Genomic DNA, 920,719 nt, shown 5'->3' with positions numbered 1-920,719 from the left:
TAGCGTGCTGACAGTACCGGTGCGCACGATGTCATTTTCCTTCATCTCACAGGAGTGACTCATGTCTGAATATCCCGCGATCCCCTCATCGTTTTTCGTCCAACGCACCCCAGGCAAAGCGAGGTTATTCCGTGGGGAAGTTGGTGCAGGTTCCAACTTGCTTGTTCCAGTAACTACGGTGAGCGGCGTGACCGATGCCGACGTCGATCGCCTGGTCTCGGCGCTGACGGGCGCGGCGTGGAAAGGTGATCGCAGTCAGTGGGACGCCGTCGCAGCCTCGCTTCCGGAGGCGGTCGTGTTGGCCTGTAATCAAGCACTCCGGCTGTTGCCGGCGCCTGATTCTGTGGCACTCGATGCTGACGGCGAGCCGATGACGGTATTGCGTACGTCGTTCGGGTTCACGCCGGGTGCTGACGACTTTGAGGCACAAGCCGCCGCAGCGTACGACCTAGGACTCCAGGTCCTTCTGGACAATTATCTGGATGATACGGGACGTGCTCAGTGCCGGTTCCGCTTACTCTCTGGCGAAGCTGAGATTGCCCCGGGAACTGAAACTTCTGTATGGCCAAAACACGAAAAGTCTGTTCTTTCGGAGCAGCGAGTCTTTTCTCCGTCGGAACTTCACGACGTTCTAAACGATCGTCGTTGGAAGACCTGTCGGGCGCGGGCTCATTGGGTGTGGATCGCGGACCGCGGTCCGGACCAGACGGCCGACGATTACACTTCCGATGCGGTCTGGGTGGTCGAGTACTTCGACGAAGGGGTCCCTGACAATCCTGCCCCTGGTGGCCCGGAAGAATGGGAATCGTTTGTTGTTGGTGGCTGGAATCCTTGGCCGATGACGGCACGGACTCGCTTCGTCCTCTGGCAGGCATTGGCCGAACTCCAGACCACGCTGGATTTAGGTCTCGACGGTTGGCAACACGACTCTGTCGTTCCTGACGACAATGACTTCATGCACGACTTTCCTCCACTGGTGAGGTTCGAGCCGCGTGCATGGTGGGAGGCACTGCAGGAGTCCTGCAGCCGTCTCGTCGAGGCCATGCGCACAGGTGAGCGATGGAATCCCCGCACCCCAGGAGAAGAGGCTGTGATTTACGTCGCATGCCGTGCAGGCTGGGTCGAATCGGCCCAGGACTATATCGAGGACCGCCCCTCGTTGCGCCGCCAATTCGCGGACCTGCCAGAAGGCAAAGACCGCGGTCCAGAAGACGTGCACGACGACTCCGAGGGCGGCGCAGACTATGCCTGGAACGAAGTGCCAGCGGCACTCGCGGGTGACCTGGACATAGCCCTCCTCTGGATGCCTGCCGCCGACGGCATCGGCGCCCCAGACGACCTGGTCAACCGAGAGCAAGGCATCGGTGACTACCGAGCCGAATCCTGGCACCAGCCCTTTGCGCGGTATGAAGACAATCCGGATGCGCCGTCTGCGCTTCACTGACCCGCGGTCACCGACGAGGACGAGCCGGTCGCTGCAGGACTTCCGCTTTCCCCTGCGAGTGACGGCCCCTCGAACAACTGTCCACCCCTCTGCCGTGAACAGTTGAAGGAAATCAAGATTGAGCTTCTCTTCGGGCGAAAGCGGGGTGAGATAACTTTAACCATCAATCGTGTCGAACACTTGCCTAGCGACTCTCATTGCAGACAAAGCGGCAGGCGCGCCGCAATATCCCACCGTGTGGATGATCGCCTCGACAATCTCTTCCTTGCTGAGTCCGTTGTTTAAGGCGCCTCTGATGTGACCGGCGAGTTCCTCGTGGGCTCGCATCGCAATTAGCCCCGCAGCTCTGGACCCGTTCATCCAGTTTTGCTCGCTCACTGGAACTCAACGGCGGCCAGTGGTAGGAGCTAAGCCGACCTGAAGATAAAAGGCCAACCAGATTGGAACAAGACCGATTTTCCGTGATGGCAAGTGCGCGGAAACAGTGGGGTCAACTTACGCGGAATGGACAAAGTAGATCGAATCTCACAATAAAGCTGATGGCCCACGGGATACTCCGGGGGCCATCTGCTTTTATCCGACGACGGGCGCAGGTCCGAGACGATGACCTGATTACCTGATCCGGCGCGCTCTTTTGGATGGGCTTGTGAGTAGTCGGAGCCAGATAGGCTTCAGTCCATGAGCCACGCGAGTTTTCATTCGTTCCATGTCGCGATGGCACGGACGGTAGACGGTGCATGGAATCGGGCTGACGTGGTGAGCGGTGTCAGTCCGGGCGGTCCATGAAACGCCGCGAGATCTGGGGTGTTGCCTTGCTGCTGGCTGCCGCCGTTATCACCGGAGGTAGCCTGGGGCTGCACATGGCGGACCGCGCTGCTGCTGACCAGGACTTGTTCCTGTATATCGGAGTGCGGGCTTCCAACGTTGTCTATGGGTTGATGATTCTGGCTTCCTTTGTGGCCGCCGCTGGTCTGATCTTCCTGGTCCCATCGTTGATCGGCCGAATCCCAAAAAGGGGCCTGCGGCGCAGCGTTGGCTGGGCGACGGGACTGGCGGCGGCCGCTGCGCTGCCGTTCTTCGCCGTCCTCCTCATCTTCGCGAGCATCGGCGGCATAGGAACCAGCGATATTGTGAAAGTCGAGGGTGGTGACGGCGAGTCCGTTCTCCTGGTCCAGGACGGCTTCGACGGGGACACTGTCGATATCTACACACAGCACGACGATCTCCATTACAGGTGGGCACGCCGCGCTGGCGAGCTGGGTGGCTGGCCCCGGGTGAAAGACTAGGACTGCCAGCTGCACGATGCCGCCGCTGGCCTGCAACTTACCTGTGGGGCCAGGAAGGTGGCCACTGGCCAGTAAACGCTACTTGAACATCGCGGATGGTGGGAGCCCGAAAGGATTACCGCAGCCGATCTATGGCCCCAACAGCCTGGCTAACCAACCTTCTTCGACGTCTCCAGCCCGGGCGGGGCGTTCGACGGGACCTTGTGGTCCTCGGCGGGGTCTACGTCAAACCTGCCCACGACTGCGAGGTGGATATGGATACCGGTCAGGTTGCCTCCAGCATCCCTGGATTGCTGGATATATCGCCCTAGAACAGCGGCCACGGGACGGCAGGCATCCCGCCAGCCGGAGCCGGGAACCGGGCCGCCGAGCGCAACCGTGCACAGCGCACGGCAAGCGATGCGATCTCATCGACGCTAAGCAGGTCAGCGAGGTCCCGGCCCAGCTTCCCGTCCAGGCCCTCGCTCACACGCTCAATGCCCTGCAGCTCCTCGCTGCCCAGGTCTTCGCCCAGCCACCCCCACAGCACCGTGCGCAATTTGTGGTCAGTGTGGAAGGTCAGCCCGTGGTCCACACCGTGCCGGTGACCGCCGGCCATGGCGAGGATGTGGCCGCCCTTGCGGTCGGCGTTATTCACCACGACGTCGAACACGGCCATGCGCCTCAGCGCCACAGAGTCCTCGTGAAGGAGGGCAACTGTCCGGCCGGTCTCGTCCTCGCCTTCGAGGACGTGGCGCCAACCGGACTCGGGCGCCTCTTCCGGCGAGAAAATGTCCACCGCCTTCTGGCCGGGGTCCGGCTCCTGCCACAGCTGCACCATGCCTTCGCCCAGTGGACCGTCCCGCAGCCAGGTCCGTGGCACGATGTTCCAGCCGAGTGCCTCCGAGACCAGGTAGGCGGCGACCTCCCGGTGGGCGAGGAAACCGTCGGGAAAATCCCATAACGGTTTCTCGCCGGCAATCGGCTTGTAGACAACGGTCGTCTCGCCGACGGTTCCCACGAAGGTGGCATTCGACGCCGTCGTGATCCGCCCGGTGAGGGTCAGGCCGCCGGCCGGCAGGTCGGCGGGCATCAGGCCTCGGGCAGGGTGCAGACGTGCCCTTCGGGGTCTACGGGGTAGCCGCACAGCGGGCATGCCGGACGCCCGGCGCCCACGATCTCACGCGTGCGCTTGGCGAAGGCGCGCGCGGTACCCACCGGCATCCGTACCAGCAGCATTTCGGGGACTTCGGCGTCGTCGACATCGGGAATGTCGCCGGCATCAGCATCGATCTCGACGATGGGGTAGGCCTCAATGACGATCTGCGCCGTTGCCGGGTCCCAGCCCAGGCTCATGGCACCCGTCCGGAACTGCTCCTCGACTGTCTCGAGCTGGTCATTGTCCACCAGTTCGACGGGTGTGCCCGCAGGAACGCTGAACGGATTTCCCTCGATGGTGCCGAGCTGATCGAGGATGTCGTCGATCTTTTCCGCCAGCTCGGCTGACTGCTGCTTCTCCAACGCGATACTGACAATCTGCTTACCCGTGCGGACCTGCAGATAGAACGTGCGTGCCCCCGGAACTCCGATGGTGCCGATGACGACCCGGTCAGGCCAGGCAAATTCGTGAACAAGTGTGGGCATATCAGTATTTTAGGCACATGGGCCTAGGTGTCAGCCTGTCCCGCGCCGCCGCCCACCGGCGCATCGCCGGATGAGATGCCCTGTGCGAGCCACGCAAGATCCCCTGCGTCGGTGTTGGTGGCGTAGACGCTTGGCCGGGCCGGACCATAATGCACTATCGAGATGGAGGCTGGACCCACGTTGATGCGCTGGAAGAGGTCCAGATGCATGCCCAGCGCGTCGGCCAGGATTGATTTGATGACGTCGCCGTGGCTCACTGCCACCCATACGGCTCCCGGGCCGTGACCGGCTTCGAAGGCCGCGTCATGGCGCCGGATGGCCGCCACTGACCGCGCCTGCATCCCGGCCATTGATTCACCGCCCGGGAACACGACGGTGGACGGCTGCGACTGCACCGCACCCCACAGGTCTTCGGTGGCGAGGTCACTGAGCTTGCGGCCCTGCCACTGCCCGTAATCACATTCCGTGAGGTCGGCTTCCACGGGCGCGGCAGGGCTGCCTGCCTGCCGGTCGAGGATGAGCCGCGCGGTTTCCCGGCAACGCTCAAGGGGACTGGAGACCACGCCCGCCAGGGGCAGCACGGCAAGTCGGTCGCCGGCGAAAGCCGCCTGCTCAAGTCCGGTCTGGTCCAGGCCCACACCGGCTGCCCGGCCGGCCAGGATCCCGGACGCATTGGCGGTGGTGCGGCCGTGCCGCACAAGGATTACTGTTGCCATCCACCCAGCCTAACCAGACTGGCGCGCCCAACCCGGCGGCGCGTGCCTCAGAACTTCTGGGGCAGGCTGACTGACGGCGTCCGGGACGGGGCGACGTCGAACTTGCTCAGGACCCTGGTCATGATGTTGTTGAAGACCGGCGCAGTGGAAATTCCGTAGATGTTTCCGGCCGGCCGCTGGACATTGACCATGACGACGTACTGCGGGTCATCCATCGGTGCCATGCCCACGAACGAAGCGGTGTAGCCGTCCAGGCCCTTGCCCGAATCGGCCACCGCTTCGGCGGTGCCGGTCTTGCCGCCAACCCGGTATCCGGGGACCTTGATGTCTTTGGCGCCGCCCACGGTGACGACACTCTCGAGGATGTCGCGTGTTTGCCTTGCCGTCGATTCGCTGACCGCCCTGCTGCCGGGCTCCGCTTCTACCGGGTGTTCGGTGCCGTCCGGGTCGAGGTAGGACTCGATCAGCCGCGGCTTGAGCAGGACGCCGTCGTTGGCGATCGCCTGGAACGCCATGGTGGTCTGCAGGGGAGTCTGCGAGACGCCCTGGCCGAAGAGCACGGCGAATTCCTGCCGGCCGTCCCACTGGTCCGGCTGGGCCAGGAGGCCCGCGGATTCGCCTGGGAGGGGAATTCCGGTGCTGGAGCCGACGCCGAACTTTCGGAGGTAGTCATAGCGCTGTTCCCGGCTCAGGTCCTGGCCGACCATGACGGTGCCCGTATTCATGGAGGAACCGATCACGCCCGCGAAGGTCCGCTGCTCGGTGCCGTGCTCGAAAGAGTCCTTGAAGAACTGCCCGTTCACCGTGTACCCGGACGGAATGACGAGGCGCGAGCCGGGGCTGACGAGCCCTTCCTCGATGGCGGCCGCTGCGGTGATGGCCTTTTCGGTTGACCCTGGTTCAATGGCGGCCTGCACGGAACGCGCTCCGCGGTCCTCGGGTGCGGTGGCTCCGGGGTCGTTGGGGTCGACCGAATTGGTTTCCGCCATGGCCCGGATCTTGCCGGTCTTGGCTTCGACAACGATCAGGTTCGCCCAGTCGGCGCTGAGCTTGCCGGCCTGGGCTTCCAGCGCCTCTTGCGCCGCATATTGCAGATCGGTGTCGATGGTGAGCTTGACCGACTGGCCGTTGGTGGCCGGCACCACCTCCAGCGGAGCGGTGGGGATGATGATCCCGTCGGCGCCGGTCTGGTAGGTCCGTTCCCCGTCCCGGCCCGCGAGTTGTTCGTCCAGGGTCAGTTCGAGGCCTGCGGCGCCGCCCTGTTCATTGGTGAATCCAACAATGCTGCCGGCCACCGCCCCTTGGGGGTACGCCCGCTTTTTGACCGGCCTCGACTCCACTCCCGGAACGCCCAGGTCCATGACGGCACGTTCGACGCCGGGGTCCACGGCTTTGGCCAGATAGGTGAACAGGGCATCGCCGGTCATGAGCTCACGGACTTCGGGCTCAGGCATCTCCAGGAGGTTGGCGAGTTCCTGGAGGCCCTGGTCGCGGCTGACCGTCCGGACGGTGCCGGAATCGTCTACCTGGCGGAAAGTCTCGGTGGTGCTGTTCACCTTCGGTGTGCCCACGATGTCGTAACGCACGGTGCTCTGGGCCAGGACGGTGCCGTTCATGTCCAGGATGGCGCCACGCTCGGAGGCGAGTGCGGATACCTGGGTCCGCCGGTCTGCGGCCTTGGACGCGTAACTCTCGGGATCAAATCCCTGGACCACGAACACCCGGCCGGCCACCACCAGGAGCAGCGCCACCATGAAGCAGAATCCCAGGCGGACGCGGGCGGTGGATCGCGGGCTGGACACGTCATGGATTCGCACCCGTCCACGTTAGCCGCGGCCCCCGCACGGCGGTGCCCGGCGGCCCGGCGTGGCCGTGAATGTGAGATTTGGCACGCCGGGCTTCCGCGGAACCTTCCCCTAGGGGATCGGGGCGACGTCGATGAGCACCTTTCCGATGGCCCCTTGTTCGACGGCGTCGTGCGCCGATGCCGTTTCCGCAAGCGGGAAGCGGGTCAGCGGCAGCCCGTGGTCCTCACCGACGCGAAGCGCGCCTGCCGCGAGCGCCTCGGCTACCGACTCCACCGCGTGCTCCTTCTGGCCGTCAGTGACGGTGTAGGTCAGGATGAACTGGTACCGGATGTTCTTGCCCATGCTTTCCCGGACCGGGACGGTCACCGATTCCCCGGGGTTCGCCGCATAGATGGCGATGGTTCCGCCGGGCTTGAGGATCTGGACGTCGGAGTCCAGGTTGGCGGGTGCGTTGACGTCCACGATGGTGTCCACGCCCTCCGGGACTGCGGCGTTGACGGCGGCAACGACGTCTTCGGTGCGGTAGTTGAAGACCTGGTGTGCCCCTGCGAGGCGGGCGAGGCCGGCCTTCCGGTCGTCGCTGACGGTGGTGATGACGGTGGCTCCGGCCCAGCGGGCCAGTTGGATGGCGGCGTGGCTTACGGCTCCTGCACCGCCGGTGACGAGAACGGTCTGCCCGGTCAACGAACCGGGGGAGAGCCGGTCAGGTCCGTGTTCACGGGAGGTCAGGGCCCTGTGCGCCGTCAGGGCGGGGATGCCCAGGGAGGCCCCGGTATCAAAGGACTCATCATCGGGAAGGGCAACCACCTTGACCGATGGAACAACGGCATACTCCTGGGCCGTACCTTCGTCGCCGCCCCAGGCCACGTCCCAGAGCCAGACGCGGTCGCCGGGGGTGAAGCCCGACACCCCGGGGCCGACGGCATCGACAATGCCTGCGCCGTCCTGGTTCGGAACCTTTGGGGCCTTCAGCTTCGTGCTGCCCTGCCCGCTGCCGGCGCGGGACTTCCAGTCCGTGGGATTCACCCCGGAAACAGCCAGCCGGACGCGGACCTCGCCGGGACCCGGATCACTCTTTGCTTTGTCCTGCAGGTGCAATACCGACGACGCACCGGTCTCTTCGTACACGATCGCTTTCATGTGTTCTCCCATGCCTTCGACGAAAACTGGCCCTGACGTACGGCACCAACCTACCGAACGTCGCGGTGCCGCAGTGCCCCGTCATGGCGGAGCATGCTGACCGCCCCGCCGATGGCGCCAAGCCGTCGGGTCGAGGCAAGCCCCAGGTGGTAGACGTGGAGTTCGTCGGCTCCGGATTCCGCAAGGGCGTGCCATTCCGAAGCCAGCCCGCCGCCGTCGTACGTCTTCGGCGGTAAAGCCAGGACATAGGCTCCCGTGCGCAGGCCCGTATTAGCCATGGCTTCCAACCGTTCGGAGCTTTGCGCGGTTTCTCCCCAGCAGGGCACAACGGCGGTGACGCCACCGGCCGCCGGCCAGAGCCGGCTTCTGCGCAGCGCCTCTGCCGGCACGAAAGGGCCCGTGGCCCAGGGGTCCGGCGTGGCATGGATGGACAAGCGAAGGCTCAAACCGCAGGACTCCACTGCGTCGAGACACCCGTCCAGCAGGGCTGCAGCGGCGTCCCACCGGACCTGCAACAGCGGCACGAATTGCCCGGCTTCGCGGGTCCCCGCCGGTGTCGCGTCGGGATCTTCCGCGGCAAGGACCAGTTCCTGCACAAGGCTGCGGTACCCGGCCACGGGCAAGCGCCGCGACTCATAGGCATCGGTGCAGGCATCGCAGAAACAGAGGGACAGCAGAGCCTGTACCCAGGGTGAATACTCGGCTCCTTCGGTTTTCTCATGCCGGTTCTGATGGCTGAATCCCAAGGCGCCCACGGCTTCCAGGATCAGCCCGTCAGGCCTTCCTTCCGCCAGGACCTGTTTCACCAGCGATGAGGCGTAGCTGCGGACCCGTGGCTGGGACGGGCACAGCGCGTACGGATACACGTCACCGAAGGCATTCCGCACGCAGAGCCCGGGATTCCGGCTGCCGGCGGCACTTGAATGGGTCAGGACCGTCCACGCGTCCACGGGAAGGCCCGCCTTCCGCAGCTGCGCGGCGGCGGTCCCGAAGGAGTTCCCGCTCCCCGTCCAGCCGGCCGCACCGCCCGGAACGAGTACGTCGTCGGTAAAAGCCGCGCCCGCGGGAACGTACAGGGCTGCGGAACGGGCGTCCACCACCCGCCGGGTGGGGTGCCGTGGCGTTCCCGCCCGGACCGAATGGTAGGCGGCGGCCAGCGCCACGCGGTCCACGCCCGTATTTTTGACCCAGTCGGCCGCGTGCGGGTCGCCCAGCACGTCCCACGGATAGAGGTAGCCCGTGACGTGTGGAGTTTTGGCCGCTACCACCGGGGCAGATCCGCCGTGTATTCGGGAACGAACCGCTGCATGTACCCGGTGTCGTCCCTGGCCGTCATGCGGGCGTCCAAGTACTGCTGGTGCAGTTCGGCGAGCTTTGTCCGATCCAGTTCAATGCCAAGTCCGGTGCCGGTGGGGACGCGGACGCTGCCGTCCACGAAGCGCAACGTGCCGGGCTTGACCACGTCATTGTGCCCGTTCCACGGGTAGTGGGTGTCGCAGGCGTAGGTGAGGGCAGGGGTGGCGGCGGCCACGTGGACCATCGCTGCGAGGCTGATGCCCAGGTGGGAGTTTGAATGCATGGACAGTCCCAGGCCGAACGTTTCGCAAATGGCGCCCAGTTCCCGGGTGTGGCGGAGGCCGCCCCAGTAATGGTGGTCACCGAGGATGACCTGGACGGAGCCAAGCTCGACGCTGCGGCGGATATGTTCGAAGGCCACCACGCACATGTTGGTGGCTAGGGGCATTGCTGCCGTGGCAGCTACCTCGCCCATCCCTTCGAGGCCCGGGGTGGGATCCTCCAGGTACTCGAGCAGGCCATCCGTTTCGCGGGCCACCCACCGGGATGTCTCCACTGTCCAGGCGGTGTTCGGATCGAGGCGCAGCGGCATCTCGGGGAACGCCTCCCGCAGTGCCCGGATCGCTTCGATTTCCTGCGCGGGCGGGAAAACTCCGCCCTTGAGCTTGATGGATTTGAAACCGTACTCGGCTATCATTTTCTGCGCCTGCCGGACGATGCCTTCCGGGTCCATGGCTTCGCCCCAGTCATCGGTGATGGCGGGCTTGCCGTCCAGCGCGGGGTGCTCTGCCCATTTGTAAAAGAGGTAGGCGCTGAAGGGGACCTCGTCCCGAACGGTGCCGCCGAGCAGCTCACTGACGGTACGGCCCGTGGCGTGCCCCTGGATGTCCAGTGCAGCCACCTCGAAGGCGGAGAAGACCGCGGCGCGTTCAAATGCGCCGAGCCCCGGGTCCAGGGCCTGGTTGATGAGTTGTTCCATCCTGGTGGTTTCAAAAATGCTGACACCCTTGATGGCGTTGGCTCCCACAGCCAGGTTCTCAAGCCGGCTGCTGCCTCCCGAGCATTCGCCCAGGCCGAGGAGGCCGTTGGCAGTCCGTACTTCGATGACCGCCCGGTGGACCAGGGGTTCGTGGACTCCGACGGCGTTCAGCAGCGGCGGATCGGAGAAGGCTATGGGGGTGATGGTGATATCTGTGATGGTGAGGTCGGTTGCCGTTGGCGTTGAGGGTGCCGGAACGGTGGTGCTGGCAGTCATGAGCTTCTTTCGTGGATGGGGCAGGGGAGGCTGTGCCGTCCCTAGCCCTTGGTTGCGCCCGAGGTGATGCCGCGGATCATGGAACGTTGCAGGAAGAGGTAGACCAGGAGGCTGGGGATCATGGCCATCAGCGCGCCGGCGAGCAGGACGCCCGGGCCCACGGTGGTGTCATTGCGGAGTACCGCGAGCGCCACGGTCAGGGTGTAGTCGCTGGGGTCGTTGGCTGCGATCAGGGGGAGGAGGTACTGGTCCCACACCATCATGAAGCCAAAGATTCCAATCACGCCGAGGGCAGGTTTGCACAGGGGCAGGATGATGGCGAACAACATCCGGAATTCGCCCACGCCGTCCAGGCGGGCTGCTTCCTCGATCTCGGCCGGGATGTCCTTCATGAACTCGCTCATGATGAATATGGAGAATCCCCAGATTCCGACGGGGAGGATGACAGCCAGCACTGTGCCGCGCAGGCTGATTCCGAGGAGCGGCAGATCGCCCAGCACGAGCGACAGCGGGATGCCGATGATTTCTTCCGGGAGCATCATCGTCAGGAGGACAAGGAGCAGTACCAGTGCCTGGCCCCGGAACTTCTTCCGGCTCAGGCTGTAGGCCGCGAAAACGGAGACGGTCATTTGCAGGAGGAGGCCGCCGCCTGCCACCACCAGGGAGTTGAGCAGGTAACCCCACAGGCCTTGTTGCCGGGCGGCTTCAAAGTTTTGCAGGGTAAAGGTCTTGGGGAGCAGGGAAATGTCTGTGGGGCTGGAATTGCGGTCGAAGGCGCCCGAGATGATGGCCACGAAGGGCAGGGCGAAGATGCAGAACACCAAGGCGCAAAGGAAGATCCGGAGGGCCATGTTTGGCCCGAAGCGTGGCGACCAGCCCAGTGCGGTATCGAAGCGGGCTCCGGCGGAGGGTTTTGGTGTGCGTTGTGTGGTTCGCACGGCAGTCTGGCTCATCGTGCTGCCTTCCTCTTGGCCAGGAGTTGGGTGCCGACGGTCAGCAGCAGCGTGACCACCAGCAGGAGCACCGCGGCGGCCGATGCCACACCGATGTCGTTGCGCTGGAAACCGAGCGAATACATGCGCGTCATCCAGACTTCCGTTGAGCCCGCGGGTCCGCCGCCCGTCAGCACGTAGACCTCGGTAAAGCTGCGGAGGCTGCGGATGGCCGCGAGGGTCAGGACGATGACCAGCGACGGGCGAAGCGCCGGGAGGGTGATGTACCGCAGCCGCTGCCAGATGGTGGCGCCATCCACTCCGGCTGACTCGTAGAGTGAGCGGTCGACGCCCGTGAGGCCGGCGAGGATGATCACCATGTTGTAGGGCGCACCGGACCAGATACCCACGACGGCGATGGACCAGAGTGCGGTGTCCGTTCCGTTGAGGAATTGGAGGGGTCCGAGTCCCAGCCAGCCGAGGATGCTGTTCAGCGGCCCGTCTGCGGTGGGGAAGTAGAGGATGCGCCAGATTTCGCCGACCACAGCCAGCGCGGTCACCACCGGAAGGAAGATGGTGGTGCGCAGGATCCACAGGGAGCGGGCCTGGCCCTCCAGGAGCAATGCCAGCACAAAGCCCACCACCAGCGCGCCCAGGGTTTGGGTGACGCCGAGGACCACAGTGTGTCCCAGTGCTTCCATGAACCGGGCATCGGTCAGCACGGCCAGGTAGTTGTCGAATCCTACGAACACGTCGCCCAGGAACGGCTGGACCTTGAAGAAGCTCAGCCTGATGCCTTCGGCCATGGGGATGAACTTGAAGTACAGCCCCAGCACGGCGGCGGGCACCAGGAAGAGCCAGATGGCCAGCGCCTGTTTACCGTTGCGGCGCGCCTTTCGTTGCGGAGCCTGGCCGTGACGCCGGGCCGGTGCCGGAAGGCTCGCCGGCCTTGTCGGTGTGGTGGTCATGACTTGGCGTTCTGGCTTTCGAGCTCGTTGTCGATGGCCGCATCAAGGTCCTTGAGTCCGGACGTAATGTTGTCCGCTCCGCAGTCTGAGGCGATCTTGTTCAGGGCCTCGGCGGCAGCCTGTTTGATGGGCACGAAGTTGATGGCGGAGGGGAATGCCTTGGATGAATTCTTGAGGGCGTCCTGGACAACGGCCCACCGCGGATCGTTGTAGACGGCGGCGGCGTCGACGCCGGAGTTCACCGGAACCCGGACCACCGGCTGCTTGCCGGCTGTCATGCCTGACTTTTGGCCGTCGGCCGAGACCAGGAAGTCGATGACCTTCTTGGTCTGGTCAGGCTTGCCGTTGCTGGCCGTGACGTAGATGTTTTCGCCTTCCGCGAGGACTGTGTTGTCCTCGGTGCCCTTGGGACTTTCGATGACTTCGTAGGCGTCTTTCCCAAGCGCGGTATCGAACGATGAGAAGTTGTAGGGCCCGGTGAGGATGATCCCGGTCTTGCCTGTCTGGAAGAAGGGGGAGGCGACGCTGGTGGCGGCGGTAAGTGCGCCGGGCTGGGTGTTGCCGGGTGTGCAGAACTGCTGCTTGATCCAGGTGACGCCGTCCTTGGCCGAGGATGCGGAGGCGGAGAACTTTCCGCTTCCCTCGTCCTTGAGGTAGGAGCCGCCGTCCTGCCATAGGTAGGACGAGGCCCACCAGCCGAGGTAGCCGCGTTCGGTGGAGCCGGGAACGGTCATGCCGTAGGTGTCTGCCTGGCCGTTGCCATCCGGGTCCTGCGTGGCGAAAGCGGTGGCGAGCTTTGCCAGTTCCTCCTGGGTGGTGGGGATGGGCAGGCCGAGCTTTTCGCGCCAGTCCTTGCGGATCATGGTCACCATGGTTTGGCGGGAGAACGGCACGCCGTAGGTGGCGCCGTCCAGGGCCGTGGTTTCGTTCCACAGGGAGTCGGCGATGGTGTCGTTGCCGGCAACGGAAGACTTGTCGATCTTCTGGAGGTAGCCCTGGGAGGTGTAGTTGCCGAGGGCCGCTGAGTCGTTGATGACGATGTCCGGCAACTTTTTGGAAGCGGCCCTGGTCTGCAGCTGCTGGTCGAGGTCGGGAACGCCCTGGAAGTTGACCTGGACGCCGGTCTTGGCGGTGAACTCCTTGAACATCGCGGAGTAGGTGGTGGCGGCGTCGGTTCCGGCGCGTGCCCAGACTTCGATGGGCTGCCCGTCATCCTTCGCCGCGGGCGCCGTGCTGCCACTGCCACAGCCGGTCAGCACGGCTGCGGAAGCCATGGTCAGGGCCACGGCGGCGCGGGAGCGGGTCATCATTTTCGAATCCACTCTGATTCTCCTTTTTACATATATAAATGCCTGTTACTATGTGAAACGTACTTCACGAGAGTATGATCAGGATCACAGGCTGTCAACAACTGGAGGAATCTTGTCCGCAGTATCGAAGGGCGCCCACATCGCCATCACCGGAGGGGCTGGAATGATGGCCACGCTGCTGCGGCCCTACCTCGCGGAAGCCGGCTATGCCGTCCGCCTCCTGGACCTCGCCGAAGCCCCCCAGCTGCTGGAGAACGAGTCGATGCACGTCGGCTCGGTAACGGACCCCACCTTCATGAACGCCGCGCTGGAGGGAACCGCGGCCGTGGTGCACCTGGGCGGACTGCACCGTGAAAAGACCTGGGAGGAGATCGTGTCGACGAACATCACCGGCACCCAGGTGACCCTTGAAGCGGCACGGCGCAACGGCGTCGAACGTGTCCTCCTTGCGAGCTCCACGCACGCCGTCGGGTTCCACCCGACGGCCGCCGCCGCACCGGACGTGGTGCTCACCCCGCGTCCGGACACCTACTACGGCGTCAGCAAGGCGGCGGTGGAGGCGCTGGGGAGCCTCTACGCGGACAAGTTCGGCATGAAAGTGGTCAGTGCCCGGATTGGTACCGGCGGTGAACGGCCGGGCAACGTGCGGACACTGGGCTCGTGGCTGTCCCCTGCGGATTCGTTCCGCCTGGTGCAGGCCACCCTCAGTGACAGGGGCGCGCCGGGCCATCATGTGGTCTGGGCGGTATCGGCGAACACGCGCGGATGGGCCAACCTGGAAGCCGGCCGCGCCATCGGTTTCGAGCCGCAGGACGATGCCGAGGTGTTCGCTGCCGGCATCGACACTGCCACGGAAGACGGGTTCGCCGCGCTTCTTGGCGGGGCATGGGCAGGCAGCGGCCATAAGGTAGGGATGGACAACTACCCGGCCCTGGCAGCCAAATGACGAGCGCCAGGCCCGGATCGCGGCGGAAGGGGGAGCGCTGATGGCGTCGCTCGATGTACAGGACGGCGCGCGGGCGGAGACTTCCGGCGGCGACGTGAAGCTGGTCAAGTCCGCCGAGCGGACCATAGCGATCCTCGAACTCGTGGCGGCAGCGCCACAGCCGCTGACCACGGCGGAGATCTTCAAGCTGACCGGGTACCCCCGCTCCAGCCTTCACTGGCTCCTGCTGACGCTGCTTGAACTGAACTGGATAGAGCAGACCCCGGAAGGGGCCTACCGGATCGGTACGCACGCGCTGCTCTGCGGCACGGCATATCTTGACCGGGATCCCGTCATGGAACACGTCTCCGGCATCCTCGAAAAAGTGCGCAACGCAACCACCTTCACCACCCACTATGCCCGGCTGGACCGCTCCGACGTTATCTACCTGGCAACGCGCCAGGCGGTGGACCGCCGCCGGCTCTCATCGCGCGTTGGCCGCAAGCTTCCTGCACAGGTGACGGCGCTGGGCAAGGCAATCCTCTCCGAGTACACCGACGATGAGGTGCGGCAGCGGCTTGGGCCGGGCCCCTACACACAGTTGACGCCCAAGACAGTCACCGGCTTCGACGCCCTGCAAACCGAACTGGCCGAATTCCGGAAGACGGGGCACGCGGTGGAATGGGAACAGAACACCGTGGGGCTCTGCTGCGTCAGTGTCGTGGTCCCGTACCGCATTCCGGGAACGGACGCCATGAGCTGTTCGATTCCGGTCGAACTGGCCACTGACGAAGTCCTCGCCGGGACGGTGGCGACGCTGCAATCTGCGGCTGCGGAACTGGCGCGCACCCTGCGTGCCGCCGGCATCCGCTAGCCCGCCCGCCGTCGTACGTCCTGGCCGGCAGTCTTGCAGCGGCGCCCTGGACCTGCCACCGCACCGGCAGGATTCCCGTGGCAGGCTTTGGCACGTAAAGTGACTGGAGAAATTCAACATGTGAATAAGGGGAGACATGATTATTGGGGGAACCATGGTGATCGTCCTGATCGCAGCAGCAGCAGTGGTGGTGCTGCTCATCGCGGGATTCATTTTTTATACCAAGAGCATCCGGTTCGCCAAGCCCAACGAGGCGATGCTGATTACCGGCAAGAGCGATCCAAACACGACGAACGAAACTTCCGATGACCAGTCGCGGGTCATCATCAACAACAGGGCATTCGTCAATCCAATCACCGAGCGCGTCAGCCACATCTCGCTGTCCTCGCGCCAGGTTGAGGTGACCATCGAGGCGATTTCCAACAACGGCATCCAGCTCAAGCTGACCGGTGTTGCCCAGGTCAAGGTCGGGGGCGACAAGGTTTCGGTCCGCAAAGCCGCCCAGCGGTTCCTGGACCAGCAGGACGCCATTGACCACTACACGCAGGAAACCCTGTCAGGCTCGCTGCGCTCGATCGTTGGCACGCTGAGTGTGGACGCGATCATCAAGGATCGCGCGCAGTTCGCGGCCTCGGTCAAGGAGGAAGCGGAACACTCCATGACCAACCAGGGCCTGGTGATCGACACGTTCCAGATCAAGTCTGTGGACGATACCGGCGGCTACCTGAAGAACCTGGGGCGCCCCGAAGCTGCGCTGGTGGCCAGGAATGCAAGCATCGCCGAGGCCAATTCGCAGCGCGAGGCCGCAGAGGCGAAAGCCCTTGCGGACCAGAAGACTGCTGAAGCGGAGCAGAAGCTGGCGTTGCGCCGCGCTGAACTCAAGCAGGAAACCGATGCCCGGCAGGCTGAGGCCGATGCTGCCGGTCCGCTGGCCCAGGCTGACCAGCAGGAAGCGATCATCCTGAAGAACCAGCAGGTGGTGGCCCGCCAGGCGGAACTCCGTGAAAAGGAACTCGACATCGAGGTCCGCAAGCCCGCCGATGCCGCCAAGTACAAGGTGGAAACGGAAGCTGCAGCGGACCTGTCCCGCCGTACCCGGATCTCAGAAGCAACCAAGGTGGAGGCAGCCGCCGAACTGGAGACCAGGAAACTGCGGGCTGCCGGCAACGAGGTGGAAGCCCAGGCGCTGGCTGCGGCCAACACGGCCAAGGGCAACGCGGAAACGGAGATCAACAAGATCCGCGGCCTGGCCGAGGCGGAAGTCACCAAGTCGCAGGGTATCGCCGAAGCCGATGTCATCGGGCTGCGGGGCAAGGCCGAGGCAGAGGCCATCGAGGCCCAGGCCAAGGCCTACAGCGAGTTCAACGAGGCAGCCATCCTGAACAAGCTGCTGGAAGTCCTGCCGTCCATCGCGAAGGAAATCGCGGCCCCGATGGGTGCCATCAGCAACATGACGGTCATCTCGAACGACGGCGCCGGGCAGGTGAGCAGGAACGTCTCCTCGGGTGTGCACGAAACGGCCCAGCTGCTCAAGGACACCACCGGATTTGACGTCATCCAGATGCTGAAGGGCTTCGGCCGGCCGGCGTCAGCCCCACCGGCCGGCACGCCCACAACGTCCGTTGGTTCAGCGGGCAACGGCAAGTCTCCGGACCAGGCCACGCCGCAGGGCCCCGGGCAGAAATAAGGCGTTTCCACCCTGAAACGCCGCGGTCCGTTCCCACGGACCGCGGCGTTTCCTGCGTGTACGACCCTCCGCGCGTCAACGCGCAATGACCACCTTCAGGGCCCGTGTCTCGGCCGCCCGGCTGAACGTGTCGTACGCGTCCATGAACTGGTCGAAACTGAAGTGGTGGGTGGCGAACTTCTCTGCCGGCAGCTTCTTCTGGGCCACCAGCCGCAGGAGCATGGGGGTGGTGTTGGCGTTGACGAGGCCCATGCTGATATTGATGTTCTGGATCCACAGCCGTTCCAGGTGCAGCTCCACCGGTTTGCCGTGCACGCCCACGTTGGCCACGTTGCCGCCCGGCCGGACAATCTCAGTGCACATGTCGAACGTTGCGGGAATGCCCACGGCCTCGATGGCCACGTCCACGCCCAGCCCGTCCGTGTGCGAGAGCACCTGGCTCTTCCAGTCGGCGTCCGAGGACACCACCACATGTGTTGCGCCGAAGCCGCGGGATTGCTCCAGCCGGTTCCGGTCCAGGTCCACCGCGATGATGCCTGCGGCCCCGTAGAGCCCGGCGGTGGCAATCGCTGCCAGGCCCACCGGCCCTGCCCCCACCACAGCCACGGTGTCGCCGGGCTTCACCCGGCCGTACTGGACGCCTATTTCGAAGCCCGTGGGGAAAATGTCAGAAAGCATGACGGCCTGCTCATCGCTGACTCCGGCCGGCAACAAATGCAGCGAATTCTCCGCATACGGCACCCGGACGTACTCCGCCTGCGTCCCGTCAATCAGGTGCCCGAAGATCCAGCCAATCCCGGCGGCGCCCTCGTCGCCGAGGCAGTGCGAGTACAGGCCGGTCCTGCAGTTGGCACAGTGGCCGCAGGATTTGATGCAGGAGATAATCACCCGGTCCCCGGGCTTGAGGCTCGTGACGGATGAACCAACCTCGGTGATGGTGCCGACACCCTCGTGCCCGAGGATCCGGCCCTCCTGCACGGCGGGCACATCACCCTTGAGGATGTGCAGGTCCGTCCCGCAGATGGTGGTGGTGTCCACCCTGACAATCGCGTCGCCGGGGTTCCGGATGGCAGGGTCCGGCACATCCGTCCAGGACTTCTTCCCGGGGCCGCCGTAAACAAGCGCTTTCATCTCTGGTCCTTGCTGTTGGGGGTGCGTTACCGAACCGCGTGCTGGTACGCCGATGCGCGGCCTGCCTGCGCCGCGCCCCTCCTTGCCTGCGGAACAGGACGCGTCCCGGGCATTAAGCATGGAAGACGGGCTCTCCCGCGGGAAAGGGTCTTAGGACCCGCACTTCCGGTCCGTATCAGGGACATGCGACGCCGCAGGACCAAGGACCCTGGAGCGCCGGACGGATCCGGGTGACGCTTGAACCGGCCCCCGGAGGTTCTCTTCCCGCTGGTCAGGAGTGTGGCCCGCTGATACGAATGGATCAGGACAACTTCGATGGGGGACACGGATGCAGCTGACAAAAGACGACACTTCCCGGCGCCGGGAAGCCGTGCCCAGGATGGCGGGCTTGCTGCTGTTCGTGGCCGCGCTGATGCTTGGCAACGCAGCCGCCGCGCTGGCGGTTCCGCCGTCATCCGTGGTGGTTGAGGACACCGCCGGTGTGCTTGACCGGAACACCCTGGTCCCGGCTGTTGAAGCGATGGACTTCCACGAGCCCACCACCGTGGCGGTGTACACCTACAACGGGCGGGCCGAAGACAACCTCAACGAGGAAGTGCTGCGGTTCGCCCGCTCCGAGCATCCTGAATGGATCAGCGCAGACGGGCAGAAGTGGGCGGACGGGCTGTTCATCTTTGCCCTTGACCCCGTGGGCCGCCACGTGGGGACGTACATGGGTGAAGACCGCAAGGTGTCGCTCGAGCAGCGCAGCGACATCCAGAACGCCACCAAGGAACTGTTCCGGGACGCCCAGTGGACGGACGGCACCATCACAGGGGTCCGGCGTGCCGCACAGCTGATCAACCAGCCGTGGTACCAGTCGGCTGCTTTCCTGGTCACAGCCTGGGTCACCGGCGGGATCGCCGCCCTCGGCGCCGGCGCCTGGCTGATTGTCCGCACCGTGACCAGGTCCGCCAGCCGGAAAGAGATTGAACGCGGCGACCGGAGCTACGCCAGTGTCAGCATGGACCTGGACGTCACGGAGCTCAACGCCGGCACCATCCCGGAGTCCTCCCGCTACGGCAGCCAGGTCCTGGAAAAGCACCGCACGTTCCTGAACCGGTACACCGCCGCCACCGATCTTTCCAACCGGGTGCACGCGCTCAGCCAACGCTCGCTGGGCCGCCGCGGGAACCTCAAAATCACCCGCGAATACGCCGATGCCGCCACCGAACTCGATGCACTCGATGACGTCATCGCGGACACAAACGCCTTCCTCAACCTGGCCGCCACATGGCCGGCCGCCTGGGACCGGCAACTCGCGCCCTTCCGCAGCGACCTGTCCGGGTTGGAGCAGCTGCTGACCAAGCACCACGGCCAGGGGGACTCGGCCACGGCCGCGGCACTGCGGTCCTTTCGGGACCATAGCCTGCGGGACATCGAGGGTTGGACCGCGGAACTGGCCGAGGAGCGGATCACCCCCGAAACAGCGCTGGACCGCCTCAACGAGGCACGCAGCAAGCTGGCCGGGCTCTTGGAGAACCACGCCGCAACGGTGATAGCCGGCTTCGCGAAGAACGAACGCGAAGCGAAACTGATGCGCCAGCAAATGGAGGCTGCCCAGGACGGCCTGGGGCGCAGCCAGCGCCGGACCTATGAGCCCAGCATCCTGGGAACCGTCTACCCCTCCTACCACTTCTTCAACGTCGCGGCCTTCAGCTCGGGCCTCAACACCGGCCTCAGCAGTGTCAGCTCCGCGCGGGGCGGCGGTAGCACCACCACCGGTTACGGAAGCAGCGGCGGCAGCTTCTCGGGCTCCGGAAGTTCGTCCGGTTTCTGACGCCAGGAAAGCGCCGCAGCGGCCGGCGTTCCGCACGCGATCTGTCGCCGCCCACCGCAGGGCTAAATGTTGCGCCGTCCGCATACCCTTGGCTCATGAGCGAGCGCAGAACTACGTGGCACGCCCGGCACAAAGAGGGTCTTAGCCGGGGCGAGCGGGCGGCTGACGTCCTCCGGAACGGGATGGGCAGCTGGACATTTGTGGGTCTCTTCATGGCCTTCATGGCGGCATGGGCCGCAGTAAATACCTATCTGCTGACGGCCACTGCCTGGGATCCGTACCCGTACATCCTCCTGAACCTCTTTCTCTCCATGCTGGCGGGCCTGCAGGGTGCCATCCTCCTCATTGCCGCCAAACGGCAGGATGCGATTGCAGCAGCCATGGCACGGCACGACCTTGAGACGGACATGCAGTCGAAGGGGGAAATCGACCGGCTGATGGCCATCAACAACCAGCAGCTTGAGTTGCTGGAGGAGCTGCGGACGCTCCTGAAGCAGCGGAGTACGACGCCGGAGGGCGGGGGCCACTCCTAGGGCTCCGCGGGTGCGCGGTGCTGTTCGGCGGGGACCGGCATCCGGATCAGCGCAATGCCGGTGGCAACAAACCACGCCCACAGCAGGACGCCGTAACCCCAATAGAATTCCGGCACGGCGTAGCGCAGGATTTCACTGGCGATGCCCAGCGCCCCGGTGGCCATGCCCAGCCACGCAACCCAGCGGGGGAACTGCCCGGACGGCGTGCGGCCCATCGCGATGGCCATGAGGAGGATGCCCACCGCCGAGAGTGCACCGACAAGTGCGGGGGTGTTGTTTTCGGCAATGATGGCTTCAGCGGCCGTGGCGAACATCTTTCGGCCCTCAGCTGTGGACGCGGCCATGTAGCGGTCGCTGAGGTAGACCAGGTTGAGTGAGCCGCGGCTGCTGACAGGAACGGCCAGGAACAGCGCCCACGGAAGGGCGCCGGCCACCAGCGCCACCACGCTGAGGCTTTTCTGCGTGGGCAGTACGGCCACGAAGAGCGCGGCGAAGACCAGTACGGCGAGGATGTTCGGCAGGATCCACAGGATCTGCTCGGCAACATAGGCCGCCTTGTTCCCGGCAATGAACTCCAGCGTTTCGGTGCCGCCATCCACCGGGGGAGGCGCGGCGAAGTCCAGGACCAGTGCCGTGATCAGCAGGACCACGAAGAGGATTGCCGCCACCCCCGCGCAGATGAACAGGGGTTTCCACTCCCGGCCTGTGCCTGCGGCGCGGTGGTTCACGGCAGCTGACGGGATGCGGGGCATGGCAGCTAGCCGGTCCGGTCGGCAACAGGCCAAATGATCCTGGTCTGCCACGTGGCCGGGTCCGGTTCCTTCTCCGGGTCGCTGAGGTAGTACTCCCACATGCTGTCGGACGGGGTGAGCCCGTCTGCCTGCATCTGCTGCTGGATGGCTCCGTAGGTTTGGCGGAGGGTGTCGTAGGGGCCGGTGTGGATTGCTTCCAGGGCATCGGTCTCCGGCAACGTTCCGGCCAGGACGCCATCGGCGGAGGTGAACGTGCCGGCAATGGGGAATCCGGCCTCCACGTCCACTGTTTCGCCGGGCATGCCGTGGTAGCGCGCGAACGGTGGCCCGGCCGGGGTGGCACCCTGGCGCTGCGCTGCCGCCATGACAGTGCCGAATACCCGGTCGAAAAAGTCCGGGAGCGCGTCCATGCGGACCTGTTCACGGACGACGGCGACCGGTTGCTCTGCGAGGTGCACTTGCCGGCCCGGCCGGCCGGCGTCGCCGTTAGTACTGGAGGTGTTCATGGCACCATCGTGCCGTTCGCGCGGCCGGGCCGGTCAGGGCCTTAGGCCCCTAAAGCTGTGAGCACGCAAGGGCCACCAGGCGCGTGCGGCTATTCGAGCCCTGCCCGGGTGGCGTCGTCCAGCGCGGTCCGCCAGGTACCTGTTGCGGACAGGGTGAACTTCCTGCCGGTCACCGACTGGGGAATGATGCGGATCAGGTGTTCCTGGCCCACGCCCTGCCAGGGAAACAGCCCGCGGCGGGTGTCGTTGAGCGAAGTCCCCGAGGCATCGTCCTGGACTGCTTTGCCCTTGACCACAACACTCCAGGCCAGCCCGAACTCGCCGCTGACGCTGTCAGCTTCGAGGGCAACCAGCGAGTTCGCTTCCATGGCATCGAGCTTGGTTCCGCTGCCGGTGCGGAACAGCAGGCCGCCGCCGTCGGGCTTGAAGCTCACCGGAAACACGTCCGGCTGGCCATCGACAACCACGGCGAGGCGTCCAACACTCGTGTTCTCAAGCAACCGCCAGCACTCATCGGTATCGAGGATTTCAGCTGCGGGCACCATGTTCTTGTCGGTCATGTCCAGATCCTAGAAGCCCTGCCGGGGTACCAACAGGGCCCAAAGACCGTAAGGTGCCGGTGCACCCCGGCAGCACACCGCGCCCGGGTCCTAATGCCCTAGTGCAGCTGCGCCGCGGCCACTACGTTCGGCTGTATGCACAACAGTTCAGCGGCTCCGGAGATGGAGGTCCTCAGCGCCGATGCCTGCTGGGACCTCCTGCGCGAAGTGTCGGTGGGCCATTTGGCAGTCCTGGTGGACGGGCATCCCGAAATTTTCCCGGTCAACTACAAAGTGGACAACGGGGCACTGGTGTTCCGCACCGGCGAGGGAACAAAACTGGCCGCCCTGGCCGGGGACGCCGCCGTCGCCCTTGAAGCTGACGGCACCGGCGGCGAACCGCGGCGGGCATGGAGCGTGGAGGTCAAGGGCCGCGCCGTGGTCCTCGAACCGTCCCCGGACCTGATGAAGGGCGTGGGGCTGGTTCTCTTTCCGTGGCAGGCGGGACCCAAAGACCACTTTGTGCGGGTCGTCCCCAGGTCCGTGACCGGCAGGCGGTTCGTGGTTACTTCCCCGCTGACGTGGTGGAACCATCCGGATGTTGCCCCGCGGGCGGACCTTGACTAATGAACAGCCGTCCCCGCCGGGCGTAATCGCAGGGCCCGGGACGGCCGCTAATGGTCCGACACCGGGCGATCCGCTGCTGGCCAGGATGCGGGCCCAGGTCCGCCTATACCCCCTCGTGTTCCTGACGTGCCTGGTGCTCGCCGCCACCCTGGGGCTGCTGCTCGCCGGGCGGGAAGAGCCTGCCCGGCTGGGTGCGTCCGCCTATGCAGCCCTCGTGGCCGTGTTCCGCGCGGTGGCGATGGTCCGGTCCCTCCGGGAGGGCCGCTGGGGGATCGACGTGCTGGCGCTCATGGCCATCGCGAGCACGGTGGCCGTGGGCGAGTACCTGGCCGCCCTGGTGGTCATCCTCATGCTTGCCGGCGGCGAGGCGCTGGAAACCTTCGCCCAGGGCCGCGCCGTCCGCGAACTGCGGTCCCTGTTGGACAGGGCTCCCCGCTTCGCCCACCTCGAAGCCAACGGATCCGTACTGGAGGACACGCCCATCGGCGAGGTGCTGCCGGGCGACATCCTGGTGGTGCGCCCCTCTGAACTGGTCCCAGTGGACGGTGAGCTCCTGTCCGGGGCGGCCAGCATGGACGAATCGTCCCTGACGGGCGAGAGCCTGCCGGTGGAAAGGGTACGGGGGGATCTCCTGCTCAGCGGCTCCGTCAACGGCGAGGCAGCCATCAGGGTGCGGGCGGCGGCCACGGCGGCCGACTCACAGTACAGCCGCATCATCGCCCTGGTGGAGGAGGCTTCCTCCAGCCGGGCGCCGGTGGTGCGCCTCGCGGACCGGTACGCCGTTCCCTTCACCGCGCTCGCGGTGGCTATGGCCGCCACCGCCTGGTTCCTTTCAGCAGACCCCGTCCGGTTTGCCCAGGTCCTGGTGGTGGCCACGCCATGCCCGCTCCTGATCGCCGCACCCGTGGCATTCCTCGCCGGCACCAGCCAGGCGGCCCACAAAGGCATCATCATCAAGAACACCGGCACGCTGGAACAGCTTGCCCGCGCCCGGACGGCGGTCTTCGACAAGACCGGAACACTGACTTCGGGACGCCCCGTCCTGGACACTGTGCAGGCGGCACCGGCCGCGGGGTCCGGCGCCGGGCCGGCCTTTGATCCTGCGCGTATCCTGCAGCTGGCTGCCTCCGCCGAACAGTACTCCTCCCACGTCCTGGCGGCCTCCGTCATCGAGGCAGCCGCCCAGCGCAACCTGGAGCTCCTGCCGGTGACAGAAGCCACCGAGCGTGCCACCCACGGTGTGCAGGCCGTCTGCGGGGAAGACACCGTAGTGGTGGGCAAGGCCGGCCTGGTGAAAACCGCGGCCGGGTTCCGTGAAGCGTCGATCCGCAGCGGCCAGCTGGCGGTGCACGTGGCCATCAACGGGACATACGCCGGGGCCCTGATCATGAAAGACCCGTTGCGGGCCAACGCGGTGGGAACCCTTGACCAGCTGCAGCGCCTGGGGGTCCGGCACACCGTGCTGCTGACCGGCGACGCCGGCGCCACCGCCGCACACATCGCCAGGGAAGCCGGGATCACCAGGGTGCAGGCGGACTGCCTGCCGGAGGACAAGGTCCAGGCCGTGGCGGCCATCCGGGAGCGGCCCGTGCTCATGGTGGGCGACGGCGTCAACGACGCGCCGGTGCTCGCGGCAGCGGACGTGGGCATCGCCATGGGCGCCAAGGGCGCCACAGCTGCCAGCGAATCCGCGGACGTGGTGGTGATGCTGGATGACCTGTCCAGGGTTGCCCTGGCGGTGGCAATCGGGCAACGCACCATGTCGGTGGCCCTCGTCAGCATCTGGACAGGCATCGGGCTAAGCGTCGGGCTGATGGCCGTGGCCATGACCGGCTACATTCCCGCCGTCACCGGCGCCCTCCTCCAGGAACTCGTTGACCTGGCCACCATCCTGAACGGGCTGCGGGCCCTGCACGGAGCCGCCGTTCGGCCAGCCCCACCGGCATGACCTTTGGCACTTCCGGGCCGCCCGCCGTCGTGGCGAATGTAGTGGATATGAACGAAGAATCAGCTTCCCGGCCCGTCATCGTGGGTGTTGACGGGTCCGAATTCTCCTCGGCTGCCCTCCGGTACGCCGGAACCCTCGCCGCCCGGTTCGGCGCCAGGCTGGAAGTCATCACCTGCATCGGCATGCCCGACTACCTGGTGGTATCCAGCCTTGAAAGCAGCGAGCACCCGCTGACGGCCGGGCTCGAGGACACCGCCAGGCGCCTGGTGGAGGACGCCCTCGGCCGGGCATTTACTGGCGACCGGCCCACGGCTATCGACGTGACTGTCAGGTTCGGAGCGCCGGGCAAAGTCCTGGTGGAAGAGAGCAAGCGGGCGCAGCTGCTGGTGGTGGGCAGGCATGGTGAAGGGGGCTTCCCCGGCACGTCCATGGGCTCGGTCAGCAAGGCCTGCGCCGCGCGGTCCGCGTGCCCTGTGGTCCTGGTGGGGCAGGAGCCGGACAGCGTGTGATGGCGGCTGCAGGCCTCACTGCTGAGCGGGCAGCGGAACTGCTCAAACGCTCCGGACCCAACGTCCTGCCGGGTGAGAAGCCCGTCCCGCAGTGGCGCAAGCTCTGGGCGGAACTGACCCACTTCTTCGCCCTCATGCTGTGGGTGGCCGCCGCCCTGGCCTTCGTTGCCGGGATGCCGCAACTGGGGGTGGCGATCATCGTCGTCGTGATCGTCAACGGCGTCTTCGCGCACATCCAGCAGGAACGCGCCCAGCACGCAGCAGCCAGGCTGCGCGGCCTGCTGCCGGCCGACGTCCGGGTGCGGCGGGACGGAGAGGTCCGTGCTGTCCATGCCAGTGACCTGGTCATGGATGACGTGGTGCTCCTGACCGCCGGCGACCGGATCCCCGCCGACGTCATCCTGCTCACGGCCGCGGCCTGTGCCGTTGATGAATCCATGCTGACCGGCGAAAGCGAGCCTGTTCCCAAAACGGGCGGTGACGCCGCCTGGGGCGGCACCTTCCTGGTCAACGGCGACGCCGAAGCCACCGTTACCGCCACCGGAGCCGCCACGCGCCTGGCCGGGATCGCTGCACTGACCAGCGCTGCCTTGCCGCCGCCCACGCCCTTGTCGCTCGAGCTGCGCAGGATTGTGCGGCTGGTGGTGATGGTGGCCCTGGGCATCGCCTGCCTGTTCTTCCTGGTCTCCCTGGTGGCGGGAATCGCCTGGCGCGACTCGTTCCTGTTCGCCATCGGAGTGGCCGTCGCACTCGTCCCGGAAGGCCTGCTGCCCACAGTCACCCTGTCCCTGGCGATGGGCGCCCAGCGGATGGCCGCCAAGAACGCACTGGTGCGCAACCTGGAGGCTGTTGAAACGCTGGGGTCCACCACCTTCATCTGCACCGACAAGACGGGGACCCTCACCCAGAACAGGATGAACGCCGTCCAGGTCCACACTCCTGCAGGAACCATCCAGATAGCGGGGGAGGGATACGAACCGGCCGGATCCGTGCAGGGTGACGGGCAGGAGGCGGCCGCGGAGGCGGCGCTCGCCGCCCGGGCAGCCTCGCAGGGCCGGGCGGTACTCCGCAACGGCGAGTGGCAGGCTTCGGGCGACCCGATGGAGGCGGCGATCGATGCGCTGGCGCAGCGCCTCGCGGGCGGACCGGTTTCCGGAACCCCGCCTGCGCGACGGCTGGCCTTTGACCCCGTACGACGCCGGGAGTCGGCCATGGTGGGCACGGACCTGTTCTGTAAGGGCGCACCGGAAGCGGTGCTGCCGTTATGCGCGGATGTCACCGCACGCACCGCCGGCGAGGTGGAGGCGATGGCGTCCGGCGGCCTGCGGGTGATTGCGGTGGCACGGCGGAACCTGGCGGGGGTGGCAGGTGACAGGATGACCATGACCCCGGAAGAGCTGGAACGCAGCATGGAGCTGCTGGGCCTGATCGGCCTGCACGACCCGCCACGGCCCGGCGTGGGTGAGGTCATCAGCACAGCCCGCAGGGCCGGGCTCAAGCTGGCCATGATCACCGGTGACCATCCGGCCACAGCGGCGGCAATCGCCCGCGAGATTGGCCTGTCCGGAACCCCGGAGACGGTGGTGGAAGGCTCTGGCCTGCCGGAGGACGAGCAGATGCTGGGAGCTTTGCTGGACCGGGACGGCATCGTGGTCAGCAGGGTGTCGCCCGAGCAGAAGCTCCGGGTGGCCAAGGCGCTGCAGGCACGCGGCCATGTGGTGGCGATGACCGGCGACGGCGTGAACGACGGGCCTGCCCTGCGGGAAGCTGACATCGGCGTCGCCATGGGCCTCGCCGGAACCGATGTGGCCAGGGAAGCCGCGGACCTGGTGTTGCTCGACGACCACTTTGCCACCATCGTTGCGGCCATCGAACAGGGCCGGGCAACCTACGCCAACATCCACCGGTTCCTGACTTACCACCTGACCGACAACGTCGCAGAGCTGACGCCCTTCGTGGTGTGGGCACTTTCTGGCGGCCAATTCCCGCTGGCGCTCGGGGTGCTGCAGATCCTGGCGCTGGACATCGGCACAGACCTGCTGCCGGCCCTGGCACTGGGTGCCGAAGCTCCGGGCAAGCGTGTCCTGTCCCGGCCGCCGGACCGGCGGCACCTGATGGACCGGCAACTCATGGTGCGTGTGTTTTGCGTGCTGGGCCCGGTCGAAGCCGCCGTCGAAATGGCCGCGTTCTCCGCTGTGCTGTTTGCCGGCGGCTGGACCCGCGGCGGGCCCCCTGAACCCGGGCTGCTCCTGGCGGCGTCGGGCACGGCTTTCGCGGCGGTGGTCCTTGGCCAGCTGGCCAACGCGTTTGCCTGCAGGAGCGCCACGATGCTGCCCTGGCAGCTTGGCTGGGGCACCAACAGGTTGCTGCTGTGGGCCGTGGCGGCCGAACTGGCGGTCCTGGCCGCATGCCTGTTCATCCCGCCGGCCGCGGGCCTGCTGGGACAGGCACCGCCCCCGGCGGCCGGAGTGCTGGCCGCGTCCCTGGCAATACCGGCTGTCCTGGCGGCTGACTGGATATACAAGGCGGCCAAAGCCCGCCGGGTCCGGCGGTGACGCCGGGGACCTAAGACCCTGCCCCGGGATGCCGGACCGGCCCAGAATCAAGGCATGACTGCTCCTTCCGCCACCCGTGTCCACGTCAAATGGTTCAGCGACACCGGGATAGGGGACATCGCCTCCGTGGGCGGCAAGAACGCCTCCCTCGGTGAGCTGAGCAGGTCGCTGCAATCAGCAGGGGTCAAGGTACCCGAAGGGTTCGCCACCACATCTGACGCCTACCGGGCCTTCCTGGAACACAACGGCCTGGAACCCCGGATCAGGGACTGCATCGCGGAATACGAGGAGGGCCGGGCCACACTCCGGCAGGCCGGTGCCGCCATCAGGGAACTGTTCCTGGCCGCCGGCTTCCCGGACGGTATCGCCGCGGAAATCCGTGAACACTACCGGGACCTTTCACAGCGGGCGGGCCAGGCGCAGGTGCCGGTGGCGGTTCGCAGCAGTGCCACCGCCGAAGACCTGCCGGATGCCAGTTTCGCCGGCCAGCAGGAGACCTTCCTCAATGTCTCCGGGGAACGGGCCGTCCTCGAGGCCTGCCGGCGCTGCTATGCCTCGCTGTTCACTGACCGCGCCATCAGCTACCGGGACATCAAAGGATACGGACACCTCGATGTCGCACTGTCGGTAGGGATCCAACGCATGGTGCGCTCCGACGTCGGGGCCTCAGGGGTCATGTTCTCCATCGATACGGAATCGGGCTTTCCACAGGCGGTGCTCATCAGCGCCGCCTGGGGGCTGGGGGAAACGGTGGTGCAGGGAACCATCAATCCGGACAAGTACCAGGTGTTCAAGCCGCTGCTTGCTGACAGCCGCCTCATCCCGGTCATCGCCCGGGAAACCGGTGCCAAGGAACGGAAGATGGTCTACAGCCACGGCGGCAGCGCACTCACCCGGATGGTGGACACCACCGAACGCGAGCGCGCCGCCCTGGTGCTGACGGATGCCGAAGCCGTCCTGCTGGCGCGGTGGGCCACCGCTGTGGAGCAGCACTACGGGCGCCCCATGGACATGGAATGGGCCAAGGACGGACTGACCGGCGAACTGTTCATGGTCCAGGCCCGGCCCGAAACGGTCCAGGCGCGCCGCAGCAGCTCCATGTTCCGGACCTACCACCTGCAGCAGCAGGGCCAGGTCCTGGCCACGGGAGCAGCCGTGGGGGACAGCATTGCCAAGGGCAACGTATGCGTCATCCGGGACGCGAAGGACATCGAATCATTCACCGACGGATCCGTCCTGGTCACCCGGATGACCGACCCGGATTGGGTTCCCGTCATGAAGCGTGCCGCCGGCATCGTCACCGACCATGGCGGACCAACCAGCCACGCAGCCATCGTCAGCCGTGAACTGGGCGTACCGGCCGTCGTCGGAACCGGCAACGCAACGGACACCCTGCCCCACGGCGCCCCCATCACCCTGTCCTGCGCCGAGGGGGAAGAAGGCCGCGTCTACGAGGGGCTGCTTGAGTACACGGTGGAGGACGTGGACATGGACCGGCTGCCCGCCACCCGGACGGATGTGATGGTCAATATCGGCAGCCCGGCCGCAGCTTTCAAATGGTGGCGGCTTCCCGCTGCCGGTGTGGGCCTTGCCCGGATGGAGTTCATCATCAGCAACCTCATCCGGATCCACCCGATGGCCCTGGTCCATCCCGAGCGGGTGGCCGACGACGAGGCCGCACTCATCAGCCAGCTCACCCGCGGCTACGACGACCCCCAGGAATACTTCGTTGACACGCTGGCCACCGGCATCGCCAAGATTGCCGCGCCGTTTTACCCCAAGCCCGTCATCGTCAGGCTCAGCGATTTCAAGTCCAACGAGTACAGCCACCTGATCGGCGGCGGGTCCTTCGAACATCCCGAGGAAAACCCCATGCTCGGGTTCCGCGGCGCCTCCCGCTACTACAGCGAGGACTACCGCGAAGGGTTCGCCCTCGAATGCCGCGCCCTCAGAAGGGTGCGGGAACAGATCGGCTTCGCCAACGTCGTCGTCATGGTCCCGTTCTGCCGCACCGTCCACGAAGCCGACCAGGTGATCGAGGCCATGGCCAGCCACGGCCTGGTCCGCGGGGAAGCGGGCCTGCAGCTGTACATGATGTGCGAAATCCCTTCGAACGTGATCCTGGCGGGGCAGTTCGCCCAGCGGTTCGACGGGTTCTCCATTGGCTCCAACGACCTCACCCAGCTGGTCCTGGGAGTGGACCGGGATTCCGAACAGCTGGCGGGGCTCTTCGACGAACGCGATCCTGCCGTCAGCGCCATGATCGCCGAGGCAATCTCCAAAGCCCACGCGGCCGGCATCCGGATCGGCATTTGCGGCCAGGGTCCAAGCAACCACCCGGAGTTCGCCGAATTCCTGGTGGGCCAGGGCATCGATTCGTTGTCCCTGAACCCGGATACCTACCTCCGAACGCTGCCCGTCATTGCCGCGGCCGAGCAGCGGCTGAGCCGACGGGCCTAACGGCACTGTCTGCTCCGGACCCACTGCTGATAGCACTGTCCCATGACCGGCTCTCCCACCGCAGCTGCCGCCAGGCCGCCGTTTGACGCGGTCGTCTTCGACCTCGACGGAGTCATCACCAACACCGCGCTGCTCCACCAGGCCGCCTGGAAAGCAGCGTTTGACCGTATCTTCCAGGACCCGCGGATCCCGGCAACGGCAGACCGCACGCCGATGTCCAAAGCCGATTACCGGACGTACATCGACGGGCTGCCCCGGGAGGAAGGCGTCATGAAGTTCCTGGCCGCCAGGGGAGTAGCGGTGGACCGGGGAACGGACCGCGACCAGGCCGGTGCCTGGACGGCCTTCGGACTGGGGGCCCTGAAGAACCGGCTGTTCCTCGAACACCTGCGCAGGGACGGTGTCCAAAGCTATCCGGGCACCATGCAGCTGCTGCGTCGGCTGGCTGATGCCGGGGTGCCCACGGGGGTGGTGACCTCAAGCCGAAACGCGTCCTTCGTCCTGGATGCGGCCGGGATCGCGGACCTCTTCAGTGTCATTCTCGACGGAACAGCCGCGGCCAAGCTTGGGCTGCGGGGCAAACCCGCGCCCGATGTCTTCCTGGCCGCCGCGTTCCGGCTTGGCGTTCCACCGTCCCACGCCGTGGTCATCGAGGACTCGGTGGCCGGTGTCCAGGCCGCACGGCGGGGCGGATTCGGCCTGGTGGTGGGCATTGACCGCAGCGGCACCCGGCGCGGCCTCGAAGCGGCAGGCGCCGGTGCGGTGCTGAACGACGTTGGGGAACTGGATCTCGGACTGGTGCTTGGCGATCCCTGGCACCTGGTCTTCGAAGGATTCGACGCCGACCACGAAGGCCACCGCGAGGCGCTCACCACACTGGGCAACGGCTACCTCGCAGTCCGGGGGGCAGCCGAAGAAGGCGGCCCGGCCAGCTACGCCGGCATGTACCTGGCCGGCGTGTACAACAGGGCTGAAGCCCAAGCAGGCGGGGAGACGGTAGTGGAAGAACACCTGGTCAACGCGCCGGACTGCCTTCCCCTCGACCTGAGGCTGGAAGGCGGCCGCTGGTGGTCCGCCGGCGGCATGTCCCTCCTGCACGAGCGGCGCTCGCTGGACCTGCGCAGGGCGGTGCTGGAGCGGCGCCTGCTGCTCGAAACTGCGGACGGTAAACGGTTGGAGGTGGTCCAGACCCGCTTCGCATCCATGGCCGAGCCGCATCTGCTGGTGTTGGACATGCAGGTGACCCCGCTGGGCTGGAGCGGCGCGGTGGAGGTGCGCAGTGGAGTGAACGCCGGGGTCAGGAACGCCAACATTCCCGGCCCGGCGGCCGGTCCCGGGGTCCACCTGGCGGATCGCACCGCACTCGACGACGTGCCCGGTGACGTCCAGGACGACGGCATCTCCGTCGTCGAGGCCGAAACGACGCAAAGCCTGGTGCGGATCGCCGTGGCCTTCCGCACCCGGGGAGCCGGCATCGCGGCCGGGGCAGCCGCGGGCCGGGACGGGGCGCTCCACTACCGGACCTTCCGGATGGCGCTCGCGGACGGGAATCCGTCAACAGTCACCAAGGTTGTGGCCGTGGTGACGTCCCGGGACCGCGCCATCTCGTCCCCGGCCTCCGCAGCGCGGTGGGTGCTGCGCCGCGCGGGCGATGACCCCGGTGCGCTGCTGGCTGCCCACCTCGACGCCTGGCGCCGGGAGTTGGCGCCCTACCTGGTGGAGATGGACGCCCCAGGGCAGGTGCGGCTGGTCCTGAACCTCCATATCTTCCATGTCCTGCAAACCCTGACCCGCCACACGGCTGAACTGGATTCCGGCGTCACTGCCCGCGGGCTCCACGGCGAGGGGTACCGCGGCCACGTTTTCTGGGATGAGTTGTTCGTGCTGCCACTGGTGACGCTGCGCACGCCCGACGTGGCACGCGCCCTGATCGACTACCGGTGGCGCCGGCTGCCGGCCGCACGGCACGCCGCCGCACTGGCGGGCTGCTCCGGGGCGATGTTTCCCTGGCAGAGCGGAAGCGACGGGACCGAGGAGACGCCCACCTGGCTCTACAACGACCGCTCGGGCCGGTGGGTCCGGGACTACTCGCACCTGCAACTGCACGCCGGCCTGGCAGTGGCCTTCAACGCCTGGCAGTACTACCAGGCCACCAACGACAAGCCGTGGCTGCTCAGGCGGGGCGCCGAACTGGTCATCGACGTTGCACGGTTCTTCGCCTCCCGTGCGGAGTTCAGCCAGGACACCTCCCGCTACCACCTCAGGGGCGTGGTGGGGCCGGACGAATACCACACCCGGTATCCCGGAAACCCTGAGCCGGGGCTGGACGACAACGCCTATACCAACGTGATGGCTGCCTGGGCCTGCCTGCGGGCGGCGGACATCGTTGCCATCTTCCAGGGTGAGGAGCGGGCTGAGCTGGCGGCGCGGCTGGGCATCAGCGCCGACGAGGCCGCCGGCTGGGAGCACGTGGGCCGGGCCTTCTTCGTGCCGTTCCATGCCGACGGCGTCATCAGCCAGTTCGCCGGCTACGGGCAGCTCAGCGAACTGGACTGGGACCGCTACCGGGAAACCTATGACAGCATCGAGCGGCTGGACCTCATCCTGGAAGCCGAGGGCGATGACACCAACCGGTACAAGCTCGCCAAGCAGGCCGATGTCCTGATGCTTCCCTACCTCCTGGGCCAGGAAGGACTGACCGCACTCCTGGCCGAGCTGGGCTACACGTTCACCGCGGAGCAGCTGAACCTGACCATCGAGTACTACCTCGGCCGCACAGCCCACGGCTCCACCCTGAGCCGCGTGGCGCATGCCTCAGTCCTCGCCGCGCTCGACGCTGACCGGGCCTGGGACAGCTTCCGTGAAGCGCTCGACGCCGACCTGGACGACACCCAGCACGGCACCACCCGGGCGGGAATCCACCTGGGCGCGATGGCCGGGACCGTGGACGTCATCCAGCGCAGCTTCGCCGGGTTGAGGCTGAGCGGGGAGACCATCATTTTCGCGCCCAGCATGCCCACGGGACTGCGGAGCGTCGCTTTCCACATCCGGTACCGGGGACACCACCTGAACATCAGGCTCAAGGGCGGGCACCTCCATGTCGTTTCGGCACCCGGGGACGCCGCGCCCATCAGCGTACGGGTCAACGGCAGGGATACAACCCTGATGCCGGGCCACGCCGGGAACTTCCGGCTCGGGGCTGCCGCGGATCCGTCCCTGCCATGAGGCGCATCGGCATCCTGACCAGTGGAGGCGACTGTCCCGGCGTGAATGCCGTGATCCGCGGGGCTGTCCTTGCCGGAGACATTGTCCACGGCTACGGGTTCGTCGGGTTCAGGGACGGCTGGCGGGGAATCCTGGAACAGGACGAGGTGCCCCTGCCGCGGCACAGCGTCCGCGGCATCTCGCGCCTGGGCGGCACAATCCTCGGAACGTCCCGGACCAACCCGCTGCGCGACGGCGGGGTGAACGCGGTCCGGGCAGGGTTCCGCCGCAACGGCCTGGACGGGCTCATTGCCATCGGCGGCGAGGGGACCCTGGCCGCCGCCAGGGAACTGTGCAGCCAGGGACTGCAGGTCATTGGCGTCCCCAAAACCATCGACAATGATCTCGGCGCAACCGACTATACCTTTGGCTTCGACTCGGCGGTGCAGACGGCAACGGAAGCCATCGACAGGCTGCGGACCACCGGGGAATCGCACCACCGGTGCATGGTGGCGGAGGTGATGGGACGCAACGCCGGGTGGATTGCCTTGCACGCGGGTATGGCTGCGGGCGCCCATGCCATCCTGGTTCCGGAGCATCCCGTGACCCTGGAGCAGGTTGCCGCCTGGGTTAACTCCGCAAGCGGCCGTGGGCGGGCACCGCTTGTGGTGGTGGCCGAGGCGTTCACCCCGACCGGACAGGCGGCACCGTACGCTCCCCGTGGCCTGGACACGTTCGGCCGGCCCCGGCTCGGCGGTATCGGGCGCCTGCTGGAAGAGAAGCTGCAGCTCATGACAGGTATCGAGACCCGGGCCACCATCCTTGGACACATCCAGCGCGGCGGTGAGCCGACCGCCTACGACCGGGTGCTCGCCACCAGGCTGGGCATTGCCGCCGTGGACGCTGCGGCCAACGGCAGGTGGGGGACCATGGTGGCCCTGCGGGGCACTGACATTGTGCCCGTGGGGCTGGAGGAGGCGCTCGGGACACTGAAGCTGGTACCCGAGGCACGGTACCTTGAGGCAGCGGTCCTGTTCGGCTGAACGCCGGTCACAAGGATTTTTTTGCCCCGGCCGGCCGGCGCGTCCGCTGCAGTGCAGCGATGGCCTGGACCGCCCCGCTTCCGGCCATGCCGGTGGCGGCCGATACTGCCAGGAGGTCCGGCGGCGGCCATTCAAGCCGGAGGAAGTCGGTGGCCACCGGCGCGGTGAACAGCAGGAAAAGGCCGGCGTACATACCCAGAAGGATCAATCCCTTGGTCCAAGTGAGCGGGCGCGACGCCGTGACGAGGATCCACGACGCCAGCAGGGCAAGGGTGATGATGGCAGCAGACTGGCCGGCAGCTGTTCCCGCCAGGCCGATGGTGCCCGCGTACCCGCTGACTCCAGCCACGCACAGGGCTGCGCATAGTCCTGCAGGCAGCGAAAAGGACAGGGACCGCCTCAGGAAGCCAGGCGTATACCGCTCGCCGCCGGGCTGCAACGCCAGGAAGAACCCGGGGAGGCCGATAGTCAGGCCATCGAGGATGGACAGCTGCCGCGGCAGGAACGGGAACGGCCACAGGAGCAGCGCGAAGACGAGGGAGATGGCGGTGATGTAGACCGCTTTGCTGAGGAAGACCACGGACACCCGACCCACGTTGCTGATGGCCCGCCGTCCCTCTGCAACAATCGCCGGCAATCTGTCGAAGCGGCCGTCCAGGAGCACCAGCCGGGCCACTGCCTTCGTCGCCGGCGATGCCGTGTCCATGGCGATCCCCAGATCCGCCTCCTTCAGCGCGAGGACGTCGTTGACGCCGTCCCCGGTCATCGCCACAGTGTGGCCGCGCCGCTGCAGTGCCTGCACCATGTCGCGTTTCTGTGCCGGGGTGACGCTGCCAAAGACGTCGTTGTCCTCCATGGCCTGCTCCAGGAGGGCAGGGTCTGTGGGAAGGCTGCGGGCATCGAAGGCTCCGGAACCACCCATCCCCACGGTGCGGGCCAGGACAGCCACAGTGCGGGGGTCGTCGCCGGAGATGATCTTGAGGGTGACTCCCTGGCCACGGAAGTAGTCGAGCGTGGCCGCCGCATCTTTCCGGATGTCTTCGCGGAAGGTCAGCAGCAATGCCGGTTCAAGGTTGTCAGGGAGGCCACCACCCTCTGCCGTGCCCGGCGGCAGGGAACCGGGCACGTGCGCCAAAGCGAGCGTCCGCAGCCCCTTGGCGGCCAGCGCACCGGCCTTCCGGTGCGCCTCACCCAGCCGGGTTGATGGTCCGAGGACGGCACTGGGAGCCCCCAGCACCCAACTGCCTCCGGCGCCGCCCACGGAGGGAAAAGTGACCGAACTCCATTTCCTGGTTGAGTCGAATGGCACGGACGAGGATTCGGCCAGCAGTCCGTACCCGTGGAAGGCAGCCCCGATGGCCGCTGCCGTGGTGCTGGCTTCGGGCCTGGCTCCAAACCACGCGAGGGCGTCCTTCCATCCTTCGGCGGGTGGCATTCCGGCATCGTGCAGCGCGTCAAAAGCGACGGCACCTGTGGACAGGGTCCCGGTCTTGTCCAGGCACAGGACATCAACCCGGGCCAGTACCTCCACGGCTGCCAGTTCCTGGACCAGGACCATCTGCCGGGAGAGCCGCAATCCGCCCACCGCGAAGGCGACGCTGGTCAGGAGGACCAGGCCGAGGGGAATCATGGCAATCAGGCTCGCCACCACGCCCACCGCAGCCGTTACCCATCGGCCGGAACTGAAGGCCCCGGCCCAGCCGCCCGCACCCTGGACCTGTGCGTTCGCGACGAGTACCGCCGTCGGGAGCAGCAGCCAGGTGATGACCTTGAGGACCCTGTCCAGGCCGGCGCGGATCTCGGAAGTGACGAGGGAGAAGCGTTTCGCTTCGGCGGCGAGCCGCGCGGCGAACGTTCCTGCCCCGACCCTGGTTACCACCGCCCGCGCACTGCCGGCGAGGATCAGCGACCCGGACAGCAGGTCCGCTCCGGCGGATTTGGGTACCGGCTCCGATTCGCCGGTCAGGAGCGACTCGTCTGCCTCGATGAAACCGTTGTCGAGGAGCCGCAGGTCCGCCGAAACCTGATCTCCGGCGCTGAGCAGGACGACGTCGTCGGGGACCAGGTCCTCTGCCGGGATCCACTGCGGGACCCCATCCCGGATGACCCTGCTGCGGGCGGCCTGGAGGATGGCCAGGCGGTCAAGGGATTTCTTGGCCCGGTACTCCTGGACGATGCCGATGAGGGCGTTGCCCAGGGCGGAAAAGCCAAAGAGCGCATCCCGCCACTGGCCAAGCACGAACAGCAAGATGAAGCTGCCTGCCACGACGCCGTTGAACAGGGTGAGCACATTGGCCCGAACAATTTCCCACAGGCTGCGGCTGGTGGCGGCAGGTACGGTGTTCGTTTCGCCCCTGGCGGTCCGTTCCGCGACCCCGGCCGAGCTCAGGCCAGTTTCTTCAGCCTGGTGATGACGGTGGGGCATGGCGGCTGGGCCAGGACGGCATGGGCTGTGGAGCCTAACAGGAGCCTGCTGAAGCTGCCGCGGCCACGGCTGCCCAGCACCAGCAGCCTCGCCGTGGCAGCGGCACGGACCAGCGCGTCGGCGGGTTCCATGACGGTTTCGAGGACATCGTGAACGGCCAGGCCGGGGTAGTCCTGGCGCAGTCCGGCAACGGTCTCGGAGAGGACCACCTGTTCCTCCTCGACGATGTGACGGGCGAAACTGCCGGACGGAAGCCCTGCCCTGATCCAGCGGTTGGGACCCGTGAAGGCGTAGAGGACCGTGAGTTCCTCGCCCAGCACATCGGCCTCGGAGGCTGCGAAAGCCACGGCCTGGGTGGCCTGCTCGGACCCGTCGACGCCAACCACGATGCCCCGGCCATCAGCTTTCCCTGGGCCGATGACGGCCACCGGGCAATCGGCGACCGCTGCCGCCTGCAGTGCCCGGTCCGTCATGGCACCGCGGGATTGCCCGCTGCTGCCCAAAACCAGCATGGCCGCTTTCCCGGAGTAGCGGCCCAGGGAGGCGCCGATGCTGCCCTCCAGCATTTCGTGCGAAACCTCCAGGCCCGGTTGCTGGCTGCGGACCCGGTCGGCGGAGTTCTTCAGCAGGTCCTCCCCGGAGGTGCGCAGCACATCGATGTAGGGGAGTGCTTCGAGCGCTTCGCCGGCCATCCAGTGGTCATCCAGGACGGAAAGGAGCACCAGCGGCAGACGGAGCCGGGCGGCGCGGGCAGCGGCCCACGCCAGGGCTGCCCGGGATGCTTCGGACTCGGTGACGCCGACGGCGATGGGCTTGGTGGTATCCATGGCTGACCTTCCTTGGGGGTACCTGGGCGGGGATGCGGGGGCGGGTATGCCTGCGAATGGTGGCCGGAAAAAGTCAGCGTTCGCCGCTGGGTTCCTGCGGGGCCCAGCGGGACGGGGGAGCGATGACGAATCGCCTCCCGGTGACTTCGGCGGGGTTGACGCGGATCAGGCGGTCCTTGGTCCCGGCTTGCCATGGGGACAGGCGGCTGTCGCTGGCCTCCCGGTGCGACGCGGCGTCGTCCGCCGCCTCGGCGTGGCCTTTGACCACCACGCTCCAGGCGATGGTGCCGTACTGGTTGAATCCGTCGGCCTCCAGGGATACGGCCTGGCCGTTTGGCAGCGAATCCAGTGTGGTTCCCTCGCCGGTGCGGATGAGCACCGTGCCGTTGCTCGGAACAAAGTTGACCGGGAGGATTTCGACCGTGTCCCTGTGCGGGAAGGCGATCCTGCACACCGGCGTCGACTGCAGGTATTTCCAGCAGTCATGAACGCCCAGAATTTCTGTTTCCGGTTCCACAGCACCTGTATCCATGGCCGTAGCTTAGGTCCCGGAATCCGGGCGGGGTAGGGAAGAAGGTCCCGGTGCGTGAATTATGCGGGCTGCGGGCATTCCCCGCCCCTTGATCCTCTCCTAGGATGGTGCCAAGCCCTCTGTTGCGTGCCCAGGCGCAGGCGGGTGCGCCCGGGGATGCACCACCCTGGACGCTGCACAGCTGCTGGAAGCCTGCAATGGCGCAGACCGCTTCAACAGGAGGTCCGATGTGAGTAGTGAGCCGTGGCGTTCGCCCATGCGGGAGCGCGCCGAAGACCTCCTCCGCGACTTTGTCTCCCGCGCCGACGAACTGCTGCAGACCCAGGACAGGATGAACGGCCTGCTGTCCGCCGTCATGGGCCTGGCCGAAGACCTCAGCCTCGAAACCGTGCTCGACAGGCTTGTGCGCTCGGCCTGCGAACTGGTGGGTGCGCGCTACGGCGCCCTGGGAGTCATTGCTGAGGACCGCAGCCTCAGCCACTTCATCACCGTGGGGATCGATGAGCAGGGCATCAGATCCATCGGGGACCTGCCCACCGGGCACGGCGTGCTGGGACTGCTGATCCGGGAGCCGCGGCCGCTGCGCCTCCACGACCTGGGCCAGCACCCCATCGCTTCCGGGTTCCCCCAGAACCATCCCCCCATGAAGACCTTCCTCGGCGTCCCGGTGCGGGTTCGCGACGTCGTATTCGGCAACCTTTACCTCACGGAAAAGAGCGGAGGTCTGGATTTCACGCCCGAGGATGAGGACCTGGCCGTCGCGTTGGCGGCCGCTGCCGGCGTGGCGATCCAGAATGCCCGCCATTTTGATGACAGCAGGCGCCGGCAGAAGTGGCTGGAAGCCGGGATGGAACTGAGCAGCCGGCTTATTGTCACGCCCAGGCCCGGGGACGCGGAGAACCTGGACCTGGTGTCGGAGACCGCATTGCGGGTTTCGGATTCAGCCCTCGCCGTGATTGCTGTGCCCGCCGGTGACGGCGCCCTGCGTTGCCGTTCCTCGCTGGGCGTCCAGAGCCTGCAGGCGGGCCGGGAGATCAAGGCTTCCGGCGTCGTCGACGACGTCATCAGGACGGGGAAGTCCGTAATGGTGAGGGATCCCCAGCAGGTCTTTGACGACGGTGTCGTCGAAAAGCTTGGGCCGGTACTGGTCTGCGCACTTGGTCACAGCGGAAGTGGCAACGGCGTGCTGATCCTTGCCCGGCAATCGGGTTCGGGCCCGTTCACGCAGGCAGAGGTGGAGTCCAGCGCGTTGTTTGGCAGCCGGATCGGGCTGGCGCTCGACCTTGCCCGGGTCCACGCCCTGCATGAACAGAACCTCCTGTTCACGGACAGGGAACGGATAGCCCGCGACTTGCACGACCTGGTCATCCAGCGCCTGTTCGCCGCAGGCCTGAGCATCCAGAGCCTCCGCCGCTACACACCGGATCCGGTGGCCCATGAACGGATTGCCGCCGTCACCACCGAGTTGGATGACACCATCCGGAAGCTCCGCGACACGATCTATTCGTTGCGGACCGGCGAGAACCAGGAACCGCTGACCGGCCGCATCCTCAAGGTGGCCGAAGAAACGTCCCGGGGTTACGCCGTCGTGCCCAACGTGGCCTTCAGCGGCCCTGTTGACGGCACCGTCCGCGAGGACGTGGCCGGCCACATGCTCTCCGTCCTGTCCGAAGGCCTGAGCAACGCCGCGCGGCACTCCGGGGCTGCGGACATCCGCGTAGCGGTGACCGCGTCCTCGGATGATGTGGAGCTGGTCATATCGGACAACGGCCGCGGCTTCGAAGAGCCTGCGCTGACCAGCGGGCTCGCCAACATGCGGCACAGGGCGGAGATGCTGGGCGGCAGCTGCAACATAGACAGCGAACCGGGCAAGGGGACCCGGGTCCGGTGGCGCGTCGGACTGACCTGACGGTGCCCGGCCCCGTCAGTGCGCTTCCTGGCTGTTCCTGGTGACGAACACGGCCGCCTGTGTCCTGCGTTCGAAGCCGAGTTTGGCCAGGATGGACGAAACATAGTTCTTGACGGTTTTCTCTGCCAGGAACAGCTCTTCGCCGATCTGGCGGTTCGTCAGCCCCTGCCCCACCAGCGCCAGCACCTTCTTCTCCTGTGCGCTGAGCCCTTCCATCCTCGGATCCGTCGGGGTCCTGGTCAGTCCGGAGACAATCCGTTCCCGCACCCCGGGCTCGAACAGGGAAGCGCCGGTGGCGGCCTTGCGGATACCGGCCAGGAGGTCATCGCTCCTGATCTGCTTGAGGATGTACCCCGAAGCTCCGGCGAGGACGGCTCCCCGGATGGCCTGTTCGTCGTCGTAGCTGGTCAGGATCAGGCAGTTCAGCCGCGGATCGAGCGAACGGACGTCGCGGCAGACCTCGATGCCGGTGCCGTCCGGCAGACGCCCGTCCAGGATGGAAATGTCCGGCCGAAGCGCCGGGATCCGGCGGGTGGCCTCGGCGGCCGATCCGCTTTCGCCCACCACCACGAACCCTTCACCTTCCAACAGGTCTTTCAACCCCTGCCGGACAAGTTCATGGTCGTCGAGGATGAAGACGCGAAGCGGTTCCTGCGGATTTGCAGCTTCCCCCGAGTCACTCTCAAGCCTTTGCACGTTACGCTCCCATTTTCATAAGGACCACGCCCGCTGCGCTGTGCGGGCAGCCCCGGGAGGGGCCAGTACCATTCTTGCTCCCGTTGTCCGTGGATGTAAGGGACCAAAGTCGGAAAGTACCGGATCTTGCGGCGGCCGGCCGGTGACCAAAGACCCTACCCGGCCGGCTGCTCCGTCATGAGGGTTGGAGCAGGCGTGCATCGGCAAAGGGAACGGAGCCCACCATGGAAGCCGGCGAAGGCCAGCCCAGGATCATTGTGGGCGTGGATGGATCGGGCGCTTCGGTCCAGGCCCTGCGGACTGCGCGCGCCCTGGCGGGGCCGCTGGACGCCGTTGTGGAGGCATGGACGTGCTGGGATGTTCCCGCCGGTTTCGGGCTATACCTGGCCGTTGGCATTGACGGATTCGAGTTCGCGGCGAAGCAGGCACTCCGGCAGGCGCTCGCTGATGCCTTCGGCACGCTGGTGCCGCCGGAAATCCGCGGGCGGCTCCTGCGGGGCAGCGCAGCGCACCTCCTGATTGACGGCAGCAGGGAAGCTGCGCTTCTGATTGTTGGCCGGCATGGGCGCGGCGGCTTCGTCCCGGGCTCCGTGAGTTCCGCCTGCGTGAGCCATGCCCACTGCCCGGTTTTGGTGGTGCCGGCCCCGGCAGGAGCGTCCGACGGCGGGCGCTGACCTGTGTCCTGTCCCGCGCCGTCCTGCCCCTCGCCTCTGTCAGGCCTCTGTCACGCCGTTTCCGCGGGCGCCTCCGGCGTGTGCACCACCAGCACCGGGCAATGTGCATGTGCCACGAGCGCCGAACTGACCGAGCCCAGGAGCAGGCCGCCGAAGCCGCCGTGCCCGCGTCGGCCCACCACCAGCAGGTCAGCGGCCCGGCTGGCTTCGATCAGTGAATCCCGGGGGTGTCCGCGGACCAGGCTGGCCACCACGTTCGACGGCGTTTCGTCACCATAGGCGGTCCTGACCGACTCATCGAGGATCTGGCCGGCCCGCTCTTCGAATCCCTCGATTCCCATCAGCATGTAGCCGGAGTAGGCCTGCGGGTAATCCCAATAGGCGCGGGCCTCGACCTTGGCGCCGAGCGGCACCGCCAGGTGCTGCGCCTGCCGCAGCGCCTCGATGGAGGCCTCCGAGCCGTCGACTCCCACGACAATCCGGCCGAACGGTGCTCCGGCAGAACCCATCTCAACTCCTTCTGGTGCAGTCATGTCCGTGTGTTGCCCTGCCCGGCGGCTAGGGCTGGGGCGTAGAGCCCGATCCGGGTACTTCCTGCCGGGCGGGTTGGCCCGCCGGCGGCGGCGCTTCGCCGGGCCCCTGGTCGAGCCGGAAGGGCGGATACTCGTCCCGCATCAGCGCCGTGTACGCCATGACGCGGTAAATCCAGCGGTTGATGCCCAGGATCAGGTCGAACAGCGGGCGCAGGTAGCGGCCGGTGAAGAGGAGCGCCACCACGGCCACCAGGACCAGGATCCCCAGCAGCGAAATACCGGTGCTGCGCTCATACGTGGTTCCCAGATCCGTGGTTTCCGCCCGCCACGTCCAGGCCGTGCCGGCGAGGGCAGCCACGATCAGCAGGTGTGGAATGGCCAGCAGCCACCACTTGACCAGCACCAGGCCCCGGGAAAGCCGCTCCGGGTAGTCCACGTCGAAGTCCGCCGGGTAGTCGGTGTGCGCCAGGGTGAAGGGCGGATAAAGGTCCGTGCCGGCGGCGGCATAGGCGTAGAACGCCACCCTCCAGTTCCAGCGCATCACCCCGACGTTGAAGTTGAAGAGTGTCCTCGGGTAGCGGCCGGTGAAGAGGATCGCGAACCCGGCCACGATGGTGGTCACTGCGAAGGCAAACCACAGGAAGACCAGCACAACGAAGTGGGGAATTGCCAGCAACCACTTGACCAGCCACAGGCCCCTGGACAGCCCGGGGTCCAGCTCACCGAAAAGCCGCGCCGGGTAGGGGGCCCGGTCCGCCAGTTCCGCCATATGCTGCGTGGGCTGCTGAACCTGCAGCGGAAGTCCCGGTGCACCCGGCCCCCGGGCCGGCGGGCCGCTATGGCGGCCCAGGCCCATCGCCCCGAAGACCAGCAGCGGAACACCGATCACCAGGGCAATGGCCCCGCCCACCAGCAGGCCCGTGGCAGCCGGCCGGATCAGTTCAGACCGGGCCCCGGCCTGCAGCGTTGCAGCCACACCCTGGCTCGCATCGGCATTCATCAGGACAATCGACCAGTTGCCGGCCGCAAGGTCCCACGTCAGCTCCTGTTCGCCGGGGCCGGTTGCGGACGCGGCCCAGAACGTCTGCTGGGCGGGTGCTGCAGGGACGGCGGTTCCCGGTATGTCACGATACTCGGCCCGGAACGGCTGCATCTCGACGTCGAGCAGTTCGGAATGGTAGACGCCGGACAGGTACTTCTCGACGTCGGACTGGGACGCGATCCCGATGAAGATGTCCTTGGCCGGGTCCACCGGGGCAGCCCGCAGCCGCAGGGTCCCCAGATCGAAGGGGAGGCGGGGCGGAACGCCCTCGCCGATGGCATCGAGCCGGGGCGAGGTCAGCGCGTGGGATGCGACTGACAGCCGGGCCGTGCCGGAGGTAAGGAAGCCGTCACCCTGCGCGGAACCCACCGCCATGGCTACGGCGCCACCGGCGAGCGCTGTGAGGCCCACCAGCGAAAGGACGATCCCCAGGATGAGCATGATGATTGCTGCGGTTTTTCTCATGGTGTCGTCCCCGGAACTGATGGTGCGGACAATGTGGATGGCGGAATCCGGACCCCGTGCCTGGCCGGTCTCCGGTCCCGGTCAGGCCTTGTTCTTGCCGGCCTGGATCCGGGTGATGACAGTGGGACAGGGAAGGTGCTTGAGCACCCCGTGGGCAGTGGAACCGAGCAGCAGCCGCTTGATGCCGCCGCGGCCGCGGCTTCCCACCACCAGCATCCGTGCTCCGTCTGCCGCGTGGACCAGCGCGTCAACGGGGTCCCGTTCGGTATCCAGCACCCGGTGCACCAACAGGTCAGGGTAGTCCTCCTCAAGGCCCGCCACCGTCTCAGAGAGGACCACGCGTTCTTCTTCGGAGACCATCCCGGCCAGGCTGGCCGGGGCCAGCCCCGCATCCGTCACGGGGTCGGGCATCCTGACTGCGTAGACAACGGTGAGCTCATCGCCCTCCCGGTCGGCCTCCGCAGCCGCAAAAGCGACTGCCTGCGTAGCCTCCCGGGAGCCGTCGACCCCCACCACCACGCCGGACCGTCCGGTAAGGTCCTGCGTTCCGACGACGGCCACCGGCACCTTGGCGGAGGCCGCGACCTGCAGGGCCCGGTCTGCCAGGGTTCCCCCCAGGTGTCCGGAGCCGGAACCGATCACCAGCATGGACGCCTTGCCCGAGTACTTCGCCAGCGACCCGCCCACGCTCCCGGTCAGGAGCCGTGTGGTGACCGTGGCCGGTGTTACTCCCCGGACGCGCCCTGCCGCAGTTTTCAGCAGTTGGTCGCCTGCCTCCTCCAGTACGCCGAACCAGGGGTAGGGCTCGGCCACCCAGCGGTCGTCCACGACGTGCAGGACCGCCAGAGGTACCCCGGACTTTTCGGCCCGGTGCGCAGCCCACAGCACCGCCGCCTGGCTCTGCGCCGAGTCGTTGGTGGCAACGGCAATCGGTTTACGTGATGTCATGGCCGGCTTCCTGGTCTTTCGTGTGGAGTTATGGGCGGACGCAGGAGGCGGTGGCCGCCCCCAGCGTGGCGCGCGACAGCATGTCTCCTTGCTTACAAGAGTGGCCGCCGGAGTCCTGCCATCTGTAGGGCCGAAAGTCACGGCTGTCGGGAAACAGTTCCCACCCGCAGGGGTGCTCAGTATGCTTACTATTGTTTGGCGGTACCGTTTTGCGCTGCATCAGACCGGTGCGGCCCCAAGGAAAGGCGTGACCATGAGTGAACAGAACCTCCCGGAGGATGGCCTGGAAATCGTTGACGAAAATGACGTGCTGCTCGACGAAACACCGGGAAGCGCAGCGTCTCAGGAGCTTGATCCCGTGCACGGCGAACCGGACAGCTATCCCGGTGCGGCCGAAAACAATCCGGACCACTGGCAGGAAGACCCGCTGCTCCAGGACGAAGCTGTCCCGGGCGGGGGCCAGGACTTCCTGAGCGACCAGGCCCTGCGCGAAGAATCCGCCGAGGCGCGCTACGAGGCGGGCGATGAACAGGTGCCGCCGGATTCACCCACCCTCGGCCAGGCAGCAGCGGACGTTGACTTCGGTGAGGATCCCACTGGCCTGGAGGCCGATGCCAGTGACGACGCCGAGAACTTCGGCGGGTCCCCGCTCAGCGAATTCGACCCCAACGATCTTGAGCGTTAGTGACGGCCACCGGCGCTGGTGCTGAAAGGCGGGGACATGAAAAGCAATGAACTCCTGCAGGATGCCTTCGTGCGCATCAGCGATGCCGTGGCGGAGACGCTCAATGGCCTGGATGACGAAGCACTGCACCATCGCCCGGCCGGCACCGGCAACCCCATCGCCTGGCTTCTCTGGCACCTGGCCCGGGTGGAGGACGCACAGGTTGCCTCCGCTGCAGGCCTGGAGCAGGTGTGGACGCATGCGGGTTTCGCTGCCCGCTTCGGCCTCCCGCTGACGGACCGGGACACCGGCTACGGGCATACCAGCGGGCAGGTGGACTCGGTCCGCGCCACGGCGAGCCTGCTGGGGGACTACTACGACGCCGTCCACCGGCAGACCATGCAGGTCCTCGGGGAACTGGCAGACCAGGACCTTGACCGGACCGTGGACACCAACTGGGACCCTCCGGTGACCCTCGGCGTCCGGCTTGTCAGCACCCTCGCCGACTGCCTGCAGCACGTGGGCCAGGCAGCCTACGCGAAAGGCCTGGCGGCCGCAGGCCACGGCAGCGGCCGTGCGTGAACTGGTGGTCCTGGGCACAGCCTCGCAGGTGCCCACCCGTACCCGGAACCACAACGGGTACCTGCTGCGCTGGGACGGGGAGGGGCTGCTCTTCGATCCCGGCGAAGGGACGCAGCGCCAGATGATCCACGCCGGAGTTTCGGCAACGCAGGTCACCAGGATCTGCCTCACCCACGTCCACGGCGACCACTGCTTCGGACTGCCCGGCGTGCTGTCCAGGATGGTGCTGGACGGGGTCAACCACCCGGTCCACCTGCACTACCCGGCCTCCGGGGATGCTGTGGTGCGGGCGCTGGTCTCTGTCAGCACGCCCGGCCTGGACCTGAGGCTCCATCCCCACGGCGCCGCCGGCGAGGTGGCGGAATGCCTCCACATCCGGCCGCTCAAGCACCGGATCGAAACATACGGGTACCGCCTCACCGAGCCCGAGGGCCGCACCTTCCTGCCCCACCGCCTTGCGGCAGCGGGCATCGCCGGACCGGACGTTGGCCGCCTCCGGCGCGAAGGTACCCTTGCCGGCGTCGGACTCGCGGATGTCAGCGTGCCGCGCCCCGGGCAGCGTTTCGCGTTCGTCATGGACACCGCCCCGTGCGACGGTGCCGAAGACCTTGCTGACGGCGCTGACCTCCTGGTGGCCGAGTCCACCTTCAGCGACGACGACGGCGGGCTGGCGGAGGAGTACCGGCACCTCACCGCCGGGCAGGCTGGCGATTTGGCGGGACATGGGAGCGCACGGACGCTGGTGCTCACGCACTTCTCGTCCCGGTACGGCAATGACGTCACCCTCCTGGCCCGGCAGGCGTCTGCCCGCGCCAAGGGCGCCACAGTCATCGCCGCCGACGACCTCCAGCGCATCCGCCTTCCGAACCGCCGCGGCGGGCCTGCAACGGCCGCCGCGGAGATAGGGTTTAAACCATGACTGCTGCTGCAGAATCGACTGTCGCCCTGGGTGGCCGCTTCGCCCGCGAACTCAACGAGCTGGCGGTGCCCTGGGAAGCGGAGGAAGCCCCGGACCCCAAACTCCTGGTACTCAACGGACCGCTCGCCGCGGAACTGGGGCTCGACCCGGCGTACCTGGGCTCGGAAGAGGGAGTGCGGTTCCTGCTGGGCAACCACGTCCCGGAAGGTGCCACGCCCGTGGCCCAGGCCTACGCCGGGCACCAGTTCGGCGGCTACTCGCCCCTCCTCGGTGACGGCCGCGCACTGCTGCTGGGTGAGCTGGAGGATGCCCGCGGACGGCTGAAGGACCTGCACCTGAAAGGCTCCGGCCGCACGCCGTTCGCCCGCGCCGGTGACGGCCGTGCCGTCGTCGGGCCCATGCTCCGCGAATACGTGGTCAGCGAGGCCATGCATGCCCTCGGCATCCCCACCACCCGCTCCCTCGCCGTGGTGGCGACCGGACGGCAGGTGCGCCGGGATGACATGCTGCCCGGCGCAGTGCTGGCCCGGGTGGCCGGCAGCCACCTTCGGGTGGGCAGCTTCCAGTATGCTCGGGCCACGGACAACACCGAACTCCTGCGCCGGCTGGCGGACCATGCCATCAGCCGCCACTATCCGGAAGCCGCTGCGGAGGAGAACCCCTACCTCGCCCTGTACCGGGCCGTGGTGGCGGCGCAGGCCTCGCTCGTGGCGCAGTGGATGCTGGTGGGGTTCGTCCACGGCGTGATGAATACAGACAACATGACCATCTCCGGCGAAACGATCGATTACGGCCCCTGTGCGTTCATCGACGCGTTCAACCCGGCCGCCGTGTACAGCTCCATCGACGTCGGTGGCCGGTATTCATACGCCAACCAGCCGGTCATGGCCGAATGGAACCTGGCCCGCCTCGCCGAAGCCATGCTGCCGCTCATCGACGAAGACCAGGAGGCGGCGGTTCCCGTGGCGGTGGAGGCGCTGGGCGGGTTCCGGCGGCATTACAGTGCGGCGTGGTTTGGCGGCATGGCCACCAAACTGGGCCTTGCTGCGGGGAAGCCGGATACGGCGGCAGCCGAGGAGGTCTCTGACCTGGTGGACGGCGTCACCGGCATCCTCAAGGACGGCCCGGTGGACTACACGCTCTTCTTCAGGAACCTGGCCAAGGCCGCCCGGGGTGACAGTCGGCCTGTCCGCGGGATGGTCATGGACCTGGCTGCGTACGATGCCTGGGCCGAACGCTGGCAGAAGCTGGGGCCGGATGCCGGGCTGATGGACCGCACCAATCCCGCGTACATTCCCCGGAACCACCTCGTCGAAGAGGCCCTGGCCGCGGCTACCGGCGGGGACCTGGATCCACTGCACCGGCTGCTGGAAGCGGTGACGGCGCCGTACAGCGAACGCCCTGGCCTGGAGCGGTACGCCGAAGGTGCCCCGGAGGACTTCGGGACGTACACGACCTTCTGCGGCACCTGAGCCTGCCAACACAGCAAAAGGGCGGTAGCCGGGACATCCCGGCTACCGCCCTTTTTGCAGCTCTATGCGCTGGAAGCTACGTGCTCAGCAGGCTATGCGACCCGTACGTAGGAGGCTGCACCAACCCAGCTGACGGAGTGCACCTGGGTCTGGCTGCCGTTGACGCCGCCGCTGACCATCTGGCCGTCACCGGCGTACACACCGACGTGGCCCGCGGAGATGACGAGGTCACCCGGGGCGGGGGCGCCCACCACGGTGCCGTACTGGAAGAACTGGCCGGGAGCCAGGTCTCCGACGGACTTGCCGACGGCGCGCAGGGCCTTCTCCACCATGGCGGTGCAGTCCTGGGTAACGCCAACCTGGCCGTAGGCGTTGGCGAGGATGGCAGCGCCCGTGCCCGAGCCGGTGGCCGCAGGCGTTGCGGAGGCGTAGCCGAGGTTCATGCCGGTGTTGGCGGGAGCGGTGCTTGCGGCCTGGACCGGTGCCGCTGCAGGAGCAACGGCCGGAGCGGCCGGTGCTGCGTAGCCGGCGCCGGGAATGGCAATCTGGTCACCGGGGTAGATGATCGAGGAAACGTCGAGGCCGTTGGCTGCCAGGACGTCGTTCAGGCCAACCCCGTAGGCGGACGCAATGGCGCCGAGGGTGTCACCGGAAGCAACCGTGTGGACGTTGCCGGCAGCGGCTGCAGGGGCAGCGGCTACGGGCGCGGCCGGAGCCGAGTATGCCTGGACGTTAGTGGTTTCGGTGCTGTCCGGGCCGGTCACGCCTGCATGTGCCGGAGCTCCGACGCCGAACGCAATGCCCGATGCTGCGGCTACTGCGAGTGCCGGGCGTCCAAATGTCCGGGCCTGGGCCTTGGCCGTCACGGCCAAACCCTGAAGCGCGATGGAGCCGGCCGGAGTAGCGCGGTGACGGGCGGTGGTGAAATTTTTTGACACGGTTGATCGCCTCTCCCATGCCTGCGGGGTGAGCTGTCGGGTTCGGGCTGGAGATGCCCGGCCGGTAGCGCACTTCGTCAGGGACGGAAGGCGCTATCGACTTAACCCCAAGGCTTCGGTGAAGCCGCGGAAACTTGGTTCCCCCGTCCCTGCCAGCTGGAAAGCGATTGAATCCCGGTTCAGCGGCAGGGCTCGGCAAGCTGAGGGGAATGTCCCGCTTGGGAGGGACACGTGTACGACCATAACCCGACGTTCACCCGATTGTCACATTTGGATAACATACGAGTCGGACCTCTCGGATGAAGCCACCGGCCGGAGGGCGCCCCGGAACGCCGCGGTGACCTCGGATGATGCCCGGGGCCTAGCCGGTCTGGCAGGCCTGCGTAACAAAGTCATAAAGTTGCGCACGCAACGGCCCGCCGGCGGCCACTTTCAGGACACCTTCCCGGGTCCCGACGGTGACGGTGAGGGGCAGCAGGGTGCCCACTTTATCTTCCGCCACGGCGTGTGGATCGCACCGGGCGGGGCGCACCCTCAGGGCCAGGACAGTGCCGGTTTCCCCCGTCCGGACCGTCAGGTTCCGCGGCCACGGCTCAGCCCCGGACTCGGGCCCGGCCTCCGCCAGCAGGGGAGTGCCGCCCACGCTGCGCAGCGTGAGGGGCGGAGTCCCTCCAGGGGCCGTCGGCTGGGGGCTGATGCGAAGGAGGACGACGGCGGTGCGGCCGTCCGCCGCCACCCCAAGGTGCGGGTCCAGGGCCAGTCCGGCCACTTTCGCGGCGTCGGCGGCCAGGCAGAGCTCGCTATTGTTGCGCGGCAGCACGCCGAAGGGATCCGGCGCCGGAAGGCTCAGCGCTGCCGGGTGCTGTCCTTCCGCAGCGAAGGATACCGTGGCGCTGGCCTGCGGCGATGCCGTTGCCAGGTCAGCGCAGGCCGGGGGTGGAAGCTGTGCGGGCACGCTTTTGGGCTGGTGCGGCGGAAGCTCCAGGCTGCCCGCTTGCGGGGTCCACTCGATGTCCCCGTCGAACAGCGGGGAACTGACGCGCGCCAGGTCCACTGTCAGGAGACCGTCCGTGGTGTTGGTGAGCTGGAGCAGGATGGCATGCTGCCCGTACTGGTCGCGGGACTGGTTTACCTCGATGGTCACCGGCCCGGGGGCGGTGGCAGCGGGGGACGCTGCAGGGGTGGGCTGCTGCGGGGTGCAGGCCGACACCGCCAGTACTGCCGCGGTCAGGAACGGCAACGGCAGCCTGGCGTTTGCCCGTCCTGCCGTCCGTGCGGAGGCCGGGCCGCGGCGGGCTGGTGTGGTGCTTGGTGTGATGGCGCCGGCCATGGGCACAGTCTAGGGCTGCGGCGCGGCTTCCGTCTCTGCTGGATAACAATCCACAGCTGTAAACCCTCAACCTGTGGTTGAGGCCGTAGGCTACGGGACTATGCCCCTGTTCGTTACCAAACTGAAGTCCCCGGTGCTCGGAGGACTTCTGGTGTTTGCCCTGCTGGGCGCAGCCCTTGTTCCGGCGTCGGCCGCGGAGCTCCCGCCGGAAAGATACCCCTCATGGGAGGACGTCCGGAAAGCCAGGGAGTCTGAAGCGGGCACAGCGGCCGAAATCACCCGGATCGGCAGCCTCCTCGCCGGTTTGCAGGCGGACGCAGGAACGCTTGGCGGCGCGGCCGTGACGGCTGCGGCGGAGTACGCCACTGCCGAAGCCGCACTCACCGCAGCCAACAGCCGGGTCGAAGCCCTGGCGGCGCAGTCGGCAGCAGCCAACGGGGAACTGCAGCAGCACCGCAGGGAGATCGGCGCCCTTGCCGTGCAGTCGTACAAGACCGGTGCAACCACGGCCGGATTCTTCATGGCCCTGGACGCCCTTGAGTCCGGCAGCGTCCACGGACTCAACATAGTGGAGCTGGTGGGCGCGAAGACGGCCGGCCTGGTGGACCGCGCGGCGTCCTCCGCGAAGGTGGCATCGTCCCTGGGTGAACAGGAGAAGGCCGCACGGTCCGAACGGGAAAACCTGGCCAAGGAGGCAGGAACCAGGCTTGCCGGGGCCAGGTCGGCGCAGGACGCCGTAGCCCGCCACATCAGCGAAGAGCAGCAGCACGGCGGGGAACTCACGGCACAGCTGGCCTCACTCAAGGGAACAACCGCGGCCGTTGAGGGGGAGTTCCGGCAGGGCCAGGCCGCCCTCGCCGCTTACGAAGCCTCGCAGGCAGCGAAGCGGGCCGCCGCCCGGGAACAAGCCCAACGGGACTCGGATCGGGCGGCGAAAGCCGCAGCGGACGCCCGCGTGGAGGTGCCACCGCCCGCGGCCGCGGCGCCGCCGGGTGCTGCCGGTCCCGCGCCGTTGAAGCCCGCGCCGTTGAAGCCCGCCCCGGCGGACCCTGCCCCGGCGCCCGGGCCCCCGGCCCAGCCGGGGCCGCCGCCCGTCGTCGTACCCTCCGTTCCCGGTGGTGCCGTGAACGATCCTGCCGGAGCGAAGAGCTACGCCGCCGGACGCCTGGGCGCCTACGGCTGGGGCCAGGATCAGTTCCTGTGCCTGGCGCAGCTGTGGACCAAGGAGTCGAACTGGCAGACCACGGCCACCAACCCCTACTCGGGCGCCTACGGGATCCCCCAGGCATTGCCGCCCGGGAAGTACGCGAGCGCCGGCAGTGACTGGCTGACCAGCTACCGGACCCAGGTTGAGTGGGGTCTGGGATACATCCGCGACAGGTACGGCTCGCCCTGCGGAGCCTGGAGCCACTCAATGGTGAACAACTGGTACTGACGCAGGACTAGGCTTTTCCCATGGCTGACTACGAACGCTTCCGGCTGCTGCTCGAAGAGGAGCGGCAGCTGAAACTGGCCTTGCTGCCGGCGTTGCGGGCGGACATCGCCGCCGCCAACTCCGCCCGCCAGGGAGCCAACGTGGACGACGAACACGATCCTGAGGGTGCCACCATCGCCTTCGAGCTGTCCCAGGCCTCGGCGCTGCTGAACCAGAGCTCAGCCAGCCTGGACCAGGTGGAAGCGGCCCTGGACCGGATCGCCGCCGGAACGTATGGCAGCTGCGCCGTATGCGGCCGGCCCATCGCCGAAGGCAGGCTTGAGGCCCGGCCCTGGACGCCGTACTGCATCGACCACTCAGCCGCAGGGCGCTCGTGAGCACCGGTCCGGACGCCGTCGCCGAGGCGGCCGGTTTCATCGACCGCACGCTGCAGAACGAGGGCGCCTGGTACCGCGCGGACGACGTCGGCAGCAGGTTTGGCGGCACCCTCGGCTCCTATGGTTCCTCCGTGGGCGCCGTGCGCGGGACCATCCGCGACGCCCTCCGCAAGTTCAAGGACCTGGACCACGATGCCGTGGTCCAGCTTGCCTCGGAACTGTGGGGCCAACCGAAACCGGGCGCCCGGCCGGTCTTCGAACGCCGCCAAGCAGCGGTGGTGCTGCTCCAGTCGCGGGTGGCCCTGCTGCGGCATTCGGATCTGACCCGCGTTGAGGGATTCCTCCGGTCCGCGCATGCACCCGAACTTGCCGATCCGCTCGTCACCGACGTTCTGCGGCCGCTCCTGGAGAGGCTGGAGCACCGCAACCGGCAACGCGCGGAAACCGTACTGGCCCGATGGGGTGCCGACCCGGACGCCCACCTGCGGGCGGCAGCAGCAACACTGTCCCACCACAAAGGAGAATGACTATGGACGATCCCTTTAACCTCGAGCGTTTCACTGCAGCCCAGGACGGCGGAACGTATGACCAGGCGCTGGCCGAGCTCCAGCTCGGGAACAAGACAGGCCACTGGATGTGGTTCATCTTTCCCCAGATTGCAGGCCTGGGGCAGAGCGCAACATCCCGCAAATACGCCATCGCCTCCCTGGCGGAAGCGCGGGCCTACCTGGAACATGACGTGCTGGGTCAGCGCCTGCTTGAGTCCGCACAGGCACTGACCCACCACGCCGGGCGCTCCGCAGAGGACATCCTGGGTGGCGTCGACGCCCGCAAGCTGCAGTCGTCCATGACCCTGTTCCTCCGCGCCGCGCCCGGCGAAACGGTGTTCAAGACGGTTCTCGCCCAGTTCTTCGACGGCCAACCGGACGGGTCCACCGACTCGCTGCTCGCCGACCAGGACGCGGAATAGCCGCTACGGCGTGGGGCTGCCGCCGTTGACGTTCAGCGTCTCGCCCACCACGTAGCTGGATTCCGGCGACGCGAGGAACACGTACGCCGGTGCCAGTTCGGCCGGCTGCCCGGCACGGCCCAGGGGAGTGGACTGGCCGAACTCCGGCAGTTCCTCCTTGGGCTGTCCGCTGCTCACCTGCAACGGCGTCCAGATGGGCCCCGGCGCCACGGCGTTGACCCTGATGCCCTTCGGCGCCAGCTGCTGGGCCAGGCCCTTGGTGAAGTTGTTGATGCTGGCCTTGGTGGTGGCGTAATCCACCAGCGTGGGCGAGGGGTTGTACGCCTGAATGGACGTGGTATTGATAATGGTTGACCCGGCCGGCATGTGCGCCAGGGCCGCTTTGGTCAGCCAGAACATGGCGTAGACGTTGGTCTTTACCGTGTGGTCGAACTGTTCGTCGGTGATGTCCGCCAGGTCCTCCTGGGCCACCTGCTTCCCGGCGTTGTTCACCAGGATGTCCACACTGCCCAGGACGGCCACGGCGGTCTCCACCACTTCGCGGCAGACTGCAGGATCCTTAAGGTCGCCCGGCACCTTGATGGCCTTGCGCCCGGCCGCCTCGATGATCCCCGCGATCCTGGCCGCGTCCTCTTCCTCCTGCGGCAGGTAGGACAAAACAACGTCGGCACCCTCCCGGGCGAAGGCGATGGCTGTTGCCGCCCCGATGCCGGAATCGGCGCCGGTCACGATCGCTTTACGGCCTTCCAGCCGCCCCGTGCCGCGGTAGGTTTCCTCGCCGAGATCGGCCTTGGGAGTCAGTTCGGCGTCCAGGCCGGGTTCTGGCTGGTGCTGCTTGGGAGGGGAGATGTGCTCGTAGGCGGTGACCGGATCGCGGAATGTGTACTGGTCTGTCATGGTTTCCTCCTGCTGGTACGGCTGGATTCCTCGAAGCTAAGCATGCTTACGTTTACAGCCTAGGCACCCGGGGGCCGGCTGCCAAGCCGGGCTACCGCCGCTGTACCTCCACCAGTTGCACCCCGGTGAGCCGGCCGCCGTCAACGATGGCCGTCATGTAGGTGCACGCGGGCTGCCGCCTGCGGTCCGTGGGGGATCCCGGGTTCAGCAGCCGCAGGCCCCGTGGCGACGTGGTGTCCCACGGGATGTGGCTGTGTCCGAAAACCAGGACATCCGCATCCGGATAGAGCGCCTCGCAGCGCAGCTCACGGCCCTTCGCCTGGCCGGTCTCGTGCACCATCGCAAAACGGACGCCGTCCAGGGTGACGGCTGCCGTTTCGGGCAGCCGGGCGCGGAGGTCCGCGCCGTCGTTGTTGCCGTAGACACCCACCAGTTGCCGCGCGCGCTGCTCGAATTCATCAAGCAGCGAGGCGTCCACCCAGTCTCCGGCGTGAAAGACCACGTCAGCACGTTCGACGGCGGACCACACCTGGGCGGGCAGTTCCCGGGCGCGCTTGGGGACGTGGGTATCGGCGATCAGGAGGATGTTCAGCGGCATGGGGAAATCCTGCCACGGGGACCTGTCCGGGCCCGCCCCGGAGTCGTAATCTGGGGGCTTGGAGGTGAGTGCCATGGAGGCTGCACAGGGCGACCGCATCATTGTGCACGGAAGGACTGTGGGTGCAACGGACCGTCACGGAGTGATCCTGGAAGTCCGGGGCGAAGGCGGCGCGCCGCCGTATGTGGTCCGCTTCGACGACGGCCACGAAACCGTCATGTACCCCGGCGGTGATTTCGCCGTCGACCACGGACACGCCAACTGACCTTCCGCCGGCCGCCCTCCGGCGCAGCGGACCTGTCAGACTGGGACGATGGACCACGCATCCGTCGCCGCATCGTCGATTCCGCCTGTCCGCACCGGCCCCCGCAACCCGGGCGATGCCTGGGTGGAAGGGGACCGGGGCCGCTTCTGGGGCCGGTTCGGTGCCGCCGGCGTCCTGGCCTGGGACCCGGCCAGGGGTGTATTGCTGCAGCACCGCGCCGTCTGGAGCCACAACGGGGGAACCTGGGGGTTGCCCGGCGGCGCCCTGCACGAAGGCGAGGACGCGGTGTCCGGGGCGCTCCGCGAAGCCCACGAGGAGGCCGCCGTCCCGGCCGGGCACGTGGACGTGCTGTTCACCTCGGTCCTGGACCTGGGCTACTGGTCCTACACCACGGTGGTGGTCAAGGTCCGCGAGCCTTTCGAGCCTGTGATCAGCGATCCCGAAAGCATAGAACTGCTGTGGGTGCCGCTGCCCGAGGTTGCGGACAAGGAGCTGCATCCCGGATTCGGCGCGGCGTGGCCCGGCCTCCGGGAACGGCTGGCCTAGTAGTCCTTGCCGTATTCGGCGTGGACCAGGATGGGCAGATGGTCCGACTTGCCCCGGGGCAGCGTTTCGACGCTGGTGATGTCCAGTCCCAGGGACGTGGCGAAATCGAAGTGGCCCTTGAAGACCTTGTAGCGCGTGTAGGTGCGCCGGTTGCTGAGCGACAGGGCGTAGCCGGAATTCTTCATGTGCAGATGCAGGTTCTTGGTGAAGAACGGGTAGTTGAAGTCTCCCACCATCAGCGTCATCAGGCCCTTGCCCATGCTCAGCAATTCGGCGTGGGCGGCGTGGATCTGCTTGCGCCGCAATGAATTTGACGCGGTGAGCGGGGCGGCGTGGAAGGACCCGATGACCAGTTCGTGCTGCGTTTCGTTGTCCATCACGCGCGTTCCGATCAGCCGCTCGTGGGCCGGCGCCAATACCCGGTCATGCATCGATTTCTGCAGCGCAAAGGACTGGGTGTCCAGGGCCGTGAAGCGGCTGGTCCGGTAGTAGATCGCCAGGCCCAGCCGGTTCCCCTTGGTGGCGTCCGCCAGATGGAGGGGGCCCAGCGTTTCCGGCAGGTCCGCCGCATCAACTTCCTGCAGGCACAGCGCATCGATGTCATGATTCCGGGCGAGGGCAAGCAGTTCGCCGCTCGCTGCGTGCTTGCGGAGGTTGTAGCTGATGACGCGCATGAAACACCTCTTCCGAGGGTTGCTGACAGGACCAGTTCCTGAGTCTAGTCCGCGGCCGGACCCTGCGCTCAAACATTTCGCCGCGACCCGCTGGCCACGATTCTGCGGCGTCCGGATAGAGTTAGTGGCAATTCACTGGGAATTCCTGAAAGGGCACTGTTGACTGACGAGCTCCCCGAACTGGCCGAAGGCAACGCCTACTACCAGGCCCTTGGCGGCGGTCATTTCCGCTCCACCATTCACGCCCAGGGCGCCTGGAACACGCACGAGCAGCACATGGCTCCGGCCTCCGGCCTGCTGGCGGATGCCCTGGAGCGGCTCCAGCCGCGGCACGGGATGCGGATGGCGCGGCTGAGCTACGAGATCCTGGGCCTGATTCCCGGCGGGGAATTCCACATCGAGGCCACTGTGCTACGGCCGGGCAGGACCATCGAGCTGCTCCAGGCCGAACTCGTGGCCCAGGGCAGGACTGCCATCCGGGCCACCGCCTGGCGGATGGTCACCAGCGACACCTCAGCGGTTGCCGCCACTGAAGACGCCGCCATCCCCGGCCCGGAAGACTGCAAGCCCTACGACGGGTCCGCCATCTGGCCCGGCGGCTACATCCGGTCCCTGGAGATGCGGGTGGCGGAAGGACACCGTCCCGGCGCAGGGAAAGTCTGGCTTCGCACGGCGCATCCGCTGACCGACCGCGAAGACAGTGGAGACCTTGCCCGCCTCATGGGGCTGGTGGACACAGCCAACGGCATTGCCGCACGGGTTCCGCCGGGACCGGACAGCTATGCCTTCCCCAACCTGGACCTGCAGATCCACATGTACCGCCGGCCCGAGGGGGAGTGGCTGGGCCTGGACAATGCTGTATCGTTCGGCCGCGACGGTATCGGCCTGACATCAACGGTCCTGCACGACCTGCAGGGCCCTTTCGGCAGGGCTGAACAGATCCTCACCCTGCGCCAAACCTAGGCGCCCGGACCCATGGCTGCCAGGCCCTTCCAGACGTATCGTTAACTGTGTCGTTGTATATCGTTCACGATCTCCAGAGGAGACCCTCATGCGTGGCTCAAACCCGGGATATGGATTCGGCAGCAACAACATCGATGGCCTCTGGCAGGCCATCGAGGACTTCCGTTCCCGTTTCGAAAAGCCGGAAGGCACCAGGGCCGGCAAAGGTGAGGTGCGGGCGGCGGTCCTTGCCCTGCTGGCGGAGCGGCCCATGCACGGCTACCAGATCATCCGCGAGATCGAGGAGCGCAGCGCCGGCAGCTGGAAACCCAGCGCGGGTTCTGTCTACCCCACCCTGCAGTTGCTCGCTGATGAGGGTGTGATCCGGGCCGAGGAATCCAACGGCCGCAAGATCTACTCCCTGACCGAAGCCGGCCGGGACGAGGCTGCCGGGAGCGCCGCATCAAATCCCTGGGCCGGGGCGGGCCCGCAATCCACCACCGGATTCGCTGCCCTTCCCAAGGCAGGGGTCGAGCTGGCGCAGGCCGCCGCGCAGGTGGGACGGACCGGCACCCCGGAGCAGGTGAAGCAGGCCGTGGCAGTGCTGGACGAGGCACGCCGGCGGCTGTACTCGATCCTCGCCCAGGACTGACGAGGGTGGCTTCGGGCCCTCGCCCGCAGGTGGGCCCGGCTGCACTCCCGGGCCACGTCCGTTCCCGCTACCGCCGCATCCTGCGATTTGCCGCGCGGCACCTGGCAGCGGTGTGGTGGTACGAGCTGCTGCTGCCCCGGATAGGGCTGGCCCGCGTTGCCGAGCGGACCCGTCCGGCCAGGATGCAGCGGTTCGCCCGCCGTTTCCATGCACTGGCCGTGGAGCTCGGCGGCCTCATGATCAAGGTGGGCCAGTTCCTGTCGTCCCGGCTTGATGTGCTCCCGCCCGAAATCACCGAGGAACTCCAGGGCCTGCAGGATGAGGTGCCGCCGGTTGGGTTTCCTGCCATCCGGGCTCTCGCCTCCTCCGAGCTGGGTTTTCCCCTTGACGAGGTGTTTGCCATGTTCGAGGAGGAGCCCCTGGCCGCAGCCTCCCTCGGCCAGGCGCACCGGTCGCGGCTGTTGCCGGCCGACGCGGAGGTGGCCGGGGTCAAGGACGTGGTGGTCAAGGTGCAGCGTCCGGGCATTGAGGCGATCGTCGCCGTCGACCTCGCGGCGCTGCGGAAGGTGGGCGGCTGGCTCAGCCACTTCCGGATCGTGGCCGACCGCGCCGACATGCCGTCCCTGGTGGAGGAATTTGCGCAGACCAGCCTGGAGGAGATCGACTACCTCCACGAGGCCGCCAGTGCCGAGCGGTTCGCAGCGGATTTCGCCGGCGATGTTCGGGTCCACGTGCCACGGCCCGCCTGGGAGCGGTGCACCCGCCGCGTGCTCACCCTGGAGGATGTCACAGCCATCAAGATCACGGACACAGACGCGCTCCGTGCGGCTGGCATCGACCCCGCAGAGGTGGCGCCGGTGTTCGCCTCGGTCATGTTTGACCAGCTGTTCACCAACGGCTTCTTCCACGCCGACCCGCACCCGGGCAACATTTTCGTCACGCCCACCCAGCCCGTTTCCGGTGGCCATCCTTGGAAACTGACCTTCATCGACTTCGGCATGATGGGTGAGGTAACCCCTTCCACCCGCAGCGGCCTGCGCAAGCTCCTGATCGCCGCCGCAGCCCGCGACGGCAAGGGACTGGTTGCCGCCATCCGCGACGTCGGCGTGCTGGTGCCATCAGCGGACACCGTGGAGCTGGAACGGGCCATGACGCACCTGTTCGCCCGGTTTGGCGGGATGGGCTTCGCCGAGCTCCGCGAGGTGGATCCACGCGAATTCCGCGACTTCGCCGAGGAATTCGGCGAAGTGGTCCGGTCCCTGCCCTTCCAGCTTCCGGAGAACTTCCTGCTGATCATCCGGGCGATGTCTCTCACTTCGGGGGTGTGCAGCTCGCTGGATGAGCGCTTCAACCTGTGGGACTCGGTAGAGCCCTACGCTGCCCGGCTGCTGCGGGAAGAGGGCGGGAACATCGTTCAGGACGCAGCCCGGCAGGTGGCCGGGGCTGCGGTACTTGGGCTGCGGCTGCCGCAGAGGGTGGATGATCTGATCACCCGGATCGGTGAAGGCAGCGTGTCTGTTGCCAACCCCCGGCTGGAGCGGCAGGTGGCCAGGCTGGACCGCACGGCCCGCCGGACGGCGTCGGCAGTGGTCTTCGCCGCGCTGCTCATCGCCGGGGCCGTGGTCCGGGCCGACGATTCCGTACTCGGCACCGTCCTGATGGCAGCGTCAGCGGTTCCGCTGCTCCACGGCGCCTGGGTGGGGCGGAGGGGGCGGTAGCCGGGCGCCCGGCCGGTGGGTCGGGCACCTGGCAGGGCGCACGACGGCGTACCCTAGGTTGGGCCCGTCCGGCACCGCCGCGGCAGGGTCAAGGAACAGCATCATGACGACCAAGGGAGCCCAGTGCCATGGCCCACCACCCTGACTCCGGAACCCTGACCGTGGTCCGGCAGGATGTCTCGCTCGGTGCCGCCCGGGACCTTGAGTTCGGCCTTGAGCTGCTCGCCAGGGCGCGCACCGGAAGCATGGGCCCCACCCTTCGGCTGTACCGCCCCGCACCTACGGTGGCCTTCGGCCAGCGTGACACCCGGCTGCCCGGGTTTGACGCCGCCGCCCAGGCATGCCGCGACAACGGCTTCGAACCCCTGGTCCGCCGTGCCGGCGGCCGCGCGGCCGCTTACCACCAAGGCACCCTGGTGGTGGACCACATTGAGCCTGACGACGATGCAATCGCCGGTTCCAAAAGCCGGTTCGGCTATTTCGGGGAGCTCTTCGCCGACGCCCTGCGCAGGGTGGGTGTGCACGCCGCCGTGGGGGAAATCCCGGGGGAATACTGCCCCGGCGAATTCAGCGTGCACGGCACGGCCGCGGCTGACGGGTCCCGCATTAAACTCGTAGGCACTGCGCAGCGGGTGGTGGCCGGCGGCTGGTTGTTCAGTTCGGTCATCGTGGTGGAGGACTCCGCACCGATCCGGAAGGTTCTGACCGACAGTTACGCCGCGCTCGGCCTCGACTGGGACCCCGCCACGGCCGGCGCCGCGGACGACCTTGTCCCCGGGCTGACGGTGGAAGCAGTAACGGATGCCCTGCTCGAAACGTACGCGGGCCATGCCACCCTGGCTTCGGCGCCGTTCGGCAGCCTGGGGGCATGACCCGCGTCTACTGGATCACCAGTGTCTGGGCGCGGCAACGGGTAAGTAGTGCCCGGCCGCCCGCATTGTCCTGTACTAGGCCGCCAAGCGGTTCTTGACCTCTGCAGCGGACGGGTTGGTGGCCGCCGTGCCGTCCGGGAACAGGACGGTGGGTACGGTGCGGTTGCCGCCGTTGATCTGCTCCACGAGCTCGGCGGTACCTTCCACTTCCTCGATGTTGATTTCGGTGTAACCGATGCCCTGCGCGTCGAGCTGCTTCTTCAGCCGGTTGCAGTAGCCGCACCAGGTGGTGGAAAACATGGTGATGGTGCCGGTTTCGGGAGTGAAATCCACAGGGTTCTCCTCTGGGTTGGGTGAAGGTTTCGTTCGGGTCAACGGTAGCGTGCCCGCCGGTATTCCCCGGCGTCCGGCCGCCGGCGCGCTGCCCGGATGACAGTATGTGGCGCCGATGGCATGCTGGAGCCATGTGTGGACGCTACGTAATGGCACGCGCCGTGGGGGACCTCCTGGCAGAATTCGACGCCGAGCTGGAGGACGAGGTGAGCATTCCGCCGTCGTGGAATGTAGCCCCCACCGATGCCGTCCCCATTGTCCTGGAGCGGCTGGTTGAGGACGGCCCGGACGCCCGGCAGGTCCGCCAGCTGCACGTCGCCCGCTGGGGCCTGGTTCCTTCCTGGGCCAAAGACCCCGGCATTGGGTCCAGAATGATCAACGCCCGCAGCGAGTCAGTTCTGGAGAAGCCTGCCTTCCGGAAGGCGATCAAGTCACGGCGCTGTGCCGTCCCCGCCGATGGCTACTACGAGTGGAAGCAAGGCCCCGGGAAGTCCAAGCAGCCGTACTACGTGCACCCCGGCGCAGGCAGGGGGCTGGCCTTCGCAGGCCTCTATGAATGGTGGCGCGATCCGTCCGTGCCGGCGGGCGAGCCCGGCCAGTGGTTGCTTTCCACGTCCATCCTGACGGCGGACACCCCGCCGCCGGGCTCCGAATCAACCGTGTTCGGGAAACTGACTGCACTCCATGACCGGGTGCCGCTGCCCATGGACAGGGACACCATGCAGGCCTGGCTTGATCCGCAGGCTGATGACGCCGCCGCCCTGGTGGACATGGTGCGGTCCGGGGTCAAGGATGTGGCCGCTGACTGGCACGTGGAGTCCGTGGGCAAAGAGGTGGGCAACGTCCGTAACAATGGTCCGGAGCTCATCCGGCCGGTGGAGGCCCTCTTCTAGCAGCCCGGACCGCCGACCGGAACTCAGACGGTGACCATCCCGTCGTCGTCCACTGCCCAGGTGGGGTTGTACGCAACTTCCCAGCGGAAGCCATCGGGATCGGAGAAGTACCCCGTGTAGCCGCCCCACGGCTGGGTGACCGGTTCGCCGGTAACTGTAGCCCCGGCGGCCTTCGCCTCGTCCAGGACCCGGTCCACCTCATCGGCGGCGTGCACGTTATGGCTCAAGGTGATGCAGGGAACCGGTCCGGGAGCGTCCACCCCGGCCTCGGCGTGCATCTGGCCTGCATCCCACAGGGAAAGCACCAGCCCGTGGTTGGCCTGGATGAAAACCACTTCGCCGGGGACCTCCCGGTGCACGGGCCACCCGAGACCGTCGACATAGAAGGCCCGGGAGGCCGGAACACTGCGGACACCTAGCGAGATGAAGTCGACTCTGGGTTGCATGCTTCGATACTGTCAGAAGATGGCAACAATTCAAGGAAACGACCGGGATGCACTGGCCGACAAGGAACAGCTCGCCGCAGTCCGAATTGCCGTGGATGAGGTGGACGACCAGATCGTCACCCTCATTGCGCGCCGCGAACGCCTGATCAGGATCGCCGGTACCCTCAAGGGTGACGACGCCGAGGTCCGCGCCCCGGACCGCGTGGAGAAAATCATCCAGCATGTCCGCTCGGCAGCTGAGCGGAAGGACATCGACCCGGACATCGTGGAGGCGACGTACCGGGCCATGATCTCCGGATTCATCGAACTGGAGCTCCGGGTCCACCATGAAGACAACGGCTGACCCGCCCGGGTCACCCCTCCCTACCCTGCAGCTGCAACGCTGCGGGGAACCCTAGAGGTTTTCGTCCACCTTCACGCCGGACTGGAAGTCCCTTCCGTCAGCCTCGCTGAAGCCTGTCATCACATGGCCTTTGCCGAGGCCATTGATTGCGGCCATGGGGAAGTTTCCTGTGATGGTGCTGCCTGAATGGCTGACGCCGCCCAGGTCATAGTTCTCCTCACAGTTCTGTTCGTGGTTAAACGAAAAGAAGGCTATGGCCTCCCCGTTCATGAATTCAATGCCCAGCCGGCGCTGGGATGAGTAGTCCGGACTCGCCGCCACAAGACCCACCACGTAGGCGCCGGAACCGGGGATGTTGCCGTCTATATCGAAAGTGGCCACCAGCGTGGAGTCCTGTGCCTTGATGCTGACTTGTTTGAGGAGTGCGTCAGAGGTGCTCATGCACCCATCCTGCTACCTGCCGAACTGTCAGTCCACCCCCTGAACCACGATTCTATGCATTGGGTGGAGCCGGGCGTAGACTGGAGTTATTCGAACACATATTCGAATATTTTCCCCAGTTTGCAGTACCAGCCAGTCCCGGAGGCGCCATGGGCATGTTCAGCGAATCAGTTGATGTCGCCTGCACCCCCGACGGCCTTCCCCAGAGCCTTGTATGGGCCGGGGGTACCTATGACATCTGCGCCGAACCCCTTCGATGGTACGAACGCCGCCAATGGTGGGCTGAGGAAAGCAGGGTTCCCTTGGGGAGCGGTCCCGGGATGGTGGATCACGAAATTTGGCGGATCCAGGTCCTGCCCCAGGCTTCGCCAGGACGTCGCCCCGGCATGGAAAGCCAGCCCATGGAACCACTCACGCTTGACCTCACCCGGCACATCCGCAGCGGCAGGTGGCGGCTGCTGCGCATCCACGACGCCCTTCGACCCAGAACAGCATGAGTTTTACGCACCTGCATGTCTCAACCGCCTTCAGCGCGCACTATGGAGTCTCCTGGCCGGAGGAATTGGCCCAGGCCGCAGCTGACGACGGCGCCTCCGCGCTGGCCTGTACAGACCGCGACGGGTTATACGGCACCATCAAGCACCTCAAGGCCTGCATGGCCGCGGGGATCGACCCCATCGTTGGGGTGGACCTTGCGGTGCTGGACGACGACGGTGATCGCCGTACCGAGGTCGCCGGACGGGTTGTGGTGCTCGCCAAGGGACACAACAACGGTACCGGCTACAGGGCGCTGTGCCGGCTGATCTCAGATGCCCATTCCCGGACGTCCGGCAAAGCCGGGGGTACCATCCCCGTGGCCGTTACCCGGGCAGAACTGGCCTCAAGGACCCTCGACCCCCAAACGCTCAAACCAGTCCTGGTGGTCCTCATCGGGCCAGACTCCGACGTGGGGCGTGCCATGGGCGGAAGGCGGTACCTGCGTCCGCGCACCCTGTTCAAGCAATGGCTCGATGCCATGCCCGCAGGGACAGTGGTGGCAGAGATAGTTTCCCAGCTCAGCGCTCCCGGGTCACCCCTGAGCACCGCCCACGCGGTAAGGATGCTTCGACTCGCCGAAGAACACCGTGTTCCTGCCGTCCTCACCAATGCCGTCAGGTATTGCGGAGCTGACGGAGCCCCCACCGCCGACGTCCTCGACTCCGCACGCACGCTCAAATCCCTTCCCGAACTGGCCGGCGAACCCCTCCTGCAGCCCACCGGCCAGGGATGGCTGAAAACCTCAGGCCACATGCGACGGCTTGCCCAGGAAGTCATTTCCGCGGCAGGCTACGGCACCGCAGACCTCACGCAGCTCCTTGCGCAGACCGAGGCACTCGCCGATGCCTGCCGGATCGATCCTGCCAGTGACATGGGGTGGAAGCAGCCGGTTGTTCCGGAAGCGTCCATCATCGGGATCAACCAGGACCCCGCCCTGGAACTGGTCCAGCGGTGCCATGCCGGAATCGCCAGGCGCTTCCCGGGGATTACCGGTACCGCTGAGCAAACCATGCTCACCAGGCTCGAGCATGAGCTGAGGATCATCCGCAACCTCAACTTCTCCTCCTACTTCCTGACGGTGGCTGAAGTCTCCAGGATGATCCAGGACATGGGAGTCCGCGCCGCAGCCAGGGGCTCGGGTGCATCCAGCCTGGTCAACTACCTGATTGACGTCAGCCAGGTAAATCCGCTGCAGCATGACCTGATCTTTGAGCGTTTCCTGTCCCAGGACAGGGCCACCCTGCCGGATATCGACATCGACGTCGAAAGTGCCGAACGCCACAACGTCTACCGCAAAATCTTCGAACGGTTCGGGGCTGAGCGGGTCACGTTGATGAGCATGCAAAACGGATACCGGGCCAGGGGAGCAGTACGCGACGCAGGCCTCGCCCTTGGCATGGACGGCGACGAGGTGGGGGAGATCGCCAAGCAGCTGTGGCGCTTTTCCGCAGGGAAATTCCGGGAAGCGCTTCAGGAAAAACCTGAACTGCGCGAATTCGCCGGCCGTGTGGAACAACGGGACACGGACGGCAACCAGCAACTGGATCTCCTGGTGGACCTGACTGAGCGCCTTGACCGGCTGCCCCGCCATATCTCCATGCACCCCTGTGGAGTGATCCTGGGTGACGCCACACTGCTGGACCGCACCCCGGTCCAGCCCAGCGGGTTGGGGTTGCCCATGAGCCAGTTCGACAAACATGACATGGATCCCATGGGCATGCTGAAGCTTGATGTCCTGGGCGTCCGGATGCAGAGCGCCATGGCGTTTGCCGTCCGTGAAATCATCCGGATCCATCCCTCCAAGAGTGACGTTGTGGCAGCCGGGCACCATGCTCCCGGCCCGAAAGGGGCCGGCCCTGACTACATTGCCGCCAACGGCCGGATCGATCTCAATGCTGTTCCGCTGGACGACGAAGCCACGTTCGAACTCATCAGGAGTACCCATACTCTCGGATGTTTTCAGATCGAGTCTCCCGGCCAGCGGGAACTGATCGGCAAAATGGCACCCCGGGAATTCAACGACCTCATCATCGACATCTCCCTGTTCCGGCCGGGGCCCATGAAATCAGACATGGTCCGGCCCTTCCTGGAGCACCGGCACGGGTTCGCACCCGAGGTATATCCCCACCCGGACCTCAAGCCAGTACTCGCCGAAACCCACGGGGTCACGGTGTTCCATGAACAGATCCTCAAGACCTTCGACGTCATGACCCACTGCGGGCTTGCCCGTGCCGACGAGTTCCGCCGGGCCCTGGGCAATGAAAACCGCGAACCCGCTGTGGAGGAGTTCTTCCGAAAGGCAGCCCGTGCCGAAGGGTACGCCCCTGAGGTGGTGGACAAAGTATGGGGAACCCTGAAGGCCTTTGGAAGCTTCGGGTTCTGCAAGGCCCACGGCGCCGCCTTTGCAGTTCCCACGTACCAGTCCGCCTGGCTCAAAACGCACCACCCGGAGGCGTTCCTGGCTGGGCTGTGGGAACACGACCCCGGCATGTACCCCAAACGGTTGCTGGTAGCTGAAGCGCGGCGCCTGGGCATCCCCATCCTTCCGCTGGACATCAACCGGAGTAAGGACGAATACCGGGTGGAGCGGATCCTGTCAGGAGCCGATTCCGGAAAGCTGGGGATACGGCTCAGCCTGAAAGGCATTTACGGGCTTTCGGGAACTGAACTGAAAAGGATCGTCGCAGGTCAGCCTTTTGACTCGCTCGCAGACCTTCGGTCGCGTTCCAGGATCAGCAAGCCCAGCATCAAGCGGCTTGCCCAGCTTGGTGCGTTCGATTCCCTCCACCGGGAGGCAGGAGGAACTGCCAACCGGGCCGACCTCGTCCAGCACCTGCAACAACTCCAGGTCACAGGAAGCCGGAAGGGCACCGACGTGCTCGAAGGGCAGCTGTCCTTCCCGCTGGGCGATATTGAGTTGCGCAACGTCAAACCCGGGCTGCCCCAACCCACCCTGGTGGAAACCGTCCGGGCTGAACTCGACCTGATGGCTGTGGATGTGAGCACCCACCTGATGGACAGCCACCGCCCAATCCTGGAAAGGCTGGGCGTCACCACGGCCAACAAGCTGTTGGGACTGCGGAACGGAACCGAAGTGCTGGTGGCCGGAGTCCGGGTAGCCACCCAGACGCCGCCGATGCGTGGGGGCCGGCGGGTGGTGTTCATCAGCATCGACGACGGTACCGGCTGCATCGATTCAGTGTTCTTCCACGAAGCCCAGGAAAGCGCCGGCCCGCTCCTGTTCGGTACCCGGATGCTGCTGATCCGGGGCACCACCCGCAGGACCGGCCCGCGGGGAATCAGCCTGAGCGCCAGCATGGCCTGGGACCTCGGCAAACCCGAAACGCTGCCGTTCCCGCCGTCGGAAACTTCCTTCCAGGACGTGGCGCACCCGCTGGACGGCATTGCCAGGAGCCTTGCCATCACCGGTTTCAACGGCTGACATCGGCTATCACGCTGCCGTGTGCCGCGTTGGTCGGCCCTCCGCCGAACCGATAGCATTGACGGTGGCTGGCTGTGGTCCCCGTACGCCACAAGCTATGAAGCCTCAACTTTGAATAGGAGACACCCGTGTCAGATGCCCAGCAGATCACCCTTCTCGTCGATGGCGAAGAGACAAAGGTGACTACCGGGACAACCGGTGCGGAACTCTTCTTTGAGCGCCGCGATGTTGTCGTGGCCCGCGTCAATGGCGAACTCAAGGACCTGGACCAGGAACTGCCCGAAGGTGCCGAGGTTGAAGGCGTCACCATCGAATCCCCGGACGGACTGAACGTCCTGCGCCACTCCACCGCCCACGTTATGGCCCAGGCCGTCCAGCAGCTGCGCCCCGACGCCAAGCTCGGCATCGGCCCCTACATCACCGATGGCTTCTACTTCGACTTCGACGTCGCTGAACCGTTCACCCCCGAGGACCTCAAAACCCTCGAGAAGATGATGCAGAAGATCATCAACCAGAACCAGAAGTTCGTCCGCCGCGTTGTTAGCGAGGACGAAGCCCGCGAAGCGATGAAGAACGAGCCCTACAAGCTTGAGCTGCTGGGCAAGAAGAACGAAGCCGCCGAGGCCGGCGAAGGCGTGAACGTCGAGGTCGGCGCCGGCGACATCACCATCTACGACAACGTTGAGCGCAAGGAGGGCACCACTGTCTGGTGCGACCTTTGCCGTGGCCCGCACCTTCCCAACACCAAGCTCATTTCCAACGCCTTCGCCCTGACGCGTTCCTCTTCCGCCTACTGGCTGGGCAACCAGAAGAACCAGCAGCTGCAGCGCATCTACGGCACCGCCTGGCCCACCAAGGACGCCCTCAAGGCTTACCAGGAACGTATCGCCGAGGCTGAACGCCGTGACCACCGCAAGCTCGGTTCCGAGCTGGACCTGTTCTCCTTCCCGGATGAGCTGGGCTCAGGCCTACCCGTGTTCCACCCCAAGGGCGGCATCATCCGCAAGGAGATGGAGGACTACTCCCGCCAGCGGCATGTGGAGGCCGGCTACGAGTTCGTCTACACCCCGCACATCACCAAGGGCCACCTGTACGAAGTTTCCGGGCACCTGGACTGGTACAAGGAGGGCATGTTCCCGGCGATGCACGTCGACGCCGAGCTCAACGAGGACGGCACTGTCCGCAAGCCCGGCCAGGACTATTACCTGAAGCCGATGAACTGCCCCATGCACAACCTGATCTTCCGTTCGCGGGGCCGCTCCTACCGCGAGCTTCCGCTGCGCCTGTTTGAGTTCGGGTCTGTCTACCGGTACGAGAAGTCCGGCGTGGTCCACGGCCTGACCCGCGTCCGTGGGATGACACAGGACGATGCCCACATCTACTGCACCCGCGAGCAGATGAAGGACGAGCTCACCAAGACGCTCACCTTCGTCCTGGACCTGCTCAAGGACTACGGCCTCAACGACTTCTACCTGGAGCTCTCCACAAAGGACCCGGAGAAGTATGTGGGCGAGGACGCTGCGTGGGAGGAAGCCACCCGCACCCTGGCCGAAGTGGCCCAGGAATCGGGATTGGAACTGGTGCCGGATCCGGGTGGAGCCGCGTTCTACGGCCCCAAGATCTCCGTGCAGGCCAAGGACGCCCTGGGCCGCACCTGGCAGATGTCCACCATCCAGCTGGACTTCAACCTGCCTGAACGCTTCGAACTCGAATTCCAGGCTGCGGACGGCAGCCGGCAGCGTCCCGTGATGATCCACCGTGCACTTTTCGGCTCGGTGGAGCGGTTCATGGGCGTCCTCACCGAACACTACGCCGGCGCCTTCCCGGCATGGCTGGCACCCGTCCAGGTGGTGGGCATCCCGGTGGCCGAAACCTTCAACGAGTACATGTTCGACGTCGTCGACCAGCTGAAGGCGGCCGGTATCCGTGCGGAGGTGGACACCTCCTCGGACCGTTTCCCGAAGAAGATCCGGACCGCCAGTAAGGACAAGATCCCGTTCGTGCTGATCGCCGGCGGAGACGACGCCGAAGCCGGCGCGGTTTCGTTCCGGTTCCGGGACGGCAGCCAGGACAACGGCGTGCCGGTGGCAGAGGCTGTCAAGCGGATCACCGAAGCCGTCCGTAACCGGACCAGCTAGCGAACGGAACAGCACCGTGGAGGAGAACACAGGTGCCGGGTATCCAGGGGATGCCGGTGTAACCGACGACTTTGCCCTGGCCGGTGTCCCGGACGCTTTCCAGCGCCTGTGGACTCCGCACCGGATGGCCTACATCAAGGGCGGGCAGCACCAGTTCAAGAATGAGAATGACTGCCCGTTCTGTGTGGGCCCGGGCCGAACCGACGAGGACGCCCTCATCGTGTACCGGGGGAAAACCTGCTACGTCGTGCTGAATCTTTTTCCGTACAACCCCGGGCACCTGCTGGTCTGCCCGTACCGGCATGTACCGGACTACACGGACCTGACGGTGGAGGAAACTGCCGAATTCGCCGACCTGACCCAGACGGCGATGCGCGTCCTGCGCAAGGTGTCCAACCCGGGCGGATTCAACCTGGGCATGAACCAGGGTGTGGTGGGCGGTGCCGGTATCGCCGCCCACCTGCACCAGCACATTGTTCCGCGCTGGGGCGGCGACGGGAACTTCTTCCCCATCATTGCCCAGACCAAGGCCATTACGCAGACCCTCGATGAGGTCCGGCAGATGGTGGCCGACGCCTGGCCCGGGGAGACTGATGCTGAATAGGCACGCCCGCGGTTTCTTTACCGCGCTTTTCACCCCGCTGGCCCGCTGGCTGCTGCGCCTGGGTGTCTCGCCCGACGCCGTGACAGTCATCGGAACCGCGGGCGTCGCGTTGGGCGCCCTGGTGTTCTATCCTCTCGGGCAACTGTTCTGGGGCACGGTCTTCATCACGGCCTTCATCTTTTCCGATGTCCTGGACGGCATCATGGCCCGCATGCAGGACGTCAAGAGCCGCTGGGGCAATTTCCTGGACTCCACCCTGGACCGCGTCGCGGACGGCGCGCTCTTCGCCGGGCTGGCGGTGTGGTTCTTCACGGGCGGGCAAAATGCTGCCATCGCCGTGGCGGCCATGGTCTGCCTGGTCCTGGGCATGGTGGTCTCCTATGCCCGGGCCAAAGCCGAGTCCCTGGGGTACACAGCAAATGTCGGCATCGCGGAGCGGGCCGAGCGGCTCGTCTCCGTCCTGGTGATCACTGGGCTCACCGGGCTGGGACTGCCGTCGGTGGTGCTCCTCGTGACACTGGTGCTGCTGGCGCTGGCGAGCTTCACGACGATCGTCCAGCGTGTTTCTTCGGTCCGCCGGCAGGCACTGGCACAACCGCTTCCCGCGGACGAAGCGTAATTGCCGCGGCTGGCCGCCGGGGGACTACTATAAGGATTGCCCGGTCAATGGACCCGGCAATCCGTGTGTGTACAGTCCGGCATCAGCATGCCCGCCTGCACACGCGGCGAAGATCGTCTATCTACCCATAGGGGTTTTTGTGTCTACACCAGATGTAAGCAACGAGGCCGGTTCGTCCGCGAACAGCGTCACGGGCAGCAACCGCGTGAAGCGCGGCATGGCTGAGATGCTCAAGGGCGGCGTCATCATGGACGTCGTCAACGTTGAACAGGCCCGCATCGCCGAAGACGCCGGTGCTGTTGCAGTCATGGCCCTGGAACGCGTTCCGGCCGATATCCGCGCCCAGGGCGGCGTGTCGCGCATGTCCGATCCGGACATGATCGACGCCATCATCGATGCCGTGTCCATTCCGGTCATGGCGAAGGCCCGCATCGGCCACTTCGTTGAGGCCCAGGTCCTGCAGTCCCTCGGTGTGGACTACATTGACGAGTCCGAGGTCCTGACCCCGGCCGACTACGTCAACCACATCGACAAGTGGAACTTCAAGGTTCCCTTCGTCTGTGGCGCCACCAACCTTGGTGAGGCGCTGCGCCGCATCAACGAGGGCGCGGCGATGATCCGGTCCAAGGGCGAGGCCGGCACCGGCGATGTTTCCAACGCCACCGGCCACATGCGCCAGATCCGCGCCGAGATCGCCAAGCTTGCCGCACTGCCCGAGGACGAGCTGTACGTCGCGGCCAAGGAACTGCAGGCACCGTACGAACTGGTCAAGGAAGTGGCCGCTGCCGGCAAGCTTCCCGTGGTGCTGTTCACCGCCGGCGGCATCGCCACCCCGGCCGACGCCGCCATGATGATGCAGCTCGGCGCCGACGGCGTGTTCGTTGGCTCCGGTATCTTCAAGTCCGGCAACCCCGCCCAGCGCGCGGCCGCCGTCGTGAAGGCCACCACCTTCTTCGATGACCCCGACGTCATCGCCAAGGCCTCCCGCGGCCTGGGCGAAGCCATGGTGGGCATCAACGTCGACGAGATCCCCCAGCCCCACCGCCTCGCCGAGCGTGGCTGGTAAGCAAAACCTTCGGCTCCGTCCCTGAAGTACGACGCCGGTTTCCCACCTTTCTCTGGTGGGGGACCGGCGTCGTACTTCTTTAAGAGGGGTGGGGCAGGGAGCCGCTATTCCAGGCCGCGGCGCTTCAGCAGGGGCTCGAGTTTGGCGTCCCGGCCGCGGAGGATCCGGAAGGACTCCAGGGGGTCGCGGCTGTTGCCGCGGGAGAGCAGTTCCTGCCGGAACCGGTCGCCGTTGGCCCTGGTGAGGCCGCCGTTCTCCGAGAACCAGTCCACCGTCTCGGCATCCAGGACCTCACTCCAGATGTAGGAGTAGTAGCCGGCGGCGTAGCCCGCGCCGGCAAAGATGTGCTGGAAGTAGCCGGTCCGGTACCGCGGCGGGATGAGCGCGTGCGTGATGCCCGCTGCGGCGAGGGACTTCGCCTCGAACGCGAGGGCGTCATCCGGGACGGCATCCTGCTCCAGCACGTGCCAGGCCAGGTCCAGCAGTGCGGCGCCAAGATACTCGGTGGTGGCAAACCCTTCGCCCCAGAGCCTGGACTCTTCCAGCCGGTCCACAACATGCTGCGGCAGCGGTTCACCGGTGGCGTGGTGGCGGGCGTAGTTCGCGAGGACCTCCGGCCACATGATCCACATTTCGTTGACCTGCGAAGGGAATTCCACGAAGTCGCGGGGGACAGCCGTCCCGGAGAACCGCGGGTAGGTGACGTCGGAAAAGAGCCCGTGCAGCGCGTGGCCGAACTCGTGGAACACGGTCCGCACCTCGTCAAGTGTCAGGAGGGTCGGTTCACCGGGCGCGGGTTTGGTGATGTTGAGCGTGTTCATCACCACCGGCCTGGTACCCAGCAAGGCGTTCTGTTCCACCAGCGAGTTCATCCATGCGCCGCCCCGCTTGGATTCGCGGGACCAGTAGTCACCGAGGAACAGCCCCAGCCCGCCGCCGTCGGAATCCCTGACCTCCCAGACCCGCACGTCCGGGTGGTAACCAGCCAAGTCTTCCCGCTCATGGAAGCTGATGCCGTACAGGGATCCGGCCGCGAAGAACACGCCGTCCCGCAGCACGCGCTCCAGCTCGAAGTAGGGGCGGAGGGCCTGCTCGTCCACGCTGTACTTTTCCCGGCGGACTTTCGCCGAGTAGTAGGCCCAGTCCCACGGTTCCAGGGCGTGCCCGGCGGACTCGGCAAGGGCGGACGCTTCACGGTCCGCGTTGCGGACGGCGGCGGGGGCCATGCGGTTCAGCATGGACTGCACCGCCCCGAAGTCAGGCGCCGTCTGGCGGTCTGCCACCAGTTCCGCGTAATTCGCAAAACCCAGCAGCGTGGCCTTCTCTGCACGCAGCCGGGCCATGGACCTGGCCAGGCCCAGGACATCCAGGGGGCCGCCGCTGCTGCCCCGTGCAACGGACGCTTCGAACAGCCGACGGCGGACGGCCCGGTCCGTGAGTGAGGCAAGGGCAGGCTGGTTGCTTGGCTGGATAAGCCCCAGCAGGAACTGCCCCTCATGTCCTGCTGCCCGGGCCGCTTCAGCTGCGGCGGCGACGTCGTCGGCGGGCAGGCCGTCAAGTTCTTCCACATCCTCGACGAGGAGCGCCGCGGCCTTCATCCCTTCCTTAACCCGCTGGCCGAACTCCGTGCCCAGACCGGCGAGCTCTGCGTTAACGGCCCTGAGCCGGTCCTGTCCGGCGGGATCGAGCTGGATACCCGTTTGCCGGAACTCCTTCAGGTACTCCTCCACCAGCCGGACCGACTCGGGATCACATGCAGAGGTATCGATGCCCCGGAAACGCTCATACAGGTCATGGTTCAGGAAGAGCTCATCCTGGTGGGCCGAAAACCGGGGCGAGAACTTCGTCTCGAGTTCCCTGATCTCCGGCGAAGCGTCCGCCGAGACCAGGGTAAAGAAGGAAGCGGCTGCGCGGTCCAGCAACCGCCCTGACTGCTCCATCGCCACCGCGGTGTTCCCGAAGGTGGGTACCTCCGGATTCTGCACAATGCGGTCAATTTCAGCGAGGTGTTCGGACAGGCCCGCTTCGATGGCCTCGGCGTAGTGGGCGGCCTCGATGCGGGCGAAGGGCGGGAGCCCGTACGGCAGCGAGCTGGGAGCCAGAAGGGGGTTAGTCATGATGAAAACCTTTCACATGAGGGCACGCTTCTCAATGCGGCCAAATGCCCGCGCCGAAGGCTGGCCATTCCTAGACTTGGCGGTATGGGGAAAAGTACCGGGAGGGCTCCTGCGCGCTCCCGCGCGGGTGCCGGGCTGCAGCGGTGGATGCGCGCTGTGTCGGTCGCAGGCCTGCTGCTCGTGGCTGGTCCGCTCGCCGGGTGCGGCCTTGTGGCGCAGGGGGCCGGCGCCGGTGAGTCCGCCTCCGGGTCCACCAAGAGCCCACACCCCGGAATGCCGTCCGGTACAGCCTCGGCTTCCAGTGCCCCGCCAACCCCCACACCTTCGCCCACGCCCGGCAAGGGCCCGCGGTGCCCGGTGCTGCGCTGCGCGTCGGTGGTGCTCACGGGCGGCATGCTGGTCCACAGCAGCATCTGGCAGGAGGCACAGCAGGATGCCGCTGCCACCGGGAAGCCGGGCCTGGATTTCCTGCCGATGCTGGAGGGGCAACGGCGCTACCTGGAAAGGAGCGACCTCGCCATCTGCCACCAGGGGGCCCCTGTGGCGAAACCGGACGGGCCGTTTGCCGGCCACCCCTCGTTCAACGTCCCGCCGCAGATCGTCACCGCTGCAAAGGACGCCGGTTACCAGGCCTGCACCACCGCAGGCGACCACATTCTTGACCGCAGTACCGACGGACTCCTGCGGACCGTGGATGCCCTGGATGCGGCCGGCCTGAAGCACACCGGTTCCTACCGCACCGCAACAGAGTCCCAACAGATCCTCATCCTGCCGACTCCTGCTGCGAAGGTGGCTGTCATCGAGGCAACTTCCGGACTCAACGGGAAGACTCCCGAATACCCGTGGCAGGTGGACGTGCTGGACTCCAGCACCATGATTGCCAAGGCCAGGAAGGCGCGGATGCTGGGCGCCGACGTCGTGATTGGTGCCATGCACGCAGGGGACGGCAACGGCGGGAACACCGGTACCCCGGGCGTCCAACAAACGGTGGCAGCCCGTGCGCTGGCGGACAGCGGTCAGTTCAACCTGGTCTACGGCCACTCCCCATCGGTGCTGCCCATCGAGAACTACAAGGGCACTTGGATCGCCTACGGACTGGGCAACGGGATCACGGACGTTTCCCCTGCGCATCCAGCCAAAAGTGAGGGCCTGCTGGTCCGCGCGCAGTTCGGCCAGGACGCTGCCGGAAAGTGGACCGTCACGGACCTGGCGTGGACGCCGACCGTTATGGTCGGGAATCCCTACCGGTGGTGTTCGGTGGCGGCAGATGCGCCGCAGGGGCACTGCGCCGGGGCACCGGCCGACGACGCCACGCGGCAGCGGACCATTGAAGTGGTGAACTCCATGGGCGCCGCAACTGCCGGCGCCCACGAACTCCTCATCACTCTCGAACCCTGACGGCCGTTATGAAGCTGCGACCGCCACGAAGCTAAGGGAAAAGCCCCTAAACCCGACGGATCAGCGCGGCCGGCGTGCCGCGTGGTCCCGAGCGAGTTCCGCGTACCGGTCATCCGGGAGGCCGGGCTCGAACGTTCCAAACTTGCGTTCAGCAGCTGTGCGGATCAGGAAGTCCGCGATGGCCGGGTTCTTCGGAAGCAGCGAGCCATGCAGGTAACTGGCCACAATGTTGCGGTAGCGGGCGCCCTCGTGGCCGTCGCTGCTGTTGTTGCCGGTGCCCTTCGCCACGGTGCCGAGCGGGCGGACCCCGCTTCCCAGGGTGGTCTGGCCGCTGTGGTTCTCGTAGCCCAGCACCTCGCCGAATTCGGACGTGGTTACCTTGACATTGCCGATCAGGCGCTCATCGGTGCCATGCGTTTCGACGTCGAGGATGCCGATCCCCGGAATCACCGAGCCGGTCCTGGTCTTGAAGAACCGGCCAAAGAGCTGGTACAGGCCGCAGATCACCAGCATCGGCGTGCCGTCTTCGGCGAGCTCCCTGAGGGAATCCGCCCGGGCCTGCAGGTCGTCCTGGATGACCAGCTGCCCGCTGTCCTGGCCGCCGCCGCCCACAATGATGTCCACGTCGTCAGGGAAGGGGTCACCCACATTGTATTCCAGCAGTTCGGGCGTGTATCCGTGCCACCGGATCCGCTGCTGCAGCACCAGGGCGTTGCCCCAGTCGCCGTAAATGTTCATGTCGCGCGGGTAGAGCTGGACCACCCTGAGGATGCCCTTGCCGTCCGCGGCTGACGGACCGGACGTGCCCGGAGTTTCCTGGCTCAAGAGACAACCTCCACAGTGGTGATCTTCGATAGTTCCCGGCGGATGGCGAGCATGGCCGTATAAGTACAGAAAATGCGCTTGGGCTGGCCTTTCGCCCCCCGGATGAACGCGGCGAGGGCCGGCGCGATGTCAGGATCCACGGCACCGATGCGGACGTCGTCATACTGCAGGCGCAATGCCATGTCGTAGGCACGGGAACCGGTCAGCTGGTCCACGCCTTCGGCCCGGAGCGAATCGAACTCCACGTCCCACAGCCAGGACATATCCCGGCCGTCGGCATAGTTGTCGTTGATGGCGATCATGGTGGCGTAACCGCCTGCAGGAAAGGACTTCAGGCCCAGGCGGAAACCGCTGGGGTTCTTCACCAGCACCAGGTCAAGGGGCTGGCCTTCCACTGTAAGGCTCTCACCGCGGCCGAAGGCGGGCGCCACCTGGGACAGCGCCTCCAGCAGGGTTTCGTGGTTGGTGTCCGTCGCGGCTCCGCCGCAAATCGCCCGCGCAAGGGTCAGCGCCGCGGCCGCGTTGAAGATGTTGTACACCCCGCGGAGCTTCATCGCGGTGCTGACGGTCCCGCCGTCGTACTCAAACTCGGCGGTGTCCGCGCCCACTTTGCGGAGCACGACGTCGGCCGCGGGCTTCTCCGGGAGGCCCGCCGGCGCGGGGCTGCCGGGAGCGGCGCGCATATCGTCGTCATTGGGGAACGTGCCCAGCAGCGAGTCGTCCAGGCCGAAATACCGGACCTCCTGGCCGGTGAGGGTTTCCGCGATCCTGGCCACCCTCGGGTCTTCACGGTTCAGCACCACGGTCCCGGTTGTCTTCGCGGCGATGTGCTGCAGGAGCTGGGCTGTCTTGTCGATCTCGCCGAACCGGTCCAGCTGGTCCCGGAGGACGTTCAGGAGCAGGCAGTACTTCGGCGGCACGCTGTTCACGAAGTGCACGGCGTGTGCCTCGTCGAGTTCCAGGACCGCGACGTCGGCGTCCAGCCGCCCGCGCCAGTCAACCTCGCCCAGCAGGGCAGCGGCGACGCCGCGGGTGAAATTGCTGCCGGTGCGGTTCGTGAAAACCTTCAGGCCCTGGCTTTCAAGCAGCTCCACCACCATCTTGGTGGTGGTGGTCTTCCCGTTCGTGCCGCTGACCACTGCCACGCCGTGCGGCAGGGTGGTGAGTGTCCGCCGCATGAAACCGGGGTCGATTTTTTCGACGACGAGCCCCGGAAGCGCGGACCCGCCGCCTCGAAGCCGGGATACCCGGCGCACCAGTTTGCCAAGCGGAACAGTGTAAAAGGGCATTGTCCGAATATATCCCAGCCGCGGCATGGAACCGCCGGAGTGTGACCCGCCCGGCCGGGCGGACATCAGCGGTGCCCGTATGCTGGGACGATGACAAATACCCTTTCCGCCGATCCCGCACGCGTGGGCTCGGGCCTTCGGATCGGCGTCCTGGCGCTCCAGGGCGACTTTCGCGAGCACCTCCGTGCCGCCGCGGAATCCGGTGCCGAGGGGGTCAGCGTCCGGCGTCCCCAGGAACTCGAGGGCCTGGACGGGCTCATCATTCCCGGCGGCGAGTCCACGGCCATTGACAAGCTCGCGAGGGCTTTCGGGCTGGACCAGCCGCTGCGTGAACGCATCGCCGGCGGACTGCCGGTCTACGGTTCCTGCGCGGGCATGATCCTGCTGGCCTCGGACATTGCCGACCCCGCCACGGACCTTTCGGGTGCCCCCCAGCAGACATTCGGCGGGCTGGACATGACGGTCCGCCGCAACGCTTTCGGACGCCAGCGCGAGTCCTTCGAGACGGACCTGGATTTCAAGGGCCTGGAGTTCAGCGCCACCGACGCCGGTGTGGCTCCGGTCCATGCCGTTTTTATTCGCGGACCGTGGGTGGAGCGCGTAGGCCCCGGCGTGGAAATCCTGGCCCAGGTTGAACCGGCCGATCCGGAACATGCGTCCCACACCGCCGGGCTGCCCGGGGCCGCTAGAATTGTCGCAGTGCGTTCCGGCCGGCTGCTGGCCACCTCCTTCCATCCGGAAGTGACCGGGGAGAAACGCGTACACGAACTTTTTATCCGCATGATCAGAGGAGAAGCGTAAAGCATGTCAGGCCACTCCAAATGGGCGACTACCAAGCACAAAAAGGCGATCATTGACAGCCGCCGTGCAAAGTCCTTCGCCAAGCTGATCAAGAACATCGAAGTTGCTGCCCGCATGGGCGGACCGGACCTGGCCGGTAACCCCGGCCTTGAACTGGCGGTCACCAAGGCGAAGAAGACTTCGGTCCCCAACGACAACATCGACCGCGCCATCAAGCGCGGCGCCGGGCTCACCGGCGAAGTGGTGGACTACACCGAAATCATGTACGAAGCCCGCGGCCCGCAGGGTTCCGCCCTGCTGATCGAGTGCCTCACCGACAACAAGAACCGGGCGGCATCCGAGGTCCGCCTCGCCATCTCCCGCAACGGCGGCACCATCGCCGATCCCGGTTCCGTCAGCTACCTGTTCAACCGCAAGGGCGTGGTGAACCTGCCCAAGAACGGCCTGGCCGAAGACGACGTCCTCATGGCCGTCCTGGACGCCGGCGCCGAAGAGGTCAAGGACAACGGCGAATCCTTCGAGATCCACTCCGAACCGGGCGACCTTCCGGCCATCCGCGAAGCCCTTAAGGACGCCGGCATCGAGTACGACACCGATGAAGTGGAGTTCGTTCCGTCCATGCAGGTGGGGCTGGACGTCGACGGAGCGCGGAAGTTCATGAAGCTGGCCGACGCCCTCGAGGAGCTCGACGACGTCCAGAACGTCTACAGCAACGCCGATTTCAGCGACGAGGTCCAGGCCGCCCTGGAATCAGAGTGACCGGCGGCTTTGCCTGCTGACCTGCGCCCGTCGCAGCACACCCTATCGCGACTCAATCCATCTCCATGACACTCCGTGTCCTGGGCGTGGACCCCGGGCTGACCCGCTGCGGCATCGGGGTGGTGGACGTCGAGCGGAACCGGCGGGCCACCATGGTGGCCGTCGGCGTCGTCGGAACCTCGCCCGACGAATCCCTGGACCAGCGTCTGCTCGTGATTGCGCTGGCCATCGACGAATGGCTGGACCGCTACGAGCCCCAGGTGCTCGCCGTCGAACGCGTCTTCTCGCAACTCAACGTCAGCACCGTGATGGGTGTGGCGCAGGCGTCCGGCGTGGTGATTGCGGCAGCTGCGCGGCGCGGGATCCCGGTGGCGCTCCATACGCCGTCGGAGGTCAAGGCCGCCGTTACGGGCAGCGGCACGTCGAACAAGGACGCTGTGACCAAGCTGGTCACCAAGATCCTCCGCCTCGACGCCCCGCCCCGTCCGGCCGATGCCGCGGACGCCCTGGCACTGGCCATCACGCACGCCTGGCGCGCCGGAAGCGGGGCCCCGGTTTCCACCACCGGTCCGGGCAGTTCGGCGCTGACACCGGCCCAGCAGGCCTGGGCCGAGGCCGAAGCGAAGGCGCGCCGCGCACGCTGAATGTCCCTGCAGCTTGCTAGGGTATTAGTAAATATGTTCGGATAACCGGGCTCCGCCTCTTGCCAGGCGGCAGGCCGGCAGCACAAGCAGGAGCCAGGCCTTGATCAGTTTCCTCCGCGGAACCGTAGCGCACGTAGGCCTGTCCACGGCCGTCATCGACTTGAACGGTGCGGGCATGAGCGTCTACGCCACCCCGCAGACCCTCAGCGGGCTTCACGTGGGCGAAGAGGGAAAGGTCTTCACCTCCCTGATCGTCCGCGAAGACTCGTTGACGCTGTTTGGTTTTGCGGACGACGACGAACGTGAAGTTTTCGACGTCCTGCTGAGTGTGAGCGGGGTGGGTCCGCGCCTCGCACTGGCCGTCTTGGCGGTCCACGATCCTGAGGCGATCCGCGTTGCCGCGCATACCGGCGACAACAAGACCTTCACCAAGGTTCCCGGGATCGGCCCGAAGGTGGCGGGGCGGATTGTCCTTGAACTGGCCGGCAAGCTCGTTCCGCACGGTACGGCTCCCGCTGCCGCCACCACCGCGGCGGAGGCCAACTGGAAGCCGCAGGTGGTCGCCGCCATGACCAGCCTGGGCTGGTCCGAAAAGGACGCGTCGTCGAGCATCGAGAAGGCACTGGCGGACGAGCCCGAAGTTTCCTTCCGCGGCAACGTCCCGGAGATCCTCCGGACCACCCTCCGCTGGCTCGGCCAGGACGGCGCGCGGGCGGGCAACCGCGTAGGCAGCCGTGGCTGAACCGTCACTGGTGGCAGCGGGGGAGGAGCCGGAGGAACGCGCCATCGAAGCCGCACTCCGCCCCAAGAACCTGGACGACTTCGTGGGCCAGCACCGCGTGCGGAAGCAGCTGTCCCTGGTCCTGAAGGCGTCCCGAATGCGCGGCCGCAGCGCCGACCATGTGCTCTTCTCGGGTCCTCCGGGTCTCGGTAAGACCACCCTTGCCATGATTGTGGCGGCGGAAATGAACGCCCCGTTGCGCATCAGCAGCGGCCCCGCCATCCAGCACGCCGGAGACCTCGCCGCCATCCTGTCCTCGCTGTCCGAGGGCGAAGTCCTCTTCCTCGACGAAATCCACCGCATGTCCAGGCCGGCTGAAGAGATGCTCTACATGGCTATGGAGGATTTCCGTGTGGACATCGTGGTGGGCAAGGGCGCGGGTGCCACTGCCATCCCGCTGGAACTTCCCCCCTTCACACTGGTGGGTGCCACTACCCGGGCCGGGCTGCTTCCCGGCCCGCTGCGGGACCGCTTCGGTTTCACCGGCCATCTGGAGTTTTACTCGGTTCCGGAACTCGAACTTGTGCTGCGGCGCTCTGCCGGCCTGCTGGACCTGAAGGTCAATTCTGCCGGCTTCAGCGAGATCGCCGGCCGGTCCCGCGGAACGCCCCGAATCGCCAACCGGCTGCTCCGCCGCGTGCGCGACTGGGCCCTGGTCCATGGTGTAGACCAGATCGATGCCCGCTCCGCGTCGGCGGCGCTCGACATGTATGAAGTGGACAAGAAGGGGCTCGACCGACTGGACCGTTCCGTCCTCGAGGCCCTCATCACCAAGTTCGGCGGAGGGCCAGTGGGGCTCTCCACGCTGGCGATCGCCGTCGGCGAAGAAACCGAAACAGTGGAGACTGTCGCGGAGCCTTTCCTCGTCCGCGAAGGGCTCCTGGGCCGCACCCCGCGGGGCCGCATCGCCATGGCGCCGGCCTGGACACACCTGGGCTACGCCATCCCTGCAGGCGTGTTCGGCCAGGAACAGCTGGATCTTTTTGACCGCGAAACGGGTGCCGAGGTCACGGGGGACTGGGCCCCGGAGAGCCAATAACAGGCTCCCTCCAGCTTTTCCCCTTAGACTGGTATGACGCTCGGCACGTTCGGGTCTTTGTTGTGCGCATGGCCTATCGGCCGCGCCGCCGGTGCAGGAGGTCCGTCAGGGATCGGCTTCCATGACTGTTCCGCCCGGCACAGACAAAGTCCGGCGCTGCCGGAAAACCAGCCAGGTACCACAAAGAACGGAATTCCCCTTGGATCCAATGTCAATTCTCCTGTTCGTCATGCTCGGCGTATTCATCTTCATGATGTTCCGCCGGAACAAGAAGACGCAGCAGCAGCAGGCGGAGCTCCAGTCGAAGTTCGGCCCCGGCGTCGACGTCATGACCAGCTTCGGCCTCTTCGGCCGGATCGTGGACATTGATGAGGCCGAAAACAAGGTCACCCTGGAACTCTCTCCGGGCAACCTGGCCACCGTGCATCGGCAGTCCGTCACCAAGGTGATGGAACCGGCGGTGGCGCCGGAAGCAGCTGCTCCCGCCGTACCGGACGATGCTTCGTCCCTGACCGCTCCGGAGGCGGCGGGCACCACGGCCGGCACCACGGCTGCGCCGGCCACTGCCGCTGAGACCACCGCGTTCCCGGCTGAGACCCCGGACGAGACCCTGAAGCGCCTCAACGATGAGGGCAAGAAGGACAGCTAGCCCTTCCGGCACCTTAACCCCTCTACCGCTGCGGACAACCGCCGGTGCACCTGCGCACCGGCGGTTCCTCCGTGAATAAGAGAAAGATCGACAATGGCACGAACTGGCCCCAAGAAACCCGGCCTCAGGGTCCTGGTCTGGCTGGGCGTAATCATCGCCGCGTTGACCGCCGTCCTGGCCGCCGGCACCGCCGCCGGACAGGCAAGCTGGTCGCCCAAGCTGGCACTTGACCTCGAAGGCGGTACCCAGATGATCCTGGCGCCGAAGGTCGAGGGCGGTTCTGACATCAACGAAGAACAGCTGAACCAGGCCGTGGCGATCATCCGCCAGCGCGTCGACGGTTCCGGCGTGGCCGAAGCCGAAATCAGCACGCAGTCGGGCCGCAACGTGGTGGTGAGCCTCCCGGGCACGCCGTCAACTGCCACCCGCGACCTGATCCAGGCATCCGCGGACATGAACTTCCGGCCCGTGCTCCTGAACGGAGCCGGAGCTGCTGTTCCCGAAGAGTCGCGGGCACCCGAAGATCAGCTGCCGAAGCCAACGGCAGCGCCCGCCAACAGCAGCGACATCAACTGGATCACGCCGGAAATCTACCGCGAGTTCGAAGCCTTGGACTGCGACAACGCTTCAGCCGAGAAGGCAGAGCGTTCTGATCCGACCAAGCCGCTGGTCACCTGTGAACCGGCGACGGACCAGAGCCCGGCCATCAAGTACATCCTCGGGCCGGTCGAGGTGAAGGGCAGCAACATCGTCACTTCCTCGTTCCAGCTGCAGCAGGGCGCCCAGGGAGCCGTCACCAACGACTGGGCCGTCAACATCCAGTTCAACGAGGAAGGCACCGCGAAGTTCAAGGAGGTCACCGAGCGCCTCAACCAGTTCTACGTGGCCGCCGGCGGCGAATCGGGCAACGATCCCAAGGCACAGTTCGCCATCGTCCTCGACGACCAGGTCATTTCCGCTCCCCGTTCACTGGCTGTCATCACGGACGGCCGTCCGCAGATCACGGGCGGCTTCACCGAGCAGACGGCGAAGGCACTGTCGGACCAGCTGCGCTTCGGTGCCCTGCCCATCAGCTTCGAAATCCAGAGTGAACAGCAGATCTCGGCCACCCTGGGCGGCGAGCAGTTGCGCATGGGACTGCTGGCCGGCCTCATTGGGCTGCTCCTGGTGGTGGTCTATTCGCTCTTCCAGTACCGGGCCCTGGGCTTCGTGACCATCGCGTCGCTGGTGGTGGCAGGCGTCCTGACGTACCTGGCCATCGCGATCCTGGGCTGGACGGAAAATTACCGGCTGTCCCTGGCCGGTGTTGCGGGCATCATCGTGGCCATCGGCCAGACGGCTGACTCGTTCATCGTCTACTTCGAACGTATCCGCGATGAGCTGCGCGAAGGACGCGGCCTGGTCTCCGCCGTCGAGAACGGCTGGAAGCGGGCCAAGCGCACCGTGCTTGCCTCCAAGGCCGTCAACCTGCTGGCGGCGCTGGTCCTCTACTTCGTCGCCGTAGGCAACGTGCGGGGCTTCGCCTTCACGCTCGGCCTGACCGCCATCGCCGACCTCATCGTGGTCTTCATGTTTACCCACCCGACGCTGCAGCTGCTGGCGCGGACGCGCTTCTTTGGCGAAGGCCACCGGTTCTCCGGGCTCGACCCCAAGCGCCTCGGCGCCGTACCGCTGTACCGCGGTGCGGGCAGTATCCGGACCCCCGAAGACCGTCCGGCCAACGTCCGTGCCAAGAACGCGGGAGCCGCCGCAGAAGCGGAACGCAGGATGACCATTGCCGAACGGCGGCTGGCGGAGAAGCAGGAACAGCTCGCCGGTTCCTCGAAGACCGCTGCGAAGGAGAACAAGTAATGTCAGGCTTCGCCAATTTCGGCAATGAGCTCTACACCGGGAAGCGCTCCTACGAATTCGTGGGATCCAAGAAGATCTGGTTCCTCATCGCGCTGGCGGGTGTGGCGCTGTCCATCATCATCCCGGTGGCCAAGGGCGGGTTCAACCTGGGCATCGAGTTCCGGGGCGGCTCGGAATTCACCGTCTCCAACGTCAAGACGACGGACGCCACAGTGGGGGAGAAGGCCGTCACGGACGTTGTGGCCGGCAGCATTCCGCGTGTGGCCAACGTGGCCGGAACTACCATGCGCATCCAGACGGACAAGCTCACGGACGACGAGACGCTGCGCATCAAGGAAGGCCTGCACACCGCATACGGCGTAACCGAGAACGAGGTTACCTCCACCTTCGTGGGACCCACCTGGGGGGCCGATGTCACCAAGCAGGCCCTGATCGGCCTGGTGGTGTTCGTCCTCCTGGCTGCGGTGCTGATGGCCTTGTACTTCCGCACGTGGAAGATGTCCGTTTCGGCTCTCGCCGGCATGCTAGTCACCATGTTCATCACCGCCGGGGTCTATGCCCTCAGCGACTTTGAAGTGACACCGTCCGCCATCATCGGGTTCCTGACGGTGCTCAGCTACTCCCTCTACGACACCGTGGTGGTCTTCGACAAGATCCGTGAGAACACGGCGGAGATTGACTCCTCAACCCGCCGCACGTTCGCTGAGGAAGTCAACCTGGCCGTGAACCAGACGCTGGTGCGTTCCATCAACACCATGATGGTGGCGATCCTCCCGGTGGGCGCCATCCTGTTCATCGGTGCCGGCCTGCTGGGCGCGGGAACCCTGCGTGACCTGTCGCTGGCACTGTTCGTGGGAATCCTGATCGGTACGGCCGCCACGATCTTCGTGGCGGCGCCGATGTACGCCTGGCTGCGGCAGAATGAACCGGACCTGGTCAAGCAGGCCCGGCGCGTGGAGCAGCGCCGCAGCAGCGCCGCCGAGCGCAATGCTTCAGCGGAGCCTGCCCAGGCCTGATTGATGCAACGTGCGCCGGTCCTGCCGGTGTTCCCGTCCAGGGGCCGGACAGTGTGGAAATCACGCTGTCCGGCCCGTGGTCGTTTAAGTGTCCCGGTTATAAATCTCTGCGTCCTGAGGAATAGACTGAGGTAATTAAGACGGTGGTGAGGGGTGCTTCATTGGAAGAACGTTCGGCGTCGGTGCCAACGGCTCAGGGAGAAAACAATTCCACCGGTGGCCATACCGGGGTGGCTGCATCGGCGCGCCCCGGTTCCTTGGTGCCGGTGGACAACTCCGGCACCCGCGCCACGTTCCCCGGCCGCAGGGAGCGCACCCGTTCGAGGCTGGCCCGCCTGACCGGCCGCGGCGCCGCCACCTACTCACCCATCCTTGAGCCGCTGCTGCGCACCGTCCGGGCCAACAACCCCAAAGAGGACTTCGACCTCATCCAGCGCGCGTTCGACGTTGCTGAGCGCAGCCACCGGGGCCAGAAACGCAAGAGTGGCGACCCCTACATCACGCACCCGGTGGCGGTGGCCACCATTCTTGCCGAACTCGGTTTGAGCGGGACCACCCTCGCCGCAGCACTCCTGCACGACACCGTTGAGGACACCCCTTACACCCTGGCGGACCTGAAGCGTGATTTCGGTCCCGAAGTGGCCATGCTGGTGGACGGCGTGACCAAACTGGACAAGGTCAGCTTCGGCGAAGCGGCACAGTCGGAGACCGTCCGCAAAATGGTGGTCGCCATGGCCAAGGACATCCGGGTGCTCATGATCAAGCTCGCGGACCGGTTGCACAACGCCAGGACCTGGCGGTTCGTCTCCGCCGAATCGTCCGCCCGCAAGGCCCGCGAAACACTCGAAATCTTCGCGCCGCTGGCACACCGCCTGGGCATGAACACCATCAAGTGGGAACTCGAAGACCTGTCCTTCGCAGCGCTGTATCCGAAGGTCTACGAGGAGATTGTCCGGATGGTGGGGGACAGGACCCCGGAGCGTGAGAAGAGCCTGGGCGTCATCCGCGACCAGATCACCGACGACCTCCGCACGGCCAAGATCAAGGCGACCATCACGGGCCGTCCGAAGCACTATTACTCGATCTACCAGAAGATGATTGTCCGGGACAAGGACTTCGACGACATCAACGACCTCATGGGCGTCCGGGTCCTCGTTGACTCCGTCCGGGACTGCTACGCCGCACTTGGCACCATGCACTCGCGCTGGAACCCGCTGCCCGGCAGGTTCAAGGACTACATTGCGATGCCCAAGTTCAACATGTACCAGTCCCTGCACACCACGGTCATCGGCCCCGGCGGCAAGCCCGTGGAAATCCAGATCCGCACCCATGAAATGCACCGCCGCGCAGAGTACGGCGTGGCGGCGCACTGGAAGTACAAGGACCAGCCCAACCGTACGGCGGTGGGCCCCGGGAGCCCCCGGGACGGCGACATGGGGTGGCTGCGTTCCCTGGTTGACTGGCAGCAGGAGACCTCCGATCCGGGCGAATTCCTCGATTCGCTCCGATTCGAGATCAACGCCCGCGAAGTCTTCGTCTTCACGCCCAAGGGCGAGGTCATGGCGCTGCCTGCCGGGTCCACACCGGTGGACTTCGCCTACGCGGTCCACACCGAGGTTGGGCACCGCACCATCGGTGCCCGCGTCAACGGAAAACTGGTTCCCCTCAACAGTGAACTCAACCACGGCGACTGGGTGGAAATCTTCACCTCCAAAGCTGAAGGCGCGGGGCCCAGCCAGGACTGGCAACACTTCGTCAAGAGCGCCAGGGCACGGAACAAGATCCGCCAGTGGTTCAGCAAGGAACGCCGCGAAGAAGCGATTGACCGCGGGAAGGAACTGCTGACCCGTGCCATGCGGAAGCAGAACCTTCCGCTGCAGCGGCTAATGACGCACGAGGCCCTGGCCGCCGTTGCCGAAGAATTCAAGTACGTGGACATTTCCGGCCTGTACGCCGGGGTGGGAGACGGCCACACGTCCGCGCAGTCCGTCATGGAGAAGCTCGTCGAAAGCCTCGGCGGCACCGAAAACGCTGACGACGACATCAGCGAAGTCAGCATTCCCACCCAGGTCACCAAGGCCCGCTTCTCCGATTCCGGTGTTGTGGTCCGCGGTGTGGGAGATGTGTGGGTCAAGCTGGCGCGTTGCTGTACACCCGTGCCGCCGGACCCCATCCTCGGCTTCGTCACACGTGGATCAGGGGTGTCTGTGCACCGCACAGACTGCACCAACATCTCGGACCTCAAGGACCAGCCGGACAGGATTGTTGACGTGGATTGGGCACCTACCCAGTCCAGCGTGTTCCTGGTGGAGATCCAGGTTGAGGCGCTCGACCGCAAGTCACTGCTCTCGGACGTGACACGGATCCTGTCGGAAAACCATGTGAACATCCTGGCCGCCAGCGTTCACACCTCCACCGACAGGGTGGCCATTTCAAAGTTTGCTTTCGAGATGGGGGACCCCAAGTACCTCAGCCACGTCCTCAGCGCCGTCCGCCGGATCGACGGGGTTTTTGACGTCTACCGCACCACCGGGAACAAGCGCCGGAGCTAGCCGGGAAAGCTTTTCCAGTGCCGCCTTTTTATGCGGGACGCGCGGGGTCGCCTCGATAGCGAGCACCAGCAGCCGCAACCGCACGTCCTTTTCGGGGCGGGCCAGGAGGTTTGCCAGCGTGGGTACGGCACGTTCTGCATCTACGTGCAGGGCGATATCCAGAGCCGTCCGCAGGGGGCTGGACACCATGAGTCCGCCCAGGCTGACCACATCGAAGGGACCCAGCTTCACCTCGTGCAGCGTGCAGCCCCGGGTATTCCGCAGGCTCGAAACGCGGCGCTTGGCGTCCACCAGGAGGGCAAGGCGGTCTGGCTCGTCAGCGCAGCCGTAGATCCAGGCTGCAGTCATCCGTCCCGCCACGACCCGCTGCCGGACCTGGGGCGGCACGGAACCGGCGGCAGCACGGGCGCGCAACTGGGCGTTGGCGGCAAATCCCGGGAGCGTGTAGCCATGCTGGTGGAAGCGGGCCAGGATCCCGTCGGCAGCCAGTGACTGCAGTTCCGGCCCGGCGAAAGGCCGCCCGGGTGCGTAGAGTTCCGGGAACCGCGCCGGAGCCGTGGGGTGCGGCGGCAGATGCTCCCTCCCCGCTCCGGCCGGCGTGGAATCAGATGGTGAGGCCATTCCTCCATCCTGCCAAGGAGGTCCGGATACACGCAGGCCCGGTTCGGGTTATGTGGATAACCGGAACCGGGCCTGCGGCGTCGTCAAACAGGAAGGAGGCGTCAGCTCAGTTCGCTGGCTGAACGCTGGATCTGGTCCAGCCACGCCTGGCGTGCCTCGAGGGCTTCCCTGGCTGCCTTGATCTTGCGCTCGTCGCCGCTCTGTTCCGCCTTGGCAAGGTCATCCTGCAGGCCGGCAATGGCGCTCTCGAGCTGTGACAGGGCGCTGTTGGTACGCGCCTTGCGTTCGGGGTTTGAACGCTGCCACTGCTCTTCTTCGGCCTGCCGGACGGCGTCTTCGACCTTGCGCAGGCCGGCTTCGATCCTGCCCATGTCCGCGCGCGGGACCTTTCCGGCCTCTTCCCACCGGTCCCGGACGGACTGCAGCGACTTCTTGGCAGCCGCCAGGTCCTTGATCGGGAGAATCGTGGTGGCTTCGGCCAGGAGGGCTTCCTTGACGGTCAGGTTTGCGGCGTACTCCTGGTCGATCTCGTCGTTGGCAGCCTGCCGTGACGTGAAGAAGACATCCTGCGCGGCGCGGAAACGTGCCCAGAGCGCGTCATCGTCCTTGCGGCTGGCGCGCGGAGATGCCTTCCACTGGTCCATGAGGCGGCGGTATTCGCCCGCGGCGTAGCCCCAGTCAGTGGAGCTCGAGAGCGCTTCTGCCTCGGAAATCAGCTTTTCCTTGGCGGTCTTCGCAGCGGAATTGTTGCTGTCCAGCTGGGAGAAGTAGGCCCGGCGGTGCCGGTCAAAAACGGTACGGGCGGCCCTGAAGCGCTTCCAGAGGGCGTCCTCGTTGCTGCGGCCCAGCCGGACGCCGCTCTTCTGTGCGGCCTTCCAGTTTTCGAACAGCTCGTTCATCCGGGCGCTGGAGGTCTTCCACTGGGTCTGAGCCGGGTCCTGCCCGGAGATCTCCTCTGCCTCGGCCACGATGGCTTCGCGGGCGGCAAGTTCGGCGGCCCGGACGGCGTCGTGCTCTGCCTTTTCCGTCTTTTCAAGCTCGGCGATGTGGGTTGCCAGGGTGTCCAAGCGGGCTTCTGCCGCCCGGAGGTCGCCCACCATGTTGCGTTCGGCAAGCTGTTCGTGCAGGTGGGTGACGGTCTTCTGCATGTCCGTGCTGGGGGCCTTGGAGCTTACGCGCTGTTCAAGGAGCACGATCTGGGCCACGACGTCGTCGTACTTCCGCGCGAAGTAAGCCAGCGCTTCGTCATCGCTGACGCCCGGGTACTGCCCGACGGCGTGTTCTCCGCCGTCGATCGTCAGGAAGACGTGGCCATCGCCTTCCACGCGTCCCCACTTGGCTGCTTCAGCGGGTGAGGTGGCGGGGGCGGCGGGTGCCACGGCAGCGGCCGGAGCGGCTGCCGCCGGCTTGGGGCGTGACGCGAAAGCTGCGGGGGACGGGGCCGAAGGCCGGGGTCCGGGCGCCGGAGACGGGGCAGGGGCTGCCGGTTCTGCATCCGGGGCAGGAGCCTCGGCATCCTGTTCTGGCTGAGCGCCGGGCTCCTCCGCGCCTTCGGTGGCGGCCTCCGGGGCCGTTGCGCTGGTTGCTGCAGGATCTGCGTCCGTGGCGGGAGCCGCCGTTTCGGTTACGTCTGCTGCTGTTTCGTCGGATTTCTGACTGTCTGTCACCGCTAAAAGTCTTTCGCTTGGAGGGAACTGCTCACGTCCTGCACCGCGGCCGCCATGGCCGGGCTTCCTACTTCAGAGAAAACGAGTCTATCGTGACTGCTTGAACGGGCGCGCCGTCTGTGTCGCTGCTGCCCGGGGTGATCCCTGCGGCAGCGATGCCGGTCACCACGTCCAGTCCCGATGTCACCTTGCCCACCACTGTGTAGCCGCCGGCGGAATCAGCCGGAATGTTCGTGTCTTTGTAGACGATGAAGAACTGCGTTCCGTTGCCGTAAGCGTTGTTGCCGCTCCGTGCCACGGCTATGGTTCCGGCCGGGTAGGAGTTGTCCGCCGGGGTGTTTTCCAGGGGGCCCCACGTGTAGTTGGGATCGCCCTGCCCGTCGCCGTTCGCGGAGCCGCACTGCAGTACCCCGAAGGCGTCCGAAGTGGTGAGACGGTGGCAGCTCTTGCCGTTGTAGAAGCCCTCGTCGCTGAGGGACTTGAAGACCGCCGCGGCCTGCGGTGCCGTGGTTCCGTTGAGTTCAACGCCCAGCGGCTTGCCGTTCAGCACGAGGTCCCCGGTGAACGTCTTTCCCGCCGCGGTGCCGGCGGCGGGAATGTTGGGCCCGTTCGTTGCCGGGGCTGACGGAGTGGCCGACTCCGACGGGTTGGTGAGGCCGGCCTCGGTGGCGGCAAACTCATCCTCGGTGGGGTTGCCGGCGAAGGCCGTCAGCTGAAGCACGACGGCGAGCACCACGGCGGCGGTTCCGGCGCCGGCGGCGATCAGGTTGTCGCGTTTGCGACGCTGTTCCTGGTCCCGCCTCAGCTCGCGTTTGGCCTCCATCTGGTGGATACGCCGTTTTGCTTCGCGGGCACTGCGTGAACTGGCCGCCAAGGCTCCTCCTCATGTGTGGCTGTGATGTCTCTGTACTGCCTGGTTGCGCCAGGGGCCTGGATGGCACCGGGTACAGTCCTCTGACTGCCAGGCCCTGCAGGTCCGGCGTATTAGAGATGCACACCGATGACGCATAAACTGACTGCCGCACATAGTTTATGCATGACTGGCTGGACAGCCGCCGCAGGGCGCCCCCGACGGGCGGGACGCGGCCGCCGTCCGGCACCCTTAAGAGGAGAGAACTTCCATGGCACGCACCGCCTCCCTGTCCGGATTCCCCGAGTGGCTTCCCGAGGAGCGGCTGGTGGAGCAACATGTCCTGGATACCCTGCGCCGCGTCTTTGAGCTGCACGGCTTCGCCTCGATTGAGACGCGGTCAGTGGAGACCGTGGGACAACTGCTGCGCAAGGGCGAGATCGACAAGGAAGTGTACGGGCTCAGCCGGCTCCAGGACGATGAGGGCGGGACCCCGGACCGGGGTGGAAAAGCCGACCAGCACGCGCTGGCGCTGCACTTTGACCTGACGGTGCCCTTCGCCCGCTACGTCGTCGAAAACGCCGGCTACCTGGCCTTCCCCTTCCGGCGGTACCAGATCCAGAAGGTCTGGCGCGGCGAACGCCCCCAGGAAGGCCGCGCCCGGGAATTCACCCAGGCGGACATCGACGTCGTGGGCGATGGCGAGCTGCCGTTCCGCTATGACGTTGAAATCGCCCTGGTGATCGCCGAGGCACTTAGTGCTCTTCCCATTCCGGACTTCCAGCTGCGGGTCAATAACCGCAAACTGGCGGAAGGCTTCTACCGCGGCATCGGCCTGACGGACACGGCCGGGGTCCTGCGCAGCATCGACAAGCTGGAAAAAATCGGTCCGGCCAAGGTTGCCGAACTCCTGAAATCCGAACTTGGCGCCACCGACGAGCAGGCGCAGAAGGCCCTGCAGCTTGCCGGCATCCGCACCGGGGACCTGTCCTTCGTGGCCCAGGTCCGTGCCCTCGGCGTCAGCAACGACCTGCTCGAAGAGGGCCTTAACGAGCTGGAGCAGGTCATCGACGCCGCGGTCCAGCGCGCACCCGGCAAGGTGCTGGCGGACCTCAGTATTGCCCGCGGCCTCGACTACTACACGGGCACCGTGGTGGAGACCGTCCTGGTGGGACACGAACAGCTGGGTTCCATCTGCTCCGGCGGCAGGTACGACGCCCTGGCCTCCAAGGGCAACCGGAAGTTCCCCGGCGTCGGCCTGTCCATCGGCGTGACCCGGCTGGTTTCGCGCATCCTCAGCCAGGACCTGGCCAAGGCTTCCCGTTCCGTTCCCACGGCGGTGCTGGTGGCCCTCGCGCACGACGACAGCTGGGGCGCTGCGCAGGACGTCGCCGCCCAGCTGCGCAGCCGGGGGATTCCCACCGAGGTTGCCGCCAAGGCGGAAAAGTTCGGCAAGCAGATCAAGTTCGCCGACCGCCGGGGCATCCCGTTCGTCTGGTTCACGGACGACGACGGCACTCACCAGGTCAAGGACATCCGGTCCGGTGAACAGGTAGTCGCCGCCCCGGAGACGTGGATGCCGCCGGCCGCCGACCTCGTGGTGCAGGTAGCCGCCGCCGGCGCCGTTCCTGCCCAGGCCTCCTGAACAGGTCTCCCCGCTGCTTCCGTTCTGTCGGAGCTTTGCCCGTGGACGCCGGCTTCCGTCCTGCGGGTAAACTCGGACGGGACCGGTCCCGGAGTCATCGGGACCTATTCCCTAAGTTTTCCCGCCGTTTCCTCTAGAAAGGTGTGCTGTGCTTCGCACACATGACCTCGGATCCCTTCGTTCCGAGCACATTGGACAAACCGTAACCCTGGCCGGCTGGGTAGGCCGCCGCCGTGACCACGGCGGTGTGGCCTTCGTGGACCTGCGTGATGCGTCCGGCGTGGCACAGATTGTGGTCCGCGAGGAGGAAGTGTTCCACGGGCTGCGCAACGAGTACGTCCTGCAGGTCACCGGCACCGTCTCCAAGCGCCCCGAGGGCAACGAAAACCCCGCGCTTGGCACGGGTGAGATCGAAGTCATCGCCGAGGACGTGACGGTGCTCAACACCTCCGATCCGTTGCCGTTCCAGATCGACGAGCACGTGGAAGTCGGCGAGGAAGCCCGACTCAAGCACCGCTACCTTGATCTCCGCCGCCCCGGCCCCAGCCGCAACATCCGGCTGCGCTCCGAAGCCAACCGGGTGGCCCGCGACCTGCTGCATGACGAAGGTTACGTGGAGATCGAGACGCCCACGCTGACCCGGTCCACGCCGGAAGGCGCCCGCGACTTCCTGGTTCCGGCCCGCCTGGCGCCGGGTTCCTGGTACGCCCTGCCGCAGTCCCCGCAGCTGTTCAAGCAGTTGCTGCAGGTGGGCGGTTTCGAGAAGTATTACCAGATCGCCCGCTGCTACCGCGACGAGGACTTCCGCGCCGACCGCCAGCCGGAATTCACCCAGCTGGACATTGAGGCCAGCTTCGTGGACCAGGACGACGTCATCCGCCTCGGCGAGAACATCGTCAAGGCTGTCTGGAAGCTCATCGACGTGGAGATCCCCACGCCCATCCAGCGCATCACCTACGCGGACGCCATGGCCCGCTACGGGTCGGACAAGCCCGATCTTCGCTTCGGCCAGGAACTGACGGAGCTCACGGAGTTCTTCAAGGACACCAACTTCGGCGTCTTCAAAGCGCCGTACGTTGGCGCCGTGGTCATGCCCGGGGGAGCGTCGCAGGCGCGCCGTGCCCTTGATGCCTGGCAGGAATGGGCCAAGCAGCGCGGCGCCAAGGGCCTGGCGTACGTCCTGTACAAGGAGGACGGCGAGCTCGCCGGTCCGGTCGCCAAGAACCTGACTGACACCGAACGCGCCGGCCTGGCCGACGCCGTCGGCGCCAAGCCCGGAGACTGCATTTTCTTTGCCGCCGGCGAAAAGTCCCCGTCCCGCGCCCTGCTGGGTGCCGCGCGTGTCGAAATCGGCCACCGCACCGGCCTGATCGATCCCATGGACTGGGCCTTCTGCTGGGTTGTCGACGCGCCGATGTTTGAACCGGCTGCCGCTGCTGTGGCTTCCGGCGACGTCGCCGTGGGTGCAGGCCAGTGGACCGCTGTGCACCACGCCTTCACCTCGCCCAAGCCGGAGTTCCTCGACACGTTCGACAAGGACCCCGAGTCCGCGCTGTCCTACGCCTACGACATCGTCTGCAACGGCAACGAGATCGGCGGCGGTTCCATCCGTATCCACCAGCGTGACGTGCAGGAACGCGTCTTCGAACTGATGGGGCTGGACAAGGAAGATGCCCAGACCAAGTTCGGCTTCCTCCTCGAGGGCTTCAAGTACGGAGCGCCCCCGCACGGCGGCATCGCGTTCGGCTGGGACCGCGTGGTTTCGCTGCTGGCCGGTGTCGAGTCCATCCGCGACGTCATCGCCTTCCCGAAGTCAGGCGGCGGTTTCGATCCGCTGACCGCTGCCCCGGCACCGATCACTGCCCAGCAGCGCAAGGAAGCCGGTGTCGATTTCAAGCCTGAGGCGGTCAAGCCCGTCGAGGCCAGGAAGGCCGAAGCGGTCAAGTAACGCACCGAGCTGAGCGGCAGGAGGCTCCCCGGATTCGTCGGGGTGCCTCCTGCTCCTGTTTGACCCACCTTGGAGGAGATCGGCGTGTCCAGCACTGCCTTTGACGACCGCGTCGCCGGATTCCCTGGCCTCGAAGCCGCCATGGACGCGGCGTGGCCCGCGCCGGAACGCCACGACCTTGGCCCCTGGGTTCTTCGTGCCGCCGGGGGAGTGACCCAGCGGGCTAATTCGATCTGGCCGAGGCGGGCCAGCGGTGCGGGGGAACCGGAGCTTGCCGGGCTGCTGCGGGACGCCCGGTCCTGGTACCGCAGCCGCCGGCTGCCCCTGATCTTCCAGGTCACCGCCACCGCCGAAGCGGCTGTCCTCAATTCCTTCCTGGACGCGGAGGGCTTCACCACGCAGTCCGAAACGCTGATCATGACCCGGGGGCCAGCTCGCCACGCCCGGGCTAAGGAGCCGCGTCCCGCCGTCGAGCTCGCATCTGTTCCCTCTGGCGAGTGGCTTGCCGTGTGGTGGGCGGTGGACGGACGCGGCGGTGACGACGCCCTGGCCATCGCCCGCACCATCCTCGAGGGCTGCCCCGCCGTGTATGCCATGGCCCGGGACAGCGCGGGCCGGCCCGCCGCCGTCGGACGCCTTGCCCTTCCGGACGCCGGGCCCGAGGTGAGGGGCGGACTGTACTCCATGGCGACGAGCCCTGAGGCGCGCCGACTTGGTTACGGGACCGCCGTCCTGGACTCGCTGCTCACGGCGGGGGCGGAGCGGGACCTTGCAGGCTACTGGCTGCTCGTCACCGCGGCGAACCACGGTGCCCAGGCGCTGTACGCCAACGCAGGATTCCGGGAAACCGGCCGCTACGCCTACCGCCAGGAACGGCCCAGGCGGCACCTGACCGGCTGCTGAGCAGGCACCAGCCGTCTCCCCGGCGGGCGACCGCCGGAGCGCAGGGTCTACGTCCCCGGCGCGTCGCTGACGGTGATCCGGATGGAGCAGGCGTCGGAGGCGGCTTTCTTCACGACGGTGGCCCGGGGCTCCGGCACGTCCAGGTATGCCAGGCGGTGCAGTCCGGCCCACTTGGCCAGTGCCGGGTGCCCCAGGACTGCTTCGGCGAGGGCCCTGTCCCCACCCGGGACGACATATTCGAAGGGTTCGGACGCAAACACCTGTGCTGCCTGCAACGCCACGGCATCCACCAGGGCGTCAGCCTGGTTGGAGCGGCGCCGGGCAAACCGCTGCTGTGACTGGCCGCCGGCGGCGGTGCGCGACTGGACGTACCGGGTGCCCGCTTTGGAAACCAGCAAGAGGCCCTCGGCAGCAATGCCGACACCATAGCCGCCGCGCCTCACCAGGAGCAGGCCGCACCGGCGTGGCTGGGCGGCCAGCGACGCGAGGCGTTCCAGCGGGTCGGCTCCCCGCCCGGGCCGCCCATGGGCGGGCCAGGGAGCTTCGAGGAGCGCTTCGGCTCCGTCGCCCGCCAGGAGCCGCACGCCGTCGTCGTCTTCCCGTATTGCGAAACCGTCGTGGCTGCCGGCGAACCGCCCTGTCCAGCCGGCCAGCCGGGAACCGGAAACAAACGCCGTCCTGACCGAGGGGGAGCGGCCGCTGCCGGCGTCATGGGTGGTCATGGCGGGTTCGGGTTCCTTCCGGATAGCTGTGGCGGGATCGCCGGGTGACTGGAAGTAGCCTATCTATGTGGATGATCTCTTTGGGCCGGGGCAGGGCAATGACGACGACGGCGATTCGGCCGCCGCGGGCAGCGCACCCGCCAGCTCCTCACCACGCAGTCCGCTGGCCGTCCGCATGCGGCCGCGCACCCTTGACGACGTTGTGGGCCAGCAGCACCTGCTGGGCCAGGGGTCGCCGCTGCGCCAGCTGGCGGCCGGAGCCGACGCCGCCGGTCCGGCGGGGCCAAGTTCGCTGATCCTGTGGGGGCCGCCCGGGACCGGCAAAACCACACTGGCACATGTGATCGCCCGGGGGCCGGGCCGGAAGTTCGTGGAGCTCTCAGCCATCACCGCCGGCGTCAAAGACGTCCGCCGCGTCATGGACGACGCCCTGACTGCGCGTGACCTGTATAAGACCACCACGGTGCTGTTCCTTGATGAGATCCACCGATTCAACAAGGCCCAGCAGGACGCACTCCTTCCCGGCGTCGAAAACCGCTGGGTGGTGCTGGTGGCCGCCACCACCGAAAACCCGTCCTTCTCGGTGGTCTCGCCGCTCCTTTCCCGTTCCCTGCTGCTGACCCTCAAGCCGCTCACGGACGCCGACATCGAAGGGCTGCTCAGCCGTGCCGTTTCCGACCCCCGCGGACTGGACGGCAAAGCGGAACTGGACCCCGAAGCCCTGGCCCACCTGGTCCGGCTGTCCGGCGGCGACGCCCGCCGTGCCCTCACCGCCCTGGAAGCCGCGGCCGGCGTGGCGTTCGGTGATGCCGACGACGCCGGAACCGGGCCGGCAACCGTGGAACTCAAGCACACCGAACGGGCCCTTGACGTCGCAGCCGTCCGCTACGACCGGGCGGGAGACCAGCACTACGACGTCGCCAGCGCGTTCATTAAGTCCATCCGCGGCTCCGACGTTGACGCCGCCCTGCACTACCTGGCGCGCATGCTCGAGGCCGGCGAGGACCCGCGGTTCGTGGCCCGCCGCATCGTCATCTCAGCCGCCGAGGACGTGGGCATGGCCGATCCCACGGCATTGCAGACTGCCGTGGCCGCCGCCCAGGCAGTGCAGCTCATCGGAATGCCGGAGGGCCGGATCATCCTGGCCGAGGCAGTGGTCCACCTTGCCACGGCGCCAAAATCGAACGCCGCCTACATGGGCATCAACAAGGCCATCGCCGATGTGCGCGCCGGCATGGGCAACGGCATCCCGCCCCACCTGAGGGACTCGCACTACCCGGGCTCCAAGCAACTGGGACACGGGAAAGGCTATAAATACGCCCACGACGCCCCGCACGCCGTGGCTGCACAACAGTATCCACCGGACGACCTGGTGGGACGGGACTACTACCAGCCCACCGGCAACGGAGCTGAACGCGACATCGCCGCCAGGCTGGAACGGCTGCGGAAGATTGTCAGGGGCAAGTAGCCGCCGTGCTAAGGTAGATGTTTGTCTGGCAAGGCACAGGCGCACAATCCACCGAATTTTTGTTTGATGGAGCTGTGCCCTTCGCCCAGTAGCAAAAGGCAGCGGTTGGCCGATGCTCTCCATCAAGGAGGCCAGTAACACTGACACACCGCAGATATTGGAAGGACACAAGTGGCTAACAACACTCGTGCTCGCCGTCAGGCCCGCCTCTCGCGGTCCCTCGGCATTGCTCTGACCCCCAAGGCCGCCAAGTACATGGAGCGCCGCCCGTACGGCCCCGGTGAGCATGGCCGTGCCCGTAAGAAGCAGGACTCCGACTACGCCGTACGTCTGCGCGAAAAGCAGCGCCTGCGCGCCCAGTACGGCATCCGCGAAGCACAGATGACCCGTGCCTTCGAGGAAGCCCGCCGCACCAAGGGCCTGACCGGTGAGAACCTCATCGAACTGCTCGAAATGCGTCTTGACGCCCTGGTCCTGCGTGCCGGCTTCGCCCGCACCATCGCCCAGGCCCGCCAGCTGGTTGTGCACCGCCACATCCTGGTTGACGGCATCCGCGTTGACCGTCCGTCGTTCCGCGTCGGCGAGGGCCAGCTGGTCCACGTCCACAGCCGCAGCGAGACCATGGTTCCGCTCCAGGTTGCAGCAGCCGGCGCGCACCGCGATGTCCTGCCTGCCGTCCCGGCCTACCTGGACGTCAAGCTTGAGGCACTGCAGGCCCGCTTGGTCCGCCGCCCCAAGCGCTCCGAAATCCCGGTGACCTGCGAAGAGCAGCTCGTCGTCGAATTCTACGCACGCTAAATCCCAGCAGCGTATCCAAAGAAGCCCGTGGCAAGCGCCACGGGCTTCTTTGTATGTAAGGTACTTGGGGGACATCTGCCCAACGCGGTTCGCGGGGTGCACAGGATGATTCCGGACCACAGAATTTCAAGGAGATGAACGTCTATGACTGGTGGCGATATCGCCGGCCTGGTCGCTGCCGGAGTGTTTGCACTCCTGGTACTGCTGCTCGCCGTGCCCATCCTCAAGCTGGGCAAGGTGCTGGACGAGGTGCGGACGTCCATCCGGTCACTGAGCGACGGCGCGACGCCCCTGATGGATGAGGTCACGGCCACCGTGACCACCACCAACCAGCAGCTGAAGAAGGTGGACGGCATTTCGTCCAACGTCTCTGATGCTTCGGCCAACCTTTCCGCTTTGTCGTCCCTGGTGGCCGCCACCGTCGGTTCACCGCTGATCAAGGTGGCCGCGTTCAGCTACGGCGTCCGCAGCGCGCTCTCCAACCGCAAGAAGCCCTCCACCGGCCGCCGCAGCCGCTAAGCCCCGAAAGAACACCATGAAACGACTTGTCTGGATGGGAATCGGCGTGGCCATCGGCGTTATCGCCTTCCGCAAGGTCACTGAGGCCCAGTCCGCCCTGGGTCCGGAAGGCCTCAACAGGGCAGTGGGCAGGCTTGCCGACGGCGTCTACGACTTCGCCGACGCCGTCCGAGCCGGGATGCAGGAACGCGAAACCGACCTGCGCAGTGCGCTCGGCGTCGAAACCGCGGACCTGGTCCGCAGCTGACGCCCCGGGCCATCAGCCCGCAACAACCCGGCAGGTAACCCAACCAGGCCCTGCCGCCTGAACGAACTTTCCGCGTCGTCAACCGCGGACCAAGAAGGGTATTAAACAGCTCATGAAATCGCAGGAGATCACCAAGCGCTGGGTGGACTTTTTTGTCAGCAAGGGCCACACGGCGGTTCCCTCCGCATCGCTGGTGTCCAGTGACCCGTCGCTGTTGTTCACTGTGGCCGGCATGGTGCCTTTCATCCCCTACCTCACAGCCCGCGAAGAGGCGCCCTACACGCGGGCCACAAGCGTCCAGAAGTGCATCCGCACCGGCGACATCGAGGAAGTGGGCAAGACCGCCCGACACGGCACCTTCTTCCAGATGTGCGGCAACTTCTCCTTTGGCGACTACTTCAAGGAAGACGCCATCAAGTTCGCCTGGGAGCTGCTCACCACCAGCGTTGACGACGGCGGGTACGGCCTGCCGCCCGAGCTCTTGTGGGTGACGGTGTACGAGGAAGACGATGAAGCCAAGGAACTGTGGCTGAAGAACACCGGCGTTCCCGCGGAGCGCATCCAGAAGATGGGCAAAGCCGACAACTACTGGAACACCGGCCAGCCCGGCCCGGCCGGCCCCTGCTCCGAGATCTACTATGACCGTGGACCCGCCTACGGGATCGAAGGCGGCCCGCTCGCTGACGAGACCCGGTACATCGAAATCTGGAACCTTGTGTTCATGCAGTACCAGATCGACAACGTCCGCTCCAAGGACGACTTCGATATCGTGGGTGAGCTGCCCAAGAAGAACATCGATACCGGCCTGGGCATGGAGCGCCTGGCCATGATCCTCCAGGGCGTCGAGAACATGTACGAGACGGACCAGGTCCGTCCCGTCATCGATAAGGCCGCTGAACTCTCCGGCAAGGAATACACCTCCGCGGAAACACCGGATGACCCCCACCACACGGACGATGTCCGGATGCGCGTTGTGGGTGACCACATCCGGTCCGCCCTGATGCTGATTTCCGACGGCGTGACCCCCTCGAACGAGGGACGTGGCTATGTCCTGCGCCGCCTCATCCGCCGTGCCGTGCGCTCCATGCGCCTCCTCGGCGTCGAGCAGGCCTGCCTCCCGGACCTGCTGCCGGCTTCGCGCGACGCCATGAAGGGCGTCTACCCCGTTGTCGACACTGACTTCGCAAGGATCAGCCGGATTGCCTACGCCGAAGAAAAGGCCTTCCTGCGGACCATTGCGTCCGGCACGGCGAGGCTCGAGGACGCGGTCAAGGAGTCCAAGGCCGCCAACAGGCAGCTTTCCGGTGAAGACGCCTTCGCCCTCCACGACACCTACGGTTTCCCCATTGACCTCACCCTGGAAATGGCCGAGGAAGCCGGGCTGAAGGTTGACGAAGCCGCCTTCCGCAGCCTGATGCAGGAGCAGCGCCAGCGTGCCCAGGCCGACGCCAAGGGCAAGAAGGGCGGCCATGCGGACCTCAGCGCCTTCCAGGAGATCCTGGCCCAGGGCGAGACGGTCTTCACGGGGTATACCGAGCTCGACGGCGAATCCCGCGTCCGCGGCCTGCTCACCGGCGGCCGTCCGGTCCAGCAGGCAGCCACCGGCGACGAGATCGAACTTGTCCTGTCGGAAACACCGTTCTACGCCGAGGCCGGCGGCCAGGCCGCCGATACCGGCCTCATCACCGGCGACGGCTTCGTGGTCGAGGTCCTGGATGTCCAGCGCCCCGTCAAGGGCCTGAGCGTGCACAAGGCGATTGTCCGCGAAGGTGAAATCGGCGCCGACTCCCTGGTGCGCGCCGCCGTCGACCGCGAACGGCGCCATGCCGCCGAGCAAGCACACACGGGCACGCACATCGTGCACGCCGCCCTGCACCAGATCCTCGGCCCGGAAGCCACCCAGCGCGGATCTTTCAACAAAGCCGGCTACCTGCGGTTCGACTTCGCCTGGGGCGAGGGCCTGAGCACCGCCACCCGGTCAGAAATCGAAGAGGTTTCAAACCTGGCCATCCGCAACAACTACGCGGTGGAAACGAAGGTCATGGGCCTTGCGGAAGCGAAGGCCCTGGGTGCCATGGCCCTGTTCGGCGAGAACTACGGCAGCGAAGTCCGCGTCGTCGAGATCGACGGCGCCTGGTCCCGCGAGCTGTGCGGCGGAACGCACGTAGCCAACACCTCGCTGATCGGCAGCCTTTCCCTGCTGGGCGAACAGTCCGTAGGCTCCGGAAACCGCCGTGTGGAAGCTTTCGTGGGCATGGAGGCCTTCCGCCACCTGGCGGCCGAGCGTGCGCTCGTCACCGAGCTGACCGATCTCCTGAAGGTGCCGTCGGGGCAGCTGGCCGACCGGATCTCCGCAACGCTTGCAAAGCTCAAGACCACGGAAAAGGAACTGGACCGGCTCCGCAAGGAACAGCTGGCAGCTTCGGCAGCCCAGCTGGTCAACAGCGCAAGGGACGCTGCGGGCGTCAGCCTCATCGCCCATGACGCCGGTACCGTCAGCGGCGCCGACGACATCCGCGGCCTGGCCCTTGACCTCCGTAACCGGCTGGGCTCGGCACCTGCCGCGGTGGCTGTTGCAGGCGTGGCCAACGACCGTCCGCTCGTTCTGGTGGCCACCAACGAAGCCGCCCGGAACGCCGGAGTGAAGGCCGGAGCCCTGGTTCGCCTGGCTGCCGGAGTCCTCGGCGGTGGCGGCGGCGGCAAGGACGATGTCGCCCAGGGTGGCGGCACCGATGCAGGCAAGGTGGGTGCCGCGCTGGCAGCCATCCTGGACGCCGTCGAGCGGCGCCAGTCCTGACATGGCCGATCCCGCAACCGCCGGCGGCTACCCCCAGGGCGTCAAACTGGGGGTAGACGTTGGCACGGTCCGGGTGGGGGTGGCCATCTGCGACCGTGACTCCATCCTGGCCACGCCGTACAAAACGCTGGACCGGAACACCAAAAAGAACTCCGACGTTCGCCTGATCGTGAAGCTGGCGGAAGAGCTGGGAGCTGTGCAGGTCATCGTGGGCATGCCCCGCACCATGAAAGGCGAGGAACACGCGTCGGCCAGGATGGCTTCCGACTATGCCGGTCTGCTGGCGGCCGAACTCGCAGCCCGCGGCCTGGACGTGCCGGTCAACATGGTTGACGAGCGGCTCAGCAGCGTCACGGCGCACCGCAACCTGCATGAAGCTGGCATGAGCAGCAGGAACCACCGTAAAGTAGTTGATCAGGTCGCGGCCGCAGGCATCCTGCAGCACGCCATCGACATGCAGAAAGCCCGGGGAGCGGATGTCGGCTCACGCGTGACAGCGCCATCCCCGTCCGTGGACCTGGGGGTCAGCGGGGCGGATGAGTCTGTCCGTGCCACCCCGGATACGGCCCGATTTTCAGATAATGGAAGGCAACAGTGAGCCCTGCCAACATTGACGACGCCTCAGGGCCCCTGAACGCCGGGGGAGGGAGGCCGCTGACGCGCAAGGAGATCCGGGCACGGGAGAAGAGCCTCGACACCGGTGGCCAGGGCGCTGTCCCTGAGCAGGCCTACGAGACCGGTGCCGACGTGCCCCCGCAGCCCGCAGATCCCCCCGCCGTCCCTGCCCAGCCGGCCACCGGCCGCACTGGTGCAGCGCCGTTGCCGGCTGCACCGGCCGCGCCCCCTTCCATCCAGGAGGCAGTCCCTGGCAACAGGGAGCCTGACAACGGGACCCTGGACAACGGAACGCACGACGACGGAGGTCACCATGGTGCCGCACCGCACGAGCCGGCCGCGCACGGTGCGCCGGAGCAACCTGAACCCGTCGCGGACGACGTGAGTGGCCCCCACGAACCCGACCACCGGCACGGCGAGGTATTCGCCGCCGACGACCACCAGGACCCGCATGCGGCCGGGGAACACCCGGCGACGGACGTTCATGAGTACGCGGGCGATCCCCACTACGCGGACCCGGCTCAGTACCCGGACGGTCACGAGTACCACGACAACGCCCATTACGGTCAGGTCCACGGCGACGCCGACTACCACCACGACCTGCACGCGGAGGAAGCCGGCCACCACGCCGGCCACTCTGAAGACGCACACCATGCCGATACCGCAGCGCACAGCCTCATCGCCGGTGCAGCGGCAACCCAGGTAGTGGGCAGGCCCTCCAAGAAGGTGCGCCGCCGCCGCAGGCTGCTGGCCCTCTTCCTCACCCTCGCTGTTTTCGTTACTGCCGTGGCCGTCGGCGCGCAGTTCCTCAAGCCTCTCCTCGGCAGCACCAAAGCCAGCGACTTCCCGGGTCCCGGCTCGGGCCAGGTCCAGGTGACGGTGGACAACGGGGAAGGCACCCGTTCCGTGGCCATGGACCTCGAAAACAAGGGCGTCGTAGCCAACGCTGACACGTTCCTGCAGGCGTTCAGCGCTTCGGGCGGCACGCTGGCCCCGGGTGACTACACCTTCAAGTCTCAAATGAAGAATAAGGACGCAGTAGACGTCCTCCTGGGCCAGGACAAGGGCAAGGTAATCTACTTCGCCCTCAGCGCTGGCCTGCGGGTCAACGAATCTCTCCAAGCCATCTCCGAAGGGTCCGGCGTATCGATCCAGCAACTCCAGGCGCTCAGCAACGATCCGGCGCAGTTCGGCTTGCCGGCAAACGCCAAGAACCTGGAGGGCTACCTTGCTCCGGGCGAGCACCGCTTCCCGCTGGGCACGTCCGCCAAGGACATCCTGCAAGCCCTGGTCAAGGTGACCGTGGACGAGCTCGTGTCCCAGGGCATCACCGATCCCGCCAAGCAGTACCAGTCCGTGATCGTGGCCAGCATCGTCCAGGCCGAAGGCGGCCAGGCCGAATACGGCGATGTCGCCGGAGCCATCTACAACCGGCTCAAACCCAACGACCAGACCGGCGGCTTCCTGCAGGTCGACTCGGCCGTGACGTACGGGCTCGGGACGAAGAGCTACAACTTCACGGACGAGCAGCGCCAGGACAAGTCCAACCCGTACAACACGTATGCGAACCCCGGGCTGCCTCCGGGACCCATTGGCTCGCCGGGCAAGACTGCCATCGATGCCGCGGCCAGGCCCAAGACCAACGACTACCTCTTCTGGGTAACGGTCAACCTGGACACCAAGGAGACCAAGTTCGCCAAAACCCTGGCCGAACACAACGTCTACGTTGAGCAGTACAACTCCTGGTGCCGGGCGAACGTGGGCCGCTGCACATGACCCTGCGGGCAGCAGTGCTGGGGCACCCGATCAGCCATTCAAAGTCCCCGGCCCTGCATCTTGCTGCCTACCGGCAGTTGGGTGCAGACATCAGCTACACAGCTATCGACGTCACCGAGCAGCTCCTCCCAGGCCTGATGGGGCAGGTCCGCCACCAGCCGGGATGGTGCGGACTTTCGGTCACCATGCCGTTGAAGACCGCCATGCTGGGCCACGTGGACGAGGTCCGCGGCATCGCCCGGACCCTCGGCGTGGTCAATACCGTCTCCTTTGAGGACGACGGACACGGACCGCGGGCCATCGGCTCCAACACCGACGTGGCTGGAATCGTCAACGCCCTCCGGCACGCGGGAGCGGATACCGCACCCTCCGCGGTCATCCTCGGCGGCGGCGGCACCGCGGCGTCCGCTGTCGCCGCACTGCGGGAACTCGGAACCCGCCGTGCGCAAATATTCGTACGGGACCCTGCCCGCACCGCTGACGTCCGTGCAGCAGCCGCAAGCGCCGGCATCGGCCTTGACGTGCTGACGCTGGCCGAAGCCGTGCTGCCCACGGCTGCTGCCGACGTCGTAATTTCCACGTTGCCGCCCCGGGCGGCGGACGGCCTGGCCGCAGAGATCGCCGCCCTGAAGACGGACACCCCGGGCGTCCTGCTGGACGTTGCCTACGACCCCTGGCCCAGCCTGATCGCCTCGGTGTGGCAGGCGGGTGGCGGTACCGTGGTCCCCGGACTGGAGATGCTGCTGTACCAGGCAGTGGAACAGGTGCGCCTTTTCACGGGGCGCGGGGATGACGTTAACGCAGCTGTCATAGATGTGATGTGCGCCTCAGTCGGCCTTCCCCGACGGGCTTTGTAACCGCCCTACGTGGCAGGATGGAAGATATGTTGCGTTGGTTGACTGCCGGTGAATCCCATGGTCCGGCTCTGATGGGAATTATTGAAGGCGTCCCCGCCGGTGTTGAAATCACCAGTGGGCACATCGCAGACTCCCTGGCCCGCCGCCGGCTCGGATACGGCCGCGGCGCCCGGATGAAGTTCGAACAGGACGTTGTCACCATCCTGGGCGGCGTCCGGCACGGTGTGACCCAGGGCGGTCCTGTGGCTGTCCAGGTGGGAAACACCGAATGGCCTAAATGGGAGCAGATCATGGCGCCGGATCCGGTGGATCCGGAACTCCTCGCCGACCAGGCGCGCAACGCGCCCCTGACCCGCCCGCGTCCCGGCCACGCGGACTTCACCGGCATGCAGAAGTACGGCTTTGATGAAGCCCGTCCCGTGCTGGAGCGTGCCAGCGCCCGCGAGACCGCCACCCGGGTGGCCATGGGAACCGTGGCAGCCCAGTTCCTCAAGCACCTCGGCATCGAGCTCGTCAGCCACACGGTGTCCATCGCCAGCGTTTCCGTACCGGATGGCCGGCCGCTCCCCGAACCCGCAGATGTCATCGCTTTGGACGCCGATCCGCTGCGCTGCTTTGACCGGGAAACCTCCGACGCCATGGTTGCCGAGGTTGACGCCGCCCACAAGGAAGGCGAAACCCTGGGCGGAGTGGTGGAGGTTTTGGCGTACGGCCTGCCGCCCGGACTGGGCAGCTACGTCCACTGGGACCGCCGGCTGGATTCCCGCCTGGCCGCTGCCCTCATGGGCATCCAGGCCATCAAGGGCGTCGAAGTGGGCGACGGATTCCGGACCGCTGCACGCCGCGGCTCTGCGGCGCACGATGAAATCGTGCGCGATGAAGACGGCCGGATCGTCCGTGCCAGCAACCGCGCAGGCGGCATCGAGGGCGGCATGAGCATCGGGGACGTCTTGCGTGTCCGCGCCGCGATGAAGCCGATCGCCACCGTGCCCCGCGCCCTGAAAACGATCGACGTCAGCACCGGCGAACCGGCCAAGGCCCATCACCAGCGCTCCGACGTTTGTGCCGTTCCGGCCGCCGGCGTGGTGGCCGAGGCCATGGTGGCTCTGGTCCTGGCTGAAGCCGTTACCGAGAAATTCGGCGGGGACTCCGTGGCGGAGACCGCCCGCAACATCAAGGGTTACCTGGACAACATTCCGGCGTCCCTGGACTCGATCGGCCAGTAGTGCCCGCCCAGAGCAGCACCGGGCCCGTCGGTATCCGGCCGGTCGTCCTGATCGGCCCCATGGCCGTAGGCAAATCCGCCATCGGACAGCAACTGGCCCAGCAACTCGGTGCACCGTTCGTCGACACGGATGCCGTGATCGTGGCGGGTCATGGCTCCATCGCCGACATTTTCGCGGGCCGGGGCGAACGCGCCTTCCGCGAGATCGAGGCCCGCGCCGTTGCCTCCGCCGTTGAAGCGGCCCAAGGCACGGCCACGGTGATCTCGCTCGGCGGGGGTGCTGTTTTGGACTCTGGAACGCAGCAACTGATCGGCCGCTGCACAGTGGTTTACCTCGAATGCGATGCGAACACCGTTGCTGCCCGCATTGCCCGCAACTCCGGACGCCCCCTGCTGGCAGGGGACGCCATGGGACGCTGGACAGAAATGTTCGCCACCCGCAAGCCGGTCTACGAGAGGCTTGCAGACATCACCCTGGACGTGCGCCAGGGCTCGATATCCGAGCTCGGCAACCGGCTGGAAGCAGCACTGCACAACTACGCAGCTGCCAAACAGGAAGTTGAAAAGTGAACACCTCATCAACAGTCATCAAGGTCACCGGTGAATCCGCCGCCAACAACTACGACGTTGTGGTGGGGCGGGGCCTGCTGGGAACCCTTCCGGAAATCCTGGGGGAGCGGGTGCGGCGCGTGCTGGTCATCCACCCCCGGGCCCTGCGGCTCACCGGCGACACCGTCCGTGATGACCTTGAATCCGCAGGCTTCACCGCGCTGACCGCGGAAATCCCCGACGCCGAAGAAGGCAAGCACATCCAGGTTGCCGCCTTCTGCTGGCAGGTCCTGGGCCAGAACGACTTCACCCGGTCTGACGCCATCGTCGCCGTTGGCGGGGGAGCGGTCACCGACCTGGCCGGCTTCGTTGCCGCCACGTGGCTACGCGGCGTCAAAGTCATCCACATGCCCACCAGCCTACTGGGGATGGTGGATGCCTCCGTGGGCGGCAAGACCGGCATCAACACCGCGGAAGGCAAGAACCTGGTGGGCGCGTTCCACCCGCCCGCAGCCGTTCTGGCGGACCTGGACACGCTGGACACCTTGCCAAAGAACGAACTCATTTCCGGCATGGCCGAAGTGGTCAAGTGCGGCTTCATCGCGGACCCCGCCATCCTCGAACTGGTGGAGAAGGACTTTAGCGCGGTCACCGATCCGCGGTCCGGGACGCTCCGCGAGCTCATCGAACGTGCCATCGCCGTCAAAGCCAAAGTGGTCTCCGAAGACCTCAAGGAATCCGGGCTGCGCGAAATCCTCAACTACGGCCACACCCTGGGCCACGCCATCGAACTGGTGGAACGCTACTCATGGCGGCACGGCGCAGCCGTCTCCGTCGGCATGATGTTCGCCGCGGAACTTGCCCGCAGCGTGGGCCGCCTGAGCGATGCCGACGCCGACAGGCACCGAAGCATTCTCGAAGGACTTGGGCTGCCGGTCACCTACCGGCGAGACCGGTGGCAGGGCCTGCTGGACGGTATGCGGCGGGACAAGAAGTCCCGTGGCGACCTGCTGCGGTTCGTGGTGCTGGACGGTGTGGCCAAGCCGGGCATCCTGGATGTCCCCGACACGTCCCTCCTGTTCGCCGCCTACCAGGAAGTCGCTTCCTGATGCACGGCGACATGGAAGGCACCGCCGAATGGCCCGAGGCCGGCTTCCCGGGAATCCGGATCAACCCTGAAACCCTGCTGCCGCAAATCGTCAACGAAGATGCGTGCAGGGAAGCGCTTGCAGCCTCCACCGATCCCGCCGACCGAGTTTTCGTGCTGCTGGTCGAGGGCCACGGGGCAGAAGCTGCCGAACTGCTGGCCGAAGCCCGGTTCAATGATCCTGAATCCTTCCGGTTGCGTGCGTTCGAAGCAGAGGTCCTGAGGGTGTCGAACCGGTTGGACAGGGCCGTGGAGCTCTTCCGCCAGCTGCTGCACGAGGTCCAGGGGACCCCCAAAGAAGCCCTGGCACTGCAGTTCCTTGGCAAAACCCAGTACACGGCCGGGCAGACCTCCGCTGCCGTTGAATCCTTTGCCCGCGCCTTGGACCTGCGCGTGGCACAGTCCGCTGATGCGGCGCTGATCTACTCGTCAACAGTGGCCCTGCAGCGCGCGCGGGACGTACTGGACCTGGCCTGCTGATACCCCGCTTTGGGCCGCCGGGGAAGTCCGCGTCCAATTGCCGGTAGAATAGTTTTTGAATTTTTTCCCAGCACCCCGGATCTTTGACAAAAACGTGCAGGTACGCCATGCGGCGGACTGCCCGGCATAGAACGTCTGACCACGCGCCAGACTGAGAAACCTAAGGAAACCCAGTGGCAACCACGAACGACATTAAGAACGGAACGGTCCTGAAGCTCGAGGGCCAGCTCTGGAACATCATCGAGTTCCAGCACGTCAAGCCCGGCAAGGGTGGCGCTTTCGTGCGTACGAAGATGCGCAACGTGATGTCCGGCAAGGTTGTGGACAAGACGTTCAACGCCGGCCTCAAGATCGAAACCGCCACGGTTGACCGCCGGGACTACCAGTACCTGTACCAGGACGGCGCCGACTTCGTGTTCATGGACACCTCGGATTACGACCAGATCACCGTCTCCGGCGCCACTGTGGGCGACGCCACCAACTTCATGCTCGAGAACCAGATGGTCAACATCGCCATCCACGAGGGCAACCCGCTGTACATCGAACTGCCGCCGAGCGTCGTCCTGGAAATCACCTACACCGAGCCCGGCCTGCAGGGCGACCGCTCCTCCGCGGGAACCAAGCCTGCCACGCTGGAAACCGGCTACGAGATCCATGTTCCGCTGTTCGTCGAAAACAACACCAAGGTCAAGGTGGACACCCGTGACGGCAGCTACCTCGGCCGGGTCTCTGAGTAGTGAGCGCACGCGGTAAAGCCCGCAGCAGGGCACTGGATGTTCTTTTCGAAGCGGAGCAGCGCTCCGTTTCCGCCTTCGACGTCCTGCGTGCACGGCGCGAGAAGACCGACCAGATCGTCAACCCGTACACCCTGGAAATCGTCGAGGGCGTGGTGTCCCGCCAGTCAGCCATCGACGAGTTCCTGGAGACCTATTCGCAGGGGTGGAGCCTGGAGCGCATGCCTTCGGTGGACCGGATCATCCTGCGGATCGGCACCTGGGAACTGCTTTACAACGACGACGTCCCCGATGGCGTTGCCGTCAGCGAGGCCGTGACCCTGGCCAAGACCCTGTCTACGGACGAGTCGCCCCAGTTCATCAACGGGCTCCTGGGACGCCTGCAGCAGCTGAAGCCGTCGCTGCTGGCCTGACCCACGAACAGCTATGAAGGCCGCAACCCCCAGGGGTGCGGCCTTCCGGCGTTAAGGCGGCCAGCCGCCGTCGAACCCTGTCCTGTTCGCGGGCCAGAACCCGCAGGTTTCGGTTCCGCGAACAAGCCAGGGACGGGACGAAGGAACCCAGCGCACCCGGTGGGGGGCTACGCGACGATTGCTGCCCGGAGCGCCAATACCCGCTGCAACTGCTTACGCTCTTCAGCCTGGTGGAGTTGCACATCGCGGCCGCTGAGGATCCGCTGGCGGATATTGGCCAGCAGCGTGGCCGCCCTGAGGAAATCCTTCATCTGTTGTTTCTTGCCGTAGCCGGCTGCCCAGTTCAACACAGTCCGCCGGCCGCCAATGGTGCCCAGCAACTCGACCTCCGCCGGGGTAAACCAGCCCGCGGCGGAGTATTCCAGCAGCCGCTGCCGGGTCAGCCGCTTTTCTGCCACCCGCAGCACAACGATCCCGGCTACAGCGAGGCAGAAAATAGGCACCTGCACCACGATGTAGTCCACCAGGAAGCCGCTGCCCATGCTGTTCCACCGGTTGTGCAGAAACATCGCCGGCAGCAGCCCCACGAAGAAGGCCAGGATGGAAGCTCCGGTGTGCCATCGCCGGGCCGCGAAGCCCATGATGAGCCCGGTGGTCCCGGTGAAGATGGCGTGGGCGAATGGGGACATCACGCCGCGGAGGAAGAACACCTGCGCAAAATCGCCGCCCGGGCCGGGCGCTTCGGCGATGGCGCGGCCGAAGTAGAGGATGTTTTCGGTGAACGCGAAGCCGCCGGCAATCGTGAAGGCGAAAACAACGCCGTCCACCGGACCGTCGAAATGTTTCCTGGCCAGCAGCAGGAGGACCAGCAGGCCAAGGGACTTCGCGAACTCTTCGACGATGGGTGCCTGCACCGTTGCCATGTAGGTCCGCAGGTCCGGTTCATCCGAGAACTGGTACGTCAGCACAAACAGTGGCTGCACCAGCAAAGTCACGGCAATCGACACCGCCGCGCCCCACGTGAAGGCGAAGAACAGCAGCCGCTTTGGCTCCGGCTCCCACCTATCGATGACGACAACAGCCAGCAGTACCAGGGACAGCGGTATCAGGGACGCGACGAAGCCACCCACGAAGCCGGCAGTCCCCGTGTTGGCCAGCAGGAACGGCACCACCAGGAACAGGCTGACGAACGCGAGGATCCCGCCCGCCACTGTGAGGCCGACCAGTCCGCCGTTGAGCCTTCCCGGCCTGCGTGACGCTCCCTGGTCCGGGGGAGGCAGGACGCTGCTGACGGGACGGCCGCGGTGGTCCGGGGCAGCGAGGTAATGCTGCGGTGCCACCTGGCCCATCCAGCTGGGATTCGCTGGGCCGGGCAGGGGACTGGAGGTGCCCGAGTGGGGACCGTAGGGCGGCCCCGACGGCGGCTGGTGGGGATGCATTGACATATCCGCAAGCCTAGGTGGCGGGTTGCCCCGGTCCAAGGACCGTCCGCACGCCGCGTTTCAATGTGACGATCAACGCGTTGATCCGGCGCCGCCGGGCCGCGGGCCTATGGTAATTTTGAAGCGCACATGATCCTTTTTTAATTCCGTCCTGAGAGGCGGGGAAAGGGGAGACGAGCGTTGACATCTGTCACCAGCGCACCGGTTCCAGCCAGGGTAGTACTCAGCCAGGCTGACATAGACCGTGCCCTCACTCGTATTGCCCATGAGATCCTCGAAGCCAACAAGGGATCCCGGGACCTGGTCCTGTTGGGCATTCCCCGCCGCGGGTATCCGCTTGCAGTCCGGCTGGCCGGGAAGATCGCCGCCGCGGACAACACCGTTGACGCCGCCGCCATCGTTGGCCAACTGGACGTCACCATGTTTCGGGATGACCTTTCGCACCAGGGAACACGCCCGCCGTACCCCACCAAACTGCCCCGTACCGGCATCGACAACAAAGTCGTGGTCCTGATCGACGACGTCCTGTACTCCGGCCGGACCATCCGGGCAGCGCTGGACGCCCTCGTGGACCTCGGCCGCCCGCGCATCGTCCGCCTCGCCGTCCTGATCGACCGCGGCCACCGCGAGCTGCCCATCCGCGCCGACCACGTGGGCAAGAACCTGCCCACGTCCTCCGTGGAAAAGGTCCGGGTCCGCCTCGAAGAGACCGACACCCCCGCCGGCGGAGCCCCCGTCAACGAAGTCGTGATTGAGGGTGGACTGTGAAGCACCTGCTCTCCACCCAGGACCTCAGCCTGCACAACGCCATCCGCATCCTCGATACCGCCGAGGAGATGTCGGCTGTAGGCGAGCGCGAAGTCAAGAAGCTCCCCGCCTTGCGCGGCCGCACGGTGGTGAACCTCTTCTTCGAAGATTCCACCCGCACCAGGATTTCCTTTGAAGCGGCGGCCAAGCGGTTGTCCGCGGACGTCATCAACTTCGCCGCCAAGGGATCATCGGTCTCTAAGGGCGAATCCCTCAAGGACACCGCCCAGACGCTGTCCGCGATGGGGGCGGACGCCGTCGTCATCCGCCACTGGGCATCCGGTGCACCGCACCGGCTCGCCGCGACGGACTGGATTGATGCCGGGGTGATCAACGCCGGCGACGGCACTCACGAACACCCCACCCAGGCACTGCTCGACGCCTTCACCATGCGCCGGCACTGGGCGAAACTGTCGGGTACTCCTTCCGAAGGCGCGGACCTGTTGGGCATGCGCGTGGCGATTGCCGGCGATGTCCTGCACTCACGCGTGGCCCGTTCAAATGTGTGGCTCCTGCGCACGCTGGGTGCGGAAGTCACCCTCGTAGCTCCCCCCACCCTGCTGCCCATCGGCGTTGGAAAGTGGCCCTGCAGCGTCAGCTACAACCTCGACGAGACACTCGCCCAGGGCGTTGACGCCATGATGATGCTCCGTGTCCAGGGCGAACGCATGAATGCTTCGTTCTTCCCCAGCACCCGCGAATACTCACGCCGGTGGGGCTTCGATGACAACCGCCTGCGCGCCCTCGACAGCCTGGGCATGAAGGACACGATCATCATGCACCCGGGCCCCATGAACCGGGGGCTCGAAATCAGCGCAGCCGCAGCAGACTCACCCCGTTCCACCGTCCTCGCGCAGGTCCGCAACGGCGTGTCCGTGCGGATGGCTGCGCTGTACCTGCTGCTCTCCGGGGACACCCGGGAAACAGCCGCAACCCCGGTCCTGGCCGCTGCCGGAACCGCCCATTCCACCAAGGAGAGCATCTGATGGCCGGCAACACCGGAACGTACTTGATCCAAGGCGCCTCCATCCTGGGCGGCGAGCCGGCGGACCTGCTGATCCGTGACGGCATCATCGCCGAAGTGGGCACGGGCCTTTCGCCGGAAGGGCAGGACGGGAATGTCACGGTTATCGACGCCGCGGGCCTGGTGGCGCTTCCCGGCATGGTGGATGTCCACACCCACCTCCGTGAGCCCGGCAGGGAGGACGCGGAAACCGTGGAAACCGGAACCCGAGCAGCTGCCCTCGGCGGTTACACGGCCGTCCACGCCATGGCCAACAGCACTCCCGTTGCCGATACCGCCGGTGTGGTAGAGCAGGTCTACAGCCTGGGACGAGCCGCAGGCTGGGTTGACGTCCGCCCGGTGGGCGCCGTCACGGTTGGCCTTGCGGGGGAGCAGTTGGCAGAACTGGGTGCCATGGCCGATTCCCGGGCCCGGGTCAGGATGTTCTCCGACGACGGCATCTGCGTCCACGACCCCGTCCTGATGCGCCGGGCGCTGGAGTACGTCAAGGCGTTCGACGGCGTGGTGGCCCAGCACGCGCAGGAACCGCGCCTGACCGCCGGGGCACAGATGAACGAAGGCGAAGTGTCCGCCGTCCTGGGCCTGACCGGCTGGCCCGCCGTTGCCGAGGAAAGCATTATCGCCCGCGACGTCCTCCTTGCCCAGCACGTCGGCTCCCGGCTGCATGTCTGCCACGTGTCCACCGCCGGTTCGGTTGAGATCATCCGCTGGGCGAAGGAACGCGGAATCAACGTCACCGCCGAGGTCACTCCGCACCACCTGCTGCTCACGGACGACCTGGTCCGCAGCTATGACCCCGTCTTCAAGGTCAACCCGCCGCTGCGCACCGACGCCGACGTCCAGGCATTGCGCGCCGGGCTGGCGGACGGCACCATCGACGTTGTGGGAACCGACCATGCGCCGCACCCCAGCGAGCACAAGGAATGCGAATGGGCGCAGGCGGCCATGGGCATGACCGGCCTTGAAACCGCGTTGTCCGTGGTCCAGCACACCATGATCGAGACCGGCCTGATGACCTGGGCCGACTTCGCCCGCGTCACATCCGCCGCGGCTGCGCAGATCGGCCGGCTGCAAGACCAGGGCCGTCCGCTCGAAGCCGGCGAACCCGCCAACGTCATCCTGGTGGACCCCGCCGCCCGCTGGACCGTGGACCCGTTCAAGATGGCCACCATGGGCCGGAACTCGCCCTTCAAGGGACGCGAGCTCCCGGGCAAGGTGGTGGCCACGTTCTTCAAGGGCCACCCCACCGTCCTGGACGGCGAACTCAACACTCCCTACCCGCACGCCGCAGTCGAGGCTGGCGCCGCCTGATGGAAAAAATACTTCCGGGACTGGCGATGCTGGCGATTATCGCCGTCGTCTTTGTCCTCCTCGGCATTGGCTGGCGCAACCGCCTGAAGCGCCAGTCCGACGTCGGGCCCCTGCCCCAGGCCCCCGCGGAACCGGGTGAGCCGTCCGCCCAAGCGGAGGGACAGTACGTTGCCACCACCACCGGCGGCGACTGGCTTGACCGCGTGGCCGTCCACAGCCTCGGCATCCGCACCAACGCGACCTTGGCCGTGTACCCGGACGGTGTGCTGTTTGACCGCGCCGGCGCCCCCGCCCTCTACATCCCCGCCGCATCGCTCACCGGCGTACGCCATGAAAGCGGGATGGCCGGCAAGTTCGTGGAGAAGGACGGCCTGCTCGTCCTCACCTGGCTCCATGGCACCCACGAACTGGACACCGGATTCCGGACCCGCCGCGCGGCGGACAAGGACACCCTGCACACAGCACTCCAGGAATTGATCTCTTCAGCCCCGGCGGCTGACGCCACCAGTGGAAAGTAAGACAGTGAAAGCGAATACAGTGACTTCAACCACCGCCACCCCGGCAGCCCCCGCTGCGCTCGTCCTCGAAGATGGACGCATCTTCCGCGGCACCAGCTACGGCGCCACCGGAACCGCTCTGGGCGAAGCCGTCTTCGCCACGGGCATGACCGGCTACCAGGAGACCATCACGGATCCCTCCTACGCCCGGCAGCTGGTGGTCCAGACCGCACCGCACATCGGCAACACCGGCGTCAACAGCGAAGACGCAGAATCGCGCCGCATCTGGGTGGCCGGTTACATCGTCCGCGACGCCGCCCGCCGTCCCTCCAACTGGCGCTCCGAACGGTCCCTGGACGAAGAACTCGTCGAGCAGGGCATCGTGGGTATCCAGGGCGTGGACACCCGCGCCATCACCCGCCACCTCCGCGAGCACAAGACCATGCGCGCCGGCATCTTCTCCGGCAACGCCGCCGATGCAACGGATAAGGAACTGGTGGACGCCGTCCTCGCCAGCGCCCCCATGGAAGGCGCCCGCCTGGCCGAGGAAGTCAGCGTTGACGAAGCCTACGTGGTGGAACCCAAGGACCACGGCTGGGACGCCGAACCCCGGTTCAGCATCGCCGCCATCGACCTCGGCATCAAGGCCATGACCCCTGTCCGGTTCGCCGAGCGCGGCGTTCGCGTCCACGTCCTGCCCGCCACCGCCACACTGGAGGACGTCAAGGCGGTCAACCCCGACGGCTTCTTCATGTCCAACGGACCCGGCGACCCCGCCACCGCCGACGCCCAGGTCAAGCTGCTCCGCTCCGTCTTGGACGAGAAGCTGCCGTACTTCGGCATCTGTTTCGGCAACCAGATCCTGGGCCGCGCCCTCGGATTCGGCACCTACAAGCTCCGCTACGGCCACCGCGGCATCAACCAGCCCGTCATGGACCGCCGCACCGGCAAGGTGGAAATCACCTCCCAGAACCACGGCTTTGCCGTGGACGCACCGCTCGACGGCGCCACCCAGGCCCCGGAGGAACGCTACGGACGGGTTGAGGTCAGCCACGTCAGCCTGAACGACGACGTCGTGGAAGGCCTCGCCTGCCTCGACATTCCGGCTTTCTCGGTGCAGTACCACCCCGAGGCCGCGGCCGGTCCGCACGACGCCGCGTACCTGTTCGACCGCTTCATCGACCTGATGGACGGCACCCGGGACGGGAAGACCGCCAACGAGTCCAAGGATCCCGTGGACTCCGCCCACCCCGCGGACGCCGACAACGCAGCAGCGGGCAGCGAAAAATCCGCCGCGCCGAAAAACTCCGACACCAAGACTGAGGACAAGAAGTAATGCCCAAGAGAACTGACCTTAAGAGCGTCCTGGTCATCGGTTCCGGCCCGATCGTCATCGGCCAGGCCGCCGAATTCGACTACTCCGGCACCCAGGCACTGCGTGTCCTCAAGGAGGAAGGCCTCCGCGTCATCCTCGTGAATTCCAACCCGGCCACCATCATGACCGACCCCGAGTTCGCCGACGCCACCTACATCGAGCCCATTACCCCCGAGGTAGTGGAGAAGATCATCGCCAAGGAACGCCCGGACGCTGTGCTGCCCACCCTTGGCGGCCAGACGGCGCTCAACACGGCCATTGCGCTGGACAAGAACGGTGTGCTCGAGAAGTACAACGTGGAACTGATCGGCGCGAACATCGCCGCCATTGAGCTCGGCGAAGACCGCGAAAAGTTCAAGGGCGTGGTTGAGCGCTGCGGCGCCGAATCCGCCCGCAGCCACATCATCCACTCCATGGACGAAGCCCTTGAGGCAGCCAAGGACCTTGGCTACCCGATGGTGGTCCGCCCCTCCTTCACCATGGGCGGCCTGGGTTCCGGCCTGGCCTACAACGAGGACGACCTCCGCCGCATCGTCGGCCAGGGCCTCCAGTACAGCCCCACCAGCGAGGTGCTGCTCGAAGAGAGCATCCTTGGCTGGAAGGAATACGAGCTCGAGATGATGCGGGACAAGAACGACAACGTGGTTGTCGTCTGCTCCATCGAGAACTTCGACCCCGTGGGCGTGCACACCGGCGACTCCATCACCGTGGCACCGGCCCTGACCCTGACTGACCGCGAGTACCAGAAGCTCCGTGACGTCTCCATCGCCGTGATCCGTGAGGTGGGCGTGGACACCGGCGGCTGCAACATCCAGTTCGCCATCGATCCCGCCACCGGCCGCGTGGTGGTCATCGAAATGAACCCCCGCGTCTCCCGTTCCTCGGCCCTGGCGTCGAAGGCCACCGGGTTCGCGATCGCCAAGATCGCCACCAAGCTGTCCCTGGGCTACACGCTGGACGAGATCCCCAACGACATCACCCAGAAGACCCCGGCGTCCTTCGAACCGACGCTCGACTACGTTGTGGTCAAGGTTCCCCGCTTCGCGTTCGAGAAGTTCCCGGCCGCGGACAACACCCTCACCACCACCATGAAGTCGGTGGGCGAAGCCATGGCCATGGGCCGCAACTTCACCGAAGCCCTGCAGAAGGCCCTCCGCTCCCTGGAGCAGAAGGGCTCGCAGCTGGACTTCAGCTCCGTCCCGGAGTACGAGGTCGCCGAGCTCATCGAAAAGGCCAAGCGCCCCACCACCGACCGCCTGTACCAGGTGCAGCGCGCCCTGCTGGGCGGCGCCACCGTGGAACAGCTCTTCGAGGCCACCAAGATCGATCCCTGGTTCCTGGATCAGCTCGAACTCCTCAATGAGGTTTCCCGGGAGATCCGCCAGGCCGGCGCTCTGACCACGGACATGCTGCAGCGCGCCAAGCGCCACGGTTTCTCCGACGAGCAGATCGGTGCGCTGACGCACAACTCCGAGGCCGTGGTCCGCGGTGTGCGCCAAGCCCTGGGCATCCGCCCCGTCTACAAGACCGTGGATACATGCGCCGCCGAGTTTGCCGCGTACACGCCGTACCACTACTCGGCCTACGACGAGGAGGATGAGGTTGCGCTGCACTCCAAGCCGTCCATCCTGATCCTCGGTTCCGGCCCGAACCGCATCGGCCAGGGCATCGAGTTCGACTACTCCTGCGTCCACGCGTCCATGGCGCTGCGCAAGGCCGGCTACGAGACCGTCATGGTGAACTGCAACCCGGAAACCGTCTCCACGGACTACGACGTCTCCACCCGCCTTTACTTCGAGCCGCTGACGCTCGAGGACGTGCTGGAGGTCATCGCGGCTGAGGAACGCACCGGCGGCGTCATGGGTGTATTCGTCCAGCTCGGCGGCCAGACCCCACTGAAGCTGGCCCAGCAGCTGGCCGATGCCGGGGTGCCCATCCTCGGCACCTCCCCGGAGGCCATCGACCTCGCCGAACACCGCGGCGCCTTCTCCCGCGTATTGGACAAGGCCGGCCTGGTATCCCCGAAGAACGGCACCGCCGTGTCCTTCGAGGACGCCAAGAAGATCGCCGACGAAATCGGCTACCCGGTGCTGGTCCGCCCGTCCTACGTCCTCGGCGGCCGCGGCATGGAGATCGTCTACGATGAGCCCAATCTGTCCCGCTACATCGCCAACGCCACGGAGATCACCCCGGACCACCCGGTCCTGATCGACCGCTTCCTGGAAGACGCCGTCGAAATCGACGTCGATGCCCTCTTCGACGGAACCGACATGTACCTGGGCGGCATCATGGAGCACATCGAGGAAGCCGGAATCCACTCCGGCGACTCCGCCTGTGTCCTGCCGCCGATCACGCTGGGGAGCAACGTCGTCGAGCGCGTCCGTACCGCTACCCGCGCCATCGCCGAGGGCGTGGGCGTCCGCGGACTGATCAACATCCAGTTCGCGCTGGCCTCCGACGTCCTGTACGTCCTGGAAGCCAACCCGCGGGCCTCGCGCACCGTGCCGTTCGTCTCCAAGGCCACCGGCGTCCAGATGGCCAAGGCGGCCGCCCTGATCGGTACCGGCGTCACCATCAACCAGCTCCGCACTGCCTACAAGATGCTGCCCGAAACCGGCGACGGGTCCACGCTGCCCCTTGACGCTCCCGTGGCCGTCAAGGAAGCGGTGCTGCCGTTCAGCCGCTTCCGCACCCTTGAAGGAAAAGTGGTGGACTCCCTGCTTGGCCCGGAAATGCGCTCCACCGGCGAAGTCATGGGCATCGACAAGCATTTCGACACGGCCTTTGCCAAGAGCCAGGCCGCCGCGAACAACGCCCTGCCCACCGAAGGAAAGATTTTTGTTTCGGTGGCCAACCGCGACAAGCGCTCGGTGATCATGGGAGTGAAGCGGCTCTCCGACCTCGGCTTCGAGATCGTGTCCACCGGCGGCACCGCCGACGTCCTGCGCCGTAACGGCATCCAGGCCACCCCCGTGCGCAAGGTCGCCGAAGGCTCCAGCGCCGAGGGCGAAGGCACCATCGCGGATCTGGTGATCGCCGGCGAGATCGACATGGTCTTCAACACCCCCTCAGGCGGCGAAGCCCGCAGCGACGGCTACGAACTCCGCGCGGCCGCAACGTCCATCGGCATTCCCTGCATCACCACGGTGGCCGAGTTCAACGCGGCCGTGCAGGCGATCGAGGCCATGCGCACGTACGAATGGTCCGTCACCAGCCTCCAGGAACACGCCGCAGCCCTGGGCGAAGCCCAGAAGGCCGCAGCCGCGAAGTCAGACCTGCAGCATGCCTGAGCAGGTACCAGCGCAAGCTGAAGCGCAGGGCCGGGAGTCGTTCGGCTCCCGGCTCGGCGCCGCCATGGCCTCCCGCGGCCCGCTGTGCGTGGGCATCGACCCGCACCCGGCACTGCTTAGGAGCTGGGGATTGGCCGACGACGTCGCGGGCCTGCGCCGCTTCTCGCTCACCGTGGTGGAAGCGGTGGCGTCGCTCGCTGCCGCAGTCAAGCCGCAGGTGGCGCTCTTCGAGCGCCACGGCTCCGCCGGCATGGCGGTGCTGGAGGAAGTCCTGGCCGAGGCGCGGGACCAGTCCGTCCTGACCATCGCAGACGCCAAGCGCGGCGATATCGGCTCCACCATGGCCGCCTACGCCGATGCCTGGCTTCGCGACGGGTCTCCGCTGGCTGCAGATTCTGTCACCCTCAGCCCCTACCTCGGCTTCGAGTCCCTGCGCCCGGCGCTGGACCTCGCGGCCGAGACCGGGCGCGGTGTCTTCGTCCTGGCGCTGACCTCCAATCCGGAGGGCGCCTCCGTGCAGCACGTCGGGGGAGCGGATTCGGTGGCACGCCGGATCACGTCCGCAGCAGCCCGCGAGAACGAGCGGTACCAAGGAAGCCTGGGCTCGGTGGGCCTGGTGGTGGGGGCCACCGTCGGCAGCGCCCTGGCGGACCTTGACCTTGACCTCGCAGCCGTCCGGGGCCCCATCCTGGCTCCCGGGCTGGGCGCCCAGGGGGCAACACCGGCCGACCTGCGGGCCACCTTCGGGGATGCCTATCCGCTGGTCCTGGGCACCTCCAGCCGGGACATCCTGGCTGCCGGCCCGGAACACCGCGGATTACGGGAAGCCGCGCAGCGGACCCTGGCAGGCCTGCGCCAGGGCTGAGCCGGGAATAGTTCCCGGTTTGCGCCCATCCATTGATTCATCCAGCACCAAAGGGTAGTTTCAGGACAGGTCCAAGGGCGGCCGCCCTTGGATAAATTCCGCCGATTCCGGGGGTATGCGCCATGGTACTGCGACCGTTATCCGCGTCGGAACGGGCCGAGGCCCTGGGCAAGGCGGCAGCCGCACGGGCAGCCCGGGCTGCCGCCAAGGAAAGCCTCAAGAACGGCAAACGGTCCGCATCCGACATCATCGACTCGGCTGCCGCCGACGACGCCCTGGCGAGGATGCGGGTGTCGGAACTCCTCGAAGCGCTGCCGGGCATTGGCAAGGTGCGGGCGGCCGCCATCATGGAACAACTGGGCATCGCCGCGTCCCGCCGCGTCCGGGGACTCGGCGTTCACCAACGGCGGGCGCTGGTAGATTTTATAGACGAACATTAGGGCCGGCCGGCGCCGGCCCACCCGAAACCCCCAAACCTCGGCAAAGGAATACGTGAGCAAGAAACCCGGACTGACAGTCCTCGCAGGTCCGACAGCTGTTGGCAAAGGCACCGTATCCACTTACATCCGCGACAACTACCCCGAGGTCTGGCTCTCCGTCTCAGCCACCACCCGTGCCCCCCGCCCGGGCGAGGTGGACGGCGTGCACTACTTCTTCAAGTCCACGGAGGAGTTTGAACGGCTCATCGCGGAGGGTGAACTCCTCGAGTGGGCAGTAGTGCACGGCCAAAACACCTACGGCACGTTGAAGAGCACCGTCAACGAGGCCATTGAGGATGGGCGTTCCGTCCTTCTGGAAATCGACCTCCAGGGTGCGCGCCAGGTCAAGGAAGCCGTTCCGGACGCCAAATTCGTGTTCCTCGCCCCGCCCACCTGGGACGAAATGGTGCGCCGGCTCGTGGGCCGCGGCACAGAAACCCCCGAAGAACAGCAGCGCCGACTGGAAACCGCTAAACTGGAACTTGCTGCTGAACCGGAGTTCGACCACACCGTCATCAATGACGACGTCCGCCGGGCAGCGGACGAGCTTGTTTCACTCATGGGGCTGACCCCTCATGCACACCTGCAGGAACCGTCAGCCCGCTAGAATTTTGGAGAATTCGTGTCCACGAACCTTGAAGGCATCATCAACCCGCCGATCGACTCGCTGCTCGAAGCAGCCGACTCCAAGTACGGCCTGGTGATCTTCGGTGCCAAGCGCGCTCGTCAGATCAACGCCTACTACGCCCAGCTGCACGAGGGACTCTTCGAGTACGTCGGCCCCCTGGTAGACACCAAGCTGAACGAGAAGTCCCTCTCGATCGCCCTGCGCGAGATCAACGAGGGCAAGCTGGTATCCACACCGATCGAAGCCGCAGAGTAACAATCTGCCGCATGACGTGCTGCTGACGGAGGTCACGTGCGCATAGTCCTCGGAGTCGGAGGAGGGATAGCCGCCTACAAGGTGGCATCGCTCCTCCGGCTTTTTACTGAAGCCGGCCACCATGTCACGGTCATCCCCACTGAGGCGGCAACCCGCTTCGTGGGGACTGCCACCTGGGAGGCCCTCTCCGGCAACCCCGTGAGCAACAGCGTCTTCGACGACGTCCACCAGGTCAACCACGTCCGGCTGGGCCACGAGGCAGACCTCGTGGTCATCGCCCCGGCCACGGCCGACCTCCTGGCCAAAGCAGCCACGGGCCAGGCAGGCGACCTCCTCACCAACACGCTGCTGATGGCCCACGGCCCTGTTCTTTTCGCGCCCGCCATGCACACCGAGATGTGGCAGCACCCCGCAACCCGGGCCAACGTGGAAACACTCCGCGCCCGCGGTGCTGCGGTACTGGAGCCGGCCTCCGGCAGGCTCACGGGCTCGGATTCCGGGCCGGGACGGCTGCCTGAACCTGACGCCATTTTCGACGCCGCCATGGCACTGGTCCACGGGCAAACCGATTTCCAGCTTCCGCTGGCCGGCAAGACCGTCACCATCAGCGCCGGTGGAACACGCGAACCACTGGATCCCGTCCGCTTCCTGGGCAACCGGTCCTCCGGCAAGCAGGGCGTCGCCCTGGCCGTCGCCGCCCGGAATGCCGGGGCAACCGTCCGGCTGCTGGCAGCGCACATGGAAGTTCCGCCGCCCCCCGGCGTCGAGGTGGTCAACGTCGAAACTGCCCTGCAGTTACGCGAGGCCGCGCTGGCTGCCGCCGCTGATTCCGACGTCGTCATCATGTCCGCCGCCGTGGCAGACTTCCGCCCCGCGGAAATCTCGGACACAAAAATCAAGAAACGCGACGACACCGCAGATCCCGTCATCACCCTGGTCCGCAACCCGGACATCCTGCAGGAGCTCGTCGAGCGGCGCAACCAGGGCGTCACCGGTCCTGCAACGGACGGCCAGCTCATTGTGGGCTTCGCTGCCGAAACGGGCGACCAGCACGGGGATGTCCGTGCCTACGCGGAGGCCAAACTCCAGCGCAAGGGCTGCGACCTGCTGGTGGTCAACCATGTCGGCTCGGACAAGGTCTTCGGCAAGGACACCAATTCGGTGGTCATCCTGGCCCGTTCCGGCTCCGAACCCCAAGAGGCGTCCGGCACCAAGGCAGACGTTTCCGCGGCCATCATCAGCCGCATCGGCTTCGAGCTGAACCAGGTGTCGCCCCGGGCGTGACGTGTTTAGTACCACGTTTGCTTAGTACCGTGACATCCAGCGACGTCTCCTGACGGCTGCGCGTGATCCAACCAGTAAGGTAGTTGAGTGACTTTACCGCTGCACCTTCACCAGACCTCCGGGGCTACGCCCTCGTCCCTTCGGCTCTTCACCTCGGAGTCCGTCACCGAAGGCCACCCGGACAAGATCTGCGACCAGATCAGTGACGCCATCCTGGATGCGCTCCTTGCGGCCGATCCGGAGTCCCGCGTAGCCGTGGAAACCATGGCCACCACCGGGCTGGTGCACGTCGCCGGCGAAGTCACCACCGACGCCTACGTGGAGATCCCGCAGATTGTCCGGGAGACCATCCTCGGCATCGGCTACGACTCGTCCGCCAACGGCTTCGACGGCGCACGCTGTGGAGTGTCGGTTTCCATCGGGCAGCAGTCCAATGACATCGCCGGGGGAGTGTTCAATTCCCTCGAGGCCCGTGAAGGACGCCAGGAGGACGACTACGACCTTCAGGGCGCCGGAGACCAGGGCCTGATGTTCGGGTATGCGAGCGACGAAACGCCGTCCTACATGCCCACCCCCATCTGGCTGGCGCACCGCCTGTCCGAACGCCTCACGGAAGTCCGCAAATCCGGCGAACTTGCCTACCTGCGCCCCGATGGCAAGACCCAGGTCACGGTAGGTTACGACCACGACAGGCCTGTGTCCGTTGAAACCGTGGTGATCTCGAGCCAGCACGCTGAGGGCGCCAGCCTGGAACAGCTCCGGGCCGACCTCGCCGCCGTCGTCATCAAACCAGTCCTCGCCGCCGCGAACCTCGACATTTCCCGGGCGGCCAACATCCTCAACCCCGCCGGCGAATTCGTCATCGGCGGTCCTGTGGGTGACGCCGGCCTGACCGGCCGAAAGATCATCGTCGACACCTATGGCGGCATGGCCCGCCACGGCGGCGGCGCATTCTCCGGCAAGGACCCGTCAAAGGTGGACCGTTCCGCCGCATACGCCATGCGGTGGGTCGCCAAGAACGTCGTGGCCGCCGGACTGGCAAAGCGTGCCGAGATCCAGATTGCGTACGCGATCGGCCAGGCCCGCCCCGTCGGCACCTACGTTGAAACGTTCGGCACCGAGACGGTTGACCCTGCACGGATCAGTGCCGCCATCGCCGAGATCTTCGACCTCCGCCCACGGGCCATCATCGATGCCCTGGACCTGAAGCGCCCCATCTACGCCAAGACGGCAGCGCACGGACACTTCGGCCGGGACGATCCCGACTTCACCTGGGAACGCCTTGACCGCGTTGACGACCTGAAGGCCTACTTCAACGCCTAGCCTCCAGGCTGCGGGGGACGCGCCGCCGTGCACAAGCCGCGCGGATGTCGGTGCCCCGTGGTTGGCTGGCCTTTTCCGCCCGGGAGCTGAACGGAGGTAGCCGCCATGGCCAACGACTCCGCACAGCCCTCTCTGGATCTTTCCGTCCCGGGCGGCGGGCCCGTCCAGCCCACGCTGTTGCAGGGCTTCCCTGCCAGCACCCATCCGGTGGGCATACCCCTCGCAGAACACCTGCCGGTGGCGCGGGTCATGGTCGAATCCTCCTTGCCGCACCTCGACCGCCCCTTCGACTACGCCGTCCCCGCGGCCATGGACGCCGACGCCAAGCCCGGGGTCCGCGTCAAAGTGCCCTTCAACGGTCAACAGCTCAACGGCTTCCTGATGGACAGGTTTTCCGTTTCTGACGCCGGCCACACACTGGTGCCGCTGGCGAAGGTGGTCTCCCCGGTAACTGTCCTCACCCCGGCCGTGGCAGAACTCGCCAGCGCCGTTGCAGCCCGGTATGCGGGAACCGTCAGCGACGTCCTTCGCCTCGCGGTGCCGCCACGCATGGCCAGGCTGGAAAAGGAATATCTTTCCGGTCCCGAAGAAGCAGTGCCTGTGCCGGCCGGCCGTGAAGGCGAGGGCAGCCCGTCCTTCGGCGCGTGGGCCGGCTACCGTACCGGCCTGGCCTTCCTCCGCCATCTCTCCGCCGGCGGATCCCCCCGCGCCGTCATCAATCCGCTTCAAGGATATGGCCCGTCCGGGTGGCCCCAACTGCTGGCCGAGGCGGTTGCCGCCACCTACGCCGCCGGGCGCGGAGCCGTGGTGGTGGTGCCGGACTACCGCGACCTTGACCGGCTGGAGCAGGCTCTCACGGCACTGATTCCGGCGGAGGCGGTGGCCAGGCTCACCGCCGACGACGGGCCCACACCGCGGTACCGCAGTTTCCTGCGGCTCCTGGCCGGCACTGCCCGGGTTGCCATCGGCACCAGGTCGGCAGCGTTCGCGCCAGTGGCCAACCTCGGCCTGGTGGCTTGCTGGGACGACGGTGACGATCTCCACATTGACCAGCGCGCCCCCTACGCCCACACCCGCGAGGTCCTGCTCCTGCGCGCCGAACAGGAAGGTACGGCCTGCCTCCTTGCCGGTCATGCCCGGAGTACCGAGGTGCAGAGGCTGGTTGACGCCGGCTGGGCCCTCCCCGTCGAACCGGACCGGCAGACCATCAGGCGCACGGTACCGCGGGTCCTTAATACCGCAGACAGCTTCGAGCAGGAACGCGACCCCCTCGCCCGGATCGCACGCCTGCCCGGTGCCGCGTGGCGGGCCGCCAAGGAAGGGCTCGAACGGGGGCCTGTCCTCATCCAGGTGGCGCGGGCAGGCTACGCGCCGTCACTGGTGTGCGAATCCTGCCGCGAACCTGCCCGGTGCGGCAACTGCCAGGGGCCGCTGGCCTTGGGCGGAAGCTCTGCCATACCCCAGTGCCGCTGGTGTTCGACGCCGGCACCGGACTGGCGGTGCGTGCACTGCACCGGGCGGCGGCTTCGCAAGGGCGCCACGGGCGTGCTGCGGACGGCGGAGGAACTGGGCCGCGCTTTCCCCGGCACCAGCGTGGTGACATCTTCCGGCGATCATGTGAAGGCCGCGGTAGGCCACGGCAAGGCACTCGTGGTGGCCACGGTGGGAGCTGAACCGGTGGCCGAGGGAGGCTACGCCGCAGCGCTGCTGCTGGACGGCGATTCGTTGCTGCGCCGCGAAACGCTTCGCGCCGGCGAGGACACCGTCCGGCGGTGGTTCAACGCTGCAGCCCTGGTGCGTCCCGCTTCCGAGGGCGGGCTGGCCGTCATTACTGCCGGGGATACAGCTGCCGTGGGTGCGTTGCTGCGCTGGGATCCGGCGGGCTACGCCCACCGGGAATTGTCGCTGCGGGTCGAACTGCAGCTTCCCCCCGCCGTCCGGATTGCCTCCGTTACAGGCCCGCGGGCCGCCGTCGAACACTTCACCGGCGCAGTTTCGGCAGACCTGGCCGGCTCCGGCATCCACCTGCGCCTGGCAGGTCCTGCACCGGTGCTGCTGGCCGGACCGCCGGCTGCCGGCCGCTCCGGCGAGGACGTCCGGACCCTGCTGTTCTTCCCCTACGGCCAGGCCGCCGTCGTCGTGCGCGTCCTGCGCGCTACCCGTTCAGCGGTGGCTGCCAAACGGGCCTTCGATCCCTTCCAGCTCCGCCTGGACGGCGTGGACGTCCTCTAATGGAGGCGGCTCCGCTGCGGAAGGTTGCTACCGGCGCCGTTTCGCCACGATTTCCCGGGCCGTGTCCATCAGCTGGCGTGCTGATTCATCCCAGGTGAATTCGTTGGCGCGGATAACGGACAGCCGGGAGATCTCCTGCCAGTGTTCGTCATCCTGCAACCGGGCCACGGCCTCCGAGAACTGGGAGGGTGAGGCGGGGTCGACGTAGGTGGCAGCGTCCCCGCCCACTTCCCGGAAGATGGGAATGTCGCTGGCGATCACAGGTGTGCCCAAGGCCATGGCTTCCACGAGGGGGAGGCCATAGCCTTCGGCGCGGGACAGGCTCACCAGGGCAGTGGCCGTCCGCAGGAACACATCGTACTCCGCGTCCGTCACCCCGTTGTGGAAGATCACTGAGGCTCCGGCCGGGACCAGCAGCTCCAGCTCTGCGCGCCGCTCGGGCGTGATCCGGCTCAGCAGGTGCAGGGTGTAGCCGGGCAGGCCTGCCATCCCGGCCAGCATCGTTTCCACGTTCTTGTAGGGCATGAACGAGCCCATGTAGACGATGGTCTTGTCGGCGCCGTTGCCAGGGTGGCGCGGTTCCTGCGCGGGCTGGGGTGCGTTGCTGATGATCCGCACCGGACGCCTGGTCAGGCGGTACTTGGCGATCAGGGCCTCAGTGGTACGGCTGATGGTGGCTACGGTGTCGGCCCGGTTGAGGAGCAGCCGCTGGGGCCAGTAGGCCTTGTGGTAGAGCCGCCACAGCAGCCGCACCGGCGCGGGGAGGAACCCCGGCGGGGCGGGGTGTTCGTAGTAGATCAGGTCGTGCAGCGTCAGCACCAACCCGTACTTGCGTCCCCAGGTTCCCATGGTCTGCATGGGACAGACCACCACATCGGCGTTCAGGGGATTCACCTTGCGCGCAACGAACAGTTCCAGCGGTGAGAGCGGACTGTTGATGAGGGTGTAGGGAACGTCCGGCAGCAGGGCCAGTTGCCGCTTGTCCGATATCAGCATGCTGACGTCCGCGATCTTCGCCGTGGCCGCGATCAGGCTGGCACCGTAGCGGCTGATGCCGTCGTGGTGGTCGGTCCGGGTAAAACGGGCGTCGATGACGATCTTCACGCGGGGTGGTCCTTCAGGAAGGTTCGGATATGGCGGGCGGCCGGTTTCGGCGTCTCGTAGTGGATCAGGTGCCCGACGCCGGGGATCACCTTGAGTTCGGCGTCCGGCAGGAGCGCCAGGAGTTTGTGCTGGTCCGGCAGGGTGGCGATTTCGTCTTTCTCCCCGGCGATCAGGAGCACGGGAATTTTGAGGCCGGCGGCCACTTCGCTGACGTGGTGGCTGACCGAGGCCGTGAAGGACTCCAGCAGGCTGTCCCTGTCCGCGAAGGAACTGAAGTAGGCGTGGTGCTGGCCGTGGATGAAGGCGCGGAGCTCCCTGTCTCCGGTCTTTGCCATGGTTTCACTCATGATCCGGACAATCAGCGGGTTGCGGAGCAGCGCGTGGCCTGCCTTGCCGGGGAGTCGGGCGGCGAGGCGGTAGTAGAGGACCGCCAGCCTGGTCATGATTCCCTTGGGGCCCTCAAGGGCCGGGGCGGCGATGGGATTGACCAGGATGAGCGGGTTCACGGCCCCAGGGTGGCGGGCCGCAAAGTGCGAGGCGACGATGGATCCGAACGAATGCCCGAGGAGAACCGTGTCCGGCCCCAGGGACAGGGCCTCCATGAACGCTGTGATGAACCGGCCGTACTGTTCCACCGAGTGGGCGCCGGACGGGAATGCCGCGGAACTTCCGAAGCCGGGCAGGTCCGGCATGATGATCCTCATATCGGGGAGCTCATCGGCAACCCGCAGGAGTCCGTGGTGGTCACCGCGGAATCCGTGAATGACCAGTATGGTCCGCGTTCCGGGCTGCACCTGCACCGGCTCGTAGGTCCAGTAGGCAACGGACGCGCCGTCGAGGTCCAGCGTCGAAGCGGTGGTGCGGGCGGCCAGGTCCGCGCTGAAGAAGCTGGGCGTGCCGGAGCCGCCCGGGTGTGTTGTGTTCATGCGGGGGTCCTAGTTGACGTTGTCCGGGTGGGAGCCGGTGCGGTGACCGCGGTCCAGGCCTGCGAGCGCCGCCATGTCCCGGGATGACAGCTCGAACCCGAAGACATCAAGGTTCTCGCGGATGCGTGCCTCTGAGCTGGCCTTCGGGATGGCGACGTGGCCCAGCTGCATGTGCCAGCGGAGAATGACCTGCGCGGGAGTCCGCCGGTGCTCGGCAGCGCAGGCCTGGATGACGGGGTCGGCCAGGACCTGGCCGCGCCCCAGGGGGCTCCACGCCTCGGTCAGGATGCCGAGTTCCTGGTGCCTGCGGCGGAGCTCCTCCTGCTGGAGCCAAGGGTGGAGTTCGATCTGGTTGACGGCCGGCACCACTTCGGCCGTCTGCAGGAGCCGGTCCAGGTGGGCCGGCTGGAAGTTGCTGACGCCAATGGCCCGCACCCTGCCCTCCCGGTACAGCGTTTCGAGGGCGCGGTAGGTTTCCGGGAACAGACCTTTGCGCGGGCAGGGCCAGTGGATGAGGTACAGGTCCACGTAGTCCAGCCCCAGGTTGACCATGGAGTCATCGAAGCCGCGCAGGGCTGCATCGTAGCCGTGGTGATCGTTCCAGAGTTTGGTGGTGACAAAGACATCTTCCCGGGAGATCCCCGGAAACAACTCCCCGGATCCTCCACTGCTGCCCGCGGACGGGGAGCCGAGCTGGGCACTGATGCCCCGTGCCACGCCCGTTTCGTTCCCGTACATGGCAGCTGTGTCAAAGTGGCGGTAGCCGGCGGCGAGCGCTGTCTGCACCAGCCCTGCGGCGTCGGCAGGCGGCACCTTGTAGAGCCCGAACCCGAGCTGGTTGATCAGCACGCCGTTGTTCAGGCTCAGCCGCGGTGAGGTTTTCATGGTTCCGACTCTACCCATTGCGTGGGGCCAGGCTTTCGAAATCCACCAGGCGGCGCGCGGTGGCCTCGTCCAGGATCAGGTCGGTGGCCAGGTTGGCTGCCAGGGCGCCGCGCAGGCCGTTGATCTTGGACACGCCTGACACCACGCAGATCCTTCTGCGGACCTGCTTGAGCTCGGCCAGGGCCGGGCCGGTGGAGCGTTCGTTCAGGATGATCCCGTCGGAGGAGCCGTCGCTGCGGAAGAACACCGTGGCAACGTCGCCCACCACATCGGAGGTGGCCAGGATGTTGAGGTCGGTTTCATCGAGGTAGCCGCCTGCATAGACGTGGCTGGGGTAGTCGGCGTTGACGGAGCCAACACCGAAGATGGCGATGCTCATCTTGGCCTGCAGCTCAAGGATGCGCTGCACGCTACGTTCATTCCACATGGCGGTTTTGGTTGCGGCATGGTCGAAGAAGGCAGGTACGGGGAACTGTTCCACGCGGGCACCGTAGGCGCTTCCGAACCTGCGCATAATGTCGCTGGCGTAGGTGATGCCTGTGGTGTGCATGTTGCCCGCGCCGTTCAGTTGCACGATGACGCTGTCGTGGGTGATCTTCCTGGTCAGGTGCCGGCTAACGGCGCTCAGGGTGGAGCCCCAGGCCACTCCGATGATGGCGTTGGAGTCCACCAGCGGCCCGATGGTGCGCGCAGCCTGCATGGCCACCCGGTCAAGGGTTTCCGCTTCATTCAGGGTCTCCAGGACAGGGACCACGTGAACGTCCACGTTAAAGCGCCGGCGGATCATGCCCTCAAGCTCAGGGCCGGTATCGAGCGGGTTACGGATCTGCACCTGCACCAGGCCGGAGTCACGGGCAGCCGAGAGCAGCCGCGAAACCGTGGAACGGGACGTCCGGAGTTCGCGCGCAATCGCATCCATGGTGAGGTCCTGCAGGTAATACATTTGTGCAGCGCGGAGCGCGTCTGCGTGCCGGGAGGCGGCCATTTCCCGTCCGATCTGCACATTTGTGCATAGTGCTTGACTCCATTTTCCATTACTCCAAAGAATGGTGCATACAGCGCCGCATCCACGGCGCGGACGCACCATGCACGCAAAGCCCAAGGGAGTCGTTTTGGGACCCAAGGAACCAACTGTCCAACCATCCGCAGCACCCGCGCCAAAGCCGGCAGCGGAACGCAATTCCGTCCACAACCTCAGGCTCCGGCCGCACGCGAAAGTGCTGGTGGTCGGCGGAGGCATCAACGGCGTCGGAACCTTCCGGGACCTTGCGCTGCAGGGCGTTGACGTTGCCCTCGTGGAACGCGGGGACTACTGCCAGGGCGCCAGCGGAGCGTCGTCCCACATGATCCACGGCGGCATCCGCTACCTGGAAAACGGCGAGTTCCGGCTGGTCCGCGAATCAGTAGTGGAACGCAACAGGCTGCTGCGGATCGCGCCCCACTACGTCAAGCCGCTGCAGACCACCATTCCCATCTTCAGCACGTTCTCCGGCATCCTTTCGGCGCCGTTGCGGTTCCTGACGCACAAGCAGCAGGGCCGGCCGAAAGAGCGCGGCGCCTTCCTCATCAAGCTGGGACTCAGCCTTTACGATTCCTTCTCCAGGGACGGCGGCAGTGTTCCGCGGCACCAGTTCCGCGGACACAAGCGCGCCCTCGCGGAACTGCCGGACCTTCGGCCCGACATCAAATACGCGGCCACCTACTTTGACGCTTCGGTGCACAACCCCGAGCGCCTCACGCTGGACGTCCTGCAGGACGGCGAGAAAGCCGGCCAGGGAAGCACCGCACGCGCCAGCAACTACCTTTCCCTGCAGTCCATGACCTCCCGCCCCAATCCCGGCACCGGCAAGGGCGGCACCGTCCGGCTGCGCGACGAACTGACAGGGGAGGAGTTCGACTTCACTGCCGACGTCATCGTGAACACCACCGGCGCCTGGGTGGACCTGACCAACGACGCCATGGGGACCACGTCGTCGTTCATGGGCGGCACCAAGGGCTCCCACATTGTGCTCGACTCTCCCGAGCTGCTCGCTGCATGCCGGGGCCGGGAGATCTTCTTCGAACACACTGACGGCCGGATCGTCCTCATCTACCCGATGGGGGACCGGGTCCTGGTCGGCACCACCGACGTCGACGCCGATATGTCACAGGACGCCGTCTGCACCGACGAGGAAATCGACTACTTCTTCGAGCTCGTGGGGCATGTGTTCCCGAACGTCCCGGTCACGCGTGACCAGATTGTCTACACCTTCTCAGGAGTCCGTCCGCTGCCCAGGCACGATGCCACCCAGCCGGGCTTCGTCTCCCGTGACTACCGCATCGAAACCCGCCGCCCGGCAGCCACGGGGACCGGCGCCGTCGTACTCAGCCTGGTAGGCGGCAAATGGACCACCTTCCGTGCCCTTGCCGAGCACCTCACCAACGATGTCCTGGCAGAGCTCGGCATGCACCGCAAAATCTCGACCGCGCAGCTGCCCATTGGCGGCGGCGCCGGGTTCCCGGCGGACGACGCCGGAGTACAGCGGTGGCTCAAGGCCCACATGGGCCACGGCCGGGACGCGGACCGCACCGCCGGTCTCCTGACCAGGTACGGCACCCGCGCCGAAGCGGTAATCGAGCACCTCGACGCCGGTCCGGACCGGCTCCTGCACTCGACCCGCGAACTGAGCGTCCGCGAACTGGAGTTCATGGCAGCCCACGAACAGGTGGGGCACCTGGTGGATGTGCTGATCCGGCGCACCTCCCTGGCTTTCCGGGGACTCGTGACCGGCGAACTGCTGAACGAGGTGGCAGACATCCTGTCCGCTCCGCTGCAGTGGGACGCTGCCGCCCGGAGCGCCGAGATCAGCCACGCCCAGGAAGTCCTGCAACGGCTGCACAGAGTGGAAACACACAGCCTGGTCGCTTAGGCCGGGCTGCCAGCCGGGACGAAACACCGTCCCGGCCCGACGGCCCTTCAACCCGCGAAGGGCCAACAACAAAATAAAGAGGAGTCAAAGATGTCTCTTGGAATTGTTTTCTTATCCGAGGTGTTCGGAACGGCGATGCTCACCCTGCTGGGCTGCGGCGTTGTTGCCAACGTCGCCCTGCGGGGAACGAAAGGCAACAGTGGCGGGTTCCTGATGGTCACCTGGGGATGGGGTATCGCCGTATTCTGCGGCGTGTTCGTCGCCGCAAAGTCGGGGGCGCACCTGAACCCGGCCGTGACCGTGGGCCTGCTCATCAACGGGAAGGCCGAGTACGCTCCCGGCGTCGCCGTGGACGTAGCGTCGACACTGACCTACTTCGCCGGTGAAATGCTGGGCGCCTTCCTTGGCGCTGTGGTCTGCTGGCTCGCCTACAAGCAGCACTTCGACACGGAAGAGGCCGCGGCCAGCAAGCTCGGCGTCTTCTCCACCGGCCCCGCCCTCCGCTCCACCCCCTGGAACCTGGTCACCGAGATCATCGGCACGTTCGTACTCGTGTTCGTCATCCTCACCCTGGGTGGCACCCCCTCGGGCCTCGGGCCGCTGGCAGTCGCACTGCTCGTCGTAGGCATCGGCGTCTCGCTGGGCGGCCCCACCGGCTACGCCATCAACCCCGCCCGAGACCTCGGTCCCCGCATCGCCCACGCCCTGCTTCCCATCCGGGGCAAGGGTTCCAGCGACTGGGGCTACTCCTGGATTCCGGTAGTCGGTCCCCTGGTGGGCGGTGCCCTCGGCGGCATCGTCGCACGGATCGTCCCCATCATCATCACTGCCGCTTCCTGAACAGCTGATTCAACCCATCCACCAACCAGACAAGGACGTCACCATGAACCAGTACGTAATCGCCATTGACCAGGGCACCACCAGTACGCGCGCCATCATTTTTGACCACAGCGGCGCCATTGTCTCCTCGGGCCAGATGGAACACGAGCAGATCTTCCCCAAAGCAGGATGGGTGGAACACAATGCCGCGGAAATCTGGAACAACACCCGCGAGGTCATCGCCTCTGCCCTGTCCAAGGCGAACCTGACACGGCACGATATCGCCGCAGTCGGCATCACCAACCAGCGCGAAACCGCTGTCGTGTGGGACAAGACCACCGGCGAGCCCGTGTACAACGCCATCGTGTGGCAGGACACCCGGACGCAGGACATCGTGGACGAGCTGTCCAGGGACGGCGGCGGTGACCGGTTCAAACAGAAGGTGGGCCTGCCGCTGGCCACCTACTTCTCCGGCACCAAGATCAAGTGGATCCTGGACAATGTGGACGGCGCCCGGGAAAAGGCGGAGGCCGGCAACCTGGTCTTCGGCAACACCGACTGCTGGGTCTTGTGGAACCTGACAGGCGGCGTGGACGGCGGAGTGCACGTCACCGACGTCACCAACGCATCCCGGACGCTGTTCATGGACCTGGAGACCCTGCAGTGGGATGACGAGATTCTTGGCATCTTCGGTGTTCCGCGCAGCATGATGCCCGAGATCAAGTCGTCCTCTGAGGTGTACGGCACCGTCCACACCTCGCAGCTGCTGCGTGAAACCCCGGTGGCGGGCATCCTCGGCGACCAGCAGGCGGCAACCTTCGGCCAGGCAGCCTTCGAAACCGGCGAAGCCAAGAACACATACGGCACCGGCTGCTTCCTGATCTTCAATACCGGTGAGGAAATCGTCCACTCCAAGAACGGGCTGCTCACGACGGTGGGCTACAAGCTGGGCGACGCCAAGCCCCACTACGCCCTGGAAGGCTCAATCGCTGTCACGGGTTCGCTCATTCAGTGGCTGCGGGACAACCTGGGCATGATCAGCAGCGCTCCCGAAGTCGAAACACTGGCGGCAACCGTCAAGGACAACGGCGGTGTGTACATTGTTCCGGCGTTCTCCGGCCTGTTCGCTCCGTACTGGCGCCCGGACGCACGCGGGGCGATCGTTGGCCTCACCAGGTTCGTCAACAAGAACCACATTGCCCGTGCCGCGTTGGAGGCAACAGCATTTCAGACCCGCGAGGTTCTGGACGCGGTCAACGCGGACTCCGGTGTTCCGCTGACCGAACTAAAGGTCGACGGCGGCATGGTTGCCAATGACGCGCTGATGCAGTTCCAGGCGGACATCCTTGGCGTGCCCGTGATCCGCCCGAAGGTCATCGAAACCACGGCGCTGGGTGCAGCTTACGCGGCGGGGCTGGCCGTCGGGTTCTGGAAGGACCTCGGCGAGCTTTCGTCCAACTGGTCCGAGGACAAGCGTTGGGAACCCCAGCTGGACCAGGCTGAGCAGGAGCGCCAGATGCGGCTCTGGCGCAAGGCGGTCACCAAGTCCATGGACTGGGTGGACGAAGACGTGCAGTAGGACCGTTGTCCACCAGGGGCTACCTTGCCATCCAGGCAGGGTGGCCCCTGGCGTTTCACGGCGCCGGTGCGGGCCCCTGGATGACGCGGCCGTCCCGCGGCATGGCATCCTGGGTGGACCACCGGTAAGCGACGGGGCCGGCGCCAAACCGGCTCTGCGCACAGTCCGCCAGATTGGCGAACCGCGACGACGGCTCAACAGTCCCAAAGGCCGGATGGCCTTCGCCGCCGGTCAGCAGACAGGACACGCCGTCAAGCCCGGTGGTCAGCAGGGACCTCATCGGGTCCTCGACGCTGATGAACGTGGCATCCAGCGGCGGGGAATCCACCGGGGCGGCAACAATATAGGACCGGTGCGGCCGGCACAGCTCGGCAAGGAGGCACCGGCCAGGGACCTGCCATGGGTCTGTTCGAGGGCCGTGTACGCGAGCCGGTGCAGGGACGTCACCTTCCCGGTGGTGTGGCCTGTGACGCCGGTACCGATTCTGCCCGCCTCCAGGGTGGCCGGCGGGAGCTGGATCAGACGTGGTGTGCCACCTTTCACCGTGTTGGCACGATCATGCTCGTTGGGTCAGGCTGATGCAACGACCGCTAGAACCCGCCCACCTTCCCCGCAGCTGCAGGACCGGACGGGGGACGGGCCGGGTGCGCTAAAGTAGGTCTATGCGTGCGATCCTTCTGCTTAGCCAGCCGCCAGGTGTCCGAAACAACGGATAGCTGAGCGGCAGCCCCTCCTTTGTCGAGGGGCTTTTGTATGTCCGGGTCAGACCGGGCCGGCAGCAGGGGGATCAGGCCGTTATGGCAGCACACGTGCCGTAACAGAACAGAAGAGGGCAGCAGTGGGCGTTCAGCCGGAGACAGACACCGGAACAGCAGCAGTGGCGGCAGATGGGCCCGAAGAGGGCACTTACAGTTTTGCCGCAATGGAGGCCAGATGGCCGCAGGTGTGGGAGGACCTCAAGGTCTTTACCCCGGCCGATGATGGCTCACGGGAACGGCGCTACGTGCTGGACATGTTCCCCTACCCTTCCGGCGACCTGCACATGGGCCACGCGGAAGCCTTCGCCATGGGCGACGTGGTGGCCCGCTACCTGCGGCAGCAGGGGTTCGACGTGCTGCACCCGATCGGCTGGGACTCCTTCGGCCTCCCGGCCGAAAATGCCGCCATCAAGCGCAACGCCCACCCCAGCGAGTGGACCTACGCCAACATCGACACCCAGGCCGCGTCCTTCAAGCGGTACGCCATCTCCGCCGACTGGTCCCGCCGGCTGCACACGTCCGATCCTGAGTACTACCGCTGGACCCAGTGGCTGTTCAAGCGCTTCTACGAGCGGGGCCTGGCCTACCGGAAGAACTCCCCGGTTAACTGGTGCCCCAAGGACCAGACAGTCCTGGCCAACGAACAGGTGGTCAATGGAGCCTGCGAGCGCTGCGGCACCGTCGTCACTAAAAAGTCCCTGAACCAGTGGTACTTCAAGATCACTGACTACGCCGACCGCCTGCTCGACGACATGGAACAGCTCCGCGGTCACTGGCCCGAACGGGTGCTGGCGATGCAGAAGAACTGGATCGGCCGCTCCGAAGGTGCGCACGTCAACTTCGTCATCGAGGCCGACGGCGGCAAGCCCGCCAAGGACGTCACGGTCTTCACCACGCGCCCGGACACCCTGTACGGCGCCACGTTCTTCGTCGTCGCCGCGGACGCGCCGATCGCCGTCGAACTCGTCACCGATGAGCACGCCGCAGCGCTGGACGAGTACCGGGAGACGGTCAAGGCCCTCACCGAGATTGAGCGTCAGTCCACCGAGCGGGAGAAGACCGGTGTGTTCACCGGCCGGTACGCCGTCAACCCGCTGAACGGCGAGAAGCTGCCCGTGTGGGCTGCAGACTACGTCCTCGCGGATTACGGCACTGGAGCCATCATGGCCGTGCCGGCCCACGACCAGCGCGACCTGGATTTCGCCAAAACGTTCGATCTGCCGGTCCGTGCTGTCCTGGACACCGGCGAAGAGGACCCTGCCGCCACGGGCACCGCCACCGCGGGCGAGGGCACCCTGATCAATTCGGGCGAACTGGACGGCCTGCCCAAGGCGGAAGCCATTCCGGCAGCCATCGCCATCCTGGAACGCCACGGCACCGGCGAGAAGTTCGTAAACTTCCGGCTTCGTGACTGGCTCCTCAGCCGCCAGCGGTTCTGGGGCACGCCCATCCCCATCATCCACTGCCCCTCCTGTGGAGAGGTTCCGGTGCCGGACGAGCAGCTGCCTGTCACCCTCCCCGCGGACCTGCGCGGCGAGGACCTGGCACCCAAGGGCACCTCCCCGCTGGCCGCGGCCGAGGAATGGGTCAACGTGGAATGCCCCAACTGCCACGGTGCCGCCAAGCGAGACACGGACACCATGGACACGTTCGTGGATTCGTCCTGGTACTTCCTGCGCTTTGTCTCACCGGACTACACCGAGGGGCCGTTCGATCCGGCCAAGATCAATGACTGGATGCCGGTGGGACAGTACGTGGGCGGCGTCGAGCACGCCATCCTCCACCTGCTGTACGCCCGCTTCTTCACCAAGGTCATCAACGATCTTGGCCTGATTGAAGCCAATGAGCCCTTCAGCGCCCTCCTCAACCAGGGGCAGGTGCTCAACGGCGGCAAAGCCATGAGCAAGTCCCTGGGCAACGGTGTGGACCTCGGCGAGCAGCTGGACAAGTATGGCGTGGATGCCGTCCGCCTGACCATGGTCTTCGCGTCCCCGCCTGAGGACGATGTGGACTGGGCAGACGTCTCCCCGTCCGGATCCGCGAAGTTCCTTGCCCGGGCATGGCGCCTGGCCCAGGACGTGTCCAGTGTCCCCGGTACCGAGGCCGGCACGGGGGACCGTGGACTGCGCTCCGTTACGCACCGCACCATCGCCGACGCTGCCGAACTGCTTGACGCCAACAAGTTCAACGTCGTTGTGGCCAAGCTGATGGAACTCGTCAATGCCACCCGCAAGGCCATCGACTCCGGAGCCGGCGGGGCCGACCCCGCAGTCCGCGAAGCGGCCGAAGCAGTGGCCGTGATCCTCAGCCTCTTCGCCCCGTACACGGCGGAGGACATGTGGAACGTTCTGGGCCACCCGGCGTCCGTGGCCAACGCAGGCTGGCCGGTGCACGATCCGTCCCTGCTGGTCCAGGACACGGTCACGGCTGTGGTCCAGGTCCAGGGCAAGGTCCGGGACCGGCTGGAAATCTCTCCGGACATTTCCGAGGACAGCCTGCGCGAACTGGCGCTGGCCTCCGAGAACGTGCAGCGTGCACTGGACGGCCGCGGCATCCGCACGGTCATTGTCCGGGCACCTAAACTGGTGAACATCGTTCCGGCCTAGCCGCTGCTGCACCCTCGCCGGAACCGGCCGCCCGTCAAACCGGGCGGCCGGTTCCGGCTTTTCCGGACTCTGCACGAGGACACCAGGAGGCAATGTGCCCGACAGTAAAGCCGCCCCCTGGCCATGGGTCCGGGCCCGTCTTTCCGCGCTGCGTCCGGCGGCCAGGCCCGGAGCAGCCGTTTCCGGTGCGGGCGTGCCAGTGGCGCGGACCGCCGTCGTCACCGATTCCGCGGCGGCGCTGCCGGTTGGCTATCTCCGCAGCCTGCCGGTGCACAGCCTCCTCACCATCACTCCGATGCCCGTCATGGTGGGTCCGGAGATTTACGGTGAGGGCGAGGACGACATCCTGGAAACCATTGCCCTGGCGTTGGCTGCGGGCACCCAGGTCAAAACTTCGCGCCCTTCGCCCGGGCAGTTTGAACAGGCTTACCGGTTGCTGCAGCAGCAGGGGTACGAATCGGTGGTTTCCGTGCACATCTCAGGGGACCTCTCCGGAACGGCAGACTCGGCCCGGCTGGCCGCCCAACGGGTGGGCATCCCCGTGCAGGTCATCGACTCACGGACCGTGGGCATGGCGCAGGGCATGGCGGTGCAGGCCGCTGTGAAGGCTGCCGCCGGGGGAGCCGGGCAGGCGGGCGTTGCCGCGGCGGCCCAGGCCCAGGCGGAGCGCACCAAGGTGTACTTCTATGTTCCCAGCCTGGAACAACTGCGCCGTGGCGGCCGCATCGGCGCCGCCGCTTCGCTGTGGGGAACCATGCTGGCCATCAAGCCCCTCCTCGCAGTGGACGAAGGCAAGATCATCCCGCTGGAAAAGGTACGGTCTGCGGCAAAGGCGGTGGCGCGGTTGGAGGAAATCGTGGCCGCTGATGCCCAGGCCCGTCCCGCCGGCAGTGTCCGGTTGGCGGTCCACCACTTCGGCAATCCGGAAGAGGCTGAAAGCCTTGCCGTTCGGCTTTCTGCCGCGTTGCCGGACTGCCCGCCGCCGCAGATCAGCTCGCTGCCTGCCGTCCTGGCTGCCCATGCCGGTCTGGGCGTCCTTGCGGTGATCGTCGGCCAGGAGGACGCTGCGAGCCTTTCCACATAGGCCCGGACATGGCTGTTGCCGGAACGGCACCCTTCGTAGCGTTGAGTTATGTCACGCCGGGATGCTCCAGCAGCAGGCCAGCGGGCTCGTCATGCCCGGGCCCGGCTGCAGGCAACCCTCGGTGGCGGAGCCAGCGGGATGCTGGCCGCTGACCATGCCCAGGGCGACGACGACGGCGGGGGCTTCGAGTACCGCGACGCCGCGGCCGGTGGTTTGGTCGCCGGAGACCCGCACGCGGCTGAGCGCGACGGGAACATGCTGGCTCCGGCCGGCACGGCACCTTCGCTGCGCTGGCGGCTGGGCCTGCGGGTAGCCATAGCGGTTGGCCTGCTGGCCGTCGCAGCCGGTGTCCTGTTCTGGTGGCAGACCGCCGGTGGACGGCCGGAGATCCTGCCGTTGAACACCGTCAGCCGCGAAAGTACCCCGGCAGCCGACACAGCAACGGACAGCCATGCCACCCCGGACGCGGGGAAAGGCCCCGGGGCGGGCGACGCCTCCAAGGCGCCGGGAGATGTCATGGTGGTCCATGTATCAGGAGCCGTCCTGGCCCCCGGCGTGGTGACCCTGCCTGCCGGAAGCCGTGTCCATCAAGCCATTTCAGCTGCCGGCGGTGCGGCCGCCGCCGCTGACCTGGACGTCCTCAACCTCGCCGCTGTGGCGGAAGACGGGCAGAAAATCCACATTCCCCGGCAGGGGGAACTCCCAGGCGGGGACGGCGCAGGATCCCAGGGTCAGGGAAGTACCGCTGCGCCCGCGGACGCCGGAGCGGGTGCCAAGGTCAACATCAATACTGCCGGCGTCGATGAGCTGGATGCCCTGCCGAAAGTCGGTCCCGTCCTGGCCCAGCGGATCGTCGACTGGCGAAAAGAGCACGGGCCCTTCATCGCGATCGAGGATCTGGACGCTGTGGACGGCGTTGGCCCCAAGATGCTTGAAACGCTGCTGCCCCTGGTGACGGTCTGACATGCCTGTTGCGGATAGCGGGAAAGGCCGGGCCCTGAGTCCCGGGCAAGGGCCGCCAAGCCCCTGGAACCGGTTTGTCGAGTCCGCGGTCCGTGGTGCAAAGGAAGGGCCATCTCCAGGCGACGCACGCCCGACCGCGGTTGCCGGCCAATTCGACTCAGGTGGCGGGAACAGCCCCGCACCGGCAGGCGGGAAGAATTCCACCCTGGCCGGCAAGAGCAAGGGCGCCCTGCGGTCGGCCCGTATGCGCGCCGTCAGTGATGCCCGCCGCCGACTCGGAATTGAAGACCGGGCTGCACCAGCGGGGGAGAGCAGCCCATCAGGCGAAGGCCCCGGCCCCCGGAGGCGTACCGATGTCCGGCTCGCCTTGCCGGCCGTCCTGGTCTGGGGTGCCGCCGTGGCCGGTCTCTGGCTGGCGCCGGCCGCGTTGCTGGGACTGTGCGTCGCCCTGCTTGTCCTGGCCGCTGTACTGCTGGTCCTGCTGCGGAGCGGCGGAACGCGCCGGACGAGGGCTGGCGACGGGGGTTCCTGGACGGGGCGCCGTCCGGAAAAGAGGAGTTTCCTGGCGACTACTGCGGTTGGTCTGCTGCTCGCGGTGACCGCGGCGGCGCACGCCTCGGTGGCTTCCGGCCAACGGTTTGAGGGTCCGCTTGCTGAGGCGGTGGCGGCGGGAAAATCCGTGGTGGCGGTGCTGGAGGTGGCCGGCGCGCCGCGGCCGCTTCCCACACCTGGCCAGTCCGGGGAATCCGCGCGGTGGTCCGTCGCCGTGTGGACGCGGGAAGTCAGCACCGGCGGCGTGGTGCTGCGGACCCGGGCGCAGCTCGTGGTGACCGGCGGCAAGGACTGGCAACGGTTGGTCCCGGGGCAGACGGTGCGTGCTGCCGGCAAGCTTCGGCCGCCGGATCCGGGCAGGCCGAAGGCGGGCGGCATGTCTGCGGCCACCGCCCCTGACCTGCGGGGCAGCGGGCGGGGGCTGGAAGCAGCCGCCAAGGACCTGCGTGCGCGGTTTGTGGCTGCTTCCGCGTTCTTGCCATCCGATGCTGCAGGGCTGTTGCCCGGCATGGTCACGGGGGACACCAGCGCGCTGGATGAGGGCCTGGCCAATGCGATGAAAACCGTCGGCATGACGCACCTGACAGCTGTCAGCGGGGCCAATTGCAGCCTTGTCCTCGGTGCAATATTGGCGGGCTGCCGCAGGCTCCGGCTCTCGCGGGTTCCTGCCGCCGGGACTGCGTTGGCCGGACTGGGACTGTTCGTGGTGCTGGTGGGCCCTGACGCCAGCGTGCTGCGCGCGGCCTTGATGGGGGCTGTGGGAATTGCTGCCCTCGCCGGTGGCCGGACCGGCCGCGGGCTCAGCTTTCTTTGCCTGGCAGTCATTGGCCTGCTGCTGCTGGACCCGGCCCTGGGCGGCAGTTTCGGGTTCCTGCTGTCCGTCCTGGCCACCCTGGGCATCATCCTGCTGGGCCGGCGCATCATGGACTGGACTCCTGCGGCCGTGCCCCGCTGGGCAGCCGCCGCTGTTGCGGTGCCGTTATCGGCTCAGATGCTGTGCGGCCCCGTCATCGTGCTTTTGCAGCCGCAGTTCTCCACCTATGCGCTGCTGGCCAATGTAGCCGCGGCGCCGCTGGTGGCTCCCGTGACCCTGCTGGGAACGGCCGCCGTTCCGCTGCTGGTGGCTGCCCCGTGGCTGGCTGTCGCGATGATCGCCGTGGCAGGAACCTGCAGCGCCGGTGTTGCCGCGACGGCCTGGTTCTTTGCCAAGCTTCCGGGTTCCACCTTGCCGTGGCCCGAGGGGGTTCCGGGCCTGGTGACAATGGCGGTCCTGTCAGCCCTCACCTTCGCCGCCGTCTGGGCAGCCGCACGGCCCCGCAGCGTCATTGCGCTCGTTCTCCGTTGCCATCGCCGGGTGCTCAGGCTTTTGTGGTTGTTGGAAAGACGCCCCGGGGCCGCACGGCAACCGCACCGCCCGGCCTCGTCTGCCAACGGCCCCTTCACCCACGGCTTTGCGGTTCGGCGCAGACGTGGCAGGCTTAATTTCCCCACACATCTTTCCGGAAGGAACCCACCATGGCTGCTGCGCAAAAGCGCGGAACCCGCCCGCCGGCGTCGAATCCGGCGGCCTGGCGGGACGTGACTCCCGCGGCCATCGTCCTGGTGAGCGGGCCGGAGGATTACCTGGGCATCAGGGCCATGGACAGCGTCCGTTCCCAGGTCCGCCAGGCAGCACCTGACGTTGAGGTAAGCCGGATCAACGCTGCCGGCTACGAACCCGGGTCCCTCCTGATGCAGGTCAGCCCGTCGCTGTTCGGTGAGAGCAAGCTCATCGAGGTCGAAGCGGTGGAAGCCATGAATGAGGCCTTCCTCACCGACGCCTTGTCCTACCTCGGCCAGCCAGCCGATGATGCCGTCCTGGTCCTCCGTCATGGCGGGGGTGCGCGTGGCAAGAAACTCCTGGACGCTGTCCGTAAGGGCGGCTGGCCTGTAGTTGACTGCCAGCCGCTGAAAAAGGACACGGATAAGATGGCGTTCGTGTCCGCCGAATTCAAGGAGGCCGGGCGCCGCATCGACCAGGAGGCCGTGCTGTCCCTCGTGAATGCGGTGGGCGCCAACCTCTCCGAGCTGGCAGCAGCGTGCAGCCAGCTCATTGCAGACTCAACAGGGACCGTCACACCGGATGTCGTAGACCGCTATTACGGCGGGCGTGTGGAAGCCACGGCGTTCAAGGTGGCCGATGCCGCAATGGCCGGAAACGGTCCGCTTGCCCTTTCCACCCTGCGCCATGCACTGGCCACCGGGGCGGACCCCGTACCGCTGGTAGCCGCGCTGGCTGCGAAGCTCAGGACCGTGGCCCGGGTTGCCGGGGCGTCCGGATCCGCGGCCCAGATTGCAGCCGAGCTGGGAATGCAGCCCTGGCTGGTGGAACAGGCCCAGCGGGACGTCCGCCGGTGGACCCCTGACGGACTGGTGCGGTCCATCCAGGCCACGGCTGAAGCCGACGCACAGGTGAAGGGGTTGTCACGCGACCCCGTCTACGCCGTGGAACATGCGGTGACCGTGATTTCCATGTCCGTCCAGGGCAGGTAGCGGCAAGGCCAGGAGCAACAGCACCGGACGGGCACCAGTGCGACGCTTCCGGGGCCGGCTCTCCACGGGCGAACCGAATTCACATCACGGAACTTAAAGGCGTGTGGCCGGTACCTGAGGGTACCGGCCACAACATCAGTTCAGGGAACTGGAAACCTTACAGTGCGTTGACCTTCTTGGAGATCGCTGACTTGCGGTTCGCTGCGTTGTTCTTGTGCAGAACACCCTTGCTGACAGCCTTGTCCAGCTTGCGGCTGGCAGAAACGAGCGCAGTAGCAGCAGCGTCCTTGTCGGAGGACTCAACGGCCGTGTTGACGGCGCGAATGGCCGTCCGCAGCTCAGACTTGACTGCGTTGTTACGCAGGCGGGCCTTTTCGTTGGTCAGGATGCGCTTCTTCTGGGACTTGATATTCGCCACGTGTGAACTCTCTATTGTAATGCGGAAATGGTCTAGAGGGCTTTCAAGCTGGCCTTGACTGAGCGGCGTGGGGATACCTATGGCGGCCAGCCATCAGTGACCGTCGACCTGCACGGACACACAGCTATAAATAATAGCAGGCCAGCGGCGTGACTGGCCATTTTCCGTACTACCGCCAGCCGTGTCGCGCCCTTAGTCCGGCGGCAACAGCGTCGAATCGGGCCCGGTCCAGCACGGCACCCTCCCTGCGGATGCTGTCCGGCCTGATCTGCAGCACCCGGTCCAGTTTCGCTTCGCTGGGCCGGCCCTGGCGGTCCCAGCCGCCGGCCCCCACGTCTACGTAGTCCCGGGAAGCGGATGCTGCCGGTACCCGGTCCTTGCTGGTGAGCATCAACCCCAGCAGGTACTTTCCATTGCGGCCCACGATGAGGACGGGCCGGTCCTTGCCCCGGGAATGGTCTTCCTCGTAGGGAACCCACGTCCATACGACTTCGCCCGGATCGGGCTCGCCGTCCGGCTGCGGCGAATAGCGGATTTCAGCCCGGCCGGTGAAGTCCCCGGGATAGCCTGCAGCTGGGACGCCGTCCATGGTGCCTTTGGTGTCCGGACGGGCAGGTCGCGGGGCGGGACGCCGATGCGCCGCCGGTTTGTCCACGTTCCGGAGAAGCCTCAGGCCGGCCCGGACAGCATTACCCAGCATGCGGAGGTTGATCGCCATGCCGCCACCCTATAGCCCGGGCCCGCAGACGGCGTGGGTCCCGTGCGGGTGATGCGGTGCGAGTGGCCAGGACGTGGGACACTGGTGGCTGAAGAAGTGCGGCTAATCCGCGGGCAGCATGTGGTGTGCCTGCCGGGCGGCCGCGGAAAAGCCAACAGTAAGGACCCTGCGTGTCTCCCATGGCCCGCACCGCACCGGTGCCCGCCGCGACAGATCCGGCTATTATTCGGAACTTTTGCATCATCGCGCACATTGACCACGGCAAGTCCACCCTGGCTGACCGGATGCTGCAGTCCACCGGAGTAGTCCAGGCGCGGGATATGAAGGCCCAGTACCTGGACCGGATGGACATTGAGCGCGAACGCGGCATCACCATCAAGTCGCAGGCTGTGCGCATGCCGTGGGAAGTGGAAGGCGTCAGCTACGCGCTGAACATGATCGACACCCCGGGCCACGTGGACTTCACTTACGAGGTGTCACGGTCCCTCGCCGCCTGCGAGGGCGCAGTCCTGCTGGTGGACGCGGCCCAGGGTATTGAGGCCCAGACGCTTGCCAACCTGTACCTGGCGATGGAAAACAACCTCGCCATCATCCCGGTGCTGAACAAGATCGACCTTCCGGCAGCGCAGCCGGAAAAATACGCAGCGGAGCTTGCAAGCCTTATCGGCGGCGATCCCGAGGACGTGCTGCGCGTGTCCGGCAAGACTGGTGTTGGCGTGGAAGCCCTCCTGGACAAGATTGTCCGCGACCTGCCGGCACCGGAGGGCAATCCCGACGCCCCGGCCCGTGCCATGATCTTCGACTCGGTCTACGACACCTACCGCGGCGTGGTGACCTATGTCCGCGTGGTGGACGGCATGCTCCACCCGCGTGAACGCATCCAGATGATGTCCACCAGGGCCTCCCACGAGCTCCTGGAAATTGGCGTCAGCTCCCCGGAACCCACACCCTCCAAGGGCCTGGGCGTCGGCGAAGTGGGATACCTGATCACCGGCGTGAAGGACGTCCGCCAGTCCAAGGTGGGCGACACCGTTACCAACCTGGCCAAGCCGGCGGCCCAGTCGCTCCCTGGCTACGCCGACGCGAAGCCGATGGTGTTCTCCGGCCTCTATCCGCTGGACGGTGCCGACTATCCGGTACTGCGTGACGCCCTTGAGAAGCTCATGCTGAATGATGCTGCGCTGGTGTACGAACCCGAAACCTCCGCAGCGCTGGGCTTCGGGTTCCGCGTGGGCTTCCTGGGCCTCCTCCACCTCGAGATCACCCGCGAACGCCTGGAGCGCGAATACAACCTCGACCTCATTTCCACCGCTCCGAACGTGGAGTACGAGGTGACGCTGGAGGACAAGAAGGTGGTCCGCGTGACCAACCCCAGCGAGTACCCCACCGGCAAGATCGCCGAGGTCCGCGAACCCATGGTTTCCGCCACCATCCTGGCCCCCAACGAGTTCGTCGGTGCCATCATGGAACTGTGCCAGTCACGCCGCGGCGTCATGGGCGGCATGGATTACCTTTCCGAGGACCGGGTGGAAATCCGTTACCGCCTGCCGCTGGCGGAAATCGTGTTTGATTTCTTCGACATCCTCAAGTCCAAAACCCGTGGCTACGGCTCCCTGGACTGGAAAGCCGACGGTGAGCAGGTTGCCGACCTCGTGAAGGTGGACATCATGCTCCAGGGCGAACAGGTGGATGCCTTCAGTGCCATCACGCACCGCGAAAAGGCCTATGCCTACGGCGTGATGATGACCGGAAAACTCCGCGAACTGATCCCGCGGCAGCAGTTCGAGGTGCCCATCCAGGCGGCCATCGGTTCGAGGATCATCGCGCGCGAAAGCATCCGGGCCATCCGCAAGGACGTCCTGGCCAAGTGCTACGGCGGTGACATCTCACGAAAGCGCAAGCTGCTGGAGAAGCAAAAAGAAGGCAAGAAGCGCATGAAGATGGTGGGCACCGTGGAGGTGCCGCAGGAAGCGTTCATCGCCGCCCTCACCACCGACGAATCGAAGGACAAGGCCAAGAAGAAGTGACCACCGCGCAGCGGGGTACCCGCTGATGCCCAGCGTACTTCCCCTTGGTGACCCGGCGCCGTCGGACGGCATCCTGCCTCCGCAGGCGGCCGTCGGCGCCCGCGACCGCGCGTTCGGGCTGTATGTCCACATCCCTTTCTGCGCCGTGCGCTGCGGGTACTGCGACTTCAACACCTACACTGCCACCGAACTCGGCGGCGGTGCCTCCCAGGATGCATATGCCGCTACGGCAGCATCCGAGGTGGCGTTTGCGGCCACGGCGCTCAAGGCGTCCGGTGTACCGGACCGAAAGCTCAGCACTGTCTTCTTCGGTGGCGGCACACCCACGCTGTTGCCCGCCGACGACCTCGCATTGATTCTTCGGACGGCCATCGACCAATGGGGGATCGAGGATGGCGCCGAGGTGACCACTGAGGCGAATCCGGATTCGGTGACACCGGAGTCCCTGGCTGTGCTCAGGGATGCCGGCTTTACGCGGGTCTCGTTCGGGATGCAGTCCGCCGTTCCGCACGTCCTTAAGGTCCTTGACCGCACTCACACCCCGAGCAGGGTTCCCCAGGTCGTGCAGTGGGCCCGTGACGCCGGCCTGGCAGTGAGCCTCGACCTGATCTATGGGACGCCGGGGGAGTCGCTGGCCGACTGGCAGTACTCCCTGGAAACCGCGTTGTCGTACGAGCCGGACCACATCAGCGCCTACGCGCTGATCGTTGAGGACGGCACGAAGTTGGCAGCGCAGATCAGGCGCGGCGAGGTCCCGGGCATTGACGACGACGATCACGCCGACAAGTACGAGCTCGCCGACCGCCTGATCACCTCTGCAGGCCTGGAGTGGTACGAGGTCAGCAACTGGGCGCGCACGCCCGAACAGGCCTGCCGGCACAACCTTGCCTACTGGCGTGGCGATGACTGGTGGGGGATTGGGCCTGGCGCGCACTCACATGTGGGCGGTGTGCGCTGGTGGAACGTCAAACACCCAAGCGCGTACGCCGGCCGGTTGGCGCAGGAAAACTCACCGGCTGCAGGACGCGAAACCCTGGACGCAGAGACCCGGAACGTAGAACGGGTCATGCTTGAGGCGCGCCTCCAGTCCGGGCTGGAAGTGGCAAGCCTGGACACTGTAGGGCGGAACCAGATCGCCGGTCTGATTGCCGAAGGGCTGGTGGAGCCGGGCGCAGCATTCCGGGGGACGTTGGTCCTGACATTGAAGGGCCGGCTCCTGGCCGACGCGGTGGTCCGCCGGATCCTGCCCGACTAACGAGGGAATGCTGCGGGTGGGCCCACGTCGGCGAGGGCCCCGGACCGAGCTTGCGAGAGACTGGGTTGCTGCGGGTGGGCCCACGTCGGCGAGGGCCCCGGACCGAGCTTGCGAGGGCTGGGAGCCGACGGGGACTACTTGATCCAGCGCAGGTTGAACTGGTAGCGGTGCGGTTGGCCGCGGTTAACGTGGATGCCTGCCGCCACCGAGAAGCACGTCAGTGCAATCCAGATCAATGTGGCGATCACGGCAAAAATGTTTCCGACCACGGGGATGAACACCAGGATGTTCGCCACTACCGCTGCGATGGTGGGCGGCAGGCTGAAGTTCAGTGCCTCCTTGGACTCCTGGGCCGTGAAGGGCCCTCGGTCGCGGAAAATAAGGAAGATCAGCAGGGCGGGAACGCATCCCAGGATCCCGCCGAAGTGCGCCAGGGTGGCCCACTGCCGGTCCTCGCTGGCCGTGAGCGGCAGCGCATTCGCGGGGACGCCGTGGTATTCGGAACGGCCGGTGCTGCTTTGGCCGTCCCTGTGCTCGCGTGCGTTTTCTGCCACAGTCTGTTCCTTCGAAAAGTGCAATTGATGCTGGGGATGCAGTTGATGCTTCGGGGCCCGCTGCGGATCGCGGGGGCCACCGCAGTATCAAGAATACTGGTGTTTGCCGGTCCGGCGTCCGTCAGGGTGCTGTGAGGAAGTCGATGACTTCCTCTACCCGGCCCAGCAGCGACGCCTCCAGGTCTGCGTAGGTGTGGACCGCGCCGAGCAGTTTCTGCCATCCGAGCCCGATGTCCTCCTTAGTGGAGTGCGGCCAGCCGAACGCCTTGAGGATCCCGGTTTTCCAGTCCTGGCCCCGCGGTACGGACGGCCACTGCGGAATGCCCAGCACGGAGGGCCGGATGGCCTGCCACACATCCACGTAGGGGTGGCCGACAATCAGGACGTTGCCCGCAGCGCCAGGGCCGGCCATGACAGCGTCAGCAATACGGGATTCTTTGGAGTCCGGGACCAGGTGGTCCACCAACACGCCCAGCCGGCGGCCCGGCCCTGGCCTGAATTCCTTCACGGCCCCGGCGAGGTCGTCGATGCCATGCAGGGGTTCGACGACGATGCCCTCCACCCGGAGGTCGTCTCCCCATACCTTCTCGACGAGTTCGGCGTCGTGCTTGCCTTCCACCCAGATGCGGCTCGCCTTGGCCACCTGTGCGCGCTGGCCTGCGACGCGTACGGAGCCCGAGGCGGTGCGCCCGGCGGCCGGACCGCCCGGTGCGGGCCGGGGCGCCGGTGGCATCAGCCTGATGGCACGGCCCTCAAGGAGGAACCCGAATCCCAGCCGGAAGGTCCGCGACTTTCCGCGCCGGTCCTCAAGGGCCACCACATGCATGCCGCCGGACTTTTCCACCCGGGTGACGGCCCCCACCCACCCGGACTGTACGTCTTCGAGCACCATGCCCCGTTCCACGGGCACTTCAGGCAGTTGCGTGCGCGCGGGAGCGGACATGTCCCGCGGGCCCCAGTTCCGGTAATCCATGGTCACTCCGCCTCGCCGTAGGTGCTGTCCCGGAATTTCGCCCGGAGCGGTACCAATGCTAACAACGGGCCAAGGCATAATAGACTGTTAGCACTTGGGCATGTCGAGTGCTAACAGTTCGAGTGCATGTTCGAGTGCGTGCAGACTGGCAGGAAGGAACGGGTGGCTTATCCACCCCGACTGGATGGAGGTGGAGTGTGAGTGAGCCGCGCAAGCTTGAAGTACTGCGGGCCATCGTGGAGGACTACGTCCACTCCCGCGAGCCGGTAGGCTCCAAGGCCCTGGTGGAACGGCATCACCTGGGGGTTTCCAGCGCCACGATCCGGAACGACATGGCGGCGCTTGAGGACGAGGGCCTCATCACGGCGCCGCATACCAGCGCCGGCCGGATTCCCACGGACAAGGGTTACCGGCTGTTCGTGGACCAGATTTCGGCCGTGAAGCCGCTCTCGCAAGCCGAACGGCGCGCCATCCAGTCCCTCCTGGAGGGATCCGACGACCTCGACGACGTCCTCGACCGCACCGTGCGGCTGTTGTCCCAGCTGACCAACCAGGTGGCGGTGGTCCAGTACCCCCACCTCAGCCGGGCACTGATCCGGCACATCGAGTTCGTCCTGCTGGCCCCGCGCAAGGTCCTGGTGGTCCTGATCGCGAACAGCGGCAATGTGGAGCAGCGTGTCATTGACGTCGGGCAGGACCTCGCGGACGAAGCGCTGTCCGCGCTGCGTACCCGGTTCCTGGGAACCCTGGCCGGAACACCGCTGGCCCGGCTGGCCCAGGCCCTTCCCGCCGTCGTCTCCTCTGTCAGTCCGGGGGAGCGGCAGGCGGCGCAGTCGCTGGCCCATGCCCTGGAGATCCTTGCGCACAGCAGCCGCGAGGACCGTATGGTCATGGCCGGAACGGCCAACCTGGCCCGGTCCAATGTCGACTTTCCGCTGAGCATCGGCCCCGTGCTGGAAGCTTTGGAAGAGCAGGTGGTGATGCTGCGGCTGCTGAGCGACATGGCGCAGGACCACCGTGGCGTGGCCGTCAGCATCGGCCGCGAAAACCCCTATGACGGCCTGGCCGAGGCGTCCGTCGTGGCCACCGGCTACGGCCCGGACAGCGTGGCCAAGATCGGCATCCTGGGTCCCACCCGGATGGACTATCCCAATACCATGGCGGCCGTCAGGGCAGTTGCCCGTTACCTTTCCCGCATCCTGGGTCCCTGACCGGCCCGCCCCGGCACCACAGCCGCCGGGCCCGCACGGCAGCCCAACCGCAGGCAGTACAACAAGGAAGAGATACGAACTTTGAGCAGCCACTATGACGTCCTTGGAGTCTCACCGGAAGCCACCGGAGAAGAAATCAAAAAGGCCTACCGCAAGCTGGCCCGCACACTCCACCCCGACGTCAACCCGGGCGAAGATGCGCAGGACCGCTTCAAGGCGGTGACCCACGCCTACGAAGTCCTCTCCGACCCGCAGAAACGCCGGGTCTATGACACCACAGGCAACGAGAACGGCACCGACAACGGATTTGGCGGCGGAAGCTACGCCGGCCAGGGCTTTGCCTTCCAGGACATCTTCGACACGTTCTTCGGCGCCGGCGGATCGTCCGGACCCGCCTCACGGGTCCGCCGCGGCCAGGATGCACTCATCAGCGTGCGCATCGAACTGCGCGACGCCGTCTTTGGCGTCAACAAAAAACTTGAGGTGGACACTGCAGTCACCTGCCCCACCTGTGAGGGGTCATGCTGCCGTCCGGGGACGCACCCCGAACGCTGCGACATCTGCGGCGGCAGCGGCCAGGTCCAGCGCGCTGTCCGTTCCATCCTTGGCCAAGTCATGACCGCTGCACCGTGCGGCACCTGCGAGGGGTTCGGCACGGTCATCAAAGATCCCTGCAATGAATGCAGCGGCCAGGGCCGCATCCGGAGCCGCCGCTCCCTGACCATCAAGGTTCCCGCCGGCGTTGCAACGGGAACACGCATTCAGCTGACCGGGCAGGGCGAAGCCGGCCCCGCGGGCGGCCCCTCCGGCGACCTCTACGTGGAGGTCCGCGTCAACAACGACGCCACGTATGTGCGGGACGGCGACGACCTGCACGCAACCCTGAACATCCCCATGACCGCCGCGGCGCTGGGCACCGACGTCAGCCTGGAGACCTTCGACGGAACCCAGGACATCGACGTGAAGCCGGGTACCCAGTCCGGTGAAATCATCACTCTTCGCGGACTGGGTGTCACCCACCTGCGCGGATACGGCCGCGGTGACCTGAAGGTGCACCTGCAGGTGGAAACGCCGGCCAAGCTCGACGCAGCCCAGGAGGAGCTCCTCCGGCAGCTTGCCAAGCTCCGCGGAGAACAGATCACCGAAGGCAAGCTCGCCGCCAGTGGCGGGATGTTCGCGAAGCTGCGGGACCGGCTGGGTAACCTGTAGCGGTGAGCAACCCCGTCTTTTTTACCTCCGCCGGATCCCTCGACGGGCTGGAGGAGGGCATGGAGTTTGTCCTGGAAGGGCCGGAGGCGCGCCACGCGGTTGCCGTAAAGCGTCTCGCGGCGGGTGAAGCCGTGGACATCGTCGATGGCGCCGGTACCCGTATGAGCGGGACGGTGGCCGAGGCCGCCGGCACCCGCCTCACCGTGCGGTGCGGTGCCCTGGTGGAGGAGGTCCGCCCCAGTATCCGGCTGGTGCTGGTGCAGGCCCTCGCCAAGGGTGACCGTGATGAGCTTGCCATCGAGACCGCCACTGAACTGGGCATCGACGCCGTCATCCCCTGGCAGTCCGAACGTTCCATCGTCCGGTGGAAGGGTGACCGGGCGGCCAAGGCGCACGCCAAGTGGCAGTCCGTGGTGGGGGCCGCGGCCAAACAGGCGCGGCGGGCCTGGATCCCTGAGGTACGTCCCGCCGTCGACACCGCGGCCCTTGCTGCCGCAGTGGAAGACGCGGACCTGGCGGTCATCCTCCACGAAGACGCAGTGCGGCCGCTCCGTTCTGTCCTGGAAGGCTGGGACGGTGCCAGCGGCACCGGAACCCGTGAAGTGCTCCTCATCGTGGGCCCCGAGGGTGGAATCAGCCCCCGGGAGGTGACGCGCCTCTGCGACCACGGAGCCGTCACGGCCCTCCTGGGCCACCACGTGCTGCGCTCATCCACGGCCGGTCCTGCCGCCGTCGTGCTCTCCAGCGACATTCTTGGGCGCTGGGACGCTACCTGACCTTGAAGGACCGGTTGTCTTCGAACTGGTCCGGCCCGCCGTCAGACCCGGCCTGTGCCACCCTCAGCTCGTAGTCTCCGGCGGGCAGGGTCAGGGCCAGCGTGAATACCCCTGCCTGCCCCTGTTCCGATGACGCCGTGGTTTCGCCGGTGAGGAAGGGCGCTTTGGCGCCGTTGTCCTGGGTTCGCAGGATCTGCCAGCGAAGCTTGCCGCCGGCCGATGTGCTGCGTCCGGTGATCTTGACGCTGCCGTCCGCGACTTCGGAGCCTTCCTGGGGATCGATGATCCAGACAGGAGCAACCAGGCCCGCCGTCCTGGTCATCAGGGCGCCAAGCTGGACCTGCCCGAAAGCCATGTAGTCGGTGTGGCCGTCCACCAGGATCCGTACCCGGATCTGCTGGCCGGAGTCGATCAACCCGGAACTGGCTGCGGCAGCTGTGGCCGTGTAGACGAGCTGCTGGACTGCCCGGGCTGCCATGTCCGCATCAAGGTTGCTGTTGAAAGCGTCCTCGGAGACGTCGACGGTGATGACGTCCTTGCCGGAAATCGAGGTGGCCAGCTTGCCGGGATTCTGCCACGGGGTGAAGAAGTCAGGGTCAAGGGGTTTATCGGACATCATGGCACGCAGTGCGCGCGTGACCGGGTTCTCCTGTTCGGGAACATCCCGGAACTCCCGGTACAGGAAGACGTTGCTGCTGCTGCGGCCGATCCAGTAGACGGGCGCCTTGTTGGAGGACTGCGTGGTTTCCAGCGGGGCGCTGGTGGAGGGCGGCTCCGGGCTTCCCGTGGTGGCAGGCCCGGTCAGAAGGGTGCCCGTGGGGGAGGGGCCAGGTTCTGCAACGCAACCGGCAAGGATCGGCACGACCGTCAGGACGCCTGCCAGCATGATCGCGCGGGCGCGGCCCACGTGTCGACCTGCCCGGCGGGGCGCAACGGTATCCGGCACTTGTGCCTTTCCTTTCCTGTCGTGAGGGCCGTTCCCCGGCTGGCCCGATGTCACAGCCGTGGCTGGATTTCCAGCATTGCACAGCCCGGCGAAGCGATTTGCCCTGTTCCGGCCGTGGGGCAGAACTGCAACGGGAACGATATGAGGACGATATGAAGTTGATACCTTATGACCGATCCTGCCGGGGCGTTTTTGCTGACTGCTCCGTGGTGCATGTGGATGCCGAGGGCCCGTGGATGTCCGGCTTTACCGGCAGGCGGGGTGCGCTGGCGTAAGATAAAAGGATCACGGAACGCAGAAACCAGGCACTGGTTTCCCGCACCGGGACGACAGCAGAATCTACCTCGAGGGGACCACAGGCCTGCGGGCCAGCACCATGACTGAATCAGCCAACGGAAAGCGCCGGCTCAACACGGGAGAGGGCACTGCCGGGGAATTTCCCCACACCCTTCCCGGCGTCCGGACCGAGGTAGTCCTTTTCGACAATTCCGATCAGATGGTCCAGTCACTCGGCAGCCACGATGAGGCGCTGCGGTACATCGAGGAGCAGTTTCCGGACGTCAACTTCCACGTCCGCGGCAACGAACTTTCCCTCAGCGGCCCGGCCGGCGACGTTCCCAGGATCATGCGGCTCCTCCAGGAAGTCCGTGGACTGGTGGCACGCGGCACCGTTATCACCCCTGCGGTCCTGCAGCAGCTGGTGGCACTGCTCCGGAGCCAGTCGCTCCAGAACCCTGTGGATGTGCTGACGCACGACATCCTCTCCAGCCGGGGCAGGACCATCCGGCCCAAGACGCTGAACCAGAAGAACTATGTCGACGCCATCGATGACAACACCGTCATTTTCGGCATCGGCCCCGCCGGAACCGGCAAGACGTACCTGGCCATGGCCAAGGCTGTGCAGGCCCTTCAGCAGAAGGAAGTCAGCCGCATCATCCTTACCCGCCCGGCCGTCGAAGCAGGCGAACGCCTCGGGTTCCTGCCCGGAACTTTGAGCGACAAGATCGATCCCTACCTGAGGCCGCTCTACGATGCCCTCCACGACATGATGGACCCCGAATCGATTCCACGGCTCATGGCAGCCGGAACCATTGAGGTGGCTCCGCTGGCCTATATGCGTGGCAGGACGCTCAATGACGCGTTCATCATCCTGGATGAGGCCCAGAACACCACCCCGGAACAGATGAAGATGTTCCTCACCCGCCTGGGCTTCGGGTCCAAGATGGTGGTCACCGGTGACGTCACCCAGGTGGACCTGCCCTTCGGGACCCGGTCCGGGCTGCGGATCGTGGAGGAGATCCTGCACGGCATCGAAGGCGTGAACTTCTCCGTCCTTGATGCCGCGGACGTGGTACGGCACCGCCTCGTGGGAGACATTGTCAATGCCTACAGCATCTGGGACGACAGGCAAAGGAACCGTGCCCGGCAAACGGCCGGCCGGGAGAAGCGGGGGGAGCACGCATGAGCATCGAGGTGAACAACGAATCCGGCGTCCAGGTGGATGAGGCGGGGCTGGTAGCCCTGTCCCGGTACATTTTTGAACAGCTTTACATTCATCCGCAGGCAGAACTTTCCATTCTGCTGGTGGATGAGCCTGCCATGGAGAAGCTCCACATCGAACTGATGGACGAGCCCGGGGCAACCGACGTGTTGTCGGTGCCCATGGATGAACTCACGCCCGGAACTCCGGACCGACCCACCCCGCAGGGGATGCTCGGCGACATCGCCATCTGCCCCCAGGTGGCGCAGGTCCAGGCCAAAAACGCCGGCCACGCCCTCCAGGATGAGATGCTGCTGCTGACCACGCACGGCATCCTGCACCTTTTGGGCTATGACCATGCCGAGCCCGAAGAGAAGGAAGAGATGTTCGAGCTCCAGCGCGAACTCCTGACCGGCTTCACCGGCAAGGAAGCGCCCGCCGAGACCACCCAGTGACGCCCCTCCTCCTGGTGGCGATGGCCCTGGTCTTCCTGGTCATCGCCGCCGTACTGACCGCGGCCGAGGCCGCCTTCAATTTCCTCCCGCGGCACGATGCGGAAGATGCGTTGCTCCGAAGCCGCGGAACAGCAATGCGCAGCATCCTCCGCGAGCCCGTTGCGCATATCCGGGCCCTGAGGTTCTGGCGGGTCTGGTTCGAAATGGCCTCCGCCGTCGCCGTCTCGGTGCTGCTTTACAGTCTCCTGGACAACATCTGGCTGGCCGGCCTTGCAGCGACCGGCATCATGGCGCTGCTGGGGTTCGTGATCGTGGGTGTCTCGCCCCGCCAGCTGGGCAGGCTCCACTCGGCCGCGGTGGTGCGCTTCACGGCGCCGATGATCCGCTTCCTGACGTGGGTCCTCGGGCCCATACCGGGATGGCTCGTCGCGGTGGGAAGCGCTGCCGCCCCGGGCGCACCTGGAGGGGACGAAGCCTTCTTCAGCGAACAGGAATTCCGTGAACTGGTGGACCGGGCCAGCGAATCCGACATGATCGAGGACACCGAAGCCGAGATGATCCAGTCGGTGTTCGACTTCGGGGACACGTTGGTCCGTGCCGTCATGGTGCCCAGGACGGACATTGTCGGCATCGACTCCGGTGCGAGCCTGCACGAGGCCATGTCCCTGTTCCTCCGCTCCGGATATTCCCGGGTCCCGGTCATCGGCGAGGACACCGACCACATCCTGGGGATCGTCTACCTCAAGGACGTGGCCGCCGTCGTGCATGAACTGGACGCAGGCGCAGAACCGCCCACAGTTGACTCCATGGCCCGTGAGGTCCGCTACGTGCCGGAATCAAAACCGGTGAGCGACCTGCTGCGGGAACTGCAGAAGGAGTCCACGCATGTGGCCATCGTCATCGACGAGTACGGCGGCACGGCCGGCCTGGTCACTCTTGAGGACCTGATTGAGGAAATCGTTGGCGAGATCGTTGACGAATACGACACCGAAAGCGCCGAGGCCGTAGGGCTCGGGGACGGTTCCTACCGGGTCAGCTCCAGGATGAGCATCGATGACCTCGGAGAACTCTTTGACATTGAGCTGGACGACGACGAAGTGGACACCGTGGGCGGACTGCTCGCCAAAGCGCTGGGGCGCGTTCCCATCGTGGGCAGCCGGGTTGAAGTCCAGGGCGTATCGCTGCGGGCCGAGCGGCTCGAGGGCCGCCGCAACCGCGTCAGCCATATCATTGCGGCACCCGTGCCAACAGTAGACACTGACCTTGAAGACCTCTTCCATGAGGCGGAAGCAACCCAGCAGGGAGTTCCACGTGAGCAAGAAAAGTAAGGCCCAGGCAGAGGACGATTTCGGCGGATTCCGGGCGGGGTTCTCGGTCCTCGTCGGCCGTCCCAACGCGGGCAAGTCCACTTTGACCAACGCCCTGGTGGGTAAGAAGATAGCCATCACCTCTGCCAAGCCGCAGACCACCCGGCACACCATCCGTGGGATCGTCCACCGCGATGACGCCCAGCTGATCCTGGTGGACACACCGGGGCTGCACCGCCCGCGGACCCTTCTCGGCAAGCGCCTGAACGACCTCGTGGCCGACACCCTCGCAGAGGTGGATGCCATCGGCTTCTGCCTGCCCGCCAACGAAAAGATCGGCCCCGGTGACAAGTTCATCGCGACCCAGCTTGCCGCCATTGGCGGGAAGCCCGTCATCGCCATCGTGACGAAGGCCGACCTTGTGGACAAGCAGGCGCTCACCGAACAGCTCCTTGCCGTCGATGCCCTCGGCCGTGAAGTGCTGGGCGAAGACGGGTGGCGGGACATCGTCCCCGTCTCCGCGAGCGACGGATTCCAGGTGGACACTGTGGCCGATGTCCTGATCAGCCACATGCCGCCGTCGCCCCCTCTGTACCCGGACGGCGAACTGACCGACGAGCCCGAAGCTGTCATGGTGGCCGAACTGATCCGCGAGGCGGCGCTGGAAGGCGTCCGGGATGAACTTCCGCACTCACTCGCCGTGGTGGTGGAAGAGATCGTTCCCCGTGAGGACCGGCCGGATGACAATCCGCTCCTTGACGTGCGGGTAAACCTCTACGTGGAACGTCCGTCCCAGAAAGCCATCATTATCGGCAAGGGCGGGAGCAGGCTGCGGGAGGTGGGGACCAACGCGCGCAAGGGCATCGAGGCGCTGCTCGGCACACGCATCTACCTGGATCTCCATGTGAAGGTGGCAAAAGACTGGCAGCGGGATCCAAAACAGCTGGTCAAGCTCGGTTTCTGACGTTCCGGGCGGGGTGTCGCAGGTCACCACCCGGCGTTTTCCCAGACTCGGCCACTAAAATGGACCGGATTTGTAATTAGAGGAAGGTTCAACACGTGGCGCGAGGCCGAGGCAAAAACGAGTTCGGCGCTGAGTCGCCACCCGGCTCTGGCCCCGTTTCCAGGCACGCCGACCAGGCCGGCCTGGGCGCTGCCCGGCACCTTGGATCCATCCGGGGGATGCCCGTCTGGCTGAAGATCATCACCGCCATCGTCGCTGTGGCGTTGGTGGGGGGCCTTGCCTTTGCCGGGTTCTGGTTCATCCGCCTCCAGAACAACATCTCCAAGGCGCCACTGAACGCTGGCGGATCGGGTACCGAGGGGCCTGTGAATAATGCCACCGGGCGGATGCAGATCCTGATCCTCGGGTCCGACACCCGCGACGGCAAGAACTCGGAATACGGCACCTCCGATGACTCGACGGGCTACGGCAAGTCCGACGTCATGATGCTCATGGACATCTCCGAGGACAACAAACGCGTCAGCGTCATCAGCTTCCCGCGTGACCTGCTGGTCAACATCCCCGCATGCAAGGACTCCAAGACCGGCCGTGAATATCCCGCGCGCAGTGGAGTGATGATCAACGAAGCCATGGGCGAGGCCGGAATCGGTTGTGCCGTGGATACCGTCAACAAACTGACCGGACTGGAAGTGGACCATTTCATGATGGCCGACTTCAACGCCGTCAAGGAGTTGTCCAACGCCGTGGGCGGCGTGGACGTGTGCGTCAGCGATGCCATCTATGATCCCGATTCCCGGCTCCGGCTGCCGGCAGGAACCTCCGCCGTGCAGGGCGAGCAGGCACTCGCCTTCCTTCGCACGCGGCACGCCTTCGCCGACGGCGGAGACTTGGGGCGAATCCAGGCACAGCAGGGTTTCCTGTCTTCGCTGACCCGGAAAATCAAGGACGAGGGAACGTTGTCGGATCCGGCCCGGATGCTGAAGATCGCCGACGTCGTCACCCAGAACCTCACGGTGGACGACGGACTGGCCTCGGTGCCGACCCTGCTGACCATCGGCAACCGGCTCAAGGACATCGACCTCGGGAAGGTTGCGTTTGTATCTGTGCCCACCACGCCCGCCGCGTCCGATCCCAACCGCCTCGAAATTGCCGAGCCCGCAGGTTCCCAGCTCTTCACCGCGCTGCAGAAGGACGTCGACCTGACGGACCCCACGGCGCCCACCACGCCGGCGCCCACTGAAAGCCCGTCCCCGTCAGCGACTCCGACGGAAACCGAAGCGCCGCTGCCGCCGTATAACAAGGCCCTCCAGCCGGTTTCGGTGGCTAACGGCTCGGGCGTTCCCGGCCGTTCCCAGGAGATCGTCCAGGCGCTGGTCTCCGGTGGCTTTACCCAGGCGGCCCAGTTCGAAGCGCAGGCTATCGCCACGTCAGGTGTCTACTACGGCGCCAACTATGCTGACGTCGCAGCGGACGTGGCCGCGCTCCTCGGGATTCCCGCGTCACAGGTAATCCCGGCGCCAGGGGTAGCCGGCGTGCAGGTCTACCTCGGCAGCGATTTCACGTCCGGGGCCACCTACGGGAGTGGATCCGGTGCGGCCCTCCCGAACGATATTGTCAACCAGACTGCCGGGGATGCCCGCTGCCAGCAGGCCAATCCCGAACTGATCGTCCGGTAGCGCGCCCATCGCGCTCCGGTTCGGAGCCCCTAAAAGCGAACGGCCGCGGTCCCAGCCCATCAGGCTGGCTCCGCGGCCGTTGGCGTTCTCCGGATTGATTACCAGATGCTGACCCGCTCGGCCGGCGGCATCCACATCTCGTCCTGTTCGGTCACCTCGAAGGCGTCGTGGAAAGCGTCGAGGTTGCGGGCGATGGCGTTGGTCCTGAACTCGTTGGGAGAATGCGGGTCAGTGGCCAGGCGGCGGATGGCCTCCTCCTGCCGGATGACCTGGCGCCAGCCGGCCGCCCACGAAGCGAAGAAGCGCTGGTGGCCGGTCAGGCCGTCGAGGACCTCCGGATCCCGGCCCTCCAGGCTGATCCGGTAGGCCTTATGGGCGATGGCCAAGCCTGCGAGGTCACCGATGTTCTCGCCCAGCGTCAGCCGGCCGTTGACATGGTGTCCCGGGGCGGCCGCGGGGGAGAGGACGTCGTACTGCGCCACAAGGCGGGCAGTGAGCTTCTCGAACGCCTGCCGGTCCTCTTCCGTCCACCAGTTACGGAGGGCGCCGCCGCCGTCGAACTGGGATCCCTGGTCGTCAAAGCCGTGGCCGATCTCATGACCGATCACAGCCCCGATACCGCCGTAGTTGACGGCGTCATCGGCGTCGGCCGTGAAGAACGGCGGCTGCAGGATGGCCGCCGGGAAGACAATCTCGTTCATCATGGGGTGGTAGTAGGCGTTGACCGTCTGCGGTGTCATGAGCCACTTGTTGCGGTCCACAGGCTTGCCCACCTCATCGAGGTGCCGGTCGACGTCGGCGTTGTGGGCGCGCTCCACGTTCCCGAGGAGGTCGTTGGCGTCGATCTCCACGGCAGAGTAGTCGATCCACTCATCGGGGAAGCCGATCTTGGCGCGGAACCCGTCCAGTTTGCGCAGGGCTTCGGCTTTGGTGTCCGCCCCCATCCAGCCCACTTCGGTGATGCTGCTCCGGTACGCCTCGATGAGGTTGCCCACGAGGGTCTGCATCCTGGCTTTGTGGGATTCCGGGAAGTGCCGTGCCACGTAGATCTGCCCGACTGCCTCGCCGAGGGCAGCCTCCACTACAGCGACGCCGCGCTTCCAGCGGTCCTTGTTCCGCGGGGTGCCACTAATGGTGGTGCCGTAAAAGGCAAAATTCGCGTCGACGACGGCCTGCGACAGGTAGGGCGCCGCGGCGCTGATAACGCGCATCGCCAGCCAGTCCCGCCACGCATCCAGCGGTTCGGCGTCCAGGAGTGCTGCCGCGCCCGAGAAGAAGTCGGGGGTACTCACCACGATTTCCTGCCGCTTGTCTCCGGCGATGTCCGCGGCCTCGAACCAGGTGGCAAGAAGTGGGAACAGTTCCGCCGCTTGCTCTGCTGTTTTGAGGTTGTAGGTCTTTTGCGGATCCCGCAGGGTGACGTTGTCCCAGTGGTGCGAGGCCAGCTTTGTTTCCAGGTCCACCACTCGTTCCGCAGCAGCCTCTGCGTCCTCCCGCCCCGCCAGGGCCAGCATCGTGGCTACGTGGGTCCGGTACGCGGCGACTGTAGGCGCGAACTTTTCGTCGCGGTAGTAGGACTCATCGGGAAGGCCAAGGCCGCCCTGTCCGGTGTACAGCAGTACACGGTCCGGATTTCCGGCGTCGGGGGCCGGGTAGATGTAGAAGAGCCCGCCCACGTCCGAGCGGAAGAGCCGTCCGGCCAAGGCAACGAGGTCAGTGGCAGAGCCCGTGGCGTAGACGTCCTCGAGCCGTTGGCGGATCGGGTCGATGCCCTTCGCTTCGGCGGCAGCCTCATCCATGAAGCTGTTGTACAGCCCGCCGATCTTGCGTTCTATACCGCTCGCCGCGTCACCCTTGGCGGCGGCTTCCTCGATGATGTCCCGGACGGCGAGTTCCGAGCCGTCCCGCAACGCGGTGAAGGTCCCTCCCAGCGGCCGGTCGTCCGGGATCTCGGTGGCCTTCAGCCAGGCACCGTTGACGTGCTGGTAAAGGTCGTCCTGCGGCCGGACCGTGTGATCAATGGTGGAAAGGTCGATCCCCGAAATGGGCACTGAAACTCCTTTTGCTGCGACGCCGCTGCCGGCACAAATACCCGGTGCGTCTGCATGATGGACTTTACGGACGGTAGTGCCCTTTCATCTTACGCACCCGTGTTACCCTCAAAAGGTGCGTGCAGAGTTCCTCCTCCTTAGCTGCCGCGGCGAGGCTACAGACGCTATCTAGCGCAAGGCCCACCCTCGCTGCGGAGTTTGTGTTGCCCGGCCACCCTTTCACTGAAGATCCATAGAAAAGGCCCCAAGTAATGCGAAACGCACAGAAGTCCTCAGGAATGCCCTTCCACCGTTACACGCCGTTCCAGGACCAGATCACCGTCGAGATGCCGGACCGTACCTGGCCGGACAAGGTGATCACCAAGGCCCCGCGCTGGTGTGCAGTGGACCTCCGCGACGGCAACCAGGCGCTGATCGATCCCATGAGCCCGGCACGCAAAATGAAGATGTTCGACCTGCTGGTCCGCATGGGTTACAAGGAAATCGAGGTCGGCTTTCCGTCTGCCTCGCAGACTGACTTCGACTTCGTCCGCCAGCTGATCGAGGGCAACCACATCCCGGATGATGTCACCATCCAGGTCCTCACCCAGGCCCGAGAGCACCTGATCGAGCGGACCTACGAATCCCTCGTTGGCGCGAAGCAGGCCATCGTCCACCTGTACAACTCCACGTCCGTGCTGCAGCGGCGCGTCGTCTTCAACCAGGACGAGGACGGGATCCTGGACATCGCACTCCAGGGTGCGCGGCTGTGCCGGAAGTACGAGGAAACGCTGGCCGACACCCACATCACCTACGAGTACTCACCGGAATCCTTCACTGGAACGGAACTGGAATACGCCGTCCGGGTCTGCAACGCCGTCGCCGACGTCTTTGAGGCCTCGGCAGACCGGCAGGTCATCATCAACCTGCCGGCCACCGTGGAAATGGCCACCCCCAACGTGTACGCCGATTCGATCGAATGGATGAGCCGGCACCTGCACCCCCGCGAAGGCATCATCCTCTCGCTGCACCCGCACAACGACCGCGGCACCGGTGTGGCCGCCGCCGAGCTGGGCTACATGGCCGGCGCAGACAGGATCGAAGGCTGCCTGTTCGGGAACGGCGAGCGTACCGGCAACGTGGACCTGGTGACCCTGGGACTGAACCTGTTCGTGCAGGGCATCGACCCGATGATCGACTTCTCCGACATCGACGACGTCCGCCGGACCGTTGAATACTGCAACCAGCTGCCCGTCCCCGAGCGGTCCCCGTACGGCGGCGACCTGGTGTTCACTGCCTTCTCCGGCTCACACCAGGACGCCATCAAGAAGGGCTTCGAAGCGCTGGAACGCGACGCCGCCGCCGCCGGCAAGGACGTTGCGGACGTCACATGGCAGGTGCCCTACCTGCCGGTGGACCCGAAGGACCTGGGCCGCAGCTACGAGGCCGTTATCCGCGTCAACTCCCAGTCCGGCAAGGGGGGCGTGGCCTACCTGCTCAAGAACGAGCACAGCCTGGACCTGCCCCGCCGGGCCCAGATCGAGTTCTCGGGCGTCATCCAGCGGCGCACGGACACCGTGGGCGGCGAAGTCAGCGGGGCCCAGCTCTGGCAGATCTTCCAGGACGAGTACCTGCCCTCCGGCAAGACAGACGGCCAGTGGGGCCGCTACTCCCTGGGCTCGGTCAAGACTGAGACCGACGACGACGGCGGCATGACGCTGCACGCGTCACTCACCGTCGATGGTGCCCAGGTCAGCCGTACCGGTACCGGAAACGGTCCCATCGCCGCCCTGCTGAACATCCTCACCCAGGACGGTGTGGACGTCCGCGTGCTGGACTACAGCGAGCACGCCCTGTCCGAAGGCGGCAATGCGATGGCAGCAGCGTATGTCGAATGCGCAGTGGGCGAGCGCGTCCTGTGGGGCGTGGGCATCGATGCCAACACCAGCATGTCCTCGCTGAAGGCCGTCATCTCCGCCGTCAACCGGGCCATCCGCGACGCCCAGTCCTGATCCGCAGGCCGCCGCGTTGCCCCTATTTCGGGGCCGCGCGGCGGCGCAGGGGCTGCCTGACCCCTCGGGGATGGGAAGATAGAGCGTGGCTCAACAATCCTTCGCCTCCCGGGCATACCGCGATGACGCCGTGGTTCTCCGTACCCACAAGCTGGGCGAAGCCGACAGGATCATCACGCTCCTCACGAAGCACCACGGGCAGGTCCGGGCAGTCGCTAAAGGCGTCCGCCGCACCAGCAGCCGTTTTGGAGCGCGGCTGGAGCCGTTCATGGTGGCTGACCTCCAGCTGATCTCAGGCCGTAGCCTGGACATCGTGACCCAGGCTGTGGCTAAAGGCGCCTACGGCGGCAGCATCGCCGCCGATTACGGCCGCTACACCGTCGCAGCCGCCATGACCGAAACAGCCGAGAAGCTCACCGACGTTGACGGTGAGGCGGCCACAGCCCAGTACAACCTCCTGGTGGGTGCACTGGCAGCCCTGAGCCGGAACGAGCACGCCGCCGGCCTGATCCTCGACTCCTACCTCCTGCGGGCACTGGCCACCGGAGGCTGGGCCCCCAGCTTCACCGACTGCGCCCGGTGCGGAATGCCCGGTCCGCATAAGGCCTTCGCTACCGCGCTGGGCGGCATGGTGTGCCCGGACTGCAGGCCGCCGGGCTCGCCCGCGCCGGCCGCCGAAACCGTCATCCTGCTGGCGGCCCTGCTCACCGGAGACTGGCCAACGGCTGACGCTTCCCTGCCGCTGCACCGCAAGGAAGCCGCCGGCCTCGTGGCCGCATACCTGCAATGGCATCTCGAACGGGTGCTGAAGTCCCTCAAACATGTGGAGCGTAGCTGACAGTGGCCTTGGGAAAAAAGACGACCCCCGCCCGCCGACGCACCGAACCGGTGGTCGCGCCCTACCCGCACCCCTCGGGGGCAGTTCCGCCGTCCATCCCGGCTGAATTCATTCCCCGCCACGTGGCCATCGTCATGGACGGCAACGGCCGCTGGGCAAACCAGCGGGGACTTCCCCGGGTCGAAGGGCATAAGGCGGGCGAACCCGCACTGCTCGATGTCATGGCCGGCGCCATCCAGCTTGGCATCGAGTATGTGAGTGTCTACGCATTCTCCACGGAGAACTGGCGCAGGTCTCCCGAAGAGGTCCGCTTCCTCATGGGTTTTAACAAGGACGTGCTGCGTCGCCAACGTAACCAGCTGGACGAATGGGGCGTCCGGGTCCGCTGGTCGGGCCGCCGGCCGAAGCTCTGGGGCTCGGTAATCCGGGAGCTGGAGGAAGCAGAGGCCTACACAGCGGGCAACAGCACCTGCACGTTGACCATGTGTGTTAATTACGGCGGACGGGCGGAGATCACCGATGCTGTGTCTGCCATCGCTGCAGAGGTCGCTGCAGGACGGCTGAAGCCCGGTGCCATTACGGAGCGCACCATCCAGAAGTACCTCGATGAACCGGACCTTCCCGATGTGGACCTTTTCCTTCGCAGCTCGGGGGAACAGCGGTTATCGAACTTCCTGCTCTGGCAATCGGCGTATGCCGAGTTCGTGTTCATGGACACGTTGTGGCCGGACGTGGACCGGCGGACGCTGTGGGCAGCGGTAGAGGAATACGCGCGGCGTGACCGGCGCTACGGCGGCGCAGTGGATGCAGCGGCCCAGCCCGGCGGCTCCTCGGCCCCGTAGGCACGCAGCCAGCGCGCCATGCGGGCGTAGGCGTCGGCGCGCACTCCGGCAGGGGAGAGCAAAACATCGTGCAGGGCACCTTCAATCCGCTCCACCGTGACGCTCCGTCCCAATGCCAGGGCCCTGGCGCCGATGATATTTACATCCAGCACTGCGTCCGAGCGGCGCATGGCTTCGGACCACAGCAGCCCGGTTGCACTCCCGGCGGACAACAGCACCAGGATGGGCGCCTGGATGTTTAGCCCCCGGGCAACACGGGCATGGCCGGCCAGCACTGCGCTCAACCAGCCGGCGCGTACCGGAAAGGCCATCGGCGGCCGGTACCGGTCGTCGATGGCCCATTCTCCTTCGGCCGCGCTGCTGATGGTCCGCCAGTAGTAACCCCGTTCAGGCAGCCGGAGGACAGCCGTGGGCCGCAGCCTCGCCATCGGCGCCATAAGACCTGAGGCAGCGCGCCGGACCAAGGCGCTGCCGTGCATTTCCAGCCAGGGGCTGTTGAGCACCAGCCGCGACACGGAACCGGGGTTTTCCGCGGCCCACAGAGCTGCCACCAGGCCGCCGGTCGAATGCCCCATCAGGGTGATGGGCCCGGGCGGGTCCCCGCCTCCGATAATGACCAGGGCCGCCTCAATCTCGGCATCGTAGTCAGCCAGACGCGACACAAACCCTCCGGTTGAACCCGGGCGCAGGCTCCTGCCGTGGTTATGCATGTCCAGGGCGTAGAAGTCATAGCCTGCCGAGTTCCAGAACCTGGCCAGTTCCACGTTGAAAAAGTAGTCACTCCAGCCGTGCAGGAAAAGGACTGCCGACCGCTGTCGGCGCTGCGGGGCACCGCTGTCAGGCTCCGGCCGGAAGCGCACCAGCGTGGCGGTCCGTTGCACGCCGTCGGGTCCCTTGGCCTTCAACGTCAGGGACTGGAATTCGGCGCCCAGGATGTCCTCTTCCCATGCCATGGACCCATGCTAAACCGGGCACCCGGAGGGAACCGCTCCCGCCAGGTCACGCCGGTTGTGGGACGTCTCCGTTTTGGTTCACGGCCCGCGAGGCGGAAAACTGGTTGCATGCGCGTTTACCCCACATTCTTCAAGCTGGCTTTTTCCTGGATGGACGCCGAGCGCGCCCACACCCTCGGATTCAAGGGAATCCGGCTGGCGCACTCGTCCGGGGCGGGGAAGGTCCTCCGCAAGCTGACTGCACCGGCGCCATCCCTTCAAACCACTGCCTTCGGCATCACCTTCCCCTCACCCTTCGGACTTGCAGCAGGTTTTGACAAGGAAGGGCACGGCATCGAAGCCCTCACAGAGCTTGGCTTCGGGCACGTTGAGGTGGGCACCATTACCGGCCAGGCGCAGCCGGGCAACGAGCAGCCGCGTCTGTTCCGCCTGATCCAGGACCGTGCGGTCATTAACAGGATGGGTTTTAACAACGACGGCGCCGCCGCCGTAGCTCCCCGCCTTAAGTCCGCCCGGGCTGCCCTGCAGCGGATGTACCCAGCGGTGCGGCCGGTCATCGGCGTCAACATCGGCAAAACCAAAGTTGTTGAGCTTGCTGACGCGGTGGATGACTACCGCATCAGCGCACGCACCCTTGCACCTGCCGCCGACTACCTCGTGGTCAACGTCAGTTCCCCCAACACGCCGGGACTGCGGCTGCTGCAGGACGTCGAAACGCTGCGCCCCCTTCTTACCGCCGTTGGGGAGGAAGCCGACCGTGCAGCGGGCAGGCATGTGCCGCTGTTGGTGAAGATTGCTCCAGACCTCAGCGACGAAGACATCGACGACGTTGCTCAGCTCGCCCTGGACTTGAAGCTGGACGGCATTATCGCCACCAACACCACCATCGCCAGGACGGGGCTGGCGTCCCCGGCTGAAACAGTGGAACAGTGCGGGGCGGGCGGGCTGTCCGGTGCGCCGCTGAAGCAGCGTTCCCTGGAGGTGCTCCGCCGCCTCAAGCAGGCAACCGGCGATGCCTTGACCCTCGTAGCCGTCGGGGGCGTGGAAACAGCCCAGGACGTGCAGGACCGGCTCGACGCAGGGGCAACCCTGGTCCAGGGTTACACGGCCTTCCTGTACGAGGGACCCTTCTGGGCGGCCCGCATCAACCGGCAGCTGGCCCGCAAGCGGCGGTCCTGAAACACTTCGGGTCCTGACCCGTCAAACAGCAGTCCCCGGCAGGTGACCTGCCGGGGACTGCTGTTTAAACGGAAACTCTGAATCAGGAGGGAGACTGGCCGCGGCTGACCTGGGGCTTGGGCAGCCGCAGCTTGCGGAACTGGAGGGAGCGCATGGAGCCGTACCAAACGGTGCCGCGCTCAACCTCGCCGAACTTCTCCGCCAGCCGCTTGCGCAGTTTGCGGGACAGCAGGAACACGTCCACGAACACAGCCAGGAACATGACCCAGAAACCACCCAGGACGTAAATCATGTAATCGCTGGATGCCGGCACCACCAGGGAGACCAGAACGAAAACAAGTGCGCCAAACATTAGGAACTCGCCCAGGCTGAACCGCGCATCGACGAAGTCGCGGGCAAACCGCTTCTGCGGTCCCTTGTCCCGCAAGGGCAGGAACTTTTCGTCTCCTGTATCAAGGGCCTGGCGCATCTTCTGCCGCTGGTCCTGGATGACCTGGCGCTCGGCCGCCTTGGAGGCCTTGCGGTCCTCCGGCACCAGCGGACGCTTGCGGGCGGCTTCCTGGGCCCTCCGTGTTGGAGTGGGGGCACCCTTGCCGATGACACCCGCCTCGCGTGCCGCCGCTTCCGCCGCCTGCTGGTCTACTGTCTCCTGCGCCGAGGGCGCTTCTTTTTTACGTCCGAACACCTGAACAGAATACCTTGCGGGAGGTGTCGGGATTCCTTGTCTGCGGCTGTTGCCGAAGCAACAGATGTGACGGGAGTAATGTTTTGGCCATGACTTCCTCGCCAATGGCAACCCCGCATGATCCGCATGGCCCCTCATCCCCGGGCCCTGAGACGACAGGCCAGACGGACCAACTCCGGGCCGCCGTCGACCGTTCCTTCGACCAAACCCTGCGCCGCCTCAAAGACCTCGTGGCGATTCCCGGGATCGCCTGGCCCAGCTTTGACCGGGCACCGCTGGAACGCAGTGCCGGAGCGGTGGCGGAACTGCTTCGTGACGCCGGCCTGGACGAAGTGCGGACCCTCACCTGCCCCAAGCCGGACGGCACGCCCGGCGGTCCCGCCGTCGTCGCACGCCGTCCCGCGGCGCCCGGCAAGCCCACCATCCTGCTGTACGCACACCATGACGTCCAGCCTCCCGGGGACGAAGCCCTGTGGGAAACCCAACCGTTCACCGCGGTGGAAAAGGATGGCCGCCTCTATGGCAGGGGCGCCGCTGACGACAAAGCCGGCATCATGGCCCACATTGCCGCCTACGCCGCCGTCTCGGAAGTTGTAGGTGAGCTGGGACTCGGCGTGACGTTCTTCTTCGAAGGCGAAGAGGAAGCCGGATCGCCCACCTTCCGGCCCTTCCTGGAGGCCAACCGCGAGTTGCTGCGGGCCGACGTGATCGTCGTTGCGGACTCCAGCAACTGGAAAGTGGGCGTTCCTGCCCTGACCACCAGCCTGCGTGGCCTCGTTGACGGCACCATTGAAGTGCAGGTCCTCGACCACGCTGTGCACTCCGGTATGTACGGCGGCCCGGTGCTGGATGCCCCCACGCTTCTGTCTCGGCTGATCGCCACACTCCATGACGACGACGGCAACGTCGCGATCGAAGGGCTAGTGGCCACGGACAACGCTGCCGTAGACCTCCCGGAAGCCGACTACCGTGCCGATGCTTCAGTGCTCGACGGCGTCCGTCTCGCCGGAACCGGCAGCATTGCCTCCCGCCTGTGGACCAAGCCTGCACTGTCCATCATCGGCTTTGACGCCCCAGCCGTGGACGTCGCCTCAAACACGCTGCTGCCGCGTGCCCGTGCCAAGTTCAGCCTCCGCCTCGCGCCGGGCCAGGACCCCGCCGCGGCCATGGAGGCTGTGGGCCGCCATGTTGAAGCCAACGCGCCGTTCGGTGCGAAGGTCATCTTCACACCGGGGGAGAGCGGCAATCCCTTCCAGACGGACACGGCATCACCGGCGGCCCGCCTGGCAATGTGGGCCCTGGGGGAGGCCTGGGGCGTCCCGGCCGTCGAAACTGGCATAGGCGGTTCCATCCCCTTTATTGCAGACCTGCTGGAGCTGTACCCGGAGGTGCAGATCCTCGTCACGGGCGTTGAGGACCCGGACTCGAGGGCGCACAGTGCCAACGAATCATTGCACCTGGGCGATTTCCGGCATGCAATCCTGGCCGAGGCGCTCATGCTTGCCCGACTCAACAGCGGGGGCCTGGACGTGCAGCCCGGCTGATTCCGCTGACAGGCGGGCAGGGCTTCCGCCGCCAAGCCGCCCAGGGAACAACGGGAGCCCTTTCATGGTTACGTCAGGAGTTAGAGCTACAAGGCTGTCCGACGTAGCATGTAGCTATAGCCCATACCCAATCCGTAGGGGCAGGCACCGCAGAAGCGGAGCCGCCAGGACCCGTCCCAAGAAGGTAGGCCAATGAGCACCGCAACCAATGAGAACAGCACCGCAACCACCAGCGAATCCGGCGAACTGCCGGTCCACGAGGTCAACCTGACCGATGTCGCCGCAGGCAAGGTACGCAGCCTTCTCGAACAGGAAGGCCGCACGGATTTGCGCCTTCGGGTTGCCGTGCAGCCCGGCGGCTGCTCCGGCCTGATCTACCAGCTGTACTTCGACGAGCGGATTCTCGACGGCGACGCCGTACGTGATTACGACGGTGTCGAGGTCGTGGTGGACAAGATGAGCGTCCCGTACCTCAGCGGCGCCAGCATCGACTTCGAAGACACCATTTCCAAGCAGGGATTCACCATCGACAACCCCAACGCCGGTGGCTCCTGCGCCTGTGGAGATTCCTTCCACTAAGCCGGTCATTTTGCCGTATGCCTGCGCCGTGTCTCCTGCCAACAAGATTGGCTGGGAGGCGCGGCGCCGACATGTGGGCGAAACGTCCGGGGGAGCGGTAAGCTCTACACCGAGTAGTAAAACTTTTAGTGTGCCCGGGGCCGCCGATGGCTGCCCGGACAACAGCAACAAGTAGGAAGGGCCGTCTGTGAGTTCGCAGAACCGAACCGGCAGCCGACGCAAAACGATCACAACGATCACTGGCTTGGCAATTGCCGGCGCGTTGGTTTTGACCGGATGTTCGCCAGAGGTAGAGAAGGGGTGGCTGCCGACTGAACGCGGCACCACCAGCAACACCGACCGCATCATGGACCTCTGGGTCAACTCATGGATTGCCGCGCTGGTGGTGGGCACCATTACTTGGGGCCTCATCATCTGGTGCCTGGTGGCGTACCGCCGTCGCAAGGGGACCGTTGGTTTCCCCCGGCAGACCAGTTTCAACCTTCCCCTTGAGGTCTTCTACCTGACCATCCCGATCTTCATGGTCCTGGTGTTCTTCTACTTCACCGACCGTGACCAGCAGGCCATTGACGACCGCTCCCAGCCGGCCGACGTCGTCGTTGACGTCCGCGGCAAGCAGTGGGCCTGGGACTTCAACTACAAGTCCGGCGACGTCATCCAGGAAGACCTCCACGAAGCCGGTGTCCAGGCGCACCTGACCGGCAACACCATCGACAAGGAACAGCTCCCCACGCTGTACTTGCCGGTGAACAAGTCCGTTGACCTCGAGCTCAACGCCCGCGACGTCATCCACTCGTTCTGGGTTCCCGCCTTCCTGCAGAAGCGCGACATGATCCCCGGAAAGACCAACTACATCAGGTTCACCCCCACTAAAGAGGGCACCTACGACGGCAAGTGTGCCGAACTCTGCGGCGAGTACCACTCCGAAATGCTGTTCCGCGTCAAGGTGGTGTCGGAATCTGAATTCCAGGCCCACATGGACGGGCTGAAGGCAGCCGGCAACACTGGGCTGCTGGGCGTGGAGTACGACCGCAACCCTAACCTGAACGAAATTAAGTAAGGGGAGCGACGTGGCTACGTACACTCAATCCGCACCCACAGGAGCCCTGCAGGCTCCGGTGGTTCCGAAATCCAAGGGACGCATCGTCGTCAACTGGATCACCTCCACTGACCACAAGACCATCGGGTACATGTACCTGATCGCCTCGTTCGTCTTCTTCTGCCTCGGTGGCGTCATGGCGCTGCTCATCCGAGCCGAACTCTTCGAGCCCGGCATGCAGATCCTGCAGACGAAGGAACAGTACAACCAGCTGTTCACCATGCACGGCACGGTTATGCTCCTGATGTTTGCCACCCCGCTGTTCGCGGGCTTCGCCAACGTCATCATGCCGCTCCAGATCGGTGCCCCCGACGTCGCATTCCCGCGTCTGAACGCCCTGGCTTTCTGGTTCTTCCTCTTCGGTTCCACCATTGCGGTGTCCGGCTTCATCACCCCGCAGGGTGCAGCATCCTTTGGGTGGTTCGCCTACGCACCACTGTCGAATACCACGTTCAGCCCCGGCATCGGCGGTGACCTGTGGGTCTTCGGCCTGGCGCTCTCCGGCTTCGGCACCATCCTCGGTGCCGTCAACTTCATCACCACCATCATCTGCATGCGCGCCCCGGGCATGACCATGTGGCGCATGCCGATCTTCACCTGGAACACCCTCATCACGGCCATCCTGGTCCTGATGGCGTTCCCCCCGCTGGCCGCCGCACTGTTCGCACTGGGCGCCGACCGCCGGTTTGGCGCACACATCTTCGATCCGGAAAACGGCGGTGCCGTCCTCTGGCAGCACCTGTTCTGGTTCTTCGGCCACCCCGAGGTGTACATCATTGCGCTGCCGTTCTTCGGCATCGTGTCTGAGATCTTCCCGGTGTTCAGCCGCAAGCCGATCTTCGGCTACAAGGGCCTCGTTTACGCCACGATCGCGATCGCTGCGCTGTCCGTGACGGTGTGGGCCCACCACATGTACGTCACCGGCTCGGTGCTGCTGCCGTTCTTCGCCTTCATGACGATGCTCATTGCTGTTCCGACCGGCGTGAAGTTCTTCAACTGGATCGGCACCATGTGGCGCGGTTCCATCACGTTCGAAACCCCCATGCTCTGGAGCATCGGGTTCCTCGTCACGTTCCTCTTCGGTGGCCTCACCGGCATCATCCTGGCCTCGCCTCCGCTCGACTTCCACGTCTCGGACTCCTACTTCGTGGTGGCGCACTTCCACTACGTGGTCTTCGGAACCGTGGTGTTCGCCATGTTCGCCGGCTTCTACTTCTGGTGGCCCAAGTGGACCGGAAAGATGCTCAACGAGCGCCTCGGCAAGATCCACTTCTGGCTCCTGTTCCTGGGCTTCCACGGCACGTTCCTCATCCAGCACTGGCTCGGTGTGGAGGGCATGCCCCGCCGCTACGCCGACTACCTGGTTGAAGATAACTTCACCTGGATGAACCAGTTCTCGACTGTGGCGTCCTTCGTCCTCGGCGCCTCGCTGATTCCGTTCTTCTGGAACGTCTACATCACGTGGCGGAAGGCCGAAAAGGTCCAGGTTGATGACCCTTGGGGCTTCGGTGCCTCCCTCGAATGGGCCACGTCCTGCCCGCCGCCGCGCCACAACTTCACCTCGCTGCCCCGGATCCGTTCGGAGCGCCCCGCCCTGGACCTGCACCACCCTGAACTGCGCCAGGTCCACACCGTCGAGTCGCCGGCACCTGCGGCCAGCGTTCTCGGCAACGCCGACCAGAAGGACACCGCACAGTGAAAATCGAATCTTGGATCTTTGGATCGGGAGTCTTCTTCTTCATCCCTGTCTCCATCGTGTACGGGTTCCTCACGCACTGGAACGAGTGGGTTGGCACCTTGGGTGTCCTGCTCGTGGGCGGACTGGCCGGCATGATCGGCGCGTACCTTGGTTTCACCGCCAAGCGCGTAGGTATGCGCCCCGAGGACCGCAGCGATGCTGAGATTCACGAAGGCGCCGGCGAGCAGGGGCACTTCAGCCCCTGGAGCTGGTGGCCCCTGGTCCTCGGCCTGGCTTGCGCCACTGGGTTCCTCGGCCTGGCCGTTGGGTTCTGGATCGTCTTCATTGCTGCCGGCCTTGCGGTCGTAGCGCTTGTCGGCTGGGTTTACGAATACAGCCGTGGGGACCACGCCCACTAGGCAACACACTTAATAACGACGCCGGCCCCCACCTTTTGGTGGGGGCCGGCGTCGTTATGTCTGGGCCAGTTTGTTCCGGACTGATTCAGGATAGTTCCGGGGCTGGTTCGGCGTTGTGCCGGGCAGTGGCCGGGCTAGTGCCGGACCGCGGGCTGGAGGGCTCCCTGCGCCGCGAGGAGGTCTCCGAGGGACATGAGGACCGCCGCGGCATTTTCCGCGCTTCCAGGCCCATCCAGGGCTGTCTCGCTGACCGTCAGCTCCACTGTGCAGCCGTGCTGGAAGTCGGCAGCCATCACCTGAAGCAGCGACCGCGCATCGACGCCCGGGCTGCCGTCCTTGGCAATGACCACGGGAAGGCCCGTGACCAAGACGGCTCGGACAAAGTCGGCTGCTGGCCTTGCATGAAGGCCTACAGAAGCCGTGACCATGGCCTTGTGTGATGGCAAAGAGGACTCCTTCGTCTTGACGGACCCCTCCGTCTGTCGCGTAAATCTTCCTGCCCAAATATATATCCGGCGGCCCGGCGCTGCCGCCACGAAGTCTGCTGCAGGAACACAGCTGGTCTAGACCTGACCTACGATTAGAAGTGGCAACAAGCAGAAAAAGGCGGACTCATGGCGGCTGCAGCCAAGACCATCAAGGGCGAGATAGACCGCGCCAGCGGTATCGCCATCTATATTCAACTGCGGGAGATCCTGCGCGCCTACATCGCGGAGGCATGCCCACCAGGCTCGGCATTGCCTTCAGAACGTGACTTGGCCGAACGCTTCGGTCTTGCCCGGATGACAGTCCGCCAGGCCATTGATGCACTGGTAGGCGAGGAAGTCATCGAACGCGTTGTTGGCCTGGGTACCTTTGTCCGCCGGCCAAAGCTCGACCTCCAGGTCAAGCTCACCTCCTACAGCGAGGAAATGCAGCGCCGTGGCATGGTTCCGGCGGCTAAGGTCCTCAGCTTCGAGCAGATCGGTGCCAGCGCTTTCCTCGCCCGCGAACTGCAGTTGGACGAGGGCACTCCGCTGGTGCGTTTTCGCAGGCTCCTGCTGGCGGACGGGGAGCCCATGAGCGTGGATGAGAACTTTATCCCCGCCCACCGCGTCCCGGGCCTCCTCGACGGCGAGCCTCCCACGTCCTTGTACAACGTCCTGAGCGAACAGTTCGGCCTGGTCATGGAGTGGGGTGAGGACATGATCGAGGCAACCGCAGCGTCCCCGTCCACGGCGCGCCTGCTCAACGTGGAAGTGGGCTCACCGCTGTTGAAGATCCAACGGCATGCATTTGTGGCCCGCTCCATGGTGGACTACTCCGTTTCCTACTACCGCGCCGACCGCTACAAGCTTTGGGTGCCCCTGCAGCGTCCCGGGGCACGCCGCGCGCGGAACCTCTAACCAGGCCGCGAAAGGGACTGGCCCCACCCAGTCCTTGAGTTCCGGCCAATGGACGTGAAACAAGAACAGAGCAGGGCCCGGTCCAGTTGGACCGGGCCCTGCTCTGTTTAGTGCTTGGGTGAACCTAGTGGGACAGGCTCTTGGCTTCCTCAGAGGCTTCCACAGGCGCGTGGCCGTGGCCATGGGCTGCTTCGAGTTCTGCGGGTGTAGCCGGAGCTACGCGGTCCTCAAAGAACCATTTGGAGAGGAAGGCGCGGCGCTTCTCGTTACCGGTCACCACACCATGCTCGTTCGGCACAGCGGGGAGAACCTCAGGAGACTCGAAACCGACGAGCTTGTAGCGCTTGTACTCATCGAGCGGAGCGTGAACCTCGATGAACTCACCGTGGGGCAGGCGCACGATCCGGCCGGTTTCGCGACCGTGCAGTGCAATCTCGCGGTCCTTGCGCTGGAGCGCAAGGGCCACGCGCTTGGCAACGATGAATCCGATGATCGGGCCGATGAAGAACAGGGCGCGGAGCCAGTAGGTGACGTCGTTGAGGGACACGTGGAAGTGCGTGGCAATGAGGTCAGAGCCTGCAGCTGCCCACATGACGCAGTACCAGATGAAACCTGCAACACCAATGCCCGTACGGGTGGGGGCGTTGCGGGGACGGTCCAGGACGTGGTGTTCGCGGTTGTCCTTGGTGATCCAGCGTTCGATCCACGGGTAGGTGAACATCACCGTGAACAGGATCCCGGCGGGCACCAGGGCGGGAAGCAGCACGTTGAACGTGAAGACAAAGCCCAGCCAGGTCTGCTCCACGTGCCAGTCGCCAAAGGTGCCGGGCATCAGGCGCAGCGCACCGTCCACGAATCCGATGTACCAGTCAGGCTGGGTACCGGCAGACACAGGGGACGGATCGTAGGGACCGTAGTTCCAGATCGGGTTGATGGTGAAGAACGCTGCCATCAGTGCCAGGACACCGAAGACGATGAAGAAGAAGCCGCCGGCCTTGGCTGCGTACACGGGGCCAAGCGGGTAGCCGACAACGTTGTTGTCGTTGCGGCCCGGACCGGGGTACTGGGTGTGCTTGTGAACCACAACCATGAACAGGTGGAGCACGATCATCAGGAGGATCAGTGCCGGCACCAGCAGGATGTGCAGCATGTAGAGGCGGCTGATGATTGCCGTTCCCGGGAACTCTCCACCGAACAGGAAGAAGGAGATGTAGGTACCAACTACCGGGATGGACTTGATGACGCCGTCAATGATGCGCAGGCCGTTGCCCGAGAGCAGGTCGTCAGGAAGCGAGTAGCCGGTGAAGCCGGCAGCCATGGCCAGGATGAGCAGGACGCAGCCCACAACCCAGTTCATTTCACGCGGACGGCGGAACGCACCGGTGAAGAACACACGGAGCATGTGCACGGCGATGGACGCCACGAACAGCAGGGCTGCCCAGTGGTGGACCTGGCGCATGAACAGGCCGCCACGGATATCGAAGGAGATGTTCAGCGACGAGCTGTAGGCCACTGACATTTCGACGCCCTTGAGAGGCACATATGATCCGTCGTAGTGGGTCTCCGCCATGGACGGGTCGAAGAAGAACGTCAGGAACGTACCCGAAAGCAGCAGGATCACGAACGAGTAGAGAGCAACCTCGCCGAACATGAAGGACCAGTGGTCGGGGAAGACTTTGCGGCCGAACTCCCGAAGGATTCCGGAACCGCCAACTCGGGAATCGACGAAGTCGGTAACCCGGCCTGCCTTGGTTTTGGCGACGAAAGCGGGCTCAGCTGTTGATGCTGCGCTCATGCATATCACGCTCCCAGTAACTCGGTCCTACAGGTTCATGGAAGTCGCTGGTGGCGACGAGGTAGCCTTCGTCATCAACTGCGATGGGCAGCTGGGGGAGAGGGCGGCTGGCCGGTCCGAAGATCACCTTGCACTCTTGAGTGAGGTCAAAGGTGGACTGGTGGCACGGGCACAGCAGGTGGTGCGTCTGCTGCTCGTAAAGAGCAACCGGGCAGCCAACGTGGGTGCAGATCTTGGAGTACGCAACGATGCCGTTGTATCCCCAGTCCTCGCGGCCTTCAGAGGGATGCAGCGATGCCGGGTCCAGGCGCATGAGCAGCACCACGGCCTTGGCCTTCTCGTTGAGCTTGCCCTCGTGGAGTTCGTTCAGGCCTTCCGGAATGACGTGGAAAGCAGAACCAATGGTGACGTCCGCGGCCTTGATCGGCGTACCGTCGGGGTCGCGGGCAAGGCGCTTGAGCTTGCCGTCCTGCGGTGCCCACATGGTGTGGGCAAGCTTGTTATCGGGCCGGGGACCCAGATCGCCGAAGATTGCCACTGCGGGCAGGGGAGCGAGGGCCACGGCGCCGAGGAGGGTGTTGCGGATCAGGGGGCGGCGCTTGATGCCGGTCTCTTCCACAATGTCGTCAACGATGCGGACTGCAGCCTGGCGGTCCTCTTCGTAGCGGATGGCGTGGCGCTCTTCCGATACTTCGTGGTCCGGCATCAGGGCCTTGGCCCAGTGGACGATGCCGGTACCGATACCGAGCATGGCGAATGCCGTGCCGACACCAAGGAGGGCATTCTGCAACCTGATGGTGGCGATGTTGGAATCCTCGCCAAGGTCGATGGCGAAGTACGCCACCAGGAAGATCAGGGTTCCAACGACAGAGATGCCAAATAGTAAGGCGACCTGCCGTTCTGCCCGCTTTGCGGCCTTCGGGTCCGTGTCAGCCAGGCGCAAACGATGCGGGGGAATTCCAGGATCCTGGAACTTCTCCACCTCATTCTGACCAGCCGTAGCTACGGTGCCCGAGTGGTTCGGACTGCCGTCACTATGGTTGCCCATAATTCGCCTCATCCTTCTCTCGTCCCGGCGGCTGCCGGGTTAGTTTCTAATATCAACCTGCTGGACTTTGCAGCAGAAAGTTTGGTGCGGAGACCGCGTCAGGATGTGCGGGACGTCAGCCAGATAGTGAAGGCAATGATGACGCCCAAGCCTGCAACCCACACGAAGAGGCCTTCAGCAACAGGACCCAGCGAGCCAAGGTCGGCTCCGCCCGGGGAACCGGTGCTTTCGATCTGCTTCAGGAACGTGATGATGTCCTTCTTGCCTTCGGGGGTGATGTTCGAGTCACTGAAGACCGGCATGTTCTGAGGACCGGTCGCCATTGCTTCGTAGATGTGCTTACCCGAAACATCGGCGAGGGCCGGGGCGAACTTACCGCGGGTCAGGGCACCACCGGCAGCTGCAGCGTTGTGGCACATGGCGCAGTTGGTGCGGAACAGCTCACCGCCGGCGGCAGCGTCACCGCCGCCGTTCACCAGGTCCTCTTCAGGAATTGCCGGGCCGGCGCCCAGGGAAGCGACATAGGCTGAAAGCTGGTGGGTCTGCTCGTCGTTGAACTGGGCGGGCTTCTTGAGGGCCTGCGGTCCGTTCATCTGCATCGGCATGCGGCCGGTGCCCACCTGGAAGTCAACAGCAGCGGCGCCGACGCCCACCAGTGACGGACCGTCAGCGGTACCGCTGGCACCCATGCCGTGGCACGTGGCGCAGTTGGCCGCGAAGAGCTTGCCGCCTTCTTCAGTGTCGTTGGCACTGTAGGTGGTGGTGGAAGCCTTGGCCTCGTTGACGGTGGTTGCCACAGCGTACAGCCCACCCGTAAGGAGTAGCCCCATCAGGAGCAGCGCTATTGCTGCCAGTGGGTGACGCCGCTTTTGTGAGAGTGCCTTCACGTGGTGGTTCCTTTATTCGTTCCTGCGACGGCTTGTGGGGCCGCGACCTGAAATTCTGCCTCGTGTAGAAAAAGTTTCAAAACTGGTTACTTGAGTACGTAGATGACCAGGAAGAGGCCGATCCACACGACGTCAACGAAGTGCCAGTAGTAAGAGGTGACAATCGCCGAGGTGGCTTCGAAGTGACCGAACTTCTTCGCGGCGAACGACCGGCCCATGATGAGCAGGAAGGCAACGAGGCCGCCGATGACGTGCAGGCCGTGGAAGCCCGTGGTCATGTAGAAAGCGGAGCCGTAGGCGTTGGAGGACAGCGATACGTGCTCGGAAACCAGCATCGCGTACTCGGTGGTCTGGCCAGCGACGAAGAACGCACCCATGATGAACGTCAGGGTGAACCATTCGTTCATGCCCCAACGGGAGAACGAGAACACCCCTCCGGTGCGGCGCGGCTGGAGCCGTTCGGCGGCGAAGACGCCCATCTGGCAAGTGAAGGAACTTGCCACGAGGACGATGGTGTTAACGAGCGCAAAGGGGAAGTTGAGCTTGGCTGTCTCGTCCGCCCACATCTGAGCACTCGTGGAGCGCAGTGTGAAGTACATGGCGAAGAGACCGGCGAAGAACATCAACTCGCTGGACAGCCACACAACGGTTCCGACAGAAACCATATTGGGGCGGTTCAGCGTGGGGTGCGCCGGGGTACTGGGGGCATGGGTCGCAGATGTCACATAGACATTATGTCTGTAAAAGTCCGTGCTGCCCAACGCAAACCGCCTTTTCGGAGGACTTTTTCTACAAAGACGCGAAATCGCGCGGAAAAGTTCCCGCACCGGTTCATATTGGTCAGCCGCCGCCATCGCTCGATAGCATCAGCAGGTGACTTCACAGGCTTCCCCAGCGTCCGGCAACACCTGGCCCCGACTGATCTCAGCACTGATCAGCGGGCGTGACCTCACCGCGGACAACACGTCCTGGGCCATGGACACCATCATGTCCGGGGAAGCCACCCCCGCACAGATCGCCGGCTTCCTCGTCGCACTCAGCGGCAAGGGGGAGACGGTCGAGGAGCTCTCTGGCCTGGTGGACGCCATGCTCGCACACGCCAAACCCATCAGTGTCTCCGGTGAGAAACTCGACATCGTCGGGACAGGCGGTGACCAGCTGAACACCGTCAACATCTCTACGATGGCGGCGCTGGTCGCGGCTGGCGCGGGAGCCCGGGTGGTGAAGCACGGCAACCGGGCCGCGTCATCGTCGTCCGGCTCTGCCGACGTGCTGGAGGCCCTCGGCGTGCGGCTGGATCTGTCCATTGACCGCGTGGCCAGGAACGCAGAAGAGGCGGGAATCACCTTTTGCTTCGCCCAGGTATTCCACCCCTCGTTCCGCCATACCGCCGTGCCGAGGAAAGAACTCGCGATCCCCACTGCTTTCAACTTCCTCGGCCCGCTGACCAACCCGGCCAAGGTCCAGGCATCAGCCGTCGGCGTCGCAAACGCCAGGATGGCACCCCTGGTGGCCGGTGTCCTGGCACGGCGGGGGAGCAGGGGCCTGGTGTTCCGCGGTAACGACGGCCTTGATGAGCTCACCACCACCGGCCCTTCCACGGTGTGGGAGATCCGTAACGGCAGCGTCGATGCATTGGAGTTCTCGCCCCGGGACCTCGGCATCAGCCCGGCCACCGTGGAAGAACTCCGTGGCGGCGACGCGAAGGCTAACGCGGTGGTTGTCCGCGAAGTCCTGGCGGGCAAGGAGGGCCCGGTGCGGGACGCTGTCCTGCTTAATGCTGCTGCCGGCCTGGTGGCCTTCGATCTTTCAGCCGAGGGAACATTCCTGGACAGGATGCGCGGTGCCTATGCCCGAGCGGCTGTGTCTATTGAAAGCGGCGCCGCCGCGGCAGTGCTTGATAAGTGGGTCTCGCTCACTGCCTCGTAGAGGCAGTTGCCTCGCCTACTGTTCGAACCCCAACGAAAAAGCCGCGTCAAGGTCGTGCTGGGAGTAGGCCCGGAACGCTATGTGGGTAGTGGTGTGGACCACTGCCGGAACTTTCGAAAGCCGGTCGGCAATGACGTCCGCAAGATCCTCATGCCGGGAAACCCTGGCGACGGCGATCAGGTCCCACTCGCCGGTCACGGAGTACACCTCGCTGATGCCTTCGATCGCTGAGATCTCCTCGGCCGTCTCGGGAATGCGGGAAGCGTCCGTTTTGATCAGGACGAATGCGGTGATCACGTTGAAACCCTCCGGATCTGTTGCGCCGCGGCGTTGACCGGCGCGTTTCTTGGTCCTGCCAGCCTATTACATCAGTGCCGGCCCCGGCCGGACCCATCACGTTGGGCCGGGGGAGCGCCGCTGCTCAGCTGCGGCGGGGCCGGATGATCCGGTACAGTGCCCGGTACCCCATGAGCAGCACGCCCAGGCTGAGGAGTGCGACGACGACGAAAGGCACCACGACGGTCTGCCCCGTGAGGGCCCTGAGCAACATGCCGCCGATGAGGCTGCCCAGCCATGCTCCGATGCCGGCCGGGCGCAGTGACATGGGAGCGCGCCAGGCACGGGTTACGAGCCAACCTGCGGCCGCCCCGGCGAGGAAGGGCCACGCCGTGAGGAAGACGCCGGTGATGATCCCGTCCCGGGCGTGTGCGTCGCGGCCTATCGCCGCGAACACCAGGATCAGGACGACGTCCGCCACGGCGGCGGCGACTACCAAGCCGCGGGGGCCGGGGGCAGGCCCGGATTTCGAAAGACTCATGGTTTCGAGCCTATCTGTCCGCCGCGAAGCTACCCGCATCGGCAACTGCCGCGGAAGCAGCCTCAGAGGCGGTGCACCAGCCAGCCAGGTTCCCACCGGACGGAGTACGGGCCGTTGCCGTCCTGTTCAACAAGGATGTGCGTGACCGTGTACGCGATGGCAGAGCCAAACGCGGCGCGCACTTTCACCGGCGCCGGCCGGAGCATCAGCACGGGCCTTCCCGGCGCGTGCGTCAGCGCCTCTTCCCGCAGTGCACTCCGCGCCCGGAGGCCGGGGGACTGGGGGAGTACAAACGGTGGTGTGCTCTGGTCTTCGAGATACGGGGACTGCGGCATCGGACATCCTGGCGCTTGGGAAGTTGCACCGGCACCATCTTCATAGGCGCAGGCGGCTTTTGGAGACGCCACCAACCGGCTCTGCCAGCAGGCTGGTCCGGATTGAGGGCGCCTTAGGGGAACGACGATATTGGCTCCGGAAGCCGTTTGGCATCCGTAGGCTGTACCCGACTTGCCGGCCGCGGGCTACCTGTCCGAAGGCGGTATCGGGGAGGTGTTGGCTGGATGAAGTAGATTCTGTTCTACGCCTGCCCGCTGGATGATTGACTGCGTTGGAGGAACCGTGAACAAGCCGCTCTGGATTTGCTGCCTGCTCGGCGCTGCATTGGGCATCGCCATCGGGTTGGCATTCTTTGACAGCCCTTTCCTGGGCTTTGCGCTTGGACTCGGCCTGGGGGCGGTGGTCGGGGCCGGCATAGGCGTCCGGCGCTAGACTGGAACGGTCATGAACGGCGCGCGCCCCCGTCACACCGTATGGCTGGCAGCATTGGCCAGCCTGCTTGTGGCATGCACCCCGGTCAACGGCACTGATGCAGTCGCCGGCGGCGCTTCGCCCACGGCGACCGTACAACCGGCGGCCGGGCCTGCTGAGCATGCCCCACAGCCCATTGCTTCCACCACAGCGCCGACGCCCCCTCCTGCTGTCACTCCGCCGCCAGAGCCCATCCCAACTGTCATTCCGCCGCCGGCGCCCGGACCCTATGCCATCAATCTGTACCGGGATGGTGACTTCGTGCCGCAGTACACCTTCGACTGGTGCGTTGCGGCGAGCATCCAGATGGCCCACAACCTGATCGACGACACAGGTGGGGGAACATGGTCGGACAGTGCGCAGCAGGGGGAGTTGTGGGAACTGGCCCGCACACGGTCATCCGATTCCTTCAACGGTGCCAACCCTTACGGCTGGGCGCAGGTACTCACCGCTTCCGGGATGGGTCCCTACAACGTGGTCAGCGTCGCCGACTACGGGGCGGCCCTGCAGACGGCGGCGCGTGCGATCGCCGAGACGGGCCGGCCCGTGGGCCTGGTGATGTGGAGCGGCCGGCATGCATGGGTGATGAGCGGTTTTGAGTCGATGGGCGATCCCGCGAAATTCCAGGACTTCCGTGTCACCGGAGTCAATGTCCTGGACCCGCTCTATCCCTACGGCAGCCAGCAATGGGGGCCGTCACCAGCACCCAACAGCCTGCTGACGCCTGAGGAACTCGCCACCCAGTTTGTTGTGAGGGAACCCCGGCGATGGAGTTCGCAGCTGCCCGCCGGATACCTCCTGGTGCTTCCACAGGCCGCCGCCTGATGGGCCGACCTATAGGCCTCGCACATAGGACAAGGGGAGCGGGCGGTCACCCCCTCCAACGCAGCAGATTCCACCTACTTTACATAATGTAGATTATCGGCGTTTTGGCAACGCGGGCGGATAGGGGCCAGGAGCAGCGATTCCGCAGGTCAGACCGTTGAGCCATTGTCTTTGTGGATGGGCTCGCTAAGAATGGGGCAATGACGGTCTACGTGCGTTCACTTGAAACTGCAGTTCCGGCAACAAAGCTGATCCAGGCGGAGGCGCGTGACGTTTTCGCAGCGCAACCGGGTCTCAGCAGGCTCGGTTCCCGGCTGGTGAGCACATGTTTCGATTCAGCTGCCATTGAGACCAGGTTCACGGCCGTCAACGAGCTCACCAACGCATTCCGCTCTGAAGATCCCCAGTTCTATGACCCGGACTCGGGACTGCTCCTGAATCCCAGCACCAAGGTCCGCAACGACATCTTCGCCCGTGAGGCCACCAAGCTGTTTGTCGAAGCCTCCGCTGCCGCCGTCAAAGCCTGCCCGGATCTCGATTTACTTGACATAACTCACCTCGTGACCGTCTCCTGCACCGGATTCTTCAACCCCGGGCCTGACTACAAGATCGTCCGTGAGCTGGGCCTGGACCCGTCGGTGCAGCGCTACCACCTTGGCTTCATGGGCTGTTACGCGGCCTTCCCGGCCCTACGGGCGGCCAAACTGTTCTGCGAAGCAGACCCGAACGCCGTAGTCCTCGTGGTCTGTGCTGAATTGTGCTCACTGCACGTCCGGACGTCCAATGACCCGGACACCATCATGGGGTCGGCGCTGTTTGCCGACGGAGCCGCGGCCGCCATCGTCACGGCCAGCCCGGCAGCGGAAGAAACGGCCCTGCTGCAGCTCGACCACTTCGAAACGGTGCTGACGCCGGTTGGCGAGGACTCCATGGCCTGGAACATCGGCGACCACGGCTTCGAAATGGTGCTGGGCAACTACGTCCCGCACATCATCGACGATCACATCGTCGGCGCCCTGCAGCCGCTGCTGGCCCGTGAGCCCCACCTCGAAGCACTCCCCTACACAGGCATCAGGCACTGGGCCATCCACCCGGGCGGCCGCAGCATCCTGGACAAGGTCCAGGCCCGGTTGGCCCTCACCGACGAACAGCTGGTCCCGGCCCGTGAAGTCCTGCGCAACTACGGCAACATGAGCAGCGCCACGGTGCTGTTTGTCCTCCGGCACATCCTCGAACAGGACAGCCAACCGGGAGACGAACGCATCTGTTCCATGGCGTTCGGCCCCGGCCTGACGGTGGAAACAGCGCTCCTGACCAAGCTGCGGCAGGCGCCGGCGGCGGCCGGAACCCCGGCTGAGACGCGGCAGGAACAGCTGCTGCAGGAAATCCCGGTGGCCTGACCCGGTGTTCATCTGGCCCGAACGTGCGGCAGGCGAGCTGGAACAGATGGACCTGCCTGACTGTGATGCGCGGAAGCTGGAGAACACCTACCGCCAGTTCGGCCCGGTCAACAGGATCGTTTCCGGGTGGAGGCGGCTGTACGTCAAAGAATTGCGTCCTGTCCTCTCAGCAGGCCCGGCCAGCATCCTTGACATCGGCTGCGGCGGAGGCGACCTCGCGGTCATGCTCGTCCGCTGGGCCGCCAAGGACGGGCTGTCTGTCCGGATCACCGGCGTCGACCCGGATCCGCGCGCGGCTGCCTTCGCCCACAGCCGGCCGCCGACCCGTGGCGTGGACTTCCGGCAGGCGCACAGTGCCGAGCTCGTCAGCGAAGGTGCCGCGTTCGACGTCGTTATTTCCAACCATGTCCTGCACCATCTCGGAACGGAAGAATTCAACGACCTGCTGGCCCACTCGGACGTGCTCGCCCGGAAGAAGGCCCTGCACAACGACCTGCGCCGCAGCCCGCTGGCCTTCGCCCTTTTCGGCGTCGCCACCCTCCCGCTCCAGAACTCTTTCATCCGGGAGGACGGGCTGACTTCGATCCGGCGCAGCTATACAACCGCGGAGCTGTCCGCGCTCACTCCCCCGGGCTGGGTCGTGGAACCCGGGGCAGCCTTCCACCAGGTACTGGCACTGCGCAGGGACGGCCATGAACGCTGATGTGCTCATCGTCGGGGGCGGGCCGGTGGGCCTGTACCTCGCCGCCGTCCTCCTTCGGCAAGGCGTTTCGGTCCGCGTCCTGGAGCGGAAGATCGCCAGGAACCATCATTCCCGGGCCATTGGCATCCATCCGCCGGCCCTCGCCGCCCTGGACCAGCTCGGCATCGCCCGCCGGATGGTGGCGGAAGGCGTCCCCATCCGTTCCGGGCTGGCAGTCAGCCGTGGCCGGACCGTGGGCCACATGCCGTTCGCCGGAGTATCGGAAGCATTCCCGTTCGTCCTTTCGCTGCCCCAGTACCGGACCGAACAGCTGCTGGAAGAGCAGGTGCACGCCCTGGACAGCGGCGCGCTCGTCAGGGGGATGGAGGTACTCGACGTAGCGTACGACGACGGCACCGCCAGTGTGTCGGCAAAGCCCGCCGGGGGTGCCGCGCAAGGGAGCAGTACGTTCCGGGCGTCGATAGTGATCGGCTCAGACGGTCCACGGTCCAGGATCAGGGACCTGATCGGCGTCCCGGTCCGGCGGAAAACCTACCCGGACCACTATGTGATGGGCGACTTCGCGGACCACCCGGAATTCGGTGGCCGGGCCGTGCTCTTCCTTGAGAGCGGCGGCATCGTCGAGTCGTTTCCCCTGCCGGGCTCCGTCCGCCGCTGGGTGGTCCGGCTGGGAAAACCCGGCGCCGGCGCAACACCGGAGGTACTGGCCCGGCTCGTGGCGGACCGGACCGGAATCCACCCGGAGGCCGCCACCAACACCATGCTCAGCGCCTTCAGCGTCAGATCATCCGTGGCGCGCAGGACTGTGGCCGGACGCGTGATCCTGGTTGGCGACGCCGCTCACGAGATCAGCCCCATCGGCGGCCAGGGAATGAACCTGGGCTGGCTCGACGCCCAGGCACTGGCCCCGCTGATTGTCCGGACAGTCACCGGCAGGCATACCCCGGAGGACTTCCGCGATTACGAGCGGGGCCGCTACCAGGCGGCCCTGCGGGCGCGGCGGCAGGCCGAAATCAACATGCTGCTGGGCCGGCCGCTGCCTGCCCCGGTCCTGGCATTTCGGAACTCCGTGATGGGCGCGGCCGCGGCGTCCCCCGTCATCAATCAATGGGTGGCCGGGCGGTTCACCATGCAGCATGAGTTCGACGCAAGCTTTGTCAGCGGAAGTAGCAGTCGTAGCTGTCCTGGCTGACGATCAGCCCGTCACGGACTTCGAAGACCGATGAGGTCCGGGCCCGGATAGTCTCACCGCGGTCCCAGTAGCGGATGTCCATCAGCACGGTTGCGGACCAGTCAGCCTCGACAGCCACGCGTCCACCTTCGCAGGTTGTCCTCCTGATGGTGAACTCCTGGTTGGCCACCACCTCCGAACTTTGGTCGGCGCCTGCCAACACGTCGGCGAGGGTGCGGGTGGAGCCCTCGGGCGCCAACAAGTGGGGTGCCTCCACGAGCGTGAACGTATCAGCCAGGTAGGGCCTGATCTCGGCCGCTCCCCCGCCTGCTTCCAGGATCCGGATGAACTCGAGGACGCGGTCCACCGGTCTGGGGCACGCCGTGGTTTCGTTCGGCGTGGTGGGTTCAACAGGCACAGCAGGTGCGGCAGGCGCCATGGTTTCATCAGCCATGGAATAGACCTTATCGGAGGACCGGAGTCCCCTGGGCCGGCCGTTAGGCTTTCTCCATGACCCTCTCGGCACCACCCACGGCCCTCACCGCAGTGCAGATCCGCGAGACTGTGGAGCGCATCCTGTCCGCCGGAACCCTCCCGCCGATCGTGCAGGCAGGCCACCCGGCGCTGCGGCAGAAGGCGGCTCCATTCGACGGCCAAATAACTCCTGACCAGCTTGCGCTACTTATCGAGCTCATGCGGCAGGTCATGCATGAGGCTCCCGGTGTGGGGCTTGCAGCGCCGCAGCTTGGCATTCCCCTGCAGCTGGCCGTCCTGGAGGACCAGTACGACGTGGACCACGAGGCCGCGGCCCTCCGCAAGCGCGCGCCGCTCGAATTCCTGGCCATCCTGAACCCCGCCTACACCCCAGCGGGCCCTGACCGTGCCGCCTTCTACGAAGGCTGCCTTTCCCTTAACGGCCTGCAGGCGGTGGTTTCACGTCCGCAGGCCGTGCTGCTGGACTACGTCAGGCCCGACGGCGGCGCGGAGCAGCGTGAGTTCTCCGGCTGGCAGGCACGTATTGTCCAGCATGAGACGGACCACCTGAACGGCATCCTCTACGTGGACCGGGCGCAGCTCCGATCGCTGAGCAGCAACGCGGAGTACGCTGCCCACTGGGCCGAGCCGGGGATCGGCAAGGCAAGCGAGGGCCTGGGCTTCAATGACGGCCCTGCCGGAATCAGTGTGCCTTAGCCGCTTAAGATAGAGGCCATGCCCCTTCCCAGTGACTTGCCGCTGTTGTGCCCCCTCTGTTTGAAACCGTTGGCGGCGGCCGATACCCGACCCGCCGGACCTGCCCGAATGGCATGCGGTTCCGGGCACAGCTTCGATGCGGCGCGGCAGGGCTACTTCAACATGCTGGTGGGCAAGGGCACGTCCTTCGAAGCGGACACAGCTGCGATGGCCGACGCCCGTTCCACCTTTCTTGGAGCGGGACACTACGCACCGCTGGCACGCGAGGTGGCAGCCGCAGTCGTACCTTGCCTTTCCCGCGAACATGCGGCGGTCCTGGATTCCGGGACCGGCACCGGCCATTATTTGAGGGCCGTGCTGGACGCTGCCGCGGAGCAGGGCAGGACAGTGAACGCTGTGGGGCTCGATATTTCGAAGTTTGCCCTTCGGCGGGCGGCGCGGCTCAACCCGGAGGCGGTCAACCTTGTCTGGGACGTGTGGAAGCGCATCCCCCTCGCTGATGGGTCGGTGGACGCGGTGACGGTCATTTTCGCCCCAAGGAACCCTTCGGAGTTCGCCCGCGTCCTCCGGCCGCACGGCCGCCTGGTCGTGGTCACGCCACGGCCCGGGCACCTGTCCACCCTTGCCGCGCTGACCGGCATGCTGGGGATCGAGGAAGGCAAGGACTCCCGCCTGGCCGCGGCCATGGCGGAGCACTTCGACGCAGAGTCCGGTACCGACGTCGATATCCCGCTGTCCCTCACCCGCCCGGAAGCCGCCGACCTGGCCTTCATGGGACCCGCCGGGCACCACCAGGGCCGGGACGCCATCGCAGACCGCCTGGACAGCAGCCCCGAGCCGCTGGCAGCCGACGCGAAGTTCAGGGTGCTGGTGTGCCGGCCAAAGGGCCGCCTGTAACGACTTGGCCACTATCCCCGGTCTTCCGCTCCGGGCCCACACCCCGCCTGTGGTGCCCGACTAGGATGGAAGTCACAGTTACTTAAAGGTCCGCGTCAGGACCTTGTAACGAAGGGGGAACACAGTGTTCGAGTGGTTGGGTGAAAACTGGTGGGCCGTGTGGCTGACCGCATTCCTGGCGTTCGCGGTGGTCGAAATGATCACCCTCGACCTGTTCTTCATCATGCTGGGCGGCGGTGCGCTGGCCGCCCTGGTGTCCGATTTCGCCGGTGCAGACCCCTGGCTGCAGATCGTCATCTTCTGCGTTGTCTCCTTGCTCATGGTCGCCTTCGTCCGGCCCGTGGCCCTGTCCCACCTGAAGAAGGGCCCCGCCGAGCAGCGGACGAATGTGGACCGCCTCATCGGCGAGCACGCCGTGGTCATGGAGGCAGTGACCTCGGATGGCGGCCTGGTGAAGATCGGCGGCGACATCTGGAGCGCACGCTCGGCGGCCGGCATCCTCTCGGCCGGCCAGATGGTGGTCGTCGCTGCCATTGATGGCGCCACCGCTGTTGTTTCGGCGCAGCCTCCGGCCGACGACCGTACCTGACACAGCTTTATCAATTGGGGAAGAAGGAAATGTATGGATAACGCAGGCAGTGCCGCCTTGGCCGTCGTGCTGGTAGTACTGATCATCTTTGTGATCATCGTCCTGGTGCGGTCGGTCCGCATCGTGCCGCAGGCCCGGGCGGGAGTCGTGGAGCGCCTGGGCAAGTACCAGCGGACGCTCAACCCGGGGCTCACCATCCTCATTCCGTTCGTGGACCGCCTCCTCCCCCTGCTGGACCTCCGCGAACAGGTGGTCTCGTTCCCACCCCAGCCGGTCATCACCGAGGACAACCTCGTGGTCAGCATCGACACCGTGGTCTACTTCCAGGTCACCGATGCGCGGGCTGCCACCTACGAGATCGCCAACTACATCCAGGCAGTGGAACAGCTCACCACCACCACGCTGCGTAACGTTGTGGGTGGACTCAACCTGGAGGAGGCGCTGACCTCCCGCGACCAGATCAACGGACAGCTCCGAGGCGTGCTGGACGAAGCCACCGGCCGTTGGGGCATCAGGGTTTCCCGGGTGGAGCTCAAGGCCATTGACCCGCCGCACTCCATCCAGGACTCTATGGAAAAGCAGATGCGCGCCGAGCGTGACCGCCGGGCCGCCATCCTCACGGCTGAAGGGACCAAGCAGTCAGCCATCCTGACCGCTGAAGGACAGCGCCAGGCCGCCATCCTGAAGGCGGAAGGTGACGCCAAGGCCGCCATCCTCAGGGCGGATGGCGAGTCCCAGGCCATCCAGAAGGTCTTCGACGCAATCCACAAGGGCAACCCGGACCAGAAACTTCTGGCCTACCAGTACCTGCAGACTCTGCCGAAGCTGGCAGAAGGTACGTCCAACAAGCTGTGGATCATCCCCAGCGAAGTTGGTGAGGCGCTCAAAGGCATCGGCAGCGCTTTGGGCGGAACCAACCCGGACCCCGCGGCAGCGGACGGCCTGTTCGACCAAACGGCGGCCAAGACCCCTGAATCCTGATCAGGTCAGGGGCGTCACAGCCCGATCAACACGGGGAGGAACCTTCGCGGGTTCCTCCCCTTGTTTTGGCCCCACGTGTCTGAAACCCGTATGATGGTGTATTTGTCCGGCAGGTATTGTTCCGCTGGAACAACAAAGCTTCGGAATGCGTTGAATCTTATGATGCAGCACAGAGCAAACAGTAGTCCGGCGGCGTTTCGACGCTGTCGGCTAGCGCGGGTTTCCATTCCGCGAACCGACCAGAGGGAGAAATCATGAGCGATCGCAGCCTGCGGGGTATGCGCCTTGGCGCGCAGAGCATGGAGACAGAGTCAGGCGTTGAGCCGGCTCCGCGCCAGCGTGTCGAATACCGTTGCGAGGACGGCGAGCAGGTCTTCGTCACTTTCTCCTCCGAAGCAGAGATCCCGCCGGTGTGGGTTTCCAAGACCGGTAAGGAAGCGCTGCTGGTGGACGGCGAACGCCCCGATACCAGCAATGACAAAGCAGTGCGCACCCACTGGGACATGCTCCTGGAACGCCGCTCCCTGCCGGAGCTGGAACAGATCCTGGAAGACCGGCTGACCATCCTGCGCGAACGCCGCGGAGAGCGCCGCTCGGCCTAGGCCCCGCCAGCCACAACTTTAAAGGAACTGCCCCGGCACACGGTGCCGGGGCAGTTCCTTTTCTCTGCTGCAGGGAGCCGAAAGCTACCGCTTCACCGCGGCCTTACGGGTGAGGGTGTTCCACCGGGCGGCCAGGCCCCATTTGGTGACGTTGATCATGGCCTCAACAACGATGTTGCCGCTCATCTTCGAAGCGCCCAGTTCACGTTCCACGAACGTAATGGGGCGTTCCTCGATGCGCAGGCCCATCCGCGCCACGCGCCAGGCCAGGTCCACCTGGAAGCCGTAGCCCACGGAATCGACCTGGTCCAGGTTGAGCTTCTCGAGGGTAGACCTGCGGAAGGCGCGGTAGCCGCCGGTGACGTCCTTGATCTTCAGGCCCAGCATCAGGCGGGCGTACGTGCTGCCCACCCGGGAAATGGCCTGGCGGTACAGCGGCCAGTTGACCACGCTGCCACCGGGAACCCAGCGCGACCCCATGGCCAGGTCTGCGCCCTGCTCCACGGCCTCAAGCAATTGGGGAAGCTGTTCGGGCTGGTGGGAGCCGTCGGCGTCCATTTCCACGAGCACGTCGTAGCCGGCGTCGAGTCCCCACTTGAACCCGGCGATGTAGGCGGCACCGAGTCCTTCCTTGCCCTTGCGGTGCAGAACGTGGACCTGGGAATCTTCGGCCGCTTTGGCATCGGCCAGCCGGCCGGTGCCGTCGGGGCTGTTGTCATCCACTACCAGCACATCCGACGCCGGCACGGCGGTCCGAAGGCGCTGGAGCGTCTTGGGCAGCGATTCCAGTTCGTTGTAGGTGGGGATGATCGTAAGGACGCGCACAGAGGGCCTTTCCTGGTGGGAGCGGTCGGTGCACCGGCCGGCAAGCTAGCTGCCTGTTGGCGCAACTCCCCATTATAGGACGGGTGGGTGGGTCAGGATCGCAGGGCGGGGCTGGTGAACAGTTCGACGCCGTTCCGCACCGTCTGCAGGCAGGCGGGGTCGGATCCGGTGTCGAGTGCGGGCAGCAGCGGTGTGCGCGCCCGGGGATCAGTGCTCCAGGACTGGACGCGGCCGTCGGCCACCTGGACCATCAGCTCTTCAACCTCCCACACGGCAAAGCTTGCCGGTGCTCCCGGTACGAGCTGTCCAGCCATGGGGTCGGAGTACTTGGCAGCCCGCCAGCCGGCGCGGGTGTGGCCCAGGAACGCGGCGCGGGCGGAGATGCGCTGCCCGTCGTTATGGTGCTCCAGGCACGCACGCACGCTCGACCAGGGGCGGAGCGGAGTCACCGGGCTGTCACTTCCGAAGCACACGGGCACACCTGCGGAGTACAGGGCCGCGAACTGGTTCATGGACCCGCTCCGCTCCCCCAGGCGCTGGCCATACAGGCCGCCGGATCCGCCCCACGCGGCATCGAATGCCGGCTGCGCGCTGACGGTCACCGAATATTTGGCCAACCGGGCTATCGCGTCGCCGTCCGTCATTTCCACATGTTCAAAGCGGTGGCCCGCCGCGCGCACGCGCTGCTCTCCCACCTGTTCCGCAGCCAGGTCCAGCGCCGCGAGTGCTGTGGCCAGTCCGGCGTCCCCAATGACATGGAACCCGCCCTGGATGCCGGCCAGCGAGCAGGCTGCCAGGTGCGCAGCGGCTTCCTCGACGCCCAGGTACAGGCTGCCCCGCTCTTCGGGGGCGTCGCTGTAGCCCGAGCGCAGGGCTGCTGTGCGTGAACCGATGGAACCATCAATGTTCAGGTCGCCAGCCAGGCCGCGGATAGTGAAGCCGAACTGCGAAACGAGGCTGCGTGCCTGTTCCTCGGTTGCTGCCAGCTCGCCCCAGTAGGGCAGGATCTCCGGTTGTGCGGGCACCCCGGGATCGGCGGTGTTCCACGCTGCCGCAAGACGCAGGTCATCCGCGCCGCCAATGTGCGGGGCACCCATTTCGGCGAGGGCCACGTAGCCATTTGCTGCCGCCTCTGCCAGGGCCTTTGCCTGGTATCCCCGAAGGACGTCGGCGGGCAGGCTGCGGGCGGACCGTCTGGCAGCCGCGTGGGCCGCGCGCGAGACTTTCGCACCGCCGTCGTACCCCTCTGCGTCCCGCAGGCCAGGCTCCTGCGCCAGGGCACCCGAAACCAGCGCCGAGTGGACATCCACGCGCGACAGGTAAACGGACCGGCCGCCGGCCGCCCGGTCGAGTTCGTCAGCGGTGGGCAACGTGGCGTCGGTCCATTGCGTCTCATCCCAGCCGTGGCCCAGGACGGGTCCGTTGCCGCCGGCCGCAGCAACGGCGTCCAGCAGTTCACGGGCGGAGTTCACTGATGCAAGCTTCAGGGAGTCCAGTGCAATGCCGGTTTCCGTCAGGTGGACATGGGAATCCACAAACCCAGGTGTGACAAGGGCGCCCCGCAGGTCGATGATGTCCATCTTTGAATCAGCAATGGAGGACGCCGCCTGCTCGGACCCCACCCAGGCCACCGTATCGCCGTCCACCAACATGGCCGTGGCAAAAGGATCGGCCGCCGTGTAGACAGATCCGTTGCGGTAGAGCACTGCCTTGGAACGGGAATTGGACTCTGGACCGGACGTTGTCATTGGCGAAAGGCTCCTCGCATAGGGGCGTGCCGGAACAGCCCCGGCACGATGGGGCAGGCGGTGCGTTTACTGGACAGATGAATAGGCCACGACGCCGCGGCGGATCAGGTTGATTGCCTCGCCGCACAGCCGGGCGAGCCGTGGTTCGAGGCCGGGAATCTTGGCGATCTGGTCCAGGAGGTCCACCACCTGCTTGACCCAGCGGACGAAGTCCCCGGCGGCGAGATCGGTGCCGCTCAGCACATCCTGCAGGTGGCGCCCGCGGGCCCACTTGTAGATGGGCCAGACCAGGCCGAGCTCGGGCTCACCGGTGAGCGGCAGCTTGTTCGCTTCCTCGACATCCTCGAGCGCGGACCATTCCCGGACCACGATGTCTACTGACGTTTCCAGGGAGACGCTGGGCATCCGCGGGCGCAACCCGCGGTCCTCGCGCTTTGCCTGGTACACGAGCACGCTGGCCAAGGCGGCAACCTCGACGGCGTCGAGGTCGCCGAAGGCGCCAAGGCGGAGCGACTGGGAAATCAGGAGGTCCTTCTCCCCATAGATCCGCCGGAGCCGCTGCCCGTCCGGGCTGATGGTCAGCCGCCCGTCAGTTGAGGCGTCCAGGTAGCCGTAGGCGGACAGCACGTCGCAGACCCGGTCAAAAGTCTTGGCAATGGTGTTGGTCCGCCCCTGGATCTGGCGTACCAGGTTGTCCGTTTCGCGCCGCAGCTTCCACCAGCGCTCGGACCAGCGGGCGTGGTCTTCCCGTTCGCTGCACCCGTGGCACGGGTGGGCGCGGAGGGTACGCCGGAGATCGGCAATGCGCTTCTCCTGGTCCGGCATCGCGGTGGCAAGGCCAAAATCGTTGTTGCGGTTGTGCCCCGGCGCGGGCGGCCGGTTCTCGCGCAAGGCGTTCCTGGCCGAGGACGCCAGATCGCGGCGCGACTTGGGGACCTTGGCGTTAAAGGACTTAGGGATGCGGATACGGGTAACGGGCGCGATGGGGCCTTCCAGGTCGTCCGTGCCGATCCTGCGAAGCTGGTTATCCAGGGTCAGAACAGCGGGCCTCGGTTCCCTGCTGCTGTGGTCCGAGCTGAGGACGATGGCCGGGCCGGGTGCGCGGCCGCCGGGAACATCCACCACGTCGCCGGGCATGAGGCGGGCCAGGGAGTCGTCGCTCATCGACTTGCGTGCGCGGGTTGTGGTGCGCGACGCAGCGTTTTCCACGTCAGAGAGTTCGCGGCGCAGCCGTGCGTATTCAGTGAAGTCACCGAGGTGGCAGGTCATGGATTTGGCGAAGCCGGCAAGGGACTCCTCACGGCTGCGCACCTGCCTGGCCAGGCCCACCACGGACCGGTCTGCCTGGAACTGCGCGAAGGAGGACTCGAGGATTTCCCGGGCCCGGGCGCGGCCAAACTGGGCCAGCAGGTTGATGCTCATGTTGTACGTGGGACGGAAACTGGAATTGAGCGGGTACGTGCGCCTGGAGGCCAGGCCGGCCACCGCCGTTGGGTCCCCTCCCGGCTGCCACAGGACCACGGCGTGGCCCTCGACGTCGATGCCGCGGCGGCCCGCCCGTCCGGTGAGCTGCGTGTACTCGCCGGCAGTGATGTCCACGTGGGCTTCACCATTGAACTTGTCGAGCTTTTCCAGCACTACCGACCGTGCCGGCATGTTCACGCCCAAGGCAAGGGTCTCCGTGGCGAAGACGGCCTTGACCATGCCGTCGGCGAAGAGTTTCTCCACCACTTCCTTGAAGGTGGGCAGCATCCCGGCGTGGTGGGCGGCGAAACCGCGGAGCAGGCCGTCGCGCCAGCTCCAGAAGCCCAGCACGTCGAGGTCATCCGGCGGAATGTCACGGCCGGCCTCATCGACGCGTTCGGCGATGATCCGTTGTTCCTTTTCCGTGGTCAGCCACAAACCGGAAGCAACACACTGGGCCACTGCGGCGTCGCAACCTGCCCGGGAAAAGATGAACGTGATGGCGGGCAACAGGTCCATCCGGTCCAGGCTGGCAATGACCTGGGGGCGGCTGGCCCGCCGCACGCCCGTTTGTTCGGCAGGACGTGCCGGCCGGTCGTTACCCCGCCGGCCGCGCTGCACGCGTCCGGGCCGGCTCCGGAAGCCTTGTTGGCCTTCATTGCGGGCAACGGCCAGGAGTTCCGGATTGACGTCGAAGCCGCGGTTGGTGTCTTTGTTCCGGCTCTTGCCGCTGACGGCTTTGGGCTGTTCATCCTCGGCAGCATCGACCGCAGGGGCAATTTCGTCAAAGGTGGTTTCCCCGGCGAACAGGTCCATGATCCGCCGGCCCACCATGACGTGTTGCCAGAGGGGAACCGGCCGGTGTTCGGAGACGATGATGTCCGTGTCTCCGCGGACAGTGTCCAGCCAGGCCCCGAACTCCTCCGCGTTGGACACTGTGGCGCTGAGGGAGACTACCTGCACCTCGCTTGGCAGGTGAATGATGACTTCTTCCCACACAGCGCCACGGAACCTGTCGGCCAGGTAGTGCACTTCATCCATGACCACGTACCCCAGGTCGTCCAGGGTAGCCGAATCGGCGTAAAGCATGTTGCGGAGGACTTCGGTGGTCATGACCACCACCGGTGCCTCGCCGTTGATGCTGGTGTCGCCCGTCAGCAGGCCGACATTTTCGGCCCCGTACTTCTCACCGAGTTCAGTGAATTTCTGGTTGCTGAGCGCCTTGATGGGGGTGGTGTAAAAGGCCTTGAGTCCGCGCTTGAGGGCCAGGTAGATGGCGAATTCACCGACGATGGTCTTACCGGCACCCGTCGGCGCGGCCACCAGGACGCCTTTGCCCCCTTCAAGGGACCGGCACGCCTGCCGCTGGAAATCGTCGAGCTCGAAGTCGAGGGTCTGGATGAAGGCACCGAGGTCCGTGGCGGCCTCCGCGCGCCGCTCCGCGCTGGCCCGGTACCTTTCTGCGGGCGAGAGTTCTTCGACATCGTCACCCGGCCCCGGCGAGAACGGTCCACTGGTGGTTGGGCCTGTAGAGAACGGCCCGGTATTGGAGGACATACACCAAGCCTAATGGGAGCTTAGAGGTTCCCCAGTTCACTGCTGGGGGTTGCGACGTCTGCAGTGGCTTCAGTTTCGGCAGCCACTTTGGACTCGCGGCGCGCACGGCGTTTGTCATTCAAGAGGCAGACACCGATCGCTGCGAAGAAGAGCACCAGCAGCGGACCCGCAAGCATGAACATGGAGATGGCATCGGCGCCCGGCGCGGCGATGGCCGCCAGCACGAACACCAGGAAGACAGTGATGCGCCAGGCTTTGAGGATGGTGCGTCCGGACAGGATGCCGGCCATGTTGATGCCTACCAGTACTACCGGCACCAGGAAAGCTATACCCAGGACCAGGACCATGCGCGTGACGAACTCGATGTAGGTTCGCGCATCAATAACGCTTGATGAGCCTTCGGGCGTGAACTGGGTCAGCGCATGGACCACCTGGGGTACCACCAGCCAGCCGGCCCAGATTCCAGCCAGGAACAGCGGAACCGCGGCAGCCATGTAGCCCAGCGTGTAGTGGCGCTCCTTCGACGTCAGGCCCGGGGTGATGAAGGCCCACAGCTGGTAGATCCAGATGGGGCTGGAGATGACCACGCCGATGAGGAGCGACATCTGGAGCTTGAAGTCGAACGGGGATGCGATGCTGCCGAAGTTGATGGCGGCAAGGCCGCCGGTCTGATCCGAAATACGGTTGACGGGCTCTGCCAGGGCCTTCAGCAGCGGATCGTAAAGTATCCAGCCGCCGATGCCGCCGATGACGACGCCGATCGCCGACTTGATCAGCCGGTTTTTCAGCTCCTTGAGGTGGTCCCAGAGGGACATCCGCCCCTCTGGGTTGGCTTTACGGGCCCGCTTCAGTGCCACTGGGGTTTAGGCGCGGTTCGACGGCGGAACGTCAGTGCCGTCGGTCGGCTCTCCCGGCTTCGCCTTGGGGTGGTTCACGATGGTGCCTTCCACCGGGCCGGAGGCGTCGGTGGACTCGGTTTTGCCGTCGTTCTTCATTTCCTTGACCTCGGACTTGATGATCCGCATGGACTGGCCAAGGCTGCGCGCCATGGCAGGAAGCTTGGGGGCGGCAAAGAGAAGCAATGCGACAACGATGATGATAACGATGGGCCAGGGGCCATCAAAGAGTCTTCCCATGGGAAATCCTTTCCTCTAAAAACATCCTACTTCTATGTGAAGTCGAGATCTGTGAGAGCCTGCGGCTGGCCCCGGTCCTTCTTGCGCTGCACTCGCCGAAGGCGGCGTTCTTCCCGGCGGGAGGACTTGGATGCCTCGTAATCATGTCGCATGTCGGCTGGCGAGGCAAAAACGGCAGAGCCCGCGGCCGGACGCCCCATGCCTGCCAGTTGATCGTGGGGATCAGCCCCGGGAAGCGGGCTAATGTGGCCCAACTTGTCGCCGGCGGCACCCAGATCCTTGACCGTGGCCATGAACTTACGGAACAGGCGAACGCCCAGCACGAAATAAAAGAGGAGTGACACGGCAACAAGAGCCACCCATAACAGGATCCAGAACCACCAAGGCATGCTGAGAAGTCTAGCCGCCGTACCGTGCCAAGGCGGCTTCCAGCCAGTCCCGGGCCGTGTCAGCAAGCCCGGCAGGTTCGAGGATCCGGACCGCTCCCCCGTGCTGGGCCACGAACATCGGCAGCCAGCCGGTGTTTCCGAAGCGTATCTCCGCCACGAGCCCGCCGTCGGGAAGGTCCGCCGTGCGGTCCGCGTAGTAATCCTCTGCCAGGCCCCGGCCCTGCCTGGTGAGTTGCACGGTGACGGTGGTGTCGTCGTCGTTCGGCGTGAAGAGCTTGGCCGGAACACCCTCCGCGGGCGCCCTGTCCCCTGCCACACGGCTCCCGTTGGGCCGTACATCCTGCACCCGGTCCAGCCGGAAGTTCCGCAGTCCGTTGACCCGGTGGCAGAACGCCTCGAAGTACCAGGTGTTATCCAGCGAATAGAGCCGGAGCGGGTCCACGTCGCGCTCGGATACAGCGTCCCGCTGCGGCGACAGGTACGTGAGGTGGAGCTGTGCACCGGAGACGATGGCCTCCCGTACCGTTGCGTGGGTTGTTGCGTCGCCGGGTGCAACCTCCGGACCGGACAGGGAAGCGGCGCGCAGGCCCTCCTCCCCTGCCGCCGCCAGCAGCTTCAGCGTCACCGACTCCAGGGCACCGCCTTCGGCGACGTCCGGCAGTCCATTTAGCGTTTCGAGGCCGGTGAGAAGCGCGCACGCTTCCTCCACGGTAAAACGAACCGGCTTCTTCAGGTCCAGGTCCTGGGTGATGAAGACGTGGTCGTCCTCCCACTGGATGTCCAGCAGGTCATCCGGGTAGCCCTCGGGCAGCCCCGAGCAGATGAGGATCCGCAGGTCTTCCTCGAGTTCCCCGCGGCTCACTCCAAAGTGCTCGGCGACATCGTGGATGTGCAGGCCCTGGTTGTGGACCAGGAACGGGACCAGTTGGAGCATGCGTTTGAGCTGGTCCTCCGATGTCCCCTTGCGCACTTTCCGTGGCTGCGCGGCCGGGAAAGCGTACTCAGGGACAGGTGCAGCACTGAACGCGGCCGCCGCGCGCAGCCTGCGCTCCACCGCCCGGACCAGTTCAGCGGGGGCTACCGGCAGCGCGTCGGGGCCGTAGGAGGCAAGCTCCTCGGCCAGGACTTCGGGGTCGCGGAAGTCCAGGCTCAGGCGTTCGTGGCCCTCGGCAGGCGCCGGGGCGGCGATATCCTGGTCGGCTCCGGCGTCCTTTGCCCGGCCCCTCAGCGCCAGCAGGCGTCCTTCCCGGACATCCACGACGGCGGTGCGGAGCGGCAGTTCCGGGAGGCGGGCAAGCTCCAGCCGGACGTTGAAGTCGGCCGGCGGTTTGAAGGATTCTTTCGGCAGCGTCGCAACGGGACCCGTGAAACGCGACAGGCGAAAGTGCCGGGGTTCCTGCCGCGCCCGGTCGTACCCCATCAGGTACCACTGCCCGAAGCGGCTGCCCAGGCCCCATGGTTCAACGGTGCGGATTTCTTCCTTGCCGGTGGTGCCGGCCAGGTACGGGAAGGTGACAGCGTGCCGGGAGTGCATGGCCGCCACGAGGTCATCGAATGCCTGTCCTGCCGGCCTGATGCGGGGCTGGACGCCCGAGGGAAGTTCGACGTCGGCCATCCGCCCCGACGCCTGGAGCTTGCGGAGCGCGCTCTGGGCGGCTGTGCCGAGGGCTGCGCGTTCCCACAGTTGGGAGGCCAGCAGCAGGACTGTCCACTCTTCGGGACCGAGTTCGACGTCGGGAAGCCGGTTGGATTCCTTGCCAATCCGGTAGCGGGTGGTGGCGGGATCGTCCTCGCTCCAGCCCAGGTCCGTCAGGGTCTCGACGTCGAAGCCAAACTGGCGCAAATCATTCTTGTCCCGTTCGAACATCCGGCCAAAGGCGACGTCGTTACCGGATTCGTCGTGGTAGACCTTTTGCCTCAGTTCGCTGCGGCGCAGCCCGTAACGGGTGTTCAGCAGCGCGATCAGGAGGTTCAGGAGGCGCTCAGTTCGGGATAGGGACACCCTGTGTACGTTACTAAAGTCCTTGCCGGAACGCAGAAAGCGCGGCAGCCCGCGGGACTGATGTCCTGCGTGCTGCCGCGCTTCCGACGGCGAAACCGTGCGGTGTGCCTGCGGCCTGGTCTAGCGGACTCCGACCAGGTCCACAACGAAGATCAGGGCCTCGTTGGGGGCAATCGCCCCACCGGCGCCACGGGAACCGTAGGCCAGTTCCGAGGGGATTTCGAGGCGGCGGCGGCCGCCCACCTTCATGCCGAGCAGGCCCTGGTCCCATCCTTGGATGACCTGGCCGACGCCGACCCTGAAGTCCAGCGGTGCGCCGCGGCCCCAGGAGGCGTCAAACTCTTCGCCGGTGGACCAGGCAACGCCCACGTAGTGGGTGGAGACGGTGTCGCCGGCCTTGGCTTCGCGGCCGTCGCCCTCAATGAGGTCGGTGATCACGAGTTCCGTGGGGACGTCGCCCTGGGGGAAGTCGATTTCAGGCTTAGTGCGGTCGAAATCCCGCTGTCCAAATGACATGCTTGCTCCTTTGATCTGTGCTGTGGGGATGCTGGTGATAATTCCGCGGACTGGCCGCGGCCCGTCTGTAAGTGTGGCTACTTGGCGCCGAGGATGTCCACTACGAAGACAAGGTCGCCCTTGGCTTCGCCCTGACCGGCGTCACCGTAGGCCAGGTCCTTGGGGATCACCAGGAGGACACGGGAGCCCACCGTCTTGCCGGCGAGGCCCTGGGTCCAGCCCTTAATGACCTGGTTCAGCCCAAAGCTCGCCGGTTCGCCGCGGTCGAAGCTGGAGTCGAACTTGGTGCCGCCCACCAGGTTGACGCCCACGTAGTTGACCGTCAGGGTGTCAGTCTCCTTGACGGTCGCCCCGGTGCCCTTGATGAGGTCCTGGGAGACCAGCGCGGTGGGGGCTGCTGCGCCTTCAACGTTGATTTCCGGTTTGCCGTCTTTTTCCGTCACGGTGGGCAGGCCGGCCGGCGGGGTTACGGTTTCGCCCTGGGGCTTGTCCAATGCGGGAGTGACATCAGCGGCGGAGAGCACCTTGATGATCAAGAGCTGGGTGGGGCTGGCCGGGGCGCTCGGCGTCGGGGTGGCTCCGGCTGAGGGGCTGGGGCTGGCCGCGGGGGCACTCTTCTGTCCCGGCACGGCCAGTGCAATGCTGGAGCCGACCTTCGCACCCACGAAGGCGTTGTAAATGACGGCGCTGTTGGTCTTGAGGTCGTCGCTGAGTTCGAGGGGTTCGGGCTCGCTGGGGAAGGTGTCTTCCAGGGTGGAGCCGTCTGCACCGTTGAGGGCGAGGACCGAGATGTTGGCGATCTGGTTTGCCTTCACGGTGTCACCGGTACCCTCAGCGACAACCTTGACGGTGGGCTCAGCCACTTCGAACGGCTTGGGGAAGTCCACGCCCGGGGCCTTCTTGTCCCCGTTGTCGGTCAGCTTGAGGGTGTCGAACTTGGCAGTGTCGCCAGCGGACTGGCTGGTGGGTTCCGGCTCTGCGGTAGAGCCTCCGCAGGCGGTGAGCAGCAGCAGGCCGGGCAGGAGGATTGCTAGTAGTCGGCGCACGTAAAGAACTTTCGTCGGGGCAGGGTGGACGCGATGTTCCGCATGGCAGCGGACAGCATCGCTGCGGGGACCTTAAAAGGGCCTCATCCAGAATAGCCCGTGAAGCTGGGTGTCAGCCCATAGAGTCCAGGAGGGCATCAACCCGGTCGTCAACACTCCTGAACGGGTCTTTGCACAGGATGGTCTGGTGGGCTCGGTCGTTGAGCTTCAGGTGCACCCAGTCCACCGTGTAGTCACGCCCCAGTTCCTGCGCCCGGCGGACAAAGTCGCCACGGAGTTTGGCCCGGGTGGTTTGCGGCGGTGCGTCCACGGCGTCCTTGATTACGGTGTCGTCCACCAGTCGGCGGACCGCTCCACGGGACTGCAGCAGGTAGTACAGGCCCCGGCTCCGCGAGATGTCGTGGTAAGTAAGGTCCAGTTGGGCAATTCTCGGCGCATCCAGGCCCAGCCCGTGGCGTTCGCGGTAGCTGTCCATGAGCTTCTTCTTGATGGCCCAGTCAATTTCGGTGTCAATGCTGCGTGTGTCGCCGCTTTCGATGGCCTTGAGCGTGCGCTCCCACAAGTCCAGGATCAGCGGTACGTGGGGGTTGTGGGCACCATGTTCCCGCACGAAGGCGGTGACTTTCGTCAGATACTCCTGCTGGATTTCCAGTGCTGTCAGTTGGCGGCCGTTGGCCAGCCTGACCAGTGCGCGGCCGCTGAGGTCGTGGGAGATTTCGCGGATGCTGCGGATGGGGTTTTCCATCCGCATGTCCCGCATGATGACGCCGGCTTCGATCATTCGCAGGACCAGGTCGACGGTGCCAACCTTCATCAGGGCGGTGGTCTCCGACATGTTGGAATCGCCCACGATGACGTGCAGCCGGCGGTAGAACTCTGCGTCGGCGTGCGGCTCGTCCCGGGTGTTGATGATGGGGCGCGACCGGGTGGTGGCGGAGGATACGCCTTCCCAGATGTGGTCCGCCCGCTGGGAAAAAGCGTAGGTTGCTCCGTGCGGTGTCTTGAGGATCTTGCCGGCCCCGGCGATGAGCTGGCGGGTGACGAGGAACGGGATCAGGATCTCGGCGAGCCGGGAGAACTCACCCCGCCTGGGAATCAGGTAGTTCTCGTGGCTGCCGTAGGAGTTTCCGGCGGAATCGGTGTTGTTCTTGAACAGGTAGACCGTGCCGTTGAAGCCCTCGGCGGCAAGGCGGGCCTGGGCTTCGTCCACGAGGTCGTCCAGGATGAGTTCGCCGGCGCGGTCATGCGCAATGAGCTGGGCAAGATCGTCGCATTCGGCCGTGGCGTACTCGGGGTGGGATCCGACGTCCAGGTAGAGCCGGGAACCGTTCGTGAGGAATACGTTGGACGAACGGCCCCAGCTGACAACCTTGCGGAACAGGTAGCGGGCTACCTCTTCCGGGGCAAGAGGCCTCGAATCGGGGCTTGAATACGAGATTCCGAATTCTGTTTCGATGCCGAAGATTCTCTTGTCCATCTCTCCTCCTACGCCAGCAATGCAGTGATGTCTGCGTCGTTGAGCCTGCGGAAGGCGCGGCGGGCGCCGCGGACTTCCTCTGAGTGCCGGTCAAGGACCGCCACTTCAATCGCGCGTGCCGGGACCGGCTTGGCCGTTTCTTCAGCCTCGGGTGCGGGTGCAGGAGCGAGGCCGTTGAGGGCGAGGCGGACGGCGTCCGGGAAGCCCAGTGACGCCTGCCAGCCCTGGTCAATGGCTGAGGCGACGCGGTCAGCCTGGCCACCCATCACCACGAAGCTGTGTTCGTCCGCGATGGAGCCGTCGAACGTCAGGCGGTACAAATGATCCTCAGCCTGCGTGGCACCTACCTCGGCCACTGCCAATTCAACTTCGAACGGCTTCTGTTCGGCGGTAAACACAGCGCCAAGGCTTTGGGCGTACACGCTGGCAAGTCCCCGGGCAGTGACATCCTCGCGGTCGTACGAGTAGCCGCGAACGTCCGCATAGCGCACGCCGGCCTGGCGCAGGCTTTCGAACTCGTTGTATTTGCCGACGGCGGCGAAGGCGATCTTGTCGTAGATCTCACCGATTTTGTGCAGTGAGGGAGAGGGGTTTTCGGCCACCAGGGCGATGCCGTCTTCGCAACTGATCACCACTACTGACTTTCCACGTGCGATGCCCTTCCGTGCGAAGTCCGCACGGTCCTTCATCAGCTGTTCGGGAGAGACATAAAACTGCTGCGTCATATCAGGCCTCCCGTCCGGCAATGGTGCGGGCCTCGATGACGCTCAGTGAGGCCGCGGCGAGTTGTTCCTCCGCCACCCGGCGGGTGCCGGTGTTGTCCACCGTGTACACCACAGGCCAGAGCCTGCGCACGGTATCCGGGCCTCCTGTGGCGGAGTCGTCATCTGCGGCGTCGAACAGGGCCTCGATGGCGACGGCGACGGCTTCCTCTGCGGAGAGGTTGGGGCGCCAAAGTTTCTTGAGGGCTCCTCGGGCGAAGACCGACCCGGAACCCACCGTGTGGTGTTCGTGTTCTTCGTACCGGCCGCCGGTCACGTCGTACGAGAACAGCCTGCCGACACCGGCGCTGGTGTCGAAGCCGGCGAAAAGGGGTACTACAGCCAAACCCTGCAGGGCCAGGGGAAGGTTCCCGCGGATCATCGCTCCCAACCTGTTCGCTTTACCTTCAAGGCTCAGGAGGGTTCCCTCGATTTTTTCGTAATGTTCCAGTTCCACCTGGAACAGCCGCGTCAGGTCAATGGCGATGCCCGCGGTGCCGGCGATGCCCAGGACGGAGTACCGGTCAGCCGGGAACACTTTCTCGATGTGCCTGCTGGCAATGACGTTCCCCATGGTGGCCCGCCGGTCCCCTGCCATCAGCACGCCGCCGTTGTAGCTCATGGCAACGATAGTGGTGGCATGGGGCACCTGGAGCGGGGCGGCAGCCGTAGCGCCGCCCTGCCCTGAGCGGTTGAACGGCAGAAGCTCCGGCCGGTCGCGCTGAAGATGTTCCGTGAATGACGAGGTGGCGTTCGCGGCTACCTTGTTGGCGGTTGATTCCTGCACTCATGCACTCCTAAAACGTGGTGTTCAACGTCGGTACAGTTTCCGGCCGTCCGCGGCTTCCGCCACCATCCGGGGTCCGGGTTACTGGCCGCCTTTTTGGACGAAAGCCCGGACAAATTCCTCGGCGTTCGATTCGAGGACGCCGTCGATTTCGTCGAGCAGGTCGTCCACGCCTTCGGTCGACGCCGAGGCCTGCGCCTCTGGGGGTGCGGGTGGTGCCTCGGGAATGTCTTCGTCGACCTGGCTGTCGCGTGATTGCGGCTGCTGCTGCTCCTGGCCTGCCATTGCTATCCCTTCCCTCTTGTTGCCGGCGGATCCGGCCGATCCACCAATATATGCCCATCCTGCCACGCCCCGGGGCGTCCCGTGCGGTTTATGCCGCAGGCGGAGCGGTGTTGTGTCCCAGCAGCTCACCGAGGAACGGACCGGCCTCGCGGTAGCGCTCAAACAGGGCCCCCGTCAGCGCCTTTGTGCCACGCAGGGGCTCGCGCGTGGGCACCCGCTGGAGCCGCCCATAGCCCGGGACATCGAAGATAACGGAGTCCCAGCTGGCTCCCACCACATCCTTGCCGAAGCTGCTGATGCACTTGCCGCGGAAGAACGCCCGGGTGTCAGCCGGAGGTTGCCCCACAGCTGCCGAGATTGCGGCGTCCTCCACCACGCGCTGCATCCGGTTCCGTGCCAGGACCCGGTAGTACAGGCCCTTCTCCGGGCGGATGTCTGCCCACTGGAGATCCACCAGCCCCAGCCGGGCGTCATCCCATTCCAGGCCGTCACGCTGACGGTAGCCGTCCAGGAGCGAAAGCTTGGCAAGCCATTCCACCGAGGACGCCGCGGCCGCCCGGTTACTGTCCAGCTGCGTGAGGACTTCAGCCCAGCGTTCAAGGACCTCGTGGGTATGGCCGTCACCATCCACGGCGTCGCCCACGCCGGTGTCCTGGGCCAGCTTGGCGGCCGCTTCGTGGTACATCCACTGCAAATCGAGGGCGGTGACCCGGCGGCCGTCCACCAGGCGCACGGTGGCAGTCAGGGACGTGTCGTGGCTGATTGCCTGCAGCGCCCGCACAGGCTCGTGGACTTCGACCTTCGGTGCCAGCCCGGACTCGATAAGGCTCAGCACCATGGCCGTGGTTCCGAACTTGAGGTAGTTGGAGACCTGGCTGAGGTTGGCGTCGCCAATGATCACGTGGAGCCGGCGGTACTTGTCCGCCGTGGCGTGCGGTTCATCCCGGGTGTTGATGATCGGCCTGCGGATGGTTGTCTCCAGCCCCACCTCGGCCTCGAAGAAGTCCGCGCGCTGGCTGATTTGGTAACCCGCCGTCGAACTGTCCTGGCCAATGCCCAGCCGACCGGCGCCGCACACGGCCTGGCGGCTCACGAAGAAGGGCGTCAGTCCCCTGACAATATCGGCGAAGGGAACCGAACGTGGCATGAGGTAGTTCTCGTGGGACCCGTAGGACACCGATTTGTTGTCCGTATTGTTCTTGTAAAGATTTACGGGCGGCAGGTCCGGGTCCGCGGCGAGCCGGCGGACCGCTGCCAGCGCAACGAGGTCCCCCGCAGCGTCCCAGGCCACGGCGTCCCTGGGGTTCGTGACCTCGGGACTGGAATACTCGGGATGCGCATGGTCCACGTAGAGGCGTGCCCCGTTGCCGAGGACCATGTTCATCAGGAGGGATCCGGACTCGTCCTGGCCATCGAGGTCCAAATCCTCCCGGCCGTATGCCAACGCCACGGCTTCGGCGTCAAGAACGGGCGGCTGGTCAGTGAGCTGGCTGGGATGGGCGGATTCCCGGTCCACGGTCCACCCGCGGGCGTCATGCAGCGGCTCCTCGTCCGTATAGTCCCAGCGGGTTTCCGCTCCGCCCGCCGCGCGTTGCCGGGTGACCTGGGCGTACGCCTGGACCACCCGGGCACTCATCATGGTGGCGTTGGCAGTGGGTGCAGTCGGAGCGTGGATCCCATATTCGGTTTCTGCGCCCATGACCCGCATGGCGCCGCCGAAGGGAAGGCCTCCCCCGCCCGCCGGGTCCGGTGCAGCCGTCACAGATACTGTCCGGTGGTGGGCGTGGTTTCGATGGACTTGCCCGGTTCCTGCCCGGCCTTGCCCTGGACAATCGTCCGGATGTAGGTGATCCGTTCGCCCTTCTTACCGGAGATCCTTGCCCAGTCATCAGGGTTGGTGGTGTTGGGCATGTCCTCGTGCTCCCGGAACTCATCAACCACAGCACGCAACAGGTGCTCGATCCGGAGCCCCTTCTGCTGGCTGGTGAGCAGGTCCTTGATGGCGTACTTCTTGGCACGGTCCACCACGTTCTGGACGACGGCGCCGGAGTTGAAGTCCTTGAAGTACAGCATCTCGGTGTCCCCGTTGGCGTAGGTCACTTCGAGGAACTCGTTGGACTTGTCGGTGGAGTACATGGCCTCCACGGTCCGCTGCACCATGGCGTCCACTGTGGCCTGCACGTCGCCGTTGTGCTCTGCAAGGTCAGACTCGTGGAACGGCAGGTCCGGAGTGATGTATTTGTTGAAGATGTCCGCAGCCGCTTCAGCATCGGGGCGGTGGATCTTGACTTTGACGTCCAGGCGGCCGGGACGGAGGATGGCGGGATCGATCATGTCCTCGCGGTTGGAGGCGCCGATCACGATCACGTTGTCCAGCCGTTCCACGCCGTCGATCTCGCTGAGTAGCTGCGGGACGATGGTGGTCTCGACGTCCGACGAGATGCCCGTTCCCCTGGTCCGGAACAGCGAATCCATCTCGTCGAAGAAGACGACAACGGGGCTGCCGTCCGACGCCTTTTCACGGGCACGGGCGAAGATCAGCCGGATGTGGCGCTCCGTTTCGCCCACGTACTTGTCGAGCAGTTCCGGGCCCTTGATGTTCAGGAAGTAGCTTTTCAGGTCCACGTTGCCGGAGCGTTCGGCGGCCCGGGCTGCCAGCGAGTTGGCCACAGCCTTGGCGATCAGGGTCTTGCCGCAGCCCGGGGGGCCGTAGAGGAGGATACCCTTGGGGGCCTTCAGGCCGTGCTCACGGTAGAGGTCGGGGTGGAGGAACGGCAGTTCCACGGCGTCACGGATTTGTTCGATCTGCGGGCCAAGGCCGCCGATGTCCTCGTAAGTGATGTCCGGAACTTCTTCGAGGACGAGGTTCTCCACCTCGGAGCGGGGCACCTTCTCCAGTGCGTACCCTGTCCGTGAATCGATGGACAGGGCATCGCCCACGCGGAGCTTTTGTGCCAGCAGGGCACCCGAGAGCCGGACCACGCGTTCCTCATCGGCCCGGCCCACCACGAGTGCGCGGTCCGCGCCGAGCATTTCCTTGAGCGTGGCCAGCTCACCGGCACGTTCGTAGCCCAGGCCCGCCACAATCAGCAGGGCCTCGTTCAGCAGGACCTCCTGCCCCACAGTGAGCTGGTTGATGTTCACCAGGGGGCTGAGGCCGACGCGCATCTTCCGGCCCGCGTTGAAGATGTCCGCTGACTCCTCCGTGGCCGCCTGCCCGCTGCTGCCCGGGGCCGGTTGCCGCCGCGGGTTCAGCTGCAGGATGGTGCCGAAGCTGTAAGGTGGCTGCCCTTCCTGGTCCAGCGCGTTCTTAAGGCGGAGGATCTCCGCTTTCGCTGTTTCAAGCATGCTGACCAGCTTGGTGTTGTTCTGCGTTGCCGCAGCCAACTGGCGGTCGATGTGCCTGAGTTTGTCCCGGAGGATGTTGACCTGGCGGTCGGCAACCGAGAGGTCATTGGCGGCAAATTGCTCTGCCGGTGTACGTCCGGAGTCCTGGTTCGGTGTCTCCATGATGCATCAGCCCCTTCCTGCTCTTCTTTTAAGACATTAGTCCCAAGAGGGCAGCTAGGGGTGGAGACTCCCGAAATGTGGACTAGTTCGTGACCTCTGGGGTGTCCTTGACGTTGGTCCCGGCAATCGCATCGCGGGCGGCGCGGCGAAGTTTCTTGTCCGACACGGCCCGCTCCCCCACGGCACCGGGGGTCCAGGCGTTGACGTCTTCTTCGTTGAACTCGGTCTTCGAGGGCCGGCGCTTGACGGAGATGCCCGTGACGCCGTCGGCGAGCCGCCGGGTGACCAGCAGGAACCCGGTGTGGGCCACCATACGGTGGTCCGGGCGTACGGCAAGGCCTTCGAGGTGCCAGCCGCGGACCATTGATTCCCAGGCGTCCGGTTCGGTGAACCGGCCGTCCGCGCGGATGGCCTCGGCGGTGCGGGACAGCTGGGTGACGGTGGCGACGTAGTTGATCCAGACGCCGCCGGGGGCCAGCACGGTGGCGACGGCGTCGAGGCATTCCCAGGGCGCCAGCATGTCCAGGACAACGCGGTCCACGGAGCCGGGGGCTTCGCTGCGGACCACCTCTTCCTGGAAGTCGCCCAGGGAGATCTGCCAGGCCGGGTGCGGGCCGCCGAAGATTGTTTCCACGTTGCCGCGGGCGATGTCCGCGAACTCTTCCCGGCGTTCAAAGGAGTGCAGGTAGCCCTGGTCCCCTACGGCGCGGAGCAGGGAGATGGACAGGGCACCGGAGCCGACGCCTGCTTCAACGACGCGTGCGCCGGGGAAGATGTCCGCCATGGTGACGATCTGTCCGGCGTCCTTGGGGTAGACGACGGCGGCGCCGCGCGGCATCGACAGGACGAAGTCCGAAAGCAGGGGGCGCAGCGTCTGGTACTGCTGGCCCACGTTGTTCACTACAACGGAACCGTCCGCTTTGCCGATGATGTCGTCGTGGTTCAGGAAGCCCCGGTGGGTGTGGAAGGCCCCGCCGAGTTCAAGGGTGACGGTGTTCATCCGGCCCCGCTCGTCGGTCAGCTGGACGCGTTCGCCTTCACGGAAGGGTCCGCGGCGCCGTGCGGCTCCAACGGGCTGTGAACCGCTGGCTGCGCCACCGGCCCCGGCTGCTGCTGTGGCGTCGTTGACGGCAGTTTCCCTGCTCATGATGTTCCTCACTCCTGTAAACCTGTGGTGCCTGCGCATGGCTGCCTGGTGCTTGCGTTGGCGGCATGGCACACCGGCAGGTAACTCTACCGGTTCCGGCCCCTTCGCTGCTCGCGGAAGGGCCGCCCGGTTCCTATGCCTGGCGGGTGCGGCGGTTCTTCCCGGTAATGGCCCCGAGGACGGCGTCCTGCGACAGCAGTCCGGTCACCGCCCCGTTGTGGTCAACCACGGCGTAGTGCTTGCCCTCAACCTGGGCGAGGAACTGGATGAGTTCCTGCCCCTTCGACCATTCCGGGACGTAGGCGCCGGGGGCCAGCGCAAAGGCGACGGCGGTGACCGGAGTGGATCCTGCCGCTGCTTCGGGAACGGAGGCCAGGGCGGCCGGATCAACAACGCCCTGCGGCCGGCCGTCGGGGCCACAGACAACCACCGACTTGTGGGCCGCCGCGCCGAAGCCCAGGAGGTCCCGGACAGAAGCCGTGGCGGGCACAGCGATGGCCGGCGTGGAAAGTCCGGCGGCCGTTACCAGCGGCAGACGCGCCCTGAGGGTGCCTTGCTGGATGGACGCCGAGGCTCCCATCCACAGGAAACCGCAAACAAGGACAGTGATCATCACGAGGCTGAAATCGGGATCACTTCCAGAAAGGAACGGCAGGAGGATGAACCACACCACCAGGGCCACGACGATGATGCGGCCGGCCCAGCCTGCGGCTACCGTGCCCTTCGCCTGGCTCCCGGTTGCCTTCCAGACGGCCGACTCGACGAGGCGGCCGCCGTCCAGAGGGAGGCCCGGAAGGACGTTGAAAACGCCGATGAGGAAGTTCGCCCACATGAAGATATTGGTCAGGATTTCCGCGACGCTGCCCATGGGCGTGGCGGTAAGTACCAGCCAGGCGCCGGCAGCAAGAATGAAGTTGGCGGCTGGCCCAGCCATTGCTACCAGGACCGACCGGCCCGGGGATGCCGTGAAGCTCTCGAACTGCGTATGGCCGCCCCAGAGGTTTAGGACAATCTTCTGTGTTGGCCAGCCGTAGACCTTGGCCGTCAGTGCGTGGGCGAGTTCATGAACAAGTACGGATATGAGCAGGAGGACTGAATATGCCAACGCAACGATGTAGGCGCTTGTACCCAGGGCTGGGTTGTTACGGTGCAGCACCGGCCCATAAACAATGACTGTGAACGCGGCGATGATGAACCACGAGTACGCGAGGACCACCGGCACACCGGCGATCCGGCCCAGGGGAATACCTTCACGGCGGCCCGGTGCCGCAGGTTCAGGGGTTGCCGGTTCCCGCATGCCGGGTTCTCCGGGCGCCGGCGCCGTCACGGCGTGGTCCCGACGGCGGTTGCTTGCCCGGCCGCGGGGCTCGCCTTGTCCGCGGCGGCGAGGAGTTCCTCGAGGTCTGTGCGGGAACGTCCGGCCAGCGTGTCCCACAGCGTGTAGTGGGAGTGCTCGGGCAACGGGACGATGTGTGGAATGGCCACTGTGGTGACCCCTGATGCAACGGCCGCGGCCACGCCGGGCGCCGAGTCCTCCAGTGCTACGCAGTGTCCAAGGTGCAGGTGCGGGTCCGTCTCCCGAAGCCGTTCGACGGCGGTCAGGTACGCCTCCGGGTGTGGCTTGCCACGGCTGACAGTATCGCCGGTGACGAGGAACTCGAAATAGGGGCGGGGAAGGCTGTCCACCACCTGGCGCGCCAGCGGACCCTCGGACATGGTCACCAGGGCACACCGGACACCGGCGAGGTGGAGGTCTTCGAGGAGTTCGCGGGCGCCGGGGCGCCACGGCACCTCTTGACGTACGCTGCTGACCACCTCGGCGGTGAGGTGGTCGATGATGTCCCGGATGCTGAGGGCAACGCCGGCCTTCTGCAGGAGGCCGGCGGAGAAGGTCAGGGACTGCCCCACCAATTGCATGGCTTGTTCGTGGGACCAGGTGCCGCCGTGGGCTTCCACCAGCGCGTGTTCGGCGGCAATCCAGTATGGCTCCGTGTCCACGATGGTTCCGTCCATGTCCCAGAGGACGGCTTTGAGCGGTGATTCGGGGCCTGGAAGTTGCATGTCCCAAGTCTACGGGGACATGCTGGGCGGTCCCTGAGGGCTACGCCCTTGGCGAATACGCGGCTGCTAAGGCCTGTTGTGGCTGGTGGTTGCCGATGTTGCGGCGCTTCATTCCCTGCACGCGCGCACTCCTTGGACGTAGGGTGATGGAATGAATAGCTTCGAGGGAGACACCGCCGATACGGGTGCCGGACCCGAGCGGGAACGGTTCCTGCAGCCAGTTGCCGGGGGGCAGCGAGTCACGGTGATGCTGGCCGCCTTTGAAGGCTGGAACGACGCCGGGGAAGCCGCAAGCGATTCGCTGCGGTACCTCAACAAGCTGTGGGGCGGCAAAAAGGTTGCGTCCATCGACGCCGACGAATATTACGACTTCCAGTTCACCCGGCCCACGGTGCGCAGGAACTCTGCAGGGGAACGGAAGATCAAATGGCCTTCCACCCGGATCTATAAAGCCAGTGCGCCCAATTCCAACGTGGACGTCATCTTTGTCCAAGGCACCGAGCCGTCTTACAAGTGGCGGGCGTACACGGCCGAGCTGCTGGTGCACGCCGAGGCCCTGAACGTGGACTACGTAGTGCTGGTGGGTGCATTGCTGGCCGACGTTCCGCACAGCCGGCCCATACCGGTGAGCACGTCGTCGGATGACGCACCGCTGCGGGAGCGCATGAATTTGGAAGCGTCGCAGTATGAAGGGCCCGTAGGCATCGTCGGCGTCCTGTCGGAAGTGGCACTGCTGGCAGGGCTTCCCACGGTCTCGCTGTGGGCCGCCGTTCCGCACTACGTTGCCCAGGCGCCGTCCCCCAAAGCCCAGCTGGCACTCCTGCACCGCATCGAGGAACTGCTCCAGGTGCCGCTGGACACCCACGAGCTGGCCGAGGAAGCCGACGCCTGGGAGCGCGGCGTGGACGAACTGGCCACCGAGGACCCGGAGATCGCGGCGTACGTCCGCCAACTGGAAGAGGCCAAGGACACGGCCGACCTTCCGGAGGCCACCGGCGAATCCATTGCCAGGGAATTCGAGCGCTACCTCAAGCGGCGGGGCCAGGACAGACCCTGACCACTCACGAAAAGGGGCCCTGCCGGAAATACCTCCGGCAGGGCCTTTTTCCGTTAATAACGGCGTGTGGAAGCCTAAAGCTGCACCCCGAGGAGGGCGTTGACGGCGTCCCTCACCAAAGCCTGGTCCGAGGTGCTGGCCGGAGCACCGCCGTCGTTCGCCTGCCGCGCCCAGCGCGACACCGCCGCGATGGCCGCGGGGGCGTTCAGATCGGCGGCCAAGGCTGCGCGCATCTCTTCCACCAAGGGGGCCGCGGACCCCTGCGGGGCATGATCGAGTGCGTGGCGCCAGGCTGCCAGGTCTGCCTTGGCTGCGGCGAATCCCTCGTCCGTCCAGGACCAGTCCGACCGGTAATGGTGGGCCAGGATCGCCAAGCGGATGGCTGCGGGTTCCTCCCCCGCTGCACGAAGTTTGGAGACGAGGACCAGGTTGCCCTTGGACTTGCTCATCTTTTCGCCGTCCAGCCCCACCATGCCGGCGTGCGCGTAGTGCCTGGCGAGGGGTACACCGGCCAGCGAATACGCGTGCCCGGCACCCATCTCGTGGTGCGGGAAGATCAGGTCGGAGCCGCCTCCCTGGACGGTGAAAGGTGCGGGCAGGTATTTCTGCGCAATCACGGTGCACTCGATATGCCACCCGGGGCGGCCGTCACCGAGGCTGGCGCCGGGCCAGCTGGGTTCACCGTCCCGCGCAACCCGCCACAGCAAGGGATCCAGCGCCTGCCGCTTGCCGGACCGGCCGGGGTCCCCGCCACGTTCGGCAAAGAGTTCCAGCATTTCGCTTTCGGACAGTCCCGAAATGGAACCAAGGCTCCACGCATCGGGGGCGACGGACTGCTTTCCGGCCGCTTCGACGTCGTAATAGACATCTCCGTCAGGCTCGCCGTTGGTTCCCGGAACTGTGTACGCGAGGCCCTGGCTGACCAGCCGTTCCACCTCGGGCACGATGAGGCTGATGGATTCCACCGCTCCCACGTAGTGGTCCGGTGACAGGACGTTCAGTGCTTCCATGTCGGTCTGGAACAGATCGATCTGGCTTTGCGCGAGTTCACGCCAGTCGACGTTGGTGGCCGTTGCACGCTCCAGGAGCGGATCATCGACGTCCGTAACATTCTGGACATAGTCAACGTCCTTGCCCGCGTCCCGCCAGGCGCGGTTCAGCAGGTCGAAGGCGACATAGCTGGCGGCATGGCCCATGTGGGTGGCGTCATACGGCGTGATGCCGCAGACGTACATCGAAGGCCGGTCCCCGGACTCCAGCACCACCTCGTGGCCTGCTGCGGTGTCGAACAAGCGGATGGCAGGCATGGTGCCGGGCAGGGTTGGAACGGGGCGGGAAGTCCAGGATTTCACAGACCAAGCCTAGTGCTAGGCGCTGATGACGCCGAAACCGAGGAGCAGGTACAGGGCCAGGCCCAGGAAGATCCGGTACCAGACGAACAGACGGTAGCTGCGCGTGGAGACGAACTTCAGGAACCAGCCAATGATGACGTAGCCCACCACGAACGCGATGACGGTGGCCAACGCCGTTTCGGGCAATCCGTAGGGGCCCGTGATGCCGTCCTTGGATACCACCTTGTAGAGCTGGTACAGGCCGCTGCCAAAGACAGCGGGGATGGCCAGGAGGAAGGAGTACCGGGCGGCCGCTTCGCGGGTGTAGCCCATGAGGAGGCCGGCGGTGATGGTGCCGCCGGAGCGGGAAACGCCGGGGATGAGGGCCATCGCCTGGGCAAACCCGTAGAGGATGCCGTGCTTGTAGGTCAGCTGCGTGAGGTCCCTCTCCTGCTTTCCCACGGCGTCGGCCACGGCGAGGATCAGGCCGAAGATGATCAGCATGGTGGCCACGATCCACATACTGCGCAGCACCGATTCGATCTGGTCCTGGAACAGCAGCCCGAGGACGATGATGGGGAGGCTGCCCAGGATGACCAGCCATCCCATCCGGGCATCCGGGTCCTGCCGGGACACTTTTCCGGCCAACGAACCCGCCCACGCCTTAACGATGCGGACGATGTCACGCCAGAAATAGACAACGACGGCCGTTTCAGTGCCCAGTTGGGTGATGGCCGTGAATGCTGCCCCGGGGTCTTCCGCGTTGGGCAGGAACTGCCCCACGATCCGCAGGTGCGCGCTTGATGAAATCGGTAGAAATTCGGTCAGTCCCTGCACAAGGCCCAGCAGGGCCGCCTCAAACCAGTTCACGCTAAGACCCTACGGCATGGGCATGGGTGCATCTGCCCGTAAGCTTGCTGCTATGCAGCAGCGTTACGTCGGCAACAGTGGATTGCGGGTTTCAGCCTTATCGCTCGGCACCATGACGTGGGGCGGGGAAACCGACGAACAGGACGCCTCGGAGCTGCTGAGGACCTTCCTGAATTCCGGCGGCCGGCACGTGGACACGGCGGCATCGTATGCCGAGGGCCGGTCCGAGGCGATGCTTGGCTCGCTGCTGGGCGACGTCGTCTCCCGCACCGGGCTGACCATCTCCACGAAGGCGGGAATGACGACGCCGGATGGCCGGCGCGGCATCGACACGTCCAGGAACGCGATGCTCACCGGCCTTGACGCGAGCCTCGCCCGGCTGGCAACCGACTACGTGGACATCTGGTTCGCCGAGGCCTGGGACGGCAACGTTCCGCTGGAGGAGACCCTCTCCGCCCTGGAGTTTGCTGTCCGCAGCGGCCGCGCCCGGTATGCAGGCATCTCGAATTACACCGGATGGCAAGCGGCGAAGGCAGCGGTCCTGGCCGGCTTCCCCCTCGTGGCGGCGCAGGCTGAGTATTCCTTTCTGCACCGCGGTCCCGAGGCCGAACTCATTCCGGCCGTGGAGGACGCAGGCATGGGCCTGATGGCCTGTGCACCCCTCGGCCGGGGCGTACTCACCGGGAAATACCGGGGCAGCATTCCGTCGGGTTCACGCGGCGCGTCCGCAACAGGGTCCGCTTCCGTTGAGCAGTACCTGGCGGAGAAGCCGTCCCGCACCGTAGAGGCAGTGTGCACCGCAGCGAAAGGCCTGGGCCGGACGCCGCAGGACGTGGCGCTGAGCTGGCTGTTGGCGCAACACGGAGTTGCCACCGCGGTGGTGGGTCCCCGGACACCTGTCCAGCTCAAGGAAATCCTCGAAGCCCAACTGTCTCCGCTGCCGCCCGAGATTGCCCGGGCACTGGAAGACGTGTCCGCCGCGCCATAACCTGGGCAGGCCCCCGGGCTACTCCTCGACGATCTCCAGATCCTCGTCGTCCACGTCGCTGTCTTCGTCTTCGTCGTCCTCGTCGTCGAAGACCTGAAGCGGGGTCACTTCGTTGTAGGCCTCGTAGAGGGCATCTTCATAAACTTCGAAGGCATCTGCCACGGCAAAAAAGGCTGCCTCCACGGACGGATCACCATCTCCGCGCCGGTTCGATGCTGCTATAAGGTGTTCTTCCAAAGCGGTGGTCAGGGACGAAAGCGCGACACGCGGATCGATGCTCATGACTTCACGTTAGCGGGAAAAGGACGAAAATGGAGAGCAATGAAGGAACAATTTCTCACCAGCTCGGTCCAGCGGGAACGGGACTATTTGAGGCAGTACGAGTACCTCGTGCTGACGGTAAGTCCGAACGAGTCCCTGCCTGAGGCGCGCCGCCGCCTGGTGGAACACTCCGAATACGGCAAGTGGGAACTGGAGCGCAGCAAGCTGTACATGGGCGGCGGCCGGCGCTTCTGGCTCCGCCGCCGGGTCATGCAGGTCCAGAGAACCGTCTAGGGACACCCCGCCCGACGGGTTAGCCGTCCAGCGGGCCCAACCAGGCGTTTGCCACCGTGTTGTGGGCGGATTCGTCGCTGGACGGATGGAACATCCCGGCCAGCACATCGCGATAGAGCCGCTCCAGCTCGGACCCGCGGAAGTAGCTGGACCCGCCGCTGACCCTGATGGCCAGGTCCACGACGCGCCGGGCGGTTTCCGTGGCGTTCACCTTCAGCCCCACCAGCTTCGGGAACCACTGCGCTCCGTGCTCAGCCAGCGCATCAACGTCCGCCGCGACGGATGCCAGCTGCGGATACAGGTTGTCCATCGCCATGGCGGCGTCCGCCACCTTCCAGCGGATGTCCGGATCCTGCGCGTAGCTGCGGCCGCCGTTCTTGAATGACGTGCGGCGTTTGGCGCTGTCCACGCCCAGGGTCAGCGCCCGCTCCGCCAGGCCGGTGTAGACGGCTGCCAGCAACGTCTCGAAGCAGGCGAAGATGGCGAAGATGAGCGGGTCGGCGTTGGGGCCGACAGGCAGCTTGCGGAAGATCCGGTCCGCCGGGACTTCCACACCGTCCAGTACGGTGGTGGCGGACTGGCTGGCCCGCATGCCCAGAGTGTCCCAGTCGTCAAGGATGCGGTACCCCTCCGCCTGGCGGGTGATGAAGCCGTGGACCAGCTCCCCCGCGCCGTCCCGGGCCGCTGCGTCCTTACCGAAGATCCCCAGCCGTGTCCAGGCGGGCGAGAGGCTGGTGAAGATCTTGGTGCCGGTGAACGAGTAGGCCCCGCTGGGCAAGGGAGCAGCCACGGTCCGCGAGTCGAACAGCACCGAGTCATTACCCGCTTCGGAATTTCCAAACGCGAAGACCTCGCCCTGGGCTGCCTCTTCCAGGACGAAATCCAGTGAGTTGTCACCGCGGGCTTTCAGGACGTGCGCGACGCCGGTCCACACCAGGTGCATATTTATGGCCAGGGCGGTGGCTGGCGCTGCCGTTGCCAGCCTGCGCTGGCACTGCGCCGCCGCCGCGAGGCCAAGGCCCAGGCCGCCGTCGTCCGCGGGCACGAAGAACTTGAGGTACCCGGCCGCCGCGAGGTCCCGCAGGTCCTCATGAAGGAAGCCGTTGTTCCTGTCATAGTCCGCGGCACGCCCGCGGATCTTCTCCAGGAGCGGTTCCGGCAGCACGTCCTCGGGGGTCATGGGATTTCCTGTCAGTAATTGGTGAGCAGGGTGTTCAGGACGCGGGCACCAAACTTCAGCGAATCGGCGGGGACGCGTTCGTCGACGCCGTGGAACATGCCGGTGAAATCGAGGTCGTCCGGAAGCATCAGGGGGGCAAAGCCGTAGCCGGTGATGCCGAGCCTGCTGAGGGACTTGTTGTCGGTGCCGCCGGAAAGCGTGTATGGCAGGACCTTCGCTCCCGGATCCTCCGAGTGGAGTGCATCGATCATGGAGTCCACGAGGTTGCCCGCGAACGGGACTTCCAGGGACACATCGTTGTGGACGTAGCTGACATCCACGCCGTTGCCCGCAAGTTCGCGGACGATTTCCAGGACCTGCTGCTCCTGGCCCGGCAGGGTCCGGCAGTCAATGAGGGCCTCAGCGGACTCCGGGATGACGTTGTGCTTGTAGCCGCCTTTGAGGAGCGTGGGGTTGGTGGTGTTCTGGAGGGTCGCCCCTACGAAGCGGGCCACAGTGCCCAACTGGTCCAGGAGCCGGTCCGGATTGTCGGCGTCGAACTCGACGCCGGTGAGTTCGGTGACGCCGTCGAGGAACTGGCGCGTGGTGGGCGTCAGTTCGATGGGCCACTTGTATTCGCCGATCCGGGTTACCGCGGCGGCCAGGCGGGTTACCGCGTTGTCCGTGTTGATCTGCGAACCGTGCCCGGCCCTGCCGTGGGCAACGAGCCGGAGCCACGATATGCCCTTCTCCGCCGTCTGCAGCAGGTACGTCCGCTGCCCCCCGATGGTTGCCGAGAAGCCGCCCACCTCCGAAATGGCCTCGGTGGCCCCCTCGAAGAGTTCCGGGCGGTTGTCCACGGCGTACCGTGCGCCCAGCGCACCGCCGGCTTCCTCGTCCGCAAAGAAAGCGAAGATGATGTCCCGCTTGGGCTTGGTGCCTGTGCGGGCAAAACTGCGCAGGACGGAAAGGATCATGGCGTCCATGTCCTTCATGTCAACGGCGCCGCGGCCCCAGATCAACCCGTCCTTCAGTTCGGCGCCGAACGGGTCCACGGACCACTGGTCGCGCAGGGCGGGCACCACGTCGAGGTGGCCGTGGACCACGAGGGCGCTGGCCGACGGGTCTTCGCCGGCCATCCGCGTGACCACGTTGGCCCGGCCCGGCTCGGATTCGAAAAGTTCGGCGTCCAGCCCGACTTCTTCAATGAGCCCTGCAACGTACTCAGCCGCCGCCCGTTCGCCGGGGCCTGAGCCGTCCCCGTAGTTGGACGTGTCAATGCGGATGAGTTCCTGGCAGATCCGTACAACTTCATCCTCGGGCAGGACGTCAGGCATAAGGGCTCCTCGCTGGGTTAATCGGCTGGTTTGCACACGCGAAAGCGTTGCCCTCAGCCTACCCAGTTGGCCCGATTCGTTGTTCCCGGAAAGTCATGTTAGAGTTTTTCTCGCTGCTTCGGAGAGGCGCGAAACGTTGAAAGACGGACACGCTTCCCGGATTACCACCTGCGCGGGTGGCGGAATGGCAGACGCGCTAGCTTGAGGTGCTAGTCCTCGAAAGGGGGTGGGGGTTCAAGTCCCCCTCCGCGCACAAGGGAAAGCCCCGGAAAATCAATGATTTTCCGGGGCTTTTTTCGTGCCCCCGTTCTGGCGCAACCTGGTCACGCTGCGGCTTCGGCTATGAGTTCGGTCACTTCAAAGCCTGGTTCTTCAAGAGGCGGCGGGCCGGCCCGAAATGGAATCCCCCGGCCCGGACTGTGACGGACTACGTCCGGGCAGCCACTGAGGCCAAACCGGCCACCCGGCAATGCACCACGGGGTGGAGGTCGCCGACCTCCACCAGCTTCCCGCTGGCAAATCGTCCTGCACGCGGCTTCGCTACTAGAGTCAAGACAATGCCGAACGCACAGCACACTGACGATTCCCAGCTGACCACCCCCGCGCACCAGTCGGACGGTTTTGTCCGGGTCCGCGGTGCCCGGGAAAACAACCTCCGCAACGTCAGCGTGGACGTTCCGCGGGATGCCATCGTTGCGTTCACCGGCGTCTCGGGCTCCGGTAAGTCGTCTTTGGCCTTCGGCACGATTTACGCCGAGGCCCAACGCCGCTACTTCGAATCCGTGGCCCCCTACGCCAGGCGGCTTATCCAACAGGGCCACAATCCGAAGGTGGAATTGATCAGCGGGCTGCCGCCCGCCGTCGCGCTTCAACAGCGCCGCGGCACAGCGAGCAGCCGCTCCACGGTTGGAACTGTTACTACCCTTTCCAACTCGGTGCGCATGCTCTTTTCCCGGGCCGGCACCTACCCTGAGGGCAGCAGCCAGCTCGATTCGGATTCCTTCTCCCCCAACACGGCGGCAGGTGCCTGCCGGGAATGCCATGGCCTCGGCGTTGCCCACACTGTTTCTGAACAGTCGCTGGTCCCGGATCCGTCCCTCACCATCCGGGACGGGGCTATTGCCGCCTGGCCCGGCGCGTGGCAGGGAAAGAACCTGCGGGACATCCTGACCCACCTTGGTTACGACGTCGACATCCCGTGGCGCAAACTGCCCAAGAAGCACCGCGATTGGATTCTCTTTACGGAAGAACAACCTGTGGTGGAGGTAACGCCGCAGCGTGACCGGGTTGCCAAGCCCTACAAAGGCCGGTTCTGGAGCGCACGGAGCTACGTGCTTCATACTCTGGCCGACTCGCAAAGCGCATCCATGCGGGACCGGGTCCTGGCATTCATGGAGTCGGGTCCCTGCCGGCGCTGTTCGGGCACCGGGCTGATTCCCGAGGCACTGGCCGTCACCTTCGCCGGCAGGACCATTGCGGAGTTCAACGCACTCCCGCTGGCAGACCTGGCGGACATCGTCCGTCCGACCAGTGAACTGGCCCAGGCCGGCACAGCCTCGCGCACCCAGCGTTCCGGTGAGTCAAACGAAGTGGCTGTCACCATCACACGGGACCTGCTTCAGCGGATCAACGTCCTCCTGGACCTTGGCCTGGGATACCTGGCGTTGGGCCGGGGAACCCCTACCCTCTCGCCGGGCGAGATGCAGCGGCTGCGGATCGCCACCCAGTTGCGCTCCGGACTGTTCGGAGTGATCTATGTCCTCGATGAGCCGTCAGCAGGACTCCATCCCGCAGACGCGGAACCGTTGCTGGAAGTTTTGGAGCAACTGAAGTCCTCCGGCAACTCCGTCTTCGTGGTGGAGCACAACATGGACGTTGTCCGCAGGGCAGACTGGCTGGTGGACGTTGGCCCCCGCGCCGGAGAAGGTGGCGGTGAAGTGCTGTACAGCGGCCCGGTGGAAGGACTGGCCGGGGTTGAAGCATCCGTGACCCGCCCGTTCCTCTTCGATGCGCCGCAGCCATCGGTCCCGTCTTATCCGTCCCGGAGCGATGAACCGCGTGAACCGGCCGGGTGGGTGGAGCTGGAAGATGTCAGGCAGCACAACCTGCAAGGGTTGGACGCCCGTTTTCCCCTCGGAGTCCTGACGGCCGTGACCGGGGTATCAGGCTCCGGCAAATCCACCCTCGTTGGCAGCGTTCTCGGCGGCGTGGTGGCTGCCTCACTCAGTACGGACAGAACAGCATGGGAACAGGACGGGCCGGCGGGGCCGCTTCTCATAGGTGCGGTCAAAGGGAGCAACACCATCGACCGGCTGGTCACAGTGGACCAGAAACCGATCGGCCGGACGCCCCGTTCCAACCTGGCAACCTACACGGGCCTCTTCGACGCTGTCCGCAAAGTGTTCGCCGGAACTGAAGCCGCCAAAGCCAAGGGGTTCAGCGCCGGCAGGTTTTCGTTTAACGTTGCTGGAGGCCGTTGTGAGACGTGCCAGGGCGAGGGATTTGTGGCAGTGGAGCTTCTGTTCCTTCCGGGCAGCTACGGACCCTGCCCCGAGTGCGAAGGATCCCGCTACAATCCCGCCACGCTGGAAGTGGAGTACCTCGGCAGGAATGTGGCGGAGGTTCTGGGCATGACAGTGGACCTCGCTGCAGAGTTCCTGGCAGGGGTCCCCGCTGCCGCCCGCAGCCTCAAATGCCTGCAGGATGTTGGGCTGGGCTACCTTCGCTTGGGACAGCCGGCCACGGAGCTTTCCGGCGGCGAGGCCCAGCGCATCAAACTGGCCACCGAGCTGCAGCGCGCCCAGCGCGGGCACACCCTGTACCTGCTGGACGAACCCACCACGGGCCTCCACCCGGCGGACGTCCAGCTGCTGATGGCCCAGTTGCACGGCCTCGTGAACGCGGGGAACACTGTGGTGGTGGTCGAACATGAGATGTCGGTTGTGGCCGCCGTGGATTGGGTCATTGATCTGGGACCGTCCGGAGGGGACCAGGGCGGGCGGATCATGGCAACCGGCCGGCCGGAAGACGTGGCGCAGGCAGCAGGTAGCCGGACCGCGCCGTACCTGGCGGCAGCCCTCGGCCGTTGACGTTTAGGTGCCGGGTGGGACCGGCTTTTGGCTGACTGAACGGCCCAGCCACTCGGTAACCAAAGCTTCGAGGAGGTCCGGCTGCTCATGCGGGAGCGCGTGTCCTGCCTGGTCAAGCACCGCGAAAGTGGCCCGGGGGTAGAGCTCAAGGAGGCCCCATGCACCGGCGTAGCCCACTGTGGCGTCCTGCCGGCCGGCCAGGATGAGCGTTGGACCCGAATACACCAGGCTGTCAGCAGCGAAGCTGCGGAACTCCCACTGCCGCGCAATCCGTTCCAGCGCAGCCTCGTCCGCCAGGCCCAGGGAGGGAGCCACCGCCGCCAGGAAACGGTCCAACGTTGCCTGCGTCTGGATCACAAAGTACTCCCCGAACGATGCGGCCTCTTCGGTGCCCAACAGCTTGTCTGGATCTACGGACGCAACCAGGATCTGATGCTCCTGAACATCCCTGGTGCTCCCTCCCAGCGGACAGACCAGGGCGAGCCCGGCCACCTGCCGCACCCTTTTGCCCGCGATGGCACGGGCAAAGTAGGCGCCGGCAGAGTGGCCGATGAGCCGGAACGGTGCCGGGCCGATCAGGGCGTCGACAAAACCAAGCAAAAATTCGAGCACGTCATCGGCACCCGCAAGTGTTGCGGGCGCCGGCGTGCGGCCCATGCCCGGCAGATCCGGGTAAATCCTCCGATAGCCAGGCAGCCTGCCGAATATCGGCTCAAAGACGGCGGCCATCTCCCGATGGTCCACGCCGGCACCGTGCAGGACCAGGACCGGGACGCCGTCGCCGAATGCCTCGTAATACACGGGGATACCACTCACCTCACACTCCACAGCGCCAGCCTAGGCCGCCGCGTGACGCTGCGGAACCCAACGGTTTTCTGCATACAAAAGGGAGCCTGATCGAATCGATCAGGCTCCCTTTTGTCAAGGCCGTGTGGCTAGTGGCCCGTGGGCTGGTCGAACCGCTGTCCGGCCGGATTGGACGGCAGGATGGCAATGATGATGAGCGCCAGGGCCCCCAGGAACGGGACCAGGATGATCAGCACCAGCCAGCCGCTGATGTTGACATCGTGCAGGCGGCGGACCAGAAGTGCCAGTGACGGCACGAGCACTGCCAGGCCCCACGCGAAGGCGATGATGGCGCCCACCAGGAAACCCGGTCCGGGAACAGTGGAACCGTTGGCGGCGACGGTGGCACCCGCCGCGCCGCCAACCTGCATGATGATGTTCAGGACGACGCTGACGGCAAAGCCGATCAGGGCCCACCACCAGTACTCGCTCCGGCTGGCCCGGCCCGAGAAAGTGGCGTACTTCTTGAAGAACCGCTTGGCGGCAATGGGTAGCGTGGCGCCGTAGTACGGAGCCCACAGCGGTGGCTCCCCGCCAGGCTGGTAGGACGTCGCCTGTTGCTGCTGCTGGTTCGGGTATTGCGGATAGCTCATTGATTCCCCCCGGAATGGTAGACAGAGTGATGCCAAACCATCGTAGGGGTAAAAGGAGCCAAAAGTCCGTTCGATGGATAAACTTCATGCACATTTCTACGAAGTGTTTCCTGCATGACTCCACATGGACTGCGATCACGTTGATGCCGCAGCCAACAGGATGCGTCAGTGCGGACGCAGCGTCCTCGTCCGGGGATGTCGCCTGCGGCCCTCGGGGCGGGAACCCGCTGCGACGGGACGGTACTCCACTCTCCGCCTGTGGTCTCCAGCCCGGGTGTCACGCCGCTCCTGGCGGCGGGCTTTGCGTTCCGGCCGGTCGATGGCGGAGAGGATTACCAGCGTCCCGGCCATCCAGGCGAACGCTGTCAGCAATACCAAGGCAATGCCAATCTCGGTGCCCATGGCTCCATTCTAGGATCGGCGCGGCCGCACGGCGCTTCCCTAATCCACAAATTTTGCTCAAGCCGGGAGCAGGCCGAGGCCGTTTACCGCTGACAGGACATCGTCAACCTCCACGGCCAGCAGCGCCGGGTCCGGAACGTTGGAAAAGGTGTCCCCGCGCCGGAGCCCTGCCTGTGTGAGCACCACATGCGGGCCCGGCGGAGGACCCCAGATTTCCGGTGGCGCCGGGCCGAAGAGCACCACCGACGGCGTTCCATAGGCCGATGCCAGATGCGCGGCGCCGGTGTCAGCGGAAATGACGAGCCTGGCGCCGGCAATGACGGCGGCGAACCCGGCCAAACCCAGGCGGCCGGCGAGAACGGATTCCGCCGGGAGACCAGCCAGCCCGCAGACAGCATGGGCGCGGTCCCGTTCTCCCTCCCCGCCGGTGAAAATGACATGGTGACCGGCCTGTGCGAGTTCCGCGGCAACGGCGGCGAACCTTTCGGCCGGCCAGAGTCGGCTTCCGTAGGCGGCACCAACATGCACCACCGTTGCTGCCGGCGCCGGGTTGGGAACCTGCGGATGTTCAAGCCGAAGATCTGCTGGATCAGTTTCGATCCCGTGCCAGGACAGCAGATGTGCCCAGCGTTCGCGCTCGTGCAGTTCTGCCCGCCATGGCGGGCCGTCAAGGTTGCCACTGCGGTAAGCAATGGTCCGCCGGGCCCTTAGCGCCGCGATCCTGCCCGCGCTTTCCGGACCGTTTCCGTGGAGGTTCACTGCCACGTCCACCACTCCGGGCCGAAGGGCCAGCGGCTCGTCGAGCCCGTGCGTGGGCAGCAGCTCATACCCGCCAACCAGGCCCAGCGCCTCGGACAGCCACCCTTGGGCTGCGTAACGGAGCCTGTGCTCCGGAAAAGCCCGACGGATGGCCTTCAACGCCGGAACGGCTACCAGCAGGTCGCCGAGTTTCAGCGCCCGGAGCACCAGCAATTCCGGCTTGTCGGCTGTACCACTGCCTGCAGTGTCCGTGGGCACCGCTCCCCCGTTCATGCGAGTGACTTTCCAACGGCAGTGGCCACCAGGTTCCGCACATCCTCGTAGACCCCCCTGACCTCCACGCCGGCGACAATTGAACCGTCATGCGCACACCGCGGTGCCGTCCAGCCCACCTGCGTTATGTCGATCCCGCACGTGGGACACCCCGTGAGCCATGACAGCTGCACACGGTGCATTGCCCTTCCCAGGGCACCGGCGTTGATGACGTTGCCCACCCAGAAAACGCCCACCGTTGGCACACCAAGCGCCTGGGCGAGATGGCGCGGGCCGCTGTCATTGCCCACCACCACCGAGGCGTCGGCAAGCAGCCCCACCAGTTCGCCCATCGTGAGCTTGCCCGCCAGGGACTCCACGGATGTTGAGGCGGCAGCCGCAGCGATCTGTTCTCCCAGCTCCTGTTCGCTGTCGTCGCCGATGACCAGGACGCGGCAGCCGTCCGCGGCGCATGCGCCGGCAAGCTGGGCAAAGCGCTCAACGGGCCAACGACGGCGGGGGTCGGTTGCGCCCGGATGGATCACCACGAGGGGCTGCGCACCGTCGTCGTTGGTTGCGTGGCGTGTGCCCCGCACCCCTGCCGCGGGGACAAGCCTCGCTTCAAGGTCCAGGGGTACGGCGCCGGCGAACCCCGCCACCTCCAGGGCACGCAGGGGCTCATGCTGATAGTAGATATAGGGAACGGTCCGCTCCAGGCCTACGGCATCCGCCGTCTGGGTACCCACAGTGTGGCGCGCTCCCAGGCGGAGCAGGAAAGGGTTCGAATACCGTCCACCGCCATGAAGCTGCACGGCGAGATCAAACCGTCGTGCCCGCTGCCGGTCAAAAAAGCCTTCCAGCTCTGAGTGATCTTCAACACCGGGCCGAACGCCTTCGGCAAACGGCAGCAGGCAGAAATCGTCCACCGGGCTTTCGACAGCAGCCAAAAGCGCCTGATGAACCGGCGTGCCGAGGAGCGTCAGGGCTGCCTCCGGATAGGCCGCTTTTAGTGCCGCCATCGCAGGAACAGCGAAGATCAGGTCACCCAGCCCGCCGCCGCGAAGGACGGCAATCCGCGAGATGCCGTCGAATTTCTCCAGCACGGGCCCAACGCCCGTTGCTACCTGGGCGGCCCCGCCCAAACCTGCAGTGAGTAGTTCCACGTGCGTCCTTTCGGATCCTTTGGACGCACAACCGCTGGTGCGCCCACCGCTTCCGGCGCGGAAACCATCCAGTGGTGATGGGCCGGCCGCGTCATGGAACCTGTACCCAGGCGGCGGCAAATATACTCCCTCTCTTGGGGAATACCCCCTTGATGCTGTACGTTTCATACGCGACAGGCCAACCAAAGAAAAGAGAAGCACCTAAATTGGCAACCGATTATGATGAACTGCGCTCCGACGTCAAGGAGTCGCAGGACAACTCGCTCGAGCAGCTCCAGTCAGCGAATGCTCCCGATGCGCGAAGTGTCGTTCTTGAGCTGGATGAGGCTGACGGGCTCGACAGCGCGGGCGTACCGGGCGGCGAATTCGTTGCCGAAGAGCTCGTGGTGCAGGTCATTCCGCAGGCTGACGACGAATTCACCTGCTACTCCTGCTTCCTGGTCCGCCACCGGTCCCAGATAGCCCGCCAGAAGGATGGTCACAGCTACTGCACCGAGTGCGAAGGCTAGGCACCAGGAACCCTTCGGATCCTTCCGGATCCGGCCGCAACGGAAGGCACGCCACCCGGCGTGCCTTCCGGCTTTAAAGGGGACGTCCAGCGTGGCCCGGTAGCGTTGGAGCCATGGACGGTTCCTCAATCATTAGATGTGGCACGCCCGGATGAACGGGACCGCCGACCTGTGGCAGGTCCTGCTGGCATCCTTCACCCGCACGGCACCACCCCTCGTCACGCTGACCGAACTTGTGCTGGCGTTACTGGCCGCGACTGCGCTGTCCGTACCCCGGCGCTCCTGGAAGTACTTTGGCCTCCTGACCACGGCCACGCATGAGCTCGGACACGCTTTTGCCGCCGTCACGAGCGGACAGCGGCTTTCCGGCATCCATTTGCGCCTCGATCATTCCGGCACCACCACCACCTATAGCCGCAGCAGGCTGGCCACTGTGTGGTCATGCTTCTGGGGGTACCCTGTTCCGGCGGTGGCCGGCGCGGTGTTTGTGGTGTGCGGATTCAGCGGCTGGGGGCCGGCTGCCATCGCCGCCGGAGGCCTCGCCCTTGCGGCCACGCTGGTGTTCCTGCGCAACCTTGCCGGAGTCCTCATCACGCTGGCAGCGATTGGCGCCGCGCTGGCCTTGATCCTCGTTGTGCCCAGGGAGTTCACTGGGCACGTCGCCGTGATCCTTGGACTGGCCCTGCTGGTTGGGGCGGTGCGGGACCTCATCAAACTGGCCCACGTACACGTCCGCAGGCGGAGCCAGCTTGCCACCTCCGACGCCTACCTGCTGTACAGGGCCACCCATGTTCCCTCCGGGGTTTGGATTGTCCTTTTTTTGGCTATCGTGGCTGGCTCGTGGATCGTCGCGTTGCAGCCTGTCACCGCCGTCCTGTCTGCTGGCGCATAGGCTAGGCAGATGAGCCACGACACGGAGAGCACCCTGACGGCCGGCGGAACCGGGGAGCACAGCACCCGGGGCGCCTACGTCACCGGCGGCCAGGAGTTTACGCGGGACACCAACTACATCGAGGACCGGGTGACCCGGGATGGCAGGCCCGGGGACCACGGCGAGCCAGGCTGGCGCGCCGAAGCAGGACGCTACCGGCTGATTGCAGCACGGGCCTGCCCCTGGGCCAACCGGACAGTCATCGTACGCAGGCTGCTGGGCCTTGAGGAAGCAATCTCCCTTGGGCAGCCTGGACCAACGCATGATTCCCGGTCCTGGACGTTCGACCTTGATGCCGGCGGACAGGATCCGGTCCTGGGCATTGAGCGGTTGCAGGAGGCCTACTTCAAGCGTTTTCCCGGTTACCCGAGGGGCATCACTGTTCCTGCCCTGGTGGACGTACCCACCGGCGCTGTGGTGACCAACAACTTTCCCCAAATCACGCTGGATTTCTCTACGGAGTGGACTGAATTCCACCGGCCGGGCGCCCCGGACCTCTATCCGGAACCGCTCCGCGATGAGATCGACACCGTGAACAAGCGGGTGTTCACCGAAGTGAACAACGGCGTGTACCGGTGCGGGTTCGCGGGATCACAGGAGGCCTACCAGGCCGCCTACGACCGGCTCTGGACAGCCATGGACTGGCTGGAGGACCGGCTCACCGCTCAGCGTTACCTGGTTGGTGACACCATCACCGAAGCGGATGTCCGACTTTTCACGACGCTGGCACGCTTTGATGCCGTCTACCACGGCCACTTCAAGTGCAACCGGCAAAAGCTCAGCGAAATGCCGGCCCTGTGGGCTTACGCCCGGGACCTCTTCCAGACTCCCGGTTTCGGCGACACCACAGACTTCGTCCAGATCAAGCAGCACTATTACATCGTTCACGAGGACATCAATCCCACCGGCATCGTCCCGGCCGGGCCGGACCTGTCCGGGTGGCTCGAAGCGCACGGCCGGGAAGCGCTCGGCGGGCGGCCCTTCGGCGACGGAACGCCACCAGGGCCGGTAAGGAAGGGCGAGGAAGTAGCGCCGGGGCACGGAGCGGCTCGCTAGGCGGAAAGCGGTTTCCCCTACAATGTGGGGATGCAGATTTCCCACGGCGCGGTAGCTGCCGGCTTCGAAGACGTCCTGGACCTGTTTGAGTCCTTCCTGGCAGAAGACCCGAACTACAGCGCACAGCTCTCGGCGTACCACGGCGGTGTGCGGGTGGTGGGGCTGACCGGGGGCCCGGACATGGACGCGGACAGCGTTACCGGGGCTTACTCATGTTCGAAAGGCGTTGCCGCCATGGTGATCGCGCTCCTGGTACAGGATAACGTCCTTGACCTCGACCGGCCCGTGGCCTTTTATTGGCCGGAGTTCGGGGCGCACGGCAAGGACCGGTTGCTGGTACGTGAGGCCCTGTCGCACCAGGCGGGGCTGCCAGGCATCGAAGGTGGCTTCGGGTTGGCCGAGTTCACAACAGCCGGGGCTGCAGCCAGGCTGGCCTCAGCCCGGCCTGTGTGGCAACCGGGACGGCAGTTCGGCTACCACGCACTCACCATAGGCATCGTGATGGAGGAGCTTTGCCGGCGCACGTCGGGAGAGTCATTGCAGGACCTTTACCACCGGCGGATCCGGATCCCGTACGGTGTGGACTTCTTCCTGGGGCTGCCCGAGGAAGAGGAACACCGCTACCGGGACGTCCTGTATACCGCCGAACCGGACCAGCCATGGCTCGATCCGCTGAGCCTGGACGGGCTGAACTCGAACTCACCGGTCAGCACCATCATGGAACTCCCGAACATCCGGAGTGTCCGCGCAGCCGGAATGTCAGCCGCCGGAGGCGTGGGCTCAGCGGACGGCCTTGCCCGCCTGTACGCTGCGGCCACCACTGGCGCGGACAGCTCACAACCGTTCCTCGGCGAGGACACAGTCCGCCGGATGTCCGCCGAACAGGTATGGGGACTGGACCGTTCGTCAGGCCTGGACAACGCCTTCGCCGTGGTCTTCATGAAGCCTCACCCGTCCCGCAATTTTGGCAGCCACCGGGCCTTCGGCCATGAAGGCGCCAACGCCGCGCTTGGCTTTGCGGACCCCGCCTACTCCCTCGGTTTCGGTTACATTCCGCGGCGGGCCGAGGACGGCCGGACGCCGGGCAGGGCCCACCGGCTGGCGGCCGCAGTACGGCGCTCGGCGGCCGCACAGGCGTAGTACGCAGAAGCCATCCGGCGCCCTGACCTGCGCCTTTTGGGGTTGCGGGTAAAACCACCCTAAGGTTGGGCGGATGAGCACGCCGCAAGCCAGAACGCAAGTCATATGGGGCCGGGGAACCGAGGTCCTGAAGCGGGCAGTCTCCGGACTCACGGCCGCCTTCGCCGCCCAGCGGCTCCAGCTGGCCGCCAAAGCGGCCATCGCAGCCGGGCTTGCCTTCCTGATTGCACCCCTGATGCCCGGGGCAGCTGCTGACTACCCCTACTACGCTCCCTTGGGAGCCCTGGTGGCGATGTACCACAACATCGCCGGCTCGGTCCGCCAAGGACTGCAGGCACTGGCCGGCCTCGCCGTCGGCATCGGCCTCGCATTCGTCCTGGTGGCCTACACCGACCCCTCGCCCCTTACCGTAGCGATCTTCATGGGCATCGGCGTCCTCCTGGGCGGCCTGCCCGGCATCGGATCCGGAAGTGATTGGATTCCGACGGCGGCCCTCCTGGTATTGCTGGTGGGCAACAGCCACCCCGACGATTTTTCGTTCGGTTACCTGGTGCAGATGGGTGTGGGGGTGGCCGTGGGCATCGGCGTGAACTTCGTAATTTTTCCCCCGCTGCACTTCAATGCAGCCGCAGCCAGCCTCGACGAACTGCGGCGTGCACTCGGGACCCAGCTGACCGACATGGGGAAGGCGCTCCGGGAGGAGTGGCCGCCCGCCCATGCCGAATGGTCCCGCCGGTCCGATGAACTGGCGGCCGCCACCCGCTCCGTGCGCCACCTCGTCAGGGAAGCCGATGCCAGCCGCCGGGGCAATCCGAGGCGTCGGCTCCATCCCCGCGACGTGGACGAGGACTACAGGCACCTGCGGGAGCTGGAGCGCGTGACGTTCCACATCCAGGACATGACCGACGTGCTCACCGATGTCATTTGGGAAAGCGACGTCCCCTACGAGGTGCCGGTTCAGGACAGCAAGCCCCTGTCCGCGGCGATGACGGCCGCCGGAGACCTGCTGACGTCCTACGGGGATGATGACAAGCAGGGGCACCAGGACCGCTTCAATGCCGCGAAGGCAGCGATGGACGCGTGCATGGCTGCCACTTCCACCAGGGAAGCCGAGCATGGAACGGTACCCGCTTCGGAATCCATCCTGCTTAGCCTGCACCGCATCCTTCGCGCCGTCCGTCCGGCAGACTAGCGGGCCGTCCTAGACCCGTTCTTCCTGCACCAGCCCTGAAACGCCCGTTTCGGCGGGGCCGGGAGTGTCCCTGCCGGACCCTTCGCCACCCTTGCCGGCTGCCGTGACTTCAAGCGCCGCAACTGAACCGGTGAAGTGGCGCCGCCCGGACCGCGGGTTCCAGGCAACGAAATCCGAGCGGTACCAGCCGCCAGTGCCGTCCTGTTCAGTGCTGATGTCCAGGGCAACCCGTGCCGGCAGGAACACCGGCGCTTCGAACCCTACCTCCCAGATGAAGGAATCACCGCGGGCAGGGCCGACGTCGGCGAGCGCCCTGGAAGCCAGGTACATGCCGTGTGCAATCGACCGGCGCATGCCTAGCGCCTTCGCAGACAGCACGCTGAGGTGGATGGGGTTGAAGTCGCCGGAAACGGCGGCGTAGGCCCGGCCCGCGTCCACACCCAACTGCCAGAGTGCCGTCGGATCGGGCGCACGGAAGTCGGGCTTGCCGTGATGGGCCGAGGGTTTGTCGATCCCCGGCAGGAAGATCCCCTTCGCCAGGTAAGTGGAGACTCCCAGCCAGCAAACGGCATTACTGCCGGATTTGCGGACTTCTGCCACAACGTCCACCTGCGTGCCGGACCGGTGCCCCCGCAGGTTCTCTACCCGCGCCGTGATGTCGAGGGCCTCGGTGAAGAGCAGCGGCATGCGTTGTTCCACCCGGTTGCCCAGGTGGATCATGCCCAGCAGCGGGAGCGGGAAGTCGTCCCGGTTCATCACGCTCATGGCCAGCGGAAATGCCAAGGCGTGGACAAAACCCGCGGGCAGCACATCGCTGGCGGTCTCGCCCAACAGGTGCTGGTAGGCGGTGAGGTTTGCGACGTCCACCGCGACGCCGCGCACCTCGTGGCTTTCTTCGGGCAGGTGGGAGGAATCGCCTGTGCCGAGGAGCCGCCGCCGGGCAGCCTGCGCGGCGGCGTTGATGTACAGCTTGGACAGTGACGGCATCTCCCCCAGGATGAGGGGCTGCGGCCCCACTACGCGCCTACCAGGTTCTGTCCGCATACCCGGAGTACTTCACCGCTGATGCCTCCGGCGGAGTCGCTGGCAAGGAAAGCGATGGTTTCAGCCACGTCCGCGGGCTGGCCGCCCTGCTTGAGCGAGTTCAGGCGCCTCGCTGTCTCCCGAAGGGCCAGGGGGATCCGTGCAGTCATCTCTGTTTCGATGAACCCCGGTGCAACTGCGTTGATGGTGCCGCCGGCTTCTGCCAGCAGTGGCGCTGTTGCCCTGACCATGCCCATGACTCCTCCCTTGGAGGCCGCATAGTTGGTCTGCCCCCTGTTCCCGGCAATCCCACTGGTGGACGCAACAGTCACGATACGCGGTGACTGGCTGAAGTGCTCCGATGCGAGGAGGGTCTCGTTGATCCGAAGCTGGGCAGCGATGTTGATGTTGATGACCGAGTCCCAGCGGGCCGGATCCATATTGGCGAGGAGCTTGTCGCGGGTGATGCCGGCGTTGTGGATGACAATATCGAGCCGGCCGTGGCGTTGGACGGCGTGGTCGATGATCCTTTGCCCGGCGTCCGCACGGGTGATGTCCAACTGCAGGGCTGTTCCCTTGACTTCGTTGGCCACGGCCGCCAGATGGTCCCCGGCTGCGGGGAGATCCACCACCACCAGTGTGGCGCCGTCCCGGTGCAGGGTACGGGCAATCTGCGCGCCGATCCCCCGGGCTGCGCCCGTGACGACGGCGATCTTTCCGGCCAGCGGTGTGTCAGCGTCCTGCGGCAGCGTGCCTCCGGCGTCGGAAATCTTCAGGAACTGCCCGTCCACGAACGATGAACGTCCGGAAAGGAAGAAACGCACGGCGCCCAGGGCGCTGGGGCTCGTGATGTCCACGCCCTCCGCCAGGAGGATGCCGTTTCCGGTTGCGCCGGCACGCAGTTCCTTTGCAAGGGACCGCAGGAGCCCATCGATTCCCTGACGGGCCGCCGCAGCTGCAGGCGAACCGGCTTCAGCGGCGGGCCGGGACACCGTGAGGACCCTGCCGCTTGGTGCGAGGTCCCGAAGGGAGGCTGCCGCGCCCAGGACCGTCCTGCCGAGGTCCTCCGGCCGCTCCACCTCGTCCAGCACCAGGATGATGGCCCCGAGCTTCTCGCCCGGAACTGCGTGCCGGCGGATGTCCAGGTCCCAAGACAACAGCTCAGCACCCAGTTTGTCGGCCGCCGCGGAATCGCCCTGGATGACGACCGGTCCCGATATCAGGGGCTGGCCCGGGTGGTACCGGCGCAGCAGCGCCGGCTGGGGCAGTCCAAGCCTCTTGGCGACGTTCCTGCCGAGGCCCTGGTTGACCAGTTGAGTGTATTTGTCCGCCATGTTTGCCCCCTACACCGATTCCAGGATTGCGACGACGCCCTGGCCGCCGGCAGCGCACACCGACACCAGTCCGCGGACCGGCCGCCCGTCCGTGCTGCCCTTGGCGTGCAGCAGCTTGGCCAGCGATGCCACGATACGTCCGCCGGTGGCCGCAAACGGATGTCCTGCGGCCAGCGACGAGCCGTTGACGTTCAAACGTGAGCGGTCCACCTTGCCGAGGGCGCCGTCCAGGCCCAACCGGGTGCGGCCGAAGTCTTCGTCCTCCCAGGCAGCAAGCGTGCTCAGTACGGTGGCCGCGAAGGCCTCGTGGATCTCGAAGTAGTCGATGTCCGCCAAGGTCAGGTTGTGGCGGGCCAGCAGCCTGGGAACCGCGAAGACCGGAGCCATCAGGAGCCCGTCCTTGCCGTGGACGAAGTCCACCGCGGCGGCCTCTGCGTCCACCACGGCAGCGAGCTTCGGCAGGTCGCGGGCGTCTGCCCATTCGTCCGAGGCCAGCAGGACTGTTGAAGCGCCGTCTGTCAGCGGCGTCGAGTTTCCGGCGGTCATGGTGGCGTCGGCGCCAAGGTTCCTGCCGAAGACGGGCTTCAGCGACGCGAGCTTTTCCGCCGAAGTATCGGCGCGCATGTTGCCGTCGCGGGACAGGCCCCGGTAGGGGGTGATGAGGTCGTCGAAAAAGCCGGACTCGTAAGCGGCGGCAAGGTTGCGGTGGCTGTTGAGGGCAAGCTCATCCTGGGCTTCCCGGGAAACCTTCCATTGGGCAGTTGTGAGGGCCTGGTGCTCCCCCATGGACAGGCCGGTGCGCGGTTCTGCAGTACCCGGAGCCAGCGGAGCCAGGTCCTTGGGGCGCAGGCGGCTGAGGATCTGCAGCCGCTGCGGCAGCGTCTTTGCCCGGTTGAGATCGAGGATGACCTCCCTGAGGCCTTCGCTGACCACCACCGGGGCATCCGAGGCGGAGTCGACCCCGCCAGCGATGGCTGAGTCAATCTGGCCGAGCTTGATCTTGTTGGACAGGCCCACTACGGTTTCCAGGCCCGTGGCGCAGGCCTGCTGCAGGTCGTAGGCCGGTGTTTCGGCTGACAACGCCGAGCCGAGGACAGCTTCGCGGGTCAGGTTAAAGTCACGGGAATGTTTGAGTACCGCGCCGGCTGCCACCTCTCCCAGGCGTTCGTCCTGGAGGCCGAAGCGGGCAATGAGTCCGTCCAGGGCTGCCGTCAGCATGTCCTGGTTGGAGGACTTTGCGTAGGCACCTCCGGCACGGGCGAAGGGAATCCTGTTTCCGCCAACAACGACTGCCCGGCGCAGTTCGGTGGCCCCCGCGGTTGGGCGGGCTGACTCGTCGGGGCCGGTGGCTGACTGTCCGTCAATGGACATGGGTGTCTCCTCTGGTCGCATGCGGTTACCGATACCCAGCGTACCTGATACGCTGGGTATCGTGAACATCCCCGGAGCAGTAACTGAAGCACGCGCCGACGGGCACTCCCCTGCCGCCAGTCCGGACGGCAGGTCGTCCCGCTGGGAGTCCCACCGGGAAGAGCGCCGGCGGCAGCTGATTAAGCAGGCCCGGCGGGCGGTACATGCACTTGGCAGCGACGCCTCCATGGAGGACATCGCCGCAGCAGCCGGAACGTCCAAGTCCGTGTTCTACCGCTACTTCGGCGACAAGGCCGGGTTGCAGCAGGCGGTGGGCGAGGTGGTCCTGGACCAGATGCAGCGGCGTATCCGCGAGGCCGCGCAAAGCGCTGTGACGCCGCGGGAAGGGTTGTTCGCGATGGTCTCCGCTTACCTGCAGATGGCGTCCACCAGCCGGAACGTCTACACCTTCGTGACACGCCACGCGGAGTCGTCCGGCGCGGCGGCCGTCTCCGGCGCCCTGGGGCACTTCTTCGACGCAGTGGCCGAGATGATCGCCACCCCCATGCGCTCCCACCTGGGTGACGGGAAGGAAGCGGTCATCGGGTTCTGGCCCAAGGCCGCCATCGGCCTCGTGCGAAACGCCGGCGAACAGTGGCTTAGCACCGCCGACTCCGCCGCCAAACCGGGCCAGGACGCCATGGCCCGCCAAATCACCGACTGGCTCTGCGTCGGCATCGCACCCGAACTGTCTACTCCGAGCACCACCAAGCAACCTGTCAGCACCAACGAAGGACATTGACATGACTGAAGTAGTGGACCGCCCCGCCGCCAAGGGCTCCGGGCCGGCCGGCACCGCCCGGGTGCCTGCCCATACAGACCGCCCCCTGCCCGCCGTTGACACCGAAGCATTGGGCAGGCAACTCCTGGGTAAGTGGGCGGATGTCCGCCGCGAGGCGCGGGAGCTCGCCGCCCGTCCCGAACTGCACAAGGTCGAGGGTGAGACCCACACGGACCACCGCGCCAGGGTCTTCGGGCAGTTGCAGTACCTCGTTGACAACGGGGCGGTCCACCGCGCCTTCCCCTCCGGGCTTGGCGGCTCCGACGACCACGGCGGCAACATCGCCGGCTTCGAGGAGCTGGTGGTTGCGGACCCGTCGCTGCAGATCAAGGCCGGGGTCCAGTGGGGACTGTTTGGCTCAGCCGTCATGCACCTTGGCACAGCAGAGCACCATGCCAAGTGGCTGCCGGGCATCATGAACCTGGCCATCCCCGGCTGCTTCGCCATGACCGAAACCGGACACGGCTCCGACGTTGCCAGCATCGCCACCACTGCCACGTACGACCCCGCCACTGCGGAATTCGTCATCCACACGCCCTTCCGCGCTGCCTGGAAGGACTACATCGGAAACGCCGCAACGGACGGACTCGGCGCAGTGGTATTCGCCCAGCTGGTGACGCAGGGCGTCAACCACGGGGTCCACGCCTTCTATGTTGATCTCCGCGACCCGGACACCAAGGAATTCCTGCCGGGCATCGGCGGTGAGGACGACGGAATCAAGGGCGGCCTCAACGGGATCGACAATGGACGGCTGCATTTCACCAATGTCAGGGTCCCGCGCACCAACCTGCTCAACCGCTACGGCGACGTCGCTGCCGACGGCACCTACAGCTCCCCCATCGCCAGCCCCGGCCGGCGCTTCTTCACCATGCTGGGAACCCTGGTCCAGGGCAGGGTTTCCCTGGACGGAGCAGCGGTAGCGGCATCCAAAGTGGCGCTGAAAGCTGCCATCCAGTACGCCACCGAGCGCCGGCAGTTCAACGCTTCGTCCCACACGGACGAGGAAGTGCTGCTGGACTACCAGCGGCACCAGCGCCGCCTGTTCACCCGGCTCGCCACCACCTACGCCGCCGGGTTTGCGCACGAACAGCTGCTGCAGAAGTTCGACGACGTCTTCTCCGGCGCCGCGGACACCGACGCGGACCGCCAGGATCTCGAAACCCTGGCGGCGGCCCTCAAGCCCCTCAGCACCTGGCATGCCCTGGACACCCTGCAGGAATGCCGGGAGGCCTGCGGCGGCGCCGGGTTCCTGATTGAAAACCGGTTCGCCTCGCTCCGGGCGGATCTTGACGTCTACGCCACCTTCGAAGGCGATAACACCGTGCTGCTGCAGCTCGTTGCCAAGCGGTTGCTGGCCGACTACGCCAAGGAGTTCCGCAACGTGGACTTCGGTGTCCTGGCACGCTATGTGGTGGGACAGGCCACCGGCGCGGCCATCCACCGTACCGGCCTGCGCCAGGTGGCACAGTTCATCACCGACACCGGCTCCGTGCAGAAGGCCGCGATCGCCCTGCGGGACGAGGAAGGACAGCGGGCACTCCTCACCGACCGGGTGCAGACCATGGTCGCTGAGGCCGCCACCGCGCTCAAGGGCAGTAACCGGCTGCCGCAGGACAAGGGCGCGGCTCTCTTCAACCGCCACCAGAACGAACTGATCGACGCTGCGCAGGCCCACGCCGAACTGCTGCAGTGGGAGGCCTTCACCGAGGCGCTCGCCGACGTCACCGATCCCGGCACCAAGAAGGTCCTGACCTGGCTGCGTGACCTCTTCGGGCTGTCCCTGATCGAGAAGAACCTCTCCTGGTACCTCATGAACGGCAGGCTCTCCATGCAGCGGGCGCGTACCGTGGGCGGCTATATCAACAGGCTGCTCGAGAAGATCAGGCCGCACGCACTGGACCTGGTGGACGCGTTCGGGTACGGCGACGAACACGTCCGCGCCACCATCGCCACCGGCGCCGAAAAGGTACGCCAGGACGAGGCCCGAGCGTACTTCCGCAGCCAACGTGCCAGCGGACAGACCCCCGTGGACGAGAAGGTTCTGCTGGCCCGCAAAGCCGGCGGCCGCAAGGCCTAAAGCCCGCCGGCGGCCCACCACCGCCCCAGAGCAAAGTCCTGGTAAGACGACGGCGCCGCTTCCCTTCCACGGGGAGCGGCGCCGTCGTCGTACTGCTGGGGGGACGTCAGCTGCCGGCGGGCAGCACCGAGCGGTACACCTCAAGGGTGGTCTCTGTGATGGACTCCCACGAGAAGTGCTTCTCGGCACGTTCGCGGCCCGCCTGGCCCATGGCCCTCGCACGGTCCGGATCGGACACGACTTCCGTGAGGGCAGCCGCGAATTCACTGACGAACTTTTCGGGGTCCAGCGGCGTCCCGGTACCGTCGGTGACCTGCTCAAGGTCCACCAGCAGCCCGGTCCGGCCGTGCTCCACCACCTCGGGAATGCCACCCGTGGCACTGGCCACCACTGCGGCACCGCAGGCCATGGCCTCGAGGTTGACGATGCCGAGCGGCTCGTAAATGGAGGGGCAGGCGAAGGCGGTGGCGTGGCTCAGGACCTGGATGAGCTCGTGGCGGGGCAACATCCGCTCGATCAGCACCACGCCGGTCCGCTGCTTCTGCAGGTCCTCGATCAGTGCGGCGGTTTCGGCGGCCAGTTCCGGGGTGTCGGCCGCGCCCAGGCACAGGACGAGCTGGACGTCATCAGGAAGCTTTGCGGCGGCCCGAAGGAGGTACGGAACCCCCTTCTGCCGCGTGTTTCTTCCCACAAAGACGACACTTGGCCTGGCGGGATCAATGCCCAGCGCACGGATGGCGTCGTCGTTTTCGTCACGCTTCCACATCTCGACGTCGATGCCGTTGTGCACCACCCGGACCTTCTCCGGATCCACGTCAGGGTAGCTGCGCAGGATGTCCTGCCGCATGCCCTCGGAGACGGCGATGATGGCGGCGGCAGCCTCATAGGCGGTCTTCTCGACCCAGGAGGACAAGGCGTAGCCGCCACCCAGCTGCTCCGCCTTCCACGGCCGCAGTGGCTCCAAGCTGTGGGCGCTCAAAACATGCGGAATTCCGTGCAGCAGCGAGGCCAGGTGGCCCGCCATGTTGGCGTACCAGGTATGCGAGTGGACCAGGTCGGCGCCGGCGATGTCCGGGACGATCCTCAGGTCCACACCCAGCGTCTGCACAGCAGCGTTGGCGGAAGAGAGGTCCTCCGGCACACCGTAGGAAGTCACCACTGCCCCGTGATAGTCGGCGTCGCGGGGAGCACCGAAGGCACGAACCTGCAGGTCAACGTGCTTACTAAGCACCCTGCTCAGTTCGGCGACGTGCACCCCGGCGCCACCATAAATTTCCGGCGGGAACTCTTTAGTCACAATATCTATTCGCACAAGACCCAAGGTAGTCCTTCACGCATAACTGTTCTAGTGTGAAGGAGTCCGGGCGTACCGGACTGTCTTGGGGAGTTACGAAGGCGTACAGGAGCGACCACTATGCCGTTGAATAAAAAAGTCCTGGCCATTGTCCTCGCAGGTGGCGAGGGAAACAGACTGATGCCACTGACGGCAGACCGGGCGAAGCCCGCGGTGCCTTTCGCCGGCAGCTACCGCCTTATCGATTTTGCGATCTCCAACCTGGTGAATTCTCGCTACCTGCAAATTGTGGTCCTCACCCAATACAAATCGCATAGCCTCGACCGGCATATTTCCGAAGCCTGGCGCATGTCCACCCAGCTGGGGAACTACGTCGCCTCCGTCCCCGCACAGCAGCGCGTGGGCAAGAGCTGGTTCCTGGGCAGCGCCAACGCCATCTACCAGTCCCTGAACCTGATCCATGACGCCAACCCCGACATCGTCGTCGTGGTGGGTGCAGACCACGTCTATCGCATGGACTTCGCCCAGATGGTGGAGCAGCATGTCCACAGCGGCGCCAAGGCAACGGTTGCCGCCGTCCGCCAGCCGCTGAACATGGCCAACCAGTTCGGCGTCATCGAGGTGGACCAGAACGATCCGCAGAAGATCGCGGCGTTCGTGGAGAAGCCCGCCACCACACCCGGCCTCGCCGCGGATCCGTCCCAGTTCCTCGCCTCCATGGGCAACTACGTGTTCGACGCCGACGCCCTGGTCGCGGCCCTGCACGTGGACGCTGAACGGCTCGACACCAAGCACGACATGGGTGGCGACATCATCCCCTACTTCGTCAACCAGGGCGAGGCAGGGGTCTACGACTTCACGCTCAACGAAATCCCCGGCTCCACCGAACGAGACCGCACCTACTGGCGCGACGTAGGCACCATCGACTCCTTCTACGATGCCCACATGGACCTCATCTCGCCGCTGCCGGTCTTCAACCTTTACAACTCCGAGTGGCCGATCTACACGCGGCAAAGCATCTCCCCGCCCGCCAAGTTTGTCCGCGGGCTCAACAACACGGTAGGCACCGCGCTGGATTCAATCGTCTCCAGCGGCGTGGTGATCTCCGGCGGCGTGGTGGAGGGCTCCGTCCTCTCCAACGACGTGTACGTGGCAACCAGCAGCAGGGTGATCGACTCCGTGCTGATGGACAAGGTGCAGGTCGGTGAGGGCGCCGTGATCAACCGGGCCATCATTGACAAGAACGTCAAGGTACCGGCCGGCGCCGCCATCGGTTTGGACCCGGACCTCGACCGGGCACGCGGCTTCAAGGTCACCGAATCGGGCATCACCGTCCTGTCCAAGTACCAGGAAGTCCCCGAGCCCGGCGAACATGAACGCCAGCTGGCAGCCAAGAACCTGCGCCTGGTCCCCAACGCCGTGAAGGCTGCCGCGGACCAGTACCCCGAGGTGCGCGAATCGGTGGACAAGGTGGCCCGGACCCACGCCGCCGCAGCCGAAGCCTCCCCCGGAGCACGCGTCTCCTGACACCCCGCTGACATCTGGTCGAAGGACCGGCGGCGCCTGCACGGCGCCTCCGGTCCTTCAGTCATGATGCCCTGTGTCCACGCTGTAAAATTGACCCAATGAGCTCCCCCGACCTGACCCCTGAGGAAATCCAGGCCTGCCTCAAGGTCCTGAACACCATCCACGTCTATGACGAGGAGCACCCCGACTACATCTCGGTGCGCCGGGCCACCGGCAAGATGTTCAAAGCGGTCAAACGCCACCGCAGGGTCACCAAGCGCGACCTGATTGCCGACGCCGACCGTGCCGTCATTGCCCTGACGGCCACGGCCGCCCCGGACCGGATCGACGACGAGACGCGCGGAAACAAGCTCGCTCCCTCGGCCACCGGCGAAGTGGCCGGCCACCTCATCCGGTCCCGGCCGTGCTACATCTGCAAGCAGCACTACACCCAGGTGGATGCCTTCTACCACCAGCTGTGCCCGGAATGTGCGGCCTTCAGCCACAGCAAGCGTGATGCGCGCACCGATCTCACCGGCCGCAGCGCCCTGCTGACCGGCGGCCGCGCCAAGATCGGCATGTATATCGCCCTCCGTCTGCTGCGGGACGGCGCCCACACCACCATCACCACGCGGTTCCCCAAGGACGCTGCGCGGCGGTTCGCTGCCATGGAGGACAGCGCCGACTGGCTGCACCGGCTGCGGATTGTCGGCATTGACCTCCGCGACCCGTCCCAGGTCATGGCACTGACCGACTCCCTCAACGAGGCCGGGCCGCTGGACATCATCATCAACAACGCCGCCCAGACCGTCCGCCGCTCCGGCAATGCCTACAAGCCGCTGGTGGATGCCGAGGACGAACCGCTGCCTGCAGCGCTGGAGCAGGACAACGGCGGACCGGAGCTGCTGACGTTCGGCCACGCCCATGACAAGCATCCGCTGGCCCTCGCAGGCACCGTCACCGAGCACCCGGTCCTCGCCGGGGATGCCGTGACGTCATTGGCACTGTCCACCGGTTCGGCCTCACTGGAACGCATCGCTTCAGGAACGGCCATCGACGCCGGCGGCCTGGTCCCGGACCTGGCCACCATCAACAGCTGGACACAGGTGGTGGACGAGGTAGACCCGCTGGAGATGCTTGAAGTCCAGCTCTGCAACGTCACGGCACCGTTCCTGCTGGTCAGCCGGCTCCGCGGCGCCATGCAGCGGTCCACGGCACACCGCAAATACATCGTTAATGTCTCCGCCATGGAAGGCCAGTTCTCCCGCGCCTACAAGGGCGCCGGGCACCCGCACACCAACATGGCCAAAGCCGCGCTGAACATGATGACCCGGACCAGCGCACAGGAGATGCTCGATACCGACGGCATCCTGATGACCGCCGTGGACACCGGCTGGATCACCGACGAACGGCCCCACTACACGAAGGTCCGCCTCATGGAGGAGGGCTTCCACGCGCCGCTGGACCTGGTGGACGGTGCAGCCCGGGTTTACGACCCCATTGTCATGGGTGAAAACGGCGAAGACCAGTACGGTGTCTTCCTTAAGGATTACAAGCCCAGCCCCTGGTGAAAGGCGTATGCTCACGGCATGAGCAACGAGTCATCACCCGACGTCCAGAACCTCGAGCACCACGAATGCTGGGCCATGCTGCGCACTGTCTCCGTTGGCCGGCTGGCCGTCATGGCTGACGGCCGCCCGGATATCTTCCCCATCAACTACACGGTGGACGGCGGCACGGTGGTGTTCCGCACCGGCCAGGGCACCAAGCTGTCGGCCGCGTCCGGAGATGCGGCCGTGGCGGTGGAGGCCGACGGCGTCGATCCGGAGAGCGGGCTGGCCTGGAGCGTGGTGGTCAAGGGTACCGCCGAAGTGGTGAAGAGGGCCGAGGACGTGCTGGACACGTCACGGCTTTACCTTTTCCCCTGGCAGGCAGGCCGGAAGGACGCGTTCGTCCGGATTACCCCCGACTCCGTTACCGGCCGCCGGTTTCAGGTCACCGAGCCGATGACCTGGTGGACCCAGATCAGCAGCTCAGCCAAATCCGCCCACGAGTAGGCACCGGTGGCGTGCGCGCAGTGCGCACGCCACCGGTCAGGCGAGCTGGGTGATCTCCACGCTGACGTTCAGGGCTGATCCGCCGCCGCCGGACAGGATGCCTTTGAGCGGTGTGACGTCCCGGTAGTCCCTACCGCGTGCCACGGTGACGTGGAAGTCCCCGGCCGGCTTGTGGTTGGTGGGGTCCCAGCTGCGCCAGTCCCCGTCCCACCACTCCAGCCAGGCGTGTGACTGGCCGGCAACTGTCTCTCCCACGCCGGCGCTGGACCGGGGGTGCAGGTAGCCCGAGACGTAGCGTGCGGGGATGCCGCAGCTGCGCAGGGCCCCGATGGCCAGGTGCGCGAGATCCTGGCAGACGCCCTGCCGCTGCGTCCAGGCCTCTTCCGCGTTCGTGGTGACGGCGGTGGAGCCGGACATGTAGGTCATCTCACCGCGCATCCAGGCGAAGATGGCCATGGCCGCTTCGTGCGGGTTCTTGCCGGCAACGACACCGGGGATGATGCCCAGGACTTCTTCACCCGGACCGCTGAGCCGTGACTGCGGCAGCCAGTCGCTGTGGGTGTTGAGGGTTTCCGGGGACGCCAGAACGTCCCAGCCGGCGATGTCGGACTCGGACGGGATCTTCCCGGCACGGTGGACCTCGACGGTGATGTTGGAGATGACCTCCAGGTGGTCGTGCGGCATCTGCATGTCGAAGGCCGTCACCCTGGTGCCCCAGTAGTCGCGGTAGGTGCTCACGGCCGCCTGCGACGGGGACACCTTGACCACTGATTCGAGGACTACCTGCTGGGCGTCCGTCAGCGGCGTCATCCGTGCCTCGTTGTACGAGAGGGTGACGCGCTTGTTGTACTTGTACGCCGTCCGGTGGACGATGCTCAGCCGGGTCATGAAACTTCTCCCACCCAGGCCAGTTCGTCCGCCTGATTGAAGTACTTACGGGAAATGGCGTCCGAGGCCTGGGACACAGCCTTCTGCACGCGTTCCATGTGTTCGGGCAGTTCGGACATGAGGTCGTCCGTCCGGTGGAACTCGAGGAACGTGCGGGCCTGGCCCACGATGCGGCGGGCGTCGTTGATGAAGCCAACGCGCTGGGCTGAGGGGTCCAGTTTGGCGAGGCATTCGTCGGCGTCGCGCAGTGCGTACACGATGGAGCGCGGGAACAGCCGGTCCAGGAGCAGGAACTCGGCCGCGTGCTGGTCCCCGAAAGCTGCCCGGCGGGTCCGAAGGAAGGATTCGTAGGCGCCGGCGCACCGGAGCATGTTCACCCACGACATGCCTGCGGACAGGACATCCCTGGTGGACAGCATTCGGGCGGTCATGTCGGCCCGCTCAAGTGACCGGCCCAGGACGAGGAACAGCCAGCTTTCGTCGTGGCTGACGGTGGTGTCCGCCAGGCCGCTGACCATGGCGGTGCGCTCCAGGGTCCAGTTGCAGAACCGGTAGGTGCCCACCACGTCCTTACGGTGCTGGCTGAGCCCGTAATAGGTGGTGTTGAGGCTCTCCCACAGTCCTGAGGAGACCGTTTCGCGTGCACGGCGGGCGTTCTCCCGGGCAGCGCCCAGGGACCCGGCAATGGACGTGGCGCTGGTCTTGTCGTAGGCCAGGGCGTGCAGCAGTTCGGGCAGGCCGAAGTCGTCGCTTTGGGGCCTTGCTCCCATCACAGCCAGCAGCTCCTGGGCCACGCTTTTGCGCTCCTCCATGGGGAGGTGGTTGAGCCGCTCCAGGTGCACGTCGAGGATACGGGCGGTGCCGTCGGCCCGCTCCACATAGCGGCCGATCCAGAATAGGGATTCGGCAATACGGCTAAGCATTCGCGGCTACCTCCTGCGGGGCCGAAACGGACAAGAAACGGTGCCGGATGGGGCGGGTCACTGCTGCTGCTCCGACTGGCGGTCCCGCCAGTTGCTTTCCACGGGCCACACGGAGACCCGCTCGCGGACCGAGATGGATTGCCGCGGAACGGACTCGACAGGCATCTGCGGTGAATCGGCCAGGACCCAGGTGTCCTTGGAGCCACCGCCCTGGCTGGAGTTCACGATCAGCGAGCCTTCCTTCAGCGCCACTCGGGTGAGCCCGCCGGGCAGCACCCAGACGTTGTCGCCGTCGTTCACGGCAAACGGGCGCAGGTCCACGTGGCGGGGGCCGAACTTGTCGCCACTCAGCGTGGGCACCGTGGAGAGCTGCAGGACCGGCTGGGCGATCCAGCCGCGCGGATCGGCGATGATCCGCTGCCGCAGGGCGTCCAGTTCGTCTTTGGAGGCGTCCGGGCCGATGACCAGGCCCTTGCCGCCGGAGCCGTCCACCGGCTTGACCACGAGTTCGGCAAGGTTGTCCAGGGTGTACTCCCGGGCTTCCTTCTCCTCGAGGCGGAACGTATCAACGTTCGCGATGATGGGCTCCTCGCTGAGGTAGTAGCGGATCAGGTCAGGAACGTAACTGTAGACCAGTTTGTCGTCCGCGACGCCGTTGCCCACAGCGTTGGCGATGGTGACGCCGCCGGCCCGGGCCGCGTTGACCAGTCCGGGGCAGCCGAGCATGGAATCGGCACGGAACTGGAGGGGGTCCAGGAAGTCGTCGTCGATGCGCTTGTAGATGACGTCCACACGCTGCTCACCGGCGGTGGTGCGCATGTATACGCGGTTACCGCGGCAGATGAGGTCCCGTCCTTCAACAAGTTCCACGCCCATCAGTCCGGCCAGCAGCGTGTGCTCGAAGTAGGCGCTGTTGAACACGCCGGGCGTGAGCACGACGACGGTGGGATCGTCCACGCCCGAGGGTGCGGTTTTGCGCAGGGCCGAGAGAAGCCGGCGCGGGTATTCCTCGACCGGACGGATGAGCTGCTGGCCGAAGGCCTCCGGCAGGCCCTTGGCCATGGCACGGCGGTTTTCCAGGACGTAGCTGACGCCGGAGGGAACCCGGACGTTGTCCTCGAGGACACGGAAGGTTCCGGCGGCGTCGCGGACCACGTCGATGCCGGAAATGTGGACGCGGACGCCGCCGGCGGGTTCAAACCCGTGCACCTGGCGGTGGAAGTGTGCGCTGGTGGTCACCAGCTGGCGCGGGATCACGCCGTCGGACACCACCGTCATCTTGTCGTACACGTCGTTGAGGAAGGCCTCGAGGGCGCGGACGCGCTGCGCTACACCGCGCTCCATGACGTCCCATTCGGCAGCGGGAATGACCCTGGGCACGATGTCCAGGGGGAAGGGCCGCTCCTCCCCCGCAAAGTCGAAGGTGACGCCGCGGTCCAGGAAGGTCCGCGCCATAGAGTCGGCCCGGGCGCTGACATCGGCCAGCGAGAGCTTGCGGAGTGCATCCGCCACCTGCTCATAGGAGGGGCGGGCCTGTTGCCCGGGGGCGAACATTTCGTCGTAGGCTCCGGTCCGGCCCGCGGCCTCGGAGTAATCCTGGAAGAGGTCTGACATGCCCAATAGCCAACCACCTTTTTGTTTCGAATTCATAAACGGCCTTCCATTGTGGCGTGTTGGCGCGCACAGCCGGTTCGGACATTCCGGGCTCCGTCCGGCAAAGTGGGTGAGTGCCAGTCAGCAGAAGCTCCCCCACCCCCGGCCCGGGACGCCCGCGGGGAGCCGCACGGCTGCTGCCCGGCTTGGCCGCTGCGGCGGTGGCCCTGGTGCTCGCCTTCCTCATCCACGCGCTTGTGCCGTCACTTCCGGCGATGACCCTGGCCGTGGTGCTGGGAGTCCTAACCGCAAACCTGCCGGTGACCGGAGGATGGACGGCCGGACGGGCCCGCCCCGGACTGGACTTCGCCGGCAAGCACCTGATGCGCGGCGGTATTGTGCTGCTGGGACTGAAAGTGGGCATCGGCGACGTCCTGGACCTCGGCTGGCTGGCGCTGGCGCTGATCACCGCCGTGGTCGCGGCAAGTTTCGGCGGCACGTACCTGATCTCCCGGCTGTTCAGGTTGCCGCCGGTGACGTCGCTGCTGGTGGCCACCGGATTCTCCATCTGCGGGGCCTCAGCCATCGGCGCGATGGCAGCGGTGCGGCGCATCCGGCACGTGGACACCGTCCTGCCGGTGGCGCTGGTGACCCTGTGCGGCACCCTGGCCATCGGCGTCCTGCCGCTGCTGGTCCACCCGCTCCAGCTCAGCGCCGGGGTCTTCGGAGCGTGGACCGGCGCGTCCGTGCACGATGTGGGACAGGTGGTGGCCACGGCGCAAACTGCCGGCCCCGCGGCCCTGGCGATCGCCGTCGTCGTCAAACTCACGCGGGTGCTGCTCCTGGCGCCCGTGACGGCACTGGCGGGGGCGCACCACCGGTTTTCCCTCCGTCCTTCCGGGCACGACGCCGGCCTGCCGCCTGTGGTGCCGCTGTTCGTGCTGGGATTCGTGGCGATGGTGGCGCTGCGCTCCACCGGGTGGCTGGCAGAGGGCTGGCTGGAGGCGGGGGCCATGCTGCAGGACGTGCTGCTGGGGGCGGCCCTCTTTGGCCTGGGGTCCGCGGTGCGGATCCGCACGCTGCTCCTGACCGGCGGGCGGGCCCTGCTGGCTGCGCTGGCATCCTGGCTGCTGATTGCGGTCCTGGGCCTCGCGGCCGCCCTGCTCATCGTTGGTTGACGTGCCGCCGGCGGCCGGCATGGCGGCCTTTGCAGCGTGATTAGATAGCTGGGTGTCACATGAGAATCTGCACCGCGACGAAGCTGCCGGCCGCTCGGCCCTGATCAGCACCGCCAGCTACGACGTCTCCCTCGACGTCCGCCAGGCCGAAGATCCGGAGGCTGCCGGCTACACCACCCGCAGCGTCATCACGTTTACTGCCGCGGACGCGGGCACGTCCACGTTCCTGGACTTTATTGGCAGCAGCGTGCACAGCGTGTTCCTCAACGGCAAGGGCCTGCCGGTGGAGGACGTGGTGGACGGTGCGCGCATCAGACTGGACAACCTTCAGCTGGAAAACCAGGTCACAGTCACCGGAACAGCCCTGTACAGCCGCTCCGGTGAGGGCATGCACCGGTTCGTGGACCCCGCCGATGGCCAGACCTACCTCTACACGCAATACGAACCGGCGGACGCGCGCAGGGTCTTCGCCAACTTCGAGCAGCCGGACCTCAAAGCCACCTACACCTTCCACCTGATGGCCCCGGCTTCCTGGCAGGTGGCGTCCAACGGCGTGGAAACCGCCAGGACCCTGCTCACCAGCGACCCCGCCACAGCACGCTGGGATTTCGCCACCACCCTGCCGATGTCCACGTACATCACCACCGTGCTGGCCGGCCCATATTTCAAGGCTGAAGACCGCTGGCAGGGAACTCTGGAGGACGGCACGCACCTGGACGTTCCGCTGGCGCTCTACTGCCGGGCTTCCATGGCAGAATCCTTCGACACCGCCGAGTTGTTCCGGCTTACCAAAGCCGGCCTGGACTTCTTCAACCGGCTCTTCGACTACCCCTACCCCTGGGGCAAGTACGATCAGGCCTTCGTGCCCGAATACAACCTGGGCGCCATGGAAAACCCGGGGCTGGTGACGTTCACGGAGAGCTACGTCTTCACCTCCCGGGCCACGGACGCCCAGTACCAGGCGCGGGCCAACACACTGATGCACGAAATGGCGCACATGTGGTTCGGCGACCTCGTCACCATGCAGTGGTGGGACGATCTCTGGCTCAAGGAATCCTTCGCCGACTACATGGGCACCCTCGCCGTGGACCGGGCCACCGCTTGGGACACCGCCTGGGTCAACTTCGCCAACAAGCGCAAGGCCTGGGCCTACGTCCAGGACCAGCTGCCCACCACGCACCCCATCGTCGCGGACATCCCGGACCTGGAAGCGGCCAAGCAGAATTTCGATGGCATCACCTACGCCAAGGGCGCCTCCGTGCTCAAGCAACTGGTGGCCTATGTGGGCTTTGACGCCTTCATCGCCGGATCCCGGGAGTACTTCCGCAAGCACGCCTACGGCAACACCACCCTGGCAGACCTCCTGGCAGCCCTAAGCTCCGCTTCGGGACGCGACCTCTCGGAATGGGCACGCCAGTGGCTGCAGACATCGGGGATTTCCACGCTGGCCCTGGACGCGACCACAGAGGCGGCGCACGACGGCGGGCTTGGCTCCGCTTCCATCGTCCAGGAGGCCACGGACCCTGTCACGGGACGGGACGAGCTGCGGCCGCACAGGCTCAGGGTGGGTCTGTACGACTTCGACGGCGACGGCGCCCTGGTACGGACCGGCAGCATCGAAACGGATGTGGCTGGTGCCCGCACGAAGCTTCCCCAACTGGCCGGGCGGCAGCGGCCGGCCCTCCTGCTGGTCAACGACGACGACCTGACCTACGCCAAGGTCCGGCTCGACCCCGTCTCCGAAGCCACGGTCCTCGCCTCCCTGGACCGGATCAGCGACCCCATGGCCCGCGCCCTGTGCTGGACTGCGCTGTGGAACTCAGCCCGTGACGGCGAAACCCCTGCCGAACGGTACGTGGCAGCGGTGGCCGCGTTCGGTCCGTCCGAAACCGGGATCGGCGTGCTGCTGAACATCCTCGATAACGCCTGCACCGCCGTCGAACGCTACACGCCCGCAGCCCGCCGCGATACCGTCCGTGCGTCCTTCCTGGGCACCGCCGGCGCGGAGTTGCGGCGGGCCGAACCGGGCTCGGACCAGCAGCTCGCCTGGGCGCGCACGCTGGGAACGCTCAGCAGGCATGACGCTTCGCTGCTGCCGCTGCTGAAGGGGCTGCTGGACGGTTCCGAACAGGTACCCGGCCTGGCCGTAGACGCCGAACTCCGCTGGCACTTCTGGCACGCCCTCGCTGCCCATGGCCAGGCATCCGCAGCGGAGCTCGATGCCGAACTGGCGACAGATAACACCGCCTCGGGACGGGCCGGCCATGCCACGGCCGGTGCTGCCCGGCCTGAGGCGGATGTGAAGGCCGCGGCCTGGGCCGAAGCCGTGCAGGGCACAGCGTTGTCCAACCAGCTCCTGACGGCAACCATTACCGGGTTCGCCACCGCCCCGGCGGCCCTGCTGGAACCCTACGTTGAGCCGTACTTCGGCTGCCTGCGGGAAGTCTGGGACAGCCGCAGCATCGAGATCGCCAGCCGGATCGTGCGGGGCCTGTTCCCGTCAGCCCAGGACCTGGCCGACGGCGCGGAGCCCGGCGCCCATCCGGTGCTGCGCAGGACCGACGCCTGGCTTGAGGCGAACGCCGATGCGCCCCGTGCGCTGCGGCGGATCATCGTGGAGCAGCGCAACCACCTGCTGCGGGCACTCACCGCGCAGGCCGCCGTCGTTGGTTCACCCGATCCGGCCGACTCTGCGCCGTAACGGCCAAGGGCCGCTGCGCCGGGACTAACCGTGCAGGGACCCTGCAGGGCAATGTGCGGGTTGGCTCAGGGGACCCGGTGCAGCCATTCCTCGGTGCCGAACTTGGTGGCCGCACGTTCCCGCGCTGCAGCGAGCTCGGCCTCGGTCAGCTCCGAGTGCGTGGCCCCGTACCGGCCCGTGAACACGTCCATCATGGCCCCGATGATGTCCGTGCGGGCCAGCCCGGTCTGGCGGCGCAGCGGATCCACCCGCTTCTTGGCGCTGCGGGTGCCCTTGTCCGAGAGCTTCTCCTTGCCGATGCGCAGGACGTCCACCATTTTGTCGGCGTCGATGTCGTAGCTCATGGTGACGTGGTGGAGCATGCCGCCGTTGGCCAGCCGCTTCTGGGCGGCGCCGCCGATCTTGCCCTGGTCCGTGGCGATGTCGTTAAGCGGGACGTAGAAGGCTGTCACGCCGATCTTCTCCAGCGCCGCCATCACCCAGGAATCCAGGAACGGGTAGGAATCGGCGAAGCTGAGCCCGTCCACCAGGGTCTGGGGCAGGTACAGGGAATAGGTGATGCAGTTGCCGGCCTCCATGAACATCGCTCCCCCGCCACTGATCCGGCGGACCACCTTGATGCCGTGCCGGGCCACGCCGTCGGGATCCACCTCGTTCCGGACGGACTGGAAGCTGCCGATGACCACGGAGGGTTCCTGCCAGTCCCAGAACCGCAGGGTGGGGTTCCGGCGGCCCGCGCCGACTTCTTCGGTGAGGACCTCGTCGAGGGCCACGTTGATTTCGGTGGGCAGGACGTTGGGAGCGATGACATTCCAGTCGTGGTCCGCCCAGGAGGTGGCCTTGGCCAGGGCCCGACGGACGGTCACGGCGACGGCGTCGGCGGAGAATCCGAACAGGGTAGCGTCTGCGGGCAGGGCAGCAGTGACTGCCGCTGCGAGGTCTGCGGCCGGGGTGGTTTCCGGGAGCCCCGTGAGTGCCCGGTTGATGGCCAGGAGGGCCTCGTCCGGCTCGAGGAAGAAGTCGCCGCTGATCGAGACGTCGGCCAGGACGCCGCCCGCCACGGAAAGGTCCGCCACCACCAGCTTTCCGCCCGGAACCTTGTACTCGCCGTGCCGGCCGGGGTTTGTTGCTGCGTCCTGGTCCTGGGAGGTCGTTTGGCTCATGGTTTACATCCTGCCGTACGGCGTGCCCGCGCTGCCAACGCAAAGAAAGCCCGCACCGTTCCCGGTGCGGGCTTTCCGAAAGCTATGGGTGGAAGAATTACTTCTTGCCGCCGAAGCCCTTGAAGCGTGCGTTGAAGCGCTCGACGCGGCCTGCGGAGTCCATGATGCGCTGCTTGCCCGTGTAGAACGGGTGGGACTCGGAGGAGATTTCGACGTCGATGACCGGGTAGGTGTTGCCGTCTTCCCACTCGATGGTCTTCGAGGAAGACACGGTGGACTTGGTCAGGAACTTGGTACCGGAGGCCAGGTCATTGAAAACGACGGCGGCGTACTTCGGGTGGATATCAGACTTCATAATGGGGCCTTTGTTCGCGCAACTGGATTTTGCCAGCTGCCAGGTATGAATGGGATGGCCGGGCTCTGAATCCCAGGACGTTGCCGAAAGACACAAGAGGGCCAGCAGTCAATACTAGCGGATCCCGGGGACACCCGCGAACCGCGCCACGGCACCTTCCGGGCCCTCACCTGCAGGGTCCCTGCTCAGCGTCGGGGGCGCAGTTCCCAGAATGCCACGGCAGACGCCGCGGCCACGTTGAGCGAGTCCACACCGTTGCGCATGGGAATCTTCACGGCGAGGTCGACGGCGGCCAGCGTCTCCGGGCTCATGCCCGCCCCTTCGGTGCCCAGGACCAGGGCCAGCCGGTCAGGACTGCCGGCCGCAACGGCGTCGACGTCCAGTGCATCGGGAGTCAGTTCCAGGGCGGCCACGGTGAAGCCGTGGTCCTTGAGGACCTGCAGGTCACCCGGCCAGCTGTCCAGGCGCGCCCACGGAACCTGGAACACCGTCCCCATGCTGACGCGGACACTGCGCCGGTACAGCGGATCGCCGCAGCGGGGCGATACCAGGACGGCGTCGATGTCCAGCGCAGCCGCCGAGCGGAAGATGGCGCCCACATTGGTGTGGTCCACGATGTCTTCGAGCACGGCAACCCTTCGGGCACCGGCCAGGAGCTCCGGCAGGGGCACGGGGTCGGGCCGCTGCATGGCGGCCATGGCTCCGCGGTGGAGGTGGAAGCCGGTGATCTCCTCCAGGAGGGCGGCTTTGCCGATGAAAACCGGGATATCAGGATAGGCCTGGAAGACGTCGTCGAGGTCTGCGAGCCATTTCTCCGCCAGGAAGAACGAACGCGGCTGGTGGCCGGCCGCGAGGGCCCGCCTCAGGACCCGGGAGGACTCGGCAATGTACATCCCCTCGCGCGGTTCGCGGAGCTTGCGGAGATGGACATCGGTCAGCGTGGTGTAGTCGCTGACCCGCGGGTCGCTGGCGGAATCAAGGTAGTGGAAGGGCACCGGAAGATTATTTCAGGAGGTTGGCGACCATGACGACGAGCGCCACAACGCCCAGTGTGAAGATCACGCCGCGGAGAACTTTCGGGGAAAGCTTCCGTCCAACCTTGGCGCCGGCGAGTCCGCCGATAGTGGAGCTGACGGCGATCAGGAGGACCACCAGCCAGTTGATCCGGTCGAATGCGAACAGCAGGTAGGAAATTGCAGCCACCATGTTGACGCCCAGGACCAGAAAGTTCTTCATGGCGTTGGCGTTCTGCATGGTTCCACTGAGAAAGACGCCGAGGATGCCTACCAGCAGGATGCCCTGGGCGGCCACGAAGTAGCCGCCGTAGACCCCTGCCAGGTAAACGAGCACCACCAGCAGCACGCCGTGGCTGCGGTCGCGGACGGCATGTTCGGGGTTCTGTTCGCGGTTGCGCACCCAGGACTGCAGCTTGGGCTGGAACATCACCATGAGCAGCGCCAGGACCAGCAGTACCGGGGCTACGTAATGGAAGACCTTCTCCGGCAGATGGAGGAGCAGCCAGGCGCCGGTGATCCCGCCGAGCAGCGAGGCCGGGAGCAGCTTCAGCAGCTGCCGGCCCCGTCCCGCCAGCTCGCGCCGATAACCCCAGGCGCCGGCAGCAGTGCCGGCCACCAGGCCCATGGCGTTGCTCATGGACGCGACAACGGGGGTGATGCCCAGTGCGATGAGGACGGGGAAGGTCACCAGCGTGCCGGAGCCGACCACCGCGTTGATGGTGCCGGCCCAAAGGCCAGCGAAAAAGACCAGGATGCTGCTAAGAATCTCCACAGTAAGTATCCCGCCCCGCCCTTAGCGGCGGGCGGTGGCGGCGTAGCGGCCGCCATTTTCCGTTACGTCCAGGGCCAGTCCGAACGTTTCACTGAGGTGCTTGTCGGTAAGGACCTCGGTGATGGGTCCGGCTGCCACAACGCCGCCGTCGCGCAGCAGCATGGCATGGGTGAAGCCCGGGGGTACCTCTTCAAGGTGGTGGGTTACCAGGACCATCGCGGGCGCTGCCTCGTCCCGGGCCAGTTCGCCGAGCTTGTGGACCAGTTCTTCGCGGCCGCCCAGGTCAAGGCCTGCTGCCGGTTCGTCCAACAGCAGCAGCTCGGGATCGGTCATGAGGGCGCGTGCGATCTGGACACGCTTGCGTTCCCCTTCGGACAGGGTGGCGAACGTCCGGTTCAGCAGTGGACCCATTCCCCAGTCGTTCAGGAGGCGGAAGGCGCGGCGTTCGTCATCGCGCTCGTAGCCTTCACGCCAACGCCCGGTGACGCCGTAGGCAGCGGTGACCACCACGTTGAGGACGTTCTCGTGCTCCGGGATCTGGGTGGCCAGCGCGGCCGACGACAGACCGATGCGGGGACGCAGTTCGAAGACATCGGTGCGGCCGAGGATTTCGTCGAGGATTCCGGCCTTGCCGCTGCTGGGGTGCAGGCGTGCCGCCGCGATCTGGAGGAGCGTGGTTTTTCCGGCTCCGTTGGGGCCGAGGATGACCCAGCGTTCGCCTTCGTTGACCTGCCAGTCGACCTTGTCCAGCAGGGTCTTTTTGCCTCGGACAACGCTAACGGAGTCCAGTTCCAGAACATCACTCATAGGAATAGACACTAGGACAAAAAAGTGGACGACTGATAACCGGTGTGACCGCTCCCCCGGCACGTGTCCGCCCGTGGCGCCGGACCGGTCTAGGTCCGCAATGAATACGCGGGGCCGTTCCTCCGCTGGCTAAGATTGCAGGCATGACTTCCAACGTGACTGCGGTCAGCTATGGCCAAAATCTGACCGACGCCGGACTGGAGCAGCTGCGTTCCGTCCTCACGGAGCACGGTGCAGCTGCAGGAGCCGAATCCAGGGCCGGCGACAGCCGCTACCAGGTGCGCGTCACGGAACTGGAACTCCCGGACGCCACCGAGGCCGGGCTGGCTGCGCTCCGCAGCGCCGTGGCCGACGCCGTCATCCCCGGAATGGACACCGCCCTGGTGCCCGGGGGCCTGCGTTCGGCCGGCCGGAAGCTGCTGATCATGGACGTGGACTCCACCCTGATCCAGCAGGAGGTCATCGAACTCCTGGCCGCGTATGCGGGCAAGCGGGACGAGGTGGCCGCTGTCACCGAAGCGGCCATGCGCGGGGAGCTGGACTTTGCCCAGAGCCTGCACGCACGGGTGGCCGTCCTCGCCGGGCTGCCGGCCGACGTCGTCAATTCCGTCCGCCACGAAGTGAAGCTCAGCGAAGGCGCCGCCGAACTCGTGTCCGCTTTCAAGACGGCCGGGCATCCGGTAGCCGTAGTCTCCGGCGGGTTCAACCAGATCCTCGAGCCAATCGCAGTGGACCTTGGCCTGGACTACTGGCAGGCCAACGAACTGGAAATCGTTGATGGTGCCCTGACCGGCAAGGTCCTGGGTGCGGTGGTGGACCGTGCGGCCAAGGAGAAGTTCCTGCGCGAGTGGGCGGCCGCCGAGGGGATCGCGATGGAACACACCATCGCCGTGGGCGACGGCGCCAACGACCTCGACATGCTGGGTGCGGCCGGGATTGGGGTGGCCTTCAACGCCAAGCCTGCCGTGCGAGCCGTCGCCGATTCGGCAGTCAACATGCCCTACCTTGATGCGGTGCGCCACATCGCCGGGGTCTGAACCGCCCACAGGTGCTGACGAAAAGAGGTGCCCGGCGCGAATGCGCCGGGCACCTCTTTTTGAGTCGGTGGACTACTGGCCGCTCTTACCGAAGTAGTCTGCGCCGCCGGCGTACTCCGTGTGGCCGGACTCGACGTCAGCGGTGGCCATTCCGGCCACTACCTGGGCGAATTCTTCCACGGAGTACAGCTTGCCGGCTTCGGCGCGGCGGGCCTCGATGGCACCCGGCGTCGACCGGTCCAGCAGCGTGGCGGTGACGGTGCCCTCGATCATGTCGCCCGAAACCACCACCAGGCTGATGCCCTTCTCGGCGAGGTTGGGGATGAGTTCCCGCAGCGCGTCCTCACCGGCACGCTTGCTGCGGGCCACGGCCTCGTAGGCGGGCATGGTGGGAACCGTGTAGATGAAGTGTGCCTGGTGGCTGGTCACGAAGACAACGCGGGAGCCTTCCTGCATCAGCGGCACAGCGGCGTTGAGCATGTTGAGCTGTGCGTCGCGGTTGAGCTTGAGGGCGTAGTCCTCCCCCATGCCGGTTTCCATGCCGCCCGAGGCGTTCAGGACCAGGACGTCCAGGGAACCGAAGTTCTCCATCGCAGCGGAGGCCAGCGCCTGCACGCCCTCCTGGGTGGTCAGGTCGGCGCCCACGGCCACGGCGCGGCCGCCGTCGGCCTCGATGCCCTGGACCACTTTGTTGGCGCGCGGTGCCTTCTGGCGGTAGTTGACCACGACGGCGGCGCCCTCGCCGGCGAGGATCTTCGCTACGTCAGCGCCGATCCCGCGTGATGATCCGGTGACGATGGCGGTTTTGTTGTCCAGCAGTCCCATCTGGGCTCCTTTGTTTGAAACGTCTAAAGTGAAGCGGCTCTGAACTCCATCATGCCAGCGCGACTTGCTGATTCCGTTGTCCGGGTCCGACAAAGAAGCGCCGGACCGCTGGTGGCAGCCGCGTGGGGTTTGAAGGTCAGTGCCCCATGCCCAGGCCGCCGTCAACCGGGATGACAGCGCCGGAGATGTAGGCCGCTTCGTCACTGGAAATCCAACGCACCACGTTGGCCACCTCGTCGGCGTCGGCGAACCGGCCGGCGGGGATGCTGGCCAGGTAGTCCTTCTGGGTGGCTTCCGGGAGTTCGGCCGTCATGTCCGTGTTGATGAAGCCGGGGGCCACAACGTTCGCGGTGATGCCGCGGGAACCGAGTTCGCGGGTCAGCGACCGCGCGATGCCCACGAGGCCGGCCTTGGAGGCGGAGTAATTGATCTGGCCCGGGGCGCCATACAGGCCCGATACGGAGGAAATCAGGACCACGCGGCCCTTGCGCAGCCGGATCATGCCCTTCGACGCCCGCTTGATGACACGGAACGCGCCGGTGAGGTTCGTATCGATGACGGAGGTGAAGTCTGTTTCACTCATCCGCAGCAGGAGGGTGTCCTTGGTGATGCCGGCGTTGGCCACCAGTACTTCCACGGGGCCGTGGGCTGCCTCCACTTCCTTGAACGCCGCGTCCACTGATGCCTCATCGGTGACGTCGGCCTTAACTCCCAGGATTCCTTCAGGCAGTTCCGATTCACTGCGGTAGGTAACAGCCACTTTGTCCCCGTTGGCCAGGAATGCTTTGGCGATGGCCAGGCCGATGCCGCGGTTGCCGCCGGTGATCAGGACGCTGCGGGGGGCGGTAACTGCTTCAGTCATGGAGGAACTCCGGAATTCTGCGGCGGGATTCACCGCGGTAGGAAGGTGGAATTTGGCTGCCTCCGATCTTAGCGCCCGGGCCCGCCCGGGTTTGGGTGCCACTGCCGATGGTGAGAGAATTGACGCAAGCCTTTGGAGCGTGAGAAACCACTGTGACCCTTGAAAACCACGCGGGACGTTCGGTGCCCGGAGAACCCGGCCGGTTCTCCGAGGACGCGGAAGTCCACAGCATTACGGATGCCGCGGAATCCCATTCCGAGGACATTCGCAGGCGCATGGTCAAGTACGCGCTGGCCATGGGTATCCGCATGGTGTGCCTGGTCATGATCTTTGTCCTGGACGGCTGGCTCAAGATCATCGCCGTGGCCGGTGCAGTGTTCCTGCCATGGATCGCGGTAGTCATTGCCAATGGCAGTGACATGGCCGAAGAGCACAGTGACGCGCTCCTTGATTCGGCACCGCTGGCCGAGTTGGAAGCGCCGCCGCCGCCAACGGGCCACGAGGAACAGGGTTCCGAAGTGCTGCAGGGCGAGCTTATAAACGACGACGACGAGCCGGACAACGGAGAGGGGCGGCAGGGGCCGTGAGTATTTTTGATTTCGCCGCCGGAACCAGCCCGGCGGCATCAGACTCCGCGCTCTGTTCCCGGAAGGCATGCCGTGCCGGAGCATCCTGGCAGCTGCTGTGGAACAACCCCAAAATCCACACCCCCGAGCGCCGGAAGACGTGGCTGGCCTGCGAGGACCACCGTGGCTGGCTGGAGGACTACCTGCAGACCCGCGGCCTGTGGAAGGAAACCCTTCCCCTTGAGCCCGGCAGCACGGACAGCCCTCTGGAGCAGGACAACTGAATGTACCGTTTCCTCTTCTCCAGCAAATGGCTGGGTTATCTGCTGCTGGCCGCGATCTTTGCCACTGCCTGCGTGTTCCTGGGCCGTTGGCAGATGGACCGTCGCGCCGAAACCCTGGCCGAGATCAACCGAGTGGTCAGCAACTATTCCGCCACACCCATTCCTTTCACGGCAGCCCGGGACCAGTTCTCGCAGCTTGATCCCGCCAAGGAATGGACCCAGGTGCAGCTGCAGGGCACCTACGACGCCGATGGCCAGCGCATCGTGCGCAACCGCCCCCTGAACGGCCAGCCGGGCTACGAAGTAGTGGTTCCGTTCAAGCTGGCCTCCGGCGAAACGGTCATCATTGACCGCGGCTGGCTGCCCATCGGGAACAACAACCCCGGCAGCCCGGACTCGGTCCCGGCGCCGCCCTCCGGCGAGGTGACCGCCGTCGTCCGGCTGAAGCACGGGGAACCGGAGCTGCAACGCGGCGCCCCGCAGGGCCAGCTTGCCTCCATCGACCTCCCGACGTACGCGGCGCAGCTTGGCTATCCGGTGCTGACCGGAGCCTACGGCCAGCTGGCCTCGGAGACGCCCGCGGCCGCTGACATGCCAGTGGCCTTCCCGAAACCGTCCACCGAAGAAGGCACCCACCTTTCCTACTCGCTGCAGTGGTTCGCGTTCGGCGTGCTGATGTTCGTGGGCTTCGGGTACGCGGCGCGGCAGCAGGCACGGAACGCCGCCATCGACGCCGAGGAAGACGAGGCCGAGGAAGCGGGGACCGTCCACGCTGCGGTGCCGTCCCGCCGTCGTACGCCTCCTGCCCGCAAACGGAAGAAGGCGACGGCCGAAGAAGAGGAAGACGCGCTGCTGGACGCGCAGGGGTACTGAAGCATGACGACGCACGACGACGGGCCGGTCAGCCGGGTGCGCACGGCACTGCTCGAATCGGGCATCGGTGACACGGTGCGCAGCTTCCCCGCCGGCGTTCCCACTGCACTAGCCGCGGCTGAGGCGCTGGACTGTGACGTGGCAGCCATCGCCAACAGCCTCATCTTCGAACTCAACGGCGCGCCCCTGCTCATCCTCGCCAGCGGCGCCGCCCGGGTGGACACGGGCCTGGTGGCGGACCTCCTGGGTGAAGGCCGCATCCGCCGCGCTTCCCCGGACTTCGTCCTCGAGCACACGGGCCAGGTGGTGGGAGGAGTGGCACCGGTCGGCCACCCGCACCGCATTCGAACTCTGCTTGATGTGAGCCTGCGGTCCCACAACCTCCTCTGGGCCGGAGCGGGCGACCACGAGTCGATGTTCTGCATCACCTACCAGGACCTTCACAGGATCACCGGCGCCGACGAAACCCTGGTGCGCTGACGTCCCAGGGTTTACCGGGGTGGTTGCGTAATGCGTGACTCACCCGCTCTTGGTGAGCACCGGCCTGGCATTTGCCGGGGGCTCCCCCACCTCGTGGATGGTGTGTCCGCTACAAGCCGTCTTGGTTACGCTGGCTCGCTCGATCCGCGCCACGGTGAACCATCGCATCGCGTCGCGCAGCCGACACCATCCCACCAGGTACCACTGGCCGTTAGTCGAGGCGAACAGCACGGGCTCAACGTCGCGGCTGGTCGTAGTCTCATCTTTCGCTGTGTAGCGCATGCGGATCACCCGTTGCCCGGCCATCGCCTCTTCCAGCGCCGACTTGATGGCCCGGGAAGAGGAAGGAAGTGCGTTAAACCAGACCCGGCTGCCCATTTCGTCGGCTCGTTCCCGGGTTTTGGGATCTAGGACGTCCAGGATCTTCTGGATACCTGCTGCTGCCAGATCGGCGTAGGGGGCGTCTGGTGCGGCGGACACGGCTGCCATGAGCGCCATCGCCTGCGCTGGGGAAAGGGTGACAGGCGGAAGGGGTGCTCCTGTGGCCAATCCGTAGCCGCCGCCCGGACCCGGCCGAGACCATACAGGTGCACCGCTGTTTTCCAGCGCATCGAGGTCTCTCTTGATGGTGCGCACCGACACCTCAAACTCTCGCGCCAAGCGTTCGGCGGACACGCCCCGTTTGCCGCTGCGGCGCAACATCTCGGAAAGGGCATGGAGCCGTTCGACACGCTTCACAGTTCAGTCCTAGGCAAATTCATGACATAAATAGTGACATACCGTTGTCCGGAGCGCCTGCAAGGGTATGGGCATGACAACTACTGCAAATCCCCCGCTCATCATCCTCATCGCCGGCCACTGGCTGGGCGCCTGGGCCTGGGATGAAGTGCTTGAACACCTGACACCCGGCCACGCCCGGGCAATCGCGATGACGCTGCCTGGTCTCGACGGCGACGACCCCCAACGTGCGGCGAGGACCCTCGACGATCAGGCCGCAGCGGTCTTGGACGTCATTACACAACTGGGGGTCACGGAGGAGCAGCCCGCAACCCTGGTAGCTCACAGCGGGGCAAACGCCCCCGTCAGCCTTGTCCTTGACCAACGCCCCGAGCTGGTCCGTCGAGTGGTGTGGGTCGACTCCGGCCCCGTGGCAGCGGGAAGCGCCTTTGGCCCGGGCCTTCCGGAGGACCTGGAGGAGCTTCCGCTGCCCTCCTTCGACGTACTCGCAGAGCAAGCGAGCCTCGAAGGCCTGAGCGCAGAGGTCCTTGAGCGTTTCAGGGGCCGGGCCGTCCCTGAGCCCGGCCCCGTGCTTCGCCAGCGGGTCGAACTCACCAACAGTGCCCGCCGCAAAGTCCGGACCACCCTGGTGTGCTGCTCGATCCCCAGCGCGAAGGTGCTGGAGCTCGCACGTGCAGGCCATCCCATGTTCGCCGAGGTCGCGAACATCGAGCACCTTGACGTCATTGACCTCCCGACGGGGCATTGGCCTATGTGGAGCCGTCCCCGCGACCTCGCCAAGGCCATTCAGTCGGCAGCCTCCAGAGCCAACTGATGCACGTATGACGTGAAGTCAGCCGAGTCCGGCCACCTCCTGCCCCGTCAGGAAGGCGGCGCTTCAACAAGGTTGGCCGTGCCGTACGCCGCCCTGTCGGCATAGTTGTAGATCACAACGCTGCGCGCCGGTTCAGGCATCGACTCCCACATCCCGGGCTCCAAATCGATGCGCTGACTGCTCGCCCGGTTGAGCGGCAGCGGCCCCAGCTCAATCAGAGTCGATGAGGACAGCTCCGGCTCACCAGTGGGGCCGGGGCGCAGCACCCCGGGGCTCAACATGAGACGGACACTGTCACCGTGACCTGTGGCAAAGCCTTCGAGCTGCAGGGCCGCACCGGACTCCGTGACGCGGATAGTGGCCGTCCCCGTGGTGGTTGCCCCCTGCGACTGAAACCGGCCTTCCAGGGTCAAGTGAACGGCAGCCGTCGAGCCCATAGGAGTTGGTGAAGGGCTCGACTCACTGGCCGCCCCCGGTGCGGACTCTGTGTAGGTGCAGCCGGCGAGGCCAGAAGCCAGCAGGCATAAGAGCAGCGTTGATCGAAGTAGTTTCAAGATTCCCCCAGTGGATTTCGTTCATAGGCACCCTACCGGAGAGCAACCTTCCCAGGTGGTCCTAATGGGATCCCCTCCTCCACCGGATCCAGAACGAGTGGCATCAGTTCGGGACTGCCCCGGCTTTTGTTGACTCCGGGTGCCAGACCGCTCTGAGGGCGATCCCCCGGTTATGGACCGAATAGCGGACGTAGGTACTTAGTCGAATCTGATGAAAGCTCTGACCGATCCTCCCTGAAACTCCTCCGGCCAGGTGTAGCCGAGGGCTTCACAGAACGCTTTCTGCTTTGGCTCATCGCCGGCGATGAGGACTTTTTGACGCACCAGCGGGTACTGTTCGAGCGCCCGTTCAACGAGTGCTCGTGCGATATCTCGTCGGTGATGCGACGGCCGAACGAGGATGTCCTGGAGGTAGCAAATCGAAGCACCATCGGAAATGGCGCGCGCTAGCCCAACCAACGACTGGCCGTCATAAGCGGCCACGAGTGTGGAAGAACCTTCCAGAGCTTGTACAAGATTGGCAGGATCCTTCGTGTACGCAAGCCATTCCACCGCACGGTACAGCTCGAGGACTTCCCCAAGGGGCAGGTCACTGGCCTTCACTACTTTTATGTCGGTCATGCTTCACCCATGGTTGCAGCATAATCATTGGGCGGCTGGGAGTGATTCGCTCCCTGGATCGATCGGGTGGTGGACCGCCCACGCGGCGCGGAGCTCATACTGTAAGTCGCCGTGGGCTCCTACCCTTTGAGGCAGAAATACGCCATCCCGAGTACGCCCCGGTAGCCATCTTCATATGCAGCGCGTTGTTCCTCGTATTGGCGACGGACCTGTTCTGCGGAGGGATGATCGGCATCATGTGCTTCCAGCCAGCGGGTATACCTGTTCCGGTACCCGGCCTCGAAGACGTCCCACTCCTCAATGCTTGCCTGGTCGGCATCCAGAACCTCGAACCCAGCGGCGCAGATCTGCTCGTGTAAGGCATTTTCGGTAAGGTACTCGTCATCCCGTCCGGCCAGAGGGGCGGTGGCAGCCGGATAAGGTGCTGCTGACCAGATCGCCTCGCCGTAGACGAGCCGGCCGCCGGGACGTACCAGGGCTCGAAGGGCGTGCAGGGCTGCACCGTAGTCGAGCGGCTGCCCGTCCTCTACTGGCGGTCCCCAGATTTGGCTGGCACCGATGCAGATGACAGCGTCTGCGGGGCGGGTCTGGGCTTCACGCCCAGGCATCGAATCAAACGTCACTCTGTCGAGCAGCCCACGAACCAGTGCTTGTTGCCTCGCCCGGTCGATGGACGCGGAAGCACTGTCCACTCCGCGTCCTCGAGCCTGCGGGGCCGCCGTCAGAACCCGAAGTAGCAGTTCGCCCCACCCGCACCCCATGTCCAGAACCTCATGCGGCGCCGGGTCGGACAGGAACGCCACAAGGTGTGCGGCGCGTTCCTCAGAGAGCGGGGTAAGCCACGTCAGTGACTCGTAGAGGCGCGGCAATTCGAGCGAAGCATTGTCGGTCACCAAACGATGCTCTCACGATGCACGGAAACTGCTGCCTGTCCGTATGCCGATCCCTATCGGACGTTCGCAGATACTGGGGATGAATCAGAAAAGCGCTTCCCCGCGGAGAACGCGCTCTACGTCTGCGCTGCTGAGGCTGCTTGCTTCCAGAACCCAGCCCAGGCCATAGCCGGCACTACTTGCCACCCTGATCTCTTCTCCAAGAACTAGGGCAGCAGCCCTGGATGCCTCGGTGGCTTCCCGCAGCTTAGCGACAGCCGCTTCCAGGGGAAGACGAATATCTTCAGGCGGAACAGAGTACTGGGCGCTTTCGTCGCCAATGCGGAACTTCCAGTCGGGCTCCATGTGGTCCTCCAAAATGATGCTGCCCTTTCGGCCAGCTTAGACACCTCGGCGTAACGGCGCCCCTCAAAAACCTCCTTGGCTGGACAAGGATGACTGCCCGGTAAGGGATCCCTGAGCGTGCGCCGGTTTATGTGGCGAGTGATGGTACCCCGAGTTGGCTGCAGACATCGGCTGTGCCCGGAATGACTCCTATTTTTCCGTCGATGACGCATTCAGTGAGGACTGGGATGTAGTTGCCGAAAGCCCGGATTGCCGGATCCGGGTAGAGCGGGTTGCCGTTCTGGTCCCGTATTACCTCTGACAAGGTTCGCTCCGCTGGAAAGTTGGGAGGAGGTGAAACGAAATCGTTAGGGACGAGGTCGTCGTTGACGCCAGGAAGGATCATTCCTCCTAAGTCCCATACGCGGCTGCACTGGTTGATGGGATCGGAGACTTGCATTAGTCCGGAACTGGGATCTTCGGGCGTCGGGTTGGTTTGGGCGTTGAATCCGACTTCCTCAATTCCTGTCCCCATGTATGGCGGCCGTGGGTTCTCCGCTGATCCCTCAATCTGATATTCGGAGGAGAGGTCAGCCCGGTAGTAGCAGCGGATGTCCCGTCTGTCCTCCACATTTACTGGGGCGAGACCGGAGGCGGGCGTGAAGTTGGCCGACGTTCCGGGCACGGCGATGAAGGCCACCGACGTCCTGTCCACGGATTCGGTTGTGGAGGGATGGCCGAACTGAATTGCTGCGGCTGCTCCAACCGCAAAGACGGCTGCTGTGCTGGCGATGCCAAAGGCGACTTTCATATTTCCCCCGTTTTGTAGTCGCGACAGCAGAGCGCCGCCGCGGTGAAGCACATCCTGGAATCTAGCCGATGTGGATGAGCGGGCGGCCGCTAGAAGTAATGACTCCTCGGAAATTCCCATTGCAGGGCCGTCCCTCAGGTCGGCCCGCCATTGTTCCTCGCGGACCTCCCTCAGGGCAGCAGGAGTCAACGCCAGGCACAGAGCCAAGAGACTGTCGGCGTTTTTCATGCGCAAAGCCACTCGCCCTCAAGGAGTGCAGGGGATGGTCGGCCCGCAGACTGTGCCGACTTCGCCTTGCATGTTGCCACGTACTCTCTGGCCAGGGGCTGCGCTTCAGCCAGTAGCCGGTAGTAGCGCCGGCGAGGGCCTTTGCGCGTCTCAGTCGAATCCCATTCGCCTTTCACCCACCCCGCAGCTTCCAGGCGTTCGAGTATCGGATAAACCGTGCCAGGCTTCTTGCCCACACCTTTGACAATCTGCAGCCCCCAGATACTCTCGGCCGACAGCAACGCCTCGAGGACCAGCGCCGTAGCTGGCGTGACCCGCCCCAAATTCTCCATGCCATTAATCTAGCTATATAGATTTAGAAGTCAAGCTGTCAGGCGCTCCAAACGCGCCCGCAAGTCGATCCCTCACCGGATAACTCACGACTCCGTGTCGCCCTCCGCATGAGTTTGCAATAGGGGGTCGGCCCGCCCGTCTGCTCCGGCATGTCGCATCGGGCTTGACCGTCCTGAATGAAGGTGATCTGAATTTGGCTGCCCCGCGCAAGGACCGATCCTGCCGGAGGATCTTGGGAGGTCACCCAGAGTAGCCCTGGCCACGTGCGCGAGCGAAGGGCTGGACCATCAGGGTCCCCGGCTGCGAGACCGAACCCAAGGTTCGCCGCAGTCTCCTGTGCGATATGTACAGGCTGCCCAACCAGATCGGGAACACTTAGTAACTGGCCTTCGACCACCACGGCATCTCCTTTGCGCCCGAAAACGGGTGCGGCAAACTGAACCATCTATTCATCAGGTTAGCGCCGGTGTTCGGTGCGTCCCGTAAGGGATCCTCGATTGGAACGGGTGTGCGTAATGGAAGGCCGCCACTGCGTACGCTCATTGAATGGGAGAGTTCATTCGATACCAAAGTGCCGTCCCAAACCGGAAGGGACGGTTCCCAGGAGTTTTCGCTATGGCCAACGGCCTCCGAAATGAAGGGCTTCTCAGCGAAGCAGACAGGCGATGGCTCGAAATTGCCAACGTCATTGCGACCGAGAGCTACACGGATCCCACGACATTGGCGGCGGAGTGCTACGACTCGGAGCTAAACCCCGGCGCCCGCTCCTGGTTCAAAGCCGAGTCCTCACAACTTCTGGAAATGACAGCTGGATACCTGCTTCTCCTCGACCGGTACGGCGTCTCCTGGATGGCACTTCGCACCCGCAGTCCCGGCCGCCTCGTTTATGAGGACGCAGTACAAGTAGTTGCAGTTCCGCACACTTATCCAGAGCACTGGCCTTTCCAACCCGCCCGATAAAGGATCCCCAATCGGACGCCAGAGCGATCCGTAAACCGCCGACTTACGGGCGGGACCGAAGGAGCGTTCGGCTCGCGCAGTACGCTGTGCGCATGCAAATTCGTGAAGCCACCGTGGATGACCTGGGACAGGTGGATATGATCTGTGCTGCAAGCGGCCGAGCGCGCTGGACTTGCGAGATGATCGCCCCCAGGAGCGACCGGGTCGTGTTGGTGGCCGTCACACAAGGCGAAGTCGCCGGTGTGGCCAAGACGCATCTCCACCCGAATCCTGAAGGCAGCGCTCCCGCAGGCCATTATCTCGGGGGCGTTGTAGTCGCTCCGGCGTTCCGCCGGCGAGGAGTCGGTTCTGCCCTCACCCGGGTGAGATTGGAATGGATCTGGTCTCGGGATTCGGTCGCTTACTTCTTCACGAACGAACACAACACGGCATCCATCAGGATGCACGAGACTCTCAACTTCCGGCCGGTCGCCCGATTCTCGGAGATTCGCGGCGTGACCGCGGACGACGATCGGTCTGAGCTCATTCTCTTCGAGGCGTCCCGGTGAGGGATCCTCTACCGGGGCAGAACCAGAAGATGGAGTTCTGGTTCTTCAACTGCGGCTATTCTTTGTCGGAAGCTAATACTTGGGGGGAAGCGTGAAGGTTTGGCATCTGGCCGTGGTCTCATGGATCGTGACCGTATTCATCGGAGTCTTCGGATTGAATGCGTGGTACACCATCTGGTACTACCAGGAGCCTGTAATTGACTCGGTAGCCGAACCCGATGGCTTCTTGGTTGCCGTAATTTGCGGGCTTGGCGTCCTCGCTCTTAGCTTTCTGCTTAGCTGCGCGCTCACCATCCTCGCCGGCCGGGTCCATACCTCTAGGAATTATCCTGACGCCACGAGTGCACGGTAGCCGATCCTGCAGCGTACATATATTCCTGCATCGTGCTGGTCGTTACGGGCCTTCGAGAAATCGTCTAGCTTCCTCGACGATACCCTCCCGAATCAGAAGGCGCTCCGGGTCCGGATTCCAATCGTCCCACTGGCTGACCCAGCTAATAAGTGGCCGGAGTGAGTCAGGACAGTCGAGCTCCTTCCATCCCCGGTACCAGATCAAGCGACCCGCGAATTCTGGGTCCGCAGTCCCGTCCGTGATTGCCTGGCACAGCCAACGCACCAGCTGCCAGCGTCCAGTTGGCGTGTCCATGGGCGAGGGTGGTGCGATGTCCAACTCGGCGATGACTGCTTGGAATAGGTCGTGTGCCTCGCCCTCCTCTCGCCGCGACAGACCAGCGAGGAGCGGGAGCGAGGGCGAATCTACGCCTTCTAACAGAGCCCGCAACGCTGTGGCTATCAACACGTCTGCACCGACGATCTCATCGAGTGCCCTACGGATCGCAATCTCCTGAAGGTCCCTCAGTGCGCTCACGGGACGAGTATTCCAGACGGGTGGCGGCGTCTTGTGAATCTCAGCGCTAAGTGGCGGCATTTTCCTAGTGTTTCTCACTGCGTCGGTACCGAAAAGGGTCGTCCCAGCGCTGAAAAAATTTCTCCACCCAAGAAGCTAACTGGCGTCACCGGCGTCCGGTAAAGGATCGGCTTTCGGGCAGTGCTAACCCAATATGCCGTGCGAGAAGACGTATTCTGGTCGCATGTCCGTCCTCGTGGAAGTCATCGCGGCTGTCGTTCAGGGCGTTCTCGAAGCCGTAGGTGATCTTTTCTTGCACCGTAACTCTGACGATCATCAGGACGAAGAGTGAACTGAGTTGGATTGGTGTGGCTCCGGTGACGCGGAAGGGGATAATCGGGCGCCCGTTAGGGATTCCCTGCGGGCTGCGCCCTGCGCCATATCGCGCTGTAAAAGGCCGCCACCTATTTGCTGAATGGGACAAATGCTCGGTCCCGCTTCCCCAGCGCAACGATGCCTTAATGAACTGTCCCGTTGGGGGTTTCCTCATACGCGGGCAGTCGTTGATGGCACGGCTACACTCGAAACGGGGTTCACATGAAAAGGAAAGTGGATGAGTGGCCGTGGAATCGACCGTGGCCTTGGATGTTGTTCATTGCTCCAGTAGCTGTGTTCTTGGGACTTATCTGGATCCCGATCGGGAGTTGCAGCATGTATCCTGCGGGCTTCCAAGGCGACACGTCTTGTTACTTTGGCCCACCGGCTGGCTTCGTTGCGACTTGGATCATGACTGCAGTGGGCCTTGTAATCGTGACGGTGTTAGCAATCGGCCTGATACGTGCGCTTGTCCGCGGCCAATAGGACTCGAAGTACTAGTGGGTCTCCCCGAAACTGAACACGTAAATGTGATCACGGCTAGGATCCCTTGCGGGATGTGATGCCTTCGAGGACTGTCCCGTTAGTGGTTCCCTCTACGGGGCGGACTCGTTCAAGATGTTGGGCGTGCTTCGTAAGCCGCGTTTCGGGCAATGTGGCTGAGCCCTAGCTGCAGTGTGGGTACAGGGTTGGTGTGGCAGTACATCTCTATGGCGGTGTCGCTCATTCTCCAGAGAGACGACGCCAGCCCCGACGGGAGGGCGGTTGCATCGGCCGGTGGACCATATCGGGTTTGAAGTCGCTCATAAATCGAAGGGTACGCCGTCACGGCTGCGGCTCCGCTGGGGGAAGAATCTTCGTAAAGGAAAAGGTGATGCTGAAGAGCTCGCCTTTGTGGGACATCCAAGAAGCGGCAGACGCAGCCAGGTCAGGACTACGTAAATCCCCTCTTAGGACTTCTGGAGAATCGAAATCCCGTGAATGTCCCGCGGCTGGGTGGAGGCCCAGCCTGGGAAAGTAGTCGACTAGATCCTCGATGCCAGTGGGCCAATCTAAAGTGACAACGCGATCAATAAAGGCCACCACAGATTCCGCACCCGGAACGAGAAGCACGCTAGGAGTCTTTGCCATGCAAACACCATACCCACGCTGCCCACACACGTCTGAAGCGGGCTTGCAGGGTGTCTGCATGATCACCCTGACCGGGTGTCCGTAAAGGGATCCTCAACCGGGCGCTCGATTTATTGCCCAGCCCGGCGGCCCTGCAGGTAGCGTTCACGGACCTCGAACCAATCATTGGGCCCGGGCTTCCCGGGATAGGGCAACGGTGTCATCGCCAACCGCGATGAAGGAATGACGCCCACCTGCCACTGATCTTCATAAACGATCTCACCAGGATCAGCTGAAGTTTCGCACTCCCAAAAAACGCTCTTTGCCTCAAGCATCTCTAGAAGCGGCCGAAGACGCTCCGCCATACCGTCTGTCTGCTCCTTGAACCAGGTAACCGCGCCGATGGTGTTCCCATCCGCATAAAACGGCGGGTTGGGCAGGTTCTCCTGAAACCAGGCATCGGTAAAGGCGTAGCAGGCGACTTCCCCCTCGCTGAGTCGCCCCACGCGTCGAAGATGGTCGACCGCCACGAATACGCCGACAGGGGCGCCTGTGCGCCCGACATAGTTCGACTGGAACCGGTGGAATTTCGCCATACCGGCATAATTCCACCTCCAGGTCCTCGCCACCTAGCCAAGCGAGCTCCACGCCCGTAAGCCCATCCTCTATTGGACGGCTAATGAGGTGCGCAGACTGCCACGTCACAATACTTGGCTCCAGGGACGCTAAGGGCCGCCTTAGCCTCGGCGCTGAAGGTGCTTGACTTCCCCTACGGTTACATAATGATCGCTGATTTCACGAGAGACGAAGCTCGGTCCATGCCGGCGCACCCTACTCCAGCTGAAGTGACTGCCCTGCGCGTGTGGCATTGCAAATACAAGTCGCTGGGAAGCCTTGCAACTTTTGCCAATCTTAGAACGCTTGTCATTGCAACTTATCCAGACGCTGACCTGACTCCTTTGCACGGTCTCAGTCAGCTCGAGTATCTGAGCATCATGCACATGCCAAAGGTCTCCGATCTAGACCCTCTCGGTCAGCTGCACAAACTGAAGACGATCAGGCTCAGCACACTCCCCAGTTGGGACTCATCTGGGAAGAAGACGATTGTGCATTCCCTGGCCCCTCTAACTGGGTTGCCGCACCTCGCTCACCTCGAGCTCTTTGGTGTGCTTCCCGAGGACGGCAAACTAGACGCCCTTGAGAACTGTCAGTCTCTGGAATCAATTCGTGTGAGCAAATACAAGAAAAGTGAAATCGAGCGCTTCTACCGATCAACTAAACTGCCCAACTCCTTTGCGCCCCTGCCGGGCGTGGATGCTTGGAGCTGACAGACAGCCATAGGGCTCGTAATCCCCTTATGAGCATGGCAGTCAATGCGCGGTGAAGGATCGGCTAACGGGCGCACGCTATCCAACTCGCCGGACAGCGGGTTACGCATTTGCTGACCTGACTGCCGCACCATTCAAGCGACGGGTTTGCTTCGCTTCCTGATTAGAGGTGTTTGATTGTTAGTGTGGCGTGGTGCCCAGTCGAGTCGAGCAGTTCTTCTCCCACCTGGACTATATAAGCGGAGGACTTGAGCCGCGCTTCTTTCCGTTCGAGGGGAGCCGAGGCTTGCCCCGCGTGACGGTGGTCGTCTACGACGACGTTCCTGAACCCGGAATGCTCACCGGCATCACTTATGGCGTCAGCTTGGCCGATCATCCCCACTGGCGACTTGGCAAGCCTGAGCTTTGTATAAGCGTAAGATCCGATGACCTTCGGTGGCCGCTGGTGCTTGGACACATCGGAGAGACCCAACGCGGAGACAACCCGTTCCATTACGGGGACACAATAACCTCGGCGAGAGGATCGCCCCCGACTCTGAAATGACAGCGTTCGTCATCTTTGCGCCAGCCGTTCTGGACCGCGCAGACTTCGCCGACATCAACGTCGGAGAGACCCGGCCGATCAACATTTGTGGTCTCTACCCGATTCACGAAGCCGAGCGTCTCTTCATTCATGATCACGGGCTAGAAGCCTTCTGGCAGCTCGGCTGGGACCCGTACGATGTAGGACGGCCCCCGGTAGTCTGACTCTTCATCGCCGCAAGCAACCTCCCCGATCTCAGTTGGGGATCCTTCAACGGACGGTTGAGCATACCGGCGCGTCGTTTGAGTCGAGGGGGTATCTATATCTCCAAGATGTGTTTGGCGAGCCACTTAGGCTGGCTGATGAAGGGTGAATGGCTCGAATTTACACTGACAGCTTTGGTACATCGGGCGGCCATTCGTTCCTGAAGGACTGGGCTAAGCGCTCTGTCCTGTTCACAGCGAACATAGGTGCTGTCGGTGGTTTGCCAAGCAATGCGGCCGGGTACACCGCGACCATGACCGGGTTGTTGAGGTACCAGGAGCGAGGTGGCCCAGGCACTATCGGCGGCGGAGCAATCTGCATACAAAACCTCGTGAGCCCATTCCGGCTCAATGCTGGTGGACCCATCGTCGTTCTGCCGGACGGCGTCGTTGACCAGTGCTGATGGACCGCCCAACATGGCCCCGCTCTCACCGGCTGCCGGAACGAAAGCCGCAACGTACACGAGATGCCTGGCTCGCTCCAGGCCAGTGATGACTGATCCGCCGTAAGAATGGCCAAGCACAACTGGCGGTACCAAACACCCGTCGACGGTCTCTTGTACTACTGCAGTGTCCGCACCTAGGGAACCCCTATGCAGGCGAGGAGCATGCACATTAGCGCCGAGACGGCGCAGATGCTCTACCAACCGGTCGAAGTGGGCCGGCTGGTGCCACAAGCCATGGACGAGCACGACCTCAGACTGCAGATTCATCCAGTAAGCCTACGTTTAGGGACAAAGCTTACGGTGACCAGGCGACCGCAAGAGTCGGCAGTACAACTGACAGCCAAAATTTTCCGCCCGTAAGCCGATCGGCTTACGGACAGGATGAACCGCGGTCGGAAGCTGTTGCCTCTTTAGCCACGACTTCCTCTCAACGACGCAATTAAAGGCTCCCGGTAGCCGCCAGTCGTTCCACGGCTGAGGTGCGCTCAAGGTTGTTGAGTCCGACTTGGACGGCTATGGGCGGGTTGACGTGTCTGTAGAGCTCGATGCCTGTTCCGTTGACCTTCCAAAGGGCAGACGCGTTGCCGGCTGGTTGGACCGAGTCGTCCAGTGGTTCTCCGAATTTAGCGCGAATCAGGGAGTGTATGGAGTCGAATAGATCAAAGGGTGGCGTGGCTGGACTGCGCGGCTCTTGTTGGAGGAAAAGGCTGATTCCAACCAGTTCGCCCTCGTGTGTCATCCAAGAGCCGACTGGAGTGGTCGATGCAGAATCAGTGATGACCCCTCCGACGACTGCCGGTGATGCTCCCTTCTGGGGGGCTCCGGGGAGTTGCCGCAGTCCAAGCATCTGAAAGTAGTTATCTTGTTCGGCTTCCGTGGTGGGCCAGCCGGACGACTCGACCAAGGTGATGAGAGCCAACACCTGTTCCGGAGCCCGTTCACCGGCGTTGTCCTTGTCTTCCATGCCCACACCATACGTTGCCTTGAGCGGGAAGATGCCGAAGATCCGTCAACGCAATTTGGAGGAGGACCTGGACGTCCCCCAATCGGGACACGTGGTCCCGCCTTGGGGCATGACCACAGCGTCCCGTAAGACGGTGGCTCAATGGAAGCCGCTGCGTCCTATCAGGAATCGTCGAACTGGACGAAAAATGCTCCGAGGCTTCGGTCGTGCAAGAATCACGGCATGGATGAGGATGAGCGACGCGCGAGGGACGAGTTAGCGACACTTGAGGCTCTTTTGCGCGCAATGGATCGGCGCGATGAGGTGTTCCAGGTGGTTGAAGATTCAGAGACCGTGGATGAAGCAATCAGTCGCGTGGGTCAGCTGTTGGAGATCGGAGCCGTAAGCAGCCGGGCGGTCATCGACCTACAGGTGAGAAGGTTCACCCGAGGCCAGCGCCGGGCCATGGCTTCCCGTGCAGGAGAACTTAAATCAATGTTACTCGATGGCCGCTAAGTGTCCGGTGAGGATGGATCTATGGATTTAGCTGGACACATCGTTAGGGAAATTGATCGCTACTGGGCGGATGAGGTGAACATTCTCGGTTACTGGCAGGACGGGCCGGCTACAGTCTGCGTTGTGTATCGCCGAACTATTGACCCCGCGGTGGTGCTGGGGCGTCGGCTCGCATTCAACTCAAAAGCGGCGGATGGCACCATTGAGGGCTTCGCCCGTGATGTGGCCATAAACATGGCGGAGCCAATTGGTCGTGCCACCAGCCGTCCTGATCAACACGGGGTTGTTTGGGTGGGCGTTCCTATGGACCGCCGGATCCCTGATCCTCCTAACGAGGTCTTGCAATTTCTGAGGAACGACGAGCCCAGCTAACTTTCGATTTCTAACATACGAGATTTCGAGAGGCTAGTGCCTGCATTGGAGCGCTGTCGTCGTTCGCTCCACCCAGCCCGTAAGGCGGTCCCCTATCGGGACAACCCGCCGCTGACCTGCGGCTTCGTAAAACCGACGTTTAGGGTGTCCCGTATACCCTGCCCGCAAAATTGCCCGGTGAAGGTGCCCTATACGCTACACACAAATCTGTCCCGGGAACGGTGACGTACTCGACGTCTCCGGCCAGCCAACCTCAAGCAAAGGCGGCGAAACCCGTGCTCCTTAGAGACCGACACTGGACGCTCGGAAGACCATGCTTCGTGTCTTCTTCCCGGTCCCACCATCCGGCGGGCTCATGCGAGGTGGCCTAGAGTCATCCCGATTCGAGACCGGCGTGAGCGAATCACCGAGACGGAACGTCTGGCTGCGGATCAGACATGCGCGGAGGCAGCCTCGGCCCGGTTACGCCGACCGGAACCAGAACTATTCAAGACGTACCCTCGCGCCGCTGACGCCAGCCCGTTGGCTCCGATCCCTCACTGACCAGCGCAAACCATCGGTGGCGGACCTCACCAAGGCCACCGTCCGGCGTCGGGCCTCTTCGCCCTGCCTAGGCCAGCGTGATCAGGTCCAGGTAGTCCTCGTTCCAGTGGTCCTCGACGCCGTCGGGCAGCAGCACGACGCGTTCGGGGTTCAGCGCCTCCACGGCGCCTTCATCGTGGCTGACGAGGACGACGGCGCCCGTGTAGTTCCGGAGCGCGCCGAGGATTTCCGCGCGGCTGGCGGGGTCCAGGTTGTTGGTGGGTTCGTCGAGGAGCAGGACGTTGGCGCTGGACGCCACGATGGTGGCCAGTGCAAGGCGGGTCTTCTCACCGCCGGACAGGACACCGGCTGGTTTGTCGACGTCGTCACCGGAGAACAGGAATGAACCCAGGATGCCGCGGACCTCGGCGTCCTTCATGTCGGGTGCGGACGAGCGCATGTTCTCCAGGACGGTGCGGTTGACGTCGAGGGTCTCGTGTTCCTGGGCGTAGTAGCCCACCTTGAGACCGTGCCCCGGGATGATTTCGCCGGTGTCCGGCTGGTCTACGCCGGCAAGCATGCGCAGCAGGGTGGTTTTGCCGGCACCGTTGAGGCCGAGGATGACCACCTTGGAGCCGCGGTCGATGGCGAGGTCCACGTCCGTGAAGATCTCCAGGGAGCCGTAGGACTTGCTGAGCCCGTCTGCGGTGAGCGGTGTCTTGCCGCACGGTGACGGATCCGGGAAACGGAGGGCGGCCACGCGGTCATTCTCGCGGACGGCTTCGAGGCCGCTGAGGAGCCGCTCAGCGCGCTTGGCCATGTTCTGCGCGGCCACGGCTTTGGTGGCCTTCGCCCGCATCTTGTTGGCCTGGTCGAAGAGGACCTGGGCCTTCTTCTCGGCATTGGCGCGTTCCCGCTTGCGGGCGCGCTCATCCGTTTCCCGCTGGGTGAGGTACCGCTTCCAGTCCATGTTGTAGAAATCGATCTGGGCCCGGTTGGCGTCCAGCAGGAACACCTTGTTAACGGTGGCTTCGAGGAGTTCGGTGTCGTGGCTGATGACGATGAGCCCGCCCTGGTGGTTTTTCAGGAAGTCGCGAAGCCAGGCGATGGAGTCGGCGTCGAGGTGGTTGGTGGGCTCGTCGAGGAGCATGGTCTCGGCATCAGAGTAGAGAATCCGGGCCAGTTCCACGCGGCGGCGCTGGCCACCGGAAAGTGTCTTGAGCGGCTGGTTCAGCAGGCGGTCAGGAAGTGCGAGGTTCGAGCAGATGGATGCTGCTTCTGCCTCCGCGGCGTAGCCGCCCGCCGCCAGGAACTCGGATTCCAGCCGGTCGTAGCGGTTCATGGCCTTCTGCTGCACGGCAGCGTCCTCGCTGGCCATCTCGTCATGGGCCTTGCGGAGTTTTCCGACGACGATGTCCAGGCCGCGTGCGGAGAGGATCCGGTCCCGCGCCAACTGCTCCATGTCCGGGGTGCGCGGGTCCTGCGGCAGGTAGCCGATCTCGCCGCTGCGGGTCACCTTGCCGGCAGCGGGAAGCCCTTCGCCTGCCAGGACGCGCGTGAGCGTGGTCTTGCCGGCTCCGTTGCGTCCCACCAGGCCGATCTTGTCGCCCTTATCGATGCGGAAGCTCACCTGATCCATCAGGAGCCGGGCACCGGCGCGGAGTTCAAGATCCTGGACAGTAATCACAGAAGGTAAGGCCTTTCACAACAGGGAACGCCGCAGCACCAACAGGATATGTCGGGGGCTGGAGGCAGAGTGGCCGGAGAACGGCCTTAACAAGTCTACCGTCCATGCCAAGGAAACCGGACCTTCCGGCGCGGACCGGGATATCAGAAGGCGTAGCGGACCCGGCAGTAGGGGGTGATCTCCTGGATCATTGCCGTCAGCTGCCGCACATAGCGGCCCTTGCTTCCGCTGCGGTAACGGACGTTGCTGAAGCCGTTGGAGGAGGTTTTGGACTCCTGCAGGTCCGGACGCCAGAGGACCTTCTCCGCCTGCGGGTGCCATCCAAGGTTGACCTGGTGGAGCCCTTCATTGTGGGTCAGGAAGATCACTTCCGCGGCAAGCTGCGCTTTGGCTGCGGGCGTCAGGGCGGCATCGAGCTGTTGAAGTAGTTGACGCCAGTCATCAAGCCAGGTTTCGGTGACCACCACCGGGGAGAAATTGACGTGCACCTCGTACCCGGCGTCGACGAAATCATTGATCGCGGCAATGCGTTCGGCAACCGGGGATGTCCGGACATCAATGGACTTCGCGAGGTGCGCGGGCATCAGCGAAAAGCGGATCCGGGTGTGCCCGCCGTGGTCCCACGTGAGCATGTCCCTGTTGACGTACTTTGTAGCGAATGACAGCTTGGCGGTGGGCAGTTCCCGGAAGAGCCCAACCAGGTCCTCCACGTTGTCACTGATCAGCGCATCCACGGAGCAGTCACTGTTTTCACCGATGTCGTAGACCCAGAGTTCGGGATCGCACTGGTTGGGTTCCAGCTTGATGCCCTGCCGGGTGGCGTGCCGTTCGAGTGCCGCGGCGATCTGGTTAATGTTGGCAAAGACGGTGACCGGGTTGCTGTACCCCTTGTGGCGGGGGACGTAGCAATAGGCGCATGCCATGGCGCACCCGTTCGCCGCGGAGGGGGCGATAAAGTCTGCCGAGCGCCCGTTGGGCTTCACGGTCAAGGACTTCTTCACTCCGAGGACCAGCGCTTCGGTCTTGATCCGGGACCACCGCGGCACGTTGGTTTCGTCGCCGTGCAGTTCCGGGATGTTCCAGTGGTTCTCGACAGGTACGACGTCGGCCTCCGGCCAGCGCTCCACGATCTCGCGGCCACGGGGCAATTCCAGCGCCTCCGGCTGGGCGAAGATGCGCCTGATCTGCAGGAGCCGATGGAATTCCATGCAGCTATTCTTCCGAATGGCTGCAGCCTCTGCGGGCGGTTAAGCCAAGGGTTCACGCTGTTCGGCTACCTCCGGCGCACCAGCTTCCCCGATGCTGCCCGCGCTCCGGACCCGGTCAGCAGCGAGGATTCCGTCCCGCACCGCTGACCTGATAACCCCGTAAAGAATGTAAAAGAAGACAAGCGGCAGCACCACGAACATGACAATTTCCAAAACTTCCCCCAAACATGCAAATGCCAGGAACGGCCTTGCCAGCGTACGTCCTGTTACTCGACGACGGTAGTTGTCTTTTAGGCCTGTATTGGAAGAGGGGTCACGTCCGGAGCTGGATCCGTCAGCAAGCGCGCATGGGTCTCTACGTCGAACCGTTGGTCGCCGTACCTGAGTTTCCTGCGTTCTATCCCTTCAGGAACAAAGCCTGCGCGGGTAGTGGCCTTGCAGGATGCGGGATTGTTAACGCGATGTCCCAGCCCAATCCGGAACAAACCCTCCACGGGCGAAGTTCAACAACCATGCCTCCCATCCTGCCCCGCCAAGGCAGCAGACGGCGGCAGGCGGCACTCCTGCCCGTGACCTTGTCTTGCCCTGAGGCCGCTGCGTGTGTGTAGGTAGGAATTGCAAAGACGTGCCTGACCTACGGATAAGGAACAACCACGAATGACTGGAACAACAACAGTGGAGCGCGCCCAGCAGCTCAAGGCCCTCCACGAAGCACCGGAAATCCTCCAGGTGATCAACGTGTGGGATGCCATTAGTGCAGCAACCGTCGCGGCACTGCCGGAGACCAAAGCGATCGCGACGGCGGGTCACTCGATCGCAGCCGCGCTGGGCTACGCGGATGGCGCCATGCCGTTGGACGTGGCCCTGGAGGGTGTCAAGAGGATCGTGGACGCCGTGGACCTGCCTGTCACTGCAGACCTCGACGACGGCTACCAGGACCCTGCCGAGACCATCCGGCGAGCCATCGGACTCGGCATTGCCGGTGCCAACGTTGAGGACAGGCTGCGGCCGTTCGATGAAGCAGTCTCCCGCGTGGCGGCGATCGTCCGGGCCGCCGAGGCGGAGGGCGTGCCCTTCCAGCTCAACGCCCGCACCGATGCGCTGGTCCGTGCCGGGGACCGGCCGGTCAAGGACAGCATTGAGGATGCCGTCGCCAGGGGCCGTGCCTTCCTCGACGCCGGCGCGGCACTGGTCTTTGTCCCGGGCGCCCTGACCCGGGAAGTCATCGAACCCCTCGTCGACGGCCTCGGCCGCGGAAAGCTGTCCATCATCGGTGCACCCGGTGCGCTCCCGGCAGCCCAACTCCAGGAACTCGGCGTGGCGAGGGTCTCGTACGGCCCCTTCACCCAACGGGTGGCTCTCCGGGCACTGCGCGACCTTGCCACGGATCTCTACGGGTCCGGCGTCATTCCCGCTGATACCCCCGCGCTGAACTAGGGAGGGAGCGGAGGAAGGGACGGCACTCCACATGCCGTCCCGTTCGCCCCGGTAAATCAGCTCATCAGGCGGTTCTCTGCCCGCAGTTGTGCCCTGCCCCCAATCTTCCTGCCAACCCTTTAGTAGGTCCCCTACAAAATGGGCCCTGCTCTGTCCCAGTAACGTCGGCAGTACATTAGATTCCGCTTGTTCAACCCCGACAGGACTGCCATGAGCAACACCGACACCGCCGTCACCTCCAGCCTTTCCTCCAAACGCCGCCGCTGGAACGCCACAGACCTGGGCCTCATCGGCGTCTTCGCTGCACTGGTGGCCGGCGCCGCGCTCGTACCCGGCCTGGCCGTCAACGGCTTCGGCGTGCCCATCACCTTCCAGACCCTCGCCGTGATGCTGACCGGCCTGGTGCTCGGACCGGGAAGGGGCTTTGCCGCCGTAGGCCTCTACACCCTTCTGGGCCTTGCCGGACTGCCCATCTTCAGCCAGGGCCGCAGCGGCCTGGGCATCCTCGCCGGCCCGTCCGCGGGCTACATCATCGCGTTCCCCATCGCTGCCGCACTTGTCGGCTGGCTGGCAACTGTCGTGATCCGCCGCACCACCAAGGCCCGCGCGCTGTGGTTTTTCCTCGCCGCCACGGTCACCAGTATCCTCACCGTCCACACCCTGGGCGTCGCCGGCATCGCCCTTAACACCAAGGCCACCCTCGGACAGGCCTTCTTCAGCGACCTCGTCTTCTACCCCGGAGACATCATCAAGAACATCCTCGCCGCCGGCATTGCCGTTGCCCTGCACCGCGCTTTCCCGGACCTCCTGGTCCGCCGCTCGCGCCGCAGCAACCCGCCCGTCCAGCCCGCCAAGGCCTAGGAAGTAAGCAATGCCAGTTGTCACCTTTGACCAGGTAACAGTCGCCGTGGAAACGGACCACTCCCCCGTCCCTAAAGTCCTCCTCGACGGCGTGAACCTCCGCCTGGCGGAACGCCGCGTGGGCGTCATTGGTGCCAATGGTTCCGGGAAGTCCACGCTGCTGCGCCTGGTGAACGGGCTCGTCCAGCCAACCGTTGGGAAAGTAGCGGTTGACGGCGACGACACAGTCCGCGCGGTCAGGAAAGTCCGCCGGAGCGTCGGGTTCGTCTTCACCGACCCGCTGTCCCAGCTGGTCATGCCCACCGGCCGGGAGGATGTTGAGCTGTCGCTGCGCCGCTCTGTCCGGAACGGCCGGGAACGGCAGGCCATGGCTGAAGCCGCGCTCGACCACCTTGGCCTGCTGCCCCTGGCCGACCAAAGCATCTACGAACTCTCCGGCGGGGAACGCCAGCTGATGGCGCTCGCGGCCGTCCTGGCGGTCGAGCCTGCGGTTCTGGTCCTCGATGAGCCCTCCACGCTCCTGGATCTCAGGAACCGCGAACTGCTGCGCCACACCCTTGCCGGACTGGAGCAGCAGGTCATCATGTCCACCCATGACCTCGAGCTTGCCCTGGACATGGACCGGGTCCTGGTGGTCGAGGGTGGGACGGTGGCGTTCGACGGCGCCCCGGCAGACGCCGTCGCGTTCTACCGTGCCCTGTGCCTGGACGGGATGCGGCACCCCGCCGGCCCGGGCCGCAACCCGGCCGCGCCATGAGGGGCCACGGTTTCCTGCTGGCCAACTTTGTGCCGGGAAACTCCTTCATCCACCGGTCACCCCTGGCCCTGAAGTTCCTGCTGGTCTTCGCCTGCGGCCTGGCATCCTTCCTGATTGTCGACTGGCGCGTATCCCTGGTGGTGCTGGCTGCGCTGTGCGGGCTGTTCCTCCTGACCGGAGCCGGGCCGAAGCGGCTGGCGCGAGCGGTCCGCCCGATGCTTCCGGTGCTCCTGGTGATCGGGCTCTTTCAGTGGTGGCAACTCGGTGCGCCCACAGCGGGCAGGATCGTCCTGAACATCCTGGTCTGCGTGGTGGCCGCGTCCCTGCTGACCGCCACCACCCCCGTGCAGCGGCTGCTGGACGGCGTGGTGGCGGCCGCCACTCCATTCCAGCGTTTCGGCGCCGATCCGGAGCGGTTCGCCCTCACCATCGGGGTCATGCTGCGCAGCATCCCCTACATCGCCGGCACCTTCGCCGACGTCAGGGACTCCGCAAGGGCACGGGGGCTGGAGCGGAACCCGCGGGCACTGGTTTTGCCGGTTTTCATCACCTCCGTGGCCTACGCCCGCCAGACCGGTGAGGCGCTCGCAGCCAGGGGGCTCGGCGACGCCGAAGACCGCGGCCCCGGGGACTAAGCGGCGGCCGGACTGCGGGTCAGTCCAGCCGCCCGTAGCGCAGCAGGGCCGCCGTTCCCATGCCGCCGGCACTGCTGATCATGGCCAGCCCCAGCCTCCCGAGCGTTCCCGCCCGCCTCGCCTGGGCGAGCAGCCTGGTCACCAGGACGGCGCCGGAGGCACCGTACGCGTGCCCCAGGGCCAGCGCCCCGCCGTCAAGATTGGCGCGGGCAGGATCAATGCCCAACTCGTCAAAGCAGGCGAGGGTTTGGGAGGCGAACGCCTCGTTGAATTCCACCAGGTCCAGCCCGGCTGCCTCAACACCGTGGGTGGCGAGCAGTTTCCGTGCTGCCTCGGCCGCACCCACGCCCAGCACGTCCGGCTCCACCCCGGCGGTGCAGGTGCCAAGCACCAGGAGCCCGTCTTCGGCACCCAGGTAGCGGGCCCGCTGCAGGGAGGTCATGACGACGGCGGACGCGGCGTCCGCGTCGAAGCAGGAGTTTCCGGCGGTGACAGTTCCCCCGGCCACGAACGCGGCGGGGAACCGCCCCATGACTGCAGGGGTAAGCCCGCGCCTCGGGCCGTCATCAGCCGTTACCGTCCCCCCGGCCGTGGCCAGCGGAACAATTTCCTGCCCATAGCGGCCTTCCGCCATTGCCTCAAGGGCCTTCCGGTGGCTGCCGAGGGCAAAGGCGTCCTGCCGGTCCCGGGCAATGCCATACCGGCGGGCCACCGTCTCTGCGGCGACGCCCATGTCCGGGTCGCCAAAACTGGCCGGCACGAACTGGGCACGGCCGTAGAACTCCGGACCGCCGTCGGAATTCCTGTGCGCGCGCAAAGGAGCGGTACTGGTACTTTCCACTCCCCCCGCGAGATAGAGCGGGTTCCCGCCGGCGGCCACCAGCTGCGCGGCGAGGGCGATCGCGTCCAGGCCGGACCCGCACTGGCGGTCCACGGTGATGCCCGGAACACTGACGGGCAAACCGGCTTCCAGGAGGGCCAGCCGGGCAACATTTCCGCCGCCGCCCACCGCATTGCCTATAACGACGTCGGTCACGGCGCCGGGTGCCACAGCAGTCTCGTGGAGCAGGCTGTTCAGCACTGGGGCCAGTATTTCATGGGCGCGGACGGTCCGCAGGGCGCCGTTGGTCCGGCACACAGGGGTCCGGCGGGCCGCGATGATCACGGGCTGGCGGTCCGGCGGAAGAAGCTCAGCTGCCAAGGCTCTTGACCCGTGGATCCCTCTGGGCGATCCATTCCAGCAGCAGGTTACGGCTGACCTTGCCGCGGTCCGTGACGGGAAGCCCGGCGAGGACGAAGTACTGCAGCGGACGCTTGTCCCGGGCCAGGATGTCCTCCAGGCCTGCCCGTAACTGGGTTGCGGTGATCCCGCCATGGGAAGGGACGACGCCGGCCACCACCTTCTGCCCGCGCAGGTCGTCGGGCATTCCGGCGGCGATGGCAGCGGAAACGCCAGGCACCGCGCAGAGAGCCAGCTCCACCTCGTGCGGGTAGACGTTCCGGCCCGAGGTGAGGATCATGTCAGCCCGGCGGCCCAGGATATGCAGCCCGTCCGGGGCCAGGTAACCCTGGTCTCCCACGGTGTGCCAGGCGCCGAAGGACCGCAGGGCTTCGCCGTCGTCGCCCCACAGGTATCCGTTGCTGACCATGCCGCTGCGCACACAGATATTCCCGTACCCGCCGTCCGGCACCGGTTGGCCGGCGTCATCAAGGATGCGCACCTCAGCGCCGGGAAACGGCCGGCCTATGCAGGTGCTTCCGACGGCGGGTGGCTGGTTGGCTGAAAGGCCGGCGCCTGAGACGAAACTCAGTTCCGAAGCGCCGTAGTACTCGTAGATGGTGGCATTGGGAGCCCAGCGGCGGGCCGCTTCCAGGGTCCTGGCATCAAGCTTGGAGCCGGCGCAAATGATGGTCCGGATCCCGGATGCGTCCACGCATCCGGTCAGCCCGCGTTCGCTCAGCATCCGCAGCATGGTGGGCACCAGCACCAGGCGGGTCACGCGGTCATGGGTGATGGCTGCGTGGACGTCGCCAACGTCGAAATGCTCCAGGGTCTGGAATTCGGATCCGGCGTAGAGGCACTCGGCCAGGGCGTAGAGGTTCAGGCTGGCGGCCAGCGGCCCGGGAGCCAGGGTCACATCGTCCTGGCGGAGGCCGAAGAATTCGATGGAGGCCCCAAAGGATTCCTGCCATGAACGCCGGGACCGGGTGAACGCTTTCGGCACGGAGGTGGTGCCAGACGTGAGGCCGATGAGGAACGTTGAGCCGGGCGGGCCGTCGGCCAGGGGGTCGTCCGTAGCCACCGCTGCCGGTTCTGCTGACGACTGGACCCGCCGGACAATGTCCTCCTGCAGGTGAGCGGACCAGGCGGGGTCCAGGACGGCGCACTGGCGTCCGCCGGCCACGGCCGCGGCAAACTTCACCGCGAAATCGATGGAATTGGCTTCACACAGCGTGGTCACCGATTTCGTCTCTGGAACCATGCCAGCCGCCCTGCCCCGCAGTTCGGCCCAGGACAGCCGCCGGCCGGCGATGGCCACGGCTGTGCCGTGCGGACGCTCGGTGGCCCAGCGCTGGATTCGGTCAAGGAAAGGCATCGGATCAACTTTACCGGCGGCCCTGATTGGGTGGCCGATCCGCGGGTATTGTGACGATATGAGTTTCAATGACAATGTGCAGCTGGATCCGTCCCAGGTCCAGGACCGGCGGGGAATGGGCCGCGGCGTGAAAGTTGGCGGCGGCATCGGTGGCGGGCTGGTGCTGCTCGTAGCGCTGCTGCTGGGCATAGATCCCAACCTGCTGGGGGGCCTCACCGGCGGCGGCACAGCGGAACCCCAGACCCAGGGCAGTGCACCCGCCTGCAGCACCGGCGCCGATGCCGACGCCCGGCTGGACTGCCGGATCACCGGCACGGTCAACAGCCTGAACGCGTTCTGGCCAGGCTACCTGCAGCAGTACAACGTCCAGTACCCGCGGCCCGAAGCCGTGATCTTCACGGGCGGCACCAACACCGGGTGCGGTGCAGCGACGTCAGAGGTGGGCCCGTTCTACTGCCCCACGGACACCACCGCCTACTTCGATCCGGGGTTCTTCCAGGAGCTCGTGGACCGGTTCGGATCCTCCGGCGGCCCGCTCGCGCAGGAGTATGTGGTGGCCCATGAGTTCGGCCACCACATCCAGAACGTCCTCGGTGACCTGGGCCGCGCCCAGCAGGATCCGCAGGGCCCGGAATCCGGGTCCGTCCGCACGGAGCTGCAGGCTGACTGCTATGCCGGGCTGTGGGCCAAGTACGCGTCCACCACGCCGAACCCGGATACCGGCCAGCCGTACCTGGAGCCGTTGAAGCAGCAGGATGTCAACGATGCCCTCTCCGCCGCCGCCTCCGTGGGCGACGACCGCATCCAGAAGGCCGCCACCGGACGCGTTTCGCCTGAGGGCTGGACGCATGGCTCCAGCGAGGAACGCCAGCGATGGTTTGCCCGCGGCTACGAGTCAGGCGACATCAAGCAATGCGACACGTTCAGCGCCCCCACCCTCTAGCCCCGGCGCACCATTAAAAGCCCGACGGCCTGTCACCTTCGTGGAGAAGGTGACAGGCCGTCGTCGTACTTCAGGTTTTTCAGATGTTGAAGCCGAGGGCCCGCATCTGGTCCTTACCGTCGTCGGTAATCCGCTCGGGACCCCATGGCGGCATCCAGACCCAGTTCAGGCGCCAGTCATCCACAACGCTTTCCAGGGCTTTGCCCACCTGTTCTTCGAGGACATCGGTGAGGGGGCAGGCCGCCGTGGTGAGCGTCATGTCGATCAGGAGCGCACCGTCGTCATCGGAGTACTTCAGGCCGTAAAGCAGCCCAAGGTCCACCACGTTGACGCCAAGCTCGGGATCGATGACGTCCTTGAGTGCTTCCTCGACGTCTTCCAGGGCCGTGCGGCCCGGCACGATTTCGGTCATCGCAAGTCCTAACTAGGCCTGTGCTGCTGCGGGAGCTGCGGCCGTGCCGGCACCCTTGGCGTAGCGGTCGTAACCCTCTTCTTCAAGGCGGTCAGCCAGTTCCGGGCCGCCTTCTTCGACAACCTGGCCGTCAACGAAGACGTGGACGAAGTCAGGCTTGATGTAGCGCAGGATGCGGGTGTAGTGGGTGATGAGCAGCGTGCCCATGTTGCCCTCGGCGTGTGCGCGGTTGACGCCTTCGGAGACGATCTTGAGTGCGTCAACGTCCAGGCCGGAGTCGGTCTCGTCCAGCACTGCGAACTTCGGCTTGAAGAGCTCGAGCTGCAGGATCTCCACGCGCTTCTTCTCGCCGCCGGAGAAGCCCTCGTTGACGTTGCGCTCGGCGAAGTCGGCGTCGATGCGAAGCTTCCCCATGGCGTCCTTGACGTCCTTGGTCCAGGTACGCAGCTTGGGTGCTTCGCCGTCGATTGCGGTCTTCGCGGTGCGCAGGAAGTTGGTCATGGTGACACCGGGAACCTCCACCGGGTACTGCATGGCCAGGAAGACTCCGGCGCGGGCACGCTGGTCAACGCTCATCTCCAGGACGTCTTCGCCGTCGAGGGTGATGGAACCGCTGGTGACCGTGTAGCGGGGGTGGCCTGCGATGGTGGAGGCCAGGGTGGACTTGCCGGATCCGTTGGGGCCCATGATGGCGTGGGTTTCACCCGTACGGATGGTGAGGCTGACGCCCTTCAGGATCTCCTTGGTGCCCTGTTCCGTCTCAATGCTGACGTGCAGGTCCTTGATCTCAAGAGTTGACATGCTCTTCTTTCTGTTCGTTCGTAAGTCTGTGCTGCGGGGCGCTCAGTAGTTGTTTACTGCCGCGCCGTTCAAAACGTTGGTGACATCCACGTAGACGTCGTCGCCGTCGAGTTCTATGGCGAACACCGGAACGGGATCGTAGGCGGGAAGCTGGAGTGGCTGGCCGCTGCGCAGGTCGAACTGGGAGCCGTGTCCCCAGCATTCGATCGCGCAGCCTTCCACGTCGCCTTCGGACAGCGAAATGTCAGCGTGCGAGCAGGTGTCGCCGATGGCGTGGATGTCACCCATCGAATCCCTGACCACGGCTACCGGGTAGTCATCGATCAGGATGCGCAGCGCCTGCTTGACCTTGATGTCGTTGGAGCTGCACACCAGCTCGCCCTTGGGCTTACCACTCATGCGTTCCTGGCTGCCTGTCCTCTAGTTTTCCGTTGCCGCGAGTTCGCGTTCCACAGCCTCGGTCAGGCGCTCTTCGAGTGCCGGGACCTTGATCTGCTGGATGATCTCGTTGAGGAAGCCGCGGACCACCAGGCGGCGGGCAACATCCTCCGGGATGCCGCGGGCCATCAGGTAGAACAGGTGCTCGTCGTCGAAACGGCCGGTGGAGCTGGCGTGGCCGGCACCCTCGATCAGGCCGGTCTCGATCTCGAGGTTCGGCACGGAGTCCGCGCGGCAGCCGTCCGTCAGGACCAGGTTCTGGTTCTTCTCGTAGGAGTCGGTGCCTTCGGCCTGCTTCTGGATGAGGACGTCGCCCACCCAGACGGTGTGCGCGCCCTTGCCCTGCAGTGCGCCCTTGTAGAGGACGTTCGACTTGCAGTTGGCCAGGTTGTGGTCAACGAACGAACGGTGCTCCAGGTGCTGTCCCGCGTCGGCGAAGTAGAGGCCGAGGAGTTCGGCATCGGCGCCCTCGCCGGAGAACCGGACGTTGGAGTTCAGCCGGACGATCTTGCCGCCAAGGGTCACCGCGATGTGCTTGTACACGGCGTCCTTGGAAACCTCGGCGTCGTGCTGGGCCAGGTGGCGCGCGTCGTCTTCCCAGAGCTGGACGGAAACCACGGTCAGCTTGGCGCCTTCGCGGACGAAGACCTCCACGTTGCCGTTGTGGTCGGCGGAGCCGTCGTGCTCCAGGATCACCACGGCGCGGCTGTTCGCGCCGGCCTCAATGACGTGGTGCGTGTTGGTGCGGCGGCCTGCGCCGTTGCCGGTCATGACCACGCGGATGGGCTGGTCCAGTTCGGCGTCCGCGGGAATACGGATCAGCTGGGCCTCCTCCACGTTCGCGGAAGCGACGACGGCGGCACGGTCCGCGGGGACCAGCGTGGCACCGCGGGGGGCCTCGCCGGCGCGGAGGGCACCCTGGACGAAGGAGTCCGGGCCTTCGACGATGACGCCGAGAGCGCCGGCGTCCGAAGGCGTGTCCGAAAGCAGGTTGGCCAGCTCGCGGACCGGGGTAAAGCGCCATTCCTCTTCGCGGCCGTTGGGCAGGGCGAAGTCAGCGACGTCGTGGCTGGTGATGCGCTCCGCGCGGGAGGCCATGACCTGCGTTCCGTGGCTGTGGTGGCGGTCCACCTTGGAGGCGACCAGGTGCTCGCCTTCCTCAGTGAAACCGGCGATTGACGGCGCGCCGATGCGGGCCTTTTCGGTAGTAGCTTCGGCAGTCATTAACCGACGGATCCTTCCATCTGGAGTTCGATGAGGCGGTTGAGCTCGAGGGCGTATTCCATGGGGAGCTCACGGGCGATCGGCTCGATGAAGCCGCGCACGATCATGGCCATGGCCTCGTCCTCGGGCATGCCGCGGGACATGAGGTAGAACAGCTGCTCCTCGCTGACGCGCGAAACAGTTGCCTCGTGTCCCAGCTGTACATCGTCCTCGCGGATGTCGATGTAAGGGTAGGTGTCAGACCGCGAAATGGTGTCCACCAGCAGGGCGTCACAGCGCACGGTGTTAGCGGAGTGCTTGGCGCCTTCGCGGACCTGGACCAGGCCGCGGTAGGCTGCACGGCCGCCGCCGCGGGCTACCGACTTGGAGATGATGGAGCTCTTGGTGTTGGGCGCGATGTGGACCATCTTCGAGCCGGTATCCTGGTGCTGGCCTTCGCCGGCGAACGCGATGGACAGGGTTTCACCCTTGGCGTGCTCACCTACCAGGTACACGGCCGGGTACTTCATGGTCACCTTGGAGCCGATGTTGCCATCCACCCATTCCATGGTGCCGCCGGCTTCGCAGACGGCACGCTTGGTCACCAGGTTGTACACGTTGTTGGACCAGTTCTGGATGGTGGTGTACCGGACGCGGGCGCCCTTCTTGACCACGATTTCCACAACGGCTGAGTGCAGGGAGTCCGAGGTGTAGATCGGCGCCGTGCAGCCTTCAATGTAGTGGACGTAGGAATCCTCGTCGGCGATGATCAGGGTCCGTTCGAACTGGCCCATGTTCTCGGTGTTGATGCGGAAGTAGGCCTGCAGCGGGATGTCCACGTGAACGCCCTTGGGGACGTAGACGAAGGAGCCGCCGGACCATACTGCCGTGTTGAGCGAAGCAAACTTGTTGTCGCCCACCGGGATGATGGTGCCGAAGTACTCCTGGAAGATTTCCGGGTGTTCCTTCAGCGCCGTGTCGGTATCCAGGAAGATAACGCCCTGCTTCTCAAGGTCCTCACGCAGCTGGTGGTAGACAACCTCGGACTCGTACTGGGCAGCGACGCCGGAAACAAGGCGCTGCTTCTCAGCCTCGGGGATACCGAGCTTGTCGTACGTGTTCTTGATGTCCTCGGGCAGTTCCTCCCAACTGGTGGCCTGCTTCTCCGTGGACCGCACAAAGTACTTGATGTTGTCGAAGTCGATGCCCGAGAGGTCTGCACCCCAGGTGGGCATGGGCTTGCGGTCGAAGTACTTCAGCCCCTTGAGGCGAAGGTCCAGCATCCACTCGGGCTCGCTCTTCTTAGCCGAGATGTCGCGGACTACCTCTTCGTCGAGTCCACGGCGTGCGTTGGCGCCGACATCGTTCTTGTCAGCCCAGCCGTACTCGTAGTTGCCGATGCCGTGCAGCTCGGGATTCTTTTCCAGAATCTCCGAGATCACAGTGTTTTCGGCTACTGCTTTCTCTGATAGTTGGTCCGTCATCACGGCCTTTCTTGCTGATGGTTTGTTACTTCGTTCAGGCTGGCGGGGGCTGCGGAAGGCCTTGTGGGCCCGGGCGCAGACAGCCTGCCTGTGGGAATGTGGGTGGTGCAGACGTGCCCGCCGCGGGCCAGTGTGGACAGGCGGCGCACGTCGACGCCCACCAGCCGTGAAAACACTTCGGTTTCCACGTCGCAGAACACCGGGAAGCGGGCGGCGAGTTGCTGGATGGGGCAGTGGCCCTGGCACAGCTGGACGCTGGAGAGCGCGGCCGGCAGGGGCGCCTTGGCCTCGATGGAGGCTGCGGACGCAACGAAGTTGTCCCTGCTGAGTGCCTCGGCAAGAGCCCTGGCCCGGTCCGCGATGTCCGGACCTGCCTTGTCGATTTCGGGGGCGTAACGCCGCTCCATGTCAGCGAAGCGCTCTTCAGCGAAGGCACGGACGGCGTCCGGTCCGGCAGCTTTCTGGAGCTGCTGGAGCGCCAGCGCGGCAATGTCCAGGTAGTCGTTGCCCAGGCTCGACTGGCCTTCGGAACTGAGGACGTAACGGCGTGCGGGGCGTCCGGCGCCCGCTCCGGCCCTGGCCACCCTCTTGACTTCAATGATGCCGGCACGGGATAAATGGTCGAGGTGCCGGCGGACTGCCGCCGGAGTGAATCCCAGCATGTCGCCAAGCTCTGCCGCGCTGACCGGTCCGTGTTCCAGGACAGCCGAGAGGACGCGGTCGCGGGTGCGCTCATCGGCGTCAGCCACGGGACCGGGCACCGTTTGGGCGCGCCCTTCCTGGGCCTGCACGGCCCCGTGCCCAGCGAAAGGCACAGCAGTAGCATTGCTCACGGAATACACAACACAATCATGTCGTAATTTAGTCCCGGGCTCCAGTAAGGGCAGGCTACCTTCCCTCGGCAGCACCGGGAACCGGCAAGTACTACATCCCGTAGAATACTGGGGTGCGATCCCCCCAATCCCCCGTCCTGTCCATCAGTGGACTCGTTAAGGACGTCGGCCCGCTGGCCAGCCTGGACGGAAAGATGCTGAGGGTGGTCAGTGATGTCTCGCTGATCGCCGGGCGCGGCGAGGTGACGGCCCTGCTGGGACCCAACGGCGCCGGAAAGACCACCACACTTGAGTGCGCGCAGGGCCTCCAGCGGCGCAGCGGCGGAACCATCAGCCTCCTCGGCGAAGATCCTGCCTCTGCCGGGGCAGACTTGCGCTCCCGCGTCGGCGTGATGCTCCAGGATGGCGGGCTCCCGCCGTCGGCCAAGCCTGTGCCGCTGCTGCGGCACATCGCCGGCCTGTACGCGAACCCCTGGCCCGTGGAGGACCTGGTGGAGAGGCTGGGCATCGATACCTTCAGCCGCACCGGCGTGCGGAGGCTGTCCGGCGGACAAAAGCAGCGGCTTGCCCTCGCGGCGGCCCTGGTGGGCAGGCCCGAAGTCCTCTTCCTCGACGAACCGAGCGCCGGGCTGGACCCGCAGTCCCGCGCCCTCGTCTTCGACCTCATCTCCGAGCTCCGCAGCAGTGGAATGGGCATCATCCTCACCACCCACCTGATGGACGATGCGCAGCGCCTGGCCGACTACGTCTACATCATCGACGGCGGCCGCAACGTCGCCGAAGGAACAGTGCAGCAGCTCCTGCAGCGCGAACCGGCCGTTGGCAGCGAAGCGGACCACGTCCGGACTCTGGTGTTCGAAGCGCAGCCCGGCCTGGACGTTTCCGCTGTACTCCCACCCTCCATCGCCGTCGCCGAGACCCGCGCGGGCAGCTATTCCGTGACCGGTGCACTCACTCCGGGACACCTCGCGGCGCTGGCTGCCTGGTGGGAAGCGAAGGGCATCATGCCCGCCGCCATGAGCCTGCAGGCGCGTAGCCTTGAAGATGTCTTCCTGGACATCTCTGGAAAGGACATTCGATGAACGGGACCGGTACTGCCGCGGGCAGCGCTCCCGGGAACGGCCTCGCGGAAGCAGCCGGCGGCCGCCAACACCCTGCTTCCCTGCTTCGGCGCGTGCTCCTGCAGGGCAAATATGAAGCCGTCACCATGCTGCGGAACGGTGAACAGCTGATCCTTGCTGTGGTGCTGCCGCTGCTTGCCCTGATTGGCCTCACCGTCACGCCCTTCCTTGACGGACTGGGTCCGAGCCGCGTCAACGTGGCCGTCCCGGGCATCCTGGCCCTGTGCGCCATGTCCACGGCCTTCACGGGCCAGGGAATCGCAACAGGATTCGACCGCCGTTACGGCGTGCTCCGTTTCCTCTCCACCACCCCCCTTGGCCGCGGCGGCCTGATTGCGGGCAAGGTTCTCTCGGTGCTGGTGGTGCTGTGCCTGCAGATCGTGGTGGTGTCGGCAGTGGCGTTTGCCCTGGGCTGGCAGCCTGTTGCGGCGGGCTGGCTGCCCGGCCTTGTCCTGCTGGTCCTGGGTGCAGCGGCGTTCACGTCACTGGGCCTGCTGGTTGCCGGTACCGTCCGCCCGGAGGCAACGCTGGCCATCACCAACCTGCTGTGGATCCTGCTGGGTGCCATGGGAGGAATCGTGATTCCGGCTGACAGGCTTCCTGCCTTGGCACAATCCATTGTGCATTTCCTGCCCTCCGGCGCGTTGGGTGAATCCCTTCGCGACGCCTTCCTTCATGGCGCCCTGAACGGCGGGGCCGCCCTCATCCTGCTGCTCTGGACGGCGATTGCCGGGGCAGCAGCCATCCGTTGGTTCAAGTGGAATTGAGATATTCGTGAGCACGGCTTCGCGCCTCCCCCAGTTCGCCGGCCGCCTGGCAGCGCGGCTTCCCCGCACAGTCGACGCCAGGGTGCGCCGCCTGGCAGTGGCCTCCCTGATCGGGCAGACACTGCTGGTGGTGACCGGTGGCGCCGTGCGGCTGACGGCGTCCGGCCTGGGCTGCCCCACCTGGCCGCGCTGCACCGACACCTCGCTGGTCAACACGGCGGAAATGGGCATCCACGGCTTCATCGAGTTCGGCAACCGGCTCCTGACCTTCGCCCTCGCCGCCGTAGCGGCCCTCATGCTGGTGTATTTGTGGAACCTCCGCAAGGAACGCCGGGACCTTTTCCTGCTGGCGCTCGGCCTCCTGGCCAGCATCCCCGCCCAGGCCGTCATTGGAGGGATCACCGTCCTCACCGGCCTCAACCCGTGGGTGGTGGGCCTGCACTTCCTGGTGTCCATGGCTCTGGTGGTGTTCGCCACCCTGCTGGTCAACAGGGCCTATGGCCGCACCGGGCGTTACATGACGGTCTCCCTGCGTGCGTTGCCGGGGACCCTGCGTCCGGTGACGTCCGCCGTCGCGCTTTTCTCCGCCCTGGCCGTGATGCTGGGCGTGGTGGTCACCGGAGCAGGACCGCACGCCGGTGACGCAGATGCACCACGCAACGGCCTGGACTGGGATCTTTTCTCGCACATCCACGCCGTTCCGGCCTACCTGGTGACTGCGGGTTCCCTGGTGGCGCTTGTCCTGGTGCTGACGCGCCGCATAGCCGGTCCGTTCCGGACTGCAGTGTTCGGCCTGCTCGGGGTCACGGTCCTGCAGGCGGTCATCGGTTTCACCCAGTACTACAACGGCATTCCGGCCCTGCTGGTGGGCGCCCACATGCTGGGAGCCGCGCTGCTGATGGCTACGGCCACGAATGCCTGGGACGTCGCCAGGTCCAGCCCGGTGGAGTAACCCATTAAACGCGAGGGTGCCCCGGTTCCAGACCGGGGCACCCTCGCGTTTAAAGGCCATTGACGTCGGCGTTCAGCCGGCTGCCGCGCCCGTGGCCTGCACCAAGGCTTGGGCCGGATCCAGGGCCTCGATGCCGTGCGGTGTCACCAGGACCACGCGGGCCGTGGCGATGTCGTAGAAAAGCCCGGTGGCCTGTACCTCCCCGGCGGCAATGGCGGGACCAACCAGCGGATGGTTGTCGAGCTTGCTGAGCTGGACTGCCACATTGACCATGCCCAGCTGGTCGAGGCGGCAGTAGCCCGCCTCAGCAGCGGCCCGCGCCACGGGGTGGCCCGCCAGCAGTTCAAGGTAGCTGGGACGGGCATGCCCCAGCCAGGCGTCGAACCCGGTACCCAGGCCCGGGTTCCCGGCGCCTTCGGCATCAGCGATGACAGCCTTCATGGCACCGCAGTTCGAGTGCCCGCACACCACGATGGTGTTCACCTCAAGTCCCTTGACCGCGAACGACAACGCCGAGTCAATGGAGGCGTCCTGGCCGTCATGGCACACCACATTGCCGATGTTGCGGAGGGTCAGGAGGTCGCCGGGGCCGCTGCTGGTGATGAGGTTGGGGTTGACCCTCGAATCGACGCACGCCACGAAGAGCGTATCCGGATGCTGCTGCTCCGCCAGGTCCTCCACCAGGGGACGGACCTGGTCAGCGAAGCGCCGGTGGTACTTGCTGATTCCCGCCAGGACTGCCGGCAGCCGTTCACTGCCGCGCCGGTCACAGGCATCGGCGCCGTCCGCGGTCCGGGAGTTGCGCGGCGGCAGGGGAAGTTCGCGGGCTTCCTGCCGCTGCGGTGCCCTGTGCTCGGCGTCCTGGAACAGCGTGTTTCCGTGTTCCTCAAGTTCGACGGAGCCGCCGGCGGCCAGGTACTGGTCGCGCCAGGCCACCAACGATTCACGGAAAGCGTGGTCCACGTAATCGGCGTTGAGTTCAACCACCACAGCGTTCCCTGCGGGCACCGAGTGCAATACGCGGTTCAGGCGCGGCAGGGCGAAGAAGCTGCACGATCCGGCGATGGTGATCCGCCAGGCCGACGACGGCGAGACCGGCTCGTGTACGCGGATGGCCGCGCGCAGGACGCGCCACAGCACGCTGGCCGCGGCAAGCGCCAGGCCAATGAGTACGCCCTCCAGCAGGTTGAGGAAGACGACGCAGAGGATGGTCACGACGTAGATCAGCAGGTCACCGGTGCGCCGGCTGGTTCGGATGTCAGCAACCTTGATCAGCTTGGCCCCAATGACCAGGAGCAGACCTGCCAGCACCGAGAGCGGGATGAGCTGGATCATGCCGGCGAAGAGTGCCGAGAAGATGAGGATCCACACGCCGTGCAGGATCGCGGAGGTCCGGGACTTGGCACCTGCTTCCACGTTCGTGGCGCTGCGGACAATGACACCCGTGACCGGCAGTCCACCCAGGGCACCGGAGAGGATGTTGGCAGTTCCCTGGCCCATCAGCTCCTTGTTGAGGTTGGTCCGCGGACCGGAGTGCATCTTGTCCACGGCGACGGCTGACAGGAGCGATTCGATACTGGCGATGAGCGCCATCGACAGGACAGCGAAGGCTACGGCCTGCCAGTTTCCTTCGGGCAGTGCCGGCAAGGCCACAGCGTCCAGCATCGAGCCCGAGAAGGAGATCCGTTTAACGCCCGGCGCCAGCGGCACCGACAACGCGGTGACGGCAGCAACAGCGGCCAGCGGGCCGGGGATTCTCCGTACGGCGGCGGGCAGATGCTTCCAGGCCACCAGGATGATCACCACGGTGAGCCCAAGCAGAGCCGCATGGATCTCAACATTGGTAATGGCCGCCGGGAGGTTGGCGAGGTTTTCGATGGCGGAGCCTGCCGGGCCGGAGCCGAGCAGCACATGGATCTGCTGGACCATGATGGTCACACCGATGCCGGCGAGCATCGCCTTGACCACCACTGGCGAGACCGCCAGTGCAGCCCTCCCCACCCGGCTCACGCCAAGCAGGAGTTGTACGACGCCGGCAGCGGCGGTGATGGCACAGGTGGCCTGCCAGCCGAACTCCTGGACCAGGCCGGCCACAATCACGGTCAGGCCGGCGGCAGGCCCGCTGACCTGCAGCGGAGCGCCGCCCAGGCTGCCGGCGACGATGCCGCCGACGGCTGCGGCGATGAGTCCGGCCATGATCGGCGCACCGGAGGCAGCGGCGATCCCGAGGGACAGTGGCAGCGCCACGAGGAAGACGACCAGGGAGGCGGGCACGTCCGCACCCAGGTTCGACAGGAAAGGCCGGAAGCGGTTGGCCCGGCCGCGCTGTCCTCCGGGCGGGCTGTGGTTGGAGGCTGTTGTTGCGGCTGGGCCGGGCGTCATGGGATTTCCTTTACTTCGCGGGAAAGATCCAGTCCACCGTATGCAGATTGTCACGCCTGGTGACACTTAAAGTGACGGATATGACAAAACTTGTAACCACATAAGTCCGCGCCTATGACATGGTGCGCCAAGGTTGGCCCGGGCTTTAAACGGCGAACGGCCCGGACTCGAAAGTCCGGGCCGTTCGCGGGTACATGGGGATGTCTAGCCGCCGATGACAGCTGGTCCGATGAAGGGATCCACGGCCAGGGCAATGAACAGCAGGGTGAGGTAGCTGATGGAACCGTGGAAGACCTTCATGGCCTTTTTGTCCGGGATGTCCTCACGCTGGGCGCGGTTGTAGAGGGCGTGCGACTCATAGAGGAACCAGGCGCCGGCCAGCACGGCAGTGACCGTGTAGACCCACCCGGCGCCACCGGCCGGAACCATCAGCAGCGAACAGGCCACCATGGCCCAGGCGTACAGGACCACCTGGACGGACACCACCTTGGCGCCGGCGATGGCTCCAAGCATGGGCACATTGGCGTTGCGGTAGTCCTCGCCGTAGCGCATGGACAGCGGCCAGTAGTGCGGCGGCGTCCAGAGGAAGATCACCATGAAGAGGATGATGGCCGGCCATTCCACCGAGTTGGTGACGGCGGCCCAGGCAATCAGCACCGGGAAGCAGCCCGCTGCTCCGCCCCAGACGATGTTCTGGGCCGTGCGCCGCTTCAGGATGATGGTGTAGATCACGACGTAGAAGAAGATGGCTCCAAGCCCGAGCCAGGCCGACAGCGGGTTGGCGCCAAACCACAGAATGGCGATGGCCGCAGCGCCCAGCAGCCACGAAAAGACCAGCGCTTCGCGAGGGGTGACTTCCCCGGTGACCAGGGGCCGGTTTTCGGTACGGGCCATCAGTTTGTCGATGTCGCGGTCAATGTAGCAGTTGAACGCGCCGGCGCTGCCCGCGGCGAACGCACCGCCTACCAGCGTGGCCAGGATCAGGCCGATGGACGGGAAACCCCGCTCTGCGTAGATCATGGTGGGCAGCGTGCTGACCAGCAGCAGTTCGATGACGCGCGGTTTGGTGAGGGCGAGATACGCCTTGGCCTTACGTGCAAACCCTGGACCGGAGGCCCGGGAAGCGTTCAGCGGCGTATCTGTTGTGCTCACGGTGGCAGTCACCCGTTCTGTGTGGCAGTTGTGTCTGGCATTGCAGCTGCGGGCGGTTGAAAAGGTCCGGCGCCCGGCATTGGCCTCCGAATATCATACCGCGCCGCCACCCGCCCAAAGCCCGGCTGATATGCGCACTTGATTGCTCGCAGCCCGATTCGAGCAGATTAACTCATCCTCACTTCAGCCTTATTCATAAAAGGGGAAATTGCGTCCAAAACGTGAGATTTCAGCCTCCCGAAGATTGGAATGGAGCTAAGCTGTCACCAGATCAGCGCGCGGCAGGAAAGCGGTGGAAAACGCATTCCCACATGGCCCGCGGCTGGACGAGAGACCAACATTCGACGGCGACTGGTACACACCGCAACGGGCGCCCCATTTCGTGCCTACAACCGGACCGGGTGTGCCGTGCGCCGTCAGCAAAGAGAGGGGCCCGGTTTTCGTGCCACATTTGGAAGAGCAAGAACTGTCCTGGACCAGCCTGGATGAGCGTGCCGTGGACACCATCCGCGTCCTGGCCGCAGATGCTGTGGAGAAGGTGGGCAACGGACACCCCGGTACGGCGATGAGCCTGGCACCGGCCGCGTACCTGCTGTTCCAGAAGCTGATGCGCCACGATCCGCGGGATCCGCAGTGGCTGGGCCGCGACCGGTTCGTCCTGTCCCCCGGCCACACCTCGCTGACCCTGTACATCCAGCTGTTCCTTGCCGGCTACGGCCTGGAACTCAAGGACCTGGAAGCCCTGCGGACCTGGGGTTCACTGACCCCGGGCCACCCCGAGTACAAGCACACCGCCGGCGTGGAGATCACCACCGGTCCCCTGGGCCAGGGCCTGGCGTCCTCGGTTGGCTTCGCGTACTCCCAGCGCCGCCAGCGCGGCCTGTTCGACGCCGAAGCCGCACCGGGCACCAGCCCCTTCGACCACACCATCTGGGTCATCGCATCAGACGGCGACCTGCAGGAAGGCGTCACGTCCGAGGCTTCCTCGCTGGCCGGCCACCAGGAACTCGGCAACCTCGTGGTCATCTACGACGAGAACCACATCTCCATCGAGGACGACACCGACATTGCCTTCACCGAGGATGTCCTGAAGCGCTACGAAGCCTACGGCTGGCACATCCAGCGGGTGGACTGGACCAAGACCGGCGAATACAAGGAAGACGTCCAGGAGCTGTACTCCGCCCTGCGCGCCGCCAAGGCCGAGACCTCGAAGCCCTCCATCATTTCGCTGCGCACCATCATCGGCTACCCGGCTCCCAAGAAGCAGAACACGGGCAAGATCCACGGTTCCGCGCTGGGTGCCGAGGAAGTTGCAGCGCTGAAGGAAGTCCTGGGCTTCGACCCCGCCAAGTCCTTCGACGTGGACCAGGAAGTCCTGGCCCACGCCCGCTCTGTGGTTGACCGCGGCGCGGAAGCCCGCAAGGAATGGGAGGAGTCCTTCAACGCCTGGCAGGCCGCCAACCCCGAAGGTTCAGCCCTGCTGCAGCGCATCGAGGCCCGGGAACTTCCCGAAGGCCTCGACGCCGCCCTTCCGGTCTTCCCGGCCGGCAAGGACGTCTCCACCCGCGCTGCTTCCGGTAAGGTCCTGAATGCCCTGGGCCCGGTCATGCCCGAACTCTGGGGCGGCTCCGCCGACCTCGCCGAGTCGAACAACACCACCATCGAGGGTTCGCCGTCGTTCGTCCCGGCTGCCAAGCAGACTGACGCATGGAAGGGCAACCCCTACGGCCGCGTGCTGCACTTCGGCATCCGTGAGCACGCCGCCGCGTCGATCGTCAACGGCATCAGCCTGCACGGCAACACCCGTGCGTTCTCCGGCACGTTCCTGATCTTCAGCGACTACCAGCGTCCCGCCATCCGCCTGGGAGCCCTGATGGGTGTTCCGTCGCTCTACGTCTGGACACACGACTCCATCGGCCTGGGCGAGGACGGCCCCACGCACCAGCCGGTGGAACAGCTCGCCTCGCTGCGCGCCATCGTGGGCCTGGACGTAGTCCGCCCCGGCGATCCCAATGAGGTTGCCGTGGCCTGGAAGACCATGCTGGAGAACCACAGCAACCCTGCCGGCATCGTCCTGACCCGCCAGAACATCCCCACCTGGGAGCGCGGTGAAGGAGCAGCCGACGGCGACACATTCGGTGCCGCATCCGGCGTCGCCAAGGGCGGTTACGTCCTGGCCGAAGCAGCCAAGGACGGCGCCACCGTCCCCGCCGACGTCATCCTGATCGCCACCGGGTCCGAGGTCCAGCTGGCCGTCCAGGCACGCGAAGCCCTGCAGGCCGAAGGCATCGCCGCCCGCGTCGTCTCGATGCCCTGCGTCGAGTGGTTCAACAAGCAGGACGCCGCCTACCGCGAATCGGTGTTGCCCGCCGCGGTCAAGGCCCGCGTCTCCGTCGAGGCCGGCCTCTCCCTGGGCTGGAAGGAATTCGTCGGCGACGCCGGCCGTTCCGTCAGCCTGGAGCACTATGGCGCTTCAGCGGACTACAAGCGCCTTTTCCAGGAGTTCGGCATCACCGCGGAGGCAGTCGCCGCCGCAGCCAAGGATTCCCTCGCAGGCCTGAACGCCTAACAACGACTTCCAGGAGATAACCATCATGACCACTCCCACCCAGCAGCTCTCCGAAGCCGGAGTTTCCATCTGGCTCGATGACCTGTCCCGCGGACGCCTCGATACCGGCACCCTCCGCAAGCTCATCGAGGAAAAGAACGTGGTTGGCGTGACCACCAACCCGTCCATCTTCCACGCCGCGATCACCGCAGGCACCGACTACGACGCCACCATCGCTGCCAAGGCAGCAGCGGGCGCCAGCGTGGAGGAGACGATCTTCGAGATCACCACCACCGACGTCGCCGACGCCTGCGACCTGTTCGCCCCGGTGGCGGCAGCCACCAAGGGTGTTGACGGCCGCGTCTCCATCGAGGTGGACCCCCGCCTCGCCTGGGACACCAACGGCACCATCACCGAGGCCAAGCACCTTTACAAGAAGGTCAACAAGGACAACGTCCTGATCAAGATCCCGGCCACGATCGAGGGCCTGGAAGCCATTACCGCCACGCTGGCCGAGGGCATCAGCGTTAACGTGACCCTGATCTTCTCCCTCGAGCGTTACCGCGCGGTCATCAACGCCTTCCAGGCAGGCCTGGAGCAGGCGAAGGAAAACGGGCACGACCTTTCGAAGATCCACTCCGTGGCATCCTTCTTCGTCTCCCGCGTGGACAGCGAAATCGACAAGCGCCTCGACAAAATCGGCACGGACGAAGCCAAGGCCCTCAAGGGCAAGGCCGGCCTGGCCAACGCCCGCCTCGCCTACCAGGTGTACGAGGAACTCTTCGCCACCGAACGCTGGGCGCTCCTCGCTGAAGCCGGCGCGCTCCCCCAGCGTCCGTTGTGGGCCTCGACCGGTGTGAAGGACCCGGCCTACCCGGACACACTCTACGTGACCGAACTGGTTGCTCCCGGCGTCGTGAACACCATGCCGGAAAAGACCCTGGACGCCACGTTCGACCACGGCGTGGTCACGGGTGACACAGTTTCCGGCACCTACGCCGACGCCAACGCCACCCTGGATGCGCTCGAAAAGCTCGGCGTCTCCTACAACGAAGTCGTCGCCCTCCTGGAATCCGAGGGCCTGGATAAGTTCGTGGCCAGCTGGAAGGAACTGCTGGCCGATGTCGAAGGCGCCCTCGCCTCTGCACGGAAGGCCTCCTAACCACCCATGAGCACACTCAGCTACGAAGCCACCGGTGCCGCGCAGCAGGCACTCGAACAGCACCTTCCCGCCCTCGTTGAGGACAGGATTGCCACCCGGATCTTTGCGAAGGACCATACCCTCTGGGGTCCCGACGCTGAGTCGGAATCAGCAATCCGCCTCGGCTGGGTCGAGGCTGCAACGGTCTCCCAGCCGCTGGTGAAGGACATCCTGGAACTGCGCGACGCCCTCCGGGCCGAAGGAGTCACCCGTATTGCCCTGTGCGGGATGGGCGGATCCTCGCTGGCCCCCGAGGTCATCGCCGGCACCGCCGGCGTCGAGCTGACTGTGCTGGACAGCACGGACCCTGACCAGGTCCGTGCTGCCCTGGCGGACCGCCTGGCCGAAACCGCCATCGTGGTCTCTTCCAAGTCGGGTTCCACCGTGGAAACCGACTCCCAGCGGCGCGTCTTCGAGAAGGCGTTCAACGACGCCGGCATCGACGCCAACAGCCGGATCATCATCGTCACCGATCCGGGTTCGCCCCTGGACAAGGCCTCCCGTGAAGCCGGCTACCGCGCCGTCTTCAACGCCGACCCCAACGTTGGCGGCCGCTTCTCCGCACTGACCGCGTTCGGCCTGGTGCCCTCCGGCCTGGCCGGCGTGGACATCCAGGCGTTCCTGGACGAAGCTGACGAAGCTGCAGAGGTCCTGAACGACGACGCCCCCGAGAACATCGGCCTGGCCCTCGGAACCGCACTGGGCGGCACCAGCCCGCTGCGCAACAAGATCGTCATCGCCGAAGACGGCTCCGGCATCGTGGGCTTCGCGGACTGGGCCGAGCAGCTCATCGCCGAATCCACCGGCAAGCTCGGCACCGGGGTGCTGCCCGTTGTGGCAGGTCCCGACTCCCCCGAGGTCAACTCCGGCGCGAAGGACGTCCTCGTGGTCCGCCTCGTGGCCGCGGATGCCGACGTCGAACTCGGTGAAAACGAAGTTGCCATCGCGGGCGGCCTCGCCGCCCAGATGATGGTCTGGGAGTTCGCCACGGCAGTTGCCGGCAGGCTCCTGGGCATCAACCCGTTCGACCAGCCTGACGTGGAAGCCGCCAAGGTTGCGGCCCGCGGCCTCCTGGACGCGCAGCCTGAACCCACTCCCGCAGCGTTCGTAGACGGTTCCATCGAAGTCCGCGGCGGGGAATGGCTCGGCGGCGCGTCAACGGCCGCAGAAGCTGTCAGGGCACTGCTGGACACCCTCCAGCCGGACAGCTACCTCAGCGTCCAGGCCTACTTCGACCGGCTGGCCTTCGCGCAGCTTGAAGGCGTCCGCGACGAGTTCGCGGCGGTGACGGGACGCCCCGTGACGTTCGGGTGGGGTCCCCGGTTCCTGCACTCGACCGGCCAGTTCCACAAGGGCGGCCCCGCCATCGGCGTGTTCCTCCAGGTGACGGCTGAGTCCACGGAAGACCTCGCCATCCTCGAACGTCCCTTCACCTTCGGCGAACTGATTTCCGCCCAGGCCGCCGGTGATGCCCAGGTCCTCGAGGAGCACGGCCGCCCCGTGCTCCGCCTGCACCTGACCAACCGAGCCGCTGGCGTGGCACAGCTGCAGGACATCGTTTCTGCACTGTCTGCCCGGGCATCCGCTACCGAAAGCTAAGGCGCACAAGCAACATGCCAGACACTGAATACGGCAGGACTTCCGGAACACGTTCCGGAAAGTCCGGCCGGAATCCCCTGCGGGATCCGCGTGACCGCCGGTTGAACCGGATTGCCGGTCCGTCGTCGCTGGTGCTCTTCGGGGTTACCGGCGACCTCGCCCGGAAGAAACTGATGCCGGCCGTGTATGACCTCGCCAACCGGGGGCTGCTGCCGCCGAGTTTCGCGTTGGTCGGGTTCGCCCGCCGTGAGTGGGACAAGGAGGACTTCGCCGCTGAGGTGAAGGCCTCCGTCCAGGCCCACGCACGGACCCCGTTCGATGAGGCCGTCTGGAACCAGCTCTCCGAGGGTATCCGGTTCGTCCAGGGTGAATTCGACGACGACGCTGCGTTTGAGCGGCTCGGCGAGACCATCAAAGAACTCGATGATGTCCGCGGCACCCGCGGGAACCACGCGTTCTATCTGTCGATCCCGCCGAAGGCCTTTGAACAGGTCTGCCGGCAGCTGTCCAAGCACGGGCTGGCACAGGCCGACGGCGACAAGTGGCGGCGCGTGGTCATCGAGAAGCCGTTTGGCCACGACCTCCAGTCCGCGCGTCAGCTGAATGACATTGTTGAATCGGTTTTCCCGCCGGACGCGGTGTTCCGGATCGACCATTACCTGGGGAAGGAAACGGTCCAGAACATCCTGGCACTGCGTTTCGCCAACCAGCTGTTCGAGCCGCTGTGGAACGCGAACTACGTGGACCACGTCCAGATCACCATGGCGGAGGACATCGGTACCGGTGGGCGGGCCGGGTACTACGACGGCGTGGGTGCAGCCCGCGACGTCATCCAGAACCACCTGCTCCAACTGCTCGCGCTCACAGCGATGGAGGAGCCCATTTCCTTCAACGCCGATGACCTGCGCGCGGAGAAGGAAAAGGTCCTGGCAGCGGTCAAGCTCCCCGAGGACCTGTCCACCCACTCGGCCCGAGGCCAGTTCACCGGTGGCTGGCAGGGTGGCGAGCAGGTCCAGGGCTACCTGGAGGAAGAGGGGATCCCCGCGGACTCCACCACGGAGACCTACGCCGCTGTGCGGGTGGACATCCACACGCGCCGCTGGTCAGGAGTCCCGTTCTACCTGCGTGCCGGCAAACGCCTGGGCAGGAGAGTCACGGAGATTGCCGTGGTCTTCAAGCGCGCCCCCAACCTGCTGTTCCGTGACCATGGTGAGGACGACTTCGGGCAGAACGCGGTGGTCATCCGCGTCCAGCCTGACGAGGGCGTCACCATCCGGTTCGGTTCGAAGGTCCCGGGCACCCAGATGGAAGTCCGGGATGTGACGATGGACTTCGGCTACGGACACTCGTTCACCGAGTCCTCCCCCGAGGCCTACGAGCGCCTGATCCTGGACGTACTCCTGGGTGAGCCCCCGCTGTTCCCCCGGCACGAGGAAGTGGAACTGTCCTGGAAGATCCTTGACCCCTTCGAGGAATACTGGGCTCAGCTGGACGAACAACCCGAACCCTACGCCCCGGGATCCTGGGGCCCGGCCTCTGCTGATGAGCTGCTGGCCCGTGACGGACGAACCTGGAGAAGGCCATGATTGTCGATTTGCCGGACACCACCACCTCGAAGGTGTCCAAGAAACTCATGGCCCTGCGGGAACAGGGCGGCGTGATCGCCCTGGGCCGGGTCCTGACCCTCGTGGTGGTGACGAAGTCCGGCCTTGAAGAGGAAGCGATTGAGGCCGCAAACGATGCCAGCCGGGAACACCCTTGCCGGATCATCGTCCTCGCCGACGCCGGAAAGGACGCTGGTGACCGCCTGGACGCCCAGATCCGGGTGGGCGGTGACGCCGGCGCCTCGGAGGTGATCGTGCTGCGCGGTTACGGCCAGCTCGCCCACGAAAGCGAATCGCTCGTCGCGGCGCTGCTGCTTCCGGACGCGCCGATTGTGGCCTGGTGGCCGCATGGCGCCCCGGAGAATGCCTGCGAAACCTCCATCGGCGCCATCGCGCACCGCCGGATCACGGACTCCGCGAATGAACCCGACCCCCAGGCGGCTCTCGAACGCATCCACGGCACTTACAAGGCCGGTGACACCGACCTCGCCTGGACGAGGCTGACGAACTGGCGCATCCAACTCGCCGCAGCCCTCGACGAAGCGGATTCCTCTCCCGTTACGGCCGTGGCTGTGGAAGGTGCCTCGGACTCGCCCAGCACCATCCTGCTGGCCGCCTGGCTGACACTCACCCTGGATGCCCCCGTCACCATCGTGGCGGATCCGGCAGGAACCGGTATCCGGCGGGTCAGGCTCACCCGGCCCGGCGGTGACGTCCAGCTGTTCCGCCCCGGGCTCTCGGTGGCGGAGCTCACCCAGCCCGGGCAGCCTGCCCAGCGGATCTCCCTCCCGCGCCGCAGCCTCCGTGACTGCCTAGCCGAAGAACTGCGCCGGCTCGATCCGGATGAGGTGTTCGGCGAAGTGATTACTATTGGACTGCCACGTACAAACCTAAGGAGCGTCCGGCCCAGTGAGCGTTGACCCAAGAGTAAGCATTCATCCCGATTCGTCCGTGCTGATGGCTGCCATCGCGGCACGCCTGATTACCAAGCTCGTCGATGTCCAGGACAAACACGGTGAGGCAACCGTCGTCCTGACCGGCGGTACGGTGGGCATCGGCACGCTGAAGGCTGTTGCAGACTCTCCGGCGGCTCCGGCCGTCGACTGGTCAAAGGTGAATTTCTGGTGGGGAGACGAGCGGTTCGTGGGATCTGCCGACGGCGACCGGAACACCAGGCAGGCGCACGACGCCCTGCTGAAGCACATTCCCGTGGATCCGGAGCGGATCCACGAACCCGGTTCCTCGGACGACTTTGAGACGCCTGAAGAAGCGGCTGATGATTATGCGCGTCGGCTCCGTGAGGCGGCAGCCGCCGAACATGCCGCCGACATGTCCGACGACCGTCCGGAAGAGCCCGGGGTCCTCCCCCGGTTTGATGTTGTCCTGCTGGGTGTGGGTCCCGACGCGCATGTTGCGTCGCTCTTCCCCGAGCAGGCAGGCGTCCGCGAGAAGGAACGCACGGTGGTGGGGGTGCGCAATTCCCCAAAGCCTCCGCCGCTGAGGATTTCGCTGACGCTGCCGGCCATCAACACTGCCGCTGAGGTCTGGATGGTGGTGGCCGGCGAGGATAAGGCCGGTGCCGTCGGCCTGGCCCTCGCAGGAGCCACCCCGGTCCAGGTCCCCGCGGCGGGGCCGCGGGGAACGTCCCGGACCTTGTGGCTCATCGACGAGAATGCGGCTTCACGGGTCCCGCAGCAGCTCGTCCGGAAGGACGCCGCGGGCGCGTAGCCGTTCCAGCGCTCCGGCCAGTACGTCTTCGGCGTCCTGGTCGGAGCGCCGCTCTTTAACGTACTCGAGGTGCGTTTTGTAGCCGTCGTCGAGGGCCTCTGTGCTGGCGGCCTCGGAACCGTCCCTGGATGCCAGAGCTCCGCAGCGCCGGCAGTCCCAGACGGCCGGGATCTGGACGTCTGGGAGCTGCAGGAAAACGGGCACCGTGACGTGCCCCTTTGCACACCAGTACGAAACCCGGATCCTGGGCAGCGGGTTGCCGTGGTCGGCGCCGCCTTGGAGGCTTGAGCCTGACCCCGCTGTCACCCCAGCCCGCGTACCGCGGAAACCTGACACTGGATGGACCATCGGAACTCCTGCCTCGGGATGACTGGTTCTGCCGGTTAAAACAAAACTGTGGCTGTCGGAAGCCGACAGCCACAGTTTAGTTCGCAGTGCCGCGGGGCGGGAGGGCCCAGCGGCATACCAGTACATGAAGTTTGGCGTCAGGAGTCCCCGGCGCCGCTGAACCTCATGATCAGTCCCAGGGCGATAATGACGATTCCCCAGGTCACGCCGAGGATGATGGTGAACCTGTTGAGGTTGCGTTCAGCCACACCGGACGAGCTGAGTCCTGAGCTCATGCCGCCGCCGAACATATCCGACAGCCCGCCGCCACGTCCCTTGTGAAGGAGGATGAGCAGCGTCAGCAGGAGGCTGGTGATGCCCAGGAGGATCTGCAGGATGACATGAAGAACGTCCACGACGGCCTTTCAGGAAGTTAGTGGGGCGGGAGTGTGTGCGCCGGGACGGACTAGTCCGTCACCAGGTGACTCTCGAACCTGACAATATTAGCAAACTCAGCCGGGTCCAGGCTGGCGCCACCCACAAGCACGCCGTCAACGTCGCGCTCCTTCAGGATGGCTGCTGCGTTGTTGGCCTTAACCGAGCCGCCGTACAGCAGCCGGGTCTTGGCAGCAACGTCCGCGCCGAACAGTTTCTCCAGCTCGGCCCGGATGGCGGCGCACATCTCCTGCGCGTCCTCCGGTCCGGCAACCTCGCCCGTTCCGATGGCCCATACGGGTTCGTAGGCAACCACGAGCTCTGCCGCCTGCTCGTCGGTAAGGCCAGCCACGCCGCCGCGAAGCTGGTCCAGGGTGTGGTTGACGTGTGTGCCGGCCTGGCGGATCTCCAGGCCCTCACCGACGCAGAGGACCGGGGTGACGCCGTGCTTGAAGGCCGCCTTGGTCTTGGCGTTCAGGACGTCGTCCGACTCGTTGTGGATGGTACGGCGTTCGCTGTGGCCCACCAACACGTACTTGCAGCCCAGCTTGCTCAGGAACTGCCCGGAGATGTCGCCGGTGTAAGCGCCGGAGTCGAACTGGGAAAGATCCTGGCCGCCGTAGGCCACGTCCAGGTCGTCGCCCTGGACCAGGGTCTGGACACCGCGGAGGTCCGTGAAAGGCGGGAAGACCGCAACCTCCACGCGGTTGTAGTCGTGCTTGGCGTCCGAGAGTGTCCAGGCCAGCTTCTGCAGGAGGGTGATGCCCTGCACGTGGTCCATGTTCATCTTCCAGTTGCCGGCGATGAAGGGCTTACGGTCGAAGGCGCCGTTCGTAGACGTTGTCACGTGTTCTCCAAAATGGTCTTGTAAAGTGTGCGGCCGGCAGGCTGCCGCGGGCAACCTGCCGGCCGAAGGACAGGAGCGCTACTGCTCCTGGCGGCTGGTCCTACCGGTCCAGGATGCTCAGGCCCGGGAGTTCCTTGCCCTCAAGGTACTCCAGGCTGGCGCCGCCACCGGTGGAAATGTGCCCGAACTGGTCGTCGGCGAAGCCGAGGGTGCGTACAGCGGCAGCGGAGTCGCCGCCGCCCACCACGGTGAACGCTTCGGTTTCGGTCAGGGCCTGGGCGATGGCGCGGGTTCCGGCGGAGAAGGCTTCGAATTCAAAGACTCCCATGGGTCCGTTCCAGAACACCGTCCGGGCGCCCTTGATCCGGTCCGCGAAGGCAGCTGCCGAGTCGGGACCGATGTCCAGGCCGATGCCGCTGGCGCCGAAGCTGCTGCCCTCGATGGCGTCCGCAGCAACCGTTTCGTGCGCGGCGTCGGCAGCAAACTTCTCCGCCACCACAACGTCCGTTGGAATCACGAACTCGGTGCCGGCATCCGCAGCGCGCTTCAGGTAATCCTGGACAACGCCGATCTGGTCCTGTTCGAGCAGGCTGGCGGCCACCTTGTGCCCCGCCGCAGCGAGGAACGTAAACAGCATGCCGCCGCCCACCAGGATGGTGTCTGCCTTGCCGAGCAGGTTGTCGATCACGGCGAGCTTGTCCGAGACCTTCGATCCGCCCAGGACCACCACGTAGGGACGCTGGGTGTCGGCGGTGAGCTTGCGCAGGACCTCCACCTCGGTGTGTACCAGGTCGCCCTGGTAGGACGGCAGCCGGGACGCGACGTCGTAGACGCTTGCGTGCTTGCGGTGGACAGCACCGAAGGCGTCATCCACATACGCGCCGTTCCCGCCGGTCAGCGCCACCAGCTCGTCAGCGAAGGCGCCGCGCTCGGCATCGTCCTTGCTGGTTTCGCGGGCGTCGAAGCGGACGTTCTCCAGGACCAGGGCTTCGCCGTCCTGCAGCGAAGCTGCTGCTTCCCTGGCAGAGTCACCGACGGTGTCGGCGGCGAGGGTGACCTTGAAGCCCGCAAGTTCCGCGAGGCGGTCCACGGCAGGGCGGAGGGAGTACTTATCCTCGGGGGCGCCCTTCGGGCGTCCAAGGTGGGCTGTTACCAGCACGCGGGCACCGGCGTCCGTGAGCTTTGCCAGCACTGGAAGGGAGGCCTTGATGCGGCCGTCGTCAGTGACTGTAGAGCCGTCGAGCGGCACATTCAGGTCGCTTCGGACCAGAATGTACCGCCCGCGGACACCTTCAGCGATCAGTTCGTTGAGGGTGTGGGATGTCATGTGTCTAACCCTAGCCCAGCTTGGACGCGACAAGCTCCGTGAGGTCGACGAGGCGGTTTGAGTAGCCCCATTCGTTGTCATACCAGGAAACAACCTTGACCTGGTTGCCGATGACCTTGGTCAGTCCGGCGTCGAAGATCGAGGAAGCGGGGTCACCGACGATGTCCGAGGACACGATGGGCTCTTCCGTGTAGGTCAGGAAGCCCTGCAGTTCGTCGGACTCGGAAGCGCGCTTGAGGGCAGCGTTGACTTCCTCAACGGTGGTTTCGCGGGACACGGTGACCGTGAGGTCCGTGGCGGAACCGGTGGGGACGGGAACGCGGATGGCGTAGCCGTCCAGCTTGCCCTTGAGCTCCGGCAGGACCAGGCCGATGGCCTTGGCGGCACCGGTGGAGGTGGGCACCATGTTGATGGCAGCGGCGCGGGCGCGGCGCAGGTCCTTGTGCGGGCCGTCCTGGAGGTTCTGGTCGGCCGTGTAGGCGTGCACGGTGGTCATCAGGCCACGCTCGATGCCGAACTCGTCGTTGACTACCTTGGCCAGCGGGCCGAGGCAGTTGGTGGTGCAGGACGCGTTGGAAATGATGTGGTGCGTGGCGTTGTCATACAGGTTGTGGTTTACGCCCATCACGATGGTGATGTCCTCATCCGAGGCGGGGGCGGAAATCAGGACCTTCTTGGCGCCGGCGTCGATGTGCTTCTGCGCATCGGCTGCCTTGGTGAAGAAGCCGGTGGACTCGATGACGATGTCCACGCCGAGCTCGCCCCACGGAAGGTTGGCGGGATCGCGTTCCGCCAGGACCTTGATGACGTTGCCGTTGACGACGATGTTGCCGTCCTTGACCTCGATGGTTTCCTTGAGGCGTCCGCCCACGGAGTCGTACTTGAACAGGTGGGCCAGCGCCTCGGGGCTGGTGAGGTCGTTGACTGCAACGATTTCGAGGTCCGCACCCTGGGCGAGTGCTGCGCGGAAGTAGTTGCGGCCAATACGGCCGAAGCCGTTGATACCAATACGGGTCGTCACTTTTCAGTCTCCTTGGTGCTTGAAGCAAGCACTACTAGTTGAGCGGGCGTTCAAGCCAACTAACAGATCCCGCACGCCATTGGGCAGAGATGATTTACAGACGGAGGGCGACCAGCCTCATTGCTGAAGGCTAACCGCCTTCCGTGACCTATCTTACGTTTAACTGGGTCCGCCCCCGCAAGTGCGGGGGCGGCCAGTCCACATGGCGGCCTTATTAAGTCCGAATGTGAAGTTTGTAACAAGCATGTGTGCTGCAGGTTACGGGAGGGTGATGAGCCCGGTTGCGTTGCTGCGGGCGGCGTCGAAGCGCTTGGCGACGTCGGCCCAGTTCACGATGTTCCAGAACGCCTTGACGTAGTCGGCCTTGACGTTCACGTAGTCCAGGTAGAAGGCGTGCTCCCACATGTCCAGCATGAGCAGCGGCGTGGTGCCCAGTGCCACGTTGCCCTGCTGGTCGTACAGCTGCTCGATGACCAGGTTTCCACCGATGGGCTCGTAGGCCAGGAAGCCCCAGCCCGAACCCTGCAGGCCGAGGGCGGCTGCGGAGAACTGGGCGCGGAATGCGTCAAAGGAACCGAACGCGTCGTCGATGGCTGCAGCCAGTTCACCCTCGGGCTTGTCGCCGCCGTCCGGGGAAAGGTTGTTCCAGAAGACGGAGTGGTTGACGTGTCCGCCGGTGTGGAACGCCAGGTCCTTGGAAAGCCGGTTGATGTTGGCGAAATCGCCCTTCTCCCGTGCCTCTGCCAGCTGCGCCAGCGCGTTGTTGGCGCCTGCAACATAAGCTGCGTGGTGCTTGCTGTGGTGCAGCTCCATGATCCGCGCAGAGATGTGCGGCTCAAGGGCGGCGTAGTCGTACTTGAGTTCGGGCAATACGTACTCAGTCACAAAATCCTCCAATATCGTGGACTTTCGGTCCGGTTGGTGACTCTCGGATTATGCATCCGGACGTCTGGCGCCCGGAATTATTTTTGATTCTAGGGGCCCGCTACTCGTCGAGCATTTCGGGCGTCACATTGGCGTCGGTGCCGGGAATCCCCAGGTCAAGGGCCCGCTTGTCCGCCATCGCCAGGAGCCGGCGGATCCGGCCGGCGATGGCGTCCTTGGTCATGACAGGATCGGCCAGCCTGCCGAGCTCGTCCAGGCTGGCCTGCTTGTGGGCTACGCGCAGTTCGCCGGCGTATTTCAGGTGGTCCGGGACGTCGTCGCCGAGGATTTCCAGGGCGCGGTCCACGCGCGCGCCGGCAGCAACGGCGGCCTGTGCCGAGCGGCGGAGGTTGGCGTCATCGAAATTGGCGAGGCGGTTCGCGGTGGCGCGGACCTCCTTGCGCATCCGGCGCTCTTCCCAGACCATGAGTGCGTCGTGGGCGCCCATGCGGGTCAGGAGCGCGGCGATGGTGTCGCCGTCGCGGATTACCACCCGGTCTACGCCGCGCACCTCGCGCGCCTTGGCCTGGATGTCGAGGCGGCGGGCGGCACCGACCAGTGCCAAGGCCGATTCAGGCCCGGGGCAGGTCACTTCGAGCGATGACGAGCGGCCGGGCTCGGTCAGCGAGCCGTGGGCCAGGAACGCACCGCGCCATACTGCTTCGGCATCGGCCGCGGAGCCGTTGACGACGGCGGAAGGCAGCCCCCGGACGGGGCGTCCGCGGCCATCCAGAAGGCCGGTCTGGCGGGCCAGCGCCTCGCCGTCGCGCACCACCCGGACCACATACCTGCTGGCCCGGCGGAGCCCGCCGGCCGATACCACGATGATTTCGCTCTGGTGCCCGTAGACCTCTGCGATGGCCGCCCGGAGGCGCCGCGCGGTGGAGGCGAGGTCCACCTCTGCCTCGATGACGATCCGGCCGGAAATGATGTGCAGGCCGCCCGCGAAACGGAGCATCGCGGAGACCTCAGCCTTGCGGACGGACGACTTCTTAATGTCCAGACGGGACAGTTCTTCTTTGACCGATGCTGTCAGTGCCATGGCACCTTCCTAACTGTTCCCAAAAATGTCCTGGTACGCCGTGGCCAGCCGCAGGGGGTCATGGACGGGACGGCGTCCCGACGCCCCTACTTTACCCAAGACCACCTCGGCGCCGATCATCGCGGCGGCTTTCTCGAACTCCTGGCGGTCGGGGACGGAGGCAGGATCGGCCAGGACAACGTCCACGTTGAATCCGGGGGCGTAGCGGCGCAGGACGTGCAGGTGGTCCGCGGCCGTCATGCCCGAGGTTTCCTTGGTGTCCGTGGCGAGGTTCATGGTTAGGCAGCGTTTGGCCGGGGTGTTGCACAGCGCCTGGCGCATCTCCGGCAGCAGCAGGTGGGGCAGCACCGAGGTGTACCAGGAGCCCGGGCCCAGGATGACCCAGTCGGCAAGCTCGATGGCGGTCAGCGCCTCTGTGCAGGCGGGTGCCGAGTCCGGGAGCAGGCGGACGTTCTCCAGCGATCCCGCCACGGCGCAGCGGGCCTGCCCGTGGACCGTCTGCAGCACCGATTCTCCATCCGGCGCTGTCACCCGGACATCGCCTTCGATGGTGAGCGGCACCGTGGACATGGGCAGGACCTGGCCGCGGGCCCCCAGGAGCGCACCGGCCCAGGTAAGTCCGGCGACAGCGTCCCCCAGCAGTTCCCAAAGGGTCACTATCAACAGGTTTCCCATGGCGTGTTCGTCGAGCGATCCGCCGGGGCCGCTGCTGGGGCGGAACCGGTGCTGCATGACGTCGCGCCAGGTCCGCCCCCAGTCCGTGTCGTCGCAAAGCGCGGAGAGCGCCATCCGGAGATCTCCCGGCGGGAGGACACCGTACTCTTCGCGCAGGCGCCCGGATGAGCCGCCGTCGTCCGCCACTGTGACGATCGCGGTGAGCTTGGAGGTGAGGAGGCGGAGGGCGGACAGCGAGGCGGAGAGCCCGTGGCCGCCGCCCAGTGCAACAATGGTGGGCTCGGTGTCCTGCGGGCCGGCGCCCGGTCCCGTGGCAGGGGGAACCAGCGGCAGCGCGCCGGTGAACAGCGCCATTACTCGCGGCCCAGATCCCGGTGGGTGGTGGTCACGGTGACCCGGGGATACTGCGCGAGCTTTTTGGAAAGCTCGACGGCGACTGCCACGGAGCGGTGTTTCCCGCCCGTGCAGCCCACTGCGATGGTGGCGTAGTGCTTGTTTTCGCGCCGGTAGCCGTCAAGGACCGGCTCGAGGGCCATGACGTAGCGGTCCACGAAGTTCTTGACTCCCTCAGCCTCAAGCACGTAGTCGCTCACGTCCTTGTCAAGGCCGGTGTGCGGGCGCAGCTGCGGCACCCAGTGCGGATTGGGAATGAACCGGACGTCGGCCACGTAGTTGGAGTCCACGGGCAGGCCGTACTTGAAGCCGAAGCTCATGACGTTCAGCCGCAGCGCCACCGGGCCGGTTTCGCTGAAGAGCTCGGTGATGGCGGTGGCCAGGCCGTGCACGTTGAAGCCGGAGGTGTCCAGCACGACGTCGGAGCTGTCGCGCAGTTCCTGCAGGAGCTCGCGTTCGGCGGCAATACCATCCAGGATGCGGCCCCCGCCCTGCAGCGGATGCGGCCGGCGTCCCTGTTCGAAGCGGCGGACCAGGACGTTGTCGCTGGCGTCCAGGAACAGCACCCGGAAGGTGACGCCGCTGGCGGCCAGGGCGCCCAGGGCGGCCCGGATGTCTGCGAACAGGCCTTTGCTGCGGACGTCGATGACAACTGCCAGCCGCGGGATGGACTGCGGTGCGTGCGAGACGAGCTCGGCGAGGGTTCCCAGCATCTGGGGCGGCAGGTTTTCCACGACGTACCAGCCGTGGTCCTCAAGTGCATCGGCGGCGGTGCTCCGCCCGGCACCGGACATCCCGGTAACCACCAGCAGCTCCGCTTCGAGGGGTTTGACGGGCTCCATGCCGCTCTGCCCTGCCTCGGATTCCGCCGAAGTGCCTGCCATTGAGTACGCCCCATTTCCGTTATTGGTCCGTGGGGCAGCGCCGGCGCAAACCCCGCCACTTACCCTAGCTAAGTTTCAATGATTTCGCCGGTGGTCATGTTGATGGCCGGCACTGTGACTGCTGCGGGCCCGTCTCCGGAGAAGTGGCTGACGATGGCGGCGGCGAGTGCCGGGCCGATCCCCTTCGCCTGGGCGAGCTCCTCGGGTGTCGCCGCCTTCACGCCCTTGACCGACCCGAAGTGGGTCAGCAATGCCTTGCGCTTGGAGGCGCCCAGCCCCGGAACGCTGTCCAGCGCCGAAACGGTCATCGCCTTGCCGCGCTTCTGGCGGTGGAACGAAATGGCGAACCGGTGCGCCTCGTCGCGGATGCGCTGCAGCAGGTACAAGCCCTGCGACGTTCGGGGAAGGATGACAGGGAAGTCGCTGTCCGGAAGCCACACTTCCTCCAGGCGTTTGGCCAGGCCCACGACGTAAACGTCGTCGATGCCCAGGTCCGCCAGGGCGCGTGCGGCCGCATTGACCTGCGGCTGCCCGCCGTCCACCACCACCAGGTTCGGCGGATAGGCGAACTTGGCTTTCGGCGCCGGAGTGGTGGTGTCAAGCACCGCGTCTTCTGCGGCAGCGTCCCCGTCCGGGGATTCCAGTACCGCCTCATCGACCTGGGCGGACTTGTCCTGGAGGTAGTGGCGGAAGCGCCTGGTAAGCACGTCGTGCATGGCCGCGGTGTCATCGGAGGCGGCCGGTCCGGTGATGGAGAACTTCCGGTAGTCGGATTTCTTGGGCAGGCCGTCCTCCACCACCACCATGGACGCCACCACGTTGGTTCCCTGGACGTGGGAGACGTCGAAACATTCGATGCGCAGCAGCGGCACGGGGAGGTCCAGCGCTTCCTGGAGCTCCTGGAGGGCCTGCGACCGCACGGTGAGGTCCCCTGCGCGGCGGGTCTTGTGCAGCTTCAGGGCATGCTCGGCGTTCTCCCGGACCGTGGACATGAGAGCGGCCTTGTCGCCCCGCTGCGGGACGCGGACGTCCACCCTTGCTCCGCGGATGCCGCTGAGCCATTCAGTCAGCTCCTCCGCGTTGCTGGGTGCCACGGGAACCAGCACCTCCCGCGGCAGCCGGCCGTGGGTCTCGCCGTCCTCGCCGTAGACCTGCTGGAGCAGGTGTTCAACGAGGTCCGGCGTGGTGAAGTCCTCCACCTTTTCCACCACCCAGCCGCGCTGGCCGCGGATCCTGCCGCCGCGGACGTGGAACACCTGCACGGCGGCCTCAAGTTCATCCTCGTGGAGTGCGAACACATCAGCGTCCGTGTCCTCAGCCAGCACCACGGCGTTCCGCTCAAAGACCTTCCGCAGGGCCGTGATGTCGTCGCGGAGACGGGCGGCCTGTTCGTAATCCAGCCTGGCCACGGCGGCCGCCATCTGCTTTTCGAGCTTGTTGGTGAACCGCTTCGCTTCGCCGCCCATGAAGGCGCAGAAGTCTTCAGCAAGGGCCCTGTGGTCTTCCGGTGAAATCCTGCCCACGCAGGGCGCCGAGCACTTGTCGATGTAGCCCAGCAGGCACGGGCGCCCGCTGGACTCGGCACGTTTGAAAACCCCGGCGCTGCAGCTGCGGACCGGGAAGACCCGGAGCAGGGTATCCATGGTTTCGCGGATGGCGCCGGCCGTGTACGGCCCGAAGTAGCGGGTGCCTTTCCGCTTGTCACCGCGCAGCACCTGCACGCGGGGGTACTTCTCGCCGAGGGTGACGGCCAGGTAGGGGTAGGTCTTGTCGTCGCGGAACACCACGTTGAATCGCGGCTTGAATTCCTTGATCCAGGTGTACTCCAGCTGCAGGGACTCGAGCTCGCTGCCCACTACGGTCCACTCCACGCTGCTGGCCGCGTGGACCATGGCGTAGGTCTTGGGCAGCAGTCCGGCGGGGTTGGCGAAGTAGGAGTTCAGGCGGGAGCGGAGGCTCTTGGCCTTTCCCACGTAGATGACCCGTCCGTGCGGATCCCGGAACCGGTAGACGCCCGGGTTGGTGGGGATTTCACCGGTCCGGGGCCTGTAACTTGCTGGATTTGCCACCTATCCAGTCTACTGAGCCGCGCCGCCCGACTTTGCCGCCGCGGAATTTTCGGGAGTACTTATTCCCGGCGGGCACACCGCGGGTGCAAATGCCTCGCCCTACTCCGCGACTTTGCTTTGGTTGTAGCTGGTGGAGCGCTGCTGCCCGCTGAGTTCGGCGATGGCGTCCATGATGCGGTCCGTCACTTCGCGCCGGGCAGGCAGCGAGTGGTCCGGCCCGGTTTTATCGAAGTACAGCGGCTCCCCCACCTTCATAGTGAAGTGCTGGGGCTTCACGCCTTTTTCGCCGGCCCGCTGCAGGTTTTCAGTGCCGATCAGGCCCACGGGAACCACGGGCGCCCCGGTGGTCAATGCCAGCCAGCCAACGCCCGTGCGTCCGCGGTAGAGGAGGCCGTCCCGGGAGCGGGTGCCCTCCGGGTAGATGCCGATTCCCTTGCCTGATTCAAGGATGTCCAGCAGGGTCTTGAGCGCCTGGACGCTGGCGGCCTGCTCACCGCGTTCCACCGGGATGGAGCCGACGGATTCGAAGAAAGCCTTCATGACTTTCCCTTTGACGCCGCCGGTGGTGAAATACTCCGCCTTGGCGAAAAACGCCACCGGGCGGGGCATGAGGGCCTGGACAATGACGCTGTCAAAGAAGGACAGGTGGTTGGGGGCGACGATGAACGGCCCGTCCTTGGGGACGTTTTCCAGGCCGACGACGGTGGGCCGGCAGGTGCCGGAGATCAGGTTGCGGGTGGTCCAGCGGACGACATCAAACATTTCCATCGTTGGTCACCTCGCTCATGGCTGAGGCGTGGATGGACTGGAGCCGCTCCACGGCGTTGACGAGTTCGGCGGCATTCGCCACGACGGTGAAGGCACCGGCGCCCTCAAGCTCGCCATCCGGAGCGAATCCCCACGCCACACCGATGCAGTCCAGGCCGTTGGCAATGGCGCCCGAGACGTCCTGCGCGCGGTCTCCGACCATGACGGCGTGGTGGGTTTCGAGGTCCTTCAGGGCGGCGGCGATGATCTCCGTTTTTCCGAGCGGCACGCCGTCGACTGCGGATTCATTGTCCGCGGAGCCGTGGATGCCGCGGAAGAGTCCGTCAATGCCGTGGTGGGCCAGGACGGCCCGGGCAATGGTCTGGGGTTTCTGCGTCGCCACGGCTACGGGCACGCCGGCTGCCACAAACGTTTCCAGGACTTCCCGGATACCTGGGTAAAGCCGGCCCTGAGCGATTCCGCTCTCCGCGTAGTAGGCGCGGTACCGGCGGATCGCCTCTTCGAGGCGGTCCGCCGGAACCTTCGCCACGTTCAGCAGGGCGTCGCTGAGCTTGGGGCCAATCATGGAATCGAGCAGGTCCTGGCTGGGCACGGGAAGTCCCAGCTCTTTCAGGGCCGAGGAGATTCCGTCAGTTATCCCACCGGCAGGATCGACAAGAGTGCCGTCCAGGTCAAAGATCACGGGCACTGTTGTTGAAGTCACCGGGTTAGTTTCTCATGCCTTTACGGGTGCCCGAAACTCGCATTCCACCAGCGGAATACTTCCGGTTGAACCGCTCAGGGTCAGCCGAGGATTTCGGCCAGGAACGCGGCGGTGTGGCTGGTGGTGGAGGTGGCCACCTGTTCGGGGGTTCCCGTGGCCACGATCTTCCCGCCGCCGGAGCCGCCGTCGGGCCCCAGGTCAACGATCCAGTCCGCACTCTTGATGACGTCAAGGTTGTGCTCGATGGTGATCACCGTGTTGCCCTTATCCACCAGCCCCTGCAGGACCAGCAGCAGCTTCCGGATGTCCTCGAAGTGCAGGCCCGTGGTGGGCTCGTCCAGGACGTAGACGCTGCGGCCGTTGGACCGCTTCTGCAGCTCGGCTGCCAGCTTCACGCGCTGCGCCTCACCGCCGGAAAGGGTGGTGGCAGGCTGTCCGAGGCGGACGTAGCCCAGGCCGACGTCCACCAGCGTGTTCAGGTGCCGTGCGATGGGCGAAAATGCAGCGAAGAACTCGGCACCTTCCTCGATGGGCATGTTGAGGACGTCGGCGATGGTCTTGCCCTTGTAGTGGACTTCAAGGGTTTCCCGGTTGTACCGGGCGCCGTGGCACACCTCGCAGGGCACGTAGACGTCCGGCAGGAAGTTCATCTCAATCTTCAGGGTGCCGTCGCCCGAGCATGCCTCGCAACGGCCGCCCTTGACGTTGAAGGAGAACCGGCCGGGCAGGTAGCCGCGGACCTTCGCTTCGGTGGTCTCGGCGAAGAGTTTGCGGATGTTGTCGAACACGCCGGTATAGGTGGCGGGGTTTGAACGCGGTGTCCGGCCGATGGGGCTTTGGTCAACGTGGACCACCTTGTCGAGGTGTTCGAGGCCTTGGACCGTCTTGTGCCGGCCGGCCACCTGCTTGGCTCCGTTGAGCTTGTTGGCGAGCACCTTGTAGAGGATTTCGTTGACCAGCGTGGACTTACCGGAGCCACTGACGCCTGTGACGGCCGTCAGCAGGCCCAGCGGGAAGGTTGCGTCCACGTTGGTGAGGTTGTTCTCCCGCGCGCCGACCACCTTCAGTTCGCGCTTCTTGTCGTACTTGCGGCGCTTCTTGGGGATCTCGATGCTCTTCCGCCCGGACAGGTAGTCGCCCGTCAGGGAGTTGGTGTTGTCGAGGAGCTCCTTGTAGGAACCGGAGTGGACCACCTGGCCACCGTGCTCACCGGCACCCGGTCCGATGTCGACGATCCAGTCCGCCACATGGATGGTGTCCTCGTCATGCTCCACCACGATCAGGGTGTTGCCCATGTCGCGGAGCCTGGTGAGGGTGTCGATCAGGCGGCGGTTGTCGCGCTGGTGAAGACCGATGGACGGTTCGTCGAGGACGTAAAGGACACCTACCAGGCCCGAGCCAATCTGGGTTGCCAGGCGGATACGCTGCGCCTCGCCGCCGGACAGGGTGGCGGAGGGACGCTCCAGGTTCAGGTACTCCAAGCCCACATCCAGGAGGAAGGTCAGCCTGGCCTGGATCTCCTTGAGCACCTGGTGGGCAATCTGCGCCTCACGGCCGGTGAGGACAAGGTTGTCCAGGAACGCCGCGCATTCACGCATGGGCAGCGCTGCCACTTCGGCAATGGACTTGCCGTTGATCAGCACCGACAGTGAGGCGGGGTTCAGCCGCGCTCCGTTGCAGGCAGGGCAGGGAATCTGGCGCATGTACTCTTCGTAGCGGTCGCGCGCCCAGTCAGAGTCGGTTTCGCCGTGCTTGCGGTGGACATACTGGATGGCACCTTCGAAGCCGGTGCTGTACTTGCGTTCACGGCCGAACCGGTTGCGGTAGTGCACCACCACCTTGTGGTCCTTGCCGTGCAGGACAGTCTGGCGGACATCCTTGCCCAGCTTTTCCCAGGGGGTGTCCATGGAGAACCCGAGCTCCTTGGCCAGGCCCTCCAGGAGCCGGTTCCAGTACTCGGTGGTGGCGGTGCCCAGGGACCAGGGCGCGATGGCGCCTTCCGACAGGGAAAGCTCGGGGTTGGGGACGATCAGCTCGTCATCCACCTCCAGCTTGGTGCCGATGCCGCTGCAGGCAGCGCAGGCTCCGAACGGGTTGTTGAAGGAGAAGGACCGCGGTTCGATTTCGTCGATGGCCAGCGGGTGCTCGTTGGGGCAGGCAAGGTTTTCGGAGAAGGCCCGCGTGCGCCCGGCGTCGTCTGCGTCGAGGTCGACAAACTCGGCCAGGACCCGGCCTTCGGCGAGGCCAAGGGCGGTTTCGATGGAGTCGGTAAGGCGCTGGCTGATGCCTTCCTTGACCACCAGACGGTCCACCACTACTTCGATGGTGTGCTTGTACTGCTTGCCGAGCTTGGGCGGATCGCTGAGCTGGATGAGGTCGCCGTCCACCCGTGCCCTGGAGTACCCCTTGGCCGAAAGCTCCTTGAAGAGGTCGACGAATTCGCCCTTGCGTCCCCGGACCACGGGTGCGAGGACCTGGAAGCGGGTTCCGTCCTCAAGCTCCAGCAGCTGGTCCACGATCTGCTGCGGCGTCTGCCTGGCTACGGGTTCGCCACAGACGGGGCAGTGCGGCCGTCCGACGCGGGCCCACAGGAGGCGCATGTAGTCGTAGATCTCGGTGATGGTTCCCACCGTTGACCGCGGGTTCTTGCTGGTGGACTTCTGGTCGATGGAGACCGCCGGCGACAGTCCTTCGATGAAGTCGACGTCGGGCTTGTCCACCTGGCCCAGGAACTGGCGCGCGTAGGCGGAGAGGGACTCGACGTAGCGGCGCTGGCCTTCGGCGAAGATAGTGTCGAACGCGAGGGAGGATTTGCCGGATCCGGAGAGGCCAGTGAAGACGATCATGGCGTCGCGGGGCAGGTCGAGGTCCACGTTGCGCAGGTTGTGCTCGCGCGCGCCCTTGACCACAAGGCGGGAGAGATCGTGGCGTTGTGGGCTGTCGGCAGAGGTGGCGGTGAAGGAAGCGGGGACGGCTGTTTCTTCGGCTACGGCTTTAGGCACCCCATAATGCTAATCGAAAATTTCTTCGAACGCGCACGGTTCCGCCCTCAGGGAACATCGTAGGCGGCGGCCAGCAGCTTCACCGCTTCCGCGAACGTTGCACCCTGCGCTTTGGCGGTGGCGGCATAGGCCGCAGCGGCGTCGGACAGCCCTCCGAGACGTTCGTCACGGGCGCAGACCACGGTACCGTTCCTGCCGCGCGTTGCCACGATCCCTGCTGCTTCGAGCTCTTTATAGGCGCGCGCCACAGTGTGCGGTGCGACGTCCAGCCGCTCTGCCAGTGCCCGGACCGCAGGCAGCCTGGTGCCGGGCGCCAGCGCCCCATTGTCCACCTGGTGGATCACCTGCAGGCGGAGCTGTTCAAAAAGGGCCACGGTGCTGGTGGAGTTGGGCTTCCACGTCCCGGGGAATTCGGCTGCGGAGCTCACAGTCCGGCCTCAAGGGCACCCGAGCGGTGCGGAGCCGCAGAGAACTGGGAGTTGTAGAGCCGTGCGTAGAAGCTGTTCGCGGCCAACAGGCCCTGGTGCGTGCCCTGCTCAACAATGCGTCCGTGGTCCATGACGAGAATTAGATCAGCGTTCCGGACGGTGGACAAACGGTGCGCAATGACAAAGCTGGTCCTCCCCTGCCGCAGCCGGAGCATGGCCTGCCGGATCAGCAGTTCCGTCCTGGAATCGACGGAGCTGGTTGCCTCATCGAGGACCAGCACGGCCCGGCCTGCCAGTTGTGCCCGGGCGATGGTGATGAGCTGCCGCTGGCCCTGGCTGAGGGGTTCACCCCCGTTTTCCAGAACGGTGTCGTAGCCGTCCGGGAGCGACCTGGCAAAGCGGTCCACGTAGCTGGCCTCCGCCGCCGCCAGAATCTCCTCGTCCGAGGCCCCGGGCAGTCCGTAGGCGATGTTGTCCCTGATGGTGCCGCCGAACAGCCACGTGTCCTGGAGCACCACACCGAACTGTCCGCGGAGCCGGTCCGGCTGGACAGCGGCAATGTCGGTGCCGCCCATGGTGATCAGGCCCGTACCCGGCTCGTAGAACCGCATCAGCAGGTTCACCACAGTGGTCTTTCCCGCCCCGGTATGGCCCACAATGGCGACCATCTGGCCAGGTTCCACCGCGAATGACAGGTTCCGGACTGCGGGCGCAGCACCGGGGTAGCCGAACGTCACGTCGTCAAAGACGATGCGCCCGTCTGACGGCGCTTCCAGCGCGCCGCTCTCTGCGTCCTCTTCCGAGTCAAGGAGGGCAAACACGCGCTCCGCCGATGCGACGCAGGACTGGATCAGGTTGAGCAGGCCGCCGATCTGGCCCACCGGTTGGGTGAACAGCCTGCTGAACTGGATGAATGCCTGGATCCCGCCGATGGTCATGGCACCTGCGATGACCTGGAGGGCGCCAACCACTGCGACGGCGATGTAGTTGAGGTTTGCCATCAGCACCATCAGGGGCTGCACCACGCCGGCGGAGTACTGCGCCTTCGTCGCCGCACGGGCCAACCGGCTGTTGCTGCTCGCGAAAACCTTGGCCACCTGCGGCTGCTGGCCGAAGGCCTTGATCACCTCATGGCCCGTGATGAATTCCTCGACGTGGGAGTTCAGCTTCCCTGTTTCCGTCCACTGGCGCGCGAAATGCTCCTGCGACCTGCGGGCCACGAGAACAGTGACCCCCATGGACAGCGGCACGGAGGCGATGGCTATGCAGGCGAGGAGGGGCGATATCCACAGCATCATCGCGAGTGACCCGAACAGCATCAGGACGGACATGATCAGCTGGGTGAGGAGCTGGTTCAGCGCCTGGGAGATGTTGTCGATGTCGTTGGTGGCCCGGCTCAGCACGTCTCCGCGGGACCGTTCCCGGAAGTAGGTGGAAGGGAGCCGGTGCAGTTTGCCTTCCACTGAGCCGCGCAACCCGTACATGACGCCCTGAACTGACCGGGCAGTCAGGGAACCCTGCACCCAGTTGAACAGCGACGTGAAAATATACATCAGCGACACGGCAGCCAGCAGGAGGCCGAGCCCTTCCTGGTCCAGCGCTCCCCGGACCACCCCGTCCACCACAATGTCGGTGGCGTCGCCAAGGAGTTTGGGGGCTGCCACATTCAACGCCGCGAAACCGCAGGTGGCGGCAACGGCACCCAGCATGAGGGCCCGGAACGGCCGGAGCAGGCCCAGCAGCCTGCCGGCGGTGCGCCAGAAACCGGCCCCGCCCATGTCGGTGCCGGGCGCCGCCGTCACTGCGGCCCGTCCAGTGCAAGCTGCGAGTCGGCGATTTCCCGGTAGGTGGACGACGTTTCCAGCAGCTCGCCGTGCGTTCCCTGCGCAACGAGCCGGCCGCCGTCGAGCACCAGGATCAGGTGGGCATCCTCCACTGCGGCGATGCGTTCGGCCACGATAATCCTGGTGGCCGCCGCCAGCCGGACGTCCAAGGCCTGCCGAAGCCTGGTGTCAGTGTCGTAGTCCAGGGCGGAAAAACTGTCGTCAAAGAGGTACAGCGGGGCTTTGCGCAACAACGCGCGGGCAATGCACAGCCGCTGCCGCTGACCGCCGGAGAGGTTGGTGCCGCCCTGCCCTACCGGCGTTGCCAGCCCCAGCGGGAGGTCCCGCATGAAGCGCATGGTTTGCGCCGCCTCGAGGACCTCCCAGAGTTCGTGGTCGGAAGCTCCGGGTGAAGCCATCCGCAGGTTGTCCGCAATGGTCCCGGAAAACAGGTGGGAGTGTTGCGGGACGATCGACATGGATCTGCGCAGGAGGTCCAGCGGCAGTTCCCGGACATCGGCACCGTCGAGGAGGATGCTGCCTTCGGTGGTGTCGAGGAACCTCGGAACCAGGTTCAGCAGCGTTGATTTGCCGCTGCCGGTGGACCCGATGATGGCCGTAGTGGTCCCTGGCGAAGCCACAAAATTCAGGTCTGCCAGCACCGGCGCTTCCGCCCCTGGATAGGAGAAACCAACACCCCTGAACTCCAGGGCTCCGGGCCCGGCCAGGGGCGTCGTCGGATCCCCCAGGGCCACGGCAGGGCGCGACGGCGGGGGGCCGGCGGGGTCGGCGACGGAGGGTTTGGTGTCCAGCACCGCAGAGATCCGCTCGGCGCAGACTGCCGCCCGCGGGGCCGTCATCAGCACGTACATGGACATCATGATCGCCAGGAGGATCTGCAGGATGTAGGCGATGAAGGCGGTCAGCGCACCCAGGTTCATCTCGCCGGCGTGGATCCGGTGGCCGCCGAACCAGACCACGGCCACCGAGGAGAGGTTCACCACGAGCATGATCAGGGGCAGCATGCCGGCAACGAGCAGCGCGGACTGCAGGTTGTTGTCGGTGAGACTGGAGTTGGCGCGGGCGAACCGGCGCGTTTCGTGGTCCTGCCGGACGAAGGCACGGATGGCGTTGGCACCGATGATCTGTTCGCGCAGGATGCCGCCGGCGTTGTCGAGCAGGTCCTGGCCGTCGCGGTAGAGCGGAATGAGGCGTCGGACGATCAGGGCCATGATCAGCACGAGCAGCGGCACGATGACGATGACGACGGCGGACAGTGCCACGTCCTGCTGCAGGGCAAGGATGATGCCGCCAACGCCCATGGCTGGGCCTGCCACCAGCATCGTGAACACCAGGATGGCGAAGGACTGTACCTGCTGGGTGTCGTTGGTGGCCCGGGTAGTCAGGCTTTGGGTGCCGAACCGGGCAACTTCCAGGGAGGACAGGGACTGGATGCGGGCAAAGATTTCCGCGCGGAGCCGGTGGCCGATCCGCATTGCCACCACCGCCCCCAGATACCCTGCCGCGATGGCAGCTGCGGCCTGGACAACGGCAATGCCGGCCATCACGATACCCAAGCGGGAAATGACGCCCGTATCACCGGGAACAATCCCGTCATCAATGATGGCGGCGTTAACGGTTGGCAGCAGGAGGTTGGCGGCCGCCTGGATCAGCTGCAACAGGACGACGGCGGCGACGGAGCCCTTTTGGTCCGAGAGCAGGCGCCTCATCAAACCGATCAGCAACGAACCTCCAGTTCGGTAGGGGGCCGTCGGGGCCGGACGTCGGCCTCTCCCCCAGAAACCACTCCGTCATTGTAAGCCAGATCACTTTCCCCCGCTGTCAAAGACATGACGGCCCCGTTGAGCCGGCTGCACAGCGGCAGTTCAGGGGCGCGGAAACCGCTTAGTCCGGCTTGCGTCCCACCGCGAAGATCCTCCGGAAGGGAAACACGGTGCCGTGCCGGCCCTGCGGGTAGGCGGCCCGGAGCGCGTCCGCGTATTCCGCTTCGAAGGCGGCACCGTCCTCCGGCGGGAGCACGGCCAGGACGGGGCGCAGGGCAGTCCCACGAACCCATTCCAGGACGGGGTCGGGCCCGGGCAGCAGCTGCTGGTAGGTGGTTTCCCACGCGTCCGCGGTGCAGCCGGCGTCGAGCATGATCCCGAGGTAGTCCGCCGGTTCACTGACGGACTCTCCGCCCCGCAGGACGCCGTCGAGCTGGGCCGCCCACCGCGGTGATCCTGCCAGTTGGCGCATCAGATGATGGGACGGGGCGTTGAAGTTCCCGGGCACCTGCATCGCGAACCAGCCGCCGGGGCGCAGCGCGGCCAGCCAGGTCCGCAGCAGGTCCTGATGCCCGGGGACCCATTGCAGCGCCGCGTTCGTCACCACCACGTCCGTGTCAGCGGCAGGGAGCCAGTCCCGGATGTCCTGCTGCTCAAACGCGAGGGACGGCTGCGCGGCGGTGAGCTCCGCGGCTTTGCCCAGCATCTGGGCCGAGGAGTCCACTCCCACCACGCGGGCACCGGGCCAGCGGCGGGCGAGCGTTGCCGTCAGGTTGCCGGGCCCGCAGCCGAGGTCAACCACGTGGCTGGGGTTGGCGGCGTGGATCCTGCCGGTGAGGTCGAAGAACGGGCGGTTCCGGTAATCGCCGAACTGAACGTACTTCGCCGGATCCCATTTCATAAGCTTCTCCATGCCTTGGTGCTGACTTTGCTACGGGAAGCCTAGCCGTGGTCAACGGCAGCGGCACCGTACGCCGGACCCACGGATTTCCTGCCGCAGCGGGGCACTAAGCTGGAAAACAATGAAACTCGTTGACCAGCTGACCGATCTGACCGCGCCGGGACCGTCGGCCGCCGTCGACCCCGACCACCTGTACACCCGCTTCGTGGAGTGGACCGAAAGCCGCGGCCTGGACCTGTACCCGGCGCAGGACGAGGCCATCATGGAGCTCGCCACCGGCGCCAACGTCATCCTCGCAACACCCACCGGGTCCGGGAAGTCCCTGGTGGCCATCGCAGCCCACTTCCAGGCTATGGCGCTGGGCCGGCGCAGCTACTACACGGCGCCCATCAAGGCGCTGGTATCGGAAAAATTCTTCGCGCTCTGCGAGATTTTCGGCGCCGAGAACGTGGGCATGATCACCGGCGATTCGGGCGTGAACCAGGACGCCCCGATCATCTGCTGCACCGCCGAGATCCTGGCCAACATCGCCCTGCGCGAGGGCGACACGGCGGACCTGGGCTCCGTCATCATGGACGAGTTCCATTTCTACTCGGACCCTCAGCGCGGCTGGGCCTGGCAGGTGCCGCTGCTGGAACTGCCGCAGGCGCAGTTCCTCCTCATGTCCGCCACGCTGGGCGACGTGACCCGGTTTGAGAAGGGACTCACAACGCTCACCGGGCGCCCCAGCACCACAGTGAGCTCGGCCGAGCGGCCCATCCCGCTGCATTTCTACTATCATGACACCCCTGTCCACGAGACCCTCGAAGAGCTGCTGTCCACCAGGCAGGTTCCGGTGTACGTGGTGCACTTCAGCCAGCTCGAAGCGATCGACCGCGCCCAGACGCTCATGAGCATCAACGTGTGCACGCGAAAAGAGAAGGACAAAATCGCGGACCTCATCGCGAACTTCCGCTTCGCTGCCGGGTTCGGGAAGACCCTCAACCGGCTGGTCCGCCACGGGATCGGCGTGCACCATGCCGGCATGCTTCCGAAGTACCGGCGGCTTGTGGAGCAGCTGGCGCAGGCGGGTCTGCTGAAGGTCATCTGCGGTACGGACACCCTGGGCGTAGGCATCAACGTTCCCATCCGCACCGTGCTGCTCACTGCTTTGAGCAAGTACGACGGCGTCCGCACCCGGCTGCTCAACTCCCGCGAGTTCCACCAGATTGCCGGGCGTGCCGGCCGGGCAGGGTACGACACCGCCGGCACCGTGGTCGTGCAGGCCCCGGAGCACGTCACCGAAAACGTCAAGGCCATGGCCAAGGCCGTGGCCAAGTTCGGCGACGACCAGAAGAAGCTGCGCCAGGTGGTGAAGAAGAAGCCCCCGGAGGGATTCGTGTCCTGGGGCGAACCCACCTACCGGCGGCTCGTGGAATCCGTTCCGGACCCCCTGGCGTCCAGCTTCACTGTCACGCACGCCATGCTGATGAACCTGATGGAACGTCCCGGAGACCCGTTTGCCGCCGCACGCCGGCTGCTGACGGAGAACCACGAAACCCGGCCGGCGCAGCTCCGGCTGATGAAGAAGGCCCTGGGCATCTACCGCGAGCTGCTGGCCGCCGAAGTTGTGGAACGGATCCCGGAAGCCGAACAGGGCCCGGACGGCCGGACCGTCCGCCTGACGGTGCACCTGCAGGCCAACTTCGCACTCAACCAGCCGCTCTCCCCCTTCGCACTCGCCGCGCTGGAGCTCCTGGACCCGGAGTCGCCGTCGTACGCCCTGGACGTGGTGTCCATCATCGAGGCGACGCTGGAAAAGCCGCGCCAGATCCTCTCCGCGCAGCAGAAGAAGGCCCGCGGCGAGGCTGTGGCCGCCATGAAGGCTGACGGGATCGAGTACGACCAGCGGATGGCGATGCTGGACGAAGTGACGTACCCGCAACCGCTGGCGGACATCCTGGCCGAGGCCTTCGAGGTCTACCGCAAGGCCGCCCCGTGGGTTGGCGACTTCGAGCTGGCACCTAAATCCGTAGTCCGGGACATGTACGAACGCGCCATGAACTTCGGCGAGTTCGTCCAGTTCTATGGGCTGGCCCGCTCGGAAGGCATCGTGCTGCGGTACCTGGCCGATGCGTTCAAGGCCCTCCGGCAAACCGTCCCGCAGGACATGCTCCGCGACGATTTGGAAGACCTGATTGCTTGGCTGGGCGAGCTGGTCCGGCAGGTGGATTCCAGCCTCCTGGACGAATGGGAGGAACTGGCGTCCGGGGCCATGCCCACGCCGCACGACGCACCGCCGCCTCCCCCGCCGTCGCTGACGTCCAACATCCGCGCCTTCCGCGTGATGGTCCGCAACGAGATGTTCCGCCGTGTAGAGCTCTTCGCCGATGAGGACGCCGCGGCACTGGGCGAACTCGACGGCGGCTCCGGCTGGGACGCCGACCGCTGGGAAGACGCCCTGGACGACTACTTCGACGAACACGACGACATCGGCACCGGACCGGACGCCCGCGGGCCCGGACTGCTGATCATCACGGAGGAAGCCGGGGTGTGGAAGGTGCGCCAGATCTTCGACGACCCGGCACGGAACCACGACTGGGGCATCTCCGCCGAAGTGAACCTGGCGGAATCGGACGAAACCGGCACCGCGGTCCTGAGGGTAACGGGCGTCAACCGGCTTTAGGTAAGCTCGGACAATGAGTGTAATCCGCCCCGCAACCGAGCACGACGTCCCGGCAATCCTCCGGATGATCCACGAACTGGCGCACTACGAAAAGGAACCTGACGCGGTCCGGAACACCCCGGAAATGCTGCAGGCCGCCCTCTTTGGCGATAACCCACGGGTGTTCGCGGCAATGGCCGAAAATGCGGCAGGCGAAGTGCAGGGCTTCGCGCTGTGGTTCCTGAACTACTCCACCTGGGAAGGCGTTCACGGGATCTACCTGGAGGACCTCTACGTCAGTCCGGAGGCGCGCGGCGAGGGGCACGGGAAGGCACTGTTGAAGCACCTGGCGGGTATCGCCGTCGAGAACGGCTACGCCCGGGTGGAATGGAGCGTGCTCGACTGGAATGAGCCCTCCATCAACTTCTACCGCAGCCTTGGCGCCCGGCCGATGGACGGGTGGTCGACGTTCCGGCTTACCGGCGAAGCCCTGGAACAGTTTGGCAGCCCAGTTCCAGCCGCGGCCCATGGCTGAGGCAGGCCACCGGATCCGTGCCCGCCATGAGTTCCGCGGCATGCGCACCGTGGAGCACGTCTTCACCGTGCCCCTGGACCATGCCGCCACCGGCGGGGACGCAGAAACCATCACCGTCTTTGCCCGCGAGTATGTTGCTGCCGCCCACAGCACCGAGCAAGCGGAAAACCTGCCCTGGCTGTTGTTCCTGCAGGGCGGCCCGGGAGGGCGCGGCAACAGGTTCGGGTCCCTGGGCGGCTGGAGCAAGGCAGCGGCCAAGGACTTCCGCATCCTCATGCTGGACCAGCGCGGAACCGGCCTGTCCACCCCGGCGGACCGCAATACGCTTCCACTGCGTGGTGCGGCCGCCCGGCAGGCCGCCTACCTGGAGCACTTCCGCGCGGACTCGATCGTTGCCGACGCAGAACTGATCCGCAAAGCGCTGGGCATTCCGTACTGGACCATCTATGGCCAGAGTTACGGCGGGTTCTGTGCCCTGACCTATCTCTCCTTCGCACCGGAGGCCCTCCGCCAGGTGCTCATCACCGGCGGCCTCGCCCCGCTGACGGGTCCGGCGGACGATGTATACCGTGCCACGTACCAACGGGTTGCGGCCCGGAACGCGGAGTACTTCTCGTGGTACCCGGAGGACCGGGAGGCGCTGGAACGAATCGCCCGGCACCTGCGCAGCAGGCCAGAAGCCCTGCCCGACGGCAGCCCGCTCACAGTGGAGCGGCTGCAGATGCTGGGGGCGTTCCTGGGCGGTAACACCCGGGTGGACAGCCTCCACTACCTGCTCGAGGACGCCTTCACGGACACTCCCGAGGGGCCCAGGCTTTCGGACGGGTTCCTGGAGCAGGTGCACGGCGTCGTCTCGCGGGGTTCCAACCCGCTGTACGCCCTGATGCACGAGTCGATTTATGGCCAGGGCCAGGCCACGGACTGGGCCGCCTGGCGGGTACTGGACGAGTACCCCGAATTCCGGGCCGACGCCGAACCGCTGCTGCTCACCGGTGAGATGGTCTACCCCTGGTACTTCGATCAGGACCCCGCGTTGCGGCCGCTCCGGGAGGTGGCCGGACTGCTGGCCGCCAAAAACGACTGGAAGCCGCTCTACGACGTCCGCAGGCTCGCCGCCAACCGGGTGCCGGTGGCCGCTGCCGTCTATTCGGACGACATCTACGTGGACCGGAAACTGTCCCTGGAGACTGCAGCCACGGTCCGCGGCCTCCAGGTCTGGGAAACGGGCGATTTCCACCACGACGGAATCGCCGACGACGGTGAGGGAATCTTCGCGCGGCTGCTGGCAATGGTGGCGTCAGGCCGCCGCTGATTGCCGGTGCGCCGAAACCCTGGCCATGGCCGCAGCAGCCAGGACGCAGGCGGCGACAGCGCCGGCAAGCATGTTGAGGCCGAAGTATCCCGCCCCGCTCAGGACCAGGCCGGAGGCCGCGCCGCCCACGGCTCCCGCCGCACCCATCAGCATGTCCGAGACCCCTTGGACCACCACGCGTGCGTCCTGCCCCACGCTTTCGGCCAGCAGCGTGGACCCGGCCACGGTGGATGCTGACCAGCCCAGCCCCAGCAGCACCAGCCCTGCGGCCACCGCGGCGGTGGAGTCCTGCCCGAAGCCGGCCACGGCGACGCCCGCCATCAGCGTGGCGCAGCCGAGCATGATCGTTTCCGTCCTGCCTGCGCTGTCCGTCAGCCATCCCATGACCGGGGACAGGGCGAACATACCGGCGATGTGCAGTGAAATGGTGAAGCCGATGATCACCAGGGCTGCGCCGTCGGATGCATGGCCGGCGTGCGGCATACCCGCCCCTTCGACCAGGTGCTGCAGGTGCAGCGGCGTCATGGACATCACCCCCACCATGACGGCGTGGGCACCAACCACCGCGGTGACGGCCAGCAGCGCCATCCGGGAACCGCGGATGGCCCGCAGGCCGGTGGTGAGCCTTCCTGCCGGCTTCGGCCGAAGATGCGTGCCGATACCGGCACGGGCGGCACGGTCAGCCCCGGCGGAGTGGGCGGCCATGTCCCGGTGAGCCGCAGCCTCCTGCCCGGCAGCGTGCGGGCGGGGCCGGCCTCCCGGCCCCGCGGTGGGGGCCGCAAGTTCCCTCGCCAGCAGCAGCGGGTCCGGCCGCAGGCCGGCGAACACGAGGATGATGGCCACCACCAGTCCGGCGCTGGAAATGACGAATGGCCCAGCCACCGGCGGCAGTCCCAGCGCCAGTCCGACGGCGGCGCCCGGCTGGATCAGGTTCGGGCCGGCCACAGCGCCGATGGTGACCGCCCAGACGACCGTCGCCAGCGCCCGGCCGCGGTGTCCGGAGTCGGCAAGGTCGACGGCGGCGAAACGGGCCTGCAGGTTCGCTGCGGTGCCTGCCCCGATGCCAGCCGCACCCAGCATGAGGAGCACGAACGCCCCGGTCACGACAGAGAGCACCATCAGGAGCGCGCCGGCCAGCGCTGCGAGCATGCCGGCCACCTGGCCTGCCCGGCGGCCCCTGCGGTCCGCCAGTGCCGCCAGCGGCAATGCCGTCACGGCGGCACCGAGGGTCATGACGGTGGCCACAGCACCTGCCCAGGCGCTGGAGCCGGACAGTTCGACGGCGAGGATGGAGCCGATGGAGACGGTGGCGCCCGTGCCGATGCCGCCAAAAACCTGCGCCGCAGCCAAAAGGGCCACAGTGCGCCGCTGCACCCGTACAACCTCATGCCCCGCCATGGTGGCCATGGACCGAGCATAACCCCGTGGGACGCCGTCCAGCAGCGGTTAAACAAAGACCGCAGTCCCGGCGCTGATGCTGCCGGGACTGCGGTCTTTTGAAGCGGGAAGGCGGGTCTATTCGGCGTCGCTGTGGCTCTTCCGGACGTCGTCTTCGAGGCGCGGGTCCATGTGGGCTTCCTTGGCCTTGGAGCTGAGCAGGCTGGCAACGACGGCGATAATGATGGTGCCAACGATGACCGCCAGGGACACGAAGGTGGGGATTTCGGGTGCCCATTCGATGTGATTGCCGCCGTTGATGAACGGCAGCTCGTTCACGTGCATGGCGTGCAGGACCAGCTTGACGCCGATGAACGCCAGGATGACGGACAGGGCGTGCTTCAGGTACACCAGGCGGTTCATGAGGCCGCCGAGCAGGAAGTACAGCTGGCGCAGGCCCATGAGGGCAAACAGGTTGGCGGTGAACACGATGAACGGGCTCTGGGTGAGGCCGAAGATGGCGGGGATCGAGTCGACGGCGAACAGCAGGTCCGTCAGGCCGATGGTGATGAACACGATCAGCATGGGGGTGAAAACCTTCTTGCCGTTCACGGTGGTGCGCAGCTTGCCTTCGTCGAACTTCTCCGACATGGGGATGACCTTGCGGATCCGGGCGATGAGGGGGTTTTCCTTGTCCTCTTCGTCTTCGCCTTCATCCTGGGCCTGCTTCCATGCGGTCCACAGCAGGAACGCACCGAAGATGTAGAACACCCAGCTGAACTGCTCGATCACGATGGCGCCGAGGAGGATGAAGATGCCGCGCAGGACCAGGGCGATGATGATGCCCACCATCAGCACTTCCTGCTGGTACTTCCTGGGCACCGAGAACCTGGCCATGATGATGATGAAGACGAAGAGGTTGTCGATGCTCAGGCTGTACTCAGTGACCCAGCCTGCAACGAACTGGCCGCCATACTCGTGTCCGGCGAAGATAAACATGGCGCCGGCAAAAAGCAGGGCCAGGGTGACGTAGAACGCCACCCACAGTCCGGCTTCCTTCATGGACGGTTCGTGCGGGCGCCGAACGACCAGGAGCAGGTCGATCAGGAGGATCAGGCCGAGGACGACAAATGAGCCGACCTCGAACCACAAGGGCAATTCGAGCACAGGGGTAGCCTTTCGCGGGGTACAGAGATGCGGTGTAAGTCTCTCCGGCCAGCCTGTGCACTTGGTGCTGATGCGGCTGGCCCGCTACGCCCGGCTGGGCAACCATGCCCTGCGTGTTGACGATCGTAGCGCTCAGGATACTCCCCTACGTGACGTTAACTGTACCGCAGCGCAGCTGGATGCCACCCCGTGGTGACGTATGTGTCAGGCGTGGCCGGCGGCCTGCATCTGGCGCAGTTCCTTCTTCAGCTCGCCGACCTCGTCCCTGATCCGGGCGGCCACTTCGAACTGCAGTTCCGCCGCAGCCCCGTGCATCTGCTCGGTCAGCTGCGCGATCATGCCCACCAGGTCCTCTGCCGGTGCTGCGGCCAGGCCGTCCGCCCGTACCTGCGCAGCGACCTTCTTCGCGCCGGGCTTGTTTGCCCCCGTGATGCCGCGCTTGCCCTTGCCATAGTCGAAGCTGCCCAGCAGTGCATCGGTGTCGGCGTCTTCCTTGGCCAGCTGGTCCGTGATGTCGGCGATCTTCTTCCGCAACGGCTGCGGATCAATCCCGTGCTCAGTGTTGTAGGCCACCTGGATGGCGCGGCGCCGGTTGGTTTCATCGATGGCGTGGGCCATGGAGTCCGTGATCCGGTCCGCGTACATGTGCACCTGGCCTGAGACGTTACGGGCCGCGCGGCCGATGGTCTGGATCAGCGACGTGGAGGACCGGAGGAAGCCTTCCTTGTCGGCATCGAGGATGCTGACAAGGGAGACCTCGGGCAGGTCAAGGCCCTCCCTCAGGAGGTTGATGCCAACGAGGACATCGAAGGTCCCCATCCGCAGCTCCCTCAACAACTCCACACGACGCAGGGTGTCGACGTCCGAGTGCAGGTATTCGACCTTGACGCCGTGGCCCAGCAGGTAGTCGGTGAGGTCCTCGGCCATCCGCTTGGTGAGGGTGGTCACCAGGACGCGTTCGTTCTTTTCGGTACGCGTCCTGATCTCGCCCAGGAGGTCGTCGATCTGCCCCTTGGTGGGCTTGACCACCACCTCGGGATCGATCAGGCCGGTGGGCCGGATGATCTGCTGGACAAAGCCGTCAGCCTTGCCCAGCTCGTACTTGCCGGGCGTTGCCGACAGATAAACCGTCTGGCCGACGCGCTCAAGGAATTCGTCCCACTTCAGCGGCCGGTTATCCATAGCGGAGGGCAACCGGAAGCCGAAGTCCACGAGGTTCCGCTTCCGGGACATGTCACCTTCGTACATTGCGCCGATCTGCGGCACGGTCACGTGGGATTCGTCGATGACCAGCAGGAAGTCGTCCGGGAAGTAGTCCAGCAGGCAGTGCGGCGCCGTGCCTCGGGCACGGCCGTCGATGTGGGAGGAGTAGTTTTCGATGCCGTTGCAGAAACCCATCTGCTGCATCATTTCCAGGTCATAGGTGGTGCGCATGCGCAGCCGCTGGGCCTCGACGAGCTTGTTCTGGCTCTCCAGCACCTGGAGCCGCTCGGCCAGTTCGTCCTCGATGCGCTTGATGGCGCGGGCCATCCGTTCCGGACCGGCCACATAGTGCGAGGCCGGGAAGACGTACATTTCCTCTTCATCCTGGATGATTTCGCCGGTCAGCGGGTGAAGGGTCTGGATGTTTTCGATTTCGTCGCCGAAGAACTCGATCCGGATGGCGAGTTCCTCGTACATGGGGATGATTTCCACGGTGTCGCCGCGGACACGGAACGTCCCGCGGTGGAAGTCCATGTCGTTACGGGCGTACTGCATGGAGACAAACTTCCGGAGGAGGTCGTCCCGGTTCATTTCGGCGCCCTTGCGCAGCGTCACCATGCCGGCGATGTACTCTTCCGGGGTGCCCAGGCCGTAGATGCAGGACACGGTGGCCACCACAATGACGTCGCGCCGCGTGAGCAGGGCGTTCGTGGCGGAGTGCCGAAGCCGCTCGACTTCCTCATTGATGGACGAGTCCTTCTCGATGAAGGTGTCCGTCTGCGCCACGTACGCCTCAGGCTGGTAGTAGTCGTAGTAGGAGACGAAGTATTCCACCGCGTTGTTGGGCAGCAGTTCACGGAATTCGTTGGCCAGCTGCGCGGCCAGGGTCTTGTTCTGGACCATCACCAGGGTGGGCCGCTGCACCTGCTCAATGAGCCAGGCCGTAGTGGCACTCTTGCCGGTACCCGTGGCGCCCAGCAGCACCACGTCTTTCTCGCCGTTGTTGATCCGCTCCGTCAGGTCGGCGATGGCGGCAGGCTGGTCGCCGGCCGGCTTGAACTCGCTGATGACTTCGAAGGGCGCTACAACACGGTTGATATCCTGCGCAAGGCTCATGGATCTAATCTACAACCGGGCACTGACACTGGACGGTCCAATCCGTTACGGGCGAACAGCCCAGCGCGGTATCGGCGTGTTCAGGGAGCGTACGACGGCGGTTCCCACCCGGTTGCGGCGGCCCACGCTGCCATGGCGGGCCACGCGACGTCCGTGAACCACGGCTCCTTGGCTTCCGCGTACGGCCTGGTGCTGGCAGCGCCGGCGAAGCCCTCTGCAAGTTCAGCCTTATGAGCCCCGTACAGCTGCCGCGCCTGCCCGTCCAGCCGCAGCCAGTCCCGGAACAGCAGGGCGTAACGCCAGCCGGGAGAGCCTGCCATCCGCACGTGGATGTTGACGGCCCTGCCGGGATCGGCGTTCGCGTGGAACCGCTTCTGCCACTGCGCCGGGTCGGAGTCGGTTGGTTTCGGCGTGTCCTGGCCGGCACCGGGCACCAGGGGGAAGCCTGCAGCACCCAGCAACGGCACCAGCCGGTCCGATGCGTCCAGTCCGGGCACCGCAACCTGCAGGTCGATGACGTCCTTCGCGGCCAGGCCCGGGACGGAGGTGGAGCCGATGTGGTCCACTGCGAGGATTACCCCTGGTGCCGCAGCCATCAGCCTCGCGGCGATCCGCGCAGCCTGCTGCGGCCAGTCATCCCGGTACGCCTCAAGGACGGGCGCACCGGTCCTTTTGGCCCGGACGCCGGCTGCCAGGTTCCGGGCGTACGGCAGCAGGCGGGTGTCCCAAAGGCTGTCCACCTGCTCCAGCATGTGCTGCAGGGTGCCGGAGTTGTCCAGGACGACGTCGGCCGCGGCCAGCCTGATATCCCGCGGGGCCTGCGCTGCCATCCGCGCGCGCGCCGCTTCAGCGCTCATGCCCCGCAGTTGCTGCATCCGTTCCAGCCGCAGCCCGTCCGGGGCATCCACCACCAGGACAAGGTGGAAGTTGCTGCCCTGGCCGGTCTCCACCAGCAGGGGAATGTCCTGGACCACCACCGCATCTTCCGGCGCGGCTGCCGTGATGGCCGCCGCCCGGGAGCGCACCAGCGGATGCACGATGCCGTTCAACGCGGCCAGGCGGTCCTTGTTGCCGAACACCGCTTCTCCGAGCCGCGGGCGGTCAAGCCGGCCTTCGGCGTCGAGCATGTCCTGGCCAAACTCCGCCACGATGCGTTCCAGGCCCTCGGTGCCGGGCTCCACCACCTCGCGGGCGAGTGCATCCGCGTCCACCAGGACCGCCCCGCGCTCCTTCAGCCGGGAGGCAGCCACCGACTTCCCTGACGCGATCCCGCCGGTCAATCCGATCTTCAGCACCGTCCCAGCCTAGACGGACGGCCGGCGGCTCCGCGCCACGCTCCGGCTCGCGCCGCAAGGCCGGGACGGGCGCGTGGTTCGGTAGTCTGAGTCCATGACTGCAGGGGGCGCGGCCACGGAGCCGCTGGTCCACATCAAGGACTTCCGGATGGATTTCGGAGACGCCACCGTCATCAGGGACCTGTCCTTCGATGTGCGTGCCGGGGAATCGTTCGGGTTCCTGGGAAGCAACGGGTCAGGAAAGACCACCACCCTGCGGGCCCTGCTGGGGATCTACCAGCCCACCGCGGGGACGCTCCACATTGGCGGGAAACCCTTTGAACCCAGCGACGGCGCCCGGCTGGGTTACCTGCCGGAGGAACGCGGCCTGTATAAAAAGGAACCGGTCCTGGACGTCATGGTCTATTTCGGCCGGCTCAAGGGCCTGGGCAAGGCACAGGCCAAAGCCTGGTCCCTCGATTACCTTGAGCGCGTTCAGCTGGCGGACAAGGCTGCCGCCAACCTGGACAAGCTCTCCGGTGGCCAGCAGCAGAAGATCCAACTCGGCGTCACCATCATGAACGCCCCGGAACTGCTGATCCTGGACGAACCCACGAAAGGCTTCGACCCCGTAAACCGCCGCCTGCTGATGGACATCATCGAAGAACAGAAGCTGGCCGGCGCTACGGTCATCATGGTCACCCACCAGATGGAAGAAGTGGAGCGGCTCTGCGACCGCGTCATCCTCCTCAAGGACGGCACCTCCCGCGCCTACGGCACAGTGGAGGAGGTGCAGGAGCAGTTCGGCGGAACCGTCTACCGGGTAAGTTACGACGGCGTCCTGCCCCGATCCACCCAGTACGACATCGCACTCGACTCCGGCGGGTACGCCGAACTGGCGCCACGTCCGGGCACAGGGCAGGCTGCCGTCCTGCGGGAGCTTGTCACCGCCGGAGTCAGCGTCAGCAGTTTCACCACAGCCCGCGTTTCCCTGGACGAAATCTTCATCAGGGTCTACGGCGAACAGAACCGACCCGTGGAGGCCCGGCCATGAGCTCTGCACCAACACGTTCATCGCCCACTCCGCCCATCCCGGCCCGGCGCCCCGCCGTGCGCTGGCACAATCTGGGCACCGTAGTGGGGTTTGAGTTCTTCCGCACCACTAAAAAGCCGCGGTTCTGGATCGCCACACTGGCTATCCCCGTGGTGACGGCTATCGTCTTCGCCCTGATCTTCGTCAGTAACAGCTCCACCAGCGCGTCCGCGGATGCCCAGAAGAATGCAGCGCTGTCATTCACCTACACGGACGCGTCGGGGATCATTCCGGAGGCCGCCGGCCGGGCGGCCGGCGGGACCAAGGCGGTCAACCCGGAGCAGGCACTCGCTGACGTCAAGGGCGGCACGGTGGACGCCTACTTCGCCTATCCGGCCAACCCCGCCGTCGATCCGGTGCAGGTGTACGGCACGGACCGCGGCGTCTTCGCCAACGGGACCTACGAGGCGGTGGCCAAGCAACTGCTCATGCTGGCGGCCCAGGCAGACATCGGTTCGCCGCAACTCACGGCGGCAGCCAGCGGGAACGTTAAGGTGGACACCGAGACTTACCGGGACGGGCAGGCATCCGGTGGCTTCGGCGCCGCCGTTCCGCCGCTGATGTTCCTGGTGCTTTTCTACGTGATGATCATCCTGCTCTCGAACCAGATGCTGAACAGCACGCTGGAAGAAAAGGAGAACAGGGTCACTGAAATGATCCTGACCACGCTGAACCCCACCACCCTGATCATCGGGAAGATCATCTCGCTCCTCCTGGTGGGCCTCGTCCAGATTTCGGTGTTCCTGGCACCGGTCATCATAGGCTTCGCCTTCTTCAGGGACAGGCTGTCCCTGCCGGAGATCAACCTCTCCGACGTGGTGTTCGAACCGGGGCCGCTGCTGGTGGGCGCACTGCTGCTGCTGGGCGGCTTCCTGCTGTTCACCGCAGTCCTGGGTGCCATTGGCGCGGTGATGCCCAACGCCAAGGAAGCCGGTGTGGTCTTCGGCCCGCTGATGGCACTGATCTTCGTACCGTTTTACGCCATCAGCCTCATCCTGAGCGATCCCCAGTCCCCCATTGTGCAGGCGTTCACCTACTTCCCGCTCTCGGCGCCCGTGACCGCCATGCTCCGGAACGGCTTCGGAACCCTGAGCCCCGCCGAGTCGATCATCGTGATCGCCGAGCTGTTCATTGTCGGCGTCCTGATGATGCGCCTGTCCGTGCATCTGTTCCGCTACGGCTCCATCCAGTACACCGGCAAACTCTCGCTGGCCAAGACACTGCGCCGCCGTCCGCGCGAGGCCGCCGGCAGGTAGTGCCGCCGCAATAGCGGCCCTTCGGCTGCAGTTAGACTGAGCCCGTGGTGGAAGCAGCGGAGGCCGGGAACAGCAGGGCCACGGCCTACACCACCCTGTCAGCCGGGGAGGACTTCCGGCACGAGCTGGAAATCAAGCGCTCACGGTTCATCACCGTGCTGCGCCGGTCCGGCAGCGAAGACGAAGCACGATCACTGGTGTCAGACCTCCGCCGCGAGTTCCACGACGCCAGGCACCACTGCTCCGCGTTCGTCATCGGACCGGACCGTGACATCCAGCGCTCCAGTGACGACGGCGAACCCTCCGGAACCGCCGGCATCCCGATGCTGGAAGCCCTCACCAAGAAGGAAACCGTGCCCGGGGCCACGGACCTCAGCGACGTCAGCGCCGTCGTCGTACGCTATTTCGGCGGCATCCTGCTGGGCGCCGGCGGCCTGGTGCGTGCCTACTCGGAATCTGTGTCCTCGGCACTGGCTTTGGCGCCCCTGGTGCGGCGCAGCCGGCTGCGGATCTGTGCCATCCCCGTGCCGCACGGCGTTGCCGGACGGCTTGAGAACGATCTCCGTGCCGGCGGTTTCACCATGGCGGGCACCAGCTACGGAGGCAGCCATACACTGCTGCGCATCGCCGTGCCGGACACCGACCCTGAAGTCTCCGCCGCGGCCGAACGGGTGCTGGGCCTGACCGCCGGGTCCGCCACGCTGACCCCTGAGGGAACGGAGTGGATTGATGTTCCCAACGCCTGAACCGCCGCACTCCCCCGGCGTGACGCTGGTGGACGTCGATGAGCTGGTGCTGGAACAGCTGCTGTCCCTTGCGCAGCGGGACGCGTCCCCGGACGAGGTTGCTCCCCCGCTGGGCGGACCCGGCTGGAACCCGGAACGCACAGCGTGGTTCCGAAACTACCACCGCGAGGCCGCGGCCGGACTGGACGGGGCGGCCGGGGAAAAGAGCTGGGCAGTCTTCAGCGCCGGCCACGCCGCAGGGTCCGTGCGCCTGAAACGGGTGGCACCGGCAGGAGTCCCCACCGCGGAGACCGGCATCTGGCTGGGACGGACCTACCGGTCCCGGGGCATCGGCAGCGCCGCGCTGACGCTGGTCCTGGAACACGCCCGCCGTGCGGGACTCTCCCGCGTCACCGCCCGGACGCTGGCCGGCAACCGGGCCGCCCGGCAGCTGCTGGCCTCAGCGGGCTGCCGCCTCACGCCCGACGACGACGGAACGGTCCTCGCCGTCGTCGACCTTTAAGTCCGCGCCGGCTTTAAACCAACAGGCCCCCTGCCGTGTGGGCAGGGGGCCTGTTGTGTCAGCCCCGAAGGGCCGGTGGCAATTAGTTGCCGGTCAGCTTCTCACGCAGGGCAGCAAGCGCCTCGTCCGAAGCCAGGGTGCCGGCACCGGAATCGGTGGCAGCGGGCTCCGAGGAGTAGCTGGTGGTACCCGAGTCGCTGTCGCCGGACGTTGCTGCTGCAGCGTCATCGGCGGCGTGCTGGGTAACCTGCTTCTTGTGGGCTTCCCAACGGGTCTGGGCGTCAGCGTACTGCTGCTCCCAGGCGGCGCGCTGGTTCTCGTAGCCTTCAAGCCACTCGTTGGACTCCGGATCGAAGCCCTCAGGGTACTTGTAGTTGCCCTCTTCGTCGTACTCTGCGGCCATGCCGTACAGAGCGGGATCGAATTCGGTGCTGTCGGCGTCGACGCCCTCGTTGGCCTGCTTGAGGGACAGCGAGATGCGGCGGCGTTCCAGGTCGATGTCGATGACCTTGACGAACAGTTCGTCGCCAACGGACACAACCTGCTCGGCCAGCTCAACGTGGCGCACGGCGAGCTCGGAGATGTGGACCAGGCCTTCGATGCCGTCTTCGACGCGGACGAACGCACCGAACGGAACCAGCTTGGTGACCTTACCCGGAACAACCTGGCCGAGGGCGTGGGTGCGGGCGAAGGTCTGCCACGGATCTTCCTGCGTAGCCTTGAGCGACAGGGAAACGCGCTCGCGGTCCAGGTCGACCTCGAGGACCTCGACAGTGACTTCCTGGCCAACTTCGACAACCTCGGACGGGTGGTCGATGTGCTTCCAGGACAGCTCGGAAACGTGGACGAGGCCGTCTACGCCGCCCAGGTCCACGAATGCACCGAAGTTCACGATGGAGGAAACGACGCCGGGACGGACCTGGCCCTTTTCCAGCTTGTTGAGGAACGTGGAGCGGACCTCGGACTGGGTCTGCTCGAGCCATGCACGGCGGGACAGCACAACGTTGTTGCGGTTCTTGTCCAGCTCGATGATCTTGGCTTCGATCTGCTGACCGATGTACGGAGCAAGGTCGCGCACACGGCGCATCTCGACGAGGGATGCGGGCAGGAAGCCGCGCAGGCCGATGTCGAGGATAAGACCACCCTTGACAACCTCGATGACGGTACCGGTGACGACACCGTCTTCTTCCTTGACCTTCTCGATGTCGCCCCAGGCACGCTCGTACTGAGCACGCTTCTTGGAGAGGATCAGACGGCCTTCTTTGTCTTCCTTGGTGAGCACCAGGGCTTCGACCTGATCGCCAACGGAGACGACGTCTCCGGGATCAACGTCGTGCTTGATGGACAGCTCGCGGGAGGGGATGACACCTTCGGTCTTGTAACCGATGTCGAGCAGGACTTCATCGCGGTCGACCTTGACGACGGTACCTTCGACGAGGTCTCCGTCGTTGAAGTACTTGATGGTCGCGTCGACTGCTGCGAGGAAGTCCTCAGCGGTACCGATGTCGTTAATGGCGACTACGGGGGTACCGGGCTTCTCGGTGGAGGTGATGGTCATGTAGTAGGGGCTCCGTTGTGGATAGTTAGTCGGTCAGGTCAACCGGCGCGCCCGCGTCATGGAACGCAGGCGTGATTTTCGGGAAATCCGATGGATTCCCCGGGTCATCCTGATTTATGGATTGGTGTACTGAAGTGTTTTATCACCGCAGAAGCGTGCACGTGGTACACGCCCGTTTATTCTAGTCGCAGCGCGCAACAAGGGTCAAAAGCAGCAGCACATCCGGCGCCTTGGCGATCCGCCCCCGGCGGAGGTCCGGCTGCGGAACCGGTCAGAAGTGGGTAAGGCAGTGTGTTGCCCGCTCAACGGCGAACATCTGCTTAGCCTTGAGTGCGGACCCCTGCGTGGCCTCGCGGATTTTCCCGGCCGCCTTCAGCGTCACCGGGCACACACCGCCCAGGTAGATCGAGGACAACGCGGAGACGTCCAGTTCGAGGTCGGCGGACGTTTCGTCGGGGACGCGTTCGACGGCGGCCTGGCCGCCGTCGACATCAAGGGCGAAGGTTCCGCCGGTGAGGCCGAGGGTGTCCCCGACGGCGAGGACCAGCCGGCCGTCTGCCGGGTAGTGCCTGGCGGCCAGCGCCGAGGAAACGTCGAGGAGCCGCAGCCACAGCATGTCGCGGCTGTCCGAGGCGTCGATGCAGCGCGGGTCCACCAGCGCCCAGGCCAGTGGATCGTCCACCGGCGCCTCGTTCCAGGAGACCCGCTCCACGAGGTCGATGGCTGCAAGGTACTCCCACAGCTCAAGGTAGGCGTGGTCCGTGGCGGCCACCAGGTCCACCACCTCCACGGTGTAAGGCTCGGTTTCCCATCCGAGGAACTTGTAGGAGACGTAGCCGTCCACGCCGCCGTCGGCAGCATAGTGGAGCGCCACCTTGATGGCCGGGTCCTCCTTGCCGTCGCGGCCCAGGGAGCCCGAGGCCAGCTGACGGTACCAGTCCTGCCGGCCGATGGAGCCAGGGGTGTTGCGGTGGACGCGGTCGAAGACGGCCGGCGCCACGTCCAGCAGGACCTTGGGGTCGGCGACGTCTATGGTTCCGGTGGCCTGGTGTGCGAGCTTGAAACGCGCCGTGGTGTCCACCTTGATGGAGCGCTCGAGGCTGGCCACGCCGTAGCCGAACCGCCCGTAGATGGATCCTTCGGAGGCCGTCAGCGCGGCGACCGCTATGCCGTCGTCCTTGGCACCCTGCAGGTCCTCGGTCATCATGCGTCGCAGCAGGCCGCGCCGGCGGTGCGACGTACGTACGGTCACGGCCGTGACCAGCTGGGCTTCGAGCATGCGGCCGAAGCCGATGTTCAGCGTTTTCCGGAACGTTCCGAACGTGGCCACCGGGACATCTGCCGGCAGCGACGACGGTGCCACAGTACCGGTCTGGTAGGCGCCGGTGAAGATGCGGCCGTCCACTTCGTAGGTGGCGAGCGAACGTTCGCGGTGCTCGGGGGTCCGGGTGGACTCATGGAATCCGAACCCTACGGCCTGCGCCCAGGTTTCGGCTTCGGCGTACCCGTTTTTCCCCTTGGATACCGCCGGGAAGCGCCGGATGTCATAGTTTCCGCTCAAATCAGCCACAAGGGAGAGCGTAACCAATGCATCCGGCGCCTGACCAGCGCGGACACGCCCGGGACCGGGCGGGTCTGCCCACGCAGCCTAGTGGCCGGCGTCGTACCAGGAGGGCCCGACGCCGATCTGGACTTCCAGCGGCACGGTGAGGTCTGCGGCGGCGGCCATCTGCTCGGTGACCAGGGCCTCCACCGCCGCACGCTCTCCGGGCGCCACCTCGAGGACGAGTTCGTCGTGGACCTGCAGCAGCATCCGCGACTTGAGTCCCTGGGCCTGCAGTTCGGCGTGGACACCGAGCATGGCCCGCTTGATGATGTCCGCGGCAGAGCCCTGGATGGGGCTGTTGAGCGCAATGCGTTCGGCGTTCTCGCGGAGCTGGCGGTCCGTGCTGGTGAGGTCCGGCAGGTAGCGGCGGCGGCCTTCGATGGTGGAGGTGTAGCCGTCCACCCTTGCCTGGTCCACCACTCCGCGCAGATAGTCGCGGACGGCACCGAACCGGTCGAAGTAGTCCTTCATGAGGGTGCGGGCCTCATCCACGGAAATCTCAAGCTGCTTGGACAGCCCGAAGGACGTCAGGCCGTACGCCAGGCCATAGGACATGGCCTTGACCTTGGAACGCATGGCGCTGGTGACCTGGTCCGTCGGCACGTGGAAGATGTTCGAGCCGACGAACCGGTGCAGGTCCTCGCCGTCCTTGTACGCCTGGATCAGCCCGGCGTCGCCGGAGAGGTGCGCCATGATGCGCATCTCGATCTGGGAATAGTCCGCGGACAGCAGGCACTCGTATCCGTCACTGACCACGAAGATGCCGCGGACGCGCCGGCCTTCCTCGCTGCGGATGGGGATGTTCTGCAGGTTGGGGTTGTTGGACGAGATCCGGCCCGTGGCTGCTACGTTCTGGGCATACGTGGTGTGGATGCGGCCGTCGTCGGCCACCGACTTCTTCAGGGACTCGATCATCTGGCGCAGCTTGGCGGCTTCACGGTGGGCCATGAGCTGGACCAGGAACTCGTGGCCGGTTTTCTCCAGGAGGTTCTTCAGCGATGCGGCATCGGTGGTGTAGCCGGACTTGATCTTCTTGGTCTTGGGCAGCTGCAGTTCCTCGAACAGGACCGTCTGCAGCTGCTTCGGCGAGCCAAGGTTGACCTCATGGCCGATCGCCGCGAAGGCCTGCTCCTGCGCCTGGTCGATCACCCTGGCGAGGTCGGCGAGCTGTTCGTCCATGCGGTCCAGGTCGATCCCGATGCCGGCCAGTTCCATGTCCGCGAGGACACGGCTGACCGGCAGCTCAAGCGTGGACAGGAGCTCTTCGGCCCGGCGTTCCTTCAGCTCGGTTTCGAAGAACCGGCTCAAGGCGGAGACGACGGCGGCAGCCTGGACCAGTGCCTCGGCGGCGGCGGTGTCGTTGCCGTCGAAGGACAGCTCCAGCTGGCCTGCCTTGGCGGTGACGGCCGGCATGCCGACATTGAGGTGGTGCTGGGCGAGCTCGGCGAGCTCGTAGGTGCGCCGGTCCGGCTGGATGAGGTAGCCCGAGATGGACGTATCGTCCACCACGCCTTCGAGCTCCAGTCCGCGGGCGGTGAGTGCCTTCAGTGCGGCCTTGAACCCGTGCAGCACCTTGGGCGATTCGGGGTCGCGGAGCCAGGCCGCCAGCTCATTTTCGGTGTCCGCGTCAAGGGCGGCGAGGTCCAGGTAGACGGCGCCGCCCGCACGGACGATGGCCACGCCGGCGGCGTCTTCGCCGATGCGTCCCGGGACGAGGTCGACGGCGAGGGCTGAGCGCTGCCCGTCCCCTCCGGCCAGGAACGCGGCCAGTTCGTCCGCGGTGGCCGGGACGGTGTAGGCGGGCGCCTCGATGCTTTCGCGTTCGGCGGCGGGGGCGTCGTCGTTGCCGTAGAGCGCGAAGAGCCGGCTGCGGATGGTCTTGAATTCCAGCTCATCGAAGAGGTCTTCCAAGGCCGCCTGGTCGGGGCGGGGCTCGTACAGGTCATCGAGGGTGACCGGCAGTTCCAGGTCTGTGTGCAGCTGGTTGAGGCGCCGGTTCCGCTTGACGTTGTCCACGTTTTCGCGGAGGGAGTCCCCCACCTTCCCGCCGATGGAGTCGAGGTGTTCCAGGACCCCTTCGAGCCCGCCGTAGAGGTTGATCCACTTCGCCGCAGTCTTGGGACCGACGCCGGGTACGCCGGGGAGGTTGTCCGCGGTCTCGCCCACCAGCGCGGCGAGGTCCGAATATCGGGACGGCGGGACGAAGTACTTCGCTTCGATGGCCGCGGCGTCCATCCGCGGGATGTCGCTCACGCCCTTCTTCGGGTAGAGGACAAAGACGTTGTCGGTGATGAGCTGGAACGCATCGCGGTCACCGGACACCAGAAGCACCTCGTGGCCGGCCTTCTCGCCCATCGCCGCGAGGGTGGCCAGGATGTCGTCGGCTTCGTAGCCGGGCATCTTGATGGTCTTGATTCCCCAGGCCTCCATCACCTGGCCGATGAGGTCGATCTGGCCACTCATCTCCCGCGGCGTTTCGTTCCTGCCGCCCTTGTATTCGCTGTATTCGGCCTTGCGGTGGGTCGATTCGTCGGAGACGTCGAAGGCCACGGCAATGTGGGTGGGCTGCTGTTCCTTGATGAGGTTGATCAGCATGGACGTGAATCCGTGGATGGCGTTGGTGTGCTGACCGTTGGATGTGGAGAATTTGTCTGCCGGCAGGGCAAAGAACGCGCGGAACGCCATGGAATGGCCGTCGAGGACCAGCAGCCGGGGCTGGCCGGTCATCGGTACGACGGGGGCGGCAGTGGCTGAAACCGACTCACCGGCTGAGGGGGCCGCATCCTGGGCAGCGGCGCCCTGCGGAAGTACTGGGGATGGAAGAGGGGCCGGTTTGGTTGTTTCACTCACAGGTGCCAGCCTAGTTGGCATGATGGACAATTTCACGCCCGGCCCCTTTGCGGCCGAGCTGACCGCGGCCGGCGTCCCGGAGCACCTGCACGGCTGGCTGGGACAGTTCGGCATCGGCGCGCTGGTGGTGAAAATGGGGATCCGGTTCCTGGAAATGAGCCCGGAACGGACCGTGGCCACCATGCCGGTGGAAGGGAACACGCAGGTGGCGGGGATCCTTCACGGCGGTGCGCACGTGGTCCTGGCTGAAACCCTTGGCTCGTTCTCAGCCGCCATGCACGCCGGCCCGCACCGGCACGCTGTGGGAATCGAGGTAAACGCCACCCACCACCGGTCGATCGCGAAAGGCCTGGTGACCGGCACCTGCACCGCCATTCACCTGGGCGGCACACTGGCCACGCACGAAGTCGTCATGACCGACGAAGCGGGCCGCAGGCTATCCACGGCCCGGATCACCAACATGCTCCGCGACAACGTCGGGGCTTAGGGCGTCCGGCGGAACCTCTAGGAGGTTCCGCCGCTGAGCAGGTAACGGGACTCAACGATGCCCCTGCCCAGGGTTCGGGAGGCAGTCAGCTCAAGCGGCGGCGTCGGGCCCTGAATGGGCAGCAGGCGCTTGCCGTCGCCCAGGATGACAGGGATGACGGAGAGGATGATCTCGTCCAGGAGACCCGCAGCTGCGAACTGGGCGGCAAGGTTGCCGCCACCCACCACCCAGATGTTCCGGCCTGCGGCGTCCGCGCGGAAGTCATCGGCAAACTCGGTGACGCCACCCCGGACGAATGTGATGTCAGAGCCCGGCGGGGCCGCGTGTTCGTGGTGGGTGAAGACGTAGCAGGGGGTGGACGGGTATGGCCATTTGCCCGGTTCATGTTCCATCAGCCAGGCGTAGGTCTCACCGCCCATGACGATGCAGCCCACATCTGCCATGAACGATTCGTAGCTTTCGCTGCCGCCCTCGAAACCGTCGAACTGCAGGAGCCAGCCGAGATCGTCCCCGGAGGTGGCGATGAAGCCGTCCAGGGAGGCGGCGACGAAGTACTGGATGCGTGGCATGGGCCAAGCCTAGCCAACGGCGCAGGGCCTGCCCAGTACGTCTGCCGTGGCCGTTGTGCCGGGCAGGACCGCGGTGGCCGCCTGGAGGACGGTGGCTACTTGGAGAAGTACGGAATGATCAGGTAGAGCCCGAAGAGGACCGCGGCACCACAGAGGCCAAAGCAGACGTAGGCCAGTGACCGCTTCAGCCCGGGAGAGGGCTGCTGGGCATCGGCGGCAATCGCCGTCAGCCGGACACCCAGCGCGTACAGCGTCACCACCGTGGAAGCGGCAATGAGTGTGGCGCCGGCAACTGTGAGGAGTTCCAACCACTTCATCGCTGCGTTTCCTTCGAGTTGGTTGCGTCGGCGTCGGCCGGCGCCTGTGACTGCGGCTCCGGTTCCGCCTGCGGCCTGGCGTTTGCCGTGGCGCTGGCTTCGGCTTTCGCTTTGGCCTTGGCTTCGGCGCGTGCCCGGGCCATGGCCTTCTTCTTGGCGAAGCGGACGGCCTGCCCGGCTTCCTCGACCTCCACGGCGTTGTGGTGGCCCACTGCGGACTTGCGTGAGTAGAAGAACATGAACAGCACGGCGCCCGTACCGGCGATCGCCGCGATGAGGACTCCCACCACCCCGGTGCTGACGAGCAGGGCAGTCAGCGCGCCGACGATGCCGGCCGCCGGAAGGGTGAACAGCCAGCCGATGGCAATCTTTCCCACCATGTTCCAGCGGACGGTGGTTCCCTTGCGGCCCATCCCGGAGCCGATGACGGAACCGGAGGCCACCTGCGTGGTGGACAGCGCGAAGCCCAGGTGCGATGAAGCCAGGATGGCTGATGCGGTGCTGGTCTCGGCGGCGAAGCCCTGGGCCGGCTTGACCTCGGTGAGGCCGGATCCCATGGTGCGGATGATGCGCCAACCGCCGGAGTACGTACCGATGGCGATGGCCAGCGCACAGGCGGCGATGACCCAGAACTGGGGTCCGGTGCCCGGAGCCTGGGTGCCGGCGGCGATGAGGACCAGGGTGATGATGCCCATGGTCTTCTGCGCGTCGTTGGTGCCGTGCGCCAACGCCACGAGGCTGGAGGTGAAGATCTGGCCCGTGCGGAAGCCGCCACGCTTTTGCGTCAGCTTGCTGCCCGTCTCGGGATCATGCCGGGACGTCAGGGCATAGGCGAGGCGGGTACACACATAAGCAACCAGCCCGGCGATAAGGGGTGCGAAGATGGCCGGCAGGATGACCTTCTGCAGCAAGCTCTCCAGGTTGATGGAGTTGAAGCCGATGCCAACGATGGCCGCACCGATCAGGCCGCCGAACAGGGCGTGCGAGGAACTGGACGGCAGTCCCTTAAGCCACGTGATCATGTTCCAGAGGATGGCACCCATCAGGCCCGCGAAGATGATCTCCGGAGTGATCGGACTCGCGCCGGAGCCTTCGCGGATGATGCCGCCGGAAACTGTCTTCGCCACCTCAGTGGACAGAAAAGCGCCCACCAGGTTGAGGAGGGCGGCCAGAGTCACCGCGGTCTTCGGCTTGATGGCACCCGTAGCGATGGGTGTTGCCATGGCGTTCGCGGTGTCGTGGAAGCCGTTCGTGAAGTCGAAAAATAGAGCCAGTGCAATGACCAGCGCCACCATGAAGGTGATGTCCACCTGTTGCCCAATCTGCAGAGTTGGTGTTCAGCAGTTTCCGTACCCCGGCTGCCGTGCACAGCATAATTCACCGGATGTTCGTGGGGAATGTCCTGTGCTGCTAACCAAACCGGTGCGAAACCCTATCGATCGTACGCGTCCATGGCAGCAGGTCAAAACAGCGATCCGGCCAGGAAACACCGGACGGACTCCAGTTCGGCGGCCGAGATTCCGCGCCGGGGATCCGGGGATACGGCAAGCATCCGGCGGCCCAGCAGCCGCACCCATGACTGCGCTTCCGCCTCATAGCCGAGCTGGTCATCGATCCACACGGCGGCCTCCGGACCGGTGGCTTCCACGTGGTCCATGATGGCCTGAAGTTTCCACCACCCCTCCCCCGTTCCCGCTCCGGCCGCCGTGAGATACGGCCAGTCCCTGCCGTCCAGGCCGATGGCCGGGCACAGATACTGGGGGGCAAGCTCCTCCCAGCTGGTGAGCCACACGCAGCGGACGCCTTCAGTGCCGGCGATGCTGTTGAGCCCGGTGACCAGCTCAGCGGCATAGGCCACGGGCAGCAGCCCGGCGTCGGCCCGACGCCACGCAGTACCCCAGCCGGTGGTTCCAGCCGGCCCAAAAGGGCAGATGACGCCGTCGACGTCGATATACAGCGTGCGTGCCACGGTGTCCGTCCGCGCGGGTCAGCCCGGCTGGTCCGATGGCGTGCGTCCGGTGTCCAGGCCTGGCGCAGCGAGCCTCTCGAGCGCGGCAATGGTCACGTCCGGCAGGACGATCAGGCCGTCCAGTTCCCGCCGCGCCCGCTTGTAGGCGGCCTGGCGCTCCGCCGGGGTGGCGGCCGCGTTCTCAGCAATCATCAGCAGCTTCCTGGCCGTGGCGAGCCGCTCACGCTCCGGCCCGGAAAACTTGCTGTCGCGGATCCGGCGGGCTTCCCGCTCCGCCACGTCCAAGGCAACTGCAAAGGCGTTCACTGCCGTCCGGTAGGCGTCCAGCTGGGCCGGCGACAGGTCAGCGGAGGAGTGGGGACGCTGGCCGTCGGCGTCGCGCTTGGCCCGCAGGAACGCGACGGTCAGGGGTTCGCGCACGTCTGTCATGAGGGGAAAATCGATGAGCTTACCCACGTCGAGTTCGTACTCGAGCCAGCGCCGGTTGGTGGCGTCATGCGTGGCGGTCAGCGCCTCCACGTCGGCTGCCGAAGCCTTCCCGGCCTCCCGGGCCTGGTTCTTCAACGTGAGCAGTTCCACCTTGCGCCGGTGCCGCCGCTCGCTGGCTTTGCGCCACGAATTGGCATAGTGGCCGGCGAAAGCGGTCAGCGGAAAGACCAGCCACCATTTATCGGAGAGGAAATCAAAGAGGTGCTCCACTGCACCATCCTCGCAGGCGCCAGGGGCTGCCTCAAGGCTGCGGCGTAGCCGTTGGTTCATGATGTAGGTCATCACAGGACAGGAGCACAGGCATGAGTACCAGGACCGCCCTCGTCACGGGAGCATCCTCCGGAATCGGAGAGGCCACCGCCAGGAAACTCCACGCCCTGGGTTTCACCGTGTACGGCGCCGCACGTCGGACCGGCCGGCTCCAGGACCTTGCGCGGCACGGCATCAGCCCGCTGGCCATGGACGTCACCGACGAGGCATCGACGTGGTGGTCATTGAACCCGGCGGGATCGAAACCGAGTGGGGCGGCATCACAGCAGACTTCGTTGAGGAAACCTCCGGCAAGAGACCCTGCGCGGCCCAGGCGGCCCGCAGGCTCCTCACCGACCGGATGTTCGACACGCTCATCAGCAGGGCCGTTGGCCTGCCGCGGGCATAAGAACTGGACTTGCGGTCGGGTGTAGCACCGGCCAGGAACCGGGAAGGGCACCCCTGCGGTATTTCGCGGGGGTGCCCTTCGCTGATTTGACTGCCGGATCAGGGGGCGTCTGCGGCACGCTCCCCCGCGTTGGCGTTGACCAGCCACGCGACGCCGAACCGGTCCGTGCACATGCCGAAGACGTCACCCCACGGGGATTTCTCCATGGGAACGGTGACGGCGCCGCCGTCGCCGCTGAGCTTGTCGTAGTATCCGCGAAGCTCCGTTTCGTCTTCGCCGCTGAGGGAAATGGAGATGGCGGAGCCCTCGCTGAATTCCATGTGGTTGGGGGTGTCCGAGCCCATGAGCACCAGGCCGTTGGGCGTGGTCAGCATGCCGTGCATGACCTTCTCGGCTTCTGCCGGGTCCTCGGCCATCTGGTATTCACCGAACGTGCTGACCCGCAGGTCGCCCCCGAAGACTGACTGGTAGAAGTTCAGGGCCTCGCGGGCGTTGTCCCGGAAGCTGATGTACGGGTTGAGGATGGTCGGCATACTGGATCTCCTTCGCATGGTGTCGTGCTCATGAACCAGACAACATCCTGCCCCATGGGCGCCCCTGGGAATAGGGGTTGCGGCTGGCCGCCCCGCCCGGTTGGTCAGGGCACGAACCGGTACCCAATGCCGGGTTCCGTGAGCAGGTGCCGCGGCTTGCCGGCGTCGGTTTCCAGCTTCCGCCGCAACTGCGCCATGTACACGCGCAGATAGTTGGCCTCTTTGACGTAGCCGGGACCCCACACCCGTGCCAGCAGCTGCTGCTGCGTGATGAGCCGGTCGGGGTTCAGGACCAGGATTTCGAGGATCTTCCATTCGGTGGGCGTCAGCCGGACCACAGTGCCACCGCGGTCCACCCGGCGGGCCGCCAGATCCACGCTGAACGCCGCGGAGGCCACCACGGGTGCCGCTTCCGGGGCAGGGACGCGGCGCTGCAGGGCGCGCAGCCGTGCCAGGAGTTCGTCCAGCCCGAAGGGCTTGGTGATGTAGTCGTCGGCGCCCGCGTCCAGGGCGCCCACCTTGTCCGCCGAGCCATGCCGGGCCGACAGCACCAGCACCGGCATCGTGCTCCACCGCCGCAGGTCCCGCAGCATTTCGACGCCGTCCATGTCCGGCAGTCCCAGGTCCAGGATCAGCAGGTCCGGCGCGTGCCGCGACGCCGAAAGGAGCGCCGAGGCGCCGTCGGCGGCCGCGTCCACGGCGTACCCGTGGGCGGCAAGGGTGATCCGCAGCGCCTTCAGGAGATGGGGATCATCGTCCACCACCAGCACCCTGGCGGGGGCAGCCGCTGCGCCGGCCGCCGTCGTATCCTGGTTCGCCGGCGTCATGCCCCCGCCCCTCCCGCCGGCCCGGCACCGGGTCCCGTGAGGGCACGGCCGGCAACCGGATATCCTGCCACGGGTGGCCCGGCGGACAGCGGCAGGCGGATGACCATCGTCAGACCGCCGCCCGGCGTTTCTTCAGCGTCGAGGCTTCCGCGCATCGCCTGCACGAAACCCTGTGCCACGGCCAGTCCCAGCCCGATGCCGGTTCCCTGATCCGCGTCCCCCAGCCGCTGGAACGGCTGGAACATCTCCACTACCTTGCGGGCCGGGACACCCGGGCCGTGGTCGATGATGCGCAGCTCGCCGGCAGGGTGGCCGCCCGGGCCGGCTTGCTGCATCGGGGTACCGGATATGGTGATGCCCGAACCGGGGGCGTATTTCAGGGCATTCTCCACGATGTTGGCGATGGCGCGCTCCAGCAGCCCGGGGTCCGCTTCCACAGCCGGCATGTTGGCAGGAAGGGCCACCGTTAAAGCTCCGGCGGGGCACGTCCGGAGGGCATGATCCACAGCGACCCGCCACCGCACGGGTTCCAGCAGCGGTTCCACGGACTGGGCAGTAATCCTGGACATGTCCAGGAGGTTGCCCACCAGCCCGTCCAGCCGGTCAGTGCATTCATCGATGGTTTCCAGGAGTTCCCGCCGTTCCTCCGGACCATAGCCGACGCCGTCCTGGAGCAGGCCCCCGGCCGCCAGCTTGATGCCTGCCAGCGGTGTCCGAAGATCGTGGGACACTGCCCGGAGGATGGCGGTCCGCATAGCGTTCCCCTCGGCAAGTCGGGAAATCTCGAGCCTGCTCGCCTCCAATTGCCGCCGTTCGAGCCGGGCCCGGACATGAACCCCGAAGGCGTCCAGCAGCCGGCGCTCCGCCCGGGGAATTTCCCGTCCGAACAGGAGCAGCCATGTGCGGCTGCCCAGTTCTTCGGCAGTCCGAGCCGCCGAACCGTCCGGGCCCCCGTCCCAGTCCGGGATGGCCCCCGCTCCCGCCACAAGTTCCCAGCCCGGCTGCGGAGGGTCCGCGGCCGCCGTGACCACGGCGGCTCCGGAGACCCCGAAGACACTCAGTGACTCCGAAAGCAGCGCCTGCAGCGAGTCCTCTGAGCGGGAGGCCCCCAGGGCCAGGTCAGCCAGGGTTGCCGCTTCGGCCCGGGCGAGGGCCGCTTCCTTGGAGCGGCGGGCTGATCCGTCCACCACGCCGGCCACGGCAACGGACACGCCCACGAAGACGCCCAGCGCCAGGACGTCCTGGGGGTCGTGGATGGCAAGGTCCCCCACGGGCGGCGTGGAAAAGTAGTTGACCAGCAGGCTGCTCCAAAGGGCACCGGCCACAGCCGGCCACAGCCCGCCCACCAGGGCCACAGCCACCGCTCCGGCCAGCTGGACCAGCACCGCCGTGGCCACGCTGTGGTCCTGGACGGCGAGGAGCAGCTGAAGCACTGCCGGAAGGAACGCCGCGAGCGCGAATCCGGCCAGGGTCCGGCCCCGGCCCAGTTCGGTCCGCGCACGCCGCATCGGGTGGGCGGCCGGGTCGCGGGGCACCACCTGGACATCGATGTCGCCGGCGTCGCGCACCACCCGGGCTTCAACGCTGCCGCGGAACAGTCCCGCAATCCGCCGCCGCCGGGACTGTCCCACCAGGATGTGGGTTGCCTGCACCGACCGCGCATAGTCCAAGAGGGCCTGCGCGACGTCGGTTCCGGCGAGCGCGTGGTACTCGCCGCCCAGGCCGGCAACTGCCCGCCTCTGGTCCTCGAGGGCGCGTGGCGAGTCGCCGCGGGTCCCTGAGGGGGTCCTCACGTGCACCGCCAGCAACTCCCCGCCTCCGCGCCCCGCAAGGCGCGCGGCGCGCCTGACCAGGAGTTCGTCGTCGTCTCCGCCCTTAAGGCCGGCGACGATCCGTTCTGTTGCCATGAGGCACATTCTTCCACCGTTGCGGCAGGTGGACGCGCGGTGGGGCGGCGCGGTGTGGGTCCGCTCACAACGGTGTTAAGGATGCATCAAGATCGCCCGTTTACCGGTTCCGCGGCCCGTGCCCGGTGCTACGTTCGGCTGTGCCCGGCGGCGTGCCGGGACTTTGAATCGAAAGGCATGGCGATGACCACCATGAGCCGGCCCCCGGCTGATCCCTCGGCCCCACCGCTTCCCCGGGGCGTGGCGATGAAGAACTGGCTGCTGTTCGGGCTGCAGGACACCAAGGGCACGCACCAGGGTCCGGGCGGCGTGGCAGCCAGCGGGCACCGGAAGCACCGCTGGTGGCAGGTGATGTGCCTGACGGGCGTGGACTACTTCTCCACCCTGGGCTACCAGCCTGCCATCGCTGCCCTGGCCGCCGGTGCCATCTCCCCGCTCGCCACCCTGGTGCTGGTGGCGGTCACCCTGTTCGGTGCGCTGCCCGTGTACCGCCGGGTGGCGGCGGAGAGCCCGCGCGGCGAGGGGTCCATCGCCATGCTCGAACGCCTCCTTCCACGTTGGGGCGGCAAGCTGCTGGTCCTGGTCCTCCTCGGCTTCGCGGCGACCGACTTCATGATCACCATGACGCTGTCCGCCGCCGATGCCACCGCCCACCTGATCGAGAACCCCTTCGCACCGGGCTGGCTGCACGGCCAGAATGTCGCCATCACCCTGGTGCTGTTGGGACTGCTCGCGGCGGTGTTCCTGCGCGGCTTCAAGGAGGCCATCGGAATCGCCGTGGTCCTCGTGGCCGTGTACCTGGCACTGAACGTGGTGGTGGTGGCCCGGGCACTCGCCGAGGCAGCCACCCACCCGGTGGCGGTCAGCGGATGGTGGGATGCCCTCACCACCAGCCACGGAAACCCCCTCATGGCGGTGGCGGTGGCGCTGCTCGTCTTCCCCCGCCTGGCACTGGGCCTGTCCGGTTTTGAGACGGGCGTGGCCGTGATGCCGCAGATCCGGGGCGCCGCCGGCGACACCGAGGCCAACCCTGCGGGGCGGATCCGCGGCACCCGCCGCATGCTGACCACTGCCGCCCTGATCATGAGCACGTTCCTCATCACCAGCAGCTTCGCCACGGTGGTCCTGATTCCGGAGCAGCAGTTCCAGCCCGGCGGCGAGGCGAATGGACGGGCCCTGGCGTTCCTGGCGCACACCTACCTGGGCCCGGAGTTCGGGACCGTATACGACATCAGCACCATCGCCATCCTGTGGTTTGCCGGCGCCTCCGCTATGGCCGGGCTCCTGAACCTCGTACCCCGGTACCTGCCCCGCTACGGCATGGCGCCGGAGTGGGCCAAAGCGGTCCGGCCCCTGGTGCTGGTCTTCACGCTGACGGGCATCCTCATCACGGTGCTGTTCGAGGCCGACGTCGATGCCCAGGGCGGTGCCTACGCCACCGGCGTCCTGGTGCTGATGACCTCCGCCGCAGTTGCCGTGACGTTGTCCGCGCGCCGGCTCCGGCAACGGCGCAGGAGTTTCGGCTTCTCCGTCATTGCGCTGCTCTTCCTCTACACCACGGTGGCCAACATCTTCGAGCGGCCCGAGGGCATCCGGATTGCCGGGTTCTTCATCCTGGCGATCGTGGCTATCTCCCTGCTGTCCAGGGTGCTGCGGTCCTTCGAGCTGCACGCCACCCACGTCCGTCTGGACACTGAGGCGCTCCAGTTCGTCACCTCTGCGGTAGCCGGCCCCATCGGCATCATCGCCCACGAGCCGCTGCGCCAGTCCGCCGAGGCGTACCGCCGGAAACTGGCCTCCGCCACTGAAGCGAGCCACTTCCCGGACAACGCAACCCCCCTGTTCCTGGAAGTGATGGTGGACGACTCCTCGGACTTCGAAACGGCCCTCGAAGTACGGGGTGTCCTCCGCCACGGCTACCCCGTGCTGGAAGTCCACGGCCCGGTGGTTCCCAACACCATCGCCTCGGTGCTCCTGCACATCCGGGATGTCACGGGGCTGATGCCGCACATCTACTTCCGCTGGACCGAAGGCAACCCGGTGTCGAACCTCCTGCGGTTCCTGGTGCTCGGCGAGGGCGAGATTGCCCCGGTGACCCGCGAAATCCTGCGCGAGGCCGAACCGGACGTCACCCAGCGCCCGTGGGTCCACGTCGGCTGACCCGGATGAAAAGTGGTGCCTAACGCTCCGGAGGAAAGTAGGCTCGGGTGATGGCCAGATTTTTCGATGTTCACCCGCACGATCCCCAGCCCCGCGCCATTGCGCAGGCCGTCAGCATCGTCCGCGACGGCGGGCTCATCGCCTACCCCACAGACTCCTGCTATGCGCTGGGGGCACAGATGGGCAACAAGGACGCACTGGACCGGATCCGGACCATCCGCCATCTGGATGGCAAGCACCACTTCACCCTGGTGTGCCGTGACTTCGCCCAACTGGGCCAGTTCGTGAACATCGGCAACGATGTGTTCCGGAGCATCAAGTCCGTGACACCCGGAAGCTATACGTTCATCCTGCCGGCTACCAAGGAGGTCCCCAAGCGGCTGCTGCACCCCAAGAAGAAGACGGTGGGAGTGCGGATCCCGGACAACCGGGTAGTCCAGGCCCTGCTGGCCGAACTGGGTGAACCGCTGCTGTCCAGTACCCTGCTGCTGCCGGACGAGGACGAGCCGCTGACCGTGGGCTGGGAAATCAAGGAACGCCTGGACCACCAGGTGGACGCCGTGATCGATGCCGGCGACTGCGGGGCCGAACCCACCACGGTGGTGGATTTTTCCAGCGGGGTGGCCGAGGTGGTCCGGCGCGGCATGGGAGACCCGTCACGCTTCGAGTAATCGCCGGGCCCTGACCGCCTTCCCTGGGCACTTTGCCGCCGGCCGCCGTCGTACATCACGACGCCGGCCGGCGGGTCGGTGCCACCGCGCGCCGCTGCACGATTCGCGGCTCAGTCCTGCTTCCTGGCGCGGCTCGGCTGGACCCTCGGCGGTTCGCCGGGCATCTTGGGGTAGTCCGGCGGGAAGGGCATCTCGCCGAGCCCGTCCTTGACGTCCCTGTCCCACCACTCCAGCAGGGTGCCGATGCTGCCGGGCTTGTCACCGAACCCGGCCCAGGGGTCGCCGACCGTTTTCAGCCGGTCCGGGACGGTGAGGACGGTGAACTTCCGGGGATCCGTGCTCTCCAGCTCATCCCACGTGAGGGGACAGGAGACCGGCGCGTGCGGCAGGGCGCGGGGACTGTAGGCGCCGGCGATGGTCCGGTCCCGGTTGGCCTGGTTGAAGTCCAGGAAGATCCGCTCACCGCGCTCCTCTTTCCACCACGCCGTGGTCACTTTGTCCGGCATCCGCCGTTCCACCTCGCGGGCAGCGGCGATGACGGCGCGCCGGACGTCCAGGAATTCGCGGACCGGCTCGATCGGGGCGTAGACATGCAGGCCGCGGTTGCCTGAGGTTTTGATGAACGATTCGAGTCCGGCTTCGGCCAGGACATCCCGCAGCACCTGGGCGGCCGGGATGGCGTCATCGAAGTCCGTACCGGGCTGGGGGTCGAGGTCGATGCGGAGCTGGTCCGGATTGTCCGTGTTGTCCGCCCGGGACGGCCAGGGGTGGAACACCACCGTGTTCATCTGCACGGCCCAGACGGCGGCCGCCGGCTCGTCCAGTACCAGCTGCGGATGGGACCGCGCGCTCGGATAGACCACCTTGACGGACCGGACGAAATCCGGGGTGCCCCTGGGCGGGTTCTTCGAGAAGAACATCTCGCCGTCGATATTGTCGGAGTACCGCTGCAGGGACACCGGACGGTCCCCGTTCGCTGCGATGAACGCCTCCCCCACCTCGCAGATGTACCGGGCGAGATCCAGTTTGGTCAGGCCCAGGTCCGGGAACAGGACCCGGCTGGGGCTGGAAATGCGCATCTCACGCTCGCCGTGGGGGCCCGGGACGGTGATGGTGGTCTGTTCGCTCGCCATGGGGACAACGTACACCCCGCGGTCCGCACGGCAGCACATTTGCCCTGCCAGGTCCGGCATGATGGATCCATGCCCGCAACCGATCAGCACCTGTCCATCGCGGTGGGCGATACCGCCGTCTCCGCCGACTACGCCCGCCCGGACAGCCCGGCGGGCCCCGTATCCACTGTGGTGGTGGCGCACGGCGCCGGCGCCGGCATGGAGCACCCGTTCCTGCGCGGGTTCACCGATGCCCTGAACGGGTTGGGCCTGGCCACGCTCCGGTTCAACTTCCCTTACCGTGAAGCGGGCCGCAAATTTCCGGACCGCCCTCCGCTGGCCATCGCCACCTGGCGGGCCGTCATGGATACCGCCGCGGAGCAGGCAACGGTCCACGGTGACACAGGCCCCGTGTGGGCCTGCGGTAAATCATTTGGCGGCCGGATGGCGTCAATGGCCGTGGCGGAGGGGATGCCGGCGGCCGGCCTCATCTACCTGGGCTACCCGCTGCATCCGCCGGGCAAGCCGGAGAAGCTGCGCGACGAACACCTGTACGGGCTGGCCACGCCCATGCTGTTCCTGCAGGGCAGCCGGGACACCTTTGCCACTGCCACCCTCCTTGAAGACGTGGTGGCCAGGATCGGCCCGACGGCGGTCCTGCAGTGGGTGGACGGCGGCGACCATTCCTTTGCGGTGGCGGGGGCTAAACGGCCCGCAGACCAGGTTGGTGCCGCGTTGGCGGCGCCGGTGGCGGATTTCATCAGATCCAGCGGCTGATAACGCCATGGCCCGGCGCGGGCTAGGCGGCGTCTTCGTGCCACCAGCCCTCCCACGCTGCAGAGGTCAGCCGGCCCGCCGGGAACGTGCCGGACTCGGTGTTGCGGGATCCACCGGCTTCGTTGCGGCGGCCATCCAGCAGGAGGGTGAGGCTGGTCAAGAGAAACATGATGGGTCCTTCCGTAGGTGGTGCGGACCACGCTGTCCGCGTAGGAAAGAGCCTAGGCAAGGGATGTTTCAGCACGTCGACGGGACGTTTCAGCTTTGTATCGTTGTTCTCACGCAGCCCTCTGCGCAGCCGTGCGCCGTGGCGTACTGCCGGTGCACGCCTCAGTTCCGCCGGTTGGTCCGTGCGGTGGCCGGAGCTGCCCAGGGGTCCTCGGGCCACGGATGCCGGGGGTACCTGCCCCGCATCTCGGCCCTGACCTGGGCATACGGCCCGGACCAGAACGAGGTGAGGTCATCGGTGACAGCCAGCGGCCGGCGTGCCGGGGACAGCAGATGGAACAGGACCGGAACCCGCCCGCCGGCCAGGCGCGGGGACTCGGCCAGCCCGAAGCACTCCTGCAGCTTCACGGCCACCACAGGCCGGGTGGTTTCTTCGCCGGGGACCGGGTAGGCCACCCGGATCCTTGAACCGCTGGGGACTTCAAGCCATTCGGGCGCCAGCTCATCGAACCGTGCCGCGTCCGGCCAGGGCAGCAGGTTCCGCAGCGGCCCGGCCAGGTCGACGCGCGCGACGGCGGCCCCTTCCGCGAGTGCCTGGAGTTCCGGTCCGAGCCACTCGTCGAGGCGCTGCAGGAGCGCACCGTCCGAAACATCGGGCCACGGTCCGCCCAGCTCTCGGTGCAGGAGGGCGAGGCGCCCGCGAAGGTCCCGTGCCGCCGGCGACCATTCCAGCAGGGCGAGCCCTTCCCGGTGCAGGGCCGCGCTGACCGCCGCACGGCCCGACTCCGGCGTGGGCCGGACGGGAGTCTCTGCCAGCACGATGGCACCAAGGCGCCGGACCTTCCGTGCCGTGACCCGCCCCTGCCGGAACTCTGCCTCAATGGCCTCGGCCAGGAGGTGGCTGGCGGCGTGCCCGGCCTGCGCTGCGGTGAGCGGCGCCGCCGACCTGATCACTGCCCCGGTGCCCGCGGCATCCCGCCCACCGGCCCTCGACACTTCCGCGACTGCGAGCCACTCATGGCCGCCCAGTGAACTGCCCGCCGGCAACCCGGCCCTGGTCCCGGAGCTCAGCAGGTAGCGGGCAGGTCCGTCGCCGGGCACCAGGCGTGCCACCCGGTCCGGGTATGCCATCGCAACGACTGCGCCCGGCGCCTCGCCGGTGGCGGGGCCGGTGCGTCCGTCCGCGTTGCGTCCTGCAGCATTGGGCCCGTGCCGGCGGGCAAGTGCTTCCAGGCGCCGGGCCTCCTCCTGCCACCGCCGCTGGGCCGGCCCCGCCTCCGTACGCAACCTGCCAAGCAGCCGCGGCAGGTCGGCGTCGGGCGCCCGCTGGTCCCCGGCAATGGCCGCCACCACTTCGGCGGCTGCCTGCGCACCCACGTCCGCGGCGCCGTCGAGCAGGGCGCGGGCCAGACGCGGATCTGCCGGGATCTCCGCGAGGACCCGGCCGGCGGCGGTGGCATGACCGTCCGGGGTGACGGCGCCGAGCTCGCGCAACACTTCCATGGCCTCGTCCATGGCCTGCCGCGGCGGCGCGTCCGGCAACGCCAGGCCCTGGCCCCCGGGGGAACCCCAGCAGGCCAGGGTCAGGGCGGCGCCGGCCAGGTCCGCCACCCTGATCTCCGGGGTGGCATGCGAGGGCGCCGCGCCGAACGCCTGCTGGCTGTAGCAGCGGACCACGGTTCCGGGGCCCTGCCGCGCGGCACGCCCCGCCCGCTGGTCCGCTGAGGCGCGTGCGCAGGACACTGTCACCAGGCCGGCCATGCCGCGGGCAGCGTCTCGCCGGGGTTCCCTGGCCAGTCCTGAGTCGATCACCAGGCGGACGCCGGGTACTGTCAGCGACGATTCGGCAAGGTCCGTGGACACGATGATCCTTGGTTTGCCGCCCGGCAGGCGGCCCGAGACTGCCCTGTCCTGTTCGGCAGGGCTGACCTGGCCGTGGAGTTCGAGGACGTCCATGGCGGCGCCCAGGCGATGCCGCAGTCCGGCCGCCACGTGGGCCACCTCCCGGGCGCCGGGAAGGAAGACCAGGGCGTCGGACGAAGGGGCGGTGCGCAGGGCCCGCTCCTGGGCTTCTGCTGCGGTGGTGGCGACGTGGTCAAGGAAGGCGTGCGTCACGCCGCGGTCATCCAGCCTGGAGACGGTGGCCGGATGCCAGCGGATCTCCAGGGCGTGGAGGACCGACGGCGAGTCCACCACGGGAGCCGGCCGGCCGCCGTCGGGATCCCCCAGCAGCGCCGCGAACCGGGCAGCCTCCACCGTGGCGGACATGGCCACCACCTGCAGGTCGCCGCGCAATTGGCGCACCTCGGCGAGCATTCCCACCAGCAGGTCCGTTTCCAGGCCTCTTTCGTGGACTTCGTCCAGCACGACGGCGGCCACGCCCGTCAGGCCGGGATCGGCCAGCAGGCGGCGCAGCAGGATGCCGGGGGTCACGAACTCGACGAGGGTTTCCGATCCGGCCCGGCGCTCGCCGCGGACGGTGAAACCCACCCTGCCGCCCAGCGGTGTGGCATCCAGGACGGCCAGGCGCCGTGCGGCGGCACGGGCTGCGACGCGGCGCGGCTGGGTCACCACAACCCGGCCCGACCCGCCGGCCAGGTTGGCCATCAGCGGCGGCAGCATGGTGGTCTTGCCGGTGCCGGGAGGCGCCTGGACCACCGCGGCGGCGGACGGGCCGCCGGCGTCGAGCGCCTTCCGGAGTTCGGGGAGGGACCGTGCGAAGGCGAGGTCCGCACCGATGGCGGCGAGGTCAAAGGAATGGATGTCAGGGGTGGCGGATGGGCCGGAGGACAAACTCACCTGTCCATTCTGCCTCCAGCACCGCCACCTGCAGCCCTGCAGCGTGGTCCCGGGGATACTGGTCAGGGTTTGTTGTGGCCCTCGGCTTTGCCCCGTGGTGCTTTAACACCTGGCGGAGGGCCGGGTTGTTGCTGCACGGCCGGCGCGGGTGCCGGCGGGGCAGGAGCAGGAGCAGTTGCTTCGGGCACGGCCACGGTGCCTGCGGAACCGGCTGTTGGCGTGCCGTCCGCGGCCAGGGCAGCGTCCGCTGTGGGTGCTGTCCCGGCGGCAGCGGCGGTGCCGGCCGCCGCAGCCCGGGACTCCAACTGCCCGGTAATGTCCGCCCGCACGGCGCCCAGGGCACTCTCGATGCCGCGCAGCCGCGGGGCGGTGATCCGGCCGTCGAAGGCGGCACGGTCGAGGTCATCCTCCAGCCCCTGCAGGGCAGCCAGTGCGCCCTCAAGCCTGTTTTCCGCAGCCGCCTGGCTGATGCTCAGGACCCGGATCTGGAAGCCCTGCAGGGTGGCCTGATCGGTGCCGCCGGCCTGTTGCCCCTGGTAGACAGCCGCGGAGGCGGCCGTGAGGGCCGCAGCGAGCAGGATGGCGGTACCGCTGCGGAGCAGAGTGGAGCGCGACAGGCGGCGGGGGCGCCGTGCTGGCAGTGACGGGGCTACAGGCAACGGTGCTACGGGCGCCGCTGCGGGGGCTTCACCGCCGGGCAGCAGCTCAGGCAGCATGCCGGCCCCGAAGTGGGGCCAGGGACGCAGCCGGGCGCATCGGCAGGGTGGAAACCCGCGCGGGAACAGGGGCCGCCGCGATATCGGGTTCGGCGGCATCTGCCGCGGCAACAGCCTGCGGGCCGCGGAGGCGCCCGAGGACGCCCTGGATCACTGCGCGCAACAGAACCGCTGCCAACTGCCCGATGCCCACGCCCAGCAACACATGGCCGGCCAGGTACTGTCCGCCCGGCGCCGCACCGCCATAGGGGGCTGACGCGGCAACGGCTGCTCCGCCGGCAGTGAGCATCAGTGACCAGGCAACGCCGAATACTGCGCCCATTGTTCCTGCTTCCATCGTCCGCTAATCAGCACGCTTACGGTAATGCTCAGCAAGCTTACTACTTGGCGGTGCGGATGCAAGAAACCCTGCAGAAACCGGACCAGGACCAGTCGGCGACGCGGCCGGAGACGGCCGCCCACTGCTTCGTCATCCCGAAGCAAAGGTTGTGGTCAGCTGGCGGCTTCGAGCAGGCGGGCCGGCGAAAGTCCGGCGTACCGGCCCTTGAAGAACAGGAGCGGCTCAGCGTCCGTCCGGGCACTCAGGTGCCGCACGCTGGCCACCACAATGGTGTGGTCGCCGCCGTCGTACTCAGCATGAAGTTCGCAATCGATCCAGGCGAGGGCATCGTCAAGGATGGGGTTGCCCAGAGGTGAGGACGTGTGGCTGACCCCCGCGAACTTGTCCGTTCCGGAGCGGGCAAACTGTCCGGCGAGGTGCTGGTGTTCGGCCGGCAGGATGTTCACCGTGAAGGAGCCCGCGTCCCGCAGGACTGGCCACGTGCTGGAGGTTCGGGCGGGGCTGAACGTGACCAGCGCGGGTTCCAGCGACAGGGATGCGAACGACTGGCAGGTAAAGCCGGCCGGCCCTTGCGGAGTCGAGCTGGTAATTACCGTCAGCCCGCTCGCAAAAGTTCCAAAAATATCGCGAAGCCGGCGGGGGGCAAGATCTGATGTGGCTGTCATTATGTGGCCTCTCGTTTGGATCGTTACCTCACCAAACCATTACCCGAATCAATTCGACAAGCACCGCCGCAATGCACTGACGTGCTCCGCAACGCGGCTTCACGCCGGTACCCGGAGCGTCATCTGACGGCAGGGTTACGCCGTTTATGACTCTTTCTTACCGCCCGTTGATCCGCGTGTCCTGCAATTTCGATTTGTTTATTCCGGTTTCGTCCAGGTTCGCGGCACAGGGGCCAACAAAGCTAATTTCCCTTAGAACCGAATTGAAAAATGACTCTCCCGGGAAATTCCTCTTTCCCTTCCTGCCACATTCTTCCCCCCTGCACCCACCCCGAAAGAGATTCCGGCATGACATCAGCAGAACCCGAAGCGCGGCTACGCCCCACCCATCCACAACGGGCTGTGGACTTATTCGTCCTGGAACTGTCCGCCCGCCACCCTGACATTGAGGTGTTGGCGCCCACGCCGGAAACCGGGCCCTACCGTTACGACGCCGCAACGGCGAAAACGGCCGTGCCCGACGCCGGCACAGATCCGGACCTTTTGGCGGCGACGTTTCCGTGCCCCGGCTGGAGGACGCGGCGGCCCGGCTGGGACGGGCGCTGAAGAGCCTCTGAAGTCCGGCCCGGCAGCAACTCCGGGGCCGGGCCTGCGCGGGTCAGCCGGGCTGCGCCCGCAGGTCCAGGGCATCCAGGAGCCGGCGGACGGAGCCGCCGAGGTTCCAGTCGGTGGCGATCCGTTCCAGTTCCGCCCGCCGGTCGCCGGCCACCGGTTCCAGCAGGGCGCCGGCTTCCTCCACGGCAGGCAGCTGCAGGTCCCGCACCAGGCGGACGACGGCGGGGGCTGCTTCGAGGTAGGCGGCCGCGGCGGACAGCCGCGCCCGGACGGGTCCGGACACGCCGCCGTCGGGCGTGTCCGCTGCCGCCAGGAGGGCATCCAGGGTGCCGTACTTGAGCAGCAGGGACGCCGCGGTCTTCTCACCGATGCCGGCAACGCCCGGCAGGCCGTCGGACGCGTCGCCGCGGAGGGTGGCGTAGTCGGCGTACTGCTGCGGCAGGACCTTGTACTTGGCCACGATGGTTTCCTCCGTGCAGACCTCCAGGTTCCGCATTCCGCGCGCCGTGTAGATCACCCGGACCTGCCGTTCGTCGTCGCACACCTGGAAGAGGTCCCGGTCCCCGGTGACGACGTCCACGGGCATGGCCGCGTGCGTGGCGTAGGTGCCGATGACGTCGTCGGCCTCATGCTGCGCTGCCCCCACGATGGCGATGCCGGCAAGCTCCAGGGCCTTTCGGATCATTGGCAGCTGCGCCTCCAGCGCATCGGGTACCACTTCAACGTCGGTGCCGCCGGGCTTGGCCTCGGCCACCCGGTGCGCCTTGTAGGTGGGGACCAGGTCCACGCGCCACTGCGGCCGCCAGTCATCGTCCCAGCAGGCCACCAGGTGGGTGGCGTGGTAGTCCGTGGTGAGCCGGGCGATCATGTCCAGCAGGCCCCGGACCGCGTTGACCGGCGTTCCGTCGGTGCGCCGGATGGTGTCCGGGAGGCCGTAGAAGGCACGGAAGTACAGCGAGGCAGTGTCGAGCAGCATCAGGCGCTGGGGCATACCTGATCCTGCCACGGAACCGCCCGGAATGGTGGCAGCGGCAGGATGCCGCCGCCACCCGGTGCCCTAGAAGGACGGGGCGGTGAAGCCCAGCCCCAGCAACCCCCGGCCGGCCTGTTCCAGGATGGGATCGATGCCCAGGGTGGGATGGCTCAGCAACACGCCGACGTCGCGCTGGATACGCTGCAGGGGATGGCCCAGCCGGTGGGCGCTGCCGCCCGAACCGGCGAGGACCACCCGGACGGCTTCCTGCGCTGCCTCGGCACTCAGGGCGAGCGAGAGCCGGAACCCGGCCCTCTCCCCCTCCGGCAGGCCTGGCGCCTGCAGGCCACCGGGCTCCGGCTGCACCAAGGCCGCCACGGCGGAGAGCCCTGCCTCCAAGTGCTGTTGCGCCGTGGCCAGCAGTCCGGCGGCCCGGGCGTAGCGTGCCTGCGCCAGCGGGGAATCGGCCGGGCGGATTTCGACGCCGTTCTTCACCTTCGGCGCGAGCAGCTGGTCACGGAACAGTTCCACCGCATATTCGGCTGACCCCAGTGCAGCCGCCGGGGCCACCAGGTTCAGCAGTATGGCCATCGGGGTGTGGATCAGGGGCTCGGAATGGATCAGGCTGCCGGGGTTGTCCGCCGCGCTGAGGAGCGCCCAGTCCATCACCCGGTATTCCGGGACGAACAGATCCGCGGCGCGCAGATCGTTGCTGCCGGTGCCGCGGAGCCCGTCCGTGTGCCAGGCATCAACCAGTTCCAGGTCTGCGACGGGAACCAGCGCCTGCAGCCGCTGGCCGTCCTGCTGGACGGCCAGCAGCGCCCACTCCGAATGCATGACGCCGGAGGCAAAGCTCCAGTGGCCTGAGACCGCGTAGCCGCCGGGCACCTTCCGGGCAGCACCGACGGGTGCGCTGGTCGCGGCCGCGAGCGGCATCCCGCCACCGGCGAACACCTCATCCTGAACCCGCTTCGGCCAGCGGGCCAGCATCCAGGCATGCTCGGCGAGATGGCCTGCGGTCCAGGCCGTGGAGGCGCATCCCCGGGCCAGGCGGCGGACTGCCTCGCCGTACGTTTCCGCGCCCAGTCCATAGCCGCCCACCGCGGCAGGTGCCAGGATCCTGAAGACCCCAGCGGCTTCAAGGCTGCCAACCGTGGCATCCGGGAGGCGGCGCAGTCCCTCGGTTTCTTCGGCCGCCGCCCGAAGGGCAGGCACCAAAGCCGCCGCACGGTCGAGCATTTCCTCGTGGCTTGGCACCTCGCCGGCGCCCTTCGCCATGCTGGGTACGACGGCGGGTTCGGCACCTGTGCCGCGGCCCGGTCCAACGCGCGGGTCACGATCCAGGTCCAGGGTATGGGCGGTACGGTCACGTTTGGCGGCCAGGTAGCGGCTGTTCGCGGCGGACAGGTGGACACCCGTGGGAACCTTTTCGCCGACGCCAATGCCAAAGGCGGTCAGCTGCTCGGCTTTGTCCGGGTTGTTGCTCAGGAGCCGGATGCTGGTGGCGCCCAGCGCTTCGAGCATTTGTGCTGCGGCGGAGTAGTCCCGCTCGTCCTCACCGTGGCCCAGCGCGAGGTTGGCATCGTAGGTATCAAGGCCCTGGTCCTGCAGGGCGTAGGCATCGAGCTTCGAGTACAGGCCGATGCCGCGGCCCTCCTGCCGGAGATAGAGGAGGAAGCCGCCGGCGCCCGTGATGGTTTCGGCAGCTTCCCGCAGCTGCGGGCCGCAGTCGCAGCGCTCGCTGCCGAACACATCGCCGGTCATGCATTCGCTGTGGAGGCGGACCATCGGTTCCCCGCTGAGGAGAGCCTGCTCCCAGGGCCCAAGAGCCAGCAGCAGGTGTTCCTTGCCGTCCGCCAGGCCGTGGAAGGTGAGGATCTCCGCCGTCGTGGAATAGCCGTCCGGGAAACGAAGCGGGACGGTGACGCGGCTGCGGACGGTGGCCGCGGGGAAGGCGGCGTGCGGGAGCAGGGCGTGGGCAACAGCAGTCATCGGGGGTCCTCGGCTATCGGAAAAGGAAATACTTGAAGCTTGAACTAAATCTTACGTCTCGTTAGTTCAATGTTCAAGCATTTGCGACTTCCGGTGACACTCTTTCCTGCAGCGTGCTCCGATCACCTGCTGCCGGGCGGGCCGGTGAGCACCGTGGGAACGTACTCCAGCAACTGCAGCCGCCCGTCAAAGGTCCTGCTCTGCACCATCTCAAGCATCACGTCGGGATAACCGTCGTAGATCCTTTCCCGGCCGCTGGCGCCGGTGATTACCGGGAAGACAACCAGCCGGAAACGGTCCACCAGGCCCGCAGCCAGCAATGACCGGGTCAGTTTCAGGCTGCCGAGGGTGCTCAGCGGTCCTGTTGCGGTCCGTTTCAACTCGCGGACTGCCTCCACAGCGTCCCCGGTGACCAGGGTGGAGTTCGGCCAGTCCAGGGGCGCCTGCAGCGTGGACGAGAACACTATCTTGGGCACGGCGGCCAGGCCGGTGAGGCTGGCGCCCTCCTCCGCGGAGAAACCGGTGCGGTCGACCGCTGCCTGGGCAGACATGCCGTACATCAGCCGGTACGTGTTGGCCCCCAGCAGGAAGGTGTAGTTCTTTGCCGCCTCTTCGTCCAGCCACGCCAGGTACTCCGGCCCTTCCAGTCCCCACCAGCCGGGCCACCCCTCGGCGGAGGCATACCCGTCCAGCGAGATGATGAGGTCCACCATCAGGGTTGCTGGTGACGTTTCAGCAGGTGTGGCGCCCATAGCCGGCTCCTTGGACTGATCGGCGTGGATGTGGCCGCCATGTTATGCCCGAAGGGGAGCCGGTTCAAGGGTCCGCGTTGACTCATAAAAAACCTCCGCGTAGCGGGATACGTTGCCTCACATCAAAAGCTCCGGGAAGGTCGGCCGCGGACATCCTTGAGGGATGGGATTGACGATGGGTGAACGCAAGTCCGTCACGAAGCACCTGGCCGAGTCCTACCGGGCTGGTGACCGGGCCAGGAAAGGGCGGATCCTGGATGAGCTGGTCGAGTTGACCGGCTGGCACCGGGATCATGCCCGGGCGGTCTTGCGGCATGCGCTTGATCCGCCGCGGCCCCGGCCGGTCAGGCCGGGTCGTGCCCCGGTTTACGGGGCTGATCTGCAGGACAGACTCGTGTTTTGCTGGGCGGTGCTACGGGCCCCGGCGGGGAAGCTGCTGGCTCCGATGCTGCCGGATCTCGTGCCGATGCTGCGGGCCGAGAAGGCCCTGGACATTACCGATGGGCAGGCGATGCTGCTGGCCCGCATGAGCGCGGCGACCATCGACCGGCGACTGGCGGGGCAGCGGGCGAAGCTTTTGCCGCATGGCCGTGCCCATACCAAGCCTGGATCGTTGCTGAAGTCCCAGATCCCGGTCCGCACCTGGGCCGAGTGGGACGGCGCGGTGCCGGGTTTTGTCGAGATCGATCCGGTCGGCCACGACGGTTCGAACAGTTCCGGTCAGTTCTGCTTCACGCTCACGGTCACGGATATTGCGACCTGCTGGACTGTGAACCGGTCCGTGCCGAACAAGGCACAGAAACACGTCTTCGCGGCCCTGCAGCACGTCCTGGCTGTCTTTCCGTTTCCCGTCATCGGCATCGATTCGGATAACGGCAGTGAGTTCATCAACAACGAGCTCTTCGAGTTCTGCCTCCAGCACCGGATCACTTTCACCCGGTCCCGTGCCGGGAACAAAAACGACGGCGCCCACGTCGAGCAGAAGAACTGGTCCCGGGTCCGTGAGCTCGTCGGCTACCTGCGCTATGACACCGCCGCGGAACTGGAACTGCTCAACGAGATCTGGGAACTGGACCGGGTGTTCACCAACTACCTGCTGCCGCAGCAAAAACTCATCACCAAGGTCCGCCACGGAGCCAAGGTCAGCAAAACCCATGACCGGGCAGCGACCCCGCACCGGCGCGCTGCCACCGACCCGGCCCTGTCGCGGATGCCCGTGATTCGGATGAACGCCCACTACAAGAAGATCAGGCCAGCAGCCCTCTCACGGCAGATTCTTGCCCTCACCGGCCGGCTTGAAACCATCGCCACCGCCAAACAGCCCACCCCCGCCAAACCCGCCGTAAACGCCCAGTGGAACCGCCGCGACAACCGGAGCTTTTCATCTGAGGCAACGACTCAACCTTCCCGGAGGTATTGCCATGAGGCAACAGGGGGTCCGCCCCTTTTGCCGGCCTGCGCGAGGCGTAGCGTCTATTCCGCCGGGAGACCGTCGTCCCCGTCAAAGGAGCGGACATGGCTGGATGGAACACAGACACAGCGGCGGGGCCGGTGGGGGCGGGGACCGTCACCCTGGTGGAAGGCTCATCATTCTGCATCTCTGCCGCCAACGGCGATATCCGCCCGGAGCTTCCGCACGGGATGTTCCACGAAGATACCCGCATCCTTTCCGGGTGGACCCTGGCGACCTCTTTGAGGTGAAGGAGGCCAGGGTCCAGCGGCGGTGGCAGGAGGCACGCGGGGCCGACGGCGATTCCCTCATCATCAGCGCCACCTGGCAGGACCTCCGCAAGGCTGTCCTGGTGCGGGGGCGCGGCGGCGTTGCCACCGCGGACGGGTTGACCTACCAGTCCGTGGTCCCGGGACATGGCCTGTGGACCACCCGGCTGAGTGTCGCCCCCACCGGCAGGCAGGACATCCGGCGGCCGGTTGCCGGAGTTGTTTTGCGGCTTCAGCCGGGAGCAGGTGGCCGAACCGGTTCTGTACCCCACCGCCTGTTCGCCGCAGGCCTGGGCGGCCACCACTCCGATCATGCTGATCACCAGCCTGATGCGGTACGACGCCCACGTCTCCCGCGGCGGGTTTTGGATGGACCCGGCACTGCCCGAATCCTATGGAAACCTGCACATCACCAACGTGCCCCTGGCCGGCGGCCGGATCACGATCGACATCACAGAATCCGAACCCACCGTCCAGGGCCTGCCGGAGGGCCTCACGTTCCACCGCAAGCACCGCCCCTGGCTGACCGAGCTCATTTCGGAGGCGGGCCTGGACACCCGGAGCGGCCCGGAGCCTCATCAGTTGAACGGCACGGCCCCGAACAGCGGAGACTAGCCGGCCACAAGCGTGAGGCCCGGTTTAGAGGGCCCAATCGGTGTCGCTGTAGGAGCTGCGGACGTGGGCGCGGAGGTACTCTCCCACCACTGCGGCGCCCAGGCCGCCGACGTCCGGCGCCACCACCCGCGCGTCGATCCGGCGGGCCATCCGCTGCACGAAGCGTTCCAGCCCCGGGTCGTCACCGAGACGAAAGAAAGTGGCCTGCACGCCAGAGCGCCCCAGCCGGTCCAGCTCGGCGACTGTGACGCGGATGGTTTCGGTGTCCGGCGGCCAGTTGAACCACGAGTCGCCGTCCGGGAGCAGGTGTGCCGTCGGCTCGCCGTCGGTCACCACCAGCAGGACGTGCTGCATGGACGGGTGCCGGCGGAAGAAGCGCCCGGCCAGCAGCAGCCCGTGGTGCAGGTTCGTCCCTTGCTCCCGCAGTGCCGGCAGTGCAGTGAGTTCCCCGATGTCCATGGACTGCGCATAGCGTCCGAACGTGACCAGCTGCAGCCGGTCGCCGCGGAACCGGGTGGAGATCAGGTGGTGCAGTGCCAGGGCCGTCCGTTTCATCGGCACCCACCGCCCCTCGGCGGCCATGGAGAAGGACACGTCAACCAGGAGCACCACGGCGGCCTGGCTGCGGGCTTCGGTTTCGGCCACCTCGATGTCTTCGGGGGTGAGCCGGAGTTCCCGGGCCGGGTTCCCGCCGTCGGACATGGTGCGCTGGATCGCGTTGGTCATGGTGCGGGTGACGTCCCAGGGTTCCGCATCCCCGAACTCCCATGGACGGCTGGAGCCGGTCTGCTCTCCGGCCGCACCGGCCAGGCGGGTGTCCCGCTGCCCCTGCCGCCCGGACAGCTGCCGTGCGGTGTCCTGCAGCAGGGACTTGCCGAGCCGCCGCATAGCCTGTGGTGACAGGCGGAGGTCGCCATCGGGCCCCCGGCGCAGGTAGCCGCCGTCTTCCATGGCCCGTTCGATCTCGGCCAGGGTGCGGGCGCTGACGGCGGCGTCGGGCCCCAGCTGGCGGCTGAGGGCGTCGAGGTCAAGGTCGTCCAGGCGTGAGCCGTTGTAGGACTGCGACAGCTGTTCCGACAATCCGTCCAGCTCGGCCAGGTCCTGCAGGACTCCAGTGCCATGCCCCAGGCCCAGGCCTTCCTGCCCGTCGAAGGTCTCCGAACCGTTCCAGTCTTCGCCGGGCCGCAGCGCCTGGAGGTTTTCGTCGAGTTCGTTGAGCTGGTCCATCAGCCCGGCCGAGCCGAAGGCCTGGGCGGAGAGGCGCATCAGCTCTTCGCGCTGCTCCGCTGACATGGACTGCAGGAGCCGCTGTGCGGCGGCGGACCGCTTGGCCAGCGCGTCCACCAGCTCTTCGACCGACTGCGGGTTTTCGGGAAAGTGCTGCCCGTGCTTTGCCATGAACTCCTGGAAGTCCGCCGCGGTGTCCTCGCCCCGGCGGTGCTTGCCCAGGAGTCCGTTCAGGTCGCGGAGCATGCCGTGGACGGCTTCACGGTCCTCGTCGGTGGCGTTCTGCAGGGCCTGTTTCATGCCGGCGAACCGCTGGTCCAGGATTTCGCGTCCCAGGAGGTCCTTGATGCGTTCGTACGCCTCCCGGGCGGTGCCCGACTGCCAGTCGTAGGAGGCGAGTTCGTTGACCGCTGCCGCCGTGGACGGCGGCAGGTTCTGCAGCTGCATCTCCCGGATGGCGCGGTCGGTGTTGTCCATCATGGCGTCCCTGGCCAGCTGCTTGCGCTCTTCCAGGACGGCAGTGTCCAGCAGTTTGCGGACCTCATCGAGCGTGCCGTCCAGCCGGTGCCGGCTCAGCAGGTCCTTGCGCCGTTCCTGCACGCGGCGGGCCAGGTTGTCCAGGCCGTCCCGGTTCCGGCCGCCGCGCCGGAGGAACTCCTGCAGGGCGTGGCGGGGCGAGTAACCGTCCATTACGTCTTCGGCCACGGCGTCGAGTGCCTCGGCGAGGTCAACGGGCGGGGCCAGCGGGTCCGGTCCGCCGGTGTACCGGCCGTACCGTGACCTGTCGTGAAGGGTCATGCTGCCTCCTGTTGTGGCTGCGGGCCTGCGGTCAGCCGTAGACCGTTTCTTCGTCGTCGGCCTCTTTGGAGATCCGCCGGCCCAGGTACAGCCCTTCGAGGGCCAGTTCGACGGCGGCGGCGCGCTGTCCGTCGTTCTGCGCACCCATGCGCTTGCCAATCAGGTCGTACAAACCCGATCCGTTCAGCGAAGGGAGGTTGCGCAGGAACTCCTTCGCAGTTACCTGCCCGCCGGTGGTCACTGTCCTGTGGCCGTCGAAGGCTGCCACGAGCGGGCCCATGTCGATGCCCTGGAAGTGGGCCCTGACGGCTTCGGCGGTGGCAGTGCGCAGGAGGTGGTCGAGGATGCCCTGTTCGCGGCCTTCCTCCCCGGATTCAAATTCCAGCTTGCCGCTGAGGACTTCCACTGCCGGTTCCAGGTCGATGATCCGGGCAACGGCCTCGTCCTCGCCGCGGAGGCTGGCCCTGCGCAGGGCCGCGGCGGCCACCGTCTCCGCGCCGGCTATGGCGAACCGCGCGGAGACCCCGGACGTCTGGTTGATGGCCGGTGAATGCCGCAGCGCGCGGGTGTACCGGGCGAGGATCTCCAGGATGACGGCGGGTACGTCGGCTACGAGCCGCCCTTCCTGACGGATGACGGCAACCTCGTCCTCCAGCTCGATGGGGTAATGGGTACGGATCTCGGCGCCGAAGCGGTCCTTCAGCGGGGTGATGATCCGGCCGCGGTTGGTGTAGTCCTCGGGGTTCGCCGATGCCACCACCAGGACGTCCAGTGGCAGCCGCAGCACGTAGCCGCGGATCTGGATGTCCCGTTCCTCCATCACGTTGAGCATGGCCACCTGGATCCGCTCGGCAAGGTCGGGAAGTTCGTTGATGGCGATGATGCCGCGGTTGGAGCGCGGAATCAGTCCGTAGTGGATGGTTTCGGGGTCGCCCAGGCGGCGGCCCTCGGCCACCCGCATGGGGTCCACGTCGCCGATGAGGTCCGCCACGGAGGTGTCCGGGGTGGCGAGCTTCTCCACGTACCGCTCCGAGCGGTGCCGCCAGCCAACCCGCAGCCGGTCCCCCTCCGAGGCGGCAAGGGCCCGCGAGGCTTCCGTGATCGGTTCGTAGGGGTGTTCGTTCAGCTCTGAGCCGTCGATGACAGGTGACCATTCGTCGAGCAGCCCGGCCAGCGTGCGCAGCACCCGGGTCTTGCCCTGGCCCCGTTCGCCCAGCAGCACCAGGTCATGCCCGGCGATCAGCGCCCGCTCCAGTTGGGGCAGGACGGTCCGGCCGAACCCGTAAAGCCCGGGCCAGGGGTCCCGCCCGTCCGCGAGCGCGGCCAGCAGGTTGTCTCGGATTTCGTGGCGCAGGTCCTTGAGGACATGACCCGCGGCGCGCAGTTCGCCAACAGTGGAGATTTCGGGACGGTCAGTCACCCCTCTACGGTAATCCCCGTCCTCCCCCTAATCGAGGGATTCCAGCATATTCGCGGCCAGGGACGCGTTTCGGCGTGTTGCGCTCTGGCCCTCTGGACTGTGGGCGGTGGCCGGACCGTTCAGCCCGGCCACCACGTCCTAGGCCTGGTGCGGAACCACCACGGCGCGGGCACTCAGCTGCCCGTCCGCCAGCTTCCGGTATGCGGTGAGTCCGTCCGCCAGGGAAAATGTTTCGATTTCCGGGATGATCTGACCTGCCCGGTACATATCCACCACTTCGTGGAGTTCCTCAATGGTTCCCCAATAGGTGTTGGTGATGGTGGACTCGTAGGGGGTGTTGAAGAACGTCCATTCGTGTACGCCGCCGGCAATCCCGACAACGGTCAGCCGCCCGCCGACGGCCATCGAACCGGTGGCGGTGGCGATCGTCGGGGTGACACCGACGAAGTCGAAGGCGGCGTCCACGCCGCGGCCGCCGGTGATTTCCCGGATCCGCGCCACCTGGTCCGGGCCGCCGGGAACCGTGATGGCCCCTGCGGCTTCCGCCTTGGCCATCGCCTCGGGCTTCATGTCCGTGGCAATGACAGTAGCCCCGGTCAGGGCCTTAAGGATCTGGACGGCGATCTGTCCCAGGCCGCCGAGCCCCACCACCAGCGCATAGCGCCCGCCGCCGTTCAGGTGCGGCAGTGCGGTCTTGATGGCGTGGTACGGAGTCAGGGCGGCGTCGGCCAGCGGTGCCGCCGCGATGGGATCCGCATCGCCGAGCGGGATCAGGTTGCGCACGGGGACCGTGACGTACTCAGCCATGCCCCCGTCGCGGCCCAGGCCGATGCCCAGGCAGGGGTTGGTTGCAGCGTTCTCGCAGTAGGTGTCCTGGCCGCGGGAACAGGCCTTGCAGTGGCCGCAGCCGATGGGACCGTAGACCAGGTAGGCGGCACCCACCTCAATGCCGTCCACACCCGCGCCCAGTTCCTCCACCCACCCCGAGTTCTCGTGGCCCAGCACGAAGCCCTTGGTCATGTTTCCGGGAACTTCGGCCGTGAAGTCCTCGAAGATGCTGACGTCAGAGTGGCAGGCTCCGGCCCCGGCCACCTTCAGCAGCACCTCGCCTGGACCGGGTGCGGGCCGGTCCACGTCCTCGAGTGCGGGAAACTGCTGCCATTCCTTGAATACGATCGCGCGCATGCGATGCCCTTCCTGTTTTTGCTGCATGGTGTTTGGTTGGATGCCCGGAAATGGTCCGGTCAGCGGGCGGTGTAGCCGCCGTCGACCACCAGTTCGGACCCGGTCATGAACGCGGCATCATCGCTGGCGGCGAAGAGAATGACGGCTGCAACGTCCTCGGGACGGCCCAGCCGGGCCATGGGCGTGGTGTCCGTCAGGAGTTTCCGGTCCGTGTCACCGAGGATCGGGGTATCGATGAAGCCGGGGTGGACGGAGTTCACGCGGATTCCCTGGGTGGCCCAGCCGAGTGCGGTGTTCTTGGTCAGGGTGCGGACGGCGCCCTTAGCCGCCGCGTACGCGGGAGAGGTTCCAAAGCCACCCACGATGCCGAACATGGAGGACACGTTGACCACGGCACCGTTGCCGGACGCCTTCAGGGCTTCCGCTGCGGCCTTCTCGCCGAGGAATACGCTGGTCTGCGTCACGGCCACCACCTTGGCATACGTCTCAACGCTGGTGTCTTCGATGGCCTGGTTGTCGCCGATGCCCGCGTTGTTGACCAGTACGTCGAGCCGGCCGAATTCCTCGAGGGCAAAGGCCACGACGCCGGCCCAGCCGGACTCGCTGGTCACGTCCAGGTGGAAGGCCCGCGCATGCCCGCCGGCGGCGCCGATCTCTGCGGCCACCTGGGCAGCCAGTTCGTCCTGGATGTCCGCAACCACCACGGACCCGCCTTCGCCGGCAAAGCGGACGGCAGTTGCCCGGCCGATGCCGCTGGCTCCTCCGGTGATGATGGCGACTCGTCCGTCAAAACGGGACATGGGTGCTTCCTTTCCACAGCGGGCCGGGTTGTCAACGCAGCGGCCCAAAACATTTATCCAACATGTGTTGGATAGTTAGAACGGTACGCTCGACGTGGCGGTTTATCCACCGCTGGCGGCCAAGATCACCCGGGAGTGTGACCTGCATGACATCACCACCGAAGCAGGACCCCGAAACACCTGCGCTTCGCGATCCGCGGGCTCTTCGCAGCCGGGAAAAGCTGGCCACGGCCATCCTGGACCTTGCCGGGGAGAACGACGCCGGAGCGCTCGCTGCGGGGCAGGTCGCAGCCGCCGCCGGGGTCAACAGGTCCACCTTCTACCAGCACGCAGCATCCCCGGCAGCCCTGCTGCGAAAGGTCCTTTCCGACGAACTGGACGTGCTCCGAGGGCAACACCTCGGCGCGGCCGGCGGCGACATCGGCCCGGCCATAGGCGCGGTCACGGCCGACGTGGTCCGGCACTTGGACCGGCACCGCGCCATCTACCGCCGGGGACTGGTCACCGACGCCGGATCCGGCGGCCTCCATGCCATGCTCGGAGCGCACTTCGAAAGTTCCGTCCGCCTGCTGCTCGAACGGCGCGCCATTGCGGTACCGGCACCGGGCGGCAGGGAAGTCCCGCAGCCCATGGTCGCCCGGTTCATCGCCTACGGCGTGGTGGGCGCATTGGAGTCCCGGCTGGTGGAGGCCTCGCCCCGCCCGGTGGACGAATTCCTGGCGGACCTCCGCGAGCTGCTTCCCGAGTGGTGGCCCATCGGCTGAGCGTGCACCGCGTCCGGGCAGCCAGCAGGCGGCTAGAAGCGTCCGTAGCGTGCCCGCGCCATCGAATACACCCCGTAGCAGGCCAGCCCCGCCGCGATGGCAGCCAGCAGGACGGTGCCGTAAGGCTGCGAGCCGAGCGTCTTCAATCCCCCGTCCAGGCCGGTGGACTTTGACGGATCGGCGGTGACGGCGGCGGCGATCACCAGGACGCCGACAACGGCGAGCACCACGCCCTTGGCCACGTAACCGACGCTGCCGGTCCATTCCACGGCAGTCCGGGCGTTGCCAGGGTCCTGCAGGTCCTCCATGAAGTTCCGGGTAAAGCCCTTGTAGGCGTAGTACCCGCCGGCGCCGACGATGGCGAGGCCCACAGCAACCAACAGCACCACTCCGGCAGGCGCGGCCATCAGTTTCGCGGTGAAGTCGGTGGCGGACTGGCTTGAACTCTTGCTTCCGCCGGTGGCAAACACCGCGAATGTGAAGGCAAGGACCCCGAACACCAGCGCCTTCCCGCCTGCAGTACCGGCTTTTTGCAGCTTCTTCCTGGACTCTGATTGGGAACGCGCCTCAAAAACTGCCTCGCTGACCATCCACAGGACCAGCGCGGCGCAGGCGACGGCACCCGCCCACAGCAGGAAGACGCCGCCGGGCTTTGAGGCCACCGCCCCGATGGCGCCGGTCTGGTCAGCCTCGCCGCCCTGCCCGCCGGCGATCTGCAGGGCAATCACCCCGATCAGGATGTGGAGCAGCCCAACGAAGACGAATCCGGCCCGGGCCAACACCCGCAGCGCGGGGCTCCTGCTCGCCGACGCCGCTCCGGAAACTGCACGGTTTGCCTTCTCCGAGGCGTTGCCCATGGCCGGCCCTTTCGATCTGACGCTGATCATCTGTTCCGAGGCGTCCGTGCCCTGGCCGCGGTGGGAATGCTTCAGTGTAGATCTGTAAATGCCGTGCGGACAGGCCTGCCCGGCGGAGAGCCGCCGGCATGGGTACACAATGGCAGTCATGGAGATTAATAGGCGGCAGGCCGTGGCGGCGGCGCTCCCGTGAGCGGCCTGGTGGACGGGGTCCTCGGCGTGAGTCCGGCGCTCGCCTACACACTGGTGGCCCTACTTGTCTTCGCCGAGGACGCACTGTTCATCGGATTCGTCATTCCTGGCGAGACGGCCGCCGTGCTGGGCGGGGTGGTGGCCAGCCGCGGCCAGGTGCAGTTGGGCGTCATGATGGGGCTGGTGGTGCTGGCTGCCATCATCGGCGACAGTGTGGGATACGAGGTGGGCAAGCATATGGGCCCAAGGCTGCTGGAGAACCGGTTCCTGCTCCGGCACCGTGACAACCTCGGCAAGGCCCAGGACTTCCTGCGGCGCCGCGGCGGATCAGCGGTCTTCCTGGGCCGGTTCGTGGCGCTCTTCCGGGCCCTGATGCCGGCACTGGCGGGCGTCTCCGGAATGCACTATCCGCGCTTCGTGGCCTTCAACGCCGCAGGTGGACTCATCTGGGGTGCGGGCTTCGTGCTGCTCGGCTATCTCGCCGGCAACTCCTACGGCGCCGTAGCCAAGGCCGCGGGCGAAGACGTGACTGCCGCCGTCGTGGTCATCGGCATCGTTGCCGTGCTGATCTGGCGGGTGCGGCGTGCCCGCAGCAGGAAGCGGCAGCCGTCCGCGCCGCCGCCAACCCAAAGCTGAGGCGGGTCCCGCACTCCCACTCCCGCCCCGTTACTGCTCCGGCCACTGTTCCCCCGGCGCCCGGGTGTCGTCAGGTTCTTCTGGCTGGCGCTGCGCAATTTGCCCCGCGGATCGCCGGGCTCCATACCCGCCGAACATAGGGGGCAGGGGCGGGTTCCTGAGCCTTGACGGCGGTGGTGGCCGGGCGTATACCGAAAAGGTCAGCGCGCTGGCCCCCGCTGGGCCCCGTATGGAGTCGGCTGCCCCCTGGTCTTGGTACACATCTGGAGTTGTCATGGGTAGCGATCGTTTTGACGTGCTCCGCGAACAGGTCCGCGGACAGGTCATCGAAGAAGGGGACGCCGGTTACGAGGAGGCCCGGCACGTCTACAACGGCATGATCGACCGCCGGCCAGCCGCGGTCCTGCAGGTATCCCAGGCGGCAGACGTCATGGCCGCCGTGCGCTTCGCCCGCGGCCTCGGCATTGATGTTGCGGTGCGCGGCGGCGGGCACAGCGCCCCCGGATTCGGAACGGTCGACGACGGCCTGGTCCTGGATTTCTCGGCGCGCCGCGGGGTGCGGGTTGACCCGGCAGCGAGGACAGCGCGCGTCGAAGCCGGCGCGACGTGGGCTGACTACAACCACGCCACACACGCCTTCGGCCTGGCCAGCACCGGCGGCATCGTCGGCACCACCGGCGTCAGTGGACTGACCCTGGGCGGCGGCATCGGCTACCTTGCCCGCAAGTACGGCCTGTCCTGCGACAACCTCATCGGGGCCGACGTCGTGCTTGCTGACGGTTCATTCCAGACGGCCAGCGACGCCGAGAACGTTGACCTCTTCTGGGCTTTGCGCGGCGGCAGCGGCAACTTCGGCGTGGTCACCTCGCTCGAGTTCCGGCTGCACCCCGTGGACATGGTCCATGTGGGCATCATCTTCTTCGACGCGTCCACCGGAGCCGGCGTGGGGGCTGCCTACCGCGAATGGATTGCCGCCGAACCTGAGGAAATGGGAGCGTTCCTGGGCTTCCACCGGGGGCCTCCGGTTCCGTTCCTGCCTGAGGAATGGCATGGACGGCCGGTGACCGTCGTCGTGGGCATGTGGACCGGCGATCCCGACGCCGGCCCGGCCCATTGGCAGCCAATGATGGACGCAGGAGAACCGCTGGGCAGCTTCTTCGCGCCCATGCCCTATCCCGCACTGAACATGATGTTCGACGGACTGAATGTTCCCGGACTCCAGGGATACTGGAAGGCCGATTTCCTCCGGACCCTCAGCGATGATGCGCTGCGCGTCGCCGTCGAGAAATCGCCTGGCATCCCGAGCATCCATACGGCCAACCACTTCTACCCGATAGACGGGGCAGTCCAGCGGGTGGCACCCGAAGCCACAGCCTTCGCCTACCGCAACGTCAATTTTGCACCGGTGATCGCGGCGCAGTGGCCCGACGCCGCGGAGAATGAGGCGAACATCGCGTGGGTCCGCGACTACTGGACGGCACTGCACGAATTCTCCGAACCCGGCGGGTACCTCAACTTCCAGGACTCGGACGATCAAGCGCGCATCGAGGAGACGCTGGGTTCGAACTACGCGCGGCTTGCCGAACTCAAGGCCAAGTACGATCCCGACAACTTCTTCCACATCAACCAGAACATCACGCCGGCTCCGGCAACGGGCACCGGGGCTGCACGTCCTGCCGCGGAGGCATCTGCATCCCTGCAGCGGGAGGCAGCAGATCTGCAACCCGGGGCGGGCTCGGACGCCGCACCTCCGGAGGCCGCTCCGGCATCCTGAACACCTGTTCGGCCGTTGACACCGGTCCGGGTCCGGGAGGCGTCCCCGCCGGGTGAGGACCATGCCCGCTGTGCCGCCACGACGGCGCGGCGGGCGTGCCTGCGTGGCCCGGATGTCGTCGTCGTGCGCTGTTTTGTTGCCGCGGGCAAATAACAGGGGCGGGCTATGGACTCTTCCGCAGGCCGCAATCAGACTGGCTACAACAGTTGGCCAGCGGATGGGCAGTTAAGGGCACAAATTGATCGGCCGGGAATGGGCAGCTGCATTATTGGGGCGTTAGCCGAGGCGGGTTTTCGAACCCGTGAAAGGACCTGGTCATGCCGGACTTCTCACCATTCTTCCCGCTCATTGCGATCATCCTGGGAGTGCTTTTTGCCGTTGGTTTCATTTGGGTGGCCACCAAACTGATGTGGAAAGTGGCAGAACCCAACGAAGCCCTGATCATTTCCGGGCTGACCCGTGGAACCCTGGATACCCGTGCCGGCATGGACTTCAAGATCGTGACGGGCAAGGGGGCGCTGGTACTTCCCGGGCTGCAGACCGTGCGCCCGCTTTCGCTCACCCTTAATGAAACGGAACTCAAGGTTTCCTGCGTCACCTCGCAGGGAATCCAGGTGGTGGTGGAAGGGGTGGTCATTTACAAGATTGGGGACGCGCCACCGTTTATTGCCAATGCGGCCCGCCGGTTCCTCGGCCAGCAGCCCAAAATGGAAAGCCAGGTCTACAACGTCTTTGAGGGGCACCTGCGTTCCATTATCGGCAGTATGACCATGGAGGAAATTATCCGGGAACGGGACAAGCTCGCTTCGCAGGTCCGCAGCGCCAGCGGCGTGGAAATGGAGAAGCTTGGCCTCGTGGTGGATTCGCTGCAGATCAAGGATCTGCAGGATCCCACCGGGTACATCCAGAACATCGCCAAGCCGCACATTGCCCAGGTGAAGATGGAGGCCAGGATCGCCGAGGCCACCCGCAACCGGGAGGCGGCCGAGAAGGAGGCCGAAGCGGCGGCACTGATCGCTGACGCCCAAAGCCTTTCCGCCATCAGGCAGTCCGTGGCGCAGGCCAACGCAGAACGGGCCCGGGCCAACGCTGCCCAGGCCGGTCCGCTGGCGGAGGCCACGGCACGCCAGCAGGTGGTGGTCCAGGAAACCGAAGTCGCCAAGCTCGAGGCCGACCGCGAGGAACAAAAGCTTCAAACCACCATCCGGAAGCCCGCAGACGCCAAGGCCTATGCCAAGCGCACCGACGCAGAAGGGCAAAAGGCGGCAGACATCAGCGCCGCAGAAGCCCTGGCACGGCGCACAGAGCTCGAAGCCCAGGCCAACGCCCGCCGGACGGAAATGACGGCACAGGCAAACGCCACCGCCGCGGCTGCTGCGGCTGGCGCCACCAAGGTCACCGGTGAAGCCGAGGCTGCGGCCACCAAGGCCAAGGGCGATGCTGCCGCCTCCGCCATCAAGGCCAAGGCCCTGGCCGAGGCGGACGGCATCAAGGCACGGGCCGAAGCCCTGGCCAGCAACCAGGACGCCGTGATTTCCCAGCAGCTCGCCGAAAACATGCCCGCCATCATCGCGGCCGCCGCCGAACCCTTCTCGCACGTTGGCCAAATGACAGTCCTGAACGGCGGCGAGGGCGTCAACAAGATGCTCGGCGGGATCCTGGCCCAGGCCGGCGACTACCTGCCGGCACTGCGCACCGCACTCCGCAACGGCAAGGACGCCAAAGACTCCTCGCGGACACCAACGGCTCCCGGCGCCTAGGAAGGCCATGCACAGGAATGCCGACCGCAGCCTGACAGGCAAGATCGCCCGGGTGACGGGACGGATCGGGCCCGGCACCATCGGCGAGGTCATGTTGCCCTATCTCGGCGGAACCATGGCCTTCCATGCACACCCCTTCGACAAGGCGAGCGGTTTCGCAGTGGGCGAGGAGGTGCTGGTGATCTACTTCGAACCGCCGCAAACGGTGTACGTCGAAGAACTCCCGGACGTGCTCCGGCACGCGGAGTAACCACCCGGCATCCGATAGAATCTCCTGTCGGCGAGCCTCCGCTCGCCCCTGATTTTCCCTGCGCACGGCGCGGGACTGAAGAAGTACTCAGAGGGGACGCAATGAGGCATGCCTCCGCGGTCAAGCGCGCCAACAACGGAACCGGGCACGCCCCACGGCTCGACATCCAGGGGCTCCGCGCACTGGCCGTTGGCCTCGTGGTGGTCTACCACCTCCGGCCGGAGGCCCTGGCGGGCGGGTTCATCGGCGTCGACGTGTTCTTCGTCCTTTCAGGGTTCCTGATCATCGGCTCCCTGGCACGGGAAGCTGCCAAGCACTCGTCGATCTCCGTCCCCGCCTTCTATGCCAGGCGGATCCGCCGGCTCTTCCCGGCGTCGGCCGCCGTGCTGGTGGCGGTCCTGCTGGGGACCGTGCTGCTGCTTCCGCAGAGCCGCTGGCAGGGCATCTCGGCCGATGTGCTCTTTTCGCTTCTCCAGGTGCAGAACTGGCACCAGGCGTTGTCCGCGGTGTCCTATGCGGGGGCAACTGGGGAAGTGTCACCGCTTCAGCACTTCTGGTCCCTCGCGGTCGAGGAACAGTTCTACCTGGTGATCCCGTTCTTCTTCCTGGGCCTTGTGCTGGCCGCCCGCCGCCTGAACCGGGCGGCAGACACGTTCATTGTTCCCGCACTGGCTGCGGTGGCACTGGTGTCCTTCGCGTACAGCATCTACCTCAGCAACAACGAACACACCCTGGCCTACTTCGTGACGGGCACCAGGGTGTGGGAGTTGGCCGTCGGCGGACTGGCCGCCCTGGTGCCGGCCATGGGCATCCTGACCGGGCGCCGTGCCGCCCTTGCCAGCTGGGTGGGCGTGGCCGCCGTCGTCATCCCCGTCTTCTTCCTGACCACCGATATGCCGTTCCCCGGCAGCATCGCCGCCACACCCGTGCTCGGCACTGCACTGCTCCTGAGGTCAGGCAGCACGGCGGCAGCCGTTCCGTGGTCAGCGTCCAGGGTGCTCAGCCTCCGTCCGCTGACCTTCATTGGCGACGTCTCGTACTCGCTCTACCTGTGGCATTGGCCAGTCATTGTGTTCGCCGTGGCCCTGCTGGGCCGCGCGCCACGGATCAGGGAGGCCATCCTTTTGGCAGTGCTGAGCCTCGGGCTCGCAGCTGCGTCCTACTACTGGGTGGAGCAGCGCTTCCGGCACCCTTCCAGCCGGAGCATCGGGTGGGGCGGCCACCGGAAGGTGTACGTCCTTGCCATGTGCAGCGCGGTGCTGGTGACCGTGGCGGCGTGGGCGCCGTGGCAGGTTGTTGAGGTCAAGCGGGCCCAGCTGTCCACTGCCCTGTCCGACCGGGACTACCCCGGCGCCCAGGCGTGGTCCGAGCGTCCCGCCGCCGTTCCCGCGGGCATGCCCGTCCGCCCGGATCCGTCCGTGGCGATGCAGGACGTTCCGGCCACGAGTGTTGGCGCATGCGGTGTCTACGATCCGGCCACGGTGCCTGATACTGACTGCTGGTTCGGGTCACAGGACCAGCAGGCGCCCGTAGTGGTCGTGGTGGGCGATTCGCACGCCGGCCAGTTCGTGGATCCGCTCGTTGCGGTGTCGAAGAAGATTCCGCTCAGGATCCACGCGATGGTGCGCAACGGATGCCCGTTTGCGCTGACGCCTCCACGCTCCGCGGACACCGTGTATGCCAACTGCTCGGCGCAGAACGCCATCACTGCCGAGAAGATTATCGGGCAGAAACCGGATCTGGTCCTGGTGGCGGGGATGCGCGAGGACGGCTACCGCAAGGCGCTCGGGTGGCACTGGTCCCCCGAATCCCCGCTGGCTGACGGTTACGTCCAGTCCCTGTCACGGCTGCGCGAGGCGGGCCTGCGCGTCGCCGTGATCGCCGATCCGCCGTACCCCGGCGGAAATCCGGTGGAATGCCTGCAGAAGCACGGCAAGCAGGATCAATGCGCAACGTCCGCAGCCGAGGCCCTTGCAGGTACGGACACTCTGGTGGCTGCCGCCGGCAGTGTTCCCGGGGTTGAAACGATCGACCTGTCCCGCCATTTCTGCCGCGACGGCGTCTGCCCGGTGGTTATTGGCAATGTCCTTGTCTACCGCGACAACCACATGACGAACACGTTCGCGAAGTCGCTGGCCCCGGACCTCGCCGTGGCATTGCGCTTGGGCTAAGCCCCGGGAGCCGGACAGGCCAGTCCCCCCTTGTCACCTTCGTTGAACGATGGTTCCGCCGACCTCCCTTGGGCGCTGTTACCAGCGCTCCTGCCTTTAGCCCTCGCACTCGCTGCAGTACGAATGGCCGTTGCTTTCCCGCGCCAGCTGGGAGCGGTGGCGGACCAGGAAACAGGAGTAGCAGGTGAATTCGTCCGCGCCCTGGGGAATGACCTGGACTGTCAGTTCCTCAGAGACGATTTCTCCACCGGGGGTCAGGCCTTCATCCAGTGCATCCGCTTCGTCCAACTGGGTAACAACGCTCCGGGCGTCAGGGGCGTTGGCAGATTGCAACGCCTCCAGGGAACGGTCCTGGGACTCCTTTACATCGGAGCGGACCTCGTCATAATCGGTTGCCACGGGTGCATCTCATTTCTCTTGCCGGCTGCTCACTTGACGTGTCTCCAACGTGCGCCGCTGCGCCGTTGTTCCCGAAGGGGTGAACACACCTAGCCGGCCCCTGGAAATCCGGGGCTGGAACTGCCTCGAAATCTATCTCAGCGTTCCGGTCACCGTTGCATAAGTGACCGCTTTGTCCTTGACCCGGCGGATGTAGGCATCAGATTGGTTGTACGAGTAGATGGCCTGCATCCAACCCTGGGAGGTCCGAAGGTCGCGGCCGTTGAGGCAAAGATACGTGGCGGCGCTGAGGGCGGCGTCGTCGATGTTGAAGGGGTCCGCTGTTCCATCGCCGTTGCCGTCTCGACCCACCAGCCGCCACGTCGAGGGTATGAACTGCATGGGTCCGACGGCCCGGTCCCACTGGCCATCTCCGTCCAGTGCGCCGCCGTCGGTGTCCGGGATGGCGGCGAATCCTTCGCCGTCGAGGCTGGGGCCAACAATGGCGCCGCTTGCCTGCCCGTCCGTGTCCAGGCTGCCACCGCCGTGGGTTCCGTGTCCCGATTCCACGGAGCCGACGGCGGCCAGCGTGTTCCAGCCGATTCCGCAGGCCGGGGAGGATCCATTGGCCGAGGCGCCTGCGGCAACGTAGGCCCGCAGGGCACGGGAAGGGATGCCGGTCTGCGCCGCTGCGTCCGTGAGCCACTGGGCATCCGGGCTTGCCGTGACGTTGACGGCCGTTGTCATTCCGCTACGCCCCGCATCGAGTTTCACGCCCGCCAGCGGGGGCGGTGGGAGGATCTGGCCGGTGTCCTCCACATCGGACTTCCCGGCAGCCCAGAACGAGAATGCGGTGCCCACGCAGATCAGGAACAGGCAGAGAACCACATAACGTCGAATACGGAGCACTGACTAATCAAACCATCAACACCGGCGGACAATTCATCTGTACACATCAGTGGCGTCACCGTGGCTTGACGGCGCCGAGTGGGGTATCTTGTTGCTACTCGTGGTTGAGCAGCCAGCCCGCACAGTGCGCGCAAGGGAGCCCCCGTGAGTTCTACGCCGACCATCAATCGTTCAGCGATCCACGACGCTTCCCTCCGTAGCTTTGCCCTGGAAACGGGCTAAAGACCACCTGTTGCACCGAGGATGCGGTAACAGGTGAGGGTGGCCCAATTCTGGTACCGGCCCCCGCCGTGGGCCGGTACCAGAATTGGGGGCCGGCCCACGGTCCACCCGCGACGCAGCGCTGATTCGCCCCGCTGCAGGAGCCGGAAAGCGTCACCAGAACGGCACAGGCTAGTGGCGGCTCCAGTCGGCGATGGTGCGGTCCATGAACGTGGCGACCGCCTGGACGATGTCCGTGGAGGGGTCGTTCAGCCATTGCAGCCCGATGCCGTCCAGGACGGCCGTCACAATGCGGACTTCCATATCAATCTGTGCCGGCGCTAAGGACGTTGTTTCGCCCGCATCGGCAGCCTGGCGAAGGTGTCCGGCCAGTGTGGTGAGGTTGCGGTCATATCGGTGCCGGATGAACGTATGGGCGGGGTGCGCAGGGTTAGACGCTTCAGCGGCCATGGTGATGAAAAGTTCGAGCAGGCCAGGATTGGCTAGGTGTGCGCTCATGACCAGGGGCAGGCGCCGAAAGTAGTCCAGCCCCTCAACTCCCGAGAGGCCGGTTTCAACGGTTTGGCGGTCCCACTCCTCCAGCACCGCCGTCAACAGTCCTTCCTTGCTGCCAAAGTGCTGCAGCAGCGTGGCATGCGAGACACCGACGCGCTCGGCGATGGTTCGGATGGATCCGCCGGCAAAGCCCTGCTCACCAAAGACCGTCAGGGCCGCCTGCACGATCTGCTCCCGCCGCCGCACCCCTGTTTTATATGGGCCCCTGGGGGCAGAGACAGCCTTTCCGGCCATTCAGGCACTTCCTTTTTCCGGGACGTTGACGAAAATCTACCATTCGGTTATGGTTCATGTCCAGAAGAGGTCCCTCGACTACCCGGGAAGTGCTCATGCGGTATTCCATCCTCGGCCGGACCGGCCTCAAGGTCTCCCGGATCTGTCTCGGTACCGCGACGTTCGGCGTTGCACCCAACGCGCGCGAAGCCGGCCGGCTGGTCGGCGCGGCGCTCGACCTTGGTATCAACTTCATCGATACCGCAGACTCCTACGGCAACATGCCCGTCTTCGATCGCCCGGGCGCCCCGGCGTCCGCAGACCGCGAACCCGCCGAGCAGATCCTCGGCCGCGCGCTGCGCGGCCGCCGCGATGAGGCAATCATCGCTACAAAGTCCCAGGTCCATGTTGGCCCCGGGATCAATGATGGCGGCCTGTCGCGCCGCCACATCATCGCGCAGGTCGAGACCAGCCTGCGGCGCCTGGGCACGGACTACATCGACCTCTACTACGCACACAACCCCGACCCCGACACTCCACTCGAACAAACCCTCAGCGCGTACGACGATCTCATCCGCCAAGGCAAGATCCGCTACATCGGCCTGTCCAACCACCCCGCCTGGCAACTCGTCCACGCTTTGTGGCTCGCCGACGACCGCCGATACTACGGACCCGTGGCCACCCAGGTTAAGTACAACCTGATAGACCGCACAGCCGAACGGGAACTGGCCCCGGCCTGCGACGAATTTGGCGTCTCGATCATCCCGTACGCCCCGCTGCACGGTGGCCTGCTTGCTGATCTTCGCGTCCTTGACCGGGGCGTCAGCGGCGACCAGCGCTTCGCAGGGCCCGGCTTTACCAGTGGCGAGATCAATACGGCCCGCGAACTCGACCGGCTCAGCCGCGAGTGGGGACTGGCACTCAACCAATCCTCACTGGCCTGGCTGCTGTCCCGGCCGGCTGTGGCATCGGCCATCGTGGGGGCCGAGTCTGTCGAAGAACTCCACGCCAACGCTTCCGCGGCTGACGTCGACCTGGACAACGACCAACTCGCCGCCATCACAGCCTTGACGAGCGCCTTGGCCTGAGGTCCGGAGCAAGAACGCACGACGCGGCGGAAGGGTTCGCGTCCGCGCGCTCGAGTTCTCGGAGGCGTCGGGTATGGCGCCTCCGGGCCCGCCGCCCTGCGGAATCATTCCCGGCGGCAGCCGCAGGATTGGCGGACCTGGAGGTCGGCGGGGAAGATGTGGTGTTCGGGGGTGTTGCCGCGGCCGGTGCCGATGAGGGCGTTGACCGCGGCTTCGGCCATGGCTTTTGCGGGCTGCTTGACCGTGGTCAGGGGCGGCCAGCTGTACTCCGCTTCCGCCGACCCGTCGAAGGACGCCAACGCCATGTCCTGGGGCACGGACAGGCCCGCCTCGTGCAGCGCCCGCAGGATCCCCACGGCCTGCAGGTCCGACGTCGCAAAAATAGCCGTGGGCCGCTCCGCCCCGGCCAGCAGCCGCTTGCCCGCAGCGTAACCGCCCTCCCGCGTGAACGGGGTCCGCACAATGGGTCCCTCCGGCAGGCCCGCGCCGGCCAGGGCCTGCAGCCAGCCCTCCTCACGGCCGTCGTAATAGTTGCCCGTGTTCGTTCCCATCGCCAACGCGATCCGCGTGTGCCCGTGACCGATCAGATGCTCCACGGCAGCCCGCGCACCGGCCACCAAGTCCACGCCCACACTGTTTAACCCCGGCGCCTCCGCACTGTGGTTCAACAACACCACCGGGACCTCCGCCGACTCGAAGTCCGCCGCCCCGGGCTCCATCAACACACTCGAGACAATGACACCGTCCACCTGCCGGGCCGCCAGGTTGCGGACGTTCCGCCGTTCCTTGGCCACGTTCCCGTCCGAATTGGTCAGCACCAGCGCATAGCCCAGATCCGCTGCGGCCTCTTCCACCGCGTGGGCCAGCAACGAAAAGAACGGGTTGCTGTTATCCGGAATGACCAGCCCGATCGTCTCACTCGAACCCAGCTTCAACGCCCGCGCCGCAGCATTGGGCCGGTACCCCAACCGCCGGATGGCATCCTGGACCTTCGCCTCCGTAGCCGGCGCCACCCGCTTCGGACCACCATTCACCACATAACTCACCACGGCAGTACTGACCCCGGCGAACCGCGCAACATCCTTACGCGTCACAGGCCCCCTGGGCCCCGGCACAGCCGAAATGGTCATGGGATGCACGCTTACTACGGGTTGGCCGGGGCGTCGCCGAAGTCGCGGATGGGGAGCCGCGCCCCGTTCTGCTGGGCCGAGGCGTGGGCGACGATGCCTGGAAGGGTGAAGCGTGCGGCTACCCAGGCGTTGACCGGGGGCAACGTTCCCTCGTTGACGGCGGTGACGAAGTCGTCCACCAGGAAGTGGTGACTGCCCTCGTGTCCGTTGGGGGCGCCGCGGAACTCCTCGGGCAGCCGGCCCGCGTCGTGCACGGGAGCAAGCCCTGATACGAACGCGTCACGCAGTTCGGGTGCCACGTTGGCCAGGGACGGATCGTCCAGCGGAATGCTGGGCCGCGTCTCCATCTGCTCCGAGATGTCATGGACGTTCTTCTTGTCCTGCCACACCGTGACTTTGGCGAGCTGTTCGAAGCTGGCTTCGGTTCCGAAGAAGCGGAACCGGGATTCCCGGATGTGGGAGGGGTAGCCCACCCGGCGCATTTCGTTGGTGCGCATCACGCCGCCGTCGTTCAATTCAAAAAGGGCCGTGGCGTTGGAGAAGTCGTTGCCGAACATACTGACGTCCTTGTCGAAGACGCCGTCATTGCGGTCGTCCTTGACGCCGAAGCAGCTGACGCTGACGGCATGCGACGGAAGCGCACCGAGGACGCCGCCAATGGCATGGGTGGGGTACAGCATGGGCGGGTAGCTGGCCGTCTCCTTCCAGCGGTCGCCGCCGCTGTACTGGTAGGCGTCATAGAAGCCCAGGTCCATGTCATGGACGTAGTCGCCCTCCGAATAGAAGATCCGCCCAAATTTGCCTGCGGCGTGCTGTTCGCGGGCGTAGACCGTGGCGGGGTTGTAGTAGCTGGTCTCCCCCATCATGTACACCAGGCCGGTTTCCCGGACGGCCTCGATGATGCGGGCGATTTCTTCTTCCGTCACCGCCATCGGCACGGCCGAGTAGACATGCTTGCCCGCGCGGAGGGCCCGTTCAACCAGCGGACCGTGGGTCCAGCGCTGGGTGAAGATGGCCACTGCGTCAACATCGGAAGCCAGGAGGGCCTCGAAATCCGGCTTCACGCCGGCGAGGTCATAGCGGTCCACCGCTTCTGCAGCGCGTTCCGGGCGCTCGTCCACCACGCACACCTCCTTGACGCCGGGGTGGAGGTTGAACAGGTGGGCAAACTGGCCGCCGAACTGGCCTGCGCCAACGATGCCGATTGAGAACGTCATTGTTTTCCTTCTGTGTGGAAGTGGGGTGCGCCGGTGCCGGCGCGGAAGCAGGAATGCGGTAAACGTTTCCTGCCCTGACATTGCAGGAATTGCGTGGTTCTACTCGAGTCAACAACCCCGTGACCAGAAAATCAAGCCATTTTGGAACGGAAATTAATCTCTTGCACCACAGTATCTACTCGTGTAGATTGCAGCTCAGGTTGTTAGGCACATCACACAATCAGGAAGGGTCGAAGATGACCACCCTTACCAGGAACCCCCGTTCGCGGGAGCAAAAGCCCAAGCGAACACTGCTCAACCGGAAGCTGCCCGGCACCCGCAGCGACGTCAGGATTGCACTGTTCTTCATCGCACCGGCCATGATCGGATTCGTCCTCTTCTACCTGGTGCCCACCATCCGCGGGATCTACCTCAGCTTCACGGAATACAACATTCTCGGAGATCCGGAATGGATCGGGCTGGAGAACTACCAGGCGATCGCCAAGGATCCCCTGTTTTGGAACTCACTGGCTGTCACCGGCCAGTACGTCGTCCTGAACATCGCGCTGCAGACGTCACTGGCACTGGGCCTGGCGCTGCTCATGCACCAGGTGGCCAAATCCACCATCATCCGGGGCGCACTGCTGCTTCCCTACCTGATGTCCAACGTCATTGCCGCCCTGCTGTGGTTCTGGATGCTGGACTACCAGATCGGCGTGGTGAACCAGTTCATCGAGTGGGCCGGCCTGCCCCGGGCCGCCTTCTTCGGCAGCGAGGAATGGGCCATCCCCACCCAGGCACTGATTAACACCTGGCGGCACATGGGCTACACCGCGCTGCTCATCTTCGCCGGCCTGCAGTCCATCCCGGGCCACGTCTACGAGGTGGCCAAGCTGGACGGGGCGTCTGCATGGCAAACCTTCACCAAGATCACCATCCCGCTGCTGCGTCCGGTGCTGGTACTGGTCCTGGTGGTCACCGTCATCGGTTCCTTCCAGGTCTTTGACACTGTCGCGGTGACCACAGGCGGCGGCCCGGTGAACGCCACCCGCGTCATCCAGTACTACATCTACCAGCGCGCCTTCACGGAGTCGGACTTCGGCTACGGATCGGCCATCGCCGTCATTCTCTTCCTCATCCTCGCCCTGGTGGCCTTCATCCAGATGAAGTTCCTCAAGGGCAACGAGTCGGACCTGGACTAAGGAGTCCTCCATGACCACCACCGCAAGCCGCGCGCCACTGGCCAAGCCGGCCCCCCGCCGTCGTCCGTTCAACCCCCGCCGCGCCGGCGCCTGGGCCCTGCTGATCCTTGCCATCGCCGTCTCCGTCCTTCCCTTCCTCTGGGTGCTGCGGACCGCGCTGTCCACCAACAACGCGCTGGCCACCAACGCCAGCAGCCTCCTCCCGGCGGAATTCACCTTCGGAGCCTTCAAGCGGGTTTTCGGCCTGCAGACTCCCGCGGAGGCCGTTGCCGAAGGCGGCTCGGGCGCCGCCATCGATTTCTGGATCTACCTGCGCAACTCCGTTGTCTTCTCCTCCGTCACCACCGCCGGGGCCGTGTTCTTCAGCGCCATGGCCGCCTACGCTTTCGCCCGGCTCCGCTGGAAGGGCCGCAACGCCGTCTTCAGCCTCTTCCTCGGCACCATGCTGGTCCCGCCGATCTTCACGGCACTGCCCAACTTCCTGCTGATCAAGAACCTGGACCTGCTGAACACCATGCTCGGAATGGTCCTCCCCTATCTGTTCATGACCCCGTTCGCCATCTTCTTCCTGCGCCAGTTCTTCCTGAACATGTCCCGCGAGGTAGAGGAAGCGGCCATGCTCGACGGCGCCAAGCACCTCCGCATCTTCTTCCAGATTGTCCTGCCCAACGCCGCAGCCCCCATCGCCACCCTCGCACTGCTCACCTTCATCGGCCAGTGGAACGAGTACTTTTGGCCGCTGCTGGTCGGCTCCCAGGATGACGTCCGCGTGCTCCAGGTGGGGCTCGGCGTCTTCAAATCACAGTCCCCGCAGGGCGCACCGGACTGGTCCGGCCTGATGGCCGCCACGCTCGTCTCGGCCCTGCCGGTCCTGATCCTCTTCGCCGCGTTCGGCAAGAAGATCGTCAACTCCATCGGCTTCTCCGGCATCAAGTAGACCCCCTCTTTTCTCCTGCAACCTCGCGCAGGCCATGGCGGCCTGCCCGAAAACATCCCTGAAAGGACCTCTCATGAAGAAAATGACAGCAACCGGCGCCCTTGCTGCGGCCGCCGCAGCAGTCCTCGCCCTCTCCGCCTGCGGCAGCGGCGGCGGTTCGGCCGAAGCCGGAAAGGGCGAAATCAGCTACTGGCTCTGGGATGCCAACCAGCTCCCCGCCTACCAGCAGTGCGCCGACGACTTCACCAAGGCCAACCCGGACATCACCATCAAGATCACCCAGCGCGGCTGGGACGACTACTGGAGCACCCTCACCAACGGCTTCGTGGGCGGCACCGCACCGGATGTCTTCACGAACCACCTGGGCCGTTACGGCGAGCTCGCCGAGAACAAGCAGCTGCTGGCCATCGATGACGCAGTGGCCAAGGACAAGGTGGACCTGTCCGCCTACAACGAAGGCCTCGCGGACCTCTGGGTTGGCCAGGACGGCAAGCGGTACGGCCTGCCCAAGGACTGGGACACCATCGGCCTGTTCTACAACAAGGACATGCTCTCTTCCGCCGGCATTTCCGAGGACCAGATGAAGGACCTCACCTGGAACCCCGAGGACGGCGGCACCTACGAGAAGGTCATCGCCCACCTGACCGTGGACAAGAGCGGCAAGCGCGGCGACGAACCCGGGTTCGACAAGAACAACGTCCAGGTCTACGGCCTGGGCCTGAACGGCGGCGGCGACTCCTCCGGCCAGACCGAGTGGAGCTACCTCACCAACACCACCGGCTGGTCCCACACGGACAAAAACCCGTGGGGCACCCACTACAACTATGACGACCCGAAGTTCCAGGACAGCATGCAGTGGTTCGCGGGCCTGGCGGACAAGGGCTACATGCCCAAGCTCGAAACCACCGTCGGCGCCAGCATGGCCGACACCTTCGCCGCCGGCAAGTCCGCCATCAACGCCCACGGTTCGTGGATGATCGGCCAGTACACCGGATACAAGGGCATCCAGGTGGGCATCGCTCCCACCCCGGTGGGCCCCGAAGACAAGCGCGCTTCCATGTTCAACGGCCTGGCCGACTCCATCTGGGCCGGCACCAAGAAGAAGGACGCCTCCATCAAGTGGGTTGAATACCTGGCTTCCTCCTCCTGCCAGGACGTCGTTGCGTCCAAGGCCGTGGTCTTCCCCGCACTGAAGGCATCCTCGGACAAGGCCGCCGCAGCGTTCCAGGCCAAGGGCGTGGACGTCACCGCCTTCACCGAGCACGTGAAGAACAAGACCACGTTCCTGTACCCGATCACGGACAACACCGCCAAGGTCAAGGGCATCATGGAACCGGCCATGGACGCCGTAGTGTCCGGTAAGGCGCCGGTCAGCTCGCTGACGGCCGCCAACGAACAGGTCAACGCGCTGTTCAAGTAACCCCCACAGTCGTGGCTGCGTTTGTGGTCGCAGCCACCCGGCCGGGTCCCGCCGTCCTCCTCCTCGCGGCGGCGGCACCCGGCCACCCCTTTCCCTGGCATTCCCGTTATGCGTAACTTAAGACGCACCCCTGAACACCGAAAGAGACCACCATGGATCCCCTGCACCTCCGTTCCGCCGGCACCAGCCTGCTGATCAGCTTCGACAGCGGGGAGGCCGAGGTCATCCACTGGGGCGCGGACCTGGGTGCAGCGCTTCCAGACCTCGCCGTCCTCACCACGCCCGTGGGAAATTCCTCCGTGGACGCCCGCGTCCCGGCCGCGCTCCTCCCCCAGGCTTCCTCGTCCTGGCGGGGCCGCCCTGCCCTCCGCGGCAACCGGATCACCGACGGCGCCCCGGGCCTGGATTTCTCCTCCCGCCTCCGCGTCACGTCGGTGGACACCGCAGGCGCCGGGCGGGCCACGATCGTCCAGGCCGACGCGGACACCGGCATCAGCGTGGCCACCTCCCTCACGCTGCACCCCGGCGGCCTGCTGGAACTGCGGCACGCCCTCACCAACAACGGCACCACCGCCTTCCAGGTGGACGAACTGGCCACCGTCCTCCCGGTGGCGCCGGACGCCGTCGAACTCCTCGACCTCACAGGACGCTGGTGCCGCGAACGACACCCGCAGCGGCGGCCCATCCAGCAGGGCACGTGGGTCCGCTCCGGACGGCACGGCCGCACCGGGCACGACTCTTCCCTCCTGTTCGCCGCCGGCACCCAGAGTTTCGGTAACCGGCACGGCAAGGTCTGGGCCACCCACCTGGCATGGAGCGGCAACCACGAGCAGTTCGCAGACACCATCGGCGATGGACGGACCATGATTGGCGGTTCGGAACTGCTGGGCTCCGCGGAAGTCGTCCTCGCGCCGGGCGGCAGCTACAGCACGCCCGCCCTCTTCGCTGCCTATTCGGACCGCGGCCTGGACGGCATCACCGAGGCCTTCTACAGCTGGTTCCGGTCCCGCCCCCACCACATCCTTCCTGCCGACACAGCCGCCGCAGCCGGCGCTCCCGCCGCGAAGCCGCGCCCGGTGGTGCTGAACACCTGGGAGGCCGTGTACTTCAACCACGACCTCGACACCCTGATCGAACTTGCCGATTCCGCCGCGGACCTCGGCGTGGAGCGCTTCGTGCTCGACGACGGCTGGTTCCGGGGCCGACGTGACGACCACGCGGGCCTGGGCGACTGGTACGTGGACGAAACCCTCTGGCCGGACGGGCTGACGCCGCTGATCGATGCCGTCACCTCGCGGGGAATGGAGTTCGGGCTGTGGGTGGAACCGGAGATGGTCAACCTGGACTCGGATGTTGCCCGGGCACACCCGGACTGGATTTCGGGCCCGTCGGCGGTAGCCCACAAGGACGGCGGCCGGCTGCCCCTTGAATGGCGCAACCAGCACGTCATCGACCTCGTCAACCCGGAAGCCTGGCAGTACGTCTTCGACCGGATCTCGGCACTCCTGGGTGAGAACAACATCAGCTACCTCAAGTGGGACCAGAACCGGGACATCGTTGAACAGGGCCACGCCGGCCGCGCGTCCGTCCACGAACAGACCCTCGCTGCGTACCGTCTGTTCGACGGGCTCCGCAAGGCCCATCCCGGCGTCGAAATTGAAAGCTGCTCCTCCGGCGGGGGACGCGTTGACCTGGGAATCCTGGAGCGGACCGGGCGTGTCTGGGCGTCGGACTGCAACGACGCCCTGGAACGGCAGACCATCCAGCGATGGACCGGCGCCGTGGTTCCGCCGGAGCTCGTGGGCAGCCACATCGGCCCCACCACTTCGCACACCACCGCACGCACGCATGACCTTTCCTTCCGTGCCATCACGGCCTTCTTCGGCCACTTCGGCATGGAATGGGACGTCCGCGGCGTCCAGGGGGCCGAACGGGAGGAGTTGCGGCGCGTCGTCGGGCTCTACAAGGAGCACCGGGGCCTGATCCACAGCGGCCGCCCGGTCCACGCGGACATCACGGATGAGGCATACCAGCTGCACGGCGTCACAGCGGCGGAACCCGCTGCGGAAGGTACGACGGCGGCGCTGTTCGCCTTCGTCTGTGCCCGCACCTCGGGTGCCGAGCAGCCGGGAAGGATGGGCCTGCCCGGCCTCGACCCGGACCGGACCTACCGGGTGGACCCCATCTTCCCGGCCCCGGGCGACAGCGACTATGGGCACACCTTCACCCAGGTGCAGCCGCCGGCCTGGCTCACGGACGGCGCAACAGCCAGCGGCCAGTTCCTCGGCGAGGTGGGCCTGCCCATGCCGATGCTCAACCCCGAACACGCCCTGCTCATCAAGGTCACTGCCCTCTAGGCACCCAGAACCCACTACACGTATGGCCCGGCGGATCTTCCGCCGGGCCATCCGTGTGTGGCACGAAAACGTTGGCCGGAGCGACCGCCCCGGAAGCCCCGGTTCCCAGGGTTGCATGCGCTGGCATGGCGTTGCCGCCCATCCGGTCCTCCGTCAGGTCCGAATGCCCTTATGACACCTGAACGAGTGTGGAATCTGTTTTATACCTGACTGGAGATGATCGTGAACCAGAGTGCCAAGACCATTACCCGGACCGCCGCCGCTTCCCTGCTGGCCCTGACCGGTTTCGCCGCAACCGCCCTCCCCGCGCAGGCCGCCACGGCGTCCGGCCCCGTCACTGAAGTGACCCAGCAGTCCAGCGGCTCACCGCTCCTGGGCAACATCCTCGCCGGGGGAATCCTGAACGGCGGCGTCATCAACGGTCCCGTGGTGGACGGCCCACTGGTAGACCTGGGCGACACAGGCCCCTTCCAGTTCGGCCAGTTCCAGTAACCTTCCCCGCCTGACCAACCGCTGCCCCCGGCTTCCACGCCGGGCAGCGGTGCTTCGCCATGCCCCCGCTGTGCCAGCCGGCCCCGAGATCCTGAGAAGGAACATGTCCCACGACGCACTGAACTCCCCTGCCCGCACCGCTTCTCCGCGGCTGGACCTGACCCAGGCCCAGCGCGGCATCTGGTATGCCCAGAAGCTGGCACCGGAGAATCCGATGTTCCAGATCGGTCAGTTCGTTGAGATCACCGGGCCCTTGGACCACGATGTCCTGGCGGCCGCCCTGAAGCAGGGCGTTGCAGGCACCGAGGCCCTCACCATGGCTTTCAGCGAGGACAAAGACGGGCCGTTCCAGTACCCGCGCCCGCGGCCGGCCATCCTGGACGTCACAGACCTGGCCGGCGCTGCAGACCCGGAAGCACAGGCCCGCGCCCTCATGGACGCAGATTTGGCGCTGCCCCGGGATCCGTCGTCGGACAACCTGCTCCACACGGAGCTCATCCGCCTCGCCCCCGAACGGCACTTCTTCTACCAGCGCGTGCACCACCTCCTGTTGGACGGCTATTCCGCGGTCCTGGTCCTGCGCCGGGTGGCTGAGCTCTACAACACCCTTCTGGCGGACGACGGCGGCGGGCTGGCCACCGGGGAAGGTCCGGGTATTGCACGGTTCAAGGACCTCCTGGCGGCTGAGGCAGGTTATGCCGGGTCCGGGGGCGCGGCCGCAGACCGTGCCTTCTGGGATGCCGAGCTTTCCGAGGCGCCTCCTGCCATTGGCCTGGCCGGGCGGCCCAACGGTGCCGCGGGATCGCTGATCCGGGCTTCCGTGGCCCTCCCGCCCGCCGCCGCCATGGCCCTCGAGGGCGCGCCCGCGAGCGCGCCGGCGCTGGTCCTGACGGCTGCCTCACTGTACCTGCACCGGATCACCGGTGAGCGCACCGTCTCGGTGGCACTGCCCGTCACGGCCCGGCGTGGGCATTTGGCCAAATCAACGCCGTCAATGCTGTCGAACATCGTTCCCGTGAAGCTTGCCGTCGATCCCGGCGAAACCGTCGCCGCCACCGCCGCTGCCGTGGGACGCAGCCTCCGCGGCGCCCTGGTCCATCAGCGCTTCCGCTATGAGGACCTGGACACCGGCGGCGGTTACCTGGGCCCATCGGTAAATATCCTGCCCGTCCTGGACGCGATCGCCTTCGGCAAGGCCCGGGGTGCGATGAACATCCTCTCTACCGGACCGATCGACGATCTCTCCGTCGTGGTCCACGGCCTCGGTGCCGGCGCCGGCGCCGCAGCACCGCAGCCCACAGTCCAGTTCGAGGCCAACGCGGCGATGTACACGCAGGACGTGCTCGCCGGCCACCTTGACCGCTTTGTTCGCCTGCTGGAGAATGTGGCCACCCGCCCCGACGCGCTGGTGGCTGACCTGGCGGTAACCACCCCGGCCGAGGAGCAACAACTTCTCGCCGCGGGCCAGGCGCACGGCCAGCACCTGCCGGGCCACACCATCGTGGAGGAATTCCAGCAGAATGCGGCGGCACAGCCTGCTCAGACGGCCGTCGTGGCCCCGGAGGGAACTCTCACGTTCGCTGAACTGGAGTCCCGTTCGAACCAACTGGCCCGGTTCCTGGCCGGGCACGGCGCAGGACCCGGCAGCACCGTGGCGGTGCGGCTGGACCGAGGCCTGTTGCTGCCGATAGCACTCTTGGCGATCCTCAAGTGCGGCGCCGCCTATCTTCCGCTGGATCCGGACTACCCGGCAGGCCGCGTGGAGGGAATGCTCCACGACGCCGCTCCCCTGAGGCTCCTCACCTCAGCAGCGTTTACGGCGGCAGAATCCGGGCCGGGGAACCCGCCGGCACCCGGACACGAGGAGTTGGCCACCGACGTCCCCGTCACGGTCCTGGACTCCGCCCTGATGGAGGCCTGCCTCGCCGGCAAGGACGGGTCGGCTCCCCCGCCCGTTGCCGCCCAGCAGGACCTCGCGTACATCATTTTCACCTCCGGCTCCACGGGCCGGCCCAAGGGCGTTGGCGTTGAACACCTGGCCCTGCTGAACCTTTACACCTCCCACCGGGACTCCATCTTCGCCCCGGCGGAGGAGCGGCTGGGCCGCAAGCTGAGGGTGGCGCACACCGCGGGGCTGTCCTTTGACGCCTCCTGGGACCCCATCCTGTGGCTGGTGGCCGGACATGAACTTCATCTCGTGGACAACAGCACCCGCCGGGATCCCGAGGCCCTCAGCGCCTATCTGGCCGAGGCCGGCATCGACTCCATCGAGACCACGCCCTCCTTCGCCAAGGTACTGGTGGCCGGTGGACTGTTCGACCAGGAACGGCATCCGTCCGTGGTGGCCCTGGGCGGCGAGGCAGTGGACACCCAGCTGTGGGAAGACCTGGCGGGGCGCAGCGGCGTTGTTGCCTACAACTTCTACGGACCCACTGAAACTACCGTGGACTCGCTCACCGCGGTCATGGAAGCTGGCACCGCACCCACCCTGGGAGGTTCGGTGGCAAACACCCGCCACTACATCCTGGACTCCGGCCTGAACCCGGTTCCGGACAATGCCGTGGGCGAGCTCTACGTTGCCGGCATCAACCTTGCCCGCGGTTACCTGGACCAGCCCGGGCTCAGCTCCGAACGCTTTGTGGCGGACCCTTTCGCACTGGACGGCTCGCGGATGTACCGCACCGGAGACATTGTGCGCCGCCAGGACGACGGCACCCTTGAATTCCGGGGGCGGCTTGATGCCCAGGTCAAGATCCGGGGATTCCGCATTGAACTCGCCGAGATCGAACAGGTGCTGCGCGCCCTGCCCGGCGTAGACCAGGCAGCCATCACCGTAGGCACCAACCGGGCCGGCTACGACCAGCTCCTGGCGTACGTCACCCCGGCACCCACGGCCGACGCCGGGCCGCAGCATCCGCTGGACACCGCCGACCTTCGGCGGCAGGCACGGCGCCACCTGCCCGACTACATGGTGCCCGCCGCCGTCACCAGCATCCCTGTCCTGCCCCTGACACCCAACGGAAAACTGGACGTCCAGGCGCTGCCCGTACCGGAACAGGACACCTCCGCCACTACCCCGCGCAACGAGCCCGAACAGATCGTGGCCGCTGCGTTCCGTGACGTTTTGGGCCTCGACTCGGTGGGGCTGGAGGACGACTTCTTCGACCTGGGCGGCCACTCACTGCTGGCCACCCGGCTGGTGGCCCTGCTGCGGGACCGCACCGGCACGGCTCCCGCGCTCCGCACCGTCTTCGAAAAGACCACCGTGGCGGCCCTTGCCGAAACCCTGGACCTGGGCACGGCTCCGGCCCGGCCGCTGACGGCCGTCACCCGGCCGGCAGTCCTGCCGCTGTCCTTCGCCCAGCGCCGGCTGTGGTTCCTGAACCGGCTGGATCCCGCGGCCGGGACCTACAACATCCCGGTGGTCCTGGACCTGCGCGGGCCCCTGGACGTCACAGCCCTGGCTGCGGCCCTCGGCGAAGTCACCGCCCGCCACGAGACACTCCGCACGGTGTTCCCCCTGGTTGACGGCGAACCCGCCCAGCACATCCTGCCACCGGAAGAGGGGCGGCCATCCTTGGTGGCCGTGGAATGCTCCACCGCCGGGCTGCCGGCCGCACTGGCCGCGGAGACGGGGCGCGGGTTCGACCTGGGCCGGGACCTGCCGTTGCGCGCGGTCCTGTTCCAGCTGGCACCGGACCATCACGTCCTTGCCGTCACCCTGCACCACATCGCTGCCGACGGCTGGTCCCTGGCACCCCTGGCCCGGGATTTATCGGCCGCGTACAACCACCTCGCCGCCGGCACAGACGTGGATCTGCCGCCGATGCCGGTGCAGTATGCCGATTACACGCTCTGGCAGCGTTCCGAACTGGGCAGCGAGTCTGATCCGGAGAGCCCCATCTCGCGGCAGCTGGAGTTCTGGGCACGCGAACTGCGCGGCGCCCCGGAGGAGCTGCTGCTGCCGTTTGACCGCGCTCGCGGCACCAGCGGTGACGCTGCGCACCCGGACGGCGGTCCGGCGTCGTCCGTTGCTTTGAACATTGGCCGCGAAACGGCGGAGCGGCTCAACGCCCTGGCCCGGGAGCACAACGCAAGCCTGTTCATGGTGCTGCAGGCTGCCTTCGCGGCACTGCTCACCAAGACCGGCGCCGGCGACGACATTCCGTTGGGCACTCCCGTGGCCGGGCGGACGGACACCCAGCTGGACAGCCTGGTGGGCTTCTTCGTCAACACGCTGGTCCTGCGCACGAACACCTCCGGCAACCCCACCGCCGGTGAACTCGTGGAGAGCGTCCGCTATACCAACCTGCATGCCTACGCCAACCAGGATGCACCCTTCGAGCGGGTGGTGGAGGAGCTCAACCCTTCCCGCTCGCAGCACCGGCACCCCCTGTTCCAGGTCATGCTGACCCTGCAGAACACCGCCACCACCGAACTGGCCATGGACGGCCTGGAAGCCACGGCGGACCAGGCCCGGGAGGCAGCCGGAGCCAAATTCGACCTGCTCCTGGACCTCGCCGAAAGGGCCGGCGGCCTCACCGGATCCCTCGCCTACGACCCCGCCCTCTTCAACGCGGACACCGCCCAACAGCTGGCCGACGGCTTCCTGGCCGTGGTGGACCAGTTCGCCGCTGACCCCACCGTCACTTTGGACAGGCTGCGGATCCAGTCGCCTGAACAGCAGGCCCTGGTGCTGGCGCACAGCACCAGAAACACCGCGTACAGCACCGGGGACGGGACTGGCCAAACGGTAGTGGATGCCTTCCTGGCCACCGCCGCCAGGACCCCATCTGCGTCCGCCGTGGTGGACGCAGATGGCCTGGCCGCAGGCCTCAATTTTGGCCGGCTGGGGCAGCGCGTGGAGTCTGTGGCCAGGGGCCTGGTGGCGCTGGGCATCCAGCCCGGCGACAGGGTGGCCGTGGCCCTTCCCCGCACGGCAGATGTGGCCACGGCCGCGCTCGCGGTCCTTGCTGCGGGAGCGGTGTACATTCCGGTAGACCTCACCTACCCGGCCGAACGGATCGCCATGATCCTCGACGACGGAGGCCCCGCCCTGGTGCTTACCCCACCCGGGGCCCCGGGTCAGGCGGGCCCCGTTCCGGCCGACCGGACAGTCACCCTGGAGATGCTGATCGCCGCCGGAACCAGCGTCACTGACACAGACCTGGCCGGGCGTCGGCCCGCTCCAGAAGACCTCGCTTACGTCCTTTTCACCTCGGGATCGACTGGCCGGCCGAAAGGCGTCGCCGTATCGCACGGTGCACTGGCAAATCTCTACTCGCACCATCTCCGGACGCTCTATACCCCGCGGTTCGAGGCAGCCCGGGGCACAACGGTTTCCGTGGCCCACATCGCAGGGCTCGGATTCGATGCAGCCTGGGACCCCATGCTGTGGCTGGTGGCCGGCGCCGAACTTCACATCGTGGCCGATGCCGTGCGCACAGACGCCCAGGCGCTGGCCTCCTACTGCCAGGACCACGCCATCGGAGTCCTGGAAACCACCCCCTCCTACGCGGGCCAGCTCCTGCAGTTCGGCCTCGGTGCGGAGCCGGCTTCCCAAACCGCAGGTACCGGGCAGGCACTGCCGCTGCTGTTGCTGCTGGGCGGCGAAGCTGTGCCTGCCGGGCTGTGGGCAACCCTGTCCGACATGCCCGGCGTGGACGCCTGGAACTTCTACGGGCCCACCGAATTCACCGTGGATTGCGCCACCGCGCGGATCCAGGGGACCCGGCCCACCATCGGCACGGGAATCGCCCACACCGCCACACTGGTCCTGGACCAGCACCTCGCCCTGGTACCCCTGGGGGTCCCGGGAGAGCTGTACCTGGCCGGAGCCGGAATGGCCCAGGGCTACCACCAGCGCTCCGGCGAAACAGCGGCCCGGTTCGTGGCCAACCCCTACGCCACCGACGGCAGCAGGATGTACCGCACCGGCGACCTGGTGCGGCGAACCGGCGACGGGACCCTCGAATTCGTTGCCCGCAACGACGAGCAGGTGAAGGTCCGCGGATTCCGGGTGGAACCGGGTGAAATTGAGGCTGCGCTTGGTGCCCACGCACTGGTGGACCGGGCCGTGGTTCTTCCCGACGGCGAACCGGCACACCGGCTGATCGCCTACTACACCGGAGCCGCTGCACCGGAGGACATCCGGGCCCACGCTGCGGAACGGTTGCCGGACTACATGGTTCCGGCCATCCTCATACCCATCCCGGACATACCGCTGACTCCGCACGGCAAGCTGGACCGCAAGGCCCTGCCCGCCCCCGCCGCATCAACAGCCGGGGTGGGGGCAGCACCGCAGACCACGGACGAGCACGCCATGGCGGCCGCTTTTGCCGCCGTCCTGGCCGTGGACAACGTCTCCATGGGCGACGACTTCTTCGCCCTGGGCGGGCATTCACTGCTGGCCATCGACCTGATGGGCAGGATCCGGACGGCCCTCGGCCGGGAACTTCCCCTGCGCACCCTGTTCGAGGCCCCCACCCCGGCCGGGCTGCTGGCCGCGCTGCGGCCCGGAACGGCAGACGCCGGGACGGACACCGTCGCGGCCGGAGACGCCGACGGGCCCGGCATGGCCGCGAACACTGGCACCGCCATCATGCCGCTCGGCGAATGGCTGGACACCGCCGGAGCCACCCGGCTGGAGCACCTGGAACTGTCCCACGCGCAGGCACGCATGTGGTTCCTCAACCAGCTTGATCCAGGCGCTGCCGACTACAACATCTCCCTGGCAGTGAGGCTGACCGGCACCCTCGACGAACGGGCCCTGGCCTCTGCCGTGAAGGCGCTGTTCCACCGGCATGAGGTCCTCCGGACGGTATACCCGGAGGCCGGCGGCGTCCCCGGCCAGCACATCCTCTCCACCGGCAGCGCCGGCCACGCGGCCTGGATGAACCTCGCCGTCAGCACCGCCACATCAGAGGACAACCTCCGCGACCAACTGCAGGCACAGGCAAGCCGCGGCTTCGATGTCCGCACCGAGGTGCCGCTGAGGGCCGGGCTCATCCGGATCCATGGCGAGGCCGGTGAAGCACCGCAGGAGACAGGACCGCAATGGGTACTGCACCTGGTGATCCACCACATCGCCGGCGACGGCGCTTCCCTGGCACCGCTGGCACGGGACCTTTCCGCGGCGTACTCAGCGGCGCTCGCGGCCGCGGACGGGGCGCCGGCTGCACAGGCCCTGGCTCCCCTGCCGCTGCAGTACGCCGACTTCAGCTCCTGGCAGCGGCAGCAACTGGCCGGGGCCGCCCTGGCTGAAAAGGTTGGCCACTGGCGGCACGCCCTCGCCGGGATCCCGCCCGAATTGATGCTGCCCGCTGACCACCAGCGGCCCCGCACCGCACGCCAACCGGGCAGCCAGGTGGGCTTCCGCCTGTCCCCTGACAGTGTCGCAGCGCTCTCAACCCTCGCGTCGTCGTCGAACGCCAGCCTGTTCATGGCCCTGCACGCCGGCCTTGCCGGCTACCTGCTCCGGACCGGCGCCGGTGAGGACCTGGTGATCGGCTCGCCCACCGCGGGCCGCGCCGATCCGCTGCTCGCCCCCATGGTGGGCTTCTTCGTGAACACCCTGCCGCTGCGCGTCAACGCCGCCAGCGACCCTGGCCTGCGCACCCTGCTGGACCGGTCCAGGGCCAGCATCCTGGACGCCTTCGACCATGACGATGTGCCCTTCGAACGGCTGGTGGAGGCCGCGGCCCCGGAACGCGAACTGGGCCGCCATCCCCTGTTCCAGACCATGCTCACGGTGGACAGCGACGTGCCGGCGGTCCCCCAGCTTCCCGGCGTCACGGTGGTTCCCGAGCCGGAGGCCGGAACAGGAGAGGCCAAGTTCGATCTGTCCTTCACGCTTCGGCCGGATGCCGAAGGGGGCCTGGCCGGAACGCTGGACTACAACTCCGCCATGTTCGAACCGGGCACCGCCCGGCGCCTCGCGGCAGGGTTCACTCGATTGCTGGACCTGGCCGCCTCGGCTCCGGACGTGCCGTTGTCGGAGCTGCCACTGCTGGAAGAACACGAGGCGCGTGCCCTGGTTGCGGCAACGGCGGGCTCCCTCGCCGGAACTTCCGCCGTCGGGGCCGGGCAGGCACCCGGACAAGCCCCAATGCATGCCGACCAGGACATCCCGGCGGCCTTCGCGGCGGCAGTCCGTGCCAGGCCGGACGCCGTGGCGCTTGTGTCCGACGCCGGTTCGCTCAGTTTCGCGGACCTGGCAGCGTCTGCCGAACGCGTCGCCGCCGGACTCACCGCAGCCGGCACGGGCGGCGGCCTGGTGTCCGTCATGGTACCCAGGTCCGCCGGCACGGTCGAGGCCCTCCTCGGGGTGTTGCTGGCGGGCAGCGCCTACAACCCCGTAGATACCGCTTATCCGGACGAGCGCGTGGCCGCCATCCTCGAAGATGCCGCGCCCGAGGTAGTGCTCACCAGCTCGGTCGTAGCTTCCAGGCTCTCCGGCATCCTGGCGGGGCTGGATGTTCAACCCCGCGTGCTCCTGATCGAAGACCTGGCCCGCACCACCGCGCAGCCGCCGGTGCCCCACCGGGTCAGGGACCCGCGTGAGCTTGCGTCGGTGATGTTCACCTCCGGCTCGACAGGCCGGCCCAAAGGCGTGGAGGTCAGCCACGGTGCCTTGGCCGCGCTGCTGGCCTCCCACCGGGAGACGCTGCTTGCCGGCATCAGCAGGCGGAAGGTGGCCCACACAACGGGCGTCGGCTTCGATGCATCGTGGGATCCCATCCTCTGGCTGGCTGCCGGACATGAACTGCACCTGCTCTCCGACGACCTCCGCCGGGACCCAACGGCCCTCGCCGGGTACTTTGTCCGCCAAGGCATCAGTGCGTGGGAGACAACTCCGGGTTACCTGCGCCAACTCCTGGCCGAACCGGAGTTTGCCGCCTACCTGGCCAACCACCCGGGCGGCCAGGAGGCCTTCAGCCTCGCGTTGGGCGGCGAAGCGTTCGACGCCGGCCTGTGGACGTCGGTGGCGGCGCTTCCCGGCGTCCGGGCCTGGAACCTCTACGGCCCCACCGAAGCCACCGTGGATACCGTCGTGGCAGCGGTGGCCGACAGTGATGCGCCCGTATTGGGCCGGCCCACGCCCCGTACCCGGCTCTACGTCCTGGATGACCGGCTGCAGCACGCCCTCCCGGGCGCAGCCGGCGAACTGTACATCGCCGGCGCGCAGTTGGCCCGGGGCTACCGCGGACGCCCGGACCTTACTGCTGAACGGTTCGTGCCGGACCCCTTCCATGGCGGCGGCGAACGGATGTACCGCACCGGTGACGTGGTCTACCGCCACCCGGACGGGCGGCTGGTCTTCGCCGGCCGCAACGACGGGCAGCTGAAGATCCGTGGTTTCCGGGTGGAACCCGGCGAAGTCGAGTCGGTCCTGAGGGCTGCCCCGGGCGTCCGGGCCGCAGTGGTCCGGGCAGTGGGTGAAGGCAGCGCAGCGCGGCTGGCGGGTTACGTGGTCCCGACCGGTGACGCCTCGGAAGACCTGCCCCACGCAGTGCGCCGCCACGCCCAGGCGGCACTGCCGGACTACATGGTGCCCTCAGTGGTCATGGTGATCCCGGAAGTGCCGCTGACGCCGCACGGCAAGGTGGATGCCAACGCGCTCCCCGATGCCGCCACCGCGGCACGCTCCGGAGGCCGTGCGCCGCGGTCCCCGCAGGAGAAGACAGTGGCCGGCATCTTCGCCGAGGTGCTGTCCCTTGACCGGGCGGGCGTTGACGAGTCGTTCTTCGAACTCGGGGGCCACTCCTTCCTGGCGCAGCCGCTGGTCGCAAAGGTCAACGCTGCCCTGGGCACGGACCTGCAGGTGCAGTCGCTGTTCCGGGCGCCCACCGTGGAAGGGCTGCTGCTCGAAGCGGCCAACGGCTCGCGTGCCAGCATCGCGGACAGCCTGCGGGAGGTGCTGCCCCTCCGGGCGGCCGGGTCCAAGGCACCGTTGTTTGCCGTGCACCCGGCGTCGGGCATCGGCTGGGGATTTGCGTCCATGCTGGGGCAGCTGGATCCCGAACGCCCACTGATCGGGCTGCAGATGCCAGGCATGGAACCAGGCCGGACCTCTCCGGTGGCTGCCGCAACCCTGACGGAACTGGCTGATGACTACGTTGCCCGGATCCGCAGCGTCCAGCCCGAGGGGCCGTACCACCTGCTGGGCTGGTCATTCGGCGGCTATCTGGCCCACCGGCTGGCCACCCGGCTGCAGGAACGTGGCCACGAGGTGGCGTTCCTGTCCATCCTCGACGCCTTCCCGGACAACCAGGAAAACAACACTGCGCCCGGCGAAGGCCAGGCGCTGTGGGCGAGCTACTTGGAAGCGCAGGGCTACGACCTCACCGGGGAAGACCTGACAGGCATGGATGTGCACCGCGCCCAGGAGATCCTGCGCGCCAACCACAACCCGGTAGGAACGGTCCCCACGGATTCGGTGGAGGCCATGGCCCGGAACTTCCCGGTGCTGGCACGCCTGATCCGGGACGAACGGCCCCAACTGTTCACCGGTGACCTGCTGTTCTTCCGCGCCACAGAGCAGGTCCCGCCGGGCACTCCCGGCAGCGATTCATGGTCGCCGTTCGTCACCGGGGCCATCACCGATGTTCCTGTCGGCGAGAAGCATTCCCAGCTCCTCAGTGACCGGGCTCTCAGGACAATCATGCCTTCCCTGGCCATCCACCTGAACGGCGGAACCGAATAACTGATGATGCTCCTGTGACGCCTGGGGCCCCCGCACACCACCAAGAATGCCAGGAAAGGTCATAATGACGAACCCGTTCGATGACAAGTCCGCCACCTTCTCCGTACTGGTCAACGAGTACCAGCAGCACTCCCTCTGGCCCGTCTTTGCAGCCGTCCCGGAGGGGTGGGTGACCATGTTCGGCCCCGACAACCGGCAAGCGTGCCTTGACTACGTGTCGCGGACGTGGACGGACATGGCTCCGCGCAAGGTTTCCGAGCTCGCCGCTTCGCAGTGATCCGCGTAGAGAACGTCAGCAAGAACTTCGGCAGCTTCAAAGCCCTCGACGGGTTGACCCTGAAGGCCGGTGAGGGAACTGTACTGGGGCTTCTTGGGCCGAACGGCTCCGGGAAGACCACCACCGTCAAGATCCTCACCACGCTGCTGGCTCCGGACAGCGGGGATGCCCGGGTGGCAGGGCACTCCGTGCTGTCGGCCCCGGACCTGGTGCGTCGCAACCTGGGCCTGTCCGGGCAGTACGCGGCCGTGGACGAAAAACTCACCGCTTTCGAGAACCTGCACATGGTGGGTCGCCTGTACGGCATGAACCGGCGTACGGCCTCCGCCAGGGCGTCGGAGCTGCTTGAGAATTTCAGGCTCACGGATGTGGCAACCAAACGGTCGGGAACCTTCTCCGGCGGAATGCGGCGCCGCCTGGACCTCGCGGGTGCCATTGTGGCCCGGCCGAAGGTGGTTGTCCTCGACGAACCCACCACAGGGCTGGACCCGCGCGGCCGCCTGGACACATGGGATGTCGTCTCCCGGCTCGTCGCCGACGGCACCACTGTGCTCCTGACTACCCAGTACCTGGAAGAAGCGGACCGGCTGGCCGACAATATCGCCGTCATCAACCACGGCAAAGTCATCGCCGAGGGGACAGCCGCAGAACTGAAGCAAAATGCCGGAACCGAACGCATCGGCGTCGTCATGCGCCATGCTGCCGACCTGCCCGCCGCCGCCGCCGTGCTCCACGCCGCCGCCGGCCCGGACGTCCGGCCCGAGCTGGATCCGCAGAACCTGGGCGTGTCCATCGCCGCCCCGCAAGGCCACCGCACCCTGGTGCGCATCCTGACCGAACTCGACGCACAGTCCCTTGCAGTGGAAGAGGCCTCGCTTCGCAGGCCCACCCTGGACGATGTGTTCCTTAGACTGACCGGCCACGCCACCGACGCGTCCATGACCGGCGCCGAAAAGGAGGAAGTGACTGTATGACCGCCATTACAGCAGCCGCGAGGGACAGCTCCGTCATTGCCCGCCGCAACCTCCTCAATGTCCTCCGGACACCCGGCGCGTTGGTGACCGGCCTCGTGCAGCCCATCATGTTCGTGCTGCTGCTCGGCTTCGTGTTCGGCGGCACCCTCGGCGGCGACCAGTACCGAAGCTTCCTGATCGGCGGAATCCTGGCGCAGACGCTCACCTTCAACGCCTCCTTCACGGCCGTGTACCTCGCCAAAGACCTTCAGCTGGGCCTCATCGACAGGTTCCGGTCCCTGCCGATGTCCCGCGGCGCAGTGATCCTGGGCCGCACCACCTCCGACCTCGCCACCAGCGTGCTGTCCGTAGCTGCCACCATGCTGTGCGGTCTGGCTATCGGCTGGCGGATCACCAACGGCCCCGGGCCCGCTCTTGCGGCGTTGGCCCTGCTGCTGCTCTTCGCCTTTGCGGTGTCCTGGATCGGCGCCGTGATTGCGCTGACCGCCCGCAGCGTCGAAGTGGCGCAGAGCCTGGGCCTCGTGTGGCTGTTCCCCGTCACGTTCATCTCCGGGGCATTTGTCTCGGTGGATTCCCTGCCCGGCCCGCTGAGGACCATCGCCGAATGGAACCCGGTCACCGCCGTCGCCACTGCGGCGCGAGAACTGTTCGGGAATACGGCCCCCGCCGGCTTCGGCGTTCCGGGCGGCTGGGCGGCGGATAACGCGGTGCTCTACTCGGTGCTCTGCAGCGTCGGGATCATTGCGGTGTTCGCGCCGCTGGCCATTACCCAGTACCGGCGCATCAGCCGGCGATGAACAGCCCAAACCCTGCTGCCGGCACGGTTTTCCTCACCGTCTTTTCTGCAGATCTTGAGGCCGCCTGCGAACCGATTGGCGGTTTGACGGCCTGCCTCTCCCCTGCCGAAGCACAATCCGCCCGGCGCTTTGCCCGCCCCGGAGACCGCCTGGACTATCTGGCCTCCCACGCACTGTTCCGGTTGCTTGCTGCGCACCGGCTGGGGCGCGGGTTCGCCGAGGCGCCGCAACTGGAAGTTACCCGGCGGTGCACCGGCTGCGGGAGCACCGGGCACGGCAAGCCGGCAATAGCGGGGGCCAGCCTCAGCCTGTCCCGGAGCAAGGGCGCCGTAATGGTGGCCGCAGGACCGGAGGGCACCCCGGTGGGCGCGGATATCGAACACATTCCCGACACCCTGCACAGCGCGTTCGACCAGTACGTCGCGTCCGCGGCCGAACGTGGAGCGCTTGCCCCCGGTGACATACCCGCGCGGCTCCGACTTTGGGTGGCCAAGGAAGCAGTACTCAAGGCGGCCGGGCTCGGCCTCAGCGTACCTCCGGCCGAAGTCCATTTGGCCGGCGATCCGGCCAACGACGACGACTGCTCCACCCTCCGCGCCGACAGTTCTGCCCACCCGCAAGTGCACGGACTGGGTGCGGTTTTCCTTCCTGCCCCTCCGGGGTACGCCGCGGCCCTGTCCGCAGCGGGGCTTACGTCACTCACCAGGCTGTCTTTGACCGATTTGCTGCCTCCACTGCCGGCAGGCTGACAGGCGGATCGCTTAACCGCCCGCTCCGGTGCCCGCTCCATGTGTCTTCCTCCCGGGTGGATTGCAGCACGCCGATACTGGTGCGGCCATGTTGCCTTCTCCAACCCCGGGAATATTTGCTGAGCGCACTCAGTTATGAGTGTAGTCACCCGGTGAAATGCCGGGTTGCATGCGGGGCTTTCGGTCCCGCACGGTCCGCGCCAACCGGCGCGCACGGCTTACAGCCCAGGAAGGTTCCCAACATGTATTCACTCAATGGAGCAGTCGTCCTCGTCACTGGCGCCAACGGCGGCATCGGCACACACTTCGTTCACACCTTGCTGGCCCGGGGCGCCAGCAAGGTGTACGCCACGGCCCGCACACCGCGCAGCTGGGATGATGAGCGCATCGTCCCGCTTGCCCTCGATATCACGGACCCGGACTCAATACAGGTTGCCGTGACGGCCGCGGATGACGTCACTGTGCTGATCAACAACGCTGGAGCCAGTGTCGCTACCCCGGGCATCCTTACGCATCCCGACGCGGAAATCCGAACCAACGTCGAGACGAACTTCCTCGGCCCCCTATTCCTCGCCCGTGCCTTCGCACCGGTTCTGACAGCGAACGACAAGTCCGCGATGATCAACATCCACTCTGCGATGAGCTGGTACGCCGTTGGCGGCATATACAGTGCCACCAAGGCAGCACTGTGGTCGGTCACCAACTCGCTGCGCCTGGAACTGGCACCCGAAGGGGTGCACGTGGTGGGCGTCCATGTCGGCTATGTCGACACGTCGATGGCGGCGCACGCCACCGACCCCAAGATGGACCCGGCTGAACTGGTCACCACGGTGCTGGATGCCGTCGAAGCCGGCGAGTACGAGGTCCTCGCCGACCAGACGTCTGTGCAGCTCAAAGCCGGGCTCAGTGCCCCCATCGAGGCGCTCTACCCTCAACTTGCGCGCAGCAAGTCCTAAAACAGCCGCATCACCTTGGGCCACAATGTTGCCGTGGCCCGGCGTCAGCCCTTTGAACACAACCCAGAAGGAGCAACCCGCATGCGGGCTTTTGGTATCAACAATTACAAGGACCCACTCAGCGAAATTGAGGTTGCCGAGCCGATAGTTGGCGAAGGGGACGTGCTGGTGAAAGTCCAGGCAGCCGGCCTCAACCAGCTGGATGACAAGATCCGCACGGGTGAGTTCAAGCAGATCCTTCCCTACAGGTTTCCACTGGTGCTGGGCAACGATGTTGCCGGCACGGTGCTCGCAGTGGGGGCAGCCGTCCGCGGGTTCAAACCCGGGGATGAAGTGTACGCCCGCCCCCGGAAAGACCGTATTGGCACGTTTGCTGAGCGGATTGCCATTGCAGAGGAAGACCTGGCGCTGAAACCGGCTTCGGTCAGCATGGTGGAGGCGGGGTCACTGCCGCTCGTGGCGCTTACCGCGTGGCAAGCCCTCGTCGAGCGGGGAAATGTGCGTCGCGGGCAAAAAGTCCTCATTCACGCCGGCGCCGGCGGTGTGGGCACCATCGCCATCCAGCTCGCCAAGCACCTGGGCGCGACGGTTGCAACCACCGCGAGCCACCACAACGCCGACTTCGTACGCGACCTTGGGGCGGACACCGTCATCGACTACCGTAGGCAGGATTTTGAGCAGCTCCTCAGCGGCTACGACCTGGTGCTGGACAGCCTCGGCGGAAAAACCCTGGAAAAGTCACTGGGTATCCTCAAACCTGGCGGCAAGGCCATTGGAATTTCAGGGCCGCCGGATCCTGGCTTTGCGCGCGAAGCCCGGCTGAGCCCCATACTGCGCCTGGCTATCGCAGCGCTCAGCACCAGGGTCCGCAGACGGGCGAAGAAACTCGGCGTCAGCTACGAGTTCCTCTTCATGCGGGCCAACGGAAACCAGTTGCGAAACATCAGTGCACTGGTGGACGACGGCGTGCTGCGCCCCATTGTCGGGAAGGTCGCCAGCTTCGACGAAACCCCTGCGGCGCTGGAGTCCCTGGCCGCGGGGGGCTTCCGCGGCAAAGCAGTCCTCACAGTCACCAACTGAGCCGGCCCGGCCTCACCGCGCTCATCCCGACATCACGCCCGGGAGAACCACGCCTGGTTATATATACTCAATATTGAGTTCAGTCAGTTTGAGTCCAGAGGAATCCGATGCCTGCTACACCTCAACCGCCGGGACGGCGGGAACGGAACAAGCAGGAGAAGCTGGACCGCATCACGGCCGCAGCTACCGAACTGTTCGCCCAGTACGGGGTCGACGATGTCACCACCCAGCAGATTGCCGATAAGGCTGACATCGGCACCGGAACCCTGTTCCTTTACGCAAGGAACAAGGGCGAACTCCTCCTCCTCGTTCAAAACGCCCACTACGCCGAAGCGCTTGAGCGGGGCCGGGCCGACGCTGAAGCCATTCCGGACGTTATGGGTGCGGTGATGGCCATCGTGCGGCCCATCGTGGAGTGTAACCGCGTCCAGGTCGATAACGGACGCGTGTACCTGCGGGAAATGGTGTTCGGCGATCCGGCGGAGCCGCACCATGGCCAGGCCCTCTCCATCGTTGCCCGGACAGAGGAAGCCGTCGCTGCCGTCCTGGGCCGCCATGGCCGTATTGCTACCGGCGACGCAGCAACGACGGCCCGGATTATTTCGTCAATCATGTTCGTCACCATGGCCGCAAGCGTGAACGCGTCTTTGACCGCCGCGACGATTCTGCAGGACATAGAGGCGCAAGTCAGCCTGCTTGCGCGCCGATAATTCATTCGGGTACCCCCGCGTCTACAGCTCCGTGGCGGGTCACTCCGATGCCAGGGGCGCGTCCCGTCGTACCGTCCGGGCCGTCAGGAAGGCCAGGCAGGAACCGATCAGGAGAAGGGCGGCACTCGTCAAAAACGCGCCACGGTAGCCAACAGAGTCGAACAGCAGCCCACCCAGAGTGGAGCCAACGGCGATTGATGTTTGGATCACTGCCACCATGAGGCCCCCGCCGGCTTCGGCATTGTGGGGCATTGCTTCTGCGATCCACGCCCACCAGCCGACCGGGGCCGACGTGGCCAGGAGCCCCCACAGGCCGAGCAGCACCACGACGGCAGCGACCCAGGCACCCGAAGGCACAAGGGCCCCCGCGACGACCGCCATCAACGCCGGAATGGCGATAAGTGTGCGGTACAGCCCCTTGCGGAGGACGCGGTCGATCAGGAGGGTACCCGCGACGCCGGCACCGCCGATGACCAGCAGGACAAGGGAAACGCCGGTCACGTCGATACCCGTCGCCGTTTCAAGGAAAGGGCGGACGTAGGTGAAAAGGACGAACTGGCCCATGAAGAATGACCCGCAGGCTGCCATGCCCCAGGCGATCGGAGGGCTCTTGAGCGCGGTGAAGATCCCGAAGACATGTGCAGTGCCCGGACTCCGCTCGGCGGCCTTCATGGAGGGAAGGCTGGTCCATTGCCACACCAGGACGATCACCGCAATGGGAACGAGGCAAAAGAAGGCGCCGCGCCAGCCAATGACAGACCCCAGGTAGCTGCCCAGTGGGGCTGCCAGGACCGTGGCAAGGGCGTTCCCCCCATTGAAGATGGCAAGGGCCCTGGCCACCTGGTGCGGCGGCACCAAGCGCATGGCCGTGGCCGCCGACATGGACCAGAACCCGCCAATCACCACACCGATGAGCGCGCGGCCAATCATGAACAGGGCGTAGCCCGGAGCCAGTGCAACCATCGCACCTGAGATTCCCATGACCACCGTCAGCCCTAGCAGCAGCATCTTGCGGTTCATCCTGCCGGCCAGTGTTGATATCGACAGGCTGGTCAGGACGGCAAAGATTCCGGAGATGGCAATGCCTTGCCCGATCTGCCCCTCCGTCACGTCAAGCTCAGCGGCCATGGGGGTGAGCAGGCTGACGGGCATGAATTCGGAAGCAATCAGCGCGAAGACACAGAGTGACATCGCGAAGACGCCTCCCCAGTGGGCGGGATGCGGCCGGGCGTCGACGGGGTGTTGCCCGGTAGTCGTTGGGGATATGGCACGAGGCATAGGGTGTTTTCTCATCTATTTCGGGCCTGGCTTCTTGGTCCAGGCGTCACCGCCAGCATCTGAACCGGATCAGATGCGGTGGCATGCGGGAGGGCTTGAGGTTCAGGCCTTTGAGTGCGGTTGCTGCAATGGAGTCATTCTTATGAAAGCGGGTTCCGGAAGCCGTAGCCAGGGCCTTGCTGTAACGGGTTATGGCGGACCCTCTTTCCGGTCCCATGCCTGTTTGTGGCCAGGACGGATCCATCATCTTCCTGAAAAGAGCACACTCCGTCACCGCGTGGCTGGCCTCGATCTGCAGCCTCAGCGCGGACACAGCCACGAAGGGCAGTTACATCTGAGGCATTACTAATTGCCGGTTCGGGGTGCGAGGAGGATCTGTACGGCCTCGATCCGTTTGCCCAGGCCCGTCGTTCCCGCCGTACCGCCGTCGGCAGTGAATGGCTGCCAGCCCACATCCTGCACGTGGGCGCGGTAGTAGACGGTGTAGTGGTTCGCCAAGTCACCGGTGAGCCTGATTTCGAAGGCTTCGAGACGGAGCCCTTGCCCGGTGGTGCCGATGGGATTGGCCGAGGAAGTCCACGGCTGCCAGCCGATGTCCTGGACATGTCCCCGCCATTGGATGTCGCCGGCATAAGCCGTAGTGGAAACGTTGAGGCGCAGGGCCTCCACCCGCAGGGCCTGGCCCGTGGTCCCGGCGACCGTGCCATCGGAGACGTTCGTAGTCCAGCCGCGGTTCTGAATGTGTGCGGCATAGACGGCGGTGAATACCGGAGCGATCTTTGGAACCAGGTCAATGGTTACCGCTTCCACCCGCAGGCCCTGCCCGACGGTGCCGGCCGTGGCACCGTCAACCACGTAGGGCTGCCAGCCGACGTTCTGCACGTGGGCGCGGTACCGGATGCTGTACTGCGAGGCGAGGTCCCCCGACAGCCGCAACTCCAAAGCCTCCAACCGCAGACCTGGACCGGTGGTCCCGATGGGGGACGCCGCCGTCGTCCATGGCTGCCAGCCAATGTTTTGCACATGCCCGCGCCACAGGATATCGCCGGCCAGGCGGTCTCCTGCCACTGAGAGGCGCAACGCCTCCAGCGGCAGTGACCGGCCGGTGGTGCCGGCGGTGCCGCCGTCGGAGACGCTGGGCTGCCAGCCGAGCGTAGCAACGTGGGCCTGGTAGACGGCCGTGCAGGTCATGTCGTAGTCGTAGGTGCCGTCGGTCCATTGCGTGAGGTGGACGGTGCCGCCGGAGAAGCCGGGGTTCAGGCAGAGGTCTGAGGCTTCACTGGCGACGTCGAGGCGCCCGGCCGGGGACCATACGGGCACATCGGGAAGCTGCCACGATCCCGTGATGGCGTCCCAGGCGCTCGCATAGGAGTAGAAGCCGTGCGGGAATCCGGCGTCAGCCAGTGCAGCAAGGAGCCCGGAGATGACGTACCGGTTTTCCTGCCGCTCGGCTGCCGAGGAGCTGGGCCAGGGCTGTGCCGGGCGGGGTTCGACGTCCACCCAGATCCGCTCCGGCCGCCACCCCACCCTGGTGAGGGACGTGAGGGCCGCGCGCCCTTCGGCGTACCCAACGTTGCGCAGCCGGTCCGGGCGGGTGGTTGCAGGGTAGGGGCCTCCGTCGCCGTAAGTGTCGTACTGGGCGGCGGTGGGGAACGTCGCCATGGCATACGCCTGGGCCCTGACGCCGCGGTCCAACACCCACTGATACTGCTGCTGCAGGCAGGGATTTTCGGTAAAGGCGAGCCCGCGCGTCAGCCCCACCACCACGAACTCCGTGGTGTCCGGCGGCATCGGCAGCCCGCCGGGGCATTGCGGCCAGGAGACGTCGTGTCCGTAGTCAACTGCCCGGGCAGGCAGAGCGAACAGGACCCCGAGCCCGAACGCAAGCAATACAGCCAGAAGCCGGGGCATGGATGCCCGGGAGCGGCGGCCAGGTTGAAGAGCAGCAAGGCCGGCCATGATGGCCCCCCTCATTCAAAGGATGACCAAAATTATCCCACCCGGGGAGCGCCGCTGCCAGCGGCGGGAAGCAGCCCGGATTCGAGAAATCCCGCGACCCTTGCCACCCGGGACGTCCCCTACCCTCTACGGCCGGGAATCGGGGTCTACAGTTGATGCATGGCTCTCAGCCGCAATCCGCTCGACGACCTGCGCGAAACCATCGGCCACCTGACCGATCAGCTCAAGCTGCCCGGTTCGGAACGCGTTGACGACCTGATGGGTGACCTGATGGGCTCCAAGCCCGGGCCGGCCCGTCCGCTGGCCGAGCTGCAGGCCGAGCTCGACGCGCTGGTCGGACTGGAGACCGTGAAGGAGCAGGTGCGCGCCCTCGTCGCACTGCTCCAGGTCCAGGCCCGCCGCAAAGCGCACGGCCTTCCGGAAGTGGCCACCTCTCAGCATTTGGTGTTCCTCGGAAATCCGGGCACGGGCAAAACCACAGTGGCGCGGCTCCTGGCCGAGATGTACCGGGCCGTTGGGCTGCTGCAGAAAGGCCACCTGGTCGAGGTGGACCGCTCGGGCCTGATCGGGCAGTACGTTGGCCAGACCGCCATCAAGACGGACCGGGTGATCCGGCGTGCGCTTGACGGCGTCCTGTTCATCGACGAGGCGTACGCGCTGGCACCGGAGGACGGCCGGATGGACTTCGGTCCCGAGGCGATTGAGATCCTGCTCAAGCGGATGGAGGACCACCGCCACCGCCTGGTGGTGATCGTGGCCGGGTACCCCAGGCTGATGGAGTCCTTCCTGCTCTCGAACCCCGGACTGCGCTCCCGGTTCGCCCGCGAAATCACCTTCCCCGACTACTCCGTGGACGCACTGCAGACGATCTTCCACCAGATGCTGGCCCAGCACGAGTACACCCTGGAACCGGGTACGGACCAGATGCTGCGCCGCATTTTCACAGGACTCCATGCGAGCGAGGACTCCGGCAACGCCCGGTTCGCCCGCACGCTGTTCGAGCAGGCAATCAACCGACAGGCACTGCGGCTCTCCCTCGACGAGGAACAAAGCCTCGACGCGCTCGACCGTGAGGCAGTCATGACACTCACCGTGGACGACATCGTCCAGGCCGCGCTGGCCTTGGGAGAGGAACCGCAACCTGAACCGGAACCGACACCGGATCCGGAGCGGCCACGCTGGTGGCGCTGGCTGCTGGCCTGACCACATCAGGGAGCGGCATCGGCAAGCCGATGTCAGCCACGGAAAGGGCCCTGGTGCAGGGCCTCAAGGAAGGCGTCCAGGGCACGTCGCCCTCATTCCGGCGAACGCTAGGTGGTTCGCTGCCTGCGGTTCTTCCGGAGCCCTTTGACCACGAGGACCACGCCCAAAGGAACGGTGAATATCAGCACGAAGAGGGCACCGATGCCGCGCACGGAAACCCCGCTGCTCTCGTAGCCCACAACGACCGCTTTACCAGGATCGGAATCACTGTAGATCACGGTAACGTCCCCGCCGACCACGGGGTGCTGGTCATGGTCAACGGAAGCAAAAGTCGAGTAACCAAGGCCGTCAGCCGCCATGTACTCCACAGTAATTTTTCGGTTCGACGCCTTCCTTACGTCGGCGAAGTCCACAATGGAGCCTGTGGCGTGAATGCCGGTGCGCGCGAGCTCCTCATCCGACTCGGTCACCGAGGAGCCGATCCCGATCAGCACCGGCCCCGCCAGGAGCAATATCGCGACGAACGCGAAGCCTCCCAGACGGGCCCAGAAGGTCTGGCGTTTTGGCGGTACGACGGTATCAGAGGAGCTCACGGCGTCCATTCTTCCTGAAAGTGAGTGAGAAACCGCCCGCGGGGCCAGCCTCACCTGACGGGCGCCTCCCGGTCATCCGGGTGTGGGCACCTTGCGCATTGCACGCTACTTCCGCGTCATGGTGACCCTGGCGCCATGTCCGCCATCAGCGCTGTCACCCACGCAAATCTGGGTCATGCTGTTGCTGTCGCGGTTCGTCATGCAGGTCCCGTCACCAGATCCTTCGAACTCGAACTCGTCGATGCTCTGACCAAGGCGTGAGGCAACTTCGTCAACGGTTACTTCGTGGTCAACCGCCCACGCAGCTTCCAGTCTGAGGCAGTGGGTGTCGATTGAAAGGCAACCGGGGTCAACCTTTCGCTGAAACCGATACGTTTCAGTCCAGCCATCCCCCGGTACGTTGTCCACTGCAGCGCTCATTGCCGCTGCCTTCTCGGCCTGACTTCCGCCGCCTCCGTTGACCTCCCTCACCAAGGCCGAACAGCCGGCAAACACGAGGATTCCGCAGATCGTCAGGAACACAGCGATGATGCCAAGGATCCATCCCATCCTGCCCATCTTGCTTTTCTTGGGTGGAAGAGGAGCCCAATGCTGGGGATACGGCCCTGGATTCTGTGCATATTGCTGCTGCGGCGGATTGGGAGGTTGATTCGGGTACCCCGGACCCATACGTTTCTGTGGCTCCATGCCGCTCCCCCAATACTTATGTGCCCGGTTTTTGACCGATGAGCACGCATTACCCTGTCCGCTTCTTTCCGAGACGATCATGCCATGTCATGTCGCACCCGCCGTCCCTCTGCTCGAGCCATTATCAATTAGTAAGCAATATGAGTACCGACTACTCGTGTCAGTCCTCAACAATGCCCGTAGCGTCGCGGGTAGGCCCGCGATCACGCACTCTGCAACGGGTAACAACAGAGGAAAATTGGGGGCAAAAGTGCACGGATCATGGCCAGGAAATACCAAGCGACATAGGAGCCCACGTTCCGGACCGGTTATCCACCGAACCCATCGTGAAGCGACAGGTCGGGCCACGGCCGGAGTGCCGGGACAATGTCAATGAAGGAACTGCACGCCCTGGGACATCCACTTTTGGAGAACTCCGTTCTGGACCGGCTGCGGGATGGGGACGACAACGACTCGGACATATGGCGGCTCTTCATCCGGAACTACATCGGGCTGCTCCCCCGCAGAATCGAACGTGTGCGGCTATGCCTGACCAGTGCGGACTTTGAAGGAGCGATGGACTCCGTGCTCAGCCTCCGGAGCTCGAGTGAGATGGTGGGCGCTGAGCGCCTGGCCGCACTCACAGGCCACCTTCAGGCCGCGCTGCGTACCGCAAGCGAACACGACGTCGCCACCGCCTTGCCCGGAATAGCGCGGGCGCATCTGGACGACCTCAGCAGATGCGCCATTCAAACGAAGAACCGGCTGCTCCAGGTCCTTTCCTAGGCAAGCGAAAAACTCCCTTATCCCGAACTTTGATATCTGCGGCAGCCCCCGGGGAGGTCTTTGCCCGCGCTCCTTGGCGCGGCCAACCGCCGTCGGAAGATAGACGTGGGCGACCCCGGCCCGCCCCGAAGACAACCAGCGCGGTATTGGAATTCCTCCCGAAAGTTGTGGTCCTGCAAATCCTTCCATAAGGTACTAAGTACGCTTAGTATCCCGGTTTCGGCGGAGGACTGCTAGGTTTGCCCACCCAAAGGAGAAGCACCGTGCCAGAAGAGACAAGCACCAACATTCCCGGCGTTCCGGCAAGCGAACCGGCCGGCCTGGAAGAACCGACAACTCCGCGGGAGCCCCTGCCGCCCAAGCCGGACCAGCGGGGGCCTGAGGCGGTGTCGCCCACGGGAAGCCCCACCGGGGCGCCCGGAACGGCGCGGGCCCAGTCGGGCCAGTACCTGACCACCGCCCAAGGTCTTCGCCTCCGCGATACCGATCACTCTCTGAAGGCTGGTTCCCGCGGTCCCATTCTGCTGCAGGACCACCACCTGCGCGAAAAGATCACCCATTTTGACCACGAACGCATTCCCGAGCGCGTCGTCCACGCCCGCGGCGCCGGCGCGCACGGCGTCTTCCGTTCCTACGGCACCGCCGCGAACATTACCCGCGCGGGCTTCCTGGCCAAGGACGTGGAGACCCCGGTTTTCGTCCGCTTTTCCACTGTGCTCGGCTCCCGGGGTTCTGCCGACGCCGTCCGCGATACGCGCGGATTCTCCACCAAGTTCTACACGGACGAGGGCACCTACGACTTGGTGGGCAACAACATTCCCGTTTTCTTCATCCAGGACGGGATCAAGTTCCCGGACGTGGTCCATGCCGCCAAGCCCCACCCGGACCGGGAAATCCCCCAGGCCCAAAGTGCCCATGACACTTTCTGGGATTTCGTTTCCCTGCACACCGAGGCCCAGGCACACACCATGTGGAACATGTCAGACCGCGGCATCCCCCGGTCCTACCGGACGATGGAAGGATTCGGCGTCCACACCTTCCGGTTCGTCAATGCCGAAGGCCGCACCACACTGGTGAAGTTCCACTGGAAGCCCAAGCAGGGTGTCCATTCCCTGCTGTGGGAGGAAGCGCAGATCATCAACGGCATGGATCCCGACTTCCACCGCCGGGACCTCGCCGACGCCATTGAGGCCGGTGCCTACCCGGAATGGGAACTCGGCGTCCAGACCTTCCCGGACACCGAAGACCAGATGTTCGAAGGCATCGACCTGCTCGATCCCACCAAGTTCGTCCCCGAGGAACTGGCACCAGTCCAGCCGATCGGCGTCATGACGCTCAACGCCAACCCCACCAACTACTTCGCTGAGACGGAGCAGGTGGCCTTCCACCCCGGCCACCTGGTCCCCGGCATCGACGTTACGAACGACCCGCTGCTGCAGGTCCGGCTCTTCTCCTACCTGGACACCCAGATCTCCCGCCTTGGTGGACCCAACTTCGGCCAGATCCCCATCAACCGGCCCCAGGCCCCGGTGAACGACATGCTCCGCGACGGGATGCACCAGCAGGCCGTCCACTCCGGAGTCGCCCCGTACCGGCCCAACTCGCTGGACGGCGGATGCCCGTTCCTGGCCGGAGAAGATGTCGGGGCCTTCATCGACGTCCCGGAGGAAGTGGCCGCAGCCATCAAGGAACGCCGGAGCCCGGCCTCCTTTGATGACCATTACAGCCAGGCAGGCCTTTTCTTCCGCAGCCTGAGCCCGGTGGAGCAGGACCACATCATCCAGGCGTACACGTTCGAACTGGGCAAGTGCTACGAGAAATCCATCCGGGAACGGCAGCTTTCAGCCCTCGCCAATATCGACGCCGGGCTTTGCGCCGGCGTGGCCCAAGGCCTCGGCCTCCCCGCCCCGGAAGCGACAGAACAGGTGCCCTCATCCGAGGCCAGCCCTGCGCTCTCACAGATCGGCAAGACCTGGCCCGTTGCCGGCCGCGTGGTGGGGATCCTGGCCGATGAGGACAGTGACCTCGCTGCCGTGAACACGGCACGCCAGGCCCTGGACGCCCAAGGCATCGTCCCGCTCGTCATCGCGCCGTCCGGCGGATTCCTTGGACAGGAGGACGACGGCGGGATCGCCGTACAGCGGACCTACCTCACCGCACGCTCCACGGAGTTCGACGCCGTCATCGTCGCCTCGGCAGCAGCCCCGGCGCCCGATGCCGCTCCCGGCCTCGATGCGAAGGCCGGCGCTCCGGGCGGCCGGGTGGATCCACGGGCCACGCTGCTGTTGACCGAGGCGTTCCGGCACGCCAAGGCCATCGCGTCCCTGGGCGCGGGCTCAGCAGCGTTGACCGCTGCCGGCATACCGGAGGACGCTCCGGGAATCGTTGCCAGCGACGACGCCGAAGCCCTGGTCACGGAGCTTACCGGACTCTTGGCAGCCCACCGGGCCTGGGACCGCTTCCCGGCCACGACCGCCTAGGCAAGTCCAGCCAAACAGGGAGCGGCCGTCATCCGTCGAGGGCCGCTCCCCTTCTGGCTTATGACCGGCGCACGTCGGCTGGCCAACGGCTACGTGGCAGCGTTTCCAAGCCGCCCTCCCCCGTGGTTCTTCGGGCTACCGGCAGCCCTGCAGGATGCCACCAATTGCATCATGCTCGGCCCTGGTGACCCAGAGATGGTACTTGGCCTTTACAGCAGCTTGTCGCGTGACGTACTCGCACCGGAAAGCTTTGTTTGGTGGCAGCCAGGTTGCGGCGTCTTTGTCACCTTTGGCGCCGTTGGTGGGGCCGTCGGCTGCCATGAGGTTTAGTGGGTCATTGGCGAGTTCCTTGCGCTGATCGGCGCTCAGCTGCTGGGCGCCCTTCTGCCAGGCGTCGCTGAGTGCAACGACGTGGTCGATCTGAACGGCCGAACTGGTGCCCTGGCCGCGGACGAAGTTGATGGTCGTGCCGGTGTACTTATCCGCCAGGGTGCCCGTCAGGACGACGCAGTTGCTGGTCCCGGGCTTGAACGTTTCGCCGGTCAGGTCGCGGGCCAGGATGTCGTTGCGGGTATCGCAGCCGTTGCGGTCTGTATCGGCCCAGGCAGGTCCAAACTCGTCCCGGGTGTAACCGGTCTTCGGGGCGCGGCCCTTGACCGGAATGCTGTCCAGCTGAACAAGAGCCTGGGCTGCCTCACGGGCGGTGCCACCGCCTGCCGGTTGAGCAGTATGGTTGCTGGGAGGAGTCCCGATGCCGTCAATGGCGCGGGCGGCAACGTCACAGCCACTGAGTGGACCGACCAGGAGCAGGGCGGCCGCAGCTGTCAGGGCCGGGGCGATGGAGCGAATGATGTGAGCGGCCCTTCTGTATTGCTGGGAGAAGTTCCACGCTAACGCCGGCCATCGCCTACAAACGGCAAGAGCTTATGTTGTGCCCACCACATGCAGGAGCACTTGCCTGAACCGAGGATGCCGTCCCGTCGGATTATTCTGCGGATTATCGCCGAATCAACCCGGGCAGCAACCGCAACTTCGAGCTGTGTCGCGAGCTGGCCGCCGAACTTGATCAGTGAGGCGGGGTCCTGCAGCAGAGCCCTTAGCCCGTCGCCGGGTTGGAAGTCACCGGTATGGTCCAACTGCGGGTTATCGCCTCGAGGGCTGTGTCGTAGGCGGCGGCCCAGTCCATGCCGGGCGGTCCGACGTGCGCGAGTTCCAGACTCACCAGGCCATGGACCTGCCCCCAGATTGCTGCTGCCACGATGTCCACCGGTGCCAGCTGACCGCCGGCCGGCTGCACGGCAGTCACAGCCTCCTTCAAGGGACACGGCCAAGCAACGGATGGGCCATCCGCAGGGAATGCCGTCCAGAAACACCCGACACGCGCGGAGAAGAACCCTCACCGCTCAGCTCAGGGCTCCCCACCCCTCTGCAACAGTGACACGCCCATCCCGCTGAAACCGAATGCCGGCTTTGAGGTTCCCGATCCCTGCCGGGCCGGGATGACCCGTGCGGGATTGCCAACCATTGCAGACGCAACGAGGCCCCCTCGGAACTCTTCGAGGGGGCCTCGCTGCGCCCGGAGTCCTTACATACCGGCGGCGAAGCTGCTTACGCACTGCCCTTGGTTCTTGTACACGGGCGAGGGGCTCGTCTTCCAGCCATCGTCCTTGCACGCGTCCTTGCCCGTGGATACCGCCACCTGGTACACCTTCACGGTCCCGTCCGGAGCAGTCACGGTGACTACCGCCGTCGGACTTTCCGCCGTTGCCTGCCGCACCGTCACCTTGGCGTTCGTGTCCAGCGGGTAGCCGACGACGGCGGGAGTCGCCGTCGGGGTCAGCGCCCGGTAGTCGGTGGTTCCGCGAGAGAAGCCCACCACCGATGCCTGGTTGACCAGAAGCCTGCCAAGGTCGGCGAGCCCGGCGTCGGCCAAACGGGTTCCGGTGATGGCCACCTCGGCCACCTTGGTGTACGAGGCCGTGGTGACGAAGTAGACCCTGACACCGCGGGTGGTCACTGGGTCGAAGGAGATCGTGGTGGGCGATGTGATTGAGAGGCCAGCCACGGTCCCCGCCGATGTGTCTTTCCATGCGCCGTCGGCATCCTGGTACTGGACCTTGAGGCTTGTTGCGGCCTTCTCCGCAGATGTGACGGTCACCGATGAGACGGTGTAATCGCGTGCGAAGCCATAGCTCAATGAATCGCCCGCGCGGCCACCGCTCACCCAGTTGGACCAGCGGGTGGAGGCGCTGGCATCGCAGGTGTTCCTGGCGACGTACGAGCCCTCGGTGTAGGACGCTGTGGCTGTTGTGGCGGGGTCGTCCTTGCAGATGTTGGCTACAGGAACGTGATCCACCACAATGACCGTCAGGGCTGCCGGGAGTCCGTTGGCGGTTCCGGAAACTGTCACCTTCCCCGTGGCTTGCAGCGACGATTCAGCCACGGAAGACCAATCCCAGCTGGCGGACAGCGGGTTCCGGGCAGGTCCGTCCGCGATCTGGCCCGGAACAGTAGCGGGAGCCAGTGCCTGAACGGAAGCCAGGGATGCGCCGGCACCAACAGTCACCGAAACGGGATCGGTAGCAATGTAAGCCCCTACGGTGACGGTCAGGACAGCTTCGAACGCCTGACCGTATGGGTCCATGCCGGAACCGTAAACCGTCACTTTGCCGGCTTTCTGCCAAGAGGCAGGGTCAACGGGCATCCACGTCACGGTCAGCGGCTTGCCGGGGCCGGCCTCATAAACGGGAGTGACGGTGGTGGGGAGTACGGGAGCTGTCCCCACGGGCGTGCTCATCTCAACGGGCGAGACACCCAGCAGTTTCAGATCAGCGATGTCGGTGAACGCCCATGCTTGATGCGGGCTGGCCAACGCTGTTGCCGTAGTGCCCGTTGAGGAGGCCAGGGCAACAGATGTCCCAGCCGCTGTCTGGTTGCCCGAAACCTGAAGGGCAATGGCAGCGGCGGCATTCACCAGGGTCCACTGCCTACCGTTTTCCGTCGTCACTATCCACTGTGCCGAAGGGGTGTCCTTAGCCTGCTCCAGCGTCAGCGAAGCAAGCGAAGCCGCACCCGATTGGCTCCCGTTCAGCACGCCGCCGCTGCCGGTCAGAACCCGCCCATCGGCGCCGGTGACAACCCAGCGGCGGTCGTTGACGAACTCATCGCCGGAGTCCACTGCGTTGAAGGTCCAGATCTGGGGAGCAACACCCGCGGCATCCGTGCCCAGATCCTGGATCGATGCGCCGGTACCGGAGCCCGCAGTCAGGTACTTGCCGCTCGCTTCGCCGCTGAGGTGGTAGCTGTGGCCGTCCTGCACAGGTGCGGCGTCGTCCGAAACTCCACTGACGCCGTCGACGACGAACGTCACCACAGACGCGGCAGGAACCTCAAGCGTCGCGGACTTCGTCCCGGCATTCACGGTCACCGGGGTGCCCTTGACCAGCGCGTTCTTCTCGATGTCGTCCAGCGGCGACTTGGTGGTGACCACGGGCGTGACCTTGGCACCGGGCTCGATGCTGCCGAAGCGGCTGAGGTCTATGGTGACCTTTTCCGGCGTCGGGGTGTCATTGAAGTGGACCAGAGTGGCGCCGTTGCCGTCGGCCCGGAGGGCGCTGGCGGTTTTGGGGTCGTTGTTCTGGATGAGGAAGTCGCCCGGGCGGATGTAGTGCGTGAAGTTCCGGGTGGTGTTGTACTTCTGGTTGGTCAGGACCTTGCACTTGGCGGCGTCCAGGGTGGCGCCGTCGTTGATGCGGCGGTTCGAGTAGCCTTCGCGGCCGGCGTAGTTGCAGTCGAAGTCGACGTAGATGGAGCCCCACCCCTTGTCTGCTTTCTCCTGTTTGTACGTGTCCTCTACAGGCTGCCAGAACACCCAGGCGTTGGGATCGAGTTCGCGCAGGTCATTGACCATCCGGCTCGCGATGCCCAGGCCGTTGGTGATGTTGGAGCGGTCCCAGCCGCTGGTGGAGTCGCCCAGGGCAGGGTTGCCGGTCCAGAAACCGCCCACCTCACTCATCCAGAGCGGCTTGTCCGTGGAGCCTGCCAGGTCCCGGACGCGGCGGCGATCGTTGGTGCCATACGTGTGGACGTTGAGCTGCGCCACGGCGTCTTTGGCTTCCTGGCTGTAGCCGTTCCAGTTGGTCATGAACTTGGTGGGGTCAGTCTCGTCCATCGCGGAGATGACGGCGTCAGTGCTGCCCTTCGCCAGCTCAGCGGCGAGCAGTTTGGTCACGCGGTCCTGTGCCGCCGGGTAGATCAGCGCACCCTCCTGCTTCTGCGTGTAGGTGGTGGGTGGCTTCCCGGTGGCCGCATTGATGTCCGTGCCCCAGTAGCCGGAATTGGGCTCGTTGAAAGGGTCGATGGTGTCCACTTTGATCCCGCTGCCCTTTTCAAGAAGCTCGACGGCGTGGCGCATGTAGGCGGCGAACTTGCCTTCCGCTTCGGGGAGCAGATTCTCGCCCTTGGCCGTATTGACCTGCCCGGACACGTAGCCGCTCTTGGTCATGAACCACGGCGGCGAGTTGCTGAACGCTTCCCAGTGCGTGATCTGCTGGTCCTGGGCCAAACGCTCCACCCACCAGCGCTGGTTCTGATCAGCGTCGGGGTTGTAGGACGCAGGATCTTCCGGGTTCCAGGCCTTGAGGAAAGCGAGTTTGTTGGCCTGGGTCTTATCGACGCTTCCGTCAGGGTTATACAGGTTCGACGCCGGCTGGCCGGGTGTCGCGTCAGTGACCGGTTTCCACCAGCCCTCCACTGCGCTGCCGTCGTTGAGGTAGTCCCTGACGTCCGAGGCGTTGCCGCCGCCCACATTGTAGCGGGCGATGTTGAGGTTCAGGCCGTCCTCTCCGAAGACCTTCTGGTACAACGCCTCGCGCAGCTCCGGTGAGTATCCCGCAGTCGCATTCGCGAACCAGACAAGGCTGGTGCCCCAGCCTTCAAACGCTTCGCTGCGGCTGGCCGGGTTCGGTGTGATGGTGACGGCAGTTGAGTCTGCTGCCTGTGCTGCCGGAGCTATTGGCAGGAGTGCCAAGCCGGCCGCTGCGGTCACGGCTGCTGCCAGGGCGGCGACTGGCCTTCGGATTCTGTGTGCTGATAACGCCATGGAGGGACCTCATCGTCGGGGTGTCGGGTGCGGTGTGCCGGGCAGTTCAGGAAGGCCGGGCACCCCGAGACTATGAGCCTGAGCCGGGGGTCACAATGCACTCGAACATGCTCGATCAAGGTTGGTCCGAACCGTTCTGAGAGCATTCGCTAAACAGGATGTGCAGGCCTATCGATTGGGATCGCCTCAACGCGGCACGGTGACTAGTGTCCCTTCCCTAGTCGGGTCCTTCGCGAACCACGCCTCTTGGTCCACGACCCGCCGGATGCGGTCAACAGGCACTTGTATGCCAGCGTCTGATGGAATGCCGAGTCCCGCTTCGTCGGCTTGCAAGGGTTCGAGTGCGGCCAGTTGCGAGGCCAGCACGGATGCTGGCATGAAGTGTCCGGTCCGCTGCAGGAGGCGTCCCTCCAGTAGGGACGGGGCTACCTCAAGCAGGACGAACGTGGTTTCGGCCGCGACGCGGCGGATGGCGTCCCGGTAGCTCCGTTTCAGGGCCGAGCAAGCCACTACTGTTCTCTGAGGACGGGGCTCGGCCAACTCGGAGCCGACCAGCTGGAGCCAAGGCCACCGGCCTGCATCGTCCAAAGGGATGCCGGCGCGCATCTTTTCCTCGTTGGCCGGGGGGGTGGAGCGTGTCGGCAGCGGTGAAGGTTGAGCCTATGCTGGACGCCAGTGCGGACCCGGCAACGGACTTGCCGGGTCCGCAGACTCCCCGGATCCTTTGCGGAGCAATCTCCAGAGTAATGTCGCTCCTCTCCCCCGGCACATGAACACGCGCTCGTCGGCTGACCAACGCAAACGCACCAACAGAAAGCCAACCTGGCATCTGAGAACATCATCGGCCCTGTGTTGATAAAGCGGTACTTCGCGATTTATTGCGCGTGACTTCTTTCCGGACGTTCGGGTCGAGGCGGCAGTGACGGGTTCCTCTGCCCCCCGGCAGCCCGGCGGAGACCGAGGCCTACACCCTGGTCCTGGCTTCATGGATGAGCGAGGGGTAGCGAACGGGTGCGCCCGGCGAACGGGCGCACCCTTTCCCATGTACCGATGCGGCCCTACTCGAAGAGTTCGACGCGGGGTTGGCCTTGGACCCCACTGCGCTCCATTGCCTCCCGCAGGTCAGCTCTGCCGAAGAACGCCTGGGCGGTCTCCGCATCGGCAAAGTGGTGGATGACGAGAACGTTGTCGGGATCATCGACCATCCGGTGTACCGACTGCTCAGTCACTCCGCCTTCCTTCTGCATGTCGCCCACCGTGTCGTAGACCTTGCGCCAGGCGTCGTAGTCGGCGACGCGGTGCAGGATGTGTGCAACAGTCATAATGCTTCTCCTTCGAAGCGTGCCGCGTTGTTCCGTCGGGCGCCGATCGGGCATACAGCCGACCTGAACAGCGCAGCTCAACCATTCGCGGCGGCCCGGGTGTGGACCGCCAATGGCTGTATTACTCCGGTCCGGCCCACGGTGTCAACGGGATCAGCGAGCTGAGCCCCGAACGGCCGGATCGCCGTCGAAAAGCACTCGAACCGGAGTTGCTCCCGCGTCTTCTGGTGGCTCAGCCCTGGAATTTCACTATTGCTGCGCCCATGTCGGGGCCGACATGAACAGCGCGGTGGTGGGATGGTCAACGGAATGGGACGCCGCCACGACAGAAGCCTTCTTCGTCTCCGACCCGGATAGCGGCGAGGGACTGAACTTCACAATGAAGTAGCGCCGTCAGCCATCACGACGCCATGGACCGCTGGGCTACCGCAAAGCGGTGCGCAGGCGCTCGGCGAGGTCGCTGACGGATTCGCGCCATTCGAATTCGTCGGCGTCGTCCCAGAGTTCCGCCAGCTCGGACTCCTCCCCCGCTTGGAGGAGCATACTGATCGCATGGCTGAGTCGAATGATTTCCTGGCCTGGGTGAGGACCTCGCTCTATGGGGCGGAACTGGCCCTTCATAACGGAGACGCTGTGCCGCGTCGGGCGATCTGGTCCCGTAAGGATCCGGTCAGTGTTCTGGGTGCTTGGCGCAATGCCTTCGGCCAGCAGGAACTGGATCAACTGTTCACTAGCCTCGCAAAGCAGTTTTCCAACTGCACGTCCTACCGGTTTGAGCTCCTGGCCTACGACGTCGTCGGGGACCTGGCGTACACGGCCGGCCTCGAACACACGTCAGTTTCAGTCGACGGCGAGCCGCGAAGTTACATCCTCAGGGCCACACAAATTTACCGCCGGGAAGACGGTCTGTGGAAGGTCACTCACCGGCACGGCGATACAGTGAACCCCTGAGCACCCGAAGTCGGCCCTGTGGCTAGACTGGTTCGGGTAAGGACGGATTGGGGGATCCAGGGCGGCGCTGCCGTTGTTCCACTGGTCGGTCGCAACAGGCGAACCAAGGAAGACCATGACCTTCTTCCAGGACCTGCCCATACCCGAGCCGCCACGCCGTGGCCGCACCGTCCGCTACGTTCCACCCGAATGGGCCGGTGCCCCACGTCGAGATGTCCTCAAGCGGAACGCTCTGGCTGTGACCGCTTCCGCCGGCCGGGGACCTGCGCCTGGTAACCCAGTGGACCGAAATGGGCATGCCCGAATCCTCCATCACTCTCGACGGCGCGCAGCTCAATGTGGCCGCAGCAGGTGCTCAGAATTACTGGACGGGCCAAGGCGGACAAGGATGATCGACCCTGACAGCATTGCCCCGACTCTGGTCTTCACGCCGATCATCTTCTACGTCCTCTACGGCGTGATCCGCTCCGCTGTTCGCGACGGCATCCTCCAAGCCGACGAACGGCGGCAAGCGGGGAGGCAACTGGGTAATTGTCCGCTGGACGTCCGATACAAGGGGCACCAACCCCATGCTGGACGGTGAAGGGTGAATCGGAGCAAGGCGCCTTCGTGGCCTTGGAGCGAAGTCTGGCCTTGGGGCGTCGGTATTTTCGTGGTGACGTTCTTTGTGCTCCCGTGGTCCCTCATGGAGGTGGGCCGCTGCATCGATTACGTGCCCGGCTACGGGGAAAGCTTCTGTGAAAGTGGCCCAGTCATCGGCCGTCCGGCCGCCACGATTGTAGGAGCAGTATCGGCTCTGCTGATCCTCTATTTCCTGTACCGCATCGTGCGGGTTCTGATCCAGCGCAGGAGGAACCGACACTCGCCAACGCCGAGCTAGCAGACGGCCAGCTGGAAATCGATCCGGCGCGGCGCCGGATCGGCGATGCCCATCTGCCAGATGGGGCCGTATCCGGCATTCATCAGTCGATGGCCTTCCGGTCCATGGATTTCAGAGCGGCGAGGCGGGCTTCCACTTCGGTCTGCTCGCCGAGGTCTTCGAGGGAGGCGAATTGGGCATCCAGGGATGAGGCGGCGAGTTCCTGCTGGCCGCGGACGGTGGCTTCCTGACGGCGGATGTTCTCCTCGTACCGGCCAATGGCAGACGTCGGGTCGCCGGAGTCCAACGCCCTGAGGGCGTCGTTCACCTGGGTTTGGGTGGCGGCGACCCGGGCCCGATTGACGAGCTCGTTGCGCTTGGCGGTCAGTTCCCCAAGTTTGCCGCGCATCTGGTCCAGGCCGCTCTTCAGCTTGTTGACGACCTCATTTTGAGCGGCAAGCGCCGGCGCCCCGGTCTTAGCTGTGGATTCAGCCGTCATCTGCCGTTGAAGAGCCAGCCGGGCCAGGGCATCGAACTTGTCCGCGTCGCTGTTGCCGGCGGCCCGGAACTCGTCCGCCTTGCGGGAAGCTGCAATGGCCTTGTTGCCCCAGGAGTTGGCGTCGTCGACCGCCCGTTTGTGGTCGTCCTCGGCCATCCGGAGGTTACCGATCGTCTGCGCGACCGCGGCCTCGGCTTCACGGATATTGTTCGAGTAGTCGCGGACCATCTGGTCCAGCATCTTCTGCGGGTCTTCCGCGGAATCCAGGACGGCGTTCAGGTTGGCCTTGGCGAGCTGGGCGACGCGGGCGAAAATACTCTGCTTCACGGGGGTCTTTCTATCGGGGACGTCATTCGTATCCTAGGTGTCCGGCAACGGTATGGGCGGGGCGCACCGGACAACTACATCTTTCCAGACTGCCAGCCGCCCGAGGCCGGAGGCCAGCCCAACCGTTGCCCAGAGCCCCAAGGCCTGCAAGGTCCAGCCAAAGCCAAGCAGGGATCCCAACGCCCAAAAGCACAGCGTCGGTACGACGAGGAAGGTGGCAACATGGATCCACTGGTTCCGGACGTGCCGAAGCAGGCGGCCCAGGATCCAGCCCAATGGCAGGCCGACGACTAAAGAGACGCCGTAGCCGTACAACAGCACCATCAGGCCCAGGTTGAACCAGAACCCCTGCGAGGTCGCAGCGAGGACAGCGTACAACCCGATGAGCCACAGGGTTGTGGTGATCGCCCAGCCCTTAAATAGCGCTTGGCCGGTAAGGATCACGCCCTTTCGGAGCAGGCCGTAGCGCTCCACCATCTCCTCTTCCGGGAGCTCACCGTTCATAACCGCCACCAATTCTCAACGCGGCCCGCCGCCTTGCTTACGTCCTACCGCATCCTCGAGATCCACCACCAGTGCCGTATTGCCGCATGTCAGCCTCAGGACTCCGTCTGTGGAGCCCAGCTGGCAGTCCAAATCCTTCACCCGTGGCCCTCCGGAGAGCTCGGGTACGCTGCGGACCCACTGGTAGTGGTACGCGTCGTACTCGGTGTAGATGTCGACGGCCTCGCCGTCGAAACCGTCCTGTGTCACAAGGACTGACTGCCCGTCGACTGCCGTGATCTTCATGGTGTCACTGACCCCGAACGCACCAAAGGCTGCGAAGAGAAACACAAGGCCGAAGTACGGCACGCAGGCGACAGCAACGACGCCCGTAGTCCAGCCTAGGACCCGCCGTGGGGTCTTTTTTGGGACGCGGCTGATCAAGGTCGGCAGAAGCAAGGACAGCCCGACTGCCGCGCATAGGATCGCCACCACTAGAAACCACCAGGCGATCGAGTTCCCAGGAATTCCAACGTAGAGGAGCAGCTTTTCCCGGCACCAGCCCGGTACTGCCCGTAGATGACGTGGTACGCCCAAGCGCAGACGGCCGCTGCGATGATGAGGGCGGTCCCCCAAACCTCACGACGGGTCGGTCGCCTTCTCCAGCCACTCATCGGCGAAACTTCAGGCGGTCTGCCCTAGCTGGGTCCCCGATCCAGTACAGGAGGTTCGTAGTCGTATTGACAAGCCAACCTGTCTTTCAGAAATTGTTGAAACGCGCTTACTGACAGCCCTTTAAGATGCTGGCCATGGCGTCGTGTTCTGCTTGGGTGACCCAGAGAGTGTATTTGCCCTTGACCGCTGTCTGGCGTGCAATATATTCGCACCGGAAAGCCTTGTTCGGCGGTAGCCATGTGGCGGCGTCTTTGTCGCCTTTAGCGCTGTTGGTGGGGCCGTCGGCTGCCATAAGGTTTAGTGGGTCGTTCGCGAGTTGCTTGCGCAGATCTGCACTCAGCTGCTGGGCACCTTTTTGCCAGGCGTCGCTGAGTGGAACGATGTGGTCGATCTGAACGTCTGCGCTGGTGTTCTGGCCGCGGACGAAGTTGATGGTGGTGCCGGTGTACTTATCCGCCAGAGTGCCAGTCACGACGACGCAGTCGTGGGTGCCTGCCTTGAACGTTTCGTTGGTCAGGTCGCGGGCGAGGATGTCGTTGCGTGTATCGCAGCCGTTGTGGTCTGTATCGGCCCAGGCAGGTCCGAACTCATCGCGGGTGTAGCCGGTCTTCGGGGCGCGGCCCTTGACCGGGATGCTCTCCAACTGAACGAGAGCCTGCGCTGCTTCACGGCCGGTGTCGCCGCCTGCCGGCTGAGTAGCAGAGTTGCTGGGAGCAGAACCGACGCCGTCGAGGGAGCGGGCGGCCACCTCACAGCCAGCAAGGGGACCAACGAACAGAAGAGCGGCCGCAGCTGTCAGGGCCGGGGCGATGGAGCGACTAATTTTGAACTGCCCTTCTGCGTTGCTTCGAAAGGTTCCACGCTAACGTCGGTTATCGCCGGCGCACGGTAAGAGTGAATGTTGTGCCCGCCACATACTGGAGCACGTGTCAGAACCGAGCGGCCACGCGTATGCCAGCCGGCCCCAGTTCACTGTGGCGAGTCTTACATTTGCCCCAGCATGCGTGGAGCTCTCGCCGCGGCGACCAACACACAAGAGGACGCGGCCGCCGTCGAACACCACAAACAATCCATCCTCAAAAGGCCGCCAGCGGCAGCGGTTCAGGGCGCGCACCGGCTCTGGACCGGGATGCTCAGCTAGTCTCGACACCGAACTGGTCCAGGATCGAATGGGCCCAGTACCTCAGTCGAGTAGCGCTACGCCGAACTCAGCGACGACGGCCCGCAATTCCCTGAGGTAGCGCTGCGCTTGGTCGGTAAGCGGAATTGAGGCGTGGCCGATCCAGCCGATCTCGATGCGTTCGTCAACGTCGAGCGGGATGGCGACGATCTCCGGGTCCAGTTGCCCGCTGATGATGCCTGTCGAGATTGTGTAGCCGTGGAGCCCGATCATGAGGTTGAAGATCGTCGCACGGTCAGAGACCCGGATTTCCTGCTTACTGGACAAGGTGGAGAGAATCTCCTCGGCGAAGTAGAAAGAGTTGTTCGCACCTTGATCGAAGGTCAGCCGCGGCAAGCCGGCGAGATCGTCGAGAGTCGCACGCTCTTTTGCGGCGAGCGGGTTGTTCCGTGAAATGAAGATGTGCGGATCGGCGAGGAAAAGTGGAGTGAACCCGAGCCCGGATTCCCGGAGCAGCTTGTCGATGATCTTCCGGTTGAAATCGTTCCGGTAGAGGATGCCTATCTCGCTGCGGAGCGTCCGGACATCCTCGATGATGTCCCAGGTGCGCGACTCACGCAGTGAGAACTCGTATTCGGCAACCTCAGTGGCCTTGACCATCCGGACGAAGGCATCCACCGCGAACGAGTAGTGCTGCGTTGACACCCCGAGCAAACGTCGCCGCGGCGGCCTGCCAAGGTAGCGCTGCTCAAGGAGAGCGAACTGCTCCACGACCTGCCTCGCGTAGCCGAGGAACTCTACCCCGTCGGCGGTGAGGGTGACCCCGCGGGCGGAGCGAAGCAGGAGCGCACGGCCCACCCGGGCCTCAAGGTCCTTCATCGCGGCGGACATTGTCGGCTGCGCAACGTAGAGAAGATCGGCGGCCGCGGAGATCGACCCCTCAGCTGCGACTTCTATGAAGTAGCGGAGCTGCTGCAGGGTCAGTCCGCTCGAAATCTGGGCCATAGGCAAATTCTATATGAATGCATAGCAGCGCCTAGTTACCCGATACCCCCTGAAAGGCTGCACCATGGATACGTCCCCTTCTGGAAGGCCGTCTCCGGCCCATCAACAACGGATTGGCAGCATGGCAGACGACTTCACCTTCAGTATTACCACCACCCGCTTCGACGAGGACTACTCCCCCGCGGAAGGCTCCCGGATCACGACGAATTTCGCCAACCTGGCGCGGGGCGAGCACCGCCAGGAGAACCTCCGCAACGCCTTGACCATGATGCGGCGCCGCTTCAACGATCTCGCAGACTGGGACAACCCGGACCGGGACCGCTACACGCTCGAGCTTGAGATCGTTTCCGTGCAGATACAGCTCACCGCGGACGGCACGGATCAGCAGTTCCCGCTGTTCGAGGTTCTCGACATCCAGATCGTCGACCTGCTGAACGGGGTCCGCCACCAGGGGATCGTCGGCAACAATTTCTCCTCCTACGTCCGGGACTTCGACTTCAGCGTTGTACTGCCGGCGGCAGCAGGGGACTCAGGCAAGCCCACCGTGCCCGAGGACTTCGGCGACCTTCACGGCAAGCTGTTCCAGCACTTCCTCGATTCCCCGGAATGCCAGGAGCGCTTCCCGCAGCCGCCAGTGGTTTGCATCAGCGTCTCCACAAGCAAAACGTACCGGCGAACCGGAAACCGTCACCCGGTCCTGGGCATCGAGTACCAGCAGGACGATTTCTCGCTGACGGACGCGTACTTCGCAAAGATGGGGCTGAAGGTCCGCTACTTCATGCCCCGCGGCAGCGTTGCGCCGCTTGCCTTCTATTTCCGCGGCGACCTGCTCAATGACTACACCAACCTGCAGCTCATCGGCACGATCAGCACCATGGAGACGTTCCAGAAGATCTACCGCCCGGAGGTCTACAACGCGAACTCCGCCGCCGCCGTCGTCTACCAGCCGAGCCTGGGCGAGCAGGATTACTCGCGGACGCAGATCGCTTACGACCGCGTCGAGCGCGGTCAGCTCGCGGTCAAGCAGGCGAAGTACACGGAGGAACACTTCATCACGCCCCACAGGGATCTGTTGGACCAGTGGACCGCCAACTACCCCGCCCTCGTCAACTGACCCACGGAGAATCGCCAATCATGAACGCACTTTTGCCCACCACCCTTGTCGGAAGCCTGCCGAAACCTTCGTGGCTCGCACAGCCGGAGACTCTGTGGTCCCCGTGGAAGCTCGAGGGAGATGCGCTGCTCGAGGGCAAGCAGGACGCGCTGCGCATCGCCATCCACGAGCAGAGCCGGCGCGGCATCGACATCGTCAGCGATGGCGAGCAAACCCGCCAGCACTTCGTCACCACCTTCATCGAGCATCTCAGCGGGGTCGACTTTGAACAGCGCAAAACCGTGCGCATCCGCGACCGCTACGACGCGAGCGTACCGACCGTCGTCGGACCGGTGCGCCGCGAGCGGCCGGTATTCGTCGAAGACGCAAAATTCCTCCGCGCCACCACCGACAAGCCGATCAAATGGACTCTTCCCGGTCCCATGACGATGGTGGACACCCTCTACGATGACCACTACAAGAGCCGCGAGAAGCTGGCCTGGGAGTTCGCCACGATCCTGAACCAGGAGGCGAAAGAACTCGAGGCGGCCGGCGTGGATATCATCCAGTTCGACGAGCCCGCGTTCAATGTCTTCCTCGATGAGGTCAAGGATTGGGGCGTGGCTGCGCTTGAGAGAGCGGCAGAAGGGCTGCGTGCGGAGACCGCCGTGCATATCTGCTACGGCTACGGGATCAAGGCCAACAATGACTGGAAGGCGACGCTCGGCTCGCAGTGGCGGCAGTACGAGGAAACGTTCCCGCTGCTGCAGAGCTCCAGCATCGACATCATCTCGCTGGAGTCCCAGAACTCCCACGTGCCCATGGACCTCATCGAGCTGCTCCGCGGCAAGAAAGTCATGCTCGGCGCTATCGACGTCGCAAGCGAGACCATTGAGACCCCGGAGGAAGTCGCCGACACCCTCCGCAAGGCCCTGCAGTTCGTCGATGCGGACAAGCTCATCCCCAGCTCCAACTGCGGAATGGCACCGTTCCCCCGGGACGTCGCGCTGGCCAAGCTGAGTGCCCTCAGCGCAGGGACAAACATCGTTCGCGAAGAACTCGCCCGCTCCGCCCCCACGGCGTCATAACGATGTTTCACGCCTACCCCGCAAACACCTGGCTCGAGGCTCCGAAGCAGAGCTCCCCATCCTCCCTCTCGGCCGACGAATTCAAAGCACTGTTCCGTGGCCACCCGGGGGGTGTCGCCGTCATTACGGCGGATACCGGCGACGGACCGGTGGCACTGACGGTATCGTCGGTCGTGTCAGTGAGTGCGGAACCTCCGTTGCTGATTTTCTCGGTCTCGGCACTGTCCTCTGCGTCCGAAGTGCTTTCCCGCGCCGAAACCGTCGTGGTGCACCTGCTGGACGCGCACGATATCCGCTTGGCGAAGTTTGGAGCGACCCCCGGAGCCGACCGTTTTGACCAGACGCACCCCTGGTCGACCCTTGCAACCGGCGAAGCGGTCTATGACGATGTCCGCGCCTGGGTGCGCTGCGCCGTCATCGACCGCATGGAGGTGGGGACCTCCACAATCATCGCCGTTCACGCCCTGGAATACCGCGTGCTGCGTGACGTCCCGGCAGGCGAACCCGGCGACGCCTTGGTCTACCACAACCGTGCATGGCACCGCTTGGGCGAGCATTCCAAGCTTGAAGGCTGAGCGCCGCGCTAACCATTCCGGGGAGAAAGCCGTAGGGCTTACGACGGCGGGAGGATTACTCCCGCCGTCGTCCTCGATAAAGTCGGTGCGTCCACCGCCTTCCCGCGGTTCCTCCAGCGGTAGCCCACGGGGGGCTTTCGGAGCCATGATGTCACTATGACTGATCCCCAACGGAAGCTGTCCACCGCCGAGCTTGCCGAAGCCGGACTCACCGGCTGGCACCTGACCGGTGACGCCCTCACCGCCACCTTCAGGACCCGAAAGTTCTCGACCGGCCTGGAGTTCGTCAACCGTATTGGCGCCTCCGCCGAGGAGGCCAACCACCACCCCGACCTCACGCTCACTTACCCGGAGGTCAGCGTCACTCTCTCAAGCCACGACGTCGGCGGGATCACCAGCCGCGACATCGACCTCGCCCGAACCATCAGCGGCCACGCCTCCGACCTCGGGGTCGCCGCCGCGGAGTGATTTCGCGCCGTCAGGTCAGGTCTTAGTTCGACACACCGCATGGTGGTGTTCCAAAAGTTCGTGTTTGTAATGGAGCAAAAACTCGTGTCTGTAGTGAAGCCCCACCCACGATGACGCAACGATCTCGTCAATAAAACTGACAGGCTGCAACGGTGCTTGTTCGGTCTTGAGCATCGGCTCCGGTTCACTCGATGGTGTCGCGTTGATCCTACTGCTGGTTCGAAATAATCGGCGCAGAATCATCGTCTCTCATCTCGTTTCATAGGTGGTGAGAGCAGGTGCCCGGACCAAATCCCGGTCGAGGACATCCCCGCGAAAGAAGGAGAGGGCTGGGGAACTAGAAGGCTTTGAGGATGTCCTCGACGCGTTGTTTGGCGTCGCCAAAGAGCATCTGCGAGTTGTCGCGGAAGAACAACGGGTTCTGGACTCCGGCGTAGCCTGCGGCCATGGAGCGTTTGAACACGACGACATTCTCGGCTTCCCACACTTTGAGGACCGGCATTCCGGCGATGGGGCTGCCGGGGTCTTCTGCCGCGGCGGGGTTGACGGTGTCGTTGGCGCCGATGACCAGGACCACGGAGGTGCTGTCGAGGTCGTCATTGATTTCGTCCATTTCCAACACAATGTCGTAGGGGACCTTGGCTTCGGCAAGGAGGACGTTCATATGCCCGGGCAGGCGTCCGGCGACGGGGTGGATCCCGAACCTGACGTTCACGCCGCGTTCGCGCAATTGGTGTGCGAGTTCGGCCACGGGGTATTGGGCCTGGGCCACTGCCATGCCGTAGCCGGGAGTGATCACGACGGACGAGGCGTTGGTGAGCATTTCGGCTGTTGCCTCGGCCGTGATTTCACGGTGCTCGCCCTGGTCTGTGTCCCCTTTGCTGGCGGGGGCGGCGATGCCGAAGCCGCCGGCGATCACGGAGATGAAGGACCGGTTCATGGCCTTGCACATGATGTAGGACAAGTAGGCGCCGGAGGAACCAACCAGTGCACCGGTGATGATAAGCAGGTCATTGTTCAGCAGGAAGCCTGCCGCGGCCGCGGCCCAGCCGGAGTAGCTGTTGAGCATGGACACGACGACGGGCATGTCGCCGCCGCCGATTGAGGCCACCAGGTGCCACCCCAGTCCGAGGGCAAGCACCGTAACAACGACGAGGAGCCAGAGCTGGGAGTCATTGACGTACCAGACGGTCAAGGCGACGAACACGGCGAGGGCGCCGAGGTTGACGGCGTTTTTGCCGGGCAGCATCAGCGGTGAGGATTTCATCCGGGCCGACAGTTTCAGGAACGCGACGATGGAGCCGGTGAAGGTGACCGCTCCGATGAAGACGCCGATGAACACTTCGGCGTGGTGGACGTCCTCAAGGGCTCCGGTCAGGTCAGGGTCTTGGAGGTGGCCGTTCCAGCCAACGAGCACCGCGGCCAGGCCGACGAAGCTGTGCAGCAGCGCGATGAGCTCGGGCATGCCGGTCATCTCTACCACCCGGGCGCGCCAGAGCCCGATCGCACCGCCCACCAGGACCGCGGCGACGAGCAGGGCCAGGCCGGTCAGGCCGTGGCTTGTTCCCCAGGCACCTTGCACAGTCAGCCACACCGTGGCGCCTAAGGCGATCACCATGCCGGTGATGCCGTAGATGACACCAGCCCTGGCTTTTTCGTGCTTGCTCAACCCGGCCAGGCTGAGGATGAACAGCAGGGCCGCGACGACGTAGGCCGCCCCGGCGATGGATTCCGCGGTCAGCGGACCAGAGACGGCGTCAGGCAAAGTAAGGCTCCTCGAGATGATTTCAGTTGCTTCGGTGGCGGGGCTCATGAACGTGCCTTCCCGGCCGAGAACATGGCGAGCATGCGCCGGGTCACGGCGAAACCGCCAAAGATGTTGATGCTGGCCAGGAGGACTGCGACGGCCGCGAGGACCTGCACCACCGGGTTCTCCGAGGTGACCTGCAGCAGGGCACCGACCACGATGATCCCCGAGATTGCATTAGTGACAGACATCAGCGGGGTGTGCAGGGCGTGATGGACTTTCCCGATGACGTAAAAGCCCACCACGACCGAAAGCATCAGCACCGTGAAGTGCTGCGGCAGCGGCGCCGGGGCCACCGCGTTGATGCCAAAGAGGGCAGCGATCCCCGAGGCGAACAAAACCGCCTTGCCCGCAGGACTGAGGCCTTCCTTCTTCTTCGGCGCATCGGTTACTTCTGCCATGGCCGGGGCCTGGGCGGCGGGGGCAGCGGAGACCTGCACCCGGGGCGGCGGCCAGGTCTTCTCACCCTCCCGAACTACAGTCACTGAACGCTGGACGACGTCGTCGAAGTCGATTCTCAGCTGACCGTCCTTCTCCGGGGTGAGGAGCTTTAGGAGGTTCAACAGGTTAGTTCCATACAGCTGCGAAGCCTGAGCCGGCAACCGGGCCGGCAGGTCCGTGTAGCCGAGGATGACTACACCGTTTTCGGTGACGGTCCGCTCCCCGGCCACCGAGCCTTCCACGTTGCCGCCCTGGCCGGCAGCCATATCAACAATCACGCTGCCCGGCTTCATCGCGGCCACGTCATCGGCCGTGAGCAGCTTCGGCGCCGGCCGGCCCGGGATCAGGGCCGTGGTGATGATGATGTCCACATCCGCTGCCTGTTCGGAGTAGATCTCCGCGGCACGCCGGTTGTACGCCTCCGACGTTGCTTTGGCGTACCCATCCGAGGATTTCATCTCCTCCTCAACCTCTACCTTGAGGTAGGACCCGCCAATGGACTTCACCTGATCCGCGACCTCCGGCCGAGGATCCGTCGCGCGCACAATAGCGCCCAAGCTCGAGGCCGCACCGATCGCCGCCAGCCCGGCAACACCTGCACCCGCCACCAGGACCTTTGCCGGCGGGACTTTGCCCGCAGCGGTCACCTGGCCCGTAAAGAACCTGCCAAACTCGTGGGCCGCCTCAATCACGGCACGATACCCGGCGATATTCGCCATCGAACTGAGCACATCCATCGACTGCGCACGCGAAATCCGCGGGACAGCATCCAACGCCAGCACCGTGATCGGACGCACCGCAAGCGCCTCCACCAGTTCCGGCCGCAAACTTGGGGCCAACATTCCAATCAGCGTCGCACCGTCAGCCAAACGGCCAATCTCGTCCTCCGAGGGTGGATTGATCCGCAGCACCACCTCGCTGCCCCACGCTTCATCAGCACCCACCACCGAGGCACCTGCAGATTCGTAGTCCTCGTCACGGAACGCTGAGGACTCCCCCGCACCCTTCTCGACCACAATCTCGTAGCCCAACTCCAACAACCGCTTCACCGTGGTGGGCGTCGCCGCCACCCGGCTCTCGCTGCCTAACTCGGCGACAATGCCAATACGTGTCACTATGATCTCTCTCTTTAACGTGTGATGCCCCGGTGAATACTGTTGCCGGGAGGCAGTAGGAAACTGTCCTGCTATCGAAGGCCAGCCGCCGCCGAGACGGACGACGCCGGGAGGCTGAGTAGCTGCGCGCCGTCCCCTGGAGGGTGGGGCTACTACCAGGCAGGGTTCGTATTCCGCGAACGCCAGTCGCCTCTCATGAATCGGTGCGGACGGCGGTCCGTGGCTGAGCGCTGCCAGTATGTTTGTACTCAATCTGCGATTCGTGGATCGGTAAGCCGGGGTTCGGGTAGGGCGCTTGCTGGCCCGAGTTCATGACCGCCTGCAGGAATTTCTTAATAACGGTCTTGCTTCCCGTCATCGCCGCGAAGCGTCCCGGGAGTAGCTGATAGCCCGGCTGCCGTCCATAGCTTCTGCGGGGGCCTTGCGCCGCTGCGGAATGCCAGGGCCAGGGCAGTACTCTCTATAGCTGTCCGCTATGGCCTGGTCCGTCGCTTCGACGATGTGTGGCCCTCCACACGGCCGCCGCTTGGGCGACGCTGATGGCGGGCTCTGAGCCCAGACGATTAAGCCGACGCGCGTGTTCTTTCATGCCAATCCACTCCTCATTGAGCTGGTGGTCGAGCCGCATATGGACCCAACCAAGCACTGATATATCTATAATACTGCTAAAAACATATCAGATAGGTCATTATCTCGCCAGCACCCATTGCGAACTGTTGGCGTCACAGAAACCGGTGCCGGTACGAAGACCGGCGGCCTAAACCCTGCGCTGGTGGACTTGCTGATCCCGCTGGTGGGTAGTCTGTGAAAGCTCTATACCGCTCCCACATGCTCTTCAAGATCAGCCTGTACTCCTCGGGCGTGAGGAGCACAGCCTCGTCCTAGCCCTTCTCAGTGTTCGTGGCGGTGAAATGAGGCCACGAATGTTATGGATGGACTAGGGCGCCTTGCCCTTGGCCAACATCGACTTCACCCATTGCGCCATGACAGAGTAGCCAAGCTCTTCCACGGGCACGCGACCACTGACCGGCCGAAAATGGAGATCAGCTGGTCTGAAACGTGTTTGCGGTTCCGCTCGATGGTCGGACCAGAAGATGAGTGTGTTTCTGGATGACTTCCGCCACAGTGGGTGAAGGCTTTGACGCCATCTGGAGCGTTCGCGGATCCTGGCCATGGAAAATGCTGCACGCTGTCCGTACTAAGCCGGTCAACAGGCCGTTGAACTGCGGAAACACTGTGCCCGAGGCGACTCGAACTACATTCCACGCCTTGCAAACACCGGGAATCGCTGAAAACATGCGGAATCCGGAGCAGTCCAAAGACGGTAAGAATCCATCCGGCGCCAAGAGTGTGAACAATGTCCTCACTCTTTTCTTACGGTCCCCGTGGTCTGCTCAGCCTGATGGAATCTTCATTGTCGGTGCTGCCATTGGTTCATAGCCTTTCCTCCGACTTCGGAGATCAGAACCGGGCATCGAGTTCCAGTAAAGAGTTGGGCATGAATAGATCATTCCGAGGAGCAGAGATCACGGCGTGCCCGGCCGCCAAACGGTTAGTTGCGGGCATGAACGGCTGAGTCCGGACAACGTGATGAGCGCGGAGAGTTCGGCCTTGTCATCGTGAAGGTAGGCCAGCGCTCCTGGATTTGGCTGTCAGGTGCCTTGGTAGTCGCCGGAACCTTGCTCGGGAACTATCCAATTGCCCTCTTGCGTTCGTTTTCCCCGCATGACGCCGAACATCATGTCGGATATTCCGGTCGGATCGCCTCCCGTCCGGACAAAATCCTCTCGTCGGCGTCTACCCTCCCGGAGGTTGGTATACACGTAAATGGCGCCGCCCAAAGTGGCGCCGATGATGGCACCGACGAGGTAGAGGGTTTTCACCGTCGGACTGAACGGAAGCAAGATGCAGGCCCCTAGGATTGCCCCGGCTCCTATTGAGAGGGCCCAGCCCACAACTACTGCCCCACGCAGGCTTGAATTGCTCGGGCGGTAGATGTGGACGAATTTGGTCGGATCAACGGGCGGAGGTGTCTTCCTCGACCGGCGCCCCTTTGACTGGATCATGTTCTTCCTTTGAAAATTCAGCGTCGATGCCCGAGCTCGCAGATGTGGGTTTCTCCCAGTTTAGGTGGTAAGCCCTGCTCGATTGCATGAGTGCAGCCCCGCCGTCAAACCGGTGCTGATATCGATAGTTGTGTGGTTGCAGTACTTGAAGGGCGAAAAGCACTAAGCCTTCGCAAGGCCTCCGGGAAGCTCCCTTCCGGACATCGAATCCTGTCGTAAAAGCTTACGGAATCTAACTTATCGGCGTTTGAAAATGACTGAGGGAGAAGCCCGGAAGGGGGGCTTCATTTCGCCCGTCTGATGAAGGTGCCAACAGCCGGGAGGGAATAACTCAGGCAATCTGCCATCTCCGGCACGACGCATTTTTAGCTTACGTTCAATAGCCGCGGAGCCTGCGATGAAGTGGTCGGTCGCGCGACCTTATCTATACGCGGTCTCGACCGCTCGGACGGCCAGTTGATCAGAAGTCTTCGAGTCGGTTCTGATCAACCAGCGCCCCTCATTATCCGTTCCATCGGCAAAGGGGTTGGAGTCGTCCGTGGGAAACGGGTAAACCACGTGAGCGAAGAAGAAGGTGTCGTCGTCGCAGACGCCCAGGAAGGGGTATTCCCCCGCGGACGGCATGGCTGACTTGCTGCTTGCCGTGCAAATGGTGCCGTCCGTCAATTCCAGGTAAACAGGTCGTCCTTGAACTCCCGGACTCTTCGTCGACCCTATCCCCCGGAGGTTGAGACCACGAAGAACCTGCCAGCTCAGGTCCTGTTCGAGGCACGCGAATGTGTCAGCTGCTGCCGGATTGCGGAAGCACAGTGCGTCTGGGAAGTGGACCATACCCGGTGCATCAAAGATGCACATGTAGGCGTCGGACCTTTCACTGACCCGTGACGGATCGCACCAGTTGGTTTCTGACGCGGTGAGCGAGACTACCCCGGGCTTGGTGCTCAGTTGTTCGCCCGCCCAAGGATCGAGAGTGACGATTTGCGTTCCTTTTGGCCCAGACGAAGCTGTTTTTGGTTCATCCTCAGTGTTGGAACAGGCAACAAGCACCACCATCGTGGCCAATACGAAAGAAATTCGCGTGCGATGCATTTCGACCTCCTGGAGGAAATGATCCCGCCAGTCTGCATACTGCTTCATGCTGCCGCCTAGGGTATCCGGCCCCCTTTTTCAAGCTTAGGGAATGCCCGCACGCACCTCGGACAAACTCATTCGGTTGTCGCCAAGGGAGTGTTAGCTCTAAACTCCAGCCGGGCCGGCACGGCCCGACCCCACACCCAGGGGGGGTCTTGACACTTTCCTTTAATCTGTCGCATGAGCCTTTTCATCACCTGCCCCGATGAAAGCGTCGAGCGTACGACCTCTTGCTATACCGCACTCGGCTGGACCCTCAACACCGAGATGTCCGACCACAACGTCTCATGTTCCGAGATCGCGCGACCAATGGATCATGTCGGAGGCGCCGAGGAGCTGGTCGGCGGACCCGACACCCCTTCGAAGGTCAATGTCTCTTTCGACCTCGGCGGTCGCGAAGCAGTTGACGAGCTCATCGAACGCGCCCGCGCCGCGGGCGGGCGGGCGGGCGGATCGGAGCCACCGATGACTAGCCATTCGTGTACCAGCGCCAGTTCGACGACCCCGACGGTTACCACTACTCGCCGTTCTGGATGAAGCCGGACGTCGACCCGAACCCGTGAGCAACCTCGCCGCGGCTTTCGAACTCGTCGGGGCACGGTGGGCCCTGCTCATCGTGGAGCGGCTGCTCGACGGTCCATAGCGCTACAGCGATCTGCGGCGCGACCTCGGGGTACCGACGAACCAGCTTGCGACCCGGCTGCGCGAGCTCGAGGCGGCCGGCGTACTGCCCCGCCTGCCTCTTCGGCACCTCACCCGCGCCTACGCCCTCACAGACCGCGGGATCGCCCTCCGCGAAGCGGTCGTCGCTCTGGCACGATCGGGCGACGAAGAGCGCCAGGTAATCCGCGACAGGCACTGCCTTGATACAACTCGGGCGCAGAAACCGCCTGCAGCGGATAAATGATCCTGGTCCTCAAAGGGATCCCGACAGTGGTTTGGGCTCCCCGCGTTAGTCGGCGAAAAGCATACTAGGACATGACTGAACTCCATGATTTCCTTGCCTGGCTTAGGACCGCTGTGGTCGAGGCGGAACTGGCCCTCCACAACGGCGACGCGGGGCCGCGCAGGGCGATCTGGTCCCGCAACGAACCCGTGTCCGTGCTGGGCGCCTGGCGCAATGCCATTGGTCAGCAGGAGCTCAATAACCGGTTCACCGGCCTCGCCCAGCAGTTCTCCGACTGGACCTCATACCGCTTCGAGCTCCTGGCCGACGGCGTCACAGTCGACATGGCGTACACCGCCGGGCTGGAACACGCCACAGCATCCGTCGACAGGGAACCGCGCAGCTACACCCTTCGGGCCACGCAGATCTACCGCCGCGAAGACGGCCCTTGGAAAGTCGCCCACGGACAGGGGTGGCCCCGGCTTTGCCGGGCGCTTCCCCCACCTGAGCTCCGGGACTGCACAGCTGAGGTCTGGCCCTAGGCTGCCCCACGCTTCCGTCCAGTTCAGCCGGCGGCCTGGCTGCTGTCGTACCCCAGCGCACGGCTGGCTTCGAGGCCCGCCTGGGCTACCACCGGGCCCAGCCGCTCAACGTCGGCAGGCCCGATCCGCTGGGTGGGGAATCCCAGGCCGACAGCGCACGCCAGCCGCCCGGTGTGGTCGAACACCGGCGCACTGATGGAACCCACGTCCTGGTGGCGTTCCCCGAAAGCTGCGAAATATCCTTGCCGGCGGGCAACCGCCGCCTGCTCCCTGAGCGTCTCAACAGACACCGGCGTGTCAGGCGTAAAGCCCTGAAGACCCTGCTCATTCAGGGCATCCCAGGCCCCGGGGTCGAACGCCAGGAAGACCTTGCCGGGAGCGCCTGCGTGCAGCGGCATGACCATGCCCACCATGAACGGCCGCATCACCACGTGCCGCGTCTCGGCCACCGCAACGATCGTGCGGAACGCCCCGTCCCGGACATACAGGCACGCCGTTTCCCCGGTGTCATCCCGCAGCTGCTGCAGGACCGGCTTCACCAGCCGGACCACGTCCAGCCCGAACGTCCCCGGCGTGGCCCAGCGGACCAGCCCGATGCCAATCCGGTACCTGTCGCCGTCGCGGTCCAGGAATCCTTCACGGAGCATGTTCTGCACCAGGCGCTGGCAGGTGCTGGACGGCAGCCCCGTCTTGCGGATGATCTGCTGCAGCGTCGGCTCGGGCTCTGCCACTGAAAAACAGTCCAGGATCTCCGCCACCTTATGCAGGACCAACAGGGGCGAAGCCCCGGTCCCGGGTTCCTTAACCACCGCTCAAACCCCTTCAATCATGTTCCGCCGGCAGCCTCCAGCATAGTGAGCCGGAAGCAGGCCCAGGACGTGATCCACTTGACATCCCACCGAAGTGACCCACATCATGGGATTAGAACCCACCTTATGGGTTTCCCCCAATGTATCCCCATCACAACGACGTGGAGAATCCATGAGCACCCCCGCAATCACCTGTGAAACCGCCCCCGAGCCCAAGCGCCCCGGGATGAGCCGCGTGGGACTGATCGTCCCCAGCTCCAACACCACCATGGAGACCGAACTGCCGGAGCTGTTCCGGCGCCAGGCCGAGGCCACGGGCCACAAGTACACCTTCCACTCCGCCCGCGCCGGCATGAAGAAAGTCACCACTGAGGAACTGCTGGCCATGGTGGGCAAGGCAGCCCAGTGCGCCGAAGCAGTCTCCGATGCCGATGTGGACGTCATCGCCTACGCCTGCCTGGTAGCCGTCATGGCCCAAGGCCCCGAAGCCCACGAGGGCTCCGAGAAGGTCATCGCTGACGCCGCCACAGACAACGGCCACCCCGCCCCGGTCACCAGCAGCGCCGGCGCCCTGGTCCGCACCCTGCACGAAATCGGCGCGCACAAAGTCGCCATGATCACCCCCTACATGAAGCCGCTGACCAAGATGGTGGTGGACTACATCGAGGGCTCGGGCATCACGGTCCTGGACGCCATCAGCCTCGAAGTGGCGGACAACCTCGAGGTCGGCTGCCTGGACCCGCGGAACCTTCCCGCGCTGGCCCGCAGCCTGAAGCGCGAAGGCGCAGACGCCGTCGTGCTGTCCGCCTGCGTCCAGATGCCCTCACTCGCCGCCGTCCAGACCGTGGAAGACGAGCTGGGGCTCCCCGTCATCACGGCGGCCACAGCCACTACTTACGAGATCCTCAAGGCCCTCGGCCACACGCCCGCCATCACCGGCGCGGGCAGCCTGCTCTCCGGCGCCGGCGTCCTCACGCCGTCGAACGCGTAGGCGGTTGGCACCATGTCGCTCTCACTCATCGCGTTCCTGGTGCTGGTGGCGGCCTTCGCCGTCGGGTCCTTCACCAAGATTAACGCCGGGCTCCTGGCCACCGTCGCCGCGTTCGGCGTCGGCACCCTCCTGGCCGGCATGTCCATCAAGGACGTCATCGGACAGTTCCCCGCAGGGCTCTTCTTCATCCTGGTGGGCGCTACCCTGCTGTTCGCCATCGTCCGGATCAACGGCACCATAGACCTGCTGGCCTATTGGGCTGAACGGCTCGCCGGCGACCGGAAGATCCTGGTTCCCATCCTGATGTTCCTGCTGACTGCAGCGCTGGCCTCCGCCGGCGCGTTCACGCCCGCCGCCATCGCCATCGTTGCCCCGGTGGGCCTGGCGCTGGGCGCGCGGTTTGGCATCAGCACCCTGGCCATGGGCCTGGTCATCGTCCAGGGTGCCAACGCCGGCGCGTTCTCCCCCGTCAACCCCTTCGGCGTCCTGGGCAACAAGATGCTGGACGGCGCCGGCGCCTCGGACGGTTCCTTCAGGCTCTACGCATACTGCTTCATCTTCAACGCCATCCTGGCCGTGATCGCCTACACCCTGGTGCAGGCCATCATGAAGCGGCGGGCAGCCAAGGCGGACGCCCGTCACGCCGGCGGCGGTGACAGTGCCCTGAAGAACGACGGCGGCGCTGACGCACCCGAAGGAAGCGGCGTTTCAGGTTCCGGCGCGGCCGGAACGGCCGTGCTCACCGCACCGGCCTCGGTAACCGCCGGAACCCGGACCCGTCCAGAGAAGGTGGCCGCAACCCCCACGCGGATCCTCACGTTGGCGGGCATCGCCTCCCTGCTGGTGCTCACCACCGTCCTGGGGCTCGATGTGGGAGTTGCCTCGCTGATCATCGCCGCGGTGCTGATCTGCCTGGACTCCAGCGTGCAGAAGCCGGCGGTGGAGAGCATGCCGTGGTCGGCCATCATCCTGGTCACCGGCATCGTCACCTACGTGGGCATGCTGGAAAAGATGGGTGCGCTGAAGGAGCTCCAGGAAGGCATTGCAGGCTTGGGCAACAGTTCCCTCGCGGCGCTGATTGCCAGCTACGTGGTGGCCATCGTTTCAGCGTTCGCCTCCACCACCGGAACCCTCGGTGTCATCAGCCCGGTGATTGAGCCCATCGCCATGGACCCGCTGCTCACCCCGGTGGGCGTGGTGACGGCGATCGCCATCAGCTCCTCCGTGGTTGATGTCAGCCCGATGTCCACCAGCGGCGCCCTGCTGATGGCCAGCGCCCAGCCCAAGGACGAGCGGATGTTCTTCCGAGCACTGCTGCTGTGGGCCATCGCGATGATCGGCATTGTGCCGCTCCTCGTCTGGTTCCTGTTCGTGCACCTGGGGATCGGCTAAGAGTTTTGGGTTGAAAAGGGAAAGGGACGTCCTCGCCGGACGTCCCTTTCCTTTACCCTTACCGGCAAGCCCCCGTACGGGCTGCGGGGGCGGGCCGCCCCTACTCCTTGGGCCGGAAATGGCCTGGCCAGTCCTTTAGCCGGATCCGGGTCAGGTCCTGGACGTCGCCGAGCGTGCCCCACTCATCCAGCCCCAGCCGGGCCAACGGTTCCAGCAGGTCGATCCGCGGGTGGCTGCCGTCGAGCACATCATCGCTCACGGCGGCATGCGTTACTTCGCCGAACACCAGAGTGGAGTCCCCTATCGGCAGCACGGAATGGAGGCGGCATTCCAGCGCCACCGGTGATTCCTTGACCCGGGGCGCGGCCACGGTGAGGCTCGGCTCCCGGGTCAGGCCCGCGGCGTCGAACTCGCTGGTGTCCGGAGGGAAGTTGGTGCCGGTGGCATTGACCTCTTCCAAGAGCGCGGCCGGGGCCAGATTGACCACAAATTCCCCTGACGCGTTGATGTTGCGGAGCGAATCCTTCTCCCCCACCGACGTGAACTGTACGATGGGCGGATTGGTGGAAGCTACCGTGAAGAAGGAATGTGGCGCCACGTTGTCAACGCCCTCCGGAGAAACGCTCGAAACCCACGCGATGGGCCGGGGCACCACCACCGCAGTGAGCAACCGGTAAAAATCATGGGCGGACGTCGCCGAAGGACTGAAATCAGTACGCATGCTGCCAGACTAACGGTCACCGGACACCCCCGCCGGGAGTTCTGGATTAACCGCAGCGGTTACGTCAACAGGACCTGTTCGATCGCCCCATCTCCTGGATCGACGTCCGCATCCTTAAGCACTCTGATCAGCCCCCTCTGGACTGCTGTGAGGTTGGTAGTTCTACTAGGCTGTCCGCATGAGTACTGATGATGAGAAGGATCCTCCTGTCTCCGCCGAGCTGGCCGGTGCTGCTGAACGCGTCCGCCACGGGCAACCGGCGGATCAGGAAACCCCTTCAGCCCAAAGTGATTCCACGGACGATGCGAAGGGGTAGGGCGGACAAGTTCCGCTTTCCCCTTCAGCCAGTGAGTAGCTTGCCGCTATAAACCGGCATCGATGCCGGGGCCGGGAATGGCCGACTGAGAGTCAGGCATGGGCAACCCTTGCCGCGTCTCGTGGCGGCAGATCAGGGCCCCTGGTGCCGCTCTGCCGCTTCCAGTCCGATGGGAAATCCGGCCGCCGCCTGAGCACACCCAGCACCGCTCCGACATTATCCACGTTTCCGGCCATTCACGCTACCCTCGACATCCCATACTAAGGGTGCTTAGCATTGAGGCGCGGTAGCTACCGATTTTCGCGAAGGTGTTGGCCAGCCGGGTCTCCCAGGGCAGCCAGCCACCTCAATCCTTGGGCCTCCCACCCATTGGGGCGGACTCAGAGGTCCTCTACATATCCCACTCCCTCGTGACCGACGCACGCGTACCTCGATGGCGCGCGCCTCGGACCCTGCCTGCCGGCCGCGGGGTGGACATAGGAAGAGAGCGAACCGTGAAGGCAGTAGTTTACAAAGGACCGAACGACGTCAGCGTCGAGGAGATCCCCGACGCCAAAATTGAGCACCCCGCTGACGTGCTGGTGCGCATCACCTCAGCAAACATCTGCGGTTCCGACCTGCACATGTACGAAGGACGCACGAGCTTTGAACCCGGCCGCTCCTTCGGGCACGAAAACCTCGGCGAGGTGGTGGAGACCGGCCCCGCGGTAAGCAAAGTAAAAAAGGGCGACCGCGTGGTTTTACCGTTCAACATCGCCTGCGGATTCTGTAAGAACTGCGAACGCGGCTTCACCAACTACTGCCTGACCATGCAGCCCGAACCCCACCTTGCCGGGGCCGCCTACGGGTTCGCCGACATGGGCCCCTACCAAGGCGGACAAGCCGAATACCTCCGCGTGCCATACGGCGACTTCAACTGCCTGCGCCTGGGCGAAGACTCGGTAGAGAAAGAACTCGACTACGTCATGCTCGCGGACATCTTCCCCACCGGCTGGCACGCCACCGAAATGGCCGGCGTCTACCCCGGGGACTCCGTGGTCATCTACGGCGCAGGACCCGTCGGACTCATGGCCGCCTACTCCGCGATCATCAAAGGCGCCGGAAAAGTCATGGTCGTAGACCGCCACAACGACCGGCTCAAGCTCGCCGAACAAATCGGCGCCATCCCCGTCAACGACTCAGAAGTGGACCCCGTTGAATTCGTCAAAGACCAAACCATGGGCTTCGGCGCAGACCGCGGCTGCGAATGCGTCGGCTACCAGGCCCACGATCCCGGCGGAACCGAACACCCCAACATGACCCTGAACCGGCTCGTGGACTCGGTACGCTTCGTCGGCGGCCTCGGCGTGGTCGGCGTCTTCCTGCCCCAGGACCCCGGCAGCCCCGACAAACTTGAACAACAGGGCCAGATCGCCTTCGACTACGGAAACTACTGGTTCAAAGGACAGACAATGGGCTCAGGCCAGTGCCCCGTCAAAAAATACAACAGGGCGCTGCGCGACCTCGTCGCCGGCGGCAAGGCCAGCCCTTCCTTCATCGTCAGCCACGAACTGACCCTCGATGAGGCCCCCGAGGGCTACAAGAACTTCGACAACCGCGAAGACGGCTGGACCAAAGTCGTCCTCCACCCGGCCAGCGCCTAAGCGGCCCGCAGAGAGGAGAACGTTCGATGTCGAGACGAACAATTTCAAGGATGTGGTGCTAATGCGGGCAATGGTTTACCGCGGACCGTACAAAGTACGGGTCGAAGAAAAGGACATTCCAAACATCGAGCACCCGAACGACGCGATCGTGCAGGTCAGCAGGGGCGCCATCTGCGGGTCTGACCTGCACCTCTACCACGGGATGATGCCCGATACACGGGTGGGGATGACGTTCGGGCACGAGTTCGTGGGCACCGTCCATGAAGTGGGATCTTCCGTGCAGAACGTGGCGGTGGGCGACCGCGTGATGGTCCCCTTCAACGTGTACTGCGGCTCCTGCTATTTCTGTTCCCGCGGCCTATACTCCAACTGCCACAACGTCAACCCGAACGCGACGGCGGTGGGCGGCATCTACGGCTATTCCCACACGTGCGGAGGGTACGACGGCGGCCAGGCAGAATTCGTGCGGGTCCCCTTCGCGGACGTAGGGCCTTCGAAAATTCCGGACTGGATGGATGAGGAGGACGCTGTCCTGCTCACCGATGCCTGCCCCACCGGATACTTCGGCGCCCAGCTCGGCGATATTGCAGAAGGCGATACCGTGGTGGTGTTCGGCGCAGGCCCGGTAGGCCTGTTCGCCGCCAAGTCCTCCTGGTTGATGGGCGCCGGGCGCGTTATCGTGATCGACCACCTGGAGTACCGGCTGGAGAAGGCCCGCAGCTTCGCGCACGCCGAGACGTACAACTTCGCCGAGTACAACGACATCGTGGTGCACCTGAAGAAGGAAACCGACTACCTGGGCGCCGACGTCGTTATTGATGCCGTCGGAGCCGAAGCAGACGGCAATTTCCTCCAGCACGTGACCAGCAGCAAACTGAAGCTGCAGGGCGGGTCCCCCATCGCCCTGAACTGGGCCATAGACTCCGTCCGCAAAGGCGGCACGGTATCCGTGGTGGGGGCCTATGGGCCCCTCTTCAGCGCGGTAAAGTTCGGCGACGCGATGAACAAGGGCCTGACGCTCAGAATGAACCAGTGCCCGGTCAAACGCCAGTGGCCGCGCCTTTTCGAGCACATCCGCAACGGATACCTCAAACCGAGCGACATCGTGACCCACCGTATTCCGCTGGAACACATCGCAGAGGGCTACCACCTCTTCTCCGCGAAGCTGGACAACATCATCAAACCGCTCGTAGTCGTCGGCCAGTCCTGAAAGGAGACCTGCATCATGACCGAGACAGCCACACCATACGTCGCTGACAAACGCATTGCCAGAAGATCCGCGGAAGACCTTCGGGCCCAGATCCCGGGTTGGGGTGCCGACCTCGACCCGGCCGACCGGCCCTCCTACCCCCGGGAACAACCAGGCATAGAGACGGGCGCGCGCTGGGAATTCCCGGAGCGCCAACCGGAGAAATGGCCCCGGGAACGATCCGTCGAACACGCCATGCTGCCACCGGTCTTCGGGACGTCCACGCCCCCGGCCGGTGTATCCGGCGCCATCCGGAAGTACGCCTACAAATACAGCGAAGGCCGCGCCGCGCACTGGCTGCTTCTGGTCGCCGCTGACCGCGTGGACGCCTGGGAACACCACCTCAAGTCCCTTGCGACCATGCGTCCGGATAACCCCGTCACCGAAACAGGGGTGCTCAGCGAGGTCCGGCGGGGCGGCCTCAGCTCGCGGGTCGGTCAAAAACGCGCGGACGTCAACCACCAGTGGATGGATCCGATCGTCGTAGCCGGCCCATGGGTGCTGGCCGGACTGGGTGCTGTTGCAGCCGTCCGGGCACTGCGAAAGCACGGCACAACCTGATACCAGTCCCGCCGGGCGGCGGAAAGGCGGGCACTGGCAGTACCGATGTTCGCGGCGATTCCTCCCGCGGCGACCTGGGGCCCAGGGCACCGCGGAAGGAGTCCCGCCCTGACCCAGTCAGCGGACCATCGGCCCGTCACGGCCAATCGCGTCGGAAGGAAGCTTCTTCAATGTCGCACCTTGATCGCAAGGCCCTAATATCCGCCTTTATAGGCCTGGTTATCGCTCTCGTTCCGGTGCTGCTCGGCGCTCCCGAACTCGGGCCCTTGATCGGATGGTCGGCCGCCGGCGGCGTCTTCCTCATCTGGGCGTGGACAAAAGCGTGGCCCGCCGGCCCGGAGGATACGGGTGAACTCGCCCGCCATGAAGGTAAATCTCGACGGCTCGTTGACTCACTTATTATCAGCGCGACGTTCATCAGTCTCGTGGCGGTCGTCTTTGCATTGATCCGTAGCCAGCAGAAAGACTTCATTGGCGTGGCCGCGGCGATCCTGGCGGCCCTCGGCGTGGTGCTCGCCTGGGCTCTCGTCAACACCGTCTACGCCTTCAAGTACGCCCGGATGTACTACCACGACGACCGTCATCGCTTCCGTTTCAACCAGGACGAAGAGCCGTCATACAGCGATTTCGCCTACGCCGCATTCTCAGTTGGCATGTCCTACAACGCGAGCAACGTGACAGAGTCATCCACTCCCTCCCGCCGGATCGCCCTGGGGCACGCTCTGCTCTCCTACTTCTTCGCCACGTTCGTCGTCGCCGTGGCGATCAACCTTGTCGTCAGCCTCGGCCAAGCCAGTTGACCACCATGCGGGCTGGCGCCGGTCATCAGGAGCAGCCGATCCAGTGAGCTGCGATCGCGAAACTCCACAGCACCAGGAGGGGGTCTATGCCTGCGTGAACAACGGCCCCGCGTAGAAACGACCAATGTCGTTTTAGCGCCACACGACCCACAGCCACTGGCAACTACCCCTGTTTGGGAGCGGCCCGAGCGGAGCTCTCGCGTACAACAAGCGTCGGCGCAATGGGCGTTCGGTCGACTTCCTGCCCCTCCATTGCACCGATGAGTACTTCCATGCTCATCAGCGCCAGAGCATTGAAGTCCTGCCGCACGGTCGTCAGAGGGGGCAGGAAGTAATCCGAGCCTTCGATGTCATCGAAGCCAACGATGCTCACATCGCCCGGGACGCGCACGCCATTTTCGGCGAACGCGCGAATAAGCCCGAGGGCCGTGTGGTCGCTGGCTGCGAAGACCGCTTGGGGGACCTTGTCCTCACGGACCAGGTTGAGCCCGGTTTGGTAGGCCCAACGAGGGCTCCAGTCGCCCTCTAAGCAGAGCCCCGGCCGAAGCCCCGCGTCACGGAGAGCGGCTTCCCAGCCACGCTTGCGGACCCTCCCGTCGAACCAGTCCATCGAGCCGGCGAGGTGGGCGATGTCCGTGTGGCCCAAGTCAATAAGATGTTGGGTGGCCAGACGAGCTCCAAGCTCCTGGTTTTCCGAGTATGTGAAGACATTCGGGGTCGACGACGCCCCCGCTGCAATCATCTCCACCGGTACGCGGCACGATGCATTCCAGATCGCTGCCGCCATGTCAACCACAGGGGCAATGACGATGATTCCTCCTACGCCCACGTCATCGAGGGTGTCGAGGGCGGGCTGCACGGACTCCGCATAGGGCTGGTCAACACTGATAACCGTTGTGGCGTAGCCCTTCTTCCGCGCCACGTTCTCAAGGGCCATGAGAGTGCCCACCGGGCCGAATCGGGGGGACCCGTCGGAAAGTATTCCAATCGACGTCGACCGGCTTGTAACCAGCGCGGTCGCCGCCCGGTTCCGCCGGTACCCGATTTCCTGGATAACCTCCAGAACCCGCTGTCTGGTGGAGGCACTGACATCCGGTGCATCGTTCAGGACACGCGAGACAGTGCCAAACGAAACGCCGGCGACGTGGGCCACATCGTTGATGGTCGGCTTCCGGCGCAACGGGGCCTCCGGAAGCGGGCCTTTGGCCCCGCGCGGAATTGCAGCGTCTGGCATGCTCTCTCCTGTCTCCCCCTCACTGCACCGACGCCGGCGGCAGCAGGCATCGTGCGTCCTCATCCTACGTCGACGGGACACTTCTACAGCTTTTCACTCTGGTGGCTGTGATGGTTGACACCTCACTCCGTAAACGTTTACGATCTCTTCCGTAAACGTTTACGGCGATAACGGAAGCGGTTACGGAAGTGAGCATTCAATGAGGAAGGAGCGCTAAATGCCCGGCACTGTTGCAGACGCACTTGCGCTCGATTCCTGTTTTCGGCTTCGAAATATCAACCGGGGGCAATGGGCAAATCTGGCATTGCTCCTTTCGGACGAAGCAGTCGATGATCTCGTCGCGGCTGTCCGGACTTTCGTGGGCGCTGGCTCTTCGGCTGTCGTCTGCATCTTTGATGACAACGTCCTTTGGGCCAGCATCATCGCCACCGTTACCGATTCGGGCGGGACACCATCGGCGTCCACCATGGACATCCCGGCTGCCGAACTCCGCGGTGAAATGACCAAAGCGGCAGGCCAGGCAGTGAACTGGGTCGAGACCCACCACGGACCGTGTTCCCTGGGCTTATTCGTCGATAAAGAGCGTGCACAGACACTGCTGGCGGCGTCAGACAAGGCCGGCGCTATCCGCTCGGCCGCAGCCGCCGGCGGCCTTGTACTGTCGCCGATTCCCCCGGCGCTGGCTATCGCCCTCGCCTGATCCACCCCAACCACCCACCCCCAAGCACTGGAGAACAATGATGATCCGCAGGCTTCCCCTTATGGCCGTGGCAGCAGTCCTGTCACTTTCGGTCGCCTCCTGCAGCAGCTCGACATCGGCGACGTCAAACGCCCCTGACGCCGGCGTCTCCGAAAAGGCTCAGCAGGCCCTTGACAAGATCACGGGACAGGTTCTGAGCAAAGGCCCCAATGGCGAGACGCCTTCCCCCGCGTCCGTTGCAGATCTGACGCCCGAGGAGATCGAGAAGGTCAAGGCCCTCAACGCCAAAGCAGCAATCGTGATGCACTACGGCGGCAACGACTGGGCCACGGCCCAGGTCAACGGACTTAAGAACGAATTTGAAAAGCTGGGCATCAAGGTCATCGCCACAACCGATGCGAACTTCAAGCCTGACAAGCAGGTATCGGACCTTGAGACCGTGATGACGCAGGACCCGGACATCATCGTGTCCATCCCCACGGACCCCGTGGCCACGGCTTCGGCCTACAAGAAGGCCGCTGCTGCCGGCACCAAACTCGTCTTCATGGACAACGTTCCCCAGGGATTGACGGCCGGCCAGGATTACGTGTCCGTTGTCTCTGCCGACAACTACGGCAATGGCGTCGTGTCCGCCCATCAGATGGCCAAAGCGCTCGGGGGCAAGGGAAAGATCGGCCTGGTCTTCCACCAAGCCGACTTCTTTGTCACCAAGCAGCGCCACGAGGGATTCAAGGACACCATCACCAAGGAGTACCCGGACATCCAGATCGTGGAGGAAAAGGGCATTGCTGGCCCGGACTTTGCCGGAGATGCCCAGGCTGCTGCCAACGCCATGATCAGCAAGTATCCCGACCTGTCAGGCATCTGGGCGGTGTGGGATGTCCCGGCAGAAGGCGTCATGGCCGCGGCCCGCGCCGCCGGTCGACAGGATCTGAAGATCGCCACAGAAGACCTCGGCAAAAATGTTGCCATTGCGCTGGCCAAGGACGAACTCGTTGTGGGCCTGGGGGCGCAGGTTCCGTTCGACCAGGGTGTTACTGAAGCACGGCTGGCCGCAGGGGCGCTTCTCGGCAAGGAAGCACCCGCCTACGTGGCGTTGAGCGCCCTCCCGGTTGACCACTCCAACGTTCTCGAGGCGTGGAAGCAGGTCTACCACGAGGACGCCCCGAAGGACATCCAAGAGTCCTACAAAAAGTAGCCAGACCCGACGGTGCGGGGGCCACGCCCCCGCACCGCGCCGAAAGGGCAACAATGAACACCGCAGACAATGTCGTCGAGATGCGCTCGATTTCCAAGGGCTTCAACGGCGTTTCCGTGCTGAAGGATGTCAGCTTCGACGTCCGCCACGGCGAGGTCCACGCACTGGCCGGCGGTAACGGTGCCGGAAAGTCTACGCTCATGAAGATCCTCCAGGGCGTCTACCAAACCGACGCCGGCGAGATCCTCATCGGGGGAAAACCAGCCTCCATCAACTCCATCCAGGACGCGAAGGCAGCCGGTATCGGGATGGTCTTCCAGGAATTCAGCCTCGTACCCAGCCTCACCGTGGCACAGAACATCTTCCTCGGTACTGAACCGCTCAGCCGGGGCGGGTTCATCGACGACCGCGCCGCAGTGAAGCGGGCCAAGGAAGTCTTCGCCGAGATGGAGGTCGACGTCGAACCCCGCGCCGAGGTTGCCCGGCTCGGCACCGCATACTGGCAGCTGACCGAGATCGCCAAGGCCCTCGCCCAGAACGCCACCGTGCTGATTATGGACGAGCCGACCGCCAGCCTGGCCCGGCACGAGTCCGAAGCCCTCTTCGAATTGATCGACCGCCTTAAGCAGCGTGGCATCTCAATCATCTACATCTCCCACCGCATGGACGAGGTGTACAGGCTCGCAGACCGGATCACCATCCTTCGGGACGGCCGCCATCTCCTCACCGAGCCGCTGACCGACGTCACTCCCGAGCAGATCGTGGAAGGCATTGTCGGGAAGAAGATCGAGGGCCAGCTTTCCTACCGTGCCCGTAACGTCGACCAGGACGGGGTACCCCTGCTGGAAGTCCGCGGCCTGAATGCCGGCCAACGGGTCCGGGACGTTTCCTTCGCGCTCCGGCCAGGCGAGATCCTCGGCCTGGCAGGACTTATGGGCAGCGGACGCACCGAGCTTGCGCGTGCGCTCTTCGGCATTGACAGAGTGGACAGCGGCGAGGTCCTGCTTCGCGGCGAAAAGGTCACTCTTGCTTCTCCGCAGCAGGCCATCAATGCGGGCATTGCCCTCATCCCTGAAGACCGCCGGGCCCAGGGCCTCGTCCTGGAGCACTCCGTCCAGGACAACCTGCTGCTGCCGCTGCTTGGACAGATCCAGCGGGGCCCCCTCCTGGATGGGAGCAAGGGCAAGGAGCTGTCCTCGTCACTGATCAAGAGATTCGCAGTCAAGGTAGCCCACCCACACCGGCCAGTACGGCTGCTCTCGGGCGGCAACCAACAGAAAGTGGTCATCGCCAAGTGGCTGGGCACCGACCCGGACATCCTGATTTTGGACGAACCGACGGCCGGCGTCGATATCGGCACCAAAAGCGAAATCTTGGACATGATCCGGGAACTGGCAAGTAACGGCAAAGCGGTCATCGTCATCTCCTCCGAGTATCCCGAACTACTCGCGGTCAGTGACCGCGTCCTCGTCCTCAAGGACGGCTCCATCATCCGCGACATCCCCCGCAGCGAGATCGCTGACGAGGAATATCTCCAACTTGCAGTCCAGGGAGTCTGAACAGTGAGCAAGGCAAATACCATCGCGCCCCGGGACACCGCGGCAACCCGTAATTTTGGCACCGTCCTGAAAGAACTCGACTGGCGCCGCTACGTCATTTACATCGGCTTCGTCGTCGTATTCCTCTTCTTCGCGGTTCTTCTGCGCGATCAGGGCTTCCTGTCGCCGAACAACCTGCTAAACATTTTCCGGCAGACGGCCACCATCACGGTCATCGCAGTGGGCATGACCTACGTGATCGCATGCGCGGAGATCGACCTGAGCGTCGGGTCCATCGCCGGCCTCTCCAGTGTCTGCACTGCGATGGCCCTCTCCCAGTGGGGCCTGATTCCCGGCATCCTTGCCGGACTCGCCGTCGGGCTCCTGGTCGGATCGGTCAACGGCGCCCTCGTCAGCCTCCTGGGCATCCCCTCCTTCCTGGTGACCCTCGGCATGCTCGGGATAGCCGCCGGCCTAGCACAGTGGATCACCGCCTCTGCGCCGCAACCGATCCTGAACGATACCTTCAACACACTGTTCGGGTCCGGCAACTTCGGCCCCATTCCCGGCCTGGTCGTCTGGAGCGCCATCTTCGTTGCCATTGGCGCCGTCGTGCTGAACCGCACCCGGTTCGGCCGGCAGGTGCTGGCCACAGGCGGCAACCGCAACGCGGCAGAATTCACCGGCATCAACACCAAGCGCATTAAATTCCAGGTGCTCCTCATCTCGGGCGTGGTCGCAAGCGTCGCCGGCATGTTGTACGCGGGCCGCCTCCAGTCGGGCCGATTCCAGTGGGGAGCCGGCGACGAACTCTCCGCCATCGCCGCAGTCATCCTGGGCGGAACCAGTCTTTTCGGCGGATTCGGCTCTATCGTCGGAACTCTCTTCGGTGCCCTGCTGATCGGCCTTATCAACAACGGGCTAATCCTGGCCGGCCTGGACAGCAGCCAGCAGCAGGTGGTCCGTGGCGCAATCATCATCCTCGCCGTAGCCCTCGCCCGAAAGAAGTAGGGACCATGGCTTCCATGCCACGAGCCGGAATCATCGGCACAGGATTCATGGGCTCCGTCCACGCCCACGCGGTGCGCACAGCAGGAAGCACCATCAGCGCAGTCGCCGGAAGCAGTCACGCTTCCGCTGGGCTGGCGGCGGCCAAGCTTGGCGCCGGCGTGGCGGCCGATTCGCCCGAAGCACTCATTGCACGCGATGATGTGGATGTCGTCCACATCTGCACCCCGAATGCGACCCACGCGGACTTGGCACGAAAAGCTATTGCCGCCGGGAAAGCCGTGGTCTGCGAGAAGCCCCTCGCCACCAGCGTGGAGGATGCCCGCGAGCTGACAGAGCTCGTCGATCGCGCCGGCGTGGTCGCCACCGTACCCTTCGTCTACAGGTTTTATCCGGCCGTCCGGGAAGCGCGTGACCGCATCGCACGCGGTGAGGCCGGACGACTCTGGCTGTTGCACGGCTCGTACCTGCAGGATTGGCTGGCCGGTGCGGAAGCCACGAACTGGCGTGTCGATCCGGCGCTGGGCGGGACATCCAGGGCTTTCGGTGACATCGGGGTGCACTGGTGTGACCTGATGGAGTTCACTACCGGCCACCGAATCACCCGCATTATGGCCAGGACAAGCCGGGCCCATGACCAGCGCGAAACCGGCGGCACGTTGTCCTCTGTAGCCACGGAGGACGGTGCAGTGCTCCTGTTCGAGACCGACCTGGGGGCAACGGGTTCGCTGGTGGTCAGCCAGGTCAGCCCGGGGAGGAAAAACCGTCTGTGGTTCTCCTTCGACGGAACAGAGGCGTCCTTCAGTTTCAACCAGGAGCGGCCGGACACCCTGCACATCGGACGCGCAGACTCCAGCACCCACCTTCCCGTGGGGCCACAAACCCTCTCCACCACCGGCGGCCGGCGCTACGCGACACTCCCACCGGGCCATCCCCAGGGATACCAGGACAGCTTCAATGCTTTCGTCGCAGACTCTTACGCGGCGGTGCAGGGCCAGGACCCCGAGGGCCTGCCCACGTTCCGTGATGGTCTCCGCGCCGCACTCCTGACCGAGGCACTCGTCAGGAGCGCGGCCCGCGAAACATGGATTGACGTTCCCGGGATCGGCAACCCGCTCGACTCCTTCAAGTTTTCCCCGGCAGTTGAAAGGCAGAAGCAATGAAACTCGGTTACTGTTCCATCACCTGGGGCGGCGTTGTCGGCCACCCCCAAGGCGTGACAAGCGTCAAGGACCTCTTCTACATGACCCACGGATCCATGAGGGACGCCGTCCGGGACATCGCCTCCGTCGGCTACGAGGGGGTGGAGATGTTCGACGGCAACCTGGCCGAATACGCCGACAAGCCCGAAGAACTCAAGGAGATCCTCAGCAGCAACGGCGTGGCGTTGACCAGCGTGTACACGGGCGCGAACTTCATCTACGCTGACATCCTCCCGGACGAGATGCACCGGATCCAGCGGGCTGCTGAACTGGCGGCGACCTTCGGGGCGGAACGGCTCGTAGTGGGCGGCGGGGCAAGACGGGCGGCCGGAACCAGGGAAGACGACTACCTGCGCCTCGGTGAAGCCCTGGACAGGGTTACCGACATCGCCGAGAGCTTCGGACTCTCCGCGAGCTACCACCCACACCTGAGCACCATCGTCGAAAGCCCGGAGGAGCTGGAAAAGCTCATGCCGCTCACCCGGATCGGCTTTTGCCCGGATACCGCCCATCTCGCAGCCGGCGGAGCGGACCCGGCGGCAGTCATACGGAAGTACCCCGACAGGATCCAGCACGTCCACCTCAAGGACTTCCAGCGGGAGCCGTTCAACTTCCTCCCCCTTGGCAAAGGGGAACTCGATTTCCCGGACATCATCGCCGCGATCCGTGAAAGCGGATACGACAGCTGGCTGATGGTCGAGCTCGATAACTACGACGGCGACCCCAAGGCCGCTGCGGAAATCAGCAGGAAGTACCTCGAGAACATCCTCTGACCCCATTTTTCACCCCACGGGGAGCCACAGCCGGCACGCCCCGTACATCCCGGAAGGAACAGGATTCACATGCAGAACCTCAACGTCGGCCTCATCGGAGGCGGCTTCATGGGCAAGGCCCATTCCCTGGCCTATGCCGCCATGCCCATGTTCTTCTGGCCGGCACCGGCATTGCCGGTCCGCAAAATCATCGCCGAAGCCAACGAGGACCTCGCCGCCGAGGCGGCCCGCCGCTTCGGTTTCGAAAATTCCACCTCGGATTGGCGCAGGATCATCGACGACCCGGACATCCACGTCGTGGACATCGCAACGCCCAACCACCTCCACGCCGAAATCGCCATCGCCGCCGCCGAAGCGGGCAAGCACATCATCTGCGAAAAGCCCCTGGCACGCACCGGCGAGGAATCCAAGGCCATGTATGACGCCGTTAAGGACAAGAACATCGTCCACATGGTTGCCTTCAACTATCGGCGTACCCCTGCAGTCGCGCTGGCAAAGAAATACATCGAAGAAGGCGCGATCGGCCAAATCCTCAGTTTCCGCGGAACCTACCTGCAGGACTGGAGCGCTGACCCCAATTCGCCACTGTCCTGGCGTTTCCAGAAGTCGATCGCAGGTTCCGGCGCCCTCGGTGACATCGCAACACACGTCGTGGACATGGCCCGGTACCTCGTGGGCGAGTTCAGTGCCGTCAATGCCCTTCTCTCGACCTGGATCCCGGAACGGCCGCTTCAGACAGGCGGGGCGGACGCACTCGGCACCGTACGGGGCGGGGAGGGCCCCAAGGGGCAGGTCGATGTCGATGACGAAGTCATGACCATGATCCGTTTCGCCAACGGCGCCGTAGGATCCATTGAGGCGACCCGCAACGCCCACGGCAGGAACAACTACATCACCTTCGAGATCCACGGAACCGAAGGCAGCATCGCCTTCAACTACGAACGGCGTGACGAACTGCAGGTGTGCTTTGCCTCGGACCAGGCCGACCGCCGCGGATTCCGAACCGTCTACACCGGGCCGGCCCACCCGTACGGCGAAGGCCTGTGGCCGATTCCGGCGCTTGGCATCGGCTACGGCGAAACGAAGATCATTGAAGCCCACGACTTCTTCAAAGCCATCGCAGAAGGCGGCAGCGTCAGCCCCAGCTTCGCAGACGGATACCAGGTCGCCCTGATCGACGATGCGATCGTCGAGTCCGCTGCCAAAGAATCGTGGGTTGAGGTCCCGCAGATCGACGCCTGACCCATCCACCTCGGGAGGGGCGGCAATCCGCCCCTCCCCCGGGACCGTCAAGGACCGCAGATGACTCAACCCCTCCTGACCCGCCAAAGCACCGATGAAGTCTGGCTTATGCCCGTCTTCATCGCCAAAGATGGATTCGAAGCCGAGCTTGAAGAAGTCCTCCTGACCCTGCAAACGGCAAGCCGCAAGGACCCTGGGTGCCTGCACTACAGGGTCTTCGCCGACGCCCACAGACCGGGAACGTTCGTCCTTTTCGAAGGATGGTCCCGTTCGGAGGACCTAAGGTCGCATAACGAGGAGAGCCACGTCAAGGATTTCGTGACGCAGGTGGAGCCACTGTTGATGGTCCCCTTCTCCGTAACTCCCCTCACTCCCCTCCCCCGAACCACCGGCGCCACCGAAGGAGCCTGACCATGCCCCGCCCGTTTACCCTGTTCACCGGCCAGTGGGCCGACCTGCCCCTCGAGGAAGTCGCCAAGCTCGCCTCCGGCTGGGGCTACGACGGCCTGGAAATCGCCGTCTCCGGAGACCACCTGGACGCCTGGCGCGTGGACGAACCAGGCTACGTCGAGTCCAAGCTCGAACTCCTGGACAAGTACAACCTCAAGGTCTGGGCCATCTCCAACCACCTCAAAGGCCAGGCCGTCTGCGATGACCCCATCGACTTCCGCCACGAAGCCATCGTCGGCTCCAAAGTCTGGGGCGACGGGGACCCCGAAGGCGTCCGCCAGCGCGCCGCCGAGGAACTCAAGCACACCGCCCGGCTCGCCCGCGCACTCGGCGTGGACACCGTCGTCGGGTTCACCGGCTCCTCCATCTGGCAATACGTCGCCATGTTCCCGCCTGCCCCGGAGAAAGTCATCGACGCCGGCTACCAGGACTTCGCCGACCGCTGGAACCCCATCCTGGACGTCTTCGACGACAACGGCGTCCGTTTCGCCCACGAAGTCCACCCCTCCGAGATCGCCTACGACTACTGGACCACCGTCCGCACACTCGAAGCGATCGGCCACCGCGAAGCGTTCGGCCTGAACTGGGACCCCTCGCACATGATGTGGCAGGGCATGGATCCGGTCTCCTTCATCTGGGACTTCAAGGACCGGATCTACCACGTGGACTGCAAAGACACCAAGGTCCGCCAGACCGGCCGGAACACCGTCCTGGGCTCCCACCTGGCCTGGGGCGATCCGCGCCGCGGCTGGGACTTCGTCTCGGCCGGCCGGGGCGACGTGCCCTGGGAAGCGTCCTTCCGGGCGCTGGCAGCCGTCGGTTACGACGGCCCCATTTCAGTGGAATGGGAAGACGCCGGCATGGACCGCCTCCACGGCGCCCCCGAAGCTCTCGCAGCCCTGAAAAAGTTCGACTTCCCCGCCTCCCAAACCAGCTTCGACGCCGCCTTCAGCAGCAAAGGGTAAGCAACACGAGGCCTAGCAAGCCGTTTCAACGTGCCCAACCGGCCGTGCGACCCGGACAGGACCATATTTTCAAACCTCTACCGCGCCCGCGATTCTCCGAATGAGGCTGGCATCGTCGGGGTGGCGATCACGCAGTTCAATCTGCTGTTGGTCCCCTCAGTCTGTAAAGCGGGAGGCCTACATCCGCTGCATATGAGGTTGAATCCTCGGTTAACCTGCAAGGGCTCCCCGGCCCGGCCGGGGATATGCCTGGGGTGTGCTCCAAATCGCTGGACTCGCCTTCCCGAGTGCTCCGCCCCAACTACTGGTCATTCTGACCGCACCTCCCGTCGACGTACTAAAGAAGGATTTGTGTCCTACAAGTTGCAAGAACCGGAAGTCCGGGCTGCCGTCTCCCTAATAAGCGGCGGGCTCTCCGCAAGCCCTGAGCATCCACTTTCCCTTGAAGTCATCACTTTGAAGGAGCCCCAAAGCAGAGACGAAAAGCTGAACCGTGCCATCAGCAGACTTATACCCGCCGCTCTTGAACGCCGGCAGGGTATTTTGGTCATACAACGTGATTTCGGGATGTATACCGTTCGCCTCGACCGAGAAGTGCCATGCGGCACAACTAGGGAAGTTCGAATAGATCGTTGAGACTGGGACCAGCACAGCTTGGTTGCGCCGTCCATATAGCCTTGAGGACAAAAACGCGCGCCCTGAAGCAAACACCCTCGTGGGCGCCGCGGCGGCGGCTCAAGCGCCCACCAGAAGGGTGGCAAGCGGGGTCGCTATGCGGAAAGCGACTTATCTCCGTTACCATCTTCGTGCTGTGAAAGAGTTCACTAGCATGAATGTAAGGCAGATCAATTGTTCTGAGTTCCTCATTAGGTGCGCGCTCGAGCAACTGCAGGACTCACCAAAAACCCCTAACGCTCGGGTGTGTTGGACGTCTTGTTGTCAGTCTGGCGTTAGAACCTCTTGCCATTGCCACACAGCGTCGGGTCAGGGCGAAAGTCACTTCATCCGCATGCCCGGAGAGCAGCCTTAGATACACACCTGACACCAGGCTCAATGATCACGTCCTCGAAAAAGCAGATATAAGTGTGGACAATGTCCACACTCGCTTTGGCAGGACAAACGGCGGCACAGAGCTCTCGCGCGCAGGTCCTGATACACCTTCTAGCATCCCTCGCACGGCAATTACGGCGGGTCATGTTGTTCCCGCTCAACCGGCACATGAATAGGTGTAGGCCACCAACGGCCCACCCGACAAAACCGGAATGAGGCCCCACAGAACCCCCGCATAGCAGGCGGAGCGCCCACCAGCCAGGGCACTGACCCCGCCACCCCACACACCTGCATAGCCCTCGCGGCAGCCAGGCCTAAGCCCGCACCCACAGCGTCAGAGGCGCGTCAGCGCAAGCTTTGTCCACACGTTAAAGCAAAAAACCTCTGACCTGCGAAAAACACTGTGCCCGAGGTGGGACTCGAACGAGATTCCGGGCCCTGCAAACACTGGGAAGCGGCGGAAACATGCGGAATCCGGGCCGGTTCGGCGGCTGTACGGGCCAGTCCGAGGTGGAAAGTGTGGACAACGTCCACACTTTCTTTTTAGCTCGGTCGACACGCCTCCGAGGCATGACTCATTCCCGCAGGTAGAACAGATTGCACGCCGGCCGATCTCCATCTGCCCGAGCAAAGAACACCTCAACACACTGGGGCTTACAGGTTCCATATTGACGTGCGCTATCGATGGGCCTTGCAGCAAGGGATGCAAGGCCGGTGTATCGTTCAGAGGCTTTTCGGTGCACTAGATGAACTGCCGGTGTGGTTAAGGACCGATAACTAGGGTATGAGAATGCCTTTCCCTTGAAGTCGGCCCTCTTCAAGTTCCTGATGCGCGCGGCACGCATCTGATAGGGGGTATTGTGCGCTTACAAAGACCTTGAGTGCATTGCTCCCAGCAGCAGTGAAGATCTCCGAGGAGCGCCAGCGCCGCTCGACGGGATTTTGTAAATACGATGCCATGGATGGCTGCATCAGGGTGATTGACTTAGCGGCTATCGTTCCTTGCAGATCGACGGGAGGGACAGGACCCGAGCGTTGGCCGAACGACACCAAGGCGCCGCGAACAGTGAGCGAGGCAATTGATTCAGCAAAGGTGTCCCTACCGACGCAGTCGTACACGACATCGACCCCGCGTCCATCGGTAAGGTTGCGGACGTCCGTGTTGAAGTCGGCGCGACGGAAGTTTTGATCTGCTCCGGCTTGCAGAGCGAGGGCTTCCCTTTGGTCCGTCGGCGCAGTAGTCATGACCCGGGCGCCCTTGGCCTTGAGCAGTTGGATAAGGAGCAAGCCCATTTCGTCTCCGCCTGTGTTGACCAGTGCCGTGTGGTGGCCGCCGACAGCAAACGAGGAATTTATCAAGTAGTGGGCAGTCAGCCCTTGGAAAGTTAGTGCGGCCGCGGTGACATCGTCGACGTCATCAGGTATTGGCAAAGCTCTTTCCGCGTCGACCAGGACGTATTCCGCGTAGCAGCCGACGCTCTCTGCCGTGGCTATGCGATCGCCTTCGCTAAATCCTTCAGTCCCTTCTGCTGCTTGTACGACAGTTCCTGAGGCTTCCGTGCCGGGTATGTAAGGAAAAAGGGCCTTGCGCGTGCCTCTGCGTTCAAGGGTGTCTCTGAAGTTAATCCCAGCAGCGGCCACCCGCACCAGCAACTGCCCCCGCTGAGGAACAGGGCGTGGAACCGTTAGATAGTTCAATACTTCGGGCCCGCCGGCGCGGGTGGCAACGATTGCGTGTGGCATAGCGTCCTTGGTAGGGGTTTCAGTTGGTTTCGGCCGCCTGCAGGTTCAATGCCACGTCGACGATCATATCTTCCTGTCCTCCTACATAGCCGGCTTTGCCCACTTCCTGGAGGATCTGCCAGGCCGGCACCCCGTAGCGTTCTGCTGCCCGCTCTGCATGGATAAGGAATGAGGAATAGACCCCGGCGTAGCCTTGCATGATTGAAGCACGGTCCATGACGGGCATGCGGGTGATGATGGGTTTCACAATGTCTTCCGCTGCGGCCATCAGACCCTGGGTGTCTACGCCCGTCGAGATATTGAGCCGATCGAATGCTGCAGCAAGTACTTCCGTGGGCGAATTGCCTGCCCCTGCTCCCAAGGCAACAAGAGTGCCGTCGATCTGCCGCGCACCGGCGCGTACAGCGAAGACCGAATTGGCGACGCCGAAGCTCAGGTTTTGGTGGCCATGGAACCCTACCTGTGCATCGGCACCGAGTTCGGTCACCACGGCCGCGACCCGATCGGAGACATCTTCAAGAATTAGGGCGCCGGCTGAGTCGACGACGTAAACGCACTGACATCCGGAATCCGCCATGATGCGGGCCTGCTTGGCGAGTTCCTCGGGACTGGCGCGATGGGAGAGCATGAGGAACCCTACGGTTTCCATGCCTAAATCCCGTGCGTGGGAGAAATGTTGAGTGGAGATGTCTGCTTCGGTGCAGTGGGTCGCGATCCGCGCAACTGTTGCGCCGACGTCGTATGCCTGGTTGAGGTCGTGAATGGTGCCCAGGCCCGGAAGCATGAGCACGGCGATCCTGGCGCGTTTGGCTTCATCGACAGCGGCCTTGATGAGTTGCAGCTCCGGCGTCAGGGAAAACCCGTAGTTGAAGGACGAGCCACCCAGGCCGTCTCCGTGGGTCACTTCGATCACTTCGACATGGGCATCGTCGAGGGCCCGGACTACGCTTCGTACGTGCGCTTCGGTGAATCGGTGACTCATTGCGTGGGAACCATCACGCAGAGTGGTATCTGTCAGGCGGATGCTGGAACCGCTGTTTTCGGTAGTGGTCATGATTGGCTCCTGGTGTTGTCGGTGGAGGCTGTGACGAGCTCAGACTCGTCCATCTTCTCGGCAAGCAAGTCTGCAGTGCGGGTTGCTGCCGCGGTGATAATGTCCAGGTTGCCGGCATATTCGGGAAGGTAGTCCGCGGCACCTTTGACCTGGACCCACACGCCTACCCTGCCGGCACCATTCCAATCGTCGCGGGCGCTATCGAACTGTGGTTCGACACGCAGTTCGTAACCAGGAACGTATTCGCGGGTTTTTTCGACAGCCTCGCCGATTGCAGCCCGGATCCGATCCTGGGTCGGGCCCGGTTCGGCCGCTTCTGCCGGTATGGCGCAGTAGATGGTGTTCCTCATGATCATGGGAGGCTCTACCGGGTTGATGATGATAATTGCTTTGCCTTGCTTGGCGCCACCGACGAGCTGGAGCGCCTCTGCGGTAGTTTCCGTGAACTCATCGACGTTGGCACGTGTGCCCGGGCCAGCAGACTTCGACGCTATGGATGCCACGATTTCCGCATAATCCACTGGAACTACCGACGAGATCGCGGCGACGATCGGCGTAGTCGCTTGGCCGGCGCAGGTAATCATGTTGACGTTTATAGTGTCGGTGATTGATTCCAAATTAACTACCGGGGCGACGTAAGGTCCCACCGCGGCAGGGGTGAGGTCGATGGCCCGGATGCCCGCCGCCCGGTACTTCGGGGCATTCGCCGCATGGGCTTTAGCGGACGTACATTCAAATACGAAGTCCGGTTTGTCCTCCTGCGCCAGCAGCCACTCGACGCCTTCTGAGGAGACTGTCACGCCGAGGCGGGCTGCGCGGGCTAGGCCGTCAGAGTTGGGGTCGATGCCGATCATGTATTTGACTTCGACGTTTTTCGAGCGACGCATGATCTTGAACATCAAGTCGGTCCCGATGTTGCCTGAACCGACAATTGCGGCGGTCTTCTTGGCCATGTGGGTTTCCTTTGATTGGTAGCCGTTGTTATGCGTGGGCTAGGTGAAGTGGATTGTCAGAGATCCAAGGTCGCCGAAGTCTGCGGTCGCGCTGCTGTCAGCAACCACCGGAAGGGCCTTGGTGAATGATCCCGGGAGGACAAGGTGTCCGGCTTCCAAGGCAACGCCTTGTTCTCCCAAAATGTTGGCCAACCAAACCAGCGCCAGGATCGGGTCACCCATGACAGCCTGGCCAGTACCGGTTTCCACCGGATGGTCGTCAATGCGCAGGGTGCATTCGACCTGTTTGAGTTCGTCGACGGGGATATCCAGCGGCGTTCGGCCGACTGCGATGGCGCCGCAGGAAGCATTGTCCGCCACGGTGTCCACCAATCGGATATTCCAGTCAGCGATGCGTGAATCGATGATTTCGATCGCAGGGTAGACGGCTTCCACGGCATCAACTGCTTGCTGGTAGGTGACGCCGGGGCCCTGGAGTGCCTCTTTGAGCAGGAAGCCGAATTCTGGCTCAACTTTTGGAGAGATGAAACTGTCGCTGGGGATTTGTGCTCCGTCGTGATGGACCATGTCTTCGAAGAAGAAACCGAAGTCGGGCGAGTCGACGCCAAGTTGTGCTTGCATGGCTTGGGAGGTCAAGCCGACTTTCCTTCCGGCGAGGATCCTGCCGGCTGCCAGGTGTTGCTTCAATTGGTCGGCCTGAACCTCGTACGCATCCTGGATGGTCATGGCGGCCAGCCGGTCACGCAAGGGTGGCACAGGGGCTCGGTTAACTGTGGCGGTGAGCAGCTCTTGGGCGAAGCCCTGCAGGACTTCTTTCCGCCGCTGCCCGGTCTTGGTGGTTGTATACATAGTTGTTCCTATCAGCGCGTGAAGACTTGCCGGTTTGTCGTTGTTGGCAGCTGGAGGTTCCATGGACGGTCCTCGACTGGCTTATCTATGGCCCGTGGGGCTCAATGCCGGCGTGGATAGGCTGTGCTGCTGCGATTCCCTGTCCCATTGGGCTGCTGCAGTGCCCTCTTCTCTCAGCACGGTCTTCCGCACTTTGCCGTTTTCGGTTTTCGGGAGGTCCTGAACAATGCGTATGAAGCGCGGGATCGCGTACTTCGCAAGCCGAGGCTCGCAAAAGGCTTCGATGTCGCTGAACTCCAGGGATTCCTTGGTGATGATTGCAGCCATGACTTCGTCTTCACCGAGTTCGGAGTCAACGGCGTAGACTGCGGCTTCGCTGATCAAAGGGTGTTCGAGAAGGACGTGTTCTACTTCGGCTGAGGATATGTTCTCGCCCCTGCGGCGGATGACGTCCTTGATCCTGTCCACGAACCGCACCCAGCCGTCTGCTTCCACCACGACGCGGTCCCCCGTATGGAACCAGAGGTCCTTCCAAGCCGCGACGGTGGCTTCGGGCATCCGATAGTAGCCAGTGGCGAAGGCATGGGGTTGGTCGCTGCGCAGCAGCAGCTCACCTGCTTGTCCGGCGGGAACTTCCAACCCGTGCTCGTCGACGACACGGGCACTGAAACCGGGCTGCACTCTTCCCATGTAGCCGGGCCTTTGCTCGCTACGGCTGGAGGCCACGATTGAGTTGGTTTCGGTTGAACCGTAGCCGTCCATCAGGGTGATCCCGAACCGATCGCGGAAAGATGCCAACAACCCGGCAGGTGTTGCCGGCGCGAGCGCGGCGACCACTCCGTGCGCCCGGTCCAGTGGAGTAGGTGGTTTGCTGGCGAGGATGCTCACCATGGCGCCGAGCAGATACGTGAATGTCGCGCCTGCGCTGTGAACATCCGACCAGAACCGCGAGGCCGAGAATCGGGGTCCCAGGACGTATTCGGCACCGCTGACCAATGCCTGGCTGAACGCGTTCAGGGCGTTTGTATGGAAAAGCGGCAAACAGGTGTACAGAACGTCTGCCTCTGTGATTTCAAGCTGACGAGAGACATTTACGCCCCACCAGTAAAACTGCCCATGCGGGCATTGAACACCTTTGGACACTCCGGTGGTACCGGATGTGTAAAGGATCGCTGCCGTGTCCCCGGGTAGTACGGGCGCAGGCTCAGCAGGGGAAGTTGTCTCGGGCAAGCCTGTGACAGGGTAGCGACTATCAAGCGCTGAAGCTGCCTCATCAAACCGCCAAATGTGGCGCAATGCAGGAAGGTCAGGGAGCCTATCCACATGTTCAAGCAGCGCCGACTCCGTAACAAGGAGTGATGACTCAGAATTGGCAAGGATGTGATGGAGCTGCTCTCCTCGTGCGGCCGTATTGATGGGAACAGCAATTGCTCCCACCCATGCGCACCCCAGGATGAGATCAAGAAGTTCGATGCGGTTGCTGGACATCAGTGCGACACGGTCACCCGGGCGAATACCGTGCTTCAACAGCACTCCCCCGGCCAGGGCCACAGCTTCGAGCATTTGCCGACCATCGCGTCTAACGGAACCGCAGCGCAAAAGCGGCGCGTCCGGGTGTTCTTGTGCCCGGTCCATCAACAGGCCGGGAACCGTCATGGAGGCGGCACCTGAACCTGCACGGTAGGTATCTTCGGACATGGTTCTCCTAAATTTAGTATCTCTGGAAAGGTACGTAGCCAGCCAGCGCCGTCTCTTGGCTGTCCGTATTGGTGAGGCTGATACGGTCGCCCGCCCTGGCTGTCCCCCCAAGAATCCGGGCAATGAATTGAAGGTCCTCCGGGCAGGCGATGGTGGCTGTTTGCTGCCCGTTGGAGAGCAGCGTGACAGTTTCAACCACTCCAAAATCGATGTCATCTTCGATGAAGGAGGTGTCGGAGCAGTTGGAGCAGATGAGCCGGAACGGGAAGTAGGCAGCCCGGCAATTGGCGCATCTTTGGAATACGGCACTCATTCGGCGGCCTCCAACACTGTCATGTTTGCGCAGGCGCCGTAGCGGTACAACACCATGCCGTACCCGCTTACTGCGGCAAGTCTCGCTTGCACCTGCCTGTCTCCTCCTTGACCCCGCAACTGCCGTGTGGCCTCGACCAGGCCATGCATTCCGCCAGCTGATCCCGCCTGACCGGCGGAGAGCTGCCCTCCTGAAGTGTTGAGGGCGAGTTCCCTGGATTGAATCCGGGCCCGGATAAAGTCCGGGATGTCCGCGCCATCAGTAATGGCTCCCATGTCCGCGAGCTGCGCGACGACCATGGCGGGATAGTCGTCGTAGACACTAATGACATCCATATCCTGCGGAGAGACACCTGCCCTCTCCCACGCCAACGGTGCGCACATCCGCAGACCGGTGACCAGACCGTCACCCTTCTGGTGGTCCGAATTATAGGACGCAGTGGTTGAAAGAACTCTCGCCCGGCGGCGCCCACTTGCTCTTTCATCTGCAACCAGCACAATCGCATCGGCACCGGTAACGGGGGGTACACAGTCAAATCGGCCCAGGGGCGTTGCGACCATCGGTGCATCGAGGTACTGCTCAAGCGTCAGCGGCGCTCGATAGACCGCCCCTGGGTTCAGGGCCGCCCACTGCCGCTGGGCCACGGCAATGCGTCCATAGTCCTCCCGAGTCAGACCAAACTTCTCCATCTGGCGGGTAGTCAGCATGGCAAAAAGCGCGTTGGGACCTGACATCGGCAACGGGGTCAAATGGTCAGCCGTGGCCCGGTTGTACTTCGCAACGAGGTTGGCGAAGGCACCATGGTCCATGAGATCGCCCGCAGCGAGTACAACAACCGAGGCATCGCCCGCTTCGATGGCGTGGACTGCGTGCTGCAGCATGTTCCCGGCGCTGGCACCACCGTTGGTATCTTGCATGAGCCACGTCAGCTTCAGACCCATCCTCCATGCGAGGTCGATAGCGTGGTCTGGGTCCAAGGTAAAGCTTGATACTGCGAAACCGTCGACGTCGTTGGGGGGAAGCCCGGCATCTTTGAGCGCGCGGCTCACCGCGTCAACGAGTGTGCCCGATGTTGTGGTCCCCGGTTGTGGATGCCGCGTGTACGGAGATTCGCCGGCGCCGATGATGGATACTGCCATGTCTGGTTCTCTTCTGTTCAGTTGGGTGGAGCCCACGGAGTGCCACAGTGGGGGCTCCACCGGGAATGGACGAGGCTAGCGGCGGCCGACTCTAATGTCGTCGATGTGCTTCTGGGTATCCGTAGGGGATGTTCGGTGCTGGCCCACGTTCCTGGAAAAGGCCAACGCAATCAGTGTGATGGCAGCTAGGCCGATCGCGTACAGGGCAACCGGCGTTGAGCTGTTGTAGGTCAGCAGGAGTGCGGTAGCGATGAATGGTGCCAGTCCGCCGGCAAAAACAGCTGCTACTTCGTGGCCCAGTGCCATTCCTGAATAGCGGACTTCGGGGCTGAACAGTTCGTGGAAGAAGGCGGGCTGGGCCCCGATCATCGCGGCGTGGCAAATTCCGTTTCCGATGAAGTAGGCGAGAACAATAAGGCCTGGCGAGTTCGAGTCGATGAGCCAGAAGAAGGGGAAGGCCATGAGTGCCAGTGCGGTGGCCCCAATTGCGTATACTTTTCGGCGGCCGATCTTGTCGGATAGATGCCCAAAGAAAATGATGGTGCAGAACGCAAACAGCATCGAGAGCATGACGCCCAACAGCAGCGTTCCCCGTTCGACTCCCACATGCACACCGTAAACAAGGGAGAATGACAGCAGCAGATAGGAGCCACCGTTTTCTGCCATCCGGAGACCCATGGCGACCAGGATTTCCTTGGGGTGTGTCCGCAGTGCCGCCAGTACCGGCAACGCCGCCCGTTCGCCGTCGTTCTTGACCTGTTCGAATTCTTTGGTCTCCGGCAAGCGGAACCGGATGTACATTCCCACGCCGAACAACAGGATGCTCAAGAGGAACGGCAAGCGCCAGCCCCACGCCAGGAATTGTTCCTCTGGAAGTAGCTGGGCGAGATAGAAAGCTGCCGAGGCGAGGACAAATCCGAGGGTAACGCCGCCCTGGCTGAAGGCCGAAAACAAGCCGCGGCGCTTATCCGATGAGTTTTCGCTGATGATCAGAACGCCGCCGCCCCACTCACCGCCGGCAGCGATGCCTTGGAGAACGCGCAGAACGACCAGCAATATGGGGGCCCAGATGCCTACCTGCTGGTACGTGGGCAGCAGGCCCATCAGGAAGGTGGCGATACCCATGATGGTCAGGGTCAACACCAGGGCCGTTTTCCGGCTCACCCGATCACCGATGTGACCGAAGAGAATCCCGCCAAAAGGACGGGCAGCGAACCCAACCGCGAAGCCTACGAAGGCTCCCAAAGTACCAACAAGCGGGTCAGTGCCGGCCGGGAAGAACAGTTTTCCGAATACGATGGCAGCCGCCGTCGCATAGAGGAAGAAGTCGTACCATTCGAGCGAATTCCCGATGAGGGATGCAACGATATAGCGCTTAATTCCATGGCTTTTGGCGTCGCTGGCGCCTGGGGCTTTTTGTGACATGAGCGTCTCCTGGGAAAAAGGGGGGTTAGGGGCGAAGATCCACGACAGCGGGGATCCTTCGGGTCAGCCATCAAGCACTGGCCGGTGTTTCGTTGAAGGTCCGGACGTCAGCGTCGACGTCCATCCCGAGAAATTTTTGTGCGTTACTGCTCAGGATTTGACTCTGTTGTTCTTGAGTCAAGAAGGCAGACTTTCTGATGAGGTTTCCCGCGGGCCTTTCGCCCAAGGGGTAGGGGAAATCGGATCCCAGCATGATGTGCTCGCTTCCCATGACGTCGGTAAGTAGCCGCAAGGAGGCGTCATTGAAAACTACTGAGTCCACGCTGAACCGGTTCAGGTAGTGAGATGGTGGGAACTCGGATGTGGCGATGAGGTCCGGACGCTGGTGCCAGGCATTGTCCATGCGCCCTACCCAGTAGGGAAAGGAGCCACCTCCATGTGCAAAGCACAGGCGTAGGTGGGCGGGCAGTCTGTCGAAGCCCCCTCCGAGGATGAGCGACAGTATGGACAAGTGTGTTTCCCCGGGCATGCCCACTAACCAGCGTGCCATCCATCGATCGAGCCGGGGTGAAGTGGGCATGTCCCAAGGGTGCACAAAAACGGCGGCATTCCGGTCTGCGCAGTGTTGCAGGAAGGTGATGATGCCTTCATCGTCCAGGTCACGGTCGCCCACGTGGTTGCCGATTTCAACGCCTACGTGGCCGTTCTCCAGTGACCGGTCAAGTTCACGGCACGCAGCATCCGTGTCCTGCAGCGGCACCTGGCAGAAAGGGATGAGGCGTTGGGGTGCTGGATCACAGACCTCCAACGCCAGATCATTGAAGATCCGGCTCACTTTGACCGCTTCTTTTGGATCGCGGGCGTAGGAGAAGAACACTGGGGTAGGTGAGACAACCTGTACGTCCACACCGTCCGCATCCATGGCGGCGAGCCGCTCTTCGGCGGCCCAGGCGTTAGAGCGGAGGGGCCGGAATTCAGCGGAGCCCAGCATGAGCATCGCTTCCCGTTCCGAATCGCTGCGAAGCCACGGCCAAGGCCCGTTTGCGCCAGTTTCCTGGGCAAGGTCGGGCCACCCGTTCGGCACGTAGTGGGTGTGGATGTCGATGGTTGGTGAAAGGTTGGTCACAGGGATCTTTTCCTTAGATGCGTTTTCCGGAGGGGTTGCTTAGCCCCGGCCGGGGTGGACAGCCCCGCAGTTCTTGCACGTGCGCGCGGAAGCGTCGCTGGCGTAGAACTTCTCGAATACGGGCGGCAGGTCTTCCACGATGTCCCGGACCTGGAGTTCGACCTCGTGAATGAGGTCGGAACACTCAAGGCAGTACCACTGGAACTTCTCCGTGGTTCCTTCCTCCCGGATGCGCTCGATCACGATGCCGATGGACCCGGCTTCGGGTCGCTGGGGTGAGTGGGGGATGTTGCCCGAGAGCAGCCACATCTCGCCCTCCCGGACGTCTACCCTCTTGATGCCTTCGTCGGTGACGACGTTGACATGCATGTTGCCCTTTACTTGGTAGAACCACTCCTCGTAGGGATCGACGTGGAAATCTGTGCGCTGGTTCGGGCCGCCGACCACCTGGACGATGAAGTCATCGACCTGGGTCCACATTGCTTTGTTGTTTACCGGCGGCTTCAGTGAGGCCTCGTTTTCGGCCAGCCACTGCTGGAAGTTGAAAACGGGAAGGATGCTTGTTTTGTTGGTGCTTGTGGTCATTGTCCTGCTCCTTGTTGTTCCAGTTGTTGTGTTGGTGTTGTCGGCGGTTGCCTCCTGTGGGCTATCGCCTGGATTTCGATGAGAAGGTGTGGATGTGGAAGTTGATGGACAGCGACGGTGGTGCGGGCCGGCCCGTGCTCGTCGAAATACTGTCCGTACACTTCGTTGTAGCCGCCAAAGTCATTCATGTTGACGAGGAAAGCAGTGACTTGAACGACGTCGTCGAGAGAGGCGCCGACGCTCTGGAGAATGCGTCCAATGTTCTCGATGACCGCTTGGGTCTGCGCACGAATGTCGAGGTTCGTGGTGCCCAGTTCGTCTGCTTCAACACCAACGAAGGTGTTGTCCGGTCGTCTGCTGCTTGTCCCGGAAACGTAGATCACGTCACCGGCAGTCTTGACGTGGGGAAAGCGGCCACGGGGCTTTGCCATGTCCCCTACAAGTTTCGCCCCGCTCATGCGTCAGCTCCTGCCGTCTCCAGTTCAACGCTGCCAATACCGGCGACGATGGCCGTGATGGTGGACCCTGGTGAGAGTGGAACGGCAGCAGTTGCTGCGCCTGCCAGCAGTACTGCACCGGCCGGGAGCCCGGCTCCGTGGCGGCGGTACATCCGGGCAAACTCCCGCAGTGCGTTCAGGGGGTCACCGAGGATAGCCGAAGTGGTCCCTGTTTCGGTGATGGATCCGTCGACAAGCAGTGTTACCGTCCGGCCGGCAAGATCGTCCGTAAAGGTAACCCACTCGCCCAGGACGTAGCGACTGGCCGAGGTATTGTCAGCAACGACGTCAGCGAGACTGAACGAGAAGTTGAGATAGCGCGAATCGATGATCTCAAGCGCGGGTGCCACTGCGTCCACGCTTGCAATGATCTGCTCCTCCGATGCATCTGGCGGGACGGCCTGGCCGAAGCGGAAGGCGACTTCGGGTTCAACGCGTGGGTGAACGGACCCGTCAAGCCGAAGCCGGTCGCCGTTGTGCACTTCCATGGTCGAGGTGAGGAATCCAACGATTACTTCCTTCACGCCCATCTGCGCCATCTTCGCCTCGCTGGTGAACCCCAGCTTCGCGCCCGTAAGGTGCTCTCCCCGCGCCAAGCGAAGGTCCCGCAATTCGGCCTGTACCTCATAGGCAGCGTCAAGCGACAGCACGTCGCCGAATTGATTTATGGCGATACCTTTACGTTCGGCCTGATCGAGTCTGCGCGCTATCTCGCTGATTGGTGGGGCTGGGTGGGTTGCGGTCATCGTGTTGCCTCGCTCAGGTTTACGCACACGTTGGTGGGTTGGGTATAAAAGTGGAGTGAGTGGGTACCGCCTTCGCGGCCGATACCGGACAGACCGGCCCCGCCGAAGGGTGAGCGCAGGTCGCGAAGGAACCAGGTGTTGACCCATGTAATTCCGGTGTTCATGCGGCCAGCAACCCGGTGTCCTCTCTCCAGATTGGTGGTCCAAACAGAAGCAGCCAGGCCGTACTTGGTGTCGTTGGCCAGGCGCACGGCCTCTTCCTCGTTGTCGAAGGGAATCAGGCCCGCGACGGGGCCGAAGACTTCTTCGCGCATCACGGGTGCGTCGTGACTGAGCCCGGTCCAGAGTGTCGGTTCAATCCAAGCGCCACCACTGAGTTCGTGGCCCAGATTGGGGATCCCACCGCCCACAATCGCCTCACCGCCTAGCTGCTTAGCGCGTTCGAGGTATGAGAGAACTTTTTGCCTGTGAGTAAGGGAGATCAGTGGTCCGGTGGTGGTCCGGGGATCCATGGGCTGACCGAGCGTCAGGCCTCTGGCGCGCTCAGAAAGTCCAGCTACGACATCGTCAAAGATGGGACGCTGGATGTAGACCCGCTCGGTGCAGAGGCAGACTTGCCCGGTGTTGGTGAAGATCGACCGGGTGAGCCCGTCCACAGCAGCTTCGAGGTCCGCGTCTGCGAAAACAAGTGCAGCATTCTTACCGCCGAGTTCAAAAGAGACCGGGCGGACGTTGGACGCCGCCGCGTGCATGATGGCCGAACCAGTGGACGACTCCCCTGTAAAGGTGATTCCGTCGATGCCTTCATGCGTGGTGAGGAATTCGCCAGCCGATCCTGGACCAAAGCCGTGGATCAGGTTGAACACGCCATCGGGTACGCCGGCCTCGGCCATGATCTCAGCCAGGAGGGTCGCGGACGACGGCGTTTCCTCCGATGGCTTGACGATCACCACGTTGCCGCAGGCGATTGCGGGAGCCACTTTCCAGGTCAACAGCAACAGAGGCAGGTTCCACGGCACTACTACGGCGACTACGCCCAGCGGCCGGCGCAAAGCGTAGTTCAGGGCCCGTCGGCCGTCGGGAAGTTCGGTGAGGAAGGAGTCCAGGCCTTCGGCGGCGATGATGTCTGCAAACGCGCGGAAGTTGGCTGCTGCACGGGCTACGTCGAGGTCCCTGGCAAGTGCTTCCGGTTTGCCGGTATCGGCGATTTCGGCGGCGAGCAGATCGTCGAATCGTGCTTCGATGCGATCCGCGATACGCCGCAGCAGGGCTGCGCGTTCATTGACTGTGGAACTCCCCCAGCGGCCTTGCAGTGCGCTCCGACCGGCCTTAACCGCCATGTCAATAGTGCCGCGGTCGGCCTCGGCAACGTGGGCGACAACGCTGCCATCGACGGGGCTGATCTTTTCAAAAGTCTTGTCGGCGGCGTCAAGGAAGGCTCCGCCGACGAAGTTACGCAGAGTAGGAATCGCCATGATGGGTGCTTCTCCCGGTTCGTCGGTGTGGGTTGTATCACCAGTCTGCTAGACGCAAACCATGTCCGTCGAATGCCTTTTCGGGTGCAAGCCATGTCCATATGGGCATATCATCATCGGCATGGACATCAGAACCTTACTGAATGGCCCCCTGAAGATCCGTCATCTGGTCTTGGTCTTAGCTATCGCCGATCACGGGACAATCGTCAGCGCCGCCAGACACCTGTACATCACGCAGCCCGCGGTCAGCCGCGGTTTGCGCGAAGTTGAGGATGCCCTCGGGGCGCCTCTTTTCGAAAGGGGCGCCCGCGGGGTCCGCCCCACACCATTTGCCGAAGTCTTCATCAGTCACGCACGGGCAGTGGTCGGCCACCTCCAGCAAGCGACCCAGCACATAGCAGAGCTGGCGGACGCCAGCGCCGGCTCAGTGACCATCGGCACGTATGTCGCAGGAGGCAACCTGCTGCTGCCCAAAGCGATTGCGCGGCTAAAGCAACAAAGGCCACATGTCAGCGTCCACGTCCACGAAGCAACTCCTGATCGATTGACCAACGGACTGGTCGCGGGAGAAATCGACATAGTCGTTGGGCGCCTTACCCCGCATCCTGACGTTCCTGAATTGCAGCAGGCGGCGCTGTACCATGAGCCCTTCGAGGTCGTGGCACGACATGGTCATCCTGTTTTTGAGCGGGGCGAGACCGCCTTGAACCAATTACGGAACTACCCGTGGGTCATGCCGGTAGCGCAGACGGCACTGCGCGGGGAACTCGAGAGCGCCTTTGCCCGTGAACGCCTGGAACTTCCCGAACAACAGGTAGATTGCTCCTCTACCATGACGCTTCGTGCCATCGTCGCCGAAACGGACTTTCTTGCGCTCCAGCCGCGCACTATCGGCACCGCCGATCCCCTGCTTCGCATTGTCGGAGCGAGAATCAAAGGCATCAGTCAGACGGTTGGCGTGACCACTTTGCAGGACAGGCTGCCGAGCCCGGCAGTGGTGTTGATGCTGCGCTGTTTTGAACAAGTAGCTGTCGAAATCCGGAAGACCCTTTCGGCTTCCTGATGGCGTGACCTCATCCGCAGCTATGCCTTATTCAGGCTCCCTGACTGAAATAGGCATTAGCCAGACGAGCCCGTCGCAGGCAGCATTTTCGTATAGAGCTTCCAGCAACCAGAACCAGAGGTACCAATCAGATGCGTGTTTTTGAAAAAGTGGCCGAAACGCTGATAGGGCTTGGCGTCCGCCAAGTCTTTGGTGTTGTCGGCAGCGGCAACTATGACGTGACCAAGGCCCTCATTGCCGGCGGCGCCACGTACGTGGCGGCGCGTCACGAGGGTGGAGCCGCGTCTATGGCGGACGCCTTTGGACGAGTAGGCAGCTCAGTCCCTGTAATCTCCTTGCACCAGGGATGCGGGCTGACAAATGCCATTACCGGCATCGCGGAAGCCGCGAAATCCGGCACACCAATGCTGATTCTCGCCGCCGAAGTTGCGTCGTCGGCTATTCATTCCAATTTCCGCATCGAGCAGAGCCATCTGGTTGAATCCGTTGGAGCCGCCAGCTTCCGTATCTCCGGGGAGACTGCCGCCCGGGACGTTGCCCTTGCCTACAGGACGGCAGTAACGCGCCGCATTCCTGTGCTGATCAATCTCCCTTTGGACATCCAAAACTCCGAAACCACCGAAGAGTATGCTGCCTCAGTTGCCAGCGGGGCCTCCCTTTCAACGGTGGCCGCACCAGTTGCCGAAGACATCAGCCACCTGGCCGACCTCATCGAGCGGTCGAATCGTCCCGTCATCATCGCCGGCCGCGGAGGGCGCGGTGCCGGACCTCAGCTCCGCGATCTTGCGGAGGTTTCGGGAGCTCTTTTGGCAACCTCGGCGGTCGCACGCGGGCTGTTCAATGACGATCCGTTCTATCTGGACATTTCCGGTGGCTTCAGTACACCGCTGGCGGCTCGCACCATCCAGGACTCCGACCTCATCATCTCCTTTGGTTCTGCATTGAACATGTGGACCATGCGGCACGGCGAACTCATTGGCCCGGCCACCACTGTGGTGCAGGTAGACGTTGATCCACTGGCACCCGGCAAGCACCGGCCCGTGGATTTCGGCGTCTTGGGCGACGCAGGGCTTACGGCAGCAGCAACAGCCAGCGAGCTCCGCAGCCGCGGTTTCTCCCGTGTTGGCTACCGAACCGAAGAGATCGCACAAGCCATCAAATCCGAAGGCCGATGGCAGGACGTCCCTTACGAGGACTTGGGCGATGGAGAGCGCATCGATCCCCGGACCCTCACCATCGCTTTGGACGGGATGCTCGACAAGGAAAGGGTGGTGGCCGTCGATTCGGGCAACTTCCTCGGATATCCCAGCGCCTTCCTTGATATTCCTGACGAGAACGGGCTCGTCTTCAGCCAGGCCTTCCAATGTGTGGGGCTGGGTCTGGCCAGTGCAATCGGGGCAGCATACGCACAGCCGGACAGGCTCCCGGTCCTCGGCACCGGAGACGGCGGCGCCCTGATGGCGGCAGCGGAGATGGAGTCCGTTGTGAGGCTGGGTATCCCGCTGGTGGTCATCGTCTACAACGACTCTGCTTACGGAGCGGAAGTACACCACTTCGGCGAGGACGATGACGCTCTGGGGCTTATTACTTTTCCCGACACCGACTTCGCAGCCATCGCGCGCGGTTACGGCTTTGCAGCTCAGACCGTGCGGAATCCCGAGGATTTGGAGCCGGTGCGTCAGTGGCTCGACGGAAGCCGTGACAAGCCGCTGCTCATCGATGCAAAGACCGTCAGCTTCGCGTCCTGGTGGCTTGAGGAAGCATTCAAGGGCCACTAATGCCGATTAAAGCCACTAAGGAAGGGCACCACATTGAGCACACAGGCATCACACATATGACCAACACAACACCAACGCCGGATGTGCTGGCCAACCTGATTGAAGGCCTTGCCCAGGGAAGCATCCGCGTCATCGACCTGACAACGCCCTTGACCCCTGAAACTCCGGCCCTGCGCTTGCCGGCACCTCTGTCCAACGTCATCGATCTCAGTCTCGAAGAGGTCGCGGCATACGACGAACGCGGACCGATGTGGGCGCACAACAACATTCACGTGGGCGAACATTTTGGCACTCACGTTGACGCGCCCATCCACTGGGTCAGTGGGAGGGAAGGACGGGACATTTCACAACTGCCACCCGAAAGACTCGTCGGCCCCGCCGTTGTGATCGATGCGACCGCTGAAGCCGCTGCAGACCCCGATTTCCTGCTTGAGGTCCGCCACATCAAGGCTTGGGAAGCCCGGTACGGCAAGTTGACCAAGGGTGCATGGCTGCTTTACCGCACAGGATGGGATGCTTTCGGACACAACGAAGCTCTTTTCCTCAATGCTGACGAATCGGGTCCTCATACACCCGGCGTCTCTGCAGAGTGCGCGCATTGGCTCGCTGAGGAGACCGACATTGCCGGCTTTGGTGTCGAAACCGTTGGGATCGACGCCGGTGCAGGCATCAGCTTGGAGCCGCCTTTCCCCATGCATCATTTCCTTCTCGGAAACGACAAATACGGGGTCACATCCCTGAAAAACCTGCACCAGTTACCGGCCGCAGGCGCTTTCATCGTCGTCACTCCCCTACCCATCGTGGGCGGAACGGCGAGTCCGGCCCGTGTCCTGGCGTTCATTGAAGAGTCCAGGCACGGAGCAACTGCCAAGGACGGCCCAATCGAAGGAGAATGATCTCTTGATTCATGCGGAAGGCGCCGGCGGGCTTCATGCAAGGGCAATTCGATGATGCTATATCCCGCATCTGAGTGGCACCGCTTGGACGGGGTCCCCGTAGAGATAAGGCAGCGGGGAGCGTTGGTCCGCGCTGGAACGGTGGAAGCCGTAATGCCCGATTCAAGCATGATCTGGGTGGCAGCGGACGGGCCTTACGGGCGTGAATTGTTCCTGGCAGCGGACAACTACGAGGTTTGGCTCGAACCAGGCCAGCTCGTCGGCGAGCTTCGATACCGAATGACCGATGACAATCTTTATCCGCCCAGATGGCGAGAACGGCCCCAGCGGCGGGGCGCCATTGCGTCCGTGCTGACTTTGCCGAGTGATCCCAACCAAGACCACGGAGGACAATCATGACCGAACGCAATATCAACGCCCGGGCAGAGAAATTGAAGGCTCTGCATGAGGCACCGGAAATCCTGAGTGTGGTCAACGTGTGGGACGCCATCAGCGCCTCGACCATTGCAGCGGTGCCCGAAACCAAGGCCATTGCCACCGCCGGGCACTCGATTGCCGCCGCGTATGGTTACGCCGATGGAACCATACCGCTGGACGTCGCGCTGGATGGGGTGAAAAGGATCGTCAACGCGGTTGACCTTCCGGTCACCGCAGACCTCGACGACGGCTATGAAGACCCAGCCGAAACCATCCGCCGGGCGATTGGCATCGGCGTCGTGGGCGCCAACGTCGAAGACCGCCTGCGTCCTTTCGATGAAGCTGTCGCCCGGGTGAAGGCGATCGTCGACGCCGCGAACGGCGAAGGCATCCCGTTCCAGCTGAACGCGCGCACCGACGCCATTGCCAAGGGCGGCGACCGCCCGATCAAGGACAGCATTGAGGACGCCATTGCCCGTGGGCGCGCCTTCCTGGATGCAGGAGCAGCGTTGGTGTTTGTCCCTCGTGCCCTTACACGCGACGTTATTGAGCCGCTCGTCGCAGGCCTCGGACACGGCAAATTGTCCGTGATCGGCGCACCAGGAGCGCTTACCGCAGCGGAACTCCAGGAACTCGGCGTTGCACGCGTTTCCTACGGCCCCTTTCCCCAGCGGGTCGCCTTGCGCGCCCTTCAAGATCTCGCCGCCGATCTCTACGGTTCCGGCGTCATCCCCCAAGACACCCCGGCCCTGAACTAAACCAAACCAACCGGTCCTGCATCACGGGCGGGACCGGTCAGGGGGTCGGATCGCATCTCGAAAGCTGCCGCCTCCTCATGCCGGGGACGGGCTTCTATTTACACGGAAAGCTAAATGGCCTTCATCTGTCTAAACGCCCCGCGGGCCATATCTCGCAACCCAATCCAGGACGTCCAGGATGCCCATCTTCAGCGTGGCTACTCCATACCAGGCGACATCGATCAGTTCCCGCCTGTGACTGTCAGTTCAGAATGGCGGATTTCCACCAGGCGGCTGGCGGCTTTGACTCCCGATTGAGCAACCCCTCACAAGACATGCTTCAGGACATTGAGCGTTCGAGGCGACGGATGGTTGTGATCTTAGAATTCACGAAGCAAGGGCACGAGGAAGTTAAGTCGATGTCAGTAAGTCTGCGTGATTTGTCCGCTGAAGGTAGTCGATGACAGCATCACGACTCTTTTCCAGGCACACGATTCTGTTCTCCACAACGCGTAGTTCTTGAGCAAGCTCCTCCGCCAGAGCCCGATTGCCCACTGTGGAATGACGTTGGGTTGCTGGAGTTTCGATATTCAGCACGATCTTGATCATCCTCGTCGACAGGCCGGCCGCTATAAGAGCCCGGACGTGACGGGCATGCTCGATCTGCTCTTCAGAGTACTCGCGGTACCCGTTGGTCGAACGGGATGCCTGGATGAGCCCCTGTTGCTCGTAGTAGCGGAGCATTCGAGTTTGGACACCCAGTTCCCTGGCGACATCACCAATCTTCAACGTGAACACCTCTTCGCTTCGACCACAGACTTGACCTTGACACTAATGTCAAAGTTTACGCTAACTTTCATACCGCCCGCTGATCCGCTCTTACGCGGGTCTCATCGGTCACGGGAAGAGAGACAACCAGTCTCTCGCATGAAATGGAGGACAGGTGCACCGTCGCGCACGTCAGATGTGCGCAACGTGAGCGTTCGGGGTTTAGCGCTCGAACGCTGCATACGCGTGACGGCGTCCTCCACATGAGCAATGGCTGTACGAAGCGTGAATACAAGTAAGGACTCTGCGCTAATGACAAACGAAATTCCGTCCGCCCGCTCGCGGGACATCCTCATCATCGGAGCGGGAGAACTCGGCATGCCCGTCCTGCGCAATGTGGCACGCCGGGCACGGGACGTGGACGGCTCATCCGTCAGTGTGCTCCTGCGGGCGAGTGCTATCGAATCCGTTGCGACGGATAAGCAGCGCGATCTCGCCGAGCTCCGAAACCTGGGCGTAAGGATTGTCCAGGGCGACCTGGTCAAGAACACGGTCGATGAACTTGCGACGATCTTCGCAAACTACGACACCGTGATCGGTTGCACGGGCATCACTGCCGGACTTGAAACGCCTATGAAGGTTGCACAGGCCGCTTCTTCAAGCGAAACTTCCGCGCTACTTCCCCTGGCAGTTCGGTGTTGATTTCGACGTGATCGGTCGGGGAAGTCCCCAGGACATCTTCGACTCGCAGCTGGACGTGCGGGATCTGCTCAGGTCCCAGAACGAGACCGAGTGGGTGATCATCTCCACCGGAATGTTCATGAACTACCTCTTCGAGCCAGGCTCCGGGATGGTCGACCTCCCTAACAACACTGTCAACGCCTTGGGCAGCGTTGACACAGCTGTCACCGTAACGACCCCCGAAGACATTGGCGTACTCACGGCCGAGATCCTCTTTGCTGAACCACGTATCCGCAACGAGATCGTCTACCTTGCCGGTGACACCATCACCTACGTTGACTTGGCGCGGACCCTTGAATCCGTGCTTGAGCGTCCGTTCCGGGTCGTGGAATGGACAGTGCCTTTCCTGCTGGACGAGCTGGCCAACGACCCGGACAATATGACACGAAAATACCGCGCCGTCTTTGCCCAGGGCCGAGGAGTGGCCTGGCCAAAGGACGACACCTTCAACGCGAGGCACTCAATTCCGGTCACCACCCTGACCGAGTGGATCAAGGACAACATCGCAGCCTGACAGCAAGACGGACTGGCAGATGCTGCCCCCTATTGCCCCGGGTCTGGGCTGCCTATTTGGGGCGGCCCAGACCCGGGGCAAACAGTTCGCACCAATTGGCTCAGTTTGCAGGGCCCGTGAAGTCCGAACTTCGGCTGGTTATCTGCTATCCGACTCGTGGAGCGAGTTGTCGCGGCCATCAACTGCACGACCTGAGCTATGTCGACGTGGTGGGATTTTTCATACCGATTCACCCGAAGCGACGTCGTGACCCTGCTGGGCGGGCCACTGAGCAAGCTCGACTTATCCAGCTTCCAGCGCTCAAGGCCGATGTACTTCAGCAGAGTTGGCTGCAGGGCAGTTCTGGACGTAGGGCCCCGACGGACGTTTTGGCGTCGACAATGTCCACGCCCCCCTTGGCCTTACTAGGCTCGCGATCAGTCAAGGCTCTGAGCTACAGCACTCATGGTCGATTCCCGAGCACCGAGATCGCATCCAGGCCGCATTGCTCGGCCAACATGTGAAGATCCGTAAGAGTCTGTTTCGGAAGGACCAATCCACCCTGCTCGCGGTGCAGGACGTCATTGCGGTCCTCTATTTCCCCGGGGTAGAAGATCTCTGAAGCGCCCTGGGCCAAAGGCGTGGCCTTGACGTCCTCGATCAGTTCGGCCACTTTGGCCTGGAAGTCTTCCGGGGATCCGAGCGTCGCGACATCGATGGCAATGAACATGTGCCCGCACCCGCTGGCCTTGTCCGCCATGTAGGGGCCATTGACCCCTTTGCCGACCTGGCTGCCCGTGAGGGCACCGGAGAGGATGTCCATCATGAAGGAGATGGCGTATCCCTTGTGGCCGGCCATCGGCAGGATGACTCCGTCCACGGCTGCGGCCGCGTCCGTTGTCCGGGCACCTTCCGGGGTGAGCGCCCAGCCGTCAGGGATAGTTTCGCCGCGCTGGCGGGCCAAGTAGATCTTGCCGCGTGCCACGGCGGTGTTGGCGATATCGACGGCGACGGCGGAATCACCGTAGGGTGCGGCAATCGACCAGGGGTTGGTGCCGATCAGCTTTTCCCGCCCACCCCAGGGTGCCATTGCCGGGGAGGCATTGGTGGTCAGGATTGCAACACACCCATCTGCGGCAGCCCGACGCGTGTAGTACATCGCCGTGCCGAAGTGGTTCGAGTTCCGGACTCCGACGGCACCGACGCCGTGGGCCTTGGCGCGGGCCACGGCTTCGGTGCGGGCGCGTTCGGTAAGGACCTGGCCAATGCCGTCTTTGCCGTCCAGAAGCAGCAGGGCTCCGGTGTCTACCAGGGTTTCGGGTGCTGTTACCGCTTTCATCGCGCCTTGGCGGATCCGCTCCACATACCAAGGAAGGCGGAGAACGCCATGGGATTGATGGCCCCAGAGGTCCGACTGCACCAGGCTGTCGGCGACAAGATTGGCGTCCTCCTGGGGAACTCCGTGGGCGCGGAGGATGTCGGCGGCAAGACCGACGATTTGCTGAGGGATCAAGTCCTGGCTGACCTTCGGTTGCGTAACCGGCATTGGTTTGTCCTTTCACGTGGCAGACGACCTCTCCATTGTCGACTCGTCTAGATGTACACATCTATGTATACAATAACACGAACAACCATCATGCAGAAGGAGAAATCCATGTTCAGTCTCTGGGTAACACTGGAAGTCACCCCCGGTGGGCGCGAGGAATTCCTGGCGGCGATCGCCGAGAATGCGCGTGCGTCAGTGCGGGATGAGGAGGGCTGTTGCCGGTTTGATGTCATCGAACTGGGAGACATCGGGTCTAACCGGTTCGCGTTCTACGAGGTGTATCGCGACAAGGATGCGTTTGACAACGAGCACAAGAGGGCGCCACATTATTTCGCCTACCGTGACGTATCAGCAAGGGTTGTTGTTCCGGGCAGCCAGGTCAATATTGGTGGCGGATTGCTGAATACCTTCACCTGGGTGGAATAGGCCCTAGGAGACCAAGTCAATGTCCCGGCCGCGGTTGTCACGCCCGGACAGCAACGCCTTGAAAATTGCCTCGTCCACGTGGACCAGATGAAGCCGCAGCGCGTCGGCAGCGGCGTCAGCGCCTCCGTCGACAATTGCCTGGCACATAGCACGATGCTCCGCGATGGCATCTAGCAGGCGGCCTCGATCCGCATGGGCGATGCGTCGCAGCCGCGCCGTGTGCGGCCTCAGCTCCAGGATGGCGCGGGAGAGATGCGCATTGGGTGTGCATTCAATGAGGGTCGTATCGAAAACCTCGGCCAGTTGCCGATACTCGGCAATGAAGGCATCAGTGGGTTCTTTGGTTGCCAGCTCCGCGAAGCGTGATTCAATCTCGGCAAATCGGGAGCCGATGGAAGGATTCTGCGAAGCTTCCTCGACGACCATGCGGATGGCCGCCGGTTCCAGCACGCGGCGATAGTCGAACAGCTCGCGGACGCTTCCCAACGAGATGCGCGCGACGGTGGCGCCCACGCGAGGGGCAATGTTGACCAAGCCCTCGGCAGCCAGACGGCGCAGCGCCTCACGGACCGGGGTTCGAGACGCTCCGGTGTGTTCCACCAGCATAAATTCCGTCAACGCCTGACCTGGCTCGAAGTCGCCGTTCTCGATCTCGGCTTTGAGTCGAAGGTAAACGGCCTCGGTCTTGCCCTGAGGCTTCGCATCAATTTGCACCATGCATCACAGTATAGATCCCACCCTGCGTACGCACTTGTGTACCGGATTGTATACATGTAATCTCGTGTGTGTGCCCAGTCACTTCCACCGCTCGGTGGGTCCCCCTTTTGAAGTTAGTAAGGAGCGATGATGCTCGTAGCACTCGGCTTTCTGATGATTGCCTTATTCATGTATCTGGTCATGGCAAAGAAGGCCACGCCCATTGCCACGCTGATCCTGGTGCCCCTCGCCTTCGGCCTGTTCGCAGGCGCCGGCCTGGGGATCGGGGACATGGTCATGGAATCCGTGGGAAAGCTCGCCCCCACGGCTGCGCTGTTGTTCTTCGCCATCATTTTCTTCGGAACGATGATCGACGTTGGGCTCTTTGACCCCCTGATCCGCGCGATCTTGAAATTTGCCGGCAACGACCCGATGAAGCTGGTCATCGGCACCGCTCTCCTGACTACCATCGTGTCCCTGGACGGTGACGGGTCAACGACGTTCATCATCGTCACATCCGCTTTCCTGCCGCTCTACCTGCGGCTGGGCATGAGCCCGGTGGTGCTGACCGTTGTCGCAGCAATGTCCAACGGTGTGCTGAATACTGTTCCTTGGGGCGGGTCAACTTCCCGTGCAGCTGCCGCCCTCGGCGTCTCCCCCATCGACATCTTCGTCCCGATGATCCCCTCCATCATCGCCGGCCTCGCAGCCGTACTGGTCCTCGCCTACCTGCTGGGCCGCAGCGAACGTAAGCGCATCGGCGAAGTGTTCCTCGATGACAACCGCGGCGTCCTCGGCACCCGCACCGTTGAACGCGAGAGCGTTCTGATAGCAGCCGACGGCGGAGAGTCACGCGGATCCCGCACGGAAGGTTCCACCCACGGCAGCCACGGAGACGAAGGATCCTCGGTCATCATTGCCAACGACTTCTCCGCGTCCTTTAGCGAGGACGGTAAGTTCATCGAACGGCCCAACGCCAAGCCCAAACTCCTCTGGGTGAACTTCATCCTCACCATCGCGGTCATGGTCACCCTCGTCATGGACATCCTCGCCCCGGCTCTGATCTTCATGGTCGCCGTCGGTATCGCCCTGGTGATCAACTTCCCCCGCGTGACCGAACAGTCCGCGCAGATCAAGGCCCACGCCTCCTCCGTCATCTCCGTGGTCGGCATGGTCTTCGCAGCCTCGGTCCTCACCGGCGTTATGAACGGCACCGGCATGGTCAAGGCCATGGCGGGCTGGCTCGTCCAAATCATCCCGGATTTCATGGGCCCATTCATGGCCGTCATCGCCGGCATCCTCAGCATCCCGCTGACGTTCATCATGACCAACGACGCCTTCTACTTCGGTGTCCTGCCGATCCTCTCCGAAACCGCCGGCCACTTCGGCATCGAACCAGTCGAAATGGCCCGGGCCTCCCTCGTCGGCCAGGCACTGCACCAGTCCAGCCCACTCGTTGCATCCTTCCTGCTCCTCATCGGACTGGCCAACGTCAACCTCGGTGATCACTTCAAGAAGGTCATCTGGCGCGGCCTCATCGTCGCCCTCATCATGCTCCTGGTCGGCGGCCTCCTCGGCGCCTACCCACTGTTCTAGAACACCTAACCAGAAGGAAAACCTAAACCATGATTGCCACCATCAATCCGGTGACCGGTGAAACCACGGCCACTTTCCCAGCCCACACAACCGAACAGGTTGATGCCGTTCTTACCGCGGCCGTGTCGGCGCAGAAGCAGTGGCGCCTCGTGCCCGTCGAGGACCGGGTGCAGGTGCTGCGGAACACCGCGAAGGTGTTGCGCGAACGCAAGGCCGACTACGCCCGGCTCATCACGTTGGAAATGGGGAAGCCCGTCAGCGAGGCTGAAGCGGAAATCGAAAAGTGTGCGCTCACGGCCGAGTACTACGCCGAAACCGCGCCCGCGCACCTGGCTCCCGAGCAGATCGCTTCCTCAGCCGCCTCCAGTGGAGTCGTCTTCGACCCTCTCGGTGTGGTGCTGGCGATCATGCCTTGGAATTACCCGTTCTGGCAATTCTTCCGCTTCGTCCTCCCGGCCGTCGCCGCCGGTAATGGCGCGATCCTCAAACACGCAAACAACGTCCCGCAGGCAGCCCTTGCCGTTCAGGACATCATGGAACAGGCCGGACTCCCCGAAAGGTTGTTCGCCACCGTGCTGATCGAATCCTCCGAAGTTGCGGCCCTGATCGCTGACGACCGCATAGCGGCTGTGACGCTGACTGGCTCCACCCAGGTCGGTTCCATCGTGGCCTCCCAGGCCGGTGCCGCCCTGAAAAAGCAGGTCCTGGAACTCGGCGGCTCGGACCCGTTCATTGTCCTGGCCGACGCCGACGTCAGAGCAGCAGCAAAAACGGCTGTCAAAGCCCGGTTCTCGAACAACGGCCAGTCCTGCGTGAACGCCAAGCGGTTCATCGTCGACGAGAAAATCGCTGATGAATTCGTGGCTGAGTTCACCGCCAACACAAAGGCCTTGGTCGTGGGGGATCCCACAGACCCGGCGACAACCATAGGCCCGATGGCAAGAGAAAATCTGCGCACCGAACTCCACGACCAGGTCACCCGCACCTTGGCCGGCGGTGGCCAGCTCGTGCTGGGCGGGAACGTCGTGGACGGACCCGGTTACTACTACGAGCCGACCATCATTGATCATGTCAAGCCCGGCCAGGCAGCGTTTGATGAGGAAACCTTCGGTCCCGTTGCCGCGATTATCCGGGTCTCCTCCACCGAGGAAGCCATCACCCTGGCGAACCAGTCCGAGTACGGCCTCGGCGCCGCGCTGTGGACGCAGGACACCGCCGCCGCCGCGGCGGAACTGCTCCCAAAGATCGACGCCGGTGCCGTGTTCATCAACGGCATGGTCGCCTCAGACCCCCGGCTGCCCTTTGGCGGAATCAAGAAGTCCGGTTACGGCCGCGAACTCGGTTCCTACGGCATCCGCGAATTTACCAACATGAAAACCTTCTGGACCGGCCCCGCCACCAACTAAGGACAGCAATGACCCGCATACCAACAGCCATTTCCTCCGTGGACGCCGTAATCCTCCGCCCCGAGGAACTGCCCCGCAAAGACCGCGGAAATGGCGCCTCCACTGTTCCCCTGGTCGGGGCACACTTGGGCTCCACCACGTTCCTGAACGGCATCACCACGTTCGCTCCCGGCGCCGCAATCGGCCACCACTCCCACAACTGCGTTGAATCCGTTGCCGTCATCGAAGGCACCGCCTACGTCGACATCGACGGCACGGAACACTACCTGGAGACCTACGACACCACCTTCGTGCCAGCGAACATCGTCCACCGGTTCAGGAACGCCTCCGAGACCGAGGAGATGAAAATCCTCTGGACCTACGCCTCCATCGACGCCACACGCACCATGGCCGGAACCACCGACACAACCCGCATCGACGAAGAACAAGCCAATCAACCGTCCCTGCAGGAACCGGCAACGGAAGGAGTCATCGCGTGATCCACGAAATCGCCACCCTCACCATCGAACCGGGGCACGAAGCAGCGTTCGAAGCCGCAGCCTCCCAGGCCGTACCACTGTTCCAAAAAACACCCGGCGCCCTAAGCTTCCGGCTGGACCGAACCATCGAAACCCCCAACGAATACACTCTCACCGTTGGGTGGGCGACACTCGAAGACCACATCGTAGGTTTCCGCGAATCCACCGAATTCCAACAATGGCGCGAACTCGTCGGTCCCCACTTCGCTGCCCCACCGCAGGTCAAGCACATCCAACACGCCTACCTCGGCTTCTAAGCAAGGTACACACAGCTGACCTGACAGGAGGGAAGGGCACTGCTCTCCGAGAACGGTCACCGCGACGGCGGCCTCCCACAGCGGAGGCCGCCATCGTGCTTAAGGAACAGAAGATTCCGCCGTGAGATAGAAAGAAGAATCCGAGAAATGGGTCCGAATCGGCGAACTGGTCGGCGACGATACGCTCAGCCGACCAACGCGTGAACTCCCAGTGCTCCCGCGGCCCCGGCAGGGACCGCAACCTGCGCCGAGATACTCCCCATTCATTCGTAGTCACGCGTCGATGTTGCCGACGAGACATCCCCCAGAGCACTCGATCGACCGAGGAGTCCTGAACACTCCCGTCGCCGTGGCCCTGCATATAGTGCGCCGGCGAATATGCGTCAAGTCGCCCTCGCCACTTACATGCGATGAGTAGATGAAGGCCGAACGAGAGGGCTGAGAATGGCTGTGATCATTCTCAATAAAGGAGATTTAAGTGTGGACAATGCACACCCCCCTTGGCCTGACAAAGCATCATCCTGGCCGGCTTCCTCACTCAAGTAACGAGCCAAAAACAAGAACTTTGACGCAGGATCTCGAAGTCATGTTGTCCTCGTTCCCCCTACCCATGAAGAGGTGTAGGCCACCACGACCTAACGGACACCAGGAGAGGAACGCATAGCCCCAGTTCAGAGCAAGCGGAGGGCCTACCAGCCACGGCCCTAAACCCGCTCCCCCGCAACTTAACAGGCGACCCGCGGCGCCAGGCACATCCCGCGGCCAGTGTCAGAGGGACCTGACCAACCAGAATGTACACCCGTTAAAGCAAAAACCCCCTCTGACGAGGGGGTTTGCTGTGCCCGAGGTGGGACTCGAACCCACACACCTTTCGATACCGCATTTTGAGTGCGGCGCGTCTGCCAATTCCGCCACTCGGGCGCGGAATACGCGAAGCAGGAAAGGTACGCCCACAGCTGATTGTGAGCAACGCGATCGCTTCACGTACGCGGAATTACTCTACATGCAGATAGGCTGAAGTCCAGAATCGCGCCGCCGTTGCCGCAACTGTACCCATGCTGGCCAAGTAACAACCGCGGTGGCACCTAAGATAGTGATGTCCCGCCGTACCCCTCCAAGGAGATCCCGTGACTGAACAGACGGAGTCCAAATCCACATCCCAGCCGGCGCGCCGCGTCATTGTGGCTGAGGATGAAACCCTCATCCGCCTCGACATCATCGAGATCCTGCGCGGCGAAGGCTACGACGTTATCGGCGAGGCGGACAACGGCGAAAAGGCCGTGCAGCTGGCCGAGGAACTCAAGCCGGACCTGGTCCTGATGGACGTCAAGATGCCCGTCATGGACGGCATCTCCGCTGCTGAGAAGATCGTCAAGGCACGCATCGCGCCCGTCGTGCTGCTGACCGCCTTCAGCCAGAAGGAACTGGTTGAGCGCGCCCGCGACGCCGGCGCCATGGCCTACGTAGTGAAGCCCTTCACGCCGGCGGACCTCATTCCCGCCCTGGAAATCGCGCTCTCCCGCCACGAGGAGATCAAGGCCCTCGAAAGCGAGGTGTCCGACCTCCAGGAGCAGTTCGCCACCCGCAAGCTCGTCGAACGTGCCAAGAGCCTGCTCACCACCAAGATGGGGCTCACCGAGCCCGAGGCCTTCCGCTGGATCCAGAAGACTTCCATGGACCGCCGCCTCAGCATGCGTGAGGTCGCCGAAACCATCATCAACCAAGTCAACTAGCCGGGCCAGGCCCGGAGCGATTACGACGACGGGCCGCACCAAAGCGAAAAGGACCCCTGCCAGCCGGCAGGGGTCCTTTTCCGTTCAGAAGGACTAGGCCTTCTTCTTCTTTTCCGGCCAGGGGCCGAGCTTTTCCTTGTTGCTGGTGACTTCTCCCCCGCGGATGGAATCGGCGAGGTCGCCCACCTTGTGTACCTTCAGCGAGTTCGTGGAACCGGCTTTTCCGGGAGGGGACCCGGCGGCGATGACCACCAGGTCGCCGTCCTCAACGAGCCCCATGTCCGAGAGGCTGCGGTCCACCTGCGCGGTCATGGCGTCGGTGTGGTCCACCATCTGCACCAGAACCGGCTGGATACCCCAGGTCAGGGCCATCTGGTTCCAGACCTGCTCCACCGGGGTGAAAGCGAAGACCGGCTTGATGGGACGCAGGCGGGACAGGCGGCGTGCCGAGTCACCGGACTGCGTGAACGCACAAATGTACTTGGCGTCCAGCTGATCGGCGATTTCGACGGCGGCGCGGGTGATGGCGCCGCCACGGGTCTTGGGCTTGGTCCCCAGTGGGGGAACGCGTTCCAGGCCGTGGACCTCAGTGGATTCAATGATCCGGGCCATCGTCTTGACGGTTTCGATCGGGTACTTGCCCACGCTGGTCTCACCGGACAACATGACGGCGTCCGCACCATCGAGCACTGCGTTGGCGCAGTCAGATGCCTCGGCGCGGGTGGGGCGCGGGTTGTCGATCATGGATTCGAGCACCTGGGTGGCCACGATGACCGGCTTCGCCCAGCGGCGGGCCAGCTCTACGGCGCGCTTCTGCACGATCGGAACTTCCTCGAGCGGGAGTTCAACGCCGAGGTCGCCACGGGCCACCATGATGGCATCGAACGCGTCGATGATCTCGGAAAGCTGGTCCACGGCCTGCGGCTTCTCGATCTTGGCGATCACCGGCACGCGGCGGCCTTCCTCATCCATGATCTCGTGCACACGAACAATGTCCTGCGCGTCGCGGACAAACGACAGGGCGACCAGGTCGACGCCGCGACGCATGGCCCAGCGGAGGTCCTCCTCGTCCTTTTCGCTCAGTGCGGGAACGTTGACGGCAACGCCGGGCAGGTTGATGCCCTTGTTGTTGGACACCATGCCGCCCACCGTCACTTCGGTGACTACCTTGACGTTGTCCACGGCCGTGGCACGCAGCGCCACCTTGCCGTCGTCAATCAGCAGTGCGTCGCCCACGTTGACGTCCTCAGTGAGACTCTTGAGCGTGGTGGAGCAGATGTCCTTGGTGCCGGGAACGTCCTCGGTGGTGATCGTGAAGACGTCCCCAACGGCCAGGGCGTGCGGACCGTCAACGAAACGGCCCAGGCGGATCTTGGGGCCCTGCAGGTCGGCCATGATGGCAACCGGCTTGCCCAGGTCCGAAGCGGCCTTGCGGACGTTCTCATAGGTGTTGTCATGCACGGTGTAGTCGCCGTGGCTCATGTTCATGCGGGCAACGTCAACGCCGGCTTCCAGCACCGCGAGGGTGTTCTCGTAACTGGCGATGGCCGGACCGAATGTCGCCACAATTTTTGCGCGTCTCATATACCTACCCTATTGGTCACTTGCATTGGTTAAGTTGTCGAGGAGGTGAACCCTCCATGCACCGCTGGAGGACGGCGGCTAGAGGACGGCGATGGCGCGGTCCGTCGGCGCAACAGGTGCCGGCAGGATGGTGCTGCCCATCAGGTACTTGTCCACTGCCGCAGCGGCGGCGCGGCCTTCCGCGATCGCCCAAACGATCAGGGACTGGCCGCGGCCGGCGTCTCCGGCAACAAAGACGCCCTCAGTGTTGGTCATGTAGTAACCGTCGCGGGACACGTTTCCGCGGCCGTCGAATTCAGCCTTCACCTGTTCGGTGATGTTTGCAGGCTCTGCGCCGGTGAAGCCCAGCGACAGGAACACCAGGTCGGCGGGGATAACCCGCTCCGTGCCTGCCTTGGGAAGCCGCTTGCCGTCAACAAACTCGGTTTCGGCAACCTTGACGCCGGTCAGCTTGCCGTTTTCGCCAACGAACCCGATGGTGGAGGCAAGGTAGGTACGCTCGCCGCCTTCTTCGTGGGCGCTGGCAACTTCGAACAGGGTGGGGAACGTCGGCCACGGCTGGTGGACGGCACGCTCGGCCGGCGGCTGCTTGCCGATGGCCAGCGTGGTTACAGATGCGGCACCGTGGCGGTGCGCGGTGCCGAGGCAGTCCGCTCCGGTGTCGCCGCCGCCCAGGATCACCACATGCTTGCCCTGTGCGTGGATCTGGTTTTCGATGGACTCCCCCGCCACTGCGCGGTTGGCCGGAACCAGGTAATCCATGGCGAAGTGCACGCCGTCCAGGTCACGGCCCGGGATGGGCAGGTCGCGCGGCACGGTGGCGCCGGTGGCGATGACCACCGCGTCGTACCGGCGGCGCAGCTGTTCCCACGTGACGTCGGTACCAACAGAAACACCTGTGCGGAAGCGGGTGCCCTCGGCCTTCATCTGCTCGAGCCGGCGGTCCACCTGCTCCTTTTCCATCTTGAAGTCGGGGATGCCGTACCGCAGCAGGCCGCCGATCTTGTCGTCCCGTTCGTAGACGGCAACGGTGTGGCCCACGCGGGTGAGCTGCTGGGCAGCGGCCAGCCCGGCCGGGCCGGATCCGACAACAGCCACCGTCTTGCCGGTGAGCCGGTGCGGCGGCAGCGGGTTGACCCAGCCGTTGTCGAAGGCCTCATCGATGATGGAGACCTCAACCTGCTTGATGGTCACCGCGGGCTGGTTGATGCCCAGCACGCAGGACGCCTCACAGGGGGCGGGGCAGAGCCGGCCGGTCCATTCCGGGAAGTTGTTCGTGGCGTGCAGGCGCTCGATGGCTTCCTCACCCTTGTCCCGCCACGTGAGGTCGTTCCATTCAGGAATCAGGTTGCCCAGCGGGCAGCCCTGGTGGCAGAACGGAACGCCGCAGTCCATGCAGCGGCCCGCCTGGGCCTTCAGCGTGCCCTTCTCCTGGGCCTCGTAGACCTCTTTCCAGTCCATGATGCGGACGGGAACGGGACGGCGCGGCTGGGTTTCACGCTGGCGTACTTTCAGAAATCCGCGTGGGTCAGCCACCGGTAACCTCCAGGATTCGAGACCAAACTTCTTCGCCGTCAGGGTCAAGGCCCTCTTCGATGGCGTCAAGACGGGTTTGCAGCACGGCCGCGTAGTCGCGCGGCAGCACCTTGGTTATGCGGGCAACGGTGTCATCGAAGTTCTCCAGCAGGCGCGCGGCCAGCTGCGAGTCAGTCTCCTCGATGTGCTTCACCAGCAGCCCGTGGACGATGTCGCGGTCCTCGGCGTCCAGTTCTCGCAGCTGCAGCTCACCGGATTCGAGGGCCTGCTTGTTGACGCGGGTGGTCCGCAGGTCCAGCACGTAAGCCGTTCCGCCGGACATGCCGGCACCGAAGTTGCGGCCCGTGCGGCCCAGGATCAGCGTCTGGCCGCCGGTCATGTACTCGCAGCCGTGATCGCCAATGCCTTCCACGACGGCGGTGGCACCGGAGTTGCGGACCAGGAAGCGTTCGCCCACCTGGCCTCGCAGGAACATCTCGCCACTGGTGGCACCGTAGCCGATGACGTTGCCGGCGATGACGTTGGTCTCCGCCTTGAACACGTTGGTGCGGTCCGGGCGGACGATGATCCGGCCGCCGGAAAGGCCCTTGCCCACGTAGTCGTTGGAATCGCCGTAGAGCCGCAGCGTGATGCCTGCGGGAAGGAAGGCGCCAAGCGACTGGCCTGCGGTGCCGTTCAGGGTGATGTCGATCGTGTCCGTGGCCAGCACATCGGTGCCGAACGCCTTCGTGACGGTGTGGCCCAGCATCGTGCCCACCGACCGGTCAGTGTTGATGACGTCCACGGTGATCTTCACCGGGCTGCGGTCCGACAGCGCTTCAGTGGCCATGGTGATCAGGCGCTGGTCAAAGTGCTTGTCCAGCTCGTGGTTCTGGCCGGTCATATTACGCAGCGGCGCGTCGTCGTCGAACTCGAGGCCGTGCAGGATCGGATCCAGGTCCAGCCCGTCGGCCTTCCAGTGGTCAACAGCTTCACGGGTGTCCAGGACCTCAGCATGGCCGATGGCCTCTTCAAGGCTGCGGAAACCAAGCTCCGCCAGGATCTCGCGGACTTCCTCCGCCAGGAACTCGAAGAAGTTGACCACGAACTCGGGCTTGCCGCTGAAGCGGGCCCGCAGTTCAGGGTTCTGGGTGGCAACGCCCACCGGGCAGGTGTCCAGGTGGCAGACGCGCATCATGATGCAGCCCTCCACCACCAGCGGAGCGGTGGCGAAACCGAACTCTTCACCGCCCAACAGTGCAGCGATGACAACGTCGCGGCCGGTCTTGAGCTGGCCGTCCACCTGCACCACCACGCGGTCGCGCAGCCCGTTGAGCATCAGCGTCTGCTGGGTCTCGGCAAGGCCGAGCTCCCACGGAACACCCGCGTGCTTCAGCGAGTTCAGCGGCGAGGCGCCGGTGCCGCCGTCGTGTCCGGAGACGAGTACGACGTCGGCCTTCGCCTTGGTCACGCCGGACGCCACGGTGCCGATCCCGACTTCCGAGACGAGCTTCACGTGCACACGGGCCGAGGGATTGGCGCGCTTCGCATCGTAGATGAGCTGCGCGAGGTCCTCGATCGAGTAGATGTCGTGGTGCGGGGGCGGCGAGATGAGTCCCACGCCGGGGGTCGAGTGACGGGTCCGGGCTACCCAGGGGTAGACCTTCTGAGCCATCAGCTGGCCGCCTTCGCCGGGCTTGGCACCCTGGGCCATCTTGATCTGGATATCGTCGGCGTTGGTCAGGTAGAGGCTGGTCACGCCGAACCGTCCGGAGGCAATCTGCTTGACCGCGGAGCGGCGCTCCGGATCCAGCAGACGGTCCACGTCCTCGCCGCCTTCACCGGTGTTGGACTTGCCGCCCAGCCGGTTCATGGCGATGGCCAGGGTTTCGTGCGCTTCCTTGGAGATGGAGCCGTAGCTCATGGCTCCGGTGGAGAACCGCTTGACGATGCTGGAGACGGGCTCCACTTCCTCGAGCGGAACGGAGGGGCGCCCGTCCTTGAACTTGAGCAGGCCGCGCAGGGTCATCAGGTTGGTGGACTGGTCGTCCACGCCCTTGGTGTAGGCCTTGAAGATGTCGTAGCGGCGTTCGCGGGTGGCGTGCTGCAGCCGGAAGACGGTCTCCGGGTTGAACAGGTGCGGCTCGCCGTCGCGGCGCCACTGGTACTCGCCACCACCCAGCAGCGGTCGGTGCGGCTGCTCGATGCCACCCTCGGGGTAGGCCATCTGGTGCCGCGCGGAAACCTCGGCTGCGATGACGTCTAGGCCGACGCCGCCGAGCTGGGAGTGGGTGCCGGCGAAGAATTCGTCCACCAGGTCCTGGCCCAGGCCGAGGGCCTCGAACGTCTGCGCACCGGTGTAGGAGGCCACGGTGGAGATGCCCATCTTGGACATGATCTTCAGGACGCCCTTGCCGAGGCCCTTGATCAGGTTGTAGACGCCGTCCTGCGGAGTCACGCCGGTGACGTCGCCAGCGGCGATGAGCTGCTCCACGGATTCCATGGCCAGGTACGGGTTCACGGCCGAGGCGCCGTAGCCGATCAGGACTGCAACGTGATGCGTCTCGCGGACATCGCCGGCCTCGACCACCAGGGCGGTCTTGGTGCGGTTGGCGCTGCGCAGCAGGTGGTGGTGCACGGCGCTGACCAGCAGCAGCGACGGGATGGGCGCCCACTGGGCGTTGGAGTCACGGTCGGACAGCACTATGTACTGCACGCCGCGGTTGATCGCACCGGAAACCTGCTCGCAGATTTCGGTGAGGCGGGCGCGGAGCGCGTTCTCGCCGCCTTCGGGGCGGTAGAGGCCGCGGACCTTCATGGACAAGCGGTCGCCGTCGGGGCTTTCGATGTTGGCGATCTTGGCGAGCTGGTCGTTGTTGATCACCGGGAACGGCAGCTGGACCTGGGGCTGGCGGACCTGCTTGGTGTCCAGCAGGTTGCCGTTGGGGCCGATCGCACAGGTCAGCGAGGTGACCAGTTCTTCGCGGATGGCGTCCAGCGGCGGGTTGGTGACCTGCGCGAACGACTGGACGAAGTAGTCGAACAGCAGGCGCGGGCGCTTGGACAGCACGGCCACCGGGGTGTCGGACCCCATGGCGCCGAGCGGCTCGGCACCCGTGCGGGCCATCGGGCCCAGCAGGATCTTCAGTTCCTCGGTGGTGTAGCCGAAGGTCCGCTGGCGGATGTTCACGGACGCGGCCGTGTGCACCACGTGCTCGCGCTCGGGCAGTTCGTTGAGGTCGATCAGGTTGTCCTTGACCCACTCAGCCCACGGGTTGGCGGCGGCCACCTCGGCCTTGACCTCTTCGTCGTCGATGATGCGGCCGGCGTCGGTGTCCACCAGGAACATCTTGCCCGGGGACACACGGCCCTTCTTGACCACGCGGGAAGGCTCGACGTCGATGACGCCCACCTCGGAGGCGAAGACGATCAGGCCGTCTTCGGTGATCCAGAAACGCCCGGGGCGCAGGCCGTTGCGGTCCAGCGTGGCGCCCACCAGGTTGCCGTCCGTGAACGACACTGCGGCGGGGCCGTCCCACGGCTCCATCAGCAGGGAGTGGTACTCGTAGAACGCGCGGCGGGCGGGATCCATGGTGGCGTGGTTTTCCCAGGCCTCAGGGATCATCATCATGATCGAGTGCGTGATGGGGCGGCCCGAAAGCCACAGCAACTCGGCCACCTCGTCGAAGGACGCGGAGTCGGAGGCACCAGGGGTGCAGATGGGGTACAGCTCTTCCGGCGAGTCACCGAGCAGCGGGTTGGCCAGCTGTGACTGACGGGCGCGCATCCAGTTGCGGTTGCCCTTGACGGTGTTGATCTCGCCGTTGTGGGCGATGGTCCGGAACGGCTGCGCGAGCGGCCAGGACGGGAACGTGTTAGTGGAGAACCGCGAGTGGACGATCGCCAGCTTGGTCTTGAACCGCTTGTCCGAGAGGTCCGGGTAGAACGGCTCCAGCTGCGCGGTGGTGAGCATGCCCTTGTAGACGATGGTCCTGGAGGACAGCGACGGGAAGTAGACGCCGAACTTGTTCTGCGCGCGCTTGCGGATCCGCCAGGCACGGGAATCGAGCTCGTTGCGCTCCAGGGTCTCGCCGGTGGCGGACGCGAAGAACGGCTGGGAGAAGTACGGCATGCAGGCGCGGGCCATGGCTCCGACGAGGTCGGCGACAACCGGCACTTCGCGCCAGCCGAGGACGGTGAGGCCCTCGTCAGCGGCCAGGCCCTCGATACCGGCCTTGGCGGCGTCGGCCTCGCGCTGTTCAGCCGGAAGGAAAGCGGTGCCGGCGACGTACTGGCCGGGTGCCGGCAGCTCGAATTCGGTGACGGCCCGGAAGAACTCGTCCGGGATCTGCATCAGCAGGCCCGCGCCGTCACCGGTGCCCTCGTCGGCGCCGACAGCGCCGCGGTGCTCGAGGTTGCGCAGCGCCGTGAGCGCGGCGTCGACGATGTCATACCCGGGCTCACCGCGGAGGGTGGCGATAATCGCAAGACCGCAGGCGTCCTTCTCCTGCTCCGGGTTGTACAGCCCGGCGGCCTCCGGCAGGGCCGCGAAGCGCTTAAACGGCGACATGGCGGCCTCGGGCTGATCCGGTTCGGACCAGCTGGGAGTGTGAAGAGTTTGGGTCATGGGAGACGTCCTTCCTCCTGATCGTGCGTATGGAAGGGACACCGTTGGCCCCACTCGTCGGCGCCACTGTGATGGGCACAACAAAGTGTTATTTACTGGAAATTGTAGGTCAGCCCGGCCTGCTGAACTAACAGTTACGCAGGCCCCTGCCCAGGGCTTCACCGGACGGCAGCTCTAAGCTGTCCAAGTTCGGCCCCATGCCACGACATTGTGGTTTCGGGCCCTTCGAGCGGTGGCTCTGCTGCCCTGCCTTGGCCGGCGCCCTACTTGCTGCTGCCGGTTTCCGGTGCCGTTCCGGTGGCTGTGCTGCCGGAGGGTCCGGAAGCCGCTGCGTCCGTGCCTGGCTTGCTGCCGGCCGGTGCTGCCTGGGCCTTCTCCGCGGGGACGGAAGCAGCCCTGGAACCGCTTTGGTTATCAGGGAGATTATCACGCGATTCACTATCTGAGACAACAGAGTCCGCATCACGGACCTCTTCGGTTGCGCGTGTGGCATCTCCCGGCGCATCCGCGTCCGCGGCCTTTTCCACCGCTTTGTCCGCGGGCTTCCGGCCCGGAAGGTACACCGTGTCCGGCTCCGTACGCTTCTTCAGGCCCAGCAGGATGAAGGCCACCAATGCCAGGACGAAGACCAGGATGCTGGTCCAGACGTTCAGCCGCGTGGTGATCCCGAACAGCGAAACCTGCTCGGCGTCGTCAATGCGCATGGCCTCGATCCACACACGCCCCAGCGTGTAGTACATGGCGTAGAGCCAGAAGAGCCGGCTGCGGCGGAAGTTGAAGCGGCGGTCCAGGACAAGCAGGATCACGACGCCGGCAATGTTCCACAGCGATTCGTAAAGGAATGTGGGGTGGAACAGCGTGTCCGCCGGGACTCCGGCGGGGAAGTTGGGGTTGTCCGCATCAATCTGCAGGCCCCAGGGCAGGGTGGTGGGACCGCCGAAGAGTTCCTGGTTGAACCAGTTGCCCCACCGGCCAAGGGCCTGGGCCAGGAGCAGTCCCGGTGCTGCAGCGTCCAGGAAGGCGGAGAGCTTGACGCCGCTGCGCCGGCAGCCGATCCAGGCACCGATGACGCCGAGCACCACGGCACCCCAGATGCCCAGTCCGCCGCGCTGGATCTGCGGAATCAGCGACAGGTCGCCGGTGCCGTCGAAACCCGGGCCGAAGTAGGCGTCCGGAGATGAGAACACGTGGTAGAGCCGGCCGCCGATGATGCCGAACGGGATGGCCCAGATGACAATGTCCCAGACGCTGCCTTCCGGAGCTCCGCGCTTCGCCCAGCGGACGGATGTAAGCCAGAGGCCTGCGATGATGCCGGCCAGGATGCACAGGGCGTAGGCGTGGATGCGGAGGGAACCCCACGGCAGGGGGATGTCGAATCCAGACCAGCCAGGACTGGGAATGCTGGCGGGAACCAGGGTGGGCGCCAGTTCGGCGGCGGCGAGGAAGCCCTGCATCCGCTTAGGCTTCTTTCCCGGTGTGGCCGGTTTCCCGCGCCAGGCCCGTGCTGAGGTCCTTGGTAAGGGCTGCGACGGCGTCAACACCGCCGTCGCGGACGGCCGCCACCAGTGCGGTGCCCACAATGACGCCTTCGGCGTACGCACCGATCTCGCGGACCTGGTCGGCGGTGGAGACACCCAGGCCCACGCAGACGCGCTCCGCGCCGGCGGCGTGGGCCGCAGACACGACGTCCTTGGCGGCGGAGCTCACGGAGCTGCGCGCGCCGGTGACGCCCATGATGGATACGGCGTAGACGAAGCCGCGGCTGGCGTCGACGGTGCGCTGCATGCGCTCGGCGGTGGACGACGGCGCTACCAGGAACACCCGGTCCAGGCCGTACTTGTCGGACGCTTCAAACCAGTCGGCGGCCTCGTCCGGGATGAGGTCCGGGGTGATGAGCCCTGCTCCCCCGGCCTCGGCGAGGCGACGGGAGAATTCGTCCACGCCCATCCGGACCACGGGGTTCCAGTAGGTCATGACCAGGACGGCGGCATCGGTCTTGCTGGTGATGCCTTCCACGACGTCGAAGACCTGCCGGACGTGGAAGCCGTTGGCCAGGGCCTCGGTGGTGGCGGCCTGGATGACCTGGCCGTCCATCACGGGGTCCGAGTACGGGATGCCGATCTCGATCAGGTCTGCGCCGTTCTCGGCCAGCGCGATGCCGGCGGCAATGGTCTGCTCCACGGTGGGGTAGCCGGCGGGGAGGTATCCGATCAGCGCGGCGCGGCCTTCGGCGCGGGCCTTGTCGATGGCCGCTGCGGACTTGCTGGTGGTCTGTGCCTGACCGGCCGCCTGTGCGCTGCTCACAGCTGCTCCCCTTCTTTGCCGATTTCCGATTCGGCAGAATCCTTGTCCAACAGGTCGAACCATTCAGCGGCCGTGGCCACGTCCTTGTCACCGCGTCCGGAGAGGTTGATGATGATGATCTTGTCCGCGGCAGCTTCGCCGCCTTCAGCCGCCTCGGCGGCAAGCCGCTGGCCCACCTTGATGCCGCCGGCCAGGGCGTGCGCAGACTCGATGGCGGGGATGATGCCCTCGGTGCGGCACAGGACGCGGAACGCCTCCATCGCCTCACTGTCGGTAATGGGCTCGTAGCTGACCCGGCCAATGTCGGACAGGTAGGAGTGTTCCGGTCCGACGCCGGGGTAGTCCAGTCCGGCGGAGATGGAGTGGGACTCGATGGTCTGGCCGTCGTCGTCCTGCATGAGGTAGGAACGGGCACCGTGCAGCACGCCCGGCTTGCCGAGCGTGATGGTGGCGGCGTGCCGTCCGGTTTCCACGCCGTCGCCGCCGGCTTCGAAGCCGTAGATCCTGACGGACGGGTCGTCGAGGAAGCCGTGGAAAATGCCGATGGCGTTGGAACCGCCGCCGATGCAGGCGCAGACGGCGTCCGGAAGGCGGCCGGTCTGCTCGAGGATCTGGGCGCGGGCTTCCTCGCCGATGACCTCGTGGAAGTAGCGGACCATGGCGGGGAACGGATGGGCTCCCGCGGCGGTGCCCAGCAGGTAGTGGGTGTTTGCCACGTTGGCCACCCAGTCGCGGAGGGCCTCGTTGATGGCGTCCTTCAGGGTCTGCGAGCCGCTGGTGACGGGGATGACCGTTGCGCCGAGCAGCTCCATGCGGGCCACGTTGAGCGCCTGGCGGCGGCAGTCCTCGGCGCCCATGTAAACGACACACTCAAGTCCCAGCAGCGCTGCGGCCGTCGCGCTGGCAACGCCGTGCTGCCCCGCGCCGGTCTCGGCGATGATGCGGGTCTTGCCCATCCGCTTGGCCAGCAGGGCCTGCCCCAGGACATTGTTGATCTTGTGCGAACCGGTGTGGTTCAGGTCCTCGCGCTTGAGGAAGACGCGGACTCCCCCGGCGTGCTCTGAGAAGCGCTTCGCTTCGGTGAGCAGTGAGGGCCGGCCGGAGTAGTTCTTGTTGAGGTCTGCGATCTGGGCCCGGAAATCGGGATCGTTCCTGGCCTTGTCGAAGGTTTCCTCGAGCTCGTCCAGGGCAGCGATGAGCGATTCAGGCATCCAGCGTCCGCCAAAAGACCCGAAGTACGGCCCCGGGGCGTGCCGGAGGGAGCCGTCCTGCAGGAATGCTTCTGCGGCTTTGTTGTCAGCGTTTCCTGAAGGTGCGTCGGCCATCAGTCCCGTCCTGTTCCAGTAGTTCGATCAAAGTATGGGTCCGGGCTGGGCCGCCCGGGCTGTTGTACCGCGCCAATGGACCGGCTGTGGCAGCCCGTCCGGCTGCCGTCAGTCGTGTGCCGGTCAGCCCCGGGCCGCGATGGCGGCAGCACCGGCGGCGGTGAACTCCGCGATGCGCTCCAGCGGCGTGGAATGGCTGACCAGGGCCTCGCCCACCAGAATGGCGTCGGCGCCGCTGGCGGCGTAGTGCGTGACGTCGTCCACGTCGCGGACACCGGACTCGGCCACCACCACTGCGCCGGTCGGAATCCGGCCCGCGAGGGAGGCGAACACGGACCGGTCGACGTCGAGCGTCTTCAGGTTGCGCACGTTGACGCCGATGATGCGGGCGTTCGCCGCGGCGGCACGGTCGATTTCCTCTTCCGTGTGCGTTTCCACGAGGACGTTCATGCCAAGCTCATGGCTGAGCGCGCTGAAATCAGCCAGTTGGGCGTCGGACAGCGCGGCGACGATCAGCAGGATCAGATCCGCACCGTGCGCCCGGGCTTCCCAGATCTGGTACTCATCCAGGGTGAAGTCCTTGCGCAGCAGCGGGATGTCGACGGCGGCGCGGACGGCATCGAGATCGGCAAGGGAGCCATTGAAGCGGCGCTGTTCGGTGAGGACGCTGATGACGGCGGCACCGCCGTCGGCGTACTGCCGTGCGAGGGAGGCGGGATCGCCGATACTGGCGAGGTCCCCCTTGGAGGGGCTCCGTCGCTTGATTTCGGCGATGACCTTGAGCTGGTCGCGCGACGGTGAGGGTCCGCCCAGTGCCGCCCAGGCGTCACGGGCGGGCGCGGCAGCCTGCGCGAGGTCCTTCAGTTCAGCCAGGGAAACGAGCCGCTTCCTGGCCTCCATATCCTCCCGGACACCGGCGTTGATGTCGTCGAGAACAGTTGCCATCAGTGGCCGGAGTTCTTGAGCTTGCTGCCCTCGACGCCGTAACCTGCCTTGCGCATGACGTAACCGAGGAGCAGGCCCACCACCATGACCACGCCCCCTGCGATGAAGATGGGGGTGTTGGCGATGACGAAGGCGATGGACATGATGAGGGCACCGACGAGCATGACGATGACGCAGGTCCATGCGGCGGGGCTGTTGCCGTGGCCCAGCTCCTGGCTGTGGTCAATGGCGCCCGGGGCTACCTGGCGGGTGCCGGACTTGGAAACGGACGCAGGTGCTTTGCTCATGGAAAATCTCCTCAGGGTGGATACTGCTTACATTCTGCCATTTTTTGGCCGGTGATCCGGAACCGGCCCGCTGCCCTGCGGGCCAGGACCGGCGGCCATCTGCCGGATCAGGTGGGGTCGTCGCCGCGCGAGAGCCTGTCCCAGCTGTCGATCTCATCCACGGGGCCGCTGGCCCCAGCAGTCCCGGCCACGGCGCGGGCGTCATATTTGGTCCGTACGGCCCAGTGGCGGGACGCAGGAAGGATCAGCAGCCCGCCCAGGGCAAGAAGGCAACCGGCCACGACGGCGAGCACCGGGAAAGCGGTGAGCGCCACCTGGGCCTGGGTGCCGGTGACGCCCGTGGCCGCTCCGATGGATCCCTGCGACGCCGCCAGCGGGTCGGCCAGAACGGTCCCCGCCGCAGCGACGATGCCGGCCGAGGCCAGGACGATGATGGCGGCAATGATCCAGCGGGCGATCCTGCCGGCGATGGCTGCCGCGAGCCCGCCTGCCAGGGCCACCAGGGCCAGGGCCGTCACCGCGGTGGCAGCCTTGCTGCCCTGGACCTGCAACGGCTCCTGGCCGGCGCCGGCCTGGCTGGGGTCCAGGGTGACGGTCATCCAGGTCTGGGTGGTGGTGCCGAAGACAGCCAGGGCCAGGACGGCGATGAGCAGCACCACAGTGGACTTCCGCGCCCACGCCGGAGCTGCCGCCCGGGTTTTCAATGCCTGGTCCGGTGCGGGACTTGGGTCAGGCATCAGAAATCGCCGCCGGGCAGGGAGTCGGCCGCGATGTCATGAAGGGAACCGGCGGTGTGCACTGCCCGCAGCGGGGCGGCCGCCTTGTTGACGGTCTCGAGTGCTTCGGTGGGGTTCACGGAATCTGCCACGATGCCGCCGCCGGCCTGGACATAGGCCCGGCCTTCCCTGACCAGGGCGGAGCGGATGGCGATGGCCATGTCCATGTCCCCTGCGAAGTCCAGGTAGCCCACCACGCCGCCGTAGATGCCGCGGCGGTGTGGTTCCAGCTCGTCGAGCAGGCGCAGTGCCCGCGGTTTGGGGGCGCCGGAAAGCGTACCGGCCGGGAAGGTGGCCTTCAGGACGTCGTAGGCTTTCGCGGCCGGTGACAGCTGGCCCACCACGGTGGATACCAGGTGCATGATGTGGCTGAAGCGTTCCACTTCCATGAACTGGGTGACGTCCACGGTTCCGGCAACGCAGACCTTGGAGAGGTCGTTTCGGGAGAGGTCCACCAGCATGAGGTGCTCGGCGCGTTCCTTCTGGTCCGCGAGCAGTTCCTCCGCCAGGGCCTTGTCAGCCTCGACCGTCTTACCGCGGGGCCGGGACCCTGCGATGGGGTGGGTGATGACCTCTTCGCCGGTGACCGTCACCAGGGCTTCGGGTGAGGACCCCACGATTGAGTATTCCCGGCCGTCGGCGTCTTCGAGGCTGAAGATATACATGTACGGGCTGGGGTTGGTGTTGCGCAGCACGCGGTACACATCCAGCGCGGAAGCCTTGCACTCCATTTCGAACCGGCGCGAGATGACCACCTGGAACACTTCGCCGTCAACGATCGCCTCCTTGCCGCGGTCAAGCGCCGCCAGGTAGTCGTTTTCGTCCCAGCGTTCCTGGACACTGGAGGCAAAGTCCAGGGCGGCGGGAGCAAGCACGGAGACCGGCTGCACCACCGGGGTGCTCACCTTGGCCAGGAGCGCCTTGACCCGTGCCACGGCATCGTGCCAGGCCTCGTCCACGCGCTCAGTGCTGTTGTCGAAATTGATGGCGTTGGCGATCAGCAGGACAGTACCGTCCACGTTGTCGTGGACGGCCATGTCGGTGACCAGGTTGAGCGCCATTTCCGGCAGGTGGAGGTCGTCCTCGGGAGGGCTCACCAGCCGTTCCCAGTGCCGCACGGTTTCCCAGCCGAGGAAGCCCACCAGCCCGGACGTAAAGGGGGGCAGGCCGTCGAACCGGTCAGTGCGGAGGGCATCGATGGTGTCACGGATGGCGTCCACGGGGCTGCCATCCACGGGTACGCCCGCCGGCGGTTCACCCAGCCAGTGCGCCTGGCCGTCCTTGGTGGTGAGCGTGGCACGGGATTTCGCGCCAATGAAGGAGTAGCGGGACCACGTGCCGCCCACGGCAGCGGATTCCATCAGGAACGTGCCGGGTTGGCCCTGCGCCAGCTTGCGGTACAGGCCGATGGGGGTTTCGGCGTCCGCCAGCACCTTCAGTTGTACCGGAATGACCCGGCTGTGGCCGGCCAGCTCCCGGAATTCCTCAAGGCTGGGGCTGATGGTTCCAAGGTCCTGCATGGCTATGCTTTTCCGCCTGTTCTTAGAAGGGCCGGCTGCGCCGGGCGCCTGAAGTTCTGCGGGGAGCCGTGCTCCCCTCCTGCCGGGTGGGCCTGCGGTGCGGGGCTCAGTCGTTGGCCGCGGGCACCACGTCCAGGCCCCTGCCGTCGAAGCAGGTCCTTGTACCGGTGTGGCAGGCGGCACCCACCTGGTCCACCCGCACCAGCAGGGCGTCGCCGTCGCAATCCATGGCTACGGACTTGACCCACTGGACGTGGCCGGACGTGTCGCCCTTGCGCCAGTACTCCTGGCGGGACCGCGAGTAGAAGGTCACCCGGCCGGTGGTCATGGTCCGGTGCAGCGCTTCGTCATCCATCCAGCCGAGCATAAGGACTTCGTTGGTGTCGTACTGCTGCACGACGGCGGCCACAAGGCCTGCGTTGTCACGCTTCAGCGCGGCGGCAAGCGCCGCCGGAAGGGGGCTCGCCGGTGCGGAGGTTTCCGGGGTACTCCCGGCGGCGCCGGGCAAGGCAGCGCCGGGCAGGGCGGCACCGGTGGCTTGGGCGGTGGTTTGTACGGGGGCAGGCTGCTCAGACATCAGGTCAAGTCTAGTGCCTTGGCCAAAGCCGGACCCGATGTGAACAACGGCACGCCAGCCGCACGGGCCTCGCTGCCCAACTTCGGGCCTCTCATGCTAGTTTTCCAAGTGATGCATTTCGTCGAACCGTCCCGAGAAGTCCTGGCCGAAACCTTGCTTGCGGCCGGCCCTGACGCGCCCACGCTCTGCAAGGGGTGGCGCACCAGGGACCTCGCCGCGCACCTTTACCTGCGCGAGCGGAAGGCCGCCGTGGGGCTTGGCCTGATCATCAAGCGGTTGGCCAAAGCCTCAGACCAGGCCACGGCGAAACTGGCCGCGAAGCTGACCAACACCGAGGACTACGCCGGCCTGGTCAATACCTTCCGTGCCGGTCCCCCGGCGCTCTCCCCAATGAGCATCAGGGCCTTGGATGAGAGTGCCAACCTGATCGAGTACTTCGTGCACACCGAGGATGTCCGCCGGGCCGTCGACCGCTGGGCGCCCCGCGCCCTCGACGAGGCCTACTCCGACGCGCTTTGGGATGAGCTCGTCAAGCGCGCAGCCATCCTGTACCGCGGCGTGGACCTTGGCATCGTACTGGTCCGGCCGTCCGGGCCCCGCCACGTAGCCAAGCGGGCACCGGTATCGGTGGCCATCGTTGGCGAGCCCGGCGAACTCCTGATGCACGCCCACGGCCGAACCCGCCATGCCCTGGTCACCTTCGAAGGCCAGCCAGACGCCGTCGCGCTCCTCCAGTCAGCCGAAGTCGGCCTTTAAAATCCGGGCCCACGCCCGCAGGGTTCCCTGCCCGGAGCGAAGCGACGTTAGGGAGCTGGTGGGGATCAGCGGACTTCGAAGCCGGCCTTCCTGATAGCGTCCTTGACCTGGTGCATCATGTCGTTCGGGCCCCAGTGGAAGATCGAGGCGGCCAGGACGGCGTCAGCCCCCGCCGCCACAGCGGGCGGGAAGTGGGCGGGCTCCCCTGCGCCGCCCGAGGCGATCAGCGGAACCTTGACGGCAGCACGGACCATCCGGATCATTTCCAGATCAAAGCCATCCTTGGTTCCGTCCGCGTCGATGGAGTTCAGCAGGATTTCGCCAACCCCGCGGTCGGCTGCCTCCTTCGCCCACTCGATCGCGTCGATCCCGGTACCGGTCCGTCCGCCGTGGGTGGTCACTTCGAAGCCCGACGCCGTGGGCTTGGATCCGGGACGGGTACGGCGGGCATCCACGGACAGGACGAGGACCTGGGAACCGAAGTGCCGGGTGATCTCGTCGATGACATCCGGGCGGGCGACGGCGGCGGTGTTGATGGCGGCCTTGTCCGCGCCGAACCGCAGGAGCTTGTCCACCTCCGCCACGCCGCGGACGCCACCGCCAACGCACAGCGGAATGAAGACTTCCTCGGCGGTACGGCGGACCACGTCAAAGGTGGTCTCGCGGTTTCCTGAGGACGCCGTGACGTCGAGGAAAGTCAGTTCGTCGGCCCCCGCATTGTCGTAGCGGTGAGCCAATTCGACGGGGTCGCCGGCGTCGCGGAGGCCCTCGAAGTTAACGCCCTTGACGACGCGACCGGCGTCAACATCAAGGCAGGGAATGACACGGACTGCTACTGCCATGGGTGCTCCTGGAGAAATCTGCGGTGCTGTGGGGGGCCGGCGCTAAATGCGGCAGGCGTGGATGCTGCTGACCAGGATGGCGCGGGCGCCGAGATCGTACAGTTCGTCCATGATCCGGTTGGTTTCCTTCTTGGGCACCATGGACCGGACGGCCACCCAGTCGGAGTCACGCAACGGTGACACAGTGGGCGATTCCAGTCCGGGGGTCAGGGCAGCCGCTTTTTCCACCAGTTCCTTGCGGATGTCGTAATCCATGAGGACGTACTGGCGGGCCACCAGGACGCCCTGGAGGCGGCGGATGAGGACGTCGACTTCCTTGGCGGTGCCGTTGGTTGTGCCGCCGGTACGGCGGATCAGGACGGCCTCGGACTTGAGGATGGGATCGCCGAAGATTTCCATGCCGGCGGCCTTGAGGGTGTTGCCCGTTTCCACGACGTCAGCGATGGCATCGGCGACGCCCAGGCGGACTGAGGACTCCACCGCCCCGTCCAGGCGCACCACTTTGGCGTTGATGCCGCGGTCGGCGAGGTAGCCCCGGAGCAGGCCGTCGTAGCTGGTGGCCAGGCGCTTGCCGTCGAGTTCCTCGGCGGAGGTAAAGTCGCCCACGGGTCCGGCGAACCGGAAGGTGGAGGCTGCGAATCCCAAGGGAAGCAGTTCTTCGGCTTCCACCTCGGCGTCCAGCAGGAGGTCGCGGCCGGTGATGCCGACGTCGAGGGTTCCCCGGCCTACGTACACGGCGATGTCGCGCGGGCGGAGGAAGAAGAACTCGATATCGTTGTCCGGGTCCACCATGACCAGTTCGCGGCTGTCGCGGCGCTGGCGGTAGCCCGCCTCAGACAGCATCGCGGAGGCGGCTTCGGACAGGGATCCCTTGTTGGGGACGGCAACTCGCAGCATTGGGGTGTTCTTTCTGGATGAAATGTCTGGGTGTTCAGGCAGTGCAGGCCACGGCTGGACCGGCGGCAGGGTGCGCGCCGGGCCGGTGGCTACAGATGCTTGTAGACGTCTTCCAGGGTCAGGCCTTTGGCGAGCATCAGAACCTGCAGGTGGTACAGCAGCTGGGAGATTTCCTCGGCCGCGGCTTCATCGGATTCATATTCGGCAGCCATCCAGACTTCGGCTGCTTCCTCAACGACTTTCTTACCGATGCCGTGCACACCGGAGTCCAATTCAGCGACGGTGCGGGAGCCTTCCGGGCGGGTGGCTGCCTTCTCGCTGAGCTCAGCGAACAGCGTCTCGAAATTCTTCACGCCCACCAGCCTACTTGCTGCGGCACGGCGGGCGCTTCCCGGGCCGTTCCATGACGGACGCGATGTGAGCGAATACACACCGCGCCCGCCCGTGGCTTTCGGCACTGCCCGGTGTCGAGCGGCTACGTGTACTGCTTGAGGACGACGGCGGTGGCCAGTGCCGCGGTGACGGCCTCGTGCCCCTTGTCTTCCTTGGAGCCGGGCAGACCGGCCCGGTCCAGGCCCTGCTGTTCGGTGTCGCAGGTGAGGACGCCGAAGCCCACCGGCACTCCGGTACGGACGCTGACGTCGGTGAGTCCCGACGTCGCTGCCTGGCAGACGTACTCGAAGTGCGGGGTACCGCCACGGATGACGACGCCGAGCGCCACCACGGCGTCGAAGTGCGGCGCGAGGCGTGCGGCCGCTACCGGCAGCTCAAAGCTGCCGGGTACGCGGATGACCGTGGGTTCGTTGATGCCGGCGTCCTTGGCCGCCCGCAGGGCGCCATCCAGGAGGCCATCCATGATCTGGGTGTGCCAGCTGGCCGCGACGATCGCGAGCCGGAGCTGCGACGTTTCGGCCGGGTTGAGGGTGGTGAGGTCGATATCGGGGGCGCCGTGTCCGCTCATGGGTGCGAGGTGTCCGTTCAGTCTGGTGGTTCAGTGGGGTGGTCGGGTCAGTCTTGTTCATGGCGGAACGGAGCGTCAGGGCCCGGCACCGGAACGGGGTCGGCCCCGGTGTCCAGCAACAGCCGGTGTTCCATGCGGTCCTTCTTGGTCCGCAGGTACCTGATGTTCTGCTCGCGGGACGGCACCTCGGTGGGAACCATCTCCACTACCTTGACGCCGGCCTTGGCAAGCCGGTTCTGCTTGTCCGGGTTGTTGCTCAGCAGCCGGACCTCGTGCAGGCCCATCTCGGCGAGCACCTGGGCGGCGGCCTTGTAGCAGCGCGCATCCACCGGCAGGCCCAGCTGTTCGTTGGCTTCGACGGTGTCGAAACCGGCTTCCTGCAGCGCGTAGGCCTTGATCTTGTTGGCCAGGCCGATGCCGCGGCCTTCCTGGCCGCGCAGGTACAGCAGAGTGCCGCCGTGTTCATGGATCAGTTCGAGGGCGTAGGCCAGCTGCTCGCCGCAGTCGCATCGGTACGAGCCGAAGACGTCACCGGTCAGGCATTCCGAGTGCAGCCGCACCAGCGGCGCCTTCCCGTCGCTTGGCGGGTTGGGCGAACTGACGGCCAGGTGCTCCACGCCGGTCACGAGGTCGGTCCATGCCTGCGCCACAAAGTCACCGAAAGCGGTGGGAAGCTGCACAATGGGACCGCCGATGACGGGGTGTGGAGCCCCACCGTTGCCGGTGTGGTGCTTCCGGTGACCGTTCTGGCTGTCCTCGCTGGCTGCCGATGCCGTCATCGCTTCTCCTCTTCTCCGCCCGGAACAGTCCGGACATTCTGATCCAGGCCTCCCCCGGTCCCGGCTTCAAGATACGCCACCAGGTCCTCGATGGAGACCAAAGGGCACCCATGTTCCGCTGCGAACGAACGGAGCCCGTCCAGGCGCATCATCTCACCGTCGTCGTACACCACTTCCGCGATGACGCCGACCGGTTCGAGTCCCGCCAGGCGGCACAGGTCCACCGCGGCCTCGGTGTGGCCCTGGCGCTCCCGCACACCTCCGTCAACCGCGCGGAGCGGAAAAATATGCCCCGGGCGGGTCACTGACGCCGGGAGGGCCTGCGGATCCGCAAGGACGCGTGCCGTGAGGGCGCGGTCAGTGGCGGAGATGCCGGTGCTGACACCGATGGCGGCGTCGCAGGACACCGTGTAGGCGGTGCCTTTGGCGTCCTCGTTGACTGCCGTCATGGGCGGCAGTTCCAGGGCGTCTGCCCGCTCTCCCGTCAACGGCACGCAGATGACGCCGGAGCTGTAGCGGATGGTCCAGCCCATCAGAGCGGGCGTGGCGTGCTGGGCTGCGAAGATGATGTCGCCTTCGTTTTCCCGGTCCTCGTTGTCAACCACCAGCACCGGCTTTCCCGCCGCCATGGCGCGGACGGCGTCCCCGATGGAATCCAGTCCGCGGGTGGGAACCACGGCCGGCACAGCTCCGGGTTCCAGGCGCGCAGTCGCGTTCACAGGGCACCACCCGGTGCTGCCGCAACGCTGCCCCCGGTCTCGGTGCCGGCTCCCTCGGTACTGGCAGTGCGGAACGAGAGCAGCCGTTCGGTGTACTTGGCGAGGACGTCCACTTCCAGGTTGACCCGGCTTCCGGTGGTCTTGGTGCCAAGTCCTGTCTCGGCCAGGGTGGTGGGGATCAGGCCCACTTCGAACCAGGGCTGTTCCTCCGCCGCGACGCTGACGGCCGTCACGGTGAGGGAGACGCCGTCGATGGCGATGGAGCCCTTCTCGGCAATGTAGCGGGCCAGGTTGGCGGGTACACCGAAGCGGAGCCGCTCCCAGTTGCCCTGCGGCTCGCGTTCCAGGAGGACGCCGACGCCGTCCACGTGGCCCTGCACCACGTGGCCGTCCAGCCGCCCTCCTGCGGGGACGCACCGTTCCAGGTTGACGGCGTCGCCTGCGGCCAGTTCGCCGATGGTGCTCCGGACCAGGGTTTCACCCATGACGTCGACGCTGAACTCCTTGCCGTCGATGTCCGTCGCGGTGAGGCAGACGCCGTTGACGGCGATGGAGCCGCCCAGGGCGAGTCCTTCGGTGGTGCCGGGGGCGCGGAGCCGGACGGTGGCGCTGATATCGCCCTCGCGCTCGACGGCGAGCACCTCTCCCTGTTCGGCGATTATTCCGGTAAACATCAGTAGCCTCCCTGGGCTTGTCGCGCAGCTTCGCGGGACGGTTGTGGGTCAAGTGCAACGTGGCGTTGCGGTTTCAGGTGAAGTCTCAGGTCGCGGCCCAGCGTGCGCACGGCGCCGCCGTCGGAAGCGTCCCACTCCCATTGCTGGGCGTCCGGGAGGGTGCTGATTCCCAGCCCGTCCAGCGAGGAGGTTCCGGAACCGAGGAGTGTGGGTGCCAGGTAGACGATCAGTTCATCCACCAGCCCTGCCGTGAGGAACGCACTCAAAATCCGTGAACCGCCTTCCACCATGACGTGGCGGGTACCGGACGCGTACAGGGTGGTCAATGCCTCGCGGGGGTCCCGGGTGGGAAGGTGGACGGCCAGGCCGTCGTCGCCCAGGATTGCGGCGTCGTCGGGAATGTCACGCAGGCCCATGACGGCGCGGACCGGCTGCCTCGCTGCCGGGTTGCCCGAGGCGTCGCGGGCATTCAGCCGGGGATTGTCCACCGCGACGGTCTGGGTTCCCACCAGGATGGCGTCGATGCGGCTCCGGATCCCGTGGTTGTCGGCCAGGGATTCCGGGCTGGAGATCCACTGGCTGGTGCCGTCTTCGGCGGCGATGCGTCCGTCGAGGGTTTGGGCGATATGGAGGGTGGTGAAGGGCCGCTTTTCTGCTACGGCCTCGAACCACCGGCGGTTCAGTTCCAGGGATTCCGCTGCCGCCAGGCCGCTGCGGACCGAGATACCGGCGTTGCGCAGGGTTGCCGCTCCGCCGGCGGCAGGGTCGTGGGGATCGTCCACGGCGTAGACAACATCGGTGATACCGGCGGAGATGATCGCTTCCGTGCAGGGTCCGGTCCGGCCAACGTGGTTGCAGGGTTCGAGGGTCACCACCATGGTGCAGCCGGCAAGGTCCACGCCCGCTTCCAGGGCGCGGGCCACGGCATCAGCCTCGGCATGGGCGGTGCCCGCGCCGCGGTGGTATCCGGTGGCAAGTTCGCGGCCGTCAGGGCTTACGACGACGGCGCCCACCAGGGGGTTGGCGCCGCGCGGCCCCTGCAGGGCTGCTTCGAGGGCGTGCTCCATTGCCTGGACTTCAGCGGGGGTGAAGGGCGCGGCCACCCGGAGTTCGGCGGCCATCAGAGCTTCACCCTCGGGTCCGGAAAGGCGGTTTCCACCGAGGCCGGCTGCTGTTCGCGCCCGCCAGCTGCGCCACCCCGGCGGGAGGCATTCCACCAGACAAAGAACCCGGCGAGGGTGAAGAAGCCGTAGAAGAGGTACATGAAGGCGCTGGCGTAGTAGCCGGCGCTGAACAGGAGCGGGACACCCACGATGTCCACGGCCACCCACATCAGCCAGAACTCGGTCCAGCCCCGCGCCATGCCGTAGGTGGCCAGGAGCGATCCCACGAAGGTCCAGGCGTCGGCCCACACCGGCGGGTAGGACCCGAGGGAGTCAAACAGCGGGGTCAGGGCAACGGTGCCGGCCACCAGCGCTGCCGCGAGGATGAGCCGTGTCCGGTTGCTGGCCCATTGGGGCACGACGGCGGTGTTCCCGCCACCGGCGCTCCGGCCCTGCTTCCAGCGTTGCCAGCCATAGGCAGCCACGGCGATGAACATCACCTGCCGGCCGGCCTGCCCCCACAGGGTGGCCGGTGTGGCGGAGCCGAAGACGTTCCCCAGGAACACCGTAAGCAGCAGCAGGTTGCCGACAATGCCCACGGGCCAGGCCCAAACTTTGCGCCGCATGCCGCCGAATGCACTTGCCAGGCCGAAAATGTTGCCCAGCACTTCTCTCAATATCAGGACAGATCCCCCCACGGGGATCTGAGCGTCAAAGAGCCATCGCAGGAGGTCCATGTCTGTGTGTCGTTCCTTCCCTGTCAGAACCGCGATGGCTCCGGGGGTATACGACAGCAGAACGCTTCGGAGCCCAAGGGCGCCGAAGATACAGCTGTACGTGCTTCTCTCATCCAGACTTTAACTGTCGGTACCGGAATTTCACCGGTTCAACCGGTCACCGGGGCTTCGCCTGGCCTGCCAGGAAAAACCATCGGTTCGCGGGTCGCGGACTGTCACCGCCGGTTCGGACTTACACCGACCCCGGAGCACGTATGTGTGTTGTTATTGTGCCACAACCGGGTGTGGCTTCTTCTTATTCCGCCGTCGCCTTCCGTAACGAACGGCTGCCTTCTTCGCGGAGCCGTTCGATGGCGGCGGCGGGGTCGTCGGCCCCGTAGACAGCGGAGCCGGCTACGAACACGTTGGCTCCGGCTTCCGCGGCGCGGGTGATGGTTTCCTCGGTGATCCCGCCGTCCACCTGGATGGCCACGCCGATGCCCGAACCGTCAATGGCGGCGCGGGCGCGGCGGATCTTGGGGAGGGTGACGTCGAGGAAAGCCTGGCCGCCGAAACCGGGTTCCACGGTCATGATGAGCAGCATGTCCAGCTCGGACAGCATGTCCAGGTACGGCTCCACGGCCGTGGATGGCCGCAATGCCATTCCGGCTTTCGCACCCCTGCTGCGGAGTTCACGGGCCAGCTTGATGGGCGCGATGGAGGCCTCTGCATGGAACGTGACAGAGGCCAGGCCCGCGTCCGCGAAACCAGGCGCCCAGCGGTCGGCGTCCGCGATCATCAGGTGGGCGTCCAGGGGAACCGGGCTGACCGCCTGGATCCGCTGAACCACCGGCAGTCCGATGGTGAGGTTGGGGACAAAGTGGTTGTCCATGACGTCCACGTGCACGGCGTCGGCGTTGCTGATGCGCTTCAGCTCGGCCTCAAGGTTGACGAAGTCGGCCGAGAGGATGCTCGGGTTGATGCAGCATTGCGTCACGGGGATGCCTTTCGAAGGGTGGCTGGGGTGCGTGTGCCGAAGGGTGGCGTCAGGCCTTTTTCCGGATGAGGGCCAGGAACATGGCATCGGTGCTGTGGACATGGGGCCATAGTTGCGCGGTCAGTTCATGCCCTGCACCCAGGTTTCCGGTGAGGCTGACGGCGTCGAGCGCGGCCCCGGCGTCAAGGAGTTCCAGGTCATCACGTTTCCGCAGGGCGTCCGACACCACGGCGGTGGTTTCGGCGGGATGCGGCGAGCACGTCACGTACGCCACGACTCCCCCGGGCCGGACAGCTGCCAGTGCCGAAGTGAGCAGGTCGCGCTGCAGCGGCCCCAGGTCCGCGAGGTCCTTGGGCGAGCGGCGCCAGCGGGATTCAGGACGGCGGCGCAATGCCCCCAAACCGCTGCAGGGAACATCCACCAGGACGCGGTCAAAGGACCCTGACTGCTCTGCGCCAACCTCGCGGCCGTCCCCGGTGCGCACCTGCCAGGTGTCGTCCGGGACGGCGGACAATGCCTGTTTGACCAGTTTCGCGCGGTGCGGTGCGGGTTCGTTCGCCAGCAACGTGGCGCCGCGTTCCCGGGCCAGCGCGCCGAGCAGGGCCGCTTTCCCGCCCGGTCCGGCGCAGAGGTCGAGCCAGGCCTCAGGCGCTGCGGCATCGGACGCGGCGGTTCCCAGCACCACCGCAGCCATTGCACGGGCCACCAGTTGCGAGCCGACGTCCTGTACCCGGGTGGTGCCTGCGCGAACCGAGGACAACCGTCCCAGGTCTCCACCGCTGGACAGCGCGGAGCCTTCAACCAGTTCACCCGGTGTAGCGCCGTCTTCAAGCGCTTCGTCAAGGTTCCCCAGTCCGGGAAGAGCCACCAGGTTGACCACCGGGGCTGCGTTGTCCGCCTCGAGCAGTGCGTTGATTTCCCCGACGGGACGGCCGTGGGCCACCAATGCCTGGCGCATGGCCCGGACGATCCATTCGGGATGGGCATGGCGGAGTGACGCGATGCGGGTTTCATCGGTTTCGTCCGCTACCAGGAGGTCCAGCCACTCATCCAGGCTGTGGGCGCTGACCTTGCGAAGGACCGCATTAATCAGGGCGGAGGGTCCTGCACCTATGACGGCGCGGGCGAGGCCCACCGTCTGGTCCAGCGCCGCGTGGGCCGGGACGCGCATGGCAAGAAGCTGGTGGACGCCGATGCGCAGCGCATCCAGGACTGCAGGGTCCAGCTGGTCCAGCGGCCGGTCGACGCAGCGCGCCAGGACGGCGTCGTAGGTCCCTTGTCCCCTCAGCGCGCCGTAGCTCAGTTCCGTGGCGAACCCGGCGTCGCGCTTGTCCAGCCGGTGCTGCCGGATCCGGGCCGGCAGGACGAGGTTGGCGTAGGCGTCCTCCTGCGCAACGGCGCGGAGTACTTCGAATGCCACGAGCCGGGCGGGGTCCGCCCGGCGCGTGCGCTGTGCGGGCGCGTTTTCGGTGAAGTTCCGCTGCGGGCCACGGTTCCGCTCCCGGCCCTGGGCGTCGCGGCGGCTGTTGTCCCGCGGGCCGCCCTGGCCACGGCCGTTTTGGCTCGCGCCACGCCCCCGGCCGGACGGGCGGCCCTGCTGTGCACCACCGGAATTCGTACCGGATCCACTCATTCGAACACCACGCCTTCCAGCGAACCAATGCCGCGGGCCCAATCGGGCGCGGCCATCATCTTTTTTCCGGCGGGCTGAATGCGGGTCAGCTCCACAGCGTGGGAACCGGTACCCACCAGCACGCTCTTGCCGTGAACCGCCAGGGCACCCGGTGCGAGGTCCACAACATCCGGACGCAGCCGGACAGGATCGAGCTTTACACGCTGGCCGTCCAGGAGCGTCCAGGCTCCGGGCTCGGGGGTGGCACCACGGGCCTGGCGGCCGATCGCCAGGGCCGGCTGCTGCCAGTTCAAGTGCCCGTCTTCCAGGGTGAGTTTCGGCGCCAGCGATACGTCTCCGGCCTGGGGCACCGCAGATGCCTTGCCGGTTTCGATCGCGGACAGCGTCTGGGCCAGGAGGACGGCGCCGCTGTGCGAGAGCCGTTCCAGGAGTTGGCCGGCCGTGTCTTCCGGGCCGACGGACTCGGTGAGGGTGCCGAACACCGGTCCAGTGTCGAGTCCCTTCTCCAGCTGGAAGGTCACCGCGCCCGTGACGTCGTCGCCGGCCATCACCGAGCGTTGCACGGGTGCGGCACCGCGCCATGCGGGCAGCAGCGAAAAGTGCAGGTTGATCCAGCCGTGGCGGGGAATGGCCAGGGCTGCGGGGGGAACCAGCCCGCCGTAGGCAACGATGGCTGCGACGTCGGGGGCAGCAGCCGAGATCTGTTCGACGGCGTCGTCGTCAACCTTTGCAGCGTAGATGACATCCAGCCCCAACTCGAGGGCCCGCGCAGCAACCGGCGACGGCGTGAGGACGCGTTTACGCCCAACCGGAGCGTCCGGGCGGGTCAGTACGGCAACGACGTCGAATCCGGCCTCGATGAGGGCATCCAGGGAGGGAACCGCGACGGCGGGAGTCCCCGCGAACAGGACCCTCACCCGGCGTTGCCAAAACTGGAGCCGGAAGACAGTCCCGGTGCACCGGGCCCGCCGAAGCTCGCTCCACCGAAGCTGGATCCCACGGTCTTGGCGCGCTTGGCTGTGGTGCGCTCCGTGACGGAGTCGTAGTTGGCGTTGCGGATGGAGCGCAGGGCGGCCTTCCGGTCCTCCCCCTCCAGCCGGTCGGTGTAGAGGATGCCGTCCAGGTGGTCGTTCTCGTGCTGGAAGCAGCGGGCCAGCATGCCCTCGCCTTCGATGGTGACGGGGTTGCCGTGCATGTCCACGCCGGTGACGCGGGTGGAGCGGAAACGGCGTACGGGGAAGCCCAGGCCCGGGATGGACAGGCAGCCCTCCACATGGTCCGGCTGGTAGTCGTCACTGTTTTCGAGCACGGGGTTGATGATGTGCCCTTCAACGCCGTCGATCCGGTAGGTGAAGACGCGCTTGCTGACACCGATCTGGGGCGCGGCGAGGCCGGCACCTTCCACGTCTTCCATGGTTTCGGTCATGTCGGCGACCAGCTTGGCAAGTTCAGGCCCGAATTCCGTCACAGGATCGGCCACAGTGCGGAGCACGGGATCGCCGATGATGCGGATATTCAGAATAGCCATGCGCGGATTTTCCTCACGGTTGGCGGTAATGGGACCAATCCAGTTTAGGCGCTAGGCGGTGCGGGCCTGGGCCAGCGGCGGAGGGGCGATAGGGAGCAGGGCGGTGCCGGCACTGGTGGTGTCTGCCGAGAGCTCCCACACGCGCCGCAGGGCGCAGAACTTCCACCAGTGGTGTTTGAGGACCTCGGGGTTGGCCCGCACCGGGCGGACCTCCGTTTCCCCGATGGCTACCGCCAGCAGGACCGGGTCTTCCCCGTACTTCCACGGTTCCCAGGTACCCGCCACCGGATCCACCAGGCTCTCCTCGGCCTTCATGCCGGCCACCAGCTGCATCACCACTTTGTCGTCGAGGGACTTGACCTGGCCGTCGCGGGTGGTGCCTTTGGTTTTGTAGTCGATGAGGCAGATGCGGCCATTGATCCGCGCCACCAGGTCCAGGGTGCCGGCGTACCCCACTGCCTTGTTCCACACAGTGATCTCCGGAGCAATGGGCTCCACGCGGAAAAGCTCCCACCATTCATCGAACCGCACGGCGAAGGCTTCCTCCCCGTTGGCAGCCAGCGCTTCCCGCGCTTCCTTCATGGCATGCGGGCGTCCCAGGGCTCGCAGTGCAACCTGCTCGCAGTACGTGTGGACACGGTCCCCGCGGCGCGCGGCATCGTCCCGATACGTCTCAGCGGCCTTGGCCGCCCGGTTGATGGCCTGCTTGATCTTCGACGGGCTCCCCAGGCAATCGGACAACAGCGGGTCCTTGGCCAGGCTGCTTGCCCCCATGTAGCCAAACCAGCCGTCAAGGCCGTGCGGCTGCTGGCTGATGACTGTGGTGATGGAAGGCACGGAGAACTGCTCCGACGTGGACCGGGCATACATCCGGCCGTATTCGGTGGCATGGGCGAGGAGCGGATCAGTCATACAAAAGACTCTTTCACAGGGGGCCGACAAAATCTCCGGGAGCCAGGCCCGGGCATAAAAAAGGTCCGCCTCCGCTGCTGATGAGCGGAAACGGACCTTCTGCGGTGGGCGATACTGGGTTCGAACCAGTGACCTCTTCGGTGTGAACGAAGCGCGCTACCACTGCGCCAATCGCCCCGATGCATTTGAATGCTAGCCCACCCGGTGGCCATTTCAAAAATCGGCCTCCAGCTCCCAAAGACAACCCCCGAAGATGTCCCGCTTTCGTGGCCCATCCCTTGGATACGTGCCGCACATTCCTGCATTCCGCGGCGGAATGGGCGGCAGGGAACGCACGAATTACACGCTTGTAAGTCCCGGCATTCCGCGCCGTTGCTGGGATGCAGGGGCATCAGCGAAGCAGCCGGATCAGCCGATTTGGACTTTCCCGGAACCTCCTATATTGTTTTTACTCGTTGGAAGCGAGGAAATGCCGAATCGGCAAGGAATCGAACCTCCAAACTGCGGACGTAGCTCAGCTGGTAGAGCACCACCTTGCCAAGGTGGATGTCGCGAGTTCGAATCTCGTCGTCCGCTCGCAGGACACTGTCACGGCAACGGTTGCTAAACCGGGGCTTACACGGTGGGTTGGCCGAGAGGCGAGGCAGCGGCCTGCAAAGCCGTATACACGGGTTCGAATCCCGTACCCACCTCGGTGAAAACCATGGTTTTTCGGATACCCTCCGGATCAGCATGGGCGATTGGCGCAGCGGTAGCGCGCTTCCCTGACACGGAAGAGGTCACTGGTTCGATCCCAGTATCGCCCACTCGGCAAGGTATCTTGCCAACAGCAGTCCGGCTCCGGCCGGCACGCAATTGCGGACGTAGCTCAGCTGGTAGAGCACCACCTTGCCAAGGTGGATGTCGCGAGTTCGAATCTCGTCGTCCGCTCTCCTTTTTACAACCCATTGGCCGGTCCGCCGGTTCCGGGCGATTGGCGCAGCGGTAGCGCGCTTCCCTGACACGGAAGAGGTCACTGGTTCGATCCCAGTATCGCCCACACTCAAAGCAGCTCGTGACGAGCTGCTTTTTTTGTTGCTGTTTTCGGCCCCATCCGCTGCGGGCGAACGCCAAATCTCCCCAATGTCCTTGGAACTGCCCTCCCACGGGTCTAGGATCGATTGCGCAAGGAGCGACCTGGCTCCGCGACCGAAGGGAGGTGCTCGTGGGACTGATTGACGATCTAAAGGGCAAGGCACAGGGTCTTATCCGCGGAAACGAGCAGACCATCAAGGACGGCATCACCAAAGCCGGCGATTTCGTCGACCAGAAGACCGGTGGCAAGTACGCTGGCCACGTCGACAAGATCCAGGATGGCGCTTCCAAGCTCGTGGACAAGAATGGGACTCCTGGCGAGGCACCTGCCGCAGAGCAGGTCCCTCCGGCCAATCCCGTCAACCCGGCACCGCCGGCTGACAGGACTCCGTAAGGATCTCGGCCGGGGCATTGCCCCAGCACGTCAACGGGGCGCGGGTCCCGCCGGGAGGCGGCGCCTGCGCCTTTGGCGTTTAAATGCCTCATGGCTGCCGGCCGGCGCCACTCTCCCCCGGCAAGGGCCCGACTGGCTGACAGGGCGGCCGGCAGAGGGAGCACACTGCGCAATTGCCTCCCGGGCTGCAACCACGGATAACCTGCCGGTATGGCGAAGTCTTCCGCACCCCTCCGCCCCGGCCGGACGGCCGGGGCCTCCACGTTTGATTCCCGGCCCGTCGTTGCCGGTATTGTCACAGCCCTGGTGGGCTTTACGTCCTCTTTCGCCGTCGTCCTCGCCGGGCTCAAGGCCGTGGGGGCCAACCCGGCCCAGGCCGCCTCGGGCCTGCTGGCACTCACCTTGGCCGTCGGCGTCGGCGTCCTGCTGCTTGCCTGGCGGTCCAAGGTTCCGGTCACGCTTGCCTGGTCCACGCCGGGCGCAGCGCTGCTGGCCACGTCCGGAACGCCCGACGGCGGCTGGCCGGCCGCCGTCGGAGCCTTCCTTGCCGCCGGGGTGCTGATAGCCCTGACCGGGCTAATTCCTGCCCTCGGCCGACTGATGGCGCGTATCCCCGCGTCGCTCGCCCAGGCAATGCTCGCCGGTGTCCTGCTGCAGTTGTGCCTGGCACCGTTTACTGCACTGGGCACCGTTCCGCTCTTCGTGGCCCCGGTCATTGCCTGCTGGCTGCTCATGATGAAGTTCGCCCCGCGCTGGGCTGTGCCAGCGGCACTTGTGGTAGCGCTGGGAGTGATCGCCTTCTCCTTGGCTGCCACGGGCACGGGGCCCGGAACGGGCGGGGTACTGCCGCAACTCGTGTGGAGCACGCCGTCCTTCAGCCTGCAGGCAATGGTGGGCATTGCCCTGCCGCTGTTCGTGGTCACCGTGGCCTCCCAGAACGTTCCGGGCGTGGCGGTGCTGCGGTCGTTCGGCTTTGCCACGCCGTGGCGGGCATCCATGCTGGTGACCGGTGCCGGCACCGTCTTGGGCGCGCCCTTCGGCGGCCATGCCATCAACCTTGCCGCCCTGAGCGCGGCACTTGCTGCCGGCGAGGAGGCCGGCAGCAACCGGGGCAGGCGCTGGGTTGCAGGTTTTACCTCCGGCCTGGCCTACCTGGTCCTGGCCGCATTCTCGGCCGCGCTGGTCACCCTGGTCAGTGCGGCACCGGCGGGCATGCTGGAAGCGGTGGCAGGGCTGGCGCTCCTGGGCACGCTGGCGGCGTCGGTCTCTTCGGCGCTGGCTGATGCCGATGACCGCATCGCCCCGGCCGTCACGTTCCTGATGGCCGCTTCGGGGCTCGCATTCGGCGGAATCGGGTCGGCGTTCTGGGCGCTCCTGGCCGGCCTGCTGGTCAGGACGCTGCTGGTCCCCCGGCGGGAGCGGAAACTGCTGGACGGTGGGCGCGCAGGCGCGAAGGACGGCACCTAGGAACTGCCGGCGACGGGCACTGCGCGGGGCGCCGCCCCGCCGGACGGTCAGGACGGTTCGTGGTTCTGGCCTTCGCGGGCCAGTGCAGTGAGCCTGGACACGGCGCGGAAGTACTTCTTCATATAGCCGCCGGCCATCATTTCCTCGGTGAAGAGCTTGTCGAACGGAACGCCGCTGGCAAGGATGGGGACGTCCTTGTCGTAAAGACGGTCCGCCAGGACCACAAACCGCAGCGCCACGGCCTGCTCGGTGATGGTTTCCACGTTGCGCCACACCACGCCGTCGATTCCGTCGATGAGCTGGCGGTACCGGCTCGGGTGCACGCCCGCGAGGTGGTGGATCAGGGTGCTGAACTCGTCCTGGGCCACCGTCTTGCCGTCGAATTCGGCCTTCATGTGGGAGGACAGTTCACTGTTCTTCAGCGGGGCCGGGGCTGCCGGCAAGCCGCGGTGGCGGAAGTCTTCGCCGTCGATGCGGATAACGTCGAACTGGTCCGCCAGGACCTGGATCTCGCGCTGGAAATCCACAGCAGCGAAGCGGCCATCACCCAGTGAGCCGGGGAGTGTGTTGGAGGTAGCGGCCAGCTTCACGCCGGCGTCCGCCAGTTCCCGCATCAGCCTGGACATCAGGACGGTGTCGCCCGGGTCGTCGAGTTCGAATTCGTCGATGCACACAAGCTTGTAGCTGCTGAGTGCGTCAACAGTTTTTCGGAAGGACAGGGCGCCCACCAGGTTGGTGTACTCAACGAAGGTGCCGAAGGCCTTCGGACCGGGGGCGGCGTGCCAGAGGGAAGCGAGGAGGTGGGTCTTGCCCACGCCGAATCCGCCGTCGAGGTAGATGCCGGCGCGCGAGCTGTCCTTCTTGCCGAACAGTTTCTTGAAGAGCCCGCCGCCGTCAGACGGTGCCACGTTGCCGGCAAACCCCTCCAGGGCCTGGACGGCAGCAGCCTGGCTGGGCTGCTTCGGGTCCGGACGGTAGCTGGCGAAGGACACCTGGCCAAACCGCGGCGATGGATAGAAACCCTTAAGGAGTTCGTTCACCGACACTGCAGGAGTGCGCGCCGCAAGCTGTTCGATCTGTACCAAGGTGGTCCGTTCTGCTGGTAGGTGGTCCCCAGAAAGGATACCGGCTTCGCGGTCCACGTCCCGGCGCAGCGTCGGCGGGACCACCCGGGGTGATGAACCAACATTTCGTCCTGTTAACGGAATACGGACAACGCATCTGCCGCTGGATAGTGTGGGGAAAGGTCCCCATGCAGGAGCCGTTTAGCGCACTGCGCGGCCCTCCCGTGTCCTCGATGAAAGGCCAACACCATGCCCTACCCCGTTGAACAGAATGAAAAGTTCGCCGCCTACGCCCACCCGGAGCGGCTGGTTTCCACCGAGTGGCTCGCCTCCGCCCTGGAGAGTGGCGCCGTTGCCAACGGTGAGCTGGTTGTCGTGGAATCGGACGAGGACGTGCTGCTCTACGAGACCGGCCACATCCCCGGCGCAGTGAAGATCGACTGGCACACCGACCTGAACGACGACGTCACCCGCGACTACGTTGACGGCGCAGCCTTCGCTGAGCTGGCCGCCTCGAAGGGCATCTCCCGCGACAGCACCGTGGTGATTTACGGCGACAAGTCCAACTGGTGGGCAGCTTACGCCCTGTGGGTCTTCACCCTTTTCGGCCACCAGGACGTGCGCCTGCTCGACGGCGGCCGGGACAAGTGGATCGCCGAAGGCCGGGAACTGACCAAGGACAAGCCTGCGCCCGCCCCGGGCAACTACCCCGTGGTGGAGCGCGACGACGCCCCCATCCGCGCCTTCAAGGACGACGTACTGGCCCACCTGGGCAAGCCCCTGATTGACGTCCGCTCCGCCGAGGAGTACACCGGCCAGCGCACCCACATGCCGGCCTACCCGGAAGAGGGTGCACTGCGCGGCGGCCACATCCCCACTGCTGCCTCCGTGCCGTGGGCCCGCGCAGCGGCCGAAGACGGCACGTTCCGCAACCGGGAAGAACTTGACGCCATCTACCTCGGCGAGGCCGGCCTTGCCGCGGGTGACGACGTGGTGGCCTACTGCCGCATCGGCGAGCGTTCCAGCCACACCTGGTTTGCACTGAAGTTCCTGCTGGGCTTCGAGTCCGTCCGTAACTACGACGGCTCCTGGACCGAGTGGGGCAACGCCGTCCGCGTCCCCATCGTCAAGGGCGCCGAGCGCGGCTCCTTCCCCGTCACCGTTGGAGTCTGACTAAGGCTCCCGCGTAAACTGGCCATGATGACTACTCAAGCCTTGCCTTCCGCCCTCGCGGCGATTGTGGACGACTTCCAGGCCCTGTCCGAGCCCGAGCGGCTGCAGCTGCTGCTCGAATTCTCGGAGGGGCTTCCGGAACTTCCCGAACGGCTCACCAACCACCCCGAGCTCCTGGAGCAGGTAGTGGAGTGCCAGTCGCCGCTGTTCCTGACCATCGAAACGGAACAGGACGGCAGCGACGGTCCTGGCACCGCCGTCCGGCTGTTTTTCAAGGCCCCCGCCGAAGCGCCCACCACGCGTGGCTTCGCCGGAGTGCTGCACGAAGGCCTGGATGGGCTCTCGGCGGCGGAAATCCTTTCAGTACCGGATGACATGCCCGAACTGCTGGGCCTCACCCGGGCCATCACCCCGCTCCGGATGAGGGGCATGACGGCGATGCTGGGCAGGATCAAGCGCAAGGTAGCTGCAGCGTCCGGCGTCCGCGCCTGACGCCACGGACGCGTGGCACGCAAAAGCACTGCACAGGGAACCCCGGCCACGGCGGCACTCGCCGCCGCCGGGGTTCCCTTCGTGCTGCACCCCTATTCACATGATCCGGCCGCGGCCAGCTACGGAGCGGAAGCGGCCGCAGTCCTGGGGATCGATCCGGCACGGGTATTCAAGACCCTGATGGTGGAGGTTGAAGGCAGGCTGGCCGTGGGCATCGTCCCCGTCAGCGGGACCCTGGACTTGAAAGCCTTCGCTGCGGCGATGGGGGCAAAGAAGGCCGCCATGGCAGATCCGGCAGCCGCGCAGCGCCGGACCGGCTACGTGCTGGGCGGTATCTCACCGCTTGGCCAACGGCTCCCCTCCCCCACAGTGCTCGATTCCTCTGCTCTGGAGCTGGACACTATGCTCATCTCCGGCGGCCGGCGCGGCCTTGATATCGAACTCGCACCGCTGGACCTTGTCCGGCTTACCAACGCAGTCACCGCACCGATCGGCAGCAAGGCCTAGCTGCCCGGCGGGTCTGATCAGCCCGGCTGGTCTCCCGGCAGGTCCTCCGGCCGGTCTTCCGGCCGGGTGCCCGGGTTGAGGCGCGGCGCGAGCCGTTGCCGCAGCCACGCCTTCACCAGCCGCTCCCAGCGCTCGGGGTCCACGTTCCATTCCTTGGTGTGCCGTGCGTGGTTGAAGGCTTCGAAGGTCACCATTTCAGGGTTCCGCTCGGCCAGCAGCGCGGACGGCTTGTAGGGCACGTACTCGTCGTCGACGCTGTGCAGGATCAGTGTGGGGGTCCGGAGTTCAACGGCGCGTGATACCCAGTCCATGGCCTTGAGGTCCACCGGCGCGGACAGGCCAGTCAGCCTGCGCCCCAGCGGATGCCCCAGCATGAGCTGCCCGTACCGGCCCACCAGCGAGGGTATCCTGTTCAGCTGCGCGTGGTGGGCCAGGACGTTGACCCAGTCGATAACCGGGGCGTCCAGGACCATGGCCCGGATCAGGTGCCGGTACCGGGACAGGTCCGCTGCCTGCAGGCAGATGGCCCCGCCCATGGACCAGCCAAAGAGAACAACCTCCTCGGCGCCGTTGTCCAGTGCGTATCCGATGGCCGCCTCAATGTCCTGCCATTCCGTGGACCCCAGTCCATACCGGCCATCGTCCGCCGAAGGCGCCAGGCCGTCATTGCGGTAGGACAACAGCAGGCTGGTCAACCCCAGCTCCAGCGCCGGACCCACCGCCCGCAGCGCTTCCTGCCGGCTGGCGCCGCGCCCGTGGACCATGAGCGCCCACGTCCGCGCGGTCCCGCCGGCGCGGACCAGCCAGGCCGGCGCCTCGCCGCGCTCCACGGGAATGGCCACGTCCTCGGCGGCATAGCCGACGGCGGCAGGGTCAGGGTAGAGAGCGCCGCTCCACCAGCCCCAGCGGGCGGCAGAAAGGTCTCCGGCGTAGACAGCTTCGACGTCGCGCAGTACCGTCCGTTCCGCGGGCGAATAGGAGACGATGCGGCCGATCCTGGCGTGCCCCCTGCCGCCGTCGAAATAGAAGCCGTACCGGCCGTCTACCGTGGTGTCGTCCGTGGCGGCCAGGATCACCTGCTGCTTTTGCCCGTCGCGGATGACGGCAAGGACCTCCTGGTCTGACGTCCGCTGCCGTGCAGGCGTAATGACGCGGCGGGCGAAATATACGGCGAGCGCTGACGAACCCGCAGCCAGCAGCCCGGTCAGCGAACTACCCGCGATGGCACCGGCGATAGCCCATCGGGTCCCCAGCGACATGCCCGCTGTTTCCGGGGTGTGGGCAGTGTGCTCCGGGCGCGTCCGCAGATAAGAAGCCATGCTCCTATTCTTACCGTCAGCGGCAGGATCACCGCATTCGGGGCCGGCGGGTCCTGTGTGGACCGGCGCCCCGTACACCGTGACAGGCCTGCGTACAGGTAAGTGCGGCGCCCCACGCACAGGGCTAGGCTAAGGCCATGAGCGAACCCATCGTCATCCTGACCGAAGAGCCACTGGGGGCGGACGACCGCCTGAACATCGAACGCCTGGTGGAGGGAGCAGACTCCCGGCTGCTGGTCCTTGTGCCGGCCAATACCGAACGGCACCTGCTGGTGGATTTCCTCGAACACCTCTCCCTCCTGGAAATTGCCGCGGCCTTCCGCGAACTGACCTCCCGCGCGCCGGACCCCGCTGAGGAACGCGCCCACGCCACGGAGACCCTGTCAGCCTCACTTGCCGCCCTGGAAGGACTGGGCGCCGGAGTGGAGGGCGAGGTGGTGGACGGCGGTGCCGTCAACGGACTGGTTGCCAGGGTCAGGGACACCGGCGCCACGCAGGCAGTGGTGATCACCCGGCCGCACGCGGTGTCCGACACCTTCCACACCGACTGGGCAAACAAGGCCCAGGACCAGCTCGGCATCCCCGTCCTGCACCTGTACGCAGGATCGGGATTTATCGGCGACTCCTAGGCGTTGACCACAACATGAGTATCTTCGGAAACAACATTTTCGGGAACAAGGCCACCCACGCTGTCGCGGACCCGGCAGCCGATTCCCACGGCACCGGCGGGGAGGACGGCGGGGCCGCCGTGCAGAAGTCCGACGCACAGTGGCGCGAGGAACTGACGCCCGAGGAGTACCGCGTCCTCCGGCAGGCGGGCACCGAGCGCCCGTACACCGGCGAGTACTGGGACACACACACTGCGGGCGTGTACCAGTGCCGGGCCTGCGGGACCGAACTGTTCACCAGCAACGAGAAGTTCGATTCGCACTGCGGCTGGCCGTCGTTCTGGGCCCCGCTGGCCGAGGGCACGGTCCGCTACATCCACGACCGGACCATGGGGATGGACCGCGTGGAGGTCCGCTGCGGCGCCTGCGATTCACACCTGGGCCACGTGTTCGACGGCGAAGGCTACGGCACTCCTACAGACCAGCGCTACTGCATCAACTCTGTGTCGCTGCGACTCGTCCCGAAGAACGGGGCAGAGGCGGCGGAGGGCACCGTGCCGACGGACGGTACAACGGCGGGCTGATTCAGCAGCCAGTGCCGGCGGGCGGGTGCGGCAGTCAGCTCTCCCGGGTCCGCCCGCCGGTCCGCTCACAGGGCGCGCCCAGAGCCACGATCCCCCAGCGCAGGGCGGGCTCAACGGGCAGGCCACAGAGCTGAGGAATAGTCTTTCTTAGTCTCAATGGCTTTTCAGATTAGTTCTGCTTGCTGCTTGCTACGCTCCAAAGAGAGAAGCAAGCTACGCACAGAAAGGCAGCGACGATGACTGAAACCCTCACCGCCGTCCCCCGGATCTCCGCGGACAACCAGGACTGGATCCGCCTTCGGACCGCAGCGTCAGCCCTCCAGGGCCTGCAGGCCCCCGATGGCTCCGTGCCGGATGCGGCCAGCCACACCACGGCGGCACTGCACGTTGACAGCATTGTGGATGCCGTCCGGGCCCTTGCCCCGGCCTTCCCGCACGACGCCGCCTACCTGGACGCGGTCTGCACCGACTTCATGGCCTGGGTGGCCGGCGGGTTCGCAGTTCCGGACTTCCTCTCCTCACTCCTGTCCTTCCAGCCCCAGGAACAGCGGCAGGACGGCCTCCAGCACCTGGTGGTCTTCCCCATGTACACCCAGAACGGCAGCAGCAGCCGGCTGGTGGAGGCCGTCCTGATCGAGGTCATCTGGCCCGAGTTCATCGCCGGCCTGGAGGCAGGCGACTACTCCAACAAACTGTTTGTCCCCATCCGGTTCGTCGACTTCACCGCAGGCTACGACACCAATTCAGCGGTCCTCTTCCCGGAAACCGTAGGCGTCAGCACCACCCCCAAGTTCACCTGGGGTGCCATCTTTGCCGACCGCGAAGCGGCACGCTTCCGGCGCGTACTCAAAGCCGCTGCGGAAACCACCCGCCTGGAACTGCCCGAGGGCGCCGCTGAGATGCTGGCCGACCAGGACCTGACCGAGGCCACCTTCGTCATGTGGGACCTGATCCACGACCGGACCCATATGCGCGGCGACCTGCCCTTCGATCCGTTCATGATCAAGCAGCGCATGCCCTTCTTCCTGTACTCACTGGAAGAACTCCGCTGCGACCTCACAGCCTTCCGCGAATCCGTGCGCATTGAGAAGGACGACGACGCCGATCCCGAAGCCCGCCGGCACGCCAAACTGGTGCAGTACGCCGTGATCTTCGACCGGATCTTCCGCTTCGCCATCACCGGCAGCCGCGTCCGCAACTACGACGGCCTGGGCGGCCAGCTGCTGTTCGCATGGCTGCACCAGCAGCACGTCCTGCATTGGACCGATACCCGCCTCACCATTGACTGGGACGGGGTGCCGGACGCCGTCATGGCACTCGGGGCACGGATTGACGACCTCTACTGGCGCTCCATTGACCGGCCCAAGACAGCCCATTGGCTGGCAGCCTACGGCCTCATCTCCGGCACCGTCACGCCCAACCCGGCGTCCGTGTGGGCTAAGGGCCCGGACGCCCTCCCCCTGTCCGGTGCCCCGCGGGGCCTGACCGACCAGGTGCTGGACGATGAATTCCCGCTGTCCATGTTCTATGAGGCATTGGAGAAGAAGATGCGCCCTGTGATCGAGTCCACCGCAGGCATCACCGGCAGCTCGGCGCTGTGAGGGAAACCTCCGGCACGCTTCCGGCCCTCACCGTCCTCGTCACAGGCGGCAGCGGAGCCTCGGGCGTGGCAGTGGCCGGCGCCCTACGCGCGGCCGGGCACCGGGTCCTCACGGTGGGTTCCGACCAGCAGCGGATCGAGGCTGCAGCGGAACAGGCGGGCGACGGCGTCACGCCCCTCACGTGCGACCTCGCCAGGCTCGACGACGTCAGGCAGCTCCGCGACGACGTCGCGCTCCAGGCCGGGGCCGTCGACGCCGTCATCCACCTGGTGGGCGGATGGCGGGGTGCGCAGGGAATCCCCGACCAATCCGACGAGGACTGGGATTTCCTCGAGCGGGGCGCCGTCACGACGCTGCGCAACATCACCCGGGTGTTTTTTGACGACATTGCCTCCTCCCCGCACGGCAGGTTCGCCATGATCTCCTCCACTGCCGTGGAAAGGCCGGCGGCCAGCGTGGCCAGCTACGTGGCCGCCAAGGCTGCCGCCGAGGCGTGGACCATGGCCGTGGCGGACGGGTTCCGCCGCGCAGCCGGGGCCGACGGCGGCGGGCAGGCTGCCGCCGTCGTCCTCGTTGTGAAGGCCCTCGTGGACGACGGACTGCGCCGCAGCCACCCGGAGCGGACGTTCCCGGGAGCCACGGACGTGGCCGAACTCGCGAACGCGGTGGTGGGGCTGTTCGACGCCCCGGCGGCCGATCTGAACGGCACCCGGGTCCGGCTGGCTCCGTGACCCGGCAGCGCCCCTCCGCACAGGGGCACCCCACCGCCGCAAGCCATACATAGACTGGGAATGTGAGCAAAGGCATGACAACCACAGCAGAGACCGGCGCGGCCCTTCGGCTGCACGACCCCAACGTGCGGGGCTTCGCCTCGGACAACTACTCCGGCGTCCACCCGGAGATCCTTGCGGCGCTTGCCGCCGCCAATGAAGGCCACCAGGTGTCCTACGGCGAGGACGACTACACCTCCCGGCTGCACGAGGTCATGGAGGAGCACTTCGGGCCCGGCATCGAATGCTTCCCCGTGTTCAACGGAACCGGGGCGAACGTCCTCTCACTGCAGTCCCTGCTCCCCCGCTGGGGAGCCGTGGTGTGCGCCTCCACCGCCCACATCAACATGGACGAAAACGGGGCACCGGAACGCATCGGAGGCATGAAGCTGCTGCAGGTCCCCACCCCGGACGGGAAGCTGACTGCGGAGCTGATCGACAGGGAAGCGTGGGGCTGGGGTGACGAGCACCGCGCACAGCCGCTGGCCGTGTCCATCACCCAGACCACCGAGCTGGGCACCTGTTACACGCCGGAGGAAGTGCGCGCCATCGCCGACCATGTTCACGCGAAGGGCATGAAGCTGCACATGGACGGTGCCCGGCTGGCGAACGCCGCAGCCCACCTGCAGGTGCCGTTGCGGGCCTTCACCAGGGACGCCGGCGTCGACATCCTGTCCTTCGGCGGCACCAAGAACGGTCTGCTGTTCGGCGAGGTTGTGGTGGCCCTGAACCCCGAAGCCGCCCACGGCCTGGTGTACCTGCGCAAGATGAACATGCAGCTGGCATCCAAGATGCGCTTCATGTCCGCCCAGTTTATTGCCCTGCTCGAAGGTGGCCTCTGGCTGCGCTCGGCCTCCCATGCGAACGCGATGGCTTCCAGGCTCCGCGCTGCCGTGGACACCATCGACGGCGTCCGGCCCACCCAGAAGACGGAGTCCAACGGGGTGTTTGCCGTGCTGCCCGAGGGAGTGGCGGACCGGCTCCGTGCATCCTTCCGGTTCTACGACTGGGACGAAGCCGCCCGGGAAGTGCGCTGGATGTGCTCGTTCGACACCACCGAAGAGGACGTGGATTCGTTCATCGCGGCCATCCGCCACGAACTGCGCGACTACGACGGCGGGCAGGCCGGCTGAGGCGCACATGACGGCGAGCCTCCCCGGCCAGCGCTGAAGGGTTGCGTAATCTGCCATGGTGAACGCACTTGACCAGGTTCCCCCGGATTTCCTCCACGCTCTGGGAACCCTCAGGAAAGCCCGGTGCCGCAAGGAACTCCACCTCGCGGAAATCCCCGCGCCGGCCCGCCTGGCGCCCTTCGCCGTCGCCCTGGGCGCGGAAGTCATGGCCCAGGGCGCCGGAACCGCAGCACCTCCCCTGCACGGACCGGCCGCAATGGCCCTGGCCGCCGCCGGGACCGGGGAGGACAGCGACACTGAGCTCGCCACCGGGCGCTTCATCCTGCTGCACGATCCCGAAGGCTCGGCAGTGTGGGACGGGGAATTCAGGATCGTCACCTATATCCGTGCGGAGCTGGAACCGGACATGGGCAACGACGAGATGCTCGGAACGGTGGCCTGGACCTGGCTGGTGGAGGCACTGGAAAACCACAATGCTCCCTACCGGGCCGCCGGCGGGACCGCCACACGGGTGCTGTCGGAAAGCTTCGGGACCCTCTCCGAAAGGCCCGGCACCATTGATATCGAACTGCGGGCATCCTGGACCCCCGCCACGCCGGATGTCACGGCACACCTCGAAGCCTGGTCCGACATGGTGTGCACCTTCGCGGGACTCCCGCCCCTGCCCGACGGCGTCACGCCCCTGCCGCAGCGGCGCCGGAACTGACTCCCATGCAGCCCTGCCGGGAGCCTGCCAGCGGACCTTCGGCGCGCAGGACCGGTAAACTGGGGGCATCATGACCCCTAACAACCCGGAAAACACCACGGCCGGCGCTCCGGCTGCTGATACCGCACCCCATATCACCGTGGAGGGCTTTGACAGCCCCATCCCCGAAATCATCGAACTCGACGCCCCCCGTGAGGGCGTGCCCCTGGTCATCGAGACCCAGGCCGGACTGGAACGCTGCGCAGCCGCCATCGCCGCAGGAACCGGACCCGCAGGGGTGGACGCAGAACGGGCCTCCGGGTTCCGCTACGGCCAGCGGGCCTTCCTCGTGCAGATCCGCCGCGAAGGCGCCGGCACCTGGCTGATCGATCCCGAGCCTTTCGATGACCTCGCCATCATTAACGACGCCCTTCGCGGCGTCGAGTGGATCCTGCACGCCGCAACCCAGGACCTTCCGTGCCTCTCAGAGCTGGGCATGTGGCCGGACAAGCTCTTTGACACGGAACTCGCCGCCCGGCTGGCAGGCCTTCCCCGCGTGGGCCTTGCCGCCGTCATCGAACAGCTTCTCGGCTTCGGCCTGGCCAAGGAACACTCCGCCGCCGACTGGTCCACCCGCCCCCTCCCGGAACCATGGCTGCGCTACGCAGCACTGGACGTCGAAGTGCTCAGCGAGCTGCGGGAAGAGCTGGTGGAACTGCTCCAGGCCGACGGCAAGCTGGAGTATGCCGAGCAGGAGTTTGCCGCGATCCTGGCGGCGGGCATTGCGCCGCCGCGGCTGGACCCGTGGCGGAAGACCTCCGGCCTGCACCAGATCAGGGACCGGCGCCAGCTGGCCGCCGTCAGGGAACTGTGGCTGGAACGCGACGCGCTGGCCCGCAAGCGCGATGTCGCACCGGGCCGGCTGATCCCGGACTCCGCGCTGGTGTCCGCCGCCAAGGCCATGCCGTCCACGGTTCCCCAGCTCCTGGGGACCAAGGGCTTCCATGGCCGGGCGGCGCAGCGTGAGGCGCCGCGTTGGCTCCGTTGCATCGCCGCCGCCCGGGACCTGGACGATCTTCCCCCGCTGCACCTGGCCACCAACGCCCCGCCTCCGCCCAGGGTCTGGGCCGAACGCGACCCCGAGGCTGCCGCGAGCCTCGCCACGGCCAGGCCGCTCCTGCAGGAGCGCGCCGACCAGCTGAACCTCCCGGTGGAGAACCTGCTCACGCCCGACTACCTTCGCCGCGTTGCCTGGCGCCCGCCGGCCGCGATCAGCGAGGAATCAGTGGCCGCGGAGCTGCGCGGACTCGGTGCGCGCGAGTGGCAGGTGGAGCTCACTGCACCGCTCATTACCCGCGCCTTCCTGGACCCACAGCCGCTTCCGCCCAAAGAGCCGAAAGCAGCGGTCACCGCGGGCAACTAGCCTTCCGGCGCCCCTCCCATACCGGCCTTGCAGCCTAAGTTACTCGCGAGTAACATCGGACGTACTGCCGCACACCTTGCCATCCTCCGGCATGTGCGCGGCGCCTACGTCTCGATGAGGAGTTACACGTGAGCCACACCGGAAGCGGCGCCACCCGGCGCACTGTCCGCGACGTCGTCTTTGTTGACGGCCTTCGCACGCCCTTCGGCCGGGCCGGTGAGAAGGGGATCCATGCCGGTACCCGCGCCGACGACCTGATCGTGAAGTGCATCCGCGAGCTGCTGCGCAGGAACCCGTCGCTGCCGCCGGAACGGGTGGATGAGGTGGCCATCGCCGCCACCACCCAGACCGGCGACCAGGGCCTCACCCTGGGCAGGACCGCTGCGCTGCTGGCCGGACTGCCCCGCACCGTTCCGGGCTTCGCGGTGGACCGCATGTGTGCCGGTGCCATGACCGCCGTAACGTCCACGGCCGGCGGCATCGGTTTCGGCGCGTACGACGTCGTCATCGCCGGCGGAGTGGAGCACATGGGCAACCATCCCATGGGCTCCGGCGCCGATCCGAACCCCCGGTTCATGTCCGAACGGCTGGTGGACCCCGCCGCCCTGAACATGGGCAACACCGCCGAGAACCTGCACGACCGCTTCCCCGCCATCACCAAGGAGCGCAGCGACGCCTACGCCGTCGCATCCCAGGACAAGCTGGCCGCAGCCTACCGCGAGGGCCGGATCCAGCCCGACCTGGTGCCGGTGGCCGGCCGGAAACCGGGTCAGGGCTGGACCGTGCACAGCGTGGACGAACCGCCGCGCCCGGGGACCACTGTTACCGACCTCGCCGGACTCCGCACCCCCTTCCGCGCGCACGGCCGCGTTACCGCCGGCAATTCGGCGGGCCTCAATGACGGAGCCACCGCCGCCGTCCTGGCCTCGGGCGAAGCGGCAGCTGAGCTTGGCTTGCCGGTGAAGATGCGGCTGGTCAGCTACGCGTACGCCGGCGTGGAGCCCGAAGTCATGGGCATCGGGCCGGTCCCGGCCACCGAAAAGGCACTGCAGAACGCGGGCCTCACCATTGGAGATATCGGCCTCTTCGAGATCAACGAGGCGTTCGCCGTCCAGGTCCTAAGCTTCCTGGACCACTTCGGCATTTCCGACGACGACCCCCGGGTCAACCGCTACGGCGGCGCGATTGCCGTGGGCCACCCCCTCGCCTCCTCCGGCGTCCGGCTGATGACCCAGCTGGCCCGGCAGTTCGAAGAGGACCCGTCAGTGCGCTACGGCATCACCGCCATGTGCGTGGGACTCGGCATGGGTGGCACAGTCATCTGGGAAAACCCGCACCACGCCGATTACAGTGGCGCCACCGGCACCACAGGAACAGCAACCACCGCCCCGGCAGCAGTCCAGACCGAAGGAGCCACAGCATGAGCGCCGCAGATTTCACCGGATTCGCCAGCCTGTTCCCCAAGGAAACAGTGACACATTCCTACGTGCAGGACATTCCGCTTCCCGCTGCCCCCGGCAAGGAAAGCCCCGGAACGTTTGCCTTGGTCACGCTCGACAATGGACTGGACCACAGCAAGCCCACCACGCTGGGTCCCAACACCCTAGTGGAACTCGGTACGGTGCTGGAAGGCTTGCGGGACCGGGCCGCCCGCGGTGAGATCGCGGGCGTCGGGGTTACCGGCAAGCCCTATTACCTCGTGGCCGGAGCCGACCTCTCCGCCGTGAAATCGCTGGAAGAGCGCGAGCAGGGACTCCACATGGCCCAACTGGGCCACGATGTGTATGCAACGCTGGCCAACCTGGGCGTTCCCAGCTTCGCTTTCATCAACGGCACCGCCCTGGGCGGCGGACTGGAAATCGCACTGCAGTCCACCTACCGCACCGTGTCCACCGGCGCCGGTGCCCTGGCCCTCCCCGAAGCCCTCCTGGGGCTGGTCCCGGGCTGGGGCGGTGTCTATTTGCTCCCCCGGCTGATCGGGCCCGAGAACGCCGTCAAGGTGATGATCGAGAACCCGCTCAGCAACAACCGGGCCCTCAGCGGCCCGCAGGCCTTCGACCTTGGCATCGCTGATGCCCTGTTCGAACCCGCCGACTTCCTGGAGCAGTCCCTTGCGTGGGCGGCGAAAGTCATCTCCGGCGGGCTGGTTCCGGAACGCGCCAACGCCGTGGACCCCTCCCACCCGGATACCGCCGGACGCTGGGCCGCCGCGGTGGCGGCGGGCCGGAAGTTCGTGGAGTCCAAGACGTCGAACGCGGCGCCCGCCCCGGCCAAGGTCCTGGACCTGATGGAAGCCAACCGCACCATGAGCCAGGCTGAATCGGCAGCACTCGAATGCGAGACACTGGCCGGGCTGATGCAAACGGATGAGTTCCGCGCCACCGTGTACGCCTTCCTGGACCTCGTCCAGAAACGATCCAAGCGTCCCGCCGGTGCCCCCGACCGCAAACTCGCCCGCCCCGTCACCAAAGTCGGAGTGGTGGGGGCCGGCCTGATGGCCGGCCAGCTGGCGCTGCTCTTTGCCCGCCAGCTGAAGGTGCCGGTGGTACTGACCGACATTGACCAGGCCCGGGTGGACAAGGGCGTCAGCTACGTCCACGGCGAGGTGGACAAACTGCTGGCGAAGAAGCGGATCAGCGCAGACGCTGCCAACCGCACCAAGGCGCTGGTGTCCGGTTCAGTGTCCAAGGAAGCCTTTGCAGACGCTGATTTCGTGATCGAAGCGGTCTTTGAGGAACTCGGCGTCAAGAAGCAGGTGCTCGCGGAGTTGGAGGCCGTCGTTTCGGAAGACTGCATCCTGGCCACCAACACGTCGTCGCTCTCGGTGACGGCTATGGCCGAGGACCTGCAGCACCCGGAACGGCTGGTGGGGTTCCACTTCTTCAACCCGGTTGCCGTGATGCCGCTGCTGGAGATCGTCCGCGCCCCGCGGACCGATGACGCCGTCCTGGCCACCGCCTTCGAACTCGCAAAGACGCTGAAGAAGACCGGCGTCCTGGTCAAGGACGCTGCGGCCTTCGTGGTCAACAGGATCCTGCTGCGCCTGATGGGCGAGGTGACGGCCGCCTTCGATGAAGGGACACCGGCCGACGTGGCGGACAGTGCCCTGAAACCGATGGGCCTGCCGATGTCCCCCTTCACGCTGCTGGCCATGGTGGGCCTGCCGGTGGCCCAGCACGTGCAGGAGTCGCTGAACAGTGCCTTCGGCGACCGGTTCCCGGTCTCCGCCAACCTGCACAAGCTGATCGACAACGGGGTGAAGGGCCTCTGGGAAACCGGGCCGGACGGTTCGGTTTCCATCCCGGACTCCACCCTGTCGCTGATGTCTTTCGGTACCAGCCCCTCCACTGCCGGCCACGTGCTGCGGCGCACGCAGGACGCCCTGGCCGAAGAAATCGGCCTCATGCTGGACGAAGGCGTGGTGGCGGGGCCGGAGGACATCGACCTCTGCATGATCCTGGGCGCCGGATGGCCCATGTTCCTCGGCGGCATCACACCGTACCTGGACCGGGTGGGTGCCTCCGAACGGGTCAACGGCAAGCGGTTCCTCCCGCCGGGCGTGGCGTCAGGCGTGGCCTCGGCTCCGGCCGCGGGCCCGGCCTCCAACTAAGTCTGCCGCAGCCGGCCGCCGCTCAGCACTCGGCGAGCCGGCCGCCGTCGAGGGCCACCAGGCGGTGGGCCGCCGTCCGTGCATAGTCCAGATCATGGGTGACCAGCACGACGGCGGCCCCCTCCGCGGCCGCGGAGCGGACAGCTGCTTCCAGCAGGGCCAAGCCGTCGCCGTCCAGTGCCACGGTGGGCTCGTCAAGGGCGATGACCGAGGGTCTCCGGGCCAGGACGGTAGCGAGTGCAAGGAGCCGCTGGCCGGACGCTGACAGCTCGGCCGGGTGTCCGTGGGCGCCACCTTCGAGTCCGACCGCCGCCAAGGCGGCCGCAGCACGCTCTTCTGCCTGCGCGGTACCCACCAGGCGGTCCAGGCCAAAGCTGACCTCGCGCATGAGCGTCCGTTCGAACAGCTGGTCACGGGGATGCTGGAAGAGCAGGCCCACCTCAGCGGCAGTCTCCCCCACCGCACGCCCCTCGATGTCGCTGCAGTTCACCAGCACGGAACCCGTTGTCGGCTGCAGCAGCCCGTTCAGGTGCCGCAGGAGGGTCGACTTGCCCGCTCCGTTGGGCCCCGTGACGGCAACAATCTCCCCCGGGTGCACCGCCAGGTTGATGCCGGCCAGGACCCGGGGCTGCCGGGGTGGCGGGGCGGCGTTCCTGCTGCGGGTCAGCCACCGGGTTTTCTTGCCGGGCCGGCGGGATTCCGGTGCGTAGCTGAAGGAAACGTCACGCAGCTCCAGCGCAGTGTCGGCGCGGGCAGCGTCCCGTAGTGAGGCCGGAATCGCGGTGGTGCCTGTGGCGGCTGGAACCTCCGCCTTGCCTGTGGAGGCTGGGCGGACGGCTGTGGCGGGTGGCTGCGTGGTCAGGGCCGGCGGCCGGGGGGCTATGGCAGCTCCGCCCACCCGGCGGATTCCCGCAGGAACAAGGCCGGACTCCGGGCCGAGACTGGCAGGATCGCCGGCGGCCGCCAGAGTCCCGTTAGCGAGCACCAGCCACTGGTCCGCTGCGAGCAGGAGCCCGTCGATCACCTGGCTCAGGATCACGACGGCGGTTCCAGACCCCACGAGGTGCCGCACCAGGGCCGCCAGCTCCTGGGCCCCTGCCGCGTCCAGCGAGGCGAACGGCTCGTCCATGACCAGCACGGCAGGCCCGGAGATGACGGCGCAGCCAATGGCCAGGCGCCGCAGCTGGCCGCCGGAGAGCCGGGCAGGACTCCTGTCGAGCAGCCCGGTGAGCCCCAGGAGGCCTGCCGTGCGTTCCACAGCGGCAACCATGGCCGGGCGGGGTACTCCTGCGTTCTCCAGCCCAAAGGCCAGTTCTTCGGCGACCGTCGCCCGGACGGTGGAAAGTGCCGCTGCCGCATCCTGGGGGACAAAGCCCACCTGCCTGCCCCACGCGGCGGGGTCGATGCGCGGTTCGACCCGGTGATGACTTCTTCCGTCACCGCCGGCCATACCGCTCACGAAGTCCAGCCGCGTGCCTGCCAGCTCCAGGTAGCCGGCCAGGGTTCCGCCGCTTCCCGGCGTCAGCCAGCCTGCCAGCAACCTTCCGAGGGTGGTCTTTCCGCTGCCGGACGCACCCAGTACCGCGGTCAGGGTACCCGGCGCGGCGGCGAAGGCGATCCTCTCCAGGACTGGCCCGCCGCCGTCATGGAATGTGAAGCTCTGGATGCCGGCCTGCAGGACCGGACTGGATGGGAGGGTCACGCCCACCCCCCTGCTGCTGCGCTCCACAGGCGCAGGACGACGACGGCAGCCGCTGCGAGCAGCAGCACAGCACGCAAAAGGCGCTGGGCGGTGGAGTCCGGGACGGTGCGGTAGCTGGTCCGCGGTCCGATGCTGCTGAATCCACGCGCTTCCAGCGCCGCAGCGCGGGTACCGGCATCGTCCACCAGCGCCAGGACCAGAGGTACAGCCTGCAGGCGGAACGCAGCGGCCCGGTGGACCAGTCCCCGGCGGATCACCAGCCCGCGGGCTTCCTGGGCGGTGCGGATACGCTGCGCCTGCGCCGCAATGGCCGGCAGCAGGGTGAGCGTGGAGGCCAGCACAAAGGCAAAGCGTCCGCGGACTCCCTTGGCATTCAGGGCGGCCACCAGGTCCGGGACGCTGACGCTGAAGGAGAAGGCAAGGAGCGCCAGGACGGCTGCCCACACCTGCGCGCCCCGCTGCAGGGCGAAGCCCAGTCCTTCGGCCGTGACCCGGGCAGGGCCCCACTCGGCCAGGACAGTGCGGCCCTCGGGAGACGCCAGCCCGTGCACCATCAGCAGGGACAGGGTGAGCGGCACCAGCACTGCCGCAGCCGCCGGCAGTAACCGGCGGGCCGTGCCGCCAGCGGCGGACACGGCGAGGGCACCCGCAACGACGGCGACGGACAGCGGCCAGCTGCCTGCCGCCGTCGTGATCACGGCTGTGCTGCCGGCCGCGGCGAGGCCGGTCAGCGGGTGGACGCGCATGGGAAACGGGATTCAGGTTGCGGGCGTGGAATCCTGTCCTGCCGCCTGTCCGGGCGCCTTTCCGGCCAGGACGTGGTGCCGGCGGACAAACGGGAACTGGAACCTGGTTCGCCGCGGCAGCGCGTACACCAGGATGGCCACCACGGTAAAGACGATGGCCTTGTCCATGGGGTCGGAAATGAGGGCCTGCTTGGTAATGGCGGCCAGCAGGGTGTCGCCCATGGACCGGAAGGCGCTGACGATGGCCCCGGTCGCCACGCCTGAGGTGCCGCCGAAGACGAAGGCGGCCACCGGTGCTGAGACGACGCCGCCGATGATGCCGGTGGCGAAGCCGGCAACGGGTGCCAGGTAGAAACGGCGGAACAGGCCGTAGCGGGCAGCGAGGCCGGCGAGGCAGCCGATCAGCGCAGCGCCTGCGGCGAAGGGCAGGACCGTGGGATTGAAGAAGGACCACACGATGCTGCTGAGTGCACCGGTGGCCGCACCCGCGGCGGGACCGGCCAGGACGGCGATCAGGACCGTACCGATCGCGTCGAGGTAGAAGGGCACCAGCGTGCTGCCGACGAACTGGCCCAGCACGATGTTCAGGACCAGGGCCACTGGAATCAGCACGACGGTGGACGCCGGAAGGCTGGGCAGAACGGCCACGATCAGCAGGATGGCACCCACCAGGAAGCCGGAGAGGGCAATCAGCGCCGAGGCGCTGCCGGGTCCGCCGGTGATGTCCGCGGGCTGGTTGAGGACCAGGAAGATGTAGGTGCCGGCAATGGCCAGGGCACCGAGGATTTCCAGGAGCCGGCGCCGGCGGGCGGCAGCGGGCGCCGGGGACGGCAGCGTCAGGGAGGGCGATGACATGAAGGTTCCTTTGGGGTGCGGCACGGACGGCACGGAAAACCGGGCCGTACGGAACGCCGCCTATGTCACCTCGGCGGCAGGAGCCGGAATGAACCGGCAGACGGAAACAGTCTACCGGCGCTGCGGCGTGCCGGCAGGTGTCCTCCCTTAGACTGCCGGAAGGGGCACCGGCAGTTGGGCTGCCGGCCCGCCCGAAGAACATCGGCCCTCCCTGGCAGGGGGTCCTCCACTGAAAGTCGGCCGCATGCCCCACTACGAACTCGCCATCATTGGATCCGGATCAGGGAACTCGCTGATCACCCCGTACTGGGACGGCAAGCGGGTGGCACTGATCGACGGCGGCGTGTTTGGCGGAACGTGCCTGAACGTGGGCTGCATCCCCACCAAGATGTTCGTCTATCCTGCCGGGCTCGCCGCCGCACCCGCGGAGGCACGTCGGCTGGGCGTGGACCTGAGCCTGGACAAGGTGCACTGGAACGGCATCCGGGACCGGATCTTCGGCCGGATTGACGCCATCTCAGCATCGGGCCGCCGGTACCGGGCGGACGAGCTGGACAACGTTGACCTGTACGAGGAGCACGCGCGCTTCACTGGTCCGCGGTCCCTGCGGACGGACTCCGGGGTGGAGATCACGGCGGACCAGGTAGTGGTTGCCGCGGGTTCGCGGCCGGTGGTGCCGGACGTTGACGGCATGGGCCTGCCCCAGGTGCACACCTCGGACACGGTGATTCGGGTGGACGGGCTGCCCCGGCGGGTGGTGGTGGTTGGCGGGGGATACATCGCCGCAGAGTTCGCAAGCGTTTTTGCCGGCCTTGGCTCCGACGTGACGCAGGTGAACCGCTCCGAACGCCTGCTCCGCGGCCATGATGCAGACATCGCGGGGCGTTTCGCCGCCGCTGCGGCCGAGCGCTGGACGCTCAGGACCGGTTTCGCGATCCAGTCCGTGGAGGACAACGGCGATAGCAGCGTCACCGCCGTCTTCACGGGCCGCGGCGGCGAGCAGCTGCGGGTGACGGCGGACCTCGTGCTGATGGCCACCGGCCGGGTTCCCAACACCGACAGGCTGGGCGCCGAGGCTGCGGGCTTTGACCTGCGCGACGACGGAGTACTCGCCGTGGACTCCAGGCTTCAGGTCCTCTCCGGAGGCGAACCCCTGCCGGGCGTGTACGCACTGGGCGACGCCGCCAACCCGTATCAGCTCAAGCACGTGGCCAACCGGGAGGCCCGGGTGGTGGCCCATAATCTTGAGCACCCGGACAGGCTCCGCAGCATCGACTACACCGCAGTCCCGTCCGCCGTGTTCTCCAATCCGCAGATCGCTTCGGTGGGGCTGACGGAAGAGGAGGCACGGTCTGGAGCTGAGCCCGGATCCGAGGTTGTCACCGCCCTGCAGGAGTACGGCAGCACCGCGTACGGCTGGGCCATGGAGGACCAGGAGGGGGTGGTCAAGCTCGTTGCCGAGCGTTCGACGGGACGCCTGCTGGGTGCCCACATCCTGGGCCACGAAGCGTCCAACCTGATCCAGCCGCTGGTGCAGGCCATGTACCAGGGAACACCCGTCCATGTGCTGGCCCGCGGCCCGTATTGGATCCACCCGGCGCTGATGGAAGTGGTGGAGAACGCATTGCTGGCCCTGGACACCGACGTACCGGCGGACGCCCCGCTCTAGGAGTGAAGGCGGCCGTCAGCCCAACCGGGCGGCCAGGTTGCCGACGGCCGTGATGAGTTCCCGGAACGCCTGCTCCGGGTTGTTGGCCGAGACTATCCGGGCATTCGGTGCGCTCCCCCACAGTCCCCGGTAGTCCGCCACAGTTGTTCCCATCAGCAGCGGTGAGTCCGTCTCGACGTCGATGGTTGCCGGCCGCGCACTGTACTCGAGGGTGCCGGCGGCAACCCCTGCGGCAAAGAAATCGTGGACGTGCGCCATGTAGCCCTGGTCGTACAGCCTGTGGAACTCGAAGTAGAACCGCAGCGCGTCCGAGAGGTGCCGGATGACGCGGTTGTCAGAGGTGCTCCGCCGGCCCTCGGGCTGGTCCGGGAGCACAAGCTCGGGAACGGAGGCACCGGCCGCCTCAGCAAGCTGCCGGACATGGCCAGGCCGCATCTCCATCCGCTCGGTGGTGTCCAGCGAACAGACCACCGGCAGTTTCGCGGCGGGCCTGCCGCGGTAGGCGGCGTACACCTCCTTGGCGGCGTGCGGATCCACGTGGGTGTTCCACTCGGCGGTGGGCGTGGTGTTCCCCTGGTGATAGAAACTTCCGCCCATGATCACGACGCCGGCCAGCAGCTCGGGCAGGTCCGGCTCCTTGCGGAGGGCCAGGGCGAAGTTGGTCAAGGGGGCAGTGATGAGCGCGGTGAGTTCGCCCGGCCGGGCGCGGGCATGGTCGATCCAGAGGTCGACGGCGTTCCGCGCCGAGACCTGCCCGTCCGGTTCGGGCAGGACGGCGTAGCCGATCCCCTGCGGACCGTGCGTTTCCGGGGTGGTGACCAACGGGATGGACAGCGGTACCCGTGCCCCGATCGCCACCTCAACGCCAGGGCGTCCGCACAGTTCCAGCAGCGCCAGGGTATTCCGTGCCACCTGGTCCGCGTCCACGTTTCCGGGGGTTGCCGTGACGGACACGAATTCCGTGTCCGGCAGGGCGGCCAGGTAGGCAAGGGCCAGGGCGTCGTCAATGCCGGTGTCGACGTCCAGCAGGAATGCGGTCATGGTTGCGGGTCCGGTACGTGGTTCGGTCGTTGGGGTTCAGCTGCAGGCTTGGCTGGTGCCGGTTTTCGGGCGCCTAGAAGAGGGCTATCTTGGGCACGGCCGGGAAGATGCTGTCCAGTTCCGCGAGGTCGTCCGCCGACGGCTGCCAGTGGGCAGCGGCCGCGTTCTGCCGGACCTGCTCCGGTTTCGTGGCGCCGGCGATGACGCTGGCCACGGACGGCTGGGCGGCGAGCCAGGAGAAGGCAACCTCCACTTCGCCCAGGCCGCGTTCCTTGGCGAACAGGCTGAACCTGCCCAACTGGTCCCAGTCGGCGTCGTCCACCATGTTGGTGCGTGTGTGGCTGAGCCGTGAACCGTCCGGCGCGTGGCCCGGCGCGTACTTGCCGGTCAGCAGGCCGTTGGCCAGCGGGAAGTACGGCAGGACGCCCAGGCCGAATTCCTCAGCCGCGGGAGTGACCTCCAGTTCCGCCCGGCGGTCCAGGAGGTTGTAGTGGTTCTGGGTGGAGATGAAGCGGGCCCCGCCGAGTTCGCGCGCCACGTACTCGGCCTGGGCAATCTGCCAGCCGGCGCGGTTGGAGTGGCCGATGTACCTGACCTTCCCGCTGCGGACAAGGTCGTCCAGCGCGGACAGGGTTTCGTCGATGGGCGTCTGCGGATCCGGCGTGTGGAACTGGTAGAGGTCGATCCAGTCGGTGCCGAGGCGCCGCAGGGACGCTTCGACGGACTGGACGATGTACCGGCGGGAACCGCGTGCGCCGAAGTCCGGACCGTTGACGCCCTTGGCGTCCATTCCGAACTTCGTGGCCACCACAACGTCGTCCCGGCGGCTGCCGAGCGCCTTGCCCAGCATCGTTTCGCTGAGTCCGGGCTCGCGGCCGTAGTTGTCCGCCACGTCGAACAGAGTGATGCCGGCATCAAGGGCCGCGGAAACGACGGCGTCGGTGCCTTCCTGGGATTCGGTGACGGTGTTGGCGCGCCCCAGGTTATTGCATCCGAGGCCAACCGTGGAGACGGTCAGGCCTGATTTTCCGACACGGCGGTACGTTGTCACAGGGAACTCCTAGAGGCTGAAGCTGTTGGCGGGTTTGGCGGAGTGCTTGAGCTTGAAGTTTTCCGGGTCAGCGAAGGGGGCAGCACCGATGCTGAGCTTGGTGAAGTCGAGGTCCTCGTTGCGGGCGCATACCTTGATGGCGGCGACGGCCTTGTTCACGTCCGGGCAGAGGCAAAAGATGTTGAGCTTGAAGTCGCTGAACCCGCTGCGGTCCACGGTGCCCAGGCCCCGCCAGGCGAGGTGGCTGATGAGGGCGTCGGACGCCTTCTGGGCAAGGTGGTGGTCGCGGGCGGTGCCTTCACGGGTCTTCAGGGCGAACTGGGCCACCACCCAGAACTGGTCTCCGGCGGGGATCTCGGCGTAGCCATCCTCGGTGCACTGTGCGGCGAAGGCATCCATCAGCCCTTCTGCGGCGGCAGCATCCGGTACGTCTGTCTCCTGGGTCTTGCTCTGGTGCCCCACGGCACCGAAATTCATGACGAACTGGCCGTACTCTTCGTCGTACCAGGCCTCCCGGAAGTGGAGGGCGCCTTCGTCGTCGCGTTTGTAGACCCGCATGTTGTCGCTCATATTCGTCCCTTGGTAAACCAGCCGACGTCCGTGCCGTCGAACGGTGCCTCTTGCGCCTTAACGGCCTGGAAAAGTTCTGCCGCGGAAGCCTCGAGGGACTCCGCCAGTGCTGCGGGGTAGTTCATGGCGGCGCGGTGGTCCTCGAACTCGTCCTCGTCGTCGATGAAGACGCCGCGGCCCGCTGTGCTCACCACGTCCAGGTCCATATCAATGACGTGGAATTCGGTAACGTGCGGCCGGATGGGGTTCCACTCATGGGCCACGGCGAGATCGATGTAGATCCGGACGCCACCGGGATGGGCATCATCGTAGAAGGTGGCTACCCAGTCGCCGTCGCGCGGGACCAGGAGGACGGCGTCGGACCTGGTGTAGAACGCAGCGCCGGGCCGGGAACAGAACTCGTTGGTGCCCTGGAAAATCCACCAGCCGTGCCTGTCCTCGCCGAGGTAGCGGCCGGGCACCACCCAGTGTGCCTTGCCATTCCACTTGCGGTTGCGGGCCACTACCAACTGGCCGGGTTCGAGTCCCTGCGGTGTCCTGGTTGCCCCGGGGTGGCCGGTTTCGTGCTGGTCTCCCAGCATGCCGGGATACGCAGGCCCGCCTCGGTCCTCCATCCTTTCTTCTCCCCTCACAGGATGGGAAGGCTGCCGGTGGTGGGGTGTTGCTGCCCCGGCAATGGACGCGCGAAGGGGACCTTTGTCCCCAAAACCTGCGCAACGACGTCGTGCGTAATCTGTTGGGCAGTGAGGCCAACGCGCTCCAGAACCTCGCTGCGGGTGCCGTGGTCAAGGAACTCAACCGGAAGGCCCACTTCGTTCAGGGCTGTGTCCACGCCTGCCGCCCGCATCTCCTGCCGGATCCGCGATCCCACTCCGCCGGCGCGGACGCCGTCCTCGATGCAGATCACCAGGCGGTGGTGCGAGGCCAGGGCAATGATGGAACTGCGGACCGGAAGCACCCAGCGGGGGTCCACCACGGTGGTGCTGATTCCCTGCGCGCCCAGCCGGTTCGCCACGTCGAGGGCGAGCTCGGACATGGCTCCGACGCTGACGATGAGGACATCGTTGGCTGTGGAGCCCGCGGGCCGGCGTGCCAGCACGTCCACGCCGTCGCTGAGGCGTTCCAGCGCTTCGATTTCTGCGCCGACCGATCCCTTGGAGAAGCGGACCACGGTGGGTGCGTCATTGATGGCCACGGCTTCGCGCAGCTCCTCGCGGAGGCGTGACGCGTCGCGGGGCGCTGCGAGGTGGAGGCCGGGGACAATCTGCACCATGGACATGTCCCACATGCCGTGGTGGCTGGCGCCGTCAGGGCCGGTGACGCCTGCCCGGTCCAGGACGATGGTGACGCCGGCCTTGTGCAGGGCCACGTCCATGAGCAGCTGGTCGAAGGCGCGGTTGAGGAAGGTGGCGTAGACGGCCACCACGGGGTGCAGTCCGCCGAAGGCCATGCCGGCTGCGGACGTCAGGGCATGTTGTTCTGCGATTCCGACGTCGATCACCCGGTCCGGGTGCTTGGCGGCGAACTTGTGCAGGCCCACGGGGATGAGCATGGCGCCGGTGATGCCCACGACGTCCTTGCGCTCGTCGGCGATGGCGGCGATTTCGTCGGCGAAGACCGACGTCCAGGATTTCGCGCCCGCAGTACCGGTGGGTTCGCCGGTTTCCGGATCGATGATGCCGACGGCGTGGAACTGGTCTGCCTCATGGGCGCGGGCGGGCGCGTAGCCGTGGCCCTTTTCGGTCATGGCGTGGACGATCACCGGGCCGTGGTAGTTCCGTGCGGTGGCGAGGGCGTGCTCCAGGGCCTGGAGGTTGTGCCCGTCCACGGGGCCGATGTACTTCATGCCGAGGTCCTCGAACATGCCCTGCGGGGCCCACCAGTCCTTGACGCCCTTCTTCATGGCGTGGAGGCTCTTGTAGGTGAACTGGCCCGCCGGGCCGCCGTTCTGGAGCTTCTTCTTCCACCAGTCCAGCGCCTTCTCATAGGCGGGTGCTGCACGGAAGGAGTCGATGGTGGGGCGCAGGGACGCCAGGTAATCGGCGAAACCACCCACTGTGGGTGCGTAGGAGCGGCCGTTGTCGTTGACGACGATGACTACGCGCCGCTTCTTGTCGGCTGCGATGTTGTTGATGGCCTCCCAGGCCATCCCGCCGGTCAGCGCGCCATCCCCCACGACGGCGACGACGTGGCGGTCGCCTTCGCCGGTGAGCTGCCGGGCGCGGGAGATTCCGTCGGCCCAGGACAGTGACGAGGACGCGTGCGAGCTTTCCACGATGTCGTGTTCCGACTCGGCCCGCGACGGGTAGCCGGAGAGGCCCCCCTGCTGGCGGAGGGTGCTGAAATCCTGCCGGCCGGTCAGCAGCTTGTGGACATAGGACTGGTGGCCGGTGTCGAAGACGATGCTGTCACGCGGAGAGTCAAAGGTGCGGTGCACGGCCAGCGTGAGTTCCACGACGCCGAGGTTGGGTCCGAGGTGGCCGCCCGTCTGGGAAACGTTGGTAATCAGGAATTCCCTGATCTCCGAGGCCAGCTGTTCCAGCTGCTGTTCGGATAAATCGTTCAGGTCCTGCGGATTCCGGATGGTGTCCAAGATTCCCAATGACCCCTCCTTCGGGTGGTAGACGTGCCGTTTAACTCTAACGCCTTGGTTCCTGGACAAGGCTCAGCCGGACGGCCGAAGCCCCGGCTGGTCGGTGACCGGCCGGGGCTTCGGAGAGTTCTGCCTGCTGGCAGGCTCCGCTAGTTCGCGGAGATCTGGCGCAGCACGTACTGCAGGATGCCGCCGTTGCGGTAGTAGTCCGCTTCACCCGGCGTATCAATGCGGAGGACGGCGTCGAAGGTCTTCGAGGAGCCGTCTTCGGCCGTGGCGGTGACCTTGAGGGTCTTCGGCGTGGTGCCTTCGTTGAGGGCGGTGACGCCCTCAACCGCGAAGGTTTCCGTGCCGGTCAGGCCCAGGCTGGCGGCGTTCTGGCCGGCCGGGTACTGCAGCGGCAGGACGCCCATGCCGATCAGGTTGGAGCGGTGGATGCGCTCGTAGCTCTCCGCGACGACAGCCTTGACACCCAGCAGTGCGGTGCCCTTGGCGGCCCAGTCACGGGACGAGCCCGAGCCGTACTCCTTGCCGGCCAGGACAACCAGCGGGGTGCCGGCGGCCTGGTAGTTCTGCGCGGCGTCGTAGACGTAGGCCTGGGGGCCATCGGCCTGCGTGAAGTCGCGGGTGAAGCCGCCCTCAACGCCGTCGAGGAGCTGGTTCTTGATCCGGATGTTGGCGAAGGTGCCGCGGATCATCACCTCGTGGTTGCCACGGCGTGAGCCGTAGGAGTTGAAGTCCTTGCGCTCCACACCGTTGGCCAGCAGGTACTGGCCGGCAGGGGTGTCGGACTTGAAGGAACCGGCCGGGGAGATGTGGTCCGTGGTCACGGAATCGCCGAGCTTAAGCAGCACGCGCGCTCCGGTGATGTCCTTCACGGGCTCCGGCTCGGCCTGCATGCCCTCGAAGTACGGGGGCTTCCGGACGTAGGTGGACTTCTCATCCCAGGCGAAGGTGTCGCCGGCCGGGGTGTCGAGTGCCTTCCAGCGGTCGTCGCCTTCGAAGACGCCCTCGTAGCCGCGGGCGAACATGCCCTTGTCGATCGAGGAGTCGATGACCTGCTGGACCTCGACCGGGTTCGGCCAGATGTCCTTCAGGAAAACGTCGTTGCCGGCCTCGTCCTGGCCCAGCGCGTCGTTCTCGAAGTCGAAGTCCATGGTGCCAGCCAAGGCGTACGCGATGACCAGCGGCGGGGAGGCCAGGTAGTTCATCTTGACGTCCGGGTTGATGCGGCCTTCGAAGTTGCGGTTGCCCGAGAGGACCGCGGTGACGGAAAGGTCGTTGGCCTGGATGGCCTCGGAGATTTCGGCGTCGAGCGGGCCGGAGTTACCGATGCAGGTGGCGCAGCCGTAGCCGACGATGTAGAAGCCGAGCTTCTCCAGGTACGGGGTCAGGCCCGACTTGTTGTAGTAGTCGGTGACGACCTTGGAGCCGGGGGCCACGGAGGTCTTGACCCACGGCTTGGAGGTCAGGCCCTTGTCCACGGCGTTGCGGGCCAGCAGGGCTGCGGCCAGCATCACGGACGGGTTGGACGTGTTGGTGCAGGAGGTGATCGAGGCGATCGATACCGCACCGTGGTCCAGCTCGAACTCGCGGCCGTCCGCGGTTTTCACGGCCACCGTCTTGGACGGGCGGCCGTTCGACTTCGGGCCGTGCGCGTGCGGGGCCTGGTCCGTGAGGTGGGTGCCGGAGGCGGTGAAGGACGGTGCGTCCGACGCCGGGAAGCTCTCGTCGATCGCTTCGTCCAGGCTGCCGTCGGCGAGGTCTTCCTTCACGTAGTTGCGCAGGTCCTCACGGAACTGGGCCTTCGACTCGGTGAGGATGATGCGGTCCTGCGGGCGCTTCGGGCCGGAGATGGACGGGACAACCGTCGACAGGTCCAGCTCGAGGTACTCGGAGAACTTGATCTCGCGTGATGCGTCGTGCCAGAGGCCCTGCTCCTTGGCGTAGGCCTCCACCAGGGCGACGTTCTGGTCCTCCCGGCCGGTGAGGCGCAGGTAGTCCAGGGTGACGTCGTCGATGGGGAACATGGCGGCCGTGGAGCCGAACTCCGGGCTCATGTTGCCGATGGTGGCGCGGTTGGCCAGCGGCACGGCTGCAACGCCTTCGCCGTAGAACTCCACGAACTTGCCCACAACACCGTGCTTGCGAAGCATTTCGGTGATGGTCAGCACAACGTCGGTGGCGGTGGCGCCGGCCGGGATGCTGCCGCTGAGCTTGAAGCCGACAACGCGCGGGATGAGCATGGAGACGGGCTGGCCGAGCATGGCAGCCTCGGCCTCGATGCCGCCGACGCCCCAGCCGAGCACGCCCAGGCCGTTGACCATGGTGGTGTGGGAGTCGGTGCCGACGCAGGTGTCCGGGTAGGCACGCAGGACTGTGCCGTTTTCGGTGTTCACCGAACGGGTCATGACCGTGCGCGCCAGGTACTCGATGTTGACCTGGTGCACGATGCCGGTTCCCGGGGGGACAACCTTGAAGTCGTCAAACGCGGTCTGGCCCCAGCGCAGGAATTGGTAGCGCTCACCATTGCGCTGGTATTCGATCTCCATGTTGCGCTCCAGCGCGCCGGAGTTGCCGAAGGCGTCGATCTGCACCGAGTGGTCGATGACCATTTCGGCCGGTGCCAGCGGGTTGACCCGCTTGGGGTCGCCACCAAGTTCCTTGACGGCTTCACGCATCGTCGCCAGGTCCACCACGCAGGGGACGCCGGTGAAGTCCTGCATGATCACGCGTGCCGGCGTGAACTGGATTTCTGTATCGGGTTCCGCGTTGGGATCCCAGCCTGCCAGGGCGCGGACGTGATCGGCAGTGATGTTCGCGCCGTCCTCGGTCCTCAGCAGGTTTTCAAGCAATACCTTGAGGCTGAACGGAAGGTTTTCTGCACCTTCAACGGAGTTCAACCGGAAAATTTCATATTCGGTTCCGGCTACATTAAGTTTGCCTTTTGAACCGAAGCTGTCCACAGTGCTCATCGCAGGACTCCTCTCGCAACAGTTTCATCTTTGTCGCGCGGTTGACCGCCTGCTAGTTAGGTGGCCCTAATTAGCTCAGGACCCGAAAATGGCACACAGCCGCCCGCGAATACGGGGCGCGACGTGGGACTACTACGGCCATCGTAGTCGAAAACGCCGTGGCCATCATGGATGCTGCCGTCACGAACGGGGCGTCAGCAGCGCCACCGTCTCCAAGTGGTGGGTATGCGGATAGATGTCGAAGGCCCGCAGGTTGGCGAGCTCCCAGCCCGCGTCCCGGAAGTAGGACACGTCACGGGCGAACGACGCCGGATCGCAGGATACGTAGGCAATGGCCCGCGGGTGCGCATCCACGAGTTGCCGCGCCACTGCCTTGCCTGCACCGGCGCGCGGCGGGTCGAGGACCAGGGCGTCGAAATTCCGCGGTTTCTGGCGGAGGACACGCTCCACCCGGCCCTGGACAATTTCCACCTGCGGGGCAGCGTGGAGGTTCTTGCGGGCATCCCTGCTGGTTCCCGGTGCGCCCTCGACGGACAGGACAGCGCCGGTCTCCCCCACGGCGTCGGCCAGCACCGCGGTGAACAGTCCGGCGCCGGCATAAAGGTCCGCAACCACCGCACCGTGGTGCAGGAACCCGCCCCCGTGCAGGAAATCTGTGACAGCCCCCACAAGTGTCCCGGGCGCGTCGCGGTGGATCTGCCAGAACCCGGCGCCCGTGACCCGGTAGTCGTGTCCGGCCGCGGATTCCTGTACCCACGAACGGCCCCGCAACCGGGTCACCTCCCCCGATTCGGGGTCAAACCCGGCCGCCGACACGTCATCGGGCAGGGCCGCGGCAACGGCAGCCAGTCGTTTGGGTTTGGTTCCCTCGGCCGGAGCCAGCAGCACCAGCGGGCGGGAACCGTTGGCGGGGGCCGCGACTTCCACCCGTTCGATTCCCTGCAGGTCGATGTTCCACAGCTGCAGGGCATTGATGGCGTCTGTGGCGAGCGGCATCTCCCGAACCGGGAGGACCTGCGTGGAGCGGTGCGCGTGCATGCCAAGCTTCCCCGAGGGCGTCACCGAGAAACTGGCGCGCGTGCGCCACCCCAGGCCCGTTCCGCCGTCGGCCGCTTCCCCCACGGCCTCAACGGCGCCGCTCCAGCCGGCCGGCGACTGCCCCGTCCCGCCCAGCCGCCTGAGCTGTTCGTCCAGCACCTCGGCTTTGAGCCGCAGCTGCCGGTCCAGGCTGATGTGGCCGAACTCCGCACCACCCACCGGAGGATGTCCGTGCCCCCAGGCCCGGGTGGAATCCGCTGCATGCCAAAAGTGGTCCACGCGATCCGGGGAGGCGTCCAGTACGTCGACGACGTCGGCGCGCCAGAACTTCGCGTTGTCTCCGGCGTCGGTGAGCCGCACCCGTACCTTTTCCCCGGGAATGCCGTGGCGGACAAAGATGACGCGGCCTTCATGGCGGGCTACGCAGTGGCCGCCGTGGGCAACGGGCCCCACCTCGACGACAAGCTCCTCCCCCGCATGTGCATCTGTTGTGCTGTTGGCGGCGGCGGTGGTAGTTCTGGGGGTCATTGCACGTCCTGGAGGTTCTTGGCTTCTTCGGATGATTTGAGCTGCCATGGCACGCTGGCCACCATGACTCCGGGTTCGAAGTGGAGCCTGGTCTTGATGCGCAGGGCCGTCTGGTTGTGCACCAGCTGCTCCCACCACTTGCCCACCACGTATTCGGGGATGTAGACCACCACCAGGTCGCGCGGAGAGTCGAGTCGCATCTGTTTGATGTATTCCATGATGGGCGTGACGGTTTCGCGGTACGGGCTCGCCAGCACTGTCAGGGGAACGGGGATGTCCAGTTTCTCCCAGTCATTGACGGTGTGCGCGGTTTCGGCGGCGTCGATGTCGACGGTGATGGCGTCCAGCCGGGACGGGCGCGACGCGCGGGCGTAGGCCAGGGCGCGGAGCACCGGCTTGCGCACGTGGGACACCAGGAGGACGGCGTGGACGCGGGTGGGCAGCGCGCGGGGAGACGAGTCCTCGTCCACGGCCAGTTCCTTGGCCACGTTGTCGTAGTGGGCCCGGATGCTCCACATGATGAGGAACAGGATGAACATGGCGAGCAGCGCAATCCAGGCACCCTGTTCGAACTTGGTGATGAGCACGATCACCAGGACCAGCGCAGTCATGCCGAAGCCGATGGTGTTGATGGTGCGGGACTTCATCATCCTGCGCCGCACGGCCTTGTCCTTGGCGAGCTTCAGCTCCCGGCCCCAGTGCCGGATCATGCCGAGCTGGCTGGCCGTGAAGGAGATGAAGACGCCAACGATGTAGAGCTGGATGAGCTTGGTGACATCGGCGTTGAACGCGATGATCAGCACCAGGGCTCCAGCAGCCAGGGCCAGGACGCCGTTGCTGAAGGCCAGCCGGTCACCCCTGGTGCGGAGTTGGCGCGGCAAGTATCCGTCCTGGGCGAGGATGGACCCCAGCACCGGAAACCCGTTGAAGGCGGTATTGGAGGCGAACACCAGGATGACGCCGGTGGCGGCCACCACGATGTAGAACGGAATTGAGCCCGGGCCGAAGATGGTCTGTGCGATCTGGCTGATGGCCGGGTTCTGTATGTAGTCCTCGGGCAACGGGCTGCCGTTGAGCAGGAACTCCTTGGCCGGGTCCAGGACAATGTGGACCTTTGTTGCCTGGGCCAGAAACATGATCCCTGCCAGCATCGAGGCGCCGATAACGCCCAGCAGAAGCAGCGTGGTGGCGGCATTCTTGCTCTTGGGCGGACGGAAGTTGGGCACGCCATTGCTGATCGCTTCGACGCCGGTGAGGGCCGCCGCTCCCGAGGAGAAGGCACGCAGCAGGAGGAAGGCGCCGGCAAGTCCCACAAGGCCCTCGTCGAAGCCTGCCGCAGGGACGATCGTGAAGGCTGCGGAGGGGGCCTCGCCCAGCTGTCCGGTGGCCACCTGGTAGACGCCCACCGCCGTCATGCCAAAGATCGAGGCCATGAAGATGTACGTGGGGACGGCGAAAACGCTGCCGGCCTCCTTGATGCCCCGCAGATTTACCAGGGCCAGGATGATTACGCCGATGGTGGCGATGGTGGCCTGCTGCCCGTGGAGCGAGGGCACCGCCGTCGTCAAATATGCCGCGGCCGAGGACATGGATACGGCCACGGTGAGGACGTAGTCCACCAGGAGTGCTGAGGCGACAGTGAGCCCGGCGTACTTACCCAGATTCTCGTTGGCGATCTCGTAATCGCCACCACCGGACGGGTAGGCATGGACATTTTGCCGGTAGGACGCCACCACGGTCAGCAGGACCACCATGACGGCCAGGCCAACCCACGGCGAAAAGGCCACGGCACTGACACCGGCCAGGGCCAAGGTGAGCAGGATCTCGTCCGGCGCGTACGCGACGGAGGACAGTGCATCAGACGCGAAGATCGGAAGGGCGATCTTCTTCGGAAGCAGGGTATGGGCCATCCTGTCATTCCGGAACGGCCTGCCCACCAGAACGCGCTTAACCGCGTTGAATATTGTCAGCACTCCACAAAGCTAGTCTGATTCCCGGATGATGTCATGACGGCAGCCAGGCGGCAGGAAGCAAGGGCGCTGCCGGTAGAGTTCTAGCTGCAGAAGCTGGACCGGAATACAGAGGAGATACGGTGGCGCATTTCGTGATCATGGGATGTGGCCGGGTGGGGGCGACACTGGCGCACACACTCGAAGATGCCGGGCACTCAGTGGCCATCATCGACCAGGACGACCGCGCGTTCCGCCGGCTCCGGCAGGGATTCACGGGGCGGAAGGTCACCGGCGTCGGTTTCGACCGGGAAACGCTCAAACAGGCCGGAGTAGCAGAGGCCTACGCCTTCGCAGCTGTATCAAGCGGCGACAACTCGAACATCCTGGCCACCCGGGTGGCCCGCGAGACCTTCCATGTGCCGCATGTGGTGGCCAGGATCTACGATCCCGGCCGCGCCGAAATCTACCAGCGCCTGGGCATCCCCACCGTGGCGGCCGTCCGCTGGAGCGCCGACCAGGTGCTCCGCCGGATCCTTCCGGAGCAGCATCTTGCCGGCGACTACCGCGAACCTTCCGGACGCCTGGTGCTGGCGGAACTGGACCTGGACGCCGGGTGGGTGGGCCACAGGATCAGCGCCATCGAGAAGGCTGCCGGCGTTCGCGTGGCGTTCCTCACCCGGTTCGGAGAAGGCCTGCTGCCGGATGCCGGCACGGCCTACCAGGACGGCGACACCGTCCACGCCATGCTCCAGGTGGACCGCACGTCCCACGTCGCCCAGGTACTGGCCAAGGCCCCCGCTAAGGAGTTGCAGTGAAAGTCGTGATCGTTGGCGCGGGCAGCGTCGGATCGTCCATTGCCAGGGAATTGCTGTCCCACAAGCACGAGATCCTCCTGATCGACCTCAAGCCGGAGGTCATCGGCCGCAGCGGCCTTCGGGGCGCGCACTGGCTGGTGGGTGACGCCTGTGAGCTGAGCACGCTCCAAGGGGCGAAGGTTGAGGAAGCCGACGTGGTGGTGTCCGCCACGGGCGATGACAAGGTCAACCTGGTGGTCTCGTTGCTGGCGAAAACCGAGTTCGGCGTGGGCCGTACGGTGGGCCGCGTCAACAACCCCAAGAACGACTGGATGTTCAACGACTCCTGGGGCGTGGACGTTGCAGTCAACACCCCACAGCTGATGACAGCACTGGTGGAAGAGGCCGTGGAAATCGGCGACCTGGTCCGGCTCCTGACCCTCCAGACGGGCGTTGCCTCCCTGGTGGAATTCACGGTTCCGCACGACTCACATGTGATCGGCAGCACCGTGGGCGACATCGAATGGCCCGATGATTCCACCCTGGTGGCGATCCTGCGGGACCATGCACCCATCACACCCAGCCGGGATGACGTTATCGACGGTGGTGACGAACTGTTTTTCGTCACCACCATCGCGGCAGAGGATGAATTGCGTGCCCTCCTCTCCCGCGATGCTGCCGATACAGCGGCACAACCGGAGGAAGGGGAAACACCCGGCGGTCAAGTGCCTTCAAGCGCCGGCACAGCCTCTGTCGGCGGGGATCACGGCCACGCTGCGAGTGGCAGCGCCGGGCACGCCGATTCTGCTACTGGGAACGGCAGCGCCGCACCCCCTGATACTGAGCACTCCGGCACGACGCAGGATTCCCGGCAGGCGCGGCAGTCGTCCCTGGAGGACGACGGGTTCGACGGGTAGCCCGGCCGGCACCTGTGGCGTACCCGCCGGGGCCAGCGGCGGCCGGCCTGACCAAGTCCCGGGGCACAGGAACTCCCGGCGAGCCTAGCCCTTCGCGGGAGTTTCGCTGCCCGCTGCATCCGCGGCGGCAACGGGACGGGTGACCAGCCAGGCGATCCAGACGCCCAGGATGTACAGCGGGGCGCCCATGATCAGTCGCGTCGTCGCCAGGGCTGCGAGTCCTTCCGGTCCCATCAGGTAGAGCGGGACCTGCACCAGGAGCCGCAGTGCCAGGACTCCGACGATGATCCAGGTGCCCAGCTGGTAGGCACGGACACGCGCCGGATCCTTGCGCCAGTCCAGCCCTTCATTGCGGATAAAACCGAACAGCAGCCCCGCAACCGGCCATTTCACGAAGATCGAGATGACCATCGCAATGATGTACGCCGCGTTGGTGAAGAACCCGGGCAGGTAAAAATCCTCGGCCTTGCCTGTAGTGTTCGCAAGCCACGCGGAAATGCCGACCCCGACAACGCCGGCGAGTGCCTGGGTCAGCGGCCGCCGCTGCACGAGACGCACCACAGTGAACACCGCCGCGGAAGCCAGTGCAGCCACCAGTGACGGGGTGAGGTCCTGGGTCACCGTGAAGGCAATGAGGAAAACCAGCCCGGGCAGGATGCTCTCGGCGATGCCCTGGACCCCGCCCGCGCTCTTCAGGACGTCAACGCGCCCGTCGTGGGTCCTGTGCAGTCCAGCCTTGGCGGCGTAGTCGGCGGCCAAGCCTGCCATTGGCGAGGACTCCCCGCCGTCCCGTGGGCCGTCGTCCCGGGTGTCGTCGGCCGGGGAGTTGCCGGCCTGGTCCCTGGTGGACCGAGACTGACCGGCCTGCGCGCCGTTAGCTCCGGAGTTGCCAGTGGTGTCAGGGTGGGCCGCGCCGGGCGACGGGTCTGGCTGGTGCGCGGTCATTCGTTCTCCTGATGGGAAAGTATTTCGTAGCGCGGGTTGAAGATGGTGGGCATCCCCTCGCTCCTGGACAGCATGCCTTCGATCTTGAGTTCGGTCCCGGCTTCAATGCCGGGAACGCGGCGCCGGCCCAGCCACACGACCCGGAGGCGCGCCCTTCCCGCGCCGGCCCGGCCGGATCCCGGACGGAGGGCGCCGGAGTCGGAGACGATAGCGCTGAAAGCCGCCGTCCGGTCGGCCGGAACATAGGTGACGGACTCGATGCGGCCCTGGCACAGGACGCGCCCCTTGTCCGGCAGTTGGTCCAGGGGAACCGGAGCCCTGCCGTGCGACGCCGGTGATCCCCCAGCCATGGCTTCAGCCAATCTGGGTGATTTCGGGACCGCGTTCCGGCTCCTGGAGGGTAGGAGCGCCCGGAGGCGGCGTGGTGGTTGCATCCTTGGGGAGGCGCAGCTGGAGGAGGTCGCGTGGGGGCATGGGGCTGTCCCCGCGGACCACCACCACCTTCCGGAACAGTGCTTCGAGCGGTTCGGCCGCGTCACGTTCAAGCGCAGCAGGCCCGCCGAGCACGCCGCGGAGGAACCAGCGGGGTCCGTCGACGCCGATGAAGCGCGCCACGCGGAATCCCTGGCTGCCGTCGGGGAGCCCGGCAGGAAGCTTGGCCACGAGTTCTGTTCCGAAGGGGCCTTCGATGTCCTCCACCTGGCCGCCCTGGGCACCGACCGACTGGCCGATCTGGGTGCGGATTTCTTCCCAAAGCTCTTCGGTCTTGGGTGCGGCAAAGGCCTGCAGCTGCAGGCTGGATCCGTTGAGGTCCAGGGTGACTGCCACGACCCGCTGGGTGGCTTCCTCAACCTCGAGGCGGAGCTGGAGGCCCTCGCTGGGGGTGATCAGCAGGGCGCCGAGATCCACATAACCGTCGCGGCTGCTGATTTCAGACTCATCCAAGGGGCCGTTGGCGCGCTGGTCGACTGCCTCCGCTTCGCCGTCTGCGGGCGCGTCGTCAGCGAGCAACCCGTCCGGTGCGTCCGGTTGCTCCGTCTTGGCTTTCCTGCCGAACCCAAAGGCCATGAGGATGTTTCTCCTTTAGTGTGAATGTTCCGGCCGGCCCTGGAAGGTACCGTCGCCGTACTGCGTTGCCCGTGGCACCAACTGCCACGGCCCGAATCAGGCTCCGGGCTGATTGAACCCGCCTGTGGAGCCAAAGCCCCCGGTGCCGCGCACGGACCCGCTCAATTCCGTGACTGGAACGAACTGTGCATACTCGACGCGCTGGATGACCATCTGGGCAATTCTATCGCCGCGCCGCAGCTCGATGGCCTGGCTCACATCAGTGTTCAGGAGAGTGACCGAAATCTCGCCGCGGTACCCGGCGTCGACCGTTCCCGGGGCGTTCACGATGGTGAGGCCGTGCTTGGTGGCGAGGCCGGAACGGGGGTGGATCAGGGCGACGAATCCCTCGGGAAGGGCAATGGCCACGCCGGTGGGGACGAGCCGACGCTCACCGGGCTGCAGGGTAACGTCCTGCCGCGCGCGGAGGTCCGCGCCGGCGTCGCCGGGATGGGCGTAGGAGGGCGCTTCCAGGTCTGGATCCAGCATCTTCAGCTGGACCCGCAGGGTGGGAGCGGAAGCCGGTAGTTCCGGCGCTTCGTCGAAAACGGCATTTGCTGTGGCGGGTTGATCAGTCACAGTCACTCACTCTAACCCGCGCCTCAGGATCAGACCTAGGGTGGGCCCTGAAGGGCGAAGGCCCGTGCCCGGGGCGGACGGCACGTGCGGATTGCCCGCCAAGATGAAATAGCCCGGCAAAGGTGGAAAGCTTGGCCTATGCCCGAAAAAAGCTCCCCTGCCCCCACGCCCAGCCCGTCTAAAGGGTCTTCGGCCACTTATAGGGAGAAGCTCTGGCCCAACGTGTGGATCTGGATCATCGCAGCCGGGATCTCGGCAGCCGGCATCCTGGTGTTTGCACCGATCAGCATGTTCGCCGGCATTACTGCGGCAGTGGTCCTTTTCGTCATCATTGCGGTACTCCTCATCGTGTCGACACCCACCCTCCTGGTCACCGGGGAAACCTTCACCGTCGGCCGCGCCACCATCGAACGCAAGTTCGTCGGCTCTGTCGAACCCTTCAGCGGCGGGGAAGCAACGGCGGAGCGGGGCACCAGGCTCAACGGCCTGGCCTACCTCTGCATCCGCGGGTGGATCGACCCCGTAGTAAAGGTGGAGATCACCGATCCTGCCGACAAGACGCCCTATTGGCTGACCTCGACGCGGCACCCCGAAGAGCTCGCGGCGGCCCTCACCCGCCACTGATACGTCAGTGACGCCCGTGCGGACCAGGGAACGGAACGACTGACAACGCCGGGGCCGTCGCTCTCGGATAGAAACGCGGTGGCATCGCCGGAAAGGCCGGAATATCGCGGCGCGCCCTGCCCCTTGAGGCAAATAACGCCCACCGGGTGGCAGAGTTTCGATTGATAGTGATGCTAGGGTGGAGGATTTTGGATGCAGGATCTACGGCTTGTAGGCGTGCACGACGACGGGACTCACCTCCTGTTGAGCGGGGCCGGCGGCGAGATGTTCCGGCTGCCGATCGATGAAGCGCTCCGGACAGCGGGCCGGTCGGCTCCAAAGCCGACGCCGGAAAGGCCCGCCATTCCGATGTCCCCCCGGGACATCCAGGCGCGGATCCGTGCCGGCGCTACGGCCGCCGACGTCGCTGAACTCTCCGGCCTGCCACTTGCAAAAGTTGAGCGCTACGAAGGCCCGGTCCTTGCCGAACGTGAATACATCGCGCAGCAGGCCCGCAAGGTCGAAGTAGCCACGCCCTCCCCCGGCCACGACGTATACAGGTCCGCTTTCGGCGACAACCCCGCCACCCTGGACGAGATGGTGTCGCACCGGTTGACCGCCCACGGCATTGATCCCTCAGCAGTTGAATGGGATTCCTGGCGCAGGCAGGACGGAACCTGGACCGTCACTGCAAGCTTCCAAGCAAAGACTGACGGCACTGCTGGTATCGGCGAGGAACCGCCGGCCACGTGGACTTTCAACCCCGTCCGGAAGGCACTGCAGAACACCAACCGCTGGGCCCAGCAGCTCAGTGAACTGGAGCCTCTGGATGGACCAGTTCCGGCCCGCCGCCTGTCGGCAGTCTCGGACCGGCCGTTCGACTTCGAAACCGACGCCGATGCGGTGCGGACTGGCCCGCAGAGCGTCGTTGCAGGGCCCGGCAAGGAAGCTGATGGGCTGCTGGACATGCTTCGTTCCCGCCGCGGCCAGCGGCTGGGCGTCGACGAGGACTCGGATGATGCCCTTGCCATGCTCCTGACCCATGGGGTACCGGCGGCTCACCCGCGGCCGTCCGAGGTTGTCCCCGAGCCTGAGGCTGAGGCCGACGTCGAAGAATCTGACAACGGGCAACAGGACGACCAGCCGGATGCTCCCGCAGCAAAGGGCGATTCCTTCGTCCGCCGCCGTGATGCGAGGCCCTCCATGCTGTCGCGCCTGAGCCTGATCCCGCCTCACCGTGACGTCGAGGATGACGTCCTCAGATTGCACGACGGCGTCAGCACGGAAACGCGCGAGGTCACCATCGTCGCGTCCCCGCAGAACAGCGCATCCCCGCAGGACAGCCAGTCCGCTCCGGAACGCCCCGCTGACACGCCCTCCAACAACGCTCCCTCCGGGCGTGACGGCGGCACCAACGCTGGGTTGGACGAGTTGCTGGGCGACGGCCAGCGCCGCTTCGCGTCGAGGAACGACGAGAACCAGTCCGGCGTGAAGGGGCAGTCGCCGGAAGCTGAGGCGCCCGAGCGTCAGCCTTCCCGCCCCAAGCGGTCCAGCGTCCCTTCCTGGGACGAGATTGTTTTCGGCACCCGCAGCGAATAGCGGTACATGGCAGCACCTCCGGCTTTCGCCCGGGACTTTGGATATACAGCTACAAAGACCAGTTCTGCGCCGTGCAGGGTCCCTACGGGACTAGCGGCTGCTTGGCGTGCAGCAACCAGTCTGTCCGGTTTCCCCATGGATCGGCGGGCAGTATGAAGGGTGTCGCGTAGAAGGCGTCCCACAGCGGATCGTCCGGGGAGAGATCGCCGGGTTCTATGGAGTCCTCTCCGAGGAGTTCTCCGTCGACTGACTCGTCGTCCGGTGGGTCGGCGAGCAGGTGTACCGGAAAGATTGCAACGCCGGCAAGTATCTGCTCCTCCAACGGCCACTGAGCTTCTGCTGATCCGCTGGCAGTGGTTCCCTCCGGCAGTTCCCCGGGACGCGTTTCCTCAACCGGCTCCTGCGCTCTGGTTATTGTTTCGGCCACGTCAGTCCCGCCTGTCAAGATAACGTCGCTGCCCGCCGGCAGATCTCCGATGACGCCAGGCACTCTGGCCACGACAGACTCCCCGGCCGCGCCGAAGTCCCCAGTCGCCGCAGAGTCTCTGGCCACCGCAAAGTCTCCAGCCTCGCGGTCGTCTACCGTCCCGCGCGGCTCTCGGGCCCCGCCAACGTCGCCGCCCGGCGTTAAGTCTCCGGCCGCGGCAATGTCTCCGGCAGCAACGTTGTCTCCGGTCAGGACTGGGTCCTGTTTGGGTTCGGGGAGCCGGGGTGGCCAGTGTGGTGGTTGGGGGTCGGGGTGTTGGGCTGGGTAGTGGCGGCCTGTGGGGGATTTCCAGCCGGGTGGTTCGGTTTCGGTGGCCACGGTGGGGGTCCAGCCGCTGTGGTGTTTGAGCCGGTGGTGTTTCGGGCAGAGTTGTGCCAGGTTGCTGACTCCTGTTGTGCCGTGGTGTTGCCAGGCGGTGAGGTGGTCGGTGTCGTTGTCTGTGCTGGGGTTGGTGCAGCCGGGGAAGGTGCAGTGTCCGTCGCGCATCCTGATCCAGCGTTTCATCGCTTCGGTGAGGCGGTAGCTGGTCCGGCCGATCTCGAGGGGCGCCCCGTCGCGGGGGTCGACGAGGACCCGGTAGAACGAGGTTGCCCCGTCGGCGACGAGTTTCCGGGCCATGGCTGCCGGGATGGGGCCGTACCCGTCCAGGACTGCCGGTTCGTCCGTGTGTCCCAGCAGGGTGAAGATCGGGACGGTGACCAGGACGGTGGCTTTCGGGGCGGGGATTGTGCGGAGGTCAACGGCGTAGGGGCCGGTGCCAGTGCTGGTGCCAGTGCTGGTGCTGGTGCCAGTGCTGGTGCTGGCCTCACCGGCCCCCGGAGCCCCGTGGACGCCAGCCACACCACGGGCTTGTTGGCCATCGACGGATCGGCCTGTCGCAGCGGTTCCGGTGTGGGCGCCGAGCAGGAGCGCCGCGGCGGTGTCGGGCCGGAGCTGGGTGAGGGTGCGGGTCTCGCCGGGGCCTTGGAGGCCGCGGGCGGTTGCTGTGGTCTTGTTCCAGATGGCGCAGGCGGTGTCCGCGGGCAGGATCAGGGTAATCGATGCCATCCCGTCGGCGTCGGGGCGGTATTCCATTCGCCGCTCCGCCACACACCTGGCATGCCGTTCCTGGACTGAAACGGGGTAGGTGCGTTCGCGCCAGGTCCTGACTTTCCGGCGGAACAGGTGCGGCACGAGGTCACCGGGCGCGGACCCGCGGGCAGGGTTGGGGGCGTCCGGGTCGAAGAAATGCGCCACCAACGCCTCAGCACCTTCGGGGGCGAGGCAGTCGGTTTCGTCGGCCACGATCACAGCGTGCCGCCACGACATCAACCCAGAAGTCAGCGCACCCGCTACCGGTGGCATCGCGCAGACTTTCCGGGACTGGCTGATGAACGCTGCCGCGGCGCCCGGGCTGAGCGTCAGGACCCCGGCGACCTCCGCCGTCGTGGACATCTCCACAAAAGCCTTCTCGGTGTCCGTGGCATCCGGCGGCGTCATCGCCTCCTGGAACTCCGCGAAATCAGCGGCGTCCCGGGCTTTGCCCGCAGCTACCTGGGCCTCCAACTGCTTCCAGAACGTTAGCCGCTGCAACCGAAGCTCAGACTTCCGCCCCAACACATCAACTGCCTCACCGGCCACGACGTCAGGGTCAGCCCGATCCAGGTCCACGTCCTCAAGAAACAGCGCGTCAAGGCCGGCGACAGAGGCCCGAAGACCCTCCATCAATCCTGCCTCCTCGGCCGGAGCAGCCGCCGAGTTTCCCATAAAGGCATCATCGCGCGAGGGTCTGACATTGGTGCCGGAACGTGCAGCACCTCGGACGGACCTCAGTCGAGGCGCTCCCGATTCCGAGTCCGGGAACGCCACACGAAGTAGCTAGGCCCCGGTTCCCGCGGCCGGTCCCCCGGATCCGTGCCAGAGGCATGCGTCAACGTCGAAAGGCAGGAGCTGGTCCTGCTCAGCCATCAGGTTGGCCCCATGGGCGGTGACACGGCGCATGAAGTGCCGCCTGCAGAGGGTCTCGTACCCCACCACCGGGACGTGGCCGGCGGCAGCAACGGCTCCGTCCACTGCCATGTCCACGTCGCCCACCACCACCTGGGCACCCTCGGTGACCATGACGCCGTCGACCGTCCTGGCATTGTGTGTGGCGCGGCGCCCGCACCAGCACAAAGCCTCAACCTGCAGGACCTGGACGCGGTCAGCGAGCTCGATCAGCCGCTGCGAGCCCGGAAACAGCCTGGTCCGGAAGTCAGCAGTGATCCCGAACGCGAAAACATCCACATCGATCTCGTCCACCACTTTGGCGAGCTGCTCCACCTGCTCGGGCGTGTAGAACTGCGCTTCGTCGCAGATAAGGTAGTCGACGCGCTGGCCGTGGGTCCGACGGCGCATGACTTCCTCCCAGAAGTCCGTGCCGTCCACCACCTCGACGGCGTCGGTTTCGAGGCCCAGTCGGCTGGAGATCCGTGATTCGCCGGCACGGTCGTTTCGGCTGAACCGTACCCCGCCGCGGCCACGGACCCGGTGGTTGTGGTCCATCTGCAGCGCGAGGGTGGACTTGCCGCAGTCCATCGTGCCGGAGAAAAAGACGAGTTCAGCCACGGCGGCGGCCACCCCTGCCGCCGCCGGCGGTGAGGCAAAGCAGGGGAACTTCGCGCTCCGCCTTGGTCAGCGACCCGTGCTGGCCCACCACTTCCATGGCGGTGGGGCGGCTGCGCCGGGTGTCGTAGAGCGCCAGGGAATCCCGGGCGGCGATCATCACGTCGCCAATCCTGCCTTCGACGGCGGGCCGCACCGCACCGAAGAGCCCGGCGGCCACAGCCTCATCCCGGGTGAAAGCCCAGACCTTGCTGCCGAAGCGGTTACGCCATGCGGTGAGCAGCCGGTCCCGGCCGGCTGCTCCGGCGGCCTCCTCGAGGTAGAGGTGGACCATGCGGGGTTCGCCGGCGGTGTGCCGTACGCCTTCCACCAGTGCGGGCTCGGCGGAGTAGTCGATCCGGTGCGGTTCCGGCACGTCCAGCATTCCGTGGTCAGCGGTGAGGAGAATGGTTGTCCCGGCCGGAAGCGAGGTGCTAAGCCGCTTGACGGTGGCGTCGAGTTCCTCGAGCTGGTGTTCCCACTGCTGGGACTGGCAGCCGTAGCGGTGCCCGGCTTTGTCCAGTTCGTTCAGGTAGAAGTACATCAGCGAGGGCCCGCTGCCGGACATGGCGTCCGCTGCGGACGCGGTGCGCGCATGGGACGTGGTGCCGGAGATGAACCGCCCACCGCGCAGGGCTGCGCGGGTCATGGGCGAATCCGCGAACTGGGGCAGGCTGATGGTGGTGACGTCGGCATGTTCGGCCACCCGTTCGAGCACCGTGGGGTGCGGCTGCCAGGCGTTGGGGTCCACTCCCGGGTCCCAGTTCCCCAGCAGGTTGACCACCTTGTCCTGCTGCGGGTCCAGTACGTCGTAGCCCACCATGCCGTGCTGGCCCGGCGGCAGGCCGGTGCCAAGGCTGGACAGGGCTGCGGCGGTGGTGGAGGGAAACGCGGAATCGAGCCAGACGGGCACCTCGCCTTGCCCCGCCTGGATAACCGAGCGGAGGAACGGGGTGTGGGCGGACTTCTGCTTGAGCAGGTTCCGGCCCAGGCCGTCCGCCACCACGACGCAGACCCGCTGCGACGGCGGCAACTTCAGCGTGTTCTGAAACCCGCCGATTCCGAGGCTGGCGGCGGCGCTGGTCAGCACCTCGGCGACGGAACGGAGTCCGTAGGCCGGTGCCGTGGGAAGGTCCGACGCCGGTCCGGACAGTGCGGCGGCAGCTAAAGGGGCGGCCGGGGGTACTTGGGGGCGCTCGTCGGGCATCAGCGCTGCTGGTGGCCGCGGCTGAGGCGCGTGCCGAACACGCCGGCGCGGGGCCGGGGCGGCAGTGACTGCACGTGGGGTACGGGCGAGGTGGACCCGGTGTTGACGGCCCGCAGGGCGCGGGCAAAGAGCTTCGCGTCCTGGACTGCCTGCAGCCCGTCGGCCTCCGCGCTGATCCGCAGGACGATGTCCTCCTGCGCAATCGTGCCGGTGTAGCCGTGGTCTGCTTCGCATTGGGGATCGCCGCAGCTGGCAGGACCCATGTCCAGGCGCTGGCCACCTGACCAGGCGATGGACAGTGTCAGTTCCCGCACGGGATCGGAGGTCTTGTAGTTCTGCGGCTGGGCGTACATGTAGCTAAGGACCACCGAACGGATCTGGGCCACGGGAACAGACTCCGTGGAGATCTGGGCAACGATCTGCTCGCCTGCTTCATCCAGCTGCTGGTCGTCCACGTGGGTGATGACCAGCATGTCCGCCGTGAGGACCAGCACCGTGATGTGGCGGCGGACCTCAGCACGGTCGAAGTGGGTTTCCAGGTGCACCAGGTGCGCCACGCAATCGCGGCCGTCCAGGGCGTCGTCCACCACGTCCGCCACGAGGCGGGGATAGAAACCGGCCTTCTGGAGGGCACCTTCCAGGCTTTGGCCCTGGGAACTGTGGCTGTGTGAGCTGTGCTGGCGGATGGCCTGGTTTTCGTTGCCGGGCGTTTCAGGCGCCGAGGCGGGAGGCTGGGAGCTCATTCCCCCATTTTCACAGATGCGCCGCTCACTTTGCCAACCGCCCGCTCCCCGCCGGGGACAAACGAACGACAAACTCGGCACAGACGAACGACAAACTCAGGACAAGCGCGCCACAAACACCGGCAGATGGCGCGGCCGGCAAGCCCATGCATCGACCCAGCGTCAGCCCCGCATGGCCCGCCGTGCGCTGTCCGTGCGTTGGGCGGCGTTCCCGATCCGGACGTCGGCCGCCAGGATGGTGGCCCCGTTCGTCCCGCAGAGCACGGGGTTGAACTCCACCAGGGCAATTTCGGGGTGGTTGTCCTTCATCCAGGCAAGTCGGCCGGCCAGGTCCTCCAGGGCGGAAACGTCGACGGGGGGAAGTCCCTGGTAGCCGAACAGCTTCCGCGCCGCCCGGGGCGCCCGGATAAAATCGTGGACGTCCGCGGCGGACAGCGGCGGCACCCGGTGCGACCAGTCATCCAGCAGGTTAACAGCATCGCCTGCCAGGCCGAAGGAGATGACCGGTCCCAGCAGCGGGTCCTCAATGGCCCGGAACGTGCACGCCTGGCCTACCGGTGCCATGGACTGCACCTCCAGGGCCGGATCGCCATAGAGGGCAAGGGCGCGGCGCATCTGGAGAACATCCCGGCGCAGCGACTCGGCGTCCTGGATGTCCAGGCGGACGCCGCCCAGGTCGAGCCGGTGCCGCAGGGCGGGGTCCGTCGTCTTCACGGCCACCGGCCAGCCGAGGCCCTCGGCGGCTTCCACGGCTTCGTCAGGAGTGTTGAAGGCCGCGGATGGCAGCACGGAAATGCCGTAGTACCCCAGGAGGGACGCTGCCGCTGCGGGGTCCAGCTGCTTGAGCTGCTCCCCCTTGACGTCGCGGAGCTGTACTTCGATCTCGGCGCGGGCCCGGGCGGGATCGCAGCCCGGCGGTTCCACGAAGTGGCCGTGGTCCCGCGACACCCATTCCGAATACCTCACCACGGCGGCGAGCGCTGCCACGGCCGCGCCGGGGTTGGAGAAGCACGGCACGGCCTTGTCTGCGGCCCCCACCATGCCTTCAACGTAGACGGAGTCGTCCAGGATGCCGGTAAACGCCGCCACCACGGGCTTGCCGGCCTCGGCGGAGACGTCGGCCAGGGATTCCGCGATGCTGTCCACCGTGAGTCCGCGGGCCGGCAGCAGTGCTGCGACGGCGGCATGGACGTGCGCCGGACGCAGCGCCTCAAGCAGCGCTGAGCGCAGGGCGGGCAAGGCCACCGAGCGGCCGGCGTCGAGGTCCACCCCCGTCACCAGCTGCTCCACGCTGAGGCCGTGGTCTGCTGCACTGTCCGCCACTACCTTGCCCAGCGCCTGGGAGTTGCTGAGGATGGCCAGGCCGGGCCCGGCGGGCAGCGGCTGGCCCGCGACAACCTGGGCCACATCCACCAGCTGCTCGATGGTTTCGACGCGGATGACGCCGGACTGGCGCAGCATCGAGTCCAGCGCCCCGCCCGGAGCCTGGGTGGTGCGGACGGCGTGGCCCGGCGGCAAGCGCAGGCCCATGGTGTCGGACTTGGCCACGATCACCGGTTTGGTGCGTGCCAGGCGCCGGGCGATGCGGGAAAACTTGCGCGGGTTGCCGATCGATTCCAGGTAGAGGCCCACGGCGGAGGTGTCTGCGTCGTCTTCCCAGTACTGCATGATGTCGTTGCCGGACACGTCGGCACGGTTCCCGGCGGAAAGGAACGTGGACATGCCGAGGCGCCTGCGGCTGGACGCCGCGTACAGGGACACGCCAATGGCTGCCGACTGGCTGAACAGCCCCAGCCCGCCGCGGCGCGGCAGGGTGGGCGCCATGGAAGCGTTGAGCCGGATATCGGGATGCGTGTTGATGATGCCCAGGGAGGCCGGGCCGATGACCCGCATCCCGCTGGCGCGCGCCTGGCGCACAAGGTTCCGTTGCCGCTGAAGGCCGCGTTCGCCGTCGTCCGCGAACCCTGCGGAGGCGATCACCAGGCCTTTGACACCGGCGGCGGCGCAGTCCTCCACGACGGAGGGAACCTCCTCGTACGGCACGGCGATCACCGCGAGCTGCACGGGCTCGGGCACTTCGGTCAGCCGGCCGTAGGACAGCATGCCGGCCAGTTCCAGCGCCTCGGGATTGATGGCGTAGACGGGCCCGGAGAAGCCGCCTTCCACGATGTGCTCCAGCAGTTGGTAGCCCACGGTCCCCCACTTGCGGCTGGCTCCGATGACGGCCACGGACGACGGCGTCAGCAGGTCCCGCACGCTCCTCGCCTCGGCACGGTGCTCGCGGGATTCCATGACGGCCCGTGATTTCTCGGTGGGGTCGATGTTGAATTCGAGGCTGACCACGCCGTCGTCGAAGTGGCGTTTGACGTCATAGCCGGCATCCGAGAAGACCATGAGCATTTTGCGGTTCTCGGGCAGCACCTCGGCGCTGAAGCGCTGGATCCCGTTTTCGTGGGCCGCGGCGGCGAGGTGTTCGAGCAGGATGGAGCCGATTCCCCGGCCCTGGTGCGCGTCGGCGATGTTGAAAGCGACCTCAGCCTCGGTGGGATCATCCAGCCGGTCGTAGCGGCCGATACCGATGATTTCCCCGCGCATGGTGATGACGAACGCCACCCGGTCCTTATAGTCCACTTCGGTGAACCGTTTGAGCTCCTTGGCTGACAGCCGTGCCTTGAAGGCGAAGAAGCGCATGTAAATTGAGTTCTGCGACTGTCCGGTATGGAAGGTCTGGATGGCCTCTGCATCGGACGGATGGATGGGCCGCAAATGGGCTGTCCCGCCGTCGCGCAGGACGACATCGGCTTCCCAATGTTCCGGATATTCGCCGTCCCCGGGCTGATCCACCATAGGCTTAGCCTAGCCAAAAACTGCCGCAGCGCAGCAGCACCCTGCCCGGCAACCCCAGTAACCGAAGGATTCACCACCCCCATGGCCCGCCGCCAAAGCCCAGCACCCGTCGCGGACACCACTCCCTTCACGGAGAACATCGTCGACATCGACGTCACTTCCGAGATGGAGGGTTCGTTTCTGGAGTACGCGTACTCCGTGATCTACTCGCGGGCACTGCCCGACGCCCGCGACGGGTTGAAGCCGGTGCAGCGCCGCATCCTGTACATGATGAGCGACATGGGCCTGCGTCCGGACCGCGGCCACGTGAAGAGCGCCCGCGTGGTGGGCGAAGTCATGGGCAAGCTGCACCCGCACGGCGACACGGCGATCTACGATGCCATGGTGCGCATGGCACAGGACTTTTCGCTGCGGCTGCCGCTGATCGACGGCCACGGCAACTTCGGCTCACTCGACGACGGCCCGGCGGCCCCGCGGTACACAGAGGCCCGCCTCGCGGCGGCGGCGCTCACCCTCACCGACCACCTCGACGAAGACGTGGTGGACTTTGTCCCCAACTATGACAACCAGCTGACCCAGCCGGATGTCCTCCCGGCGGCTTTCCCCAACCTGCTGGTCAACGGCGCCACCGGCATCGCCGTCGGCATGGCCACGAACATGGCCCCGCACAACCTCGTGGAGGTCATCTCCGCCGCCAGGCACCTGATCGCGAACCCGGAGGCCACCCTCGAGGACCTCATGCGCTTCGTCCCCGGCCCGGACCTGCCCACGGGCGGACGGATCGTGGGACTGGACGGCATCCGGGACGCGTATGCCACCGGCCGTGGCTCGTTCAAGACCCGTGCCAAGGTGGAGGTGGAGCAGCTGTCGGCCCGCCGCACCGGCCTGGTGGTCACCGAACTTCCCTACATGGTGGGCCCGGAGAAGGTGATCGAGAAGATCAAGGACGCCGTCAACGGCAAGAAGCTGACCGGCATCAGCGACATCGTGGACCTCACCGACCGCAAGCACGGGCTGCGGCTGGTCATCGAGCTGAAGAACGGCTTCAACCCGAACGCCGTGCTCCAGCAGCTGTACCGCTACTCGCCCATGGAAGATTCCTTCGGCATCAACAACGTGACGCTGGTGGACGGCCAGCCGCAGACGCTGGGCCTGGTGGACCTGCTCTCCGTCTACGTCAACCACCGGATCGACGTGGTCCGCCGCCGCACCATCTTCCGGCTGGGCAAGAAGAAGGACCGGCTGCACCTGGTGGAGGGCCTCCTCATCGCCATCGTGGACATCGACGAAGTCATCCAGATCATCCGGTCCTCGGATGAGGCGGCCGCAGCCCGTGAGCGCCTGATGTCCATCTACGACCTCACTGAGATCCAGGCCAACTACATCCTGGAACTGCGGCTCCGGCAGCTGACCAAGTACTCCCGGATCGAGCTCGAAAAGGAACAGGACCAGCTGCGCCGCGAGATCGCCGAACTTGAAGCCATCCTCAACTCCGAGGAACTGCTCCGCTCGCTGGTGTCCGATGAACTCGCAGCAATTGCCGAGGAACACGGCACGCCCCGCCGGACCATCCTGCTGGAGTCCGAAGCCGTTTCCCCCACCGTTGCGGCAGAACTTGCCGGCAGCAAGAAGGGCAAGCCCGCTCCCCTTGCCCTGGAGATCGCCGACGACCCCTGCTGGGCCATCCTGACAGCTTCGGGGCAGATCGGGCGCACCAGCAACCAGGAGCCGCTGGCAGAGGCCGGACCGCGGAACAAGCACGACGTGTTTACATCGGTGGTGAAGACCTCAGCGCGCGGTGAGATCGCTGCCATCACCTCCCAGGGCCGGATGCTGCGCCTTCAGGTGATGGACATGCCGGTCCTGCCTCCTGTGGCGGGCCTGCCCAACATGGCCGGTGGTGTCCCGGCGAAGGACTTCCTGACGCTGCTGAAGGGCGAAACCCTGGTGGCATTCACCCCGCTGGACGAGGTTCTGGCCATCGGCACCGCCCAGGGCGTGGTGAAGAGGGTTCAACCGGACTATCCGCTGAACCGCGAGGACTGGGAAGTCATCGCGCTCAAGGACAAGGATTTCGTGGTGGGCGTGGCACCGGCCGCGGCTGATGACACCGAACTGGTGTTCCTGACTGCCCAGGCCCAGCTGCTGAAGTTTGCCGCCTCTGCCGTGCGTCCGCAGGGCCGGACGGCCGGTGGAATGGCCGGCATCAAACTTGCCGCGGGCGACCGCGTGACGTTCTTCGGCGCGGTGCGCGCCCAGGACGAGGCCGCCGTCGTGGTCACCATTGCCGGCACCAACGGCGCCCTTCCTGGGACTGCCCCGGGAACGGCGAAGGTGACCGCGTTCTCCGAATACCCGGTGAAGGGCCGTGCCACCGCCGGGGTGCGTGCGCACCGGTTCCTGAAGGGCGAGGACACGCTGCTGCTGGCGTGGGCCGGTCATGGTCCCGCCAAGGCGTCCTCGGCCGCGGGCGTCGCCAGGTCACTTCCGCAGGAGCACGGCCGCCGCGATGGTTCCGGCATCCCCCTGTCCCAGGCCGTGGACGTGGTGGGTGCCGCGATGGCGTGGCCGGAGGCCGCCGACGAGGCTTAAACCGCACTCGAGGAGAAGTCTGCCCGCCACCGCTGCGCCGGATCAGGGTTCCCTGCTCCAGTTGTAGGGCGTGGTGGTGGAGACCTTGACCAGTCCGTACCGCTCAAGGATGGGGCGCGAGTACTCGGTGGAGTCGCTGTGGATCAGGGTCTTGCCGAGCCGCAGGGCGGACCGGGCACGCTGTGCGGTGAGGGCCCGGTAAATGCCTTGTCCGCGCCACGGCGCCAAGGTGGCCCCGCCCCAGATGCCGGCGAAGTCCGTCCCTGCTACCGGTTCCAGGCGGCCGGCACTGACGATGCGGCCCTCGTGGCCTGCTGCCCATAGCTCGGTTCCGTCGCCGGCGGCCAGCCGCCGCAGCAGGTCTTCGGCCCGCGCTTCCGAGATGCTGTCCCCGAAAGCGGCATCCTGCATGGCGCTCACGGCGCGGACATCCGCTGGCTCGGTGACCTGCCGAAGCCACACCCCGGGCGGCAGGGGAACGTCCGCCACCAGGGCGGCAGCGGCACCAATCATGATCGATTCAGCATCGGCGGGCACGAAGCCGTGGGCCAGCAGTGCCCCGTGCAGCCCCGACGAGGAGTCATGCCCGCGGGTCTTCCACTCCACGGACTGCACCGCAGGGTCCGCGCGGAAGTGCGCCACGGCCTGGCCCACCCACTCCGCGACAATGGCCGCAGACGCCCCGCCCAGGCCAGCGCAGGTGACGAACCCGCGTCCGCCGTCGAACGTGGCCAGCCGGAGCGGGCCGAGCGGGACCACTGACCTGGCGCCGGCAACTTCGGGGGCGAGGCGCAGTTGGGAGTCGTAAGCGGCGAGGAACCGTGTGGCGTCCGGGTGCTTCATTGCTTGTACTTTCCGATGGATGGATGTGCGCGTATCAGGTTTCAAATGCCGGGCGGTCCGGCTTCTTCGGCAGGACGTGCCGCGCTTCCGGGCCCCGGGGCGCGGGCTGCGCGGGTGCCGGGCCCCATGGCGAGGGCGCCGCGAACGGCCAATGTAACAGCTCTCCGCTTAGACTGCTGCCATGCCTATCGTGCCTGATGAGAAGGACTGGACCTGGGTCCTGGACCGCCCCTGCCCCGATTGCTCGTTCGACCCCTCCACCACCACACCGGCAACGGTCCCCGGCACCATCGAAAACATGTTGCCCCGGTGGCGGGCCGTCCTGCGCCGGCCGGAGGTTGCCGAGCGTCCCGACGACAACACCTGGTCCGCGCTGGAGTATGCCTGCCACGTGCGCGATGTGTTCAGCCTGTTCGACCAGCGCCTTAACCTGATGCTGGACTCCGACGACGCAAAGTTTGAGAACTGGGACCAGGACCTGACCGCCATCGAGAAGGACTATGCCAACGCCGATCCGGCAGTGGTAAACACCGAGCTGGCTGCCGAGGGGCAGCAGGTGGCGGAGTCCTTCGCCGGGGTCCGCGAATCCGACTGGGACCGCAAGGGGCTGCGCAGCAACGGTTCCGAGTTCACGGTCCTGACGCTCGCGCGCTATTTCCTGCACGACGTCGTCCACCACCTGCACGACGTCGACGGATAGTTCCGCCGGTGAGCCGGCCCCCCCTGCGGGGCCGGCTGCGGGGCCGGCTGCGGCGGAGTCCCTTGCGCGGGCGGGCGTCCCGCGGTTGCCGGCGCCGGAACCCGGCGCAGGGCGCGTTCGCGTCAGGTCCGCAGCTCCGCCGCTGCCCGGCCGGGCTCCCGGAGTTCCTCGGCCGGCGCAAGCGCCAACCGAACGTCCCCGGCCTGGATATCGGCGGCGTGGTGGGTAACCAGCACCACGGTCCGGTCCCGCAGGCCGGCCCTCAGGTCCTGCAGCATGTCCTTGGCTGATTCGGCATCCAGGTGCGCGGTGGGTTCGTCCAGCAGGATCACCTCGGCACCGGTCATCAGGGTGCGGGCCACCGCGAGGCGCTGGCGTTCGCCGCCACTGAGGAAAGCGCCACCGGGACCGATCCGCGTGTCCAGTCCCGCGGGCAGCCGTCCCATCAGCGCGGTAAGGCCGACAGCGGCGATCACCGCTGCCATGTCATGTTCGGTTGCGCTCTCCCCCGGATTGTCCTGTTCCCGGGTGTCTTGTCCCCGTGTGTCCTGTCCCCGCCGGTCGGGTTCCGCCGCGGCGCGCCCCAGCAGCAGGTTGCCGCGGATGGTCGAGTCAAAGAGGTGGGCCTCCTGCGGGCACCACGCCACCCCGCCGGACACGCGGACACTCCCGTCGGCCGGCGGCAGGAATCCCAGCAGGACCGAGAGCAGCGTCGATTTCCCCGAGCCGGACGGGCCTGTGACGGCCAGCCAATGCCCGGGCCCGGCAACGGCATTGAGCCCGGTGAAGACCGGTGCCCCGCCGGGCCACGCCGCCGCGAGGTTCGCCAGCTCCAGCCCGGGAACACCGCCGTCACGCTCCTGCACTGGCTGCAGCCCGTCTCTGGTGCCGCCGTCGTCGTCCTGGGCGCCGGACGCGTCCAGCGCCCCGGACGAAGCCACGCGCTGCAGCACCGCGCGCAGTGCCGGGAACTGGCGTACCGCCGTCGTCATCGCTGAATAGGGTTCCACCAGGGCCAGCAGCAGCAGGACCACGACGGCGGCCGTTGCCGGCTCGATCCGTCCATCCAGTACGGCGGGGGTGGCCAGCCACGCGCTGGCGAGCGCTGCGGCTCCGCACGCGGCAGCGGTGACTGCGTGGCCCAGGCCCTCGGCCCATGCCGACCGCTGGGAGGCACCGGTTGCCTTACGGTCTTCGCCGCGGAGTCCGGCCAGTACCCGCGGCGCCACACCGTTGGCGGACAGCTCTGCCCGGGCATCCAGGGCGGCCGAGATGCGGCGCAGCACGCCGGAGCGCAGCACCTGCTCCGCCGTTGCCGACTTCCGGTCGCCCCAGAGCGCAAGCGCGGGCGCCAGCACCAGGCTGGCCGCGACGGCGGCGATGACCGCCGGGAGCGCCGGCGGGACCACCAGCCAGGTGGTTCCCAATGCCAGCACCGCGACTGCCACGGCCGTGACGGGGGGCAGCACCACCCGGGGCAGGAGGTCCCGGACGGTGTCGACGTCGTCGATTACGGTGCCCAGCACGTTGCCGCCCTGGAGGAGGCGGCGCAGGGCCAGGGCCCGGCGGCTCAGTGACGCCCACAGCCTTCCCCGGAGCCTGGTCAGCGCGGCGAACACGGCATCGTGCAGCAGCAGCCGTTCCCAGTACCGGAGCACTGCCCTTCCGATGCCGAAGAAACGTACGCCAACAATGGCGGTGAGCAGGTAGAGGATGGGTGGCTGCTCGCTGGCGCGGATGATCAGCCAGCCGGACAACCCGGACAACGCCACCGCGAAGAGCGCTGCGAAGGTGCCCACTATGGCGGCCGCGACGAATTTGCCCCGCACCGGCGCCAGCAGCTGAGCCAGGAGTCCCATGGCGCCTCCGCCGGAGCGGCCCGCGGTCCCGTCCTTGGCGTTGTCAGCGCGCGGGTTTGTGGTGAGACGCGTGGCCGCCGGCGGCGCCGCTGAAATCGCGGCAGGAAGGCCGGCGGAAGATGCCCTGGCCGGCAAAGTCTCCGGTTGGTGCGAAGGTTCCGGCGCCGTGCCACGGCCGCCAACTGGCACCAGCACGTCGGCGAGGCTGCGGGTCCGCTCCTCATGGGCCACGAGGATGATCGTGACCTGGCCGCGCAGCCCGTGGATGGCGTCTTCGACGGCCTGTGCTGAATCGCTGTCCAGGTGCGCGGTGGGCTCATCGAGCAGGAGCACTGTTGCTCCGGCGTCGATCCTCGCCAGCCCGCGTGCCAGCGCAACGCGCCGCAGCTCTCCGGGGCTCAGCTCCGCAGGGTGTTTCGAGGCCAGGTGGCCGGCCCCTGCCCGGGTGAGGCAGGCGCGGGCGGTTTCCTCAGCCAGCGCACTGTCCCGGGCGTTGCGGGGGTTGGCGCCGAGATAGAGCAGCACTTCGTCCAGCACTCTGTCGGCCACCAGCACGGGATGCTGCGGCACCCAAGCGACCGCGGTCCGGTCCAACCCGGTAACTGTCCCGGAAACGGAGGTCCCTCCCCCGTCCCCGATGGTGCCGGCCAGGACGCCCAGTACCGTGCTCTTGCCGGCACCGCTGGGGCCGTCCAAGGCGGTGATGCGGCTCTGCGGCGCCTCAAATGTCAGGGGTCCGACGGCGGCGCGGGACCTTCCGCGGTAGGTCACGGTGAGGCCGGTGACGGTAAGCGGCGCTCCGGGCCGTCCCGCCGGCACGGCAGGCAGCGGCTTCGCCTCGGGGGCGTCCGTGGCCGCAGTGACGCCGGCCAGGGCCACCCGGCCGTCGTCGCTGGCGTGGTGCGCCGTGCCCAGCTCACGAAGCGGCAGGTAGCAGTCCGGCGCAAGGATCAGGGCCAGCAGCCCGGCTTCGAGGGGCATGTCGCCGTGCACCAGTCGCACGCCGATGAACACGGCAACCACGGCCACGGAGATGGTGGCAATGAGTTCCAGTGCCAGGGCGGAGAGGAAGGCGGTGCGGAGGGTCCCCATGGTGCGCGAGCGGTATTCCTCGGAGATCTCTTCGAGGGCTTTGCGCTGGGCTGTGGCCCGGCCCAGGCCCACCAAAACGGGGAGTCCCTTTGCGAGTTCCAGCATGTGGGCCGAAAGCCTGGCCAGCGACGCCTGGGCCTCGCGCACGTTGTCCTCGGTGTAGCGGCCAATCAGCACCATGAACAGCGGCACCAGGGGCACGGTCAGGACGATCACCACTGCGCTGACCCAGTCCGCGAAGAGGATCCTGGCGCCGAGCAGCAGCGGCACGGCGGCGCAGTTCACGAGAGCCGGCAGGAACTGCGTGTAGTAGCTGTCCAGGGCATCCAGGCCCCGGGTGGCCAGCACGGCGAGGCCGCCGTCCGCCGGGCCGGTTTCCCGCACCCCGTTGCGCAGCGTCCGCTCCAGGAGCCCGGCCCGCAGTTCCTCCTTGATGCCCAGCGCGGCGCGCCGGGCGGCCACAGCTTGCCCCCAGACGGTGATGGACCGCAGGACCACGCCGGCCATACCCAGCGTGATCTGGTCCGGATGCACGGCTTCCCCGGCAGCCAGCCCTGCAAGCGCGGCTGCCACCGCCTGTCCCATCAGGACGAGCGAGAGTGCCTTCAGCGCCGCGAGAAGGCCGAGCCAGTAGACGGCGGAGCGGGTTGCCGGCCCCGCCGGGAGCATGGGCCGCACGTCAGCCCTTGGTGGTGAACGCCTTGACGGCGATGGCAGGCAGGAAGCTGTGGGCCTCCGGAATGGAATCGGTGCTGACCCTGCGGCGGAACACCCAGTACGTCCATGCCTGGTAGGCAATCACGAGCGGAAGTCCGAACGCGGCCACGATGGTCATGAGCCCCAGGGTGTAGTCCGACGACGACGCGTTGGAAATGGTCAGGTCAAAGGCGGTGTCCAGGGTGGAGGGCAGCACCACCGGGAACACGGCACCGAAGATGGAGGCCGTGCCGAGCACCAGGAAAGCGCCGAGCGCCAGGAACGCCCTGCCTTCGGCACCGGCGCGGGCCAGCATCCAGGCGGTGGCGGCAGCGGCCACCGCGAGCACCACGAGGGCCCAGGTCCAGGGTTTGCCGTCCAGGAACTGGATGCTGAGCGCCCAGGCAGCGATGGGAAGGATCAGCACCGGAAGCAGGCGCACGAACCAGGCGCGGGCACGGTGCCGCACCTCGCCGTCGGTCTTCAGGGCAAGGAAGGCCAGCGCGTGGACCAGCGAGAAGCCCACCACGGCCACCCCGCCCAGTACGGCGTAGCCGCTGAACCAGGCAAAAGGGCCGCCTTCGCGGTCGCCGTTGGCATTCAGGGGCAGCCCGGTGGTGGTCAGGGCAAGCGCGGCACCAACGCCGAAGGCGGCGAAAAAGGATCCCAGGGCAATGGCCCAGTCCCACCGGGCACGCCACCGGTCCGTGTCCACCTTGCCGCGGTACTCGAAGGCCACGGCGCGGAAGATCAGGGCCACGAGGACCACCAGGAGGGGCAGGTAGAGGGCCGAGAACAGGGAGGCGTACCAGAGGGGGAAGGCTGCAAACGTGGCGCCGCCGGCGGTCAGCAGCCACACCTCGTTGCCGTCCCAGACCGGGCCGACCGTGTTCAGCAGGACGCGGCGTTCAGTGTTGTTCCGCGCGAAGATCTTCATCAGCATCCCCACGCCAAGGTCAAAGCCCTCGAGGAAGAGGTAGCCGGTCCACAGCACCGCAATGGCGATGAACCAGATGGTGGGCAGCAGTTCCATTGTCGAAATTCCTCTGCTCTTAGTAGGCGAAGGCCAGGACGTCGTCGGCGGGTTTGGCGCCGCCGGGTCCGCCGGAGCCGGGCGTTTCGTCCTCGTTCTCATCGGCGGGGACATGGGCCAGTTCGGGCATGGCGGACACCACGCCGCCGCGGATGTACTTCACCAGCAGCTTGACCTCCACCACCAGCAGTACTGCGTAGACCGCGGTCAGGGTGACCAGTGACGCCACCAGCTCGCCCGCCGAAACCCCTGGTGAGACGGCCGCGGCCGTGAACATGAACACCTGGTCGATGCCGCTGGGATCGGGGTTCGGGGCCACCACGAACGGCTGCCGGCCCATCTCGGTGAAGATCCAGCCCGCGGCGTTGGCGCCAAACGGGGCAAGGATGCCGAAGATGGCAAGGCGCATGAGCCACGGCGATTCCGGCACCGTGCCCTTCCGGGTCAGCCACAGGGCCACCACAGCCGCCAGCGCGGCGAGTCCGCCGAAGCCGATCATCATCCGGAAGCCCCAATAGGTGACCTCCATGACCGGCAGGTACTCAATTTCCTGGCCGGCACGCTCACCATAGATGGGGTTGTCCGGCAGGTGGGTGCCGTAGTTCTCCTTGTACTCGGGCAGGAGCGTGTTCACGCCCTTCACCTCGGTGGTGAAGTCGCCCTTGGCCAGGAAGGACAGGATTCCGGGAACCTCGATGACGGCCACAATGTCGTCGCAGTTCTGGGAGCCGATGTTGCCGATGCTCAGCACGGAGAACCCGGTGCCGTCGTGGCAGGCCGCCTCCGCTGCAGCCATCTTCATGGGCTGCTGTTCGAACATCAGCTTGCCCTGCAGGTCGCCGGTGACGGCGGTTCCCGCGAAGGAGATCATGGCCACCACGGCACCGATGCGCAGGGAGCGGATCCAGACGCTGTGGTCTGCCCGGTCGCGGCCGGGGATCGTAACGGACTCGCCGGGAATCACCTTGCCGTCGGAACCGACGGTGTCGATGCCGTCGCGGCGCCGGCGCCACAGGTGGTACCAGGCGATGCCGAGCAGGAAGCCGCCGGCCACCGCAAGGGCGCCGAAGAGGGTGTGCGGGACGGCAACAAGGGCGGTGTTGTTGGTGAAGACGGCCCAGGCATCGGTCATGACCGGTCGTCCGTCGATCATTTCGACGCCCACCGGGTGCTGCATCCAGCTGTTGGCCACGATGATGAAGTAGGCGGAGAAGACCGATCCGATCACCGCCACCCAGAGGCAGGCCAGGTGGATGCCGGGTTTAAGCTGCTTCCAGCCAAAGATCCACAGTCCCAGGAAGGTGGACTCAACGAAGAAGGCCAGGAGCGCTTCCAAGGCCAGGGGTGCACCGAACACATCGCCGACGAACCGGCTGTATTCGCTCCAGGCCATGCCAAACTGGAACTCCTGGACGATGCCGGTGGCCACGCCCATGATGAAGTTGATGAGGAAGAGCTTGCCCCAGAACTTGGTCATCCGCAGATATTCGGGCTTGCCGGTGCGGTGCCAGGCCGTCTGGAGGATGGCCACCACCAGGCCCAGGCCGATGGTCAGCGGGACCATCATGAAGTGGTAGACGGTGGTGATGCCGAATTGCCAGCGTGCGATTTCCAAGGCGTCCAACGCAGGTCCCTACTCTAGGCCAACTCAAACTTCTACGTTTCGTAGAAGTTCAACTTCTACAGAGTGTAGAACAACTTGCTGTCCGACGGAAAACGCACCGCCGCTACCAGCATGCGGCTTGACGGCCGGACGCGCCACGTGTTCTACCCAACGTAGAAAGTCCGGCGGTTTCAGGGTAAATTTGAACCTGTAGTTGTTTAATCGTTGAGCAGTCACCGGCGCAGGAAGCGCGCGGTGCGGGGACAAAAAGGAAAAGTGCAATGGCTAGTCTTGGTGAACTGGAACGGGCAGTGATGGACCTGCTCTGGGCGGGCCAGGAAGCAGCCACGGCCAACACGCTGCGGGATCAGTTGGCCCGCACGTCCGCCGCGCAGGGCGGCCCCGGCCATGAGGGCAAGGAGCTCGCGGTGACCACGGTGCTGACGGTGCTGTCGAGGTTGGAAAAGAAGGGCCTTGTGGAGCGGGAACGCGGAACCCGTCCGCACCGCTACCAGGCGGTCTCCAGCCGGGCGGACCACACGGCCGAACTCATGCACGAGGTGCTGGGGTCGGCTCCGGACCGCGAGGCCGTACTTGCCCGGTTCATTGGATCCGTCTCCGAAGGTGAAGCCGAAACACTGCGCAAACTGCTGGGTCACGTCTAGCCCACCATGTTCTGGGCCTCATACCTGCTGGCGGTCCTGGCGATCTTACTGGCGTGGCCGGTACCCATCCTGCTGTCGCGCGCGCAGTGGCCCGCGCGGTCGCCGTTTACGGCCATGCTGCTCTGGCAGGCCATCGCCCTGGCAGGTGGCCTGTCGATGATCGGTGCCATGCTGGTGTACGGCCTGGAGCCCATCGGGGACAACCTGATCGCAGGGCTCCGGTCGCTGGCCGGCATGGTGCTTTTCAACGCCCCCACCACGGCCCTGGGGTTCTGGCACATCTTCGCACTGTCTGCAGCAGCCTTGCTGACGGCCCACCTTGTCTTCACACTGCTGCTGACCTACTACCGGATTCAGCGGCAGCGGCGGCGCCACCGCGAGCTGCTGGCCCTGCTGGCGTCCCCGTCAGGCCAGGACACCGCCACGCTGGTCATCAGCCATGATTCCCCGGTGGCCTATTGCCTGCCCGGCGGAGCACGGTCTGTCACCGTCCTGTCCGACGGCCTCATGGCGGCCCTTGAGCCCGAAGAGCTCCAGGCCGTCCTGACCCACGAGAACGCCCACCTGAGCCAGCGGCACCACCTGCTGCTGTGGGCGTTCGCTGCGTGGCGCCAGGCCCTCCCTTGGCTGCCCACCACGCGTTTGGCGCAAGAATCTGTGAGCTCACTGATCGAGATGCTGGCCGACGATGTTGCCCTTCGAACGGCCAGCAAAGCCACGCTTATCAAGGCCATCGCCATCGTGGCCAGCGGTTCGCCTGCCGGAACGAACGGGCACGGCGGCGGCCAGGCCGCTCCCGGTATGGCGTTGTCCGGCCTTGAAGCTGCCGCCGGAACCGGCGGCTCCGACTCCTCCCGCACCACGGCGTCCCGGGTCAGCCGCCTGCTCTCGCCACAACCCGAACTGCCGCGGGCCACCCGGAGCCTGGTCCTCACTGTGTGCGTGCTGTTGCTGGCGCTCCCCACCGCCCTGCTGGTGGTGCCCGGCCTGCTGGGCTGAACCTCCCGCCGTCGCGCTTTCCAAGCGGATGCTGCGCCGCGCGGAGACCGGTGGGTGCGCCGTCAGCCCGGCCCAGCACCCGGCATCAGGCGTCGATGCGCTCCCGGTCCAGGCTTGCGGCGCCGGCGATGATGAAGTCCTTGCGCGGAGACACGTCAGAGCCCATCAGCAGGTCAAAGGTCTTCTCGGCCTCTTCCAGTTCGGCGATCCCCACTTTGCGGAGCATCCGGTGCCGGGGGTCCATGGTGGTCTCGGCCAGCTGCTCCGCGTCCATTTCGCCCAGGCCCTTGTACCGCTGGATGGGTTCCTTGTACCGCTTGCCTTCCTTGGCCAGCCTGGCCAGCAGCACGTGCAGCTCGGCCTCGGAGTAGGTGTAGATCATCTCGTTGGCCTTCTGGCCGGCGTTGATCACCTCCACCCGGTGCAGCGGCGGGACGGCAGCGAACACCCTTCCCTTCTCGATCATCGGGCGCATGTAGCGGAAGAAGAGCGTCAGCAGCAGCGTGCGGATATGGGCGCCGTCCACGTCGGCATCCGTCATCAGGATGACCTTGCCGTAACGGGCCGCACTGATATCAAAGCTGCGGCCGGACCCTGCGCCCACCACCTGGATGAGGGCCGCGCATTCGGCGTTGGAGAGCATGTCCCCCACGGAGGCCTTCTGCACATTGAGGATCTTGCCGCGGATAGGCAGCAGTGCCTGGAAATCGGAGGACCGTGCCAGCTTGGCAGTCCCCAGCGCCGAGTCACCTTCCACGATGAAGAGTTCGGAACGTTCGACGTCGTCCGTCCGGCAGTCTGCGAGCTTGGTGGGCATCGAGGAGGTCTCCAGCGCGTTCTTCCGCCGCTGGGTCTCCTTATGCACGCGGGCCGAGATGCGCGACTTCATCTCGCTGACGATCTTCTCGAGCAACAGGGCCGACTGCGCCTTGTCGTTGCGGTTGGCGGAGCTCAGTTTGGCAACGATCTCCCGTTCCACCACCTTGGCCACAATGGCACGGACGGCGGAGGTGCCAAGGATTTCCTTGGTCTGGCCTTCGAACTGCGGCTCGGCAAGGCGGACGGTCAGGACTGCCGTCAGGCCGGCAAAAATGTCGTCCTTTTCGATCTTGTCGTTGCCGGCCTTAAGCTTGCGGGCGTTGGTTTCCACGGCTTTGCGGAAGGTCTTCACGAGCGCCTGCTCGAAACCGGACTGGTGCGTTCCGCCCTTCGGCGTGGAGATGATGTTGACGAAGCTGCGGACTGTGCTGTCGTAGCCGATGCCCCACCGGATGGCCACATCCACCTCGCAGTCCCGTTCCACTTCTGCCAGCTGGCTGTGGCCGCGCTCATCGAGGACGGGGACGGTTTCCTTGAACTTGCCCGATCCGTGCAGCCGCCAGACGTCGGTCACGGGCGGGTCTGCGGCCAGGAAGTCGACAAACTCGGAGATGCCGCCGTCATGATGGAACACCTCCTCGTGCGGGCCGGCCTCGCCCGGGGTTCCGGGGACCCGGCGTTCATCACGGACGGTCAGCTTCAGGCCCGGCACCAGGAAGGACGTCTGCCGTGCGCGGGCCGCCAGTTCGTCGTAGGAAAACTTTGCGTCCGGGGTGAAGATCTGGCGGTCCGCCCAGTAGCGGATGCGGGTGCCCGTGACGCCGCGCTTGGCCTTGCCGACGATGTCGAGCACCGAGTCGTCAACGAACGGGGTGAACGCAGCCGCAGGATCGATCTTGCTGCCAACATCCTTGAACCGGCCGGGCTCGCCCCTGCGGAAGGACATCCGGTAGGTCTTCCCGCCCCGGTCAACTTCCACGTCCAGCCGGGATGACAGCGCGTTGACCACCGAGGCGCCCACGCCGTGCAGGCCGCCGGACGCCGTGTAGGAGCCGCCGCCGAACTTGCCGCCGGCGTGCAGCTTGGTAAAGACCACTTCGACGCCGGTGAGTCCCGTCTTGGGTTCCTTGTCGATGGGGATGCCGCGGCCGTCGTCGTGGATCTCCACGGAGTTGTCCGCATGCAGGATGATGCGGATGTCGTGGCCAAAGCCGGCCAGGGCCTCATCCACGGAGTTGTCGATGATTTCCCAAAGGCAGTGCATCAGGCCGCGCGAGTCGGTTGAGCCGATATACATGCCCGGGCGCTTGCGGACGGCCTCCAGGCCTTCCAGGACTGACAGATGCCGGGCGGTGTACTCAGAGCTTGGTGCCACTGGTGATGAACTCCTTCAGGGACGGAACAGCAGGCGCATAAAGCGCTCCCTCTAGGGTAGTCGGCCCCGGCCCGGAGCTGCGGTTGCCACTCTTTGCGGCCCGTGTGGACCCGACCACTCAGCCGCCGCGTACCAGGCAGGGGCCAATCTTGACCGAAGCTTGCGGATACGCGGTCAGCGAACTTGGTCCATCCTTGCGATGGTTTGGATACGAATACTGGTTATATAGACATACAGATCTACTAAGGAGGCCGATTATGACAACAGCAGTGGCAGACCGCACACTCAACGCACTCGACCGGTGCGACCGTTGCGGAGCTCAAGCGTATGTCCGGGTTGTACTCGAGTCCTCCGGCGGTGAGCTGCTGTTCTGCGGCCACCATGCCCGTGCCGTCGAAGCGACGCTCAAGCCCCTGAGCTCGGACTGGCACGATGAGACGGCCAAGCTTCACCAGAAGGAAGCCGTGGAAATCGACTAGGGACAGCACAATGTCCAAAGGGTGGGACCCCTCCGAACGGAGGGGTCCCACCCTTTTGTTTTAACGTTGCTGCGATGCAGGTTCCGGCTCGGCCGAACCGGGCCTGTTCTGCTGAACGGGTTCGATTCAACCGAATGAGGCCGGGAACGGCAGTGGGCCGGTCCGGACCCCTGCTGGAGGGATCCGGACCGGCCCGCTGACCTGCCTTGCTGCCGGAGCCCGGCGGCGCGTGATGCCTAGTCGAGGTAGTCGCGCAGCACCTGGGAGCGTGACGGGTGGCGCAGCTTGGACATGGTCTTCGATTCGATCTGGCGAATCCGCTCGCGCGTGACTCCGTAGACCTTGCCGATTTCGTCTAAAGTCTTCGGCTGTCCGTCGGTCAGGCCGAAGCGCATGGCCACGACGCCCGCTTCGCGCTCGGACAGCGTGTCCAAAACGGAGTGCAGCTGCTCCTGCAGCAGCGTGAAACTCACGGCGTCAGCGGGAACCACGGCTTCGGAGTCCTCGATGAGGTCACCGAACTCGGAGTCACCGTCTTCACCCAGCGGGGTGTGGAGGGAGATGGGTTCGCGGCCGTACTTCTGGACCTCGACAACCTTTTCAGGAGTCATGTCGAGTTCCAGAGCCAGTTCCTCGGGCGTGGGTTCGCGGCCCAGGTCCTGCAGCATCTGGCGCTGGACGCGGGCCAGCTTGTTGATGACTTCCACCATGTGCACCGGGATACGGATGGTGCGGGCCTGGTCGGCCATGGCGCGGGTGATGGCCTGGCGGATCCACCATGTGGCGTACGTGGAGAACTTGAAGCCCTTGGTGTAGTCGAACTTCTCCACGGCACGGATCAGGCCCAGGTTGCCTTCCTGGATCAGGTCCAGGAAAAGCATGCCGCGGCCGGTGTAACGTTTGGCCAGTGAGACCACCAGGCGGAGGTTGGCCTCCAGCAGGTGGTTCTTGGCGCGCTTGCCGTCGTGGATGATGAATTCAAGTTCGCGCTTGTACTTCGGCTCCATGGAACCGTCGTCAGCGGCGATCTTCTCTTCAGCGAACAGGCCGGCTTCGATCCGCAGCGCAAGGTCCACTTCCTGCTCAGCGTTGAGCAGTGCCACCTTGCCGATCTGCTTCAGGTAGTCCTTGACGGGGTCGGCCGTGGCTCCGGCCGACATGACCTGCTGGACAGGGGCGTCGTCGTCGTCGGCGTCAGAGTAGACAAAGCCCTTGCCGCTGCCTACGGCACCCTTGGCAGTGGTGGCTTCGGTCTCTTCAGCAGCCTCGGCGCCTTCCAGGAGGCTCTCATCGAGTTCCTCCTCAGCGTCCTCAGCCTCGTCAGCGTCGTCGGCAGCAGCCTTGTTGGCAGCCTCCGCGGCCGCCTTGGCGCCGGGCTTGGGCCCGCGCTTCTTGGGCTCGGGCTTGCCGTCCGCACCGGAGGAAGCCTTATTGGCTGCCCGCGTAGCGGCCCGCTTGGCGTTGGTCGCAGCCTGCTTCTCCTCAGCGGACACGTTGTCCTGGGCGGCGGGGTCCTTCTTCGTGGAAGACGGGGTCACAGAAAACCTTTCTTGCGGTGGTCTGTGGAATCGCCATACGGGCAACACCACTATGACCCTGTCAAGTCCGTGATGGAAATCAAGCGCCACCACGGCCGGCAGAGTCTAATAGGACAACTACCGGAGCGGCCGTATTGTTCCCCGAAGGGCAATACTGCTGGTGCTCGATACACGGACCCAACCGGGTCTCGGCATCCATTGTCTCATGTTTCGCCGCATCGGACCTCCCCGGTCCCCCACTGGCTGCTTCCGGACGTGCCGCCTCTATCCGCGGCCTTCACTCACGCAGCGGCTCCGGGACCGAACTTCTGCCAGGCGGATTCCTTCCTGGCCGCCCAACCGCAAATGGATCCACGGCCCACCAGCTCCAGGATCAGTTCCGCAAGCCGGTACCCGGGCTCGGCGCTCAGTGCGTCGCTCAGGTGCCGGGCGGCATAGGAACCGCGGCCACGGCACCATGAGATCCAGCCGCGGCCCGTCAGCGCCGCTGCGGCCGCCTGGCCGCCCAACGCGGCCAGCTCCGCCAGGATGCGGTCCAACCCGTCCATGCCCGCCCAGTCCGGGACTTCGGGCGCCATGCCCATCAGGACCGCCCCGTAGTTCGGCACTTCCCCGTCGACTGACTCCGGCGCTGTACGGTGCGCCGCGAGAAGCCGTTCAATCCCCCAGCACCCCCCGGCTGGACGTTGCCCATTTGCGTCGCCAGGCATGCCGGCGTCATCGCCCGGTACCCACAGCGGGCTGATCGCTTCCAGCTGGACGGCGTCGTCGAAGAGGCAGAGTCCTTCAACGCCGGCCTCGGCCGCGTTCCTCCCTGCTGCGCTCAGCACCAGCACAGCGTCGCGCCAATGCGGGACCAGGAGGGAGGCGGACAGGAAGCCGTCGCGGTCCACATCCGGTACCCAGGGCAGCCCGGCAGGCCGGGCGAGCAGGTCCTCCCACACATCCAGGACCAGCCGGAACTGTGCCAGGCTGCGGCGCCGCGGCGACAGCCCGCATTCCCACTCCTCCTCAGCCTCCATGGCGGCGGCGCGGTGCATGGCGGGAACGGGCCGGGCAGCAGTCTCCTGCCGTTCGGGCGCCGGTCCCACGCTGCTTCCGCGGTACACCATTTCCGCGTTGAGTGCGCTGTCGCGGATTTCCTGGACGGGGCGTCCTGGAGCAGGGCAGCAGTCGGTGTCCAGGCAGTACGCGTCCCGCCAGTAGTCCGTGCCGACGTACCAGGCGTCCCGGACCGGCATGCCGGCCTGGTCCAGCACGGGCGCGAGACCGGCCAACAGCGGGCCATAAGTGCCTGCCGCCAGGTGCGTGTCGCTGGTGAAGACGGCCAGCAGCGTGCCGTCAGCACTCGTGTCAGCATCAAGGTAGCCGCGTACCGCCTGCAGATAGTGCTCCGGCGCGGCATCCCCTTCAGGTGCCGGCAGGTCGAGCCGAAGCGTGGCACCAAGCTGCCTGCCGTGCATGGTCATGGCCACGAGGCTGTCGGAAGGCCAGTAGCCCAGCGAATGCGCAATGAAACCGAGGATGTCCGCGGGTCCGGTGACGGTGAGTCGATCGGGAGCTGTCATGGCTCCACGATCCGCTGCGCGGCCGTCGCCGGAAAGGTGCGGGCCTGCCTAAGTGGACAAGTCCGTCCCGGTGTCATCCGCAGGCGGCGGCGTCCACCAACAAACACCCGGGAAGCCACCGCACAATGGCAGCGGATACCGGTTGTGGAGGACTGGTCAGTCGCCCGAGGGGGTGTTCTGGTTGCGCCGCGCCAGGTTCTCGCGGCGCTGCCTGGCAAGGGCAGTCCGCAACGGCGGAACCACCACTCCCTGCTCAGCCATCCGGCGCCGGACCTTCCGCCGGCAACCAATCACTGCGGCCGCGCCGAACCCGAGGAGGAAGAACTGCAGGCTGAGGGCGATGCGGAAGGGATCGAGACCATAGAGGACGCCGTTGGAGAATCCACTGGCGTACAGGAGGTCCAGCACGAGGCCGATCAGGAAGATGGCCGTCAGCGCAGCGATAAAGCCGCCAACGTTCACGATTCCCGTGGCGGTTCCGATGCGGTGGGCGGGGTTGAAGGTCCGGGCGAAGTCGAAGCCGATCATGGACCCCGGGCCGCCGATGGCAAGCGCCACTACCAGGATGGCCAGCAGCCAGAGCGGGGCACGGCCCGGGATGAGCAGGACCGCAGCCCAGGCGGCCGCCGTCACCGCGGCGATGAGCAGGACCATCGTGGAGCGCCGCAACGGGTGCCGGGAGACGAAACGGCCAATGAACGGACCCACCGCCATCGCCGCAGCCACGTACAGCGCCATAAGGGACGCAACAGTGCCGGCGTCCAGGCCCTGTCCGGAAATCAGGAACGGGTAGCCCCACGTCATGGCAAACACGGTTCCGCTGAACTGGATGGTGAAGTGGCTCCACATTCCCAACCGGGTGCCGGGCTGGCGCCACGCGCGGGCCAGGGACACGCCCGTCGCCTTCAGCCCCTGCTGCGAGGTGGGCCGTTCGACGCCGGGCGGAACGTCCTGCAGCAGGACCACCACCAGCACCACGGCGACACCGGACATGCCGGCGAGCATCAGGAACGCGGGCGTCCACCCGGACGAGTGCAGGACGAAGGCGAAGGGGATCACGCTGATGAGCTGGCCCAGCTGGCCGGACATGCCGGTCAGCTGGGTGACGAGGGGAACCCTGGCGGGCGCGAACCACAGCGGGATCAGCCGGATCACGGAAATAAAGGTCATCGCATCACCGGCGCCCACCAGAACGCGGCCCAGGACACCGCCGGGAATGCTGTCGGCAAAGGCGAGCTGAAACTGGCCCAGACCCATCAGGACGGCACCACCGGCGATCATGGCCCGTGAACCGAACCGGTCCACCAGGAGCCCCACGGGGATCTGCAAGGCCGCGTAGACCAGCAGCTGCAGGACAGTGAAGAACGAGATTGCCGATGCGCTGGCATGGAACCGCTCGGTGGCCTCGAGCCCCACCACGCCGAAGGACGTGCGCTGGGACACGGCCACCAGGTACCCGAAAACACCGACGGTCCAAATCAGCCAGGCGCGGGGTGCAGTCACGTCTTCATTATGCCCGCACGCCGCAGGCCCCACCGCAGCACGCGCCGCCGGCTACTGCCCGGGGTTCTCCCGGGCGAGGTAGGCCTCGACGGCGGCACCCAGCACATCGGCGTCGGGAAGCTCGTCGTTCTCGTCGGCGAGCAGGGACCGGCGGACGATGCCGTCGGACTTTTCGTCGTAACGGGTTTCCAGCCGTGAGACCACCTGCTGGACCTCGTCCGAGGCCTCGATCTGCTCGGCAATCTGGCGGCTCACGTCGCGGCCCGATTCGCGCAGCCGGTCCGTGGGCAGCATGAGGGACATAGCAGCACCCAGGTACTCCAGGCCCGCCACTGCGGCGGTGGGGTATTCGGCTTCAGCCAGATAGTGCGGCACGTGGATGACGTAGCCGGCGACGTTGCGGTTCGCCTCAACGAGGCGCAGCTCCAGGATGTGGCCGACGGCGGCGGGAACCTCCACCGTTGGCTTCCACACGGAGATGCCCTCGATGAGCTCGGGCCGGTTTCCGTGCACGGTCACACCTACCGGGCGGGTGTGCGGCACCGGCATGGGAATCGAATGGATCCACGTGACCAGGTTGACGTCCAGCTTCTCCACGATGCCCACCACGGCACGGGCGAAGCGCTCCCACTGAAGGTCGGGCTCGAACCCGGCCAGCAGCAGGAACGGCTTCCCCAGCCCGTCAACCAGCCGGTAAAGCGCCAGCCGCGGCTCCTGGTAATCCTGGATATGGTCTTCAACAAAGCTCACGTGGGGCCTGCGGGACCGGTAGTCAATCAGCTGGTCGGCGTCGAAGACGGCGACGGGCTGGGCATCAAGGGAGTCCAGCAGTTCGGCATTGATCTGCTTCACCACGTGGCCAGCGTCCGCGAAGCCGGTAAACCCCATCACCAGATTCAGGCCGCGAAGCTCAGGGCTGTGGAACAGCTCGATGTTGCTCGCATAGAGAGCGTCGGGGTCCAGCAGGGAGCCGGAGATCCTTTCAAGCACGCCATGGTCCTTTCACGGGTTGGGGTGGTCATTAGTCCTAACGCATCCGGCGGACCGGACATTCCGCCCCACCGTGTGGTGCACATCTCAGGAAATTATCCCGGCGCGCCGGCGAAGGGCTACGATCGGAACTGGCCTGCCAGCCGGGCCTGCTTTCGCCCGGGCCGCGTCCGGAACGGCCGCCTCCGGGCCACCATGGCGGGAGCCGAACATGCATCCCCGCCCGAATCTTTTCGAGAATTGAGGACTCATCCCTGTGGTCAAGAATACTGAAATCAACCTTAGTACCGTCTCCCGGGACCTGAAGAAGAACCCCAGCGACGCCGTGGTCATCGGGGTGGGGCAGGGAACTGACGGGCCGGTCCTGCTGGACAACCCACTGACGGCAAAATCGGCTGAAGCCCTCGGCGACTCCCTCAAGGCGCTGGGCATCACCGGCGCAGCAGACCAGGTGGTCCGGCTGCCCGGCCTGCCGGAAACCGGTGCGGGCGTCCTGGTGCTGGCGGGCGTGGGCAAGGTGCAGGCCGGAAAGCCGCTTGCCGCAGAATCGCTCCGCCGCGCCGCCGGTTCCGCGGTCCGCCAACTGGCCGGGCTGGCAACGGTGGCGCTGGCGTTCCCGACGGCGTCAGTCGCCGACGTCGAGGCCGTCGCCGAGGGTGCGGCGCTGGGCGCGTACTCCTTCACCGAGTTCCGGTCCTCCAAGGACGGGCTCAAGGAACCGGTACGGAACGCACTGATTTTCACCGATGTGGTGGAGCAGAGGGAACTCGGCACCGCACTGAAGCGCGCAGGCCTGGTAGCCAAGGCTGTCAACGCCACGCGTTCGCTGGTCAACACCCCGCCCAGCCACCTGTACCCGGAATCGTTTGCCGAGGCAGCGAAGGACCTGGCCAAGGGCCTGCCCGTCAAGGTGACGGTCTGGGACGAAAAGCGCCTGGAAAAGGAAGGCTTCGGCGGCATCATGGGAGTCGGCAAGGGCTCCACGCGCCAGCCGCGCCTGGTCAAGGTGGAGTACTCCCCCGCCAAGGCCGCTTCCAGCATCGCGCTCGTGGGCAAGGGCATCACGTTCGACACCGGCGGCATCTCCATCAAGCCGGCCCTCGGCATGGGCGACATGAAGAGCGACATGGCCGGCGCCGCCGTCGTCCTTAACACTGTCCTGGCCCTCGCCGGACTGGGCCTGCCGGTCAAGGCCACCGCGTGGCTCTGCATCGCCGAGAACATGCCGTCGGGTGCCGCGTCCCGTCCCGCCGATGTCCTGACGATGTTCGGAGGCAAGACCGTGGAGGTGCTTAACACGGACGCCGAAGGCCGCCTGGTCATGGCCGACGGAATCGTGGCAGCCAGCCGCGAATACCCGGACGCCATCATTGACGTCGCAACCCTCACGGGTGCGCAGCTCATCGCCCTGGGCAACCGGACCGCAGGCGTCATGGGCTCGGACAGCGTCACCGGAGCCCTCAAGTCTGCTGCGGACCGCGCCGGCGAACTCGTATGGCCCATGCCGCTCCCCGAGGAACTGCGCCCCACCCTGGATTCCCAGGTGGCGGACCTGGCCAACATCGGCGAACGCCACGGCGGCATGATGACCGCTGCCGTGTTCCTGCGCGAATTCGTGGGCCAGGACAAACAGGGCGAACAGATCCCGTGGGCGCACATCGACATCGCCGGCCCGTCCTTCAACAACGGCAGCCCGTACGGCTACACGCACAAGCAGGGCACCGGCTGCACGGTCCGTACCCTCGTTGCCTACGTGGAGGACATCCTGGCCGCAGCCTGACTCCGCGCCGCGGCAACGGTGCACGCGGCCCTGCGGTACGGGTGATCCCTGTGCCACAGGGCCGCGTGACACTGGACACAAGCGCTCCACAAACACTGCGCCAGGGTGGAGCATGGATGGGTGGTTCGCTAAGGTGAACCACGGTAGTCACAAATGCAAGAGAACTGACCTGCTGACATAATCACGGCAGTGCAATTCCAAGACCAGATGATGCGCGCAGAACGCGTCATCGTTCACGCGAGGGAGCGTTTAAGTGGCCGATCAGGCAACTGCGCAAGAATTCGACATCCTGGTACTCGGTGGCGGCAGCGGCGGGTACGCTGCGGCGCTCCGGGCAGTACAGCTCGGCCTCACCGTCGGCCTCGTGGAGAAAGCCAAGCTGGGCGGCACATGCCTCCACAACGGCTGCATCCCCACCAAGGCCCTGCTCCACTCTGCCGAACTGGCCGACCACGCCCGCGAGTCCGCCAAGTACGGCGTGAACGTCACCCTTGACAGCATCGACATGACCGCCGTCAACGCGTACAAGGACGGCATCATCGCCGGCAAGTACAAGGGCCTCCAGGGCCTCATCAAGTCCAAGGGCATCACCGTCATCGAAGGTGAAGGCAAGCTCCAGGGCACCGACACCGTCGTGGTCAACGGCACCGCCTACAAGGGCAAGAACATCATCCTGGCCACGGGTTCCTACTCCCGCACCCTGCCCGGCCTGGAAATCGGAGGCAAAGTCATCACCTCCGACCAGGCCCTCACCATGGACTCCATCCCCAAGAGCGCCATCATCCTGGGCGGCGGCGTCATCGGCGTCGAATTCGCCTCGGTCTGGAAGTCCTTCGGCGTGGACGTCACCATCGTGGAAGGCCTGCCGTCCCTGGTCCCCAACGAGGACGCCACCATCATCAAGAACTTTGAGCGCGCCTTCAAGAAGCGCGGCATCAAGTTCTCCACCGGCGTGTTCTTCCAGGGCGTCGAGCAGAACGCCGACGGCGTCAAGGTCACCCTGGTGGACGGCAAGACGTTCGAAGCCGACCTTCTCCTGGTCGCCGTGGGCCGCGGACCCGTTACCGCCAACCTTGGCTACGAGGACGCAGGCATCACCATCGACCGCGGCTTCGTCATCACGAACGAGCGCCTGCACACCGGCGTCGGCAACATCTACGCCGTGGGCGACATCGTCCCCGGCGTCCAGCTGGCCCACCGCGGCTACCAGCAGGGCATCTTCGTGGCTGAGGAAATCGCAGGCCTGAAGCCCGTGATCGTAGAGGACATCAACATCCCCAAGGTCACCTACTCCGAGCCCGAGATCGCCACCGTTGGCTATACCGAGAAGGCTGCCAAGGAAAAGTTCGGCGACGACCAGGTCCAGACCCAGGAATACAATCTGGCCGGCAACGGCAAGAGCTCCATCCTGGGAACCTCCGGCCTGGTGAAGCTGGTCCGCCAGAAGGACGGCCCCGTGGTGGGCGTCCACATGATCGGTGCCCGCATGGGCGAGCAGGTTGGCGAAGCCCAGCTGATCGTGAACTGGGAAGCGTACCCGGAGGATGTGGCCCAGCTGCTGCACGCACACCCCACGCAGAACGAATCCCTCGGCGAGGCCCACCTGGCTCTGGCCGGCAAGCCTCTTCACGGCTGATTCCCCACAGCATTACCGAGCCCGGTGCACCCGGTCCCGCAGACCGGGTGCACTAGGCTTCCAACAAGGCAGCAATCATTCGCACTAAAGATCAATAAGGAGAACGGGGACGACATGTCTGAATCCGTTAACTTGCCCGCCCTCGGTGAGAGTGTCACCGAAGGAACCGTCACCCGCTGGCTGAAACAGGTAGGTGACCGGGTAGAGGTGGACGAGCCGCTGCTCGAAGTCTCCACCGACAAAGTCGACACCGAAATCCCCTCTCCTGTCGCTGGCGTGATTGAGGAAATCCTGGTCGCCGAGGACGAGACCGCAGAGGTCGGCGCACCGCTGGTCCGCATCGGTGATGGCTCCGGCGGCGGTTCCGCACCCGCAGAAGAAGCCCCCGCCGCTGCACCGGCAGAAGAGGCACCCGCGGCTGAACCCGCCCAGGAAGCTCCCGCCGCACCCGCAGACGAAGCACCGGCCGCTCCCGCCGCCGAAGCGCCTGCTGCCGGTGGCGAAAGCCACGATGTCACCCTCCCTGCCCTGGGCGAGAGCGTGACCGAAGGCACCGTCACCCGCTGGCTGAAGGCCGTGGGCGACACCGTTGAGGTCGACGAGCCGCTGCTCGAGGTTTCCACGGACAAGGTTGACACCGAGATCCCGTCCCCCGTTGCGGGCACCCTGCAGGAAATCCGCGTGAACGAGGACGAGACCGCAGAAGTCGGTTCAGTCCTTGCCGTCATCGGTTCGGGCGCTGCGGCGGCACCTGCTGAAGCACCCAAGGCCGCCCCCGCACCGGAGGCCCCGAAAGCTGAAGCCCCCAAGGCGGAAGCACCCAAGGCCGCCCCCGCACCGGAAGCACCCAAGCAGGCGCCCAAGGCTGCCCCGGCCCCCGAAGCTCCGAAGGCTGAAACCTCCGCAGCAGCAGGCTCCGAGTCCGGCTACGTCACTCCCCTGGTCCGCAAGCTGGCCAACCAGCACGGCGTGGACATCTCATCGCTGTCCGGCACCGGCGTCGGCGGCCGCATCCGCAAGCAGGATGTCATTGCCGCCGCCGAGGCGCAGGCCGCACCGGCAGCAGCGCCCGCTGCAGCACCGGCCGCATCAGCACCGGCAGCCGGCAACGGCCAGGTTTCTTCGCTCCGCGGCACCACCCAGAAGGCTCCGCGCATCCGCCAGGTCATCGCCCGCCGCATGCGCGAATCCCTCGAGGTCTCCACGCAGCTGACGCAGGTCCACGAAGTGGACATGACCAAGGTTGCCAAGCTCCGCCTCAAGGCCAAGAACTCGTTCCAGGCCCAGAACGGCACCAAGCTGACCTTCCTGCCGTTTATTGCCAAGGCCGTGGCCGAGGCCCTCAAGCAGCACCCCAAGCTCAACGCTGCGTACGACGAGGACAAGCAGGAAATCACCTATCACAACGCCGAACACCTGGCGATCGCCGTCGACACCGACAAGGGCCTGCTGGTTCCGGTCATCTCTGACGCCGGCAACCTGAACCTGGCCGGCCTCGCCGGCAAGATCGCCGACGTTGCTTCAAGGACCCGCGACGGCAAGATCGGCCCGGACGAACTGTCCGGCGGCACGTTCAGCATCACCAACATCGGTTCGGTGGGCGCCCTGTTCGACACCCCGATCATCAACCAGCCGCAGGTTGGCATCCTGGGCACCGGTGCCATCGTCAAGCGCCCCGTAGTGGTCGCTGACGAAAACGGTGACGACTCGATCGCCATCCGCTCCATGATGTACCTGTCGCTGACGTACGACCACCGCCTGGTGGACGGCGCTGACGCCGGCCGGTTCCTCCAGACCCTGAAGGCACGCCTCGAAGAGGGCGCCTTCGAAGCGGACCTGGGCCTCTAACCCCAGGACGCAGTCCGCGGCGGCTGTCCGGCATCCGGTGGTGATCCACTGGAAGTCCGGCCGGCCGCTGCGGCATTTAAGCGCCACTGCGCCAGGGACGCGCTGCGGAGGGCACGCACGCGACGGTTACTACAGAGCGTAGAAGAATCTGGATAGACTGATGCCATGAACATCGTTTACAACGTCATGGTCTTCCTGCACATCGTCGGCGCCGCCATGATCGTCGGCATCTGGATCGGGCAGATGAAGAAGCCCACCGTCCACCCGCGCCAGTTCGATGGTGCTGCCCTGCAGCTCCTCACCGGTGTGGCGATGATGGGCCTGATCCCCGCCCTGGACATGGACGCCAACTACGCCAAGCTGGGCATCAAGCTCGTCATTGCACTGGTGGTTGCCGTCCTGGCCTTCATCGGCAGCCGCAAATTCAAGAAGGGCGAACCGGTCTCCATCGGCCTCGCCCACAGCGTGGGCGGCCTGGCACTGCTAAACGTCGCCATCGCGACGCTCTGGCGGTAGCTGCCCCACCCCTCCGCCTGCCTCTGACGACGGCGGCGCTCCCCTGTGCGGGAGCGCCGCCGTCGTACGTTGTCCGGGGCCGGTCACAATCCACTCTCAGCGGACAACCTGTGCACCGGTGCTGCCGACTCCCTAGGATGGGGAACGGCGGGCTGCGGCGGATGCCGGCGCCCGGATCGAATCAACGTTGAGGAGTGACATGGCTACAACACGCAACGCGCACACGGTATGGACGGGCAGCCTGACCGAGGGCTCCGGCAACACCACCCTGGACAGCTCAGGCCTGGGCACGTTCGATGTCACCTGGAAGGCCCGCACCGAAGCGGCCGAGGGCAAGACGAGCCCCGAGGAACTCATCGCAGCGGCACATTCGGCATGTTTCTCGATGGCCTTCAGCCACGAACTCAGCCAGGCCGGTTTCACCCCGGAGGAAGTCAACACCAAGGCGGAGGTGGGCTTCCAGCCGGGCACCGGCATCACCGGCAGCCACCTGACCCTGAATGCCCGCATCCCCGGCATTTCCGAGGAAGATTTCCAGCGCATCGCCGAGGCAGCCAAGAAGGGCTGCCCGGTTTCGCAGGCGCTGGCGGGCATTGAGATCAGCCTGGACGCCACGCTCGCTTCCTGACCCATCTAACGCCAAAGGCCCTGTTCCTGCCGGTTCGTCCGGCAGGAACAGGGCTTTTTTGCGTGTCCGTCTGCAGGCAGCAGCCCGCCTGGCTAGGCCTTGGCCTGGCTGCGCGCCGGGAGCGGCGCGGGACGCAGCCGGCGGTAGCCCTCACGGAGCGGAGGACGGTCCGTGGGCAGTTCCTGGACCATTTCCTTGAGCGCGCCGATGCCGTATTCCAGCTGCGGATCGCGGCCGGCGGCGTAGGCATGCGGCGGGAAGGTTACTTCGATGTCCGGGTCCACGCCGTAGTTCTCCACGCCCCAGCCCACGCCGCCGCCGAACCAGGTGGCGTAGCGCGGCTGGGTCACTCCCGTTCCGTCAGCCAGGGCGAAGCGGTTGTCGATGCCCACCACGCCGCCCCAGGTGCGCGTTCCGATGACCGGGCCGATTCCCCGCAGCTTGGACACCTGGGTGATGATGTCGCCGTCGGAGCCGGCGAATTCGTCTGCGAGGATGATTACCGGTCCCCTCGGTGCGTGGTGGGGGTACGTGCGCGGCTTTTCCCCGCGCGGCATGCTCCAGCCGGTCACCTTGCGGCCAATCAGTTCAGCCACCAGCTGCGACGTGTGTCCGCCGCGGTTGCGCCGCACATCCACGATCAGCCCGTCCAGCGCGGTCTCGGTATCCAGGTCCCGATGCAGCTGGGCCCAGCCGTTGGCCATCATGTCCGGGATGTGCAGGTAGCCGAAGGCGCCGGCTGAGGCTTCCCGGACGGTGCGGCGGTTCGACGCCACCCATTCCTGGTACCGCAGCCGCTCCTCGTCCTTGACGGGCACGACGGCGACGCGGCGCTGGGTGCCCGCGGCATCACCGTGCCCGGCGCCGTTCAGCAGGGTCAGCTCGACGGCGCGGCCCGCCGCCCCGACCAGCTGCATGGCGGGCGTGACCGATTCAGCCAGCGGCACGCCGTCGATGGCCAGCAGGATGTCGCCGGCTTTCGCGTCGACCCCGGGCCGGTTCAATGGCGAGGTGGCCAGCGGATCCGAGGACTCGCCGGCGAGGATCCGGGTGATTTCCCAGCCCGACGCCGTGTGGGCCAGATCGGCTCCCAGCCGGCCCTGCCCGTGGCTCCCGTTCTCTGTCACGGCTGCGGGGCGTACGTAGGCATGCGACGTGCCCAGTTCGCCGTGCAGCTCCCAGAGCAGGTCAACGAGGTCGTCGTGCGAGCCCAGCCGGTCCACCAGGGGACGGTACCGGTTGCGCATGGAGTCCCAGTCCTGGCCGGCCATGTCTTCGGCCCAGAAGAAGTCCCGCTGCAGGCGCCAGGCCTCGTCGAAGGCCTGCCCCCAGACGCTGACGGGGTCCATCATCACGCGGATGCGCCCCAGGTCCACCTTGACCAGCTTGCCGGATTCCTCGTCCGCCTTGGCGTCGGACGGAACTACTGTGACCTGTTTGTCGGCAAGGACCACAGCCTTGGTCCGGTCGCCGGAGAGCCGGTAGCTGTCCAGGGACTCCACGAGGGTCTCCTGCTTGCGGCGGCCGAGGTCGTACCGCACCAGGCGGGGACGGGTGTCCTTGTCCTCCTGGCTTGCCTTGCCGTCGCCGGTGACGCCGGAGAGGGCAGCGTCAAGCCACAGGAGCGCGCCCTTGGTTGCCGAGAGGCCCGTGTAATTGCCCTGCGGAACCGGAACGCCGATGACCCGGTGGGCCAGGCCTTCGGGATCCACGCGGACCGCAGGCGGCCCGTCCTGTGCCTCCACTTCAGCGGCATCGGGCCCGGCGGCGCCCGCGCCAGCTGCCCCGGGTGCCACGTCCGGTCCGAACGGCGACGGCGTACCGGCGGCGAGGGCAACAAGGTAGGGCTTGATGGGGCTTGGAAAGGACAGGTCGAAGGAGTGGCCGTCGTAGACCGGGTCGAAGCTGCGGTTGGAGAGGAAGGCCAGGTACTTTCCGTCCGGGGTGAACGCCGGCGATCTGTCGCAGAACCGTCCGTCGGTGACCTCCACAGGGTCGGAGCCCGGGGCCGCGATGTTGGCGGCCCGCAGCCGGCTGCGGGAGCCGAAGGAGGTGACAGGCTCGGACCAGACCAGCCAGGCGGAGTCGCCGGACCAGGCGAGGTCGGAAATGGTTCCCTCCCCGATGCTGGCCACCAGGGTCAGTTCGCCCGAGGCAGCGTCGGCGAGGTACACGTCGCCGAACGACGTGCCCAGGGCGAGCCACCGTCCGTCAGGGCTCGCCTCGAGGGCACTGGCCCGCGACGGCGTCGGAACGGCAATCTGTGCGGCAGCGGGAGCCACGGCAGGTGCGGTAGGTTCACCGGTGCCCTCCTCCGGGGCCCCATCCGGCTGCTGATCGTCGCTGCCACCGGCGCGGGAGCTGCTCAGGACAACAGGGGAAGGCTGCGCAGATCCGGCCAGCACAGCAGCGCCGGCAGCCGGCACGGGCTGGGGCAAGGCCACGGCATCCGCCCGCCCTGAGGCTGAACCGGTGTCTGCTTCCACGGGATTGGCTGCCTCCGCTGTGTCGCCGGCGGGCGGCGTTGCCGGCGCGGTTCCTGCGGGGACGGCCGGGTGGTCGATGGCTGCCACGATGTCCCTGATATGCAGGGCCTCGACGCCGCCGTGGTCAGCAATGTAGGCGATGCGGCCGTCGCCGAGCGGCCTTGGAAGGCGGCCGCGCACGCCGGGTGTCGCCTCGATGACGCGCGACGGTCCGTCCTTGTGGCGGAGCCAGTGGATGGTGCCGTGCGCCTCCACCGCGCTGGCTGAACCGGTGGCATCCGGCACTGTGGCGCCCAGGTGCTTTGACGTCTTCAGGAGGGCGGGGCGGCGGGACTGCGAGGCGGAACCGAGGGTGATGTCAAGGCGGACAGCCTCGGACGCGAGGTCCTTCAGTACCCACAGTTCACCGGCGGATTCGAAGATAACCCGGGTACCGTCCGTGGCGGCGTGGCGGACGTAGAAGTCCTCATGGTCGGTGTGCCGGCGCAGGTCCTTTCCGTTCGGAAGGACTGAATAGAGGTTGCCGTAGCCCTCGTGGTCGGAAAGGAATGCCACCCGGCCGTCCACCCACAGGGGGTCGGCAAAGTTTCCTTCCAGGTCCGGCAGAAGCCGTTCGAATTCGCCGTTGCCGTCAGTATCGATCCACAGCTTCCCTGCTGTGCCGCCGCGGTACCTCTTCCACCACGCAGGTTCGCGGGACAGCACGCTGGCCACCACGACCGGGCGCTCATCGCCCACTTCCGGACCGAAGGCCACCGACTCCACGGGGCCAAACGGCAGTTCCTCCGCCCAGCCGCCTTCAAGCGGCACGCTGTACGCGTGGGTGTGGCGGCTTTCGGCCTGCCGGAACGCGCTGGTCACCACGACGGCGCCGCCAGCGGTAAAGCCCTTGACCCGGGTGGTGCTGTGGCCGAAGTAGGTCAGCTGCCGGTAACCGCCGCCGTCGACGTCCGCCGAGACCACTTCCGGCGCCGTTCCCTGGACCACCGTCCACACCAGCTTTTTGCCGTCCGGGGTGAAGCGCGGGTTGCGGGCGGGCAACTGGAGCGAGGAGACACGCCACGCTCGGCCCCCGCCCAGTGGCGCAATCCAGACGTCATCCTCGGCCACGAAGGTGACCAGATCGCCGTGCAGATGCGGAAAACGGAAGTAGCTCGAAGACGTCATCGTTCGATCATAGTCATCCCTTACCCGGCGCCGCGGGACGTGCCGTGGGGCCGGGTCCGTGGTGTGATGGAGCATGCGCATCCTTATGTCCGGGGCCTCGGGAATGATCGGCACGTCCATGTCAGCCACCTTCAGGGAGGCCGGGCACGACGTCGTGTCCCTGGTGCGCCGTGAACCGAAGACGGCCGCCGAAGTCCGCTGGAATCCGGCCGCCGGGGAACTGGATCCCCGGGCACTTGAGGGCGTGGACGCCGTCGTCAATCTTTCCGGCGCCGGAATCGGCGACCGGCCGTGGACGCGCAAGCGCGTGGAGGAGCTGTTCAGTTCGCGGCTCCGGTCCACAGAGACCCTTGTCCGGGCCATGCAGCAGGTGGAGAGCCCGCCGCCCACCTTCATCAGCCAGTCCGGGTCCGGGTATTACGGGGACGCGGGATACACCGTCCTTCGCGAAGATGCCCCCGCGGGGTCCGGCACCCTGTCCCGGATCTGTGTGGAGTGGGAACAGGCCGCTGCCGCTGCCCCGCCAGGCGTGCGGACTGTCACGCCGCGCACCGGCGTTGTCCTCAGCCGCTCCGGCGGTGCCTTGGGCAGGCTGCTTCCCCTCCTGCGTCTCGGCATCGGCGGACCGTTCGGCGACGGCCACCAGTACTGGCCCTGGATATCCCTGCCGGATGTGTCAAAGGCCTTCCTGTTCCTGCTGGAATCCGAAATCCACGGCCCTGTTAACCTGTGTGCCCCCGAACAGGCTGACGTCAACAGCATCGTGGCCGCACTGGCCCATGCACTGCACCGGCCTGCTGTCCTGCGGGTCCCGGGCCCGATACTGCGCCTGCTGATGCGCGACCTGGCCGAAGAGCTGCTGCTGGCCAGCCAAAGGATGGAGCCTGCCGTGTTGTCGGCAGCCGGTTTCCGCTGGGAACATCCTGGTTTGGCGGAGGCGGCTGCCTGGGTTGCCGGCAACGACAAGTCCGCGGACCTGGCCTGACCCTGAACTGGTGAACAGGGTGCAGGCTGCAGCGGCTCGGTTTCAGGAGCCGGGGAGGATCTCGCTGATCCGCCATTTTCCGTCCTCTGTAACCAGGACCAGGCGCAGGGCCTGGCCGGGTGCAGCGGCACCTTTCGCGGCAACAGTTCCCGTGGTGTCCTTCTCTTCCCAGGCTGATGTGGCGGCGGTGGCCCGGACAACCGCGCGCAATTCCGTTGGACCCGGTTCGGTACGGACGTCCGTGAGCGTGCTGATGAAGCCTGAGAGCACCTTGCCCGAACCTGACAGCCTCTCCGCAGTGAGATGATCGGCGGCGGCCGCCGGCGACCCGGAGGCGTTGACTTCCGCCAGCAGGTCAACCTGGCCGCTGCGGAAAGCATGGTCGCGCAGCGCCGCAAGGCCACGCAGGGCATCCGCAGGTTGAGCTGACGCGGCCAGGGCCCTGGCCTCGTCCAGCGCGGCGCCGTCGCCGGCCCGGACCGCAGCAGAGTCTCCGGCTGGGGCTGAAACCGCCCCGGTCGCAGTTCTGCTGTCGCTGGCGGCATCAAGGGTACCCAGGGCCACCTGGGACACAGGGGTCAGCCAGAAAACCATCGCCGCCCCGCCTGCAGCGCCCACGGCGAGGACGGTCCGGCGGAAGGGAACCCTGGTTGGGGCCGCGCTGCGGTGGGCCCCGTTCCGGCGCCCGCCTGCGTGCTTCCGGGAGCGCTCAGGGGCACCATCCTTGTCCTTCCGCCGTACTGGTTTGCCCGATGCTGAGGGTCCGCGTGTGGCGGCGGGGACTCCCGTCAGCCGCGGCGGCGTCGCCATCCGCCGGCGCAATGCCCCGAACCGTTCCCTCAACCCACCCGGCGAGGGTGGCGGCACGTGCCTGCGCGTCAGGAGTTCCGGAATGACAGTGGGATGGACGGCGGCGGAAAGGTCCACCGGTACAGGGGCGGCACTGCGGTAAACAGCGGTTGCCAGAGCGCCGGCGGTTGGACGGAGCCTGCGGTCTTCGTTGAGGCCTGCTTCCAGGGCTGCAGCGAGGTCCACAGGAACACCGGGAACCAGCAGCGGCAGCGGTGGCCGCTCCGCCGTGCGTGGCGGCGCAGCACCGGTGAGGCAGAACCAGCCGAGGGCCGCCGCCGCATAGACGTCCCTCTCGGGTTGCAGCCCTGCGCGGACCGCATCCACCGGGGCAGGATCCACGAAGCCGGGCGTCCCGTGGCCCGCCCCGCCGGCGGGGTCCCCCAGCATCCGGGCGATGCCCAGGTCCGAGAGCATCGGCTTGCCCTGGCCGGTGAACAGCACGTTGCCCGGCGACAGATCCCCATGCGTGAATCCTTTCCCGTGAAGATAGGACAGCACCTGGGCGATGGGGGTCAGCACGGTTACGGTTTCGCCGACGCTGAGCCGGCCGCGGGCACCAAGGAGCTGGCCCAGGGAGCCGCCGGACGCATAATCCATGATGAGCGCCGTGGCAGCTTCTCTTTCCGCGTCGCCGGGCGGTTCGGGGTGCAGGCTGACGGCGTCGTGGGCCCTGACCAGGTGTTGGTGGTCCAGGACGGAGAGGATCCGGATTTCCCTTCGCACCGCGTCCTCGGACGCCGCTCCGCGGCCGCGTGACTCACAGGAGCCGCGGTGGAAGCACTTTACGGCATAATTCCGGCCGGTGGCCTGCTCAGCGGCAAGCCAGACAGATGCGCTGCTTCCCAGGCCCAGGAGCCGGTCAACCGCATAGCCCGGGACGTCGGGAGCGTGCAAATCATCCATGTCTCATGTCTAGCGGAATCAGCGGACGGCTGCAGAAGTTATCCACAGGCGGCGCGGGACGCCAGTCACATCGTGGGCGCAGGTAGGGACGCTGGTGAGCTTAGACACTAAACCCTGTCCGCGGCCCTGCGGGGTCTAAGCTGGAAGGCATGACTCTTGAGTTTTCAGGGCTGGGTCTTGCCCCCGAGTTCGTTGATTACCAGCACGCCTGGGACGTTCAACGCGAACTTCACGGAAAAGTGGTGGCCGGTGAGGCACCCAGTACCGTGCTCCTGCTGGAGCACGCAGCCGTTTACACCGCAGGCAAGCTGACCGAGGACCACGAACGGCCTTTCGACGGTACTCCCGTGGTGGCCGTGGACCGCGGCGGCAAGCTCACCTGGCATGGTCCGGGCCAGCTCATCGCGTACCCCATCCTGAAACTCAAGAACCGCGCCGGGATCCGTGACTATGTGGAACGGCTCGAAGCCGTCATGATCGCCGTCATGGCCGATTACGGCATCCGCGCTGAACGCATCAAGGGCCGTGCCGGTGTATGGGTCAAAGCCGACGCCAACGGGCCTGACCGCAAGATCGCCGCCATCGGCATCCGTGTCCTCAACGGAGTGACCATGCACGGGGTCGCCATTAACTGCAGCAACGACCTCGCCCCTTACGGGCAGATCATCGCCTGCGGCATCACTGACGCCGGGGTCACCACCATGTCCCGGGAAACCGGGAAGGACATCCGCCCCGCCGACATCGCCGAACGCTTCGTGGAAGAATTCCGCAAGCACGAAGAAGCACTCGTTTCAAGCCCCGAAGGAGCTCTACTGTGACATTGGCACCCGAAGGCCGGAAGTTGCTGCGGATCGAGCAGCGCAACGCGGCCACCCCGGTGGAACGCAAACCGGAATGGATCAAGGCCAAAGTCCAGATGGGCCCGGAGTTCGTCCAGCTCAAGAACCTGGTCAAAAAAGAAGGCCTGCACACCGTCTGCGAAGAAGCCGGCTGCCCCAACATCTTCGAATGCTGGGAAGACAAGGAAGCCACCTTCCTCATCGGCGGGTCCGAATGCACCCGCCGCTGCGACTTCTGCCAGATCGACACCGGCAAACCCTCCCCCGTGGACAGGTTCGAACCCACCAAAGTGGCCCGCTCCGTCCAATCCATGCAGCTCCGCTACGCCACCGTCACCGGCGTGGCCCGCGACGACCTCGAAGACGAAGGCGTCTGGCTCTACGCCGAAACCGTCCGCAAAATCCACGAACTGAACCCCGGCACCGGCGTCGAACTCCTCATCCCCGACTTCTCCGGCAACCCCGACCACATCGCCGCGATCTGCGACTCCGCCCCCGAAGTCTTCGCCCACAACGTCGAAACCGTCCCCCGGATCTTCAAAAGGATCCGCCCCGCCTTCCGCTACGAACGCTCCCTCGACGTCATCACCCAAGGCCGGAACCTGGGCATGGTCACCAAATCCAACCTCATCCTCGGCATGGGCGAAACCCGCGAAGAAATCTCCGAAGCACTCCGCGACCTCCACACCGCCGGCTGCGACCTGATCACCATCACCCAATACCTCCGCCCCTCCGAACGCCACCTCCCCGTGGACCGCTGGGTCAAACCCCAGGAATTCGTCGACCTCCAAAACGAAGCCGAAGAAATCGGCTTCCTCGGCGTCATGTCCGGCCCCCTGGTCCGCTCCTCCTACCGCGCCGGCCGCCTCTGGGCCACCGCCATGCGCAAAAAAGGCCGCGACATCCCCGCCGAACTCGCCCACATCGCCGACAGCATCCAGGACTCCGGCACCACCCGCCAGGAAGCTGCCACCCTCCTGGCCGCCCGCTCCTGACCCGGCAGCCACTGCCGCCCAGGGCCGGACACCGGATCTTTCCGGCGTCCGGCCCTTCGGCTTTGGTCACGTAGAATTGAGGCACTATGGCGAAATCCTCTGACTCCAGCAACTCCACCCCGGCGGACTCCAGCGCGGCAAAGCGCGGCCTGTTCTCCCGCAAGCCGAAAGAGGCGAAGGCCAAAAAGCCCAGCCGCCTCAAGCAGATCGGCGAGGTCTTCAACATGACCCGCCGCCACGACCCCATGGTCCCGTGGCTGATGCTTCTGGTCTTCCTGGGCGTTGTGGCCGTCAGCTTCCTGGTGGGTTACTGGCTTGAAAACTGGATCACCGGCCTGATCATCGGCATCCCACTGGGCCTGCTCGGCGCCACGCTGATCCTGTCCCGGCGCGCGGAACGGGCAGCCTTCGCCCAGATCGAAAACCAGCCCGGAGCCTCCGGCGCCGCACTGGGTACCCTCCGCCGCGGCTGGATCACCGAGGAACAGCCGGTCGCCGTCAACCCTCGCACGCAGGATGCCGTGTTCCGCGCCATCGGCCGTCCCGGCGTCGTCCTTGTCAGCGAAGGCCCCACGCTCCGGGTCAAGCCCCTGCTGGACGCCGAACGCAAGCGCCTGGCCCGGATCCTGCCCAACGTAACGGTGCACGTCATCGAAAGCGGCCGCGGCGAGGGCCAGGTGCCTATCAGCCAGGTGGCAAAGAAAATGGGCAAGCTGAAGAAGGAACTGACCAAGCTTGAGGTGAATGCCGTTTCAAAGCGCATTGCTTCCCTGGGGAACCGGCTGCCCATCCCCAAGGGCATCGACCCCTACAAAGCCCGCCCCAACCGCGGACGCTAGGCCTGAACAGCGCCCTGGCCACCGGATCCTTCCGGGAGCCGGGGCATTTTTCTTGCACAGGCCTTTTCCGTACGCCAGCAAAGTGCCAGGCGCTCGAGCCAATAACGCCGCCCAGCCAACCAACGATGACGACAGCCCTACAGGACAGGACACACCATGCCCCTTCGCAACGCCGCCATCCGCGCTTTCCGTATCTTCGCCGTCGCCGAAGCTTTCAGCTGGGCGGCCCTGCTGATCGGCATGTACTTCAAATGGATTGCCGGCACCACCGAGATCGGTGTACAGGTGGCCGGACCTATCCATGGAGCGCTGTTTGTTGGCTACGGCGTGGCGGCTCTGGTTCTTTGGCGCCTGCAGCGCTGGCCGTTTACCGTGGCGCTCTTTGCCGGGCTCTCAGCGGTCTTCCCGTTCGCCACCATTCTCTTCGAACGCTGGGCTGATAAGCGGGGTTTGCTGGCTGCTGCCGACGCCGTCGCAGCTTCCCCGGAGACCAGCCGGTCCAAGGTGTCGGAAGAGAGCCAGGTCTAGCGCAACCGCCGCCGCCGTTTGCTCAGCGGCGGATCAGCAGGGTGTTCATCGCCTTGTCGTGCAGGCCGCGCTGGTCGGGATCAAAGATCACGGCCGGGATCACCAGGCACAGCAGTACGGCCCGCACCAAGGCGGCCAACGGGCCGGGTGTCCCGCCGCCGGGCCGCACCACCGAGATGCCCACCACGCGGTGGCCGATGCTGTATCCCAGCGTGCCTACCAGCAGGATCTGCTCGAGGGCGAAAATTCCCAACGTTGCCCATGAGTCACCGGCGAAGGCAAAGTTGCTGATCAGCAGGGCAATGCCCCAGTCGATCATGATGGCAACGATCCGCCGGCCGGCCCGGGCAATGGACCCCGGCCCCGATTCGGGCAGGCCCAGGCGCTCACCGGGGTATTTGGAAATGCCGGACGTGTCCGGCCCGGTGAGCCATGAGCCAAGGTCTTCGCGATCTACCACCGTCCAAGTTTACCGGCCTCCATCCCCCACGCCGGCCTGGTGCGCGGCGCCCACATCGCGGATGGGGTTAGACCACAGTGTGGACACCCGATAGCGTGGTCATATCAGGGCATTCTGTAACCTGCCCGAAACAATGTGGACACGGACGGGAAATGCCGCGTCCATAGGCTGTTAGCAGTTTCAAGCAATCTCCCCGGCAGGTATCTGCGGCAGGGCCACAGCAGGGAAAACCTTGCGTCTTCCCTGCTTTCGGATTGCGCTGGATCATATGGCTGCGGCCAGATATTTACATATGCGTTAGGAGCATAGATGTTCAAGACTGCGGACGAAGTCCTCAAGTTCATCAAGGACGAAGATGTAAAGTTCGTCGATATCCGCTTCACCGACCTTCCCGGCGTCCAGCAGCACTTCAACGTTCCGGCTAAGAGCGTTGACGCTGACTTCTTCGTCAACGGCCAGCTCTTCGACGGTTCTTCCATCCGTGGCTTCCAGGGCATCGCCGAATCGGACATGCAGCTGATCCCCGATGTGACCACCGCGTTCCTGGACACCTTCCGCATGGAAAAGACCCTCGCGCTGAACTTCTCCATCGTGAACCCGCGCACCGGCGATCCCTACCACCGCGACCCCCGCGGCGTGGCCGAGAAGGCCGAAGCGTACCTGGCTTCCACCGGCATCGCTGACACCGCGTTCTTCGCTCCCGAGGCCGAGTTCTTCGTCTTCGACAACGTCCAGTACCAGTCCTCCCCGCAGGGCAGCTTCTACAAGATCGACTCCGAAGAAGCGCACTGGAACACCGGCCGTGAGGAAGAGGGCGGAAACCTCGGTTACAAGACGCCCGTCAAGGGCGGCTACTTCCCGGTTTCCCCCACGGACAAGCAGGCCGACCTGCGCGACGCCATGTGTGTTGCCTTGGATGAGGCCGGCCTCGAGGTCGAGCGCAGCCACCACGAAGTTGGATCCGCCGGCCAGGCCGAGATCAACTACAAGTTCACCACCCTGACCCACGCTGCCGATGACCTGCAGAAGTTCAAGTACGTCATCAAGAACACCGCTGACGCCTGGGGCAAGTCGGTCACCTTCATGCCGAAGCCGGTCTTCGGTGACAACGGCTCGGGCATGCACTGCCACCAGTCGCTGTGGAGCAACGGCGATCCGCTGTTTTACGACGAGAAGGGCTACGCCGGCTTGTCCGACACTGCCCGCTGGTACATCGGCGGCCTGCTGAAGCACGCCGACGCCGTCCTGGCCTTCACCAACCCGACGGTGAACTCCTACCGCCGCCTGGTCAAGGGCTTCGAAGCTCCGGTCAACATGGTCTACTCGCAGGGCAACCGCTCCGCCGGTATCCGCATCCCGATCACGGGCTCCAACCCCAAGGCCAAGCGCATCGAATTCCGGGCTCCGGACCCGTCTTCGAACCCGTACCTGGCGTTCGCTGCCCAGCTGATGGCCGGCATTGACGGCATCCGCAACCGCATCGAGCCGCCGGCACCGATCGACAAGGACCTCTACGAGCTGCCCGCCGAGGAAGCCAAGGACATCCCCAAGGCTCCGGGCACCCTGGAAGAAGCCCTGGAAGCACTGCGCGAGGACAACGAGTTCCTGCAGGCCGGCGGCGTCTTCACCCAGGACCTGATCGACACCTGGATCGAGTACAAGTACGAGAACGAGATCCGCCCGCTGTCCCTGCGCCCGAACCCCTACGAGTTCGAGCTCTACTACGGCGTCTAGTCTCCAGTCCGTCTGGCATTACTGCCAGGCCTGCTGAGACAGCGAAAGGCGGCCACCGGTGATCCGGTGGCCGCCTTTCGCGTTCCCGGGCCGAATGCCCGGAATAAATAAAAAAGGTGGAGGCCCGGCTCCAGACGTGCTGAGACCGGGAGCCAGGCCTCCTGACGAATGTCCCCCGAGACGAAGACTGTTCGAGCCTTCCCCCCAACAAGGTTGAAGGACACCGCCATTCCACATCATCGATTAAACGGTTTCCCAGCGCAATAAGGGCCCGCCGGTGTTACCTCATTGTGGCTTGGCGAACGGCATGAACAGGGTGCGCTGCGGCCCCGAAGATCCGCCGGTGTACTGGCCATAATCCACAAAACCGGCCTTCAGGTACGCGGCAAGGCCCGGGCCGTTGGCCTCGTTGACGGAGAGTACGACGCCGGATGCACCGGTTGGGTGCCCGCGCTCGAGTTTTCCTGCCGCCACCACGGCTGCGGCGGCTCCCAGCGTCCCCAGGCCTTTGCCCTGGTGGCGCCGGTCCACGAGGAAGCCGCGGAGCAGCCAGGCGGAGCCGTCATCCGGCCAGCCGGCCAGGGTGGCTGCCCCTGATTGCAGGGTGAGCACGCCTATTGCCCGCCCGCCGGCCTCCATCACGAAGGGATGCCGGCCCTCTTCGACCAAGCCGGTGAGGGCCATCCGCAACGGATCACCCACAAATCTCTCCTGGCCGGGCCCTAGCTGGAGCCTTGCCACAGCGTCCAAGTGGATTGCCTGGGCGTCCGCATCCAGGTCCCGCAGCGGGATGATCCAGACGGCTCCAAAGAACCCGTCAGTGCCCATAGAAATTGCGCTCAAAGACTCCACGTGCCCGCCGGCTGACCCGGAGGTAATCCTCCTCCAGGGCTGCGGCGTGGCCGGGCTCGTAGCCGCACCATCGCGCCACCGCTTCCAGGTCGCGGCGGGATGAGGGCAGAAGGTCGGACGCCTTCCCGTTCCAGATGACGTTCGCGGACCTGATTCTGCTCGCCAGCCGCCAGGCCTGCGCCAGCGTCTCGGCGTCGTCCCGGGACAGCAGCCCCAGCGCAGCCGCGGCCTCCAGCGCCGGAAGGGTGGACGTCGTCCGCAGCTCCGGGTGTTCGCCGGCGTGCTGAAGCTGGAGCAGCTGGACCAGCCATTCAACGTCGCTCAGGCCACCCCGGCCCAGCTTCAGGTGCCGCGCTGGATCGGCGCCGCGGGGCAACCGTTCCGACTCCACCCGGGCCTTCACCCTGCGGATCTCCCGGATGTCCTGCCCCGCAACGGACTCCGGATAGCGGATGGGGTCGATCAGGGCCAGGAAGTCGGCTGCGAGGCCGTCGTCACCGGCCATCGGACGCGCGCGGAGCAGCGCCTGGGCTTCCCAGATCAATGACCAGCGCCGGTAGTACTCGGCGAAGGATTCCAGGGAGCGGACCATGGCTCCGTTCTTGCCTTCCGGCCGAAGGTCAGCGTCCATCTGCAGGACGCGTTCGGCCATAATGGCCGGCTTCAACGGCTGGGTCAGCAGGCTGGACACCTTGGCCACGATCCTGCCCGCCTGCTCTTGGGCTTCAGCCTCGGAAAAGCCTGGCAAAGCCCGGTGGACGTACATGACATCCGCGTCGGAGCCGTACCCGATTTCCCGCCCGCCCTGCCGGCCCATGGCAACCACAAGCAGCGCGGTCTTCAGGGGTCCGCCCGCCGAGACGATCCCCTCGGCCACGCGCAGGGCACCCAGGACCGCGGCCCGGTCAGTATCCGCGAGGGCGGAGCCCACCTGGTCCTGGTCGAGCAGCCCTGCCGAGTCGGCGACGGCGATCCGGAGGATTTCCCGCCGGCGGATGAGCCGGATCAGGCGCATGGCGCTTTCCGGATCGGCGTGCCGTGACATCTTGGACGTGATTTCCTGCCACTGCGCTTCGAAGGACACCGGAACAAGGTCCTTGTCCTGCCCCAGCCAGGCAACCGACTCCGGGGACACTTCCAGCAGGTCGGCAATCAGCCGCGAGTTGGAGAGCATGTGGCAGAGCCGCTCGGCGGCGGCGTTCGAGTCGCGGAGCAGGCCAAGGTACCAATGGGTGGTTCCCAAGGCCTCGCTGACCCGACGGAAGGCGAGCAGGCCGGCGTCGGGATCCACCCCCTCGGCGAGCCAGTCCAGGAGGATGGGAAGCAGCTGGCGCTGCAGGGCAGCCCGCCGGCTGACACCGGCCGTCAGGGCTTCGATGTGCCGCATGGCGCCCTGCGGGTCACTGTATCCAAGCGCTGCCAGCCGGGCCTGTGCGGCCTCGGGGGTGAGCCTGGCATCCTCGCTGCTGAGCTTGGCCGCAGTGTTGAGCAGGGGCCGGTAGAAGATCCGTTCGTGAAGTTCCCGGACGGACCGTTTGGTCTTTTGCCAGGCGGCCAGGAGGGCATCAGGGTGCGGACGCTCGTTGGAGAACGGGCCAAGCACCCCCTTCGCCAGGGCACGCAGCGCCGGTTCGGCCACCGGCATCAGGTGGGTGCGGCGCAGCTGGAACAGTTGGATCCGGTGCTCCAGGAGCCGAAGGTACCGGTAGGCGTTGTCGAAGGCTGCGGCGTCCGTGCGCCCGATGTAACCGCCCGCCGACAGGGCCGCGATCGCCGACGTGGTGTCCCGCCGTCGTAATGCCTCATCTGCCTTGCCGTGGACCAGCTGCAGCAACTGGACCGTGAACTCCACGTCGCGCAGGCCGCCGCGGCCCAGTTTGATTTGCCGCTGCTCCTCGGCAGCGGGGATGTGCTCGGTCACCCGGCGGCGCATGGCCTGCACGGACTCGACAAACCCGTCGCGGCTTGCGGAATTCCAGATCAGCGGGGCCACCGCTTCCTCGTACCGGCGGCCCAGCCGGGCGTCCCCGGCAATGGTGCGCGCCTTCAGGAGCGCCTGGAACTCCCAGCTTTCGGCCCAGCGTGCATAGTAGGCCTCGTGGGAGGCCAGGGTGCGTACGAGCGGCCCGGATTTGCCCTCCGGCCTTAGGTTCGCATCGACTTCCCAGAGGCCGGGTTCGCGCGCCACGGAGGAGATGGCACGGGAGATACCGCTGGCCAACGCGGTTCCGATGGTGTTCGCGTGCGCGTCCTCCAGCTGCCCGGCATCGATGACGTAGATGACGTCGACGTCGGAGATGTAGTTCAGCTCGCGGGCGCCGCATTTGCCCATTCCGATGACGGCCAGGCCCACGTCGGCGACGTCGGCGGCGTCGAACTGTTCTGCCGCCTCCGCCCGCGACACGGCAAGGCCGGCTTCGATGGCCGCGCCGGCGAGGTCGGCCAGCTCGCCTCCCACTGACGGCAGGAAGTCCAGCGGGTCCGCGGCGCAGAGATCCTTGATGGCCAGGTCCACCACTCCCCTGCGGTACGCCGTCCGCAACGCAGCGTAGGCCTCCGCGCCCGTCACGGCAGCTACGGGACGCGCGGCGCGGGGATCAGCGCCCACCGACTGCAGCAACGTTGACCGCAGCTCCGCGGGGTCAGCGGGAAGGGGCTCCGGACTGGTGCGGACGTTGAACGCCGTGAGGTGTTCGGGGTGGCGGATCAGGAACTCGCCCAGGGCCTCCGAGGCGCCGAGGACCCGGTACAGCGGTTCACTGGTGTCGGGATCCGCACCGGCCACGGCACGCAGGTCGGGGTGTTTTTCGATCAGCCGTACCAAGGACTGCAGGGCCGCGTCCGGGCTGGCCGACAGCTGGAGCCCGGCAAACAGCCGGTCCTGGTCCAGCCCTTCCAGCTCACGGGCCGCCAGGAAGCGTTCGCCCTTTTCGAGGTCGCTGAAACCGGCCGCGATCAGGCGGCGTGCCAGGCTCACGCCCGCAGCCTAAAGGATACCGAGGTTGCGCTGCAGCTCGTAAGGCGTCACCTGCAGGCGGTAATCCTGCCATTCGGCCCGCTTGTTGCGGAGGAAGTGCTCGAACACCTGCTCGCCGAGGATCTGCGGCATCAGTTCCGAATCCTCCATGGCCCGGATGGCGTCGTGCAGGCTGGCCGGCAGGGGGTCGTGCCCCATGGCCCGGCGCTCAGCCGAGCTCAGCGACCAGACGTCGTCCTCCGCTGCGGCCGGGAGGTCGTAGCCTTCCTCGATGCCCTTGAGGCCGGCACCCAGCAGCACGGCGTACGCCAGGTACGGGTTGGTGGCGGAATCGATGCCGCGGTACTCGATCCGGGCGGACTGGCCCTTACCCGGCTTGTACAGGGGCACGCGCACCAGGGCGGAACGGTTGTTGTGGCCCCAGCTCAGGTAGCTCGGTGCTTCGCCACCGCCCCAGAGGCGCTTGTAGGAGTTCACGAACTGGTTGGTGACGGCGGTGAATTCGGGCGCGTGCTTGAGGATGCCTGCAATGAACTGGCGGGCCGTCTTGGACAGCTGGTATTCGGCACCGGCCTCGAAGAATGCGTTGCTGTCCCCTTCGAACAGGGAGAAGTGCGTGTGCATGCCCGAACCCGGGTGGGCCGTGAACGGTTTGGGCATGAAGGTGGCGTAGGTTCCCTGCTGGAGTGCCACCTCCTTAATAACAGTGCGGAACGTCATGATGTTGTCCGCGGTCTGGAGGGCGTCGGCGTAGCGGAGATCGATCTCGTTCTGGCCCGGGCCGCCCTCGTGGTGGCTGAATTCCACCGAGATCCCCACAGACTCAAGCATGGTGACAGCGGTCCTGCGGAAGTCCTGGGCCACGCCACCGGGCACGTGGTCGAAGTAACCGCCCTCGTCCACCGGCACAGGAGCGCCGTCAGCACCCAGTTCCTGGGACTTCAGGAGGTAGAACTCAATCTCCGGATGCGTATAGCAGGTAAAGCCCATGTCTGCGGCCTTGGCCAGGGTCCGCTTAAGGACGTTGCGGGGGTCCGCTGCAGACGGCTCACCGTCAGGCGTCAGGATGTCGCAGAACATCCGCGAGGTCTGTTCGGTCTCACCGCGCCAGGGCAGGATCTGGAAGGTCGCCGGGTCGGGCTGCAGCAGCATGTCCGATTCGAAGACGCGGGCCAGGCCCTCGATGGAGGAACCGTCGAAGCCAAGGCCTTCCTCGAATGCCCCTTCAACTTCCGCCGGCGCCAACGCCACGGACTTCAGCGATCCCACGACGTCGGTGAACCACAGGCGCACGAAACGTACGTCGCGCTCTTCGATTGTGCGCAGGACAAATTCTTGCTGGCGGTCCATGATGGCCTCTTCTCCGGTCAACGTCCATGCTCCGGGTCCACGCAAGGGGAAAGCCGGCAGCAGTTCACAAACACTGTACTAAGCATTCGACGCCGATGCTTGAGCCTGCGCCGCACGTAACACAGCATTAACCTGGCGCACGGTCCGCGGCGGCCCGCGGCGCCGGTTTGGCCGTTCCCGCCAGCCGGCCGGCACCTTTGGTTATGACTGTTATCACCTTTGGCGCCCGCCCCCGCGGTAGCTAGGACGGCCGGTACCGCACTACGCTCGTCCCATGGCCTCCAACAGCTCCGAATCACGCGCGTCCGCCGAAGTACCCGCCCCTTACGGCACTGGCCCTGTGCAGCCTGCGCCCGCAGCAGAGCGGAAGCCGGCCAAGGTACGCATCCACCACCTGCAGCAGGCCAAGCGCGACGGAACACGGTTCGCGATGCTGACCGCCTACGAGCAGTACACGGCCGAAATCTTTGACGCCGCCGGGATCGAAGTCCTGCTGGTGGGCGACTCCGCCTCCAACAACGTCTTTGGGAACGAAACTTCCCTGCCCGTCACCGTTGACGAGCTCCTTCCCCTGTGCCGGGCGGTCGCACGCACCGCCAAACGCGCACTGGTGGTGGCGGACCTGCCTTTCGGCAGCTACGAGGTTTCCGCGGAGCAGGCGGTGGCCACCGGCGTGCGCTTCCTGAAAGAGGGCCTGGCCCACGCAGTCAAGATCGAAGGCGGCGCCTACTACGCCCCCACGGTCCGGGCCATGGTCCAGGCCGGCGTTCCGGTGATGGCCCACATCGGTTTCACCCCGCAGAGCGAACATGCCCTGGGCGGTTACCGGGTCCAGGGACGCGGCGACGATGCACAGCGGCTGATCGACGACGCCGTCGCTTTGGCCGGGGCGGGCGCGTTCTGTGTCCTCATGGAAATGGTCCCGGCCGACACCGCAGCCGCCGTGGACGCCGCCGTCGAGGTTCCCACCGTGGGCATCGGCGCGGGCAAGGAAACCACCGGCCAGGTGCTCGTCTGGCAGGACATGGCCGGACTCCGCGGCGGCCGGATGGCAAAGTTCGTCAAGCAGTACGCGGACCTGCGCAGTACGCTTCTCGACGCGGCCACGGAGTACGGCAACGACGTCCGGACCGGACAGTTCCCCGGCCCCGAGCACTCCTTCTAGGCCGGCACCTGCTTCAGGGCGGGCGCCTGCCCGTCAGTCGTCGTCGCCCTTTTCCCAAGCCTCGTTACGGGCGCGGACCTTTTCAATTGCGTGCTCGGCCTCTTCCCTCGTCTTGTAGGGCCCGATCAGCTGGCTCCAGTCGGAAAGCCTGTCCTCTTCGACCTCGTGGGTATTGACGTTGTACCAGTACTCAGGCATTGCTGCTCCTCGGTTCGGCCGGCGCTTCCGGAACGTGATCCGCGTAACGTTGATTCTTACGGCGGCGTGCCCGGCTTCGCGGTTGTTAGGCGTTCTGTGGTGCCTTATATGATCAATCTATGCCTTCCCTTGCCTCGACTGCACCCATCGGCACCCTCACCCGCGGTACCGTCAGCCCGCAGCGTCCCGTCCCGGCGTCCATCCCCCGCCCGGAGTACGTGGGCAAACCCGCCCCTGCCAAATTCACCGGCTCCGAAGTGAAATCAACGGAGACCATCGAGAAGATCCGCATCGCGGGGAAGATCGCGGCCCAGGCCATCGTCGAGGTGGGAAAGCACATTGAGCCCGGCGTCACCACCGACCAGCTGGACAAGGTGGGGCATGAGTTCCTCCTCGACCACAACGCCTACCCCTCCACGCTCGGCTACCGCGGCTTTCCCAAATCACTGTGCTCTTCGCTAAACGAGGTCATCTGCCACGGCATCCCGGACAGCACGGTGGTCCAGGACGGGGACATCATCAACATCGACATCACCGCCTTCATCAATGGCGTCCACGGCGACACCAACTACACCTTCCTGGTGGGCGACGTGGATCAGGATTCCCGGCTCCTGGTGGAACGGACGCAGGAATCCCTGAACAGGGCCATCAAGGCCGTTGCCCCGGGCCGCGAAATCAACGTCATTGGCCGCGCCATCCAGTCCTATGCCAAGCGCTTCGGATACGGTGTGGTCCGGGACTTCACCGGGCACGGCGTGGGCGAGGCTTTCCATACCGGGCTGATCATCCCGCACTACGACGCCGCCCCGGCCTACAACACCGTCATCGAAGCCGGCATGGTCTTCACCATCGAACCGATGCTCACCCTGGGCACCGTGGAATGGGACATGTGGGCCGACGACTGGACCGTTGTCACCAAAGACCACAAGCGCACCGCCCAGTTCGAGCACACCCTCCTCGTCACCGAAAGCGGCGCCGAAATCCTCACCCTGCCGTAGCGCGCCGCCCTGCGGCCGCACCGGCCTGCGAGAGCTGCAAGCCGCCCGGCACCCTATTCCCTGCCCGTCCCCTGCCACGAACGGAAACCCATTGGCCAAGAAAGACGAGAAGTCGCACAAGAACGCCCCACTGATCGGCATCGACATCGGAGGCACGGGAATCAAGGGCGGCATCGTCGACCTGAAAAAGGGCAAGCTGCTGGGCGACCGGTTCCGTGTACCCACGCCGCAGCCGGCCACCCCCGAGGCCGTGGCAGAGGCTGTGGCACTGGTGGTGGCAGAGCTCTCAGCGCGTCCCGAGGCCCCGGAGGCCGGCTCGCCGGTCGGCGTGACCTTCCCCGGCATCATCCAGCACGGAGTGGTCCACTCCGCCGCGAATGTGGATAAGAGCTGGCTCGATACGGACATCGACGCCCTCCTCACCGCCCGGCTTGGCCGCCCGGTTGAGGTAATCAACGACGCCGATGCCGCCGGACTCGCAGAAGCCCGCTACGGCGCGGGCGAAGGCGTCAAGGGAACCGTCCTGGTCATCACGCTTGGCACCGGCATCGGCTCGGCCTTCATCTTCGACGGCAAGCTCGTCCCGAACGCCGAGCTGGGCCACCTGGAGGTGGACGGTTTCGATGCAGAGACCAAGGCGTCGGCCGTGGCACGTGAGCGGGACGGGCTGTCTTGGGATGAATACAGCGTGCTGCTGCAGCGCTACTTCTCCCACGTTGAGTTCCTGTTCTCCCCCGAACTGTTCATCGTTGGCGGCGGCATCTCCAAGCGTGCCGACGAATACCTGCCCAACCTCAAGCTCCGCACCCCGATTGTCCCGGCGGTGCTCCGGAACGAAGCCGGGATTGTGGGCGCCGCCGTGGAAATAGCGCTGCAGCACAAGCTCACCAAGTAGGCTGCACCGCGACGCCGGGCCCCTTACGGTTAACGCTGAACACCCCTTCCGGATCCGGGAGGGGTGTTCAGCGTTTTAGTGTTCTGCGTTTATGTGCACTGCATATTGATGATCCGCAGGACGCCGCACTGGACGTTCATGGCTGATCAGGCCGCGCCGAGCGGATGAGGTACCGGCGGCAGCTGCGGCTTCCCCTCCGCAGCTGCCGCCGGAAGTCTTATAGGGAAGTCTTTTCCGGCTTTCGCGGCGGGGCGGGACTTTCCGTGGCATCTTCCTGCGCCTCGTGGCGAAGCTGGGCGATGGCTGCCTCAAAGTCCTCAAGGGATTCGAAGGCCTGGTAGACGCTCGCGAAGCGAAGGTAGGCGACCTCATCCAGCTTCTGCAGCGGACCAAGAATGACCAGGCCCACCTCATGGGCGTCGATTTCCGCGGCGCCGGAAGCGCGGATCTGCTCTTCGACTTCCTGCGCCAGCATGGCGAGGTCGTCCTCACTCACAGGGCGCCCCTGGCAGGCCTTGCGGACACCGTTGATGACCTTGCTGCGGCTGAAGGGCTCGCCAACACCGGACCGCTTAATGACCGACAGGCTGGTGGTCTCCACGGTGGTGAACCTGCGCCCGCACTCCGGGCACTGGCGGCGCCGGCGGATGGCGGACCCGTCGTCAGCCATCCGGCTGTCCACCACCCGGGAGTCGGGATTGCGGCAGAACGGACAGTACATGGCGTCCCTCTCTCGCAGGGTCCCATCGGGGACTGTGGAATCGGCATTCAGCAGGTGAAGACTATGGTGGCACAGGTTGGCGGCATCGCTGCCGCAGCCTCCAGTTTACGGCGGCTGGCAGATGAATAACAAGCGTGTCATTACTACATGTAGTGGACACACCAACTACATGTAGTGCCAGAGCCCTTTCGGGGGCTTAGCCGGCGGCACCCGGGAAACGCGCCGTGACCGCGTCACCGTGGGCGGGCAGGTCCTCCGCGCGCGACAGGTTCACGATGTGGCTGCTGACTTCGGCAAGCGCGTCCCGGCTGTAGTTCACCACCTGGATGGCCCGCAGGAACGTGGTGACGTTCAGGCCGGAGGAGAAGGCCGCGGTTCCGCTGGTGGGGAGCACGTGGTTGGAACCGGCGCAGTAGTCGCCAAGGCTGACGGGGCTGTAGTCCCCCACGAAGATTGCCCCGGCGTTCCTGATCCGCGCCGCAACGGCAGACGCGTCCTTGGTCATGATCTCCAGGTGCTCGGCGGCATAGGCATCACAGGCAGCGATGCCCTGTTCCAGGCCGTCCACCAGCACCACGCCGGATTGCGGGCCGGACAGGGCCTCCCGGACACGGTCGGAATGCCTGGTAGACGCGGCCTGCAGGTCCAACTCCGCACGCACGGCAGCGGCGAGGTCGTCCGAATCCGTGATCAGGACCGACGCCGCCTGGGGGTCGTGTTCTGCCTGGCTGATCAGGTCGGCAGCAACCAGGGCAGGCTGCGCGGTGGAGTCGGCGAGGATTGCGATCTCGGTGGTGCCTGCCTCGGAATCGATGCCCACCACACCCTTCACCAGGCGCTTGGCAGTGGCGACGAAGATGTTGCCTGGCCCCGTCACCACGTCCACGGGCTCCAGGGCCGGGCCGGCCTCTGTCGCATCAACACCGTAGGCGAAGGCTGCGATCGCCTGTGCGCCGCCGATGGCGTACACCTCGGTGATTCCCAGCAGGGCGGCTGCAGCAAGGATGGTGGGGTGCGGAAGCCCGCCGGACTCCTTCTGCGGCGGCGACGCCAGGGCGATGGATTCCACGCCGGCGGCCAGTGCGGGCACCACATTCATGATGACCGACGACGGGTAGACGGCCAGGCCGCCGGGTACATAGAGGCCCACCCGTGCCACCGGAACCCAGTTCTGGCTGACCAGGGCGCCGTCGCCGAGTTCGACGTCAACATTGCGGGGACGCTGGCCGTCAGCGAAGATACGGGCGCGCCGGATGGATTCCTCGAGGGCCTTCCTGACGGCGGGGTCCAGGTTGTCCAGGGCCGAGTCGAGGGCCTCCGCGGGCACCCTGGGGTGGGATTGCTCCACACCGTCGAACCGGAGCGCCAGCTCAGCCAGCGCCTCGAATCCCCTCGCGCGGACGGCGCCGATGATGTCGAGGACCTTCTCTTCGGCGTCGGCCACCGTCTGTCCCTGTGCGCGGGGCACTGCCGCGCGGAGCGCGGCGAGGGTCAGGTTGCGGCCCCGGACGTCCACCGTCCGGAAGTTCACGGCAGTGGCGGGGGTGGCGGGGAACTCCGATGAAATGGTCACCGGACTATTTTACGGGGCGCCGCGGCCGCTGCTGCCATCCGAGTTCTCAAGCGGGTTCCCTGCGCCGGGCTTCCGGCCAAGCTGTTCCAGGAGCTCCAGGACAAATACGGAGATGGCGGTGGCTGCCGGCCACAGGAGCAGCACCGGCAGTGCGCGGAGGGAGAACGCCAGGTTTGCATTCAGGGACGTGTCCACCGGAGTGCCCCAGAGCCGTCCGGCCAGCATCCCTGCCTGCCAGGCAAGGAGGCTGCCAACCAGCGCTCCGGCCAGGCCCAGCACCAACGACGCCTCCGGCCGGGGGCGCCGGCGGTCGGCCAGGAACACCGCAAGAAGGCAGCCGGCAAGGACCATCAGGCCGGCGAGCGTGAGGTCCCGCGGCAGCCAGACGGAGGTGTTGGAGCCGGTAGCCAGCGCAGGGTCCCGGGTGATCAGGTTGAGGCCGCCCGGCGCCAGCAGCCACCACAGGATTCCGGCGGGAACGCCGGCAACCGCAGGAACGGCGAAGAGGGCCCACGGCAGGCGCGGCCGGTCCCGGCGGGGTATAAGTGTCATGCCACAAACCTTAACAAATGTTCCTGCCGGCGGCCCGCGACCCAGCTACGGGTTGTTGACCACCCGCCTGTGTCGGAATGTTGCTCTCCCGGGGAAGGCGGACAATAGGGTTAGGGAACAAGCAACTGCCCATCCACCATTCAGGAGTCACGGGTGACCGACAACAGCGCGCCGTTCGAACGGACGTTCAGGGAAATGTTCCGGCGCCACGCAGCCGGGGTGGCCATCATTACGGTCAACTACCAGGACGAGCCCTACGGCTTCACGGCAACGTCGGTGGCTTCGCTGTCTGCCCAGCCGCCACGGTTCACCTTCAACATGGCCCGCAGTTCGCGTTCCTGGCCGGCCGTGGCCAACACCACGTACCTCGGAGTCCACATGCTGGGGCTCGAAAACCAGCAGCTGGCCGCACGTTTTTCGGCCGCCGGAAACCGATTTGAGGGCGACCACTGGGCAACGGGGCCGCACGGGGTGCCCGTGCTGAAGGACGTTGCGGGCTGGCTGATCGGTGAAGTGCAGATGCGCCTGTCCTTCGAAAACAACGCCGTGGTGGTCGTCCAGGTGGTCGACGGCCAGGTGGGCGGCGAAGGCACGCCCCTGCTGTACCACGCCGGGGGTTACGGCCAGCCTGTCCCCCTCGACTACGAAATCTAGTCCCGGCAAACACACCTTCCGCAGAGGGTCGGACGACGGCGGAAGGCGGCTTCCGCCGTCGTGCTTCCCTGCGGGCAGGGCACCTAGGCGTCCAGGCAGGCGGGCCCCAGGAGGACTTTGAGGTCGCCGAACAGCGAGGGGCTCGGGTTGACCCGCAGGTGAACAGGCAGGCCCATGACCTCGGTGCGGGTGTCGCCCTGCAGGTGCAGCCGGACCTCGGAATTGCCCCGGTGGGTTCGAAGCACGTCGCCGAGTTCGGTCACCACAGCCTCGGTGGCCTTGTGCGTCGGCATGGTGATGACCACCGGGCCGTTCAGGCCTTCACTGAGGTCCGGGACGGACAGTTCCATGCAGTTCAGGGTGATGGCGCCGTCGTCGCGTTTCTGCAGGCGGCCCTTCACCACCACAATCAGGTCCTCGGCGAGCACTGACGCGATGGGTCCGTAGACCTGGCCGAAGAACATGACCTCGATGGAACCGCCCAGGTCCTCCACCTCGGCACGTGCGTAGGCGTTACCGCTGGCCTTGGCAATCCTGCGGCTGAGCGAGGTGATCATGCCCGCGATGGTGAGGATGGCACCGTCCTGCGGCCCGTCTTCACCCAGGATGGTGGTGATGCTCATTTCCGCGTGCTGGCTCAGGACCCCTTCCAGGCCCTGGAGCGGGTGGTCCGAGACGTAAAGCCCCAGCATGTCGCGCTCGAATGAGAGCTTGTCCTTCTTCTCCCACTCAGGCAAGTCCGGGATCTCGATGCTCAACGACGCTTCGGACTCGGCCTCCTCGAAGCCTGCGAAGAGGTCGAACTGGCCGATTGCCTCGTTGCGCTTCAACGTGATCACGGAGTCAATGGCTTCCTCATGGATCATCGCCAGCGCGCGGCGGTGGTGGCCCAGGGAGTCGAAGGCGCCGGACTTGATCAACGACTCGATGGTCCGTTTGTTGCAGACCACCGCCGGTACCTTCATCAGGTAGTCCTTGAAGGACGTGTAGGCGCCCTCGCTCTCGCGGGCGGCAACCATGGCCTCCACCGCGTTGACGCCGACGTTGCGGATGGCGCCCATGCCGAAGCGGATGTCCGTGCCCACAGGGGTAAAGTTCAGGGCCGATTCGTTGACGTCCGGTGGCAGGACGGTGATGCCCATGCGACGGCACTCGTTGAGGTAGATGGCCGACTTGTCCTTGTCGTCACCCACCGACGTCAGCAGCGCAGCCATGTATTCGGGTGCGTAGTGCGCCTTCAGGTAGGCGGTCCAGTACGAAATAACGCCGTAGGCGGCGGAGTGGGCCTTGTTGAACGCGTAGTCCGAGAACGGGAGCAGGATGTCCCAGAGGGTTTTCACGGCCGCCATGGAGTAGCCGTTGTCCTGCATGCCCTGGGAGAAGCCGGCGAACTGTTTGTCCAGTTCCGATTTCTTCTTCTTACCCATGGCGCGGCGGAGGATGTCTGCCTGGCCCAGCGAGTACCCTGCCAGCTTCTGCGCCACGGCCATGACCTGCTCCTGGTACACGATCAGGCCGTAGGTCCCACCGAGGATCTCCTTGAGGGGTTCCTCCAGTTCCGGGTGGATGGGGATGACTTCCTGGATGCCGTTCTTGCGAAGCGCGTAATCGGTGTGGGCGTTGGCGCCCATGGGACCGGGCCGGTAGAGCGCAAGGACAGCGGAAATATCTTCGAAGTTGTCAGGCTTCATCAGCTTGAGCAGGGACCGCATGGGTCCGCCGTCGAGCTGGAAAACGCCCAGGGTGTCGCCGCGGGCCAGGAGCTCATAGGACGGCGCGTCGTCGAGCTCCAGGTTCTCGAGGTCCAGGTCGATGCCGCGGTTCATCTTGATGTTCTCGAGGGCATCGGAAATGATCGTCAGGTTCCGCAGGCCCAGGAAGTCCATCTTGATCAAGCCCAGGCCCTCGGACGTGGGGTAGTCGAACTGGGTGATCACCTGGCCGTCCTGGAAGCGGCGCATGATGGGGATGACGTCGATGATCGGGTCCGAAGACATGATGACGCCGGCGGCGTGCACGCCCCACTGGCGTTTCAGGCCCTCGATGCCCAGGGCCGTCTCGAAAACCTTGGCGGCCTCCGGATCCGTGCTGACAAGCTGCCGGAAGTCCCCTGCTTCGCTGTACCTTTTTGATTCCGGATTCTGGATGTCTGCCAGCGGGATGTCCTTGGCCATGACGGCCGGGGGCAGGGCCTTGGTGAGCTGTTCCCCCATGCTGAACGGGTAACCCAGCACGCGCGAGGAGTCCTTGAGAGCCTGCTTGGTCTTGATGGTGCCGTAGGTCACGATCATGGCCACGCGCTCGTCGCCGTACTTGCGCGTCACGTAGTCGATGACTTCGGAGCGGCGCCGGTCATCGAAGTCGACGTCGAAGTCGGGCATGGAAACGCGGTCCGGGTTGAGGAAGCGTTCGAAGATCAGCCCGTGCCGCAACGGATCAAGGTCCGTAATTCGCATGGCGTACGCCACCATGGAACCGGCACCGGAGCCACGGCCCGGGCCGACGCGGATGCCGTTGTTCTTGGCCCAGTTGATGAAGTCCGCCACCACAAGGAAGTAGCCAGGGAAGCCCATCGAGGTGATGACGCCGAGCTCGTAGTCCGCCTGCTTGCGGACCTCGTCCGGGATGCCCTTGGGGTACCGGTACTGCAGGCCCAGGTCCACTTCCTTGACCAGCCAGGAGGTTTCATCCTCACCCGGCGGGCAGGGGAACCGCGGCATGAAGTTGGCGTTCGTGTTGAACGACACCTCGCAGCGCTCGGCGATGAGCAGCGTGTTGTCGCAGGCCTCGGGGTGGTCGCGGAAGAGCTCGCGCATTTCCTGCGGGGACTTCAGGTAGTAGCCGCTGCCCGAGAACGCAAACCGGGAGCCGCCGTTGTCATAGGTGGGCTCCAGCAGGGTCGAACCGGACTGGATGGCCAGCAGCGCCTCGTGCGCCTTCGCGTCGTGCTCGTGGGTGTAGTGGAGGTCGTTAGTGGCCACCAACGGCAGGTTCAGTTCCTTGGCCAGGCGCAGCAGGTCACCGGTGACGCGCCGCTCGATGTCCAGGCCATGGTCCATCAGTTCACAGAAATAGTTCTCGGCACCGAAAATGTCCCGGAACTCCGCAGCGGCTTCCACGGCCTCACGGTACTGGCCCAGGCGCAGCCGGGTCTGGACCTCGCCGGAGGGGCAGCCGGTGGTGGCGATCAGGCCCTCGGAATAGGTGTTGAGCAGCTCCCGGTCGAGCCGCGGCCATTTCCCGAAGACGGAGTCCAGGGATGCGATGGAGGATGCGCGGAACAGGTTCCGCATGCCCACATTGTTGTAGCTCAGGAGAGTCATGTGGGTATACGAACCACCGCCGGAGATGTCGTCCTTGCGCTGGCTCTCCTCGCCCCAGCGGACGCGGGTCTTGTCCCCGCGGGCGGTTCCGGGAGTCACATAGGCTTCGACGCCGATGATCGGTTTGATGCCCTTGGCCTGGGCTTTCTGCCAGAAGTCGAACGCACCGAACAGGTAGCCGTGGTCCGTAGTGGCCAGCGCAGGCATGCCCAGCCGTTCGGTTTCGTCGAACAGCTCCCCCAGCCGGGCGGCTCCATCCAGCATCGAATATTCGGTGTGGGTGTGAAGGTGGACAAACGAATCATTGCTGGAAGTCACCGCACTATTCTATGCGCTGCCCGGTTACGGCCCTGCCAGGACGATGCCGATCAGGCCTGTCCCGAGGCGAGCACATCGAGGGCGAAGGCCAGGTCCTGGGGATAGTCGCTGGTCACGCGGACCCGCTCACCCGTCACCGGGTGGTCGAAGCCGAGTTCCCGGGCATGGAGCCACTGCCGCGTGAGCCCAAGGGTTGCAGCCAGGCGCGGATCCGCACCGTACGTGAGGTCGCCCGCGCAGGGATGGCGGAGTGCGGAGAAATGAACGCGGATCTGGTGCGTGCGGCCGGTCTCGAGGTGCACTTCCACGAGCGACGCCTTGCCAAAGGCTTCCAGCACCTCATAGTGGGTCACGGATGGCCGGCCCTCTTCCGTCACGGCAAACCGCCAGTCGTGCCCAGGGTGGCGGCCGATGGGGGCATCGATGGTTCCGGTCAGGGGATCCGGCAGGCCCTGGACCACGGCGTGGTACACCTTGTCCACCGTGCGCTCCTTGAACGCACGCTTGAGGGCTGTGTAGGCCCTCTCGGATTTGGCGACCACCATCACGCCGGACGTCCCGACGTCGAGCCGGTGGACAATCCCGGCCCGTTCCGGCGAACCGGACGTGGAGATGCGGTATCCGGCACCGGCCAGCCCGCCCACCACGGTGGGCCCCACCCAGCCGGGAGAAGGGTGCGCGGCAACCCCCACCGGTTTATCGACGACGACGAAATCGTCGTCGTCCAGCAGGATCTTCAGGCCTTCCACAATTTCCTCCACGACTTCCAGCGGATCGCGCCGCTCCGGAATGGTGACCTCCAGCGTGTCGCCGGCCGCCAGTTTCGCTGACTTGCCAAGGGCTTTACCCCGGTTGAGCACGTGCCCTTCCGCGATCAGGGCAGCGGCGGCTGAGCGCGAAATCCCCATGATGGCTGCAAGGCCGGCATCTGCCCGGGTGCCACCGTATTCTTCCGTGACGATGATCTGCTCAGGCATCGGCGTCCGTACCCTTCCGCTCGGCATGCACCCGGGTGCCATCCAGGGAAATGCCGCGAAGAGTCAGGATGCAGATGATGGCCACGGCAGAGACCACCGCGGAATCGGCGATGTTGAAGATGGCGAAGTTGGGCAGCTGGATGAAGTCCACCACATGGCCCATGCCGAACGAGGGTTCGCGGAAGAGCCGGTCCGTGAGGTTGCCGAGCGCCCCGCCCAGCAGCAGGCCCAGCGCAAGGGCCCACCAGGCAGACCCCAGCTTCCGGACCTGGAAGAGGATGGCGACAGCGACGGCGGCCATGATGATGGAAAACACCCACGTGACGTTCTCGCCGATGGAGAAGGCTGCGCCGGAGTTTCGGATGAAGTACCAATGCAGAAGTGGCGGCAGGACCGGGATGCGTTCGCCCTCCACCATGGAGGACGTCACCCACATCTTGGTCAGCTGGTCGAAGACGTAGGCAAATACTGCGAATCCGGCGAAGAAGGACAGCAGCACCCCGCGTCGTGGGCGGGGTGACGGCGGGACAGGGCGTGCAGCGCCGGCGGCAAGTTCGTCAGTCATGGTGCTTTCATTCGTAAAACCCGGGTCAATGCCAAAAGCCGGTGGCCGAGGAATCCTCAGCCACCGGCTTTCAGAATACGTGCTGTGCGTGCTAGTTGGCTTCGCTGACTTCCGGCGTCGCCACGGAGCCGCGGGCATCCAGATCGCGCAGCTGGCCTTCGATGTAGGCCTTCAGGCGTGAGCGGTAGTCGCGCTCGAAGCCGCGGAGCTGCTCCACCTTGCGTTCCAGGACGGAGCGCTGCTGCTCGAGTGCACCGAGGATCTTGCGGGACTTTTCCTGGGCGTCGTTGACGAGGCTGCTGGCTTCGATCTGCGCCTCGGCGATGATCTTGTCCTTCTGCGACTGGCCGTCGGCGACGTGGCGGTCGTGCATCTGCTGCGCCATGGCCAGCAGGCCGGCAGCGGATTCAGCGGAGGGGGTGGAGGTGGAGGCCGCTGCAGCAGCAGGGGCTGCGGCGACGGGAGCGGCCGGCTGGACGTCCTTCTTCTTCGCCTCGGCAGCCTTGGCCTCAGCTTCGGCCTTTTCGCGGGCTTCGTCCTTGTCAGCCTTGACGGGCGCGGGAACCTTCTCCACCACGGGGGCGGCAGCGGCGGTTGCCGGAACGCTGGAACCAGCTTCGGCGAGCTTCTTGCGGAGCTCGTCGTTCTCCTGGTTCAGGCGGCGAAGTTCAACGACGATCTCGTCCAGGAAGTCATCGACTTCGTCCTGGTCGTAGCCCTCGCGGAACTTGGTCGGCTGAAAGCGCTTGTTGACAACGTCTTCTGGCGTCAAAGCCATCTGGTCACCTCACTGGTCTGGTTAGTCAGTAGGCCTTCCGGCCGTCAAAACTACGGTACCTAAATTTGGTCTGCTATCTCTAATTCAACACTGGAGTGTCAAACTCGAGTTTCCCTGCTTCACACTATCCGGTCCCGGTGGCACCGTCCTGCGTTACATGGGTGTAAATCTCTGAATCAGGCGAAGCTTCTGGTGATTCCCATCGCAATGCTGACCGCGATGAAGAGGATCAGGAATCCAAGGTCCAGCGTGATGCCGCCCAAACGCAGCGGCGGGATCAGCCGGCGGAGCACTTTCAAGGGCGGGTCCGTGATGGAGTAAACAGCGTGCGCCACCACCAGGGCAACGCCGCGCGGCCGCCATTCCCGGGCGAACATCTGCACCCAGTCGAATACCAGGCGGATGATCAGGGCAACAAAAAACAGCAGGAGCGCGAGATAGACAAGTCCGAAAACAATTCCCATGCCTTAACTCATATCTCCATGTTCAAAAAGCCGATGCCGCGGTGGCGCCGATGTGTTGTTCCTATTTCAGCACAGATGCCAGACAGGTGTCCCTGCCTGGCATCCGTTCAACGTCTGCGGGTCAGCTCTGGTTGAAGAAGCTGGCCTGGGTGTCGCTGGCCTTCTTGTCGTCGCCGATGACCTCAACGTAGGACGGCGACAGGAGGAACACCTTGTTGGTGACCCGTTCGATGCTGCCACGCAGTCCGAACACCAGCCCGGCGGAGAAGTCCACCAACCGCTTGGCATCCGACTCACCCATGTCGGTGACGTTCATAATCACCGGAATGCCGTCCCGGAAGCTCTCACCGATGAGTTTGGCATCGTTGTAGGAGCGCGGATGGATAGTGGTGATCTGGCGGAGGCCTGAGGTCTCTTCGCGGCTGGAGGCCGCACGCTTGATGGGGGTCACTGGGGCGCGGTATTCCTCTTCGGGGGTGTAGGACGTTTCACGGCTGACCTCGCGGACGGGTGCAGGTGCACGGCGTTCCTCGCGGTCTGCTTCCATTGTTTCGTCCTCATCCTTACGTGTGTTCAGTTGCTCGGACTCGTAATGCTCATCGCCGTCGGCGAGCCCAAGATAGATCATTGTCTTGCGCAGAGCGCCGGCCATGGTCGACTCCTAATCGTGTCCCGTAAGCGGGCCGCCCAATGACTTGACAGCACTGGAGTCCCCCGCCCAACTTCCAACAGTCCCGACGCTACCGTACGGCCGGACGCGATCCGAGAATATCGGAACCGATCCGCAGGTGTGTCGCCCCAAATTTGATCGCAGCTTCGAGGTCCTGGCTCATACCGGCCGAAATGCCGGATGCCGCCGGGTGGGCCTGCACCAGCCGTTCCGAGACCCCGGCGAGCTTCTCGAAGGCCGGTTCGGGCGCGGCACCGAGCGGGGCCACCGCCATGACACCGGCCAGGCGCAACCCTTCCGCAGCGGCGATCCGATCGGCCAGCCCCGGAACGTCGGCGGGTAACGCGCCGCCCCGGTGCGCTCCGGCGTCGTCCTCAAGACTGACCTGGATGAAGCAGTCCAGTGGCGGCCGCCCTGTGGCGTCCTGTTCGTTGAGCACCGCTTTGGCAAGCGCATCAACGAGCTGGAGCCGGTCCACCGAGTGGACAGCAGCTGCATAGCGCACCACGGACTTGGCCTTCTTGGTCTGCAGTTGGCCGACGAAATGCCAGGCCAGGCCGGCCTCAGCCAGCTCGGCCGCCTTGGCCGCGGCCTCCTGGTCCCTGTTCTCGCCGACGTCGGTCACGCCCAGGGCGGCGAGGCGGCGGATGTCATCTGCCGGATGGAACTTGGTGATCACGATCAGCCTGGGCGGCTGGCCCTCGCGCCCGGCCGACACGACTGCCCTGGCGATACGCTCCCGCACGGCCTCCAGCCGCCCGGCGAGTTCGCGAAGGCGGGGATCACCGGCTGTAGCGGCGTCATTCATGGCACCACACCACCCCTGCAAAGCGGCCGGTGTGGCGGTCCCGGCGATAGGAGTACAGCGACGGCGCCTCGAAGGTGCAGGGCCCGCTGTATTCGACAGTCACGCCGGCGTTTTCCAGCTGGCTCCGTGCACCGGCCGGCAGGTCGAGGCCGGGAGTGCCCCAGGAGGTGGTGCTCCGGCTGGCAGGCACTGCGGCAACGACTTCCTCCTGCATGGCACCGGGGACCTCGTAGCAGTGACCGCAAATTGAGGGCCCAAGCCAGGCCCGGATGCCGGTGGCCCCCAGCGATGCCATGCGCTCCAGAGCCGCGGGGATGACTCCGCCGGCAAGGCCGGGCCGGCCGGCGTGGGCCACCGCCAGGACGGGTCCATCGGTTGACACACCGGCCAGGATCACGGGGATGCAGTCTGCCACCATCACGGCCAGCGGAGTGCCGCGTGACACCATCGCGTCCGCCTCGGGGGCGGGACTGACGGCGTCCATCAGCACCACGTCCGTTCCGTGGACCTGGTTCATGAACCGGAGGCTGCCGGCGCTGACGCCGATCTCCTGTTCGAGCCGCGCCCGGCGTTGCCGAACCGCTTCCGGATCGTCTCCCACGTGGAGCGCCAGGTTACCGGCGTCGCTGTTAGTAAAAGCGGCCGACACCCCCGGAAGGATGCCGGCCCGCCAGTGGAACAAGCCGCTGCCTACTTCAGGAAGTCAGGGACATCCAGGTCGTCCTGGTGATTGCCGGTAAGGTCCGGCTCCACTACGGACGGCAGGTCCACATCGAAACCGGAATCTGCGGGCACTGCCGTGGGGCGCTGCTGGCCCCAGTTGCTCAGGCCGGCGGCGCCGACGCCTGCGTGGACCGGCTGGACGTTGGGCTGGTGGCCGCCGCCCTGGTGGTTACCGGCGGACGGTGCCTGCGACGGTGCAGGTGCTGCGGGCCGCTGCGGCGCAGCCTGTGCCTGCGACTGGGACTGGTCCATGGACGGCGAGGTGGCCTTGACGTCGTCGAAGCCTGCCGCGATGACGGTGACCCTCGCTTCGTCGCCGAGGGCGTCATCGATCACGGCACCGAAGATGATGTTCGCTTCGGGGTGGGCAACTTCCTGGACCAGCCGCGCGGCTTCGTTGATCTCGAACAGGCCGAGGTCCGAGCCACCCTGGATGGACAGCAGCACACCGTGGGCGCCGTCGATGGAGGCCTCCAGCAGCGGCGAAGCGATGGCAAGCTCGGCGGCCTTCACGGCGCGGTCTTCGCCACGGGCGGAGCCGATGCCCATGAGCGCTGAGCCGGCACCCTGCATGACCGACTTGACGTCGGCGAAGTCGAGGTTGATCAGGCCCGGGGTGGTGATGAGGTCGGTGATGCCCTGGACGCCGGACAGCAGCACCTGGTCGGCTGAGCGGAAGGCGTCGAGGACCGAGACGTTGCGGTCGCTGATGGAAAGAAGGCGATCGTTGGGGATCACGATCAGGGTGTCCACTTCGTCGCGCAGCGCGTCGATGCCGGATTCGGCGGAGCCCGCGCGGCGGCGGCCTTCGAACGTGAAGGGACGGGTAACGACACCGATGGTCAGGGCGCCAAGGGAGCGCGCAATGCGGGCGACGACGGGCGCGCCGCCGGTACCGGTTCCGCCGCCTTCGCCGGCGGTCACGAAGACCATGTCGGCTCCGCGCAGCACTTCTTCGATTTCGTCGGCGTGGTCCTCGGCGGCCTGCTTACCCACCTCCGGGTTGGCGCCGGCTCCGAGGCCGCGGGTCAGTTCCCGGCCTACATCGAGCTTGACGTCGGCGTCGCTCATCAGCAGTGCCTGGGCGTCGGTGTTGATGGCGATGAATTCAACACCTCGGAGGCCGACCTCGATCATGCGGTTGACTGCGTTCACGCCACCGCCGCCGATGCCGACGACTTTGATGACGGCCAAGTAATTCTGCGGAGCTGCCACGTTACGTGTCCCTTGTTCGTGTCTTATTGCGAAAAACTGATGGTGAGCTTGAAGCCTGTAACCTTAACCTTCGAGTTGAAGGTTATAGTTATGTCAAGTAACTCATGTCTGTGACGGTATTTCCTCTGGTTCCCACATTCAATAACCGGGTCCGCGTGTCGGATTAATACCGGAAAGAAAGCGGCTCACCGTGTCACCGGATGCCGCGGAACGCTGACGTCGTAGACCTGCACGGGGTTCTTCGGATCCGCCGGAACCTTCAGCAACGCGGCCAGCACCTTGGCTTTGAGTTCCTTCTCCGAGGCGTTGCCCCACACGATGGTCTGGCCGTCCACCAGCTTGAGCTCCACCGCATCAACGGACTTGGCGGAAGCGTTTGACAACTTCGCCAGGACATCCGCGGGAAGGGCGCCCAGCACCGCCGCGGTGGCCTTGAACAGATCCTGTCCAATGGCACCGGCGCCGCCGTCGATCAGCGGCAGGGATACGGACGCCGGGTCCGCGGTGGTAGCCAGCTGCACGCCGTCCACGTCCACCAACTGGTACCGCTCCCCCTGCTTGACCAGGGCCACGGGCACCCGCTCGTGCACGGTCACGGCAAGCCCGGAGGGCGGCCTGGCCTCGGCAGACACGGATTTGACCTGGACCAGTGGCTCGAGGAGCCGGCTGACGTCGTCGTCGCCGATCTGCGGCAGGGGCTTCCCCTGCAGCGGTTCGAGCGCCGCCTGAACCTGGGCAGGCGTCAGCAGTGACGTGCCGGACACGGTAATGGTGCGCAGCGCCAGCACCGGCGAGTACACGGCACCGGCCAGGAGGGCCGCCACCAGCGCACACACAGTGCACACCACCAGAAGCAACCTCCGCCTGCGCCGCCTTCCCCTGGGTTCCGGGAAGGCGAGGACGTTGGCGTCCGGGCCGGAATCAGCTGCGGGCGCTTTCCTGCTGCCTGTCCCGCTGGTGCGGGCAGCGGCCTTCTCCGCCGTCTGGACCGGTACGTTCCGCGACGCCGAGATCACCTCGTCCGCATCCGGGGAGCCTGCGGCATCCGTTTGGCTCCGCCCGCCGGCTGCCGGGCCTTTACGGCCCGTCGGGGTGTAGGTGGGACGGCGCGTGCTAGCCACGCAGGGCCTCCACGATACGCGGACCGTATCCGGTCACGTCGCCGGCGCCGGCGGTCAGAACGATGTCGCCGTCCGCGGCCGCGTCCGCGACGGCGGCCACGGCGTCTTCTGCGCTCACCAGGCGTCCCCGGCCAGCCATATGGTCGGCAATGAGCTTGCTGGTGACGCCGGGGATGGGGTCCTCACGGGCAGGGTAGATGTCCAGGACCAGCGCGGTATCCGCCAGGTCCAGAGCCTCAGCGAACTCGCGGGCAAATTCCCGGGTGCGGGAGAACAGGTGCGGCTGGAACAGCACGTGCACCTTGTGATCCCCCGCGACCGAGCGCGCCGCGGTCAGGGCAGCGCGGACCTCGGTGGGATGGTGGGCATAGTCGTCGAACACCCGCACGCCGCGGGCTTCGCCCTTCAGTTCGAACCGGCGGGACGCGCCGGAGAAGGAGGCCAGGGCTGACGCGGCAGCGCCGGGTGCAACCCCGAGTTCAAGCGCGACGGCGAACGCGGCCGCCGCGTTCAGCGCATTGTGCCGGCCGGGCACCTGCAGCGCGAGGTCGAACCGCCCTTCCGCGGTGGAGACCGCAACGCTGCCGGGGCCGTCGTCGTGAAGCTTCAGGTCGGCGTCGTCGGCGGTGCCATACAGCAGGACGCGGGTGTTGCCCGCCTGGCGGGTGCGCTCGGCCAGTGCCCGGGCGCCGGGGTCGTCGGCACAGGCCACAAGGAGTCCGTCGGCGGGCAGCAGGGCGGCGAACTTATCGAAGGACTCGTACACGGCTTCGGCTGTGCCGTAGTGGTCCAGGTGGTCGGCTTCGACGTTGGTCACCACGGCGACCTGCGGCAGGTAGTTCAGGAACGAACCATCCGATTCGTCGGCTTCCGCCACAAAGATCCCTGACGTGCCGTGCGCGGCATTAACCCCCAGGGAAGGGACGTTGGCTCCGATGGCAAAAGATGGGTCCAGGCCGGCGCCCTGGAGCAGAACCGTGACCATGGACGTGGTGGTGGACTTGCCGTGGGTACCGGCAATGGTCACCACCGTGTCCTCCCCCATCGTGGCCGCCAGCGCTTCGGACCGGTGCAGCACGGGCAGCCCGGCCTGCCGGGCCGCGGCCAGCTCTGGATTGTCCGCCCTGATCGCCGACCCCGCCACGACGGTCTGGGCATCGCCCAGGTTGCCGGCCCCGTAACCGACGGCGATCCTGGCACCCTTTTCGGCGAGGTCGCGCATGACAGGAAGGTCCTTGGCATCGGATCCGCTGACGGGGACGCCGCGCGCCACCATGATCCTGGCCACGGCGGACATGCCGACTCCGCCCACCCCGATGAAGTGGACCCGGCCCAGGGATGCCAGAGAGCCCTGGGATTCGCTCCCGGAAAGGTCATGGTTGCTCATGCGGACACCGCTTCCAGGATGAGGGCAGCCATCCGCCGGTCGGCGTCACGGACACCCAGCCGGTAAGAGTTGGCTTCCATGGTGGCCAGCCGTGCCTTGTCGGTGACCAGCGGGACGAGCTCCTTGGCCAGCCATTCGTCGGTGAAGTCGCGGTCCTGGACCAGCAGGGCGCCGCCGGCGGCCACCAGGCCCGCGGCGTTCAGGGCCTGTTCCCCGTTCCCGATCGGCAATGGCACCAGGACGGACGGCACGCCAACAGCGGCCACCTCGCAGACGGTCGCAGCGCCGGAGCGGGCCAGCAGCACGTCTGCCGCAGAGTAGACGAGTTCCATCCCGTCCACGTATTCCACCTGGCGGTAGCCCGGCGCGGCCAGCGGCTGGCCGGCTCCGTCCAGGACCGACTTGCCGCGCCCGGTGAGGTGCAGGGTTTGGATCCCCGCGGCAGCAAGCTGCCCCACGGACGCTGCGATGGTGCGGTTGATGCTTTGGGCACCGGAGGATCCGCCTGTGACGATGAGGGTGGGCAGCTGGGGATCAAGTCCGAGGGCCTCCCGGGCGGCGGTCCGCGCGGCGTTCCGGTCCAGGCCCGATATTTCTGTCCGCATGGGCATGCCGACATGCATCGCGTGCCGCAGGGGCGTCCCTTCGAAGGCTACGGCCACCCGCGAGGTCATCCGTGCGCCCACCCTGTTGGCGAGCCCGGGGCGGGCGTTCGCCTCGTGGATGACGATGGGGATCCGGCGCTTCCGGGCCGCGAGGTACATCGGCGTGCACACGTATCCGCCCACACCCACCAGCACGTCGGCGTCAGCCCGATCCAGGATGTCGCCGGCCTGGCGGACTGCGCCGGCGAGCCTGGCAGGAAGCCGCAACAGGTCGGCCGACGGTTTGCGCGGAAACGGGACCCGGTCGATCGTCGCCAGTTCAACCCCTGCTGCCGGGACGAGGCGGGTTTCCATCCCGGACGGTGTGCCCACGGCGAGGATAGCGGCCTCCGGTGAAGCGGTCTTCACGGCCGCGGCGATGGCAAGGAGGGGACTGATATGGCCGGCTGTGCCGCCGCCGGCCAGGACGATGGAAGGGTTCTTCGGGTTCATGGGATCAGGCACGCTTTCTTGCAGTCTTCTTGTTCCGGGGGGCTTTCTCCCGCCCCGTGGCCTTGAACTTCAGCATCCGTTTGGGACGGATGGCAGGCGCCATCTGTTCCCTGGCCAGGGAAAGCACCACGCCAATGGCGCAGAGGGACATCAGCAGCGCGGAGCCGCCGTAGGAGATGAAGGGAAGGGGTACGCCGATCACGGGCATAAGGCCGGTCACCACGGACATGTTCACGGTGGCCTGGCCCAGGAGCCACACCATGATGGTGCCCGCCAGGACGCGGTGGAAGGTGTCTTCCTGGGCCACCACCACGCGGTAGATGGCCGCGCCGAGGATCGCGAAAAGGATAAGTACGACGACGGTGCCCACCAGGCCCAGTTCCTCGCCGATGATGGCGAAGATGAAGTCGTTGTGGGCTTCGGGGATCCAGCTGTACTTCTGCCGGCTTTGTCCCAGCCCCACGCCGAACCAGCCGCCCGAAGCCAGCCCGTAGAGACCGTTGGTGGCCTGGTAGTTGGCGTCGATGCCGTCGGCGCAGGATTCGCCCGTCCACCAGGAGGTGATGCGGCACATGCGGTTGGAGCTGGTGATGGCCATGACTGCCGCGCCGGCGGCGCCCAGCAGCCCCGCGATGCCGAAGAAGTAAAGGGGTACGCCCGCGAAGAACAGCGCCGCGGCGGCGATCATCATGATGATCATGGCAGTGCCGAGGTCGTTGCCGATCAGCACCAGGCCGATCACGATGACGGCCACCGGGATGGCCGGGACAAAGACGTGCTGCCAGCGCCGCAGCAGTTTGGCCTTCATGGCCAGCACTGTGGCCATCCAGAGTGCCAGGGCGAGCTTTGAAGCCTCGGACGGCTGGAAGGTGATGCCCCCGAGGTCGATCCAGTTCTTGTTGCCGTTGACTTCCGCGCCCACCACCTGCACCAGGGCCAGCAGGACCATGGCGGCCATGATTGCGGGCCAGGCGAGGCGCTTGAGCCAGACCACGTTGATCCGGGACAGGACGAACATGGTGAAGATGCCGATGCCCGCGAACATGCCCTGCTTCAGGGCGTCACCATAGGGAGATTTTCCTGCGGCAATGGACTCGACGCTGGAGGCCGACAGGACCATCATGATCCCGATCGCCGTCAGCGCCAGGGTGGAGCCGAGGATGAGGTAATACGTGGAACCGTTACGGGACGTTCCGTTGCCCTCAAGGGCTGACCAGAAACTGCGGTATGCCTTCCTGAGCCGGACCGTAACAGGTGCCGGGCGCTGCGCCTTCGTAGCTGTGGAGCCGGTGCCGGCCGGACGGCCTGGTCGCCCGGCTGGTTGCCGGCGCGTGGGCGTGCTGACCATTTTTACTCCTCGCCGGTCTTGGCCTGCCCTTCCACCAGCCCGCGGACAGCTTCGATGAATGTGTTGCCGCGGTGTGCGTAGGAAGAGAACTGATCCATGGATGCAGCTGCCGGAGCCATCAGCACAGTGTCGCCGGAGCCGGCCAGCTGGGCTGCTGTTGCAACGGCCAGGGACATGACCTGTTCCCCGGCAAGGGGGGAACTGGTACCGGTGGCACCTTCCGTTGCAGCAGTCTGCACCTCTTCAGTGTCACCCGGCGCCGCCGCTATCACGGGGACATCCGGCGCGTGTCGCTGGAGGGCACCGGCAAGCTCGGAGGAGTCGGTTCCGATCAGCACCACGGCCTTGAGGCGGTGGGCCTGCTCGCGGACCAGGTCGTCGTAGGTAACGCCCTTGGAGAGGCCGCCGGCAATCCAGACGACGTTGGTGAAAGCCGCCAGTGAGGCTGCGGCAGCGTGGGGGTTGGTGGCTTTGGAATCGTTAACCCACAGCACGCCTTCGTGGCGGGCTACCGGCTGGATGCGGTGGTCGCCGGGAACGTAGTCCCGGATCCCCTGGCGGACAGCCGCGGCGTCGACCCCGTACGCGCGGACCAGTCCCGCGGCGGCAAGCGCGTTGGCCACCATATGCCGGGGAGCGATCGGACCGAGGTCGGTCATGGCCGCGAGTTCCGCGGCGCTGTCCCGCCGCTCTTCGATGAAGGCGCGGTCCACCAGGAGGCCCTCCACGACGCCCAGCATGCTGACCGCGGGAGTGACGGTGGTGAACCCGATGGCGCGGCACCCTTCCACGACGTCGGCGTTCTCCACCATGCGTTCGGTTTCGAACTGCTCGGCGTTGTAGATGCACGCCTTTTGGGTCTGCTCGTAGACCTTGGCCTTGTCCGCCAGGTAGGAATCGTAGGAGCCGTGCCAGTCCACGTGGTCTTCGGCAACGTTGAGGCACACACTGGCCAGCGGCGACAGGGATTCCGCCCAGTGCAGCTGGAAGCTGGAGAGTTCGACGGCGAAGACATCGTATTCGACGGGCTCCCGGATGGCGTCCAGGATGGGCTTGCCCACGTTGCCCACCGCGATGGCCTTCAGCCCTGCGGCCCGCAGCATGGATTCGGTGAGCCCCACGGTGGTTGTCTTGCCGTTGGTGCCGGTGATGGCGAGCCAGTCGGCGGTCTTGCGTCCCTCGCGCTGGCGGACCCGCCAGGCAAGTTCGACGTCGCCCCAGACCGGGATGTGTGCCCGGGCCGCTGCTGCCAGCAGGGCCTGGTCCGGACGCCACCCCGGCGAGGTGACGATCAGTTCCGGCAGTTCACCGTCGATCCGCGGAAGGCGGGTAACAGCTTCTTCGCCGAGAAGGACATCGGCGGCGCCGACGATTTTCAGGGTGTCTGCCGAGGCTTTGGCGGTGTCGCTGGTGGCGGCGTCGACCACCACTACCCGGGCGCCCAGTTCGATCAGGGTGTCCGCGGCGGCAAAGCCGGAGACACCGATGCCGGTGACTGCCACGCGCAGCCCGGACCAGTCAGAGTCCCAGGTGACGAGGTTTTCCAGGCGGGGGGAAACGGTCACAGCAGCACAACCCATTCAGCGTAGAAGATACCCAGCCCGACGGCGACGAAGAGGCCGCCGAGGATCCAGAACCTGACCACCACCGTGACTTCGGCCCAGCCCTTGAGTTCGAAGTGGTGCTGCAGGGGAGCCATCTTGAAGACCCGTTTACCGCCGGTGGCCTTGAAGTAGCCCACCTGGATGATGACGGAGAGGGTGATGAGGACGAAGAGACCGCCAATGATGCCCAGCAGCAGTTCGGTGCGCGAGAGGATCGCAAACCCGGCGATGGCACCACCGATCGCCAGGGAACCGGTATCGCCCATGAAAATCTTGGCCGGAGAAGTGTTCCACCACAGGAAGCCCACCAGGGCTGCGCTCATGATGGCCGCCAGCAGGGCGAGGTCCAGGGGGTCCCGGACGGAGTAGCAGCCGCTGCCCGCTTCCCGCGGCGAACCGCAGGCCTGGTTGCTCTGCCAGATACCCATCAGGGTGTAGGCGCCGAAGACCATGACGGAGGCGCCGGCCGCCAGCCCGTCCAGGCCGTCGGTGAGGTTGACGCCGTTGGTGGCGGCCGTGACGATCAGGTTGGACCAGACCACGAAGAGGATCGCCCCGAGCACGGTCCCGCCGAAGGCGAGGTCGAGCCACGGCAGGTCACGGACCAGCGAGATCTTGGTGGAGGCGGGCGCAAGCCCGGATTCGTCCGGGAAGTTCAGTGCCAGTACGGCGAAGATGACGCCGACGGCGGCCTGCAGGATCAGTTTGGCCTTGGCGTCCAGGCCCAGGCTTCGCTGCCGCGAGATTTTGATGAAGTCGTCGAGGAACCCGACGAGGCCCATGCCCACCATGAGGAACAGCAGGATCAGGGCGGAGGCGGACGGCCCCGGGGAATCCGGGTTCATCAGGAACATGATGAGGTGTGTGAGCCCGTAACTCAGCAGCACGGCGGCCACCACCACGGTGCCGCCCATGGTGGGCGTTCCGCGCTTGGTGTGGTGGGACGTGGGTCCGTCATCGCGGATGAACTGGCCGTAGCCGCGGCGGACCAGCAGCCTGATGAACAGCGGGGTTCCGACGAGGGCGCAGAGCAGGGCCAGCCCGGCGCCGATCAAAAGTGCAATCACAGCTGTGTGCTCCTTTCATCGGCGTTCAGGGGGGTTTGTGGGGGTAATGCTATCCGATCGCCCAGATGGCGCAGGCCCACGCTGTTGGAGGACTTGAAGAGGACCAAATCGCCCGGCTGGAGCTCGGCACTGAGGAGTTCGTAGGCCTCGTCAGGGGTTTCGGCGAACAGGCATTCGTCACCCCAGGAGCCTTCCTGGACGGCTGAGACATAAAGGGCCCGCGCTTCCCGGCCCACCACCACCAGCCTGGAGATGTTGAGCCGGACCACCTGGGTGCCCACCGCGGTGTGCTCCCGGATGGAGTCGTCGCCGAGTTCAAGCATGGCCCCAAGCACCGCCCAGGTCCGCCTGCCGCGCCCAAGATCGGCGAGCGTGCGCAAAGCTGCCCGCATGGATTCCGGGTTGGCGTTGTAAGCATCGTTAATCACCGTGACGCCGTCCGCACGTTCGGTGCGTTCCATCCGCCAGCGGCTTGCCGCGCTTTGGCTGCTCAGGCCGGTGGCGATGTCTGCGCCGGACATGCCGGCGGCGAACGCCGCAGCCGCCGCGGCAAGCAGGTTGCCGGTATGGTGTGCCCCAATGAGCTTGCTGGCCACGTGGTGCGTGCCGTCTCCGCCGGGCAACTGGAGGTCGAATTCCGGGTTGCCTTGTTCGTTGGTGTCCGCGCCGAGGGCCCGCACGGCGGCTCCGTCGCGTCCTTCGGCGCTGAAGCCGAGCACGGTGGCCGTGGTGCGGCTGCGCATGGCGGCCACCCTGTCGTCATCGAGGTTGATGATCGCGGTCCCGCCGCCGGAGAGGCCTTCAACCATCTCCCCCTTGGCGAGGGCGATGTTCGCCACTCCCCCGAATTCGCCGGCGTGGGCGGTTCCGACCGCGAGAACAACTCCGATGTCCGGCTTCACCATGTCGGCGAGGTACCGGATGTGGCCGATTCCGGTTGCCCCCATTTCGATCACGAGATAGCGCGTGCCCTCGTCCGCCTGGAAGACGGTCAGAGGAACGCCCACCTCGCCGTTGTAGGAGCCTTTCGGCGCCACCGTTGTTCCCTGGGAGGCGAACAGCCCCGCCAGCAGGTCTTTTGTGGTGGTCTTGCCGGCTGAACCTGTGATGCCGACGACGGTGAGCTCCTGGCCGGCTGCGGCGCGGGCGGCACGGATGCGCCGTACGGCCTCCGCGGCCAATGCGCCCATGGCGAGGACGGCGTCATCCACCAGTACCGATGGGTAGCAACCGCCGTCAGGCCTGGCAGCCGGGCGCTCCACGAGCGCCAGGACGGCACCGGATTCGAACGCTGCGGCGATGAAGTCGTGCCCGTCAGCGTGTTCTCCGGGCTTGGCCACGTACAGTGAACCCGGTGTGGCTTCGCGGGAGTCCGTAACTACCGATGCAGGCGTGATTCCCGGATTGGCGTCCAGGCGCCCCTTGGTGATGTCGGCAATTTCGGCCGCAGTAAAAGCAATCATCTCGGTCTAGGACTCTATCCGGTCGTCTTGGAGAACGTTGAATCCCCTGGCTGTCAAGGCGCTGCGCAGTTCCACGCGGTCGTCAAGGGCCAGGTTGACGCCTTTGACTTCCTGCCAAACTTCATGGCCGCGGCCGGCCACAAGGATGCTGTCCAACGGGCCTGCGAGCTCTACTGCACGTCGGATGGCCTCATCCCGGGGGAAGACCTCCAGAATCTCGCAGGGCAGCTGTTCGCTGCTCCGAGCGTCTTCTGCACCCGCCAGGACATCGGCGCGGATGGCGGCTGCGTCCTCATCGTGGGGGTCGTCGTCAGTGATGATGACAACGTCCGCCAGGCGTGCAGCCACAGCGCCCATGGCGGGGCGTTTGCCTTGGTCGCGCTGGCCGGTGGCACCGAAGACAACGATCAGCCGGGAGCCCGGAGATGGCGGGCGGACGGCTTCGAGGGCACGGGCCAGCGCATCGGTGTTGTGGGCGAAATCGACGACGGCGGCGGGCTGCTCGGCGACGAGTTGCATGCGTCCGGGGACGGCAACGGTGAATGGGTCGGCCGTGTCCAGGGCGTCCTGGAGCACAGCGGTGTCCACCCCGCCGGTGAGGACCATGACCGCCGCCAGGGCGGCGTTGGCGACGTTGAAGCTGCCGGGCAGTCCCGTGTGAAGGCGCAGTTCTGCGCCGTCGGGACCGTTGAGGGTGAAAGCGGCGCCGAGGCCCCGGGGTTCGATGGCTGCCACGGCCCAGTCCGCGCCTGCCCGCCCGTCCGTGCTGAGCGTAGTGACCGGGATGCCGGCGGTGGCGGCCAGGCGGCGGCCCCACTCGTCGTCGACCGTCACTACTGCCCTGCGGGCGCGCGCCGGCGTGAAGAGGTCGGCCTTGGTAGCGAAGTAGTCATCCATGGTGCCGTGCAGGTCCAGGTGGTCCTGCGTCAGGTTGGTGAATCCGGCCACGTCGAACAGCACGCCGTCCACGCGCTGGTACGAGATGGCGTGCGAGGAAACCTCCATGGCTGCCGCGCCCAGTCCCCGTTCGCGCATGAGTGCCAGCAGCCCGTGCACTTCAGTGGACTCGGGGGTGGTCAGCAGGCTTGGAATGGGCTCCGTGCCGGCGAGGATCTCGATGGTCCCGATCAGGCCGGACCGGGTGCCGAGGGCGCGCAGCAGGGAGTTGATGAAGTACGTGGTGGTGGTCTTGCCGTTGGTGCCGGTCACGCCGAACAGCGTGAAGTCCTCGTCGGTGCCATCGGTGCTGCCGTAGATGGCCGCGGACAGCGGGCCCACCACGTTGCGGGGTTTGTCCACCACGAGGACCGGCACCGGGATGTCGTTGCCCAGCGCCAGCAGGCGCGCGCCGGCGTCGTCGGTCAGGACGGCTACCGCCCCGGCCTCCACGGCCTGTGCCACGAAGTCCGCGCCGTGGCGGGACGCGCCGGGGAGGGCTGCGTACAGGTCGCCGGCCTCGACGGCTCGGGAGTTCAGGGTGATTCCCGTGACCGTGACGTCTGCTGCATGTCCGGGAACTGCGACGCCCACGGCGGCGCCGATGCTCTCCAGACGGACCGGTTCGACGGCAGTGGGCCGGAACCTGGCTTTGCTGGCAGGAGCGGCCGGAAGGGCGCTGCTGTGGGACGGCGTGAACTCTGACAAGGAATCTCCGATGGTGCTAGTGGACCGTGCCCGGCTGTGGCCACAGCGGGCGCTGCTGCAGCGTGGTGGCGCCGGGGTGCTACTTGGCGAACTGGGGCAGCCTGGCCGGTTCGCCGGTGGACGGCTGGACGTTGTAGGTCCGCAGTGCCTGGCTCATGACCGACCGGAAGACCGGCCCGTTGGTAATCCCGTAGATGCTGCCCTTGGGCCGCTGGAGTACCACCTCAACAATAAACCGCGGATCATCCATCGGCGCCATGCCCACCATGGAGGCGGTGTAGCCGCAGAAACCGGACTTGCCGTCGTCGCAGGGCGATTCCGAGGTGCCGGTCTTGGCACCCACCCGGTAGCCGTCGATGGAGGCATCCTTGATCTGGCCCTCGGTAACGGCGCTTTCCAGGATGTCCTGGACCTGCTGGGCGGTGCTGTCAGAGACAACCTGGGTAGGGGGTGCCGCAGGGACCTTCTCCTCGGTTCCATCGGCGGAAACATACGAGTCGATCAGGCGCGGCTGGAGCATCACCCCGTTGTTGGCCACTGACTGGAATGCCCGCACGGTCTGGAGGGTGGATTGGGACACGCCCTGCCCGAAGAGAACGGTGAATTCCTGCCGTCCGTCCCATTGGTCTGCGGGGGTCAGGATTCCGGAGGCGGTAGCGGGGAGCCCGATGTCCGGTGCCTGGCCAATGCCGAACTTCTGCAACCAGTCGTGGCGCTGTTCCTTGCTCAGGGCCTGGCCGGCCATCACTGTGCCCGTGTTCATGGAGTAGCCCAGGATGCCCGCAAGGGTGCGCTTCTCGGTGCCGTGCGAGAAGGAATCGGTAAAAGTCTGGCCGTTGACCGTATATGAGGGGGGCAGCGTGTATTCGCTGAGCGGGTTGGCTTTGCCTTCCTCGATCAGGGCCGCTGCGGTCAGCATCTTCTCCACGGAACCCGGCTCGTAGGCTGCGGTAACCGCCCGGACGCCGCGGTCCTTGGCGGCCACCAGGCCCGGGTTGTTCGGATCCGGGGAGTTGGTGTCCGCCATGGCCACCAGGTTGCCGGTCTTGACGTCCATCACAATGATGACGCCCCATTCGGCGCTGAGCTTGTCCGCCTGGCTTTGGATGGCCTGCTGCGCAAAGTACTGGAGGTCGGAGTTGATGGTGAGCTTGACGTTCTTGCCGTCTTGCGGTGCGGTCAGCTCGTCCACGCCCACCGGGATCCGGAGGCCGTCCGCCCCGATTTCGAACAGGCGCTTTCCATCCGTCCCCTTCAGGAGGTCGTCCTGCGTCTGTTCGATGCCGGCCTGTCCGCTGCCGCCCTCCTGCAGGAAGCCGATGATGCCGCCTGCTACGGAGCCGTTGGGGTAGACACGCTTGCTGACGCCTTCGGTCACGATGCCGGGCACCTGGAGTTTTGAAATGCGGTCCTCGACGTCCGGTTTCACGTCCTTGGCCACGATGTAGTAGCGCGATTCACCGGTGACTGCTTTGACGATGGCGTCCTTGTCCATGCCCAGGACCGCTGCCAGCTCGGTGAGGCCCTGGTCGCGGCTGACTTCGACGAGCTTTTCCTTGCCGTCGACATTATCCAGGCGCCGGTAGGACTCGGTCTTTGTATTGAGCTGCTGGTCCACCACCACGTTGTAGCGGATCACACTGTTGGCCAGGACCGTGCCGTTGGCGTCCAGGATGCTGCCGCGTTCCGCAGGCAGGACCGTTTCTGTCATCCGCTTGTTGAGGGCAGCTTCAGCCATGCCACCGACGTCCAGGCCCTGGACCAGGAACAGCTTTCCGCCAACCACCAGCAGGAGGGAGAGCATGATGCCCAGGCCCAGGCGCAACCGTTTGGTGGGGTTGGGCGCTTTGCCGTTCACTGCCTTACCGGTCCTCTGCGCCACTGATCTTCCTTGCTGTTCGTCCCTCGTGCCTGCCAGTCCCGCTGTTACTGTCCGGGCACCTTTTGCTGCGGTGCGGGAACTGTGCCGCCGTTGAGTTCGGCCGCGGAGGCCTGGCGGGCCGGTGCTGCCGCTGCGGACGCCTCAGCGGCGGGAGCCGCGGCGGCGGACGGAGTTTCCGCTGCCGGCTTACGGCTTGCCAGGGGTTCACCCGTTGAAGCCGGCGGCACCACGATCAGCTGCCCCGGGACGGCCGGGGCAGGAATGACGGCACCTTCGGTGGCACCCTTCACAGCCGGCGTCGCCTTGCCGGTGACGGACAGAGTGGAGAGGTCGATCTGGCCCTTGACGGTTGAAGCCACCATTCCCAGGTCCTTGGCCTTGGCCGCAAGGTTCTGCGGGGCCTCGAAGTTCTGCACCTGCTGGGTGAGGTCCTGGTTCTGCTTGGTCAGCGTGCTCTGCTTGGCGCGCAATTCCACCAGCTGGTACTGCGCGGTGGATACCGAGATATTCAGGACCAGGACTGCCACCAGGGCTACTGCAAGCATCGCGAAGCAGAGCACGACGAAAGGCGCACGCCGCTTGCGGGGCATACTGCGCACCACGGAAAGCGGGGTACGGCTCTTCCGCTCCTCGCGCTGCGCCGGATTGCCGGGAGCGGCGGGAAAGTTCTTGACGGCAGCGGTGCTCATGCAGCTCTCCGGACTCTGATTCGTTCCGCCGCGCGGAGCCTGGCTGAGGCGGCACGGGGGTTCTCGGCGATTTCGACGGCGGTGGGCACCTCGGTGCCCTTGGTCAGGATTTTGAGTTCGGGTTTATGCTCGTCCAGTTCCACCGGGAACCCGAGCGGGGCGGAGGACTTGGAGCGGCCCTGGAGGACGCCCTTGACGATCTTGTCCTCCAGGGAGTGGTAGGACATGACCACGATTCGTCCGCCCATGGCCAGCGCATCCACAGCGGCCGGGACGGCGCGCTCCAGGACGTCGAGTTCCTCGTTGACTTCGATCCGCAACGCCTGGAAGGTCCGCTTGGCCGGATGTCCACCGGACTTGGCTGCTCCGGCAGGGACGACCGACCGGATCTGCTCCACCAGCTCTCCGGTGGTGGTGAATGGCTTCTCGCCACGTGCAGCGACGATCCGGTTCGCGATGCGGCCCGCGAACTTCTCCTCGCCCCATTTCCGGATGATCCGGACCAGCTCGTCCTCGCTGTACGTGTTGACGACGTCCGCAGCGGTCTGGCCGCGGCTGGTGTCCATCCGCATGTCCAGGGGAGCGTCGAACGAGTAGGCGAAGCCGCGCTCCCGCTCGTCGAGCTGGAGCGACGAGACGCCAAGGTCCATCAGGACGCCGGAGATTTCGGTGACGCCCAGGTCCGCGAGGACTTCGGGGATTTCGTCGTAAACGGCGTGGACCAGGTCCGTCCGTGCGCTGAACGGCGCAAGCCGCTCCCCCGCAAGGGCGAGTGCTTCCTCGTCACGGTCAATGCCGATCAGGTGGAGGTCCGGGAACCGCTGGAGCATGGCTTCGGAATGCCCGCCCATGCCCAGCGTGGCGTCGATAACGATCGGGGCCTTGCCCTGCTGCCGTGCGGCATCGAATCCTGGGGCCAACAAATTGATGCACCGGTCCCGAAGGACCGGCACATGGCGTTCGGACGTTGGCTTCGGTTGTTCGTTCATGCCTCGTCCCTTCTCGCCGTTGTGGTAGCTGCTTCCGCTTCCGGGATCAGATCCCCATCCGCACCTACCGTCCCGCCTGCCTGGCTCCGGGGAAGTGAGTCAGGTTGGCTGGCCGATCGGCCGGCTGGAGATCTCATCCAGGAAACTTCCTGCGTGAAACTCCTGCTTACCGCTCCGGGATTCAGAGAATGCCCGGAATGGGATCGTCCGTTTCAGAGAAGGCTGTTTCCTTCTCCGCGAGATATTCATTCCAAGCCTGGGCGTCCCAGATCTCGGCACGGGAGCCTGCGCCGATGACGGCCAGTTCCCTTCCGAGTCCTGCGTACTCCCGGAGCGCGGGAGGAATTGTCACGCGCCCCTGCTTGTCAGGCACCTCGTCAGAGGCCCCAGAGAGAAAGACACGGATATAGTCACGTGCCTGCTTGGAGGAGATTGGCGCCTCCCGCATCTGCTCGTGGACCCGTGCAAATTCCTTCTCACTGAAGACGTAGATGCAACGTTCCTGGCCCCTTGTGAGCACCAGCCCGCTTGCAAGTTCCTCACGGAACTTCGCGGGGAGAATGATCCGTCCCTTCTCGTCCAGGCGCGGCGAATGAGTGCCCAGAAACACTGGCCCACCGCCTGTCCGATATCAGGAAATGCACATCCCCTATGTTGCAACCACCCTCTTATGCCCTCCACATTACTCCACTTTCCCCCACAGTCAACGCAAAATGGGGCGTGGGGGGCCATGAGATTGGGATACCGGCCGCGGAATGGCACCATTTTCAACTGGTGGTGGGAAGTGGAGTGGATTTCCAGGGCACAGCAAGAATCAAGGAGCCGGGCAACTGCCTGAACTGGCAGCAAACAGCGTTAAACAGGAAAAGACCCGCCGCAGCGGGTCTTTCTGTTGTTGGCTCCCCTGCCGGGGAGCGAAGTGGAGGCTTCGTGTGAGGCCCGGATTACCGGTAGGACCTAGGGCTCACCGCGCCGGCGTTCGTCCCAACGCTCCTCAAGGTTGCTCATGAAGGAACTCCGCGGTTTGCCCGGCTTGCCGGTACTGCCCTTGGCGCCATCCTTGGCTGCCGAAGAACTGCGCATCGTCGCAAAATACACGCCGCCACCCATGACGATAAAGCCAAGGACACCGACGAAGATGCTTTGCAGCGTGACTCCAACCAGCAGCAGGAACACGCCTGCCAAGGCACCAAGGACGCCGATCACCACATGCCTGGTTGACCACGAACGCCCGGGGTCCGACCCCATGGAGTTCGCAAACTTCGGGTCGTCCTCGTGAAGCTGCTTCTCCAACTGCTCAAGCAGCTTTTGTTCGTGCTCCGACAGCGGCATCACGACCTCCTTCGTAGGCCAACGTCCGGGCTGGTCCCAGAAATTACTCCTGCATCCTTAACGGCTGGTGTGCCTGTTCGGTTCCCGTCTTCCCGCCTGGGCAGGAAGATGAACCGGGCGCACAGCCGCCGGAGCGGAAGCATGTCCAAAACGGTCCGGCAGTAGTCCAATCACTCAAAAACTATGTATCTCTAAGGATAGTTTGTTGCGGTCCGTTCTGAAAGACGGCGATTTCCTCCGAAAGGCGGGGACGGCCGCCTTTTGGTCCGTTTTAACCTGCACCGCTTCCAGGTTCCATGAGACGGGCGGGAAGGACGGATTTGGAGCCGAATTTTCGGGTGACCTCGTCCAGGACCTGTTCCGCGGCGCGCCAGTTCTCATCCCGCCGGTCGATGGTGAGCTGCACCGAGGTTGTTGCCGCGTCCTCCAGCTGCTCGGCACGCACTCCCACCAGCCGGACGGACATGGCGCGGGGCCCGACTGACTCCAGCAACTGGACCGCCACCGCATAGATCAGCTGTGCACTGTCAACGGGAGCCTGCAGGGTGCGGCTGCGGGTGATGGTGGAAAAGTCCGCAAAGCGCAGTTTCAAGGCCACGGTCCTTGCCACCATGCCGGAGCTTCGCAGGCGTCCGGCCGTGCGGTGGGACAGCCGAAGGAGTTCACGGTGGAGGAGGGCGTCATCGGATGTGTCAACGGCAAAAGTCTCTTCCGCTCCGATGCTCTTTTCCAGCCGCACGGGCGTAACCGGCCTGGGGTCGATGCCCCAGGACAGCCGGTGCACGTGCTCACCGCCGGCGCCGAGCATCCGGCGGAGGGTGGAAACGGGAGTGGCGGCCACATCCGCTACGGTCCGGATTCCCATCCGCGCCAGGACTTCAGCTGTCTTTGCCCCGACACCCCACAGCGCACCCACCGGCAGGCTGTGCAGGTACGGCACGGTTTGATCGGGGCCGATGAGCAGCAGGCCGTCCGGTTTACAGCGGGTGGAGGCGATCTTCGCCACGAACTTCGACTCGGCGATGCCCACAGATGCCGTGATGCCGAGCTCAGACGCGACCCGGCGCCGAATGAGTTCACCGATGTCCCTCGGAGGGCCCAGCCTGCGGATTGCTCCGGTGACGTCAAGGAAGGCTTCATCCACGCTGAGCGGCTCCACCAGTTCAGTCACGGATTCGAAGATGGCCATCAGCTGCGCCGAGACTTCGTAGTACAGCTTGTGCCGCGGCTCGATGATGACGGCCTGCGGGCACATCCTGGCGGCGACGGCCATAGGCATCGCTGACTTAACGCCAAAAGCGCGCGCCTCATAGGAGCCGGACAGGACCACTGAGCGCTCCCCCGGAAAGCCGACGATGACTGGCTTGCCGCGAAGTTCGGGGCGTGTCCGGAGTTCAACCGAGACGAAGAAGGCGTCCATGTCCACGTGCATGATGCACTTCCGCCTGCCGCCCGGAAGGCGTGCTGCGGCTGGTTGGTTTCTAGCGTCGGGCCCCACGGCTGCAATCCTATCCGTAGGTACTGACTAAACTGGAGGCTGAATCCGGCATCAACACCAGGAGGAAAGTCCCTGTGACGGTCATTGGAAACTTCAAACCGGCTGGCCTGGCCGTTCTTGCCGCAGGCGCGGCACTGGCCCTGGCAGCCTGCACCCCGACCCCGTCACCGGCACAGCCGTCACCGTCCTCCCCCGCCACTGTGCCCGCGACTGCCCATGCAACCACTACTGCGTCGGCCAGTCCCAGCTCCTTCCCCAGCACTTCTGCAACTGTGGGGGCGCTTGTTGAAGGCTTCCCGCAGCAGCTCCTCCCCGTGATGCCGAATGCGACTGTCGTATCCAGCAGCTTTGACAAGTCGTCTTCGCCCGCAACCGCCGCGCTGGTGGCGACTGTCGCCGGACCCACGTCCGCCGTCGTCGACTTCTACACGAAGGCGCTGGAAGCGCAGGGTTTCAAGGCGGTGCCCGGGGACTCCGTGGGGGCCGTGGCCTCCAAGGACTTTGTCCGCGGTGACAGCGAGACGGTCAACCTTTCGGTGGTTGAGGCATCCGGAGTGGCAACCTTCACCATCGGTGCCAACGTGGCTGCTGAGTCCGCCAAGTGACTGGCGCCGAGCAGCTAAGGAACGAACAGGCCGACTTTGTGGCTTCGGTGGCCGGGGAGTTGACCGGTTTCCTCACCTCCCGCCAGGCGATCATGTCCGGCATCTCCCCGGACATCGATCCCATCATGGGTTCAATCTCGAACCTCGTCACCGGCGGCAAGCGGCTGCGCGCACTGATGTGCTACTGGGGCTGGCGCGGGGCGGGCGGAGACGCCGGCGCCACTGAGGTGGTGACGGCAGGAGCCGCCCTGGAACTCTTCCAGGCCGCCGCCCTGATCCATGACGACATCATCGACCGCTCGGATACCCGCCGTGGCGGCCCCAGCGTCCACCGCAGGTTCAGCCAACTGCACGAGGCCCAGGGCTGGGCCCTGGACAGCGGGCGGTTCGGGCAGGCAGCAGCCATCCTCGCCGGCGACCTGTGCCTTTCCTTCAGTGAAGAGGCATTCACGGATATCGGCGAACGGGCGGCGTCGGGCAGCCGGGCACGGTTGATCTTCAACCTCATGAGGGCCGAAGTCATGGCGGGGCAGTACCTGGACATCCTGGAAGAGGTGGCGGGGCCGGTCCGCGACCGCGCGGGCGCCGTCAGCCGGGCGCAGTCGATCATCAGGTTCAAGAGCGCCAAGTACTCCACGGAGCACCCCCTGGCCCTGGGCGGCGCCCTGGCCGGCGCCACCAACGACCTGCTGCGCGGCTATTCAGCTTTTGCCCTTCCCCTGGGTGAGGCATTCCAGCTTCGCGACGACGTCCTGGGAGTTTTCGGTGACCCCCTCACCACGGGCAAACCGGCCGGAGATGACTTGCGTGAAGGCAAGCGCACCGTCCTGGTGGCGCTGGCCCTGGACCAGGCTTCTCCGGCGGAGTCCGCCTTCATCGACTCCAGGCTGGGGAGCCCCGAGCTGGATGACGGGGACGTCCAGGAAATCCGCCGGATCATCGAAGACTCAGGGGCGCTGCAGGCCACCGAAGTGCTGATTGGGGAATACGGCAATGCGGCCTACGAGGCCCTGGAAGCGCTCCAGCTGGACGAGCTGCCCAAGACCGCACTCAGGAGGCTGGCCGAGGCTACTGTCAGCCGGGCCTCCTGAGGACAGCACTTACCAGGCCAGGGTCTGCGCCCTGCGCCGGATCTCGGTCTTTCGTCCCTCACGCAGGGCGTCAATGGGGCGGCCGCGAAGCGACTCGTCCGGAGTGAACAGCCATATGATCAGGTCTTCGTCGGAATAGCCGGCGTCGGCCAGGACAACAATGGTGCCTTTAAGGCTGTCCACCACCTGGCCGTCCTGGAGGAATTCTGCAGGTACCGAGCGGATCTTCCGTTCGCCCACACGCGCAGCCACGAGGGCGCGCTCATCAATCAGGCCATGGACCCTGGTAATGGAAACATTCAGCAATTGGGCGACATCGGGGAGGGGCAACCATTCGCCCACGAGGTTTTCTACGTTACTCACGGATCAAGGTTGCCACGGTGCGCGGCCCGACGCCTAGTCGCTTCATCGGCCCAATACTCCTGGCCTGCGGACACTCCGAAATTCTTCCTTACGGCAAAAGCGCGAATTCTTGTGCTAACTGCGAATTCATGAGAGATTCTCACTGTTCACACTCGTAACAAACATCACTTGAGTAACAGTAGTATCAAGCACTAATGCGGCACCCCCGTCCGCACCCGCAGTTGAGAAGAGGATCCCTTACATGACGATGTCCCGCTCGCCGAAGCACCCCCCCAGGCCGAGCTTGCCGATGATTGCTGCGACGACGGCGGCACTGCCGGCGGTTGTCCTGTCGTCCCTGGCCCTCGCACAGCCGGCCACTGCCCAGCAGCCGGCCAAACCGCTCCCCGCGACCCTGACCGCGGCGATGAACGCGCAAGCAGCAGCCAAGGCCACGGCAACGGTCATTCCGGCCTCATCCGTTTCCACCATGATTCCGGTGGCCTTTAAACCCGCACAGAATTCTGCGCCTGCCGAATATACTGTCGCCCGCGGAGACACCATCAGTGCCATCGCCGGAAAATTCAACCTGAACACCGGGGAAGTGCTCAGGCTGAACAATCTGCAGGCGAACACCATCATTTACCCGGGGCAAAAGATTAAGCTGTCCGGCAGTCCTGCCGCAGCAGCCCCGGCCCCCGCCGCGCCGGCTGCCGCGCCCGCTTCGGCCGCTGGCGCCACCTACACCGTCAAGTCCGGTGACACGTTGGGCGCCATCGCCGCCCGGCACAACGTCAGCCTCGGGGATGTCTTCAGCTGGAACAACCTCAACATGAGGTCCATCATCTATCCCGGCCAGAAGATCAAGGTTGGCGCCGGTTCGCAGGCACCTGCTGCCCCCGCGGCCGCAGCGGCACCGGCGGCCCCACTAGCCAACACGTCAGCCCCGCAGGCTCCGGCGGCCGGCTCCTACACCGTCAAGGCGGGCGACACCCTGTCCGCCATCGCGTCTCGCCATGGGGTGAAGCTGCCCGAGCTCCTTTCGGCCAATGGGCTGAACCTCGGCTCCATCATTTACCCGGGCAACAAACTGAATGTCCCCGGCTCAGGCTCGCAGCCTGCTGCTGCCCAGCCGGCAGCGCCCGCCGCCCCGCTGGTACCCAGTTCCTTCCTTGGGTTCACCTACCCGCCGGCGGTGGTGAACTCCGCCAATGAGAACAAGGCACTGCTGAATGCTTCCCCGGTCCCGTCCCGGGCAGAGATGCAGAGTATCGTGGCAGACACCGCCCGCCGTATGGGTGTCGAGCCGTCACTGGCCCTGGCATTCGCCTACCAGGAGTCCGGCTTCAACCAGCGCGCAGTCTCCCCCGCCAACGCCATCGGGACCATGCAGGTCATTCCCAGCTCCGGCCAGTGGGCTTCGGACCTGGTGGGCCGCAAACTGAACCTGCTCGATCCTTATGACAACGCCACGGCAGGAGTTGCCATCATCCGCCAGCTGCTTGCTACCAGCAAGGACCGGGACACGGCCATCGCAGGCTACTACCAGGGCCAGTATTCGGTAAGCAAGTATGGGATGTACGACGACACCAAAACCTATGTGGCGGCCATCAAGGCACACCAGAAAAACTTCGGCTGAAGTCTTGGCCGGCCCGGTCAATGGGGCCGGCAGCCGCTGGTGGAACGGGTTCGGGCCGGTTAAAGGCCCGGACCCGTTGCATTGCAACTAGGATCGGAGGGTGCAGGAAAACGTGTCTGACCCCCTTGTAGGAACGCTGGTGGATAACCGCTACGCCATCAGGTCCAAGCTGGCGCGGGGCGGCATGTCCACTGTGTACCTTGCCGAGGACCAGCGGCTGGAACGCGACGTGGCCCTGAAAGTGCTGCATCCGCACTTCTCCGCGGACGAAAGTTTCCTGGGCAGGCTGGGCCGTGAAGCCAAGGCCGCCGCGAAGCTGTCCCATCCCCATGTGGTGGGGGTCCTGGACCAGGGCAATGACGGCCACACGACGTACCTGGTGATGGAGTACATCAAGGGACACACCCTGCGGGACGTCATCACTGACAAAGGCGCCCTGCCGCCTCGGTTGGCCTTGGCCCTGATCGATCCGGTGGTGGAAGGCCTTGCGGCAGCGCACGCCGCCGGCTTCATTCACCGGGACGTCAAACCTGAGAATGTCCTCATCGCCGACGACGGCCGCATCAAGGTGGGTGACTTCGGCCTTGCCCGGGCCGTGACAACGTCCACGAGCAGCGGCGCGCTGATCGGAACGGTTGCCTACCTCTCCCCTGAGCTGGTCTTGGGCCGGCCTGCCGATGCCCGCAGTGACGTTTACTCCGTCGGCATCATGCTTTATGAAATGCTGACCGGCAAGCAGCCCTTCGGCGGCGACGTTCCCATCCAGGTGGCTTACCAGCACGTCAACAGCACGGTGGGTCCGCCGTCCGTGCTCGTTCCGGGCCTCGCAGCTGAAGTGGATGAACTCGTGCAGTGGTGCACTGAGAACGATCCCGAGAACCGCCCGGTTGATGGAAGCGCACTGCTGCAGGAACTCCGCCACATCCGCACCAACCTGACCGATTCCGAACTCGACCTGCAGCCACCGGCAGCGCTGGGAGCTACCCTTCACGGAATTCCCGGGACCACGGGACTGCCGGGCGCAGCGGATCCCTCCGCCGGGCCCAGCCATACCGAGTTCATCCCGCACATCAGCAATCAGACGTCCGTCATGCCCGCCGGCCGGCCGGTGCCTCCGCCCTACCAGCCGGCAGGCCATGCCACGGCCGCCCGCAACCCGACGCCGGCACCCCGCACCGGCCACGCCCTCACCCCGCCCGGCGAGGACGAGAGTCCGGCCTGGGCCCCGGCTCCCCCGGCACTGAGCAAGCGGGCCCAGCGCAAGGCGGAAAAGGACGATGAGAAGGCCCGCGCACGGGCTGCTGCAACACCGGCCCGAAGCCTGCGCGAAGGCAACCCACGGCGGAGGGGCATTCTGTGGATCATGGTCCTGGTTATTGCTGCGCTGCTTGCCACCGGCGCGGGCTGGTTCTTCGGGATGGGTCCGGGTGCGGCGGCAGCGATACCGGCGGTGGCCAACAGGACCGTCGCGGAGGCCCAGCAACTGCTCAGCGATGCAGGATTCCGTTCGACCACCAGCGACGTCTTCGACGATGCCGTTCCCAGCGGCCGTGTGGTAGGCAGCGACCCGCAGGCCGGAGCGGAGATCCGCAAGTTCCAGCCGGTGTCACTGCTCGTCTCGAAGGGCCCCCAGCTTTTCCCCCTGCCGCAACTGACGGCCGGCACCCTCGACCAGGCCAAGAACGCCCTCAATGCCGCTGGCATGGCGCTGGGCAAAGTCACCGAACAGTTTGACGAAGGGGCATCGGCGGGGACTGTGCTCGCCCAGGATCCTGCAGCCGGTACTCCTGCCCGGCGGGGCACCGCGGTGGCAATGGTGGTCTCCAAGGGCCCCGAGCCCATTGCCGTTCCCTCTGTGGTGGGGAAGGCGGAAAACCAGGCCGTCGACGCCATCGAGGCAGCAGGCCTGAAGGCGGAGGTGGCCAAGGACGAGGTCTTCGACAGGAAGGTCCCGGAGGGCGCTGTGGTCAGCCAGAGTCCTGCCAACGGGACGCTGACCCGCGGCGGAACGGTCACCTTGACCATTTCGAAGGGTCCCCGGATGGTGGAGGTCCCAAGCTTTATCGGCAAGCAGGCCGGGGAAGCCGAACAAGCATTGCGGAAGCTTGGATTTGAGGTCCGGCTCAACAAGGTCCTGGGCGGATTCTTCGGCACCGTCAGGGACCAGGATCCGGTGGACACCGAAGTTCCGGAAGGGTCCGTCATCACCCTGACAGTGGTGTAGGGCGGGTAGCGCAGGCGGAGCGCCTCGCGGCGCCCCTGCCCACACCGCCGCCGCAGCGCGAAGAACGCGCTGCGGCGGCGGTTCCGGTCAGTTCTTGGCGAGTGCCCCGGCCACCAGGAAGGCCATTTCGAGTGACTGCATGTGGTTTAGGCGGGGATCGCAGACAGACTCGTAGCGGTCCAGGAACGCGTCCTGGTCGATCGGGTCCGCGCCGCCCAGGCACTCCGCAACATCGTCGCCGGTCATCTCGGCGTGCAGGCCGCCAGGTACCGTGCCCAGGGCGTGGTGCACCTCGAAAAAGCCGCGCACTTCGTCGATGACGTCGTCGAAGTTTCGGGTCTTGTACCCGTTCGGTGAAGTGACCGTGTTGCCGTGCATGGGATCGGTGACCCACAGGACCTGGGCGCCGGACGCCGTGACCTTTTCGACGACGGCAGGCAGCTTTTCACGGATGTTGCCGGCTCCCATGCGGGTGATGAAGGTGAGGCGGCCCGGTTCGCGCTCCGGGTCCAGCTTGTCGATGAGCCGCAGGGCGTCGTCGCCGGTGGTGGACGGGCCTAGTTTCACGCCGATGGGGTTGCGCACCCGCGACAGGAAGTCGACGTGGGCGTGGTCGAGTTCGCGGGTCCGCTCCCCGATCCACAGGAAGTGGGCCGACGTGTCGTAGGGGAAGCCGGTCCGCGAGTCGATCCTGGTCAGTGCGCGTTCGTAATCGAGCAGCAGCGCTTCGTGGCTGGCGAAGAACTCCACGCGCTTGAGGGCCTCGAAGTCCGCGCCGCAGGAGTCCATGAACTTGATGGCGCGGTCAATGTCGCGCGCCAGGGACTCGTAGCGGGCGTGCGCCGGGTTCTCGGTGAAGCCCTTGTTCCACTGGTGGACGGACCGGAGGTCGGCGAAACCGCCCTGCGTGAAGGCCCGGATGAGGTTCAGGGTGGACGCAGAGGTGTGGTAGGCCCGCAGCATCCGGGACGCGTCGTGTCCGCGGGATTCAGGGGTGAATTCGTATCCGTTGACGATGTCGCCCCGGTAGGCCGGAAGGGTCACGCCGTCCCGGGTTTCGTCGTTGGAGGAACGGGGCTTGGCGAACTGTCCTGCCATCCGTCCCATCTTGATCACGGGCATGGCCGCGCCGTAGGTCAGCACCACCGCCATCTGGAGGATGGTCTTGACGCGGGCGCTGATCTTGTCTGCCGTTGCTGCCTCGAAGGTTTCCGCGCAGTCGCCGCCCTGCAGGAGGAATGCCTTGCCTTGCGCTGCTGCGGCCAGGCGCTCCCGGAGGACATCCACTTCGCCGGCGAAGACCAGCGGCGGAAGCACCGAAAGCTCCTTCACGGAGGCATTGAACACCTCCGTGTCCTGCCAGCTGGGCTGCTGCGAGATGGGCAGCTCGCGCCAGTCGTCGAGTCCGGGATAGGTGGCGGCGCCGCTTTGGGAGTTGCCGGACAGGGGAAAGGCTGGGTTTGCAGATAGCTGAGTCACCATCTAAGACTAGCGTCCGCGCAGGATGGCTGGACACCGTGCCGTCACGGTTCCCGGCCCTTGCGTCACAACGGATGGACGGCGCCGGGACACCCATCCGCCGGGCACCCGGTCAGTGTGCCGCCGGCTCCCCGCCTGAGTCGTCACCGCCAGCCGGCGGCGACGCCAGCGGCTCCGCTGCGGCGGCCGCCTCGCCGGGCTTGCCGGCCAGGCGCAGCTTCACCACGGCAGCGTATTCGTCCACGTATTCCTGCCCGGACAGCCGCTGCAGTTCCAGCATGATGCGGTCCGCCACCGTCCGCTGGGTGCCACGGTCCTCGGCCTGATCCTGGTAGCTGCTGAAGTCGAGCGGTTCACCGAAGATCATTCCGATCCGCCGGATGTTGGGGAGCCGTTTTCCGATGGGTTGCACCTTGTCCGTGCCAATCATCGCCACGGGGATGACGGGAACCCCCGCCTGGAGGGCCAGCCTGGCGACACCCACCTTGCCCCGGTACAGCTTGGAATCGGGGCTCCTGGTTCCTTCCGGGTAGATCCCCAGCAGCCCGCCGTGGGTCAGTACGTCCATACCGGCGCTAAGGGAGGCAGCAGAGGCTGCGCCGCCGGACCGGTCCATGGGCAACTGGTTGGTGAGCCGGAAGAAGAGAGCTGTCAGGCGGCCCTTGATTCCGGTGCCGGTGAAGTATTCAGACTTGGCCAGGAAGACCACCGGGCGGCGGACCATCAGTGGCATGAAGATCGAGTCGGAAAAAGACAGGTGGTTCGAGGCGATAATCGCGGCGCCCTCGGCCGGAATGTTGTCCAGGCCTTTGACCCAGGGGCGGAAAAGAAGCTTCAGAACAGGACCGAGGAAAATCCTCTTCATGACCCAATAAAACACGCGGTGAACCTCTCGGAAGGTCGGCCCCAGGCTCCGCTCCGGGCCTGTTTCAGCAGTTCAGATGCAACCCTACTCTAGTGAGATTTATCCGGAACAGTGACACGATGTAGGCATGACTGAAAGCAGCACACCGCCCCGCCCCGTCGCGTTCAGTTATCCCGGCCATGGCCCCAATGCGGACATCGGCATCGCCATTTGCCACGGCTTCACGGGCAGCCCGCTCAGCGTCCTGCCATGGGCGGAGCATCTCGCCGCGCAGGGCTATGCGGTGACCGTCCCCCTGCTGCCCGGCCACGGAACGGACTGGCGGCAACTCGCCCGGACGGGGTGGCGCGATTGGTTTGGCAGTTTCGAGGCCGCCTACCTCGACCTTTCCGCCAGGACATCCACCTGCTTCGTAGCAGGCCTGTCCATGGGCGGTGCAGTGGCCCTGCTGACCGCCGCCCGGCATAAGGCAGCCGGCGTGAGCATCGTCAACCCCGGCCTGAGTTTCTATGACCGGCGCGTCCGGGTGATCGGGCTGCTGAAGTTCTTCCAGCGCACCACCATTCCCATCCCGGAAGAACGTTCCACGGCGCCCGCCACCGAAGACGGCGACTACTCGCGGACGCCCCTGGCGGCAGTGCACGAGCTCAAGAAGCTGTTCAACGCAACACTCCGGGAACTGCCTGCGGTCGCGGCACCGGTACAGGTCTTCAAATCCGTGACCGATGAGGTGGTACCGCCCACGTCCCTGGAACTGCTGAGGGCACGGCTGCGCGAGAGGGTGACGGAGGTGGTTGAACTTGCGGGCAGCGGCCACGTGGCTACGCTGGACGTTGACGCGCCGGAAATCTTCGCCCGGTCCAGCGAGTTCTTCCGTGACCACGCCCGCCAATCCAGCCCTTCGGAGACCCCATGATTGCCGGCCCGGACCACAGTCCCTTCAGCAGTGCCACCAGCGGCACTGGGCCACGCGCCGGAGTCGTGCTGTCCCATGGGTTCACGGGCAGCCCGCACAGCCTGCGCAGCTGGGCACAGGCGCTTGCCGGGGCCGGCTTCGCGGTGCGGATGCCGCTCCTGCCGGGCCATGGCACCAGCTGGCAGGACCTGTCGCGCACGCGGTGGCAACAGTGGCACGGCGCCCTGGATGATGCGTTCCTGGAACTCGATGCGGAGTGCGAGCACGTTTTCGCTGCCGGGCTGAGCATGGGCGGCGCCCTTGCGTTGCGGGTCGCTGCCACGCGGCCTTTGGCCGGCGTGGTCCTGGTGAACCCCGGACTGGTGATTGATGACCCGCGCGCTCCGTTGGCAGGGATCCTGAAGCTGGTCATGAAGAGCACCCCTGCCATCGCCAACGACATCCTGAAGGCGGGCATCGATGAAGGTGCCTATCCGCGCACTCCAGTCGCCGCTGCACACGAACTGAACAAGATGTTCAAGGACACCGCCCGGCTGCTCCCCCGCATCACGGCGCCGGTCCAGGTCTACCGGTCCGCCGTGGACCATGTGGTGTCGGACAGCAGTATTTCCGTACTGCGCCGCGGCCTGACCCATGCTCCCCTGGAGCTGGTCCGCCTGGAGAACAGCTACCACGTGGCCACCATGGACAACGACGCCGAACAGATATTCCAGGGTTCGGTGGACTTCATCCGGGCAACGCTTGCTGCGTTGGCGCCCGGCGTGGCGGCTCCCGTACCGGGGTCCGGGGAGGCCGGAAATGAACAGGCCTGATTCCGGATCGGCGGACCAGGGCGCCAACCAGGATGACGCCGTCTGGCTCGACCTGGTGGCACGGCTGGAAGCTGACACTCCCCCGCCGGAGCGCAACCTGCCGGATTCTGTTGCCAAGCCGGCCGGGCCGGCGTCCTTCCGCGACTTTGATCCGCTCAATCTGTCCGGTGCCGCACCCGTGGAACGGTCGGCTGCCGAGCGCCGTGACAGCCAACGCGGAGGGTCCGGCGATGACGAAGCGCCGGAGGCGCCTCCGGCCGGCTCACGCGACTACGGCGTTCAGGATGAGGGAGGCGATTTCGTGCCTGAAGAGCCCCCCAGCCTTTCCGGGACAGACCCCCTTACCATGCTGGCCTGGCTTGCCGCAGTGGGCGGGCCCATTGGGCTGCTGCTTTCAGCAATGTTCTGGCGGTCCGCGCCCGTGTTGGCCATATGGGGCATCGTTGCTGCATTTGTTGCCGGCACGGTGTACCTCATCATGAAGCTCCCGCAGGAGAAGGACGAGGACGACGACGGCGCCCGGGTCTGAGCCGTCAGCTGCGGACCCTGCTGCTGACGCGGGAGAGGTCGGCGGCACCGATGAGGCCCGCGTTGGGTCCAAGGTGGGCCAACTGGATACCGGCGGCGGGCCGAAAGCCACGGCCGGTCAGGTTCCTGGCAAATGCCTTCCTCGCGGGCTCCACCAGGAGATCGCCTGCTGAACACAGTCCTCCGCCGATGACGAACAGTCCCGGGTCGAGGGCCGCCGCGAGGTTGGCGAGCCCCAGGCCGAGCCACTCCCCCACCTCTTCGATCAGTTCGCGGGATGCCGTATCTCCGGCGAGGGCGAGGTCGGTGACGATGGCACCGGTGATGGTCTCCGCGCGGCCACCGACGGCAGCCAGAAGGTCCTGTGCCATGGGCGAGTTGCTGCGGGCGAGGATCCTTGCTTCGCGGCCCAGGGCGTTGCCGGAGGCATACTGTTCCCAGCATCCGCGGTTGCCGCATTCGCAGCGGTGGCCTCCGGGCATGATGACCTGGTGGCCGAACTCGCCGGCCACGCCAAAGCGGCCCCGTTCCACCCGGCCGTCCATCACCATGGCCCCGCCGATCCCGGTGCCGAGGGTGATGCATACCAAGCGGCTTTCACCTTGCCCGGCGCCGAACCGCCACTCGGCCCACGCGGCGGCGTCGGCGTCGTTGGCCAGCAGCACCGGACGCCGCAGGAGCTGCTGGAGATTGGCGCGCAGGGGCTCGTTCCGCCAGGCGAGATGGGGGCTGAAAAGGACTGTGCCGCCGTCGAGGTCCATCCAGCCGGCGGCCCCGATGCCCACGGACCGGATCCGCCGCCCGCTGCCGAGCTCTTCGACCAGTTCCACAATGACCCGTTCCACGGCCCTGGGGTCAGTCCCGGGCGTGCTGCGGCGGGCTTCGCTGAGGATCCGCCCTTCCTCATCCACCACACCTGCAGCCACCTTGGTGCCGCCGATGTCGATGCCGATCGCCAGTCCCCGGCGGCCCAGGCGCGCCCGCCCCCGGGAACCTTTTCCCTGCCCTGAAGTGGCGCGGTACGGGGCGGACCGCCGCTTCCACGGCGCGGATCGACGGAGGTGGCCGGCCTGGTCGCCGGAGGGCGGTGCGTACATAGTCCCCAATTCTAGGCTTGCGGCCGCGCCTCCGAAGCCGGGGCGCGCTGGCTCAGGAACCGCCCCTCACACATTGACGGCCAAGTTACTGGCCAGTAACTTTAGATGCAGCACTGTCCTGCGGCGGCATACTAGGCTTGTGGCATGCCCCCTGCGGGACGACGGATATCAAAGGAGCTATAGTGCGCCAATTCAGTGTTCCGCCCCTTGTTGTTGTTCCACCGGAGACCAACATCACCGACCTGCTGCTGCGGCAGGCCAAGAAGGCCAGCAACCCGGCACTGTTTTCCCGCCTTGATGCATCCGGCTCCTGGCAGAACGTGTCCGCCACCGACTTCCTGGCTGACGTCAATGCCCTGGCGAAGGGCCTCATGGCCAGTGGCGTGGGTGCCGGCGACCGGGTGGGAATCATGTCCCGGACCCGCTACGAATGGTCCCTGGTGGACTTCGCCATTTGGTTTGCGGGCGCCATCTCGGTTCCGATCTATGAAACCTCGTCCCCGTCCCAGGTGGCCTGGAACCTCGGCGATTCCGGGGCTGTTGCCGCATTCGGCGAATCCGCCCACCACGAAAACATCATCCTGCAGGCCGCTAACGCCGAAGGCCTCACCGACTTGCAGCACGTCTGGCAGCTGGAAGGCAACGGCCTGGATGCCCTCCGCGAAGCCGGGCGCGGCGTCAGCGACAACGAACTCGAGTCGCGGCGGAGCACTGCCGGCCTCGCTGACACCGCCACCATCATCTACACGTCCGGCACCACCGGGCGGCCCAAGGGTTGCGAACTGACGCACGGGAACTTCGTGGAGCTCTCGGACAACGCCCTGGCCATCATCGGCGAAATCGTGCACGAAGACGCCAAGACCATCATGTTCCTTCCGCTGGCACACGTCTTCGCGCGGTTCATTTCCGTCCTGGCCATGGCTGCCGGGACCACGGTGGCGCACACGCCGGACATCAAGAACCTGCTTGCGGACCTGCAGAGCTACGAGCCCACGTTCATCCTGGCCGTGCCACGCGTTTTCGAGAAGGTCTACAACTCGGCCATGACCAAGGCAGAGGACGGCGGAAAGGGCGCCATCTTCCACCGGGCCGCCGATACCGCCATCGCGTACTCCAAAGCACGCCAGGAAGGCCGCATCGGACTGGGCCTCAAGCTCCGCCATGCGCTGTTCGACAAGCTGGTGTACGGCAAGCTGCGCGCTGCGATGGGCGGCCACGTGGCCCACGCCGTGTCCGGCGGCGGCCCGCTCGGCGAACGCCTGGGCCATTTCTTCCAGGGCATCGGCATGCAGGTCCTCGAGGGGTACGGCCTGACCGAAACCACTGCCCCCATCTCGGTCAACACCCCGTCCCGGATCAAGATCGGGTCCGTAGGCAAGCCGCTGCCCGGCAACGCCGTAAAGATCGCCGAGGACGGCGAAATCCTCACCCAGGGCGTCTGCGTGATGCGCGGCTACTACAAGCGCGACGACCTCACCGCGGACACGTTCGACGACGGCTGGTTCCGTACCGGAGACATCGGCCGGCTCGACGGGGACGGCTTTGTCTGGATCACCGGCCGTAAGAAGGAGATCATCGTGACGGCCGGCGGCAAGAACGTCATCCCTGCCCTGCTGGAGGACCAGATCCGGGCCGACGCCCTGGTCTCGCAGGTCCTGGTTGTGGGCGACAACCGCCCGTTCATCGGGGCCCTGGTCACCCTTGACCAGGAGGCTTTGCCGGGCTGGCTCCAGCGGCACGGACTTCCGGCCGGCACCTCCCTGGAGGAAGCAGCGGACAACCCTGTGGTCAAGGCAGCGGTGCAGGACCTGATCACCGCCGCCAACGGTTCTGTGTCCCAGGCCGAGGCCATCAAGTCGTTCAGGATCGTTCCGGCCGACTTCACCGAGGCGTCCGGACACCTCACGCCGTCCATGAAGGTAAAGCGGGCACAGGTGATGAAGGACTTCGAGACCATCATTGAGGAGATGTACTCGGCACCCCGCTCCTGACCCAAGCACTGCTGCACTCAAGACGAAAAGGTCCTCCCGGCTGCTGCCGGGAGGACCTTTTCATTGCCTTAACTGCTGGACCGGGCTACTGCTCCACAACCAGGAGCAGGTCCCCGCCCTGCACCTGCTCCACCGCGGAGATGGCGAGCCTGCCCACCTTGCCGCCCACCGGCGTCGTAATGGATGCTTCCATCTTCATCGCCTCGATGGTGGCAACGGTATCGCCGGGGTTCACGGTGTCACCGGCTTTCACGGTGACAGTGACGGCTCCGGCGAACGGCGCGGCGACGTGGCCCGGCTGCGCCGGATCTGCCTTCTCGGCAGCCTTGACGTTGCTGACCACCGAACGGTCCCGCACCACCACCGGCCGGGACTGGCCGTTCAGCGTGCACATGACAGTGCGCATGCCCTTTTCGTCGGGTTCGGAGACGGCTTCGAGTGAAGCGATGAGCCGGACGCCGCGTTCCAGCGTGATCTCGTGCTCGGTTCCCTGCTGCAGCCCGTACAGGTAGTCGCGGGTGTCCAGGACAGAGATGTTGCCGTAGGTCTCGACACTCTTCAGGTAGTCCTTGGTGGGGCCGGCGAACAGCAGCCGGTTCAGGGTGTGCTGGCGGGTCTTGGAGTCGGACTTGAGCGCGGCACTGTCCTCGGCGCTGAGCTCGACGTCGCGGACCTTGATGCTGCGTCCCTGGAGGGCCTTGGTGCGGAAGGGCTCCGGCCACCCTCCGGGAGGGTCACCGAGTTCGCCGGAAAGGAATCCGATGACGGAGTCGGGGATGTCGTAGTTCTGCGGGTTCTCGTTGAAGTCCGCGGGATCGGCGTTGAGGCCCACCAGGTGCAGGGCGAGATCGCCCACCACCTTGGAAGACGGAGTGACCTTGACCAGGTGGCCGAGGATCCGGTCAGCGGCCGTGTACATGTCCTCGATGGCTTCGAACCGCTCTCCCAGGCCCAGTGCCATGGCCTGCTGGCGGAGGTTGGAGAGCTGGCCGCCGGGGATCTCGTGCTTGTAGACCCGGCCGGTAGGACCGGGCAGGCCCGATTCGAAGGGTGCGTACACCCGGCGGACGGCTTCCCAGTACGGTTCCAGGGAGCTGACGGCGTCCAGGCTGAGGCCGGTGTCTCGCGGCGTGTGGGCCAGCGCCGCCACCAGGGCCGAGGCCGACACCTGGCTGGTGGTGCCGGCCAGGGAGGCCGATGCCACGTCCACGGCGTCCACACCGGCGTCCACGGCAGCGAGCAGGGTTGCCAGCTGGCCGCCCGCGGTGTCGTGGGTGTGCAGGTGGACGGGCAGGTCGAAGCGTTCGCGGAGGGTGGCCACCAGCTTGGCGGCCGCAGCGGGCCGCAGCAGACCGGCCATGTCCTTGATCGCCAGGATGTGGGCGCCGGCGTCGACAATCTTCTGCGCCAGCCCCAGGTAGTAGTCCAAGGTGTAGAGCTTCTCCGCCGGGTCCAGCAGGTCGCCCGTGTAGCACAGGGCCACTTCGGCGACGGCTGTGCCGGTGGCGCGGACTGCCCGGATGGCGGGGGCCATCTGGTTGACATCGTTCAGGGCGTCGAAAATCCGGAAGATGTCGATGCCGGTGGCCGCTGCCTCGTTGACGAAGGCTTCGGTCACTTCCTCGGGGTACGGGGTGTAACCGACGGTGTTGCGGCCGCGGAGGAGCATCTGGATGCAGACATTCGGCAGGGCCTCGCGAAGCGCTGCAAGGCGGTCCCACGGATCTTCGCCGAGGAAGCGGAGGGCTACGTCATAGGTTGCGCCGCCCCAGGCTTCAACGGACAGCAGTTCGGGCATCAGGGCGCTGACTGCCGGTCCGGCAGCCACGAGGTCGCGGGTGCGGACCCGGGTGGCGAGCAGCGACTGGTGGGCATCGCGGAAGGTGGTGTCCGTGACGGCAACAGCGGTTTGCTCGCGCAGCGCCTTGGCGAAGCCTTCCGGCCCGAGCTCACGCAGTTTCTGGCGGGAACCCGGGGCCGCCTGCTGGCCCTTCACCGGCGGGAGCTTCGCCGCGGGGTCCGAGTGGACGGTCAGTTCGCCGTTGGGCTTGTTGACCGTGACGTCGGCCAGCCAGGTCAGCAGCTTGGTGCCGCGGTCAGCGGACACCCGTGCCTTGAGCAGCTGGGGGCGCTGGTCGATGAAGTTGGTGGCGACGTCGCCGGCAATGAAATCGGGGTCGTCCAGCACGGCCTGAAGGAAGGGGATGTTGGTGGAAACGCCGCGGATGCGGAATTCGGCAAGGGACCGGCGGGCGCGGGCCACTGCGGCGGGGTAGTCCCGGCCGCGGCAGGTGAGTTTGACCAGCATGGAGTCGAAGTGCGGGCTGATCTCAGCCCCGGAGTACACGGTTCCGCCATCGAGCCGTACGCCGGCACCGCCTGCGGAGCGGTAGCCGGTGATCTTTCCGACGTCGGGCCGGAAGCCGTTGGACGGGTCCTCGGTGGTGATGCGGCTCTGCAGGGCAGCGCCCTTGAGGTGGACGGTCTCCTGGGAGAGTCCCAGGTCGGCCAGGGTTTCGCCGGAGGCGATGCGCATCTGGGCCTGGACCAGGTCCACGTCCGTGACTTCCTCGGTGACCGTGTGCTCCACCTGGATGCGCGGGTTCATTTCAATGAAGACGTGCTGGCCGGCCCGCTCGCCTTCGGTGTCCACCAGGAACTCGACAGTGCCGGCGTTGACGTAGTTCAGCGCCTGGGCGAACTTGACCGCGTCGTGGTACAGTGCCTGGCGGATGTTTTCGTCCAGGTTCGGCGCAGGGGCGATCTCGATGACCTTCTGGTGACGCCGCTGGATGGAACAGTCCCGCTCGAAGAGGTGCATGACGTTGCCCTCAGCGTCAGCGAGGATCTGCACCTCGATGTGGCGCGGGCGCAGGACGGCCTGCTCCAGGAACATAGTGGGGTCGCCGAAGGCGGCGTCCGCCTCGCGCATGGCCGATTTGAGGGCCTCGGGAAGTGCTTCGCGGGTGTCCACCCGCCGCATGCCACGGCCGCCACCGCCAGCCACTGCCTTTGCAAAGATGGGGAAGCCGATCTCATCGGCGGCGGCAAGCAGTTCGTCCAGGTCCTTGGACGGCTCACTGGACTTCAGTACCGGCACGCCGGCCGCGCGGGCCGCCTTCAGTGCCGCCACCTTGTTTCCGGCAAGTTCCAGGACTTCCGCCGGCGGACCCACGAACGTGATGCCGGCTTCCTTGGCTGCGCGGGCCAGGTCCGGGTTTTCCGAGAGGAAGCCATACCCGGGGTAGATGGCGTCAGCGCCGGCCTCCTTGGCCACGCGCACCACCTCGGCGACGTCCAGGTATGCCCGGACGGGATGCCCTTCCTCGCCAATCAGGTACGCCTCGTCCGCTTTCTGCCGGTGGATCGAGTTTCGGTCCTCATGGGGAAAGACGGCAACGGTCTTTGCGCCCAGCTCGTAGCCGGCGCGGAAGGCCCTGATCGCGATTTCGCCGCGGTTGGCCACCAGAACTTTGGAAAACATACTTCTCCTGCATCATCGCGGGTGGATCGGTGAGTGGTCACAGTGTCTAGGACCCACAAGGACAAACACAAATCTTTGTGTCAGCCATCACAGATTTCCCCGTCATGTCCTGATCGGTTTGTGCCGGGCCGTCCTGATCAGACCCGCCTGCACCGCCAGTGCCATGCCGGGCGCCCATAAAGCAGGATTCACCGCGGCATCCACATATGATGAGTAGGGCGGCAGGACCGTCCGGCTTCGGTTCCGCCGGAGCAAACATTACCCCCAACACGGCATCCGGCGTTAGGTTTTGGTCTCTCAAGTGCAAGTAGTCAGCATCAGCAGCCTTAAGGGTGGAGTCGGCAAGACTTCCGTCACCACAGGATTGGCGTCTGCGGCGCTGGCCGCGGGAATCAGGACCCTCGTGGTGGACCTCGATCCCCACGCGGACGCAACCACGGCCCTGGGCGTGCAGCCCGGCGAGCAGCTTGATATCGGACGGATGCTCAAGAGCCCCCGCCGTGCCAAACTCGCCGAGAACGTAGTGCGGAGTAACTGGAGCGCCCGCGCCCACTCAAACGGTTCCGGCCCCGCTGTCCTGGACGTCGCCGTCGGCTCCGCCTATACGGGGATCTACGACCGTCCGGACCTTGGCCGCCGCGACCTTCGCCGGCTCACCGCGGTCCTGGCCGGTGCAGGCAACTATCAGCTGGTGCTGATCGACTGCCCGCCGTCGCTCAACGGCCTTACCCGGATGGCGTGGTCCGCCAGCGACAAGGTGGCACTTGTGGCCGAACCCGGGCTCTTCTCGGTGGCGGGCACGGAGCGGACCATGCGCGCCATCCAGCTCTTCAAGCAGGAGTTCGCCCCCAACCTTTCACCGGCCGGCATCGTCGCCAACCGGGTGCGGACCGGCTCCTCCGAGCACACCTACCGGCTGGCCGAGATGGAGTCGATGTTTGGCGAGCTGCTGCTGAGCCCGCGGATCCCGGAGCAGGCCAACTGGCAGCAGATCCAGGGCGCAGCGCATCCGGTGCACCACTGGCCGGGCGACTCCGCCAAATCCGCCGCCGCCCTGTTCGATGAGCTGCTGGCCAACCTGATGGCTGCGGGCAGCGGCCTCCGAAGCCGCGCGCGCTAGGGACAAACCTTAAACGAACAGGGGCCGCACCCCTCCGGGAGGAGTGCGGCCCCTGTTTGTTGGTCTGCAGGTCAGCTGATCTTGCGAGCCGCCCGCCGTTTGCTGAGCTCATCGTCAGGGAACGTCTGCTCGGCGGCGTGCTCGCTGGGCAGTGATGCCAGGCTGCCCTCCACCTCGCGCCATACGCGGCCCACTGCGATACCGAAGACACCCTGGCCGCCCTGGACGAGATCAATAACCTCATCGGCGGAGGTACATTCGTAAACACTGGCGCCGTCACTCATCAGGGTGATCTGGGCAAGGTCTTCCACGCCGCGTTCACGCAGGTGCTCCACGGCGGTGCGGATCTGCTGGAGGGAGACCCCGGTATCAAGGAGCCGTTTGACCACCTTGAGGACCAGGATGTCGCGGAATCCGTAGAGGCGCTGCGAGCCGGACCCGGCCGCGCCGCGTACGGCGGGCTCCACCAGTCCGGTCCTGGCCCAGTAATCGAGCTGCCTGTAAGTGATCCCGGCCGCCTTGCACGCGGTGGGACCGCGGTAGCCGGCGTCCTCGTCCAGGACAGGGAGGTCTTCGGTAAAGAGGAGGCCCTGGGCACCGCTTACGGGCACGGTGGCACCGGCCGTGGGCTGCTTCAGCCCGCCTGCTTCACCTTTAGGACTCACCTGGATCCTCCTTGTCGTACGCTCCCGGGAACAACTGCAGCAGCGTGGGCATGAAGACCATGCATGTAATTCTCGCGGGGCGCACTTTCCAGTGTGACTTGCGCGGCTGCCGTAAGCAATGGGAACTTGATACTTCGACGTTAGGCCCGGAGGGTCGCAAGGTCAAAGATGTTGGGGCTTTGAAGGGGCGTGTCGAAACTTTCAGCCTCAACTTTAACCTTAACGTGACCTAGCCGTCGAAGTCTTCCGGCTCCACGTCATCGAGGAATTCACGGAACCTGCGCAACTCGCGCTCCTCGTCCACCGTGGGGTTCGGCTCCGTGTCCTCGCCTTCGTCGTGCTCGGTGATGCGGACTCCGGCTTCGTCCATCACCGAGTCTGCGCACCAGATGCGGCACTTCGCCCTCAGGGCGATAGCGAGGGCGTCAGAGGCCCGCGAACTGACAGTGGTGCCGTTCTCGAACTGCAGCTGCCCGTAGAAAATGTTGTCCTCCACGGCAACAATGTTCACGCTGACCACCGAGTGGCCCAGCGATTCCACGACGTCAACCAGGAGGTCGTGCGTCATGGGCCGGGGCGGAACCACGCCCTGCTGGGCTAGGGCGATGGCGCTGGCCTCGGGCGTTCCGATCCAGATAGGGACGTGGCGCTCCCCATGCATCTCCCGGAGCAGCACCAGTGGCTGGTTGGACGGCAGTTCGATCCGAACGCCAACAATCTCGACTTCAATCATCAGATGTCCATGCGTGAGATGTGGTCCTGCACCAAAGCACGGTGCAGGGTGAGGCAGAGGTCGCTGATTTCGCGGGCTGCCTCAGCTGCACGCGCCTGGGATGCGGAGTCCTTGCGGGACGCCAGGGGCGCCACCGCGCGTTCCACGAGGCCGAACTCCCGTTCTGCGGCCGCCTGGAAGGGACGGAGGTGGCGTGGCTCAAGTCCATGGCCCTCGAGTTGAACGCAGGCGCGCGCAACCTGGAGGGCATGTTCGTCGAACCGGCCATTGGTGTGACTGATGAGGCCGAAGTCCAGGAGGGACTTCAGGAGCGGGACGCTGGCGCCGGATTCCGTCCGCAGCTGCTCTTCGGTGAGCTTGCGGCCATGGTTCTGGAGTTCGGCAGCGAGTTCGTCGGACACGATCCGCGGTGAAACCACGACGCCGGGCGGCAGGTTTTCCGGACGCTCTCCCCTGTCGATGGCATCGAGGTAGTCCTTGATGACCTTCAGGGGGAGGTACTGGTCCCGCTGCAACGCAAGGACGAACCGAAGGCGTTCGACGTCGCCGTCAGAGTACTGCCGGTAACCGGCCGGAGTGCGTCGGGGGTTGATAAGGCCCTTTTCCTCAAGGAACCGGATCTTCGATGCTGTCATGCCCGGGAAGTCGGCACTGAGCTGGGCGAGTACCTCGCCAATGTTCAGGACCTGGGGTCCCCGGCGTTCGGGTTGTGCCATTGCCACAGGCAGCGGTCCCCGGATCAGCCGCGGCCTGCAGCTGTGGCAGGGCTCAGGTAGAAGGTAAGGCGGAACTTGCCAATCTGGACTTCGCTGCCCGATTTGAGCTCCACTGCGTCCACGCGGTCGTGGTTGACGTACGTGCCGTTCAGGCTGTTCCGGTCCACCACTTCAAAGCTGCGTGCCGTGCGCCGGAATTCGACGTGGCGGCGGGAAACTGTGACGTCATCGAGGAAGATGTCAGCGTCAGGGTGGCGGCCCGCCGTCGTAACGTCAGAGTCGAGGAGGAAGCGCGCTCCGGCGTTCGGTCCGCTGTGGGCTACCAGCAGCGCCGAACCCGCAGGCAGGGCCTCGACGGAGTTGCGCTCCTCGAGGGAGAGCTTGGGTGCGATGGTGGGCTCATCCCGAATGGGGGTGAGATGGATCGAGGTGGTCTCCGACGCCTTAGCCGCACCCGTGCCGTATTCCCCATCGGCAGGGTTCTGTGTGTGGCCAGCCATGGATTCCTCCTCTTCCCGCTGCCGCCCGTCAGGGCTGCAGCCAACGTTTGCCCGCCGGACCTTCCCGGCAGGCCCGGTCCCGGCTCCGCATCCGGCCGTTGACGTGCGAAGACGTTCGTGCCTGCGAGGCGGGCCGGACCGGATTTACCGGTTAGCTTTAGCCTACCTGCTGTTCGTACTCGGATGCACTGAGCAACGAGTCAACAGCGTCTGCTTCGGCGAGTTTGACCTCGATCAGCCAGCCGTCACCGTACGGATCAGTGTTGATGAGTGCGGAATCGGAGTCCAGTGACTCGTTGCGGGCCACAATTTCGCCCGAAACCGGCGCGTAGATGTCGCTGACGCTCTTGGTGGATTCGACTTCGCCCACCACTTCGTTGGCCGTAACCTTTGTACCCACTTCAGGCATCTGCGCGTACACAACATCCCCAAGGGCGTCCTGGGCAAAGTCGGTGATGCCCACGCGGACCACGCCGTCAGCGTTGGGGGCAGTGACCCACTCGTGCTCGGCGGTGTAGGACAGGTCTTCGGGAATGTTGCTCATTGGGGGCCTTTCGTAGGGCTGGACACCAAGGTCAGGAGGCGCGGAAACGAGCCGCCGCTGAAAGTATAGGCATATCTGCCGGGGCGTCACGGGGGTGTCTGCGAAGATGGGACGCATGATTGCGCATCGTTGTGCCGGACTGTGCGGAGAGGGCGGGTAACCATGCCGGAGCTTCCCGAGGTGGCCGGCCTGGCCACCTTCCTGGATGAACAGCTGCGTGGCGCCGTCCTGACCAAACTGCAGGTCGTTTCCTTCGCGGTGCTCAAGACGGCGGATCCTCCCTTCAACGCGATTGAGGGCCGCACCGTGGCCGGAGTCCGCCGCTTTGGGAAGTTCATCAGCATCGACACCGACGGCATATCCCTGGTGTTCCACCTGGCCCGCGCCGGCTGGCTCCGCTTCACGGACTCCCCCGCAGACAGCCAGTTGAAAATGGGCAAAGGGCTGATTGCCGTCCGCTGTGCTTTCTCCGGACCGGACGGCCCGCGCGGATTCGACCTCACGGAGGCCGGCACCAAAAAGAGCCTCGCAGTGTACGTCGTGCGGGATCCGCAGGACGTGCCCGGCATCGCCGCGCTGGGTCCGGATCCGTTCACGGAAGCGTTCGACGCCGGCATGCTGGCCGAGATCCTCGGGGCCAGTTCCCAGCAGATCAAGGGCCTCCTGCGCAGCCAGAGCGTCATCGCCGGCATTGGGAACGCCTACAGCGACGAAATCCTGCATGCGGCCCGCATTTCCCCGTTTGCCACCGCCAAATCCCTGGACCGGGAAACAGTCCAGGTGCTGTACGAGGCCATCCACGGCATTCTGGGCGAAGCACTGGCCGAAGCCCAAGGCAAGCCCCCGAAGGATTTGAAGGACGTCAAGCGCAGCCATATGCGCGTCCACGCGCGCACGGGGTTGCCGTGCCCGGTCTGCGGGGACACCGTGCGGGAGGTGTCCTTTGCCGACACAGCGCTCCAGTACTGCCCCACCTGCCAGACCAAGGGCAAGATCCTTGCTGACCGCCGCACATCCAAGTTCCTGAAATAGCTGGCCCAAAAACGGAAGCAGGGACGTTCCGTCCAACCGACGGCGGGACCGCATACCATCCGGGGCCACCCGTGACGGGCAGTGGTTTTCTGGCTGCGGTTATCTTGAGCGGCCGCACCGGTTAGAGGGGTGGCGCCCCAAATGCCCCACTGCCCCCTATTTGCAGGGAATTCCAGGTAAGGGAAGCGGCGCTCTTCCCACGCGCAAAACACCTTAGTATCGTTGACGTTACGTCCGTCACAGTGCACACAGCACGCGGACGGAAGATGGCTACATGAGGGTCCAGACCCGGGCGCTCACTTTCCCCAACAAAGTGCCTATCTGGGCCAATTTCAAGTATTCAGTCATCACTGGCGCGCCTGCCACCCGTGGACCCGGGGGAACCAAAGGTCCACTTCCTTGGTAGCCGCCAGCACCCTCAAGCTCGGCGCCTACTACTCTTGCACCCGCCGGACTTGAGTGACGACCGCAAACAGGCGAGTCGACAACGACGTGGACGGCCACTATGTGACGGCCCGTACCCGCCTATTCTGCCTGCTCCTGCGGGGTATCGATCAATTCGATCACCTGAGGAAAATGTCATGAAGAGAACAGCACGTTTTTTGAGTTCGACTGTCCTGGTGGCAGGACTCACGCTCGGCGGCTCGGCAACTGCCGCTTTCGCCAACAGCAACGACAAGGTCAGCGACCACAACTCGTCCTATTCCAGGACGTACGACAAAGACCGGCACGACCGCAGCGACCGTGACCGCGACCACCGGTACCTCTTCATCTGTTTCGACCGCCGCGGCAACCACTGGTTTGAGTGGGGCGACAGGTACGACAACAGGAGGAATTGCTACGTGATCCGCGTGCGGTACTGATCTGCCGGTGCATCACTTAACGCTTGCGGGCGTTAACGCAAAAGGGCCGCTTTCCGGAGTCATTCCGGAAAGCGGCCCTTCGTGGTCGGGCTGACAGGATTTGAACCTGCGACCCCTTGACCCCCAGTCAAGTGCGCTACCAAGCTGCGCTACAGCCCGCTGGTTCCGCCGTTCTCCGCTGCAGGTTATCCCGGATTCCTCCGAAGATTTCCATCAGCAGTCCGGCCGAACCACCTAGAAGAGCTTACACGATCGAAAGGGGTGCGGATGACACTTTCCGGGAATCGGGCCCGGACGTGTCGGAGTCAACACCCGTTCTAGCGCTTCTTGCCGCGCTTTTCGCGCACGCGCATGTTGACCTCAATGGGCGTGCCCTCGAAACCGAAAGTTTCGCGGAGCCTGCGCGTGATGAACCGGCGGTAGCCCGGGTCCAGGAAACCGGTGGTGAAGAGCACGAACTTGGGCGGCCGGCTTGAAGCCTGGGTGCCGAAGAGGATACGCGGCTGCTTTCCACCGCGGACTGGGTGCGGGTGCGCCGCTACCAGCTCGCCCAGGAAGGCATTGAGCCTGCCGGTGGGGATGCGCCTGTCCCAGTTCTCCAGGGCGAGGTCCAGGGCAGGGACCAGGCGGTCCTTGTGCCAGCCGGTCAGGGCCGAGATGTTCACGCGCGGCGCCCAGGCCACGTGGGCCAGGTCCTGTTCAATTTCACGTTCCAGGTAAGTGCGGCGTTCGTCGTCGAGCAGGTCCCACTTGTTGAAAGCCAGCACCAGGGCGCGGCCCGACTCGATGGCCAGCTGAAGGATACGGACGTCCTGTTCGCTGAGGACCTCGTCCACGGCGAGGAGCACGACGGCGACCTCCGCCTTCTCAAGGGCGGCCTGCGTCCGCAGCGAGGCGTAGTAGTCAGCGCCCTGGGCCATGTGCTGGCGGCGGCGGATACCTGCAGTGTCCACGAAGCGCCAGGTGCGGTCGCCAAGTTCAATGAACTCGTCCACGGGATCCCTGGTAGTGCCGGCGGTGTTGTCCACCACCACGCGTTCGGTTCCCGCAAGCTTGTTCAACAGCGAGGACTTGCCCACGTTGGGGCGGCCAATCAGCGCGATGCGGCGGGGGCCGCCGGAACGCTCCACGCCTTCAACGGTGGAAAACTCCGGCAGGACATCCATGACGTGGTCAAGGAGGTCAGCCACGCCGCGGCCGTGCAGGGCGGAAACCGGGTACGGCTCGCCGAAACCAAGGCCCCACAATGCGGCGCTGTCGGCTTCCTGGGCGAAGTCGTCCACTTTGTTGGCCACCATGATGACCGGCTTCTTGCTGCGGCGGAGCATCTTCATGACGCCTTCATCCGTGGCGGTGGCGCCGACGGCGGAGTCGACCACGAAGAGGACGGCGTCGGCGAGTTCCACAGCCATCTCGGCCTGCTCGGCAACCCGGGCGTGGATGCCACGGGCGTCGTGTTCCCACCCGCCGGTGTCAACCAGGGTGAAGTTGCGGCCGTTCCAGCTTGCCGAGTACATGACGCGGTCGCGGGTGACACCGGGGGTATCCTCCACCACTGCTTCGCGGCGGCCGAGGATGCGGTTCACCAGCGTGGACTTGCCCACATTGGGCCGGCCGATGATGGCCAGGACAGGATCCAGCTTGGCGGGACCGTCCAGGTCATCGTCGCCGTATTCGCCGCTTAGAAGGGCGGCGTCTTCCTCATCCAGCTCGTAATCCTCCAGGCCTGCCCGGAGGGAGGCAGCACGGAGTTCGGCTTCGTCGTCGCCGATCGCCGCAAGCCGCTCGGCCACCTGGTCGGTGCCGGAGGGCGTGTACTCGTACTCGGCGGAGCCGGAATGCCCGGATGTCTGCGTGGTGTCGCTCATTGCACTGTCCTTAGTGGTCATCTGCCGGCGTCCCGGCTACTGCTGTTAAGTCTTGGGGAGCCTCAGCGAACGGCAACGGCTGCCCACTGAGCTGAATGGCGTCGCGGACGTGCCCGGCCAGCGCTGCGCGGATTTCCTGCGCCGCCCTGTCCATTGAAGCACGGCCTGTTTCCCCTGCCCTGCGGGTCAGGGTCAGGGCGGGGCCGAAGGCCACATGGAACCGGCGGCCCGGCCGGGGTACGGAGTCGAGGTGTTCCCCGCCAACACGCGTGCCCAGGATGGCCACCGGCACCACGGGTGCGCCGGAATTGAGGGCAAGCCAGGCAACGCCGCCGCTGATCCCCGCGGCGTCCCCGCTCCCCCGCGTACCTTCGGGCAGGATCCCGACGCAACGCCCGGCGTCGAGCACGTCCTTGCACCGTTGCAGCGCGGCACGGTCGCCGCGCCGGTCCACCGGCAACTGCCCGGAGGCGTTCAGTACGCGGCCAAGGAATCCCTTGAACATCTCCTGCTTGACCAGGATGTGCATGGGCCGCGGCGCGGCCCCGAACATGACCGGTCCGTCCAGGTAGCTGATGTGGTTGCCGGCAAAGATTACCGGGCCGCCGGTGGGGACGTTGTCCCGGCCGGTCACGGTGGTGCGGTAGACGAGGTGGTCAAGGATCCAGCCGACAGGCCTGCTCCAGGCCATGGTCCAGCCCGCGGGCGCCCCGGTGGTGCCCTCAGTCACGGTTGAGGACCTTGGTGACAATCACCAGTGCGGCATCCACGGTCTGCTCAAAGTCCAGGTCCGAGGAGTCCAGCGTCACCACGCCGGAAGCAGCCTGGGTGAAGTTCACCACCGCTGAGTCCTTGGCGTCGCGGTGTGTGACCTGGGCTGCGAGTTCTTCGGCGTTCTGCGTCCCGCCGAGCTGGAGGCCGCGCCGGCGCAGCCGGGCTTCCTCGCTGGCAGTCAGGAGCATGCGCACCTCAGCACCGGGGGCGACGACGGTGGTGATGTCCCGGCCTTCCACCACCATGCGTCGGTGGTGCTTTTCGATCAAATCGCGCTGGCGCCGGATCAGTTCGGTCCGTGCACCCAAGGTGGTGGCCACCGCGCTGACGGCGGAGGAAATGGCGGGCTCGCGGATGGCGTCCGTGACGTCCACGCCGTCCACCCTGACGTATTCCTCGTTGGGGCTGGTGCTGACTTCCAGCACCAGGTCCCGCGAGGCCTGTTCCACGGCTGCGGCGTCCTCGAGGTCTATGCCGGTGGTGACGCAGTGCCAGGTGAGGGCCCGGTACATCGCCCCGGTATCCAGGTAGGCAATCCGCAGCCTCCGGGCCACTTCCTTGCTGACGCTGGATTTGCCGGAACCGGAGGGGCCGTCAATGGCAACAACGAGCGGCCGGCCGATGCGCAGGGCGCGCACGGATTCGAGGAGTTCTTGTGTCATTACTGAAGTACCCGCCATCCGCGGTCGTTGAGGGCTTCGATCAGGTGGTCATGCTTATTGGGCAGCACGGATATTTCCACCATACCGACGTTCTGTCCGGAGGAGTGGTCAAGCCTCAGGTCTTCCAGGTTCACGCCGATTTCACCGATCTCGGTGAGCAGCTGCGCAATCTGGCCGGGCCGGTCGTCCACCAGCACGGTAAGCCAGGAATACGCCTGCGGCGGGCCGCCATGCTTGCCGGGGATCCGGGCCTGGCCGGCATTGCCCTCGCTCATCAGCTGGGCGAGATCCAGCCTCGCCCCCGGCGCGGTGGGGTTTTCCAGCGTTCCGATCAGGCGGTTCAGGTCTTCCCGGACGCCGTAGAGGATGTCCACTACCTTGCCGGCGTTACCGCCCAGAATCTGCACCCACAGGGTGGGATCGCTGGCGGCAATCCTGGTGACATCCCGCAGCCCGTTCCCTGCCAGGGACAACGCAGGCAGCGGTGTCCCCTGCAGCCGGCTGGCCAGCAAGGAGGACATCACCTGGGGCAGGTGCGAAACGAGCGCTACCGCTTCGTCGTGCTCGTCCGGGGTGAACTGAGAAACGACGGCGCCCAGGTCCGTTGCGAGCGAACGCGCAATCTGAAGGGCTGCTGCGGAGGTCTCCTCCGAGGGGCACACCACCCACGGCATGGACGTGAACAGCTCACCGCGGGCCGCAACCGGTCCGGACTTTTCGCGTCCGGCCATGGGGTGCGTTCCCACATAGCGTGCCAGGTCCGTGCCGCTGCTCCGAAGGCTCGACAGGATGCCTGCCTTGACGCTGGCGATGTCCACCACCACGGCGTCCGGGTAATCGGACAGCGCGGTGGTGATTACCTCGGCCGTGACGTCCGGCGGCGCCGCCACCACTACCAACTGCGGTGCTGCACCGGCCAGCTCCACGAGGGGCCGGCCAGCTCCGATGTCAACAGCCACCGCCTGGTTGGTGGGCGAAGGGTCGGACAGGAAGACGGGGACGCCGCGGCCCCTCAAGCCCAGGCCTATGCTCGTCCCCAGCAGTCCTGTGCCGAGCACGACGACGGGCCCGTCCAGGTGCCCGCGGCCGTGGCTCTTGAACGCGGACATGCCTCAGAGTCCTACGGACGCCAGCAGGTGGCCGACTTCCTGCTTGCCGAGGTTGCGGATGCTGCCCTGGCGCTGGTCGCCCAAACCGATGGGTCCCACCTTGACGCGGACCAACCGCTGCACGGGGAAACCAACGGCATCGAACATGCGGCGGACGATGCGGTTCTTGCCCGAGTGCAGTACCACTTCGATCAGCACGTGCCCGGGAGTGGAGTCCACCAGGCGGAACGAGTCCACGGCTGCCGGCCCGTCTTCGAGTTCCACACCGGCCTTCAGCTGCGCGCCGATTCCCTGCGGGAACGGGCCGCGCACCTGGACCAGGTAGGTCTTGGGCACTTCGTAGGAAGGGTGGGTGAGGCGGTTGGCCAGTTCGCCGTCGTTCGTCAGGAGCAGCAGCCCCTCGGTGGCGACGTCGAGGCGGCCTACATGGAACAACCGCTCGCCGGTGTTCTTGTTGTTCTTGAGGAAGTCGCTGATGCACGGCCGGCCATCGGGATCCTCCATGGTGGACACAACGCCCTTGGGCTTGTTGAACACCATGTAGACGAGGTTTTCGTCCAGCTGGATGCGGAGTCCGTCCACGTGGATGACCGCCGTTGTGGGATCGATGCGGACCCCAAGCTCGGTCACTACCTGGCCGTCCACCTCCACCCGGCCTTCAGCAATCATCTCTTCGCAGACGCGCCGGGACGCGACTCCAGCGGAGGCCATGACTTTTTGCAGGCGTACGCCGTCGGCGTCGTGCAGCTCAGACTGGGGAACGTCGGTGCGGGGGCGCTTCTTGCGGCCCGGCTTCCGGACCGGCCCGAGGTTCTGCCCGAAGCGCTCGCTGCCGAAGGCGCGGGAGGCCGCTGCGCCGGGAGCACCCGTGCGGGGCTTGGGCTTCAGGGCACCCGGGGTTCCCGGAGCTTTCTTTGCGCCCGGCTTGCGGGCAGCAGGCTTCCGGGAAGAAGGCTTGCTGGACCTCTCCGGCGCACCATCTTGCTGGGAACCGGCCAAATCCGGGTCGATGAACCGTTCTTCGCGCGGCTTGGGGGCGCGGTGCGGCCGGTCGCTGCCGAAACCCTGGCCGCGCTGGCCGCCGCCGGCGGAACCTCCGCTGAATCCTCCGCCGGCTGTCCCCCTGCGGGGGGTGTTGCCTTGCGGCTTGTTCCGGTCCGCGCCGCCGCGTCCGGAGCTGTTACGTGGTGAACCCTGGCGTCCCGCCTGTGTCATGACCCGTCCTCTGCTGTTTTCGCCGGCAAAGCTGTCCACGGACAACCCTAGCCAGCCGGGCAGAAATTATCTGCCCTGGTGGATATTCATCTGCAGGCCGGATCTTCCGGACCTACATTCTGTCGGCGTCGTAGAACTCCGCGATGCTTTCCAGCCCCGGGAGGTGGGGGGAAAGCTGCGGAAGCCCGGCCACAGAGCTGATTCCCATCCGTTCAAGGAAGGAGGAGGTGGTCCGGTAAAGGATGGCCCCGGACTCGGGATCCGTTCCCGCGTCCTCGATCAGCCCGCGTTGGGCAAGTGTCCGTACGACAGAGTCAACATTGACCCCGCGAATTGCAGACACTCGAGCCCGGGAAACGGGCTGCCGGTAAGCGATGACCGCCAGCGTTTCCAATGCCGCCTGCGTGAGCCTGGCAGTCTGCCCCTCGAGCACATACTTCCCGACGATGTCGGCAAAGTCCGGGCGGGAGTAGATCCGCCAGCCACCGGCGATGTTCCGCAATTCAAAACCCCGGGGGCTGGAGCCAAAGCCAGTTGAACTGGCCTGTTCCTCATCCGGGGCGTTAACAGTATACCCGTTGTAATCAGCCTGAAGATCCGCCAGCAACTCCCGGACCTCCCCCAGCGTCAGTTCCAGTCCGGCCGCCAGTTCATCTTCGGTGGCCGGCTGGTCAACCACCATGAGCACGGCTTCAAGCGCGGCCTTGGCGCCACCGGGCAGGTCGCGGAGGCTGGATCGGGCATCGTCATGGCCCTCGGCGCTGTCAGCGGTGTTCACGGTTGTTCCTCATATTCTTCGCTCAGGTTTTCCGCTGACCAGTCGCGCTCCCCTGCCGTCCAGTGGATGGCCAGGTCCGCGAGCGGTGACAGCTGGTCGAAGGCCACGGCCCTGTCCCGGTACAGCTCCAGGAGGGCCAGGAACCGTGCCACCACCACCAGGGTCGAGTCGGCGTCTGCGGTCAGCGCCCTGAAGGTCAGGGGTGATTCCTGCTGCAGGCGGATACCCAGGATCCCCGCCTGTTCTTTGACGCTGACAGTGCCGCCATGCAGGTGCCCCAAGCCGACCTCGGTTGGCTTCGGCGCCTTGGGCCGAAGGGCGGCGGCGGCGAGGGCGGCGAACTGCTCCGGGGTGTGCTTCCACACAAGCTCGGGAAGCATCGCTGCGAAATGCTCCTCGAGAGCCACCTGGCGGGGAAACCTCCGGCCTTCCTCGTGGAGGGTACCGCTCAGGAGCCCTGCCACCTGCTTGAAGGCTTTGTACTGCAGCAGGCGGGCAAACAGGAGGTCCCTGGCCTCCAGGAGGGCGATATCCTCGTCGCTCTCCACCTCGCCGGCGGGCAGCAGCCGGGCCGCCTTCAGGTCCAGCAGTGTGGCTGCGATGACCAGGAACTCACTGGCCTCGTCCAGCGCCCAGTCCTCGCCAAGTTCCCGCAGCTTGCGGATGTACTTGATGAACTCATCGGTGACTGTCGCAATGGCAACTTCGGTGATGTCGAGCTGGTGCTTGGCGATGAGTCCGAGAAGGAGGTCGAACGGGCCGGTGAAGTTGGCCAGCCGCACCTCAAAGCCGGGCTTGGATTCGGCCACGGCGTGGCTAGGGTGCGCCGCCGCGCGAAATGAGCTCCTTGGCGAGGCGGCGGTAGGCGTCCGCTCCCACGTGGGTGCCGGCGTAGCTGGTGATGGGCTCTGCGGCCACCGTGGCGTCCGCGAACTTGATGGAGCGCTTGATGACCGTTTCGAAAACCTTGTCCCCGAAAGCTTCCACCAGGCGGGTAATGACTTCCCGGCTGTGCAGGGTGCGGGCGTCATACATGGTGGCCAACACGCCATCAACCTGAAGGCGCGGGTTGAGCCGGTCCTGGACCTTGTCGATGGTTTCGACCAGCAGTGCTACCGCGCGCAGGGCGAAGAATTCGCAGATCAGCGGGATGATGACGCCGTGGGCGGCGGTGAGGGCGTTGACGGTCAGCAGGCCGAGGGACGGCTGGCAGTCGATGAGGACAACGTCGTAATCGTCTTCGACCTTCTTCAGCGCACGGTCCAGGACCTGCTCGCGGGCTACCTCGTTGACCAGCTGCACTTCGGCAGCGGAAAGGTCGATGTTGGCAGGCAGCAGGTCGACGTTCTCCACGCCGGTATGGTGGATGGCTTCGCGGATGTCCACCTTGCGGTCCATCAGGACGTTGTAGACCGTGAGGTCCAGCTCGTGGGGATTGACGCCCAGGCCGGCCGACAGCGCACCCTGGGGATCGAAGTCCACCAGCAGGACGCGCCGCCCATATTCGGCGAGGGCTGCCGCGAGGTTGATCGTGGACGTGGTCTTCCCGACGCCGCCTTTTTGGTTGACCATGGCGATGACGCGCGCGGGCCCATGGGAGGGCAGCGGCGCGGGTTCGGGGAACTCACGCAATGGGCGACCCGTAGGGCCCATCACCGCGTTGTCGAGGTCGAATTCCGTGCCTTCCAGAGTTGCCGCACCCTGTTCGCTGCTCACGTATCTGTCCACACTTTCGATGACGGTGACTTGCTTGCCGCTGGATCCCCAGCGCCGTTCCTTCCTTTCAAGGCTACAGCCGCCGACACGGCATTCCGGGTAACTTGACTTTCTTCGAATGTTGAGCCTTGACCCTCTAGTTGAGGTCGAAGGTTGAGGCTTCTGATACCCAAAACGGCCCCCGGAGCGTGCTCCGGGGGCCGTTTGAGTGCAAGGCGGGGTTTAGGCGCTGGCGGCAGCCTTCGCGCCTTCTTCCTTCGGCGCAAGCTCGCCGTGCCCGGCGATCATGGTCTGCTCGTCGAAGGGCAGCTCGCCGGAGAGGACCCGGGTAACCTGTCCGCCGTCGATTTCCTTGACCCAGGTACCAATCAGGACCGTGGCAACAGCGTTGCCGGTGAAGTTGGTCAGGGCGCGGGCTTCGGACATGAAGCGGTCGATGCCGACGATCATGCCCACGCCGCCCAGGAGTTCGGGCTTGTGGGCCTGCAGGCCTGCTGCAAGCGTTGCCAGGCCGGCGCCGGTGACGCCGGCTGCACCCTTGGACGCGATGATCATGAAGATCAGCAGGGAGATCTGGGCGCCCAGGTCCAGCGGGGTTCCCATGGCGTTGGCCACGAACAGGGAGGCCATGGTCAGGTAGATGGCCGTGCCGTCGAGGTTGAAGGAGTAGCCGGTGGGTACGGTGACGCCGACAACCGGCTTGGACACACCGAGGTGCTCCATCTTGGCAATCAGGCGGGGAAGCGCTGCTTCGGACGACGACGTGGAGAAGATCAGCAGGTATTCGCGGCCAAGGTACTTCATCAGCTTGAAGATGTTGACGCCGGAGACAACCTGGAGGATGCCGCCGAGGATGACGACGATGAACAGTGCGCAGGTGATGTAGAACGCGATCATCAGCGTGAACATGCTGACGATGGCCTGGAAGCCGGTGGCGCCGACCACTGCTGCGATGGCACCAAAGGCGCCGACCGGAGCCAGCCACATGATCATGATCAGGATCCGGAAGACGAGAGCCTGTCCGTGCCCGATGGCCTTGAGGATGGGGGCTCCCGAGGGGCCCATCTTCTGCAGTGCGAAGCCGACCAGGATGGCTGCGAGCAGCGTGGGCAGCACGGGGATGTCGCTCGGAATGATGCCGAGCAGGAAGTCCACGGTGCTGTCAGTGGCGGCCTTCTTGTTGGGATCGTACGGCGTGAGCTTGAGTCCCTCGCCGGGGTGGATCAGGTTGCCCACCACGAGGCCGATGGCCAGGGCGAAGGTGGACATGACTATGAAGTAGCCCAGCGCCAGGCCGCCGACCTTGCCCACCGTTGCGGCTTTGGCAATGGAGCCGATGCCCAGGACGATGGTGCAGAAGATCACCGGGGCGATCATCATCTTGATCAGCTTGATGAACCCGTCACCGAGCGGCTTGAGGGATTTGCCAACTTCCGGGAACAGCAGGCCCACCAGGGCGCCCAGGATAACGGCGGCAATAACGGCGATGTAGAGGTAATGCGACTTGTCGAGGCCTTTGCGCCGCGGCGCCGCGGTGTCCAGGGACTCTCCCCGTTGAGAAGCCATGATGTGTCTCCTTTGGATAATCTGATAGACGCTGCGGCACAGTCACTGGGCTCACACGTCCTGCGGTGTGATATCCATCATTGGCCACACCGTGATCCAGCTCACCGTTGCGTTCATATTGGTCGCGGCGCAGGTGCTGGGTGACCCAGCCAGGCGCCCGGAGACGGAGGGAAAGGTACTGATGATCCACCGCTGGAGTATCGCCCGCCGGCTCTTTGTGGCGAACCTGTTGATTGTGGTGTCCTTCATCGCCGTGGTGGGAACTGCGGCCTACGTGGACGCCCGGGACCGGACGTACAGCGAAGCGGGCCTGCGGATGACCGGCATCGCCACTTCGATCGCGTCCAACCCGCTGGTGCTGCAGGCCGCCGGGACCCGGGACCCGTCGTCGATCCTGCAGCCCTATGCCCTCGACGTCATGGAGGAAGCCCACGTCGATTTCATCACCATCATGGCCCCGGACCGGACCCGCTGGACCCACCCGAGGAACGAGGAGCTGGGCAAGCCGTACATCGGGTCCGTCGATGCGGCGCTGCGGGGCGAGACGTTCACCGAGGTCACCTCCGGCACCCTGGGCCCCTCCGTGCGCACCATAGTTCCGGTGAAGGACGACGCCGGCACGGTCCGCGCCCTCGTGGCCGCCGGGGTGACGGTGGGCACCGTCGACGTCGCCTTCGCGGCGCGCCTTCCGGCCCTGGCCGCCATCGGCCTCGCATTGCTGGTGGGTGGCTCGCTGGCCTCGTGGCTCCTGGGCAGGTACCTCCGGCGCGTCACCCGCGGCTGGGGGCCCGAGCAGCTCTCCCAGCTGTTCGCCTACTACGAATCCGTACTGCACTCTGTCCGCGAGGGACTGATCCTGATCGACACCCGGGGACGGGTGGTGATGTACAACGACCAGGCTGCAGAGCTGCTCGGCCTTGCCCAGACCGGCAGCAGCGACCCCACCCGGCCCCCGTCGCTGTCAGATCTTCCACTCGACGAGGGACTCCGCAACCTTTTCGAGTCCGGGCGCCCGGCCAGTGACGAGATTGTCCTTACCGGTTCACGGGTCCTGGTAGTGAACCAGGGCCCGGCCAAGGGGCCGGAGCCCTTCGGACCCCGGGGCAGGACACCCGTGTACGGTACGGTGGCCACCCTCCGCGACCGGACGGAGATCGAGGCGCTGGGCAATGAGCTGGAAACCATGCGCACCCTTTCCGATGCCCTGCGGGCACAAACCCATGAGCATGCCAACAGGCTGCACACCATGGTGTCTCTGCTGGAATTGGGACGGACCCAAGAAGCACTGGATTTCGCCACGAAGGACCTGGAGTTGAGCCAGCAACTGACCGATGACATGGTCAGCTCGGTGGACGAACCGGTCCTTGGCGCCTTGGTGATGGGCAAGGCGGCTGAAGCGCACGAACGCGGGGTGCACCTGGAAGTCACCGCCCTCGGTTCGGGCACGTCGGCAGGAATTGCTGTGCAGGACCTGGTCACGGTCCTCGGCAACCTGCTGGACAACGCCATCGACGCCGCGGCCGACGCTCCCCCGCCGCGCCGGGTGGAGCTGACGGTAGAGTCGGACGTTGAGGGGCTGGATATCGCCGTCCACGACTCAGGAGCCGGCATCGATCCGGCGTCTGCAGAGAACATGTTCCGGCATGGTTTCAGCACCAAACCCGCCGGCCCCGGCGCGCGCGGCATAGGCCTGGCTTTGGTTCGCCAGGCTGTGCAGCGCCTCGGCGGCTCGCTGGTCATCAACGGGCGCCGGGGTGCCAAATTCGAGGTGTTCCTGCCGGCAGCGGTGGCGGCGGTGGCACCGGAGGCGGCCGTGCCGGAAAATTCACCCGGTGCGCGGAACAGGGATACCGGAACTGCTGCCGGGTCAGACGCTGCCGGAAAGGGAGCATAAAGCGTGAGCAATATTCGCGTCCTCGTCGTTGAGGACGAAGCCATCGCCTCGGCCGCCCACGCGGCCTACGTTGGACGGCTGCCGGGCTTTGAACTGGCGGGCACGGCGCCCGACGGGCAATCGGCGCTGCGGCTGCTGGGCGATTTCGCGGCATCCGGCAGTCCCGTGGAACTCGTCCTGCTGGATATGAACCTCCCGGACCTGCACGGGCTGGACATTGCCCGCCGCATGCGGGCGGCCGGCCTGCTCGCGGACATCATCGCCATCACCGCCGTCCGGGAGCTCGCCGTCGTGCGCAGCGCCGTGGCCATCGGCGTGGTGCAGTACCTCATCAAGCCGTTCACCTTCGCCACGTTCTCGGACAAGCTTGAAAGTTACCGCCAGTTCCGGCAGCAGCTGGCGGACGGCGTGGGCGCGGCAGGAAAGGCCGGAGCCTCCCAGAGTGAAGTGGACCAGGCGTTCGCGAGCCTGCGGGCACCTTCCGAGCTTCCGCTGCCGAAGGGACTGTCCACCTCCACACTGGACTCCGTCAAGGACTTCCTCAAGGCACAGCAGAATGCCGTCTCCGCCACCGAGGTCATGGATGCGCTGGGGATGTCCCGCGTCACGGCGCGCCGCTACCTTGAGTACCTGGCCGACGCCGGAACGGTACAGCGGACGGCCAGGTACGGAACCCCGGGGCGCCCGGAGAACGAGTACCGCTGGAGCGGACGCTGAGAAGGTCCAGGTCAGGACTGCAGTGGTCCTGGTCCCGGGGTTTCCGGCCGCAGTGTTCCGATGAGCTGCTCGATGACCGCAGCGTCCTCGATGGTGGACGGCACGGTGTATTGCACGCCGTCGGCAATCTGCCGCATCGTCTTGCGGAGGATCTTCCCTGACCGCGTCTTGGGCAGCGCATCAACCACCGTGACGTGCTTAAAATCCGCGACAGCCCCGATGTCGCGCCGGACCATGGCCACCAGTTCGGCGGCCAACACGTCGTCCCGAACGTCGACGCCGGATTTGAGGACCACATACCCGCTGGGGCGCTGGCCCTTGAGCGGATCAGCAAGGCCGATGACGGCGCATTCAGCCACGGCGGGGTGCTGGCCGATCACCTGCTCCATCGCTCCGGTGGAGAGGCGGTGGCCCGCAACGTTGATGATGTCATCCGTCCGCCCCATGACGAAGACGTACCCGTCACCGTCCCGGAAGCCGGAGTCTCCGGTGGCGTAACAGCCCTCAAAGGCCCGCAGGTAGGACGAGACGAAGCGTTCGTCGTTTCGCCAAAGGGTGGTCAGCGTCCCTGGCGGCAGCGGCAGCCCCAGCACGATGTTCCCTTCAACGTCCGGCTCCACTTCCTCTCCCAGTCCATCAACGATGGCCAGCCGGAAGCCGGGCATCGGGACGCTGGGAGAACCTGCCTTGATGGGCAGTTCCTCGAGCCCGCGGGGATTGGCGCAGATGGCCCATCCTGTTTCCGTTTGCCACCAGTGGTCCACCACCGGGACCCCGAGGGACCGGGAAGCCCAATGGAAGGTGTCCGTATCCAGCCGCTCCCCCGCCGTGAACAGGGTGCGCAGGCTGGAAATGTCGTAGTCCCGCAGCAGCGCTGCCCCGGGGTCTGCCTTCCTGATGGCGCGCAACGCAGTAGGGGCGGTGAACAGGACGTTGACCTGATGGTCCCGGACCACCCGCCAGAAGGCTCCGGCATCAGGGGTTCCCACCGGCTTACCCTCGTACAGCACGCTGGTGGCCCCTGCCAGCAGCGGTCCGTACACGATGTAGGAGTGCCCCACCACCCAGCCAACGTCCGAGGCGGTCCACATGACGTCGCCCGGGCCGGCGCCGTAGATGTTCCTGAGCGTCCAGTCCAGCGCGACGGCGTGCCCGCCGTTATCGCGCACCACGCCCTTGGGCGTCCCGGTAGTGCCTGAGGTGTACAGGATGTAGAGGGGGTCGGTGGCCGCCACGTCAACGGGCGCAGCAGGCGTGGCACCGGCTACCTCGGCATCCCAGTCCAGCCAGCCATAGTCGGCGGCTGACGCGGCGAAGCCCTCCCTGGTTTTGGTGATAACGGGAAGACCGGGCACGCCTGCCAGGGCGAGCGCCTCCGCCACGGCGGGCAGGTACTCGATCCTGCGCGCCGGCTCCAGTCCGCCGGACGCCGTTAGCACCAGCACCGGCTGCGCGTCACGGATCCGGGCCGCGAGTTCCTTGGGCGCGAATCCGCCAAAGACCACAGAGTGGACGGCGCCGAGGCGGGCGGAGGCAAGCATGGCGATGACGGCCTCCGGAATCATCGGCATGTAGATCACCACGCGGTCGCCCTTACCGACACCCCGGTCCCGCAGGACGCCGGCGAAGTCCGCCACGAGCCCGGTCAGCTCCGCATAGGTGAAGCGGCGTTGGGTGCCGAGCATTGCCGAATCGTAGATCAGGGCGTCCTGGCTTCCCCGGCCGGCCTCCACGTGGCGGTCCAGCGCGTTGTACGAGGTGTTCAGGATGCCGTCCGGGAACCAGCCGTACAGCGGTGCCCGGCTTGCGTCCAGTGCCTGCCGGGGCGGCGTGGCCCAGCCCACCCTTGCCGCGGCGCCAAGCCAAAAAGCGGCTGGATCAGCAAGGCTCTTTTCGTATGTTTCCCGATAGCTGTCAAGCATGAAAGTGCATCCCGTCCACGACGTTGTGTTGCGGCAATGCTAGCCAAGGGGCAGTCTTCAAACAAGGGTTATGTATACAGAGCTTGCTCTTTTCGGCACCCAATCTGAGATTGGGGTGGATTTTCAGGCAGCGCTGTATACACTGAAGGAGTTCAGTTACCGAAGGAGTTACCGATGCGCGCCAGCGACAGGGCCTACGCCGCCCTCCGGGACGACATCACGGAATGGCGGCTGCTTCCCGGCACGATCCTGGGTGAAGTGGAACAGTCCGAACGCCTCGGCGTCTCGCGCACGCCTCTACGGGAGGCGCTGGGCCGCCTTACCGCGGAAGGGCTGACGACGACGGCAGGCGGCCGCGGCGTCGTCGTCACCGACGTTTCGCTCGACGACATCGACGAACTGTTCGAACTCCGCGAAACGCTGGAATGCAAAGCTGCCGCGTTGGCGGCAGAACGCGGAGATGCCGCCGTCTTCCTCCAGCTGCAGAAGGAACTCCTTGAGGCGCCGGCGCTCATTGACGGCAGCGACCCGGGACGGCACGAGTATTACGGCCTGGCCGGGCGCCTGGACGCCGCCATCGATGATGCGGTGGCCAATGCCTACCTCATCCAGGCCATGCGGGCCCTTAGGGTGCACCTGGTCCGGGTCCGCAGGCTCGCTGCCGACGACGCGGAGCGGCTCACCGCCGCGGCGGCTGAACATGCTGCCATCGCGGAAGCCATTGCTTCCCGCAACCCCCGCCTGGCTGAAGCAGCCACCACCCTCCATCTCCACCGCAGCCTGACGCACGTCAAAAATACGCACACACCTCATCACAGGGAGAACCATGGTTAAGCAACACCACGTCCGGGTCTACAAGAGCGAAGAGAACCTGGCCCGGGAAGAGCAACTGGCCCACAAGATCGCCGCCGTGGCCGCCGACCCCGTGGAGGTGGTGCCGGAGGTGACCGAAATGGTCATCAACCGCATCATCGATAACGCGTCCGTGGCCATCGCGTCGCTGAACCGGGCGCCGATCGTCGCCGCCCGCGCGCAGGCCCTCACCCATGCACCAAGTACCGGCGGCAAGGGTGCCAAGGTGTTTGGCATCGGCGAGCGCGTCTCCCCCGAGTGGGCCGCGTGGGCCAACGGCGTGGCCGTCCGCGAACTCGATTACCACGACACGTTCCTGGCCGCGGACTACTCCCATCCCGGTGACAACATCCCGCCCATCCTGGCCGTCGCGCAGCATACGGGTTCCAGCGGCGCCGACTTGATCCGCGGCATCGCCACCGGCTACGAGATCCAGGTGAACCTGGTGAAGGCAATCTGCCTGCACAAGCACAAGATCGACCATGTGGCCCACCTCGGGCCCTCGGCAGCGGCCGGCATCGGCACCCTTCTGGGCCTCGACGTCGAAACCATCTTCCAGTCCGTAGGCCAGGCGCTGCACACCACCACCGCCACCCGCCAATCCCGCAAGGGCGAGATCTCCACGTGGAAAGCCCATGCACCCGCATTCGCCGGGAAGATGGCAGTCGAGGCGGCAGACCGTGCCATGCGCGGACAGACCTCCCCAGTGCCGATCTACGAAGGCGAAGACGGCGTAATCGCGTGGATGCTGGACGGTCCGGATGCCTCCTACGAAGTTCCCCTCCCCACTCCGGGTGAGGCCAAGCGCGCCATCCTGGACACGTACACCAAGGAGCACTCGGCTGAGTACCAGGCACAGGCCTGGATCGACCTTGCCCGCAAGCTGCACCGCGAACATCCTGAGGTGACCGATCCCGCCCACGTGGCGTCGGTCCTGATCAGGACCAGCCACCACACGCACTACGTCATCGGCTCCGGCGCCAACGACCCCCAGAAGTACAGCCCCACCGCCAGCCGGGAAACCCTGGACCACTCCATTCCCTACATCTTCACCGTGGCACTCCAGGACGGCTCCTGGCACCACGTGGACTCTTACGCCCCCGAACGTGCGGCCAGGCCGGACACCGTGGACCTCTGGCACAAGGTCACCACTGAGGAAGACCCGGAGTGGACCCGCCGCTACCACTCCCTGGACATCAGCGAGAAAGCCTTCGGCGGGTCCGTGGAGATCACCCTCACCGACGGCACCGTCATCACTGACCAGATTGCCGTCGCGGACGCCCACCCGCTGGGTGCACGGCCGTTCGCCCGCGAGCAGTACGTCAACAAGTTCCGCACCCTTGCGGCCGGGCTCGTGGAGCAGGCCGAGATCGAAAGGTTCCTCGCCGCCGTCGAACGCCTCCCGGAACTCGCCGCCGGCGAGCTGGACCAGCTGAACATCACCGCAGCCCCCGGCGTCATCGACCTGGGCGCGGCACCGAAGGGACTGTTCTGATGCTGTATTCGAAGACCACCCCGGAACAGAAGCGGGCCGCCCTGCGTGGGATGCTCGCCTCCGGCACCATCCAGCAGTTCCCGGGAGCGTTCAACCCACTGTCGGCACGGCTGATTGAGGAAAAGGGCTTCGCGGGCGTCTACATCTCCGGAGCCGTCCTCGCCAACGACCTTGGCCTGCCGGACATCGGGCTGACCACCCTCACCGAAGTGGCAACCCGTGCGGGGCAGATCGCCCGCATGACCGACCTGCCCGCCATCGTGGACGCCGACACCGGCTTCGGCGAACCCATGAACGTTGCGCGCAGCATCCAGGAACTCGAAAACGCCGGCCTGGCGGGGTGCCACATCGAAGACCAGTTCAATCCCAAAAGGTGCGGCCACCTGGACGGCAAGAACGTGGTGGACCTGGACACCGCCGCCAAGCGCATCCGGGCCGCCGCCGATGCCCGGCGCGACCCCAACTTCCTCATCATGGCCCGCACCGATATCCGTGCGGTGGAAGGGCTCGAAGCCGCCCAGGACCGTGCCCGGGCACTGGTGGAGGCCGGTGCCGACGCCATCTTCCCGGAGGCCATGAAGGACCTGTCCGAGTTCCAGGCCATCCGGGACGCCGTGGATGTGCCGATCCTCGCCAACATGACCGAGTTCGGAAAGAGCGACCTGTTTACGGTGGAGCAGCTGCAGTCGGTGGGCGTAAACATGGTGATCTACCCGGTCACCCTGCTGCGCATTGCCATGGGAGCTGCAGAGCGTACGCTGGAAACGATCAAGGCAACAGGATCACAGGAAGCACAGGTGGAAAACATGCTCACCCGTGCGCGCCTCTATGACCTCGTGGACTACGAGGCGTATAACCGCTTCGATACCGGCGTTTTCAACTTCCAGATTCCCGGCGTCCGGTAGGACCCTGGATCCCCGCAAGAACGAAGGAGTTCAATATGGCAGCTGTTGATATCAAAAAGGGCCTGGCCGGCGTCGTGGTGGACTACACCGCGGTCTCCAAGGTCAACCCGGACACGAACTCCCTGCTGTACCGCGGCTACCCCGTCCAGGAGCTGGCCGCCAGGTGCAGCTTCGAGGAAGTGGCCTACCTGCTGTGGAACGGTGAACTGCCTGACGAAGGGCAGCTGGCGGAGTTCACGGCACGGGAGCGTGCCGGGCGGGCGCTCGACCCGGTGGTCAAGCAGGTCATCGACGCGTTGCCGGCCACGTCCCACCCGATGGATGTCTGCAGGACAGCGGCCTCCGTGATGGGGGCCCGCCACCCGCTGGCCGAGGACTCGTCACGCGAGGCCAACATGGCCAAGGCCGTGGACCTGTTCGCCGCCATGCCGGCTGTAGTGGCCTACGACCAGCGCCGCCGCCACGGCCAGGACCTCGTGGAACCGCGTGAGGACCTGGGGTATTCGGCGAATTTCCTGTGGATGACCTTCGGCGAGGAACAGGTGCCCGAGGTTGTGGAGGCCTTCAACGTCTCGATGATTCTCTACGCCGAGCACTCCTTCAACGCCTCCACCTTCACTGCACGCGTCATCACCTCTACCCTGTCCGACCTGCACTCCGCCGTCACAGGAGCCATCGGGGCCCTGAAAGGTCCGCTGCACGGCGGGGCGAACGAAGCCGTGATGCACACCTTCGACGAGATCGGCATCCGGCAGGAGGAATCCCTCGACGAGGCGGCAGCCCGGGCGAAGGCCTGGATGGAGGATGCCCTGGCGAACAAGAAGAAAGTCATGGGCTTCGGCCACCGCGTCTACAAGCACGGCGACTCCAGGGTGCCCACCATGAAGGCCGCCCTGGACAAGATGATTGCCCACTACGGCCGGCCCGAACTGCTGGGGCTGTACAACGGACTGGAAACGGCGATGGATGAGGCCAAGGCCATCAAGCCGAACCTCGACTACCCGGCCGGGCCCACCTACCACCTGATGGGCTTCGATACGCCGACGTTCACACCCTTGTTCGTGGCCAGCCGCATCACCGGCTGGACAGCACACATCATGGAGCAGTTTGATTCCAACTCGCTGATCCGCCCGCTGAGCGAGTACAACGGCGCCGAGGAACGGCACGTGCCCTAGCCTTTCGGCTGGACGTACGACGGCGGTGCGGCACCCGGGTGCCGCACCGCCGTCGGGCGTTAACGGCCTGGAAGGTATGGGAAGGCCTGCAGCCTAGGGAAGGACACTGCGGGAGGACGCCACGGATTCGTTGTCGGCGTCCATGGTGACCACGACGTTGACTGTGCCGCCTTCGAGCACCACGGGCAGCCAGTGGTCAGCGTCCTGCCACATCCGGTCCACAGGCAGAGCATCCACCCGGAACCATTCGGGCAGGATCTCGTCGCTGGGCTGCGGGTCACCCGTCCAGGTGCGGGCCGTGAAAAGGGTGGTCTTCATGTCCCACTCCGGCCTGGCCGGAAATACAAAGTGCACCGCTCCCGCATCCGTGAGGTCCCCCTGCTGCAGCACCACGCCGGTTTCCTCCTGGACTTCCCGGATCACGGCCTGCACGCTGGTCTCCCCCGCCTCGACGTGCCCGCCGATGCCCACGATCTTGCCCCTGCCGAAACCGGTCTGCTTCAGGCCCAGGAGCACTTGCGGGCCGTCGGCACCGTCGCGGAGCAGGAAGCAGAGGGTCACATCGGCGGCTGCGGTCATTTCCCCAGCCTAGCGGGGCCTTCCGCGGAGGGCAGCCCGCGGCACGTGGACTGCCCCCTGGCGGCTAACGCGTTGCTACAGTGAGGCCATGAGCATGGCCGGAGAGGAACATCCCGCCCCCGCCCGCAAGGCCCGCACCCTGCACAGCAGCGGTGTCCGGTTACCTGACTGGCTGGTCCGGAATCCGCTGCATGCCGGCTGGCTGTGGACCGGTTCGTGGGCACTGCTGATCGTTGCCGACGAACTCGTGGACCTCGCGGGCTGGACCTGGTACGTCTTCGTGGGGATGGCGGCCCTGCCCACCCTGGGCTGCACGGTGGCGGTACTGAACGCCACCCCGCGCCGCTACCTCCGTCCGGCTAAGGAGTCCGTGCTCTCGCACTTCTTTGTCCGGTTCCTGGCACTGACCGCCGCGTTCCTGGTGTGGGGCGTCTCGGTAGTGGCCAGCGCATCGATTTCCACCACCGTGCAGGCGCTGGCCGGGGACTCGGAGCGTGCCGTCACGTCCTTGGGCCTCAACCTCCTGGTAGCTGCTGTCCCGCTGGTGGTCAGCATCCTGTGGATGGCCCTGATCATCCGGTGTGCCTGGTTCCTTCGCCGCCTCCGTGGCTGGCGCCAGGCGCCCGAAGGCACGCGCCTTCCCAAAAAGTTCTTGAGGGGGTCGCCCCGTGCCCGGCGGGTGGTGGTGGGCCTCGCCCACCCGGGCCTGCTCCTGGTGGCCGGGCTGGGGACCTCCATCCTGGCCCTGTTCCTCGGCGCCGTGGAACTCACGCTCAACGTGATGGAATGAACCGGTTCGCGCGGGACCGTTCCAGCCGGGCCATGGCCCCCATTCCGCACCGGTCAGTCAGCGCGGCAGGTGCATCAGCCCAGGGCCCTGGGGTGTGCGGCTGCGTAAACCTCGCGGAGGGTATCAGCCGTCACCAGCGTGTACACCTGGGTGGTGGTCACCGAGGCGTGGCCCAGGAGCTCCTGGACCACGCGCACGTCCGCGCCGCCTTCGAGGAGGTGGGTGGCGAAGGAGTGCCTCAGCGTATGCGGGGACACGTCGCGGGTGATGTTGGCCTTTTCGGCGGCCACCTTCAGGATGGTCCAGGCGCTCTGGCGGCTGATCCTGCCACCGCGGGCGTTGAGGAACAGCGCCGGCGTCCCCTTGCCCTTGGCGGCCAGCAGCGGCCGGCCGCGCACGAGGTACGCTTCCAGGGCCCTGGCACCGTACGATCCCAGAGGCACCAGCCGCTCCTTGGAGCCCTTTCCGAAAAGCCGGACGATGGCCGGTCCCTGTTCCTTGTCATCGCCCGCCAGCGAAATATCGTCAACGTCCAGCCCCACGGCTTCGCTGATCCTGGCCCCCGTGGAGTAGAGGAATTCCAGCAGTGCCCGGTCCCGCAGGCCCGTGGCCGTGTCGGTTCCTGCTGCCTCCAGGATCCTGGTGACCTCGTCCACGGTGATGGCCTTGGGCAGCCGCTTGCCGGCCATGGGCGGATGGACCTCGCTGGCCGGGTCCGACGCCGTATGCCCTTCCAGGGCCCAGAACTTATGCAGGCCCCGGACGGCCACAACGGTCCTGGCGGCGGACCGCACTCCGAGGGCAGAACCGCCATCGGACCCGTCCGAGAGGGCGCGCACGAAACCCGTCACGTGGTGCCGGGTGATGTCTCCAGGCTGCTGGCAGCCGGCGCCGGCCAGGTAGCGGGAGTAGCGGGCAAGGTCCCTGCGGTAGGCGGCCAGGGTGTTGGCTGCCAGGCCGCGTTCAACGCCCATGTGCTGCAGGTAGTCCGTAACCCCGCGGTCAATCCTCGTGGGTGCGGCGGCAGCTTTCCCGGGTTCCGCTGCAGGAGCCGCTTCGACAGCCGGCGCTGGTTCGGACTTCGGTGTTGCGGTCAGCGTGGTTTCCGCCGGCGGTGCCATCCCGGCGGACGGACCCGGAACCATCAGCGCTGGCTGGGGTGGGCGGGCCAGGGTGCGTCGGCTGGGCGCAGCCCGGCATACCCGTCGGCCCGGGCGGCCGCTGCTGCAAGGATCCCGACGACGGCAGACGGGTTGTGCAGCCGGCCGGCCAGGACGGACGCGACGGCCTCGTCCAGGCTGATCCAGTGGAATTCGATCTCGGCTTCCTCGTCCGTCCGCTCGTGCCGATCGGCATGCGGCACCTCGGTGAGGTCCCGGGCCAGGTAGATGCGGATGGCCTCGCTGGAAGATCCGGGCGAGTTGAATACGTCTGCCAGGACGTTCCAGGTAGCTGCGGCAAGGTCCGCTTCCTCGGCGAGCTCGCGGGCGGCGCCCACCACAAAGTCTTCGCCTTCAACGTCCAGCAGGCCCGCCGGGACTTCCCACAGGTCCATTCCCACGGGGTGCCGGTATTGCTTGAGCAGCAGGATTTCGCCCTGCCCGTTCATGGGCAGGACAGCGACGGCACCGGGGTGGTCGATGTAGTCGCGGGTGAGGGCGTCACCGCTGTCCTGGAGCTGGAAGGTGTCGCTGACGACGTCCCAGATCCGGCCCTCGTAAACCTTTTCAGACGACAAAAGACGGCGTGGGCTCGGTGCATCCGAAACCTGCCTGCCTGCAGGGGTGGTTTCAGGTGTACCGGGCATCACGCCGTCCTTTGTTCTGTTGGCTCTACTTAGCCGCTACCGTACCGGACTCCGGGGCACCGGCGGTCACGGCTGCGGCCGTGTCGGCATTGCCGCCCTGGTGGTCCAGGGCCGCCTTGATCAGGCCGGCGAACAGCGGGTGCGGACGGGTGGGGCGCGAACTCAGTTCCGGGTGCGCCTGGGTTGCCACGTAGTACGGGTGGACCTCGGCCGGAAGTTCAACGAACTCCACGAGCTTGCCGTCCGGGGAGGTACCGGAGAAGACGAGCCCCTCGGCGGCGATCTGGTCGCGGTATTTGTTGTTGACCTCGTAGCGGTGGCGGTGGCGTTCGCTGACGGTGGTCTTGCCGTAGGTTCCGGCGATGACCGAGCCCTCGTCAAGCTTGGCCTCATACAGGCCCAGGCGCATGGTGCCGCCCAGGTCACCGCCGCCCTCGACGAACTCCAACTGCTCTTCCATGGTGGCGATGACCGGGTACTTGGAGTCCGGATCAAACTCGCTGGAGGAAGCACCTTCCAGGCCGACCACGTTGCGGGCGTACTCGATGACCATGCACTGCAGGCCGAGGCACAGGCCGAGCACCGGGAGCTTGGTTTCGCGGGCGAACTTCAGGGCGCCCAGCTTTCCTTCGAGGCCGCGGATGCCGAAGCCGCCCGGGACGCAGATGGCGTCAACCCCGTCGAGCGCCTTGACCGCGCCCTCACGGGTTTCGCATTCGTCCGAGGGGACCCAACGGATCTTGACCTTGGTTTCGTTGGCAAAGCCGCCGGCTCGCAGGGCTTCGGTGACGGACAGGTAGGCGTCCGGCAGGTCGATGTACTTACCCACGAGGGCGATCTCGACGTGGTGCCGCGGGTTGTGCACGGCTTCCAGCAGGCGGTCCCAGCTGGTCCAGTCAACGTCCTTGAACGGCAGGTCCAGGGCACGGACGATGTAGGAGTCCAGGCCCTGGGTGTGCAGGGTCTTGGGGATGTCGTAGATGCTGGGGGCGTCCGGGCAGCCAATGACTGCTTCGAGGTCAACGTCGCACATCCGGCCGATCTTGGCGCGCATGGCTTCGGGAATTTCGCGGTCCGACCGGATCACGATGGCTTCGGGCTGGATGCCGATGGACCGCAGGGCGGCCACGGAGTGCTGCGTCGGCTTGGTCTTCAGTTCCTGGGACGGTCCGATGTACGGGACCAGGGACACGTGGACGAAGAAGACGTTGCCGCGTCCCACGTCCTGGCGGACCTGGCGGGCAGACTCGAGGAACGGCTGGGATTCGATATCGCCAACGGTGCCGCCGATTTCGGTGATGATGACGTCCGGAGCGTTCTTGCCCTCGGCAGGCAGGCGCATCCGGCGCTTGATTTCGTCAGTGATGTGCGGGATGACCTGGACGGTGTCGCCGAGGTACTCGCCGCGGCGCTCCTTGGCGATAACCGTGGAGTACACCTGTCCGGTGGTGACGTTCGCCGAGCCCTCGAGGTTCTCGTCGAGGAACCGCTCGTAGTGCCCGATGTCCAGGTCCGTCTCGGCGCCGTCGTCGGTGACGAAGACCTCGCCGTGCTGGAAGGGGTTCATCGTGCCCGGATCCACGTTCAGGTAGGGATCGAGCTTCTGCATTGTCACAGACAGGCCGCGCGCCCGCAGCAGGTGGCCGAGGCTCGAAGCCGTCAGCCCCTTACCCAGCGAGGACGCCACACCACCGGTCACGAAGATGTGCTTGGTCGTCTTGGATGAGCCCGGGAACCGGGAATTTACACGGGAATTTGATCGCTGCACCACGGAATTCGAGCCTATCATCAATTGAGCCTTCCACGGATCGTCCGGACTGTTCCCCAAATGCTCCAGTGTGCAGTCCCGCGCACCTTGCGGGCAAGGGCCCAAGGACCACAACGGGCCGGAGAAGGCGCCGGCGTTGAGGCCCTGTCAGCCGCGCTGGGGCAGGAGTTTGGCGTCGTCAAGCAGCTCCTGGGCGTGCGCCCGGGCCGATTCGGAGTCCTCCTGGCCGGCCAGCATCCGGGCCAGTTCCCGGACCCGTTCCGTCCCGTCGAGGAGGCGCACATCACTGGACGTGAACCCGGTGGCGGTGCCGCCGTCGGCCCCCCGGACTGAGGTCTTGGTCACGGTGATGTGCTGATCCGCGAAGGCTGCCACCTGCGGCAGGTGCGTCACCACCAGCACCTGGACGTGGCGGGCGAGCATGGCGAGTCGGCGGCCGATCTCGACGGCGGCGCGGCCGCCCACTCCGGCGTCCACCTCGTCGAAGACGAACGTAGGAACGGGGTCCACGGCGGCGAGCACCACCTCGATGGCCAGCATGACGCGCGAGAGCTCACCTCCCGATGCGCCCCTGCCCAGCGGCCGGGCGGGGGCACCGGAATGCGGCTGCAACAGAAACGCGATGTCGTCGGCACCGTGGGGCCCCAGGTGCCCCGTCTGCTCATGGTTGATCACCAGCGTGGCATCCGCCATGGCCAGTGCCTTAAGCTCGGCACTGACCCGCGCTGACAGGTCCTTGGCGGCCTTGGCACGGATCTTGCTGATGGCGGCCGCCTGCTTGGTCAGGTCCGCCTCCGCACGTGCCACCTCGGCGTCCAGGGACTCAATCCGCGAGGAGTCGTCCTGCAGTTCGTCGTGGCGGGCTCGGGCCTTCTCCGCCCATTCCAGCACTTCGTCGATGGTAGGTGCGTACTTGCGCACCAGCTTGGCCAGGGCGCCGCGCCGGTCCTCGATCTCGGCAAGCCGCTCAGGGCCTTCCGTGTCGAGGCCCGCCTGGTAGCTGGCCAGGTCCGTGGCGATGTCGTTGAGCAGGAACCCCACTTCGGCCAGACGGGCCGCGGCCGATCCGAGCTCGGCGTCGTGCTCCGCCACCTGTTCGAGGGTGCGCTTGGCCGCGTCCACCAGGGTGGTGGCATCGCCGGCTTCGCCGAAGTCCTCCGCGATCAGGGCCTGGTGCGCGGTGCTGGCAGCGATCCGCAGCTCTTCGACGTTAGCCAGCTTTACTGCCTCCGCCTTCAGCTGCCCGTCCTCCCCCGGCTGCGGATCCACCTCGTCGATCTCCGCCAGGGCGGTCTGGAGGGACTCGGCTTCCCGAAGCCTGTCCCGCGCGGCGCTGCGCAGGCTGTCCAGCTCTGCCTGGCTGGCTTTCCAGTGGCTGTAAAGCTCCTGGTAGGCGCTGAGTGGCCCGGCCAGCGATTCGCCGGCAAACTTGTCCAGCGCACCACGTTGGGCTGCAGCGCCCTTAAGGCGGATCTGGTCGGTCTGCCCGTGGACCACCACCAGGGTTTCGCCGATCTCTGCCAGGACACCGACGGGGGCCGCCCGGCCGCCCAGGAAAGCGCGGCTGCGTCCATCAGCGCCGAGGCGGCGTGCCAGGATCAGTTCCGCGCCGCCGTCGAACTCTTCAGCTTCGGCGCCCGCCTCAAGCGCGCGCACCACGGCGGGGTGGCCGGCGTCGAGCTTCAGGACCGCCTCAGCGGTGGCGCTCTTTGCGCCGCTGCGGACGGCGCCCGCGTCCGAGCGTGCCCCGAGCAGCAGGCCGACGGCGGTGACCACCATCGTCTTGCCGGCACCGGTTTCACCAGTCACCACGCTGAGGCCGGGCCCCAGCGGCAGGGTTGCGTCGGTAATGACGCCAAGATCGCGGATTCTCAGTTCTTCAAGCATGCATTCACTCCGCAGTCGACGGATCAGGTTCGGTGTCCGGCCGGTCCGCCTGCGGAACCTGCAGCGGCTGCATGGGCCGGGGCGTGCGGACAACGGGGATGGGCCCCGTATGGACCGCGCTGGCCTTGGGCACAGGTCCCCGCCAGCCGTGGATGGGCAGCTCGAACTTGCGGACCAGCCGGGCGGAGAAGGGTGTCTGGTGCGTACGGGCCAGCCGAACGGGGGTCGCGGATTTGGTCACTTCCACCCGGGCGCCCGGCGGAAGGTCCACGGACCGGCGGCCGTCACACCACAGGACGCCCTGGGCTTCCGTGCGGCCCAGGACCTCGACCGCAAGCTTTGACCGGGGCGAAACCACCAGGGGTTTGGCGAACAGGGCGTGGGCGCTGATGGGGACGATGACGAGTGCCTCCACCTCCGGCCAGACCACCGGGCCGCCGGCAGAGAACGCATAAGCGGTGGACCCCGTGGGGGTGGCCATCACGATACCGTCCGAGCCGAACGAGGTCAGCGGGCGTTCGTCCACTTCCGTGACCACCTCCAGCATCCGTTCCCGGTTGGCTTTCTCGATGGCGGCCTCGTTCAGCGCCCAGGTGTGCCAGATTTTCTGGCCCCGGACCCATACCTGGACATCGATGGTCATCCGCTCTTCCACGGTGTAGTCGCGGCTTGCGATCCATTCGACAGTCTGGGCCAGGTCTGCACGCTCACTCTCGGCCAGGAAGCCCACATGGCCGAGGTTGACCCCGAGCAAGGGGACGTCCACTTCGCGGACCAGCTCGGCTGCGCGCAGGATGGTGCCGTCGCCGCCGAGGACCATCACCAGTTCCACTTCCGGCAGGCTCACATGGTCGTGGAGGACTTCGACGGGCTGGGCAAGGTGCCCGAAGAACCGCTCCATGTCGTCCAGTTCGGACTCCTGCATGACGGGCACAATGCCCGAGGCATGCAGGAGCGCACAGGCCTCCCAGGCGGCCTTCAGCGATTCCTCGCGGCCGGTATGGGCAAGGACCAGTACACGCCTGCTCATCAGGTTCCGCTCTCTAGTGTTTCGGCCAGATTTGTCCGAGCAAGGCAGCTGCTGCCGCCTCCTGCTCTTCGATCTTAGGCAAGTCTTGGGTGATCCTGCGTCTTATCCACAGGAAGTATTCGACGTTTCCGTCCTGGCCCGGCAGCGGACTCACCGCCAGCCCGTGCAGGTCCAGCCCGGCGTCGAGCGCTGCCATGGCCACCTTGTGCACCGCGAGCCGCCGTTCCCGTTCCGAGGTGACCACGCCGGTGCGGCCCAAACGGTCCTTGCCGATTTCGAACTGGGGTTTGACCATAAGCACCAGGTCCCCGCCCGGTTCCGTGCAACCGGCCAGGGCCTGCACCACCAGGGTGAGGGAGATGAAGGAGAGGTCCGCGACGGTCAGGGCGGCCGGGCCGCCGATGTCCTCCGGAGCCATGTACCTGACGTTCATGCCTTCGTGGACGGCGACGCGTGGATCGCTGCGGAGGTGGGGCACCAGTTGGCCGTGCCCGACGTCGACAGCCACCACGTGTGCCGCGCCGCGCCGGAGCAGGACGTCGGTGAAGCCGCCGGTGGAGGCACCGGCGTCCAGGCACCGCTTTCCCTGGGCCGTAATGCCCGGGAAGGCGTCGAGGGCGCCGGCCAGTTTATGGCCGGCGCGGCTGGCGTACGTGTCCTGGTCGTCATGTTCGACGGCGAGATCCCTGTCTTCGTCAACCTGCAGTGACGCTTTGGCGAGGACCTTGCCGTCGGAGCTGACCTTGCCTTCGGCGATGAGGGTTGCGGCGTGCGTCCGGGACCTGGCGAGGCCCCGGGCCACCAGGGCCTGGTCGAGGCGTACCGCCATCAGGCTGCGCCGTTCGTTGCACCGGTTTCGCGGGGGCCGTCCTGGGGTTTGGCGTCCTGGGGCTTGGCGTTGAGGGCATCCAGCAACTCATCGTGAAGCCTGGCGTACGCCTCTTCATGCTCTTCAACGGGGGTGGTGGGCAGCGTTTCCAACACTGTAAGGGCTTGGGCCACCAGGGCGTCAGGGATCGCAGCGGCGTCCAGCCCGGGCCAGTCCCGCGACGGCTGGGCTGATGATTCTTCAGGTCCGGTCAGCTCAGTCATCCGTTCAGTCTAGTGACCGAGCCAGGCCAGTTTGGGCGCCTGCGCCGTTGGTGCGTCCGGCGTCGCGGCCCACCACGCCGCGCAGGCGGCCCGCCAGGCGTCAAGGTCGTCCTTGCTGCCAATGACGCCCACTGCGCCGTTGGCGACGCGCGCGGTGGCGTTGCCGCAGGCGTACGTGCCGTCGTCGTGCGTCACCTCGGGGTAGGGGCGGTACAGGTCGGACAGGACGCTGATGATGTAATCCGGACGCTCGGCGGAGCGGGCGGCCAGGATCGTTTCCAGGGTGTCGACGCCGGTCAGCACGGCAACGGTGGCAAACCCGGCGTTGTTGCCGCCGAGGATGTCCGTGTCCAGCCGGTCGCCCACTACCAGCGGGCGTTCGGCGCCGAGCCGCTTGGCGGCGGAATGGAACAGCGGCGCTTCCGGCTTGCCGGCCACGAGCGGCGTCCGGCCGGTGGCAGCAGTCACCGCCGCCACCAGTGTTCCGTTCCCGGGCGCGATCCCACGCGCCTGCGGAATGGACATATCGGTGTTCGTCGCCACCCACAGGGCCCCGGCGGACACCACATAGGCAGCTTCGGCCAGGTCCTTCCAGCCGATGCCGGGGTTGAAGCCCTGGACGACGGCCACGGGTTCCTCGTCCTGCCCAAAGACAGGGGTGAGGCCCACAAGCTCGATTTCGTGGGCCAGCGCCGGACTTCCGGTGATGAGGACCTTCGAGCCCGGCGCCAGGCGCGAAGCGAGCAGGTCCGCGGCCGCCTGTGAGGAACTGACTACCTTCTCATCCTCAGCCGGCGCCCCCAGTTCCCTCAGGTGGGCTGCCACGTCGGCCGGCGAACGCGAGGCGTTGTTCGTGACGTAACCAAGACCCACGCCCACGCCGGCCAGCTGCTGCAGCGACTCCACGGCGCCCGGAATAGCATGCGGGCCGGCGTACACCACCCCATCCAGGTCGGACAGGAGGGCGTCAAAGCGGGAAATCAGGGAAACTGCAGTCATTCGGTTCAGTCTTCCCGGCGGTCCTGGTTGGCTGCAGCGTCGTCGCCGGGCTCTTCACTGCCGGCTTTTCCGTTGCTGCTGTCTTCGATGCTGTCCAGTTCGTCCTGCTCCACCGAATCCTCGTCCGACTCTGCGTCGTCAGAGGCGAAGTAATCCGCATCCTGGTCGTCCACGTTGTGGTCCACGGCGTTCTGTGCGTCGGCACCTTCTGCAGTGTCGACGTCGGACGCGGAGCCTTCCCGGCTGCCGGCAGCTGCCGAAGCTGTTTCGGAGGCTTTCACGGCGTGTTCGCGGAGGCGCCGGCGCTCGGCCTCTTCGCGGGCCTCTTCCTCTTCATCCCAGCCGAGGTCGATGATGTCAGGCTCTTCGTCAACGCCCTGTCCCAGCGCGTTCTCTGCGACGACGGCCTGCTTGTTCCACTTTTCTGCCTCGTCGTTGCGTCCCACGGCGGAGAGCGCACCGGCGTAGGCGCGGAACAGCCGGGGGCTATAGGAAAAGGCACGGTTGATGTCCAGCTGCGGAATTTCGAGCTCAGCGACGGCGGCATCGAGCTGGTCCAGGTCAGTCCTCGCGCCAGCGGCCACGATGGCCAGTTCCACCTTGCCCGGAGCGTCCAGGTCCTGCGCTTCCTCGGAACGGGCAACATCCAGTGCCCGGTCCGGGCGGCCCAGGCCACGCTCGCAGTCAGCCATGACGGGCAGGTGGACGTTGGAGCCGCTGATCCGCCGATACGTGCGGAACTCGCGCAGGGCTTCGCCGTAGTGGCCCGCGGCGTAGGCAGTCAGGCCGACGGCTTCGCGGACGGCACCGAGGCGGCCGCCACGGCGACTGGCCGCGAGGGCGTGCTGGAAGGCCAGTTCCGGCTCGTCGTCAATCAGGCGGCCGGCCATCACCAGGTGGCGGGCAACCCATTCGGCGCTCTTGGGCTCAAGGGTTTTGATCTGGTGCTGAGTAGCGCGGTCCAGCTCCTTGCCCGTGACGTCCTCATCGATCTCGGGCGAACGTTCACGGTCGGGCCTGTTGGAGCTGCGGATATCGGCAGCGTTGTGTATGCGGGCGGGGCGCTCTTCCTGGCGGTCCCTGCCGAAGCCGCGGCCGGAGTCGCCACGGAACGAGTCGCCACGGCCTGCTCCACGATCGGCTCCGCCGCGGGCGGTGCCACGGTCAGAACCACGGTCAAAGCTGCGGGAGTCCCTGTCCTGCCGGTCGCCGAAGGGCTTGCGGTTCTCGCCGCCGCCAAAGCTGCGGCGGTCCTGATCACCGTCACGGCGCGGACGGTCACCAAACGGCTTACGATCACGATCACCATAGGGACGGTTCTCACGCTCACCGAAGGGCTTCCGCTCACCGCCACCGCTGAAACCACGGCGGTCCTGATCACCCTCACGGCGGGGACGATCACCAAACGGCTTACGATCACGATCACCATAGGGACGGTTCTCACGGTCACCATAAGGCTTCCGCTCACCGCCACCGCTGAAACCACGGCGGTCCTGATCACCCTCGCGACGGGGACGATCACCAAACGGCTTACGATCACGATCACCATAGGGACGGTTCTCACGGTCACCATAAGGCTTCCGCTCACCGCCACCGCTGAAACCACGGCGGTCCTGATCACCCTCACGGCGGGGACGATCACCAAACGGCTTACGATCACGATCACCATAGGGACGGTTCTCACGGTCACCATAAGGCTTCCGCTCACCGCCACCGCTGAAACCACGGCGGTCCTGATCGCCCTCACGGCGCGGACGGTCACCAAACGGCTTACGATCACGATCACCATAAGGCCGGTTCTCACGGTCACCATAAGGCTTCCGCTCACCGTTACCAGCGGAGCGTTCGTTGCTGTCGCGGTTGCCGCGACCCCGGAACCCACGCGGGTCACCGCCCGAGTTGTTGTTTCCCCGGAACGCTCCGCGGTCGTTTCCGCGGTTTCCTCCGCCGTGTTCGGCCATGATGGATTCCTCCTGTTGTGAGCCGACCACTGGCGCAATTGCAGCCGCTCGTATACGTGCTTATTACTTACGCAACCCGAAACCAAGCGCTTCCAGGTCCGTACATCTCCATCAATTCTAGGGGAGCCCGCATAATCGGCGGTCCAGCGTTGGCGCTGGCGGCTGCATCGTGTGAATCTTCACACCGCTGCACACCCGTAGCGGCACTTTCACCGGCAGGACCGCTCCGCACTACCCCTTCCCGTCCCCTGTGACGCGCGCTCGGTTGTGGCGGTGTCTGGTTCTGAGCCGGCAGGGGTGGGCACCGGGTTTGGGTGGGTGCTGGCAGGGGTGGGTGGGTGTTAAATGTGGGAGGCCCCAACCGTTGCTGGTTGGGGCCTCGACCAATGTTATGTCCGGCGGTGTCCTACTCTCCCACACCCTCCCGGGTGCAGTACCATCGGCGCTGTGGGTCTTAGCTTCCGGGTTCGGAATGGGACCGGGCGTTTCCCCCACGCTATGACCGCCGTAACCCTTTGACCCGTCACCAACCCTGTTTGGGGGTGGTGTGGGAAATCTGGTGTGGTTACAACATTGTGGTGTTGTTATTCAGTTGTGGGTTCCGGCCAACGGGGTTGTTGGTTGGGAACCACATAGTGGACGCAAGCAGAGTTTTGTATGTATCTGTGTGGTGTAAGTTGTTGGCCTATTAGTACCGGTCAGCTTCACGAGTCGTTAGTCCTCGCTTCCACATCCGGCCTATCAACCCAGTGGTCTGGCTGGGGGCCTCTCACACCCGAGGGTGTATGGAAATCTCATCTCGAAGCGAGCTTCCCGCTTAGATGCTTTCAGCGGTTATCCCATCCGAACGTAGCTAATCAGCGGTGCACTTGGCAGTACAACTGACACACCAGAGGTTCGTCCGTCCCGGTCCTCTCGTACTAAGGACAGCCCTTCTCAAATTTCCTGCGCGCGCAGCGGATAGGGACCGAACTGTCTCACGACGTTCTAAACCCAGCTCGCGTACCGCTTTAATGGGCGAACAGCCCAACCCTTGGGACCTACTCCAGCCCCAGGATGCGACGAGCCGACATCGAGGTGCCAAACCATGCCGTCGATATGGACTCTTGGGCAAGATCAGCCTGTTATCCCCGAGGTACCTTTTATCCGTTGAGCGACGGCCATTCCACAATGTACCGCCGGATCACTAGTCCCGACTTTCGTCCCTGCTCGAGATGTCTCTCTCACAGTCAAGCTCCCTTGTGCACTTACACTCGACACCTGATTGCCAACCAGGCTGAGGGAACCTTTGGGCGCCTCCGTTACTTTTTAGGAGGCAACCGCCCCAGTTAAACTACCCATCAGGCACTGTCCCTGACCCGGATTACGGGCCGAAGTTAGATGTCCAAAGTGACCAGAGTGGTATTTCAACGATGACTCCACCCGAACTGGCGTCCGGGCTTCAACGTCTCCCACCTATCCTACACAAGCCACTCCGAACACCAATACCAAACTATAGTAAAGGTCTCGGGGTCTTTCCGTCCTGCTGCGCGTAACGAGCATCTTTACTCGTACTGCAATTTCGCCGAGTTTATGGTTGAGACAGCGGGGAAGTCGTTACTCCATTCGTGCAGGTCGGAACTTACCCGACAAGGAATTTCGCTACCTTAGGATGGTTATAGTTACCACCGCCGTTTACTGGGGCTTAAATTCTCAGCTTCGCCGTGAGGCTAACCGGTCCTCTTAACCTTCCAGCACCGGGCAGGAGTCAGTCCGTATACATCGTCTTGCGACTTCGCACGGACCTGTGTTTTTAGTAAACAGTCGCTTCCCCCTGGTCTCTGCGGCCCCGATCCCCTCCGGACAGCAAGTGTCCATCAAGGTTGGGGCCCCCCTTCTCCCGAAGTTACGGGGGCATTTTGCCGAGTTCCTTAACCATAATTCTCTCGATCGCCTTAGTATTCTCTACCTGATCACCTGTGTCGGTTTGGGGTACGGGCGGCTAAAACCTCGCGTCGATGCTTTTCTCGGCAGCATAGGATCACCAAATCCCCCCAAACGGGGGTCCCATCAGATCTCAGGCATCATGAGTGGCGGATTTGCCTACCACTCGCCCTACATCCTTAGACCGGGACAACCATCGCCCGGCTCGGCTACCTTCCTGCGTCACACCTGTTAATACGCTTGCCTCCCAGGATCAGGTCCTGCGCTCCACCAAAACCCTTCCGTCCAAAGGACGGTCGGGCAGGTCTCGGGCAGTTAGTATCCCCTGTTCAACATGGGCGGTTTTTCGCCGGTACGGGAATATCAACCCGTTGTCCATCGACTACGCCTGTCGGCCTCGCCTTAGGTCCCGACTTACCCAGGGCAGATTAGCTTGACCCTGGAACCCTTGATCATTCGGCGGACGGGTTTCTCACCCGTCTTTCGCTACTCATGCCTGCATTCTCACTCGTGTAGGCTCCACCGCTGGTTTCCACCGCGACTTCACTGCCCACACGACGCTCCCCTACCCATCCAAACGCCTGAACCACAAGGGCTTAGCTAATATTTGAATGCCACAACTTCGGCGGTGTACTTGAGCCCCGCTACATTGTCGGCGCGGAATCACTTGACCAGTGAGCTATTACGCACTCTTTTAAGGATGGCTGCTTCTAAGCCAACCTCCTGGTTGTCTTCGCAACTCCACATCCTTTCCCACTTAGCACACGCTTAGGGGCCTTAGTTGGTGGTCTGGGCTGTTTCCCTCTCGACTATGAAGCTTATCCCCCACAGTCTCACTGCTACGCTCTCACTTACCGGCATTCGGAGTTTGGCTGACGTCAGTAACCTTGTAGGGCCCATTAGCCATCCAGTAGCTCTACCTCCGGTAAGAAACACGCAACGCTGCACCTAAATGCATTTCGGGGAGAACCAGCTATCACGAAGTTTGATTGGCCTTTCACCCCTACCCACAGCTCATCCCCTCCATTTTCAACTGAAGTGGGTTCGGTCCTCCACGACGTCTTACCGTCGCTTCAACCTGGCCATGGGTAGATCACTTCGCTTCGGGTCTAGATCACGCCACTCAAACGCCCTATTCAGACTCGCTTTCGCTACGGCTGCCCCACACGGGTTAACCTCGCGACGTAACACTAACTCGCAGGCTCATTCTTCAAAAGGCACGCCGTCACAACTACAAGGCTGCTCCGACGGATTGTAAGCACACGGTTTCAGGTACTGTTTCACTCCCCTCCCGGGGTACTTTTCACCTTTCCCTCACGGTACTGGTCCGCTATCGGTCATTAGGGAGTATTTAGGCTTATCAGGTGGTCCTGACAGATTCGCACGGGATTTCTCGGGCCCCGTACTACTTGGGATACATCAACAAGGCGGTGCAAGGCATTACAGTTACGGGACTAACACCCTCTCTGGCCGGCCTTTCAAGACCGTTCACCTATACGCACACCCACACCCCGTCAGCCCGGCAGAACTGACACGTAATGTCCCACAACCCCGACCATGCAACGCCCGCCGGCTATCACACATGGAACGGTTTAGCCTGATCCGCGTTCGCTCGCCACTACTAACGGAATCACTATTGTTTTCTCTTCCTGCGGGTACTGAGATGTTTCACTTCCCCGCGTTCCCTCCACGCACCCTATGTGTTCAGATGCGGGTCACCGAGTCACTCGCGCGCTCAGCGGGGTTTCCCCATTCGGACACCCTGGGATCACAGTCCGGTTATCGACTCCCCCAGGCTTATCGCAGATTCCTACGTCCTTCTTCGGCTCCTAATGCCAAGGCATCCACCGTGTGCTCTTAAAAACTTGACCACAAAGATCAAAAACTACTTCACGAGAGAACCACAGAAACCGTCCCGCACACCCAAAGGCGCACGAACCAGATCCAGGTTCATATTCTTGGAAATTGCTTCTTATACAAGATGCTCGCGTCCACTATGTAGTTCTCAAACAACAACCCCACACCACACACCCCACACACAACAGTGCATGCTCGGTGCAGCAGGGAAACCAGAAACAAAGCACCGACAAGAACCCCACAAGGGCCCTCCCCGGTCCTGTTGCCTCAGGACCCAACAGTGTGCCAAACACTAAACCACCCACTCCCCCGCCCCACCGTTCCAAGACCACCCAAAGGCAGATCCGTACTGAACAGGACAAAGAAACACGCGGCCGCTATTTGTTGATATTCCACCCTTGAGCACCCGCCACGAAACATTCGTCCGTGCAACGGGCATTACTCCTGACAACCACCACCACCGGACATACATCCAGGACAGCAACTGTAGGTGCTCCTTAGAAAGGAGGTGATCCAGCCGCACCTTCCGGTACGGCTACCTTGTTACGACTTAGTCCCAATCGCCAGTCCCACCTTCGACGGCTCCCCCCCAAAAGGGTTAGGCCACCGGCTTCGGGTGTTACCAACTTTCGTGACTTGACGGGCGGTGTGTACAAGGCCCGGGAACGTATTCACCGCAGCGTTGCTGATCTGCGATTACTAGCGACTCCGACTTCATGGGGTCGAGTTGCAGACCCCAATCCGAACTGAGACCGGCTTTTTGGGATTAGCTCCACCTCACAGTATCGCAACCCTTTGTACCGGCCATTGTAGCATGCGTGAAGCCCAAGACATAAGGGGCATGATGATTTGACGTCGTCCCCACCTTCCTCCGAGTTGACCCCGGCAGTCTCCTATGAGTCCCCACCATCACGTGCTGGCAACATAGAACGAGGGTTGCGCTCGTTGCGGGACTTAACCCAACATCTCACGACACGAGCTGACGACAACCATGCACCACCTGTAAACCGACCACAAGTGGGGCACCTGTTTCCAGGCGTTTCCGGTTCATGTCAAGCCTTGGTAAGGTTCTTCGCGTTGCATCGAATTAATCCGCATGCTCCGCCGCTTGTGCGGGCCCCCGTCAATTCCTTTGAGTTTTAGCCTTGCGGCCGTACTCCCCAGGCGGGGCACTTAATGCGTTAGCTACGGCGCGGAAAACGTGGAATGTCCCCCACACCTAGTGCCCAACGTTTACGGCATGGACTACCAGGGTATCTAATCCTGTTCGCTCCCCATGCTTTCGCTCCTCAGCGTCAGTTAATGCCCAGAGACCTGCCTTCGCCATCGGTGTTCCTCCTGATATCTGCGCATTTCACCGCTACACCAGGAATTCCAGTCTCCCCTACATCACTCTAGTCTGCCCGTACCCACCGCAGATCCGGAGTTGAGCCCCGGACTTTCACGGCAGACGCGACAAACCGCCTACGAGCTCTTTACGCCCAATAATTCCGGATAACGCTTGCGCCCTACGTATTACCGCGGCTGCTGGCACGTAGTTAGCCGGCGCTTCTTCTGCAGGTACCGTCACTTACGCTTCTTCCCTACTGAAAGAGGTTTACAACCCGAAGGCCGTCATCCCTCACGCGGCGTCGCTGCATCAGGCTTTCGCCCATTGTGCAATATTCCCCACTGCTGCCTCCCGTAGGAGTCTGGGCCGTGTCTCAGTCCCAGTGTGGCCGGTCACCCTCTCAGGCCGGCTACCCGTCGTCGCCTTGGTAGGCCATTACCCCACCAACAAGCTGATAGGCCGCGAGTCCATCCAAAACCGCAAAAGCTTTCCACCAACCACCATGCGATGATCAGTCATATCCGGTATTAGACCCAGTTTCCCAGGCTTATCCCAGAGTCAAGGGCAGGTTACTCACGTGTTACTCACCCGTTCGCCACTAATCCACCAGCAAGCTGGCATCATCGTTCGACTTGCATGTGTTAAGCACGCCGCCAGCGTTCATCCTGAGCCAGGATCAAACTCTCCGTTGAAAACAAACAGACACAACCAAAAACCACGGAAATAACGCGGAACCAGGCTGCACAAAATTTGAAACCAGCTGTAAAAACCATGCCATCCACGGGGTGGACAACACAGCCAAAACAACCAATCAATAAAACAATTGGTATCAACAAACTTGGCACACTATTGAGTTCTCAAACAACAGACACATTCGAATACTTCCGAAACAATTCATTTAGCAATGAATATTTATTCCGTATTTCTTCGCTGCGATGTTTCAATCTTATTTCATTCAGTTTCACTTTTGCAAATCCGGTTGTTTTCCCGGAATTCACTCAGCAGAACCGAATCCGCCCAGCGAAAAACGAAGCATTTCTTCATTCCATGCACCGCATGGCCAAGAATCGCTTCTCAATATCAGTTGGGGGTTTGTCACCACTCAGCGGCGGCGACTCAGAAAACAATACACGCCCCTCCGTGGCCGCGCAAATCGGCCACAGAGAGGCGTGCAGGTGGTAGGTTTGGCTCCCCCGCTTACGGGACCAGCACTTCCACCGTTGCCAGGTTCTTCTTGCCCCGGCGGAGCAGCAGGTACTGCCCGTGAAGGAGTTCTGATTCAGCAATGACCGTTTCCGGGTCCAGTACCTTTTCGTTGTTGACGTAGGCACCGCCCTCACCAACGGTGCGACGGGCTGCCGACTTGCTTTCCGACAGGCCGGACGCCACCAGCAGGTCCACAATTCCCAGCGCGTCCACCTGCACCGTGGCGGTGGGGAGCTCGGAGGTGGCCGCCTGCAGGGTCTGCTTGTCGAGAGCGGCAAGGTCACCGTTGCCGAAAAGGGCGGCGGATGCGGCAATGACCTTCTCGGTGGCCTCAACCCCGTGCACCAGCGAGGTCACTTCGAAGGCGAGCTTCCGCTGACCCTCACGCGCGAAGGGGCGCTCGGCAACGGACGTGGCAATGTCCTCGATTTCCGCACGGGTGAGAAAGGTGAATACCTTGAGCCGGTCCACGACGTCAGCATCTGCCGTGTTGAGCCAGAACTGGTAAAAGGCGTAGGGGCTGCACATGCCGGCATCGAGCCAGATGGCGTTCCCTTCGCTCTTGCCGAATTTGGTTCCGTCGGAGTTGGTGATCAGCGGCGTTCCCAGGGCGTGGACGCTCTTGCCCTCCACCTTGCGGATGAGCTCGGTGCCGCTGGTCAGGTTGCCCCACTGGTCCGAACCACCGGTCTGCAGCATGCAGGCGTAATCACGGTAGAGCTGCAGGTAGTCCATGCCCTGGAGGATCTGGTAGCTGAACTCCGTGTAGCTGATTCCCTCGTCCGAGCTGAGGCGGGACGCAACGGCGTCCTTGCGCAGCATGGTGCCTACGCGGAAGTGCTTGCCCACTTCGCGCAGGAAGTCGATGGCGCTCAGCGGCGCAGTCCAGTCCAGATTGTTCACCATCCGGGCGGCGTTGTCCCCCTCGAAGCTGAGGAAACGCCGGATCTGGGCCTGGAGGTACCCGACCCATTCCGCCACGGTGTCCTTGGTGTTCAGCGTCCGCTCCGCCGTCGGACGGGGATCGCCGATCATACCCGTGGAGCCTCCCACGAGGCCCAAGGGCTTGTGCCCGGCGAGCTGCAGCCGCCGCATGACCAACAGCTGGACCAGGTTGCCAAGGTGCAGGCTGGGGGCGGTGGGGTCGAAGCCGCAATAGTACGTGACCGGTCCGCCGGCGAGGAGCTTCTCAAGCTCGGCTTCGTCGGTGGAGACGTGGACGAGTCCACGCCACTTCAGCTCCTGCCAAACGTTGGCGAAGGTGGGGTCGTTCTGTTGCGTTTCGAGGCTGTTGATGTCTGGCACGCCTTCTAAGTTAGCAGTATCGCAGTGCCCGGATCAGCGGACGATGCCTGCCGGGACGGGCTGCGCCGCGATCAGCCGCAGGCGCTGCGTGGCGCGGGTCATGGCCACGTACAGGTCGCCCACCTTGCCGTGCGCGTGGTTCAGCATGGTGGAGGGCTCCAGGACCACCACGCCGTCGAACTCCAGGCCCTTCGCTTCGCGGGGGCTGATGACCACAATGTCCTGCTCGTAGCTGCCGGCACCGGTACCGACGCGGCGCCCGTACGCCGAACGCAACGCGGACGTGGCGGCAGGCAGCAACTCACCGTCGGCAATCACGGCGAGCAGGCCGCCGTCGAGCGCTTCAAGTTCCTCCGGAAGGACCTCGACGAGGCGGCTGACCACGGCGCCCGCTTCCACTTCGTCAACGATGGGTGACCAGCGGCCCTCACGGACGGCCTTGGGGGCGGACACCACCAGGCCGGCGGCGTTAGCCATCCGGACCGCGGCCTCGGCGATCTGGGACGGTGTGCGATAGTTCACGGTCAGCTCCTCGAGCTGCCAGCGTTCACCGAACATCGGGGCCAGGGCGCCCTGCCAGGAGTTGGCCCCGGCCACGGAACTGGTCTGGGCAATGTCCCCCACGATGGTGAAGGACTTCAGCGGGCAGCGCCGGACGAGGAGCCGCCACTGCATGGGCGACAGTTCCTGCGCTTCGTCCACCACGATGTGTCCAAACGCCCAGGTGCGGTCGCTGGTGGCACGCTCCGCGGCCGTCTGCCGGGTTTCCTGTTCACGGTTCTGCTCGGCCAGTTCCTCCGCCGACATCAGCGGGTCCACGCCCGCCAATTGCATGTTTTCGAGGGTCTGCTTGGCGTTGGCGAGGTCCCGGGCACGGTCGTGTTCCTGCTGGGCAAGGCCGCGCCCGGCGGCGGGGTCGAGCTCGCCGAGCAGTTCGGCTGCCTCGTCCAGCAGCGGCACGTCCGCTTCGGTCCACGGTGCGTCCGCCGGCCGCCGCAGCAGTTCCCGCTCCGCCGGAGTGAGGAGCGGGGTGCAGAACTCCAGGATGGCGGGCTTGCTGAACAGCTCGGAGATCAGCTTTTCCGGCGTCATGGGCATCCAGCACAGGTTCAGGGCGATGCGCACGTCCCGGGCGGTACGGACGTCTTCGGCCAGGTACGAGCGGTCGGCGTTGTTGCCGATGTTGTCCGCTTCGATCATGTCGGTGAGCTGTTCCGTGAGTTCGCGCAGCAGGATCTTCACGAACGTCACGCGGGCCTCGTTGTGCGGCTTCCCGGTGGAACGCGCCCGCTCGCGTGCGCGGCGGACCTGCCGCGGCGTCAGGGTCAGTTTGCGGCCGTCGACTTCAAGGATGCGGTTGGCTGCGGGAGTCCGCTGGCGGTTGGAGACGGCGTTGGCCACGATCTTCGCCATGTCCAGGCGGCCCTTGATGGCTGCGACGTCCGGGTCGGCTTCGGGGACCGCCTGGATTCCGGGCATCAGGCGGCCCACGCTGGCCATCACGACGCCGGTCTCGCCCAGCGAGGGAAGCACGCGTTCGATGTATTTCATGAACGACGACGACGGGCCCACCAGCAGCACGCCTGCACTCTTGAGCCGGTCCCGGTGGGTGTACAGCAGGTACGCGGCACGGTGCAGCGCCACGGCGGTCTTCCCCGTACCGGGGCCACCCTGCACCACCAGGGCGCCCGAAATGGAGGAACGAATGATCCGGTCCTGCTCGGACTGGATGGTGCTCACGATGTCCGACATCCGGCCGGTCCGCTTGGAGTTCAGCGCAGCCAGCAGGGCACCCTCGCCCTGGAGGGATTCGTCGTCTGAGAGCATCGAGGCATCCAGCACATCGTCTTCAATGGCTTTGACTTCGCGGCCCTGCAGGATCAGGTGGCGGCGCCGGCGGACGCCCTGCCGGTCGAAGGCGGTGGCCTGGTAAAAATGCCCGGCCTCCGGGGCACGCCAGTCCACCATGAGCCGCTGCAGGTCCTCGGTGGTGAGGCCGATCCGGCCGATGTACTGCTCTTCGCCGGAGTCCAGGTCCAGGCGGCCGAAGACCAGGCGGTCGTCGACGGCGTCCAGCTGGGCCAGGCGGTCTTCGTACAGTGCTGCAAACGCGTCGCGCTCGGAGACGTTCTGCATGGTGCCCACGGCACCGGACCGGCGCACCTGTGCCAGCTGCCGGCGCTTCTCCTCGCGGAGCTCCTCCAGCCGGGCATACAGGCCGGCTACATACCCACGTTCGTGGGCCAAATCGGCGTCGAGCATTTAACGTTCCCCTATCGCGCAAGACAGACCGTCCATTCTACAACCATTTCCGTTAACGCTTGTGAAACCCGGCGCTCCCGGACACGGGAGGCTTTCGCGCCCTGGACCGCGGCTGGGCCGCCTTATATGCGGAGACCGTGGGGTCGCCGGTGAGCCAAAAGCGCCAGGCGTACTCGTCGGAACCGCCAGCGCCGGATACGCCCACCCGGGGACCCGAACTGATGTCCGCTGCCGGCCCGGACGGAAGCACCAACCGGAACGGCACTGCCAGGACATCCCGGCCGCTGTCCGCCGTCGTCAGTCCCAGCGCCTTGGCGAGCCGGGCCGGTCCCCTGGCAAGGTCCGCGGGCGTCTTCGACGTGGGCCGCCTGAGCTGTGCAAGGCCCACGCCCTCCACGATTTCGCCGGCCCGCAGCAACAGGGCGGAGGCAACGCCCTCGGGCCCGCAGACGATGTTGGTGCAGTGGTGCATGCCGTAGGTGAAGTAAACGTACAGGTGCCCGGCCGGCCCGAACATGGGGGCGTTCCGGGGCGTTTGGCCGCGGAAGGTGTGCGATCCCGGATCCGGGTGCAGCGAATCCTCTGGCCCCAGGTAGGCCTCCACCTCGGTGAGCCGGACGGATACCGGCCCCTCGCGGGATTCGTGGGTGAGCACGGCCCCCAGCAGGAGCGGGGCCAGCTCCCGCGCGTCTCCGGTGAGGATTTCCCGCAGCGGCCGCCCAGCCGTCGACGGATATTCATTCATGGGCAGACCCTACCCATATCCCGCGAAACTTACCGGAACACCGCGGCGGGCCGGGCAGAACGGAGGTGTCCGATTTCCGCTAGTGAAGGCCGCCTGCGGCTGGCAGGATGGAGGAATGGACTTTTGGCAGCGCTACCGTGCCATCGATGCGCGGGACACCCGCTTCGACGGGCAGTTCTTCACCGCTGTCCGGTCCACCGGCATCTACTGCCGCCCGTCCTGCCCGGCGCGGACGCCCAAAGCCTCGAACGTGACGTTCTACGAAACGTCCGCTGCGGCGCACGACGCCGGCTACCGGGCCTGCAAACGCTGCCTCCCGGAGGCTGTGCCCGGCACGCCTGCGTGGAATATCCGCCAGGACGTCGCCGGCCGGGCCATGCGCCTGATCAACGACGGCGTGATCAACCGGGACGGAGTGGAGGGCCTCGCCACCCGGTTGGGGTACTCCTCACGGCAGCTGAACAGGATCCTGACCCAGGAACTGGGCGCCGGTCCCCTGTCCCTGGCCCGGGCGGGACGCGCACAAACCGCCCGGACGCTTCTGGTTTCGACGGGCATGAAGCTGGCCGACATAGCGTTTGCCGCGGGTTTCAGCAGCGTGCGGCAGTTCAACGAAACGGTGGCGGAGGTCTTCGCCATGACGCCCTCCGCCCTCCGGGCCACGGCACGACCAGGCACCGCTGCCGGCGGAACCACGGCCCTGAGCCTCAGCCTTCCGTACCGCCGGCCCTTTGATCCGGGCATCTTCTCCTTCCTGGCCGTGCGCGCCATTCCCGGCATCGAGGTGGGAACGCCCACCTCCTACGCCCGTACGCTGCGCCTCCCCCACGGCGACGCCCGGTTTACGGTGGCGTACGACGGCGACGCCCGGGGGCGGCTGCTGACACTCACCGTCGGCGCGGTGGACCTGCGCGACCTCCCCGCACTGCTCAGCCGTGTCCGGCGGCTGTTCGACCTGGACGCCGACCCGGAGGCAATCGACGGCACCCTCGGCGTGGACCGGAGGCTCTCGGCGGCGGTAGCGGAAACGCCGGGAATCCGAATGCCCGGCGCCCTCGATCCGCAGGAACTGCTGGTCCGCGCGATGGTGGGCCAGCAAATCACGGTGGCCGCGGCCCGCACGGCGCTGACCCAGTTGTCCGCCGCAGGAAGTCCCAGCAGTTCTCCCGCAGAGGGACTGGACCGGCTGTTTCCCTCGCCCGCGGAAACCGCCGCAGCGGGGCACCTGCTGCGAGGGCCCCGCCGGCGGATCGAGTCCCTCTTGAACGCTGCATCAGCCATGGCTGACGGGCGGCTCCAGTTCGGCTACGGCGACGACCTCGCAAGCCTCAGCGCGGCACTGCTGCCGCTGCCCGGCGTCGGGCCCTGGACTGTAGGCTACGTGGCCATGCGCGTCCTGGGCGCTCCCGACATCTTCCTGGCCAACGACGCAGCTGTCCGCAACGGAATACGGGCCCTCGACCGGGGCGGAAATACCGGTGGAGGTGCCGCCGCCCCGGACTTCCGTGAGGTCAGCCCATGGCGCTCCTACGCGACCATGCACCTGTGGCGCGCCGCGGCCAAATCCCAACAGCCCATCGATAAACGCGAAACCCCCGCACCCGTGAAAGTGATGCCATGAAAGCCCAACTGCTGGAAATGTCCACCCCGGACGGCCCGTTCACCATCATCGCCAGCGACGGCGTGGTGCTGGCATCCGGCTGGACGGCCGGACCCGCCGGCCTGACCGGGCAGATGCACCCCGCCCTGCTCCCTGCATCGATCGAAGAGGTGACCGCCCTCGATGGGATTTCGGCAGCCGTCGACGCCTTCTACAGCGGCGACCCCGCACCGGCCATGGCCGTACCGGTCCTGCAGCGTTCCGGGCCTTTCCGCTCCCATGCGTGGGATGTCCTGCGCGAGGTCAAACCCGGCTTCCCGGTGACGTACACCGAGTACGCGGCGCTGGCGGGCAACCCGAAAGCCGTTAGGGCGGCGGCTAGTGCCTGTGCCTTTAACGCGGCGGCCCTGTTCGTTCCGTGCCACCGGGTGATCCGCACCGACGGCAGCCTGGGCGGGTTCCGCTGGGGCCTGCAGGTCAAGGAAAGCCTGCTGGCGCGCGAAGCTGCCTGATCCCGGTGGCCGGCGCCCCTAATGCCCGGGGTTGCCCTATCATCTGGAGTCCTTAAACCCGGGTTTTAGGGACCCCAAGTGATGGGGCAACGAGGAGTTCTACTTGGCGGCCTGGGTGGCTGCGGGCCAGGGCAGCAGCTCCGGAAGGTCCGTGCCGTCGGCGTTGGCCGATGCACGGAGGCTGCCGAGGGTGGGTTCCCGGCCGGCCAGCCAGGCGGCGAGGTCGGTGAGCATGCCGTTGACCACGGTGGACCGGTTGCCGCTGCCCAGGGAAACCGGCGGCAAACCGAGGGGTTGCAGGAGGAGTTTGTCTCCGGGCTGCACCCTCGGTTCGAGGAATTCGAAGAGGTGGCCGCAGAAGTCCCTGCCCCAGGTTTCGGGTCCCCTGCCGGTGAGCAGGTCCGCGTTGTGGATGGTGAGTTCACGCCACAGGGCCAGCCCGCCGTCGAGCACTACTCCCCCGCGGTAGGCGATGGGAGCCCACCATCCGGTGCGGTTGGCGGACGAATCCTTGACCCCCGGGAGGGCATCAAATGCCCGCAGCGCCCGGTCAATGGCGGTGGACAGGTCAGCCTGGTGGGTGGCGGCGTCGTGGCCGGCAGCCATCTCGATGGCCCGGTTCCGTCCGTCCATGCCGCCGTCGTACAGCTCCACCGTCTCTCCGCGGGCCGCGTACTCCAACTGCCGGGCCATCGCGTTGGAGATTCCGGTGAGGTGCGCCAGGACGTGGCCACGGGTCCACCCTGGGAGCGCGGATGGCGCCTTCACGTCCGCGTCCGTGAGTTTGGCGGCGTCGGTGGTGACGTCGCCGGCGGCCTTGTGGAGCGCGGGAAGCAGGATATCCGGTGCGGGAGCTGTCATGGGGCTCATCCTAGTCCGCGCGTGTGCCGTTCCGGCCCAACCTGTGCCGCACGTGCTGGCGGTCGTTGCTGGCCTGCCAGAACTCGTACTCCGTTGGCTGGACGGCGTACAACTGCCAGCCCGGGTTGCTGCTGCCGTCGCTGCTGGGGCGGTCCGCCCAGTCAAGGGCGGACGCCTCAGCCGACAGTTCGGCCACCGGACCGGCTACCCGGACCTGCCGGCCCTGGGACGGCCAGTAGAAGTTCATCGCCGCCTGCGGCGCAGCGGCTAATTCCTTGCCTTTGCGGGAGGTGCGGGATGTGGCGAAGTGCCAGCCGGCGTCGTCGATGTTCTTCAGGATCAGCATGCGCGACGACGGCTGCGGCCTGCCGCCGGAATCGTCCCCGACCGTCGCGAGGCTGAAGGCGTGTGGCTGCGGTTCGCCCGCTGCCAGGGCCTCGTCCAGCCATTGTTTGAAGAGTTCGGCGGGGTCCTGAGGCGCTGTGGCGGGGTCGAACCCCGGAAGGCTGGCCGGGAAGTCCGGGAGGGCGCGGAGGAAAGTGCGGAAGGTTTCGCTCATGGCGCCATGCTAGCGGGGCGGTCCCGCTGAAGGGGCCAACGCCCGCTCACTTGTTGGCCCTTTAAACGGCAACGCCCGCTCACTTTCGCGAAGAAAGTGAGCGGGCGTTGGCGTGGGAGCCGCCAGAAGTGAGCGGGCGTTGAAGCCCTATCCGGCGTACCCGCGCACGCCGGCAAGCTCGCTTTCGAGGGCGGCCAGCTGGCGTTCGACGGCGGCCGGGGCCGTTCCACCTTGGGAGTTGCGGCTGTTGAGCGACCCCTCGGTGGACAGGACGGTGCGGACCTCAGGGGTGAGGTGCGCCGAGATGGCAGCGTACTCTTCGTCGGTCAGGTCCCACAGCTCAACGCCGCGGGACTCGGCCTGCTTGACGGCTGCACCGGACAGCTCGTGCGCCTCGCGGAACGGCACGCCCTGGCGGACCAGCCATTCGGCAATGTCCGTGGCCAGCGCGAACCCCTGCGGGGCCAGCGACTCCATCCGCTCACGGTTGAACGTGAGGGTGGCGATCATGCCTGACACTGCCGGGAGCAGCAGCTCCAGGGTGTCCGCGGCGTCGAACACCGGCTCCTTGTCTTCCTGCAGGTCGCGGTTGTACGCGAGCGGCAGGCCCTTAAGCGTTGCCAGCAGGCCGGTCAGGTTGCCGATCAGGCGCCCTGCCTTACCGCGGGCCAGCTCGGCCACGTCCGGGTTCTTCTTCTGCGGCATGATCGAGGACCCCGTGGAGTAGGAGTCATGCAGCGTGACGAAGGAGAACTCCTTGGTGGCCCAGAAGATGACTTCCTCGGAGATCCGGGACAGGTCCACGCCGATCATGGAGCAGACCCAGGCAAACTCGGCGAAGACATCGCGGGCGGCGGTGCCGTCAATCGAGTTGTGCGCAGCCGAGAAGAAGCCGAGGTCAGCTGCCACGGCCTCCGGATCCAGCCCGAGCGAAGACCCGGCCAGTGCGCCGGAACCGTACGGCGAGACGCCGGCACGCTTGTCCCAGTCCTGGAGCCGCTGGACATCGCGCAGCAGCGGCCAGGCATGGGCCAGCAGGTGGTGGCTGAGCAGGACCGGCTGGGCGTGCTGCAGGTGGGTGCGGCCGGGCATCGCCACGCCCTGGTGGGCCTTCGCCTGCTCCACCAACGCGTCAATGGTGGCCAGGACGCCCCGGGCAATGATGCGTGCGTGGTCGCGCAGGAACATCCGGCCCAGGGTTGCCACCTGGTCGTTGCGTGACCGGCCGGCGCGGAGCTTTCCGCCCAGCTGGGCGCCGGCGCGTTCGATCAGTCCGCGTTCCAGCGAGCCGTGGACATCCTCGTCGGATTCCGCGGGCAGGTACGCGCCCGAGGCCACGTCCTCGTCCAGCTGCGTGAGGGCTGCGAGCATGCCTTCGAGCTCGGCAGCGTCCAGCAGCCCGGCCTTGTGCAGCACGCGGGCGTGCGCCTTGGATCCGGCAATGTCGTAGCGGGCCAGCCGCCAGTCAAAGTGCGTGGACTTGCTCAACGCGGCCAGGGCATCCGCGGGGCCGCCGGCGAACCGGCCGCCCCACAGTGCACCGGTGTTCGTTGCTTCTGCTTTTGGCTCAGCCATGGAAGCTACTCGCCTGCGACCCGCAGGTCGCGGCCCGAGGCGACCTTGGAGGACATGCCGAACAGTTCGATGAAGCCGCGCGCCATGGACTGGTCGAAGGTGTCGCCGGTGTCGTAGGTGGCGAGGTCGAAGTCGTAGAGCGAGGTGTCGGAGCGGCGGCCGTTGACGATGGCCTGGCCGCCGTGAAGCACCATACGGATGTCACCGGAGACGTACTTCTGGGTGTCTTCGATGAACGCGTCGAGGGAGCGCTTGAGCGGGGAGAACCACTGTCCGTCGTACACCAGCTCGGCCCAGCGCTGGCCAACAGTTGCCTTGAAGCGGGCCTGCTCGCGCTCAACGGTGATGTCTTCGAGGTGCTTGTGGGCGGTGATCAGGGCCATGGCACCGGGGGCCTCGTAGATTTCACGGGACTTGATGCCGACGAGGCGGTCTTCCACGACGTCGATCCGGCCAACGCCCTGGGCGCCTGCACGGCGGTTCAGTTCCTGGATGGCCTGCAGCGGGGTGACCTTGACGCCGTCGATCGCTACCGGGACACCGGCCTGGAACGAGATGGTGACCTCGTCCGGTGCCGGCGGGAATTCCGGGGTGGCCGTGTAGTCGTAGATGTCCTTGGTGGGGGCGTTCCAGATGTCTTCGAGGTAGCCGGTTTCGACGGCGCGTCCCCAGACGTTCTGGTCGATCGAGTACGGGTTCTTCTTGGTGGTCTCGATCGGCAGGCCCTTTTCCTCGGCGAAGGCAATAGCCTTGTCGCGGGTCAGTGCGAGGTCGCGGACGGGGGCGATGCACTTCAGGTCCGGTCCGAGGGTCTGGATGCCCACTTCGAAGCGGACCTGGTCGTTGCCCTTGCCGGTGCAGCCGTGGGCCACGGTGGTGGCGCCGAATTCGCGGGCAGCCTTAACCAGGTGCTTGACGATGACCGGGCGGGAGATGGCGGAGACCAGCGGGTAGTGGCCCTGGTAGAGGGCGTTGGCCTTCAGCGTGGGCATGGCGTATTCGTTGGCGAATTCGTCACGGGCGTCGGCGACGTAGGCTTCCACGGCGCCGCAGCCGAGGGCACGCTGGCGGATGGTCTCGAGGGACTCGCCGCCCTGTCCAACGTCGACGGCCACGGCGATGACCTCTGCACCGGTGGCTTCACCGATCCAGCCGATGGCTACGGACGTGTCCAGGCCGCCGGAGTAGGCAAGCACAATGCGTTCAGTCACTTCAGATGCTCCTTGTTGGGGTTTGGTTGGTTGATTGTCTTCAAGCTTATTGCCCGGCGTCCTCGGCCAGCTGCAGGAAGCGGGCTGCGAGGTCCGGGCCGCCCAGCGGGTCGCGGGAGACCAGCAGGACGGTATCGTCACCGGCGATGGTGCCCAGGATGGACGGCATCACCGAGTGGTCAATCGCCAGGGCCAGGAAGTTCGCGGCCCCGGGCGGGGTCCGCAGGACCACCAGGTTGGCGGACGCTTCGGCCGTGACCAGCAGTTCACTGCACAGCCGGGCGAGCCTGGCGTCCAGGATCTCCTGGCTCACGCCGCTGCGCGCCGACCGTTCCCCGCCCTCGGCCGGGACCGCGTAGACCAGGGCGCCTTCCTTGCCGCGGACGCGGACGGCGCCGAGTTCCACGAGGTCCCGGGACAGGGTTGCCTGGGTGACCTGCACGCCGTCGTCCGCCAGCAGGGCCGCAAGCTCGGCCTGTGACCGCACCGACTGGCCCGTGAGGATGGCAGTGATGCGCGCCAGCCGGGCAGTCTTGGTGGCCGGGCTGGAGCCCGGTGCCGACGGGTTGGTGGACACTAGAACGTGCTCTCCCCGGTACCTTCAACGGGAGCCAGTCCGTCCACGAAGGCCAGGCCGGACCGGTGCATCAGCCATGCCATGAGGGCTTTCTGGGCGTGGAGCCGGTTCTCGGCCTCGTCCCAGACGATCGACTGCGGGCCGTCAATGACATCGGCGGAAATTTCGTATCCGCGGTAGGCGGGCAGGCAGTGGAGTACGACGGCGTCTTCCGCGGCGAGTGCCATGGCGTCCCCGTCCACGGAGTAGTCACGGAACAGCTGGAGCCTGGCTTCCTTTTCGGCTTCCTGGCCCATCGAGACCCAGGTGTCGGTGGCCACGACGTCGGCTCCCTGCAGTGCTTCCTTTGCGTCGGTGGTGATGAGCACCGAGCCTCCCGTTTCGGCCGCGCGTTCTTCCGCAGCGGCCACGATCTCCGCGGCCGGCAGGTACCCCTCGGGGCCGGCGATCCGGACGTGCATGCCCGCGGTGACACCGGCCAGCAGGTAGGAGTTGGCCATGTTGTTTGCGGAGTCACCGAGGTAGCTCATGGTGAGCCCCTTCAGGTCGCCCTTGTGTTCCTTGACGGCCAGCAGGTCTGCCAAGAGCTGGCAGGGGTGGTAGTCGTCGCACAGGGCGTTGATGACCGGAACCTTGGAGTTTTCGGCCATCGCCACCAGGCCGGAGTGGGCCCCGGTCCGCCAGACGATGGTGGAGACCATGCGTTCGAGGACCTTGGCGGTGTCCTCCACAGATTCCTTGTGGCCGATCTGCGCCTCGCCCGGGTTGATGATCAGGGCGTTGCCGCCCATGTCGGCGATGCCGGTGGCGAAGGAAACCCGGGTGCGGGTGGAGGTTTTGTCGAAGATGACAGCAACGGTCTTGCGTCCGCTTCCCTCGGCGGCGAACGGCTGGACACTGTACGGCGCGGCCTTCATGCGGACAGCGAGGTCCAGCACTTCCGCCTGTTCGGCGGGGCTGAGGTCGGTGTCCTTGAGGAAGTGCCGGGTGGTTGCAACGGTCACTGGGCGTCCTTAGCTGCTTGGAGGATTGCCGGGAAGGCGGCGAGGAAGGTGTCGGCCTGGGCCGTGGTGAGGATCAGCGGCGGCGCCAGGCGGATGGTGCGCGGACCCGGGCTGTTGACGATGAAGCCGGCGTCGAGGGCTGCCTGCACCACTGCCGGCGCGACGTCGGCGTCCAGGTCGAAGCCGATCAGCAGTCCTTCGCCGCGGACTTCGGTGACGCCGGGGATGGCGGCCAGCGCGGAGCGCAGGTGCTCCCCCACCGCCGCCGCGTTGGCCAGCACGTTCTGGCTTTCCAGGGCGTGGAGGGTGGCCAGGGCCGCCGCGGTCGCCACGGGATTTCCGCCGAAGGTGGTGCCGTGCTGGCCGGCGGACAACAGCGACGACGTCTGCTCACCGAACGTGAGCAGGGCGCCGATGGGGAATCCACCGCCCAGTCCCTTGGCCAGGGTGATGGCATCGGGGACGATGCCGGCGTCCGAGCTGGCGAACCACTTGCCCGTGCGGCCGATGCCGGTCTGGACCTCGTCGAGGATCAGCAGCGCCCCTGCCTTGGTGGTGGCTTCACGCGCGGCCTTCAGGTAGCCGGGCGGCAGTGGCCGCACGCCGGCCTCACCCTGGATGGGTTCCAGGAACACGGCGGCGACGGTCCCGTCCACGGCGGCTTCGAGGGCGGCGATGTCCCCGAAGGGGATATGCACCACGCCGCCGGGCAGCGGCTCGAAAGGCGCCCGGTAGGCCTCCTTTGCCGTGAGGGCGAGGGCGCCCATGGTCCGGCCGTGGAAAGCCCCTTCGAGGGCGATGATCCTGGTGCGCTTGGTGTCACCGCTGCCGGTGTTGCGGCGGGCCAGCTTGAAGGCTGCCTCGTTGGCTTCGGTGCCGGAGTTGCTGAAGAATACCTTGGACCCGGCCGGTGCTGCGGCAAGTTCCAGCAGCTTTTCGGCCAGCGCGACCTGGGTGGGGCTGGTGAAGAAGTTGGACACGTGGCCCAGGGTGGCCAGCTGGCTGGAGATCACGGAGGTGACGAACGGGTGGGCGTGGCCGAGGGCGTTGACTGCGATACCGCCGAGCAGGTCCAGGTATTCCTTGCCGTCGGCGTCCCATACGAGGCAGCCGGAACCACGGACCAGGACGCGTTGCGGGGCGCCGAACACGCCCATCAGCGACGTGGAGTAGCGGGACAGCCATTCCGAGCCGGCGTGGCCCTGCGTTTCGACCAGCTCAGTTACTGAGGGCTTCTCGACGGTGTTCATGCGTTTGTCTCCTCGTCCGGGACTACCTGGGTGCCGATGCCCGCGGTGGTGAAAGTTTCCAGAAGCATTGAGTGGGGCAGCCGGCCATCCACGATGTGTGCCCGCTCCACGCCCTCATCGATGGCCTTGAGGCAGGCGGCCATCTTGGGAATCATGCCCGATTCGAGGCGCGGCAGCATGTCCCGCAGTTCGGTCGCAGTGAGCGAGGAGATCAGTGAGGACTTGTCCGGCCAGTTGGCGTAGAGGCCTTCGACGTCGGTCAGGATTACCAGCTTCGAGGCGCCCAGGGCGGACGCCACGGCTGCGGCCGCGGTGTCCGCGTTGACGTTCAGGACCTGGCCGGTGGGCTGGAAGCGCGCGGCGCCGGGAACGCCGTCACCGCCGTCGACGATTTCCGGGGCAACGGTGGAGATGACCGGGATGCGCCCGGCGTCGAGGATGTCCACGATGCCTGCGGGGTCGACGCCGACCACCTCGCCTACCAGCCCGAGGTCCACGTCCTCGCCGTCCACCACGGTCCCGGTGCGGACGGCGCGCAGCAGGCCGCCGTCTTCGCCGGACATGCCCACCGCGTAGGGGCCGTGGGAGTTGATGAGGCCCACAAGTTCCCTGCCCACCTGGCCGGTGAGGACCATGCGGACCACGTCCATGGCTTCCGGGGTGGTGACGCGGAGGCCGCCCTTGAATTCGGATTCGATGCCCAACCGGCCCAGCATGGCGTTGATCTGCGGGCCGCCGCCATGGACCACCACGGGGTGGATGCCGACATGGTGCAGGAACACGATGTCCTCGGCGAAGGCCCGGCGGAGTTCATCGTTGACCATGGCGTTGCCGCCGTACTTGATCACCATGGTGGTTCCGGCGAACCGCTGGATCCAGGGCAGGGCCTCGATGAGGGTTGCAGCCTTGTCCTGGGCGTCGGACATGCTGGTGGTCTCGCGCGTCTGGGTGTTCATGCTGTCTCTTCCGCAAAAGTAGGCATACGTGCTGGCAACGTGCAGGGCCTAGCTCGAGTAGGCGCTGTTTTCGTGCACGTAGTCGTGGGTGAGGTCGTTGGTCCAGATGGTTGCCTCGGCGTCGCCGGCCTGCAGGTCGATTTCCACCAGGACTTCGCGCGGTTCCAGGTCCACCAGGGCCCGGTCGTCACCGATGCTGCCGTTGCGGCAGATCTGGATGCCGTTCATGGCCACGTTGAGCTTGTCTGCTTCGAAGACGGCGTCGGTGGTGCCCACGGCGGACAGCACGCGGCCCCAGTTGGGGTCCTTGCCGAAAATGGCAGCCTTGAACAGGTTGGACCGGGCTACAGACCGGCTGACGGTTTCGGCGTCCGCTTCGCTGGCGGCGTTGAACGTCCGGATCGCGATGTCGTGGCTGGCGCCTTCGGCGTCGCCGATCAGCTTCCGGGCGAGCTCGGCGCAGACCTGGGTCAGGCCGGCACCAAACGCTTCCGCTGCCGGCACCGCACCGGAGGCCCCGGAAGCGAGCAGGACCACGGTGTCGTTCGTGGACATGCAGCCGTCGGAGTCGGCGCGGTCAAAGGTGACGCGGGTGGCGTCGCGAAGGACGACGTCGAGCATTTCGGGCTCGACGGCGGCATCCGTGGTGAGGACCACCAGCATGGTGGCCAGCCCTGGGGCCAGCATGCCGGCGCCCTTGGCGATCCCGCCGATGGTGAATTCCTGGCCGTCCGCATCGGTTCCGATGAACAGCGCGGACTTGGGGACGCTGTCCGTGGTCATGATGGCGGTGCCGGCGTCCGGGCCGCCGTCGGCGCTGAGGGCAGCGGCAGCGGCCTCGACACCGGGAAGGATCTTGTCCATGGGGAGCTGTTCGCCGATCAGGCCGGTGGAGCAGACGAAGACGTCAGTGGCCGAGATGCCCAGCACATCGGCCACTTTCTCGGCGGTGCTGTGGGTGTTCTGGAAACCCGTGGGGCCGGTGCAGGCGTTGGCACCGCCGGAGTTGAGGATGACGGCGTCCACGCGGCCGTCGGATACGACCTGGCGGGACCAGTGCACCGGGGCCGCTGCCACGCGGTTGCTGGTGAAGACTGCGGCTGCGGCCTTGGACGGTCCGTCGTTGACCACCAGGGCGAGGTCCGGGTTTCCGGAGGCCTTCAGCCCGGCGGTGACGCCGGCGGCCCGGAATCCCTGGGGTGCGGTAATGGTCACGGGGCTACTCCCTGCAGGTTGAGGCCGGCGGTTTCCGGCAGGCCGAGTGCGATGTTCATGGACTGCACGGCGCCGCCGGCAGTGCCCTTGGTGAGGTTGTCGATCACGCAGGTGACGATGACCCGGCCGGTGTGGGGATCGAAGGCCAGCTGCATGGCCGCGTGGTTGGAGCCCTGGACGGACTTCGTGCCGGGCCACTGGCCTTCGGGCAGCAGGTGGACGAACGGTTCGTCGTCGTAGGCGTCAGCCCAGGCCTGCCGCAGCTGGGCAGCAGTGGTGCTGCCCAATGCTTCCGGCTTTACCTTCGCGGTGGCGGTGGTGAGGATGCCGCGGCTCATCGGGGCCAGGGTGGGCGTGAAGGAAACGGTGACCTGCTCCCCTGCTGCGCTGGACAGGCCCTGCTCGATCTCCGGCGTGTGCCGGTGGGCGCCGCCCACGCCGTAGGGGCTCATGGAGCCCATGACTTCGGCGCCGATCAGGTTAACCTTGGCGGCCTTGCCCGCGCCGGAGGTGCCGGAGGCGGAAACGATGACGACGTCGTCGGGCTCCAGGAGGTTTGCGGCGAACCCAGGGGTCAGGGCGAGCAGCGCGGACGTGGGGTAGCAGCCCGGCACGGCGATGCGGGTGGCGCCTTTGAGGGCCTCGCGCTGGCCGGGAAGTTCGGGAAGGCCGTAGGGCCAGGTGCCGGCATGGGCCGAGCCGTAGAACTTCTCCCAGGCTGCGGGGTCTTCGAGGCGGTGGTCTGCGCCGGCGTCGATCACCACGGTGCCCTCCGGCAGCTGCGCGGCGATCTCGGCGGATGCGCCGTGCGGCAGGGCAAGGAAGACGACGTCGTGGCCGGAGAGATTCTCCACCGTGGTGTCCTCGAGGATGCGGCTGGCCAGCCCGTGCAGGTGCGGCTGCAGCTCGCCGAGCCGCGACCCGGCGTTGCTGTGGGCGGTGATGGCACCGATCGTGACGTCCGGGTGTCCGGCAAGGATGCGGAGCACTTCCCCGCCCGCATAGCCGCTGGCGCCCGACACTGCAACAGAAATAGTCATGATCCGACTATACAGCAATAATTATGCATAGACGCCGATACTTATGCATGCGACAGGCAGGGAGTATTCGAAAGGCCTGGGAACAAAGGGAATCCCTAGGATGGTTGGAGCAGCCGGAGGCCGGAGACGCCGGCCCGGGAAGGGGAAGCAATGACGCACGCAATCGTCGCACGCCAGGCAGGCGGACCGGAAGTACTGGAGTACACGGAGGTTGATCGGCCGGTCCCCGGCCCCGGACAGTTGCTGGTCAAGGTCGGAGCGGCCGGGATCAACTTCATTGATACCTACAAGCGCGGCGGTGTCTACAAGGTCCAGTACCCCTTCATCCCCGGCTCCGAAGCCGCCGGCACAGTGGAGGCGGTGGGTGACGGGGTGACCGCGTTCACCGCCGGCGACCGCGTGGCCACGGCGGAGGGCATTAAGTGTTACGCGGAGTATGCGCTGGTGGATGAGGACGCCGCGCTTCCGGTCCCGGCCGGGCTGGATGACTTCACCGCAGCAGCCCTCCCCCTGCAGGGCATGACGGCGCATTACCTGATGAACTCCACCTTCAAGGTGGAACCCGGCCACACCGTCCTGCTGCATGCCGGGGCCGGCGGTGTGGGGCTGCTCCTCATCCAGCTGCTGAAGGCCCGCGGCGCCCAGGTCATCACCACCGTGTCCACCGACGAAAAGGAACAGCTGGCCCGTAAGGCCGGAGCTGACCACGTGCTGCGGTACGAAGGCTTTGCGGCGCGGGTCCGGGAGATTACCGGCGGCACCGGCGCGGACGTGGTGTACGACGGCGTTGGCAAGGACACGTTCGACGGCTCACTGGAGGCACTTCGGATCCGGGGAACCCTGGTGCTCTTCGGCGCCGCGTCCGGCCCTGTCCCGCCGGTGGATCCGCAGCGCCTCAATGCCGGCGGCTCGCTGTTCGTGACCCGGCCCACCATGGGGCACTACCTCCAGGATGCCGCCGAGCGGCGGTGGCGCTCGGGCGAAATTTTCGCAGCCGCGGCTGATGGCACCCTCAAGGTCCGCGTCGGCGGGCGCTACCCGCTGTCCCAGGCAGAGCAGGCGCACCGGGACCTCGAAGGCCGCCGCACCACTGGCAAGGTAGTACTGGTTCCCTGAGGCCGGGCCACCCCGGCTGAACATGCGGTGAACTGCCGGTCCCCCCGGAGCGGCGGAACCCGGCGCGCCGGACACCTGTTGTTCACCTTGCCGAGGCAAAATGCCCGGGTGACTCAGCAGCAGGTCCCTCTTGGGGATATCCATTCCGGCGCCACGCCGGCCGCTCCCCATGCATCCGGCGGTTCGCAGGCCGACGGCTCCCCCGGACCGCTGCCTGAAGGGGCTTCAACTCCGGGTTCGGCGCAACCTGAGGGCGCGCACGCACCGCAGTTCCCTGGGTCTCCGGCCGCCCCGCCCGTCCGGACGCTGATCGATATCCTCCAGGACTCCGCCGCCCGTTTCCCCGACGCCTCGGCGCTCGACGACGGCCTTGTGTCCCTCAGTTACGCCCAGCTCATGGACGAAGTACGGTCTGCCGGCCTCCGCCTCCACCAGGCTGGCCTCGGTGCGGGCGACCGGATCGGCGTGCGGATTCCTTCGGGCACCAACGAGTTGTATGTGTCGATCCTGGCCGTTTTGTTGGTGGGCGCGGCGTACGTCCCCGTTGACGCGGACGATCCCGACGAACGGGCCCGGCTGGTTTTTGACGAGGCCGAGGTCGCCGCCGTCCTGGAAGGCGGGCGGGTGATCAGGCCCGGCACCGCGGGAGGCCGCCGCACAGGGCCCTTTGCGGGCGCCCGCCCACCTGTGCCGGATGACGATGCCTGGATCATCTTCACGTCCGGCTCCACAGGGACACCCAAGGGCGTGGCGGTCCAGCACCGCTCGGCCGCAGCGTTCGTGGACGCGGAGGCGAGGATTTTCCTGCAGGTCGACCCCCTGGGACCCCAGGACCGGGTGTTGGCCGGGCTCTCCGTGGCCTTCGACGCTTCGTGCGAGGAAATGTGGCTGGCCTGGCGGCACGGTTCGTGCCTGGTCCCCGCACCACGTGCCTTGGTCCGTACGGGCATGGACCTTGGCCCCTGGCTGATCAACCACGGCATCACCGCCGTGTCCACCGTGCCCACCCTCGCGGCACTCTGGCCGGCCGAGTCCCTGGAAAACGTCCGCCTGCTCATCTTCGGCGGTGAGGCCTGCCCTCCCGAACTGGCGGAGCGCCTTGCCGTGGAAGGCCGCGAGGTCTGGAATACCTATGGTCCCACCGAAGCGACAGTGGTGGCCTGCGCGGCCCCCCTCACCGGCTCCGGCCCCGTACGGATTGGCCTGCCCCTGGATGGCTGGGACCTCGCCGTCGTCGACGCCCACGGCATTCCGGTGGCCGAAGGCCGGACAGGTGAGCTGATCATCGGCGGCGTCGGCCTGGCCCGGTACCTTGACCCAGCCAAGGACGCCGAAAAGTACGCTCCCATGGCCAGCCTGGGCTGGGACCGCGCCTACCGCTCCGGCGACCTTGTCCGCTTCGAGCAGGCAGGCCTCATATTCCAGGGCCGCGCCGACGAGCAGGTCAAACTGGGCGGCCGCCGGATCGAACTGGGCGAAATAGACTCCGCCATGCAAGCGCTGCCCGGTGTTGCCGGCGCAGCCGCCGCGGTGCAGACGACCGCGGCGGGCAACCAGATCCTGGTGGGCTACCTGGCGCCTGTTGCCGGCGAAGACCTGGACCTGGCTGAGGCACGCAGGCACCTGGCAGGAAACCTGCCGGCCGCGCTGGTGCCCCTCCTGACGGTGGTGGATTCGCTGCCCACCAAGACCAGCGGCAAGGTGGACAGGCACGCACTGCCCTGGCCGCTCGCCGGTGCCGGTGCTGCGGAGGCGGACGCTGCTCCCCTGAACCTCCCCGAGGACGCCACCTGGATCGTGGAGCAATGGAGCAGCATCCTGGGCAGTCCGGTGACATCGCTGGACGCGGACTTCTTCGCGTACGGCGGCGGATCCCTGTCCGCGGCGCAACTGGTGTCCGCCCTCCGGGCCCGCTACCCCACCATCACCGTCGCCGAAATCTACGCCACGCCCCGGGTGGGAGCGCTGGTGGAGCTGGCACGGCAATCACAGCCCGATGGGTCCTTCGGACCGGTACGGAACCGCACCGTGCAGCCCACCACCCTCAAATCCCAGGTGTTCCAGACGCTGATGGGCGTTCCCCTGCACATCCTGGTGGGCATGCGCTGGCTGACCTACCTGATGGCAGCCAACAACCTGTTGGCGGGCGCTGCCGGGTTCGCCGCAGCTCCCACCGTTTCTTGGTGGTGGGTGGCAGCTTCGTGGCTGGTGTTCGTCAGCCCGGCAGGCCGGATGCTGCTGGCGGTGGCCGCCGCACGGATCCTGCTGCGCGGCGTGCGGCCCGGCACATATCCGCGCTCCGGGCGGGTGCACCTCCGGCTCTGGCTGGCAGAGCAGATCCAGGACCTGGCCGGCGCCATCAGCCTCGCCAGCGCACCGTGGGTGCCCTATTACGCCCGGGCCCTCGGCGCGAAGATTGGCCGGGACGTCCAGCTGCACTCGCTGCCGCCGGTGACCGGGCTGCTGACGCTGGGCCGTGGCGCCAACGTGGAGCCGGAGGTGGATTTGTCCGGGTGGTGGATCGACGGCGACCACGTCCACATCGGCGCCGTCCGCATCGGCGCCGGCGCCTCGGTGGGCGCCCGCAGCACGCTGATGCCCGGAACGTCCATCGGCGCAGGAGCGCAGGTTGACGCGGGCTCGGCGGTCTCCGGGAAGGTCAAGGCCGGGCAGCTGGTGGCCGGGTCACCTGCCCGCCGGCAGGGCAAAGCCAGGCGTTCCGCTCCTGAAGCACCCGTCCTGGGCCCCGTGGCTGCCAAAGCCTGGTTTGGCGGATTCGCGCTGGCCTCGGCAGTACTGTCCCTGATCCCCTTCGTGTCCGCAGCAGCGGCCGCTTGGGTGGCCTACCTGTTCATCCAGGGTGGCACCTCCCTCAGCGGCGCACTGCCCCGTCTCCTGCCCGCTCTCGCGCCCGCTGCGCTCACCTGGTTCGCCACCAACGCCCTCCTCATCCTGGGCGCAACCCGGCTCCTCAGCGTTGGCATCACCGAGGGCTACCACCGGGTACGCAGCCGGGTGGGCTGGCAAATCTGGGCCACCGAACGTGTTCTCGACCTTGCCCGGGACCTGCTGTTCCCCATCTACGCCAGCCTCTTCACGCCGGTGTGGCTGCGCCTGCTGGGAGCAAAAATCGGCAAGAACGTGGAGGCCTCCACGGTGCTGCTGATCCCCAAGATGACCACCGTGGGGGAAGGTGCCTTCCTGGCGGACGACACCATGGTGGCCTCCTATGAGCTGGACGGCGGGTGGCTGCGCGTGGCCCCGGCCAAGATCGGCAAGCGGTCCTTCCTTGGCAACTCCGGGATGACCGCAGCGGGCCGGAACGTTCCCAAGAACTCGCTGGTCGCTGTCCTCTCCGCGACGCCGGCCAAGGCCAAGTCCGGCACGTCCTGGCTGGGCAGTCCGCCAGTCCGCCTCCGCCGCACAGCCATCGCCTCCGACGACACCCGCACCTTCCAGCCCCCACTGAAGCTGAAGATTGCCAGGACGCTGTGGGAGCTCTGCAGGTTCCTGCCCGTCATGCTCACGGTGGCTATTGCCGGCGGTGCCATGCTGGTCTTCGACTGGTTGGCCGCCACCTTCAACTACGGAGTGGCAGCCCTGCTCAGCGGCGTGGTCATGCTGCTGGCCGGTTTCGTGGCGGCGATCTCCGCCGTCGCCGCCAAGTGGATCCTGGTGGGACGGATCCGGGCCGGCGAGCACCCCCTCTGGAGCTCGTTCATCTGGCGCAACGAAGTGGTGGACAGCTTCATCGAGCTGGTCAGTGCACCGTGGTTCGCCCGGGCCGCGTCCGGCACCCCGGCGCTGGTCTGGTGGCTGCGGGCCCTCGGGGCGAAGATCGGGACGGGCACCTGGTGTGAAAGCTACTGGCTGCCCGAGGCGGACCTGGTGATCCTCGGCCGGAACGCCACCGTCAACCGGGGCTGCGTGGTGCAGACGCACCTGTTCCACGACAGGGTGATGAGCATTGACGCTGTTACCCTCGAAGACGGGTCCACCATGGGCCCGCACGGGGTCATCCTGCCCCAGGCCAGCGTGGGTGCCGGCGGAACGGTGGGTCCCGCGTCCCTGGTAATGCGCGGCGAGTCCGTCCCTGCGGCCACGTATTGGATGGGCAACCCTGTCAGTCCGTGGAACGGCCCTGCCACACCGTCTGCCTAGCAACCGAAGGTCGCCATGAGTTCTCCAGCATCAGCCGCCCGCGGCAGCGTGGCCGCGTCCAGCGGTGCTGCCCCCGATCCCTACATGCCCGGCGCCGGCACCAACGCCTACCGGGTGGAACGCTACGAACTGGACTTGGACTACCGCGTGGCCAGCAACCGACTGAGCGGCAAGGCGGTGCTGCACGGCGTCGCCTGCGTGCCGACGTCGGCCATTGTCCTTGACCTGGTGGGGCTCCGCGCCACCAAGGTCCAGCTCAATGGCAGGGCAGTGCGGTTCAACCAGCGCGCCGAGCAGCTGGTGGTCTCAACCCCGGCTCCCCTCCAAGCGGACGAGCCCTTCACCCTCGAAGTCCGGTACGGGGGCAGCCCCTCGCCCCGGCGCGGCCTGTGGGGCGAAGTGGGCTGGGAAGAACTGACCGACGGCGTGCTGGTGGCCGGGCAGCCCAACGGCGCACCATCCTGGTTTCCGTGCAACGACCATCCCCGCGACAAGGCCAGCTACAGGTTCACGGTAACCACCGACGCGAACTACCGCGCCGTCTGCAACGGGGTGCTGCAGGCCCGCACCACCCGGTCCAGCCGGGAAACCTGGGTGTACGAGCAGGCTGAGCCGATGCCCGCGTACCTTGCCACCGTGCAGATCGGCCGGTACGGACTGCTGGAACTCGATGCCGGGCGTTCAGCGCCGCAGGTGCCGCAGTCCGTGGCCGTCTCCCCCGCTCTCGCCGACCAGGCACGCGCCGGGCTGGCGCTGCAGCCGGCCATGATGCGGACGTTCAGCAGCTGCTTTGGGCCATATCCGTTCGCCGGCCACACGGTGGTGGTCACCGAGGATGAGCTCGAGATACCGCTTGAAGCCCAGGGGCTCTCCATCCTGGGCCCCAACCACCTGACCGCGGACTGGGAGTCGCAGCGGCTGATCGCCCACGAGCTCTCGCACCAGTGGTTCGGTAACTCCCTGACCGCCGCCAGCTGGCAGGACATCTGGCTCCACGAGGGCTTCGCCTGCTATGCCGAGTGGATCTGGTCCGAGGAGGCCGGCGTGATGTCTGTCGCTGCCCGGGCAGGTGCCGCGTGGCGGGGGCTGAAGGCCGATGCGCAGGACCTTTTGGTGGGCGATCCGGGGCCGCAGCACATGTTCGATGACCGGGTTTACAAGCGGGGCGCCCTGGCGGTGCACGCCGTCCGCATGGCAGTGGGTGACCTGGCGTTCTTTGCGCTGCTGCAGGAGTGGACCGCCACCCACCGGCACGGCTCGGTCAGCACGCATGACTTCATCATGGCCGTGGACCGCGCCACCGCCATCGACACCGAAGCGTTGCTGCACCCGTGGCTGTATGAGGAACTACTGCCGCCGCTGCCGGCAGGCTGATGCCCCGTTCCGGTGCTGCCTAAGGGCGCCCGGGCGTAACGGAAAGCGCGACGGCGGCCGCCAGCTGCGCGGGCAGCCCGGTTTCCGCGGAGGCAAGGTCCCTCAGGCCCGGCAGTCCGCGCACGTCCAGGGACGAGGGCGCTGTACGGAGCCCCTCGCCGGTCATCTTCAGCCACGCTTCCTTCCGGGCCCACAGTTTCGCCTGGGCGGCCAGCCGCCCTTCCGGCGGCACGCTCCGGACGTCCCGGTGTTCGGCGGCGGTCAACGCCAGCTCGGCAAATCCACTGAAGCCGGTATGGGCCGGATCCTCAATGTCCACGCCGAGGCGCACGTCCGGCCCTGCGTCCGGGACGGCGGCCAGCAAAGTCCAGCCGGCGGCCCGGGAGAGGCTCAGTGCCAGCGGCAGCCGGGTGCTCCGGTAGGAGTAGCCGGGCCTGCCGTGGCTGAGGTCCGCGCCTGAGCCGCATTGCGGGCAGCAGTAGCAGGCAACCAGGCTGGTTTCGGCGAGGCCCAGCAGGTCAGCGGCGAACCGGCGCTGGGCCAGGCGGGAGGCCAGGAACCGGTGGCCGGCCGTCGGCTCCATGGCGCGGGCGCGGTGAAGCTCGGTGCCGTCCAGGAGCCGTTCCGAGTCCTGCATCAGCCCGGCGGCATCACCGGCAAGCGAAAAGGGCGGGTCGGCGTGAACCACAAGCTGTGGAGTCATGCCGTCCCGCCCTTTGTATCGCCAGCCGGACCAGCGACTAGCGCTGGACTGCCCCGAAGCGCACGGCGGCCAGTGCCACGGCGCCCTCGCGGGCGGCGGACGCCTCGTCAGCCGTCAAGGTGCGGTCCGCGGCGCGGAACCGCAGGCCGAACGCCAGTGACTTCTTGCCGTCTTCGATGCCCTTGCCGGAGTACACGTCGAACAGGGCGACGTCCTCCAGCAGTTCGCCGGCGCCTTCCCGGAGTACGTCGAGGACGTCGTCCGCGGGCACATCGGCGGGGACCACCAGGGCCACGTCCTGGGTGGCCAGCGGGAACGTGGAAATATGGCGGGCCACGATTACGTCCGGGGCCGCGTCGAACAGGGCGTCGGCGTTGATCTCCAGCGCCACCGAGCGGGCAGGCATGTCAGAGGCTGCCAGCAGCTTGGGATGCAGCTCACCGGCGTAACCCACTGTCTCGCCCGTCCGCAGCGACAAGCGTGCGGCGCGGCCCGGGTGGAATGCCTGGTGGCTGCCCTGGCTGGCGACGAGGTCCACCCCAAGGACGTCCCCGGCGAGGCGGGCGATGTCCAGGGCGTCCGCCCAGTCCCACAACCGGGGTTCGTGCCCTGCGGCGGCCGGGGAATCATGCCCGGTCAGAACAGCGGCGACGTGGAACGGCTGGTCCGGGACGCCGTCGTACAGCGCATCCAGCACCTCGTCGGCCGGCTTTGCTCCGAGCGGCGGAATGGAGGCGGTGCCCATGGTGCTGCCGGGCAGGAAGACAAGCCCGGACTCGAAGATGGCGAGGTCGCGGAAGCCACGGGAGTGGTTCCGCTTGGCCACCTCGATCAGGCCCGGCAGGACGGAGGTGCGCAGGAAGCCCTGCTCTTCGCTGATGGGGTTGGCCAGCTTAAGCGCGGGCCGGCCGGCTCCCTGTTCCGCAACGCCGAACGTGTCGTTGGCGGCCTTGGAGACGAACGGGTAGGACAGGACCTCGGTGAGCCCGGCGTCCGCCAGCGCCTGGATGAGCCGCCGGCGCTGCTGCTGCAGGCGCGTCAGGCCACGCCCCGGAGGAGCCACCGGCAGCGTGGCGGGAATCTTGTCGTAGCCCACCAGCCGGGCGATTTCCTCGGACAGGTCTTCCTTGGTCTCGAGGTCGTGCCGCCAGCTCGGCGCTGTGACCGTCCAGCCTCCGTCGTTCTTTTCCACCGCGGCGCCGAGGTCCTCCAGGGCGGTGACGATCTGCTCTTCCGGGAAGTCGATACCGATCCGGGCGGCCGCGAACCCTGCGGGCAGCTCGATGGTGACCGTTTCCGGTGCGGTTCCGACGTCCGTTCCGGCTTCGTCGGCAGTGCCTCCGGCCAGCTCCACCAGGAGGTCCACGACGCGCTGGGCAGCAATGCCGGCCACGTGCCAGTCCACGCCGCGCTCGAAGCGCTTGGACGCTTCGGACGGCAGCTTGTGCCGGCGGCGGGAACGGCTGATGGACACTTCATCGAAGTGGGCTGCCTCAACCAGGATGTTCGACGTCGTATCGCCCACCTCTGTTGCCGCGCCGCCCATCACGCCGGCGATGCCGATGGGGCCGGAGTCGTCGGTGATCAGCAGGTCCTCGGGATCGAGGGTGCGTTCCTTGTCATCGAGAGTGGTGATCTTCTCGCCCGCGGTTGCGCGGCGCACCACGATGTCCCCGGACAGCTTGTCCAGGTCGTAGCAGTGCGTGGGCTGGCCCAGTTCGAGCATGACGTAGTTGGAGATATCCACCGGCAGCGAGATGGAGCGGATTCCGGCGAGGCGCAGGCGGGACGCCATCCATGGCGGGGTGGGCCGGCTGGGGTCCAGGCCGCGGACGGTGCGCGCCACGAAGCGGTCGCAGCCGGGCTTGCCGTAGATGGGGGCGTCATCGTTGAGCTTGACGCCGTAGCCGCAGGACAGCACGCCAGGAGCCTGCACCTTGCTGGCGGGGTCCGTGAAGGTGGTTCCCGTGGCGTGCGCGTACTCGCGCGCCACGCCGCGGATGGAGAAGGCGTAGCCCCGGTCCGGGGTGACGTTGATTTCGGCTGCCTGGTCATAGAGGCCCAGCAGTTCCATCGCGTCCGTGCCGATTTCCGGATCAAGGCCGATGCGGGAGAGGACCAGGATGCCGTCGTGGTCCTCGCCGATGCCCAGCTCACGGACCGAGGCGATCATGCCGGCGGAGAGGTGGCCGTACGTCTTGCGGGCAGAGATGCGGAAGTCACCCGGCAGGACGGCGCCCGGGAGCGTGACCACTACCTTGTCGCCTTCCACGAAGTTGTGGGCGCCACAGATGATGCCTTGGACTCCGGAAGGGTCGATGCCCTCTCCGGTCAGGGTCTGCTCCGCGCCTTCGGGAACCACGCGGACCTGGCACCAGTTGATGGTCTTGCCGTTGGTCTGCGGTTCCTTGACCAGGCTCAGGACCTGGCCCACCACAATTGGCCCCTGCAGGGTATCGGTGGGACGGTGGACGTCCTCTTCCTCGAAGCCGACCTTGACCAGTTCTTCCATGACGTCTTCGGCCGTGGCGCCGGCCGGTACCTCTGCGAATTCACGCAGCCAGGAAAGTGGGATACGCACTGTTAGATCTCCATCCCGAAGTGCTCGCTGAAACGTACATCGCCTTCGATCATGTCGCGCATGTCGCTGACCTCATTGCGGAACATGAGGGCACGCTCGATGCCCATGCCGAAGGCGAAACCTGAATAAACATCGGGGTCGATGCCGGCAGCGCGGAGGACGTTGGGGTTGACCATGCCGCAGCCGCCCCACTCGATCCAGCGCGGACCGCCCTTGGCGCCCGGGTGGAAGATGTCCAGTTCCGCAGACGGCTCGGTGAACGGGAAGTAGTTGGGCCGCAGCCTGACCTTCGCTTCGTCGCCGAACATCTGCCGGGTGAAGTGCTCCAGGGTGCCGAGCAGGTCTGCCATGGACAGTCCCTTGTCGATGGCCAGGCCCTCGAACTGGTGGAACACCGGGGTGTGCGTGGCGTCGAGTTCATCGGTGCGGAACACTTTGCCCGGGCACAGGACATAGATGGGCAGATCGCGTTCCAGCATGGAACGGACCTGGACGGGGGACGTGTGCGTGCGCATGAGGAGGTGCGCCTCGGGCGGCTCCACGAAGAACGTGTCCTGCATTTCCCGTGCCGGGTGGTCCGGCTTGAAGTTCAGGGCGTCAAAGTTGAACCATTCCGATTCCACCTCCGGGCCTTCGGCGATTTCCCAGCCCATGCCCACGAAAATGTCAGAAACGCGGTCCTGCAGGGTGGACAGCGGGTGCCGGGCACCGGCACGACGACGGCGGGGCGCGGCGGTGACGTCCACAGTCTCTTCGAGGAGTATCCGTGCGTCGTTCTCGGCTTCCAGCACCGCGGTACGGTCGGCGAGCGCCTTGTTAACCCGACCGCGGGACGCGCCCATCAGCTTCCCGGCGAGCGCCTTCTGGTCCTTGGGGAGCCTGCCGATTTCACGGTTGGCCAGGCTGAGCGGGGACTTCTCCCCCGTATGCGCAAGCCTCACCGCCTTCAGCTCGTCAAGGGTGGCGGCACCGGCGATGGCGGTGACGGCCTGGTCTACAGCGGCGTTGATGGCGGCTTCATCCGTGGGGTTCGGGATGGCATCGCCCGGCAAAGTTTCAGTCATCTACTGTTCTTAGCTACGAGTTCGTTGGCTGCCGGCGAACAGGGCAGCCTGCACGGTTTCCCGGCGGCGCGTCCGTCACTGGCAGGTCATGGATGAATGCCCGTGGATTCCGTTCAGTAATCCAGCGCATTCAATGACCAGGGCAGGGCCAGCCGGAAAACCGGCAGCCACTGCCCTCCAGTCTAGTAGAACGCTCCGGCTACCATGGCCTCATGACATTGCGGCAGCGCCCCGGACGCCTGCAGCACCTGCGCCTGCAACACCTACGGCGTCGGCTCCTGCGCGCCCACCACCTGCGCCGGCACTCCCTGACAGCCGGCCAGCGGGCCAGGCAGGCAGCCAACCTGGCCAACGGCAGCACGCTGCTGGGCCTGGCTGTGGCCGGCGCTGCCCGTACCCGCCTGCAGCGCGGTCCGCGCGGCCTGGTCCTGGCCGCCGGGTATGGGTGGCCGTTGCCGGTTGCCGGAGCATTCACCCTGGGCAACGTGGTGCTGTGCCGCTGTTCCACGGAGGCCTTGCTGGACCGGCCGGAGCTGCTGGGGCACGAGGAGAAGCACTGCTCCCAATACGCCTGGTGCCTGGGCCTTCCCTTCATCCCCTTATATCTGCTGGCCGCGGGGTGGTCGATGCTGCGGACAGGTAATCCGGGGACGGGCAACGTCTTTGAGCGGCGGGCGGGCCTGCTGGCGGGCGGCTATCCGGTACACGGAAAGCGGAGCTGGTCATGACGCCGCCAGACACCCCCTCACCCCTGCATGATGGCAGCGTGACCGTCACCGGGTCTGGCTGGGCCGAGGCCGCTCCGGATGTGGCGCTTGTTTCGATCGGCGTGGAATGCCGCCGCGATTCCGTTGAGACTGCCTACTCTGCGGCGGGGAGCGCCCTGGCGGCCGTCACAGCAGCTTTCCGTGGGCATGGCGTTGCCGCTGCGGACCTAAGGACGGCCGGGCTGAACGTCAGGGCAGACCTTGTGTGGCGGGAGGGCGAAGGCCAGCGGGTCGCAGGGCATGTCGCTGCCAGCACCCTTGCTGTGCAGCTGCGGGATGTTGCGGCGGCTTCGCGCATTATTTCCGATGCCGCTGCAGCCGGTGGCAATGATGTCCGGCTCAACGGCCTGACCTTCTCAATTTCGGATCCGTCTGCGGTCAAAGAGCGTGCCCGGGCAGCTGCCTGGGAGGATGCAAGGGCCGCTGCCGTACAGTACGCCGCCCTTGCCTCCGCCGCGCTGGGCAGTGTCCTGTCCGTGTCCGAGCTCCCCGCGGGGCACGACCCCGTTCCCGTGGCGGGGATCCAGCGCATGGCCGCGGCGGAAAGCGTCTCCGTGGAGCCGGGGGAAAGCCGGGTGGACGCAGCAGTCACTGTGGTCTGGGAGCTCATAGCCGGGCAGTAACGGCCGGGCCGCCTTGACATTCATTCGAACATGTTTTCGAATGAATGTATGAGATGGGACGCGCAGGCGCTGCTGCAGGCACCCGGGGATGGCTCCGCCGCCTCCCCCGCACTACTACCGCTTGCCGGCTTGGTCCGTTCCGTCACTACACCGGAGTTCGCGGGCATCACTTTCCACGAGGTCACCGCAAAGTCCGTGCTGAACAGGGTCCCGGCCGGTTCAAAGATGCCGTTTGAGTGGACCGTGAATCCCTACCGCGGCTGCAGCCATGCCTGCGTTTACTGCTTTGCCCGCAAGAGCCACACCTACCTCGATTTTGACGCCGGCCTGGACTTCGACAGCCAGGTGGTGGTCAAGGTCAACGCGGCGGAAGTCCTGCGCAAGGAGTTGGCCAAGCCCTCCTGGACGCGGCCGCAGGTGGCGCTGGGAACCAACACCGATCCCTACCAGCGTGCGGAAGGCAGGTACCGGCTGATGCCCGGCATCATTACGGCGCTGGCTGACTCCGGCACTCCCTTGTCCATCCTGACCAAGGGAACGCTGCTGGCGCGCGATATTCCGTTGCTGAAGAGTGCGGCAGCACAGGTCCCTGTGGGCCTGGGCATTTCACTGGCCATGACGGACGAGGCCCTTTCCGAGGCCATAGAACCGGGCACGCCGGGTCCGCGGGCGCGGCTCAGGCTCGTGTCCAGGCTCCGTGAGGCGGGCCTTCCGTGCGGCGTCATGGCGATGCCTATCCTGCCGTGGCTCTCGGACAGCGACGAAGCCCTGGACGCACTTTTCGCTTCGCTGGCCGCAGCAGGCGCCACCGGAGTCAGCGCGGGCGCCCTGTACCTCAAACCCGGCACCCGGGAATGGTTCATGAAGTGGATCGCCGCAAACCATCCCGGGCTGGCCGGCCGCTACCGCCGCCTCTACGGGTCAGGCTCCTACGCGTCCAAGGAGTACAGAACCTGGCTGGCGGGTAAAGTGCGCTACTTCAAGGCACGGCACGGCTTTGCCTTCTCGTCCGGGTTCAGCCACCGGGACCTTGATCCCCGCGATGAGGAGGCCGAGTACCCCGCAGGCATCATCCCTGAAGCACGGCAGGGGCACGGTGCAGGCAATTCCGCCCCGCATGGTGGTGCTGCGGGGACTCAGCAGGCCCTCTTCTAGTTCAGCGCCCTTCGGCCGGAACGGCCAGGGATGCGAGCAACGCGCGGACAATCGGGAAATCCGCCGGTATCCATGGCAACGCCAGGACGGCATCCGGGACGTCCAGGGGCAGCCAGCTCAACTGGTCATGGTCCTCCAGCGGTCGTGGCTCCCCGGAGGTAATCTCTGCCGACCAGACGCGCATGGCTGCACGGTCGTTCAGCGGCCAGCCGCCGGGTCCGTCAGCAGGAAGCTCCGCCCCGAGGCGGACAACGACGCCGAGTTCCTCCAGCAACTCCCGCCGGAGGGCGGCCTCGGGTTCCTCGCCGGGCTCCACCTTGCCACCGGGGAACTCCCACAGGCCCGCCAACTTTTCCGGGGCATTGCGCCGCGCCACCAGCAGCATGGATGGCTGGTCCAGCCGGTCCACCACCGCACCGCCCACCACCTGTATCAGTTCAGTCACCGCTCCAGTCTATGGGGGACAATGGGATCACCGGCCGGGCTTCCCGGGGAATATCCGTCCCCCGGAGGCAGTTGACCAAATCCGGGCCCGTGGTCATCCGGCCCGTGCAGCCCCACCGTCGTGGCATGTGTTTCTTCCATCGGCAATCCACTTCGGAAAGCAGGCTTATGAGCAGCGCCACCCAAACGTCCACGGCAGGCCCCCTGACCTCCCGCAACCTGGCGCTGGCGATTCTTTCGCTGGCCATGGGCGGTGTGGGCATCGGTGTTACCGAGTTCACCATGATGGGCCTGCTGAAAGAGGTGGAACAGGGGCTGGACATCAGCACGCCGGAGGCCGGCCACCTGATTTCCGCCTACGCCCTGGGCGTGGTGGTGGGCGCGCCGCTGCTGGCTGCTGTTGGTGCGCGGCTGCCGCGCAAACAGCTCGCCCTGGGCCTGCTGCTGTTCTTCACGGTGGCAAACCTGACGTCGTTCGTGGCTCCCGACTACGGCACCATGCTGGTGTCGCGCTTCGCTGCCGGCCTTCCGCACGGTGCGTTCTTCGGTGTTGCGGCGGTCATCGCCGCGTCCCTCGTTCCGCCCACCCGCCGCGGCTGGGCGATTTCCATGGTAATGGCCGGATTGAGCATCTCCAACGTGGTGGGCGTGCCGTTCGCCACCTGGCTCGGGCAGACGTACGGCTGGCGGCTGCTGTTCGTCCTGGTCGGTTTTATCGGGCTGCTGACCCTTGCGATGGTCTGGCGCTTTGTACCCTTTCAGGCTGCCCACCCCGATGCGAGCATCAGGCGTGAGCTCGGCGCTTTGAAGCGGCTGCAGGTGTGGCTGGCCATCCTCATCGGCGTGGTGGGTTTTGGCGGCTTCTTTGCCACTTACACCTACATCGCACACACCATGACCACGGTGGCCGGGATCCCATCGTCGCTGATTCCCCTGGTGGTGGCCCTGTACGGCCTCGGCATGGTGGCAGGCAACATCGTGGGCGGAAGGCTTGCCGACAAGTCGGTCATGGGAACCCTGTACAAGGTTCTGCCCGCCATCGCAGTTGCCCTGGTGGTCTATGCCGTCGCGGTGCACTGGCCGTGGTCGGCACTGATCATGGTGTTCGTGGTGGGCGCCGCCGGGTCCATGCTGATCCCGGCACTGCAGACCCGGCTGCTGGACGCCTCCCCCGATGCCCCGTCGCTGGCATCCTCGCTGAACCACGCGGCGCTGAATGTCGCCAATGCCCTGGGCGCTTTCCTCGGCGGCCTCGTCATCGCCCTCGGGTGGGGATATGTGGCTCCCGCTTTGGTAGGTGCCGTCCTTGCGGTCCTGGGCTTCGGCGTCGCCGTCCTCAGTGGCGTGCTGGAACGCCGGAAGCCGCTGACGGCCTGAATTCCCGGCGTGCGCGGCAGCCGGTGGGGTTCGCTGTCCTACCGGTCTTCCAGCGCGGACGTCCGCTGCAGGTCAGGCTCCAGGTAAATCACACGCGCTATGGGGACAGCGGTGCGGATCCTTGCCTCCGTGGCGTCGATCTCCGTGGCGATCTGTTCTCCTGTGGAGGACCTGCTGACGGCTATCTTGGCCGCCACCAGGAGTTCTTCCGGCCCCAGATGGAGCGTCTTGAGGTGGATCAGCCGGCCGCCGTCGGACTCGATGGCGGCCGTGATCTTTTCGACGTCCTGCCGCGTGGCGGACTCCCCCACAAGCAGCGACTTTGTTTCCAGCGCCAGCACAGCCGCGATGGCGACCAGCAGCAGGCCGATCATGGCGGTTCCCGCGGCATCCCACAGCCCGTTGCCGGTCAGGAGAGTCATCCCTACGCCGATCAGGGCAAATGCCAGGCCCAGCAGGGCGCCGAAATCCTCGAGCAGGATCACCGGCAGCTCCGGCTGCTTGGCGCTGCGGACGAACTTCACCCAGGATTGCGAGCCGCGGGAGCGGTTCGATTCGCGGATCGCCGTCCGCAAGGAGAAGCCCTCAGCCAGGATGGCACCCACCAGGACGGCCAGCGGAACCCACCAGAAATCGCCTTCGATCGCGTGCGGATCGAGGAACTTCTCCCAGGCTTCGAACAGCGCGAAAAGGCCACCGACGCTGAACAGCACGATGGAGACGATAAACGCGTAGATGTACCGCTCACGTCCGTACCCGAAGGGGTGCTGGGGACTGGCGGCCCGCTGCGACTTCTTGCCGCCCACCAGCAGCAGGAGCTGGTTTCCGGAATCGGCGACGGAGTGGATCGCTTCGGCGAGCATCGACGATGACCTGGTCAGGAAGAATGCAACGAACTTCAATGCCGCGATGGACAGGTTGGCGGCCAGCGCCGCAATGATCGCTTTGTTTCCGCCATGTGCTGCCACGGTGGCCCCCTCCAAGGTTCGGGATAGTCGCATCACCGGTCCGGCTTCGTTTTCCGGCCATGCATACCCTACCCACGGTGCGTCCCCGCATGCAGCAGGCACAAGGCCCGCCGCCTGCTGACTTTGCAGGCCCGTTATGTTAGCTTGAGCGTCATCGGGACCATCACGTTCCCGTGAATATATGAGGAGGAAACATGGGTTTTCTTGCTTGGATTATTCTCGGCCTGATCGTTGGGGCCATTGTTAAAGCCGTCATGCCCGGCACGGTCGGCGGCGGTTGGGTCACCAGCCTGGTTCTGGGTGTGGTGGGCGCCATCGTAGGCGGCTGGATTGGCAGCCTCCTGTTCAACCGGGGCGATCTTGGCTTCTTTGACCTCGGAACCTGGATTCTCGCTATTGTTGGCGGCCTTGTGGTCGCCGGCATCTACGGAGCAATCACTGGCCGCGGCAAGGCAACCCGCGCGCCCTAGAAGGCACCGTTAGCGGAATCTGCCGCTATCCAGGGCCCCGGATCTTCCGGGGCCTTTACTTTTGTCCGGAGGCACCATGACCTTGTTCAGAAGCAACAGGCGTCAGTTGCGCTGGGACCTGGCACTCGCATACAGGCAGACAGTGGCAGCCGTTCCCAGGTTCAGGCTTTCGGCCCCTCCGTAGACGGGCACGGCCACCCGGTGGTCAGCCAGTTCAAGCTCTGCCGCGGAGAGCCCCTGCGCCTCGTTGCCGAACAGCCAGGCAGTAGGCCCGCCGAGGTCGTACGCCGAGTCGGGGCCGGAGCCCGTCAGCCGGCGCCTGGCGCTTTCGTCCTGGAGGGCATCCAGGTTCAAAGACCCGTACCCGTCAGCAGCGAGGATGCCTATCCCGCGCGCCTTGCACGCCTCCGCGAGGTCAGCAACTTCAGCGCCCAGGACAACGGGCAAATGGAACAGTGAACCTGCTGTGGAGCGGACCGCCTTGGGATTGTAGATGTCAACGCTGGACCCGGTCAGCACCACTGCGTCAGCACCGGCGGAATCGGCGGCGCGGAGCACCGTCCCGGCGTTTCCGGGGTCACGCACCTGGCACAGAACGGCAATCAGGCGGGGACCGGCGTCGAGCACGGACTCCAGCGACACATCAACGAACCTGCAGACGGCGATGATGCCCTGCGGATTGACAGTGTCTGCCATGGCTGCCAGGACCTCATCCGTGGCCAGCCAGGCGTTTGTCCCGTCAGCCAGTTCCTCGAACTCCGGAAAGCGGTCCAGGCACGCCTCGCTGGCATACACATCGGTGACAACGCCCGGGGAACCCGCTGCAAGCCGCTCCTGGTGGAGCCTCAGGGCCTCGCGGACCGACTGCGGGCCTTCGGCCAGGAAGTGGCCGCGCTTTAAACGGGCCGGGCGCCCTGCAAGTTTCGCCACGTCACGCACCCGATCGGCTCGGGGATTGGACAGTGGGGAATCTTGCGGGCGCCCGGTTTTGTTCATACAAGAACTCTAGTGGCTGGTGCCACCGGCTCCTGAACCGCCCCTGGGGGCAGCGGCTGCTTACTCGGCAGCAGCCTCGGCGGCGACAGCCTTCTTGCGCGTGGCCGGCTTCTTCGCAGCCTTGGGGGCGGCAGCAGCCTGGACAGCGGGAGCGGAGGTGTCAGCAGGCAGGGAGTCCTTGGCAACCTTGACCAGCGCAGCGAAGGCGTTGGCGTCGGAGACGGCCAGTTCAGCCAGCATGCGGCGGTCAACCTCGACCTCGGCGGCCTTCAGGCCCTGGATCAGGCGGTTGTAGGTCAGGCCGTTGGCGCGGGAAGCCGCGTTGATGCGCTGGATCCACAGGCGGCGGAAGTCGCCCTTCTTCTTCTTGCGGTCGCCGTAGCTGTACACAAACGAGTGCAGCAGCTGCTCTTTGGCCTTGCGGTACAGGCGTGAACGCTGTCCACGGTAGCCCTTTGCGCGTTCAAGGATAACCCGGCGCTTCTTGTGGGCGTTGACCGCCCTCTTCACACGTGCCACGTGCGTACTCCTTCGAAAATCTGATCCCAAGCATCTGTCACCGGATGTTCCGGTGGCCTGAGAAGGCTTTTTGGCAATTGACCGACTACCGGACGGCAGTCAGCCAGGAAACTTGGAAATTAGATGCCGAGCATCTTCCGGATGACCTTGGCGTCGCCCTTGAAGACGATCTTGTCGCCGGCGAGGCGACGGGTCAGCCTGGAGGACTTGTGCTCGAGGTAGTGGCGGCGGTTGGCCTGCTGGCGGCGCAGCTTGCCACTGCCGGTCAGCTTGAAGCGCTTCTTAGCACCGCTGTGGGTCTTCATCTTCGGCATGGGAACCGATCTCCTTACGTATCCGCAGGCTATGCCTGCAGCTCTATCGCGCAGCCGCCCGGGGGCGGCCTGCTGGTTGCTGTCTGCCGATGGCCGGAGCCGTCGGCAGCTGTGGACTAAGTGGTCTTCTTACCCGATGGCTTAGGTGCTGCCTTCGGGGCAGGACGCGCGGCCGGCTTCGGTGCAGCAGGTCTGGCCACCGGCTTCGGCGGAGCCGGGACAGCCGCAGGCTTCGGAGCCGCCACCGGCTTGGGCGCCGGGGCCGCTGCCTTGGGGGCTTCCTGCTTGGGCGCCGGGGCCGCAGCTTTGGGGGCTTCCTGCTTCGGCGCCGGGGCCGCAGCCTTGGGGGCTTCCTGCTTGGGGGCTTCCCGCTTCGGAGCCTCCTGCTTCGGAGCCTCCTGCTTCGGAGCTTCTTCGGCAGGAGCCTCGGCAACGGCCTCTTCGGGTGCTTCCGCAGTTACCTGCTCAGCCTCGGCCGGTGCTTCCGCCTCGGTGGAAAGAGTGAAGCCCTCGGGCAGCAGATCCGCCAGCGACTGGGTCATGGGAGCATCGTCCTTGCCGGACGTGTCCACCCGGCCCGCAGCCTTGGCTTCATTCTCGGCCTTGGCTTCAGCGCGCTGGGTGGCACGGCGGGCCTCCGCCTTGGCTTCTGCCTTGTTCTTCAGCGGACCAACCACCATGACCATGTTGCGGCCGTCGATGCGGGGGCTGGACTCAACCACGCCGACTTCAGCGACGTCATCGGCGAAGCGCTGGAGCAGGCGGATGCCCATCTCCGGACGCTGCTGCTCGCGGCCGCGGAACTGGATCATGGCCTTGACCTTGTCCCCGGCGCCGAGGAAGCGCAGTGCGTGCCCGCGCTTGGTCTCGTAGTCGTGGGTGTCGATCTTCAGGCGGAAGCGGATTTCCTTCAGAACAGTGTTCGTCTGGTTCTTCCGTGCTTCACGTGCCTTGACCGCGGCTTCGTACTTGTACTTGCCGAAGTCCATCAGCTTGCACACCGGAGGCTTCGCCTGAGGTGCAACTTCAACGAGATCAAGGTCGGACTCGGCAGCCAGACGGAGGGCATCCTCAATACGGACGATTCCTACCTGTTCACCTGCAGGGCCGACCAGCCGCACCTCGGGGACGCGGATACGCTCATTGATTCTTGGCTCGCTAATGTTAAAGCTCCTGTTTTTGTCGTTGTATCCCGGCAAATAGAGAAGGCCCCCAATTGCCGGAGCAATCGAAGGCCTCATGTCAGGTTGGTGCTGCCGGGCCCGGGACGGGCCTGCATGCATTGATTCGGCGAACTGCCGGACCAATGCCCAACCGTATACCCGGCAACCTTGCGTTTCACAGGATCCTGGCGGAACCTCGGAAACAACGGCTGACGCGGGTGGGAGAGAACTCCGCTTGCAAACTGCATGCCATTCTACAGAGAAAATTCCCGTCAGCGCCGAACAGCACTGCTGGGAACCTGGCCTGTGAGGGCAATCTCTGAAATAACGACATCCAGTCGGTCTGTGTCAAGCTTACCAGTATGAGCACCCCAGACAGTAATTCATACGTTTTCGAGCCTGCCCAGGACAGCGCCGGCAACTCCGCCGACGTCTCCCAGCAGGTCCGGGACATCTCCGAAGTTCCGGCTATCGAGGTCATCACCACCGCTGCCGTCCACCTGATGTCCGCCGCCGCCGTCAAGCTCGGCCTGGCCGCAGAAGAGAACGCCGCCGAGCTGAAGGACCTGGACGAGGCCCGCAAACTCATCACCGCCCTCGCCGGGCTGGTGACGGCCGCCGCCCCGGAAATCGGATCGCAGCACGCAGGTCCCTTGCGCGACGGCCTCCGTTCCCTGCAGCTGGCGTTCCGTGAAGAGTCACTGATCCCGGATGCTCCGGGCAAGGGTCCGGGCGAAAAGTTCACGGGCGCAGTTAACTAGCCCAGAACTCCCCCACACAGCGCGCGACGGCGGGGCGACCTTTACGGGGTCGCCCCGCCGTCGCGCTTTAAGAACCTGCGCCGCAGGACGTTGGACAGGCGGGCGGCCTTCGAGTGGCGCCGGGCCTGCCGGCCGCAAAGCTGCAGCCGGTTTGTCCGCTCAGGTCCCGGTCTGGCGGCGCCGGCGCTGCTGCAGGAGCATTCCCGCGAGGCACAGGATGACACCGGCCACCCCTACGGACACGAAGCCGCCGGAGGGGCCCGTGCTGTCAATAAAGACGCCCGCCAAGGGTGAACCCAGGGCCACCCCTGCGGTCAGCGCAGAACCGTACCAACCCATCGCTTCGCCGCGGCGCTCTTCGGACACAAGGTCGGCCACCTTCTCCGAGGCAGCGGACAGCACCGGTGCGCACAGGAGCCCGGGCAGGATGGACAGCAGGGCGAGCGTCCACGTTCCGGATGCGAAACCCATGGGAATGGTGAAGGCGGCCATTCCCAGCAGCAGCAGGATGGGCGGCACAGGCCGGTGCATGGCGCCGTAGACCAGTCCGCCCACCACGGATGCCGCGCACCAGAAGAGGAAGACAATCCCGATCTCGCCTTGGTGCCCGCCGATCTCCAGGGCCGCCACGATGCCAACGTCACTGCCGCTCAGAACCATGCCGGCACCCGCAGCAACGGCGAAGACCGCACCCACCGTAGGTGTAAACCAGGCGAAGCTGTGCGCCACCCTGCCCCTGACACCCGGGGCACGGTCCGCCGCGGCAGGCAGCAGGTCCGCCGCGGCTTCCTGCAGGTGGGCGGGCGCAGCCGAGACCACGGCGACTTCGGCCGCGTGCTGCTCATCCTCGATGCATTCCTCGGTTTGGTCCGGGCTGCGGGTGGGCGGGTTGAACCAGATCAGGAACAGCCCGGCCAGTGAAGTGGACAGGCCCACCACGGTGAGACCCGCCGTCGTATGCCCGCTCGTTGCCACCACGGCGCCGGCCGCGGGCCCGATCATGAAGACCATCTCGGTGCTGATGGCATCCAGGGCGAAAGCGGTGCGTCTCTGCTTGCCGTCGGCCAGGACACCCAGGGACTGGCGCACCACGCTGAAGATGGGCAGGGTCAGCAGGCCGCCGACGAATACCAGCGGCAGGAGCCACTGGTAGGACACGTGCGGAACGATGGACCAGATGACCGCTTCGGAGATTACGGACGGGACCAGTGCACGGCGGAGGCCGACGGTGTCCACCCGGCGCCCGCGCCAGGGTGCACCAACAGCAATACCGATCGTCATCACGGCGGCAGCAGCACCGGCAGCGGCGTATCCCTGCCCCAGGGTGAGGACGATGTGCAGGGTCAGCAGCACGCCCGCCGCAGAATGTGGAATGCGGGCAACCATGCCCACCAGCAAAAGCCTCCGGATGGGCCGGACGGCCAGCAACTCCCGGTACAGCGCGAAGTTCACGAAAAAGGTTCCTTACGTATGCCCCAGGAACCCGGGACAGCCCCGCTCCTGACAACTAGCCTGTGGCGCGCCGCAGCTTGACCTCGAGCGAATCGACCCGCTCCCCAAACAATACATTCCGGGACCACTCGGCCTGCAGCGCAGCCACCAGGTGCTGCACGCCTCCTGCGTCCAGCCCGTCCTCGAGGTAGAGCACCACTTGCAGTTCGGGTCCGGCGCCGCCGCCCGGCAGTACGGTCCCGTCGGCTGCGCGGACTGCCACTCCCCTGCCGGGCAGGAGCTCGATCCGGCGGACAGCGGGGAACGAAGCAGCGGCGGCACCCATCTCGGCCGCCAGTTCTTCGTCGGCGTAGGAGGGCAGCCAGGGTTTCTGCTGGGCCAGTGCCCACACGGCCGGCCGGCGAACCACGTAAGTGACATCTGCGCCCGGGTCCAGGACCATGAGTTCGGCACCCTCCGCGACGGCGGACAGCGCAGCCCGTGCGGCATAGACAGCCACCGGGCGGGCATCAGGATGCCAGGCACTCAGGGCCTCCGTTGATGTAAAGGCCGGCAGCGCGGTCCTGCCGTCGGCGGCTTTGAGCGTCACCAGAGCCATGTCTGCCTGTTTGTCGGCATGCAGGCCGTGGTCAGTCTCCGTCTCTTCCGCCAGTTGGGCCACGATGGGGATGAACACCCGTGCCGTGGCCAGGGAAGCCACGACTGCAGCTTCATCTCCGGTTCCCCCGCGCAACCCCTCGATGGCGGCGCGGTAGCCCGCATTGACCGTACCGTCGTCGTCCTCGAAGTTGTGGATCTTCGCGTCGTCGCCGGCGAGGCTGCGGCCCGCCCAGGGCTGGCCTGCGGAGTCGGTGGCGCCGCCGGCCCCTGCCAGCGCCGCGGCGATGTGGCCGGGAAGGTGGCGGGGTGCGGGAGTGCCTGAGTCGTTGCTGGCCATCGCGTCGGCTTCCGGCAGCCTAGCGGCGGCCGGCCACGTCGAGGGCTTCGGGCAGGGTGAAGGCGCCCGCATAAAGGGCCTTGCCCACGATGGCACCTTCAACGCCCAGCGGGACCAGGGACCGCAGCACCTTGAGGTCATCAAGGCTGGAGATGCCGCCGGAGGCGATGACGGGCTTGCCGGTCTTTTCCACCATCTGGCGCAGCAGTTCAACGTTGGGCCCCTGCAGGGTGCCGTCCTTGGTCACGTCCGTGACCACGTAGCGCGAGCAGCCTGCATCCTCGAGGCGGGCCAGGACGTCCCAGAGGTCCCCGCCTTCCTTGGTCCAGCCCCGGCCGGCCAGGGTGGTTCCGCGGACGTCGAGTCCGACGGCGATCTTGTCACCGAAGCGCTCGATGGCCCGGCGCGTCCACTCCGGGTTCTCCAGCGCGGCGGTGCCGAGGTTAACCCGTGCGACGCCGAGGCCAAGGGCGGCCTCAAGGGTTTCGTCGTCCCGGAGTCCGCCGGAGAGCTCCACCTTGATGTCCAGCTGCCCCACCACCTCGCGGAGGAGTTCGGCGTTGGAGCCGCGGCCGAAGGCGGCGTCCAGGTCCACGAGGTGCACCCATTCGGCGCCCTGCTGCTGCCAGTTCAGCGCGGCCTCCAGCGGGGTTCCGTAGCTGGTTTCACTGCCGGCCTCGCCCTGGACCAGCCGCACGGCCTGGCCGTTGACGACGTCGACGGCGGGCAGCAGTTCAAGTACCGGCAGATCGTTTGCGGTGGTCATCTTCATCCTTGGTGTTGTGGGGGGTGTCGGGCCGCCGGCACAGTGCCGGCGCGCGTCAGTGGCCGGACTCTTTGGCCAGGCCGCCGGTCAACCGGCCGGGAGGGTCAGCAGGTAGGCGGCGAGCAGGGACATGGCTGCCAGGACATAGAACGAAACCTGGGTCCACAGGGGCTTGTGCTGCTGCCGGAAGGACAGGGCACCGCCCACCAGCAGGCCGGCCAGTCCCATCAGGACGATGGACCACATTCAGGCGCCGCCGGCAGCGTCGCCGCTGCCGGTTTCCGTGGGCCGGCGCAGCGCGTCCACCCAGTTGCGCAGCAGCCGTGCGCCGGCATCGCCTGACTTCTCAGGGTGGAACTGCGTGGCGCACAGCGGCCCGTTTTCGACGGCGGCGATAAAGGGTGCGCCGTGTTCGGACCACGTCACCAGCGGAGGGGCCATCAGCGGCTGGATGACGTCGAAGTTCCATTCCTGCACGCCGTAGGAATGGACGAAGTAGAACCGCTCGCCTTCCACTCCGGCGAAGAGCTTTGAGCCCTCCGGCACCTTGACGGTGTTCCAGCCCATGTGCGGAACGACGTCGGCCGGCAGCAGCTCGACTTTTCCTGGCCATTCGCCGATGCCCTCAGCCTCGGTGCCATGCTCGACGCCGGCCTCGAAAAGTACCTGGAGGCCCACGCAGATCCCCAGGACGGGGCGTCCGCCGGCCACCCGGCGGCCGATGAGCCTGATGCCATCCACGGCTTTGAGCTCGCGCATGACCGTCTCGAAGGCGCCGACGCCCGGAACCACCAGGCCGTCCGCGTTCAGGACATCCTCGGGCTTGGCGCTGAGGATGACCTCTGCGCCGGCCCGCTCGAGGGCGCGCACGGCGGACCGGACGTTGCCTGAACCGTAGTCCAGCACCGTGACGGTGGGCTTGCCCTCCGGGGAGGCGGGCTTGACTGATGCGGACGGGTTGATGATGGCGCCGTCCTTCAGGATCTGGCCGCTCACAGGGCACCCTTGGTGGACGGAATGCCCTCAACCCGGGGATCGGGTTCCACGGCTGCACGCAGGGCACGGGCGAACGCCTTGAACTGGGCTTCCACAATGTGGTGGGGGTCCCGTCCGGCGATGACGTTCATGTGCAGGCAGATGCCGGCGTGCAGGGTGATGGCCTCAAAGACGTGGCGGGTGAGGGAGCCAGTGAAGTGGCCGCCGATCAGGTGGTATTCCTGGCCGGCGGGCTCGCCGCCGTGCACCAGGTAGGGGCGTCCGGAGACGTCCACCACGGCGTTGGCCAGGGCCTCGTCCAGCGGCACGGTGGCTTCGCCAAACCGGCGGATGCCGGCCTTGTTGCCCAGGGCGGTCCGAAGCACCTCGCCGAAGGTGATGGCAACGTCCTCCACCGTGTGGTGGACGTCGATGTGGGTGTCCCCCGTGGCTTTGACCGTCATGTCGATCAGCGAGTGCTTGCACAGTGCCGTGAGCATGTGGTCGTAGAACGGCACGGAAGTGTCGATATCCGAGACGCCGGTACCGTCCAGGTTGATTTCCACGAGCACGGACGACTCGCTGGTGGCACGCTCCATGCGTGCGGTCCGGGCTGCGGCCGCGTTCGGTCCGGTGGAAGTCATGGTCAGGTGTCCTTTGTGGCAGGAAGGGGTGGTCAGGGCGTCCAGCGCCGGTTCTTCAAGTCTAGGCGGGAAGGGCCGGCTGGCTGGCAAGGATGCTTTCCAGGGAGGTGAGGAAGGCTGTGGTTTCCGTCTCAGTGCCGGCAGTGACCCGCAGGTGCCCCGGGATACCGACGTCGCGGATCAGCACACCGGCGTCCAGCAGTTCCTGCCAGACCTGGTGCGGATTCTCCAGTCCGCCGAAGAAGACGTAGTTGGAGTCTGACGCCGCCGGCTTGAGGCCCATGCGGGTCAGCTCCGACACGATGCGGTCGCGCTGCTTCTTGATGTCCTCGACGTCAGCCATGAGGGCTTCGCGGTGCTGCAGGGCCGCCAGGGCGGTTGCCTGGGTGATGGCCGACAGGTGGTACGGCAGCCGGACCAGTCGCAGCGCGTCGGTTACTTCCGGGGCGGCTGCCATGTATCCGAGCCGGGCGCCGGCCAGCGCGAATGCCTTGCTCATGGTGCGGGAAACGATCAGCCGCTCCCGCCCGGGCAGCAGCGTCAGGGCGCTGGGTGTGCCGTCGTGGGCAAACTCGTGGTAGGCCTCATCCACAATCACGATGGCCTGGCTCCCGGCGCCGGCTTCGTAGACCGCTTCCACCACGTCCAGCCCGAGGCCGGTGCCGGTGGGGTTGTTCGGTGAGCACAGGAAAACGATGTTGGGCTTCAGTTCCCGGACCTGGCGGGCGGCCGAGTCGGCGCTGAGGCCGTACCCGTCCTCACGCTCGCCCTTGATGTAGCCGGTGTCCGTGCCGCTGGCAAGCAGGGGGTACATGGAGTACGTGGGCGGGAAGCCCAGCGCCGTGCGGCCCGGACCGCCGAATGCCTGGAGGATCTGCTGGAGCACTTCGTTGGAGCCGTTTGCTGCCCATACGTTAGCCTCGTCGAGGCCGTGGCCAAGATACTCGGCAAGGGCCTTGCGGAGCTCGGTGAACTCCCGGTCCGGGTAGCGGTTCAGGCCGGTGGCAGCCTCGGCGACCGCCGCCGTGATGGCGGCTGTGACGTCAGCCGGGACACCATGGGTGTTCTCGTTGACGTTAAGGAGGATGGGGACATCCAGCTGCGGGGCACCGTAGGGCGTGATGCCCCGGAGGTTGCTGCGGAGGGGAAGCCGGTTCAGGCGTTCAAGCTGGTCATTCACCTGAACAGTTTAGTGGGAGGTGCGGTCGCCCGAAAATGTGACGGTCCACGCCTGCCCATGCAAGGTCCGCTCTGGGCGGCAACCCGCTATTCCGGGACTTCGATTCAGCCGGCGAGACGTGCCGCGAACCATTCCTAGCGCGTGGGGATGTACAGCTGCTGTCCCGGGAGAATCTTCCCGGCGGACAGGTTGTTGAGCTGCACGATATCTGCCACGACGTCCCTGGCGTCCCGCTCCGGCGCAAGGTCGGAGGCGATCCCCCACAGCGATTCACCCGGCTGCACGGTGACCGTGACGGTGGGGGTCACCGTGAGGTCCGCTGCGGAGTCGGAGGCCTTGGCCGGGGAATTGAAGAAGCCGGCGAGTGACAGCAGGAGCGCTGCCAGCAGCACCAGGGGAATCCCGATCAGGACAACCTTGCCCCGCCGCGTGAGGCGCAGTGGTGGCAGCGGCACCTGGCCGCGGTGTCCACGGGCAGAATTCCGCTGGACCGGCACCTGGCCTTCCCGCGCCGCCTGCTGAGACCGGGCACCGTTGCCGTGAACGTCGAAACCGTGTGACCTGAAAGCGGATGTAGCTGACATGACCTTAGCCCTCCTGGACCGTACTGCGTCTGTTGGTGTTGCCTGCTGGTGCCGCCCCATGGTGCTGCCTGACCGGCTCCGTGTTCGAACGGCTACCCGCCTGTTAGAACACATATTCGAATACTGCTTGATTCAGTTTTAGCACCTATGGACGAACAATGTCGAGACTCGCTAGAACAAATGTTTGAAAAAGCCATGTGGCTGACCTACGTTTGGAGGCAGGAACATCCACTCCTGAAGTTGATCAGCAGGGTCTGACATTGACGGCGGGAACACTTAGTCCGGTGCAGTTGAAAGCCCGGTGGCAACCGAAAGGCAACGGCGAACATGGCAGCAGCAGCCACCGGGGGCAGGTCGACCTCGCAGCCGAAAAGGACAGCCAAGGGCTTGACGCCGCGGCAGAAGAAAATCCTCGAGACCATCCAGCGTTCGGTCAATGTCAACGGCTACCCGCCGTCCATGCGCGAGATTGGGGACACCGTTGGGCTGGCCAGCCTCTCGAGCGTCACCCACCAGCTCTCGCAGCTGGAAAAGCTGGGCTACCTGCGGCGTGATCCGAAGCGGCCGCGGGCCATGGAAGTCCTGATGCCGCTGACCCTCGACGGCGGGACCGCCGGCAAGGTGGCCAGGCAGGCAGCGGAACCCTCGGCTGCGGCCTCCACGGGCATCACGGCGTCGGTCACGGAGTTGCCCACCGCGCTGGACACGGCCATGGTGCCCCTCGTCGGCCGCATTGCCGCCGGCGGCCCCATCCTCGCGGACCAGGTGGTGGAAGACGTTATGCCGCTCCCCCGCCAGCTGGTGGGCCAGGGCGAACTGTTCATGCTGAAGGTGGCCGGTGATTCCATGGTGGACGCCGCCATCTGCGACGGCGACTGGGTGGTGGTCCGGCGCCAGGCCGATGCCGCGAACGGCGACATTGTCGCAGCGCTCCTGGACGACGAAGCCACGGTCAAGACATTCCGCCAGCGGGACGGCCACACGTGGCTGCTGCCCCAGAACACGCAGTACGAACCGATCCTTGGCGACCATGCCACCATCATGGGCAAGGTGGTTTCGGTCCTCCGCTCGCTGTAGCGGGGCCACATGTCAACAACGGGCCACAGCAGTCCAGCCACTAAGGAAGGCGCCGTTCCGGGGAACGGCGCCTTCCTTGTTGGCATTGTCGGGTGGTGCCTACGGCGTTTCCCCGGCCAGCCTCTCCAAGGCCGCGATCGCCGTCGTGCGGTCCGTCGTGGCCCAGAAGGGCGGCAGGGCTCCGCGCAGGAACCCTGCGTAGCGTTCCGTGGCCAGGCGGGAATCGAGGACCGCCACCACACCTTTGTCGCCGGTGGAGCGGATCAGCCTGCCGGCGCCCTGGGCCAGCCGGATGGCGGCATGCGTGGCCGAGACGGACATGAAGCCGTTGCCGCCTGCCTGTGCCACGGCCCGGGAGCGGGCGGTCATGAGGGGGTCGTCCGGGCGCGGGAAGGGGATCCGGTCGATGACCACCAGGCGGCAGGAAATTCCTGGGACGTCAACGCCCTGCCAGAGCGACATGGTGCCGAACAGGCACGTATCCGGTTCGTCGGCGAACTGCTTGACGAGGGCCGTCATGGTGGAGTCGCCCTGGCACAGGACCGTCATGCCCAGCTTGGGCCGGAGGGCTTCGGCCGCCTCTTCGGCTGCCCTCCGTGAGGAGAACAGGCACAGCGCCCCGCCGTTCGAGGCGCGGATGAGTGCCTCCAGCTCTGCAAGCGATTCGGGTGACGCACCACGGCCCGGCTTGGGCAGGTGCCCGGCCACGTACAGGATTCCCTGCTTGGGATAGTCGAACGGCGAGCCGACGTCGATCCCGGTCCAGGCGGGCGCCCCTTCGCCCACCAGGCCCAATCCCCCGGCGGCGGGCTCGAAGGCAGAACCGATGGCCAGGGTTGCGGACGTCAGGACCACTGTATGCCCGGCGAAGAGCCCTTCACGGAGCCTCCCGGCCACGGACAACGGCGCGATATTGACCAGCGCAGGAGCACTGTCGTCAGGTTGGGTATAGCCCTGGCCGGGGTCGAAGGTTCCGGCGCGCGAGATCCACACGACCTCGCGGTTCTCCTTTGCCGCCAAAAGCCGTTCGGACAGTTCGAGGATGAGCATCAGGCGTGAACGCGCAAGTTGTCTGCCGCCGTCGGCCGTGTTGCTGCTGTCTCCTTTGGAGTCGGACAGCGCCGCCCTGCAGGCCTCGCGCAGCTGGTCCACGCAGTCGAGCTGTTCGTCGTTCAGTCCGTTGGGGAGCAGCCCGCTTGGGACGCCGGCAAGGGCCAGCTCCAGGTTCGCCGCGGCGGCGTTGAGCGCGTCCACGGTGATCGCCGTGTGTTTGCGGGCGCCTGAGGCAGCGGCGTGGACCATGGCGACGGAGAGCTGGCCGGACACTGCACCGGTAACCCGGTCCTGCAGCTCGTGGGCCTCATCCACCACCACAACGTCGTACTCCGGCAGCACCGCGAGTCCCTCGAACGCGCTGACTGCGAGCATGGCATGGTTGGTCACCACGACGTCGGCCTCGGCAGCGTCCTGGCGGGCCAGCTCGCTGAAGCATTCCTCGGCCAGGGGGCATTTCTGGGAGCCCAGGCACTCCATGGACGTCACCGAAACCTGCTTCCAGGCGCGGTCTGTCACGCCGGGCAGGAGTTCATCCCGGTCTCCTGTGGAAGTCTTTTCCGCCCATTCCCGGAGCCGGACCACTTCCTTTCCGAGCTGGGACTGCGGCCCGCCGGCAGCTGCGGCGAAGTGCGGCACGCTGGTGTCCTCTCCGAGGGAGAAGAGCTGCCCCTCGGAGGGTTCCTCTGAGGGAAACCCGCCTTCCAGCTTGTGCCGGCACACGTAATTGGACCGGCCCTTGACCAGCGCCACCTTGACGGGCCGGTCGAGGGCCGGGGTGATGGCTTTGAGGAGCCGTGGCAGGTCCCTGCCCACAATCTGCGTCTGCAGGGCAAGGGTGGCCGTGGACACCAGCGCCGGCTTGTTGCTTTCAAGAGCATGGGCGATCAGCGGGATCAGGTATGCCAGCGACTTTCCGGTACCGGTCCCGGCCTGCACCAGCAGGTGGTTTCCGGTTTCGATGGCCTGTGCCACCTGCCGCGCCATCTCATGCTGCCCGGAGCGGCTTTGGCCGCCCATGGCGGAAACGGCCCGGTCGAGCAGCTCGATGACGAGCTGCCCGCCGGCCGTTTCCTTGGATTCAGTTGCCACAGCCTCAGGCATTAACGGCAAAGGATTCCAGTTCGGCGGCCAGGCCCTCGCGGACCTTCACCACCGCCCGGGTTCCGGCCTCGACATGGTCCATGCTGATGATCTCCGCGTCGGAGTCGTGCAGCTTGCTGATCAGGTCGCCCCGGTTGTACGGGATAAGGAGCTCCAGTTGGACCCCGGGACGCGGAATCGAATCGCTGATGGTCTTTAGCAGTTCTGCGATTCCCTCGCCCGTGCGCGCCGAAACCACCACATGGCGCGGTTCACGCTGCTTTAGCCGTTCCACCACGAAGGGATCGGCGGCGTCGGCCTTGTTCAGGACGATGATCTCCGGGATCTTGCGGGCGTCAACCTCGCCGAAGACCTTCCGCACAGCGGCGATCTGGCCTTCAGGATCCGGGTGGGACGCATCCACCACATGCAGGATGAGGTCGGAATCGGCCACTTCCTCCAACGTGGATCGGAAGGCCTCCACCAGCTGGGTGGGGAGGGACCGGACGAAGCCCACGGTGTCGGCCAGCGTGTAACCCAGGCCGTCAGATGTCTCGGCTTTCCGGATGGTGGGGTCCAGCGTGGCGAACAGGGCGTTCTCCACCAGCACCCCGGCATCGGTCAACCTGTTGAGCAGGGACGACTTTCCAGCGTTCGTGTAGCCCGCAATTGCTACGGACGGCACTTCATTACGACGACGGTTGGCGCGCTTGGTTTCCCGGGCAGGCTTCATCGCAGCGATTTCGCGCCGCAACTTGGCCATCCGCGTACGGATCCGGCGGCGGTCCAGTTCGATCTTCGTCTCACCGGGACCGCGCGAGCCCATGCCGGCGGCGGCACCGCCCACCTGGCCACCTGCCTGGCGGGACATCGAGTCGCCCCAGCCGCGCAGGCGCGGAAGCAGGTACTCGAGCTGCGCCAGCTCAACCTGGGCCTTGCCTTCACGGCTCTTGGCATGCTGCGCGAAAATGTCCAGGATGAGCCCGGTGCGGTCGATTACCTTGACCTTGACGATGTCTTCCAGCCCACGCCGCTGGGACGGTGCCAGCTCGGCATCGACCACCACCGTGTCGGCTCCCGTGGACATGACAATGTCCTTGAGCTCCTGCGCCTTGCCCGAGCCCAGGAACGTGCCGGGGTCCGGCTTGGCACGGCGCTGCACGAGGCCGTCCAGCACTTCCGAGCCGGCGGTCTCTGCCAGGGCTGCGAGTTCCCGCAGGGAGTTCTCGGCGTCGGCCAGGGTGCCTTCGGACCACAGTCCGGCAAGGACCACGCGCTCCAGCCGCAGCTGGCGGTATTCGACCTCGGTAACGTCTTCGAGCTCGGTGGAAAGGCCCGCCGTGCGGCGCAGGGCGCGCCGCTCTTCGAGGTCCTGCTGGTCGCCGTCGTATTCAGAGTGCTCGTCGTCCAGGTGGGAGATGGCCTGGGCCTTGCCGAGGACCGCCTTCGCGTCGCCGGCACCGCCGGACGTCCTGGAGCTGGCCGGTACGTCCTTGGCGAGGATCCTGTCGATAACAGCTTGGATCTCCGCAGGACTCATATCCTGGGACGCTGGATCGGATCCGGTGTTGGGCTGGCTGGTCATGGTCTCCTTTGAAGTTTCGGCATTTCCAGAATAGTGCCGTTCGGTGGAATCTGGTGAAGTATTCGCGCTGGGCTGAGGGGCTGCGGTCATGCAGAGTCTCCTGTACTGGCAGCCGGGCAACAATGCCACGGCAGCGTGGGCGCCGCGAGGGAAAAGCGGCGGAACGGTTTGGGACCGGCATCACGGCAGGAAGCAAAGAGCGGATCAAGCTTCGAGTGTTGTCCGGCGTCCGGAGCAAACGGTGGAGTTTGGTCCGGTGCACAAGCGGAGGCGGAAAGCCTGCGTCGCTGTGGGCAGATTCGCTGGCGGGAGTGGACACCGCGGACAAGGTAGCGGGACGGGCAAGTGCCCATGCCGGCTACTCGAAGATCAAGAACATGCTGTCAAGAGTAGCAGAGGCGCCATGGCGCGGTTTCCCATTACGCTGCGGGGGGAACTACTCTGGCCAGTTATGGAGTCCGCACACTATTTCAGCGCATCGCCCGCCGGCCCCTTCACCCGGAAACCGCTGACGGTGGAACTCGCCGGAGAAACGCGGACGCTGCAGACCTCGAACGGCATCTTCAGCCCGGACGGAATCGATAAGGGAACCGCCGTGCTGCTGGCGGAGGTTCCCGCACCTGCTGCTACCGGCAACCTCCTGGATATCGGCTGCGGCTGGGGTCCCATCGCCCTGACGATGGCCCTGAAGGCACCCCATGCGCAGGTCTACGCCGTGGATGTGAACGAACGCTGCATTGCCCTGACCAACGGGAACGCCGCGGCGCTGGGCCTGTCCAATGTTGCAGCGAGCACGCCGGAGGCCGTGGATCCCGGGGTGCGGTTCGACACCATCTGGTCGAACCCGCCCATCCGGATCGGCAAGGATGAGCTGCACTCCCTGCTGAAACTGTGGCTGCCGCGGCTGGCTCCGGGAGGGACTGCCTACCTGGTGGTCCAGAAGAACCTGGGTTCGGATTCGCTGCAGCGCTGGCTGGCGGCAGAACTCGACGCATCCTTCACGGTGACGCGGGAGTCAACGTCGAAATCGTTCCGCGTACTGAAAGTCAGGAAAGCGTCCCAGACGCCACAATAACGGCCGGGCCGCTGAGCTCCACATGCTCGTGGCCGCCGGGGCCTGCGAAGAACTTAACGCCCACCACTCCGCCCGGAACGTTCACGCGCCAGGCGTCCGGGGCTCCGGCCCCGGCCCAGTGGCGGATTGCGACGGCGGCGGCGCAGGCTCCCGTGCCGCAGGACTGCGTCTCCCCCACCCCGCGTTCGTGGACCCGCATGGTGACGGAGCCGATGCCATCGAGGACCAGCGGCTCGGACGGCACCACGAATTCCACGTTGGTTCCGTTGGCCGGGACCGGTTCCACGGCAGGGGCGGTGTAGAGGCGGGTTGATTCAAGCTCGGCCAGTTCGGCGAGGGCAACCACGGTATGCGGGTTGCCCATGCTGACCGAGAGGGCCGGGCGCGGGACCTCCAGGCCTTCGGCGGTCACCAGCGAGTCCATGGCTTTGGCCGTGGCCTCACCGGGGAAAATGAACTCCCACGGGCCCATGTCCACTGCATAGCCGTCGGCGGTGCGCACCACTGTCTTCAGGCCGCCGCGGGTGCCAATGGCAAGGGCGCCCCCCACCGGGAGATCGATCAGCCCTTCAGCACGGAGGAAGTGGACAAAGACCCGGACGCCGTTGCCGCACATTTCGGACAGCGAGCCGTCGCCGTTCCGGTAGTCCATGAACCACTCGGCGTCGGGGTTGGCGGCGAGGATCTCGCGGCCCTCGGGAAGGAAGCGTGACGGCACGGCCCGGATCAGGCCATCCCCGCCGATGCCAAGGTGCCGGTTGCACAGGGCGGCCACGTGGCTGGCGTCGATGGTGTGTGCACCCTCCGGATCGGACACCAGGACGAAGTCGTTACCGGTTCCGTGCCCCTTGGAGAAGCGCAGCCCTGCCAGCGTTTGAAAGGCGGTTCCGGTGGTCTCTGTCAGGGTTGCATCCATGCCGTCAAGCCTACCGGCAGGCCCAACGGCCCCGGAAACCGGGCGCGTCCGGGCTACCGGTTGGGGTCAGGCTACCGGCAGGGGTCAGGCTACCGGCCGCAAAGGCCTGCGGCCTGAGCCAGTAAATCCGGGTCCTGCCAGTCGATCCACGTGATCCGGGGGTCGGCTCGGAACCAGGTCAGCTGGCGGCGGGCGAACTGCCGGGTGGCGACGATGGTGCTTTCAACAGCCTCGGCCACCGTGGCGGAGCCGTCGAGGACCTGCAGGAACTGCGAGTAGCCCAAGGCACGGCATGCGGTCTTCCCCGTGCGAAGTCCCAGTCCATCAAGCCGGCTGACTTCAGCCAGCAACCCGGTGTCCACCATGGCATGCACCCGGGCGGCCAGCCGTTCATGCAATGCCGCGCGGTCAACGGATAAACCGATCTGGACGGCAGGCTGGAAGTACTCCCGCCGGGGCATGAAGGAACTGAAGGGCCGGCCGGTGAGCTGATGGACTTCCAGTGCGCGGACGATGCGCCGGTCATCGTTCAAACGTTCGGCCGAGGCCGGGTCCACGTCCTGGAGGCGGGCCCGCAGGGCTGCCGTGCCGTGCGCGGCCAGGTCTGCTTCCAGGGTACGGCGCAGCTCCGGGTCGGTCCCCGGAAATTCGAGGACGTCGAGGGCGGCGCGGACGTAAAGGCCTGAGCCGCCCACCAGAATGGCCCGTTTCCCGCGGGCCTGGATGTCCCCGATCAGCTGCCGTGCCCGCTGCTGGAAGTCCGAGACGCTGGCCTCCTGCGTGACATCGAGGATGTCCAGGAGATGGTGCGGTATGCCACGGCGCTCGGCCGGGGTGATCTTGGCGGTTCCGATGTCCATGCCGCGGTAGAACTGCATGGCATCGGCATTAATGACCTCACCGTCCAGCTCAAGTGCCAGGTTGACGGCAAGATTCGATTTTCCGGACCCGGTGGGACCGACGACGGCGATGACGGGCGGGATGCCCACGGATCAGGAAGTGCGCACGGGCAGCGAGGGCATACCGAGCGAAACGCCCTTGCGCCCGTCGCCGGTGCCCGGTGCGGGGACACCGCAGGAATCAGCCTGGGACCTGTCCCAGGCGTCACCCGCGCGGGAACGGCGAAGGCTGTACTCCCCCGGCGCGGGATCCGCAATGAGGTGGAAGGCGCCGGCCTCCGTAATGGTGACGGTGACAAGATCGCCGGGCCTTGGGGCGGGCGCCCCCTCAGGGACCGAGAAATGAACCAGCCGCTGGTCCCGTGAACGTCCGGACAGGCGGTGGGTTTCTTCTGCCTTCCGCCCGGACTGCGCGGTGACCATGACCTCCACGCGGCGCCCCAGCTGCTTTGTGTTCTCTTCCGCGGCGACCCTGTCCTGCAGGGCCGTCAGACGCTCGAAGCGTTCCTGGACCACTGCCTTGGGCAGCTGGTCCGGCAGGTCCGCGGCCGGGGTGCCGGGACGCTTGGAGTACTGGAAGGTGAAGGCGGTGGCGAAACGGGACTTTTCCACGACGTCCAGCGTGGCCTGGAAGTCCTCTTCGGTTTCGCCGGGGAACCCGACGATGATGTCGGTGGAGATGGCTGCGTGCGGGATCTTTTCCCTGACCTTGTCCAGGATGCCCAGGAACTTCGTGGACCGGTAGGACCGCTTCATGGCTTTCAGGATGCTGTCGGATCCGGACTGCAGCGGCATGTGCAGCTGCGGCATGACGTTGGGAGTTTCCGCCATGGCGTCGATGACGTCGTCCGTGAAGGCTGCGGGATGCGGGCTGGTGAAGCGGACACGCTCCAGGCCCTCGATGTCGCCACAGGCCCTCAAGAGCTTGGAGAACGCCTGGCGGTCCCCGAATTCCACGCCGTACGAGTTCACGTTCTGGCCCAGGAGGGTAACTTCAATGGCGCCGCCGTCCACGAGTGCTTGGATTTCAGCGAGGATGTCCCCGGGCCTGCGGTCCTTTTCCTTGCCACGCAACGCCGGCACGATGCAGAACGTGCAGGTGTTGTTGCAGCCGACGGAGATGGAGACCCAGCCGGCGTAGACGGAGTCACGCTTGGTGGGGAGTGTGGAGGGGAACACATCCAGGGATTCCAGGATTTCCAGCTGGGCTTCGTTGTTGTGCCGGGCCCGTTCCAGCAGCGCAGGGAGTGCACCGACGTTGTGGGTACCAAATACGGCATCCACCCACGGGGCCTTCTTCAGGATGGTTTCGCGGTCCTTCTGCGCCAGGCAGCCGCCCACTGCGATCTGCATCCCCGGGTTCGCGGCCTTGACGGGCGCCAGGATTCCAAGGTTTCCGTAGAGTTTGTTGTCCGCATTTTCACGCACGGCGCACGTGTTGAACACAACGACGTCGGCCCGGTCACCGTCCGCGGGGACATAACCGGCGTCCTCAAGCATCCCGGCCATCCGCTCAGAGTCGTGGACGTTCATCTGGCAGCCGAAGGTCCGCACTTGGTAGGTACGTGGCGTGGCTTCGCGTGGCAGGCCTGGCACCGGTTCTTCGGTGGGGGCGCCGGAAAAGGGGGAAGGAATGGTCAAACTCACCTGTTAAGGGTACCGGCTGTGCAAGGTGGGGGCTGGCTCCAGGAGTCCCGGGCCATCCGGGGGCCCGGTATCCGGGCCTGAGTAGTTGGTTTGTGGTGCTGCCCGTCAGTCTTCGCCGGGCTGGCCGGACCGGGAGTCAAGGACCTCACCCACGATGCGGAAAGCCTGGGACGGCTGGTAGCCCTTGCGGGCCAGCATCGACGCCAGCCGCCGTGTGGTCTTGTCCCGCTCTGCACGGTCTTCCAGGTCCGTGCCGGGGCGAAGCTTGCGTTCGACGAGGGCCCGGGCGGCTTCCTCCTCATCCTGGTCAGAGAGCTGTTCCAGTGCCGCAGCCGCGGATTCCTCGTCGATGCCCTTCTCTGCCAGTTCCCGTCGCAGTGCACCCTTCGCCAGCTTGCGTGATTGCGAGCGGCTGCGGACCCACATGTTGGCGAACTCGGCGTCATCGATCAGCCGGGCATCTTCGAATTTGTCCAGAACCGATTCGGCAACGTCCTCCGGGATATTCCGTTCGGCGAGCTTTTTGGCCAGCTGGAGCCGGCTTTTGGCCGACACTGTGAGCTGCCGGTAGACGATGGTCTGCGCCACGGTAACCGGGTCAGGCTCGCGGTCGCCGAATCCCGGTGACCCGGGATCGGCAGAGCGTTCCGTTTCCTGCGGGCCGGCCGAAAAGGCGCCGGTTCGCCGGCGGCGGGCCCCTGCGGACCCGCCCCGGCGTTTTTCAAAGCCAGTCAACTGCTAGAACCCGTCGACGGCCTTTAGCTTCGGGGAATCCTCTTTGGATTCCGCGTCAGCGGGCTTGACTCCGACGCCCAGCTTTTCCTTGATCAGCCGTTCCAGTTCGGCCGCAAGTTCGGGGTTATCGCGCAGGAACCGGCGGGAGTTTTCCATGCCCTGGCCCAGCTGGTCACCGTCATAGGTGAACCAGGAGCCGGACTTCTTGATGATGCCGTGCTCCACGCCCATGTCGATGATTCCTCCTTCGCGGGAGATGCCCTGGCCGTAGATGATGTCGAACTCGGCAATCTTGAAGGGCGGAGCCATCTTGTTCTTGACGATCTTTGCCTTGGTCCGGTTGCCCACGGAATCGGCACCCTCTTTGAGGGTCTGGATCCGGCGGACGTCGATGCGGACCGACGCGTAGAACTTCAAGGCCTTACCACCGGTGGTGGTTTCGGGAGAACCGAAGAAGACACCGATCTTTTCGCGCAGCTGGTTAATGAAGATGGCGGTGGTTTTGGTCTGGCTCAGACGGCCGGTGATCTTACGCAGCGCCTGGCTCATCAGGCGGGCCTGCAGGCCGACGTGGCTGTCACCCATGTCGCCTTCGATTTCGGCGCGGGGCACCAGGGCTGCCACGGAGTCGATGACCACGATATCCAGTGAGCCTGAGCCGACCAGCATGTCCATGATCTCCAACGCCTGCTCGCCGGTGTCCGGCTGCGATACGAGGAGGGCGTCCGTGTCCACGCCCAGCTTGGCTGCGTAGTCCGGGTCCAGGGCGTGCTCAGCGTCGATGAAGGCAGCGATGCCGCCGGCACGCTGGGCGCTGGCCACGGCGTGCAGGGCGACGGTGGTCTTACCGGACGATTCCGGACCGTAGATTTCGATGACACGGCCGCGGGGAAGGCCGCCAATTCCCAGGGCGACGTCCAGGGCGATGGAGCCGGTGGGAATGACTTCGATAGGGGCACGGACTTCGTCGCCCAGGCGCATGACAGAGCCCTTGCCGAACTGCTTGTCAATCTGGGCCAGTGCTGCTTCCAGCGCTTTTGCACGATCCGGGGCTGCCGCCATGGTTGACACCTCTAATGCTTTCTCGATGGTGGCCTTCGCGGCCGTTTATTGGTCATCTCTGACGCTAAGGGGACCCACTGACATTCCGGCCGGATGACAACGGCTATGTGGATAACCCGCTGTAAAAATCATAGTCATATCCGAACAGGTATTCGAACAGCTTCCCGGCGTGTCAGCCGAAAAACCGGGCATGCCTGCTAGTCGCGGCGCGGTTTGACGTCCCTGCCGAGCCGCCGCTCCGCAGGCACATCCTGGACGTCGCACAGGGCGAGCCACACCCTGCGGGGCTCCACGCCGGCGGCCAGGGCCTGGTCTGCGGTCCTGCCGCCAACGCCGGACAGGACCAGCGTGCTGCTCAGGACGCGGGAATAGCCCGCACCGAACTCGTCATCCATCAGCCGCCAGTAATCGCTCAATCGCATCGGAAGATTCTCTCACGCACCGGACCTAGAATTGTTGCCATGAGCAACTCCCCCGACGCCCTGCCGGGCAGCACTCCGACCGAGGACACCGTGGACTCCGCGCTGCAGAACGTGGAACACCAGATCAGCCTGTTCTGGCGGCGGGCCCGGGCAATCTCCAACCAGTTGTCCCGTGAGGTCCACCCGGATATGGAACCGGCCGCCTACGGGCTGCTTTCTGTCATCCGGAAAGAGGGCACCATCCGGCTCACGGATCTGGCCATCAACATCGGCGTGGGCAAGCCTTCGGTCAGCCGCCAGGTCGCCTTCCTGGAAGGCCTAGGCCTGGTGTCGAAGGAAGCAGATCCCCTGGACGGCCGGGCGCAGTCCATCAGGCTGACGCCGAAGGGCGAGGAGAAGATGCACGAAGTTCAGGACGCCCGCCGGCAGGTATTCCGGGAACGGCTCGGCGAATGGCCGCTTGGCGACCTCCAGGAACTGGCGCGCTATATGGCGAAGCTCAATGCCACCTATGAACGCGACGGTTTTCTCCAGGACAGCGAGTCCGAAGACTCTCGTGCCTAAGGAACCGGTTCAGGACCGAAACGACGAAACCCCCGGCCGGCGGCCGGGGGTTTCGTGTGCTCCAGAACCCGTTACCGGGCGGGCAACCCTTAGCGGGCGCCGGAGAGGAGGCCGGTAGACAGTTCGTCGTTGAGTTCGGTATTCAGGTCGCGGCCGTAGCGCTGGGAGAATTCCTGCGGAACGGTGTCCGGTACGGCAACGCCTTCTGCGACTGCCACCCGGTCGCTGACCTCGCGGAGCATGCTGGACAACGGAACGTCCAGGGCCGAGCAAATCGAAGACAGCAGCTCGGACGATGCTTCCTTCTGTCCGCGCTCAACTTCGCTGAGGTAACCAAGGGAGACCCGGGCGCTGTGCGAGACTTCACGGAGCGTGCGCCCCTGACGCTGGCGGACATCGCGCAGGACATCACCAATTTCGTGACGAAGTACAACCATCTTGCGCTCCTTCTGTTCGCTCTTAGCCTGATCGGCGAGGCCCACATCCTTCCAGCGGACAACGCCGTTTACGGATACGGGCTGCTTTACCATCTGTATCGCCTTGCTCCCTCATAAGTCAGGTCCGCCGTCAAGCGAACCGTCGTGGTCATTTCATCCTAGGCGCCTCCGCTCTTCGGAAGCGACACAATGTAATAACTAATCGGTACCGGCTTTTGTTCCCGGCAACTTTACTCCCGGTAACAAGGGGCGCCGCTGGCTCGGCTCTTGCCGGGCCTGATCAGGCGAAAGAGCCTCGAGGAGCCGTTCCAGGGCAGCTCCGCAGGCCTGTCCCCGGATTTCGGGACGGGTCCCCTCGAAGTGGTACTCATAGGCTGCCGCTCCCCCGGCTGTGGCAATGCCGACATAGACAGTGCCAACGGGTTTGCCATCATGCGGCTCGGGGCCGGCCACGCCGGTGGTGCTGACGCCGATGTCGGCGCCCAGGGCAGCCCTGGCACCGGCGGCCATGGCACTGGCCACACCGCCGTCCACGGATCCCACCTTGGCCAGGAGATCGCCGGCGACCTTCAACACGGCTTCCTTGACCGAATTCCGGTAGGCCACCACCCCGCCCTGAAGCATGCCAGACGCTCCCGGGGTATCGGCCAGGACGGCTGAAACCATCCCCGCGGTCAGCGACTCTGCAGTGGCCACCGTCCGCCCGGCCTCCAGCGCCTGCCGGACTGCCTCGCCGGCCAAATGGTGGAGGTTGGTCATGGCTGTTCCTGGCCCTGGTTGGCGCGTGCCTGCAGCTTACCCTTGGCCCGGAGCCGCAGAGCCTCGACGACGTACTCGACGCCGGTCCAGACCGTGATCAGCACCGCGGCGAGCATCACCGCGAACGCCACCCACGTGAGCCAGGGCGCCACTGCCCCCAGCGGCAGGAGATAGAGGAAAATCGCGGCGGTCTGGACCACGGTCTTGAGCTTGCCGCCCCGGGAGGCCGGGATCACGCCGTAGCGGATGACGAAGAACCGCAGACCGGTGATTCCCCATTCACGGACCAGGATCACCAGCGTCATCCACCAGGGCAGTTCGCCCAGCACGGACAGCATCACCAGGGCGGAGCCGATGAGCAGCTTGTCGGCAATGGGATCGGCGATCTTGCCGAAGTCCGTGACGAGGTTCCGGCTCCTGGCGATGTCGCCGTCGAGCTTATCCGTGTAGATCGCGACGGCGAAGGCCACCACGGCGGCCCAGCGCCAGATCCCCGATTCGCTGTGCAGCCCGGGGGCGTCGGCGATCAGGAACCAGACGAAGAAAGGCACCAGCGCGATGCGGATCATGGTCAGGACGTTGGGTAGGTTCCAGACCCCGGCACGGCCCTTGCCGGCGGCGGTTGCATCAGTGCTAGTCACGTTTCTAGGCTACAGTCCCCGGGCTATCGACCGGTCAGTGACCAGGCGTCCTCGGACCCCTCGTCGTCGTCCCCGTAGCCGCCTGGCGCGGAATCGGAGCCGTCGTAATATTCGACGTTTTGCTTCCGCTGGTCCAGGTCGGCCGCCACCAGGTCCTCGGCGTATCCTCCCTGGGCGATGTTGGCGTTGGCGTTATCGCTCAAGGCAGCAGTCTGCGCATCCGGGGCCGCGGGTGATTGCTGGCCCTTCATGGCTGCCAGGACGGGCGCGAGGTCGTCCGGCTTGACCAGGACGTCACGGGCCTTTGAGCCCTCGGACGGTCCCACCACGCCCCTGGACTCGAGGAGGTCCATCAGGCGGCCGGCCTTGGCGAAGCCCACCCGCAACTTGCGCTGCAGCATGGACGTGGAGCCGAACTGGGTGGTGACCACCAGCTCGGTGGCCTGCAGCAGCACCTCGAGGTCGTCCCCGATGTCGTCGTCGATCTGCTTCTTTTCCGCTTCGGGGGCGACGTCATCGCGGTAAACGGCCTGCAGCTGTCCCTTGACGTGTTCCACCACCTTGTGGATTTCGGATTCGGTGACCCAGGCGCCCTGGACGCGCATGGCTTTCGAGGCGCCCATGGGCAGGAAGAGCGCGTCGCCCTGGCCGATCAGCTTCTCGGCGCCGGGCTGGTCCAGGACAACGCGGGAGTCCGTGACGGAGGACGTGGCAAAGGCCATGCGCGAGGGCACATTGGCTTTGATCAGGCCGGTGACCACATCCACGGAGGGCCGCTGGGTGGCCAGTACCAGGTGGATGCCGGCTGCACGGGCCAGCTGGGTGATGCGGACGATCGAGTCTTCGACGTCACGCGGGGCCACCATCATGAGGTCGGCGAGTTCGTCCACAATGACCAGCAGGTACGGATAGGGACGGATCACCCGTTTGGAGTCGGGCGGCGGCTGGACCTTGCCGGCACGGACGGCCTTGTTGAAGTCGTCGATGTGCTTGAAGCCGTAGTTGGCGAGGTCGTCGTAGCGGGCGTCCATCTCGCGGACCACCCACTGCAGGGCCTCGGCGGCCTTCTTCGGGTTGGTGATGATGGGCGTGATGAGGTGCGGAACTCCTTCGTAGGCGGTCAGTTCCACGCGCTTGGGGTCAACCATCACCATGCGCACCTCGTCAGGGGTGGAGCGCATCAGGATTGAGGTGATCATCGAGTTCACGAACGACGACTTACCGGCGCCGGTGGCACCGGCCACCAGGAGGTGGGGCATCTTGGCGAGGTTGGCCACCACGTAGCCGCCCTCGACGTCCTTGCCCACGCCCATGACCATGGGGTGGTCCGTCCTGCGGGCGTTCTGGCTGCGCAGCACGTCACCCAGGGAGACGGTTTCACGGTCAGTGTTGGGGATCTCGATGCCGATGGCCGATTTGCCCGGGATGGGACTGAGGATGCGGACGTCGCTGGAGGCCACGGCGTAGGAGATGTTCTTGGACAGCGCCGTAACGCGTTCCACCTTCGTGCCCGGCGAGAGTTCAATCTCGTACCGCGTCACAGTGGGGCCGCGGCTGAAGCCCGTCACGGTGGCATCGACGTTGAACTGCGTCAGGGTGTCGGTCAGGGCGGCAACGACGGCGTCGTTGGCCTCAGTGCGCTCCTTCGGGATGGAGCCCGGGGTGAGGAAGTCCGAGGCAGGGAGCGTGTAGGTCACGTCCCCGGCGAGGGAGAGCTGCTCAGTCCGCTGCGGGATGGGCACGGGCGGCGGTGCTGGCGCCACCGGGTTGGCGGGCACCGTGGGCGCGGCGGCCGGTTTCCCGGGAGCGGCGGCGCCGGGTATGACCAGCGGAATGGCCTCGGTGGCGTTCTCCGGCGGGGCCGCCTGCGAACCGGCGCCCAGGCCCTGGGCCGCCTTGATCTTCTCGACGGCGATCTCCGCCTGGGTGGGCCGCCGGACGCCGGGAGCAGGCCGCGGCGGCTGCGGCTCGTCGTCGTCGATGACCGCGTGCTCAAAGGCTTCATCGCCCACGTAGCCCTCAAGGCCGGCGTCGGGTGCTTCGTCCTTTCCGAAGAGGCGCCGCTTCTTCTTCTTGGGCGCGGCCGGCTCAGGCCGGTCCAGGTAGCTGCGGTCGTGGACGTCCCCGGCCTGTTCCTGTTCCATCAGGTCGATGCCCATGAGGTGTTCGTAGGCTCCGCGCAGGCGGCGCGGGATGGCCGTGAACGGCGTGGCGGTGATGATGAGCAGGGAGATGAACGCGAGGACTCCGTAGAGGACCGCCGGCACGGCGGGGTGGATGGCTGCCAGCGGGGTTGCGACGAGGAAGCCCAGCATGCCGCCTGCCTGGCGGAGGCCGTCGAAGCCGTCGGCGACAGTCGGCTGGCCGCCCAGGATATGCGCCACGCCGGAGCCGGCGAACGTCATCACCAGGAACCCGATGCCTACCCGGTTGTTGCCGCGGCCGTCCGATGGCACCCGGAAAAGCCGGAAGGCACACACAAAGAGCATGAGGGGCAGCAGCAGGGAGATCCAGCCGAAGGTGCCGTTCACTACCGCGTAGACGGCGTCCGGGAACCACCCGGTCAGGCCCCACCAGGCAAACGTGGCGATGAAGACGCCCAGGGCGAGGTTGAACAGTGCGGCGCCGTCGCGGCGTTCCTCGGCGGGGATGTCGCTGACGTCATGGCCGATGCGCCGGACTCCGCCGCCCACCATGTGCCCCAGCCCCAGCCAGGCGTTGCCTACCACCCTCGCCAACCAGGGCTGGTGGTGTTCGACGGCGGGGAGCTGGCGGGTGCGTGCGGTGCTGGACGAGCCGCCGCGTGGGGTCTTGCCTGCTGATGAGCCGGTTCCGCGGCCTGTGGAGCTGCCGGCTTTGCTGCCGGAACCGCCCCTGCCGGTACCTTTGGGCGCGGAAGTAGTACGTGTGGCCATGCTGTTCACGCTACCGGAACCAAGCCCTGAATCCGGGGATATCGGGCCGCCCGGCCCCCGCAATCTAGCTGGACACCAGATGGGCAAAGGGCCCGGTTCCAGTGGAACCGGGCCCTTTGCCCCCACGCTAGCGGGTTGGAACTGCTGCGGCGGTCAGGCCTCGAGCACCACGGGGATGATCATGGGCTTGCGGCGCAGCTTGCGGTTGACCCAGGTGCCCACTACCCGGCGGACCACCTGCTGGAGCTGGTGGCTGGTGTGGTCCTTGTTGTTCAGGACCGCTTCCTCCAGCGCAGCGTTGATCTTGGGGATGATGTCGTCGAAGACGGAATCGTCTTCGGCTACGCCGCGGGCGTGGATCTCAGGTCCGGATACCACCTTGCCGGTGGCGCGGTGGATGACGGTGATGATCGAGATGAAGCCTTCGTCACCCAGGATGCGCCGGTCCTTGAGGTCGGCGTCGGTGATCTCGCCAACGCTGGAGCCGTCCACGTAGACGAAGCCAACTTCCACTTGGCCCACCACGTCCGCGCGGTGATCGTGCAGGTCAATGACGGTTCCGTTGTCCGAGAGGATCACGCTTGCCTCCGGGACGCCGGACTCGATGGCGATCTTGCCGTTGGCCAGCAGGTGGCGGGTCTCGCCGTGCACGGGCATGGCGTTGAGCGGCTCGAGGATGTTGTAGCAGTACAGCAGTTCACCGGCGGCGGCGTGGCCGGAGACGTGGACCTTGGCGTTGCCCTTGTGGATTACGTCGGCGCCCAGCTTGAGCAGGCCGTTGATGATCCGGAACACGGCGTTCTCGTTGCCGGGGATAAGGCTTGAGGCCAGGATGACGGTATCGCCGTCACCCACCACCACGCGGTGGTCGCCGTTGGCCATGCGCGAGAGCGCTGCCATGGGTTCACCCTGGGAACCGGTGGACATCAGGACCACGCGGTTATCCGGAAGGTTGTCGATGTTCTTGATGTCTACGATGAGCCCGGCCGGCACGTCGAGGTAGCCCAGCTTTTCGGCGATGGCCATGTTGCGGACCATGGAGCGGCCAACGAACGCCACCTTGCGGTTGTGCTTGGCTGCGGCGTCCAGGACCTGCTGCACGCGGTGGACGTGGGAGGAGAAGGAGGCCACGATGATGCGCTTGGTGGCCTGGCCGAACAGGCGTTCCAGCGTGGGGCCGATCTCCTTTTCGGCGGTGGTGAAGCCGGGGACGTCAGCGTTGGTGGAGTCGGACATGAACAGGTCCACGCCCTCTTCGCCGAGCTTGGCGAAGTGCCGCAGGTCCGTGATGCGTCCGTCCAGGGGCAACTGGTCCATCTTGAAGTCGCCCGTGTGCAGCACGGTTCCGCCGGCGGTGCGCAGGAACACGGCCAGGGCATCCGGGATGGAGTGGTTCACGGCTACGAATTCGCATTCGAACGGGCCGAACTTCTCCACCTGGCCCTCTTCGACCGTCAGCGTGTAGGGCCGGATGCGGTGTTCCTGCAGCTTTGCTTCGATTAGCGCGAGGGTCAGCTGTGAGCCCACCAGGGGAATGTCGTTGCGGAGCCGCAGCAGGTACGGGACAGCGCCGATGTGGTCCTCGTGGCCGTGCGTCAGGACAACGGCCACGATGTCTGCCATCCGGTCCTCGATGTACGAGAAATCAGGCAGGATCAGGTCAACGCCGGGCTGTGTTTCCTCCGGGAAGAGGACGCCGCAGTCGACAATCAGCAGCTTGCCGCCGATTTCGAACACGGTCATGTTCCGGCCGATCTCCCCCAGCCCGCCGAGCGGGACGATGCGGAGCGTGTCCTGCGGCAGGCGCGGAGGTGTGACAAGGCCGGTAAGGGCGGTTTGGGTCATATTGCACTACTTTCCAGGCGGAAGGGTGCCGGTCGTCGTCCTCAGGAGTAGACCAGCCCCGCTTCCGCCAAATCCCCGCGGATGGTTTCGATCTCGGCTTCGTCCGGCTCCACGAGGGGCAAACGGACGATCGAGTTGGGCAGGACTCCCTGCCATTTAAGAATCTGCTTGGCGGCCACGGCGCCCTGGACCCTGCTCATGGTGGCGCGCACCACGGGCAGGAGTTCGAAGTTGATCTTCCGGGCGGTGCCGAGGTCGTTGGCGTTGACGGCGTCAATGAGCTCACGGAACCGGCGGGTGGCCACATGGGTGGTGACGCCCACGAGGCCTACGGCACCCAGTGCCATCCAGGGCAGGGTCAGTCCGTCGTCGCCGGAGTAGAACTGGAGGTCCGTCTCGGCCATGACGCGGGCGGCGGCCACCATGTCCGCCTTGGCGTCCTTGACGGCAACGATGTTGGGGTGCTGCGCCAGCCGGATCATGGTGTCGGGTTCAATGGCGATGGAGGACCGGCCGGGAATGTCGTAGAGCATGACGGGGACGTCCACTGCCGAGGCGACGGTTTCGAAGTGGGCCTGGACGCCTGCCTGGCTGGGCTTGTTGTAGTAGGGCGTCACCAGCAGGAGGCCGTCGACGCCGAGGGCTGCAGCCTGCTGGGAAAGGTGGACCGAGTGCGCGGTGTCGTTGGTTCCGGTGCCGGCGATGATGGCGGCGCGGCCGCCCACGGCGTCCTTGACCGCCCGGAACATGCCGAGGTTCTCTTCGTCCGTCAGGGTGGACGTCTCGCCGGTGGTGCCGGTGACTACCAGGCCGTCGCAGCCGTCGTCCACGAGCTTGCTGGCCAGGGCCGCTGCCTGGTCGTAATCCACGGCGCCGTCCTTGGTGAACGGCGTGACCATAGCGGTCAGGAGCGTACCGAGGGCAGGGATGTGCGCGGAAGAGTCAGCCATGGGAAAAACGTTACCCTGTCCCCCGCTGGTTAGGACAATGCCGCGGGCGTGATGAACGTCAAATTGGGGGTTTCCGGGGTCATGGGATGCCGCAGTACCGGCCGACGGCTGCCCGGCGGAGTTCCTCGGCCCAGTCCGAAAGACGCTGGGCCGCCCGGACATAGTGGAACAATTCCAGCGGCGTCAGGGCGTCCAGGTCCGATTCGGCCAGGCGGCGGGCAAGCTCTGCACCTTCGGGCTGTGCGGCGAGGCTGACGCCCTCCCGCTCCCACTGGACATCCTCCGCAGGCTTTCCGGCCACGAGTTGGCGGAAGAGGAAGTCGACTACCCCGGGGCTCATGGCCTTCAGGAGGCCCGTTCCCGGCTCGGGGCTCGCCGGCCCGTGTCCGGTGGTACGGCCAGTGGACTCGTGGCGGCCCGGTCCGTAGGCGGGAATCTCCGGTGTTGGCGTCTGCATGCCAACTATTGTATTCGAACATATATTCGAATACAAGGGTTGCCGCTCCGTCCGCGCGGCTGCCAGGGAGGACTCCCCGGCGTGACAGCAGGCCGCGCCGCCCGTGTGAGACGATTCGGTTCATGACTTCCCGCAACCCGGCCAGGGCACCCCGGAAAACGGCAGCCGGCCAGGCACCGGGACGGCTTTACGGCATCGATGCTGCGCGCGGGATTGCCCTGCTGGGCATGATGGCCACGCACCTGCTCCCCACCTTTGAATCGAACGCCAGCCTTACCCCCACATGGATCGGACTGGCCTTCTCGGGGCGGGCGGCTGCCCTGTTCGCCGTGCTGGCCGGCGTCGGGCTGGCCCTGTCAACCGGTAAGAACAGGCCGCTCGCGGCTGGTGAACTCTCGGCCGCACGCCGCGGAGTGGCGCTCCGGGCCCTGGTGATCGCCGCCGTCGGACTCAGCCTGGGCGGCCTCACCGTCAACCTGGCCGTCATTCTGGTCCACTACGCAGTCCTGTTCCTGTGCATCCTGCCATTCCTGGGCATGGGCCTGAAGCAGCTCTGCGGCTGGGCAGCCGGATGGATCTTCGGTTCCCCCGTCCTGGCGTACCTCCTGCGCCCCTGGCTGCTCACCGCGGAGCCGCCCCTGCAGCTTGGCCATAATCCCGGCTGGGAGGACCTGGCAACACCCGCCCGGCTGGTCGCCGACGTGTTCCTCACCGGCTACTACCCGGTGTTCCAGTGGATGTCATACCTACTCGTGGGGCTCGCAATCGGCCGGCTGGTGCTCAGCAAAGCCCTGGTCCCGGTGGCGCTGCTGGCCGGCGGGACAGTTGTTGCGATCGCCGCGAAGGTTCTGGGCGTGACGGCAATGGAGGACTGGGGCGGGCGTGCCGCACTGGAGAAGGTCCTCAATGCGCCGGGGTATCCGCTGGACAGCGTCCTGCAGGTAAACCTGACCGGTATCAGGCAGGAGGGGTCATGGTGGTGGCTGGCGTCCGCCGCCCCGCATTCCGGCACAACCCTGGACCTGCTGCACACTTCCGGAGTGGCAGCGGCAGTCATCGGAGCCTGCCTGCTCCTGGGCCGGCTGGCGGAGTGGGTGGACCTGGACCTGCTGCTTCCGCTGCGCGGTGCCGGCGCCATGACACTCACCCTGTACACGGTCCATGTGTGGGTGGTGTCAGGCTTCTATCTCAAGCCGCTGCCCGCCGGCTGGACCGAGGACGGCATGTACTTCGCCCAGGCAGCCACGGCTGTGGTGGTGGGCATGGCCTTTGTACTGCTGAAGTGGCGGGGTCCCCTGGAGTGGGTGGGCCATGCGGCCAGCCAGCTGGGCCGCGGGCAGCTCAAACTCCGCGGCAGGAGCTAGGCAGAAACCTTGCCGCGGAAGAGCCTGCCGGCGTCGCGCATGGACGCGCGGGCCCGCTTCCTGTCGCCGGCGGCATCGTAGGCGCAGCTGAGCCGGAACCAGGACCGCCAGTCGTCGGGTGCGGCTTCCGCTTCAGCCTTGTACTTTTCGAACTCGGCGTCGGCCGCTTCCCGGATGATCCGCCCGGCAGGTGTCCGGGGCAGTTCATCCACGGGGAGGCCGCCCTCGGCTTCGAGGACCTTGGCCATCTGCTCCGTCCGGGCACCGAACATCAACTCACGGATCAGCGCCCATGCGCCCACGATCGGCAGGACCAGGTAGGCGGCTCCGATGGCCTGCGCCGTGAGGTTGCCGTCCGTCAGGAGCAGGATGGAGCGCTGGAGGGACACCACCAGGTAGAACACCAGGAGCAGCGTGACAAGCCCCACCCAGATCTTGGTGCGGTTCTTGCGGAAGCCTGCCAGGAGACCGTCCATCGCCTAGAAACCCAGGTCCAGGTAGCCGTCCAGCCCCACGGTGAGCCCGGGGTGTGCGGCCACGTTGCGGACGCCGAGCAGGACGCCGGGCATGAAGGACGCGCGGTCAAACGAGTCGTGGCGCAGCGTCAGCTGCTCACCGGCGCTGCCGAGGAGGACTTCCTGGTGGGCCACCAGCCCGCGGAGCCTGACGCTGTGGACGCGAACGCCGTCAACGTCGCAGCCGCGGGCGCCGGCCAGTTCACTGGTGGTGGCGTCCGGGCTCGCCGGCACCTGGGCGGCCTCGCGTTCCGCGGCGATGAGCTGGGCGGTGCGGACAGCGGTTCCGGAAGGGGCGTCCACCTTGTCCGGGTGGTGCAGCTCAATGATCTCCACTGACTCGAAGTACTTGGAAGCCTTGGCAGCGAAGGCTGAAGCAAGGACCGATCCCACGGCAAAGTTGGGGGCGATCAGCACACCGGTTTCCGGATGCGCTGACAGCAGGTCTTCGAGCGCGGAAAGGCGGCCGGCATCCCAGCCGGTGGTCCCCACAACGGCGTGGATGTTGTTTTCGACGGCGAAGCGGACGTTCGCTTCGGTGCTTTCGGGAACTGTCAGGTCCACAAGGTACTGCGCTCCGGCGGCGGTGACCTGGTCCAGGGAGTCGTTCCGTCCCAGCGCTGCGACGAGTTCCATGTCGGGTGCGGCTTCAACGGCTTTGACGGCTTCGACGCCCATGCGTCCGTTGGCGCCCAGGATGGCGACGCGCTTGGCTTCGGAGTGTTGTTCGGTCATGCCGTTAACCCTACCGTCGGCCCCGGGGCGCCCCGGAACCGGACGGTGTGCGTTACCTCGCAGGACGCCGCGGCACCACTCAAAACCGCTGGAAAAAGCCGGCGGTCAGCCGCCGGCGCCCACCCATTCAACAGTGCCGTCGGAGAAGAACTGTTCCTTCCAGATGGGCACCTGCTCCTTGATCCGGTCCACCAGTTCGGAGCACACGGCGAAGGCCTGCCCCCGGTGTGCTGCGGACACGGCGCAGACCAGTGCGGGGTCGCCGATCTGCAGCGTGCCGATCCGGTGGGCCGCCCAGATGCGGACCGGCTTTCCTCCGTCCTCCCCCGCACCCCCGCCGGCGTTTTGTTCGGCAACCAGTTGGGCGACGACGTCGGCCATCACCTGGTGCGCCGTGGGGTGCGCGCTGTAGCTGAGGCGGTCAACTGCCTTGCCGCCGTCGTGGTTGCGCACCACGCCGCTGAAGCTGACCACCGCCCCTGCGGTATCCCCTTCCACGGCCGCGATGGCCTGGTCTACGGAGATTGGCTCCGCGCTGAGGACCGCGGATACCACTTCGAATGCTTCAGTGCCCATGGTTGCCTTCCAACTGGTCGCAGAGATGCCCGATCAGCGGGTCCAGGACGCTGAGTCCGTCCATGACGCCTTTCGGTGAGCCGGGCAGATTAACAATGAAGGACTTCCCGGCCGCGCCCGCGTAGCCGCGGCTGAGCGCCGCCAACGGCGTTTTGGCGGCGCCGGCACGCCTGATTGCCTCCATGATGCCGGGGATTTCGCGGTCCAGCAGGGGCCGGGTGACGTCGGGGGTCCGGTCGTCCGGGTTCAGCCCGGTGCCGCCGCTGGTGATCACGACGGCGGGACGCTGGGTCAGGAGGGCCCTGATCGCGGCGCCCACCGGCTCGCCGTCGGGGACCACCATTGCCGGGAAGACCTCGAAGCCGTGTTCGGTGAGCCAGTCCGTGATCACCGGGCCGGTCTCGTCGTCGTAAATACCTGCCGCTGCCCGCGTGGAGGCGATCACCACGCCGGCCTTCCGGCCCTGGACGTCGCCGTGCCGGTGCGGCTCAGCGGCGTGGGACGGTGCTGCGCCGGATCCGCCGAAGCTGTCATCGTGGGTCATAGGGTCCAGTCCCCGCTCTTGCCGCCGCTCTTGGCCAGCACCTTGATATCTGTCAGGACGGCGTGCTTGTCCACTGCCTTGATCATGTCGTAAACGCTCAGCGCGGCCACGGACGCCGCCGTCAGGGCTTCCATTTCCACGCCGGTCACGCCGCGGGTCTTAACCGTAGCCACCACCTCCACGGACTCCGCTTCGAGCCCGAAGTCGACAGTGACCCTGGACAGCGGCAGGGGGTGGCACAGTGGAATCAGTTCGGGCGTTTTCTTGGCGGCCATGATGCCCGCCACCCGGGCGACTGCCAGAGCGTCCCCCTTGGGAAGGCCACCGGAACCGAGCAGGCCCATCACCTCCGCCGTGGTGCGGACCGTGGCTGTTGCTGTGGCCTCGCGGGTGGTTTCGGCCTTGGCGGAAACGTCCACCATCTGTGCGCTGCCGTCCCTGCGCAGGTGCGTCAGGGCAGCGGGGGTCTGTTCTGCATTCACAGCATCCATACTTCCACCTCGTCCCCGGCCGCGAGTTCCGTTACACCGGCAGGGACGTGAACCAGGGCGTTGGAACCGGCCAGCGCACGGACCAGGTGGGAGCTCTCGCCGCCCTCCAGCCGTACGGTGCCGTCGGGCTGCAGGTTGCCGCGCCGGACCTGGTGTTTGTGCTGCGGGGACGTCAGCGGGTGACTGAGCCTGGCGCGCACAGGCAGGCGGAGGGCCGGAGCCCCGAGCACTGCTGCGAGGGCCGGCCGCAGGAACATTTCGAAGGACACCAGGCAGCTGACGGGGTTCCCGGGGAATCCCAGGAAGGGGACGCCGTCGAACATTCCGATTCCCTGCGGCCCGCCTGGCTGCATTGCCACATGCAGGAATTCCACCGGCTGGCCTTCCATGGCCTGCCGGACCACTTCGTACGCGCCTTTGCTGACGCCGCCGGTGGTGACAATGACATCGGCGTCCGCGCCCTGGCTCCGGAGCAGCTTCTGCAGTTCCGCGGGATCGTCGGTGGAGATACCGGCCCGCCGCACATCCAGGCCTGCCTGCGCCATGGCGGCTTCGAGGAGGGTGCCGTTCGCGTCGTAAATCTTGCCGGCGGGCAGGTCCTGCCCCGGTTCCACCACTTCGTCGCCGGTGGTGACGAGCAGGACCCGGACGGCGCGGTAGACCTCCACATCCGGGATGCCCAGCGCGGCAAGCAGCCCCAGCTGGGCGGGACCAAGGCAGGTTCCGCCGGCCAGGGCCCGCTCACCGGCGGCAACGTCGCTGCCCACCCGGCGGACGTAGGTCCCCGCCGCCGTTGCCGGCAGCGTGACCCGTGCGTCCGTGCCGGGAGCTGGAAAGCTGTCCGGCACCGCACGTTCAATGGGTACGACGGCGTCAGCACCATCCGGGAGCATGGCACCCGTCATGATGGGCGCCGCGGTCCCGCGGGCCAACGCGGACGGCCGCGTCCCCGCCGGGACCGGTGCCGCGACCGCGAACTCCGTGCCGTCGTCGTACGTGTCCGCGGAATTGACGGCGTACCCATCCATCTGGGAGTTGGCGAAGGGAGGCAGGCTGACGGGTGCCAGGAATCCGTGCACCAGTGCCCTGCCGAGAGCCCGCGACAGCGGAACGGTTTCGGTGCGGGATTCTGACCGCAAAGGGGCCAGCAGGTGGGCAACAGCGGCGACGTGGTCGGCAACGGAGCGGGCCTGGTGGGGGGTGCCCGCGGGGGCGTGGCGGTGCGGGCTGGTCATGGATGCGCCTTCAATGTGGGCCGTCAGGATTTCACGTCCACTCTAACCGTGTGGAATCCGGTGGCGCCGTCCGGGACCACGGGCCGGGACGCCTCGTCCTGGACGGTGCCCGCGAGGTCCGTGGCCCGCACCTGGACCTCGTACTGCCCGGGTGTGAGGTCCATGCTGAGCTTCCACTGGTACCAGGTGTCCGTGGAGATCCCGGATGACAGCTCTGCAGGCTGCCAGGAACCGCGGTTGACCCTGAGTTCAACGGCGCTGATGCCGGTGTGCTGGGCCCAGGCAATGCCGCCAAAGGTGACCGTTCCGGCGTTGACGGGCCTGCCGCTGCGGGGGACGTCAATGCGGGAGGACAGCTTGACGGGACCGTGGTCGGACCAGCCCCTCGTGGTCCAGTAGGCGGTGTCCGCCGCGTAGGTGGTGACTTTCAGCTCCGTAACCCATTTGGTGGCGGAAACGTAGCCGTACAGGCCCGGCACCACCATCCGGACGGGGAATCCGTGTTCGAGCGGCAGCGGGCCGCCATTCATTCCCACGGCCAGGAGGGCGTCCCGGCTGTCCGTGAGCACTTCCAGCGGGGTGCCGGCAGTCCACCCGTCAGCACTCCGGGACAGCACCATGTCCGCACCCTTGGCCGGCCCGGCCAACGCCAGGAGTTCGCGGACCGGCCAGCCGAGCCACCGCGCGTTGCCAATGAGGTCCCCGCCTACCGGGTTGGACACGCAGGCAATGGTGATGTGGCGTTCGGTCAGCGGCTTGGCAAGGAGTTCGGCAAGGGTCAGTTCCACCTCGCGCTGCACCATGCCCGTGACCTTGAGGACCCAGGTATCAGGGTCGACGGCGGGCACCACCAGGGCCGTGTCGATCCGGTAAAAGTCGTTGACGGGAGTAATCAGCGGGTGCATGCCCTCCACGCCTGCCTCCGCTCCCGCAGGGATGGGCGGTGCCGGTACCGCTGCCCGGGGTATCGCCACCCGGGCCCTGGCATCGTTGACCTTCAGCACGGTCCCGCGCCAGGCTCCCGCCAGGACTCCGCCAACGGCCGTGAGGACGGCACCTGCGGCGAGGCTCCGGAGGAACGCGCGGCGGGCCGTGGCCCGCCCGCCGGCACGGGCCGCTTCCCAGGCCTTCAGCTTGGCCATCAACAGCCGGAGGATCAGGGCAGCGGCGGCCGCCGCAGCCACGGGAAGAGCCAGGGCCACCGGCGTCGCCTGGGCCCGGCCCGCAACGGCGGCCACCCCCGCGAGTCCAAACACGGCAATCACGGCCAGCCCCGCAAAACGCCGCCGCCGTTCCACTACTCCGGCGAGGGCCGCGAGGACCACAATGACCAAGGCCATGCCGACCAGGAGGGCCACCTTGTCCGCCGTGCCGAAGAGCGAGACCGCCCAGTCCTTTACTGCCGGTGGAACGGCATCAATGACTGCTCCGCCCACCGCGGTCAGAGGCGACACCGACGGGCTCCACACGCCGGCCAGCAACTCTCCGAGGACCACCCCGCCGGCCACGGACACCACGCCGGCGGCCGCAGCGTGCCCGCCCAGGCGGCGCCGTTCCCGCTGTTCCCGCTCGCTGGGTTCGGGCGAACCGCCGTGGCGGGTACCGTCGTCGTGCATGGCCTGCTGCCGGGCGCTGTTCACCCTTCCAGCATAGGTTGGCGCACCCTTTCCGGCGGTTGACCGGCGCGGATTCATGCCGCTCCCCGGCAGCGTCCGTCACGGGTGTGATGTGGAGCCCATCGTGGCGTAGCCTGAATTCATGAGTGTCCAGCTAGGCATGCCCCAGCCCCGCGAAGAAGCGGACCCGGCGCTGCCGTCCGTCCCGGCTCCGCGTCCGGCTGACGCGCCTGCAGGCCTGGCGGACAGGTACGGGCGCCGGGCCAGCGACATGAGGCTGTCCCTGACCGATAAATGCAACCTCCGCTGCACCTACTGCATGCCCGCCGAAGGCCTGGAATGGCTGGCAAAGCAGGCCGTCATGACGGCCGAGGAGATCGTCCGGATTGTCCGGATCGGGGTGGAGCAGCTCGGCGTCCGCGAGCTCCGGCTCACCGGCGGAGAACCCCTGGTGCGTCATGACCTGGTGGACATCATTTCCGCGCTGCGCAGCAACCATCCGGACCTGCCCATCTCGATGACCACCAACGCCGTGGGGCTGGCGAAGAAGGCCGCCCCGCTCAAGGCCGCGGGCCTGACACGGATCAATGTCTCGCTCGATTCCCTGCACGAAGAGACGTTTACCAAGCTCACCCGCCGCCCCTTCCTCGACCAGGTGCTGGCGGGCGTGGACGCCGCATGGGCGGCCGGACTCGGTCCGGTCAAGCTGAACGCCGTCCTGATGCGCGGGATCAACGACGCCGAGTCCCCGGCCCTGCTGGGTTGGGCTTTGGACCGGGGCTATGAGCTGCGCTTCATCGAACAGATGCCACTGGACGCCGACCACGGCTGGACGCGCCGGAACATGATCACCGCCGCCGAGATCCGCGACATCCTGTCAGCCGAGTACGTCCTGAGCGCCGATCCGCGCGAACGCGACGGGGCGCCCGCCGAGAGGTTCGAAGTACGACGCCGGGTGGCCGGGTTGGATGCCGCCGGCAACCCTTCCGCGCACGGGCCCGTCCTGGGAACGGTGGGAATCATTGCCTCAGTCACCGAGCCGTTCTGCTCGGATTGCCGCCGGACGAGGATCACGGCCGAAGGCAAGATCATGAGCTGCCTCTTCTCGCGTGAAGAGTACGACCTCTTGGGCCTGCTGCGCTCCGGCGCTGACGACGACGCCCTGGCGCGCCGGTGGCAGGACGCAATGTGGATTAAGCCAAAAGCCCACGGCATGGACCACGTGGGACTCGACGCTCCGGACTTTGTCCAGCCGGACCGCAGCATGAGCGCCATCGGGGGCTGACCGGAATGCATGTACGTTACTTCGCTGCCGCACGCGCCGCTGCCGGGTTCGAGGAAGAGAAGTTCGACCTCCCTGCCGGGGCAACCGTGGCGGACCTGCTGGACGCCGTCCTCGCCGTGCCACGGGAGGAGCCCCCGGCCGGGACGCCTCCGCTGGCCCGCATCCTTTCGCGCAGCAGCTTCCTGTTGAACGAGGTGGCGGTACGCGACCGCACCACTGTAGTGGACGCCGATGACGTCGTGGACGTCCTGCCACCGTTCGCCGGAGGGTAGCCCCCGTCCTTCCGCCGCCCGGCCTGTGAAGCCTCAGGCCCGCCGGAAGGTGGAGGTCATAAACGGCGTGAAAGCGGGGCGTTTGCCGTTTGCACGCGCGTTCGTTTCGTCCACCACGTGTGGTTCCAGGCCGGTCCGCAGCTCGGTAATGTGCACGAGCACCGCGCTCCCCGGCACTGATTCTGTGGGGCCAGTGAGGATAATGCTGTGCCTTGTCCAGCCTGTGCCTGCGCGCCGCTCCACACGGAGAACGCCGTCATGCCACGTGCAGCGGGAGGGACTGCCGGGAGGCCCGCCGGTGCTGTCGACGTAGTACCAGAACACATCATGGTGGTCAGGATCCAGGGTGAAGACTCCGTGGCCCTCAAAGTGCGAACCGTCGGCCTCCACGTGCCGGTAGCTCTGAACCACAGCAAATCCCCCGGCTGCGCGGCGGTATGCCACCTCGGCATCCACCGTGCGCTGCGGCCCCCAGGGCCCGGCAGCCAGCTCGGTACTCCCCCGCCAGGCGCCCAGGAGGCCCGCCAGGGCCGGATGAATACCGGCAGGAACACCCTGTCGCGGCGCATCCGCGGCGCCGTCATGGCCCAGCCGGAGTACGTTCACGCCTTCCACTCCTCCCCAGCACGGCGACGTCGGATGGCCTCATCGTAGTCCTGCAGCCTGCGCCCCGCGAGGGGTCCGCACGCTCACCGCGGGCCGTTATGGCCAGAAGTCAGGACCCGCCCTTCAGAACCCGCGTTGCGGTTGCCCGCTGCTCAGAGTCCGAAGGTCTCGGTTTCGTCGAACGGGCCCACCACTGTGACGGTGCGGGGCGCGGCGGCCAGTTCGGCGGCCAGTTCCTGCACCTGTTCGGCGGTGACGGACTTGATCAGCCGCAGGGTCTCGTCGATGTCCTGGTATTCGCCGGACACCAGTTCCGCCCGGCCCAGGCGTGACATCCGGGAGCCGGTGTCCTCCAGGGCCAGCACAATCCCGCCGCACAGCTGCCCCACTGCCTTGCGCAGTTCGTCTTCGGAGATGCCGTGCTCGGCGAGTTTGTCCAGCTCGATGCCCAGCAGTTCAAGGACTTGCCGCACCTTGGAGGGCGTACAGCCTGCATACATGCCAAAGTAGCCGGCGTCTGCGTAGGACGACGCAAAAGAGTAGGTCGAGTACACCAGGCCACGCTTTTCCCGGATTTCCTGGAACAGCCGCGAAGACATGCCTCCGCCGAGGACAGCGTTGAGGACACTCATGACATAGCGGCGCCCGTCCGTGGCAACAATCGTGGGGCAGCCCATGATGATGTTGGCCTGCTCAACGGCACGTTTCACCACCTGGAGCCCGGCGGTTCCCGTGATCAGGGCCCGCTCGGTGGGCCTGCGATCAACCGGCGACGCATCCGTCGCAAGCGACCAGCCTGCCGCCTCAAGGGCATCCACCACCAGGCCACAGACGACGTCGTGCTCAAGGCCGCCGGCAGCTGTGATGACCAGTTCATCGGGACGGTAGTAGCGCTGGTAGTGCTCCCAGACGGAATCGCGGGCAACGGCGCGGATGGCGTCCGGGGTTCCGCCGATGGGGCGGCCCAGGGGGTGGCTGCCCAGAACCGAAGCAACGAAGTGCTCGTGGGCAACATCCGTGGGATCGTCGCTGTCCATGGCGATTTCCTCAAGGATGACGTCCCGTTCCTGCTCCATCTCGTCCGGGTCGAGGACCGCGCCGGTGATCATGTCGGCAATGACATCGATGGCCATGGGCAGGTCCGTGTCCAGGACGCGGGCGAAGTAGCAGGTGCTTTCCTTCGCCGTCGCCGCGTTCGATTCGCCGCCCACCTCGTCAAAGGCCGAGGCGATCTCCAGCGCGGTGCGCCGTTTGGTGCCCTTGAAGAGCAGGTGCTCCAGAAAGTGGGTGGAGCCGTGCTGTCCGTGGGCCTCGTCGCGGGACCCCACGCCTACCCAGAAACCGATAGTGGCCGACCTTTGGCCGGGCATCGCTTCGGTCAGAACCCGCACGCCGCCGGGCAGCACTGAACGGCGGACTTCGGAGCCGCCGTCGGAGCCGTGGACCAGGGAGTCGCCGAGGTGGTTCTGCTCAAGGGGCAGGGGTACAACAGTCATTGAGGCCTTTCAGGTGGTGCAGCCGGATCTGGCTGTCATCGTAACAGCGGCGGGGCCGGTGGATCATCCCACCGGCCCCGCCGTTTCATACTGGTGTTCCTGTCAGGGAACGGTTAGATCTCGACGCCTTCAGCAGGCTCCGTGGCGTGGGCGCGTTCGGTGCTTTCCGCGCCTTCTTCCTCGGCCACAACCGGGGAGAGCGAAAGCTTTCCACGGTCGTCGATCTTGGTGATTTCCACCTGGACCTTCTGGCCCACGGAAACGACGTCATCAACGTTGTCCACGCGCTTGCCGTTGGCCAGCTTGCGGAGCTCGGAGATGTGCAGGAGGCCGTCCTTGCCCGGGGTCAGCGATACGAAGGCACCGAAGGTGGTGGTCTTGACGACCGTACCCAGGTAACGCTCGCCGATTTCCGGAACCTGCGGGTTCGCGATGGCGTTGATGGCGGAGCGTGCTGCGTCAGCAGACGGACCGTTGGTGGCGCCAATGTAGACGGTGCCGTCGTCCTCGATGGAGATGTCGGCGCCGGTGTCTTCCTGGATCTGGTTGATCATCTTGCCCTTGGGGCCAATGACCTCGCCGATCTTGTCCACGGGGATCTTCACGGCGATGACGCGCGGCGCGAACTCGGAGAGCTCGTCCGGGGTGTCGATGGCCGAGTTGATGACCTCGAGGATGTGTAGGCGGGCTTCGCGGGCCTGCTTCAGTGCTGCTGCCAGGACGGAGGCGGGGATGCCGTCGAGCTTGGTGTCCAGCTGGATGGCCGTGACGAACTCGGAGGTACCTGCAACCTTGAAGTCCATGTCGCCGAAGGCGTCTTCGGCGCCGAGGATGTCGGTCAGCGCGGCGTAGCGCGTCTGGCCGTCAACCTGGTCGGACACCAGGCCCATGGCGATACCGGCGACGGCTGCCTTCAGGGGCACACCGGCGTTCAGCATGGACAGGGTGGAGGCGCAGACGGAACCCATCGACGTCGAACCGTTGGAGCTGAGGGCTTCAGACACCTGGCGGATGGCGTAGGGGAATTCCTCGCGGGACGGCAGTACGGGCACCAGGGCGCGTTCTGCAAGGGCACCGTGGCCGATTTCGCGGCGCTTGGGCGAACCCACGCGGCCGGTTTCACCGGTGGAGTACGGCGGGAAGTTGTAGTTGTGCATGTAGCGCTTGCGCGTTACGGGCGACAGCGAGTCGATCTGCTGTTCCATCTTGAGCATGTTCAGCGTGGTGACACCCATGATCTGGGTTTCGCCGCGTTCGAAGATGGCCGAACCGTGCACGCGGGGCAGGACCTCAACCTCGGCGGTGAGCTGGCGGATGTCCGTCAGGCCGCGGCCGTCGATGCGGATCTGGTCCTTCAGGATGCGCTGGCGCACAACCTGCTTGGTGACCGAGCGGAACGCTGCGGACAGTTCCTTCTCGCGGCCTTCGAACTGGCCGGCCAAGGAGGCAACGGTCTCGTCCTTCAAGGCGTCAGAAGCAACGTCGCGCTCCTGCTTGTCGGCGATCTGGAAGACAGCAGCCAGCTTGTCGGCAGCAGCTGCTTCAACAGCGGAGTACACGTCGTCCTGGTAGTCCAGGAAGACCGGGAACTCAACCGTGGGCTTCGCTGCGCGGCCGGCGAGGTCGGCCTGCGCGTCGCAGAGTGCCTTGATGAACGGCTTGGCAGCCTCAAGGCCCTCGGAGACAACCTCTTCGGTGGGGGCGGTGGCGCCCTGTTCCTTGATGAGGTTCCAGGAGTTGTCGGTTGCTTCGGCTTCCACCATCATGATGGCGACGTCGTCACCGGCGATGCGGCCGGCTACGACCATGTTGAAGACGGAGTTTTCCAGCTGGGAGTGCTTGGGGAAAGCAACCCACTGTGAACCGTGCTCGTCGGCGACCAGGGCTACGCGGACGCCGCCGATGGGGCCGGAGAACGGCAGGCCCGAAAGCTGCGTGGACATGGAGGAGGCGTTGATGGCCACCACGTCGTAGAGCTCGTCAGGGTTGATGGCCAGGACGGTCACCACGATCTGGACTTCGTTGCGCAGGCCCTTGATGAAGGCGGGCCGCAACGGACGGTCCATGAGGCGGCAGGCCAGGATGGCTTCGGTGGAGGGGCGGCCTTCGCGGCGGAAGAACGAGCCCGGGATGCGGCCGGCAGCGTACATGCGCTCTTCGACGTCAACCGTAAGGGGGAAGAAGTCGAAGCCTTCGCGCGGGTGCTTGCCTGCGGTGGTGGCGGAAAGCAGCGCGGTGTCTTCGTCGATGTACACCATGGCTGCGCCGGCTGCCTGCTTGGCGAGGCGGCCGGTTTCGAAGCGGATTACACGCTTGCCGAAGCGGCCATTGTCAATGACGGCTTCTGAGAACTGGATTTCGGGACCCTCCATAGAGAGTCACCTCCGTTTCTGTTTTACGGAAGTCCAGCCACATCAACCCAGGCCAGCATATGTCGACTGGCCCTGCACCCGGTCGTCGATCGAGACCCACGGGCCGGGGCAGCCATTCGATGCTGCCGTTCCCGGGGATCACTACCGAGGACCGCGAATGCGTGATGCGGTTGATCCTCCTGTTTAGTTTTTTAGGTGGAGCGGGGCGGCCCGATCCCGAATGGGACAGGGCCGCCCGAAAGTCCGACTAGCGGCGCAGGCCAAGGCGCTCGATGAGCGCACGGTAGCGGTTGATGTCAGTCTTCTTCAGGTAGCCAAGCATGCGCTTGCGACGACCGACCATGCCCAGCAGACCGCGCTGGGTGTGGTAATCGTGCTTGTGCTCCTTCATGTGCTCAGTCAGATCCTTGATCCGCTGGGTCAGGACTGCAACCTGGACCTCGGGCGAACCGGTGTCGCCTTCGCCGGTTGCGTATTCCTTGATGATGGACTGCTTTACAGCGGCGTCAAGTGCCACAATAACTCCTTGGAAATGTGCCGTGAGGGCCCGGATCAGTAATTCACTGCCGGGTCTGCCGCTGCGGCCACCGGTCAAACTGGGGGCGACCGCACACAGCAGGAACCAGCCGCCACGGACTGCAGCCGGATCCATCGCCCAGTTTACCGGCCGCGGCCCAATGTTGTCGAAACAGGGCCGGCGGCGGCCCGGCGCCCGGTCAGCGCCGGAAATGCGTCAGGCCGCGAGCCTGTCCCTGATGGCAGCCATGCCGTGCAGGACTTCCGCGAAACTGGTGCTGAGTGGGGACAGCCCCACCCGGAGCCCGCGGGGCGCCCGGAAGTCCGGGACCACGTCCCCGTCCCACAGGGCCTCGACCGTGGCCTTGGTGAAGTCAGCGTGGTCCACGGTGATGTGGCTGCCGCGCTCCGCCGGATCACGTGGTGACGCCAGCTCGGCACCAAGCGGCGCCAGCAGGGCCTCGAAGATTTCGACGGCGAACGCCGTAAGTTTTTCCGACTTGGCCCGGATGGCTGCCATCGATGCTTCCTCAATGAGGTCGAGGGTGCCCCGCATGGCCAGCATGCCGAAGACAGCCGGCGTTCCGCTCAGGAAGCCTCGGATGCCCGGCGCAGGTTCATACCCGGCAGCCATCTCGAAGGCGTCCTTGCGGCCCATCCACCCCCAAATGGGCTGGTTGAGTGATGGCAGGTGGCGCTCGTTGACGTAGGCGAAAGCCGGCGATCCCGGACCGCCGTTGAGGTATTTGTACGTGCAGCCGGCGGCGAAGTCCACGCCGGCACTGTCCAGGCCGATCTCCACCGAGCCCGCGGAATGGCAAAGATCCCACACCACCAGCGCCCCGGCGTCGTGCACCGCTTGGGTGATCGCCGGGAGGTCTGCGAGGTGCCCCGAGCGGTAGGCGATCTGGCTGAGGAGTACGACGGCGGTGCGCGGCCCGGTGGCCTGGCGCACCTGGTCAACGGTCGCCCCCGCCGCGGGGTCCGTTTCGATCCAGCGCAGGGTGAGGCCCTCTTCCAGGGCGATGCCCTCGACAAGGTACCGGTCCGTGGGGAAGTTTCCGGTGTCGAGGACGAGCTCATTCCGGTCCGGGTCGTCAACCGCTGCAAGGGCGGCCCGGATCAGCTTGTAGAGGACCACGGTGGTGGAGTCGGCAATGATGGTCTGGCCCGGTGCCGCTCCGAGGACGGCACGGCCCAACTGGTCGCCAATGGCCTGCGGCAGGGCCAGCCACGTCTCGTCCCAGCCGCGGATGAGGCGGCCGCCCCATTCATCGCTGATGAAGGCCGCGATGTCCCCGGCAGTGCGCTTCAGCGGCCTTCCCAGGGAATTGCCGTCCAGGTAGGACAGAGGCATGTCCGTTCCGATGAACAGTTCCCGGTAATGCGCCAGCGGGTCTTCCCGGTCTAGTTCGGCGGCGCGCTGCCGGAGTACTTCGTCCGCCGGGACCGCAGTGTGCCCGGCGCCTTGCTGGTGGATGCTCATCGTCCGATCTCCGTCCTGACGGCGAATAGTTCCGGGAAGAATGTCAGCTCCAGGGCCTTCTGCAAAAACGTCACCCCGCTGGAGCCTCCAGTGCCCGTCTTCATTCCGATGGTGCGCTGCACCGTGCGGAGGTGGCGGAAGCGCCAAAGCTGGAAGTTGTCTTCGAGGTCCACGAGTTCCTCGCATGCCTCGTAGGCGCCCCAGTTCTCCGCCGCGTGCTCGTAGATGTACTTGAACAGCGGAACAAGTTCGGGGGTGAACTCGTGGGCGCGGGTGACGTCCCGGGTGAGGACGGAACCAGGCACCTCGAAGCCCTGGCGCGAGAGGTAGGCCAGGAATTCGTCGTAGATGCTGGGAGCCGCGAGCAGTTCCTCCAGCATGGCGTGCGCTTCGGGATCGGACTCGAAGACGGGGAGCATCTTGCGGTTCTTGTTGCCGAGCACGAACTCCACCGCACGGTACTGGGCCGACTGGAACCCCGAAGAGTTCCCCAGGAACCCACGGAACTGGGAATACTCGGTAGGCGTGAGAGTGGCCAGGACGGACCACTGCTCGGTGAGGGTCTTCTGGATGTGCTTGACGCGGGCTATTCCCTTCAGCGCTGAGCCAAGATCATCGGCCCGCAGCCACGCCGCGGCGCTGCGCAGCTCATGCAGCACCAGCTTCAGCCACAGCTCCGTGGTCTGGTGCTGGATGATGAACAGCAGCTCATCGTGGTGTTCGGGCTCGCTGACCGGCTGTTGGGCACTCAGCAGGGTGGGCAGCTGCAGGTACGAGCCATAACTCATCCGGGAGCTGAAGTCGCGGACAATTCCCTTGTCCAGCTTGCGGGTGTTCTTCTCGACGGACACGTACAGCCTTTCGCGTACTTCCTGGGTGGTCCCTAGTTCCGTGCCAGCAACTGGTGTGCCTGCACCACGTCCAGTTTCATCTGGTCCACCAGGGCTTCGGGACCACGGTAGGCCACCATGCCGCGCAGCCGCGCCAGGAATTCCACGATCACTGTCTGGCCGTACAGATCGAAGTCCTCTACGGCTTCCCGGGGCCGGTCGATGACGTGGGCCTCCACCTGCCGGCTGACGCCGTCGAACGTGGGGTTCGAGCCCACGGAAATGGCTGCCGGCCAGCGTTTGCCGGCCTCGTCCACCAGCCAGCCGGCGTAGATGCCGTCTGCCGGAATCAGGCCGGTGGAGTTACTGGCGAGGTTCGCTGTGGGGAAACCGAGGGCTCGGCCGCGGGCTGCGCCGTGGACAACCTCGCCGCGCATCCGGTGCGGCCTGCCGAGCACCTCCGCCGCCGTGGCAACGTCGCCTTCCTGCAGTGCTTCGCGCACCCAGGTGGACGAGCAGCGGCGGTCCGTGCCCTCGTCGTGATGCAGCGGGTACCCCTCGGAGCCGAACTCGCTGATGACCTGCACTTCAAAGCCGAACTTCCCGCCCAGGGCTTTCATGGTTTCCAGGTCTCCGGAGTTGCCGCGGCCGAACCGGGCATCGTGGCCGATGACCACGTGGCTGGCGTGCAGGCAGTCCACCAGGTACTGCTCCACGAATTCCTCCGCCGTGAGGCTGGCGAGGTCGAGTGAATACTTCACCACCAGGATGGCGTCCAGGCCCAGCTCGCCGAGGGCCTCGAGCTTATCCTCCAGGCCCATGATCAGGCGGGGGGCGCTCTCCGGGCGGTGGATGACGGCCGGGTGCGGATCGAACGTGACGGCGACGGCCTTGGAGTGCGTCAGCCTGGCGGAGCGGATCAGTTGGGACAGGACCTGTTGGTGCCCGCGGTGAACGCCGTCAAAGTTGCCAAAGGTGACAACGGATGGGCCAAAGTCCGCCGGGACCTCGGACGGATCGTTCCAGATGTAGACCATCACCCTCGCCTTAAACTGCCTGCAGCATCAATGATCCGCGGCCATCCGGCCGCGGAATTCTTCAAGGTTACCCGCATTCAGCGGCCTGCTTTTCCCAGCGAAGGCCGCCGCCTGTACAGCCATACCAGGCCGAGGACGGGGAGTATCAGCGGGATGAACCCGTAGCCGCGGCCAAACAGGGACCAGACGGTTTCGTGCGGGAACGCCACGGAATCGAAGATGCTGAGGGAGCCCACCACCACAACGCCAACCAGCTCGACCAGGACTGCCGCCACGGAGACCTTGAACCAGGTGCTCCCCGCCTTGGCCAGCGACACCGTGGCCACGGCGTACACCAGGGCTGCGAAGGCGGACAGCAGGTACGCCACGGGGGCGTCGGAAAACTTGGTGAGGATCTGGTACCCGGCGCGGGCTGTGGCCGAGATGGCAAAGACGGCGTACACGGCAATCAGCAGCCGGCCCGGGCCGGTATTGCGGGTGTTGCCGCCGGCGCCGGCGCGCGCCGTGTTCGTGCTGCCGTGGTCTCCCGCCGTTGCGTCGGCGGACTGGGGGTGCTGGTCATTCACGTTGCGTGCTTCTTCCACTTCAGTACCAGATCTGGTTCATTCGGGCGGCCATCACCAGGGCGGTCACGCCGACGGCGGCAAGGACGAAGTTGCTCCACCGGGTCCGTTCCAGGATGGACCAGTAGACGGCGGCCGGGGGCAGCAGCATGGCAGTCACCAAGTAGCCCCAGAACTCCCAGGCCTCGCCGGTAATGGTTTCGCCGGCGATGACCCTGATGATGGACCCCACCAGGTAGACCACCAGGGCCACCTCCACTGCCGCCACGGACAGGATGGTGGCGTCGTTGGGTGCCTTCTTCATGATGCCCGCGGCCAGGCAGATGACGGTGGAGAGGAGCCCTACGGCCAGGATGATGTAGAAATACGCGTCCACTCAGGCCTCCCCTCCGGCCGCGGCGGAGTTGCCGTTGCCTGGTGCGAACACCAGGACCGGCTTGGCGTAGTTGCCGCTGTCCGCCAGCAGGGCCACCAGGCTCCCGTCAGGAGCGAAGGCTGCTGCCGGGTGGTCGGCGGTCGCGGCGCCAGGGCTTCCCGCGGCCGCGCCGGCGGCAATCCGGCGGCCGTAGGAAATTTCCGTGGTTTCCTCGGCGCTCAGCTCGCGGTTGGGCATGAGTGCGCGGGCGGCCTGCGACATTTCCAGCACGTCCAGCTCGTCGGCCAGCTGTTCCAGCGTGCGGGCCTGGTCCAGGGAGTACGGGCCAACGTGGGTCCGGCGGAGGGCCGTGAGGTGTCCCCCCACCCCCAGCCCGTTGCCCAGGTCCCGGGCGAGGGCGCGGATGTAGGTTCCCGAGGAGCACTCGACGGTGACATCGATGTCGATGACGTCGGCCCCGGTGTCCCGCCGGATCCCGTGGACTTCGAACCTGTGGATGGTGACGGGCCGGGCGGCGAGCTTGACGTCCTCACCGGAGCGCACCCGGGCGTAGGCGCGTTCGCCGTTGACCTTGATGGCGCTGACGCTGCTGGGTACCTGCTGGATGCCGCCGGTGAGCGCTGCGACGCCGTCGTGGATGGCTTGCTCCTCCACCGCGGACGTGCCGGCCGAGGCAACCACGTCCCCTTCGGCGTCGTCCGTCACTGTGGACTGGCCCAGGCGGATGGTGGCCGTGTAAGTCTTGGACGTTCCCACGATGTAGGTGAGCAGGCGGGTGGCCTTGTTGATGCCTACCACCAGCACGCCCGTGGCCATGGGATCAAGCGTGCCGGCGTGGCCCACTTTCCGGGTCCCCGCGATGCGCCGCATCCGGCCAACCACATCATGGCTGGTCCATCCCTGCGGCTTGTCCACTATCACCAGTCCAGAAAGCACGCCTACCAGTATATCGGCGCTGGTTGGGGGCACAGCGCACGCCCTGCCCGGCCCGGTTGCAGCGCTAGGATGGCTGGCATGCCTGAGCTTGCCGCCCATGTCCGCGACGTGCCCGTCAACCAGATCCGGGAAATCACCGAGGCCGCGTGGCGCACCCCCGGCGCGCTGGTGCTCAGCATCGGCGAGCCCGGGTTCGCGCTCCCCCGCCATGTCCTGGACGCCGGGATGGCCTGCCTGGACCGGGACGAGACGAACTACACGCCCAACGCCGGGCTTCCCGCCCTCAGGGAGGCGTTCGCGGCGAGGTTCCGCGAAGAGCAGGGCGTCGACGTCGGCGCCGACAGGGTCTATGTGGTCTCGGGGGCCCAGCAGGGCCTGCACTTTGCCATGAGCCTGCTGCTGTCCCCCGGCGATGAGATCCTGATACCCAATCCCGGCTACCCCACCTTTGCGATGACCAGCCAGCTCCTGAGAGCTGTTCCGGTGGGCTATCCGCTGTACCCGGACCACGGCTTCCAGCCCCGCACGGCGGACATCGAGGCCCTCATCACGGCCAGGACCAAGGTGCTGGTCCTGAACTCCCCCTCCAACCCCCTCGGTGCCGTCCTCAGTAAGGACTCGGTCCGGGAACTGATGGATCTCGCCCGCCGCCACGACCTGTGGGTCATTTCGGACGAATGCTACGAGGCGTTCACCTACGATGTGGAGCACGTCAGTCCGGCACGGTACGACGCCGGCACGCAGGGTGAGGCGCGTGTCTTCACCTCCCTGACATTGTCCAAGACGTATGGCCTGACGGGCCTTCGGATTGGCGCCCTGGTCTGCCCGCCCGGGCTGCAGCAGCAGATGGACAACGTCATGGAATCGATCGTGTCCTGCGTCGCCGCGCCCTCCCAGTACGCGGCGCTGGCGTCGCTGACCGGGCCGCAGGACTACGTTCAGCGCGCCCACCGGCACTACCGGAACAACAGGGACGCCGCCTCCGCAGTCCTCGACGGCAGGAACATCCCGTACCTGCGGGCGCAGGGTGCGTTCTACCTGTGGGCGGACATGTCCCACGTCAGCGGCGGGGACGTCCGGCAGTGGGTCCGCCGGTTCCTGGCCGATTCCGGTGTTGCGCTGGCGCCCGGCACGGCGTTCGGTTCCATCGGCGAAGGCTGGGTCCGGATAGCGCTCTGCGGCAGGCAGCAGGATTTACTGGAAGGTCTGTCCAGGCTCCCGGCGCGTGCGGCTGACCACACGACGGCCGGCTAGCGGCCCGCTCCGGAAAGGGCCTTGTCCAGCCAGGACCGCAGCGCATCGGCGGGAGCGGCCCCGGCCTGGCGCGCGGCCACCTTGCCGTCCACCAGGACCATCAGCGTGGGAATGGCCTGCACGTCGAACCTGCGGGACAGCGCCGGCGACTTGTCCACGTCCACCTTTACGAGCTTGATGGCGCCTGGCCGCTCCCGTGCGAGCTTGTCCAGGACGGGGCTGACCATGCGGCACGGGCCGCACCATTCGGCCCAGAAGTCCACGAGTACGGGCACCGGGGAGGCCTCGGCGACACTGGCAAAATCGGCGTCTCCCGCGTCCACGATCCACGGCAGCCCGGCCTTGCAGTTGCCGCAGCGGGGCCTGCCGGCAGCCTGCGCCGGAATCCGGTTGGTCCTGCCGCATGCGGGACAGGCCATGAGCCTGGTTTCCACGTCAGTACTCCGCCCGTTCCTTGTTCGCGCCCCACGCCTTGAAGGGGGCGTCCGACGCCGGGAGGTCACCACGGGTGACAGGCATGAGGTCCGTGCGGGACCCGTCGAAATACTCGTAGAACAGGGCGTCGTCGAAGCCGGCCGCGGCCGCGCCGTGGCGGTCTGCTGCGAAGTAGACGCGGTCGATCCGGGCCCAGAGGGCGGACGCGAGGCACAGCGGGCAAGGCTCGCAGCTCGCGTAGAGGACCGCGCCCTGCAGGTTGAAGTTCGCCGTTCCGGCAGCTGCGGCACGGATTGCCACTACTTCGGCGTGGGCGGTGGGGTCGTTGTCGCGGGTGACCCGGTTGACGCCTTCGAAGACCCGCCCGTCCGCCGTCACCACCACTGCGCCGAAGGGGCCGCCGCCGCGGTCCACGTTGTCCGTTGCCAGGCCCACGGCCTGCTGAAGGTAGCGGGAAGGGCTGTTCTGCTCAGGCACCGTGGTCATAGCTAGATCCTAGCCATGTGGCCGGCCGTTGGGCGATGCAAATGGGGTCGGTTTTAGGGGGAAAGTACCGATGACATCCTGGCGCTGCAGGCATATCGTTGCCCGCGGGGGTCCGCATTTTTTGCCTCTTGGGAGGCTTCCTATCCGGCCCGCTAAGGGCACGCACCCGGAGTACCCACAATGAAGAAAAAGATCACCATTATTGGATTGGTGGCGGCTGTGGTGGCTTTTGCCCCAGCCAGCCCGTCGACAGCGTCGGATAAGGGCGGTGACGGCGCCGAGCCGGAAGAAGTTGCCACCGGCCTTGCCACGCCCTTGCACCTGGCCCTCGGGACAGCGAAGTCCGTCTACGTGAGCCAGGACTTTGCCGGCAAGCTGAGCCGCGTCAACCGGGACGGCACCGTCGAAGATGTCTACACCAGTCCCAAGCCCGGGTGGGACGTGGCAGGGGTGGACACCCGCGGGGCCACAACGTTCTTCCTGGAAAGCACAGGTGCCGGGCTGGGCAAGCCGGAGAGCCTTGAGGGCTACCTGAAGGCCATCAGCCCGAACGGGGATGTCAGGACCATCGCCAACTTCGCCGACTACGAGCGTGAGAACAACCCCGACGGCGGCCAGGAGTACGGCTTCGGTGACGATGTCAGTGAAGCGTGCCTGCAGCAGTGGCCCAAGGAGTCCCCGGCTCCTGCCCGCTATACGGGTACGGTCGATTCGCATCCCTACGCGCTGGCTGTCCAGGGCAATACCGCCTACGTGGCTGACGCCGGGATGAACGCCATCCTCACCGTCAACCTGCGGTCCGGCGAGATTTCCACCCTGGCCGTCCTGCCGCCGCGGCCGGCGGTCATTCCTGAAACTGCTGCCCGTCCGGAGGCGGAGGGCGGCCTCGGCGTGCCGGCCTGCGTCGCGGGACACGAGTACGCCTTCGAGCCGGTTCCCACGGATGTGGAGATTGGCCAGGATGGCTGGCTGTACGTGACGTCGCTGCCCGGCGGTCCGGAAAGCCCGGCCCTTGGCGACCGCGGTGCGATTTTCCGGATCAACCCGTGGAACGGCAGGACGAAGGTGTGGGCGGACGAAATCCTCAGCCCCACTGGTTTGGCCATTGCGAACAACGGTGACATCTATGTGGCTTCGCTGTTCGGCGGGAAGATCCTGAAGTTCAGCGGCTGGAAGGGCGAGCGTTCGGAGTTCCTCGCGGTCAACCAGCCGGCCGATGTTGAGATCCAGGGGCGGAGCCTGTACGCCACCACGGACGTGCTGCCGGCAATGCTGGGACCTGAACCTCCTGCCGGTCCACCGCCGGCGACCGGCAAGCTCATCAAGGCCAGTATCCGCTAGCAGCCATCAGGGTTTGCTGAGAAAGCAGCAGGCCCGGACCAACCGGTCCGGGCCTGCTGCTGCGGTCACGCCTTACTTGGTGCTGTCCGCGTCCTTGTTGGCATCTTCATCGATGTCGTCGTCGCCGGCGAGGTCAATGTCCTCCTCGTCGAAGTCGTCTTCGTCGATGTCAACGTCCTCGGGAGCATCGCTTTTGTAGGGATCAGCTTCGCCTGCGTGCTTGGCGGTGGCAGCCAGGGCGGCCACCTCGGCGTCGCGCTTCTTGGCCTCCCGCAGCAGTTCCTCCAGGTTTGAAGCCACCACGGGGATCTGGTCGGCGACAAACTCCAGGGTCGGCGTCAGCCGAACGGTGATGTTGCGGCCTACTTCCTGGCGCAGAACGCCCTTGGCCTTCTCCAGCCCCTTGGCAGCGTCGGCCTGGGCGGTCTCGTCACCGAAAACCGTGTAGTACACCGTGGCGTGCTGCAGGTCGTTCGTCACGCGGGCATCGGTCACGGTGACGCCCTCAAGCCGCGGATCCTTGACCTTGCGGCCAAGAGCCTCAGCAACAACAACCTTAATCCGCTGCGCCAACTTGGCAGCACGTGCCGGATCAGCCATGAACAACTCCTATAGGAAGAAAAATTAGGGACGTACGACGGCGGCACGTGGGCGACTGTCGCACTCAACTTGGATTCATTTACCACGCACTAAAGGCGAGTCTACGACCGACTCCCGTTGGGTTTTTTCCGGCGGCCTGGGAGTGGCATCGGGCCTATCGGAGCCGGACGGTTTGCGATCGAAGATCGAAAACCGTCCGGCGAAGGGGCGGGGCCGCCGGGAAAAACCCAACGGCCCCGCACCTGTAACGCTAAGACAACTTAGACGCGCGGCTTTTCGCGCATCTCGAAGGTCTCGATGATGTCACCTTCGGTGATGTCGTTGTACGAGCCAAGACCGATACCACATTCGAAGTCCGTGCGGACCTCGGTGGCGTCGTCCTTGAAGCGCTTGAGCGTCTCGATGGTGAGGTTGTCGCCAATGATCTTGCCGTCGCGGCTGATCCGTGCCTTGGTGTTGCGGCGGATAATGCCGGAGCGGACGATCGAGCCGGCAATGTTTCCGAACTTGGAGGAGCGGAACACTTCGCGGACCTCGGCGGTGCCAAGCTGGAATTCTTCGTATTCCGGCTTGAGCATGCCCTTGAGCGCTGCTTCGATGTCATCGATTGCTGCGTAGATGACGGAGTAGAAGCGCATGTCGACGCCTTCGCGGTCTGCCAGGTCGGCAACCCGCTCGGCGGGCTTGACGTTGAAGCCGATGATGACGGCGCTGTCCACTGTTGCCAGGTTGACGTCGTTCTGCGTGATGGCACCCACACCGCGGTGGATGACGCGCAGCTGCACGCCTTCGCCGACGTCGATCTTGAGCAGGGCGTCTTCGAGGGCTTCCACGGCACCGGACACGTCACCCTTGAGGATGAGGTTGAGGGTGTCGATCTTGCCGTCGGCCACTGCCTGGTCGAAGTCTTCGAGGCTGATGCGCTTGCGGCGCTTGGCGAGCTGGGCGTTGCGGTCAGCTGCTTCACGCTTTTCGGCGATCTGGCGGGCGGTCCGCTCGTCGGAGGTCACCAGGAAGGTGTCACCGGCGCGCGGCACGTTGGACAGGCCGAGAACCTGGACGGGGCGGGACGGCAGTGCCACGTCGAGTGCTTCGCCGTCTTCGTCGAACATGGCGCGGACGCGGCCGTGGGCCGTGCCTGCCACGATCGTGTCGCCGACTGCGAGCGTTCCGGACTGCACCAGGACGGTGGCAACCGCACCGCGGCCCTTGTCCAGGTTGGCTTCGATCGCAATACCGCGGGCGGCCTTGTCCGGGTTGGCCCGGAGGTCCAGTGCGGCGTCTGCGGTCAGCAGCACAGCGTCGATCAGTTCGTTGATGTTGAGGTTCTGTCGGGCAGAGACCTCAACGAACATGGTGTCGCCACCGTATTCTTCGGGAACCAGGCCGTACTCGGTCAGCTGGCCCTTGACCTTGTCAGGGTTGGCGCCTTCCTTGTCGATCTTGTTCACTGCCACGACGATCGGCACGTTGGCTGCCTGGGCGTGGTTGAGTGCTTCAACGGTCTGCGGCATGACACCGTCATCGGCTGCCACCACGAGGATGGCGATGTCGGTGACCTTCGCACCACGGGCACGCATGGCGGTGAACGCCTCGTGGCCCGGGGTGTCGATGAAGGTGATGTCGCGTTCGACGCCTTCGTGTTCGTGGCTGATCTGGTAGGCACCGATGTGCTGGGTGATGCCACCGTGTTCGCCGGCCACGACATCCGAGTTGCGGATGGCGTCCAGGAGCCGGGTCTTACCGTGGTCAACGTGGCCCATGACGGTAACCACGGGAGCACGCGGTTCGAGTTCTTCGTCGCCTTCGGCCTCAAGCTCGGCCTCGACGTCGATATCGAACGTGGAGAGCAGTTCGCGCTCTTCGTCCTCGGGGGAAACGACCTGGAGCTTGTAGCCCAGTTCTTCGCCGAGCAGCGCGAAGGTGTCTTCGTCCAGCGACTGGGTGGCAGTGGCCATTTCACCGAGGTGGAACAGCACGGTCACCAGTGCGGCGGGGTTCGCCTCGATCTTGTCGGCGAAGTCCGTGATGGACGAGCCACGGCGCAGGCGGATCACAGTGTTGCCATCGCCGCGGGGTACGCTCACGCCACCCAGCGACGGTGCGCTCATCTGCTCAAGTTCCTGGCGCTTTGCGCGCTTCGACTTGCGCTGCTTGCCGCGGCCTGCGCCGCCCTTACCGAAGGCACCCTGGGTACCGCCGCGACCGCGGCCGCCCTTACCGAAGCCACCGCCGGCGGGAGCACCGCCGCCGCCGCCGGGACCACCGGTGCCGGGCGCGCCGGGGCGTCCCGGACCGCGTCCGCCGGCGCCCGGGCGTCCTGCACCGGCAGGTGCGGGACGCTCAGTGCGGTTGGGCATCATGCCCGGAGTGGGACGGGGACCACCGGGACGCGGTGCGCCGGGACGGGGGCCACCGGCACCTGCTGCGGGGCGGGGCCCACCTGCACCGGGAGCGGGACGCGGACCACCGGGACGGGGGCCACCGGCGCCTGCAGCGGGACGGGGACCGCCGGGGCGTTCTCCGTCGCTGCGGCCGGGACGGGGCATGCCCTGGGAAGTCGCGAAGGGGTTGTTGCCCGGGCGGGGTGCACGGTCGCCGTCGCCGCCACGGCCGCGGGGCATGCCCTGCGAGGTGGCGAACGGGTTGTTGCCCGGACGGGGGCCGCCGGGACGGGGTGCCGAGGAACCCTGTGAGGAGCCGCCCTGGCGGGGTGCGGGTGCGGGAGTCTCAGCCTTGGGGCCGGGACGGGCACCGGGCTTGGCGCCCGTGGACGGAGCCGCGGGTGCCGCAGAGGACGCCTGGGGTGCCGCCGGAGCGGAAGCTGCCGGAGCTGCCTGAGCAGCGGGGGCTGGTGCCTCGACCTTGGGGGCCGGAGCCTTGGGCGCGGCGGGGCCGGGAGCCGGAGCTGCCGGGCGTGATTCTGCCGCGGGGGCGGGTGCCTTGGGGGCGGCAGGTGCCGCAGCCTTGTTGGCGGCGTCGGGGAAGGCGTTACGCAGCTTCCGCACGACGGGGGCCTCAATGGTGGAAGAGGCGGAGCGAACGAATTCGCCCAGTTCCTGCAGTTTTGTTACTGCATCTTTGGAAGTGATGCCGAGCTCTTTGGCGAGCTCATGTACGCGGACCTTGGCCACATTTCTCCTGTCTCGGTCCGCACCGAGCCAGGTACGAACCGTCTACTTCTTACTGCGGGCCCTGGCCGCGGTTGGTGCGGAAGGGCCCATTGCAGAGCGCAACAAAGTTGTCATCGTTACGCACTCATCGCTGGGAACTCATCGGGTTTCCATCAGACTTCTGACCCGCTTTCAGGTTGGACGGTTGGTGCTGCAGCCACCGGGGCGCCTGCGGCGGTCGGGCCTGGCTTGATCCGGCGTTCGACGTCGGCGGTTTCGGTTGCGCCCCGCAGGGCCCGCCCGAATGCCCGCCGTTTGAGCGCCAGGGCAAGGCACGATTCGCTGGGATGCAGCCATGCACCCCGGCCAGCCATCCGGCGTCGTTCATCCACCAGGACAGCGGATGAACCGCTGTCCCCGGCGACGAGCCGGAGTAACTCAGTCTGCGGACCTTTCTTCCGGCAGCCGATGCAGGTACGTTCCGGCCGATTTCCGCTGGTAGGTGTTGCTGCCACGGTGATCGTCCTGACGTTCATATCTGCCGGCCCCCGCAGGTCCTGTGCCGCTGCTGCGGAACGGGCACGCGAAGGCGCACTACTGCCGGCCGTTGGGCGCGGACCTATCTATTCTAGCCCCTTCGGGCCGTTCTGCCCGAACGCGTGGCCTGCCACGGTGTGGCAGGCCACCTGGGACGGGGCGCAGAAAGTGCTTCAGTTTTCCTTCGGCGTGGCGGCGTCGGAAACGATGTCGATGCGCCAACCGGTCAGCTTTGCGGCGAGGCGGGCGTTCTGGCCTTCCTTGCCGATCGCCAGGGACAGCTGGTAGTCGGGAACCACCACCCGCGCGGAGCGGGTTGCTTCGTCCGTGATGGTGACGGAATTCACGCGCGACGGCGAGAGGGCGCTGGCGATGAACGTCGCCGGGTTCTCGCTGAAGTCCACGATGTCGATCTTTTCGTCGTTGAGCTCCGTCATGACGGCGCGGACGCGGGAACCCATCTCACCAATGCAGGCGCCCTTGGCGTTGATGCCGGATGCGTTGGCCTTCACGGCGATCTTGGTCCGGTGCCCTGCTTCGCGGGCCAGCGCCACGATCTCTACTGAGTGGTCCGCGATTTCCGGGACCTCCAGTTCAAACAGCTTGCGGACGAGGCCCGGGTGGGAACGGGACAGCGTGACGGACGGACCCTTGGTGCCACGGTGGACGTCGATGACGAGGGCACGGAGCCTGTTGCCGTGGACGTACTTCTCCCCCGGCACCTGCTCGGGCGGCGGCAGCAGCGCTTCCAGCGAACCGAGGTTCACCTGGATCATGTGCGGGTTGTTGCCCTGCTGGATGGTGCCGGACACCAACTCGCCTTCGCGGCCCTTGAACTCGCCCAGCACGTTGTCATCCTCAACGTCGCGCAGGCGCTGCAGGATGATCTGGCGGGCGGTGCTGGCAGCGATGCGGCCGAAGCCCGCGGGGGTGTCTTCGAACTCGCCGATCGGGGCACCGTCATCGTCAATTTCAACAGCCCAGATGGTGACGTGCCCGCTCTTGCGGTCAAGCTCAGCACGGGCTTTCTCGAAGGCGCCGGGCGACTTGTGATAGGCCACCAGCAGCGCCTGCTCGATGGTGGGAATGAGGAGGTCCAGCGGAATTTCACGCTCACGCTCCAAAAGTCTCAGTGCGCTCATGTCAATATCCATCAGGCCTCCTCGGAAGGTCCATTGTGTTCTGGTTCCAGGCCATCTTCCGAAAGGTGGCTGAATTCGATCTCGACTTTTCCGTTACGGATCCTGTCGAAAGGAAGTTTTACGGGATCGCCCTGCTTGGGCTTCATGCCCTTCTTGACGGCGATTTCGGGCACCAGGGTGACGCCTCCGTCATCCACGGACTGGATGCGTCCGGTGATGTTCTCACCCTGGATGACCTTGACGCTGGCAATCCGGCCCTTGGCGCGGTGCCAGTGGCGCGGTTCCGTCAGGGGACGTCCGACGCCGGGCGAAGAGACTTCGAGGTCGTACGGGCGGGTGTCGGCGCTTGGATCGTTATCCAGCACATCCGAGAGCACCTTCGAGATGTCAGCGATGACATCGAGGCTGACGCCGCCGGTTTCTTCCTGCGGCAGGTCCACCACAACGTGGAGCACCCGGTGGGAGCCGGCAACGTTGATGGCGACGTCCTCGAGGTACAGCCGGTTGGCCTGGACGGACGGTTCAAGGAGGGCCCGGAGCCGGTCGGCTTCCGGGTTGTGGGCCGGCGCGGAATCAGCCTTCCCCGGTGCGGTGTGGTCTGATGAAGCCTGGGCTTCTGCATTGCTCACGATGCCGGCCGCCTCCCTTATAGATGATGTGGTGTGTACTAGCGTAGCCATTTTACCGGTCCAGTGGTGCACCGGGATCCCCCTCCGCCGTGACACCATGGTCTGTTGTGGAACACGACAGCCAGGATAAAAAACCGCGGATGCGCTATGCCCGGTACGCCGTCATTTCGCTGGCAGCCCTGCTTATCCTCAGCCTCGGATTTGCCGTCATTCCGGGCGAGGAGCCCGCTCCGGCCCCCCCGACGTTCACCGATCAGGCCCGTGCCGCCGCCCTGGAAGACACCCTCGCACTGCGGGCCGCAGGGCTGGACCTTGCCGCCACGGCGGCAGGTAACAGCGGTGCTGGACATCCCACGCAGGCGGTTGTGACGTTGCTGACTCTCCAGGCCCGCGCCTTCCTGCCTGCGGGTTCGCCGGCCTCACCGCCGGCCAGCCCGTCCACGCCGCCCGGCCCGGCCGCGACATCCGACCCGACGGCGTCAGCGTCCCCAGCGCCTGCCGCTGCTCCCAGTGAAGTGGAGCTGGCCAAGGCCATGGCCGCCAGCGGTTCCCGCCGGCTCAAGGATGCCCAGCAGGCCGACGGCGGGATGGCGCGCCTGCTCGCGGGCGCAGGGACCGCACAGCTGCTGGCCGCCCGGCAATTGGCCGCAGCCGCCGGCGAGCCCGGCGCAGTCACGGGAGCTGCCGCGGACCAGGCGGACGCGACCGCAGGTTCCAGCCCACTGGTTGGCTCCGCCCCCACTGCATCGCCGGCGGATTGCCCGTTCCCGGCGCCCGACACCACCACTGCGCCCCTGGGCTCCACACCGGGGGGAGGCTCGCCCGCAGGCGGCAGCCTATCCGTAGAGAGTGCAGCCGGAAAAACTCCCGGGGCGGGAACCGCCGGGGCCGCGCTCGCGGCCGTCCTGCAGGCTCAGCAGAAGGCGGCCTACGGCTACCAGGCAGCCATGCCGCGCCTCGCCGCGGAAGATGCCGGGCCGGCGTCGGAATTCCTCCAGCAGCACCGGGCTGCCGCGGAGGAAACTGAATACCGCCTCCGGCTGGCGTGCCAGGCGGCCCGGCCGCAACCGGCGGGATACGCCCTGGATGCAGATTTCCTCAGCGCGCCGGCCGCCGGGCTGGGCACGCTCGAGGCAGCTGCTTTGCCCGTTTACGGCGACCTGGTTGCCTTGACCGAGGGCCCGGACCGGATATGGGCCCTCTCGCTGCTTGAATCCGCTGTTGCCCGGACCGCCCGTTGGGGCGCCGACCCGGGTGCGGTGCCGGGCATCGTCCTGGATACCGCCATGTTGCCCGCCCTGCCGGCCGGCGGTTAGCCCGCCCTGCAGACACTAGGCTGATGCCGATGACTCCAGCAACAAGCGTGCCCATCCCGTCTGAACTCGACGCCAGGTACCGGCGCAGCAGTTCCGGCCGGGCGTGGCTTGCCTCGCTGCCGGGCCTGATTGCCGGCCGGATGGAACAGTGGAACCTGGCGTCCGGCCTCCTTCCGGGCGCCCTGCCTTGGAGTGGCCATGGCGCTGTGGTGGTGCCCGTGCTGAGGGAGGACGGCATGCCGGCCGCCCTCAAGGTCGCCTACCCCCATGACGAAGCCCTCGGCGAGCCCCACGCACTGGCACTGTGGGCCGGTCGCGGCGCCGTGGGCCTGCTGGAGCGGGATGGTCAAACATGCTCCATGCTCCTGGAACGGCTGGAGGCGGGCGCCTCCCTCAACGACGTGCCGCTGGACGAGGCGGCAGCAGTGTGGGGCGGGCTGGTCCGGCAGCTCAGCCTGGTGCCCGACGCCCGGCCGGAGTGGAACGTCTTCGGACACATCGCGGCCCGCGCCGAGCAGTGGAGCGATGAGTTTCCCGCGGACTGGGACCAGCTGGGCCGGCCCTTTCCGCGCTGGCTGCTCGAGGCTGCCCTCGAGGTCTGCCAGACCCGCGGTGCCGTGGGCCGCCGCTCCGCCCCTGATGTCCTGGTCCATGCGGACCTGCACTTCCTGAACATCCTGGCCCGTCCTGACACCGGGCGGCCCGGGAACACACAGCCCTCCGGACGGTACGTTGCGATCGATCCACAGCCGATGATCGGCGAGGCCGAGTTCGCCGTGGCTCCGCTGCTGTGGAACCGGCTGTACGACCTGCCGGAGGAAGATCCGGAGGCGGCGCTGCGGCGCCGTTGTACGGACTTCAGTACCGCTGCAGGAGTGGACCCGGAGATAGCCCGGCAATGGGCGGTCGCCCGGGAGGTGGCGAATGCCCTCTGGTACGCGGCCGAACCGCACCACGAGGGCGATCTTGCCCGGTCGCTCTGGGTGGCCAGTACGCTGGCGGGACGGACGCTTCCCGGGCTGCCGCCGGCCCGTTCGCTGCCTGAACCGGGGCAGGACAGTGGGTCCGGAACGCTCCGCTGAGCGGCCGGTTCCCTCACCGGGTTACAGGCCAGCCGCTAGTGCGCCCGCACGGCCCCCAGGGCGGACCTGACAGCGTCCACCGCAGTGTCAACGTCGCCGGCGCCGGTCCGCCAGTTACTGACGGAGACGCGAAGGATGTCCCGGTCCCGCCACCGGGAGCCGGCCATCCACACCCTCCCGTCCGCGATGATGCGGGCGGTCACGGCCCGGGTGGTGTCGTTGTCGCCGAAAGCCAGGCTGACCTGGGTGTACTGCACATCGTTGAGTACTTCCACCCCATCGATGCCGCGCGGGCCGGCAGCGATCCGTGCGGCTGCACTGGCCAGCCCGTTGACCTGCGCGGCAACGCCGTCCCTGCCCAGGTCCCAGCCGGCGTCGGCAAGGAGCCGCCACCGGCCGGTGGCCATGCCGGTGAAGTTTGCCATCGTGGCGCCGGTGGCGAACCCGACGAAGGAGGCCGCCGGCAATCCCAGCGATGACCCAGCCAGAGAATCGGCCGGACGGCATCGCCATGAGACCGGGTTCGGCAGCCCGCGCCAGGAAGTCCACCCGGACCATGCGGGGACAGGGCCGGTCAGGCGAAGTTTTCCTGCCACACGTCAAACCCGAGTTTGACGATCAGGGCGGCCACCACCACCAGGAAAACCACCCTGACGAACCGGCTTCCCTGCTTGACCGCGGTCCGTGCGCCAAGGTAGCCGCCGGCCATGTTGGCGACGCCCAGCAACAGCCCGAGGCCCCACAGGATCGAGCCGTGCGGCAGGAAGAACATCAGGGCCCCGGCATTGGTTGCCATATTCACAATCTTGGCTTTGGCACTGGCCTCCAGGAACGCGTAGCCCATGGCCGATACCAGCGCGATGACCAGGAATGACCCGGTGCCCGGACCGATCAGGCCATCATAGAAACCGATGACCGCACCGATCAGGCAAGCCACGACGTAGTGCTTGTGGCCGTCGTGCCGCAGCGCCGTGATGTCCCCGACGTTGGGCTTGAGGGCCGTGAAAAGCGCGACGGCAATCAGGGCTGCGACGATGATCGGCTTGAAGACGCTGGCGGGCAGGTTGGCCGCCAGGATCGCGCCGCCGAAGCTTCCCGCGAGGGCAATCACCGCCATGGGCAGCGCCGTCTTCAGGTCCGGCCCCACCCTGCGGTAGTAGGTGACCGCGCTGGTGGTTGTCCCGAAGATAGAACCCAGTTTGTTGGTTGCCAGCGCCTGCACCGGGGTGATGCCCGGGACCAGCAGCAGCGCGGGCAACTGGATCAGCCCTCCCCCGCCCACCACCGCATCGACCCAGCCGGCACCGAAGCCGGCCAGGACGATGAGGATGAGGGTGGTCAGCTGGAGGTGCTCAAGACCAAAGTCCACGCCCGGGATCAGCTGTTGCGGACGGCGTTGACCACGTAGTCAACGGCCTTGTCCACCGCGACGTTCTCGGCCTCTCCAGTGCGGCGGTCCTTAATCTCCACGACGCCGTCCACCAGCCCGCGGCCCACGGCCAGTATGGTGGGCACGCCCAACAGTTCGGCGTCACCGAACTTCACGCCCGGGGACACCTTGAAGCGGTCGTCGTAAATGACGTCGAGCCCGGCGGCTTCGAGGCCCTCGGACAGCTGCTCAGCGGCGGCGAAAATGTCCTCGCCCTTGCCCACCGCGACCACGTGGACGTCGGCAGGTGCCACGGCGCGGGGCCAGGTGAGGCCCTTGGCATCGTGGTTGGCCTCGGCCAGGGCAGCCACCGCACGGGTGACGCCGACGCCGTAGGAACCCATGGTGACCGTGACCTGCTTGCCGTTCTGGTCCAGCACCTTGAGGTCCAGGGCTGCGGCATACTTGCGGCCGAGCTGGAAGATGTGGCCCATTTCGATGCCCCGTGCCGTTTCCAGGGGGCCGGAACCGTCCGGTGCGGGGTCGCCGGCGCGGACCTCGGTGCACTCGATGACGCCGTCCCAGGTGAAGTCGCGGCCGGCAACGAGGCCGAAGACGTGCTTGCCGGACTCGTTGGCGCCGGTGATCCAGCTGGTGCCGCTGACAACCCGCGGATCCACCAGGTACAGCAGCTTGGTGGTTCCTTCGGAGCCCAGGAGCGGTGCGTCCAGCGACAGGCCGGGGCCCAGGTAGCCCTTGACGATCAGGGGCTGCTTCTTGAGGTCCTCTTCGCCGGCCTGCTCGAGTCCGATCTCGCCGGCCATCGGCAGGAACGCGCCGATGTTGGCCTCAACGCGCTTCAGGTCCACGCCGCGGTCGCCGGGAAGGCCGATGACCACCAGCTGGCGTTCACCGGTGGGCAGCGTGACGGCGAGGACAACGTTCTTCAGCGTGTCAGCGGCAGTCCAGGCGCCGCCGTCGGCCTCTGCCCGGGGCGCGATCTGGTTGGACGCGTTGACCAGGGTCTCAATGGTGGGTGTGTCCGGTGTGTCCAGGACCCGCGCGGCAGGCGCATCCGTGAAGTCGATGTCCGCGGGCACCACGGTGGTGACGGCTTCGACGTTGGCTGCGTAGCCTGCGGCAGACCGGACGAAGGTGTCTTCGCCGATTTCCGTGGGGAACAGGAACTCCTCGCTCCGGGAGCCGCCCATGGCGCCGGCGGTGGCTGCCACGGGGACAACCTCGAGGCCGAGCCGCGCGAAGATCTTGAGGTAGGCGGACCGGTGGGCCGCGTAGCTGGCGTCCAGGCCGGCGTCGTCCACGTCGAAAGAGTAGGAATCCTTCATAATGAACTCGCGGCCGCGGAGGAGGCCTGCCCGGGGACGTGCCTCGTCGCGGTACTTGTTCTGGATCTGGTACAGGCTGAGGGGCAGGTCCTTGTAGGAGGAATACAGGTCCTTCACGAGGAGGGTGAACATCTCCTCGTGCGTGGGGGCCAGGAGGTAGTCGGCGCCCTTGCGGTCCTGCAGCCGGAACAGCCCCTCGCCGTATTCGGTCCAGCGGTTGGTCGCCTCGTAGGGTTCACGCGGCAGCAGGGCCGGGAAGTGGACTTCCTGGGCACCGATGGCGGTCATTTCCTCACGGATGACCTGCTCCACCTTGCGGAGTACGCTCAGTCCCAGCGGCAGCCAGGTGTAGATCCCGGGAGCCGCGCGGCGGATGTAGCCGGCGCGGACCAGCAGTTTGTGGCTGGCCACCTCTGCATCGACGGGATCTTCACGCAGGGTGCGCAGGAAAAGCTGGGACATTCTAAGGACCACGGGTGGTATCCGTTTCTGGAAAAGTGCTGGATCAGCAGGGCCGGACAAATTCGTCTGCATACTAATCTACCGGCACAGCACCACTCGCCCGGAAACAGTAGAGCCACGCCCGATTGCAAAGCCCCTGGCCCCCCAATAGGGCTGGTCATTGCATCCGGGCGTGGCTCAACGCCGTTATCGCCTTATTACAGGTGAGGACTGGTGAGACCGCCCACTCCACTCAGCGCAGCTAGATCGAACCTATGTGATGGTGGGCACGTTGACAAGTATTTTCTTCCGTGGAGGCCTATTGACCCGCCGCTTCAGGGCATGAAGCCGGCGTCAGGACATGACAGGACGCCGCCGGAGCACGGCGTGGCTCCGCACGAGCGGGTGGAACCTCCACCGGCAGGGAACTCCATGGCCCCCCTGCGGCGGGGACGCCGTGGCGGCAGCACTGCATCCCGGGAGCACATCCTGGAAACGGCACGCCGGATGTTCGCCGAGCACGGCTTCGAGGGAACGAGCCTCCGCCAGGTTGCACGGGCCTCGGGCGTGGACCCCGCCATGGTGCACCACTTCTTCAGGGGCAAGGACGAACTCTTTGCCCTCTGCGTGGAACTCCCCGCGGACCCCGGGCAGGTGCTTGCCGGCGTCGCGGACACCGATCCGCGGCAACGCGGAGAGTTGCTGGTCCGCGCGGTGCTCCGCCTCTGGGAGGGCCCGGCCCAGCCCGGCCTGCTGGCCTTCCTGCGGGGAACTCTGGGGTCAAAGGCAAAGACGGCAATGCTGCGTGACGTGGTGGCACGCACCATCATCAGCAGGGCGATGGCCGGCATCCCTGGGACAGCCGATGAAGTTGCCCTCCGCGGGAGCCTGGTGGCTACGCAGATGGTTGGGCTGATGATGGTGAGGTACGTGGTCCGCCTGGAGCCGCTGGCCTCCGCTGCCCCCGAAGATGTGGTCCGGTCAGTCGCCCCGAATGTGCAGCAGTACCTGACCGGGACGCTGTCCTGACCGGGGTGCCTGCGTGATGCGGGCGGCCTACTTGATGAGGGCTGCCGCAGAATCCAGCAGCGAACCTGCCTGCTCCTGGGCATCCGCACCGTCTGTTGCGCCGGATGCGACGGCGGTCAGCACCACGCCGTGGTGGACAGCCTGGGCGGTGGTAACCGACTGGACCTGGCCGTTGGGCAGCGTCGTTTCGGTGCGGAACGCGGTAGTTTCCTTAACCCCGCTGACGCCGTCGATGCGTGTGATGGCAACCGCCACCTTGACGTCCGCCACCGTCATGACCATGTTCGAGCACTTCTCCAGCTGCTCCGAGGGGTCGGAAACCTTCGCCAGCACGGCCTGGTCCAGTCCCGACATCAGGGAAAGGGCGGTGACCATACCGGAGGAGGCGTCCGTGCTGAGGCCCATGGCAATTGCCGCTCCGTCCAGCGACGGTACCGTGCTGGAGGCCGCAAGTTCCTTGCATGCCGCCGGTTCAACCTCTATGGAGGACATCATGTCCTTTGACTGCTGCAACGTGGTGGCCAGCTGGTCACCGGGGACCGGTGTCAGCCGGCGGTCTGCCGAGTCCCGCACCTCGCGGACAACTCCGGCCAGCTCCTCGCTGGTGTACACCTTGTCCGGCGTAGGGGTGGGCGAGGGAGTGGCGGTTTCCGGCGATGTTCCGGCTGACGCGGAGCTCCCCGCCGACGCAGCGTCTCCCCCGGGCGCTGAGGTGCCCCCGCAGGCTGAAACACCGATAACGAGAACCGCAGAAACCGCGAACGTACCCAGCACAGAAGTCTTCAATTTTCCCCCAAGTCCAAATGCTGCCCTGCGTCGGGCCGCTAGAAGAGAACTGTAGCGAACGTGCCCACCTGGCGGAAGCCGACACGTTCATAGGTGGATCTGGCCCTGACGTTGAAGCCGTTGACGTAAAGGCTGGTCAGCGGCGCGATCTTCTGCGCCTGCTCCACGACGGCGGACATGTAGCCGGAGCTCAGCCCCTTCCCGCGGTACAGCGGATTCATCCAGACCCCCTGGACCTGGGTGACCTCGGAGGTGACGGCGCCGAGTTCGGCTTTGAAGACGACTTCCTTGGCTTCGTTGAGGTGGACCAGCGAATAGCCCTGCCGGATCAGGCCTTCCACCCGGCGGCTGTAGAACTCCCGGCCGCCCAGGAACGGCGAGTAGCCCACTTCTTCTTCGAACATCGCGGCGCAGGCGGGCAGGATGCGCTCGAAGTCTGCCAGGTCGCCCAGCCCCAAGCCCGGGTTGGGCGGAACGTCGGCCGGCCCGTCGATCACCATCAGGGGCTGGTCCGGGCGGATTTCGTGGGCGCGGTGGCCCAGTTCAGCGAGTTCCCCGTGAAGGGCCAGCACCGCATCTGCGGGCCCGAAAGCCGACGCGTAGCGCCGGCCGGAGCGGTTGGCGGCTTCGGCCACGAGCGGCGCGAAGGCCGGGTCAAGCTGGATGGGGACCAGGTTGGCGCCCGCCCAGCAGGCACCTGCCAGGGCGCCGTCGTCGAAAACTCCGACGATGCCGGCACCGCCGCTGGTGGGAGCGGCAGTGCCGGCAGTGCGTAAATGCGCGAGGATGAACACGTTGGCCACACGGTCCTGCTCAGCCAGGTGCCTGAGCGCGGCGGTGTCGCCGCCGTCCAGGGTGCGGACGGATATCCCCGGCGGGTCCGGCTCGTCCTTACGAGACGCTAACCACGGGGCCACCTTTGACAGCATCTTCGCCATCGGCCTCCCCCATCTCTTCCGCGATACGCATGGCCTCTTCGATCAGTGTCTCAACAATCTGGCTCTCCGGCACAGTCTTGATGACTTCACCCTTCACAAAGATCTGTCCCTTGCCGTTGCCGGAAGCCACGCCGAGGTCGGCTTCGCGTGCTTCGCCCGGCCCGTTGACCACGCAGCCCATGACGGCGACGCGCAGCGGGATCTCCATGCCTTCCAGGCCGGCTGTAACCTGCTCCGCGAGTGTGTAAACGTCCACCTGCGCGCGTCCGCAGGACGGGCAGGACACGATTTCGAGCTTGCGGGGCCGCAGGTTCAGCGACTGCAGGATCTGGTTGCCCACCTTGATTTCCTCAACGGGCGGGGCCGAGAGTGAGACGCGGATGGTGTCGCCGATGCCACGGGAGAGCAGTGCGCCGAAGGCCGTGGCGGACTTGATGGTTCCCTGGAACGCCGGACCGGCCTCGGTCACGCCAAGGTGGAGGGGCCAGTCGCCCTTTTCGGCGAGCATCTCGTAGGCGGCCACCATGATCACGGGGTCGTTGTGCTTGACCGAGATCTTGAAGTCGTGGAAGCCGTGCTCTTCGAACAGGGAGGCTTCCCAGACGGCTGATTCAACCAGGGCCTCGGGGGTGGCCTTGCCGTACTTCTTGAGGATTCCCGGTTCCAGCGAGCCGGCGTTGACGCCGATGCGGATGGAGGTTCCGTGGTCCCGGGCGGCCGCGGCAATTTCCTTGACCTGGTCATCGAATTTGCGGATGTTGCCGGGGTTGACCCGGACGGCCGCGCAGCCGGCTTCGATGGCAGCGAAGACGTACTTGGGCTGGAAGTGGATGTCCGCGATGACCGGAATCTGGGACTTGCGGGCAATGATGGGCAATGCTTCGGCGTCATCGGCCGACGGGCATGCAACGCGCACGATGTCGCAGCCTGAGGCGGTCAGTTCCGCGATCTGCTGCAGTGTGGCGTTGATGTCGGTGGTGGGCGTGGTGGTCATCGACTGCACGCTGATGGGGGAATCCGAGCCGACTCCCACCGAACCGACTTTGATCTGGCGCGTCTTGCGGCGCGGGGCAAGGACGGGCGGCGGTGCTGCGGGCATTCCCAGGCTGACCGAGGTCACGTGGACTCCTAGAGGTGAAGGGGAAACGGCTTAGGCTGCGAGGCCGGCGAGCATGCCGGTCACGGGTGACCATTCGGTGACGCGGATGCCGGCAATAACTCCGGCAGCGGCGAAAGGATCCTGCTTGAGGACCGAGTTCAGGGATGCTTCGTTGTCCGCTTTGAAGATCAGCAGCGCGCCGGCGCCGTCTCCATAGGGTCCGCTGGCAAGGATCACGCCGTCCTCGGCCAGGCCGCCGGTCCATTCGCGGTGGGCGGGCCGTGCCTCATTGCGGGCTTCGGTGGAATCGGCGGCGTAAACATACTCAACGGCAAAAACTGTCATAGCGCTACCCTATCGCTCCGCCGGCCTAGGCCAGGAAAATCACCTTCACGGCGGCCGCTATCCCTGCGGCCCACAGCATGGACGCCAGGGTGCCGATGATGAACCGCTCGGCGGCCACGGGGGTTTCCCTGAGTTCGGCGAACCGGCCGAGCCCCTTGATGGCGACGATGTACGCGATGGCAACGGGCTGGCCCGCCAGGATGGCCAGGCAGACGCCGAGGCGCTCCAGGACCCCGATGATGGCACCGCCGCGGAGGATCCGCTGGACGGGTGCGGCGGGAACGTCCGACGCCGGCTGGCCAGTCTGCGCCGTCAGCTCACCGTTGACAGCCTGGCCGGCGTTGTCCGGGGCCGGGACGTCCACCGTGACGTCGGCCGAGGGATCCTCTGCAGTGTCACGAGCCTTGGTTGCTGCGTCCGCCTTGTCGTCGATCGTCCGGGCCAGCCGGAAGACGAGGGCGGTGACGGGCCAGCCACCAAAACCTGCCGCCAGCAGTGCAGAAGCAATCCACAATGCGGTCACCGGTCTCCTTTGGTATGGGCAAGGGCGTAATCCAGGAGCATTGCTGCTGCCGGCCTGGCGGCCCATTCTTCCTGCCAACCGGAACGAAGGACGGCGCGGCTCACCGACTGCTCCGTAATTCCCAGTTCCCGGGCCACGGGTTTCTGGCTGCCATGCCTGCCCCCTCCGCCCGCTGCCCGCAGCCGATCAACCACCCGCCACTGCGCCTCCGTCCGTTGTTGGACCAGGCGTCCTATGAGGCGCAGGACGGCCTGGGCATTCGCTGCGGCACTTATGGCAGCACTCGCTGCATCGGTTGTGGCATTCGGTTCGGCGTTCGTTCCAGCAATGGCTCCGTTGTTTGTCCCGACGGGCTCTTCCCGGGAATTCCTGGGCGGGCCTTTGACACTGTCCATGGTGCCCGCCACCACTGACAACGGAACGTGGCCGGCCGCACCCTTGGCGATTTCCACTGCGGCGCGGGCCGCCACGAAGCCGCTTCCGGTCCCTTCACGCGGGCTCCGGCCAGGCCCGAGGCGGACGTCGCCGATGCCAATACCGACGTACCAGTGCCCGCTCCGCAAGGCGTGCAGTGCAATGTCCACCACGTCCCGGGCGTCGCCCACGGTGCCCTGGAGTTCGTCGCCGACGGAGCGTTCGAAGTGCGCACCGGTGAGGCTGTGGAGTTCCGCGATCAGGTGGGGCACGCGGTCAACGTCGGAGGTGCTGCCCCGCTGGTCGATGGTGAGTACGTACATGCCTCAACCGTAATCGGGTGATACCCGATAATCAATCATAAACAGCTGATTATCTAGTATCAGCTATATTTAGCTGATTATCCGAAGTAAGCCGCTGGAAGCTGCAAACTCTCTCCGCGGGGTGCCCGTCAGCCGAAGAGGTTCACGGGTTTGACGATGTCGGCGTAGATCAGCAGCGCACTCATGCCCATCAGCAGGGCGGCCACCACGTACGTCACCGGGAGCAGCTTGGCGATGTCGAAGGCGCCGGGGTCCGGCTTCCCGAAGAGCTTCGCTACCTGGCGCCGTGCGCCCTCGTACAGCGCGCCGGCCACATGGCCGCCGTCGAGCGGCAGCAGCGGGACCAGGTTGAAGACGGCCAGGGCGAAGTTCAGTCCGGCGAGCAGCCCCACCAGGGTGGCCACGCGGGACTGCAGCGGAATCTCCTCCATGGCGGCTACCTCGCCGGCTACCCGCCCCACGCCCACCACGCTGATGGGTCCGTTGGGATCGCGCGGTTCCTCGCTGAAGGCGGCCTTCGCCACGCCCACCACGCGGGCCGGGAGGTTAAAGATCACTCCTGCCACCTGCCGGATGTTCTCCCCCGCCATGGGCAGGACGGACGACGCCGGCTGCGGCACCAGTTCGGTCTGCGAACCGATGCCGAGGAAGCCCACGTCCTGGTAGCGCAGGGTGCCCGACGCGTCGGTTTCCTGCCGGCCGTCGACGCCGATGATGGGCCGGGCGGAGAGGACGGGGGTGACAGTGGTGGACACCGAAGACCCGCCGCGCTCAACCGTGATGGCCACTTCCCGGCCTGCTGAGGTCCGGATCCATTCGGTCAGCTGGTCCCAGCTGGTGACTTCTTTTCCGTCGAAGGACGTGACGGTGTCATTGGGCTGGAGCCCGGCCGCGGCCGCCGGGGTCAGCTGGCAGTCGGCAGAATCCGGGTCCACGGTTTCGCCGGCGGCAACCTGGCATTTTGAGACATCCGAGATGGTGGTGGTTGCCGTGGCCGTGCCGAAACCCATGAGGAGGATGGCCATGAGGAGGACGCCGAGGATCATGTTCATGGCGGGCCCGCCCAGCATGACGATGACTTTCTTCCATACCGGAAGGCGGTAGAACACGCGTTTTTCGTCGCCGGGTCCCACTTCCTCATGCGCCATGGACCTGGCCTCGGTGGCCAGCGTCTGGAACATCCCGGTGCTGGAGGGCCGGACGGAGCCGTCCTCCTTGTTGGGCGGGTACATGCCGATCATGGACACGTAGCCGCCCAGCGGGATGGCCTTCACACCGTATTCGGTTTCTCCCTTCCGCCTGGACCACAGGGTGGGACCGAAACCGATCATGTACTTGGTGACGCGCACCTTGAAGAGCTTGGCGGGTACCAGGTGACCTACTTCGTGCAGCGCGATGGACGCGGCGATGCCGATGGCTACGAAGACGACGCCGAGGATGAAAAGAAGAACGGGGGTCATGGAGGTGCTGCTGCTTCCCTAGAGACTGCTGACTGCTAAACGTTCGTGGGCGCGGGCCCGTGCCCAGCTCTCAGCATCCAGCACGGATTCCACCGTCAGCCGTGAGGAACCTGAGTGTTCGCTGAGGACCGCATCCACGGTGTCCACGATGTCCGTGAAGCGGATCCGCCCGGCGTGGAAGGCCGTGACGGCTTCCTCGTTGGCGGCGTTGAAGACTGCGGGGAAGGTGCTCCCCTGCTTCGCCGCGTCCTTGGCAAGGTCCACGGCGGGAAAGGCTGCTGCGTCAAGCGGCTCAAAGGTCCAGGTGGCGGCCTTGGTCCAGTCGCACGGCGCGGCCGCGTTGGGCACCCGGTCCGGCCACCCCATCCCCAGCGCGATGGGCAGCCGCATGTCCGGCGGGGAGGCCTGCGCAATGGTGGAGCCGTCCACGAACTGCACCATGGAGTGCACTACGGACTGGGGATGGACCACCACGTCGATCCGGTCCAGCGGAATGTCGAACAGCAGGTGTGCTTCGATGACTTCGAGCCCCTTGTTGACCAGGGTGGCGGAGTTGGTGGTAACCATCAGCCCCATGTCCCAGGTGGGGTGGGCGAGGGCTTCCTGTGGGGTGACCCCGTGCAGTTCTTCCCGGCTCCGGCCGCGGAAGGGCCCGCCGGAGGCGGTGAGGACCAGCTTGTCCACTTCCGCTGCGCTGCCCGAGCGCAGGCATTGGGCGATGGCGGAGTGTTCGGAGTCCACGGGAACGATCTGCCCGTCGCGCGCAGCTGCCTTGACCAGCGAGCCGCCGACGATCAGCGATTCCTTGTTTGCCAGCGCCAGCGTGGCGCCGGACTTCAGCGCGGCAAGGGTGGGTGCAAGGCCGATGGACCCGGTGATGCCGTTGAGCACCACATCGGCTTCAAGCTCTGCGATGCGCGTGGAGGCATCCGGTCCGGCGATGATCTCCGGGCGGTAGGCGCCCCGGCCCGCTGCGGCGGCTGCTTCGTCGATCAGCACGGCAAGCTCGCGGGCGTTCCCGGCGGCGATACCGATGGCCGCCGCACCCGTGTGGACGGCCTGCCGGGCCAGGAGGGCGAGGTTGCCGCCCCCGGCGCTCAGTGCCACGACCTCGAAAAGATGCGGGGCGCCGTCGACGACGTCAATCGCCTGGGTGCCGATGGAACCGGTGGATCCGAGGATGGCGATTCTGCGTGGCTGCATGGTTCAAGTATCCCGCACCAATGCGGTCCGGTGCGCCGCGGCGTGCACGACTTGACCCCGCCGCGGCCGGGCGTAACGTGGATTTCGTGGACTGGCTTTCCTGGTTCGATGCGGCGGACTACGAGTTCGCCCGGCAGGTGCTGCAGCGGGGAGTGGCCGCGCTGTTCTTCGTGGCGTTCCTGTCCTCGCTCAACCAGTTCCCGGCGCTGCTGGGTGAGCGCGGGCTGCTTCCGGTGCCCGCCTACCTGTCCGGCTTCAGCCGGCTGCGCCGGCCCACGCTGTTCCGTTGGCGCTATTCGGATGGCCTCCTGCGGGGCGTCTGCGTAATCGGGCTGGTGGTTTCGGCCCTCCTGGTAGCAGGAATTCCGCAGCTGGGACCGCAATGGGTGCCGCTGATCGCCTTCCTGGCACTGTGGCTGCTGTACATGTCGATCGTGAACGTGGGACAGACGTTTTACGGCTTCGGCTGGGAGATGCTGCTGCTGGAGGCGGGCTTCACCGTGGCCTTCCTGGGTTCGGACCAGACCGATCCGCCGCGCACCATCCTGATCCTGGTGGCGTGGCTGGTGTTCCGGCTCGAGTTCGGTGCAGGGATGATCAAAATCCGCGGCGGCCGCGAGTGGCGGGACCTCACTGCCCTCTACTACCACCACGAAACCCAGCCCATGCCGGGGCCGCTCAGCCGGCAGGCGCACCTGCTGCCCAAGCCGCTCCACCGGATGGAAGTGGTGGGCAACCACTTCGCCCAGCTGGTGGTGCCGTTCCTCCTGTTCGCGCCACAGCCCGTCGCCAGCGCGGCAGCGGCCATCATCATTGCCACCCAGCTCTGGCTGGTGGCGTCCGGGAACTTCGCCTGGCTGAACTGGATCGCCATTGTGCTGGCGTTCGCCGCCGTCAGTGACCCCGTGGCGCACGCGGTCCTGCCGGTGATCCCGCTGGACTGGCACGGGGAGGCCGGCCGTGAAACGCCGCTGTGGTGGCTGGCTGTCACGCTGGCGGCTACGGCCCTGCTGCTGGCCCTGAGCTACCAGCCGCTGCGCAACCTGTTCTCGCGACGGCAGTTGATGAACGCGAGTTTCAACCGCTGGCAGCTGGTCAACGCCTACGGTGCCTTCGGAACTGTGACCCGGGAACGCATTGAGATCGTGGTGGCAGGAACCCTCGACGATGCGCCTGACGGCTCCTCCGACTGGCGTGAATACGGGTTCAAGGGCAAGCCCGGCGACCTTCGCCGGATACCCCGCCAGTGGGCGCCGTACCACCTGCGGCTGGACTGGCTGATGTGGTTCCTGCCGCTGCGGACCGTGCACGAGGAATGGTTCTATGCCTTCCTCGGCAAGCTGCTGGAAGCGGACCGGACCACCCTGCGGCTGCTCCGGCATGACCCGTTCGACGGCGGGGCGCCGCGCTGGGTGCGCGTCCGCCGGTACCACTACCGGTTCGCCACCCGGGCGGAGTTCCGGGCGTCCGGGAACCGTTGGATGCGAACGTTCCTCTCCGAGCCGATCCCGCCACTGTCACTGCGGCGCTCGCAGGGGCGGCAGGGCTAGCAGTACAACCGGCCCGCAAGTTCGCAGGACGCAGGACGCTCAGGTTTTTTGGCCGGCCCGCCGAAGGATGGATTCGGCGTGCTTGAGGATGGGCCCGTCGATCATTTTTCCGTGATGCCGGAAAACGCCCGAGCCGGCCTCCGCAGCAGCGTCCAGCAGCTCTGCGGCAGCGGCGACATCGGCGTCGGACGGCGCGTAGGCTTCCCGCACCACGGCGGCCTGCGTGGGGTGGATACACGCCTTGGAGCTGAATCCGGACGCGACGGCGTCGGCAGCTTCGGCGGCCAGGCCGTCAGTGTCCGGGATGTTGACGTACACCGCGTCAACCGCCTGCTTCCCGAACGCCCGGGCAGCTACCAGGACCGTTGACCGCGCGTGGAGGGCGACAGCCCGGTAGCCGCCGTCGTCCGTCCTGCTGGAGGTGCCGCCCAGGGTGGCAAGCAGGTCCTCGGCACCCCACATCAGCGCCACGACGTTGGGGGCAGCGGCAATCGCCGGAGCGTTCAGGACGCCCAGCGCCGTTTCGCACAGGGCCACCACCTGGTAGCCCGCCAGGGCTCTGAGCTGGTCCGCGCTTTCGGCTTTGGCCAGCATCACCGTCCTGTAGGGCGTGTGCGCCAGGCAGTGCAGGTCTTTTTCAAACTCTTCGGTGCCCGCGGGGTTGATCCTGACAATGGTGCGGCTGGGATCAAGCTCGGGTTCCTCGCCGGCGGAACCCACCTGGGCAAGGATGGCGCCGCGGGCGCGTTGTTTGTCCCCCGGCGCCACCGCGTCCTCGAGGTCAAGGATGACGGCGTCAGCGCGGGCGGCGGCTTTCCGGTACCGCTCTGGCCGGTCGGCGGGGCAGAAGAGGAGGGCAGGGCCCATCGCAAAGGTCATACAGCCATTCTCCGATGATTTTTCGTGCGGGGCTTATTTTCCGTGCTGCGTTTCAGCGTGCGCGGCGCGGGTCCACATCAGGCAACTGCGGGTGGCCAGTGCCACCACGGTGCCGTCCTGGTTCCGGCCGGTATGTTCCATTGTGACGATTCCCTGCCCCGGCCGGGAGCCCGAGGGCCGTTTGCCGCTGATGACCGTCTCCGTATAAAGCGTGTCCCCGTGGTACAGCGGGTGCGGGAAGGACACATCGGTCAGGCCCAGCTGCGCGATGATGGTCCCCTGGGTCAGCTGGGTGACGGACTGGCCCACCAGGGTGGCCAGCGTGAACATCGAGTTGACCAGTCGCTGGCCGAACGGTTGGGTGGCACTCCAGGCGGCGTCGAGGTGGAGGGCCTGGGTGTTCATGGTGAGGGTGGTGAACAGGACGTTGTCCGCTTCGGTCACGGTCCGGCCGGGCCGGTGGGCGTAGACCACTCCCTCTTCAAGTTCGTCGTAGTACAGCCCGCGCTGTTCAATAACCCGGGGATCCTCCGCCGTCATACCGTCAGTTCCCGGTCTTCTTCGAAAAGTTCCGCGCCAGTGGCGGCGATGACATCCTCCACGGAAACGTTCGGCGCCAGCTCCTGCAGGACCAGCCGGGAGCCGGAGTTGTCGCGGACCACGTCGATGACGGCCAGGTCGGTGATGATCCGGTCCACGCAGCCCTTTCCGGTCAGCGGCAGCGAACACTGCTGGACGATCTTGGGTTTGCCGTTCCGGTCCACGTGTTCCATCATCACGATCACCCGTTTGGCCCCGAACACCAGGTCCATGGCACCGCCCATGCCCTTGACCATCTTGCCCGGGATCATCCAGTTGGCGAGGTCCCCGTTGGCCGCAACCTCCATGGCACCCAGGACGGCAACATCCACATGGCCGCCCCGGATCATGCCGAAGGACGCCGCCGAATCGAAGAACGCAGCCCCCTTGTTGACCGTGACGGTCTCCTTGCCGGCGTTGATCAGGTCCGGATCGATGGCGTCTTCTGCCGGGTAGGGTCCGACGCCCAGGATGCCGTTTTCCGAGTGGAGCACCACTTCCACGCCGTCCGGAATGTAGTTGGGAATCAGCGTGGGCATGCCGATCCCGAGGTTCACGTATTGACCGTTATGGAGCTCCTTGGCCACCCGGGCCGCCAGCTCATTGCGCGTCCATCCCTTGCTGTCCGCCGGCGCCGTGGAACCGGCGGCTCCCGCGTGCGGCTGGGAAGCCGAGCGGCGGTACTCGTGGCGGACGGCTTCGGGCCGCGGCGCGTCGGGGCTGTTCGGGTCCGTGCCGGTGCTCTCCATGGTCACGCTCCTGCCTCCCGGCTGATGGCAACAGTCCGCTTTTCGATGCGTTTTTCGGCGTCAGGGGCCAGTACGACCCGCTGCACGAAGATTCCGGGGGTGTGGATGTGTTCGGGGTCCAGTTCACCGGGCTCCACGAGTTCCTCCACTTCGGCGATGGTGATCCTTCCGGCCATGGCGCAGAGCGGGTTGAAGTTCATGGCCGTGGCGTGGAATACCAGGTTGCCGTGCCGGTCGCCTTTCCAGGCGTGGACGAGGCCGAAATCGGGGGTGAGGGCTTCCTCCAGGACGTAGTCCACGCCGCCGAACGGGCGGACCTCCTTGGCGGCTGAGGCGACCGCTATGCCGCCGTCGGCATCGTATTTCTGCGGCAGGCCGCCGTCGGACACCTGGGTGCCGACCCCCGCCTTGGTGTAGAAGGCGGGGATGCCCGCGCCGCCGGCACGGAGCTTCTCGGCCAGGGTGCCCTGAGGGGTCAGCACCACTTCCAGTTCACCGGCAAGGTACTGCCGGGCGAACTCCTTGTTCTCGCCCACGTAGGAGCTGATGGTGCGCCGGATCCTGCCGTCGCGGAGCAGGATACCCAGCCCCCAGTCGTCCACCCCGCAGTTGTTGCTGACGGTTTCCAGCCCGGACGTGCCGGCCCGATGCAGGGCATCAATGAGGGTGACAGGTATGCCGCAGAGGCCGAACCCGCCTACGGCCAGCGAGGAGCCGTCCGGAATGTCCGCCACAGCCTCGTCGGCGCTTGCAACAACCTTGTCAATCATCATCGATCCTTTCAGGCCGGCTACAGTCCCGGGTGCGGCGAACCGGGCGCTACAGGCCCAGTTCGCGGGCGATCAGCATCAGCTGGACCTCCGTGGTGCCCTCCCCCACTTCAAGGATCTTGGAGTCGCGGTAGTGGCGTGCCACGGTGAACTCGTTGATGAAGCCATAGCCGCCGAATACCTGGGTGGCATCCCGCGCGTTGTCCATGGCCGCCTCGCCTGCGACCATCTTAGCGATGGCCGCCTGGGTCTTGAACGGCTTGCCGGCGAGCATCCTGGCGGCCGCGTCGTAGTAGGCGAGGCGTGCCGTGTGGGCCCTCGCCTCCATGCGGGCGATCTTGAACGAGATTGCCTGGTACTTGCCGATTTCGTGGCCGAACGCCTTGCGTTCCCTGGCGTACCGGACCGACAGGTCAACGCAGCCCTGGGCAGCTCCGGTGGCGAGGGCGGCGATGGCGATGCGGCCCTCATCCAGGATAGACAGGAAGTTGGCGTAGCCCCGGCCTTCCTCGCCCAGCAGGTTCGCTTCCGGGACCCGCACGTCCTTCAGCGTCAGAGGGTGGGTGTCCGATGCGTTCCAACCCACCTTGTTGTACGCCTTTTCAGCCTTGAAGCCGGGTGTGTCGGTGGGCACCAGGAGGGTGGAGATCTCCTTCCGGACAGTGCCGTCCCCGCGCTCATGCTGCCCGGTGACCGCGGTGACGGTGACCAGCCTGGTGATGTCCGTCCCGGAGTTGGTGATGAACTCCTTGTTGCCGTTGATCACCCACTCGGTCCTGTCCCCGACGGTCTCCCGGTGCGCGTGCGTCTTGGTGCCGCCGGCGTCCGAACCTGCTTCGGGTTCGGTCAGGCCGAAGCCGGCGAGCGCCTGTCCCGAGGCCAGCTGGGGCAGCCATTGCAGCTTCTGTTCTTCGGTTCCGAACCGGTAGACCGGCATGGCGCCGAGGGAAACGCCTGCTTCCAGGGTGATGGCGACGGACTGGTCCACCCGGCCCAGCTGTTCCAGGGCCAGGGCTAGGGCGAAGTAGTCTCCGCCCATTCCGCCGTACTCTTCCGGGAAGGGCAGGCCGAAGAGGCCCATGTCCGCCATCTGCTTGACCACTTCGTAGGGGAAGCTGTGTTCCTCGTCGTGCTTGGCCGACACCGGGGCCACCACATTGTCTGCGAAATCCCGGACGGTGTCGCTGAGGTCCTGATATTCCTCGCTGAGTTCAAAACCGGACATGTTACTGGGCTCCTTCGCCGTTGGTGGTCTCACCGTTCGTGCTGTTGTCCTGTGGCTGCTGTGCGGGATGGATGGTGGCGAGGACCTGGTCCGCCTTGACCAGGTCTCCGGGTTTGGCGGCCAGGTGCACGGTCCCGGCCAGCGGCGCCACCAGCTGGTGCTCCATCTTCATGGCTTCGACGGACGCAAGGACCTGGCCCGCCTCGACGGCGTCGCCGTCCTTGACCGGGACGGACACCACCGTGCCCGGCATCGGCGAGCGCACGGCGGGATCGGCGTCGCCTTCGTCCCGCTGGATGGCTGCCCGGACCCGTTCCAGCCGTGCCTCCCGGGTCAGGACCTCCAGCCGGCAGGACCAGCCCCCGCTGCCGAGGTAGATGTGCGCCGGGGCTTCCGGCGCGAAGTGGACCGGCGCCACGGAGTATTCGTGCACCGCGTCGTCGAGTGTCAGCTCCGCGCGGCCCGGCCCGGAAAAGCGCAGCCCGGCTGTGTGGCGCGTGCCGCCGTCGACCGTTACCCCTACCGGGCCGGACGCGGGGTCCCCGTAGACACCTATGGTGGCCACTCCGCCGTCGGGCGTTCCCAGGCTCACCCGGCGCGGTGCCGGTGCCCCCAGCCGCCAGCCGCTGCGTGCCTGCCACGGGCCTCCGTTGGAATTGCCGTCCCGGGTGGCGGACGCTGCAGTGACTGCCACGGAGGAGAGCGCCGCGGCCACGAGCTCGGCCTCCCCCACACGGCGGAACGCAAGGTCCGGCAGCTTGCGGGCGATCAGCCCTGTGTCGAGCCGGCCGGCCCGGACCTCGGGATCGTTGATCAGGAGGCGCAGGTATTCGACGTTGGTTTCAACACCCAGGGCTGTGTATCCAGCGAGCGCCTGGTCCAGCGTGTCGAGGGCGGCGGCCCGGTCCGCACCCCAGGCGATGACCTTGGACAGCATGGGATCGTAGCTGGAGGAGAGCTGGAGCCCTTCCACCAGGGACGAGTCCACCCGGATACGGCCGCCGGTGTCCCCTGGCATCTCGTCGAGCAGGTACACGGTTCCCGTGGACGGCAGGAAGTTCTTCTCCGGCACCTCGGCGTAGACGCGCGCCTCCACGGCGTGGCCGGAAAGTTCGACGTCGGCCTGCCGGACGGTGAGTTCCGCGCCGGCGGCGATGCGCACCTGCCATTCCACGAGGTCCGTTCCGGTGACCATTTCGGTGACGGGGTGCTCCACCTGGAGCCGGGTATTCATTTCCATGAAGAAGAACTCATCCGGCGCGTCATCGGAGACCAGGAATTCCACGGTGCCCGCGCCGGTGTAGTTGACGCTGCGCGCGGCGTTGCAGGCTGCTTCGCCGATGCGTGCCCGGACGTCGGCCCCGTGGGGCAGGCCCTCGAGCAGCGGCGACGGTGCCTCCTCGATCACTTTCTGGTGCCTGCGCTGCAGGGAGCATTCGCGTTCGCCCAGGTGGATGACGTTGCCGCGGTTGTCCGCCAGCACCTGCACTTCGATGTGGCGCGGGGTGGTGACCAGGCGTTCCAGGAACAGAGTGTCGTCGCCGAATGCGCTGGCGGCCACGCGCCGGGCGGTGGCAAGGACGGCCGGAAGGTCTTCGGGTTTCTCCACCACGTGCATGCCCTTGCCGCCACCTCCGGCGGACGGCTTGATCAGCAGGGGGAAGCCGACGGCGGGGGCTGCTTCGATCAGTTCCGCATCCGTCATGCCGGGCCTGGCAACGCCGGGTACCACCGGGACGCCGTAGCCGGCCACGTGGTTCTTCGAGCGGATCTTATCACCCATGATGTTGAGCGCTTCCACCCCGGGGCCCATGAAAGCGATCCCCGCAGCGTCAAGGGCACGGGCGAAGTCGGCATTTTCACTGAGGAACCCGTAGCCCGGGTGCACGGCTTCGGCGCCGGACTCCCGGCAAGCGGCAACGATGTTGCCGATGTTGAGGTAGCTTTCGGTGGCGGCGGCGGGGCCGATCCGCACGGCCGTGTCAGCCTCGCGCACATGCCGGGCGCCGGCGTCGGCATCGCTGTAGACGGCCACGGAGCGGATTCCCAGTGCACGCAGGGTTCGGATCACCCGGCAGGCAATCTCTCCACGGTTCGCCACCAGGACGGTGCCGAAGAGCGGCCAGCCGGACTCGGGGTTACCTGGGGTGGACGCGGTGGCTTTGGAGGTCAATGAAGGCGTGGTCATGTTCCGGCTCACATCCTGAAAAGGCCGAAGGAGGTTTCCGGCAGGGGCGTGCGGGAGACGACGTCCAGGGCAAGGCCCAGGACGGTCCGGGTGTCGGCGGGATCAATGACTGCGTCATCCCAGAGGCGGGCAGTGGAGTAGTAGGGGCTCCCCTGGTCCTCGTACTGCCGGCGGATGGGGGCTTTGAACTCTTCCTCGTCCTGCGCCGGCCAGTCTTCCCCCGCGGCCTCGTACTGGTCGCGTTTGACCGTGGCCAGCACGCTGGCGGCCTGGTTCCCGCCCATCACCGAAATCCTTGCCGCGGGCCACATCCAGAGGAACCGCGGGGAATAGGCGCGGCCGCACATGGAGTAGTTACCTGCGCCGAACGATCCGCCGATCACCACCGTCAGCTTGGGTACGCGGGCGGTGGCCACCGCCGTGACCATCTTGGCGCCGTTCTTGGCGATGCCGCCCTGCTCGGCGTCCCGGCCCACCATGAAGCCGGAAATGTTCTGCAGGAAGAGGAGTGGAAGCCCCCGCTGGTCGCACAGCTCGATGAAGTGTGCGCCCTTGAGTGAGGACTCGCTGAAGAGAACGCCGTTGTTGGCCACGATCCCCACCGGGTGCCCGTGGATCCTGGCGAAGCCGGTGACCAGGGTGGTGCCGTAGTCCTTCTTGAATTCATGGAACCTGCTGGCGTCCACCAGGCGGGCAATCACCTCACGGACGTCGTACGGGGCGTTGACGTCCACGGGGACGGCACCGTAGAGCTCACCGGCATCGACAACGGGTTCGACGGCGGGTTCCACCTGCCAGGCGGGCGCCCCGGCGGGCGGCAGGGTGGCCACGATGTCGCGCAGGATCTGCAACGCGTGTTCGTCATTGTCGGCCAGGTGGTCGGTCACACCGGAGATCCTGGAGTGCACGTCACCGCCGCCCAGGTCCTCGGCGGTGACGATCTCTCCGATCGCGGCCTTCACCAGGGGCGGCCCGCCCAGGAAGATGGTGCCCTGGTTCCGGACAATCACGGTTTCGTCGCTCATGGCCGGGACGTAGGCACCGCCGGCGGTGCAGGAGCCCATTACGGCGGCGAGCTGCGGGATCTTTGCCGCGGACAGGCGTGCCTGGTTGTAGAAGATCCGCCCGAAGTGGTCCTTGTCCGGAAAGACCTCGTCCTGCTTGGGCAGGAACGCTCCGCCCGAGTCCACCAGGTAGATGCACGGCAGGTGGTTTTCCAGGGCGATTTCCTGGGCGCGCAGGTGCTTTTTGACCGTCATGGGATAGTAGGTGCCGCCCTTGACGGTGGCGTCGTTGGAGATCACCAGCACCTGGCGGCCGTGCACCAATCCGATGCCGGCAATCACTCCAGCACCGGGCGCTTCATCGTTGTACATCCCGTTGGCGGCCAGGGGGGCTATCTCAAGGAACGGGCTGCCGTCATCCAGCAGCTGGTCGATGCGCTCCCGCGGCAGGAGCTTGCCCCTGGCCACGTGGCGCTCACGGGACTTCCGGGGGCCGCCCAGGGCGGCGTCCGCCATCCGCTTCCGGAGGTCCTCCACCAGTTGCAGCTGCGCGTCCCTGTTGGCGGCGAAAGCTCCGCTGGCGGGGTCCAGCCTGCTGGCAAGGGTCTCCATCGACGCTTCCTCTTCTCTCGGCGGGTCCTGTACCCGGATCCGGTAGCAAAATGCGGTTTGCATGGCCGCTAAACAATAGACTCGGTTAGTGCCCAGTAACTGAAATTCAGGTTAGTCTCTATTAACTGTGATGTCCAACACAGGCCGTTGCCTTGTTAGACTCTGCGGGTTTGAGGAGGAAATGTGCCCACAATCGATGAAGGCAACAGCGCCGGGGCGGATGCCCCCGCCGCCCGGCCCGCCGGGGCAACCCAGCGCAGCAAAGCCAAGGAAGACCGCCGCCAGGCACTGCTCGCCGCGGCCGCTTCCCTGTTCGCCGTCAACGGGTTCAAGAGTGTTTCCCTCGAAGACCTCGGTGCCGCGGCGGGAGTCAGCGGACCGGCCGTCTACCGGCACTTCCCGGGCAAGCAGGCCGTCCTGGCGGACCTGCTGGCCACCGTCAGCCGGGAGCTGCTGGACGGCGGGCGGAAGGTAGTGGCAGAGAACTCCGATCCCCGCTTGGCACTGCGCCGGCTCGTGGAGTTCCAGGTGGACTTCGCCCTCGGCAAACCCGAGGTGATCCGCGTGCAGGACCGCGACCTCAGCAACCTCTCCGAACAGGACCAGTCAGCCGTGCGGGCGCTGCAGCGGAGCTACGTGGAGGTGTGGGTGGATGTCCTGTCCAGGCTCCACCCCGGCACGGACGCCGCCGAGCTCCGGACCCGGGCGCACGCCACCTTCGGGCTGATCAACTCCACCCCGCACTCAGTCCGGAGCCACGGCCGCCGGATGGCAGCCGCGGCCCGGCCGCTGCTCGAGGAGATGGCGCTCGCCGCCCTGACGGTGGACAGCCCGCAAGCGCGCTGACGTCCGGGTTTCCGAGGGTCAGACCATCGTCAGGACCATTCCGGGTTCAGCCAGGATTGCTCCGACGTCGGCCAGGAACCGGGAGCCCTGCTCACCGTCCACCAGGCGGTGGTCGAAGGACAGGCTCAGGGTCATCACCTGGCGCAGGGCCACCTCACCGCGGTACTCCCAGGGCATGGACCGTACGGCTCCCAACGCCAGGATGGCGGCTTCGCCTGGGTTGAGGATGGGAGTACCGGCGTCGATGCCGAAAACGCCGATGTTGGTGATGGACATGGTCCCGCCGGACAGGTCGGCCGGCGCCGATTTCCCGGACCGCGCGGTGTCCGCCAGCAACGCCAGCGCCTCCGCCAGCTGCTCCAGGGTAAGCGAGTGTGCATCCTTAATGTTCGGCACCGTCAGCCCCCGCGGAGTGGCTGCGGCGATGCCCAGGTTCACATAGTTGAAGGTGACGATCTCCTGGTTCGCCTCGTCCCAGCGGGAGTTCAGCGACGGATGGCGGCGCAGGGCGATCAGCACGGCCTTGGCTGCGAGCGTCAGCGGCGTCAGCTTGAGGCCGGAGAACGCCCTGGTGCCCCGCAATTTCGCCAGCAGCTCCATGGTGGGGGTGACGTCCACGGTGAGGAACTCGGTGACGTGTGGAGCGGTGAAGGCACTGGAGACCATCGCGGCCGCCGTGTGCTTGCGGACGCCCTTGATGGGCGTCCGGGTTTCCCGCTCCCCCTCGCCCACGGCACGTACCTGGCCGGCTGGTGCGGCAGCCTGGCCGGCACTGCCCTGCCGCAGGAACTCCTGCACGTCATCCCGGGTGATCAGGCCTGCCGGGCCGGTGCCGGTAACCAGCGCCAGGTCAACACCATGGTCCCTGGCCAGCTTGCGCACCGGAGGCGTGGAGCGGGGCCGGTCACCTGAAGGTACGCCGGCCCTGGCTTCGATGACTCCGGTGTCCGCAGGCTCAACCACCGGCGGCTTGGATTCAGCAGGGACGGTTTCGGTCGCCTCGATCCGGACAGGCGCCGCATGTGCACTCACCGCCAGCGGCGGGAGGTTCCGAGGCCGGCGCGCGGGGCGGCCGGAGCTTTCGACGACGGCGCCGTACCCCACGAGGTTGGGTTCCCGTTTCGGCGCCGCCGGTTCCGCCCCCACCGCCGTTTGCCCGGCTGGCGTAGTGCCACGCGAAGGTGCGGCGTGCCCCGCCGGCGCCGGCCCGGCGTCGTCCGCTACCTCGAACGAGACGATGGGCTTGCCCACCTCAACAACGGTGCCGGGCTGCTCATGCAGTTCCCTGATGACGCCGGCGAAAGGGGACGGCAACTCCACCACCGCCTTGGCCGTCTCCACCTCGGCAATGACCTGGTTCAGGCTGACGGTGTCCCCCACGGCCACTTTCCAGCTGAGGATCTCTGACTCGGTGAGCCCTTCCCCGAGGTCGGGAAGCCGGAATTCCTTGATCATGGTGACGGTCATCCTTCCAGCCCGCTCAGTGAATTCGGCCGCCCCAGGGCACGGTCCACGCCATCGAGGATCCGGTCCAGCCCCGGCAGGTGGTGCATCTCGAGTTTCGAATAGGGGTAGGGGATGTCGAACCCGGTAACCCTGACGGGAGCGGCTTCCAGGTGGTAGAAGCACCTCTCGGTGATGCTGGCGGCCACCTCGGCGCCCAGCCCGCCGGACTGCCCGGCCTCGTGCGTGATGACCAGGCGGCCGGTCTTCCGGACCGAGGCCACTACGGTGTCGTAGTCCACCGGTGCCAGCGAGCGCAGGTCGATGACCTGGATGGAAATGCCTTCGTCGGCGGCGGCCGAGGCGGCGTCCAGGGCGGTCTTCACCAACGGGCCATAGGCCACCAGGGTGACGTCGGTACCGTCGGTCAGGACCCTGGCCTGCCCCATGGGATCTGCGGCGTCCAGCCCGGCAGCCTCATCCACTTCACCCTTGTCGTGATACCGCCGCTTCGGCTCAAAGTAGAGGACGGGGTCGTCGCTGACGATAGCCTGCTGGATCACCGTGTAGGCATCCTGGGGGTTCGACACGGTGACCACCCGGAGGCCGGAGGTGTGCGTGAAGTAGGCTTCCGGCGACTCGGAGTGGTGCTCCGGCGAGCCGATGCCGCCGCCGAACGGCACCCGGATGGTGATGGGCATTTTCACTGCGCCGCCGGTGCGGTAATGCAGCTTGGCCACCTGGCTGACGATCTGGTCGAACGCGGGGTAGATGAAGCCGTCGAACTGGATTTCCACCACGGGGCGGTAGCCGCGGTAGGCAAGGCCGACGGCGGCACCCACGATGGCGGATTCGGCCAGCGGCGTGTCCACCACGCGGTGTTTGCCGAAGTCTTTCTGCAGCCCGTCGGTCACGCGGAACACGCCGCCGAGGGCGCCGATGTCCTCACCGAGGAGGACCACCTTCGGGTCATGGTCGAGCGATTTGCGCAGCCCCGCATTGATGGCGCGGGCAAAGGTCATGGAAGTCATCAGCGTGCACCTTCTCCTGAAACGGCACCTGCGGGTTCCCCGAAGGAAGCCAGGTAACGGGCGTAGTGGTCCTGTTGGCGGTCCAGCCACGAGTTCGGTGCGCTGTAAACGTGTTTGAAGACGTCCATGGGCTGCGGGTCCGGCATGGTGGTGCAGCCTTTCCGCATCTCGCGGGCCACAGTGTCGGCACTGTTCCTGACGTGCTCCTGCAGTTCGTCGGTCAGTAGCCCCTTGCGTTCCAGCAGCGCCGCTACCCGGCTGATGGGGTCCTTCGCGGCCCAGTCCTCAAGTTCGTTGGCGTCACGGTAGCGGGTGGGGTCATCGGCGGTGGTGTGCGGCCCCATCCGGTAGGTGACGGCCTCGATGAAGGTGGGGCCGCCGCCGCGCCGTGCCCGGTCGAGGGCAACGCGGGTGGCCGCCATGACGGCCAGGACGTCGTTGCCGTCTACCCGCAGGCTGGGAATCCCGAAGCCGGCAGCGCGGTCCGCGAGCTGGATGTGCGACTGGAGCCGGACCGGCTCCGAGATGGCCCAGTGGTTGTTAGTGCAGAAGAACACCACCGGAGCCTGGAAGCTGGCTGCGAAGACCATGGCTTCATTCACGTCGCCCTCGCTCGTTGCGCCGTCGCCGAAGTACGTCACGGCCACGGAATCTGCGCCGTCATTCTGGATGCCCATGGCGTAGCCGGTGGCGTGCAGGGTCTGGGCGCCGATGATGATCTGGGGCGTTGCCATGTTGATGGCGTACGGATCCCAGCCGCCGGACGCGTTGCCGCGCCACACCCGCAGGAGGTCCGTGAGGTCCACGCCGCGGCAGTACGCCACACCGTTTTCGCGGTAGCTGGAGAAGACGAAGTCATCGCTGCGCAGGGACCTGCCGGAGCCTATTTGTGCCGCTTCCTGCCCCAGCAGCGGGGGCCACAGGGCAAGTTCGCCCTGGCGCTGGAGGGCCGTTGCCTCGACGTCGATGCGCCGGATGACGGTCATGTCCTCGAACAGCGCGCAAAGGTGCTCGTCCGTGATGTCCTGCACCCAGAGATCGAACTCCGGGTGGCTCACCCGATCGCCCGACGGTGTGATCAGCTGGACCAGCTTTTGTACCGGTAAGCCTGATGACTCCGGTTTTTGGAATTCCCCGGCGCCCTCATGGGCTTGTGCGCCGCCCTGGCCCGTTTCGTCTGTAGACACGATAGCCCCGCAACTTCTGTCGTCGGTGACCTGCGGAGCTGGGACTTGTGGTCCTGCAAACCGCGGCCTTCCGGGCCCCTTCGCCCGGATACTGTGACCCTACTCACAATGCTCAGGGGGTACAACCACCGGGGTATTTGTTGAGCAGAATGCACTGTGGCCGTCATCTGCACCGTGCTACCGTTGCGCATTATGCAAGCTCTGGATGGCACTGACACCCGCCTGCTTTCGGCACTGGCCCAGGACCCCAGGAGGACTGTGGTGGCCCTCGCCCAGAAACTGGGGCTGTCCAGGAACACGGTCCAGGCGCGGATGGCCCAGCTCGAGAAAAAGCACGTCTTCCTGTCCTTCGAACGCAGGATCAACCCTGCCGCCCTGGGCTACCCGCTGATGGCCTTCATTTCCGTGCACGTCCAGCAGCAGAAGCTCACCCGGCTGGCACAGGATTTGGCGGCCATCCCGGAGATCCTGGAGGGCTACGGCCTGACCGGATCCGCAGACCTGCTGCTGCGCGTGGTGGCCCAGGATGCCGAGGACCTTTTCCGCATCAACGGCAAGATCCTCGCGTGCGACGGCGTGGAACGGGCGGACACGGCGCTGGCCATGGGCGAACTCATCCCCTTCCGCGTGCAGCCGCTGCTCGAGCGGGGTCCGCAGGGAAGCTGACCCGTTATGTGGCCGGAGCCGCCGGAGCTTTATGGCCGGAGCGGCCGGAGGCGGCGGCACGGGTTATAGGCTTGTGGCAGTTATCCGTGCGGCGCCTGAACAGGCCCGCACCAGGCGGTGCCAGGCACCACATCCGGAAAGGCTCCACTTTGAGCAATCCCCAGGAACCGTACCAGCCCGGACACCCCGGCTCCGGGCAGCTGCCACAGCCGCCGCAGCAGCCCCCCGCCGGATACCCCGGCCCCACCCCGAATCCCCCTTACGGCCAGCCGCAACAGGGCAACCCGTATCCAGGTACCCAAGACCCCGGGAACCCGAACAATCCGCACGGCCAGCAGCAACCGGGGCAGTACCGGGGCGCAGGTCCGTTCGGCCTCCCGGGCGGAGAGCCGCCGGCAAGGAAGCGGCCCCGGCTGTGGATCATCCTGACGGCCATCGGCGGCGTGCTGCTGCTCGTAGTGCTGGGAATCGTCATTTTGGTCAACGTTGCCGGCAGCGCCACCAACCACGCCAAAGACCTGGCTGACGGTTTCACCAAGCTCGTCATTGCCGGCGACAGCTCCAAAGCGTACGACGACTACCTGGACCCGGCACTGCAGGAGCAGCTGTCCAAGGAGACCTTCATCTCCGGCGTCGAGAGCCTGAAAATGGACGGTACCTGCACGCCCGCCTACAACAGCATGAACGTCGCCACCGAGAACGGCGTCAAGTCGGCGGACGTGGGAGGAGTCATCACCTGCGAGGGCAAGAAGGTTGACCTGGCCTACCGGTTCGAGGGCACGGACGAGCTGAAGATGACGAACATCAAGCTGCGCCCCGCCGCTTAGCAACACAAACCCAAAGGCCCCCGTCCACGTGGACAGTCCACGTGGACGGGGGCCTTTTGAGTGCCCATTGCCGGGTGCGGCGTTAGTGGTCCACTGCCTTCTCGGCTCCAACACCGGTGAGGGACCGGACCTCCATTTCTGCCTGCTTGGCTGGGTCTTCGCGCTTCTTGTCGAGCACCGTACCGAGCCAGCCCAGGAAGAACGCCAGCGGGATGGACACAATGCCGGGGTTGCTGAGCGGGAAGATGGCGAAGTGCGCGTCCTTGATCATCGAGGTGGCCCCGCCGGACACCACCGGCGAGAAGATGATCAGGACGATGGCTGCACCGAGTCCGCCGTACATGCTCCACACGGCGCCCTGGGTGGTGAACCTGCGCCAGAACAGAGAGTAGATGATGGTGGGCAGGTTGGCCGAGGCAGCCACGGCGAAGGCCAGCGCCACGAGGAACGCCACGTTCTGGCCGTTGGCCAGGATGCCGCCGAGGATGGCCAGGACGCCGATCACCACCACCGTGCGGCGGGCCACCCGGACCTCCGTTGCGGCGTCCGCCTTGCCCTTGGCGATCACGTTGGCGTAGATGTCATGGGCGAACGAGGCGGCGGCGGTGATGGTCAGCCCGGCCACCACTGCCAGGATGGTGGCAAACGCCACGGCGGAGATGAAACCCAGCAGCAGCGGGCCGCCGAGGTAGAACGCCAGCAGCGGAGCCGCAGCGTTCACGCCGCCGGGAGCGGACTTGATGGTGTCGGCACCCACCAGCGCGGCAGCACCGTAGCCGAGGACCAGGGTGAACAGGTAGAAAAGGCCGATCAGCCAAATGGACCAGACCACCGACTTGCGGGCTTCCTTGGCGGTAGGCACCGTGTAGAAGCGCATCAGGACGTGCGGCAGGGCGGCAGTGCCCAGTACCAGGGCGAGGCCGAGTGACATGAAGTCCAGCTTGGAGGTTTCGCTCTTGCCGTACTGCAGGCCCGGGTTGAGGACCGCGGGGTTGTTGGCCGTTTCCACGGCACCGCCCAGCAGGGCCGAAAGGTTGAACCCGTAGATGGCAAGGACCCACATGGTCATGACGGCGGCACCGGCGATCAGCAGGATGGCTTTGATGATCTGGACCCACGTGGTCCCCTTCATGCCGCCAATCAGGACGTACATGATCATGAGGGCGCCGACGACGATGATCACCAGGGCCTGTCCGCCCCAGTCGCTGATGCCCAGCAGCAGTGAGATCAGGCTGCCGGCACCGGCCATCTGGGCCAGGAGGTAGAAGAAGCACACCGCCAGGGTGGAGATTGCTGCTGCGATGCGGACGGGCCGCTGCTTGAGCCGGAAGGACAGCACGTCGGCCATGGTGAACTTGCCGGTGTTGCGGAGCAGTTCAGCCACCAGGAGCAGCGCCACCAGCCAGGCCACCAGGAACCCGATGGAGTACATGAAGCCGTCATACCCGTTGATGGCGATGGCGCCGGTGATGCCCAGGAACGAGGCTGCGGAAAGGTAGTCACCGGCGATGGCGGTGCCGTTCTGCGATCCCGTGAAGGAGCGTCCGGCTGCGTAGTAGTCGGCGGCGGTCTTGTTGTTCCGGCTGGCACGGAACACGATCACCATGGTGACGGCCACGAACAGGCCGAAGATGCCCATGTTCAGCAGGGTGGTGTCCTTAAGCGCGGCCACGTCCACTGCGGTTGCGATAGTAATCATTTGTTGGCTCCACCCACCCGGTTGCCGTGCTTGTCGAATTCGTGGCCCTCGATCTCGTTCCGGATCTCAGAGGCGATGGGGTCCAGCTTCCTGTTGGAGTAGCTGACGTACCATCCGGTGATCGCGAAGGTGGAGACGAACTGGAGCAGGCCCAGGATCAGGCCGATGTTGATGTTTCCCCAGACTTTGGTGGACATGAACCCCACCGCGTAGTCCGCGAGCAGGACGTAGGCGAAGTACCACAGCAGGAAGGCCACTGCCATGGGGAAAACAAAGCTGCGGTGGCGCTTGCGCAGTTCCTGGAACTGCTCGGTCGACTGGACCTGTTCAAAGTCGACGGACGCCGCAGCGTCCGGACTTTGGGCATCGTTACCCATGGTTCCTCCTCATTGAGACATGCCGGTGCACACTGGACGGCAGGCCCGGATGAGGAAACGCCGCTGGTGTGACAGCAATCACTCTGCTGCGTCACGGCAGCCACTTCCAGCCCTTCCGGCGCTGTGGTCGCTCAACGGTCGGGATGCTGCGACAAGCGGCACCCGCGGATACGCTGGGCCCATGCCGGACTCCCCCCTCCTGACCGCCGCGGCCGTGGCCGTGATTGCCATGGCCATCGCCGTCGTCGTCGGCGTGGGACTGAAGGTGCTCCGCTCCTTCCGCGACCTGGGCACGGACGCCGAGCGCGCCACCTACCACACCCTGCACGCGGCCTCGCAGGCAGGCCAGCACCTGCGCCGCGGCCTCAATCCTGCCGGCGCTTCGAAGGCAAGCCGCCACCTGCGGACGCTGCTTGGCTGTGACGCGCTGGCCATTACGGATACCTCGGGTGTGCTCGCCTGGGACGGGGCGGCGGAGGACCTGAGGCCGCGGCTGATGGAACTGGCCGCTGAGGTCCTGGCCAGCGGGCGGACGGCCGTACTGTCGCCGGGACCGGACGGGACCGGCGGCCCCCTGGCGGCTGTCATAGCACCGGTGCGGGCGGGCTCACGCGTGGTGGGCGCCGTCGCCGCCTTCGCTTCCTCGGCAGGGTCCGGCCTGGTGCGGGCCGCCGGCGAGGTGGCGGACTGGGTGGCCGTGCAGGTGGAGCTGGCCGAGCTGGATGCCTCGCGGACCCAGCTGATGGAGGCCGAGGTGCGGGCACTGCGCGCCCAGATCAGCCCGCATTTCATTTACAACTCGCTCAACGCCATCGCGTCCTTCATCAACACCGATCCTGCCCGGGCACGCGAACTGGTGGTGGAGTTCGCCGATTTCACCCGCTATTCCTTCCGCCGGCACGGCGATTTCACCACTCTGGCCGAGGAACTGCGCTGCATCGACCGGTACCTGCTGCTGGAGCGGGCCCGCTTCGGCGAGCGCGTGCAGGTCAGCCTCCGGGTGGCGCCGGAGGTCCTGAGTACCGTCATCCCGTTCCTCAGCCTGCAGCCGCTGGTGGAGAACGCCGTCCGGCACGGCCTCGAAGCGAAGGAGGGGCCGGGGCACATCACCATCAGGGCCGACGACGCCGGCGCCTACGCGCAGGTGACCATCGAGGACGACGGCGTGGGGATGGACCCGGAGCAGCTGCAGTCGATGCTCGCGGGACATATAGACGGCGAGCACGTGGGCCTCCGGAACGTTGATGCCCGCCTCCGCCAGGTGTACGGCGACGCCCACGGGTTGGTCATCGAAACCGGCCCGGGCGAAGGGACCCTCATCACCATGAAGGTGCCCAAGTCGCAGCCCGGCCACGATGCCTGATTCCCGGTGCTGGCCTGCTGCGCGCCCGCGGAAAGCTACCCTTGGAGCATGATTAACGTCCTCGTCGTTGATGATGAGCTGCCGGCCGTGGAGGAACTCGCCTTCCTGCTGGGCCGGGACGAGCGGATCGGCAAGGTCCTGCGGGCAACCTCCGGCAGCGAAGCCCTCCGCGCCCTGGCGTCCGCGCAGGTGGACGCGGTCTTCCTGGACATCCATATGCCTGCCGTCTCGGGGCTGGAGATCGCCCGCGCCATTGCCGCCGGCAGCCATCCGCCTGCGGTAGTCTTCGTGACCGCTGACGAGGACCATGCCCTGGCCGCCTTTGAACTGGCCGCCGTCGACTACCTCCTCAAACCCATCAGGGCCGAGCGGCTGGCACGCTCCGTGGGCCGGATCAGCGAACTGCGCGACGGCGGCGGCGCACCGGAGATGATCACCGTGGACCAGGGCGGCACCACCAGGATGATCAGGCGCGACGACGTCACGTACGTCCAGGCGCAGGGAGACTACGCGCGGCTTCACACCGCCGACGCCAGCTACCTGATCAGGGTTCCGCTGGCGGACCTGGAACAGCAGTGGGCCGATGCCGGATTCATCCGGACGCACCGCTCATACCTGGTGGCCCTGAAGCACATCTCCTCCATGAAGCTTGCGGCAGACGGCCCCCGGGTCACCGTGGCAGGCGCCGGGCTGCCCATCAGCCGCCGGCACCTGCCCACCGTGCGGGAGCGGCTGCAGGCAAACCGGATCAGGCCGAACGCATGACCAGGGTACGGGTAACGGCCCCTGCCACGGCCGCGCGCCCCGTCACGGAATCCCGCGAAGCGGCGCAGGAGTCCGATGTGGGCCAGGTGTTCGTGCGGTCCCTCATCCGGTCGCAGCTGCGCCTGGCCCTGGTGGTGGCCGGCGGGTTCCTGGTAATCCTCGGCGCTTTTCCCCTCCTGCTGGCCGTGGTCCCCGGCCTGGCCGACACGACGATTGCCGGCATCCCGTTCGACTGGATCCTGCTGGGCGTGGGCATTTACCCGGTCATCGGCCTCAGCGCCTGGCTGTACACCAGGACGGCTGCCCGCAACGAGGCCCGCTACCGGGACTTGGCCGGTGACCCGTGATCCCCGCGGGTACGCGGTGAAGCGGAGCCTGGCGTGAATCCCGGGGTTGCCGCCGCGGCCGTCGCCGTGGTGTCCGTGGCCACCGCGGTCATCGGGTTCTATGGCCTGCGTATCTCTCGGACCACCGGCGATTTCTTTGTGGCGTCCCGGACCGTTCGGCCGTGGTGGAATGCGTCCGCGATCGGCGGCGAGTACCTGTCGGCCGCCAGCTTCCTGGGCGTCGCCGGCCTGTTGCTGCTCTCCGGGACGGACGCCCTGTGGTTTCCCGTGGGTTATACGGCCGGGTATCTGATGCTGCTGCTCTTCGTCGCTGCACCCCTCCGGCGTTCAGGGGCGTACACCATTCCGGACTTCACCGAGGCCAGGCTGGACTCCCGGGCGGTCCGCAAAGTCACCAGCCTGGTGGTGGTGCTGGTGGGCTGGCTGTACATCGTTCCGCAGCTGCACGGGGCAGCCCTGACCATCCGGATCACCACCGGGCTGCCGTCATGGGTGGGGTCGGTGGCGGTGGTGGTGGTGGTCTGCCTGACCGTGGTGGCGGGCGGAATGCGGTCCATCACATTCGTCCAGGCGTTCCAGTACTGGCTGAAGCTGACCGCACTGGCGGTACCCATCCTCTTCATCGTCTTCATACTTGCCGGCACCGGAACACCGCCCCTGGCCACGCCATCAGAAAACCCCACCGGACTTGCCCCCGCGGGCTGGTACAACAACGTTTCGCTGCTCGTTGCACTGCTGTTCGGGACCCTGGGCCTGCCGCACGTCCTGGTCAGGTTCTACACCAACCCGGACGGGCAGTCCGCGCGGCGCACCACCCTGATCGTGCTGGGGCTGCTGTCCGTGTTCTACCTGTTCCCCACCGCCTACGGCCTGGTGGGCCGCGTGTTCGCGCCGGACCTTGCGCGCTCGGGCCAGCCTGACGCCATGGTCCTGCTGCTGCCCCGTGAACTCATCGGCGGTCCCGCCGGAGACCTGCTCTCGGCGCTGGTGGTGGCCGGCGCGTTCGCAGCGTTCCTGTCCACCACGTCCGGGCTGGTGGTGTCCCTGGCCGGCGTCATCAGCCAGGACGTCCTGGGCGCCGGCGTGGGGGGCTTCCGCCTCGCAGCGGTGGTGTCCGCCGTCGTGCCGCTTGGCTTCGCCCTGATGACAGGCTCCCTGGCGCTGGCCGGCAGTGTGGGGCTGGTGTTCGCCTTCACGGCGTCAACCGTCTGCCCCGTGCTCCTGCTGGGCATCTGGTGGCGGGGACTTACCGATGCCGGAGCCATCGCGGGCATGGTGACCGGCGGGGTGCTGTGCGGCGGCGCCATGATCGCGGGCGCGCTGGCGGGGGCTGCGAGCACACCGGCCTGGCTTGCGCAGCCCGCGGCCTGGTCCGTTCCCACGGCTTTCGCCGTCATGGTGCTGGTGTCCCGGGCCACGGCAGGCCGGGTGCCGAAGACGCTGGTCCGGGTCATGACCCGGCTGCACACCCCGGAAAGGCCGCTGGCAACCGGACGCTGATTGGGTGGACAATTACGCCATGTCCACCCGGGACGAACCCCCGGCTGCGGAGCCGGTTCCGCCGTCCGTGCGGGCGCAGCTGCTCGCCACGGAGCACTGGGGCCTGCTGGCTTCCCGAAGCACGGCCCAGGGTGAGGTGCTGACGAGGATCAGCATGTTCCTGACCTTCACCTCGGCGGGCCTGGTGAGCGTCGCGCTGGTGGGGCAGGCCACCGGATTCTCGGATTCGTTTGTCCTGCTGGCGGTGGTGGTGCTGTTCATTGACGTGGCCATGGGGCTGCTGACCCAGCTGCGGGTCATGAACGTTGCCCATGAGGACCTGATGTACGTCACCGCCATGAACCGGCTCAGGGCAGCTTACGTCGAGCTGGATCCGGGCGTGGCGCCGTATCTGATGGCTGCCCATCACGATGACGAGGCCGGTTCCGTCCAGACTTACTACTTCTTCGGCAACCGCGGCAATTTCCGCCACGTGGCCGGCAGCAGCATGATTTTCATGTCGATGGCGAACGGGGCCCTGATTGCCATCCTGGCTGGGCTGCTGCTGACCCTCCTGGGGGCCGGAACGGTTGCGGCACTGCTGATGGGCGGTGCGTGCGGGCTGTCGTTCCTGGGCGTCTCGGCAGTGAACGGCTACCGGAGCTACCGGAACATCTGGAGCCGGTTCACGCCGCTCTCCCCTACCCCGCCGCAGGCGGAATAGGTACAGGCGGAATAGGTCCAGGCGGAATAGGTCCAGGCGGATTGACTGCAGGCAGCTAAGGAAACATCCCAGGCACGGCCTTAATCGATGGCGGCCATCAGTTCAATGACGCGGTCCAGGAAGGCGTCCACCTGGGCTTCTTCATAGCCGTCGCGTCCGGTTTCCGGGCGGAACACGGCGCGGCGGACGCTGTCCACGCTGAGTGGCTTGTCGTGTTCCAGGTAGGCCACAAGTTCGTGGCAGAGCCGGTCCACATCGGCGGTGTTGTAGCTGCGGGCCTTGTTCTTGGAAGGCCGGCGGAAACGTTCCCCGTCCGGGCGGTGGAGGCGTCCGCGGAGGATTCCTGAAAGCTTGCCGATTTCGCGCAGCCAGGCTTCCTCGCCGCTGGCTGCAATCAGTTCATCGCGCTCCCTGCGGGCGAAGGCATCTTCCAGCCGGTCCAGGGCCGCATCCACCACGGCTGCGGAGTAGCCGCCCTTGACCGGATCGAAGGACACAGCCCGCACGTCTGAGCTGTTGATGGGCTGCGCGGCGTCATGGGGTGACTCCAGCGACACCCGTGCCCGCTGGAGGAACTGGTCCACCTGCTTGGCGTTGTACCCGTATTCGCTGCGCTGCACACGCTCAAATGACGCAGGGATCTGCCGATGAATATCCAATGCCACTGTTGGTTCCTTCAATGCTCTTCAGCCGTAGCGCTGTGGCACCAGTCTATTGGTGCCGGGATAATGCTGCCCTGTGAGGGCGTCCTTTCCCTGCAATCGGGGGCTTCCCCGCAATCTGGGGGTTTACCAGCTTCCGGTGACGAACCCGTAGAGGACGTAGACCAGCGGGGACGCAAACACGATAGAGTCCAGCCGGTCCATGACCCCGCCGTGCCCGGGCAGGATGCTGCTCATGTCCTTGACGCCAAGTTCGCGTTTCACCATGGACTCGGCAAGGTCGCCGGCTGTGGAGGCGGCCACGGTGCCGACGGCCAGGACCACGCCCACCCACCAGGGCTTGTCCAGGATGAAGAGGCAGGCGAGGACGCCGATCAGGACGGCGCCGGCCACTGATCCGGCAAAGCCTTCCCAGGACTTCTTCGGGCTGATCTTGGGCGCCATGGGATGCTTGCCCAGCGATGCTCCCACCAGGTACCCGAACGTGTCATTGGAGACCACCAGCAGCAGCATGACGGCGATTTGCCAGGCGCCTTCCGGAACGGCACCGCCCGGCCAGAGTCCCAGCGGGGTCGCACCCCCCGAGGCGTGCAGCGGCAGCGCGGCGAAGCTGATGAAGAACGGCACCCAGCCGAGGGTAAAGACCCCGGCAAAAATGCTGTTGACCGAGCCTGCGGCGGTGTCGATGGATCTCCAGAGCAGCACCGCCACCGAGCTCAGGAGCATGGCGAAGAGCAGGCTTTCGACGCCCCCAAAGTACGCCACGAACGGCATGGCCACCGTGCCGGTCATTACCGGAACGATCGGCATCCTGGTGCCGTTGGCCTCCAGGGCACGGTAAATTTCCCAGACACCGAAGATTCCGAACGTGGTGGTGACCGCCACGAAACCCAGCGGAAGGAACAGCAGCCCGCCCAGCACGGCGAGCAGCATGGCCAGGCCCACCCCAACGGCCGCCGGAAGGTTCCGGCCGGCCTTGGGCGTTGGGTTGCTCCTGGGCTGCTTCCCCCGTATGCGCGCCCGTGGTGCGGGGGCCTGATCTGCCTGGCCCATCAGACTTCGAGCAGCTCTGCTTCCTTGCGCTTGAGCAGCTCATCGATGCCATCCACGTGGGCCTTGGTCAGGCCGTCCAGCTCCTTTTCGGCCCGGGTGCCCTCGTCTTCGCCGGCCTCGCCGTCCTTGACCAGGCGGTCCAGGGCTTCCTTGGCCTTGCGGCGGATATTGCGGATGGACACCTTGGCGTCCTCGCCCTTGGTCTTGACGATCTTGACGTATTCCTTGCGGCGTTCCTTGGTCAGTTCCGGGATGGTGATCCGGATGACGTTGCCGTCGTTGGACGGGTTGGCGCCTACCTCGGAATCGCTCAGGGCGCGTTCGATGTCCCGCAGTGCGGTCTTGTCGAACGGGGTGATCAGGATGGTGCGGGCGTCAGGGATGGCGAACGAGGCGAGCTGCTGCAGGGGTGTGGGCGAGCCGTAGTAGTCCACCAGGACCCTGTTGTACAGGCCGGGGTTGGCACGGCCGGTGCGGATGGAAGCGAAGTCTTCCTTGGCAACCTCTACGGCCTTGTCCATCTTCTCTTCGGCTTCGAGCAAGGTTTCTTCGATCACGGTCTCTCCTGGGGTTCTGGTGCGGTCCGGGGCGCCGGCTCCATGCACGCGTGGTTCTCTGTCGCTGCTTCCGCCACCGCCCGGGGGCCGGCAGCGGAACTGTCCTGAAAACATCCTAGCCGGAGCTAGGCGGAGACCAGGGTGCCCAGCTTCTCTCCACGGATGGCGCGGGTGACGTTGCCTTCACCTTCCATGCCGAACACCACCATTGACAGGTCGTTGTCCTTGCACATGGTCATGGCGGTCTGGTCCATGACACGGATGTCGCGCCGCAGGGCGTCGTCGTAGCTCAGGGTCTCCAGCCGTTCGGCCGTGGGATCCTTCTTGGGGTCCGCGGTGTACACGGCGTCGACGCCGCTCTTGGCCATCAGGACAACATCCGCGTGGACTTCAAGGGCACGCTGGGCGGCCACGGTGTCCGTGGAGAAGTACGGCAGGCCGGCACCGGCGCCGAAGATGACGACGCGGCCCTTTTCCATGTGGCGGATGGCGCGGCGCGGGATGTACGCCTCAGCAACCTGTCCCATGGTGATGGCGCTCTGCACGCGCGTCTCCACGCCCGCCTGCTCCAGGAAATCCTGCAGGGCGAGGCAGTTCATGACGGTGCCGAGCATGCCCATGTAGTCTGCCCGCGAGCGGTCCATGCCGCTCTGGGACAGTTCGGCGCCGCGGAAGAAATTCCCGCCGCCTACCACGATGGCCACTTCAACGTCCGGGACGGCTGCGGCAATCTGCTTGGCGACGTTACGCACGGTCTCGGGATCGACACCGAGCTTCCCGCCGCCGAAGACCTCGCCGGAGAGCTTCAGGAGGACCCGCCGTCGGCTCTTCTCTTGCTGGATTACAGTATTGACGGCTTCCATGGTGCCTTCCCGTTGGTGACGTTCGAAAAAAGGTTATCCTGCCGGAACCGGTGGCCGGAACCGGTGATGCCCGGTGCCCGGCGCCCGGCGCACAACTCAGGGCACAAACCGTGCGCATGCAAAAGGGGCGGCCACCGAAGTGGCCACCCCCTTACGTGTTCGACTAGGCGCCGACGCGGAAACGCGCGAACGCGGTTCCCTTGACACCGGCCTCTTCGAGGATCTGTGCCACGGACTTCTTGGCGTCCTTGGCGAAGGCCTGGTCAACCAGCACCTCACCCTTGTAGAAGCCCGTAACGCGGCCTTCCACGATCTTGGTGAGGGCGGCTTCGGGCTTGCCCTCGGCCTTTGCGGTCTCTTCGGCGATGCGGCGCTCGGACTCGACCAGGTCGGACGGAACGTCCTCGCGGGTCAGGTAGTTCGGGGCCATGGCGGCGATGTGGACGGCGACGTCGTGCGCGGCGGTGGCAGCGGCTTCGCTTTCACCGTCGACAGCGAACAGGACGCCGACCTGGGCCGGGAGGTCCTTCGAGGTCTTGTGCAGGTAGGCGTCAACCGTTGCACCCTCGATGCGGGAAATGCGGCGGACGACGACCTTTTCGCCCAGGACAGCGCCTTCTTCGATGACGACCTCGGACAGCTGCTTGCCGTCGACATCGGTGGCGAGGAGGGTTTCGAGATCGGCAGCGCCGGACTCGACGGCGACGGCCAGGACCTTGTCGGCCAGCTGGATGAACTTGTCAGCCTTGGCAACGAAGTCGGTCTCGCAGTTGACCTCGATCATGACGCCGACGCCGTTGCTGACCTTGGCGGCAACGAGGCCTTCGGCGGTGGAGCGGCCTTCGCGCTTGGTGGCGCCCTTGAGGCCCTTGATGCGGATGATTTCGATGGCCTTTTCGGCGTCACCGTTGGCTTCGTCAAGAGCCTTCTTGACGTCCATCATGCCGGCGCCGGTGCGCTCGCGCAGGGCCTTGATGTCAGCGGCAGTGTAGTTCGCCATGTGAACCCCTCTGTCTAGAAATTTGTTGTGGTGTACGGACTGACAGGATGGCTGCCCGCGGTGCGGGCGGCCATCCTGTCAGCAGCTCCGGCTGCGGACAGCACGGAGAATCCGGATTTAGCTGTGTTACTTGGCGTCTTCGGCGGGCGCCTCGGCAGCAGCCGGGGCTTCGGCGGAAGCTTCAGCAGCCGGGGCTTCAGCGTTTTCTGCCGGAGCAGCCGCAGCAGCTTCCTCGGCCTTGCTGCCTTCGAGGAGCTCGCGCTCCCACTCAGCCAGCGGCTCTTCGGGAGCTTCGGTGGTGCCCGAGCCGCGGTTGTTGCGTGCGATCAGGCCCTCGGCGACGGCGTCGGCAACAACACGGGTCAGGAGGTTCACGGAGCGGATGGCGTCGTCGTTGCCCGGGATCGGGAAATCGACTTCGTCGGGATCGCAGTTGGTGTCCAGGATGGCCACAACCGGGATGTTCAGCTTCTTGGCCTCGTCAACGGCGAGGTGTTCCTTCTTGGTGTCCACGATCCAGAGCACGGAAGGTGCCTTGGTCAGGTTGCGGATACCGCCCAGGTTGGACTCGAGCTTGGTGAGCTCGCGCTTGAGGAGCAGCAGTTCCTTCTTGGTGTAAGCGGAACCGGCAACGTCGTCGAAGTCGATCTCTTCGAGTTCCTTCATACGCTGGATACGCTTGGCGACCGTCTGGAAGTTGGTCAGCATGCCGCCGAGCCAGCGCTGGTTCACGTAGGGCTGGCCCACGCGGGTGGCCTGCTCGGCGATTGCTTCCTGAGCCTGCTTCTTGGTGCCGACGAAGAGTACGGTGCCGCCGTGGGCAACGGTGGCCTTCACGAACTCGTAGGCGCGGTCGATGTAGGACAGCGACTGCTGAAGGTCAATGATGTAGATGCCGTTGCGCTCGGTGAAGATGAAGCGCTTCATCTTCGGGTTCCAACGGCGGGTCTGGTGTCCAAAGTGGACGCCGCTGTCAAGCAGCTGGCGCATAGTTACGACGGGCATGCCGACGCTCCTTCCGGCAGGTCATTCATGAGATAGCCGCGAGGCTTCTTACCCTGCCAATAGTTGACGGTTGATTAGCGTGGCCCGGGTTGGGCCGTGCTCCTGGCATCCACCGCGCTTCCCATCCGTAGTGTTGGACGGACCGCAGGAGGCGCGATCCTCCATCGGTGCGGCCGGGGCCGTGCCGTTGGAGGGCTGGATGCGCGTAGTCAGCCGGCTGCTCCCCCACACTCCTGAATGAGTTGTGCCGACGCAACCTGGACAGGCAGCATCACCGAAAAGGTGGACTGCCGGGGCGGGACGCGTTGAGGGCGCAGCAAACTGCTCCATCAATAGTACTACAGGGACCACCGCCCACGGGACGCGCGGCGGGTGCCTTCGGGGCTTTTCCACATAGGCACGGGAGGCCCGTGACCGCGCAGTTTTGACGGGCGCATGCTGGGCACATGAAACCACCGGTCCTGCTTGCCGCACTGCTGCTGCTTCCTGCGTCCGTCGCATCCATTCCGCAGCCGCTGTCCCTCAGTCCGCGGGTGCCGGGCACCGCGCCGGCAACGCTCCAGGAGCTTCCGACGGCGGCGGAAGACGCGGGTTCCTCCGACGCCCGCCCGTCGTGGACCTGGCCGCTGGCGCCCCGCCCGCCGGTGCTGCGCAGCTTTGACCCGCCGCCCAAACCGTGGCTCAGCGGCCACCGCGGAGTGGACCTGGAGACGGCAGCTCCGGCGGCGGCAGTGGTGTCGCCGGCGGACGGAACTGTCAGCTTCGTGGGCGTGGTGGTGGACCGGCCGGTGCTCACCATCGATCACGGCGCCGGCCTGCGGAGCAGCTTCGAGCCCGTGGACAGCCCCCTGGCGGTTGGCAGCGCGGTGACGCAGGGGCAGATCATCGGCACCGCCCTCCCCGGCCACTGCCCCGCCGCCGGTTGTATCCACTGGGGCGTCCGGCAAGGCGAGGATTACGTCAATCCCCTGCAGTTCGTCCTGGACCTGAGGCCTTCAGTCCTACTGCCGCTGCACGGAACGTCCTAGACGATGGCGGAGATGCCGGTAATGGCGCGCCCGGTGACCAGGGTGTTGATCTCGGCAGTGCCTTCATAGGAGTAGATCGCCTCCGCGTCGGCGAAGATCTTCGCCATGCCATAGTCAGTGACGATGCCGTTGCCGCCGAGGATGCTGCGCCCCAGTGCCACGCTCTCGCGCATCCGTTCCGTGGTGAAGGCCTTGGCCAGGGCAGACTGCTCATCCTTGGCCAGTCCCTCATCTTCGAGCTGGGCGAGCCGCACCATCATCCCCATGGAGCTGACGGCGTTGCCCAGGATCTGCACCAGCTGGTTCTGGATGAGCTGGAAGGATGCCAGCGGACGGCCGAACTGCTGGCGCTCCACGGCGTAGCTCCTGGCAACGTCGAAGGCCGCCAGCTGCTGGCCCACAGCCTGCCACGCAACTGCCAGCCGCGTTACCTTCAGGACCTTGTTCACGTCCCGGAAGCTGTTCGCGTTGGCGAGTTTGAAGAAGTCCGGCACCACGACGTTCTCGAGGACAATGTCGGCGTTCTGCACCGTACGGAGGGAGATTTTGTTCTCGATCTTAGTGGCACTGAAACCCGGCAGGGTGGTGTCCACGAGGAAGCCCTTGACCTGGTTGTCAGCGACGTCGCGGGCGTAGATGACCACCCAGTCGGAGAAGGTGGCGTTGCCGATCCAGCGCTTGGCGCCGTTGAGGATCCAGGTATCGCCGTCCCGGCGGGCGGTGGTGCGGGTGCCGCCTGCCACATCGCTGCCCCCGAGGGGTTCGGTGAGTCCGAACGCACCGATCTTCTTCAGCGCGTAGATGTCCGGCAGCCACTCCTCCTGCTGTTCCCGGGATGCCAGCGCTTCGATGGACCCCGTGAAAAGCCCGTCGTGGACCCCCAGGAAGGTGGCGATGGAGGCGTCGGCGCGGGTCAGTTCGGCATGGACCAGCCCGGCGAAGAGGTTGGAGTGGCCCTGGCGCCGGACAGGGCTGACGAGGTCCAGTTCGGCCAGCTTGGGGATGAGGTCCATGGGGAACTCCCCCCTGTTCCAGCAGTCGGTGGCGATGGGGCGGACTTCGCGGGCCAGGAAGTCGCGGACCTCGGCGAGACGGTCCCGCTCCTTGGCGGAGAGGAGCTGTTCGAAAGCGTAGAAGTCGCCGTCCGCGTAGGGAAGGTTACGGGGGTCTGCAGCAGGAGTGGACATGGTTGCCTTCCGGGGATCAGCGTGCTTCGCCCAATGAAGGGGCACTGTAAGTTACTGGTCAGTAACATACCGCAGATCCGGCGGTTAGGAAAGGAAGCAGGGTCCATGGGGACGAAAGCAGTGCGGGCACCCACGTGGCGGCCGGCACACGTATCCGGGTTAACGCAAAAAACCGCGGCCGGACGTTGATCGTCGGCCGCGGTTGCGCAGTTCTGCCCACCGCTATACGCGGCGCAGTAGGGCTACTCGGACTTGAACCGAGGACCTTAGGATTATGAGTCCCGCGCTCTAACCAGCTGAGCTATAGCCCCGAAATGCCCCAGGCCTTCCGCGCGGGGCGCGGCGGCAGGGCAGGAACACTCTAGCAAATGCCGGAGTGCTGTCAGACCACCATGTCCTCGTACCGCGCGCCGCGGTAGAGGTCCTCGAAGGTCTGCAGGGTGCCCTGGATGCTGTGCGGTTCCACCATCTGGCGGCTGGCCTGGCCCATGGCGGCCTGCTGGTTCTTGGGAAGCTCCAGGATCTGGGTGATCTTTTTGGCGAGGTCGTCGCTGTCGTTGGGGGTGAACAGGTAGCCGTTCTGCCCGTCCCGGACCAGGTGCGGCAGTGCCATGGCGTCTGCCAGGACCACCGGGGTGGATGCTGACATGGCCTCGAGCGTCACCAGCGACTGCAGCTCGGCCGTTCCCGGCATGCAGAAGAGGTCTGCCTGGATGTAGGCCTTCCGCAGGTCCTCGTCGCTGGCGAGGCCCAGGAACTTCACACGGCCACCCAGGCCGAGGCGTTGCACCAGTTCTTCAAGCGCCGGCCGCACCTCGCCGCCGCCGACGATTTCCAGGTGCACGTTCAGTTCCGGAGGGGTCTTGCCGATGGCCTTGATCAGCACGTCCACGTGCTTCTCCTCAGCCAGGCGGCCCGCGAACAGCACCGTGGGGTGGGCGTGCGGTTCAATGGTTTCCCCGGGCTGCAGCTCGTAGGCGGCGGAGTCAATGCCGTTGGAGAGCGGGAGCACCTTGCGAAGGAAAGCGTGCTCATGCATTGCCTTGGCTGCCAGCGGAGTGGGCGTGGTGACCACGTCCGCCTGGCCCATGACCTTGCCCATGTCCTTCCAGGAGATCCGTCCCACGATGTCCTTGAACCACTCCGGGAACGGGAGGAAGGGGTTGAGGTTTTCCGGCATGAAGTGGTTGGTGGCGACGATCCGGATGCCGCGCTTCACGGCCTCGTAGAGGACGTGCTCGCCAATCATGTAATGGCTTTGGATGTGCACCACATCAGGCTTGACCCGGTCGAACAGCAGGCTGATTTCCTTCTTGATCTCCCAGGGGAGGCAGATGCGGAACGTCTGGTGCGTGGGCACGCTGTGCGAGCGGAGCCGGTGAACGGTCGCTTCATCCCGGAACTCGGAGTAGCTCTTCCCCTTGCCGTCGCGGCACGCCAGGACATGGACGTTGTGGCCCCTGCCGGTCATGCCCTTGGCGAGGCGGTAGCCGAACTGGGCGGCGCCATTCACGTGGGGCGGGTAGGTGTCCGCGGCGATCAGGATGGTCAGTGGCTGGTCGGCTGGCGTGGTCACGTGGAGGGCTCCTGATGGTCACGGTGCGGACAGTGTTGACTGGCTGCACGGTTGGCCGCCGGCGTCGGCGCGGCTGGGCCTCATGGGCTGGATGACTGGTGGGCGGATGGGGCTAGTGGGACGGCCTGCCCGTGGACTTCCGTGCGTCCTTCTTGCGCTTGGTGACCTCGGGGTGGTGCCGCGAAAGGGCGATAACACCAACGATAGCAAGGAGCGCGGCGGTTCCCATGGCAATGGCCATAACGGCGTGGACGTCGGGGCGCAGTTCACCCAGGATGATGATACCGATGGCGATTCCCACCATGGGATCAATGACCGTCAGGCCGGCGATCACCAGGTCCGGAGGACCCGAGGAGTACGCGCTCTGAACGAACCAGGACCCCAGGCCGCCCGCGGCGATGATCGCCACCACTGAGTACCACTGCACGTTCAGCAGGAACAGTCCGTTGGGGTCCAGCAGGTGCTTGCCGATGATCCGGGTCAGGACCGCAACGAAGCCGAACAGGACACCTGCGCCAAGAATGTAGATGAAGGCGTTCATCCGGTGCCGGAACATCACTGCCAGGGTCCCGAAGAGGCCAACCGCAAGGGCGAGAAGCAGCACGATGGTCAGCTCGTCCTCGGGGCTGACGTGGTGGTTCTCCTGGGTGACGTTGACCGCAAGGAGGACGAAGAGTGCGGACCCCGTTACGCAGGCAGTAATGGCCACCACCGTGGCGCGGTTGATGGTGAGGTCCTGGTCCCGCGCATTCACGATGGTGGTGATCACCAAGGCGATGGCGCCGATCGGCTGGATCACGGTGAGCGGCGCCGACACGAGCGCCACCGCGTTCATGGCCATCCCGGCGCACAGGAGCAGCAGGCCGAACACCCAGCGGGGATTCCGCAGCAGGCGCAGGAATCCGTTCGAACTCAGGGCGAGTCCCCCGGTATCGGCCTTCACGGCACTGCCCTGGCGCTGGGCTCCCAGGGCGAGGCAGAACGCTCCCAGCACGGCGAGGAGGACGGCCATCCATATCATCAGGAGGTCCCGCCGTCGGGCGTTGTCCGGGCCCTGCCCTTGCGCAACATGGCCCAGACATAGTTGTAGGCGGCGATCCAGTGCCCCACCAGGCCCAGGCCCAGCACGATCCACGCCGCGATGAAGAGTGCGTGGGAGAAGCCGGTGTCCAGCCTGGAAAGCACCAGCATGGGGGTGCCGAGGAGCAGCAGCCCGGTGCGCACCTTGCCCACCGCGCTGACGGGGAGGTCAGGGTGGCCGCGGAAGAGTGAGAGCGTCAGCGCCAGCAGCACGGCGTCCGGAATGACCAGCGCCGCCAGGTAGAGCCAATGCACGACGCTGGCAATCACCAGGGTGACGGCTACCGCCAGGAGCGCCAGCCGGTCCGCGATGGGGTCGAGAACCCGGCCGAGCCGGGATGCCTGGTCGAACCGGCGGGCAACGTAGCCGTCCACCCAGTCGGTGCATGCCATGACCGCCAGGACCACCACTCCGGCGCCGTATTCCTCTTGCGCCAGCACAAGCCAGATGAAGAGCGGAACCCCCATGAACCGCACCACGGTGAGCAGGTTGGGGATGGTGAACACGATGTCGTGGTCAACCTGGGGGCGGTCCGGACGGGAACCGGCGCCAATGAACTTCACCTGTCCCCCTTCCTGTTGCCGCCCTGCGGCGTGGTCCCTGCCGGGCAGTGGCCTGCCGGCGGTTGCTGTGCCGCCTGCCACCTTGTGGCCCGGAATGTTGATGGAGCTGCTTGCCCGGGCGCTCCTGCCCGGCGGGTTGGTCCTAGTAGGTGCGGATCAGCTTCCTCAGCAGGACCACCAGCACAGTTCCCGCGGCGGCCAGTGCGGCCAGCGGCTTCCACCGGTCCTGCAGCCCGCCGGAGGATTCGGACAGGCCAGCGAGCTTGTGGGCTGCTGCGTCCTTGCCGCGCCCGGCCAATGCCTGGCCCTGCCGGGCCTTGTCCTGGGCAACCGCGAGCAGGTACCTGCCCTGGGTCTTGACGTCCAGTTCCGTTCCCAGGTTGTCGCGTACCTCGGTGAGGTGCTGGCGGCGCTGGCTCAGGCGCCGTGACAGTTCCGGCTCGGACGCGTGCGGGAATTCCTTGTCGTGCTCGGCGGCCTTGGCAGCTTTCTCAGCCTTGGCCTTGGCCGCGGCCTCATCCTTGGCAGCCTTCGCGGCCTTGGCCTCGGGGCTTGCCGGGTCCAGCACGGCGGGGTTGAAGGACGAGCCTTCCTTGGCCACGCCGATATCGTGCTTGATGCCGCGGATGGTTTCTTCCGGCAGCAGGGGCATGGCCTTCTTGAACCTGGCGAGGCCGATGAGGCCGCCTACCAGGGCGATCAGCAGGAACGCGGCGGAGACCAGCAGGGCCGCCAGCCAAGCGGGCATGATGGTGGCCAGGCCCATGATGGCTGCGACGATCAGTCCGACCACCAGGAGGGCCAGGAAGACCAGGGCAACGGCGAAGAAGGCGGCGGCGACGCCGACCTGCACGCCTTTGCGCTTGAGTTCCATCTTGGCGAACGCGATCTCGTCGTTGATCTGGCGGGGCGCCAACCTGGCAAGGAGCTTGACCGTTCCGGGCAGCGCTGTGATGCGCAATCCGGGTCTGGTCTGCCCGCTGTGACGTCCGCTCATCGGTTCCGCCTAACTGGTTTGTGTGCTCGATCCGGCATCGTTTGTCCCGGGAATGTGCACAGGCACAGTTCCCGCCACAAAACTACCATTCAGGTTCAGGGGGAACTTCGGGGCTTGCCGGGCGGCACTGATTACAACGCTGCAAATGATGGGGTACCGGGCCTAGGATGGACATCCGTGACCACTGCTTCCAATCCGGGCGACCTGCTCAGCCGCCGCCGCAGACTTTTGTACATCTTCCTCCTCGGCGCCCTGACCGCCCTGGGGCCTTTCACGATCGACCTGTACCTGCCGGCCTTCCCCGCCCTGGAGGCCAGCCTTGGGGTGACCGAGGCGCAGGTGCAGCTCACCCTGGCAGGGACCACACTGGGCTTTGCGTTCGGCCAGCTGGTGGTGGGTCCGTTCAGTGACAAGTTTGGCCGCCGGAACCCCCTGATCATGGCCACGGCGCTGCACATCGCAGCGTCGATCGGTGCGGCGCTGTCCACTGACATCACCACCCTCGGGATCTTCCGAGTGCTGATGGGCGTGGGCGCTGCGGGCGGCGGCGTGGTGGCGATGGCCATGGTCCGCGACCTGTTCTCCGGCTACGCCATGGTGAAGATGTTTTCCAGGATGGCTTTGGTCAACGGCCTGGCGCCCATCCTGGCGCCGGTGATCGGATCGCAACTGCTGCTGGTGATGCCCTGGCCCGGAATCTTCGTGTTCCTTGCCTCCTACGGCACCCTGGTGATCGTGGCAGCGCTGGTCCTGGTCCGTGAAACGCTGCCGCCGGAAAAGAGGGGGCAAAGCGGCATGACGGCCCGGCAGCGCTACCGGGTCCTGTTCAGTGACCGGATCTTTGTGGGCCTGCTGATGGTGGCGGGCCTGAACTTCGGCGGACTGTTTACTTACCTCTCGGCCTCGCCGTTCCTGTTCCAGGGCGTGTTCGGCTTCTCAGCCCAGGAGTACGGGCTGCTCTTCGGCATCAACTCGCTGGGCATCGTGGCGGGGGTACAGACCAGTTCACGGCTGATCAGGCGGGTGCCGCCGCAGTGGATCCTCGCCGCAGCGACGGCCTGGATGTTCCTGATGGCCCTCCTGATCGTGGTGTTCGACCTCCTGGGCTTCGGCCTGTGGGGCGTGATGGTGCCGCTGTGGTTCTACATCCTGGGGACCGGTTTCATGTTCCCGTGCGTGCAGGTCCTGGCGTTGGCAAACCACGCCTCCCAGGCCGGCACCGCCGCTTCCCTGCTGGGCGCCGCTACCTTCATGATGGCCGGGCTCATCTCCCCCGTGGTGGGGTGGCTGGGCATCACCAGCACCAGCATGGGAGCGGTCCAGGCCGTCTGCATCCTGCTGGCCATGTCAGCCCTGTGGCTGGTGGTCCGTCCCCGTACGGTCCCGGCCATCAGCTGACATGATGAGGGCATGAAACACCGGCCGCACCGGAACGGACGGGGACTCTTCCTCGGGGCGGTGCTGGGCGCCGTGGCGGGTTACTTCGCGGGCCGCGCCGCCGGCAACCCGGCGATGGGAATCATTCTCGGTTCACTGGCCGGCGCGGCGCTGCTCTACCGGGTCAACCCGGGCAGACGGAACCGGCGCTGACTCCGGGTTTGGACGGCTTCTGCAGCAATTGCCGGAGGCAGCGGCCGCGTGGCTGTACCGGGCCAATTGGCTGCGCGATAAAATGTGTCCGTGCCCAGTTGGCAGGATCGACCCCAGCTACCGGCCACATGGCAACGGTGCGATGCCCGGATCCTGCCCCTGTGGTGGGACCGGGCGTGCGTGCAGATGGGTGAACAGTCGGCCGCCCTGTACGCGGCCGGGCTCTTCACCGAGGACCGCCGCCGGCCGATCGCCCAATGGTTCAACCCCGCGTTCAAAGCCGCGCTGCTGGTGGCGCCCGAAACCTCTCCGGAGTGGCCCGTGCAGCGGTTCGGCATCTTCTATGCACCGCCGGATGCAGGCTTCGTGCGGATCCACTCTGCCCCGCATGAATGGAGCCCCCGGCAGCCCCGCAAGTCCCCCACCGAGCAGGAAGCGTTCCTGGCCGCGATAGCGGAGGCGGAGAGGTTCCTGCAGGTTGAAATGGACTTTGTTTGAGGGGGCAAAAAGCCCCCGCCCTCCACTGGAGGACGGGGGCTTTTCCGTGCAAGCTCCTCCTGCTGGACTTGAACCAGCAACCCTTCGATTAACAGTCGAATGCTCTGCCAATTGAGCTAAGGAGGAATGAAGCAGGTATGACCTTAGCAAAGGATTCCGGCAAAAGTGAAATCGGCGGAATCCCGTGCCCTCCGGCGTGTTCCGGGAGGGGAAAAGAGCCAAAAAATCCCCGTTCCGGAAGACCGGAACGGGGATTGGCAGCTCCTCCTGCTGGACTTGAACCAGCAACCCTTCGATTAACAGTCGAATGCTCTGCCAATTGAGCTAAGGAGGAATGAAGCGGGTATTAGCCTAGCAAACACCCTGGCTGGAAGCGAAATCGGCGCATTGCACCGGCATCAGGACAGGCATCGCGCCAGGCCATCAGGTCAGGCATCGGAGCGCAGGGACCTGCGTTCCATCTCGAGCATCATCAGCTCGCGGTTGAGCCGTTGGAACGCCTCAGGGTCTGCAGCGGGATCGAGCCGCTGGAGCTGGCCCATCTTGTCCGCCTTGACCCGGGTGATCTGCAGCTCGAACAGGCGGGACAGGATGTCCCGGCAGTACTTCTGCACGCCTTCCTCCGTGCTCGCCGGCAGAGGCACCACTGCCAGCTCGGACACCAGCGGCCGCAGCGGCTCCGGGACCTCGTGCATCACGTGCTCAACCCAGCGCGCAGGTTCGGCCACCATGCCGGGCCCGGTGGCGCGCATGGCGTCATGGACGGCCTGGAAGGCCGGGGTGGCAAACCTGGCGGCGGCGAAACGGTCCCAGACGGCCCCGGAGAGCAGCGCCGGCTCTTGCAGCGCCACCTCCAGCGCCTGGCGTTCCATGGAGGCCACAGGGTCCCGCGGGTCGGGGCGGTGATAGGACGGGACGGCGCCCGACGCCGGTCCGGCGGCAACGCCGGGCCCGCCGGCTTCTGCGGGCCTTCCGGCAGCGTGGGCGCCCTGTTGTGCCGAGGCGGCCCCTGCACCCCCCTGCGGGCCTGCAGACCCGCGTTTCATGGCTGCAGCGACGGCCCTGTTGGCCTCTTCGACGGACATGCCGAGCCATCCTGCCAGTTCGCGGGCGTAGGCGGGCCTGATGCCGGCGTCGCGGATCTGCCCCACCACCGGAGCGGCTTCCCGCAGCGCTGCGACGCGGCCTTCAACGGTGTCCAGGTTGTGGCGCTTCAGCGACGCCCGGATGGCGAATTCGAAGAGCGGCCGGCGGCTGCTGATGAGGGCCTGGACGGCTGCGTCCCCACGGGCCTGGCGAAGGTCGCACGGATCGGCGCCGGTGGGTTCCACGGCCACGTAGGTCTGCGCAGTGAACCGCTGGTCCTCCTCGAAGGCACGCAGGGCCGCCTTTTGGCCGGCGGCGTCGCCGTCGAAGCAGAAGACCACCTCTCCCCCGGTGCCGTCGTCGGAGAGCAGGCGCCGGGCGATCTTGATGTGCTCGGTGCCGAACGCCGTGCCGCAGGTGGCCACCGCCGTCGTAATTCCTGCAAGGTGGCAGGCCATCACGTCGGTGTAGCCCTCCACCACCACAAGCTGGCGCTCCTTGGCGATGCTTTTCTTGGCGAGGTCGATGCCGTAAAGGACCTGGGACTTCTTGTACAGCGTGGTTTCGGGGGTGTTGAGGTACTTGGGCCCTTGGTCGTCCTCGTAGAGCTTGCGCGCGCCGAAGCCGATGGTGTCGCCCGCGATGTCCTTGATGGGCCAGATGAGGCGTCCCCGGAAGCGGTCGTAAATGCCCCGGTTGCCTTCCGAGAACATCCCCGTGAGCTTGAGCTCGGCATCGGTGAAACCGCGGCCGCGCAGGTGCTTGAGCAGCGCGTCCCAGCCCTGCGGGGCGTAACCGCAGCCAAAGTGCTCGGCGGCAGCGCGGTCGAACCCGCGGCCGAAGAGGAAGTTCCGTGCCTCGGCGGCGCCGGGGGTCAGCAGCTGGGCCCGGAAGAATTCATCGGCAATCTTGTGCGCGTCCAGCAGCCGCTGGCGCCGCCCCACTTCCTCGCGGTTGGGCCCGGTGCCGCCGTCCTCATAGCGCAGCTCGTAGCCGATGCGGGCGGCAAGTTTTTCCACTGCCTCGTGGAAGGAACTGTGGTCCTGCTTCTGCACGAAGGCGATGACGTCGCCGTCCTCGCCGCAGCCGAAGCAGTGGTACCTGCCCACCTGCGGCCGGACCGTGAACGACGGCGAGCGCTCGTCGTGGAAAGGGCACAGGCCTTTCCACGTCCCCAGCCCGGCACCCTTGAGGGTGACGTAGCCGTCCACCACTTCCTTGATGTCCGTGCGCTGGCGTACTTCGTCGATATCTTCACGTTTGATCAGGCCAGCCACAGAGTAATCCTAGTCCCGTGGACTGGCAGCCCGGCCCCTCCTGTAATTCCGCTCACCACAGCGAGGGCAGGCTCCCCACCAGGCGCTCGTACATGGCCAGGGCGGAGCCGTCGGTCAGCGACGCCACCTGGTCGATCACCACACGCAGCCGGGCACCGTCGTCCCGGGCATCGCGCCAGTCTGCGGCGAACATCGGCTCCAGGTGCCGGTCGCCGGTGGCGCTCAGGGCCGTGACCAGGGCGTGCAGGACCTCGCGCTGGCGTTCATAGATGGGTTGCCGGTGCTCGGTGGTCATGACGAACGTGGTGGCCATGCCCTTCATGACGGCGATCTCCATGACCGTCTCGTCCGGGACCATGAGCTCGGCGCTGTAGCGGGTGAGCCGGCCAGGCCCGTAGACCGAGCGCGTCGTTTCGAGGGCGCTCTGGCAGAACCGGCCAATGAGCTGGCTGGTCATGTTCTTCAGGGCGGCCATGGACTTGCGGCTGCCGTCCGCTTCCCGCACCCAGACGTCGGTGGCCTCAAGCCGGGCCAGTGCGGCGTCGATGGCGGCGGGGTCGTTGTGCGGCAGGTACCACTGCTTGGCGTAGCCCACCACGCGGGCGCGGTGGTCCGGGTTGTCCATCCACCGCAGCTGGAAGTGCCCGGCAACAATGGCGTCCTCCACGTCGTGCACGGAGTAGGAAATGTCGTCGGCCAGGTCCATCACCTGGGCCTCCAGGCAGGAACGCCGCTCGGGCGCACCCTCCCGGATCCAGTTGAAGATGGGAAGGTCATCCTCGTAGGCACCGAACTTGCTGGTGCGCCGGCCATGGATCACCGGCGCATCGAGCGCGGACCAGGGGTATTTCGACGCCGCGTCCAGGCTCGCGCGGGTAAGGTTCAGCCCGGCGGGATGGCCGCCGGCGGTGAGCACCTTGGGTTCGAGCCGGGTAAGGAGCCGGAGGGTCTGGGCGTTGCCTTCGAACCCGCCAATGGCGTGCGCCACCTCGTTCAGGGCGGACTCCCCGTTGTGGCCGAACGGCGGGTGCCCGAGGTCGTGGCTCAGGCACGCGGTGTCCACCACGTCCGGGTCGCAGCCCAGCGCGCGGCCCAGTTCGCGGCCCACCTGGGCCACCTCGAGGCTGTGGGTGAGGCGGGTCCGGACGAAGTCGTCCGTATCCGGCGCCACCACTTGGGTCTTCGCCCCCAGCCGGCGCAGGGCCGATGAGTGCAGCACGCGGGCCCGGTCGCGTTCGAAGTCCGAGCGGTAGGTGCTCTTGGGCGGCTCCTCCACCCAGCGGGCGGAGTCCCGGGAGCCATAGCCGGAGAACGCTCCGGCCAGGGCGGGGCCGGCGGGAGTTTCAGCTACGGGAACCTCAGCCACCGGAAACGTCCAGTTCGGCCGCGGCGATCTCCTGCGACTGTGCATCGTTCAGCGCCCGGGAGTCCAGCCAGTCCTTGGGCAGGGCGGGCCGCTTGGGTGACCCGGCCCGTCCGCGCGGGCCTTCTGCGTCGCCGCCGGGGTAGGGCGAGTCCAGGTCCAGCTCGGCAAGGGTGTCGCGGAGAATTTCGAGGCTGGTCACCAGCGCCAGCCGGGTGCGGAGTTCGCCGCCCACCACGTAGCCCTTGAAGTACCAGGCGATGTGCTTGCGGATCTCGCGCAGCGCCTTGCCCTCGTCACCGAAGGTTTCCACCATCAGTTCGGCGTGCCGGTAGACGCCCTCGGCCACCTGGCGCAGGTTGGGGCGGTGGCGGATGTCACTGCCTTCGAACGCTGCCTGAAGGTCGCCGAAGAGCCACGGCCTGCCCTGGCAGCCGCGGCCCACCACCACGCCGTCCACGCCGGTTTCGCGGACCATGCGCACGGCGTCTTCGGCGGACCAGATGTCGCCGTTCCCCAGCACCGGGATGTCCGGCAGGGCCTCGCGGAGGCGGGCGATGGCTGACCAGTCCGCCTGGCCGGAGTAGAACTGCGCCGCGGTGCGGCCGTGGAGCGCGACGGCGGCAACACCGGAATCGCGGGCGATCCGGCCGGCGTCGAGGTACGTGAGGTGGTCATCGTCGATGCCCTTGCGCATCTTGATGGTCAGCGGGACGTTGCCCTTGGACGCTTCCCGCACGGCGGTCTGGACGATGGCGGTGAAGAGGTCGATCTTCCACGGCAGGGCGGAACCGCCTCCGCGGCGGGTGACCTTCGGGACGGGGCAGCCGAAGTTCAGGTCGATGTGGTCTGCGCGGTCTTCTTCCACCAGCATCCGGACGGCCGCGCCCACTGTGCCAGGGTCCACCCCGTAGAGCTGGACGGACCGGACCTTCTCGTCGTCGTCGTGCGAAATGATCCGGAGGGACTCGGGGGTCCGCTCCACCAGCGCGCGGGACGTGACCATTTCGGCCACATACATGCCGCCGCCGTATTCACGGCACAAACGGCGGAAAGCGGAATTGGTGATCCCTGCCATGGGGGCCAGGATTACCGGCGTGTCCACAGTGAGGGGACCCAGCTTCAGGGGCGGGAGTTCCAGCCGGGCGGCGGGTGGGGTTGCTGCAACAGTCACTGTTCCATTGTTGCAAATCCGGCCAAATCGGGTGCCGGACCAGCCGGGGAGATGTCCCCCTCCTGGACGATCACGCCAATGCGGGCGATAAGGCGCCCCTGCCTGCCCCATTCGGCGACGTGGTGCTGGCGAGCGCCGGCACCACCCCCGCACCAGTCCCGGCGGTCAGCCGCGGCCGGCCCTGCGGCTCCGGCGGGTGGGAAGGGGGCCATCGTCGGCGCCGCGGGACGCGTCCGCGTCGACGCCGGGTACGGTGGCGCCCTCCGGGCGTTCCGCAGCCCTGCGGGACCGTGCTTCGAGAGCCGCTGCGGCGAGCGCTCCCGTGTCCTCGACGCCTTTTGAAGGCAACCCCCCGCCGTCGTCCGTCCACTCCTTCGCTGCGCGCTGGCGGAATCCGGACGGCGCAGTCCGCGGCGTGCCCGTCGCGGCGTTGACGCCCGCAGGGGTCACGACGGCGGGAGCTTCCTGCCGGATGCCGGTGGCCTTGACCACCAGCACGGCGATGAGCGTGGTCACCGGGATGGCCAGCACCAGGCCGATGGATCCGACGAGGGTACGGATGACCTCCTCGGAGAGTTCGGCGCTGGTGAGGGTTTCCGCCAGCGGCCGGTCGTACAGCATGACGATGATGAGGATGGGCAGGGCCGCTCCGGCGTAGGCAAACGCGATGGTGTAGACGGTGGAGGCGATGTGGTCACGGCCGATCCGCATGGCCGACGTAAACAGTTTGCGTGCGCTGCTGTTGGGCGCCAGTTCGTAGAGTTCCCAGACGGCAGAGGACTGGGTGATAGTCACATCGTTGAGGACGCCAAGCCCGGAGATGATCAGCCCGCACAGGATCACCCCCGAAATGGAGATGTTCGCTGACGTGTTGATCAGGGTGGTGGCGTCATGGTTGCCCACCCCGGCGAGGTTGGCGGCGCTGGTGGCCCACCAGGCCAGGAGCGCGGTGATCGCCAGCCCGAACATCGTCCCGAGCAGGGCGGTGGATGTCCGGGCGGAGAAACCGTGGGCGAAGTACAGCACCCCGATCATGATCACCGTGGATCCCACCAGGGCCAGCAGCAGCGGCGGCTTGCCCTCCACCAGCCCGGGCAGCATGAAGCTGGCCAGCACGAAGTAGGCGCCCACCAGGCCAATGAGGGCGCGGAGGCCCCGCCAGCGGGCCACGGCGATGACCACGAAGGCATACAGGATAGCCAGCAGGACAATGGGCAGGGTCCGGACGAAGTCCACGAAGATGTAGGCCGGTGAGCCCTGCGTGGAAGCCGCGCCCTGGGCATTGGAAAGGTTGAGGTAGCGGATCCGGTCGCCGGCCTTGACGCCGTGCGACGTGGCAACGTCCGGGTTGATGACCACCTTGACGGGGCTGCCGCCCTTGTCCGGTTCGGTGAACGCGAACGTGCAGTTGGACCCCTGGGGCTGCTGGCCCGAGCCCTGCTGCGGCCGGCCGCCCTGCCCCTGCTCCTGGGTGGCCACGCCCTGCATGCAGTTTTCCGTTGCCACGTCCTTGATGGTCCCGGTATCGAAGGTCACTCCGGGCGCCGTCGAGTAGGGGTTGGCCAGTGAGATGCCGTCCTTGCTTCCGGACGGCCACAGCATGGCCATCCCGGCGAGGGTGAGCAGTGTGATGGGGATCAGGATGGCGGCGAGGATGCGGTTGGCCTTCCTGCGGGCAGCCATCGCCTGGACCGTCGGCTCCGAATGATCTGTGGAAGCGTGGGAGTGTCCTGCGCCCATCAGCAGTTGAACCTCATATGTTGAACTCTACTTGGGGCACCGTAGGGTTTATAAATGGACCATTCGGACTTGGAGGTACCGGCGTGGGCAACCGTGACATGAAGGATAACGGCGGGGTGCAGACCGGGCAGCGGCCCGTGGTTCCCCTGCACCGGCCTGCACTCAGCGTCCTGGAGGCGTCCGGACCAACGAGGGCGGTGGCTTTGGTACTGCATGGCGGCAAGGCCCGCAGCAGGGAACCCGTGGAGGCGCGCCACCTGAGTCCCGCCAGGATGGTTCCCTTCGCCCGGCACCTGCACCGCGCGGGCCGCAAGCACGGGCTGGCTGTCTGGTCCCTCCGCAACAGCGTCCGCGGGTGGAACGGCAACGACATGTCGCCGCTGCAGGATGCGAAGTGGGCGCTGCAGCAGATCGAGGAAAGCCACCCCGGGGTTCCGGTCTTCCTGGTGGGTCACTCCATGGGCGGCCTGACCGCCGTCTGCGCCGCAGACCACCCGCAGGTGCAGGCAGTAGTGGCGCTGGCCCCCTGGCTGAGCCCGGAAACGCCGGCCGGGCGGGTTGCCGGCCGCAAGGTCCTGATCGTGCACGGGACCACTGACCACATGACCAGCCCCCGGCAGTCGTTGGCGTTTGCGCGCCGCGCCTCCGCGGAGGCGGCCAGCATGCAGTACGTCTCGCTCAAGGGCGTTGGCCACTTCATGCTTCGCAAGGTCAGGATCTGGCACATCCTGGCCACCGGATTCGTCATCCAGGCCTTTGCCGAAAGCACCGGCGCCGCTGTGCGCCCGGCCCGAGCCTTCGGCCAGCTGCTGCCCGAAGGGTCCGTGCACGTAACCCTGTGAGCCGCAGCGACGTCAACGGGACCGGAGGGTGGGCCTCCCCTGCCATCATTCCCCTCCCCTCGGAAGGAGGCAGCCATGCCCTGGCGACCGGCGCCCAATGACCGCTTCTACCGGCTGATCGTCCGAACCGGGCTGTTCCTCCGGTGGGCTTTCCGGATCAGGGTCATCAGTACCGGAACCGGGCGCCTGCCTCCAGCGGTGCCGCGCAGCGGGGTTTCCCGTGCGGTGGTTCCCGGCACCGGAGCGGTCTTTGCCGTGACGCACTTCGGATACCTGGACTTCGCCGTAGCCGAACTGCTGCTCTGGAAGCAGGCACGGGCGCAGCTGCGGTTCCTGATCCACCAGGGTGCGGCCGACCACTGGTTCGCGGGCCCGGCGGTCAGCGCCAGCGGCCATGTGGTGGTGGGCTACACCGACAGGGCCGGCGCCTACGACGAGGCCGTCGCGAAACTGCGTGCCGGCGAGTACCTGGCCGTTTTTCCGGAAGCGGGCGTGAGCCGCAGTTTCACGGTGCGCGGCTGCAGGACCGGTGCGGTACGCATGGCGGCCGAAGCCGGAGTGCCGGTGATTCCCGTGTCCGTCTGGGGCGCGCACCGCCTGTTGACCCGCGGCCACGGGTTCTCCCTGCGCCGGGCTTGGCGCGCACCGGTACGAATGCATGTTGGCAGTGCCTTGACCTACGCGCCGGACGTTGATGCCGAGGCGGCAACGGCCTCCCTGCGTGACATACTCCAGGACGGGATCGACCGGTGCATCAGCGACTTTCCGCTGCAGCCGGAACCCCGGGCATGGTGGATGCCTGCGCACCTGGGCGGGGGCGCCCCTACCGACGCCGAACGGAAAATCCTGGACAGCGACGACGAAGCCCGCGGCCGCCGTCGTGGTCCCCGCAGGAAATAGCCACCCGGGCCTTCCTGCACTCCCTTAAGCACGTAGCGCCAGCTGCCGTTCTGACGGATCAAAACGGAAGCTGGCGCTAGCTGCTTCGGGCTGCGGGCCGGGCTTGCCTAGTCGGAGACGACCAGGGTCTCCGCCGCGGCCAGCCGGGCCTTCCCGCTTTCCAGCAGGGGTTCGACGGCGGCGCGCAGGGCAGCCATCGAATCATCGAGTTCCAGCATAACCGGGTGCTGGTACGCAATCAGGGCCAGCATGTCCCGGACGGCCTCGGCGGCATCGTCGGCCGCCAGGGCAGGGTCATGGCCCACGAACACGTCAGTGGGTGCTCCCGGAGCGGCAGCATCCCGGCCCCCGGGGCCCTCACCGGCGTCCGCCGCGTCCGGGGTTGCCGGGGCGGCGTAGCTGACGGCGAATGCCCGGATGCGGCCCTTCTTGCTCGGGGCCACGCCCTGGCCGAACGCCGATTCGGGCTGCGCCCGGAGGACAATAGCGCCGTGAGCTCCGGTGAGTTCGTCCAGGAAGAGTTTCTGCACCTGGCCAACGGACAGCACTCCGGGCGAATCCCAGTCATGGATGGCGGTGTAGTACCGGCCCACCACGTCGGTCAGTTCAACCGATCCGGTGGCCAGGTCCATCACCACGTCGGCGCCCGCGTTCTCGCCGCTGACCGGCCGGCCGCCATGGTCCGTGTCCGGGAAGACCGGCAGCTTCAGCGCGCCCGGCTGCACAACCACCAGGCGTGAACGCTGGATGGGAGCGAGGCCGGCGGCCCCGGCAAAGGCGTCGCCCGGGGTGCCGGGCTCCACCTTGGCACGCAGCTTAGCCACGCCCGACGGCGCGTTCTCTGCTTCGCGGCGCAGCATGGCCAGGAGCGTGGCACCGATACCGGTGCGCCGGTGGTCCCGGGACACCTCGATGTAGCTCCACAGGCGTTCCGGGTGCAGCGCCGCTTCATAGACGACGCCGGCGGCCACGGGGATGCCGACGCCGTCGATCACGTCTTCGGCAACGATGCAGCGCCGCCACGGCGCGCCGCCGGTTCCGTTGGAGGACGGCGCCAGGGCGCTGCGGAACTGCCGGGCCTGCGCGGTTTCCGGGCCGCCCCAGATCTCCAGAAGGGCGAGGTCGTCACCGTCGCGCCATTCGCGGTATTCGATGGCCATGGCTAGGCGCCGATCAGGCGTGCGGCCAGGTAGCCCTCCACCTTGTCCAGGGAGACCCGTTCCTGGCTCATGGTGTCGCGTTCGCGAATGGTCACGGCCTGGTCCTCGAGGGTATCGAAGTCCACGGTGATGCAGAACGGGGTGCCGATCTCATCCTGGCGGCGGTAACGGCGGCCGATGGCACCGGCGTCGTCGAAGTCGATGTTCCAGTTCTTGCGGAGCTGGGCGCCGAGGTCCTTGGCCTTCGGGGACAGGGCCTCGTTGCGGCTCAGCGGCAGCACGGCAGCCTTGACCGGGGCCAGGCGCGGGTCCAGCTTGAGCACCGTGCGGACGTCGACGCCGCCCTTGGCGTTGGGTGCCTCGTCCTCGGTGTACGCGTCGATCAGGAACGCCATGAAGGAGCGGGTCAGGCCGGCGGCGGGTTCGATGACGTACGGGGTGTAGCGCTCGTTGGTGGCCTGGTTGAAGTAGCTCAGGTCCGTGCCGGAGGCCTTGGCGTGGGTGGAGAGGTCGAAGTCCGTGCGGTTGGCCACGCCTTCCAGCTCGCCCCACTCCGAGCCCTGGAATCCGAAGCGGTATTCGATGTCCGTGGTGCCCTTGGAGTAGTGGCTGAGCTTTTCCAGCGGGTGCTCGAAGAACCGCAGGTTTTCCTCACGGATGCCCAGGCCGGTGTACCAGGCCATGCGCTCCTTCATCCAGTACTGGTGCCACTCTTCGTCAGTTCCGGGCTCGACGAAGAACTCCATTTCCATCTGTTCGAACTCGCGGGTGCGGAAGATGAAGTTTCCCGGCGTGATCTCGTTGCGGAAGGACTTGCCAATCTGGCCGATGCCGAACGGCGGCTTCTTCCGCGAGGTGGTGAGGACGTTGTTGAAGTTCACGAAGATGCCCTGCGCGGTTTCCGGACGGAGGTAGTGCAGCCCTTCCTCGCTGGCCACCGGGCCCAGGTAGGTCTTGAGCAGGCCGGAGAATTCCTGCGGTTCGGTCCATTCGCCGCGGGTGCCGCAGTTGGCGCAGGCGATGTCCTTCAGGCCGTTTTCCGCGGGGCGGCCCTTCTTTTCCTCGTACTCTTCTTCGAGGTGGTCTGCGCGGTACCGCTTGTGGCAGGACAGGCACTCCACCAGGGGGTCGGAGAAGACATCAACGTGGCCGGAAGCTTCCCAAACCTGCTTGGGAAGGATGACCGAGGAGTCCAGGCCCACCACGTCTTCGCGGCCGCGGACCATGGACTGCCACCACTGGCGCTTGATGTTTTCCTTCAGTTCGGCGCCGAGGGGCCCGTAGTCCCAGGCTGAACGCGAACCTCCGTAGATCTCACCGGCCTGGAACACGAAGCCCCTCCGCTTGGAGAGGGAAATGACCTGGTCGAGGACGGATTTTGCTGCCATGGGGGTAACTCCAATTTCTACAGGGCCGCTGGGTGCGGTCCGCGGTTTTCAGGCCACGCACGGCACCGGATGTGGGGCACGTCCGGTGCCCTGGCGGGCGGATGAAGGGATGCGTGAAAGCTGCGTTTCCTAGCCTACCGGCCGCCGTCCACGGAGCGCGCCCCGTGGCCACGGCAGTGTTGCCAGGATGATGGCCGCAAGAGTCAGGATGGTGCCCAGGACGGTGGGAAGGGCCACCACGCTGCCCGGGGCCGGCACGAAGACGTCCAGGGCCAGCGAACCCATCAGCTGCCCGGCGATCATGCCCAGGCCGGTGACGAGGACGCCGAGGGTCCGGACCAGGAGGGCGCCCAGGCCGATGAACACACATCCCATAGGGCCGCCCAGGTAGTACCACCACTCCGCCGGCAGCGGGTTGCCGGGGCCTGCCACCACCAACTTGATGGCCAGTACCGTCCACAGGACCAGGCAGCCGGCGATGAAGTTGACCAGCGTGGCGGCAATCGGGGTGCCGTAGTGCACGGTTGCGGTGCCGTTCATCGCCTGCTGGAAACTCATCAGGAAGCCCGCCGCCACGGGCAGCAGGAGGGGCAGCAGCAGCGCGGCAGCCCCTCCGCCGGACTCCGCGCCGGAACCGGATGCGGCGAAGCGCGGGGACACGGCCCAGGCGACAGCGGCGATGGTGAGGATGCAGCCGACAACGCGGATACCGGTGACGGATTTCTTGCCGGCGGGGCCCAGGCCCAGCTGGTCCACCAGCAGGCCGCTGACCGTCTGGCCTGTGACGGTGGCCACCGTAAAGAGCGCCACGCCCAGGATGCCAACAGTGAAGGTCTGGGCAAACACGAACAGCGCGCCGATGCCGCCGGCCAGGACGTAGGCGGGCGGGAAAGCCCGGCTGCGGACCGCGGGAATGATCCGGGCAAGGCCGGCCCGGCCACGCGGCAGCAGCAGCGAGATGAGGATCATGACCAGCAGCCCTGTGCTGAAGCTCACCACCGCGGCGCTGATGCCGTCGTCGAGCCGGGCACCCAGGGCGCCGTTGATCCGGCCCTGGACGGGAATGGCAAGGCCCGCGCCCACCGCCAGCGGCAGGCCTGCGAGTACGGGCAGGCGGGAGGTGGAGGTCATTGGATCCACCTTACGTCAGGCATTATTGCTCTATGAGCATCCCCGTTGACGACGTCCCCATCCGCGACACCATGATCCGGCTGGGTCAGCTGCTGAAGCTTGCCAACCTCGTGGAGGATGGCGTGGAAGCGGCTGAGCTGATCAAGAACGGGCTGGTAAAGGTCAACGGCGAGATCGACGACCGCAGGGGCCGCCAGCTGCACAACGGCGACACCGTCACCGTGAACGGCCATACCGTGCGGGTGGTGGCACCCACGGCGGACTAGCTGCGCGGCTGCCGCGCCGTCGTCGTCCGCCCTATTTCTTCAGGACCTCGTGGGTGAGGAATTCGCCCACGTGGCCAATTTCCTGCTGGTTGATGCCGTGCCACATCCCTGTGTAGAGCACCTTGGTGAGCTTGACGTGCTTGCGCACCCAGCCCATGGTGTAGTCGATCTTGTCCTCCGTGATCACCGGGTCCTGCTGGTCCCGGCCCCAGAACATGGGCACGGTGCCGTCCAGCTCGGCATCCTTGAACGTGGGGTCGTCACCGGCGTCCACAACGAACCCTGAAAGTCCGACGACGGCTGCAAAGTCCGCTGGACGTTGCCGCAGGAGGGTGGTGGCCATGGCCATGCCCATGGAGAAACCGAGCAGGGACACCGAGGGGTGCCCCTCCTTGATGCTGTCGATCCAGTCCAGGACGTAAGCCGAAGCCTTCTTGACCCGTTCCAGCGAATAATCGATCGAGGCCGTCAACGGGAACCAGGTGAAGCCCGGGCCCGTGGCGATCGGGGCACGGACGGAGGCCACCGCGAACCCGCCGGGCAACAGGTCCGCGAGGCTCAGCAGGTCCTGCTCGTTGGCGCCGTATCCGTGCAGGAGCACCAGCAGGGGTTTACCGTCCCGCTCGCCTTCAGGGTGCGACCACAGGGCGACGGGGGCAGGAAATACTTCGGCTTCAGTCATGGTTTCCATTCTTACAGTTACCCGAAAGTAACAACCTACGTTCGCGTAGGCAGCGAGGCGGAAGGCAGGATAGGACCCGTGACTGACGCAAGCCCCCTCCAAAACCCCATCACGGACACCGGATCCCACCCCTGGACCCGGTATGTGGCCATGGGCGACTCCTTTACCGAGGGCATCGGCGACCCCGAACCCTCAAGCCCCGGCGGTTACCGTGGCTGGGCCGACCGCGTGGCCGAAGAACTGGGCCGGACGCTGCCCGACTTCGCCTACGCTAACCTGGCCGTCCGCGGCCGGTTGCTCCAGCAGATCGTCGACCAGCAGCTCGCTCCGGCACTGGAGCTCAAGCCCGACCTGGTGACGCTCTCCGCGGGCGGCAACGACCTGATCCGCCCCGGCGGAGACCCCGACGCCCTGGCCGAAAAGCTGGATTCCGTGGTGCAGATCCTGTCCATGGGCGGAGCCACCGTGGTGCTGTTCAATGGTCCCGACACCGGCTCTTCGGTGCTGGGAAGGATCCGCAGCAAGGTGGCCATCTACAACGAGAACCTGCGGACCGTGGCAGCGCGGCACGACGCCGTGATTGCGGACATGTGGTCCCTGCGGCAGCTCAGCGACCCCCAAATGTGGGACCAGGACCGCCTGCACTTCTCTCCGCTGGGCCACCACACCATCGCAGCCATGGTGCTCGAGTCCCTGAACGTGAAGCACACGCTCGAACCCCGCCACCCCAAGCCGCTGCCGCCGAGCACCTGGCGGGAGGCCCGCACGGGCGACCTCGTCTGGGCCCGCGAATACTTTGTGCCGTGGGTGCTGCGGCGCCTGCGCCACCAGTCCTCGGGCGACGGCATCACGGCCAAGCGTCCGACGCCGGGCCCCGCCTTTGGACCGGGCGTTCCCCTGGGTTCGGGGGAAGGTCCGCTGGGGACGGCCGACGCAGTGCGGCGCTGAGCTGCCCTGCTCCGCTCTGCCCTGCCCTGGCCTGCCCTGGGCAGCCCTGGGCAACCCTGGGCAGCTTGCCGGTGACCGCCGGAACGGCATGCGGTCCGTGACCGTTAAGCTGGAAAGACCCACTCGAGAGGCGCAGCACCGTGAGTAACCTGTTTTTCTGGATCATCATCCTGTCGTTCGTGATCCCGATGGCCATGCGCATGTACCGGAAATCGGTGGCAAAGCGGAACCACGACCAGAGCTTTCCCGGCCGGTACCCCGAACAGTTCCCCGGCGCCGGCCAATATCCCGGCAGCCAGGACCCCGGCAGCCAGTTCCCCGGGTCGGCCGGGCCGCAGAGCAGGCAGCCTCGTGACGGCTACACCCAGCAGGACTACTATTCGGGCGGGTTCCGGCAGATCGGGCAGCAGGCACCGAACGTTCCGCAGTCCGGGCCCTACCAGTACGGCCAGCCGCCGGTGCCCGGCCAGGGCGGGCAGCCCTTCGGACAGCCGCCGTACGGGGAGCAGCAGCCCTACAACCAGACCCAGCCCGGCCAGCAGCAGCCCGGGTACCCCGCACCGGAACAGCCGGCAGCACCCGCCACTCCCCCGCCGCCGTCGGCCCCGCAGGGATTCCGGGCGCGGAAACTCGCGGAACTGGACCAGAAGTACAGCAACGGCGAAATGTCCATGGAGGACTACATGGCCCGCCGCAGCGAAATCATGAACGGCTAGCCTGGGCCGCAGAAACCGTTTAAGGGCCTCAGGGCGTCATCACGTCCCTGGCATCATCAATCTGAGGCTTGTTCGCTCAGCCCGGCTCTTAAGGGTTCGGATCCGCGGACAAGCCTCTGTTTCATGTGCGGGCCGCGCTGCTAGGCCAGGAACTCCGACCGGAGCTGGGTTCCCAGCTGGCCGATCTCGGTAAGGAAGCCGTCGTGGCCGATGGGCGCCTGGATGAGGTGGACCTCAACGTCGCCGGGCAGGGCCTGGGCCAGCTCATGTGACTGGGACGGGAAGTAGAGCCGGTCCGATTCCACGGCCGCCACGAAGAACCGGGCACTGGTCCGGGCGAGGGTATCGGCCAGGCTTCCCCGGCCGCGGCAGACGTCGTGGCTCATGAGCGCCTCCGTGAGGACGATGTAGCTGTTCGCGTCGAAGCGCCGGACGAGCTTGCTCCCCTGGTGGTCCAGGTAGCTCTCCACCTGGTACCGGCCCCTGCCGGCAAGGACCCCGCCCTGCAGCGGCGACTCCGAAGCCTGGGCTTCACGGCCGAAGCGGTGCTCCAGCTCGGCGGCCGACCGGTAGGTGATGTGGGCAATGCGGCGGGCGAGCGCCAGGCCGTCCTCGGGGCAGGGACCGCCGTAGTAGTCGCCGTGGTTGAAGTTCGGGTCCTGCCGGATGGCCAGGGTCTGCGCCTGGGCGAACGCGATCTGTTCGGCCGTGCTGGCGGCTCCCACCGAGATGACGGCGCAGCGCTGCACCCGTTCGGGGAAGGTGACGGCCCATTCGAGGGCCCGGGCGCCGCCCATGGAGCCGCCCAGCACCGCGTACCAGCTGCTGATGCCCAGCTGGTCCGCCAGGCGGGCTTCAGCTTCCGTGCTGTCCCGGAGCGTCACCAGGGGGAACCTTGAGCCCCAGGGCTTGCCGTCGGGGCCGGGCGAGGACGGCCCCGTGGAGCCGTAACAGCCGCCCACAATGTTGATGGAGACCACAAAGAAGCGGTCCGTATCCACGGGGGCGCCCGGCCCGGCCAGGTGCTCCCACCAGCCTTCCTCGTCGGTGTCCCCGCGGGTCACGTGCGTACTGCCGGTCAGGGCGTGCTCCACCAGGATGGCGTTGCTGGCATCGGCGTTCAGCGTCCCCCACGTTTCGTACGCCAGGGTGACGTCCGGCAGGAATCCGCCGCCCTCGAGCTGCAGGCCGCCGATGGAGGCAAAGCGGACAATTCCGTGTTCGGGTGCGGTTGTACGGGCGACGGTAACCGTCATGGCAAGACCTCTTCTACGCGCTTGCCCGCCGTCGTTTACCGGCAGGCCAGGTCTTCACCCGGGGCACCCCGCCGCGGAAGGAGGGTTGCCGGCCAGCAAGCCGGGGCTGTCACTGGCACTCATGACCTGGTTCGAGTGTACGAAACACCCCCCGCTGATGGCCAAGCATGTGACTGGTTGTGACTTGCCGGTCCGCGCTGCTTTTCCCTGACGGCAGCCCGGCGGAAAGGGAGGCCGGCCGCCTGGCCGGCCTCCCGCCGTCGTACGTCTTCGGCTTAGCCGGCCGCGCCCTTGGCGGCCCGGAAGCCCGCTTCAAGGTCTGCCAGGATGTCATCGATGTGCTCGATGCCTACGGACAACCGCACCAGGCCGGGCGTCACCCCAGCTACCGCCTGCTGTTCCGGCGTCAGCTGGCTGTGGGTGGTGGAGGCAGGGTGGATCACCAGGGACCGGACGTCGCCGATGTTGGCGACGTGGGAGTGCAGTTCCAGGGCGTCGACGAACCGCTGCCCCGCTTCGGCTCCCCCGGCAAGGTTGAAGGCGACGACGGCACCCGTCCCCTTGGGCCCGTACTTGCGGCCGCGCTCGTACCAGGGGCTGGACGGCAGGCCTGCGTAGGCGACGGATTCGACGTCGTCCCGGCCTTCCAGCCAGCGGGCTACCTCGGTGGCGTTGGCCACGTGGCGTTCCACCCGCAGACTCAGCGTTTCCAGGCCCTGGGCGATCAGGAAGGCGTTGAACGGCGAGACGGCCGAGCCGAGGTCCCGCAGGAGCTGGACGCGCGCCTTGAGGATGTAGGACAGGTTTGCGCCGAGGAGCCCGTTTTCCCCGAGGTCCCTGCCGTAGACCAGGCCGTTGTAGGTGGGGTCCGGGGTGTTGAAGCCCGGGAACCGTTCCGGGTCCTTGCTGAAATCGAACTTGCCCGAGTCGACGATGACGCCGGCGATCGCCGCGCCGTGCCCGCCAAGGTACTTTGTGGCCGAGTGGACCACGATGTCGGCGCCCCATTCCAGGGGACGGATCAGGTACGGCGTAGAGAGGGTGTTGTCCACGATGAGGGGCACGCCGGCCTGGTGCGCCACCCCGGAGATGCCTTCGATGTCCAGGACGTCCTGACGCGGGTTCGAGACCACCTCGCCGAAGAACAGCTTGGTATTGGGCTGCACGGCGTCCCGCCACTGGTCCAGATTGTCCGGGTCCGCCACGAACGTCACGGTGATGCCGAACTTCTTCAGCGTGTGGGCGAACAGGTTGTAGGTTCCGCCGTACAGGCTGGGGCTGGCCACGATGTGGTCGCCCGCCTCTGCGATGTTGAGGATGGCGAAGGTCTCCGCGGCCTGGCCGGAGCTGAGCAGCAGGGCGCCGAGTCCTCCTTCGAGACTGGCGATGCGCTGCTCCACGGCCTCCTGGGTGGGGTTGCCGATGCGGGTGTAGATGGGGGCCAGTTCCGCCAGGGCGAACCGGTTGGCCGCGCTTTCGGCGCTGGGGAACACAAACGAGGTGGTCTGGTAGATGGGCAGGGCCCGGGCGCCGGTGGCGCCGTCGGGCTCCTGGCCGGCGTGGATCTGGCGGGTTTCGAAGGACCAACCGTTGGACATTCAAGGCTCCTTTGACATGGGCCCGGCATGCTGAGAGCAGTACGGGCCGCGCTTGCCGCCCGGCCGTTGCCGGACAACCAGGTCCTCACCCGGGGCACCCCACCGCGGATGGAGGGTTGCCGGCCAGCGAGCCGGGGCTTGGCGCTGGCACTCATGACCTGCGCCCAGTGTAGGAACACCTTGGCGGCGGCGGACAGGATTGTGACGAACATGGTCTCCGCGGCTGCCGGCAGGGCGGAAAACTGATCCCCAGGAAAACGGAAATTTCGAGTAAGGCAAGCCTAAGCTGAGAGCCCGATCACAAAGTGCCAAGATGTTGGCATGCGCATGGATCACGTCTCTTACGCCTGTGAACACGATGGCCTCGCGGCCACTACCGAACGAATTGCATCTGCCCTCGGCGTTGAGGCAGTGAAAGGCGGGGTGCATCCCCGGTTCGGAACCCGGAATATGATCATCCCGCTCGCGGGCCACAAGTACCTCGAAGTGGTGGAGGTCCTGGACCACCCCGCCTCGGACAAGGCTCCCTTTGGACAGGCCGTACGGGCCCGTTCCGCGGCGGGCGGCGGCTGGATGGGCTGGTGCGTCGAAGTGGACGACCTCGCCCCGTTCGAAGAGCGCCTCGGGCGCTCGGCCGTCAACGGCAACCGCAAGTTCCCGGACGGCCGGGAACTGGTGTGGAAGCAGATCGGCATCCTGGGACTCATCGCCGACCCCCAGGTCCCGTACATGCTCAAGTGGGAAGGCGACCCGTCGCTGCACCCGTCCAACGCCTATGACAGCAGCCTCAAGATGAGCTGCCTTACCATCGCCGGCTCCGCTTCGCGGGTCACCGAATGGCTGGGCGAGCCGGTGGAGAAGCCGCTGGAGGACGTGGCTGTCGAATGGGTGGCCCCGCACGGCACCCCCGGCATCCTGTCCGTCACGTTCGAAACCGCCAATGGAGCCGTCACCCTCTGACCCTCCATCTGTGGTCCGGTTGCACACCGGACCACAGACGCGGACGCCTGTCCGCAACAGCTTCGGCCGCCATGGGGTGGTGACAACGGCGTCACCACCCCATGGCGGCCGAATCCATTTCCAGGCAAACCCTGCCTACCCCAGGCCGACGGCCTTGCCGAACAGGCTGAAGCCGACGAACGCCACGATGTCCAGCAGCGCGTGCGCGATGACCAGCGGCATGACGCGTTTGGTCCGGGTGTAGATCCAGGCGAAGACAATGCCCATCACCACGTTGCCGATGAAGGGCCCGAAGCCCTGGTACAGGTGGTAGCTGCCGCGCAGCACCGAACTGACGGCAATCGACAGCGGCACGCTCCACCCGAACTTGCCGAAGCGGTCCATCAGGTAGCCCACCACAATCACTTCCTCCACGATGCCGTGACGGATGGCGGAGAGGATCAGCACTGGCACGGTCCACCAGTAGGCATCCAGGGCGCTGGGGATTATGGCGGTAGTGATCCCCAGGGCACGGCCGGCAGCGTAGAGGCCCAGCGACGGGATACCGATGAGGGCGGCCAGGCCCACCCCCTGCAGCAGGTCCTTACCCGGACGGGCGAAGGTGAAGCCCAGTTTCGTGAAGGCTGATCCGGACCCCGCTCCAAGGTCCCCGGAGGCCGCCTGCCGGGAGCCCGACAGGAAGTAGAGCACCAGCAGGACGGGGACGAGGGCGAAGATGATGTCCAGGAGCTGATAGGTCAGGTCGAAGTATTCGCGGGTGCTTTGGGAGCGGTTTAGCGTCGAGGTTCCCTCGGCCAGCGGCGCCCGGGTCATCTTATCCAGGAGCTGCACTACCGAGTACACGGCGGACTGCCCCAGGGACAGGCCCAGGACTATCCAGACTTCGAACGCCAGGCGGCGGCGGGAGGGAACCAGCATGTACCCATCTTGCCTGCAGTTCCTGGGCCGGGGCTGATGGCCCCGCCGTGTCAGGGCACGGGGGCGACGATGACCTCGGTGCCCTTGGCCTCGAAGGCGGCCTTGTCCCGCGGCGAGATGCCGGCGTCCGTGATCAGCCGCGTGAAGTCATAGCCGTCCATGGTGGCGAAAGCGCGCACCCCCACCTTGGAGGAATCGGCAATGACATAGGACACCCGTGCCCGGCTGGCCAGGAGTGCATTGACCGAGGCCTCGCCCTCCCCCGTGTTGGTGGGGCCCACCTCGGGGTCGATGCCGTTCACGCCGATGAAGGCGATGTCCAGGACCACCTTCTGCATGATGATGTCCGTGTACGGGCCCACCAGTTCATAGGACCGCGGGTTGAGGATGCCGCCGGTCACCATCACCTTGATATTGGGCCGTACCGCCAGCTGCCCGGCGATGTTGATGGCGTTGGTGACAACGGTCAGCGTTGACTGGTTGGACGGGGCATTCAGGTCTTCGCGGGTGGCCAGGATCTGGGCCAGCGCCGTGCTGGTGGTGCCACCGCACAGGCCGATGACGGCACCGGGCCGGATCAGGGCGGACGCCGCCCGGGCGATCTGCTCCTTCGCCTCGGCATGGTCGTCCCGGTTGTAGCGGCCGGGCAGGTCGTAGGCGAGGGCGCCGGTGGTGGCGCCGCCGCGGGTGCGGGTCAGCAGCCGCCGCTTGGCAAGGCTGTCCAGGTCGCGGCGGGCGGTGGCGGGCGAAACCCCGAGGGTGTTGACAATCTCGTCCACTTCCACCTGGCCGGTCCTGGCAAGCAAGTCGAGGATGGCGGTCAGGCGGTCAGTGCGGGTCATGCGGGGCCTCTCGGTACAACAGCCACCGCTCCGGATGACGTTTCATGATCATAACAGACCCGAAACGATCATCTAACGTCAAATTGCGGAGGGCACGTCCGCTGTTTACCGTTCCCGGACACCGGCCCGCCACACAGCGTACGTCAACGGCATGCCCGGGCGGTAAGCGAGATGGGTAGCGGACGGGGCGTTCAGCAGGTGCAGGTCGGCCCGGTGTCCGACGGCGATGGAACCTACGGCGCGTTGGCCGTCGGCATCTGTGCCGCGATCCTTGTGCAGCGCCAGCGCGCCGCCATAGGTGGCCGCACGGACTGCCTCGTGCACGCTGAGCCGCATCTGCAGCACGGCCGTGGCTACGCAGTAGGCCATGGAACTGGTGTAGGAAGTGCCCGGGTTGCAGTTGGAGGCCAGGGCCACCTGGATGCCCGCATCCACGAGGGCGCGGGCCGGTGCCAGCGGCTGGCGGGTGGACAGGTCGCAGGCCGGCAGGCAGGTGGCCACAGTACCGGGCACCCCCGATCCGGTGGCCGGGTCCCAGCCGGACCAGGTTCCGGCCAGGGCGTAGATGTCGGCGTTCGCGAGGTAGTTGACGTGGTCCACGCTGGCCGCACCCATGTCCACTGCCAGCCGAACGCCCGGACCCTCCCCCAGCTGGTTGCCGTGCACCCGCAGCCCCAGCCCGGCATCCCTGCAGGCCTGCAGGACGCGGCGGGACTGCTCCTCGGTGAAGGCGCCTTTCTCGCAGAAGACGTCCGCCCACTGCACATACGGCCGGACCGCCGCGAGCATCGGCCCACACACCAGGTCTGTATACGCATCAGCATCCTGGCCGGCGGGAACCAGGTGGGCACCAAGGTACGTGGCCTGGTCTGCGGCGGTGGAGGCAATCCGGGCGCTGCGCGCCTCCTGCTCCACGTCAAGGCCGTAGCCGGTCTTGGTCTCCAGGTAGGTAGTGCCCTGCGAGACGGCCTCGGCCACCCTGCCAAGGGCCAGCCGCGTGAGATCGAAATCGGAGGTGGCCCGGGTGGCGTCCACTGTCACCGCGATCCCGCCGGCCGAATACGATTCCCCGGCCATCCGTGCCTCGAACTCCGCCGTCCGGTCCCCCGCGAACAACAGGTGCGTGTGGGAGTCCACCCAGCCGGGCAGCAGCGCGCGCCGCCCCGCGTCCACGGCGTCGTCAGCAGCGGGTGCACTGGCCGCCGGCCCGATCCAGGAGATGCGTTCGCCCTCGATCACCACCGCGGCATCCTTCAGGACCCGGTGCTCCAGGTCCTGGGTCATCAGCTCGGCGATGTTGGTGATCAGGATGCTCATGCCTTTATTCTTCAGCGCCGGATGGACCAGCGTGTGGCTGCGAGCGCCTGCGCTGTCCGGGATTCCGGACTCGGGCCTGCCGGGTTGCCCGGCGTGCTGCCCAGGATCTGGCCAGCAGCCAGTTCGGCAATGGCGGCCGACGTCTGGAAGCCGTAACCGCCTTGCCCCGCCAGCCAGTAGAAGCCGGGCGCCTCGGCGTCGAATCCTGCTACGGGAACACCGTCGGCCGCCTCGGTACGCAGCCCTGTCCAGGCCTTGCGGATGCCGGTGATACCCAGGGTGGTCACCGCGTTCAGCCGGTCCACGAGCCGTTCCACGTCCCCTGGCCGGGGCCGGGCGTCCTCAGGCCCGCTGGGCACGTGTTCCGACGGGGAGATGAGCACGCCGTCGCCTTCGCGCCGGAAGTAGAAGGAATTGTCCGCTGCCGCCACCATGGGGCTGCCTTCCGGGAGGGGGCGTTCGACGGCGGCAATCGCCGCCGTGCGCCGGTACGGCTGGAGGCCGAGCTTCTCCACGCCGCTGATAACGGCGAGTTCGTCGGCCCAGGCTCCCGCCGCGTTCACCAGCACCCCTGCTTCGAACCCCTCGGCACCGGCACCCACCTGCCAGCCCGAGCCGAGGTGCTGGGCGGAATGCACCCTGGCTCCGGTGATGATGTCCGCGCCGGCCCCTGCGGCCCGCCGGCGGTGGTCCTCCAGCAACAGGGGTGCGTTGCTGCCAAAGGACCCGTTATCCAGCCCGGCCGCGGCAAAGGATTCGGGGACCAGCGCCGGGCACAGCTGCAGCGCTTCGGAGTGGGTGATGAGCCGCATGGAGCCGCTGGCCTCCGCGTTCACCTCTTCCTCAGTGCCGATGAGCATGAAGCTGCGCGGGGTCAGGACGGGCTCGGGGAGATCGGCATCGCGGGCGGCCATCAGCTCCAGGGTCCGGGCAGTCAGCTCCTGCACCACCGGCGGGCCGTAGCTGGGGATGAGCTGGCGGGCTGAGCGGGAGGACGTGTGGTACGCCAGTTCCTGCTCGGCCTCCACCAGGGCCACGGTACAGTTTCCGGCCAGCGCCGAAGCGAGGGACAGACCCGCAATGCCGCCGCCGACGATCAGGACATCGTAATGAGCTGCCATGCCATCATCCTTGCAGAGATATCGCCGTCCGGTACCCGGAAGATTCAGAGGCCCTTAGGCGGCCGTTTCCGCGCGGCTGGCGACGAACGCACCGACGCACGCTTCGACGTCGTCCGCTGAGTGTGCGGCCGAGAGCTGGACCCTGATCCGCGCGGCGCCGCGCGGCACCACCGGGAAGCTGAAGGCGGTGACGAAGACGCCGTGCTGCAGCATCCGGTCGGCCACCTTGGCGGCCAGGACGGCGTCGCCGAACATGACCGGGACAATGGCGTGCTCGCCCGGCAGGAGGTCGAAGCCTTCCTCGGTCATCCGGCGGCGGAAGAGCGCTGCGTTCTCGAAGAGCCTGCTCCGGAGGTCCGCCGAGTTCTCCACAAGGTCCAGTGCCTTGATGGTGGCGGCGACGATGGCCGGTGCAAGGGAGTTGGAGAACAGGTAGGGGCGGGCCTTCTGCCGGAGCATGGCCACGATTTCGGAACGGCCGGACACGTAGCCGCCGGATGCGCCGCCCAGCGCCTTTCCGAACGTACCGGTGTAGATGTCCACCCGGTGGGAGACGCCTGCGTGCTCAGGGGTTCCGGCGCCGGTGCCGCCCATGAAACCGACGGCGTGGGAATCGTCCACCATCACCAGCGCGCCGTACTTTTCGGCGAGGTCGCAGATGGCTTCCAGCGGGGCGAGGAAGCCGTCCATGGAGAACACGCCGTCGGTGACGATGATGCGGCGGCGGGCGTCGGCGGCCTCCTGCAGCCGCGCCTCGAGTTCGGCCATGTCCTGGTTGGCGTACCGGTAGCGGCGGGCCTTGCAGAGCCTGATGCCGTCGATGATGGACGCGTGGTTCAGGGCGTCGGAGATGATGGCGTCCTCGGGGCCGAAGAGTGATTCAAACACCCCGCCGTTGGCATCGAAGCAGCTGGAGAACAGGATGGTGTCCTCGGTGCCCAGGAACCGCGAGACGCGGGATTCGAGCTCCAGGTGCAGGTCCTGGGTGCCGCAGATGAAGCGCACGCTGGCCATGCCGAAGCCGCGTTCATCCATGGCGTTCTTGGCTGCGATGATGATGTCCGGGTGGTCCGCCAGGCCGAGGTAGTTGTTGGCGCAGAAGTTCAGGACGTCCGCACCGGGCGCGCCGATCCTGCCTGCGGTGATGTGGCTGGACTGGGGCGAGCTGATGCTGCGCTCGTTCTTGAAGAGCCCTGCCGTGCGGATGTCTTCCAGTTCGTCGCGGAGCTGGTCCTTGATGGAGGTGTACATGGGGTTCCTTAGAGTCGGGTCCAGTCGAGGACAACTTTGCCGCCGCTGCCGCTGCGGGCGATCTCGAAGCCCTTCTCCCAGTCTGTGGCAGGCAGGGTGTCCGTGACCACGGCGGAGATGCCGGCGTGCAGGGCGGGGTTGGAGGACAGCATGGCGCTCATGGCGTACCAGGTTTCGTACATCTCGCGGCCGTAAATGCCCTTGAGCGTGAGCATGTGGGTGACCACCTTGCCCCAGTCGATGGTGATGTCCTGGCTGGGCAGGCCCAGCATGGCGATCCGGCCGCCGTGGTTCATGTTGTCGATCATTTCGGGCAGGGCCGAGGGATGGCCGGACATTTCCATGCCGATGTCGAATCCCTCGCGCATTCCCAGTTCGCGCTGGGCATCCCGGACGCGGGTGGCGGAAACGTCGATGGTGAGGTCCGCGCCCAGCTTGGCGGCCAGTTCCAGGCGGGGCCTGGAGACGTCGGTGATGGCAATCTTGCGGGCTCCGGCGTGGCGGGCGACGGCGATGGCCATCAGTCCGATGGGCCCGGCCCCGGTGATGAGGACATCTTCGCCCACCAGCGGGAAGCTGAGTGCGGTGTGCACGGCGTTGCCGAAGGGGTCGAAGATGGCGCCAAGCCCGGGGGTGACCGAAGGATCGTGGTGGACCCAGACGTTGGTCTCGGGAATGACGACGTACTCAGCGAACGCACCGTCCCGCTGCACGCCGACGCTCACCGTGTGGATGCACATCTGGCGCCGGCCGGCCCGGCAGTTCCGGCAAATGCCGCAGACGATGTGCCCCTCCCCGGAGACCCTGTCCCCCACCCTGACGTCGCGGACGTCGGCGCCCACCTCCACCACTTCACCGTAGAACTCGTGCCCGGCGATGAGCGGGGCTTCGATCATGCCCTGCGCCCAGGCGTCCCAGGACTGGATGTGGAGATCGGTCCCGCAGATCCCTGTGGTCATCACCCGGATCTTCACATCGGCCGGCCCGGCTTCGGGTTCCGGGCGGTCAACCAGTTCGAAGCCGGCCTGCGGACCCGCCTTGTACAGAGCCTTCATCGGCTTCCTCGCTTCTTCGTCACGTGCTCGGCAGGAACCTGCCTTTCCCCATTACAGCCGCGGCAACGCTTTAGCACAATGGGAATCTTCTCAATCGACGATGTAGCAATTACTAATGCGTAGACTGATCTGATGGAGATCCACCAGCTTGAAATCCTGCGCGAACTCGGAGCCCTCGGCAGCGTCAAGGCGGTGGCCGACACCCTCATGGTCACCCCGTCCGCTGTCTCCCAGCAATTGGCACTCCTGCAGCGTTCCGTGGAGGTTCCGCTCACGCACAAGGAGGGGCGGAACCTCGTGCTGACGGACGCGGGCCAGGTGCTCGCGGACGCCGGGGCCGCCGTCGTCAGTGCCATGGCGGACGCCCGGGCAGCGATCGGCAGCTACCACGGCTCGAGCGGCGGACGTGTCACCGTCAGCGGCTTCCACAGCGCCGGCCAGGCCGTGTTCGCCACCCTGGCCCGGACCCTGGAGGGCCCGGGGCAGCCCCAGCTCGAACTGTCCGACGAGGACGTTGCGCAGCAGGACTTTCCCGCGCTGACCGCCCGGTATGACCTGGTGCTGGCCCACCGGATGGACCACAGCCCGGGCTGGCCCACGGAACGGGTGACGGTGGTGCCGCTGCTGCACGAACCCCTGGACGTGGCCCTGCCCGCGGCGCATCCGCTCGCTGACAAGGCGGCGGTCACAGCGGATGATGTCGGAGGCGAGGCCTGGGTGACCAGCCACGCCGGGTACTCCCCCGCCGATGTCCTTTCCGCCGTCGCGGCCGTGTCCAGCCGGGAACCGACCATCGTGCACCGCATCAACGACTACTCCACCGTCGCCGCACTTGTGGCCGCCGGCGGCGTGATCGGGCTGCTCCCCCGGTACACCGCCGGCCCGGTCCTGCACCCGGACATCGTGCTGCGGCCGCTGAAGGGAATCAGCACCCGGCGGCGGATCGATCTGCTGGCGCGCCCGGAAAACCTGAAGCGGCGATCGGTGATGACGGTCTGCGAGGCGCTGCAGGACATCATGGCCGGGCTGGTAAAGCAGGGCTGACAGGTCAGGGGCGCGGATCAGGCGCCGGAGCCCGATGGGTTTCCCTGGCCGCGGCCCGGACCCTTGCCGTGTCCGTTCCCGCCGTGTCCATGGCCGCGGCCCAGGCCCGGGCGGTCTCCGCCGCCCTCGGCGATCCGCTGTGCGGTTGCGGTGTCGCCGTCCCTGACGCCCGCAACCCGGACCACGTCACCGGTGACGATGTCCGCAATGGTGCCGTTCCTGGCGACCTTCGTGTCCGCGGTGACCGTGTAGGCCTGGGTGAAGCCGTCCTCACTCTTAACGGTGATCGACGTGCTGCTGACGGCCCCCACCGTTCCGCGCTGCTCAACGACGGTCTGGAAGGTTCCGTCCGCTTTCTTCACGACGCTCTCGCCGTGCTGGAACTGTGATCGCCCCGCTTTGTCGGGCCCTGCCTGTTTGCCGTCGTCACCGGGCGCGGAAGGAGAAGCGGGCATGGAAGGCGCCGCGGACCGGGTGGGCGCGGGCGAGGGTGAATCCGCTGACCACGCGAGCGCTGCGCCGGCGCCGGTCAGCGCCACCGCCACGGCACCCGCCAGGAGTGCTTTCCGTGTCCTCAAGGTCTTCGGTCCCATATCTGCCACTTCCTTCACCCGGCCTGCCGCCCGGCAGGCTCCGACGGCTCCAGTGTAGGACCGTGCGGCGACAGTGGGTACGGGTATTTTCCAGCGGCCCCCGAGTGGGTTCTTAAAGCCCAACTGGGTCGCAGTAGATGTCGTTTTGAGGGCTCAAAACGACATTAACTGCGACCCAGTTGGGGTGTGAACCTACTACGCGGTGACGCCCAGTTTCTCCAGGATGAGCTCCCGGACGCGGCCCGCGTCGGCCTGGCCACGGGTGGCCTTCATGACGCCGCCAACGATCGCGCCGATGGCCTGCACCTTGCCGCCGCGGATCTTGTCCGCGACGTCGGGCTGCGCGGCGAGGGCTGCGTCGATGGCTTCCAGCAGGGGTCCGTCGTCGGACACGACGGCGAGGCCGCGCTTCTCCACGATCTGCGCCGGGGTGCCTTCCCCGGCGAGGACGCCGTCCAGCACCTGGGCTGCCATCTTGTTGTTGATCTTGCCGGCTTCCACCATCTGTGCGAGTTCCACGATGGTGGCGGGCTGGACGCCCAGCTGGCCGGGGTCAACGTCGGCTGCCTTGGCGCGGCCCACGATCTCGCCCATCCACCACTTCCGGGCCACAGAGGCGCTGGCACCGGCGGCGATGGTTTCCTCGATCTCGTCCAGGACCCCGGCGTTCACCACGTCACGGAATTCAAGGTCAGAGTAGCCCCAGTCGGCCTGCAGGCGCTTGCGGCGCTCGGCCGGCGGCTCGGGGAGGGTGGCACGAAGCTCTTCCACCCATTCACGGGACGCCACCACTGGGACCAGGTCCGGTTCCGGGAAGTAGCGGTAGTCGTCGGCGTCTGACTTGGGCCGGCCTGACGTGGTGGTGCGGGTGTCTTCGTGCCAGTGCCGGGTCTCCTGGACCACCGGGTTGCCGGCGTCCAGGACGGCGGCGTGGCGCTGGATCTCGTAGCGGACAGCGTGTTCGACGGCGCGCAGCGAGTTCACGTTTTTAGTCTCGGACCGGATGCCGAACCGTTCGCGGCCGTGCGGGCGGAGCGAGACGTTGGCGTCGCAGCGGACGTTGCCGCGTTCCATCCGGGCATCGGAGACACCGAGGTTCTTGACGATCTCGCGGACCGCTGCCACGTAGGCCTTGGCCAGTTCCGGTGCGCGGGCCCCGGCCCCTTCGATGGGCTTGGTGACGATTTCCACCAACGGCACGCCGGAGCGGTTGTAGTCCACCAGGGAGAAGTCGGCGCCCTGGATCCGGCCGGCGGCGCCGCCCATGTGGGTCAGCTTTCCGGCGTCCTCTTCCATGTGGGCGCGCTCGATCTCCACACGGAATACAGTGCCGTCGGCCAGTTCGATGTCCAGGTAGCCGTCGTACGCAATGGGGTCCTCGTACTGGGACGTTTGGAAGTTCTTGGGGGTGTCCGGGTAGAAGTACTGCTTCCGGGCAAACGTGCAGGACTCGGCGATCTTGCAGTTCAGCGCCAGGCCGATCTTGATGGAGGACTCGATGGCCGTCCGGTTGACCACCGGCAGTACGCCCGGAAGACCGAGGTCCACCTCGTTGACATTGGTGTTCGGCTCGTCGCCGAACACATTGGGCGCAGAGGAGAACATTTTGGTTTTGGTGTTGAGTTCCACGTGGACCTCAAACCCCAGGACGGGATCGTACTTCTCCATGGCTTCTTCGAAGCTCAGGATGGTGTCGGTGCTCATTATTTAGCCTCCTGGGTTTCGAGGGTGCCGGACGTGGCGAGTTCGGGGGCCTGCGCGAGCAGCGGTCCGCCCCACTTGGCTTCCAGCAGTGATTCCAGCACGGCACCTACGCGGTAGAGCCTTGCGTCCTCGCGGGCGGGGGCCAGCAGCTGGATACCGACGGGAAGCCCGTCCTCGTCCGCGAGGCCGCCCGGGAGGGACAGTCCGGGGACACCGGCCAGGTTGGCGGGGATGGTGGCGACGTCGTTGAGGTACATGGCCAGCGGATCGTCCAGCTTTTCGCCGAGCTTGAACGCCGTGGTGGGCGCCGTGGGGGAAATCAGGACATCCGCCTGCTCAAACGCGGCGTCGAAGTCGCGCTGAACCAGCGTGCGGACCTTCTGCGCCGAGCCGTAGTAGGCGTCGTAGTAGCCGGCACTCAGGGCATAGGTGCCCAGGATGATGCGGCGTTTGACCTCATCGCCGAAGCCTGCGGCGCGGGTAGCGGCCATCACCCGTTCAATGGTGAGCGGCGGATCGGCGGGCAGGACCCGCAAACCGAACCGGACGCCGTCGAACTTGGCCAGGTTGGAGGAGGCCTCGGAGGGCATGATCAGGTAGTAGGCACCGAGCGCGTACTGGAAGTTGGGGCAGGAGACCTCGACGATTTCCGCGCCGGCCTCCTTGAGCAGCTCCAGGGATTCGTTGAAGCGGCTTTCGACGCCGGCCTGGTAGCCCTCGCCGTGCAGCTCCTTGATGATGCCGATCCGCAGGCCTTCGACGTTGCCGGTCTTTGCGGCGGCGACGAGGTCGGCCAGCGGCTCGGGCAGCGAGGTGGAGTCGCGGGGATCGTGGCCGCCGATGACCTGGTGCAGGAGTGCGGAGTCCAGGACGGTCCGTGTGACCGGCCCGATCTGGTCCAGCGAGGAGGCCATGGCGATGGCGCCGTAGCGGGAGACGCTGCCGTAGGTGGGCTTCACGCCCACGGTGCCGGTCACGGCGCCGGGCTGGCGGATGGACCCGCCGGTGTCGGTGCCCAGGGCCAGCGGGGCTTCGAAAGCGGCGACGGCGGCAGCGGAACCGCCGCCGGAGCCGCCGGGGATCCGGTCCAGATCCCAGGGGTTGCGGGTGGGTCCGTACGCGGAGTGCTCCGTGGAGGACCCCATGGCGAACTCGTCCAGGTTGGTCTTGCCCAGGATGGGCATCTTCGCGGCCCGCAGCCGCTCCACGACGGTGGCGTCGTAGGGGCTGTGCCAGCCCTCGAGGATCTTCGAGCCGGCCGTGGTGGGCTGGCCGACCGTGACGATCAGGTCCTTGACGGCGATGGGGACGCCGGCCAGGTAGTGCAGGGCCTCAGCTTCAGCGCCGCCGGCGGCGCGGATGGCGTCAACCTCTGCGGCGACGGCGAGCGCTTCCTCCGCGTTGACGTGCAGGAAGGCGTTGACGCCGCGTTCCCCGCCGTCCACTGCGGCGATCCGGTCCAGGTACGCCTGGGTGGCTTCGACGGCGGTGACCTCACCGGCGCGGAGCTTCTCGGCAAGATCGGCTGCGGACAGGCGGATCAGGCCCTCGGCGGTGGTGTTCTGTTCAGTCATGGTCTTTATGCCTCATCCAGGATTGCCGGGACCTTGAAACGGTTGTCGTCCGAGTCCGGGGCTCCGGAGAGCGCCTGCTCGGCGCTGAACGTGTGCCCCACGACGTCCTCGCGGAAGACGTTCGTCAGCGGAATGGGGTGCGAGGTGGCCGGGACGTCGTCTCCGGCGGCTTCACTGACGGACTTGACCGAATCAACGATGACGGCGAGTTCTCCGGCCATCCTGTCCAGCTCTTGGGCACTCATCTCGATGTGAGCGAGCCGCGCGAGGTGCGCAACATCGTCACGGTTGATCGCAGCCATGGATCTCCCCTGCAAAGTTCGGATTGGTTTCCGATCCATTCTAGTGGGGAAACGCAGATGCCCGTCTGACGGCCCCCAGCGGGCGTCAGACGGGCACCTTTCGCTGCCGTTGGCCGGCCCCGGAGGGCCAGCCGCAGGCAGCAACAGACTAACCGATCCCGATGGCTCCGGTCAGCATGCCGATTCCCAGCATGACCAGGGACACCACGGCGGCGCGCCACAGGACCTTCTTGTGGTGGTCGCCGAGGTCCACCTTGGCGAGGGACACCAGCAGCAGGATGGCCGGCACCAGGGGGCTCTGCATGTGGAACGGCTGGCCGGTGATGGAGGCCCGTGCCATTTCGGCGGCGCCTATGCCGTAGTGCGCGGCGGTCTCGCTCAGGACCGGCAGGACGCCGAAGTAGAAGGCGTCGTTGCTCATGAAGAACGTCATCGGGATGCTGAGCAGGCCGGTGATGACTGCCATGAGCGGGCCCATGCTGGACGGGATGATCTGCACCAGCCAGGCGGACATGGCTTCCACCATGCCGGTGCCGGTGAGCACTCCGGTGAGGACGGACGCTGCCATGACCATGCTGACCACGGCCACGATCGAGGAGGAGTGTGCCACGAGCTGGGCGCCCTGGTCCTTGACCTTGGGGAAGTTGACCAGCAGGGCAATGGCGGAGCCCACCATGAAGACGTAGGGCAGCGGCACGAGGTCGGCGATGAGCATGGCCATGACGGCCACGGTCAGGCCCAGGTTGAACCAGAACAGCTTGGGGCGCAGCGTGCTGCGGTTGGGATCCAGTGCGGTGTCTGCCATGGCGGCGTCGTGGTCGTCTACGAGGGTCTCGGTGCGTTCGAGCACTGCCACGGAACCGCCTGCGGGGGCTGCCCCGCCGGGGGTGTTGCCCTTGTGTCCACGGCCTGCGCCGGAACCGGCGGCCGACCCGGCGGGAGCGCCGCCGTCGAACTCTGCTGCGGTATCGGGTACGCCCCAGATTTCAGGCTGGGTGCTGCGGAGGCGGTTGCGTTCCTGCAGGCCGAGGATCCAGGCGAAGACGAGGACCACAACGATGCCGCCGATCAGCGACGGAATCATGGGCACGAAGACATCGTTGACGTCGATCTTCAGGGCGGTGGCGGCGCGGGCCGTGGGACCACCCCAGGGGACGATGTTCATGGTGCCGTTGGCGAGGCCGGCGACGCAGGTGAGGACCACGGGGCTCATCTTCAGGCGCAGGTAGATCGGCAGCATGGCCGCGGTGGTGAGGATGAAGGTGGTGGAGCCGTCACCGTCCAGGGAGACTGCGGCGGCCAGCAGGGCGGTGCCCAGGACCACCTTGGCGGGGTCGTTGCCCAGCTTGCGGAGGATGAACTTCACCAGCGGGTCGAACAGCCCGACGTCGATCATCAGGCCGAAGTAGATGATGGCGAACATCAGCAGGGCTGCGGTGGACGTCATGGACTTCATCGAGTCCAGGACCATGTCCCCGATGCCGAGGCCGGCACCTGCGAAAAGGCCAAAAACGGTGGGGACGATGATCAGCGCCAGCACTGGCGTCAACTTCTTCGTCATGATCAGCACCATGAACACCGCGATCATGGCGAATCCAAGTATTACCAGCACAGCCGGCTCCTTCTTGTGAACGGCACCACAGCGTTGTGATGCGTGCTACAGACTTTAGGGTGGCGGGCGTCACGGCCGTGCCTTTGGCTCAATTGATTGGCATACTGCTTATTGGGAGCATTTTGCTCATTGTGCTCACGCGGTATCCGCCCTGACGATGCCGCGCAGAGGACGCCGTACCAGGAGGCCGTCCGGCCCGTGCCAGTCAAGGAGGATCATGCAGCGCTCCGTGCCGCGCCCACCGCTGCGGTTCTCCACCCAGACCCTCCTGTTGCAGCTGGGCGTAGTGCTTTTGGTGGTTCTGCTCAGCGCCGCGGTCCATACCTGGCTCACCTATGACCGAGTGGGCAGCGAAGCGGAAAACCAGGCCCTTACGCTGGCACGCACGGTGGCTTCGGACCCCGAGGTGCGCGCCGATGTGCTGGCCATCAGCGGTGAAGAAGGGACTCCCCCGGCGTCTGAGCTGGCGTCCGGTCCCCTGCAGGTTTCCGCGGAAGCGGCGCGCACCCGAACCGGAGCACTGTTCGTGGTGATCACCGACGAAGAGGGCATCCGCCTGGCCCACCCGGACCCCCAGCGGCTCGGCGAAAAGGTCAGTACCGATCCGTCCGAGGCGCTGTCGGGACAGGAAGTCACCACCCGGAACACTGGAACGCTGGGGGCATCGGCGGGAGCGAAGGTCCCCGTCTATGCCGCCGACAACTCCACTGTGGTGGGCGAGGTCAGCGTCGGCTACTCGATGGAAACGGTGGGCCAGAGCGTGGCCCGGGACATCGGCCCCGTGGCGCTGACCGCCGCCGGCGCCCTGCTGGCAGGCATCCTGGGCTCGTTCCTGCTGCGCCGCCGGCTGCAGCGGCTCACCCTGGGGCTGGAACCGGAGGAGATCAGCACGCTGGTCCACGACCAGGTGGCCGTGCTCCAGGGCGTGGACGACGGCGTCATTGGTGTCTCCGCCGACGGCCGGGTGAGCGTCTTCAACGCCGCGGCGCAGCGCATGCTCGGGCTGCCGGACCTGGCCGGCACACGCTGGGAGGACGCCCCGGTGCCGGACCAGCTGACCTCCCTGACCAGCCCGGACCGGCCGGCCGCCGATGCCGTAGAGCTGGTGGCCGGCGGGCGGGTGCTGGTGGCCAATGCCCGCAAGGCCCTGCACGGGCGCGAGGACCTGGGCTGGGTGGTGATGCTCAGGGACCGCACCGAACTGCAGGAACTCACCCGGCAGCTGGACGCCGTGGGCACCATGTCCACCGCTCTCCGCGCCCAGCGCCACGAATTCGCCAACCAGCTCCACACGCTGGCGGGTTTCATGAGCATCGGGCAGCACCGGCAGGCACGCGACTACCTCGCCACCCTGGCCGCCACCGGGCCGCTGAAATTCCCCGTGGAGCAGGCCGAGCTGCTCCAGGACCCCTACCTGCAGGCCTTCGTGGGCGCCAAGGGCGTGGAGGCCGATGAACGGGGCGTGTCCCTGCGGATCGGTCCCGAGACCCTGGTCCGGGGCCAGGTGACCGAGGCGCAGGACGTCACCACCGTGCTGGGCAACCTGATCGACAACGCGGTGAACGCGGCCGTGGCCGGTGCCGCAGCCGAGAAATGGGTTGAGCTTGAGGTACTGGACGAGCCGGGCGACGACGGCGGGACGCTGCACGTCGTGGTCGCGGACTCGGGTGACGGGCTGGCCGAGGGAACGGACACGGAAGCGGTGTTCGCCGAAGGGTTCACCACCGCCACGGGCGCGCTGAACAGAAACAACCGCAACGGCGGCGGGCAGGGCTTCGGGCTGGCCCTCGCCCGGCAACTGGCGCGCCGCCGGGGCGGGGACGTCACGGTACTGGACCGCGGCAGCAGCGGCGGGCCGGGCGCGGTGTTCATGGCCACCCTGCCGCACACCACCGCGGGCGCTGCCGCACAGACTTCCGATGAAGGAAAGGACCAGAATGGCTGACGACTTCCGGGTGCTGATCGTGGACGACGACTTCCACGTCGCCAAACTGCACGCCGCCTACGTGGACTCGGTGGCCGGGTTCCTGGCGCTGGCCCCTGTGGGAACGGCGTCACTGGCATTGCAGGCCATCCACAGCCTCCGGCCGGACCTGGTGCTGCTGGATGTCTACCTGCCGGACGCCTCGGGGCTGGACCTGCTGCAGCAGCTGGACGTGGACACCGTGATGCTCAGCGCAGCGTCGGACACCGCATCCGTCCGGGTGGCCTTCCGCCGCGGCGCCCTGGGTTACCTGCTGAAGCCGTTCACGGCAGATGCGTTGTCACAGCAGCTCCGGTCCTACGCCAGGTACCGGCGGCTGCTGGCCCAGCCGGGGGCCCTGGACCAGGAGTCCCTGGAACGGGCCAAGAGGTCGCTCATCCCGGGCGACGTCACGCCGTCGGCCAAACCGCGCTCCGCCACCGAGGCCGCCGTGCTGGATTCGCTGGAACCGGGCCAGCAGTACTCCGCCGCGGAGGTCGCGGCGCGGGTGGGCGTTTCGCGGGCCACGGCGCAACGGTACCTGTCATCGCTGGCGGACGATGGCGCCGTCGACATCCAGCTCCGGTACGGGACCACCGGCAGGCCGGAGCACCGCTATGGCCTGCCGGTGGCCTGACGCCGGTCCGGCAGCCAGGGCGGCTCAGGCGCTTTTCTGGGCCACCAGTTCGATTTCGACCAGCATTTTCGGGTCGAGGAACGGCAGGACGTGCACCAGGGACAGGGTGGGACGGACCTCGCCGAAGACCTCGCCATGGGCACGGCCGGCGTCTTCCCACTGGCTGATGTCCGTCAGGTACAGCTTGGACTGGACTACGTCCCCGTAGCCGAACCCGGCATCGGCGAGGACATCGCCCAGTTTCTGCAGGATGAACTGCGTCTGGGTGTAGAAGTCTTCGCCCACGATCCCGTTTTCGCCGCTTGCCGCGGTGGCCGAGATGTACAGGGTGTTGTCCACCTGGACGGCGCGGGAGTAGCCGAGGGACTGTTCCCAGACGGAACCGGTGCCGTAGGTTTTGCGCATAGCGGGGCCTTTCAACAATGGAATGCGGGTCGGCACCACTGTAGGGCGGCTACAGGTCCAGCCGGTAAACCAGCAGCTTTATGTCGGTTCCGGGCACAAGCCAGTCGCGTTCGGGGACCCGGCGGAAGCCCGTGGTGCGGTAGAGGCCGTGGGCGCTTTCCCAGGCCTGGCCCGTGGTGAGGGCTACGGCGTTGATGCCGGGAAGTGACCGGGCGTGCTCGATGATGGCCTCCACCATGGCCCGGCCGGCGCCGCTGCGCTGCACGGCGGGATCCACCACCAGCATCCGGAATTCGAGCTCATCCCGCAGGGCGATGTCCGCGTACGGCTCGCCCGCCAGCGCCAGGGTTACCGATCCCACCACCGCTCCCCCGCGTTCGGCGACCCAGATCGTCGCCTGGCCGGCGCGGTCCGCCACGTCCTGGACCTTGACCATGTAGGGGTGCGCGGCGTCCTCGAAGTAGCCGGCGGCCAGGTAGGAGTCGCGGGTGATGCGGGCAACGGCGTCGTAATCCGATTCGACGGCGCTGCGGATGGTTATCTGCGGATGCACCCGTCAATGGTAGTGCTGCCGGGCGTCCCGGCGGACGGAAACAGCCTTTTCCGTGATTGAACTATCACTCTGCGGCTACCGCCGGAGCCGGGTGTTGGGTCAGAGCGGGAACCTGCCAGAAAGCTCCAGGCCGGCAGCACAGGTCCAGGCGTCCAGCCGTTCCTGGTCTGAAGGGCCGCCGTCCAGGGGGCTGGTGAGCCGCGGACGCCGCACCCAGCACCCGGCTTCCTCGGCGATGAGGGCACCGGCCGAGAAGTCGTGCTCGTTCAGGCCCCGTTCCCCGTAGGCGTCGTGCGTCCCGTCGGCCACCATGCAGAGGTCCAGCGCCGCCGAGCCGAGCCGGCGGACGTCGGCGAAGCCGTCGGCCAGTTCGGCGAACTGGGCAGCCTGCTGGGACCGGACCGTGGGGTCGTAACTGAAGCCTGTGGCCAGGATCTGGCCAGTCCGGCCCGGCACCGGGCCGTCCAGCCGGGTGGTCCGGCCGCCTTCCTCCAGCCAGGCGCCGGTGCCGCGGGCAGCGTAGTAGACGCGGCCCAGGGCGGGGGCGTTGACGACGCCGGCCAGCCAGGCGCCGTCGGCATCGGCCACTGCCACGGAGGTGGCGTAGTAGACGATGTTCCGGATGAAGTTGGTGGTGCCGTCCAGCGGGTCGATGGACCAGCGGTAGCCGGTGGGGTTCGCGGGCCGGGTGGTCCCGTGTTCTTCCCCGGTGATGCTGTCTCCCGGGCGGGCGGCCGTGATGACCTCCCGCACGGCGTTTTCCGCCGCCAGGTCGAAGGCGGTGACCCAGTCGCCGGCCGCCCCCTTGTTGCTGACGCCCAGTGTTTCGCCGTTCCGTCCGGACAGGACCCGGGCTCCGGCCCGGGCCGCCTCCTTCGCGACGTCCAGGAATTCCTCCGGCCCGGTCATGCCTTCTCCTCCACTGCTGCTGCGTTCCCTTCTTCCAACGCGGCGCTCTCCTCCGAGGCGTCGTCGCCGTCGGCTTCCGCGGTGTCCCCCACCGCAGCGGGGCCGCCGTCGAGCAGCAGCCGGAACCCGTCTTCGTCCAGCACGCGGATCCCCAGCTGTTCCGCTTTGTCCAGCTTGGTGCCGGCGCTTTCACCGGCCACCACATAACTGGTGTTCTTCGAGACGGACCCGGAGGCCTTGCCGCCGCGGACCAGGATGGCTTCCTTGGCTTCGTCCCGGCTGAAGTTGGGCAGCGAGCCGGTCACCACCACGGTGAGCCCTTCCAGGGTGCGCGGCGTGGACTCGTCCCGCTCATCCTCCATCCGGACGCCGGCGGCGGCCCAGCGGTCCACAATTTCGCGGTGCCAGTCCTCGGCGAACCATTCCTTCAGCGCGGCAGCGATGGTGGGTCCCACCCCGTCGACGTGGGCCAGTTCTTCCTCGGAGGCAGCCCGGATCCCGTCCATGGTGCCGAAGGCCTGGGCGAGGGCGCGCGAAGCGCGGGGGCCCACGTGCCGGATGGACAGCGCCACCAAAACGCGCCACAGCGGCTGGCTCTTGGCCTTGTCCAGTTCCTTGAACAGCTTCTCCGTGCTGGCAGTGGGCTTTGACGGGGATTTGGCCGTGCCCTTGCTGTAGAAGTAGGGCACCAGCTCGTACTCGCCGGTGGCAACCCCCTTGGACCGCTTCTCGCGCCGGATCTTCACGTCGGCGAGGTCTTCCCGGGTGAGGTCGAACAGTGCGGCCTCCGATGTCAGCGGCGGCACGTCCGGCTCGGTGGGCTGCGTCAGCGCGATCGCGGCTTCCCAGCCCAGCGCCTCGATGTCGAACCCGCCCCGTCCGGCGAGGTGGAAGACCCGCTCGCGGAGCTGGGACGGGCAGGACTTCCCGTTGGGGCAGCGGATGTCCACGTCCCTTTCCTTGGCCGGTGCCAGCGGGGTGCCACAGGCCGGGCATACGGTAGGCATCACGAAATCGCGGACGGGCGGATCCTGCTGGTCGCGCAGGGCCAGGACGGGCCCCACGATTTCGGGGATGACGTCGCCTGCCTTGCGGAGGACCACGATGTCGCCGATTTTCACGCCCTTGGCCTTGACCACGTCCTGGTTGTGCAGGGTGGCCATCTCCACCGTGGAGCCGGCCACCTTGACCGGTTCCATCATGCCGAAGGGGGTCACCCTGCCGGTGCGGCCCACGTTGACCTGGATGTCGAGCAGCTTCGTGTGCACTTCCTCCGGCGGGTATTTGTAGGCCACCGCCCAGCGCGGCACGCGGGTGGTGTAGCCGAGGGCCCGCTGGGTGGCGAAGTGGTCCACCTTGATGACGATGCCGTCGATTTCGTGAAGGAGTTTGTGGCGCTGCTCGCCGTACTTGCTGATAAACCCCAGAACGTCGGCGCGGGCCTCCAGCACCTCGAAGTAGGGGCTGACGGGCAGGCCCCATTCCTTGAGCAGGGCGTAGGTTTCGGACTGGCTGCGGGCGTCGAGGCCTTCCCGGGCACCGATGCCGTGGACGAACATCTTCAGCGGCCGCTTGGCGGTTTCTGCCGGGTCCTTCTGCCGGAGCGAGCCTGCCGCGGCGTTCCGGGGGTTGGCCAGCGGGGCCTTGCCCGCTTCGATCAGTGCCTCGTTGAATTCGGCAAACGCCTTGGAGGGGATGAACACTTCACCGCGGACTTCCACTTCCGCCGGGTAGCCTTCCCCGCGCAACTGCTGCGGGATTTCCTTGATGGTGAGGACGTTGTGGGTGATGTCCTCACCCGTGGTGCCGTCGCCGCGGGTGGCAGCGCGGACCAGTTTCCCGTCGCGGTAAAGCAGGTTGACGGCGAGCCCGTCGATCTTAAGTTCGGTCAGCCAGGCGGCCTTGGCGGTGCCATCCCCCAGTTTGGCGATGCTGGCTTCGGCCCGGTTGAGCCAGGCTTCAAGCTCCTCGATCGAGAAGACGTCCTCGAGGCTGTACATCCGCTGCAGGTGTTCGACGGCCGCAAAGGCTGCCGAGGCTTCCCCGCCCACTTCCTGGGTGGGCGAATCATTGGCCACAAGTTCCGGATGCAGCGCCTCGATTTCTTCCAGGCGGCGGAACAGGGTGTCGAACTCAGCATCGGACACCAAGGGTGCGTCGTCCTGGTAGTACGCGAACCTGTACTTCCTGATGAGGTCCGACAGGTTCTCGTATTCCTCCCGGATGGCATCGGACGGGATGCTTTCACGTCCGTTCTGCGCGGCGGTCCCGGTGGCGGTCTGTTGTGCGGTGCCTTCTCCTGTGCTCACAGACCTATCTTGCCCTACCGGTGCGACAGCCAGCCGTGTCAGTGCGTGCGCGGGCGGTTCCTGATCCACCAGGTGAACGCACCTCCGCCGGCGCCCACCAGCAGGACGCCCGCGGCCACCACGGGAAGGTCGAGGCCGCCGCGGCCGGACATTTCCGCGCGGGACACGGCTGCGGCCTGGGTTGCCTTGGCGGATGTGGTCACCGGAGTATCCCAGCCGGAGTCCGACGAGGGCGCCGCGGCCGTGGGGGCGGCGCCGCCCGGGCTGGTGCCTGGAACGGACGGGACCGGCAACGTTTCGGGGTTCGTGCCGTCGGTGCCCGGGCCACCTGTCACGGTGGGGCCGTTGGTCGGCGGCGGCGCCGCGGGACCCGTGGATGCAGGGGCAGCCGACGTCGGCAGGACCGGCTGGGGCGCAGGAGTGGTCGGTGTCGGTGAGCCGGGCCGGTCGGACGGCTTCGTCCTGGTGGGCCGGACGGGCTCGGTGGCCGGGCTGGTGGGTTCCTGGCTGCAGTCGTCCTCGCAGCCGGGCGCGGTGGTGGCGGTCGGCGATCCTGTGGGTTCAGGTGAATCAGCCAGCGCGGCGCCTCCGGCGGGGAGTGTTATCGAAGCGGCCAGGACGGCTGCGGACGCTGTGGCCAGGACCGCGCGAAGCGCCGGAGAAGAGGGGGGCATTGTTACCTTTCAGGGCCCGCAGTCCCCCCCGCTGCGGCTATCTGGTTCCTTTCCAGTCTTCTACAACGCGCCGAAGGGCCGCAAATCCATCGATTGTGCGGCCCTCCCGTGATATGCGCTTCAGTCCCGGTTTTCCGGCGGCAGCGCCACCTGGATTTTCCGGGCCTTTCCGCGGCCCACAATGTACCCGCGGCCGGGGATGAATTCGGGGCTGACCCGTCCCAGCGACGTGTTCAGCAGGCTGTCGCCCTCGATGTCACCGGGGTTGAGCAGCAGGCCCCGGCGGCCGGACTTGAACGGCTGGGCAAGCTGCCAGGCCGAGGACCAGGTGGACGACTCGGACTCGCCAACCACCCACTGATCAGCCTTGATGGAGGCCGTGACCAGCTGGGCCATGCCGGATTCGGCCATAGTGTCGGTGAACTCCGTCAAGCCCTCGATGAAGATGGCCAGCCGTCCCGGGTTGCCGGAGGAGTGCTCCACCAGGTCCTCCACCACGTCGGCGAGGTCGTCCGGACCCACCACTGAGCGGTTCCACAGCGGCAGTGAGGCCACTGCGGAACGGCGGGCACCGATGTAGATCAGTTCCACCTCCGGGTTGGAGCGGCGGAGGGCATAGGCGAGGGTGACCAATGCCACGGTCCGGCCGGCGCCCGGAGGGCCGCCCACCAGCAGAGGTCCGCGGGCCATGATCTCGGCGGGCTGGAGTGTTTCGTCGTCGACGCCGATGACCGGCAGTTCCGGACTGCCGGCGGGAAGGACGTCCAGGTCCACCTGGTCCGGGAGCCGCTCGATGCCGGGGGCGGTGTCCAGCCCCTGGCGGAGCATCGCTTCACTGAGCTTGTGGACTTCGCGCGCCTGGAGCGCCAGGTTGGAGTTCCCGCCCAGCACGGCAAGCTGGACCTCCAGCCCGTCCAGCAGACCGCGCCCCGGCGGAGACGTGGCGCCGAGGACATCCCGGGGAACGTCCATCGAAATGTAATCGTCCTCGGAGGACATGCGCAGCACCAGGCGCCGCTGGATGGAGGCGAGCAGCGATGCCGGGACGGCGTTGGGACGGTCTCCGGAGACCACCAGGTGGATTCCGAGGGTGCGGCCGTCGGTGGCCAGCTGGAGGAAGATGTCCCACAGCCCGGACAGGCGGCTGTGTTCGTAGGCTTCGCGGAACGCGGACATGCCGTCCACCAGCACGAAGATCCGCTTTTCGTCCGGCCGGTTGGCCAGCCTGCGGTACTCGACGATGGTGGACGCCCGGACCTCGGCGAAACGGGCGGAACGCTGTTCGGCGATGTCCCGCAGCAGGCGCAAGAGCCTCCCCACGCGTTCGACGTCGTCGCCATTGATGACCTCGCCCACGTGCGGCAGTTCTTCGAGCATCCGCAGGCCTGACGAGCCGCAGTCGATGCCGTACACGTGCACGGGGCCGCCGCGGGGCGTCACCGCCGCAGCGATGGCAATGCCGCGCAGCGCGGCGGACTTGCCCGAGCCGCCCGTGCCATAGATGGCCATGTTGCCGTCCCGGTCCGGTTCGTAGAACACGGTGGGCTGGTCCTGACGGACCGGGTCATCGGCCACGCCAAGGAGCAGCTGCTCGTCCGTACGGGGGTTGGGCAGCTTGGAGAAATCGTAAGTCTTGGCAAGCTCGTCCAGCCACGGCTTGCGGGGCGGGGCGATGGCAAGGACGTCCGCCGCCCGCACGATGTTGGCAGTCATCCGGGCAATGTCGTTGGGCCCTGCGGGTTCGGCCGCGGCAGGCTTTTCCGGCGCCGGCGCCTCCCAGCTTGAGCCCGAGCCGAAGGCCATCTCCACAATGTCGATCTGCGGCCGCTGCGGTTTCTCGGTGGTCCAGCCGCCGGCGTAGCCGGTCTGGAAACCCTGGATCCTGCCCGGGCCGGTCTTCGCGGCTCCGCGGCCCGGAATACCCGGATCGAAATACGCCGCATCCGGGACTCCCAGGATGTCCGTGGCGTCATCCTCGTCTGCCATGCGCAGCGCCACGCGCAGGTTGGTGTTGGCGCGCAGGCTGTCCTTGATAACACCGGCCGGGCGCTGGGTGGCAAGGATGAGGTGCAGGCCCAGCGACCGTCCGCGGGCGGCCACATCCACTACGCCGTCCACGAACTCGGGAACTTCGTTGGCGAGCGCCGCGAATTCGTCCACGATGATGATGAGGTACGGCGGCGCGTCCGGATCGGCTTCGCGCTGCAGGGCCAGCAGGTCCTTCGCCTTTTTCCGGTTCAGCAGCTGCTCGCGGTAGTGGAGCTCCGCGCGCAGCGATGTCAGTGCCCGCCGTACCAGGTGCGGGGACAGGTCGGTGACCAGGCCCACGGTATGCGGCAGGTTGATGCAGTCGGCGAACGCAGCACCGCCCTTATAGTCCACGAACAGGAAGCTGACCCGGTCCGGGCTGTAGGCGGATGCCATGCCCATCACCCAGGACTGCAGGAACTCTGACTTGCCGGCACCGGTGGTACCGCCCACCAGGGCGTGCGGCCCTTCGTTCTTGAGGTCCAGGTACAGCGGTTCAATGCCCTTGGATCCCACCAGGGCGCGGAGCGTGCCGTTGTCCTTGCGGTTGGCCACGGCGGAGGAGTGCACGGAGTTGTTTTCCGACCAGCGCTCGGCCACGGCCTGCGGGTTGTCCAGGAAGTCTTTGCCGATCAGGGTGGCGTAGGAGACAGCGCGGGGCAGGTCGGAGTCATCGTTGACGGGCTTGCCCACGTCGACCACCGGCGCGAGCATGCGGGCCAGCTGGCCGGCCAGCCCGGCGTCGACGCTTTCGCAGCTCACCGGGTAGGTGTGCCGGCCCAGGCGGACCTGGCCGGTGGTGGTGCCGTGGTCGCCGTCCACCACCATGAAGTCCCGGCAGGCAGCCGGAAGGGCCTGGATGTCGGTGGCCACCCACATGACGTGCACGCCTGAGTCCGGTCCCCGCTCAGCGAGCCGGGTGAGGCGCCCGCGGTCCACCGGCGCGTCGTCCTCCACGATCAGCAGCACTGTGGGCAGCACGGGTGCTTCGAGCTCGTGCTTGGCGGGGTCCATCTCCTGGCGCAGCTCAGGTGCCTGCCGCTTCACCGCCGCCTCCCGCGCGTCAAGCAGGTCTTCAAGCCGGGCCAGCAGTGATGAGCCGCCGGCGGACCCGGCGGCCAGGTGGTCTCCGGAAAGTGGGCTGTGGCCCGAGCCGACGTGCGGCAGCCACTGCAGCCAGTCCCAGCGCTCCCGGGACTGCGCCGAGGTGATGGCCGTGAGGACCACTTCCGCGGGCGAGTGGAGGCCCACCAGCTGCAGGACGATTCCGCGGGCCACGTCATCCACCAGGCCACGGGCGCCGGCAATGCCCAGGGACCCGGAGGTGCGCAGCTGCGAGACGATGGGGACGCCTTCAATCTCCCGGAACTGTTTCAGGCAGTCCTGGATCTCCCGGGCGTACTGCACCTCAGTGTCGTTGTTGGACGGTTCTTCGAGGCGGACCCGGGAGGGTGCGGTGCCCAGCCCGAACCGCAGCCCCAGGAAGGTTTTGTGTTCGGGGCGGTGCGTCCACAGCAGGGGGCCGAGCTTGTAGATCGCGTCCACGGTGTCGTTGACGGACGGCGCTTCCTGCAGCCGGACGGCACGCTCCACCTTCTGCAGCTCGGTGATGTCCTCCCGGAAGGCGGCCATCGATGCGCGGAAGTGCTTGTGGCCTTCCTTCTGCTGCTTCCTGTTGCGCATCTTCTGGTCCACGTAGTGGCCAATGATGAACAGCGGCATCATCATCATGAAGATCACGGAAAGCGGGTTGCGGGTGACCGCGAAGATGACTCCGCCCATCATCAGCGGCGCAATCAGCATGATGTAAGGGAAGGGGTGGTCCTCCGGCCGTTTGGGCCCGGACGGGACCACGCGCTTGGGTTCCTCGAACCGCGGAACCACCCGGGGCGAACGGTTGAAGTCCACCAGGGGCGACGTCGGTGCTGCCGCCCGGTTGTGGCCCAGCGGCACCACCGTGACGGTGGTGTCGCCCAGGGTGACGGTGTCGGACGAATTGAGCCGTGCCCGGGTCACCGGCAGGCCATCCATGAGCAGGCCGTTGGCGGAGTTGGTGTCAACGATTTCGACGCCCTCGGCCACCGTGATGCGGGCATGCCGCTTGGAGGTCAGGGGGTCGGTGAGTCTGATGTCCACGTCCCGGTCCCGGCCGATGTAGCTGGTGCCGGTGGGCAGCGAAAATTCCTTGCCGACGTCGGGCCCGGACAGCACGCGCAAGGTGGCCGCGGCAGGACCGCGTCCGGCGCCGGCCTCATGGAACTGGTCGCTGACCTGGGCCAGCGAAACCACCGAGCCAGGCCGCAGGCCGGACTCCAGGAGGTTGTCCTCCCTGGCCAGGACGTTGCCGCTGATGCCGCCGCCAACGAACGCTTCCTCGATGCGCAGGGACAGGTTCTCCGGTGCGGGGCGTCCCTTTCGGTCCGGGTCCGCAGCCCAAAGGACGGTGGCAATGTCCGCCACCGTGGCCAGGCCGTCCACGGTGACAGCCAGGTCCTTGGTTTCCGCCGGGTCCCGGCGGAGTGTCAGCCGGATCCTCATCCTTCGTCCACGCCCCTCATCTTTTCCAGCAGGTACAGGTCATCGGGGGTCACCAGGTGGGAGGTGACGGCGTGCTCCACCAGGCGGGCACGCCGGTTGGTGGCAAGCTTGCCGCCGCCGCCGCGCAGGCCCACCACGCCCACGCGGTCTAGTTTGTCGCAGACGTTATCGAGTTTGCGGTTGAACCGGGTCAGCGCCCAGCCAAGGGTCTTCGCGGCGGCAGCGGACGACGGGATGGCACTGAAGCCGGTCCCCTCGCGCCGCAGCATGGGCTCCGCCAGAGCCACGATCAGTGCCTTCTGGGAATCGGTGAACACCACCGGGCCGATGGTGGTATCGCCGCTGCTGTCACCGTCCCTGGCTTCCTGCCGGAAGGACGGGGTCTTCAGGTGGACGGCAAACTCGTAGGTGGTGGGTCCGGCCGTAAAGATGATGTTGGTGTGGCTGAAGACCAGCGGGATCCGGGCGCCCGGAGCCAGCCAGGCCTGCATCCCGCCGGACGCGTCAGCCACCGTGGCGGACAGCATGCCGCCCACGTTGCTGAGCCACCAGATGCCGTCGTAGCGTGCAACCTGCAGGAACTGCCGGTGCAGGTACGGATTGTCGTCCACCTCAAGATCGCCCTCGCGGCCGATGTTGAAGACGTCCTCATCCGAGGGCTCGTACCATTCACCACAGAAATCTATTGCTAGATCCCCCATATTCTGTGCCTCCTCAAGAGCGAAAGTATCAATGCGGCCGGCATGCTTGCCGGCACAACGGACTGGCCGGCGGCGTGCCGGCCGTCATGAGCCGGTGCAGGCGATGGAACCCTGTTCCAGCGGGGAGAACGCGCCGTCGGTGCGGACGATCATCACCTGGACGCAGGTCTGCCCGGAGGGGTTTGCCTTGACCTGGACCGGCGGCTGCGCCACTGACTGGAACTCGCCGCCACCGCCGATGGTGTAGACACGCCATTTGTAGCTGTCGCCGTCCTTGGGCTGCGGGTTCTTCCAGGTGAACGCCACGTTGCCGTCGCTGCCCGCGGCCCCTGCCAGCCCTTCGACGTCGGGGACGGTTCCGTTATCCAGGGCGTCCGCGGGCGGCTTGGATACCTGCTGGGTCTCCACCACCTTGGGCGTCCCGCCGCCGGAGTTGGCCGCCACGATGCCTACCACCGCAGCAAGGGCCAGGATGGTGCCGCCGGCTATGGCGAGCCACAGGTTCCGCTTGCCGTGGTCCTGCTCCGGCGCTTCCCCTGGCCCTTCGGCCTGCCGGTCACTTGCCGCGGGCCGGTGGACGGTGGCGTCGGCGGAGCTGGTGTGTGCGTCTTCGGCGCCGTGGCCCGGCGCCCCATAGTTGGGCTGGGTGCCGCCGCTGCCGCGCAGGACGGTGGACTGGGACCATTCGTGCGGGCCGTCGTCGTCCGTTGCCTCCTTGCCGAAGATGCTCCCGGGGACACGGGCCTGCGTTGCCGCGTTGCGTCCTTCCGCCGTAGCGGGCGGCCAGGTTCCGCCGGCGGGGGCGGTGAAGCGCGACGGCGGCGCGCCGGTTTGGCTGTCCGGGCCCGCCGTGGTGTTTCCGGTGCCGGGGCCTCCTGCCCCGGAGCCGGGAGCCTGCGGCCACGTGCGCGCCGGGAAGGTGGGGGCGCTGCCGGTCCGCTCCGGGTCGATCGACGCGATGCTCCGGACCCGGGTCTCCTCGGTGCCCTCGTCCGGGTGGTTCTCCTCCTGCTGAGGTTCTTCGAGGACCTCGAAGGGGGTGACGGAGAGGTTCAGCTCCGCCTGGATGCGCTGCAGGGCAAGGGCGAACGCGTGCGCGGAGGAATACCGCGACTGGGGCGACTTGGCCATGGCGGTGGCCAGGGCAAGCTCCAGGGATTCGGGCACGTCCGCGCGGCCCAGGCGCGGAAGCGCGGTGTTGCTGATGCGGTTGATCAGTTCGCGCTGGGAGTTGTCCGCGCCGGGCATCACAAACGGCGAGCGGCCCGCCAGGAGTGTGTAGAGCGTGGCGCCGAGGGCCCACACGTCCACCATGATTCCGTCAACACTGCCGCCACGGAACTGTTCGGGCGGGGACCAGGGAATGGACATGCCGGAGTCGTCGTCGCTGTCACCGGCAAGGGTGCCGGAAATGCCGAAGTCGGTCAGCGCAGGGCGGTTGTAGTCCGTCACCAGGATGTTGGCTGGCTTGATGTCGCGGTGGGCAATGCCCGCCCGGTGGGCCGTTTCGACGGCGGAGGCCACCTGGATGCCGACGGCCAGAACCTCATCCACGCTGAACCGCTGGCGGCGGTAGCGCACGTCCAGGCTGGGCCGGGAGCAGTACTCCATGGCCAGGTACGAGTGCCCGTCATCCGTCACTTCCGCTTCGAAGATGGTGACGATGTAGGGGTGGGAGGACAGCTGGGCCATCAGGTTGGCCTCGGACTCGAAGCGGCGGCGGGCGCCCTCGGTCTTCAGGTCCGAGAGCAGTACCTTCACGGCCACCTTGCGGCGCGGCCTGTCCTGCTCATAAAGGTAGACGTCGGAGAACCCGCCGGAACCGAGCAGGCTGATGTAAGTGAACCCCGGGATGCGGGGCGGCGGCGCCACAGGCCGTTTGGAACTCAAGGAATCTCCTCAAAACGCAGCGAGATGTTGTCGCCCAGCTCGGCGATGTCACCGTCCAGCAGGATGGCCATCTCGTTCTGGGCCAGGCGCCGCGGGGGCTGCCCCTGCCGCACCAGGACTGTGCCGTTGGTTGCCTTAACGTCGCACAGCATGACGTGCCAGCCTTCCAGCCGGACCTCCACATGGGACCTTGAGATGTCGCCGCCGGGGCTGGGTACCTGGACCAGGCGCGGCATGCCACCGCCCTGGACGCGGGAGACTGATGGCTGCCGGCCGATCACCAGGGACTGGTCAAGGTCCAGCAGTTCCCCTGTGGACAGGCGCATCCGGCCCAGGCGTGGGCGGCCCACCTGCACGGCGTCCTGGGGCAGGGACGCCCCGCACTCGGTGCAGGCCGAGCGGATGGGCGGGTTGGCATGACCCTGCGGGCACACCCGGGCCAACACCAGCGGACCGCTGGCCGGAGCTGAGCCGTCCGTACCCGGCACGCCCGAAGTGGCGGGTGCCTGCTGGGCGGTGGAGACGCTGCTTTTCATGACCGTCTGGCCGTCATGGTCATCGTCAAAGCCGGTGGCGGATGGCCCTGCCCCCGGTGCAGCAGGGTAACTGGCCGGCTGGGCGGTTCCCGGCTGCGATTCCGGCTTAGGCGCTCCGAAAGCCGGCGGTGCTGCAGGCGGGGCCCCAGTCGAAGCCGGTGCCGGGGTGAACGGCTCCGGGGCAGGTGCTTGCACGTTCCCCGCTCCACCGGTCCGCCAGGGCACTGACTCAATGAGCAGTCCGGCGGCCGGCTTGGGTGCTGCAACAGGAGGAAGACCTGCACCGTCCGCTTCGTCGTGCGGCAACGGATGCTCCGGTACCTGCTGTTCAGCAGCGTCCGCGTCGGCTTCGATGGCAGCCTGCGGGGCCGCGGCCTCGATGGCGGGTGCGGACTCGTGGTCATCTTCGGCCGGTTCCTCGCGGACCGCAGCATCCTCGATGTTCCGCATGACCGTCCGCTCCCACAGGTGGTCATAGGAACTGGTCAGGTCGATGGCTGCAGGCAGGTCAGCTGCCCCGGGAACTGCCGATTCGGCATCACGGTCAGCGTCGCCGTCCATGTCCAGTCCGGTGGCTTCCGCATCAGGGCTGCCTGTTTCACCAGAGGCTTTGTCCGCTGCGCCGTCTTCGACGGAACCATTTGCAGCAGGATCATTGTCGACGGAGCCGGCTTCGCCTGTACCGGCCTGTTGCGCGCCGCCGTGATCGGCATATTCGCCGTCCTCGTCCAGGACGGCGTACACGGTCTCGACGGAAACCTCTGCCTGGCCCGGCGCGATGGCCCTTTCCGGCAAAGCCACATCTCCGGCGTCCGGGGCACCGGGATCAGCGGCCTGGCCGGCAACAGAATCGCTGGCGCTGGCGGCCTCCGGGACGACTTCAGCGGTACCGGTCGAATCGACGGCAACAGCCGCCACCGCGATGTCCGCGGCAGACTCGGCCGCAGTGTCAGCGGCGGTCTCGGGCGCAGATTCCTCGGCGGCCTCAGGCGCCAGGACCGTTGCCGCACGGGCAGCATCAGGAGCTTCCAGCGCGCCCTGCCCGGCATCAGCGCCGAGGCGGATCGCCTGCAGCAGCACCATGCCCTCCCCCAGCCGCAGCTCGGGCTGTCCGGTGTCGCCTGCGCCCGGGATCATCAGGGTGCAGGCACCGGGAACGGCAAAACTGCGTTCGCTCCAGGTGGTGACGTCACGGCCGTTAAGCTCCGCAGGTCCCGCCGGTGTTTCGACAGAGAGTTCAAGGCCGCCCCGAAGGAACACCCGCAGCGGCCCTGTGAAGTCGAGGATGGCGAACGGCGGAATGCGGGACAGGTTGCCGCCGGCGCTGCCGGTGATGGCCTGCAGGACTTCGTAGACTTCGGTCTTCCCGGCGATGAGGTTCCACACGGAATCGGCGAGGGCAGGCGGCGTATCTGGTCCGAGGATGACCGCCGTGTGGGAACGGACGATGCCCAGCCAGGTGCCGGGGACGTAGCTGGTGCCGGTCATCGCGGGACCTCCGTGCCGTCGTCGGGATTCTGGCCTGCGGCCTGTTCACGCCCGGCCACGCCTTCCTGCGCTGCAGAGTCTTCCCGCGCTGCAGGCTTTTCCTGCCCTGCGTTGTCCTCCTGTTGGGGAAGAGGCTGGGTTGTGGCCTGCACGGCTTGTCCGCGGGGCAGCGTTACCTCGTCTTCAGCCGACGGGTCCCGCCGAGGAGCGGTGGTGGCTGCGCCGGCGTCGTTCAGGACGTTGCGGGCATCCACCACGATCACGGTGATGTTGTCCCGGCCGCCGCTGCGCAGCGCGGCCTGGATCAGGGCGTCGACGGCGTCCTGGGGATGGCCGGCAGTGCTGAGGATGCGGTGGATGTGCTCGTCGGTCAGTTCGGAGGTGAGGCCGTCGGAACAGACCATCACCCGGTCCCCTTCCTCCACCGGAAGGAGCCAGTAGTCCGCCTCGGTTTCGTCCCCGGTGCCCAGCGCCCTGGTGACAACATGGCGGCGGGGATGCACCGTGGCCTGCTGGGGCGTGATTTCGCCGGCGTCCACGAGTTCCTGGACTTCGGAGTGGTCCACGCTGATCTGTTCGAACCGGCCCTGGCTGAGGCGGTAGGTACGTGAGTCGCCGATGTTCATGACCAGCCAGTAGGGCATGCCCATCTGTTCCACCACCACGGCACCGGTCAGCGTGGTTCCCGCCCGGGCACCCGTGGCTTCCCTGATGGAGTTGTCCGCGCGCAGCAGGTACTGCTGCAGGACCGCGGCCGTGACGCTCCGGTCCCCGGTGGACAGCTGCGGAATCGCTGCCAGGGTCCTGACGCACATGCCGCTGGCAATTTCGCCGGCCTCGTGGCCGCCCATGCCGTCGGCAACGGCGAAGACCGGATCCGACGCGATGAAGGAATCCTCATTCAGCTCGCGGCGGAGTCCCCGGTCCGTCCCGTAGCCGCAGTTGAGGCTCAGGCCCGGGCCCGGCTGCGTGGTGGAGGGAACACTGGCGGGCTGTTGGTTCATGCCTGTCCTAGGTAAAAGGTCCGGTCGCCAAAGTGGACGCTGGAACCGGGGGAAACGAACGTCGGGACACCTGCCGCAAGGGGCGTGCGGAGTCCGTCGGGCGTGGTCACGGCACTGCCGTTGGTGGAGTTCCGGTCGGTCACCCAGATGCCCGCACCGTCAGTAAGAACGTGCAGGTGGGTCTTGGAGATGGACCGTCCGGGGTCGTCGACGGCGAGGAGCTGGGCATGCTGTTCGCCCGCGGAGCCCACGGGGTTGCGGCCCACCAGGACGCTGCGGTCGAGCTGGAAGTCGCGGCCGTCGTCGAGCCTGATCCGCAGCACGGCGACAGGCGCCGGGCCGGCGGTGCCGGGGCGCACCTGGGTGCGTTCGACGTCGTCGTCCGCGTGCGGCTGCCCAGGCAACTGCTGCCCGGCAAACTGCTGTCCCGTGCCCGCTGGCGCGGCGGACTGCTGCCCGGACTGCCACGCGGGCGGCGCCGGAGTACCCGGCGGCGCAAAGGATGCGGGCGACGTGTAGGACACAGTCTGCGCGGGGGTGGTCCGGCCCTCAGGCTGGATGGCCGGAGCCGGGTGGGTCTGGACCGGCGCTGCAGCGGGCGCCGCGGGCACCTGATAGGCCTGCTGCTGACCTTGAGCCTGCGGCACCTGTGCCTGCTGTGCTGCTCCGGCCGGCGCCTGGGGGGCGATGACCTGGGGCGCGCGGGCCCCCGCGACGGGCGAGAGCACCTGCTGGACGGGCGGCAGGTCCAGCGGCGCGAAGCTGTACGGGCCCTGGATGCCGCCCGTGGTGATCGGATCTCGGCCGGCCTTGACGTCGAAAACGAGCGTCTTGGCGGCATTGTCGTGCCAGCCGCGCAGGCGCCCGTCCTTGTCCCAGTTGTTGGAGACCACTACCAGCACGGCCCAAACGGCCGCCACCAGGAGCAGCGGCCCCAGGATGAAGAAAGCGGCGTCGAACCACTTGAAGACCACCACGAGGACGGCTCCAATGAGTGTCAGCAGGATGCCGGCACCGGTCAGCAGGCCCCGCACGAACACCCCACCGGCGCCGGGCGCATAACCGTCATTGTCGGTGCTGCGGATCCCCATCAGGAGGTTGCCGGGCGTTTTGCCCGTCCGGGCTTCCAGCCCCGTCAGCACGGCTGCGTAAACCAGGGTGATGCCCAGGCCAATGCCGCCGAACAGCACCAGGGAGGCGGTGTCGTAAATGATGAAGCCCCCGCTGCGGGTGCGGGTGATCCCTGCAAAGCCAATGGCGAAGGTCACTACCAGGACCGCCAGCGGGAACAGCCAGTCAACGACGGCAGCCCCGAGCCGCTTGCCCGCTGTTGCCGGGACAAGCTGAAGGTTTCCTGCCATTCCTGTTCCTCCCCCTGGCGCGGACGCCCCTGCCGGACCTGCGGTGCTCCCCTGCACCGCTGCCGCGTTCGCGATGCCCGCGGCAGAAGTTGCCTGGGGCATTTGTACTACCGGGATAGTACCGGGAATCGGCGGCCGGTGCGCGGCAACTGGCGCCGCCCGGACGTCCGTCCCCGGGTACGGCGCGGTGCCGGCGCCGGGCTGGGCGCCGGGCTGGGAGCCGGGGTTGGGGGCGGCACCGGGCCCGGTAGCCTGCTCCTGGTTGCGGAGGCTCCGTGCCGACCGGTTGGGCAGCGGCGCCCCGCATGAGGTGCAGAAAGCGGCGCCCGTGCGGATGTTTTGCTGGCAGCGCGGGCAGCGCTCGGCATTGGGGGTCACTCTGGTTTGGGTCCTTGCGTTGGAGGTTCTTCAGGGGAGGGTGCGCCGGTGCCGGCCGGTGGCGCGCCGGGACTGTCCGCGGGGGGCCCGGCAGGCGGACGACGGCGGCCCACGGCTTTCCCGAACGGCAGTGCCGGAAGTTTGAACCGGCGTCCGCCGTTGCCGGCGCCGTCCTTCGTGTTCAGGGCGGTGCGAGCGTCGGAAAGGAGCGACCGCGGTGAGAACCGTGCTTGCTGGCGGCGCCAGAAGCCCACCGTGGCAGTCATTTCCTTCAGCGACCCGTCCACGATGGTCCAGTACTCACGCACCTCGTCCTCGCTGGGCTGCCCGGCGCCGAAGATCGAGGCGTCCGCCCGCCGCGCCAGCGTGGTGGTGGCGGACTGACTGCCCGGGAACGCCTCGGCCAGGACCGCGGCGCTCTCCCGGCGCGTGGCCCGGGTGTCAACTGCGGCACCCATGTCGGTCGCCAGGCTGACCACTTCACTCCATCCCCCGCCCACACGCTGGGCGGGGTCACCGGCGCTGAAACGCGACTTCCGGCGTCGTGATTTCAACAACGCGACCAGCAGCAGCGGCAACGCGAGGATGGCCAGCGGGATGAGTGCCACACCCAGGGCACTGAGCAGCGCACCCCAGAAGAGCCAGGGGTTGTTTTTCTTCTGGTCCGCGTCCAGCGCATCCGGCGAAGAGTCCGGCGGAAGGTCGGCCGGTTCCTGCGGCGGGGGCGGCGGCTGCAGCACCTGCGGCTTGGGCTTGGACTTGTTCTCCGGGTCCGGCGGGATGGGAACGTTGTCCTTGGGCGGGGTGGGATCAAAACTGACCCAGCCAACGCGTTCGAACGCGACTTCCACCCAGGCGTGGACGTTCTTGCCGGTGATCTTGACCTCGCCGGCACCGTTCTCGGGACTTGTGGGGTCCGGGTAGAAGCCCATGACCACCCGGGACGGGATGCCCAGGTGGCGCAGCATCAGGGACATCGCCACGGCGTACTGTTCGTCGTCGCCCAGCATCTGCTTGGCCGTCAGCAGGTTGCGGATGCGTGCGGAGCCGTGGCCGGAGACGCTGGGGAGCTGCCCTTCGCTGACCAGGCCGTTGCTGAAGGCGCCGGTCTTCTGGAAGTGGGCCTCGATCTGGCGGACCCGGTCGATGGCGGTCGGAGCGTCGGCGGACAGGTCGTTGGCCTGCGAACCCACCACCGGCGGAACTTCCAGCGGGTCCGGAAGCGAAAGCTGCGCAAAGTCGTACTGCGTCAGCTGGCCGTGCTCCAGCTTCACGGGGTCTGACACCTGCACGCTGTACGAGTCGCCCCGGTTCAGTCCGTTGGTGGTGACGGCGGTGTCCGTACCGGAATTGAAGTACAGGCCGGACGCCGCCTGGGAGCCGCCCTGGTCGAAGCTGATGCCGGTGGTCTTCCGGCCGCCGGGGACGAAGTATCCCTGGTAGTCCTCGATGCTGATGTCGATGGAGTAATCGTTCGTGGGTACCACGCTCGAGGTGTCCGCCAGCGTGTTGATGGACTCGGCGTCGCCCACTTTGCTGAAGTTGCCCGAGCCGTTGGGGTCCATGTTGTAGTTGGTCCCGTTGAAGGCGTCCAGGGCCCCCAGCCGAACCCTGCCGTCGCGGGGCAGGCCCTTGACGACGAACAGGGTGTCGTCCTTCTTGTCCTTGACGTAGGTGCGGAAGCTGGCCAGGGGGGTGACGTAGTCCTTGGGATCGAACGGCGGAACCACCACGTTGCGGAGGACCTTGCGTTCGTTTCCGGCAGTCACCAGCGGCGCGGACAGGGCGGTGACGCCCACGCTGACGGCAATCACGCCGGCGGCCATGCCCAGGCGGCGCAGCGACGCTTTCCGGGCCGTGGCGGTATCCGCCTGCGGATTGTTGACGGAGACCCGCCGGGTGGAGGACCTGCGGAGGGCGTCGCGGCGGAAGGTTGCCCAGGCGATGCCCAGCACTGTCAGGCCGATGCCACGTTCAACCGTGAGGAAGGCGGCGTTGGTGCTGAACGCGATGCCCGTGACGAAGAGGAGCAGCACCGGGATCAGAGGGAGGTAGGGGCTGCGCACGCGCCAGGTCAGCACGGCTGCCACGAGCGCCATGATCATCGAGCTCAGGAACGGGACAATCAGCACGCCGTTGGCGGACCCTACCGGGACGCCCACGGTGAGCATGTCCTTCCAGGCGAACACCACACCCAGCAGGAGCGTGCGAAGCGAATCCAACGTGGGCACGAACCCGGCGATGGCAGCGTCCGGAACTGCCAGCAGGGTGCCGAACACGAGGTAGGCGCCCAAGGCAATCGCCGTGGTGACGAGCAGTCCGAGGCGCAGGTGCGCGTTGAGCACACCGATGGCCAGGCCCAGGATGATGCCGCCAAAGCCGGACAGCAAGTAGTAGGGGTCGCCGCCGAAACTCAGCCCGAAACCGAGCAGTCCCAGCCCCAGGAGGACGGTAAGGGCACCGGCGTCGAGGGCGAAGTGCCAGGCCGGCTGCCCGTTGCTGAACGGTCCGGCCTGGCTGCTGAACGGTTTCCGGGCGGATCCGCTTCTGGGACGGAGGCCAGGTGCGGAGGTCATGCTGCCGCCTTTCGGAGGACGATGCCGAGATCGGCGAGGTCGCCGACGGTCAGCACGGTGAGGTCTGCGATGTTGGCCCTGCTGGACGCGGCCCCGGCCTCGACCCTGACGGCGAGGCTGCGGACGCCCGGGGGAACCGACGCTGCGGAGGAACGCAGCTGGGTGGCCGTAACGTTGCTGCCCACCACGAAGAACACCACGGAGGCGTTGGGGACGGTGTCTGCCAGGGTGCGGGCGAGGTCGACGGCGGTACGCCGCATCGGGGTGCCGACGATCCGGGTCATGTCATCGAGCATGTTGCGGCCGGTTTCACAGCGCAGCGGCCCCTTTTGCGTCAGGACGTCCAGCTCGCGCTGCTCGCGGATCGCCTGGCGGCCGATCGATGCGGCCGCCGAGATGGCCATCTCGAATTCGTCCTCGGAGGCGTATTCCTCCGTGTTGATGGACAGCGCGATGGCGAGGTGCGCCCGGCGGGTTTCCTCGAACTGGCGGACCATCAGCTTGTTGGTCCGTGCCGTGGTCTTCCAGTGGATGTGCCGCCGGTCATCTCCGGGGACGTAGTCGCGGAGGGCGTGGAAGGAGACGTCGGCGCTGGACAGTTCGGTGGTGGGCATGCCCTCGAGGTCGCGAATGAACCCGGCGGCGGAGCCTGCCAGGGGCACCGTGCGCGGGTGGACGAAGAGGTCCTCCGGCTCGGTCCACAGGACCTGGCGGCGCAGCAGGTGCAGCGGGTCGGCCCGGACGGAACGTACAGGACCCACCACGATGACGGCGCGGCGGGCGGTGGGAATGGTGAAGAGGTCTTCGTGGACCTGCTGGGGCTTCATGCGGGGCAGGTGGAAGACTGCGGTGACTCCGCCAACGGGCAGTTCGACCGATGCGGGCAGCAGCGGCCGGTTGGACGTGTTGGTGACGGCGATGCTTCCCACCGCGCTGTCCCCCACCGCTACACGGGTCCGGGCCAGGTCCAGGACAACTCCGTAAGTGGAGCGGCCCAGGATGAAGCCAACGGCGATGAGGAACATAACGAAGGCCGCCACGGCGGCGGCCTTCGCTTCCTGCCAGCCGTAGGCCGATCCCGCCCACCAGAGCAGGATGGTGGCGGCGAGGACCGACCATCCCAGCACGCTGACCACGGAGAGTACCGGCCAGGCGTAGGTGAGCCACGCCTTCCGGACTGTGCGCCAGGCCGGTGCCAGGGCGAGGCCCACTGCGGAGCTCGCCTCGGCCCAGACCGCCGACGGGTGCAGGCGGGTGGGCCTGCCGTCCCGGTGGAAGGGTTGCTTGAGACGCTCCGTGAGCCGGGTCAGCGGGGTGCCGGTGGACATATGTGTGCCTTCGTTGTTGCTGGAAGTGGAGGGCGTGCCGGGCCTGCGGGTCAGGCGTTGGTGCGCTGCTGCGGGGCGGCCACGTCGGCGAGGATCCGGGCCAGCACCGCCTCGGGCGTCGCGCCGGAGAACTCGGCTTCAGGGTCCATCACGAAGCGGTGGGTCCACACCACCGGGGCGAGTTCCTTGATGTCGTCCGGCAGGACGAAGTTGCGGCCCTGCGAGGCCGCCCAGACCTTCGCGGCGCGGACCATGGCGAGGGCGCCGCGGACCGAGACGCCCAGCCGGGTTTCCGGGGCGCTGCGGGTTTCCTCACACAGCCGGGAAATGTACTCGAGCACAGCGGTGTCCACGTGTCCGGTGGCGGCAAGGTCAGCCATGTCGGCCACGGCCTGGGTGGTGATGACGGCGGAAAGATCCTGGGAACGGTCCTTGAGGTTGGAGCCGCCCAGCAGCCGGACCGTGGAAGCGTGGTCCGGGTAACCAATGGACGTCTTGATCAGGAAGCGGTCCAGCTGGGCTTCCGGAAGGCGGTAGGTGCCGGCCTGTTCGATCGGGTTCTGGGTGGCCATCACCATGAACGGGCGGCCCGCCGAGTAGGTGACGCCGTCCACGGTGACCCTGGATTCTTCCATGACCTCAAGGAGCGCGGACTGGGTCTTCGGCGACGCGCGGTTGATTTCGTCAGCGAGGACGATGTTGTTGAAGATCGGCCCCTTGTGGAACTCGAACTTCTGCGTCTTCTGGTCGTAGATGGTCACGCCGGTGACGTCCGAGGGCAGGAGGTCAGGGGTGAACTGGATGCGGTTGTTGGAGCCCTGCACGGTGGCAGCCAGCGCACGGGCCAGGGAGGTCTTACCCGTTCCCGGGGCGTCCTCGAACAGGACGTGGCCCTCGGCCAACATCGCGGTAAAGGTCAGCCGGATGACGTGTTCCTTACCCAGCACCGCCTGCCCCACATTGGCAACGAGCTTTTCGAACGTATCGGCAAACCACGCGGCCTGCTCGCTGGTCATCGTCATGGGGTGGTTCTTCCTTCTTCTTGGTTCCAAAGGTGGGTTCAGTCCGTAGCGGGACCCGGATGGCCCGGGTCCCTCTTGATGGGTTTTGCTGCTGCGCTAGCGGTTTGGCATCCCGTTGGGCGGGTTGCAGCCGATATTGGAGGTGTCGCAACGGAGCCAGTTGCCGGCCGCCGGGCCGGACGTCAGGTGGTACCAGATGCCGCTCGGGTTGTTCGAGGTCTTGTACCAGACCTGGTACCGGTCCGACTGGGATCCGACGTTTGCGTCCAGCCATTTGCCTTCACCCACGCACGACGACGGATTGCCGGCACGGAAGCTGTCCGTTCCCTTGCGGGGTTCGGTGCAGCTGCGGACGGGGCTGGCCGTGATGCCCCACGAGGTGGGCACAGGGGGCGGCGGCTCGGCGCCGCTGCGGGACGTGTCGCTGCCGATCCGGCCCGGCTGGCCGCCACTGATGGCCCGCACGCGAAGGGTGTGGGTTTCGCTGAAGCCGACCGTCTTGGAGAACGAGCGCTGGTTGGTGTCCTGCCAAGCCCCGTTATCCAGGCTGTACTGGTAGCCCGTGACAGCACGGCCGTTGCCGTCCGGCTGGTTCCACGTCCAGGACACCGTCTTGTCGCCCACTCCGCTGCTCTTGCTGCCGTTCACATTCGGAGCAAAGGCCAGGCCGTACGGATTGACCTGGTTGGACGGAGCGCTCGCGTCACCGGCGGTGGAGCTGCGCGAGGAAACTGCCCAGACCACCACCGAGGTAGGCGTGCCATTGGCGGCGGCGACGGTTCCGCCGCCGGCAGCGATGTTGCCGCTGCCCCCGCCAGAGGTCAGCGAGTACTTGTACGTGATCTCCTGCGCCGTGGAGCCGTTGCGCTGGGCATCAGACAAGGGTGTGAACCGGATGTCGATCTTCCCGCCTGCTCCACCGGTGTCCACCAGCGTCGCCGTCGGAGTGCTCACGATGCCGGGCTTGCCTACCGCCCGGATCGCCGCCGACTGTCCACTGGTGGCGCTGGTTCCCGCCTTGTTGGTGGCTGAAACCGTGAAGGTGTAATTGGCCTCGGAATTGTCCACTGTCACGTTTTGCGAGGTGCCGGCCACCTGCTGGGTGGCCACCGCCGCTCCGCCCCGGAGGGTGGTAAGGGTGTAGGCCGAGACGGCGTCACCGTTGTTGTTCGGCGCGGCCCAGCTGACCCTCAGCTGGCTCTGCGAACCCAGCGATGCTGCCTGGGCAGCGGTGGGTGCGGCCGGGGTGGCCGGCACGCCGGCCGGTACTTCAGCCGCGGAGTACGGGCTCCACTCGGACGGTTCCTTGGCGTCGTTCCGGGCCAGGACCCGCACCTTGTAGGACACGCCGTTCTGCAGGCCCTTCCAGACATAGCTGACAGCGGTCAGGTTCTGGATCTGGGCGTTCTGCCCCGCGGGCGGCGGCGAGATCTCCAGGTCGTAGGACTTCACCGGCGAACCCTTGCTGGCAGGAGCAGTCCAGTTGATGGACAGTTCCTTGTCGCCAAACTTCAGCGACGGCGCCAGCGGGGTGTCCGGCTTGACGTCCGGCCGGACCTCGGCCGAGGGCGGCGACTTGTCGGAGTCGCCGAACTCGTTGGTGGCGGTTACCTGGAAGTGGTACTTCGTGTTGTTGGTCAGCCCGTTCAGCGTGCAGGTATTGGCGGGGCAGTCCTGCTGGAACCCGCCCTCGCCGTACACGGTGTACTTGGTGATGGGTGAACCGCGGTCCGCGGGAGCGGTCCAGTTCAGCAGTGCCGTCCGGTCCCCCACGCTCTGCGCCTGCGGCGTGGTGGGGGCCGCAGGTTCGTCCTTAACGGTGAGCCGGACCCGCGCCGTGGCATGCCGCGACGCGTCCTGGGTCTTATCCTCCACCGTGTAGGTGACCACCATCGTGCCGGTGAAGCCGGGGGCGGGTGTCACCGTCACGGAATCACCGCTGACCTCCACGTTGCCGCTGCCGGTCTCGGTGGCGGCGGCGATGATCTTCAGCGCCGTCTCGGGGAACGGGTTGGCGTCGTTGGCCAGGACATTGATGGTGACCGGCTTGCCGGCGGCGGCGTTGGGTTCAACGTCGTCATTCGCTACCGGTTTGGGCCGGTTGGACGCCGTCACGGACAGCTGGAACGTGGCAGTGGCTTCCAGGCCGCGCGGGTCCCTGGCCTTGACCTGCACGGCACCGGCGGTGCCGGCCCGGCTGGAGTCCGCTGCGGAGACTTTGAGGTTCCTGCCGTCCACGCTCACGGTGAATCCGGCCGGCGCGCCGTCCAGGAGTTCGTACTTCATGTTGTCCACGTCGTCCCCGTCGGGGTCCGAGGTCAGCCTCCCCAGGTCGATGCTCGCCGAGTCGCCCATGGGCACTTCGACGTTCGCGCCCAGGAGCTCGGGCGCGTTGTTCTTGTTGGGGTCCGGGAGGACCTTGGTGCGGATGCTGAGCGTTGACTTCAGGCCGGCGGGATCGTCCGGTCCGGTTCCGTCCGTGACTTCGAAGGTCAGCGAACCCGGACCCACATAGTCGGTGCCCGCGGTGTACTTCAGCCCCGTGCCGTCACCGGTGACGGGGTCGCTGCCGTCGGCTCCGATGAGCTTGATCCGGTCCGCCTGTGTCAGGCGCGGTGAGCGGCCTTCCCGGACCTTGACCCATTCATCCAGGGCAACGTTGACGGACTGGCCGGCCACCACTTCCAGGACCTCGTCCTTGGCCAGCGTGGGAACCTGCTGGCCGAGGCCGGGCACCCAGATGATGGCGGTGGACTTCTGCCCGTCCACGTCCTCCACGGTGTACGGGATGAGCTGCGGCTGCTCGGTGAGGTCAACAATCATGTTGCCGTCGGTGCCGGGCCGGGCGGTGGTTGCCTCGGTGCTGATCTTGAGGTTCTCGCCCACGCCGTCGGGGTCTTCGTCGTTTTTCAGGACGGGAACGTCCACGGCGGTCTTTCCCATGGTCTGGGCGGACGTGACCCGGTCGTCGCGGGCTATGGGTGCCTTGAGCGGAACTTCCGGGTCCACCACCACGCGGATGGTGGCCTGCGCCCGGGCATCCCGGTCATCGGCCACGGTGTACCGGACGTTGACCGTCCCGGCCTCGTTGGGAGCGGTCAGGATGACCCGTCCGCTGGTCTTGCTGACGGTGGCCTGGAGGGCAGGATCAGCCTCGATGCCGTCGGTGAGGATGCGGATCTGGTCGCCGTCGGGATCGGTGTCGTTGCCGGTGGCGTCGACGGCGATCTGGCGGCCGGGGCGGACCCGCACCTCGTCGTCGACGGGAGTGGGATTCTGGTTGATTTCACCGCGCGGTGCGATGCCCACGGTTACGGTGCCGGTGTTGACGGCACCCTGCCGGTCCACCACCTTGTAGCGGAAGGTATCGGTCCCGGCGCCGTCACCGGCGGCCGTGAAGTCAATGAAGTTGCTGCCTACCGTCGCCGTACCCATGGCAGGAGTGCTGTCGATGCCGGTGAGCTGGACCGAGTCGCCGTCGGGATCAATTCCGTCAAGCGGAACCGGAATGCGGACGGTGCCAGCCGCCACCACGCGGGCCGTGAGGTTGCGCGGCTGGGGCCGGGAATTCTCCGCGCCTTCCAGCGGGAGGATGTGGATGGTGACCGCGGCGGCGCTCTTCTGCCCCTGCGGGTCCACCGCGTTGTAGATAGCACGGACCGTCTTGGGCTGGCTGCCGGCGATGAACCGGACGGTGTTTTCCGAGACGAAGCTTTTGCCGTCAACCGGGTCCACGCCCTGGGGCAGGACCGGGTCAACGGTCAGCTCCTGGCCCTGCGGGTGCGTGTCGTTGTCCAGGACGGGAATGGTGACGACGTCGTTGACGCGGACGTTCACCTCGTCCGGCTTGGGCTGGGGTGCTTCCACCACGGCCGGTGCCGGGACGGGCACCACCGATACGGAACCGGTGGCCGACTTCTTGCCGTTGGACATGGTGTATTCGAAGAGGATCGGGTCCTTGGTTCCGAGGATGTCCGTGATGCGCAGGACGCTGTGGTTGATCACGCTCACCGAGATGGTCGCGTTTTCCGGAAGCTTCACGGATTGCAGCACCAGGACGCCGCCGGAGGGGTCGGAGTCGTTGGCCAGCGGGTCCAGCAGGACGCTGCCGCCGGTGGGCATCAGGGCGACGTCGTGGACGGCGACGGGGTCGCCGGGGTCGTCACCGGATTCGACGTCCACTCGGATCAGGCCCTGGCTGCTCTGCGGTCCGTTGCTGGCGATGTACGTGAGATAGACGGGGCCCGGGGTGGTACTGCGGAACGTGAAGGTTCCGCCGTCGGTCACGGGGCCGAGATCCGCGGGGCCGTTGGCTTCCACCTGGGCCAGGCGGAGCGCGCCGCCGTTGGGGTCCACGTCATTCTTCAAAGGCGAAATCACCAGGTCCTGGCCCACCACGGCTGTGACATGGTCAGCGTTGACCACGGGCGCGAGGGCGCCGGGTGGCTGGACGTTAATGACCACCTTGCCGGTGACGGTGTCGCGGCCGTCCCAGATGGTCACCTCAACGTTCTTCTTCCCGGCCGTGGCGCCGGAGTCCTGGAAAGTGAGCAGGCCGTCGCGGCGGACCTTCACCTGGTCCTGGTCGTTATCGGCTTTGGCGTCAAGGAGCACCAGGTCGTCGCCGTCGGGGTCCAGCCAGTCCGTAAGGATGTTCTGGCTCACGGTCTTGCCCTGTTCCACCAGCATGGTGGTGGACTCCCCGCGTTTGAACTGCGGCGGCTTGTTATCGTCCGGACCCACCACGTTGAGGGTGACCTGCCCGGCGGCGGAGAGGCCACGCCCATCGGACGCCGAGTAGCTGAACGTTTCCGCGCCGGGCCTGGCGTCGGCCGGCACGGAGATCTGGAAGGCGGTGCCGCCGTAGATGTTCTCCAGCGTCCCTGCCCTCGGCGGGTTGCCCTGGAGCCCGGCGGTGAGGACGTCGCCGTCGGGATCTGAATCGTTGTCCAGGACGCTCAGGATGGTGGTGCGGCCCGGACGGACGCCGACGACGTCGGGCTTGGTTTCCGGCGGACGGTTCGGCTTGGTGCGGTCCGGCAACACGTTGATGGTGTTGATGTCCGCGGATTCCTGGTCCTGCTCGTCGGATTCGTTCTTGGGGGGAACAACGTCGTCCCAGTTGTTGACCAGCTGCATGTTCTGGTTCACCAGCCACACATTCCCGGAATTCACATCATTGAGAACCACCAGGTCCCGGTTCACCCGAAACACATACGACGGCGACGCACTCGCCTTCGGCACATCCACGTTCTTATCATCAGCATCATTCACACAATCACGGACATACTTATTCGCCCCCGACCACGCAGCATGCACACACCCACCCAACTGCACCGGAGCCGCAGGAACACCCTCACCACCAAACGACACCGTCTTCGCCGTCCCACCATCCAACGGCTGCTTCAACAACACCTTCTGCGTCGCAATCGCCACAAAATCACTGCCCGGACCACCCTGCTGCAACTTCGCATCCCGCGCATCAGCCAACTGCAACCGCTTACCACCAGGCAAAAACAAATTCCCCGCCGCAACATCCAACACCACCGGCCGGTCCCCCACCACCGTGATCTGCAGATCCCCCGCACCCTTCAACTCAGACCACGACTCAGACTCCGAAGACACCACCACACCATTGGCATCAACACCGGTCACCGTCACCGTCCCAGCCTTCGGATCCACCGAATAAATACGATCATCAGCACCCACCGCCGACACCGTACCCTCAGACCCCACCAACACCGGCTCCGACGCTTCCTCATCAAAACCATTCACCGTCGACGGCGACACCGCCCACACCTTGCCCGACGCCGCATCCGTCACCGACAACACCGACGACCCAAAACTCACATCAGCAGCCCCCGGCAACTGCTTATCCCCACCCAAACGCATATTCGCCGGCGACACCTGATTCAACGTCGAACCAGACTCATCATCAACAAACACCTCACCGGCATCCTGCAAAATATCAAACGTCGACGACGCAGGAGTCACCGCCCCATCCAAAACACGCGACGGATAATTCAACCGCCCCACCGCATTCTTAGACTTCGACACCACCCACACACCACCGTCATTCAACTCCACCTCAGTGGTCTTAAACCCCGGATAGAGCACGGCACCGGTCGCCACGACGGCCACGGCAGCGGCGAAGGCTGTACCGGTGACGATCTTCTTGTGGCGCCGTTTGAGCCCAAGTTTCCCCAGCAGACTTGTCACAGCCATTTGCTTCCCTCAGTTGTGTGGCGGCCCCCCGGCCGCAATCCCCAATTACCCGGTAACGGGCTCTCTGTTCCCCGCGCTAGCCTACCCAACGGGTCAAAGGTCCGCGATGGGTAGAGGTGCCCCCGTGCCTGACCTGCGGCTTCATGATTTTGGTGGGTCAACATGGGGGTGCTCCAAGCCCTGCGGGGTCCGGAAGAGTGGTGTGTCCGGCGATCACATAGCGGCCCACGTTGCGTGCCGAGCCGGACTCAACCCGCCACCAGCGGACGATGCCGTTACCGGACCAGTTGTCGTCCTGGTCGATGTAGCAGGCCACCATGATGCGGTCCTGGCTGGACTTGTAGAACCAGGGCGGATTGTTGCCGCTGACGCCATCGCAGGTGAAGTACGGGGTGGGCCGGTAATTCGAGCCGCCCCGGGTGTAGGTGCAGGAGCGCTCGAAGTCGGGATCCGAGGTCTTGATCCGGGTTTCCCACAGTCCCTGCTTGCCGGACGTTGCACTGGCACTGGCAATGCCGCTTCCGGTCCCCACGGAGTTCAGGGTCTGGACCTCGATGGTGCGGCTCTGCTGCCAGCCGCCGGTATTGATGGTCCGGCTGCCTGAAGCTGCCACGTTCTCCCAGCCTCCGCCGTTGATCCTGATCCTGGTGCTCGCGACGTCGTTCGTTGCCGTGGATGGCGAGGACCAGCGAAGCGTGACGGACTGGTCGTTGACGCCGCCGTCCTGTCCCGATGCGGACGGCGTGCCCGGGGATCCGTACGGCGTTGCCGACGCCGGGGCGCTGGCGTTGGAGCTCGGGGCCACGGAGGAATTGGCAATGACAGTGATGCTCACCTGGGCGCCGTTGGCGAAGCCGCCGATGGTCTGGCCCGGGCTGACAGGGCCGCTGGCACCATTGCTGGCGTTGTAGCTGTAACTGACCTCGTTCTCGGCTGAGCCGTTCCGTTCAGCAGCCGTCAGGCGCCTGAAGTCGACGGTGACCGACCGGCCGGCACCGCCGGTGTTGGCCGGAGTGGCGTTGACGCCCGAAACCTGGCCAAGCTTTCCGGTGGCACGGCGGGGAGCCGACGGCGGGCTGACCGCACCCTTGCCCGCTTTGTTCTCGGCCTGCACGGTGAACGTGTACGCGGCTTCGGAGTTGTCCGCCGTGAAGTTGGCGGTGCGGACAGTGCCTGGAATGGTCTGCGTCTGGTCGGCCCTGCCGCCGCCGGACATCGTGACGTAATAGGTGCTGATGGCGTCACCGTTGGTGTTGGGTTCAGCCCAGTTCACCCGGAGCTGGTTCTGGGTTCCCACTGACGATGCCACGGAGGAGGTGGGTGCGGCAGGGGCCGCCGGAACACCGGCCGGATTGTCCTCGGCGGAATAGGTACCCCAGTCGGAGGGGCCGAGTTCGTTGACAGCCTGGGCGCGCACCTTGTACTTCACGCCATTGGTCAGCCCGGTCCAGGTGTAGTTGAGGCCTGCGACCTCGTTCTTGACGGCAACACCGTTGGCGGGCGGAGGCGAGATCTCCAGGTTGTAGTGCTTGACCGGCGAGCCTTCCGTCCGGGCAGCTGGCCAGTTGATGACCATGTTCTTGTCACCGGCTTTGACGCTGGGCGCTTCCGGCGGGGAGGGCTTTTCGTCGGGCCGGATCTCGTTCGACTGCGGTGACGGCTGCGACTCCCCCACCTCGTTGGTTGCCTTGACCGTGAAGACGTACTTCACGTTGTTGGTCAGGCCGGAGAGGGTACAGGTGGTGGTGGGGCACTTCTGCTGGAATCCGTTGTTGGATACCACCGTGTACTCGGTAATGGGCGCTCCATTGTCCGACGGCGGCGCCCACTTGAGCACGGCGGTGCGGCTGCGGACGTCGGTGGCCGAGGGGGCGGACGGCGCATCGGGTTCACTGCGCACCGTGAGGCGGACGCGGCCGTCCACCTGGCGGGAAAGGTCGCCAGTCTTGTCGGCGATGGTGTAGCGGACCACCATCACGCCCTTGAACCCGTCTGCCGGTGTGATGGTGATGGAGTCGCCGTTGATGGTGGGCTGGCCCTGGGCCGAACCGGTTTCAACGCTGGTGCCAACGATCTTCAGCGGCGTATCACTGAAGGGGTTGACGTCGTTGGCCAGGACGTTGACCGTCTCGGCGCGGCCCGCGTTTGCTTTCTCAACCACGTCATCATTGGCTACCGGCATGGGCCGGTTGGATGCCACGTGCCGCACCTGGATGGTGGCTGTCACCGCGGGCGATCGTCCGTCGGTCACGGTGGCCTGGATATTGCCCGTCACGCCGACCCCTACGGAGTTCGCTGCGCTGACGCTGAGTACCGTGCCGTCGAGCTTCGCGCTAAAGCCGGGGGGCGGTGACCCTTCGAGGGAGAACGTGAGGTTACCCTGGTCCCGTTCGTCGACGTCGGCCGCGAGGGGGCCAAGGTCCAAGGTGGCGGTTTCCGTCTTGGGAATGTCCAGGGATGCGCCGCGGAACGTGGGCGGGGTGTTGGCTTCGTCCGGGTCCGGGATCACATTGGTCATGATGACCAGGGTCGACTTCAGCCCCTCGGGATCGTCGGGGCCGGAGCCGTCGGTGACTTCGAAGGTGATGGAGCCCGGCCCTGCGTAACCGGGACGCGCCGCGTAGCGGAGGCCTTCGCCCTCTCCCACGATCACGTTGTCCGGAGAGGCGCCCAGGACCTTGACGGAGTCAGCAACGCTGATCTTGGGCCGGTGGCCGTCCCGCACCCTGACGTAGTCGTCCAGGTCCAGGGTGACTTCCTTGCCCGCCATGACTTCCACCGTTTCGGTGTTGGCCAGCGTGGGGTACTGCGCTCCCTGGCCCGGCACCCAAATGACGGCCGTTGCGGTGAGCCCGTCGGGGTCGGTCACCGTATACGGGATGAGCTGGTCTTCGGGCGTGAGGTTGACCACCACGTTCCCTGAGCCGCCCGCGCGGGCATTGGGGTTGCCGTCCGGAAGGCTGATCTGCAGCTCGGACGCCACGCCGTCGGGGTCGGAGTCGTTTTTAAGGACGGGTACGTCGATGGCCGTCTTACCCAGGGTTTCGGCAAGCGTGACCCTGTCGTCCTTGGCAATGGGACGCTTCAGTTCCGCGTCCGCACTGACCCGGACCCGGATGACGGCGCTGGCTTGCGCCTTCTTGTCGTCCTGGATGCGGTACCGGATGCTCTCATTGCCTTCCATTGCCGGGGCGGTGAAAAGAACCTTGGCACCGTCAGCCACTTCGACGTTCAGCTCGGGCCGCGCTTCGAAGCCGTCCGTCAGCAGGGAAATGGGATCGCCGTCGGGGTCCGAATCATTGACCAGTGCGTCAACGGCGACGTTCCTGCCCGGCCTGACATCCACGGCGTCGTCCACGGCAATCGGGTTCTGGTTGATGGCTTCCGCCGGTGCAACGCCCACAATCACGGTGCCGGTGTTCTCGGCGCCAATCCGGTCACGGACCCGGTAGCTGAAGGTGTCTGTCCCGGCGGCGTCGCCTGCGGCGGTGTATTCGAGGTAGCCGTCGCGGACGATCGCCGTACCCATGGCCGCTGCCTTGTCGATTCCCATCAGCTGCACCGAGTCGCCGTCGGCGTCGATGCCGTCCAGGGGCACGGGGATCTTGACGGTCATGCCCGCGACGACGCGGCCGGTGAGGTTGCGCGGTTCGGGGCGGCTGTTCCGTTCGTCATCGCGCGCCAGGATACGGATGGTCACCTGTTGGGAGTCCACCTGGCCGGACTCATTGCGGACTTTATAGATGGCGTAGACAGTTTTGGCCTCGGGCCCGGCGATGAACCGAAGCTGGTCCCCGGCCACGAAGGTCCGTCCGTCAGCTTCGTCCGGAACCTGGGCGAGCTCGGGCACGAGGGTCAGCTTCCCGCCGTTGGGGTCGGTGTCGTTATCGAGCACCGGGATGGAGACGACGTCACCGGCCCGGACGGTGGCTTCGTCGGGCTTGGCCTGGGGTGCCTGCAGTTTTGTAGGTGCCGGGACTACTACGACGGCGATCTCGCCGGTCGCGGAGGACCGGCCGTTGGAGATGGTGTACTTCAGGGTCAGCTGGCCTTCGGCACGAAGGTCCGTGATCCGGACCACCGAGTGGTCCAGGACGGACACACTGACAGGAAGGGAACCGTCGGCGGTCACCGACTGGACCACCAGGACGCCGCCGGAGGGGTCGGAGTCGTTGCCGAGCACATCTACAAGGACGCTGCCGCCTGTGGGCAGCAGGGCAATGTCGCGGACGGCGACCGGGGCTCCGGCGTCGTTGCCGGCCACGACGTCGACGCGGACCAGTTGCACTGCGCTGGCCGGCCCATTGGTTACCAGGTACTCAACGTAGTGCGGTCCCGGCACGTCGGACGTGAAGCTGAAGGTCTGCTGGTCGGCGCCGATGACCGCCCGGGACTGCTCGTCCGCGGTCACCTGGGCGAGGCGGAGCGCACCGCCTTGGGGGTCGATGTCGTTCTTGAGTGGTGCGATCACCGTCGGCGCCCCGGCCACTGCCACCACGTGGTCAGCGTTGGCGATGGGCGGGAGGGCACCGGCGGGACGGACGTCGAGGGTGATCCGGCCTTCAGTGGTGGCCTGGCCATCGGAGATGCCCACCGTGAGGACCTTGCGGCCTGGCGAGGTGCCGCTGTCCTGAAAGGAGAGCTGCCCGTCGGGGCGGATGCGGACCTGGTCAAGGGGGTCCGGGCTGGAGACCGACGTGGCGTAGAGGTCGTCGCCGTCGGGGTCGATCCAGTCAGAAAGGATGTTCCGGGTGACGGATTTGCCCTGCTGGACCACCATGGTGGTGTCACGGTTTGGCTTCTGCGCCGGTGCCGTGTTTTCCGTCATCGGGACAACGCGCAGCGAAACTTCGGCAGTGGCGGAAAGCCCGCGGCCGTCGTCCACCGTGTATTTGAAGGTTTCGCTGCCGGTCTTGTCGGCGGGAACGGCGACCTGGAAGCCCGTGCTGCCGTAGATCGTCGACAACGCGCCCAGGCGGATGTTGTCGGGCTGGCGCACTGTAAGGATGTCGCCGTCGGGGTCCGTGTCATTGTCCAGGACCGGGAGGATGGTGGTTTTGCCGGCGCGGACGCCGTAGCTGTCCGGCTGGGCGAGCGGCGGGCTGTTGGGTTTGGTGCGGTCCGGGAGGACAGTCTGCTGGACTTCGTCGGCGGAGTCCTTGTCGGCGTCGTCCGAGGTTTCCTTGGGCGGAATGACGTCGTCCCAGTTGTTGACGAGCTGCATGTTCTGGTTCACCAGCCACACATTCCCGGAATTCACATCATTGAGAACCACCAGGTCCCGGTTCACCCGAAACACATACGACGGCGACGCACTCGCCTTCGGCACATCCACGTTCTTATCATCAGCATCATTCACACAATCACGGACATACTTATTCGCCCCCGACCACGCAGCATGCACACACCCACCCAACTGCACCGGAGCCGCAGGAACACCCTCACCACCAAACGACACCGTCTTCGCCGTCCCACCATCCAACGGCTGCTTCAACAACACCTTCTGCGTCGCAATCGCCACAAAATCACTGCCCGGACCACCCTGCTGCAACTTCGCATCCCGCGCATCAGCCAACTGCAACCGCTTACCACCAGGCAAAAACAAATTCCCCGCCGCAACATCCAACACCACCGGCCGGTCCCCCACCACCGTGATCTGCAGATCCCCCGCACCCTTCAACTCAGACCACGACTCAGACTCCGAAGACACCACCACACCATTGGCATCAACACCGGTCACCGTCACCGTCCCAGCCTTCGGATCCACCGAATAAATACGATCATCAGCACCCACCGCCGACACCGTACCCTCAGACCCCACCAACACCGGCTCCGACGCTTCCTCATCAAAACCATTCACCGTCGACGGCGACACCGCCCACACCTTGCCCGACGCCGCATCCGTCACCGACAACACCGACGACCCAAAACTCACATCAGCAGCCCCCGGCAACTGCTTATCCCCACCCAAACGCATATTCGCCGGCGACACCTGATTCAACGTCGAACCAGACTCATCATCAACAAACACCTCACCGGCATCCTGCAAAATATCAAACGTCGACGACGCAGGAGTCACCGCCCCATCCAAAACACGCGACGGATAATTCAACCGCCCCACCGCATTCTTAGACTTCGACACCACCCACACACCACCGTCATTCAACTCCACCTCAGTGGTCTTAAACCCCGGATAGACGACGGCACCAACAACGAGGGCGGCGAGGGCGAGGCCCATGGCGGAGGTGCTGAAAAGGGGGGACTGGAGAAAGGGCCGGCGCCGGGGCGCAGCAGCAGCTTTTGCGCGCGCTCGTCCGCGAAGTTTCATGGAACGGTTCCCCCCGTTGAATCCGGCGACGGCCGATGACCGGCATGCGGCAGCCGGGCACAACAAATATAGCCTGTCTAGCTATCAAATGGACAAACCCCCTGCCCGCTTGTGCGGGCAGGTGAAGAGGGATCAGTCGACGATCAGGCCCTTGCCCAGGCCCCGGGTCAGGCGGACTGGGTTGATTTCGCCGAAACCACGGACGTTTTCCGGCGGTTGGGGCACCAACACGAACCGTTCGTCATGTTCGAGTGCTGACGCGGTCATGGAGTCCACCAGCACCGTTCCGGGATCAGCCAGGGTGGTAAGCCGCGCGGCGAGGTTGACGGTGGGGCCGTAGATGTCGCCGAGGCGAGACAGTATCCTGCCCCAGACCATGGCCACCCGGGCCTCCGGCAGGATCTCGTCCTCCGTGAAAGCCTGGGCCAAGGCGAGGGAGATCTCGGCGCCTGCCGCAGGGGTCTCAGCGATGTAGAGGACTTCGTCGCCCACGGTCTTGACCAGGCGGCCGCCACCAACGGAAATGATCTCGGCGCATTTGTTCTCGAACCGCTGCACCAGGCGGGCCAGGGTCTTCTCGTTCATCCGGCGCGAAAGGCTGGTGTAGGACACCAGGTCGGCGAAGCCCACCGCCCGCGCAAGCGGCAACGGCGCATCGTCCTCATCGCCTTCGCGGCCTTCCTCGCTGGCCTGCAATCCGGCTTCGGCCCGGACGGCCAGCCGTTGGATGCCGGCATTGAGCTGGCGCCGCCACGAATAGACCAGCACTTCTTCAAGGGCATCCACCAGGGCCGGGAGCTCGTTGACCAGCCGCTTGCGGGCGACCGCGTCGGTGACGCCCTGTTCGTGGACGAGGTCCTCCACCAGGGCTTCGATCTGCCATACCACCATGCGGTCCGTCATCTGGCCGATGGCGCGGGTGACGGAAATGGCTGCTTCCTCGGTCAGCTTTCCGGCGCGGACGAGGTCCACCATGATTGACAGTGCTGCCTGGTCGCGTTCGGTGAAGGCGACGTCCTCGTCTCCGAAGTTCGGAAACCCCAGCGCCCGCCAGAGTTTGCGCGCGGACAGCAGGGACAGGCCAGCCCCCGCTGCCACCTCGCGACGGCGGAGCTTGCGTTCGCCGCCGAGCAGCCGCGCTTCAAGGGCTTTCATGGCCAGGCGCTCTGCGGACATCGCTCCGGTGGGAGGCTGCGGGTCAGTGGCAGGGGACGGCGTGACGGGATCCACGAGCTCCTGCTGGTCCTCATCGTTCATTCCGTCCACCTTCTCTCATTTCCGTCGGCACTGCCCCGGAAGGGTAATCCCCTGCATCTCCGGGCGGGAGGCGCTCCTCGGGAAGTTCCCCGATGGCGTCAAGGATAAAATCCCGGAACCTGGCGGCCTCCGGCACGTCCCGGAATGTCGTCACGCCCTCATACCCGGTTTCCAAGGATATATTCCCGGAGCGCAGGAGGCGTTGAAGCACGCCCTCGTGGACTGTGAGGTTGCGGACGGAGAGGAGATTGACCTGCACTTCGCGCCGCCTGAAGATGCCGGACCTGGCCACCATCCGCCGGCTCGTGAGGGTATAGCGTGTCGCGTGCCAGCGCATCAGCCGCGGCAGGCAGTAGCCCAGCCACACCCACGCCGCAGCCAGCGCGCAGGCCGTCACCAGCCACGGGGTCCAGCGTGCCTCCAGCGCCGGAACCAGGCGCCGGGCTTCCCCGCGCACGATCCAGGCGGATGCGAATGCCGCCACCGCGGGAGCAATGATGAAAGCGGCGGCGGGGCCGGCCAGTTTCCTGGGTTGGGGTCGGGTGGTGACGATGACCTGTTCGCCGGGAACGAGGTCCTTACGCATAACCGCCTTGGCCGGCGTCTTCCGGTGCAGTCCAGGGCCGCAGGTGCACCACGTCCCCCGCGGTGACCACATGCTCGCGTGAATCCTTATCCACCACCAGCAGTGAGCCGTATTCGTCCAGGCGGGATGCATGGCCAATGATCTCGTGGTCGCCCGGCAGCTGCGCCCGTACCTGCCGGCCCAGCGTCACCATGACGGCCTCGACGCGCTTATGCAGGGACGGGCCGCCGGCCATGCCTGCCGTGGGGTCACCGTCGGCGTTGCAGAAACTCCGGTAGAGCACGGCAAAGTGGGACAGGTAGCTCTTCAGCAGCTGGGTCCGGTCGGTGGTTTGCGCCCCCTCGAGGAACACTGACGTGGCGGTGGGGACAGGCAGCTCGTCCTCGTGGAGGGTGACGTTCAGGCCGGTGCCCAGCACCACCGGCGGGACGGTGCCATCCGCCATGGGGCCCATCTGGGCCAGGATGCCGGCAATCTTCCGGCCGCGGACCAGGACGTCGTTGGGCCACTTGAGTTCGGCCGGGATGCCGGCCGTTTCCAGCAGGGTTTCGCGGAGCGCCAGGGCGGCAATGAGCGAGAGCCAGGAGTAGCTCTGCGTGGGCAGCGGCCGGCCCTCGGCATTCACGGGCCGCAGCACAACGGAAACGGAGACCGAACTCAGGGGCGGCGCTTCCCAGTGCCTTTCCAGGCGTCCCCGGGCAGCGGTCTGGTATTCGGCCGTGAGTACGGAAAGATCCGGCCAGGACGCGGGCTCCACGGTCACTGCACGGAGCAGGTCGGCGTTGGTGGAGCCGGTGGAGTCCACCACGTCGAGCCGGGAAATGCCGGCAGCGGACAGGAAGCGCTGATCGCCCAGCTCCGACCTGTCCAACGGGATACCGGGGATATGCGCTTCAGCCATAGCTAAATCCTACCGAGCCGGGGAATGCTGCCGCACCGGCGGCCTGCCCTTTGCTGCTACAGGAAAATATCCGGAACCAGCCGGTCCTCCGGGGCGCCCAGGCTGTAGGGGCGGAAATCGGAAACACCTGCTGCCGCCAACACCTGTTCGTCAGTGTAGAAATTGCCCGTGGCCCGCCCGCCTGCGGGCAGGTTTCCGCCGGTCAGGATGGCGTGGGCGGCGTCGGCCATGATCTGTGGTCCGCGTGCGGCCTGGACGATGGCCTCGCCCTGCGGCATGTTCCTGATCGCCGCGGTGTCGATCAGCGTGCAGGGCCACAGCGAATTGACGCTGATCCGGTGGTCCTTCAGTTCCTCGGCGAGGCCCAGGGTGGTCAGGCTCATCCCGTATTTGGCCATGGTGTATGCCAGGTGCCGGCCGGCCCAGTGTGGATCCAGGTTCAGGGGTGGCGACAGCGTGAGGATATGCGCATTGCCGGACGCGCGCAGCGCCGGCAGCGCGAGCTTGGAAAGCAGGAAGGTCCCGCGGACGTTGATGTCCTGCATGAGGTCGTACTTTTTCATATCCACGGCATCGGTGGTGGAGAGGTCAATGGCGGAGGCGTTGTTCACTACGACGTCGATGCCACCGAAGCGGTCCACGGCCTCGGCCACGGCGCGGGCCACGTCCTGATCGTTGCGGACGTCCCCCACGAGGGGCAGTGCACCGCCGCCGGCCTCGGTCAGTTCCTGCGCGGCGGTGAACACCGTGCCGGCGAGTTTGGGGTGGGGTTCGCCGGTTTTGGCCATCAGGACGATGTTGGCTCCGTCCGCCGCCGCCCGGCGCGCGATGGCGAGGCCGATGCCGCGGCTGCCCCCGGACATCAGGATGGTCATTCCGCGAAGCGAGCCGGAGGCCCTGTAGGGGGTGGCGGCAGCGGTCAAAGCGTCGTTGCTCGAAGTCATGGAAACACTGTAACCCAGATAAGTTACCGACGAGTAACATAGTGGTCCGGGTGAGGGCACGGCAGAAAATTGTAGGTTCCCTACAGCCGCGGGCACTCAAACCGTCATTAGACTTGCCAGCAGGGTTCGTTTTTTGTGTGGAAGCTACTTAAGCGCCTCCAGAGCACAGCCCGTCAACAGACTCAGCGACACTGAACCAATCTGCAACAGAGCCGGAGATACTTGATGAGCCACGATCTGACAACGACAGCGGGAAAGATTGCCGATTTCCGCGACCGCCAGGCACGTGCCGAACAGCCCTCCGGCCCCGAGGCCGTCGAAAAGCAGCATGCGCGCGGCAAGAACACCGCACGCGAGCGCATCGCCCTGCTGCTGGATGAGGACTCATTCGTCGAGTTCGACGCCCTCGCAGTGCACCGCTCCACGGCCTTCGGCATGGAAAAGAAGAAGCCCCTTGGCGACGGCCTGGTGTCCGGCTACGGCACCGTGGACGGCCGTCCCGTGGCGGTTTACAGCCAGGACTTCAGCGTGTACGGCGGTTCACTGAGCCAGGTCAACGGCGAGAAAATCGTCAAGGTGCAGGAATTCGCCCTGCGCAACGGCTGCCCGGTGGTTGGCATCCTCGACGGCGGCGGCGCCCGCATCCAGGAAGGCGTCGCCTCGCTGGCCATGTTCGCCGATATCTTCCGCAACAACGTGCACGCTTCCGGCGTTGTTCCCCAGATCTCCCTCATCATGGGCCCCTCCGCCGGCGGCGCCGCCTACTCCCCCGCCCTCACCGACTATGTGGTGATGGTGGACAAGACGTCCCACATGTTCATCACCGGCCCCGACGTCATCAAAACCGTCACGGGCGAGGATGTGGACATGGAAACCCTCGGCGGAGCGCGCCAGCACAACGCCACCACGGGCACGTCCACGTACCTCGCCTCGGATGAAGGGGACGCTATCGAGTTCGTCCGCGAACTCCTGGACTTCCTGCCCTCCAACAACCTGTCCGAGGCCCCGGTCCTGGAGCACGCCCAGGAAAACGCGGTCAACGACGACGACCTCGCCCTTGACACGCTGATCCCCGATTCAGCCAACCAGCCCTACGACATGCGCGCAGTCGTCGAGCAGATCGTCGACGACGGGCACTTCCTGGAGATGCAGGCCCTTTACGCACCGAACGTCATGATCGGCTACGGCCGGGTGGAAGGCCACACCGTGGGAATCGTGGCCAACCAGCCGCTGCAGTTCGCGGGAACCCTGGACATTGCCGCCTCCGAAAAAGCGGCCCGCTTCGTCCGGAACTGCGATGCCTTCAACATCCCCATCATCACGCTGGTGGATGTGCCGGGATTCCTGCCGGGCAAGGACCAGGAGTTCCAGGGCATCATCCGCCGCGGCGCAAAGCTGCTGTACGCGTATGCCGAAGCCACGGTGCCCAAGCTGACCGTCATCACCCGCAAGGCCTACGGCGGCGCCTACATCGTCATGGGTTCCAAGAAGCTCGGGGCGGACCTCAACCTGGCATGGCCCACCGCGCAGATCGGTGTGATGGGGGCCCAGGGCGCCGTGAACATCCTTTACCGCCGGGACCTCGCGGCCGTAGCCGAAGACGGCGGCGACGTCGAAGCCCGCCGCGCCGAGGTCATCCGGCAATACGAGGAAGAACTCCTGAACCCCTACCAGGCAGCCGAACTCGGCTACGTTGACGCCGTCATCGCACCGTCCGACACCCGGCTGCAAATTGTCCGTGGACTGCGCGCACTCCGCGACAAGCGAGCCAGCCTCCCGGCCAAGAAGCACGGGAACATCCCGCTGTGAGCGCCACCGGAATGCCGGACCAGGCAGAAACCGCCGCGGCTCCCCTGCTCTCTGTTGTCAAGGGGCAGCCGAACGCCGAGGAACTAGCCGCGCTCACCGCCGTCGTACTTTCCCTCGGCGGCCAGGAAGCGGCCAAGCCTGCCGCACCAACCGCACGGCACTGGGCGCGCCGGCAGCGGCTGGGCCTTGCACCAACGCCCGGTCCGGGCGCCTGGAAGCGCAGCAAGGGCTAGCCACCGGCGCGTTCCTCGCCGGGTGCGCGCGGCCGGGCTAGTCTCGGATGGTGACTACCGACACTTCGCCCGCCGCACGCCCGCACACCCGCATCGACGCCGTCGCGGACGCCTATACCGATACCCTCGTCCGCCTGAATCCGTCGCTGGCCACCACCCTGGGACTGCCGGGCCGCGAAACCGAATACCAGGATTTCTCCCCCGCCGGCATCGCCGAGTTCGCCGAGGTGGCCCGCAAAGCCCTTACAGACCTTGAGGGCCTGGAGCCTGAGGACGACGTGGACGCCGTCACGCTGGACGCCATGCGCGAGCGGCTTGGCCTGCAGCTGCTGATCCACGCCTCCGGGTGGGAGTACGCGGACCTGAACAACATTGCCTCGCCCGCACAGGACATCCGTGCGATCTTCGACCTTATGCCCACCGCCACGGAGCAGGACTGGGAGCACATCGCCGGCCGCGCGCAGAACGTACCCGCGGCCGTCGAGGGCTACATTGAGTCCCTGCGCCTTGCGCGCGACGCCGGCCGGGTGGCCGCGGCCCGCCAGGTGAACATCGTCATCGAACAGGCCACGAAGTACGCCGCCGCGGACGGATTCTTCGCCAAGCTCGCAGCCGGTGCCGCCACCGAAACCGGTCCGCTGGGCACCGCCCTGCAGGAGAAGCTCGACGCCGGTGCTGCCGCCGCCCGCCGCGCCTACACCGGGCTTGCCGACTTCCTCCGTACCGACCTGCTGCCCGCAGCCCCGGAAAAGGACGCGGTGGGTAAAGCCCGCTATGCGCTCGCATCACGGTCCTTCCTCGGCGCCTCCGTGGATCTTGAGGAAACCTACGCCTGGGGCGTGCAGGAGCTCGACCGCCTGATCGCCGAACAGGAGGTGGTGGCCGGCACCATCAAGGCAGGCGCCTCCATCGCCGAAGCCAAGGAGATCCTGAACAACGGTCCGGCCCGGCAGATCAAAGGCACCGACGCCCTCAAGGCCTGGATGCAGGAACTCTCCGACAAAGCCGTGGCGGAGCTGGCCGGGGTCCATTTCGACATCCCGGACGTCATGAAGAAACTGGAATGCCTCATCGCCCCTACCGATGAAGGCGGCATCTACTACACCGGCCCCTCCGACGACTTCACCCGCCCCGGACGCATGTGGTGGTCCGTGCCCGCGGGCGAGGACACCTTCACCACCTGGGCCGAAACCACTACCGTTTACCACGAAGGCGTCCCCGGCCACCACCTCCA

General features: G+C 66.0%; 813 protein-coding genes, 12 tRNA genes, 3 rRNA genes, 7 pseudogenes and 4 riboswitches (1 of these 839 running past the window's edge). Of the genes and pseudogenes, 349 read left to right on the top strand and 486 right to left on the bottom strand.

Features of this window, described 5'->3' with window-relative positions; genetic code table 11:
• The first annotated feature begins 187 nt into the window (after nt 1–187).
• Nucleotides 188–1,444 (top strand): hypothetical protein, encoded by a 1,257-nt coding sequence (locus ACP3TD_RS11525; RefSeq protein WP_426763044.1) that lies wholly within the window; start codon nt 188–190, stop codon nt 1,442–1,444.
• A gap of 156 nt (nt 1,445–1,600) precedes the next feature.
• Here ACP3TD_RS11525 and ACP3TD_RS11520 read toward each other — a convergent pair whose 3' ends face one another.
• Entirely contained in the window at nt 1,601–1,771 is a 171-nt protein-coding gene (locus tag ACP3TD_RS11520; protein ID WP_426767210.1) for a carboxymuconolactone decarboxylase family protein, read from the bottom strand.
• Nucleotides 1,772–2,226: 455 nt separating this feature from the next.
• Between ACP3TD_RS11520 and ACP3TD_RS11515 the strand changes: the two genes are divergently transcribed.
• The gene (locus tag ACP3TD_RS11515) at nt 2,227–2,730 is read left to right on the top strand and encodes a hypothetical protein (RefSeq protein WP_426763042.1); all 504 of its coding nucleotides are present in this window, start codon (nt 2,227–2,229) and stop codon (nt 2,728–2,730) included.
• A gap of 307 nt (nt 2,731–3,037) precedes the next feature.
• On the opposite strand, the gene ACP3TD_RS11510 is transcribed toward ACP3TD_RS11515, so the two are convergent.
• The 10 genes from ACP3TD_RS11510 to ACP3TD_RS11465 all read right to left on the bottom strand — a co-directional run bounded on the left by ACP3TD_RS11510 (nt 3,038) and on the right by ACP3TD_RS11465 (nt 13,790).
• On the bottom strand, nt 3,038–3,802 hold the full coding sequence (locus tag ACP3TD_RS11510; RefSeq protein ID WP_426763041.1) for an SCO1664 family protein: 765 nt from the start codon (nt 3,800–3,802) through the stop codon (nt 3,038–3,040).
• Entirely contained in the window at nt 3,802–4,353 is a 552-nt protein-coding gene (locus ACP3TD_RS11505; RefSeq protein ID WP_426763040.1) for a DUF3090 domain-containing protein, read from the bottom strand. Before ACP3TD_RS11505 ends, ACP3TD_RS11510 begins: the two co-directional genes overlap by 1 nt.
• A gap of 23 nt (nt 4,354–4,376) precedes the next feature.
• Nucleotides 4,377–5,069: a histidine phosphatase family protein gene (locus tag ACP3TD_RS11500; protein ID WP_426763039.1), complete on the bottom strand. Its 693-nt coding sequence runs from the start codon at nt 5,067–5,069 to the stop codon at nt 4,377–4,379.
• 47 nt (nt 5,070–5,116) lie between these two features.
• Nucleotides 5,117–6,823 (bottom strand): peptidoglycan D,D-transpeptidase FtsI family protein, encoded by a 1,707-nt coding sequence (locus ACP3TD_RS11495; RefSeq protein WP_426767208.1) that lies wholly within the window; start codon nt 6,821–6,823, stop codon nt 5,117–5,119.
• A gap of 162 nt (nt 6,824–6,985) precedes the next feature.
• Nucleotides 6,986–8,017: an NADPH:quinone reductase gene (locus ACP3TD_RS11490; protein WP_426763038.1), complete on the bottom strand. Its 1,032-nt coding sequence runs from the start codon at nt 8,015–8,017 to the stop codon at nt 6,986–6,988.
• A gap of 50 nt (nt 8,018–8,067) precedes the next feature.
• The gene (locus tag ACP3TD_RS11485; protein ID WP_426763037.1) at nt 8,068–9,285 is read right to left on the bottom strand and encodes a hypothetical protein; all 1,218 of its coding nucleotides are present in this window, start codon (nt 9,283–9,285) and stop codon (nt 8,068–8,070) included.
• The gene (locus ACP3TD_RS11480; protein ID WP_426763036.1) at nt 9,279–10,568 is read right to left on the bottom strand and encodes a glucarate dehydratase family protein; all 1,290 of its coding nucleotides are present in this window, start codon (nt 10,566–10,568) and stop codon (nt 9,279–9,281) included. The genes ACP3TD_RS11485 and ACP3TD_RS11480 overlap by 7 nt, the downstream gene beginning before the upstream one ends.
• Before the next feature lie 41 nt (nt 10,569–10,609).
• The gene (locus tag ACP3TD_RS11475; protein ID WP_426763035.1) at nt 10,610–11,521 is read right to left on the bottom strand and encodes a carbohydrate ABC transporter permease; all 912 of its coding nucleotides are present in this window, start codon (nt 11,519–11,521) and stop codon (nt 10,610–10,612) included.
• Entirely contained in the window at nt 11,518–12,468 is a 951-nt protein-coding gene (locus ACP3TD_RS11470) for a carbohydrate ABC transporter permease (protein WP_426763034.1), read from the bottom strand. The genes ACP3TD_RS11475 and ACP3TD_RS11470 overlap by 4 nt, the downstream gene beginning before the upstream one ends.
• Entirely contained in the window at nt 12,465–13,790 is a 1,326-nt protein-coding gene (locus ACP3TD_RS11465; RefSeq protein WP_426763033.1) for an ABC transporter substrate-binding protein, read from the bottom strand. The genes ACP3TD_RS11470 and ACP3TD_RS11465 overlap by 4 nt, the downstream gene beginning before the upstream one ends.
• Before the next feature lie 100 nt (nt 13,791–13,890).
• Between ACP3TD_RS11465 and ACP3TD_RS11460 the strand changes: the two genes are divergently transcribed.
• The 3 genes from ACP3TD_RS11460 (at nt 13,891) to ACP3TD_RS11450 (ending at nt 17,264) form a co-directional block, all read left to right on the top strand.
• On the top strand, nt 13,891–14,724 hold the full coding sequence (locus tag ACP3TD_RS11460; protein ID WP_426763032.1) for an NAD-dependent epimerase/dehydratase family protein: 834 nt from the start codon (nt 13,891–13,893) through the stop codon (nt 14,722–14,724).
• Between the two features lie 40 nt (nt 14,725–14,764).
• Nucleotides 14,765–15,577 carry an IclR family transcriptional regulator gene (locus ACP3TD_RS11455; RefSeq protein ID WP_426763030.1) on the top strand — a complete coding sequence of 271 codons (813 nt, stop codon included), beginning with the start codon at nt 14,765–14,767 and terminating at the stop codon, nt 15,575–15,577.
• A 136-nt stretch (nt 15,578–15,713) separates the two neighbouring features.
• Nucleotides 15,714–17,264, top strand: a complete 1,551-nt coding sequence (locus ACP3TD_RS11450) for a flotillin family protein (protein ID WP_426763028.1) — start codon at nt 15,714–15,716, stop codon at nt 17,262–17,264.
• 75 nt (nt 17,265–17,339) lie between these two features.
• Here ACP3TD_RS11450 and ACP3TD_RS11445 read toward each other — a convergent pair whose 3' ends face one another.
• Complete coding sequence (locus ACP3TD_RS11445; protein ID WP_426763027.1) at nt 17,340–18,395, bottom strand: zinc-dependent alcohol dehydrogenase family protein; 1,056 nt, start codon at nt 18,393–18,395, stop codon at nt 17,340–17,342.
• A gap of 328 nt (nt 18,396–18,723) precedes the next feature.
• Here ACP3TD_RS11445 and ACP3TD_RS11440 point away from each other — a divergent pair, with 328 nt between their 5' ends.
• Together ACP3TD_RS11440 and ACP3TD_RS11435 are read left to right on the top strand one after the other, a co-directional pair.
• Nucleotides 18,724–20,214 carry a DUF5129 domain-containing protein gene (locus ACP3TD_RS11440; protein ID WP_426763026.1) on the top strand — a complete coding sequence of 497 codons (1,491 nt, stop codon included), beginning with the start codon at nt 18,724–18,726 and terminating at the stop codon, nt 20,212–20,214.
• Between the two features lie 95 nt (nt 20,215–20,309).
• Nucleotides 20,310–20,747, top strand: a complete 438-nt coding sequence (locus tag ACP3TD_RS11435; protein ID WP_426763025.1) for a DUF1003 domain-containing protein — start codon at nt 20,310–20,312, stop codon at nt 20,745–20,747.
• Here ACP3TD_RS11435 and ACP3TD_RS11430 read toward each other — a convergent pair.
• The 3 genes from ACP3TD_RS11430 to ACP3TD_RS11420 all read right to left on the bottom strand — a co-directional run bounded on the left by ACP3TD_RS11430 (nt 20,744) and on the right by ACP3TD_RS11420 (nt 22,565).
• Nucleotides 20,744–21,499 (bottom strand): DUF4386 family protein, encoded by a 756-nt coding sequence (locus tag ACP3TD_RS11430; RefSeq protein ID WP_426763024.1) that lies wholly within the window; start codon nt 21,497–21,499, stop codon nt 20,744–20,746. The genes ACP3TD_RS11435 and ACP3TD_RS11430 overlap by 4 nt on opposite strands.
• 5 nt (nt 21,500–21,504) lie before the next feature.
• Complete coding sequence (locus ACP3TD_RS11425) at nt 21,505–22,005, bottom strand: GyrI-like domain-containing protein (RefSeq protein WP_426763022.1); 501 nt, start codon at nt 22,003–22,005, stop codon at nt 21,505–21,507.
• Between the two features lie 89 nt (nt 22,006–22,094).
• Entirely contained in the window at nt 22,095–22,565 is a 471-nt protein-coding gene (locus ACP3TD_RS11420) for a pyridoxamine 5'-phosphate oxidase family protein (protein WP_426763020.1), read from the bottom strand.
• Nucleotides 22,566–22,700: 135 nt separating this feature from the next.
• Here ACP3TD_RS11420 and ACP3TD_RS11415 point away from each other — a divergent pair, with 135 nt between their 5' ends.
• The 7 genes from ACP3TD_RS11415 to ACP3TD_RS11385 are packed head-to-tail and all read left to right on the top strand — an operon-like array spanning nt 22,701 to nt 34,890.
• Entirely contained in the window at nt 22,701–23,171 is a 471-nt protein-coding gene (locus ACP3TD_RS11415; RefSeq protein WP_426763018.1) for a pyridoxamine 5'-phosphate oxidase family protein, read from the top strand.
• Nucleotides 23,143–25,119, top strand: coding sequence for a heavy metal translocating P-type ATPase (locus ACP3TD_RS11410; protein ID WP_426763017.1), 1,977 nt, complete (start codon nt 23,143–23,145; stop codon nt 25,117–25,119). The genes ACP3TD_RS11415 and ACP3TD_RS11410 overlap by 29 nt, the downstream gene beginning before the upstream one ends.
• Nucleotides 25,116–25,628, top strand: coding sequence for a universal stress protein (locus tag ACP3TD_RS11405; RefSeq protein ID WP_426763015.1), 513 nt, complete (start codon nt 25,116–25,118; stop codon nt 25,626–25,628). The genes ACP3TD_RS11410 and ACP3TD_RS11405 overlap by 4 nt, the downstream gene beginning before the upstream one ends.
• Complete coding sequence (locus tag ACP3TD_RS11400; RefSeq protein WP_426763014.1) at nt 25,628–28,183, top strand: cation-translocating P-type ATPase; 2,556 nt, start codon at nt 25,628–25,630, stop codon at nt 28,181–28,183. Before ACP3TD_RS11405 ends, ACP3TD_RS11400 begins: the two co-directional genes overlap by 1 nt.
• A 54-nt stretch (nt 28,184–28,237) precedes the next feature.
• Nucleotides 28,238–30,643 (top strand): phosphoenolpyruvate synthase, encoded by a 2,406-nt coding sequence (gene ppsA, locus ACP3TD_RS11395; RefSeq protein WP_426763012.1) that lies wholly within the window; start codon nt 28,238–28,240, stop codon nt 30,641–30,643.
• Nucleotides 30,644–30,685: 42 nt separating this feature from the next.
• On the top strand, nt 30,686–33,868 hold the full coding sequence (locus ACP3TD_RS11390) for an HAD-IA family hydrolase (RefSeq protein ID WP_426763011.1): 3,183 nt from the start codon (nt 30,686–30,688) through the stop codon (nt 33,866–33,868).
• Nucleotides 33,865–34,890, top strand: a complete 1,026-nt coding sequence (locus tag ACP3TD_RS11385; protein ID WP_426763009.1) for an ATP-dependent 6-phosphofructokinase — start codon at nt 33,865–33,867, stop codon at nt 34,888–34,890. The genes ACP3TD_RS11390 and ACP3TD_RS11385 overlap by 4 nt, the downstream gene beginning before the upstream one ends.
• A 7-nt stretch (nt 34,891–34,897) precedes the next feature.
• Here ACP3TD_RS11385 and ACP3TD_RS11380 read toward each other — a convergent pair whose 3' ends face one another.
• From ACP3TD_RS11380 to ACP3TD_RS11370, 3 genes are all read right to left on the bottom strand, one after another.
• Nucleotides 34,898–37,315 carry an HAD-IC family P-type ATPase gene (locus tag ACP3TD_RS11380; RefSeq protein ID WP_426763008.1) on the bottom strand — a complete coding sequence of 806 codons (2,418 nt, stop codon included), beginning with the start codon at nt 37,313–37,315 and terminating at the stop codon, nt 34,898–34,900.
• A complete protein-coding gene (locus ACP3TD_RS11375; protein ID WP_426763006.1) occupies nt 37,276–38,142 on the bottom strand; it encodes a universal stress protein in 867 nt (288 codons plus the stop codon). The genes ACP3TD_RS11380 and ACP3TD_RS11375 overlap by 40 nt, the downstream gene beginning before the upstream one ends.
• 73 nt (nt 38,143–38,215) lie before the next feature.
• Complete coding sequence (locus ACP3TD_RS11370; protein ID WP_426763004.1) at nt 38,216–38,674, bottom strand: pyridoxamine 5'-phosphate oxidase family protein; 459 nt, start codon at nt 38,672–38,674, stop codon at nt 38,216–38,218.
• A 256-nt stretch (nt 38,675–38,930) separates the two neighbouring features.
• Here ACP3TD_RS11370 and ACP3TD_RS11365 point away from each other — a divergent pair, with 256 nt between their 5' ends.
• Nucleotides 38,931–40,583 carry a GAF domain-containing protein gene (locus tag ACP3TD_RS11365; RefSeq protein WP_426767206.1) on the top strand — a complete coding sequence of 551 codons (1,653 nt, stop codon included), beginning with the start codon at nt 38,931–38,933 and terminating at the stop codon, nt 40,581–40,583.
• A 15-nt stretch (nt 40,584–40,598) separates the two neighbouring features.
• Here ACP3TD_RS11365 and ACP3TD_RS11360 read toward each other — a convergent pair whose 3' ends face one another.
• Complete coding sequence (locus tag ACP3TD_RS11360; protein ID WP_426763003.1) at nt 40,599–41,279, bottom strand: response regulator; 681 nt, start codon at nt 41,277–41,279, stop codon at nt 40,599–40,601.
• Nucleotides 41,280–41,503: 224 nt separating this feature from the next.
• Here ACP3TD_RS11360 and ACP3TD_RS11355 point away from each other — a divergent pair, with 224 nt between their 5' ends.
• Nucleotides 41,504–41,953, top strand: a complete 450-nt coding sequence (locus tag ACP3TD_RS11355; protein ID WP_426763002.1) for a universal stress protein — start codon at nt 41,504–41,506, stop codon at nt 41,951–41,953.
• A gap of 50 nt (nt 41,954–42,003) precedes the next feature.
• On the opposite strand, the gene ACP3TD_RS11350 is transcribed toward ACP3TD_RS11355, so the two are convergent.
• The 3 genes from ACP3TD_RS11350 to ACP3TD_RS11340 all read right to left on the bottom strand — a co-directional run bounded on the left by ACP3TD_RS11350 (nt 42,004) and on the right by ACP3TD_RS11340 (nt 44,941).
• Nucleotides 42,004–42,462, bottom strand: a complete 459-nt coding sequence (locus ACP3TD_RS11350) for a universal stress protein (RefSeq protein ID WP_426763001.1) — start codon at nt 42,460–42,462, stop codon at nt 42,004–42,006.
• A 49-nt stretch (nt 42,463–42,511) separates the two neighbouring features.
• Complete coding sequence (locus tag ACP3TD_RS11345; protein WP_426763000.1) at nt 42,512–43,993, bottom strand: DUF4389 domain-containing protein; 1,482 nt, start codon at nt 43,991–43,993, stop codon at nt 42,512–42,514.
• Nucleotides 43,994–44,074: 81 nt separating this feature from the next.
• Nucleotides 44,075–44,941 carry a universal stress protein gene (locus tag ACP3TD_RS11340; RefSeq protein WP_426762998.1) on the bottom strand — a complete coding sequence of 289 codons (867 nt, stop codon included), beginning with the start codon at nt 44,939–44,941 and terminating at the stop codon, nt 44,075–44,077.
• A 253-nt stretch (nt 44,942–45,194) separates the two neighbouring features.
• On the opposite strand from ACP3TD_RS11340, the gene ACP3TD_RS11335 reads away from it, so the two are divergent.
• The 4 genes from ACP3TD_RS11335 to ACP3TD_RS11320 are packed head-to-tail and all read left to right on the top strand — an operon-like array spanning nt 45,195 to nt 48,578.
• Entirely contained in the window at nt 45,195–45,626 is a 432-nt protein-coding gene (locus ACP3TD_RS11335; RefSeq protein WP_426762997.1) for a hypothetical protein, read from the top strand.
• 36 nt (nt 45,627–45,662) lie between these two features.
• Nucleotides 45,663–46,187: a mycothiol transferase gene (locus ACP3TD_RS11330; RefSeq protein ID WP_426762996.1), complete on the top strand. Its 525-nt coding sequence runs from the start codon at nt 45,663–45,665 to the stop codon at nt 46,185–46,187.
• A complete protein-coding gene (locus tag ACP3TD_RS11325; protein ID WP_426762995.1) occupies nt 46,180–47,106 on the top strand; it encodes a ribonuclease Z in 927 nt (308 codons plus the stop codon). The genes ACP3TD_RS11330 and ACP3TD_RS11325 overlap by 8 nt, the downstream gene beginning before the upstream one ends.
• A complete protein-coding gene (locus tag ACP3TD_RS11320) occupies nt 47,103–48,578 on the top strand; it encodes a protein adenylyltransferase SelO (protein ID WP_426762994.1) in 1,476 nt (491 codons plus the stop codon). The genes ACP3TD_RS11325 and ACP3TD_RS11320 overlap by 4 nt, the downstream gene beginning before the upstream one ends.
• A gap of 92 nt (nt 48,579–48,670) precedes the next feature.
• Here ACP3TD_RS11320 and ACP3TD_RS11315 read toward each other — a convergent pair whose 3' ends face one another.
• Nucleotides 48,671–49,516, bottom strand: coding sequence for a LysM peptidoglycan-binding domain-containing protein (locus ACP3TD_RS11315; RefSeq protein ID WP_426762992.1), 846 nt, complete (start codon nt 49,514–49,516; stop codon nt 48,671–48,673).
• Nucleotides 49,517–49,519: 3 nt separating this feature from the next.
• Nucleotides 49,520–49,692: riboswitch (cyclic di-AMP (ydaO/yuaA leader) on the bottom strand.
• A gap of 185 nt (nt 49,693–49,877) precedes the next feature.
• The gene (locus ACP3TD_RS11310) at nt 49,878–50,846 is read right to left on the bottom strand and encodes a hypothetical protein (protein WP_426762991.1); all 969 of its coding nucleotides are present in this window, start codon (nt 50,844–50,846) and stop codon (nt 49,878–49,880) included.
• Nucleotides 50,847–50,946: 100 nt separating this feature from the next.
• Between ACP3TD_RS11310 and ACP3TD_RS11305 the strand changes: the two genes are divergently transcribed.
• The 4 genes from ACP3TD_RS11305 to ACP3TD_RS11290 are packed head-to-tail and all read left to right on the top strand — an operon-like array spanning nt 50,947 to nt 53,628.
• Nucleotides 50,947–52,281 carry a lytic transglycosylase domain-containing protein gene (locus tag ACP3TD_RS11305; RefSeq protein ID WP_426762989.1) on the top strand — a complete coding sequence of 445 codons (1,335 nt, stop codon included), beginning with the start codon at nt 50,947–50,949 and terminating at the stop codon, nt 52,279–52,281.
• Between the two features lie 20 nt (nt 52,282–52,301).
• Complete coding sequence (locus ACP3TD_RS11300) at nt 52,302–52,658, top strand: TraR/DksA family transcriptional regulator (protein WP_426762987.1); 357 nt, start codon at nt 52,302–52,304, stop codon at nt 52,656–52,658.
• Complete coding sequence (locus ACP3TD_RS11295; protein WP_426762986.1) at nt 52,655–53,185, top strand: DNA alkylation repair protein; 531 nt, start codon at nt 52,655–52,657, stop codon at nt 53,183–53,185. The genes ACP3TD_RS11300 and ACP3TD_RS11295 overlap by 4 nt, the downstream gene beginning before the upstream one ends.
• 2 nt (nt 53,186–53,187) lie before the next feature.
• Nucleotides 53,188–53,628 carry a DUF1810 domain-containing protein gene (locus ACP3TD_RS11290; protein WP_426762984.1) on the top strand — a complete coding sequence of 147 codons (441 nt, stop codon included), beginning with the start codon at nt 53,188–53,190 and terminating at the stop codon, nt 53,626–53,628.
• A 3-nt stretch (nt 53,629–53,631) separates the two neighbouring features.
• Here ACP3TD_RS11290 and ACP3TD_RS11285 read toward each other — a convergent pair whose 3' ends face one another.
• Together ACP3TD_RS11285 and ACP3TD_RS11280 are read right to left on the bottom strand one after the other, a co-directional pair.
• Nucleotides 53,632–54,525, bottom strand: a complete 894-nt coding sequence (locus tag ACP3TD_RS11285; protein WP_426762983.1) for a glucose 1-dehydrogenase — start codon at nt 54,523–54,525, stop codon at nt 53,632–53,634.
• Nucleotides 54,526–54,616: 91 nt separating this feature from the next.
• Nucleotides 54,617–55,123: a metallophosphoesterase family protein gene (locus tag ACP3TD_RS11280; protein ID WP_426762982.1), complete on the bottom strand. Its 507-nt coding sequence runs from the start codon at nt 55,121–55,123 to the stop codon at nt 54,617–54,619.
• 73 nt (nt 55,124–55,196) lie between these two features.
• Here ACP3TD_RS11280 and ACP3TD_RS11275 point away from each other — a divergent pair, with 73 nt between their 5' ends.
• Together ACP3TD_RS11275 and ACP3TD_RS11270 are read left to right on the top strand one after the other, a co-directional pair.
• Nucleotides 55,197–55,388 (top strand): DUF1918 domain-containing protein, encoded by a 192-nt coding sequence (locus tag ACP3TD_RS11275; protein WP_015937249.1) that lies wholly within the window; start codon nt 55,197–55,199, stop codon nt 55,386–55,388.
• A gap of 48 nt (nt 55,389–55,436) precedes the next feature.
• Nucleotides 55,437–55,934 (top strand): NUDIX domain-containing protein, encoded by a 498-nt coding sequence (locus ACP3TD_RS11270; protein ID WP_091720563.1) that lies wholly within the window; start codon nt 55,437–55,439, stop codon nt 55,932–55,934.
• Here the strand turns inward: ACP3TD_RS11270 and ACP3TD_RS11265 are convergent.
• Nucleotides 55,931–56,608, bottom strand: a complete 678-nt coding sequence (locus tag ACP3TD_RS11265; RefSeq protein ID WP_091720561.1) for an endonuclease/exonuclease/phosphatase family protein — start codon at nt 56,606–56,608, stop codon at nt 55,931–55,933. The two genes, ACP3TD_RS11270 and ACP3TD_RS11265, sit on opposite strands and share 4 nt — an antisense overlap.
• 159 nt (nt 56,609–56,767) lie before the next feature.
• Here ACP3TD_RS11265 and ACP3TD_RS11260 point away from each other — a divergent pair, with 159 nt between their 5' ends.
• The 4 genes from ACP3TD_RS11260 (at nt 56,768) to ACP3TD_RS11245 (ending at nt 60,792) form a co-directional block, all read left to right on the top strand.
• Nucleotides 56,768–57,571, top strand: coding sequence for a thioesterase family protein (locus tag ACP3TD_RS11260; RefSeq protein WP_426762980.1), 804 nt, complete (start codon nt 56,768–56,770; stop codon nt 57,569–57,571).
• 88 nt (nt 57,572–57,659) lie between these two features.
• Entirely contained in the window at nt 57,660–58,202 is a 543-nt protein-coding gene (locus ACP3TD_RS11255; protein WP_426762979.1) for a PadR family transcriptional regulator, read from the top strand.
• Between the two features lie 5 nt (nt 58,203–58,207).
• Complete coding sequence (locus tag ACP3TD_RS11250) at nt 58,208–59,920, top strand: ABC1 kinase family protein (protein WP_426762977.1); 1,713 nt, start codon at nt 58,208–58,210, stop codon at nt 59,918–59,920.
• 128 nt (nt 59,921–60,048) lie between these two features.
• A complete protein-coding gene (locus tag ACP3TD_RS11245; RefSeq protein ID WP_426762976.1) occupies nt 60,049–60,792 on the top strand; it encodes a lipoate--protein ligase family protein in 744 nt (247 codons plus the stop codon).
• Nucleotides 60,793–60,867: 75 nt separating this feature from the next.
• Here the strand turns inward: ACP3TD_RS11245 and ACP3TD_RS11240 are convergent, their stop codons facing one another.
• A complete protein-coding gene (locus ACP3TD_RS11240) occupies nt 60,868–61,125 on the bottom strand; it encodes a mycoredoxin (protein WP_015937242.1) in 258 nt (85 codons plus the stop codon).
• Between the two features lie 131 nt (nt 61,126–61,256).
• Here ACP3TD_RS11240 and ACP3TD_RS11235 point away from each other — a divergent pair, with 131 nt between their 5' ends.
• The gene (locus ACP3TD_RS11235; protein ID WP_426762975.1) at nt 61,257–62,018 is read left to right on the top strand and encodes an SOS response-associated peptidase; all 762 of its coding nucleotides are present in this window, start codon (nt 61,257–61,259) and stop codon (nt 62,016–62,018) included.
• 23 nt (nt 62,019–62,041) lie between these two features.
• Here the strand turns inward: ACP3TD_RS11235 and ACP3TD_RS11230 are convergent, their stop codons facing one another.
• Nucleotides 62,042–62,464 carry a VOC family protein gene (locus ACP3TD_RS11230; protein WP_426762973.1) on the bottom strand — a complete coding sequence of 141 codons (423 nt, stop codon included), beginning with the start codon at nt 62,462–62,464 and terminating at the stop codon, nt 62,042–62,044.
• Between the two features lie 19 nt (nt 62,465–62,483).
• On the opposite strand from ACP3TD_RS11230, the gene ACP3TD_RS11225 reads away from it, so the two are divergent.
• Nucleotides 62,484–62,807, top strand: a complete 324-nt coding sequence (locus ACP3TD_RS11225) for a chorismate mutase (RefSeq protein ID WP_426762972.1) — start codon at nt 62,484–62,486, stop codon at nt 62,805–62,807.
• Nucleotides 62,808–62,858: 51 nt separating this feature from the next.
• Here ACP3TD_RS11225 and ACP3TD_RS11220 read toward each other — a convergent pair whose 3' ends face one another.
• The gene (locus ACP3TD_RS11220; RefSeq protein ID WP_015937238.1) at nt 62,859–63,248 is read right to left on the bottom strand and encodes a hypothetical protein; all 390 of its coding nucleotides are present in this window, start codon (nt 63,246–63,248) and stop codon (nt 62,859–62,861) included.
• 149 nt (nt 63,249–63,397) lie between these two features.
• Between ACP3TD_RS11220 and ACP3TD_RS11215 the strand changes: the two genes are divergently transcribed.
• From ACP3TD_RS11215 to pdxS, 6 genes are all read left to right on the top strand, one after another.
• The gene (locus ACP3TD_RS11215; protein WP_426762970.1) at nt 63,398–63,745 is read left to right on the top strand and encodes a DUF6504 family protein; all 348 of its coding nucleotides are present in this window, start codon (nt 63,398–63,400) and stop codon (nt 63,743–63,745) included.
• Nucleotides 63,742–67,227, top strand: a complete 3,486-nt coding sequence (locus ACP3TD_RS11210; RefSeq protein ID WP_426762969.1) for a DNA polymerase III subunit alpha — start codon at nt 63,742–63,744, stop codon at nt 67,225–67,227. The genes ACP3TD_RS11215 and ACP3TD_RS11210 overlap by 4 nt, the downstream gene beginning before the upstream one ends.
• A gap of 128 nt (nt 67,228–67,355) precedes the next feature.
• A complete protein-coding gene (thrS, locus tag ACP3TD_RS11205) occupies nt 67,356–69,365 on the top strand; it encodes a threonine--tRNA ligase (RefSeq protein ID WP_091720519.1) in 2,010 nt (669 codons plus the stop codon).
• A 16-nt stretch (nt 69,366–69,381) separates the two neighbouring features.
• Nucleotides 69,382–69,969, top strand: coding sequence for an HIT family protein (locus tag ACP3TD_RS11200; protein ID WP_056079499.1), 588 nt, complete (start codon nt 69,382–69,384; stop codon nt 69,967–69,969).
• Nucleotides 69,959–70,588: a phosphatidylinositol phosphate synthase gene (gene pgsA / locus ACP3TD_RS11195; RefSeq protein ID WP_426762967.1), complete on the top strand. Its 630-nt coding sequence runs from the start codon at nt 69,959–69,961 to the stop codon at nt 70,586–70,588. Before ACP3TD_RS11200 ends, pgsA (ACP3TD_RS11195) begins: the two co-directional genes overlap by 11 nt.
• A 139-nt stretch (nt 70,589–70,727) precedes the next feature.
• A complete protein-coding gene (gene pdxS, locus ACP3TD_RS11190) occupies nt 70,728–71,654 on the top strand; it encodes a pyridoxal 5'-phosphate synthase lyase subunit PdxS (RefSeq protein ID WP_091720513.1) in 927 nt (308 codons plus the stop codon).
• A gap of 104 nt (nt 71,655–71,758) precedes the next feature.
• Here the strand turns inward: pdxS and ACP3TD_RS11185 are convergent, their stop codons facing one another.
• A complete protein-coding gene (locus ACP3TD_RS11185; protein ID WP_426762965.1) occupies nt 71,759–73,771 on the bottom strand; it encodes a M3 family metallopeptidase in 2,013 nt (670 codons plus the stop codon).
• 84 nt (nt 73,772–73,855) lie between these two features.
• Here ACP3TD_RS11185 and ACP3TD_RS11180 point away from each other — a divergent pair, with 84 nt between their 5' ends.
• Nucleotides 73,856–75,169, top strand: coding sequence for a CapA family protein (locus ACP3TD_RS11180; RefSeq protein ID WP_426762964.1), 1,314 nt, complete (start codon nt 73,856–73,858; stop codon nt 75,167–75,169).
• A gap of 60 nt (nt 75,170–75,229) precedes the next feature.
• On the opposite strand, the gene ACP3TD_RS11175 is transcribed toward ACP3TD_RS11180, so the two are convergent.
• Together ACP3TD_RS11175 and ACP3TD_RS11170 are read right to left on the bottom strand one after the other, a co-directional pair.
• Complete coding sequence (locus tag ACP3TD_RS11175) at nt 75,230–75,994, bottom strand: type 1 glutamine amidotransferase (RefSeq protein WP_426762963.1); 765 nt, start codon at nt 75,992–75,994, stop codon at nt 75,230–75,232.
• The gene (locus ACP3TD_RS11170) at nt 75,991–77,283 is read right to left on the bottom strand and encodes a MurT ligase domain-containing protein (protein ID WP_426762962.1); all 1,293 of its coding nucleotides are present in this window, start codon (nt 77,281–77,283) and stop codon (nt 75,991–75,993) included. The genes ACP3TD_RS11175 and ACP3TD_RS11170 overlap by 4 nt, the downstream gene beginning before the upstream one ends.
• Before the next feature lie 90 nt (nt 77,284–77,373).
• On the opposite strand from ACP3TD_RS11170, the gene pdxT reads away from it, so the two are divergent.
• The 9 genes from pdxT to ACP3TD_RS11125 all read left to right on the top strand — a co-directional run bounded on the left by pdxT (nt 77,374) and on the right by ACP3TD_RS11125 (nt 87,375).
• Complete coding sequence (gene pdxT / locus ACP3TD_RS11165; protein WP_426762960.1) at nt 77,374–78,084, top strand: pyridoxal 5'-phosphate synthase glutaminase subunit PdxT; 711 nt, start codon at nt 77,374–77,376, stop codon at nt 78,082–78,084.
• 3 nt (nt 78,085–78,087) lie between these two features.
• On the top strand, nt 78,088–78,843 hold the full coding sequence (locus tag ACP3TD_RS11160) for a YebC/PmpR family DNA-binding transcriptional regulator (RefSeq protein WP_091720500.1): 756 nt from the start codon (nt 78,088–78,090) through the stop codon (nt 78,841–78,843).
• 65 nt (nt 78,844–78,908) lie between these two features.
• Complete coding sequence (ruvC, locus tag ACP3TD_RS11155; protein WP_426762959.1) at nt 78,909–79,487, top strand: crossover junction endodeoxyribonuclease RuvC; 579 nt, start codon at nt 78,909–78,911, stop codon at nt 79,485–79,487.
• Between the two features lie 100 nt (nt 79,488–79,587).
• On the top strand, nt 79,588–80,229 hold the full coding sequence (gene ruvA, locus ACP3TD_RS11150) for a Holliday junction branch migration protein RuvA (protein WP_426762958.1): 642 nt from the start codon (nt 79,588–79,590) through the stop codon (nt 80,227–80,229).
• Nucleotides 80,222–81,307: a Holliday junction branch migration DNA helicase RuvB gene (ruvB, locus tag ACP3TD_RS11145; protein WP_045732529.1), complete on the top strand. Its 1,086-nt coding sequence runs from the start codon at nt 80,222–80,224 to the stop codon at nt 81,305–81,307. Before ruvA ends, ruvB begins: the two co-directional genes overlap by 8 nt.
• Nucleotides 81,308–81,515: 208 nt before the next feature.
• Nucleotides 81,516–81,956: a preprotein translocase subunit YajC gene (yajC, locus tag ACP3TD_RS11140; protein ID WP_377203521.1), complete on the top strand. Its 441-nt coding sequence runs from the start codon at nt 81,516–81,518 to the stop codon at nt 81,954–81,956.
• A 93-nt stretch (nt 81,957–82,049) separates the two neighbouring features.
• Nucleotides 82,050–83,807 (top strand): protein translocase subunit SecD, encoded by a 1,758-nt coding sequence (gene secD, locus ACP3TD_RS11135; protein ID WP_426762957.1) that lies wholly within the window; start codon nt 82,050–82,052, stop codon nt 83,805–83,807.
• Complete coding sequence (secF, locus tag ACP3TD_RS11130) at nt 83,807–84,823, top strand: protein translocase subunit SecF (protein WP_426762955.1); 1,017 nt, start codon at nt 83,807–83,809, stop codon at nt 84,821–84,823. The genes secD and secF overlap by 1 nt, the downstream gene beginning before the upstream one ends.
• Before the next feature lie 161 nt (nt 84,824–84,984).
• The gene (locus ACP3TD_RS11125) at nt 84,985–87,375 is read left to right on the top strand and encodes a RelA/SpoT family protein (protein WP_426762954.1); all 2,391 of its coding nucleotides are present in this window, start codon (nt 84,985–84,987) and stop codon (nt 87,373–87,375) included.
• Here the strand turns inward: ACP3TD_RS11125 and ACP3TD_RS11120 are convergent.
• The 3 genes from ACP3TD_RS11120 to ACP3TD_RS11110 form a co-directional block, all read right to left on the bottom strand.
• Nucleotides 87,256–87,996, bottom strand: a complete 741-nt coding sequence (locus ACP3TD_RS11120; RefSeq protein WP_426762953.1) for a hypothetical protein — start codon at nt 87,994–87,996, stop codon at nt 87,256–87,258. The genes ACP3TD_RS11125 and ACP3TD_RS11120 overlap by 120 nt on opposite strands.
• A gap of 101 nt (nt 87,997–88,097) precedes the next feature.
• Nucleotides 88,098–89,663 (bottom strand): DUF349 domain-containing protein, encoded by a 1,566-nt coding sequence (locus tag ACP3TD_RS11115; protein WP_426762952.1) that lies wholly within the window; start codon nt 89,661–89,663, stop codon nt 88,098–88,100.
• 67 nt (nt 89,664–89,730) lie between these two features.
• Nucleotides 89,731–90,537, bottom strand: coding sequence for a peptidylprolyl isomerase (locus ACP3TD_RS11110; RefSeq protein WP_426762950.1), 807 nt, complete (start codon nt 90,535–90,537; stop codon nt 89,731–89,733).
• 247 nt (nt 90,538–90,784) lie between these two features.
• Between ACP3TD_RS11110 and hisS the strand changes: the two genes are divergently transcribed.
• The 3 genes from hisS to ACP3TD_RS11095 all read left to right on the top strand — a co-directional run bounded on the left by hisS (nt 90,785) and on the right by ACP3TD_RS11095 (nt 95,009).
• Nucleotides 90,785–92,158 carry a histidine--tRNA ligase gene (gene hisS / locus ACP3TD_RS11105; RefSeq protein WP_426762949.1) on the top strand — a complete coding sequence of 458 codons (1,374 nt, stop codon included), beginning with the start codon at nt 90,785–90,787 and terminating at the stop codon, nt 92,156–92,158.
• A 148-nt stretch (nt 92,159–92,306) separates the two neighbouring features.
• Entirely contained in the window at nt 92,307–94,106 is a 1,800-nt protein-coding gene (aspS, locus tag ACP3TD_RS11100) for an aspartate--tRNA ligase (protein WP_426762948.1), read from the top strand.
• Nucleotides 94,107–94,190: 84 nt separating this feature from the next.
• Nucleotides 94,191–95,009, top strand: a complete 819-nt coding sequence (locus tag ACP3TD_RS11095) for a GNAT family N-acetyltransferase (RefSeq protein ID WP_426762947.1) — start codon at nt 94,191–94,193, stop codon at nt 95,007–95,009.
• 47 nt (nt 95,010–95,056) lie between these two features.
• Here ACP3TD_RS11095 and ACP3TD_RS11090 read toward each other — a convergent pair whose 3' ends face one another.
• A complete protein-coding gene (locus tag ACP3TD_RS11090) occupies nt 95,057–95,731 on the bottom strand; it encodes an acVLRF1 family peptidyl-tRNA hydrolase (RefSeq protein WP_426762945.1) in 675 nt (224 codons plus the stop codon).
• Between the two features lie 67 nt (nt 95,732–95,798).
• On the opposite strand from ACP3TD_RS11090, the gene ACP3TD_RS11085 reads away from it, so the two are divergent.
• The 14 genes from ACP3TD_RS11085 (at nt 95,799) to nusB (ending at nt 109,356) form a co-directional block, all read left to right on the top strand.
• Nucleotides 95,799–97,199: a replication-associated recombination protein A gene (locus ACP3TD_RS11085; RefSeq protein ID WP_426762943.1), complete on the top strand. Its 1,401-nt coding sequence runs from the start codon at nt 95,799–95,801 to the stop codon at nt 97,197–97,199.
• 171 nt (nt 97,200–97,370) lie between these two features.
• A complete protein-coding gene (rpsD, locus tag ACP3TD_RS11080; RefSeq protein ID WP_015937210.1) occupies nt 97,371–97,997 on the top strand; it encodes a 30S ribosomal protein S4 in 627 nt (208 codons plus the stop codon).
• A 144-nt stretch (nt 97,998–98,141) separates the two neighbouring features.
• Nucleotides 98,142–98,516 (top strand): DUF948 domain-containing protein, encoded by a 375-nt coding sequence (locus ACP3TD_RS11075; protein WP_015937209.1) that lies wholly within the window; start codon nt 98,142–98,144, stop codon nt 98,514–98,516.
• Between the two features lie 16 nt (nt 98,517–98,532).
• Complete coding sequence (locus ACP3TD_RS11070; RefSeq protein ID WP_015937208.1) at nt 98,533–98,763, top strand: DUF6167 family protein; 231 nt, start codon at nt 98,533–98,535, stop codon at nt 98,761–98,763.
• 112 nt (nt 98,764–98,875) lie between these two features.
• Entirely contained in the window at nt 98,876–101,560 is a 2,685-nt protein-coding gene (gene alaS / locus ACP3TD_RS11065; protein ID WP_426762941.1) for an alanine--tRNA ligase, read from the top strand.
• Between the two features lies 1 nt (nt 101,561).
• Entirely contained in the window at nt 101,562–102,158 is a 597-nt protein-coding gene (gene ruvX, locus ACP3TD_RS11060; RefSeq protein WP_426762939.1) for a Holliday junction resolvase RuvX, read from the top strand.
• Nucleotides 102,155–103,951: an endolytic transglycosylase MltG gene (mltG, locus tag ACP3TD_RS11055; protein ID WP_426762937.1), complete on the top strand. Its 1,797-nt coding sequence runs from the start codon at nt 102,155–102,157 to the stop codon at nt 103,949–103,951. Before ruvX ends, mltG begins: the two co-directional genes overlap by 4 nt.
• Complete coding sequence (locus ACP3TD_RS11050) at nt 103,948–104,808, top strand: shikimate dehydrogenase (RefSeq protein ID WP_426762935.1); 861 nt, start codon at nt 103,948–103,950, stop codon at nt 104,806–104,808. The genes mltG and ACP3TD_RS11050 overlap by 4 nt, the downstream gene beginning before the upstream one ends.
• 26 nt (nt 104,809–104,834) lie before the next feature.
• On the top strand, nt 104,835–106,034 hold the full coding sequence (gene aroC / locus ACP3TD_RS11045; RefSeq protein ID WP_015937203.1) for a chorismate synthase: 1,200 nt from the start codon (nt 104,835–104,837) through the stop codon (nt 106,032–106,034).
• Between the two features lie 59 nt (nt 106,035–106,093).
• Nucleotides 106,094–106,603, top strand: a complete 510-nt coding sequence (locus ACP3TD_RS11040) for a shikimate kinase (RefSeq protein WP_426767205.1) — start codon at nt 106,094–106,096, stop codon at nt 106,601–106,603.
• Entirely contained in the window at nt 106,600–107,691 is a 1,092-nt protein-coding gene (gene aroB, locus ACP3TD_RS11035; protein WP_426762933.1) for a 3-dehydroquinate synthase, read from the top strand. The genes ACP3TD_RS11040 and aroB overlap by 4 nt, the downstream gene beginning before the upstream one ends.
• Nucleotides 107,691–108,209: a tetratricopeptide repeat protein gene (locus ACP3TD_RS11030; protein WP_426762931.1), complete on the top strand. Its 519-nt coding sequence runs from the start codon at nt 107,691–107,693 to the stop codon at nt 108,207–108,209. The genes aroB and ACP3TD_RS11030 overlap by 1 nt, the downstream gene beginning before the upstream one ends.
• Before the next feature lie 173 nt (nt 108,210–108,382).
• Nucleotides 108,383–108,946: an elongation factor P gene (gene efp, locus ACP3TD_RS11025; protein WP_426762929.1), complete on the top strand. Its 564-nt coding sequence runs from the start codon at nt 108,383–108,385 to the stop codon at nt 108,944–108,946.
• Nucleotides 108,946–109,356: a transcription antitermination factor NusB gene (nusB, locus tag ACP3TD_RS11020; RefSeq protein WP_056079416.1), complete on the top strand. Its 411-nt coding sequence runs from the start codon at nt 108,946–108,948 to the stop codon at nt 109,354–109,356. Before efp ends, nusB begins: the two co-directional genes overlap by 1 nt.
• A gap of 167 nt (nt 109,357–109,523) precedes the next feature.
• On the opposite strand, the gene ACP3TD_RS11015 is transcribed toward nusB, so the two are convergent.
• The gene (locus ACP3TD_RS11015; protein ID WP_426762926.1) at nt 109,524–110,801 is read right to left on the bottom strand and encodes a PrsW family intramembrane metalloprotease; all 1,278 of its coding nucleotides are present in this window, start codon (nt 110,799–110,801) and stop codon (nt 109,524–109,526) included.
• A 177-nt stretch (nt 110,802–110,978) separates the two neighbouring features.
• On the opposite strand from ACP3TD_RS11015, the gene pyrR reads away from it, so the two are divergent.
• The 13 genes from pyrR (at nt 110,979) to ACP3TD_RS10950 (ending at nt 126,168) form a co-directional block, all read left to right on the top strand.
• Entirely contained in the window at nt 110,979–111,566 is a 588-nt protein-coding gene (pyrR, locus tag ACP3TD_RS11010) for a bifunctional pyr operon transcriptional regulator/uracil phosphoribosyltransferase PyrR (RefSeq protein ID WP_377203539.1), read from the top strand.
• On the top strand, nt 111,563–112,591 hold the full coding sequence (locus ACP3TD_RS11005) for an aspartate carbamoyltransferase catalytic subunit (protein ID WP_426762925.1): 1,029 nt from the start codon (nt 111,563–111,565) through the stop codon (nt 112,589–112,591). Before pyrR ends, ACP3TD_RS11005 begins: the two co-directional genes overlap by 4 nt.
• A complete protein-coding gene (locus ACP3TD_RS11000; RefSeq protein WP_426762924.1) occupies nt 112,591–113,940 on the top strand; it encodes a dihydroorotase in 1,350 nt (449 codons plus the stop codon). The genes ACP3TD_RS11005 and ACP3TD_RS11000 overlap by 1 nt, the downstream gene beginning before the upstream one ends.
• Nucleotides 113,940–114,458: a hypothetical protein gene (locus tag ACP3TD_RS10995; protein ID WP_426762922.1), complete on the top strand. Its 519-nt coding sequence runs from the start codon at nt 113,940–113,942 to the stop codon at nt 114,456–114,458. The genes ACP3TD_RS11000 and ACP3TD_RS10995 overlap by 1 nt, the downstream gene beginning before the upstream one ends.
• A 19-nt stretch (nt 114,459–114,477) precedes the next feature.
• Complete coding sequence (gene carA, locus ACP3TD_RS10990) at nt 114,478–115,773, top strand: glutamine-hydrolyzing carbamoyl-phosphate synthase small subunit (RefSeq protein ID WP_426762920.1); 1,296 nt, start codon at nt 114,478–114,480, stop codon at nt 115,771–115,773.
• Complete coding sequence (gene carB / locus ACP3TD_RS10985) at nt 115,773–119,102, top strand: carbamoyl-phosphate synthase large subunit (protein WP_426762919.1); 3,330 nt, start codon at nt 115,773–115,775, stop codon at nt 119,100–119,102. Before carA ends, carB begins: the two co-directional genes overlap by 1 nt.
• Nucleotides 119,095–119,967 carry an orotidine-5'-phosphate decarboxylase gene (pyrF, locus tag ACP3TD_RS10980; protein WP_426762918.1) on the top strand — a complete coding sequence of 291 codons (873 nt, stop codon included), beginning with the start codon at nt 119,095–119,097 and terminating at the stop codon, nt 119,965–119,967. Before carB ends, pyrF begins: the two co-directional genes overlap by 8 nt.
• 122 nt (nt 119,968–120,089) lie before the next feature.
• Nucleotides 120,090–120,407, top strand: a complete 318-nt coding sequence (mihF, locus tag ACP3TD_RS10975) for an integration host factor, actinobacterial type (protein WP_426762916.1) — start codon at nt 120,090–120,092, stop codon at nt 120,405–120,407.
• 52 nt (nt 120,408–120,459) lie between these two features.
• On the top strand, nt 120,460–121,053 hold the full coding sequence (gene gmk / locus ACP3TD_RS10970; RefSeq protein WP_426762915.1) for a guanylate kinase: 594 nt from the start codon (nt 120,460–120,462) through the stop codon (nt 121,051–121,053).
• 15 nt (nt 121,054–121,068) lie between these two features.
• Nucleotides 121,069–121,329: a DNA-directed RNA polymerase subunit omega gene (gene rpoZ, locus ACP3TD_RS10965; protein ID WP_003800778.1), complete on the top strand. Its 261-nt coding sequence runs from the start codon at nt 121,069–121,071 to the stop codon at nt 121,327–121,329.
• A gap of 36 nt (nt 121,330–121,365) precedes the next feature.
• Complete coding sequence (coaBC, locus tag ACP3TD_RS10960; protein WP_426762914.1) at nt 121,366–122,613, top strand: bifunctional phosphopantothenoylcysteine decarboxylase/phosphopantothenate--cysteine ligase CoaBC; 1,248 nt, start codon at nt 121,366–121,368, stop codon at nt 122,611–122,613.
• 87 nt (nt 122,614–122,700) lie between these two features.
• On the top strand, nt 122,701–123,936 hold the full coding sequence (gene metK / locus ACP3TD_RS10955) for a methionine adenosyltransferase (protein ID WP_426762913.1): 1,236 nt from the start codon (nt 122,701–122,703) through the stop codon (nt 123,934–123,936).
• 105 nt (nt 123,937–124,041) lie between these two features.
• Entirely contained in the window at nt 124,042–126,168 is a 2,127-nt protein-coding gene (locus ACP3TD_RS10950; protein WP_426762912.1) for a primosomal protein N', read from the top strand.
• Nucleotides 126,169–126,195: 27 nt separating this feature from the next.
• Here the strand turns inward: ACP3TD_RS10950 and ACP3TD_RS10945 are convergent, their stop codons facing one another.
• The 4 genes from ACP3TD_RS10945 to ACP3TD_RS10930 are packed head-to-tail and all read right to left on the bottom strand — an operon-like array spanning nt 126,196 to nt 130,068.
• Nucleotides 126,196–127,272 (bottom strand): glycosyltransferase family 4 protein, encoded by a 1,077-nt coding sequence (locus ACP3TD_RS10945; RefSeq protein ID WP_426762911.1) that lies wholly within the window; start codon nt 127,270–127,272, stop codon nt 126,196–126,198.
• The gene (locus tag ACP3TD_RS10940) at nt 127,269–128,198 is read right to left on the bottom strand and encodes an alpha/beta fold hydrolase (protein WP_426762909.1); all 930 of its coding nucleotides are present in this window, start codon (nt 128,196–128,198) and stop codon (nt 127,269–127,271) included. Before ACP3TD_RS10940 ends, ACP3TD_RS10945 begins: the two co-directional genes overlap by 4 nt.
• Before the next feature lie 9 nt (nt 128,199–128,207).
• A complete protein-coding gene (locus ACP3TD_RS10935; protein ID WP_426762908.1) occupies nt 128,208–129,083 on the bottom strand; it encodes an aldo/keto reductase in 876 nt (291 codons plus the stop codon).
• A 10-nt stretch (nt 129,084–129,093) separates the two neighbouring features.
• Complete coding sequence (locus ACP3TD_RS10930) at nt 129,094–130,068, bottom strand: sugar-binding transcriptional regulator (RefSeq protein WP_426767203.1); 975 nt, start codon at nt 130,066–130,068, stop codon at nt 129,094–129,096.
• A gap of 100 nt (nt 130,069–130,168) precedes the next feature.
• Here ACP3TD_RS10930 and ACP3TD_RS10925 point away from each other — a divergent pair, with 100 nt between their 5' ends.
• The 3 genes from ACP3TD_RS10925 (at nt 130,169) to glpK (ending at nt 134,390) form a co-directional block, all read left to right on the top strand.
• Nucleotides 130,169–131,992 (top strand): glycerol-3-phosphate dehydrogenase/oxidase, encoded by a 1,824-nt coding sequence (locus ACP3TD_RS10925; protein WP_426762907.1) that lies wholly within the window; start codon nt 130,169–130,171, stop codon nt 131,990–131,992.
• Nucleotides 131,993–132,082: 90 nt separating this feature from the next.
• Nucleotides 132,083–132,832, top strand: a complete 750-nt coding sequence (locus ACP3TD_RS10920; RefSeq protein WP_426762906.1) for an MIP/aquaporin family protein — start codon at nt 132,083–132,085, stop codon at nt 132,830–132,832.
• Nucleotides 132,833–132,875: 43 nt separating this feature from the next.
• Complete coding sequence (gene glpK / locus ACP3TD_RS10915; protein ID WP_426762905.1) at nt 132,876–134,390, top strand: glycerol kinase GlpK; 1,515 nt, start codon at nt 132,876–132,878, stop codon at nt 134,388–134,390.
• A 55-nt stretch (nt 134,391–134,445) separates the two neighbouring features.
• Here the strand turns inward: glpK and ACP3TD_RS10910 are convergent, their stop codons facing one another.
• Nucleotides 134,446–134,718 carry a hypothetical protein gene (locus ACP3TD_RS10910; protein WP_426762904.1) on the bottom strand — a complete coding sequence of 91 codons (273 nt, stop codon included), beginning with the start codon at nt 134,716–134,718 and terminating at the stop codon, nt 134,446–134,448.
• 510 nt (nt 134,719–135,228) lie between these two features.
• On the opposite strand from ACP3TD_RS10910, the gene leuS reads away from it, so the two are divergent.
• The 5 genes from leuS to holA all read left to right on the top strand — a co-directional run bounded on the left by leuS (nt 135,229) and on the right by holA (nt 142,885).
• Nucleotides 135,229–137,754, top strand: a complete 2,526-nt coding sequence (leuS, locus tag ACP3TD_RS10905) for a leucine--tRNA ligase (protein ID WP_426762902.1) — start codon at nt 135,229–135,231, stop codon at nt 137,752–137,754.
• 94 nt (nt 137,755–137,848) lie between these two features.
• Nucleotides 137,849–138,838 (top strand): DegV family protein, encoded by a 990-nt coding sequence (locus ACP3TD_RS10900; RefSeq protein ID WP_426762901.1) that lies wholly within the window; start codon nt 137,849–137,851, stop codon nt 138,836–138,838.
• A 48-nt stretch (nt 138,839–138,886) separates the two neighbouring features.
• Nucleotides 138,887–139,801, top strand: coding sequence for a ComEA family DNA-binding protein (locus tag ACP3TD_RS10895; protein ID WP_426762899.1), 915 nt, complete (start codon nt 138,887–138,889; stop codon nt 139,799–139,801).
• A gap of 244 nt (nt 139,802–140,045) precedes the next feature.
• Complete coding sequence (locus tag ACP3TD_RS10890) at nt 140,046–141,935, top strand: ComEC/Rec2 family competence protein (protein WP_426762898.1); 1,890 nt, start codon at nt 140,046–140,048, stop codon at nt 141,933–141,935.
• On the top strand, nt 141,869–142,885 hold the full coding sequence (holA, locus tag ACP3TD_RS10885; protein ID WP_426762897.1) for a DNA polymerase III subunit delta: 1,017 nt from the start codon (nt 141,869–141,871) through the stop codon (nt 142,883–142,885). The genes ACP3TD_RS10890 and holA overlap by 67 nt, the downstream gene beginning before the upstream one ends.
• 157 nt (nt 142,886–143,042) lie before the next feature.
• On the opposite strand, the gene rpsT is transcribed toward holA, so the two are convergent.
• Together rpsT and ACP3TD_RS10875 are read right to left on the bottom strand one after the other, a co-directional pair.
• Nucleotides 143,043–143,303 (bottom strand): 30S ribosomal protein S20, encoded by a 261-nt coding sequence (gene rpsT / locus ACP3TD_RS10880; protein WP_056079344.1) that lies wholly within the window; start codon nt 143,301–143,303, stop codon nt 143,043–143,045.
• A gap of 169 nt (nt 143,304–143,472) precedes the next feature.
• The gene (locus tag ACP3TD_RS10875; protein ID WP_426762896.1) at nt 143,473–144,021 is read right to left on the bottom strand and encodes a type II toxin-antitoxin system PemK/MazF family toxin; all 549 of its coding nucleotides are present in this window, start codon (nt 144,019–144,021) and stop codon (nt 143,473–143,475) included.
• A gap of 170 nt (nt 144,022–144,191) precedes the next feature.
• Here ACP3TD_RS10875 and lepA point away from each other — a divergent pair, with 170 nt between their 5' ends.
• Nucleotides 144,192–146,048, top strand: a complete 1,857-nt coding sequence (gene lepA / locus ACP3TD_RS10870) for a translation elongation factor 4 (RefSeq protein WP_172829963.1) — start codon at nt 144,192–144,194, stop codon at nt 146,046–146,048.
• A 25-nt stretch (nt 146,049–146,073) separates the two neighbouring features.
• Nucleotides 146,074–147,303 carry a radical SAM family heme chaperone HemW gene (gene hemW / locus ACP3TD_RS10865; RefSeq protein WP_426762894.1) on the top strand — a complete coding sequence of 410 codons (1,230 nt, stop codon included), beginning with the start codon at nt 146,074–146,076 and terminating at the stop codon, nt 147,301–147,303.
• 134 nt (nt 147,304–147,437) lie between these two features.
• On the opposite strand, the gene ACP3TD_RS10860 is transcribed toward hemW, so the two are convergent.
• Nucleotides 147,438–147,857 carry a DUF4870 domain-containing protein gene (locus ACP3TD_RS10860; RefSeq protein WP_045731418.1) on the bottom strand — a complete coding sequence of 140 codons (420 nt, stop codon included), beginning with the start codon at nt 147,855–147,857 and terminating at the stop codon, nt 147,438–147,440.
• Nucleotides 147,858–147,978: 121 nt separating this feature from the next.
• Nucleotides 147,979–148,830: a DUF3097 domain-containing protein gene (locus ACP3TD_RS10855; RefSeq protein WP_426767202.1), complete on the bottom strand. Its 852-nt coding sequence runs from the start codon at nt 148,828–148,830 to the stop codon at nt 147,979–147,981.
• A 197-nt stretch (nt 148,831–149,027) separates the two neighbouring features.
• Between ACP3TD_RS10855 and hrcA the strand changes: the two genes are divergently transcribed.
• The 3 genes from hrcA to ACP3TD_RS10840 all read left to right on the top strand — a co-directional run bounded on the left by hrcA (nt 149,028) and on the right by ACP3TD_RS10840 (nt 152,026).
• Nucleotides 149,028–150,041 carry a heat-inducible transcriptional repressor HrcA gene (gene hrcA / locus ACP3TD_RS10850; RefSeq protein WP_377203564.1) on the top strand — a complete coding sequence of 338 codons (1,014 nt, stop codon included), beginning with the start codon at nt 149,028–149,030 and terminating at the stop codon, nt 150,039–150,041.
• Between the two features lie 81 nt (nt 150,042–150,122).
• Nucleotides 150,123–151,250, top strand: coding sequence for a molecular chaperone DnaJ (gene dnaJ / locus ACP3TD_RS10845; protein ID WP_091720371.1), 1,128 nt, complete (start codon nt 150,123–150,125; stop codon nt 151,248–151,250).
• Between the two features lie 2 nt (nt 151,251–151,252).
• Complete coding sequence (locus tag ACP3TD_RS10840) at nt 151,253–152,026, top strand: 16S rRNA (uracil(1498)-N(3))-methyltransferase (protein ID WP_426762892.1); 774 nt, start codon at nt 151,253–151,255, stop codon at nt 152,024–152,026.
• On the opposite strand, the gene ACP3TD_RS10835 is transcribed toward ACP3TD_RS10840, so the two are convergent.
• Entirely contained in the window at nt 152,019–152,972 is a 954-nt protein-coding gene (locus tag ACP3TD_RS10835; RefSeq protein ID WP_426762891.1) for a GerMN domain-containing protein, read from the bottom strand. The genes ACP3TD_RS10840 and ACP3TD_RS10835 overlap by 8 nt on opposite strands.
• Before the next feature lie 376 nt (nt 152,973–153,348).
• On the opposite strand from ACP3TD_RS10835, the gene ACP3TD_RS10830 reads away from it, so the two are divergent.
• The 5 genes from ACP3TD_RS10830 (at nt 153,349) to ACP3TD_RS10810 (ending at nt 158,854) form a co-directional block, all read left to right on the top strand.
• On the top strand, nt 153,349–154,437 hold the full coding sequence (locus ACP3TD_RS10830) for a PhoH family protein (RefSeq protein WP_015937162.1): 1,089 nt from the start codon (nt 153,349–153,351) through the stop codon (nt 154,435–154,437).
• The gene (ybeY, locus tag ACP3TD_RS10825) at nt 154,434–154,907 is read left to right on the top strand and encodes an rRNA maturation RNase YbeY (protein WP_426762889.1); all 474 of its coding nucleotides are present in this window, start codon (nt 154,434–154,436) and stop codon (nt 154,905–154,907) included. The genes ACP3TD_RS10830 and ybeY overlap by 4 nt, the downstream gene beginning before the upstream one ends.
• Nucleotides 154,904–156,235, top strand: coding sequence for a hemolysin family protein (locus ACP3TD_RS10820; RefSeq protein ID WP_426762887.1), 1,332 nt, complete (start codon nt 154,904–154,906; stop codon nt 156,233–156,235). The genes ybeY and ACP3TD_RS10820 overlap by 4 nt, the downstream gene beginning before the upstream one ends.
• Entirely contained in the window at nt 156,219–157,178 is a 960-nt protein-coding gene (era, locus tag ACP3TD_RS10815) for a GTPase Era (protein ID WP_426762886.1), read from the top strand. The genes ACP3TD_RS10820 and era overlap by 17 nt, the downstream gene beginning before the upstream one ends.
• Before the next feature lie 218 nt (nt 157,179–157,396).
• Entirely contained in the window at nt 157,397–158,854 is a 1,458-nt protein-coding gene (locus ACP3TD_RS10810) for an LCP family protein (RefSeq protein WP_426767200.1), read from the top strand.
• 98 nt (nt 158,855–158,952) lie between these two features.
• On the opposite strand, the gene ACP3TD_RS10805 is transcribed toward ACP3TD_RS10810, so the two are convergent.
• Nucleotides 158,953–160,905 carry a M13 family metallopeptidase gene (locus ACP3TD_RS10805; protein WP_426762885.1) on the bottom strand — a complete coding sequence of 651 codons (1,953 nt, stop codon included), beginning with the start codon at nt 160,903–160,905 and terminating at the stop codon, nt 158,953–158,955.
• Between the two features lie 251 nt (nt 160,906–161,156).
• On the opposite strand from ACP3TD_RS10805, the gene leuA reads away from it, so the two are divergent.
• From leuA to ACP3TD_RS10790, 3 genes are all read left to right on the top strand, one after another.
• Nucleotides 161,157–162,896 carry a 2-isopropylmalate synthase gene (gene leuA, locus ACP3TD_RS10800; RefSeq protein WP_045731408.1) on the top strand — a complete coding sequence of 580 codons (1,740 nt, stop codon included), beginning with the start codon at nt 161,157–161,159 and terminating at the stop codon, nt 162,894–162,896.
• Nucleotides 162,897–162,981: 85 nt separating this feature from the next.
• Complete coding sequence (recO, locus tag ACP3TD_RS10795) at nt 162,982–163,734, top strand: DNA repair protein RecO (protein ID WP_426762884.1); 753 nt, start codon at nt 162,982–162,984, stop codon at nt 163,732–163,734.
• Between the two features lie 2 nt (nt 163,735–163,736).
• On the top strand, nt 163,737–164,576 hold the full coding sequence (locus tag ACP3TD_RS10790) for an isoprenyl transferase (protein WP_426762883.1): 840 nt from the start codon (nt 163,737–163,739) through the stop codon (nt 164,574–164,576).
• Here the strand turns inward: ACP3TD_RS10790 and ACP3TD_RS10785 are convergent.
• On the bottom strand, nt 164,522–165,529 hold the full coding sequence (locus ACP3TD_RS10785) for an alpha/beta hydrolase (protein WP_426762882.1): 1,008 nt from the start codon (nt 165,527–165,529) through the stop codon (nt 164,522–164,524). The genes ACP3TD_RS10790 and ACP3TD_RS10785 overlap by 55 nt on opposite strands.
• A 108-nt stretch (nt 165,530–165,637) precedes the next feature.
• Between ACP3TD_RS10785 and ACP3TD_RS10780 the strand changes: the two genes are divergently transcribed.
• Complete coding sequence (locus ACP3TD_RS10780; protein ID WP_426762880.1) at nt 165,638–166,708, top strand: quinone-dependent dihydroorotate dehydrogenase; 1,071 nt, start codon at nt 165,638–165,640, stop codon at nt 166,706–166,708.
• An 82-nt stretch (nt 166,709–166,790) separates the two neighbouring features.
• On the opposite strand, the gene ACP3TD_RS10775 is transcribed toward ACP3TD_RS10780, so the two are convergent.
• Nucleotides 166,791–167,393 carry a DUF3043 domain-containing protein gene (locus tag ACP3TD_RS10775; protein WP_426762879.1) on the bottom strand — a complete coding sequence of 201 codons (603 nt, stop codon included), beginning with the start codon at nt 167,391–167,393 and terminating at the stop codon, nt 166,791–166,793.
• Between the two features lie 89 nt (nt 167,394–167,482).
• Between ACP3TD_RS10775 and ACP3TD_RS10770 the strand changes: the two genes are divergently transcribed.
• The 5 genes from ACP3TD_RS10770 (at nt 167,483) to ACP3TD_RS10750 (ending at nt 172,712) form a co-directional block, all read left to right on the top strand.
• Entirely contained in the window at nt 167,483–168,937 is a 1,455-nt protein-coding gene (locus ACP3TD_RS10770; protein WP_426762878.1) for a dipeptidase, read from the top strand.
• A gap of 192 nt (nt 168,938–169,129) precedes the next feature.
• Nucleotides 169,130–169,516, top strand: a complete 387-nt coding sequence (locus ACP3TD_RS10765) for a HesB/IscA family protein (RefSeq protein ID WP_015937148.1) — start codon at nt 169,130–169,132, stop codon at nt 169,514–169,516.
• Nucleotides 169,517–169,703: 187 nt separating this feature from the next.
• Nucleotides 169,704–170,576, top strand: a complete 873-nt coding sequence (coxB, locus tag ACP3TD_RS10760; protein ID WP_015937147.1) for an aa3-type cytochrome oxidase subunit II — start codon at nt 169,704–169,706, stop codon at nt 170,574–170,576.
• A 10-nt stretch (nt 170,577–170,586) separates the two neighbouring features.
• Nucleotides 170,587–172,314, top strand: a complete 1,728-nt coding sequence (gene ctaD, locus ACP3TD_RS10755; RefSeq protein ID WP_056079279.1) for an aa3-type cytochrome oxidase subunit I — start codon at nt 170,587–170,589, stop codon at nt 172,312–172,314.
• Nucleotides 172,311–172,712 carry a cytochrome c oxidase subunit 4 gene (locus ACP3TD_RS10750; protein WP_056079276.1) on the top strand — a complete coding sequence of 134 codons (402 nt, stop codon included), beginning with the start codon at nt 172,311–172,313 and terminating at the stop codon, nt 172,710–172,712. The genes ctaD and ACP3TD_RS10750 overlap by 4 nt, the downstream gene beginning before the upstream one ends.
• Nucleotides 172,713–172,846: 134 nt before the next feature.
• Here ACP3TD_RS10750 and ACP3TD_RS10745 read toward each other — a convergent pair whose 3' ends face one another.
• Nucleotides 172,847–173,158, bottom strand: coding sequence for an HPr family phosphocarrier protein (locus ACP3TD_RS10745; protein WP_426762876.1), 312 nt, complete (start codon nt 173,156–173,158; stop codon nt 172,847–172,849).
• 168 nt (nt 173,159–173,326) lie between these two features.
• Here ACP3TD_RS10745 and ACP3TD_RS10740 point away from each other — a divergent pair, with 168 nt between their 5' ends.
• Nucleotides 173,327–174,097 (top strand): GntR family transcriptional regulator, encoded by a 771-nt coding sequence (locus ACP3TD_RS10740; RefSeq protein WP_426762875.1) that lies wholly within the window; start codon nt 173,327–173,329, stop codon nt 174,095–174,097.
• Between the two features lie 124 nt (nt 174,098–174,221).
• Here ACP3TD_RS10740 and ACP3TD_RS10735 read toward each other — a convergent pair whose 3' ends face one another.
• The 4 genes from ACP3TD_RS10735 to ACP3TD_RS10720 all read right to left on the bottom strand — a co-directional run bounded on the left by ACP3TD_RS10735 (nt 174,222) and on the right by ACP3TD_RS10720 (nt 178,588).
• On the bottom strand, nt 174,222–175,892 hold the full coding sequence (locus ACP3TD_RS10735) for a cytochrome b (protein ID WP_426762874.1): 1,671 nt from the start codon (nt 175,890–175,892) through the stop codon (nt 174,222–174,224).
• Nucleotides 175,870–176,940, bottom strand: coding sequence for a cytochrome bc1 complex Rieske iron-sulfur subunit (locus ACP3TD_RS10730; protein ID WP_056079264.1), 1,071 nt, complete (start codon nt 176,938–176,940; stop codon nt 175,870–175,872). Before ACP3TD_RS10730 ends, ACP3TD_RS10735 begins: the two co-directional genes overlap by 23 nt.
• Before the next feature lie 98 nt (nt 176,941–177,038).
• The gene (locus ACP3TD_RS10725) at nt 177,039–177,827 is read right to left on the bottom strand and encodes a cytochrome bc1 complex diheme cytochrome c subunit (protein ID WP_015937140.1); all 789 of its coding nucleotides are present in this window, start codon (nt 177,825–177,827) and stop codon (nt 177,039–177,041) included.
• Between the two features lie 86 nt (nt 177,828–177,913).
• Nucleotides 177,914–178,588: an aa3-type cytochrome oxidase subunit III gene (locus ACP3TD_RS10720; RefSeq protein WP_390896676.1), complete on the bottom strand. Its 675-nt coding sequence runs from the start codon at nt 178,586–178,588 to the stop codon at nt 177,914–177,916.
• A gap of 112 nt (nt 178,589–178,700) precedes the next feature.
• Between ACP3TD_RS10720 and trpD the strand changes: the two genes are divergently transcribed.
• Nucleotides 178,701–179,756 carry an anthranilate phosphoribosyltransferase gene (gene trpD / locus ACP3TD_RS10715; protein WP_426762872.1) on the top strand — a complete coding sequence of 352 codons (1,056 nt, stop codon included), beginning with the start codon at nt 178,701–178,703 and terminating at the stop codon, nt 179,754–179,756.
• Nucleotides 179,757–179,771: 15 nt separating this feature from the next.
• Here trpD and ACP3TD_RS10710 read toward each other — a convergent pair whose 3' ends face one another.
• The 3 genes from ACP3TD_RS10710 to ACP3TD_RS10700 all read right to left on the bottom strand — a co-directional run bounded on the left by ACP3TD_RS10710 (nt 179,772) and on the right by ACP3TD_RS10700 (nt 180,908).
• Nucleotides 179,772–180,053 carry an Lrp/AsnC family transcriptional regulator gene (locus tag ACP3TD_RS10710; protein WP_045731394.1) on the bottom strand — a complete coding sequence of 94 codons (282 nt, stop codon included), beginning with the start codon at nt 180,051–180,053 and terminating at the stop codon, nt 179,772–179,774.
• A 124-nt stretch (nt 180,054–180,177) separates the two neighbouring features.
• Nucleotides 180,178–180,573, bottom strand: a complete 396-nt coding sequence (locus ACP3TD_RS10705; protein ID WP_426762871.1) for a DUF3054 domain-containing protein — start codon at nt 180,571–180,573, stop codon at nt 180,178–180,180.
• A gap of 62 nt (nt 180,574–180,635) precedes the next feature.
• Nucleotides 180,636–180,908 carry a hypothetical protein gene (locus tag ACP3TD_RS10700; protein WP_426762870.1) on the bottom strand — a complete coding sequence of 91 codons (273 nt, stop codon included), beginning with the start codon at nt 180,906–180,908 and terminating at the stop codon, nt 180,636–180,638.
• 283 nt (nt 180,909–181,191) lie between these two features.
• Between ACP3TD_RS10700 and ACP3TD_RS10695 the strand changes: the two genes are divergently transcribed.
• From ACP3TD_RS10695 to ACP3TD_RS10675, 5 genes are all read left to right on the top strand, one after another.
• On the top strand, nt 181,192–181,341 hold the full coding sequence (locus ACP3TD_RS10695; RefSeq protein ID WP_172829960.1) for a hypothetical protein: 150 nt from the start codon (nt 181,192–181,194) through the stop codon (nt 181,339–181,341).
• 300 nt (nt 181,342–181,641) lie between these two features.
• The gene (locus tag ACP3TD_RS10690; RefSeq protein ID WP_426762869.1) at nt 181,642–182,205 is read left to right on the top strand and encodes a hypothetical protein; all 564 of its coding nucleotides are present in this window, start codon (nt 181,642–181,644) and stop codon (nt 182,203–182,205) included.
• 200 nt (nt 182,206–182,405) lie between these two features.
• The gene (locus tag ACP3TD_RS10685; protein ID WP_426762867.1) at nt 182,406–183,605 is read left to right on the top strand and encodes a type III polyketide synthase; all 1,200 of its coding nucleotides are present in this window, start codon (nt 182,406–182,408) and stop codon (nt 183,603–183,605) included.
• A gap of 4 nt (nt 183,606–183,609) precedes the next feature.
• Nucleotides 183,610–184,308, top strand: coding sequence for a class I SAM-dependent methyltransferase (locus tag ACP3TD_RS10680; RefSeq protein ID WP_426762866.1), 699 nt, complete (start codon nt 183,610–183,612; stop codon nt 184,306–184,308).
• Nucleotides 184,298–185,500, top strand: coding sequence for an FAD-dependent oxidoreductase (locus tag ACP3TD_RS10675; RefSeq protein ID WP_426762865.1), 1,203 nt, complete (start codon nt 184,298–184,300; stop codon nt 185,498–185,500). Before ACP3TD_RS10680 ends, ACP3TD_RS10675 begins: the two co-directional genes overlap by 11 nt.
• Here ACP3TD_RS10675 and ACP3TD_RS10670 read toward each other — a convergent pair.
• Nucleotides 185,466–185,933 (bottom strand): nuclear transport factor 2 family protein, encoded by a 468-nt coding sequence (locus ACP3TD_RS10670; protein WP_426762864.1) that lies wholly within the window; start codon nt 185,931–185,933, stop codon nt 185,466–185,468. The two genes, ACP3TD_RS10675 and ACP3TD_RS10670, sit on opposite strands and share 35 nt — an antisense overlap.
• Nucleotides 185,934–185,989: 56 nt before the next feature.
• Here ACP3TD_RS10670 and ACP3TD_RS10665 point away from each other — a divergent pair, with 56 nt between their 5' ends.
• The 5 genes from ACP3TD_RS10665 (at nt 185,990) to ACP3TD_RS10645 (ending at nt 189,739) form a co-directional block, all read left to right on the top strand.
• Complete coding sequence (locus ACP3TD_RS10665; RefSeq protein ID WP_426762863.1) at nt 185,990–186,670, top strand: peptide deformylase; 681 nt, start codon at nt 185,990–185,992, stop codon at nt 186,668–186,670.
• Between the two features lie 18 nt (nt 186,671–186,688).
• Entirely contained in the window at nt 186,689–187,567 is an 879-nt protein-coding gene (locus ACP3TD_RS10660) for a methyltransferase domain-containing protein (protein ID WP_426762862.1), read from the top strand.
• A 124-nt stretch (nt 187,568–187,691) separates the two neighbouring features.
• Nucleotides 187,692–188,156: an NfeD family protein gene (locus tag ACP3TD_RS10655; RefSeq protein WP_426762860.1), complete on the top strand. Its 465-nt coding sequence runs from the start codon at nt 187,692–187,694 to the stop codon at nt 188,154–188,156.
• A 33-nt stretch (nt 188,157–188,189) separates the two neighbouring features.
• A complete protein-coding gene (locus ACP3TD_RS10650) occupies nt 188,190–189,137 on the top strand; it encodes an SPFH domain-containing protein (RefSeq protein ID WP_426762858.1) in 948 nt (315 codons plus the stop codon).
• Between the two features lie 254 nt (nt 189,138–189,391).
• Nucleotides 189,392–189,739 carry an RNA polymerase-binding protein RbpA gene (locus tag ACP3TD_RS10645; RefSeq protein ID WP_013600997.1) on the top strand — a complete coding sequence of 116 codons (348 nt, stop codon included), beginning with the start codon at nt 189,392–189,394 and terminating at the stop codon, nt 189,737–189,739.
• A gap of 84 nt (nt 189,740–189,823) precedes the next feature.
• Here the strand turns inward: ACP3TD_RS10645 and ACP3TD_RS10640 are convergent, their stop codons facing one another.
• The 18 genes from ACP3TD_RS10640 to ACP3TD_RS10555 all read right to left on the bottom strand — a co-directional run bounded on the left by ACP3TD_RS10640 (nt 189,824) and on the right by ACP3TD_RS10555 (nt 210,450).
• A complete protein-coding gene (locus ACP3TD_RS10640; protein ID WP_426762857.1) occupies nt 189,824–190,564 on the bottom strand; it encodes a polyprenol monophosphomannose synthase in 741 nt (246 codons plus the stop codon).
• A gap of 92 nt (nt 190,565–190,656) precedes the next feature.
• The gene (locus tag ACP3TD_RS10635) at nt 190,657–192,312 is read right to left on the bottom strand and encodes an amidohydrolase (RefSeq protein WP_426762856.1); all 1,656 of its coding nucleotides are present in this window, start codon (nt 192,310–192,312) and stop codon (nt 190,657–190,659) included.
• A gap of 66 nt (nt 192,313–192,378) precedes the next feature.
• Nucleotides 192,379–195,333 carry a DEAD/DEAH box helicase gene (locus ACP3TD_RS10630; RefSeq protein WP_426762855.1) on the bottom strand — a complete coding sequence of 985 codons (2,955 nt, stop codon included), beginning with the start codon at nt 195,331–195,333 and terminating at the stop codon, nt 192,379–192,381.
• Between the two features lie 20 nt (nt 195,334–195,353).
• Nucleotides 195,354–196,148: a twin-arginine translocase subunit TatC gene (gene tatC, locus ACP3TD_RS10625; protein WP_426762853.1), complete on the bottom strand. Its 795-nt coding sequence runs from the start codon at nt 196,146–196,148 to the stop codon at nt 195,354–195,356.
• A 48-nt stretch (nt 196,149–196,196) separates the two neighbouring features.
• Nucleotides 196,197–196,469 (bottom strand): Sec-independent protein translocase subunit TatA, encoded by a 273-nt coding sequence (tatA, locus tag ACP3TD_RS10620; protein ID WP_045731378.1) that lies wholly within the window; start codon nt 196,467–196,469, stop codon nt 196,197–196,199.
• A gap of 32 nt (nt 196,470–196,501) precedes the next feature.
• The gene (locus tag ACP3TD_RS10615; RefSeq protein ID WP_426762851.1) at nt 196,502–196,858 is read right to left on the bottom strand and encodes a hypothetical protein; all 357 of its coding nucleotides are present in this window, start codon (nt 196,856–196,858) and stop codon (nt 196,502–196,504) included.
• A gap of 10 nt (nt 196,859–196,868) precedes the next feature.
• Nucleotides 196,869–198,860 carry a helix-turn-helix transcriptional regulator gene (locus ACP3TD_RS10610; protein WP_426762850.1) on the bottom strand — a complete coding sequence of 664 codons (1,992 nt, stop codon included), beginning with the start codon at nt 198,858–198,860 and terminating at the stop codon, nt 196,869–196,871.
• 120 nt (nt 198,861–198,980) lie between these two features.
• The gene (locus ACP3TD_RS10605) at nt 198,981–199,376 is read right to left on the bottom strand and encodes an FKBP-type peptidyl-prolyl cis-trans isomerase (RefSeq protein WP_426762849.1); all 396 of its coding nucleotides are present in this window, start codon (nt 199,374–199,376) and stop codon (nt 198,981–198,983) included.
• A 77-nt stretch (nt 199,377–199,453) separates the two neighbouring features.
• Entirely contained in the window at nt 199,454–200,422 is a 969-nt protein-coding gene (locus tag ACP3TD_RS10600) for an FKBP-type peptidyl-prolyl cis-trans isomerase (protein WP_426762848.1), read from the bottom strand.
• Between the two features lie 112 nt (nt 200,423–200,534).
• Nucleotides 200,535–201,899 carry a Pup--protein ligase gene (gene pafA / locus ACP3TD_RS10595; RefSeq protein WP_056079210.1) on the bottom strand — a complete coding sequence of 455 codons (1,365 nt, stop codon included), beginning with the start codon at nt 201,897–201,899 and terminating at the stop codon, nt 200,535–200,537.
• Nucleotides 201,900–201,907: 8 nt separating this feature from the next.
• Complete coding sequence (gene prcA / locus ACP3TD_RS10590) at nt 201,908–202,624, bottom strand: proteasome subunit alpha (protein WP_426762847.1); 717 nt, start codon at nt 202,622–202,624, stop codon at nt 201,908–201,910.
• A gap of 1 nt (nt 202,625) precedes the next feature.
• Complete coding sequence (gene prcB / locus ACP3TD_RS10585) at nt 202,626–203,447, bottom strand: proteasome subunit beta (RefSeq protein WP_426762846.1); 822 nt, start codon at nt 203,445–203,447, stop codon at nt 202,626–202,628.
• Nucleotides 203,448–203,528: 81 nt separating this feature from the next.
• Nucleotides 203,529–203,732, bottom strand: a complete 204-nt coding sequence (locus tag ACP3TD_RS10580) for a ubiquitin-like protein Pup (protein ID WP_015937113.1) — start codon at nt 203,730–203,732, stop codon at nt 203,529–203,531.
• Nucleotides 203,733–203,820: 88 nt separating this feature from the next.
• A complete protein-coding gene (dop, locus tag ACP3TD_RS10575; protein ID WP_426767198.1) occupies nt 203,821–205,440 on the bottom strand; it encodes a depupylase/deamidase Dop in 1,620 nt (539 codons plus the stop codon).
• A 50-nt stretch (nt 205,441–205,490) separates the two neighbouring features.
• A complete protein-coding gene (gene arc / locus ACP3TD_RS10570; RefSeq protein WP_426762845.1) occupies nt 205,491–207,242 on the bottom strand; it encodes a proteasome ATPase in 1,752 nt (583 codons plus the stop codon).
• 82 nt (nt 207,243–207,324) lie between these two features.
• The gene (locus tag ACP3TD_RS10565) at nt 207,325–208,389 is read right to left on the bottom strand and encodes a tRNA (adenine-N1)-methyltransferase (RefSeq protein ID WP_426762844.1); all 1,065 of its coding nucleotides are present in this window, start codon (nt 208,387–208,389) and stop codon (nt 207,325–207,327) included.
• A 133-nt stretch (nt 208,390–208,522) separates the two neighbouring features.
• On the bottom strand, nt 208,523–209,686 hold the full coding sequence (locus tag ACP3TD_RS10560; protein WP_426762842.1) for a site-2 protease family protein: 1,164 nt from the start codon (nt 209,684–209,686) through the stop codon (nt 208,523–208,525).
• Between the two features lie 26 nt (nt 209,687–209,712).
• Entirely contained in the window at nt 209,713–210,450 is a 738-nt protein-coding gene (locus tag ACP3TD_RS10555) for an HAD family hydrolase (RefSeq protein WP_426762841.1), read from the bottom strand.
• 151 nt (nt 210,451–210,601) lie between these two features.
• Between ACP3TD_RS10555 and ACP3TD_RS10550 the strand changes: the two genes are divergently transcribed.
• Complete coding sequence (locus ACP3TD_RS10550; RefSeq protein WP_091720247.1) at nt 210,602–211,507, top strand: PAC2 family protein; 906 nt, start codon at nt 210,602–210,604, stop codon at nt 211,505–211,507.
• Between the two features lie 74 nt (nt 211,508–211,581).
• Here ACP3TD_RS10550 and mshC read toward each other — a convergent pair whose 3' ends face one another.
• Complete coding sequence (gene mshC / locus ACP3TD_RS10545) at nt 211,582–212,859, bottom strand: cysteine--1-D-myo-inosityl 2-amino-2-deoxy-alpha-D-glucopyranoside ligase (RefSeq protein WP_426762840.1); 1,278 nt, start codon at nt 212,857–212,859, stop codon at nt 211,582–211,584.
• 15 nt (nt 212,860–212,874) lie between these two features.
• On the bottom strand, nt 212,875–213,708 hold the full coding sequence (locus tag ACP3TD_RS10540) for an undecaprenyl-diphosphate phosphatase (protein WP_426762839.1): 834 nt from the start codon (nt 213,706–213,708) through the stop codon (nt 212,875–212,877).
• Nucleotides 213,709–213,760: 52 nt separating this feature from the next.
• Here ACP3TD_RS10540 and ACP3TD_RS10535 point away from each other — a divergent pair, with 52 nt between their 5' ends.
• Nucleotides 213,761–214,696 carry an aldo/keto reductase gene (locus tag ACP3TD_RS10535; protein WP_426762838.1) on the top strand — a complete coding sequence of 312 codons (936 nt, stop codon included), beginning with the start codon at nt 213,761–213,763 and terminating at the stop codon, nt 214,694–214,696.
• A gap of 18 nt (nt 214,697–214,714) precedes the next feature.
• Here the strand turns inward: ACP3TD_RS10535 and ACP3TD_RS10530 are convergent, their stop codons facing one another.
• Entirely contained in the window at nt 214,715–214,978 is a 264-nt protein-coding gene (locus ACP3TD_RS10530) for a hypothetical protein (RefSeq protein ID WP_015937103.1), read from the bottom strand.
• Nucleotides 214,979–215,017: 39 nt separating this feature from the next.
• Here ACP3TD_RS10530 and ACP3TD_RS10525 point away from each other — a divergent pair, with 39 nt between their 5' ends.
• Nucleotides 215,018–215,251: a DUF5703 family protein gene (locus ACP3TD_RS10525; RefSeq protein ID WP_015937102.1), complete on the top strand. Its 234-nt coding sequence runs from the start codon at nt 215,018–215,020 to the stop codon at nt 215,249–215,251.
• 19 nt (nt 215,252–215,270) lie between these two features.
• Here ACP3TD_RS10525 and ACP3TD_RS10520 read toward each other — a convergent pair whose 3' ends face one another.
• Entirely contained in the window at nt 215,271–216,431 is a 1,161-nt protein-coding gene (locus ACP3TD_RS10520; RefSeq protein ID WP_426762837.1) for an acyl-CoA dehydrogenase family protein, read from the bottom strand.
• 11 nt (nt 216,432–216,442) lie between these two features.
• Nucleotides 216,443–217,747 (bottom strand): M20/M25/M40 family metallo-hydrolase, encoded by a 1,305-nt coding sequence (locus tag ACP3TD_RS10515; RefSeq protein WP_426762835.1) that lies wholly within the window; start codon nt 217,745–217,747, stop codon nt 216,443–216,445.
• Between the two features lie 170 nt (nt 217,748–217,917).
• Here ACP3TD_RS10515 and ACP3TD_RS10510 point away from each other — a divergent pair.
• Nucleotides 217,918–218,000, top strand: a tRNA-Leu gene (locus tag ACP3TD_RS10510).
• Between the two features lie 304 nt (nt 218,001–218,304).
• A complete protein-coding gene (locus ACP3TD_RS10505) occupies nt 218,305–220,836 on the top strand; it encodes an ABC transporter (protein WP_426762834.1) in 2,532 nt (843 codons plus the stop codon).
• Nucleotides 220,837–220,839: 3 nt separating this feature from the next.
• Here ACP3TD_RS10505 and ACP3TD_RS10500 read toward each other — a convergent pair whose 3' ends face one another.
• The 5 genes from ACP3TD_RS10500 to ACP3TD_RS10480 form a co-directional block, all read right to left on the bottom strand.
• Nucleotides 220,840–221,652 (bottom strand): alpha/beta fold hydrolase, encoded by an 813-nt coding sequence (locus tag ACP3TD_RS10500; RefSeq protein ID WP_426762833.1) that lies wholly within the window; start codon nt 221,650–221,652, stop codon nt 220,840–220,842.
• A gap of 119 nt (nt 221,653–221,771) precedes the next feature.
• The gene (locus tag ACP3TD_RS10495; protein ID WP_426762832.1) at nt 221,772–222,275 is read right to left on the bottom strand and encodes a DUF805 domain-containing protein; all 504 of its coding nucleotides are present in this window, start codon (nt 222,273–222,275) and stop codon (nt 221,772–221,774) included.
• Between the two features lie 165 nt (nt 222,276–222,440).
• Nucleotides 222,441–222,677 carry a hypothetical protein gene (locus tag ACP3TD_RS10490; protein ID WP_426762831.1) on the bottom strand — a complete coding sequence of 79 codons (237 nt, stop codon included), beginning with the start codon at nt 222,675–222,677 and terminating at the stop codon, nt 222,441–222,443.
• 57 nt (nt 222,678–222,734) lie between these two features.
• The gene (locus ACP3TD_RS10485) at nt 222,735–223,709 is read right to left on the bottom strand and encodes a glycosyltransferase family 9 protein (RefSeq protein ID WP_426762830.1); all 975 of its coding nucleotides are present in this window, start codon (nt 223,707–223,709) and stop codon (nt 222,735–222,737) included.
• Entirely contained in the window at nt 223,706–224,851 is a 1,146-nt protein-coding gene (locus ACP3TD_RS10480; RefSeq protein ID WP_426762828.1) for a glycosyltransferase family 9 protein, read from the bottom strand. The genes ACP3TD_RS10485 and ACP3TD_RS10480 overlap by 4 nt, the downstream gene beginning before the upstream one ends.
• Before the next feature lie 206 nt (nt 224,852–225,057).
• On the opposite strand from ACP3TD_RS10480, the gene ACP3TD_RS10475 reads away from it, so the two are divergent.
• The 5 genes from ACP3TD_RS10475 to ACP3TD_RS10455 all read left to right on the top strand — a co-directional run bounded on the left by ACP3TD_RS10475 (nt 225,058) and on the right by ACP3TD_RS10455 (nt 229,679).
• Entirely contained in the window at nt 225,058–225,360 is a 303-nt protein-coding gene (locus tag ACP3TD_RS10475) for a DUF4193 domain-containing protein (RefSeq protein WP_015937093.1), read from the top strand.
• 151 nt (nt 225,361–225,511) lie between these two features.
• Nucleotides 225,512–226,252, top strand: a complete 741-nt coding sequence (locus ACP3TD_RS10470) for a M50 family metallopeptidase (RefSeq protein WP_426762826.1) — start codon at nt 225,512–225,514, stop codon at nt 226,250–226,252.
• Nucleotides 226,253–226,261: 9 nt separating this feature from the next.
• Nucleotides 226,262–227,347, top strand: coding sequence for a glutathione S-transferase family protein (locus ACP3TD_RS10465; RefSeq protein WP_426762824.1), 1,086 nt, complete (start codon nt 226,262–226,264; stop codon nt 227,345–227,347).
• Between the two features lie 30 nt (nt 227,348–227,377).
• The gene (locus tag ACP3TD_RS10460) at nt 227,378–228,487 is read left to right on the top strand and encodes a serine hydrolase domain-containing protein (protein ID WP_426762822.1); all 1,110 of its coding nucleotides are present in this window, start codon (nt 227,378–227,380) and stop codon (nt 228,485–228,487) included.
• Between the two features lie 73 nt (nt 228,488–228,560).
• A complete protein-coding gene (locus ACP3TD_RS10455; RefSeq protein WP_426762820.1) occupies nt 228,561–229,679 on the top strand; it encodes an FUSC family protein in 1,119 nt (372 codons plus the stop codon).
• Nucleotides 229,680–229,688: 9 nt separating this feature from the next.
• Here ACP3TD_RS10455 and ACP3TD_RS10450 read toward each other — a convergent pair whose 3' ends face one another.
• Genes ACP3TD_RS10450 through ACP3TD_RS10440 form a run of 3 tightly spaced genes read right to left on the bottom strand, consistent with a single transcriptional unit; the run spans nt 229,689 to nt 233,407 of the window.
• Nucleotides 229,689–230,723 (bottom strand): MaoC family dehydratase, encoded by a 1,035-nt coding sequence (locus ACP3TD_RS10450; RefSeq protein ID WP_426762819.1) that lies wholly within the window; start codon nt 230,721–230,723, stop codon nt 229,689–229,691.
• Nucleotides 230,696–232,036: a 3-oxoacyl-ACP reductase gene (locus ACP3TD_RS10445; protein WP_426762817.1), complete on the bottom strand. Its 1,341-nt coding sequence runs from the start codon at nt 232,034–232,036 to the stop codon at nt 230,696–230,698. The genes ACP3TD_RS10450 and ACP3TD_RS10445 overlap by 28 nt, the downstream gene beginning before the upstream one ends.
• 9 nt (nt 232,037–232,045) lie before the next feature.
• Nucleotides 232,046–233,407 (bottom strand): acetyl-CoA C-acetyltransferase, encoded by a 1,362-nt coding sequence (locus ACP3TD_RS10440; protein WP_426762815.1) that lies wholly within the window; start codon nt 233,405–233,407, stop codon nt 232,046–232,048.
• A gap of 19 nt (nt 233,408–233,426) precedes the next feature.
• Between ACP3TD_RS10440 and ACP3TD_RS10435 the strand changes: the two genes are divergently transcribed.
• Nucleotides 233,427–234,188 (top strand): TetR/AcrR family transcriptional regulator, encoded by a 762-nt coding sequence (locus tag ACP3TD_RS10435; RefSeq protein WP_426762813.1) that lies wholly within the window; start codon nt 233,427–233,429, stop codon nt 234,186–234,188.
• Between the two features lies 1 nt (nt 234,189).
• Nucleotides 234,190–236,304: an acyl-CoA dehydrogenase gene (locus tag ACP3TD_RS10430; protein WP_426762811.1), complete on the top strand. Its 2,115-nt coding sequence runs from the start codon at nt 234,190–234,192 to the stop codon at nt 236,302–236,304.
• Nucleotides 236,305–236,410: 106 nt separating this feature from the next.
• On the opposite strand, the gene glgA is transcribed toward ACP3TD_RS10430, so the two are convergent.
• Nucleotides 236,411–237,616, bottom strand: a complete 1,206-nt coding sequence (gene glgA / locus ACP3TD_RS10425; RefSeq protein WP_426762809.1) for a glycogen synthase — start codon at nt 237,614–237,616, stop codon at nt 236,411–236,413.
• A 102-nt stretch (nt 237,617–237,718) separates the two neighbouring features.
• On the opposite strand from glgA, the gene glgC reads away from it, so the two are divergent.
• From glgC to ACP3TD_RS10410, 3 genes are all read left to right on the top strand, one after another.
• A complete protein-coding gene (gene glgC, locus ACP3TD_RS10420) occupies nt 237,719–239,125 on the top strand; it encodes a glucose-1-phosphate adenylyltransferase (protein WP_426762808.1) in 1,407 nt (468 codons plus the stop codon).
• 98 nt (nt 239,126–239,223) lie between these two features.
• Complete coding sequence (locus tag ACP3TD_RS10415) at nt 239,224–240,675, top strand: SDR family NAD(P)-dependent oxidoreductase (protein ID WP_426762807.1); 1,452 nt, start codon at nt 239,224–239,226, stop codon at nt 240,673–240,675.
• Nucleotides 240,676–240,693: 18 nt separating this feature from the next.
• Complete coding sequence (locus tag ACP3TD_RS10410; protein ID WP_426762805.1) at nt 240,694–241,161, top strand: pyridoxamine 5'-phosphate oxidase family protein; 468 nt, start codon at nt 240,694–240,696, stop codon at nt 241,159–241,161.
• Nucleotides 241,162–241,197: 36 nt separating this feature from the next.
• Here the strand turns inward: ACP3TD_RS10410 and ACP3TD_RS10405 are convergent, their stop codons facing one another.
• From ACP3TD_RS10405 to ACP3TD_RS10395, 3 genes are read right to left on the bottom strand one after another with little or no spacing between them, the layout of a single operon-like run.
• Nucleotides 241,198–242,049: a transglutaminase family protein gene (locus ACP3TD_RS10405; RefSeq protein ID WP_426762803.1), complete on the bottom strand. Its 852-nt coding sequence runs from the start codon at nt 242,047–242,049 to the stop codon at nt 241,198–241,200.
• On the bottom strand, nt 242,046–242,972 hold the full coding sequence (locus ACP3TD_RS10400; protein ID WP_015937078.1) for an alpha-E domain-containing protein: 927 nt from the start codon (nt 242,970–242,972) through the stop codon (nt 242,046–242,048). The genes ACP3TD_RS10405 and ACP3TD_RS10400 overlap by 4 nt, the downstream gene beginning before the upstream one ends.
• 57 nt (nt 242,973–243,029) lie before the next feature.
• Nucleotides 243,030–244,586 carry a circularly permuted type 2 ATP-grasp protein gene (locus ACP3TD_RS10395; RefSeq protein WP_091720184.1) on the bottom strand — a complete coding sequence of 519 codons (1,557 nt, stop codon included), beginning with the start codon at nt 244,584–244,586 and terminating at the stop codon, nt 243,030–243,032.
• A gap of 113 nt (nt 244,587–244,699) precedes the next feature.
• Between ACP3TD_RS10395 and ACP3TD_RS10390 the strand changes: the two genes are divergently transcribed.
• Nucleotides 244,700–245,743 carry a YeiH family protein gene (locus ACP3TD_RS10390; protein WP_426762801.1) on the top strand — a complete coding sequence of 348 codons (1,044 nt, stop codon included), beginning with the start codon at nt 244,700–244,702 and terminating at the stop codon, nt 245,741–245,743.
• A gap of 52 nt (nt 245,744–245,795) precedes the next feature.
• Nucleotides 245,796–248,444 (top strand): aminopeptidase N, encoded by a 2,649-nt coding sequence (gene pepN / locus ACP3TD_RS10385; RefSeq protein ID WP_426762799.1) that lies wholly within the window; start codon nt 245,796–245,798, stop codon nt 248,442–248,444.
• Nucleotides 248,445–248,509: 65 nt separating this feature from the next.
• Here the strand turns inward: pepN and ACP3TD_RS10380 are convergent, their stop codons facing one another.
• From ACP3TD_RS10380 to ACP3TD_RS10360, 5 genes are all read right to left on the bottom strand, one after another.
• The gene (locus ACP3TD_RS10380; protein WP_426762797.1) at nt 248,510–249,607 is read right to left on the bottom strand and encodes a lipoate--protein ligase family protein; all 1,098 of its coding nucleotides are present in this window, start codon (nt 249,605–249,607) and stop codon (nt 248,510–248,512) included.
• 97 nt (nt 249,608–249,704) lie between these two features.
• Entirely contained in the window at nt 249,705–249,962 is a 258-nt protein-coding gene (locus tag ACP3TD_RS10375) for a type B 50S ribosomal protein L31 (protein ID WP_015937073.1), read from the bottom strand.
• Nucleotides 249,963–250,147: 185 nt separating this feature from the next.
• The gene (locus ACP3TD_RS10370) at nt 250,148–250,957 is read right to left on the bottom strand and encodes a TrmH family RNA methyltransferase (RefSeq protein WP_426762795.1); all 810 of its coding nucleotides are present in this window, start codon (nt 250,955–250,957) and stop codon (nt 250,148–250,150) included.
• 7 nt (nt 250,958–250,964) lie between these two features.
• Entirely contained in the window at nt 250,965–251,750 is a 786-nt protein-coding gene (locus ACP3TD_RS10365) for a sulfite exporter TauE/SafE family protein (RefSeq protein WP_426762793.1), read from the bottom strand.
• A gap of 21 nt (nt 251,751–251,771) precedes the next feature.
• Nucleotides 251,772–252,557 (bottom strand): ABC transporter ATP-binding protein, encoded by a 786-nt coding sequence (locus ACP3TD_RS10360; RefSeq protein WP_377203634.1) that lies wholly within the window; start codon nt 252,555–252,557, stop codon nt 251,772–251,774.
• A gap of 143 nt (nt 252,558–252,700) precedes the next feature.
• On the opposite strand from ACP3TD_RS10360, the gene serB reads away from it, so the two are divergent.
• Nucleotides 252,701–253,594 carry a phosphoserine phosphatase SerB gene (gene serB, locus ACP3TD_RS10355; RefSeq protein ID WP_426762792.1) on the top strand — a complete coding sequence of 298 codons (894 nt, stop codon included), beginning with the start codon at nt 252,701–252,703 and terminating at the stop codon, nt 253,592–253,594.
• Between the two features lie 72 nt (nt 253,595–253,666).
• Here serB and ACP3TD_RS10350 read toward each other — a convergent pair whose 3' ends face one another.
• Both ACP3TD_RS10350 and ACP3TD_RS10345 read right to left on the bottom strand, forming a co-directional pair.
• A complete protein-coding gene (locus tag ACP3TD_RS10350) occupies nt 253,667–254,419 on the bottom strand; it encodes an SDR family oxidoreductase (protein ID WP_426762791.1) in 753 nt (250 codons plus the stop codon).
• A 136-nt stretch (nt 254,420–254,555) separates the two neighbouring features.
• Nucleotides 254,556–255,281 carry a beta-ketoacyl-ACP reductase gene (locus ACP3TD_RS10345; protein ID WP_426762790.1) on the bottom strand — a complete coding sequence of 242 codons (726 nt, stop codon included), beginning with the start codon at nt 255,279–255,281 and terminating at the stop codon, nt 254,556–254,558.
• Nucleotides 255,282–255,433: 152 nt separating this feature from the next.
• Here ACP3TD_RS10345 and ACP3TD_RS10340 point away from each other — a divergent pair, with 152 nt between their 5' ends.
• Genes ACP3TD_RS10340 through ACP3TD_RS10325 form a run of 4 tightly spaced genes read left to right on the top strand, consistent with a single transcriptional unit; the run spans nt 255,434 to nt 257,484 of the window.
• Entirely contained in the window at nt 255,434–255,868 is a 435-nt protein-coding gene (locus ACP3TD_RS10340; protein WP_377203637.1) for a DUF3099 domain-containing protein, read from the top strand.
• On the top strand, nt 255,865–256,131 hold the full coding sequence (locus tag ACP3TD_RS10335; RefSeq protein ID WP_426762789.1) for a hypothetical protein: 267 nt from the start codon (nt 255,865–255,867) through the stop codon (nt 256,129–256,131). The genes ACP3TD_RS10340 and ACP3TD_RS10335 overlap by 4 nt, the downstream gene beginning before the upstream one ends.
• Entirely contained in the window at nt 256,132–257,004 is an 873-nt protein-coding gene (locus tag ACP3TD_RS10330) for an SURF1 family protein (RefSeq protein WP_426762787.1), read from the top strand.
• A gap of 3 nt (nt 257,005–257,007) precedes the next feature.
• Nucleotides 257,008–257,484: a YbaK/EbsC family protein gene (locus ACP3TD_RS10325; RefSeq protein WP_426762786.1), complete on the top strand. Its 477-nt coding sequence runs from the start codon at nt 257,008–257,010 to the stop codon at nt 257,482–257,484.
• Nucleotides 257,485–257,523: 39 nt separating this feature from the next.
• Here ACP3TD_RS10325 and ACP3TD_RS10320 read toward each other — a convergent pair whose 3' ends face one another.
• Entirely contained in the window at nt 257,524–258,222 is a 699-nt protein-coding gene (locus ACP3TD_RS10320) for a helix-turn-helix transcriptional regulator (RefSeq protein WP_426762784.1), read from the bottom strand.
• A 73-nt stretch (nt 258,223–258,295) separates the two neighbouring features.
• On the opposite strand from ACP3TD_RS10320, the gene ACP3TD_RS10315 reads away from it, so the two are divergent.
• Nucleotides 258,296–259,036 (top strand): alpha/beta fold hydrolase, encoded by a 741-nt coding sequence (locus ACP3TD_RS10315; protein WP_426762783.1) that lies wholly within the window; start codon nt 258,296–258,298, stop codon nt 259,034–259,036.
• Between the two features lie 47 nt (nt 259,037–259,083).
• Here ACP3TD_RS10315 and ACP3TD_RS10310 read toward each other — a convergent pair whose 3' ends face one another.
• The 7 genes from ACP3TD_RS10310 to ACP3TD_RS10280 all read right to left on the bottom strand — a co-directional run bounded on the left by ACP3TD_RS10310 (nt 259,084) and on the right by ACP3TD_RS10280 (nt 263,245).
• Nucleotides 259,084–259,449 (bottom strand): DM13 domain-containing protein, encoded by a 366-nt coding sequence (locus ACP3TD_RS10310; RefSeq protein ID WP_426762782.1) that lies wholly within the window; start codon nt 259,447–259,449, stop codon nt 259,084–259,086.
• A gap of 339 nt (nt 259,450–259,788) precedes the next feature.
• Complete coding sequence (locus tag ACP3TD_RS10305) at nt 259,789–260,211, bottom strand: GNAT family N-acetyltransferase (protein WP_426762781.1); 423 nt, start codon at nt 260,209–260,211, stop codon at nt 259,789–259,791.
• 119 nt (nt 260,212–260,330) lie between these two features.
• Nucleotides 260,331–261,104, bottom strand: a complete 774-nt coding sequence (locus tag ACP3TD_RS10300) for an SAM-dependent methyltransferase (protein WP_426762780.1) — start codon at nt 261,102–261,104, stop codon at nt 260,331–260,333.
• Nucleotides 261,105–261,188: 84 nt separating this feature from the next.
• Nucleotides 261,189–261,449 (bottom strand): hypothetical protein, encoded by a 261-nt coding sequence (locus tag ACP3TD_RS10295; RefSeq protein ID WP_426762779.1) that lies wholly within the window; start codon nt 261,447–261,449, stop codon nt 261,189–261,191.
• Between the two features lie 127 nt (nt 261,450–261,576).
• Nucleotides 261,577–262,467, bottom strand: a complete 891-nt coding sequence (locus tag ACP3TD_RS10290; RefSeq protein ID WP_426762778.1) for a hypothetical protein — start codon at nt 262,465–262,467, stop codon at nt 261,577–261,579.
• On the bottom strand, nt 262,464–262,799 hold the full coding sequence (locus ACP3TD_RS10285) for a PadR family transcriptional regulator (protein WP_426762776.1): 336 nt from the start codon (nt 262,797–262,799) through the stop codon (nt 262,464–262,466). The genes ACP3TD_RS10290 and ACP3TD_RS10285 overlap by 4 nt, the downstream gene beginning before the upstream one ends.
• Before the next feature lie 38 nt (nt 262,800–262,837).
• Nucleotides 262,838–263,245 (bottom strand): PASTA domain-containing protein, encoded by a 408-nt coding sequence (locus ACP3TD_RS10280; protein ID WP_426762775.1) that lies wholly within the window; start codon nt 263,243–263,245, stop codon nt 262,838–262,840.
• Nucleotides 263,246–263,852: 607 nt separating this feature from the next.
• On the opposite strand from ACP3TD_RS10280, the gene ACP3TD_RS10275 reads away from it, so the two are divergent.
• Nucleotides 263,853–264,308: an N-acetyltransferase family protein gene (locus ACP3TD_RS10275; RefSeq protein WP_426762773.1), complete on the top strand. Its 456-nt coding sequence runs from the start codon at nt 263,853–263,855 to the stop codon at nt 264,306–264,308.
• A 2,463-nt stretch (nt 264,309–266,771) separates the two neighbouring features.
• Here ACP3TD_RS10275 and ACP3TD_RS10270 read toward each other — a convergent pair.
• Nucleotides 266,772–267,236: a hypothetical protein gene (locus ACP3TD_RS10270; RefSeq protein WP_426762772.1), complete on the bottom strand. Its 465-nt coding sequence runs from the start codon at nt 267,234–267,236 to the stop codon at nt 266,772–266,774.
• Nucleotides 267,237–267,422: 186 nt separating this feature from the next.
• Between ACP3TD_RS10270 and ACP3TD_RS10265 the strand changes: the two genes are divergently transcribed.
• Nucleotides 267,423–267,968: a hypothetical protein gene (locus ACP3TD_RS10265; RefSeq protein WP_426762770.1), complete on the top strand. Its 546-nt coding sequence runs from the start codon at nt 267,423–267,425 to the stop codon at nt 267,966–267,968.
• 540 nt (nt 267,969–268,508) lie between these two features.
• Nucleotides 268,509–268,715 carry a hypothetical protein gene (locus ACP3TD_RS10260; RefSeq protein ID WP_426762769.1) on the top strand — a complete coding sequence of 69 codons (207 nt, stop codon included), beginning with the start codon at nt 268,509–268,511 and terminating at the stop codon, nt 268,713–268,715.
• Nucleotides 268,716–268,810: 95 nt separating this feature from the next.
• Here the strand turns inward: ACP3TD_RS10260 and ACP3TD_RS10255 are convergent, their stop codons facing one another.
• Both ACP3TD_RS10255 and ACP3TD_RS10250 read right to left on the bottom strand, forming a co-directional pair.
• Nucleotides 268,811–269,467 carry an alpha/beta hydrolase gene (locus ACP3TD_RS10255; RefSeq protein ID WP_426762768.1) on the bottom strand — a complete coding sequence of 219 codons (657 nt, stop codon included), beginning with the start codon at nt 269,465–269,467 and terminating at the stop codon, nt 268,811–268,813.
• A 172-nt stretch (nt 269,468–269,639) separates the two neighbouring features.
• The gene (locus ACP3TD_RS10250) at nt 269,640–270,164 is read right to left on the bottom strand and encodes a hypothetical protein (protein WP_426762766.1); all 525 of its coding nucleotides are present in this window, start codon (nt 270,162–270,164) and stop codon (nt 269,640–269,642) included.
• 222 nt (nt 270,165–270,386) lie between these two features.
• On the opposite strand from ACP3TD_RS10250, the gene ACP3TD_RS10245 reads away from it, so the two are divergent.
• A complete protein-coding gene (locus tag ACP3TD_RS10245) occupies nt 270,387–270,659 on the top strand; it encodes a DNA gyrase subunit A (RefSeq protein WP_426762765.1) in 273 nt (90 codons plus the stop codon).
• A 21-nt stretch (nt 270,660–270,680) separates the two neighbouring features.
• Nucleotides 270,681–271,031 carry a hypothetical protein gene (locus tag ACP3TD_RS10240; RefSeq protein ID WP_426762763.1) on the top strand — a complete coding sequence of 117 codons (351 nt, stop codon included), beginning with the start codon at nt 270,681–270,683 and terminating at the stop codon, nt 271,029–271,031.
• A 610-nt stretch (nt 271,032–271,641) separates the two neighbouring features.
• Here the strand turns inward: ACP3TD_RS10240 and ACP3TD_RS10235 are convergent.
• Both ACP3TD_RS10235 and ACP3TD_RS10230 read right to left on the bottom strand, forming a co-directional pair.
• Nucleotides 271,642–273,240 (bottom strand): ABC-F family ATP-binding cassette domain-containing protein, encoded by a 1,599-nt coding sequence (locus tag ACP3TD_RS10235; protein ID WP_426762762.1) that lies wholly within the window; start codon nt 273,238–273,240, stop codon nt 271,642–271,644.
• Between the two features lie 143 nt (nt 273,241–273,383).
• On the bottom strand, nt 273,384–274,448 hold the full coding sequence (locus ACP3TD_RS10230) for a spore photoproduct lyase family protein (protein ID WP_426762761.1): 1,065 nt from the start codon (nt 274,446–274,448) through the stop codon (nt 273,384–273,386).
• Nucleotides 274,449–275,105: 657 nt separating this feature from the next.
• Here ACP3TD_RS10230 and ACP3TD_RS10225 point away from each other — a divergent pair.
• The 4 genes from ACP3TD_RS10225 (at nt 275,106) to ACP3TD_RS10210 (ending at nt 278,138) form a co-directional block, all read left to right on the top strand.
• The gene (locus ACP3TD_RS10225) at nt 275,106–275,885 is read left to right on the top strand and encodes an isocitrate lyase/PEP mutase family protein (RefSeq protein ID WP_426762760.1); all 780 of its coding nucleotides are present in this window, start codon (nt 275,106–275,108) and stop codon (nt 275,883–275,885) included.
• A 210-nt stretch (nt 275,886–276,095) separates the two neighbouring features.
• The gene (locus ACP3TD_RS10220) at nt 276,096–276,746 is read left to right on the top strand and encodes a biotin transporter BioY (RefSeq protein WP_426762758.1); all 651 of its coding nucleotides are present in this window, start codon (nt 276,096–276,098) and stop codon (nt 276,744–276,746) included.
• A 10-nt stretch (nt 276,747–276,756) separates the two neighbouring features.
• On the top strand, nt 276,757–277,503 hold the full coding sequence (locus ACP3TD_RS10215) for an energy-coupling factor ABC transporter ATP-binding protein (protein WP_426762756.1): 747 nt from the start codon (nt 276,757–276,759) through the stop codon (nt 277,501–277,503).
• Nucleotides 277,500–278,138, top strand: coding sequence for an energy-coupling factor transporter transmembrane component T family protein (locus tag ACP3TD_RS10210; protein ID WP_426762755.1), 639 nt, complete (start codon nt 277,500–277,502; stop codon nt 278,136–278,138). Before ACP3TD_RS10215 ends, ACP3TD_RS10210 begins: the two co-directional genes overlap by 4 nt.
• 19 nt (nt 278,139–278,157) lie before the next feature.
• Here the strand turns inward: ACP3TD_RS10210 and ACP3TD_RS10205 are convergent, their stop codons facing one another.
• Nucleotides 278,158–279,339, bottom strand: coding sequence for a thiolase family protein (locus ACP3TD_RS10205; RefSeq protein WP_426762753.1), 1,182 nt, complete (start codon nt 279,337–279,339; stop codon nt 278,158–278,160).
• Nucleotides 279,329–280,735, bottom strand: coding sequence for a class I adenylate-forming enzyme family protein (locus ACP3TD_RS10200; protein ID WP_426762752.1), 1,407 nt, complete (start codon nt 280,733–280,735; stop codon nt 279,329–279,331). Before ACP3TD_RS10200 ends, ACP3TD_RS10205 begins: the two co-directional genes overlap by 11 nt.
• 58 nt (nt 280,736–280,793) lie before the next feature.
• On the opposite strand from ACP3TD_RS10200, the gene ypfJ reads away from it, so the two are divergent.
• Nucleotides 280,794–281,678, top strand: a complete 885-nt coding sequence (gene ypfJ, locus ACP3TD_RS10195) for a KPN_02809 family neutral zinc metallopeptidase (protein WP_091720130.1) — start codon at nt 280,794–280,796, stop codon at nt 281,676–281,678.
• A gap of 79 nt (nt 281,679–281,757) precedes the next feature.
• Here ypfJ and ACP3TD_RS10190 read toward each other — a convergent pair whose 3' ends face one another.
• Genes ACP3TD_RS10190 through ACP3TD_RS10165 form a run of 6 tightly spaced genes read right to left on the bottom strand, consistent with a single transcriptional unit; the run spans nt 281,758 to nt 286,858 of the window.
• Nucleotides 281,758–282,090, bottom strand: coding sequence for a metal-sulfur cluster assembly factor (locus ACP3TD_RS10190; protein ID WP_091720128.1), 333 nt, complete (start codon nt 282,088–282,090; stop codon nt 281,758–281,760).
• 12 nt (nt 282,091–282,102) lie between these two features.
• Nucleotides 282,103–282,891, bottom strand: coding sequence for a Fe-S cluster assembly ATPase SufC (sufC, locus tag ACP3TD_RS10185; RefSeq protein WP_426762751.1), 789 nt, complete (start codon nt 282,889–282,891; stop codon nt 282,103–282,105).
• A gap of 42 nt (nt 282,892–282,933) precedes the next feature.
• The gene (locus ACP3TD_RS10180) at nt 282,934–283,290 is read right to left on the bottom strand and encodes a non-heme iron oxygenase ferredoxin subunit (protein WP_426762749.1); all 357 of its coding nucleotides are present in this window, start codon (nt 283,288–283,290) and stop codon (nt 282,934–282,936) included.
• Nucleotides 283,291–283,311: 21 nt separating this feature from the next.
• Entirely contained in the window at nt 283,312–284,553 is a 1,242-nt protein-coding gene (gene sufD / locus ACP3TD_RS10175) for a Fe-S cluster assembly protein SufD (protein ID WP_426762748.1), read from the bottom strand.
• Nucleotides 284,553–286,016, bottom strand: coding sequence for a Fe-S cluster assembly protein SufB (sufB, locus tag ACP3TD_RS10170; RefSeq protein ID WP_015937041.1), 1,464 nt, complete (start codon nt 286,014–286,016; stop codon nt 284,553–284,555). The genes sufD and sufB overlap by 1 nt, the downstream gene beginning before the upstream one ends.
• Nucleotides 286,016–286,858 carry a helix-turn-helix transcriptional regulator gene (locus ACP3TD_RS10165; protein WP_426762747.1) on the bottom strand — a complete coding sequence of 281 codons (843 nt, stop codon included), beginning with the start codon at nt 286,856–286,858 and terminating at the stop codon, nt 286,016–286,018. The genes sufB and ACP3TD_RS10165 overlap by 1 nt, the downstream gene beginning before the upstream one ends.
• A 104-nt stretch (nt 286,859–286,962) precedes the next feature.
• Between ACP3TD_RS10165 and ACP3TD_RS10160 the strand changes: the two genes are divergently transcribed.
• The 3 genes from ACP3TD_RS10160 to ACP3TD_RS10150 are packed head-to-tail and all read left to right on the top strand — an operon-like array spanning nt 286,963 to nt 289,689.
• Nucleotides 286,963–287,931 (top strand): ABC transporter ATP-binding protein, encoded by a 969-nt coding sequence (locus tag ACP3TD_RS10160; protein ID WP_426762745.1) that lies wholly within the window; start codon nt 286,963–286,965, stop codon nt 287,929–287,931.
• Entirely contained in the window at nt 287,928–288,737 is an 810-nt protein-coding gene (locus tag ACP3TD_RS10155) for an ABC transporter permease (RefSeq protein WP_426762744.1), read from the top strand. The genes ACP3TD_RS10160 and ACP3TD_RS10155 overlap by 4 nt, the downstream gene beginning before the upstream one ends.
• Nucleotides 288,738–288,744: 7 nt before the next feature.
• On the top strand, nt 288,745–289,689 hold the full coding sequence (locus ACP3TD_RS10150; protein ID WP_426762743.1) for a COX15/CtaA family protein: 945 nt from the start codon (nt 288,745–288,747) through the stop codon (nt 289,687–289,689).
• A 72-nt stretch (nt 289,690–289,761) separates the two neighbouring features.
• Here ACP3TD_RS10150 and ACP3TD_RS10145 read toward each other — a convergent pair whose 3' ends face one another.
• Together ACP3TD_RS10145 and ACP3TD_RS10140 are read right to left on the bottom strand one after the other, a co-directional pair.
• Nucleotides 289,762–292,071 (bottom strand): SulP family inorganic anion transporter, encoded by a 2,310-nt coding sequence (locus ACP3TD_RS10145; RefSeq protein WP_426762741.1) that lies wholly within the window; start codon nt 292,069–292,071, stop codon nt 289,762–289,764.
• Nucleotides 292,072–292,275: 204 nt separating this feature from the next.
• Nucleotides 292,276–293,235 (bottom strand): heme o synthase, encoded by a 960-nt coding sequence (locus ACP3TD_RS10140; RefSeq protein WP_426762739.1) that lies wholly within the window; start codon nt 293,233–293,235, stop codon nt 292,276–292,278.
• Nucleotides 293,236–293,674: 439 nt separating this feature from the next.
• Between ACP3TD_RS10140 and tkt the strand changes: the two genes are divergently transcribed.
• Genes tkt through pgl form a run of 6 tightly spaced genes read left to right on the top strand, consistent with a single transcriptional unit; the run spans nt 293,675 to nt 301,903 of the window.
• Nucleotides 293,675–295,792, top strand: a complete 2,118-nt coding sequence (tkt, locus tag ACP3TD_RS10135) for a transketolase (RefSeq protein WP_426767196.1) — start codon at nt 293,675–293,677, stop codon at nt 295,790–295,792.
• Nucleotides 295,793–295,817: 25 nt separating this feature from the next.
• On the top strand, nt 295,818–296,933 hold the full coding sequence (gene tal, locus ACP3TD_RS10130; RefSeq protein WP_091720114.1) for a transaldolase: 1,116 nt from the start codon (nt 295,818–295,820) through the stop codon (nt 296,931–296,933).
• Between the two features lie 6 nt (nt 296,934–296,939).
• The gene (locus ACP3TD_RS10125; protein ID WP_426762737.1) at nt 296,940–298,571 is read left to right on the top strand and encodes a glucose-6-phosphate isomerase; all 1,632 of its coding nucleotides are present in this window, start codon (nt 296,940–296,942) and stop codon (nt 298,569–298,571) included.
• 14 nt (nt 298,572–298,585) lie between these two features.
• The gene (gene zwf, locus ACP3TD_RS10120; protein WP_426762736.1) at nt 298,586–300,157 is read left to right on the top strand and encodes a glucose-6-phosphate dehydrogenase; all 1,572 of its coding nucleotides are present in this window, start codon (nt 298,586–298,588) and stop codon (nt 300,155–300,157) included.
• Nucleotides 300,154–301,095 carry a glucose-6-phosphate dehydrogenase assembly protein OpcA gene (locus ACP3TD_RS10115; RefSeq protein ID WP_015937030.1) on the top strand — a complete coding sequence of 314 codons (942 nt, stop codon included), beginning with the start codon at nt 300,154–300,156 and terminating at the stop codon, nt 301,093–301,095. Before zwf ends, ACP3TD_RS10115 begins: the two co-directional genes overlap by 4 nt.
• Nucleotides 301,085–301,903, top strand: coding sequence for a 6-phosphogluconolactonase (gene pgl / locus ACP3TD_RS10110; protein WP_426762735.1), 819 nt, complete (start codon nt 301,085–301,087; stop codon nt 301,901–301,903). Before ACP3TD_RS10115 ends, pgl begins: the two co-directional genes overlap by 11 nt.
• Here pgl and ACP3TD_RS10105 read toward each other — a convergent pair.
• The 17 genes from ACP3TD_RS10105 to ACP3TD_RS10025 form a co-directional block, all read right to left on the bottom strand.
• The gene (locus ACP3TD_RS10105) at nt 301,856–302,251 is read right to left on the bottom strand and encodes an RNA polymerase-binding protein RbpA (protein WP_426762734.1); all 396 of its coding nucleotides are present in this window, start codon (nt 302,249–302,251) and stop codon (nt 301,856–301,858) included. The two genes, pgl and ACP3TD_RS10105, sit on opposite strands and share 48 nt — an antisense overlap.
• Before the next feature lie 137 nt (nt 302,252–302,388).
• A complete protein-coding gene (secG, locus tag ACP3TD_RS10100; protein WP_015937027.1) occupies nt 302,389–302,646 on the bottom strand; it encodes a preprotein translocase subunit SecG in 258 nt (85 codons plus the stop codon).
• Nucleotides 302,647–302,696: 50 nt separating this feature from the next.
• The gene (gene tpiA, locus ACP3TD_RS10095) at nt 302,697–303,512 is read right to left on the bottom strand and encodes a triose-phosphate isomerase (RefSeq protein WP_426762733.1); all 816 of its coding nucleotides are present in this window, start codon (nt 303,510–303,512) and stop codon (nt 302,697–302,699) included.
• Nucleotides 303,513–303,612: 100 nt separating this feature from the next.
• The gene (locus ACP3TD_RS10090; RefSeq protein ID WP_426762732.1) at nt 303,613–304,839 is read right to left on the bottom strand and encodes a phosphoglycerate kinase; all 1,227 of its coding nucleotides are present in this window, start codon (nt 304,837–304,839) and stop codon (nt 303,613–303,615) included.
• Between the two features lie 10 nt (nt 304,840–304,849).
• Entirely contained in the window at nt 304,850–305,860 is a 1,011-nt protein-coding gene (gene gap / locus ACP3TD_RS10085) for a type I glyceraldehyde-3-phosphate dehydrogenase (protein ID WP_015937024.1), read from the bottom strand.
• 258 nt (nt 305,861–306,118) lie between these two features.
• Entirely contained in the window at nt 306,119–306,745 is a 627-nt protein-coding gene (locus ACP3TD_RS10080) for a superoxide dismutase (RefSeq protein ID WP_015937023.1), read from the bottom strand.
• A 100-nt stretch (nt 306,746–306,845) separates the two neighbouring features.
• Nucleotides 306,846–307,826: a DNA-binding protein WhiA gene (gene whiA / locus ACP3TD_RS10075; protein WP_015937022.1), complete on the bottom strand. Its 981-nt coding sequence runs from the start codon at nt 307,824–307,826 to the stop codon at nt 306,846–306,848.
• Nucleotides 307,827–307,835: 9 nt separating this feature from the next.
• Nucleotides 307,836–308,855, bottom strand: coding sequence for a gluconeogenesis factor YvcK family protein (locus ACP3TD_RS10070; protein WP_426762730.1), 1,020 nt, complete (start codon nt 308,853–308,855; stop codon nt 307,836–307,838).
• Nucleotides 308,855–309,778, bottom strand: coding sequence for an RNase adapter RapZ (gene rapZ / locus ACP3TD_RS10065; protein ID WP_426762728.1), 924 nt, complete (start codon nt 309,776–309,778; stop codon nt 308,855–308,857). The genes ACP3TD_RS10070 and rapZ overlap by 1 nt, the downstream gene beginning before the upstream one ends.
• 68 nt (nt 309,779–309,846) lie before the next feature.
• Nucleotides 309,847–311,847 (bottom strand): excinuclease ABC subunit UvrC, encoded by a 2,001-nt coding sequence (gene uvrC / locus ACP3TD_RS10060; RefSeq protein WP_426762727.1) that lies wholly within the window; start codon nt 311,845–311,847, stop codon nt 309,847–309,849.
• Nucleotides 311,848–311,946: 99 nt separating this feature from the next.
• Nucleotides 311,947–312,615 (bottom strand): lysophospholipid acyltransferase family protein, encoded by a 669-nt coding sequence (locus ACP3TD_RS10055; protein ID WP_426762725.1) that lies wholly within the window; start codon nt 312,613–312,615, stop codon nt 311,947–311,949.
• The gene (locus ACP3TD_RS10050; protein WP_426762724.1) at nt 312,602–313,318 is read right to left on the bottom strand and encodes an HAD hydrolase-like protein; all 717 of its coding nucleotides are present in this window, start codon (nt 313,316–313,318) and stop codon (nt 312,602–312,604) included. Before ACP3TD_RS10050 ends, ACP3TD_RS10055 begins: the two co-directional genes overlap by 14 nt.
• An 80-nt stretch (nt 313,319–313,398) precedes the next feature.
• Nucleotides 313,399–316,320: an excinuclease ABC subunit UvrA gene (uvrA, locus tag ACP3TD_RS10045; protein ID WP_426762722.1), complete on the bottom strand. Its 2,922-nt coding sequence runs from the start codon at nt 316,318–316,320 to the stop codon at nt 313,399–313,401.
• Between the two features lie 47 nt (nt 316,321–316,367).
• Entirely contained in the window at nt 316,368–316,748 is a 381-nt protein-coding gene (locus tag ACP3TD_RS10040) for a GntR family transcriptional regulator (protein ID WP_426762720.1), read from the bottom strand.
• The gene (locus ACP3TD_RS10035; protein WP_426767194.1) at nt 316,745–318,526 is read right to left on the bottom strand and encodes an ABC transporter ATP-binding protein; all 1,782 of its coding nucleotides are present in this window, start codon (nt 318,524–318,526) and stop codon (nt 316,745–316,747) included. The genes ACP3TD_RS10040 and ACP3TD_RS10035 overlap by 4 nt, the downstream gene beginning before the upstream one ends.
• Before the next feature lie 20 nt (nt 318,527–318,546).
• Complete coding sequence (locus ACP3TD_RS10030) at nt 318,547–320,301, bottom strand: ABC transporter ATP-binding protein (RefSeq protein WP_426762718.1); 1,755 nt, start codon at nt 320,299–320,301, stop codon at nt 318,547–318,549.
• 175 nt (nt 320,302–320,476) lie between these two features.
• Nucleotides 320,477–321,256, bottom strand: a complete 780-nt coding sequence (locus ACP3TD_RS10025; RefSeq protein ID WP_426762717.1) for a trans-aconitate 2-methyltransferase — start codon at nt 321,254–321,256, stop codon at nt 320,477–320,479.
• Nucleotides 321,257–321,377: 121 nt separating this feature from the next.
• On the opposite strand from ACP3TD_RS10025, the gene ACP3TD_RS10020 reads away from it, so the two are divergent.
• From ACP3TD_RS10020 to ACP3TD_RS10010, 3 genes are read left to right on the top strand one after another with little or no spacing between them, the layout of a single operon-like run.
• Nucleotides 321,378–323,921, top strand: a complete 2,544-nt coding sequence (locus ACP3TD_RS10020) for a DEAD/DEAH box helicase (RefSeq protein WP_426762716.1) — start codon at nt 321,378–321,380, stop codon at nt 323,919–323,921.
• A 13-nt stretch (nt 323,922–323,934) separates the two neighbouring features.
• Complete coding sequence (locus ACP3TD_RS10015; protein ID WP_426762715.1) at nt 323,935–324,435, top strand: N-acetyltransferase family protein; 501 nt, start codon at nt 323,935–323,937, stop codon at nt 324,433–324,435.
• Complete coding sequence (locus ACP3TD_RS10010; RefSeq protein WP_426762714.1) at nt 324,428–325,747, top strand: alpha/beta fold hydrolase; 1,320 nt, start codon at nt 324,428–324,430, stop codon at nt 325,745–325,747. The genes ACP3TD_RS10015 and ACP3TD_RS10010 overlap by 8 nt, the downstream gene beginning before the upstream one ends.
• Here the strand turns inward: ACP3TD_RS10010 and ACP3TD_RS10005 are convergent.
• The 4 genes from ACP3TD_RS10005 to coaE all read right to left on the bottom strand — a co-directional run bounded on the left by ACP3TD_RS10005 (nt 325,733) and on the right by coaE (nt 331,905).
• Nucleotides 325,733–327,154 (bottom strand): MFS transporter, encoded by a 1,422-nt coding sequence (locus ACP3TD_RS10005; RefSeq protein WP_426762713.1) that lies wholly within the window; start codon nt 327,152–327,154, stop codon nt 325,733–325,735. The two genes, ACP3TD_RS10010 and ACP3TD_RS10005, sit on opposite strands and share 15 nt — an antisense overlap.
• 108 nt (nt 327,155–327,262) lie before the next feature.
• Nucleotides 327,263–328,291: a TerC family protein gene (locus tag ACP3TD_RS10000; protein ID WP_426762712.1), complete on the bottom strand. Its 1,029-nt coding sequence runs from the start codon at nt 328,289–328,291 to the stop codon at nt 327,263–327,265.
• Between the two features lie 204 nt (nt 328,292–328,495).
• Nucleotides 328,496–330,610, bottom strand: a complete 2,115-nt coding sequence (uvrB, locus tag ACP3TD_RS09995; protein WP_426762711.1) for an excinuclease ABC subunit UvrB — start codon at nt 330,608–330,610, stop codon at nt 328,496–328,498.
• Between the two features lie 80 nt (nt 330,611–330,690).
• Nucleotides 330,691–331,905, bottom strand: coding sequence for a dephospho-CoA kinase (gene coaE / locus ACP3TD_RS09990; protein WP_426762710.1), 1,215 nt, complete (start codon nt 331,903–331,905; stop codon nt 330,691–330,693).
• A 94-nt stretch (nt 331,906–331,999) separates the two neighbouring features.
• Between coaE and ACP3TD_RS09985 the strand changes: the two genes are divergently transcribed.
• Genes ACP3TD_RS09985 through ACP3TD_RS09970 form a run of 4 tightly spaced genes read left to right on the top strand, consistent with a single transcriptional unit; the run spans nt 332,000 to nt 335,481 of the window.
• Nucleotides 332,000–332,938: an ABC transporter ATP-binding protein gene (locus tag ACP3TD_RS09985; protein WP_426762708.1), complete on the top strand. Its 939-nt coding sequence runs from the start codon at nt 332,000–332,002 to the stop codon at nt 332,936–332,938.
• Nucleotides 332,935–334,233 carry an ABC transporter permease gene (locus ACP3TD_RS09980; RefSeq protein ID WP_426762706.1) on the top strand — a complete coding sequence of 433 codons (1,299 nt, stop codon included), beginning with the start codon at nt 332,935–332,937 and terminating at the stop codon, nt 334,231–334,233. Before ACP3TD_RS09985 ends, ACP3TD_RS09980 begins: the two co-directional genes overlap by 4 nt.
• A 44-nt stretch (nt 334,234–334,277) precedes the next feature.
• Complete coding sequence (locus ACP3TD_RS09975) at nt 334,278–334,979, top strand: IMPACT family protein (protein ID WP_426762705.1); 702 nt, start codon at nt 334,278–334,280, stop codon at nt 334,977–334,979.
• Nucleotides 334,963–335,481 carry a GNAT family N-acetyltransferase gene (locus ACP3TD_RS09970; RefSeq protein ID WP_426762703.1) on the top strand — a complete coding sequence of 173 codons (519 nt, stop codon included), beginning with the start codon at nt 334,963–334,965 and terminating at the stop codon, nt 335,479–335,481. The genes ACP3TD_RS09975 and ACP3TD_RS09970 overlap by 17 nt, the downstream gene beginning before the upstream one ends.
• Nucleotides 335,482–335,563: 82 nt before the next feature.
• On the opposite strand, the gene rpsA is transcribed toward ACP3TD_RS09970, so the two are convergent.
• The 3 genes from rpsA to polA all read right to left on the bottom strand — a co-directional run bounded on the left by rpsA (nt 335,564) and on the right by polA (nt 341,330).
• Nucleotides 335,564–337,039 carry a 30S ribosomal protein S1 gene (gene rpsA / locus ACP3TD_RS09965; RefSeq protein WP_056078912.1) on the bottom strand — a complete coding sequence of 492 codons (1,476 nt, stop codon included), beginning with the start codon at nt 337,037–337,039 and terminating at the stop codon, nt 335,564–335,566.
• A 271-nt stretch (nt 337,040–337,310) separates the two neighbouring features.
• Nucleotides 337,311–338,600, bottom strand: a complete 1,290-nt coding sequence (locus ACP3TD_RS09960; protein WP_426767192.1) for a GNAT family N-acetyltransferase — start codon at nt 338,598–338,600, stop codon at nt 337,311–337,313.
• An 87-nt stretch (nt 338,601–338,687) separates the two neighbouring features.
• Nucleotides 338,688–341,330 carry a DNA polymerase I gene (gene polA / locus ACP3TD_RS09955; protein ID WP_426767190.1) on the bottom strand — a complete coding sequence of 881 codons (2,643 nt, stop codon included), beginning with the start codon at nt 341,328–341,330 and terminating at the stop codon, nt 338,688–338,690.
• Between the two features lie 184 nt (nt 341,331–341,514).
• Here polA and ACP3TD_RS09950 point away from each other — a divergent pair, with 184 nt between their 5' ends.
• Nucleotides 341,515–341,982, top strand: a complete 468-nt coding sequence (locus ACP3TD_RS09950; protein WP_426762702.1) for a PaaI family thioesterase — start codon at nt 341,515–341,517, stop codon at nt 341,980–341,982.
• Between the two features lie 17 nt (nt 341,983–341,999).
• Here the strand turns inward: ACP3TD_RS09950 and ACP3TD_RS09945 are convergent, their stop codons facing one another.
• The 5 genes from ACP3TD_RS09945 to ACP3TD_RS09925 all read right to left on the bottom strand — a co-directional run bounded on the left by ACP3TD_RS09945 (nt 342,000) and on the right by ACP3TD_RS09925 (nt 345,536).
• Nucleotides 342,000–342,551 (bottom strand): dihydrofolate reductase family protein, encoded by a 552-nt coding sequence (locus ACP3TD_RS09945; protein ID WP_426762700.1) that lies wholly within the window; start codon nt 342,549–342,551, stop codon nt 342,000–342,002.
• 95 nt (nt 342,552–342,646) lie between these two features.
• The gene (locus tag ACP3TD_RS09940) at nt 342,647–342,868 is read right to left on the bottom strand and encodes a hypothetical protein (RefSeq protein ID WP_426762699.1); all 222 of its coding nucleotides are present in this window, start codon (nt 342,866–342,868) and stop codon (nt 342,647–342,649) included.
• Nucleotides 342,865–344,178 (bottom strand): anion permease, encoded by a 1,314-nt coding sequence (locus tag ACP3TD_RS09935; protein ID WP_426762697.1) that lies wholly within the window; start codon nt 344,176–344,178, stop codon nt 342,865–342,867. Before ACP3TD_RS09935 ends, ACP3TD_RS09940 begins: the two co-directional genes overlap by 4 nt.
• Nucleotides 344,179–344,330: 152 nt before the next feature.
• Nucleotides 344,331–344,837, bottom strand: a complete 507-nt coding sequence (locus tag ACP3TD_RS09930) for an HAD domain-containing protein (protein ID WP_426762695.1) — start codon at nt 344,835–344,837, stop codon at nt 344,331–344,333.
• Between the two features lie 18 nt (nt 344,838–344,855).
• Nucleotides 344,856–345,536: a hypothetical protein gene (locus ACP3TD_RS09925; RefSeq protein WP_426767188.1), complete on the bottom strand. Its 681-nt coding sequence runs from the start codon at nt 345,534–345,536 to the stop codon at nt 344,856–344,858.
• A gap of 92 nt (nt 345,537–345,628) precedes the next feature.
• Here ACP3TD_RS09925 and ACP3TD_RS09920 point away from each other — a divergent pair.
• Both ACP3TD_RS09920 and ACP3TD_RS09915 read left to right on the top strand, forming a co-directional pair.
• Nucleotides 345,629–345,796 (top strand): annotated as a pseudogene (locus tag ACP3TD_RS09920) (SDR family NAD(P)-dependent oxidoreductase); the annotation flags it as partial.
• 14 nt (nt 345,797–345,810) lie between these two features.
• Nucleotides 345,811–345,984, top strand: coding sequence for a hypothetical protein (locus ACP3TD_RS09915; RefSeq protein WP_426767316.1), 174 nt, complete (start codon nt 345,811–345,813; stop codon nt 345,982–345,984).
• A gap of 98 nt (nt 345,985–346,082) precedes the next feature.
• Here the strand turns inward: ACP3TD_RS09915 and ACP3TD_RS09910 are convergent, their stop codons facing one another.
• The 3 genes from ACP3TD_RS09910 to ACP3TD_RS09900 all read right to left on the bottom strand — a co-directional run bounded on the left by ACP3TD_RS09910 (nt 346,083) and on the right by ACP3TD_RS09900 (nt 349,251).
• On the bottom strand, nt 346,083–346,517 hold the full coding sequence (locus tag ACP3TD_RS09910) for a VOC family protein (protein WP_091719993.1): 435 nt from the start codon (nt 346,515–346,517) through the stop codon (nt 346,083–346,085).
• Nucleotides 346,518–346,621: 104 nt separating this feature from the next.
• Nucleotides 346,622–347,344, bottom strand: a complete 723-nt coding sequence (locus ACP3TD_RS09905; RefSeq protein WP_426762693.1) for a response regulator — start codon at nt 347,342–347,344, stop codon at nt 346,622–346,624.
• A complete protein-coding gene (locus ACP3TD_RS09900) occupies nt 347,341–349,251 on the bottom strand; it encodes a DUF4118 domain-containing protein (protein ID WP_426762692.1) in 1,911 nt (636 codons plus the stop codon). The genes ACP3TD_RS09905 and ACP3TD_RS09900 overlap by 4 nt, the downstream gene beginning before the upstream one ends.
• Before the next feature lie 183 nt (nt 349,252–349,434).
• Between ACP3TD_RS09900 and ACP3TD_RS09895 the strand changes: the two genes are divergently transcribed.
• Complete coding sequence (locus ACP3TD_RS09895; protein ID WP_426762691.1) at nt 349,435–351,411, top strand: amino acid transporter; 1,977 nt, start codon at nt 349,435–349,437, stop codon at nt 351,409–351,411.
• 50 nt (nt 351,412–351,461) lie between these two features.
• Complete coding sequence (locus ACP3TD_RS09890) at nt 351,462–352,082, top strand: L-threonylcarbamoyladenylate synthase (RefSeq protein WP_426762690.1); 621 nt, start codon at nt 351,462–351,464, stop codon at nt 352,080–352,082.
• 110 nt (nt 352,083–352,192) lie between these two features.
• Here the strand turns inward: ACP3TD_RS09890 and ligD are convergent, their stop codons facing one another.
• Nucleotides 352,193–353,215 carry a non-homologous end-joining DNA ligase gene (ligD, locus tag ACP3TD_RS09885; protein ID WP_426762688.1) on the bottom strand — a complete coding sequence of 341 codons (1,023 nt, stop codon included), beginning with the start codon at nt 353,213–353,215 and terminating at the stop codon, nt 352,193–352,195.
• Nucleotides 353,216–353,284: 69 nt separating this feature from the next.
• Between ligD and ACP3TD_RS09880 the strand changes: the two genes are divergently transcribed.
• Nucleotides 353,285–353,971 carry an alpha/beta family hydrolase gene (locus ACP3TD_RS09880; protein ID WP_426762687.1) on the top strand — a complete coding sequence of 229 codons (687 nt, stop codon included), beginning with the start codon at nt 353,285–353,287 and terminating at the stop codon, nt 353,969–353,971.
• A 22-nt stretch (nt 353,972–353,993) separates the two neighbouring features.
• Here the strand turns inward: ACP3TD_RS09880 and ACP3TD_RS09875 are convergent, their stop codons facing one another.
• The 5 genes from ACP3TD_RS09875 to ACP3TD_RS09855 form a co-directional block, all read right to left on the bottom strand.
• Nucleotides 353,994–354,140 (bottom strand): hypothetical protein, encoded by a 147-nt coding sequence (locus tag ACP3TD_RS09875; protein WP_426762686.1) that lies wholly within the window; start codon nt 354,138–354,140, stop codon nt 353,994–353,996.
• A 161-nt stretch (nt 354,141–354,301) separates the two neighbouring features.
• Nucleotides 354,302–356,932 carry an ATP-dependent helicase HrpB gene (hrpB, locus tag ACP3TD_RS09870; RefSeq protein ID WP_426767187.1) on the bottom strand — a complete coding sequence of 877 codons (2,631 nt, stop codon included), beginning with the start codon at nt 356,930–356,932 and terminating at the stop codon, nt 354,302–354,304.
• A 68-nt stretch (nt 356,933–357,000) separates the two neighbouring features.
• Nucleotides 357,001–357,654 (bottom strand): hypothetical protein, encoded by a 654-nt coding sequence (locus ACP3TD_RS09865; RefSeq protein WP_426762684.1) that lies wholly within the window; start codon nt 357,652–357,654, stop codon nt 357,001–357,003.
• Nucleotides 357,644–357,976 carry a hypothetical protein gene (locus ACP3TD_RS09860; RefSeq protein WP_426762683.1) on the bottom strand — a complete coding sequence of 111 codons (333 nt, stop codon included), beginning with the start codon at nt 357,974–357,976 and terminating at the stop codon, nt 357,644–357,646. The genes ACP3TD_RS09865 and ACP3TD_RS09860 overlap by 11 nt, the downstream gene beginning before the upstream one ends.
• A 170-nt stretch (nt 357,977–358,146) precedes the next feature.
• Nucleotides 358,147–358,659, bottom strand: a complete 513-nt coding sequence (locus ACP3TD_RS09855; RefSeq protein WP_091719967.1) for a flavin reductase family protein — start codon at nt 358,657–358,659, stop codon at nt 358,147–358,149.
• Between the two features lie 348 nt (nt 358,660–359,007).
• On the opposite strand from ACP3TD_RS09855, the gene ACP3TD_RS09850 reads away from it, so the two are divergent.
• On the top strand, nt 359,008–359,265 hold the full coding sequence (locus tag ACP3TD_RS09850) for a hypothetical protein (RefSeq protein ID WP_426762680.1): 258 nt from the start codon (nt 359,008–359,010) through the stop codon (nt 359,263–359,265).
• A gap of 52 nt (nt 359,266–359,317) precedes the next feature.
• Here ACP3TD_RS09850 and ACP3TD_RS09845 read toward each other — a convergent pair whose 3' ends face one another.
• The 3 genes from ACP3TD_RS09845 to ACP3TD_RS09835 all read right to left on the bottom strand — a co-directional run bounded on the left by ACP3TD_RS09845 (nt 359,318) and on the right by ACP3TD_RS09835 (nt 362,991).
• On the bottom strand, nt 359,318–360,265 hold the full coding sequence (locus tag ACP3TD_RS09845; protein ID WP_426762678.1) for a 5'-3' exonuclease: 948 nt from the start codon (nt 360,263–360,265) through the stop codon (nt 359,318–359,320).
• Between the two features lie 66 nt (nt 360,266–360,331).
• Nucleotides 360,332–362,239 carry a GTP cyclohydrolase II RibA gene (ribA, locus tag ACP3TD_RS09840; protein ID WP_426762676.1) on the bottom strand — a complete coding sequence of 636 codons (1,908 nt, stop codon included), beginning with the start codon at nt 362,237–362,239 and terminating at the stop codon, nt 360,332–360,334.
• A gap of 122 nt (nt 362,240–362,361) precedes the next feature.
• Nucleotides 362,362–362,991: a dihydrofolate reductase family protein gene (locus ACP3TD_RS09835; RefSeq protein ID WP_426762674.1), complete on the bottom strand. Its 630-nt coding sequence runs from the start codon at nt 362,989–362,991 to the stop codon at nt 362,362–362,364.
• A gap of 163 nt (nt 362,992–363,154) precedes the next feature.
• On the opposite strand from ACP3TD_RS09835, the pseudogene ACP3TD_RS09830 reads away from it, so the two are divergent.
• The 3 genes and pseudogenes from ACP3TD_RS09830 to ACP3TD_RS09820 all read left to right on the top strand — a co-directional run.
• Nucleotides 363,155–363,934: pseudogene (locus ACP3TD_RS09830) on the top strand (integrase catalytic domain-containing protein); the annotation flags it as partial.
• A 572-nt stretch (nt 363,935–364,506) separates the two neighbouring features.
• On the top strand, nt 364,507–364,692 hold the full coding sequence (locus tag ACP3TD_RS09825) for a glycogen debranching N-terminal domain-containing protein (protein WP_426762672.1): 186 nt from the start codon (nt 364,507–364,509) through the stop codon (nt 364,690–364,692).
• A 204-nt stretch (nt 364,693–364,896) separates the two neighbouring features.
• Nucleotides 364,897–365,325 (top strand): annotated as a pseudogene (locus ACP3TD_RS09820) (glycogen debranching N-terminal domain-containing protein); the annotation flags it as partial.
• A gap of 24 nt (nt 365,326–365,349) precedes the next feature.
• Here ACP3TD_RS09820 and ACP3TD_RS09815 read toward each other — a convergent pair.
• The 4 genes from ACP3TD_RS09815 to ACP3TD_RS09800 form a co-directional block, all read right to left on the bottom strand.
• Nucleotides 365,350–367,350 (bottom strand): vWA domain-containing protein, encoded by a 2,001-nt coding sequence (locus ACP3TD_RS09815; protein ID WP_426762670.1) that lies wholly within the window; start codon nt 367,348–367,350, stop codon nt 365,350–365,352.
• A gap of 31 nt (nt 367,351–367,381) precedes the next feature.
• Nucleotides 367,382–368,770 (bottom strand): sigma 54-interacting transcriptional regulator, encoded by a 1,389-nt coding sequence (locus ACP3TD_RS09810; RefSeq protein WP_426762669.1) that lies wholly within the window; start codon nt 368,768–368,770, stop codon nt 367,382–367,384.
• A 138-nt stretch (nt 368,771–368,908) separates the two neighbouring features.
• The gene (locus tag ACP3TD_RS09805) at nt 368,909–369,955 is read right to left on the bottom strand and encodes an NAD(P)-dependent alcohol dehydrogenase (protein ID WP_426762667.1); all 1,047 of its coding nucleotides are present in this window, start codon (nt 369,953–369,955) and stop codon (nt 368,909–368,911) included.
• A gap of 59 nt (nt 369,956–370,014) precedes the next feature.
• Nucleotides 370,015–370,755, bottom strand: coding sequence for an SDR family NAD(P)-dependent oxidoreductase (locus ACP3TD_RS09800; RefSeq protein ID WP_426762666.1), 741 nt, complete (start codon nt 370,753–370,755; stop codon nt 370,015–370,017).
• A 146-nt stretch (nt 370,756–370,901) separates the two neighbouring features.
• Between ACP3TD_RS09800 and ACP3TD_RS09795 the strand changes: the two genes are divergently transcribed.
• Entirely contained in the window at nt 370,902–371,519 is a 618-nt protein-coding gene (locus tag ACP3TD_RS09795; protein ID WP_426767087.1) for a TetR family transcriptional regulator, read from the top strand.
• Between the two features lie 32 nt (nt 371,520–371,551).
• On the opposite strand, the gene ACP3TD_RS09790 is transcribed toward ACP3TD_RS09795, so the two are convergent.
• Complete coding sequence (locus ACP3TD_RS09790; protein ID WP_426767086.1) at nt 371,552–372,376, bottom strand: DUF1206 domain-containing protein; 825 nt, start codon at nt 372,374–372,376, stop codon at nt 371,552–371,554.
• A 189-nt stretch (nt 372,377–372,565) separates the two neighbouring features.
• Between ACP3TD_RS09790 and ACP3TD_RS09785 the strand changes: the two genes are divergently transcribed.
• From ACP3TD_RS09785 to ACP3TD_RS09760, 6 genes and pseudogenes are all read left to right on the top strand, one after another.
• Nucleotides 372,566–373,204 carry a DedA family protein gene (locus ACP3TD_RS09785; protein ID WP_426767084.1) on the top strand — a complete coding sequence of 213 codons (639 nt, stop codon included), beginning with the start codon at nt 372,566–372,568 and terminating at the stop codon, nt 373,202–373,204.
• A 274-nt stretch (nt 373,205–373,478) separates the two neighbouring features.
• Entirely contained in the window at nt 373,479–374,978 is a 1,500-nt protein-coding gene (locus ACP3TD_RS09780; protein WP_426767082.1) for an FAD-binding oxidoreductase, read from the top strand.
• 317 nt (nt 374,979–375,295) lie between these two features.
• A complete protein-coding gene (locus ACP3TD_RS09775; RefSeq protein WP_091719925.1) occupies nt 375,296–376,738 on the top strand; it encodes a flotillin family protein in 1,443 nt (480 codons plus the stop codon).
• Between the two features lie 7 nt (nt 376,739–376,745).
• Nucleotides 376,746–376,988 (top strand): hypothetical protein, encoded by a 243-nt coding sequence (locus ACP3TD_RS09770; RefSeq protein ID WP_015936959.1) that lies wholly within the window; start codon nt 376,746–376,748, stop codon nt 376,986–376,988.
• Between the two features lie 101 nt (nt 376,989–377,089).
• A pseudogene (locus tag ACP3TD_RS09765) lies at nt 377,090–378,139 on the top strand (acyltransferase family protein); the annotation flags it as partial.
• Between the two features lie 93 nt (nt 378,140–378,232).
• Entirely contained in the window at nt 378,233–379,159 is a 927-nt protein-coding gene (locus tag ACP3TD_RS09760) for an SGNH hydrolase domain-containing protein (protein WP_426767185.1), read from the top strand.
• 96 nt (nt 379,160–379,255) lie between these two features.
• On the opposite strand, the gene ACP3TD_RS09755 is transcribed toward ACP3TD_RS09760, so the two are convergent.
• The 3 genes from ACP3TD_RS09755 to ACP3TD_RS09745 all read right to left on the bottom strand — a co-directional run bounded on the left by ACP3TD_RS09755 (nt 379,256) and on the right by ACP3TD_RS09745 (nt 381,457).
• Complete coding sequence (locus ACP3TD_RS09755; protein WP_056078803.1) at nt 379,256–379,558, bottom strand: DUF4193 domain-containing protein; 303 nt, start codon at nt 379,556–379,558, stop codon at nt 379,256–379,258.
• A 132-nt stretch (nt 379,559–379,690) separates the two neighbouring features.
• On the bottom strand, nt 379,691–380,446 hold the full coding sequence (locus ACP3TD_RS09750) for a lytic transglycosylase domain-containing protein (RefSeq protein ID WP_426767080.1): 756 nt from the start codon (nt 380,444–380,446) through the stop codon (nt 379,691–379,693).
• Nucleotides 380,447–380,839: 393 nt separating this feature from the next.
• Nucleotides 380,840–381,457: a TetR/AcrR family transcriptional regulator gene (locus tag ACP3TD_RS09745; RefSeq protein ID WP_426767079.1), complete on the bottom strand. Its 618-nt coding sequence runs from the start codon at nt 381,455–381,457 to the stop codon at nt 380,840–380,842.
• 95 nt (nt 381,458–381,552) lie between these two features.
• On the opposite strand from ACP3TD_RS09745, the gene ACP3TD_RS09740 reads away from it, so the two are divergent.
• Nucleotides 381,553–382,524: an aldo/keto reductase gene (locus ACP3TD_RS09740; protein WP_426767077.1), complete on the top strand. Its 972-nt coding sequence runs from the start codon at nt 381,553–381,555 to the stop codon at nt 382,522–382,524.
• Nucleotides 382,525–382,628: 104 nt separating this feature from the next.
• Here the strand turns inward: ACP3TD_RS09740 and ACP3TD_RS09735 are convergent, their stop codons facing one another.
• Together ACP3TD_RS09735 and ACP3TD_RS09730 are read right to left on the bottom strand one after the other, a co-directional pair.
• The gene (locus tag ACP3TD_RS09735) at nt 382,629–383,654 is read right to left on the bottom strand and encodes a LacI family DNA-binding transcriptional regulator (RefSeq protein ID WP_426767075.1); all 1,026 of its coding nucleotides are present in this window, start codon (nt 383,652–383,654) and stop codon (nt 382,629–382,631) included.
• Between the two features lie 14 nt (nt 383,655–383,668).
• Nucleotides 383,669–384,871 carry a Gfo/Idh/MocA family protein gene (locus ACP3TD_RS09730; protein ID WP_426767073.1) on the bottom strand — a complete coding sequence of 401 codons (1,203 nt, stop codon included), beginning with the start codon at nt 384,869–384,871 and terminating at the stop codon, nt 383,669–383,671.
• A 236-nt stretch (nt 384,872–385,107) separates the two neighbouring features.
• Between ACP3TD_RS09730 and ACP3TD_RS09725 the strand changes: the two genes are divergently transcribed.
• The 13 genes from ACP3TD_RS09725 (at nt 385,108) to ACP3TD_RS09665 (ending at nt 407,506) form a co-directional block, all read left to right on the top strand.
• Nucleotides 385,108–386,052: a carbohydrate ABC transporter permease gene (locus ACP3TD_RS09725; protein WP_426767071.1), complete on the top strand. Its 945-nt coding sequence runs from the start codon at nt 385,108–385,110 to the stop codon at nt 386,050–386,052.
• A 10-nt stretch (nt 386,053–386,062) separates the two neighbouring features.
• Nucleotides 386,063–386,989 (top strand): carbohydrate ABC transporter permease, encoded by a 927-nt coding sequence (locus tag ACP3TD_RS09720; RefSeq protein WP_426767070.1) that lies wholly within the window; start codon nt 386,063–386,065, stop codon nt 386,987–386,989.
• Nucleotides 386,990–387,062: 73 nt separating this feature from the next.
• Nucleotides 387,063–388,409 carry an ABC transporter substrate-binding protein gene (locus ACP3TD_RS09715; RefSeq protein WP_426767068.1) on the top strand — a complete coding sequence of 449 codons (1,347 nt, stop codon included), beginning with the start codon at nt 387,063–387,065 and terminating at the stop codon, nt 388,407–388,409.
• Nucleotides 388,410–388,561: 152 nt separating this feature from the next.
• Entirely contained in the window at nt 388,562–390,766 is a 2,205-nt protein-coding gene (locus tag ACP3TD_RS09710; RefSeq protein ID WP_426767066.1) for an alpha-galactosidase, read from the top strand.
• A gap of 222 nt (nt 390,767–390,988) precedes the next feature.
• A complete protein-coding gene (locus ACP3TD_RS09705) occupies nt 390,989–391,258 on the top strand; it encodes a hypothetical protein (protein ID WP_426767064.1) in 270 nt (89 codons plus the stop codon).
• Between the two features lie 103 nt (nt 391,259–391,361).
• Entirely contained in the window at nt 391,362–401,963 is a 10,602-nt protein-coding gene (locus ACP3TD_RS09700; protein ID WP_426767062.1) for an amino acid adenylation domain-containing protein, read from the top strand.
• 64 nt (nt 401,964–402,027) lie between these two features.
• Entirely contained in the window at nt 402,028–402,240 is a 213-nt protein-coding gene (locus ACP3TD_RS09695; RefSeq protein ID WP_426767061.1) for an MbtH family protein, read from the top strand.
• Nucleotides 402,237–403,214, top strand: coding sequence for an ATP-binding cassette domain-containing protein (locus tag ACP3TD_RS09690; RefSeq protein ID WP_426767060.1), 978 nt, complete (start codon nt 402,237–402,239; stop codon nt 403,212–403,214). The genes ACP3TD_RS09695 and ACP3TD_RS09690 overlap by 4 nt, the downstream gene beginning before the upstream one ends.
• Nucleotides 403,211–404,011 carry an ABC transporter permease gene (locus ACP3TD_RS09685; RefSeq protein WP_426767058.1) on the top strand — a complete coding sequence of 267 codons (801 nt, stop codon included), beginning with the start codon at nt 403,211–403,213 and terminating at the stop codon, nt 404,009–404,011. Before ACP3TD_RS09690 ends, ACP3TD_RS09685 begins: the two co-directional genes overlap by 4 nt.
• Nucleotides 404,008–404,760, top strand: coding sequence for a 4'-phosphopantetheinyl transferase family protein (locus ACP3TD_RS09680; protein ID WP_426767056.1), 753 nt, complete (start codon nt 404,008–404,010; stop codon nt 404,758–404,760). The genes ACP3TD_RS09685 and ACP3TD_RS09680 overlap by 4 nt, the downstream gene beginning before the upstream one ends.
• A 242-nt stretch (nt 404,761–405,002) precedes the next feature.
• The gene (locus ACP3TD_RS09675; RefSeq protein ID WP_426767054.1) at nt 405,003–405,716 is read left to right on the top strand and encodes an SDR family oxidoreductase; all 714 of its coding nucleotides are present in this window, start codon (nt 405,003–405,005) and stop codon (nt 405,714–405,716) included.
• An 81-nt stretch (nt 405,717–405,797) separates the two neighbouring features.
• Nucleotides 405,798–406,796 carry an NADP-dependent oxidoreductase gene (locus tag ACP3TD_RS09670; RefSeq protein ID WP_426767052.1) on the top strand — a complete coding sequence of 333 codons (999 nt, stop codon included), beginning with the start codon at nt 405,798–405,800 and terminating at the stop codon, nt 406,794–406,796.
• Between the two features lie 107 nt (nt 406,797–406,903).
• Nucleotides 406,904–407,506, top strand: coding sequence for a TetR/AcrR family transcriptional regulator (locus tag ACP3TD_RS09665; RefSeq protein ID WP_426767050.1), 603 nt, complete (start codon nt 406,904–406,906; stop codon nt 407,504–407,506).
• 39 nt (nt 407,507–407,545) lie between these two features.
• Here ACP3TD_RS09665 and ACP3TD_RS09660 read toward each other — a convergent pair whose 3' ends face one another.
• Together ACP3TD_RS09660 and ACP3TD_RS09655 are read right to left on the bottom strand one after the other, a co-directional pair.
• The gene (locus tag ACP3TD_RS09660) at nt 407,546–408,697 is read right to left on the bottom strand and encodes an MFS transporter (protein ID WP_426767048.1); all 1,152 of its coding nucleotides are present in this window, start codon (nt 408,695–408,697) and stop codon (nt 407,546–407,548) included.
• 432 nt (nt 408,698–409,129) lie between these two features.
• A complete protein-coding gene (locus ACP3TD_RS09655) occupies nt 409,130–410,743 on the bottom strand; it encodes a hypothetical protein (protein ID WP_426767047.1) in 1,614 nt (537 codons plus the stop codon).
• A gap of 159 nt (nt 410,744–410,902) precedes the next feature.
• Here ACP3TD_RS09655 and ACP3TD_RS09650 point away from each other — a divergent pair, with 159 nt between their 5' ends.
• Nucleotides 410,903–411,946 carry an AAA family ATPase gene (locus ACP3TD_RS09650; protein WP_426767046.1) on the top strand — a complete coding sequence of 348 codons (1,044 nt, stop codon included), beginning with the start codon at nt 410,903–410,905 and terminating at the stop codon, nt 411,944–411,946.
• Between the two features lie 107 nt (nt 411,947–412,053).
• On the opposite strand, the gene ACP3TD_RS09645 is transcribed toward ACP3TD_RS09650, so the two are convergent.
• Both ACP3TD_RS09645 and ACP3TD_RS09640 read right to left on the bottom strand, forming a co-directional pair.
• Nucleotides 412,054–412,539 (bottom strand): DUF3592 domain-containing protein, encoded by a 486-nt coding sequence (locus tag ACP3TD_RS09645; RefSeq protein ID WP_426767044.1) that lies wholly within the window; start codon nt 412,537–412,539, stop codon nt 412,054–412,056.
• Between the two features lie 105 nt (nt 412,540–412,644).
• A complete protein-coding gene (locus tag ACP3TD_RS09640) occupies nt 412,645–413,088 on the bottom strand; it encodes a hypothetical protein (protein WP_426767042.1) in 444 nt (147 codons plus the stop codon).
• 510 nt (nt 413,089–413,598) lie between these two features.
• Here ACP3TD_RS09640 and ACP3TD_RS09635 point away from each other — a divergent pair.
• Together ACP3TD_RS09635 and ACP3TD_RS09630 are read left to right on the top strand one after the other, a co-directional pair.
• Entirely contained in the window at nt 413,599–413,991 is a 393-nt protein-coding gene (locus ACP3TD_RS09635; RefSeq protein ID WP_426767041.1) for an Hpt domain-containing protein, read from the top strand.
• A 263-nt stretch (nt 413,992–414,254) separates the two neighbouring features.
• The gene (locus ACP3TD_RS09630) at nt 414,255–416,471 is read left to right on the top strand and encodes a catalase (protein WP_426767040.1); all 2,217 of its coding nucleotides are present in this window, start codon (nt 414,255–414,257) and stop codon (nt 416,469–416,471) included.
• Between the two features lie 135 nt (nt 416,472–416,606).
• Here ACP3TD_RS09630 and ACP3TD_RS09625 read toward each other — a convergent pair whose 3' ends face one another.
• Nucleotides 416,607–417,323 carry an HNH endonuclease family protein gene (locus ACP3TD_RS09625; RefSeq protein ID WP_426767183.1) on the bottom strand — a complete coding sequence of 239 codons (717 nt, stop codon included), beginning with the start codon at nt 417,321–417,323 and terminating at the stop codon, nt 416,607–416,609.
• 122 nt (nt 417,324–417,445) lie between these two features.
• On the opposite strand from ACP3TD_RS09625, the pseudogene ACP3TD_RS09620 reads away from it, so the two are divergent.
• Nucleotides 417,446–417,538: pseudogene (locus ACP3TD_RS09620) on the top strand (NmrA family protein); the annotation flags it as partial.
• A gap of 29 nt (nt 417,539–417,567) precedes the next feature.
• Here ACP3TD_RS09620 and ACP3TD_RS09615 read toward each other — a convergent pair.
• From ACP3TD_RS09615 to ACP3TD_RS09600, 4 genes are all read right to left on the bottom strand, one after another.
• Nucleotides 417,568–417,777, bottom strand: a complete 210-nt coding sequence (locus ACP3TD_RS09615; protein WP_426767039.1) for a hypothetical protein — start codon at nt 417,775–417,777, stop codon at nt 417,568–417,570.
• A gap of 279 nt (nt 417,778–418,056) precedes the next feature.
• Nucleotides 418,057–421,572, bottom strand: coding sequence for a discoidin domain-containing protein (locus ACP3TD_RS09610; RefSeq protein ID WP_426767038.1), 3,516 nt, complete (start codon nt 421,570–421,572; stop codon nt 418,057–418,059).
• A 186-nt stretch (nt 421,573–421,758) separates the two neighbouring features.
• Entirely contained in the window at nt 421,759–422,178 is a 420-nt protein-coding gene (locus ACP3TD_RS09605; protein WP_426767036.1) for a gluconokinase, read from the bottom strand.
• Nucleotides 422,179–422,630: 452 nt separating this feature from the next.
• A complete protein-coding gene (locus ACP3TD_RS09600) occupies nt 422,631–422,894 on the bottom strand; it encodes a hypothetical protein (RefSeq protein WP_426767035.1) in 264 nt (87 codons plus the stop codon).
• Between the two features lie 552 nt (nt 422,895–423,446).
• Between ACP3TD_RS09600 and ACP3TD_RS09595 the strand changes: the two genes are divergently transcribed.
• Together ACP3TD_RS09595 and ACP3TD_RS09590 are read left to right on the top strand one after the other, a co-directional pair.
• Nucleotides 423,447–423,845 (top strand): nuclear transport factor 2 family protein, encoded by a 399-nt coding sequence (locus tag ACP3TD_RS09595; RefSeq protein ID WP_426767034.1) that lies wholly within the window; start codon nt 423,447–423,449, stop codon nt 423,843–423,845.
• A gap of 388 nt (nt 423,846–424,233) precedes the next feature.
• Nucleotides 424,234–424,428: a hypothetical protein gene (locus ACP3TD_RS09590; RefSeq protein WP_426767033.1), complete on the top strand. Its 195-nt coding sequence runs from the start codon at nt 424,234–424,236 to the stop codon at nt 424,426–424,428.
• A gap of 379 nt (nt 424,429–424,807) precedes the next feature.
• On the opposite strand, the gene ACP3TD_RS09585 is transcribed toward ACP3TD_RS09590, so the two are convergent.
• The 5 genes from ACP3TD_RS09585 to ACP3TD_RS09565 form a co-directional block, all read right to left on the bottom strand.
• Complete coding sequence (locus ACP3TD_RS09585; protein ID WP_426767031.1) at nt 424,808–425,530, bottom strand: PspA/IM30 family protein; 723 nt, start codon at nt 425,528–425,530, stop codon at nt 424,808–424,810.
• Nucleotides 425,531–425,563: 33 nt separating this feature from the next.
• Nucleotides 425,564–426,034: a hypothetical protein gene (locus ACP3TD_RS09580; RefSeq protein WP_426767029.1), complete on the bottom strand. Its 471-nt coding sequence runs from the start codon at nt 426,032–426,034 to the stop codon at nt 425,564–425,566.
• Between the two features lie 15 nt (nt 426,035–426,049).
• A complete protein-coding gene (locus tag ACP3TD_RS09575) occupies nt 426,050–426,364 on the bottom strand; it encodes a hypothetical protein (RefSeq protein ID WP_426767027.1) in 315 nt (104 codons plus the stop codon).
• A gap of 430 nt (nt 426,365–426,794) precedes the next feature.
• Nucleotides 426,795–427,436, bottom strand: a complete 642-nt coding sequence (locus ACP3TD_RS09570; protein WP_426767026.1) for an HNH endonuclease family protein — start codon at nt 427,434–427,436, stop codon at nt 426,795–426,797.
• A 435-nt stretch (nt 427,437–427,871) separates the two neighbouring features.
• A complete protein-coding gene (locus ACP3TD_RS09565) occupies nt 427,872–428,813 on the bottom strand; it encodes a LysR family transcriptional regulator (RefSeq protein WP_426767025.1) in 942 nt (313 codons plus the stop codon).
• Between the two features lie 121 nt (nt 428,814–428,934).
• On the opposite strand from ACP3TD_RS09565, the gene ACP3TD_RS09560 reads away from it, so the two are divergent.
• From ACP3TD_RS09560 to ACP3TD_RS09545, 4 genes are all read left to right on the top strand, one after another.
• Nucleotides 428,935–429,927: a DUF1852 domain-containing protein gene (locus ACP3TD_RS09560; RefSeq protein WP_426767023.1), complete on the top strand. Its 993-nt coding sequence runs from the start codon at nt 428,935–428,937 to the stop codon at nt 429,925–429,927.
• Between the two features lie 20 nt (nt 429,928–429,947).
• Complete coding sequence (locus tag ACP3TD_RS09555; protein ID WP_426767022.1) at nt 429,948–430,994, top strand: methionine synthase; 1,047 nt, start codon at nt 429,948–429,950, stop codon at nt 430,992–430,994.
• A gap of 2 nt (nt 430,995–430,996) precedes the next feature.
• Nucleotides 430,997–431,569: a flavin reductase family protein gene (locus ACP3TD_RS09550; protein ID WP_426767020.1), complete on the top strand. Its 573-nt coding sequence runs from the start codon at nt 430,997–430,999 to the stop codon at nt 431,567–431,569.
• A gap of 156 nt (nt 431,570–431,725) precedes the next feature.
• Entirely contained in the window at nt 431,726–432,037 is a 312-nt protein-coding gene (locus ACP3TD_RS09545; RefSeq protein ID WP_426767018.1) for a 4a-hydroxytetrahydrobiopterin dehydratase, read from the top strand.
• A 337-nt stretch (nt 432,038–432,374) separates the two neighbouring features.
• On the opposite strand, the gene pntB is transcribed toward ACP3TD_RS09545, so the two are convergent.
• From pntB to ACP3TD_RS09525, 4 genes are all read right to left on the bottom strand, one after another.
• Entirely contained in the window at nt 432,375–433,850 is a 1,476-nt protein-coding gene (gene pntB, locus ACP3TD_RS09540) for a Re/Si-specific NAD(P)(+) transhydrogenase subunit beta (RefSeq protein ID WP_426767017.1), read from the bottom strand.
• Nucleotides 433,847–435,400 carry a Re/Si-specific NAD(P)(+) transhydrogenase subunit alpha gene (locus ACP3TD_RS09535; protein ID WP_426767016.1) on the bottom strand — a complete coding sequence of 518 codons (1,554 nt, stop codon included), beginning with the start codon at nt 435,398–435,400 and terminating at the stop codon, nt 433,847–433,849. Before ACP3TD_RS09535 ends, pntB begins: the two co-directional genes overlap by 4 nt.
• Nucleotides 435,401–437,052: 1,652 nt before the next feature.
• On the bottom strand, nt 437,053–437,466 hold the full coding sequence (locus ACP3TD_RS09530) for a hypothetical protein (RefSeq protein WP_426767015.1): 414 nt from the start codon (nt 437,464–437,466) through the stop codon (nt 437,053–437,055).
• 420 nt (nt 437,467–437,886) lie between these two features.
• Complete coding sequence (locus tag ACP3TD_RS09525) at nt 437,887–438,603, bottom strand: hypothetical protein (RefSeq protein ID WP_426767013.1); 717 nt, start codon at nt 438,601–438,603, stop codon at nt 437,887–437,889.
• Between the two features lie 174 nt (nt 438,604–438,777).
• Here ACP3TD_RS09525 and ACP3TD_RS09520 point away from each other — a divergent pair, with 174 nt between their 5' ends.
• The 3 genes from ACP3TD_RS09520 to ACP3TD_RS09510 all read left to right on the top strand — a co-directional run bounded on the left by ACP3TD_RS09520 (nt 438,778) and on the right by ACP3TD_RS09510 (nt 440,025).
• Nucleotides 438,778–439,134 (top strand): hypothetical protein, encoded by a 357-nt coding sequence (locus ACP3TD_RS09520; RefSeq protein ID WP_426767012.1) that lies wholly within the window; start codon nt 438,778–438,780, stop codon nt 439,132–439,134.
• Between the two features lie 118 nt (nt 439,135–439,252).
• Nucleotides 439,253–439,504: a winged helix-turn-helix transcriptional regulator gene (locus ACP3TD_RS09515; protein ID WP_426767181.1), complete on the top strand. Its 252-nt coding sequence runs from the start codon at nt 439,253–439,255 to the stop codon at nt 439,502–439,504.
• A gap of 71 nt (nt 439,505–439,575) precedes the next feature.
• Nucleotides 439,576–440,025 carry a nuclear transport factor 2 family protein gene (locus ACP3TD_RS09510; RefSeq protein WP_426767010.1) on the top strand — a complete coding sequence of 150 codons (450 nt, stop codon included), beginning with the start codon at nt 439,576–439,578 and terminating at the stop codon, nt 440,023–440,025.
• Between the two features lie 23 nt (nt 440,026–440,048).
• Here ACP3TD_RS09510 and ACP3TD_RS09505 read toward each other — a convergent pair whose 3' ends face one another.
• Nucleotides 440,049–440,834: an IclR family transcriptional regulator gene (locus tag ACP3TD_RS09505; RefSeq protein ID WP_426767009.1), complete on the bottom strand. Its 786-nt coding sequence runs from the start codon at nt 440,832–440,834 to the stop codon at nt 440,049–440,051.
• A gap of 172 nt (nt 440,835–441,006) precedes the next feature.
• Between ACP3TD_RS09505 and ACP3TD_RS09500 the strand changes: the two genes are divergently transcribed.
• Both ACP3TD_RS09500 and ACP3TD_RS09495 read left to right on the top strand, forming a co-directional pair.
• Nucleotides 441,007–441,825 carry a maleate cis-trans isomerase family protein gene (locus ACP3TD_RS09500; RefSeq protein ID WP_426767007.1) on the top strand — a complete coding sequence of 273 codons (819 nt, stop codon included), beginning with the start codon at nt 441,007–441,009 and terminating at the stop codon, nt 441,823–441,825.
• Nucleotides 441,826–441,837: 12 nt separating this feature from the next.
• Complete coding sequence (locus ACP3TD_RS09495; RefSeq protein WP_426767006.1) at nt 441,838–443,217, top strand: SLC13 family permease; 1,380 nt, start codon at nt 441,838–441,840, stop codon at nt 443,215–443,217.
• Nucleotides 443,218–443,317: 100 nt separating this feature from the next.
• Here the strand turns inward: ACP3TD_RS09495 and ACP3TD_RS09490 are convergent, their stop codons facing one another.
• Entirely contained in the window at nt 443,318–443,938 is a 621-nt protein-coding gene (locus tag ACP3TD_RS09490; RefSeq protein ID WP_426767004.1) for a flavin reductase family protein, read from the bottom strand.
• A gap of 178 nt (nt 443,939–444,116) precedes the next feature.
• Between ACP3TD_RS09490 and ACP3TD_RS09485 the strand changes: the two genes are divergently transcribed.
• From ACP3TD_RS09485 to ACP3TD_RS09465, 5 genes are all read left to right on the top strand, one after another.
• Nucleotides 444,117–444,254, top strand: coding sequence for a hypothetical protein (locus tag ACP3TD_RS09485; RefSeq protein WP_426767003.1), 138 nt, complete (start codon nt 444,117–444,119; stop codon nt 444,252–444,254).
• Nucleotides 444,255–444,748: 494 nt separating this feature from the next.
• The gene (locus ACP3TD_RS09480; protein WP_426767001.1) at nt 444,749–445,897 is read left to right on the top strand and encodes a glutathione-independent formaldehyde dehydrogenase; all 1,149 of its coding nucleotides are present in this window, start codon (nt 444,749–444,751) and stop codon (nt 445,895–445,897) included.
• A 61-nt stretch (nt 445,898–445,958) separates the two neighbouring features.
• Nucleotides 445,959–447,107 (top strand): zinc-dependent alcohol dehydrogenase, encoded by a 1,149-nt coding sequence (locus tag ACP3TD_RS09475; RefSeq protein ID WP_426766999.1) that lies wholly within the window; start codon nt 445,959–445,961, stop codon nt 447,105–447,107.
• A gap of 15 nt (nt 447,108–447,122) precedes the next feature.
• Nucleotides 447,123–447,707, top strand: a complete 585-nt coding sequence (locus ACP3TD_RS09470; protein WP_426766998.1) for a hypothetical protein — start codon at nt 447,123–447,125, stop codon at nt 447,705–447,707.
• A 170-nt stretch (nt 447,708–447,877) separates the two neighbouring features.
• Nucleotides 447,878–448,507 (top strand): DUF1345 domain-containing protein, encoded by a 630-nt coding sequence (locus tag ACP3TD_RS09465; RefSeq protein ID WP_426766996.1) that lies wholly within the window; start codon nt 447,878–447,880, stop codon nt 448,505–448,507.
• Nucleotides 448,508–448,670: 163 nt separating this feature from the next.
• On the opposite strand, the gene ACP3TD_RS09460 is transcribed toward ACP3TD_RS09465, so the two are convergent.
• Nucleotides 448,671–449,741: a LacI family DNA-binding transcriptional regulator gene (locus ACP3TD_RS09460; protein ID WP_426766994.1), complete on the bottom strand. Its 1,071-nt coding sequence runs from the start codon at nt 449,739–449,741 to the stop codon at nt 448,671–448,673.
• A gap of 217 nt (nt 449,742–449,958) precedes the next feature.
• On the opposite strand from ACP3TD_RS09460, the gene ACP3TD_RS09455 reads away from it, so the two are divergent.
• From ACP3TD_RS09455 to ACP3TD_RS09415, 9 genes are all read left to right on the top strand, one after another.
• Nucleotides 449,959–450,441 (top strand): hypothetical protein, encoded by a 483-nt coding sequence (locus tag ACP3TD_RS09455; protein ID WP_426766993.1) that lies wholly within the window; start codon nt 449,959–449,961, stop codon nt 450,439–450,441.
• Nucleotides 450,442–450,502: 61 nt separating this feature from the next.
• A complete protein-coding gene (locus tag ACP3TD_RS09450) occupies nt 450,503–451,639 on the top strand; it encodes a substrate-binding domain-containing protein (protein WP_426766992.1) in 1,137 nt (378 codons plus the stop codon).
• Nucleotides 451,640–451,692: 53 nt separating this feature from the next.
• Complete coding sequence (locus ACP3TD_RS09445; RefSeq protein ID WP_426766991.1) at nt 451,693–453,198, top strand: sugar ABC transporter ATP-binding protein; 1,506 nt, start codon at nt 451,693–451,695, stop codon at nt 453,196–453,198.
• Nucleotides 453,199–453,201: 3 nt separating this feature from the next.
• A complete protein-coding gene (locus ACP3TD_RS09440) occupies nt 453,202–454,188 on the top strand; it encodes an ABC transporter permease (RefSeq protein WP_426766990.1) in 987 nt (328 codons plus the stop codon).
• A 5-nt stretch (nt 454,189–454,193) separates the two neighbouring features.
• Nucleotides 454,194–455,348 carry a Gfo/Idh/MocA family protein gene (locus ACP3TD_RS09435; RefSeq protein WP_426766989.1) on the top strand — a complete coding sequence of 385 codons (1,155 nt, stop codon included), beginning with the start codon at nt 454,194–454,196 and terminating at the stop codon, nt 455,346–455,348.
• A complete protein-coding gene (locus tag ACP3TD_RS09430; RefSeq protein ID WP_426766987.1) occupies nt 455,345–456,160 on the top strand; it encodes a sugar phosphate isomerase/epimerase family protein in 816 nt (271 codons plus the stop codon). The genes ACP3TD_RS09435 and ACP3TD_RS09430 overlap by 4 nt, the downstream gene beginning before the upstream one ends.
• Nucleotides 456,161–456,229: 69 nt before the next feature.
• A complete protein-coding gene (locus tag ACP3TD_RS09425; RefSeq protein ID WP_377203286.1) occupies nt 456,230–457,402 on the top strand; it encodes a Gfo/Idh/MocA family protein in 1,173 nt (390 codons plus the stop codon).
• A gap of 60 nt (nt 457,403–457,462) precedes the next feature.
• Nucleotides 457,463–457,813, top strand: a complete 351-nt coding sequence (locus ACP3TD_RS09420) for a putative quinol monooxygenase (RefSeq protein WP_426766986.1) — start codon at nt 457,463–457,465, stop codon at nt 457,811–457,813.
• Nucleotides 457,814–457,815: 2 nt separating this feature from the next.
• Nucleotides 457,816–458,817 (top strand): sugar phosphate isomerase/epimerase family protein, encoded by a 1,002-nt coding sequence (locus tag ACP3TD_RS09415; protein WP_426766984.1) that lies wholly within the window; start codon nt 457,816–457,818, stop codon nt 458,815–458,817.
• A gap of 1,827 nt (nt 458,818–460,644) precedes the next feature.
• Here the strand turns inward: ACP3TD_RS09415 and ACP3TD_RS09410 are convergent.
• From ACP3TD_RS09410 to ACP3TD_RS09350, 13 genes are all read right to left on the bottom strand, one after another.
• The gene (locus ACP3TD_RS09410; RefSeq protein WP_426766982.1) at nt 460,645–461,610 is read right to left on the bottom strand and encodes a quinone oxidoreductase family protein; all 966 of its coding nucleotides are present in this window, start codon (nt 461,608–461,610) and stop codon (nt 460,645–460,647) included.
• Between the two features lie 19 nt (nt 461,611–461,629).
• The gene (gene dmpG / locus ACP3TD_RS09405; RefSeq protein ID WP_426766980.1) at nt 461,630–462,664 is read right to left on the bottom strand and encodes a 4-hydroxy-2-oxovalerate aldolase; all 1,035 of its coding nucleotides are present in this window, start codon (nt 462,662–462,664) and stop codon (nt 461,630–461,632) included.
• A complete protein-coding gene (locus tag ACP3TD_RS09400) occupies nt 462,661–463,617 on the bottom strand; it encodes an acetaldehyde dehydrogenase (acetylating) (RefSeq protein WP_426766978.1) in 957 nt (318 codons plus the stop codon). Before ACP3TD_RS09400 ends, dmpG begins: the two co-directional genes overlap by 4 nt.
• A gap of 39 nt (nt 463,618–463,656) precedes the next feature.
• Nucleotides 463,657–464,466, bottom strand: coding sequence for a 2-keto-4-pentenoate hydratase (locus ACP3TD_RS09395; RefSeq protein WP_426766976.1), 810 nt, complete (start codon nt 464,464–464,466; stop codon nt 463,657–463,659).
• Between the two features lie 81 nt (nt 464,467–464,547).
• Nucleotides 464,548–466,164 (bottom strand): ATP-dependent acyl-CoA ligase, encoded by a 1,617-nt coding sequence (locus tag ACP3TD_RS09390; RefSeq protein ID WP_426766974.1) that lies wholly within the window; start codon nt 466,162–466,164, stop codon nt 464,548–464,550.
• 13 nt (nt 466,165–466,177) lie between these two features.
• Complete coding sequence (locus ACP3TD_RS09385) at nt 466,178–466,477, bottom strand: zinc ribbon domain-containing protein (protein WP_426766972.1); 300 nt, start codon at nt 466,475–466,477, stop codon at nt 466,178–466,180.
• A complete protein-coding gene (locus tag ACP3TD_RS09380) occupies nt 466,474–467,616 on the bottom strand; it encodes a thiolase family protein (RefSeq protein ID WP_426766971.1) in 1,143 nt (380 codons plus the stop codon). Before ACP3TD_RS09380 ends, ACP3TD_RS09385 begins: the two co-directional genes overlap by 4 nt.
• A gap of 75 nt (nt 467,617–467,691) precedes the next feature.
• Nucleotides 467,692–469,041 (bottom strand): MFS transporter, encoded by a 1,350-nt coding sequence (locus ACP3TD_RS09375; RefSeq protein ID WP_091466909.1) that lies wholly within the window; start codon nt 469,039–469,041, stop codon nt 467,692–467,694.
• 70 nt (nt 469,042–469,111) lie between these two features.
• Nucleotides 469,112–470,167, bottom strand: coding sequence for an amidohydrolase family protein (locus ACP3TD_RS09370; protein WP_224089922.1), 1,056 nt, complete (start codon nt 470,165–470,167; stop codon nt 469,112–469,114).
• A 39-nt stretch (nt 470,168–470,206) separates the two neighbouring features.
• The gene (locus ACP3TD_RS09365; protein ID WP_224089921.1) at nt 470,207–470,752 is read right to left on the bottom strand and encodes a 3-hydroxyanthranilate 3,4-dioxygenase; all 546 of its coding nucleotides are present in this window, start codon (nt 470,750–470,752) and stop codon (nt 470,207–470,209) included.
• Complete coding sequence (locus ACP3TD_RS09360) at nt 470,749–471,210, bottom strand: RidA family protein (protein WP_224089920.1); 462 nt, start codon at nt 471,208–471,210, stop codon at nt 470,749–470,751. Before ACP3TD_RS09360 ends, ACP3TD_RS09365 begins: the two co-directional genes overlap by 4 nt.
• A complete protein-coding gene (locus ACP3TD_RS09355) occupies nt 471,207–471,899 on the bottom strand; it encodes a 2-keto-4-pentenoate hydratase (RefSeq protein WP_337340649.1) in 693 nt (230 codons plus the stop codon). The genes ACP3TD_RS09360 and ACP3TD_RS09355 overlap by 4 nt, the downstream gene beginning before the upstream one ends.
• Nucleotides 471,900–471,991: 92 nt before the next feature.
• Nucleotides 471,992–473,470, bottom strand: a complete 1,479-nt coding sequence (locus tag ACP3TD_RS09350) for a 2-hydroxymuconic semialdehyde dehydrogenase (RefSeq protein ID WP_337340650.1) — start codon at nt 473,468–473,470, stop codon at nt 471,992–471,994.
• Between the two features lie 121 nt (nt 473,471–473,591).
• Here ACP3TD_RS09350 and ACP3TD_RS09345 point away from each other — a divergent pair, with 121 nt between their 5' ends.
• The 4 genes from ACP3TD_RS09345 (at nt 473,592) to ACP3TD_RS09330 (ending at nt 478,382) form a co-directional block, all read left to right on the top strand.
• Nucleotides 473,592–474,533, top strand: a complete 942-nt coding sequence (locus ACP3TD_RS09345; RefSeq protein WP_166660246.1) for a LysR substrate-binding domain-containing protein — start codon at nt 473,592–473,594, stop codon at nt 474,531–474,533.
• 131 nt (nt 474,534–474,664) lie between these two features.
• On the top strand, nt 474,665–476,311 hold the full coding sequence (locus tag ACP3TD_RS09340; protein ID WP_139025158.1) for a thiamine pyrophosphate-binding protein: 1,647 nt from the start codon (nt 474,665–474,667) through the stop codon (nt 476,309–476,311).
• 56 nt (nt 476,312–476,367) lie between these two features.
• Nucleotides 476,368–477,207: a cyclase family protein gene (locus ACP3TD_RS09335; protein WP_426766969.1), complete on the top strand. Its 840-nt coding sequence runs from the start codon at nt 476,368–476,370 to the stop codon at nt 477,205–477,207.
• A gap of 395 nt (nt 477,208–477,602) precedes the next feature.
• Nucleotides 477,603–478,382 carry an isocitrate lyase/PEP mutase family protein gene (locus ACP3TD_RS09330; protein ID WP_426766968.1) on the top strand — a complete coding sequence of 260 codons (780 nt, stop codon included), beginning with the start codon at nt 477,603–477,605 and terminating at the stop codon, nt 478,380–478,382.
• A 390-nt stretch (nt 478,383–478,772) separates the two neighbouring features.
• Here ACP3TD_RS09330 and ACP3TD_RS09325 read toward each other — a convergent pair whose 3' ends face one another.
• A complete protein-coding gene (locus ACP3TD_RS09325; RefSeq protein ID WP_091467654.1) occupies nt 478,773–479,150 on the bottom strand; it encodes a MerR family transcriptional regulator in 378 nt (125 codons plus the stop codon).
• A 291-nt stretch (nt 479,151–479,441) separates the two neighbouring features.
• Here ACP3TD_RS09325 and ACP3TD_RS09320 point away from each other — a divergent pair, with 291 nt between their 5' ends.
• Nucleotides 479,442–479,831, top strand: a complete 390-nt coding sequence (locus ACP3TD_RS09320) for an NmrA family NAD(P)-binding protein (protein WP_426766967.1) — start codon at nt 479,442–479,444, stop codon at nt 479,829–479,831.
• A gap of 7 nt (nt 479,832–479,838) precedes the next feature.
• On the top strand, nt 479,839–480,384 hold the full coding sequence (locus tag ACP3TD_RS09315; RefSeq protein ID WP_426766965.1) for an NmrA family NAD(P)-binding protein: 546 nt from the start codon (nt 479,839–479,841) through the stop codon (nt 480,382–480,384).
• A 442-nt stretch (nt 480,385–480,826) separates the two neighbouring features.
• Here ACP3TD_RS09315 and ACP3TD_RS09310 read toward each other — a convergent pair whose 3' ends face one another.
• Entirely contained in the window at nt 480,827–481,909 is a 1,083-nt protein-coding gene (locus ACP3TD_RS09310) for an Ldh family oxidoreductase (RefSeq protein ID WP_306840845.1), read from the bottom strand.
• Between the two features lie 108 nt (nt 481,910–482,017).
• On the opposite strand from ACP3TD_RS09310, the gene ACP3TD_RS09305 reads away from it, so the two are divergent.
• Nucleotides 482,018–482,335 carry a putative quinol monooxygenase gene (locus ACP3TD_RS09305; RefSeq protein ID WP_091466894.1) on the top strand — a complete coding sequence of 106 codons (318 nt, stop codon included), beginning with the start codon at nt 482,018–482,020 and terminating at the stop codon, nt 482,333–482,335.
• Between the two features lie 3 nt (nt 482,336–482,338).
• On the opposite strand, the gene ACP3TD_RS09300 is transcribed toward ACP3TD_RS09305, so the two are convergent.
• A complete protein-coding gene (locus tag ACP3TD_RS09300; RefSeq protein WP_426766963.1) occupies nt 482,339–483,052 on the bottom strand; it encodes a GntR family transcriptional regulator in 714 nt (237 codons plus the stop codon).
• A 129-nt stretch (nt 483,053–483,181) separates the two neighbouring features.
• Between ACP3TD_RS09300 and ACP3TD_RS09295 the strand changes: the two genes are divergently transcribed.
• The 4 genes from ACP3TD_RS09295 to ACP3TD_RS09280 are packed head-to-tail and all read left to right on the top strand — an operon-like array spanning nt 483,182 to nt 486,808.
• A complete protein-coding gene (locus ACP3TD_RS09295) occupies nt 483,182–484,627 on the top strand; it encodes a CitMHS family transporter (RefSeq protein WP_091466891.1) in 1,446 nt (481 codons plus the stop codon).
• A 29-nt stretch (nt 484,628–484,656) separates the two neighbouring features.
• Nucleotides 484,657–486,033, top strand: a complete 1,377-nt coding sequence (locus tag ACP3TD_RS09290; RefSeq protein WP_426766961.1) for an NAD-dependent succinate-semialdehyde dehydrogenase — start codon at nt 484,657–484,659, stop codon at nt 486,031–486,033.
• Between the two features lie 8 nt (nt 486,034–486,041).
• Complete coding sequence (locus ACP3TD_RS09285; RefSeq protein WP_091466888.1) at nt 486,042–486,512, top strand: cupin domain-containing protein; 471 nt, start codon at nt 486,042–486,044, stop codon at nt 486,510–486,512.
• Nucleotides 486,509–486,808, top strand: a complete 300-nt coding sequence (locus ACP3TD_RS09280; protein ID WP_091466886.1) for an antibiotic biosynthesis monooxygenase family protein — start codon at nt 486,509–486,511, stop codon at nt 486,806–486,808. Before ACP3TD_RS09285 ends, ACP3TD_RS09280 begins: the two co-directional genes overlap by 4 nt.
• Nucleotides 486,809–487,647: 839 nt before the next feature.
• Here ACP3TD_RS09280 and ACP3TD_RS09275 read toward each other — a convergent pair.
• Nucleotides 487,648–487,729 (bottom strand) — tRNA-Leu (locus ACP3TD_RS09275).
• Nucleotides 487,730–487,935: 206 nt separating this feature from the next.
• Here ACP3TD_RS09275 and ACP3TD_RS09270 point away from each other — a divergent pair.
• Nucleotides 487,936–488,541 (top strand): ANTAR domain-containing response regulator, encoded by a 606-nt coding sequence (locus ACP3TD_RS09270; protein WP_015936896.1) that lies wholly within the window; start codon nt 487,936–487,938, stop codon nt 488,539–488,541.
• 93 nt (nt 488,542–488,634) lie between these two features.
• Here the strand turns inward: ACP3TD_RS09270 and pyk are convergent, their stop codons facing one another.
• From pyk to hisI, 11 genes are all read right to left on the bottom strand, one after another.
• Nucleotides 488,635–490,125 (bottom strand): pyruvate kinase, encoded by a 1,491-nt coding sequence (pyk, locus tag ACP3TD_RS09265; RefSeq protein WP_314213354.1) that lies wholly within the window; start codon nt 490,123–490,125, stop codon nt 488,635–488,637.
• Between the two features lie 78 nt (nt 490,126–490,203).
• A complete protein-coding gene (locus ACP3TD_RS09260; protein WP_426766960.1) occupies nt 490,204–491,661 on the bottom strand; it encodes a glutamate synthase subunit beta in 1,458 nt (485 codons plus the stop codon).
• Nucleotides 491,654–496,267, bottom strand: a complete 4,614-nt coding sequence (gene gltB / locus ACP3TD_RS09255; protein WP_426766958.1) for a glutamate synthase large subunit — start codon at nt 496,265–496,267, stop codon at nt 491,654–491,656. The genes ACP3TD_RS09260 and gltB overlap by 8 nt, the downstream gene beginning before the upstream one ends.
• Before the next feature lie 263 nt (nt 496,268–496,530).
• Nucleotides 496,531–497,721: a prolipoprotein diacylglyceryl transferase gene (lgt, locus tag ACP3TD_RS09250; RefSeq protein ID WP_426766957.1), complete on the bottom strand. Its 1,191-nt coding sequence runs from the start codon at nt 497,719–497,721 to the stop codon at nt 496,531–496,533.
• 4 nt (nt 497,722–497,725) lie between these two features.
• On the bottom strand, nt 497,726–498,571 hold the full coding sequence (gene trpA, locus ACP3TD_RS09245; RefSeq protein WP_426766955.1) for a tryptophan synthase subunit alpha: 846 nt from the start codon (nt 498,569–498,571) through the stop codon (nt 497,726–497,728).
• Nucleotides 498,568–499,896 (bottom strand): tryptophan synthase subunit beta, encoded by a 1,329-nt coding sequence (gene trpB, locus ACP3TD_RS09240; RefSeq protein WP_426766953.1) that lies wholly within the window; start codon nt 499,894–499,896, stop codon nt 498,568–498,570. The genes trpA and trpB overlap by 4 nt, the downstream gene beginning before the upstream one ends.
• Nucleotides 499,897–500,019: 123 nt before the next feature.
• A complete protein-coding gene (trpC, locus tag ACP3TD_RS09235; protein WP_426766952.1) occupies nt 500,020–500,841 on the bottom strand; it encodes an indole-3-glycerol phosphate synthase TrpC in 822 nt (273 codons plus the stop codon).
• Nucleotides 500,841–501,128, bottom strand: a complete 288-nt coding sequence (locus ACP3TD_RS09230) for an HGxxPAAW family protein (RefSeq protein ID WP_015936888.1) — start codon at nt 501,126–501,128, stop codon at nt 500,841–500,843. Before ACP3TD_RS09230 ends, trpC begins: the two co-directional genes overlap by 1 nt.
• 107 nt (nt 501,129–501,235) lie before the next feature.
• A complete protein-coding gene (locus ACP3TD_RS09225; RefSeq protein WP_426766950.1) occupies nt 501,236–501,865 on the bottom strand; it encodes a Trp biosynthesis-associated membrane protein in 630 nt (209 codons plus the stop codon).
• Nucleotides 501,865–503,424: an anthranilate synthase component I gene (locus ACP3TD_RS09220; protein WP_426766949.1), complete on the bottom strand. Its 1,560-nt coding sequence runs from the start codon at nt 503,422–503,424 to the stop codon at nt 501,865–501,867. Before ACP3TD_RS09220 ends, ACP3TD_RS09225 begins: the two co-directional genes overlap by 1 nt.
• A 106-nt stretch (nt 503,425–503,530) precedes the next feature.
• Complete coding sequence (gene hisI / locus ACP3TD_RS09215) at nt 503,531–504,001, bottom strand: phosphoribosyl-AMP cyclohydrolase (RefSeq protein ID WP_426766948.1); 471 nt, start codon at nt 503,999–504,001, stop codon at nt 503,531–503,533.
• 111 nt (nt 504,002–504,112) lie between these two features.
• Between hisI and ACP3TD_RS09210 the strand changes: the two genes are divergently transcribed.
• On the top strand, nt 504,113–504,757 hold the full coding sequence (locus ACP3TD_RS09210; protein ID WP_043794572.1) for a TIGR03085 family metal-binding protein: 645 nt from the start codon (nt 504,113–504,115) through the stop codon (nt 504,755–504,757).
• Nucleotides 504,758–504,822: 65 nt separating this feature from the next.
• On the opposite strand, the gene hisF is transcribed toward ACP3TD_RS09210, so the two are convergent.
• The 15 genes from hisF to ACP3TD_RS09135 all read right to left on the bottom strand — a co-directional run bounded on the left by hisF (nt 504,823) and on the right by ACP3TD_RS09135 (nt 516,695).
• Nucleotides 504,823–505,599 (bottom strand): imidazole glycerol phosphate synthase subunit HisF, encoded by a 777-nt coding sequence (gene hisF / locus ACP3TD_RS09205; protein WP_426766947.1) that lies wholly within the window; start codon nt 505,597–505,599, stop codon nt 504,823–504,825.
• A 42-nt stretch (nt 505,600–505,641) separates the two neighbouring features.
• Nucleotides 505,642–506,496: an ATP phosphoribosyltransferase gene (gene hisG, locus ACP3TD_RS09200; protein ID WP_426766945.1), complete on the bottom strand. Its 855-nt coding sequence runs from the start codon at nt 506,494–506,496 to the stop codon at nt 505,642–505,644.
• Nucleotides 506,497–506,585: 89 nt separating this feature from the next.
• The gene (locus ACP3TD_RS09195; protein ID WP_015936881.1) at nt 506,586–506,849 is read right to left on the bottom strand and encodes a phosphoribosyl-ATP diphosphatase; all 264 of its coding nucleotides are present in this window, start codon (nt 506,847–506,849) and stop codon (nt 506,586–506,588) included.
• A gap of 122 nt (nt 506,850–506,971) precedes the next feature.
• A complete protein-coding gene (gene ribH / locus ACP3TD_RS09190) occupies nt 506,972–507,457 on the bottom strand; it encodes a 6,7-dimethyl-8-ribityllumazine synthase (RefSeq protein ID WP_045730399.1) in 486 nt (161 codons plus the stop codon).
• Between the two features lie 47 nt (nt 507,458–507,504).
• Nucleotides 507,505–508,236: a GTP cyclohydrolase II gene (gene ribA, locus ACP3TD_RS09185; RefSeq protein WP_426766943.1), complete on the bottom strand. Its 732-nt coding sequence runs from the start codon at nt 508,234–508,236 to the stop codon at nt 507,505–507,507.
• Nucleotides 508,233–508,955, bottom strand: coding sequence for a 3,4-dihydroxy-2-butanone-4-phosphate synthase (ribB, locus tag ACP3TD_RS09180; RefSeq protein ID WP_426766941.1), 723 nt, complete (start codon nt 508,953–508,955; stop codon nt 508,233–508,235). The genes ribA (ACP3TD_RS09185) and ribB overlap by 4 nt, the downstream gene beginning before the upstream one ends.
• Nucleotides 508,952–509,629 carry a riboflavin synthase gene (locus ACP3TD_RS09175; RefSeq protein WP_426766940.1) on the bottom strand — a complete coding sequence of 226 codons (678 nt, stop codon included), beginning with the start codon at nt 509,627–509,629 and terminating at the stop codon, nt 508,952–508,954. The genes ribB and ACP3TD_RS09175 overlap by 4 nt, the downstream gene beginning before the upstream one ends.
• Nucleotides 509,629–510,750 carry a bifunctional diaminohydroxyphosphoribosylaminopyrimidine deaminase/5-amino-6-(5-phosphoribosylamino)uracil reductase RibD gene (gene ribD, locus ACP3TD_RS09170; RefSeq protein WP_426766939.1) on the bottom strand — a complete coding sequence of 374 codons (1,122 nt, stop codon included), beginning with the start codon at nt 510,748–510,750 and terminating at the stop codon, nt 509,629–509,631. The genes ACP3TD_RS09175 and ribD overlap by 1 nt, the downstream gene beginning before the upstream one ends.
• A complete protein-coding gene (gene pnuC, locus ACP3TD_RS09165; RefSeq protein ID WP_426766938.1) occupies nt 510,750–511,469 on the bottom strand; it encodes a nicotinamide riboside transporter PnuC in 720 nt (239 codons plus the stop codon). The genes ribD and pnuC overlap by 1 nt, the downstream gene beginning before the upstream one ends.
• 96 nt (nt 511,470–511,565) lie before the next feature.
• Nucleotides 511,566–511,725: riboswitch (FMN riboswitch) on the bottom strand.
• Nucleotides 511,726–511,764: 39 nt separating this feature from the next.
• The gene (gene rpe, locus ACP3TD_RS09160) at nt 511,765–512,445 is read right to left on the bottom strand and encodes a ribulose-phosphate 3-epimerase (protein WP_426766937.1); all 681 of its coding nucleotides are present in this window, start codon (nt 512,443–512,445) and stop codon (nt 511,765–511,767) included.
• A gap of 49 nt (nt 512,446–512,494) precedes the next feature.
• Nucleotides 512,495–514,078: an RsmB/NOP family class I SAM-dependent RNA methyltransferase gene (locus ACP3TD_RS09155; protein ID WP_426766935.1), complete on the bottom strand. Its 1,584-nt coding sequence runs from the start codon at nt 514,076–514,078 to the stop codon at nt 512,495–512,497.
• Nucleotides 514,075–514,995: a methionyl-tRNA formyltransferase gene (gene fmt, locus ACP3TD_RS09150; protein ID WP_426766933.1), complete on the bottom strand. Its 921-nt coding sequence runs from the start codon at nt 514,993–514,995 to the stop codon at nt 514,075–514,077. Before fmt ends, ACP3TD_RS09155 begins: the two co-directional genes overlap by 4 nt.
• Nucleotides 514,992–515,606: a peptide deformylase gene (def, locus tag ACP3TD_RS09145; protein WP_426766931.1), complete on the bottom strand. Its 615-nt coding sequence runs from the start codon at nt 515,604–515,606 to the stop codon at nt 514,992–514,994. The genes fmt and def overlap by 4 nt, the downstream gene beginning before the upstream one ends.
• 51 nt (nt 515,607–515,657) lie before the next feature.
• On the bottom strand, nt 515,658–516,518 hold the full coding sequence (locus ACP3TD_RS09140) for a cytochrome (protein ID WP_426766929.1): 861 nt from the start codon (nt 516,516–516,518) through the stop codon (nt 515,658–515,660).
• Between the two features lie 105 nt (nt 516,519–516,623).
• A tRNA-Val gene (locus tag ACP3TD_RS09135) sits at nt 516,624–516,695 on the bottom strand.
• 326 nt (nt 516,696–517,021) lie between these two features.
• On the opposite strand from ACP3TD_RS09135, the gene ACP3TD_RS09130 reads away from it, so the two are divergent.
• The 7 genes from ACP3TD_RS09130 to ACP3TD_RS09100 all read left to right on the top strand — a co-directional run bounded on the left by ACP3TD_RS09130 (nt 517,022) and on the right by ACP3TD_RS09100 (nt 519,453).
• Nucleotides 517,022–517,094 (top strand) — tRNA-Gly (locus ACP3TD_RS09130).
• Nucleotides 517,095–517,139: 45 nt separating this feature from the next.
• A tRNA-Cys gene (locus ACP3TD_RS09125) sits at nt 517,140–517,210 on the top strand.
• Nucleotides 517,211–517,252: 42 nt separating this feature from the next.
• Nucleotides 517,253–517,324, top strand: a tRNA-Val gene (locus ACP3TD_RS09120).
• Between the two features lie 51 nt (nt 517,325–517,375).
• A tRNA-Gly gene (locus ACP3TD_RS09115) sits at nt 517,376–517,448 on the top strand.
• A 37-nt stretch (nt 517,449–517,485) separates the two neighbouring features.
• Nucleotides 517,486–517,557 (top strand) — tRNA-Val (locus tag ACP3TD_RS09110).
• 165 nt (nt 517,558–517,722) lie between these two features.
• Nucleotides 517,723–517,986 carry an antitoxin gene (locus tag ACP3TD_RS09105; protein WP_426766928.1) on the top strand — a complete coding sequence of 88 codons (264 nt, stop codon included), beginning with the start codon at nt 517,723–517,725 and terminating at the stop codon, nt 517,984–517,986.
• Between the two features lie 210 nt (nt 517,987–518,196).
• Nucleotides 518,197–519,453 carry a benzoate/H(+) symporter BenE family transporter gene (locus ACP3TD_RS09100; protein ID WP_426766927.1) on the top strand — a complete coding sequence of 419 codons (1,257 nt, stop codon included), beginning with the start codon at nt 518,197–518,199 and terminating at the stop codon, nt 519,451–519,453.
• Nucleotides 519,454–519,500: 47 nt separating this feature from the next.
• Here the strand turns inward: ACP3TD_RS09100 and zapE are convergent, their stop codons facing one another.
• Nucleotides 519,501–520,538, bottom strand: a complete 1,038-nt coding sequence (gene zapE / locus ACP3TD_RS09095; protein WP_261620543.1) for a cell division protein ZapE — start codon at nt 520,536–520,538, stop codon at nt 519,501–519,503.
• 228 nt (nt 520,539–520,766) lie between these two features.
• Between zapE and ACP3TD_RS09090 the strand changes: the two genes are divergently transcribed.
• The 3 genes from ACP3TD_RS09090 to ybaK are packed head-to-tail and all read left to right on the top strand — an operon-like array spanning nt 520,767 to nt 522,689.
• Nucleotides 520,767–521,690, top strand: coding sequence for a sulfurtransferase (locus ACP3TD_RS09090; RefSeq protein ID WP_426766925.1), 924 nt, complete (start codon nt 520,767–520,769; stop codon nt 521,688–521,690).
• 27 nt (nt 521,691–521,717) lie between these two features.
• On the top strand, nt 521,718–522,182 hold the full coding sequence (locus ACP3TD_RS09085; protein ID WP_426766923.1) for a SufE family protein: 465 nt from the start codon (nt 521,718–521,720) through the stop codon (nt 522,180–522,182).
• Between the two features lie 12 nt (nt 522,183–522,194).
• Entirely contained in the window at nt 522,195–522,689 is a 495-nt protein-coding gene (ybaK, locus tag ACP3TD_RS09080; protein WP_426766921.1) for a Cys-tRNA(Pro) deacylase, read from the top strand.
• A gap of 17 nt (nt 522,690–522,706) precedes the next feature.
• Here ybaK and ACP3TD_RS09075 read toward each other — a convergent pair whose 3' ends face one another.
• A complete protein-coding gene (locus ACP3TD_RS09075; RefSeq protein ID WP_426766919.1) occupies nt 522,707–524,008 on the bottom strand; it encodes an alpha/beta hydrolase family protein in 1,302 nt (433 codons plus the stop codon).
• A 137-nt stretch (nt 524,009–524,145) separates the two neighbouring features.
• On the opposite strand from ACP3TD_RS09075, the gene ACP3TD_RS09070 reads away from it, so the two are divergent.
• The 9 genes from ACP3TD_RS09070 (at nt 524,146) to ACP3TD_RS09030 (ending at nt 534,422) form a co-directional block, all read left to right on the top strand.
• Nucleotides 524,146–524,637 carry a hypothetical protein gene (locus ACP3TD_RS09070; protein WP_426766917.1) on the top strand — a complete coding sequence of 164 codons (492 nt, stop codon included), beginning with the start codon at nt 524,146–524,148 and terminating at the stop codon, nt 524,635–524,637.
• A gap of 14 nt (nt 524,638–524,651) precedes the next feature.
• A complete protein-coding gene (gene msrB, locus ACP3TD_RS09065; RefSeq protein WP_426766915.1) occupies nt 524,652–525,200 on the top strand; it encodes a peptide-methionine (R)-S-oxide reductase MsrB in 549 nt (182 codons plus the stop codon).
• A gap of 236 nt (nt 525,201–525,436) precedes the next feature.
• Nucleotides 525,437–526,801: a DUF6421 family protein gene (locus ACP3TD_RS09060; RefSeq protein ID WP_426766913.1), complete on the top strand. Its 1,365-nt coding sequence runs from the start codon at nt 525,437–525,439 to the stop codon at nt 526,799–526,801.
• Nucleotides 526,798–527,532, top strand: coding sequence for an SDR family oxidoreductase (locus ACP3TD_RS09055; RefSeq protein ID WP_426766911.1), 735 nt, complete (start codon nt 526,798–526,800; stop codon nt 527,530–527,532). Before ACP3TD_RS09060 ends, ACP3TD_RS09055 begins: the two co-directional genes overlap by 4 nt.
• A gap of 74 nt (nt 527,533–527,606) precedes the next feature.
• Complete coding sequence (locus ACP3TD_RS09050; protein ID WP_426767179.1) at nt 527,607–528,704, top strand: threonine aldolase family protein; 1,098 nt, start codon at nt 527,607–527,609, stop codon at nt 528,702–528,704.
• A gap of 55 nt (nt 528,705–528,759) precedes the next feature.
• Nucleotides 528,760–529,410, top strand: coding sequence for a DUF3000 domain-containing protein (locus ACP3TD_RS09045; RefSeq protein WP_426766909.1), 651 nt, complete (start codon nt 528,760–528,762; stop codon nt 529,408–529,410).
• Between the two features lie 70 nt (nt 529,411–529,480).
• Nucleotides 529,481–530,812 carry an HRDC domain-containing protein gene (locus ACP3TD_RS09040; RefSeq protein ID WP_426766907.1) on the top strand — a complete coding sequence of 444 codons (1,332 nt, stop codon included), beginning with the start codon at nt 529,481–529,483 and terminating at the stop codon, nt 530,810–530,812.
• A 128-nt stretch (nt 530,813–530,940) separates the two neighbouring features.
• Nucleotides 530,941–532,236, top strand: coding sequence for a thiolase family protein (locus ACP3TD_RS09035; protein ID WP_426766905.1), 1,296 nt, complete (start codon nt 530,941–530,943; stop codon nt 532,234–532,236).
• Nucleotides 532,233–534,422 (top strand): 3-hydroxyacyl-CoA dehydrogenase NAD-binding domain-containing protein, encoded by a 2,190-nt coding sequence (locus ACP3TD_RS09030; RefSeq protein ID WP_426766903.1) that lies wholly within the window; start codon nt 532,233–532,235, stop codon nt 534,420–534,422. Before ACP3TD_RS09035 ends, ACP3TD_RS09030 begins: the two co-directional genes overlap by 4 nt.
• A gap of 22 nt (nt 534,423–534,444) precedes the next feature.
• Here the strand turns inward: ACP3TD_RS09030 and ACP3TD_RS09025 are convergent, their stop codons facing one another.
• The 3 genes from ACP3TD_RS09025 to ACP3TD_RS09015 are packed head-to-tail and all read right to left on the bottom strand — an operon-like array spanning nt 534,445 to nt 537,725.
• A complete protein-coding gene (locus ACP3TD_RS09025) occupies nt 534,445–536,124 on the bottom strand; it encodes an ABC transporter ATP-binding protein (RefSeq protein ID WP_426766901.1) in 1,680 nt (559 codons plus the stop codon).
• On the bottom strand, nt 536,121–536,870 hold the full coding sequence (locus ACP3TD_RS09020) for an energy-coupling factor transporter transmembrane component T (protein ID WP_426766900.1): 750 nt from the start codon (nt 536,868–536,870) through the stop codon (nt 536,121–536,123). The genes ACP3TD_RS09025 and ACP3TD_RS09020 overlap by 4 nt, the downstream gene beginning before the upstream one ends.
• A gap of 12 nt (nt 536,871–536,882) precedes the next feature.
• Nucleotides 536,883–537,725: an ECF transporter S component gene (locus ACP3TD_RS09015; protein WP_426766899.1), complete on the bottom strand. Its 843-nt coding sequence runs from the start codon at nt 537,723–537,725 to the stop codon at nt 536,883–536,885.
• Nucleotides 537,726–537,969: 244 nt separating this feature from the next.
• On the opposite strand from ACP3TD_RS09015, the gene ACP3TD_RS09010 reads away from it, so the two are divergent.
• On the top strand, nt 537,970–539,394 hold the full coding sequence (locus ACP3TD_RS09010; protein ID WP_426766898.1) for a mycothione reductase: 1,425 nt from the start codon (nt 537,970–537,972) through the stop codon (nt 539,392–539,394).
• Nucleotides 539,395–539,409: 15 nt separating this feature from the next.
• Here the strand turns inward: ACP3TD_RS09010 and ACP3TD_RS09005 are convergent, their stop codons facing one another.
• From ACP3TD_RS09005 to ACP3TD_RS08970, 8 genes are all read right to left on the bottom strand, one after another.
• On the bottom strand, nt 539,410–540,435 hold the full coding sequence (locus tag ACP3TD_RS09005; RefSeq protein WP_426766897.1) for a nucleoside hydrolase: 1,026 nt from the start codon (nt 540,433–540,435) through the stop codon (nt 539,410–539,412).
• 73 nt (nt 540,436–540,508) lie between these two features.
• The gene (locus tag ACP3TD_RS09000; RefSeq protein ID WP_426766895.1) at nt 540,509–541,486 is read right to left on the bottom strand and encodes an aldo/keto reductase; all 978 of its coding nucleotides are present in this window, start codon (nt 541,484–541,486) and stop codon (nt 540,509–540,511) included.
• A 9-nt stretch (nt 541,487–541,495) separates the two neighbouring features.
• Nucleotides 541,496–542,056, bottom strand: coding sequence for a hypothetical protein (locus tag ACP3TD_RS08995; protein WP_426766893.1), 561 nt, complete (start codon nt 542,054–542,056; stop codon nt 541,496–541,498).
• The gene (locus ACP3TD_RS08990) at nt 542,053–542,637 is read right to left on the bottom strand and encodes a DUF402 domain-containing protein (protein WP_426767177.1); all 585 of its coding nucleotides are present in this window, start codon (nt 542,635–542,637) and stop codon (nt 542,053–542,055) included. The genes ACP3TD_RS08995 and ACP3TD_RS08990 overlap by 4 nt, the downstream gene beginning before the upstream one ends.
• Nucleotides 542,638–542,684: 47 nt before the next feature.
• Nucleotides 542,685–544,658, bottom strand: coding sequence for a 1-deoxy-D-xylulose-5-phosphate synthase (dxs, locus tag ACP3TD_RS08985; protein ID WP_426766891.1), 1,974 nt, complete (start codon nt 544,656–544,658; stop codon nt 542,685–542,687).
• A 140-nt stretch (nt 544,659–544,798) separates the two neighbouring features.
• Complete coding sequence (locus ACP3TD_RS08980; RefSeq protein WP_426766889.1) at nt 544,799–547,624, bottom strand: aconitate hydratase; 2,826 nt, start codon at nt 547,622–547,624, stop codon at nt 544,799–544,801.
• A gap of 180 nt (nt 547,625–547,804) precedes the next feature.
• Nucleotides 547,805–549,190 carry a class I SAM-dependent RNA methyltransferase gene (locus ACP3TD_RS08975; RefSeq protein WP_426766887.1) on the bottom strand — a complete coding sequence of 462 codons (1,386 nt, stop codon included), beginning with the start codon at nt 549,188–549,190 and terminating at the stop codon, nt 547,805–547,807.
• Nucleotides 549,187–551,163, bottom strand: a complete 1,977-nt coding sequence (locus tag ACP3TD_RS08970) for an APC family permease (protein ID WP_426766885.1) — start codon at nt 551,161–551,163, stop codon at nt 549,187–549,189. Before ACP3TD_RS08970 ends, ACP3TD_RS08975 begins: the two co-directional genes overlap by 4 nt.
• Nucleotides 551,164–551,282: 119 nt before the next feature.
• Here ACP3TD_RS08970 and ACP3TD_RS08965 point away from each other — a divergent pair, with 119 nt between their 5' ends.
• Entirely contained in the window at nt 551,283–551,957 is a 675-nt protein-coding gene (locus tag ACP3TD_RS08965; protein ID WP_015936842.1) for a potassium channel family protein, read from the top strand.
• Nucleotides 551,954–552,646: pseudogene (locus ACP3TD_RS08960) on the top strand (potassium channel family protein); the annotation flags it as partial. The gene ACP3TD_RS08965 and the pseudogene ACP3TD_RS08960, both read left to right, overlap by 4 nt.
• Before the next feature lie 291 nt (nt 552,647–552,937).
• Here the strand turns inward: ACP3TD_RS08960 and ACP3TD_RS08955 are convergent.
• The 4 genes from ACP3TD_RS08955 to dut all read right to left on the bottom strand — a co-directional run bounded on the left by ACP3TD_RS08955 (nt 552,938) and on the right by dut (nt 555,484).
• Nucleotides 552,938–553,798 carry a DUF3159 domain-containing protein gene (locus tag ACP3TD_RS08955; protein ID WP_426766883.1) on the bottom strand — a complete coding sequence of 287 codons (861 nt, stop codon included), beginning with the start codon at nt 553,796–553,798 and terminating at the stop codon, nt 552,938–552,940.
• Entirely contained in the window at nt 553,795–554,148 is a 354-nt protein-coding gene (locus ACP3TD_RS08950) for a hypothetical protein (RefSeq protein WP_426766881.1), read from the bottom strand. Before ACP3TD_RS08950 ends, ACP3TD_RS08955 begins: the two co-directional genes overlap by 4 nt.
• Nucleotides 554,149–554,152: 4 nt before the next feature.
• Nucleotides 554,153–554,866 (bottom strand): DUF3710 domain-containing protein, encoded by a 714-nt coding sequence (locus ACP3TD_RS08945; RefSeq protein WP_426766880.1) that lies wholly within the window; start codon nt 554,864–554,866, stop codon nt 554,153–554,155.
• Nucleotides 554,867–554,962: 96 nt separating this feature from the next.
• Entirely contained in the window at nt 554,963–555,484 is a 522-nt protein-coding gene (gene dut / locus ACP3TD_RS08940) for a dUTP diphosphatase (protein WP_426766878.1), read from the bottom strand.
• Nucleotides 555,485–555,622: 138 nt separating this feature from the next.
• Here dut and ACP3TD_RS08935 point away from each other — a divergent pair, with 138 nt between their 5' ends.
• Together ACP3TD_RS08935 and sepH are read left to right on the top strand one after the other, a co-directional pair.
• Entirely contained in the window at nt 555,623–556,108 is a 486-nt protein-coding gene (locus ACP3TD_RS08935) for a DUF3093 domain-containing protein (RefSeq protein WP_426766876.1), read from the top strand.
• 192 nt (nt 556,109–556,300) lie between these two features.
• Nucleotides 556,301–557,686 carry a septation protein SepH gene (sepH, locus tag ACP3TD_RS08930; protein ID WP_426766874.1) on the top strand — a complete coding sequence of 462 codons (1,386 nt, stop codon included), beginning with the start codon at nt 556,301–556,303 and terminating at the stop codon, nt 557,684–557,686.
• Between the two features lie 82 nt (nt 557,687–557,768).
• On the opposite strand, the gene ACP3TD_RS08925 is transcribed toward sepH, so the two are convergent.
• The 5 genes from ACP3TD_RS08925 to ACP3TD_RS08905 form a co-directional block, all read right to left on the bottom strand.
• Complete coding sequence (locus ACP3TD_RS08925; RefSeq protein ID WP_426766872.1) at nt 557,769–559,877, bottom strand: DUF222 domain-containing protein; 2,109 nt, start codon at nt 559,875–559,877, stop codon at nt 557,769–557,771.
• Between the two features lie 153 nt (nt 559,878–560,030).
• Nucleotides 560,031–560,759: a thymidine kinase gene (locus tag ACP3TD_RS08920; RefSeq protein ID WP_426766870.1), complete on the bottom strand. Its 729-nt coding sequence runs from the start codon at nt 560,757–560,759 to the stop codon at nt 560,031–560,033.
• Nucleotides 560,752–562,002, bottom strand: a complete 1,251-nt coding sequence (locus tag ACP3TD_RS08915) for an alkaline phosphatase family protein (protein ID WP_426766868.1) — start codon at nt 562,000–562,002, stop codon at nt 560,752–560,754. The genes ACP3TD_RS08920 and ACP3TD_RS08915 overlap by 8 nt, the downstream gene beginning before the upstream one ends.
• Complete coding sequence (locus tag ACP3TD_RS08910; protein WP_426766866.1) at nt 562,002–562,745, bottom strand: DUF5998 family protein; 744 nt, start codon at nt 562,743–562,745, stop codon at nt 562,002–562,004. Before ACP3TD_RS08910 ends, ACP3TD_RS08915 begins: the two co-directional genes overlap by 1 nt.
• 162 nt (nt 562,746–562,907) lie before the next feature.
• Nucleotides 562,908–565,592: a GNAT family N-acetyltransferase gene (locus tag ACP3TD_RS08905; protein ID WP_426766864.1), complete on the bottom strand. Its 2,685-nt coding sequence runs from the start codon at nt 565,590–565,592 to the stop codon at nt 562,908–562,910.
• An 81-nt stretch (nt 565,593–565,673) separates the two neighbouring features.
• Here ACP3TD_RS08905 and ACP3TD_RS08900 point away from each other — a divergent pair, with 81 nt between their 5' ends.
• Nucleotides 565,674–568,184 carry a DNA gyrase/topoisomerase IV subunit A gene (locus ACP3TD_RS08900; protein ID WP_426766862.1) on the top strand — a complete coding sequence of 837 codons (2,511 nt, stop codon included), beginning with the start codon at nt 565,674–565,676 and terminating at the stop codon, nt 568,182–568,184.
• Between the two features lie 42 nt (nt 568,185–568,226).
• On the opposite strand, the gene ACP3TD_RS08895 is transcribed toward ACP3TD_RS08900, so the two are convergent.
• Entirely contained in the window at nt 568,227–569,027 is an 801-nt protein-coding gene (locus ACP3TD_RS08895) for a GNAT family N-acetyltransferase (protein ID WP_426766860.1), read from the bottom strand.
• A gap of 181 nt (nt 569,028–569,208) precedes the next feature.
• Here ACP3TD_RS08895 and ACP3TD_RS08890 point away from each other — a divergent pair, with 181 nt between their 5' ends.
• Nucleotides 569,209–569,727: a DinB family protein gene (locus ACP3TD_RS08890; RefSeq protein ID WP_091719568.1), complete on the top strand. Its 519-nt coding sequence runs from the start codon at nt 569,209–569,211 to the stop codon at nt 569,725–569,727.
• A gap of 122 nt (nt 569,728–569,849) precedes the next feature.
• Here ACP3TD_RS08890 and cydD read toward each other — a convergent pair whose 3' ends face one another.
• The 3 genes from cydD to ACP3TD_RS08875 are packed head-to-tail and all read right to left on the bottom strand — an operon-like array spanning nt 569,850 to nt 576,031.
• Nucleotides 569,850–573,356: a thiol reductant ABC exporter subunit CydD gene (gene cydD, locus ACP3TD_RS08885; RefSeq protein WP_426766858.1), complete on the bottom strand. Its 3,507-nt coding sequence runs from the start codon at nt 573,354–573,356 to the stop codon at nt 569,850–569,852.
• Between the two features lies 1 nt (nt 573,357).
• Nucleotides 573,358–574,407 carry a cytochrome d ubiquinol oxidase subunit II gene (cydB, locus tag ACP3TD_RS08880; RefSeq protein WP_426766856.1) on the bottom strand — a complete coding sequence of 350 codons (1,050 nt, stop codon included), beginning with the start codon at nt 574,405–574,407 and terminating at the stop codon, nt 573,358–573,360.
• A 19-nt stretch (nt 574,408–574,426) separates the two neighbouring features.
• A complete protein-coding gene (locus ACP3TD_RS08875) occupies nt 574,427–576,031 on the bottom strand; it encodes a cytochrome ubiquinol oxidase subunit I (RefSeq protein ID WP_426766854.1) in 1,605 nt (534 codons plus the stop codon).
• A 260-nt stretch (nt 576,032–576,291) separates the two neighbouring features.
• Here ACP3TD_RS08875 and ACP3TD_RS08870 point away from each other — a divergent pair, with 260 nt between their 5' ends.
• The gene (locus ACP3TD_RS08870; RefSeq protein ID WP_015936823.1) at nt 576,292–576,675 is read left to right on the top strand and encodes a BlaI/MecI/CopY family transcriptional regulator; all 384 of its coding nucleotides are present in this window, start codon (nt 576,292–576,294) and stop codon (nt 576,673–576,675) included.
• 6 nt (nt 576,676–576,681) lie between these two features.
• Nucleotides 576,682–577,674 (top strand): M56 family metallopeptidase, encoded by a 993-nt coding sequence (locus tag ACP3TD_RS08865; RefSeq protein ID WP_426766852.1) that lies wholly within the window; start codon nt 576,682–576,684, stop codon nt 577,672–577,674.
• 85 nt (nt 577,675–577,759) lie between these two features.
• Here ACP3TD_RS08865 and ACP3TD_RS08860 read toward each other — a convergent pair whose 3' ends face one another.
• The gene (locus ACP3TD_RS08860; RefSeq protein ID WP_426766850.1) at nt 577,760–579,868 is read right to left on the bottom strand and encodes a DNA gyrase/topoisomerase IV subunit B; all 2,109 of its coding nucleotides are present in this window, start codon (nt 579,866–579,868) and stop codon (nt 577,760–577,762) included.
• A 257-nt stretch (nt 579,869–580,125) separates the two neighbouring features.
• On the opposite strand from ACP3TD_RS08860, the gene ACP3TD_RS08855 reads away from it, so the two are divergent.
• Complete coding sequence (locus ACP3TD_RS08855) at nt 580,126–580,347, top strand: DUF7455 domain-containing protein (protein ID WP_015936820.1); 222 nt, start codon at nt 580,126–580,128, stop codon at nt 580,345–580,347.
• Nucleotides 580,348–580,583: 236 nt separating this feature from the next.
• On the opposite strand, the gene ACP3TD_RS08850 is transcribed toward ACP3TD_RS08855, so the two are convergent.
• The 4 genes from ACP3TD_RS08850 to ACP3TD_RS08835 all read right to left on the bottom strand — a co-directional run bounded on the left by ACP3TD_RS08850 (nt 580,584) and on the right by ACP3TD_RS08835 (nt 585,946).
• Nucleotides 580,584–581,885, bottom strand: coding sequence for an RNA polymerase sigma factor (locus ACP3TD_RS08850; RefSeq protein ID WP_426766849.1), 1,302 nt, complete (start codon nt 581,883–581,885; stop codon nt 580,584–580,586).
• 281 nt (nt 581,886–582,166) lie between these two features.
• On the bottom strand, nt 582,167–583,453 hold the full coding sequence (locus tag ACP3TD_RS08845; RefSeq protein WP_426766847.1) for a DUF4192 domain-containing protein: 1,287 nt from the start codon (nt 583,451–583,453) through the stop codon (nt 582,167–582,169).
• Between the two features lie 156 nt (nt 583,454–583,609).
• Nucleotides 583,610–584,956: an MFS transporter gene (locus ACP3TD_RS08840; protein ID WP_426766846.1), complete on the bottom strand. Its 1,347-nt coding sequence runs from the start codon at nt 584,954–584,956 to the stop codon at nt 583,610–583,612.
• Between the two features lie 51 nt (nt 584,957–585,007).
• On the bottom strand, nt 585,008–585,946 hold the full coding sequence (locus ACP3TD_RS08835; RefSeq protein ID WP_426766844.1) for a proteasome assembly chaperone family protein: 939 nt from the start codon (nt 585,944–585,946) through the stop codon (nt 585,008–585,010).
• Nucleotides 585,947–586,202: 256 nt separating this feature from the next.
• On the opposite strand from ACP3TD_RS08835, the gene ACP3TD_RS08830 reads away from it, so the two are divergent.
• From ACP3TD_RS08830 to ACP3TD_RS08810, 5 genes are all read left to right on the top strand, one after another.
• On the top strand, nt 586,203–587,726 hold the full coding sequence (locus ACP3TD_RS08830) for a leucyl aminopeptidase (RefSeq protein ID WP_426766842.1): 1,524 nt from the start codon (nt 586,203–586,205) through the stop codon (nt 587,724–587,726).
• A 253-nt stretch (nt 587,727–587,979) separates the two neighbouring features.
• Complete coding sequence (lpdA, locus tag ACP3TD_RS08825) at nt 587,980–589,362, top strand: dihydrolipoyl dehydrogenase (RefSeq protein ID WP_426766841.1); 1,383 nt, start codon at nt 587,980–587,982, stop codon at nt 589,360–589,362.
• A 114-nt stretch (nt 589,363–589,476) separates the two neighbouring features.
• Nucleotides 589,477–591,210, top strand: coding sequence for a 2-oxoglutarate dehydrogenase, E2 component, dihydrolipoamide succinyltransferase (sucB, locus tag ACP3TD_RS08820; RefSeq protein WP_426766839.1), 1,734 nt, complete (start codon nt 589,477–589,479; stop codon nt 591,208–591,210).
• Between the two features lie 165 nt (nt 591,211–591,375).
• Nucleotides 591,376–591,726, top strand: a complete 351-nt coding sequence (locus ACP3TD_RS08815) for a hypothetical protein (protein ID WP_015936812.1) — start codon at nt 591,376–591,378, stop codon at nt 591,724–591,726.
• 199 nt (nt 591,727–591,925) lie between these two features.
• Nucleotides 591,926–592,354, top strand: coding sequence for an OsmC family protein (locus tag ACP3TD_RS08810; protein WP_015936811.1), 429 nt, complete (start codon nt 591,926–591,928; stop codon nt 592,352–592,354).
• Between the two features lie 92 nt (nt 592,355–592,446).
• Here ACP3TD_RS08810 and ACP3TD_RS08805 read toward each other — a convergent pair whose 3' ends face one another.
• Nucleotides 592,447–596,007: a S41 family peptidase gene (locus ACP3TD_RS08805; RefSeq protein ID WP_426766837.1), complete on the bottom strand. Its 3,561-nt coding sequence runs from the start codon at nt 596,005–596,007 to the stop codon at nt 592,447–592,449.
• A gap of 73 nt (nt 596,008–596,080) precedes the next feature.
• Here ACP3TD_RS08805 and ACP3TD_RS08800 point away from each other — a divergent pair, with 73 nt between their 5' ends.
• Nucleotides 596,081–596,992 (top strand): TIGR01777 family oxidoreductase, encoded by a 912-nt coding sequence (locus ACP3TD_RS08800; protein ID WP_426766835.1) that lies wholly within the window; start codon nt 596,081–596,083, stop codon nt 596,990–596,992.
• A gap of 42 nt (nt 596,993–597,034) precedes the next feature.
• On the opposite strand, the gene ACP3TD_RS08795 is transcribed toward ACP3TD_RS08800, so the two are convergent.
• Nucleotides 597,035–598,747, bottom strand: coding sequence for a protein kinase domain-containing protein (locus tag ACP3TD_RS08795; protein WP_426766833.1), 1,713 nt, complete (start codon nt 598,745–598,747; stop codon nt 597,035–597,037).
• A 149-nt stretch (nt 598,748–598,896) separates the two neighbouring features.
• On the opposite strand from ACP3TD_RS08795, the gene lipB reads away from it, so the two are divergent.
• The 4 genes from lipB to ACP3TD_RS08775 all read left to right on the top strand — a co-directional run bounded on the left by lipB (nt 598,897) and on the right by ACP3TD_RS08775 (nt 601,948).
• The gene (gene lipB, locus ACP3TD_RS08790; RefSeq protein WP_015936807.1) at nt 598,897–599,565 is read left to right on the top strand and encodes a lipoyl(octanoyl) transferase LipB; all 669 of its coding nucleotides are present in this window, start codon (nt 598,897–598,899) and stop codon (nt 599,563–599,565) included.
• Nucleotides 599,562–600,581: a lipoyl synthase gene (gene lipA, locus ACP3TD_RS08785; RefSeq protein WP_426766832.1), complete on the top strand. Its 1,020-nt coding sequence runs from the start codon at nt 599,562–599,564 to the stop codon at nt 600,579–600,581. The genes lipB and lipA overlap by 4 nt, the downstream gene beginning before the upstream one ends.
• Nucleotides 600,582–600,667: 86 nt before the next feature.
• Nucleotides 600,668–601,420: a DUF4191 domain-containing protein gene (locus ACP3TD_RS08780; RefSeq protein ID WP_426766831.1), complete on the top strand. Its 753-nt coding sequence runs from the start codon at nt 600,668–600,670 to the stop codon at nt 601,418–601,420.
• Nucleotides 601,421–601,576: 156 nt separating this feature from the next.
• A complete protein-coding gene (locus ACP3TD_RS08775; protein WP_426766830.1) occupies nt 601,577–601,948 on the top strand; it encodes a DUF3817 domain-containing protein in 372 nt (123 codons plus the stop codon).
• Nucleotides 601,949–601,970: 22 nt separating this feature from the next.
• Here the strand turns inward: ACP3TD_RS08775 and ACP3TD_RS08770 are convergent, their stop codons facing one another.
• Complete coding sequence (locus tag ACP3TD_RS08770; protein ID WP_426766828.1) at nt 601,971–602,408, bottom strand: RDD family protein; 438 nt, start codon at nt 602,406–602,408, stop codon at nt 601,971–601,973.
• Between the two features lie 309 nt (nt 602,409–602,717).
• Between ACP3TD_RS08770 and glnA the strand changes: the two genes are divergently transcribed.
• Nucleotides 602,718–604,142 carry a type I glutamate--ammonia ligase gene (gene glnA / locus ACP3TD_RS08765; protein WP_015936802.1) on the top strand — a complete coding sequence of 475 codons (1,425 nt, stop codon included), beginning with the start codon at nt 602,718–602,720 and terminating at the stop codon, nt 604,140–604,142.
• A gap of 285 nt (nt 604,143–604,427) precedes the next feature.
• On the opposite strand, the gene ACP3TD_RS08760 is transcribed toward glnA, so the two are convergent.
• The 3 genes from ACP3TD_RS08760 to ACP3TD_RS08750 are packed head-to-tail and all read right to left on the bottom strand — an operon-like array spanning nt 604,428 to nt 609,321.
• Entirely contained in the window at nt 604,428–604,970 is a 543-nt protein-coding gene (locus ACP3TD_RS08760) for a GNAT family N-acetyltransferase (RefSeq protein WP_426767175.1), read from the bottom strand.
• Nucleotides 604,960–607,971 carry a bifunctional [glutamine synthetase] adenylyltransferase/[glutamine synthetase]-adenylyl-L-tyrosine phosphorylase gene (locus ACP3TD_RS08755; protein WP_426766826.1) on the bottom strand — a complete coding sequence of 1,004 codons (3,012 nt, stop codon included), beginning with the start codon at nt 607,969–607,971 and terminating at the stop codon, nt 604,960–604,962. Before ACP3TD_RS08755 ends, ACP3TD_RS08760 begins: the two co-directional genes overlap by 11 nt.
• Before the next feature lie 9 nt (nt 607,972–607,980).
• On the bottom strand, nt 607,981–609,321 hold the full coding sequence (locus ACP3TD_RS08750) for a glutamine synthetase family protein (RefSeq protein WP_426766824.1): 1,341 nt from the start codon (nt 609,319–609,321) through the stop codon (nt 607,981–607,983).
• 274 nt (nt 609,322–609,595) lie between these two features.
• On the opposite strand from ACP3TD_RS08750, the gene panB reads away from it, so the two are divergent.
• Nucleotides 609,596–610,486 carry a 3-methyl-2-oxobutanoate hydroxymethyltransferase gene (gene panB, locus ACP3TD_RS08745; RefSeq protein WP_426766823.1) on the top strand — a complete coding sequence of 297 codons (891 nt, stop codon included), beginning with the start codon at nt 609,596–609,598 and terminating at the stop codon, nt 610,484–610,486.
• A gap of 33 nt (nt 610,487–610,519) precedes the next feature.
• Here the strand turns inward: panB and ACP3TD_RS08740 are convergent, their stop codons facing one another.
• Nucleotides 610,520–610,684 (bottom strand): SPOR domain-containing protein, encoded by a 165-nt coding sequence (locus ACP3TD_RS08740; protein ID WP_015936797.1) that lies wholly within the window; start codon nt 610,682–610,684, stop codon nt 610,520–610,522.
• A 119-nt stretch (nt 610,685–610,803) separates the two neighbouring features.
• On the opposite strand from ACP3TD_RS08740, the gene map reads away from it, so the two are divergent.
• Both map and ppgK read left to right on the top strand, forming a co-directional pair.
• Entirely contained in the window at nt 610,804–611,682 is an 879-nt protein-coding gene (gene map / locus ACP3TD_RS08735; protein ID WP_426766821.1) for a type I methionyl aminopeptidase, read from the top strand.
• A gap of 91 nt (nt 611,683–611,773) precedes the next feature.
• The gene (gene ppgK, locus ACP3TD_RS08730; protein ID WP_091719522.1) at nt 611,774–612,577 is read left to right on the top strand and encodes a polyphosphate--glucose phosphotransferase; all 804 of its coding nucleotides are present in this window, start codon (nt 611,774–611,776) and stop codon (nt 612,575–612,577) included.
• Between the two features lie 217 nt (nt 612,578–612,794).
• Here the strand turns inward: ppgK and nrdR are convergent, their stop codons facing one another.
• The 3 genes from nrdR to ACP3TD_RS08715 all read right to left on the bottom strand — a co-directional run bounded on the left by nrdR (nt 612,795) and on the right by ACP3TD_RS08715 (nt 615,423).
• Complete coding sequence (nrdR, locus tag ACP3TD_RS08725) at nt 612,795–613,298, bottom strand: transcriptional regulator NrdR (RefSeq protein WP_426766819.1); 504 nt, start codon at nt 613,296–613,298, stop codon at nt 612,795–612,797.
• A gap of 196 nt (nt 613,299–613,494) precedes the next feature.
• The gene (hisD, locus tag ACP3TD_RS08720; protein ID WP_426766817.1) at nt 613,495–614,871 is read right to left on the bottom strand and encodes a histidinol dehydrogenase; all 1,377 of its coding nucleotides are present in this window, start codon (nt 614,869–614,871) and stop codon (nt 613,495–613,497) included.
• Between the two features lie 9 nt (nt 614,872–614,880).
• Nucleotides 614,881–615,423 carry a hypothetical protein gene (locus tag ACP3TD_RS08715; protein WP_426766815.1) on the bottom strand — a complete coding sequence of 181 codons (543 nt, stop codon included), beginning with the start codon at nt 615,421–615,423 and terminating at the stop codon, nt 614,881–614,883.
• 153 nt (nt 615,424–615,576) lie between these two features.
• Here ACP3TD_RS08715 and ACP3TD_RS08710 point away from each other — a divergent pair, with 153 nt between their 5' ends.
• On the top strand, nt 615,577–616,077 hold the full coding sequence (locus ACP3TD_RS08710) for a flavin reductase family protein (protein ID WP_426766813.1): 501 nt from the start codon (nt 615,577–615,579) through the stop codon (nt 616,075–616,077).
• 83 nt (nt 616,078–616,160) lie between these two features.
• On the opposite strand, the gene dnaE is transcribed toward ACP3TD_RS08710, so the two are convergent.
• The 23 genes from dnaE to dinB all read right to left on the bottom strand — a co-directional run bounded on the left by dnaE (nt 616,161) and on the right by dinB (nt 642,973).
• Nucleotides 616,161–619,718, bottom strand: coding sequence for a DNA polymerase III subunit alpha (gene dnaE, locus ACP3TD_RS08705; protein WP_426766811.1), 3,558 nt, complete (start codon nt 619,716–619,718; stop codon nt 616,161–616,163).
• Nucleotides 619,719–619,768: 50 nt separating this feature from the next.
• Nucleotides 619,769–620,695: an RluA family pseudouridine synthase gene (locus ACP3TD_RS08700; RefSeq protein WP_426766809.1), complete on the bottom strand. Its 927-nt coding sequence runs from the start codon at nt 620,693–620,695 to the stop codon at nt 619,769–619,771.
• Nucleotides 620,688–621,260, bottom strand: coding sequence for a signal peptidase II (gene lspA / locus ACP3TD_RS08695; protein WP_426766808.1), 573 nt, complete (start codon nt 621,258–621,260; stop codon nt 620,688–620,690). The genes ACP3TD_RS08700 and lspA overlap by 8 nt, the downstream gene beginning before the upstream one ends.
• 91 nt (nt 621,261–621,351) lie before the next feature.
• Nucleotides 621,352–622,038: a DivIVA domain-containing protein gene (locus ACP3TD_RS08690; protein WP_015936787.1), complete on the bottom strand. Its 687-nt coding sequence runs from the start codon at nt 622,036–622,038 to the stop codon at nt 621,352–621,354.
• Nucleotides 622,039–622,214: 176 nt separating this feature from the next.
• Complete coding sequence (locus ACP3TD_RS08685) at nt 622,215–622,502, bottom strand: YggT family protein (protein WP_426766806.1); 288 nt, start codon at nt 622,500–622,502, stop codon at nt 622,215–622,217.
• A gap of 121 nt (nt 622,503–622,623) precedes the next feature.
• Complete coding sequence (locus tag ACP3TD_RS08680) at nt 622,624–623,154, bottom strand: cell division protein SepF (protein WP_015936785.1); 531 nt, start codon at nt 623,152–623,154, stop codon at nt 622,624–622,626.
• 88 nt (nt 623,155–623,242) lie between these two features.
• Entirely contained in the window at nt 623,243–623,980 is a 738-nt protein-coding gene (locus ACP3TD_RS08675; protein WP_426766804.1) for a YggS family pyridoxal phosphate-dependent enzyme, read from the bottom strand.
• Nucleotides 623,973–624,662, bottom strand: a complete 690-nt coding sequence (locus tag ACP3TD_RS08670) for a polyphenol oxidase family protein (protein WP_426766803.1) — start codon at nt 624,660–624,662, stop codon at nt 623,973–623,975. The genes ACP3TD_RS08675 and ACP3TD_RS08670 overlap by 8 nt, the downstream gene beginning before the upstream one ends.
• A gap of 8 nt (nt 624,663–624,670) precedes the next feature.
• Nucleotides 624,671–625,918, bottom strand: coding sequence for a cell division protein FtsZ (ftsZ, locus tag ACP3TD_RS08665; protein WP_426766802.1), 1,248 nt, complete (start codon nt 625,916–625,918; stop codon nt 624,671–624,673).
• Nucleotides 625,919–626,103: 185 nt separating this feature from the next.
• On the bottom strand, nt 626,104–627,039 hold the full coding sequence (locus ACP3TD_RS08660) for a cell division protein FtsQ/DivIB (RefSeq protein WP_426766800.1): 936 nt from the start codon (nt 627,037–627,039) through the stop codon (nt 626,104–626,106).
• Nucleotides 627,032–628,426, bottom strand: coding sequence for a UDP-N-acetylmuramate--L-alanine ligase (gene murC, locus ACP3TD_RS08655; RefSeq protein WP_426766798.1), 1,395 nt, complete (start codon nt 628,424–628,426; stop codon nt 627,032–627,034). Before murC ends, ACP3TD_RS08660 begins: the two co-directional genes overlap by 8 nt.
• Nucleotides 628,423–629,523, bottom strand: a complete 1,101-nt coding sequence (gene murG, locus ACP3TD_RS08650; RefSeq protein WP_426767174.1) for an undecaprenyldiphospho-muramoylpentapeptide beta-N-acetylglucosaminyltransferase — start codon at nt 629,521–629,523, stop codon at nt 628,423–628,425. Before murG ends, murC begins: the two co-directional genes overlap by 4 nt.
• Nucleotides 629,524–629,527: 4 nt before the next feature.
• A complete protein-coding gene (ftsW, locus tag ACP3TD_RS08645) occupies nt 629,528–630,871 on the bottom strand; it encodes a putative lipid II flippase FtsW (protein WP_426766797.1) in 1,344 nt (447 codons plus the stop codon).
• Nucleotides 630,872–630,873: 2 nt separating this feature from the next.
• Nucleotides 630,874–632,451 (bottom strand): UDP-N-acetylmuramoyl-L-alanine--D-glutamate ligase, encoded by a 1,578-nt coding sequence (murD, locus tag ACP3TD_RS08640; protein WP_426766795.1) that lies wholly within the window; start codon nt 632,449–632,451, stop codon nt 630,874–630,876.
• Entirely contained in the window at nt 632,433–633,542 is a 1,110-nt protein-coding gene (mraY, locus tag ACP3TD_RS08635) for a phospho-N-acetylmuramoyl-pentapeptide-transferase (protein WP_056077552.1), read from the bottom strand. Before mraY ends, murD begins: the two co-directional genes overlap by 19 nt.
• Nucleotides 633,539–635,005 carry a UDP-N-acetylmuramoyl-tripeptide--D-alanyl-D-alanine ligase gene (locus ACP3TD_RS08630; protein ID WP_426766793.1) on the bottom strand — a complete coding sequence of 489 codons (1,467 nt, stop codon included), beginning with the start codon at nt 635,003–635,005 and terminating at the stop codon, nt 633,539–633,541. Before ACP3TD_RS08630 ends, mraY begins: the two co-directional genes overlap by 4 nt.
• Nucleotides 635,006–635,011: 6 nt before the next feature.
• The gene (locus ACP3TD_RS08625; protein WP_426766792.1) at nt 635,012–636,649 is read right to left on the bottom strand and encodes a UDP-N-acetylmuramoyl-L-alanyl-D-glutamate--2,6-diaminopimelate ligase; all 1,638 of its coding nucleotides are present in this window, start codon (nt 636,647–636,649) and stop codon (nt 635,012–635,014) included.
• A gap of 79 nt (nt 636,650–636,728) precedes the next feature.
• Nucleotides 636,729–638,531 (bottom strand): peptidoglycan D,D-transpeptidase FtsI family protein, encoded by a 1,803-nt coding sequence (locus tag ACP3TD_RS08620; protein ID WP_426766790.1) that lies wholly within the window; start codon nt 638,529–638,531, stop codon nt 636,729–636,731.
• A 44-nt stretch (nt 638,532–638,575) separates the two neighbouring features.
• Nucleotides 638,576–639,220: a hypothetical protein gene (locus ACP3TD_RS08615; protein ID WP_426766788.1), complete on the bottom strand. Its 645-nt coding sequence runs from the start codon at nt 639,218–639,220 to the stop codon at nt 638,576–638,578.
• On the bottom strand, nt 639,217–640,209 hold the full coding sequence (gene rsmH / locus ACP3TD_RS08610; protein ID WP_426766787.1) for a 16S rRNA (cytosine(1402)-N(4))-methyltransferase RsmH: 993 nt from the start codon (nt 640,207–640,209) through the stop codon (nt 639,217–639,219). The genes ACP3TD_RS08615 and rsmH overlap by 4 nt, the downstream gene beginning before the upstream one ends.
• A 181-nt stretch (nt 640,210–640,390) precedes the next feature.
• Nucleotides 640,391–640,819, bottom strand: a complete 429-nt coding sequence (gene mraZ, locus ACP3TD_RS08605; protein ID WP_009358613.1) for a division/cell wall cluster transcriptional repressor MraZ — start codon at nt 640,817–640,819, stop codon at nt 640,391–640,393.
• Between the two features lie 347 nt (nt 640,820–641,166).
• Nucleotides 641,167–641,541 (bottom strand): DUF3040 domain-containing protein, encoded by a 375-nt coding sequence (locus ACP3TD_RS08600; protein ID WP_091719476.1) that lies wholly within the window; start codon nt 641,539–641,541, stop codon nt 641,167–641,169.
• A gap of 271 nt (nt 641,542–641,812) precedes the next feature.
• The gene (gene dinB, locus ACP3TD_RS08595) at nt 641,813–642,973 is read right to left on the bottom strand and encodes a DNA polymerase IV (RefSeq protein ID WP_426766784.1); all 1,161 of its coding nucleotides are present in this window, start codon (nt 642,971–642,973) and stop codon (nt 641,813–641,815) included.
• A 140-nt stretch (nt 642,974–643,113) separates the two neighbouring features.
• On the opposite strand from dinB, the gene ACP3TD_RS08590 reads away from it, so the two are divergent.
• Both ACP3TD_RS08590 and ACP3TD_RS08585 read left to right on the top strand, forming a co-directional pair.
• Complete coding sequence (locus ACP3TD_RS08590; protein ID WP_426766782.1) at nt 643,114–643,644, top strand: hypothetical protein; 531 nt, start codon at nt 643,114–643,116, stop codon at nt 643,642–643,644.
• Nucleotides 643,641–644,735, top strand: coding sequence for a polyprenyl synthetase family protein (locus tag ACP3TD_RS08585; RefSeq protein WP_426766781.1), 1,095 nt, complete (start codon nt 643,641–643,643; stop codon nt 644,733–644,735). The genes ACP3TD_RS08590 and ACP3TD_RS08585 overlap by 4 nt, the downstream gene beginning before the upstream one ends.
• A gap of 9 nt (nt 644,736–644,744) precedes the next feature.
• Here the strand turns inward: ACP3TD_RS08585 and ACP3TD_RS08580 are convergent, their stop codons facing one another.
• The gene (locus ACP3TD_RS08580; RefSeq protein ID WP_172829943.1) at nt 644,745–645,098 is read right to left on the bottom strand and encodes an Rv2175c family DNA-binding protein; all 354 of its coding nucleotides are present in this window, start codon (nt 645,096–645,098) and stop codon (nt 644,745–644,747) included.
• 241 nt (nt 645,099–645,339) lie between these two features.
• Here ACP3TD_RS08580 and ACP3TD_RS08575 point away from each other — a divergent pair, with 241 nt between their 5' ends.
• Complete coding sequence (locus ACP3TD_RS08575; protein WP_426766779.1) at nt 645,340–646,716, top strand: LysM peptidoglycan-binding domain-containing protein; 1,377 nt, start codon at nt 645,340–645,342, stop codon at nt 646,714–646,716.
• A 100-nt stretch (nt 646,717–646,816) separates the two neighbouring features.
• Complete coding sequence (locus tag ACP3TD_RS08570; protein ID WP_426766778.1) at nt 646,817–648,940, top strand: protein kinase domain-containing protein; 2,124 nt, start codon at nt 646,817–646,819, stop codon at nt 648,938–648,940.
• 87 nt (nt 648,941–649,027) lie between these two features.
• On the opposite strand, the gene ACP3TD_RS08565 is transcribed toward ACP3TD_RS08570, so the two are convergent.
• Together ACP3TD_RS08565 and ACP3TD_RS08560 are read right to left on the bottom strand one after the other, a co-directional pair.
• Entirely contained in the window at nt 649,028–650,422 is a 1,395-nt protein-coding gene (locus ACP3TD_RS08565) for a class II 3-deoxy-7-phosphoheptulonate synthase (RefSeq protein WP_426766776.1), read from the bottom strand.
• Between the two features lie 109 nt (nt 650,423–650,531).
• On the bottom strand, nt 650,532–651,299 hold the full coding sequence (locus ACP3TD_RS08560; protein WP_426766774.1) for a lysophospholipid acyltransferase family protein: 768 nt from the start codon (nt 651,297–651,299) through the stop codon (nt 650,532–650,534).
• A 112-nt stretch (nt 651,300–651,411) separates the two neighbouring features.
• Between ACP3TD_RS08560 and ACP3TD_RS08555 the strand changes: the two genes are divergently transcribed.
• The 3 genes from ACP3TD_RS08555 to ACP3TD_RS08545 are packed head-to-tail and all read left to right on the top strand — an operon-like array spanning nt 651,412 to nt 653,541.
• Nucleotides 651,412–652,200: an alpha/beta hydrolase gene (locus ACP3TD_RS08555; protein ID WP_426766773.1), complete on the top strand. Its 789-nt coding sequence runs from the start codon at nt 651,412–651,414 to the stop codon at nt 652,198–652,200.
• Nucleotides 652,197–653,012, top strand: coding sequence for an alpha/beta hydrolase (locus tag ACP3TD_RS08550; RefSeq protein WP_426766771.1), 816 nt, complete (start codon nt 652,197–652,199; stop codon nt 653,010–653,012). The genes ACP3TD_RS08555 and ACP3TD_RS08550 overlap by 4 nt, the downstream gene beginning before the upstream one ends.
• Entirely contained in the window at nt 652,999–653,541 is a 543-nt protein-coding gene (locus tag ACP3TD_RS08545) for a hypothetical protein (RefSeq protein ID WP_426766769.1), read from the top strand. The genes ACP3TD_RS08550 and ACP3TD_RS08545 overlap by 14 nt, the downstream gene beginning before the upstream one ends.
• Nucleotides 653,542–653,545: 4 nt before the next feature.
• On the opposite strand, the gene ACP3TD_RS08540 is transcribed toward ACP3TD_RS08545, so the two are convergent.
• Entirely contained in the window at nt 653,546–654,637 is a 1,092-nt protein-coding gene (locus tag ACP3TD_RS08540; protein ID WP_426766767.1) for an ROK family glucokinase, read from the bottom strand.
• 182 nt (nt 654,638–654,819) lie between these two features.
• On the opposite strand from ACP3TD_RS08540, the gene ACP3TD_RS08535 reads away from it, so the two are divergent.
• Nucleotides 654,820–656,628: an AMP-dependent synthetase/ligase gene (locus ACP3TD_RS08535; protein ID WP_426766766.1), complete on the top strand. Its 1,809-nt coding sequence runs from the start codon at nt 654,820–654,822 to the stop codon at nt 656,626–656,628.
• A gap of 85 nt (nt 656,629–656,713) precedes the next feature.
• Here ACP3TD_RS08535 and ACP3TD_RS08530 read toward each other — a convergent pair whose 3' ends face one another.
• Entirely contained in the window at nt 656,714–660,112 is a 3,399-nt protein-coding gene (locus tag ACP3TD_RS08530; RefSeq protein ID WP_426766764.1) for a pyruvate carboxylase, read from the bottom strand.
• A 301-nt stretch (nt 660,113–660,413) separates the two neighbouring features.
• On the opposite strand from ACP3TD_RS08530, the gene ACP3TD_RS08525 reads away from it, so the two are divergent.
• A complete protein-coding gene (locus ACP3TD_RS08525; RefSeq protein ID WP_426766763.1) occupies nt 660,414–661,232 on the top strand; it encodes a ParA family protein in 819 nt (272 codons plus the stop codon).
• Nucleotides 661,233–661,303: 71 nt separating this feature from the next.
• On the opposite strand, the gene ACP3TD_RS08520 is transcribed toward ACP3TD_RS08525, so the two are convergent.
• From ACP3TD_RS08520 to gcvH, 5 genes are all read right to left on the bottom strand, one after another.
• The gene (locus ACP3TD_RS08520; RefSeq protein WP_091719445.1) at nt 661,304–661,897 is read right to left on the bottom strand and encodes a MerR family transcriptional regulator; all 594 of its coding nucleotides are present in this window, start codon (nt 661,895–661,897) and stop codon (nt 661,304–661,306) included.
• 229 nt (nt 661,898–662,126) lie between these two features.
• Nucleotides 662,127–662,630, bottom strand: a complete 504-nt coding sequence (locus tag ACP3TD_RS08515) for a bifunctional nuclease family protein (RefSeq protein WP_015936753.1) — start codon at nt 662,628–662,630, stop codon at nt 662,127–662,129.
• Nucleotides 662,630–663,346 (bottom strand): MerR family transcriptional regulator, encoded by a 717-nt coding sequence (locus ACP3TD_RS08510; RefSeq protein WP_015936752.1) that lies wholly within the window; start codon nt 663,344–663,346, stop codon nt 662,630–662,632. The genes ACP3TD_RS08515 and ACP3TD_RS08510 overlap by 1 nt, the downstream gene beginning before the upstream one ends.
• A gap of 23 nt (nt 663,347–663,369) precedes the next feature.
• Entirely contained in the window at nt 663,370–663,846 is a 477-nt protein-coding gene (locus ACP3TD_RS08505) for an FHA domain-containing protein (RefSeq protein WP_015936751.1), read from the bottom strand.
• A gap of 157 nt (nt 663,847–664,003) precedes the next feature.
• Complete coding sequence (gene gcvH, locus ACP3TD_RS08500) at nt 664,004–664,390, bottom strand: glycine cleavage system protein GcvH (RefSeq protein WP_015936750.1); 387 nt, start codon at nt 664,388–664,390, stop codon at nt 664,004–664,006.
• A gap of 162 nt (nt 664,391–664,552) precedes the next feature.
• On the opposite strand from gcvH, the gene ACP3TD_RS08495 reads away from it, so the two are divergent.
• Together ACP3TD_RS08495 and ACP3TD_RS08490 are read left to right on the top strand one after the other, a co-directional pair.
• On the top strand, nt 664,553–665,422 hold the full coding sequence (locus tag ACP3TD_RS08495; protein ID WP_426766759.1) for an Fpg/Nei family DNA glycosylase: 870 nt from the start codon (nt 664,553–664,555) through the stop codon (nt 665,420–665,422).
• Nucleotides 665,423–666,003: 581 nt separating this feature from the next.
• Entirely contained in the window at nt 666,004–666,285 is a 282-nt protein-coding gene (locus ACP3TD_RS08490; protein WP_426766758.1) for a hypothetical protein, read from the top strand.
• A gap of 82 nt (nt 666,286–666,367) precedes the next feature.
• On the opposite strand, the gene ACP3TD_RS08485 is transcribed toward ACP3TD_RS08490, so the two are convergent.
• The 10 genes from ACP3TD_RS08485 to ACP3TD_RS08440 form a co-directional block, all read right to left on the bottom strand.
• Nucleotides 666,368–666,444: transfer RNA gene (locus tag ACP3TD_RS08485), tRNA-Pro, on the bottom strand.
• Between the two features lie 158 nt (nt 666,445–666,602).
• A complete protein-coding gene (gene der, locus ACP3TD_RS08480) occupies nt 666,603–668,153 on the bottom strand; it encodes a ribosome biogenesis GTPase Der (RefSeq protein WP_426766756.1) in 1,551 nt (516 codons plus the stop codon).
• Between the two features lie 10 nt (nt 668,154–668,163).
• Nucleotides 668,164–668,844, bottom strand: coding sequence for a lysophospholipid acyltransferase family protein (locus ACP3TD_RS08475; protein WP_426767172.1), 681 nt, complete (start codon nt 668,842–668,844; stop codon nt 668,164–668,166).
• 31 nt (nt 668,845–668,875) lie between these two features.
• On the bottom strand, nt 668,876–669,589 hold the full coding sequence (gene cmk / locus ACP3TD_RS08470) for a (d)CMP kinase (protein ID WP_015936745.1): 714 nt from the start codon (nt 669,587–669,589) through the stop codon (nt 668,876–668,878).
• Entirely contained in the window at nt 669,589–670,698 is a 1,110-nt protein-coding gene (locus tag ACP3TD_RS08465) for a prephenate dehydrogenase (RefSeq protein WP_426766754.1), read from the bottom strand. The genes cmk and ACP3TD_RS08465 overlap by 1 nt, the downstream gene beginning before the upstream one ends.
• Before the next feature lie 3 nt (nt 670,699–670,701).
• Complete coding sequence (locus ACP3TD_RS08460) at nt 670,702–671,913, bottom strand: pseudouridine synthase (protein ID WP_426766752.1); 1,212 nt, start codon at nt 671,911–671,913, stop codon at nt 670,702–670,704.
• A gap of 112 nt (nt 671,914–672,025) precedes the next feature.
• Entirely contained in the window at nt 672,026–672,691 is a 666-nt protein-coding gene (gene scpB / locus ACP3TD_RS08455) for an SMC-Scp complex subunit ScpB (RefSeq protein ID WP_426766751.1), read from the bottom strand.
• Complete coding sequence (locus ACP3TD_RS08450) at nt 672,688–673,500, bottom strand: segregation and condensation protein A (protein WP_426766750.1); 813 nt, start codon at nt 673,498–673,500, stop codon at nt 672,688–672,690. The genes scpB and ACP3TD_RS08450 overlap by 4 nt, the downstream gene beginning before the upstream one ends.
• Nucleotides 673,501–673,507: 7 nt before the next feature.
• Nucleotides 673,508–674,407, bottom strand: coding sequence for a ParA family protein (locus tag ACP3TD_RS08445; protein WP_045732436.1), 900 nt, complete (start codon nt 674,405–674,407; stop codon nt 673,508–673,510).
• A gap of 222 nt (nt 674,408–674,629) precedes the next feature.
• The gene (locus tag ACP3TD_RS08440; protein WP_426766748.1) at nt 674,630–675,973 is read right to left on the bottom strand and encodes a cation:dicarboxylate symporter family transporter; all 1,344 of its coding nucleotides are present in this window, start codon (nt 675,971–675,973) and stop codon (nt 674,630–674,632) included.
• 181 nt (nt 675,974–676,154) lie between these two features.
• On the opposite strand from ACP3TD_RS08440, the gene ACP3TD_RS08435 reads away from it, so the two are divergent.
• Both ACP3TD_RS08435 and ACP3TD_RS08430 read left to right on the top strand, forming a co-directional pair.
• Nucleotides 676,155–677,867, top strand: coding sequence for an ATP-binding protein (locus ACP3TD_RS08435; protein ID WP_426767171.1), 1,713 nt, complete (start codon nt 676,155–676,157; stop codon nt 677,865–677,867).
• A gap of 3 nt (nt 677,868–677,870) precedes the next feature.
• The gene (locus ACP3TD_RS08430) at nt 677,871–678,584 is read left to right on the top strand and encodes a response regulator (protein ID WP_426766746.1); all 714 of its coding nucleotides are present in this window, start codon (nt 677,871–677,873) and stop codon (nt 678,582–678,584) included.
• 11 nt (nt 678,585–678,595) lie between these two features.
• Here ACP3TD_RS08430 and ACP3TD_RS08425 read toward each other — a convergent pair whose 3' ends face one another.
• A complete protein-coding gene (locus tag ACP3TD_RS08425; RefSeq protein ID WP_426766745.1) occupies nt 678,596–680,506 on the bottom strand; it encodes an AMP-binding protein in 1,911 nt (636 codons plus the stop codon).
• Between the two features lie 174 nt (nt 680,507–680,680).
• Here ACP3TD_RS08425 and ACP3TD_RS08420 point away from each other — a divergent pair, with 174 nt between their 5' ends.
• Genes ACP3TD_RS08420 through ACP3TD_RS08405 form a run of 4 tightly spaced genes read left to right on the top strand, consistent with a single transcriptional unit; the run spans nt 680,681 to nt 684,933 of the window.
• A complete protein-coding gene (locus ACP3TD_RS08420) occupies nt 680,681–681,340 on the top strand; it encodes a GntR family transcriptional regulator (RefSeq protein WP_426766743.1) in 660 nt (219 codons plus the stop codon).
• Complete coding sequence (locus ACP3TD_RS08415) at nt 681,333–682,853, top strand: MmgE/PrpD family protein (protein WP_426766741.1); 1,521 nt, start codon at nt 681,333–681,335, stop codon at nt 682,851–682,853. Before ACP3TD_RS08420 ends, ACP3TD_RS08415 begins: the two co-directional genes overlap by 8 nt.
• Entirely contained in the window at nt 682,853–683,758 is a 906-nt protein-coding gene (gene prpB, locus ACP3TD_RS08410) for a methylisocitrate lyase (RefSeq protein WP_056077663.1), read from the top strand. The genes ACP3TD_RS08415 and prpB overlap by 1 nt, the downstream gene beginning before the upstream one ends.
• 35 nt (nt 683,759–683,793) lie before the next feature.
• Nucleotides 683,794–684,933 carry a bifunctional 2-methylcitrate synthase/citrate synthase gene (locus ACP3TD_RS08405; protein WP_426766739.1) on the top strand — a complete coding sequence of 380 codons (1,140 nt, stop codon included), beginning with the start codon at nt 683,794–683,796 and terminating at the stop codon, nt 684,931–684,933.
• Nucleotides 684,934–685,026: 93 nt separating this feature from the next.
• Here ACP3TD_RS08405 and ACP3TD_RS08400 read toward each other — a convergent pair whose 3' ends face one another.
• A complete protein-coding gene (locus ACP3TD_RS08400) occupies nt 685,027–685,512 on the bottom strand; it encodes an 8-oxo-dGTP diphosphatase (RefSeq protein WP_426766737.1) in 486 nt (161 codons plus the stop codon).
• Nucleotides 685,513–685,600: 88 nt separating this feature from the next.
• Between ACP3TD_RS08400 and ACP3TD_RS08395 the strand changes: the two genes are divergently transcribed.
• Nucleotides 685,601–686,302, top strand: a complete 702-nt coding sequence (locus tag ACP3TD_RS08395; protein ID WP_426766736.1) for a hypothetical protein — start codon at nt 685,601–685,603, stop codon at nt 686,300–686,302.
• Between the two features lie 74 nt (nt 686,303–686,376).
• Here ACP3TD_RS08395 and xerD read toward each other — a convergent pair whose 3' ends face one another.
• The 9 genes from xerD to ACP3TD_RS08350 form a co-directional block, all read right to left on the bottom strand.
• Nucleotides 686,377–687,447, bottom strand: coding sequence for a site-specific tyrosine recombinase XerD (gene xerD, locus ACP3TD_RS08390; protein ID WP_426766734.1), 1,071 nt, complete (start codon nt 687,445–687,447; stop codon nt 686,377–686,379).
• Nucleotides 687,447–688,109 (bottom strand): NUDIX domain-containing protein, encoded by a 663-nt coding sequence (locus ACP3TD_RS08385; protein ID WP_426766732.1) that lies wholly within the window; start codon nt 688,107–688,109, stop codon nt 687,447–687,449. The genes xerD and ACP3TD_RS08385 overlap by 1 nt, the downstream gene beginning before the upstream one ends.
• 25 nt (nt 688,110–688,134) lie before the next feature.
• The gene (locus ACP3TD_RS08380; protein ID WP_426766731.1) at nt 688,135–689,898 is read right to left on the bottom strand and encodes a CTP synthase; all 1,764 of its coding nucleotides are present in this window, start codon (nt 689,896–689,898) and stop codon (nt 688,135–688,137) included.
• 126 nt (nt 689,899–690,024) lie between these two features.
• Nucleotides 690,025–691,764 carry a DNA repair protein RecN gene (recN, locus tag ACP3TD_RS08375; RefSeq protein WP_426766729.1) on the bottom strand — a complete coding sequence of 580 codons (1,740 nt, stop codon included), beginning with the start codon at nt 691,762–691,764 and terminating at the stop codon, nt 690,025–690,027.
• A 4-nt stretch (nt 691,765–691,768) separates the two neighbouring features.
• Nucleotides 691,769–692,794: an NAD kinase gene (locus ACP3TD_RS08370; protein WP_426766727.1), complete on the bottom strand. Its 1,026-nt coding sequence runs from the start codon at nt 692,792–692,794 to the stop codon at nt 691,769–691,771.
• 13 nt (nt 692,795–692,807) lie between these two features.
• Entirely contained in the window at nt 692,808–693,623 is an 816-nt protein-coding gene (locus tag ACP3TD_RS08365) for a TlyA family RNA methyltransferase (protein WP_426766724.1), read from the bottom strand.
• Complete coding sequence (locus ACP3TD_RS08360; protein WP_426766722.1) at nt 693,623–693,886, bottom strand: hypothetical protein; 264 nt, start codon at nt 693,884–693,886, stop codon at nt 693,623–693,625. The genes ACP3TD_RS08365 and ACP3TD_RS08360 overlap by 1 nt, the downstream gene beginning before the upstream one ends.
• A 9-nt stretch (nt 693,887–693,895) precedes the next feature.
• Nucleotides 693,896–694,885, bottom strand: a complete 990-nt coding sequence (locus ACP3TD_RS08355; protein WP_426766721.1) for an HAD-IIA family hydrolase — start codon at nt 694,883–694,885, stop codon at nt 693,896–693,898.
• A 5-nt stretch (nt 694,886–694,890) separates the two neighbouring features.
• Nucleotides 694,891–695,775, bottom strand: a complete 885-nt coding sequence (locus ACP3TD_RS08350; RefSeq protein WP_426766719.1) for a hypothetical protein — start codon at nt 695,773–695,775, stop codon at nt 694,891–694,893.
• Here ACP3TD_RS08350 and ACP3TD_RS08345 point away from each other — a divergent pair.
• Nucleotides 695,728–696,867, top strand: a complete 1,140-nt coding sequence (locus ACP3TD_RS08345) for a hypothetical protein (protein WP_426766717.1) — start codon at nt 695,728–695,730, stop codon at nt 696,865–696,867. The two genes, ACP3TD_RS08350 and ACP3TD_RS08345, sit on opposite strands and share 48 nt — an antisense overlap.
• Before the next feature lie 372 nt (nt 696,868–697,239).
• Here the strand turns inward: ACP3TD_RS08345 and rrf are convergent.
• From rrf to ACP3TD_RS08315, 6 genes are all read right to left on the bottom strand, one after another.
• A 5S ribosomal RNA gene (gene rrf / locus ACP3TD_RS08340) occupies nt 697,240–697,356 on the bottom strand.
• Nucleotides 697,357–697,513: 157 nt separating this feature from the next.
• Nucleotides 697,514–700,640: ribosomal RNA gene (locus tag ACP3TD_RS08335) — 23S ribosomal RNA — on the bottom strand.
• Between the two features lie 487 nt (nt 700,641–701,127).
• Nucleotides 701,128–702,648: ribosomal RNA gene (locus ACP3TD_RS08330) — 16S ribosomal RNA — on the bottom strand.
• Together the 16S, 23S and 5S rRNA genes form the textbook arrangement of a ribosomal RNA operon.
• 505 nt (nt 702,649–703,153) lie before the next feature.
• Nucleotides 703,154–704,467, bottom strand: a complete 1,314-nt coding sequence (gene tyrS / locus ACP3TD_RS08325; protein WP_426766715.1) for a tyrosine--tRNA ligase — start codon at nt 704,465–704,467, stop codon at nt 703,154–703,156.
• A 33-nt stretch (nt 704,468–704,500) separates the two neighbouring features.
• A complete protein-coding gene (locus ACP3TD_RS08320) occupies nt 704,501–706,729 on the bottom strand; it encodes a HelD family protein (RefSeq protein ID WP_426766714.1) in 2,229 nt (742 codons plus the stop codon).
• 52 nt (nt 706,730–706,781) lie between these two features.
• Complete coding sequence (locus ACP3TD_RS08315; RefSeq protein ID WP_426766712.1) at nt 706,782–707,474, bottom strand: DNA-3-methyladenine glycosylase; 693 nt, start codon at nt 707,472–707,474, stop codon at nt 706,782–706,784.
• A 115-nt stretch (nt 707,475–707,589) separates the two neighbouring features.
• On the opposite strand from ACP3TD_RS08315, the gene ACP3TD_RS08310 reads away from it, so the two are divergent.
• Both ACP3TD_RS08310 and ACP3TD_RS08305 read left to right on the top strand, forming a co-directional pair.
• Nucleotides 707,590–709,095: an AlkA N-terminal domain-containing protein gene (locus ACP3TD_RS08310; protein ID WP_426766711.1), complete on the top strand. Its 1,506-nt coding sequence runs from the start codon at nt 707,590–707,592 to the stop codon at nt 709,093–709,095.
• The gene (locus ACP3TD_RS08305) at nt 709,092–709,586 is read left to right on the top strand and encodes a methylated-DNA--[protein]-cysteine S-methyltransferase (RefSeq protein ID WP_426766709.1); all 495 of its coding nucleotides are present in this window, start codon (nt 709,092–709,094) and stop codon (nt 709,584–709,586) included. The genes ACP3TD_RS08310 and ACP3TD_RS08305 overlap by 4 nt, the downstream gene beginning before the upstream one ends.
• 99 nt (nt 709,587–709,685) lie before the next feature.
• Here the strand turns inward: ACP3TD_RS08305 and ACP3TD_RS08300 are convergent, their stop codons facing one another.
• From ACP3TD_RS08300 to argC, 10 genes are all read right to left on the bottom strand, one after another.
• Nucleotides 709,686–710,447: a maleylpyruvate isomerase family mycothiol-dependent enzyme gene (locus tag ACP3TD_RS08300; RefSeq protein WP_426766708.1), complete on the bottom strand. Its 762-nt coding sequence runs from the start codon at nt 710,445–710,447 to the stop codon at nt 709,686–709,688.
• Nucleotides 710,448–710,457: 10 nt separating this feature from the next.
• Complete coding sequence (locus ACP3TD_RS08295) at nt 710,458–711,006, bottom strand: pyridoxine/pyridoxamine 5'-phosphate oxidase (protein WP_426766706.1); 549 nt, start codon at nt 711,004–711,006, stop codon at nt 710,458–710,460.
• A 147-nt stretch (nt 711,007–711,153) separates the two neighbouring features.
• Nucleotides 711,154–712,581, bottom strand: a complete 1,428-nt coding sequence (gene argH, locus ACP3TD_RS08290) for an argininosuccinate lyase (protein WP_426766705.1) — start codon at nt 712,579–712,581, stop codon at nt 711,154–711,156.
• Nucleotides 712,582–712,586: 5 nt separating this feature from the next.
• Nucleotides 712,587–713,792 carry an argininosuccinate synthase gene (locus ACP3TD_RS08285; protein WP_056083213.1) on the bottom strand — a complete coding sequence of 402 codons (1,206 nt, stop codon included), beginning with the start codon at nt 713,790–713,792 and terminating at the stop codon, nt 712,587–712,589.
• A 46-nt stretch (nt 713,793–713,838) separates the two neighbouring features.
• Complete coding sequence (locus ACP3TD_RS08280) at nt 713,839–714,369, bottom strand: arginine repressor (protein WP_015936711.1); 531 nt, start codon at nt 714,367–714,369, stop codon at nt 713,839–713,841.
• Entirely contained in the window at nt 714,369–715,373 is a 1,005-nt protein-coding gene (gene argF / locus ACP3TD_RS08275) for an ornithine carbamoyltransferase (protein ID WP_426766702.1), read from the bottom strand. Before argF ends, ACP3TD_RS08280 begins: the two co-directional genes overlap by 1 nt.
• Nucleotides 715,370–716,623, bottom strand: coding sequence for an acetylornithine transaminase (locus tag ACP3TD_RS08270; RefSeq protein ID WP_426766701.1), 1,254 nt, complete (start codon nt 716,621–716,623; stop codon nt 715,370–715,372). The genes argF and ACP3TD_RS08270 overlap by 4 nt, the downstream gene beginning before the upstream one ends.
• Nucleotides 716,620–717,579 carry an acetylglutamate kinase gene (gene argB / locus ACP3TD_RS08265; RefSeq protein WP_426766699.1) on the bottom strand — a complete coding sequence of 320 codons (960 nt, stop codon included), beginning with the start codon at nt 717,577–717,579 and terminating at the stop codon, nt 716,620–716,622. Before argB ends, ACP3TD_RS08270 begins: the two co-directional genes overlap by 4 nt.
• A gap of 48 nt (nt 717,580–717,627) precedes the next feature.
• The gene (gene argJ / locus ACP3TD_RS08260; RefSeq protein ID WP_015936707.1) at nt 717,628–718,794 is read right to left on the bottom strand and encodes a bifunctional glutamate N-acetyltransferase/amino-acid acetyltransferase ArgJ; all 1,167 of its coding nucleotides are present in this window, start codon (nt 718,792–718,794) and stop codon (nt 717,628–717,630) included.
• A complete protein-coding gene (argC, locus tag ACP3TD_RS08255; RefSeq protein ID WP_426766697.1) occupies nt 718,791–719,834 on the bottom strand; it encodes an N-acetyl-gamma-glutamyl-phosphate reductase in 1,044 nt (347 codons plus the stop codon). The genes argJ and argC overlap by 4 nt, the downstream gene beginning before the upstream one ends.
• 150 nt (nt 719,835–719,984) lie before the next feature.
• Between argC and ACP3TD_RS08250 the strand changes: the two genes are divergently transcribed.
• The 3 genes from ACP3TD_RS08250 (at nt 719,985) to ACP3TD_RS08240 (ending at nt 726,485) form a co-directional block, all read left to right on the top strand.
• The gene (locus tag ACP3TD_RS08250) at nt 719,985–720,950 is read left to right on the top strand and encodes a quinone oxidoreductase family protein (RefSeq protein WP_426766696.1); all 966 of its coding nucleotides are present in this window, start codon (nt 719,985–719,987) and stop codon (nt 720,948–720,950) included.
• Nucleotides 720,951–721,160: 210 nt separating this feature from the next.
• Nucleotides 721,161–725,111, top strand: coding sequence for a Pls/PosA family non-ribosomal peptide synthetase (locus ACP3TD_RS08245; RefSeq protein WP_426767170.1), 3,951 nt, complete (start codon nt 721,161–721,163; stop codon nt 725,109–725,111).
• A 15-nt stretch (nt 725,112–725,126) separates the two neighbouring features.
• Nucleotides 725,127–726,485, top strand: coding sequence for a M1 family metallopeptidase (locus tag ACP3TD_RS08240; RefSeq protein ID WP_426766694.1), 1,359 nt, complete (start codon nt 725,127–725,129; stop codon nt 726,483–726,485).
• A 19-nt stretch (nt 726,486–726,504) separates the two neighbouring features.
• Here the strand turns inward: ACP3TD_RS08240 and ACP3TD_RS08235 are convergent, their stop codons facing one another.
• The 3 genes from ACP3TD_RS08235 to pheS are packed head-to-tail and all read right to left on the bottom strand — an operon-like array spanning nt 726,505 to nt 730,833.
• Entirely contained in the window at nt 726,505–727,188 is a 684-nt protein-coding gene (locus tag ACP3TD_RS08235) for a 4'-phosphopantetheinyl transferase family protein (protein WP_426766692.1), read from the bottom strand.
• Nucleotides 727,189–727,225: 37 nt separating this feature from the next.
• A complete protein-coding gene (gene pheT, locus ACP3TD_RS08230) occupies nt 727,226–729,769 on the bottom strand; it encodes a phenylalanine--tRNA ligase subunit beta (RefSeq protein WP_426766691.1) in 2,544 nt (847 codons plus the stop codon).
• 2 nt (nt 729,770–729,771) lie between these two features.
• Nucleotides 729,772–730,833: a phenylalanine--tRNA ligase subunit alpha gene (pheS, locus tag ACP3TD_RS08225; RefSeq protein ID WP_056083242.1), complete on the bottom strand. Its 1,062-nt coding sequence runs from the start codon at nt 730,831–730,833 to the stop codon at nt 729,772–729,774.
• Nucleotides 730,834–731,045: 212 nt separating this feature from the next.
• On the opposite strand from pheS, the gene ACP3TD_RS08220 reads away from it, so the two are divergent.
• From ACP3TD_RS08220 to ACP3TD_RS08210, 3 genes are read left to right on the top strand one after another with little or no spacing between them, the layout of a single operon-like run.
• Complete coding sequence (locus ACP3TD_RS08220) at nt 731,046–731,561, top strand: hypothetical protein (RefSeq protein WP_426766689.1); 516 nt, start codon at nt 731,046–731,048, stop codon at nt 731,559–731,561.
• Nucleotides 731,558–732,223, top strand: coding sequence for an SIMPL domain-containing protein (locus ACP3TD_RS08215; RefSeq protein ID WP_426766688.1), 666 nt, complete (start codon nt 731,558–731,560; stop codon nt 732,221–732,223). Before ACP3TD_RS08220 ends, ACP3TD_RS08215 begins: the two co-directional genes overlap by 4 nt.
• 48 nt (nt 732,224–732,271) lie before the next feature.
• Nucleotides 732,272–733,378 (top strand): Rv2578c family radical SAM protein, encoded by a 1,107-nt coding sequence (locus tag ACP3TD_RS08210; RefSeq protein ID WP_426766686.1) that lies wholly within the window; start codon nt 732,272–732,274, stop codon nt 733,376–733,378.
• Between the two features lies 1 nt (nt 733,379).
• Here the strand turns inward: ACP3TD_RS08210 and ACP3TD_RS08205 are convergent, their stop codons facing one another.
• Entirely contained in the window at nt 733,380–733,823 is a 444-nt protein-coding gene (locus tag ACP3TD_RS08205) for a (deoxy)nucleoside triphosphate pyrophosphohydrolase (RefSeq protein ID WP_426766685.1), read from the bottom strand.
• Nucleotides 733,824–733,990: 167 nt separating this feature from the next.
• Here ACP3TD_RS08205 and ACP3TD_RS08200 point away from each other — a divergent pair, with 167 nt between their 5' ends.
• Nucleotides 733,991–735,199 carry an MFS transporter gene (locus ACP3TD_RS08200; protein ID WP_426766683.1) on the top strand — a complete coding sequence of 403 codons (1,209 nt, stop codon included), beginning with the start codon at nt 733,991–733,993 and terminating at the stop codon, nt 735,197–735,199.
• A 38-nt stretch (nt 735,200–735,237) separates the two neighbouring features.
• On the opposite strand, the gene ACP3TD_RS08195 is transcribed toward ACP3TD_RS08200, so the two are convergent.
• Entirely contained in the window at nt 735,238–736,167 is a 930-nt protein-coding gene (locus ACP3TD_RS08195) for a cation diffusion facilitator family transporter (protein WP_426766681.1), read from the bottom strand.
• A gap of 194 nt (nt 736,168–736,361) precedes the next feature.
• Between ACP3TD_RS08195 and ACP3TD_RS08190 the strand changes: the two genes are divergently transcribed.
• The gene (locus tag ACP3TD_RS08190) at nt 736,362–736,637 is read left to right on the top strand and encodes a GlsB/YeaQ/YmgE family stress response membrane protein (RefSeq protein ID WP_426766680.1); all 276 of its coding nucleotides are present in this window, start codon (nt 736,362–736,364) and stop codon (nt 736,635–736,637) included.
• Between the two features lie 102 nt (nt 736,638–736,739).
• Here the strand turns inward: ACP3TD_RS08190 and ACP3TD_RS08185 are convergent, their stop codons facing one another.
• The 4 genes from ACP3TD_RS08185 to infC all read right to left on the bottom strand — a co-directional run bounded on the left by ACP3TD_RS08185 (nt 736,740) and on the right by infC (nt 739,587).
• Complete coding sequence (locus ACP3TD_RS08185; protein ID WP_426766678.1) at nt 736,740–737,633, bottom strand: TrmH family RNA methyltransferase; 894 nt, start codon at nt 737,631–737,633, stop codon at nt 736,740–736,742.
• 60 nt (nt 737,634–737,693) lie between these two features.
• Nucleotides 737,694–738,152: a 50S ribosomal protein L20 gene (gene rplT, locus ACP3TD_RS08180; protein WP_091719357.1), complete on the bottom strand. Its 459-nt coding sequence runs from the start codon at nt 738,150–738,152 to the stop codon at nt 737,694–737,696.
• Between the two features lie 119 nt (nt 738,153–738,271).
• Nucleotides 738,272–738,466 carry a 50S ribosomal protein L35 gene (gene rpmI, locus ACP3TD_RS08175; protein WP_009358635.1) on the bottom strand — a complete coding sequence of 65 codons (195 nt, stop codon included), beginning with the start codon at nt 738,464–738,466 and terminating at the stop codon, nt 738,272–738,274.
• Nucleotides 738,467–738,582: 116 nt separating this feature from the next.
• Nucleotides 738,583–739,587 carry a translation initiation factor IF-3 gene (gene infC, locus ACP3TD_RS08170; RefSeq protein ID WP_426766674.1) on the bottom strand — a complete coding sequence of 335 codons (1,005 nt, stop codon included), beginning with the start codon at nt 739,585–739,587 and terminating at the stop codon, nt 738,583–738,585.
• 404 nt (nt 739,588–739,991) lie between these two features.
• On the opposite strand from infC, the gene ACP3TD_RS08165 reads away from it, so the two are divergent.
• Nucleotides 739,992–740,390 carry a DUF1844 domain-containing protein gene (locus ACP3TD_RS08165; protein ID WP_015936690.1) on the top strand — a complete coding sequence of 133 codons (399 nt, stop codon included), beginning with the start codon at nt 739,992–739,994 and terminating at the stop codon, nt 740,388–740,390.
• A gap of 159 nt (nt 740,391–740,549) precedes the next feature.
• On the opposite strand, the gene ACP3TD_RS08160 is transcribed toward ACP3TD_RS08165, so the two are convergent.
• The 8 genes from ACP3TD_RS08160 to ACP3TD_RS08125 form a co-directional block, all read right to left on the bottom strand.
• Nucleotides 740,550–741,842 (bottom strand): MFS transporter, encoded by a 1,293-nt coding sequence (locus ACP3TD_RS08160; protein WP_426766672.1) that lies wholly within the window; start codon nt 741,840–741,842, stop codon nt 740,550–740,552.
• A gap of 55 nt (nt 741,843–741,897) precedes the next feature.
• Nucleotides 741,898–742,779: an SseB family protein gene (locus ACP3TD_RS08155; RefSeq protein ID WP_426766670.1), complete on the bottom strand. Its 882-nt coding sequence runs from the start codon at nt 742,777–742,779 to the stop codon at nt 741,898–741,900.
• Between the two features lie 19 nt (nt 742,780–742,798).
• Nucleotides 742,799–743,545: a bifunctional 1-(5-phosphoribosyl)-5-((5-phosphoribosylamino)methylideneamino)imidazole-4-carboxamide isomerase/phosphoribosylanthranilate isomerase PriA gene (gene priA / locus ACP3TD_RS08150; RefSeq protein WP_045730334.1), complete on the bottom strand. Its 747-nt coding sequence runs from the start codon at nt 743,543–743,545 to the stop codon at nt 742,799–742,801.
• Nucleotides 743,546–743,632: 87 nt separating this feature from the next.
• Nucleotides 743,633–743,791 (bottom strand): hypothetical protein, encoded by a 159-nt coding sequence (locus ACP3TD_RS08145; protein WP_426766668.1) that lies wholly within the window; start codon nt 743,789–743,791, stop codon nt 743,633–743,635.
• The gene (hisH, locus tag ACP3TD_RS08140) at nt 743,792–744,541 is read right to left on the bottom strand and encodes an imidazole glycerol phosphate synthase subunit HisH (RefSeq protein ID WP_426766667.1); all 750 of its coding nucleotides are present in this window, start codon (nt 744,539–744,541) and stop codon (nt 743,792–743,794) included.
• Nucleotides 744,538–745,164: an imidazoleglycerol-phosphate dehydratase HisB gene (hisB, locus tag ACP3TD_RS08135; protein WP_314215895.1), complete on the bottom strand. Its 627-nt coding sequence runs from the start codon at nt 745,162–745,164 to the stop codon at nt 744,538–744,540. The genes hisH and hisB overlap by 4 nt, the downstream gene beginning before the upstream one ends.
• Nucleotides 745,165–745,225: 61 nt before the next feature.
• On the bottom strand, nt 745,226–746,344 hold the full coding sequence (locus ACP3TD_RS08130) for a histidinol-phosphate transaminase (protein WP_426766665.1): 1,119 nt from the start codon (nt 746,342–746,344) through the stop codon (nt 745,226–745,228).
• A gap of 134 nt (nt 746,345–746,478) precedes the next feature.
• Nucleotides 746,479–746,928 carry a LysM peptidoglycan-binding domain-containing protein gene (locus tag ACP3TD_RS08125; protein ID WP_426766664.1) on the bottom strand — a complete coding sequence of 150 codons (450 nt, stop codon included), beginning with the start codon at nt 746,926–746,928 and terminating at the stop codon, nt 746,479–746,481.
• Nucleotides 746,929–747,255: 327 nt separating this feature from the next.
• Between ACP3TD_RS08125 and lexA the strand changes: the two genes are divergently transcribed.
• Nucleotides 747,256–748,005 carry a transcriptional repressor LexA gene (lexA, locus tag ACP3TD_RS08120; protein WP_426766662.1) on the top strand — a complete coding sequence of 250 codons (750 nt, stop codon included), beginning with the start codon at nt 747,256–747,258 and terminating at the stop codon, nt 748,003–748,005.
• A 99-nt stretch (nt 748,006–748,104) separates the two neighbouring features.
• Here the strand turns inward: lexA and ACP3TD_RS08115 are convergent, their stop codons facing one another.
• A complete protein-coding gene (locus ACP3TD_RS08115; protein ID WP_426766660.1) occupies nt 748,105–750,162 on the bottom strand; it encodes an ATP-dependent DNA helicase in 2,058 nt (685 codons plus the stop codon).
• The gene (hflX, locus tag ACP3TD_RS08110; protein WP_377203732.1) at nt 750,155–751,726 is read right to left on the bottom strand and encodes a GTPase HflX; all 1,572 of its coding nucleotides are present in this window, start codon (nt 751,724–751,726) and stop codon (nt 750,155–750,157) included. Before hflX ends, ACP3TD_RS08115 begins: the two co-directional genes overlap by 8 nt.
• Nucleotides 751,727–752,177: 451 nt before the next feature.
• On the opposite strand from hflX, the gene ACP3TD_RS08105 reads away from it, so the two are divergent.
• Entirely contained in the window at nt 752,178–752,801 is a 624-nt protein-coding gene (locus tag ACP3TD_RS08105) for a class I SAM-dependent methyltransferase (protein ID WP_426766658.1), read from the top strand.
• On the opposite strand, the gene dapF is transcribed toward ACP3TD_RS08105, so the two are convergent.
• The 6 genes from dapF to ACP3TD_RS08075 form a co-directional block, all read right to left on the bottom strand.
• Nucleotides 752,773–753,717, bottom strand: a complete 945-nt coding sequence (gene dapF, locus ACP3TD_RS08100) for a diaminopimelate epimerase (RefSeq protein WP_426766656.1) — start codon at nt 753,715–753,717, stop codon at nt 752,773–752,775. The genes ACP3TD_RS08105 and dapF overlap by 29 nt on opposite strands.
• 89 nt (nt 753,718–753,806) lie before the next feature.
• Nucleotides 753,807–754,706, bottom strand: a complete 900-nt coding sequence (gene miaA, locus ACP3TD_RS08095) for a tRNA (adenosine(37)-N6)-dimethylallyltransferase MiaA (RefSeq protein WP_426766654.1) — start codon at nt 754,704–754,706, stop codon at nt 753,807–753,809.
• Between the two features lie 3 nt (nt 754,707–754,709).
• Complete coding sequence (miaB, locus tag ACP3TD_RS08090; protein WP_426766653.1) at nt 754,710–756,263, bottom strand: tRNA (N6-isopentenyl adenosine(37)-C2)-methylthiotransferase MiaB; 1,554 nt, start codon at nt 756,261–756,263, stop codon at nt 754,710–754,712.
• Between the two features lie 105 nt (nt 756,264–756,368).
• Nucleotides 756,369–756,851: a regulatory protein RecX gene (locus ACP3TD_RS08085; protein ID WP_426767169.1), complete on the bottom strand. Its 483-nt coding sequence runs from the start codon at nt 756,849–756,851 to the stop codon at nt 756,369–756,371.
• Nucleotides 756,852–757,001: 150 nt separating this feature from the next.
• Nucleotides 757,002–758,060 carry a recombinase RecA gene (recA, locus tag ACP3TD_RS08080; RefSeq protein WP_056083303.1) on the bottom strand — a complete coding sequence of 353 codons (1,059 nt, stop codon included), beginning with the start codon at nt 758,058–758,060 and terminating at the stop codon, nt 757,002–757,004.
• Between the two features lie 197 nt (nt 758,061–758,257).
• The gene (locus ACP3TD_RS08075) at nt 758,258–758,482 is read right to left on the bottom strand and encodes a DUF3046 domain-containing protein (RefSeq protein WP_091719332.1); all 225 of its coding nucleotides are present in this window, start codon (nt 758,480–758,482) and stop codon (nt 758,258–758,260) included.
• A 39-nt stretch (nt 758,483–758,521) separates the two neighbouring features.
• Between ACP3TD_RS08075 and ACP3TD_RS08070 the strand changes: the two genes are divergently transcribed.
• On the top strand, nt 758,522–759,046 hold the full coding sequence (locus ACP3TD_RS08070) for a MarR family winged helix-turn-helix transcriptional regulator (protein ID WP_426766651.1): 525 nt from the start codon (nt 758,522–758,524) through the stop codon (nt 759,044–759,046).
• Between the two features lie 89 nt (nt 759,047–759,135).
• Here ACP3TD_RS08070 and ACP3TD_RS08065 read toward each other — a convergent pair whose 3' ends face one another.
• The 7 genes from ACP3TD_RS08065 to ACP3TD_RS08035 form a co-directional block, all read right to left on the bottom strand.
• Entirely contained in the window at nt 759,136–759,576 is a 441-nt protein-coding gene (locus tag ACP3TD_RS08065; RefSeq protein ID WP_045730345.1) for a helix-turn-helix domain-containing protein, read from the bottom strand.
• Between the two features lie 105 nt (nt 759,577–759,681).
• Complete coding sequence (locus tag ACP3TD_RS08060; protein WP_426766649.1) at nt 759,682–760,242, bottom strand: CinA family protein; 561 nt, start codon at nt 760,240–760,242, stop codon at nt 759,682–759,684.
• Nucleotides 760,239–760,883: a CDP-diacylglycerol--glycerol-3-phosphate 3-phosphatidyltransferase gene (gene pgsA / locus ACP3TD_RS08055; RefSeq protein ID WP_426766647.1), complete on the bottom strand. Its 645-nt coding sequence runs from the start codon at nt 760,881–760,883 to the stop codon at nt 760,239–760,241. The genes ACP3TD_RS08060 and pgsA (ACP3TD_RS08055) overlap by 4 nt, the downstream gene beginning before the upstream one ends.
• A 23-nt stretch (nt 760,884–760,906) precedes the next feature.
• The gene (locus ACP3TD_RS08050; RefSeq protein WP_426766645.1) at nt 760,907–763,798 is read right to left on the bottom strand and encodes a DNA translocase FtsK; all 2,892 of its coding nucleotides are present in this window, start codon (nt 763,796–763,798) and stop codon (nt 760,907–760,909) included.
• Between the two features lie 153 nt (nt 763,799–763,951).
• On the bottom strand, nt 763,952–765,643 hold the full coding sequence (locus tag ACP3TD_RS08045; protein ID WP_377203722.1) for a ribonuclease J: 1,692 nt from the start codon (nt 765,641–765,643) through the stop codon (nt 763,952–763,954).
• A gap of 41 nt (nt 765,644–765,684) precedes the next feature.
• Entirely contained in the window at nt 765,685–766,593 is a 909-nt protein-coding gene (gene dapA, locus ACP3TD_RS08040) for a 4-hydroxy-tetrahydrodipicolinate synthase (protein ID WP_426766643.1), read from the bottom strand.
• A gap of 79 nt (nt 766,594–766,672) precedes the next feature.
• The gene (locus ACP3TD_RS08035; protein ID WP_426766642.1) at nt 766,673–767,050 is read right to left on the bottom strand and encodes a hypothetical protein; all 378 of its coding nucleotides are present in this window, start codon (nt 767,048–767,050) and stop codon (nt 766,673–766,675) included.
• 122 nt (nt 767,051–767,172) lie between these two features.
• On the opposite strand from ACP3TD_RS08035, the gene ACP3TD_RS08030 reads away from it, so the two are divergent.
• Nucleotides 767,173–768,414 (top strand): heparan-alpha-glucosaminide N-acetyltransferase domain-containing protein, encoded by a 1,242-nt coding sequence (locus ACP3TD_RS08030; protein ID WP_426766640.1) that lies wholly within the window; start codon nt 767,173–767,175, stop codon nt 768,412–768,414.
• Here the strand turns inward: ACP3TD_RS08030 and ACP3TD_RS08025 are convergent.
• From ACP3TD_RS08025 to ACP3TD_RS07995, 7 genes are all read right to left on the bottom strand, one after another.
• Nucleotides 768,411–768,890 (bottom strand): hypothetical protein, encoded by a 480-nt coding sequence (locus tag ACP3TD_RS08025; RefSeq protein ID WP_426766638.1) that lies wholly within the window; start codon nt 768,888–768,890, stop codon nt 768,411–768,413. The two genes, ACP3TD_RS08030 and ACP3TD_RS08025, sit on opposite strands and share 4 nt — an antisense overlap.
• A 3-nt stretch (nt 768,891–768,893) precedes the next feature.
• Nucleotides 768,894–769,664, bottom strand: a complete 771-nt coding sequence (gene dapB / locus ACP3TD_RS08020) for a 4-hydroxy-tetrahydrodipicolinate reductase (RefSeq protein WP_426766636.1) — start codon at nt 769,662–769,664, stop codon at nt 768,894–768,896.
• A 105-nt stretch (nt 769,665–769,769) separates the two neighbouring features.
• Nucleotides 769,770–770,240 carry a molybdenum cofactor biosynthesis protein MoaE gene (locus ACP3TD_RS08015; protein WP_426766635.1) on the bottom strand — a complete coding sequence of 157 codons (471 nt, stop codon included), beginning with the start codon at nt 770,238–770,240 and terminating at the stop codon, nt 769,770–769,772.
• The gene (locus tag ACP3TD_RS08010) at nt 770,230–770,784 is read right to left on the bottom strand and encodes a MogA/MoaB family molybdenum cofactor biosynthesis protein (RefSeq protein ID WP_426766633.1); all 555 of its coding nucleotides are present in this window, start codon (nt 770,782–770,784) and stop codon (nt 770,230–770,232) included. The genes ACP3TD_RS08015 and ACP3TD_RS08010 overlap by 11 nt, the downstream gene beginning before the upstream one ends.
• Nucleotides 770,781–771,275, bottom strand: a complete 495-nt coding sequence (moaC, locus tag ACP3TD_RS08005; protein WP_426766631.1) for a cyclic pyranopterin monophosphate synthase MoaC — start codon at nt 771,273–771,275, stop codon at nt 770,781–770,783. Before moaC ends, ACP3TD_RS08010 begins: the two co-directional genes overlap by 4 nt.
• The gene (gene glp / locus ACP3TD_RS08000) at nt 771,263–772,510 is read right to left on the bottom strand and encodes a gephyrin-like molybdotransferase Glp (RefSeq protein ID WP_426766629.1); all 1,248 of its coding nucleotides are present in this window, start codon (nt 772,508–772,510) and stop codon (nt 771,263–771,265) included. The genes moaC and glp overlap by 13 nt, the downstream gene beginning before the upstream one ends.
• A gap of 23 nt (nt 772,511–772,533) precedes the next feature.
• Entirely contained in the window at nt 772,534–774,126 is a 1,593-nt protein-coding gene (locus tag ACP3TD_RS07995; RefSeq protein ID WP_426767167.1) for a molybdopterin-dependent oxidoreductase, read from the bottom strand.
• Between the two features lie 142 nt (nt 774,127–774,268).
• On the opposite strand from ACP3TD_RS07995, the gene moaA reads away from it, so the two are divergent.
• Both moaA and ACP3TD_RS07985 read left to right on the top strand, forming a co-directional pair.
• A complete protein-coding gene (gene moaA, locus ACP3TD_RS07990; protein ID WP_426766627.1) occupies nt 774,269–775,411 on the top strand; it encodes a GTP 3',8-cyclase MoaA in 1,143 nt (380 codons plus the stop codon).
• Nucleotides 775,412–775,416: 5 nt separating this feature from the next.
• Nucleotides 775,417–775,683, top strand: coding sequence for a MoaD/ThiS family protein (locus ACP3TD_RS07985; protein ID WP_426766626.1), 267 nt, complete (start codon nt 775,417–775,419; stop codon nt 775,681–775,683).
• Between the two features lie 33 nt (nt 775,684–775,716).
• On the opposite strand, the gene ACP3TD_RS07980 is transcribed toward ACP3TD_RS07985, so the two are convergent.
• The 10 genes from ACP3TD_RS07980 to truB all read right to left on the bottom strand — a co-directional run bounded on the left by ACP3TD_RS07980 (nt 775,717) and on the right by truB (nt 785,901).
• Nucleotides 775,717–776,289 (bottom strand): DUF1579 family protein, encoded by a 573-nt coding sequence (locus ACP3TD_RS07980; protein WP_426766625.1) that lies wholly within the window; start codon nt 776,287–776,289, stop codon nt 775,717–775,719.
• Between the two features lie 152 nt (nt 776,290–776,441).
• A complete protein-coding gene (locus ACP3TD_RS07975; RefSeq protein ID WP_426766623.1) occupies nt 776,442–777,785 on the bottom strand; it encodes a M16 family metallopeptidase in 1,344 nt (447 codons plus the stop codon).
• A gap of 113 nt (nt 777,786–777,898) precedes the next feature.
• Nucleotides 777,899–780,157: a polyribonucleotide nucleotidyltransferase gene (locus ACP3TD_RS07970; protein WP_426766622.1), complete on the bottom strand. Its 2,259-nt coding sequence runs from the start codon at nt 780,155–780,157 to the stop codon at nt 777,899–777,901.
• 247 nt (nt 780,158–780,404) lie between these two features.
• Nucleotides 780,405–780,674, bottom strand: a complete 270-nt coding sequence (rpsO, locus tag ACP3TD_RS07965) for a 30S ribosomal protein S15 (RefSeq protein ID WP_056083357.1) — start codon at nt 780,672–780,674, stop codon at nt 780,405–780,407.
• 216 nt (nt 780,675–780,890) lie between these two features.
• Nucleotides 780,891–782,159 (bottom strand): kynureninase, encoded by a 1,269-nt coding sequence (locus ACP3TD_RS07960; RefSeq protein ID WP_426766620.1) that lies wholly within the window; start codon nt 782,157–782,159, stop codon nt 780,891–780,893.
• Entirely contained in the window at nt 782,156–783,010 is an 855-nt protein-coding gene (kynA, locus tag ACP3TD_RS07955; protein ID WP_426766619.1) for a tryptophan 2,3-dioxygenase, read from the bottom strand. Before kynA ends, ACP3TD_RS07960 begins: the two co-directional genes overlap by 4 nt.
• Nucleotides 783,011–783,042: 32 nt before the next feature.
• On the bottom strand, nt 783,043–784,026 hold the full coding sequence (locus tag ACP3TD_RS07950; RefSeq protein ID WP_426766618.1) for a bifunctional riboflavin kinase/FAD synthetase: 984 nt from the start codon (nt 784,024–784,026) through the stop codon (nt 783,043–783,045).
• A 77-nt stretch (nt 784,027–784,103) separates the two neighbouring features.
• Nucleotides 784,104–784,592, bottom strand: a complete 489-nt coding sequence (locus ACP3TD_RS07945; protein ID WP_426766617.1) for a hypothetical protein — start codon at nt 784,590–784,592, stop codon at nt 784,104–784,106.
• Nucleotides 784,593–784,611: 19 nt separating this feature from the next.
• Complete coding sequence (locus tag ACP3TD_RS07940) at nt 784,612–784,965, bottom strand: hypothetical protein (protein WP_426766616.1); 354 nt, start codon at nt 784,963–784,965, stop codon at nt 784,612–784,614.
• Entirely contained in the window at nt 784,966–785,901 is a 936-nt protein-coding gene (gene truB / locus ACP3TD_RS07935; protein WP_426766615.1) for a tRNA pseudouridine(55) synthase TruB, read from the bottom strand.
• Nucleotides 785,902–785,979: 78 nt separating this feature from the next.
• Here truB and ACP3TD_RS07930 point away from each other — a divergent pair, with 78 nt between their 5' ends.
• Nucleotides 785,980–787,155 (top strand): pyridoxal phosphate-dependent aminotransferase, encoded by a 1,176-nt coding sequence (locus tag ACP3TD_RS07930; RefSeq protein WP_426766614.1) that lies wholly within the window; start codon nt 785,980–785,982, stop codon nt 787,153–787,155.
• Here the strand turns inward: ACP3TD_RS07930 and trxA are convergent.
• Together trxA and ACP3TD_RS07920 are read right to left on the bottom strand one after the other, a co-directional pair.
• Nucleotides 787,152–787,574: a thioredoxin gene (trxA, locus tag ACP3TD_RS07925; RefSeq protein ID WP_426767165.1), complete on the bottom strand. Its 423-nt coding sequence runs from the start codon at nt 787,572–787,574 to the stop codon at nt 787,152–787,154. The two genes, ACP3TD_RS07930 and trxA, sit on opposite strands and share 4 nt — an antisense overlap.
• Nucleotides 787,575–787,590: 16 nt before the next feature.
• Nucleotides 787,591–788,076: a nucleoside deaminase gene (locus ACP3TD_RS07920; protein ID WP_426766613.1), complete on the bottom strand. Its 486-nt coding sequence runs from the start codon at nt 788,074–788,076 to the stop codon at nt 787,591–787,593.
• Nucleotides 788,077–788,256: 180 nt separating this feature from the next.
• On the opposite strand from ACP3TD_RS07920, the gene ACP3TD_RS07915 reads away from it, so the two are divergent.
• Entirely contained in the window at nt 788,257–789,417 is a 1,161-nt protein-coding gene (locus ACP3TD_RS07915; RefSeq protein ID WP_426766612.1) for a ScyD/ScyE family protein, read from the top strand.
• Nucleotides 789,418–789,489: 72 nt separating this feature from the next.
• On the opposite strand, the gene rbfA is transcribed toward ACP3TD_RS07915, so the two are convergent.
• The 5 genes from rbfA to rimP all read right to left on the bottom strand — a co-directional run bounded on the left by rbfA (nt 789,490) and on the right by rimP (nt 795,438).
• Nucleotides 789,490–790,017: a 30S ribosome-binding factor RbfA gene (gene rbfA / locus ACP3TD_RS07910; RefSeq protein WP_426766611.1), complete on the bottom strand. Its 528-nt coding sequence runs from the start codon at nt 790,015–790,017 to the stop codon at nt 789,490–789,492.
• A 260-nt stretch (nt 790,018–790,277) separates the two neighbouring features.
• Nucleotides 790,278–793,151 carry a translation initiation factor IF-2 gene (gene infB, locus ACP3TD_RS07905; protein ID WP_426766610.1) on the bottom strand — a complete coding sequence of 958 codons (2,874 nt, stop codon included), beginning with the start codon at nt 793,149–793,151 and terminating at the stop codon, nt 790,278–790,280.
• A 152-nt stretch (nt 793,152–793,303) separates the two neighbouring features.
• Entirely contained in the window at nt 793,304–793,666 is a 363-nt protein-coding gene (locus ACP3TD_RS07900) for a YlxR family protein (RefSeq protein WP_091719275.1), read from the bottom strand.
• A 174-nt stretch (nt 793,667–793,840) separates the two neighbouring features.
• Nucleotides 793,841–794,821 (bottom strand): transcription termination factor NusA, encoded by a 981-nt coding sequence (gene nusA, locus ACP3TD_RS07895; RefSeq protein ID WP_426766609.1) that lies wholly within the window; start codon nt 794,819–794,821, stop codon nt 793,841–793,843.
• Nucleotides 794,821–795,438, bottom strand: a complete 618-nt coding sequence (rimP, locus tag ACP3TD_RS07890) for a ribosome maturation factor RimP (RefSeq protein ID WP_426766608.1) — start codon at nt 795,436–795,438, stop codon at nt 794,821–794,823. Before rimP ends, nusA begins: the two co-directional genes overlap by 1 nt.
• Before the next feature lie 107 nt (nt 795,439–795,545).
• Between rimP and ACP3TD_RS07885 the strand changes: the two genes are divergently transcribed.
• Together ACP3TD_RS07885 and ACP3TD_RS07880 are read left to right on the top strand one after the other, a co-directional pair.
• Nucleotides 795,546–796,754, top strand: a complete 1,209-nt coding sequence (locus tag ACP3TD_RS07885; RefSeq protein WP_426766607.1) for a DUF4439 domain-containing protein — start codon at nt 795,546–795,548, stop codon at nt 796,752–796,754.
• A 29-nt stretch (nt 796,755–796,783) separates the two neighbouring features.
• On the top strand, nt 796,784–797,836 hold the full coding sequence (locus ACP3TD_RS07880; RefSeq protein ID WP_426766605.1) for an aminoglycoside phosphotransferase family protein: 1,053 nt from the start codon (nt 796,784–796,786) through the stop codon (nt 797,834–797,836).
• A 35-nt stretch (nt 797,837–797,871) separates the two neighbouring features.
• Here the strand turns inward: ACP3TD_RS07880 and ACP3TD_RS07875 are convergent, their stop codons facing one another.
• The 3 genes from ACP3TD_RS07875 to ACP3TD_RS07865 all read right to left on the bottom strand — a co-directional run bounded on the left by ACP3TD_RS07875 (nt 797,872) and on the right by ACP3TD_RS07865 (nt 801,025).
• Entirely contained in the window at nt 797,872–798,261 is a 390-nt protein-coding gene (locus ACP3TD_RS07875; RefSeq protein ID WP_426766604.1) for a hypothetical protein, read from the bottom strand.
• Nucleotides 798,262–798,410: 149 nt separating this feature from the next.
• Nucleotides 798,411–799,205: a sulfite exporter TauE/SafE family protein gene (locus ACP3TD_RS07870; RefSeq protein ID WP_426766602.1), complete on the bottom strand. Its 795-nt coding sequence runs from the start codon at nt 799,203–799,205 to the stop codon at nt 798,411–798,413.
• Between the two features lie 8 nt (nt 799,206–799,213).
• Nucleotides 799,214–801,025 (bottom strand): proline--tRNA ligase, encoded by a 1,812-nt coding sequence (locus tag ACP3TD_RS07865; RefSeq protein WP_426766600.1) that lies wholly within the window; start codon nt 801,023–801,025, stop codon nt 799,214–799,216.
• A gap of 399 nt (nt 801,026–801,424) precedes the next feature.
• Here ACP3TD_RS07865 and ACP3TD_RS07860 point away from each other — a divergent pair, with 399 nt between their 5' ends.
• Entirely contained in the window at nt 801,425–802,021 is a 597-nt protein-coding gene (locus ACP3TD_RS07860) for a TetR family transcriptional regulator (protein WP_426766598.1), read from the top strand.
• A gap of 27 nt (nt 802,022–802,048) precedes the next feature.
• On the opposite strand, the gene ACP3TD_RS07855 is transcribed toward ACP3TD_RS07860, so the two are convergent.
• The 8 genes from ACP3TD_RS07855 to dxr form a co-directional block, all read right to left on the bottom strand.
• Nucleotides 802,049–802,807 carry a hypothetical protein gene (locus ACP3TD_RS07855; RefSeq protein WP_426766597.1) on the bottom strand — a complete coding sequence of 253 codons (759 nt, stop codon included), beginning with the start codon at nt 802,805–802,807 and terminating at the stop codon, nt 802,049–802,051.
• A 38-nt stretch (nt 802,808–802,845) separates the two neighbouring features.
• Nucleotides 802,846–803,736 carry a GNAT family N-acetyltransferase gene (locus ACP3TD_RS07850; protein ID WP_426767163.1) on the bottom strand — a complete coding sequence of 297 codons (891 nt, stop codon included), beginning with the start codon at nt 803,734–803,736 and terminating at the stop codon, nt 802,846–802,848.
• On the bottom strand, nt 803,699–804,865 hold the full coding sequence (gene ispG, locus ACP3TD_RS07845) for a flavodoxin-dependent (E)-4-hydroxy-3-methylbut-2-enyl-diphosphate synthase (protein WP_015936629.1): 1,167 nt from the start codon (nt 804,863–804,865) through the stop codon (nt 803,699–803,701). The genes ACP3TD_RS07850 and ispG overlap by 38 nt, the downstream gene beginning before the upstream one ends.
• Before the next feature lie 30 nt (nt 804,866–804,895).
• Nucleotides 804,896–805,189, bottom strand: a complete 294-nt coding sequence (locus ACP3TD_RS07840) for a YciI family protein (protein ID WP_015936628.1) — start codon at nt 805,187–805,189, stop codon at nt 804,896–804,898.
• A gap of 25 nt (nt 805,190–805,214) precedes the next feature.
• Nucleotides 805,215–805,712: a hypothetical protein gene (locus ACP3TD_RS07835; RefSeq protein ID WP_426766595.1), complete on the bottom strand. Its 498-nt coding sequence runs from the start codon at nt 805,710–805,712 to the stop codon at nt 805,215–805,217.
• Nucleotides 805,709–806,449, bottom strand: coding sequence for a MarR family transcriptional regulator (locus ACP3TD_RS07830; protein WP_426766594.1), 741 nt, complete (start codon nt 806,447–806,449; stop codon nt 805,709–805,711). The genes ACP3TD_RS07835 and ACP3TD_RS07830 overlap by 4 nt, the downstream gene beginning before the upstream one ends.
• Before the next feature lie 128 nt (nt 806,450–806,577).
• Nucleotides 806,578–807,909 carry a M50 family metallopeptidase gene (locus ACP3TD_RS07825; protein ID WP_426766593.1) on the bottom strand — a complete coding sequence of 444 codons (1,332 nt, stop codon included), beginning with the start codon at nt 807,907–807,909 and terminating at the stop codon, nt 806,578–806,580.
• Nucleotides 807,910–807,927: 18 nt separating this feature from the next.
• Nucleotides 807,928–809,112, bottom strand: a complete 1,185-nt coding sequence (gene dxr / locus ACP3TD_RS07820) for a 1-deoxy-D-xylulose-5-phosphate reductoisomerase (protein ID WP_426766591.1) — start codon at nt 809,110–809,112, stop codon at nt 807,928–807,930.
• Nucleotides 809,113–809,198: 86 nt separating this feature from the next.
• On the opposite strand from dxr, the gene ACP3TD_RS07815 reads away from it, so the two are divergent.
• Nucleotides 809,199–810,662, top strand: coding sequence for a lipase maturation factor family protein (locus ACP3TD_RS07815; protein ID WP_426766590.1), 1,464 nt, complete (start codon nt 809,199–809,201; stop codon nt 810,660–810,662).
• A gap of 39 nt (nt 810,663–810,701) precedes the next feature.
• Here the strand turns inward: ACP3TD_RS07815 and ACP3TD_RS07810 are convergent, their stop codons facing one another.
• The 7 genes from ACP3TD_RS07810 to ACP3TD_RS07780 are packed head-to-tail and all read right to left on the bottom strand — an operon-like array spanning nt 810,702 to nt 818,668.
• On the bottom strand, nt 810,702–811,541 hold the full coding sequence (locus ACP3TD_RS07810; protein ID WP_426766588.1) for an HpcH/HpaI aldolase/citrate lyase family protein: 840 nt from the start codon (nt 811,539–811,541) through the stop codon (nt 810,702–810,704).
• Nucleotides 811,542–811,574: 33 nt separating this feature from the next.
• Nucleotides 811,575–812,081: a MaoC family dehydratase gene (locus ACP3TD_RS07805; RefSeq protein WP_426766587.1), complete on the bottom strand. Its 507-nt coding sequence runs from the start codon at nt 812,079–812,081 to the stop codon at nt 811,575–811,577.
• Nucleotides 812,078–812,869, bottom strand: coding sequence for a CoA transferase subunit B (locus ACP3TD_RS07800; RefSeq protein WP_426767162.1), 792 nt, complete (start codon nt 812,867–812,869; stop codon nt 812,078–812,080). The genes ACP3TD_RS07805 and ACP3TD_RS07800 overlap by 4 nt, the downstream gene beginning before the upstream one ends.
• 2 nt (nt 812,870–812,871) lie before the next feature.
• Nucleotides 812,872–813,639 (bottom strand): CoA transferase subunit A, encoded by a 768-nt coding sequence (locus ACP3TD_RS07795; protein ID WP_426766585.1) that lies wholly within the window; start codon nt 813,637–813,639, stop codon nt 812,872–812,874.
• A 49-nt stretch (nt 813,640–813,688) separates the two neighbouring features.
• Nucleotides 813,689–814,864, bottom strand: a complete 1,176-nt coding sequence (locus ACP3TD_RS07790) for an acyl-CoA dehydrogenase family protein (RefSeq protein ID WP_426766584.1) — start codon at nt 814,862–814,864, stop codon at nt 813,689–813,691.
• 1 nt (nt 814,865) lies between these two features.
• Nucleotides 814,866–817,052: a biotin carboxylase N-terminal domain-containing protein gene (locus ACP3TD_RS07785; protein ID WP_426766582.1), complete on the bottom strand. Its 2,187-nt coding sequence runs from the start codon at nt 817,050–817,052 to the stop codon at nt 814,866–814,868.
• A gap of 8 nt (nt 817,053–817,060) precedes the next feature.
• Nucleotides 817,061–818,668 (bottom strand): carboxyl transferase domain-containing protein, encoded by a 1,608-nt coding sequence (locus tag ACP3TD_RS07780; RefSeq protein WP_426766580.1) that lies wholly within the window; start codon nt 818,666–818,668, stop codon nt 817,061–817,063.
• A gap of 183 nt (nt 818,669–818,851) precedes the next feature.
• Here ACP3TD_RS07780 and ACP3TD_RS07775 point away from each other — a divergent pair, with 183 nt between their 5' ends.
• Complete coding sequence (locus ACP3TD_RS07775) at nt 818,852–819,514, top strand: TetR/AcrR family transcriptional regulator (protein WP_426766579.1); 663 nt, start codon at nt 818,852–818,854, stop codon at nt 819,512–819,514.
• An 18-nt stretch (nt 819,515–819,532) separates the two neighbouring features.
• Here ACP3TD_RS07775 and ACP3TD_RS07770 read toward each other — a convergent pair whose 3' ends face one another.
• Genes ACP3TD_RS07770 through pdhA form a run of 3 tightly spaced genes read right to left on the bottom strand, consistent with a single transcriptional unit; the run spans nt 819,533 to nt 823,175 of the window.
• Nucleotides 819,533–820,969: a dihydrolipoamide acetyltransferase family protein gene (locus tag ACP3TD_RS07770; protein WP_426766577.1), complete on the bottom strand. Its 1,437-nt coding sequence runs from the start codon at nt 820,967–820,969 to the stop codon at nt 819,533–819,535.
• An 8-nt stretch (nt 820,970–820,977) separates the two neighbouring features.
• Nucleotides 820,978–821,988, bottom strand: coding sequence for an alpha-ketoacid dehydrogenase subunit beta (locus ACP3TD_RS07765; RefSeq protein WP_426766576.1), 1,011 nt, complete (start codon nt 821,986–821,988; stop codon nt 820,978–820,980).
• Entirely contained in the window at nt 821,988–823,175 is a 1,188-nt protein-coding gene (gene pdhA, locus ACP3TD_RS07760) for a pyruvate dehydrogenase (acetyl-transferring) E1 component subunit alpha (protein ID WP_426766574.1), read from the bottom strand. The genes ACP3TD_RS07765 and pdhA overlap by 1 nt, the downstream gene beginning before the upstream one ends.
• A 192-nt stretch (nt 823,176–823,367) precedes the next feature.
• Between pdhA and ACP3TD_RS07755 the strand changes: the two genes are divergently transcribed.
• Complete coding sequence (locus ACP3TD_RS07755) at nt 823,368–823,841, top strand: Lrp/AsnC family transcriptional regulator (RefSeq protein ID WP_045730983.1); 474 nt, start codon at nt 823,368–823,370, stop codon at nt 823,839–823,841.
• Between the two features lie 149 nt (nt 823,842–823,990).
• Nucleotides 823,991–824,668, top strand: a complete 678-nt coding sequence (locus ACP3TD_RS07750) for a hypothetical protein (protein WP_426766573.1) — start codon at nt 823,991–823,993, stop codon at nt 824,666–824,668.
• Nucleotides 824,669–824,750: 82 nt separating this feature from the next.
• Here ACP3TD_RS07750 and ACP3TD_RS07745 read toward each other — a convergent pair whose 3' ends face one another.
• The gene (locus ACP3TD_RS07745) at nt 824,751–826,367 is read right to left on the bottom strand and encodes a solute symporter family protein (protein ID WP_426766571.1); all 1,617 of its coding nucleotides are present in this window, start codon (nt 826,365–826,367) and stop codon (nt 824,751–824,753) included.
• The gene (locus ACP3TD_RS07740; protein ID WP_015936608.1) at nt 826,364–826,744 is read right to left on the bottom strand and encodes a DUF485 domain-containing protein; all 381 of its coding nucleotides are present in this window, start codon (nt 826,742–826,744) and stop codon (nt 826,364–826,366) included. The genes ACP3TD_RS07745 and ACP3TD_RS07740 overlap by 4 nt, the downstream gene beginning before the upstream one ends.
• A gap of 181 nt (nt 826,745–826,925) precedes the next feature.
• On the opposite strand from ACP3TD_RS07740, the gene ACP3TD_RS07735 reads away from it, so the two are divergent.
• The 5 genes from ACP3TD_RS07735 to ACP3TD_RS07715 are packed head-to-tail and all read left to right on the top strand — an operon-like array spanning nt 826,926 to nt 831,422.
• Nucleotides 826,926–828,107 carry a sensor histidine kinase gene (locus ACP3TD_RS07735; protein ID WP_426766569.1) on the top strand — a complete coding sequence of 394 codons (1,182 nt, stop codon included), beginning with the start codon at nt 826,926–826,928 and terminating at the stop codon, nt 828,105–828,107.
• A gap of 48 nt (nt 828,108–828,155) precedes the next feature.
• Complete coding sequence (locus tag ACP3TD_RS07730; protein WP_015936606.1) at nt 828,156–828,872, top strand: LytR/AlgR family response regulator transcription factor; 717 nt, start codon at nt 828,156–828,158, stop codon at nt 828,870–828,872.
• The gene (locus tag ACP3TD_RS07725; RefSeq protein WP_426766568.1) at nt 828,869–829,219 is read left to right on the top strand and encodes a hypothetical protein; all 351 of its coding nucleotides are present in this window, start codon (nt 828,869–828,871) and stop codon (nt 829,217–829,219) included. Before ACP3TD_RS07730 ends, ACP3TD_RS07725 begins: the two co-directional genes overlap by 4 nt.
• A 33-nt stretch (nt 829,220–829,252) precedes the next feature.
• Nucleotides 829,253–830,719 carry a cation acetate symporter gene (locus tag ACP3TD_RS07720; RefSeq protein WP_426766566.1) on the top strand — a complete coding sequence of 489 codons (1,467 nt, stop codon included), beginning with the start codon at nt 829,253–829,255 and terminating at the stop codon, nt 830,717–830,719.
• Nucleotides 830,720–830,738: 19 nt separating this feature from the next.
• Nucleotides 830,739–831,422, top strand: a complete 684-nt coding sequence (locus ACP3TD_RS07715) for a hypothetical protein (protein WP_426766565.1) — start codon at nt 830,739–830,741, stop codon at nt 831,420–831,422.
• Between the two features lie 80 nt (nt 831,423–831,502).
• Here the strand turns inward: ACP3TD_RS07715 and ACP3TD_RS07710 are convergent, their stop codons facing one another.
• The 6 genes from ACP3TD_RS07710 to rpsB all read right to left on the bottom strand — a co-directional run bounded on the left by ACP3TD_RS07710 (nt 831,503) and on the right by rpsB (nt 836,562).
• Nucleotides 831,503–832,087: a DivIVA domain-containing protein gene (locus ACP3TD_RS07710; protein WP_426766564.1), complete on the bottom strand. Its 585-nt coding sequence runs from the start codon at nt 832,085–832,087 to the stop codon at nt 831,503–831,505.
• Between the two features lie 123 nt (nt 832,088–832,210).
• Nucleotides 832,211–833,137 carry a phosphatidate cytidylyltransferase gene (locus ACP3TD_RS07705; RefSeq protein WP_426766562.1) on the bottom strand — a complete coding sequence of 309 codons (927 nt, stop codon included), beginning with the start codon at nt 833,135–833,137 and terminating at the stop codon, nt 832,211–832,213.
• On the bottom strand, nt 833,137–833,694 hold the full coding sequence (frr, locus tag ACP3TD_RS07700) for a ribosome recycling factor (protein ID WP_015936600.1): 558 nt from the start codon (nt 833,692–833,694) through the stop codon (nt 833,137–833,139). Before frr ends, ACP3TD_RS07705 begins: the two co-directional genes overlap by 1 nt.
• Before the next feature lie 125 nt (nt 833,695–833,819).
• A complete protein-coding gene (gene pyrH / locus ACP3TD_RS07695) occupies nt 833,820–834,557 on the bottom strand; it encodes a UMP kinase (RefSeq protein ID WP_426766561.1) in 738 nt (245 codons plus the stop codon).
• Between the two features lie 163 nt (nt 834,558–834,720).
• Nucleotides 834,721–835,557, bottom strand: coding sequence for a translation elongation factor Ts (gene tsf / locus ACP3TD_RS07690; RefSeq protein WP_426766560.1), 837 nt, complete (start codon nt 835,555–835,557; stop codon nt 834,721–834,723).
• A 126-nt stretch (nt 835,558–835,683) separates the two neighbouring features.
• Nucleotides 835,684–836,562: a 30S ribosomal protein S2 gene (rpsB, locus tag ACP3TD_RS07685; RefSeq protein ID WP_426766558.1), complete on the bottom strand. Its 879-nt coding sequence runs from the start codon at nt 836,560–836,562 to the stop codon at nt 835,684–835,686.
• A gap of 446 nt (nt 836,563–837,008) precedes the next feature.
• Between rpsB and ACP3TD_RS07680 the strand changes: the two genes are divergently transcribed.
• Nucleotides 837,009–837,590 (top strand): M23 family metallopeptidase, encoded by a 582-nt coding sequence (locus tag ACP3TD_RS07680; RefSeq protein ID WP_426766556.1) that lies wholly within the window; start codon nt 837,009–837,011, stop codon nt 837,588–837,590.
• Here the strand turns inward: ACP3TD_RS07680 and ACP3TD_RS07675 are convergent.
• The 6 genes from ACP3TD_RS07675 to ACP3TD_RS07650 all read right to left on the bottom strand — a co-directional run bounded on the left by ACP3TD_RS07675 (nt 837,587) and on the right by ACP3TD_RS07650 (nt 842,994).
• On the bottom strand, nt 837,587–838,777 hold the full coding sequence (locus tag ACP3TD_RS07675; protein ID WP_426766554.1) for an acyl-CoA dehydrogenase family protein: 1,191 nt from the start codon (nt 838,775–838,777) through the stop codon (nt 837,587–837,589). The two genes, ACP3TD_RS07680 and ACP3TD_RS07675, sit on opposite strands and share 4 nt — an antisense overlap.
• 237 nt (nt 838,778–839,014) lie before the next feature.
• Nucleotides 839,015–839,088, bottom strand: a tRNA-Ile gene (locus tag ACP3TD_RS07670).
• Nucleotides 839,089–839,159: 71 nt separating this feature from the next.
• Complete coding sequence (locus tag ACP3TD_RS07665; RefSeq protein ID WP_426766552.1) at nt 839,160–840,353, bottom strand: glycosyltransferase; 1,194 nt, start codon at nt 840,351–840,353, stop codon at nt 839,160–839,162.
• Between the two features lie 112 nt (nt 840,354–840,465).
• Complete coding sequence (locus ACP3TD_RS07660; protein ID WP_426766550.1) at nt 840,466–841,374, bottom strand: DMT family transporter; 909 nt, start codon at nt 841,372–841,374, stop codon at nt 840,466–840,468.
• Entirely contained in the window at nt 841,374–841,997 is a 624-nt protein-coding gene (locus tag ACP3TD_RS07655; protein ID WP_426766548.1) for a CDP-alcohol phosphatidyltransferase family protein, read from the bottom strand. The genes ACP3TD_RS07660 and ACP3TD_RS07655 overlap by 1 nt, the downstream gene beginning before the upstream one ends.
• A gap of 142 nt (nt 841,998–842,139) precedes the next feature.
• Complete coding sequence (locus tag ACP3TD_RS07650; protein ID WP_426766546.1) at nt 842,140–842,994, bottom strand: phage holin family protein; 855 nt, start codon at nt 842,992–842,994, stop codon at nt 842,140–842,142.
• Nucleotides 842,995–843,171: 177 nt separating this feature from the next.
• On the opposite strand from ACP3TD_RS07650, the gene ACP3TD_RS07645 reads away from it, so the two are divergent.
• The 3 genes from ACP3TD_RS07645 to ACP3TD_RS07635 all read left to right on the top strand — a co-directional run bounded on the left by ACP3TD_RS07645 (nt 843,172) and on the right by ACP3TD_RS07635 (nt 845,082).
• The gene (locus ACP3TD_RS07645; RefSeq protein WP_426766544.1) at nt 843,172–844,392 is read left to right on the top strand and encodes a multidrug effflux MFS transporter; all 1,221 of its coding nucleotides are present in this window, start codon (nt 843,172–843,174) and stop codon (nt 844,390–844,392) included.
• 12 nt (nt 844,393–844,404) lie between these two features.
• Nucleotides 844,405–844,584: a hypothetical protein gene (locus ACP3TD_RS07640; RefSeq protein ID WP_426766542.1), complete on the top strand. Its 180-nt coding sequence runs from the start codon at nt 844,405–844,407 to the stop codon at nt 844,582–844,584.
• 90 nt (nt 844,585–844,674) lie between these two features.
• Nucleotides 844,675–845,082, top strand: a complete 408-nt coding sequence (locus ACP3TD_RS07635) for a hypothetical protein (RefSeq protein WP_056083688.1) — start codon at nt 844,675–844,677, stop codon at nt 845,080–845,082.
• A 53-nt stretch (nt 845,083–845,135) separates the two neighbouring features.
• Here ACP3TD_RS07635 and ACP3TD_RS07630 read toward each other — a convergent pair.
• From ACP3TD_RS07630 to ACP3TD_RS07605, 6 genes are all read right to left on the bottom strand, one after another.
• Nucleotides 845,136–845,208: transfer RNA gene (locus ACP3TD_RS07630), tRNA-Asn, on the bottom strand.
• Between the two features lie 135 nt (nt 845,209–845,343).
• Nucleotides 845,344–845,416, bottom strand: a tRNA-Asn gene (locus ACP3TD_RS07625).
• Nucleotides 845,417–845,510: 94 nt separating this feature from the next.
• Nucleotides 845,511–847,445: a DNA primase gene (gene dnaG / locus ACP3TD_RS07620; protein WP_426766541.1), complete on the bottom strand. Its 1,935-nt coding sequence runs from the start codon at nt 847,443–847,445 to the stop codon at nt 845,511–845,513.
• Between the two features lie 52 nt (nt 847,446–847,497).
• A complete protein-coding gene (locus ACP3TD_RS07615; RefSeq protein WP_426766540.1) occupies nt 847,498–848,811 on the bottom strand; it encodes a deoxyguanosinetriphosphate triphosphohydrolase in 1,314 nt (437 codons plus the stop codon).
• On the bottom strand, nt 848,804–849,982 hold the full coding sequence (gene dusB, locus ACP3TD_RS07610) for a tRNA dihydrouridine synthase DusB (protein WP_426766539.1): 1,179 nt from the start codon (nt 849,980–849,982) through the stop codon (nt 848,804–848,806). Before dusB ends, ACP3TD_RS07615 begins: the two co-directional genes overlap by 8 nt.
• A 165-nt stretch (nt 849,983–850,147) precedes the next feature.
• Entirely contained in the window at nt 850,148–851,722 is a 1,575-nt protein-coding gene (locus tag ACP3TD_RS07605) for a YibE/F family protein (protein WP_426766538.1), read from the bottom strand.
• Between the two features lie 98 nt (nt 851,723–851,820).
• Here ACP3TD_RS07605 and ACP3TD_RS07600 point away from each other — a divergent pair, with 98 nt between their 5' ends.
• A complete protein-coding gene (locus tag ACP3TD_RS07600) occupies nt 851,821–852,564 on the top strand; it encodes an alpha/beta hydrolase (RefSeq protein WP_426767160.1) in 744 nt (247 codons plus the stop codon).
• A gap of 75 nt (nt 852,565–852,639) precedes the next feature.
• The gene (locus ACP3TD_RS07595) at nt 852,640–853,464 is read left to right on the top strand and encodes a lysophospholipid acyltransferase family protein (RefSeq protein WP_426766537.1); all 825 of its coding nucleotides are present in this window, start codon (nt 852,640–852,642) and stop codon (nt 853,462–853,464) included.
• Nucleotides 853,465–853,571: 107 nt separating this feature from the next.
• Here ACP3TD_RS07595 and ACP3TD_RS07590 read toward each other — a convergent pair whose 3' ends face one another.
• From ACP3TD_RS07590 to ACP3TD_RS07580, 3 genes are all read right to left on the bottom strand, one after another.
• Nucleotides 853,572–854,624 (bottom strand): GNAT family N-acetyltransferase, encoded by a 1,053-nt coding sequence (locus tag ACP3TD_RS07590; protein ID WP_426766536.1) that lies wholly within the window; start codon nt 854,622–854,624, stop codon nt 853,572–853,574.
• Nucleotides 854,625–854,626: 2 nt separating this feature from the next.
• Nucleotides 854,627–856,012, bottom strand: a complete 1,386-nt coding sequence (locus tag ACP3TD_RS07585; RefSeq protein ID WP_091719181.1) for a glycine--tRNA ligase — start codon at nt 856,010–856,012, stop codon at nt 854,627–854,629.
• 129 nt (nt 856,013–856,141) lie between these two features.
• Nucleotides 856,142–857,143, bottom strand: coding sequence for a DMT family transporter (locus ACP3TD_RS07580; protein ID WP_426766535.1), 1,002 nt, complete (start codon nt 857,141–857,143; stop codon nt 856,142–856,144).
• Nucleotides 857,144–857,175: 32 nt separating this feature from the next.
• On the opposite strand from ACP3TD_RS07580, the gene ACP3TD_RS07575 reads away from it, so the two are divergent.
• Entirely contained in the window at nt 857,176–857,409 is a 234-nt protein-coding gene (locus tag ACP3TD_RS07575) for an RNA-binding S4 domain-containing protein (protein ID WP_426766534.1), read from the top strand.
• 31 nt (nt 857,410–857,440) lie between these two features.
• Here ACP3TD_RS07575 and ACP3TD_RS07570 read toward each other — a convergent pair whose 3' ends face one another.
• Complete coding sequence (locus ACP3TD_RS07570) at nt 857,441–858,091, bottom strand: alpha/beta hydrolase (protein ID WP_426766532.1); 651 nt, start codon at nt 858,089–858,091, stop codon at nt 857,441–857,443.
• A gap of 78 nt (nt 858,092–858,169) precedes the next feature.
• Here ACP3TD_RS07570 and ACP3TD_RS07565 point away from each other — a divergent pair, with 78 nt between their 5' ends.
• Complete coding sequence (locus ACP3TD_RS07565) at nt 858,170–859,039, top strand: SGNH/GDSL hydrolase family protein (protein ID WP_426766530.1); 870 nt, start codon at nt 858,170–858,172, stop codon at nt 859,037–859,039.
• Between the two features lie 140 nt (nt 859,040–859,179).
• Complete coding sequence (locus tag ACP3TD_RS07560; protein WP_426766528.1) at nt 859,180–859,755, top strand: hypothetical protein; 576 nt, start codon at nt 859,180–859,182, stop codon at nt 859,753–859,755.
• Nucleotides 859,756–859,895: 140 nt separating this feature from the next.
• Here ACP3TD_RS07560 and metX read toward each other — a convergent pair whose 3' ends face one another.
• Together metX and ACP3TD_RS07550 are read right to left on the bottom strand one after the other, a co-directional pair.
• On the bottom strand, nt 859,896–861,011 hold the full coding sequence (gene metX, locus ACP3TD_RS07555) for a homoserine O-acetyltransferase MetX (RefSeq protein WP_426766527.1): 1,116 nt from the start codon (nt 861,009–861,011) through the stop codon (nt 859,896–859,898).
• Between the two features lie 12 nt (nt 861,012–861,023).
• Nucleotides 861,024–861,138, bottom strand: a riboswitch (SAM riboswitch).
• A gap of 148 nt (nt 861,139–861,286) precedes the next feature.
• Complete coding sequence (locus tag ACP3TD_RS07550; protein WP_426766526.1) at nt 861,287–862,609, bottom strand: bifunctional o-acetylhomoserine/o-acetylserine sulfhydrylase; 1,323 nt, start codon at nt 862,607–862,609, stop codon at nt 861,287–861,289.
• Nucleotides 862,610–862,652: 43 nt separating this feature from the next.
• Nucleotides 862,653–862,768, bottom strand: a riboswitch (SAM riboswitch).
• Nucleotides 862,769–862,930: 162 nt separating this feature from the next.
• Here ACP3TD_RS07550 and ACP3TD_RS07545 point away from each other — a divergent pair.
• On the top strand, nt 862,931–863,569 hold the full coding sequence (locus ACP3TD_RS07545) for a VOC family protein (protein WP_015936572.1): 639 nt from the start codon (nt 862,931–862,933) through the stop codon (nt 863,567–863,569).
• Between the two features lie 135 nt (nt 863,570–863,704).
• Here ACP3TD_RS07545 and ACP3TD_RS07540 read toward each other — a convergent pair whose 3' ends face one another.
• The 6 genes from ACP3TD_RS07540 to tdh form a co-directional block, all read right to left on the bottom strand.
• Nucleotides 863,705–864,487 (bottom strand): CPBP family intramembrane glutamic endopeptidase, encoded by a 783-nt coding sequence (locus ACP3TD_RS07540; protein WP_426766525.1) that lies wholly within the window; start codon nt 864,485–864,487, stop codon nt 863,705–863,707.
• A gap of 50 nt (nt 864,488–864,537) precedes the next feature.
• Entirely contained in the window at nt 864,538–865,329 is a 792-nt protein-coding gene (locus tag ACP3TD_RS07535; RefSeq protein ID WP_091719162.1) for a DeoR/GlpR family DNA-binding transcription regulator, read from the bottom strand.
• 105 nt (nt 865,330–865,434) lie between these two features.
• A complete protein-coding gene (locus ACP3TD_RS07530) occupies nt 865,435–866,646 on the bottom strand; it encodes an amidohydrolase family protein (RefSeq protein ID WP_426766524.1) in 1,212 nt (403 codons plus the stop codon).
• An 11-nt stretch (nt 866,647–866,657) separates the two neighbouring features.
• Complete coding sequence (locus ACP3TD_RS07525) at nt 866,658–867,767, bottom strand: NAD(P)/FAD-dependent oxidoreductase (protein ID WP_426766523.1); 1,110 nt, start codon at nt 867,765–867,767, stop codon at nt 866,658–866,660.
• A 54-nt stretch (nt 867,768–867,821) separates the two neighbouring features.
• Nucleotides 867,822–869,018, bottom strand: coding sequence for a glycine C-acetyltransferase (locus ACP3TD_RS07520; RefSeq protein WP_426766521.1), 1,197 nt, complete (start codon nt 869,016–869,018; stop codon nt 867,822–867,824).
• Between the two features lie 8 nt (nt 869,019–869,026).
• Nucleotides 869,027–870,073, bottom strand: a complete 1,047-nt coding sequence (tdh, locus tag ACP3TD_RS07515; RefSeq protein WP_426766519.1) for an L-threonine 3-dehydrogenase — start codon at nt 870,071–870,073, stop codon at nt 869,027–869,029.
• Nucleotides 870,074–870,205: 132 nt separating this feature from the next.
• Between tdh and ACP3TD_RS07510 the strand changes: the two genes are divergently transcribed.
• Nucleotides 870,206–871,117 carry a LysR family transcriptional regulator gene (locus ACP3TD_RS07510; RefSeq protein WP_426766518.1) on the top strand — a complete coding sequence of 304 codons (912 nt, stop codon included), beginning with the start codon at nt 870,206–870,208 and terminating at the stop codon, nt 871,115–871,117.
• 17 nt (nt 871,118–871,134) lie between these two features.
• On the opposite strand, the gene ACP3TD_RS07505 is transcribed toward ACP3TD_RS07510, so the two are convergent.
• The 5 genes from ACP3TD_RS07505 to ACP3TD_RS07485 form a co-directional block, all read right to left on the bottom strand.
• Entirely contained in the window at nt 871,135–871,710 is a 576-nt protein-coding gene (locus ACP3TD_RS07505) for a hypothetical protein (RefSeq protein ID WP_426766516.1), read from the bottom strand.
• A gap of 195 nt (nt 871,711–871,905) precedes the next feature.
• A complete protein-coding gene (gene gatB, locus ACP3TD_RS07500; RefSeq protein WP_426766515.1) occupies nt 871,906–873,414 on the bottom strand; it encodes an Asp-tRNA(Asn)/Glu-tRNA(Gln) amidotransferase subunit GatB in 1,509 nt (502 codons plus the stop codon).
• Nucleotides 873,414–874,988, bottom strand: coding sequence for an Asp-tRNA(Asn)/Glu-tRNA(Gln) amidotransferase subunit GatA (gene gatA / locus ACP3TD_RS07495; RefSeq protein WP_426766514.1), 1,575 nt, complete (start codon nt 874,986–874,988; stop codon nt 873,414–873,416). The genes gatB and gatA overlap by 1 nt, the downstream gene beginning before the upstream one ends.
• Before the next feature lie 5 nt (nt 874,989–874,993).
• Entirely contained in the window at nt 874,994–875,290 is a 297-nt protein-coding gene (gatC, locus tag ACP3TD_RS07490) for an Asp-tRNA(Asn)/Glu-tRNA(Gln) amidotransferase subunit GatC (protein ID WP_015936562.1), read from the bottom strand.
• A gap of 148 nt (nt 875,291–875,438) precedes the next feature.
• Nucleotides 875,439–876,902 (bottom strand): CitMHS family transporter, encoded by a 1,464-nt coding sequence (locus ACP3TD_RS07485; protein WP_426766512.1) that lies wholly within the window; start codon nt 876,900–876,902, stop codon nt 875,439–875,441.
• 217 nt (nt 876,903–877,119) lie between these two features.
• Here ACP3TD_RS07485 and ACP3TD_RS07480 point away from each other — a divergent pair, with 217 nt between their 5' ends.
• Together ACP3TD_RS07480 and ACP3TD_RS07475 are read left to right on the top strand one after the other, a co-directional pair.
• On the top strand, nt 877,120–878,847 hold the full coding sequence (locus ACP3TD_RS07480; RefSeq protein ID WP_426766510.1) for an ATP-binding protein: 1,728 nt from the start codon (nt 877,120–877,122) through the stop codon (nt 878,845–878,847).
• Complete coding sequence (locus tag ACP3TD_RS07475) at nt 878,840–879,502, top strand: response regulator (protein ID WP_015936559.1); 663 nt, start codon at nt 878,840–878,842, stop codon at nt 879,500–879,502. Before ACP3TD_RS07480 ends, ACP3TD_RS07475 begins: the two co-directional genes overlap by 8 nt.
• Nucleotides 879,503–879,526: 24 nt before the next feature.
• Here the strand turns inward: ACP3TD_RS07475 and ACP3TD_RS07470 are convergent, their stop codons facing one another.
• From ACP3TD_RS07470 to ACP3TD_RS07370, 21 genes and pseudogenes are all read right to left on the bottom strand, one after another.
• Nucleotides 879,527–879,907 carry a RidA family protein gene (locus tag ACP3TD_RS07470; protein WP_426766508.1) on the bottom strand — a complete coding sequence of 127 codons (381 nt, stop codon included), beginning with the start codon at nt 879,905–879,907 and terminating at the stop codon, nt 879,527–879,529.
• 49 nt (nt 879,908–879,956) lie between these two features.
• Nucleotides 879,957–880,460, bottom strand: a complete 504-nt coding sequence (locus tag ACP3TD_RS07465) for a GNAT family N-acetyltransferase (RefSeq protein ID WP_426766506.1) — start codon at nt 880,458–880,460, stop codon at nt 879,957–879,959.
• A gap of 99 nt (nt 880,461–880,559) precedes the next feature.
• Nucleotides 880,560–881,369, bottom strand: coding sequence for an inositol monophosphatase family protein (locus ACP3TD_RS07460; RefSeq protein ID WP_426766505.1), 810 nt, complete (start codon nt 881,367–881,369; stop codon nt 880,560–880,562).
• Complete coding sequence (gene ligA / locus ACP3TD_RS07455) at nt 881,366–883,678, bottom strand: NAD-dependent DNA ligase LigA (protein ID WP_426766503.1); 2,313 nt, start codon at nt 883,676–883,678, stop codon at nt 881,366–881,368. Before ligA ends, ACP3TD_RS07460 begins: the two co-directional genes overlap by 4 nt.
• Nucleotides 883,679–883,716: 38 nt before the next feature.
• Complete coding sequence (locus tag ACP3TD_RS07450) at nt 883,717–884,352, bottom strand: hypothetical protein (RefSeq protein ID WP_426766501.1); 636 nt, start codon at nt 884,350–884,352, stop codon at nt 883,717–883,719.
• A gap of 120 nt (nt 884,353–884,472) precedes the next feature.
• Entirely contained in the window at nt 884,473–888,918 is a 4,446-nt protein-coding gene (locus tag ACP3TD_RS07445) for an FtsK/SpoIIIE domain-containing protein (RefSeq protein WP_426766499.1), read from the bottom strand.
• Complete coding sequence (locus ACP3TD_RS07440; protein WP_015936552.1) at nt 888,915–889,619, bottom strand: hypothetical protein; 705 nt, start codon at nt 889,617–889,619, stop codon at nt 888,915–888,917. The genes ACP3TD_RS07445 and ACP3TD_RS07440 overlap by 4 nt, the downstream gene beginning before the upstream one ends.
• Before the next feature lie 84 nt (nt 889,620–889,703).
• The gene (locus tag ACP3TD_RS07435; RefSeq protein WP_426766498.1) at nt 889,704–891,509 is read right to left on the bottom strand and encodes a serine/threonine-protein kinase; all 1,806 of its coding nucleotides are present in this window, start codon (nt 891,507–891,509) and stop codon (nt 889,704–889,706) included.
• Nucleotides 891,506–893,533: an FHA domain-containing protein gene (locus tag ACP3TD_RS07430; RefSeq protein ID WP_426766497.1), complete on the bottom strand. Its 2,028-nt coding sequence runs from the start codon at nt 893,531–893,533 to the stop codon at nt 891,506–891,508. Before ACP3TD_RS07430 ends, ACP3TD_RS07435 begins: the two co-directional genes overlap by 4 nt.
• Entirely contained in the window at nt 893,530–894,537 is a 1,008-nt protein-coding gene (locus ACP3TD_RS07425; protein ID WP_426766496.1) for a PP2C family protein-serine/threonine phosphatase, read from the bottom strand. Before ACP3TD_RS07425 ends, ACP3TD_RS07430 begins: the two co-directional genes overlap by 4 nt.
• Nucleotides 894,534–895,898, bottom strand: coding sequence for an RDD family protein (locus ACP3TD_RS07420; protein WP_426767158.1), 1,365 nt, complete (start codon nt 895,896–895,898; stop codon nt 894,534–894,536). Before ACP3TD_RS07420 ends, ACP3TD_RS07425 begins: the two co-directional genes overlap by 4 nt.
• Nucleotides 895,899–896,195: 297 nt before the next feature.
• Nucleotides 896,196–896,276: pseudogene (locus ACP3TD_RS07415) on the bottom strand (zinc-ribbon domain-containing protein); the annotation flags it as partial.
• Nucleotides 896,273–898,852 carry a transglutaminaseTgpA domain-containing protein gene (locus tag ACP3TD_RS07410; protein WP_426766495.1) on the bottom strand — a complete coding sequence of 860 codons (2,580 nt, stop codon included), beginning with the start codon at nt 898,850–898,852 and terminating at the stop codon, nt 896,273–896,275. The gene ACP3TD_RS07410 and the pseudogene ACP3TD_RS07415, both read right to left, overlap by 4 nt.
• On the bottom strand, nt 898,849–900,180 hold the full coding sequence (locus ACP3TD_RS07405; protein ID WP_426766494.1) for a DUF58 domain-containing protein: 1,332 nt from the start codon (nt 900,178–900,180) through the stop codon (nt 898,849–898,851). Before ACP3TD_RS07405 ends, ACP3TD_RS07410 begins: the two co-directional genes overlap by 4 nt.
• A gap of 50 nt (nt 900,181–900,230) precedes the next feature.
• The gene (locus ACP3TD_RS07400; protein WP_268158449.1) at nt 900,231–901,202 is read right to left on the bottom strand and encodes an AAA family ATPase; all 972 of its coding nucleotides are present in this window, start codon (nt 901,200–901,202) and stop codon (nt 900,231–900,233) included.
• 96 nt (nt 901,203–901,298) lie between these two features.
• On the bottom strand, nt 901,299–907,421 hold the full coding sequence (locus ACP3TD_RS07395) for an Ig-like domain-containing protein (RefSeq protein WP_426767156.1): 6,123 nt from the start codon (nt 907,419–907,421) through the stop codon (nt 901,299–901,301).
• A gap of 163 nt (nt 907,422–907,584) precedes the next feature.
• Complete coding sequence (locus ACP3TD_RS07390) at nt 907,585–913,755, bottom strand: Ig-like domain-containing protein (protein WP_426766492.1); 6,171 nt, start codon at nt 913,753–913,755, stop codon at nt 907,585–907,587.
• 132 nt (nt 913,756–913,887) lie between these two features.
• Complete coding sequence (locus tag ACP3TD_RS07385; protein ID WP_426766490.1) at nt 913,888–915,012, bottom strand: adenylate/guanylate cyclase domain-containing protein; 1,125 nt, start codon at nt 915,010–915,012, stop codon at nt 913,888–913,890.
• Nucleotides 915,002–915,598 (bottom strand): PH domain-containing protein, encoded by a 597-nt coding sequence (locus tag ACP3TD_RS07380; protein ID WP_426766488.1) that lies wholly within the window; start codon nt 915,596–915,598, stop codon nt 915,002–915,004. The genes ACP3TD_RS07385 and ACP3TD_RS07380 overlap by 11 nt, the downstream gene beginning before the upstream one ends.
• Nucleotides 915,591–916,499: a biotin--[acetyl-CoA-carboxylase] ligase gene (locus ACP3TD_RS07375; protein WP_426766486.1), complete on the bottom strand. Its 909-nt coding sequence runs from the start codon at nt 916,497–916,499 to the stop codon at nt 915,591–915,593. Before ACP3TD_RS07375 ends, ACP3TD_RS07380 begins: the two co-directional genes overlap by 8 nt.
• A 56-nt stretch (nt 916,500–916,555) precedes the next feature.
• Nucleotides 916,556–917,443: an SDR family oxidoreductase gene (locus ACP3TD_RS07370; RefSeq protein WP_426766484.1), complete on the bottom strand. Its 888-nt coding sequence runs from the start codon at nt 917,441–917,443 to the stop codon at nt 916,556–916,558.
• A gap of 225 nt (nt 917,444–917,668) precedes the next feature.
• Between ACP3TD_RS07370 and ACP3TD_RS07365 the strand changes: the two genes are divergently transcribed.
• The 3 genes in view from ACP3TD_RS07365 to ACP3TD_RS07355 are tightly spaced (at most 47 nt apart) and all read left to right on the top strand, a layout consistent with a single transcriptional unit that may run on beyond the window.
• The gene (locus ACP3TD_RS07365) at nt 917,669–919,252 is read left to right on the top strand and encodes an acyl-CoA carboxylase subunit beta (RefSeq protein WP_056080090.1); all 1,584 of its coding nucleotides are present in this window, start codon (nt 917,669–917,671) and stop codon (nt 919,250–919,252) included.
• Complete coding sequence (locus tag ACP3TD_RS07360) at nt 919,249–919,485, top strand: acyl-CoA carboxylase subunit epsilon (protein ID WP_426766481.1); 237 nt, start codon at nt 919,249–919,251, stop codon at nt 919,483–919,485. The genes ACP3TD_RS07365 and ACP3TD_RS07360 overlap by 4 nt, the downstream gene beginning before the upstream one ends.
• A 47-nt stretch (nt 919,486–919,532) precedes the next feature.
• Nucleotides 919,533–920,719: the 5' portion of a DUF885 domain-containing protein gene (locus tag ACP3TD_RS07355; protein ID WP_426766480.1), read on the top strand. Its footprint extends 499 nt past the window's final position; only the first 1,187 of its 1,686 coding nucleotides appear in the window; it begins with the start codon at nt 919,533–919,535; its stop codon lies beyond the right edge, outside the window.

Source organism: Pseudarthrobacter sp. 1G09 (assembly GCF_050038305.1).
In the GTDB taxonomy this organism is placed as follows: Bacteria; Actinomycetota; Actinomycetes; order Actinomycetales; family Micrococcaceae; genus Arthrobacter; species Arthrobacter equi.
This window is presented reverse-complemented; position numbering and strand designations above follow the sequence as displayed.

Coding starts and splice junctions, on each gene's coding strand:
- ACP3TD_RS07510 (WP_426766518.1), top strand. CDS start 870,206: ATGGAGATCCACCAGCTTGAAATCCTGCGCGAACTCGGAGCCCTCGGC.
- pgsA (WP_426762967.1), top strand. CDS start 69,959: ATGCTGAATAGGCACGCCCGCGGTTTCTTTACCGCGCTTTTCACCCCG.
- ACP3TD_RS10260 (WP_426762769.1), top strand. CDS start 268,509: ATGACAGCGTTCGTCATCTTTGCGCCAGCCGTTCTGGACCGCGCAGAC.
- lspA (WP_426766808.1), bottom strand. CDS start 621,260: ATGACTGACGAACTTGCCGCCGGCGCTGCACGCCCTGTCCCGCCGTCA.
- ACP3TD_RS09650 (WP_426767046.1), top strand. CDS start 410,903: ATGGCTCTCAGCCGCAATCCGCTCGACGACCTGCGCGAAACCATCGGC.
- ACP3TD_RS08400 (WP_426766737.1), bottom strand. CDS start 685,512: ATGACCGCAGCCGCCGATGTGACCCTCTGCTTCCTGCTCCGCGACGGT.
- ACP3TD_RS07600 (WP_426767160.1), top strand. CDS start 851,821: ATGAAGGATAACGGCGGGGTGCAGACCGGGCAGCGGCCCGTGGTTCCC.
- trpB (WP_426766953.1), bottom strand. CDS start 499,896: ATGGCCGACGCACCTTCAGGAAACGCTGACAACAAAGCCGCAGAAGCA.
- ACP3TD_RS07995 (WP_426767167.1), bottom strand. CDS start 774,126: ATGCACGACGACGGTACCCGCCACGGCGGTTCGCCCGAACCCAGCGAG.
- ACP3TD_RS08680 (WP_015936785.1), bottom strand. CDS start 623,154: ATGGCCGGCGCTCTGCGCAAGACAATGATCTATCTTGGGCTCGCCGAC.
- glp (WP_426766629.1), bottom strand. CDS start 772,510: ATGACCAGCCCGCACCGCCACGCCCCCGCGGGCACCCCCCACCAGGCC.
- ACP3TD_RS11000 (WP_426762924.1), top strand. CDS start 112,591: ATGGCCGGCAACACCGGAACGTACTTGATCCAAGGCGCCTCCATCCTG.
- ACP3TD_RS09590 (WP_426767033.1), top strand. CDS start 424,234: ATGATCGACCCTGACAGCATTGCCCCGACTCTGGTCTTCACGCCGATC.
- ACP3TD_RS10560 (WP_426762842.1), bottom strand. CDS start 209,686: ATGCGGGAACCGGCAACCCCTGAACCTGCGGCACCGGGCCGCCGTGAA.
- ACP3TD_RS07975 (WP_426766623.1), bottom strand. CDS start 777,785: ATGACTGTTGTACCCCTGCCCCTTGAGCAGAACCACCTCGGCGACTCC.
- ACP3TD_RS08025 (WP_426766638.1), bottom strand. CDS start 768,890: ATGGACGGTCTCCTGGCAGGCTTCCGCAAGAACCGCACCAAGATCTGG.
- ACP3TD_RS09030 (WP_426766903.1), top strand. CDS start 532,233: ATGAGCGCCGCAGATTTCACCGGATTCGCCAGCCTGTTCCCCAAGGAA.
- ACP3TD_RS10430 (WP_426762811.1), top strand. CDS start 234,190: ATGACTGAAGTAGTGGACCGCCCCGCCGCCAAGGGCTCCGGGCCGGCC.
- ACP3TD_RS08075 (WP_091719332.1), bottom strand. CDS start 758,482: ATGCGATTGAGCGATTACTGGCGGCTGATGGATGACGAGTTCGGTGCG.
- ACP3TD_RS11310 (WP_426762991.1), bottom strand. CDS start 50,846: ATGGCCGGCGCCATCACACCAAGCACCACACCAGCCCGCCGCGGCCCG.
- ACP3TD_RS10010 (WP_426762714.1), top strand. CDS start 324,428: ATGGCTGAGGCAGGCCACCGGATCCGTGCCCGCCATGAGTTCCGCGGC.
- ACP3TD_RS11320 (WP_426762994.1), top strand. CDS start 47,103: ATGACTGCTGCTGCAGAATCGACTGTCGCCCTGGGTGGCCGCTTCGCC.
- ACP3TD_RS07580 (WP_426766535.1), bottom strand. CDS start 857,143: ATGACCTCCACCTCCCGCCTGCCCGTACTCGCAGGCCTGCCGCTGGCG.
- ACP3TD_RS08675 (WP_426766804.1), bottom strand. CDS start 623,980: ATGAATGACGCCGCTACAGCCGGTGATCCCCGCCTTCGCGAACTCGCC.
- ACP3TD_RS09985 (WP_426762708.1), top strand. CDS start 332,000: ATGACTGCAGGGGGCGCGGCCACGGAGCCGCTGGTCCACATCAAGGAC.
- ACP3TD_RS09045 (WP_426766909.1), top strand. CDS start 528,760: ATGGTGAACGCACTTGACCAGGTTCCCCCGGATTTCCTCCACGCTCTG.
- ACP3TD_RS08460 (WP_426766752.1), bottom strand. CDS start 671,913: ATGACACAGGCGGGACGCCAGGGTTCACCACGTAACAGCTCCGGACGC.
- ACP3TD_RS09905 (WP_426762693.1), bottom strand. CDS start 347,344: ATGACGCCGGCGAACCAGGATACGACGGCGGCCGGCGCAGCGGCTGCC.
- ACP3TD_RS10405 (WP_426762803.1), bottom strand. CDS start 242,049: ATGACCCGGCTGAGCATCGTCCACCGGACGGCGTACAAGTACAACAAG.
- ACP3TD_RS10275 (WP_426762773.1), top strand. CDS start 263,853: ATGCAAATTCGTGAAGCCACCGTGGATGACCTGGGACAGGTGGATATG.
- ACP3TD_RS07660 (WP_426766550.1), bottom strand. CDS start 841,374: ATGATATGGATGGCCGTCCTCCTCGCCGTGCTGGGAGCGTTCTGCCTC.
- ACP3TD_RS10470 (WP_426762826.1), top strand. CDS start 225,512: ATGAACGGGACCGCCGACCTGTGGCAGGTCCTGCTGGCATCCTTCACC.
- ACP3TD_RS07430 (WP_426766497.1), bottom strand. CDS start 893,533: ATGACCGGCACCAGCTACGTCCCCGGCACCTGGCTGGGCATCGTCCGT.
- ACP3TD_RS10495 (WP_426762832.1), bottom strand. CDS start 222,275: ATGAGCTATCCGCAATACCCGAACCAGCAGCAGCAACAGGCGACGTCC.
- recN (WP_426766729.1), bottom strand. CDS start 691,764: ATGCTTGAAGAACTGAGAATCCGCGATCTTGGCGTCATTACCGACGCA.
- ACP3TD_RS09175 (WP_426766940.1), bottom strand. CDS start 509,629: ATGTTTACCGGAATAATCGCCGAACAGGGAGAGGTGCTCGCCGTCGAG.
- ACP3TD_RS07400 (WP_268158449.1), bottom strand. CDS start 901,202: ATGACGATGACCAGCGAGCAGGCCGCGTGGTTTGCCGATACGTTCGAA.
- ACP3TD_RS10330 (WP_426762787.1), top strand. CDS start 256,132: ATGTACCGTTTCCTCTTCTCCAGCAAATGGCTGGGTTATCTGCTGCTG.
- ACP3TD_RS11300 (WP_426762987.1), top strand. CDS start 52,302: ATGGCTGACTACGAACGCTTCCGGCTGCTGCTCGAAGAGGAGCGGCAG.
- ACP3TD_RS09770 (WP_015936959.1), top strand. CDS start 376,746: ATGCACAGGAATGCCGACCGCAGCCTGACAGGCAAGATCGCCCGGGTG.
- ACP3TD_RS09430 (WP_426766987.1), top strand. CDS start 455,345: ATGAAACTCGGTTACTGTTCCATCACCTGGGGCGGCGTTGTCGGCCAC.
- rpsB (WP_426766558.1), bottom strand. CDS start 836,562: ATGCCCGTCGTAACTATGCGCCAGCTGCTTGACAGCGGCGTCCACTTT.
- ACP3TD_RS09700 (WP_426767062.1), top strand. CDS start 391,362: ATGTCCCACGACGCACTGAACTCCCCTGCCCGCACCGCTTCTCCGCGG.
- ACP3TD_RS08235 (WP_426766692.1), bottom strand. CDS start 727,188: ATGACTCCACAGCTTGTGGTTCACGCCGACCCGCCCTTTTCGCTTGCC.
- ACP3TD_RS08125 (WP_426766664.1), bottom strand. CDS start 746,928: ATGTCAGCTACATCCGCTTTCAGGTCACACGGTTTCGACGTTCACGGC.
- ACP3TD_RS11385 (WP_426763009.1), top strand. CDS start 33,865: ATGAGGCGCATCGGCATCCTGACCAGTGGAGGCGACTGTCCCGGCGTG.
- ACP3TD_RS11075 (WP_015937209.1), top strand. CDS start 98,142: ATGACTGGTGGCGATATCGCCGGCCTGGTCGCTGCCGGAGTGTTTGCA.
- ACP3TD_RS08740 (WP_015936797.1), bottom strand. CDS start 610,684: ATGCCTGAGTACTGGTACAACGTCAATACCCACGAGGTCGAAGAGGAC.
- ACP3TD_RS10200 (WP_426762752.1), bottom strand. CDS start 280,735: ATGCCTTTCCTTGACCGAATCCAGCGCTGGGCCACCGAGCGTCCGCAC.
- ACP3TD_RS10730 (WP_056079264.1), bottom strand. CDS start 176,940: ATGGGCAACCATAGTGACGGCAGTCCGAACCACTCGGGCACCGTAGCT.
- moaA (WP_426766627.1), top strand. CDS start 774,269: ATGAGTGTCCAGCTAGGCATGCCCCAGCCCCGCGAAGAAGCGGACCCG.
- tdh (WP_426766519.1), bottom strand. CDS start 870,073: ATGAAGGCTCTGTACAAGGCGGGTCCGCAGGCCGGCTTCGAACTGGTT.
- ACP3TD_RS09655 (WP_426767047.1), bottom strand. CDS start 410,743: ATGGCCGGCCTTGCTGCTCTTCAACCTGGCCGCCGCTCCCGGGCATCC.
- ACP3TD_RS07385 (WP_426766490.1), bottom strand. CDS start 915,012: ATGAACGATGAGGACCAGCAGGAGCTCGTGGATCCCGTCACGCCGTCC.
- ACP3TD_RS10105 (WP_426762734.1), bottom strand. CDS start 302,251: ATGGTCCATCCAGTGTCAGGTTTCCGCGGTACGCGGGCTGGGGTGACA.
- rpmI (WP_009358635.1), bottom strand. CDS start 738,466: ATGCCGAAGATGAAGACCCACAGCGGTGCTAAGAAGCGCTTCAAGCTG.
- ACP3TD_RS07605 (WP_426766538.1), bottom strand. CDS start 851,722: ATGGGCGCAGGACACTCCCACGCTTCCACAGATCATTCGGAGCCGACG.
- ACP3TD_RS09395 (WP_426766976.1), bottom strand. CDS start 464,466: ATGTATACAACCACCAAGACCGGGCAGCGGCGGAAAGAAGTCCTGCAG.
- ACP3TD_RS08990 (WP_426767177.1), bottom strand. CDS start 542,637: ATGCTGGGAGACCAGCACGAAACCGGCCACCCCGGGGCAACCAGGACA.
- ACP3TD_RS07880 (WP_426766605.1), top strand. CDS start 796,784: ATGACTCCAGCAACAAGCGTGCCCATCCCGTCTGAACTCGACGCCAGG.
- ruvX (WP_426762939.1), top strand. CDS start 101,562: ATGGCCGATCCCGCAACCGCCGGCGGCTACCCCCAGGGCGTCAAACTG.
- ACP3TD_RS08530 (WP_426766764.1), bottom strand. CDS start 660,112: ATGTTTTCCAAAGTTCTGGTGGCCAACCGCGGCGAAATCGCGATCAGG.
- ACP3TD_RS07575 (WP_426766534.1), top strand. CDS start 857,176: ATGAGCATCCCCGTTGACGACGTCCCCATCCGCGACACCATGATCCGG.
- ppsA (WP_426763012.1), top strand. CDS start 28,238: ATGACTGCTCCTTCCGCCACCCGTGTCCACGTCAAATGGTTCAGCGAC.
- ACP3TD_RS08925 (WP_426766872.1), bottom strand. CDS start 559,877: ATGGAGGGTCTTCGGGCCTCTGTCGCCGGCCTTGACGCGCTGTTTCTT.
- ACP3TD_RS09230 (WP_015936888.1), bottom strand. CDS start 501,128: ATGAGCAAAGCACCTGCGTCCGTTTCCAAGTCCGGCACCCGCCAGGTA.
- ACP3TD_RS09610 (WP_426767038.1), bottom strand. CDS start 421,572: ATGGCGTTATCAGCACACAGAATCCGAAGGCCAGTCGCCGCCCTGGCA.
- gatB (WP_426766515.1), bottom strand. CDS start 873,414: ATGAGCACCGACACCATCCTGAGCTTCGAAGAAGCCATGGAGAAGTAC.
- ACP3TD_RS07425 (WP_426766496.1), bottom strand. CDS start 894,537: ATGAACCAACAGCCCGCCAGTGTTCCCTCCACCACGCAGCCGGGCCCG.
- aroC (WP_015937203.1), top strand. CDS start 104,835: ATGTTGCGTTGGTTGACTGCCGGTGAATCCCATGGTCCGGCTCTGATG.
- nrdR (WP_426766819.1), bottom strand. CDS start 613,298: ATGTACTGTCCGTTCTGCCGCAATCCCGACTCCCGGGTGGTGGACAGC.
- ACP3TD_RS08495 (WP_426766759.1), top strand. CDS start 664,553: ATGCCGGAGCTTCCCGAGGTGGCCGGCCTGGCCACCTTCCTGGATGAA.
- ACP3TD_RS09100 (WP_426766927.1), top strand. CDS start 518,197: ATGGCGAAGTCTTCCGCACCCCTCCGCCCCGGCCGGACGGCCGGGGCC.
- ACP3TD_RS10785 (WP_426762882.1), bottom strand. CDS start 165,529: ATGGCATGGGAAGAGGACATCCTGGGCGCCGAATTCCAGTCCCTGACG.
- ACP3TD_RS08415 (WP_426766741.1), top strand. CDS start 681,333: ATGGTTAAGCAACACCACGTCCGGGTCTACAAGAGCGAAGAGAACCTG.
- ACP3TD_RS10375 (WP_015937073.1), bottom strand. CDS start 249,962: ATGAAGTCTGATATCCACCCGAAGTACGCCGCCGTCGTTTTCAATGAC.
- ACP3TD_RS07530 (WP_426766524.1), bottom strand. CDS start 866,646: ATGAGCATCCTGATCACCAACATCGCCGAGCTGATGACCCAGGACCTG.
- ACP3TD_RS09375 (WP_091466909.1), bottom strand. CDS start 469,041: ATGTCACAAAAAGCCCCAGGCGCCAGCGACGCCAAAAGCCATGGAATT.
- ACP3TD_RS08995 (WP_426766893.1), bottom strand. CDS start 542,056: ATGAGCGACAACATGCGGGTCTACAAACGCGACGACGAAGGCGCCCTC.
- ACP3TD_RS08805 (WP_426766837.1), bottom strand. CDS start 596,007: ATGACGTCTTCGAGCTACTTCCGTTTTCCGCATCTGCACGGCGATCTG.
- ACP3TD_RS10350 (WP_426762791.1), bottom strand. CDS start 254,419: ATGGGACTGCTGGACAACAAAACCGCCATCGTCACCGGATCATCACGC.
- ligD (WP_426762688.1), bottom strand. CDS start 353,215: ATGGCGAGCGAACAGACCACCATCACCGTCCCGGGCCCCCACGGCGAG.
- ACP3TD_RS08295 (WP_426766706.1), bottom strand. CDS start 711,006: ATGAGCGAAACCTTCCGCACTTTCCTCCGCGCCCTCCCGGACTTCCCG.
- ACP3TD_RS11490 (WP_426763038.1), bottom strand. CDS start 8,017: ATGAAAGCGATCGTGTACGAAGAGACCGGTGCGTCGTCGGTATTGCAC.
- ACP3TD_RS07715 (WP_426766565.1), top strand. CDS start 830,739: ATGTCCACCCGGGACGAACCCCCGGCTGCGGAGCCGGTTCCGCCGTCC.
- ACP3TD_RS10780 (WP_426762880.1), top strand. CDS start 165,638: ATGCGCGTTTACCCCACATTCTTCAAGCTGGCTTTTTCCTGGATGGAC.
- tsf (WP_426766560.1), bottom strand. CDS start 835,557: ATGGCGAACTACACTGCCGCTGACATCAAGGCCCTGCGCGAGCGCACC.
- ACP3TD_RS08800 (WP_426766835.1), top strand. CDS start 596,081: ATGCGCATCCTTATGTCCGGGGCCTCGGGAATGATCGGCACGTCCATG.
- ACP3TD_RS11180 (WP_426762964.1), top strand. CDS start 73,856: ATGGGGAAAAGTACCGGGAGGGCTCCTGCGCGCTCCCGCGCGGGTGCC.
- tal (WP_091720114.1), top strand. CDS start 295,818: ATGACCACTCCCACCCAGCAGCTCTCCGAAGCCGGAGTTTCCATCTGG.
- ACP3TD_RS08545 (WP_426766769.1), top strand. CDS start 652,999: ATGAACAGGCCTGATTCCGGATCGGCGGACCAGGGCGCCAACCAGGAT.
- ACP3TD_RS09815 (WP_426762670.1), bottom strand. CDS start 367,350: ATGACCCTTCACGACAGGTCACGGTACGGCCGGTACACCGGCGGACCG.
- ACP3TD_RS10940 (WP_426762909.1), bottom strand. CDS start 128,198: ATGAACACAACACACCCGGGCGGCTCCGGCACGCCCAGCTTCTTCAGC.
- sucB (WP_426766839.1), top strand. CDS start 589,477: ATGTCTGAATCCGTTAACTTGCCCGCCCTCGGTGAGAGTGTCACCGAA.
- murG (WP_426767174.1), bottom strand. CDS start 629,523: ATGAACCCGAAGAACCCTTCCATCGTCCTGGCCGGCGGCGGCACAGCC.
- ACP3TD_RS09090 (WP_426766925.1), top strand. CDS start 520,767: ATGCCCTACCCCGTTGAACAGAATGAAAAGTTCGCCGCCTACGCCCAC.
- ACP3TD_RS07780 (WP_426766580.1), bottom strand. CDS start 818,668: ATGGAGACCCTTGCCAGCAGGCTGGACCCCGCCAGCGGAGCTTTCGCC.
- ACP3TD_RS07745 (WP_426766571.1), bottom strand. CDS start 826,367: ATGATTACTATCGCAACCGCAGTGGACGTGGCCGCGCTTAAGGACACC.
- cmk (WP_015936745.1), bottom strand. CDS start 669,589: ATGACACAAGAACTCCTCGAATCCGTGCGCGCCCTGCGCATCGGCCGG.
- ACP3TD_RS07475 (WP_015936559.1), top strand. CDS start 878,840: ATGGCTGACGACTTCCGGGTGCTGATCGTGGACGACGACTTCCACGTC.
- ACP3TD_RS11425 (WP_426763022.1), bottom strand. CDS start 22,005: ATGAACACCTCCAGTACTAACGGCGACGCCGGCCGGCCGGGCCGGCAA.
- prpB (WP_056077663.1), top strand. CDS start 682,853: ATGCTGTATTCGAAGACCACCCCGGAACAGAAGCGGGCCGCCCTGCGT.
- ACP3TD_RS10740 (WP_426762875.1), top strand. CDS start 173,327: ATGGCGGCTGCAGCCAAGACCATCAAGGGCGAGATAGACCGCGCCAGC.
- ACP3TD_RS09950 (WP_426762702.1), top strand. CDS start 341,515: ATGATGGACAATTTCACGCCCGGCCCCTTTGCGGCCGAGCTGACCGCG.
- ACP3TD_RS10245 (WP_426762765.1), top strand. CDS start 270,387: ATGGATGAGGATGAGCGACGCGCGAGGGACGAGTTAGCGACACTTGAG.
- ACP3TD_RS10415 (WP_426762807.1), top strand. CDS start 239,224: ATGAGCTCCCCCGACCTGACCCCTGAGGAAATCCAGGCCTGCCTCAAG.
- ACP3TD_RS07800 (WP_426767162.1), bottom strand. CDS start 812,869: ATGGAGAGCACCGGCACGGACCCGAACAGCCCCGACGCGCCGCGGCCC.
- ACP3TD_RS11430 (WP_426763024.1), bottom strand. CDS start 21,499: ATGCCCCGCATCCCGTCAGCTGCCGTGAACCACCGCGCCGCAGGCACA.
- ACP3TD_RS09020 (WP_426766900.1), bottom strand. CDS start 536,870: ATGCGCGTCCACCCGCTGACCGGCCTCGCCGCGGCCGGCAGCACAGCC.
- ACP3TD_RS08555 (WP_426766773.1), top strand. CDS start 651,412: ATGACTGAAAGCAGCACACCGCCCCGCCCCGTCGCGTTCAGTTATCCC.
- ACP3TD_RS08210 (WP_426766686.1), top strand. CDS start 732,272: ATGAGATGGGACGCGCAGGCGCTGCTGCAGGCACCCGGGGATGGCTCC.
- pntB (WP_426767017.1), bottom strand. CDS start 433,850: ATGAGCCCCGCCACCGAAGCAACTGAAATCATCTCGAGGAGCCTTACT.
- ACP3TD_RS10765 (WP_015937148.1), top strand. CDS start 169,130: ATGAGCACCGCAACCAATGAGAACAGCACCGCAACCACCAGCGAATCC.
- ACP3TD_RS09345 (WP_166660246.1), top strand. CDS start 473,592: ATGGACATCAGAACCTTACTGAATGGCCCCCTGAAGATCCGTCATCTG.
- ACP3TD_RS08250 (WP_426766696.1), top strand. CDS start 719,985: ATGACGCACGCAATCGTCGCACGCCAGGCAGGCGGACCGGAAGTACTG.
- ACP3TD_RS08540 (WP_426766767.1), bottom strand. CDS start 654,637: ATGTACGCACCGCCCTCCGGCGACCAGGCCGGCCACCTCCGTCGATCC.
- metX (WP_426766527.1), bottom strand. CDS start 861,011: ATGACGGTTACCGTCGCCCGTACAACCGCACCCGAACACGGAATTGTC.
- ACP3TD_RS09435 (WP_426766989.1), top strand. CDS start 454,194: ATGGCTTCCATGCCACGAGCCGGAATCATCGGCACAGGATTCATGGGC.
- ACP3TD_RS08270 (WP_426766701.1), bottom strand. CDS start 716,623: ATGAACACCGTCGAGAAGCCCTCAGTAACTGAGCTGGTCGAAACGCAG.
- ACP3TD_RS09695 (WP_426767061.1), top strand. CDS start 402,028: ATGACGAACCCGTTCGATGACAAGTCCGCCACCTTCTCCGTACTGGTC.
- dmpG (WP_426766980.1), bottom strand. CDS start 462,664: ATGACCACTACCGAAAACAGCGGTTCCAGCATCCGCCTGACAGATACC.
- ACP3TD_RS08065 (WP_045730345.1), bottom strand. CDS start 759,576: ATGGTAAAGCAGCCCGTATCCGTAAACGGCGTTGTCCGCTGGAAGGAT.
- ACP3TD_RS07920 (WP_426766613.1), bottom strand. CDS start 788,076: ATGACCACGGTGCCTGAGCAGAACAGCCCTTCCCGCTACCTTCAGCAG.
- ACP3TD_RS08815 (WP_015936812.1), top strand. CDS start 591,376: ATGAACATCGTTTACAACGTCATGGTCTTCCTGCACATCGTCGGCGCC.
- holA (WP_426762897.1), top strand. CDS start 141,869: ATGGCTGCTGCGCAAAAGCGCGGAACCCGCCCGCCGGCGTCGAATCCG.
- ACP3TD_RS08600 (WP_091719476.1), bottom strand. CDS start 641,541: ATGCCGCTGTCGGAGCACGAACAAAAGCTGCTTGAGCAGTTGGAGAAG.
- ACP3TD_RS08685 (WP_426766806.1), bottom strand. CDS start 622,502: ATGGGAATTGTTTTCGGACTTGTCTATCTCGCGCTCCTGCTGTTTTTT.
- ACP3TD_RS10555 (WP_426762841.1), bottom strand. CDS start 210,450: ATGCAACTTCCAGGCCCCGAATCACCGCTCAAAGCCGTCCTCTGGGAC.
- ACP3TD_RS10670 (WP_426762864.1), bottom strand. CDS start 185,933: ATGGCTGATGAAACCATGGCGCCTGCCGCACCTGCTGTGCCTGTTGAA.
- ACP3TD_RS10550 (WP_091720247.1), top strand. CDS start 210,602: ATGAATAGCTTCGAGGGAGACACCGCCGATACGGGTGCCGGACCCGAG.
- ACP3TD_RS09720 (WP_426767070.1), top strand. CDS start 386,063: ATGACCACCACCGCAAGCCGCGCGCCACTGGCCAAGCCGGCCCCCCGC.
- ACP3TD_RS07445 (WP_426766499.1), bottom strand. CDS start 888,918: ATGAGGATCCGGCTGACACTCCGCCGGGACCCGGCGGAAACCAAGGAC.
- ACP3TD_RS09790 (WP_426767086.1), bottom strand. CDS start 372,376: ATGGGCAACGCCTCGGAGAAGGCAAACCGTGCAGTTTCCGGAGCGGCG.
- ACP3TD_RS07805 (WP_426766587.1), bottom strand. CDS start 812,081: ATGACGGCGGAGGATCCCCGGGTTATTGAACAGCGCGGGCTGTACTAC.
- ACP3TD_RS08405 (WP_426766739.1), top strand. CDS start 683,794: ATGGCAGCTGTTGATATCAAAAAGGGCCTGGCCGGCGTCGTGGTGGAC.
- ACP3TD_RS07900 (WP_091719275.1), bottom strand. CDS start 793,666: ATGAACGTCAGGACGATCACCGTGGCAGCAACACCTACCAGCGGAAAT.
- rsmH (WP_426766787.1), bottom strand. CDS start 640,209: ATGAACGAACAACCGAAGCCAACGTCCGAACGCCATGTGCCGGTCCTT.
- ACP3TD_RS10220 (WP_426762758.1), top strand. CDS start 276,096: ATGAGCAACACCGACACCGCCGTCACCTCCAGCCTTTCCTCCAAACGC.
- ACP3TD_RS09350 (WP_337340650.1), bottom strand. CDS start 473,470: ATGGCGATTCCTACTCTGCGTAACTTCGTCGGCGGAGCCTTCCTTGAC.
- ACP3TD_RS10325 (WP_426762786.1), top strand. CDS start 257,008: ATGACGACGCACGACGACGGGCCGGTCAGCCGGGTGCGCACGGCACTG.
- uvrB (WP_426762711.1), bottom strand. CDS start 330,610: ATGAGCCTTGCGCAGGATATCAACCGTGTTGTAGCGCCCTTCGAAGTC.
- ACP3TD_RS09860 (WP_426762683.1), bottom strand. CDS start 357,976: ATGGGCGCAGTATTCGGCGTTGCCTGGTCACTGATGCTCACTGCCGGC.
- ACP3TD_RS10855 (WP_426767202.1), bottom strand. CDS start 148,830: ATGGATTACCGGAACTGGGGCCCGCGGGACATGTCCGCTCCCGCGCGC.
- ACP3TD_RS11475 (WP_426763035.1), bottom strand. CDS start 11,521: ATGAGCCAGACTGCCGTGCGAACCACACAACGCACACCAAAACCCTCC.
- map (WP_426766821.1), top strand. CDS start 610,804: ATGCCTTCCCTTGCCTCGACTGCACCCATCGGCACCCTCACCCGCGGT.
- ACP3TD_RS09725 (WP_426767071.1), top strand. CDS start 385,108: ATGACCACCCTTACCAGGAACCCCCGTTCGCGGGAGCAAAAGCCCAAG.
- ACP3TD_RS09470 (WP_426766998.1), top strand. CDS start 447,123: ATGACCGAGACAGCCACACCATACGTCGCTGACAAACGCATTGCCAGA.
- ACP3TD_RS09040 (WP_426766907.1), top strand. CDS start 529,481: ATGACCCCTAACAACCCGGAAAACACCACGGCCGGCGCTCCGGCTGCT.
- ACP3TD_RS08015 (WP_426766635.1), bottom strand. CDS start 770,240: ATGGGCACTGAAGCATTCGAAGTGGTATCCGCGGTCCTCAGCGCGGAG.
- ACP3TD_RS09465 (WP_426766996.1), top strand. CDS start 447,878: ATGTCGCACCTTGATCGCAAGGCCCTAATATCCGCCTTTATAGGCCTG.
- ACP3TD_RS09530 (WP_426767015.1), bottom strand. CDS start 437,466: ATGATCCAGTCAAAGGGGCGCCGGTCGAGGAAGACACCTCCGCCCGTT.
- ACP3TD_RS09710 (WP_426767066.1), top strand. CDS start 388,562: ATGGATCCCCTGCACCTCCGTTCCGCCGGCACCAGCCTGCTGATCAGC.
- ACP3TD_RS08355 (WP_426766721.1), bottom strand. CDS start 694,885: ATGACTGCAGTTTCCCTGATTTCCCGCTTTGACGCCCTCCTGTCCGAC.
- ACP3TD_RS09865 (WP_426762684.1), bottom strand. CDS start 357,654: ATGCTGCCTGAGCTGCTGCCCGGCGGTGAAGCCCCCGCAGCGGCGCCC.
- murC (WP_426766798.1), bottom strand. CDS start 628,426: ATGAGCAACCATGACCTTTCCGGGAGCGAATCCCAGGGCTCTCTGGCA.
- ACP3TD_RS11520 (WP_426767210.1), bottom strand. CDS start 1,771: ATGCGAGCCCACGAGGAACTCGCCGGTCACATCAGAGGCGCCTTAAAC.
- lipB (WP_015936807.1), top strand. CDS start 598,897: ATGACTCTTGAGTTTTCAGGGCTGGGTCTTGCCCCCGAGTTCGTTGAT.
- ACP3TD_RS10410 (WP_426762805.1), top strand. CDS start 240,694: ATGAGCAACGAGTCATCACCCGACGTCCAGAACCTCGAGCACCACGAA.
- zwf (WP_426762736.1), top strand. CDS start 298,586: ATGCCAGACACTGAATACGGCAGGACTTCCGGAACACGTTCCGGAAAG.
- ACP3TD_RS10380 (WP_426762797.1), bottom strand. CDS start 249,607: ATGAGCCAAACGACCTCCCAGGACCAGGACGCAGCAACAAACCCCGGC.
- ACP3TD_RS08215 (WP_426766688.1), top strand. CDS start 731,558: ATGACGCCGCCAGACACCCCCTCACCCCTGCATGATGGCAGCGTGACC.
- ACP3TD_RS11265 (WP_091720561.1), bottom strand. CDS start 56,608: ATGCGCGTCATCAGCTACAACCTCCGCAAGCACGCAGCGAGCGGCGAA.
- ACP3TD_RS09365 (WP_224089921.1), bottom strand. CDS start 470,752: ATGACCACAAGCACCAACAAAACAAGCATCCTTCCCGTTTTCAACTTC.
- ACP3TD_RS11040 (WP_426767205.1), top strand. CDS start 106,094: ATGGCCGTAGGCAAATCCGCCATCGGACAGCAACTGGCCCAGCAACTC.
- priA (WP_045730334.1), bottom strand. CDS start 743,545: ATGACCACCGCAAACGATCTGCCGGTACTTGAACTGCTGCCCGCCGTC.
- ACP3TD_RS10190 (WP_091720128.1), bottom strand. CDS start 282,090: ATGACCGAAATCGTGCCGGGCCGCACGGCCCTGGAAGACGTCGAGGAA.
- ACP3TD_RS07985 (WP_426766626.1), top strand. CDS start 775,417: ATGCATGTACGTTACTTCGCTGCCGCACGCGCCGCTGCCGGGTTCGAG.
- ACP3TD_RS08905 (WP_426766864.1), bottom strand. CDS start 565,592: ATGGTGGATCAGCCCGGGGACGGCGAATATCCGGAACATTGGGAAGCC.
- hemW (WP_426762894.1), top strand. CDS start 146,074: ATGCCCAGCGTACTTCCCCTTGGTGACCCGGCGCCGTCGGACGGCATC.
- hisB (WP_314215895.1), bottom strand. CDS start 745,164: ATGACTTCCACCGGACCGAACGCGGCCGCAGCCCGGACCGCACGCATG.
- dop (WP_426767198.1), bottom strand. CDS start 205,440: ATGCGGGTCATGGGCGCAGAAACCGAATATGGGATCCACGCTCCGACT.
- ACP3TD_RS09945 (WP_426762700.1), bottom strand. CDS start 342,551: ATGCCACGCATCCAGTACTTCGTCGCCGCCTCCCTGGACGGCTTCATC.
- ACP3TD_RS09795 (WP_426767087.1), top strand. CDS start 370,902: ATGACATCACCACCGAAGCAGGACCCCGAAACACCTGCGCTTCGCGAT.
- ACP3TD_RS10090 (WP_426762732.1), bottom strand. CDS start 304,839: ATGACATCCCACACCCTCAACGAACTGATCGCTGAAGGTGTCCGCGGG.
- tatC (WP_426762853.1), bottom strand. CDS start 196,148: ATGTCCCTCTGGGACCACCTCAAGGAGCTGAAAAACCGGCTGATCAAG.
- ACP3TD_RS08895 (WP_426766860.1), bottom strand. CDS start 569,027: ATGAAGCACCCGGACGCCACACGGTTCCTCGCCGCTTACGACTCCCAA.
- ACP3TD_RS09225 (WP_426766950.1), bottom strand. CDS start 501,865: ATGCCTGACCCAAGTCCCGCACCGGACCAGGCATTGAAAACCCGGGCG.
- ACP3TD_RS09680 (WP_426767056.1), top strand. CDS start 404,008: ATGAACAGCCCAAACCCTGCTGCCGGCACGGTTTTCCTCACCGTCTTT.
- sufC (WP_426762751.1), bottom strand. CDS start 282,891: ATGTCAACTCTTGAGATCAAGGACCTGCACGTCAGCATTGAGACGGAA.
- ACP3TD_RS11290 (WP_426762984.1), top strand. CDS start 53,188: ATGGACGATCCCTTTAACCTCGAGCGTTTCACTGCAGCCCAGGACGGC.
- ACP3TD_RS10930 (WP_426767203.1), bottom strand. CDS start 130,068: ATGGCCGCCTCCCGGCACGCAGACGCGCTCCGCGCTGCACAAATGTAT.
- ACP3TD_RS11270 (WP_091720563.1), top strand. CDS start 55,437: ATGGACCACGCATCCGTCGCCGCATCGTCGATTCCGCCTGTCCGCACC.
- ACP3TD_RS09550 (WP_426767020.1), top strand. CDS start 430,997: ATGTTTCACGCCTACCCCGCAAACACCTGGCTCGAGGCTCCGAAGCAG.
- ACP3TD_RS10285 (WP_426762776.1), bottom strand. CDS start 262,799: ATGGAGAATTTGGGGCGGGTCACGCCAGCTACGGCGCTGGTCCTCGAG.
- ACP3TD_RS08715 (WP_426766815.1), bottom strand. CDS start 615,423: ATGACACTTATACCCCGCCGGGACCGGCCGCGCCTGCCGTGGGCCCTC.
- ACP3TD_RS09525 (WP_426767013.1), bottom strand. CDS start 438,603: ATGAAGCAGTATGCAGACTGGCGGGATCATTTCCTCCAGGAGGTCGAA.
- ACP3TD_RS10580 (WP_015937113.1), bottom strand. CDS start 203,732: ATGGCAGGCCAGGAGCAGCAGCAGCCGCAATCACGCGACAGCCAGGTC.
- ACP3TD_RS07810 (WP_426766588.1), bottom strand. CDS start 811,541: ATGACCTTTGCGATGGGCCCTGCCCTCCTCTTCTGCCCCGCCGACCGG.
- ACP3TD_RS10240 (WP_426762763.1), top strand. CDS start 270,681: ATGGATTTAGCTGGACACATCGTTAGGGAAATTGATCGCTACTGGGCG.
- ACP3TD_RS10920 (WP_426762906.1), top strand. CDS start 132,083: ATGTCTCTTGGAATTGTTTTCTTATCCGAGGTGTTCGGAACGGCGATG.
- ACP3TD_RS10700 (WP_426762870.1), bottom strand. CDS start 180,908: ATGCCGCAGTCCCCGTATCTCGAAGACCAGAGCACACCACCGTTTGTA.
- ACP3TD_RS09485 (WP_426767003.1), top strand. CDS start 444,117: ATGAGTACTGATGATGAGAAGGATCCTCCTGTCTCCGCCGAGCTGGCC.
- ACP3TD_RS10650 (WP_426762858.1), top strand. CDS start 188,190: ATGGATAACGCAGGCAGTGCCGCCTTGGCCGTCGTGCTGGTAGTACTG.
- ACP3TD_RS11445 (WP_426763027.1), bottom strand. CDS start 18,395: ATGAAAGCGCTTGTTTACGGCGGCCCCGGGAAGAAGTCCTGGACGGAT.
- ACP3TD_RS08750 (WP_426766824.1), bottom strand. CDS start 609,321: ATGGACCGCCAGCAAGAATTTGTCCTGCGCACAATCGAAGAGCGCGAC.
- ACP3TD_RS09290 (WP_426766961.1), top strand. CDS start 484,657: ATGATTGCCACCATCAATCCGGTGACCGGTGAAACCACGGCCACTTTC.
- dxr (WP_426766591.1), bottom strand. CDS start 809,112: ATGCAGCCACGCAGAATCGCCATCCTCGGATCCACCGGTTCCATCGGC.
- ACP3TD_RS08045 (WP_377203722.1), bottom strand. CDS start 765,643: ATGACCCAAACCGCCCTTACCGGCCTTGTCACACCTCCGCGCCTGCCG.
- pnuC (WP_426766938.1), bottom strand. CDS start 511,469: ATGGACCTCCTGCGATGGCTCTTTGACGCTCAGATCCCCGTGGGGGGA.
- ACP3TD_RS10055 (WP_426762725.1), bottom strand. CDS start 312,615: ATGGAAATGTTTGATGTCGTCCGCTGGACCACCCGCAACCTGATCTCC.
- ACP3TD_RS09565 (WP_426767025.1), bottom strand. CDS start 428,813: ATGGCCCAGATTTCGAGCGGACTGACCCTGCAGCAGCTCCGCTACTTC.
- ACP3TD_RS10070 (WP_426762730.1), bottom strand. CDS start 308,855: ATGGCGCTGTTCACCGGCGCGCTGCCGCTGGTTCCCCCTGCCACGGGA.
- ACP3TD_RS11400 (WP_426763014.1), top strand. CDS start 25,628: ATGGCGGCTGCAGGCCTCACTGCTGAGCGGGCAGCGGAACTGCTCAAA.
- hisG (WP_426766945.1), bottom strand. CDS start 506,496: ATGCTGCGAGTTGCCGTCCCCAACAAGGGATCCCTGTCCGAAGCCGCC.
- ACP3TD_RS09300 (WP_426766963.1), bottom strand. CDS start 483,052: ATGGTGCAAATTGATGCGAAGCCTCAGGGCAAGACCGAGGCCGTTTAC.
- ACP3TD_RS08855 (WP_015936820.1), top strand. CDS start 580,126: ATGACAACAGCAGTGGCAGACCGCACACTCAACGCACTCGACCGGTGC.
- ACP3TD_RS10280 (WP_426762775.1), bottom strand. CDS start 263,245: ATGGTTCAGTTTGCCGCACCCGTTTTCGGGCGCAAAGGAGATGCCGTG.
- dapA (WP_426766643.1), bottom strand. CDS start 766,593: ATGGCTGACTCTTCCGCGCACATCCCTGCCCTCGGTACGCTCCTGACC.
- ACP3TD_RS09780 (WP_426767082.1), top strand. CDS start 373,479: ATGGGTAGCGATCGTTTTGACGTGCTCCGCGAACAGGTCCGCGGACAG.
- ACP3TD_RS09295 (WP_091466891.1), top strand. CDS start 483,182: ATGCTCGTAGCACTCGGCTTTCTGATGATTGCCTTATTCATGTATCTG.
- lexA (WP_426766662.1), top strand. CDS start 747,256: ATGGCAGCAGCAGCCACCGGGGGCAGGTCGACCTCGCAGCCGAAAAGG.
- ACP3TD_RS10295 (WP_426762779.1), bottom strand. CDS start 261,449: ATGGAGCCCGACTGGAAGTTCCGCATTGGCGACGAAAGCGCCCAGTAC.
- ACP3TD_RS08690 (WP_015936787.1), bottom strand. CDS start 622,038: ATGGCTTTGACGCCAGAAGACGTTGTCAACAAGCGCTTTCAGCCGACC.
- ACP3TD_RS07410 (WP_426766495.1), bottom strand. CDS start 898,852: ATGACCTCCGCACCTGGCCTCCGTCCCAGAAGCGGATCCGCCCGGAAA.
- ACP3TD_RS08380 (WP_426766731.1), bottom strand. CDS start 689,898: ATGATAGGCTCGAATTCCGTGGTGCAGCGATCAAATTCCCGTGTAAAT.
- ACP3TD_RS10505 (WP_426762834.1), top strand. CDS start 218,305: ATGCCGAACGCACAGCACACTGACGATTCCCAGCTGACCACCCCCGCG.
- ACP3TD_RS10270 (WP_426762772.1), bottom strand. CDS start 267,236: ATGGCGAAATTCCACCGGTTCCAGTCGAACTATGTCGGGCGCACAGGC.
- murD (WP_426766795.1), bottom strand. CDS start 632,451: ATGGGTTGTGCTGCTGTGACCGTTTCCCCCCGCCTGGAAAACCTCGTC.
- ACP3TD_RS09600 (WP_426767035.1), bottom strand. CDS start 422,894: ATGACTGTTGCACACATCCTGCACCGCGTCGCCGACTACGACGCCTGG.
- ACP3TD_RS09760 (WP_426767185.1), top strand. CDS start 378,233: ATGTGCAGCGCGGTGCTGGTGACCGTGGCGGCGTGGGCGCCGTGGCAG.
- ACP3TD_RS09845 (WP_426762678.1), bottom strand. CDS start 360,265: ATGCCCCAGCGCCTGATGCTGCTCGACACTGCCTCGCTGTACTTCCGT.
- ACP3TD_RS11120 (WP_426762953.1), bottom strand. CDS start 87,996: ATGGCCTCACCATCTGATTCCACGCCGGCCGGAGCGGGGAGGGAGCAT.
- ACP3TD_RS07725 (WP_426766568.1), top strand. CDS start 828,869: ATGACCAGGGTACGGGTAACGGCCCCTGCCACGGCCGCGCGCCCCGTC.
- ACP3TD_RS08305 (WP_426766709.1), top strand. CDS start 709,092: ATGAAAGCCCAACTGCTGGAAATGTCCACCCCGGACGGCCCGTTCACC.
- ACP3TD_RS09800 (WP_426762666.1), bottom strand. CDS start 370,755: ATGTCCCGTTTTGACGGACGAGTCGCCATCATCACCGGAGGAGCCAGC.
- ACP3TD_RS09305 (WP_091466894.1), top strand. CDS start 482,018: ATGTTCAGTCTCTGGGTAACACTGGAAGTCACCCCCGGTGGGCGCGAG.
- ACP3TD_RS10455 (WP_426762820.1), top strand. CDS start 228,561: ATGAGCACGCCGCAAGCCAGAACGCAAGTCATATGGGGCCGGGGAACC.
- ACP3TD_RS10565 (WP_426762844.1), bottom strand. CDS start 208,389: ATGAGCAGGGAAACTGCCGTCAACGACGCCACAGCAGCAGCCGGGGCC.
- ACP3TD_RS11275 (WP_015937249.1), top strand. CDS start 55,197: ATGGAGGCTGCACAGGGCGACCGCATCATTGTGCACGGAAGGACTGTG.
- ACP3TD_RS11170 (WP_426762962.1), bottom strand. CDS start 77,283: ATGCCCTTTTACACTGTTCCGCTTGGCAAACTGGTGCGCCGGGTATCC.
- ACP3TD_RS07915 (WP_426766612.1), top strand. CDS start 788,257: ATGAAGAAAAAGATCACCATTATTGGATTGGTGGCGGCTGTGGTGGCT.
- ACP3TD_RS08060 (WP_426766649.1), bottom strand. CDS start 760,242: ATGACCAACCTCCACCATTTGGCCGGCGAGGCAGTCCGGCAGGCGCTG.
- ACP3TD_RS07930 (WP_426766614.1), top strand. CDS start 785,980: ATGCCTGAGCTTGCCGCCCATGTCCGCGACGTGCCCGTCAACCAGATC.
- ACP3TD_RS10345 (WP_426762790.1), bottom strand. CDS start 255,281: ATGACTGAAGCAGTTACCGCCCCCCGCAGCGTCCTGATCACCGGCGGC.
- cydB (WP_426766856.1), bottom strand. CDS start 574,407: ATGGAACTGCTGCCCACCATCTGGTTCATCGCCATTGCGGTGCTGTGG.
- ACP3TD_RS08190 (WP_426766680.1), top strand. CDS start 736,362: ATGGGTTTTCTTGCTTGGATTATTCTCGGCCTGATCGTTGGGGCCATT.
- ACP3TD_RS11160 (WP_091720500.1), top strand. CDS start 78,088: ATGTCAGGCCACTCCAAATGGGCGACTACCAAGCACAAAAAGGCGATC.
- ACP3TD_RS11185 (WP_426762965.1), bottom strand. CDS start 73,771: ATGACTAACCCCCTTCTGGCTCCCAGCTCGCTGCCGTACGGGCTCCCG.
- ACP3TD_RS11090 (WP_426762945.1), bottom strand. CDS start 95,731: ATGACCACCCATGACGCCGGCAGCGGCCGCTCCCCCTCGGTCAGGACG.
- ACP3TD_RS08910 (WP_426766866.1), bottom strand. CDS start 562,745: ATGAGCTCCCAGCCTCCCGCCTCGGCGCCTGAAACGCCCGGCAACGAA.
- ACP3TD_RS09005 (WP_426766897.1), bottom strand. CDS start 540,435: ATGACCGCATTCCTGCTGGACGTCGACACCGGCATTGACGACGCCCTG.
- ACP3TD_RS08980 (WP_426766889.1), bottom strand. CDS start 547,624: ATGAGCACTGTGGACAGCTTCGGTTCAAAAGGCAAACTTAATGTAGCC.
- ACP3TD_RS11210 (WP_426762969.1), top strand. CDS start 63,742: ATGAGTTTTACGCACCTGCATGTCTCAACCGCCTTCAGCGCGCACTAT.
- ACP3TD_RS07680 (WP_426766556.1), top strand. CDS start 837,009: ATGAAACCACCGGTCCTGCTTGCCGCACTGCTGCTGCTTCCTGCGTCC.
- ACP3TD_RS09900 (WP_426762692.1), bottom strand. CDS start 349,251: ATGGCAACAGAACGGATCGTCGCCGGCCTTAAGGGCGGAGACGACGAC.
- ACP3TD_RS08240 (WP_426766694.1), top strand. CDS start 725,127: ATGAGTTCTCCAGCATCAGCCGCCCGCGGCAGCGTGGCCGCGTCCAGC.
- glpK (WP_426762905.1), top strand. CDS start 132,876: ATGAACCAGTACGTAATCGCCATTGACCAGGGCACCACCAGTACGCGC.
- ACP3TD_RS07535 (WP_091719162.1), bottom strand. CDS start 865,329: ATGACCCGCACTGACCGCCTGACCGCCATCCTCGACTTGCTTGCCAGG.
- ACP3TD_RS09390 (WP_426766974.1), bottom strand. CDS start 466,164: ATGTCCGAAGATACCTACCGTGCAGGTTCAGGTGCCGCCTCCATGACG.
- ACP3TD_RS10035 (WP_426767194.1), bottom strand. CDS start 318,526: ATGGGCGGGGCCGGTTTCTGGCGCACCGCCGGCAGGCTGCTGGGCCTG.
- arc (WP_426762845.1), bottom strand. CDS start 207,242: ATGGAGACACCGAACCAGGACTCCGGACGTACACCGGCAGAGCAATTT.
- ACP3TD_RS07830 (WP_426766594.1), bottom strand. CDS start 806,449: ATGTACGTACTCACCATCGACCAGCGGGGCAGCACCTCCGACGTTGAC.
- ACP3TD_RS09545 (WP_426767018.1), top strand. CDS start 431,726: ATGACTGATCCCCAACGGAAGCTGTCCACCGCCGAGCTTGCCGAAGCC.
- ACP3TD_RS09805 (WP_426762667.1), bottom strand. CDS start 369,955: ATGCGCGCGATCGTATTCAAGGAATGGCAGCAGTTTCCCGCACTCGAG.
- ACP3TD_RS07370 (WP_426766484.1), bottom strand. CDS start 917,443: ATGACTTCGAGCAACGACGCTTTGACCGCTGCCGCCACCCCCTACAGG.
- ACP3TD_RS07960 (WP_426766620.1), bottom strand. CDS start 782,159: ATGAGCATCCACCAGCAAGGCGCCGGGCACACTGCGGTCCCGGCGGAC.
- pyrH (WP_426766561.1), bottom strand. CDS start 834,557: ATGGAAGCCGTCAATACTGTAATCCAGCAAGAGAAGAGCCGACGGCGG.
- ACP3TD_RS11440 (WP_426763026.1), top strand. CDS start 18,724: ATGCAGCTGACAAAAGACGACACTTCCCGGCGCCGGGAAGCCGTGCCC.
- ACP3TD_RS09310 (WP_306840845.1), bottom strand. CDS start 481,909: ATGCCGGTTACGCAACCGAAGGTCAGCCAGGACTTGATCCCTCAGCAA.
- ACP3TD_RS09715 (WP_426767068.1), top strand. CDS start 387,063: ATGAAGAAAATGACAGCAACCGGCGCCCTTGCTGCGGCCGCCGCAGCA.
- hisS (WP_426762949.1), top strand. CDS start 90,785: ATGGCACGCACCGCCTCCCTGTCCGGATTCCCCGAGTGGCTTCCCGAG.
- ACP3TD_RS07525 (WP_426766523.1), bottom strand. CDS start 867,767: ATGGCAGCTCATTACGATGTCCTGATCGTCGGCGGCGGCATTGCGGGT.
- tatA (WP_045731378.1), bottom strand. CDS start 196,469: ATGGGAAGACTCTTTGATGGCCCCTGGCCCATCGTTATCATCATCGTT.
- ACP3TD_RS10125 (WP_426762737.1), top strand. CDS start 296,940: ATGAGCACACTCAGCTACGAAGCCACCGGTGCCGCGCAGCAGGCACTC.
- ACP3TD_RS09415 (WP_426766984.1), top strand. CDS start 457,816: ATGCCCCGCCCGTTTACCCTGTTCACCGGCCAGTGGGCCGACCTGCCC.
- ACP3TD_RS07365 (WP_056080090.1), top strand. CDS start 917,669: ATGAGCCACGATCTGACAACGACAGCGGGAAAGATTGCCGATTTCCGC.
- ribH (WP_045730399.1), bottom strand. CDS start 507,457: ATGAGCGGACACGGCGCCCCCGATATCGACCTCACCACCCTCAACCCG.
- ACP3TD_RS09450 (WP_426766992.1), top strand. CDS start 450,503: ATGGCCGTGGCAGCAGTCCTGTCACTTTCGGTCGCCTCCTGCAGCAGC.
- ACP3TD_RS07825 (WP_426766593.1), bottom strand. CDS start 807,909: ATGACCCCCGTTCTTCTTTTCATCCTCGGCGTCGTCTTCGTAGCCATC.
- ACP3TD_RS09555 (WP_426767022.1), top strand. CDS start 429,948: ATGAACGCACTTTTGCCCACCACCCTTGTCGGAAGCCTGCCGAAACCT.
- trxA (WP_426767165.1), bottom strand. CDS start 787,574: ATGGCCTGTCCCGCATGCGGCAGGACCAACCGGATTCCGGCGCAGGCT.
- ACP3TD_RS10230 (WP_426762761.1), bottom strand. CDS start 274,448: ATGGAATTCCATCGGCTCCTGCAGATCAGGCGCATCTTCGCCCAGCCG.
- ACP3TD_RS10995 (WP_426762922.1), top strand. CDS start 113,940: ATGGAAAAAATACTTCCGGGACTGGCGATGCTGGCGATTATCGCCGTC.
- gatA (WP_426766514.1), bottom strand. CDS start 874,988: ATGACTGAACAGAACACCACCGCCGAGGGCCTGATCCGCCTGTCCGCA.
- dapF (WP_426766656.1), bottom strand. CDS start 753,717: ATGGATGCAACCCTGACAGAGACCACCGGAACCGCCTTTCAAACGCTG.
- ACP3TD_RS07585 (WP_091719181.1), bottom strand. CDS start 856,012: ATGGCAGCAAAATCCGTCCTCGACCAGGTCATTTCCCTCTCCAAGCGG.
- ribD (WP_426766939.1), bottom strand. CDS start 510,750: ATGGCCGCCGAACTCCGGGTGGCCGCGCCCTTCACCCCCGCTGAAGTC.
- ACP3TD_RS10665 (WP_426762863.1), top strand. CDS start 185,990: ATGACCCTCTCGGCACCACCCACGGCCCTCACCGCAGTGCAGATCCGC.
- ACP3TD_RS10465 (WP_426762824.1), top strand. CDS start 226,262: ATGAGCCACGACACGGAGAGCACCCTGACGGCCGGCGGAACCGGGGAG.
- ACP3TD_RS07470 (WP_426766508.1), bottom strand. CDS start 879,907: ATGCGCAAAACCTACGGCACCGGTTCCGTCTGGGAACAGTCCCTCGGC.
- ACP3TD_RS10645 (WP_013600997.1), top strand. CDS start 189,392: ATGAGCGATCGCAGCCTGCGGGGTATGCGCCTTGGCGCGCAGAGCATG.
- ACP3TD_RS10315 (WP_426762783.1), top strand. CDS start 258,296: ATGACAACTACTGCAAATCCCCCGCTCATCATCCTCATCGCCGGCCAC.
- ACP3TD_RS08865 (WP_426766852.1), top strand. CDS start 576,682: ATGTTCTGGGCCTCATACCTGCTGGCGGTCCTGGCGATCTTACTGGCG.
- ACP3TD_RS10615 (WP_426762851.1), bottom strand. CDS start 196,858: ATGCCTTGGTGGTTCTGGATCCTGTTATGGGTGGCTCTTGTTGCCGTG.
- ACP3TD_RS10685 (WP_426762867.1), top strand. CDS start 182,406: ATGACGGTCTACGTGCGTTCACTTGAAACTGCAGTTCCGGCAACAAAG.
- ACP3TD_RS10250 (WP_426762766.1), bottom strand. CDS start 270,164: ATGGAAGACAAGGACAACGCCGGTGAACGGGCTCCGGAACAGGTGTTG.
- ACP3TD_RS10830 (WP_015937162.1), top strand. CDS start 153,349: ATGACTGAATCAGCCAACGGAAAGCGCCGGCTCAACACGGGAGAGGGC.
- ACP3TD_RS08320 (WP_426766714.1), bottom strand. CDS start 706,729: ATGCTCGACGCCGATTTGGCCCACGAACGTGGGTATGTAGCCGGCCTG.
- ACP3TD_RS11455 (WP_426763030.1), top strand. CDS start 14,765: ATGGCGTCGCTCGATGTACAGGACGGCGCGCGGGCGGAGACTTCCGGC.
- ACP3TD_RS07740 (WP_015936608.1), bottom strand. CDS start 826,744: ATGGGTAACGATGCCCAAAGTCCGGACGCTGCGGCGTCCGTCGACTTT.
- ACP3TD_RS10525 (WP_015937102.1), top strand. CDS start 215,018: ATGAAGGAACAATTTCTCACCAGCTCGGTCCAGCGGGAACGGGACTAT.
- ACP3TD_RS10025 (WP_426762717.1), bottom strand. CDS start 321,256: ATGAAATGGGATCCGGCGAAGTACGTTCAGTTCGGCGATTACCGGAAC.
- ACP3TD_RS09665 (WP_426767050.1), top strand. CDS start 406,904: ATGCCTGCTACACCTCAACCGCCGGGACGGCGGGAACGGAACAAGCAG.
- ACP3TD_RS10115 (WP_015937030.1), top strand. CDS start 300,154: ATGATTGTCGATTTGCCGGACACCACCACCTCGAAGGTGTCCAAGAAA.
- ACP3TD_RS11245 (WP_426762976.1), top strand. CDS start 60,049: ATGGCCCACCACCCTGACTCCGGAACCCTGACCGTGGTCCGGCAGGAT.
- ACP3TD_RS09400 (WP_426766978.1), bottom strand. CDS start 463,617: ATGGCCAAGAAGACCGCCGCAATTGTCGGTTCAGGCAACATCGGGACC.
- ACP3TD_RS08810 (WP_015936811.1), top strand. CDS start 591,926: ATGGCTACAACACGCAACGCGCACACGGTATGGACGGGCAGCCTGACC.
- ACP3TD_RS07650 (WP_426766546.1), bottom strand. CDS start 842,994: ATGAGCGGACGTCACAGCGGGCAGACCAGACCCGGATTGCGCATCACA.
- ACP3TD_RS11340 (WP_426762998.1), bottom strand. CDS start 44,941: ATGACATCACGTAAACCGATTGCCGTTGCCACCAACGACTCGGCGCAG.
- ACP3TD_RS08035 (WP_426766642.1), bottom strand. CDS start 767,050: ATGCAGACGCCAACACCGGAGATTCCCGCCTACGGACCGGGCCGCCAC.
- dapB (WP_426766636.1), bottom strand. CDS start 769,664: ATGACCGAACAACACTCCGAAGCCAAGCGCGTCGCCATCCTGGGCGCC.
- ACP3TD_RS09500 (WP_426767007.1), top strand. CDS start 441,007: ATGAGCACCCCCGCAATCACCTGTGAAACCGCCCCCGAGCCCAAGCGC.
- ACP3TD_RS11450 (WP_426763028.1), top strand. CDS start 15,714: ATGATTATTGGGGGAACCATGGTGATCGTCCTGATCGCAGCAGCAGCA.
- ACP3TD_RS10515 (WP_426762835.1), bottom strand. CDS start 217,747: ATGCCTGACGTCCTGCCCGAGGATGAAGTTGTACGGATCTGCCAGGAA.
- ACP3TD_RS08300 (WP_426766708.1), bottom strand. CDS start 710,447: ATGACAGCTCCCGCACCGGATATCCTGCTTCCCGCGCTCCACAAGGCC.
- ACP3TD_RS10810 (WP_426767200.1), top strand. CDS start 157,397: ATGCCCGTCTGGCTGAAGATCATCACCGCCATCGTCGCTGTGGCGTTG.
- ACP3TD_RS10925 (WP_426762907.1), top strand. CDS start 130,169: ATGCACGCAAAGCCCAAGGGAGTCGTTTTGGGACCCAAGGAACCAACT.
- ACP3TD_RS09385 (WP_426766972.1), bottom strand. CDS start 466,477: ATGAGTGCCGTATTCCAAAGATGCGCCAATTGCCGGGCTGCCTACTTC.
- ACP3TD_RS10360 (WP_377203634.1), bottom strand. CDS start 252,557: ATGAGTGATGTTCTGGAACTGGACTCCGTTAGCGTTGTCCGAGGCAAA.
- ACP3TD_RS08760 (WP_426767175.1), bottom strand. CDS start 604,970: ATGGGCACTGACGGGTTCTTTGGAGCCGTCTGGATCATCCCGCTGCGG.
- ACP3TD_RS08945 (WP_426766880.1), bottom strand. CDS start 554,866: ATGGCCTTTGGGTTCGGCAGGAAAGCCAAGACGGAGCAACCGGACGCA.
- ACP3TD_RS08615 (WP_426766788.1), bottom strand. CDS start 639,220: ATGAGCACCGCTGCCGTCAAGAACTTTCCCGCCGCTCCCGGCAATCCG.
- rpsA (WP_056078912.1), bottom strand. CDS start 337,039: ATGACCATCACCTCCACCGAGAAGCCCGGTACCCCCGTAGTCGCCATT.
- ACP3TD_RS11220 (WP_015937238.1), bottom strand. CDS start 63,248: ATGAGCACCTCTGACGCACTCCTCAAACAAGTCAGCATCAAGGCACAG.
- ACP3TD_RS10155 (WP_426762744.1), top strand. CDS start 287,928: ATGAACGGGACCGGTACTGCCGCGGGCAGCGCTCCCGGGAACGGCCTC.
- ACP3TD_RS09970 (WP_426762703.1), top strand. CDS start 334,963: ATGTTCCCAACGCCTGAACCGCCGCACTCCCCCGGCGTGACGCTGGTG.
- ACP3TD_RS09850 (WP_426762680.1), top strand. CDS start 359,008: ATGACATCAGCAGAACCCGAAGCGCGGCTACGCCCCACCCATCCACAA.
- ACP3TD_RS08780 (WP_426766831.1), top strand. CDS start 600,668: ATGGCGAAATCCTCTGACTCCAGCAACTCCACCCCGGCGGACTCCAGC.
- ACP3TD_RS11355 (WP_426763002.1), top strand. CDS start 41,504: ATGGAAGCCGGCGAAGGCCAGCCCAGGATCATTGTGGGCGTGGATGGA.
- polA (WP_426767190.1), bottom strand. CDS start 341,330: ATGGCGTTCCGCGCGTTCTTTGCCCTGCCGGCAGACAAATTCTCCACA.
- ACP3TD_RS10490 (WP_426762831.1), bottom strand. CDS start 222,677: ATGGGCACCGAGATTGGCATTGCCTTGGTATTGCTGACAGCGTTCGCC.
- ACP3TD_RS07765 (WP_426766576.1), bottom strand. CDS start 821,988: ATGACTTCCATGACCTTTGCCCGCGCCATCAATGCGGGGCTGCGCAAA.
- ACP3TD_RS10305 (WP_426762781.1), bottom strand. CDS start 260,211: ATGACCGACATAAAAGTAGTGAAGGCCAGTGACCTGCCCCTTGGGGAA.
- ACP3TD_RS09875 (WP_426762686.1), bottom strand. CDS start 354,140: ATGTTTCTCTTGACCAGCCTCACCCTCCTGCTGGATGGCCGCCGCAAC.
- ACP3TD_RS10445 (WP_426762817.1), bottom strand. CDS start 232,036: ATGGCGGACAAATACACTCAACTGGTCAACCAGGGCCTCGGCAGGAAC.
- nusA (WP_426766609.1), bottom strand. CDS start 794,821: ATGGATATTGACATGAGCGCACTGAGACTTTTGGAGCGTGAGCGTGAA.
- ACP3TD_RS11225 (WP_426762972.1), top strand. CDS start 62,484: ATGGCAACAATTCAAGGAAACGACCGGGATGCACTGGCCGACAAGGAA.
- ACP3TD_RS11405 (WP_426763015.1), top strand. CDS start 25,116: ATGACCTTTGGCACTTCCGGGCCGCCCGCCGTCGTGGCGAATGTAGTG.
- ACP3TD_RS07970 (WP_426766622.1), bottom strand. CDS start 780,157: ATGGAGGGTCCCGAAATCCAGTTCTCAGAAGCCGTCATTGACAATGGC.
- ACP3TD_RS09735 (WP_426767075.1), bottom strand. CDS start 383,654: ATGACCATTTCGGCTGTGCCGGGGCCCAGGGGGCCTGTGACGCGTAAG.
- ACP3TD_RS07520 (WP_426766521.1), bottom strand. CDS start 869,018: ATGTACACCTCCATCAAGGACCAGCTCCGCGACGAACTGGAAGACATC.
- ACP3TD_RS08465 (WP_426766754.1), bottom strand. CDS start 670,698: ATGTCCGCGTTCAAGAGCCACGGCCGCGGGCACCTGGACGGGCCCGTC.
- ACP3TD_RS11215 (WP_426762970.1), top strand. CDS start 63,398: ATGGGCATGTTCAGCGAATCAGTTGATGTCGCCTGCACCCCCGACGGC.
- ACP3TD_RS11515 (WP_426763042.1), top strand. CDS start 2,227: ATGAAACGCCGCGAGATCTGGGGTGTTGCCTTGCTGCTGGCTGCCGCC.
- ACP3TD_RS10935 (WP_426762908.1), bottom strand. CDS start 129,083: ATGAAAACCTCACCGCGGCTGAGCCTGAACAACGGCGTGCTGATCAAC.
- ACP3TD_RS11255 (WP_426762979.1), top strand. CDS start 57,660: ATGCGTGGCTCAAACCCGGGATATGGATTCGGCAGCAACAACATCGAT.
- ACP3TD_RS08935 (WP_426766876.1), top strand. CDS start 555,623: ATGCCCGAAAAAAGCTCCCCTGCCCCCACGCCCAGCCCGTCTAAAGGG.
- ACP3TD_RS09075 (WP_426766919.1), bottom strand. CDS start 524,008: ATGGCTTCTTATCTGCGGACGCGCCCGGAGCACACTGCCCACACCCCG.
- ACP3TD_RS07785 (WP_426766582.1), bottom strand. CDS start 817,052: ATGACCACGCCTTCATTGACCTCCAAAGCCACCGCGTCCACCCCAGGT.
- pyrF (WP_426762918.1), top strand. CDS start 119,095: ATGCCTGAGCAGGTACCAGCGCAAGCTGAAGCGCAGGGCCGGGAGTCG.
- sufB (WP_015937041.1), bottom strand. CDS start 286,016: ATGACGGACCAACTATCAGAGAAAGCAGTAGCCGAAAACACTGTGATC.
- ACP3TD_RS10215 (WP_426762756.1), top strand. CDS start 276,757: ATGCCAGTTGTCACCTTTGACCAGGTAACAGTCGCCGTGGAAACGGAC.
- hisF (WP_426766947.1), bottom strand. CDS start 505,599: ATGGCAGTAGCAGTCCGTGTCATTCCCTGCCTTGATGTTGACGCCGGT.
- prcA (WP_426762847.1), bottom strand. CDS start 202,624: ATGACGCAGCAGTTTTATGTCTCTCCCGAACAGCTGATGAAGGACCGT.
- ACP3TD_RS09495 (WP_426767006.1), top strand. CDS start 441,838: ATGTCGCTCTCACTCATCGCGTTCCTGGTGCTGGTGGCGGCCTTCGCC.
- ACP3TD_RS11435 (WP_426763025.1), top strand. CDS start 20,310: ATGAGCGAGCGCAGAACTACGTGGCACGCCCGGCACAAAGAGGGTCTT.
- ACP3TD_RS07540 (WP_426766525.1), bottom strand. CDS start 864,487: ATGCTGGTTCCCTCCCGCCGCCGCCTGGCGTTCGAAGTCTGGATAGTC.
- ACP3TD_RS07450 (WP_426766501.1), bottom strand. CDS start 884,352: ATGCCCCCCTCTTCTCCGGCGCTTCGCGCGGTCCTGGCCACAGCGTCC.
- glgC (WP_426762808.1), top strand. CDS start 237,719: ATGCCGTTGAATAAAAAAGTCCTGGCCATTGTCCTCGCAGGTGGCGAG.
- der (WP_426766756.1), bottom strand. CDS start 668,153: ATGAGCGACACCACGCAGACATCCGGGCATTCCGGCTCCGCCGAGTAC.
- recA (WP_056083303.1), bottom strand. CDS start 758,060: ATGGCGGCAGCCCCGGATCGTGCAAAAGCGCTGGAAGCAGCACTGGCC.
- ACP3TD_RS11470 (WP_426763034.1), bottom strand. CDS start 12,468: ATGACCACCACACCGACAAGGCCGGCGAGCCTTCCGGCACCGGCCCGG.
- ACP3TD_RS07405 (WP_426766494.1), bottom strand. CDS start 900,180: ATGTCCACCGGCACCCCGCTGACCCGGCTCACGGAGCGTCTCAAGCAA.
- ACP3TD_RS11345 (WP_426763000.1), bottom strand. CDS start 43,993: ATGAGAAAAACCGCAGCAATCATCATGCTCATCCTGGGGATCGTCCTT.
- ACP3TD_RS09605 (WP_426767036.1), bottom strand. CDS start 422,178: ATGCGCGCCGGCATCCCTTTGGACGATGCAGGCCGGTGGCCTTGGCTC.
- ACP3TD_RS11380 (WP_426763008.1), bottom strand. CDS start 37,315: ATGCCCCACCGTCATCACCAGGCTGAAGAAACTGGCCTGAGCTCGGCC.
- ACP3TD_RS11305 (WP_426762989.1), top strand. CDS start 50,947: ATGCCCCTGTTCGTTACCAAACTGAAGTCCCCGGTGCTCGGAGGACTT.
- ACP3TD_RS08365 (WP_426766724.1), bottom strand. CDS start 693,623: ATGGCGGTACGCCTCGACCAGGCCCTGGTGGCCCGGGGCCTCGCCAGG.
- ACP3TD_RS09745 (WP_426767079.1), bottom strand. CDS start 381,457: ATGGCCGGAAAGGCTGTCTCTGCCCCCAGGGGCCCATATAAAACAGGG.
- ACP3TD_RS07730 (WP_015936606.1), top strand. CDS start 828,156: ATGATTAACGTCCTCGTCGTTGATGATGAGCTGCCGGCCGTGGAGGAA.
- ACP3TD_RS09855 (WP_091719967.1), bottom strand. CDS start 358,659: ATGACAGCCACATCAGATCTTGCCCCCCGCCGGCTTCGCGATATTTTT.
- ACP3TD_RS09895 (WP_426762691.1), top strand. CDS start 349,435: ATGACCACCATGAGCCGGCCCCCGGCTGATCCCTCGGCCCCACCGCTT.
- ribA (WP_426766943.1), bottom strand. CDS start 508,236: ATGACGGCATCGGCAGCCAGCGAGGACAGCCAGAACGGTCACCGGAAG.
- ACP3TD_RS07875 (WP_426766604.1), bottom strand. CDS start 798,261: ATGGCAAACTTCACCGGCATGGCCACCGGCCGGTGGCGGCTCCTTGCC.
- ACP3TD_RS10180 (WP_426762749.1), bottom strand. CDS start 283,290: ATGAGTGGTAAGCCCAAGGGCGAGCTGGTGTGCAGCTCCAACGACATC.
- ACP3TD_RS08435 (WP_426767171.1), top strand. CDS start 676,155: ATGATCCACCGCTGGAGTATCGCCCGCCGGCTCTTTGTGGCGAACCTG.
- trpC (WP_426766952.1), bottom strand. CDS start 500,841: ATGGCAACTGTTCTCGACGACATCAACGCCGGTGTCCGGGAGGATATG.
- ACP3TD_RS10675 (WP_426762865.1), top strand. CDS start 184,298: ATGAACGCTGATGTGCTCATCGTCGGGGGCGGGCCGGTGGGCCTGTAC.
- ACP3TD_RS10450 (WP_426762819.1), bottom strand. CDS start 230,723: ATGCGGACAGAACCTGGTAGGCGCGTAGTGGGGCCGCAGCCCCTCATC.
- ACP3TD_RS07595 (WP_426766537.1), top strand. CDS start 852,640: ATGCCCTGGCGACCGGCGCCCAATGACCGCTTCTACCGGCTGATCGTC.
- argC (WP_426766697.1), bottom strand. CDS start 719,834: ATGACTATTTCTGTTGCAGTGTCGGGCGCCAGCGGCTATGCGGGCGGG.
- ACP3TD_RS07735 (WP_426766569.1), top strand. CDS start 826,926: ATGCCGGACTCCCCCCTCCTGACCGCCGCGGCCGTGGCCGTGATTGCC.
- ACP3TD_RS09670 (WP_426767052.1), top strand. CDS start 405,798: ATGCGGGCTTTTGGTATCAACAATTACAAGGACCCACTCAGCGAAATT.
- ACP3TD_RS11510 (WP_426763041.1), bottom strand. CDS start 3,802: ATGCCCGCCGACCTGCCGGCCGGCGGCCTGACCCTCACCGGGCGGATC.
- ACP3TD_RS09050 (WP_426767179.1), top strand. CDS start 527,607: ATGACAACCACAGCAGAGACCGGCGCGGCCCTTCGGCTGCACGACCCC.
- ACP3TD_RS07375 (WP_426766486.1), bottom strand. CDS start 916,499: ATGGCTGAAGCGCATATCCCCGGTATCCCGTTGGACAGGTCGGAGCTG.
- ACP3TD_RS10895 (WP_426762899.1), top strand. CDS start 138,887: ATGTCACGCCGGGATGCTCCAGCAGCAGGCCAGCGGGCTCGTCATGCC.
- ACP3TD_RS11410 (WP_426763017.1), top strand. CDS start 23,143: ATGTTGCCCCGCGGGCGGACCTTGACTAATGAACAGCCGTCCCCGCCG.
- ACP3TD_RS11415 (WP_426763018.1), top strand. CDS start 22,701: ATGCACAACAGTTCAGCGGCTCCGGAGATGGAGGTCCTCAGCGCCGAT.
- ACP3TD_RS07590 (WP_426766536.1), bottom strand. CDS start 854,624: ATGGCCATCGAATACCGCGAATGGCGCGACGGTGACGACCTCGCCCTT.
- ACP3TD_RS09880 (WP_426762687.1), top strand. CDS start 353,285: ATGCCCGCAACCGATCAGCACCTGTCCATCGCGGTGGGCGATACCGCC.
- ACP3TD_RS11070 (WP_015937208.1), top strand. CDS start 98,533: ATGAAACGACTTGTCTGGATGGGAATCGGCGTGGCCATCGGCGTTATC.
- ACP3TD_RS08385 (WP_426766732.1), bottom strand. CDS start 688,109: ATGCCCGGTACACCTGAAACCACCCCTGCAGGCAGGCAGGTTTCGGAT.
- ACP3TD_RS09330 (WP_426766968.1), top strand. CDS start 477,603: ATGACCGAACGCAATATCAACGCCCGGGCAGAGAAATTGAAGGCTCTG.
- rapZ (WP_426762728.1), bottom strand. CDS start 309,778: ATGGCAGGCACTTCGGCGGAATCCGAGGCAGGGCAGAGCGGCATGGAG.
- ACP3TD_RS07420 (WP_426767158.1), bottom strand. CDS start 895,898: ATGGCAGGAAACCTTCAGCTTGTCCCGGCAACAGCGGGCAAGCGGCTC.
- ACP3TD_RS09360 (WP_224089920.1), bottom strand. CDS start 471,210: ATGAGCGGGGCGAAACTTGTAGGGGACATGGCAAAGCCCCGTGGCCGC.
- ACP3TD_RS10530 (WP_015937103.1), bottom strand. CDS start 214,978: ATGAGCATCGATCCGCGTGTCGCGCTTTCGTCCCTGACCACCGCTTTG.
- ACP3TD_RS08050 (WP_426766645.1), bottom strand. CDS start 763,798: ATGGCCACACGTACTACTTCCGCGCCCAAAGGTACCGGCAGGGGCGGT.
- ACP3TD_RS08395 (WP_426766736.1), top strand. CDS start 685,601: ATGAGCATGGCCGGAGAGGAACATCCCGCCCCCGCCCGCAAGGCCCGC.
- ACP3TD_RS09980 (WP_426762706.1), top strand. CDS start 332,935: ATGAGCTCTGCACCAACACGTTCATCGCCCACTCCGCCCATCCCGGCC.
- ACP3TD_RS10395 (WP_091720184.1), bottom strand. CDS start 244,586: ATGTCAGACCTCTTCCAGGATTACTCCGAGGCCGCGGGCCGGACCGGA.
- ACP3TD_RS09890 (WP_426762690.1), top strand. CDS start 351,462: ATGGCCAGATTTTTCGATGTTCACCCGCACGATCCCCAGCCCCGCGCC.
- ACP3TD_RS11285 (WP_426762983.1), bottom strand. CDS start 54,525: ATGACAGACCAGTACACATTCCGCGATCCGGTCACCGCCTACGAGCAC.
- ACP3TD_RS10210 (WP_426762755.1), top strand. CDS start 277,500: ATGAGGGGCCACGGTTTCCTGCTGGCCAACTTTGTGCCGGGAAACTCC.
- ACP3TD_RS09640 (WP_426767042.1), bottom strand. CDS start 413,088: ATGGGATGGATCCTTGGCATCATCGCTGTGTTCCTGACGATCTGCGGA.
- ACP3TD_RS09660 (WP_426767048.1), bottom strand. CDS start 408,697: ATGTCACTCTGTGTCTTCGCGCTGATTGCTTCCGAATTCATGCCCGTC.
- ACP3TD_RS07480 (WP_426766510.1), top strand. CDS start 877,120: ATGCAGCGCTCCGTGCCGCGCCCACCGCTGCGGTTCTCCACCCAGACC.
- ACP3TD_RS11230 (WP_426762973.1), bottom strand. CDS start 62,464: ATGCAACCCAGAGTCGACTTCATCTCGCTAGGTGTCCGCAGTGTTCCG.
- ACP3TD_RS09455 (WP_426766993.1), top strand. CDS start 449,959: ATGCCCGGCACTGTTGCAGACGCACTTGCGCTCGATTCCTGTTTTCGG.
- ybeY (WP_426762889.1), top strand. CDS start 154,434: ATGAGCATCGAGGTGAACAACGAATCCGGCGTCCAGGTGGATGAGGCG.
- ACP3TD_RS08795 (WP_426766833.1), bottom strand. CDS start 598,747: ATGGATGATTTGCACGCTCCCGACGTCCCGGGCTATGCGGTTGACCGG.
- ACP3TD_RS09320 (WP_426766967.1), top strand. CDS start 479,442: ATGACAAACGAAATTCCGTCCGCCCGCTCGCGGGACATCCTCATCATC.
- ACP3TD_RS09730 (WP_426767073.1), bottom strand. CDS start 384,871: ATGACGTTCTCAATCGGCATCGTTGGCGCAGGCCAGTTCGGCGGCCAG.
- ACP3TD_RS09420 (WP_426766986.1), top strand. CDS start 457,463: ATGACTCAACCCCTCCTGACCCGCCAAAGCACCGATGAAGTCTGGCTT.
- ACP3TD_RS07860 (WP_426766598.1), top strand. CDS start 801,425: ATGGCCCCCCTGCGGCGGGGACGCCGTGGCGGCAGCACTGCATCCCGG.
- alaS (WP_426762941.1), top strand. CDS start 98,876: ATGAAATCGCAGGAGATCACCAAGCGCTGGGTGGACTTTTTTGTCAGC.
- ACP3TD_RS09520 (WP_426767012.1), top strand. CDS start 438,778: ATGAGCCTTTTCATCACCTGCCCCGATGAAAGCGTCGAGCGTACGACC.
- ACP3TD_RS10485 (WP_426762830.1), bottom strand. CDS start 223,709: ATGAACGGGGGAGCGGTGCCCACGGACACTGCAGGCAGTGGTACAGCC.
- ACP3TD_RS08030 (WP_426766640.1), top strand. CDS start 767,173: ATGACTTCCCGCAACCCGGCCAGGGCACCCCGGAAAACGGCAGCCGGC.
- ACP3TD_RS10460 (WP_426762822.1), top strand. CDS start 227,378: ATGCAGATTTCCCACGGCGCGGTAGCTGCCGGCTTCGAAGACGTCCTG.
- ACP3TD_RS08310 (WP_426766711.1), top strand. CDS start 707,590: ATGGACTTTTGGCAGCGCTACCGTGCCATCGATGCGCGGGACACCCGC.
- ACP3TD_RS10950 (WP_426762912.1), top strand. CDS start 124,042: ATGGCCAACGACTCCGCACAGCCCTCTCTGGATCTTTCCGTCCCGGGC.
- ACP3TD_RS10770 (WP_426762878.1), top strand. CDS start 167,483: ATGACTTCCTCGCCAATGGCAACCCCGCATGATCCGCATGGCCCCTCA.
- gatC (WP_015936562.1), bottom strand. CDS start 875,290: ATGGCTGCGATCAACCGTGACGATGTTGCGCACCTCGCGCGGCTCGCT.
- ACP3TD_RS09010 (WP_426766898.1), top strand. CDS start 537,970: ATGCCCCACTACGAACTCGCCATCATTGGATCCGGATCAGGGAACTCG.
- ACP3TD_RS07770 (WP_426766577.1), bottom strand. CDS start 820,969: ATGATCAAGGAATTCCGGCTTCCCGACCTCGGGGAAGGGCTCACCGAG.
- ACP3TD_RS10520 (WP_426762837.1), bottom strand. CDS start 216,431: ATGACCCCCGAGGACGTGCTGCCGGAACCGCTCCTGGAGAAGATCCGC.
- secD (WP_426762957.1), top strand. CDS start 82,050: ATGGCACGAACTGGCCCCAAGAAACCCGGCCTCAGGGTCCTGGTCTGG.
- ACP3TD_RS10400 (WP_015937078.1), bottom strand. CDS start 242,972: ATGCTTAGCCGTATTGCCGAATCCCTATTCTGGATCGGCCGCTATGTG.
- ACP3TD_RS07380 (WP_426766488.1), bottom strand. CDS start 915,598: ATGCGTAAGGACCTCGTTCCCGGCGAACAGGTCATCGTCACCACCCGA.
- ACP3TD_RS08845 (WP_426766847.1), bottom strand. CDS start 583,453: ATGACAGCTCCCGATCGACTCACCGTCACCGGACCCGCGGACATCCTC.
- ACP3TD_RS08915 (WP_426766868.1), bottom strand. CDS start 562,002: ATGCCCGACGAGCGCCCCCAAGTACCCCCGGCCGCCCCTTTAGCTGCC.
- pdxT (WP_426762960.1), top strand. CDS start 77,374: ATGACAAATACCCTTTCCGCCGATCCCGCACGCGTGGGCTCGGGCCTT.
- ACP3TD_RS07950 (WP_426766618.1), bottom strand. CDS start 784,026: ATGGTCTACATCTGGAACGATCCGTCCGAGGTCCCGGCGGACTTTGGC.
- ACP3TD_RS07840 (WP_015936628.1), bottom strand. CDS start 805,189: ATGACAGTTTTTGCCGTTGAGTATGTTTACGCCGCCGATTCCACCGAA.
- ACP3TD_RS08440 (WP_426766748.1), bottom strand. CDS start 675,973: ATGGCTTCTCAACGGGGAGAGTCCCTGGACACCGCGGCGCCGCGGCGC.
- ACP3TD_RS10660 (WP_426762862.1), top strand. CDS start 186,689: ATGCCCCTTCCCAGTGACTTGCCGCTGTTGTGCCCCCTCTGTTTGAAA.
- whiA (WP_015937022.1), bottom strand. CDS start 307,826: ATGGCACTGACAGCATCGGTCAAAGAAGAACTGTCCCGTCTGGACATT.
- ACP3TD_RS08575 (WP_426766779.1), top strand. CDS start 645,340: ATGACGATGTCCCGCTCGCCGAAGCACCCCCCCAGGCCGAGCTTGCCG.
- yajC (WP_377203521.1), top strand. CDS start 81,516: ATGTCAATTCTCCTGTTCGTCATGCTCGGCGTATTCATCTTCATGATG.
- ACP3TD_RS11030 (WP_426762931.1), top strand. CDS start 107,691: ATGCACGGCGACATGGAAGGCACCGCCGAATGGCCCGAGGCCGGCTTC.
- ACP3TD_RS08425 (WP_426766745.1), bottom strand. CDS start 680,506: ATGCTTGACAGCTATCGGGAAACATACGAAAAGAGCCTTGCTGATCCA.
- ACP3TD_RS09140 (WP_426766929.1), bottom strand. CDS start 516,518: ATGACTGATCCGCTCCTCGCCCATGCCACCGAATACGGCCGGATGTAT.
- xerD (WP_426766734.1), bottom strand. CDS start 687,447: ATGGTTCCGGGTCCGTCCGCCGGGATGGCACCGCCGGCGGAAACCACG.
- ACP3TD_RS11495 (WP_426767208.1), bottom strand. CDS start 6,823: ATGGTGGCGCTGCTCCTGGTGGTGGCCGGCCGGGTGTTCGTGGTCCAG.
- ACP3TD_RS10435 (WP_426762813.1), top strand. CDS start 233,427: ATGCGGTTACCGATACCCAGCGTACCTGATACGCTGGGTATCGTGAAC.
- ACP3TD_RS09560 (WP_426767023.1), top strand. CDS start 428,935: ATGGCAGACGACTTCACCTTCAGTATTACCACCACCCGCTTCGACGAG.
- ACP3TD_RS11390 (WP_426763011.1), top strand. CDS start 30,686: ATGACCGGCTCTCCCACCGCAGCTGCCGCCAGGCCGCCGTTTGACGCG.
- ACP3TD_RS09460 (WP_426766994.1), bottom strand. CDS start 449,741: ATGCCAGACGCTGCAATTCCGCGCGGGGCCAAAGGCCCGCTTCCGGAG.
- ACP3TD_RS11280 (WP_426762982.1), bottom strand. CDS start 55,123: ATGCCGCTGAACATCCTCCTGATCGCCGATACCCACGTCCCCAAGCGC.
- pafA (WP_056079210.1), bottom strand. CDS start 201,899: ATGGACAAGAGAATCTTCGGCATCGAAACAGAATTCGGAATCTCGTAT.
- moaC (WP_426766631.1), bottom strand. CDS start 771,275: ATGGATGCTGTGAATGCAGAACAGACCCCCGCTGCCCTGACGCACCTG.
- ACP3TD_RS09155 (WP_426766935.1), bottom strand. CDS start 514,078: ATGAGTGGATCCGGTACGAATTCCGGTGGTGCACAGCAGGGCCGCCCG.
- ACP3TD_RS09475 (WP_426766999.1), top strand. CDS start 445,959: ATGCGGGCAATGGTTTACCGCGGACCGTACAAAGTACGGGTCGAAGAA.
- ACP3TD_RS08315 (WP_426766712.1), bottom strand. CDS start 707,474: ATGAATGAATATCCGTCGACGGCTGGGCGGCCGCTGCGGGAAATCCTC.
- ACP3TD_RS09910 (WP_091719993.1), bottom strand. CDS start 346,517: ATGCCGACCATCCTCAACCCGTACATCAGCTTCCGGGACAACGCCCGC.
- ACP3TD_RS10735 (WP_426762874.1), bottom strand. CDS start 175,892: ATGAGCGCAGCATCAACAGCTGAGCCCGCTTTCGTCGCCAAAACCAAG.
- ACP3TD_RS08510 (WP_015936752.1), bottom strand. CDS start 663,346: ATGGCACAACCCGAACGCCGGGGACCCCAGGTCCTGAACATTGGCGAG.
- sepH (WP_426766874.1), top strand. CDS start 556,301: ATGCAGGATCTACGGCTTGTAGGCGTGCACGACGACGGGACTCACCTC.
- ACP3TD_RS10005 (WP_426762713.1), bottom strand. CDS start 327,154: ATGGCCACCATGGCGGGGCATGAGGTTGTACGGGTGCAGCGGCGCACT.
- ACP3TD_RS11480 (WP_426763036.1), bottom strand. CDS start 10,568: ATGACTGCCAGCACCACCGTTCCGGCACCCTCAACGCCAACGGCAACC.
- gcvH (WP_015936750.1), bottom strand. CDS start 664,390: ATGAGCAACATTCCCGAAGACCTGTCCTACACCGCCGAGCACGAGTGG.
- ACP3TD_RS11500 (WP_426763039.1), bottom strand. CDS start 5,069: ATGGCAACAGTAATCCTTGTGCGGCACGGCCGCACCACCGCCAATGCG.
- gltB (WP_426766958.1), bottom strand. CDS start 496,267: ATGACCCAAACTCTTCACACTCCCAGCTGGTCCGAACCGGATCAGCCC.
- argB (WP_426766699.1), bottom strand. CDS start 717,579: ATGAACACCCAGACGCGCGAGACCACCAGCATGTCCGACGCCCAGGAC.
- ACP3TD_RS09220 (WP_426766949.1), bottom strand. CDS start 503,424: ATGCAGGACCTTGGAACCATCAGCCCCAGCCTTGAGGAATTCCGGGAG.
- ACP3TD_RS11330 (WP_426762996.1), top strand. CDS start 45,663: ATGAAAAGCAATGAACTCCTGCAGGATGCCTTCGTGCGCATCAGCGAT.
- ACP3TD_RS09675 (WP_426767054.1), top strand. CDS start 405,003: ATGTATTCACTCAATGGAGCAGTCGTCCTCGTCACTGGCGCCAACGGC.
- ACP3TD_RS09835 (WP_426762674.1), bottom strand. CDS start 362,991: ATGGGCGCCACACCTGCTGAAACGTCACCAGCAACCCTGATGGTGGAC.
- ACP3TD_RS11365 (WP_426767206.1), top strand. CDS start 38,931: ATGCGGGAGCGCGCCGAAGACCTCCTCCGCGACTTTGTCTCCCGCGCC.
- ACP3TD_RS09635 (WP_426767041.1), top strand. CDS start 413,599: ATGAAGGAACTGCACGCCCTGGGACATCCACTTTTGGAGAACTCCGTT.
- ACP3TD_RS09335 (WP_426766969.1), top strand. CDS start 476,368: ATGACCAACACAACACCAACGCCGGATGTGCTGGCCAACCTGATTGAA.
- ACP3TD_RS10535 (WP_426762838.1), top strand. CDS start 213,761: ATGCAGCAGCGTTACGTCGGCAACAGTGGATTGCGGGTTTCAGCCTTA.
- ACP3TD_RS09285 (WP_091466888.1), top strand. CDS start 486,042: ATGACCCGCATACCAACAGCCATTTCCTCCGTGGACGCCGTAATCCTC.
- ACP3TD_RS11375 (WP_426763006.1), bottom strand. CDS start 38,142: ATGGATACCACCAAGCCCATCGCCGTCGGCGTCACCGAGTCCGAAGCA.
- leuA (WP_045731408.1), top strand. CDS start 161,157: ATGCGAAACGCACAGAAGTCCTCAGGAATGCCCTTCCACCGTTACACG.
- ACP3TD_RS08370 (WP_426766727.1), bottom strand. CDS start 692,794: ATGAGCAGGCGTGTACTGGTCCTTGCCCATACCGGCCGCGAGGAATCG.
- ACP3TD_RS11505 (WP_426763040.1), bottom strand. CDS start 4,353: ATGCCCACACTTGTTCACGAATTTGCCTGGCCTGACCGGGTCGTCATC.
- hisI (WP_426766948.1), bottom strand. CDS start 504,001: ATGTCTGAGCAGCCTGCCCCCGTACAAACCACCGCCCAAGCCACCGGT.
- ACP3TD_RS09410 (WP_426766982.1), bottom strand. CDS start 461,610: ATGCCACACGCAATCGTTGCCACCCGCGCCGGCGGGCCCGAAGTATTG.
- ACP3TD_RS10290 (WP_426762778.1), bottom strand. CDS start 262,467: ATGAAAAACGCCGACAGTCTCTTGGCTCTGTGCCTGGCGTTGACTCCT.
- ACP3TD_RS09775 (WP_091719925.1), top strand. CDS start 375,296: ATGCCGGACTTCTCACCATTCTTCCCGCTCATTGCGATCATCCTGGGA.
- ACP3TD_RS08165 (WP_015936690.1), top strand. CDS start 739,992: ATGAGCACCCCAGACAGTAATTCATACGTTTTCGAGCCTGCCCAGGAC.
- ACP3TD_RS09685 (WP_426767058.1), top strand. CDS start 403,211: ATGACCGCCATTACAGCAGCCGCGAGGGACAGCTCCGTCATTGCCCGC.
- rbfA (WP_426766611.1), bottom strand. CDS start 790,017: ATGGCTGATCCGGCACGTGCTGCCAAGTTGGCGCAGCGGATTAAGGTT.
- ACP3TD_RS09340 (WP_139025158.1), top strand. CDS start 474,665: ATGCGTGTTTTTGAAAAAGTGGCCGAAACGCTGATAGGGCTTGGCGTC.
- ACP3TD_RS08975 (WP_426766887.1), bottom strand. CDS start 549,190: ATGACCCCCAGAACTACCACCGCCGCCGCCAACAGCACAACAGATGCA.
- ACP3TD_RS08890 (WP_091719568.1), top strand. CDS start 569,209: ATGCCTATCGTGCCTGATGAGAAGGACTGGACCTGGGTCCTGGACCGC.
- dinB (WP_426766784.1), bottom strand. CDS start 642,973: ATGCACGTGGACATGGACGCCTTCTTCGTCTCGGTTGAACTCCGGACA.
- ACP3TD_RS07460 (WP_426766505.1), bottom strand. CDS start 881,369: ATGACCGGGCCGGAGGAATTCCTGGACGTCGCGAAGGAGGCGGCCCGG.
- ACP3TD_RS11335 (WP_426762997.1), top strand. CDS start 45,195: ATGAGTGAACAGAACCTCCCGGAGGATGGCCTGGAAATCGTTGACGAA.
- ACP3TD_RS07675 (WP_426766554.1), bottom strand. CDS start 838,777: ATGTCCACTCCTGCTGCAGACCCCCGTAACCTTCCCTACGCGGACGGC.
- ACP3TD_RS07640 (WP_426766542.1), top strand. CDS start 844,405: ATGAAACACCGGCCGCACCGGAACGGACGGGGACTCTTCCTCGGGGCG.
- ACP3TD_RS11420 (WP_426763020.1), bottom strand. CDS start 22,565: ATGACCGACAAGAACATGGTGCCCGCAGCTGAAATCCTCGATACCGAT.
- ribA (WP_426762676.1), bottom strand. CDS start 362,239: ATGACTGCTGTTGCCCACGCCCTGCTCCCGCACGCCGCCTTCCCCGCG.
- ACP3TD_RS09510 (WP_426767010.1), top strand. CDS start 439,576: ATGACTGAACTCCATGATTTCCTTGCCTGGCTTAGGACCGCTGTGGTC.
- ACP3TD_RS10225 (WP_426762760.1), top strand. CDS start 275,106: ATGACTGGAACAACAACAGTGGAGCGCGCCCAGCAGCTCAAGGCCCTC.
- ACP3TD_RS07390 (WP_426766492.1), bottom strand. CDS start 913,755: ATGAAACTTCGCGGACGAGCGCGCGCAAAAGCTGCTGCTGCGCCCCGG.
- ACP3TD_RS10030 (WP_426762718.1), bottom strand. CDS start 320,301: ATGAGGCGCCTGCTCTCGGACCAAAAGGGCTCCGTCGCCGCCGTCGTC.
- ACP3TD_RS11350 (WP_426763001.1), bottom strand. CDS start 42,462: ATGGGTTCTGCCGGAGCACCGTTCGGCCGGATTGTCGTGGGAGTCGAC.
- ACP3TD_RS08185 (WP_426766678.1), bottom strand. CDS start 737,633: ATGAACAAAACCGGGCGCCCGCAAGATTCCCCACTGTCCAATCCCCGA.
- ACP3TD_RS09060 (WP_426766913.1), top strand. CDS start 525,437: ATGACTGAAACCCTCACCGCCGTCCCCCGGATCTCCGCGGACAACCAG.
- ACP3TD_RS11235 (WP_426762975.1), top strand. CDS start 61,257: ATGTGTGGACGCTACGTAATGGCACGCGCCGTGGGGGACCTCCTGGCA.
- ACP3TD_RS10015 (WP_426762715.1), top strand. CDS start 323,935: ATGAGTGTAATCCGCCCCGCAACCGAGCACGACGTCCCGGCAATCCTC.
- glnA (WP_015936802.1), top strand. CDS start 602,718: ATGTTCAAGACTGCGGACGAAGTCCTCAAGTTCATCAAGGACGAAGAT.
- ACP3TD_RS09425 (WP_377203286.1), top strand. CDS start 456,230: ATGCAGAACCTCAACGTCGGCCTCATCGGAGGCGGCTTCATGGGCAAG.
- ACP3TD_RS08775 (WP_426766830.1), top strand. CDS start 601,577: ATGCCCCTTCGCAACGCCGCCATCCGCGCTTTCCGTATCTTCGCCGTC.
- ACP3TD_RS08955 (WP_426766883.1), bottom strand. CDS start 553,798: ATGACCGCGCACCAGCCAGACCCGTCGCCCGGCGCGGCCCACCCTGAC.
- ACP3TD_RS07795 (WP_426766585.1), bottom strand. CDS start 813,639: ATGATTGACAAGGTTGTTGCAAGCGCCGACGAGGCTGTGGCGGACATT.
- ACP3TD_RS07755 (WP_045730983.1), top strand. CDS start 823,368: ATGCAAGCTCTGGATGGCACTGACACCCGCCTGCTTTCGGCACTGGCC.
- ACP3TD_RS08565 (WP_426766776.1), bottom strand. CDS start 650,422: ATGGTGACTCAGCTATCTGCAAACCCAGCCTTTCCCCTGTCCGGCAAC.
- ACP3TD_RS09740 (WP_426767077.1), top strand. CDS start 381,553: ATGCGGTATTCCATCCTCGGCCGGACCGGCCTCAAGGTCTCCCGGATC.
- ACP3TD_RS09490 (WP_426767004.1), bottom strand. CDS start 443,938: ATGCGTACTGATTTCAGTCCTTCGGCGACGTCCGCCCATGATTTTTAC.
- ACP3TD_RS08115 (WP_426766660.1), bottom strand. CDS start 750,162: ATGCCTGAGGCTGTGGCAACTGAATCCAAGGAAACGGCCGGCGGGCAG.
- ACP3TD_RS10265 (WP_426762770.1), top strand. CDS start 267,423: ATGATCGCTGATTTCACGAGAGACGAAGCTCGGTCCATGCCGGCGCAC.
- ACP3TD_RS09085 (WP_426766923.1), top strand. CDS start 521,718: ATGACTACTCAAGCCTTGCCTTCCGCCCTCGCGGCGATTGTGGACGAC.
- ACP3TD_RS08145 (WP_426766668.1), bottom strand. CDS start 743,791: ATGTGGTCCATCGTCCTGATGGGACTGGCCGGCCTGCTGGTGGGCGGT.
- secF (WP_426762955.1), top strand. CDS start 83,807: ATGTCAGGCTTCGCCAATTTCGGCAATGAGCTCTACACCGGGAAGCGC.
- lgt (WP_426766957.1), bottom strand. CDS start 497,721: ATGCAGGGCTTCCTCGCCGCCGCCGAACTGGCGCCCACCCTGGTTCCC.
- ftsW (WP_426766797.1), bottom strand. CDS start 630,871: ATGGTCAGCACGCCCACGCGCCGGCAACCAGCCGGGCGACCAGGCCGT.
- ACP3TD_RS09015 (WP_426766899.1), bottom strand. CDS start 537,725: ATGTCATCGCCCTCCCTGACGCTGCCGTCCCCGGCGCCCGCTGCCGCC.
- ACP3TD_RS08010 (WP_426766633.1), bottom strand. CDS start 770,784: ATGACCCACGATGACAGCTTCGGCGGATCCGGCGCAGCACCGTCCCAC.
- ACP3TD_RS07550 (WP_426766526.1), bottom strand. CDS start 862,609: ATGTCCAACGGTTGGTCCTTCGAAACCCGCCAGATCCACGCCGGCCAG.
- ACP3TD_RS08490 (WP_426766758.1), top strand. CDS start 666,004: ATGAAGAGAACAGCACGTTTTTTGAGTTCGACTGTCCTGGTGGCAGGA.
- ACP3TD_RS07790 (WP_426766584.1), bottom strand. CDS start 814,864: ATGTCCGGTTTTGAACTCAGCGAGGAATATCAGGACCTCAGCGACACC.
- ACP3TD_RS10635 (WP_426762856.1), bottom strand. CDS start 192,312: ATGACAACGTCCGGTCCAGAGTCCAATTCCCGTTCCAAGGCAGTGCTC.
- ACP3TD_RS07505 (WP_426766516.1), bottom strand. CDS start 871,710: ATGGGACCGAAGACCTTGAGGACACGGAAAGCACTCCTGGCGGGTGCC.
- panB (WP_426766823.1), top strand. CDS start 609,596: ATGGCCTCCAACAGCTCCGAATCACGCGCGTCCGCCGAAGTACCCGCC.
- ACP3TD_RS10255 (WP_426762768.1), bottom strand. CDS start 269,467: ATGAATCTGCAGTCTGAGGTCGTGCTCGTCCATGGCTTGTGGCACCAG.
- ACP3TD_RS09210 (WP_043794572.1), top strand. CDS start 504,113: ATGCATTTCGTCGAACCGTCCCGAGAAGTCCTGGCCGAAACCTTGCTT.
- ACP3TD_RS08200 (WP_426766683.1), top strand. CDS start 733,991: ATGAGCAGCGCCACCCAAACGTCCACGGCAGGCCCCCTGACCTCCCGC.
- ACP3TD_RS08155 (WP_426766670.1), bottom strand. CDS start 742,779: ATGGCCAGCAACGACTCAGGCACTCCCGCACCCCGCCACCTTCCCGGC.
- mihF (WP_426762916.1), top strand. CDS start 120,090: ATGGTACTGCGACCGTTATCCGCGTCGGAACGGGCCGAGGCCCTGGGC.
- ACP3TD_RS08360 (WP_426766722.1), bottom strand. CDS start 693,886: ATGACTGAGCTGACCGGACCTGAAGAATCATCAGCCCAGCCGTCGCGG.
- ACP3TD_RS10630 (WP_426762855.1), bottom strand. CDS start 195,333: ATGTCCTCCAATACCGGGCCGTTCTCTACAGGCCCAACCACCAGTGGA.
- ACP3TD_RS09940 (WP_426762699.1), bottom strand. CDS start 342,868: ATGAAGTGGTTGGAACTCCTCACAGTTGCCGGCGCCACACTCATTGCC.
- ACP3TD_RS08070 (WP_426766651.1), top strand. CDS start 758,522: ATGAGCAACTCCCCCGACGCCCTGCCGGGCAGCACTCCGACCGAGGAC.
- ACP3TD_RS08550 (WP_426766771.1), top strand. CDS start 652,197: ATGATTGCCGGCCCGGACCACAGTCCCTTCAGCAGTGCCACCAGCGGC.
- ACP3TD_RS08105 (WP_426766658.1), top strand. CDS start 752,178: ATGGAGTCCGCACACTATTTCAGCGCATCGCCCGCCGGCCCCTTCACC.
- ACP3TD_RS09445 (WP_426766991.1), top strand. CDS start 451,693: ATGAACACCGCAGACAATGTCGTCGAGATGCGCTCGATTTCCAAGGGC.
- ACP3TD_RS08350 (WP_426766719.1), bottom strand. CDS start 695,775: ATGGCCGGCCGCCTGATTGACGACGAGCCGGAACTGGCCTTCCAGCAC.
- ACP3TD_RS07440 (WP_015936552.1), bottom strand. CDS start 889,619: ATGGGGGATCTAGCAATAGATTTCTGTGGTGAATGGTACGAGCCCTCG.
- ACP3TD_RS08900 (WP_426766862.1), top strand. CDS start 565,674: ATGGCCCGCCGCCAAAGCCCAGCACCCGTCGCGGACACCACTCCCTTC.
- ACP3TD_RS08505 (WP_015936751.1), bottom strand. CDS start 663,846: ATGGCTGGCCACACACAGAACCCTGCCGATGGGGAATACGGCACGGGT.
- ACP3TD_RS07570 (WP_426766532.1), bottom strand. CDS start 858,091: ATGACTGAAGCCGAAGTATTTCCTGCCCCCGTCGCCCTGTGGTCGCAC.
- ACP3TD_RS09580 (WP_426767029.1), bottom strand. CDS start 426,034: ATGAACGGTGAGCTCCCGGAAGAGGAGATGGTGGAGCGCTACGGCCTG.
- ACP3TD_RS08870 (WP_015936823.1), top strand. CDS start 576,292: ATGGCTAGTCTTGGTGAACTGGAACGGGCAGTGATGGACCTGCTCTGG.
- def (WP_426766931.1), bottom strand. CDS start 515,606: ATGGCTATTCTGAATATCCGCATCATCGGCGATCCCGTGCTCCGCACT.
- ACP3TD_RS10605 (WP_426762849.1), bottom strand. CDS start 199,376: ATGTCATTTGGACAGCGGGATTTCGACCGCACTAAGCCTGAAATCGAC.
- ACP3TD_RS08220 (WP_426766689.1), top strand. CDS start 731,046: ATGACATTGCGGCAGCGCCCCGGACGCCTGCAGCACCTGCGCCTGCAA.
- ACP3TD_RS09380 (WP_426766971.1), bottom strand. CDS start 467,616: ATGGCAGTATCCATCATCGGCGCCGGCGAATCTCCGTACACGCGGCAT.
- argH (WP_426766705.1), bottom strand. CDS start 712,581: ATGGCTGAGCCAAAAGCAGAAGCAACGAACACCGGTGCACTGTGGGGC.
- ACP3TD_RS07705 (WP_426766562.1), bottom strand. CDS start 833,137: ATGGGCCAGGCAGATCAGGCCCCCGCACCACGGGCGCGCATACGGGGG.
- ypfJ (WP_091720130.1), top strand. CDS start 280,794: ATGAGTTTCAATGACAATGTGCAGCTGGATCCGTCCCAGGTCCAGGAC.
- hflX (WP_377203732.1), bottom strand. CDS start 751,726: ATGACCAGCCAGCCCAACACCGGATCCGATCCAGCGTCCCAGGATATG.
- ruvC (WP_426762959.1), top strand. CDS start 78,909: ATGACACTCCGTGTCCTGGGCGTGGACCCCGGGCTGACCCGCTGCGGC.
- ACP3TD_RS10020 (WP_426762716.1), top strand. CDS start 321,378: ATGAAACTCGTTGACCAGCTGACCGATCTGACCGCGCCGGGACCGTCG.
- ACP3TD_RS11015 (WP_426762926.1), bottom strand. CDS start 110,801: ATGTCAATGCATCCCCACCAGCCGCCGTCGGGGCCGCCCTACGGTCCC.
- sufD (WP_426762748.1), bottom strand. CDS start 284,553: ATGACTGCCGAAGCTACTACCGAAAAGGCCCGCATCGGCGCGCCGTCA.
- ACP3TD_RS10890 (WP_426762898.1), top strand. CDS start 140,046: ATGCGCGCCGTCAGTGATGCCCGCCGCCGACTCGGAATTGAAGACCGG.
- carB (WP_426762919.1), top strand. CDS start 115,773: ATGCCCAAGAGAACTGACCTTAAGAGCGTCCTGGTCATCGGTTCCGGC.
- ACP3TD_RS07850 (WP_426767163.1), bottom strand. CDS start 803,736: ATGCTGTCAAAGGTGGCCCCGTGGTTAGCGTCTCGTAAGGACGAGCCG.
- ACP3TD_RS10705 (WP_426762871.1), bottom strand. CDS start 180,573: ATGAGTCTTTCGAAATCCGGGCCTGCCCCCGGCCCCCGCGGCTTGGTA.
- ACP3TD_RS08950 (WP_426766881.1), bottom strand. CDS start 554,148: ATGGCTGGGGGATCACCGGCGTCGCACGGCAGGGCTCCGGTTCCCCTG.
- ACP3TD_RS10145 (WP_426762741.1), bottom strand. CDS start 292,071: ATGACGCCCGGCCCAGCCGCAACAACAGCCTCCAACCACAGCCCGCCC.
- ACP3TD_RS11370 (WP_426763004.1), bottom strand. CDS start 38,674: ATGGATACAGGTGCTGTGGAACCGGAAACAGAAATTCTGGGCGTTCAT.
- ACP3TD_RS08420 (WP_426766743.1), top strand. CDS start 680,681: ATGCGCGCCAGCGACAGGGCCTACGCCGCCCTCCGGGACGACATCACG.
- ACP3TD_RS11050 (WP_426762935.1), top strand. CDS start 103,948: ATGACCCTGCGGGCAGCAGTGCTGGGGCACCCGATCAGCCATTCAAAG.
- ACP3TD_RS09825 (WP_426762672.1), top strand. CDS start 364,507: ATGGCTGGATGGAACACAGACACAGCGGCGGGGCCGGTGGGGGCGGGG.
- ACP3TD_RS08700 (WP_426766809.1), bottom strand. CDS start 620,695: ATGCCTGAGCAGATCATCGTCACGGAAGAATACGGTGGCACCCGGGCA.
- ACP3TD_RS10875 (WP_426762896.1), bottom strand. CDS start 144,021: ATGGCGATCAACCTCCGCATGCTGGGTAATGCTGTCCGGGCCGGCCTG.
- ACP3TD_RS08630 (WP_426766793.1), bottom strand. CDS start 635,005: ATGATTGCTTTTACTGCGGCCGAAATTGCCGACATCACCAAGGGGCGC.
- ACP3TD_RS09070 (WP_426766917.1), top strand. CDS start 524,146: ATGAGCGAACCCATCGTCATCCTGACCGAAGAGCCACTGGGGGCGGAC.
- ACP3TD_RS08475 (WP_426767172.1), bottom strand. CDS start 668,844: ATGGCCTGGAGCAGGCCTGTCGGCTGGATCCTTGACCACCTCGTCTAC.
- pheS (WP_056083242.1), bottom strand. CDS start 730,833: ATGACTGAAACTTTGCCGGGCGATGCCATCCCGAACCCCACGGATGAA.
- ACP3TD_RS07545 (WP_015936572.1), top strand. CDS start 862,931: ATGCGCATGGATCACGTCTCTTACGCCTGTGAACACGATGGCCTCGCG.
- pyk (WP_314213354.1), bottom strand. CDS start 490,125: ATGAGACGCGCAAAAATTGTGGCGACATTCGGTCCGGCCATCGCCAGT.
- ACP3TD_RS08515 (WP_015936753.1), bottom strand. CDS start 662,630: ATGATTGAAGTCGAGATTGTTGGCGTTCGGATCGAACTGCCGTCCAAC.
- ACP3TD_RS10440 (WP_426762815.1), bottom strand. CDS start 233,407: ATGTCCATTGACGGACAGTCAGCCACCGGCCCCGACGAGTCAGCCCGC.
- msrB (WP_426766915.1), top strand. CDS start 524,652: ATGAGTATCTTCGGAAACAACATTTTCGGGAACAAGGCCACCCACGCT.
- serB (WP_426762792.1), top strand. CDS start 252,701: ATGACTTCCAACGTGACTGCGGTCAGCTATGGCCAAAATCTGACCGAC.
- ACP3TD_RS09595 (WP_426767034.1), top strand. CDS start 423,447: ATGGCTGAGTCGAATGATTTCCTGGCCTGGGTGAGGACCTCGCTCTAT.